This is a genomic window from Bacillus cereus group sp. MG20 (genome assembly GCF_040459885.1).
GTDB classification, from domain to species: Bacteria; Bacillota; Bacilli; order Bacillales; family Bacillaceae_G; genus Bacillus_A; species Bacillus_A cereus.
In genome coordinates this window covers 4,586,275-5,246,198 of the sequence record NZ_JARVHF010000001.1, presented here as the reverse complement: position 1 = coordinate 5,246,198, position 659,924 = coordinate 4,586,275, and the positions used below count along the sequence as shown (strand labels likewise).

The following is a 659,924-nucleotide window of genomic DNA, read 5'->3' as shown; positions in this document are numbered from 1 at the left end:
GTTATACGTCAAACTCCTTCTCTACGTTTGTTTTAGGGCCTTGTTTTATATTTGGAATGACAATTTTCGCTCTTGCACTCGGTGTAAGACCAAACTCAACAGCCAAAGCCTTCATTTGTTCATGCAATTGCTTCTTCTTTGTAAGTAGTGGATGGGGAACTTTATTGGTTTCAGCTGCCTTATTTGTATATTCAACAAGAAGTCCTTCTTCTCGTATAATTTTGGTGCATTCAACATAGTCAGAGTAAGCATCGCAATACGTTGCTAATGCATTCACATCTATGTTTGTAATAACATCTAGCTCTAGTAATTCACCAGCAATCCGTCTAAATTCTTTCTTAGCAATTGAATCTAACCACGTTGGTGGTTTTACCTTGTCCTTTTTTGCTTGTAACTGTTTTTCGGCTTTTAATCGCTGCTCAATTTCATCTTTTGTCAATCGATTTGTATTACCTTCTAATAAATGCAAATGAATCGGTTTCGCTTTCCTTCCTATGTGAACCACCTCCCTCGGCTGAACCCCCTTTTATGGAATAAAACGAACTTTTTGCACGGAAAGCTAGGCGGCGGTCTCCAGGAAGTCGCCTTTTGCTTTTTTATAGTGGGGGGATGCTTATGATTTTTTTCTTTCGAATTATTTTTTGTTTTTCTTCTCATCTTCTTTTGTTTTCTTGTTATGGCAAGCATGGCAAAGTGTTTGTAAATTAGATGGTTCTAATCGTTTCGACCAATTAACACGGATAGGAATGATATGATCGACTACATCACCTATCTTAATGATGTCCTTGCTTCTACATTGAACACATAAGCCATGATCTCTACGATAAATAAGCTCACGCATATCCTTCCACAATCTTGAGTTGTAGAATGAACGTGAGCTTTTATTTCGAATATGTTTGTCATAATATTTTACTGTTTCTTTTTCCTTTTTAATATGTTTAGCACAATACTTATCCCGTGTTAGTTCGTTGCAACCTAACGACTTACACGGCTTGAATGGTTTACTTGGCACCTTCCATCCTCTTCCTCAACCGTTTCATTTCATCCTCGATTATCAGATTATTTTTATTAATCCGTTCGTGACACTTTGTAATGTCAGCTTGATGCTTACGAACCTTATCGTTCACATATGCAGCAACATGTTCATTTTTACAATGAGGACAAATAAAGAAACATTTCTCAATTCTTTTTGGAAGTTGCTCTACTTGTGGTTGCATATCGTAATCCTTATTACAGTTAGAACAATAGACTTGCATCTATCATCACTCCCTATTCTAAACAAATTCATCCATTGCCTTACTTAACAAACTGATCATCGCTTCTCTCTTTTGCTTTGGTGTTGTATTATCTTCCAACTCATTAAAGATTGGAATTACACTTTCTAACTTCTGTTTATCAATACATTCATTTACAAGGTCCTGTCCTAACATTGAAATGAATGTACCAATTGCAACCGCTTGCTCTTGTTTTGTTAGTTTCATTATTCGTCACCCTTTTCGATTAAATGCTCCAGACCTTCTAACGCTTCTCCACCATTCAAGCATATCATCACATTTCTAAAAATAGTAATTACATCATCTAATGATTGGATTTTATTTGGAACAATCTTATATTGCTTTAAAGGTTTAAGTGTCATTGTTTTACCTTCCATTATTCATCCTCCTTCAAAATAAAAATTTCTAATTAAACGCTTTGATTACCAAGTGTTTTCCTATTCTATAATTTGTAGGATTACCTTCTTTTTTGTCGAATTTGTAGAGTGTAAGGAGGTGATAACATGAAATTAAATCAAGATTGTATTCGTTCTGTTCTTTTGGAACTAGAAGAAAAATTAAACCTAGGTCAACACATTCATCTTCATCAATTAAAAGAATTTAATACTTTTAATAAATACGGTGAAAACGAATCTATATACGCCATTTTAAAACTTATAGAAGCTAGATACATAAACGGCTCTTACCAGTTTGATGGAGATGAAATTTATGCTCTAGGAATAGGATCGATTACTTTTTCAGGGCATGAATTCCTAGATACTATTAGAGACTCAAAAGTTTGGGCTAAAACAAAAGAACTTACTAAAAAGTTATCTAGTGTTCCTTTAAGCGTACTTTCAGCAACAGCTGTAAAAGTGACAACTGGTTTTATAGGATTATCTTAACTATGTTCACCATTTAAGTACCCGTGTTTACTTAGAAACCGTTCAAATTCTTCTAAAAATATCTTGTACTTATTTGGCGAATAATCATTACTCATAAAAGTCAGTTCAAGATTGAACTGACTTTTCATTTCGGTTCCTATAGTCGGATTGTCAATAGAATACCCTTTCACCCAAACTGCTGTATGTGTATCCACTTTTTCTGTTAAAACCGGCCTATGGTATGCCGTCATATAAACCATCCTCTCCAAAATAAAAAAGCACCCAAATGGATGCTTTGATTTATATTATTAATTCAATTACGGTACGTGAAGTTTTAAAATTCTTCCAGTTACTTAATAATGATCTGCTGATATTCATCATCAATATTAAGTAACTGGAAGAAGAGCAAAAGCTCTCCTTAATAACGGTACCATTCAATCGTTACCATCTGCTGGTTTCGTATTTTATATGCACCATTATGAAACCGTCTAGACAACATATAGATTATAAAGGAATCTTTATGAGTTGTGTTTTCCGCCACTTCTCACAATACAAATATATCACGTTGATTCCAAAACAACCGGCACATTCACTGCCAAAAAGCGGTCACGACTCTGCCACTTTTTTATAATTTTATTTTTTTTATAAAAGCTTCTGCTCTAGCCGGTCTAGAAATAAGTTCTTCAACTGCATAGTTTAATAGTTCAAACAACTGGTATGCATATTTTGACTTATCATCTACTTTTATTTCCCCCGGATGAACCGCCGCATTTCCAACTAATCTTACTGCATGAAGTGCATCGTTTATAGGCTTTGAAAGTTTACCTTGGTTATTTAATAGTTTGATATTTTCATATATTGATTTATCCTTAGGACATTTCAATCCTTCTATAAGTAATTTTTCGACTGCTAACCTCAACAATGCACACGCTGACCTAGGAGATAGATTTACAACTTCTCTTGCCTCACTGTATAACTTTTTAACCTCTCCTGGCATATCTTCATGTGGATCTTCTATTGTATGGCAATTTGGATAGACAATCTTATTGTCCTTCCAAATTAAATACTCCGAACATATAGTACAAATACTCATATCTACATGCCACTCTCCTGGTGCAAACACTAGATATTTCTCGTCTTCTGGTACTTCCTTAATCTCTTCACCAGATAAAGCTAACCATGATTCATGTACTCCTCCTTGTATACGAATTTTATAGAAATATGTAGCCTCCTCTAACGCAGGTTCTTTTTCGTCACCAGATTCAATTGCTATATACCATTTATGTCTCGTTTTACTTTTACAATGTGGACACTGAAATACATCCAATAAAAATTTCGGTTCTACATTTTGCTTATTCATTTGAATCCTCCCTTTGTTTAATAAAAACACAGTATATAAATTACATAATACCATTAAATCTTAATTCACTTACCCATATCTTATATTGTGTGTAACTAATCTAAACGCTACAGCCCTTGATATCAATAGCTTCATAGCACTTTCTCTTTTGAGTTACACAACACAATAAAAATGAGTAACTGTATAGAATAGGGTAGCACCACACATCCATCAACTTAAGGAGAATAAACGCTACCAAAACAAAAAAAGCCCCAAATTTTTCTTGAAAATAAGTTGGGGCTTTTGAAACAGAAAAGTATATTTTTAACTATGAAAAATACGATAAATTTTTCCTTTTTTCCTACTTGCTAAATTCAGCAAGTAAAATTTTTTTAAAAGGATTAGGACTGTCAGTTCTACCCAAACTATTCCAATTGACGACCAACGTATGCTTGCCTCCAAGTTTACCTCCAACAAGAGTTGTAAACCCTAGAATGCCACCTGTGTGTCCCCATATCGAGACACCGCTTGGAAGCTTAGTTTCATAGATTCCAAGACCATATCCATCGATTCCTTCTTTTCCTGTAGGAACTGTAGTAAGCATTTGTTTTAGTTGCTGTTCTTTCAGTAATTTGCCACCGAGCAAGTAAGAGAAAAATTTGTTTAAGTCGTCAGCAGTAGAAATCATATCTCCAGCAGAGCTACCTGCACTTGGGTTATAATAAGTAACGTCTTTTAGCTCACTTGCTCCGTCTGGTTGGACATATCCACGTGCATGGTTAGTGCCTGGAATAACGCTTGAATTGCCTGGTAGGAATGTATTCGACAATTCAAGTGGTTCAATAATTCGATTTTCAACCTCTTCCGCATAGCTGTTTCCAGTTACTTTTTCAATAAGGATACCCAGTAATACGTATCCTGTGTTTGAATAAGACCAGCCCTTTCCTGGAGCAAAGTCTGGGGGAAAAGAAATCCCCATCTTCACTAACTCTTCAGCCGTATACGATTTTTTTGTATCCGTAAAATCAACGTCTTTTGACCTTGAGTATTCAGCGATACCACTTGTATGGTTCAATATCTCCCGGATAGTAATCTTGTTACCATCATATCCATTTCCTTGAATGACACCAGGCAACCAGTCTTCGATGTGGTCGTCTAGCTTCAGGCGATTCTCTCCAACTAATTGAAGTACAACTGTTGCGGTGAACGTCTTCGTCACACTCCCAATGCGAAAGCGAAAATCTGTTTTCATTGGTTTCTTGGTTCTCAGATCCGCTATTCCAGCGGCATACCCCCACGTTTTTCCACCCTCAGAAGTTTTAGCAAGTATCCCCGGGTATCCAAATTGCAATGTATCTCGCATTGCTTGCTTGACGGAAGTACGATCTCGTTGAGTATTTGTTTGTAACGAACTAGATACATTTTGAGTAGGCTCTGCTTTTACAATTGAGGTTGGTGTTGTATATAACAGGGAACTTCCAGCTATTAAAAGGGCCAGACTTGCACATGTAATTTGACTACGTATTTTCATAAGGCATTCCTCTCCTCTATTCATATTGTATAAGTGTTTGCTTACGGATCCTTACTTCCTGAAAAGACTTAGGGAAAGGCCCTCACGCATATAGATTAAAGCCCCAGTACAAAGGTATCTATCAATACCAACAATTTGAGCCAGTTAAATCTCCATCCCTTCTATAACAAAATTATTCAAAGGTATGAAAGCATATTATGTACCCTTAGTTATTGTTAGGATTAACACAACATGAGACATAGCCCCAACCCATATTTTACTTTATTTATCCATGATATGTATTGAGAAAGAATGTAAATTCGAATCCTTTCCGTACCCCAACTATTAATCGTTTTTTTCATCTATTATAATTAGTTATTTTGAATTTCATAATAAAAAACTGTAAAAAAATAACGAGTCCCTTAACGTACAGGAAGCGGTTGAAAAATATGTCTAAACGCACAATTTTCTTTTTTGATATGGTGACCCCATCGCAATCAAGCTAAGGTTTTGAAGTACCCACTAAATGAAATTTCTCTTTCTCTATAGTTAGTTATTTTGAGAAGTCAGCTCATTTTTTGTTTTTTGGGTGTTTACTTTTCTTAAGTTGATGGATGTGGGGGAGCACCACATGGTCATCAACTTAAAGTTTTAATATACCAGAAATCAGGAATATTTTATTCTGTTAGCTTGATAGCGATAGGGTACAGCCAACATTTCGGAAGCTATGTATGTTAGACGAATTTTAACCTAAAAAAGTCGAATTCTTGTACGTGAAGTGCAGTGATATTTCATTCATATAATCCGTATTATCTGAAGTTAATAAAGTCTTTTACACTCTCTTCTTTAAGAACGTTTCCATAATATCCTTCCTGAATCTTTCATAATCAAACTGAAAAGCTACATTATGCGTTTTATAACCTGGATTAGTAACAAAACGAAAGTCTGCAATGCTTTGACCAAACCCTTCCCCTTGATCAGGAATTACTTTAATGGGTACTCTCGAAAGGCTAACAGCCTCTCTATTTAGCAAATACCACACTGTTACAAAATCATGCATAGGACTTCCACTTATACCTGGATTAGACTTGGAGTAAAAATTATAATAATAATCTAACATAGGTTTAATGATGAGTCCTGCAAGATCCTGTGTATTCCGATGAAATGCATCGATTTGCTCGACCATTTCGGTTGTAACAATCGCATGTTGGGTCACATTTAAAGGGATAATTGTCAAGTTCTTTGCATGTTGCAGAATTAAGTTTGCTGCATAAGGGTCTGCGTGAAAATTAGCTTCAGCCACAGCAGTTACGTTACCTGGATAGAAAAAAGCTCCCCCCATGCAAATGCATTCTCTTACATTTCGCATTGTTTCTAAATTTAATACAAAAGTCGTAGCTAGCGAAGAAAGTCTTCCTAAATTAATAATGGTAAGATCTTCTAAATTTGATTCTATAATTTGATAAATATCATTTAAAGGATAAACTGGATATGAAATTTCAGGTGGAATAATAGGTCCTAATCCAACTTTTCCATGTACCTCAGGGAAATACTGAATTAATATACCTGTCAACGGTACAGAAGCACCAAGGAATACAGGTATTTCTTCTCTTCCCGCAATGTACTTTAAATAGTTAATATTTCTTATTACATTTTCTCTTGATACATTTCCATAATCGGCCACAATTCCTACAAGTTGAATGTCTTTACGAAAAAAGGTGTACAGTATAGCAAACGCATCATCAATCCCCAAATCTGTAAACAGGAGAACCTTTTTTTGCATATCTCTTCCTCCAAAATTTATAGAATTCTACTTTCGCCAATGATGTAGTGATTAGACTACGCTTGTATATATATTTTTTATGTATTCTTAAAGAGTGGATTCTATTCACTTGAAATAGCTTTGCTCATCTAAATTTGATTTTATGTTCAAACGTAAGTTTCAGTTCTTAAGTCGATAAGCATGTGTTGCTATCCTTGAACAAAAAAGCAATGATTAGATTTTAAACCTAGTCATTGCTTTATCCATTGCATCTTGGTTTACTCCTATATATCTTAACGTTACTCGCTCACTTGAATGATTGAATATCTCCATCAGCAAAGCTATGTTCTTTGTTTGCATGTACATATGATATCCAAATGTCTTACGTAATGTATGTGTCCCAATCTCTTCTAAACCAAACTTTGCTGCTGTGGTACTAAGTATTTTATATGCCATGCTTCTTCCGATTGGTCGATTCTTTCCTTGTCTGCTCTTAATTATATACTCATAGTCTTCCATATCTTCAATGTAACACTTTAACTCTCTTCTTAATGCTGCAGTAATGTGAATACGTTTCTGCTTACCTGTCTTCATTTCACGCATTGATATATGGCTGCCATTTAAATCTCCAACCTTCAGTTTTAAAATATCACTAATACGTAGCCCTGTATTAATTCCTATTACAAACAAAATATAATTGCGTTCATTCTTTTCTTTTAGATATTCTTTAATTTGTTGTATTTGCTCTGAATCACGTATCGGTTGAACAAAATTCATTATTTATTACCTCCAGTTTCTTCTGTCTCATAAACTTCTAATCCTAGTGCAAAAGCAAGTTTATAAAACGCTTTAGACTTCCAACGTCGATAAGTGCGCTCTGACATCCCTATCTCGTTATAAACCATGTAGTCACACACATCCTCTTCTTCTAAATAACGTTTATAAATAATATCTCTTTGAATACTTCCTGCACGTCCGTTTCCTAATCGATTTAGAAACTGATCAATACTTAATGACATTTTTTCAAGCCACTCTTCTCGTTTGCTTTGTTGAATATTTGCTATAGCAACATCTTCCAATGGTTTTCCAACTGTATGTGTAGGACCATGCTCACGTATTTCATAAGAAGGAGTGACTTTCATTTCTTTACGCATCATCCCAAATTGTCTATGTATACGTATACTTTCCAACACACGTTCTAATTCCTCTTGTGTTGCTGTTCTATCGATTTTTGGTAAGAAAGATAATTGTTTAGTCATGTAAGACCACTCCCTTTTATTTTTAATTATTTTTGTCTTAACGCTCCACGTCTGCGTTCATAACGTGGTCCATGAACTCCCATTAACTCTTCAATTTCACGAGTGCAAAATTTCTCTTTTCTTTTTTTCTTCTTTTTCTTCTTTACGTGATTTGATTGCTTTTTCCATTCACGTAACTGATTCTTTAATCCCTTCATTTCCCCATCTCCCTTTTCAAAATAAAAAGGACACCTATTCCTAAAACAGCTTGAATTGCTGCTTTAATGAATTGGTGTCCTCTAGTTTTCTAGCCGGACGATATTCGATTTTCATTTACTTGATAATACCTGCTTGTACAAATATGTTCCTCCAAGCTTTATTAACTTGGTATTTATCTACGTCTTTCGCACGACGAGCAATCGCTTTTCTTGTTTTCCGTTTCTTTAAATTAGCCATTCTCCTAACCTCACTTTCTACTCAAAGGATTATTTTGTTCAGTTTCTTATAAAGTGTTAATATTCTTCATAAAGGAGGTCTACTAATGAAAAATCCCTGGAAGAAAGTTTCTTTAACTGCTTTCATAGTAATTTTCCTTTTAATAATTTTATATTTTGGCGGTATGTCGCTTTTTTGGAACCAACCCTAAATAAAACTCAATATTCCGTCAATACTGTAGACAACCCATTAAGTTACTTTCTCCTTGTTCCCCCTTGGAGAACCGAGCAGTTAGCTTTTGCTAGCTGCTCTTTTATTTCGTTCTTGCTCTTGCTTCTTAAAGAATTCTTTAACTGCGTTTTCCCAATAAGTGCACATTATCCATCCCCCCTTGAATAAATCCATAAACCTTGTCCATACTATAAATACACTTGAGTTCTGAACTTCCTTCTTAACGTTTTTTCAGAGAGCAGTTAGCTTTTGCTAGCTGCTCTTTTAATTGCACGTTTTTGTCTTAATACTCATATATTATTGAGAATCAAAATATGATTTTGTATTAAAGGAAAAGTATTCTTTTTCATTACTCCAGTCCCTCTTTAAAGGGCGTCGTTTGAAGAAGGTCTTTAAAGAGGGAATACATTTAAAAATCTTGGTTACACTGTAAACAGGCTCGTGAATAGCCAATTTTATTAATACCCACTCTATGTCTATTACCTTGGGCCGAGCAGTTAGCAAAAGCTAATTGCTCTTTAATATTGAGTTAATAATAAAATTTAGGTCTTATTCCTTTTCTATATCATATACTTTTAACCTAACCATCCAGCTCAAAGTGTTACCTCCTATCTTAAAGAGCACTGATGCATGGGGCTCTTTTTTAGTTTCCTTATTTCTATAAAATGAAATTTTTATTAGATTATTTTCGCATAACATTTACAACTCTGTTCATACTATAGTTGTAATTCGCAATTACAACTGCAACATTTGATAAGCACCGTTTTCTTTTCTTAACAGTACAGCTAGCTAATCGCGCTAGCTGTTTTATTGTATAAAATGAAGTTTTTATACGATTTTAAACACATTTAAAAATAAATTCATATGATATTACGTATTCCTCTCTTTTACAAAATGGATTTGGGTCAGAAGAGCACTTTTACGAAGTGCTCTTTTCCCATGGAATTAAAGCTCTACAAAATAGCGTTTTTGTTCAAATACTTCACGCCCATGAAAAAATTACATATGATATCACGTACCCTTTTACATTAAGAGTTTTGGTCCGAAGAGCACTTATATATGGTGCTCTTTTTGGTATGGAATTTAAAATAGAGACTTGCTCTTAAAACCTATTATGTAATTTTCATAGGTTTTTTCCTTACACCCGTGTGTCTGTTTACTCATAAGTTGTTAAAGTATAAATATAAATTGATAGTTAATTTATAAGGGAGGTGTAAAAATGAGTAAATTTAAAAAGCATTGTTGTCACATACCCTTTCCTTTACCTCAAATAGGGCCTACTGGAATAACTGGAGCGACAGGACCTTCTGGACCTACCGGAATAACCGGAGCGACAGGACCTTCTGGTGGACCTCCAGGACCTACGGGACCTACCGGAATAACTGGAGCAACTGGGCCTTCTGGTGGACCTCCAGGACCTACGGGACCTACCGGAATTCAAGGTAACCTGGGACCTACTGGGCCTCAAGGTATTTCTGGACCTCAAGGGATTCCTGGGATTTCTGGATCTATTGGTCCAACTGGACCTTCTGGAATTCAAGGTATCCAAGGCATCCAAGGCATTCCTGGCATTCAAGGTCCTATTGGACCCACTGGAATAACGGGGGTCACTGGAATTCAAGGGATTCAAGGCATTCAAGGGATTCCTGGCATTCAAGGCATTCAAGGGATTCCTGGTTCTGCAGGCCCCACTGGACCTTCTGGAGCTGTTGGCCCGACCGGCCCTTCCGGGGGACCGCCAGGACCAACGGGACCGACTGGACCTTCCGGGGGACCACCAGGACCTACCGGAGTGACTGGCCCCACTGGACCAACTGGGTCACCAGGACCAACCGGACTTCAAGGTATCCAAGGCATTCCTGGCCCCACTGGACCTCAAGGAAGTCAAGGGATTCAGGGGATTCAAGGTAATCCGGGGCCTATTGGTCCTATTGGACCCACTGGAATAACTGGGGCGACTGGAATTCAGGGTATCCAAGGTATTCAAGGTAATCCAGGACTTATTGGACCTATCGGCCCGACTGGCCCAACTGGGCTTCAAGGTATTCAAGGCATCCAAGGCATCCAAGGCATTCCTGGGCCTACTGGATTACCAGGAACCGCTGGAGCTACCGGACCTACTGGGCCTATCGGTCTTACAGTATCTGGTTTATCCCAGTATGCTTATGTTTTCAATACAGCAGCTCAAGTTGTTGCCTTAGAAGCACCTATTCTTTTTAATTCACACGGTAGAATCACATCCGGTTTTACTCATACGCTCGGAACTTCTCAGATGACAGTTATTAATGCTGGAGATTATAAAATTTCTTTTTCTATATCAGGAGTTGAACCTAATCAATTTGCCCTCTTTTTAAATGGGGCTCCCGTTACCAACTCCATTTATGGATCAGGTGCAGGTACTCAACAAAACAATGGGCAAACAATTCTCACTTTAGCAGCAGGTGATATTATTACCCTTAATAATCATACTTCCGCTGCTGCAGTTACTTTGCAAACTTTGGCGGGTGGAACACAAACAAATATAAATGCTTCGATTGTAATTGAAAAATTAAATTAATTTAATCATTTATTTCTTGAAACTCTGCCAGTAAATAATCTGGGGTGGATTCTTTTTTCAACAAGCAGTTAGCTTTTGCTAGCTGCTCTTTTAATTAAATAAGGATTTTGTTTAAATTTCATTAACCTTATTGATTCCTTTGCATACAGTATTATCACAAGGAATTCCACAGGTGGCTCTGGTCCAGTTACCTTGAATTTCTTGCACACCTTGTGGGAAGAATCCGTTTATAACAAACGGGTTCTTTTATTTTTGCTCATACAATAAGAATTTTGTTAAAAAACTGCACATTTATTCAGAACATGCATAAAATATAATGTGGTATTCTTTTTCAATATTATTTTTTATCCGAGAGCGCCTTGAATGGCGCTCTTTAATTTTCAAATAATTACGAGAGCGGATTTTATTATGTTGTACAAGCACTACTTCGCTTTATTAAATAGACTATATAGACATCTAAAAGAAGGGAGCTTTAAATTCATATGGCTGATTACTTTTATAAAGATGGTAAAAAGTATTATAAAAACCAATCGCATACGGACCACCAAAAAAATAACTGTTTTGTTGAGACTCATACAATTAGTGGTTCAGGAGAAAATTTAAATGGAAATATACCTATATCTATTGACCTCCTAAATACCACTCCACAAACAGTATTTGAAGATTTCACCAACAATCACAATAAAACATTAATTCAGTTATTCGTTGTCGGTATGAGTGCACCCGTTCAAGTAACTATTCTAACAAGAAGATCTAGCATACCAATTACTACTACATTACAACCCGTTCAAACAAAAATATTTCAAGTTGAAGATTTTCAAAGTCTTACTCTTACAAAGCAAGAAGGTCCTGCTAGTGCAGTTAGTTTATTTGTTCAAAAAACATTTTGTATCTGCTGTAACAATAATAACGATTCATGTGATGAATATTACCACGAGTGCAACTAATAGATTAAATCACCGGAAGAACTCTTTATATAAAGGGTTCTTTTCCTTTCACTCCCCTCATTTCCCCGTTTTTTATTAAAATAACTATTTTGTTATAAAGTAACCGCTTCTACTGCAGGTTTATTTTTTGTTAATTGTTCAATTGCCATTTGTAATCCAACCCAGTAAGCAATTAATCTATATGGCATAACCTGTCCTAAATCGTATAGCCATTCCATATCATCTGTTTCTAAAGATGTATTTTCGTAAACATCCATTATTCCGCGTTGATATTCTCTGACATTCGCACTCTCTCTTATTACGGATGTGATTTGATTGTAAACATCCTTGCTGTCTTCCATATTATCCATCTCGTAATCATTCCAGTTTTCTTTTAAATCCCGTCTTGCTGCGCTATTATCAAAATCCCATCGATCATTACAGAATGCTGTTAATTTTTTTGTGAAGTAATGTAAACCAAAGTCATTGATGTTTTCTAAAGTCGCTAAGCAAGTTAAACTATAGACCGCTTCACCAATATCACCAGAGATAAATACATTCGCACCGGATAATACATATTTTGTACGATACATGTTTGTTCCAGGTTTCCCCCACTGAATAACTTGTAAGCCCTCTTCGCCTGTTATTTCAGCTACATGATCCTTAAACCATCTTTTTTTAATTACCTCAATTGCTTTTTCGTTGTAATTCATTTTCCATTCCCCTTTACGAATAATCTTTTTTACATTACACATACTATCTACGAGTCAGCTACACTCTTTCAAAACGGAGTTTTACCCCTCCGGACTGTTTAGGCACATGGCAGGTGATTTGGTCAATTACCTGCCATTTCCGATTAAAATAACGCTTTTATTACAAAACTTCTTCAGTCATTTAGCCAATTAGAATATCTATAAGTTGCATTTCTTCTTTCTAACTCTTGCCGTGTTTTCATTCTAATTTGTTCTAAAGATTCACCTGTAACAACAATAGATTCTTCATACTCACCAACTTTATAAAACACCTCATATGCCATTTTGACCGCTCCCTACTTATCTAAAAAATCCTCTTCATTGAAATCCGAAACATTTCCACAAACATCACATTCTCCGTAGTGGCCAATAAATTTACCTCCACCGTCTTCATCAATTGTCTGCATTTTGTGTACAGTAACCGTATTGCACTTTACACAATGTATTTCTGAATCAAATTCTTCTAAGATAACTGGTTTTGACATTTTAATTCCTCCATTTTTATACAAAATTCAAATTTTGTCTTACTTTACATCTACACGTGCTTGACTTGCTTCTCGACTAAAACCATCTGGATATCTTTTAGCTAATTTTGCAATATTCATTTCCGCAATATCTTGTAACGTATATCCCAGTTCATGCGCCATAATTGATAAATAATAAAGAATATCTCCAAGCTCTAAGGCTAACTTATAAGTGTTTCCGTCTTCTTCTCCTGGACAATGCGATGGTTGAAAACCATATCCGTGATAAATTGCTTTTTTAACAATATCGGCAACTTCACCAACTTCGCCTGTAAGTCCTAAAGCTGCATTTGAAACTCGTCCTCCAAAATCAGTTTTGTTATTCCAAGTTCGTAAAGTTGCTTCCTGATAATCATTTAATTCATCAATCGATAAGATACTTGCAATCTGTAAAACTGTAGCTTCATTTATAACTTGATCCTCATTTTTTGCTTCACTCATTAATTTAGTTGCTTCGAATACACCATTTTCCATAATGTTCATTTTTGCTTTCCCCTTCCTATTTAGCAAATTCCTAATCCTATCGGACGATTTTCAATTAAATACTTATCAGCCTGATCTATTACCAGGAGAGCAACCTCTGCTTGATGTCTCCTTAACGCTTTTTCCATCTTTGGTAAACTCATGCCTTGACTCCACATTTCACGAAAACGAATTACATCTCTTTCATCCCAAATGAAGTTAGCTTCTTCTAAAGCGATGTATACCTTCAACCGTGATTCCTTCATCACTTTATGATTTCTCGCTACACTCATAAGCGAACCTACTTTCTTAAAATGATTATTTTATCTTTTCAGTAAACTTAGTATCTACACGATCAACTTTACCGTTTATCCAAACAGCAATTTGTTCACCAAAACCACTCTCCGGTGGATTGAATGCTGTAACATTTCCATCCTTTACTATTAAAAGCTTGTTGTTACTAACATCAATTTCTACTTTTTTCATATGTCCATCTCCCTTTTACTACCTCATGTACTCAACAACATCAGGTTTAAAGCCACTTCCTAAATAAACCCTTATCGGAATTATTTCTTTTTTATCCCTTGCTGCCTTACATAACTCTTCCGCTGTTTCCCAACTAAAGAACTTATCTACAGCTCGTTGAAATCTCCAAATTGCCATTACATATTGTTCAAAAATATCATAGCGATCATCTTGTTTAGTTGTGCGTGGTAATTCATCCGTACACTTTGCATTCGTTGGAACCTGGACGCGTACGTCAGCGTATGTAGTGCGTCCAGTTCCTCTCTTCACATTTGCCTTCATTACATCGAACTCACAAATTGCTGGCTCTACATCAAAAATGTTTAGTTGCTTAGGCATCTGCCAGCCCACTCTTCTGAATAAAATTCAGTAATTCACTTGCCCCTTCCTTGCTTAAAAACATTCGGCCACCTAGCAACTCTATGTTGGTTTCAGAAACTTCACCCGTTACAAAGCATGACTTTTCGTGTTTTCTTAAAACAATGTTTTCCCCTTCAACATGAAAGCCTAACACTGTACCTTCAGCAATTCCTAAAGTTCTACGTAACTCTATTGGAATTACCACACGCCCTAGCTCGTCCACTTTTCTTGAAACACCTGTGTTTTTCATTCCTTGCTCCCCCTTGTTAACTAACTTTTTGTTGTTGATTCCGTTTCAACTCTTGTTTCATTGATTCAAATTTTATTAACCATGCTTGCCAACGCTTATCGTTTTCTTCTTGCTGCTGTATTGCCACTTCACAATTACAACCTTTTGTTTCAATCACACCTGGATAAGTTTCTTTACGAATAATTCCTGTATCATGACATAATACACACATGCTTATTCCTCCTTATTAGAAACCTAAGTTTGCAAGCCTTTGATCAGCTGTCGCAAATTTCAATACCTTTGAATCACCTAATAAACGACTAACGGTCTTAGCATCGTATTTATTAAAAAGTTGTTTTCCAGTAAAGTTTGTTGTGGTAAATGTACTCATTCCCTGTCTAGCATTTGATACCGCATATAACAGGCGTTGTATGAAATCAGATGCCTGTCTATTTGAATCCGTTGAACCACTTTCTGCCCCAAGATCATCTAATACTACAAAATCAGCTTGTCCAATTAATTGAACGAAATATTGAAGTGTATATTTACTGCTCTTATCATCGAAAGAATCCATAATCATCCTTGTTATTGCTTCTAATTCCACATATAAACAACTTTTCATAAGATAATAGTTTTCTTCTCCCTGACTGATATCCCAGAAATATTGATTTAATTCATGAAGCATACTGTATGCTAGGAAACTTTTTGCCGTCCCTTGATTTCCTGTAAATACAACTTTTCTAATTTCTCCGTTCTTTAAATCCTCCAAAGTTTCTTCTACAGCTTTCTTGTGACTAATCGTTTCATCACACCCGGTTCTGTAATCAGATAATCTTGAAAGAGGAATTTTCTTATTTGTAATAACACTAGCCTTTTCCAGCATGTTGAATTTCTGTAAACGGCTAATCTTCTTATAATGAGTGTTAGCTTGTTCTTCCAAAACCTTATTGTTTTGCTCAACAACACATCTTGGACAAACAGGCTTACCTTGATAAATAATCATTTGAACTGGCTTAATGATTGTTTGTCCACCTATTTCATAAGAGTGATTCATACATTGATCAGAATGGTAATTCACCTTCGATTCCAGGGATTCTGCCAGTTTTTTCATTGGTGTTGCCATTTCTATTCGCTCCTTTTTTACCTTTGTTTTTAAACTCTATTTCTGCCGAATTAACATCAGCTAAAGTACGAATGTTTTTATTAACCCAATGTTTTAAAATCCCCTCAGCATAATTCCATTTCTTCTGCTGTTTCAAAGCACGCTCCATAGCTGCTTGTACAAGTTCTTCGCTTGTATCGTTTACCCATTGTGAAATACTTTCGGCTATGAATGAATTTAAAATACCGAAATTATTTTCGTAGAAAGAGAAGATGCTACTACTACTTTGTATATTAGTATTTTGTTTATTAGTACTTAGTAGCGTTGGATTTTCCATAAATGGAACTTCCATTTGTGGTTTTTCCACTTGTGGATTTTCCATATGTGGATTCTCCACTTGTGGAATTTCATAAATAATTGTCTCCCAGTTAGTTATCTTTCCCTTTTCGTTTTTTACAGGAAACCTTCTAACATAACCGAATTTTTTTAGTTCTTTCATTCCTACCCTTAAACTATCAATTCCATCTTTCGCATGAGTAGATATTTCCTCCATGTAAAACACCCAATCATCTGGTAACGATAAAATGTAAGCCAATATCCCTTTTGCTTTCCAACTTAAACGTTCATCTCGAAGACCTGTATTATTAATGGTTGTGTAATTTTTACTTTTATTAACTCGAAATGTTGCCATTTATTTACCTCCTTGTACAAACCGCCACATATGCTTGTCCACTTTTGATAATTCGTTGAATTTCATAATGCGGATAACCAGCCTTGAAATACTGGTCAATCATTTGCTTTAATTCATCCTTGCTCTTTGCTAAGTTCCAAAACTTATTAGGTAATAGCACTTGATATTCAGTTAAACGCATGTACTATTCCCCTACTTTCCGTGATATACTTATAACAACTGTTTTTTCTTAAAGGACCCACTGCCATGGGTCTTTTTATTTTGTTTTACGTCACTCCAAGCCCACTGTTTTATTGGCTCATAAGTAATGTAAAGTAACAATGCGCTGCACGCGATAAACATTGCGAATATAACTAACGATGTCGTATCTTCCACTAGATCACCTCCTTTTGTGTTTCAAGCCAAGCTTCTAAATCCTTTTGTAGGAAAAGTAATTTGCGCCCTTCCCTAATCACTGGAAACTGTGGATGACTTGCTAATTCATACATTCTACAAACAGCGATATTGAGATAATCCGCTGCTTCTTTCACCCTCATTACTTTGTTTGGTTGTGATTGTTGTTGGAACTGCGCTAAAGCAGCTTGTATCTCCTCTCGAACAACTTCTCGGATTGATTCTTTAATGATTTGATCTAATCCCATTTCTTTTTTCTCCTTCCAAAATTATATTAACGATGGATAATCATACTAATCTTGGTCGCCATGCTTTTATGTATGATATCTCCTCATTGAAATCTTTCTGTAAAATGTTGCAATAACTGTTTACTGCAAACACTGATTTTACGTCTCTCCAAGCTGCTGCGAAAAGTTTCTTTCCACTATCATGAACAACTTGATTCCCTGCCATAAAAACAAACTCACTTACTGGATGTTGCAAAACTTGTAATTGGCTCATTTTTTTCACCCCCTCTCGTTTCACTGAATGAAACTTTATGTTCAAAATTTTTTTCTTGTTCATTAAATAGAATGTCGCTTTCTTTACCTAAAACATTTGATATTTTAACAGCTACATCATAATAAACTCTTAGATTATAATTAATAATTTTATAGCAGTAAGACTTTGATATACCAACCATATTAGCTAATTCATGATATTTAAGACCAGAATCTTCAAAAGCTTTTTGAAGTGCCGTTAGTTGTTTTTGATTTTGCATCTGATCACTCCCTTCTGATGCTTACAAACTCATTATAAGTTTCATCACGTGAAACTTCAAGTGTTTTTTATAAAAAATTTCATAGAAGGAAACTTTTTTAACTCTTTACGTTTCTTGCTAGGAAACTTTATAATGTAATTAATGTAATTTACGATATATCGTAAAAAGGGGAGTATTTAAGTATGGAAATGAAGGATAGAATTAAACAAATTCGAATAGATAACAAAATGAATCAAGAACAATTCGGGAAAGAAGTGGATCTAACTAAGGGGACTGTTTCAAAGTTTGAAAATGGAAAAGCATTCCCAAGTCGTGAAACTATAGAAAAGATAGCGAAGAGATTTAATGTACCTGTAAATTATTTGTACGGAGAAAATAAAGGTGACGACTCTAGTGATGATAAATATAAAAAATTCAAGGAAATCATGGAATGGCTAGAACCGCTACCAAAGGATAAAGAAGATATGGCGTTAGAACAAATGCTAGCTATCGCTCAAGCTCTTAACAAACACCATAACAAAACAGAAAAATAGCCCCCTAATTAGGAACGGCTATTTTTTTAATTTCTGCTATATATTCTTCTAATTGATCTGGTGCACATTCTTTCACAGTATCTAAAAATAGGATTACAATTTCCTCTTTCGTCATCCTTAATTCTCCCCTTACATCCTGTTTTATATATTAACCGTCTTAAAGTGGAAAGTTTTTGTCGTTTCAGTCAAAATGTTTCCATTCCCTATAAAGCAGAAATGACACTATCAATTTGATAGTGTCATTTCTAATATTATATTAATTAACCGCCTCCTGGGCCTGGATCAATCATATATAAAGTTGTTTTTTGTTCTTTAGCACTTTGCACCTTATCTTTTTCCGTCACCTGAAAAGCTGTAATAGAAAGACAAGCTACAGTAGTAATAGTTAAAACTATTTTCACAAGCTTATTTTTCAAGCGTTTCACCACCCTTTTTGTATAATTCAATTATAACATTTCAATGCTGTCTTTGGTAGGAATACATAGAAATAATCACCTGATTTAGAAAAACTTTCTATGGACATTTCTAGGTATTTCTTCCCTTCTTCTCCTCCGACCGCAAGCCCCATATAGTACAATTGAAAACTACTAAGATATCCATTTGTATTTTGTAAAGCTTGTAAAATTTTAATCGCTTTTTGCTTTTCACCTAGCCTTACATATAAGAATGCTTTTTCAGCATAATCTAGATTTTCTGGGTTAATGGTATGTAAATCTTTTTCATGATATATTCTTAAAAATAATAGTGTATTAAGTACTTTTTCTCTTCTTACTTCTAATTTTTTATTCACTGGAACGCCAATTATATTTAATGATTTCTCCATGTACTCTTTAGCATTTTGATAATCAGAGAAAACATAACTTTCTCCAATTTTACAATATGCTACTGCCTTTGTACTGACATAGCAATTACTTTGATCATTTATAATTTCAAAACATAATTCACGCGATTCGTCTAATTTATTTTCGTGAAGTGCAACGAAAACTTCCATTTCTTTTATTCTTAATAAAAGAGAATCCCTTAATGTATGACATTTAATTCCCAAGATGTCCGGCAATAATTGCTGAATATGTTCATTAACCATCTTATAATTACCTAAATCAAAAAAAGAGTAAATTGTATTTAAAACAGATATTATTACCAGCTCGTTATCTGAGTATTTTTGATTTTTTCTCATTTTCTCAACTTTCTCAAAGAACCTCTTAGGAGTAGTTGTACTTTCACTCCTTTCTCTTAATGTTTTGTATAACGGAACCAAATTTAAATTTATCCTCACAGTTTTTGAATTACCTTTTTTCTTTTCTTCTTCGCTTTTATTTTTATTAGTTTTAAAACTCATTATTCGTTGAATTACTAGGTCTTGAAGATCATATTCTCCAAACATATCTAATACTTCTAATGCTAATTTCAAATTTTTATGTGATAGTGTGGGTATACACTCTTTGATGCATTCCCTTCTAAAATCAACATTTTTAGGCTTATATAGCTTCAGCGCATCAACCAAGTGCATAAAATCAAATTTACTTTGCTTCTTAAAATAACTATTTACTGTTGTATGCGTTACTTTAAAACGTGTTGCCAATTTACGATTTGTATAACCGTTTGATTTTAGACACTCCTGCATGTCATTTAAATCCAATAAAACTTGCACAATCCTTGCCCTCCTTATGGACAAAAAAGACACGTTACCCTAGATGTCTTATATTTACAGGAAAACGTGCCATTATATCTAGGTTGTGTGTTATAATTATGTTTGAGACTTATGACAAGTGTTTTCCCTAGCGCGTTTAGGGAGGACGGTGTAAGGGTGTTGCGAGCACTACTTGCACAGTCGTAGGTCTTTTTCACGTCCGTTTATTTTATTATTTTCATAATATCACATTTTTTCCAAAATTCAGTCGTATAGTTATCTGATTCTTATTGAGAAAGTTTTAAAATCGTTATATATCAACGTTTCTCAAGGGAGCTTAACGGCTTTTTTTCTACAATAAAAAAAGAGCCGTTAAGCTCCACTTATGTACTATATGCCTGTTCCTGGGTCTAATTCTTCCTTCCAGCCACCAGAATCACTTACTTTGTGCCCGCCAGGGTCATTTGTGAATTCTTTCATAGTCTTTTCTCCCCCTTTATCTAATTCTATAAATATTTTACTATTTTTTACAATGGATGAAAATCATATCCTATAACTGAATTTGCTCATATATGGTAAAATATACCCATCGCTGATATGTCCAAACATGTAATTTTCATAGCAGCAAAATTACAACCAGACTTATACAACATGATTCAAAACAAAATGAAGGAGTGTTTTAAGTGAAAGGACATATTCGAAAAAGAGGAAATAAATATTGCATCGTTATTGATATCGGTCCTGATCCAGAGACAGGAAAAAGAAGACAGAAATGGTTTTCTGGATATAAGACAAAAAAAGAAGCACAGGCCGATGTGGCAAAGAAGATTACAGAGTTGAATGAAGGAACTTTTATAGAACCATCTAAAGTTAGGTTAAAAGATTATCTAAATCATTGGCTAGAAATTAAAAGTATGAGCATAGAAAAGAGTACCTTTGCTGGTTATAAGGCATTTATCAACCAACATGTTATACCTAGTATAGGAATGGTTGCGCTCCATAAATTAAATGTTATACACATTCAAAAATGTTATAAGACTGCGATAGATAAAGGGATTGCAAACAATTCTATTCTGCTTATGCATAGAATTTTAAAGAGCGCTTTAAACCTAGCCGTAAAACAAAATATTATTTCTCGAAATCCAGCAGATTTTGCTGAGATACCTAAAAAAGAAAAAACCCCTATCCAGACTTGGACAGAGGAAGAAGTAAAAAAGTTTTTAGCTCATTCACAAGAATCACGATATCACATTGGGTATCTACTTGCAATAACTACAGGTATGCGTCTAGGAGAAGTTCTAGGTTTACGATGGCAGGACATTGATTTTGAAAAACATACTGTTACAATAAATCAAACATCTGGTCATGACAATAAGATCAAAAAAACTGCAAAAACAAATTCGTCAAAACGCACAATTCCTGTACCTAATGAAACAATAGCAGCCTTAAAAAAACATAAAATTTTAATCAATAAAGAGAAATTAAGGTTTGGTTCTGCTTATCTAGATCAAGATTTAATAAATTGTAATGAGTTTGGAAGAATCATAAAAAGAGCACATTTCAGAAAAAGTTTCATTAGGATGACACACAAAGTAGGTATAAAAGAAATTAAATTCCATGATTTAAGACATACACACGCAACTCTACTATTGAAACAAGGAGTTAACCCTAAAATCATCAGTGAGCGATTAGGTCATACAGATATTTCAATGACATTAAGTGTCTATTCTCATGTTTTACCGAATATGCAGGAAGAAGCAGTTAAAAACTTCGGTAAAAGTATCTTTGGATAACCTATGTTTGCAAAATGTTTGCATTTTATCAAAAAAAGTCAAACAAACGTTGTCATATCAAGGTTTGTTTGACCTATCATCTTATATTCTTGATAAAATCTCCGAATTCCTATTGAAATATTTAATAATGGAGCGTTCTCACCACCGCGGGTTATGCATTCGAATCGATATACATAGGAGAAAAAATCTTGTGTTTTTTCATCTTTTATCGGCCCTGACATCGCCTCACAAATATTTTGTGATCTAAGAGGGGAAAAATAGATTTCTTCTTCATTTGTATTTTCTAAATATATAGGACGCTCACAAAAAATATGTGAGATTAAAGCGGGCACCCACTTAGAATACGTTTCATTATCATGTAGTACTGGCAAATTAGAAATCAAATCGGATTGCCATTCATATTTTGGTGGTTCTACTAATCTATTTGGTTTCCAATCATGAATAATCTCATACCAACTTTGAAAAATATAATCGAGCTGCTCTTGTCTAATAGGTTCTTTCGATACAATCCATGGTGTATTTTCATTTAATACGTACGGGTTATGCTGAATAAACAATATATCCGAAAACATATCATACAATCTTTCATTCAAACGTTTCAACTTACTCGTTAATAAAAATGTCTTATAATGTATCTCTACGATGTCCAGCCATTCAATAGGAAAATATATAAATGATACCTTTTCATTTAAAAGGGGTTCTACTATATTTTCAAATGTTAGCAGCCTTAATTTTTTCATAAAATGATTCCTTCCTTTCTTCAGTTGTCTTGATTATCAAAAAGCTAGAACAATAGTTACTTAAGCTAATCCATTTAAACCAAGTATTTAAAAGAAACGTAAAAACTGTTTATCTACATAAATTATTATCGAACCGACTCTTTTAAAAATTCAAAGTAATTATCATGTATAACACCTCTATTATATTTGAATTTCGATACATTCGAATTATACATTACACTTAATGCATTGTACTTATCATTTACAATATCTTTACAAAAAAACCAAAAAAGAACACCTTAATTCGGTGCCCTTTTTACAAATATCAACCTTTATGTAATTGAACATATAGATAACAGTAATCCCCCAAATGAAATTGCTCCTAGTAAACCTACTACAACTCCTGTTAAACAAATACAATCAGCAAGACAAATAGAAGACTGCGATAATGGAACAAATGACCTACTTGTACTCGAACCATATTGTTTTATTTTCTCATAATTCACATCTAACATTAGATGTAAACATGTTACACCATCCTCAATAGTATGTAGAGGTTCTTTTTCTAATCGCTCCAATAATTTACTATCAAAAGCAACTGATAGAGGATACTGCTTATCTAATTTCATATTTTGATAAATTAGTTGCAAACGAGATAATATATTGTTTTTCTTCTTTTCAGATGTTACTGTACATTTCATTTTATTAAATTCATTTAATAACAGTGTCAATTCATCTCTTTTTCCGTATAAATCTTTAGCTATTTTTCTCTTTAGTTTATACGAATGGATAATAGATTTTAGTTCAATCATATTCATACACTTCCTAATTACATATTATTTACCCAATTATTTTATAGATAAACAGTACTTTTTAATCTTATTTAAATTACACTCAAGCATCTTCACTTACTATCGATTAACATTACATTAACCTTACAAAGTTGTAATGAATTCATTAGCTAGAAGGAATCAATCCCTAAACCAGACAGATATTTGATGATAAAACCATAAGAAAAAAGCAATGATTAGATTTTAAATCTAGTCATTGCTTTATCCATCACCTCTTGATTACACCTATATATCTTATTGTTACTCTTTCACTTGAATGATTGAATATATCCATTAATAATGGCTATATTCTTTGTCGGCACGTACATATATAAAACTAATGTTTTTTAATTGATAAGGTGAAACTTTAATTAGCCCTCACCAATTGGGCTTTTATGGGTAGTCCGCCACCTAACTTCTCTTTGCTCCCGCTGAATTTTTTTAGGGTCTTACTGCCCTGCAAATAGCAGGATAAATGCAATCAATATTCATACGTTATAATAGTACCAGTAGTATCAGTAGTACCACTAAAACCATCAAAACAGTTAGAGCAACCACCACAACCTCCACAACCTCCGCAACCTCCGCAACCAAAACAACCGAAGCAACCAATACAACGGAATCCACCACAACGGAATCCGCCACAACGACCTCCACCACAACCACCACAACGACCACAACCGCCACAGCGACGAGCAGCATCTTCAATATAGTAATATGGATATTGGTTTTGCTGGTCCCAATAGACAATATTTCCAGACCGGTAATCATTAAGACTTAACGCTTGTAGTTCTTGTTGAAACTGATTCATTTTCATAACCTCCGTTTATAAAATACAACCTCATTGATGCTTCCCTATATTTCTGTTCGTTACATCTAAGTAAAAATAGCGCTATAAACTAAGTTCAATACGTACACCAACAAAGTATGACTTATCACTAAATGATGCACCTTGTTCATATACCTATTTTTGCTATGGGCTCATTTTTATAAAGTGAAACTTTAATCAGTGGGGGGGAGTTCATCCCCCGCTGATTATTAGCCCTCACCAATCAGGCTTTTACGAACAGCCCGTTAATGCGGGATAAATAAAAATTAAAAAATATGAATTCTAGCGTCATATCTTCATACCTACTAAATTCAATTAATTTCTCAATAATTATGTTGCCATATCCTATATATTTCCGTCTGCCGCTTAGATTTTTCTGTACTGTAAATGCCTTTCGCTATAACACCTCCAAGTAACCGGTTTCTATGACGGATAAGAAATTCCTACAAAGAAAAAAGCCCTTATTAGGGCTTTTCATTCTATTTCTCCAGCAAAACTCTCTATGAAATTCCTAATAGAAAAAAGACACACTTAGATTGATGCGTCTTTTTGTGATGCCTCTTTTGTGAAATCATATAAAGCAATTGCGCCTAAAAGAACAAGTATACCTTGAGGAACATCTAGCAAAATAGTTTTCCAAATTTCTGGAATTACCCATTTAATATCTGCTGCTGTTTCAAGATATGTTTGGAAATAGCTGATTGTAAAATTAATTATCCCTAAAAATACAAACAACGATAAACCAAATCGAATTAATTTCTTATTTGTAAACATATAACACCTCTCAAAATTCATTGGATATTCCTGCTTTTGCTTCTTTATATTTCCATATCTTTATATCTAATTTTAACACATAAAGAACTCAAAAAAATACGATATGCATATTTGCATATCGTATTAACAACACTCCATGATAATTTAGAAATTCCTGCAAAGAAAAAACAACTCCGTTACAGCTAACAGCTCGGGTTTCTTTTCTTATTTAACTTCATACCACCAACATTTACGTTCTTTGATTGTAAAATAAATGTGACAGAAGTTTATCCAGTTAATGCGTAGACAAGTAAATGAGCTAAATTATCGATATTTTATTTCGCCATATCCGTAGCACTAATGACTTTACGCAAATTTGACAAGAAAAAATATATAGATAGGTATGATCCATACCTATCTATAACATTATTTCTATTCTTTATCCAATTACGTCTTTTACGTCTGTATCCACTGGCCACTTTTCTAATGTATAAGCCATTTCCCAAAATGAATATTCATATTGACTGCTAATAATAAAATGCTGTTTCATACGTTTGAGGTCTACCTCTGTTACTTTTTCAGCGATAGTATCTAAACGTGTAATTTGTTCTTCAACTAGCGTACGGAACCAATCAGATCCATAAGCAGAAATCCATTCGTTATAAATTGGCTCTTCCGGCTGGCACTCTTTTAAGCGTTCGCCAATTTCATAATACAACCAATAGCAAGGTAAAATTGCTGCAATGATATCTCCTAAATGCCCTTCATACGCAGCACGATACATATGTGAAGTATACGCATATGCAGTTGGCGCAGGAATAAAATTATCTTTTTCTTCTTTTGTTATCCCTAGCTTTTTAGCAAAATTCTCATGTAAAGATAACTCGGCCTCATATGTATTTTGAGCATGATGTGCCATACGAGCTGTCGTCTCTAATTCAAGAGCTTTTGCAGCTCCTAAAGTTTGTACTCTAGCAAAATGACTCAAATAATATGAATCTTGAAGCACATAATAGCGAAAACTAGCTAAATCTAATGTTCCTTCACCAAGTTTTTTTACAAAAGGATGGTTAAAACTCGCTTCCCAAATTGAATCTACTTCTTTACGTAATGATTGTGAAAAAGTCATTTAAATCCCTCCAATAATGTATAAAATATAAGTATTTATCCACAATTATTAAAGCTGTAAAATAAAAAAACTTTCTTTACAGGCGTAAAGAAAGTGAAATTGACAGTATTTATTTACTCATTAAATAGCAACGTCTTTTCCACTTCCCTACGCTGGCATTAACCAGATCAGGTACTAAGAGTCTCAAAATCACATTTGATCTCAGCCTATAAAAAGCTCCCCTAGTGGATAAATATTTTGTTTTTATAATGTATTCATCATAGCATACTTCGTGAAACTGTCAAAAGAATTAGTTATATAATCTCCTTAAAACCCTTCTTCATTTCTAACTTTTAATGATGTTTCAATAATCATATCTAATAGTTTGCTATAACTAATTCCCGCTGCTTCTGCACTTTTGGGCAATAGGCTTGATTGTGTCATCCCTGGTAATGTATTAATTTCCATTACATATGGAATTCCGTCCTTCACCATCATATCAACTCTTGCATAAACACTACATTTTAATGCTTTATAACAAGCCAGTGAAGCTTTGTTTACACGTTCATTAATTTCTGCTGGAAGTTCGATAACTTCCTCAACTGTACTAGTATCATCATATTTTGCATTGTAATCAAAAAACTCGGCTGCATGTCGAATTGAAACTATAGGTAACTGTTTTCCATCCAGAATAGAACATGTAATTTCATCACCTTTTATATACTTCTCAATTACTACTTCAGAATCCCATTCGAATACAGTTTCTAGCATTGAGATCAATTCATTTTTATTGTAAACGATTTTCACCCCGACACTCGATCCGCCGGAGTTTGGTTTTACCACTAATGGAAATCCTAACTTATCTAACTCATCAAGATTTAGATCCTCCATTTTTGTAAGTTCAATCCAATCTGGTGTTTCTACACCTTCATAACGTAAAATCTTTTTCGAAATATTTTTATCCATACATATACTACTAGATAACATATTACTTCCGCTATAAGGAATCCCTAAACTCTCCAGTGTTCCTTGAACTGTCCCATCTTCTCCGTATTTTCCGTGTAATGCGAGCAATGCAAAGTCAATGTCTTTCGCTTTTTCAATTAAATCCATTTTTTCATTTAATGTAATTGGGACTATTTCATACTTATTTTTATCTAAATGAGCAATCATTTCATTCCCGGTCATAATTGAAACTTGTTTTTCAGACGATACCCCGCCCATAATAACACCGATTTTCATTTTCTCAACTCCAATTTTCATTTTTTAATGTATCACCAATTATTTTAATTCCCCGAACTATTTCTTCTTCTTTCAAGCGCGAAAACCCTAATCGGAAAGTGTTCGCTCCTTCTCCATCAGAGTAAAAAACATCTCCAGGTGAAAACGTAACGCCTTTCTCATAACACTTTTGTAAAAGTGTGCGGGCGTTCATATGCTCTTCTAGCTCTATAAATAAATGCAGTCCACCATCTCCAGTCATTCTTTTGAAAGGAATGTACTGGTTACATGCCCCGACAGCTAACTCATATTTTTTCTTATAAACAGATCTTGCCTTTTTTAAATATTTTTCAAAATATCCCTCATGTAAATATTGAAACAGAACAGCTTGATCTAGCGTAGATGTGTGAATCGTTCTTGCTCTTTTTACGCTTTCTAAATAATGAATTAGCTCTTTATCTGCAATAATCCAGCCTACACGTAAACCAGGGAAAAGTACCTTTGAAAAGCTACTAATATAAATCACATTATTGCCAGCTCCCGCAAAAGTTAATAATGGAGCTAAATGTGAACCTGAATAACGTAATTCTTCATTAAATCCGTCCTCTATAATAGGAACCTTGTATTTTGAGAATAACCTCATCAATTCCGTTCTTTTCTCTGAACTCGTAACAATACCGGTTGGATTATGATAAGAAGGAATTAAATAAGCAAAATCAAAATCTTTTTCACGCAAACTTTTTTTAACTTCATTCGTATCAATACCATCCTCATGCATATCAATCCCATGAACTTCAAGTCCATGTAAACGGAAAAGCTTACGTGCAGCGTGGTGAGTTGGATTCTCACAAATGACACGCCCGGATTTTTTTGATAAAGAAGAGAGTACAATATCCAACCCTTCTGTAAATCCATTTGTAATTAGAATATCTTTATTCGAAATGTCTACACCTTTCATTTCCATGTAATGAAGTAAATAATTCATTAACGGTCTATATCCCTTTGCATATCCGTAGTTCAATACGATGTCCCCTTCAATGGACATACGAGTAAGAAAAGCTCTTTTGAAATTTTCAACATCAAATAGCTTCTCATCCGGGGCTATACTATTAAAAACAATCATTCCCTTTTCCCAACGAACACCATGTTTCATTAAATCTAATTCATCCGCTAATGCGGTCACTGTATTAAGTTTATTTTTCCAATCTATTTCAACAGACGAAGTGTTAGATATATCCACCTTCGCAACAAAGTTCCCTTTTCCTTTAACTGCATAAATGAGTCCTTCTTGCTCTAAATCTGCATAAGCAGCGAGTACAGTGTTTCTACTCACACTTAGTAATTCACTTAGTTCCCTTGTTGATGGGATTTTTTGATCCCCGAGCAAATGCCCTTTCATAATCATCTTTTTCAAATAGTCTTTTAATTGAATATAAACGGGACGATCTTTAACAACTTTAAAATCCTTAAACAATTCCTTACCCCCTGCAATCATTTTTGCATATTTATTTCATTCTCAAAAGGTCCACGACATATGTATTTTTTATAAAGGGCGGTACGGTCTTACAAATCTTTTCGATATAAGTTAATTACATCTTTTAAAGCTGCAGCTGCAGCGCCTCGTGGATTAGAAGCCCCACCAATTGTAGTAACTTGTCCCATCGTATCTGTAAAGAATGTAATTCCTTTTTCGGTCCCATTTACATTTGCTAACGGATGATCTTTTTCTATTTCGCACGGTTCAACATTTAAATTCACATTGCCACCCTCATCCTTATATATTGATGCTATTAATTTAATAATTTTATGTTGTTTCTTAGCATTTTGTATTTGCTGTTTTGTAACGTGCTCAATTCCTTTTATATGTATATCAGTAAGTGTTTTCTCTGTTTCCATTAAGCTGTTAGTCAAAAGTAACAATTTACACGCACTATCTGAACCACTTATATCTAATATAGGGTTTGTCTCAGCAATCCCTTTATTTTGTGCTTCTTTCAGCGCTTCTTCAAATGTCATATCTTCCTCATACATTTTCGTAAGAATATAATTAGTTGTTCCATTTAATATTCCTTCTATTTTATCAATACTGCAACCAGCTAAACTAAATTGTCCAATATCTAGTGTCGGTAGTGCAGCGGCTGTTGCACCGCTATATCGAATTCGTACATTTGCGCCTCTTGCTGCTTCATTTATTTCTCTCCAGTTTGTAACGAGCGCACCTTTAGAAATTGCTACTATATCCATCTGTTTCTCAATCGCTTGTTTCATATATTGTTTCCCTGGATTTCCATCTTTAAGATTTGTAACTGTTGATTCTACCAATACAGTACCACTTATGCTAGTTGTTGCACGTTCCTTCGGATGATATTCTAAATATTTTTCAATTGCAGCGGTACCGCCACCATACATTAATAAATGATGAAGTGATAAGCCGTCTTCATTATGTATTGCAATATTTCTCCCTAATACGCCGCTTACAATTAATTGAATCCCATATGTTTCATATATATATGAATATTTTTCATTTAATAATTTTATAAACTCTCTGCCTACTGTTCCGTATCCTGATAATACAACTTGAATTTTCATAATATCCCCCCATATTTTTCTACCAAATCCCTCTTTCAATATAATATAAAGCGCTCTCGAATTCCATCGAGAGCGCTTTATTATTACCTATTTCGGTAAACGTGATAGCTTTTCAGCAATTGTTCTATAAAACTCTTGAATGCTAGAAAAACCTAACGAGTCTGAAACACTTAACCCTACCATGTCGAGATGGTCCCAATTCGCTTTCGTTTCGATATGATTCCATTTTCCAACCTGTAATGACTCATTATTATTTACAGCAACATTAGAAGATGGTGCAATCATGGAATTTGTATTTACTACACCATCATTTTGCCACCAAGAAGTATCAACTAGCGGACGGTTTTCTTCATATCTCGCATAAGAACCTAAGAAAAATGCATTTCCCATTAACACTTTATTCATCGTTATATGAGGCAAATGTAAACCTGTTATAGGTGCTGCTTGTGATGCATGTCCACTATAGGATAAATAATACACATCTGGTTGCGTCTTTACCCAATTATTTAACTCCTTTGCACCATCTGTACTTAAATCCCACTGACTTATATCTTTTGTATTTTTCCAAAGTGAACTATTTAGAATACGATTACTATATTGGAAAAAGGACTCTCCAGCATTCTTCTTTATACCCCATTGATCCAATTTAAAATCATATAATGATAAATTATTGTTTCCTCCAAAGCTTGCAGCTGTAATGAGTAAATCTTTAACGAACGGCAGTAGAAGACTCCCATCCGCAAGTGTTGTACCGTTGTGAGGGGTTGCTAATGTTGTAACACTATGAACATATGATTTTCCGCCTTCAAATAGTGGTGATATTTTGGTGTCTGGGTGATTTTTCACATAATTATTTTCTTCAAAACTACCTTCTTTTAATAGCTGTACTAATGTTCTAATCGTTTGTCCACCCATGCTATGTCCAACTAAATGAACTTTATTTGTTTCAGTCCAATTCGGTGCAAAACCACTATAAGTTCTGCCAAAACGATTATGTCCATGTTTCTCAGCATGTACGGCACCATAGTCTACTGTCCCACCGTTAATTTGTGCATACAATTCACATGCACGATCCCAGTTACTAGAAACAGGTCCAACAGCTGCGGTATGTACCATATAACCATTTCTTTTCAAATCTTCCTGTATATCATGAACACCACCCCAATATTTTACGCCCAGCATTTCTTCCCTACCCCATCCAGCAAATCCATTCACCAATATGATAGGATAATTATTTTGTTGCCTTTCTTCAGCGTATGATATTTTCGCTGCGAATGAACATACGGTCACTAATGCGAAAAAACATATTTTTAAAAATAACTTCCCCATACTTTCTCCCCCCTAATAAAACGTTTACATTTTTCTTTTTGAAAAATTAACAGAATAATTTAACAACTTAAACATAATGTAAAGTATTTTATATACGTTGTATATATAGAAAACACATACAAATGTTGATAAATATTAATTCAAGTGAACATTTACTTTTTACAATATAACTTGTAAATCTGTTTATTTGAATTTATAATTAGATATAGTTTCCTCATGTTAAAAAAATTTAAAAACCATAAGAAAACTAATCTCATTGCTTCAAAAAGGAGGAAAAAGCATGCAAATCGGAACAAATATTCATACATTATCTCAACCTACTAAAATAACTCCATCTACTCTTGAGCATAATACTATCTCTTCTACTAAACTTGAAAGTACGAAAGTAAATGATCCTATCAAGTTTGATATTCGTTCATCTGAAAAAGAAATGAAACAGCCTGAGCATAAATTTAATGAATTAGATTTATGGAAGATGTTAAAGGATAAAGGCGTTCCTTTATGGATCATCCTTGAAATGCTACAAAAGGCTCGTAAAGAAAAAGAAGCCCAAAATAATTCAGTTCAAAATTCAAATGGGATTGAGGAAACGAGTGATACTCGATTAAATGAAGTAATGTAATCTTGTTATATGAATGTTTTATAAGACAAGCACCACTCCTCACAAATAGTGGGATAAACTAAAAAGAGTTCAAAGTTGATAGAACCATTATCAACTTTGAACTCTTTTTTAAGATTTGCCTCCAATCGTTACAAACTGAACTGATCCTTCCCCTTTAAAACCTTCAATTAACTTTCTTATTTTTACTTTTTCATTAATCAACGTATTATCTGTCGATATTTTAGGGTTTTCATCACCTAATGACTTTTTCAAGTGTAGAAGTTGCATATTCGTTTCAGTTGCCCTTATTTCTTTATACACACTATTTCTCGCCACAATAATATACCATAGTGCTCCATAGTCACGTTTATTGCCAAGCCAAGCATCATTACCATATGTAACAGGTATCTTGCTTCCTTCTATATCAATACTTTTTATATTCTTTTCTTCTTCATTTATAAATAATAGGGAACTTTCTTTTGGAAAATCCGGCAACGTATCTAACGTTTTAGAAAGGGATGATTGATCACGTTTACGAAAAATCTTTGCATTCATCATCTCTTGTGCAGTAGATTCATTTATTATCAGAACCCTTTTTTGGTCGAATCTACCTGTTTTCACTGCAAAAGCTTCCTGTTCTTTCGTGTTTTCCTTATAACGATTCATAATTGCTCCAGTATGATTCTCATCTCCAATGATTAATACACCGTTAGCTGGAAATCTGTTTTCATTTTTAGAGCATGCACCTACACTTAATAACACTAATATACTTAATATGAAAATAGATAATTGTTTTTTCATCACAGTTCCTTTCATAACTCAAATTGGTTTATACATGCTTTTCTGCAAGCATACTTGCTCATATTCTCTACTGTTCCATCGTTTTATAAAGCTTTTGTAAATAACGCCAACGAGTTATAAAGAAATATAAAACTTGTATACACATAAATGAAATTAAAATGACGATAGAGCTATTTAGAATAGAAAAATCGACTAATTGTTGTAATGCCATATAAGCGACTACAGTATGTATTACTGCAACGACAATCGGTAAGAAAAACATTAATAATAACTGTCTCGTTACGACTTTCTTTAACTCCCGTTTACTTAACCCCATTTTCGAAATCATTTTATACTGCTGTTGATCGCGGTCCAAATCAGTATATAATCGAAAATAAATAAAACTAGCAGCAAATGTGAAGAAAACAATTCCGACTAAAACACTAGCCATAAGTAATAATCCATTCGTTTGTTTTGCACTTAACAACTCTATAGTTAGAGCTCTAAATTCAAAATGTATATCTCTAGGATCTTGATTAAATATATTATTTAATTGGTTTGAAACCTCTTTCGTTTTTATCCAATCATCTACAACAAATCCGTAAGTACGATATTGAATAATATCTTCATTATCTGGACCACTATTCAGTGGAATTCCATCATATACATGATCTTGAATAGCAATATATATTCCTTCCGTATCATGAGGTAAAACTAAATTATCGACAGTTTTTTTCACATGAAATGTCTTTGTCCAATCGCCTTGAATGACTTCAATATTCTTCTTATAATCACCATTTTTAAATTCTTGTTTTTGTGATACCATTCCAGGAATTAATAACATTTCATCTTCTTTTTCAATCGTTTCTTGTTGATACCCTAGCGCTCTCGCAAGTTCGTTATATTCACTTAATTTCATTACATATACATTACTTTCTGTATATATATATGAAGATGAAGCCATTCGATACGGAATATTAGCATCAGCCAGATGGTTTTTTATAATAGAGAGATGTTTATCCACTATTTTGTTGTTTTCAGGAGCCATGTATAGTAATGTATACGGATTCGTCATCCTTACTAAATCTTTATTTCCAAGAGCAGCTGTCGTGCCAATTGCTGTAAAAGCAACTGCTGAAATAATAGATACTATAAAAAACATCGTTGCATTATCCTTCATACGATAAATTAATTCTGAAAATGTTAATATATTCGTTCTCTTTAAAAAGAAATTTTCTCTCCTTTTAGCAAGATGCAATATATACACGCTACACTGTGTATATAAAAAGTACGTTCCAATAATTACTAGAAACACTCCTATTCCGAGCACAATAAAACTATGATTTGGGATAAAGCGAAATACTAAAATATAGCCATACCCTATACTAAATAAAGAAAAAATTGATAATAAAATTGACGATTTTGGTTCAGGTTTTGGCTTTTCCCCTGCTTGAATCAGTTCCACAAGCTCTGTAACTTTTATCATTTTAAATGTTACTAGCGAAACAATTAAAAATAAGAACAGAAATGTAATGACTGTTAATAATACAGCCTGTACTGGTATATAAAAAGGTAATCCATTGCTAATCATTAATACACTGGCGCTTATTAATAAAACTAGTTTAGAAAAAATGAGTCCAATAAGAATACCTATACAAATTGAACCAATTCCAATTAACATATTTTCAATTAACAATAACTTCTTAAGCTGTCTCATTGACATACCTTGCATCATTAAAATGCCAAATTCTTTCTTACGCGTTTTTAAAAATGAACTAACTGAATATAAAATGAAGAAAAATGAAAATACAAATATCAACCCTTGTGAAACTTTAAATCCTAATGTACCAAATGCACTGATTGTTGTACTTGTCGATTTCAACTCCCCTTGTAGATCGGGATGAAATAATAAAAGTGCATACGTAAAGAAAATCATAATTGAAAATGCACTACTTAAAAAATGACCTGCATATGTACGCTTATTACGAAAAATATTATTAAATGCGAACTGACGAAAAGTCATGCCTTTTCCCTCCTAACAAAGAAAGGACATCCATAATCTTTTGATAAAACGCTTGCCTGCTTTCACCGCAATAAATTTCGTTATATAGTTGACCATCTTTAATAAAGATTACTCGGCTGCAAAAACTCGCTGCATACGGATCATGAGTAACTAACATCATCGTAGCTTTTTCTTCTTTATTTAGAGTATCAAGCATCTCCATTACATCATTTGAAGATTTAGAGTCTAAATTCCCTGTAGGTTCATCTGCAAGTAATAATTGCGGCTTATGAACGATTGCGCGAGCGATTGCTGTTCTTTGAGCTTGTCCTCCTGATATTTCAAACGTTCTTTTACTCAATATATCAGTAATGTTTAACTTCTCTGCAATCTCTTCCACTCGTTTATTCATTTCTCGGACGGAAACACCATCTAAAGTCATCGGCAATACGATGTTTTCTTTTACAGTAAGTGTGCTAAGAAGATTAAATGATTGAAATACAAATCCTAATTGTTTTCTGCGGAATAACGCTAATTCTTCTGATGATAATTGAAAAGGATTTGTGCCATTAATAAATATTTCTCCCGATGATGGAGAATCAATAGTAGATACCATATTTAATAACGTTGTTTTCCCACTACCTGACGGGCCCATAATTCCTACAAATTCACCTTCTTGAATTGATAAATCAATATCTACTAATGCTTTATAAGGTACTTTCCCTTTATATACTTTACTAATACTATTTGCCTGCAAAATTTCCATTTATATTCTCCCTTCATTTCCACTGCTCACTATAGAGTGTAAATGAATTGTCTTACAGCTCATATTGATTCATCTTTCATTTATCTTACACGCTTGTAAGATTTCTAAAAAAACTGATAACAAACCTATTTTCAATCTATAAACAAAGTATATCTATCTTATAATATTTGCATATTGGTTTGAATTACAATGCTATTTTCTAATCTTTATTTTATTAATATGAAAAGACCGATTTTTTTATCGGTCTTTTTACTTTCAAATATTATATTTTAACTGTTGTATGTAGTTGAAGCATATTTGAGTTACCTATTAAATACTATTTCACTTTATAATAACCTCTGCAAAAAAATGAGCGCTTCGGTTTCATTGCAATCAAAAACGAATTGTAAATATCTGAGGCGGAAATGAATGTGTTTATCCAACATATAAATAATAAAATTGATTTAATATTTCCTGATACAAAGAATGACATCATGGCAGGAACTACTGATAATACAATAATAGGCAAGCTCATAAAGACCCAAAATCTCGTTTTAGATAAGACTGCATTTGTATTTAACCAAAAAAATCTTTTACTAAATGTTAAGCTAATATCCCCTTTTTTACTTATTACTAAAATGTGTAGACATTCGTGAATGATGAAGACTAAGATACCTATTATGATAAGATAAAATATATTAATATGAGTGAAACCTGTTTCAAAGAAATAAGGTATTAGAAAAATAATTATCTGGAGTATATATACAAACTTCATATAATGTTTTCGGTACCAATTATTCTGTATAAAAGGAGTCCATTCTGAAAAATCCATACTTATTTGTGGCAAGTGACGAAACCAAATTATAATATGTGTTCCCCTCCCTCATTTAAACTAATTCCTGGCTTAAAGATTTAATCTACTAGCACTCAACCGTAAGTTTTATATGTAGCTCTTTAATAGACTTACCAGCAATTTTTGTTGACTAAGACTAAATGCTTCTTTATACCGCCCACTTCTCTTTTCCCTTCCATTTTTCAAGTAATTCATCTGTAGAATGATTTGAGTAAGAAATTTGTATTATCATTGATACATAAATTCGACAAAATCTTCCAACACCCTTTTTCATGAATAATTTTTCAACTGATTATCTCCTGTACAGCTTGATTTCCATATTTTGTTGAAAAGCAATTCCATCAAGAAGTCATTACAATTGTACCTTTCATATGTTAGCAGGTATAAAGTGAAACTTTAATCAGTGGGGGTTTTACTGCCCGGTAATGCGGGATAAAATGAATATAAAAAAGCTTAGAGTTTTAGCTCTAAGCTTTTTTATGATTTCGTTTTAATTCCTTTTACAGAGAAATATTTTTTATCCATTCAGATTTACTCAATACATAATGATTATATATTTGATCTTCTATCTTCTGTTCAATCAAATAAGTAAACCTACATTTTTTAATAACTTTATTTGATGGTACATTGTTAATTAAAGCAATTGCGTTGAGGACATTTAAATTTGTTTCTTTAAACAAATAGTCAATTAAACCTTTAGTCGCTTTTGTAGCATAGCCATGATTTTGATGTTCATTTGAGATAGCATACATTATCTCTCTGTTTGGTGAAGGAAGTTCTTCTTTCATGCCTGTGCAGCACCATCCAATGCATTCATTTGTAGCTTTCTTAAATATTCCTAGCTTTAACATATGATTATCTATGTTGTTCGTAGTTTTCACTGTCTCAAGAAATGCTTGGTTTGCTGGTATTTCGTAATTTGCAATCCAATCCATCCTTTGTTCTTTTGTTGATTTCCAGTCTGGTAAAAACTTTTCTATTTCCGGTTGATTTGCTATTTTATAAATACTCTCTGCATCTTTGACCATAAACTCTTGCAAGTATATATCTCCACAATCTATTCTAAATAACTTAGTCAAACTCTCTTCTCCCATATTAATCCCCCTTACTTACGTTATAGCGCCTTAATCTGCTTCGTAAGTTCTATAAATCGTTCATCAAGTTCTTTATATTCTTTGTCGTTAGAAGTTAAAAAGCTTAATTTTCCTAATACTTCTTGTCTCTCTGTTTCTAACGTTAAACGTAGCTCTTCAATATCATCTCTTGTTTTAGTAGGTTCTTCTAGCTGCTTTTGTATCGTATTGTTTGAAAACACGAGTTTTGTGTTAGTTGTTTTCTCCAGAAAATATCGATCGTGAGATACAATTACTAATGTTCCGTTATACTCAGCTAATGTATTTTCAAGTTGTTCACGTGAAGGTAGATCCAAGTGATTCGTCGGTTCGTCTAAAATGAGTACATCTTTTTCATCTAAAATATAAGCCATTAGCTTACATTTTACTCTTTCTCCCATACTCATATGCTCAATCGGCTCTTTCCATTGAGACGCTTGGAATCCTAAATGTTTCATTAAATTTTGGACTTTTCCTCTTTCTTCAAACGTCTCTTTAAAAAATAAATTTTCTGGTGTTTTATCAAGCGGTAAATCAAAAACTTCTTGTGTTAAATAGCCGATGTTTGCAGATGGTGAAATCCATATTTCTCCTTCAGCAGTTTCGTTTCCCATAATCATCTTCAGTAATGTTGTTTTCCCACTACCGTTTGGTCCAACAATCGCAACTTTCTCACCGTGCTGAATTGTAAAATTAACGTTTTCAAATAATACTTTCCCATGAAAGTCTTTTTTTAATTGCTTCACTTCTAAAAAGCGTTTTCCTACTTTTTTGTTCGCTTGAATAGAAAACTCAACTGAATATTCTTCTTTCACACGTTCTACTTTCGTTTTCTCCAGCTCTTTTTCGAGTCGTTTTCGTTTTGACTTCACTTGTGCATCCATTCGCTTCGCTTTTACACGATAGAATTCTTTCACACCTTCTTGTTTTGTAGACTGCGCATGTGCCTTTTGTGACCGTGAACTCAATTCTTTTATATGTGTTTCTACTTGTTCTATCTTTTTTTGCTGCTTTTCATATTCACGCTGCTGCGACTTCCTTCTTTGCTCACGTACTTTCATGTAGCTCGTATAATTACCACTATGCTCAATTAATTTTTTTTCCTCAATTGACCATATTTTTGTTGCGACAACATCTAAAAAATATCGGTCATGCGATACAACAATAACAGTACCTTTCATCTTTTTTATTTGTTTAATGAGAAATCCCGTACTGATCTCATCTAAATGATTTGTCGGTTCGTCTAATATTAAGACATTAGGATTTTCGGCAAATCCTTTTGCTAATCGAATTTTCAGCTTTTCACCACCACTTAAAGTATGAAAATCGTTCGTTGGCACGCCCCATTTCGCAAGAAGTTCTGCTTCTTGCGAAATCACATCATTACTAATAAAAGATTCTATTTCTTGCTCAACATATGCGGTTTTCATATTCATTTGCTGCCATTCAACAATCCCTTTTGAAGGCTCAATCTTTCCATTTATTAATTGAAGTAACGTTGATTTACCAGCACCATTTTTACCAATTAATCCGATAACATCCCCTTGTTTCACTGCTACATTCATTTTTTCTAACAAAGTATTTTCCATTATTTCAACGTAAACATCATTTAATTTTAAAATTTCTTTCATATTACCGATCCCTTTCATTAAGGGAGAACAAAAAAATCCTCCCAAAGTAATTTTGGCAGGATTAGTCGTTACATTATTTATACCCAAATAAGCTATTACGCAAATCAAATAGCAATACCGTTGTTTGGAATTGGGCAGACTAATCCTAATTTTTATAAATTGAAATTTATTTCATTTCAACATTTAAAAATAAGATTAGTTAATCATCGTCCACCCATCATTCCTTTCCGTCATTAATAACCATATTGTACCATACTAGTACTGTATGAGTAAATGCAATTATTTGTGCTGTTAAAAAGATCGCTTTCTTTTAGGCTTATTTATCATTTCTTAGCTTCATATTGAACAAGCACAAATTACATTGATTGTAATACGTCCTTTAGATTTCCCCAGTAGTAAACTTCTAAGCACTCTCTCTTATATAAATTTTATATAAAAACAAAATGTTATTCGTTACCCAATAACCACTTATTGTTTTTCGATAAATTTTTATTGATTATTCCCTTGTGATAAGCTATTATATCTTTACAGAAAATAATAATGTAAGGATTGAATTTATGGACAGGACATTAAAAATCACAAAGTTAAATATGTTTTTAAGGATTTTTCTCATCCCGATTATAGTAGGGATTATTGTTGGTATACTAACTAAATTGGGGCAAAGTATACTTCCTGGACACTGGAATTCATTAGCTAATCTAGGAAGCGTTTGGTTAGTTCCATCCTTTTTTGTGGCTAGCTTTAGTTATTCTAAGCGTTCAGCTATACTTTCTGGTATCCTTGCACTACTCGGTATGGTATTAGGCTACTATGGTTATGCAATAGTTATTAAAAATGTAGCTCACTCTATTTATTTTATATCTGTATGGATTGTATGTGCATGTATAGGAGGAACTATCTTTGGAATTGCAGGTTTTCTATGGAAAGATACTACAAATCCACTTCATAAATTCGGAAGCGCACTTTTAAGTGGAGTTTTTGTAACGGATGGACTTCACATTCTTTTAAATTTTGAACACTATAGTCACATGTTACCTGTTGGATATACCGAAGTCATAGTCGGGATTATCTTGATTCTTGTATTAGAACGCTCTAATGCTAATCGAATTTCTTCTTTCTTAATGATGGTTCCTATCACTATTTTAGGGTTAATTGGATATAAATTATTAAGTTTGTTTGTTTAATTACAATACTGTATCATGAAAAAATAAAAGACTAATTCTATTATAATCCACAAAAAATATCACGAATTTGAACATTATACTTATTCATATTAATACACTTATTCATAGGATGGATACATAAAGCTACCTCTTTCAAAGGGGTAGCTTTTTTCTTACAAAATCTATTTATCAATTTATTATTAAATCCTTCTAATTTAACACCCGTATTTATTAACGTGTCATTATACATACTAAGATGACCTTTTACTATTTCATATAATTGCTATAAAATAAGGCTAAAAAAACTTATCTCCAAAGTTCTTTAGCCTAGATCAATTATCTACACATTAAAAAATTTAATTCGTACAACGGTACCTTTACCAACTTCTGAATGAATCTCTACACTATGCCCTAATTGTTTTGTAATTTCATATACAAGATATAGCCCCATTCCTGTTGATTCTTTAAAATCTCTACCGTTTTCTCCTGTAAAGAAAGGTTTGAATACTCTTGGTAAATCTTGCTTCGGTATACCTACGCCATTATCAGCAATTTCAAGTATAACGGTATTATCTTCCTTACAAGCTTTCACTTTAATCTTTTCTCTACTACCTGATGAATACTTAATCGCATTCGATAGTATTTGTCCGATTAAAAATTGTAACCATTTCACATCACTTTCTACAGTAATGTCCTTATCAATTTCAAGCTCTGGATATACAAAATTCCGGATAAAGAATCGTTTATGTTCATGTACCGAATCATTCACTATTTTATGTAGTTGTACCCTTTCTACATAAAAGTCTTGTGTAAACGCTTCTAAACGTGCGACATACAGAGCCATTTCTAATCCCTTTTTTAATCGATCAGTTTCCTCATTTATACTTTCAAAACGTGAATCTACTTCATCCTGTGTAATTAATTCTATTACAGATAAAGGTGTTTTCATTTGATGGATCCACTGATTCATAAAGGTTAAATGGTCATTATTTTTTCTCTCTTGCATTTGCAGCTGATTTTGATAATGTCTATATTGCACCTCAAGTAGTTCTTGAAGAGCAGCCGATACAGCTGCAAAATCAGATTTTTGAACAGATTCATCCAAAGATTGCATCGGGTTTGCTAGGCGCTCATAAAAAGAACGATGTGTAAAATAACGAAACACTAAATAACTTCCCATAAAGAAAACACCTAGAAACATTGCATATAACGCCGTTGTAATATGATTATGCCCATCAAACCAATATACGAGAAATATAGCTAGTAGTTGAATTATGGTAAAGCAAATAAGTGGTATATGATCACGTATAAACAACCTTATCATTTTTCTATACCAGTATCCCAAGTAATATGCAATCTATATCCAACACTACGAATCGTTTCAATCGCACCTTCTATATGTAACGTTTGTAACTTTTTACGCACACGTGTTGTATTTACACTTAATGTATTATCATCAACATAAGATTCACTATCCCATAATTTATTAAGTAACACTTCTCTACTCACAACACGCGGATAATTTTTCATTAATGTCTCTAATAAAATAGCTTCGTTTCTCGTTATATCAATCTCGTCATTTCTAAGTTTCAATACAAGTCTTTCAGGATATAAACAAAGACCTTGTTGCTCAACCATTCGCTCTTCTAGTTTCGGTGCATAATCTCCATATGCACGTCTTAAATGACTACGAATTTTCGCTACTACAACTTCATAATGAAAAGGCTTCGGAATAAAATCATCGCCACCATTTTCTAACGCCATAACTTGATCCATCGTGCCTTCACGAGCCGATATAAATAATATCGGACATGTAGAAACACCACGAATTTGACGACACCAAAAGTAACCATCAAAACTCGGTAAATTAATATCTAATAAAACTAACTCTGGTTGTTCATCTAAAAAAATGTCTAATACATTTTGAAAGTCCGATACAATAACTCCTTGATAACCATATTTCGCAACATATGTTGATAATAGTTCTGCAATTTTCATATCGTCTTCTACAATCATAATTTTGACCATTATTGAACTCCTTTTTAATCCACAATCTCAAATATACTTATATAAAATAAATACTACCTCTTTTCACAAAATCCGTAAATTAAAAAAAGGAGGCTTTTATACAAAAGTATCCTTTTTCGTCCCTTATCTATTTAATATGAAATTTACTAAAAGTAAATCCTAGTTTCTCCACATAATCCATTCCTAGTTCCATACGCGCTGTTTTCAGCGGATCCACAACTTGGCAAACTTTTAAATTACCTGCTGCCGATAATAAAAGCGTTGCATCAGTTTTAGACATTGCTAATTCTTCATGTAAAAATGTCACCATATTACGTACAGCACGATTTGCTGCATCATCTAACAATTTCTCTGAAGCAATCGTCATCATTTTTTCTTTTTGAATAGCCATTGGTAATGGCCATTGTTTTCCTTTTATAATTTGAACTGTTACCGTTACCTCACCAGCAACCTCTACACCACTAACACCAATTTCACCATCACCCATTGCTGCGTGTAAATCACCTAATGCTAATAGTGCTCCTGGGACATTAACTGGTAGTAGTAATGTTGTTCCTTCTTTAATTTCTTTACAGTCCATATTCCCGCCGTGATCATGCGGTGTGCCACATGAAATGCTCTCTTCTTTCGGTGCAGTACCAATTACCCCAATCATTGGATTAATCGGGATTTGTAGTTCACTTGAAAACAAAACATATTCATTATGTATTGGGACAATTTTCACTGTATTTTCATTTAACTCATCACCCATTACACCAAGGTTTGCACCTGTAGTTAAAACGCCCTGCTCTGCAATTTCAATTTTTTCAATCGTTACGACTAATATATCGCCAGGTTCTGCTCCTTTAACATATACAGGTCCAGTCGCTGGATTAATTCGGTTCCAATCTAATTCTTGTAACACAACATCTTCAGAATCGATTTGATTTTCAAAGCAATCATATGTTTCAAATACAAGACTGCTCCCAATTTCTACTTCCATACACGGCTTATTTTCTGGTGACATTGAGTAAATGATATGGTCTTTATGAATTCGATACATAATACCTCTCCCTTTTATATTTATCTACTATTACTAATTAGCTTTTTTTATACAAGCTCCTCTTAAAATTAAATGTTATTTTTATGTAAAAAAGCACGCAGATTGTTTTATAACATACACTCTTTACTATAACAGAAAGGTGGTATCACTATGCCCCTTATTCCATACAACGAAAGTGATGTTGATTTACTAGCTCGATTAATTCGTGCTGAAGCTGAAGGCGAAGGTCGCCAAGGTGAGGAGTTAGTTGGATGCGTTGTAGTAAACCGTGTATTTTGTGATTGCTTAGATTTTAAACAACTCCGTACCGTACGAGACGCTGTATATCAAAGCCCCGGCGGATTTGAAGCAGTACAATATGGATATTTTTATCAACGCGCTCGTGAATCAGAAAAAGAAATCGCACGAAAAGTTTTACAAGGTCAATGGCGCTGGCCTGCACGATGGGCTCTTTGGTATTTCCGTCCAGTTGGAGCTTGTCCGCCTGAATGGTATAATCAGCCATTTGTAGGACAGTTTAAAAGCCATTGTTTTTATGAACCAAGTGGTGATGAATGTCCGAAAATGTATTCACGATAGTAAAATTTGCAACGCAAGTACTTAGAAATTTTGGTACTTGCGTTGCTTTTAACTGTGTTTTAGAAATCTAATAGTGTGATGAAATTTTCTATGCCTACTACATGTATTAATAATGGTATACGAGGACCATTTGATTGATTCATAATGAGCTTATATATAATAGTGAATAATTGTTTTTGATTTTCTTTCATTATTTTTTTATTTTCATGATGACAAATCGCATATAATTGCTCCATTAAGTTAGAGTAATCTTTATTAGAACGAAGTATTTTACAAACTTCTACTAGCCATTCTTTCTGCCTTTCATCTAATGTGTAGTAAAACTCTGCATTTTTCTCCTCATTTACCGCGATTAATTTTTCAGATTGAAAGTTTCTTATCCAATACTCTGCGCGATTACTTATCGCTCTCATTTCATCTAATGCATAGCTCCTATCTATTTTCTTTAATATCCCCTGTAAAATAGTTGAATCAAAATTTAATAATGGTAACGTTCCTGCTACTTGATTAAATTTCGGATATTCTTTAATCTCACTATCAACTCTAGAGATTTTAATTGCATCAAATAAATCTTCATTTTTGAGCGTTTTATTTTCAGAACTATCTTTCAATCGCTCATACTCTGTATAATTACGAATCACATCTTCATCCAACCCAATATGAAAAGCAGCGCCTGGTTTGTATTTTGCAAACATAAAGAGAATTACTTCTGGTATATACACTTTCAATAAATTGCTTGGTGTAATACTATTCCCTGAAGAACTAGACATTTTTTCATGATTCCCTTTAATACCAATAAAATCGTAAGCAACGTAATGAGGCGCTTCTCGATTGAATATTTTCCTTGCAATTTCTTTTGATACATTATAACTACCCGTTTCTGATGAATGATCTCTACCGCCCGGTTCAAAAATAACATCCTCTATCATCCATCTCATCGGCCAATCGATTTTCCAGTTTAGTTTCATTTTATTTGTATTTAATACGGATAACTCTTTTTCATTTCCGCATTCACATTCATACCGGACTGTTTTTAATACTTCATCAAAATGTGTAATAGTTGTTGTATCTTTTCCGCATCTCTCACAAAATAATGTAGCTGGATAAAAGCTCTCTCGCTCTTCTTCACTACACTCTCTAGTTTTAAAACCCATTAAAATATCATATATTTCTTTTCGTTTATACAAGGCCTCTAATATATTTTCGTTATACCTTCCGCTTCTATATTCATCATGTTTATAAATAAATTCTACTTCAATTCCAGATGCTTGAAGCGATTTTTCAAACTCTTTTTCAAAATGCTCCGCATACGAGTTATGACATCCATACGGATCTGGAATATCACAGTATGGCATACCAATATACTTTGCAAAAGATGGATCAATATTTTTTGGAACTTTTCTAAACCTATCATAATCATCCCACGAAAATATAAAACGAGTCTTTTTCCCTAAATCTTGAAGTGCTCTTACTACGAAATAAGTCGTTACGATTTCACGAAAGTTCCCAATATGAACAGAACCTGACGGACTAATTCCAGATGCACAAACAAACATTTCTTTATTTGGATGTTTCCTAATTAATTCATGTGCTACTTCATACGCCCAATGCATATATTACTCACCTCAATTATTTTTTGTTTCTCATTTCCAGTTTTATGCAACAAAAAAACTCCCACCCCCAAGATTATTCATCTTGAGGACGAGAGTTGTTAGCTTCGCGGTACCACCTCAGTTTGTTAATATGTCACCATATTAACCTCTTCAGGTACGGCAAAATATGCTTATACCCTATCTCTATAACGGGAGAACCCGTCGCACCATCCCTAAATAAATTAGTTCCTTGCGCAGCTCCAAGTCTTTTTTCATTAAGATGTATACCGCTCTTTCTCAGCTACCAGAGCTCTCTGTACGTATTCTTTCTTAACTACTCTTCTCTTCTATGCCTTAAATATTAGTTTTTAATATGATAATTTATAACACTTTTATTGTCAAACTTTTCCGAATCGAAATCGTAAAATTATCTAAAAAAATTCTTTATCGCTTCTAATTGAATTTTGTGGCTACACTCATCACAACAATATGCCCCTTTTGGTTTCTCTTTAAATCGCTTATATTTTTCACTACCTTCGTAAACACGAAATATATTCTTACAAGAAAAGCAAACAATTTCATAAAACATCATATGCATTTTCCTCTCCGTGTTTATAAACCTTTTAATCACTTGAGAAGATTAGTTTTCTAGAGCACAAATCATAATATCCTCTGACTAAAAGGTTTACCTCTATTCTTATCGAATTATATTAATATCTTATAACGCGAGGTGAACATCTTGTTCAGTAATATAGACTTAGTTTTAAATGTTAAAGCAAGTTTAGCTGAAGGACCATGTTGGAATGAAAAAAAGCAACTTTTATATTGGGTTGATATTATGGAGAAAAAATTATGCATATATAATCCTACTACCAATACGAACCGAGTAATCGCTCTCAATCAACAAATTGGCTATGTTGTTCCATATTTAGAGGACATATTACTCTTAGCTATGGAAAACGGCTTTTATTCTATTAATGTAAATACAGAAAAACTGACACATATTTTTGACCCCGAACCTCATTTAATAGAAAATCGTTTTAATGATGGAAAATGTGATCCAGCTGGTCGTTTCTGGGCAGGTACTACAGATACATACGGTATGAATGCTGCAGGTTCCTTATATTGTTTACATAATAATTTGAGTGTAGAGAAAAAAGTTTCACATGTAAATACTTCAAACGGAATCGCTTGGTCACCTGATAATACATACCTTTACTTTATAGATACACCTACTAAAAAAGTGGTTCGCTATCAATATAATATACGTACTGGAGACATTCATAATCCAAGTGATGTAATCATTTTCTCTGAAAATGATGGTCTACCTGATGGTATGACAATTGACGAAGAAGGTTGTTTATGGATTGCACATTGGGGAGGTTCAAAAATAACTAGATGGAATCCCTCTACTGGAGAACAAATATTAAGTATTCCAATTCCTGCGTTATATGTAACATCATGTACATTTGGTGGACCTAACTTAACTGATTTATATGTTACAACAGCCAGAACAAGAATGACGGATGACGAATTAAAAGAGTATCCACATGCTGGTGGTATTTTTCGAATTCAAACAAATGTTAAAGGCTGCCCCACCTATTCATTTTGTAATAAAAATATTGGAGCTGAAACAATATGAACCGTATCGATTACATAAGACAAGAAGAAAAGAACTATCACGATCTTTGCTATGAACAATATAAACTATTTGAAACTGGATCTTGGCTTCACAAGCCGGTTAAAACAGTTATGGATTTAATGGACTACTTTGAAGAGAAAAACAAATTACAAGTGCTTGACCTTGGCTCTGGCGTCGGTAGAAATAGCATTCCAATTGCACAAAAGATTAAAAATGCTAGCGGAACTGTTACATGTGTTGATTTACTTAATTCCGCTTTAACAAAGCTACAAATTTATAGCAAAGAACATGACGTATTCGAGGTTATTAAAACAGAACAAGCAGCAATTGAAAACTATCATATTAGACCTAATACTTATGACTATATCGTTGCAGTATCAAGTTTAGAGCATGTTAAATCAGAAGAAGATTTAAAAAACGTGCTCCAATCTATGAAAAGAGGTACAAAAAACGGTGGTATTAATTGTTTAATTATTAACTCTAACATACAAGAAATTGATTCAATAACGAATGAAGAATTAGAAGCTTTAATTGAAATTAATCTTTCAACCGAAGAAATGATAAGTACTTTAAAAAGCATTTATAAAGAATGGAAAGAACTAAAAGTTGAAATAAAAGAATTAGCTTATAATATAGTTCGTAATGAAAGACACATTCGATTAAAAACAAATGCCATTACATTTGTCATTCAGAAATAATACTATAAAAAGTAAGGATATTTCCTCATATATTCATAGGAATACCCTTACCTTTTATTTTCATAAAATTATTTTGTTATTAGTTTTCGCATCATTTAAAATATAATTTTCATTCGACATACTACTCAGCTATTAATTGAATTCATTAACTGGAAGAAATATTCTGCTTCATGAGTCTCATTCAATTTATACCATGAATGAAGTGTATCCGGCGCAAATACATCTAATTTTTTCAGTACTTCCATGGCAAATTCTAGAGGCGCTACACCCGATGCAGTAATAAGGTTTCTACTAGATGCTACAGGTCCCACTTTATAAAAATTTTCTCCTTTATAAGTAGGACAAACCATTTTCATATACTCTAAACTATTACTTGTGTGATTTATAGAATCCAAGTAACCGTAATTTGCAAGACCTATAGTTGCACCGCAAATTGCTGCTACAATTGTACCAAGTTTTAAAGCTTCATCAACTTTTCTCAAAATAGGTTTATGTATTTCTTCACTCCAATTATTCCCTCCAGGTAAAATTAATAAATCGTTATTCTCAAGGATACATTCATCTAGGGTAATATCCGGCTTTATGTTCAAGCCCCCCATTGAAATAATCGTTTCTTTATTTATTCCAACTGTTACTACTTTAAAAGGCGCTACATCTTTTTTGAAATATCTCCCTGTATTAAGTTCAGCAATTAAATGTCCGTATTCCCAATCAGACATTGTGTCAAATACATATAGATAGGCTTTTCTTGTTTGCATTCAATAACACTCCATTCATATGCTACACTCTTAATTAAAACAATTGTTCTTTTTAGTTTAACATTTTATACAATATTTATGGTGTAAAATTCCAAATAAAAGAGCACTTGTTTCCGCAAGTGCTCTTTTCGGGGATTTTGAGATACCCTATTAACGAAAGTTAAGGTTACTTAAAGTTAAGAGGTATTTATACTATATGCTTGTCCTTTTTATTTGTGCATGATCAATATATAAATATCTTTAGAAATGTTTAAAAACTTTTATTTATAGTTCCTTCTGGCATTTTATCATTAAGAAATTGATTGAAGGTTTATTTTCCATGTGCTTATTTGGTTCATCAATTTCGGAAACTTGTACTAGTCCATATTTATTAAAATCTCGTTTTATAGATTCAGAATTATAGAAGAACATTTTTACGCCTTCCATTATTTCGAAATAGTCTTTATCCAATTGTTTCCCCTTGCCAAACATTGGGGCTTTTTGAGAAACAGTTGTGAAAACCATATATCCACCTGGTTTTAGCTGATTATAACAATCTTTAATAAATTGCTCTCTCTCCTGCTTATTCAACAAATGTAGAAGTGCATGACTATATATACCATCATACAGTTTGTTATTAAAAGGCATCTCATTTACCGAACCGTGATAAATGCTAATATCTTCTAGTCCATGTTGCTTTGCTAAATCAATGGCTGTTTTTGAAATTTCAATACCTGTTACATTTATACCATTATCGATAAAAACCTTTGCATTTCTTCCATATCCAATACCCGGAACTAATATATCCTTAACGTTCTTTTCAAGGAAAAAATCTTTTGTAAAAATTGCAGATTCTGTAGGTTCAAATCCCCACATCGTTTGTTTTTCAATAAAACTTGATTCCCAAAATTCCATTATGTATCTATCTCCTTATTTCCAATCCATTTTTAGTATCAAATTAAAAGCATTTTTGTATTTGCCATACAGTTTTTTCTTCTACTCATACCACTTACCTTAGTCATCGTAGCTCCATTGAATATAGCATAATAATAAGCCTATATCTAATATAAAGATTGGTGAAAAATCTACCCTATTTTATTAATCCTTACGTTTATAGAAAATAAAAAAACAGCCAATATTTTTATGGTAGTATTGGCTTTTTCTCACGAGAAATTATCTTTTTATATTGTACCGATCTAATACTTTTTCTAACATTTCTAAAGTTATTGGTTGTGCTTCTTTTATTAATTGATAACCAATACGACCATTCGGTTCCGCTGTAACTTGCTGTAAACTCTTTACATCATGAATCCCTTTTTCTCTTAATTGCATATAAAGTTGTTGTTCCGACATTTTTGCCTGCATCAAATTCTCTTTTACAATCTCTCCGTTTTCAACAATTATAATGCTACTTCCATTTAAAAATTGTTCCACCTTCCTTGATTTCAATTCAAAGAAATGAATGATAAGTAATATGCTTGCAAATATGATAGCCGCGAATATAGATGGGACTACTTTTCTACTTAATACAGGTTCTACAATAATACGGCCAATTGATACAACTATAATGATTTCAGCTCTTGTCATTTGGCTCACAGATGTACTACCTGTCATTTTCAAAACAATTATTCCAGTAAAAGTTAATATAATACTTTCCAAAATTATATTCATAACTACCCAATCCTTTAATGGTGTATTTTACTATCATTCCCATCAAAGGTGTGTTTTACTTACCTATTAAGTTGTTAAATCCTTCAGACCATGATGGAAATAAAGGTGTCCATCCATACTCTTTACGTGCCTTATTATTGGAAGCTCCTCTTTCCCAACTATTTTTCCCATCTTGAACTTTAGGCTTAGGTGCCCCTATCGTTGCTGCATATATTGGTAACCATTCTTTACTAGTTGCTGGATAATTATCTACAATATTTACGATTCCTGAAGGCCAATTAAGGGCTAGCATAGTAGCTCTTGCAGCATCTTCAACATGTATAAACGAGCTTATCCCGTCTGATGCGATAATTTCATTATTACGAACTTGACTTGCTATTAATCCGTTTTCCGCATACCATGTTCCTGGTCCGTATAATGTGCCGTAACGAAGTATAACCGATTCAGGTAACTCAGTAACAGCTTTTTCTAATTTCAATATGCCATTAACAGTGACTTGCCGAGGCATAGAAGCAGTAATATGTAGTGAGTCTTTTTCAGTCGCAAATGTATCCCCTGATTCATACGCCCATGAAATACTTTGAGCGATTATTTTCTGTACCCCTACATTTTTAGCGGCATCGACAAGGTTACGAGTGCCTTTTGTTCTAATTTTTGCATTATCCTCAAAATTCCATGAAGACAATGACGTTAATTGATGAATAACTACATCGGGATTTGTTTCTTCTAATACAGAAAATACAGCCTTTCTATTAAATACATCAGCTATTACTGGTATGGCACCAATCTTTTTCATTGCTTCTACTTGCGAAGTATTACGGATCATCGCAAAAACTGTATGCCCATTTTTTATTAACATTGGCAATAAAGAACGTCCTATTACACCAGTTGCACCTGCTACAAATATTTTCATATATGTTCCTCCTCATTTAGTAATCATAAATGTGACGAAACATTTGTAAGGTATGTGACAAATATTTGCTTATTTTTTTCGTTATTCATATGAAACATATACTTTTAATGGTTTAATTATCCCTAAACTCAATTCATCAAAGCATTCTATGAGTGAAGTATAATGTATTTCATGTTGAAAGATCTCTTCTATAAATGGTGTTTTTCCTATTTCTTTAAAAAACCAATCTGCATGCTTTTGATAATGGTATCCGTCACTTGATCCAATGATTTGCAATTCTTTCTGATAAAAGTTAGCAATTAATGTTAGTTCTTCTATATTACCATCAGACAGTATACATATTTCACCATTAGTTTTAAGAGCTTTTTGCAAAGTATGGAACCCACTATTTGTAGCAGAACATTCGAAACCATAATTATATGTTTCTATTATTTTCTCTTCTGAATCATATATGTTTTTCACACCAAAATTCTTTGCAAAATCTTTTCTATTTTTATTAGGCTCAACAACATCCACGTGCTCAACGCCTACATAGTATTTTAAGAAATAACAAGCGAGTAAACCAATAACTCCCATTCCAGTTATAAGTACTTTTTCATCCTGTCGCGGGTTTAGTTTCAATACTCCTTTAGCGGCATCACACGAAAGAATAGATAATAAAGCAACTTTAGGTTGTATAGAACTAGGCACTCGAATTACTTTATAACCCTTAACTATCCCTATCGTTTCATGTCCATAAAAAGAAACTACTTTATCGCCTACGTTTACATGTGTTACTTTATTACCAACTTGAATCACTTCACCATAACTTTCATATCCAGTTTTTCTTGGATAAAAAGGATTCGTATCTGTAACATCGGATCCATTATACTGTGGTAGCTCGGCCCCAATGCTTATCGCTCCTGCGATTGTTTTAACGATAATTTCATCGTCCTGTATGTCCTTAATTTCATTTGTTTCCCACTCAAGTTGTTTAGGCCCTTTTAAAAATAACTTATAATGTTCCATTCGTATCCTCTCACTTTATAAAAATATATTCTCACTAAATTTCAAACAATGTATAATAGATTCATCCAAAATTAAAGCTATAGCGTTGGCTAGCACCCAACAGTGATAACATGATAATTGAATTTGATGGATATGGAATAAACGAGTATGTTATTGGCCGTAACTGTTCTATTAACGAATTAATAACGATGTATTTAAATGTAAAAAATGAAGAGATATCTAATGAGGATCTGCTAAGCTTATTTTGTGTACGCTATCATTACAAAAAAATTCCAAAGTTACTACAAGAGGACGTCATAAGCAATGTTGTCATTGATTTAGATACGGACTATATTTATACCCCAAATAGATAACAGTAAACTAGATTGAATGATTAGTATTTACGATTCAGCTAAGTGTTTAATAAAATAAGTAATTGCCCAAATTAATGTCGCAAATTGAGTGACAAAATACATTGTCCATTCAAAGCCAGTCAATTTTCTCTCTCGTTTAACCTTCTTTAAGTATCTGTAAAATATGAATGTACTTAAAAACATAAGTAACAATGATAATTGCTGTAGATTATCGACTATACGTACCGCCATAGACTCGATCTCCCTCCTATTCAAAATAAAAATTATAATTTAATGATACCATCTACCAGTAAAATATTACCATTAGTTTAGCGGAATTAAAAAATGTATACGACTATGTGGAAATAAACAATTTCCTAATCATAATTTTATAATTTACCTATTAACGTTGAATTCTCAGCAGTTCATACTCAATCCAATCATTTTATTATTTATTGAACTTACTGATTAAAAAAGTATTTTAATACCTATACCACTTACCATTATTTAGGTAATTAATGTGCTATTATATATTTATAATTAACAAATAATAAGAAAGAAGGGGTTGTTGTGGAAACAAAGATTTTGGAAACAGAGAAAAAAATTGATTCGAAATCTCTTTTGGCTTTTGGTTTATTAATTACTACCGGGATTGTATATCAAATTTTTGCGGTTTATCTAGGGGCGAATCTACCCCAATTGTTAGGAATACTTCTTGAAGCTTTATGGAACCTTGTATTATGTGGAATTATAGGATACTATTTTTTAGGAAAAATATCATTAGAGCAATTTAAACATTTTCGTTTTAAAACTTTACTTTGGGGTGTGCCTTTAACTATTATCGTAGGTATGGGTTCCAGTTTAATATTCAGTTACATTTTTGAACCTGCAACTAAAAATTCTGTTGCTGAAGTAATAAGTATTTATATGATTTTATTCCGTATACCATTTATGTTAATGGGTGAAGAATTGATTTGTACTAATGTAATTATTGCATTACAAAAATTAGGATTGAAATTTAGTACAGCATCCGTAATATGTAGTTTAATGTTCGCTTTATGGCATATTCCAGCTTACGGTTTTGTGCCAATGCAATTATTAATAACTATAATCCCAGTTAGATTAGCACTAAATTATATATGGAAAAATTCAAAAAGTGTTTGGGTAAGTTGGATTTGCCACTTTATTTTTGATTGTATTTCATTTTTACCAATGCTTTTCAAATAACTATTTTAATATTTAAGAGAGCTTCATTATTTATGTACAGTATAAAAAATAGAGCACTCGGCTCTAGAGTGCTCTTAAAAATATTAATTTTGATTCAAAACATTCTCCTCAAAATAATTACCCCCAATATTTCGTTCATTTTCTAACGCTACTACTGTTTTTCCAGCGTATCTGTTACCCCGGTCACAACTGTTACTTCCCTTTGTAATGGTTTCATTTTATCCAGCCTCATTTTTATAATTCAACTGTATAACTTTTGGTATATGTTCTCTTTCATATTTCCTTGTGTAGATTGTTTTATTTGGAGTAATTAATTGCAACGAAATCTCACCACAAACACCATCTGCAATTTCAAATTCATCTTTTCATGTGAAATACTATGCATCTTATTTTTAATCTACGATAATACCTTTTGAATACTTAATAATTGCTATGCATTAATCATCTTCTTTATAATATTTCGTAACTACCAACGCTCCAATTACTATAGCAATAGCTACAAACAAGGTTATTATTTTTCGTCTCACAATAAACCTTCCTATACGTATTATTCTTTTTTAAATTGAAAATCTAAACACCCTGATTGCTTAATTTCCTCAATTACTTTACGAATACCTTCTTCAATCTTATCTTCTTTTACATTCGAAACATTTAACTTTAACAGTTTTTCTTTAGGAAAATTCCTCATATAATTCTTATCAATAGTATCGACACTTATTTGCATGTCACCTAATTTTTGTATAAGTGTTTCTGTAACTGTGTTTTTCTGCATTTCTAAACAAGTGTGTATTCCAAATGTGTTTTGTCTATTATATGTAAATAATGATTGATCTTCATTTTGCACTTTTTCTAATGTTTCTGCTAGTTTTATTGATCTATTGTAGTAGGAAGAATTAATTTTACTTTTATGACGTTCAAACATACCGCTCTTTATATAAATTTCTAAAGCCGCTTGAGAAATCATCGGACTATCAATATCTAGTATCTTTTTGTATGTATAGAAAGCATTTGCAATGGATGGTGGAATGACCGCAACTCCAACCCGTAAACCAGGAAAAATAATCTTCGAATAACTTTTCAAATATATGACATGACTACAATTATCCAAGCTATATAACGGATCTGCTTTTGAATCAGTTTCTAAATCTGCTAAATAATCATCTTCCACTATAAATACATTGTATTTCTTAGCCAATAGTGCGATTTTTTCTTTCTCCTCTTTAGAATAAGACGTTCCAAGCGGATGATGATATCTCGGTATCGTATAGAAAAATTTTATTTTTCCAGTTTGAAATAATTGCTCCAATTCATTCAAATCGATACCTTCATTCTTACGTTTAATACCGATTACAGGAACTTTATTTATTTCTAGATAATCAATATATAGATGATATGTTGGCTGTTCAATTAATACAGTTTCATTTCCATTCGGAAATGGTATAGAAGTTAATATAGCAAGCGCCTGCTGAACACCTGACGTTATAAAAATATTTTCTTCTTTTGTAAAGACTTGATAATTTGCTAGTTGTTTTTGAATAACTGGTATTAAAGATGGTAACCCTTTCGGCGTTCCATATACAAACAAATCATTTTTATACGTATCAATAGCCTTATTAATACAATGTTGAAAATCTAAATACGGAAAAACATCTGGATCTGGTGCTGAGGAAGCAAAATCAATTATCTCGTTATTTTCTATAGTATTCTCTGATTTTTTAACAACGTAGTATCCACTTTGAGGGACAGAATATATAATGTGACGCTTTTCTAATTCATGAAGAGCACGTATAACTGTTGCCTTATTACATTCATATTGTGTAACGAGTGACCGTATAGACGGTAATTTCTTTCCTTCTCTTATTTCTCCATTTTGAATCATATTTTCTATGTCGTTTAAAATATTTAAATACTTATACATCTTACACCTCCTTCAGTAATTCCATATTTAATTATATCGATTTTTCATTCATATAGCATTCATTCCTCAATTAGTTAATTTTCCGATCATCTATATCGTAAATCCCAATAGCATATGAATCATTTTCAATCCATTTCTTTACTGCTTCTGTTTTAAGTACACCTTCAACTTCTTTTTCTATTTTCTGTCCAAGTTCTCTCACCCCTACTTCATCATCGCTAATCTTAGTTTTTATATCAATGGTAACAGGTTGATTCTTTATATAATTTATTTGCTGAATACCAAACCCTTCATTTCCATTTTTTCTGAATACGTCATCAAATATATGTCCAAAAACTTGATTCCATCTACTCTCTGCCTTTACAACTTCTCTATTTCTTTGAGTTATATTGATTTTATAAGACGTTACACCTTGTATCACCAATCTTTTATTAATATCATTTTTTATTTCGTTACTATCTTCGCTATCAGCAATCTCTAAATCTAATATTCTTTCTTTTTCATCTCTTATAGCAGCACTAAAAAAAGATTCCTCCTTTACCGCGGCTGTAGCAATATCCATCACTATAGACTCTTCACTTTTAGCATCTTCAATGTCATTCTCACAGGCACATAATAAAGCAAGTGGAAATAAAAATACAAGTAACTTCTTTCCCTTTCTCATGTAGCACCCCTCCATATATTTTCATTTACGATAAACTTTTTACTTTGACATATAAATACCTTCTTTAATTATTAAATTTAACATTATTTCACATTTCCCCCATTTAACAAGGGAATTACAATTAATAAATAGAATATCTCTATGAATAAATAAAAAGTGAGGGATATATAATGCAACGTGTAAATACGATTGATATTAGTAATGTACTACAATTGGAAAAAACTCTTTCGACTTTATTAAATAAAATGATTTCTTCAAAACTAGACCTTGAAAATTGGTTAAAAGAGCAGTCAAAAGTAATTTGGGACATCGAAGAACAATTAAGATCACATTACATCGCCTTTCAATGTAATACGGATGATGAAGAAATAAAGGATACTTTTGAACATGATCAACAATTTGTAAAGCCACTTTTAAAGCGGTACCAAAATTTATTGGATAATAAATATTTAGAGTCACCTTTTCGAATGGAATTAGATTCTAATGTGTATGGTTTATTAGATACAAAAATAAAAAATGCTCAAAAGTTATTTTGTGAGGAAAATATCGAATTAGAAATAAAGGAAGACAAATTAATCACAGAGTACTTTAAAATCACTGGAGGATTAAGTGGAATTTGGGACGGAGAAGAAAAAACGATAACAGAATTACAATCCTATTTACAAGATTCGAATCGTGACACCCGTAAAAAGGCAAAAACCATTATTTCTGAACAATTTTTATCTGTTGAAAAAGAACTCCAAAACATATTAAATCAATTAATTGAAATTCGCCATCAAAAAGCAAAAAATATTCAACTAGAGAATTATCGCGATTATATGTTCAAAAAATACGAGCGTTTTGATTATTCAGCGAAAGATTGCTATGAACTAGCTGAATCCATACGTAAGTATGTTGTGCCTCTTAAAGATAAAATATTGCTAGAGAAAAAAGATAAACTGCAAGTTGATACGCTTCGCCCGTGGGATGTATCAGCTGTAACTCCAGATCAAAAAGTACTTAAACCTATTGCAAATGAAAATGATTTAATTGAAAAGAGCACTCATATCTTTAATAAACTAGATGTTGAATTTTCAGCACTTTTAAACCGAATGTATAAACACAATTGTCTTGATTTAACAAGCCGCAAAGGAAAAGCAGCTGGTGGCTTTTGTGAGTACTTACCAGCTTCACAATTATCTTATATTTTTATGAACTTAAATTATACACAAGATGATATTGTCACTTTTATACATGAAATGGGTCATAGTATTCATAACGAACTCATAAAACCATTAAAATTACGACAGTATATAGAAATTCCAGCTGAAACAGCTGAGCTAGCCAGTATGACAATGGAGTTATTCTCGCTTAATTATTGGGATACCTTCTATACAGACAAAAAAGATTTAAAACAAGCAAAAATTAACTTCTTTAAAGATGTTATTTCATATTTACCTATTATGCTTATTGTCGATCAATTTCAACACTGGCTGTATGAAAATCCAAGTCATACTTCTGAAGAAAGAAATGAAAAATACTTACAACTTCAAAAACATTATCAGTCTAGCGTCATACATATTGATGGCTACGAAAACTGGATAGCAACGAGTTGGCTACCTGTACTCCATATTTTTGAAGTACCATTTTATTATATTGAATATGCGATCGCCCAACTTGGTGCATTACAAATGTATAAACAATATAAAGAGGATCCTAAGCAAGCGCTAGAAAATTATAAAAAGGCATTATCACTAGGAAGCTCGCAATCTATAAAAGAAGTGTATGATGCAGCCGGTATTCGTTTTGATTTTTCTGGTGAAACAATTAAAGAACTAATGCTATTTGTAGAAAAAGAATTAGAATTACTTGAGCAATTATAAGAAGAAAGCTGCACCTATATTTTTGGTGTAGCTTTCTTCTTTATTTTATTAATCAGCTCTATGTACTGAGTATCTCCATATCCGATTGTTGGAAAAAGATAAAACAACTTTATTAATAATTCACGAGTTGATAAATCTTTATTTTTAGAGATGAATTTCATTACTGCATTATCTTCTGTTAACATTTCTAAAAATAAGTCTATAGCCTGATACATTACAGGTGGTACCTTATGAGAGGTCTTTTTATGGTTTACTAATACTTCATTGTATATAGAAGAATAATTCCCCAATTCAAGTTCAATTTGATTTACTTTAAATTCATCCTCTCTAAAGCTATTTAAGTATACCTTCCCTTCATAAGCAGACTGTTCAAGGTGAGAAAGTATGGTAAGTAGGTTCATTTGGCAAAACATATCTTCACCAAACCATAGAACAATACATTTATACTTTTTCGTAAAAAGGTTTTCTAACGGATCTATAACCTTTTTTATATAACTATCTACTGAACTGTTATGTCCTTTCGCTCTTGTTTTAATAAACTCTTCATTAAAAACTTGAGTAGTAGCCGAGTTCACACACATTGCCTCATTAAATGGTGCATAATCAGAATCACCCATTAGCTTTTCGTTTTTAAATTCTTCATACATAACTTGACCATTTAATATGTTAAGTACCTCTTTATCAAATAGCTCACTCTTCCTATCTCGTAACTGTTCAACCTCTATTTTTCTAGAAATATTCATTTTAAACGCCCCTTCTTTATTTAAATTTAGTTTATCAAATGATTGAATAGGCATTTTGTTAAGTTGGTATTCTCTTGGATTCATTCCAAAGACATTTTTGAAAGCTCTACTATAAGCCTCTTTGGAAGAGTAATCGTAATCCAACGCTACCTCAATTATCTTCCTACCATTCTTTAAATCTTCTGTAGATAAATACAACCTTCTAAGAAGAATATAACGTCTAATACTGAAACCCGTTACTTGATGAAATTTAAAAGAGCAATAATAAGGAGAATACCCCATGTAACGAGATAATTCATCTAATGAAAATCTCTTTTTTAAATTGCTCTCAATCCAATTAATCATCTGCTGTATATGTTCATTCATTTCCTTCACTCCTTATTTAAAAGTATAGGAGAAGTGCGTTTCTTTCTTTTGATATTTCTTGTGTTTTATAACATGAGCCTTTCTCTAAAGTCTTTATAATCTATATATAAGTATTAATTTTATATTTTTTCATCTATCTTATTTTGTCATACCTTCTATTCATTTTTCAATTTAGCGTTAATGAGTATGTTGGCAACACCTTACTAATTATTAAAGGTCAATTTACATCATATTTCATTTTAAAGGATTTCAAAAATTAAACACGAATTTTATAAAATAAAATTCTTTTAATTCCCAAGTTAAAAAATTAAGGTTTGGAAAGGACGTTTCAATGAACAAGCTAGAAAAAGAAATACTTCAATTCATAAATGAACAGTATCCGTTGAATTTTATTAACATTAAGCCAATAACAAATGAGATGTATGAATGTCTTACAGAACAAGGTACATACTTCAGTAGAATTACAAACTACAAAACATATGAAGAACAGATAGAGGAAGTTTTATATACAAATTTTTTATATCAAAATGGTTTAGGTGTTCCACCAATAATCCCTTCATTACAAGGGAATTTTGTAGAAAAATTCACATTAGACAAGGAGATTTTTTCTGTATTATATAAAGCTGCTCCTGGTATACATTTACCAAGGTCTGAATGGAATTCTAATATATTTAAAAAACTTGGTAAACAAATTGGAAAATTACATCGTATATCTAAAAGCTTTGAAAAGATTAAACCAGTAAAACATATAAACGATTGGTATGAAAATGAAGAATATAATTTTCTTAAATATATCCCTAAAGAAGAAAATACAATAAGAGAAATTGCATCTGACGTTTTAACTTCCATAAAAGAGCTACCAAAATCCCCTTCAAATTACGGCTTAATACACGGAGATTTATGGTTAGAAAACATTTTAGTCGAAAATAATTCAAACTTAACAATGATAGATTTTCAAGACTGCGAAAAACATTTTTACATATTCGATTTAGCCGTTCCTATTTATAGTGCGATAGAATATTCATTTGCTGGAAATGGGAATATCGTTGACTATGAGTATTCTATTACAAAAGCACTATTTGAAGGCTACCAAGAGGAAAATGAGCTACCAAAAGAGATGAAAGACAAGTTTCCGTTATTTATTAAATTAAAGGAGATTTTTGAATATAGCTTAATGCATATGTATTGGGATAAAGAAGAATTAACGGAGGAACAAGTACGGATTATGAACCTTTATAGGATGAAGATCGAAAATAAGAATACCTATATCAATATTTAAGAATGCCGTTGTTTAACTGCAAGGAAACTTTGGTTAAACAACAGCATTTATTAATTAGCTGACAACCTTTTTTATGACTTATAAATACTGATTCAATAATCTTCTCAAATACACTTCATTTTGCGGTGATACTTTTTCAGAAAATCTAGCTGCAATAATAATAGGAGCCCATTGAAAAACTTCATCTCTTGATATGCCGGTACGACTGCAATATATATGTAAATACATCTCAGCTAATTCTACCGAAGATTGTGAGTACAACAAGTATGTTCGAAATACATCTGCGCGAATATCACCTGAACTAGCATCTACCCAATCTATAACTTTCACTTTCTCTTCCTTACTCAAAATCAAATTAAATGGATGAAAATCTCCATGACATAGCCTAAAATCAAATGTAATAAAATCTAATTTTTGTAATATATCCTTCTTTTTGCGTTCATCCAATTTATGCACAGATTTAATTTGACGCTCTAACCTTTCCCTCATTAACTCCATTTCATCTGTATTCACATGTATAGCATGGATCTTTTTTTGCTCATTAACACAAAGGCTGATATAACGCTCTGCCTCATTTAAATTATTAAGCAGAAGATCACCAATGTTGTCCCCTTTTACATGTTCCATAATAATTGCCTGTCTATTTTGTATCTTTTTCACTTCAAATACGTTTGGAACTGGCAACCCACATGAATACGCATATTTTTGTTTTTTTGCTTCATTCATAGACTCTGTATCTGGGAGGTAATCTTTAAATAATTTTACAACCTTATCATCAGTTAAATAAATTTCTGCTGTATTCCCTTTTGCAATTGGATTACCTAAAACCACTTTATTTCCCCCCTTAACATAAATTAGAATAACACCTTATACTTCTCTTTAAATTCACTATAATCCTAGCTAAAACCTTCTTCACGAATATACAAAAAACTTACCGCTTTCCATCCTTAAATAGAAAGCGGTAAGTTTAATTGTTTAGGAATATCCGAATGAAACTCTGATGTATGCACAATTGAAAATGTATATCCTTGCTCAATAAATGATACTTCATTACGTTTACATTCAAATGATACACTATTTTTCTTAAAGTTATTTTGGATTCGCTGTAAAAATGCGACGTCTGGTGTTCCGAAAGAAACGTATACTTTCGGTGATAGAGCTTTCATCGCGATTGGAATCCAAGGTCGCTGCCACCAAGTCGCGACGATATATGCAGTGCCACCTATAACAAAGTTAAAAATATCCCCATCTTCCATCGTTTTCATATTTAGATTTGATTTTAACCATTCCGTAAAAATAGGTACACTTTTAACAGGAAGACCAATTTCCCTTACGTATAAAATGTTTAAAGGTGAGTGTGGTACTAATACATCCTCTTTAACATAACTATGTGCGATAATTTCGAGTAGATTTCCATCTCCGTCTTTAAAGTATAAATTGAATAGACCATTCTCTTCACCAATTACATTTCCATTTTGCCATTTTACAATGAGTAATCCAGAGTCCTTTAACCATTTTGCTGTTTCATGGAATTTTGAATATGGGATTTCAAAAGCAAAATGTGCAGGTGCGATTGGTTCATACACTTCTTGAAAACTAATTGTTGTATAAGGTGTTACTTCAAATTGAATGAAGGATGCTGTTTCTTTTTTTATTGGAAAAGATAATATGTCCTTATAAACTTGTTTTACCCCTTCTATGGAAACCGTTTGTAGTTTTATATCTGATATATGTGTAATCACTTTACATTCCCCCTCATTTCTTATTATCTATTCGTATTGTATTACACTTATAAATAGATAAAATCAAACGGAAGGATGGATTTTTCATATAGAAACTACAACTTTAGTATGAATATGTTAGCTCCAATTATTTTTTATTTCCGCTATAACAATTTCTGGTTTATCCCAGTGCAACATGTGGGTAGTATCAGGAATTACTTTTACTATACTGTCCGTTTTCTCTTTAAAAACATTTACTGTCTTATCTCTATAATCCGCCCAAACTTGTGGGACTGTAGCTCGAAGTAATACAATATTAGCCGGTAGCTTCTCATATATATCTATTGTTTCATCTTTATGCATACCTCTTATTATATTACTAGCTGTATTCCCCCTGGCATGCCACCATACTTTATTATCCATTTCGATCCCTAGATCCTTTACAGCAACTTCTAACAATGAAGACCACCTAGTATAAGCTTCTTTTTCACTTTTGAAAAATTCGTCCCAATTATTAAAAACGTATTCATCAAAGTCCTTTTCATAATAAGCAATTTCTTCTTCCAACGTTTCTTCTCGAAGCCTTTTTGTTTGATATCCACCATCAATAAGAATACTTCCTTGTACTTTTTCTGGATGATTTAACAAATAAAATAACGCTACAAAACTTCCCCATGAATGTGATAGAAAATAGAAGTATTCGATTCTCAATTCATTTATTATTTCATTTAACCAATTTGCTAAATTGTGCATCTCATAATCTTCTGTTCTTTCAAATGGGGGTGTTTTACCATGTCCAGGTGCATCAACGGAGATAAATCTATACTCTTCTTTTAATTCCTCAGCAATTTCTATAAAACTTAAACTCGTACTACCTAATCCATGTAAACAAAAGATAACGGGCTTGTCATTATTCCCCCATTCAGTAATATGTACATTTATTTTTTCATTGCTAATATAGTAACGTTTCAAAACATTTATCCTCCATATTTTGATTTTTTAATTTACACTTTATTTATTTCTATTATTTTCAAGTATTTCCTGTATTCTTTTCCACACAAAAAGCTGCTTTTCTTTAAATGAAAAGCAGCTTTTACACTAAAATACATTATAATTTAACAGCAATAATCATAAATCTTTTTGAATTAGTACGAATCCCTTTTTCAGAACTATACGTATCAATGAACTTTTGTAAAATAGTAAAATCCTCTTCCTGTTCTCCGAATCTAGGAATAATAGGGGTATGTTTTAATAAGAAAATGAGATCTTCAGACCTACTGTAATAATCAGTAACATCATATTCACGTACTTGCACGAGATCAAATCCTGCACTAATAAGTTCATTCATATACTTTTCTTTTAAAGTACCATCCCGTTCACCTAAGCATTGTCCTCTACCAAATGCTTCTTTCAGGTTTAATTTATCATTCTCACTTACTTGTTGTGTTAAGAAAAAGGCACCCTTTTTCATTACTTTCGCTAACTCAGATGCCAGAAACGGGGCATGACAACTTGAAGCAATATCAAAATGTACATGTGGAAATGTTAAAGCTTCAGAACCCATTTGAAGAAACTCAACATTTTGTACACCTGATTTTTTCAAGTTAGAATGTGCCGTTGCAATCATGCCGTTAGAATTATCAATTCCAATCAACAATTTAGCTGATGATGCTATGTTAAGTACATTTTCTCCTCCGCCTGTACCAACATCAAGTAAAATATATGATGGTTTACACCTTTCTTTTACCTCACTATAAAAGTCCCATGTATCTCCTACAGTTTCACATTTTATTTTGCTAAAATCCCATCCATTTAATCTTCCTACTTTATCATAGAAGCTTTTATACTCTAATTCGTTCATCTTATTACTTCCCCTTTGTAAAAATAAATTAAATATGTATAATAACCTACGACACTCCTTAATTATATATTATAAAATACAAATTATTAAAACAACATTTCCCTTCACACTACAATAAGTTTACATAACATTTTTATGGTTTATCTTTATCTATATATTCTAAATGCCCTCTTCCCCAACTACACATACTATCCAAAACAGTACTAACTGTTTTTCCATGTTCAGTTAAGCTATATTCTACTTTAGGTGGTATTTCTTGATAAATTTCGCGTTTTATTAGTTGATCTTGCTCTAATTCACGTAATTGCTTCGCTAACGTCCCTTGAGATATATCTGGTATCAATCGCTTTAATTCACCAAAACGTTTCATTCCATCTGTTAGCAAAATAAACAAAATGAGTGGCTTCCATTTCCCACCGATTATTTGTAATGTTGCTATTACCCCTTTTAACTTCGGTTCTTGTAAATCCATTTTTCTCACCTCTCCTCAGATATCATAAAGTGAAACTTTAATCAGTGGGGGTTTTGTTCATCCCACACTGATTATTAGTTGAACCAATCGGGCTTTTACGGGCAATTGATCTCTTACCTAACTTTGAGGTGAGAGTTTTACTGCCCGTTAATGCGGGATAAACCATATTTAGAAACTTTTCCTATTACTTATCCGCATATATAGCAATTAGTACGAAATTTGCGACTATGTACATATAAAGTGCGTACTTTTCACTTGCTCCCTTTTAGCGAATAATAAAAGCATAGCACAGTTAGTTATATTCTAAATTTTTTATTAAAGGAGTGGCTAAAATATGTCTATTACTACATTAAAAAATAGCCGTATTGTTATCATTGGCGGGAGTTCTGGTATTGGATTAGCAACAGCAACACAAGCAATTAAACAAGGCGCACATGTTATTATTGCCGGACGCTCGGAAGAAAAATTAAAAGTTGCTCGAGAAGTAATAAATAACAATCATCTTCAAACTTATATATTGGATAATCAAAATAAAGAGCAATTACAAAATTTTTTCAAGACAGTTGGGAACTTTGATCATTTATTCACACCGGGAGCCTCTTACACACTTGGACCAATTACCTCTACAGAGGAAATTGCTGAAAGTAGCTTCATCGGAAAGTTTTGGCCTCAATATTATGCCGTAAAATATGCAATTCCTTTTCTTTCAAACTCTGGATCGATTGTGTTAATGTCTGGTGCATTTAGTCAAAGACCACTTAAAGGCGCACCTGCTTATGGAGCTTGCAATGGTGCTATTGAAAGTTTAGGGAAAGCTTTAGCTGTTGAATTAGCTCCTATAAGAGTTAATGTTGTTTCTCCTGGAACGATACAAAGAGAGAATGAACAAAACGAAAATAGACTAGCTGCTTATGAATCTTATAAATCTCTTTCTCTTGTAAAAAGGCCTGGCCATAATAATGAAATTGCACATACTGTCCTATATTTAATGCAAAATAGTTTTACTACGGGTAATGTATTGTTTCCTGATGGAGGATACACATATCATTAAATTATTTAAGACAAAAGCCCCTTATTACGGTGGCTTTTGTTGCTCATTTAAACATTGCTGAAATTTCCAAATAGATGATTACATTACTTTAGTACCAACTGGTTGGTTTTTAGATGATTCATTACAATCCGCTCATTTTGTACATTTGCAAATAAAATTGTTCTAGTAGTTGACGAATCGAATCTCGAAGTAATTTGTCTTGATATTTATGGATAAGTTTACAAAGAAAAAAGGCATATAATTAATGCCTTTTTTCTTTATCATCATTTAACTGGATAACAAACTTCTGTAACCCACTTATTAGGATTCGATTCCATCGCTGGGCTCACATGATAAATATTAAACATCGGGCCTGCTAATTTGTAACCTTCTGTCTCAATCCACTTTGCTGCAGCCTCATTTACAGCTGTCATCTGTTCATAACTTCCATTAACTGTTATAGAAGCTACATTAGTCGATTCCATATTTTTAAATGTAACATCTTTTGTATTTTCGTGCTTACCTAGAATACTTAGCTGTATTTCTATATCTACATCATTTTCTTTGTATTCACGATCATGGAAAACCGCAATACTATAACTCGGTTGGGCAATACTAATATTTTTCATTTGAATTTCTTGCATTAATACACTCCATAAATCACCTTCGCAATTATACGATGGAATAATCTTTCTAACACTAGCTACAGTTCTTTCTGGAATTTCTTTTATTGAAACATGATAATTCATCTCAACAACATCCTCTCTCATCGTTTTCATTGAGTCTTCGAGGAGACGTAATTGTTTTTGGAGGTTATTCATGTCTTCTTTAATTTGAGCACTACGATTTAAAAATTGCTCTTTTATGCTATCTATATTATCGCATTCTATTATTTCTTTGATGGTAGCAATATTAAACCCCATAGCTTTTAATGTTTGAATTTGATTTACCTTTTTTAATTGGTCAGCTGAATAAAATCGATATCCACTCTGCTCATCGACTTTTACTGGTTGTAATAATTCCACTTTATCGTAGTGTCTCAACATACGTATGCTAATGGAAGATAGTTTAGAAAAATCCCCTATTTTAAACATGATTTCCTCCTATAAGTTACATCTACTTTGAAGCTCAACTTTATCTTAAACAATGACATTGTGTGAGAGTCAACTGTTTTTAACGATTTAAATAACAATTTAACATGTTATATTTATATAATTAAAAACCTATATTCCTGTTTTTATGACTACTGGAATTGACAATCCATCACTAGTTATTTTTCTCAAGACATTCATAAACCACCATCATATCTCGTTTATCCAACTCACGTATGCGATTAAAAATTGGTATTTGCGCAACAGCTTCTGTTAATAAGCTTTCATTCACAACATCACTTACTTTTCCAGTTAACCACGTTTGTACATCCACGCCCTCAACAACTTCTTTTAACCCTTCGTCATTAATACCACTTGCATTACAAGTTACACATGGAATTGTTAGTTTAAAGACACCATCATGTAGATTATCTTCGGTTATCACTTTCTTACCTTTACAAAATGGACATGGATTACTTTTTTTAATTTTATTAATTTGGGTAACTAATTTTTTGTAACCAAATGCTTCGTATACATACGTAAGTTTTTTATATTTACCATTTGTGAAATACTTATCTATAATGGTTTCTCTCGTTTCATAAACATTAGGGAAATCACAAACAGTTACCTGATTATTAACACTAATGGATTCGATATTTCCTTTTATTTCGCCCCAGAATGGTAAGACATTTTGTAACACCATTTCATAGTTTGAAAAGCTTGCTTGTTCTAATTCAAACATTTTCAATGCAACTTGTGCTTTTCTTGACAATAAAGAAACATCTTCTGTCAATACCATATCGCCACCAACAATAGACTTCAATTTAACAAGTGCCGGTAAATCACCAACTGTTTTCAATACTTTATTAATAGGCTGATTGATTATTTCACGAATATCTACGTTACCAAATTTAAGTGGTTTATGATGATTTAAAACCGTCCCCTCACAAATTGGACATTTCATCATTTTTTTTGAACTCTTAATTTCTTCTTTAATAGGTGCTTTTGAAATAACAATATATCCACCAATAATTGTATTAAACCCTACCCATGTTCTGCGTGTCTTTCCTTTTTTATCATAAAATGATTTTTCAAAATATCCGTACCAAAACGTATGCTTTTCTTCTTCTGACATATCATTATAGCTCTTTGACAAATCGTGACCAAGCTCATTTTTTATTTCTTCGAATAGAAATTCTATTTTTTCATGCTGATAAAATTTTAATACCTTCATGATTTCTGGATCGAATAGCCCATCCCAAAATGGAACACTTTTATCTTGAATGGCAATATCTTTATCAAAAACTTCAATTTGAAGACGTCCAGAACAAGATGGACAATGATTGTCCTGTGAATAGAAATCAAAACTTCTCGTATCTTTATTAATTGGATGAGCAGCTACAATATGATTAATTAATCCACCAATCTCATATAAGAAACTATATTGACTATATAAATGTCTTTCAAGATCAATAGCAATAACAGGTGCGATTGTATTAGATTCATATTCACCATAAATTAACCTAGCCATTGATGATAAACTTTTTAAAATACCGCCCTTATAAATATTTTCGGCATTTTTAAAATAGTTAATATGATTTTCTTCTAAATAGTGAACCCCTTTTTTCTGCTTAAGCATTGAAGAGATGTGTATTTTCTCTGTGCTATTCACATTACTTTTTTGACGATAGTAATCCTCATGATTGACAACATCCAAATGCTCTATAGATTCATTCTGCCTTTTTCCAAAATCAACTATATAATCAGAGCTTTCTAACATGTAACGATTATGCTCAATCATAATGATCGAAACTGATTCATCTTGCAGAATACCTCTAATACTATCGATAAATTGATTTAAAATATTTTGTGATAAACCTTTTGAAGGCTCATCAAAAATAAATAATGTATGTGGATTTCTAGTGTTTGCAAATAATTCCGAAACTAAATGAACACATTGAAACTCACCTGTCGATAATGTTTGTGTTTTTCTCTCTAATGTTAAATAGCCAAGCCCTAATTTAATTAGTAGGCTCAAACGTTTATAAGCGATATCTTCATTTGGAAGTTCATCAATAATATCCTCAATCGAGCGCTCAAAAATATCATCAATGTCTTCACTATACTTTGTCAGTTTCTTTTTAATATCTAGGAAAGTTGCTACAGTTGATCGACTTGTAATTGATTGATTTCGGTCTTGTCCCACCATAACTAATTTATCTTTTGGATATCTTTTCAAGAAATCTGTAGCTAGACATTCATTGACAAGTGTAGATTTCCCACATCCTGATTCTCCTGTAACCGTTACAAGCCTGTTTTTAGGAATTTGAAACTCCTCCATTTGGATATTACGGCAATATAAATCATAGAATGTATAATATTCTGTTGGTATTTCTTTATTTCGATCCCACAGTATTGACTTTGGTCTTGGTGATTCTTTCACAATTTTCCCGCCATATTTTCCGCTACCAGGTCCAAAGAACAATTGCTCATCAGTTGTATCTAGTACCGTATCTGAATGATCAATAAGCCAAATTTGATTTTTACACCCTAATCGTTTTATCTCTTCTAAAATTTGTAATAATGTTTCATGATCAAGTCCAACTGAAATCTCATCAATAATAATTACAGCATTTTCACTTACTGCCATGAATTCAGCCAAATAAAGTCGTGTTAACTCTCCACCTGACAACGTACCCATAATTCGATTTAATGTTAAATAACCAATGTTCATATTAATAATATTTTGCAGTATATGCTGTTTTTCTTCACTAATATTTAATTCTTTTGCTAGTGAAAGAATAGATTCAACACTTAAATCATTAATATTTGAAATTGAATGTGGCTTGGCCAACAAATCAATTTCATGTTGTTCAATTTCTTCACTATAACGTTTTCCCTTACATTTTTTACACTCAACATTTTTTGTAGTACCACGGCCTTTACAACCAGTGCACCAGCCTAATTGATTATTAAATGAAAAGACCTCTGGAGAAAGATTAAAAACTTCAGCAAGTTTTTCCCGAACCTCTGTAAAAACACCAGTATGAGTACCAATCGTTGAACGCGGATTAGACGAAATCGATGATTTCCCTAGAAAAAGTACTAAAGGCATTTCTTCCATCTTAATGGCACTAAAATTTGTTTCCATAATGTTAGGAAATAAATATTGATATTCAGCCTTTGGTAATAAAGAAACTAATCGTTTTTTTGATTCTTCACCAATTGTTTGGCAAAAAGTTGTTTTACCCGATCCAGATAAACCAGCAATTCCAAACGATTTATTAAACGGTATAGTTGCATCTAATTTATTTATGTTATTAGCAATTAATTGATTTACTTTCATATTAACCTCTATTCTTATTTATTCACAAAAGCATTTTTACAATATAATAATTACATAATGAATATTACCTATTATGCAATTATCCTCTCACTTCATGAATCTTATCCTTGTATATTTCAAACCACTGTTGCCATTCATCTTTAGAAAATTCTTTCTCTTCTCCTTCTAAAACGAAAGAAAAAAGATTTAAACAAATATGCCAACCAGCTACATCTCTCGGTGTATGATCTGTTAATTCATGAATGTACTCTTTAAGAAGTAAAAGAGTACCATTTTCCTCATTATGTATTTCAAATCTGACACGGTCTTTATCCCAAGTAAATTCAAGTACTGAGTTTAGTTGACACTCTAAAATATCAATATTTATGAATGAACCGTCCATCATGTCGAACTTTATTATTCCAGCAGTTTTAAGGCTTTCAATCTGTAAATTGGGCATCCATTTTTTCAGCTTACTGTTTTCTGTTAATACAGACCAAACTTCTTCTGCCGTATATGGAAATTGGCGTTCAAATTTTACAATATATCCATCAGTTAGTTTCCTAATTTCAGCTATCATTTTGATTGTCTCCTTATATAGAATATATGTTCCCATTTCATTTTACACGAATATAAATATAAAATAAATATTTATGTCAACGAAGTGTTAATTTAAAGTGAATGGTGCTGAGAAAAACTTAAATATTTTCTAAATCGAGTTATATAATATTGAAAATTAAATATAGATTTATGTACAAATAAAAAAGCCGCATTTGCGACTTATGAAATCATAGGATTAACTCCTTTTTTTGTTGAATGATTAGCGCTTAATCGCATCGACAATTAGCGATGGAAAACCAAGTTTATCGCCTTTATTTCTAGAATCATACCTTTTCGAACGGAAAATAAGACCGTCGTTTGCATCCCATTCGTTGTAATAAAACCGACCATTTTCATCACAATATTCAAGTAAAACTACCTCGAATCCAGCAGTTTCAAACATTTTCGTTAATGTTATATAATTATGAACGATTTTATGACTTGCTGCTGGATGATCTTTCGGACCGGGGCCCCCTATTTGAACTATATTTTGATATGCCTCATCCTGAAAGAATGCATCAGGGACTCCGCACCGAATATAACCAGATGGTTTTAAAAATTCATAACAAATTTCAGCTGCTCTTACACCTTCTTCAAAAGTAAGGTGTTCCCATACATGCTCAGCTAAAATAGCTGAAATAGAGTTGTATTCAAATCTTTCTTCCCACGTAGCTTTATCTAGTAAGTTAAGTTCATCTTCTTGCGTTTGAATCCAACCTGGATTATTATTAAACACTCCAGCTCCGACAACTATTTTAATTTCGTCTTGTTTTATTGCCACCATGTTCACCTCTTAAATATTTTAATTCATTAATATATTCTATGTTTACTATTATCCTTCCTCCTTTAACAAATTTAGTACCATGAGTCCAGTACAATACCGAACTCATGTCCTAAAAACTCTCTAACGTAACGAGCTGTCTAACTCTATAAAATTAGTTCATAATATACGATTTTTCTTACAGAAATATAGCACACCAAACATTAGCATAATACCAATTACGTAAAAAATTGTTGTTCCGCTCCCACCAGTATTAGGAATTACCCAATTATTCTTCGCATTTTTCACTGTTATTTTTTGTGTCTTTACTGCTTCTGTAATTTCTATTTCTATTGGATCCCTAAGTAACATATATCCGTTTGGCGCTTTTATTTCTTTTATCGTATATTTTCCAAGTACTAATTGACTGGAAATCACCTTTCCTTTTTCATCCGTTGTTAATCTAGCCACTTCTTTACCCTCTTTATCTAAGACTTGAAATATAGCGCCTTGTAGTTTTAAATTGATATCCTTATCATCAACTTTCTCAATTTCAAATTGTCCAGTCGGATCTGGTAATTTCTTATTTCCTATTTTAATTTCTACTACTGCATCTTTTTCTACTTTTACAGTTATTTTTTCTTTTAATAATTCGTAACCTTTAGGTGCTTCTACTTCCACTAAGGTATAGTTTCCTATTGGTAAGTCTTTTGATACTACTTCTCCTTCTTCATTTGTCACTAGTTCTCCAACTATTTTTCCTTTTGAATCTTCTATATGAAACTTTGCCCCTGCTAGTTTTTTATTTTTATCACTTATGTCTACTTTCACAAGCTTCATTTTCCCCATTGGATCTGGCAATTTCTTATTTCCTATTTTAATTTCTACTACTGCATCTTTTTCTATTTTTACAGTTATTTTTTCTTTTAATAATTCGTAACCTTTAGGTGCTTCTACTTCCACTAAGGTATAGTTTCCTATTGGTAAGTCTTTTGATAGTACTTCTCCTTCTTCATTTGTTACTAGTTCTCCAACTATTTTTCCTTTTGAATCTTCTATATGAAACTTTGCCCCTGCTAGCTTTTTATTTTTATCACTTATGTCTACTTTCACTAACTTCATTTTTCCCATTGGATCTGGCAATTTCTTATTTCCTATTTTAATTTCTACTACTGCATCTTTTTCTACTTTTACAGCTATTTTATCTTTTAATAATTCATAGTCTTTTGGCGCTTCTATTTCTACAAGGGTATAGTTTCCTTTTGGTAAGTCTTTTGATATCGCTTCTCCTTCTTTATTTGTTACTAGTTCTCCAACTATTTTTCCTTTTGAATCTTCTATATGAAACTTTGCTCCCACCAATTTTTTATTATCATTATTACTATCAACTTTTTTTATTTTTACTTTTCCAGTACTAGGCTTGTTCCAATGTTGCCAGTTAAATTTGAAATTGTGAAATTCAAATCCACCAGTTTGTTGTACCGCGCCGACAAATGCTTGTCCATTAATCGAGCCGCCTTTTGTTTCTAATACAGCATTTGGGGCAAACACACTCCCAACGACACCATATCCCTCTGTTGTAATTTTTTTCGCATTTGGAAAAACCCAAATCACTTTCCCGTATAGCTCAGTAAACGGGGAATTAGGAGAATATGGTTGTGATGTAGGAACTATATCTGTAGCCCTTCCAATATTGTTCGTGTCATATAGAATAGATCCATTTTTAAATGTAACCTCTGTTGCATCCGAATACATAACAATAAAATCTTTGTCCTTAGCATTTGGTAAAAATACATCTCTTATATCTAAATTAATTTTCCCTGTCAATTCTGATGAAACATAAATATTAGGATTGTTTATATCTTTTCCGATTCCATGACTCATATTTGGAATTGGGGTATTTGTTTTATATTGACCTGCATTTTTACTGACTTGGTTCACTATATTGCGAAATTCATTAAATTTCGCGTCAATTTCTAGTTTTTCTTTATAAACGATATGATCATAAGAAGATTGTATGATGCGATCTGGATCACTCTCTTTTGTCATTACGACTATTCCGTTTTGAATGATAAAAGATTCTTCTCTTGATTTCTTAAATTTTCCAGACAATAACAAGGACGGATATCCCTCATCAACCCATTTTTCACCTACTATATTAGATGTTCCCGCTGCAGCACCTACAATTGTATACCCCGATGCATCCATATCACCTTGAACTGCAATTGCTCCTTCAATGTCGCCACCTATTGCTTTATGGTTACCAAAGACAACTGCATTATAACGCGATATATCACCTAGACCTTCTAAGTTTGTCGTGGATCCATATGCTTCTTGTGGTACATATACGACAAAACTTACACTTAACATTAACAAAACAATACAATGAATACTTACCAGCTTTAATCGTAGCCTCAATTCCTTTGTTCCCACCTTTACCGTATTTTTTCTATAGTTGAATAAAATGACATGTTTATCAATGAGGATTTACTTCATTCCCTATATACCTTCTTTACTTATCTCTGAATTTCCGGTCCCAATGTCCATTAATGCAGGATAAATAAATACATTCTATCGAGTTAACCTTTTCTTATAAATTACGACTAGAAACACACATAACAATAGGATTGGAACTATTACAGTCCACTTATTAAATATAAATATCTCTGTACTCACTTTTTGTTTTTCTTTCTCGTTTAACTCCACACGCACACCTCGAACTAGCAATCTATTGGTGTTTACTCCATAAGGCGTACACGTAATTAAAGTTGTATAATCTTTATTTTCTACAATTTGTAGATCGTCCGTTTCGTGTGGTAACACTACTTTAATTTGATCTACTTTATAAGCAAGAACTTTGTCTAAAGAATGAATATAAAAAAGATCTCCTTCACTCAACTTATCTAAATCTGTAAATAATTTTGCTGATGGTAAACCACGATGCCCTGTTAAAATAGTGTGCGTATTTTCTCCACCTATCGGGAGCGAAGAAAAATCTAAATGACCTATCCCGCGGCTCAATACTTCCTCAGATGTCCCTTGATAGATTGGCAGTTTTATATTGATTTTCGATATTTCAATATACCCCATTACATCTCCTAAATTTAACGCATCAGCATATGCTTGATGATTACTTTTTTTTTCAGAAAATGGATCAGTAAATGTTTTCGTGGAAGTGTGAACTTGTTTATTATATTCGGCTGCTTCTTTTTCCCTACGTTCGACTTCTTTCTTTTGTAGCGCTTTGATCTTCTTATCGTAAGAGCTAATCTCAGAATAATGTGCACGAGTCGCCAACCAATTACTAATAGTAGGATATAAAAAAACACCTAATCCAAATAAAAAAATACCTCCCAAAACAAGATTTCGTTTCATATTTCCACCTCTGTATATGCTTAAATATCGAAAAGAGGGAAGCATTTTGCTTCTCCCCTTTTCCCATAGTTACATGTTCCTAAAATCTTAATTATTAGCAAACTTTTTTCTAAAGAAAACAAATGCCGCTGTAACCATTAACGTAAGGCCTATTACAGTAAAAAGAGTCGTTCCTATGCCACCCGTTACCGGAAGAACCCATCCACTTTTATTATTTTCAATCGTTAATTTAACCGTTTGATTATTTTCGCTAATCTTTACATCAATGGGATCTTTTAATAATTGATAAGAAGCTTTTGTACCATCTTCTTTTGTATATGTTGGTGCTTTCGTTTCAAAAATTTGATAGTCTCCATATGGAATGTTAGACCATTTAATAACACCATTTTCATCTGATACACCTGTTACTTCTTTTCCTGCTACAACAACTATTTTTCCATTTTTATCTTTAAGTACAAACTCTGCACCTTTTAATTTATTCTTATTAGCACCATCAATTTTTGTTAACTCAATTATTCCAGTTGTCGGAACAACAACTACAGGTTTAGATTCCTTTTCTCCAATTACGTCATTTTTATTTGTAAAATCAATTTTTGCTGTATTTAAAATTTCCGAACCAGATGGTACTCCTTCTTTTACTTGAGATTTAATTTGCAAATGAAATTCTTTTTTACCATCTAATTTTGTGAAATCTTTTACTGTAGCTGTTACTTTTTGACCTTCTATAGCTACCTCTACAATGCTTGCATTTACTTCTGCTCCATCAATTTTCACGATTGGCTTTCCTTGAATCACTAAACGATTATCCAAAGTATCTGTTACCACATATTTTTTGTATTCCTTAATGTCTTCTGGAATTAATATTTTAATATCATAATTATAATTAGTTAACGGATTGATTGGTAACGCTTCCAATTTTCCGTTAATCTTTTTATCAATTATTGGTTCTTCATAGTTTTTCACTTCTAATTTAACTACTGTACCAGAAGTAATAGTTCCATCTTCATTAATTGTTCCGGAGTTCTTAACAAAAAACTCACGTTTAGTTGGATCTATTACATAGCCTTTCGGAGCTTTTGTTTCTTGGAAATAGTATTCTCCATACACCAATCCTTGCACGCGAATATGACCATTAGCATCTGTTACTAACTCTTTTTTCACTTCTGTACCGTCTTTTTTAAATAAAGAGAATACTGCACCTGCTAATGCTTTTTCATTTACACCAGTTTTTATTAAATCCACTGCACCACGTTTAACCTCATTTTTAGGATACATGTGAACATCATAGTTTAGCACCTTACCCTCTTTATTCGTTAATGGGATATCCACTGTATACGTATTGGGATTTAGATTAACATGTGGAGGTCCTGCCACTTCTTTCACCTCATAACGTCCTAGCGGAAGATCTTTTAATACAGCTTGTCCGTTATCATCTGTTACTACTTGCGTTGGAGTTGCTCCCATTACAGGTTTCACATCTTCTTTCACGATTTTCCCATCGTTTGAAATATTCTCAAAAGACGCAACCTTTTTCACTTCAAACGTTACACCTTTTAATGGTTTCGCATCTTTTGGCACCTCTTGATTTGCAGAACCGTCACCTTCTAGTCCCTGCGCTCCATCTTTTTCTTGTTCATACTTATGAATCGTTAAAGTACCTTTAGATGGTGAATCTGCCTTTACTAATACACTAGACCATGTAGAAAATGTTAAGAATAACACTAAAAGCACACTAAATATTTTTTTCATTTCTCTTATCCCCTTTACTACTTCTATCATTTTAAAAATCTCTTTATTACTATTACCTTCTTAAAAGCAATAGTGTGCCAAGTATCAGATTTAAACGAATAACATAAAACATAGTCGTCCAACAATCCATTGTTTACAATCACTTATTCACTTTTCTTATCTTCTATTATTACGTTGTCTCTCCACATGATATATATAATTTTCTCCCCTAAATTACACTTATATCTCTACTTCAAAAATCATTACATTTGTTACATAATAGCTTTCACTGCTAATTTCGACTAGTCACTTACTGTCAATCTATTAATTTCTCACTTCCTATCCCTATTTAAAATCCAACCTTAATCATTTTTAATACATATAAGTAATAACCAACAAATAAGTGTGACGATTCATATTTTACGCTACTGTCCAAAACTATTACCTGTATATTCAAATAATATGTGCTATTCATGTTAAATTATGGTATTATTCTTAGAAGTTTATAACTTTTATTTATATTTTTTATTAATAAAGATTTTCCGTTTCTACTTATGAAAAAAGGAATATATGTTTATTTAACTATTACGCATAACTGTAAGGAGGAAGAATATGACTAAAAAGCTCAGTCTAGTTGAGATAGAGTACATTTGCAATATGTTTTTCCAATCTTTTGAAATTCCAGTTTGTTTTTTAGATTGTAACAAAAATATTCTTTTAGAATTCACATCAAAAAATGATTCACACTCGTTGTATACATCAAAAATAGAACAGTTACATGTGCTTTTTCAGAGAAATGATACATATAATTCCCCCATCTTCAGAACTCACGAACATCTAGGGCACTTTATTTTAATTCACATAAAGAGCGATTATATGGTGAACGGTACTGTTATTATTGGGCCCTTGGCACATGTAAATTTTTCTACAAGTAAAACGGATAGTAACCTTAATTTCATTCCAAATTATAAAAGAACAAGAAACCATTATTTTTCATTGTCAGTCAAAGATCAAAATTTCTTTGTAAATATGGCAATATTGTTCTATAACATTTTCTATAAAAAAATTTCAGATGTAAGCACCTTTTCAAATAACAGTGACTCACTTCATATAAGTCATAGCAGAATCTTAAACGAAGATGTATATATTTCAATGCAAAAAGACGAATCCGTTTATCATAATTTATATATAGAGCAGCAACTGCTTGGTTCTATAGAAAACGGGGATAAAGAAACCGTACTCAAATATTATTACGAATTCCAACAAGAGACTCTTTCATCTTTATCTTCATTCCATCAATTAAGACGTCATAAAAACATTTGTATTTCATCCATCACGCTCGCTACTAGATATGCGATAAAAGGGGGACTTCCATCTGGGATTGCTTACAAAATTTATGATTTACATATTCAAAGAACAGAAGATTTAAAAGACAAAGAATCTGTTTGGGATTTATTAAAAAATGCTTTTTGTACCTTTGCAGACCGTGTAAAGGCACAAAAAACACAGCAACATTCACAGACTATTGCTATTTGCAAAAACTACATTTTTAAAAACATTTACAATCCAATATCCGTTAAAAAACTTGCTAAATTTGCAAATGTGAATTCAGATTATTTATCTATATTATTTAAAAAAGAAGTCGGTATTTCATTAATTGAGTACATTCAACGTGAACGAATCGAAGAAGCAAAGAAATTATTAACTTTCACCACCTATCCCTTATCAGACATATGCGCTTCGCTTAATTTTAGCGATCAAAGTTATTTCACTAAAATTTTTAAAAAATTCACCAATGAAACACCTGGTAAATACCGAAAATCTCATGTTGTCATTTAGAGTGACACTTCCATTAAAACAAAGTGTTTTCAGTAACTTATCAATGGCAAATTAGAAGTACTCCTATATTCATGAGCTATAGGATTTATGCTATTTTCAAATCAAAAAACACGTTACTATTCTTTTATTTTAATGAGAATAGTAACGTGTTTTATATGTAATATAGTTCTGTAGACAGAATAGTATCCAACTGCAATTTTTATAAAAGCCAAATGTACCGCTTAACTATTAAAATCTTAATAAGTAAAAAATCCATATTTCGTTTTATTTACTTTCTACTTTATTTCTTTTGAATACTCAACTCTTTTCTTCAAACGAATAATCCCTACTATTATTTTTGTATCTTTCTAAATTTGCGAATCAAAGTGAGTACTGTACCTGCAATAATCATCAATATGCCGATTGCTGCACTGTTAGTTGTACTTACACCCGTCTTTGGCAGCTCCTTATATGTATATTCTTTTTTATCGGTATTACTGTTATTTGAGATATTATTGTTATTTGTCTTATTAGCAAGACCATTAGGTTTGCTAGTTTCTTTATCTTTCACTAATACTTTTTGTATTGTATTTACCTCATTACCCTCGGAATCTCTTACACTATATATTATTTCATAAGTACCAGCTTTAGTTGCATCTATAGTTCCTTCATACGCTACTTTAGAAGTAAGGTCACCGTCTTCTTTGTCAGTAGCTGATACTCCTACCAACGGATCAAATTGATCACCCTCAGTAATTGAAGTTGTAGCAGGTACTTTTAGTATTGGTTTATCATTTTTAACTTCTTCTCTAACTTTGACCGTTACAGTTTGCTTTGCCGTTACTTCATGACCGTTAGAATCTGTAACCGTGTACGTTAATATGTAAGTACCGGCTTTAGATGTATCTACTTCACCATCAACTTTGATTTTAGAAGTGAGATCACCGTCTTCTTTATCGATAGCTAATACTTCTGCCATTGGAACAAATGAATCTCCTACATGAATTGTCGCTCTAACAGGCACTGTTAATTCAGGTTCTAAATCTGATGTTTCTCCATTTTTCTCTACAATTACAGTCTGTGTTGCCGTTGCATTCCGCCCTTGAGAATCAACAACCATGTATTCCATAATGTATGTACCTGATTTTGAAGTATCTACATCGCCTTTATGCTTTACTTTATTTGTTAAATCACCATCTTCCTTATCAACAGCTTTTACATTTCTCATTGGATCAAACGTATCTCCTACACGTAGTGTAATGGTAATCGGTACAGTTAACTCTGGAGCTTGGTTTTCTACTGTTTTTTCGTTTTCTTTCACTGTTCCTGTAATTTTTGCCGCATCAAAAGCATTTTGGATTGCTTGAACTTCAATTGAGTTCGTTCCATATTTATTAGTTGCAACTGTAAGGCATGCCAATCTCAATTCAGAGAAATTAGAAGTCATGTTTAATTCATCAGTATTTGCATAATAGAAAATATCAAACATTTTATCTTCACCAATACCATTTACATTTACACCGTTATGAGTACCACCTTGTGCAATTAAATACGCAACTTTATTAATAATACTTGAGTTAAAATGAACGCCTCCATAATCCTCTCCATTTAAATCATTATATTTACTATAATCATCAGGATACGGTAGTCCTTCTGAAAAATTAATTGCAGTTGGATTTTTCATATTACGAAAAGTCGATCCAGTTTGTTCTCCTATTGTCCAGTTAAATTCCCCATTATTTATGTATTTCTCTATAGCCGTTCCCATAATATCAGATAATGCCTCGTTAATCGCCCCAGATTCTCCTGAAAATTCAAGGTTAGATTCGCTTGATGTAACTGCATGTGTAAATTCATGACCCGCTATATCGAATGCTTTTACCATAGGATCTCCATATAAAAGCATACTAATGTTATTAATATTAGTACTAAATGCATTCTCCCAATTTTCAGGATCATTTGTTCCTCCAGAATCCCATGCATGTACAACTGAAACTACTTTTTTTCCTTTATTATCAAAACTATTACGCTTATATTTTTCTTTATAAAAATCGTATACCTTTGTTGCTAAGAAATGAGCGCTTACCGCCTTTGGATCATTAAATGTTGTTGAAACGCTAGTTGCTAGTATACCAGGATAATAACTTTCTTCATTTGTAATATCTCTATAATTTACATCATATGTCTCAATTCCTTGTCCTCTTGTGTAATCAGCAAGCGCATAATTCCCATTAGTCTGTTTAGAAATACCAAATGTACGAGTTACGCCTAAATCATCGTTTCCTGTTCCAGTTAATGATGTGAAATTGTTAGTTTTATTTTCCTTAACGGATTCAACATACTCTTCACTTATTTTCAAACTTGATTCTTGTACCATATCTTTTAACATATCACCATTATGAGCATTCACTAAATAAGTTCCAGATACATAATTTGGTGTTGTAGCAGCAAATGTAACTTGATATGCGTTGCTAGCCTGCCCATGATTTTCATCAACAAAAATAACTGCCTTAACTTCTGGCTCTGAAATAAATTTAGTATCGTTTCCGTACTTTTTATAAATATATTGTTTTGCTTCTTCTTTTGATAAATTAATAGGTTTCTTTAAATCTTCTTGTGTTAAATTTTGTGCGCTAGCTCCTGAAATGCTTTTAATAATACCTTTTTTATCTACGTGAGCAGTCAACTGGTGGCCATATACTTCTTTTCCTTCATAAATTTGTTGCATGCGCACAAGTGTAGTTCCATCATAAGAACCACGTTTTTGAAGAACCTTGTAATCTACTCCTGTTTCTGCACTAACTTGTTTTGGAGACAAAGCATGCTCCGTATTTTCCTTAAGTGCATCTTTCACTACATTCTCTGGTGCCTTTTTTGATGGTTGTGTAAGATCACCTGTACGGAACGAATCCTCTTGAATTTCAACTTGCATTTGACCAGGTTCCTCTGCATGACCTACTCCATATGATGTTACACTTGTTAAGACGAATCCTGTTGTTAATGCAACTATAGCTATTTCTTTTTTATTTCCCATGATATTTACCTCGTATAAATTTCTATTATTTATATGAAACTGCTAAAATGTATACAATCTATTCCTAACATAAAAAGATGACTTTTGTAATCTACAAAAGCCACCTCTTCAATATGTAATATCCCTAAAATGTTTTTAATACATAATTTCTATACAAAAAGAAAAAAGCATTCATTAACGAGCATTTTGCAATACTTTTATTAGGTCATTTATATTTTCAACTTTCTGCTGAAACTGATCAAGTCTGCTATGTAGCGATGAAGGATTTTTATCTTCAGTTGAAATAACTTGTTTTAATTCGTTTTCTAATTTATCATACATATCAAAGAAATTATCAAATTCTACACTTACAAGCTCTTCATTTTCGCGATAGAATCTTTTTGCTTCTATATAAGTCATATATGATTTATTTAAAAATCCTAATGAAATTAAATATTTAGAAGTATTTTCTTGATAAATAGCAATATCACATGCCATTTTAATATCAGAATAAGTCTTTTGAACGAGACAATGCAATTCAAAAATCTTAAACTTTAATCCATTATTCATTTCATCCCCTCCCATCGTATCTATTCTACATAAAATTAGAATATTATACAAAGAAAATTATTAGTATGAAATTGACAATTAAAAAATAACTTAAGGATAAACAAACTCCCTCGCATTATAAATTATAGTTACGGAGCATTTACCAACATAACAGCAAAATAAAAAGCGAAAAGAATAAATCTTTCCGCTCTTAGAGTAATAAATACATTTCATATTGTGCTAAAGAATTCTTTTCAAATCTACATTTCTTTAAAAAACCCTCCAGTAAATTATTGTTAGGAAACCCAATTGATAAACTTGATAAATGTAATTCTTCTCTTGCTACTTCTAATAATTTCATCCCAACACCAATATTTCTATAATCTTTATCTACGAAAATAAAACTAATTTTACCTTGTTCATTTACACATAGAGAGCCTTTTAAGTCATTAGTGACATATGCACCATAAAATACATTATTTGTTTTTTCGATATAATCAACATCATTTTGCCAATTTATATGGAAGTTTAACCATTTCTGAATTTCATCTTTAAAAGTTGGAAATTCTAATTGTTTTACTTCAATATCCTTACAATCTTTATTCATTATTTTAGTCAAATCATTTAAATTATAATAAGAAAGATCGTAAACTTTTTCATAGCCCAACTTATTATAAAAATGAATCGCTCGGTCGTTTCCTACAATGACTTCGAGAAAAAGTTGCTTACATCCATGTTGAATCGCCTCTTCTTTATGCAGTTCAAATAATTTTTGACTCACACCAATACCGCGGTAATTAGGATGAACCGCTAATGTTCCACAGCGCATAGTCTTTATACTTTCATAATCCTTTATACCACCTAGTATTACGCCAACAGATTTGTCACCGTCTAAAGCAAGAAAAGAATGTTCTAGCAAATTACCTTCTGGTCCCAAAAAACGTTGTATAAAATCCTCTTTTGAAACCTCCATCTTAATAATATAATCGGAAAATCCATCTTTAAAAGCTTCATATACTAAATCAATATTCACTTCACTACACCTTTTATATTGAATCATATAAAATTGCCCTCCAATTGCTTGTAATAACCTCAACATGTACCCATATAATATATTCCATCTATTATAAATTCAGCTCTTAATTTGAAATGAACGGACATTTCCCTACATATAACTTACTATTAATTTGTTTTATAACAAACAGTGCAATATCTCCATTTTGAATTTTAATTCCTGGCATATCCACTAAACTCTCTTTTATATTTCCTATACCATTCCCCTCTATAACAAATGGTAATCTAACAACCGTCCAATCTACATCACTACTTTGGAGAATTTGTAACTCTTTATATTTATCTTGCATCATTTTTGGTAAAAATAATTTAAACAAGTTAGCCCCCATTTTATTTACAATCCCTTTCTGATCTCCAACAACATTTATAGAGCCACCAGAAATAAGAATATAACGTTTTATTTCATATTCCTTCATTACTTTTAAAATATGCTTTGTAACTGTACTAAAAATATAAGATTCATTTTTCGGTTGACCGACAGCATTAATCACAGCTCTACAACCTTGAAGTAATTCCTGGATTGAAGAAAAATCACGGGCATCTCCAATGATAACCTCTATATTCTCATTATTTATCGGCATATTTTTAGAATTTCTCGTTAATATTTTCACTTGAAATCCCTGTTCTACCGCTTCATTTATGAGGAATTTCCCGACTTTTCCATTCGCACCCAAAATAGCTATTTTATTTGTAGTTTCCAAGCTTAAAACCCTCTAACTATCTATTATTTACTACATTAATCTCATAAACACGTAAAAAAGCAATTAAATGCTCACATGCTCTTTCACATGCTAGCATTTTAAAGATTTTTTGTTCCTCTTTCGTTTTATCATTAGCCTGATCTGAAGCAGCTTTTAAACATAGAAATGGTTTTTTATTTATTTGACACACATAGGCGAAAGCTGCTACTTCTTGATCAACTGCCAATGCTCCATATACGGTATGGAGTAAATATCTCATTTCCGAACTACGAATACGTTGATCTCCTGATAAAAATGTGCCGAAATGTATCGGATCATACGATCGTATTTTTTTTATTCTTCTTACAAGTGATTTTGTTGTTTCAATAGGTGCTGTTCTACCGTTATATAAATTAAAAACATCTTCCCCTGAACCAGCAGCAGTAACATCGTGTTGTATTGCGCTTAGTGCCACTACAATATGACCGTTTTGCACCTTGTTTGATAAACTTCCGCATATTCCTGTCATAAACAACTCATCTGGCTGAAACTCACTAATTAACAATTGTACACAACTAGCGCAGCTTACTTTACCGACACCAGTAACAACTGATATAATTTCCAGCTCATTAATAGTATGAAAATGAAATTCCCAAGCTGCTCTTTTTTCAACACGTTCACTCGGATAATGTTGATGCAAATACGTCAGTTCTGGTTCCCATGCAGATACAATTGCAATACGTTTCATTACACGCTTCACTTCCCCTATTGTCATTTAAATAAGTTATCTATACTTTCTCGTTCATAATCTGGAATCCATTCTTTGTATTTCTTATATAAATCTCGTATTATTTCTTTATTCTTCGCAATTACTTCACATCCTCTATCATCATACATAAACATGACAATATCTTTCGTTTCATTTATGAGAAATACATCTGGATAAGAAATTTCTTTTTTTCGTCCAAATCGAGGATACAGAGCAGAGAAATCCTCGTGATTAGCAGCTTGTATAAGCAATTCATACTTAATATCTTCGCAAGACATTTTAAAGAAAAATGATATGTACAATATAAAGTGAAACTTTAATCAGTGGGGGTTTTGTTCATCCCCACTGATTATTAGTTGAACCAATCGGGCTTTTAGGGGCAGTTGATTCCCACCTACCTTCTTTGCTTTCGCTGAATTTTGAGGTGGGGGTCTTACTGCCCGTTAATGCGGGATAAATCTGCTTCTTCATCTTCAAATAGAAACGGTAATGTTTCTTGTCTTATATGAAATCTTAAATCTCTTTTCTTAATATATTTATTGTATACATTTATTTTCTGTGGAGTTTTTATGTTTTCCTTTTTAAATCTATAAACATTTGTCACTACAAATACTACATCTTCTTTTGAAAATATGTCTTCAAATAAGAATTTATTATATGTATATAGTTGAGAAAAGTATTCCATATTTAAATCGTCGGTTCCTTTTACAATTTGATTTTTATCTTTTCCGAAATCAAAATGTAAATGATTTTCCCACTGAGATAATAAGTAGGGTCCTAATGTAACTCCTGGAAATGCTTGATTCATATATTCTTTTAATTGCATTTCCTTGTCCTTTCTACTGTACAATTCTTTTTAAATCCCAATATGCTTCTTCTAGCCACGGGTGTATAACTTTCAATGTATCTTTCCTTTCCCACAAATATGAAATATATACAAAAGCTGCTTTTTCCAAAGATTTTTCCAATCCTTTTTTTATTTCTATTAAATATGGTGGTGTCCCCTTTTGATCCCATTCTATTTTATCTGCAACAAATAATACTAAATCCATTTTCGTTGCATGTTTACGCAACGTTGTATGGCAACAAATTGCATTTAAAATTTCTTCATCTTCTACTTTAAATATTTCTTTTGCGATTACTCTCGATAATTTTTGATGAATAATCATAGGAAATTTTCTTTCTGCTTCCACTATTTCTACCCCAAATTCTTCAGCAACTGCAATCCGCTCCTCGTTCGGAAAAATTCCACTAATATCATGTAAATATCCTGCAATTGCTGCTTTTTCTTTATCTACGTGAAACTTTTCTGCAATCTTTTTTGCCTCATTTGCCACACGAATTGAATGTTTATATGTAAACTCTTTATTATATTTTAGTAGAAAAGCTTTAATATCATTGTCTATTTTTCCAGTTGGAGTAAATAAATATATATCATTACATAACATAGAAAATCCCCCTTATAACTAACTTCCATTATAATGTAGAATCTAAATATCCTTTTTATTTTATATTCGATATTAATCTTTTTACTCCTTTTTAATACGTTACATGAAATTTTATACAGAATCATCGCTACAAGTACATAAATGTTTGATATTATAGTAATGTTGATGATTTGTAAGGAAAGGAACTACACAATGAATAAAAACATATTAATTATTGATGATGATAAAGAAATTGTTGAATTACTTGCTGTTTATTTGCGAAATGAAGGCTATAACATTTATAAAGCTTATGATGGCGATGAAGCATTGCAAAAGGTTTCTACATATGAAGTTGACCTTATGATTTTGGATATTATGATGCCAAAACGAAACGGATTAGAAGTTTGTCAGGAAGTACGTGAAAATAATACTGTACCAATTCTAATGCTTAGTGCAAAAGCAGAAGATATGGATAAAATATTAGGCCTTATGACAGGTGCCGATGATTATATGATCAAACCATTCAATCCATTAGAATTAGTAGCTAGAGTGAAAGCTTTATTACGAAGATCCTATTTCCAAAATGCTACTTCGCAAAAGAATGAAGATGGTATTATTCGTATTCGCTCTGTTGAAATACACAAACATAATCATACTGTTAAAGTAAATGGAGAGTATATTAAACTAACCTCTATTGAATTCGATATTTTATATTTACTTGCGAGTAATACAGGAAGAGTATTTAGTTCAGAAGAAATTTTCGAACGCGTTTGGAATGAAGATGGTTATGGTTCAAATAAGACGGTAATGGTCCATATTAGCAACTTACGAGATAAACTTGAAACAGTAATGAATGGAGAAAAATTGATTCATACTGTTTGGGGAGTTGGCTATAAAATTGAGAAATGAAGCATTTGATATATTAAAAGATATTCCTAAATGGAAACTTATTTTTTGGCTTTTATTAGCTATCACACTCACTCCTATTACTGAACTAATTATTTATCGCCTCGTTACGAGTGTAATTGAGAGTTCACTTACTCTAACTGAACTCGGTAAAGAATTCATTCGAATTTTTGGTTATGAAAAGTATAAAGGGATTAAAGAGTCTTTATGGATGATGATTGTATCTTATTTGTTTTTATTTTCTATTTTTTCATCCTATCTTTACATTTTTTATCGTCACGAGAAAAAACTTTATTATGAAACTTGTATAAAAAAAATGATAGAAGAAATTCGTTATATTGCAAATGGAAACTTCAATCATAAAGTTTCTATTGTAAATCATAATTATCTAGAAGAATTAGCAATCGGGGTCAATGAAATTGTTGAACAATTAAAAGTCTCAATTGATGAAGAAAGACAAGCGGAACAAGCAAAAAGTGAACTTATTACAAATGTATCACATGACTTACGCACCCCCCTTACTTCTATAGTTGGATACGTAAATTTAATCCATCATGATAATTATAGAGATGAAGTGGAATTGCGATACTATATTCAAGTCATTTACGATAAAGTAACTCGTCTTAATGCATTAATGAATGACTTGTTCGAATATACACGTGTTCAAAATAAAGAATTAAGCTTGTATTCTGTTCCTATTGATATTGTAGAGTTACTTGGACAATTAACTGTTCAATTCCGCATACAGGTTCAAGAAGCTAATATAGAATGTCGGCCTTCTTTCCCGTCTCAAAAGCTTATGGTATTAGCTGATGGTGACAAATTAGTGCGTGTGTTTGAAAATCTTATTATAAACGCTATCGCTTATGGAAGCGAAGGTCGCTATATTGACCTTACTGCTTATGAAAGCAATAATATGATTACAATTGATATAACAAATTACGGACAACCTATTCCTAGTACGGATTTACCTCATATTTTTGAACGTTTTTACCGCGTTGAGAAATCTCGCTCTACAAACACTGGTGGATCTGGACTTGGATTAGCAATTGCAAAAAGTATAGTCGAGTTGCATAAAGGAACAATTGAAGTATATAGTGATGACGAAAAAACAACATTCACTGTAAAACTACTTCCATACAAATGTTAATATTACAAATAAAAAGTTCAATTTCTTATCATATAAGAAATTGAACTTTTTCTATTATTTCCCTAAATTTAATAATCCTTTATAATTCTTTAGAAATTCTTTACCTTTTCTTTCTTCCTAATTAAGCATTCCTTTTTACAATACTATTATTGATGTCATAATAGGAGGATCACTTATGCAATTCTTAAAAAAATTCGCTATTTTATTATTATCTTTTTTCATTACTGCACTTATCGTTTTATATTTTTACCTTTATGTAAATGGTCCGATTATTCAAGCTAAATCAGCTATTTTAATAAATGCTAATTCAGGTGAAATTGTTTATAAAAAAAATGAAGAAACCCCAGTACAACAATCAGCTACTTTATCTAAATTAATGACGGAATATATCGTATTGGAACAACTAAATGATAGAAAAATACAGTTAGATGACTTCGTACAAATAAGTAACGAAGTTTTCCGAGTAGAAACAAGCCCTATACAAGTAACATCGAATGATAAAACAACGGTTCGTGATTTACTTCATGCATTGCTACTGGCAGGGAATAATCGTTCTGCACTCGCTCTAGCAGAACACATTGCTGGAACTGAAGATAACTTTACAATATTAATGAATAAAAAAGCAAAAGAACTACAGTTATTACAACCATCTCCATTTCTAAACTCTACTGGAATTAATCATGATACAAATAAACAATCAACTACAACAGCAATAGACGCAGCTAAACTAGCTGCACGATTAGTAAAAGATTTTCCAGATGTATTGAATATTACGAAACTAACCTCTTACCAATTTACCTTCAAAGATTCCCAGGTTTTCAATACGAATAAAATGATATATTCCCTTAATGAAAACATTAAACTTCAAGGTGTTGATGGCTTACAAACTAGTTTTTCAACTAACGGTAATTATAGTTTTGTCAGTACAGCAAAACTAGGAGATACTAGACTAATTTCAGTAATATTAGATGCAGATGAAGAAAACATCTCATTTATTGAAACAAAAAAGTTGCTACAGTATGGTTTTGATCCTTCCTCGTACTCTGCACTCCAAGCTTTTAAAGACACCCTTACATCTTGGACAATATTGCTTCAGTTTAAAAACTTAATTATACAAACTATAATGATTTTCTTAATCATTACCACCTTAATGTTTTTACATATACGTCAGAAAAAATCCGAGGATTTCAATTAAGAAATCTTCTTATATATAAAAACCGACTTGCGCTTGAGATGCAAGTCGGTTTCTAATTCTATCATCCTCTTCCAATCAAATTTGCTGAAACTGGTTGCAAGTTTAACTCCCTCGCCCATATAGATAGCTGACCAATATGATGGATTTCATGTACGATTACATGTCTTAAAACCTATGTTTTTTGAGGCATACATCCATCTCTCTTTCCTTTCGTTGTATTCGTTTGTTTAGTTTAAATGGGTTAATCTATTAATTCTATTAAATCCAACAATTTAACTATTACATTTTAAAGTTCTATTCATATACTATAGTAGATTACTAGAAAGGAGGTTTAACTATGGATAGTTGCGTTGTATTTGTAAACGGACAACCTTTTTTAGTTCTTTCAGTAGCTGGTATTGAAATTGCTAGATTAGAGATTTCCCTTCAAGTAGCATTAGCTCTAAGAGTGCTTGGGATACCAATCTGTGATTAATTACCAAATTAAAAGAAAAAGCGGGCATTAGCCCTCTTTTTCTATTTTCTTCTCATCTTTTTTTTAACAACTAACAAAATTTAAATTTTTATTTTGTAATGAAAATCCGAAAAATCAATCCATTTTATTCAATAAAAAAGATCAACACCCCTACCTCATTATCCGTTTCTAAAAAATTAGAATTCGGTTAATTACAAGAAAATTTAAATATACGAACGTTACATAAAATACTTGTTAGAATATCTGTCCTTCACACTATTTATTTCGCCGACGTTATAGAATCAAAGCACCAATGATTAACTTTTTATACGGCTTATTTTAAGTGTGCTAGCATTCTAGGCTAGATGATCATGACTGCAAAAAAACTTCAAGTTCTCGTTTATATAAATCAGATCACGCTTTCACTTTTTGAATCGATTGATAATCTTTAAATTGCGGTTCTCTATCTTCTTATCCTTGAAGAGCACTAATCCAACTATACTCTACATCTACAATATGAAATCATGTTTTTAACATACCCCTAGTTTGCTAAGTAAATCTTCCTCTGAAAGTTGTTCACACCACTTAAACCAATCATCTCTTACTTGCCAATTATATTGAAATAAAGTGTACACATTTATCTCTCCCTTAATTTAATTATCTACCTAACAGCATCTGTTATACATTTAACCATTGACAATCACTTCTCTTCGGCCAAGTTCCTCGACAGCGTGATTAATTATTTCACTTACAGATAAAGAACCATCTAATATGATATCTGAATTCGGCTTAACAGTATGAATTGCCTCTAAATAAGCTTTTCTCGCATATGTCATGTAATGTTCCAAATCATTATGTATTTCATCTATTGTACCTTCCTTAAAATCTCGCAAAATCCTTCTAGCCATCGCAATATCTAAAGGCGTATCAATAAATATAGTTACATCAATGAATTTTCGCATCTCACTATTTAAGTATGCAAAAGGATAATCTACAATAATATAGTCTAAGGTATTATTTTGTATAAGTTGCTCAATATCATGAATTAATGGTGTTAATACCCACTCGTCGTAATTCGCCCCATCATCAATCCATTTACAAATATCAGCAGGAGATTTATCAAATGTGTAACTATCAAAATATAGAGCTTTTGAGTTTTTAAACTTATGCTTTAATCTTTCTGTAATTGTAGTTTTACCTCCCCCCGAAACAGCTGCAATTGAGATTATTTTTGTTTTATTATCCACTATACCCACCAAGCCCCTTTTGTTAACATAATATAATTATAAAATACTATAGTTGCTACTTCTTCCATTCATATTCTAACATACTCATTTCCCATAAATTCCAATACGTTTCTCCTACTCTTTTTGACTCTCTTAATAAGCCTTCTTTTACAAACCCTATTTTTTCGTAACATGAAATGGCCGATGTATTAAAATCATACACACCAAGAGTTACTCTATGTAGTTTTAATTCTTTAAAAGCAATATGAAGTACTGCTTTCATCATATGTTTTCCTATAGAATGTCCTCGCATCTTCGTATTACCAACTAATACTTTTCCAATTCTAGCCGAATTATTAATATTATCTATTTGCCCAAGCGAAATGTGACCAATAACGTCTGAAGTCTCTTCATCTACCACTTTGAAAGCGAGTGTATTTGCACTTTCTATATACTTCTCTAATTGCTGTTCGTCTAAGGGAAATGTGAAGGCATTTCCTGACCATTGTATTAGAAATTCTTCAGAATTAATCCAATTTATTAATTGTTTAAAATCAGATTTTTTAAAGGTTTTTAGTTTAATCAATTCCATGCTCCTTTCGTACATCATACTTTATAACCTCAAACTTATTTCTATATAAAGAATATATTCTCCTTTTATATGAAATTAAAATAAAGCCATTCATGTGAATGGCTTTACAAAAAAGCAGCATAATTATGCTTTGTTTGCTACATCAATACCATTAAAATCAAAGTCAGCAGTAACCGTTGTAACAGGTGGGAAAATTGCTTCAATTTTACAAATGGAAATAATTACTCCAACCGATCCAGGAATAGCCGCAAGCCTAACTACATCACAACTTACAGACGAAACAGTACCTACATAAGTACGTCCCTCTGTATTAATTTGAACTGTTCGATTAATTAATTTCTTAAGTTCATCTCTAATTCCTTGTACACAAGAATTATCACATTTCTCATGCTGTTCTTTTTTACACTCTTCGAATACTTCCCAACAATCATCTTGTTTACATGTACACTTCTTTTTACAATTATTAAATCGAGAACCCAATACCTCACCCCCTAATCCTTTCTATTAGTAAAGTATGTCCACTAGCTTAAAAGGGTACGAGGCAAACACATAAAAAGAAAAAAACAAACAATTGTACCAAACCTTCTTTTCATTATTCATTATAAAAACAGACTTCTCCTAATTAAAATCTTGTTTAATGAGCGGCCGTGAATTTAGTCCTACTCCATTTAATGTTTGGACACCACTTTCTAAAACAAATCTTTTTCTTTTAATAAGATGCCCCTTAAAAACACACTAGATTTTCCCATTAACTCACATATACATAGACTTTATTTGTGGATTTCCCATTTTTCATTGTGAAATATACATTTAAAAAAGCGTACTCGAAAATAAGATATTATATGTAATCAGAACGCTTTCTTCAACAAATGTTTATTGGAAAACACCATAACTAGTAGTAGTTCTCTCCACTATCTCTTAAAAATTAGCATAGTTTGTATGAACTCTATATCGAGTAGAAAACACTCTATCATATAAAGATAAAATAGTAGGTTAATAAACAAGCCATTTTTTTATTAAAACATAGAATAATATGAACACTATTGAAAGGAGGTAGAAATGAATGTCTTGGAAAAATGATTGCTGGAGTTCTCAGAAAAAGCATTGTTGTGATGATTGGTGGAAATCTAAAGAAAAGCATCATTGTGATGATGATTGGAGTTCTCAGAAAAAGCATTGTAATGATGATTGGTGGAAATCTAAAGAAAAGTGTCATTGTGATGACGATTGGAGTTCTCAGGAAAAACATTGTAATGATGATTGGTGGAAATCTAAAGAAAAGTGTCATCGTGATGATGATTGGAGTTTTAAACGAAATAAGTGTCGTTGTAAATTTTTCTTTATTTGTTGCCATTGTAAAAGAAAAAATTGGTAATATTTTTGATGTCAACTTAAAGGAAAGAATATATCTTTTGGAACCAATAAATACTAGAATGTATTATACAAAAAGCTGACTGAATATAGTCAGCTTTTTGTCAATGAACACGTAAAGATTTCAACAGACATATATATTTACTGATTAAGTGGGGTATTAAGAAAAGACAAGCTAACTCTTATAAATCGATTTTTAATTACTTCACGTACGTATAAAGCTTTAGATGCTCTCATTAATTCAGACGAATTTACCGGCATTTTCACCAAAAAATTCATGGATTCTTTAATTAGTCGAGTACTTTCATTATCTTCAGGAGCCCCACAGATAATCGGGGTTTCTTTTATTTAAATAAAGATTTTTTAAATTTTACAAACTCTCCTATATTAAAATATCTTCTAAAATCCCTATTGAACATTTATAATACTTTTAAAAGGTTTAAATTCGACAATCAGTAATGGAGGCATTTTAATGGGAAACATCCCAAAAGTATCATCACACCAATCAAATCCTAATATACCCTCACAGCAAGTGAATCATACTACCCAACAAGGTAGTATTAAAAAAACAAGACGCCGTATTATAACTACTTTGGCTTTTATATTGCCTATAATTTTTGTCCTCCAATATTCTCTGAATAACCAACAAGAAATGATTAAAGAAAAACAAATCACACTTAATATGGAACAACAAAAATTATCTTCTGTAAAGAAGGATGGTCATTCCCTTAACAAGGATGTCAAGGCTTTAACAAGTAGTGAAGAAGAAATTTTAAAATTCGCAAGGAAACTGTATGGATTTTCCAAACAAAATGAAACTATATTTCAAATAACTGAATAAAATTACACGGCATTACCTAAAAGGCGATTTGAAGATAATCGCCTTTTTATATTTAATTTCTAAAGGAATCATACTAATCTCTCTTTCTATCATATAACTACTTTGTTTAATTTGTTAAAATACAACCGCTTGTCTGTTTCACTTTGCTCTATCATTACATTTACTATTAGTAATACGATTTTTAGAGGTGATAAATAATGGACGAATTTTTATCTTTTGCTGCACTTAATCCGGGTTCTATTGGACCTACACTTCCACCTGTTCAACCTTTTCAATTCCCTACCGGTCCCACCGGTTCTACAGGAGCTACTGGATTAACCGGATCAACTGGACCGACTGGGCCAACCGGATCAACCGGATCAACTGGACCAACCGGATCAACCGGATCAACCGGATCAACTGGACCAACCGGATCAACCGGATCAACTGGACCAACCGGATCAACCGGATCAACCGGATCAACTGGACCAACCGGATCAACCGGATCAACTGGACCAACCGGATCAACCGGATCAACCGGATCAACTGGGCCAACTGGGCCAACTGGATTTAATCTTCCTGCTGGACCTGCATCTATTACCTTGACTTCTAACGAAACCACAGCATGTGTATCCACTCAAGGAAATAATACTTTATTTTTTTCGGGTCAAGTATTAGTAAACGGTAGTCCTACTCCAGGGGTAGTGGTCAGTTTTTCATTTAGTAACCCATTTCTTGCTTTCATGGTTCCTCTTGCTGTCATTACCAATGCCTCAGGTAACTTTACCGCTGTATTTCTGGCCGCTAATGGGCCTGGAACAGTAACCGTTACTGCTTCACTTCTTGATTCTCCTGGAACAATGGCTAGCGTCATTATTACCATTGTGAATTGTCCGTAATAATTTTATTTTTAAGAACTAAGCAATTTCTAATAAAAAGAGCACTGATTTTATAGTGCTCTTTTTTTATCATTTGGATGTGCCTTTCAAATTAAATTTCGTAACAATCTATTAAAATAACGCTTTTATTGAATTTCATCCTTAACAAAATTTAATTACTCCAATGAATAAAGATGCCACAGTATCGTATTTTAATAAAAATTATAAAACAGACATACTTAACACCAATAGTAGAATTTTTCTTCTTCATCAACTTCACTTCTTCTCTTTTTATAAACATAAAAAAGGAGCTCTATTTATATAGAACTCCTTGCTAACTTTATAATTTACTAGACTGTAACCCCTGAATAAACGGAACTACTTCAGGATTTACAAGCGATGATAAATCACCTAATTCTTTTCCTAAGTAAGCTGCTTTAATAACACGGCGCATTACTTTAGAATTACGTGTTTTCGGTAAATCTTCTACAACGTGGATGTCTTTAGGACACAACGCTTTTCCAATATGAGAGTTTACTAAACTCATTAATTCTTTCTTTAATTCTCCTGTGAATGTTACATGATCTCTTAACACTACAAAACAATGACAAACTTCACCTTTTACTTCGTCAGGTACACCAATTGCAGCAGCTTCGATTACATCATTATGTTTCACAAGAATAGATTCATATTCAGCAGGTCCAATACGTTTACCTGCAATATTTAACGTATCGTCTGAACGCCCTGTGATGATATATTGTTCACCATCGTAAATGACCCAGTCACCGTGGACCCATTTATTTTCAAAACGCGACCAATATGTGTTCACGTAACGTTCATCATCTTCCCAGAAGCTTTTCGTCATACCTACCCAAGGTTTCTCTAAGCATAATTCTCCGACTTCATCTCGAATTGGTTTACCTTGATCATCCAGCACGACAGCTGCCATTCCTGGTAAAGATGCGTTAAAACTAATCGGTGCGATTGGCTTAATAAGAACATTACCGAAAATCCCACCAGAGATTTCAGTTCCACCTGAGTAGTTACAGATTGGAACATTTCCTTTTCCAACTGTTTCAAACAGCCACATCCATGGATCAGGATTCCAAGGTTCTCCTGTTGATGCGAATACTTCCAAACTCTTTAAAGAATGTTTATTGACATACTCATCACCTTTTGCCATTAATGCTCGGATTAACGTTGGCGAAATACCTAGATGAGTAATTTCATATTTATCAACTGTCTCCCATAACCGGTCTGCTTCTGGGAAGTCTGGAACACCTTCGTACATAACCATCGTTGCTCCATTAATGAGTGAACCGAATAATAGAAACGGCCCCATCATCCAGCCCATATCAGTTACCCATAATACACGATCACCTTGTTTAATATTCATTCCAAATCCTGCATCAAAAGCTGCTTTCAAAGGAAATCCTGCATGCGTGTGTACTGTTCCTTTCGGCTTACCAGTCGTTCCTGATGTATAAATGAGCATTAATGGATCATCACTTTGCATTTCCTCGGCATGTATGAATGGTTTTTCTTTTTCTAGCGTACTCCACGAAAAGTCATAGTTATGTGGTGTAAAATCATTTCCTGCATGACGAACGATAACAACTTTTTCAACAGTTGGGCAATGTTCACAAGCTTTATCTACTTCATCTTTTAAAGAAACAATTTTACCGCGGCGTGAAAATCCATCTGCAGTAATAATCATTTTTGAACCCGCCGCTTGCACACGTGTCATAACTGCATCAGACGCAAAGCCTGAGAATATTGGTGAAATAATTGCTCCAATTTTCATTACAGCTAGCATCGCAACAACTGTTTCTGGAATCATCGGCATATAAATTGTTACACGGTCACCTTTTTCAATACCCGCGTGTTTCAAACCATTGGCAACACGGCTTACCCAGTTATCAAGCTCTTCATATGTAAATGATTTTGAAGTTCCATTTTCTCCTTCGTACTGAAGTGCTGGCTGTATTCTTGTCTCTTCATCCGCAAGCCAGCGGGATAAAGCTGATTCTACAACGTTACATGTTCCGCCATTATACCACTGTGCAAACGGTGTACCATTTTCTAAATCTAACACTTCTGTATAAGGTTTCATCCATTGATAGCCAACTGCTTTTTCTGCCTCTCCCCAAAGCCAAGCTGTTTCCTCAATAGATTTATTATAAAAAGTTTCATAGTCTTCATATCCCAATGATTTCATCCAACTATATAAACGTGTTTTTTCCTTGTACTCTTCTGTTGGAAACCAAACTGCTTGTTTCAATATTTTCCCCTCCTTAACTTTTTGAGCAAGAAAGCCCTAAATAGGGCTTTTAAACTGGATATACAGGATGTTTACGATCCGTGAATACTTGATATTTACTCATATACATTTCGAAACGTCCTTTTAACTCTTCACGTAAATTGTTTGGATGAACAATACCATCAATCACCATCTCTGATGCTAAGTGGTATATATCAATATCTTTCTTATACTCTTCACGTTTTTCAGCAATAAAGCTAGCACGCTCTTCTTCTGGTAAAGCTGCAATTTTATTTGCATATACAGCATTGACCGCAGCTTCTGGACCCATTACCGCAATAGAGGCTGTCGGTAATGCCAGGCAGCAATCTGGTTCAAATGCTGGACCTGCCATCGCATATAAACCAGCACCATATGCTTTACGAACAACGATAGAAATCTTCGGTACAGTTGCTTCACTCATTGCAGAAATCATTTTTGCACCGTGGCGAATAATACCAGCACGCTCTACTTTTGTACCGATCATAAATCCTGGTACATCCGCAAGGAATAATAATGGAATATGATATGCGTCGCATAAATTAATAAACTTAGCAGCTTTATCAGCTGAATCATGGAATAATACGCCGCCCTTCATACGCGGCTGATTTGCAATAATACCAACTGGCTTACCATCAATACGTGCTAAGCCTGTAATTAGCTCTTGAGCAAATAATTTTTTTACTTCATAGAATGAACCTTCATCAATAACTCTATTAATGAGATCTTTCATATTGAAAGGAGCATTTTGATTTTCTGGAATGATTTGTTCTAACGTTTTATCGAATTGTTTCGGTTCTTGAGGTGTAACCAATGGAGTCTTTTCTAAGTAGTTATTTGGAAAATATGAAATGTATTGTCTTGCTTGTGTAATCGCATCTTCTTCTGTCTTACATAAAACATCTCCGCATCCTGATACAGAGCAATGCATACGAGCTCCGCCCATCTCTTCTAAAGTTACCTTCTCACCGATAACCATCTCAGCCATACGAGGAGATCCTAAATACATAGATGCATTTCCTTCTACCATCATTACAACGTCGCAAAAGGCTGGAATATAGGCACCACCAGCTGCAGAAGGTCCAAATAATAAGCATACTTGAGGAACTTTACCTGATAATTTCACTTGATTATAGAAGATTCTTCCTGCACCACGGCGCCCTGGGAACATTTCTACTTGATCTGTAATACGTGCTCCAGCAGAGTCGACTAAATAAAATAACGGAACACGTAGTTTTTCAGCTGTTTCTTGAATACGTAAAATCTTTTCAACTGTGCGTGATCCCCACGATCCAGCTTTTACAGTAGAATCATTGGCCATTACACATGCAGTACGACCATGTATTTTACCCGTTGCCGTTACAACGCCGTCCGCAGGTAAGCCTGTTTGTTCACAGTTAGCAAATAATGCATCTTCTACATATTCGCCATTATCAAATAGAAGCGCTAAACGATCTCGAACAAATAATTTTCCTTTTGCTTTATTTTGTTCATGATATTTTGGTGCGCCGCCTTGTTTAATCGTTTCAACTCGTTCTTCAAATGTATTTGATTGTTGTTTTTGATCTAACATATTTACTCCCCCTTATACGTTGGTGTGCGTTTTTCCTTGAATGCTTGTAATCCTTCTAATCTATCTTTCGTATGGATTACACCTTCATACGCTTGTTTTTCCATTTGTAATCCGGTATGTAAATCAACTTGAATACCGTTTGAAATCGCTTCTTTTGCTAATCGAACAGCAATAGGTCCATTACTAGCAATTTTCTCTGCTATTTCAATCGCTTTCTCTTCAAGTAAATTAGCTGGTACAACAAATTCTACTAAACCATATTCTTTTGCTTCTTGCGCTGAAATACGTCTACCTGTATAAATTAATTCTTTCGCTCTACCAACTCCAATTAATCTCGGTAAGCGCTGTGTACCACCTGCTCCTGGTATAATTGCAAGTGTCGTTTCAGTAAGACCAAGACTTGCACATTCAGCAGCAATTCTAAAATCACAAGCTAAACTTAATTCCGTACCACCACCAAGTGCGATTCCATTTATTGCAGCAATAACTGGCTGTGGTAATTGTTCAACCATCTCCATAGTAGTGCGAATCATACTAACAGCATGGCGAACTTGTTCTTCATTCATATCGGCACGCTCTTTTAAATCTGCACCAGCACAAAATGCTTTTTCACCAGCACCAGTCAAAATAACTACACGCGCGTTTGAATCTTCACTTATTTGAGTTAATATAGTTTGTAATTCATCTAATAATGCTAAAGATAATGAGTTTGCTTGTCTTGCACGATTTAACGAAATCTTTACTACGTGAGGTGTTACGTAATCAACGGAAATGTTTTGTAATTGTAGCATCTACTCACCTACTTATCGTTTTATGTTGAAGCGCTCTATACACATGACTCGGTAATTGGATATTTAGCTTACTTTGAATAAATTGACTAGCTCGCAATAACTTTTCTTCGTCTATATTCGTTTGAACTCCTAATTTATGGAGCATATGTACTAGGTCATCAGTAGCAACATTACCTGATGCTCCTGGTGCATAAGGGCAGCCCCCGAGTCCACCACAAGAACTATCAAACGTTGTAATACCGTATTCTAATGATTTAACTACATTCGCTAGAGCCATTCCATACGTATTATGAAAATGCATTGCAAACTGCGAAGCATCATACTTCTTTAATAGATGTTCTAATACTTGTTCTACTTGTAATGGATTCGCTACACCGATTGTATCCCCAAGAGAAACTTCATAAATGCCGTATGAAAATAGTTGATTACATAATTCGTCAACTGCTGTAACACTTATATCCCCTTCATAAGGACATCCAAATACAGTAGAAACATAGCCTCTTACCTTTTTTCCTTCGAATAATGCCTGTTTTGTTATATCTTCAATTACAACTAATGCTTCTTTAATCGATTTATTAATATTACTTTTATTATGAGATTCACTTGCTGATAAAAAAACATTCACCTCATCTACATTTTGCAAAAAAGCTCGTTCCAAACCATTTTGATTCGGAACAAGCGCAGCATATGTAACATTTGGATCCCTTTTCAGCTCAGAAAATACATCATTTGCATCTGCTAATGCAGGGACCCATTTTGGGTGAACGAATGAGGAAACTTCAACATACGACAATCCTGCTTCTGTAAGTAGTTGAATCCATTTTACTTTATCTTTTGTGCCAACAATCTTTTTTTCATTTTGTAAGCCATCACGTGGCCCGACTTCTTTAATGACAGCAAAATTAGGTAGTTTCAATTCGCTTCCCCCTATATCTCCCTATTCAATTTCTAATAATACATCTCCTTCATTTACAAAATCGCCTTCTTGCACATTAATTTTCATAACTGTGCCAGCTTCTTCTGAAATGATTGGAATTTCCATTTTCATAGATTCCAAAATGACGACATCCTGCTCTTCCTCTACTGTATCTCCTACTCCTACAACAATCTTCCAAACGTTTCCTGCCATCGATGCGTATACTTTCGTCATCATTTTTTCCCCCTTAATATTGTTAAATCTTATTTTTTAACGAGTTGTTTCGTTACAAACCCCGTTGTATAAATACCCTCTTTGAACACTTCGTCTTCCAAAACTTGCAGTAGCATTGGCGTGTTCGTTTTAATACCTTCTACTTTTAATTCTTCTAGAGCATCATGTAATTTCGAAATTGCTTCTTCACGAGTCTCGCCATGTGCAATGACTTTCGCAATCATTGGATCATAGAAAGGTGTAATCGTTACATGATTTTCTAAGAAGTGATCAATCCGTACATTTGACGGTAATGTTAAATCTGTAATTTTCCCAGGTGATGGGAAGAATGTTTTCGGATCCTCTGCATAAATACGAGCTTCAATGGCATGACCACTGCGTTTTACATCATCCTGAGTAAATGATAGTTTCTCTCCACTTGCGATAAGGAGTTGCTGTTCTACAAGGTCTAATCCCGTAATTTCTTCTGTCACTGGATGCTCTACTTGTAATCTCGTATTCATCTCTAAGAAATAGAAGTTCTTCTGATCATCTACAAGAAACTCAACTGTACCTGCATTTGTATAGCCAAGTGCTTTGGCAGCTTGTACAGCAACTTCTCCCATCGCCTTTCGTGTACCTTCATCTAAAAATGGTGAAGGTGCTTCTTCGATTACTTTTTGATTTCGGCGCTGTACCGAACATTCACGCTCCCATAAATACACTGTGTTACCATGTGTATCTGCTAAAAGCTGAATTTCAATATGATGCGCATCTGCTATATATCGCTCTAAATACATTTCTCCGTTACCAAAGAAGTTTTGCGCTCTTGTTTTATTACTTTCAAACGCTTTGGTGAGCGTTTGCTCAGTTTCCATCAACTGCATACCAATGCCTCCGCCGCCTGCGGATGCCTTAAGCATTAAGGGATAACCAATTTGTTTTGCAATTTCAATTGCTTCTTCAGCAGTTTCAATATTTGTAGTAATACCTGGGACTACTGGGACATCTGCTGCTTGCATTGCGATACGTGATTCGATTTTACTTCCCATCTTCGTAATGATTTCTTCTGAAGGACCGATAAATACGATTCCTTCCTCTTTGCAACGAACCGGAAAAGACGGATTCTCTGATAATAAACCATAACCCGGATGAATCGCTTCTGCATTTGTCTTCTTAGCTATTTCAATAATTTTTTCAAGGTTTAAATAACTTTCTTGAACACGCGGTCCACCTACTAAGTAAGCTTCATTTGCCATCTTCACATGAAGGGCATTTTCATCTGCTTCAGAATAAATAGCAACAGTGCGTATGCCAAGTTTTTGACAAGTTTTCATAATACGAACAGCAATTTCCCCGCGATTCGCAATTAATATTTTTTGGAACATAGTGATTCCTCCCTTTTATCTACATCCTAAATGTCTAGCAATTACGAGACGTTGAATTTCAGAAGTTCCTTCACCAATTTCTAATAGTTTCGCATCACGAATATGTCGTTCAACTTCATATTCACGCATATAACCATATCCACCATGAATCTGTACTGCTTGATTCGCAATACGGCTTGCTGCTTCCGATGCAAATAGTTTTGCCATTGCCGCTTCTTTGCCGAAAGGTTTATCGTTATCTTTTAACCAAGCTGCTTTATGTACTAAATTGCGTGCTAGCTCTACTTCAGTCGCCATATCAGCTAATTTAAATTGAATCGCTTGGAAATTAGAGATTGACTTTCCAAATTGTTGACGTTCTTTCGCATATTGCAATGCACGTTCAAAGGCTGATTGCGCAATACCAACTGCCAATGCTGCGATTGAAATACGCCCTCCATCAAGTGTATATAAAAATTGTTTAAAACCTTTATTTACATCACCAAGAATATTTTCTTTCGGTACACGCACACCATCAAGTACGATTTCACAAGTATTAGAAGCACGAACACCCATCTTATCGTAAGGACTTGAAATCGTTAATCCTTCACTAGTAGTAGGCACGATAAATGCAGAAATACGTTTTCTACCATTCTCTTCAACACCGTTGACAGCGGTTACAATAATTGTATTTGCATACTCTGCGTTTGTAATCCAACACTTCTCACCACTGATTACATACTCATCACCATCTAATACCGCTTTCGTTTGAGTACCACCTGCATCTGATCCAGCATTCGGCTCCGTTAATCCGAAGGCACCTAATGTTTTACCTGACGCCATTGGAACTAAATACTTTTGTTTTTGTTCTTCTGTACCGAAATAATAAATTGGAGAAGCACCTAATGAAATTGTTGCAGCATAGCTTAAACCGGTGCCACCACAAGCGCGACCAATTTCTTCAACTGCTAACGCATACGATACCGTATCGCCACCTGAACCTCCATACTCTTCTGGGAATGGGATGCCTAATAATCCTAGTTCGCCCATTTTTTGAAATGTTTCATATGGAAACTCTGCAGTTTTGTCATAATATACAGCTTTCGGTGCGATTTCCTTTTCAGCAAAGTCACGTACCATTTCTTTAATCATTTGTTTTTCGCGAGTTAGAGTAAATTCCATTCCGCTACACACCCCTTATCGAATATTGAGTTTCGACAGCGTGCGAGTTTCTACTACAAACATAACAACTTAAAAGACAAGAATATTAGTTAGACAATTGCTACAATTCTGTCATAACTTAATTTTAAAACAGATTCTGTACTAATGCACAAAAAAATTCCTACATTGTTCTACAACAACATAGGAGGTTTTGTGTCGAATTATGTAATTTATTGTTTAATAATCTCTACCTTTTCCGGAATCAGAAATTTCTACTAATGCTTCAGGGTATGGTTCGAAATATGTTTGTCTTAATAAATACTTTTCATCAAATCGAATAGCCCATGATTTTAAAATTGTAAGTAAACTACTAAGTGGTATTTTCTTTTCTGCATACTTTTGTAACAGTTCTATAAAATGATCTTTTTCTTGTTTTTTTAACTTTGTTTTAAAATATCCAAAAATGTGCTCGCATACATTTACATTCGATGTATAACGGGGCGCACGCATAAATAATTCATATAAAGTCTTCTCATAGTTTTCAAATACCACTTCAATCTTTTCATTTTTTTGATTTGCAATTATACGCCCTAATTCCTTTTGTTTCACCTGATTATATGCCATAAATAAATATTTATTGTCCGACTGAAACGATACAAGGTCTTTTATATTTTTACTATGTTTAATCATTTTGTAATATGCGATTGTAAATAGCCTTGTAAAGAAATGCTCTCTAATAATAAAATTCGACAATCTGCCTTCCTCTTCAATAGGAAGATGCGAAAATTTTTTTACTACTGCTCCGCCAAATAAGCCCGATCCTTTTCCCTTTGCTGGCGCTTTTTCAAAACCAGAATAAATTTTCACATCACGCGTACCACAACTTGGTGAACGATTCTTTAAAATAAAACCATCCACATCCGGTATCGTTTGTAAAAAGTCATTTGAAAACTGCTCCATTTTTTCAGTTACATCTTCTCGTGTCGACGGTTGCACAAGTCTATTCTCACCATTTTCTTCTACAATTCGTATCGTTTCACGAGGAGTCCCCAATCCAATCTCGACTTCTGGACAAACAGGTATAAATGTAACAAATGGCTGCAAATTTCGTATTGTTACATCTGGAATCATCTCTCCATTATAACGACAAGCATCAAATTCTAAACATTTACTTACGACGATTGTTGGTTTTGCAAATTGTCGCATCTTATTACCTCCTTAGTGCTAGCCCGTATAATATAAATTGTACTAAGATTAACATTTTAAGCAAAGTTTGATTCATTTATTTTTATGAGAAATATATATCCAATGATATATTAACAATCATTCAACTCTATTTTCTATAAATGTGCGCCTTATTAATGAGGGTTTAGATATTGTGAAATGAATAATACACACTTGCTTCGGAGAAATTAATGATTAAGAAAGGAGGGATTGTTATGAAAAAGAAATTATCATCTATTTTAAGTGTTTTAGCACTATCTATTATGTTTTTAGGTACATCTACACAAGCTGAATACGATGGAAATAATATGAATAGAGTTAATAACACTGATATTTCAACTCGAGTAAATGACAATAACTTAGACAGAGTTAATAATGATGTAAGAACTCGAAATGTAAATACAACAAATGATTTAAATGATAATCGTGATAAAAATAATAATTGGGCTTGGCTTGGTTTATTAGGACTAGCAGGATTATTAGGTCTTAGAAGAAGAGACAAAGAAACACGCTGATTTAGAATGTTTTTAGTAAACAAGTACTTATTTATCAAAAATATATAATGAAAATAAATCGCCTTTTTAAAGGCGATTTATTTTTACTTAAAAGTAATGTATGTAATTCACACTTCAACGATTAAAATCGTGGAGTTAATCCATACAATATAAATTGAATCGTATTTTCAATTTCCGCTTCATCATTCCATTTTTCTTCAGGCAATAATAAAAATCGTGTTAATAATAAACCTAATACAGCTGATAAAGTAAGACGTAGTACGGAAGATGGTGGTATCTCAATAATTTCCCCTACTTCTTGAAATTTCACAATCAACTTTTTGAAATGTGAAAACAGTTCTGTTTCTACTAATTGCTGTATTTCATTTTTCAGTTCTGGTTGGAATGGCACCTCTTGAATTAATATTTTTATCATAGGAAAGTGTTTTTGAGCAAATTTAAACCTATTATGAATTACAACCCTTAAAAGTCTTTCATATGATTCATACTCCGATTTAAATATTTCTTTTGCAAAGGTTTGTACGAAAAATGGTGCAGCGAACTTAGTTAAAGTTGGCATTACGACCGCTAGTAATAAATCTTTTTTCGTCTTATAGTAGCGGAAGATTGTTCCTTCCGCTACACCAGCCCGTTTTGCAATTTCACTTGTTGAAGTTGAAGCGTATCCTTTTTCTCCAAACATATCAACAGCCGCCTCTAATATTCGCATTTGACGTTCATTTTTTTTATCCGTATTAGTTGCAGCTATTAATTCCTCCAGCCAATCCTTCTGCATTTATAAAGCTCCTTTTTGTCATTATTATATTTTGCGATGTTTCTTTAAAGCAAATACATTTCCTACTGCAAATAATATTGAAAAAAGGAATAATACAGTAAGATCTAATGCAATCTCTGTAAACCCTTGATTCCGAATCATCACTTGTCTCATTGCGTCAGCGCCGTATGTGAGTGGAAATACTTTCCCTAACATTTGTAGCCACTTGTTCATAGATTCCATTGGAAACAATCCAGAAAAGAAGATTTGTGGCACAATAACAAGCGGTATAAATTGAATCATTTGAAATTCATTATTTGCGTATGCCGATAAAAACGTACCTAATGTTAGTGCAGTTAAAGAGAGCATACATGTAATAAGTAGCGTTAGCCATATAGAGCCAGCTACGTATAAATCTAAAATATAAACGGAAAAACTTACGATAATTATGGATTGTATAAAGGCAAAGATTCCAAAACCAATAATATAACCTGCGACTATTTCCCATCTTCTTATTGGGGTAGATAATAACCTTTCTAGCGTACCACTTAAACGTTCTCTTACGAAGGATACACCTGATAATATAAATACAAAGAAAAATGTAAAGAAACCAATTAATACAGGACCAAGCCCATCAAACATCGTAAAGTCTTTAGAGCCATGTAAAAAATTTACTTCAGGTTTCATAATCGATACATCATTCTTCTCTGTGCTTTTTTGCAATACTTGAAGTACAGCACGATTTTTTGACGAATCACTACCTTCCAACAGAAGTTTCATTTTTCCATTCTCTATTCGAAGTATTGCATCTACCTTTTGTTTTTCTAACTCAGAAATCGCGTTTTCTTTACTGTATTCATAAATTGACGCTTCTTGATTTTTCATCACTTTTACTATTTGAGCGGGCATATCAACAACAGCAATTTGCGGTATATAGTCTTTTTGTGTAAACACTAGCGATAATAGCCAAAGTAATAACATTGGTGCCCCAAACATCATCGCTAACGAACGCTTATCTCGAAAAAATTGGCGAATAATACGAATGATTACACCAGTAACTCTCATGATGACACCACCTCTTCCAACAAAAAGACATCTTCAATCCGTCCAGATGACACGCGTTTTTTCAATTCTTCAGTTGTTCCAACCGCAACTAGTTTCCCTTCTCTAATTAATCCTAGACGCTCACAAAATTCAGCTTCATCCATAATGTGCGTCGTTACAATAATCGTTGTGCCTTTCTTTTTAAGATCATAAAATTTTTCCCAAATCGTTTTCCTAAGAAGCGGATCTATCCCCACTGTAGGCTCATCTAAAATTAATATTTCTGGTTCATGGAGGAGTGCTATTGCTAATGATAAGCGTTTTTTCATTCCACCTGAAAATTGTTGTACTTGCTTTTTCATATACTGTGACAATTGTACAAGTTCAAAAACCTCTGCAATTCTTGTCTTTTTACTTTTTCCCTTTAATCCATACATCGTTGCTATAAAATCTGCATTTTCATATGCTGACAATTCTTCATATAATGCATCCGCCTGGGCCATATAACCAATTCGTTTCATTGCATTTAAATTAGGCATATTAGTATTATTAACAAGCACTTCACCTTTCGTTGCCTCATTAATACCTGCAATCATTTTAATGAGCGTTGTTTTCCCCGATCCAGAAGGTCCAACAAAACCAAAAATCTCTGCTTTTTCAACTTGCAATGAAAGATTGTGTAACACTTCTTTTTTTCCAAAACTTTTTGATACAGTCCGTAAAATAATTGAAGGTTGTTGCACGTTTCATCCTCCTTTTCCAATAAAAATGAGTGAGTACTCACTTTTATTTTACTCTTGCTTAATTATATGTCAAACTTCGTTGATTAGTATGTATGTTCAATCACCGATATTAAACAATGAAACAGAGTCGACATTAGAATTTCATTTCCTAAAGTCGACTCTGTTTCATTTAAACTATAAATTTCACTTTACGTTTTTAAATTCATATACTTCCGAATTCTAGCAACGTCTAAAGAATATTCGATAACTAATTGCTGTAACGGTAAAATAACTGTGTCAGGATATAAATGTGCATATTGTAATGTTTCTGCATATTTTTCTAACCTTTTTTCTAAATACTTTATTATTTGATCAGGATGACTTACTAATAAACATTTACAATAATAATGGATTTGTTCCTCAATCGCCGTGTATTCTTCAATTTCATATTCTTTATGCATGTGTACACCCCTTTAAGTTTTTTATATGAATTACTTATCACAATTTTCACTCGACAAATTTTAAGTTTTTTGATTATTTACACTATAACAAACACTGAGGGTCAAATTTTGTTACTTTATGTAACGTAGAAAATTTTTAACAAAATTGTAATGTTTACTCCTGCAAAATACAGAAAGCCCCTTTACTCATTTTTGTATAAAAAAAATCGTACAGCTTAATTTAGCTGCACGACTACAATTTCTGGCCTATTCAAAATCCTTTGCGGAATGATACTATTTCCTAATCCTCTACTCACTACCATTGATGTATTTTGTTCTACATATAAACCCGCTGTATATTTAGGTAAAACACCTTGATTTGGCGCAACTAATCCTCCGATAAATGGCAATCTAACTTGCCCTCCATGAGCATGTCCCGATAAAACCAAATCCAACCTCTCATTCGTATATTCCTTTATAAATTCAGGCCGATGGGATAATAATACATTATATTTATCTGGCTGCATTTCAATTTTCGCTTTTTTAATTTCATCTATTATAATATTTCCTTCATCACGGTTTCCAGTAACAAACTCTGGATCATCAATACCTAGCAAGTTTATTTCTTGCTCACCCTTTCGAATGCCTACATGTTCATTCCTTAAAACATTGACATCATATTTCTTCAACTCTTTTTCTAAATTGTTATACTTTCCAGACCATTGTTCATGGTTTCCTGTCACAAAATATACAGGATATTTCTTTACAATTTCTCGTATTAATTGCATACTAACTTCTGCATCGTATGATTTACTGTCAATTAAATCACCCGTAATCGCAATAATATCTGGGTCTATACTTTTTATTTTTTGAATTAACACATCTTGATTATCGCCAAATTTTTTATTGTGTAAGTCTGAAATTTGTAGAATTTTATACCCTTTAAAAGAGGATGGTATTTTACTAGAGGTTATTTTACTAGAGGTTATTTTAACCTCAGTTATACTTATTAAATTGTTCTGTAAATATAAAAAGATACTACAACCTACTAATGTAGCAATAAGTAATATACTTCTTTTAATCTTCTTGCTCATATTCCCTCCTAAAATCTTCATCAATACTACAATTCTCAAAAACATTTCAATAGATTATTCTTTTTATCTAACGGTTCTCTTTTAAAGTGAAATCGATTTAACTACGATAATCAAGTACAAGTTTCTAATTTTAGGAACTGAAGAACTTATATCACTCTGTTGAAGTAAACATGCCCGGTTCTGTTCTAATCGTAACTCTATCATATAACATTAAAGCCGAAATTCCCAAGTTAAGGAATTTCAGCTTTTTGAGTTCGTATGAATATCTTAGTTTTAGTTCTATGTATCTTGCCGTTGTACATCTTAGTACATACCAGTTGTCTCTCTATATGTGGTGAGTTTTTTATCTTTTTCAATAATCAACTATGTATAAAACATTTAACTTAGTTAATACCCTTAATGAATATCATGCTTTTTAAAGTTTCCGCCTTGTACTTCCGCAACATCATATACAGTGACAAAGGCATTTTCATCAATTTCATGAATAAGTTCCTTCATTGTTTCTAAATTTTAAAATTATGTAGCGTCATTCCATTCAGACTTCAATATTGAATATTGATATTCATCAATCCACTGCCCTTTTAGCATGTAATTCTGTAATAAATGACCTTCTCTCCTCAACCCCACTCGTTCTAGTACAGAAATAGACTTATTATTTCGAACGTCCGAAAATGCAATCACTTTATGTTTCCGTAATGAATGAAATATGTAATTCAGTAAGGCACAAACAGCTTCAGTTGCATAGCCTTTCCCCTGATATTCTGGAGAAAGAGTAAATCCAATTTCTACGATGCGAGGTTCATTTACAAGTGTGTGAAGTGCACAATCTCCAATTATTTTGTTATTTTCAGCCAAAGCAATTGCGAACTGGAACCAAGTACCTGGTAGATTAGGATTATTTTTAACTTGTTCATTTACAAACGTTTTAGCCTCATGATATTGATAATTAACCCATGACTGGAATTTAGCCACTTCTGGATTAGAACGATAAAAATGAAAGTAGTTAGTGTCATCCATACTAAACCTTCTCAAAACAAGACAATCTGTTCTCCAAAAGACTTGATTGTCATTCTCCATAACTATTCACCCTCTTTTCTACATTAATTATATCTTTATAATACATAGGTATAAATAGTTTACATGCTTATAAAAAAGCGATTCTTTTCACATTAAAAAGAATCGCTTTCCAAGTTCTTATTTTTAATTATATTACATAAAGAATTGAAAGATTATTACTTAAGAGCCTTAACTATAACTTCCGTTGCCTCTGCAATGAGTTGATTATCATAGCTAGCCTCTTTCTCATCTTTACTAGATAAAATTGCGATGATAATTGGTGCTCTATTCGGAGGCCAAACGATAGCAATATCATTTCTTGTCCCGTAACTGCCAGCACCTGATTTATCTCCAACTACCCAGTCAGTTGGTACGCCTGCACGAATAAGTTTGTCCCCTGTAGCATTTCCTTTCATCCACTCTGTAAGAATTTTACGTTTTTCAGCTGGAAGTGCATTTCCGACCGTAAAAGCTTTAAGATTCGTAGCAATTGCTTTCGCTGTACTAGTGTCACGAATGTCTCCTGGAATAGCTTCGTTTAATTCTGTTTCAAAGCGATCAGACATAGTAACCCGATCCCCCATCTTTCTAAGCGCTTTTTCATATCCTTTAGGTCCGCCTATTTTATTAAATAAAATGTTCCCTGCAGTATTATCACTTGAACGAACAGCAGCCTCAGCAATTTCTCCTAGTTTCATTCCAGTATCTACATGTTTCTCTGTAACAGGTGAATAATCCACTAAGTCTTCTTTCGTAAATGTGATTACTTCATTTAATGTATCAATTGAGTTTTGCTGTAGTAATACTCCTGCTGCTAAAGCCTTGTAGGTTGATGCGAAGGCAAATCTTTCGTTAGATCGATAAGAAATTGTTTGATTTGTACCAGTATCAATCGCATATACACCTACCCGAGCATCAAATTTTTTCTCAAGTTGAGAGAACTCTTTATGCGTCGCCTGATTTTTATGTTTCACTTGTCCAGTCTTTTCTTTCGCTTCAACTTGCAGTGCCCCTCCTGTAAAAGCTTCTAGGCTTGTAATACTTAAACCTAATATACCAACGCATATTCCTATTTTTAGCATCCTCTTATTTTTCAAAATCATCATTCCTTCCAAATTTTTAGCACCTTTTTATACGTACACATAATAGACAATCACCGAACCAAATTTGTTCCATAAACTAAAAAAATTATAGCTAGTATGAGAGTTATTAACAAAATAAGAGATAGTAGCTACGACGCCTCTATCTCCTATTTCATATTTCATTTTTTTACTTATAAATGGCTTTATATGAACAGGGTCTTTCCCTGAGAAAAGTACTCTAATTTTGCTTAGAACTACCTGTACTAGTAGCTTCACCATGTATACGTTGCTGTTTTAAATCAAAGTATACATCTAATACTTCCTTTCCGATTATAGAATTAATTCCATTTTTATCATCATGAAGCCATGGAACTACTACGGAAAATGCTACTTCTGGATTATCATATGGAGCATATCCAACTAACGTTAAGTTGTAACATTCCATACGTTCTCCTTTTGCATTTCTACCAATCGGGTCATCTCCACCATATACAGTTTGGGCTGTTCCTGTCTTTCCTGCTGGTTTATATGGCGCGTTTTTGAAATATTTCACGCCAGTTCCATCACCTTCTTGGAATACCCATCTAAACCCTTCTTTTATCCGATCAATATGTTCTTTCTTCATATCAATTCGATTTAATACGACAGGCTCTATGGAACGTATAACTTTGCCAACCTCTTCTTTTATTGATTGTTCTCGTATTTCTTGTACAATTTGAGGTTGCATTCTATAACCACCATTCGCAATCGTTGAAATATATTGCGCTAATTGCAACGGCGTATACGTATCATACTGACCGATAGAAAAATCTAGTAAAAATCCAGGTTGACTATCTACTTTTCTCGTTTGTCCAATTATTTCATTCGGTAAATCAATACCTGTTGGGACACCTAAACCAAATTGCTTGAAATAATAGCGCATCGTATCAAATGCACCTTGTTTAATATCCAATGAGCCATTTGGTACGTAATTAACTCCCGCAATTTTTAAAGCTGTCTGGAACATGTATACATTTGAAGATACTTGTAAAGCCCGTAAATCATTAATATTACCAAATCCGGATACATTCCACGATTTCTTAGCTTGTGTACCTTTAAATTTCATCGGCGCGTCATAAAATTGATCTCCTGGATGTATTGCGCCTGTCTCATATCCAGTTAATAAAGTAGCACCTTTTACAGCTGACCCTAGCTCATACGAAGTTGTCATGTTTCCTAATGCCAAATCCTCAACCTCTATTTCCCCTTCTTTTTCTACAATCTTTTTGCCTGCCATTGATAAAATTTGTCCGTTATTTGGATTCGTCATGACAACAAAAGCTCGATCGAGCAGTGGCTCTGAACTCTTAAAAGCTCTCAAGTTTTTCTCTATACTTTCTTCCACTTTCTTTTGTAATTCCATATCAATCGTTAATGTTAAACTATTACCACTTTTTCCTTTAGAGATTATTTCTGTGCTAACAATGTTTCCTGATTTATCAGTAATATTTTTCACTTCTTCTTTTGTGCCGTGTAATACATCTTCATATCGTTGTTCAATATAACTTTTTCCAACACGATCATTACGGTTATATCCACGTACTAAATAAGAATCTAAATTTTCTTTCGGTAATCCTTCTTCACTACTCGTAATATTTCCTAATACAGAACGAAATAAATTACCGTTTACATAATTACGTTCCCAATCAACAGTTGCATCTACTCCTGGAAAATTCGCAAGATTTTCGCTTATCCGCGCATACTCTTCATCTGTTACATCTTTTTTAATGATTTGTGGTGTTAGTTGATAACCTGAACTCATTTTACTTTTAATAGCTAACACCTTTAAATCTTGTGCTGTTAATTCTGCTAATTCTACCTCTGTAACACGACCTCGTCTTAAGTCTTCTATTTTTTTATCTAACTCTTTTCCCTCTATACCCTTTTCTTTAAACTTTTCTATATCTTTCTTAGTAATCTTTGTCTCCGCACGTTTCGAATTCAACTGCATCCAAAAATCTTTTTTATCGATATCTGTTAATTTATTTATATCTTGTTCAGGCATTTCAAGTACTTTCGCCAAGTCTTTTGCTGTTTTTAAAATATCTTCACTCGTAATTCCCTTCACCCTTGTATACGTAATTGTGCGAAGAGATTTATTATTAACAACTGTTTTCCCTTCTCGATCTAAAATTTGTCCACGTGGAACTGGAATACTAGTTATTGCATTTTGACTACTTTCCACTTGGTTCTTATAAGCCTCTCCCTCAACGATTTGTACCTTTCCTAGCTGCATAATAATAGCTGAGAATAGTACAAATATGCAAAGGAACATTATATTTAATCGAATAGATATATATGTCTTCTGCTTCTTGCCTTTTTGTTCTTTCATAAATCCTCCATTTAATCCTTTCAGAAATTGCTACAAATACTAAAAGCATTCCTTATATATTAGATACCGATAATCGGTTATAAATATCGCCTCAATTTTTTGCTTAATCCTTGTAAGCAACCATTCCTTTTCGTTTAGCTACGGAATTAATAACTCTCCCTTCCTGTTTTCTCTCTATTTTTTTGCCACTTGCATGAGAAGTGCTAAACTGTATAATGACTCTTATTAAACTTACATATAAACTTGCTAGTAAATTTTCATGCTAATTATTCCTTTCTTCATGCTGTAATACTTAATAGACAACCTAAACAATAAAGTTGTTCCACATTTACAAAAAAAATAATTAAATATAAGATGAAATAGGCTACATAAGGGAGGGTTATATGTTACATATAAAAAGATGGAGATTTTTTGCGGTTTTTTCTATCGTAGGTTTGATTTTACTAATTTTATTAAAAATCAACTTCATTTCAATTACTATCGCAACTTCTTCAGCTGAAAGAGGAAAGATTTTTGATCAAAATGGTGTAATACTAGCTACAAATAAAAAAGTTAAGTCTCTATATTGCACTTCTAATGACGAAAAGCTATCGAAACAAGATACATCAAACACATTAGCTTTTTTTAATCAATTTTCAAGCGAGTTTCAACATGATATTTCTACAGAGAACATAAAATCTCAATTACAACAATCTTGTAAAAAGCAGACTATGAATGATATACCGTTATACTCTGATATAACTGAGAATGAACTTGCATTCATAAACAAAAACAAACCCAATAATGTAATAATTAAAGATGAATGGATTCGATATTATCCTAAACACGAAATTGGTTCACAAGTAATTGGGTATGTAGAAAATGACCTTAATTCAAAGCATAAGGCTGTTGGAAAAAGCGGGATTGAGCTGCAATATGAAAATGATTTAAAAGGAAAACCAGGTAAAACTCTTATTTTTAAATTGAATAATAAAAAATTCTTATGGAATATTCAAAAAGTACAAAAAGGTAAAGATGTACGGCTAGCTTTAGACTCTGAGTTGCAGCAAAAGGCAGAAGAAGCATTAAGATCTCAAATTAAGAAAACACCTGATGCTAAAGCTGGTTATGCTGTAGTAAGCGATGCAAAAACTGGCGCAATTTTAACTATGGCCAACACGGCAGTTTTTGATCCAAATATATTAAATACACGTGTATCTTCTAGAAAAGAAAACATTAACTCTCTTTCGCAAAATAAAGCAATTCAAAAATTAAAGTATGGTGAATCTTATGTAAATATGGCTTCTACTATAAAACCACTCACTATTTTAATTGGATTAAACGAAAAGCTTTTCCAACCCGAAGATACTTATTTAGATAAAGGGACTTTTCAGTATGATAATCAAAATAACATTACGAATGCACCTGGAACGCCAACAGGGGAGATTACACCGAGGCAGGCTATCATTAATTCATCTAACACATTTATGACAGCAAAAGTAGCTCTGCCCCTATTCAACCAAAATAATGGGAATATAGAAAAAGTGGCACATATATGGACAGATTATTTAATGCAATTCGGCCTACGTTCTAAAACCGGGATTGATTTACCCTTTGAAGAAGACGGACAATATGAATTCCATCCATCTAATAAGTTTGAAAATGGAATCTCCGCTTTATTAAACGCCTCTTGGGGAGGAAATGAAGTGCATACCCCTCTTCAACTCGCTCAATATGCAGCAACATTGGCAAGTAAAGGTGATAAATATAAACCTCAAATCGTAAGTGCCATTATTGATCAAGATGGTAAGGAAACAAAAAAGTTTAAACCAATTTTAGAAAGTTCAAATCGTTATCCGATGAACTTTTGGAGTGTCGTGCAAGGTGGAATGAGTCAAAATATAGAGGAAATTAAAAAGTTGCCCTTTGACGTCGCAGGTAAAACAGGTATTACAGGTTTTCCAAATGAGCAAGAAAGAATGATAAATCATTCTCTTTTCATTGCTTATGCTCCTACTGAAGATCCACAAATTGCCGTTTCTGTCGTTATTCCTGGTAGTAATTCAGAAAAAAACATCGCTGCTCTCGTTACATCAGAAGTTTTAAAGTCTTGGAATATACTTCAAAAGAAGGATAAAGATAAAGAGGAAGGTTCATTAAAGTGAACCTTCCTCTTTTACCATATAGATTCTATATTCGTTATTTCCCATATACCTTCATGATTCTTTTCGAACATGAAAGAATATTTAATATCAGTTAAAATATACTTTTTTTGTACATATCCAGTAGTATCACCGTTAATAGTCGATATTTTTATATATCCATCATTCTGCACTTTTTCCGGGATCCAAGCTTTTACCATTTCATTAGATACTTCATATAAAACTTTTGATTCTCGGTTTGGTTCAGCTAAAATTTTCGTTTTGTTTCCAGTAACAGTTGCATATATAAAATGCGCTTGCTTTGGTTGGTTACTTTCTGTCAATCCACTTGGTACTTTGTATACTTTTTTTGTATCATTTGCAAACTCTCCCCCCATTGCAAGGGCGACTTGCAACTCATGAAAAATATCTTCATCAAACTTCAATTCATCCTTCTTATAACTCTTCCCTTTAAATAGAACTTCATCATTTAACGCTTTATACAGGTCATTTTCATTTTTTGAATTTGTGCTTTGATATAAATCATTCATAAATTGTTTTAATGATGGATCTTGAGCAGATTCATCTTTTGTTTTCGACTTAATTTGAGTACTACTTTGTACTGGTGATTTATTATCATCAGGCCAAGGTTGTTGAACAATAAAAAATAACATTGTACAAACCAACACAACTACAACAGGCAATACTTTTTTACGAAATGGTCTCTTATTTGTTACAGAATCCACTTCACTATTTTGATATACCGATTGCTTTATTTTATAAATAAATTCTTCTTCATCTTTCCGATGCTTCATTGGGCCTTTTTTCAATTTACTATACCAGTCAGGATTTTGTTTATTGTTCATCACTACTACCCTCCCCTATTAGTTTTGAAACCTTACTTCTCGCTCTACTTAATCTCGATTTTACAGTTCCAATGGATACTCCTAATGTTTCAGCCATTTCTTCATATGATAATTCATATTTTGCGTCCAATATAATTATTTCACGGTGCTTTTTAGGTAGTTTTAATACAACCTTCCACACCTCATTCATCTCTTCTTGGTTAAAAAATTCTTGTTCTGCTGACAGGGATTGCTTATCGTCACTAAAAAATCCTATTAAAGATATCCTTTTAAAATAGGAGGATTTCAAATAGTTTATTGCCGTATTTCTTGTGATTTTTAATATCCACGTTTTAACAGATGACTCCTTTCGAAATGAATTCCAATTTTTAAACACCTTTATAAATACATCTTGTGTGATATCATCTGATAAGTGTGGATCTTTCGTAATAATAAATGAATAATTCCATACATCTTGCCAATAGTCTTTTATAACATAATCCAGCTCATCATGATTACACTTTTCAATAAACGTCTGTTCCATTTCCACACCTCAAACTTATTTGAATAAACATAAAAACTGCCCTCACTTTTATTATGGTTTCAATATATAGACAAGATACAAGTTTCATTTGTTCCATTGTTTATCTTTTTTCAAGCAGAATAATACTACTAAAAAACAAGTAAAGCATACAATGATAAAATTCTACTCATGAAAATCTGTTTTTTGAATTTAACGTAACACTCCACTTGTCCATTTCAATTTGCTATACTCTTCTATTTACCATTAGCAATGCCAACTTTTTAGAAATGAAAATTAAGATAAGGTATTAACTTTCTAGAGTCGCAGCAAAAAAGCATTCTCGATTAGAAAGAATGCTTTTTTGAAATTTAATTGTTCTATATTTTCCCCAATTTATATCTTTGAGTTAAGCAAACATGTAATAAATTTAGTCAAAAAATTCACCTTATAATTAAGTATTATTTCTGAAATACATGTTTTACTTTTTCACCTGGAACGTTACTTCCTCCTCTTCCTTTTACATCTTCAATCATCATTGTAACAATCATGTCTGGCGCATTTGCATCGAAAGCTGCGAACCATCCCAGTTCTTTTCCGTCTGCTTCTTTCGACTCTTTCAGTTCTGCTGTACCAGTTTTACCAGCAAGCGTTACACCATCAACCTTTGCAATTCTCCCTGCACCATCAGGGTCATTAATGACTTTGATTAATGCACTCTTTAATATCTCTTGATTCTTTTTAGAAACCACATTTTCTTTCCAATTCCCTGCTACTTTTGCTTCTTTTAAAAGATGTGGCGACGGAATATTCCCTTCATTCACAATCGGTGCATATGTTAATGCTAAATGAAGTGGCGTCATTAATACTTGTCCTTGTCCATAGCCCGTGTCTGCTAGTTGAATATCGTTTTTTATCCCATCTTTTGCAATGATTGAAATAGGAAATTCGTATTCGATTGGTAATTTTTCATGAAATCCGTACTTTTTAAATTCCTTTACATACTGATCTTTTCCCATTTTCAAAGCTTGTTGAGCAAAATAAATATTATCAGAGTACTTCATTGCCTTATCAAAATCAATTGGACTTGCATCCTTTACACGCGTTACATAGTAATTTCCCCAAGACGAATCTTTTGTCCACTTCAATCCTTGAATTTTAAATTCTTCCTTCGGATTTATTGTGTTTGTTTCCAAACCAATTGCACCTGTGATCGTTTTAAATACGGAACCTGGTACAAATGCTTGTGTAAAGCGATTCGTCATTGGTAGTTTCGAGTCGTTACTCCATGCTTCTCGTTGGGCTTTCGATGCTCCTCTAACTATTATATTTGGATTATAAGCAGGGCTACTTACAAGTGCGATTGTTTCACCTGTTTTAGGATTGACCGCTGCACTAGACCCTGCTTCATTTTTCATCTCATTAAAGATTTTTTCTTGAATTGCAGCATCAATTGTTAACGTAACATTTTCTCCTTCTTTTGCTTCTTTTTTTGCTACGTTTTTAATCTCTTTCCCATTCTCATCTTCTATAAATACGCGTCCACCCTTTTCACCACGCAATTTATTTTCTAACACTTTCTCTAAACCGGTCTTACCTACTAAATCATCCGCTTGATAACCTTGTTTTTGAAGTGATTTTAACTCCTCCGCATTCACCTTTCCTATATATCCAGTTAAGTGTGCCGCTGCTTCACCTAATGGATACGTACGAATATTTACTGGGTGAGATGAAACTCCTTCTAATTCAATATAATCATTCTGTCTAGTTCCCTCTTTTAAAATACCAATTGGTACAAAGGAGTCTGGTTTTATCCATTTTGCTGTGAGCTTTTGTTCGACCTCTTCTATAGACATATCAAGTAATTGTGCTACTATTTCTTTCGTTTGCGCTGCTGTTTCGCCTAGTTTCTCTGGAATAATTCCAACCTCAGTTGCTTTACCATTCGTTGCAAGCCCTTTTCCATTGCGATCATATATTTCTCCGCGTTTTCCTTGCTCTATTTGCATACGTACTTTGTAATCTTTTTTCATACCTGGGAAAATGAAGTCTGGTGTCCAATCTATTTTCCAAGATTCTTTATCTTTCACAAGTTTTGCTTCGTGGATAAATGAAACTGGTCCTACATCCGTATCCATCTTAACTTCAAAAAGAAAAAGCTCTTTATCTTTCGTATTCTCTCCTTTCATTTTAACTTTTAAATTCTTAGCTCCAATCCCCTCATAGATTTTTTGATATTTTTCTGTGAATTCTTTTTTAGAAATCGATTTTTTTGCATGATCTGATAAATGATCATACATATTTGCAAATTTTTTATCATTCCATAAATTGATATATTCTTCAAATGCTTGTTTTGGCGGTTCGTTTTTATTACATCCTACCAACATAACTGCAACACAAACGAAAAGCAGCATCCATAATTTTTTCAATTCAATCTTCTCCCTTATTTAAAAATGATGATTCCTTTCTTAATTTATTTAATAGAAAATGTTTTAACGCTTAATAGACAGTGTAAGTAATGACATTGTTCCATATTTTAAAAAAATAGACCTAATTGGAATTCATCAGAAATTAATAGATACAAAAAAACGCCATACTTTCTGTAAATTTCTACAAAAAGAATAGCGTTTTCTTATTTTATCTTTCTATATATGCTATACCGTGAGCTCCTTGATTTACAGAAGGATCTGCATTTCGATCTCCTGGATCAACTTCAATGGTATGAACATTCTTGTAATTAACTAAATCTAATACACTTATTGTCCCTGATCTAAGGTTAGAAACATATCCAACCGTTCCGTCCGTAGAAGAACGCATTGTAATTGGGAGTAAATCCACTTCTATTGTACCTAACACATTTAACGATTCTCCATCAAGAACAGAAACATACCCTGGTGCTGGAGAAAACATATTTCTTGTTCTCTCTCCATTCTTATTCTGAAAACGCGTATGTCCTACCAATACTTTCCCATCATTCGTTACATGAACCGGAGTAATTAAATCTGAAAATGATTTTGTCTTTATAATTTTATCGGTTTCTGTATTAATGATGCTAAGTGTAGGTTGCTCCTCTTTGTAGTCTCCAAGTAAACATGGTGAAGGGATATAAACTCGATTACCTTTAGGAGAAATAGCTAGTTCTTCACTACCATAGGGCATAAATAATTTTCCAATTAATTCCTTACCATGTGTATCTAAAACCGATATAAAGGGCGCCTCTTTATTAGAGGAATATCCTTTTGTACCATCTGGATTCGTAACAAACCAATGTGGACCAGCTGCTTCTGTAGAGATTCTATCTAGCACTTTTCTCGTGTTAGGATTAATAATTAAAATTCCTCCTTCACCAGATTCAACACTTACATACAATAAGTCTTTTTTTTCATTATAAACTAAACCATGTGGTGCAAATTCCGGCGAGATATCAATGATATCAATTACTTTAAATTGATCCATATCGATAACTAAAATTTCATGGCTTTTTTCCGGATTATTTCTATAAAAACCTGAGCGATAAGTAATACTTACATATAACAATTGACGCTTAGAATCGAAACATAATTCATGAGGTTCTGTAACTGGAGAATCTATAACCCCTATTCTTTCAAAATTTTTCGCATTGAAGAAATGGATTTGATTACCGCTGGAGCTAACGACTGCCAAAATAGGATTATTTTCTTTAGAAATATTCATTAATTAAACCCTCCTTGTTATTTGTTCCAAATTTCTTAAGTTCCATAGAAATCAGCATATTTAAGTAATTTGTATTATTACTAAGACAAATTATAAACAATTTTCACCTCCTTTCATTTAAATTAGTTTAACTTATAATAAGCTAGACTAACTTTTATTCCGTAAAAATACGTTGAATTTAATAATCCAACGTATTTATCTACCTTCTCCAACTTTATCTTTTATACTTACATGTATTTTATTCAATAACTTTCCAATACTTTACTCCTCAATTAATGATGCACAAGAAGCACAGAAAGTAAGTAATTAGCGACATACCATTTCTTTGTCTCCTGCATTATCAGATACTCATAACATAAATAAACCAAGCTTAGCTGCCATTTAATCAGTTTCCTTTGCTGCCGTTTTTTTTAATTCATTCTGCGTACAGCTCTATTCTTTGGGTAATCGTTCTATAGATTGACAAATTTGCTTCAGATTCTTGTTTTTTATTGAACTATTCCTGTGTTGAAAAACTAATTACAATTAGTTAGCTTAACTAACTATAATTATAAATACATTCACATTTTATCGCAAGAGTTTTAAGAATCTTCGAATAAATGAATAGAGAGATAGAATTATTTTCATCCTAAGATACATAATCTTAAGTTGATAGTGATGCATAACAAGAATTTCGTACGTTAATAAAAAAACTTGCTACATATGTATGTAAATTTTAATTGCCTACTAAAAAATAACGTATTTACAGGATGTATGAAAATTATACAAAAAGTAATAATTCATCGTTTACCCAACAATAGATAATATGGATAAAGAAAAAATACTAGAGAATATCACAGTGTAGTAGTCTCAAGTATTTTAACGGCTATGCAATACGAAGGGATAAAAAAAGACCTCTTACGGAAAGATAAGAGGTCATCAAGAAGATAAAAATGTTGTATTTGAAACACGCGAGTTTCTAATTCATATTATAACACAATATATTTATATATTCAATATATACATAAAACAAAGGATATATGTTCAAAAAACACACGGGATATTAATTTGGAACAGTATGTTTTATTCTTTTAACCTATTTCTTCTACAATGCCGTGATTGTAACAATGAATGGTCGCCTCTATATACTGATGAGCAATTGTAGCAAGTTTTTCTAAATTCTCTTCCGTTACCTCATGAATAAACAGAACAAAATTACTATCGGATTCGGAGTCTGTTGAAATGGAACCATCGATCCGTTATGAAATGTTGAGCTTGCATCTCCTAGATTCCATGTAAATATTCGCTAATTCCAATCCCCTTTCGTGTCTATTTTATGTTTAATATAGTCTCGTACCGTATAAACGGGAAATGTTGTTAATTTGAAAAGAGAGCGGAATAAAATTTCTTTATCGCCTCTGTTCTTTTTTCTGTATGATAGAAAAAACGGAGAAAGATGGAATTTTATCTATCCTCATCACTTGTTAGAAAATTCTAATTTGATTAAATTAAAAGAAAATGATACATTGATTTTAGAATAATAATCCAATTAATGGATGACAACCTGATACCTGTAAGTGGACTATGACAATGTCAGATAAACGGGAGGAATTTAATATGAAAAAATTATGTTCATTTGCTTTAATCGGTGCCTTAACCTTTTCGGGTTTTATCGTTTTAGACAGTACGCTACCTGATAAAGCGCGCGCTGAAGTAAATACGATTAAGCAAGCTTCAGCTGTTGTGGATGATTGGCCATGGCAGACGTATTTCTTATTGCATCACAACGTGGACTATCTACAAGAATTAGCCCCTGGTACGTTAAAACAAGGTGATACGTTTGATACGACGGTATATATAGGCGGAAAAGATGTAGGTGTTGTAAAGATTTATCGATTGAACGGAGAAGGTAAATTGCAACGCTACAAAACCATTTCTGCAGGTGAGGCTGGACACCACTACTATTCTAGGTTCAAAACACCAATTACAACGGTTTACACACCAGGTACATATGTGGCAGTACTAAAAGTAGACAATTCATATTATTATGGTGGCTCCTTCCAAATTACAAAGTAAAACATATAGGTATATTTGTCTGAAACGCACTGGGTTACGGTGCGTTTTTGTTATCTAACGAATAAATGATCACGCGGGAAGTCAAAGCATATTATCGAAACGGAGCTGAATGTGATGAAAATTGTAACAGTTAATGCGGATGCAACAATCCATGTTGGTATTTTAAAAGGGATGACAGGATGTGTTACTAGTTATGATGCGGATATTGGGATGGCCGAAATCTAATTGGATCCATTTACAACGGTTATAATTAGGTCTGTATTTCTAACGCAATAAGGTTTGTATAGGATTCTTTAGAAAATTAATATTTGATTTTTATAGTGATTCAATACATTCTATGATTAAAACTAAGTTACATATTTTAAAATCATCACCAGGAGAATCTGCAAATTTACGGGTTCTTATTTAAAACATAATGCCAGAAAAGCTGAGGTGAATAAAGTGCAAAGTTTAAAATCTTTAAAACGTGACGTATACATTTTTCTTCCATTGTCTATTTATTTTTCCTCCATTTTTATTTCATTCTATATTATAGAGAATACATTCAACTTGCTAAGTTTTTTACCAGCACTTGGAACCCTGTATGTCTGGGTAACTAGTGTGATAGACATTAAAAATAAAAATTACAAAATAAAAAAGCATCTGAACTAGATGCTTTGCTCTTAATGTTATAGAATATTGACGCCCATGACCATACAGCTACCAAAAACAATACATACCAAACCTAAAAATATTAAAAACTCTGGCAGATCAAAATGTTCGAGTAACGCGCCTATTAATAATAAAAAGGGATATACTAGAATTTCAATCCAGGTTACGCCCCCTGCTTTCTTTATTTCTCGGTAAGATACAACGCTGACAAGTAAAACGCCTACTACAATCAACCCTATTCCTAACATCATCCATTCACCCTTTTGAAAATTTAGTATTTCACTTTCATATACTGCTCTTTTACGAGCACCAATAATTCCCTCAGTTTCTTCTCTACAGGATGTTCTTGATTTTCTGGTACTTCTCTCCCGTATGATGAGAAGCTTTGTGAGCAAGCACTAGTTGTAACTGCCAATTTCGCGTATGAGAATGTATGCTCATTTTCTTTACCAATGTTTTCAGTAGTGCCTCCATTTGAACCAACGCGTATACAGCTTTCATCAAGTTTGGTGCGCTTACCTTCCTTGTTAACCGTGTAATACGTGTCATTGACTTCCCCATATTTCATATCGGCTGTAGATGTAACTGCGGTCCCGTCTGCAGAAAAAGTGACGACACGAAATCCATCTTCTTCTGGCAACAACTCAGCTCCTGGAACATTGTATATAACCAAAAGGTCTCCTTCGTATGCTTCAGGAATGAGATAGATTGTATCTGTAATGTCTTTTCCGAATCGGATACAACCGCTTAAAAGAATCATAATAAAGATCCCGCAATACATTATAACTTTTCTCATAGAGTCTCTCCCGTTATGTGTAAGAATGTATAGTATGTATTATATAATTCAATATATTTCCTTGGATAGAATAAGTTTTTAGTTTGAAGACGATTTTACTATTGTCATATAAAAGAGTTATGTCAGTGGATGATTAGCACAAAGAGAAATGGAGTGAATTGATGAGCAGACGTTTTGCATTAACATATGAAAATAAGATTTTGAGAAAGATAATAATTACCGTAAGTATTGTCATACTCGTTTTCATTGCAACAGGGTGTGATTCTGTCCAAAATGAGGCAAAGGATGTAACGGATATTCCGCTTAACAGCAAACTAGATTCCCTTATTTCAGAAAGTATCATTGCCTGGAATCAAGACAAATTAAATCATACAGAAAAACAATTTGAGACGCATGTAATCTATGGAACTGAGATGAAGGATGAAAAAATGTATGTCTACCTCCATTCCCTCATGCAAGGATATAACCGCGAAACACAGACAGTTCCTCAAGCAGGACATTTACTTCCAGTCCGTGTGACAGTCACAAAAAATGGGGATGATTACATCATTGAAGATTACCGTGAACCAGAAGATGGTGCTGAAAATGAACCTACTTTGCGCAACATGTTCCCGAATAAGTATGCGGATCAAGCACTTGCTATATCAAATAAAATAATACAATCATTAGAATCTCGTATGCAAGAATCCGTTTCTAAGTGGCTGGAAGAAACAAATAATGAGAGACAAGAAAGATAACAAATATACTATTTATAATCGAATACAAAACAAAAAAGGAGAGAAATAATCTCTCCTTTTTCTACTTTATACCTAGCATTATTTGTTATATCCACCAAGTTGCTGTTCTGCCATAGCAACGAGACGTTTTGTGATTTCTCCACCTACAGAGCCGTTCGCTCTTGCAGTTGAATCCGCACCTAATTGTACGCCGAATTCTTGTGCAATTTCATATTTCATTTGATCCAGTGCGCTTTCTGCACCTGCAACCACTAAAGAGTTGTTACGATTGTTTGCCATCACATATCACCTCCTGTACGTTTAATATGCTACGAAACAAAGAAAATATTATTAGTAAATAAATCCATTTATAACGTGTACTTTCAACCATTTTACTTTCCCATTACAATTTCAGCATAATAACAGTACCAGTTTTCTTTATTTGCATGAGTTTACAGAATGTGAAATATGATTATGAAGAGTTTTATTTTACAAAAAAATTTATCGATGTAGTTGTATTGCAAGTTCTTCTAAAATATTGACAGATAATATGCCGTGTGTTAAATTCAAAATATTTAAATATTAAGGAGATGAGTGACAGATGTCAGTTAATAAGATAGAAGAATATTGGTATATGTACTCTAAAGAAAATGAGTTAAACATGAGTGTTCCAGATGCATGGATGTTTGGAGATGGTTCCAAAGAAATGGGAGATGAATTAGGAAGTTTAGTAGTTAAAGGAATCAAAACAGGAACATGCGCTGCACATTGTGTTTATGAGCTTGAAGGGGAAGAAATTCAAAAAGTTGGTCAGTACGATATTGTATTGGATGGAGACAATAATCCATTAGCAATTATAAAATATACAAAGATCGATTTACTAAAAATGAATGAAGTAACAAGTAATTTTGCAAGATCTGAGGGTGAAGGCGATTTAAGCTATGATTATTGGTATAGTGAGCACGTTAAATTTTTCACTTGGGAATTAAGTCGGTATGGACTTACTTTTACTCCAGACTTAATGCTCGTTTGTCAAACGTTTAAAGTAATGGATGTTTATAAAAATTAAACATGAATGAAAATCAAACATGTTTATTTTATATTATGTTTTTAAGCATTTCGTCATGTAAAAAAACAAAATCCCCTTAATACAGGGGTTTTGTAATCTATACTGTTCATAATCCTTAGTAAACCGCTGATACTTTTTGGATAGTTCATACTCAATTTTATCGTACGCCATTGTACCTGCTAATTCTTTACGTGTCTGTTCTTCAATATATCAAAATAATATAATCAATTCCATCATCTTAACGCCTCGCTATTTGGTTCAAAACTAGAGCCATTCGTGGATAAAGCAGAACAATATGCCATACTTATCCTTTATTGTTCCTTTATACCTTTAGTAATTGTGTATCGATAAGGCTTATCGCCTTCTCATACAACTTTGGATGAAGTGAATAGCTGAAAATAAAAGGAACTCTCAGAATAAAGTTTTTAATCAAGTGCGTTCCTTTTATTACTTACTATTTAGCCTACGTACATATTACATAGTGTATTTTTTATCCAATAAATTGGATTAAAACCTGGTTAAACTTTTCCCGCTCTTCCCAGAATGTGCCGTGACCACTGAATTGAAAAGGTACAAGTTGTGCATTTCCCAATAATTTTTGCGTCTCTTCTCCCTTAGTAAATGGAACAATTTTATCGTGAATACCGTGAATAATTAGCGTCTGTACATTTATTTTACCAAGATCGCTATACACATTTTCATCTCTCAATGTTCTCATAATCGCAGCTGTCGACCAACTAGCCGCTTCCAATCCTAACTGTAGAAACCATTCGAAAAATGGTCCAGTGATTTTCTGAAAGAAAAATTGATCTGTTACACCCTGCAACATATTAGGGCGATCGTTCAGTGTGTCTGTAATGAACTTATTCGCAATCCCTTTTTCCACACTAGTTGGAGATGCAGCACCAATTAGGACTAATTTGGATACTCCAAATCCTTGATAACGAGCCATATAACGAATTGAAATTGCACCACCTGTGGAGTGTCCTGCTAGTGTGACATCTTTAAGCTGTAACGCTTTAATTACTACTGCTATATCATCTGCCAATCTATCAAAATTGTATCCACTGTATGGTTTGTCTGAATTGCCGTACCCCCTCCAATCAATGCCTATACATCGATATCCCATTGCTGGAAGTACATTGTACTGATATTCGAATTGCTTATGGTTTAATGGCCAACCATGTATAAAAAGTATTGTTTTCTTACCTTTCGGATTTATATCTTCTACAAAAATTCTTACATCAGATTCAACAGGTATTAAGTATCCCATGCAGACTCCCCCATGTAATAAAGATTGCCTCTACAATAAGATATTCAGTTTAAGAGAATCTATGCTGTTTCAAGTCTACTCTACATTGCCCTAAGGACCAGTTCGACTACAAATAATGATTCATGAAATTCGCGTTACGTATACAATCGCAACAGTTGTGTTAGAGAGAGATCCTACTTTCAATTCCTTCATTTGTAAATAAGTTGTTGGAAGCTTTCTACGTACTAAATTTAAATTTACATCTAAATCTTGGACAAATGCGATTTGCGGACCCACAATATTGTATTCAATTTCAGCTTTTGTAATATCTCTTTTTTCTTTCTTTGACACATTTACTAACAAACAATTTAATTTATCTGTATCGAACTGAATAAGTATATAGCCATTTAAAATACTATCCTGAATATCTTCCATTTGATTTGTTATTTTTGAATTCTCAAAGGGTAATACAGACTGAATATCTTGTAACGAATCGAAGCTCTTCTCTTTTATATAAGTCAAAACCTCTTCATGAAATATATTTACATCGATTAATGTTCTAAAATATGAAATGACTATAGCGGAATTATTAGAAGCAATTTCCAACGTTATAAAATCTTTAGATTTTTTAGTAATTTCATTAAATCCTGCAAAGATTCTATAGAGTAAAGAGATATTCTTTCATGTGGTTTCAATTGATAATACCCTTCCTTTCAGAAAGAAACTATATATAGTTTTCAGGAAATTGCTATTTTTAAAATTAGGGATGGTGATATATAAATATACTTATTGAATTAATAATAAAGCCTTTGAAAATAACTTAACCAAAATTAGTTAAAAAATGTATTACAAGTAAAAATTAGAAATGTTTTAAGTGGAATTACGATATTAAAAACAACCTTTCTTTTGGTATTAGTACTAAAGAAAGGTTGTTTTTATAACAGGATTTTTCAAGTGTCTATTCTATAGGGTACATTTACCAGTGTTCTTCTCTTTATTATTTCATAAAGTGTCAATAACATTACATTTTGTATTGTTTCTTAAAAAATTTCAGTAAAAAGAATATATTAATTTTGAAGTGTGCAAATAGGGAGAGTGACTTCAACTATAGTCCCCTTATTCACTTCACTCTCAATAAATACCTTTCCCTGATGTGTTTCAATGATTTTATAACAAATCATTAACCCTAAGCCAATCCCCTCTTCTTTAATACTATAAAAAGGTTCTCCGAGGTATGGTATACGTTCTTTTGGAATCCCACACCCTTGATCGATAAAACGAATGCTTACTTGATTATTATCAAGTATATTTATTTGAATCAGAATTTCCCCTCCCATCGGCATAGATTCAATTGCATTTTTTAATATATTAACAAATACTTGTTTTAATTGATTTCCTTCACATGAAATCAATGGAATACCAGGGTTAAGATCGATTCTAAATTTTATATTATGCATCATTGCTTGAGGTTGTAGTAGCATTAAAACTTGATCCATTAGCACACTAATGTTATTAGGTTGCATTTTTACTACCTGTGGTTTGGCTACCGCCATAAATTCAGTTGTTATGCTCTCTATACGCTCAATCTCTGATGATACTATATTAATATAACCCTGATTATTCTCATTTTCCGTTGATTTTAGTAATTGCATGAACCCTTTCATTGCAGTTAATGGATTATTAATCTCATGAGCCATTACAGTCGCTAATTGTCCTACAACAGCAAGTTTTTCAGATTTTCGTAATAATTCTTCTGTTTTTAGCCGTTCAGTGATATCACGAGAAATACTTAGAAAAACTTTTTTACCATTTAAGTTAAAAACACGAACACTAAACTCAGTTGTTATTACTTTTCCTGTTGGAAAAACATATTCATCTTGCAAAGTGAAGAAAGTTTGTCCTTTTTTAATTTTTTCTAATAACCTTACGATTATTTGAGAATCTTGTGGTACTATATTTGAAAATGATAATGAGAGCAACTCTTCTCTACTATATCCAAATCTTCTACACCCAACAGGGTTTACCTCAATAAATCGACTTGGAGCATTATCTTCATTCAGCTCTACTACATATACCGCATCAGTTGCTTGTTCGATTAGTGCACGGTACTTCATTTCACTATCTCTTAATTGCTGGTGTAATCGATGCCGTTCTCTTTCTGCTTGTTTTCTTTCAGAGATGTCTCTACATATTGCTGATAAAGCTATCACATTTCCTCTTACATCTAGTATAGGAGAAACTGTCAGACTGATATCAAGAAGACTCCCATCACTCCGTTGTCTAACAGTTTCTAATCTAGTAACCACCGATTCTCCTGTTAGAATTTTCTGAATATTTTCGAGCGATTCTTCCATTAAAAAATCTGGTACACAAGGTAATCTCTTACCTATGATTTCTTGTGATGACCACCCAAATATCTTTTCATAAGCTTTATTGGCTTGTAAAATATGCCCTTCTCGATCAGAAATGGTAATAGCATCTAGATTGTGCTTTATAAATGATTCTAATAATTCTTTGGTAGCGCTTAATTCTGATTCTACCTTTTTCCTTTCGGTTATATCAACTGTAGAACCAACAACTTCAATAACTTGTCCATTTCTTTTAATCGGCCTAAGCGCAATAAGAATAATAGTTTTATCATTTGGCCAAGGTAATTCAAATATAATTTCTTTTCCTTCCCATGCCTTAAGATAGTACTTCATCAATTGTGGAACTAAATGTGGAGGAACAATAGAAGCATCAATAGTACGTAAGCTTTTTCCTACCACCTGTTCAGAATAAAATCCGTTTTGATAATAAAACTGTCCATCACATAAAGTGTGTATAAAGTGCTTACCCACTTTTTTAAATTTAAAAATTCCTCCTTGAAGCTCATGTACGGTATCTGTAAGTTCTTGCTTCGATTTTTTTAATTCTCGATTCATTTTAGATAAGTCCCGTGTTAAATAATACAATCTCTGGTAGGCTTCCATAAGAAATAGCCCAATTAAAAGTCCTAACGCTATATATAATAAGCCTCCTGTGTAAAGTAATGTAATATTAAATAATACGCCAACTAACCACTTTATTCCAATAAAAACAGAAAAATATAAAGATGCACTTTTAAAAGGATGTAGTTTTTTAAAATAAGTTTTAAAATTAGAAAATAGAATTCCCATACATAAATAAGCAATCACAGGAGGTTCCCAATACCCTCCAATGTAAAAGATACGCATTAAAATTATGCTAATTAACGTAATCCAACCAGCAATACGGCCAAAGTAAATAAAAGATAGAATAAGAGGAACAATTCGAAGATCGTAGGAAAATCCCATGTATGGAAAAGAAAAGAACATTAACGTAACTGCAATAATCCCTCCATAGAGCTTTTCGAAATATCGACTAGAATTAATTGTAAACACTTGAATAAATATTGCTGCGCTAACTAATAAAGAAAAAATAGAAAGGTTGATGAAATAATCTTTAATAATCATGTAATGTCCCTCCTTGCATTAAGTGTATTCGACAAAAAAGCTAAAAATCCTACAAATTGTATAAACAGTTCAAATGCATAAATTTTAAACTAGGATAAAATCTGGAAAAGTAAATAAGGAGCACAGCAGATGAGATATTTTAATGAAAAATAGTTCAAAAAAGATAATAGTAACCGTTGACTACTATTATCTTTTTTCTTTAAGTTATCGTAATACGTATGAAACTCTAAGGGACGTGGTATGTCATTTCATCAAACAATGATTATATGCTGAGTCATGAATATAGAAACTTCAACCGTAATTTTTTAAAAATAACACAAAAAACAAAACTATCTTTGAAAATGAAAAAAATCTATATAAATGTCAACTAATCTATGTACAAAAACGTTCACTTAATTTTGCATAAAGTCACTCCACTTAGGAAGCTAAGTAGTTCTTCAAGGTCGATAAGAACACCTGTAGATGCTTCAGGATAACTACATAATTGTATGAGTAATGTACTTGAAACCTTTCGGTAAAACCATACACATAATACGACTAACTCCTTGGTTCAATATTTACTTTTTCGCTGAACAAATTCTTTTTCTTGAGCAAAATATTCTAGGATATAAGGAGATTTTTCAATTAACTTGGTGTCTAGTTTATTGTCCAGCTTTAATTACTTCGTTACTTTTCAGATTCAGTTCATTATATTTTGTACTTTGTCTTTATACACAACATATTCTTTACCGTCCACTACTGCTACTACCGCAAATTCATCATTTGGATTGAATGAAAGCCAATCAGCCCACATGTTAGTATTAGCCCCTCCACTCCACATATTATGAACAGTGTTTTTAGTTAAATTCATAACTTTATAAGACGCTTTTGGCGCATTTGTTCCAGTCTTTATTTCAAAAGTGTATGCGTTATGAATTTTTTTATAAAAGTAGAAAACGTTTGATGGACGAAGCTGATTCAAAAAATCCTGTTCTTTTTTCTCTGCAATTTTTATCCCTTCTTGCAAAGTGACAACATCTGTTTTTAATGTTTTCCAACTGTTTTTCGCTGCATTCAAGCTAGGGATTAAGAATTTATATTTATTTTGATCAGCTTTTTGATCAGCTTTATCAATATGTCCCAGTACACCCGAATATTGAGAATCTAAATCCTCCCATTGCGTAGACATATAAGTAAGAGCAGTGATAGCACTATCAAGCATACTATGCATATCACTAATATTATGAAATGCAACTCCAACTACACGATTCAATGTTATTTTATAATCTACAGTCTGACGCAATTTTGCTAATTCAGGTTCTAGCCAACCTAACTTACCTCTTGCATCACCTATCATGATGCCACCAGCAATCAAGGTTGGAATAAAGGGGATTTTCACCATGTCTAATCCCTTAGATTCTATGTCTTTCTGATATTTTACTTGTCCTAAAAGGTCCTCTAGACGCTTTTGGTCAGCCTCCACATCAGCACCTTGGTTTTTTAAAATCGATTGCAATGTCTCTTTATGACTTCCAAATGTTCTAACATCTTCTCCAATAGCATTTTTTAATTGAATTAATTCTTCTATTAATGCTTTTGCAGACTTTTGATTTTGTTGAATTCCCCCCTGTAAATCTGTAATCCCTTTTTTTAAAGTATCTCCATTTCCATTATTAATCGCCTCTACTAATGTTTCATAATAATTTTCAAATTTTGTATCGTATTCTATAATGCCTGTCAATGTATCAAAAAGCTGTTTTTTTACTTGTGTATTCCATGTAACAGCATGTGCTCTTGCATTCTTTTGATCTTGTACAATTTTACTAGGTAAATCTGCATTTCCATTAATAGTTATTCCTTCAAAACTCACATCTGGATTATTAATTAGCAAATAAGAATATTCATTCATAGCTTTTGCAAATAAACCAGCATCTTGCAAAGCTTTTTTCATCTGTTCTTCATTTGCTGAAAGAGATATATTTTCATTGTTCGTTTGTTCAATTTCAATCGCAAAAGTTTCTAGTGGTATGACTGCATAAGTAGTTGTTATAGTTAAAAACGCTGATACAGCGAGTAGTTTATTAGGGATTTTTTTCATCATTTCGTATTCCTCCTATATAAGGTATGGTTTCAAGTTCTAATCTTATTAAAAAGCGATGTCTTTCAAAATGAGTTCTACATCTTTTATCAGTATCGTTTGAACTTTCTTTAGCAGCCTTCAAATCATTAAGTATTAAAGAAAATGTATATAATCTGCTTCAAATTAACCGATTCTGTTGCAAATTTTAAAAAAGCAATTAAACTACAAGGTTATTTTTTATTCGAATCATACTTATATATAATTGAAAGGCGAAGTCTTTAATGAGACTCCGCCTTTCTGGTATATAAGGATTTATTAATTATTACTTTTCTGTTTAACAGTGTAATCATAGACTTTCTATGTTTTAGTTCACTTTACAACAGAATTAATATTTCCCTATTTTTGTGGAGTAACAGTTTCCACTTTTAATTCCTTTATTCCTTCTTTTAATGTAACAGCATCTGTTCGTAATGTTTTCCAACTGTCTTTCGCTGCATTTAAATTAGGTTTTAAGAATTTAAATTTATTTTGATCGGCTTTTTGAGCTGCATTCTCAATATGCCCTAGAACGCCCGAATATTGAGAATCTAAATCATGCCACTGCGTGGACATATAAGTAAGAGCGTTAATAGCATCATCAAGCGCCTTGTGCATTTCATTAATATTACTGTAAGCAACTCCAACTACACGATTTAAGGTTACTTTATAATCCACGGTCTGACGTAATTCTGCTAATAAAGGCTCTAACTTACCTAAATTATCCCTTGCTACTCCCACTATAATACCGCCAATTATTGGTAGACCCAAAATAGCACCCTTCATTACATTAAACCCATCAGATTCTAATTGTTTATAATAGTTTACTGATCCTAATACTTCTTCTAGACGCTTTTGATCGGCATCAACATCTGCACCTTGATTTTTTAAAATTGACTGCAAGAGCTCTTTATTACTTCCAAAAGCTCTAACATCATGTCCAATAGAGTCTCTTAATTTAGTTAATTCTTCTATTAGTTGTTGTGCATACTTTTGATTTTGTTGAATTTCACCTCGCAAATCTGTAATCCCTTCTTTTAAAGTTTCTCCATCCCCTGTATTAATCGCCTCAATCATTGTTTCATAATAATTGTCAAATGTTGTATCGTATTCAACAATACCATTCAATGTATCTAAAAGCTGTTTTTTTACTTTCGTATCCCAAGTAACAGCATGTGCCCTTGCATTCTTTTGATCTTGTACGATTCTACCAGGTAAATCTACATATCCATTAATGGTAATTCCCTCAAAATTCACATCAGGATTCTTAATTAACATATAAGAATAGGCATTCATAGATTTTGCAAATAATCCAGCCTTTTGCAAGGTCTCTTTCATTCTTGCTTCATTTGCAGAAAGAGCCGTATCTCCATTGTTCGTTTGTTCAATTTCACTTGCAAAAGTTGTTACTGGTGAAACTACATTAGCAGTTGTAATAGTTAATAGCGTCGATACAGCTAGTAATTTATAAGGGATTTTTTTTATCATTTCATTTTCCTCCAATTTAGGTTTTAAATTTCAGTTCTACTCCTGTTTAAAAGCAATATCTTTTGAAATGAATTCTGCATCTTTATGAATATCATTCCAACTTTCTTTAGCGGCTTTTAAATCATCTGGTATTAAAGAGAATTTGTGGTCTTGCATAGAATCGATATTATCCAGTAAATCTGTATAATTTGCGCCCATTGTATTCCATTGCTTTTGAATATTTGTTAGAGACAATATCGCTTGATCTACAGTCTGATATAAATATGCCAATGTTTCTTTCGCGTTAGTAAGCGAAAGAACTGCTTGATTAGCACGATCTGCTTTCATACTTAATTCTCCGATTTTGTTAGAAATTTCATTATAGGAGTCCATATGCTTAGATGCTGTGACACCAGCCGCAGTTCCTAGACCGATACCAGCTGCGCCAAGAGCCGAGAGTCCACCAACAACAGCCGGTGTTGCTGTACCGCCAGTTACAACAATAACTACCGCTCCTCCAATAGCTGCAATAACTAAAATAGCTGCTCCCAATCCACCACCAATTGACCATGCTAATACATCATCAAAATGTTTTTTCTGAGTAGAACGAAGTTGCTCAATTTCAGCTTGAAGTTGTGGGATCGTTGCCTGTTGACCTGCTAATATTGCAGTTAATCCACCTTTCCCATCTGGACCACCAACATTATTTTTAAAATCTGTAGAATTTTGATATAGTTTCCCTTTGAAGTCTTGTAGCATCTTAATCACATCTGTAACTTCTTTTGAATTTGTATTGATTGTAGTAATTAAATCATTTATACCCTCTTTTAGACCTGCCTTATCTTTCTTTTGTACAGTTTCTACTAATGTGTCGTAATAATTTTGAAATTGTTCATCGTAATTTACAATATTACGAGCAGTTTTTTGAATCTGTGGCTTCGCTGTATCTAACCAGTAATTCGCATTGATTCGTGATAGCTCTTGATTAAGGTGAATATTTTTGAGCAACTCTCCCCCCTCTGAGCCTAAATCAATATTAGATAAATTTACATTTGGTTGCTTAATCATTGTTTTTGCGTATAAATCCATTACTAGAATATGAGACCCTGTTTCAGCTAATGCTTTCTTCAGTCCTTCGGGGCCTAATGCATAATTGCCTACTTTTTGTTCTTGAGCGGTCGTTTCTTGTGCAAATGCATGAATAGTGTTACCGGTAGTAGCAGTTATAACAGTTGCTAATGTAGCTAAAGTTAGTACTTTGAATGGAAATTTTTTCATGACTATTCTCCTTCTTTCGCTAAATGCTTATAATCTTTATGAATTCCGAAAAAACGCAATATTAAAATTTATATACTTGTTCTTCAAGGTAACTTATTACATTTTTCAATTGTCTTAATGTATCTTTTTGAGACTGCTCGTTAGTTGTATCAACATTAGTAGATAATTTTGTAATGCTATTTTTTATTAGATTTAAATCTTCTTTATAGCGCTTTAGTAGATCAAGTTCTACATCTACTTGATTTGCAAACGTATGCAAATCATTTTGTGTAAGAAGAAGCATTGATTTTTGTAAATCAGCTATTGATAATTTCGTTGTTAAATCATATATTTTTTGATTTTGTTTCTCTAAATCATCTAAATATGCTCGCTGTTCTGCTGTTAATTTATTTACTTCAGCAAAAACGCCAAATGTTTTCTTAATCTTTTCGGTATCAATGACCTTCATCAGGTCATACTCTTGTGTTTTTGCTGCGGCTGCGGCTGCTATTTCACCTTGTTTGCTTTTCTCAATTGCTTCACGAGCTGCTTTTTTTGCTGATTCAATCTCTAGAGCAGTTTTACCTTGCTCTGTTGCTTCTTGCACTGCTTTTTTCTCAGCTTCTAGAATAGAGTTGTTAATTTCTTTTCCTTTGTTATACGCTGCCACCCCTGCTTGCGCAGCTGGTTCAATAATTTCTTTTGAAAGACTATAAACTTCTTTGAATATAGCAAATCCCTGTTCATTTAAAGCCCCTGGTATTAAGGCAATTTGCTGTAAATCATTTTGAATTGCTTTTTTGGTATTTAATATTTCATTTTTTAACTGGTCTATTTTTCCTGTTCCATCTGTACTTAGTATGCCTTGCGCAGTTGCCACATTGGTATCAAAATCTTTTAATTTTTTATCAAGCTGTAATTTAAGATCTGTTAATTCATTGATTTGCCGTTGCGTATTTTCTTGATTCGTCATAGCCATTTCTTGAAGTACTTCAAGTCTATCCGAAAACCCTTCTCTATCTTCTTTATTGTCTACAAACGATTTTAATGTCGGGTAATAGCTATTAAATTTTGTTACAAATCCTTTACTTTTTGAATTTAATAGAATTAACTGTGGATAGAGTTCCGATGACCATTCCTTCATATCTTGTTTGATTAGGAATTGATTTGTATTTAAAGCTGTGACTTCCTCTAACTGTACATTAGGACTCATTAAAGATTGATCAATATACGTTTGGATTAATTTAGATTGCGCACCTAATTTTCGTAATGAAGAGGAAATATCCATGCCTTCCTGTTGAGTTTCCGCTTGAACGATTGGTGTTGCAAGAGTATTGATAGGAATATTTGCTCCAGTTACAATGGATGTGACTAATAATCCTGTAATTATTTTAGTTTTCATTCCGTACACTCCTTTACCATTGTTTTTATAACTTAATTCATATAACTTGTATGACCTCTCTCTTTGTAAACTGATTAAGAAGGAGAAATCTTTCAGATAGGATAATATCGTTATTTTTTACTTCTAATAGAATGTAAGGATTTTACTTACCTCTCACTTCGATACTCTATTTTTTCAAATATAAATAACAAAAATTTATTAACTATATTTGAATCAAGCACCCTATGAATAGTAAATGTGTAATTCTTCCCTAGAATTGCGGTTTAACTTACAGAACCGCGAGAATCAATAAACCAATGCTTACAGTTAATCTTGCTATAACATTGTTTAATTTAAATTTAATAATATTACTCTTAGTTTTATCAGCAAACTCCATACTAGACTACAAAAGGTAAAATTATACTGTACATCGCTTATACTTTTATTGCGGAATAACTTCACTTTTGTTATGCAGAAACTTAGAACACGTTTATTACAAATTTGATTCTTGACCTCTTGTGAATAAATTTACTATTTAGAATATTATCAACGACATAATGTTACTTACAACTTCACTATAATTCCTATTAGCGTAACCTTCTCCTTTCTGTCTGGTCATACCAGTTATGTTGTTCATTAAAACATTAAATTTTTAATGCGTAAATAGAAAAATTTTGTCGATTAAGCTCGATAATTTACTGTTAAATAAAAATAGGCCCCAAAAAAATTATATAAATATAGTTATTCGTAAATTTCATTTCTGTAATTGTAATGATTACAAATTAATGTGTATACGGTTAAAAATAACTATTTTCGCTCAACCAAGAAATTTTATTTTAGAAAAAATACTTATAGAATAATATAATAGGTCTTTTTATACTTTTTTACCTTTATTTAGTTATGTATAATTGCATAAAATGTAGATATATTTAGTAATATATGTTATATTATTGATCTTTTCACAAAACATCCTAATATCATTATTAATAAATATCTAATATGAAGATATTAGTCTATAAACTTATCTTCGTTATAAACGTAGGTTTTAAATGACAAAAAAGCTACAAAGTTTCCTTGGAGCACTTTGCAGCCTTCTATCTTTTTGTTTCCTTTAGCAAAATAATGGTTAGTGAATTTTCATTTTTTGGGATACTTATACCCATGTTTAAGTCTTTACATTGGAGACAGCAGATAACAAGCTTATATTACTGTATATTTTTCACGGTACTGCCTGGGAGTCATGCTAGTGATTTTTTTGAAAACTCTTATAAAATAACTTTGGTCATTAAAGTTAAGCCACGCACAGATATCTGATAACGAATAAGTAGTGAGTGTTAATAATTTTTTTGCTTCTTCCACTCGTTCCCTTTGAATATATTCGCTTAAAGTAATTCCCATTTCTTTTTTAAATAGTTTAGACAGATAAGTAGGCGTAATTTCTAAATGATTAGCAAGTTCATTCAGAGATATTCCATCGTAAACATTTTTATTAATATGTTTTATACATGTAGTAACCGCGTAAGAATACTTTTTTGCATTGTATTCTTTCACACGATCTGCAAAAGTACGTAAAGCATCCCCTGACAATCGCTTTACAGATTCTACATTATCTAATTGTTCCAGGGTTTGTATATATAAAATACTATGAGCAAAAGCAATATCTGGTGGCAGGTTTCCTTCTATTGCATATCGAGTGGCTAAGGTAATCGCAATAATTCCAAGGTTTTTTTGATTCCTGAGCGGATCCTCTATTAGCATAAGTTCAACATCTTCTTGCGAAACCGCATACATATACTGTATTAACTTTTTTTTATTGCCTTCTTTAATAGTCGAAAAGAAATCATTTACTAATGCCATATTGTGCGTTTTAGGTTTGTTTTGTCGGCGTTTTAAAATATATAAATCAGGTTTCACATTTTTATTAGGAATTTCCTCTAGTACTTTATTTTTTTCCAAGACAATATCTACATCTAACTTTTCATTGAAAATCATGTAATGTAATAAAATTCCCATATCAATTAATGTAGTTTTTTTGATCTCAGATAAACACTGATAATAGGCAAGTCTTTCTTGAATGTTATCATTTGATTTAAATTCTTTCTGAAATTTTATGATCATATCATCTGAATCTTTTGGATGTATAGTAGGACCGATTATAATAGTCCCTTTAATATCATCATGATTTTCTATATGAATTAGAACAAAATTTTCAAGATAGTTGTTACTTCGAAAAAGTGGCAAGTTAAAGGGATCGTTTTCTTGATAAATATCACTAAGATGTTCTTCTTTTGAAGAATAAAAAGGACTACAAACATTATCAGATGTAGAATGATATAAAATTTTTCTGTCTGCAGATAAAATATGTACAGGGGCATTAAATGCTTTATGTGCAAGATCACACAAGTGTTGTATATCGATAGAAGTATTCATTACATTCTCCTTTATAGATCCATAAAATATATTCTGTTAGATATAATTCACGACAAATAATACTATAAAATATCAAATTAGTACAATTCACAACAAAATATTACTATATCTTTTTTATAAAAATCATATATTATTTAATTGTAGTTAGCATCTAAACATCAGAGTAGATAAGTAAATGAAATAAGTTAAGTTCTTTTCTTAATTCTACAAGATATAATTATTGAACTTGAGAAAACAGTGAAGTACTACAAAATACAGTGGTAGTCAATGCGAGGACCAAGCTGGAAAAAGATTTAAAATACAGCGAAAGTAACAGGAGATACTGTACCACCGCAAGAAACAACAGTCAAAGTTCCAATTCAATCACTTATACAAATTGAATTCAAAAAAATAAATACTGCTAATTTAAATATGAAACTGAAAAACTATTTTGCTCCAAATTTTAAAAAAAGATAATAAAGAAGTTGTGAAATTGGAAACAGATGAAAGCGATACGGTTATTTTTGAAGCACTATGCTTTGAAAAGTACAAGGTGGAGGAAATTCAAGTACTCAACTAAACATAAAAAAACGAATGGAATATTCAAAAAAATGACACTATATTACTGGTCGCAACATTAGTTTTACTTTCCACAAAAGAGGAAAATATATAGACTTTACAAATACTAAAAATAGCAAACTAGATAGTTTTATTACCGCATCACATAAAGTGAAACTTTAATCAGTGGGGGTTTTGTTCATCCCCACTGATTATTAGCCCACACCAATCGGGCTTTTACGGACAGTTGATCCCCCACCTAACTTCTTTGCTTCCGCTGAATTTTGAGGTGGGGGTCTTACTGCCCAGCAAACAGCGAGATAAACTTATTATTAATTTCCAAATACAATAGTTGTTAATCAATAAAAAACTTCAATAACCAAGGTGCACAGTAAATTGACCTCAAAACAATAATTACTACAATATCAGGTTTTGCTTATTCTATAAAAAAGAAATATCACTTAAAAACTATTCCTTTATATCGATTTAGACATAAAACATTTTATTATATCGGCTTAAGTATTATGGAATTATAATTAACACCAAAACTCTTTTAAAGGCTTATACATCGTTCGTATCGAATTTACCACCTTTCGATACCTATGTCATTAGCACAACTAAAAAAGATTATTACAAAGGAATCTGAGAGGTTTTTTCAATTTAGAAATTTATTTTTTGTAAATTAAAGGAAAAATAATCCGTATATATACGGATTATTTTCTTAGTGTAGTCTGTATTGACCTGTTAACTGTTTTTCAGCCATTCAAACTAAGCGTTTTGTAATCTCTCCAACGATCCGAACCATTTGCAGATGATGTGATGTATCAGGTCCCAGTGTGACCCCTAGTTCAAAAGCACTTTCATACTTCATTTGCTCAATAGTACTTGTAGTAGCAGAAATAAGAATTTCATTTGTATTACTTTCGCATGAGTAACCTAATTTATTCCAGTGTTTTTATAGGAACCCTTTCCCTCCCCTTATTCCACCAATTAAATTTGAAACACAAATGTACATTGCATTTCAATATAACAATAAAAGCTACAAAAGCAACGAATTTACTATTTTAAAGTTAAGTGTTTAACCTTTAAGTACTTAAATTCTTTTTTCCAGATAAAGCATACATTATATCTTGATGTTTTATTGTCCTCTTATAATTATGTGGTATCGGGAATTTATTTCGGTGTTCTTTTATTATAATTAAAGTTTGAAGTTCTATGCTCAATACTTTTGCGAGGACATGATAGTTATATCCATTGTTTAACAGAGAAATTATGTCATAAAACATAGTTTTTCCACCCACTAATTTTACTAATTTATTCTTTAACTCATCCCTTTTTTCTTTAGCTTCATCAATTTCTAACAACATAGATTTTTTATTTGTCTGCTTAATGTATTGAGTATACAACTCTGGGAATTCTTTTTGTACTTCTTTGTTTAATACTGGTTTATATTTAATCATATAAGTAACTTGTAACAAAGAGCGTTTTAACAAACTATCTTCAATAAGATACGCTACTTTATAAAATAAATGTACATATTCCTCAATATTGGAATAACTATTAAAATGAGCTAATACTCTACTTTTTATACTAAAAGCCTTGCCTACATAAATAATATTGTCATTATAATCTTTAATGAAATAAATACCACTTTCAGATTTTTTTAATTTATTATCCAATTCTTCTATACTCATAAAATGCAATTCACTCATACTTCTCTCTCCTTAGCAGTTTTAAATCGTAAAAAACAAGCAAGGTTTCTAAAAAAGTACTTAGCTGCCCTAGCATCTCTTATTTTATCTCTTGCTAAATGTCAAAAAACTGTTTCTATGTTACTCAACTATCAATATGATTATTAATAAAATTTTCAATCGTTATTATCTCGCAATTTTATCATGTAATTTCGAGATCGTTTCCTCATTTAAATTACTGTGTTTTATCGAATAAAGGAAATATATTACTACCCCAATAGTAATCCAAATACTAAAGTACACCCATGTCCTTAACGGTAAATTTAGCATTAAAAACACACAGCATACAATTGCAACGCATGGTAATACAGGTACAAAAGGTACCATAAATCCACGTTTTAAATTTGGGTGTGATTTACGAAGGATAATAACTGATAGACAAACTAACGCAAATGTCACCAAACTACCGATATTAACTAAATTAACTAATTCTTTCAAATCAATAAACCCAGCTATTATAGAGCTCCCTATTCCTGCTAATCCAGTTATAAAAGTGGGTGCTCCAGTTTTCTTATTAACTTTCGCAAATGATTTCGGTAACAATCCATCACGACTCATTGCAAAGAATACTCGTGTTGCCGCATACATATTGGAAAAAATAACAGCCATAAGGCCAATTACAGCACCTGCAGCAATTGCACCAGCGACTTTTCCTTGTCCTACAACTTCCATTACATAAGCCATCGCCTCAGGAACATTTAATTCTTTATAGGAAACCATTCCTGTCATAACAAGGCATACCATAACATAAATAATTGTACATATGATTAATGATGCAATAATACCGATCGGAAGATTACGTTTCGGATTTTTTACTTCTTCTGCTGAAGTTGCTAATATATCAAAACCCGTAAAAGCGAATAAAATAGCTGCTCCACCCGTAAAAACTCCACTTAAACCGTATGGTGCAATTGGTATCCAGTTCATTGGTTTTACATAGAATATACCAACCGTAATAAACAACAAAATCATTCCAATTTTAATCAATACCATTATATTATTGATTCGTTTGCTTTCCCTCGTACCACGGGATAACATCCATGCTAATATCAATGTAATGATTACTGCTGGTAGATTCACAATACCACCATGCGAAGGAATCGTTACTAGAGCTTTAGGTATCTCTAATCCAAACCCCTTTATTAAATTGTGGAAATAGCCTGTCCATCCAGCAGCGACAGCCGCTGTTGCCACGATATATATTAACAGCAATGACCAACCTACTAGATGAGCAACAAACTCACCAATTGTTGCATATGAGTACGTATATACACTACCAGATGCCGGGAGTGTGGAAGCAATTTCTGCGTAACATAATGCTATAAATCCACATATAATTGCTGCAAGTACAAATGAAAAAATAACTGCTGGACCAGCATCTCTTGCTGCTACTAATCCAGTTAACACAAGTACCCCTGTTCCAACTATCGAGCCTATCCCTAACATAATTAAATCAAATGCTCCTAATGTTTTCGTTAAAGTCTTGCTTTGATTATGCTCTAACAATTGTGTAACGGATTTCTTTTTTAGTAAATTACTCATATTTTCTGTATCCCCTTTAAAATAAGGTTTGTTTTTCTCTTTAGTGTTGTATATAAATTTACTTAGTTATTAACTAGCCTCATAATATTTCTTTTACATTAAATAGATTTGAAATATTATATAAATTCGCTTCTCACTTACTAGTTAAACTAGACATTTCCATAGATTTTTGCGTACAACGTTTCATAGCTGAAATGATAGCTGTTCTTAAACCTTTTTCTTCTAGCGTTACTACAGCTTCTATCGTCGTTCCACCTGAAGAACAAACCATATCCTTCAATTCACCTGGATGTATTCCTGTTTCCAATACCATTTTTGCAGAACCTAATACAGCCTGAGCCGCAAATTTATAAGCTTGTTTTCTCGGCATACCGCCAAGTACAGCAGCATCTGCCATGGCTTCTATAAACATATACACATATGCTGGAGAAGAACCACTAATAGATGTAACAACATCCATTAGTTTTTCATTTACGACCTCCGTCTGGCCGAAAATATTAAATATGTTAAGTACCTCTTTTATATCTTTTTCTGTAACCATTTCATTAAAACATAACGCAGACATTCCTTCTCCAACAAGTGCCGGTGTATTAGGCATTACTCTAACAACCTTTAACTTTCTACCAAATTCATTCTCAGTGCTCTTAATACTTTTTCCTGCAGCAATAGTTACAACGATTACATCATTTTTTATTTGATCTTTTATTTGGTTAATTACCGATGAGTATAAATCTGGTTTGATTGATAAAATTAAAATATCAGCACTTTTAGCGACTTCATTATTGTTAGTAGTTATAGTTATGCCATATTCATTACTAGCATTTTTTAAATTAATGACGTTTAAATCTGAACAAATTATTTGATCTGGAGAAACTATATTTTTTTTTATCATCCCACCTATCATAGCGATACCCATGTTTCCACATCCGATGAATCCTATTTGTTTATTCATAATAATTTGCTCTTGCTCCTTCTACTCTAAATTTTATTGATTTTGAAATTATTATTCTAAATAAGGGCTATTACAATTACTGGGTTTATCAATAGAATTTCAAAATTCTCCTTCCTATATAGAGCTTACATATACCTCTAATAACTTCTTTGCTTTCGCTGAATTTTGAGGTGGGGGTCTTACTGCCCGGCAAATAGCCGGATAAAATCATTTCTTTAATCTATAATAAGAAGGACATAAAAAAACAAAAAGTTACAAAAATTTTCAAATTAAAACTTTTATAACTTTTTGTTTTGATGCAAATATAATATTAATTAAGGTATCTCACCGTTTTAAACTTGACGCTCCATAATCTTGTATAGTTACATTTATATGATATTTAATCGGTACCTTACTAAATGTTTGATCCCAATTTTTTTTGACTTTCTCCCATGTTCTCGGGTGTTTAATTCTTAATTGGTTGCCAAAACCCGCAATATCGACTTGGTATTCTTTTTGTATTTTTTTTGTAACATGATGTACTAAGTGCTTTACTTCTTTTTCAATAGCTTTTTCTTCCCTTTTTAAAAATTCATTTTCAAAATCTTTTCCTGATTGCATCCAATTTTCAGACAAACGCCCTTCTGATTCAATGTTTACATCAAAGGAAATATTATTTCCGTTAACATGTGGTATGATTTTGCTTTTTATTAACTTTATTTCGTATATAATGAGTTTCTTTGATTCTTTATCAAAAGTTTTTACCACACCACCATTCCTTTTTCCGTTTATCCATACTACTCCTTCCAATTCCTGTTCATTTAAAAAGCCCATCAACTTTTTTGTCTTTCCTTTAATTACAGCAGCTCCTGCAAATTTTGTTTCTCCTTTTATCGAGATTACATTTTGCAAAAGAAAACTGGACCCTGACCGCATCTTTCCTTCCAATTTAGCGAGCGATACAGGAGGTAAAATCCTTGTTGTTCTATTTCTATTATCTGCAATTCCAGACAAACGAAATGCTGGGATTTCTCCTTTTTTGTTTGATTCCAGTACCTCCTTCGCTAGACCCTTGCTAATTAAGAGCATACAGCTAAGCCGAACTTCATTGTCACGGAGATACTGTTCAAGTAATTGTTCTAAACTGTATGTACGTACAAGACTATCACTAATAACAATGTTTTTTAAATGTGGGCTGAACATTGTGCTCTCTCTTTTCAAAGAAAACTCACGAACAATTTGATGAATGGAATCACCGGTCTCAGAAACATTTATATAACGTTTTTGTTGTCCATTTCCTTTACTTTGTGCTTGCGAACTAACAATTTGATACGTAGCTGTTATAAGATTTCTTTTAGGATAACCTCCTTCCTCATCCTCTTTCTCAATTGTTGAATCCTTCCCTTTATCTAGTGCTATACCTGCAGTTAAGCTCAACTCTTCTACTTCTTTACTGCTCCAACATCCTGTTAAAAATAGAAGCAAAAGCGTCCATAACAAAGCCAAATAGAACCGCATATAATTAAATTTATGTTTCACACTACTCCTCCTTTTAATCGCGTAATAATAAGAAGAAGCAGTGGCAGTAAACCAAATAAAAATAAAGCAGCATTACCGAGCATATCCCCCAATTTAAGCAAGTCATTTATATTTTTCGAAGTCATAGCAATGATGTAAATGATTGGAATTAAAGCAAAAATAAACGGATGAATACCCTTTTTAAAGAGTTGTGCTAATCCTAATGCAGCTGCATAATAACTAATCGTATAGGTAGCAAATATTTGCATAATCCATATTACAAGCAGTAAAGATTCAAAACGTTCAAATATCAATCCAGAAATTTCAAAACTGCGCATAAGGTCAATTGTCGGCCATGTTCTTGTTACAACTCCATCAATTGATAATGCACCAATGACCATTACAACAGTTATTACATAAAAGATTAACGGAATAGAAATTCCAACTAAAATAGCTTTTACTGCTTTATTTCGTTGTTCCATAAATACCAAAAGAATTAACATAATTTCAGGACCTGTATATGCGAGAGACGTTGTTTTTATCCCATCTAATACTGGTTTAATTCCCAAACCTAATACGGGACGGAGATTATCTATCTCGAATATTCCGATACTCATAAAGGAAATGATTAAAAAAATAAAAACAGTAATAGGAAATATTATTTCAAACATCCGTGCAATTGAATTAATACCACTCATAATCAAATAGAGACCTATCCACATAAAAGGCATAACAATAGCCCATGTGGGGGTTCCTTCTAGCAAAAAAAAGCTTATTACTTCTGCCATTGAACGAATTTGAAATGCTGAAGTTGTAAGAAAATACCCTATAATAAGAAAACTAAGCAACCTGCCTATCCATTTCCCTACAATATCTTGACTGTATTGATAAAATGTTTTATTTGGAAACTGCTGACTTAATTTGACCATAATTACTCCTGAAACCATTGCGAGTATCCCACCTAATATAACACTTAGCCATACATCTGGTGTTTTCACTTTTTCCACAGATGCTCTAGGCAAAGTGAGAATTCCTGTCCCAAGTATGTAATTTACAATAATAACAACTGCTTGCGAAGTTGTTATTCGGTCTTTAGGTTTCGTAATCACTGAAGGCCACTTCCTTTCGTCATCAGCTACCTTTTGCGGATAGTTTTTTTGGTATGCATTATTTTCGGTCGACGTCTCATTATTTTTAATGGCATGCGAACCATAAAATCTTTCCAGTCACTAAATCGATACGGAACAGCAGGGCTAGTATAAGGAACGCCAAAACTTTTCAGTTTCACTAAATGACTGCAAAGTAAAAGAAAGAAGAGAATAACACCATACAAGCCAAATATCGCAGCACAAAACATAGCTACAAAACGAAGAATGCGTAACGTAATTCCCACACTATATTGCGGAATAGTAAAAGAAGAAATTGCTGTTACCGCAACAACGATAACCATTATTGGACTAACAATTCCTGCTTCTACGGCAGCCTGACCAATTATTAAACCGCCCACAATTCCCATTGCAGGTCCAATCGGTTTAGGCAGACGTAAACCTGCTTCTCGCAAAACTTCGATAGCTACTTCCATAATTAACGCTTCTATTAAAGCGGGAAAAGGAACTCCTTCTCGCGATCCGATAATAGAAATAGCGAGCTTAGTGGGAATTAATCCTGGATGAAATGAAATAAAAGAAATATACAGTGCTGGAGCAAATAATGAAACAAAAGCTGTCATGAAGCGTAATAAGCGGAGAAGCGTACCAGGAAGCCACCTTTCATAATAATCTTCTGGTGATTGCAGCAGCATACTAAATGTAACTGGAGCAATTAAAACAAATGGTGTTCCATCTAACAAAATAGCTACTCGACCTTCCATCAAAGCACTAATAACACGATCAGGTCGTTCTGTATTTTGAATCTGCGGAAAGGGACTGAGATAATTATCTTCAATGAGTTGCTCTATATAACCAGATTCGAGTACACTGTCTATGTCAATTTTCTGAATTCTGTTTTTTATTTCATCCACCAATTCTGTACTAGCAAGATCTTTAATAAATGCGACGACTAACTCTTTCTTTGCACGTTCTCCTACTGGTAGCTTTACTAATGATAAGCTCTCATCCGCACAGTGTCGTCGCAAAAGTGAGGTATTATCACTTAATACTTCAGTAAAACCGACCCGTGGCCCTCTGACTAATGCCTCCGATACTGGTTCTTCAATGTTTCGTTTATTTGCTTTTGTTGTACCAAGAATAAACACATCTGCTAAACCATCAATTAAAAGAGCTGTTGAACCTATCAATACTTTGGGTATTAAATCTTTTATGTAATGGACTTCTGCTACTTCACTAATTGTAAGAACTTTATTTTTAATATATTCTTTTGAAACAGTCCCCTCCACATAAGAAGATTCATTTTTATATTCATCAGAAAAATCATCCATTAATAATTTCATAATATGTTTGTCAATTATCTCTTTATCTGATAGACCATCAACAAAAACGATCCCAGCTTGAATATCTGTGCGTCCAATATTAAACTTCCGAAAGCGAACATCAGAATTATGTCCGATTTGTTGCTTTATAAGTTCTAAGTTAGAGGCAAAATCATTTGTGAAATGAACGTTTGCATTTTGAGATGGTTTATGATCTTGTTTCGTTTTACTTTGAATATTATTTTTTTCACTTGTTTGTCTCTTGACTTCGACCAACTCATTCTTCCCACTCTTTCTCTGCCATACGAACCCAATGAAAAAATCTTGAGATAGTATACGGAATTAAAAACAAGATAAAAGCTTGTACAAAGACTTTCCAATCTGGAAGATAAGAAGTAATTACGTTCCACATTTTTATCACCCAATTTATATACTCTGCTAGGATTGAGATTTCTAAAAAACGATATGTACTTAATAAAAAATAACTATAAGATTAAAGAGCAGAAAAGCGAGACATTATGCTTATTTAGTACCAATAACCTAATTAGTATAAAAACATTTCTGACCTAAAATACCATTTCCAATTATAATTTGTTAAATATTATCTCCTTTTCCCTTATTTATATGCCCGCATTTGAATTTCAAATAATATAAGGATCAATGATATTTCCTCTTAAAGAAAAAAAGATGCTAGAAGATAGCATCTTTTTTTAAATTCAACTTACTATGTATTTATATTTTATTGTGAAAATACTCGTTTTTTTTAATGAATATTAATGTTTAAAAAAATAAAAAATACATATTCTTTTGTTCTAAGTTCATACACTTCTACCGAATCGATACGGAATTTTCTGATTTTAAAACTAATATGAAATAAAAGAGAATAAAAAGAAAAATTATTATCAATCTATCAATTGAAAATAATTATTAGCAAGAGTTTATCATCTTAACTCCAGGTGTATTCGTTTTGCTTCAAAATAAAGAACTTGAATAAATTTTTTCGTATCAATACGAGCAGGTAATGTTGGTTCATTATTCAATTCTGTCATCTTTCTCCTTACGGTAGTAAAATCAAAAAATCTAGAAGCATAATTTTCGAACTTCGGGTTTAAAAAATCAGTAAGTCCAAGGGATGCTAAATGGTTTAATGATTGATAAATTGCTCTCCGAATCCGTTGTTTGGAAGCTTCTATGAACCTTTTTAATTCGGCATCTTCAGCTGAATCCCCAAGTTTTTTTTGAGCCAAATTCATAAAAATCTCTTTTAGTGAGGGAAAGCCTTGTTCCAACGTGTTATCTTGTTCATATTTATATAAATAATCTAGCATATCCATTAAATCTTTACTTCCACTTTCACTGGCTATTCCTAATTCAGACAAAAGAAAATGAATGGAATTTTGAAAATGATTGAAAGTATTTAAATGTTTTTCATTACGGTATTTTTCTTGCACACTTGAATTACTATCCAATTTTAGTACCATATTAAGCGATTCTTGAATGTTTTTTATTGATTTTTCCAAACGAATTCGTTCAATGACTTTCCGAACAACTGTTAATACTTCAATCCGGTTAATTGGCTTAATAATATAGTATTCAACACCAAGCGAATAAGCTTCAGCAATTAATTCTTTTGATTCTACTTGAGAGACCATGATGATTTTCCCTTTAAACGAAGGCTTTATTTGACGAATTGTTTTTATTCCATCTTGATTCGGCATTAACAAATCGATAAATAAAATGTCTATATTTTTAAGGATTACCATTTGTTGCTCTAAAGATAAACCATCCTCAGCTTCTCCTATAACCTCCCCAAGATCTTCATCCTCGATAATTTGAGCCAACATTGAGCGAACCGCTTTTTCATCATCTACTATATAAAAATACATAGAATCACCCTTTCGAAATTATATGATCAATCCCTAATTTAATTATAAAAATTGATCCTTTTCCTTCGGTTCTGTCCTCAAGCGTAACATCACCTTCAAGTTGTGCGACCATTTCTTTAACATACGATAATCCGATACCTGTCGATGGATTGCCTAAATCATCATATTTAGAAGTAAACCCAGGCTCAAAAATTGAATCTTTATATTTTGAAGAAATACCAGGACCATTATCGCCTATTTGAAATTCAACAAAATGGTGGTCTTTATTAATGTCAATTGTGATGGTTCCCATACCTTGGATAGCTTCTACAGCGTTTGTAACGATATTATTTATAATAGATAAGATTGTATAAATATGATAATGAGGATGCACACCATCAATTTTATACACAAATTGGATATCTTTCTCTAACAACTGTGCATATTTCGTATTTGCCCGTATAATGATATTTACTAGTTCATGTACAGACATATAATCTGTAAAACTTTCATCTGAAATTAATTTTGAAAGTCCCGCAAAAATACGTTGGTTATCCTTTTTAACGTCATGGACCTCACCAGCAATTTGTAATGCCTGTTGCCTTAAATCCTCAAACTGAAAATCCATCTGTTTATGCTCAAAAGAGTCCAAAGTTTTATATAAATCATAGGATTTTTTTGTTATATTCTCAGCATCTTGTAATGTTTTTTTTAAATGAACAGCATCTTCATATAAATTAGAGATGAGCATGAGCATATGTTCATTTTGTTTCTTTATATGTCGCTCCCTTGATTGTGCTTCATACAATTTCATCATATTGAAAAAGCTTAGAACTATAAAACTATGGGAACATGCGATAACAATGATCTCATTTATTGCCTCGGATGTGATCGATGTTTTTAATACGAAATATTGAATCATTAATTCCACACAGTCTGACAGTATCTCAATCATGCAACCAATAAAACCAATCATTAGTGGTTGATGATAAAAACGTTTGATTTTTGCTAAATGAAAGAGATACGAATAAGTAAAATAAAAGAAAAAACTAGGATAGTGAGTATGAAAAGCGGCTAGCCAATCCATATTTTCCTTTATAATGACATCCATTGAGATACGAAATACTACCACGACTATCGCTGTTAAAAAACCCGGTAAAAATGCTGGAACTCGTCGAAACAATAACAAAAAAAAGAAAAATGTTGGTGCACCAAAGCTCATTCTAAATGTTTCATTTAAGGGAAATGACTTTATTTCACCTACTAAGGGTACTGTAAGTATCATTAAAACGAGAATATAGATGTCTTTTTTTACTAAATTACTAAGATTCAAAATAATCACTTCTCACTTTCGCCTAACAGTCAGTATACAAACCTATTTGCATTAATACAATACTTACTCTATTTTTTTCAAAAACTGATAAATAAGTTATAAACGAAAGCATTATAGATTGTGAGTATTCATTACACTCTTCTACTTTAGAAAGATACTTTATAACTCAAAAATGTTCAGACACAATATAAGGTCTGAACACTTTTGGACTCGCTCTAACACCAAAATATCTGTGCTCCTTGTTAAAATATACTTAAATCCCATTCTTTTGCAATATGTTCTAACAACATAATTCCTGGTAAACTATTCCCATACTCATCAATGGCTGGTCCGTAAATACCAATACCACATCCATCTTGAAACGATAAATCCTTCCTAGATTTTGAGGGAACAAGTGTCATAATTCCGCCGGATACCCCACTCTTAGCTGGTAATCCAATGAAAGCAGCAAATTTTCCGGAAGCATTGTACATTCCACAAGTAAGCATTAAAGCTTTTGTTAACCTAGCTACTTCTTTAGGGAGCACTTGTTCTTTGCGAATAGGATGATATCCATCATGTGCTAGTATAAGCCCTATTAAGGCAATATCTTCTGTATTTATTTCAATCGAACATTGTTTTAGGTAAACCTCTAGTGTCTCCTCCACATCTGATTCTAGAAAACCATTCTCCTTTAAATAGTATGCTAATGCTCTATTACGATGAGCCGTTTCCCATTCTGATTGAAATACTATTTCATTAATAGCAGGACGCTTCTCTATCATTTTTTCAATTAATACGTATAGAGATTCTAATTTTTCTTGCACCGATGTCCCTGGCAAAAGTGAAGCTATCGTAATTGCTCCAGCATTAATCATAGGATTAAAAGGTTTTCCTGGTTTATGTATCTCTAAACGAATAATTGAATTAAAGGCATCTCCAGTTGGCTCTACGTCAACTCGTTCTAATACATAAGAAATACCGCGACTTAAACAAGCGGCTATAAAACCGATTACTTTTGATATACTTTGTAATGTGAAAGGTATCTCCCAATCTCCTGATTTTATCATTGTTCCATCTGGCTTTACTATACAAATACCTAACTGCGATACATTTATTTCCCCCAGAGCAGGAATATAACTGGCGCTTCGTCCCTTAGCTGCATACGTTCGATAATGAGCTACCCATTTATCTAAGCAAACTTTTTCTTGACCCTCAACTTGAACGCTAGAATCCTTTATCATTTAATCATATTCCCCCGTACTATTAACTTTATATAGAATGATTTTTTCTTTACTATAATCAATACTATTTGCACTAGAACCAAGAAAAATATTCAGACATATTGCAGTCTGAATATCCTTCTTATTACACACTTTTCTTTTTTGAAGTTTTCTCATAACTATCCCAACATTCAATATTTTCAAGTCCTTTAATGTTTTCTTTATAAAAAATAGGATCTTTACCAGCTTTTTTCTGGTTTATATAATCTTGTAACGCCGCAAATGCTACTTTTGAAAGTAAGGTAATAGCAATTAAATTAATAATAACCATAAAGCCCATAAATAAGTCCGCTAAATCCCATACAATTTGAATCTTTGCAACAGAACCAAATACAATCATAGCCAACACACTTATTCTGTATATCATTAACCACACTTTACTTGTATGTAAGAAGCGAATATTTGTTTCACCATAATAATAGTTGCCAATTAACGCACCAAATCCAAATAAAAAAACAAAGATAGCAAGACAACCCGATGCCCAAGGACCTATGTGTTCACTTAATGCTGCTTGTGTAAGTGCAATACCATTTAACCCCGGTTGTTTATATGCATCAGACAGCAAAATAATAAAGGCAGTGCTAGTACAAATGATCAGTGTATCCGTTAATACACCAAATGCTTGAATCAGTCCTTGTTTCACCGGATGACTTGTTGTTGCTGTTGCGGCAACGTTTGGTGCACTTCCCATACCAGCTTCATTTGAAAATAAACCACGTTTAACTCCATTCATAAGTGCTGCACCAATTGAACCGCCTGCTATTTGTTTAAAACCAAATGCGTTTTGAACAATAAGAGAAAGAACTTCCGGCATTTTTGATATGTTGGTAACTACAACAAATAATGCAACTCCAATGTATAATACCGCTAAAAATACCACCTTGTATTCAGCCATTTTTGCAATACGTTGTACACCACCAAAAATAATCGCAGCGAAAGCAATGGCCATGATTATCCCAACTGTTAGACGATCTGTACCAAATGAGTTTTGAAAAGCAATTGTAACTGTATTTGATTGTACTGAATTGAATACAAGACCAAAAGTAATTGTGATTAAAATAGAGAATAATACTCCCATCCAACGTTTATTCAACCCTTTTTCCATATAATAGGATGGACCACCGCGGAAACCAGTTTTATCTTTTACTTTATATATCTGTGCTAATGTGCTTTCGACAAAACTGGAGGCCGAGCTAATAATAGAAATAATCCACATCCAAAATACAGCTCCAGGACCACCTAATGCAATTGCAATCGCAATTCCTGTGATATTCCCTGTTCCAACGCGGGCTGCCATACCAATACAAAACGCTTGAAAAGGAGAGATTTGATCTTTAGAACCACTTTTCCCCTCCATTAATACACGGACCATCTCTTTTAACATTCGAAACTGTACAAAATTCAATTTAAATGTAAAATAAATTCCGCAAATAACAAGCATAATAATTAACAATTTAGACCATAAAAAATCATTTGTTGATCCGACTAAGTCTACAAAAAGCCTTTCCATACCATCACTCCATGCAAAAATTTGTATATCATAATCTATATAAAATCACCTATATTTCCTGGTACAAATACCTCTTTCATATTCAAATACAACAAGGATAAAAATTTTCTATATTAATCGGATTGGCCTGTTTAAGCAAACATCACAACATGTAACCGTAAAACTGAAATTTTGAAGTACTTAACGCTTATACAAACGGATGCTCTACCCCTTTCTGCAAACTAATATTTTTATCCACTAACATTGTTGTACTATTATGTTTGTTTCGTTTACCGGTGATTTAAATCATAATAATCAATAGTGATTAAGTGTTTTTTTGTTAATTGTCTCAAGAACATGGAAATATCTCCTTTCTCACTACTAATCTCAAAAATAGGCTAGGTAAAAACTTCGCGAAAAATCTATAAAGCGCTTTCACTATTCAACTAAGAAAACCTTGTCTTTAATTTATAATTAAAAGTACAGAATGTTACGAAAAAGTACAGATTTTTATAAAAACAAAAAATATTTTAAGTCTTTTTTCATCTAAAAAACACTGAGATTTTGTGAATTTTATACAGTATCCAAACGTCGCAGATTCCGTTCTACCTAACCTTTGACAAGCCTCTATTTTCTTCATAAAAACATGCATACTTTTCTCTTTTAGAAGTTCATATAAAGGATTTGAAATCAAGAATCAACGAAATGTTATAAGAATATTCAAAAAATAAAACATTTAATTTATTTATGGTATCATACAAAAAACATTTGTTTTATCAATTAATCCCCCTAGTGGGATTCCTCTATATTGCACATATTTACAACATTACAGACACTTAGCAAAAAAGGATTTTGTTGAAGGGATGAAACATTACAAAACTCTTATTTAGAACCTTATGTCATCCTCTTTTCTAGCAATATCGAGTTATCCAAAAATATGATTTTGACAGCTCCACAAATAAAAAACTACTCATATTATTATTTTTTTGAAAACGTTATTAATATGATTCCATTTAAGTTTCAAATTTTAGAACAACCAATTGATAAGAAAAGCTATTAATTTTATTGCAATATAAGAGGATTTGTTGAATATCTATCATTAAATGTATATTTCCTTTGCTTTTCATTCTACTAACATAGATTACAGGTGGTGTATTGTGAAAGAAATAGTATTCGTTCAAAATAAAAAAAGACTCCTTATGAAATTCAAATTTTTAAAAAAGGATTTAATACTTACCATTTCACTGATACTAGCAATTGTAAGCTGCTTAATACATTCACCAAAGATCGAATATATTAACTTTGAAGTGTTAATTAGCTTATTTAATCTAATGGTGGCCATTAAGGCCTTTGAACAGCTAAAGATATTAGACAAACTTGCCGTTGTAATTTTAAATAAATGCAATAACAGCAGGTCAATATCTATTATTCTAATTTTGTTATGCTTTATTTGCTCCATGGTTGTAACAAATGATGTCGCCCTCCTCACTTTTGTACCAATAACACTTGTCATTAGTAAACAAACAAAAATGAACATGATGGATACAATCATCCTGCAGACAATTGCGGCAAACATCGGCAGTAGCTTGATGCCTATGGGAAACCCACAAAATTTATATCTATATTCTTACTATGGAATTAAGCTCATCCCATTTTTAGGTTCAATCCTGCTTTTAGCTGTACTTGGAATCAGTTTGTTATTTATATTTACTCAAAAACTTCAAAAAACAGATTTGAAAATAGAACTACCTGTAATTACCGTGAAAAATCGAAAAAAAGCTACCGTCTGGATTTTGATACTTATCACTATCATTGCATCTATTTTTGGTGTCATTAATTATTACATTGCGCTAATAGTCACATTGATAGCTGCATTTACGTTAGATAGAAACTTACTTTTTAAGATCGATTACTTTCTTCTAATAACCTTTGTCGGTTTTTTTATTTTTATCGGAAACATTTCCCATTCGGATGCGCTGGAGACATTTGCTCGCGCTAATTTAAGAGGAGATACTTCAGTCTTCTTTAGTTCCATATTTTTGAGTCAATTGATTAGCAATTTTCCTACTTCAATTCTTCTATCAAACTTTACTTCTGATTGGAAAGCTTTATTACTAGGAGTAAATATTGGAGGGCTTGGAACAATTATCGCATCTTTAGCCAGTGTAATCTCCTATAAACTATTCATTCAGGCCAATGTTAAAGAGAGTAAGGCGTATTTAATTAAATTTAGCATTTACAACTTTTCATTTTTAATCATACTTACATGTATACAATACTTTATTTTTAAATTTCTATAACTTTAAAAAGTGATTACTACTAGAATAATAAAAACCAAAACTTTCTCAACATTAAATTGAGAAAGTTTTGGTTTTAAAGTACATAATACTTACAATTAGCATTATAAGCAAGATCCACAAATTGCATCAATTAACTCACCAGTTATCCAACGACTGTCTGATGATGAAAGAAAACCTCTAAAAACTAGTTGATAATCTTTTAGAATTTAACTTTCCTATAATACTCTTTGCTATTTCTTCAATATTTTCATTTAGAAAGAAATGACTACCTTCAAAAGAATGAAAAGTACACGTTTTACTTGTATATTGCTTCCATTTTATTACTTGATCATATGTAGTAAATTCATCATTTTTCCCATTAAATATAAGAAAATCAATATCACATGGTTGTATATTATTATCATGAATGTATGTCTCGACAATCTTAAAATCTGCTCTTAAAATAGGGAGAAAAATCTCCATTAATTCTTCTGATTGAAGTACCCCAGATGGTGTACCTCCCATTGCAATAACTTCTCTTTTAAATTGTTCATTAGGAAGATTATATCGGATATTTTTTATTTTACTATTTGGATGGTTTCTACCGGACAAAACAAGAAATTCAGGTAATTCGTTATTAGAATCCTGTATTTTCCTGGCTACTTCATAGGCAATCAAACTCCCCATGCTATGCCCGAATAGAATGTACGGCGAAGCATCTATTTGCTTAACTATACTAGTGTAGGCATCATTTACGGCCTCTTCCATACCTTGGTACAAGCTTTCTTCAATTCTATATCCTCTGCCAGCTAATTCTATCGGGACTACTTCAATATATGGATTAAAGTAATTTTTCCATTTTGCGTAGTTAAACGCAGATCCCCCAGCATGTGGAAAGCAAAAAAGTTTAGTCTTCTGCATTGATTTTCTCCTTACTTTCAAATTTGTATATAGTTTGGCAAATTGTATAAATGTCTTTAATTATTATCTCTTGCGGAAATTCATCTCTTGTTGCACAAGCAGATAACTTATAATTTGAATCAATGTTATATTGTTTAAAGTAAAAGTTTTTAGGTATATGCTTGTATGAAATTGAAGTTCGTGATTCTTTTTTTATAGAGAATGAATTTAATGGGGTATAAAGCCCTTTTCCAATCGTTTTTATATAGCTTTCTTTTAATGTCCATAAATCATAAAAATAATTAATTTGTTCATCAGAATTCATATTAGATATATCATAAAATTCTTCCGCTGAAAAAAATTCTTTTGCTAATTTAAAAGCCTCTATTTCTGAAACTTTTTCTATATCAATACCCACATTAAAATTAGCAGTAGTACAAACCACCCATTCTCCTGAATGAGACACATTAAAATGAAAGTCAGAAAAGTTTTCAACAAAAGGTTTTCCATACTCATTATATATAAATCTAATTTCTTCATTATTAATTTTATACTTTTGGCAGATTAGAGATCGGATTAGTAAATCCCCTATCAGGGTCCTATTAATGTCGCATGAATTTAATAATCGCTTCATTCGCTCTTTCTTCCCATTTGAAACCAAGTTACTAAGTTTCTTAAACAAATGACTTTCAATATTCTTTGGTATTTTCACAGCGTGAATTTGTATGATAAATCACGTCCTTTTTTAAAGAATGGCTTCATATATGAACGTTACAGAAACTCAAATTAACTTTATTAAATTGCATATACAATAGAAAAGGTGCATATTTACATATCAATGAAAATATGCACCTTCCCTCAGTAATATCATCAGGCATTCGCTTCTATTACAAAGATTTCTATGTCTCTACCAATTACTTTTTACATTATCCCCTTAAAAAGTAATGCTCTTAATATATTCATTATTCCCTACACTTGATATGCAGGTATTGGTCTCCCCTTTTCGTTCATTGCTTTGCATCTTTTATACTCTCTACTTTTCCGTTAATAAAATGGACTTCTCTTTTATTCCTTCAAATTCATTTAGTAGATACATAGCTATTTTTTCAACTGCAGGTGAATCTACTATTTCCTCATGTGATCCAGGGACTGAATACCTATTTACTCTACCTTTTAATAAAGGTCCCCAATCTGTAAACAACTCTTTTCCTTCCTCAGCACTAAAGTAGAGAACTTCTCCAGAGTATGGTATCAAATCATTCTCTGCCATTAAGTTCAGGCATTTCCTATGAGCATTGATAACTTGCTTTAAATTCATAAGATCTGCATCTGGCGGGAGTACTCCTTCCATAATTAATCGCTCCACAAGCATATCTTGTTTATGGATGAGGCCTTCTTCCTGCTCAGTAAAATCTCTAGGAATGAAATGCTCATATATATATGAGAGCATTTCTTCTCTTGTTTTATAATCCTGCTCTGATGGTACTTTTGTATCCATTAGTACCAACAACTCAACTTCCTCACCTTGACTCCTTAGTACAGTTGCGACTTTATAAGCAATTGCACCGCCCAAAGACCATCCTCCAAGACGATATGGACCTTCTGGCTGAACACTTTTTATTTCTTCGATGTAAAATTGAATTACTTCCGGCAAGGTCAACTCGTCAATTTCTTTCTTTTCTATAAGAGGATTCTGTAAACCATAAAATGAACAATGGTTCTTAAGTAATCTTGCTAGTTGAATGTAACAGAATACATTCCCCATAAACGGATGAATGCAGAAGAACGGTCTTTTTTCTGATTCTTGCAGTGGAACCAGCGCTGATACTGATTTCGTCATATCATACTTATCACGAATAAGGCATGCGATTCCTTCCACTGTTGGATTCTTAACCAATGTAGACACCTTAATCTCTTTTCCAAACTTCTCCCTAATTTTTGAAACTAGTTTAATTACAAGGAGAGAGTGTCCCCCTCTATTAAAGAAATCATCATTTACATAGACATCTTCTATCTGTAACACATCCTGCCAGATTTTAATCAACTGATATTCAATTTCATCCCTTGGAATGATTGGTGTAGAGAAGTTATTTTCTCTTTGAATAGTTAAATTGTTCAATGCCTTTCGATCAACTTTTCCATTCGTTGTAAGAGGCATCTCGTCTACCTTAATAAAGTGTGCAGGAACCATATAATTCGGTACTTGTCTCTTGAGATATTCACGCCAATCATGCATACTTCCATCTCCAACTACATAAGCAACCAATCTCTGCTCTCCTAATTTATCCTCTGTTACCAAAACTACTGCTTCTTTTACCAATGGATGCCCCTCTAGATTCGCTTCAATCTCTTCAAGTTCAATACGAAAGCCCCTAATTTTCACTTGATTATCAATTCTTCTCAAGTAATCTAAATTACCATCAGGTAAATAACGAACCAAATCTCCCGTACGATATAAACGCTCTTCTTCATTAAATGGATGACGGATAAATCGCTCTGCTGTTAATTCTGGACGATTCAAGTATCCTCTCGCTATACCTGCACCACCGATATATAGCTCACCTGTTACACCAACTGGAACAGGTAGCAAATTTTTATCCAATACATAAGTTTGAACGTTCGGCAACGGACGTCCAATCGTAACTCTCTTACTATCTGTTTGAATATGATAACACGTTGCATCAACCGTACATTCTGTAGGACCGTATACGTTATAAAAATCAATTTTTTCGGTCTCTACTAGCTGTTCCCATAATGACGGCATGATTGCTTCACCACCGACTAATATCTTACTTGGTACATGAACATCAGCACTTATTTCTAGCAACCCTCCATCTATAAGTAATTGAAGTAATGAAGGTGTCATATCAAACATTTCCAATTTATTCTCCCTAATATAGGACACAAATTGTTCCGGATTAGTGCGAACTTCACTTGGGATAATATATAAACTTGAACCATAAAGCAACATTTGTAATTGCTGAATAGATACATCAAAGGCAATTGACGCATTCAAACCGACGCGCATATTACTAGGTATGTCATGTGAGAAAACTTCTTTTTGTAAACCATAGGATAGGTTTATTACAGAATGGTGCTGTACTAAAGCCCCCTTTGGATTCCCTGTCGAACCAGAAGTATAGATAACATACGCTAAGTTTTCCCCTGTTACCTCACATATTGGTGAAAGTTTGCTTTCTTGAGAAAGCATTGCTTGGTCCCTATCTAGGCAAACTGTCTTGATGTCTTTAGGTATCCATCCTAGTAATACCTCATTTGTAACTAACACTTTAATTCCCGTGTCTTGTAAAATATATTGCAGGCGGCTTTCCGGATTCGATGGATCCAATGGAACATAGGCTGCTCCAGCCTTCCAAATTCCCATGAGACCAACAATCATCTCAACTGATCGATCAAAGCAGAGGCCAACTAATGACTCTGTCCCAATTCCACATTTCTGTAAATGATGGGCTAATTGATTAGCTCTTTCATTCAGCTCTCGATACGTTAGTTGCTGTTTTTCATCTACCACTGCCACCGCGTCAGGTGTACGATTTACTTGCTCTTCGAATAGTTGATGAATTACATTCTCACGTGGATAGGATATAGCATTATTATTCCATTCTTCCAATAGCTTTCTTTGTTCAGCCTCCGTAATATATACTAGCTCCGATAGATTTTGATCAATGTTTTTGAGCATTTGCATTAACACTTTGTGTAAATGACCCAGCATTCGTTCAATGGTTACTCTATTAAACTTACTACGGTCATACATTAACTTTAACGATAACTGAATTCCTGGAACTACAGCCAATCCTAATGGATAGTGGGTTTGTTCTACCCCTTTCAATTCACCAATTTCCAGATTTTCTGAAGATTCTTCTTTCACTGGATAATTTTCAAACACATATAAACAATTGAACAGTGGTGTACCTCTAGGAACCTCACTCCACCCCTGAATCTCTGTCAAAGAAGCATACTCATATTGTCTTCTTTCTATCTCTTCCTCTTGTAACTTCTGCAACCAATCTATTACTTTTATATCATCCATCAATTGAATTCGCGTCGGTGACGTTGTAATGAAAGGACCTACGATGTTTTCAACACCAATAATCTCCGTAGAACGCCCTGAGCTTGTTACACCAAAGACAATGTCATTTTCTCCACTATATCGGCTCATGAGATATGCCCATGCACCTTGAATTACTGTACTCAAAGTAAGTTTATTTCGTTTCGCCCATCCTTGTAACTCTTGAGTCTGTTCTTCTGATAAATACGTAACCTTCTCTGTGTAACCTTTTTCTTCCTCTTTATTTTCTAAGCCCAGTAAAGTTGGTGCAGTAAAACCTTTTAGCTTCTCTCTCCAGAATTGTTCCGCCTGCTCCTTATCTTGTTCTCTGAGCCATTGGATATATTTCTTATATGGTGAGGATTTAGGTAACTTTACAGCTTCTCCATTCATTCTCTTCTGATAGACTGTAAGTAATTCATTAAAGACCAATGGTAAACTCCATCCATCCAGTAAAATATGGTGATGTGTCCAAACAACCCGATATTCTTCCTCACCTTCTTGAATGACCGTTACCCGCATCAATGGTGCTTCATCAAATTGGAAGGCTTGTTTTCGATCTAATTCCAAAAAGACTTTTCTTTTTTCTTCTATCTCTTCACTTGTCATTGTACTCCAGTCTTCTTTGTTCACTTTAAATGGGATATTTTCATACACCACTTGTACAGGTTCTTCAATTTCGTCCCATACAAATGCTGTACGAAAAATTTCATGCCGCTGAATTACAGATTTCCACGCCTGCTCAAAAGTAGGAATATCCATTTCCCCTTGAATCATAAAACTCAATTGCACTATATACGGTGCAACATGTTCATCCCCTTGATCATGCAATGTGTGGAAAATCATACCTTCTTGCAAAGGTGATAGTGGATATAAATCAGTAATCTGATTTTTCTTTCCACGATGCATTTTATTTAGTACATTTGTCAAACCTTCTTGGCTAATATTAGCCATTGCAAAATCCGAAATGGTCAGTGCAGATTCTCTATCTGAAGATTGAATCAATCTACTCAGTTGATATAGCATATTCTGTGCAATACTTTGAATCGTTGATTTGGCAAATTGTCCAACATTGTATACCCAAGTGAACTGAAGTTTTCCATCCGTTACAACCCCAATTACATCAATTACATGCGATCGCTTGGAACCGGCAGCATGATCTAAACGCTTAAATTCGTTCTCTGGAATAAACATTGCATCGCTAGAAAACATTTGGTCAAATTGTCCAAGATAGTTAAAACTAATAGACGGTGTATATTGGGAGCTTAATGGCTCACACATTGTTGTGTTCATGTAACGCAACACCCCATAATCAACACCCTTATTAGGAATTTTGCGAACTTGTTCTTTAACTGCTTTTAATGCTGCAATTGGCGTATTAGCATTAGTAATATTTAAATGAACTGGGTAAATACTTGTAAACCATCCCACGGTTCTCGATAAATCAACATCTTCAATAATCTCTTCTCGACCATGTCCCTCTAAATCTACGCTTAATATCGGCTGCCCCGTACATGCTGCTGTAGCTTGTACCAATGCTGCTAATAATACTTCATTGATTTGGACACGGTGAGTGCTTAAAGTCTCTTGCAATAACATACGGGTCTCATTCTCGTTTAACACCACAGTAATTTCCTCAGTTACTGCGCTTACTGGATTACTTATAGTACCATCTACTGGTAGTATAACTACGTCTTGTTCAACCTGCTGCTCCCAGTAATGTAGCACTTCTTTTGATATTCCAGTTTGAGCGTAATGTTGTAATTTCTCCGACCATTCTTTAAAAGATGTACTCTTCATAGGTAATTGAATTTTTTGCCCTTGGACCGCTTGCGTATATGCTGTTTGCAAATCTTCCAATAAAATTCGCCAAGAAACACCATCCACGGCTAAGTGATGAATTGTCCAAAATAATCGACCAGTCTCCTCACCTTCATCAAAATACACCATTCTCATTAAAGGACCATCATGTAAATTCAATCTTTCTTGTGCAACATTAATCTCTTTTTGAATAACTTCATGCCAATCCGCTTCCGGCACTTCGTCTAATGAAATGACAGTCAGCATCAATTGTTCTTCAATTCCTTCATTCCACTGTTCCCAAGTCCCATTAGGTAAACGTTCATATCTTAAACGCAGGGCATCATGATGAAGTAGAAGGTTACGCGCTGCCTTTTCCAATGATCCTATGTCCAATTTTTCTTTCGTTCTAAAGAACATGGATTGATTCCAATGATGTGGATTAGGATGATTTTGTGCAAAAAACCTTTGCTGAATAGGTGTAAGTATCGTCTCTCCAGTTATAATTCCTTGTTCAGCTTGTACACCTTGTTCTTCTTTGACTACTTGCGCTAACTCAGCAATTGTTTGGTGTTCAAATAGTTGTTTTGGTGTCAACTGTAAACCAGCTTGCTTTGCGCGAGAGACAATCTGAATGCTAAGAATTGAATCTCCACCAATTTCAAAAAAGTTATCATAAATACCAATACGTTTTGAACCTAGCACACGTTCCCAAATGATAGAAAGCTTATGTTCACGTTCATTTCTTGGGGCCGCGTAGCCTTCTTGTATTCCTTGATAATCTGGTATAGGTAACGATTTCCGATCAACCTTTCCATTTATGGTTAGCGGTAATTCTTTCATTTCGACAAAGTAAGAAGGTATCATATGGATTGGCAGTTTTGTTTTAAGATACTCTCGCCATTCTTCTACACTACCTTCGCCCACTACATAAGCTACTAACCTCTTATCTCCCGACTGATTTTCCCTAACTATTACAACTACCTCTTTTACCAAGTCATGCTCTTGTAAAGTCGACTCAATCTCCCCAAGTTCGATTCGAAATCCTCTAATCTTCACTTGATTATCCATTCTTCCTAAGTAGTCTATATTACCATCAGGAAGATATCTCACAAGATCGCCTGTTCTATATAACCTCTCGCCTTCTTTGAATGGATGAGAAATAAATTGTTCGGATGTTAACTCTGGACGATTCAAGTACCCCTTTGCTAGACCTGCTCCTCCGATATAAAGTTCCCCCATCACACCAACTGGAACTGGCAACCTATTACTATCTAATACATAAGTTTGGACGTTAGGCAATGGACGCCCAATTGTTACTCTCTTACTATCTTTTTCGATATGATAGCATGTTGCATCAACCGTACATTCTGTAGGACCATATATATTATAAAACTGTATTTTATCAGTCTCTACTAGCTGTTCCCATAATGACGGCATAATTGCTTCACCACCAACCAGTACCTTACTTGGAACATGAACGCCATCGCACGTTTCTAACAATCCGGCATCTATAAGTAATTGAAGCAATGAAGGTGTTATATCAAAGATTTCTAACTTGTTCTCCCTAATATAGGCTACAAACTGCTCCGGATCACTTCGTACTTCATTCGGAATAATATACAAACTTGAACCATAAAGCAGCATTTGTAATTGCTGGATAGATGCATCAAAGGCAATTGACGCATTTAAACCGACATGCATGTTAGATGGTATCTCATGTTCGAAAACCTCTTTTTGTAAACCATGCGACAAGTTTAGTACAGAATGATGCTGTATCAAGACACCCTTTGGATTACCCGTTGATCCTGAAGTATAGATAACATACGCTAAGTTTTCTCCTGTTACTTCACATTTTGGTGAAAGAATGCTTTCTTGTGAAATCATTGCTTGATCCCTATCTAGACAAACTATCTTGATTTCTTTAGGTATCCAGTCTTCCAATGACTCGTTCGTAACTAATACTTGAATTCCAGTGTCCTCCAAAATATATCGTAGACGACTTTCTGGATATGATGGGTCTAATGGAACATAGGCTGCTCCAGCCTTCCAAATCCCCATAATACTAACAATCATCTCAACTGAACGCTCAAAGCAAAGTCCAACCAATGATTCATTCCCAATTCCGCATTGCTGAAGATAGTGGGCCAATTGATTAGCTTTTTCATTCAGCTCTCGATACGTTAACTTCTGTTTTTCATCTACCACTGCTACCGCATCAGGTGTACGATTTACTTGCTCTTTAAACAGCTGATGAATCGTACTTTCCTGTGGATATGCTACAGCATCATTATTCCACTCCTCCAACTGTTTTTGCTGTAATCCTGACAATATAGGCAACTTAGCTAATGATTTATCAGGATTCTCCACGATTACATTCAACCAGTTCCCAAAATGTTCAGCCATGGATTCAATAGTTAAGCTGTCAAATAAATCAGTTCTATAAACAAAAGTAAGTAATAAACCCTCTTCCACTTCTGCAGCAGTTAAACTTAAATCAAACTTAGCGATAGGAGCATTACTTTCCATTACTTCTATATTTCTTCCATGTAGTTCTGGTAGCTTCTGTCCCGTATTTTGCAAAGTAAACATGGTTTGGAAAATCGGAGAATGGCTTGTATTTCGTTCAGGTTGGATAACCTCTACAATTTTCTCAAACGGAACATCTTGATACTCATACGCCTTCAATGCTTTTATCCTCACTTGAGACAACAACTCTTGAAATGCCGGTGCATTACTTAAATCAGCTCGATAAACCAATGTATTGACAAAGAAACCAATCAGCCCTTCAATTTCTCGATAATTTCGATTTGCAATTGGGCTGCCAACAATAATATCCGTTTGTCCCGTATAACGAGCAAGGAAACTTTGATACGATGCCAATAAGGTCATGAAAAGTGTGGCCCCTTCTTGACGACTTAGTTCGTTTAATTTATCCAGTAATGAGCGCGATAACAAAACATTATGAGTTAATCCATGGTGGGTTTGCACTGGCGGACGCGGACGATCCATTGGCAACATTAAGACTGGTAACTCACCGGATAATTCTTCCTGCCAATACGCAAGTTGTTGATATAGTACTTCATCTTTCAACCATTCTCTTTGCCACTGAGCAAAATCGGCATATTGAACTGGTAGTGGTTCCAGCTCTGCTTGTTTTTCACCAATCGCATTCTCATAAAATGCCATCCATTCTTGAAGCAAGATTTCCATCGACCATCCATCTGAGATAATATGATGCATATTACATAGAAGAACCCATTCTTCTTCTGAAATTCTTATGAGTTTCCCACGGAACAATGGCCCTTTTTCTAAATCAAATGGAGATTCGACTTCAGTTTGAATCCATTGCTCCAACTTTCTTTCTCGCTCCTCTAATGAAAGCTTAGTTAAGTCCATTTGCAGAAGCGGACGGAAAACGGACGGTTGAATCCGCTGCATAGGATGGCCATCCTCTTCATAAAATACAGTCCGCAAAGATTCATGACGCTCTATCAACTGATTCCATCCCAACTCCAATGCCTCAGGTAACCAATTCCCTGTAAGACGGCATGCCATTGGCATATTATAAAGTGCACTATTAGGTGCAAATTGATCAATAAACCATAAGCGCTGTTGGGCATAAGACAGTGGAATATTTCCCCCTCGTTCCATCGGCATCAATGGTGGAATTTCTCGTTTTTCGCTCCCCTTACGTAACTGATCTATTCGTTTCGATAATGCCTCGACCGTTGAATATTCGAACAGTTCACGTACTGGCAATTTGATTTGAAAGACTTCCTGTAAGCGTGAGACCACTTGTGTAGCAAGTAGAGAGTGACCACCAAGCTCAAAGAAAGAATCCTGAACATCAATGTCTCTTATTCCTAGCACTTGACTCCATACTGAAGCAATAAGTTCTTCCAGCGGAGTTCTTGGGTATACAGTATTTTCAGCGGATTGTTCACTAAGTATAGGCAATGCCTTCAAATCAAGCTTTCCATTCGGTGTAAGTGGTAAAAATTCCATCTCAATAAAGTTTGTTGGAACCATGTAATTAGGTAAATGTGTTTGTAGATGTTCTCGCCATTCATGGACACTTCCTTCACCAACTACATAAGCTACTAATCTCTTATCACCTTGATTATCCTCTCGCGCCAATACAACAGCTTCTTTCACAGAAGAATGCGCCTGCAAAACAGCTTCTATTTCTCCCAATTCAATCCGGAAACCACGAATTTTCACTTGGTCATCTATACGTCCATGGAACTGGAGATTACCATCAGAAAGATAACTTGCTTTGTCTCCTGTATAATAGAGACGTTCTCCTGACTTGAAAGGATGTGGAATAAATTTTTCCTTTGTAAGATCCGGACGATTAGCATATCCACGTGCAAGGCTCTTCCCTCCAATATAGAGATCTCCAATTACACCAATTGGTACTAGCTGAAGATGAGAATCTAACACATAAACTTCTGTATTCGCAATCGGTCGACCAATCGATGGCGTACCTGTTGTCACTCCTACAGGTACGTAACAATCTGTGGTAACAACGGTATTTTCCGATGGACCATACTGATTAATTACCGCAAAAGGAATATCGTTAGATGGATACTGCGTTAATTGATCCCCACCAGTAATGATAAAACGAAGCTCCGTTTTATCTGGCCAAGATAATTTCAATAGTCTTTCCAGAATAGGCGTAGGTGCAAAACTAACTGTTATTTGTGAATCGATGAGCCAGTCCCTTAGCGCTTCTGGATTAATTCTCAGTTCCTCTGTTGACAAGTAGAGTGCTGCGCCAGCAGTTAGATACGGCCAAATCTCCTGGACAGCCGAATCAAAAGCAACCCCTGCAATCTGAGTCGCACGATCCTCTGCTGAAATATGATAAACTTCTTGATGCCAAGAAACCATATTCATTAATGAGCGATTTTCAACCATGACCCCCTTCGGTTTTCCTGTAGAACCAGAGGTATAAACAATATAGGCTAAGTTCTCTGGATTTATTTGACGTGTAGGTGCGATTACGCTTTCCACTGTTAGTTCTTCTAACCTCACCATTTCGATGTGTGCGAAATGTCCTTCTTGTCCTTCCGCCGTCACTACAAATTGAATTCCTGCATCTTCAATCATGTATTCTAACCTTGATTTTGGATATAACGGATCTAAAACAACATAAGCTCCACCAGCTTTTAAAATGCCTAGTAAACTTGCCATTAGCTCAGCTGACCTCGGAAGATAAACTCCTACCACTGACTCTGGGGCTACTCCCTTTCGCCGTAAAACATTTGCCAACTGATTTGCTTGTGTATCCAGTTCACCATAAGTCCACTGTTTTGTTTGATCAACTACCGCAATCGCATCCGGACGCCTTGCTACTTGCTCCTCAAATCTGTCGCAAATAAGACCCTGATGAGACATTTCCATTACAGTGTCATTCCATGTTTCTAATAACAAAGTACGTTCGGGTTCTGATAGCATGCTCAGGTCATGCAACGGATTTTGTGGGCGATGAGAAACTTCATGTAGCCATTTCTCAAAGTGTCCTGCCATCCGTTCAATAGTAGTAGCATTGAATAAATCCTTATTGTACTCAAAAGTAAAAAGTAATCCCTCTTCCGTCTCAGTTGCCATTACACTTAAATCAAACTTTGCAATTGGACTATGGCTTTCTATCATTTCAATACTTCTACTAGATAACATCGGAAACTCTTGTTTCATATTTTGCAAGATGAACATAGTCTGGAAGATTGGCGAATGACTTGTACTTCGTTCCGGTTGCACAACTTCTACAATTTTTTCAAATGGAATATCTTGATATTCATACGCCTTCAATGCCTTTTGACGAACCTGATATAGTACATCTTGAAATGTCGGTCTACCACTTAAATTAGCTCGATAAACCAGCGTGTTAACGAAGAAACCAATTAGTCCTTCAATTTCTCTATAATTCCGATTCGCAATTGGGCTTCCGACCAGGATATCTTCTTGTCCCGTATAACGAGATAGAAAACTTTGATATGCAGCTAAAAGCGTCATGAAGAGTGTAGCCCCTTCTTTTCGACTAAGTTCATTCAATTTATCATGTAGCGTGCCTGGCAGAACCAGAGTGTATGTCGACCCGTGATGAGTTTGTATTGCGGGGCGCGGGCGATCCATAGGAAGTTGGAGTACAGGAAGCTCCCCAGACAATTCTTCCCTCCAATATTGGAGTTGTTGATCAAGCACCTCCTCCTTTAGCCATCCTTTTTGCCACTGAGCAAAGTCAGCATATTGAACCGGTAATGGTTCAAGTTCCGCTACCTTTCCATCCGTTGCTTTCTCATAAAATGCCATCCATTCTTCAAGTAGGATTCCCATTGACCATCCATCTGAAATGATATGATGTAGAGTACAAAGGAGTATCCATTCTTCCTCTCCCACATGCAAAATACTTGTCCTGATTAATGGACCTTCTGTTAAATCAAATGGCACTTCTGTTTCTTGTTGAATTAAACGTTTAACTTCTTCTTCTTGATCTTCAGAAGAAAGCATAGTTAAATCCGTTTTCGGAATTGATTGAAAAGCATACGGTTCAATTTGCTGTACGGGTTGACCGTTCACTTCGTGAAAGACCGTCCGCAGTGATTCATGACGTTCTATTAGTTGATTCCATCCCGTTTCCAATGCTTCAAGTAGCCAATTCCCTGTAAGGCGGCATACCATTGGCATATTGTAAAGGGCACTATTAGGTGTAAATTGATCAATGAACCATAAGCGTTGTTGGGCATAAGATAGTGGGATAGCTTCTCCTCGTTTCATTGGTATTAGCGGCGGAATCTCTCGTTTTTTATCTCCTTTACGTAACTGATCTAGTCGCTTTGCCAGTGACTCCACCGTTGTATATTCAAATAGTTCACGTACTGGTAATTCGATTTGAAAAATTCCCTGTAAACGTGAAACTACTTGAGTAGCTAGTAGTGAATGACCACCGATTTCAAAAAAGGAATCCTGAACATTAATATTTTTTATTCCTAACACTTGGCTCCAAACGGAAACGATAAGCTCCTCCACTGGTGTTCGTGATGAAGTAATATCTTCACTTATGAACTGTTCTTCTAATTCCAGTAAGGCTTTCCGATTCACCTTACCATTTGGAGTGAGTGGCATACCTTCAATTTTGAAAAAGTATGCCGGAACCATATAATGTGGCAGTTGCTTCTTGAGATATTCACGCCACTCCCCAGTATCGCCTTCACCCACTACATAAGCTATTAACTGCTTATCTCCTGGTCGATCTTCCTTCACCAACACGACTGCCTCTTTTACAGATGAGTGATCATGTAAAGCTGCTTCAATTTCTCCCAATTCAATTCGGAATCCTCTAATTTTAACTTGGTTATCTATTCTTCCAATATATTCTAAGTTACGATCATTCATATATCTCACCAAGTCACCCGTTCGATATAATCGTTCCCCGTCCTTAAAGGGATGCGGAATAAAACGTTCAGTAGTTAAATCCGGTCGATTGAAGTAGCCACGTGCTAATCCTACTCCTCCAAGGTAAAGTTCCCCTGCCACACCAATCGGGACCACTTGTTGATATTGATCTAACACATACAACTCTGTATTATTAATCGGACGACCAATCGGAATAAGCATTGGTTCTTTTTCTAAATCACAATCGTAATAAGTCACATCCACAGTTGCTTCAGTAGGACCATACAAGTTAATTAACTTTGTTTGCTGAGCATTGTAAAAGATCCCCTTAAACCGGCGAACCTGCTCAGTGTTTAACGCTTCTCCACTAGTAAAAACTTGAATTAAAGACGAGACATCCCTTTTCGAATTATATAGTTCCATATAATCTAAGAAAGTAGATAACATCGACGGAACAAAGTGCATGGTGGATACACGGTATCGTTCAATATACTCCTCAATCACCGCAGGATCTTTCTCTCCTCCTGGTGGAAGTAAACAAACACGTGCTCCTACAAATGACCACCAAAATAATTCCCAGACAGAAACATCGAACGAAAACGGTGTCTTTTGTAGGATTGTATCCTCCTCGGACAATGGATATTTTTTCTGCATCCACTGTAGGCGATTGATAACGGAATGATGTTCAATCATTACCCCCTTTGGATTTCCTGTCGAACCCGAAGTGTATATGATATAGGCTAAGTTATTTGCTGTTACTCCACTTACCGGAGCTAAATTACTCTCTTTAGAAATCATCACTTGATCCCGGTCTAAACAAATTGCTTGAATATCTTTAGGTAACCAGTCCTGTAGTGTTTCTTTTGTTAACAGCACTTGAATTTGTGAATTCTCCAAAATATATCTTAGGCGGTTTTCGGGATAACTTGGGTCCAGTGGGACATAAGCCCCACCTGCCTTCAAAATCCCAAAGAGACCAATAATCATATCAGGAGAACGTTCAATACATATACCAACCAATGATTCAGGTCCGATACCTCGTTTTTGTAGAAAATGTGCCAATTGATTCGATTTTTCATTCAGTTCTTGATACGTTAGCTTTCCACCCTCATAAACTACCGCCACTGCATCAGGTGTCCGTGCAACTTGCTGCTCAAATAGCTCATGAATCACACAATCATGACTATAAACTACGTCCGTATCATTCCATTCTTCTAGGAGTTGTTTTTGCTCAGTATCCGATAACATTGACAGCTTTGTATATGATTCATCTGGATGATACGTGATTTCATTTAGCCAGTTCTCAAAATGTACTGCCATACGCGCAATGGTACTACTATCAAATAAATCCGTGTTGTATTCAAATGAGACGAATAGACCTTCTTCCACTTCATAGGCAGTTAAGCTCAAATCAAATTTAGCAATAGACATATTACTTTCTACCATTTCAATACTTCTATCAGGCAAATCTAGTCGTTCTTGTTTTATATTCTGTAGCGTAAACATGGTCTGAAATATAGGGGAATGACTCATGCTTCGTTCAGGTTGCACAGCTTCTACCACTTTTTCAAATGGGATATCTTGATATTCGTATGCTTTTAACGCCTTTTTCTTTGTTTGGTTCAAAATCTCCCGAAAAGTAGGGGTGCCACTCAAATCTGATCGATAAACCAACGTATTAACAAAGAAACCAATTAATCCTTCTACTCCCTTATGGTTCCGATTTGCAATCGGGCTACCAACTAGAATATCTTTTTGTCCCGTATAACGAGCAAGAAAGCTCTGGTATGCGGCCATTAAAGTCATAAATAAAGTAGATCCTTCTTGTCGACTTATATCCTTCAATTGACTGAGCAATTTATAAGGAAAAATCACATGATGCGTAGCCCCAGAGTAAGTCTGCTTAACCGGCCGAGGTCGATCCACTGGCAGTTGTAAGATAGGAAGCTCCCCAGACAATTCTTCCTGCCAATACGTAAGCTGACGATTTAGCACATCACCTTGCAACCACTCCTTTTGCCACTTCGCAAAGTCTGCATATTGAATGGATAATGAACTTAATTTAGCAGGATTTCCACCCATTTCTTCTTCATAGAAAGCAAGTAATTCATTCATGAATATATCAATGGACCAAGCATCAGAAATAATATGATGCATCGTACACAGTAATAACCATTCATCCTTCTCTAATTGAACAAGCTGATTACGAATTAAAGGACCATTCATTAAATCAAATGGTTCTTGCGCTTCTCTCGCAATTAAACTATCTACCTCTTTTTCTTTTACTTTTAGAGGAAGTCGAGAGTAATCCCTTACAGGTAATGCTCTAGGAAGAAATTCGAGAATTTGTTGTACAGGCTGTTCTCCTACTTCTTTAAAAACAGTTCGTAATGATTCATGACGTTCAATGAGTCGATTGAATCCCTTCTCTAATGCTTCAGGTATCCAATTTCCTTTTAGATGCCATACTGTTGGAATATTATATAAAGAACTGTTTGGGTTAAATCTGTCCATAAACCACAAACGTTGTTGCGCATAAGACAACGGGAGTGCTTCTTTATTCTCCTTTTTTTGCATTTGCTTCTGAAGCCATGCTCTCTTCTCAGGAGAAAGTGAACTCAGCTTTGCAAGTAAATCACTTCTCATTTTTTTACCCCTTCCTCAATCAAATTACTCTCGAATATCCCATGTGCTTCTTCCTCTGATAGCTCTTCTAATTGCTTAAGCAGTTCTAGTAATTCTTCATCATTACTGACTGCTGCTTCTTTTTGAATATAGTCTTGAAGACTTACATTCTCCTTAATATCATTCTGCATTTCTTGATTTTTGTTATAGAGCAATTGATCAATCTGTTCTGCCAATTGCTGCACCGTATGAAACATAAATAAATCATGCAATGGTATCTCGATTTCAAAAGCCTCTTTAAGATTGGAAACAGCTTGCGTAGCGAGTAGTGAATGGCCACCAATTTCAAAAAACGAATCTTGAATTCCGATGTTTTCCATACCTAAAACTTCATGCCATATCGAAACGATTGTTTTTTCCGTAGACGTACGAGGAGCAATATAACCACTTGCTATCTCCTGTCTCTCTGGCGCTGGTAAGGCCTTCCTATCAATTTTCCCATTAGGAGTGAGTGGAAATGCATTTAATCCAACAAAATAGGCTGGAATCATATAATTTGGTAGTTGATCCTTGAGATAATCACGCCACTTTTGAGCATCCCCGTCTCCTACAACATAGGCGATCAAACGCGGATCGCCAGGATAATCTTCCCGCACCATCACAATAACTTCGTTAACTAGTGTATGCCTTTGTAATGTCGCTTCAATTTCTCCTAGTTCAATCCGGAACCCACGAATTTTCACTTGATGATCAATTCGTCCAACATACTCCAAATTTCCATCTGGTAAATACCTTACTAGATCTCCAGTCCGGTATACTCGCTCTCCTTCTTTAAACGGATGCGGTATAAAACGATCTTGCGTTAAGTCAGGGCGGTTTAAATATCCACGCGCTAACCCTGATCCACCAATGTATAGCTCACCAACTACACCAATTGGAACCATTTTTTGTTCGGCACTCAGTACATATACTTCTGTATTGAATATTGGTTTACCAATTTGTGGTACCCTATGCATGTCACACTTTTCTAATTCCATATACGTGGAATACGTAGTATCTTCGGACGGTCCATATAGGTTGTACACCTTTTCGATCGTACTTCTCTCGTATAAATCTTGAACAAGCGAATATGGCAATGGTTCTCCAGCCAAATTCATCACCTTTACCGAAGAAGGGATTGTTTTTGCTCGAACCAGTTCCTTCGCTGCCGATGGTACAGTATTAACCAAAGTCACACCTTTGGTAGACAACTTCTCTAGATGTAGAGCATTTTCAGTGACAATCACCTTACCACCCATCGTTAAGGGAACAAACACTTCAAAAACAGATAAATCAAAAGATAGCGAAGTTGAAGCTAACACTCCCGCTAATTCCTTTCGAGAATACGTGTGATGCGCCCAATGAATCATTGTTACTGTATTCCTGTGCTCAATCATTACTCCCTTTGGATTTCCAGTGGAACCTGAAGTATAGATAATATAGGCTAAGTTATCGCCCGTCACTTCACTCGTACATACTGTAGTTACTTCTTGTTCTATTTCTGCTCGATTACGATCAATACAAATCACGTTGACGAATTTAGGTATAACCATTTTTTGTTGTAACTTTTCCTGTGTCACCAGTACCTTTATTTGAGCATCTTCTAAAATGTACTGCAGTCGACTTTCCGGATACGCTGGATCAATTGGGACATATGCTCCTCCCGCCTTCATAATTCCTAAGAGACCGACAATCATCTCAGATGAACGTGTAACGCAAATCCCAACTAATGATTCGCATGTTACACCATTTTTTTGTAAATAATGTGCCAACTGATTCGAGCGTTCGTCCAACTCTCGATATGTTAGTTCTTCATCTTCGCACACTACTGCAATTGCTTCTGGTGTTTTTTTCACCTGTTCTTCAAACATTGTATGAATCGTACTTTCTTCCATATCTATAAAACGCGATTTATTCCATCCCTCTAGTAGTTGCTTATATTCTACTTTCGATAACATATTCAGTTCTGATAATACACATTTTGGATGAGAGACAATTTGATTTAACCAATGTTTAAAATGACTTGCCATACGTTCAATGGTTGTATCATTAAACAAATCAGTATTATATTCAAAGGTTAGTGATAATCCTTCTTCCGTCTCAGAAGCAAATAAACTCAAATCAAATTTGGCAACAGAAGCATGGCTTTCCATGAGTTCCATTTGTCTTTTAGATAGCTGAAGAAATTCTTGTTTCTTATTCTGTAAAGTAAACATAGTTTGGAATATTGGTGAATGACTTGTATTCCGTTCAGGTTTTACGAATTCTACCACTTTCTCAAATGGGATGTCCTGATACTCGTATGCTTTTAGCGCTTTTTTTCTTACCTGCGACAATAGTTCTTGGAACGTCGGATTCCCACTGAAATCAGCTCGATAAACCAACGTGTTTGCAAAGAATCCTATTAATCCCTCAATCTCTTTCACATTTCGATTAGCGATTGGGCTTCCAACTATAATGTCGTCCTGTCCTGTATAACGAGAAAGGAAGCTTTGATACGCTGCCATCAATGTCATAAATAAAGTGCATCCTTCTTGCAAACTTAAATCTTTGAGCTTTTCCTGTAGGGAATTCGCCACTATTAAGGACTGACTTGCACCACGATGGGTTTGAACTGCAGGTCGAGGACGATCCATCGGTAATTGTAAAACCGGTAGTTCCCCAGATAATTCTTCCTTCCAATATTGAAGGTGCTGATTCAAATTCTCCTCTTTTTGCCATTCCTTCTGCCACATGACAAAATCTGCATATTGGATAGATAACTCCTTCAATTCCACTGGTTTTCCGGTTAGTGCTCCTTCATAAAAAGCCATCCATTCTTCAAGTAAGATTCCCATTGACCATCCATCTGAAATAATATGATGCATCGTACAAATGAGAACCCATTCTTCCCTGTCCACTTTCAATATTCGTGTTCGAATCAGAGGATCTTGTCCAAAATGAAATGGTTCCTCCGCCTCGTTTTGAATAAGGCGTTTCATTTCTCTTTCCCTATCTTCCAAAGAAAGATCTGTTAGATTCGTTTGAGGAATATGTCTGAACACATGAGATTGAACCTGTTGAAAAGGTTCACCCTCTTGTTCTAGAATTGTCGTCCTTAATGATTCATGACGCTCCAACAATTGATTCCATCCGACCTCCAATGCTTCAATTGACCATTTACCTGTTAAGCGACACGCTGCATGAATATTGTACATAGCACTATTTGGCATTAATTGATCAATAAACCATAGACGTTTCTGCGCATAGGAAAGTGGGATAACTTCTTCTCGTTTCATAGGTACAAGAGGGGCAACCTCTCGTTTTTTATCTTCTTTTCGTAACTGATCTACTCGTTTCGCCAATGCTTCCACTGTATCGTGCTTGAAAAGTTCACGTAATGGAATTTTAATTTGGAACAGTTCTTGCAATCTAGAGACGATTTGAGTAGCAAGTAGTGAGTGCCCACCACGTTCAAAGAAGGAATCTTGAATACCAATATTTTCTGTTCCTAACACTTGACTCCAAACCGAGGCAATAAGCTCTTCCGATGGCGTCCGAGGTAGCGCATTTAAATCTTCAATAGCTTGCTCATCAGGTGCTGGCAAGGCCTTTCGGTCAATTTTCCCATTCGGAGTAAGCGGGAAGTGTTCTAACTCTATAAAGTGCGCTGGAATCATATGATTCGGTAATTGGTTTTGTAAATACTCTCTCCACTCTTGGGTATTTCCATCGCTTATTACATATGCAACCAATCGTTGATCATCTGGACGATCTTCTCTAACTAATACGACAGCCTCTTTAATAAACGAACATTTTTCTAAAGTGGCTTCAATTTCACCTAATTCAATCCTAAAACCACGCATTTTGACTTGATGATCCATTCTACCTATAAATTCTATATTTCCATCAGTTAGATATCTTACTGAATCTCCTGTTCGATATAGTCGTTCCCCCAATCGAAATGGGTGCGAAACGAATTTTTCAGCAGTAAGATTCGGACGATTTAAGTATCCACGTGCTAAACCAGCACCACCAATATATAACTCACCCTCAATTCCTATTGATTGCAAGCGTTGATTTTGGTCTAATACATATAATTGCGTGTTCTGTATTGGCTGCCCAATAGAAACAAATTCTTGATTAGGCTGAATATCAAATGCATTGACATAAATAGTGGCTTCAGTTGGCCCATAAAAGTTGGTTAATTTCACTTGTCCACTATAATCCCATTTCTGTTGAAAACGTCTAACTAACCCTGAACTTAGTTCTTCTCCACCAGAAAATACATGGCGTACGGACGAACAATTCATGTTCAATTCAATATGATTGAAGTAATCTAAGAAAACAGATAACATCGAAGGTACAAATTGAACTATAGTAACCTGATGTTGTTTAATCACTTCAGCTATAATAGAAGGATCTTTTTCTCCACCTGGAGGTAGGAAAGATACACTTGCACCAACATGAATGCCCCAAAACAATTCCCAAACAGAGACATCAAATGAGAATGGCGTTTTCTGCAAGACCACATCTTTTTCAGAAAGCGGATATTTATGTTGCATCCATTCTAGATAATTAATTACTGAATGATGCTCAATCATTACTCCCTTTGGATTCCCTGTAGATCCTGAAGTATACATAACATACGCTAAATTTTCTCCTGTTACACCACTTATACATGGGGTTGTTTCTTCTTTTTCAATTGCAGTGTAATCTTTATTCATACAAATCGTTTCTATATTTTCAGATACAAACAAATTTTTAGAATTCTCTTCCGTCACTAGTACTTCGATTCCAGCATCCTCTAATATATATCGAAGTCGACTCTCTGGATAAGTAGGGTCAAGTGGAACATACGCTGCTCCTGATTTTAGAATACCTAATAACGCTATCATCATTTGTAATGAACGTTCCATATATACCCCAACTAGAGACTCTGGGCCTACACCATGCTTTTGTAAATAATGAGCTAACTGATTTGCACGCTTCTCCAACTCTTTATAGGTAATTTGTTCATTTTCGTAACTAGCCGCGATTGCTTCCGGTGTTTTTTTTACTTGCTCCTCAAACATCGTATGAATCATGTCTTCAGCCGAATAATTAACTTGAGTATGATTCCATTCCTCTAGTAACTGTATTTGTTCTTCTTCTGTTAAATGAGTAATTTCAAATAGTTTTGAATCTAGGCTCTTCGTCATCTGAATTAATATTTGCAATAAGTGATTCTGAATCAGATTTATTGTTTCTTCATTAAAATAGCTTCGATCATACATCAACTTTAAAGTAATTTTCTTACCAGGCATTACAATGAGTGTTAAAGGATAATTTGTTTGTTCCGTGCTTTTAACATCTAGTAATCTTAAATCATCATTTCTCTCACCTTGAATTGGATAATTTTCAAACACATACAAGGTATGAAATAAGGAGCAATTTCGCGGAACCTCACTCCAGCCTTGAATATCTATCAACGAATTATACTCATACTGTCTTCGTTCCATTTCTTTCATTTGTATTTTACGAAGCCAATCTACTACTGATGCATTATCCGTTAATCGAATTCTGGTAGGTAATGTGTTAATAAATAGCCCCACCATATTCTCTGCTCCTATTAAATCAGTAGGACGTCCAGCGCTAGTTACGCCAAATACGACGTCACTGTCACCGCTATACCTACTCAGCAAATAAGCCCATGCACCTTGTACTAACGTATTCAACGTTAATCGACTATTTCGTACCCACTTTTGTAAACTCTCAGTAAGTTCCTCAGATACTTGATAAGCAAACTCTCCATAACCCTTCTCTTGTCCTTGATCCTTTCTTTCCATTGCTAATGGAGTGGGTGCATAGAACCCTTTTAATTCTTCTTTCCAAAATTCCTCTGCTTGACTTTGATCTTGTTTATTTATCCATTGAATATATTTTTTATAAGGAAGAGATTTAGGAAGATTCAACAATTCTCCCTTTATCATCTTGAGATAAACTTCCATCACTTCACTAAAGACCAATGACACACTCCATCCATCTAGCAAAATATGATGATGTGTCCAGATAATTCTCGTTTCCTCTTTTGCTTCTTTAATCGCAGTGACTCTCATCAATGGTGCTTCATCCAATAAAAATCCTTTCCTACGATCTGCAGTCAAAAACTGTTGTAATTTCTTCTCCTTCTCCTCATGCGAATAGGTACTCCAATCCTCTTGATGAATAGTAAAAGGAAGACGTTCGTAAACTGCTTGTAGAGGTTTTTCTACTTCTTCCCAAACAAATACTGAGCGCAGAACCTCATGTCGTTGAATAACATATTCCCAAGCTTTTTCAAAAGTAGCAACATCCAATTGCCCCCCGAGCAAGAAACCTACTTGTACAATATAGGAAAAAGAATGTTCATCATCTTGATCGTATAAAGTATGAAACAGTATTCCTTTTTGCAAAGGTGATAAACCATATATATCAATAACGTCTCCCATTTTTACACCCTCTTCTTTGTTAATTTAAGTAATACTTTGCTTAAGCTTTCTTCCGTAAGATCCTCTGCATCAGCAAAATCTGATACCGTAAAAGCAGACTCTGTTGTTGGTTTATTTATAAGTTGACGGAGATGCCTTAACATACCATCTGCTATCACTTGAATTTTTAATTTAGAAAACTGTTCCCTACTATACATCCAAATAAAATGTAACTTTTCATCTTTCACCATTCCGATAACTTCAATTAGATGAGATGGTTTGGAATCTGGAGCATGATCTAAAAATGTAAATCCTGTCTCTTGCATAAACAAAGAGTCCCTTGAAAACACCTGATCAAATTGGCCCAAATAGTTAAAGCTTATTGAAGGCTTTTGCTGATAAAACGGAAGTAATCCTTTATTCAAGTAACGTAAAATACCATAGTCAACTCCGCGATTTGGAATTCGACGTAATTGTTCTTTGACAGCCTTTAATCCTTCAATAGGTGTCTGAGTTCCTTGAAAATTGAGATGAACGGGATAAATACTCGTGAACCAGCCCACTGTCCTTGATAAATCAATACCTTCAATCATCTCTTCTCTTCCGTGTCCTTCTAGATGAATAGAAACGGTTTGCTGATTTATACAATCAACGATAGCTTGTCCTAATGCCGTTAATAGTACCTCATCAATCCTTGTCTTATGAGTGACTAGAACTTCGTGTAACAATGTTTGTGTTTCTTCTATTCCTAGAGTCCTCGTCACTTTATCAATCGATTCTTCTGTTGTTTCTTGTATTGGATAGTCCATTGGAATTTTCATCGTTTCTTTTTCTACTTGTTCATTCCAATAATTTTGTACTTCTTTTGAAATACCCGAATCACTGTATGTCTGGAGTCGTTCAGACCACTCTTTAAAAGATGTACTTTTCGCAGGTAAGCGAACTTCTTGACCTTGTTTCATCTGGTTATATACCACCTGTAAATCTTCCAATAGAATCCTCCATGACACTCCATCTACTACTAAATGATGAATCACCCAGAATATTCGATCATTTCCACTCAAGTTATCTTCAAAGTACACTACTCTCATTAACGGACCAGTAACTAAATTGAAACTAGCTTGATTAATGTTCATCTCTTCTTGTATTATTTTATTCCACTCTTTTTCATTAACTTGATTACGTTTTACAACATGGAGTACTGACAGCTCATCAGTCCCTTCATTTCTCTGCCTCCACGTTCCGTTTGGTAACTGTTCGTACCGGAAACGTAAAGCATCATGATGTTTCAGTAAATTTAATATCGCTCCCTCTAGTAATTTCACATTCAATCTTTCTTTTACTCTTAAAAGCATTGATTGATTCCAATGCTCTGTATGTGGATGTTCTTGCTCGAAGAACCAGCACTGAATTGGAGTAAGAGGCACATCACCTATCACAATTCCCTGCTCCGCTTGTACTCCCTGCGTTTCTATAGCCACTTGTGCCAGCTCAGCGATAGTTGGGCATTCAAACATTTGCTTTGGAGTAAGTTTTAACCCCACTTGACTTGCTTGAGATATGATTTGAATACTGAGAATCGAGTCGCCACCAATTTCAAAGAAATTATCATAGATTCCCACCTTTTTAACACCTAATACTCGCTTCCAAATGGTAGTCAGTATCTGTTCGTTACTATTCCGAGGGCCAACACATTCACTATTAATCTGCTTTTCCTCTGGCATAGGTAAGGCCTCACGATCAACTTTACCGTTAGCTGTAAGTGGAATAGCTTCCATCGCCACAAATCCCGAAGGAACCATATAACTTGGTAGTTTCGCTTTAAGATACTCTCTCCACGCATCTACATTTCCATCTCCTACAACATATGCTACTAATCTTTTATCGCCCGGCTGATCTTCTCTTACAATTACAACTGCCTCTGTTACAGATGCATATGTATTTAAAGTAGACTCAATTTCCCCAATCTCAATTCTGAAACCACGTATTTTAACCTGATGATCAATTCTTCCACGATAATCTAGATTCCCATCTGGCAAATACCTCGCTAAGTCTCCTGTCCGGTATAATCTTGCTTTCGGATTACTACTAAATGGATGAGATATAAAACGCTCTGCTGTTAATTCAGGTCTATTTAAATATCCACGTGCCAATCCTGCTCCACCAATATAAAGTTCACCATCAACACCTATAGGAACAGGTTGTTGATAAGCGTCTAGTATATACACTTCTAAATCGGGAATCCGCTTTCCAATATTACTTCTTGAAGCATGCTGCACATCATCTTGAGTAATTGGATAATATGTAACATGAACTGTAGTTTCTGTAATTCCATACATATTAATTAACTGTGGTTTTTTCTCCCCATACCTTTGAAACCACGGTAACAAGCCAATAGGTTCTAACGCTTCTCCGCCAAATATCACGTAACGCAGCTGCAAATTTTTATTCTTATCTTCTTGTTCACACACTCGTATTAATTGGCGGAATGCGGAAGGTGTCTGATTTAGAATTGTGACTTCTTCCTCCACCAATAATTGATAAAAATCCTTAGGTGATCGACTAATCCAGTACGGAACAACAACTAATTTCCCACCATATAATAACGCTCCCCAAATTTCCCATACTGAGAAATCAAATGCATACGAATGAAAAAGCGTCCAAGTATCTTTTTCATTAAACTGATACAAACAATCCGTCGATTTAAATAACCGTATAATATTGTGATGCTCTATCATAACGCCTTTTGGATTTCCCGTTGATCCCGAAGTATAGATTACATATGCCAGATTTTGGGGACCGACACTAGAAACCGGCAAAGTCTTACTTTCTTTCCCAATCTCATCTTGATCACGATCCAGGCAAATCGACTCAACATTTTCTGGTAACCAGTTCAATTCTTTTAAACTTTCTTGCGTTACGAATAACTGAATGCTAGCATCTTCTAAAATATATTGAAGTCGCTGCTCTGGATATGTTGGATCAAGTGGAACATAAGCCCCACCAGCCTTCAAAATTCCTAAAATACCTACAATCATTTCGAGAGAACGTTCAACGCACAGTCCAACTAAAGTATCAGGTCCTACTCCCTTTTTCTGCAGATAATGAGCTAACTGGTTTGCACGTTCATTAAGCTCCTTATAAGTAATTTTTTCTTTTTCATACGTAACTGCAATAGCATTTGGATAAATCATCGCTTGCCGTTCGAACATTTCATGAATAGTTACTTGAGGTGGGACATCCAGTTTAGGATTGTTGAACTCAACTAAACTTTTTCTTTTATCTTCCTCAGAAATGATTTCTATTTCAGCCACCTTCTGCTTTGGGTTTTCAAAAGTATTTTCTAGTATCACTAGCATAACGTTAAAAAATCGTTCTATCTCTTCCTTAGAAAATAGCTCCTCACGATAATCAATATGTACATGTAAAGAGTCTATATCAATTAGATTTTCAATATGCACTGCAAAATCTTGTACTTCTTCACGGTTTGGAATCCATAGTGAGTCACCACTTTCATCACGATCCCTATAATCAATCGTAGTTCCGAAAAGTCTCACATTACTGTTATTCTCTTTATTAATCTGCTTTAATAACAAATCAAATGGATATTTCTGGTATCTCAATGATTTACTTTGTTTTCTGGACACCCTACTAATAAATGAAAGTACTTCTTCTTCTGGATCAATATCCATCCTTAAAGGAACTGTACTCACCATCATTCCAATCAATTTTCGTTCCATTTTAGTCATACGATTGCCGTAAGCCATTCCTAAACCAATATCAAGCGATGAGGTCCACCGATACATGGACAACGAGAAAGCAGCAACAAAAAGAGTATATAAACTAATTTTGTAATCTTCATAAAATTTTTCTATCTTTCTCTTCAAATGTTCCGTTAATATAAACGTCTCACGTGATGCTTTGGTACTAACTTGGTACGTATTATAAGGCTTCAATCCAGTCACAGATGGCAGTGTTTTAAATTCCTCTAACCAAAACTTTTGATCTTTTTGAAAGCGACTACTATTCAAGTATGTTTGTTCGTTGGTCAGAAATTGAACATATGAATTTTTAATTTCGCCTTCATCATTCTCGTTATGAATGTCATAATAATATTTTGCAATCTGCTCAGTAAATATTTGAATTGATAAACCATCCATAATAATATGATGAACATTTCCAAAGACTGCACATTCATTATCGTTTAATTTTATTAAAGCGAAATAGTATAAATTTGAATTAAATAATGTAAACGTTTCTTTTGTTTTCTGCTCAATCCATTCCTCAAGCAAATTTGTATTCTCCACATTACTGAAATCAAAAAACTCAAATTCTTGTTCTTCATGTTTAGTAAAATATTGTTTCGGTTCCTGATGCCCATTTTCTTTTAACCTAATGCACAGACCGTCATTTTCACTGATAACGCGATTCACAACTTGGTTTAATTTTGAATAATTCATTTTTCGATGAAGTTTAAATAAAAATCTTAAATTACATATTCCTTTATCAGAATGAACGACTTCTGTATACCATATTCTTCGCTGCGGATGGCTTAATGGATAGCATTCCTCATTGGTCATAAAAATCTTCCCTTCAAAAATTATTTGCTCTTATAGGTTCGTGTTTATGTTTAGTCCATAAATATTTCTGCAGTGAAACTCCAATTACTCCAATAATAACAAGCCCAATCCCTCCATAAACATAGAGTTGAGTTACTCCAAACAAATGCACTAATGGACCACTCATAGCAGGAGAAATAATTAGAACTGCGTTTGTTAAACTGCTTTGTATACCAAATACTCTTCCTACTTGATCTTGATCGGATTCTATTTGTAAAATGACTTGATTAGATACAAGCATCAGCCCACTTCCGATACCAGCGATAAAACTAATTAAATAAGCTAAAACGAAGACCGTACCGGGCGTTATCAAACCAATCCCCCCAAAACCAATTCCCATTAAAACCATACCTCCACATACTACCCAGCCATATTGAAATTGTTTTAATTTCTGAGTTAGTAATGCACCAAGTATTCCACCAAGACCAATAATAGAAATGATATATCCCATTTTACTTTTATCATGTGGGAATAAGCTCTTAAATAAAGTTGGGAATTGTGAGTCTACTAATTGTAATACTGCCATGGCTATTGTAACGAAAATCATGGTTGATAATATTATCCGATTAGATAACACATAACCCCACCCTTGTACCCAAGCGGTCCAAGTACTTTGTTTTTGCTTTTCAACAAATTCTTTCGATATAGTTTCTTTAAATTTTATTGTGGGTATCAGAACTAAGGTAGCTAATAAACAACTTATAGCTCTTATAATGAGGCAGAACTCTGGTTGAAACCAGCTCAGCAACATGCCCCCTATAAGTGGGCCTACTATCTTTGTACCCTGCTCTACTATTCCGTTGATACTTACTGCTTTAGTAAGCAAGTCCGGGGATACAATCTGTCTTGTTAGTGTTTGCTGTGCAGGATAATAGAAAACAATAAAAATGGAACGAATCATTAATGCCACTAAGAGCCAGTGGATATCTTGTACAAATAAAAGAGCAATTGTTATTAGACCAACCATTAGATTACAGAACATCATAATTGGAATTTTTCTAAAACGATCCGCAATAACACCTGCCCATGAGCCAAAAATAATTCCAGGAAGTGCATATGCAACAGGGATCAACCCAATCATAGTAGGATCTACTTCCCATTCAAACCCAACTATAGTCATAATCGCTAACATATCAATAAAAACACCAAGCATAAGCAATGAATAGGCAGAGAAAACTTGTAAATAAACCCTATTTCCTAATAGGCCTTTTGAATCGGTAGTTTTCATAAAAGCAAGCTCCTTAAGTTACTAATATAAACGCTTTTGCGTATAAGGTACCCCTTTATTAAACCTAATTAATTATTATTAACATCTCACCTAGAATTTAACTTCGTCAAAACTCAAACCAGTCTTATTTTTCATATATTTAAAATAGTCAGACAAACAAAAGCGTACCTATTTCTTCATTTTTATATCAACTGTTACAAAATAAATCTTTACCTTACACTAATAACAGCTAAACGTTGCCTTAATATAACCCTTTACAGTCGTTTACACATTCAATTCACATCCTTTTTAAAGTTGGCTTTTTTCTATCTCAAATACTATCACACAAATATTTCACCTACTATATTCATAAAGTTGAAATATTTGAATCAGAAAATTCGGATAAAAAAACCAAATCCACAAATCATAACAAGCTATTATTTAGTTATATTTTCATTTTATAGATAGCTTTAACCATAAGGGTATTAAGAATTAAGTTTTTTAATTTTATTAACATAATAGTTTAAAGAGACCGTAAATCCAACTAAACAAAAAAAATATACAATAAAGTATATTTTTTCTAATCCTACATATTTTCTATGCAAATTAATTCCAATAACTAGAGTTGATAACAAAAATATAATATTACCAATCACTAATGTACTCATAACAAGAATTGAATAATATAGTATTAATACTTCTGCACCTACTACCTATTCTATTTATTGGATATTTATACTTCAAAAAAATTACACATCATTCACAATTAAGATACATACCCAAAATATGATTTGAACGTTTTATTATATTTTAAGATAATATAAAATCAGTTTTTCTATAAGAGAACTTAATTTTTATGTAGTACGAAACTGTTAGTAATACAGTATATACTAATTTAGTTATAAAAACATTTAAAGACCACCTATTTCCATAAGTGATCTTTCTTTGTGATTCTGTATTTGTGCACTACTGTAGAAATATATCGTAGAAACGCTTTGTTTGCTAAATGTTTAGTTCTTTCCATTTACTAAAAAACATAACTTCATACACTTAATATCATATTCGTTAAATTGCAAACTATTATTTTATCTTCTGTACAGGCAAACTACTAAAAATTAATTCAGCAACTTTTACATATCCTTTTGAGTTTGGATGAATTAAATCCTTAGACCAAAGCGTATTATCATTAACTAAATGATGATTCCAAAAATCAACATGATGAAGCTTATACTCTCTGCTCAGTGAATGTATAACTTCATTTGCCTCTAATAATTGTTCTTTTATTACTTGTTTTTTTTCAGAAGCAAAAGGAAGCCTAACTGTAAAATCTGGAAGGTTTGCTATAATAATATCAGCCCCTGCTTTACTTAATGTATTTATCATAAATTCCATATCGTTCTTATATGCATCGTGATTCCAACGTCCTTTTAAAACATCGTTTGCCCCTGCAATGAGACTAACCAAATCTGGATTAAAAGTTAGCGCTTTTTCCAATTGCTGCGAGCGAATTTCTTTAGTTACTAACCCACGCTTTGCAAAATTGGCATATTCTATATCGTTTTCACACAGTTGAACAAAATGATCTACCCAGCTTTTTAATGCAATTCCCTCAACTTCATCCCCTATCCCCTCTGTAAAACTATCGCCAATTGCTACAAATCGCTTCCACATATGTATTCCCCCTTTATTATTAACCATATCTATACTATACAATAGCTCACACCGTAATTGTTATTTCTAAGTGGTTTTCGATTTCAATTATATTCCACTTTACTATATTTATATTTAGAATCCAAAATTGACCGATTCCTAAGTATACTTAAGAATCGGTCATATTCATATATTTACTAAAGAGATAAAATCTATCTAGAAATTATACTTTTTTCAAAAAATTTATTGTTCTTTGTTTTGCCCAGTTGATACATTTCTTTTCGATTAAATGATATGAAACTATAGAAAAAAGTAGTGTCATTGCAATGCACAAAGTAAGAAGGAAAAAGATAGGTATCTTTGTATACAAAAGTTTAAATAATACCATCATGATTGGAAAATGACACAAATAGATACTGTATGAAATTTCTCCTAAATATACAAATACACTCTTATTTAAAAATGCTTTTACTTTTAGGTTACTCATAGCCATTATAATAAATATACTAACCCCCATTACGACACCCCAATCTTTTAATAAGAAAGTTGTATCATTACGGGAAAAACCATAAATTAAAATGGAATATAAATATAGAATAATCCCTAATGCAATAAGAAATCCTTTTTTAAATTTTTTCATGTTCCTATATGAGTAGATAAGTTTTTCCTGATACTTAAAAAGTAACATTCCAACCATAAACATAGATGTAAAATGCAGTGTATCAGCATAACCATTATAAAATCCTTCAGCTTTCCCAATATGCAACATATTAAGAACAACACTAATTAAAGAAAAGCTCAATGCAAATAGTATCGTTTTCTTCCAATTCAGTTTATAAAAAAGAAGGAATAACAAAGGAAACACAATAGATATACGCATTTCTTGAGCCAATGACCAAATAACTGGATTATAATTTTCCGTAAAAAAGTTATTAAGAAGCACAAAGTGGTTTAGAATATCTAATTTTGTTATAGACCCTTGCCACCTATCATAGAACCAATCCCGTAATCCTACCACTTCATACGACGAAAATAAAATAAATAAAACAAAGGTAACGATTATCCAAAAATAATAAGGAATATAGATTCTTACAAATCTCTTAATTAAATATCCCCAATAATTTGTTTTTGAATGATAAAGTGCCATAGATAACACAAAACCACTTAGTACATAAAAAACGATAACAGCTTCCCCACCCGCCCATAAAAACCTAAGCGGGGAAAATTTAATAGAATTAGACAACGATGGTAGCATTAAGCAAAAATGTCCAAATACCACAGTAAGTGCCGCTAACCCTCGTATGGAATCTAATTCTTTTATTCTCTTACTCATAAAATGTTCTCCTTGTAAATTGTAAATTTTGCTGTTCATAAAGGCCAATATAAGAATGTAGTGGGAGAATTGTACATATTCTTTCTTTAAATTCCTAATATAAGCAGTATAAAGTTAATTTGACCTCCATTTCTTTATATACATAATGTAAAACAAAATATTTAATACAAAGAAAAGATTTTATTAAATTTTTATAAAGTGAAACATTTAGTTGTATCCTATAAAATTAGCTTTTTACTATATCAATCGCACTATCCCACATACCACTAAAAAAAGATCCTGTTTTACGTATAAAACGTGTAAACCAATTTGCTTGTTCCACATCAGATTTTGTTACAAGGTCTATTTGTAATGATTTACCTGATAAGAACCCAGGATCTGTAGTATCTTTAGGCGAGATAATCATTTTACTAATTGTTACACCTTTTTTAATAGGCACTTCTTGTTTTTTATTCAATACTTTAAATTCTTTTTTATAAATGTCTTTATTGCCCTTCGGCATTGGAAGTGAAACAGCTTGCTTCGTTTGAACTACTACATCTTTGTCTTTTGCATTTGCTACTCGCACTGTTTCATGCCCTTTTACTACTGAATCTTTTCTGTAGACATTCTTCACTTCAAAATTCGCAAATCCATAATCGTATAATTTCTTTGTTTCATCAAAACGTGCCGTATGAGATTTTGCTTTTATCACTACAGAAATTAGGCGCATACCATTTCTTTCTACTGTACCAGTGAAACAATCTCCCGCTTCTGGAGTCGTTCCTGTTTTCAAACCATCTACACCTTCATATTGCTTAATTAAACCTTTTAACATCCAGTTAAAGTTCGCCATATCAATTGGATATTTACCACCCTCTTGGAATGTTTTTTTAGGAATTTTTGCTGTATTTAATATTTGGGGGAAATCTTGAATAAGACGTTGTGCTAAAATTGCACAATCCCTTGCAGACATTTTATTTTTCTCGTCTAGAGTTGTCCCTTCTGGATGATATCCTTTTAAATCGTGATTTGTTAAGCCTGTAGAGTTTACAAATTTATAATCTTTCATTCCAAATTCTTTCGACTTATCGTTCATCATTTTTACAAAGTTGACTTCTTTACCAGCAATCTCTTCAACTAAAGCAATTGTTGCACCGTTTGCAGAGTAAATTGCCATTGCCTCATATAACTCTTTTACCGTATAAGAGCCACCATTTTCTAATGGAACGTTTGATAATGAGCGATCTTGCGAAATCTTATGTGCATATTCAGAGATTTTAACTTTTTGATCCCATTTAAGTTTTCCTTTATCCACCGCTTCATGAACTAAGTATTCGCTCATCATTTTTGTCATACTAGCAATTGCCAATGATTCATCTGCATTTTTTTCATATAAAATTTTCCCGGAATTTGCTTCTATTAAAATTGCTGATCCTGCTTCAACCTCTATAGCAGAAACTGTTTCCGCTGCTGCTCTTCCAAATGTAACGAACATGCTACAAAATAGTGTAAGCACTGTTACTATTGCAATAAATCTCTTGCAAAACATACCTTTCACTTCTGTTACCTCCAATATTTTTATACTCAAAAAAAGCGTTATTCTAACATAATCTCAAAAAATAGACAGTGTTCTCAAATTGTATATACATATAAGACATTAGAATCGCTTTCATATAGACCATCTCATCCGACACTTTTAGGTGCCCTAATACTTTGTATTCCCACACATATCACTATTTTTAATCCCCTTATATTTTTCAAAATGATTCGTACTTTCATATTTTTTAGGATTACAATTAATAGACAATCTAAATAATACATTTGTTCCACATGTACAAAAAATAAAGTGAAACTTTAATCAGTTGTGGTCTTACTGCCCGTTAATGCTTTATTAGCTATCAAGGATTTTAATTACTCAATTCAGCTATTTGTTAGACTTATATTAGAGATGAATTTTCTTTAGTCTAAACTATTAGTTTTTTGTAATAAAAAAACTACACCCTATACTGGATGTAGTTTTTCTAACAGATTTATTTATTTTTCACTTCATTTTTATAAAAAGCAAATAATGGTTCGATGGATGGACTAGATAACAGCGGAATTGCCTTCTCAATCAATTTCCTATCCCAATCAAACCAACGCATTTCCATTAACATGTTTATTTCTGTATCAGTGAATCGTTTCTTTATTTCCTTAGCAGGATTTCCACCAACTATTGTATACGGCGGAACATCTTTACTTACGACAGATCCTGCAGCAACAATTGCCCCTTCACCAATAGTAACGCCAGGCATTATTATAGCATTCATTCCAATCCAAGCATCACTTTTTATGACTGTATCACCCTTAGGTTCATATGATTGTTCAATTTGCTCAGCGAATGGATATACTGTAATCCATTCTGAGTGATGATTATGGTTACCACCCATTAAAATGACTACTCCACTTGCAATGCAAACATAATTCCCAATAATGAGTTTATCAAGATGCCATCCCATCTGTTCAATTGGATTGAAAAGTGCTTGAGACTTAGCATCCCCCCACAAATACCTTACACAGCCATCTTCAAAATTTTGATGACTATAATAGCCTGAATAATAGGAGTACTCTCCCACTTCAATGAGTGGATTTGTTACTATATCTTTTATATACTTTGTTTCTGACCAATGATTAAATAATGGATACTTCATAACTTTATTCCTCGCTTCTAAGTATTATATATTTTGCTATTTACTTAGAAGCTTACTACGACAGCTACATTTTTTAGCTTTCTCAAACGACGAATCATTATCTTCAAGCCTTTCTTTTATACTAAAAAAAGCATAACGCAATACATTACACTAGTCAAATTGTGTAATTTTGAACACATCTTAAACAGCGTAATACTGCAATAAGAACATGAAAACACTCTAACTTTGATCCAAATAATATATTGATTACATTCAGTTTATATTTTGTAAAAAAATTTTAATTGCCATGACAAAGCAAACAATAACCACTATTGGTCGTATTAATGCCGTCCCTTTTGTAAGCACCATCTTCGCCCCAATATATGATCCTATAATTTGACCAAGCATCATAATCAATCCAATTGTCCAATCGATTTGGCCAAAAATAATAAAATACAACAAAGCAGCGAAATTACTTGTAAAATTCAAAATCTTAGCATTTGCAGTTGCCCGTGTAGCACTATATCCACATAAGAGAATGAACGTTAAAGCAATCAAGCTACCTGTTCCAGGGCCGAAGAAACCATCATAAAATCCAAGTAACGGAGCCACTGTTAACGCAAACAACAACATACTTATTTTTCTCGGTCGATCTTCGTTTGCTATATTTGGAGATAATAGAAAATAAAGACCAATAATAATAAGTAAAAAAGGTAATATCATAATTAGATATTCTGCCCGTATCTGTAAAACAAGCCATCCACCGAAAACGGATCCCAAAAAGGTCATTAAGATGGACAAACGCATATCTTTGAGATTAATTTCTTTCTTCTTAATAAAAATCATTGTTGCCATGAGGGTTCCGCTACTCCCTTGTAGTTTATTAGTTGCTATCGCTACAGAAGGAGACATACCTACTAATAACATTATCGGGATAGTTATCATACCACCGCCCCCAGCAATTGTATCTATCCATCCTGCTAATACAGCTACTAAAAATAGTAGTATGAGTAATTCAATAGTAAAATCCATACAAAGAATAGGGGCAGGCTTGAGCTATTATAACCCAAACCTCCCCATCGCCCCTCCTCTCTTTAAACTAGTTAATGATATCTGTAAAGTAACTTTCTTTCTGATCACGTAATCGGCTGGAAACGTACTGCCTGCAAACAATTCTTCTTCCGTACTTATTATCTCCAATCGGGATTTTATATTCTTCCTCAGATAACCTTTCCCTACCATGAGTTACATTTGTTTGTTTATCATAGTATGAATTTGGAATAATTAATAAATCTTCAGATGTAAGTGGAACCTTATAAGTGGGCGTTGTTCGTAAGAGTTCTAAAAATATGTCAAATTTCAATTTTTCTTCTTCACTTTCTCCCACATAAATCAATCTATTTTCTGCTCCATTCAAACAAGTTGCAATAATATCACCATTATCATCCAAAAATATAATTTGGTTTATTTCCCCTACAAATCCAGATATTTCACCATCCGCCATTCCTGCGATATGAGCAATAGGCATTTTACTTATCGCCAATATATCATCTTTACTGAAGTGATTTTCTTCAAGATGCTTTTGAAGTAATTTTGGCGTTCCAATATGAGTTTGAGTTTTTAAATTTAACACTCCTTTTAATAAAAGAGCATCAACTCTAGTAAATTTTCCACAAGTAATTTCAGACACTATTCGTTCCACGGATTTATTAAGTCTATTTGATACAATTTCTAAATTCGTATTGAATGTTTTCAATCTTGCTTCAATATTTGATTGGTCTTTCATATCTGTATACACTGTGGCATCGTTATGTTGATAAAAGTTCCCACCACCGGTGCTTGCACCGACATTTCGCAAAACTTCATCGTTGTTCAAAGGGGAAATGAGGTGAAATCTATTTTTCCCTGCATGTTCGGATGGGTGAATTAAAGCATCATAATTAAAAAGTGTGGCGAATAGCCATGTGACCCATTCTGCATAAAAATATTTTTTCATTCTATCGTCTTCGTCTTCACCATAATTAAAACCTTTGCGATTCTCCCCAGGTAATAGGGTTTCCATAGGATCACATGGAATATTTTTAATAAGAGTTGGTGGTACGTTCCCACCACAATTCGCAACTTTTATCATATGTAGTAGTTTTTTCATGTCTGAATTCGAAGTTTTCTTTAAATAATCAATCAAACAATTAAGCCACTCTCTTGAAAAGCTTGCAGCTATTTCTTGATCACAAGTATAAGGATTATGAGTTTTTAATTCATGGTCTATTAGATTCTTCATTTTATCCTTCAATACATTAGGAATGCTAATTTCTTCGATTTCTGTAATCTGCAGTGTTCCTTTATTCATTATAAAACCTCCGTTGTTTTATTTTTTCACACCATATCTTCTATTGAATGAACTACCTACTTCTTTTTTGCTCCTTTGCTTTTCTTCAAAGCTATTAGAACTACCAATTTACAAATAAAAAACGTGGAGTATAAGAGATTTCTTCTTAGTCACATTTCCCCCACGAATCTCCGTTAAATTGGCAAATTTAATTTGAAAATCTGATTCATTTTCTAAAGTTTTCCTGAGTTTAAAATCAGAATTTTCAAGATAAATATATTAACACTAAAAATATAACACGAAACCAAAAAATGTAAATAAATAGTTTTTTTATAAAAAATAGTCAGACTATTCATAAGGTAATTCGTATTTCATTGAACCAACTACGGCCTCTCAATTTTATTGATAACAATAAAAAGGTCCCCTAAATGGTGATAGAGGACCTTTTTCCAAGTATATTCTATTTTAAATTTCTTACTTACCTTTTATTTTAAAAGATATTGCTGTAACTTCTTTATTAACAGTTCCATCCCGTTTGGACTTACAATAATCTTCCCATTCGCTAACGAAATATTGCTGTCTGAAATATCCCCTGTAAGTGCACAAGCTCTTGGTGATTGATATTTTCGTAAAATAATCTGGTCCTCTTCTATAAACATTTCAAGAGAATCTTTTTCTACAATTCCTAAACTCCGTCTTATTTCCATTGGAATAACAATACGCCCCATGCTATCTGCTTTACGAGTAATTCCTCTTGATTTCATAAAATGCCACCCTTTATATTTATCTAATATTACGGTATTTATTTTAGCAATAAATAACAATTAGGAATAGTTCGTATTACAGTACTTTTTTTAGGAATAAATACCAATTAGGAATAACTTATGTTAGAATTATTTCTTGTTTATTCTTGATTTTTAATATATTTATCCTTGATCATTTTTATATATTGTTTTCTTTCTGTTAATTCAAATATAAATAATGCCTTTTTTATGTATGTTAAACCAACTTCATTAGAGTGCTGAACTTTTAATAAAATTGCACCTTTTTCAAAAAACAATTCACCTAATAAGTATAAAGTATTCATATTTATAGCTAATTTTATGCCTATTTCACTATACTTTATTGCTTCTTCATATTGATTTGCAAGGTGTAAACATTTTGTTAACGTATGAATGAGTCTTAATTTGATTTCTTTTTCTCTAGGGAATTCTATCTTATTAAAATTAATTAAACTTTGTTTTAATATATTTATGCTTTTCTCATAGTCTTCATTTTCTGCATGTATTATAGCAATTGAATTCATTATGCTTATTTCTTTTTCTGATAAAAAGTTACTACTACTTAAGGTTTGTTTTAGTGCTCTATTTAAAATGTCAAAAGCATTAATTGTTGCTCCATTTACATAATATATAGCAATCGCTTCATGCCATAATAGAAATTGTTTATCTTCTTTTGATTGGAAATTATTTTCGTTTTTCTCTTTTTTCACTATTTCGTAAAGCTCATTATATTCTTTTTGTTTCACACAATCTCTCATTACACATTTTACATTTTCAATATATTTTATTTTTTTGTTTTTCGTTAGCGCAAATATATAATTTGGATCAATACCAAGTCTTTCAGATAATTGATACAACAATATGCTAGATGGATAAATAATACCTTTTTCTATCTTACTAATTTGGCTTTGTGAACATATTCCATGACATAATTCAGATTGTGACATGTTTTTTTCTTTCTAAGTTCTTTAATAATAATACCAAGATTGTAGAATTCCATCTTTCCTCCCTCAAATGTAACACTTTATGAGTATAAGAATATTTTCCAACTTTTAATGTAATGTAAAATTAATATAGTTACAATTACTAATTATATGGATTTATAGTTTCTTTTACAAACTTGTATCACAATACGAGAAATTATTAAAATATGGTTCACTAATAATCAATGGGAGTTTTATTCATCATCACTGATTATTAGTCCACTCCAGGTAGGCTTTTACAGGGAGTCCGACTTCTTTGCCACATCTAAATTTTGAGGTGGGAGTCTTACTACCCGCAAATAGCCAGATTAAAATAAATATGGTTTTTCACCTTTATTTCTTTTAATAGTTTCTTTTGATTTTTATATAGATAATTTCGAAGGAGCGTATTTTATGAAAAGAATGTTGACCGAAAGAGAGTTAGAAGTGGCTATTTATGTAGCAAAAGGATTTACAGATGTAGAAATTTCAAAAAAAATATATGTTACCCCTCGAAGAATTTCAACGATAATTAATCATATTAAAGAAAAATGGCATATTAATTCTAGAGTGGAATTAGGTATTTTAGTTTATCATTATGGTTTTATAGATGCACCCTTATTTTCAAATAAAGAAAATCATTTATTCGAAAAGGTTGCACAATAATTGGCCAAGTATAATGTGTTCATTTACAAATAAAAACAGAAAAGTCGCTGAACTTTTATTATTTAAGGTAATTCTGAAGCTGATGGGCATGTATGGCTTGCTAAAAGAACAAATATAGATTGTATTTAGATATTTTAGTAAGAATGATTGTACCAGAAACTTTTAAAACCCCAATAATAGAGGACTCTTTGGATGTTTTATTGAAGGGATTCAAACGACTTTTAAAAGGTAAAAACATACCTTTAGACAATGTTTCTTCTTCAACAGCAAGTATAGCTTTTAATGTAGAAAATCCATCCATTTTGATTAAGCTTTTTTCAAAAAGGGTGGGTTTCTTCAGTTTATAGGAAAGGTATACTTAACTCATAAAAATTACAATAAAATAGGTAAAAATGCCATCGCATCTTTACCTATCCTATAGATAAACAGGTTTTCATAAGAAATAGAAAACTCCACTGAACACTATAAATATATTATTTTAAATTAATTGGTTGTTGTTGAGTAATACAATGTATCATACCACCATTTTTATAAAGCTCTCTTACATCAATCCCCACAACTTTACGATCAGGATAAAGTTTTTGAATCATCTCATTTGCTATTTTATCATTAGGATCATTATAGTTAGGAACTAAGATAACTTGATTCGCTATATAATAATTAATATATGAACCTTTATAATCAAGCTGCTTCCCATTTTCTAATGTAACATTATTCTTGCTTAGCGGCAGATATACATACTTGTACTTATTCCCCTCAGCATCTTTTGCCTGCAACAACTTGTTAATATCTTTATCAGACGTTCCCCATTCAGCTAAATCTTTTTTGTTTAATGTTATAATAGTAGATTTATCGTGGAATTTTGCAAATCCATCAATATGAAAATCAGTAATATCTAAGTTAGGTAATCCATCTAACCAAATAAAATTTGTTACCCCAAGGTCACTAATATATTTTTCTGACAATTTCGCATTTCTATTTTTATTCGTTACAGCACTTCTAGTTAGTAAAGCAGTTCCATTACCATCTAATTCAATTGCGCCACCTTCAAGAACAAATTTATTCCAATCAATTCTTTCAATTCCTAACTGTTTACTAAGATTCTCACGAAGACGAGCATCTTTCTTATATGGTGTTTTCTTTCCCCATCCGTTAAATCCTGGGTCTAATATCTTTAGATTTTTGTCATTATCATAAACAAAAATTGGTCCAGTATCTCTCGCCCATACATCGTCAGTAGGTGCGATAAAGAAATCAATTTTCTCCATATTTACCCCGTGATCTATTAAAACCTCAGTAATTCTTTCTTTTTCTTCTTGATCATATGCAACACTATGAACTTTTTCGCCTTTACTTAAAGCATTTGTCATTTGAATCCAAATTGGCTCTACTTCTTGCTGATATTTTTGCCCATATGTAAATTCATGAGGCCATTGTAGCCATGTTCCTTCATGTTTGTTTTTTTCATCTGGCATTGTATACTTTCCTATTTGTTTTCGCACCTCTACTTTCTTCATATCTTTTCTTTGCGTTTTTTCAATTTCCTTCGCCTGAACTTTCTCAATCCCCTTCCCTAGAGCATAACCACTGAAAATAGATGTGGTTAGTATAGCACTCATACACAAATTCGTTATTTTTTTCATTTCTTAACCTCCTTTTCTGTCTTACTGTAAACCTTTACATAGTGTGAAGGTCAAGCTTTTCCATTTGAATTATTTAAATATTTTAAATGTAAAGTGTAATTTGAATCGAACTTTATACAAAACAAGTAAGAATCAACTATTTCTACTATAATCATCATTTTTTCATAAAATCTTACACTCTTTTCTTTTGTTATCCTTTTTATACTATGTACTGTATTATTTTCGAAAATAATACAGTACATGAAATTTCATATTAAATACATATTCATTCATTTATTAATTTGTTTATTCAGTTTATATTTAACTATTCAAAAGCAGTTACAATTCTCTCTTTCATTTTCTGTAATACTTCACTGCTCAATACTTTTTGACCAGCAGGAAGTTTTAATATGGCAGCGGCACCTTTACTAAGGTATATTTCTTGATCATTATTTTGATTTACTACCAATATTCCTTGTCCTTCAAATTCGAAATAACTAATATCTTTTGTTTCATTTGTATTATTCTTTATTGCTGTATATAATCCATATAAATCTTTACTTCTATTTTCTCCGCCCGTTCGAATCGGTTCAATATCATTCGCAACAATTAGTCCTTCTGGCTGCTCACCCTTCATAATAAACCACAACTTTTCATTTGTTGGTAATAGTAAATGCTTAAATTCAGAGCTATTTAAAATTTGCTGTGCTGGAATTGTTTCATAGATTGGTAACGAAAATGGAGATGTTGTTATTTTTTCAAAGCTTAAATTTTCAGAAGAACTTCCCTTACTATATTGATAATCTTTTAATGCGATCGATTGTACCGATTCACTTTTATTTTTTGATGCATAACTAATTTTACTAGCGAAAATAATAACGGTCATTAAACACATGCACGGTATCACAAGCTTAAGTAGTTTTCCCATTTATGAACCCCCGCTTTTAATATTATTAGTTTGCATGGATATTATAAACAGTTTCACTCCACCAAAAATTATTATTGTTATGGAACGTACTGAAATTATAATTATAATGATCACCATACCAAGGGTCCATGTACGTTATATAATCTGTTCCATTTGTCCCTTTATAAAATCCATCAAGTACTACAAAGTGTCCGATGTTAGCTCCATTTTGCCACATAATGAGTGCAATCATCGGCTGATTACTATTAATTTGACTTTTGAACCAATCATACGATTTTGCTCCAGAACTTATAGCTGAGCTAACACTATATCCCGATAATCCATATTGTATTTCACGTGAAGTTGCAGGATTATTATATGATCCACCCTTAACATACCTAACGTACTGATCTTGTGAAGGAGTTTTCCCAAAATAATTTAAAACTGAAACCGAAGTGCCTGCCCAACACCAATTTGATCTTTCTTGTAATATGTTAGGTACAGATAATTTACGATCTATTGATGTATTTGGAGGATTTCCATTAATATACGCTGACGTTACATATACTTTTTTTCCATCTTTAAAATAATAAAACCAACGATTATCTAAATTTCCTGTCCAGTAATCTTTAACCGCTTCACCATACTCCCATCCTTTAAAAGATACTTTTGTATTTCCGGGAATCACATCTACAATATTTGCATTCAAACTTTTTGCCTCTCTAACATTTACATTCAATGGAGCTGTTGTTCCTGTAAATTCAACTTCCTCTGCTATTATTTTCTGAACACCAATAAAACTAAATGTGAAGAACAATAAAAACATACAAACAATAAAATGCTTTCTTCCCTTCATTTCTCCACCCCTTCATCAGTACTAAAAAACATCAACAATTCATCCTTATTAATTGTTCAAGCTTAATATTACATACTAACGAAAAATGACTTCTCATAAAGTGAAACTTTGATCAGTAGTGGTTTTATTCATCCCCCACTGATTGTTAGTTAAACCAATCGGGCTGCTCTGCAAATAGCGGGATAAATTCCAATACAAAAAAGGAGCCTATAAATTTTTATAGGCTCCTTTTTATTTCGTCGTTATTACTTAGCTAATTCTTTTGTACCCTTCATTACATCAATGAAGAATCCCCAGTTATTCACTACAGAAGAGATACTGATATGTTCATCTGGAGTGTGGACGTTAAAAATGTCTGGTCCGAATGAAATTGCATCTAATTCAGGCATTTTTTGAACGAATGCGCTACACTCAATCCCCGCATGCACAGCGAAGATTTCAATTTCTTTATTGTATTTTTCTTGATGCACTTTTTCAAATAAATTACGAATTTGTGAGTTTGGATTGTATGGCCATTCTGGATACTCTGACTCTATTTCAAATGTAGCACCAACTAATTCAGCAATATATTTGATTTCTTCTGCAACATGTTGTTTTAAACTACTTACAGAACTTCGCACTTCGTTACGTAATTTAATTTCATCTTGCAACGTTTCAATAACGCCTAAATTTGTTGAGCTTTCTACAAGACCTTTAATATCCATGCTCATACTTTGAATGCCATTTGGAATTAAGAATAATGATGAAATAAGCTGCTTTTGTGTCTCTTTAGCAAATACTTTTTCAACTTTTTCATCCAATTTTGTCAGTGTAACATGAACATCTGGATCAACAGCACGCATTTCTTCTTGTAATACACGTGTCCATGATTCTAGTTTTTCTTCTACTTGTCCTACATCTTCTGTACGAATTAAAAGTGTAGCTACACTTTCACGCGGAATTGCATTCGTTTTTAATCCGCCGTGAACTTCACTTATGTTAAACTCCGTATGTGCTGATAAATCACGTAATACTCGTCCTAATACTTTATTCGCATTACCACGTTGTTTATCAATTTCCATACCAGAATGTCCGCCTTTTAGACCACCAACATATAGACGGTATGCATCCATATTCGCTGGCGTTTCATCCCAAATTACGGGAATTGTTTCAACAGCTTTCGCACCACCTGCACTACTTACAAGTAATTTATGATCTTCTTCAGAATCAATATTTATAAATATCTTTCCTTCAAAATGATTTGGATCAATAGCAAAAGCCCCGCCCATTGTCGTTTCTTCTTCAGTAGTGATAACGACTTCAAGTGCTGGATGCGTAATTTCTTTTGAATCTAATAAAGCTAATGCATACGCAACTGCAATACCATTATCAGCACCTAAAGTTGTTTGATTTGCATATAACATATCCCCAATGATTCTTAATTCAATTGGATCTTTTTCAAAATCATGTACTGTTGCTTGATTTTTTTCGCAAACCATATCCATATGACCTTGAATAATAATAGCTGGTACATTTTCATAACCAGCTGTTGCTTCTTTTTTAATAATGACATTTAATGCTTCATCTTGAATGACTTCTAAGTTACGCTCTTTTGCAAAGCCCACTAAATAATCACTAATTTCCTTTTCATTACCTGATCCTCTAGGAATCTTTGAAATTTCTGCAAAATGATAAAATACAGGGTGCTTTGTTAATTGTTCTAAAGTAGAATACATTTTTCAAGCTCCTTTCAAAATGAAAAAATAGTATGTAAGTCTTTTATCATTATACCATGATTCATTATTTTACCTTTCTTTTAACTTTTATTGTTCATTTTATGTAAAACACTCTTACAACATTGTAAGGGCATTGTAATCTATATCGATTTTTCTCATTTAATAATAGCCGTATACTTTTTAAAGAAACACATTAAAGGAGATAAAGAAAATGAAAAAGTTTTTAGCAATTATTACACTATGTTTATTATTTTCTAGTTTTACTATTGGCTGTGAGAGAGCGTCACTAAATAGAATTGGTAAAGATGTATATTACATGCAGATAAAAGGCGAAGGAACTATCGAAAAGGTAGATGGTAGAAACTTACGAAACTATACGCTGCCCGCATATGATGAAGATGGCGTCAAAAAACAAATTACATTTAGAAGTACAAAAAAAGAAAACAATCATAAATTAAATGCAGACGCGTTTTTACGCCTTTATGTAGATCAAGATGATAATAATAAAAATGAAATATCATCAATTGAAGTAAAGTCCTATGAAGAGATTCAGAAAGCAGATTTGCCTGAAAAAATAAGAGAAAAGTTTACTATTAAATAAAAAAAAAGAAAATGCTCTATGCATTTTCTTTTGTTCTTTTCACCTGTATATATTTTGAACTACTATTATTCATCAGTTTCTCTAACCGATTTATATTCTCCGTTAATGCACCTTTCACAAGAGAGAAATCTGTATTTGATTCTTCTTTTTTTTCTTTAAAAAACGAAGACTTTTGCACATTGACTTCAGCCATCTCTTCTCCCCCTTTTCAAAAAGATACAACCTTTTATTTATATTATATAGCAAATGTAGAAAGAGTGTACACTTATGATTTTCTTTTTAATTCTTCTTCTAATTCTTCTACTTGCTGCAACGTATCCCCTTTTATTAAAGAGAAATCTGTTGTATCTTCGTTACCTTCTTTAAAAAAATCATTGTCATAATCTTTTACCACTACAATCACCTCTACATGCTAGTGTAGGAATGATTGTCCAATTTTATTCAACTTTGTCGGATTTTGTTTTTAATTTATGTATAGAAGAAAAGGACAGAAAAAGATTCTGTCCTTATTTACTAAAATAACTATGATGTATTGTTAAATTATATACATTTTCAAAATCCCGATCTTGCAGGTTATTTTTCTTTCCATCAATAACAATGAAAACGTCACTTACTATTTTTGCTGGTATAATCCCGACATTTTCTACTTGCACCGCTTTCTGCTCATTCAATTGCTCGATATGTTCTAACGGAACGATAATACTAAATTGCGAGCGAATACCACGAAAGTTTGTATTTAATTCTTTCGCGGCTTCAAAAACAACAATTTTCGCACCAATCTTTTCCCCATATGAATCTAAAAATGCATTTAAGCTCTTTGTATATTCCTCTTCCGTATGCCATTCCATCGTACCGAATATTGCTGGATTAACATTTTGAATAATTGTCGTGTATATTTCTCCTCTCGCTTTAGATGCAATTAATGATCGTTTTATTGATTGAACTGTCTTGCCAATATCGCTAAATTTCGCACCCCATATTTCAGAAATATTAGGTGTTAAAATGAACGCAATATCAACAAAAATAACCATTGCAGTAAACATTAAAAGATTTTTCCAGAGGGTTAAATCAATTCCTTTTATCATGAAATACACGGTGACAGATATGATAAACAAACCATACCAAGTCTTTCTAATACGTTGCTTTTTCTCCTCGTACAACTCCTCATTTTTCCAATAAAAGAAAACAAGGACTACAAAGACAATCGCTAAAACAAATAAGCCAATTCGAATGTTAGAGATCATTAATCACATCACCCTCCATTCAAAAACTACTCACGATATCATTACATGCGCAAGCTGCTCTCTTTATGACAAAAGACGTGGACAAGCTTCTAAAATTAGCTACATCGCATATACATTAGAAAGTACCACTTCTTTTATCCTGTTATTTGTGGGCAGTAAGACCCCCACTGATTAAAATTTCACTTTACCATGAGTCTATATTGTATATGTAGACAAGCATTCATTTCAAATTTTCGTATTAAAAAGAAATATGTTTCGGAATTTCCCCTTCAGGTACTTCTCCATCCATACTTAAATAATAATGACGAATCGGACGTAAGTTTTCGTCTAATTCATAAACAAGCGGAATGCTAGTGGGAATATTTAATGAAACTACACCATCACTTGAAAGGTTGTCTAAATATTTTACTAGCGAGCGAATTGTGTTACCGTGTGATGAAATAATTACTTTATTACCACTTTTTAATGTCGGCGCAATTTCTGAATGCCAATAAGCAAGTACTCTCTTCTCCGTATCCTCTAAACATTCAGTTAACGGAAATTCACCTTTTTTGAGTGTTTTATATCTTGGATCATTCGCTTCATATCGAGAATCGTCTTCAGTAAGAGCCGGTGGTCTTACATCAACACTTCTTCTCCAAATATGAACTTGCTCCTCACCATATTTTTGAGCAGTTTCATCTTTATTCAGCCCTTGCAATGCACCATAATGTCTTTCATTTAGCTTCCAAGATTTATGTATTGGGACCCAAGTAAGATCCATCTCATGAAGTACAATCCATAACGTCCGAATTGCGCGTTTTAATACAGATGTATAAGCCACATCAAAAGTATATCCGTTTTTCTTTAATATTGCTCCTGCTTCTCTCGCTTCACTTAATCCATTCTCTGATAGATCAACATCTGTCCATCCAGTAAAGCGATTTTCAAGATTCCATAAGCTTTGTCCGTGACGAATAAGTACAAGTTTTATCATTATAATTCCCCTTTCGGAAATGTGAATTTTATTGTTCCATTGCGTACACGTATAAAGTATCTAGTAATGTATCTTTTTATCCATTCACTCTATGACCAAATCATAGTTGCCAAATGTATGGATAAAATTTGTTCTTTTTCAAACGATAAAAACAGAAGTTTTTTCATTATTTTTGATCGACTGGTAGTTCACGTTTCGTTATCCAAGCATCAAAACCTGATCGGCTATTTGCCATTTCATTCATAACTTGGTGCCAATTGTCCTCACATGATTCACCAAATTTTGAAAAAATAGCACCCATTTGTTGTCTTTGTACATCACTCAGTTTTTTCTCTAAATCTGTACCTTTTTCTGTTAAAGACAACTGTTTCACACGTCGATCATGCATAGCTTCATTACTCTCAATCAAGCCCTTTTCCACAAGTTGACGTAGCGGTCCGTGGAGAGCTTGTTTACTTATTTCTAATAGTGATAATAACTCATTTACACTTATCCCTGGAAAACGTGCGATAAAAAATAAAATTCGATGATGTACTCGTTGAATGCCATATTCTTTTATAATTTCATCTGGCTTTTCAGTAAATGTTTTATATGCAAAATAAAATAATGCTAATGCCTCATTCATCTGTTCTTCTTTATGTTGTGTCATCTACTTTCCCCCTGTATGTAAATTATACCACAATCTAGTAATGAATATTTTAATCAACGCATTAGAACTTATTTAGTCTATTGAAACATTCATTGCATAATTAGGAGATGATTCATTTGAAAAAACAATATACTGTAAGTACATATTTATTGGATAGACTACATGAATTAGGAATTGAACATATATTTGGGGTTCCTGGTGATTATAATCTTGCCTTTTTAGATGATGTGGTAGCACATGAAAATTTAAAGTGGATTGGCAATTGTAACGAATTAAATGCTGCATATGCAGCAGATGGGTACGCTCGCATAAAAGGAATCGCTGCTCTTATTACTACTTTCGGAGTTGGAGAATTAAGCGCTATAAACGGTATTGCTGGCTCATATGCGGAAAACGTGCCAGTTATAAAAATCACGGGTACGCCACCAACAAAAGTAATGGAAAATGGAGCAATCGTCCATCATACGTTAGGAGATGGAAAGTTCGATCACTTTTCCAATATGTATCGAGAAATCACTGTGGCACAAACAAATGTAAAACCTGAGCATGCTGCTGAGGAAATTGACCGTGTTTTACGTGCATGTTGGAATGAAAAACGCCCTGTTCATATTAATTTGCCGATTGATGTATATAATAAACCAATTAATAAACCTACAGAACCAATTTTATATAAACCGATTTTAAGTAATAAAGAAGCGTTGGATAAAATGCTACTACATGCCACTTCAATAATAAATAACGCCAAAAAACCTGTAATTTTAGCTGATTTTGAAGTAGATCGATTTCACGCTAAAGAAAATTTACATCAATTTGTAGAAAAAACTGGGTTTCCCATCGCGACGTTAAATATGGGAAAAGGAATATTCCCAGAAAAACACCCTCAATTTATAGGGATTTATACTGGTGATGTAAGTTCTCCGTACTTGAGAAAAAGAATTGATGAATCTGATTGTATTATTAGTATTGGTGTGAAGTTAACTGATACTATTACAGGCGGCTTCACACAAGGTTTTACAAAAGAACAAGTTATAGAAATCCATCCCTACACTGTGAAAATTATAGATAAAAAATACGGTCCAGTTGTAATGCAGGATGTTTTACAACATTTAAGTGATTCAATTGAGCATCGTAATAAAGATACCCTTGACGTTAAGCCATTTATTTTAGAATCATCACCTTTTACTGAAGAGTTCATTCCAAAAGCACAAATGGTCACACAAAAACGTTTTTGGCAGCAAATGTACCATTTCTTACAAGAAAACGACGTCTTAATTGTAGAGCAAGGAACACCTTTCTTTGGTAGTGCTGCTATCCCTCTACCTAATAACACTGCATATGTAGGACAACCGTTATGGGGATCTATCGGATATACACTGCCCGCTCTACTTGGTACACAGCTCACCAATTTATCACGGCGCAACATTTTAATTATTGGTGATGGTTCTTTCCAAGTAACTGCCCAAGAGTTATCAACTATACTACGTCAAAATTTAAAACCGATTATATTTTTAATCAATAACAACGGATACACCGTTGAACGTGCCATTCACGGCCAAAACCAACCTTATAATGATATACAAATGTGGGATTACAATAAACTATCAATGGTATTTGGGTCAGAAGAAAAAAGTCTAACATTTAAAGTAGAAAATGAAGCAGAATTAGCAGAAGTCTTAACAAATATAACTTTTAATAAGAATCAACTTATCTTTATTGAAGTTATAATGAGCCAAAGCGATCAACCTGAATTGTTAGCTAAACTCGGGAAAAGATTTGGTCAGCAAAATTCTTAATATAAAAGCATAACCTAATTATACAATTGGTAGTATAAAACTTGTTTTGAGAATAGTTTCGACACTCAAAATACATAAGGAAAAGGATGGAAAGCACCATCCTTTTCTATTTTAAGAGCATTCTTCGACTAACGCCCCGTATGACAAGCAAAAATTCTTAATCCATCTTTAACTTTATAGCTTTTGTCGCAATAAATGTTTTAATATGCTTATCTAATATCCTTGTCCCACCAAAATCATCCTCATAAAAACCTGTTATAGCAAAACCAGCTTCAATTTGGCCTTGGATTTGGTCTTCTAAAGTATGCGCATATTCTATTGTTTGATTTGAATCGATGTAATCTTGAACTTCATCCTCTGGTAAATAATCCAATGTTGATGAAGGAATTGAATGTTTAACATCAAGAATACCTTTTTGTTCTTGGTTATCATCAAAGATCCATAGTAACGGATTTGTAAATCCAGCAATAAGAATACCTTTATTCTTTAAAACCCTAGAAACTTCATTCCATACAAGATGAACATCTTTTACAAACAAATTAGAGACAGGATTTACAACAATATCAAAATATTCATCCTCAAAATCACCAAGGTCTGACATATCTCCTTGTACGGTTTTTAAAGACAAACCATCCCTTTTTGCTACCTTTTCATCTTGTTCCAATTGCTTCTTAGATATATCAGTAACTGTTACATCTGCTCCAGCAGCAGCTAGAACAGGTGCTTGTTGTCCACCACCTGACGCTAAGCAAAGTATCTTTAATCCATCTAATGACTTTGGAAACCACTCTCTAGGAACTGACTTTTCCGTAGTGACTGTAATCTCCCATTCACCTGATTTGCTTTTCTCAATAATCTCGCTACTTACAGGCTGCGTGTATCTAGAACCTTCTTCAACCTTCTTATCCCATGCATTACTGTTTTGTTGTGTAATATCCATTGCGATTAGTCCTCCTAGCAATCTAGTTGTATTCAATGTGTAAGCTTAATGCTTTCCTTTTTCTATTAACCTGCCTAATAGTTCATACATAGTTGTCTATATTTACATTAACAGATAAACGCAAAAATTACTAAAAAATTCTAAAAAGACAAAAAATTACACATCCATTCCATTCATTTAAAATAATCGTAGAATTGGTAAGTTTTAAACAACTCATTTCCACAAAAAAAGCATTCCAAATCTGTTGACAGTTGGAACGCTTTTTTATGTTATTTAATTTTTCAAGCTTTTAACTAAATCCATTAAACAAATAAGCTATGCTTTTTCTTTTTTATTCAGCAAGAGTTAACTGCCAAGATACACCATACTTATCATTTAACCAGCCAAACTTTTTACTAAACGGATAAGAACCTAAAGGCATAAGAATTGCTCCATCCTGCGCTAGTTTATGAAAGACCGTTTCAATTTCTTCTTCTGTCTCACAAGTTACATAAAGAGACATAGCTGGAGTGAATGTAAAATTATGATTTACATAACTATCAATACACATAAACTCTTGGCCATTTAGCGTAAAAGTTGCATGAATTACAGTTCCCTCTTTACCAGGTCCATTTTCATCGTAGCGAGAAATACTTACAATTTCTGATTGATCAAATAGCGACGTATAAAAATTCATCGCTTCCTCAGCTTTGCCCTCAAACATTAAAAACGTAGTAATTTTTTGATTTGTGTTACTCATATGGAGACAGCCCCTTGTTATGTATTTATGTAAAACATACGCCACTCAAAAACCGAACGTACATTCCTATGAATATATTGTCTATAAAAACGATGAGTTTGTCAATTATCTACTTTCTTATTTCTTCTTAAATAATGCTGTCCAAAGAAATGATTCTCCAAACATTTCATTCGGTTGTTTCATTTGTTTCATCCTTCTAATCTCAATTACCTCAAATTCTTTAAATATCTCTCTTAACTTTTCTTCCGAGTATGCAAGACCACCTTGTAGACTCCACCCTCTATATACATCCCAATCTGTTATTTCTGATCCATTTCGCTCATCTAAATCGCCTGCCGCAAAACATGTTAATCCAAAATAACCACCCGATTTTAATGAGTTTTTAATTAAATCCACATAATTTATTCTTCTATGCGGTGGAATGTGATGCAAACAGCCCGAATCATATACAAAATCAAATTCGTTTTGAACCTCTAAATTAAAAATTGAATCACAAATAAAATGAATTGCTACCCCTTTTGCCAATGCCCTCTCTTTTGCCCAGTTAATGCCTTCTACAGATAAATCCACTGCTGTTACATCAAATCCTTGAGTCGCTAAATAAATGGCATTTCTACCTGGACCACATCCAAGTTCTAATACCTTCCCTGTTAAAACCCTCTCTTTTTGTATATACGAAACTAGATTCTCATCTGGAACATTTTCAAAAAACGGAACATCCTTTTCTCTATTCTCATAAAACTCATTCCAAAAGGGTTCAGCAGGTCTTAATAATGAATCAAGCATTTTTAAAATGTCTTCTTGTGTGTATAACATTTCAGTTTTCATTAATACCCCTCCATATTTTAATAGTCAGAAAATTATCTTATAACTATTTGAACCTTCAGACTAGTAAAAGCACCACATTTTATTTTTTCTTTATTTTTTAAATCACTTTAAATACGGTAAATGAAATTATAAACTTTACTCTTATGGTGCAAATGCATACCAACCTAATCATGTAATACAAAAAGAGCCACAAATTTTGTGACTCCTTCTACATTGATAATCTTATCAAGTTTTTTTATTATATATCGATTTCTCTATTAACAAACGATATAACTCTTCATCCCAATTACCACTTCATACTTTAACGACCACGTCTTTGCTGACCTTGCTTTGTATTACCTTTTTTATTACTTGGCTTATTAAATGATCGGTTATTTTCATTTCTAGAACTATTTCTCGAACTATTTCTTGAATCATTTCTTGAGCTATTTCTCGAATCACGTCTTGATTCACTTCTTGAACCTTCACGGCTATCTCTTTGACGATTTTGACCTGATTTCTTCGGAGCCGGCTTTGGTACCGGTTTTCCATTTTCATCTACACGTTTTATCTTCGGTTGTTCGATTATTTCTCTTTGTATTGGTGCACCAAGCGTTTTTTCAATTTCTTCTAAATGTTTTTCATCTTTCGCTGCAACGAACGTAATTGCAAGACCTGATCCACCTGCACGTCCTGTTCGGCCAATGCGGTGAATATAACTTTCTACATCTTCAGGGATATCAAAGTTAAATACGTGCGTTACACCATCTACATCAAGTCCACGAGCTGCTACATCCGTTGCGATTAAGTACTGAATTTTAGCTTCGCGGAAACTCTTCATAACTCTTTCACGTTTCGCTTGAGGTATATCACCATGAAGTTCAGCACAATTATAACCTAATCCTTTTAAATTATCATAAAGCTTACTCGCTCTAACCTTTGTACGACAGAAAATAACAGCTAAAAATGGCTGATCACGATCCATAACAAAACGAAGTGCATCTGGCTTTGCACGGTCTGTCGTCTCAATGACACGCTGCTCAATTGTATCAACCGTTACTTCTTCACTTTGTACTTGAATCATTTGCGGTTCATCCATATAACGCTTCGCCAATTTTTTAATATCTTTTGGCATCGTTGCTGAGAATAACATCGTTTGTTTACTACCTGGTGTCTCATCTAAAATATCTTCAATATCATATAAGAAACCAAAATAAAGCATTTGATCCGCTTCATCTAATACAATTGTTGAAAGATTACTTAAATCAATTGTTTCACGGCGTATATGATCTAATAATCGTCCCGGTGTTGCTACAACAATATGTGTATTACCTTTTAATTTTCTCAACTGTTGCGCAACATCTTGTCCACCATATATCGCTAGTACATTAATATCTTCTCTTTGAACAAGCATTTTTTTAATTTCAGTTGTAATTTGCAGTGCTAGTTCCCTTGTTGGTGCAACAATTAAAGCCTGAACATCACTAGACGCTGGATCGATTTTCTCTAAAATCGGTAACACGAATGCAAGTGTTTTACCTGTTCCAGTTTTTGCTTGACCAATTATATCTTTACCAGACAGTATTACCGGAATCGCTTTCTCTTGAATTGGTGTTGCTTCTGTAATTCCATTTTCACGTAATGTATGATTAAAAGTTTCACTAATTCCTAATTCTAAAAAGTTTTTCAAATAGACCACTTCTTTTCCTTATTTTTCACATTAGCTTTCATTGTACCATTTGTTTCGCCAAATATGAAAAATAAAAAAATTCTTATCTTCTTTTTTTATATTCATCCTGTACTAGATGAACAAATTCTTTTTGCTTTTTCTCAGATTTTATTAATGCTTCCATGTTAGTAGAAGACAAAATGAACTTCTTAATTTTTCTATTACTCCCAATTAAACTTGTATACTTCGGATCTTCATATAGATTTCGAAACCACTCTAATTCACTTAATTTTGCGATATGGTGTTTCAATTTCATGTCATTTCGAGGATAAAACAAAATTATATCCATTATTACATCAAGCAATAAACTCATCTTCTCCCCTCCTATACATATATATTTCAAATTTACGAAAACATAGTTAAAGGGTGATGGAATTGAACACTACATTCATAAAGATATTTTGCATATTTTTCTTACTATATTTTCAGTCGACCTCAATTATTATGGCAAAATCTCGAACAAATGTGATAAGTGAATTTAAACAAGCTTTACTCAAAAATGATAAAAAATTAATGCAGTCATATGTAACAGAAGGAGTTGAACTACCTACTTTCCAAAAGGAAAAACCTATTCATGAAATTAAAATAGTACCATCTCCAAAAGAAGATACTACAATTCTTATTTCTTATTTCAAAGGCACTAATGATGAATTTACTGTCGGTTTCATTTTAGAAATAGTAACAAAAAATAATAAAATATCTCAAATCAATCAAATTTATGATGGGAATCCACTTATGAAAGAAGCTACTATCGTAAAAGAATATGAAATGAAGTGTAAGGAACATATACTTACTCCTACAAAATTCCCGTTCGAAATCCACGAATTTCAAGGGTACATTTATAACGATTACTTAAACCTCCAATACTACAATGAAGATATTAATGGGATTTTTAAAATCACTGTTTCACCAGTTCAAAACAAATTAGGCTTCTATGTACCTAGTGGAGCTAAGTTCTACAGCTTAAAAAATAATATAAAAGCATTATATAATCCTCATTTTGATTCAGCATATGAGCTTATCTTTCAGCAGAATGGTTTTCAATATACAATTGCAATTGGTAACAAACGCTATATACAAGGTAAATATAACGTAAAGGATTTAATTCAAATTGCAGAATCTATGAATTAAAAAACCAATCTTTTCTATATCAAAAAGATTGGTTTTTTATTATTTTATACAGTAAGTTTTCCTCCATGATAGCAATAATACTGTGCTGCTTTAAGACTTTTAATCCTATTTAAAGACTGTTCCGCCCTTTCTATATCTAAACAAAAATTCGGATTAGCTATAACTAATTCTCGATTCTCTTGAACCGCTGCATCTCCTGTAATTACACAGTCTAAATTCGGAAAATATAATGAAATATGCCCCGAGGTATGTCCTGGCGTTGCCACTACTTGACATTCATTATTCAAAATCATTTGACCATCATGTACTTTTTCATCGACGGAAATATGTTTTATATTTTTTAACTGTTGTATAAACCATTTGCCAAATTCTTTTTCTTCATTTGGCATACGTTCTAACATTTCTTCAGCTTGAACTAACCTCTCTGATTTTATATCACCATTAATATAGTTAGATTCAATTTCACTAGCAATAACATTAATATTTGGATATTTCACTTTAAAATCATATACAGCCCCTATATGATCGTCATCATAATGGGTAATAATTATATTCTTTAAGTTTTTCATCTCATATCCATGTTTTAATATTGCATTTTCAATTAAAGGTAAAAAACTTGGATATCCTGTATCAACTAACGTTAATTCATTATGTAATATAATTAAACTTGGATAAATACATTGTTTTTGCCCGTTAAATTCGAATTCAATTGGTAGTTCTATTATTTTCATTTTTCTTCCCCCATACCGCTTATAAAATGCATAATAATAACTAAATCACCCACATACATCTTACAATATATATACTATGTAATGGAACACTGTGAATCGTTGCATAATCCACATTATATTATTTTGAACAGGTATTCCCCTATTTTTATGGAAATATATAATTAAGAAAAACAATAAAATTGATTAATCTCTCACTTCTTTGTCCATCCTTTTAAAAAATCTATGTTTTTGTAAAAGGAGTGTTTATATGGAGAAACAGACACTTTGGAAAAAGTTCAGAAAAAGCTCTGTAAACCTCGGTAAATCCAGCGTATATGAAAGTATTATTTTATTCTACACAATGAAAAAGAAAGAATTACCTACTAAAGCAAAATTCATAATATTAGCCGCTTTATCTTATTACGTATTAACAATCGATTTCATTCCAGATATAGCTGCTATTATTGGGATTGGCTTATTAGATGATGTTTTAGCAATCGCTGTAGCGCATAAATACGTTATGAGACACGCAGATGCTGAAATTCGAGAGAAGAGCAAAGTAAAGATGGAGTCATTATTTACTTCAGCACAAGCATAATTAAACTATCTAGTCATTTACCATGAGAGCATTGCAGAATAAATTCCTAAACAGTAAAAGAATTTCTCTTAGTCCTCAAACCGTAAACAAATAGGGTGTCAGCACTTATTCCTAAGTTCTGGCACCCTTTTATTTGTTCTTATTTCTATCTGTTATACAGTTGCATGTGTCCCCTTATACAAAACTGCTATTGCCGCGACTATAAGGATCACACCCATAAAAGCAGGTGCAGCATGACCAAGCAATACATAGATTTGCCCTCCAATAATAGGACCAATCATTCTTGCTAAAGCTTGAATAGATTGGCTTCCACCTTGAATCCTTCCTTGTTCACTAGAACTAACAGACTTTGAAAGCATCCCGTTGAATGAAGGTCCGAAAATTGAATCCCCAAAACCATACATCAGCATCCCAACGATAAGTAGTGGATAGAGTGAAAACAAAGCTGATGCCGCAATAAAACAGTATCCTATAATCTCCGAAACCATCCCAAGAATTGCTATTTGTTTATCACTAAGCTTGATCAAAAGCTTTGGCATGATAAAACTTTGTGAAACAATGTCTTGAAAGCCCAAAATTGAAAACATAAGTCCGATTAATGCAGGTTTCCAACTGAAAGTATCCATTGTAAATTGCGTGAAAATTGCTTGTAAAGATCCGTTAGATATCCAAAGTAAAAACGCTGAGACAAGTAACCACTTTAAATTTTTCATGGAAAGTATGTTTGCTAGCTGTACAAAAGGATTTAACCTTACAAAAGTAATCTCTTTCAACCTATTATTTTTTTCAAGGCTCTCAGGCATATATTTGATCCCATATACAACATTTATTAACGTTATGATTGCACCAAAATATATAGGTACAGTATCACCAAACTTGGCAAGTATCCCCCCAATGGTTGGGCCAATGATAGTTCCCGCACCTACAACTGCACTCACCCATCCAAAATATTTCGTTCTCTGTTCTTTTGGAATGATGTCTGCAAAATATGCGAAGATAGTACTTATGCTCCCGCCTGTTATTCCTTCTATTATGCGTCCAGCAAATAGTACCCATAAAGCTCCTCCTATTCCAAAAACTAAGTACCCAATTGCAGAACCAAATAAGCATATTAAAAGTAATGGACGACGGCCATACTTATCGCTTAAAGCCCCGAGTACTGGGGCAGCTAAAAACACGCAAGCCGCATATACGGAAGTTAGTAGTGTAACAACTAATGCTTGTTCTTCCGGATTACTTATATATGGCTGTACTAAGAATGGCACTACAGGCATGATGATACTGAAACCTATACCACAAAGAAATACAGAAATAAGTCCGAATAGTAAAGCATGTTTATCTATGTTTTTTTCAGTTTTCCTTTCATTTTGTGATCTAAATATAGACATTTAACTTCTCTCCTTAAAACATTTTGTTGCTTCGTCAACAAAATGATAACTCCGTTTTGTTGATTAGTCAACAAAAACACGATAAAAAAGCAGCCTATTCTCATTAAAGTAAGGCTGCCATTTCATTATTAAAATGTATTACGATTTAATATGTACACCTTGTTTCTTTATTTCTGCATCCAAATGTCTACTATACTTTTCCACGAAACTAATTATACTGTCGAATTCTTCTTCAGTTACTTGCTCAAATACAGCTTTATCCCGCTCTTGAAACTCTTTATGCAGATCTTCATGGATTTTATAAATTTCTTTCCCTTCTTCCGTAAGCCTAAAATAAATTTCTTTCTTATTTTCTGACTTTTGGTAGCTTTCAATAAGGCCTTTTTGTATGAGCTTCTTAGTCATTCTACTTATAGCACCGCGAGTCACATAAAAAGCCTCTGCGAGTTGTGTCACGTTAGAATCTGCATTGTTTTCAATATATTCAATGCAGTGAACTTCAGAAGACTTAAAACCTTTAAGACCTTCTTCCATCTTATCTTTATTAAGCCAAACCAGCTTATTATATAATTCCCTGAAACCGTTCATGACCTGTTCTTCTTTATTCATGACCTGCCCTCCTCACCGCTCATTAGCACATTAAAACTATTATATTAAATTTCTGCTTATGTTTCGACAATATTGAAATAATTATTGTAACGTTCAAGATATGTGTAAAAATTGGCGCTTAAATAAAACAATTCATTAAACAGCAAAATTATTGATACTTACAGTAAACGGTAGACAAAAAGTAAGAGCTAAGATCATTTCTCTTAGCTCTTCTTTTATAAAACTATTTCACTTCATTGGCGACAAAAAAGTGCTCACATACACTTGATATGCGCTGTAAGTCCACGTTCCCACCGGATATAACAGCTACTACTTTTTTCCCTTTTATATAACTATCAACTGTTCCTGCAAGAAGTGCAGCAGTTGCTAATGCACCTGCACCTTCTACAACAGCTTTCCCACGTTGTAATAAATCTTTCATCGCTACTTCCAGTTCTTTTTCTGATACAGTTACAATATCATCTACTAATTCTTTCACAATTTCAAATGTTAATTCCCCTGGTATTTTAACTGCGCAACCATCTGCAATAGTAGGTGCCTCATAATGTTCTACGATTGCTCCTTTATCGTAAGATGCCTTCATTCCATGAACATTATCTGCTTGGACACCAATTATATTAATCGATGGATTAAAAGATTTTAATGCTACAGAAATACCAGAAATAATTCCGCCTCCACCTATTGGTACAATAACAGTATCTACATCCCACATATCATCAAGAATATCTAATCCAATTGTACCTTGACCAGCCATTACCTCTACATCATCATATGGATGTAAGTATGTCTCACCTGTTTCCCTTATAATTTCTTCACATTTTGCCTTTGCATCATCAAAGGTTTCACCATGTAAAATCACTTCAGATCCATATCCTCTAGTTGCTTCAACTTTCGCCTGCGGTGCAGAAATTGGCATAACAATTTTACTCTTAATACCGAGTAAATGAGCAGATAATGCAACTCCTTGTGCATGATTACCTGCTGAACATGCAATTACACCTTTTTCTTTTTCTTGATCCGTGAGCCGCGACATTTTATTAAATGCGCCACGAAATTTAAAAGAACCCGTTAATTGCATATTTTCTAATTTCAAATGAATTTCTCCGCCCGTTTTACTAGTCAAGTAAAAAGATTTTACTAATGGCGTTTTACGAGCATTTCTATCTAGAATCTTGTGAGCTTTTTTAATATCGTCTATATGTAATGGTAGTTTTCTAGTTATCATACTTACACCTCTTCCAATGTTCTATTCCTAAGTTTTCGTAAGTCGTAGCTCCTTTATACGAAAAGAAAAAGTCTTTATATATGTACCCCACTCTGAAATAAACACATTTGCAAACAATTTAACATCCTCTTCATATCACGTTCTTTATAATGATTCAGGCATGCAATTTGGATCCAGTTATTCTTTTGTAAATACGCTGATTCATAATGGACAATATATCCTTGTAAAGCTAACGCATCACCTACCGTTTTAGAAGACTGACCTTCGCTTAATTGAATTGTAAATATAATTTTCGCGGCATGTTCTTTAGGTGAAACAAGCTTTAACCCCATATCAGTAATAACTTCTTCAATATACTCGTATGTCTCTTTAATTTTTACAAATACCTTTTCATCTTCAAATCTCTTCAACGCTTCTTGCAATGCATAAATTAAATTCCATGATTGTGAGTATGGAATGCTTTCATTTTCTTCATACATACCAATGTCCATATAGGCCGGCACAGCCTCGTTTATTTTTACAATGTGGTTATGAAAAACGAAAGAAATTCCTGTATATGATTTAATCGCTTTACCGCTAACACCACTTGCAAAATACACATCCTTTAAGTCTAATGGTATTGCTCCAATTGAGCTTATGCAATCTACACATAGTTTTATTTGATTCTCGTTACAAAGAGTGTTTAGCTCGTTTAAATCGTTTAAAATTCCAGTAGATGTTTCATGATGAACAAACCAAAGCCATTCATAATTTCCAGTTGTCATGATTTCTTCTAATTCGGTATAAATAAATGGATCTCCCATTTCCTTTTTATAAGTATCAAAATGTAACTGTGCTCGTTTTGCATGTCCAACTAATCTATTACCAAATTCCCCATTTGTTAATACTAGTCCTTTCCCTTTTAAAGAACGTAACTGTAAAGCGATCGCATCATTTGCTAACGTCCCTGTTCCTAACATAAGCTGTACATGTTTTGCTTTTGTCATGTAAAGTAACCGTTTTTTCACATTGTCCATCATCACTTGAAATGACTTAGAGCGATGCGAAATAGGCCGCGTAGAAAATGCCTTTCGAACGTTCTCTTCAATATCTACTGGACCAGGTAAAAACGTATATTCTTTCGTCATAATCCCCCCAACGCTCGATTCTTCAAACATAGCAGGGGTAACATACATTGGCTGGAAGGCCGCTTCTTCTGTACCAACTAACGTATGGAAAACTTTGAATCCCATTTGCTCATATAAAGCTAGTTCACGTGTTGTTGCAGAAATGAGTGCTAATTCATATCCATTTAGAAGCAAATAACGATGTAGAAAACGGATTAATCCTAACAACGCTCTTCCATTCCTATATTCACGTTCTACTGAAAGTAAACGAATTTCATACACTTTTTCTCCATGCTCTTGCAAATAAACATCTAAATTTGAAATTTTATAATCTAACGAGAATGGTCGTTTTCCCCGCACCGCGACCATACCTACTAATCTATCCTCATCTAAACAAATTAAATATGTATTTTCTTCATGAAACCGATCTATACGAAACCGGTCTTTCGTTTCTTCATGTTGCGGAATCTCTTCTACAAAAGTTTTATAATTTAATTTATGTATACTTTCAAATTCCCAATCTCGATCAGCAACTTTATAAATTAACCCCATGCCTTATCTCCTTTATCTATTTAATAAAAAATGATAAGTGGAGATTATCCCCACTTATTAAACATTTATTTTATTCTCGATTTACATATAGAATAAGTACAATAATCATTCCACTTAAAATAGTCGTAACAACAGAATAAGAATAAAGAATCATACAAATTGGTAAACAAGCAATCGTAATTAGTCCTGGCTTCGTAAATCCTTTGAATATTAAATAAAATACAATAAAAATGCCTATGAGGGTAAGCGCTATCAAATAATCAAATGCAATTAATCCTCCAATAAATGTTGAAATACCTTTACCGCCCTTACCTTTAAATAAAACTGGGTAAATATGTCCAATAATAACGGCCAATAATGTTAACATTACGAATGTAGGGTCTTCAAACAGATATTTTGCAACAGTAGCAACGATTGCCCCTTTAATCGCATCCCCAAAAAATGTAGCGATGAAATACCCTTTTCCATATACGCGCCCCATATTTCTTGCGCCAGGATTTCCGCTTCCTTCATCCCTAATATCAACGTTATGTCTCAATTTTGTTACTATATAAGCGGTCAATATGTTTCCAATTAAATAAGAAGCCACCAAATATAAAAACTGCATACTATTAATCATGTAATCATTCACTTTCTAAATAGGAATACATATACAATATTCAATTACTACGTATATTGTACGTTTTTAACATACATCCCTTTATACATTTTAACATCATATTTTTACAAATCATACAAAAATTCTCATGCGCTATTTTTAAAAATATATATCCCTCATTAAATAATATGTTCCTTTCACTGCCATTTCTGCTTGTGATACGAATGTAATTTCTTTCATACTTTCTTCACAGCATTTCTTAAATACAGCAAATATTTCAGGAACTAAACGCAATATACTGCCACTTACTGCAATTGGAGTTGAGCGCTTAAATTGCATCTTGTTATAAACATCTACCGTAATTCTTGCTAATTCCTTTCCAGCTTGCATCATAATTTCATGCGCATCATCATTGCCATCTCTCGCTTCCTGAATAACTAATGGGGCGATTGCTGCAATTTTATCTTTAGAAGAAGTATATATTAAGCTTTTTATATGAGACGGTGTCAAAAGTTGAAACTGCCTTTGAATATTCAAACTCAATGGACAAAGACTGATTCCTTGATCGAACTGAATTGCCATTTTCTTTAAAGCTTGTAATGCAATCCAATATCCGCTCCCCTCATCTCCTAAAATATGTCCCCATCCACCGCTATACTGATATACTTCTCCTTTTTTTCCTATACAAATTGCACCTGTACCACCTATAGTTAATATTCCATCCTTACCTTTTAAAGCAGCTGCATGTGCGATCATTGCATCATTAAAAATTTCAATTTTTGTTTCGTATTTCTTTTTTAAACGTAATGTTAATTCATTTGTATTCGCTCCGCTTATACCAGCTAATCCTAAACAAACACAAATACAATGCCCATTTATTAAACTCTTCTGGCATTGATTAATTGCTTCCATAATATGCACAAGAGCTTCTTCAAAATCTATTAATATGTTTCCAAAACCACTAGTAGCTCTTACAAGTTCATTTCCGTCTTTATCAAATGCAATTGCCTCGGTCTTCGTTCCCCCGCCATCTACTCCAATCATATACTTCATATGTTCGCCTCATTTTCATCTGCGTATGGAGGGAATGTTATATTCCCTAAAATTATGGAATTCTTAGCACCTGTTGCGCTCGGCACATTACTCGGATTACGATGATACGTTTCGTTTGCTAAAATAGCAAATGCAATTGCTTCTTTCGCTGCTGAAGAATGACCAATATCTTCTTGTATACATATGCTACATTTCTCTTCTCTTAATCCATTCCGTAACATTTCAACAAGTGTATTATTATAACTTCCACCACCACCTAAAATCACCTCATCAATGTCATAATACGGCAAAATAAACGCCTTATAATGATGAACAATTGAACATGCTGTAAACATCGTGACAGTTGCCAATATATTTTCTTTACTATGCTTTTTAAATCGATTCAATAATTCAGTCACAAACGCTTCTCCAAACTGTTCTCTACCTGTTGATTTTGGTGGTTTCATGTTCAAAAATGGATGGTTCATACAGTATGTTAAAATTTCATCTACAACTACCCCTTGACTTGCGATCCAACCATTTTGATCATATGGTACATGAAATAATCTTTGACATACTTCATCGATTACCATGTTGCCTGGTCCAGTATCAAAAGCAATAACACTCTCATTACTTCGTTTACTTGGAACCACTGTAACATTACCAATCCCGCCAATATTTTGCAGTAGTCTATTTTTAGTTTGATGCCGATATAAAATAATCTCTGAATATGGTACAAGTGGTGCACCTTGTCCCCCTGCCGCCATGTCCATCGTTCGGAAATTCGAGATAACCGTCTTGTTCGTTTCATATGCTATTACTGCTGGTTCCCCAATTTGCAATGTTGAAGAAATAATATTCCCTTCTTGCTTTGGCTGATGATAAATCGTTTGTCCGTGAGAGCCTATTAAATCTAATTGTCTCAAAGGAAAATTGGCCTCTTTACAAACTTCCTTTACAGCATTGGCGAAGCATAAACCAAGTTTAAAATTTAAACTACATATAAGTTGGACATTCGAACTTTCAATTGATAACGCTTGTTGGATCTCATTTTTCATATCATTACAAAATGGAACAGTAGTAAAATGGATGAGTTCGATTTTAGAATCTACACCACTTCCTTCTAAATGAACGAGCGCTACATCTATTCCATCTAATGAAGTACCAGACATTACCCCTGCAATATACATAACGTGCATGACCTCCTATTTACTAAAAAACAATCATGTAAGTAACGAACGTACAACCAATCGAAAACAATATAAATCTAAAAAACAACTGAGCTTTTGATGCAAACGATCCATCAATGAAAGAAACAACTACCGTAAGCAAAACGCTTGCCGCAATACTTGTAACGAGCCATATACTATGCATTTGTGATAGATTTAGCATGCCTAATAAAGGGACAAAAAGTAAATTTGCACAAATCACTCCAAATAATAATAAAAATACGCCTTTATAACTAAATTTTATATTCATTCTATTTCCCCCTTTCTAGTTTTAATGTGAAAGAAGTGATAGACAAAAAGTCTATCACTCAAAATAACAGCGTGCAGATTAAGGATTAACAGATTCCCCGTCACCATTCTTTTCAATTTCAAGCATATTTTTGTCGTACATTTTAAAGAATGGTAAATAAATAAGGAACGATATTGCTATATTTATAAAAACTAATACAATCGCACGCCAATCTCCACCTGTTGCTAAATATGCACCAATTGGAGCAGGTAATGTCCATGGCGGCATAATATGCGTTGGTGTTACAAATCCCATCGCAGTTGCTGAATATGCAACAGTTGCTGTTACAAGTGGTGTAATGATAAATGGGATAATTAAAATTGGATTTAGTACAATCGGTAATCCGAATATGACTGGTTCATTAATATTAAAAATACCTGGAACAATACAAGTTCTTGATAATGCTTTCGAATATTTCGATCGACCAAATATAATCATAGCTAATACAAGCCCTAACGTCGCACCAGAACCGCCAATCCATATAAACCATTGATATAACGGCTCTGGTGAAATAAATGGCAACTGATCTGCTCCACTAGCAACAGCTTCACCATTTTTCCCTAGGTATACTTCCCATAACGGCCTAGCAACAGTTCCAACAACCGACACACCATGGATTCCGAATGACCAAAAAAACGTAATTAAAAACACTGGAATCATTACACCGAAGTAACTATCCCCAGCTTTTACTAATGGTGCTGCTAATTTATCAACAACATGGTGTAAATCAATGCTAAAAACGACAGTTACTAGACTCATTATAATAATAACGAATGCAGCAGGTATAAGTGCTTCAAATGAACGCGACACAGATGGCGGTACTTGTTCTGGCATTTTAATCATTACATTTTTCTTCTTACAAAATCTTGAAATCTCTACGGATAAAATAGAAACAATCATCGTCACGAATAATCCATGACCTCCGAGATTTGTCATTGGAAGCATAAATCCTTTTTTATCAATTAATTCGGGGGTTAATGTTAATAGCAGTGAACATACTGCAAGCTGTGCTCCTGATAAAGCATCTAATTTATAACTTTTCGCTAAATTATATCCTATTCCAAATGCTATATATAAGGACATAATAAACATAGTTAAACGATATGGTATCAATATACTTGTTTGATTCTTTAATGCCCAAACCGATATGAAACTATCTTTCGGCAGTGGTGGAAATGCTACTATTAAAAAGAAGCTTCCTACTATAATAAATGGTAACGCCGAAATAACTCCATCACGGATTGCTTGTAGATGCCTCTGCTCAGAGAGCCTTGCCATCGGGCCAGATAAGTTTTTATCAAGAAACGTGACAAACTTATTCATAACGCTTCCCCCTAACTGATTAATTCATTTACAGTTTTTAATAAAGTCGGGCCTCCAAGTGGCGTGTATGCTTGCGGTGGAATGATGCCACACGGAATAGATTCCTCCTCTGCAAATTTTTTTACAGAATCAAATCGGTGTCTTATTTGAGGTGCCACCATTACGACATCCCAGCCATTCTTTACTTCTTCCTCTACCTCATTCGTTCCAATTGCATGCACTTCCATGTTCACACCATTTTTCTCCGCTTCTTTTTTTAAAGCGTTTACAACAATTGCACTGGACATTCCTCCAGAACAGACGAACAAAACTTTCATTTATTAATCCTCCTATACTTATAATTTATTACCCTTCAAATGAAAGGAAGTTTCACTTTACTAACAAGCATATGAAGTAGTAAATGAATTTAGTTATAATGAAAGTAAATTTCATTAAAAATATTTTTCCTATTAAATTAATGTTTCAATATGCAATTTTCTCTATTGCAAGGTCAACCTCGCCTCATATATTATTTTAAATAATCATATGATAGGGAGGCGTATAAATGATCGTTAAACGTTTATTAATGATATGTTGTATCGTTATCTTGTTCATCCCTTTCTCTTTCATTCCCCCTCACTCTACTTATGCTGAAGTAAATACTACGTACAAAAAACATGAATTACGTGCTGTATGGATCGCATCAGTTCTGAATATTGATTGGCCCTCAAAAACTAGCTTACCTATTGAAAAACAGAAGCAAGAATTTATAAGGTTATTAGACAATGTAAAAAGCACTGGTATGAATACAGTTGTTGTACAAATTAAACCAACCGCTGATGCTTTCTATCCTTCAAATTACGGTCCTTGGTCTGAATACATTACGGGTACACAAGGAAAAGATCCTGGTTATGACCCGCTCGCATTTATGATTGAAGAAGCTCATAAAAGAAATATAGAATTCCACGCTTGGATTAATCCATACCGAATAACGATGAATCACACCGATATAAATCGATTATCAAACTATCACCCTGCAAGGCAACATCCCAATTGGGTTGTCCCTTATGGCGGAAAGTTATATTACAATCCCGGTATTCCAGAAGTGAAAAAATTTATAACAGAAGGTGCTTTAGAAATCGTACAAAATTACGATATTGATGCGCTACATATGGATGATTATTTTTATCCATATAAAGTAGCCGGTGAAGAATTTCCAGATCAGAAAACGTACGAAACATATAATAACGGTAGATTTACAAATATAGAAGATTGGCGACGTAACAATGTAAATGAACTTGTAAAAGATTTAAATACTGCTATAAAACAAGAAAAATCATATGTAAAGTTTGGCATTAGTCCGTTCGGCGTATGGAGAAATATAGCTGACGATCCCACTGGCTCTAACACAACCGCAGGCCAAAGAAACTATGATGACCTTTATGCTGACACACGTGAGTGGATACAAAAAGGATATATTGACTACATTACACCGCAAATATATTGGAATATAGGTTTCACCCCAGCTGCATATGACATATTAGTAGATTGGTGGGTTAAAGAAACAAATAACAAACCGATTCACCTATACATTGGTCAAGCGGCCTATAAAATTAATAATAACTCCGTCCCTGCTTGGTCTGATCCAGAAGAATATCCAAGACAAATTGCATTAAACCGGCTATATCCTGAAATAAAAGGTAGTATGCATTTTAGCTTAAAAGATATTAATAACAATCCACTTGGAGTTAAAGATAGACTCTCAAAAGACATATATAAACATCCTGCATTAATCCCGCCTATGCCTTGGATTGATCATGATCCACCAAAACAACCGACTTTAAAAGGTGCCATTCCAAGAAATGAAGGTATTGCAATCGGTATCATTGACAATAGAGATAATGATTCTGCTTATTACGCTATTTACCGCGTGAATGGGAAAAATGAAGTGGATATACAAAACCCAAAAAATTTACTTACTACTGTAAGAAAAACAAAACTTGGAGAAATTTATGTAGATAAAACCGCTATTTCTGGAGAAACGTATACGTATGTCGTAACTGCAGTTGATCGATTGCATAATGAAAGTGTGGCTTCTAGTCATACTACCGTTAGAGCAAAATAAAACCTCATAAAAAAAGCGCCTTAAAGCTGTGATACTTAGCTTTTAAGGCGCTTTTTGTTATTTATTCTTAAACTTCTCAGTCGCTGCTCTCATCTTCACATTTAAATCGTGATCAATCGAGTCGCGAATATCTCGCTCTACTACTTCCATTTCTTTTTTGAAATTTTCCAAGTAGATCTTCAGTTCTTCTTCCTTCTCTGGTCTTTGTGAAGGTGGTAATTGTACTACCAACGATAACATGGCCGTTAAATCTTTCATTAAGAATGTTTCAAGTTTATGTTGTTGTTCAAACATGCGTTGCTCTTGATAGTACGGAAGTGCATTTAATACTGAAATTGTAATATCATCAACCGTTCTTTGTAATGAAGGATTTATTGAGCGTTTATACGCTTGAATTGTATTTAATGCGTCTGGATAACGGTCATAAAAATACAATTTGTAAAATGATAAGTCTGTCGGTTTTACAGTTTGCTGCGTTTCTTGTCTTAAGAAATCTTTCACTTTCATCGCAGCCACATCAATATCTTCATTCGTAAGCTTTTTCGTAGTTTTTGCCATTACATGCACTTTTTTCTGCTTTTCTTTCGGTAACATCGAGAAGACTTGCTCTCTCGTACGTTGACCTGATGCACAAAATAGAGTATTTAATGTATTTTGTTCTTTCTTTCCTTCGGTGCGAATCCAGCGATAAAACAGTGGATGTTGTGTAAATTCTTGTAGAAACGGTATTGATTTGTTTGATATCTTATCTAGAGAATCTTGCGCTCTTTTATATGGCTTCGTCCATGAAAAATACAGTTTCCGCCCGAAGTATACGACTAAAACAACGACAGTAAATGCTATTAAAAGCAATGTACCGAGTAGTAATAGTACTGTTTGAATGAAACTCATTTGTTCACCTCCTCTAATAATCCGTTATTTCCTTGGACGCTGAATGAGTTTCTGCTTCATCTCATCATTAAATGTGTCTAGTTCAATAACGAACTTCTTGCTTGACTCAATAATACGTTCTGACGATTTTTCAGATGCTTCAATTGCAGCGAACACATTTTGGAATGATTCACGTAATTTATCCATGCTAATAGCAGGGTTTTCAAGCAATTTCGTCGTTTCTTCTGTATTTTGTTTTAACGCTTGAGAATTACTTAATACCATCGATTCAATTGCTTCATTCGTCGCATTTACGGCATCAATTGTTTTCCGTTGATTCGTTAATGCAAGCTGAATAGCAGCTGAAACTGTTACAACGTTTTGTGTCATCGTAATCGCATTACGTATTGCCTCTGTTAATTTTTCATTATTTTTCTTAATGATGTCTACAGAAGCTATAGATTGTAATAATACACTTTTCGCTTGCTGCATATTACGTGTACGTACAAGTATCTTTTCTAATGCATCGTTAATTAACGGAATATCCCTTTGACGCTCTGGGTTTTGTTTCTCAGCTTCAAGCATGCCAGCAAGCTTTTTCCCTAAGTATACTTGTTTATCAAGAGCATGAATTTTATCGTGCGATTGTTCCTTTAACATTTCAAGACCAACTGTATCCTCTTGTAAGTTATCACGACCAATTAGAAGGGATCTAATAATTTCCTCAATTTGCTTATCTATAGATTGATATTTATGCACGTATGTTTCAAGTGGATTTTTCTTAAATACTTTAAACATAATTTTCTTCATACCACTTGCTTTAAGTGAATTGGGATCAAGCTCTGATACCACTTTTCTTAATTCTAACAATGTATTTGGAATTTCTTCATTTTTCCCATTCATCATCGCTGTTACAGGGCGTTTTAAAGCTGATAACGTTTGTCCTGCTGCTTGTTGCTCTTTATCCCCTAAATCTCCTAGCTGAGACAATACTTTTGATAAATCTGTATTTTGCTCGCTATTTAACTTTTGTACATAAAGATCAGCTTCTTTATTTAGTTCCTCTAATTCTGCATCTTTTATAACTGTATCAACTACTACTTCTACATTATTATCTTTCACAATGGATACAGGTTCTTTTTTCTCGAGTTCAGTCAACAAAATCGCTCCTTTATATATATGTGCGAATTTATATGCACTATATTTCATCAATTATATCGTATTTCATATACATTCTGACTGCTTGAAATCGACTTTTTTAGAAATGCCTATTTATGCAGTCATTCCCTGTTTCTTACTATAAGTATACCTGTAATCAACATAATTTTCCTCAGACTTAAGACCTAGAGAACAACATGCTGAAGGCGGATTCTTCATATATTTCCTAAATAATTTACGTTCTTTCAATCGTGCTACACTCAATCTTTTGACATTCACCCGTTTTCAATGTGATAATTCTATTACACTCACTTCTATTTATTTTTGCGAGCTACAAATGCTCCCTTTTGAAACGCTAATAACACCGTTTCAAACGTATCATCTTCTTCAATCATTTTTATAAACTCATCTAATTCACTCGCATGAGAAGTTGCATTATCAACAACAAGAAAACCTTTTGGTTGTAACATACGTTTTATATGCTCAAACCACCACATGTATTGCGTACGCTCTGAATCTAGGAAAATAAAATCAAATGAATCATCTAGTTGTGAATCTAAAAATGCCCCTGCTTCTTGATTGTGAACATCAATCCTTTGTAAAAGGTTTGCCTTTTCAAAATTGACAAGTGCCTCTCCAACTCGTTCTGAAGAAAGCTCTACAGTTGTTACATTTCCATTTGTTTCTTCTACCGCATTAGCTAACCACAATGTAGAATAACCATTAGAAGTTCCAATTTCCAAGATATTTTTTGCATTACACCCTTTTACTAAAATTGATAAAAATTGCCCCATCTCACGAGAAACATTCCGTAGTTTTTCTTCCCTTGTTTTTTTATTTCGATCATGCTCTTCTCCATATTGTTCAAGTTGCAATAATAATGAATCTACTGTATCCATTCTTTTCATCGCCTTTCCAAGCAATATGATGAAAAAGCTCTTGCTGCCCGTCTATTTTTTATTATATGCGAAACAAAAACCTTTTTCCTGTTATATGACAAAGATTTATAATTTTTTATAGCATATTGTTTCGTTTTTTGGTAAAGTTAATTTCTACGTGCAATTATTCCATTCATATTATTTCATATTAAAATTGCAGTTATTAAATTATATAAACCCCATTTAAATGAATCGGTATTTCAAATTCAATTAAGCGCCCTTTTCGGACGCATTTTCTTTGTTTATATATTTCCAGAAGAAAGGATGCTTACAAATGAACGTGATTAGCTTAGATGCTGCTCGAAAACGAAAGCAGCATAAAAAATTAATGATTACTATACCGATTATTACACGTATTTATGAAGAAGACGGGGAAATTAAATTTGAGGTAGCTGGCGAAAAAGATGTACCTCTTGAAATGTTAGAAAAATAATAAAAAAACGCATTTCTAAAGAAATGCGCTTTTTTATATTTTTACATTTAAATGCATAAGTTTTTCAGGATTAACCATCATATAAATATTTGAAATCTTCTCATCCTCAAATGCAAACGAAAGAACATACGTTACTTTATTATTTATTGTAACTATAACTCCTGGTATACCATTTACCATTTTAAAATCAACAGTGTACTCTTCTGCCAATCGTTGTGCAATCCCAAAGAACAAGCGAATAATTCGATCTGCAGAATAAATCGGATTGATCGCAGTTGTAACTTTACCGCCACCATCAGCTTTGAATATAGCATCTGTTTTTAATACTTCCAACATACCTTCCGTATCCCCACACTGTAATGATGCTACAAACTTTTCAACATAAGAAGCCATTTTCTCCGTGCTTAATTTTGATTGCTTCGGTTTCTCCAACATGCTTTTTCGTGCACGTTGAAAGATTTTTCTACAGTTCACACTACTCTTATCAACAATTGAAGCTATTTCTTCGTATTCATAACTGAAAACCTCTCTTAATATGAAAACAATCCTTTCTACCTCAGATAGTTGTTGTAAAAGTAATAAATATGCGGTGGAAAGGGATTCTTTCATTATAAATGACTTTGATAGCTCATCACTCTCGTCTACAAGTGGCTCTGGTAACCACATCCCTACATACACGTTACGTTTATGCGCTGCCGATCGTAATTTATCAATTGAACGATTTGTCGCCATCTTACATAAATATGCTTTCATATTTTCTATAGATTGAGGATCTTCTATATTATTTAGCGAGATAAATACATCCTGAACGATATCCTCAGCATCCATAACACTCCCAAGGATTCTGTATACTAACGAAAATAATAATGGTTGATACGCTTCATATAACTGCTCCGTTTCCATGATGAACTGCCTCACTTTCATATTGCTTTAAAATGTGTAACGCTGCTCGTTTCCCGCTTGCTACCGCAGCATCAGCTAATATTTCATCATGCCCCGCCCAATCTCCTGCAACATAAACACCTGGCATTTCAGGTATATTAGGACCCGGATTTTCAACACGGTCAATATGAGGAAAATCATGTACTACTGTTATTTTCGGTAAATATTGCTGTGCAACAACTTCTCTTTTCCAATTTGGATGTAACAACTCCATCGTACTTTCCAACTGTTCTTTATCTTCATGAATGTGATTCATCTCTAGCACAGGATTATGGTACTTAATTAGACTCACTGCAATTGATCCATCTTCACTTAATTTAGCTGCTCTCGATTGATTTGTGAAAAATATAGGTTGATCTAATCCTAATACAAATTGATGTGTAGGATTGGGTAATTGTCTCAAGCCAATATCTAATGCAGCAACAGTAACCGGTACCGATTGTTCATTCCATCTATGCAAACTTGTTCCTTCTGCACCTTTTATTATTTTACAAGCCTCTTTTGGCGGAGTCGTCACGATGACTGTACCTACTTCAAAAAACTCATCATCAACACAATGTATTCTTTGTTTATCTTCGTAATGCTCTATTTCCAAAACATGCTTTTTAGCCAAAAATTTCACTCCGACATCATTCGCTAAATCTCTTAATTTTGTTATTATCGTCTCCCAACCACCATCTACATAAAGCACTCCTTCTTTTATAGAAAGCTGTATTTGCTTTAGTACAGATGATGCTAATTGTATTGTAGGAGCAAACGTATATGTTGTTGTCCGGCATAGCGCATAAAATATATTACGAACCATTGGATCTTTTATTTCATTTTCTGCCCATGTAGTTAGACTCATTTTCGGAACTTCTCCTACATCTAAATTTCCTAAACGAATCATAAGACGTGAGAATTGTACTTTTGCAGACCACGAAAGTAGTGGTGTTGATAAAATTGAGCGAAAATCTGTTGGGATGGTGAATATATCCCCTTTCCATATTCCATGTGCTTTTGTAGATGGTATTCCACCTGGAAGATTCAAACCGAGCTCATTAAAAGTTATAAACGCTGCCCCGCCTCTATATAAAGCATGTGCACCAAGATTCATGCAGATTCCATTTTTATTTATAGTCATCCCTCGTCCACCGAATTGACTGGATTTTTCTAATACAATCACTTTCTTTCCAGCTTTCGCTAAATATATAGATGCTGTTAATCCAGCAAGCCCACCGCCAACAATTGCTACATCAAATTTCTTCATAATAAAATCCCTCCTTATCGTTCTACATACAAGACGAACTATTAAGGAGGGATGTGACATGAGAATAAATTTTTATTACCCTACTTTATTTCATTACTTTTTAATTCGGTCATATTGCATACGAAATAACTCAATTGCAAATGGAATATCCTCTTCACTCTTTATATAATAACTGATCCATCCTGATTCAGGTAATACGTGATGTGGTTTTACCAATCCTTGCTTCACTAATTCATCTCGCTTTAACTTCGGAAATGGTAAATCAGCTAATTTATCACCATGAAGATGGCCAAGTTCTTTCTTACCATAATTTATTTCAATACCACCAAATCGATGCGGTTTTTCAGAAACACCCGCCCAGCTGAGTACCTCATTTCTAATCATTTCACTAAATGACATGAACATTCACTCCTTATAAATGATTGATGTACTTTTAAATTAACATTTTCATTACTTTTTTCCATCAATCCAAAGTATGAATGGGAATACGAATATAGTTTAATCTTTATACTATATTCTTTATGGAATAAGTGAATTTATTAAGCTACCGACAACAGCACAAAACAAAGACTAGACACATATCCTAATTTTGTAACCTAACTTACCTATAGAAAGGCGGGTAATACAATTGACTGCCAACATCGACTATACCTCCCCCTCAACCAATTTTACTTATGATGTAAATAAAAGTAATTTTTTTCGGAAAGATGCCCAAAATTATATAAATGTACTTGGTATTAAACAATTAAACACTTTAGAAAATACTTCTTTATTAGATATTTATTTAAGTACAGGAAATGTTGTAGAACCACATATTCATCAAAATGCAGCTGAACTTGTTTATTGTATTTCAGGGTCTGCTGTTGTTTCTTTACTTAATCCATTTACGAATCAAATATTAAACTTACCGATAAAACCGGGGCAAGTTGCCAACATTCCACAAGCGTGGTGGCATTATGAAATTGCTACAGCTGATAATACTCATTTATTAGCTATTTTCAATGCCCCAGCGCCAGAAGTTATTTTCGGTTCTGATATTTTAAGATTAACTCCGGCTCATATGATGGCCCATACTTACTGCCTCAATGAACAACAATGGAAACAAGCGGTTTCTCCTATTCAATCAACTACTGTTATTGGCCCTCCGGCAAACTGCAATCAAAACCGTGGAATGAAAAATTACCCAACCCAGCCCCTCCCTCAACAACATAATCCGTATCCCCAAGATTCTTATTACTTTCCTCTTTACTGGGGCTATTAATTTGTAAATTTTTAAAAGAATCATCATTTATCTCCTAGGAAAATACCGAGGAGATTTTTTTATTGTATGTTCTCTTCCTATTAATAATAGTAACAATTGATAGTGTACATACATATAATATTTATATATTAAATTGGAGGTGATAGTACTATGAGTAATTATAACTATCGAAAAAACTACTCTTATAATAAAAATAGTAGCTCTTCAGCATCCTCTCAATCTTCCAATTCTCAATCTTCCAATTCCCAATCGCAAAGAGACTTAGCCGAGCAAGGCTATGTAAAGAAAAAAGGATGTAACTGTAATAAAAATAAATAGTTTATTTTATGGATGAATTCTTTTTTAAAAGAATTCATCTTTTTTTGCTGATCGGAAATTTTTAAAGTTACATAACTTATGCCTTAAATGAGAAAGGGTAAATTATACTTTTTTATACGAACTTAATAAAGAGTAATTGTTCAATTGATTTATTACTTATTTCCTCAAAAAATATAGTCCTTCCTAAATTTATTAGGAAGGACTATATACAAACCCCTGTTTAATTTCCTACTAAACATTGTAACAAATTAAACGATATTAATACCTGCACTTACAAATCCAGCAACTGCAGCTATTGGACTTGCTGCTGTTAATGAAACATACAGTAGTATTTTATCTCCAGCCGCTACTGGAATAGCTTCAGCAATGATTCCTGATGCTGTAGAACCAATCGCTATTGCGGCAAATGCTGGTGTTAATAAAAGAGGTGCGCCTTGTACTGTAAACGTATTGCTTGCTGCAGGTGCAGTTAATATTTGTATTTGCACTTGAACAGGTGATATTGGAGCTAATGCAGCTGTTGCACTAAAGAAACCTGCTAATGACGTAATAACCCCTGCGCGTGGTGCTACAAATGCATAATCACCTACACCTAATGCTAATGTGATACTTGTTCCACCAGTTAAAGCTACACCAGGCTGACTAAATCCAAATCCAAGAAGAGTTCCTGTATTAGCTATTAACGCGTTAACTAACGCAGATGGTGTTGTACCTGAAGCAAATGGAATAATAGCTCCGCCACCAGTTGCACCTGTTGCTCCTGTTAAGCCTGTTGCTCCTGTTAAGCCTGTTGCTCCTGTTGGGCCTGTTGGACCTGTTGCTCCTGTTGCTCCTGTTGCTCCTGTTGCTCCTGTTGGGCCTGTTGCTCCTGTTAGGCCTGTTGCTCCCGTTGGACCTGTTGCTCCTGTTGCTCCTGTTGCTCCTGTTGCTCCTGTTAGGCCTGTTGCTCCTGTTGGACCTGTTGCTCCCGTTGGACCTGTTGCTCCTGTTGCTCCTGTTAGGCCTGTTGCTCCCGTTGGACCTGCTCCGGTTCCGGCTGGACCTGTTGGACCTGTTGGACCTGTTGGACCTGTTGGACCTGTCGCCCCTGGAGTAGCATTGATTAATTGAATTAATAAATTAAAAAGAAGTTGTAAAGTTGCAGGATCAACATTTGAGTTGCAGGATATAGGGATAAGATCTAAAGCGAAGAAGAATTGTGCAAGGGCGCTATAAAATTGTTGCAATAATGTTGACAATTGTCCTAAATTAGGTGCTGGAGATTGTAATAAAACTATAATACTTTGAGTTAATTGTTTCAAAAAATTAACTTCTGGAGAAGGTAATAAGGAATTTAAGAAAATTAAAAATTGATTAAATAAATCGAGTAACACCAATCTGTTTGCATTACTTGGATTTGCAAAAAATGCTGAAATAGCTGATACTAATGAGTTTAGTAAAGTAATTAATTGACTTAATTGTTCCCTAGTAATAGGAACTGACTGTGGATTTTTACAACAATCTGGAGTGAAAACAATCGGATTATCGCAGTGGTTATGACCAAAACAATTATTATTTGTCATTTATGTCCTCCTTACTTGTTTTATATTTGAGTTTTTCCTATTATAAGGATCATAAAGTTGTAAAAGAGTATGTGTTATATATTGGCTTAAAATAGGAAACATGAAATATAATTAAACTTGAAAACGTAATTTAATTATGTTCATGACTCACATATTAATTATATGTTTTTAATAATTGACTGCTTAGATTAAATACCTAAACTTAATAGTTTATTTTATTTTTCCACGTTTATCTCTTAGGTTCAAAGACACATTTTAATTTGAATACAAAAAACCGAATTTACGATTAACATATATTCCGCAAGTAATAACATCATTTTTTCATATAAATAAAGAACATTTCTTTACTAAAATTGGGCTCACCTTATAAAGGTGAAGCCGTTTCTATTATAAAAAACTCTCATACAATATAGTGGACAAGTTATTTTATACTTCGTTCTAATAAAATATTGTAAGGAGTGAAAATTAATTGCCTATCATTCAACCATTTATGGCATCTAGAAGATTTACATCTACACTAGGAGCCGGCACAGGTACAGGTGCAGCTTTTGCAATTGCTGCCACAGCTTGTTTAAACGATGCGGGTACTACTGCAACCGCTTTTCCGACTTTCACGTATTACAACTTATATGTGAACGGTATTCTTCAACCAAGCGTGAACTCCAGTGTTACTACTGGTCCTACTGGTGCTATTACAATTCCTGGTGGGGATGCATTAGACGGCGGAATTCCAATTACAATTGAATTTATCGTCACTTAATGTTAACGAATGTAATTCAGAACAAAAAAGACAGATTCCTTTTTCATTAAGAATCTGTCTTTTTTAATTAATAATAATAAATTGTAAAATAATTGAAGAACCTTGCGATGGTGGTTGGTTATCCAATAAAGTTAGTTTACCAGTACTAACTTCATAGAATGGTTGTGGTTGCAAAATTCCATTGATAAACAAATTTATATACGAAACCTCACTAGGTGAAAGTATATTCGTTGTACCATATTGAGCTATGCCATCTGCATCTGTATATATAAGTTTCTCTCCATCTGAAAAAGTGTAAAATAACAAATTACTTGTTGTTATAAGGCCAATCCCCCCGGTAGGACCTGTCGCTCCTGTTACTCCCGTTGCTCCTGTTACACCCGTTGCTCCTGTTACTCCCGTTGCTCCTGTTGCTCCCGTTGCTCCCGTTACTCCCGTTGCTCCCGTTGCTCCTGTTGCTCCTGTTGCTCCTGTTGCTCCTGTCGCTCCTGTCGCTCCTGTTACTCCCGTTGCTCCTGTTACACCCGTTGCTCCTGTTACACCCGTTGCTCCTGTTGCTCCCGTTGCTCCTGTTGCTCCTGTCGCTCCTGTTACTCCCGTTGCTCCTGTTATTCCTGTTGTCCCCGTTGCTCCTGTCGCTCCTGTTACTCCCGTTGCTCCTGTTATTCCTGTTGTCCCCGTTGCTCCTGTCGCTCCTGTTACTCCCGTTGCTCCTGTTATTCCTGTTGTCCCCGTTGCTCCTGTTACTCCCGTTGCTCCTGTTATTCCTGTTGCCCCCGTTGCTCCTGTCGCTCCTGTTACTCCCGTTGCTCCCGTTGCTCCTGTTGCTCCTGTCGCTCCTGTTGCTCCCGTTGCTCCCGTTACTCCCGTTGCTCCCGTTGCTCCTGTTGCTCCTGTTGCTCCTGTTGCTCCTGTTACTCCCGTTGCTCCTGTTATTCCTGTTGCTCCTGTTGCTCCTGTTGCTCCTGTTGCTCCTGTTGCTCCTGTTGCTCCTGTTACTCCTGTTACTCCTGTTACTCCTGTTATTCCTGTTGCTCCTGTTGGAATATATATTGGTGGAAGAGCTGGAAATGTAGGTCCAATATTCTCAGGTGCTATCTTACCTTTATTTATTGATAATTTATCATTCCGCTTCAATTTAATTCCTCATTCCACATATTTTTAATTAACTTACATAAGTATGAGTCTATTATTAAGGAATACTTTCATAACTATTCTTTTTTCTTTCCAAATGATTCATACAGTTATTAAACATTTTACCGTTTCTTTAACTACTACTATTAATATAATAAAATGATAGTTCCATTCCAAAAACACGAAACTTATTGCATTCTAATTTAAAAATGAGGTGATTTAAATTCAAGATAAAAATGAAAAAAGAATAGAAGAACTAGTATCAATAGCTCTTGAAATTATTCTTCCATACAGACTTACTGGACCTACTGGAAGTACTGGACCTACCGGAAGTACTGGACCTACCGGAAGTACTGGACCTACCGGAAGTACTGGACCTACCGGAAGTACTGGACCTACCGGAAGTACTGGACCTACCGGAAGTACTGGGTCAATAGTTACAACAAACTCTATGTTCGCTAATAATACATTAGGTGGTCCCATCTCTGTGATATTAGGTGGAACTAATATTCCTCTTTCTAATAACCAAAGCCTCGGTAATTTTACAGTTAACGCCTCAAACGATATATTTACAATTCCTGTAACCGGAAGATATTATTTAACCTATCAAGTTAATACGACAACTGCTCTACTCGCTGGAACAAGACTACTATTAAACGCTTCTACTCCACTTCCTGGTTCTATTTTTTCTCCCGCTATATCAACTTCAAATTATAATAATAATTTAATTACTAATTTAATTGCCGGTAATACAATTTCACTTCAATTATTCGGCGTATTATCCATCGTTAATTTGGTTGGAGGTGGTTCAACAGGTGCCTCTCTAACAATTATACGAATCGATTAAAAAATGATTCATTCTTTTTCTAATAAACATTATTAAATACTAAGTCTGTCATAACAATAATTTCCCAATTATTTCATAAAAGTGATGACGCATTAAAGAACAAATTGCACTATATTCATAGTAGAAACTATCTATACTAAATTTTCCGTATATATATTATCAATTTACACTGACTTCCACCGATGTTACATTAAATATGAAGACAGTTTCTCTTTTACGAACCATCTCAATACGTATTTGAGAAACATACTCCAATCCTATACGCGAGAGCAATACTATGTTGACACTCAGACGAGTGTCTTTTTTTGTGAGTGATAAAAAATAAAAACCATCTCTTATAGATGGTTTTATCTTTTGTTACTATAAATGCACACTCATGCAGTTGGATAATAAATTGTCATGCTTAATCGAGTCAAAGATTCTCCTAAATTATGATAAGAGTGTGATCTATCGGCCTTAAAACGAATTGAATCTCCACTATTTAATGTATATTGACAGTTATTCACTTCTACTGTCAATTCACCTTCAAATACCGTAATAAATTCTTCTGCGCCTTCTTTATGCCCTTCTGAACTTAATTTCCCTTCTGTTTCTATTTCTACTGTATACATTTCAAAATGTCTATCATCTTGAAAAGGAAAAGAAGGATACACTTTATATTTTCCATTGTCTTCAGACAATGCTTGAATATCTTTTCTTAAGATCACTTTCGTATCAGGCTGAGGATTGTTGATTAAAGAGGTAAAAGAAACTTTCAAGCCATTTGCAATCTTCCATATTGTTGTTAGTGTCGGGCTTGATTCTCCTCTTTCAATTTGTCCAATCATCGTTTTACTCACACCTGTTAATTGGGCAACTTTTTCCAAACTTAATTTTTCTTTTTCTCTTATAGTTTTTAAATTTTTCGCCAGTATTAGTTGAATTTCTTCCATAAAAAAACACTCCCATACTATATACAATATAACGACCATTTTGTATAATAAAAAGCATACTTTATATTGTTCTTTTTGATCATTATAACATACACAAATTATTAGGGGGTTTTCACATGCCTATATTTTCTTTTTTATTATTTGTTTTTATAAGTAGCTTCACACCCGGCCCTAACAATTTTTTAGCGATGACATACGCAAATCAACACGGATTAAAACAGAGCATGAAGTTTTGCTTTGGAGTATCTTTCGGTTTTTTCATCCTCACTTCTTTATGTAGTTTCTTTAATGTTGTACTACTTAATATCTTACCCATAATCGAATTCCCTTTAAAAATTTTAGGTGTAGCGTATATGTTATATTTAGCTATTAAAATACTTACTAGTAAAAGCAGTACGAATCCCGGTGAAAAAGATAATAAAAATTTATTCACAGTTGGGATTTCTCTTCAATTCGTTAATCCTAAAGGGATATTATTCGGACTGACTGTAGTATCGACTTTCATAATCCCTTACTACAATTCATATTCAAGTTTTATACTTTTTTCATTATTTTTAGGTGTAGTCGGTTTAATGAGTACATTTAGTTGGAGTTTATTTGGTTCAATATTCCAAAAATTATTAGTGAAACATAACCAATTATTTAACATCATTATGGCCGTTTTATTAGTTTTCAGTGCCGTTTCAATCGTTATACACTAATTCAATGCTCATTTTAGATTTTGCACTTTTTAATACCACTCTTCATCAATCAGACTACTTTATATACTAATCTATCCACATACCCTATATGTTTTAAAACTTTTAAGTGGAAACCTTCTAACAATAGGTTTCCTTCCATATCATATTAAATAAGAAGCAGGTTAAATACGGAGGTGATTTTGATTAAGACTACTCTAATTTCTCATTTTTACAATGAAGAATATTTACTTCCATGGTGGTTAATGCACCATACAAAGCTATTTGATCACGGCATTCTTATTAACCGTGGATCCACTGATCGGTCAGTTGAAATCTGTAAAATATTCGCTCCTAATTGGGAAATACGAAACTCAAAATCACTCGAATTTGATGCTTATTTAGTTGATCAAGAAGTTATGGAAATTGAAAGAGAACTTACAGGATGGAAAATGGTATTAAATACGACAGAATTCCTATGCTGTTATAATAAAGAACAATTTTTTAAATCACTTAACACTATGGGCGGCAATATGTTTTCCATAAGAATGATTATGATGATTGATGAACCGACTCATGGCTACACTAATCCAAGATATAGTTCTCCGCTTGTTAAACAACGTTATCACGGCATAATAATTCACCCTAATCCAAATCAACTATATCTTAACGGTAGATTAATTCACAATAATTCGCACGGGAACTATAGAGTCGGAAGACATGGTTCGCATTATCCTTATAGCATTTACATAGAACCTGCTTTTATTTTTAAATTTTTTTATAGTCCATGGAACGATGCAATGAAAAAACGAAAATTACAAATTGGACCGACTCTTTCTCAACACAGTGTACAGCGTGGACTAGGTTCTCATCACTTAACAACAATTGAAAAATTAGAAACAAAATACAAATTCTATGCAACTTTAACTACGGACCTCCGGTTATTCCCAGAATACCAAATTATATTTCCCGACCTTTATCCTTAATGTCATGAATATTTAGTTTCCACATCCATCCGTTTTTTATTAACATACCAACTCCAACTAAATATGTTTCTCTAGTAGAAATCCGAGCTAGGACTCTCGCTGCACGCAGATTCCTCTTATTTAATATCGTATCACCAGCCTATAATCTTTCATACCATTTCATTGAGCACCTGATGTTGGATCAGAAATAAAAAATGGTAATTCATTTGGAAAATTTTAAATTTCAGATTATATACCTTCTAAAACAAAGAATTCAAATAATAGAACCTAAACTAATGTTTTAAGTTATGGCTTTATTTTTTCTTATTATTCACTTTAAAATCTTTTTATAATAATATTGAAAAATACAGTATAATATAAACTACTGTACTTTGGGAGGGTTATAATGTCTGATAAGTATAAATTTTTCATTCTTATTGTTACCGCATCTTTTTCTTTCTTTTCCTTAATAAAAGATTTCCGCAACACTTCAAAAAGTTTTTTTTGGGGTAGTTTTGTAATTCTTACAAGCTTCATAATACTTTTAACACTCGCTTTAGATTTAAATCAAATACTCCTATATTCAACGCAAATTGCGCTTGAGATTATTACAATACCACGTAAATTATTTCTACCATCTGTCACTGAAGCCGCTATTATTTGCTAAAAAAGTATTTTAATTTTCTTATGCATACCAAAATATATTTTGGTAAATTTGACACACATTTATATCAAACAAGCATATTTTATTGTATGGTAACTATCTAATAATACAGATTTTAAATTTTTATAAGATTTTTTTATTTTTAATTAAAAATTTACAACATTCTAAAACAGTATGCACATAATATCCTCAATTCCCTTTTTCAACATGAAACTTGTCTCAGAGCGCCTTTAAAAGCGCTCTTTATCTTTAATAAAGGTTTTATTAAAATTTAGGTTAAAAATTAATACCCTATAGTCATGATAGCTATTTATTGTTTCCAAAATAAGTTGCATTAATAATATAGAAATGAAATACCTATAAAAATTATTACTTTACTATTTCTTTAAACATGCTAGTGAGGTGATTTCGATAGATTATCAAAGCAAAGATATGTTCATTAACTTTTCACTTTTAGATATTAACCGTATTATTCTCCCACATTCTCCTACTGGACCTACTGGACATACTGGGACTACTGGGACTACCGGTTCTACTGGTTCTACTGGTTCTACTGGTTCTACTGGTTCCACTGGACTTACTGGCTCCACTGGACCTACCGGGGCTACTGGCTCCATTGGTTTCACCGGTTTCACTGGTTCCACTGGTTCCACCGGGCCTACTGGGGCTACCGGTTCTACTGGCTCCACTGGTTCCACCGGGCCTACTGGGGCTACTGGACATACTGGCTCTACCGGTTCCACCGGGCCTACCGGGGCGGCTAGTGTAGGATTAACAAACTATCTATATGTTTTTGATACTACTAACCAATCAATCGCAGTGGGAAGTAGTGTTACTTTTAACACAAATGGACCTATAACAGGAACTGCTCTTAGTCACATCACAGGTACTGGAAATATTATAATTAATACACTAGGAACATATGTAGCAGAGTTTCAATTACAAGCTTCTCGCGAAAACCAATTCTCCCTCGAACTAAATGGTACACCAATTCCAGGTGGGCGTTTTGGTACGGGGTCACCACATACAATCAATCAAGGTACTGCTGCTTTTACCGTAACAATTGTTCCTTCAACCTTGACTTTAATAAATAACACCTCTTCAACAGGTACTATCACTCTCTCAAATAGTGATGGTGGCTCTTTAACAAATGTATCTGCAAGTATAAGTATTTTTCAGGTCGGATAATTAATTGGGTTAGAAAAGTGATTCATAAAATTTAGAAATATAAAAAATGAGGCTTCTCTTTTCTAGAGAAACCTCATTTTTTATATTAAATTTTAAACTGACTCGTATACAAATCAAAATAAAACCCTCTATCTTCCATGAGAGATTCATGATTCCCTCTTTCTAAAATATTTCCATCTTTTATAACAAGAATTTGATCTGCTTTTTCAATTGTTTTAAGTCGATGAGCGATCACAAAACTTGTGCGACCTCTCATTAAATTATTTAGTCCTGCTTGTATTTGTAATTCTGTTCTTGTATCAATATTTGATGTCGCTTCATCGAGAATTAATATATCTGCATCTGCTAAAATTGCTCGTGCAATCGCTAGAAGTTGTTTTTGTCCTTGACTTAAATTCGATCCTTCTGAAGCAATTTCTGTTTCATATTGATTTGGCAAATGCTTAATAAAAGAATGTGCAGATGCTGCCTTAGCTGCAGTGATAACTTCTTCATCACTAGCATCTAAGCGTCCATAACGGATATTATCCATAATCGAACCAGCAAATAAATACGTATCCTGTAAAACTACTCCTATTTTACTTCGTAAAGAATTAATATCATAATCTTTTATATCTTTTCCATCAATATGAATTTGTCCTTGCTGTATATCGTAAAAGCGAGTTAACAAATTAATGATTGTTGTTTTCCCTGATCCAGTCGGACCAACTAAAGCAATTGTCTCTCCTGGCTGCGCTTTAAGACTCACTTCTTTTAAAATCGTTTTATTTTCTGCGTAGCCAAATGAAACATTCTCAAGTGCAACATGCCCTTGTAAATTTTGTACAACGAATGCGTCTTTTTTATTTTGAATTTCTGGTACCTCATCCATAATTTCAAAAACACGTTCTCCACCAGCAACTGCCGCTTGAATTGTATTCATTAAAGTCGCAAATTGACTTAGCGGTCTTGAGAATTGACGAGAATAATTAATAAAAGCCGCAATAACTCCTACTGTTGTCATTCCGTTTAAGACCATAACTGATCCAGTCCCAATGACAAGCCCCATACCTAAGTTATTAATAAAGTTCATACTTGGAAAAATAAAAGCTGAAAATGTATCAGCCTTCGTAGCTGAAACTCTTAGCTGTTCATTAATTTTATTGAAATTTTGTACAGTTTCTTTTTCTTTTCCGTACAACGTTGTAACATCCGCACCTGTAATTGCTTCCTCAATAAATCCATTTAATTCACCTAAATCTTTTTGACGCTTCGCAAAGTTTTTACCACTATATGCAACTAGTTTTTTTGTAACGTAAAACATAATAGGTACTGTAATTAAAGTTACAATTGCTAAAATCCAATTTAAGGCGAACATTGCAATCGTTACACCTATAAAAGTTAATGCTGATGAAATAATTTGTACAACGCTTTGTGTCAAAGCTTGATTCAAATTATCTATATCATTTGTCACACGGCTCATTAAATCACCTTGAGAACGCACATCAAAGAACCGTAAAGAAAGCGTTTGGATTTTCTCAAAAATATCTTGTCGTATTTTTTGAATTGTTTTTAATGCAACGTTAATCATGACAAACGTTTGTAACCATGTTAAAAGTACAGTTACACCATAAATCGCGATAAGTAATATACACATTCTTGCTGTACCACTTAAATCTTTCGGTACAATATATTGATCTATAATGACTCCCATAAAATAGGGACCTAATAATCCAAGTAATGTAGTAACAACGACTAGAAATATAACAAACATAAGAGCAGCTTTTTGATAGCCCATATAGTTCCATACCCGCATTACAGTTCCTTGAGCATTTTTAGCTTTTCCCATCTTTGGGGTGTTTCGTCCACCTTTATTAGCAAATTGCCCTTGAAAATTACGCATGTTCTTCCCCACCTTCTTTATCCAAATTACCACCTTGGGAAAGATAAATTTCCTGATAAACCTCACTTTGTTCTAACAATTGTTCATGTGTACCATTGCCAACTAATTCACCATTATCTAATACAAGTATTTTATCCGCATCCATTATGGAAGAAATTTTGGACGCAATTAATAAAGTTGTTGTGCCTTTATATTTTGTTTTTAAAGCTATTTGAATAGTAGCCTCTGATTTTGCATCAACTGCTGATGTAGAATCATCTAATATGAGAATCGGTGGTTTTCTCACAAGTGCCCTTGCAATTGATACACGTTGTTTTTGTCCACCTGATAGATTTGTCGCGCCTTGTGTTAAATTATATTGATAAGATTCTTCCAGCTTATTGATAAACTCAGTCGCACAAGCTGATGCAGCTGCTACTTCCAGCTCGTCATGTGTTGCATCTTCTTTACCATAACGTAAATTTTCTTCTATACTGCCTGAGAACAACAACGCCTTCTGAGGTACAAACCCTATTGAAGCACGGAGTTTTTGCAAATCATATTTTTTAACATCTATTCCATCTATACATATTTCACCATGATCCACATCATATAGACGTGGTAACAGTTTCGCTAAGGTAGATTTACCACTTCCAGTTGATCCAATAATCCCTACTTTTTCACCTTTTTGTATGCTAAAAGAAATATCTTTTAAAACGTATTCATTATTTTTCGTATAGCTATAACTAACATTTTTAAATTCGATATTTCCTTCAATTTTCTCAGGTTCGATCGCATACGCTTCGCTTATAATATCAACCTCGGTATTTAACACTTGCTGTACACGATCCGCAGATGGAAAAGCTCGCGCAATTTGAATAAATACCATGCTAATCGACATAAGTGACATTAAAATGATATTCAAGTAATTAATAAATGCCAAAATCGCTCCTACTTGAAGCGTTCCATCGAATACTTTTTCTCCACCAATCCATAATGTTGCGACAATCCCGCCACTTACAACTAGCATAATGATTGGCATCATTAAAGAAATAAGTTGCACAGCTCGAATATTTATCTTCGTTAAATTTGTATTTACACTTCCAAATTGAGCGATTTCGTATTTTTGTCTTACATACGCTTTTATAACACGCACACCAGATAAATTTTCTTGTAACTTTGTATTCACTTTGTCCAATGCCTCTTGCACCTTTTTAAATGTACCACTTGCTTTACTTGCAATTAAAATAATCGCAAGTAATAAAATCGGAACAACTACAAGTAATATTGGAAATAACTCTCGCGCTGTTACAAAAACAATAAGTATACTTCCGATAAATAACAGCGGACCACGAACGAGAACACGTAATGTCATCGTCATTGCCGATTGAATGGAAGTGATATCATTCGTCACGATCGTTAATAATTTACCTGTTCCAAATGAATCACGATTATTACTAGAAAATGTTTCTATTTTCGCAAACACATCTTTTCGTATGTCTGTAGCGAAATTAACAGCTGCTTTTGTAGAATACATCATACACCCAAACCCTCCAACTAAACCGAGTGCTGCTGCTCCTATCATAAGAAGCCCCATTTTTATTACATAATTTAAATCCCGATTTGCAATCCCAACATCAATGATATGTTGCATAATAGTCGGTTGAATTAAGTCCATCGCAACCTCAAGTACCATAAATAGCGGCCCAATAATAGCGAAGAACATGTATGGTTTTAAATACTGTAATAACTTACGAAATGATTTCATACATAATCTCCTTTTCCCATGAAATTACCACTGAATAATTCATATCCCTCCTTATTTAAGCGATAAATTTTGTAATTTCTTCATTACTTCTATTATATTATGTAAATTAATATTTAACATTATTAAATGATAAGTATTAATGACTTTCTGGTCAATAAATGTGCTTTATATTATGTAAATACAAAAACCGCATTCTTAATGAAAAGAATACGGTTTTTCATCTATATTTCTTCAATTGTAAAATGTAAAAACTCAGTCTCAAATCCCTTATTTTTAGAAGGACTACACGTGTAAAAACCTATTTTAACAGGCTCCTTCCCTATATCCTCCATTAAATGAGCGATTCTTATTTGTTCCCATTGATGGCTCTTTTTCACATATATTGTATAATCACCGCGTTTTCGAATAATTCGAAAACGAAGTTGTTGCTTAGCTGCTTCAGTTGGATAATCTTGCGTTGACCAGTCAGAATATCCATTATTCGTTACGACAGCACCTAAGTGAGATGGCCCTTCAGGGATATATTCTAAAGATGTTTTTAGCCAACAGTTCTCCGAAATCATAACAAAAAGACCTGCTTGATCGAATTTTGAATTTGGATTCATACGTAACTGAACTTCAGCTTGAAAGTCTGTCATCATCTCATTATAAAATACATGACCATTCATTACTTCAAAACCATAATGTGTTTTAAGCCAAAAATCGGTTTCTGCTTTCGAACGGACAATAAACGCATGATTGTCATTAATCTTATAGTATTCAGGTACATTCATTATAGTGAGTTGCTCAATACGTTCTGGTATATACGATATATTCATAGCTCCTCCATAATAAAGCATTTATATAGTCATTTAAAACTCCGCTAATACTGGGAATTTATAACCTTTAAAATCTAACTCTTTATCACTTCGAACCATTAAATACTTGCTAGACTGTAATTCTGTAAACTGTACATCCTCAACCCCTAATTGATCCGGAGAAAAATAAAATTCGATTTCCGTAAACCTTTCATTGATTTCTCCACATAATTCATCTAAAACCGGAAGTACTGGCGCAAATACTCCAAATAATTTCAACTTTCCATTGTCTACTTCATAAACGATTAGAGCATCTAGTTTCTCTGAATAATACAATTTCTCATTCCATTCCGAATCATACATATTCAAATAAAATGAAGGATGGAAGTTTAAAGTTGAAAAACTATTTGAAAGTCTTTGGCTACTATCAATAGTTTCATGTATTAACTGTCTATTCTCTATATTATAGAAATCTAACTTTTTAAGTAGTGAATCGTTATTATTAATATTTTTATCATATGGTATAGTCATCAAATATTCCTGCACAACTTTAAACCCAAATGCTGTATATAGTTCAGGTTTTTCCGTAAACAATAATGCACATTCACATTTCTTATCGATTTCTTCTATCATTTTATCCATTAATTGTGTCATTAGCCCTTGTCTACGAAAATTAGGGTGTGTCATGACTGATTGAATACCCGCCGCATTTATTTTTTCACCATTAATTAATAATGGGAGTGAAAATGCCGCAACATTTGCAATCACTTTATCTTCTTGTAAAAATGATAAGGCTTTATATGTATCATCCCAATACCCTTTATCCGAAAAATCATTCAATGTTTGAGTTGTAATTCCAAACACTTCTTCAAATAAAGGAAATAACTGCTCTCTTTTCGGTTCTTCTATTAGAAGACTTGCCAATTTTTCAACATTCCCCATGTTGTACCTCCAAATGTTAAATTCCATTAAATTAGATATACTTATATGACCTACTCTTAAAAATAGAGGTCTTACCAATCAATATACTATCATAAAACATAAAAAAAAAGTCTAATTAATTTTATGTTTTGACTATTTGAAAATAAGTCGAATAAAACAATATTAAGATTTCTGGATATTAATTAGTTTATTATATAAAAATAGCGCTTTCTAATTAGCTTTTACTAATAGAAATACACTATTTATAATAAAATATTTTTATTCTTTTATCCCTTCAAGTCTTTCCTTCGTATTAATTTCTTCTCCACTTATACGCTTTTCAAAAGACTTTCTCCAACTACTTGAAAGTGCATTTACTTCTAATATTCTTTTTACCCCTTCAATATTTTGTTTTTCCTTATGCATGATACGATTAGCAAACGCTATTGAAACACCTTTCGGATCAGACTGTAGACTTTTTAATGTATCGACTGATGATACCCATCCTTCTTTTAATACACGAAAATAAAATCCTGTATATCCTGTTTCTTGAAAATATAGTGGTAACTTTGGAATATTATATTTTTTTGCTAATTTAAAACAAGGTTGCCTTGGTTGTGTTACCTGTACGATTGCCTCTCCGAGCTCAAACGTATCACCAATACAAACATCCTCTTCGCGCATACCACTAACTGTTATATTTTCTCCGAAAGCCCCATATACAAGATCTTGATTCAATTCTTTTTCCCAGTATGGATAGTGATCACCAGTATAAACACAAACTGCTTTATCTACTCCTCCATGATGAACTAAGTCCGCCTGTCCATCTCCATTAAATTTTACAAAGGATAAATATACCGGTTCCTTTACTTGTTTCTTATTTATGCCTGTATGAATTACTTTTCCGCCGTATATAACCTCTTTTGGTAATCCTATATTTAAAGATAATAATTGATATTCATTAGCCATTCTATTTCCTCCTTTACAGGTGTTACATGTATTTTCTCTCGATTAATTTTTACAACCCTCTCTGTTACATAAAGATGATTATAAAACCTCTAAAATCATTGTTCAATTCAATTATTTATATAATAATGATAGGTATAACCTATCATTATACTTGAGGTGATTCCAATCGAATTACGACAACTTGAATACTTTTTAGCTGTTTCAAAAGAATTACATTTCACAAAAGCAGCTGAAAAATTAAATATTTCACAGCCTTCACTAAGTCAACAAATACGTGCATTAGAGCATGAAGTAGGAATGCCACTTTTCGATCGAATTGGTAAAAAAATATCATTAACTGAAGCAGGGAAGATTTTATTATCACATAGTAAAACCATTTTTCATGAAGTCGAACAAGCTCGTTCAGCTATTCAAGACCTAAACGGATTACAGCAAGGTTCCTTAACAATAGGGGCTTTGTTAACCGTCGTAAATTATTTACTACCACCAGCTATTTTAAATTTTAATAATTTATATCCTAATATAGAGCTTTCTGTATTAGGGCTTCGTACAGGAGATATTCGTGAAAAATTATTACAAAACGAACTAGATATTGGAATTACATTTCTCCCGGTGCAAGATAAAGAGATTATCTCCATCCCTCTATACAAAAGCGATCTTACATTGGTCGTGCCCACTGGTCATCGATTAGCTGAACGTAATCATGTATCTATTGCTGAATTACAGAACTACCCTTTAATTCTTTTACCTAAAAATTTCTTTTTAACCGAACTAATTACATCTCATTGTCAAAAGTTAAACTTTAAACCAAGGCCAATTTTAGAAATTAGTACGATGGAATCTTTAATCCAAATGGTTTCCAAAGGAATGGGAATTACAGTGTTACCCAAACCATATATAGACTTTTTACAAAATAAAAACATTCAAGCTATTAAAATAGAAAACCCTACTCCAATAATTGAAATAGGGCTAATTTATAGAAAAGATAAATATATGTGTGCTGCAACTCGAGAATTTATTGAGCAACTAAAAATCACAGTACGTTCTTTCCAAAACTAAACAAAAGAGATTATCCTATGAAACCGTTTCACAACAATTTAGTAGAATAATCTCTTTTCAAAACAAAGTAAACATTATATTTAACTCTTATAAACTTTAATGTACCTTTTTAAATATTGGAATATATTTAGTAAAATATGCACCAACTAGCAATAATACAATTGAAAATAACCAAGTAAAAGCACCGCCAAAATGAAACCAATATGCAAACATATTTAAGATTGCAAGTGAAAAGAAGCAAATAGAAGTTACCGCACTTTTCAATCCTTTTATCCCAGACTTTTTTCTCTTTTGATAAGCAATATACATCGCAATGACAAGAAAAAAGATAAGAACAAATGGTAACATAACTTTTAGTATTGATAATCCCTCCAGTATAAATGCACTCTTTACATCACCATCTTATCCCATTTATCTTTTAGGTATCAATTCATTCTTATCTTCCTTCCAAAAGTCAGTATAAGTTTTATTTTTAAAGTTCACGTTCACCTCAGAAAACGGCATACTTCCTCCAACTTTCAATGAATACCAGTCGTTTAAAAGTGGGGATCCGAAACAAATCTTCATTGTACGATCATGTAAATCGAATAATACAGAATGTAAAGTTCCAAACCATTCTTCATAGTTATGCACAGTAAGTCCAGCAGGATATTCTTCTTCTACTAACTTTTTTAAAGACTCTATGCTTACTTGTTCACATCTATTTAAATGCTCATGTAAAAGGTGATATCTCTTTGTTGATTGTTCTAATTTCCTATTATTTAATTTCTGAATTGATGAACTAACTGCATGGTTTGTTGATACAATAAAAGCTTGTTTTTCACCATCAATCGTTATTGTGGATTTATGACCGTCAAATATTTCAATATATGCTGCATTTAAAGGATCAGCTATTATTAAATTAATATTACTAGCAATTGGGATTTCTTCTATTAGTAACTTAGCTTCCTGCACATTTTTACATTTCTCCAACAACAATCGAATTACCGCAAAACATTGTAAACCACTCACCATTGGCTTTCTTAAACCTGCAATATTTCCTACTGGTTGACCACATGCTGAAAATGTAACAGCTAATCCATGCTCGTTTATCCCTTCCGTTCGGCCAAAATATTGAGTAGAAAAGCCACTATGTGCATACGCACCTTCAACATGAGTTGAACAAAAACGCATATCATCTATTACTGGTGACAAATCATAATTCCTTAATACATATGTGTGCTCTAAATCGGTCTTTTTAGGTAATACTGCACAATGACTACAACCTGCTTTCAATAGTGTTTGATAGTAATACATCATATTTTTTGAAGGAATTTTTAACACTTCACAAAACCCCTCAATTTCTTCATTTATGCCTGGACAATGTTTGTTTAGTATATTTCTCGATTCTGTCCAATGGTTATTAGATATTACATTTTCTTCGTGTATAAATTGCGGGATGAGATACGGATTTTGTTTCACGAATTCCCCTTGTTGCTTTCCAATCTCATAATAACTTCCTTTTAATGATGAAAAATACCCCTTTACTTGATACATCAAACTCCCCCTCACATTGGATATATCCATATCGTACCAAATGGATTTCATTCATCCTTGATGTTTTTTACTATCTTTCTTTAACACCATCCCATTTTAATATCTCCACTAATAATTATTTACTAGACAATTAAAGTTTTGTTAATATTGCTGTAATAGCTTTATTTCAAAATAAAGTAGTTTGGATATCAAATGAGCAAAATACTTTGTTAAACCCACTTATAAGCAATCATCTAATTCATGAAATCAAAAAACTTATTTATCAAAATAAAAGGAGAATTTATGTATGAGTAGTTGCAAACCAATTGATAAATTAACTATTGAGGACCTAAAACAAAACCCCATTTGGGAATGGGCAATAGATGAAGAGGAAAACGAAGAACATGACGAAACATGGGTAAAACCAGCGGCAACTACTAATTTCACAGAAGAATTAAACGGTTCAATCGTACTAGGCGAATTATTCTTACATAATGGTGAAAAATTCCCTATGATGTGTGAAATTGATATTGAAGGTGACGAGGCCGTAATTCGTTCTGTTGTTTATTATAAGGAAGCAAAAAATGAGTATATTGCTATAGAAGATATTGTGAAAACGGTCGAAATGCCGTTATCGATTATTATTAATCTTACAATTCATGCAGAATCCAAAACCTTACGCTTCACTGCACATAAAGTAGATATTTATAAAAATTCAATAACGACTAATTTTAATTAAAGTTGGCCGAAATAAAGAAAACAATTATGAAATACAAACTGGGGAATCATTAACGATTCCCCAGTTTTTTAAACTATATTAAAGTATCCCCTTTTCCACTAAAGTCTCTGCGATTTGAACTGAATTCCAAGCCGCACCTTTTAATAGGTTATCGGAAACAATCCAGAGGTGGAATCCGTTTGGCGTATCAGGATCTTTACGTATTCTTCCGACAAATGTATCTATTTTCCCTTCTGCATATAATGGCATTGGATACAGCTGTTCACTAGGGTTATCCTGCAAAATAACACCTGGTGCATCCATTAGTATTCCCTTGATTTCCGCAACGCTTGCTTCTTTTTCCAGTTCTATATAAACCGATTCTGAATGCCCCGATACAACTGGAACACGTACACAAATAGCTGCCATTTTCAAGTTTTCATCTTCTAATATTTTCTTCGTTTCTTGAATCATTTTGACTTCTTCAAAAGTAAAATCATTGTCTGTAAATATATCTACTTGAGGCAGTACATTAAATGCTATTGGATAATGTTTTTTATCTTTTTTCACCGGTAATATATCACTCTTCACTTCTTCACCTGCAAGTATAGACTTAGCCTGCTCTCGTAATTCATGAATCGCATGAATGCCAGAACCCGATACAGCTTGATATGTTGAAACGATAATTCTTTCTAAACCAAATGATTTTCGAATCGGCTGAAGTGCTGTTACCATCTGTAATGCTGAACAATTTGGAACTGCAATGATACCTTTATGCTGTTTTAAAGTGTGCGCATTCACTTCCGGAACAACGAGCGGTACACCTTGTGCCATTCGGTACTCACTTGTGTTATCAATTACAATCGCACCACTAGAAACTGCATGAGTTACAAATTGTCTAGATACTTCTCCCCCAGCGCTAAAAAAGGCAATATCTACACCTTCAAAGCTAGTTGTTTTTGCCTCTTGTATAATTATCTCTCGTCCTTTGAATCTTACTTTCTTACCAGCGGATCGTTTTGACGAAAGCAATGTAACTTCAACTATATTAAACTTCATTTCATTCTCTAACAGTTCAATAATTTTTTGCCCTACCGCACCTGTAGCCCCAACAACAGCTACATGATAGCCCTTTTTGATCATCTGTTCTCCTCCAATATCACCTGAATGAATATTTCTACAATTTCATTTTATACAAAATTTAATCATTTGGAAAATTAAAATACATGATATAATCATTCACAAATCATGATAATAAAAGAGGGATCGCTTATGGAAATGAGACATGTTAAAACATTTTGCGCCATTGTGAAGTATGGTAATTTTTCTAAAGCTGCGCACGCGCTAGGTTATGCGCAATCTACTGTTACAGCACATATGAAAGCTTTAGAGAACGATTTACATATTCCTCTTTTCGATCGGTTAGGGAAAAAAGTGCTACTTACAAAAGCAGGTCATCAATTTCATCCTTATGCATTAGAATTACTTTCAATATATGAAAAAGCGCAAGAAATCCCCCAAAATACAGATTATTTAGAAGGTACATTAAGTATTACATCTAATGAATCATTAGCGGTATACCGATTACCACAATTATTACGTACTTACAAACAGAAAAATCCGAAAGTAAATATCGTACTTGAAACAAACACAAATGAACAAGCATTACAAAAATTACGTGAAGGAGAAACAGACGTTGTCTTCATAATTGGAGAAAGTATAGAACATAATGATTTTATTACGCGTACTTTTAGTAATGAAACATTTGGATGGATTTTACCAGCTTATTCCGCTGCACATACAAATCCATTCCAGTTATTACAGGAAACTCAGTTCATTTTTACAGAACAAAGTTGCGGCTATAGGACAATGGTAGATCGTTTTTTACGTCAAAGCGGAAATATTCCAGCTAAAACATTTGAAACTTCCAATGTTGAAGTCATTAAACAATCCGTCATGTGTGAGTTAGGCATTTCAATTCTTCCTTATATCGTTGTACAGGAAAGTTGTCAAAAAGAACAACTATGTTTTCAGCCTATCGAAACTCCATCCGTTATTCAAAGTCATGTAATCTATCATAAATCCAGATGGATTTCCCCGGTGTTACAGTCGTTTCTTTCCTTACTTGAACCAGATTAAGATATTAAGAAGTACATATAAAAAGAGTAATTGCCTAATAAGCAATTACTCTCTTACATTAATTAGTATATTATTTATTAGTCTGTCCGCCACCTGCAATTAATTTACTACCTGAATATGTACCTTTGTTCATAAACACTTGATTAATTAATTCTTTTTGCTCAGCTTCCGACATTACTCCTTTTCCTTCTCCTAAATTCCCACTTTGTAATTTCCAAATCTTATTGTGATCCCCATCAACCTTTTCATATTTTCCTTGTTTCCATCGTTCTAAAATTTCTACATATGTACTTCCCTGTACAAGATCATTACTCTTTACAATATCAATTAAGCTTTCAATCCGCTCTTGTGTAATAAAAATATAGCCCCACTTTTGATCAGCTTTCGCTTTTTGATGTGCCATTTCATGTAATGCTGTCTGTATGTTCTCATCTGTCCATTTAAAATTTTTATTAAAACCACTATTTGGCAATGAATAATTGCCATTCTCTAAAAGCTTTGCATCTTCTGCTTTTACGTTACTATCAGCTAATACTTCTACTGCTGGAGCAGCTGGTGATGCCTTTTTCGCAGCTGGTTTACTATTATTTAAATAATGCAGCATACCATATGTTAAACCTACTCCGATTACCGCCATACCAGCTAGAATACCGATTATTTTAAATAGTGTTTTCATCGCGCTTGTTTCCTCCCAAATATCTCTGTTCTGACTACCTAATTATTTTTTATATAAAAACTGTTACTTCATTTAAAATATCGCATCCCATCCCCTATCATATTATTTATATATACTTTCTCATATTGTATTTCTTTTTCTTTAAAATTGAAAGATTATCCTGTTAAATATTGAAAGTATTCTACAAATTTTTCCTTTATATTTATAAAGAAGCAAAAAAAACAACGAGCGCGTTCTACAACACACTTTGTTTTTACTTTATGCACGATTTTCTTTTAACCACTTCGTAATAGCATCTAACCTCGAAACATCAAAACGTCTTTCTTCACACACGTTCAAATTTTTTGAGTTTCTTACTATTTCTAATTCATTATTTCTTACACTTTTCGCCTCAATTAATTTACAATACCCATCTGTAACAGTATTTAAATTTTCATAATAACGCTGAAACGATTTTGATATATGTAAATGTTTTTCAAAGTTTCTCCTTCTTTTCGTTTCATCATATACTTTCCGCTTTCTAAGTTCTTCATCGTTCGTATATAAATAAAAATATTGATCCGGAAAACCAATTTCCCTATTTAACATCTTTTCTTTATAAAAATTTTCTATTAAAGATAATGGCTGATTAAATATATCAAAATGAAAACACCAATTATAACTAAGTGGCTGAAATATATCACCATCAAGTATTACTAATTCATATTGCTCTGACTTCTGAACAGCTATATTCCAGCGCTCAACTTGTTTTTCAAAATACCATGTTCTATGTTCATTTTTTGGCCTTTCAAATAAAGAATTCACTTCAGGTATTATATAAGCACCATAATTCTTTTCTAATTCACGGCACGTGGTACTTTTACCAACAGCGCTTGCTCCCTCAAATGCTATTATCCCCATAGTTTCTCCCTCTTTCATTAACTAAAATTTCGTTGTTTCACTTTTCTTCCCCATAACTTTCTCCATAAAACAATTGAAGCAATAGCGAGCATGATTGTTGTAATGATACTACCTTCAATTCCGAACGTGCCTCCATGAAGGAATTCGGGGCCATTTGTTATAGACTTAAAAATTGGAGTAGAATATACAGTTGTGCCACTAACTGCAAAACCATATACATTATATTGAGCCCAGTTCCAAATTGAGTGCCATGCACATATTCCCCACAGACCGTCTTCTTTCAATACGTATAAAGCTGCGAAAACACCCACTAATATTATATTCGATATAGATAATATTGTAATTCCCGGATTAAGTAGATGAAGAAATCCAAATAAAAATGAAGTTACAATTATTCCAACCCATATACGACTTCTAACAGAAAGAACCGGGAATAACCAACCTCGTACAATAATTTCTTCCGTTGCCCCTTGTATTAAAAATGCAACTAGAGATCCTACTATTCCTACTATCACTGTTGAGGTAATATGTTGTACTTGCAATTTCACACTCCCCATTAATAATAGTAGAATAACTGGCGTTGAAATAAATACAAACCCCATTAACGCACCTTTTAAATAATTTCTCATCCATTTCTCTTTCCAAAAACCAATGGATGAAAAAGGTCTTTTTTCTACAAAACGAACCCATATAAATAAAATAAATATAGCTCCGCCAAACGTTAACACCATTCTAACATTGTCATAAATACCTTTCATGAATATCGTTTCAGCTTTTGGTAAAAATAACATAAATAACATAAAAAGTTCGCCTAAAGTCAAAAATATAATGGCTAATATTACAGCAAAGACTGGATGGACCTTTTTTCTCCCTGCTTTTGCTGCTTCAATTATTATAAATGAATTATTTTTCACTTTCTTTTCTCCTTTTATAATATTTAACTACCAACAGTAACAACCATATTTTACCATAAAAAATACATTATTAATATTTACTCTAAGTTTTTCTTACATGATTTTGCATAAATCCAAATTAGGAATAATATATAAATAAAAGAGGTGCCTTTGTGCCTTTACTATTATCACCCAGATTACTCAGTGGTATTACCAGCACTTGCTATTTCCCACCATTTGTTGTAAGATAGTAATTAAGGTCAATTTAACACTATATTTTCTTTGCATATTATCAAGTATCAATCAGGGTCATTTTTTACTCCTTATGGGTTTTTGATAATATGTGAACTTTTATTTTCATTCAAATAAGGCCGATCATATTGTAATTTTTCTACTTTTAGGAGGCATTACCATGACATTAACAGGTAAAGTAAAATGGTTTAACAGCGAAAAAGGTTTCGGTTTCATCGAAGTTGCAGACGGTAACGACGTATTCGTTCACTTCTCAGCTATCACTGGCGACGGCTTCAAGTCTCTTGACGAAGGTCAAGAAGTTAGCTTCGAAGTTGAAGACGGTAACCGCGGACCTCAAGCTAAAAACGTTGTAAAGCTATAATTCAAACAATAAAAAGGTTGTTACCAGCAAGGTTAACAACCTTTTTAATATATAACTAAAATTTTTTACATAAAAGGAGTGGTTACATGTATCGCAATCGAAAGAACGATGTAGCAGAAGTACCACCAGAACAAACCCCTGTTTGGGAATGTGAATCAGAGGATTGTTTAGGATGGATGAGAAAGAACTTTTCATTTGAAGAAGAGCCTAAATGCCCTTTATGTAAAAGTAGCATGAAAAGCGGAGAACGTTTATTACCTAAATTAGGTTAATTTATAATAAAAAAAAACCTCTTTTATTTAAGAGGTTTTTTTTTATTATAAATTTATGTCTTCAATATCAGTTCGCACTATAGAATACAATAATGCATCGTGTTGCTTATTTCCTTGATGAATATATCCGCGCAATAGACCTTCTTTTTGAAAGCCGATTTTAGATAACATTCTACAAGAAGTAACATTTTCAGGATATGTAATAGCTCCAATTCTAAACAAACCCAAATCTTTAAACCCATAATCAATAATTTCTCGAGCCGCTTCTGACGCATAACCATTTCCCCAATAACGAGGATGCAGGTCATATCCAATCTCAGATCGTTTACTCCATAATTGTAAATTGTTTAGTCCAATTGTTCCTATTAAAACGTTCGTTTCTTTTAACACAATTCCCCATCGTATTGCCTTTTTCTCAAAGTAATTTTTCGAAAAAGATTCGATCATACGTGAAGCTTGTCCAAACTCCGTAAAAGAATTCATACCGTAATAACACGTTACTTCATCCAATGAAAAGATTTCATATATTTTTTGACAATAAGATTGTTCTATTTCAACTAAACGTAAGCGTTCTGTTTCTAATATAGGAAATGCCATAGGATCACTCCTTTCTCTCTACTCATTCATTATATCAGAAAAAATATTTATAATTAGTAAAGTCCTTATTGTTCCATAAATCAAACATTTCTAATGACGCATTCCTTCTTTATTCTATATACACAAATTGGATACCTTCTGATTACTACTCAAACATTACGCTATAATTTCCATAAATCGAATTTCAAATTATCAAGAACTGTAAAAAAATTGTTTCTTCATTTTCTCCTTCCAAACAACCACCCTACCCCATACATTCATGGTAAAATATAGTTGATATATTATTTTATTGTGGAGGTGTAAATTTCCTATGTATATATTCATCGGCTTATCCCTCTTACTCATATTACTTATTTTTTTATTCGCAAAAAAATTCACACCAAACTCTTTCATGATGACTAACTTTAAAGGCAATAGCTTTAAGACATTTTCAATCGGTATTTTAATCGCTGCCATGCTCTCACTTTCATATGGAACTTATCATGCAGTAACATATCAACCTAGTTATTTAGATATTAAATTAAAAAATCAAAACTACACTGTTTTCGGTAATGTAGGCGAATTCGGTTATTTCTCCGAAGAATTATTAAAAAAAGATACAGAAGTTCAACTATATTTCGTCTCTTGGAAAAAAATGCAGTTAAAAAATCCGGTAATACTTATAGAATATCCTTCAGGAAAACAAGAAACATGGAAGCCAAATATCGTATTAATACCGATAAGTAAATTACAAGAAAAACATGATATAAAAGATATTTATCAACTATCACCGTATTCATTTAAAGAATCTGGAGAAATAACATTAACAATAAAAGAAAACAATGTAAAAAACAATAAAATTTCCATTCAAATAAAATAAATAAAAACTGTTCCTTCATTTTGCTGAAGGAACAGTTTTTATTTATTCTACAGTATTATTTATTTAATGTAGCCATTATTTCATTGGCAATATTCTTTCCATTTCCAATACACGCACCAATTCCAACACCGTAATATGAGGCACCAGCTAAATATACATTTGGATAAAGATTTGTCATTTTTTCTTGCAATGCTTGAACCGCTTGATTATGTTCTAAATGATATTTCGGCATTAAATCTTTCCAATTTGTAACTTCAACTACTTCTGGTTCACCTTTAATTCCGAGACTCTTTTCAATATCATATAAAGCTACTCGTACTAATTCTTCTTCACTGTAATCCTTGATTGTTTCATATACCGGATTGGTACTCTTATAAAACATTCTAACTAATAATTTTTGTTTACCCGATGTATGTTTCCACTTTCGACTTGTCCATGTACAAGCATCACAATGTAAATCACTGTTTTCCGTTACAATAAACCCCGTACCGTCAGCTGGTAGTTGTTCATCTAGTATGTCAAATCCTAAATAAATACTAATAAGAGATGAGTTTTTAAATGTATTAAACTGCTCATTTAACTCATTAGACTGTAATAAAGTTTGCGCTATATCATGTGGAGCTGCTAAAACAACATAATCAGCTTGTATTGTTTCATGATTTGCAAAAGAAATCTCATATCGATCTTCTTGTTTACTTACAGCCGTCGTTATAGCACCTTTTTTTACGACAGTTTCAGTCAGCACTTCTTCTAAGCGATTAATTATCGTAGATAGTCCACCCTTAAATGATACGAATTTTTTATTTCCTGCTGATTGAAATTGTTTTTTATTCTCTTCAAAACCTTTAATAATACTTCCATACTTATTTTTATAATCCAGTAAATACGGTAATGTAGATGCCATTGTAAGCTCATTCAATTTACCAGAATATACGCCTGAAAGCACAGGAGCAATTTGTCTTTCCACTAACTCTTTCCCTAAAAAGCTTTCTAAAAATAGAGCAAGTGATGTATCTTTCGTAAACTCTTTATTTTTCGTTATGAAATCTTTTAAAGCTACGATTTTCCCCTTCGTTGAGACTAGCGTACTGCTAAACAACGACTGGGCACTCATCGGTATCCCAAATATAGTATCAGAAGGAATTGGATGTAACATGTTTTCAGAATATATGTAAGAAATACCCGTTTCATTATATACCATTTCATTTTCTAAATTTAAATCTTTTACAAGTGGCATAACATGTTCATTACGAGCAACGATTGAATCCGCCCCTGACTCCATAATGAAATCCTTTTCTTCCACACTATGGATTTTACCACCTAAATACTCTTCTTTCTCAATAAGAATTAAATTTAAATCGATATTATAATCCTTTTTTAATTTTTCTAAATAAAACATAGTAGAAAGTCCCGTTATACCTCCACCGATAACAACAACTGTTTTCATATGTGCTGCGCTCCTAACCGATACAATTAATAATTCCTTTTTATTATAACCAAAAGTCCTTATATTCGACTAGCAAGTTGCGCATTCTGTAAGAAATTAGACAATATATTTTAATATATTTTCAAATTACCTAATAAAAAAGAACTATAACATTTACAAACCCCGTCATAGTTCTCTTTATTTTAAAAACATAAAGTAATTGATTAATTTGTCTAGTTCTTGACTCAATGCCAATACTTTTTCATGTTGAATTCCATAATCCGATACTAAATATAAAAGTTCTTCTTTTTTTATTTCAATTACTTTTTCCAATTTCGCTAGTTCCATGTCGTTTTACATCTCTCCAAAAATAAAATGTATGTATTTCAGTATAGCCTACTTACATAATTAGTAAAAGTAAAATACGCATGTAAAATCTTACATATTTGAAAAAATAATATACTACTAACAAAAAAAGAAACTAGATTAAGCTTCCTTTTACAGATTATTGACGTTCATTAAGAATGAATAACATACCGGAATTTTTCTAATGTTATATCTTTATAATTTGGAGCTCTCTTTATATGATTAAAATAACTATATGAGAATTTAAATACATGACCAAAATCCCAATCGAATTCACTATAGTCTTTTATCCAAAATATATTTTCAGTTGGTAAAATATTTGCACGTTTAGATTGAATTAAAGGTAATCGATCTATAGGTGAGTGTAAAGTTATTTCCGTATTCAGCTTGAGCTTTTGGCTAGCTCTTAGTACGTATACTAGTTTTAACAGCGGACGTATCCCTCGTTGAAATAGATCTATATGTCCTAAATCGTACATTATATTAATTGCGTGGGAGTATGTAAGCAAATGCCCAATTAAATCATGATGTGATTCTGCTCGATAAATACTATTAAATTTCGATAACTCATTTAAAACGAATCGAGATACTTGTGTTGGATTACTCAATTCACTTTGTATCTCATCTTCAAAACTTAATTGTTTTACTTCTTTCATCGTATAACCAATCCACGATCTACCTGGAATTGTTTTTCGAAATGATAAAATAAGAGTAGTAATCCCTTCAATTGCTTGATTATCTCCCCATTTTTGTAGCTCTTTCATAGCTAATAAGCTTAATGACGCATAAATGACGTTATGCCCGACCCAATGAAGTTCATCAATCGTTTGTTCTAAAGATTTTATAATCATATTCTCCGCAATTTGAAAATCTATTTCTTTTTTATCATCAATCATCTCACCAATTTTTTTCTTGCTTAGCATCATCCTTGTTTGCGAATGTATATTACGAGCTGTTTCTTCATCAATATGATTATCTTTCATAAAAAAATAACTAGCAATTGCAGCTGCTCCAAAATGTGCATGCCAAATATCATTTGTTTCTTTTTTACATTGAGAAATAATTGAAAGACCGCCTTTTAAAATACTTTTTCCCATTTTCTTACTCCCCTAATAAAAATCACTATATTTTCATCCTAAAGATGGTGTCAGGACAAATAAAATGTGATTCGATTCATCACTTTTATTCAAAAATCGATGCTTCACATTCGGTGGAATACGTACAACATCGCCTTCTTCTAAAAAATATTCTTTTCCCTCCAATTCCACATACACTTCCCCTTTCATAATAACAGCAATCTCTTCCTTATCTTCATGGGAATAATGGCTTTCTGTTGTGTTTGCTTGTTTATTTAAATCCATCATTAGCATTTCAATACGTGCTTTCATAAAATCAGGTGTTAATACATCATATACAATGTGATCATTGTTTTCCCGATATACTTTTTTTCGATCTTTTTTCTTAGAAATGAGCGAATCTGTATCAATATCGTTAATAAAAAGTGTAAACAGCGGTATATTTAATGCTTTTGCAATTAATTCCAAAACATTTAAAGAAGGATTAGCATGTCCTCTTTCAATTTGGCTAATTAACGACGTACTAATCCCTGCATAATCAGCGAATTCACGAATTGTCATATTATTTTTCTTACGATAACTTAATACTGTTTGCCCAAGCCTATCATGTACCATAGTAAAACTTCCTTTCGTCCATCATAATGCATGTTTCGTTGTCTTTGTGCTGACATACTAAACAAAGGCAAATAACCCTTCCCTATTATCTCCGGGACTTATATACTTACCTTTGTACATTATATCGTATTAAGTTTATTATAATAAACATTCTATCGGAGGGACAAACTTTGAAATCACCTATTCTTTCATATTGCATCTTATTTTTTGGTGTATTCGCCTTATCAACTTCAGCTATTTTTGTAAAATTGGCAGATGCTCCTGCGACAATCATTGCTTTTTACCGATTATTCTTTGCCACACTAATTCTGTTACCGTTATTACTATTTAATAAAAATAGTCGAAATGAGCTAAAAACTTTAACGAAAAAACAATGGGCACTTGGATTCGTATCTGGGCTAATTTTGGCTGCACATTATGTACTATGGTTTGAATCATTACAATATACTTCTGTAGCAAGCTCTACAGTTATCGTAACGTTACAACCTTTGTTCTCAATGATTGGTGGTTATTTTTTATTTAAGGAGAGGTTTACAAAAGGAGCAGTTATTGGTTGCCTCATCGCTATTTCAGGTAGTATCATCATTGGCTGGCAAGATTTCCAAATTAGCGGAGAAGCATTATATGGAGATATTTTAGCATTTATCGCTGCCGGTATCATTACTGCTTATTTTTTCATTAGCCAACACGTTCGTAAAGATTTAGCACTTATACCATATTCGGTAATTAGTTATGGAAGTAGTGCTGGCTTTCTTGGTATATTTGCTTTCACGCAACAAGAATCTTTCATCCATTACTCTACACAAACTTGGTTGTGCTTTATTGGATTAGCTTTCATTGCTACAATTTTAGGACAAACCATTTTTAATTGGTTATTAAAATGGATAAGTGCTACTGTAATTTCAATGAGTATTTTAGGTGAAACAATTGGCACTTGTATACTAGCGTACTTTATATTACATGAGACCATTTCTTTACAACAAGGACTAGGAATTACCGTTATTTTTATTGGTTTAGTATTATTTTTAATACAGCCAAATTCTAATAAAAAAGCATGACAGTATACTGTCATGCTTTTAACTACTAATTATGTACAATTAAACCATCCGGTCTAAAACGACTCATCATAATTTCATTAATAAACTTTCCGTGAGCTTTCAAATTCCCTATCTTTACTCCCTCTTCTACAAATCCAAATTTTTCATATAAAGCTTTTGCTTTTGGATTCGTTTCTAACACACCTAGTTCTACTCTCTCTAACATTAACCAATTATCAGCCAAATCAAGCATCTTCGTAAGAAGTGCTTTCCCAATTCCTTTATTATGATATTCACTATCAACCCCAATGAATAAATCGCCTGAATGAGATCTTCGTCCCGGACTTTGTGTTAAACCTACAAACCCAACAATTTCTCCATCATATTCTGCAACAAATTCAAATTGATTTGGTGCTAAATTTCGAATTCTATTTTCCATAGCTTCTACACGCATGCTAGGTAAGAAAACCATATACGGTAAAACGTCATCCTGTATACATATACGATGAATTGCTCTAGCATCTTGTATTTCTACTGCTCTAACGTTGATCCCCATCTTTCTCTCCTCCATATAAATAACAATATATTTGTGGTATATTCTAGAAACGTTCACGAATGACCTTCTCGTCCGTATTTCTTTATGTCATTTTTACATAATTATTTCGATATAATACTTAATTTCCAAAAAGATTAACAACTATATCTATATGGTTAACTTTTCACTTTATTATATAAATTAAGCAAATTTTCAATTGGAATACCATTTAGTTTCATGCCGACTATATCACAATTTTCTATTTCAATATTTTTCAGATTACTATTACTTATGGTGCTACCTTCCAAATCACATTTATCGAATAAAATAGGTTCCTTCTCATCTCCGAGACTTGTATTTTTAAATTGCACTCCACCTAAAGTCACCAAATTAAATTTACTACCAGAAAGATTTAAATCTGCATATGATGACCATCTAAAATTTATATTTCTAAACTTTGATTGACTTACATTACAATTACTCATATTCGTATTCATTATATTGCTACCAACAAATGAACTGTTTTTTAAATTCACTTGATAATACTCTGTATTTGCTAAATTACAGTTTTCGTATTGACTATTTTTCATATCTTTATTTGTAACTACACTCTCTTTATTTGAGCTTGTTTTTATTCTTTTCACGTAACAATACTCATCTTCCGATTCAAAAATCATTTGGTAGCCCATCTTTTTATAAAAGTGATGATTATTAATTTGTCTACTAGATGTTTCGAGATCCCAAATCTTTATGTTTGGATATTCCTTTTCTATTAATTTCATAACATGTGATCCAATTCCTTTTCCTTGATAAACAGGATCTACAAAAATACGATCAATTCGACCATACGACTTACCAGAAATCGTAACTATTATCCCTCCAATTATTTCTTTATCCATTACAACTTTGAAAGAATTCAATTCTTCAATGGAATATTCCATCATTTCAACTGAAGAATATCCTGGCGGTTGAATGTTATAATCAATGACATCATCTTGGCCGTATAGCCATTGTTTTGCTTCTGCATCAAATGTTCTTTTCATTATTTCTGTTAATTTCTCAGCATCTAAAATTGTAGCTTTTTCTATAGATATCATTGTTGTTTTCCCCTTCATTATTACAAACCAATAATTTTTGTGAATGCCATAATTATCAATTCACTTTTGTTTTTAATGCTTTTCCCATTATTACATATGGAACATCATTTTTACTTGGATGAAATGGCTCCAATACATTTATCCAATCTAATCTTTCATATAACGAACGTGCTTTTTCATTGTTTATTTGTGTTGTTAAAACACTCGTTCTATTTGAAACCCCTTCTAGTAATTTATTATGTAATTTCGTTCCAAGACCTTTATTTTGATATTGTGGGTGAACTGCTAACTCTACAAATTCAAAACAATCTTGCAACCATTCGTCTACTTGCTCTAGATGTAACGCTTCTCTCATTAATTGATTATAGTACTGTCCCTCCATTGAGCGATAACCATAAGTAAAACCAACTACTTCATTTTCATCATTTATTGCTACTATACCTTTAAAACCTGTATATTCTATATGCCTATTCATTCGCTTGATCATTTCATTGAAATTTGTTTTCTCAAATAATTTACAATACAAATTTGCCATATTCCCAATTAGGATCTCCTCTTTTTCAATGCTTACAAATTTCACTTTACTCCCCCCAATTAAAACATTTATATCCTTTTTAAAAACTAAGAAAATTAACACTAATCACTCTCTTTACTATTAAACTACAAATCACCCTATATTTTCCACAGTTACTTAGTATTAATGAATAATAAAAAGAGACCATGTAATATAAACATGTTCTCTTCTTTTATTCATTTTCAATTTTATCCCGCTATTTGCCTGGCAGTAAGACCCCCACCTCAAAATTCAGCGAAAGCAAAGAAGTTAGGTGGAGGATCAATTGCCCGTAAAATCCCGATTGATGAGGGCTGACCCCCCCCACTGATTAAAGTTTCACTTTATATAATTAAAAATTAGATATTACTTAAGCCACTCGTTGCAAGTATTACTTAACTGCTGTAAATCTTCTATAAATTTACTCGCATCATATCCATCACAAACCGAATGATGTACTTGCAATGAAACTGGTAGCATAACCTTGTTTCCTTCGTTAAAATATTTCCCACAAGTTATAATTGGCAATAGAAAATTTTCATCATTATTAATATTAAGATTAAATCCAGTAAAACTAGTCCAAGGTATGCTAGAAATCGGAAATACATTAGGCGGAATATTTTCTTTCGTGAAAAGACCATGAACACTAGCATAGTATCTCATATCATCTTCATACTTTTTATAGAAAGTGCGGAAATCACTTGAATAATCCGTCCATATACTTGAAAAAGACTTATCATCTTTATGAAAGATTGTATAACTCGGTATCATTTCCTCCCAATAGCCTAAAACTCCTTCATCGTTAAAACATGTTCGAAATTTTTTATGATTATTTACTACTCTAGAAATTAAATATATAAAAGCGGGATAAAATTTTATTCCCTTTTGATATACTTCCTCTAATAACATCGTGATATCAACATTCACAGTCATACTAAATGTACAGTTCAACTTTAAATAATGCTCAAAATACCGCTCTCTATTCCAATCTTCTCTATCAATTACATGAAACTTCATTCTAATAGCCTCCTAAAATTTTCTTTTTATTTTAGAAGGCTAATTCCCTTGCTCTCACCATACTTGTTCACTCCTAACAGTTTACAATTCACCCTAATTATTCATTTAATTATATAACATATGTAAGAATCAATTCACATATTTCTGGAAATCCATCCACATACTATAGATAAATCAAATGAAATTTGGAGGATACATACATGAATAACAAAAATATGAATAAAAAAGAAAATGTTACTGAAAACACTACATCTATTCAAAATAATAATACTGCAAATCTTACTATCGAAGAACAAGCAATGAACGGCTTATACGGAATGCCCGAAACAACAATTGAAGATGCTGATCACGCTGCAGCTGATGATTTGACTTCAAAAAATTAATTAACTACATTGAAAAAAGCCAAGGAAAATATCCTTGGCTTTTTTAACTATGCATCCACCTTTTGTATTTCTTCACTCTTTCTTGAAAGTTTACCTGGCCAAAAAGCAAATCGGCCTAAAACTACTGTAATCGCGGGTACAAGTAACGGTCTTACGATAAACGTATCTAGTAATACGCCAATTGCAGTTACAATACCAAATTGAACTAATACTTGAATTGGAAGTGTACCTAACACTGCAAAAGTTCCTGCTAAAATTAAACCAGCCGATGTAATAACACTACCTGTTTGTATTACACCATTTTTTACTGCATCCAAGTGATTTTGTGTCTTTCTGTTTTTCCATATTTCTGAAACCATAAAGATATTATAATCTTCACCTAAAGCAACTAAAAATACGAATGCGTACAACGGTATCGCACCTTGAATGGCCGGCGCACCCATACCGTAATGAAGTAATATCCATCCTGCTCCTAACGCTGAGAAGAATGATAAAACGACAGTTACAATTAAATAAATCATCGCAACAACCGATCGTAAGTAAACAAGTAATAGTAAAGCGATAATGCTAATCATTACTGGAATAATTACTGATTCATCACGTTCCGTAATTTGCTTTGTATCATATAATGAAGCTGTTTCCCCACCAATCCATAATTGATCTTTAGCATTACTAATCCCAGCATCTTTTAATACTTTTTCTATACTACTTTTCAATTTAGGAATTTGATCTAACGCTTCAATTGAGTATGGATTTTCCGCTAAAGAAACTTCATACATTTGTATTTGCTTATTTTCTTTTCCCTCTTTTGGCTCTTTCACTGTATTTACGAAAGAAAATTTCTCTAGTTCTTGTTTAATAGGAAGCTCTTTGCCTTTCGTATCAACAACAACTTTTATTGGTGCTAGTTCACCAGCTGAGAAATGATCACTAATTAACGTAAACCCTTCACGAGAAGGCATATCCTTTGGAAACGACTCTAATAAGTCATATGTGTATTGAATACGTGGTACGAATGAAGCCAATCCGCCTAATACAAATACAGTTAGCATAATTATTGTCCACGGTCTTCGTACTACAATATCTCCAAGTTTTTTACTAAAGGAGCCTTTTGATTTTTCAACTTTTACAGCCCTCTTTTTCTTTCTTGCAAACTCCTCATTCATTGAAGTTGTTCTCGGTATAAACGGGAAAAATGCAATCCTACCGAATATTAATAATAGTGCTGGTAAAATCGTTAAAGCAGCGATTCCCATTATAAATACAGCAACACTAAATGGTACTGCAAATCGATGAAAGGCTCCATAATGAGCAAGTAGTAATGTTCCTAATCCAAGTACAACAGTTAATGCACTCATTATAATTGCACCGCCAGAAGCTTTAATCGCAAGTTGTAATGCTTTATATTTACTTTCTTCTTCTAACAAGTACTCTCTATATCTCGAAATTAAAAATAGACAATAGTCCGTTCCAGCGCCAAACAATAATACTGTCATAATTGATATCGCTTGGGCATCTACTTTAATCCATCCGTGATCAGCTAAAAAACCGAGTGTAGGACTAATAATACCGTATGCAAAGCCAACAACAAGTATAGGTAAAATCGCTAAAATTGGTGAACGATACAGTAAAATTAACAAAACTAACACTAGTAGTACAGTAGCCACTAACAATTTCACATCTGCTTGACTAAATAAACTAACTGCATCCGTTTGAATACCTACAGGTCCTGATAATCGAACATGTAAACCAGATTCACTTATTTTTTGTTTAAATGGATCTTCATCCACCTTACTATTCACTATTTTTCTAAACTCTTCAAGATTTCCTTTTAATATATCTGTACCAGCAGATTTATTAAAAAATACCGGTGTAACAAATGATGTACCATCTTTTGATGCACTTTTTGATAATACTTGCTCTGGGATTGTATCAAATGGTGGTAACGTTGATTGTTCTTTTAAAGGACTAGCTTTTAACTCCTTATAAACATCTTGTATGAGTTTATAATCCTGTGACTGTAATCCACCATCTCTATACCATACTACTAACAACGGATTCCCTGCATTATTCGGAAACTCTTTTTTCATAAGCGCTTCCGCTTGCTGTGACATAGCTGTTTCAGGTAAATTTTTCGGATTCGGTTCTTTCGTACTGTTTACTTGTGGTAACGTAAATGAAAGTAATAATGTAATAAGAATCCACACCGATAAAGTGATCCACTGCGTATTTCTCCCTGCTACAAGCCTCCCTAACATATGTAACGGGTGCTTTTTCATAAAAACCCACCTTCCTTTTTTCCTCCATTATTAATTATATATACTGGTCGGTTAATTAATCAAGAATGATTGAAAATTATGTTATAATTATCTCAATCATAAATGTCAGGAGCGAATGTATTTGGAACAAAAACAACGTCCTCTCGGAAGGCCGCGTCAAAATAAAAATACAAAATCTACAAAAGAAACCATTTTAGAAGTAGCAACCCGCTTATTTCTTACACAAAATTATCAAGTCGTTTCTATGGATGAGGTCGCAAAAGTTTGTGGGGTTACGAAAGCAACTGTCTACTATTACTATTCAACAAAAGCCGATTTATTTACCGCTACTATGATCGAAATGATGGTACGTATACGTGAGAATATGTCTCAAATACTCTCTACAAACAAAACGTTAGAAGAAAGATTATTAGACTTCGCTAAAGTTTACTTACACGCAACGATGGATATTGATATGAAAAATTTTATGAGAGATGCAAAACTGTCGTTATCTGAAGAACAATTGAAAGAATTAAAAAATGCTGAAGATAATATGTATGAAGTACTAGAAAAAGCACTCGATAATGCGATGCACATCGGAGAAATCCCGAAAGGGAACGCTAAATTTGCGGCTCATGCTTTCGTATCTTTATTATCAATTGGGAATTTTAAAGATGAAAATCACAATCCTATTCTTGCAAATATAGATGAATTATCACAAGAAATCGTTTCTTTTTATTGGAACGGATTAGGTCATTCATATTAAACTGATTTTCTTTAATAAAAGAGCATGTTTGAATTTTTTCAAACATGCTCTTTTATAATTTATTTATATACTAATAATCAGATTATACTTCAATGCTGTTTAACAAAAAATTTCACTTTAACTTTTACAAATTTTGAAGTTGAACATTTATATTCCCCTTACTAAATCCCCCATGGTAACAAACTACAGATTCAATATGTAAATTTAAATACTTCTTCAAAGACTGCTGTGCTTCCTTAATATTTATAGTTGTTGGGGCGTGAATTCCTCCTAACATCCCATTCACACTATACATAGAGTCTCCTGCAATAAGAATTTTACTTTGTTTCAAATATAAACTAATATGACCCGGAGTATGCCCTGGAGTATGAAGAATTAGTATTCCACCGCAATACGGAAGTTCTTGCCCGTCAATCACAGTATCACTCACTTTTCCTTTTGGTCGGTTCTCTATATTTCCGTCCTTCAATAAAGGTAAATCCCCCTCGATATATGGCTTATCTAGTTCGTGCGCATAAACTTTAATATTACTTCGACAGCGCTGCAACAACTCCGGAAGACTACCTATATGATCAATATCCTGATGCGTCAAAATCACGACTTTTAACTTATCAAATGATACCCCAACCTTTTCCATCTCTACTTGTATATCTTCAATTTGTCCTGGGAAACCCGTATCTATTAATACTGCCATTTCATCATCCCATAAAAGAATTGGATGAATAACAAATTCTTGAAATTCAAGTTGTAACATTTCTATCCCTTTAGCGATCTCCATACAGCCATTCTCCTTTATATTAAAGTTTGAAAATATGTACGAGTAAACTGAAAATATAAAGTGAAACTTTAATCAGTGGGGGTTTTACTGCCCGGCAAATAGCGTGATAAAGCTCCTCTATCTTATAATATGTTTTGTCATACCAATAGAGAATGCCTCAAACCCTATAGATTCATAGTAAGATTGCAATTTTTCTACACACATAAGTTGTGGAATAACCTTGTTTTGTTCACAGTGCTGGATTAATCGTTCCACTATTTCTTTCCCAATACCAATGGACTGATATTTTGGCAATACACATACACCACAAATAACGCCTGTTATTACTCCATCGGATATAACACGCCCCATCCCAATTAATTGTTCCTCTTTAAATGCATATATTGCATACCAACTATGTTTACACATTTGTTCCAATTCATTAACTGTTAATTTAAGAGAATTCCATCCTAAAGATTCGTATAAGAATAATAATCCATTAAAATCTGTAGGATGTTCACTTGTGTAGCGTATACTATTTTCCATGTAAATACTCCCTATTCTCTGGCTTGTTTATATTTCATAAAATTCCCATTACACAAATCTGATCGATGTAAAAATAACTAGAACAAACTTCAATAAGAAAGATAGAATTCCTTCTCAACATAAAATAAAAAGAAGTTATCTCACTTAAGATAACTTCTTTTATATAAGACTCTCATTATATTATCAACCAAAAAATATACAACTGCATACGATTAGCACAAATAAAACTAATAAACCATTTGAGAAATAACCCATTGAAAACTACCCCTTTATTAAATTATGTAAAAGATTTTATCATAAAATGATTTACAACTTAATAACTGAAAAAGACATTGTATTCATTAGTTATATATGTTAAGTAATATTTTATTTTCGGGTATATTCTGCTTAACTTAAACCACTTCCCATTCCCTTATACTTAAGTTCTGATAACTTCAGAACAATACATAAAGAAGACCTCAACTTATTGACGTCTTCTTTTCAACTACACTAATAGCTAATTCACGTTTTTTTTCGAATATATATAGACCCTTCACTAACAGAGACATATATGAAATGTATTCCCACTACATAAACATCTATAATCTGATTATCAACATCCTTATAACCTTTAAATCTCATCCTCGGTTATTCGAATAGCTCTCTTGTTTGAAAAGATATTTTTAAAAATTCCTACTCCCACAATTAATAAACCTATACCAACTAATTTATTTATTTGTAATGGAATGCTCTCCATTCCAAATAATCCAAATGTATCAATACATAACGCAACGACCAATTGAGTAATAAGACTAATTAGCACCGTATATGCTGGACCTAAACTCTTTATTGCACCCATTATACAAATAATTAACCCGATGCCAAACAGTCCACTTACATAAAACAAATAATTTGCAGTATACACTTTAATGCTAATACTGTTTTCTGTAATGATATAAAATAGAATAGAACTAATGAGACCTATTCCAAGGACACATGTAGTCGTTAACCACTGTCCTACATTTTCATTTACTTTTGCATTAAAAACAGATTGTAAGCTAATTAATATTCCTGCTAATATAGCTAAACTAAATCCAATCAAAATCTTCCTCTCCCTTTCATTGCTCATATATATTATCTTTAGCGACTTCCTTCATTCTAGAAAAATCTTTAATGACAATAACTCCATTACTTTTTTCAATTAATTTTTCATTATAAAATCTTTGTAATACCCGAATTACGTGCCTATAACTTACCCCTATAAAGTCTGCAATACTCGTTACCGAAGTCGTATCCAAATCCCCTTTGTACATATTTCCGTTACTATCTGTTGAAATTGAAAGTAAATAACTAGCTACACGTACTTCTACAGGATAAAGTAAATTAAGAGCAGTAAAACGAGTCGATATTTTTAACGTGTTCGCAATGTTTTCAAGTAAGAATTTCATAAATATAGGATCATGTAATAACTTGTTTCTAATAACCTTATTAGAAATGGAAATCGCTACAACATCTGAACAAGATTCAACGACATTATGTGCTTTGCTATTTTGAATTAATTCAATATCACCAACAATTGCGAGTGGATTGATAAAGCGAAGGATTAGTTTCTTCCCTTCAGGTGTAATCGTATAAACTTTTACTTTACCTTTAACAACAAAATATAAACGATCCATTTCGTCATCTATATTGCAAATAAGCTCGCCTTTTTCAAAATGATTTAATTGAAAATATGCTGTATCTATTTCTGAAAAAACCTCGAGCGTTTTATTGATTTTCAAATAATGCGTAATTAAACTTGATCTATTCTCCATATTCATTTCCTCCTTTCATTTACATATTAAATACAACAATACCTATAATCATTACTATTGTTCCCACAATATGATATCTCTCCATCTGTATCTTTTTTATATGAAACAGTCCTTTCATTTCAATAACTGTTGCCGTTAACAATTGAGCAACCATTAGTGTGCCAGCTGTCAATGTAACTCCTAGTGAATATATCGCCATAGTTTCTGCACAAATAATGAATCCACCAAATGCACCCGCTACTAAATATATTTTTTTTACACTCTTTAAATCCGTTACTTTCTCTTCTTTCTTTAACAAAAATACAGTTGTTGCAATAATGAATCCAATTAAATGGGTTATAATACTCGTCGACCATATACCGATATGTGAACTAAGTTTCGCATTAAAGGTTCCTTGAAGTGTTATAAATATCCCCGCAAAAACAGCAAATAGAATACCTTTCAAAAAATCATCTCCTCATCCTTTATTTCTGACTTAATTAAAAACCATCATCCTATAATGGCAAAAGGACAAATGTCACATCACTAGGAAAATAACTTGGAATGAAAAAAAACACACCTCAAAAATGCGAGATTTGTTTTTATTATTTATATATAATGTTTTATAAATAAAAATTACGCTACATTAAAAGATTTCTTTTTCATAACAAACTTTGCAAATAAGAAACGTACAAGCGGTCCCATAATAATTAATTGTAATGGATATGCCATTATGAAATTTTTAATAAAAATCGAAAAATAAATTGAAACAAATGAATCTCCTTGTAGCCCACCATGTAAATGCATCATAGCCATACCGAAAAATGACATAAAGAACACCATTCCGATTACCATAGTTGTCGCCATTGCAACGATAATATTTATTTTCTTAGATTTATCAAATGGCAACATGAATACAATTTTTTTCGCACAAGGTCCAACGATACATATTTCAATTAATAGCGCAATAATAAAGCCAATTAATAGTTCTAATGCAATCTCTTTAATATAAATTGGTCCTCCTGTTTCATTCATTAGTAAATTGTAAAACGTCATTACGATAACCATTCCAAGGCACATCATCATGCCAAATTGGAGGTTTTCTTTTCTTGTTGTTGGCAAATTTCATCATCCTCTCTCTTTGAGTCTTTGTCATTATATCGACATTGGAACCCCCTTCGTAAGTGAACATTTTGTGAACAAATTTAAAACGTTTTCATGTATTTTCTTTACTTTCAACTCAAATTCTCACTTTTACTTATAAAGGTTTTATATATTTCAATGTTGAATTACTAAATTTAACATTGCATTACATTATTACTAGGAGGATAACCATGAATGAAACAGAATTTTACGCATATCACATCGTAACAAGGAAAAGAATGCATATCGGACAAATGATTCCTTTTAAAAAAAATCAACACAATACTCTATATAACTTCTTTTTTGAAAGAGAACAATTAAATGTTAGTGGTGAAGATGGCATACAAATTTTAAATAATCACTATAAAAATGACGAATTACATATAAATAATGAAAATGCTAAAGTAGTTATGAATTATATGAATCAAACAATTAGAGCAGTTAGAGAAACAATTGTAGAAATGGTTAGACTACAAGAATTCCCTGAATACCCTTCCAGGTTATCTTGTTTATATGCTGCTAAGAGCTATGAGGATGCTTTGAAATGGAAAGCGCTATTTGATTCTTACAATCGAGCAGTTTTACAGATTGTTAAACTACGAGTAATCGGAAGTTCTTTTGAAGGTGACGGGAATCTTTTACCGAAAGAAGATGGTATTCCTTTTTCTCAAAAAATCGAACAAGCTAGAAAGTATTGGAAAGGAAATATTAGAAATGAGCTTCCTGAGCTACTGATTAATGGAGAAATTGAAGTGGTGGAAATTATTGATGACTTTTCCTCAATTCATATTTAATTTCTAACTAAATCATATAGGATGGAGATTACAATGAAAAAAAAAGTATACTTCAATCATGATGGCGGCGTAGATGATTTAATTTCATTATTTTTATTACTTCAAATGGAAAACGTTGAACTTACCGGTGTATCTGTTATCCCAGCAGACTGCTATTTAGAACCTGCAATGTCTGCAAGTCGTAAAATTATTGATCGCTTCAGCAAAGATAATATTGCAGTAGCCGCTTCAAACTCTCGCGGGCAAAACCCATTTCCGAAAGACTGGCGGATGCATGCATTTTATGTAGATGCTTTACCAATTTTAAATGAGTCTGGAAAAGTTGTAGCACCCATGGCAGCAAAGCCTGCACATCACCATTTAATAGAAACACTTCTACAAACGGAAGGAAAAACAACTTTATTATTTACCGGGCCCCTAACTGACCTTGCTCGTGCGTTATATGAAGCTCCCATAATTGAAGATAAAATTGAATGTCTCGTTTGGATGGGTGGTACATTTCTTACAGCAGGCAATGTACATGAACCAGAGCATGATGGAACAGCTGAGTGGAATTCGTTTTGGGACCCTGAAGCAGTAGCTCGTGTATGGGATGCAAAAATTAAAATCGACTTAGTGACACTAGAAAGTACAAACCAAGTTCCGTTAACTATAGACATACGTGAACAATGGGCAAAAGAACGGAAGTATATTGGTATGGATTTCCTTGGTCAATGCTATGCAATGGTTCCCCCTCTCGTTCACTTCTCAACGAACTCTACCTACTATTTATGGGATGTACTAACTACCGCGCTTGTCGGAAACACTAACCTTGCAAAAACTGAAACAATTAATAGTATCGTTCATACATACGGACCAAGCCAAGGACGTACAGAGGAAACTGCTGATGGACGACCTGTAAATGTCGTTTATGATGTAAAACGTGATGTATTCTTTAAATATATTACTGAATTAGCAAAGAAAGCTTCTACTTGAACCACTATCTATACGAAAAATAAATAGAATAAAATCACTTCAGACGATGAACCCCTATATTTAGAATTTAGTTGAAACTACATATTTAACTATTGAAAAGAGTATTGAATTAAATTTCAATACTCTTTTTGTGCAATTTAATTATATTGGATTAATGTAGTGTCTTATTGATTATTCATTTCATAACCATTGACAAAATAAGTTATTGTTTCTAACTCATCTTCATTTAATTCTCTATCTAGTTCTTGTTTATACGCTGCCTTTATCTTCTCTTCATCACCTATATGAGCTTCTGTATAAGTTCCTACTGTTTTTAACATACGAATCTCTTGTAAAAACTCCTCTCGATTTATCGCTTCCCCATGAGAGAGAATATATGTCTCAGCATCAAATTTCTCTAATTCATCTATCAATTTAAACGTTCTTTTCGTCGTATAGTTCCACTTCGAAGAAAAAATATCTGCATATATACAGTCTCCTAAAAATAATATCTTTTCTTCTTTCACGTAAATAACAACTGAATCATGTGCATGATCTCCGCCCACATGTTTTAACACGCATGTCACTTCACCAAGATCTAATTCAATTTGATTCTGGAACGTTAAGGTCGGAGGAATAATGTTAATATTTCTCGCTTTTTCTTCAAACTCTTTTTTTATGCAATCCGCACAAAATGCAATTTCAGTACCCTCTTTTACGCGTGCGTCCAAAGCTTCATCTGTCCATTCATAAGAAACAAGTGTACGCATCTCTTTTTTCGTTTCAGAATGTGCAATTGACAATGCATCTTGTAGTACAGGCAATCCAAAAATATGATCCCAATGCCAATGGGTTAGTGCTACGAAATCTGGATTCGATACATTTTGTTCTTTTAACATTTCTAAAAATAATTGTGCATGCTCCTCTGAATTCCCTGCATCGATCATTAAAGTTTTTTCTTGTCCAACAACCATTCCTAATATAGGTCTATCTGTTTCAGAAACAGGTGTCATATACCAAAATGAGTTTCCTATTTTTTTAATTTGTTGCATAACCAATTCCCCTTTTCATTTTCTCACTTAAATTTAATATATAAATTATAACGAATCACTACTTTTTTCTCTATAATCAAACACAATTACTTGGACTAATCTAACTTTCCTTTTCGTAAGCTAAAAATAAGGGAATAGAATCGGAGTGTGATACTATGGAACGTTTATGGATTCCAATGATTGTAACATTTTTTTCGTTCGGTGGATTACTTTTAGGAGGTGCTGTTGGAGTAGCAACACGCCAACTTATTGAAGAAAAGATGCATCGTTTATACGCATTATGTGGTGGTATTTTACTTGGGCTTTTATCCCTTGAAATTATTCCTGAAACATTTTCAAGCTACGAAATGGTTGGGCCTATACTTGGTATAGCTATCGGTATTTTAGTTATGAGCTTATTAGATAACTATTGTCACCATCCAATGATACATAAAAAAGATCAACAAGCATGGCAAACCTTCCTTTTTCTCTCTTTCGCTATATTTATTCATAATATACCGAGTGGATTTGCGTTAGGTACAGCTTTTATAAATCATAATGACTCTGCCATTCCCTTTTTAATAGCAATTGTCGTTCACCATATTCCAGAAGGATTAGCTTTAATTATTCCATTTCTTTTTACAAAACATAAATATATTTCCTTTTTATTAACGACTTTATTACTTTCTCTTATTCTCGGTACTGGCACAGTTTTTGGCATTTTGATGGAAGGAAAAGCTCTTCACCTGCAAGGACTCATTATGGGAAGTGCTATTGGTTCACTTGGATATGTCACAATTCATGAAATGCTTTGGAAAGCTAAGAAACAGCTCTCTTTCCTTACATTTCTAATGTGGGCAACTAGTGGTTTTTTACTAATAACAGTGTTCACTTTATTCGCTGGTCATCATTAAAGTTGCTAAAGTGAAACTTTTGTTCCTCCCACACTGATTCTTAGATTACAAATAACCAGATAAATTTTCTTATTTGTATATTTTTCCTTTTTATCCAAAACATAATGTTATCTACCTATTATAAGGAGGAACAATTATGTTTGGGAAAACAGCCGGTGAAGCATTAGTTGATTTATTAATTGAATGGGGAGTAGAACACATATACGGTATGCCTGGAGATTCCATCAATTCTATCATTGAAGCTTTAAGAAAAAAACAAGATAAAATTAAATTCATTCAAGTTCGCCATGAAGAAGCTGGTGCATTAGCAGCGGCTGCCTATGCAAAATTAACAGGAAAACTTGGCGTTTGTATGGCAATTGCAGGACCTGGTGCTATTCATTTATTAAATGGTTTATATGATGCGAAACTCGATAAAGCCCCTGTTCTAGCAATTTCAGGTCAAGTAGAAACCGATTTACTTGGAACGGACTTTTTCCAAGAAGTAAATTTAGAAAGAATGTTTGATGATGTTGCGGTTTATAACCAGCGTATTATGTCAGCAGAGCAACTACCTGCCGTAGTGAATCAAGCAATTCGAATGGCTTATACGAAAAAAGGTGTATCCGTTCTTACAATTCCAGATGATGTCCCGAAATTCGAAGTGAAAAATGGTGCTCGTATTACAAATACTTCTTTTACTTTACCTGAGTTGTTTCCACAAAAAGAAGATTTAGATGGAGCGAAACTCGCAATAAATGAAGCGAAAAAGCCTGTGATTTTAGCTGGAAAAGGAACAAAACATGCGAGAGAATCTTTACTTGCATTGGCAGAACATATTGGTGCTCCAATCGTACTTACATTACCTGCTAAAGGAATTATTCCTGATGAGCATCCTCTTTGTATCGGTGGATTAGGATTAATCGGAACGAAACCTTCTTATGAAGCAATGAAACATGCAGATACTTTAATTATGGTTGGTACTTCTTATCCGTTCACTGGTTTCTTACCTGAAAAAGCAAAAACAATTCATATCGATACAGATCCTGCCCAAATCGGAAAACGTTATGCGACAGATATTGGTTTAGCTGGTGATGCTGATAAAACATTACGATGGTTAATTGAAAATGTTGAAAAACACACAGACCATTCTTTCTTAGAACATCATCAAGAAATGATGAAAAAGTGGGAAGAAAAATTACACGATCAAGAAGAAGACTCTTCTATTCCAATTAAACCACAACGCGTTATGCATGCTCTGCAGCAAGTAGCACATGATGACGCAATTCTATCAGTCGATGTCGGAAATGTAACAGTATGGACCGCAAGGCACTTCCGTATGACGAACCAGCAATTTGTTATTTCTAGCTGGCTCGCAACACTTGGTTGCGGTTTACCTGGTGCTCTTGCTGGAAAAATTGCATTCCCGGATAAACAAGTATTTGCAGTTTGTGGTGATGGCGGATTTGGAATGACGATGAATGACTTCGTAACAGCTGTAAAATATAAATTACCAATCGTTGTCGTCGTATTAAACAATAATAAAATTGCGATGATTAAATTCGAGCAAGAAGTTATGGGTAACATCGAATTCGAAACAGATTTAACGAACCCTGATTTTGCAAAATATGCAGAGGCGTGTGGAGGTATTGGATACCGTGTTGAGAATTTAGATGAACTCCTTCCCGCTTTCGAAAATGCAGTAAAACAAAATAAACCGTGTATTATTGATGTAGTTGTAGATGCTAACGAAGCACCAATGCCAGCAAAAATCACATTTGGTCAAGCCGCTGGTTATACGAAGCATATGATAAAAGAATTATTTGAAGAAGGTAAGATTGATTTACCTCCACTTTAAGCGAAAAAAGATAGCTGAAAACGATTTGTCTTCAGCTATCTTTCTTTACTTTTGTATCTCCCTATAAAAAGAAAAGTCATTCATAGTTGGTTGTACTTGTTTCTCTACTTGCACTTCTCTCCCTTCCCGCTTTGACCTTCTCACATTTCCTAGCTTAATCGCATCTTGCATGCTATTACTAATAAGGTTTCCAGCTAAGATTGTCATACTATAAAAAGCAATCGGTATAAGTACAATCCATGTATGAGTAGTTAAGTGCCGGAAGTTTTGACCAATTAATCCTGTCCATTCTTTTGTTACACTATCTGGATCCATTCCACTGAAGGTTATTGTTCCACCAAAAAATAATTGCAACAAACCAAGGTGTAAAAGAAGTAATAAAGTACTCACAAATTGTTGTGCTACTAATAAAAGAAATGATGGTAACATATGAGGCCATATATGGCGCTTCAACCTCTGCCATTTACTCCCGCCAAGCACAGTGGCTGCCAACATAAATTCTTCTTTCTTAATACGTTTAACTTCTTGCGCTACATACAACATAACTGTTGGTACAGCAAGACATGTAAGAACTATAATTTGAAATGTCACCCGCAAATACAACGGCACAACTTCCGCTCCACTATCAAACGTTAAAACTTCATTTAACATAAAATAAGAAATCATAACCATCGGTACGATACTGAATGGATCAAAAAAGGATGAGATAACTGGGAATGATCGCTTACCATACATACCAAGAAATAAACCAATCCCTCCTCCAACTATAACTCGTAAAGTTGCTATAATTATACTCGCTCCAACTGTCCATTTCGCGCCTTCTATTATTAATTGGACAAGGTCACGGCCTTTCGTATCACTTCCGAACCAAAATTTACTTGATGGCAAAAATGGCGCAGCCTCTAGTTCTCCTTTTTCGTTATACATCATCGTAAGTTCACGAACATTCCCATCGAAAAATAACGTATATCCAATACTAATAATCATTAGTACACTCAGAAAAGTAACACCTATCCAAAATCTCACATCTCTTTTTACAACTTGCCACATGTTACACACGCTCCCTTATAACATTTTGTAAAAGCGTATGTAATATACGAAATAGTATAAAAAGCGGAACGTATAATATAACTAGACTCACTGTAAATATTTCTAATTTAGAATTTTCTTTTACAAAAACAAACATTCCATATGTATTGAAAATCCATTCGATAATATATAAATTGGATAGCATAAATAAAATGTTTGTTTTCGCATAGTAGATTGTCGTCAATAAAACATTCCTTGAAACGTGATGTGTTAAAATATGCTGCAAACTTAGTCCTTTACTCTTCGCAAATATACTATAATCTTTCTCCATTTCTTCTTTAAAACGTAATAACAATAGTTTAATAAATAATAACGTTGTTGGTATTGTAAGACATATAATCGGTAACAATCGTACTCTCTCTTCTCCTAATCCAGCAAGTTTTATTGGCATAAAACCTGTTTTTTGAAAAACAATTACGACAAGAAGTTGTGATAATAAAATAAGTAATATATCCGGTATACTCTCTAGCGTAAGAAAAACTCCATTCCACATTTTTTGCTTCATATGAGAACGCTGCAATACCCAAACAACAAGTACATACGCTATAAGCAAAGATAGTAAAAAAGCTGATAGAAATACAATCATAGTTTCAATATAATGAATCCATATTTGTGGAAATAATTTTCTTGAGTCTCGAAATCCATATGTAATTTCCCATGGTCGGAGTAACTTTCCTCCAATAAACACAATTGTGTTCCAAAAACCGATTAAATCAATTTGCAATCCCTTAAATAATCGAGGGAGCGCACCTAAACAGATTATACATAGAATTGCAGCTAATAATTGTAAACAAGTAATCCAACACCACTTAGCAGTTCGCATGAACATAACTATTACCCCTTACCATTCGATAGAATATCTAGAAACAAAAAGAGCTAAATATGTCACATCTCTTTAGCTACAACATGTACTCGCTTTTGCCCACTAGGTAAAATAGCTTGGTATAAACACGTAACAAAAAATAATAAACCAAATAAAATAATATACAAAGTATCCGCCTCAATCCATTTCGGGAATAACATAGCTATCGCTCCAAGAGATAACAATTGAAACCCTGTCGTTAATGGACTTAGCAAACTTTGAACACGCCCCATAAACGATTCTTCTACGATCTCATACATCCATCCTGATATTGCAACATTAATAAACGGTAAAAAGAATGTCGCTAAAGCGATACATACATAAAAAGACCATACGTAATTTACAAAGTAACACATACCAAAGAAGACTCCTGAGCCTGCCATACCAAAAACTATAATAGATTTTGGCGCATATTTCTTACCTATACTCGTTGCTACTATGCTTCCAATTAGTAATGAAATCCCTCCAACTACACCGCCCACCATTGCTAAACTTTCATACGTTTCTGGAGCTAGTTTGTATTTTAATATGTAAGTAGTGGATACACTTAAAACACCATTTAATAATCCAAATACGATAAATCCTAAAAGTAATTTTTTTAAAGTTTCATTTTGGTATATATACCTAATCCCTTCTTTAAACTCTGTTATTAACATCTTCAAATTAACTTCTTTCCATTTTGTTCTACCATTTGGTAAACGAACTTTTTCTGGAATGGAGATTGTTTGAATCAAAATACCACTCATAATAAAAGTGAGCGTATTTACTAAAATGCTCCCGTAAATTCCAAAAGTCCAGTACACCATCGTTGCAATTCCTACACCAAACAAAGCATACAAACTATTTACCATTTGATTAATACCCGCTGCTGCACCGTATTGGTCTGATTCAACTACTCCCTGTATCATCGATTGTTCTGCTGGAGAGAAAAATTGTATACACGCATTTTCCAAAAATAAAAATATAAAGACAAGTATAATCATCCCGTAATAAAGCGAAATTAGGATTCCAATATTACAGAGCGAGCAACATATGTTACTTACTGTACATATACGTTGTCTATCAAATCGATCCACTACTGTCCCTACCAATAGAAAAAAGATTAATGCAGGTAATGCAATCATAATTTGTGTCATCGTTGCGTAAACTGGTTGTTTTCCGTATTGATCTAGCAAATAAAACATTAAAGAAATTCCAGCAATCATAGAACCGAGTCGCTCTAAAATATTTGCTAGAAAAAAACGTGCATACACTTTGTTGCGAAATAACTGTAGCATTTCTTTCATACTTCGTATCCTTTCTCTCGACAAAATAGTATTATTTTAGTCATTTCTTGGAAGTTACATTATATTTTTCGACCATTATCCAATCTTTTCCTTCTTTATAAAAAACATAAAAAAAGAGCCCTTATTCTCAACACAAGGACTCTTTTCATAAACTATTTAGCTACCTCTTCTTTCGGCATTACCATACCTTTATAAAGTTGAACAGTTATCCAGTAATAAATGAAATAAATGACTAAGAAAATTCCTATTGGCACCCACACTTTCACAAACGGGTCAACTAATATAAAGCTAAATAAGTTAAGCCCTACTAAAACGTGAGAAATGCCAATGATCGCTGGGAAGATAAATAAATATGAAATTTCTTTATATATACTTTTCGTTAACATACTACGTCTCACACCAATTTTTCGTAACATTTCATAACGGCGTACGTCGCGAGAAGCACCTGTTAATATTTTGAACATAAGGGAACTTGCCATCATTGCTAAAAAGGCAATTCCGAGGAAAAATCCCATAAACATTGTTCCGCTCATGAAGCTGTTCATAAACTGATAAATTGTCATTTTCGTAAATAAGTCTACCTTTTCACCTGTTGCTTTTTCAATTTGTGCTTTTTGTCTCTTGTCTATTTCGATCAATAACGGTTTATATTTTTTCATATCATCTACTTTTGCTAATGTTACAGTGTGTTCTGTTCCTTGAATTCCTTTATAATGCTCTTCGTCTGCAATTCTTACTGGTTTTCCGCTAAATTGATTATGCGTAATTTGTATCTCTCTTACAACTGCGTCTTCCCAATCCTTTGGCATTTGAGGGAATTTTGCTAATTCAGGAGCCTCTAAAGCTGAATATACAGGTTCAGTTAAAGGTTCAGTCACACGTTTACGAACAGGCTCTTTTAACGTTTTTGTATCAAAATGGTCTGAAACAAGTGGTGGTTTCGCAGTTAAGTCGTTACGTAAATAATAAACCGCTTCTCCATCTACTTTATAGTTGTACTTGCTTTCTTCAACAATTTCCATTTCTTTTAAGGCAGCTTTGTCTTGATCATTCGGATCATGAATTACAACATCATATACACGAGAAAAGTCTGTCATAATACCTACATTTTTTTGGAAAGCCATACCTGCCGTCATCGCACCTGCGCCTAATGCAATTAACATTGCTACAGTACCTAATACTCTCGATAAACTATTTACTCGAAAGCGTAGCTGTGCATATGTAAAACTATTTAAGCCCGTTTCATTTCGTTTTTTATTCCCCTTAATTTTCATCACAAAAAATGGGAGTAATGAACTAAAGATAAAATATGTTCCAAGTGTTGTAACGATGGTTGCTATAATAAAACCTAATTCAGCATATATTTTTACATTGATCATAAAATAGTACCCTGTACTTACTAGTAATACACCAAGTACTGTCATTATAATAATGCGAGTTTTACTTTTCTTTACTTCATCTAGTGTTTCATCTTCACGAATTAACTCTAGTTCAGTTTTACGTAACAATCGGAGACTGTTCATTAAGCCAGTAATGAAAAATAGTATTAAGAAGAAAATAGCTGTAACTAAAATTGCTGGTGTGTATACAGATGCATAACTACCTTTTGCTGAAATTTCCATTCCATTCATTAAAAAGTTTCCTGCTACACTTGCAAGTAACATCCCTACTAAAATACCGATAATAATACTGACAATACCCATACCGAATGTTTCAATAAATAATAACTGTGCTACTTTTTTCTTTTTTGCACCAAGCATCATGTACATACCGAGTTCTTTTCTTCTTAACGTGAGTAAGAAAGAGTTGGCATATATAATATAAAATACAGTAATGAAAGATAATAGTATTGCACCTACCCAAAAGACGAGTCTAATACTACTAATTAGGCTATTATCTTTCGTAAATTCACTATTCATCGCCATTGTTTGGAACATGTAGAAAATACTAATACTAATAACGAGGCCAATAAGTAAAACCATATAATCTTTTAACATCTTTTTCATACTATGACGTGATAATTTAAATAACATAGTTTCGCCCCCCTACTTAGACTCAGCAGCTGAGCCCATATGAGCGAGCACACCTAAAATGTCTTGATAGAAATTCTCTCGAGTGCCTTGACGATTTAATTCTTTATAAAGAAGACCATCTTGAATAAATAAAATACGCTCACAATAACTTGCACTAAATGCATCGTGTGTAACCATCAAAATACTTACATTATGATTTTCATGTAAATCTTGCATCGCTTCTAATAAACTTTTTGCATTTTTACTATCAAGCGCTCCTGTCGGTTCATCTGCTAATACAATTGCTGGATTATGTACTAAAGCTCTTGCCGCCGCTGTTCTTTGCTTTTGTCCCCCAGAAACAGCCGTCGGATATTTTGTTAAAATTTCAGTGATGCCTAATTTCTTCGCAACGTCATTTACCTTTCCAGTAATCTCACTTGATGGTACGCCTTGCAAAGAAAGTGGTAAAGCGATATTTTCATAAATCGATAAATTTTCTAGTAAGTTAAAATCTTGAAAGATAAAACCTAATTTTTGAGATCGAAAATCTGATAATGCATTACCTTTCATAGAAGTAATATTTGTACCAGCTATCGTCACACTACCACCTGTCGCCTGGTCAAGTGTACTTATCACATTAAGTAATGTCGTTTTTCCAGAACCAGAAGGTCCCATGATCCCGACAAATTCTCCTTCTTTAATACTTAACGATACACCCCTTAATGCTTTTGACTGATTCTCATTTCTTTTCCCATACGTTTTTTCTACACTTTCTACAGTAACTACATTTGTTGACATCTCTTTCACTCCATCCCTTTTGTATAAAATCAATTTCTCACATATTTCTTATTATTTTGTCATGTAAATTCTTAAGAATTTTTTAATTATTCATCCAATAAGAGTTACACCCTTAACATGAACCTATTTCCTACTTCATATTCTCATTTTTCTACAACTCGTTCCCTCGATTTCGCTTACATTTACCTTACATTTTTGTAAGATAAAAAAGAAAACACACTAATTTCTAATAGTGTGTTTTCTTTACAATCAATATTTTCTATTCTTTATTTCTTCTTCAATACTTGCTACAAATACATCTAGCGCAACAACTTCTGACTTCTCTTCTCCATATTTACGTACATTTACAGCTCCGTTTTCCATTTCCTTATCCCCAATAACAAGAACATACGGTACTTTTTGCATTTGTGCTTCTCTTATTTTATATCCTAATTTTTCATCTCGTGCATCTTGTTCAACACGAACTCCAGCTTGTGCTAATTTAAGTGCAATCTCATTGGCATATTGTTCATGTACTGCATTTGAAACTGGAATTACTTTCACTTGAACTGGTGCCACCCATGCCGGGAACGCACCTCCAAAGTGCTCAATCAATATTGCTAAGAAGCGATCTAATGACCCTAAAACTGCCCTGTGAATAACAACTGGTCTTTTCTTTTCATTATTTTCATCTATATAATTTAAATCAAATTTCTCTGGCATTTGGAAATCAAGCTGGATTGTTCCGCACTGGTGACTTCTATTTAAAGCATCTTTAATATGAAAATCAATTTTCGGCCCGTAAAATGCACCGTCACCTTCATTTAGTCTATATTTATAATTTAGCGATTGTAATACATTTTCTAATGCTGCTTCTGCTTGCTCCCATAATTTATCATCACCCATTGAATCTTCTGGACGAGTAGAAAGTTCTACTTCATATTCGAATCCAAAAGTTTTATATACGTAATCAATCTGCGCCATTACTGATTTAATTTCATTTTCAATTTGTTTTGGAGTTACAAATAAATGTGCATCATCTTGGCAGAAAGTACGTACTCTTAATAATCCGTTTAACGCACCACTAAACTCATGGCGATGTACTTGACCAAATTCACACATACGAATCGGTAATTCACGATAAGAATGCAATTTATTTTTAAACATAAGCATGTGCCCTGGACAGTTCATCGGTTTTAATGCAAAACTTTTATTATCTACTTCAGAGAAATACATATTATCTTTATAATGTCCCCAGTGCCCTGATTTCTCCCATACTTCTTGGTTCATCATGAACGGAGTGCGTACTTCTTGATAATTGTACTCTTTTTGAATTCCTCTTAAAAATGCTTCCAATTCGTTACGAATCATTTGTCCTTTCGGTAAATAAAACGGCATTCCCGGAGCCTCTTCAGAAAACATAAATAACTCAAGCTCATTGCCTAACTTACGATGATTTCTTTTTGCTGCTTCTTCAACGAAATGTAAATACTCTTCTAATTCTTTTTGAGAAGAGAATGCAACACCATATATGCGCTGAAGCACTTGGTTATTACTATCACCTCGCCAATATGCACCGGAAACATGAGTTAATTGAAATGCTTTCAAATAACCTGTTGATGGTAAATGTGGCCCTCTACATAAATCTACAAATTCACCTTGTTTATATAGTGTTACACTTTCCCCACTAGGAATTGCTTCTAAAAGTTCTAATTTCAAGCAATCGTTCATTTCTTGAAACAGTTTTGCTGCTTCTTCTCGAGAAACCTCAACTCGTTCTATCTTTATATTTTCATTTATAATCTTTTTCATTTCTTTTTCGATTTTTCGTAAATCTTCTATGTTTACACTACTTGGAAGATCCATATCATAATAAAATCCATTTTCAATAACAGGCCCTACCCCAAGATTTATATCACCATACATTCTTTTTACAGCTTGCGCTAAAATATGTGCCGCAGAGTGTCTTGCAATTTCTACACCTTCATTTGAATCTATAGTAATGATTTCTACTTCCGCATTTTCTTCAATATTTCGGCGTAAATCATATAATCCATCATTTACTTTCCCCGCGACTGCTTTCTTTTTCAAACTACTACTAATAGATCCCGCAATTTCTTCTAAAGTAATTCCTTTTCCAAATTCTTTCACGCTACCATCTGGAAATTTAATTTCAATCATTTGTTCTTTCATTTTTCATCTCTCCATTTCATAATAAAAAGCACACTCATCCCTAAAATAGGGACGAGCGTGCTTATACCCGTGGTTCCACCCAGATTCCCATCACAAAATGCAATGGCTTCTTTTACGGTAACGTCGTTTATACGGCACTAGATACTTAATTTCCCTAGTGCAGCTCTAAGGTGGTAAGTTATTTTTCTGCGTTAGGAAGTTCTCAGCTTTCCTTCCTTCTCTGTATAACCGGGTAAAATAACTCGTGTCCTTTTCTTCGCTTATTATGAAATTGAATGCAAAAAAGCATATTCATCCCTAAATATAGGGACGAATATGCTTATATCCGTGGTTCCACCCAGATTCCCATCACAAAAAACATAATGGCTTCTTTTGCGATAACGTCGCATACACGGCACTAGATACTTAATTTCCCTAGTGCAGCTCTAAGGTGGTAAGTTATTTTTCTGCGTTAGGAAGTTCTCAGCTTTCCTTCCTTCTCTGTATAACCGGGTAAAATAACTCGTGTCCTTTTCTTTGCTTTTAAAAGTACATCCATTAATTGTTATTTACTATATCTTATTCATTTTATTTTTGCAAGTGTTTAAAAATGATTTTTTTTTAATAAAAAAAGAAACCAAAAATAGATTTTTGGTTTCCCTTCTCAATTTTACCAATCTTGTGGTTCGTAATTTAAGTCTGCAAATAGACGTCTTTTCTCTTTCTTCGTTAAATCTCTCCACTGCCCAACTGGTAAATTATTCAATTCAATATTCATAATTCTCGTACGTTTTAAAGTGTATACTTGATAACCTAAAGCTTCACACATACGGCGAATTTGACGATTTAGCCCTTGTGTTAAAATAATTTGGAACTCATATTTTGATAACTGTGTAACCTCACAAGGAAGCGTTTTTGTTCCTAAAATTTTAACACCCGCTGCCATTTTCTCTAAGAAATCAGGTGTAATTGGCTTATCTACTGAAACGATATATTCTTTCTCATGTTTGTTTTCAGCACGTAAAATTTCATTAACAATATCACCATCATTCGTTAATAAAATTAAACCGTCTGAGTCTTTATCAAGACGTCCAATGTGACTAATTCGTAAAGGATGGTTCACTAAATCGATAATATTACCTTTTACAGCTTTTTCACTCGTACATGTAATACCTACTGGTTTATTTAAAGCGATATATACGTGATCTCGAGCAATTCGAAGCTGCTCTCCATTTACTCGTACATCATCACCTGGGTTCACTTGGTCACCAATTTTTGCAACCTTACCGTTAATAATTACTCTTCTCTCATTAATTAGTTTATCCGCTCCACGTCGAGACGCTTTTCCAGCTTCACTAATAAATTTATTGATACGCAAATTAGGCACATCCTTTTCTAAAAAAAATTTCAAGCTCACACTGCTTCTACCGTACAATACAAAAGGGTAAGCCTCCTATTATAACTTAAATATATTAACATGAAAGGGTATATAACGTCTTCTATTAATTACTTGTTTATAAGAAAATATCTTTATTATACATTCATTTATGCACTTTTTCATCGTTTAATATACAAGCCATTCTTCCTTACATACAGCTTGTTTTCCTTGTATCTTTTCTATATCTTCATGAATATTAGCTAATTTATATAAATCTGGGAAAATCTCTTCCACATAATGTTGGTGCGCTATTTCATCTTTCCAATACGTTAACACTATGTAACGATTTTCATTTTCCAAAGACTTCCCAACTACTCCACCTAGCATTCCTTTTGCTTTTTCCATTCCTTTATTCCAAATTGTTTCTTGCTTATGTGAAAAATGCTTTTCCTTTTCCAACTTTACATCACATATAGCAACTCTTACGAATGCTCCCTCTATTACAACGTCTTTCAAATGCATATCAGTTATATCATACAACGTTTGAAATAATTCAATTTCACATGAAAGAAACGTATCCTCTTGATTACTATTTAAATAAATTGTATCGTGAGCACCATTCATAAATGATTGATATACACTTCTATCTTCCCATAAAGTAAATACACATGCCTCATCTTCATTCCATCCACCAAATTGTCCATGAAAACCATCTAGGTGCTGTATATCACGCCATTTTTCTTGCGCACTGGAAAACAATTCTTTTTTCTCTTCTTCCACCTTACAGTAGATTGTTTTTAGTAACATTTTAAATTCCCCCTTATGATTCGATCCATTTACTTACTCGAAGTTTGATGCCCCTCCGTAAATGCTGTAAGTTGATTACCGAAATACTTAGCTTGTAAAAAGACATCTAGAATATAAAAATTCAAATTTCTTGCTTCGCTTTCTTATTCTACTTTCAGTTTACATAACATAATTATACCTTACTGATTATCTATATCATTCAATAAAACATCCTATTTTTTATACTTGGTAAACTTTCCACTCATTTTCATAAGAAATACTATTTTATTCTATACGCATAATAAATTTAATTCAAACAATTCAGAATTAAAAACTAAAAAAGATAGGAAGTAAACAATCCTACAATATCATCTACTCCCTATCTTTTTTATCATCAATTATTTTTCAAATATAGAATACATAATTTCTCCTGGATAATGTAATACAGTTACCTTCCGCTCCCCTTTTTTAAAACTAACAGTATGCCCGTTTTCCCCTAAGTTCTCCCATCCACTCGCCTTTGTAATTGGCATTACACTTATATATTGATAGTCCTCTTCCTTATCATCGTTAATATGAATTGCTGACATTGGTACTGGAAAACCTTTAATTTTAGATTCTTTATTCATAAATATGAATGCAATTACACCAACTAATAACATAGCCATTGAAATATTTGAAACTAGTTTTCTTCTATTCATTTTCACTAAAAACCCTCTTTTCTCACATATAACTTTCATCATTTTACTAACTTTAATTATTTATGTATAGAAAAGATATAATTTAAATCATTTCCAACCTATTTTCTCTACTCTAAACAACATTATTGTTATATATTATAATTATAAGTTTTTAAATTTTGGAGGCGTTACATATTGCAGAAATTATTTTTTACTAAATGGACAGTTATTATTTCTATTTTCATCATTTTCGGTACAATTTTCTACGTTACTAATGTTAAAAATAACAACGAAAAAGCACCTGTAGAAACAGCGGATACAAAAACTTTCAAAACGAAATTACAACCTAAAATTAATGAATTGACTACTACTTATAATGACATCATCGAAAAAGATTGGTTGCCTGCCTGGGAAGAGATTAACACGAATGGAGATTCAGTAGATCGAAATAAACTATTAGTTACAATGAATGCTGTTTCCAAGCAGTATGAAACAATTATGAACGAAATAGACACACTTAAAATTGAAGAAAACATAGCAGATATAGATATACAAAAACAACTCCTTCAATTCACAACTCAGTTTAAATCCGCATCAAATTTCATGAAAAATGCAGCAAATTTGATTATAGACGGAACAAATAACTCTATTCCAACCAATGAAACTATTGAAAAAACAAAACAAGCTTTAGGACTTGCGGATCAACATATTGTCATCGCTTTATCTACTTTAAATGAAGTTGAAGATAAATTAGGACTTACAAAAAAATAAAACTATTTACTATTTTAAAATAAAAAATGATTGCAATTCACAATTTGTATGTCTATAATGTTTTTATTGATTTACAATCAATGTGTTTGTAAATTTTATAATTCGGATGAACCATTCAGGAGAAGGTCTATTGATCTACCGACGGGGCAAAAAGTTGTTATACCAACTTTGAAACTCTCAGGTCTTGGTTACAAGTAGAACTGCATGGGGACGAATCTCTGGAGAGACTCCCTCTCGCTTTTATAGAGCGCGGAGGAAAACGAGCACCGAAGGAGCAAATCCGCTACTTTAGCGGATAATCTCTCAGGTAAAAGGACAGAGACAAGCGAAAGAAAAAGCCGATTGTATCGGTTTATTTTTCTATCCCTTGTTTCTCCAGAGACCATTTCATTTACTTGAAGTGGTTTTTATTTTTTCTAAAAAAGGAGAATAAAGATGGAGACAGTAAGTAAAGTATTAGAACAACTAAATCAATACGTGTGGGGATTACCAACTTTGTTGCTACTCGTTGGAACTGGTGTCATTCTCACAGTGCGTTTGAAAGGTTTACAGTTTAGTAAACTATTATACGCTCACAAACTAGCGTTTAAAAAATCAGAAGACACTTCTTCTTCTGGAGATATTAGTCACTTCCAAGCACTTATGACAGCTATGGCCGCAACGATTGGTATGGGAAATATAGCCGGTGTTGCAACAGCTGTTACTATAGGTGGACCTGGTGCAATATTTTGGATGTGGATTACCGCATTGTTCGGTATGGCAACAAAGTATGCTGAAGCAATACTTGCAGTGAAATACCGTGTTAGTAATGAAAATGGTGAATATTCAGGTGGGCCAATGTATTATTTAGAACGTGGTTTGGGTAAGAAATGGCTAGCAGTATTATTCGCTATATTCGGTACAACTGCTTCTTTCGGTATTGGTAATATGGTGCAATCTAATTCAGTTGCAGAGGCAATGCGAATTAATTTCTCTTTCCCTCCTGCTTTAACTGGTATACTAATGGCATTTTTAATCGCAATTGTTATTTTAGGCGGTGTAAAAAAAATCGGGAAAGTGACGGGATATGTCGTTCCTATTAAAGCTTTCTTTTATATAATTGCTGGTCTTATAATTATTTTCTATCACTACGACCAAATTCCTGAAGCATTTTCACTTATTTTTTCTGGTGCATTTAATGGTACAGCAGCTGCTGGTGGTTTTATTGGGGCAACAGTTGCATCAGCTATTCAAATCGGAATGGCGCGTGGTGTATTTGCGAATGAAGCTGGTTTAGGGAGTGCACCAATTGCGGCGGCGGCTGCAAAAACTGATTCACCTGCAAAGCAAGCTTTAGTTTCAATGACTGGTACTTTTCTAGATACGTTTATTGTATGTACAATTACAGGACTAGTATTAATTACTACAGGTGCTTGGAAATCTGGTAAAACTGGTGTTGAAGCTACAACACTTGCATTCCAATCTGTATTTGGTACTGCTGGTAGTATGATTCTCGGTATCGCAATTATTTTATTTGCCTACTCTACTATTTTAGGCTGGTCGTATTATGGAGAAAAATGTGTAGCTTATTTATTCGGAGAAAGTGCTGTTAAATATTATAAAGCAATCTTTATTTTCATGATTGCAATTGGTGCTAATTTAAAGCTAGGAATCGTATGGACATTTGCTGATATTGCAAATGGACTTATGGCCATTCCAAACTTAATTGGTCTAATTGGATTAAGTAGTATTGTTGTTGCTGAAACGAATCGCTTTTTACAAGCAGAGAAATTGAAAGAAAATAATAAAAAACAGGCAAGTTAATCTATGAAAAAAGGAATGACTCATACATGATGAGCATTCCTTTTTTCATCCCCTCTTTTACTTAATTACTATCATTAAAAATATATTTATATCAATGTTTACTCCTTTTTATTCCTCCAAAAGTTTTTCACATAAATGTCATAAATCGTATGGTCTAACTATATAGTTGAAAAGGAATGCGACATTAAAGTGTCGCTGAAAAACTCATCCAAGAAAAGGGAGGAAAAATCTTTTGAAAAACAAAATCATTGTTTTCCTATCTGTTTTATCATTTATTATTGGTGGTTTCTTCTTTAACACGAATACTTCAAGTGCTGAAACATCATCTACTGATTACGTTCCTAACCAATTAATCGTTAAGTTCAAACAAAATACATCTTTAAGTAATGTGCAATCTTTTCATAAATCTGTCGGAGCTAATGTCTTATCTAAAGATGATAAGTTAGGTTTTGAAGTCGTACAATTTTCAAAAGGTACTGTAAAAGAAAAAATAAAGAGTTATAAAAATAATCCAGATGTGGAATATGCAGAACCGAATTATTACGTTCACGCCTTTTGGACTCCAAACGACCCATATTTTAATAATCAATATGGATTACAAAAGATTCAAGCTCCACAAGCTTGGGATAGCCAACGAAGTGATCCTGGTGTAAAAGTAGCTATTATTGATACAGGAGTTCAAGGCTCACACCCTGATTTGGCTTCGAAAGTAATTTACGGGCATGACTATGTTGATAACGACAATACATCTGATGATGGTAATGGTCATGGTACACATTGCGCTGGAATTACTGGAGCACTTACGAATAACAGCGTCGGAATTGCTGGTGTTGCCCCACAAACTTCAATTTATGCTGTCCGCGTATTAGATAATCAAGGAAGTGGTACTCTTGATGCTGTAGCGCAAGGTATTCGAGAAGCTGCTGATTCGGGTGCAAAAGTAATTAGTTTAAGTTTAGGAGCTCCAAATGGTGGTACTGCATTACAACAAGCCGTTCAATATGCATGGAATAAAGGCTCTGTTATAGTTGCAGCTGCTGGAAATGCTGGAAATACAAAAGCTAATTACCCTGCTTATTACAGCGAAGTAATTGCAGTTGCTTCTACAGATCAATCAGATAGAAAATCTTCATTCTCTACTTATGGTAGCTGGGTAGATGTTGCAGCACCAGGTTCAAATATATATTCCACATATAAAGGAAGTACGTATCAATCATTAAGTGGTACATCTATGGCAACACCTCATGTTGCAGGAGTCGCTGCCCTTTTAGCAAATCAAGGATATAGCAATACACAAATCCGCCAAATTATTGAGTCAACTTCTGATAAAATTAGTGGTACAGGTACGTACTGGAAAAATGGTAGAGTCAATGCATTTAAGGCTGTACAATACGCTAAGCAATTACAAGAAAATAAAGCTTCTTAAGAAAACTTTAATCAGTCGATCTACCATGAATGCGGAATAAAATAGAAGGAGAGACTTCTATAATTAAAGCCTCTCCTTCTTACAAACTATATTACTCTCCCTGCTTTTTAACCATATGTAAATACAGTACAAAATCCATCATTGTCGACGAATGACCAAGTTGACGGATCATCGCTGTTATATTTCCTCTATGATATGTACCATGATTTACGACATGTTGCACTAATTCTAAAATCGAAGTTTCTAATGCCCCTGCATATGGGTTCTCAATAACAAATACAGCATTCACATCTTGTATTGTAATTAAAAAGTCTTTATATTGATTTGCCATGTTTTCAAACATTTTTTCTAATTCATGTAACGATTTAGTTTCAATTTGTTTTCGTAAATCTTCTCGGTCTTGTATTGCTTCATTCATACTTTTACCATGCAATATGTGTAACCACACTTGATCTGTAATATAAATATGCACAAAAGTATCCTTAATGGATGGGAATACACTCTGTATCTGCTCCTTAAAAATTGTCTCATAGTTTGGTAACTCTTTTAATCGATCGAATAATCTAGTATTAGCCCAAGCATGGTAATCAAACTGCTTTAATATATAATCTTTCAATTTATATTACCTCCCTATTGTATGAAACGAATAATTTGTTTCTTCGTTTCCGATTCTCTATCAACCTTTGCAATCCCTTTTTCTTTCATTTCATGCTTATTTATCGTTTTATATTTTACATACGTATAAAATTCCGTTTGAAATGGAAATGGTGTAATCCGAATTGTTTCCTCGTCCACCCATTCAGCTTGAATAAGTTTCTCATCCTTACTATTAAACATTTCTGTTCCTTCAAAACCATCTTTAAATAAATCAATTTCATCTTTCTTTTTTACACCAGGCTTATTCATACATACGTATAAAGAAAGTTCATCACAAAACTTTAATAATCTATAATGTTTATCAAACATCGCAAACTGTTCCTTTGTTAACGTTTTTAAAATTCTTTTTTGTCGTTCTAATTCATGTTTATAAAATGACATCATCTCTTCATCTTCCTCGTTTAGTGGAAATGATAAAAAATGTTTACTGCAAAGCAATGCCCCGTATGGATTAGAATTTTCAATTTCTTTCAAACCAATCGTATAAAAAACAAAACGTAATGGGCTTGGACAATCCATAAATGTATATGGGATATTTTTAGCATCATTTAAAATTGGTACTTTATCTAGCTCTATCCATCCTCTGTCATGCTCATATATTGCATCAACTGTTTCTTTTAAATATGTTTTACTTTCAAAAAAGTCTTCTTTTATATGTTTTGCAATCTCTCCAGCTAAAAAACCATGATCATGTTGACGAATTAATATACTTTCCTTCTCATTTTTTTCACGAAAAATCATTCATATACTCCCCCTCATCCTCATATTAAAGCTTTTTATATGCATCGATTCTTAATTAATCCCTAAATAATAGAAGGGATTCAGTCTCTTGCAACGAAATTAACATAATTATATAGTATTCTATCTAATCATAGTGATAGCTTTATCTTTACTATCTATTATACTAAAACATTCATTCCAAAAATTTTTTTATGAGGTGAAAACATGAACAAAACAGAATTAATTAAAAACGTAGCTCAATCAGCTGATATTTCTCAAAAGGACGCTTCTGCAGCTGTACAATCCGTATTTGACACAATTGCTAATGCATTACAATCTGGCGATAAAGTTCAACTAATCGGTTTTGGAACTTTTGAAGTGCGCGAAAGATCTGCTCGTACAGGACGTAATCCGCAAACTGGCGAAGAAATTCAAATCGCCGCTGGTAAAGTTCCTGCATTTAAAGCAGGTAAAGAATTAAAAGAAGCTGTTAAATAACCAAGAAACCAGCCATTTTATAGGCTGGTTTCTTGGTTTTATTTAAGCAATTGCTTTATATTCTCTGCATGATACACTTCACAAATATAAAATACACATTTGCAGTTACTTACAATTTGATACTTTCTAGTTGGATACACATTCGCTGTAACAGAACATCCATCAAACAATTCAATAATATTTCCAGATGGCTGATATCCTTCATATAATACGTTTCTTCTTACTTCCATCTTTTCTATAAGCTTTTCAACAGGAATATTTCCACTCTCTAATTCACTCTTTATTGCGTCCGGTAAAAACGAAGTGTCTGCAAAAATTAGATTTTCAGATAACACCTTTCCTTTATAACTAACATTAGATACACGGTAAAGAAATGTTCCATCTTTATCAAAGAAATTCTTTGCTTCTTTCGGAATGTTCTGTCTACCAAGTGCCTCTTGTTCAAGAACATCAAACTGAACTGTATCATTTAAAAGCTTTTCTAAAGCATGAATGGATGATGTATCTCCAGAAAATAAAATATTTTTAATTGCTTGTACGTTATAAGTGAATTCATTCTTTCTATTTTCCGCTACTAACATGAGGAACACCTCTTCTATAATTTTTTTATTTAAGATTTAAAAGTGCTGCCGCGTCTAATTGCGTAATTTCAGTCACTTCCTTACTGAATATTGCAACAGAGGCCCTATAATCTAAACTAGGCCTTACATCTTCCATCATTGTATTACTTGCTAACTCTTGTCTATCCTTAAAAACCAACAAGTTTGGAGGATCATTTGGAGCTGATACTGTAATATGTACTGGCGGAATCATTAGTCCTTCACCTGTCGCTTTCAGCACCGCTTCTTTTCGAGTCCAATATGTTAAAAAACCTTCTATTTTCTGTTCATTTGGTAGTTTCATAACTTGCGCTATTTCAATGTCTGTTAATACACCTTCTGCCATTTTCATAACATCTACATTTGGATTCATTTGTTCTACATCTATGCCAACAGGTGCAGATTTTGTAAATGCAACGACAACCCACTCACCTGAATGTGAAACGGATAATTGCGGCATACCTTCTGGTAATTGTGGTCTACCATGTTGCAATTTACATACTGAGCACATTCGATCAATTGGTACTTGGACTGGTGACATAGAAAGTATCTTACCGAGAACTAATCTACTAATTACGCAACCTATTATAAAACGAGCTCGATCTGCCGAATGATGATACGAATTTGCTTTCTCTCGCTCTATATCATTTAGTAAATTGTAATGCCATGATTGTAAATCTGAAATTCTTGCCCACCATATTTGACAATCATTCTCATTCAAAGTTGGAACAGAATCTACAACTTTACTTTCTATCATGTAAACTCTCCTTTATTCAACGAATATCAATTTTCATAAAAAAGCATACGTATATTGTTATTCATTGACGAGTGCTTTCTCTTTTTTTGATACAGATAATGTTTTTTCTTTCTTATTTGACATTACCTCTTTATCGGAAATACGTAAAGAAAATAGTAGTGCTATGAGCAAAAATATTGCTGATCCAATTAATGCTGCTTGATATGGTAAAAAATTAGATTGAACGTTATTACTTCCAAAACCAGCTAGTATACTAGCTAAAACAGCTACTCCTATCGCTGAACCTAATCGATTTTGCACATTAAATATAGTAGTCGCTCTCCCCATGGAAGGCGGCGTGATATTGTTAAAGGCAGAAAATTGCACCGCACCGACAGATTGACCTAAGAAAATACCGATACCAAACAATAATGCCCGAATTTGCCACGGATTCGTATCGTGATTTACAAAACTTAATAAAACAAAGATAATCGCCGTACAAATTAATCCTATAGAAATTACCTTTCGAGCTCCTAATTTCTTATATGACCATGGCACAATTTGTGAAGAAATCATTAATCCAATCGCCTCTGGAAATGTCGTAAGTCCTGATTCCAGCGCGGAAACTCCTATCACATTTTGATACATAAGTGGAAAAACAAATAACATTCCTAGTAAACCAGCTGATGAAAATAATGATATAAGGCTCATCTTTCTAAAGACTGGTTCTTTTAATAAGCGTAAATCTAACATCGGTTGCTTTACTTTCAGTTCTACGATTATAAACAATGTAATGAATACAACCCCAGCTATCCCAGTACTCATAATTTCTGGAGAAATCCACCCTTTTGATGGTCCCTGGCTGAGTGCATATATGAGCATCGCAAATCCTGGTGCTGATAAAATAAAGCCGAGAGAATCAAAGCGACCAGCTGATTTTTCAACATGCTCTGCTAAAAATAGAAGTCCAAAGAGCAATGCAACGATTCCAAACGGTAGATTAATATAAAATGCCCAACGCCAAGACATTTGATCTACAAAGAAACCACCGATGATAGGACCAATTGCTGGTGCTACAGCAATTGGAAGTATAATGAACCGAGAAATCTTCGGTCTTTCCTCTGGTGAAAATGTTCGAAATAACATTGCCATTCCAACCGGTGTTAAAAGCCCTCCACCAGCACCTTGAATAATACGGAAAATATTCAATGAAGTAATATCGTTAGCCATTCCGCATAAAGCAGAGGCAATTGTAAATACGAAAAGAGCAATTAAAAACACTCTTTTCGTACCAAATCGATCTCCTAACCAACCAGAAATCGGAAGGAAAACAGCTAAACTAACTAAATACCCAACATTAACCGTCCCCATTGCAGATGGAGTTACTTGTAGTTCTTTACTTATCGTTTGTAGTGCTACATTTACAATCGTTGCGTCCATCGCAGCCATAAACATCGCAGTTATATAAACGATACTTACGACTACTTTTGGATTTAGTTTTGCTTTCATTATCGTTTTCCTGCTAATGTTTTTTCACGAACTTGATTACTTTTTGGATTCAAATCTTTCCAGTTATATTCAACATATTCTAAGCAGCTCTGCCTACTAGCTTCTTCATATACGACATTCCAGCCAATAGGTACATCGAGAAAAGCAGGCCAGAGAGAATACTGGCCCTCCTCATTTATTAATACTTTATATGTGTAATTATCATTTTCAAATGGATTCGTCATACTCTACTTACCCCTTTCTTATTCTGCAAATATTTCGCTAATACTTGTCCAATTTCCGTAAGCGGACCTGGCTGACATAGATCTTTATGTCTACAATCAATATCGTGCTGCACAATTTGCCCGTCTAAATAATTTAGCCACGTATTTGGAGAAATAGGATCAAACCAGTCTGGTATAACAGTAGATCTAAAGAATAAGATATCTCCATTATAAACTTTCGGTACATATTTCCCTAACAACCCTACTGAATTTACATATGTTTCTTTCAAGTTCAATATAGTCTCTTCTTCAAGACTTGCTAATGCACTTCCATCTTTACGAAGGATTTCAACTGCACTTTCCATTGTAAGTGGTTTACCATCCATGTTATCTGGGTCATATCCGCCTAAAGCAAGTAATGCGATTAACGCTTCCTCTTCAGTAGGCGCTTCCGTATTCGGTAAGAAGTGTCCAGGGTAAGAATCAAGCATAACGAGTAATTCTACTTCTTCCCCTTCATTTTGTAATTGCGCCGCCATTGCATGCACAACATTTCCTCCAAGCGACCAACCTAATAAACGATATGGTCCATGAGGCTGTACTTCACGAACGTGTTTCAAGTAATCCGCCGCCATCTCCTCTAAACTTTTTGGAAGTTCTTCATTTTTAGCAATACCACGTGCTTGTACACCATAGATTGGATAATCTGTTCCTAAAGATTTCATAAGTCCTGCATAGCACCAACTTAATCCACCTGCTGGATGTACACAAAATAGTGGTAATTGATCCCCGCTTGCTCGTAATGGAAGCAACACATCAAGTGCACTTTGACCATTCCCCATCTCAAGTCTTTCAGCTAACCCTGCAACAGTCGGTGCTGCAAATAAAGTACCAATGTTTAGTTCCACTCCAAGCGCCTCTTTAATGCGGCTCATAAGCTGTACTGCAAGGAGTGAATGGCCACCAAGATCAAAGAATCCGTCATCAATTCCAATTTGAGGTACACTTAGCACTTCTGTAAACAAGTCACATAACATTTCTTCTTGCGGTGTTCTTGGACCACGACTAGAAGATGATGCGATAAATTCTGGAGCTGGCAATGCCTTTCTATCTAATTTACCGTTTGGAGTTAAAGGTAACTCATTTACTACTACAAAAGCGTATGGAACCATATAATCTGGTAAACTACCACTAGCAAACTGACGCATTTCATTCGTATCAATCGCTTCATTATTTGATGCAACGATATAAGAAACTAACCGTTTATCCCCTGGTTGATCTTCCCGTACAATAACGGCTACTTGCTCAACTTTAGGGTGCTTCATTATGACTGCTTCTATTTCTCCTAATTCAATTCGGAATCCACGAATTTTTATTTGATGATCTGCACGTCCTATATAATCTAGCGTCCCATCTTTACGCCAGCGAGCTAAGTCTCCTGTACGATACATTCTTGTACCTGGCTTTCCAAATGGATCTGCGATAAAGCGTTCAGCCGTTAATCCTGCTCTTCCTAAATATCCACGCGCAAGCCCTGCACCTGCAACATACATTTCTCCAACTACTCCAGGTGGCACTGGTTGTAAATAGTTGTCTAACACATACACTTTAAGGTCAGGTATACTGCACCCAATTAAACTATTTGCTCGTAAAGAGACGATAGTTTCATCTAATTCAATATAACTAACATGTACTGTCGTCTCCGTAATACCGTACATATTAATAAGCTTTGGTGCGTTATGAGGATGTCGACTATACCAATCTTCTAAGCGACTTAGCTCAAGTGCTTCTCCTCCAAAAACAACATATCGTAAAGATAATTTTTGGCCAATCTCTTCATTTTCACGATCTGCTTGCATCAATTGATAGAACGCTGATGGAGTTTGGTTTAAAACCGTAACCTTTTCTTTAACAAGAAGCTGTAAAAATTCTTTCGGTGAGCGACTTACAGTATGTGGAACTACAACTAAACGCCCTCCGTATAATAAAGGTCCCCAAATTTCCCAAACCGAGAAATCAAAAGCGTATGAATGGAACATCGTCCAAACATCGTTTCCGTCAAACTGGAACCAATGATCAGTTGCTCCTAAAAGTCTTACTACATTTTGATGAGGTATCATAACGCCTTTCGGTCTACCCGTTGAGCCTGACGTATAAATAACGTAAGCAATATGTGATGGAGATAATGGCTTAATTCGTTCCACTTCATCAATATTGTCATCACTATATTTCTCAACTTCTGCTATTACTTTCACATCATCAACTAAAACTTTTAGTGTCTCATCACATTCAATTTCCACTTCTGAATTCGTTAAAACACATGATGGTTTCGCATCGTGTAGCATAAATGAAATGCGGTCTGCTGGGTAATCTGGATCTAACGGAAGGTATCCAGCACCAGCTTTAAGAACAGCTAATAAGCTTACAACCATGTTTAATGATCTTGGCATCGCTAAAGCAACGAGTTGATCAGGACCAATCCCTTTTGCTATTAGGAATCGAGCAATTTTATTTGCTTTTCTATTTAACTCTTCATAAGTTAATTTCTTATTTTCAAAGACAACAGCTATAGAATTTGCATTTATATGAGCCTGCTTTTCAAACAATTGTAGCAATGTCATTTCTGGTGCAATTTGAAAACCACCATTCCACTTTTCTAACACTGTATTTTTCTCTGCTACAGTTAATATTTCTAATCTGCCAATTGATTGATCCGGATTTGTAGCTGCATCATCTAATAACAAAATGAATCGTTCTATTAGTTTTTGAACCGTTTCACGTTTATATAAATCGGTACTAAACTCTAGTAATCCATGTAAACCGTTCGGAGTACCATCAACCTCGTTACTCTCACTAATTTCAAATGTTAAATCAAATTTTGCAGAACCAACGCTTTGAATTTCAAGGCTCGCTTCTAAACCTGGTACATGAAACGTTGCTTCTGGTGTATTTTGAAAAGCTAACATAACTTGAAACAACGGGTGGCTGTTTCGAGTACGTACTGGATTTAACACTTCAACAAGCCTTTCAAATGGAACATCTTGATTTTCATAAGCTGCAAGATTTACCTGCTTCACTCTATTTAATAATTCTTTAAAACTTGGATCTCCTGACGTATTTGTACGTAACACTAATGTATTTACAAATAAACCAACAATATCTGAAAGTACATCATCATTTCTTCCAGCAATCGGACTTCCAATTGGTATATCAGTGCCTGCACCTAATCTTGTAAATAGTGCACTAAGCCCTGCTTGCAATACCATAAACAAACTAACTCCATTTTTACGTGCAAGCTCTACTAACCTACTATGCATACCTTCATCTATATGAAAATGAATTGTTTCCCCGCGGTAACTCGTCTCAATTGGACGCTGGAAATCTGTAGGTAACTCCATTTGGTCTGGTAAACCTTTAAGTTCTTCTTTCCAAAAATCTAATTGTGTTGAAATAAGACTCTCTGGTGTCGTTTCATCACCTAGCAATTGCTGTTGCCAAAGTGCATAATCTGCGTATTGAACTGGTAGTGTCTCCAGCTGAACTCTGTCACCTTGACATCGTGCTTTATACGCCGCTGTAAAATCTCTCGTTAACGGCTGTAATGACCAGCCATCACCTACAATATGATGCAATAGAATTAATAATACATGTTCGGTTTCACTCACTGTAAAAAGTTGCAAACGAACTGCCGGCTCAATATCGAGGTTAAAACTATATCTTACCGCCTTTGAAAGTACACTTTCTAATTCATCTTTACATGTATTAGTTATTACCATTTCTAGATTTAAGTTTTCCATATCTAAAATTTTCTGATAGGAACTACCTAATACGTTAGGGAAAATTGTTCTAAGTGTTTCATGTTTCTCAACTACATCATAAAAAGCACCTTGTAATGCTTCCCGATTCAATATTCCATTCATACGAATGACTAGCGGAATATTATAAGTAGGACTTGGACCTTCTAAACAATTTAAGAACCATAACCTGCGCTGTGCAAATGAAAGTGGAATTTCATTTGGCCTACTTGCTTTCTGAATAGCTGGTCTTGCACTTTTTGCATGGTTTAATTGTTTCGCCAGTTCGGCAACAGTTGGTGATTCAAATAGTTTCCCGATTCCTAATTCCACACTTAACGTTTCACGAATTCTTGCCATTAAACGAGATGCGAGAAGTGAATGTCCACCCATTTCAAAGAAATTATCATCAATGCTAATTCGAGAAACACCTAGTACTTCTGCAAATAAATCACATAATATTTCTTCTTTCGGATTTCTAGCAACTCTCTCATTGTTCATTCCATTAAAATCAGGAGCAGGTAATTTCTTTCTGTCAACCTTACCATTTGGCGTTAATGGTAATTCTTCTAGCACAACAAATGCCGATGGTATCATATAATTCGCTAAACTTTCTGAAACATAAGAACGAATTTCTGAAAGATTAATCGGTTCCTTTTCTTCTGCAACGATATACGCAATGATGCGTTTATCATTTGGACGATCTTCTCGTACCATTACTACCGCTTGTTGAATATTTTCATGTCGTTGTAATACCGTTTCAATTTCAGCTAATTCAATTCGGAATCCACGAATTTTAATTTGATGATCTGCGCGACTAATGTACTCTAACGCACCATCACTACGCCATTTCACAAGATCTCCTGTACGGTACATGCGCTTCCCTGATTCTCCATAAGGATTTGCAACAAACCGTTCAGCTGTTAACTCAGGTTTTCCTAAATATCCGCTTGCAAGTCCTTCCCCTGCAATATATAATTCACCAATAATTCCAGGTGGAACTGGTTGTAGCCCTGCATCCAATACATACACTTCTGTATTGCAAATTGGCTTTCCAATAGGTGGTATACCCTTTTCACCTTCATCAATGTTCATGAAAGTAGACCAAATCGTCGTTTCAGTTGGTCCATATAAATTAGTTATTGAACAACCTAATTCTTTTAATTTATTTGCTAAATGCGCTGGGAGAGCTTCACCACCAACAAGTATATTTAGCCCTTGTAGCTTCTCTGGATAATCAGTTACTAACGCCTGCCAAAGCGTCGGTGTAGCCTGCATAATTGTCACTCTTTCTTCTTGTAAAAGTGTCGTTAATGCTGATGGCTCTTGTATGTCTTCTTTTTGCGCAATTGTTAAACTTGCACCACTAATAAGAGGTAAATAAATTTCTAGAGCAGAAATATCAAACGCAAACGTTGTAACTGCTAATAAATGATCATTTTCATTTAATGAAAACTTTTGCTGCATAGCCATTAAAAAGTTACTTAAACCTCTCATAGGAACAATTACACCTTTTGGGTTTCCTGTTGAGCCTGAAGTATATATTGTATAGGCTGGGTTTAAAAGTGATACATCATTCTTACATGCTATATTCATACGAGAATATGTATGTAACGCTAGTTTCGTTTCTTCGTCATCTAATACAATTTTTTTCATATCCTTTTCTATAACTAACTTAGATGAAACAGATGAATGTGTTATGATACAAACTGGTTTTGCATCATTTACTATATAATTAACTCTTTCTGCTGGGTATTCTGGATCTATTGGTAAATACGCTGCACCAGCCTTTAAGACTGCTAGCATACTAACTACCATTTCTATTGATCTAGGGAATACTAAAGCTACAAACTGATTTGGTCGTATTCCTTCTTCTACTAAATAATGTGCTAGTTCATTCGCTCGTTCATTTAGCTCTTTATACGTAAGGATTACACCGTCACAAGTAATCGCTAGTTTATTTGGATTTTTTTGCACTTGTTTTTCAAATGATATAGGTAAACTGATTAACTCATCGTCTTCCTTCGTTTCATTCCATTCCAATAAAACTTTATGATTTTCTTCAGGCAGAGTAATGTTTATTTTTCCAATCGGCTCGTTTTTCTCATAATTATTTATTACTAATTCAAATAGATTCATAAATCTTTCTTTATGCAATGCTAGCTCTGCGCCATTATATACTTCGGGATTCGCATCAAAATGAATCATTAGCTCATTTTGATCAAAACGTTTATATACATTTATCGATAAATCATCTACAGGTCCTGCTGATAAGTTATGCGTAATACCACGATTTCCAGCAAAATTAAGCCCGTAATCAAAAGGCATAACATTCACTAACGGTCCAAACAACCTTTGATTTTCACCTAGTAACTTTAAGTCTCTTCTTAATTCCTCATGACGGTATTTATAATGGCGACGTACATCTCGGATTTCTTTAGAAACTTGCTGCAATAATTCCGCAAGAGTTATATTTGGAGTTACTGTAATACGAAGTGGAACTAAATTCATTACCATACTTGGTGTATGAATAGATACAGAACCTAGACGTCCCATCATCGGTAAACCTAAAACAATATCATTTTCACCTGTTAATTTATGCATATAAATACTTGTTACAGCCACAATGAATTCCGGCCAACTTGTTAACGAAATATTGATATCTTCTAGTAAAGTTTTCGTGCTAGAACTAGATAAATAAGCTGTTTCTCGTGAAAATCCATTTGATGTTCTCGGTGCTCGTTCTGCCAAACTTACAACTTCTGGGGCATCTGCAAACTTTTCTAACCAAAAAGTACGATTTTCCTGAAATTGTTTAGACTCACGATACTCGATATCTTCTTGCACGACTTTTGCAAGAGAACCAAATGGCTTTTCACTCTTGTTTGTTTCTTCTATAAGTGATGTATACTCATTCGCTACCTTTTGGCTAAGAAGTGAAAATCCATAGCCATCCATCACAATGTGATGGATGCGCTGATACCAAAAGAAACGATTATTTTCAACTTGAATAAGTGCTTCAGTAAATAATGTATCTTTTTTCAAATTGACTGGTATAGATAAATCATTTTTCATCCATACTTTAGCAGCTTCTTCTGGGTTTTCTTCTTTACGAACGTCAATAAAATGCATATGAAACTGTAATTCTTCAACAACTTGCCATGGGCCAATTTCATCCTCTTCGAAGCGGACGTGAAGTGCCTCTGCTTCCCTTACAACTTTACGTACAGCTAATTCAAAAATGTCTTGATAAATATTTCCGTTTATTTCTACATATTCCCCAGTATTATATATCGGATTAAGCGGATCTAATTGTTGCGCAAACCACATACCAGACTGCGCAGATGATAACGAATGACGAATCTTTTGACTGTTAGGCATTCTTTACTACCCCTTTATTATGTAGTCTATTTGTTACAGCACCTGTGCTGTTTGTGAAGATAGTAAACTGTACCAACCTGCAACAGTTGGACGTTCTGCTAAATCTGCAAAAGTGATTTCTTTCCCTTCACGACGCCACTTCTCTACTAAACTCATAATTCTGACCGAATCAAGCCCTCTATTTAATAAGTCCTCATCAATATCAATACTCTCTACTGGCTCACGAAGTAGTTGTGCAACTAGTTCATGCACTTCCTGTATAATGATTCCTTCACTCTCATCACCTTTTACACTTTGTAAATCTTTTAACAGTAGGTTTGTTGATGTCGTTACTGCACATCTATTAGATGCATACTCCAATGCTTGTTTATGATGCTCTAGTGAAAAATCAGCAACTGCATCTGCTACAAAGAACGGCTCTATACCATCCATAAATGCTTCACAAGCTGTTAAAAGGCATCCAATATGCGCATAAATACCGCAAATAATAAGTTGATCTCTTCCTTGTTCATTTAAAATTTCTAATAGATTTGTCTTTTTAAATGCACTATATCTCCATTTTGTTAGGAATATATCATCCTCATCAGGAGTAAGTTCATCAACAATTTTCTTTTTATCTGGTCCAGCAGGAATACCGTCACCCCAAAAGTCTTGTAATAAACCTCTTTGTTCTAACGTTTGTCCACCAGGTTGTGCTGTATAAACAACTGGTATACCAAGTTCCTTACATTTTTCTCTTATCATTTTAATATTTGAAATAAGTTCTACTTTTGGTGATTCTTTATCGCTATATGCATCAAGAAAATATTCTTGCATGTCATGAATTAAAAGTACTGCACGTTTCGGGTCTGGTGTCCAATTCACTTTATTTTTTGGTAGTTCTGATTCAATTGGCATTTTATATACTGAAATAGATGGGATAGCCATCTAATCACTTCCTTCCGGTTTTTATTATTGTTTTACTGTAATAAGTTTTTCAGCAATGACTTTACGTAGTTCTTTTTTGCTGACTTTTCCGACTCCTGTTTGCGGGAATGATTCAATAAATTCAATTCGATCTGGAATTTTATAAGCCGCTATACCACGTTCTCTTAAAAACATTTTTAATTCACTTACTGCCGGAACTTGTCCGCGAGCTATAACAAAAGCACAGGTGCGTTCACCTAAATAATCGTCAGGCATAGATACAATTGCTACGTCATGGACCGCATCGTGTGCTAATAAATGATTTTCAACTTCTTCCGCAGCAACTTTCTCACCACCACGGTTAATTTGATCTTTATCTCTTCCTTCTACAATGATGTATCCTTGTTCATTTACTTTTACAAGATCACCTGTGCGATAAAATCCATCCTTTGTAAATGATCGTGCATTATGCTCTTCAGCTTTATAGTAACCACGAATTGTATATGGACCTCTTGTTAATAAACTACCTACTTCGCCAGGTTGTACATCGTTGTCATTTTCATCAACAACTCGTACTTCATCGAGTGCAGACATTGGTCTACCTTGTGTATGAATAATAATTTCTTCCGGATCGTCTAATCTTGTATAGTTCACTAATCCTTCCGCCATACCGAATACTTGCTGTAACGTACATCCAAATGTAGGGCGTATACGTCTTGCAACCTCAGCGCTAAACTTAGCACCACCTACTTGAATAACCTCTAGGCTCGATAAATTGGTATTACGAGAAGATGCAGCATCAAGCCAAATCATTGCTAATGGCGGAACGAGCGCTGTAATTGTAACTTTTTCTTTTTCAATAAGAGCAAATGCCTCATCTGGACTACCACCAGTTGCCAATACCACTTTTCCACCCGCATAGAAAGTTCCAAATGTCCCTGGAGAACTCATTGGGTAATTGTGTGCTACTGGAAGAACTGCCATATAGACGCTTTCTGCATTCAAATTACAAATTTCAGCGCTTACACGTAAACTATAAATATAGTCATCATGTGTTCTAGGAATTAATTTAGAAAGACCTGTTGTCCCTCCTGATAATTGGAGAAATGCAACATCACTTGGCTGAACTTCTGGTAATGAGACGGGATCCATATACAGATCATTTATGTTCACAAACTCTTCTTCTTCCCCCACTACAATTACACGTTGTAAAGTTGGCACTTTCTCTTTCACTTCTCTTGCTAGTTTTCGATAATCAAAACCGAGAGCCTTATCTGAAATAACGTAAGCGCTCGCCTCGCCAAACTCACAAAAATAACTAATTTCACTGCTTCGATGTGAAGGTAGTGCAAAGACAGGAAGCGCTCCAATTCGAAATAGTGCAAAACATATTTCGAAAAACTCGATAATGTTAGGTAACTGGATTACAACTCTGTCCTCTTTCTTTATTCCTAAATTCAGTAAACCTGCTGCTAAACGATCTGCATTTTTATCAAGTTCACTATATGTTATATGCTTCTTACCACTTACAACCGCGATTCGATCTCCATATTTCTCAGCCCGCTCTCTTAACACTCCTCCAAATGTTTCACCAAGCCAACATCCTTCTTCTCGATAATGATCGGCAAATTCTTTTGGCCATTCTGTATAACCTACTAGCATTCTTTCTTCCCCCTATTTTTCATTAAGTGAACTATCTCTTAACCCTAAAGCTTTTAGCATTGTTTGGAACTTAGCTGATGTTTCTGCTAACTCATCTTCTGGTTTTGACTCAGCAACAACTCCAGCTCCTGCATATAAACGCAGTGTATTTTCTTGTACTTCAGCACAACGAATTGTAACAATCCATTCTCCATCTCCATTTAAATCGCTCCATCCTAGCATTCCTGTAAAGAACTCGCGGTCAAATGGCTCAATATGCTGTATAGCCTCTCTTGCTTTTTCCATCGGAGTTCCGCAAACTGCTGGCGTAGGATGAAGGGCAATTGCTAATTGTAAAGAAGAAGTATTTGGATTCTTCAGTTCACCTTTCACTTCTGTAGACAAATGCCACATCGCTTCACTATGAATAACTGATGGCTTTTCTGGAACATGTAATGTATGACAATACGGACGAAGTGCAGCAGCAACCGCTTCAACTACTACCGCATGTTCATGTAAATCTTTTGGAGAAGAAAGTAATTCCTCTGCTCTTCTTTTATCTTCTACTGGGTCCTCACTACGTGGCCTTGAACCAGCTAACGGATTAGAAATAACTTGCATACCATTACGTGAAACAAGTAATTCAGGACTTGCTCCAATTAGCGTCTTACTGTTCTCTTTTTCATCTTTCGGTAAATTCACAGCAAATGTATAACCATGCTTATTATGTTCTGCTAATTCTCGCAGAAGTTTTTGCTTATCAATCTTTTCCGAAGATTTAACATCTAACGATCTAGATAGAACGATTTTCTTTAAATCACCGTCCTGTATTTTTTTAATTCCTTGCTTCACACCATTCATATAAACTTCAGGGTCTGGTACTGGCGTCATTTCAAATGTTACGTTCTCATTTGTTTCAAGCTGATTTGTTGTATCCAATTGTAAACGCTCAGAAATCCTACTATATTCTGGTACGATAAGTTGGACTTCTTTTCTACGATCGAATGGCAAAGCACCCACAACGATAGGATTTGGATTTCCAGCTTGTTTCGCATTACTTAATGTCGCTTGCACAAGCTCTGGGAAATTTTCAATTTCACGATGCTTTACTGTAGTAAACTCTCCTTCTGCTAATATAGTTCGAGTTGGTGAAGCGAAAAAGAATGAAGATTCAGTCTTATAATCTTCTAAAAGTTTTTCTGACAATTCTTTTACAGCTATATGTTCATTCATAATATAATAACCTCCTGAATTTTTATTAAACTCCTAACGTAGCACCGCCATCGACACATAAATTGTGCATTGTAATATGACTTGCTCTATCTGAGGCTAAAAATAACACTGCTTCAGCAACTTCTGAAGGTTGTGCAATTTTTTGTAATGGAATTCCGAGTCTATATGTATTTTGAGAACCAGTAATTATATTTTTAGCTCCATTCTCATCAGCCCATAGTAATCTTTGCATCTCAGTTTCAGTAGAACCTGGAGAAACTAAGTTGCAGCGTATATTGTATGCCGCAAGCTCTAGTCCTAAACATTTCATAAACATCGTCGTTGCAGCCTTTGACGCAGCATACGCTGCCATCTCCATTCTCGGCGTATTTGCCGCATTTGAACCGACTGTAACAATTGCCCCTGATTTTCTTAACATCATATTTTTACTTACCGCTCGGGACATATTGAAAACCCCTGTAGTATTTACAGAGAATGTTTTATTCCAATCTTCATCACTTAACGAATGAATTGGTCCCATACGTAAAACCCCTGCAACATTTATTAAAATATCTATTGGCGCTATTTCATTTGCAATATGATTTACCATGTCTTCAACAGCAGCGCTATTACTCACATCTAAACGAAACGTTTTCATACGTGTTTTATTTAATTCATTTTGATTTAAGAGTACATTTAACCCCTCTTCATTTTGATCAACCGCAATAACTGTGGCTCCTCTTTCTAAAAACATTTTGGCAACAACACTGCCTATGCCTTGTGCTGCACCTGTTACTAAAACTGTTTGCCCATCAAATTCCCCTAAGTTCATTTTCTCTATCCTTTCACATAAACATTAATTTCATTAAGTAACATGACTGATATTGATTTTCATTATCAGTCATGTTGTAAAAAATAATACACTTACTAAACTAATTGGTCAAGTGCGCATTACTTTAAAATCCATTTTATTGATAATGTTTTTCATTTACTATCTTACACCGAAATGATAATGTTTCTCAATAAACTTGTCAATCTTTTTTTATTTTTCAGATAAAGTATTTTAATGCTTCTTAATAAAATCATACCTAAACGCATTAAATGTACTTATATTATAAATAAAATTCAAACTCCTCTTTTTAAAATTGAAGAAGATAAACTAGAGATACGTTCATTTACAATGCTTTATGAAAAACTCAAGTATATATTTTCTCAATATTTTTCTGAAAATATATCTTACAAATACTAATGAATGTCTTCTTTATCATTTAAGATTTAATATATATTTCGAATATGATGTATCAATTTATTATATTCCAAATGGGTATTCCACTCACTTTTACATCTATAAAAATCACAAAAGTAATTTAACCTTGTTAAAATAACTCATAAAAAAAGCATCCTAATTAATAGAATAGGATGCTTTTTCGTAATCATAGTGTTATAGAAGATTTGTATACTTATGCTACGCTGCGATACTCTTCTTCTTGTTCTTTTTTCTGTTTAGGTGCTTGAATTAAAATTGCGATAATGAATGACACGACACATAATACACCGATCACCATGAACGTTGGTTTGAATCCACCTAGAAGTGCACCGATAAAGGAACCTGCAAGCGCCCCAAATCCAAATCCTTGATACACAATTCCGTAGTTCTTACTATGGTTTTTCATACCGAAGAAATCACCAACAATAGCTGGGAAAATAGTGATATTTCCACCAAAGCAAAACGCTACACTTGCTACACATACGAAGTAAATACCATAATTTAAATCTACAAAACTTAGAACTAAGACTGAACTCGCCATAACAACAAAAGTAACAGTAACGATTTTTAAACGCCCAATTTTATCCGATAACGGTCCTAAAATGATACGACCTAATGTATTGAAGATTGCAACCATAGCCACCGCATTAGCTGCTGTTGCTGCGCTAAGCCCTACAAGTTGAACACCAATGTCTTTTACCATACCAATTAAGTATAAGCCACTCATACATGATGTAAATAACATGATAAATAATAAGTATACTTGTTTTGTGCCTAACATTTCTTTCGTTGTGTATTCCTTAGTTTTTGTTTCATGAACTGCTCCTTGATCTGCAGCTTGATGGATTAAACAAGCACCAATTACAATCATAGTTGTAACAATTAAACCCCAGTATATAAATGCTTGCGATACACCAACTGATTCAATCAACTTTGCGTTAACGTATTTAAAGATTAAGCTACCTGAACCATATGCAGAGACAGAAATACCAGCAATTAAACCTTTACGCTCTGGAAAACACTTTATTAAATTTGATAGTGAAGTGATATATGCTGTACCATCTGCATAACCTACAACAACTCCTGCTAGTACATAAAGTAATATTAATGAGGACGCTTGTGAGCTAAGTATTAACCCTAGTCCTAATGCTAATCCAGCTATCATAATAAGTTTACGAAGTCCCCATTTTTCTTGCAATTTACTCGCAAATAAAGTTGAAAATGCTAAAGAAAGACTAGTAATTGAAAAAGTTATCGCAACAGCGTTAAGACTCCAACCGTATTTACTAACTAAAGGCTGATTGAATAAACTCCATGTATATATCGTCCCAAGCCCCATTTGTACTATGACTGTGCCAAGGACAACAAACCATGGATTAACAGTTGATTTTTTCATACCTTTCCGCCTCCTCTTTCTATTTCAATGCTATTCGCTAAATTTACTTTTTTTATGTTCATTTTGGTCACCTCTTTTGATTTGACACCTTCATTGTATAAGATGTTTCCGTTTATGTAAGCACTTACAAGATAGAGCGTCAAAAACATGGAATCAGTTACAAAAAACGAAGGATGAAATACAAAAAACTACTGATTAAATACAATAGAAAAAAATTTTATACTTCGATTCACCTTATTTTTTATAAAATCACAAATTTTTTTCCAATAAATAAAACTAAATATTCACTAATATATCTATCCGTGGTTTAATATATATAATAAAAAAATATTTCTGTCTTTAATGAGGAGGTACTATGAAAGCAAACGTAGGGGATACTATACTTTTTCAACGAAACAATTTAAAGATTACAGGATCTGTACTAAAACTTTATACTGAATCGGTCTTAGTTGAAATTACAAATGTAAGCGGTGGTACTTTTGAATTTGATCGAACAATTGTAAATCATAAAAACTATAAAGTTTTAAATACAAATACATAAAACAACACAAAATAGCCCCTGCTAAACAGCAGGGGCTATTTTATATAAAAATATTTCACTAGTTTATATACCCTAAAACATTAACAATCTTACTCGCTTTTAAATTGTTAATATGATAATAAATTTCTAAACCTCTTCTCTCTGCTCGTAACACTTTACCCTTCATTTTTGATAAATGTTGTGAAACAGTAGATTGCGGGATGTTCAGTAACTCTGTTAATTGTGTTACATTACAAGTTTTTCTTGTACTTAATTCATTTACAATTTGCAGTCGGATTGGATGCGCCATAATTTTTAAAATATCTACATCTTCTTCTGAAACTAAAGTTTTTTTCATTTCACTTGTATATGTTGTCATAAGACATTCCCCTTTTATATGAATTCCATTTTTATAAGATCTATTTCCAAAATTTTTAAAACCCTCGATTAAAACTTTCATATAGAAATAAAAGGATTTTAAATTTTTGAAAACAGAACTTACATTCACTTTATTTATTTGGTACATATACATAATACAATGTTAATATGTGCTCTATGTGAAGTTCGCATAAATTTGTGATGAAGATTTATTTAGCCACTCGCATCCTACTCATCTAATTACCCACTTCATAAAATCATCAGTTATTTTAACACATTTTAGGCCTTTGTATATACTATTTATAAAACAACTTTTATAAAGGGGGATTCATATGCCTACAGCGTTACAAGAAGAAGTCGAAGAAGCACGGGAAACATATGTCAGTCGTATCATCTTAGTTGGAGGATCGACATTATTTTTAGTAGGCGGGGTTATATCGGCAATTTCAGCTTTTAAAGCTTATAATCGGTTGGAGAATACGCCGCCTTCTACAGATAATTCATAGATATTTTATAAAATAAAACGTCGCCTCCAATATGAAGAGACGACGTTTTATGATTCATACATATGACACTAAAAGTATCGATAGATTCCCTACTCCATTTTCTAAGCTTACTTCACCACAAACCTAGTCTGACTACACCCATCCTTCTGCTTCGTTACTTCTAATACAGCTGGCATTGCGTTTTTCAATTCTTGTACGTGTGAAATGACACCGATAAATCGGCCTGATTTTTGTAAGTCAATTAAAGCATCTACTGCTTTCGTTAATGATTCTTCATCTAATGAACCGAACCCTTCATCGATGAACATCGTTTCGATGGAAATACCACCTTCATATGCTTGAATGACATCTGCCATCCCTAGCGCTAGGCAAAGTGATGCGTTAAATTTCTCTCCGCCGGAAAGTGTTTTTACATCGCGTGTTTGGCCAGTGTATGCATCGTATACATCTAAGCCTAATCCACTTTGACGGTTTCTTTTTTCAACTCGTTCACTTCGTTTTAAATAAAATTGTCCATTTGATAATTTACGTAGTCGTTCGTTTGCGATTTGAACGATTTGTTCTAAATACTCAATTAAAATGTAACGTTCAAATGATATACGGCTCTCGTTATCACCTTTCATTACTTCATATAAGTCAACAAGTTCTTGGAAGGCTTTTTCTTCCTCGTGAATTTGTTCGTCAATACTTCTAATGTTTTCATGTAAATCAGAAATATATGTTACCGCATTTTGCGCACGTTGACGTTTTTCTTTAATTATATCGAGATTAATTTCTAGTTCTTTTATGTGTTCACCTAAAGATGTAATTTCCATATACTCTTTATCTTTTAATTCTGAGTTTAGCTCTTCAATTTGTTTTGCAAGCACTTCAAGAGATGAATAATAACCTTGAATTTCTTTCTGTAACATCTCCATCTCGGCATCGCTTAATTTGGCTTCTTTATACGTGAATTGATCTGTAAATCCGCTTTGTTCTAGCTCTTTCATAAAGCGTGCGAAAGTCTCTTCTTTCTTCAATTTTGCACTTTCAAATTGATTAGAAGCACCTTTCTGTTCTGCTTGAATACGTATATTTTCATTTTGCCAATGTTGATACGCTTCCTGCACTTTCTTCCATTCGTCCTCCATTAACCTAAGTTCGTGCATAGCTTGGTCAAACTGTGCTTTCCAAGCTTGTACTGTTTGCAAGTTTTCTGGAATATTTCGTTTATCATGTTCATATGACGTACGAAGTTGCATGCACTCCATTTCTGTACGGTGCTGCATTATTTCTACTTCCCGTTTTTGTTTCTGAAGTTCTTCTATTCTTTCTTCTACGCTTTTCATGTTCGCAGCAATCTGCTTACGTGTTTCTTCACTTGCTTTTAACGTATTAACGTCTGCTGCTAATTGTTTTCCTTTTTGAACAAGTACACTATATGTTTCAACTAATTTTTCGGAGTTATAGCCACGCTTCACAACTTCTTCTATCACTTGTTCATATTGTAGTCGATAAAAATTCCATTTCTCCTCTACTTGCACATGTAATTTTTCAGCAATGTTCTTCTTATCTCTTAAATCGTTTAACTCTTTTTCATCGATCGCATTACTTTGCTCTGTAGCTTTTTGCGGATGATTCGTACTACCACATACCGGACAAGATGCACCGTCATGTAAATGAAGAGCTAATATACCAGCTTGTTCACTTAACCAACGGCGCTCCATGTTTTCATATGCACGAACTACCACGTGCATTTTATTATTTGCCACTTCTTTTTCTTGCTCGAATTTTTGTTTTTCTTGCCAAACATCATATGCTTGCTTTAAAACTTTTGCATCTTCTCGCATATTCGTTAGTTCTTCTACTTTAGCTACATATTGCTCAAGTGCTTGTTCTAATTGCTGCAATTCATCAGACATTCTCTGTTTTTGGCTTGTATGCTCTTCTAGTTGTTGATCCAACTTTTGCATACTTTCTTTTAATTTCCCTATTTGAATTTCGGCATTTTGTAAATTCAGCTTTCTCTCAGCTAATGATTCAATGATTGCTTGTAACTCTTCTAATCTTTGAACAAGTTTTTTAGCCTCTTCTCGTTCAGCTTCTTTATTCTTTACTACTTCATACTTCTCCTGAGCAAGTTCAAAGCTGTTCATTATCTGTTCTTGTTTGACGATTATCTGTTTTAACAAACTTTCAGCTTTCTGCTCATTTTGCATCGCTTCTTCATACCATTGTTCAAATGGTAATAAGCGCTTTGCTTGTTCCGCACGTTTAAAGGATTTTTCTTTCCTTTCAATTGCTGCACGGTTCTCTTGTAAAGTGTTATATTTCTCATTCTTTTGTTGTAAATCTATAAATTTCTCATTTACAGATTTTGCTGCATGAAAACGTGTTTCTGCATCCTTTAATTGCTTCGTTTGAACATCTTGTTCTACTTGTAATTGCTCAACCTCTGCCTTATACACTGTTGTTTCTTGTTCTAACGCTTCTACTACTTGATGCGTATTTACATGTTCTTGTGCCGCTAATGTCTCTAATAATGCTCCATCACGGATTGGTAATTTAAAAACATTACGGAAATAGAGCTCTCTCTCTTTTTGTTTTTCTTGTAAAACATCTTTCCATTGTTTTCTCTTTTGATCAAGTAACTCACGCATTAATTTATAACGATCCGTTTTAAAAATACGACGTAAAATCTCTTCTTTGTTTTCCGTCTCAGATGTTAATAGTTTTCGGAATTCACCTTGTGGTAACATAACAATTTGACTAAATTGATGTTTACTTAACCCAATTAAATCTTCCACTTTTTTGTTTACGTCTGTTACATGAAAACGATCGACGGCTGGAACGTTTTCTCCATCAATAACTTCATATAATTCTACTGCATGTCCTGTAATGGTCTTATTCCCTTGTTTTTTATGTCCAAGTTGTCTTTTTATTTCATAGCGTTTCCCTTTTAATTGAAAGGTTAGTTCTACACTTGTATAAACATCATCATCAGCAAATTGACTTCGAAGCATGCTCGTATCACTACGTTCTTCTCCACTAGCCTCACCATATAACACATAACAAATCGCATCAAAAATCGTTGTTTTTCCAGCTCCCGTATTCCCAGAAATAGCGAAAATACGATGTTCTCCAAGATCTTCAAAATCGATTACTTCTTTCTGTTTATATGGCCCGAATGCTGTCATAATAAGCTGAATCGGTCTCATCCTCGTTCACCTTCCCGTTCTTGCACTGTTTGTAATACATCTATAAATAGGCGTTCTTTCTCTTCTGATAAATCTAACCCTTTCATTTCTTTATAGAAAGCCTTTAAAAGAGATAAATCATCCGTTTTATGTCTTGAAACCGTTACTTCATTTGTATCTGTGAGTTCTCGCCTTTGCATCGCTCTTTCAACGTGCATTGCATTTGGATATACAGATCGTATTTTCTCCATTGGCTGTAAGACAGGGTTTTCATCTAATAATTTTACAAATACGTAATCTTCACTTACTGGGTGCTGTAATAATTCATCTATTTTCGCTTCTACTGTTCGCATTTTACGACGTGGTGAAAGTAACCTTTTTTCAATTGCTACTTCACCAGTTTCATTCAGTTCTACAATGTAATAACCTTTTTTATGTTTCTCTTCAGAAATTGAATAGGCAAGTGGTGAACCTGAATATCTAATGGTCTCATTACGTACGAAATGCGCTTGATGTAAATGTCCAAGCGCTGTGTAATGAAACTTATCAAAATAATGACTATTTACATATTCAGCACCACCAATTGAAAGTGGTCGTTCTGCATCACTTGTATTCTCCTCCGCTTCTCCTGAAGAAGTTACAAATGCATGTCCAACAAATACATGTCTAGCTTCTTTATCCATTGTTTCAGAGAGCTCATTCATAAAAATGCGCATCGCATCATCATGAGAACGTACATCTTCATTTTTCAACACGTGTCTAACTATGCTTGGGTCTGCATACGGTATTAGATGGAAGTGAACCTCTCCATATTCATCATTTAGTACAACAGGTTCATACGGGAATTGAAATTGGCCTGCAATATGTAATCCCTGTTTTTTCATTAAACTACTCCCAAAATGGATACGATCCGGACTATCATGATTACCAGCTACTGCAATAACTGGTGTTTGTAAATCAATAACTATTTTTTGCAGCACATCATTTAATAAGTCTACTGCTTCTGTAGGTGGAATTGCTCGGTCATATAAATCCCCTGCAATAATTACAGCATCTGGTTTTTCTTCTTCAACAGCCTGTACAAACTGATCTAATACAATCTTTTGGTCTTCAGTCATATACACGCCATGAACAAGCTTACCTAAATGCCAATCCGCTGTATGAAATAACTTCATATTTTTCTACTCCTTTTAATTTACTGATTTTAGTGAAACGAGTTGATAGTTTATTGTAGTTTTTCCGTTCTCCCACTCTAGCTTCAATATCGTTGCACTTCCAATTCTTTCTTCATTTGATTTATATAAAGGCAATATTTCTTGAATTGTAAATAAGTGATAACCATCCAATATTAATTGAAATATATTTTCTTCAATATGTAATCTTACTTCTTTTTCATTTGAAATAATTTTTGTGTGCATCTCAAATTTCATGATAGATACAACCCCTTTTTATAATCTCTACATTTTAATAGTATAGTGGCTATGCAAGATTGACAAGTACATACACAGCAAAGTACACACTTTTCTATTGTTATATGTTTTATGTATTTTATATAAAATACGGTATGTGAAATTTTATATTTTCTCCAAAATAAAAATGCCTATTGTGACATCTTTATTTTTGTATAAAGTCTTTCATTACATAATATAAAACGGTAATTAAAACGATTGCGACGAAAAATGAGAACACTGCGACAATGTACCCATCTTTATTTAATAAAATACAGAATGAAATAGATATTATAAAAATCGGAAATACGAGACGTACTTTATCCTTCACTTCTTCTGTCGTATCTGTATGATGAAAATACTGCGTTATCCCTATCATTAAAGAAGACAAAATAATAACCGACAATAGTAAAGGTCCTGGCATTCCGATTTCTCCTTTCTCTATTTCTAATTCAGTGTAAAATTTTTTATTACAATTGTACGATTCATTTTTTCTTCAAACACTCTTTTTAGAATTGATAATGAACAATTCACACCTATATAATAGCGCTTTTATCATTATAACTTCAAATAATTACACTTACAGTAATGTTGTAATATTCCCCCTCAGTCTCTGAAATCCTGCAAAGATAACTCGTCAAAATATGCGGTGACCAAATTAATATTTACCGTCAACTTTTGACAAAATTTATAAAGGACATTTCAGTACATATCAAGAATTAAGAATAAGAAGATATGTAAGGGAGGATGCATTATGACTGAACACGTTTTATTTTCTGTTAGTGAAAACGGCGTTGCAACAATTACTTTAAACCGTCCAAAAGCACTTAATTCTTTATCTTATGACATGTTACAACCTATCGGACAAAAACTTAAAGAGTGGGAACACGATGAGCGTATTGCACTTATCGTGTTAAAAGGAGCTGGCACAAAAGGTTTTTGTGCAGGTGGCGACATTAAAACTCTTTATGAAGCGCGTTCCAATGAAGTGGCATTGCAACATGCAGAACGTTTTTTTGAAGAAGAGTATGAAATTGATACATATATTTATCAATATACAAAACCGATTATTGCTTGTTTAGATGGAATTGTAATGGGCGGTGGTGTCGGTCTTACAAATGGTGCGAAGTATCGCATTGTAACTGAACGTACGAAATGGGCAATGCCAGAGATGAATATCGGCTTCTTCCCAGACGTCGGAGCTGCATATTTCTTAAATAAAGCACCTGGATATACAGGACGCTTCGTTGCTTTAACAGCATCTATTTTAAAAGCTTCTGACGTATTATTTATTAATGCTGCTGATTACTTTATGACATCTGATTCATTACCAGAGTTTCTTACTGAACTTGAAAGTGTAAATTGGCATAAAGAAGTTGATGTACATACTAATTTAAAAGAAGTTATTCGTACATTCGCAACTGCTCCAAACTTAGAAAGCAAGCTGACTCCTTCATTAGAAGTAATTAATTCACATTTTGCTTACGATACAATTGAAGAAATCATCCATTCATTGGAGAAAGATGAAAGCTCCTTTGCTCTAAAAACGAAAGAAACACTGTTATCAAAATCACCTATTTCACTAAAAGTAACATTAAAACATTTTATTGATGGACAAGATAAATCCGTTGAAGAATGTTTCGCTACGGACCTTATACTTGCTAAAAACTTCATGAGACATGAAGATTTCTTCGAAGGAGTACGCTCCGTTGTCGTTGATAAAGATCAAAATCCGAATTATAAATATAAACAGTTAAGTGACGTTTCAGAAGAAGATGTGAATCGTTTCTTTAATTTACTTAATGCATAAAATGAAACTGTAATGAGTGGGTGTTTTGTTCATCCCCCACCTAACTTCTTTGCTTCAGCTAAATCTTGTGCGGTGGAAATCTTACTACTCGCAAATAGCTGGATAAAATCGAGGCTATATAGTAGTGTAATTACAGCTACTATATAGCCTTTTTTATTTAATAATTTTTAATAAAATTTAATTTTATTAAATCCATTTTTGTGCTACACTGATTTTAATCAAATATTCTAAAAATAAAAAGGAGGGGCGGCTATGATAGAAAATTATCTTCTTTTCATCATTATGTCTATTTGCCTTATCATTTTACCTGGTCCAGATACAGCAATGGCTACGAAAAACACATTGGTTGCTGGTAAAATCGGTGGAGTGAAAACAGTGTTTGGTACATGTATTGCACTATTAATTCATACTTTAGCTGCTGTAATTGGTCTTTCTGCACTTATTGTAAAGTCAGCTCTTTTATTTTCTATTTTCAAGTACGTTGGGGCTCTCTATTTAATATATATCGGTATTAAAGCCCTTTTAGCAGTAAGAAACAAAGAAAACTTAGATACAAATGATCTATCTTTGAATAATGAAAACGAACATACTTCTTGCTTTCGCCAAGGATTTCTTACAAATTTATTAAATCCTAAAGTTGCAGTCTTCTTTTTAACTTTTTTACCGCAATTTTTAAATCCAAATCATAATACATTTATTCAACTTCTTTTAATGGGCCTTACTTACCTCGTTTTAACAGTCATTTGGTTTGCATTTTATATATTTTTAATTGATAAAATTAGTGCTTTTATGAAAAAACCAAAGACGCAACGTTATATTCAAGGACTAACAGGAGTCTTCCTAATTGGATTTGGTATTAAACTAGCTTTTGAAAAAAATAATTAACAAGATGAAAACCACCACCACTATTAATAGTGGTGGTGGTTTTCATTTAATAGCTGATTTGGCTGTTTACTCTATATTAAAACCAGCGCTCAGTTACAACTTTTTTACGTGTATAGAATTGAACGCCATCTGTACCATTTGTACCTAAATCACCAAAGAATGAAGCTTTATTTCCTGCAAATGCGAAGAATGCCATTGGTGCTGGAACGTTTACATTTACACCGATCATACCAGCATCGATGTTATCACGGAATGTTTGTGCATGTTTACCATTTGACGTATAAATAACCGCACCGTTTGCAAATTTAGATTGATTTGTTAGTTTAATACCTTCTTCTAAATCTTTAACACGTACAATGCTTAATACTGGAGCAAAAATTTCATCTTGCCAAATTTTCATTTCTTGATTCACGCCATCAAAGATTGTCGCACCTACAAAGTAACCTTCTCCAACTTCTTCATTAATTTTACGGCCATCTACTAATAAAGTTGCCCCATCTGCTACACCGCTATTAATATAGCCTAAAACGCGCTCTTTATGAGATTCACGGATTAATGGTCCAACATAGTTATCTTCGTTAAAGCCATCGCCTACTTTTAATTTTTTCGTTTCTGCTACTAATACATCAATGAATTCATCAGCAATTTCATCCACTACTGCTACTACTGAGCATGCCATACAGCGCTCTCCACTACTTGCAAATGCAGATCCAATTACACCTTGTACTGTTTTCTCAAGATTGCAATCTGGCATTACAATCGCATGGTTTTTCGCACCTGCTAACGCTTGTACACGTTTTCCGTGTTTTGTACCTGTTTCATATACGTAACGAGCTACCGGCTCAGAGCCAACGAACGAAACAGCTTGAATATCTTTATTTTCTAAAATGCTATTTACAACATCTTTTCCGCCTTGTACTAAATTTAATACGCCTTTTGGGAAACCTGCTTCATAGAATAATTCTACAAGTCGCTCCGCTAAAAGTGGCGTTCTTTCCGATGTTTTTAATACGAATGTATTACCGCAAGCAATTGCAAGTGGGAACATCCATAATGGAATCATCATTGGGAAGTTGAACGGTGTAATACCAGCAACAACTCCGATTGGGTAGCGCCAAATTGATCCATCAATTCCGCTAGCAATATTCGGAAGCGCTTGTCCCATCATTAAATTAGGTGCCGATGTTGCAAGTTCTACCGCTTCAATACCACGCTGTACTTCACCTGTTGCATCCGTTAGCGTCTTACCATTTTCTAGCGTAATGATTTTTGCAAGCTCATCTTTGTTTTCTTGTAATAGCTGTAAATATTTATATAAATTTCTTGAACGATTCGGAACTGGTACTTTAGACCATGTTTCGAATGCTGCTTTTGCCGCTTCAACAGCTTTTTCAACATCCTCTTTTGGAGATAGTGGAACGTAAGCGATAATTTTTCCAGTCGCTGGATTTGGAACTGCTTCTACTTCCGTACCTGTCGATTCAACCCACTCACCGTTAATGTGATTTCTCACTCGTTTAATTTCAGTTGTAATCATTGTATTCTCTCCTTTGTATAATTTATTTTTGATTAGAAATTAATTGCTCGCTAACTTTCTTATATAAAGCAGCCATATCGTTTTCACCATATCCAGCTTGACTCGCTTCGTCATATACATTTAATAACATTTCGCTTACCGGTAAATGGAGTTCGCTTTCCTTAGCTAAGTCAACTGCAAACCCTAAATCTTTCTTCAATAAGTTCACAGTAAATCCTGGCTCGTAGTTTTCAGGTGCTATAAAACTTTTAAAATTACGTTCATAAATTCTGCTTTGGCCGTAACTTACATTTAAAATATCAAACATTTTATCTAAATCCATATTGTTCTTTTTCGCTAATGTTAAAGCCTCACTTACACCAGCTGTATAAAAACCAATTAATAAGTTATTAATTAACTTAACAGTTGTACCACTATCAATCTGCTCACTAACATGGAAAATGTTCGCGCCTAGAACGCCCATGATAGATTCCGTTTTCTCATATACCTCTTTTGATCCACCAACCATAAACGTTAATGTACGATTTTCGGCTCCAATTACACCGCCGCTCACAGGTGCTGCTAAAAAGTTTACTTTCTTTTCCTTTGCAGCTTCCTCTAATTGTTTGTTTAACTGCGGCGATACCGTACTTGTATCAATGAAAACTACATTCGAGTGACCATTTTCAAATAATCCTTCTGCTCCAAAATATACCGCTTCAACAGCGCGAGGTGAAGGTAAACTTGTAAAAACTACATCACATGTTTCTGCTAGTTTTGAGATTGATAGACCGATAATTCCGCCTTCTTTTTCAAAGGACGCTTCTGCCTCTTTATTTAAGTCCACGCCATATACTGTGTAACCTGATTTAGCTAGATTTTTTGACATCGGAAGACCCATGTTACCTAAACCGATAAAACCAATCTTTTTCATATCGCTTTCCTCCTATTTACACAATATATTTCCCGCGATTTATAATAGCTTTCGCAATTTCTCTCTTCTTCGTAAATACGTTCGTGTATAAAGGTACTAATAATTGACGGATTTCAGCTAAAATCACATGTCTATCTTGTTCTTCTGTGACAGCCGCCGAAAGTACAGAAATCGCTGCTTCTTCTACTTTACGGTATCCTTCTTCACAAATAACATCCGTTATGAGTTGCTTCGTACGTTCTTTTTCCTCACCATTTTTACTTACCGCTTTTCTCGTACGTAAAAACGCTGATTCCATGACGTACACGTCCGTCAACATATTTGAAATTACACGTGAATATTCTTGTTCTTGGTCAATTTTTAGGCCTGGAGTTTTAGAGAGCGTTTTCAAAGATTGTTTCAACAATTTTTTCGCTAATAAAATGTAACGATGGTTTCTTTCTACATTTGCTACATCACTTTCTACTTCAGTATCTTCTAATTGTTCGATTTGCTTGATTAACATTTTGGCAACTGTTAATCTATTAATTTCGTTCGTTCCTTCAAAAATACGACTAATTCTAGCATCACGATATAATCGTTCTACCTCATACTCTTGCATATAACCGTAACCACCATGAATTTGTACAGCTTCATCTACGATATAAGCAAGTGTTTCAGAAGCATTTACTTTATTCAGTGCACATTCAATTGCAAATTGGGACATTTTCTTCATAAGATCTTCATCGCTCTCATGAATTGCTTCATCGATTACACCTGCCGTACGATAAGCTGCACTTTCGGCTCCATATGTAGCAATGATCATATTTGCAATTTTTTCTTGAATCATCGTAAAGTCTACTAATTCCGTTTGGAACTGTTTTCGCTCTTTTCCATATTGAACCGACAAACCAATTGCTTGTTTTGCTGTTCCAATATTTCCAAAAGCAAGTTTAAGTCTAGCAAAGTTAAGAATATTAAGGGCTACGTGATGCCCTTTCCCAACTTCCCCTAAAACATTTTCAGCAGGGATGACAACATCTTCTAAAATAAGAGTCGCTGTTGAAGAACCTTTAATCCCCATTTTCTTTTCTTCTAATCCAATAGATACACCTTCACATGTTCTTTCGACAATAAACGCTGTCATTCCTTTATTTGTCTTCGCAAAAACAACGTATACATCTGCCATATGAGCATTTGTAATCCATTGCTTCTCACCATTTAACTTCCAAGCTGTTCCCTCTTCATTCAATACGGCGCTTGTTTTTGCACTTAATGCATCCGAACCAGCATTTGGCTCAGTTAAAGCATAAGCACCAATCCATTCTCCCGATGCGATTTTCGGTAAATATTTTTCTTTCTGTTCTTTCGTTCCATAATATATGTAAGGCAATGTACCGACACCAGCGTGTATATTAAAAGAAACGCTAAACGCACCAGCGTAACCCATTTTCTCTGCTACAAGACCTGAGACAGCCTTTCCTAACTCGAACCCGCCATAATCTTCTGGTACCTCAATGCCTAATAACCCAAGTTCCCCAGCTTTCTCAAATAATTGACGAGAAACTTTATAGTTATGTTGTTCAATATTCTCCATTTGTGGAACAATTTCTTGTTTAACGAATTGTTCTGTCGTTTTTGCGATTAAATCTTCATCACCTGAAAAATCTTCTGGTGTAAAGTAAGTATGATTTATATCTTTATTGAGTGAAAAAAATTCATCCCATGGTAACTTCGTTTTCTCCATATGTATCCCCCTATCATTCGGCTTTCATAGCTTTTTGCTTATGCTCGTCTACGATGAGTGGAATATCTTTTTTGAAAATAGAAGGCGATGATTTTTCACATCAAGCATTTTATTTTGCCAAAGATGTATTTTCATCGCCTTCGCTGCTTTATCTATTGATCTTCTGATAATACTGTTTTTGCAATACCAGTATCTAACTCTTCAAAGTCATGATACGAAATTGTTTCGTATAATTCACTTCTCGTTTGCATATTAGAAAGTGCATCTTTTTGAGAACCTGTTTCTTTAATTAAAGTAAACACATTTTCATACGCTTTCGCTGCAACGCGAAGTGAAGTTACAGGATAAATAACCATTTGGAAGCCCATATTCGCAAATTCCTCTGCACTATAATATGGAGTTTTTCCGAATTCAGTCATATTCGCAAGTAAAGGTGCATTTACCTTGCTATTAAATAGACGGAATTCTTCCTCTGATTGAAGCGCTTCAGGGAAAATTGCATCTGCACCTGCTTTTACATATGCATTTGCTCTTTCAATTGCTTCATCTAATCCTTCAACGCCGCGAGCATCAGTACGTGCTACAATGTATAAGCTCGGTGCAACTTCTTTAATCGCTTTAATTTTTTGAACCAATTCTTCTGTAGTAACAAGTTTCTTACCATTTAAATGTCCACATTTTTTTGGTAATTGCTGATCTTCAATTTGGACAGCTGCTACTTTCGCTTCCACCATTTCTACAGCTGTTCTCGCTACATTTAGTACACCACCAAATCCTGTATCAATGTCAACAAGAACAGGTAAGTCTGTAGCTCTTACTAAATCTCTTGCTCTCTCAGCCACTTCAGTAGACGTCACGATACCTAAATCTGGTAAGCCTTTACTTGCAGTATAAGCAGCTCCTGATAAATAAAGAGCTGAAAAACCTGTATTTTTTGCAACTAAAGCCGCCATTGCATCATGAGCACCTGGAATTTGCAAAATTTCATTTGCTTCTACTAAAGCTCGGAATCGATTCGCAAGCTCCTCTTGTGTTGACTGCTTTTTCACAACCCAAGCCATTCTAAATTCCCCCCCTATTATTAAATTAAGAATAGATCTACAAATTCATTTACATTCATATTTTCTAGCTTTTCTTCATTTAAACAAACTTCATGAATTTGTTCTTGTTGCTTACTAGAATAATGACCTGCCATATTTGCAGTGAATTTTTGAACAACTTTTGGAATTGCTTCGTCTCTACGGAAACGGTGACCAAGTGGATATTCACATTCCACATTTTCTGTTACTGTGCCATCTTTAAAGTGAACTTGAACAGCGTTGGCGATTGAGCGCTTGTTCGGGTCAAGGTAATCTAAACTGTACTGTTTGTTTTCAACAACAACCATCTTATTACGTAATTCGTCTACACGTGGATCGTTTGCTACTGCATCTTCATAATCGTCTGCAACGATATCTCCTTTTAATAAACCAATTGCCGTAATGTATTGTAAGCAATGATCACGATCAGCTGGGTTATTTAATGGACCTTCTTTATCAATAATACGAATTGCTGATTCATGAGTTGTAATTGTAATGCGGTCAATTTCATCCAATCTCTCTTTAATTTCCAGATGCAACTTCACTGCACATTCTGCAGCTGTTTGTGCATGGAATTCTGCTGGATATGACACTTTAAATAATACATTTTCCATTACATATGACTCTAGTGGTCTTGCTAATTTTAATTCTTGTTTATTGAATAATACATCTTGGAATCCCCATCCTGGCGCAGATAATGCTGTTGGATAACCCATTTCACCTTTTAGAGCAGTCATTGCAAGATGAACACCGCGGCTCGTTGCGTCACCTGCAGCCCATGATTTACGTGAGCCTGTATTTGGAGCATGACGATATGTACGAAGACTAGAATTATCAATCCACGCATGTGATAATGCATTAAAGATTTCTTCACGTGTTCCGCCAAGCATTTTCGCAACTACTGCAGTTGTTGCTACTTTTACATATAATACATGGTCAAGACCAACTCTGTTTAAGCTGTTTTCTAAAGCAAGCACGCCTTGAATTTCATGTGCTTTAATCATCATTTCTAATACTTCACGTACTTTTAAAGCTTCTTTTCCTTCTGAAATACGAACACGGCTAATATAATCTGCGACGGCTAAAATTCCGCCTAGGTTATCAGATGGATGTCCCCACTCTGCTGCAAGCCAAGTATCGTTATAGTCTAACCAACGGATCATACATCCGATATTAAATGCACCTTTTACTGGATCTAGTACATAAGACGTACCTGGTACACGTGTACCATTTGGCACGACTGTTCCTGGCACAACTGGTCCTAGTAATTTCGTACATTCTGGATATTGTAATGCTAAAATTCCACATCCAAGTGTATCAAGTAATACGTAACGAGCTGTACTGAATGCTTCTGCACTAGTAACCTCTTTATTTAATACATAATCCGTAATCTCTTCTAATAATGCATCTTTTTGCTTAATTTCATTTGTTTTAATCATGCTATCCTTCCCTTTCTGTCGAAAATTCGTTATTATTAATGATGGGTGTCGGTCAAACACCCATCTGGCGGGCGGTGCTAACAACTCCCCAGTTGTTCTTATTTACTAAGTACATGTCGCTCGCCAATATAATTTACACGCGGACGGAACAAACGATTATTTGCATGTTGCTCAATAACGTGCGCACATAATCCCACTGTTCTAGAGCTAAAGAAGATAGGTGTGTAAAGTTGAATTGGAATACCTAGCATCCAATATACTGGAGCTGCATAATAATCAAGATTTGGATAAATTCCTTTTTCTTTTTCCATAATCTTTTCTCCAGCTTCACACATTTCATATAGTGTATAATCACCTTTTACATCACATAACTGTTTTAAAGCTTCCTTCATCATAAGTGCTCTTGGATCCATCTTCTTCATATAAACACGGTGTCCAAAGCCCATAATTTTTTCTTTGTTATATAATTTCTTCTGTAATAACTCTTCAAATTTCTCAACATTACCAGCTTCTAAAAGCATGTACATAACCGCTTCATTTGCACCGCCATGTAAACTTCCTTTTAAAGATGCAACTGCACCTGTTAAAGCACCGTATAAATCTGATTGTGTTGATGCAATAACGCGAGCTGTAAATGTAGAGTTTGGCATTTCATGCTCACTATATAAAACAAGGGAACGATCAAAGATCTTTTCCTCAAGTTCAGTTGGTTTTTTACCAGTTAACATATAGAAGAAATTCGCACTATAAGATAATTCTTTAAGAGGTTCAATTGGCTCCTCATTATTTAAAATATGATAGCTATTCGCTACAATGTTTGGCACTTTACTTAACAGCTTGTACCCTCGGCTTTTATTCACTTCTAACGAGCGGTTTTCGATATCATTATCGTAACCAGCTAACGCTGACACACCTGTACGTAATCCATCCATGGGATGCGTCTCTTTAGGCAATGCCTTTAGTACGTTGAATACACCTTCTGGTACTGCATATTCTTCTTTTAATTTCTTTTCAAGTGTTGCTTTTTCATCTTCATTCGGTAGGTGTTCCTCCAATAAAAGGTGCACAATGTCTAAATACTCTTTTGTTTTTGAGAGTTCGATTAAGTCATACCCTTGAATTACAATTTCACCTTTTACTGTGTCAAGAAACGAGATTTTCGTCTCCGCTGCCACTATACCATCTAATCCCGGGGAAAATTTTTCTTCAGCTTTCATCATTATTTCCTCCAATCCTAATAGATCTTCGTGCACATAACTGTAAGCCTTTACAATATTGTGAAACTACATTTCTATTTCAATGTATCAGAGTTTTTAGAAGATTTCAATTTATTTTATAATGATAAGTTTCCTACACTTTTCTTACTGTAACAATACAATTTTTTGAAAATAATTCTTATATTTTATAAAGAAAGAATAGACTTCTTTGCGTATTTTCAAAAACAAGATATAAAGATTTTTCATATAACACCGCCAAATATACAATTATTCTAATTTTATTTGAGAAATAAAAAAAACGAGCTGTACATAAATACAGCTCGTTACTATATGATATTTATTTCACTATCTCTTAAATATAATTTTTATATAAAACTTATTCATTTTTAATAAAGTTATTATTTTACATAATTAAATTGAATTTCTTCCATCTCCTCATGATAACTTACAAATAAATCATAGTTTTGAAAATACCAAAGATCATCAGAATCTACAAAAAATATAATACCTTCCTTCTCAACTGACACTATTTCCCCCTCTGGTTTCTCAGCAACAACCCCTAAAGAATATCCGGGCTGAATTGAACTATCCCCTCCGTACCTTACAGTAAAACGTACAGATTCACCGTGCTTTATACGTAATTCTTCCTGGAACCATTGCAGAGCTTTACGATCAATTGAAATTTTCATCTTTATTCCTCCAGTTTACGCAAACTCTTTTTTTCCTAATCGTTGTTTTACAAAGAAGACGAAAATAATTAAGGCTATTAATGCCGAAATTGAACTCCCTGAAAATAAAATACGATAACCAAACATTTGTGAAACAACTCCAAGTAAAATAGCACCTAACCCGATTCCTAAATCAAACGCTGTAAAAAATGAAGCATTTGCAACTCCTCTTTTACTCGGATCAACAATTGTAAGCATTGCCGCTTGCAAAGCTGGCTGCGCTGATCCAAATCCAATACCGTATAATGTTGCTGCGATAATTACACCTAACAAACCATTTGAAATAGTTAAAACAACTATAGCTAAAATAGTAATACATAATGCTGGGAGTATGATGAATACTTCTCCATACTTATCTAATAGTTTCCCTGAAATTGGTCTTACAATTGTTAATGCAATTGCATATACAAGAAAGAAAGTTCCCGGGTTTACATGAATTGATGATGCAAATAACGGTAAAAAGGTTGTTATTCCTCCATATGCAAACGATAAAAAGAATACTACAATCGTGATTGTTAATACGGATTTCTCAAATAGCTGAATTTTCCCTTTTTCTTTTTGTGGCGTAAATGGCATCTTCGTTATTAGTGATAATACGACTGCCATAAAAGATAACAACGTCGCTAATAAAAACAGACCATGAAATGAATAATTTTGCACAACCCATAATCCAATCATAGGTCCGATCGCCATTGCAATTGTCATCGCCATCCCGTACCAACCCATACCTTCACCGCGGCGTGAATCTGGAATAATATCCGTTATTGCTGTTCCAACAGCTGTTGTAGAAACAGCCCATGTTACTCCGTGAATAACACGTAAAACAGCTAAAAGGACAATAGTCGATGCTATATTATAGGAATACATCGTTAATCCAAAAAAGATGAGTCCGAAAATAATAAAGGATCTTCTACCATATTGATCTAACATTCCTCCAATAATCGGTCGTATTACAACAGCAGCTATTGTAAACATTCCCATCATGAGTCCAACTTGCGATTCATTGCCACCTATCTCTTTAATAAAGAGCGGGAGCGTTGGAACAAGTAAATAAAATCCTGTAAATAAAAATAACATTGCGAAAGTCATTTGAATAAATGATTTCGTCCATAATCGTTCCATAAAAATACCTCCATACACTCGTAAAATATTACGATTAACACCCTCATTGTACATTTTATTGATCTCTTTTCCCTCCGCAAATAGACGTATCTTTTCATATTAAATAGTCCACCATCAGCTTACATTAGTCTTAAGACTTTGTACGCATGTTTTAAACGAAAGTCCTATATATGTACCTTTATACGTGTGAAAAGAATATACTAATTTATTATCACAACTTAGGAGTGATTATTTTATGTGGGTATTATCATCAAGAGTAACTGTCGCGGTTCCTTCGATACCCGAAATACATGCCCCCGCCGTTCATACAGCAAGTTCCGATGTCGGCATTGAACTTCCAGCAATTTGGCAACAATACCAATCACCAGGTCAAGCTACCCCTTCATTTTGGCATCATGGTGCCCATCCAAGTAGCACTACCTTTTATCACCCTAGCTACGCTCCACCACCTCAGGCTCAAGTCTTTTATCATTTCCCATCAATTTATTTTCAAAATTTTTATGGCACGTTTAACATTTAATAGCCATCACTGTATTCCCCCTACATTGCAATAAAGATTAACCTCACTCCAGTTTCAACATAAAAAGTCGAATTTCCTAAATAAGAAATTCGACTTTTTAAATTATTCCCCCAACTAAAGTAACCATTAAAGAAAGATATTTATTAAAGATTTGAATATAATTTTTACTTATTTAATACTTTATATGATTCATCACAGTTAGTCACTTTGCGGGATAACCAACACATACCATCTTTTGCAAATAGACTTTCCTCTCTTTACGTTAATTCACTCTTTTTCTTCTATCCAGCCCTTAACATTACATTTTCTGTAGCAAAATAAAAAAAGCACTTAAGATTGTAAATTCCTACAAATCTTAAGTGCTCTTTTGAAAACTTTTCTATAAATTTTTCTTATTGTCCATTATTGGCAGGAACCTCTCCTGCATTTCCACCATTATTTGGTTGTACTGTTGCAGGTGGGGTTGGAGTTCCTTGACCTCCATTATTATTCGCTGGAGGTGTCGTTCCTTGGCCTCCTCCGTTATTTGCTGGAGGTGTCGTTCCTTGGCCTCCTCCGTTATTCGCTGGAGGTGTCGTTCCTTGACCTCCTCCGTTATTTGCTGGAGGTGTCGTTCCTTGGCCTCCTCCGTTATTCGCTGGAGGTGTCGTTCCTTGACCATTTCCGTTATTTTGTTCATTTTGTTTCTTTTCTTCTTCTTGTTTCTTTTGCTCTTCTAGTTTCTTTTGTTCTTCTTGCTTCTTAAGTTCCTCTTGTTTCTTTTGCTCTTCTTGTTTTTTCAGTTCTTCTTGTTTCTTTAATTCTTCTTGCTTTTTCTCTTCTTCAGTTTTTTGCTGTTGATCTTGTTTTGGTTGCTCCGTTGTATCCGGTACGCTAGTATTTGGCGATGAATCACGTTTTTCACCTTTTATACGTAGCTCACTACCTTCTTGAATAACGCTACTTGGCATTTTAAAGCGTGATTTATCTGTAGCCATTTCACTCATCATTTCTTTAAAGATCAACTGTGCAATTTTCGTATTTTTACTACTAATATACTCGTCTTTACCATCTTTCATATACCCTGTCCATACTGCCATCGTATATTGCGGTGTATATCCAGCAAACCAACTATCACGAGTTGCACTTTCTGGAATTTTATATTGAGCTAATTGTTTTGATGAGTAGTTTGTCGTACCCGTTTTACCAGCTACATCTAAAGATGCTATATTTGCAGATGTACCAGTACCTGATGTAACTACAGAACGAAGCATATCTGTAATCATATATGCTGTAGAATCTGTCATAACTTGTTTTGGTTTTTGTCCAAAACTTTGTGACTTACCATCTGGATAAACGACTTTCTTAACAAAATGCGGTTTCGTATATTTACCATCATTACCAAATGCCGCATAAGCGCCCGCTATTTCAGTTGGTGATACTTCATTTGTACCAATCGCTGTTGATTCAGTCGGTGCCGTATTAAATGTAATGCCTAATTTCTCAGAGAAGTCTTTTGATTTATTAATTCCAACTTCTTTCGCAGTCTTAATTGCTGGGATATTTCGTGACTTTTCTAATGCTACACGCATTGTAATAGGGCCCATATGACTTCTATCTGAATTTCGTACTTCTTGTCCCGTTGAATACTTAAATGGAGAGTCATCAATTTGATGGTACGTAGCCCATTTTAAATATTCAATTGCAGGAGCGTAGTCGAAAATCGGCTTCATCGTTGAACCAGCTGCACGATCTAATTCAATTGCCATATTATGCCCTTTAAATACAGCTTTATTTTCTCCACGGCCACTACCTATAGCACGAACTTCTCCTGTTTTCGTATCCATAAATGTAAATGCACCTTGGAATTTATCGTTCGGATAATCAATGATATTATTATTTAAAATATTATCAGCAAGTTTCTGTGCTTTCGGATCTAACGTTGTATAAATTTCTAAACCATCAGAACCAATATTAGCATCTGGCAATTCTTTTTCTACTTCTTTCACAACTGCATCCATAAATGCAGGGTATGGCATTGTTTGTAGTTGAGTTGCAGGCTTGAGTCCCTTTTCTACGTCAACTTTTGATGCTTCTTCCATTTCCTGTTTTGTTATATATCCATGTCGATTCATTAAGTTTAGAACAACATTTCTTCTTTCTGTTGCTTTTTGAACATTTTCTTTTTTCGTTGGATCATAGTTATTCGGTGCTTTCGGTAAACCTGCCAGCATCGCAACTTCTGGTAATGTTAAGTCCTTCAATTCTTTACCATAGTAGTTTTGTGCTGCTGTTGCGATCCCATATGAACGGTTTCCTAAGTTAATTTTATTTAAGTACATCTCTAATATTTCATGTTTTGAATACTGTTGTTCTAGCTTATAAGCTAAATATATTTCTTGCGCCTTACGCTTTGGTGTTTTGTCCATTGATAAGAAGTAGTTTTTAATAACTTGCTGTGTTATCGTACTTCCACCTTGAGAACCGTAATCTCCCTTAAGACTTACTAGAACAGCACGCGCAGTACCTTTAAAATCTACTCCGCTATGCTCATAAAAACGTGAATCTTCTGTTGCTAAAAAAGCATTTTCTACTAATTTAGGTATTTGCTCATACGTAACATTCGTCCTTTTTTCTTTTCCATATTCATATACCAAATCCCCGTTTTTATCATAAATTTTTGAGGATAACGGATTAACAAGTTTTGCTTTCTCAAGTTTTGGTGCATCCTTAATCATTACGAAAAAGGTAGCAACCCCCGCCACTAAACCAACAATACCAAGTAATAAACAAGTAATTAAAAACTTGCGAAAGAATGATGTTTTACCTTTTGGTTTTTGTGTTTTAGAAGCTGGTTGTTTTTTCTTTTTAACTTGTCGTCGTTCCTCTCGAGAACGATAATTTTCTGACATGTTACTTTCTCCTGCCTTTCAATTCTCCCGTTGATTTACTTAAAAATATTGAGGTCACTTTCTAAAATGCATTTGATTAAGAAAGTATATTGACCTGGAGCATTCAATATTTTCCCAATTCACAGATTATAAATTTTAGAATACTTCTTATACAAACTATTTTCACTTCTATTTTTCCTAATAACGCTGCCCCTTTAAGCATAGAATGTAAAAAGTGAATTTTTAATACCTCGTATAAATAATATACCTTTTTTTCAAATGGTCAATATTTTCTTATTTATAAATCAAAGGTGAAATAAAAATAGCACAACGATATGTACTTCGTGTGAACTTCCTTATAATTACGTATAACAAATATTTAATATATTGCATATAAGTATAATACCTCTTAAATTATAAGGATTTCAACATCACAACCTCAACATATACAAGAAATTATTAAAAATGAAAAGTGAGGAGTTGCGTAATGATGAAGCTATCTCCCGTGATTTCAAAAAATATAGTTGCTGTTGGCTATAATCCTTTTTCTATGATTTTGCGAATCCAATTAAAGAACGGTATGTACGATTTCTTTAATGTACCAGAAAGTATTTATACTGGCCTATTACATGCACAATCTAAAAGTTATTATCATAAAACTTATATTAAAAATTCTTTCCGCCACACAAAAATTTAAACTTAACACTCACTAAAAAAAGGAGGTTAATCCTCCTTTCTTTTAAAAACATTTCACAGATGAATTATCTTCGATTCCTCTTATTAATTTCATCATATGCTTGAATTTGTTTTTTCAAACGCCGATCAGCTTTTTTATCATGCACTACAAGAATTGCATGTATAACTCCTGGAACCCAAAATATTAATGTTAATATGAAATTTATTATTGCCTGAATTGGTTTTCCACAAAATAGTACAGCAACAGGTGGAAGAAAAATTGCTAATAAATACATCATCCCTTGAAAACTCCTTATTTTGTATTTTATATATCCCTTTTCAAAACATACGTAAAGAAACCTTATGATGTTGTTGTTACATAAATTTTCATTAAGTATATATAACATCTCTTACTTTATATATTCTATCTATAGGCAAAAAAACCTACTACTATTTTAATCTTAACGTACCTATAAAATTCATGTATCTCCTTCTATTTATATAAGTATTTCAACCTTTTCATTGTTTTCTAGCCTATTTTCTTCCTCTATTGCAGTTACTCCAATTGCAGAAATTAACGTTCCTATCGCTTGTATCCAAATACCAATGAGTGCAATTATTCTCTCATCCTTCTTATCAAAAATACTATCTTCATTTTCTCTCTCATCTTTCAATACATTTGAAACACCTTGATACGCTTGTAATCCAGCACCTAAACTTTGCATGGAGTTACCTAATATAATAATTTTCTGTAGTACATTTATATCCATCAAAGCTGCTTCTACTCCTAAAAAAGCACCGATCGATTGTAAACTGTTCCCTGTAATAATAAGATAATCATTTTCTTTCGATTGTTCATTTATATTAAAATATGTTCCTATTACATTTGATATATTCCCTAATGCTAATAGCTCAATTCCTATTTGATCAAGTAATTTACTTTGATTCTCTAAGCCTATATTTTGATTTTCTCTTTTTTCTTCCCCATCATCATAATTGCTCGCAATGATTTGTAATATATACCCGAGGGCTTGTAATGAGCTTCCTACAATAACAAGATCCGATTCAACTTTCTCTTCTCCAATAAATCCTCTTGTCGTTCCAATTGCAGCTGTAAGGTTCCCTCCTACTTGAAACCATGCCCCTGTAACTTTTAAACCGCTTGGATTCATTTTTATCACCTATTTAAATATTTTCTAAACCCTTCAAAATAAAGTGAAACTTTAATCAGTGGGGTTTTCTTCATCCCCCGCCTAAATTCTTTGCTTTCGCTGAATTTTGAGGTGGGGGTCTTACTGATTGGCAAATAGCGGAATAAATAAATTCCACCCTTAATCTTTTATTTTATTTTTCAAATGTAATTTTGTGAATGATATAATGTGCTACTAATATAAAAAGCACCTTTAAGGTGCTTTTTATATGCATGCTGGGCATGTCAACGAATCTCCATTTTTATCTATTGTTATATTCAATATATATTGAGTTGCTTTATGTGACCAAGTTTCAGGTGTAGGTGATTCATTTATATATTGTGGCGCACATGACTTCAGCATTGGAGTACTAATACTCCCTCCAGGATCTAAAGCAACTACAGCCATGCCATGAGGTAATTCCAGTGCCATAGATTTAGTGATACCTTCAATTGCAAATTTCGAGGCACAATATGGCGCAAGCTCAGCTTCACCTTCTCTCCCCCAACTAGAACTCATATTAATGATAATTCCTTCTTTCCTAGCTACCATTGCGGGAACAAACGCTCTTATTACATTCACTACACCATTCACGTTTACATTCATTACATTTTCGAATTCTTGAGCCGTAATTTTCCAAAGTTGTGCATTTTGATTTACAATCGATGCATTATTTATTATCATATCGGGAGCCGTATGTCTATTAAGTATATAATTTGCCCAGTTGTTAACTTGCTGAGAATCTGAAACATCAATTACTTGAAAATCATGTATTTTACTGTACTGTTTTTTTAGTTCTTCAATTTTATCTTTTGAACGTCCACAACCATATATGTTCCACCCTAATTCATCAAATCGGTCAACCATCGCACGTCCTAACCCTTGTGTCACACCTGTAATAATTACAGATTTACCAATTTCTTTTCTCTGCATTTCTCTCATCCTCCTTCCCTATATTTTACTCTCTTCATTTTTATTCAGCCATTTACTATAGTATCAACTCAACTCATACTTTAGTAATGGTTTTGATATTGCATACATAAATAAAAAAGTAACCATCATGGTTACTTTTTGCTATATATCTAAAAATTCATTGTTTATTTCATTATCGTTTTTACATTTCAACTTCTCTTTTCCACATTTCTCACACTGGTAAATATAAACTACACCTAATGTACCTTTTTTTAAAATCCTCATTATCCTGCATCTTAATAAAAATATATTTATGTTTACAATGCGATTCACCCAAATAATTTTCAAACCACTTTTTCAACACAACACATTCCACCTTTATGATAGAACCTTTATTTAGCTGCCTTATTACATACTTTTATTTAAATATTCAATCTCATATTGCAATTTTTTAAATTGCTCAAAATGCATGGTAATAGATTGGCTACTACCATAATCAACATTTTGTTTCACTAATATAACACCCGTATCATGAAAAAGCGCTTCAAGTTCTTTCCTAATAGACACTTTCGCAATATGAGCTGTTTTAATTGCAGATAAAATTGCAATTTCATTAAACTTTAATTTTATTTCATTTGGACAAAATGCGTCTTCAACTAATATAACTTCATTACTATAAATTAGTGCAACAAGATTACTTGATTTGGCATCTGTTAAATCAACTTTTTTCATAATATCTTTCATTACATTTTGCCTCCTTTATTTTCGTATATATCAATTATACAAATTTTTAAAAAAAATTACTCAACTTTATTATATTAATTTTAACACACTTTTATTGAAATCCATGCTCCAAACGTTTTACTATTCCACAATTTTTATTATATGAACCATCTGGACTATAACTCCATATAGTAATGTTAACAACTTATTATAAAGCAGGTGAAAATTATGCCATCAGTTGTAGGGAATTTAGTTGTACAAAATAGTAATGGTTCATTTAACTTAGGTGATTTCTACAACGTTTCTCCAAAAGAAAATACGAAAGCTTATAATGGTTCTGGCGCATCAAACGTTGGTTTTGTTGTTAATACTTTTAGCGGTGTTAGCGCGACCAATACATTTGATTCTGATCTTGCAGATCAAAACCAAGTGGGTACAGCCTAATCTTATGTTCAACTTTTTGTATAGAAAATTTTAATTTGTCTATACTATAATCAGGCTGTTTGACAGCTCTTGTTGATTTTGGAGTACCCTATCTTTTTCTCCCTTTCCCTGGGGCTCAGCAGCTAGCACGAAGCTAGCTGCTTTTTCTTGTATTATTTGTCTCATAAATCAGAAATAAAAGAGGCTGCCATTTAATATTCAGCTTCTTTTACGTTATTTCAATAATATCCATAGCGTTAAATACGTAAGTTTTATAAAAGGCGTCTGTACAAATTACAATTTGTTTTACCGGATTGATATGTACAACAGTCATGTAGTTTGTTAGTATGTAACCATCTTCAAAATATGTTACCAATATTTCTTTCTCAGACAGTAATGACGTTAATAATTTATCAGAAATTCTCTCTTTTGCTTCGTTTGTTAAAAGCGGTTTTTGTACTTTTAATTTCTCTCCAATAATCTTTCTCATATTTAAAAGTTGTTCGGATATTACTGTAAACGGAACCCACTCTCTTTCTTCTTTTTGTATCTTTACATCGTTCATTTTTTATCTCCTTGATCATTTATAGATTTATTTAGCCATACTATCCCTTAGTTATTTTTAATACGCACTAAACTCGGATTTACTTCTAAACTATAATTAGGTTACCTCTAAAAAGAACATTCGTTCTTATTATACACGAACTTACGTTCTTTTGAGGAGAGCCATACTTATTATTTTTTAACAAAAAACATAATTTTATTTATCTCCATACTTTTTTCCTTTATCAAATAAACTTCTCATTTCTTATGTAAAATGCATATAACAACTAAAAGGCGACTTCACACAAAGTGAAATCGCCTTTTCTTAAAAAATATTTCAATGTTTATTTTTCTATCCTAACTAATGTTCTTTCTGGAATACATAATTCATCTATATTAAAATGATTTATTTTTAATTTCAATTCCCCTACTCGTTCCTTATCTTCATCACCAACCCAACAACTGAATAATTCGAAATAGTCTCCATCTTCCAAATAACCTTCCATAATCTTGCATAAAGTTAAAAGTTTTTCTTTCGCTTCTTTTTTTTCCTTTACGTTTTGCCACTCGACAAGTTCAATTCCCCAACTAGTTGAAACCTCATATATGTAATTTTTTTGGAATTGATACTCTTGTACAATTTCAAGCATACTTTCATCTGCAAAACATCGTCCAAAAACAATTACATCATTAGAATCGGGCTCCGTTAACGGAATTTCTACATTACAGCCTATGTAACTTGCTAAACTCATTTTATACTCCTCCAATATTCGTATAAAAAATACTTCATAGTATATTTATTTACTCAAATATAAAATCCCTGCCTAAACAAAAAAGTTTTAAATTTTTTCGTTGATTAACCATCTATAACTGAACACATATACTATGATGAACGAACTCACAAAGCATAAGAAAAGAGAGCATTTACAACACTCTCTTTTCTTACATACTCTATGAAACTTTACAAAACTGAATCAGTGATTTTTATTATTATATTTCATTACATATACTTAGGTTGTACTATTATATGTAACTCTCTCTCTGTATCCGCTTTTTTCGGATGACGAAAATAATTAAGTTCGTACTTTAACACTTTATACTCAACAATTCCGATTTTAATCCCTTTCGTTTCTTTTAATATAGCTAATAAATCACTTACATTTTCATCATATGACTCAAAAATTTTCGCGCCGCCCTCTCCTTGAAAGATTACTTTCATATATTCTCCCCACCTTAATTTATTGATGTGGTAAATGACGCGTTTAATACGATTCATTATTTATCCTAAAATTTTCACACCAAAAAGAACATCCTTTCCATTCGAATGCTCAGCTTTTTACTAATTATCCATATTAAATATTTATTCAAAAACATTATATGTATTATTTTTTAAATTATGTTCGATATCCATTATTAAAGAATAAATATATGTAACAAACTTGCATAATGAAAACCGTATAATATCCACTTTCGTTGAAATAGTTATAGCACCTTTAATTATAATCCATTATTTTCCATTGTAATTCTTAATATTTAAATGTAATATTGTATTGTCTTACTATCTATTTATAACTCACACACTAATTAGAAAAGGGAACTCTATATGAGTTCCCTTTTCTAATTATGATTACAATCATTATTTCTTTTCTAGAAATTTAAATGTATCTTTAAATTCTTTATTATTCACTTTAATATCAGCATCTTTCAATAAATCATTGACTACTTGTTGTTTCCATTTACCTGTCGTATCTTGTAGTCTTTGTTGTTCTAAATCTTTACGAATTTTTTCCTTTACTTCATCAAATGGCTTCAATTCTTTTTTATCCGTCACTTTAATAATATGGTAACCGTAAGTTGTTTTAACTGGATCACTTACTTGGCCTGCATCTAATTTATACGCAGCTTCCTCAAATTCTTTCACTGTTTGTCCAGGAGCAAAACCAGATATTTCCCCGCCCTGTTCCTTTGAACCAGTATCTTCTGAATACTGTTTTGCTAAGGCAGCAAAATCTTCACCATTATTTACTTTCTCCTTTACTTCTTTAGCTGTCTTTTCATCTTTCACTAAAATGTGACTTACTTTCATTTCTGGTTTATAGTTATCTTTCACATCTTTTTCTGTGACTGTTGCTTTAATCGCTTTCTCAAATGCAATTTCTGGCTTCATTTTTTCTTTTAATTCATCTTCATTTTTCAATCCAAGTTGTTCTAAAGTTGATTTAAAGTTCTCACCCATTTTATCTTTTGCTTCTTCTACTTTCTTTTTTGCTTCCTCATCCGAAACTTTATATTTATCTAACAATGCCTTACTTAACATCATTTGATATAAAGTACTTTCTCCATATTGTTGTCTTAATTCTTTACTTAATTCTTTCTCTGTAACATTTCCTACTTTTGATGTTACTACGTTGTCTGAAGAACCACATGCAGATAATGCTAGCATCACGCATGAAATAATTGTTCCAATAAATATTTTTTTCTTTTTCAATTCAAATACCTCACTTTTATCATTATGCAAATTAACTATACACAGGCATTGTGAAAACAGTGTGTTTTCTGCATGTAATTCATTTCATATGAGTTGACTATGTATCATGCATTTCCATTTTTAAACATAAAGAGTCTTCTTACTATTATGTATAGTAAGAAGACTCTTTACATACACCTCAAAAACAATACGGCTGCTATAGTTACTTAATACTTACATGTTCTTCAGGTATCCAACTATTCTGCCCGATATCTACCGCATTTCCCACTCTACCCCACACTCGAAAAGATGTCGATCCATCTATATTTCCTTTATAATTCATACATTCAGGCTCTTCATAATAATTTACTCTGTAGCCGACAGGATATTTCGAAGTTGCATAAAACCATTTCACCTTAAAATGTTTTAAATATGCCCACTGCTTATCGTTCCCTAAACAAATCATATCTTGCTCACCGCCTCCCCAATAACCTGTTAAGATTAAATATGGAATTTTCTGAGTGAGTGCACCTGTAAATTGAGGATTCATGGGATTCTCATATAAATTTATTCCGTATCCATCAGGATATTTCGAAACTGCAATACCAATGCCATTCGGTTGCTGTTTATACACTATGTTAGATTGATTTGCTTTGTTCGAATCTATAAACCAAGAAAGTGACTTATTTCCTACTAATCGATTCAGATCACATTTCCCAATCCCAGGAACATTCCCTGAATCCGTATATTGCCAAATATCACATGGATATGCTGGCTTATTCCCTCCATAACGAGGGATCCATACGAAATCAGCTTCAATATTACGTGCTCCAAATGATAAATACATGTGATGCCCTACATATAATCCTACTTTTTCCGCACCTAAACGGCGTAATTCATCAATAAATGCCTGTGTCCCGCCTTGCATATCTGCCATCGTTTGAACTTCTACGTCCGCCACCCAAAACTTAGCTGATTGATCACCACGATTCCAAAAATCTTGTGCCTCTTTTTTTGCATCAGCAATAGATATAAAACGGCAAAAAGCATAATTACCGAATGGGATACTATACTTTTTCATTTCACTAACATAATTTTGATACATAAAATCCACCGTATTAGAGCCATCTTGAACTCTAGCAATCACTAAATCTAGCTGAGATGCTGCAATATCCCAATTGATAGTTCCATTCCATTTTGAAATATCTACAATATAACCCATACATTCCAGCTCCTTTTTAATGTCTTATTCATAGCTTGTTTTATTGTAAGCCTTATCTCTCTAAAACTAGCTATCTATAATATAAATAAAAAGAATCGTTACTGTTTTAAAAAATATATTCTCTTTCAGAAATATTTCTATTAACTTTAATATATATACCATATAAAACATTCTCATATTTGAAATATACCCTACTATTCATTTGTTATGTAATCTCGTCCTATCAATCAAGGTATCAATCATTTTTACGGATATTAGAAAAAATCCCCCTACATTATTAAATTAAAACTTCCAATATCAATTCCCTTTCAGCTAATATAAAGCATTCCTCATTTTCTATATATTCTTAAGTCAAAATTACTATCTTTCCATGAAATTTGAGATTCAGAAAATTTTTAATTAACAGAAGATTATTCCTACTAACCTACAATTGTCCAATCTGCACACTATTGGTGCATAAAAAAGACATTTTCTATTCATGAAAATGTCTTTTTATAGTCTAATAAAACAATTTTGGTGTTAAATCTTTATTTTGTAATTGTGTATTTTCACTGTTCATAACACAACTTGTAGAAAATAATATTGGGCTATCACAAACCTCATCATTCATTACATCACGAAATACATTGGCAGCAACACCTGTAAACGTTTGACATAAGTTAGAAATATCGTCATTGAAAAACTGAATGACTTCCGCGGCGAAAACCGGAAAGACAACATTCGGTCCGCCAGGGAACTGAGGCTGTACCACAACTTGTTCAAAATAAGGATTATTTTCTAGTGCTACTTGAAATAAATGAGCTATTTCAAATGCATCTAGTGGACAAGGAAATGGATTTACAATTTCATTCTCATTATTCGTTACAATAACTGTCACACTTACATTCCCAAATTGTACAAAAGATTTTAAAAGCGTTGCTAATGCTCTCGCTTTTTCATTACTTAACGCATGCACTAAAATAATATAATTACCACCAACAGGAATAAGCGGCCCAACTGTAACAGTTGGATCAGCACCTATTGAATTTTTTAATTCATTAAAATATGTGATCCACGGTGGCGAAAGCTGAGCTTGTACATTTTCTTCCACTATTTTATACTACCTCCTTATACAATTCTTACTAACATAATATGTAGAAAATAAAAAAATGCATTAGTTATATTAACCATTTGCGTATTTATTGATTATATTAATTAAACGTTTTATTTCGCATTCTCAATTTCCCCTTTACATCTTTAAGCAATTTTACTACTATGAAATTCTTTATTATAAGCAAATCCACTGAAGTTTCATATTATACTAATACGACTCTACATCCTTTAACTTATAATACTCAATATTAGGAGCTGATTTCATGGAAAAAAAACCTATCATGTTCAAAATCCCACCAAATTCAAAACTAAAAGTTACATTTTTCGGTCCTTGTAACGAAGTAATTACAAATGTGTCTATAATTAATCAACTATGCACCCCTAGATGTCAAACTATCACGCAATATCCAGACTTTAAGAAATATGTGACTGAAGTACGATCGCTATCCCGTTGTTAGTCCGCATAATGTACGATTTTCACAAATTTGTTACCTAAAATAACTGAGAAAGAAAATAGATGCATTCCTAAACTAAAATTACACATTTTATGATATTCCATTGATAATTCATTGATTTTTTACACGTTTTTATTAAAAGAACATATATTATCGTATGGAGATTATCCACTCATAAAACCTATCTTTCTTTAGAGCGTACTTTTTATGTATGCTCTTTTTTTATGTAACCGTCCCCCTTCTAAATTGACCAACAATATATTAAAATTCTTTATATACACAAGGAGGTCAAATATGTTCAAGCTGCATCCAATACTACTCATCTTAGGATTGATTTTATTTTTATATAGTGTACTCGCCTTTATGTTATTCTTTTCAGTGTATTAGCATTGCCTACACAAATCTATGTTCAATATGTAATTTCTATATAGTAAAAAAAACGTAATGATACGATTTTTTATGTATTCCGTCTTTCTGGTTCTATAAGAAAACTAGTAAACTTACTAACAATGAGTTTTCAGAAGCATGTTACTTATTTACATATTATTTTGTTCAATACCTGAAGAAGGTTGAAGCCTCTGAAAATTAAACTATACTTTACCTATTTACTTATATATTTTAGAAAAACAATAATAATCCCCCACCATTTGGTAAGGGGATTAACTAAACCTACTAAAAAATATTTAATGATCTGTTTTATTTAATTGGAGAAGGAAATCTTGCTGCTTCAAAGTGAACCGTATTTAAACCATTAACATTTTGTATAATTACGCCCGCAATACTACTTTCTGCAAAAACTTCAACTAAATCTCCTGCTTCTAATTGAAGAATAGTAGTTACTGAAACATCATTATTAAAAAATACTCCTGTTCCAAAGAAATCATTATCTATCGCTATTGCTGGATTTCCATTTACACGAATTTCTACTCTAGCTCTGTAATTCACATTAAAATCATTTGGAGAAAATGTTATATTTCCTAATACATTATATACCCCTCTAGTTTTCGGAGTGAAAATGGATGTTACTGGATTATATTCATTCGCTAGATCAAATTGTTCATTTTGAAATAATACTTTAACAGGAGTATTTGCTAGAACAGGTTGATTAACTGTATTCACAGCTCTAAATGCCGATGCCCTTACAAGCTCCTCTTTCTTATCATCACAACACTTCACCTTTACATACTTCCTATCACATTTACTACTTTTCCTATAACAATCATGACTTTCCTTTTTGTAATCTTTACAATACTTACAGTAATAATAAGACATAGTTAGTCCCCCTTTACACTTATTTTTACATAGTATGCTATATAGATTAGAATAGCTTGGACGACCTGTTACTATTTTTAATAGAGTAAAAAAACCTCACCATTTCGGTGAGGGTTTACCTTTAAGCTTCTGTAAATTCATTGTTTAATGACTTTATTTAATTGGAGAAGGAAATCTAGCTGCTTCAAAATGTGCACCATCTTCTAAAGGACTTAAAACTCCATCTATACTACTTTGTGCATAAATCTCAACTTCATCCCCTGCATTCAATTGAACAATCGTCGAAACACTTACTACATTTCCAAAACTTATTGGACCAAAAAAGTCATTATCTATAGCTATCGCTGCGTTTCCATTCACACGAATTTCTACACGCGCTCTATAATTTAAAGTTGGATCATTTGGAAAGAAACCAATCGTTCCAATAATAGAATATACTCCTTTAGTCTTCGGCATAAAAATAGATGTTGCTGGATTATACTCATTCGCTAAATCAAATTGTTCATTTTGAAATAACACTTTCACAAAAGTATTAGCAGGAACATTTTGATTTACTGTATTTCTAGCTCTAAATGCGGATGCTCTAACAAGATTGTCCTTGTTATCATGGCACTTACTAGTGTTCTTACAACAATCATTATGCTTCTTTTTATACTCCTTACAATACTTACAGTAGTAATAACAAGACATACTAATTCCCCTTTCAAACTTATTACTACATATTATGTAAGATTGATTTATAAGGTTTGGACTAGCTATTTTTATTATTCATAAGGGCGCTATTAACCTGCACCCTTATTTATATACACCACTTCATTCCTTATTAGTTATAAGTTGTATACAGTTCCATATGGAATAGTAAGAAAAGAACTTCCGTACGGTGTAACATGATGTACTGGGTAAAAATACTCTACGGATGAATAATACGGTTGTACACCTTGCTGCTGCATTTGCAATTGTTGTTGCATTTGCAATGCTTGTTGAATAGCTTGGACTGTACTTTGTGCTCCACTATACGTTATAGATGTACCATACGCTGGTCGCATACCAGTTTCAGAATTAAAATATGAATAAAACATGATTTTCAGCTCCCTTCCCGTATAAGTTATTACAAATTATATTATGATTCTTTATTTCAGTGGGTACTATAAAGCTAGTCCGCTCGCTTATATTCAAATGACAAAATAAAAAAGTAGCTGCTAGACTACTTTGACTCCTTCTTATTACCAAATGACATGATATACATATTCTCCTGTTACACGCTCATTAATTCCCGCAACCCTAACGAACCTAAGTAAATCCGCTCCTTGAAGGAAATATACCGAAATCGTAACCGGTACTTGTGACCACATGAATTGATAAAGCTCATTCACTCTCTGATTCGTCGTAACGATTAAATCATTTACAGGTCCATGATTCCATGCAGAGGTTTGAACTGAAGTGAAAGAAAGGTCTTTCCCATTAACCACTATTCTTGATACGCTTTGAGTTATGTCCACAATAATCCCCTCCAACATTACAAAAATTGGACCTTTTTTAGTTCATATTATTATAAATATTCTTGACTGTAATAAATGTTTAAGGCAAATCCCTAATAAAGTGAAACTTTAATCAGCCCTCACCAATCGGGCTTTTACGGGCAGCCCGACTCCACCTAACTTCTTTGCTTCCGCTGAATTTTGAGGTGAGGATCTTACTGCCCGTTAATGCGGGATAAATTTTTTTATTCATATCCCTTAATTCCCATTACAACCATATAATTTCTAACCTTATTCAATTTTTGTAATTAAAATAAAAAATAGCTAATTCACTACTTAAAAAGTAAAAAAAGCATCAGATTGACTAGTAAGTAGATGGTTAAATGAATGTAAAATGTTTTTAAATTATCTACTCTTTTTTTAGTTTGGAAGTAACTCTCATCTCGTCCCATCTTTATACACCACTTTCTTAATCACACTGAACGCAATATTCAATTGATGAGTTTGTCATTTCGTTACCTCCAATTAACGCCTTTGTTCAATGTAGTAATTTTCTTGTATAATAAAAGTTAATTAATCTAGAAGGGACTGAATTATGCGCAGATATCAATATTTTTAATCTACCTATCATTACAACATAACGGAGGTAAAAGTATTGATTACAGAACTACACTCACAGAGATTATATTTAAGGAAAATGAAAGCATCTGATTCACTAAGGATGTTTAAAATATGGTCTGATCCTGATGTCACTAAATTCATGAATATAAGTAATTTCACTGATGAGAACGAGGCAAAAGATATGATTCAATTCCTTAACGAACTCGCTCAAAACAATAAAGCTATACGTTTTACTATTATTGAAAAAGAATCTAATCACATTATCGGTTCATGTGGCTATAATTCCTTAGATTTTGAAAACTCAAAGACTGAGATTGGCTATGATATTTCAAAAACATTTTGGGGTAAAGGATATGCACCTGAAGCAATATCCTCTTTACTAGATTATGCTTTTACACATCTAAAACTAAATCGTGTTGAAGCAAAAGTTGAACCTGCAAATGTAAATTCCATAAAAGTATTAGAAAAATTAAACTTTACTTTTGAAGGTACTCTGAGAAAGAGCGAAAAATCAGCTGGAAAGCTTATCGATTTAAATATCTATTCGAAATTAATAAGCGATTAATTTTAGTCCCTCTGCCCATACTCAATCAAAGTGTGGGCTTCTTTAATTTCTGTATAAAATTCAAAAGTTTGACACAATCCTGGAAAAAGCTTATAAAGAAAAGTGAGGTTTCGTTATTTTCACACTTAGTAGCGCAGTCATGTTACATACAATTTTATAAGTGTGAACGAACTACAAAACTAAAAAACAAATAATAAGTTTGCAACATGTTTGCAAATACGAATTTTGCATATAAATTCGTGTGATATTGAAAGGAGTTTTACTTATGAAAGAAATTAAAACAGAACAAGAATTCAAAGACATCATCGCAAGCGAGGAGCCTGTAGTTGTTAAGTTCTTTACTACATGGTGCCCAGATTGCGTACGTATGGACAACTTTATCGGAGATGTAATGGAAGAGTTCAATAAATTTGAATGGTATTCTATTAATAAAGATGAGTTTCCAAGTATCGCTGAAGAATATCAAGTAATGGGTATTCCAAGTTTACTTGTATACCAAAATGGTGAGAAGTTAGGCCACTTACATAGTGCTAACGCAAAAACTGAAGAGCAAGTTACTGAGTTTTTAGAAGCATACTAAAATAAAAGCCCTCTGGAAAATATTTTTCAGAGGGCTTTCATCTATTTTCATACTTATCTTTTGACGTTTTTCATCGTTTAATGAATTACACCTTGTCATTATAAGAATAATACATAGTAAGAAAAGTATTCGTTTCTTCATCCATCTACCCTCCTATCTCTTTAGTAAATAAACTCCAATTCGGTTTACACCCTGACTTTGTACTTTTCAACATATTTTTCCTTCACGAAACTTTGTTATCCCCTTCTTAAAAAGCTATAAAACGTCAACAATGTTTGTATAGACCCACACGACTTTCGTTTGATACTCTATTTATAGAAAGAATTCCTTTAAAGAAAGGTGAGTGATTACAATGGATACTCTTTCTCATAAAGAAGCTGATAAAGGTGCTATTGTCAGCATTATGGCCTACATATTTTTATCCTCTATGAAAATCATCATCAGTTATATTACCCTCTCTAGTGCATTACGTGCTGACGGTTTAAATAACTTAACGGATATCGGTGCTTCTTTAGCAATATTAATTGGTCTAAAAATATCTCGTAAACCTCGTGACCCAGATCATCCGTATGGGCATTCGCGGGCCGAACAAATCGCATCACTTGTTGCGTCCTTCATTATGGCAACAGTCGGATTAGAAGTTGTTATTAGTGCCATTCAATCTTTCTTAAATCCGAAACAAGCAGCACCTAATGTACTCGCTGCATGGGTTGCTCTATTTTCTGCTGTCGTTATGTACTGCGTGTATTTGTATACGAAAAAAATTGCAGCACGAACAAAAAGTAAATCATTAGAAGCCGCTGCAAAGGATAATTTATCAGATGCACTCGTAAGTATTGGTACTGTAGTAGGTATTGTCGGTTCTCAGTTCCAAATGCCTATTTTAGACCCTATTGCCGCTTTAATTGTTGGTCTTATTATTTGTAAAACTGCATGGGAGATTTTCGTAGAATCTTCTCATATGCTAACAGATGGAATTGATCCTGATAAAATGGAGGAATACGCTGATGCTATTGAACATATTGGCGGTGTGGAAAACATTGTAGATATTCGAGCACGTATGTACGGGAATCAAACGTACGTTGATATTACAATTGAGGTAGATGCTCGTATGGATGTTGGAGAAAGTCACTGTATTACTGACAATATCGAGGCTATGCTTCGCAAAAAGTTCGGAATTTACCATGCACACATTCATGTTGAGCCAATGAAAAAAGAACCTATTATGACATAGGTTCTTTTTTTATGAACGTTTTATGAAATATAACACATAAAACGAGCCAGCTACCGCCAGCTGCCCATCCTGCTAATACGTCAGATGGATAGTGCACGCCAAGATATATTCGGCTAACTGAAATAGATAATACAACAAAGCTTGCTATAAGAATAATTAATAATTTTTTATGCAATGAAATACGATCTTCAGTAATTGTGACGTATGCAATAAATCCTAAAAAAGCAGTAGCATTCATCGTATGACCGCTCGGAAAACTATATCCAGTTGCAGTAACAAGCTGCGTGACATCAGGTCTTGCTCGTTCGTACCATAGTTTAAGCATACTGTTTAAATAACGAGATCCGTAGTAATTAATTGTTAGAAGTAACGCACTAAGCAACTTTTTTCTAACGAGAAAATACATTACAAGAATAATGAGTAATGGAAAATATATTCTTTTTGAACCGATAAAAGACACCCAAGTAAAATAGGTCGTCAAATAATCGTTTCGAAAGCTTTGAATAAAATGTGCGACTATATTGTCAAAATTCTCAATACAAGCGGTATGATACGAAAGTGATAATACGACAAAACAAATGAGTAACGTAAAACTTAGCAAGTATAAATGTCGATATCGTTTCACATACATAACCTCACTATGCAAAAAAATGGAGCGGTTGTTTTAGTTTTCCTCTCCATTTCTTTTTTATGCATAGTTTATTAAAAAATATAATTATTAATTTTTTGCTTCATCTCAGGGATATCTTCTCTTGTTACGGTAAAACGAATCACCTTCTCATCAAGATCAAGCGCCTCAGCGAATAATCCAGCTAAACCTCGGGATTTTCTATCTACTTCCATAATAATTTCTAGTCGGTCGTATGCACGTGGCAAGATTAATAATTCTAATTCATCTAATTTCCCATAATGCTCTCCAGAAACCGGAATAAACTCAAATTCTTGTGCGAATGGAACTTGCTTACGTAATCGATGCGGTAATTCTTCACATTCTATATGACGTGCTTTAAACCCTAATTCATTTACACTATTTAAAACACTACTTAATAATGCATTGGGTAACACTTGAACGTAGTCGCGGTCACTTGGGTCTATACTACGTTTAATATCAAGACCTGTATGAATCCAAACCGTTTTCATACCAAGTGTAAGTGGTGCTTCAATTGGCATTGGAAAAGAAAATGGAATTTCAACTTTTTCATTCGGTTCTACAGAAAAAGGTTCTGTTAAGCGTACTCGCTCTAAATCATATGTTGCTGTTACTTTTTTATCATCCACTTCTCGTACATACGACGTCGATAATGTTAAGTAAATGCTTTCAATTTGTTGGCTAACTGAACCCCCAGTTATATGAACCTTTCCAACTATTTCTTCCCCAACAATATACTCATCTTTTTCAAGAACAGTATCTACCTTTGCACTTCCAATACCAACGCTTGCTAAAAACTTTTGAAACATGGAGTCTCCATCCTCTCTAAAGCAGAAGCTACATCTTGTTTTAAATCTTGTACATTCTCATAGTACGGCGTTTTTATTTGTAACATTCGCATAAGCATTTCGCGATTATAATTTTCCAAAGTTAATTCTTCGTACCATGGTTTTTCCTTTTTTTCATTAGATTCATATCCTGCATATAATAAAAATAATGAGAAATGACCGAGCGCATAAAAGTCACTACGAAAGTGAACTTCTCGCATCAAAGCTTGTTCACCTTCGTAAGTTGTAGCTCGCTCATCATCCTCACCTTTCCATTTAGCCAATCCAAAATCAATAATACTAATTTGATTTTCTTTCATTAGTATGTTTGGAATGCGTAAATCTCGATGAATAATGCCTTCACTATGAAACACCGATACAATTTCTAATATTTTATATAAAATCTCAAAAACTTCACGTTCTGTATATACATACCCATCTATGAAAATATAATCTTCAAAATTTTTACCAGGCATGTACTCCATTACAAAGAAGCTCTTTTTCTCCCATATGAAATGATCATATAGACTAGGAATTGCATGATGATTCAATGTTTGTAAAATCATTTTCTCTTGTTCAAATGATTTTCTACCAGACTCATATCTTTGTTTACTTTGTCTTAATTGTTTTAAGACTTTATATCTATTTATTTGTAAATCATTAACGACATATGTAACCCCATAACTGCCCATTCCAATTACTGATTCAATTTTATAACGTTCTGCAACAATTGTATTTTTTCGCAGTGGTCTATCAAATAAAGCTAGTACACGACGCCATTTCATCAGCTACTTGAAAAGAAGCTACGGCTTTTACGTTTTCTTTTATAATGTTGATGTCCATAACCAGATGAACGTCGTTTATAATCGCTACTTGAATACGAGCGCCCTCTACGACGATAATCACTACTTGAATACGAACGATATTTTTTCTTTCCTAATAAAGAATCAATAATTTTTTTGAACATTCCTTCACCTCTTGAGTAAAATTTCCTTTTCATTATACCAATAATTATTGACTATATTTGTGACAGGTTTGTAAAGAGTAAAAAACGACGAGTTATGCCCGTCGTTACTTTCATTCATCCTCTTCATCAAAAACTTCATCAATCATACATTTCTCTAATAAATACTCAAATGTAATATCTGCGAGATCTTCAATTTCTTCTCGTTTTGGGACGTACCCTCTTTCAATTAGTTGCTCATAAAAAAACTCCGCAATCTCTTCCGTATCAATCACGACTTCAATTTCCTTCATGAGCATCACTCCTTTATTTCTGTTTTATGAAAAAATCTCAAAATTATGTATATGAGATTAGAAAAATAGATTTTATTTTTTTATAGGTCATAAGCTTTGGACGAGATGCATACGATTGTAGTACAAGCTATTCAAAGGGGGAAACAATAATGGAAAATCAATATGAAGTAGGACAAACAAAAGAAGAGTTCATGCATGAAGATCAATGGGCAGACTCTCTTATAAAGTGGCTTTTTATTTTTTTAATAGTTGTAGGCATACCTTATACTGCATATGTTGTTGTTCAATTTATTCTCTCTTTCTAGTTAACTATTTTTTCTCTGTCAATTTAACTAAATAATTATGAACAACATCCATTACAATTTTATATTCTTCATCTTTAAATGTATCGAACAATAATTGATAATCGTTATAAATATCAAGTAACCCATCAATGATTTCTTGACGATTCGTCTTAACACTCACTTTTTTCGAGTTGTTAATTGACTTTAACTTACCTAAATCTAATTTATTCATACCTGCTTTATCTTGTTTCAGTTTCTTCAAAATTGCATTTGCCGTTTGAGCATTCGCAAGTAACGTTAAATCTGACTCATCCGCTTCTAACCATTCACCATCCGTAATCCGTGACAATTCATAAATTGTATCTTCCCATGCGTCATTCTTATATCTCCATACTTCTGTACGAAAACCAACAATACGGAAAACATCTTTATCATATCCAGTTACTTGCACAAGATCACCAAACGTGAAATTATAATTTAATTCAATCCACTCCGTATCGCCCTTTTTCATATCTTGCTCTGTAACGTGCTGCAATGTTTGCTCTACGTAAAATCCATCGTGATTATTGACTTCGTATACATAAACTCCATCTAAAACCTTCATATTTGTGATTTTCCCAACGGTTCCATATAGCGTAATCACGACTATGTCCCCTACGTTGTATTTAGGTTGTTTTTTTCTTGCCATCTCTATCTCTCCTTTTTTTGACGTCGTGATTTTGATATCAGTATATGCAACCTACATAAAAACGCTTATCACAGAAGCTTATATTCATAAATTTTTTCAATAAAAATTATAATCTTATAAAATTTACGTTACACTCAAAAGAAAGCTAGTAACTAGACTAGCTTTAAATCAACAAATTTCATAATAAAAAACATACAGAATACTTCACTTTAAACAAAGTAATGTATTCTGTATGTTTTCAAATAGTTTTTATCTATCTTGTATGTATAAATCCCAGGCTTCATCAAATATAGACATACTTTCTAGCATTCCGCTCAACTCTAAGTATGAACTAATTTCATCATAGTCTTCAGATTGCTTCGGAAAACTTAAATCATCATACATCGCCTCTGCTAAATCTGAAATTTCATTTCTAAATAAAGCTGCACGATGCTTCATCATATAATGGTAAAATGTCTTTTTCAAAAATATTCCCTACCTTTCTAACTTGGGTACATTATACAAGGCAAAAAAGAAAAAAACCAGCATAAAAGCTGGTTAAAAGTCGAAATAATTTCTTTTTAATAGACGCGGTCTTCCCATTAATTCTTCATACGTTAGTTGTTTTGGTAAATCTTTCGTGTAAATTAAAAATAATTGATCTTCAATTTCTTTTACTGTATGGTCTGATTGATAGTCCATCCCGCACGAGGAACAAGAAATACATGGTGTCTTTTGGATTTCAATGGCTTTCGTACCATCTGGTAATTCCCAATATACAGTATTCAAGCTTTCTTTCGCTTCTGTACTGTCACACCACATACAATTCATACTGCATCACCCTCAGTTTTTTTGTCGTTTTCTTCTAATTTAGCCATTTGTGCTTGATATTTTTTATCTTTTAATTGATCACGTTTATCACGTTTATCTTTTAAAGATGCATGAGTATCATTATCTTCATAGTCTTTACGACGGTTCATACGCTGTAAGTCGTCTGGAACGAGGTTAAATTTCTTATCGCTCATAAGACCTGCGATACCAACATCTGAACGTTTTTCTTCGTAGTTCGGATAAATCTCTTTAAAGTATCCTTCCGCTCTTCCTGGAATATAGCTCTCTGGCTCTGGATACGTCGTAATAACACCTTCAAAGTTACGAAGTACAACTTTATCTGCACTTTGTGAGATTAAATAGTTTGGTTGAAGTGCAATTTTACCGCCTCCACCTGGCGCATCAACAACGAATGTCGGAACAGCATAACCAGATGTGTGTCCACGTAAACCTTCAATAATTTCAAGACCTTTAGATACTGGTGCACGGAAGTGACCGATACCTTCAGATAAATCACATTGATAAATGTAATATGGACGTACACGGATTTTTACTAAGTCATGCATAAGTTTTTTCATAATTGGAACGCTGTCGTTAATACCAGCTAAAATTACTGCTTGGTTTCCGACTGGAACACCAGCATTCGCTAACATTTCACATGCCTTTTTCGATTCTTCAGTAATTTCAATAGATGTATTGAAATGTGTATTTAACCATACTGGATGGTATTTTTTAATAATGTTACATAAATTTTCTGTAATACGTTGTGGGAATACTACTGGTGCTCTCGTTCCGATACGAATAATCTCAACATGCGGAATCTCTCGTAAATTTTTTAATACATATTCTAAAATTTTATCGTTAATTAGAAGTCCATCACCACCGGAGATTAATACATCTCGTACTTGTGGTGTTTCACTAATATAAGCAATCGCATCATCTAATTGTTTCTTCGGTACACCCATTCCAATTTGTCCACTAAAACGACGGCGTGTACAGTAACGACAATACATAGAACATTGATTTGTTACTAAGAATAGTACACGGTCCGGATAACGATGTGTTAGCCCTGGAACTGGTGAATCTTCATCTTCGTGAAGCGGATCTTCTAAATCATATTTTGTTTTATATAACTCTTCCGAAATCGGTACTGATTGCATCCGAATCGGACAGCGTGGATCATCAGGATTCATTAGCCAAGCATAGTACGGTGTAATGTTTAACGGGATCGTTTTCGTTGAAATTTTAACGCCCTCTTCTTCTTCAGGTGTTAAATTAATTACTTTTCTTAAGTCATCTAACGTTTTGATCGTATTCGTTAATTGCCAAACCCAATCATTCCATTGCTCTTCAGTAACATCTTTCCATAATTCGATATCCTTCCAGTGACGATTTGGTTTGTATACATCATGTAACATTGCTATTCCCCCTTTTTATACGCTCATCCTTTATATAAGCAATAGTTATGCCAACTTTACATTGTTGATAAGTAAATGTGCGGAGAATCCTATTACATAAGCGAAAAAATATTTTTAAGCGTTGTATGAAATCAATACTTAACATCATATTCATTACTTTTTATATATGTAAACGCTCTTTTATTCGTGCAAACACACAAAAACCGCCGATTATTCGGCGGTTTTGTCGTACTTGCTCAGTTTATATTGAAGCGTTTGACGAGGGATACCTAACATTTTTGCGGCTTGTAATATATTCCCTTCCGTTTCAATCAACGCTTGATCTATTAATTCTTTTTCTGTTTGATGAAGTGCTTCTCTAAGTGGCATTATACCCTTCTTCTTCGAAAAATTCTCTTTCCGAAATGTACGTGGTAAACAATTGGCTGTTAATGTATTCCCTTCTGCAATAATAACAGCATGTTCAATCGTATGTTTTAACTCTCGGACATTTCCAGGCCACTGATAAGCTTGCAGTCTATCTTTCGCTTCCTCATCAATTTGAAGTACACCTTTTTTATAACTTTTATTATATTCTTTCAAAAAATAAGATGCTAATAATAGTACATCCTCAGTTCTTTCACGAAGCGGTGGGATATATAATGAAAATACGTTTAAGCGATAATATAAATCAGTGCGAATTTTATTCTCTCGTAAACATATTTCTGGAGGCTGGTTCATTGCGGTAATAACACGAACATCTACTTTTCTCGTCTTATTATCACCAATTCTTCTAATGACTCCATCTTCTAACACTCGTAACATTTTTGCCTGCAAATCAAGAGGCATTGAATTCAGTTCATCTAAAAATAATGTACCACCATCAACAAGTTCAAATAGCCCAGCTCTTTCAATCGCTCCTGTATAGCTTCCTTTTGTCGTTCCAAACAATAAACTTTCTAATAGCGACTCTGGTAAAGCTGCACAGTTTTGTGCAATAAATGGCTTGTTTTTTCTTTTAGAAGCTTCATGAATTGCTTGTACGAACAGTTCTTTTCCTGTTCCTGTTTCACCATATATTAAAACATTTGCGTCTGTTGGTGCTACTTTTTGTGCTAACTCTTTCGTCTGTTTAAACCGCGTATCATTTGTCACTATCGTCTCAAATGCAGCATGCTTTTTAATCACTTTTTTTCTAGATGATCGCTTTATTTTCGACTGTAAGTCAACAATTGTGTCAGTAAGTTTTTGAATTGTAGAGTAATCCTTTGCAATTTCAACAGCCCCAGCAATATTCCCATCTATAAAAATAGGTAACGTCGTATTTACTGTACAAACATCTTCACCATTTAAATTTTGATAATGCTGTGCTTGATGTACGATAGGTTTTTTTGTATCTAGTACTTTCATCAATGTACTCGTTTCCCTTGATAAAGACGGGAACGCTTCTAACAGATGTTTCCCTAACACTTTTTCAATCTTCGATCCATCGTGTTTTGCAGCTACAGAATTGTAAAATATTGTAATTCCATTCTCATCTACAGCGTGTATAGCCTCATCAATACTGCCCAAAATCGCTTCAATGACTTCTTGTGTCGAAACTGCTAGCAATGTCATCCCCCCTCTTGCCGAAAATCCAGCAATTACATGCCGAATTTTAGGCACACCTATGTGCGATTGTAAGCATGACGATTCCGTTCTATAATTTTGACCAATTTTATTTTTTCATTAGATAACTCGAAACTCTAATTAGTACAGCTTTTCGAACACCCAGCTCCACCTAACTGTTTTGCTTTACAGCCGAATTTTGAGGCGGAAGTTTTACTGCTTTCGAATAGCTAGATAGATCTTTCACCCAAATATTCATATCTTCCAACTTATCGAAAATGTAGCAATTATTCGCCAGTCTTCCTGTATACGTATAACCTAATTGATGAAATGCAGCATTCATTCCGAAAGAAAGCGATCGAGCAATTGTATAGGAGCAGAAAATAGATCTTTCTCGAAGCTCTTCCTCTAATTTAATTAGTAAACTTTTCATAAATCCATGTTTACGATATTCAGGTAAAGTAGCACAATTCGTTAATTCTGCATTCCCTTCTTTTATATTCATTTCTGCAGATGCTGTACTAATAATTTTCCCCTCATATTCATATACGTAGTAAATTGTATCGTCTTCTTTCATCGTCTGTAATACATAACTCGCTTCATTTAAAGGTGTCGGATACACTTCAAATACTTTTCCGAATACAGTTGCTAATTCTTCTGCATCTTCTTCAGTCGCTTTTCTCAGCAAAAATTTCTCTGGAACTACTTTTTCTTTTATTTCTTTTCCTTTTACACCGCTTAATATAGTATCTTCCTCAGTCCAATGCATACTATTTCGTCTTTCATCATTATTATATTTCACAAAAAAGTATGCATCGTGTCCTTGAAAATAATGAGGTATCGTTGCTTCCAACAAAAAACCGAAAGAGAGCCATGTTGAAACATGCTCTCCCTTTCCTTTAATAATACATTTAGTGAAAGAATGTTCCTCTGCTAGTTCGTCAATTGTCTGTATAATACTTTCAACATTTCCTGTATAGTGATCTACCCGAATACGCTTATTAAAATAATCTAAAACGCCTTCTACTGTATAACAATTCGTCTGTTCTCTAAAAGATTCATAGTATTTCATTTTCTCACCTCACACCAATCTAGTAATGTACATGCAATAATTTTTGCGGCAGCTATCATTTTATCAACTTCTATATATTCGTTTGGATAGTGTGCTACTTTCGTCTCTCCTGGACCAAATACTATTGTTGGTACGTTTGCAATTTGTGTAAATAAACCTCCATCAGTCCCCCACGGAGATGCTTCAATAATTGGTTCGTTCCCTTCGATTTCAACAAAGTTGTGATGAAGTGTTGTAATGAGTTCATGATTCTCTTCTAATTCACCAGGAACCCATCTCGCTCCAAACCACTCTACTTCTACTGGATTTTCAACAAACCAATTGTCCACATCATTTAATTCAACAATCCAATTCTCAAACTCTTCTTTTGCCGCCTCTATAGTCTCATTCGGCGCAACACCGCATCTTCCTTCTAAAATTAATTCATCTGGAACAGAACTTGGCCAACTCCCTCCTTCAATTTTCCCAATGTTAATTGGAATTGGAATCGGAATCCCTTTAAATAACGGATCTGTAATTCGACTATTTCTTTTCTCCTCTAGCTTTCTTACATGTTCTATAACAAACATACTTTTTTCAATTGCACTAACCCCTTCATAACGTGTTCCACCGTGTGCAGCTTTCCCTTTTACACGTAAACGAAACCACATGGAACCTTGTTGTTTCGGGAAAAACTTCATATTAGTAGGCTCTGGAATAATGACACCATCTGCCTTATATCCTCGTAATATAGTTGCTAATGTCCCTGCTCCGCCACTTTCCTCTTCTATTACACTTTGAAAATAGATGTCTCCTTTTAATTCAATGCTAGATTCAATAATCGCTTCCATTGCAAGCATGAGTGCGACATTTCCACCTTTCATATCCGTCGTTCCACGGCCATATATACGATTTCCTATTTTCTCACCGCTATAAGGATGATGTTCCCACTGATTCACATCCCCTTCTGGAACTACATCAATATGCCCATTTAATATCATAGATTTCCCGTCGCCACTTCCTTTTAAAGTTGCTACAATATTTGGGCTATCTGAAAAACTTGTACGGGGTGATACAAAATAAGGATGATCTTTCATTTTAGAAAAAGAAGGCTCCCATATATCGAGGTCTAAACCTAATTCACGTAATTTTTCAATCACAATCGCCTGCGCACCGCTTTCATCACCAGATACGCTCTTTTCTTGAATTAATCGTTTTAAAAATTTCACACTTTCCTCTTCATGGCTCTCAATATAATCACAAACTTGCTTTTTTAATTGCTCCATATATTACATCTCCCTTCATTCAATTACTAGTAAGTTAGAACTAATTTGAAAATCAGCTTCTGTATGTCGTTTTATATCTTCTACTGTGTATGGGCTCATTAATTCTTGTAATATAAGTCCACTCGGAGTTACCTCCATGACCGCCATATCAGTAATAATTAAATCTACACATTTCTTTGAAGTTAATGGCAATGTACACTCTGAAATAATTTTTGCATTTCCGTACTTATCAACATGATTCATCACAACAACGACCCGCTTCGCTTTTTGTGCTAAATCCATTGCTCCACCAATACCTGGAACACGTTTTCCAGGTACAATCCAGTTTGCTAAATCACCGTTTTCACTTACTTGTAATGAACCAAGAATCGTTATGTCTAGCAAACCTTTTCGAATCATACCAAACGCTGTACAACTATCGAAATAACTCGCTCCTGTTATAAGAGAAGTTGGTAAACCTGCCGCGTTACACAAATTTTCGTCTTCATTCCCTTTACTTGGCGTTGGTCCCATACCGACGATTCCATTTTCCGCATGAAACATAACATTTATATCGTTAGGCAAATGATTTGGTACAAGCGATGGTATGCCAATACCTAAATTTACAATCATGCCATTTTGTATTTCTTTCGCCGCTCGCCTAGCAATCTTATCCCTCACTTCTACGCCCATACCCATTTCCAGTTCACTCCTTCCGATGGTACAATATAATTTACGAAAACACCTGGAACGACAATTTCCTCTGGATCTAAACTTCCAAGCGGGACTATTTCTTCTGCTTCTACAATTGTTATATCCCCAGCCATCGCTACGTGAGGATTCATATTTCGTGCACTTTTGTCAAATACAAGGTTCCCAAACGGATCTGCCTTTTTCGCATATACAATTGAAACTTCAGCAGTTAATGCTGTTTCAACTAAGTAGGTCTTACCATTCATTTCAACTGTTCGTTTTCCCTCTTCCACAATCGTATCAACACCAACATCAACTAAAACACCACCAAGACCAACGCCACCGGCGCGAATGCGCTCTGCTAATGTTCCCTGCGGAGAAAACTCAATTTGTAATCTTCCCTCGTTTAGTTGCCTTCCTGCATTTGGGTTGGAGCCAATATGAGAAGTAATTAGTGATTTAACTCTTTCATTTGTAACAAGACGACCGATACCTACATCAGGGAATCCAGTGTCATTTCCAATCAAATTTAAATTTGTAACGCCTTTTTCTAAAATTGCCTGTATTAAAGATGGAGGGGATCCAATCCCTCCAAATCCCCCAAACATTAATGTCATATCATCATGGAACAAAGAAATTACTTCCTCAATTTCTTTTAATTTACCGAATGTATTTGTAATAGTTGTCATGCGATACTATGCCCTCCTTTTTGCATCATCTCTTCCACACTTTTAGAGAAAATTGAAAGTAATTCATCTAACTCGGAATATGTAGTTGTCATTGGCGGTGCTACAAGCAGTGCACTATCTTCTTTTCCTGCTTGCCCTGAAACTGCTTGGTATAAAAGTAGGCCATTTTTAGCTGCAACTGAAATAAGCTCCGACGCTTTTGTAAACGGTTGCAATTCTACTCCGATTAGCAACCCTTTTCCGCGCACATCAGCAATGATTGTCGATTGTTGCTGAACTTTCTGTAAGCCTTTTATTAAATACTCTCCCTTTTCTGCTGTTTTTTCAGGGAGATTATGTTTCTCCATATATTCAATAACAGCTAAAGCCGTTGCTGCAGACAATGGATTGGCACTTAACGTATGACCGCTCATTACTGAACGTGACCCACGTAATATTGGTTCCATAACACGATCACTTACAACTGTCGCTGCCATCGGTGTATATCCCGCTCCTAACCCTTTACCAAGTGTCATGATATCCGGTTCTACACCCCAATGCTCCATTGCAAACCATGCTCCAGTACGACCAAGCCCAGTCATCACTTCATCCGCAATAAATAAAATATCGTAATGGTCGCAAATATCTTTAATGACTTTATAATAGTCTTTCGGCGGAACAACCGCACCTCCAGCTGCTCCGATAATCGGCTCAGCAATAAAAGCAGCAATATGCTCTGCACCAATTCTTTCAATTGATCTTTCTAGTTCAGTCGCACATGCCAGCTGACAAGTTGGATATACCTTTTGAACAGGGCATCTGAAACAATATGGAGCTGGTATAGTCGGATAATCTTCCAAAATAGATACGAAACGTTGTCTACGTAGTGGGTGACCAGACATCGATAACGCACCCATCGTAATACCGTGATAACTCATCCATCTTGATAATATTTTATGTTTCCCTTGAATACCTCGCTCTTGAAAATGCTGAATTGCAATTTTCATAGCTGTTTCATTTGCTTCCGTACCACTATTTACAAAGAAACTCCAGTTCAAATCTCCTATACTTAAATCACTTAACTTCTTTGCTAATTTTTCAGCTGGTTCACTCGTAAACTGTGATCTATAAACAAAAGCAATCTCCTCAGCTTGCTTTTTAATAACGTCTGCAATCTCCTTTACGCCATGCCCAATACCTGCCGTAATTGCTCCTGACGAACCATCAAAATATTTATTACCATTTTGATCATACAAATAAACACCTTTTCCATGTGAAATCATTGGATACGGCTGACCAACAAGTGGTTTAATTAAGTAATCGCGCATAGCGCTCCCCCATTTCTCCAATTTGTATATATATATGAAGAAAATTGACGTTTCTTTCATAAAAAAGAATCCTCTGCAAAAGCAGTGAATTTATCAAAAAACTATTATAAAATATACAAATGAGTGCTTAAAAATATTTATAAAACAGAAAATTCAGAACTCAAAGCGAAGACCAATCCTTTTCTATACGCCCAAATAACCCTCCCTTTTATATGAAATGACTACATCACCAAATGTTTTTATAGCATAATGCCAGCTGCCCTTAAATGCCGACATTCTGTACACTTCGACGGAACTCCCGTTAAACTCCTTCCTAATATCCTACTTTAAATTGCATATTTTAAAACAAATTTCGACACCCCACCTTACTAACCAATTCAGATTCATATTTAATATGTAAACTTTTCATTTTTAAACTATAAAAAAAGAACCGATTAACCACACTAATCAGTTCGTCATGACGCTCTCTTATGGGTTAATACTGTCAATTGCTAAAATAAATAGAAAAATCATGTTTACAAATTCATCCTACAGCCTATAAGACAAAACCTTTTCATAACTTCATTCACAATTACTATCGGGATATCCCTATCCCGAAGTGGCACCCCTTTCCTCAGATTCAAACTACCTTTCCTTTATAATTTATGTAGGACAATTATCACTTTGTATGTGTATTTGCCTATAATTAAAAAAAACTCTAGTTTTCTAGCGATTGCTGGACATGTACTCAATATGTTAATTGAAATGCAGTTTCAATTTGGCATTTATTTTACTTTCGTGCAGTCATATGTACTGCTTTACTCTGCCAAATACTCGTAAGCACCAGCAGCTCTTTATGACGACATATTAGTTGTCAATTTTTAATATTCCCTTTATAAAATTATTTTTTTCGCATAACCGCTTTCTTGCTTCGCATATAGTTTTAATGATGACAAAGGAGGAATGTTCATGTCTCAATCTGAAATTGAAAAATATGGACAAGAAGTTACGCAATACGAACAGCTCGCACGTTACTATCAGTTTCGTAATCCTAAAAAATATATAGAATTATATATGAAATATTGCGATGCACTTTCAAAACTTGTACAGGCGCATGAGAAAAGGGATTCACAAGAAGCTGCTTTACCGTCACATATAAGAATTTTTCATGCCGATCCAAATATATCAGCGGTTGATATTTTAGTAAACGGACAAAAGGTTATTAAAAGTATTTCATTTAAGCAATTCAGCCCTTATTTATCATTAGTGCAAGGTAAATACCGTATAGATATTGTCCCTGTCGGAAATGAAACTCCAATCTTTTCAGCATTGGTACCAATAATGGGAAATCATACTTATACTCTTGCTGCAATAAATAGTGATAATCACCTACAATTACAACCTATACTTGATAATACACATTTACCAGCTGGTCAAGCTAAAATACGCTTTGCACATTTCTCTCCAGATACCCCTGTTGTAAATGTAGATTTAAAAGATGGAGATCATTTATTTGAAAATGTACTCTTTAAACAAATAACAGATTTTTTACAAGTTAGCCCTGGTACAGCAGATATTGAAATTTCACTCGCAGATAATAAAAACGTTTTATTGACTATACCGAAATTCAATGTTGAACCAAATGTTATTTATACAATTTCAATAGTAGGTTATTCAACTAAAGATCCTAAATTAGAAGCCGTTATACTTACAAATTAAAACAGTCTACACCATTCATTTGGTGTAGACTGTTTATTTTTGAAATGCAATTTGAAATTCTGTCCAATCGTTATCTGATCGACACATAATGGATCCATTATGTTTTTCCACAATTTGTTTACATACAAATAATCCAATACCAGTTCCTAACTTTTTAGTAGTTACAAATGGTTCAAAAATCGTTTCTACATTTTCAGCTGGAATCATTGGTCCATTATTTTTTATCACAATTCGAATAGCTTGATCTTCTTCAAATACATCAATGATAATTTTTCGTTCTTCTTTCATTGATTCAAGAGCATCGATTGAATTCATTAATATGTTTAAAAATACTTGTCTCACTTCACTTCGATAACCAACAAGCGGAATTGGATACGGTAAATTCTTTTCAATCAAAACATTCGCATTGACCAAACTCGGATATAAGAATTGTATAATGTCTTGAAACAAGTCATTAAGCCAAAACCGTTCCGATTCATTCCACATTTCTTTTTTCGATACGAGTAAAAATTGCGAAATACGAAAATTTAATTGATCTAATTCATGCGAAATAATATCTAAATACGATAAACTCGGATGATCTGCCTTTAATAATTTGACAAACCCCATAATGGAAGTAAGCGGATTACGAAATTCATGTACAAAACTAGCTGACATTTGTCCTAAAATCGTCAGTCTTTCTTTATGTGTTTCGTTAATATATTGCTGTTTTTCCTCTAAATTCTTCGATATAATTTCCGAGTATTTTAAAACAGTATAATAAATTAATTTGTCAAAACAAGTATGTATTTTTGCCATAATTGGTTTCAATTCACGAGCGCTAACATCTAATTCACACATCGCTTCGAAAAGTTCATTTCTTCCCACGTTTGCGTTATAAACAAAATCTCCAATATTCGCATCTGCTCCAGCACGTTCAATAGCAATTTTCTCGCATAACGGTTGAAGATAATTTATATCTTTATCTTCCATAGTAAGTTCGATAATTAACTCTAGTAAATCCTCTCCATTTTGAACTACTTCTAGTTTAAATGGATCTTTTTCGGAAATTATCATTTTGTTTTTCCAGTTCTCTACGAATTGGTGCCTATTGTTTTTCAAGTGTGAACAAAATATTTCTTTAATATCCTTATCGATTGGAAAAACCTCCATTCCCTCCATTTCCATACGACGAATACCCTTTATATTTTGAATATTAACACAAAAAATACGATTCGTTAATAGATTTTTGTCACATTTTGTTAATTTCTGTTGATAAAATTATTTTTTCTTTCTTATTTAACTAATTGTATGCAAATTCCCTTTTTCCTTCACATATTTTCATTATTTCCGTAGTCAAAACGACTTTTTTTTGCATCATTTTTAATTCTTGCGTACAATAGAAAATGAAAGGTGTGAAAAATATGGTAAATAAAAATGTGGAAGATTATCTCCAAGAAGGCATTTACGGCCAAAAGCAAAACAAACCAGAAGAACGTAATATGTATTTAACTACATTACGTGAGCGTGTAGAAATCGCTTTAACGATCGGTCAAGTAATGCAAAGTAATGTATACTCTGAAGTGGCAGGTAGCATGCGCTCTTCTCAATCATTACAACTCCTCCTAAATGGTAGCATTGCTTACCCACATTTATCAAAATACATTAAATTAGCAAACGAAAAAAATGTTCCTTTTACAATTGTTCAAAATAAAGATACAGAAACACCAATCGGTTTAGTATTAACTCATGCTACTGCTGTAGATAAAGAACAAATTTATGTAGAAGATACTATTTTCAAACAAGAAATGAAGTAAAAGTTACACTTAATTAAATAGTTACTAAAAGCGTAAAAAAACGAGTATGGAATCGTAAACATTTGAAGTGACCCCTAAAAGTTAGACATGGTTATTTCATTAGGCAGCTTGATAAAAGTGAGTCCGGTATTGCACCGGGCTCATTTTTAATTTTGCCTTTATCCGTTTCGTATTATAATACTCTATATATTTTTCTAATTCTATTTTAAAATGTTCTACACTTTCAAACTCTTTTATGTAGAGGAATTCCGATTTCATGATCCCAAAGAAATTCTCCATTACTGCGTTGTCGTAACAGTTGCCTTTTCGAGACATACTCTGCACAATATCTCTTGATTCAAGTGTACGGACATATTGTTTCATTTGATAATGCCATCCTTGATCTGAATGCATCACTAGTTGGTGATGTTCAGGCAAATGTTCTAATGCTTTTTCTAACATCTCTGAAACAAGTGAATACACCGGTCTAGAGCCTATTGTATAGGTAATAATTTCACCATTATACAAGTCTAATACAGGTGATAAATAAAGTTTCTCTCCAAATAATTTAAACTCTGTGATGTCTGTTACCCATTTTTGATTCGGTGCATCTGCATGAAAATTGCGAGCTAAAATATTTGGTGCAATTTTACCGGATTTCCCCTTATAAGACTTATATTTTTTTATACGTACAACACACTTTAATCCAAGCTCTTTCATAATGCGCTGAACCTTCTTATGATTCACTTTCTGACCACGATTCGTTAACTCATCACGAATGCGACGGTAGCCATAACGACCTTCATTTTCCTCATAAATTGCTTTAATTTCAGCTTTCAAATCCGCATCTAAATCCGGACGATTCATTTTCTGTACTAAATCATAATACGTGCTTCGTGGAATATTAGCTAGCTCCACGAGTGCCTTCACCGAATATTTATGCCTTAATTCATAGACTACTTGCGCTTTATCTTGTTTCGTGATTTTTCCTTGTTTTGAACTAAGGCATTCAACTTTTTTAAGTACTCATTTTCCATTTCAAGCTGTTTAATACGTGCTTCAAGTGCTCCGACTGAAATTTCAACTGGTGCTTGTTTTGATTGTTTATTTGAATCTTTGTTCAGGGATGGACGCCCCTTTTTCTTTGATTGAAGGGCATCAATTCCTTATGCTTCGAGTTGTTTTTTCCAAACAATAATCGTTGAATGGGCAGGGATGTTAAAGATAGCTGCCGGTTCAAACAAGGACGTACCGTTTTCAATCATAAAATTTAGTACGTCTAGTTTAAATTGTTGGGTGTAATTTGTATACCGTTTTAGAAAAGCTTCCGCACCATTCTGCTTATATTGGTTTACCCAATTCAAAATTACGGTGTCTCTTATACCAATGACTTTACCTATTTCTCGATAACTTTCATTTCCGTTCAAATAACGTAGAACGATTTGTATTTTTTCATCAGCTGTAAATTTAGCCATAGAAAAACTGCACCTCCAATTGTTAGACTGTGTCTAACAATTGGGGTGCAGTTCACATTCCCTACTCGTTTTTTAGCGCAAATTTTAAGTTTTCTATTTTATTTTTTAATACATACTAATTTCATTTCTGTCATTTCTTCTATTGCATATTTAATTCCTTCGCGCCCCGTGCCACTTTCTTTCACACCACCATAAGGCATATGATCTACTCTGAACGTTGGAATATCATTAATCATGACACCACCAACCTCTAGCTCATCAATTGCACGCATTGCTTTAAATAAATTATTTGTAAATACTCCTGCCTGTAAGCCGTAACGCGAATTATTTACTTGCTCAATCGCTTCATCAAATTCTTTAAATGTATTTACTGTCATGAGTGGACCGAATACTTCTTGGCACTGCACAGATACATGATCTGGAACATTTGTTAATACAGTCGGTTCAAAAATTCTTGCATCCCGCTTCTTACCACCGCATAAAACAGTTGCTCCTTCCTTGATTGCTTCTTGAACCCACATATCAATTCGCTCTACATCTTTTTTTGAAATTAAAGCTGATACATCCGTTTCCTCAAGCAGTGGATCACCAACAACAACTGATTCCATCGCTTTCTGTAGCTTCGAGAGAAATTCATGCATTTTCGTTTCATGTACAAAAACACGTTGTACGGAAATACAAACTTGCCCATTATTAACAAATGCTCCCCATTTTACACGTTCAATTATTTCATCTGTTAACTCTACATCTTCATCAATAATAACAGCAGCATTTGAACCTAGTTCTAACGTAACTCGTTTTAGCCCAGCCTTTTGTTTTATTCCGATTCCAACTTTTGGACTTCCGGTAAAAGTAATAGAAGCAACGTAATCATTTTTGACGATTGCCTCACCAACCGTGGCGCCAGGGCCAGAAATGATATTTAAAGCTCCATTTGGCAATCCTGCCTCTTCAAATAACTCAACTAATGCATAAGATGATAATGGCGTTTGATCAGCTGGCTTTAATACAACTGTATTTCCAGCAGCAATTGCTGGTCCAACTTTATGCGCTACTAAATTTAACGGGAAATTAAATGGTGTAATAGCCCCTATAACCCCAATCGGCTTTCGGATTGTATATGCAATACGCCCATCCGCACCAGGTGCGGCGTCTAATGGCAATGTCTCACCATATATACGCTTCGCTTCTTCAGCTGCAAATTTGTACGTTTGAACAGTACGATCTACTTCTCCCCTTGCAGCACGTATTGGTTTTGCAGCTTCTTTTGCAATAATCTCTGCAAATTCTTCTCTTCTTTCATCCATTTTTTGTGCAACTTTCTCTAAAATAGTCGCACGATCATATGCAGATAATTTATTCATTTTTATCATTGCATTTTTTGCAGCAGTAACAGCCTCTTTTACATCTTCTTCCGTTCCTTGTGCAATTTCCGCTAATGTTTCTTCAGAATATGGTGCGTATAATGGTTTATACGTGTTTACAGATTTCCAATTTCCGTTTATATATAAATGCTTTTTCATACTTCTTCTCCTTCCAAATATATGTATACAACAATACTTCACCTAGTGAAAGGTTCAACTTATGTCATTGTATCATAGCCCTTATCCCTCAAAAAACATTATGCTCAAAAAAACTCTGCTATATAGCAGAGTTTACGAGCTAATTTGCTCTTGTAACGGAATTTGTTTTTCATCTTCTAAAATAACAATCGATTCTACTATCTTTGTAACTTCTAATCTTTTTATATAATGTCCATCTAATTCTTTCACACAAAACTTATAATTTTCAATTTCAATGGAATCCTCTTCAGCAATCTCTATATTCTTCGTTAAAATCCAACCACCGATTGTATCAACACCATCATCATCAATCCCTAAACCAAATAACGTATTCACTTCACTAACAAGTACTTTTCCCTCTAGTATCGTCTTCGTTTCACTAACCTTTTGAATTTCTGGCTGCTCATCCGTATCAAACTCATCCTGAATATCTCCAACAATTTCTTCCAAAATATCTTCAACAGTAACAAGTCCAGATGTCCCACCATATTCATCTATCAATATAGCAATATGTGTTCTTTCTTTTTGCATTTTTAAAAACAAATCATGAATTGGAATAGAATCGATAACTAAAATAATTGGTCTCATATATTGCTCTACTGTCTTCTTATTAACAGCTTTATGTTGTACAAACTCAGTAAAAATATCTTTAAAATTCACAAAACCTATTACGTGGTCTTTGTCGCCATCAACAACTGGATACCTTGTATATTTTTCGCGAGACATTTTTTGCAAAGCTTCTTCAGCGGGCATTTCTTTACTTATAATATTCATTTCAGTTCGAGGTACCATTATTTCTTTTGCAATCCGATCATCAAATTCAAAAATTTTATTTACATATTTATATTCAGATTGATTAATCTCACCATTTTTATAACTTTCTGAAACTAACAACCGTAATTCTTCTTCTGAATGAACCTCATCATGCCCCTTCGGCGGTTTCAGCCCTAGCAGCTTCGTAATGATTCGAGCTGAACCATTTAATAGCCAAATGAATGGGAATGCAATACGATAAAAGAAAATTAACGGCTTAGAAACAAGCAAACTCACTTGTTCAGATTTTTGAATTGCAAATGTTTTTGGGGCCAATTCCCCTATTACAACATGTAAAAAAGTAATTAACAAAAATACTAAAGTTACAGCAAAAATGTCTGCTAGTTGAGTAGAGATATTCCAATTTGCAAAAAGCGTATCAAACATTTGCTTTAACGCAGGTTTACCAAACCACCCAATTCCTAAAGCTGTAACAGTAATTCCTAACTGACAAGCAGATAAATATTCGTCTAAGTTTGTAATGACTGTTTTGACCGATGTTGCACGATTATTTCCTTCTGCAATTAAATAGTCAATTCGTGAACTTCTCACTTTAACAATTGCAAATTCTGCTGCAACGAAAAATGCCGTTAAGGCAATTAAAACAATCACTATACTTATACTATATATGTCCAAATACTTTTCCTTACTTACATTGTAAGCAAGGAAGCCACCTCCTACTTAATTTTATTCAAGTGAAGTAAGCATTCTAATACTCTAACAAAATTCTACATTAGCAACCACCTTTTTATATATTATATGCATACATAAAAAAGATATTTATCATTATGATAATCTAATTCATTTACACTCGTCAAATTATTCTAAATGTTACGATAAAACATTTTTATTTAAACGAACTATTCTTCTCAACTCAATTTCGTGAAAAAACACTTTCTTTGCCGATTCCACACTTCTTTTGTCGCACTAGAAGGGAACTTACTTCATAGCTCGAAATCATTCAACAGGATATATATAGGAGGGATTATTTTGGAATATAAAACACCATTTATCGCAAAAAAATTAGGTGTTAGCCCAAAGGCTGTTGTCCGGATCGCGCAACAATTAAATCTTACGATAGAAAAAAACAAATATGGCCACTTTATTTTCACACAAGATGATGTCGATCAAATGTTAGAACACCATCTATTTCAAATAGAGCAGTCTCAAAATCCTCAACCTACTCAAAAGACTTCCTCAAATGAGGTTGAAGAATTAAAAACTCAAGTCAATACAATTGTTCAAAACATATCATCGAATGATTTTGAACAATTAGCTGATCAATTAAACACTATGACGAGAAGACTCGATCGAATGGAAGAACAAATGCAAGATAAGGCAAATGATGTCGTCACGTACCAACTTTTACAACACCGTCGTGAAATGGAGGAAATGTTAGAACGAATTCAAAAATTAGAAGCTGCCCTAACGAAAGAAGAACCCATTTATATTACTCCTGATTCAAAACCAACATACGAACGAGAAAAGAAACCAAAGCGCCGCAAAATGATTTTTAGTATATTTGGATTATAATTTTTAGACCCTTATTAAAATAATAAGGGTCTTTTTTAATGAAGAGTTATATCTTATAAAAATATTATTCTCTTTATTATACATATTCACTTCGTTTTATTTCGTTAACATAATATTTTTACTGTATTCTGCAATTAATGCCTGTGCATGAGCATTCCCTTGAATCACATCGCGAAATTCTTTTAAAGAATACAAATGCGTAACCCCTTTTCGAGCATGAATTCTTACTGGTACACCTTGTAAAGTATCATGAAACTGAAATGGATTATCTATCGGTTCAATTGGAAAACCGAGTGTAAGTAAATACATATACATTCTTTTTGTTACTGCTGCAATGTACCATTCAGCTTTTGTTTCTAACGCATGTATAAATAAAATAGCTGTTAGCCTTTTGAAATGTCCTCTCCCACGAGACGTTTTCGAAATACTTAACTTGCCTATTTCATACACATTCTTCAAATCTTTTACTAAATCATTTTTAGAAAACGGATAGAAAAACTCAGAATTTGATTGTTCAGGTACCGTATACTTAATACATTCTACTGTACCAATAGGATGTTCATCTTCTATTAATAAAAATCGTGATGGATTTAAATTACGTTCTACGAACATTAAGTTTCTTTCTTCACAAAAATCTCCCCATAGTTGCTCGAACCCAAAATGTTCTTCCTTTGTTTGAACACGCTGGAACATATTTAACCGCCTTTCCCATCGTCGCTCTGTTTTTGATAACGCTTTCACTATCTATCATATAAGAACAAATCTTCGTATGCAACTAAAAATATTTATTACTTATTATATTCTGCAAAATGAATTAGATTCCAATTTAATCGACTTTTATCCCGCGCTCACATTCCTTTTAATAACACATTTGTATCACTTTTCAAATCTAACTTACAATATGTTTCTTTCCATACAGCATATAATTCTTCTTAATCTAAAAAAATCCTTTATGAAAAAGGATTTCTTTTACTTCTCAATGCTTTTTAACCACTTTTCAAAAATTTGTACCATCCCATGTTTTCCAGCTAATTTCTCTTCCCCTTGTTTCGTCTTATATGGATATAACTGCAAGAAAACACCGCATCCAGACTCAATTTTTTTACTATGCATATGGCTTCCTGGATATACACAAATGACTTCATAAATTGACCTTCGATAATAGACTCGCTTTCCATCCTGTTCTTCTACATACTTTATAGACCAATACTTATACATTTGCTCAGTTGCTTTCGTATTTCCGACGTGCTGAAAAATATTGTACATTGGACTATACTTCACTTCAATAATAATAGAAGATTTATATACGTATTTCCCATCTTCTTTTACATAACAGTCTAAGCGAATATCTGGCTTCTTCGTATCCTCACCATTGTAAAAATTACTCCCTTTACTTAATGCAATAAGAGGATGTGTTTCAATTAAGTCATTAAATGCGACATGTACCTTTAAATCATCTCGTTGTAAAACTACTGTCGTTCCATCTTGTAATCCATCTACATAAAAATGTTCTTGTATTTGTTCACGAATGGAATTTCTAGCCTCAAAACCAATTTGCTCTAAAATTGAAATAACGATAAAAAAAGCGTAATATTCATACACTAAAAACGTTGGCTTATAAACAAATAATAACGATGGAGATTGATCCGTATATTGCGGGAGTACTTCTAAATGATGTAGTAATTGTTGATGTGGTATCGGTAAATCATGTAAGTTCATGTTACTTGTTTCAGTAACTTCCCTCCAAAACGAGGAGTGCATTAACATTTGAAAGTATTGTACATTTTCATGAACAATGTGCGCCAATATTTTATATTCTTGTATTTTCATTGAGCTCTTTCGTAAATCGGCTTCTTTTAGTAAATGTATATTTTTATATTTTTGCTTCTCTCTATCGGTTACTGATCCATTACGCTCAATTGTTTGTATAATCGTTTTTACGGCTTGAAACTCTTCTGATTTTTTCTTTTTTTCTCTTTCTAATATTTCAATTGTTTGACGTAAAAAACTTTTAGCTTCAATTAAATAATGATAAAATTGCATCGATTTATATTTAAGAAATGCATTTTCCTTACTATTTTTTTGTTCCATAAACTTACGATTATAATGTTTTGCATAAGGTTTTCTTTCTGCCACTATGGTTCCTTTTCTTGTTGGCTTTCTCTCTTTTCCTTCCCATTTATATGCATTTATAAATTTTGAGCTTGATTCTATTTTCTTAAAGATTTGCTTTATCATCTTCATTTTTTGGGGTAACTTTCTAAGCAAAACTAAATAAGAAGAATCCTCAATATCGCTAAGTGCAGAGAAAGTCTTTTTATAATAACCTCTATCCAAAATCAACTCATTCAAAATTGACTTCACATAGTCTTGAATCATTTCAAATTGATCATCAAAAAAATTTTTCGGTACGATTTGAAAAGCACCATAATACGTTGTATCTTCTATACGCACTTCAAAATGGTATAAACCACAGCGCCATGGATAAAAGAATTCTGTTTTCCCATGTTCATATATTAATACTCTTTGTTTTTTTTCATTTATTTCATATTGAGCCTCTTTTATATTTTTCTGTCCCTCATATACTTTATTCCATATAAAAGTAATATTCATTGGGATTTCATAATTGTACTGCAATCTAATCGGTTTTAATTCTTGTACTTTATAAATGCATTGAACTAATGCTGTAGTAGATGTACAAAGACGATTTAATAAAATATAATCTCCTTTCCCCTCATTTCCAATGATTAACTTTAATACAAAAGGGAGCGTTTCATTCGTATCAACGATTTTTGTTTCGTAACGCCCTTCATTTTGCATATCCATACAACTCCAGTTCCCTACGTTTTTCTCGTATATATGCTAAAGAGTGTTCAAATGTAGATACTCTGTTTGCAAGTGCAGATTGCAAAAGAGGTACTAAGGTCGCTCCCCTTTTTGCTTCTTCAGAAAGTAAAGAACCAACCATCATTTCGGTCCCTCTGATTTTCGTCAATACACGCTGCTTTATTTGTAAATCAAACCCTTCTTCTCTACTGATCATATAGGTATGGTTATTTTGGAACGGTATATTTTGCAAATAAGTCGCAATTGCGTTTGCACATCGGAAAGAAATTCCCTTAGACGCATCATGTGATGACAATACGACATGCAACTTATCTAATAGCTCTAATTCTTCTTCAGAAAACACTTCAATCATCGCTTTATTTCTCATCCAATTTATCCGAAATTCTCCCGCTGTTACTTTCAAAGGTGGGTGTAATACGACTTTCCCCAGTTCCATGCCCATCTCACAAAACGGAATTTTTTGTAACGTTATTAAGTTCGTTCGGTCTAATAATCGATCGGAGAGCTCTTTCGTTGTTTCATCAAAATTCACAGTACCTACAAATATAATATTTTCTCCAATTTCAATTGTTGATGGAATTGAATTCTCAATGTCCTGAACACCCTCATACAAGTTTAAAATACGATTTTTTGTTTCAAGTTGAAGAACAGATAAAAATGGAGTAAACCAATGCTCAATATGTGACATGTTCATTTCATCAAAAACGATTATATACAGTTGATTGGGATTTTCTTTCGCCTTCATTAACGTCCTAACTAACTTCGTTTCACTTTCAATAAAAGTACCATTTGGATGAAGGTAACCAAGTAAATCATGTGGTTCTTGATACGATGGTGAAATTGGAATCCAAACCAATTCTTCCCCATACTGTAATCCTAATGCTTCTGCATAAGTTTGCACAAAACGTGATTTCCCAACGCCCGGTATACCACCAAGAATCGTTAACATATTTGTTTTTACACTTATATGGAAATTATATATATCCGTTGCATCCAAATATAGCCCTTTATTATGCACCATACTTTGTACATACTGTAAAAAGGACGATTCACGCTCATCCCATTCCCATTCATCTTTTTGCACTTTTATATCCTCTACTTCAACTAGCTTACCTTCTTCATGCATTCGTTTTTTTAATTGCTCATACACATGATCACTTACAAAATATAATTGATCTTCTACCGCTATTTCTACATACTTCGTCCAGTCACTGCAGTTTATATATTTACATTCACGTTTCTGTTCAAAATATGCGATTGAGCTAATTGATGACTTTAAGGATATGTTTCCATACAGTCTTCCATCGTGCCACAATAATTCGGGAGGCTCAAAGTCTTTCGGAAATTTTGGCATAAGAAATGATAAATAACCGTTGCTAAGTTTTCGTTCTAAAGATTCTCTTTTTTTATTATTTGTAACTTTAGGTGCCGGAATCATTTTATAGCTGCTTGCTATTTCTTTCGGTTCTTCTGTACATATTAACTCCACGTATACATTTCCTCTTTCATAATAAAGACGAAACATCACTAATTGCTTTTCTAATTTCCTCTTCTTTAATTCCAAAAAGATTTTTTCATTCTTTTTATTACTACATAATCCTTCAAATACATAGGGTTCATTTGCAAATTGTTCCTGTAAAGTGAATGGTATTGGCGATAAGCATTGTACAAAGAAATTCTCTCCACTCTTCTCTTTTTCAGCTTTTGTAAATTTCCCTAAAAATCTCATATAGTACATTCGTTTTATAAAACTTGGCTGAAGAGCTTTATGTAATTTCACCTTAGTCACCTTCTTTTTTCATACTATTCTTAGTGTATGAAAGAAACGAAAAACTAGAAATAAAAAACCTGACGTTATCCGCCAGGTTCAAAATTAAAACGTATATTAATGAGAAGGAAATGCTTTTTTCTCTTGTAAAATTGCATTATGAGCAATTTTCATTTTAGCAAGTACGTAACGTAATCGATCTTCAGCATTTTCATCTTTACTTTTTTGCAATTCCGCCAAATTTTCAACAGAACTTGCTAAATTCTCAATGACTCCTCTCAGCTCAGGATGATGATTAAAAAAAGATTCTTGCACTAATACTTTCCTTAACTCACTAGCTAAATCAATTATTCTAGACAGCTGTTCTTTTTCTTCCATTCTCATCCCTCCTGAATATCTTATGTAGTAAATATTCTCTAAACAAAGAAAAAAGCCCTTTAAATGAAAAGGACTTTTTACATTTTTATATTTCCAGTTAATAACATATACAGTGATGTGATAGCCGCAATAATAATTGCCCACATCACATATTTCTCTGCACCTGCAAAGCAACGGTTCTCTTGTTCTTTTCTTGCAAACGTGTAAACAATAATTCCAATTCCATACACAATTGAAACGAGTAGTAAATTCTTTAAACCAGCTGCATAAAGAAGCCATACAGAGTAAATAGAAGCAATTAAAGCTAACGCTCCATTTTTTAATTTAGCGTCTTTTAGCTCGTTTGTAATGACTAATTTAAATTGGAATAACGCTGATAATAAATATGGTAATAAAATTGATGTTGATGCAATGAAATACATAATTTGATATGTTGATTCTGAAAACAGAACGATGATAAATATAATTTGGGCAACACCATTTGAAATCCATAATGCCATGTGCGGTGTTTGCTTTTTATTTGTTTTCGTAAAGACTTTCGGAAATACGCCATCTTTTCCGGCTACATGAGAAATTTCAGAAACAAGTAAAAACCAGCCAATTAATGTACCGACAAGTGAAGCAACTAACCCAATGTTAATCGCAACTGCACCCCATGGACCAACAACATGCTCTAATACATGTCCCATTGACGGAGTTTCTAGCACAGAAAGTTCGCTTCTTGTCATCGCTCCCATTGACAGAACAGAAATTAAAATATATATGGACATTACTAAAATAAGTCCCATTACTGTTGCCTTACCAACATCTCGGCTATTCTTCGCTCTTCCGGATAATACAACCGCTCCTTCAACTCCAATGAAAACCCAAAGTGTTACAAGCATTGTATTTTTCACTTGACCAAGTATAGCGGAAAGTGAGAAGGTTCCTTCTCCCCAAAAATCATGTGTAAATGTGTCCCAGCGAAAGGCTGTTACCATTACAACAATAAATAAAACGATTGGAACTAACTTCCCTATTGTTGCGATAACATTCATAATAGAAGCTTCACGGATTCCAAATAAAATTAGAAAATGAAGTGTCCATAATAAAAGTGATGCCCCAACGATAGATGCAACATTATTTCCTCCTTTGAAAATTGGAAAGAAATAACCTAATGTACTAAACAGTAACATAATTGTTGCGACATTACCTAAGATTCCTGCTAGCCAATATCCCCAAGCACTATTAAATCCAATATATTCACCGAAACCAGCACGTGCATAACTATAAATTCCACCTTCAAGTTCCGGTTTTTGTCTTGCTAACGTTTGATATACGAGCGCAAGTGGAATCATTCCCATCGCTGTAATACACCAGCCAATTATTATTGCACCACTGTTTGCTCCTACTGCTAAATCATGCGGTAAACTAAAAACACCGCCACCAACCATTGTTCCAACTACTAATGCGATTAACGGAAAAAATCCTAACTTCTTTTCTATTTGTACCACCCCATCTGTCATTCTAGGTGTTATGTTCGTTCAACTATTAAAGTCACCTTTTTCTCTAATAGACGTTTCTCTTATATTTTTTCAGGAAAACATTACTTATTCTAAAAGAAAATGAACAAAAATGGAATACTTTTTTGAAAAAATGTATAAGTATGCACAAAAAAACCGCTCATTTTGTAATGAACGGTCATTTCAAACATATAAATTTGTATATTTCTTGTAAATTTAACGAAGTAAATTCTCTTTTTCTAAAAATTGTTTTGCGACTTCTTCACTACTTTTACCATTTACGTTAACTTCATAATTCATTTTTCGCATTTCTCCATCTGTAATCTTTCCAGATAATTTATTTAATACCTTTTCAAGTTCAGGATATTTCTGTAACGTTTCTTTTCTTAATAATGGTGCTCCTTGATAAGGTGGGAATAACCCTTTATCATCTTTTAGCACTTTCAGTCCGTATTGCTCCAATTCACTATCTGTTGAATATGCATCAATTACGTTAACATCTCCAGATTGAATTGCGCTATAACGCAGCTTCGGCTCCATCGTTTTAACATTCGAGAACTTATAGTTATATAATTTTTGCATTCCTTTATAACCATCTTCACGATCAGCAAATTCCAATGTAAACCCTACTTTGGCTTCCTGCGCAACATTCCCTAAATCAGAAATTGTATTTATATTCTTTTGATCTGCTATTTTTTTCGGCATGGCTAGTGCATATGTATTGTTATACTCCATTGGCTTCAACATAACCATATTATATTTCTTTTCCATTCCAATGCGAGCCTGATCATATACTTCATCACGATTTGTGCTCTTTGGTTCTTCTTTCACGAAAGTAGATAAAGCTGTTCCTGAAAATTCTGGGTATATATCTACTTCCCCGGATTTCAACGCTTCAAATACAAATGCTGTTTTTCCAAGACCTGGTTTTAATTGTACGTTTAAATCGGTATCTTGTTCAATAAGCTGCTTATACATTTGAATTAAAATTTCAGGTTCTGATCCAAGTTTGCCCGCAATAACAATATCTTTCTTTTCTGTACTCCAAAGAAATGGAGAAGCAATCATTACTACAACTATACATATCGTCAATATAACATGCTTAGAAGAGCGTTTCGGTCGTTCAAGTATGCGAAGTACTATATCAAAGAATAAAGCGAGTAACGCGGCTGGTACGGCCCCTAAAATGATAAGTGCATGATCATTTCGATCTATGCCTAATAATATAAGCTTACCGAGCCCACCAGCACCAATGAGAGCTGCTAATGTAGCCGTTCCAACAATTAATACCATCGCTGTACGAATACCGGCCATAATGATAGGCAATGCAAGCGGAAGCTCTACCTTCCACAGCCTTCTCCAACTATTCATCCCCATAGCTCTCGCGGCTTCTATTAGTGATTCATCTAATTCCCTTATTCCTGTATATGTATTTCGTAAAATAGGTAATAGTGCATACACAACTAATGCAATAATCGCTGGAAGTTTTCCGATTCCTACTAACGGAATTAATAGTCCGAGTAATGCAAGTGACGGCACTGTCTGCATTACTGCAGAAGTTCCTATTATAAATTCAGCCATTCGTTCTTTTCTTGTTAATAAAATGCCAAGTGGCACCGCTATAATTACTGCAAAAAATAATGAAATAAGCGATATTTGTAAGTGCTCACTTAATGCAGTTAGTAATTCTATTTTTCGTTCTTGGAACGTTTGTATAAAATTAGTCACTGTTTAGCCTCTCTCCTTCATTTGTTCAACAATGTAATTGACGATATGACGACTTGTTAACGCTCCAATATATTGACCGTTTTCTTCAACTGGAACGATCTCCTCATCACGCACACGAACTAACGCTTCTTGTAAAGAAGAATGTAATGATAGTGCCTGCCCTTCTAATTGCACACTTTGATCAAGCGGCAATACATCTGCTACACTTTTCTCCTCATACCAAGTTCGTCCACGATTTCCAATGAACTCCTCTACAAATTCATTTTTCGGATTATGTATAATTCCTTCTGGTGTATCTAGTTGAACAACTTTTCCATCTTTCATAATACAAATGCGATCTCCAAGTGATAATGCTTCTTGCATATCATGTGTTACGAACACGATTGTTTTTTGAATCTTTTTTTGCAACTGTACAATATCCTTCTGAAGCTGTTCCCTACTTAATGGATCTAACGCACTAAATGGTTCATCCATAAGAACGATTTTCGGGTTTGCGGCTAATGCTCGCACGACACCGACACGTTGTTTTTGTCCTCCTGACAATTCATCAGGCATACGATCTCGATATATATCCGGATCTAATCCAACCATATGTAACAAGTCATCGACGCGTGCTTTTATTTCCTTTTTGCTCCATTGCCTCATTTCAGGAACAACTGCAATATTTTCAGCGATTGTCATATGAGGAAACAATGCAATCTGTTGCAACACATATCCTATATCCCAACGTAATTCGTTTATATTATATTGTTGAATATCTTTTCCATCGATTAAAATCGATCCTTCAGTCGTTTCGATTAAACGATTAATCATCTTCATTGTCGTTGTTTTCCCGCAACCACTCGGACCGATGAGAACGAAAAATTCTCCCTTTTTAATTTCTAAATGCAATGAATCCACTGCTTTCGTGCCATCTTCATACGATTTTGACACATGATTAAATTGAATCACAAACACAACTCCTTTACTGTTGTTTCCTTTATTTTGATGGAATATGGCATTCATTTCAAATGATACGCTTTTAAATTAAAAAAGAGCTCGCATTTGAGCTCTAACGGTCGAACAATATTGTTTTCATAATAGCAGCATATTCGCGAACATACATTTTTCTCTTAGAACGAATTGGTGTTTCAGCAGCTAGCGCCTCCATCTTCATACCTAAACGCTTTGCAATTATTTTCGTTCGATATAAATGATATGTATTACTTACAACTACCGCATGTTTCACATTATATAAATCCATACTAAATTTTAAGTTTTCATACGTATTTGTAGATTGATCTTCTATTAAAATACGACTCTCATCTATACCGTGTACCATTAAATAATTTCTCATGCTATGAGCTTCCGGTATATCTTCATCTTCTCCTTGACCACCTGAAACAATTACTTTCGCTTCAGGATGGGAAAATAAATACTCCAACGCTACATCCAAACGATTTTGAAGAGATAAAGACGGTCTATCTCCAAATAACTTTGCACCCAGTATAAGAACGTACGGAGAGTGATAGCTCAACTTTTCACGAGCAACTTTGTTCATTCGAAACGTCATATAAATGATGTATAGTGGCGGTAATAATAAAATCATAAGAAAGATCCATTTGTTCATAAATAAGTATTCACTCCCTTTCTTGTTATTATATAGAAAAAGAAAGGGAGGCAGAAGTGTTTTTTCAAACGATTGATTTATTAGAAACATGCGCCGCTACTTTACGTTGTGATAGTACATAATAAATAGCGATTCCTAATGAGAAGATCAATATGCAGCTTAATACGTAAAACTGCAGCATGACTCCGACTTTAGATACACCAACTGTAAACAGCATTAATAATACAATTCGTATTCCTGTACCAATTAATCGAAATAAACTATCCACTCTTCCCATTACTTCGTTTGGAATTTCCTCCATCATCAATACATTTCTCGCCACTCTTGTACCCGCATTTCCAACTGCATGAAAAATTGCAAGTCCATATAAGAAAATTACGGAAGGTTCAATACTCATTGCGGTAATTGAAATTACATAAATGAACATCGTTATAACGATTGAAACTTCTGTTTTTACATATTTCATGATGAGTGGAATACAGATTCCTGCAACAACCGCTCCAACACCGTACATCATCCCCTCTATTGCGTATACAGAGGCATTGGCTTTAAGTATATCCGAAATATAAACTGGTATTAAATAATTTGCCATCATAACACCTATAAACGGCATATAAGTGGCCAGTAAGAACCAAAAGAGCTTAGGACGTTTTTTCATAAAGTGAATTCCTTCAAACAATTGCTTCTTAAATGTTATTTTTCTTTTCACTTCTTTTTTCTTTACGTACGGTATACATAAGAAAAGAAAAAATGCTCCAGCAAAAGTTAACATGTCTACTAACAAAATCCACTTCAAAGATACAATTTCAATTAAGAAGCTCGCGGCCGCTCCAGAAATAACTTGTGTTAACTGTCCTTGTATTTCCATCGTTCCACTTAAACTTTTATAATGTTCCGCTTGAAATATCTCTTGGTTGAACGCAAATATTGTAGGATAAAATAATAAATAGTAGAATGATCCGGCTATATAAATAAGAATATAGTGAATAGAATGATAAGGTTGCCCCGCAAATCCCCATATAACCATTATTCCAATTACGGCAATTCCGATTCCTTCGTTACATAGCAATAAAGATTTTCTTGAAAAACGATCAATACTTTGCCCAATGAATGGTGTTAATAAAAACATAATGAGGGTTGCAATGATAGAAACATAACCAAATGTTGTCTCTCCTCCACTCTCTTTAATTAACAGCCACGGAATCGTTATCATAACAATTCCGGAACCAATAGCAGATAGACTATTGGCACCTAGAATGTAATACAAGCGAGAATCATGATAAAGTGAGGACATATCACTCCACTCCTAGTTGCTTTTTCACCTCTTTATATACGCTCATATATGCTTTTAATTCTTTAACTACATCATGAATTAATGGTTTGGCATCTTCCCCAAGTTCACCATCTTGCACATGTAATCCATCAAGCACAACTTGTTTTGGAATGGCATTTGCATAAACACCTCTAGAGACCGTTCGCATGCTGTTTAATGCATTTATTCCACCTTTACCGCCACCAGCAACCGCTAACAACGCAACTGGTTTATGAATAAATTCACTACTACTTAAGTAATCTAAAGAGTTTTTCAGCGCACCGCTCATCGCATTATGATATTCTGGTGTACATAATACAACCCCATCCGCAGCTTTCACTAACGTTTTCAATTTTTTTACTGCCTCTAAATCACGTTGTGACTCTTCTCCATTGTATAAAGGTAACTCCTCAATTGCTAAATCATATAATTCCCCTTCAAATTGATCCGCAATATATTTTGCCACCACGCGAGTTCTACCAAATTTTCTTGGTGTACCATTAATAACGACTAGTTTCATGATTATTTCTCCCCTTTGTTTTCAAGTTCTACTTATATATTATCAGAAATTTCTATACAAAACACAATATTAAGAGTTAACTTGTTTCATAAAATAGTATGATAAACAAAAAAGAACTCATACTTTCGTATGAGTTTCGCACAATTACTTCGTTTCATCTCTGAGACTCAATGTACCTAAACTTTCATTTGCTTCAAAATGATTATATGCTTTTTCCGCTAATCTTTTCCGTTCTTCTGGTAATTCTATATATTTCATTACGTTTTCAATTATTTTTTCGTACGGAGTAAACACAATTCCTGGCCACTCTACCTCATCTTCTGGATTACTATTTTCGGAAATAATAAATTTCTTATTTGCGACTGCATAAGACACGCGAGGTGTTTCAAGAATTCCTGATAAATAAAAATGAATATTTAATATAATTTTAGCTCTAGCAATCAATTCATTTCTAACAATTCCCCACGCATTATTTTTAAAAACTATATTTAAATTCGGGGCAATCGCTTTTAGATGATCAAAAATAGCTTGTCGCCTCGGATTAAGAGCACCTATAAACAGAATATCAATATCTTCAATAATCTCATCTTCAAACGCATCTTTTTTTATTTCCAAAGTTGGAGCGTAGTTCATTTCTACATGTTTTATTTCTTTTCCTACCCCTTTTTGTTTAAGCCATTCTATATTTTGTTTACTATAATCCCAAATCACTCTATCTTTTAATAATATTAAATAAAGGGGGTGCGCATATGGACTTCCTTCGTATAGCTGTTCTAAATTATAAACAATTGCATCTTTCGGAAGAAGGTTCGGGTTATATGCGTATGTATGTGCTCCAAAAACAACTGTATTCTTTACATTTTCCAGTATTGTTTCTGATATAATTACTGTATTTCCCTCCTGCTCCAACCGCCACTTTAAAGCTCGCGCAACATCTATGAAACTACCATATGTCTTTGGGCATATAAAAAGACAATAATCATATTCTTTATTCAAATAAGCTTCCATTAATTTTAAATTATTTTTATATAAATCTACATCCGGATGTTTAAGTACTAACTCATTTGCATGTTTTCTTGCTACTTTATATAATCCAGCATAATAAGCAGCGATGCATCTTCTTAATTCGATTCTTTCACGATGTTCATCTAATACATCCATGTTTAAAAGAAGATTTGCGATACAATACGCTTTTAAATGATCACGATCATAATAATAGTCTAGTAGTGGCATCAATTCTTCATACGTATTTCCATGCACCGATTCTCCTAGTTCAATCGCCCATCGCATTAATTTCATGATTACTCCACTACTCCTTTAACCGAAAATGTATTTAATAAAATTTCGCATTATTCTCTACTACATTTGCTATATGAAATGGAATCTTTTCTTTAATCGATTCCAAATACTTTTGCGACACGGCCCCTAAATGTTTTTTATGCGGTATATAGAAAGCACTAATAGAAATTTCATAGTCAAATAAGTAATCATACACATGATAATCTACAAATAAAAGATCATCCTTTGGAAAAGGAATTTCCTTTCCTTGCCGAGCATACATCAAAGCAATATTGTTTTGAGATCGTAATCGATACAACCTTGCAAGTTGGTATAATGGTTCAGCCCGAGTTGGTCTATATTCCCACGCTTTTTGAAAATAAAAAACAGCTAATGCTAAATATTTCTCTTCTTGCCCTTTAACATTTTCTATTTCATCAGCATCTGTCACTTCATTTTGTTTATTTGCTGAACGATTTGCTAACTGCTCATAACAAAATCCTATTCGCAATAACGAATAGAATACCTCTTCAACCCAACCCCCTGCTTCCACTCGTTTTTTATACCATTTAATCGAATCTTCAAATTGACTTAAATGAAAATAAGTCTGAGCTAAATAAAATAAATATCTTATATGCAAATCTGGCGTTGTTTCTGGGTCGTTTATTCCTTGTAACAACAACCTCTCATCTCTTTCAAATTTATCAGCTTTACTCCCGCCATCTCCGGGATCATTCACGACAAGAGTCTCTAACCGATCTACCTTCGTATTGTAATTCGCTCCAACTTTTGAGCGATCTATATCCCAATACTCATGAGTAACACCGACAGATTTCCATGGTAAAGAAGCTTTCAAAAGACGTGTAAGCCAATATTTAATATGAACATCATATTGCAATGTAAGATAATGATCTTCCGTTAAGCTCGTTTTATCGAAATTCGGATCAACCTCTAAAATCATATCCGCATCTAATATTAATAAATAATCTGCTTCTGGATATGTTTTTTGCGCTAATGAAACAGCTAAACTTCTGTTATAACCAAAGTTTTTAAACGGCTCATGATGAACCGTCCCAGGTATCTCATTTTCCTTACACCAATTTTCAATAATTTCAGGCGTATTATCCGTCGATCCAGTATCACAAATAGAAACATAATCTACAATTGATTTTGTTGCATTTAAACATCTTTCCATAATTCTAGACTCATTTTTGACAATCATACAAAGACATAACTTTTTTTCTTCCTTTACAGACTTCACTTGCTCATTTCCCATTTAACCACCTCATATTTTATTAACACGCTCTTCTCATATGTAACAACATTTTTTAGCTATACTGATGACATAAGCACCCTTTTACTATTTATGAAAACTTCATTTTATTTATTCTTACTTTTATGTTGGGACATATTTCATGCTTCGCTTTATATTTGATACAATCAATACAAAAAAACATAATACGGGAATCCGTACATTTCAAAGTCTAAGAGAAGGTTATATTTTGTTGGATTACATTTGGCTAGATGACAAATCACCAATTTTAGAACAACTACCAAGTAATTTTAAATCTGCAGCTATATTGCTACATCCATTTGTCCAAATGCCTTTAGGATGGGAAAAGTCTGTGAGAAAAAGACCATATGAGCACATCTATCCTAGCGCTGAAGAAATCATTCACAATGGGAAATCCGTTTCTTGGAAAGAAATGATGTCTTGTAGTGGATTACATTCATACGCAGACCTAGCAATGGCCATTTTGACTTCCATTAGTGCCTTTTCAGAAGAATATAAAAGAGAGGATTTAGCTGAAAAGCTACATTCAAACTTTAAAAAAAATCTTTATTATCCAACAGAAGATTATACGTCTATATTTTTATTACACAAATTACTTAAACTCCTCGGTTCTAAAGGTGCAAAAAATCTATATTTCTCTGAACCACTTCTTGATACAAACGGATTATTACAGGTAAATAATACTACTCCATTAGATATTTGGGACATTAGCAATAATGAGTTAATTATTACTGGAGAAGACAATGAGTATGCGTTTATGAGTATATACGATTCCTTTAAAACCTTATTATTAGCTAAAGAAGAAAATATAGAATATATTGTTCAATCAATGAATGTTGAAGCTGTCATTTGTGACAAAAAAACGATGATTGATTGGTATTTTTAAATTAGTAATTTCTTAAACTATAAAAAAGAAACTTGCGCTTATGCACAAGTTTCTTTTCAAAAACATCCTTATTTTTTTACAACTTCATGTCCACCGAACTGATTACGTAGTGCTGAAACTACTTTTCCATGGAATGTATCATCTTCCTGAGAACGATAGCGCATAAATAATGACATCGCGATTACTGGTGCCGCTGCTTGTAACTCAAGCGCAGTTTCAACAGTCCATTTCCCTTCTCCTGAAGAGTTCATTACACCTTTAATGCCATCAAGTTTAGGATCATCTGCAAATGCTTTTTCAGTTAAGTCCATTAACCAACCGCGGATTACTGATCCGTTCGCCCATACTTTTGCAACATCTTCATAATTGAAATCAAAGTCACTCTTATCTAGTACTTCAAATCCTTCAGCAATTGCTTGCATCATGCCGTATTCAATACCGTTATGAACCATTTTTAAGAAATGACCACTACCAACGCGGCCAGCATAAGAATAGCCATTTTCTACTGCTAAATCTTTAAATAAAGGTTCTAATTGGTCGTAAATTTCTTTTTCTCCACCAACCATTAAACAAGCACCGTATCTAGCTCCTTCTACACCGCCAGATGTACCGATATCTACATAATGTAATCCGAAGCTTTTTGCTTCTTCAGCACGGCGTAACGTATCTTTATAGAATGAATTTCCACCTTCAATAACGATATCACCTTCATCTAATAACGGATACACATCTTTTAATACTGACTCTACAACTTCTCCTGCAGGCACCATTACCCAGATCGTACGAGGAGCTTCTAATTCAGCGATCATTTCTTTTAATGTATGACGTGCAGTAATTCCTAGTTTTCCTGCCTTTTCTACAAGCTCTTTATTTACATCGTATACAACTACTTCATGCTTGTCTTCATGTAAGTGTTCAGCTAATGGGAATCCCATTTTTCCTAATCCAATTAATCCTAGTTTCATATTAATCAATCTCCTATTCTATACAAATATATTTAATATCGAAATTAGCCCAAGTGCTACTACAGATAATATAGTCTCCATTGCAGTCCATGTTAATAACGTTTCTTTCACAGTCATTCCGAAATACTCTTTAATCATCCAAAATCCTGAATCATTCACGTGTGATAAAATTAATGACCCTGCACCTGTTGCAAGTGCTAATAATTCAACATTTACACCTGGTGTACTTGCTGCAATCGGCGCAACAATACCAGCTGCTGTCATCATAGAAACAGTTGCCGATCCTGTCGCAACTCGGATAAGTGCAGCAATTCCCCATCCAAGTAATATTGGTGAAATATGTGATTCTTTCGCCATTTCAGCAATTGTAGTACCAATTCCAGAATCTAATAATACCTTATTAAATGCACCACCAGCACCAATTACTAACAGTATGTTTGCAATTGGCCCAAGGCAATCATTTGTAAATTGTAATACTTTATCTTTAGAAAATCCTTTTGCATAACCAAGGCTAAAGAAAGAATAAATCGTTGCAATTAATAAAGCGACTATTGGATCTCCAATAAAGTGTAACACTTGTGCAAGTTGACTCGTTTTATGTAACGCTACTTCAGCAATGGATGCACCAAGCATAAGAAATACTGGAAGTAAAATAGTAAACAATGTATTTCCGAAGCTAGGAAGTTCTTTCTTCTTATCTCTTTCAATAAATTGCTCCGCTATATCTAATGGTACTTCCTTATGTATACGAGCACCAATCCATTTCCCGTAAAGTGGACCTGAAATAATTGCAGTTGGAAGTCCGACAATTAACGCATATAAAATTGTCTTCCCTACATCTGCTTTAAAAATACCCACTGCCGCCATTGCCGCTGGATGCGGTGGGACAAGTCCGTGTACGACTGACAGTCCTGCTACTAGCGGAATACCGATTGTAATAAGTGATACCCCAGTTTCTAACGCAATTGTAAATACTAACGGAATTAATAGGACGAATCCAACTTGGAAAAATACCGGAATCCCTACTAAAAATGCAACGAACATCATCGCCCAGTGAACTCGTTTCTTCCCAAAACGATTAATTAATGTGTTAGCGATACGTTCAGCACCGCCAGATTCGGCCATCATTTTTCCAAGCATCGTTCCTAGTGCTAAAACTATCGCTAAAAAGCCTAACGTATTACCAAGCCCTAGTTTAATAGAATCAATAATCCCTGGATCTTTTGGTGAAGTTCCAATTAAAGGCATTCCCATTGCTAAACCTACACCAATTGCTGTTAAAATTAATGCGACAAATGGATGCCATTTTACTACCGTAATAAGTAAAAGTAGTATGACAACTGCCGCTAGTACGATCCCAACTACCATTTCTCCCAATCCCCCTATTGTTTACGTTGGAAAGCAGCTATACAATCAAATTCTTCTTTCAAGCGATTGTAAAGTCGTTCATACATATAAAACATTTCTAAATATATAGCCGTATTTTCTTTATTCGGTACATGGTGATGGACAATATCAATCCAATCCTTTACCTCTTCAAGAGAATCAATTTTTCCTACAGCATATAAAGCAACTGCCGCTGCCCCAAGCGCAGATGCTTCATGACTTTCAGGTACAAACAATTCTTTTCCCATCATATCGGACAACATTTGTCTCCAAAATGCAGATTTTGCAAACCCTCCTGAAACTCGTATTTCAGTAAGTGGCCCTGTACAATCCCTGATTGCGAGTGCTACTGAATATACACTCATACAAACACCTTCCATCACTGCACGTATAAAATGTTCTCGTTTATGTTGAAGATTGATTCCAAAGAATGTACCACGAGCGTTTGCATTCCAGTAAGGTGCGCGTTCTCCAGATAAGAAAGGTAAGAACAATAGCCCATCCGCTCCAGCTGGTACGCTTTCTGCATATTTAATTAATAAATCATAAGGATCAATGCCGAGCTTTCTTGCTACTTCTTGCTCTGGACTACCAAATTCATCACGTAACCATCTCAGTAATATTCCGCCGTTATTCGTTGGACCACCGATTACCCAGTGCTCATCTGTTAATGCGTAACAAAACGTTCTCCCTTTCTCATCTGTATTTATATTTGATGAGATTGTTCGAACCGCACCACTCGTTCCAATCGTAATTGCAGCCGCACCCGGTGATATCGCACCAACTCCTACATTTGCAAGAACCCCATCACTTGCTCCGATGACAATTGGTGTTTCTGCACTTATCCCCATCTTCTGTGCTAATTCTGGCTTCATACCTGATAAAATATATGTAGTGGGTACAGGGGTTGATAATTGTTCTGGTGACATATGTAACATAGTCAAAACATCTTCATCCCAGTTTAATGTTTCTAAATTAAATAACCCTGTAGCAGAAGCAATCGAATAATCAACTACGTAGTGTGAAAATAATTGGTAAATCACATACTCTTTAATGGAAATGAATTTATAGGCACTTGTATATAACTCTGGTTCCTCTTCTTTCATCCATAACAATTTAGAAAGTGGTGACATCGGATGAATCGGTGTACCTGTACGTCTATAAATTTCATGCCCATTCATTTGTTGTAATAATTTTTCTGATTGCTTCGTACTTCGATTATCTGCCCAAATGATAGAACGCGTTAATGGCGCACCATTTTCATCTACTGCAATTAATGCGTGCATAGCTGTACTAATACCGATTGAAGAAATATCTTCTGCTAATACATTACCTTTTTCAATGGCAACGCTTACACTTTTGTATACAGCGGCACATATTACATCAGGATCTTGCTCAGCCCATCCTACATTCGGTTGAATAATTGGGTAATCGATTGCATGTGATGCAATGACTTTTCCTTTTTCTGTGAACACAACCGTTTTTGTACTTGTGGTACCGATATCAATCCCGATTACTCTCCCCCTTGTTTCCATGCGAATCTTCCCTTCATTTCTAGCAAAATACGATTTAGTAAACCGTTTACATGAATTAGTATATAAAATATTTTTTCATTTATCAATTTATAAAAAGAAAATTTTTTTCACAACAAAAAGTAAATCCCCTCATTCCATTTCACTTATATACTAAATTTAGCTTTTCCGTGCGGTAAAATTACGTTATATTCTTTACGCAATACACTCTTTCCTCTCATTAACAACACATACATAGTCCTCCATACGTTCTACTCATTTGCATGAAAAAGCGTTGAAAAGCAATATTCATTTTTAGGGATCACGTTACATAACCATCAAGCCAAGAAAAGTAACTACCCGCAGAATGAGAATTCTGTGCATTTTGCTCTTGTTTATTGTTTTAGATTCACTAGTCCTTTTATCTTGATAAACATAGAGCGCGGCCCCCCTGCTATCACTTTTTTATCTTGTAAATATATCTTACATACTATAAAATTTAATAGTATTTTTATTTTTCAGAAAAATAAAACAATAATATAGAATTTATTGTATAATGTTGTAAAAAGATGTCGGAGGGATTTAATGTTAAATAAAATATCTCAATTCACAATTAAGCTTTCATCAATTCTTTTATCACTCTTACTATTATTAAATTTACCTTATTTATTTATCACTCAACAAGGGTTTACCTTTCAACCAATTTATTTTTTTAATCAGATCGTTACCATGTTAAAACAGGTCTTCTCCCCTGAATCATTAGTGATTATAGGATCAGACCCGAAGTTTGGCCATTTCAAAAAAACACCATTATTTCCAACTGTTTTAGAACCTTACCTATATTCATTTACTATATTATTTTTAGCCTTTTTTCTTGCTCTCTTTCTATCATCTAGCATGGCATTCTTTTATTTTTTAGCGAAAGATTATATAAAAAAATGGATAAACCGAATTGTGTTCATATTAGAAGCTGTCCCTGATATGATGATGATGATTTGTTTGCAAATATTCTTCATATGGGTACTTCAAAAATTCGGGGAATCTCCTGTCACTATTATTTCTTTTAATGAAAATCGAGCTTATTTACTCCCTATTTTATCATTAGCTGTCTTACCTACATTACAAATGTTTCGGATGATGGTGTTATACATAAAAGAAGAAGAAGGAAAACATTACGTAGAGGTTGCATATGGAAAAGGCCTTTCATCAAGTTATATACTTTGCATTCATTTATTCAAAAATATATCTATCCACTTCTTTCACCATTTAAAAACGATTTTTGTTTTCTTACTTTCTAATTTATTCATTTTAGAATTTGTTTTTAATATGGAAGGCATTATTCAATTTCTATTTAATAAGGCGTTTGTTTCACCTCCCGCTGCATTTATCATACTTGTTATGATTATTTTACCGTTTTATGCCATTTTCCAAATAGTCTCATTCATGATGAATAGATGGAAAAAGCAATTGAAAGGAGTATCATTATGAAATCTATTTGGAAATCAAAACGCTTTTTAATCGGCTTTACTTATCTATTCATACTTATTTCAGCTAGTTTTATTTATAGTTGGTTCTTTAAAGATAACATCCCAAAACCTCCTCAGTTACTTTACAATGACAATAACGAATTACTTGGAAAGGCCCCCTTTCCGCCATCGTTAATTCCACCTTTTGGATCTGATCGTTTTGGAGAGTCTGTTTTCTTACAAATTGTAGAAGGAGCAAAATTCACTATTTTATTAGCCGTAGCAATTAGCTTCTTTCGAATTTTATGCGGAACATGTATAGGAATCCTCTTAAGTTTATATGCTCCAAAACTCAAGAGATTTTTCCAGTCATGCTCAGAAGTTTTTTATTATATTCCAACTCTATTTATCGCATTCATACTCATCACGCCCGTTAATATAATAATCACATCAAATGCTGATGGGGTAGAACCAAATATTTCATTTACGTTTTATCAAGTACTCGTACTTATTTTCGTCGCTCTGCCTACACTTTCTTTATACATATCCTCAGAGGTTGATGAATTTATGAAACAAGATTACATCTTAAGTTCACAATTACTGGGGGCTAGTCGTTTTCATATTATTAAAAAACACTTACGAGTCTTATTACTTGACCGCTTATTTGTATTATTTATGGAACATATCGTCCAAACACTCATACTCGTTATCCATTTAGCGTTGCTTAACATTGTAATTGGCGGCATACAAATGCGTGAACTCTATGACGGAGTGCTCAAACCTGTTTCTCTATCTAATGATTGGGCAGGTCTTATTGGATTAAATCGTAATGAAATGAATCTTTCATGGTGGATTATTTTTTATACTCTCGCTTCATTCTTTATTACGATTCTATTTATTAAGCTTATGACCATCGGGATTCAAGATGCACTGAAAGCAAGAGATTCGCAAATTGTAGCAATTCAAAACGTTCCAGATCATAAAAAATTTGTTAAACATAAAGATTCCTTTTCGTTTGCAAATAAAGTAAACCTTTAATTATTTCTCATTAATCAAGTATTAATTGGCATCGATATTAGTAGAAAATAAAGAAGATGATCCCTATTAAATACAGGGATCATCTTCTTATGCTGTCTAACTTTTTTACATGTCCTTTGCTAGACTCATGCTTTTTATATTTAAAGTGAATTATTTGCAATCACAATTATGTTTTTTAAAATCAATTACCATACGCCCTTGAATTCTACCTTGTTCCATTTCTTCGAATACATTTTGTACTTTATCTAGCGAACAAGTTTGAACAACCGGCACTACTTTTCCTTCTGCCCCAAACATAAACGCCTCTTCCAAATCTTTACGAGTACCCACTAGAGAACCAACTACTTCAATTCCATCCAGTACAAGTCGCGGGATGTTTAAGTCCATTGTTTCTACTGGTAGCCCTACTGCAACTACTTTACCGCAAGCACGTACTGCATCAACTGCTGAGTTAAAGGCTACTTTAGAGACTGCTGTTACTACCGCAGCATAAGCGCCACCAAGCTCCTCTTGAACAATTTTATCAGCAGGACCTTGAGAAATTGGATTGATAGTCATATCAGCACCAACTTCTTTCGCTAAGGCTAATTTGTCGTCATTAATGTCTACTGCGATTACCTTTGCACCAAATACATTTTTAGCATATTGGATAGCTAAGTTACCTAATCCACCGCAGCCATAGATTACAATAGGTTGACCAGGTTTAATATCTGATACTTTAATAGCTTTATATGTAGTTACACCAGCACATGTAATTGATGATGCTTGAGCAGGATCTAATCCTTCTGGTACTTTTACCGCATAATCAGCTGTAACGATACATTGTTCAGCCATACCACCATCTACTGAATAACCTGCGTTTTTAACTTCACGGCAAAATGTTTCTCTACCAGTTACGCAATATTCACAACGTCCACAAGATTGGAACATCCATGCAATACTTACACGGTCACCTATCTTTAGCGAATTAACATCATCAGCTATTTTCGTAACAATACCTACACCCTCATGACCAAGAATACGGCCATCAGTGTTACCAAAATCATGATTCGCAACGTGTAAATCAGTGTGGCAAACTCCACAATACTCTACATCTACTAACGCTTCGCCTGAGCGTAACGGACGTAATTCTTTTTCAATCACTTCGATGTTTGCTTTGCTGTTTTTATTAACCACTACTGCTTTCATATGTGATCTCCCCTTTAGTGTTTTAGCGTTTTAATGAGTTTATCTCACAACTACTTTCCTCACTACTTTGGCTAGTTATTGTACCAAATTTAAGTGTTCAATCATCATTACATCTTCATCATAACATGACACTTCATAAACAGCTTGTGAAATTATGAACAATATTTGAATTATTACACAAATCGGTCTTTATTTTAAATTTTTAAAAATGAGAGTTTATCACTGACTATAAGTAAGTCATACATTTCTAAAAGAAAATAAAGTAACAAACTTCTCATCGATAAAAAAGCTCTTCACTCAATATTTTCTATATTTAAACACTTAGTTTCACAGTAATAGCCTTTACCGCCAACATAAACTTTTTCTATTTTATTTTTGCTATTGGTTGCTAATTTAACTAATATTTCGGAAGGCGAGTGTAAAGAATAACCTTGTTCAAATACATAGACTTCTTTTTGCAAATAGTGCTGTTCATAAAGGTAGCAAGCTAATGCACCGTTTGAAGTTCCAGTCGCTGCTTCTTCATTAATGTCGTATAGTGGAGCAAAATTTCTGCATATAATTCGATTGTCATTAAAAGTATATAGATGCATCCCAACAACATTATAATACTTGCTGATTTCTTTAATTTTTTCAAAATTAGGTTGCAGTGCATGTAATTGTGTTTCGCTTTTTATAGGAATTAAAATATCTTTTAAGCCCGTGGAGACAATTTGGATTGGGTATTTATTGTCTATATCTTTAATGTCAAAACAGTCGGTGAACTCATTTGGAGATACAACATCATAGAATATCGGTTTATTTTGTTCCATGAATATGATGTCATCTGTTATGGTAATAGTAAGAACACCGCTGTTCGTTTCAATCGTATAGCGATTCTTGAAAATTTTATTTAAATGCATCAGTATCGCGAAAGAACCAATTGTGGCATGACCACATAAATCAACTTCTTCTTTTGGAGTAAAATACTCAAATTTATAATCAGCAATTTCAGATTCTGATATAAATGCGGTTTCCGCATAACCCAGTTGTTTCGCTATTGTCATTTTTTGAGTAGTGGTCAATGTATTTGTATTCTCAATAAATACCACTCCTGCTTTATTTCCGCCTTTATGATCCTTGCTAAATGCACTTGCAACATAAACGGATATTTTCATAAGACACCTTCCTCACTTATAGTAAATTATATATAGAAAGCACTACATATAAATGCAATTGGATAAATTATCCACAAAATACGAGACAAACTATTTTTAGCATTTGAACTCTCCAAAAATAGTTTGTCTACAATCTGAAAGCTCTTCATTTGAAGAGCTTTTTTATATTCGCTTCATCGAAATCGTTTCACGTATACTTTGTAAATTTTTTAGTGTTTCTTCTTGTCGCTGCAACGACAACCCTACATACAAAGTATCTAATAAGCTTAACTGTGCTAATCGTGATGAACTTGCTTCTGTACGGAATTCAGTCTCACGTGTTGATGTATATAACGTTATATCAGCAAGCTGACTTAATGCTGATTTCTTATAGCTCGTAATCGCAATAATTTTGGCCCCTCTTGCTTTCGCTACTTCTAACGCTTCAAGTAACCCTTTATTGCTACCAGAATGAGAAATGCCAATAACAACTGAATCTTCCGAGAGTAAACCTGCTCCCATAATTTGAAAATGCGAATCAGTATGAGCGATACAAGAAATACCCGTTCTCATAAACTTATGATACGCATCCATCGCAATAATACCAGAGCCACCATTTCCATAAAACTCAATTCGACTTGCTTCTTGCAAGGCTCGTACAGCCTGCTCAAGTGCTGTTTCATTTAGCAAATGTAAAGTATCTTGCAGTCCTGTAATATGCGAATGAAAAACTTTTTTAGCAACAGTTACCATACTATCTTCTGCTGATACCTCTTCATGAATATTTTGCATCGGTGTATGTACAATTTCACGAGCTAATGTAATCTTTAAATCTTGAAAACCTTGCAAACCAAGGTGTTTACATAAGCGGAATATCGTCGCTTCGGAACTACTCGTAACTTCAGCTAATTCTGTAATAGATTTATGTACAACATCTTGTGGATGTTTCAAAATATGTTCGGCAATACTTCGCAATTTCGGTGATAAACCATTCAACGAAGCCTGAATCTTTCCAATCCCACTCCTTGTACCAGGCATAGCTATCCTCCTCTTCTATCGTAGCTTTATCCTGTAAAAACCGATTAGTTTAACTTTATTGTACCTAATTATTGAAAGAAGAAAAACCTATATTAGGGATTACTATAAATTTTATTGCTCCTATGTATTCTGTCATACGATATAACAGAATTATTCATGCTTATGAATAATCCTCCCCATGTTTCACTGCGTATAATGCGGCTTGCGTACGATCATCCACTTCCAATTTAGCTAAAACGTTTGAAACGTGTGTTTTCACAGTTTGTTCTGTAATATGAAGTTCTGCTGCAATCTCCTTGTTGCTTCTTCCTTTCGCAATTTCGCGAAGTACCTCTTGCTCTCTTTTCGTTAACATTGAAAAAGGATTTTCTATTTCCTTCTTTACTGCGGTACGCCCCATTAATGCAGGTGTTACTTTCGGGTGAAAATTCGCATTTCCTTGATGTACTGCAATAATAGAAGCGACAAGTTGCTCAGGTTTTACTTCTTTTAATTGATAACCATCTGCTCCAGCTTCAAGTGCTGGTATAACATAATCTTGCTCTGAAAAACTACTTAATATAAGTACCTTTATCGTCTCATCGTATTGCTTTAGACGTTTTGTTGCCTCAATTCCATCCATTTTCGGCATCGATACATCCATTAGTACTACATCCGGTCTTTCTTTTTGCACGAAATGTAATGCCTCTTCGCCATTTTCCGCTTCCCCAATAATTTCAAATTCTTCTCTCGTTTTCAAAAAGAATACAAGTCCTCTTCGAACGATATGATGATCCTCAACTAGTAGCAATTTAATCTTCAATCTTATTCTCCCCTTCAAATCGGCAATTGAATTTCTATTTTTGTACCCTTTCTCAGCTCTGTTATAATTTGAAACGACCCCTTCATTAACTGAATACGTTCCTTCATACTTTTCAGGCCAAGTGCTGACTCCCTTACTTGCTCTTGTATAAATCCTATTCCATTATCTTCTATGTAAAAATGTAACTGGTTATTTTCTATTTTCAAAAGAACATGTACCTTTTCACACGAAGCATGCTTTTTACAATTATGTAGCGCCTCTTGGCTAATACGCCATAAAACTTCTTCTATTTCATCCCCAATTGAAACCATCCCATCAATTCGAACTTCCACTTGAACTCCTAATAACTTCCCGTAATTTTGAATTGCTTCTGCTAACCCTTTCTCTAATCCTTCAGGTCTTAATTGCCAAATTAATAGAGTCATCTCTTGTAATGCTTCTTGTGATAATTCTCCAATATAACTTAACATCTCTTGCAATTCTCTATCTTGCGTCATATTCAAAGTACCTTTCGCTGTTAGCATAATAGAAAATAACAATTGTTTTACTGAATCATGTAAATCACGTGCAAGTCGATTTCTTTCCGCTACCACTACATATTTACGTTCTTTCTCAACTAACTGAATACGTTGTATTGTCGTTCCAATTTGAAATGCAATTGATTCTAATAATGCTAACTCTTCCTCTGAAAAATGAGTCTTATGAGGCGCAGCCACATTTAGTAGACCAAATTTTTCTGATCCAGACCTAAGCGGAATTGTCGCATGATGTGTAACATCTTCTGTCTCTCCCCAATTACATTCAATTGCATCTTCTATTCGCTTACATTCAATAATATTAGTCGCTTTTTCTAATCTCCCATTCACAAAACGTTCTACACACCAACAGTTTCCTTCACACATCGGCTTCTTCTCTTGCCACGTAAGAGCCTCTGGTAAATTTTCGTCTACAAGCATGCTATGCTTTCCACTTTCATCAATAAAGAATATCCACCCTGTTTGTAAATTCATTACTTGTAACAATGTATGCAACACTTTTTCTAACATATCCTGTAAGTTTGTTGCTTCATTTAATAATTCAGCAATTTCTTTTAATGCTTCTAAACGATGCATCTCTTTTTCTTCAAAGTTCATTCTCATCACCAACTACAATTATAACATTAAGAAATTTCTAAATTCTATAAATAAAAAAAGAACCGAATCCCTTCAGCCCTTTCTTTATATCAATCATTTTATTATTGTTATTCTATCCAATGTTGGAATCAGAATTTTTGTTAACAAACGATTCTACTTTAGCTTTCCGATAAAGATTGTCCACCATGGATATGCTGTAAACCTTCATTAGTAACAACCATATTCGCTGCTGGCATTTGCACTTGATTCTTATGAAACATAGACATTAATTCAAATCTTACTTGTCTAGAAGTTTCAAAATAATCTTCTGGCTTTATTAAACCTGTAATACAAAATTCATAGCCAACATATTTCAAGTTAGGATTTAAGTCTGTAACACCGACGTATTTAAATGGTTCAACAGCGTCATCCTCTACTCTATAAAGAGTTTGATTCAATTTTTCATTGCATATAACACATACTTCTTCTAACAATTCCTTCACTCTTGTTGGATCTTCCTGATAACTTACCGTGATGCGTTCAATTACACGCATCCATCCTTTATTAAAATTTTGTATCGTTCTAATCTCTCCGTGCGGGATGGTAAGTAGTTTTCCTGACCATTCACGTATTTGCATAAAACGAATACTAATCTCTTCAATAGTTCCTGAATTTGTTCCGTTAAAAGTTACAAAATCACCAACTCGGAACTCTTTGTCCGCTAATCTTGCAAAGCCTAATATAACATCTTTTAGCATCTGTTGTGCTGCAAAACCGATGACAACTCCAGCTATCCCTGCACCTGCAATAATACTTTTTATATCTACAAATTGGCTAATTAAATATATGATAAGACTGATGATAATGATATATCTAAAAATAGATCGAATTACACTTTGAATCGTCTGCTCTACCTCTTCATCAAAAAAGCTTGATTTCCTAAAAAACCAATCAATAATACGATTTATTACAAATGAAATAATGATTAAAACTAAAGCAAATAGTAAAAATCTTAAAAGTAAAAACTCCCTTACATAATTAAAAAATTCTTCAGTATACGTTAATAAGCTCATTCATCCACTTCCTTAACTAATAAAAATTCTATACAAAGCTGCTATATTTTTAAAATTCATTAGACATTCTTCTATAAATATACCCTTTTTCATAACCTAAAGGGAGCTGACAATTGAATTTTTTTATGACTTTACTTTAAGACTACACTACCCATCCAAATAAAAGGAAAACATTTACATAATATCGAATAGTTCATTTGAAAATATTATTACTCACGGAGGTTGCAAGCAATGGGATATATTGAAGAACTAAGAGACGTTGTTGGATCAAGACCGCTTAATTTAGCAGGCGTTGCGGTAGCTGTTTTCAATGAACAAGGACAAATACTACTACAACAAAGGCGAAATGGCATGTGGGGCGTTCCAGGAGGTTTTGTAGAACTTGGTGAATCTATAGAAGCAGCTGGAAAACGAGAAGTACTTGAAGAAACCGGAATCGAAATTGGTACACTTCAGCTAGCAACTGTATTTTCAGGTAAAGAATTTTTTGTGAAATTACCGAACGGAGATGAATTTTACCCTATAACAATTGCTTACCTTTGCAAAGATATTACAGGTGGCTTGCTAAAAGCTGATGGAGTCGAATCATTACATGTACAATTTTTTAATTTAAATGAGCTACCACAAAATATTAGCCCATTCATAAAAAAATTAATTGAACAAAATGTCGTCTCAGTTTAAACGCAAAAAAGAGACCTTTTTAAAGGCCTCTTTTTCATTTCACTTCTGCATGTAAACAAGATTTAAAATGTCCAAGTGCAAATTCATGCCCTTGCGCATTAAAAGATGCAACTGCCTTTTCATAAACAACAATTTTAAATCCTTTATTATAAGCGTCTACTGCTGTGTGAAGAACACAAATATCAGTACAAACACCTACAAGATGAACTTCTTCTATTCCTCTTTCTCTTAACTTCATTTCTAAGTCGGTTCCTGCAAATGCACTATATCGTGTTTTATCCATGTAATATACATTTTCAGCATTTTTATATGTTTCGTATACATCTTGTAATTCCCCAAACAAATCTCTTCCACTTGTACCAGCTATATTATGGGGTGGGAATAATTTTGATTCTGGATGATATACATCATTTTTTTCATGTTTATCAATCGCAAAGACAACGTAATCTCCATTTTCAATATATTGCGTCGTTATATGTACAATTTCCTTCTCAATTTCTTGACCTGGTTTTCCGCAAGTTAAAGCACCTTTTTCCGCTACAAAATCACATGTATAATCAATATTAATAAGAGCTCGTTTCATAACTACTATCTCTCCTTCTTCTGTTTCACAGTAAACAATAGAAAATTTGTTATTACGACATCGTATGTACTATTCGACATTTCAAATGAAATACCTACATTTTTCTTGTAAAACTTACCTTAATTCGAGTTTATCATAAAGTGAAACTTTAATCATTGGAGAGTTTGTTCATCTCCAATGATTATTAGTTAAACCAATCGGACAGTTGATCTCCCACCTAATCTCCTCACATATACCGATTTTTAAGGCGAGGTCTTACTGCCCATTAATGCGGGATATAATAGATACACAAAGGTAAAACAACTAGCTCCTATTACTAAGTCATGAATTTGGTAATTAAACGTAATTTGAATCACCTCTTGTATCGTAAACCAAATTACTGCCATCATTATACTAATCAAGACGATACGAATACACCGATTCACATCTTCAACCTCTTTCTCTGTCATAGTAGTAGCAAGTGATTTCTTCCTATTTAATCGTATTAGAAAACGAAACAAGTTATTCACTCTTGCACACTCTAGTCCAAATAAAAAAGCACACTACTTTTTTAAGTAATGTACTTTTTATTCTTATTAAGACGCAGGCTTTGTCTCAAATGTTGCTTGATTAAAACTAATAACCTTTCCTTTCGGGTCATTGTTTTCATACTGAACTGCAGTAATCGTATGACTACCTGTTTCAAGCGTCTTTTCTTTTAATTGTACTGTTGTCTGCGTTGTACTAGTTACTTGATGTCTATCTGTATACATTTGATCTACAAATATGAAGGTTTCTTTATCACTTTGAAAATTAGAAAGTTCTAATTCAACTTGCTGAATTAAAGTATCCTTTTTAATGAATACAGTCGGTATATTGCCATTTTCAGAAGTACCATCTGGAGTAATAACTTTTACTTTCCCTTCTCCAATTGACATTGCACCTTCAGGAAATACAACCATATTCTCATCACTTGCGTTTACAACTTGTTCTTCCTGTTTTGATTGCGCGTCCTCTTTTTCCTGTGGAGCACCGCAACCTACTAATAACAATACAGACAATCCAGTGATTATGAATTTTTTCAAAATTCATCCCCCCTGTCATTTGATTATAATTTATTATACAAAAATAACTTTTAAATTTTAAGACAACTTTTAAAACTTTTATGAACATATAGAAGCTTGCTCACGATTAATGTATCATACTTTCCTTAATAGAACATTAATTTTTTTTATGAAATAAATAGTAATTCCTTCTTATTTATCATTTTAGCCCAACAAATCGATATAATACCCCCTCAAAAATAAAAAGACATTGATATGTCCAATGTCTTTTCTATGTAGCACTTTAAAAAACAAATGTTGTGATTTCTTCTACTTCTTTTCTTGGAAGTTTTTTTGGCTTATCTTTCGGAAATCCTAGTGAAATAACCATATTTATTTGTTTTTCAGGCTCAATTTGTAAATATTGGCGCAGTTCATCTTGAGCTAGCAATACTGGCCCTGTCATTGGACAAGTACCAAGTCCCTTTGCATGTGCAGCTAACATTAAGTTTTGTGCCGCTAAACAGCTACTCTTAATCCCTTCTTCTTCCCAAACTGAATCTGGAACAAAAGCAATTGGATCAAATATCTTTTCACGGAACTTTGATTCATATGGTGTTGCCAAACATACGATTAATACTGGTGCCTCCGAGAAAGCTGTTGCATATGGTCCGAAAGAACGTGTAAGTAATTTCCCTGCTTTCTCTTCTCCATTTTCTGCTGCTTTTGCCGCAAGTTTATGTAATGCATCCCATGTCATTTGTTCAATTTCTTTAATCTTCTCTCGATTCATGATAACTAAGAATTCCCACGTTTGTGAATTCGTATCACTCGGTGCGTAACGCGCACAATCAATTATTTCTTTTATATCATTAGTAGATACTTCTTGATCTTTAAACTTTCTAACACTTCGTCTTCCGTGAATTACTTCTTTAAAATCTTCATAATTCATATATTAAATCCCCTTTTTACAGCGTTTTCAAAACTTGTCCTATGCTTGAATTATATCATGAAAAAAAGCCGGAAGAATACCAGCTTTTTTCTTCATGATTAATTTGTCACTTTAAACAAACGAATACTCTCTTCATATACAGCTTGTAATTTTTTCGTAATTGGTCCTCTTTCACCAGCTCCAAACTGTTCATCACCAATTTGAACGACTGGGAATATTTCAAGTGGCGTCGCTGTAAAGAAGCACTCATCAGCTTCATATACTTCTTGTAATGAAAACTCTCGTTCTTCTACTTCGATATGTAACTCTGTCGCTAATGTAATCACGTAGTGACGTGTAATACCATGTAAAATGAAATGATCCGCTGGATGTGTAATTAACTTATTATTTTTCACAATAAAGAAATTGGAATGACACCCTTCAGTCACAATGCCATCCCGTACTAATATTGCTTCTTGATATCCTTGTTCATTTATTTTGTTTTTGATCATAATATTAGGAAGCAAGTTTAAAGATTTTATATGGCAAAACTTCCACCTGATGTCCTCTTCTACTGTTACCTTAATCCCTGCCTCCATTGAAGCAACTGGTCTTGGGAACGAAACAAGATTTGCAAAATATGTCGGTTGTAAATCTGATTCATATACATGATTGCGCGGTTGTGCACCTCTTGATATTTGTAAATATACATTCCCATCTTCTTGAAATTGATTTTTTTCAATCATTTGATATAACTCTTCTACTAATTCTTCCTTCGTAAATGGTGGAATTAGTTTTATTTCTGCCATAGAGTTAAAGAATCGTTCTAAATGTAAATCTAATAAATGAGGCTTGCCATCGTATAGTCTAAATACTTCATAAATACCATCACCAAATTGGAAACCGCGCTCTTCTAATGCGACCATCGGCTGTTCTTCCTTCGTATTAATCATTCTCCCATTAAACAAGATCCAATCTTTATGAGTAGCTTTCATTCTTCCCCACTCCTTTATCACATGATTGATTTTATTGTACAACTTATGTCACCTCGAAAGAAGGAATTTTCTGTATTTTCACAAACAAAAAATACATCACTTCGTAAAAGTGATGTATTTTATCATTTATTTAAGGAAATATTTTTCAATATCATCTAACATAAGGTTCGCAGCTTTAATACCGCCTGCTGTATTCCAGATTACCTCATCTACTTGGAATACTTTATTATTTTTAGAAGCCTGTAGTTGCTTAAAGAGTGGATCTTCTGTCCATTCCTTTGCTAACGAATTTCCTTCATTATTCTTATCTGCATCTTTATCAGACGTGAAATAGAATAAGTAGTCTCCGTCCATATTTGGAATTTGCTCTTTTGTAATTCCTTTTATCGCAAAATCATCTTTATCTTGTAATGGTGGTCGTTTAAATCCAATATCATTTAAAACAACTCCCGAGAATGAGTTTTTTTGATAAATACGAACATCACCTGGCACGAAACGAATAATAGAAACTTTAGAATTCAATTTATCGCCTAACTTCTCTTTCATTCCTTCAATACGTTTTTTATAATCATCAAGAGCTTTTTGCCCTTCTTTTTCTTTATTTACAGCTTTTGTATAAAGCGTAAAGTTTTCTTTCCAATCACCGCGTAATGTTTCTGCATAAACAGTTGGTGCGATTTCTTTTAGCTGATTATATATTTTTTCGTGACGCATTTTATTTCCGATAATTAAATCTGGCTTAAGCTTCATTACTGCTTCTAAATTAATATCACGTTCAGTTCCTACAACTTCCGTATTTTTTAACTCTTTCGCTACATGAGGATACCATTCATCACCAGCACGTGGTTTCGTAGTCCCCACTGGCGTTACGCCCACAGCTAGAAGAGCCTCTGCACCTTCATTTGTTAAAACAACAACTTTTTTAGGTGTACCATTTACTGTCGTTTCGCCCATTGCATGCTTTACCGTATATGAATCTTTTGCTTTCGCTGATATATCATTTTCCTTTTTCTCTTCTTTACTACATCCTGCAATTACAACCATGAGTATCATAATGCAGAACATAATTAGTTTTTTAGTATGTATCATATGTCCTCCCTAGATGAAATCGATTATCATTAACAATTAAAGATTAATGTATCCTACATACATTGTCAATGTATATCAGAAAACTTTTTTAATATATACTGTTTAGATTCTATCCGCTTTTCTAATGTTTCTTTTTAAAACATAGTGCATAAGTATGAAAATAAATGTTGTTATTAAAATGCGTATCTTTGTTATACATAACAAAGATACGCATCCATATTGCATTATCATTTTAATTGCTAATATTGAGTATACTTAATATGCGATGGATCATTATATACCCACTGATTTCCACCAAGGTTTAACCAACCATTTTCATTTATATATACTAAATAAGATTCTGGAGAATTTAATTGGCGGATAACTGCAGATGTAGTTGATGGACCACTTCTTAAATTTACATTCATCCCTTGTATATATGCAACCCCAATCGGACTTCCATCACTATTACTTGTCTTTACAAAATTAATGTAAGAAGGATCATTATACACCCATTGTCCATTCCCCAAATCTAACCATCCGTTACTTTCCTGATATACAACGTAAGATTCTGGAGAATTTAATTGACGAATAACTGAGGAAGAAGTTGATGGACCATTTCTTAAATTTACATTTTTCCCAAGGATATAAGCGATTCCCTTTGTTTGAGGTGTCGGTTGTGGGTTAGGAGGTTGTGGATTTGGAGCTACTCCAAAAATAGCCGCTATTCCATTCGCATACGCTTGACTTAGATCTTCAATAAATTGTGGATTTTTTAATAAATTTGCATCAAACGTTGTATCAATAAAGGCAGTCTCAGTTAAAATTGCATCCATTGCGGTTTCTCTTAATACCGCATAATTTTCTTTTTTTGCTCCTCGATCACGAAGACCGTATTTTGTTAATACAGGATTTACTGCTGTATGCATCTTTTGTTGCTTTGCATATGCAGTGCTGCTGTTGGATAACGCATTATAAATATAGCTTTCAAAACCTGTACCCCCGCCGCTATTAATATGAAATGAAATAAAATAATCCGCACCAAAAGCATTGGCAATATTAGCACGTTCCGATAAAGAAATAAACACATCACTATCACGTGTCATTTTAATTGTAATTGGGTAATTTACCGTTAAAATGTCTCGAACGCGTCTAGCAATTTGAAGTGTTAAGTTTTTTTCTACTAAACCATTACCAACAGCACCAGAATCATATCCACCGTGCCCTGCGTCTATAACAAGTTTCATTTTATTGCCCCGCCCCTTTCTTGTAATATGTTTGCATTGCTACTCGTCCTATTTTATGTGAAATGTACAAGTTCTGTTACAATTACAAATAAAAAAAACGCCTTATGTAAGGCGTTTTCTATCATCTTACTTTAACCAATTTAAAATAAATATATACGATTGATAGTGAACATAACGTATGCAAAATAAAATAAATAAAAGTGTTATTCCAGCACCACTATAAAGTAAACCGAACTTAAAAAAAACATTCACAAGTGGTGGAAAGTTCATTAGATTTTGTAATGTACTAAGCATACAAAACATAATGAAAAAGACAGGGACGTATTGTAATTCATACGGCTTTTTTTTCTTACTCATTCTTTTCCGAATGAGTATATGACATAATTCTGCTACTATAAAGCACCCTCCAATTAATACAAGACCAGAAGTCATCGTCATACATCCACCTGCCTTATATTTATTTTATCTCATAAATAATCATCGTTATATTTTCTTTACATACTCTTCATCTTCTGAAGTAAAACCAAAACTCTCTATGAAAGACTTCGCCTTTTCTGTTAATTCCTCTTGTAGCACTTTTATTTCTTTCACATTTCTTTGTTTCATCATTTCTTCAAATGTAAAATACGTATTTGCACCATAACCGTAACCTTGGTAATCAAAATGAATAATTAGCTGTGATAAAACAGCTCGTTCCTCTTGAACACTATAATCTATTACACCAATATATGTATCATCAACTTTCACACAGTACTGTACCTTTTTCTCACCTAAACTATGCGATTTAAACATTTCTTTAACAACGCTTTCATTTTCTACGGTAACTTTCTCAAACGTAATCATATGTTGTCCATCCTTTTACTATTATTGTATCAATAATACTTCCTATTTATGAAAAAAACCTTAAGACCGTATGCGATCTTAAGGTTTTTCTAATTAAACTAAGCTATACGCACGTTTTGTTTCTTCATGGAACTTATTCGTATCGTATTTATGCTCAACATAAATTTGGTGCCATACCATAAACGCAAGGACAGTCCAAATTTTACGGCTATAATCGCCTTTATCTGCACAATGTGCTTCCAGTAAGTTTAATACATACTGTTTGTCGATTAAATGCTCTGTTTTACTCTCGTTTATAATATTGATAGCCCAATCATGCATTTCGTCTTTTAACCAGTGACGAATTGGTACTGGGAATCCAAGTTTTTTACGATCTAATACGTGATCTGGAACGATTCCGCGTGCTGCTTCACGTAAAATAGCTTTCGTAGTTCCGTTAGCAATCTTAAATTCAGTTGGAATTTTAGATGCAACATCGAATACTTCTTTATCTAAGAACGGTACACGAAGTTCTAATGAGTTTGCCATTGTCATTTTATCAGCTTTTAATAAAATGTCACCACGTAACCATGTGAACATGTCAATGTACTGCATTTTGCTTACATCATCATAATCTTTAATCTCGTTATACAATGGTTTCGTGATATCCATATAGTTAACACTTTCATTGTAATACTTCATTAATTCAACTTTTTCTTCTTCACGGAAGATTTTCGCGTTTCCATAGTAACGCTCTTCAATTGGCGTACATCCACGCTCTAGGAAGCTCTTACCTTTAAATCCTTCTTTAAGAGCACCACTTAATGCTTTTAGAACGCTCTTACCTGGGCTAGGAATGTAAGAGAACATTTTTAGTGAGTTTGGCTCACGATAAATGTTATAACCACCAAATAACTCGTCTGCACCTTCACCTGAAAGAACAACTGTTACATGCTTACGTGCTTCTTTTGCAACGAAGTACAATGGTACAGCTGCTGGATCTGCTAAAGGATCATCCATATGCCAAATGATTTTTGGGAACTCATCCATAAACTCTTTCGCTGAAATGAATACGTTATGGTTTTTAACGCCTAATTTCTCAGCAGTTTCTTTGGCAACATCAACTTCACTGAAACCACGTTGTTCAAAACCAATAGAGAATGTTAAAAGATTTGGATTCATTTCTCTTGCGATAGAAGCGATAATAGATGAATCGATACCACCAGATAAGAATGAACCTACTGGTACATCACTGCGCATATGCACTTTTACTGAATCGTATAACACATCACGAATTGCTTGGATATGCTCCTCTTTCGTTGCGCTTGAAGCATTGAAATAAGGTTTCCAGTAGCGATGGATCTCCATCTCTTTACCGATTTCTTTTACGAAATAATGACCAGGCTCGATTTTATTAACATCAATTGTTAATGTTTCTGGCTCTGGACCATATTGGTACGTAAAGTAATGTTGTAGTGACGTTGGATTAACTCCTTTATCTTCCATCACATGCATAATACTTTTCTTCTCAGATGCGAAGAATGTAGTATCACCTTGTTGTGCGACGTATAAAGGTTTAATACCGAAGTGGTCACGTGCACCGAAAAGTTTCTTCTCTTCACGATCCCAAATCATAAATGCAAACATACCACGAAGATAGTCTACACATTTTTCTTTCATATGTGCATACAATGCAATGATAACTTCTGTATCAGATTGTGTTGCAAACGTTGCACCTTTTTCAAGTAACATTTCACGTAATTCTACATAGTTGTAAATTTCACCATTAAAAATAATTACATATCGATCATTTTCATAAGTTAGCGGCTGATGTCCTGCCTCTAAGTCAATGATACTTAAACGGCGGAAGCCAAATTGTACATGTTCATCACGAAAATATCCTTCGTCATCTGGACCACGGTGGAAAATCATCGTGTTCATATTTTCAAATTGATGTTTTTCTGTTTCTGAAAACTCTCTAGGGTTTTCACATAAACATCCTACAAAACCACACATACTTCTTACCCTCTTTCGGTTTTCATTCTGTTTCTATACTACTATATCAACCCTATTTATACTAGCATAATCAACTGAATATGGCGACCAAAAACTATAAAAAAATCACTCCATTTCACATTTTTAACAATTTTTTATGAAAACATGAAAACTAGGCACTCACCTTTCTCCGCTTTTGTCATATGATATTGCAAATTGATTTCTAGGAGGGAATACCATGAGTGAAGAAAAAAAAGATTCTTCTCGCCCACCGGTTCGTAATTACTTAAAGCAAATTGATGATTTCTTCGAGCAAACACCTCTTCGCAATGTAATCGCTGATTTAAATCATTTTTTCCAAAAAGGAAACCGTTTATTAACATTCCCTGTAGATTTATATGAAGTTGGTGAAGAACTCGTTGTTACAGCTGAACTACCAGGTATACAAAAAGAGCAAATTCAAATTGAAATACAAAGTGAATACTTAAAAGTCTCTGTAAAAGAAGAGATACTCGAAGAAGAAGAAGAAACATCCCATAACTATTATCGCCGGGAACGTTCCATTTCAGAAGCATCAAGATTAATTAAGTTGCCGTATTCAATTAATAAAAAAGCAGCAAAAGCTTCTTATCAAAACGGCGTATTAGAAATTCGGGCGCCGAAACTTCCCCAACAACATGACATTTTATCCATAGACTAATGCAAAAAAAATAAGGGTGCTATGCACCCTTATTTTTAATCCACTAATCGCTTCATATCACGTATAATGTCTTCGTATGGCGTATTACTAATGCCACTATACTTTTTCATTACTTTTCCGTTTTGATCAATTAAATAAAATGATGTACCATGCATGACCTGACCATTCTCCGGCTTATCTACAAGTGATTGGAAATTATCTTTTGAAAACTTCGTAATATCTTCTAACGAATATCCCGTTAATAAATTCCAGTTACTAGTATCCTCTGTAAACTTTTGAATAAAAGCTTTCAGATTTTCCGGCTTATCAAGGTCTGGATCTACACTAAATGAAACAAACTGAACGTCTATCTTCTCTTCTTTTGCCATCTTTTGCAGCTTGGCCATATTTGCAGTCATTGGTGGACAAACTGTTTGACAATTTGTGAACATAAAATCTGCAACCCAAACTTTCCCTTTTAAATCTTTTGTACCAAATTGCTTTCCATCTTGATTTGTAAATTGGAAAGTTTCTAAATCCCAATTTAATGGTTTACGAAGCTTTGAACCTGATTCACTACATCCAGCAAGTACAAAGAGACAAAATACAACCATAAGACCAATTATTTTTTGATAACGCTTCATTTATAAACCTCTTTTCTCTATCCTAAATTTAAATAGGTTATGTTTATAATAACAAAAGTTAACACTACGAGAAAATTGTTTACTACATTTGTTCACGAAATCGTACGAATTTACGTATGTTACTTCTTTATTTCAAGCGAATTACTAGACAAAATATATTTTTTACTATTATTTCTATAAATAGAATTGATAAAACTAATTTTATTGTTACTTTTGTAAATACCTCTCCCTATTTTTTAACAATTCCTTAAACATTAATCCATGTTTTACACTGTATTCCTTAACAACATTTCGGTACAATACAAATACAACGATTGTAAATGAGGTGATGTTCATGGCAAAGCGCTATGAAAATATGGATAATGTTAGTACAAAAAAATCAATTCGCTCTTTTTTACGCTGGCGTAAAGAACGAAAGCAAAACAAAAAAGATTTTTCTTTCTTAGTAGAACAATCACCCGTTAAACAAAGTGCATTTTTGCAAAGTAATGTAAAAAAAACGACTGTCACATGGATTGGGCATTCTACTTTTCTTATCCAAACGAATGGACTTAATATATTAACAGATCCAGTATGGGCCAATAAATTAAAGCTAGTTACAAGACTTACAGAACCTGGACTCTCTATAGAAGCACTGCCTAAAATTGATATTGTCCTTATTTCACATGGTCATTATGATCATTTAGATTTTTCAACTCTTCGTCAGTTGAATGATGATGTTCTATATCTTGTACCTATCGGATTAAAAAAATTATTTACTCGTAAGAAATTTAAACATGTAGAAGAGTATAAATGGTGGGAAAGTACGATAATTAACGAAGTTTCTTTTCACTTCGTACCTGCTCAGCACTGGACGAGAAGATTCTTATTTGATATGAATACGTCTCACTGGGGCGGATGGATTATTGATAATGAAACGACTATGGAAACCATATATTTTTGTGGCGACAGTGGCTATTTCCAAGGTTTCAAAGAAATCGGTGAACGCTTTTTAATTGATATTGCTCTTATGCCCATTGGCGCTTATGAACCAGAATGGTTTATGAAAGTATCTCATGTTTCACCCGAAGAAGCTGTGCAAGCTTATTTAGATTTAAACGCTACGCATTTTATACCGATGCATTACGGAGCTTTTGCACTCGCCGATGAAACACCTCGTGAAGCAATAACTAGACTTCGAAATAATTGGAATTTGCGCATGTTACCATGGGAACAACTGCATGTACTCTTTTTAGGCCAAACTTTTATTTATAGTAACGCAACAAATGATAAGCAAGTAAATGAAAAAATTGAAACTTTACATGTGTAACGTAACGACTGATTTTCTATATCCAACATATAATATAGAAAATCCTATAATGAAACTTTAATCAGTGGGAGTTTCTTTATCCCCACTGATTATTAACCTTCACCAATCGGGCTTTTACGGACAGCCCGCCACCTAACCTCTTTGCTCCAGCTAAATTTTGAGGTGGGAGTTTTACTGTCCGCAAATAGCAGGATAAAGGGTGTTATCTATGAATGAATATTTACAGACTCGCTATATCATTAGCGGTAGTGCCTGTATAGCTCTTCTTATTTCTTACTTTCTATTTACATAAAAAAGCTACTTGAAATATATTTTCAAGTAGCTTTTTTATTACTCTGCTAAATACATAAATCCGATTGCACCTGGACCTGTATGAGTACTAATTATAGGCGTAGTATAGAAAATTTCTGATTGAGCAAACCCACTCACTTTTTCAACCGCCGCTTTCATACTTTCAGCTAAAGGAATTGCTTTCGCATGCGGAATTGCAACAGCCTTTACAACTTTTCCAGCTGTATCTTGCTCAAATAACTTAGCTAATGTTTTTACAATTTGGCCTTGGCTACGAACTTTCGTTACAGGATTATAAACACCGTCTTCAAGACTAGCAATTGGCTTTATATTAAGTAGCGAACCGATAAACGCTTTTCCTTTACCGATACGTCCACCCTTCACTAAGTTTTCTAATGTATCTACTACTACATATAAACGAGTATTCTTTCTTACTTCATCTACACGTTTTAAAATTTCTTCTAGTGAGCGTCCTTCATTTGCCATTTTTGCAGCTTCAATTACTTGATATGCTAAAGCATGTGTAATAAATTGAGAATCAACAACTGTTACTTTTGTATCGGTCATTGATGCAGCACTATTTGCAGTTGCTACAGTACCACTCATTCCACTTGTCATATGAATGGAAAGTACTTCGCTTCCATCTTCACCTAACTTGTCATACATTTCTACAAATGTACCCATTGCTGGTTGTGATGTTTTTGGTAGTTCCTCTGATTTAAGCATTTCTTCAATAAATTCATCTGGTTGTAGATCAACGCGATCTAAATATGTTTGTCCATTTACAGAGATTGATAATGGTAGAACATGAATGTCATACTTCTCGATTACCTCTTGTGATAAATCTGCTGTTGAATCTGTTACAATTTTAATTTTTTGCATATTATATTCTTCCCTTTCCAATACGCTCTCCTTGTTATTATACTAGTATTCCCATTGCTTTCAACAATTTGGAACGAAATTTCATCAAATTAATTATATTTTTATATCTAAAATGAAAAAGACAGAGCTCCTAACCCTGTCTCTACTCTATATCATGCATTTTTTTCAAGAGTATTTGTTTTATATACATTTAAATAATCATTCCACTTCAAACAATTTTGTAAATATTCACGGAAAGAATATGAAAATCTTGGATGTTTTTGTTTTTGAATTTTTGCAATAAATAATTGAAGACGAGACTGAATTAGAAACGATAATGGATGCTGTGCCTGTAGGACAGGGATTTCAAATATTTTAATACAATCCCCTGTTGAATGAGTGAAATAAAAACTTTTCGTAATCACAATATCAATCCTCTTTTTCATTGGATTTTTGAACTTCCTCTACTTTGCGCTGTAAGACGTTGTTTAAAGTGGAGTAAAATCAGACTTATATGATTTCTGTAGTCCTTATGGCTAGAAGATTTATACTCTATTCATCTCCACCTAATCCATCTTCCCGTCCTAAATATCCCTGAGACGGGAACCTCATTACCCATCAATTGTTTAATACATTTAGTATAAGCTTATAAAAGCGCAAAGTTTGTCTAAATTTTGGAGATTCTATAATTTTTTTCTTCTATATATTGTATACGTTTATAGCTATAGTATAACAAATAAATAAAAAAGTGCCTTTATAACGAGGCACTTTTCGACTGCATTTCTTCTCTTTTCTTTTTTCTCTTACTAACAACCTTTGATAAAGCAATACTTACTTCATAAATACAAATAAGCGGCACCGCAACTAAACTATGAGATAAAAAGTCAGGCGGTGATATGCAAGATGCAATGATAATCAACGCTACGTAAGCATACCTTCTTATTGTTATTAAAAATTCCGCCGTAAGTATTCCAATACTAGTTAAAAACATTACAACGACTGGCAATTCAAAAATCACAGCAAATGGAACTGTTAAATTAAGTACAAAATGAAAATACTTTTCTGTCGTAAACATCGTATTAAACATTTCATTACCTATAGTAGTTAAAAAGTGAAATAGAAACGGCATTACAATAAAGTATCCAAAACATAAACCTGCGATAAATAATATAGACAATACCGGTATATACATTATTGTCATCTTTTGTTCATTTGGATGTAAACCCGGTTTTACAAATAACCAAATTTGTATAGCAGCAAAAGGAATTGTACAAACGATAGCAAATACTGTAGCAATCGAGAAAAAAATCCACAATACATCACTTGGACCGAGAACAGTTAATTTCATTGGTAAATCTTTTACAAGCCAAAAATAAATATCCTTTGTAAAAGTAAATCCAATAATTAAAAATAGTACAAAGGATAACACCGTATATATTACTCTTTTTCGAAGCTCAACAATATGTTCTACTACGCTCATTTCCCGATCTTCCATCTCGTTCACCACACTTTATTTATCCATTACAAGGAAAATACATTACAGTTTTTCTTTCTTTTCCTTTTCTTGAAATGCGTCATCTGTCAATTCTTTCGTTGATTTTTTAAACTCTTTTAACGTTTCCCCTAAAGCCTTCCCGATTTCCGGCAATTTTTTAGGTCCAAATAAAATGAGTACTGCTACTAAAATTAAAATTAACCCTGGAAAGCCAATATTTGAAAACATTTCCCCATCCCCTTTATTAGTAGTTTCCTTGTCCTACTATTACATAATTTTATTTTGTCAAAAAAGTTTGAAAACGTCAACAAATCCATTGCCTTTTGTCAAAAAAATTCAAAAATATAATCAATTATACAAATTTCATTTTCTATTGCTCTTGTGTATGATATGGTAAGGGAAATGACATATTATTTTATGATAGTAGAAAGGATTTGCATTATGACTGAAAAAATGACACGAATGACCCAATTTGTAAAAGAAGAAATTGCAAATGCAATTACACATGGTATCGGTGCCATTTTAAGCATCCCTGCCTTAATCATATTGATTATTCATGCTTCTAAGCACGGTACCGCATCAGCTGTAGTCGCATTTACTGTTTATGGTGTAAGCATGTTCTTACTGTACTTGTTTTCAACATTGCTACATAGCATTCATCATCCTAAAGTAGAAAAAATATTTACTATTTTAGATCATTCAGCCATTTACTTATTGATTGCTGGCACGTATACTCCTTTTCTACTTATTACACTTCGTGGCCCATTAGGATGGACGTTGCTTGCTATAATTTGGACACTTGCAATCGGAGGTATCGTCTTCAAAATCTTCTTTGTACGTCGCTTTATAAAGGCATCAACTTTATGTTACATCATTATGGGCTGGCTCATAATCGTTGCCATTAAACCACTTTATGAAAATCTAACTGGACATGGTTTTTCACTACTTTTAGCAGGTGGAATTTTATATTCTGTCGGAGCTATATTCTTCCTTTGGGAAAAGCTACCTTTCAACCATGCCATATGGCACCTGTTCGTTTTAGGTGGTAGTACGATGATGTTCTTCTGTGTACTCTTTTATGTCTTACCTACAGCATAATAAAAAAGGTTTCAGCTTACTATAAGCTGAAACCTTTTTTATTACTTATGTAATTGTGATGCGATAACTTCCTGTGTATGCTTCGTTAATTCTTTAATATCCATATTCGCATACTCTTCAGGTGTAATCGGCTTAGAAATTGTTACTGTTGCATGAGCTGACTTCATACGATTTCCATTCGCTTCAAACATCTTATATGTACCATCTAACGTTACAGGTAAAATTGCTACACCTGATTTTACTGCAAGATGGAAACTACCAGCCTTAAACTCTCCAACTTCGCCACCTTTACTTCTCGTTCCTTCTGGGAAAATTACGATAGAATGTCCATTCTTTAATAGTTCGATTCCATCTTTAATTGCTTTAAGAGATTGACGACGATCGCTACGATCCATAAATACACAATTCATAAGTTCCATCCAAGTTGGTACAACTGGGAACTTTTTAATCTCTGCCTTTGACACGAATCCAATTGGTTTATTTAAGTAACCTAGTAAAACAGGGATATCCATATTACTTTGGTGATTACTTACAACTAGTACCGGCTTGTCTTTCGGAACATTTTCAAGCCCTTTCACTTCTACTGTCCCTCCAGCTACACGTACCATTTTCTTACCAAACCAATTTGTCGTTTTATACACAGCATTATCTTTTTCTTTTGGCGCCATCGTATTTACTTGTCTTTTAAGACGCCACATTCTCGGTGTAATCGCAATTACAATTAAAATTAAATAAAAGATTTTAAAAAACGTTTGAATCATACAGAACCCCCACCTATTATCATTCCGACCTTCATTATACTAGACAAACGAAGGAAAAAGAAGAAAAAAAGTCCAAACAGCAAGTGTTTGGACTTTTTAAGCATTCTATATTAGAAACGTTTTGCTAATTCACGAGCATTAGCAATTGCCGCTTCTTTAATTTCTTGTGCTTTTTCAGGGTTTGCATTCATACCCTCAACTGCAATATAATCAGTATCATTTACACCGACAAATCCTAATACAGTTTTTAAATGATTGCGTCCGAAGTCTACAGCTGCGTATGCTCCTTCAGAATATACGCCACCTGTTGCTTGAATGTGAAGTGCTTTTTTACCTTCTAATAAGCCGACTGGACCATTTTCAGTATATTTGAATGTTTTACCTGCGATTGCTACGTTATCTAAGTATGCTTTTACTACTGGTGGATAGCTAAAGTTCCACATTGGAGTTACGAATACATAACGATCTGCATGCATAAATGTTTCTAAGTTTGTGTTCATTGCTGCTACTTTTTGTTGTTGAGCTTCCGTTAAAGTTTCAAAGCCTTCACCTGCTGCAAATTTACCCCAAGCAGCAAATACATCTGCATCGATTGCTGGTACAGTAGTATTGAATAGATCAATTGTTACAACTTCGTCTTGTGGATGCTCGTTTTTATAAGCCTCGATGAAAGCTTCCCCTACTGCCATTCCGAAAGAACCTTCTGCTGAATTTGGATTTGCTGTGATAAATAGTACTTTTGTCATTGTATTCTCTCCCTTTTTTCTTTTTATCTTCAATTCAAGATTTGTTTTTTAAAAGTTAATAACTTACCTTATGTAAGTATAATACAAAAAGTTTTATTCAATGTCAATAAAAAATAGCTACTTTTTTTTCGTAAGTTAATGATTTATTTTGTTTCTCTAAAATTTAGTATACAGATATTAAGACTTCTCATACAAAAAGGCTACCTCTATAAATTATAGAGATAGCCTTTTATTACATATTATTTTTGAAAAACATGTTTTACTTTTTCAGCTGGAATGTTACTTCCACCTCTACCTTTTACATCTTCAATCATCATTGTAATGACCATATCTGGCGAATTCAAATCAAATGCAGCGAACCAGCCTAGTTCTTTTCCTTCGGCTTCTTTAGATACTTTTAATTCCGCTGTACCTGTTTTTCCAGCAAGAGTCATTCCATCAATCTTAGCAATTTTCCCTGTACCATCCGGATCATTAATTACTTTCGTCATAGCAGTTTTTAATATATCCTGATTTCCTTTAGAAATTACATTTTCTTTCCAAGCTTTTGGTTGTTTATCTGTTTTAATAATATACGGTGATGGAATCGTTCCATCATTTACAATTGGCGCATACGTTAAAGCTAAATGAAGAGGAGTCATTAATACTTGTCCTTGTCCATATCCTGTATCTGCCATTTGAATATCATTTTTAATACCGTCATTTGCAATTTTAGAAGCAGGGAATCCATATTCAATTGGTAGTTTCTCATCGAATCCGAATTTTTTCGCTTCACTCATAAACTTGTCTTTTCCGATTTTCAAAGCTTCTTGTGCGAAGTAAATATTATCCGAGTATTTCATCGCCTTATCAAAATCAATCGGATTTGCATCTTTCACACGCGTTACATAATAATTACCCCAAGAAGAATCTTTTGTCCATTTTAATCCTTCAATTTTCAACTCTTCTTTTGGATCGATTGTTTTCGTTTCAAGACCAATTGCAGCTGTAATTGGTTTAAATACAGAACCTGGTACCGATAATTGTGTAAAGCGATTCGTCATCGGTTTTTTCGGATCATTATTCCAAGCTTCGCGTTGCGCTTTCGATGTTCCTCGTGCAATTAAATTAGGATCATATGCTGGACTACTTACTAGTGCAATTGTTTCTCCACTTTTCGGATTGATTGCTGCACTTGAACCAGCTTCGCCCTTCATTTCATTATACGTTTTTTCTTGAACAGCACTATCAATAGTTAAAGTTACATTTTCTCCATCAACAGCATCTGTTTTTGCCAAGTTTTTAATTTCTTTTCCTTGCGCATCTTCTACAAAGACACGGCCACCTTTTTTACCGCGTAGCTTTTCCTCTAATACTTGCTCTAAACCAGCTTTACCAACTGGGTCATCAGCTTGATAGCCTTTCTTTTGTAGCGTTTTTAAATCTTCAGCATTTACCTTTCCAATATAACCAGTCAGATGAGCTGCCGCTTCCCCTAACGGATATGTACGAACATTTACAGGTTTTGTTGAAACACCTGGTAAATCAATGTACGTATTTTGCGTTGCCCCTTCAGGCAAAATTCCAATTGGTACGAGATACCCTGGTTTTACCCATTTAGCAGCTAATTTTTGATCAATTTCTTCTACAGACATATTTAATAACTTCGCTACTGTTTCTTTCGTTTGCGGAGCAGTATCGCCTAACTTTTCAGGAATCAATCCGATTTCAGAAGCTTTCCCATTTGTTGCAAGACCTTTTCCATTACGATCGTATATTTCACCACGTTTTGGCTGTGTTGTCTGCATACGCACTTTACTATCTTTCGTCATGCCAGGGAAAATAAAATCAGGAGTCCAATCTATTTTCCAAGATTCTTTATCTCCATCTTTTTCTTTCACCATTTTTGCTTCATGGCCAAAAGTAATTTTACCACCAACTGTATCCATGCTTACTTTAAAAGGAACAGGGCCTTCATCTTTTTTATCTTCTTTTACTTCCCCTGTTTCTACCTTTAAGTCTTTCACTTCGATACCAGAATAAATTTTTTCATATTTCTCAGTAAATTCTTTCTTTGAAATATCTTTTTTTGCATTTTTTGATAGTTGATCATACATATCTGCAAATTTTTGTTTATTCCACGCTTTTACATATGTATCAAACGCTTCTTGTGGTTTTTCTTCTTTACCACATCCAACTAACATGAATGTTAAGCAAAGAAAAAGAATCCCCCATATCTTTCTCAATCGATTCTCCTCCTCTTTCTATATTAGTACTTTTGAAAATTTTAGCATTTTTACATGCTACCTATCATTATAGCACTATCGAATCTCATCTATAAACTTATATTGGTGAATATAAATAAAAAGATTGATGCGAATTCTCACATCAATCTTCTTTATTATTGTTGTTTCTCATATACGTGGTAATAATACGTATACGGGTTTTTTTCATCTGTTAAACCTTTTTCTACAAAAATCTCTTTCCAATTTGTCATATCCATTTCTGGGAAGAATGTATCTCCTTCAAATGCATAATGAATTTTTGTTATATACAACTTGTCTACGTATGGTAAAAAGAGATCGTAAATTTGCGCTCCGCCAAAAATAAAAATCTCTTCTTCATTTTTACATAGTTCGAATACTTCTTCTACAGAATGAACAACTTCACATCCTTCAACGTGATATCCTTCATTACGTGTTACAATAATATTACGTCTTCCAGGCAGCGGTCTACCAATCGCTTCATAGTTCTTTCTTCCCATAATAAGCGGGTGACCCATCGTTGTTTTCTTCACGTATTGTAATTCACTCGGTAAACGCCAAGGTAAATTATTATCTTTACCAATTACTCTATTTTCGTCCATTGCGACCATAAATGAAACAATCATTTTTTCATCTCCTCTACAATTATACTGCAACCGGTGCTTTAATTGCTGGATGCGGATCGTATCCTTCAATCGTTAAATCTTCCATTTCAAAATCGAAAACAGATTTCACATCTGGATTTAATGTAAGTTTCGGGAACGGACGTGGTTCACGTGCCAATTGCTTTTCTACTTGTTCAAAATGATTTGTATAAATGTGTGCATCACCAATTGTATGAACAAATTCCCCTACTTCAAGACCACATTCGTGTGCAATTAAATGTGTTAGTAGTGAATAACTTGCGATGTTAAATGGTATTCCAAGGAATATGTCACCACTTCTTTGATATAGCTGACAAGAAAGCTTTCCGTCCGCTACATAAAACTGGAATAATGTATGACAAGGGGGTAATGCCATACTTGGTACGTCTTCAGGATTCCAAGCAGAAACGATTAAACGACGTGAGTCTGGTGTTTTTTTAATCATTTCAATTACATCTTTTAATTGATCAAGTGTCTCACCAGCTGTCGTTTTCCAAGCTCGCCACTGTTTACCGTAAACGTCTCCTAAATAACCATATTTATTTGAGAAATCATCATCTTCTAAAACGTTCTTTTTAAACAATTCCATCTGCTCATCGTACTGTACTTTAAATTCTTCATCTTGTTGTGAGCGAAGACCAAAATCCGTCATGTCAGGACCAGTATACTCATCACTTTCTACCCAGCTCTTAAACGCCCATTCATTCCAAATATTATTATTATGCTGCAATAAATAGCGAATATTTGTATCACCTTTCATAAACCAAAGTAGTTCACTTGCTACAAGGCGAAATGGTACTCTTTTTGTCGTTAATAAAGGAAATCCTTTACTCAAATCAAAACGCATTTGATATCCAAATACAGATACAGTTCCTGTCCCTGTACGATCTTCTTTCTTCGTACCATGTTCCATTACATGGCGGCATAAATTTAAGTATTCATTTTCAGCATGTTTCATATGTAGGAAAACCTTCTTTCAATCGTATATGCAATTTATCATAACATGAAAAATGGTAAATTTAATAATCCTAATTAATAAAATTTCTTCCGCTAATTCTTACAAAATTATTAACTTTCCAAATTTAAAAAGGTTTTCATTTTCTATTACCGAAAGTATAGTGCGGTAGAACAAAATTTATATTTGGAGGTTAGAAGTATGTCTAAAATTGAAACGCCTGTTATGACTTCTTTACAAACAGCGGTTGAAAAAATGATGAAGGATTTAAATGTTCCTGGTGCTGCTGTAGCTGTTATAAAAGACGGTGAAGTTATTATTTCAGAAGGTTTCGGCTATCGTAATATAGAAACAAAAGAGGCTGTTACACCGAATACTCGATTCGCAATCGGTTCCTCAACGAAAGCGTTTGGCACACTTTCATTAAGCTTGTTAGCACAGCAAAAAAAGTTTAATTGGGATACCCCTATCCAGTCTTATATACCTAACTTTACTTTATCTGAACTACTTGCTAGCTCACAAGTTACAGGACGAGATTTAGCTTCTCATCGAACTGGAGTGAGTCGTCATGAGGCTCTTTGGTACAGTTCTTCGTTATCTCGAAAAGATCTCGTTGAAAAAATAAAACATTTACCACTTGATGCACCGTTCCGGACTGCATTTCTATATAACAACTTAATGTATGCAACAATTAGCTACATTGTTGAAAACATTACAAATCAAACGTGGGAGCAATACACTACAGAACATATTTTAGAACCTTTAAATATGAGACATACAAACTTCTCTGTTAACGATTCACAAACTACAGATGATTATGCTTTACCTTACATTGAAAATGACGGTGAAATAAAAGCAGTTCCATTCCGCAACATCGATACAGTCGGCGCTGCTGGGTGTATTAATTCTACAATTGAAGATATGGCAAATTGGGTACTTCTCCACTTAAATGAAGGAAAATTTGGAGATCATGAATTAATCTCCTCTGAATTATTACAACAAATGTATACACCACACAATTCAATTCCAGACCAACCGGTTTTATCACTCCCTGAATCTCCATTAAATAGTTACGGCCTTGGTTGGTTTATTAGCGCTTATCGTGGTAAAAAAGTGATTCATCATGGCGGTAATATCGATGGATTTTCAGCGCTTGTTTCATTCATACCAACAGAAAACATAGGCCTTGTCATTTTAACGAATGCTGGAGGAACATTACTTCCTACTTATCTGGCTAATCAAATTTATGATGAATTACTTGAATTTGAATCCATTGATTGGCATAAACGTGCTGTAGAAGATACTGAAAAAATGAAGGAAATGATGAAAGAAGCAACTGAATCCCTCCCTGAACAAATTAAAGGGACTACACCTTCGCACAAGTTAGAGGACTATACTGGTACTTTTGAACATCCTGCATATGGAACATTACAAGTATACAAACGCGATGATTCGTTATATGTACAATTTATGGAAATGGATATTCAATTAGGGCATCATCATTACGACATCTTCTCTGCAAAAGTTGACTTATTCCAAATGAAAATGAGTTTATTATTCGCTTATGAAATGAATATAAGAGGTGAATTCCCATCCCTTCAGTTACATGTACCAGCCACATTAAGTACTCAGCCACTTACATTTAAGAAAATTAAATAAGTATTTTGATGGTAAAAAATAAAGGTAGGTGCGAATCACACCTACCTTTTCTATTTCATATCAATCTTATCTGGTTGAAACCAACTTGGTTTTGATAACTCAAAGTTTTTATGATCTTCCAATACAATATGAAGACGCTCTAACATATCATCCAACATATGTGGTGCTGCTCTTAATGTCCAGACAACTGATGAGAAAACTGTCATGCCAACGTACACCGCATATAATTTCCAGAACTCCTCTGGTATTCTCCTATTAAAGTATCCTTCTATTTGTCCGATTGAATACGGAATACTAATGTCCCTTGCAAATAGTGCAATTTTCACGAAATCATGCAGTGGATCGCCCCAGTCATAACCATTAAAATCAACTACACCTACATATTTCCCATCCCGTACAATTATATTTTCTAAATGAAAATCATCGTGTTGAAATCGATTTGGGCGATCCTTTACATACATTTCATTTTCATCTATAAACTTAATAATCTTATCATCATTTTTTATTTTTATTCCGCATGTTTTGTATGCTTCTACATATTTACTATGTTTTTTCATTGCTCTTTCATGCCATGGAAGTATATCATTAGGAGCTTCATATGTATGCATTTTTGCTAAATCTTTTCCTGCCTCTATGCCAATATCATATTGTTCTTTTGGTGAATACGTAGGCAATAGCTTCTTCGCATCTTCCCCTTCTAAATATGAAAAAATACTATAGCATACACCTTCTTCCAATATACCTATTTCAATTGGCCTTTGTACCTGTACGTTACGTTTTACCATTTCATTTAAAATTTGAAACTCTATTTTCTTTCTTTCATACTCTTTTATATCTCCTGTCCGAAATAAATATTTTTCATTATTTGCATTCGTAATTACATATTTCTGATCTGGAGAGAAACCTTTAGAAATTTCTTCAATATTCGCTGCATCTTTTACAATTTGTATATTGTTTTGCCGTGCTGTAATTATCTTCATATCTATTCCCCTTATATTTCTGCATTTGGTGTATAGGCTACTTCTACAATAAATCCATTCGGATCGTAAAAATCAATCGTATAGTACCCTTCTGAATAATGATTCATTTCAATTAGACTACGTATTACCTTCACTTTCGTACTAGAAAGAAAATCTACTACTTCATCAACTACTTCTCTATGAATAGCTTGATAACAAATATGTCTAGGACCTAACGTCCTTACGATTTCCTCATCTACTTCTTTAAATTATATTTCACTTTCTCCCGTGCTATATGCTACTTCATTTAATCTTCTCCATCCAATTATTGAAAACAGCTTACTATAAAAAGAAATGGATTCCTCTAAATTTGCTACTCAAAATTCAATATGATGAATACACTCCTTGTACTACTTGCACAATTTCCATCGGCTTATGAACCATATAATCGGGTGCGTCTTTTTTCACTGTTTCAATAACATCATATCCCCAAGATACCCAAATTACATTCACCCCAGCCTTTTTACAAGCTGCTACATCTCGCTGTTCATCACCAATGTATAACATATCTTGCTCTGTTATCTTTTTCGATTTTAAAAATCTTTTTATCATTTTATCTTTACCAAACAAATTTTTAGAACAATACACTTCTTGAATATTTTCGATACCATTATTGTGCAAAAACGCCCGAATATGCTCTTCTGAGTTAGATGATATGACCGCAATACCGTATCCTGTTTTATGTAGTTCATCTAATACATCCTTCATCCCATGAAATAAAACAAGATTTTTTATAGCAGGCTGATACAATTTATAAAATTCCAAAGCTAACATCGGTAATTTATACAGTGGTACATCGAGTTGTTTACATCTCTCTGTCATCGTTAATTTACGTAAATGTTCAATTTCGTCTTCCTTTACTGCTTTATACCCATGTTTTTCAGCAAGTTGATTATAAATCGGTACAAATATATTTTGTGAATCTACTAATGTGCCATCAAAGTCAAAAACAATATATTTTTGCATCTCCATACTCCTTTTGCTTCTTTTTTCTAAACCTATGTTATTCAACAACATAGTTGTCTGTCCCTTCTATAAAAATAAAAAAGAACAAGATTTTCTCTTGTTCTTTTTAAGACAACCATTTCGGCGGTACATTCGTATTCCAATAAATATTTCCTAACTCATGATGTCCAGAGTATCCATCATCAAAACGGTGATAATGGAAATTAAAATAATAACCATCTTGCGGCGGATGATCTCTTCTTACATGGAAACGCAATAAATCATTTCCTGATTTCGTATCGTAGACGTGAAAAATCTTTTCATTATTTCCACCAGCTGGTTTTTGAGAAATCGCTAATGATTGTAGTGAATCTTCTGGTACATCACTAGCAAGCTCAGCAATTGCCTCTTCAATTTTCGGTAATATTACATCTTTAAACTCATCTTCAATTACTGGACCAATTTTAGTACCAAACTTTTGCATCGACTGCTTTTCTGCTTCTTGCATTGCATAAGTAATAAAAGTATCGGTGGTTAACCTGTCATTCGTTTCTTCATATGTATAGGACGTGCTCTCCAAACTTTGTTGCCCAGCTGTGCTCGTAGGCTTGTCCGCAGCTTTGGCATTATCAAGTAATATGGAAGGAGGCGTCACTAAACCAAATGTAAATACGGTAATTAATGCGACTAAGGTTTTTCTAAACCAATTTGGCATTTATGTTCCCTCCCCTTTCACTCATTATTTTTTTATATAACGGTGGTTTCTTCTATTATACAAAATGATTGTAATTTTTGCACTTTACAATTTTGTTAACGTTCACATATTTTTCACTTGAATATGAAATTGTAAGGTTTCATACAATAAAAATACAACAATAATAAGGAGGCGATCAGATGACTTTAGATGTCATGTATTCCGCCGCAAGCATACTCGTTTTAGTATATTTTATTTATCAATGTGTTACAGACTAGAAAAAGAGCCGTCAATGGCTCTTTTTTAATGGTAAAAATACAATCCATACAATTAATAAAATAAAAATAATGCCACCAATCACAGCTGGCAATAAATAAAACTGGGCAAGTATAACTATTCCATACAAAAGTATTGCTGGTAGTAGTAAATAACGATTTGCCTTCCATCTTAACAAAAGTAAGTTCCCTTCATCACAATATAAATGAAGAAACATCTTATTCGTAAATTCATTCCAATAATCACGTGCATAGCGAGAAATTGCAACTACAGCAAATACGAGAACAATAGCTGCAATCCACCTAGGAGTCATAATTATACTTGCAGTACTGATACATACAATTTGAATATAAAATATTCGTGCAGTACTTGTACGGAAAAATTCTTTCAAAAAAGATTCGACAATACGAGAATCAGCTTTTTTTCCTAAAAGTCTTTTAGAGTACGGAAACATCCACGGTTTTTTATTCGAACTACTCGGTTTAGCCGCATGACCACCAACTTGCATAATTCCGCTCGTCCAGCGCATGCTTTCCTCCTTTTCTTTCTCAATTTCTTTAAAAAAGAACTTTTTATAATTCATTTTCGCTTTTACTAATACACTACTTAAGAAAATTACTAAACCGATAAATAGAATTGAATAAAATGGATTTTTATAAATAAAAAATAAACTAATTCCAAAAAAGGACACACTCATAGAAAATACTACATTTTTTACAATCCATAAAACCCATCGTTTCTCCGCATGTACATGAATAAATCTCGTTAACAACGACATCATAAATCGAAATATAGTAAAGAATACCCAAAATAATAGGACTTGTATCTCTGTTACTCCGATACTTTTCATCAACACCGGTAACATAATAACGACTAATATTATATTCGTTATCGCTATTCGAACAAATGTGTACATCATGCCATACTGGACTAATTTTTGCATATGTGTTGCATACGAAATTAAAAATAAACTATCCGCTTGCTCAAAAAATGAACGAACTCCTCTCGGATATGTTACTAGATAAAATGCGAGTAATCCTAATCCGAAATAAATCGTCTCTTCCGTTGATAATTCATTTATCCATAGTGACCTATAATAGATTCCCATAAATATAAGTGCTGGTATAATAATATATAATGCGACTGTCCAATCTGTTACCGAACGTATAGACTTCCACTTCCGCTGAAGCTCATGGCGTAATCTTTTATAAAATTGTTGTTTAATCATGTTGTTCACGCCTTACGATTACATCAAAGCAGTCTAGTAATGAGCTACCCGGCATTTCCGCTAACATTTGAATAGATTCTAAATGTCCATCTGCGACTAATGTACCTTGTGAAATGAGTAAAAATCTTTCACAAATTTTTTCAGCAGTATCCAATACGTGCGTACAAAGTAAAATTCCTGCTCCGCGCTCTTTTTCTTTATATAAATAACTTAAAAACTCTTTCGTAGCTACTGGATCTAAACCGATAAAGGGTTCATCAATGATATAAAAATCTGGCTCAGTTAAAAACGCCAATATTAGCATCGATTTTTGTTTCATACCTTTTGAAAACTTTGATAAATACTCATGTTTATGCTTATCCATTCGAAAAGTATGTAATAATTGTTCCGCTCGTTCTTCCCAGCTTCCCATTTCACTTCCACGAGCAGCCATTAATAATTCAATATGTTCCCAGAGCGTCAAGTAATCATAGTATGTTGGATGTTCTGGCACGTATGCATACGGATTTTTCTTTTCACCGAATGATATTTCACCGTCCATATTTACAAGTAATCCGAGCATCGTTTTTATCGTCGTACTCTTCCCAGCACCATTTGCTCCAATAAGAGCAACTAGTTCACCTTTTTCGATAGAAAAAGCTATATCATGAATTGTTTTTTCGCCTATTTCATATCCGGCTGAGCGGATATTTACTTCTAACATGCATTTCCCCTCTTTCCATTTCCAATACAATCAAGGAAAAGAATAACATATAACTTATCTATATATCATTATAAAATATTTATTTTCATAGCAGGAAAAAACATTTTTTAACAGAATATTAAATGTTTGATTACATTTTATTGGGGTGGATAATATGTCTTTTCAAATTCGTGAAGCAACGATAGATGATATAGACGCACTTTGTTCTTTAACGAAAGAATTAAAAGGTTCCTCTATTTCCTATGAAGATATGAACAATCGATTACAATTCGTACAAATGAGTCCGTTTGATTTTTTATATGTTTACGAGGAAGAAGAAGCTATATTTGGATTACTTGGATTTCGTATACGTGAAAATTTAGAAGATGTAACACGTTATGGAGAGATTTCAATTATTAGCGTCGATTCTAACATACGACGGAAAGGCATTGGACAAGTATTGATGGATTATGCAGAGCAATTAGCAAAGAAACATAATTGCATTGGCACATGGCTAGTTAGTGGAACAAAAAGAGTAGAAGCTCATCCTTTTTACAAAAAATTAGGATATGAAGTAAATGGCTACCGATTTGTAAAACATTTTTAAACTACTTATAATTGAAGGGACTATAACTATGACAAACATTAAAGCAATTTTCATTGATCGTGACGGTACAATTGGTGGTGACACTACAATACATTATCCAGGATCTTTTACATTATTTCCATTCACAAAAACATCCTTGCAAAAACTAAAAGCTAAAAATATAAAAATTTTCTCTTTCACAAATCAACCTGGTATCGCAGATGGAATAGCAACTGTAGCCGATTTTGTACAAGAATTAGAAGGCTTCGGTTTTGATGATATTTATGTATGTCCTCATAAACACGGTGATGATTGTGAATGCCGTAAACCAAGTACAGGCATGCTGCTTAAAGCAGCAAAAAAACATGGGCTTGATTTAACACAATGTGCTGTAGTTGGTGATCGCTGGACTGATATTGTTGCAGGAGCAAAAGTAAATGCGACAACAATTCTAGTCCGAACAGGCGCTGGGTATGATGCTTTGCATACGTACCGAGACAAATGGGCACATATTGAACCAAACTACATTGCAGATAACTTTGAAGATGCAACAAACTGGGTTTTAAATCAACTATAATACAAATGAAGATTTTGATTCACTCAAAATAATTTAAAACATAGTTAAAATAGCCTTTTTGGAAAATAATTGTCTTCCATAAAACGGATCACCTCAAAAGGTAGCAAGTTCCCTTTTGATACGCAAACATTGCAATTCAAATTTTATTTTTTATTAGTAACAGCAATTAACGTAAAGAAGGAATAGCTTAGTGGCTATCCCTTCTTTATTGACTTCTATTATTTACATTTGTTATCTTTTTTTATTGAGTATTCTCATCGTTTTTATACTCCAAAATATCCCCTGGCTGACACTCCAAAGCTTTACATATCGCTTCTAATGTTGAAAAACGAACCGCTTTTGCTTTCCCATTTTTCAAAATAGAAAGATTCGCCATCGTAATTCCAACCTTCTCCGAAAGCTCCGTTACACTCATCTTTCGTTTTGCTAACATGACGTCAATATTAATAATAATTGTCATATCCGCCACCTCAGACCGTCAAATCATTTTCTGATTTTATGTTAATTGCTTCTTGTAGAAGGCGTTGAAGAATAGCAGCAAAAACAGTGATAACGAGCGAAGCAAAAACGATAATAAGTCCCACTAACCCAATAGGAGGGTCCATTTTTTTCGCTATAAAATGAAAAAGTGGTAAACCTAATACATACAAACCACTGATTGTAACTGCACAGCGCTTTATATTCTTTAACGCCTTTACAGATAACTCCGAGAACGCTGTGTTCTCATCAATGTACTGTAAAAGATTGAAAGCCTGATAAAGAGCAACGTAAAAAGGCACAGCTGCTCCATACATCACAATGAAAACAAGATATTTTATCAGAGTAATATTAGGATACAAATTCGCTGCGAAATTCGCCATTTCCGGCACTAAAAATATGCATAAAGCAAGTACTGCAATTCCAACAAGAAAAATAATTACTTTTAAGAACGTTGTTGAACTTCGTTTAAGATTCATTTACAATACCTCATTTTTTTAATGATAACATAATTTTATCATATTGTTTATCGTTTAACAATAAATAAATATCGTTTTCATTATGTTTAATTTAGGCAAAAATAAAAAAGAATTTCTCATTACAAAGAAATTCTTTTTCTTGAAAATGTCTCTTTCAACTTAATTTTTTAAAACGTTAATTCGTAATGGAAATAACGATTATCTCTCAAATAACCATTTTCAGCATATAATCGTTGTGCTGATAAATTATCAATCTCTGTTTGCAATTTTACACCTTTTGCTCCATTCTCTAATGCGTATCCTTTAGCAGCTTCTAATAATTTTTTACCTGTTCCGGCTCCACGCTTCGCCGCTTGTACAAATAAATCATTTAAAATCCATAATTCTTTCATTGAAATGGAAGAAAATGATGGATATAGTTGTGTGAACCCAATATATTCGCCGTCTTCAACTGCTACGAAAATAACGGACTCTTTTTTCTCAATTCGATTTCGTAAAAATACTTTTGCACCTTCTAAATCAGAATCCTGCCTATAAAACATGCGATAGTTATTAAAAACTGATGCTAGTCCATCTAAATCTGCAATTGTTGCCTCATATATTCTCATTTTACTCCATTCCCCTTCCAATACTGTCTCATTATATCCGTTGCCCATTTAGGCTGGTGTATTTCTTCTTTCGGCATAAACTCTTTCATTATTGGTTTTATATCCAATATAGGAGTACCATTAATAGCATCTAATCCCTCAACAATAATTGATTTACCTTCTCTTTTGATCACCTTTACAATTGTTACACCTATGCGATTCGGGCGATTTTTTCCGCGCTGTGCAAAAATACCTACTTCAGGATAATCTTTATTATTTCTAGGATGTCTAGCAAAATACTGAATTTGCTCGTCAGTTACTTTATGAAAATAAAAAACAACTTCAATATGGGAAAAATCTTCAATCCCTTGTATACTTTCTTCTGCATACATTTCAGTTAAAGTTATACGGGATCTTACTTCTCCCCACTCATCATCTTTTATTTCCTTTCTTTCATTATGTACAAATGCGATTGGTTAAACTGAAAACATACGCATTCACCCTTAAATGTAACCACTTACATTATAAAATATTTTCTGAATGTTTTCCAGATATATGAATTAAGTTTACATAATATAATTATAATCTATTTATCTAAAGCTACCTTGACTGCTTCAATTGCATGTATATAAGTCGTATCAAATATCGGGACTGATACGTTTTCTTGCTTTATTAATAAACCTATTTCCGTACAACCTAATATAATTCCTTGTGCTCCTTCTTGTACTAATTCTTCTATAACCCTTTTATAATACTCTCTAGATTGAAATACTATTTTTCCTAAACATAATTCTGTATATATTACTTCGTTTACTTTTTCTCTATTTGTTCCTGATGGTACTATTACTTTTATATCATGCTCTTCAATACGTGACTTATAGAAATCTTGCTCCATTGTATATTTAGTTCCAAGCAGACCAACCTTTTGAATGTCTTTTCTTTTAATTGCTTTTGCAGTTGCATCAGCAATATGTAAGACTGGAATATCAATTTTCTCCTTTATTTTTCCAACTACCTTATGCATTGTATTTGTACAAATGATTATAAAGTCTGCTCCTCCCTTCTGTAATGAATACGCCGCATTCGCTAAAACTTCACCTGCTCCATCCCAATCTCCTCTAGAATGGAATCTTTCAATCTCTTCAAAGTCCACACTATTAATCAAACATTTTGCTGAATGTAGCCCTCCTAATCTCTCTTTTATTTCTTCATTAATAATTCGATAATATTCAGAAGTTGATTCCCAACTCATACCACCTATAAGACCTATCGTTTTCATACAAACACCTACCTAAACTATTTTTATAAAACTAATAACAATAGTTTATTATGTATATTATACATAATAAAACAAGACTTTAAGTTTGGAATATAAAGTCCTGTTTTAACGGAAATATGGAAATAATAAAGAATAATTCTACTTTCATTTCCAAGGAAATTTTTATAGAATATTCTGAAATTAACAATCTGATGTTTTTATAAATTCTTTATACTTATAATTAAAACACTCTCGATACAGCTCTTTGATTTCATCATATGATGGAACACGTGGGTTATTAGCTGGGCTACCACTTTCAATTGCATCTGATGCCATTTTAGAAATAGCATTTTCAAATTCAATTTCATCGATTCCGTATTCTTTTAAATTTGGAATACGAAGATCAAAGCAAAGTTTTTTTATTTCACCAAGCGTGTAGTCTGCTACTTCCTCATCAGAATTCGAATACAAATCCTTATTTAAACTACGTCCAATTTTTGCTAACCTTTTCATTGCACTTGTTTTTGTAAACTCTAACACTGTAGGTAATAGTATGGCATTTGATATTCCATGCGGTACATGAAATAATGCTCCCACTGGCCTTGACATTCCATGAACTAATGTAACTGATGCATTAGAAAATGCAATTCCAGCTTGTAAGGAAGCAATCATCATCGCTTCTCTTGCCTCCATATTACGTCCATCTTCATATGCTATACGTAAATATTTCATAATACTTTCAATAGCTGAAAGAGCAAGTACATCTGTAAGTGGTTGTGAAACTTTAGAAATATACGCTTCAATCGCATGACATAATGCATCTATTCCTGTTGCTGCCGTAATTTGTGGTGGTAATGAACTTGTCAAAACTGGATCTATAATTGCTACTTTCGGTATAAAACTAGGATGCTTCATCATCATTTTTACATCTGTTTTTTTATTCGTTATTACTGCTACACTTGTAACTTCCGATCCAGTACCAGAAGTTGTTGGAATTGCAATAAGTGGTAGTGGATTGTTTTCTATTTCAATATCCTTTTGGACATAATCCTCAACTTCTCCACCATTTGTATATAAAACCGCTACTGCTTTCGCAGCATCAATACAACTTCCACCACCAATACCGATAATAAAATCACACTTTTCCTCTTTACAAAGAGATAACGCTTCCAACACGTGTATATTTGTAGGCTCAGCATCTACTTTATTATATGTACTAACAGTAATACTTTTCTTATTTAGTTGTTGTATACACTTTTCAACATATCCTAATTTCTCCATAATTGTATCAGTAACTATAAAAGCTCTTTTCCCTAACTTTTTTGATTGTTCCCCCAGTTTTTCAAGTGAATTCCTTCCATATAATACCGACTTTGGCATACGAAACTCAGAAACTTCTTGCAAGTACTCCACCCCTTCTTATCCTAATTAATATTTTATGATATAAATTATCGATTTGATGAATCTTTACGATTCGAATGTTTAATAGAGTCCTGTTAAAGTATAGAACGCGATAACTAAAAATACAGCAACCGTTTTCAAAATTGTGATAGCAAATATATCTTTATAGGACTGTTTATGTGTTAATCCTGTTACTGTAAGAATAGTAATAATAGCCCCGTTATGCGGTAGTGTATCCATTCCTCCTGATGCCATTGATACGATACGGTGCATAACTTCTAATGGAATATCAAATTGATTGGCCGCTGCAATAAATTTATCTCCCATTGCGCTTAATACTATTCCCATACCTCCTGATGCAGAGCCTGTAATTCCAGCTAAAATATTCGTCGTTACTGCACCATTCACTAACGGATTTGTGAAAGTAGCAGAGATACCATCTCTCATAATTGCGAAGCCTGGAAGTGCTGCAATGACACCACCGAATCCAAACTCAGCTCCTGTATTCATCGTTGCAAGTAGCGCTCCACCAATACTTGTATTCAATCCAGCTTGGAAACCTGTTACTACTCGCTTCCAATATAATAATAACGTTGTTAAGATCCCTATAATAAGTGCCAATTCTACAGACCAAATTCCTACTACTGCACTTAATTCTACTTTTCCAAATGCTTTCATACCAATTGCAGAAAAATCAAAACCGCTTGGATACCACTTCGGTATCATAATAGTAAACACTTTATTCATTACACCTACTAAAATAAGTGGTATAAATGCAATAAGTTGTTGTGCTCTTGTGATTTCAATGTTATTAATTAATGGCATATTTTTTTGTTCTAATTGCAAAGATGCTGCCATTTCAGTATTTCCGTCATTAAAACCAAAATATCCTTCACCTGCCGCTTTTGCCTTCTTACGTCTACTCTCTAAATATAGTAAACCTAATGTAAGAACAAAAATTGCTCCTACAATCCCAAGTATCGGTGCAGCATAAATATCCGTTTTAAAAAATGTTGTAGGTATTACATTTTGAATTTGTGGTGATCCAGGTAGTGCATCCATTGTAAACGTTACTGCTCCAAGAACAATCGTTCCAGGGATTAAACGTTTTGGAATATTAGCTTGTCGAAACAACTTAGCTGCGAACGGATAAACAGCAAACACTACTACATACACACTAACACCACTATACGTTAAAATAGCCCCCATTAATACAATCGCTAATATAGTACGTTTTTCACCGACTAACTCAATAATCGTTTTTGCAATAGAATCCGCAATTCCTGACATTTCCACTACTTTTCCAAATATTGCTCCTAATAAAAACACCGGAAAATATAACTTTATAAATCCAACCATTTTCTCCATAAAGATATTAGAAAAGAAAGGTAATACATAACTAGGTTCTGTCAAAAATACTGCAAATAATGCAAATATCGGTGCGAATAGAATAACAGAAAAGCCTCTGTATGCTACGAACATAAGTAAACTTAGTGCTAATAATATAATAACTAACTCCAATTTTACCCCTCCATTAAACAGAATATCCTAAAATTTATTGATAAACTTCTACTAATCTTTTAATTCTGACATCCCTCCTCTTATTCATACAATTTTTTCATGCTAAAAATGTCTAATTATAAATATTCGATTACATATGAAAAATCCCTTTAAACAGAAACCAATTCCTCATCATACGTTATAAAGGGATTGCTAGCATCTATATTTACTAATTTATTAAACTTTTTTCTACACAAAAATGATACAGTTCTTCAACATCTTTCACTATGTAAGTCGCACTAACTTCAGTCAGTTCTTTCTCACAGCCATAGCCATATAAAACACCAATTGAAGCAATTCCATTCTGATTCGCACCTATTATATCGTGCTTTCTATCACCGATCATTATCATTTCTTCTTTATTTAGTTCTTCATTTGTTTGTAAAATATGAGCAATTATTTCATCTTTTTTTATTCTTGTACCATCTAAATTACTTCCAATGATATCTTCGAAATAATTCGTCAATTGAAAATGCTCTATAACTTGTTTCGCAAATACAGTGGGCTTTGAAGTTGCTACAAATATGCGATTCCCTGAACTTTTTAATTGTTGCAAGAGCTTCAGAATCCCCTCATATACATTATTTTCAAACAATCCACGCTGCTTTAAATACTCACGGAAATAAAAAACAGCACGTTCAAGCTCTCCTTCACTCATATTATATCTCTCTATGAATGATTGCTGAATAGGAGGACCTATAAATGAATCTAACTCACTTACATGTACTTCTTCAATTCCTACTTTTTTTAATGCATATAAAACCGAGTTTACAATCCCTTCTTTCGGATCCGTTAAAGTTCCATCTAAATCAAATAGAAATGTTTTATACATGTTTCATTCCTCCACTTAATTTGCTGTATAAATAACTGCTAACATCTCTTCCACTTCTCCCTATTATACTATCATTATCTATTTTTTCGAAAAATCAATTTCCATATGTCACATACTTTCAGTTACAAAATACGATAGATATGATACAGTAAAAAAGTTACAATTATTTTAATAGAAACTGGTGAAACAAATGTCAATTACGTTAATTTTTATAATGGCCTTCACAATTGTGATCCACGCAGTTGAAACAAGCTCTTATAGTATTCGATTAGCCGGGGTTCGTTTAAAGAAGATTGCTGTCGCATTATCCGTCGTAGGAATCGTATTACTCATTTCAAGAACATCAAACTTACTACAAGCCTTTTTACTTGGCGGGATTGTTGACGAAGCAAAACTAGATCCTTCTATTGATTTAGAGCATATTATACGTCTTGTACTATTATCTGCTTCTATCGGTACATTGCTTGCGATTATACTGTATCCAACTTTGACAAAACTATTTGGATATGTCATTCAAAACTTTGAAACAGACGGTTCTTTCATTCGAATGATGAAAACGAATAACATTCAAAAATTAAAGTACACAAAAAAATATGTCCGCTTTCCAAAGTTAGAAATGATTCATAGATTGCGTATCGGCGGTATTCCAAAGCGTATAATGCTTATTAACATGTTCGCTACTGCAATTTATACAGCGGGGGTTCTTTCCGCACTATATGCTTCTTTTTTAATTCCAGCTTTCGCAACAAAAGCCACTACAGCTTCTGGTCTTATTAATGGCTTTGCTACTATTTTATTAACAGTGCTACTAGATCCACGTATTGCTCTTTTAACAGAGCGAGCTCTTCAATCAGAAGAAGGTGCTGAAGCAATGAGTAAAATGTATGCTTGGCTAATGATTTCTAGACTTTTTGGTACATTACTAGCTCAACTGTTATTCATACCAGGTGCTTACTGGATCACATGGATTATAAAGCTTATGAATTAAATCCACACTCTAAAAAAAGCAGGTGAGATAACAAATGACTATACAAACAGAACAAGATATCATTCGCTTAATAGAAAACGACGAATGGATGATGACTGTATTACAAATGGCAAAATCACTAGAGCTACCTGATTGGTGGGTTTGTGCCGGCTTTGTTCGTTCTAAAATTTGGGATACTTTACACGACTACGAAATAAGAACAGATACGCCTGATGTAGATGTTATTTATTACGATTGTCTACATAAAGACGAAACATATGAAAAGTTATTAGAAACGAAACTAATGAATATGGATGCCACTATCCCTTGGTCAATAAAAAATCAAGCTCGTATGCATGTAATGAATAACATGCCGCCATATTCTTCTTCTGTTGATGCTATTTCTAAATTTCCTGAAACAGCAACGGCATTAGGAGTTACATTAGATGACCAAAACAATATTATATTAGCATCTCCATGCGGAATCGAAGATGTACTTTCACTACAAGTGAGACCAACAGCTCATTTTCTTGAATCGAAAGAACGATTACATATGTACAAAAACAGAGTTATAAAAAAGAATTGGCAAAGTAAGTGGCCTAACATCACAATCACATATCCAGAAATATAGAAAGGGTGCCCCTCATTTATAGAAGCACCCTTTTCTTCATTTCAAAAAATATATGACTGTTTCTGCAAACCTATCTGCTTCCTCATAATGAGGTGAATGACCGCTCTCTTCAAATACGATATACTTGCCGTTTCGGGCATCTTTATTACATGTTTTAATTTGTTCTTCACACGTTACTACATCATGTTTTCCTACAATTAATAACATTTGATTCTGTACTTCTTTTATTTTATATAATAATGACGTATGACATGAGCCCTCTAATTTTAATCTATCAAAATGAATTTGAGAGCGATTTGAAAATACTTCCCACTCTTCATCACTGTATAAACTCTCATCTGTCCTATCTTCCTTATTATTGTAAATCTCCATTCTTTTTTCTTCTAATTCATTGCTTAGTCTTATATAAGCTTCTAACAACTCTTTTGAACTAGCATTGCTAGATGAATAAGCAAAGCACTCTTTTGCTACTTCTTCTTTTCCATGCTTTTTTAATAAATGCCCTGTCTTTTGCAACAAAGCTCTACTTGTTAATGCAAAGTCGAAAGTTGGCCCTTCAAATATTATTTTCTCTATTGAACTTGGATATATCGACGCATATAACAATGCTAAATAGCCACCGAAAGAATGTCCAATTACAGACCACTTTTCAATTTGTAATGCTTTTCTTAGTTCCTCAGCGTCTTCAACTAAATCAATTAGTCCAAAAGGTTCTTCTTCTGAAATTACTTCTGAACGACAAACACCTCTTTGATCTATCATAATTACATATAGAGAATCTTTTAAACGTTCCGCTTGATGAAATGAAAAATCATAGCAACTTTCTCCCGGTCCACCATGCAAGTATAAGACCGGCTTATTTTTAGGATTTCCATGCGTTTCAACGTATAGCTTTTTCCCTCTAATGTTCATGTATTTCCCTGATTCTATCAAATTCGTCATAAAAAACAGCGCCTTTTTTTACTGAATATTATAACATTTTATTTTAAATAATCCCTATTACATTTAAAAAGACGATGATTATTGCGAGTGGTGCTACAAATCGAAGTAAGAATGCCCAACAAATAAATACTTTCTTCCCATAATTTCCACCTACAAAAAACTCTGCTTCAAGCACCTTCTTTTCCATTTTGAATGAAACGAAAATACTTATAAATAGTGCTCCAAGTGGCATTAATATATTACTAGATAAGAAGTCTACTGCATCAAAAATATTCTTTCCGAAAATCGTAATATCACTCCATACTCCAAATGATAATGCTGATGGTATACCTACTAAGAAAATACCGAAACCAATCATCCATGATAATTTCGTTCTTCTTTCTTGTTCACCATTTGCAAACGCTGAAACAACTGTCTCTAGTAGAGAAAATGCCGATGTTAATGTCGCAAATGTAAATAGTGCAAGAAATACTGTTAAGAAAAATCCACCGAATGGAATTTGACTAAATACAGATGGTAATACGATAAATAGTAATCCAGGTCCTTCTGTTGGTTCCATTCCTAATGAAAATACGGCTGGAAAAATAGCAAGACCCGCAAATAAAGAAACAAATAAATTCAACCCAACAATTGTTATTGCTGATTTTGGTAAACTTTCTTTTTTATTTAAATAGGAACTATAGGTAACCATAATTGAAATCCCGATACTAATCGCAAAGAATGATTGCCCCATTGCGAACAAAATACTTTCCGAAGTAATCTTTGAGAAATCTGGTTGTAAGAAAAACTTCACACCTTTCATTGCATCATCAAGTGTTAACGAACGAATAATAAGAGCGACAAATAAAACGAACAATGCTGGTAACATATATTTACTTGCTTTTTCAATTCCATTTTGTACACCTTTTGATACAATCCATATCGTAATGAACATAAAAGCGAAATGTCCCATAATAGCCCAAGTGGGATTCCCAATTGTTTCAGTAAATAACGCACCGTAATTTTGTCCTGGAGTAATCAGTTGTCCAGTTATTCCTCTGAATAAATAAATTAATACCCATCCACCTACAACACTATAAAACGAAAGTAGTATAAAACACGTTCCAACGCCAAGGCGTCCGATCCAGTGCCATCCTGTATTTGGTGCGATGCTTTTAAATGCTCCAACTGCTTGTTTCTGCGTACTGCGTCCAATCATAAATTCAGCTATAAGTAGCGGTAGTCCAATTAAAACAGTAAATAATATAAAGATTAAAAAGAACGCTCCTCCCCCACTCTTCCCAGCGATATAAGGAAACTTCCATATCGCACCAAGTCCAATTGCTGATCCAGCTGCTGCCATTATAAAACCTAATTTCGAAGTCCATTGCTCCGTCTGTTTCATCTCATTTTCCTCCTAATTAAATCTTTTTATATAAATAAATAAATTTTATAGACCTATCCAAATAAACCCTCCATTTCTTCTTCCATATAATAAAAAAATGGCCTAGCATCTCTATATAAAGAGACGCTAAGCCATTTACTTAACGCGGTACCACCCTTATTGATTCCATTATGAATCCACCTTAGTAGTAATCGTTTGATTACAAACCTAATATCGAAGGTTAACCGTTAAGATTTACTAAGAATGTGATTCCGTTCCACCTTACTGCTCCTAGGCGAGTTCAGGATGTCATTTGACTATGTCGCACCAACCCATAGCTCTCTGTACAAATACATGACCTTACTACTCCTATTCAACACATTTTAATATTTAGAATATATTTTCTTTTGAAATTAATATGAAGTATATCTGTTATATTTGTAACTGTCAAGGGGTATATTATTTTTTTGTCGAAATGGTTCATATTTCAACTGACTTTTACTAAGCTTATTATAAAAAGAAAGAGTCTATATTTTCACCTTTTCAAACGAACTATAAAAAAAGAATCTTCGCGATAATCGCGAAGATTCTTTTTACGGTATAAGACGAGTACAATCTCTCGGAAAAGCACTCGCCTCTCGTACATTTGTTAATTCTAATAGTTTATATACAATCCTTTCTAACCCAATTCCGAAACCTCCATGCGGGGGACAACCGTATCGGAATGTATTTAAATAAGATTGAAATTTCTCTGGGTGTAATCCTTTTTCTTTAAACGAAGCGAGTAACATTTCATAATTATGAATTCGCTGTGCCCCTGACGTTATTTCTAACCCTTTATATAATAAGTCGAATGAATCAGTAATAGCTGGATTCTCTTTATTTTGCATCGTATACATCGGTCTCGCTTCTTTCGGATAATGTGTAATGAAAACAAATTCACTATTATATGTTTCCTTTACATATTTCCCTAGTAACTTTTCACCTTCTGTATCTAAATCCCCTACAGGAGATTCTTTACGATACTTACTTTTCAAAATTTCTTGTGCTTCTAACAATGTAATTTTAGGTATTTCAGTAATAACAGGTACTTCTATTTGTAATAGTTGTAGTTCTATTTCACATTTTTTCGCTACTTGTTGAAATATATATCGTAAAACATCCGTTTCTAGTTGCATCACTTCATAAAAATCATGAATAAATCCAAGTTCTACGTCTAACGAGATATATTCATTCAAATGACGGGAAGAGTTATGATGTTCCGCTCTATATACAGGTGCAATTTCAAAAACTCGTTCTAGTCCACCCGCTACCATCATTTGTTTGTAGAACTGTGGTGATTGTGCTAAATAAGCTTCTTTTTGGAAGTATGGAAGCTTAAAAACATTTGCTCCTCCTTCTGCCCCTTGTGAAACAATTTTCGGAGTAAATATACGTGTGAAATCGTTCTCTATTAGAAATTCACTAAAGCTCTGAACGAGTGTAGATTTCACTTTAAAAATCGCTGCAGTTCGCTCATGCCTTAATGATATTACCCGCTCATTAAGTAGTTGATCTAAGCCAACTTGTAACTTCTTTTTATTTATTTCAAATGGAAGTGGCTCTGCACCGTTTATTACTTTCACTTCATGAGCAAGTACTTCAACACCCAATTCCGTTTTCGACGTCTCGACTATCTCACCGATTACATGGACAACACTTTCTACATCAACTTTATATCCGGCCAATTCATTTTCTAATACACATTGAATTACTCCTGTTCTGTCCCGTAATAATAAAAAACTAACATTTCCAAGGTGCCGAATTTTTTTTACCCATCCTTGAAGTAATACAACCTTTCCACTTTGCTTTGTACATTCTTTTGTGAGTGAACGCTTCATTATTGAATCCATTATTTTTCCCTCCAGTAATTTTATATTTATTTACGTTATTGTTGTCATCGTCATCATCCACGGTCACTCACCCCCTTTCAAAGAATACAAAAATCCGCCCCTATAAATAGGGACGGATTTTTTTCCGCGGTACCACCCAAATTATCATACTGACCATCTTAGCCCTGATAACGGTAGGTACCGTTTGCTTTTACTAATAATCACGTTCAAAGCAACGCTCACAGGTGTCTTTCCATCATGCGGTATCGCAACCTTCCCAGCAACCGGCTGCTCTCTGTAGACCTTTGCACCATGTACTTTTCCTGATCATCACTTTTTATATTTACAGAGTATTCTAACTCCTTACTTTATAAAATGCAAGCCTTTTTTGAAATATTCTGATTTTCTAACTCCTAAATTCTTCTAAAGTGTGAAAAGTTAATTTTGTAATACATATTCTTATGTATCGAATTCGAAATTACACCTCTAACATTTTTCCATTTTTTACATAAAACCCAATTCATTTACGCATATTAATAAAAAATTTTATAGCGAGGTGTGTATATGCAAAAAGCAATTAGTTTCTTTCTCCTATTGTTTTGCCTAATTGTAGTAAACGAAACATACGCCTATTCACCAAAATCTTTACCAATCTCTCAAAACTCTGATCAATGGCAAGTGAATATTGATAAACCGAAAAAAACAAACAAGAATATGCTTCAAGCTAAAAAAGATGAATTTCAAACATATCATTTTTCAGTAAAGAATGTTGGGAATAGTGAGGTATATAACGTAAACGTCGAAGTATTCCGCAACGAACCAAATAAGAAAACGAAATATGAACTCTTTTCCCTAAAGAAAAGTCGTTTAGCAAGTGGAAAAACTGGATTTGAACACACTAATTTACCTGTTGCTACAAAAACAGATGAAGTTGATGTTATTATTACATGGCAAGAGCACCCATTCCGATCGATGCGAAATGGTCAAAAAGTTGAATCTAGAAAATTTAAAGAGCATTTTGTTTTTAAAGAAGCTAAAAAGTAAATGGGATACGGATATATTCACACTATCATTGATATAGCTTTATTTACTAGTACCAGTTCGTAAGCAAATTAAAAAGTCGTGGCTTATAAATGCCACGACTTTTTATATTAATTCGTACTAATGCCTCTCGCTGCCCAAATGCGATCGATATCAGCAGCATGTTGTCCGCCATATAAAAGAGCATCCGCTTGCTTAATCGCTTTCGCTCCATCACTGAATTTAGAGTTTGGTGTTAATGACCAGTGTGATTGTAAAATGATTTTTGTTGCTACATCACGGCCAAAAGCTTGTGCCATTTCGTATTGACCTTGAGCCCAAATTTCACCATCATCATGCACTTCATTCGTTATATCTTTCGGATATACTTTATTCGTATCTAATCGGCGTAAGCATGTTGGATCTGAACTAGAATAAGCTGTCGCATCCCATTCTCCAACACATGCTTTACCATATCCAGTAGTCGATACTGCATCTTCATATGTAGCACCTAAGAAGTCGCCAAATCCTTCTCCCATCGCTCCACCTTCTGCTGAACTACCAAAGCCAGGAACTTGGTTATCTTGAATCGAATGCCCATATTCATGTGCGATAATACCAGCATCTTCTGCATCATCAACACCACCAGTACCGAAAGTTAAAGCTTTTGTTGATGGAGAATAGAATGAGTTATCATCAGTTGTACCATTAACATTCACTTTTATCGAACGGTTATTAATATTTTTAAAACCTAGACTTTGAATGTACCGTTGCAATGTGTCGATATGATAGTACGACATAACATCTTCAAAGCTATCATTTGCGCGTGTATAGTTAAATTGTAAATTCGTAGATTTTGTTTTCGCTTTTGAAGAAATCGTTACATATTCTCCAATTAAAAATCCTGTTCCATCTAAACCTTTTAACGTAACAGTTTTCAGTTGATTCGTTAGAGCTGTTGAATCTGCATCGTTATTATCTTTTAAGCCTACTTTACTACCGCTAGATACGACTGGGTTAGGTAAAAATACTTTTCCTGACCCTTCAGCTTTTCGGTTTATATCAACCTTTTTAATTAACTTTCCATTTTCTGCATCAATAAATGTTTCCCATGCACCAAATGGATTATTAGAATGGACTACAACTTTATATACTGGACGAGCAATTCCTTCTTCAACAATATATCCGAACTCTTTATCTGTAGGAGCCCATAAATTTTGCTCATTTGCTTCTCCAACATACGCCATTGATTTTTGTATTGCATCTTTTTCACTAATTTTTGTCGTTACTTCCTTCACACCTGTAACAGGCTGATAATCAGAAACAGCGAGTACTCCCTTTCCCTCTCCGTTAAGCGTAACTGTAATTTGTTTTGAAAATACAGGTGCACCATTAACAACTTGTTGGAACCTAACATATGAAGCTACTGACGTTTCTGTTGTAGAAATATATTGCAAGTCTGAAAGGTCTGTTTTCAATCCATACTGCGCAGCATTTTCTTTTAAATATTCAGTTGCTTTTTTCTGTGGCGAATAAGCTTCTAACTTTACTTGCTGTTGTTTTTCCAATGCCGAAACCGTAGAAATCGTCCCCATTACTAATGGTACAGTCATTGCCATTGCCACCATTTTTTGATTAAACATAGAACCACTCCCCCTAATAAAGTAGCTCAACCTTATCCCATTACCACTAGGCAATCATTCCCCACAAAATGGGGGGATAAAAATTGAATCTACGAGTAATTCTCTATGGACACTTCTATTACCTTTCCATTTAGGGTAAGTGAAATTTTCTCAATATTTATGTGTAAAGTGAACACAATATTTTAGAAATATATTTCTAAAGCAATTCCTTAACTCTTAAACTTTTTAAATGACTTTGTAAAAAACAGGCCACTTTTTTTACCTAACGGTAGGTTGAAAAAAATATTAATGAATGATACGATTTATATAACCTTTTTTTAGGAGGCTTTATTATGAGCAAAAGTGCAGAAACACTCTCTTCAATTATGGAAGCAAGCTATCGACTGTTTGCCGGACATGGTATTACCAAAACGACTTATTCAATGATTGCTGAAGAAGTCGGAATTGCTAAACCGTCCATTTATTATTACTTTAAATCTAAAGATGCATTAATCGAATGTATTTTCACAGAATTATGTGCTGCGATGCAGTTTTCTTCCTTCTTCCATACAGAAGAGTTTACGAAAGAAAATTTTATTGAGAAATGCATTGAAATTGGATTCAAAATAATTGATGAACAGCAGAACGATCCTTATTTTAATCGTGTGTTGCAAGAATATGTATTACTATCTTCAAGAAATGATATGTACAAAGATCGATTACTAACTGTGCAAACAGAATATTTACAAGGGTTTGAATCACTCCTTACAAAAGCAAATGAGCTGCAATTAATTGAAAATAAAAATCTAGTTTCAAAAGCTCATATGTTAGCATTAGTGCTTGATAATGTCGGGAATTTTATGATGTTACATGTGGATATAGATTATAGACAAATATGGATGGAAGCTGTAAACAGTATTTTTGAAAGAAGGAATTGAATTGAATACTACAAAACGAATTATCGGCTTAGACTTTGCTAGGGCCTTGGCGATGTTTGGTATGCTGCTTGTTAATTTTATGGTGATAACAGGTGCAGAAGGAAATGGTCCCCCATTTTTAATAACCTTCATGTCACTTTTTGAAGGTAGAGCTTCTGCCTTGTTTGTTATACTTGCTGGAATTGGAATATCTTTAATGACTAGATCCTCTGTTGCTAGAAATGAAAAAATAAAAATTTCTAATAGCCGAAAGATCATATGGAAACGGGCACTATTCTTATTTATTTTAGGATTACTTTTATACGTAATGGAGTGGACTGGGGATATATTACACTACTATGGTGTTTACCTTTTCGTTGCTGCCTTACTCATTACAGTCCGAAAAAAAGCATTACTCTTCTTATCTATTATTATCCTACTCTTGGCACAATCTCTTCAGCTTACTTTCAATGCTTTCGAAGGTTGGGGAGGCCCTACTCCATTTATAAACTATGTAGACTTCTGGACAGTTAACGGTTTTCTTCGCAATTTATTCTTTAATGGTTATCACCCTTTTTTCCCATGGTTTTCATTTTTCTTAATCGGTATGATAATTGGCAGATTAGATCTTCATAATAAAAAGATTAGAGATAGGTTGCTCTTGCTCGGTATTACATTCACCATACTGATAGAACTTTTATCAAAAGGGCTCACGTACTACTTCATTCCACACATTGGCAAAGCAGCTGCTACATTTTTGTTTAATACAGGACCCATTTTACCAAATGTATTGTACATTTTATCTGCAACAGGATCTGCTATTGCTATATTAATACTTTGCCTCTATATCACTGAAAAATATGAAAATAATTGGTTTGTTACTTCCATTATACAAACAGGTCAATTAACATTAACTCATTATGTAAGTCATGTATTTATCGGGATCGGGACATTAATTCTATTCAATAGAATGGAACATCAAACACTACTTTTCGTTTTATTATTTGCTACTGTATTTTTCATTTTCAGTATTTTGTTTAGCGTATTATGGAGAAAGAAATTTTCTAGAGGACCTATCGAATGGATTATGAGGAAATTAGCTAGTTAATTTATCTCCATACGAAAAAGGAAGTTGGAATCATTCCAACTTCCTTTTTTCTTTAATTAGCTGCACTTAATTTAATTCTAAATTTTGTTTCACCTAAAGAAAGTTCATCGTCTTCGTTCGTTAAGTGACCAAATGTAAATTGTTTAACGAGTAAGTTTTCTTCCAATAAATCTTTATGGTTCGTTAACGTTCGTTGTAGTTCTTCTTCTGTATCGAGAATAACATCGACTCGTAAATTAACTGGTAAATTCAACTGTTTACGATATTCTTGAACCGCACGAATGAACTCACGCGCTACTCCTTCTTGTAACAATTCTTCCGTTACATTCGTATCTAACATAACCGTATATTGTCCGTTAGTCGTGTTAGAGAATCCTGATTTTGCAACTTTCTCAACTAACACATCTTCAGCAGTTACAACTACTTCTTCTCCTGGTGTTGCTTCGTAAACTGCTCTTTCTGTTGATACAAAGTTTTGTACTTCTTCTTGTGATAATTGTTTTAGCCAACCATTCACTGCATTCACATTTTTACCGAATTTCGGCCCCGCTGTTTTAAAATTGAGCTTCAATTGATATGATGTGTATTTTGTTTCATCGAGTTCAACATGGAACGCTTTTACATTTAACTCATCCATAACGATATCACGATAAGATTCCCAATCCATATCATTCTCGTTATGCTCAAGTAATACAAGTTCTGCTAGCGGCTGTTTTACTTTTAAAGAATGCTGATTACGGTTACTTCTTCCAAGTTCAACAACTTGTAAAACAGCATCCATTTCCGCTTCTAATTTCGGCTGAAGTAGTGATTCATTTACAACTGGATAATCAGCTAAATGAACGCTACTTCCTTCTAAATTAAGATGAATGTCTTCCGCGACAAACGGTGTGAATGGTGCAATTAATTTACTAATTGTTACAAGTACTTCATGAAGTGTCTCATACGCAGCAGCTTTTTCAGCGTTCATACCAGATTCCCAGAAACGATTACGTGAGCGTCTTACATACCAGTTACTCACTTCATCTACAAGTACTGCAATTTCACGAGCTGCATTCGTAAATTGATAATCATCAAGTGCTGTTCTCACTTTTTTCGTTGTACTATGCAATCTTGATAATACCCATTCGTCTAATTTCGTACGCTTTACATCATACGTTTCTTTCGGGTTATACTCATCTAAATTTGCATATAAAACGTAGAAGCTATACACATTGACTAATGTATCTACAAATTTAGATTTCGCTTCCAGTACGGTTCTTTCAGAAAAACGCTTCGCATTCCACGGAGCACTATCAACAAGTAAAGCCCATCTTAGCGCATCTGCACCAAACTTATCTACTAAATCAACTGGATCTAGTGCATTTCCTTTGCTTTTAGACATTTTCTGCCCTTCTTCATCTAAAACATGCCCTAGTGATAACACTCGTTTATACGGTACTTTTCCTGTATATAGTGCTGATACTGCTAATAAACTATAAAACCAGCCGCGTGTTTGATCAATTCCTTCTGCAATAACATCAGCTGGAAACTGCTCTTCAAATAACTCTTTATTTTCAAATGGGTAATGATATTGTGCAAATGGCATGGAACCACTATCAAACCAAACATCAATTACTTCTGGTGTACGATTCATTGTGCCTCCGCATTTTTCGCAGCGGACTTGAACTTCATCTACATAAGGCTTATGCAATTCTAAATCTTCCGGTGTTTCTTTCGTACTATGCTTTCTTAATTCGGCAATGCTTTTCGGCGCAAACTGATGATCACAACTTTCACATTCCCACACGTTTAATGGCGTTCCCCAATATCTATTTCGGCTAATATTCCAGTCCACCATATTTTCTAAAAACTTACCAAATCGTCCATGTTTCATATGATCCGGATACCAAGTAACTGAATCATTATTTTGTAAAAATGTATCTTTAATTGCAGTTGTTCGGATTAACCAACTTTCTCCTGCATAATAAAGTAGTGGTGAATCACAACGCCAGCAATGTGGGTAGCTATGTTCATATTTTTCTTTATGATATAGCAAACCTTCTTTCGCTAAATAACGAACAATGTCAACGTCACAATCTTTTACAAATTTACCTTTCAAAAATGGTACCGCTTCTGTATACTCACCTTTTTCATCTACAACGTGCAAGAATGACAATCCTTCACTTTGAACAACTCTATAATCGTCCTCTCCATATGCTGGAGCAATATGAACAAGTCCTGTACCACTATCTGCCGTTACAAAATCTGCTGCGATAACGCGGTAACCATTTGTAACTTCTTTCATCGGAAATGGCGCTGTATAAGATGTGTTTAATAATTCTTCGCCTTTATGAACAGATAATACTTCATAGTTTTCTTTTAATACTTCTTGTACACGTTCTTTCGCAACAATGTATACATGACTTTCTTGTTTTGCTTTAACATATTCCATATTTGGATGTACAGCAAGCGCTACGTTTGCTGGAAGTGTCCAAGGCGTTGTTGTCCAACCTAAGAAATACTCATTTTCACTATCTTTCACTTTAAACTTCACAGTTGCACTTAAATCTTTTACTGTTTTATACCCTTGTGCAACCTCATGTGAGCTCAATGAGGTTTGGCAGCTTGGACAGTATGGTGAAACTCTATGTCCTTTATATAACAATCCTTTTTCATGGATTGTCCCCAAAATATGCCATACACTTTCGATATATGGATTCTTTAAAGTTACATATGGATCATCCATATCTACCCAATAACCAATACTTTCAGTGAATTCACGCCACTGCTTTTCATATGTGAAAACACTCTCTTTACACTTTTGAATAAATGGTTCAATGCCATATTCTTCGATCTCATGTTTACCAGAAATACCAAGTTGCTTCTCAACACCTAGTTCTACAGGTAAACCATGTGTATCCCATCCTGCTTTTCTTACTACTTTATAACCAGCCATCGTTTTATATCTTGCTACTAAATCTTTAATTGCCCGACCAAGTGCATGGCCGACGTGTGGTAAACCGTTCGCCGTTGGTGGTCCTTCATAAAACACAAACGATTGCGCGCCTTCTCGATTCTGAATTGATTGTTCAAAAATGCTTTGTTCGTTCCACTGCTTACGAATACGTGTTTCTCTCCCTACAGCTGACTCTTTTACATCTACTTTCTTCATCTACAATCACTCCTTTGAATGTTTTAAAAGCACACAAAAAACCCGTCCCTATGAAGTAGGGACGGGTTTACCCGCGTTACCACCCTAATTCTATTAGCTTTTTCACTAATAGCGCTTAGCAACGTACTATCATACGTGTTCTTTGTAACGGTAGACATCCGTCCGGGCTTACTCACTTTCAGCCTCGGCTCCTCGGAGATGATTTTCAAATAACGTCTGCCCACCGGCTTTCAGCAATATACCGGCTCTCTGGAGAACAGTTCACTATTTTACTCTTTCTCGTCTTCAGATTTGTATACTTTGTTAAAAGTTATTTTATGCCATTTGACAACTAATTGTCAACTAATTCAAAATATACCCTTATCTTTTCCCCTATTCTTATACAATTACTTTTCAAATTCTCGCAATGCTGCTAAATTTTCATCATCCTCAATAAGTTCAGCAAAGAATCCCGATTCATCCTCACGAAGGACAATTTCAAGCTCTTCCTTCGCCTCTTCATTTCTATTTAACTGTGCTAAATAACAAGCACGATCATATCTTGCTAACAAATCATTTGCATCCATTGTTAATACTTCATTTGCTATTTTTTCTGCCTTTAGTGTTTGGCCGGCACCATGATATGAAGACGCTAAAGAAAGGAGAATTGCTGTTTCATTTGGATGATGTATAGAAGCATTTTCTAATACATGAATTGCCTCTTCAAACCTTTCTTGACTTTGATACATTTCTCCTAAAGCAAGAAATGCTCTACTTACGAACGGTGTTTGCTCCGTTAATTGTAAGGTAATCTTTTCTGCTTTTCTTTCTTCCCCTGCTTTAAAGAATACTTGTGCTTGCAGAAGAAGAGTATCATAATCATCTGGTAGTTCTCGAACCATTTGCTTCGTTAATTCCAAAGCATCTCTTAACATATCTTCTTCCTCGCACTCAACGAAAAGATTTACAAGTTGCTTCGCTACTTCATAATCCCATCTATTTTCTAGTGACGTGTGCAAAATCTCTATTGCTTCTTTATTCATCTCTACATTCTCATAAAATAGCGCAAATCGCTGTGCTGCCATACTATTTTTCGGATTTAACTTTAAAGAGATTTCATATAAATCAATTATCATAGTAACCATTGAAATTTCTTTGGCACGATTTTTCATACGATAAAAAGCTCTCGTAATGATAGATCGTTTTGGCTGTTCATGCAGCTGGCGTTCAATCCATATTTCCGTAACCGCAGCTGCAGCATACATGAATGCTGTACTTCTTTCTGCTTTTTTCACCTTTAACGTATGAAGAAAATCTCGTATGTTAGACAATTTTTTATGTTGCTCTACTGCTTTTACATAAACATCAAATATACGTTCATTATCAAAATCTTTTTGTATTACTTTCATTGCAACTTCAATTGCTTTTACATTTCTTTTTTTCACTAATACTTTTGCATAATGATATAGAACTTCTATATGCTCACCATCTAATTGTAGCGCGTATTCAATCTGTTCTTGTTCTTTATCTATTTCATTCATCGCTCCGTACACATATGCAATCGCATCTAAACGCCATATTTCAGGTACTTCGTCCGCTAATTGTTCTAGTTCCGTCAGCAATTCTTCCTGAAGATTCATATCTACTGAAAGCTGTGCCAAATATTCCATATTAATATGCAATGGCTCTTCCTTCATCGCCTGAACCATATGACTTTGTTCTTTAGAACGGTTTTCTTCTTTTTCGTATATTTCCGCAAGCTGTAAATGTACACCTACGAAATTCCCATCAAGCTCTAAACATGTTTCATACGCTTGTTTTGCTTCCGTCAATTGCCCTAATGCCATAAGTGTTTCACCAATTCGGTAATACGGTAATGCCGTTTCCTTTTGTTCTATCGCCTTATTATATCTTTTCATCGCTTGGCCGTACTGTCCAATAGATTCATATAAAATACCTGCATAACAACCGTACTCACTTACTTCATTACTTTCTTTGTGTAACGTTCTTAAAAACGCTATACCTCGTTGTACAAATTCCGTTCCTTTAATTCGATTCACATATTCATCTAACGCACTTGCTACATTATAATCGCTTTTCTTTATACCATTTTCTAACTTAGATAGCGCTACTTTAAACCCTTCTTCATTTCCACCAAGTTCAAGTTCAGCATCCCATAAAACCATTCCTGCATTCATGAGGAAATCTTGGCTCTTTTCAATTTGCTTCTCAAGACCAAGAATGTATTCTTTTGCTTCCTTGTATTGTTCTCTTGCCATATACACTTGTGTAAGTCCGAAGTGAGAATAAACATCCTCATCGTTTTCTTCTAAAGCACGCTTATACAATACTTCTGCTTCTTCCAAGCTATCATTTTGAAAATGATAGTCACCTAATTTTACGTAAAGAGGTGCTTTATCATCACAATTCTCAATACCGTTTAATAAAATTTCTTTCGTACTTTCCTCATCCTTCAAATCAGATTCGTATATTTCCGAAAGTTTCGTATAAATGTAAGGTGCATTACTATCCAAATGAATCGCTACTTTAAGCCCTTTTATTGCTAAATATAATTTTCCTAGTTGATGTGCACATCTCGCTCGTTCATACCATACATGTGCTTCATATTTATACTCTTTTAACAAGTCATTAAAGATTTCATATGCTTCTTCATATCTTTCTAAATCTATTAATATTAAACCGTGATTCGTTAAAGTGAACCTTTCAGGACTGCGCTCTAACGCAACTTGAGAGTATTGCAATGCTTTTTCAGATTGATCAATATACATATAGGATAAAGCGAGAAAACTCCAAGCAATAGGCTGATCTGCGTCTAATTGTAACGATGAACGAAAGCTTGAAATCGCTTCTATATAACTTTCCTGCTCAAAAGCATATCTTCCATTTATCAAATGATATAATGCACGATTATTTTTCTTCTCAACGCTTGTCAGCATTTGCTCCGCTTTCTCTACTTCCTGAAGACGAATAAAACACTGTGCACCATGCAATTTAACAAAGTCCGAGTTCGGAAACTTTTCCATTAACTTATCGATACAATATAAAATAAATTCTTTATCTACTTCAACATCTAAGTGCTTTATCGTATATAGCCACGTATTTGGATTATCGCTCGTTTCTTTTAAAAATTGTACTAAGTTACTAATTCCCTCTTTGTCATGTTCATCTAAATGATCCGTAAGAGAAAAAATAGATTTAAAATAACGATTTTCTTCCTCACTTAGAAACGCTAGTTGCGCCTTCTTTTCTTTCGGAACAAACGTGATTGCTAAACAGCCTGTATAACGATATTTTTCTTGTAATTTACTATATTCTACAAGAACTGGTTCTATAAAGTTTGGATCTTGAACATAGAAAGCTTGCAATGTATCATCATATCCAGATAGAACTTGTACGTGTGAAGCATGCTCAATATCTATACTTAATAAAACAGGAATTCCTTCATCAATCAGTCTCTTATAATTCTCTTCATTCCCTTTAAAATAACGATATTCATAACCTAATTCTTCTAAATAAGAAACAGTATCTGAAAACTTCGATCCTGTCATATCAAAAATAAACTCTGCTATTTCATCTTGTGTACATGTCTCTCCCCATATACGCAACATCATCTCTAAACTTGTCGGAACACAATAATTATCCTTTTGTACAATAGGAACTATCGGCAAGTGAACCTTTTTTCCATCCGGATTTTTTTCTAAATTATGATATAAAGATTCTTTTAAACTCTTTTCTTCTTTTAATAGCTTTTGTAAATCTGCAAATTTATTCATTTTGTACAGCGCTTCTGCACGTAAATGTACAAAGTAAGTGTTATAAGCATGATATGGCAGCTGAGTATTTATGTTATCTATTACCGCTAACATCTCTTCATATTGCTCTAAATCTAATAAATACTTTACCTTCTCAAAATGAAAATATGGTACTTGTGGGAACTTTACAATCGCATCATCAATTAACTGTATCGCACGTTTTTGTTCTCCTTTATTCGCATACAATTGTGATAATAAATAGGTAGATAACTCTTCACAATCTTCATGCTGCATGCCAGCAATAAATTGTTCTTCCGCTTTCTCCCATTCGCCTGTGTGCATATAAACGTAGCCCCATTTATCAAACACTACGCGCGTACTGTACTCCTCTGCTTTTTGCATATACATTAGCGCTTCTTCATTTCTTTTCATTTCTAAAAGACATCGTACTAACGTAAAATATGTTTTCGCTAAAAAATCTGCATCTATTTCTTCTTTATTACTCTCTTCTAAAGTTTCTTTTAACAGCTGCTCTGCTTCAAGAATTTTTCGCTCATCAATTAGCTCATCACAATATAAAGAGAGCGTTCTCATATTTGGGAATTTTTTATAAGCGTAGCGAATGAGGAATGAACTGTATTGGTGCATAAGCCCTTCATCAGTAAGGCGAATTAATATGTCAAACTCCTTATGCGAAGGAATATTAGCAAGCCAATTCTTCACATAGGATAAAGTATTCGTTTCTTTTATATATGCAATTTCATTATTTATTTCCTGTAATCCGTCTACAAATCTCTTATCTTTCAAACACGCTTCTAACTGCTTAAAATCTAGCATGCATTCACCTCGAATTTATATTTAAACTGCTACTTGCTTAGATTTTACACACCATATAGTATGTATTCAACTAAAATCTCTTATAATGGATGGTATTAATTAATATTATTCAAATTTATAACAAAATATAGTAAAAATGATTGTTTTTCTCCGTATTTTGTTTAATTATATGGAATAACGTAACATGCGGTTTTTTATCTTGTAGAAGCTGAAATCAGTACATAAAATTATATCGGCGATAATTCAAATATATCAGCGATTCTTTCATTTTATCGGCGATTATATGTCGAATATCGATTTATCGACATTAAACAACAATCCTTATATATCATATCTTTTAACATACTATATCACCAAATGTAATTTTCATATTCGGAGCGTACACTAAAGAAGAATGCACATGAAATATTTTAAAAAATCGTAGTTCAGCTTCATATTGAGCTAGCGCATTATCATATGTTAATCCTCTGTCTATTAAACGTTTTATAAAGTGCTGCTTATCACCCGGATTACCTGCAATCCCCTCTTCTTTTAATGAATGATACAAACTTTGTTTATCATTATGGTGGATATTAGAATCTAAAAAGTTCACTTTATCACTTACTCTACACTCAATATTTTTCACACCTAATTCACTTAAATACATCGGTATTTTCATACCAATATTTCCATCTTTTCCACTCCTCTGCGTGTCACTTTCAAATAAATTCTGCAAAATGCCTAGCTGGATAATTTCCGATTGGTTCTCTCCATCCAAAGTGTATGAAGACATATTTGATATCCAATGTGGTTCAAAACAGATTATTTTCCCGCCACTTTTAACTGAATGAATCATTTTTTGTAGCATCGTTTTTGGTGAACTCATATGTAATAAGAAGGCATGACAAATTGCTATATCGTATGTATCGTTCAATTCAATTTCTATAGCATCTCCCTCCAGAAATTCTGACTCGTACGGAAGTGAACGAAACAACTCTCTCGCTTCAGCTAATAATGTTTCTCCACTATCAATGCCTGTATACTTTGATCCTTCTGGAAGTAAAGGCATTAATAATAAGCCTAAATAACCATATCCACAACCATAATCAACAACATGGACTGGCTCAGAAATCTTCCAAACTGAATTCACTAGAAAACTTACATAATCGCTATTGTAATATAAATCTCTCGTATTTTTTAAATACGCTAGTTTACTGTTCCAATCGTATGTTTCCAACCTCTAACGCCTCCTTTTATATACACCCCTTACAATTCTCCATTTAACAAAACATTCCTACATTTTTAACAATTACCCAAGAAATTGGTTTTAATAAGGTGAGATTACTGCTTACATGACTCCTATACCAAATAAAAAGGCATACATATCTGTAATGATACATACACCTTTTATGCTACATCTCCTCAGGAGCCTCCACCCCAAGTAAACGTAATCCTTCTTTTAATACAACCGTCACAGCATAAACCAATGCGAGTCTGCTGTCTTTTTCTTCACTCTCTTCTAATATACGAACATTACCGTAATATTTATTGAACGATTGTGCTACATCTAATACATATTTCGAAATAATCGATGGCTCATTTTTATTGAAAGCTGCTTCAATTACTTGTGGGAATTTGTTTAGTAATTTTACGACACTCCAGCTATGATCGTCTTTTAAAGCAAACGTACATGTTTCAAATTCTACACTTTCTTTTCTTAAAATAGAGCAAGCACGTGCATGTGTGTACTGTACGTACGGGCCTGTTTCTCCTTCAAATTTCAGCATGTTTTCTAATGAGAATTCAATATTGTGCATACGCTCATTTTTTAAATCGTGGAAAATAACTGCACCTACACCGACTTGCTTTGCTACTACTTCTTTTTGTTTTAAGTTTGGATTTTTCTCTTCAATATTTTGTTTTGCAAGGTCGATTGCTTCCTCAAGTACTTCTTCAAGTAAAATAACTCTTCCTTTACGTGTCGACATTTTCTTACCATCTTTTAAAATGAAGCCAAACGGTACGTGTTCCATACCATCAACCCAAGTATAGCCAAGTTTTTTTAATACAGTGAAAAATTGATTGAAATGTAAGCTTTGTTCTGGACCAACAACATATAGCGCTTTATCAAACCCATAAGTGTTTTGACGATATAAAGCAGCCGTTAAGTCACGCGTTGCATAAATCGTCGCACCATCTGACTTTCTAATTAAACATGGCGGCATACCTTCTTCTTCTAAATTAACGACTAATGCACCTTCTGATTCTTCAAGCAACTCATGTTCTTCTAAAATCCCAATAAAATCTTCCATTAAATTATTATAAAATGCTTCTCCCTGAAAATTAGTAAATTCTACGCCGAGAAGTTCATAAATGCGCGAAAATTCTTTAAGGGACTCATGACGGAACCAATTCCAAAGCTCTACCGCTTCTTCATCACCTTCTTCTAATTTCTTAAACCAAGCACGTCCTTCTTCTTCTAGTTCTTCGTCGTCTTTTACCTCTTCATGGAATTGGACATATAACTTAAATAGCTCACGTATTGGATCTTCTTTAACTACTGCTTCATTTCCCCATTTTTTATAAGCCGTAATTAACTTTCCAAACTGTGTTCCCCAATCTCCTATATAATTAATCCCTACAACTTCATAGCCACATTTTTCAGCGATATGTTTCAGCGAATTTCCTATCATTGTAGAACGTAAATGCCCCATCGAAAAAGGTTTCGCGATATTAGGAGAGGAATAATCAATTACTACTGTTTTTTCACAGCCAAAGTGGTTTTGACCGAACTCTTCTTTCTCCGCTAAAACTGTTTTTAATACTGCATCACTTACAGTTTCACGATTGAAAAATACATTTACATAAGGACCAACGGCTTCTACTTTCGTAAAAAACGGATCATTTAATTTCTCAGCAACTTCCTTTGCGATAAGAGCTGGTGCTTTTTTATATTGCTTCGCTAATGAAAAGCATGGGAACGCTGCATCTCCAAATTCATCTTGTTTCGGTGTTTCAATTAAATCTAAAATTTGTTTTTGCGTTAATTCATTCGTGAAAATATTAGATAAACTTTCCGCAAACTGCATTTTATAATCCATGATACAACCTCCTTATTTTTTAAAACACAAAAAACTCGTCTCTAAAAAAGAGACGAGTTTTAACCCGTGGTACCACCCTTGTTGTTCGTTACGAACCACTTTCCCGTTTATAACGAGGACAGGGGGCCTCGGCTTTCTCTACTATTCGTTCAAGAAGCATCTCCGAAGTGCGCTTCATCTTTTTCTTCCGTACTAGGCTCACACCATCCCTAGCTCGCTTTCCTTCTAAAAAAGACTACTCTCTTCATCACAGACAGTATATTTAATTAATTATTGCTTATTATACATCTTTTCAAACAATTAGCAAGGGTCAATTACACCAAAGTGAAACTTAGCACTTTTTCTTTTGTATACATGAAAATTGTGTTTTTCAAATCTAGAACTACGAAAATGATCTTTTAAAACGACACGTTTTCTCGCCACTCGTTTTGCCTCCGCAATTGTTTCGTCAGTAATATCATGATACAAAGCGAATTGTTTTAATCCTTTAATTCCGTCAGATTCTATGACAGTTTCTTCAAACATCGGATCAAGGTAAACGACATCATAACTATTGTCTTCACATTGCGCTAAAAATGAAAAATGCTCCGTTTGCTTTACTTGGATTCTTTGCATTGCTTCATCAATTTCAGAAACGGATGAAGACCATGTTTTCAAACCATTTTCCATAATATAAGCCATATACTCATTGCCTTCAAGTCCTGTTACTTTTCCGCTTTCACCAACAACATAACTAGCTACAATACTATCTGATGCCATCCCGAGCGTACAATCTAACACTGTCATTCCTCTCTCTAATTGCGTGGCTTGTACAAACGGATCGTGTTCTCCACGCATTAACCTTTTCACACGAAACATCGCTGAGTTCGGATGAAAGAAAAACGGTTCTTCCGTACCTTTTGGATAAATAGCTAATCGGTTCTTCCCTACGACAAGCACATCTTGTTCATACTGCTCATGCAGCTTATGTACTGGTATGTCATTACGTTTAACGAAAGAAGCATTTAATTCTGCTGCTACCTTGTTTGCATAATCTGTCATTTCTTTGTTTGTTCTTCCAGCTGTTGTTACGATCATTGTTTCACCTCTATATAAAGAAAAGAGGGAGATTTACTCTCCCCCTTCTTTAGCAATTCTTTTCGAAAGCTTGCTCTAAGTTCGTAATAATTTCGTCCATAGTTGCACCTTCAATTTCATGACGGTGAATGAAGTGAACAACTTCTTTTCCTTTTAATAATGCCATAGATGGTGAAGATGGAGGAATTTCTCCGAAGTATTCACGCATTTTTGCAGTAGCATCTTTATCTTGACCTGCGAATACAGTTACAAGATGATCAGGTTGTTTTTCAGCACGAACAACCGCTTGACCTGCTGATGGACGTGCTAAACCAGCTGCACAACCACAAACAGAGTTTACAACTACTAAAGTTGTACCTGATGTATTTTCCATAAATTCTGTTACAGCTTCTTCTGTAGTTAACTCTTCAAACCCAGAACGCACTAACTCTTGGCGCATTGGGATTACCATTTGGCGCATGTATTCTTCATAAGCATTTGACATCTTGTAATCTCTCCTTCAACTTTCATTCCAAATTCATCATATCACGCTCTATTAATAGGTGCAAAAGAAAGATAACGATGATTTCATTTTTTTGTAGGGATTTCACAAACCCCACCGCGGCAATGTCCCACTGGAACAAGTTTTCTATTATTAGCGATATAATCGTATACTTTACTTCCAAAACCAAGTACGATAGATAGCTTTATAAAAGGAACTGCAAACCAATAAGATGGAACGGCCTTTGCTATTACATCTATGCTCTGAATACCGTCATACCACTTATTATTTTTAAAAATATACAGTCTTTGTTCCATCTTACTTTGTAGTTCTTGAGAAAGCTCATACTTCTCAACTACATCTTCATTTCGAAATGAAACAAATTTCATCTTACCTTTTTTATCTAATTTTTTCGTACGTTCTGCAACCGTCGTACACATCGGACACCAACTATCATAGAAAACAATCATACATTATTCCCCTTTACGAGACTCCGTCATTTGTTTCCATACAGAACCTTTTGCCTCTTCTCCACCTTCAATACGCTCTAATGCTAGACGCGCTTGCATCGCTACTTCAAACTCTGGATCATCTTGCGCTGCTTTTAATGCTGGAATCGCACTTTCATCTCCAAGCTCAAATAAGAACATCGCTGCACGCCAGCGTACTAATTTACTTGAATCTTTCAGAGATTTAATCATAACGAACATCGCCGCTGGATCACCTACGTCTGATAAGCAATCGCCTGCTGTACGGCGAACACTTACTGAACGATCTAATAACGCTTTATATAATAATGGCAATACTCCATCACCTTTTACCATACCTAAATACGCTGTTGCTAAACGGCGGATCGAAACTTTTTCATCATCTAACGCCATCTTCAACACTGGAATATCTTCTTCAGTAGGATCCATTTGTTCTAATGCAGCAAAACGTTTTTTCCAGTCAGCATCTTTCATCATCTCTTCTGTTACTTTATATGGCTCACGCTTTTGAACCGTTACTTCAACAGCACCTGCTTGATTTAATAATTCTTTAACCGTTTCATTTACACGTTCTTCTGAATAAGCAGCAACAATCTCTTCTACTACTTCTTTCCCGATTTCTTCAAAATTACCGTAACGTGTACTTTGTTCTACCCATTTACGCTCTTTTACAACGTTTGGTGCAGACATTTGTACTTTCATAATTGATTCTTTGAAACGATCTGGTAAGCCAACACGTTCTTCCGATGTTCCATCTGTTAACTTTACTTGCATTGGAATTGTAAAGAACATTTGAACAAACACTTTCACTTCTCCAAAATGAGCCAGTTGTTGTTCTTCACTTTCTTCCACTACTTCTTCGCCAAAAACAGCACGAACTTGTTGTAATAAAACTTTCCAGTCATACTTTGCATTTCGCTCGACTGCTAAAAAGTCAGCTACATGATACACACCTTTAATACCTTCAATTTTCAAAATTTCTTGCACTTGCATTGGTGCTTGTTCTTTATTTTCATTTGTATAATTATTACGCGCTCCTGATGGTAATACTTCATTCAAAATAACTTTCATTGTATTTGGACTTGGCGTCGGTTCAATTGCTTTAATCTTCACGTAAAAAACTCTCCTTTATTGCGTGTTCTTAGCTGTATTGTAACATGTTATCATTCTATACTCCTACTCGGATGCTTAATTTCACTACTTTCTTCCCATTACCATGCTATTTCGTTCTTTTTACATTTCAAATTAGGAATGAGGTTTTAAAAGCTTTCGTTTCCGATGATTTTTTTACCCATTTCTTGAGGTACCGCCAGTATTTTTGAAAAAACACGCTAAGCAAAAAAATATAATAAGCTGTCCATATAGACAGCTTATTTACATATTTTTCGTTCTCGGAAGTTGATCTTGTAGCGCTCTTTCTCGTAATTCACTATGTTTTCCAAAGAAAATAGTGCAAGACAAGGCGATGAATACATTTGCAGAATGACAAAACTGTAAGAATACACGAGTATTTGTAAGAAAGTTCGATGTTTTCCTTTTTCTTTTTTTATTATAGTGAAAAAGAAGAACGAAATATTCTCTTATGTAGGAAAGGAAGATAATAATGATTGATTTATTAAATAAATGGATGTTAGAAAGTACAGGAAATTTCAATATCGTTGTAGGACTTACAGCACTTCTATTTTTGGGTTCAGTAATTGCACTTATTATTATTTACAAAAAAATTGGTAAACCAGATGAAAGAACAACTCCTATTTATTTTAAAATTATTTCTTGTATGTTTACTACTCAAATTCTAATGAATTGCATATTCATTTCTTTAGTTGGTAAAGATATTGAGAATTTCCGTCAAATCTTTATATTATTTGAAGCCTTTGTATTCTTCGTTGGAGCTATTTATTCGTTTAAATTATATAGACAAGAATTTAAATAATTCACTTGCAAGAAACAATAAAAAGGAGGATTCCTTACTCTCAGAAGGAATCCCTTTTTTATTTTCTATCACTCGATGCATCTTTTTATACATTCCTATACTGTGATGGGTTTTACGGTTCTCGATTGTTACTGGATTAGCCGAAAAACGTTATAAAATTTTGTATACTCTTTACTTGTTTTCCCAAAAAAGCTGGCGGTACTCCTTCTTTAAGTTTATTAAAATACTTTCCACAATTTTTTCCGTAGCTATTACTTAAAATCACCTTTTATTACGATGCCCCCTCCCGCCTTCTCTCCAAAAAGGTAATACTCTCAATCACAACTTCAGTTCTATATATTCTCTTGCCTTGTTCATCATCATAATTACTCGTCTGAATACGCCCTGTAATCCCAACAAGTGATCCCTTCTTACAATATTCAGTTACATTCTCAGCCGATTTTCGCCATATAACACAATTAATAAAATCGACTTGTTGTTCACCTAAACTATTTCGAAATCCTCTATTCACCGCAATACATATTCTTGCATAAGCAACGCCTTGTTTTGTGTAGTATAATTCTGGCTCCTTTGTCAATCTACCGATTAATACAACTCGATTCATCATAAGTTATACCACCTCACATATTTTTCTCCATTGTAAGGAGAAATGTATGAATGGTAAAAAGCACAAAATGATATATCCGTAAGTAGAAAGTATTATTTTAGATCTTACAAAACAAAGAAAGAAACCATGCATATTTCAAACATGTATGGTTTCAAAATTTATTACACTTCACTACAAGATATGTAATATCCTCCGCGAGCCATCTTTATTTCAGCACGGTACATTACATTTTCTAAATAGAAAGTAATCGGTTTAACTTTACTCTCAAATTTTAGTCTTTCATTGCATTCAGTTGCATATCCTTCAATCGCTGAAGTAATAACTTCTGATGATGGATACGTTAAAGCTTCATCTAGTTCTATGAAAAAACTTTTAGAAAATAGTTTTTTCATAATCCCCTTCTTCTCTTTCATCATATTCCATCTCCTTAAATTCAAGTTGACAATATCCATATTATACCACACTTTCAATATATCTTTGAAAATAAAAAAAACCTGCATTTTTCATGCAGGTTTTTTTATTAGTCATTTTTCGTAAAGTAAGAAACGAAACGAAGAATTTCTAAGTATAACCAAACTAATGTAAGCATTAGTCCCATTGCAGTGTACCACTCCATATATTTCGGAGCTTGACTACGTACACCATTTTCGATTAAATCGAAATCTAGTAATAAGTTTAATGCAGCAACTACAATAACAACTGCACTAATAATAATACCGATTGTACCACCTTGGTGAATGTATGGAACAGTTACACCAAACATATTTAGTAGGAATACGACTAAATACATAACCATAATTCCAAGTGTTGCTGCCATAACGCCTGTACGGAATTTATCCGTTACTTTTACTACGCGTGTTGCATATAACACTAACATTGCAAATAGAATTGAGATTGTTAGTAATACAGCATTTAAAACGATAGAATCGCCAAATTTCATTGTATAAACTGCTGAAATACTTCCTAACACAACCCCTTCTACCGCCGCATAGATTGGTGCACCAAAAGGTGAAATACGCGGGAAGAACATAGACGCAAATGCGATGATTGCTGCAACGATTAAAGCACCAATTAATACTGGCATCTTCATCGTCCCCTGCATCATCTGTATGTATGAATAGACAGACGTTGCAAGTAGCAAGATAAGCATAATGAACGTTTTGCCTACTGTTCCGCCAATCGTCATCGCAGAAGCGCTTGCTCCCTCTTTACGGAATGCCTCTTTTTTCAACATTGGATTAGATGTTCTCATTTTTTCCCTCCTAAAATAGGTTCTACCAATAGTGTAAAGTTTTTCTCTTTACTTTTCAATATATGCAGCTTGTTTTTATTTTAATCCTTCAACGATGTCTGATAGTTCACTCCATCTTTCCATCTTTTTTTCTAGCTCTTCTTCTGTTTTCTGCTGTGCTTCAGATAATTCTTGTGCCTTTGTGAAGTCAGATCCAACTTTCGCAAGTTCTTCTCCAATTGACTCAATTTTTTCTTCAAGTTCGGCAATTGTATCTTCAATCGTTTCCCATTCACGCTGCTCATTGTATGAAAGTTTACGTTTACGTTGTTGTTTTGGAGCTTCTTCTACTACTTTTTTCTCTTTTTGAACTTCCGCTTTCTCCATAAGTTCTCTCGTTTTTTCCATTTCTAAATAATCTGTATAACTACCTAGGAACTCACGCACTTCGCCTCCGCCAGTAAAGATGAACAGTTCATCTACTACTTTATCTAAGAAGTAACGGTCATGCGATACAGTTAAAACGACACCTGGGAAATCTTCTAAATAATCTTCTAGTACTGTTAATGTTTGTGTATCTAGATCATTCGTAGGTTCATCAAGTAAAAGTACGTTTGGTTCTCCCATTAAAATACGTAATAAATATAAACGTCTTCTTTCACCACCAGATAGTTTACCAAGCGGTGTACCATGTGAATGAGTCGGGAATAAGAAACGTTCTAACATTTGAGATGCACCAATTACTTTTCCATCTGTTGTATGAATAACTTCTGCAATCTCTTTAATGTATTCAATCATACGCTGATTTAAATTCATCTCTTCATTTTCTTGCGTATAATAAGCAACTTTTACAGTTTGCCCAACTTCAATTTCACCACTATCAGGAGATAACTTACCTGCAAGCATATTTAATAGCGAAGATTTCCCGCTTCCATTCGCTCCAATAATTCCGATGCGATCGCCTGGTTTCACGATATGATTAAAGTTGTTTAATACCGTTTTATCACCAAATTTTTTCGTCACATCTTTTAACTCAACTACTTTTTTCCCAAGACGGCTACCGCTAAGTGCAATATCAACTGACTGTTTTGCAGCTGGCCCTTCTTGGCCCTTTAGCTCATCAAATCGTTGAATACGTGCCTTTTGCTTTGTTGAACGGGCTTTTGCACCGCGGCGGATCCATGCTAGTTCGCGGCGATATAAGTTTTGACGTTTTGATTCTTGCGCAATTTCTTGTTCTTCACGAAGTGCTTTCGCTTCTAAAAACGTACTGTAATTCCCTTCATAACTATACAGTTTTCCATTATCTAATTCGAAAATACGATTCGTCACACGATCTAAGAAATAACGATCATGGGTTACAAGTAATACTGCACCATTATATCGAGCTAAATATTCCTCTAACCATTCCACTGTCTCATGATCAAGATGGTTCGTAGGCTCATCTAAAATTAATAGATCCGGTGTTTCAATAAAACATTGTGCCATCGCAATACGTTTTTTCTGTCCACCAGATAAATTTCCAACAGTTGCAGTGAAGTCCGTAATTCCTAATTTCGTTAAAAGAGATTTCGCATTTGCATTTGCTTCCCATGCACTCATTGCATCCATACGTTGTTGCACTGCAAATAATTGTTCCTGTACTTTTTCATTACTTGGATCTTTTTCGATATGTAATAGCGCCTTTTCATACTCACGAAGAAGACGAATTAAAGGAGTATCACCATGGAAGACTTGCTCTAGCACTGTTAGTTGTTCATCAAACTCTGGTTGCTGTGATAAATAACTAATTGTATACCCACGAGAATGAGTCATATCACCTGTATCAGGAATTTCTGCCCCTGCAATAATTTTTAATAACGTCGATTTACCAGTTCCGTTTACACCGATAATTCCGGCACGGTGTCCTTCTGCAATACTAAATGATAATCCATCAAATAACGGTTTTTCTCCATATGATTTTGATAAGTTTTCCACAGTTAACATTTTCATATTTGTGCATTCCACTCTTTCATAAATTGTTCAATAAACTGTTCCATATAACGATGACGATCTTCCGCCTCTTGTTTTGCTGCGTTCGTGTTCATTAAGTCTTTTAATTTCAAAAGTTTTTCATAAAAATGATTTAAAGATGGATCGTTATTTTTTCTATATTCATCTTTCGTCATCACTTCACGCGGAGGAATAGTTGGATCATACATTAATCTCCCTTTCGCTCCACCATACGCAAACGTGCGAGCTATTCCAATTGCTCCAAGGGCGTCTAAGCGATCCGCATCTTGAACAAGCTTCCCTTCAAGTGAATCCACTTTACCGCCATGACCACCTTTATAAGACATATTGGCGATGATATGAAGAACATGTTTACTTTCCTCTTCTTCCACATGTAACTCTTCTAACCAATCAGAAACTTTTTTCATTCCTTCTTCTTCACTTTCATTTAACTTCTCATCTGCCACATCGTGAAGTAATGCTGCCATTTCAATTATAAAACGATTTCCCCCTTCTTGCTCGGATAAAGAAATCGCCAGTTTATGTACGCGTTCAATATGATACCAATCATGCCCACTCGCATCTTTTTCTAAAATATGTTTTACAAAAGTAATTGTTTTTTGAATCTTTTCTTGTTTTGTCATTTTATCTTCACCCAGTTACTTATTGTAACACGCCCACATTTTTTCATCACATATTTTCTTGTCCGCCCATACACTGAGTGGTAAGCATCATCATGAAGGAGGAATAAATATGTTCTATAATAATCAACCGCCTTATCCAAGGCAACCATTTTACCCTCAACAACAAGAACAAAGATACACAGAACAATACGAAGAACAAGAGTTACAACAGCAAAAACAACAATATGACGAAAACCCATATGCAACAACGCAAAATCAAGAAACTGAATTTCAACAAAATCCATATGAAACACGTCCAAATTATGAATATCCTCAAAATCCATATGCGGTACCACAAAACCAAGAACAACCATATCAACAAAATCCATATGCAGCACCACAAAACCCATACACAACTCAACCACAACAACCGCAATACCAACAACAAATGTATCAACCAAACTACGACGCACGTGTCTCACCACCTAAACCACCAACAATAGATCCAACGCAGCCACAAATTTTACCGCCAGGACCAACATTAGACATTACACAACCACAAATCTTACCACCTGGACCAATTACTGAACCAACACAACAACAAATTCAACAAGTTGTCGGTACACAGTTTTTACCTTTCAAGAAACCTGTACTAGATTTCGTAAAACCATGGGTAGATTACGGTTTAAATGAAGCAAAACATACATCACACGAACACGCATTAACAGAAGTTGCTGCGATTATGTTTTTAGTTGGTAAAGGCTTCAATCCGACGATTGCTCATTATATCGTAGAATCTTGGGAGAAGAATGAACAGTTTTAAGGTTGTTTATTTTATGTTCAGAAAAACTATAAAAGCGTCGCAAATGCCTGTTATACAAGCATTTGCGACGCTTTTTATTTGTTATATTATATTCTACTTCAAAAGGGTATTTCATATTTTTTCACATGTTTTTATATTATTTGTGAGCAAAATGTGAGCAAATAATAACCTTTTAATTAAACTGTATTAGATCCCCTTGATAAATAAACATTCCCCTTCCATTTGTTGAACTTGTGTTCTAAATATATCCTCTTAATTCATCAAGTTTTAAAGTGCGCTAAAAACGTTGATTTATCAAACTTTTATAAAAATGATATTTCATAGTGATTCATCACTTTTTTTATTTTGTGGGTAAATTACGGGTGGGGTTGTGGATGCCCCCACAAAATATAAAACTAAATGAATTAGGCCTGTTTTATTTTTCCATCTGTTCTTTCCTATATCAAAGGCATTAGGTGACTGGGAAACTTGGAAAGGTATGGGCTACACTGTTACCCATTTAGATAAAGCTTTACCTGCTATGTGGGATGCGTTATCAGATTCTTTTAAGAAAGATGTGATAAATGGAGATGCAGAAACCCGCGCAAGATGGGGATCGTATGCTTTAACACAAATTGGATTAGGTCTTATTGGGGGGATAAAGGAGTCAGTAAAGCTGCAAGCTAGCGCAAGGTGCTAAATTCTCAAAAGCTGGACAAATATTGAGCAAAGGCGATAATTTGGCTTTCTCAGGTGGTAATGAAATAATTGGTAGAGGAATTCAAAGAGGTTCTACGACAATTGAGGAAATGACCAATGCTAAAATTATTTTAAAGAAAGATGCAAATGGAAAATTTATTTTAACTGGCTATCCAAATTAATAAATAGGAGGATAAATATGTTATTAAAACACAATCCAGAAGATGAAATTTATCAATTCCTAGCAGGAAACTTTCATCAAGATTCTTTCTATGAAGAGGTAATTCAAGAACTAATAGAAGAGGAATACAAAGAATATATACAAGATGCTATTATTTTCTTAACTAAATTTATTCAAAGTGATTACAGTAAGGAAGAAAAAAATAGATATATAAAAGAAGCTGCAGATGGAATATATTTTGAGGGATTAAAAGTAACACCTTTAGAATGGTTAGAACACACCGTTGATTTATTAAAAAAAGGATAAAAAATACAATGTATGAAAAATGTTAACAAATCAGAATATGAAATGTCTGTAAACTTAAAAAATGTTAAGTTAATTGAAGAGAAAAAAACTATATAGGGATTTACACTAGATAGCGATAATTAATTACAACAAATAAAAGCAGAACCTGATGAGAGTTCTGCTTTTATAATTTTCATTTTGCATACACATAAGCAGGATTAGCAGTTACATAGTATGCTTTGCTTTTACTGTTGTGAACTTTGTATTGATACGAACCATTCACAATTACTTTTAAGACCTTTTCTTTCTAGGGCCTACAATTAATTTAATCGCTGTTCTTTCTTCATTATTGATAGAAATCTCTTGAAACGCTGGAACAAAAGCTAAGTCAATACCACTTGGAGCGACGAACCCTCTTGCAATCGCAATTGCTTTAATCGCTTGATTTATAGCTCCAGCCCCAATCGCTTGAATTTCCACATTACCACTTGTTCTTAGTACACCCGCTATTGCACCCGCGACTGAATTTGGGCTTGATTTTGAAGATACCTTTAATATATTTTCCATGTAAGTTGCTCCTTCTATTATTTAATCTCTCTTTCGTTACAATTTTAAATATTTTAGCGTATCTTTAATTACTATTCACACCAAAAATAAACGATGCTTCATATGTACATTTATTCTATATTTTCTGACTTCTTCCTGCCCAGCTACACAAATAAAAAAATAAACTAAATAATCTAATATACATACGATTAAATATCATAACTTCACCAAACGATAACATCCAAACAGCAAAAGATAATATTGCTGTTTGTCAGACGAAATTAATATAGTAAAGTGAAACTTTACTCAGTGGGGGTTTTGTTCATCCCCCAACTAACTTCTTTGCTTTCACTGAATTTTGAGGTGGGGTCTTACCGCTCGGAAAATAGCGGGATAAACGTTTCCTCGTTACTTTAATCCATTTAGAAATCCCATTCATTTTTCTATCAAATTATGAACCTTATCATCTTCAAAAAGTGTTACAGGTAATACCCCAATACTATATTTCATCATTTGAGCACTTTATATTCCAAATCTATCTCCTTTTATAGTACAAGCATACACGCCAATTGTGATTCATTTTCATAAACTATTATGTGTTTTACATTTATTAAGAATAGGAGGTAATATATTGGGTTCATACTATCATTCTTCAAACTCGTATAAAAAATGCTCATGTAAATCTTCTTCCAGTTCAAATAAAAAATGTTCATGTGACCATTCACATAAACGAAGCTGTCCTGCATACGGAACTTTTTGGCAAACTGAATTTATAACTGTTCCTTTTGGCAACCCTTTTCCATTTAATCACGTTGGACCTTTAGCAGGAGGCGTTTCCTTACTAAACTCTACTACTATACAATTTAGACAAGCTGGTGATTATAGAGTTACGTTCATTTCCAGTATTAATACTACTTTAAATCCTGTATTTCCACATATCCCAGTCATAACTATATTTTTAAATAACAATCCACTTGCTAATAGTCAAGGTGACTTCGCTATTCAAATGAATACTTCATCAAATAACGAATGTCTTCAACTCGTTGGCGAAACGATTGTTACAGTGCCAGCTAATTCAACTCTTCAACTTAGAAATAATAGTGGCTTTAATCGTCAAAGTATTGTAACTTGTGACAATGGTATAAATTCAGTTGAATTAACAGTTACAAAACTAAGTTAATATTATTTCTTCACATTCAGATGCTATTTCAGCATCTTTTTTTATTGAATAACAGTTTCCTTCGACTTTTATTATCTCTCATCACGCAAAAAAAGTGCAGAATTCTTTCTAACACAAGATTTCTGCACTTTTATATTATGCTTATTTATTCTTCCTTATTTCTCTACATAAACCGACTTAACAATCGTACGATTATATGGTTTTCCTTCTTTATTCATCCCTTTTATATCCATCGTAACGTTATATACTCCCGGTTGTTTTATATCTTTCAAAGCACCTGTAAATGTATTCGTATTAACATTTTGTAATTCATTAAATTCAGAGACTAACTTACCTTCTTTATTAACGACTCTTACTGTTATGGAAAGATCCCCTTTCATTTCAGGTGCCACTGGTGATTTTTTCAGTTTATACTCAGGTTTATTTACTTTAACCTTTGTAGGCATTTGAAGAACAAATGGCGCGTCATTCTTGTAATCGCTTACAACTAAATATGCATCTTTCGACTGCTTCGCCATCATTTTGATTTTCCATTCGCCTACTTCCAATTTATCAAACTTGAATGTTCTAATTGTCGCCCCATTAAAGAAAGATTCGCCTTCACCAGTAGTTATAGCACTATCTTTGTTTGCATAGATTTTTCCTTTTGGAGATACCATTTGTACTTCTACATCAGAAGAAGCAGTTAGTACAGAAACTATTCCTTCAGCCTTTTTATCAACAGAAATACTTTGCTCTATCCACTGATTTTGTGGTAATTCGCCTCCTAAAATATTTTGATTTGAAGTTGTATTTAATTGTTCTAGATTTTCATTTGAACTAGTGCTGGATGCTACTAAAGCTGGTAACCCCACATTTGTCGTACGTAAATATGGTTCAATTCGTGCAAAAACAGCTGATCCTTTTCTTATATTGTCATGATCAAATCTTGAATCTGTAAATAAATGTGTACCGTACGATAGCTTCGCACTCCATTCATTTACTAGTCCATCATTTGAACCGTACGACGATAAATATAACCCGCCCATAGATAATGCAGAAAATGTTGGCCCCCAGCTAGTCCCAGTAGCCGTATAGTAACGGTTTAATTTAGCTGCTGGGTTGTTATCTATTGTTGAACGAAACTTTGCCATTTCACCTATTTGTAACGAATACGTACCATCATCTTTTTGACCTAATATAGAAGCAAGCCACCCTGCCCACCAACTATATGATAAATCTGCTAAATTTGAGCCGTGATGCGGTGTAGCAAGTGTAATAACATTTCCAACAAATCGATTCGCACCATATTCAACTAATGCGGCTTGTGTATCAATACCACCTTTACTATGCGCTACAATATTAACTTTTTTACCGAAATGATTATATATTTCTTCAAGTTTTTGTGCTAACAATTTTCCGTTATCCCACTGACTAGCCGAACCTTTCCCAGCAGCATCATACAATTGTATAAACACTGTTTGATAGCCTGCTTTTAAAGCATAATCATACATATCATTTATATCATGATATACTGTCTTTCCATACCAACTATCAGCATTACCATTTCTTCCTTGTACAAAGAGAATTGGCGGTTTATTCTCATCATAATTAGCAGGTTTTTGGCCTAAAAACCATTCTCCAGGTGTGAATACTTCTGTATCAGGAAACCCCTTTCCAAGCTCTTTTACAACTTCTGCCTGTACATTTGTGCTAATCGTTGGAGCCATGATAAAAAATACAATTAGTAAGGCCACACATCTTCTCATCAGTCGCATATTACTCCCCCTATTTTTTTGAAAGAAGGTGTTCTTTATAATATTTTATATTTTCCCTTCCTTAATAATAGCTAATCTTTTATTTTAAAAAGATGTTAGCCCTATTTTTAGAAGGTTACTAGTTGTATACCCTCTTCCTTAACTCTCGTTATTCTCTTTGTTTCTACCTCTTCCTTTTGATAGAATACGACAAAAAAGTTTCTCAATAATTGTTAACTTCGCTACACCCAGATATTTTTTTAATCATTATTGTTTATATAAAGCATACAAATCTTGAAAAAATTTTAGTAAAAAAACATTTTATTACTAGTTAGTTATTTAAAAATATAATAAAGATATGTACTTTCTTTTCATTAAATACAAACTAATTTTAAAGGAGCTTATATTATAAGACTTTCCTACGATTAAAATTTAAACTGAAATTTCCGAATAGACAGTTATATTTCCAGAAACATATATTATGATAATTTTCGTGCACTTGAATTAACTTTTTAGAAGTACTAACCTATCGGTGAGCAGAAGAAAATTCTGTAAAAAGAAAGGAGAATACTTTATGATGACCAAATTACAAAAAGAGTTTTTTAAACGCTTAAAAATTCCTGCAAAAGAAATAACATTTGATGATTTAGATGAAATTCTCTTAAAAATGGGAATGATTCTCCCCTATGAAAATCTTGATATTATGGCTGGTACTATTAAAAATATCTCAAAAGATAACTTAATAGAAAAGTTACTTATTCAAAAACGAGGTGGACTTTGTTATGAATTAAACTCCTTATTGTATTATTTCTTAATTGATTGTGGGTTTCAAGTATACAAAGTAGCCGGTACTGTTTATGATCTGTACGATAATAAATGGAAACCCGATGATGGTCATGTCATTATCATATTAAGTCATGAGGATAAAGATTATGTTGTGGATGCAGGTTTTGCATCTCATCTCCCTTTACATCCAGTACCTTTTAACGGAGAAGTCATATCCTCTCAAACAGGAGAATATCGAATTCGTAAGCGAAATACTCGAAAAGGTACGCATATTTTAGAAATGAGAAAAGGAGCTAACGGAGAATCTACAAGTTTCTTACAATCTGAACCTTCAAACGAATGGAAAATAGGCTATGCTTTCACTGTAGATCCAATAGATGAGAAAAAAGTGAATAATATTCAAAAAGTGATTGTAGAGCATAAAGAATCTCCTTTTAATAAAGGAGCTATCACTTGTAAATTAACTACTTATGGTCACATATCATTAACAAATAAAAATTATACAGAAACCTTTAAAGGCACCAAAAATAAACTACCAATAGAATCTAAAGATTATGCTCGCATTCTTCGTGACTCTTTTGGAATAACGCAAGAGAAATATGTAGGAAAAACACTAGAAAGAGGCTAGTTGACTACAAGTATTTCATAATAAAGCAGATTCTATATTTAGAATCTGCTTTATTTTATATTTCGTTATAATTTAATTTAATTTAATTTTGTTGTTACCCTTTAATTTTCAATTATATACTCATCATCATATTTATCGTATTGTAGCCCTTCCCCTATCTTTGACTCCGTAACTTGATCTCTTAAAAACGGTGCAGCATCCATTTTGCTAGTTGCAATTTCAATTCCATATTTTTTCGTTAAATAAGCTAACTCTATTAAAAACCACTCTCTTCGCAATGTAACTGGAATATCCAATGTTTTTCTTTTCATATATAATAGCACCTCTTTTATTTTCATAGCTTAAAAACATCACTGGATGCACTTATTAAAACTACCTTTCACCGCTAACATCCAATGAAACATTATAGTATATGCATGTCCATTTCAAACGTGCTATCACAAATATGATATTTAAGTTTACATAATTATATTATGTAATAGTAAAATAGGAAGGCATGTCCCTTCCCCTTCTACTATAGAGATTTAAATTAAGAACATCTTGGTACACCTAAAGCTAAAAATAAGCCTGCTACTCCCGCAGTAATCGGTACTTTTAACGTAATAACATCGTCTACCTTCGTTACTAAAAAGTAAGCATTACCTTCTTGTAATATACAAGTTACCAACAATTGAAATTCCATTCAAATCTCCTCCTTTCAATCGATATACTATAATTTATGAAATATCTTTCAAAAAGTAATAGGAAATATATCTATTTTTCCCTATATACAAAATAATCATTTATAAGTCTAGTAAAAATATTAATTTTCTAAATTTATATAAAACGTGTAATATCCAATAAGTTCCTATATAATCAATAAGAAAAATCTTACAAATGGAGGTATGAAAATGGCGATTTTGAGTAATATTGGTGCAGCTTTATTTTCTATTGCTTTTATTCTTTTAATCTTATGTATCATTTCATTCTTTAAGAAAAATGGAAAAGCAAAACAATATGGACGTCCTACCGTTATTCTTTTTATGATTTCTATTATATTAATAACGACCGGTACAACAAAGTCGGAACACCCCGTCGTCGAGTTTTTTTCTACTTTAATTTTCATTCTATTTATATTCTTCCTTGTTATAGCAATCTTATCTGTAATTAAGAAAACAGGTGTAGCGAAAAAACAATTTATTATTACAGCCGTATTATTTGTCATTTTTGTTGCGCTATCAGGTATTTCAGCTCCTTCTTCTGAAAAAACGACAGCAACTAGTACAAAAGTGGCATCTAACAATGAAGAACAAAAAGATAGTGAACAGAAAAAAGAGCTAGAAAAGAAAGAGGCGGACGAAAAAACTCAAAAGCAAGAAGATGAGAAGCGTCAAGCCGAGGAACAAGCTCGTAAGCAAGAAGATGAAAAACGTCAGGCTGACGAACAAGCTCGTAAACAACAAGAAGAACAAAAACGTCAGGCTGACGAACAAGCTCGTAAACAACAAGAAGAACAAAAACGTCTAGCTGATGAACAGGCTCGTAAGCAACAAGAAGAACAAAAACGACAAGCTGATGAACAAGCTCGTAAACAACAAGGAGAACAAAAACGTCAGGCTGACGAACAGGCTCGTAAACAACAAGAAGAGCAAAAAGCACAGCAAACTCAAACACAACCCGCTTCAGGAAATACTAGTAGTGCATACTACAAAAATTGTGCTGCAGTTAGAGCGGCTGGGAAAGCCCCTTTACATAAAGGACAACCAGGTTATGACTCACATCTTGATCGTGATGGCGATGGAGTTGCATGCGAAAAATAGTAATAAAAAAGAAGCTTCTAGTAAGCTTCTTTTTTATTATCAGAAACTATTACGACGAATTCCCCTCCCACTTCCTTTTATAAAATTCATTTTATTATCCTTAAAACTGACACATAATAAGTGATTTCAATCACCACATTGATTTTCATTTATCGCTATTCTTAATTTAGTTATTACATTCAAACTTTATGGAGGCGTTCATATGAAACATGCATTTACTGAAACTTCTATTGTCGGTGAGATCGTTACACAATTCCCGAAAGCTAGTGATCTTTTTAAATCATATAGAATAGACTTTTGTTGTGGTGGCAATAAACCACTTATTGATGCAATTCATGAAAGAAATTTATCAGCAACAGAAGTACTTACAGAATTAAATACACTTTATAATAATACGAAACGATTAAATGAATCTGAAATTGATTGGAAAAATGCTTCTTATCGTGAATTGATTGATTATGTTATAAATAAGCATCATCGCTATTTAAATGAAGAATTACCACAATTAAGTCCGTATGTGACGAAAGTATTACGCGTCCACGGAGCAAGTCAGCCTCACTTAGCTCAAATTCATAAGCTATTTCACGAATTAAAGATGGAATTAGAACAACATTTAATTAAAGAAGAAACAGAAGATTTTCCATTAATTTTAGAATTTGAACAAAATCCAAATGAAGAAAACTATGTGAATTTACGTAAAGTAGTAGATAAGTTGGAAAATGAACATAACCACGCAGGCAACATTATTAAAGAGCTTCGTAAAGTTACAAATGACTTTACTCCTCCAGAAGGAGCTTGCGGCACTTATCGACTTGTTTACCAACGCCTTGAAGCACTAGAGTCTGATTTATTTGAGCATATTCATTTAGAAAATAACATTTTATTTCCACGTGCAATTACGAGAGTATAAATCAAGTGCAGGACATGAGTATACATACTTATGTCCTGTTTTTTCATTTGGTAAAGAATATACACATCCCTCTCGAATAAATCCGAATTTTAACAATTTGTGAATCATTATAAAAATGTGATAAATATCACATCTCCCCTTTTTTGGATTTTCTATAATAGAAATATAATCCTTTGTTCAACATTTCACAGAAAAAGGGGAAACGAAAATGAAAAAACGTTTAGTTATGATCGGAAATGGTATGGCTGGAATACGCTGTATGGAAGAAATATTAAAACATAATAGTGATTCATATGAGATTACTATTTTGGGAGATGAACCGCATCCAAACTACAATCGCATTATGCTCTCTCACGTTTTACAAGGCAAAACAAATATGCAAGATATCATTATGAATGAATACAGTTGGTATGAAGAAAACGAAATAACTTTATATACAAACGAAAGAGTTCAAAGTATTAACCGAGAAGCAAAAATCATTATCACAGAAAAAAATCGTACTCTTACATATGACAAACTCATTATCGCAACAGGTTCTAGTGCTTTTATTTTACCTGTTGAAGGTTCTACTCTTCCTGGTGTAACAGGATTTCGAACAATTGAAGATACACAATTTATGATAGACACCGCTAAAGAAAAGAAAAAGGCCGTTGTTATTGGTGGTGGGTTACTTGGTTTAGAAGCTGCAAGAGGTCTTATTGACTTAGAGATGGACGTACATGTTGTTCATTTAATGCCAAACTTAATGGAGCAGCAACTAGATACGAAAGCAGCTTCTCTATTACGCGAAGATTTGGAAGCGCAAGGCATGCAATTTCTAATGGAAAAGAAAACTGTAAAAATTCTTGGTACAGACCATGTTGAGGGCATTCAATTTGAAGATGGTGAAGTTGTAGATTGTGATTTAGTCGTAATGGCTGTCGGAATACGCCCAAATACGCAAATAGCAAAAGATGCTGGTTTAATTGTAAATCGCGGTATTGTAGTCAATGACTATATGCTAACAAATGACGAGTCCATTTATGCAGTTGGAGAATGTGCAGAGCATGACGGTATCGCATATGGACTTGTTGCTCCTCTTTATGAACAAGGTGCGATATTAGCAAAACATATAACAAATTTACAAACTGATGGATATTCGGGCAGTATCGTCGGTACGCAATTAAAAGTTGCAGGTTGTGATTTATTCTCTGCTGGTCAAATTTATGAAGATGCTCAAACGAAAGCAATATCAATCTTTGATGAATGTAAACGTTCCTATAAAAAAGTATTAATTCGTGACAATAAAGTCATCGGTATCGTTTTATATGGTGACACAGCTGACGGAACACGCCTCTTTAGCATGTTAAAGAAAGAAGAAGATATACAAGAATATACAGCCGCTTCTCTTCTTCACAAAGCTGGTGAAGAAAGTGAACTTAACGTTGCTACTATGAGTGCTGATGACACGATTTGCGGATGTAATGGTGTTACGAAAGGTACAATCGTTCACGCCATTTTAGAACAAGAGTTAACGACTTTTGAAGAAGTTAAAGGCTGTACGAAAGCCGCAGGGTCTTGTGGTAAATGTCGTCCGCTTGTGGAACAAGTTTTATCTCATACACTTGGAGATGCTTTTGATGCCTCAGCGCAATCTGCCGGTATGTGTGGATGTACACCTTTATCCCGTGATGAAGTCGTAGCGGCCATTTACGAGAAAGGCTTAAAATCTCCAAAAGAAGTACGAAATGTTCTTGGTTTTGCACATGAAGACGGCTGTTCGAAATGCCGCCCTGCTTTAAACTACTATTTACGTATGGCGATTCCAGAAGAATATGAAGATGATAAATCGTCCCGTTTCGTTAATGAAAGAATGAATGGTAACATCCAGCACGATGGTACATTCTCTGTTATTCCACGTATGTACGGAGGCGTTACAACAGCAGATGATTTAATGAAAATTGCTGAAGTTGCGAAGAAGTATGATGTTCCACTTGTGAAAATTACCGGTGCAAGCCGAATTGGCTTATACGGTGTCAAGAAACAAGATTTACCTAACGTATGGGCTGACTTAAATATGACTTCTGGATATGCGTATTCAAAATCTCTTCGTAATGTAAAATCATGTGTTGGCTCTCGTTTTTGCCGTTTCGGTACGAAAGATTCATTAGGACTTGGTATGTTGCTTGAACAATCATTAGAAATGGTAGATACACCTCATAAAATGAAAATGGGTGTAACTGGTTGTCCGCGTAACTGTGCGGAAGTACTGACGAAAGATTTTGGCGTTGTTTGTGTCGAAAATGGATATCAACTTTATATTGGCGGAAATGGTGGTACAGAAGTACGTGAAGCTGATTTTGTAATGATTGTCCCTACTGAAGATGATGTCCTTCGCATCGCTACAGCTTACATGCAATATTATCGTGAAACTGGTATTTACGGAGAGCGTACTGCCTACTGGACAGAACGTTTAGGCTTCGATCACATAAAAGAAATACTGCAAGATGCAAATATGATTACTACGTTAAATGAACGTTTCCAAAAAACTCGTGGCACATATAAAGAAGCATGGGGACAAGCACTAGAAACGAAATCATTAAAAGCGATGTATGAAGTAGAAACTGTGAAATAAGGAGCTGTGACCTATATGATACAAACGAAAGAAAAAATAAAAGTTATGCGTGCAGAAGACCTTCCTATTCAAATCGGTAAAGAGGTGCAAATGAAAGGTATGTCTTTCGCCCTATTCCGCCTTTCAAATGGCGATATTCGAGCTGTAGAAAATCGTTGTCCTCATAAAAACGGGCCATTAGCGGAAGGTATTGTATCTGGAGAATTCGTCTTTTGTCCACTACATGATTGGAAAATTTCACTACTAACAGGTGAAGTTCAAAAACCTGATGACGGTTGTATTCAAACGTATGAAGTAGAAGTTATTGACGGAGATATTTATATATACATGTAATTTACAAAAGGAAGCCTCCCCTGGCTTCCTTTTAAATAAAAATAGACGAGGTGCGAATATGAACGGATATGTATATTTAGTTGGTGCAGGACCAGGTGATGAAGGGCTTATTACAAAAAAAGCGATAGAGTGCTTAAATCGTGCAGATATCGTCTTATATGACCGCTTATTAAACCCTTCCTTTCTTAATTATACAAAAGAAACATGTGAACTTATTTATTGCGGAAAAATGCCAAAGAATCATACTATGCGTCAAGAAATGATTAACTCACACCTCCTTCAATTTGCGAAAGAAGGAAAAATCGTAGTCCGCTTAAAAGGCGGAGATCCATCTATTTTTGGCCGTGTTGGTGAAGAAGCAGAAACTTTAGCATCAGCAAATATTCCATATGAAATTGTACCAGGTATTACATCTAGCATCGCCGCTAGTATCTATGCAGGTATTCCCCTCACCCACCGTGACTACAGTAATAGTGTCACTTTATTAACTGGACATGCAAAAGGTCCTTTAAGCGATCATGGAAAATATAATTCATCTTACAATAGCGACACGATTGCCTACTACATGGGTATAAAAAACTTACCTACAATTTGTGAAAACTTACTACAAGCAGGAAAAAAAGAAGATACGCCAGTAGCAGTCATTGAATGGGGTACAACTGGTAAACAGCGCGTTGTCACAGGGACACTGTCTACCATTGTTTCTATTGTCAAAAACGAAAATATTTCTAATCCTTCTATGACAATTGTTGGTGATGTCGTTTCCTTACGTAATCAAATCTCTTGGAAAGAACGCAAGCCATTGCACAGCAAGAAAGTTTTATTTGCATCTGCAACAAATAAAAAAAGCGCAATAAAGCAAATGTTACAAGAGTCCGGTGCAGAAATATATCAAATTCCAACTTTCAAAAAGAAAGAATACACATTAACCTCTGAACAAATCAATAAGATTTTTAACGTTGATCGTCTTGTATTTTGTTCCGCTGACAGTGTAGACATCTTAATGCAATCATGCAGTAAATATCATAAAGATATTCGTTCCTTACAGGCAGAACTTCACTATATGAACCTTTCTATTCAAGAAAAGCTCATGCAATATGGATTGTTCAGTAAACCTGCGCAATTTTCTTCGAATTCAACGATTTATTTAGGACGAAACATTAACCGAATTGCTGTTATTCAAGAAAAAATTGGTGCTGGTTCCTATATGATGACTCATGAGTACACAATTGATCATCGCTTCGATGAAATTCATTCACGTATTCTTTCTGAATTCTCATGGGATAGCATTGTATTTGAAGGTCGTGCTTCTATTGATACGTTTCTAGCAGAAATAAAACGCCTTGGCTTTATCAATATTCTTACTCTCCCATTCTCGTATACCGACGTTCCAACTTTACACTATGCAAATAAAGTTGGGTTTCATAACGTAGATCATCAATTACAAGAAACTCTTATGAAGAAAGACATGGTGAGACAATGAAAGGAATTGTATATGTTGGACATGGGAGCCGGCTACAGGAAGGTAATGAACAATTCATTCAATTTATTCAATCTGTTATGAAAGAGCGAAACGAAAGAATTCAAAAAATAGCTTTTCTAGAACTAACGACACCTACTATTTCGGATGCAGTTACAGAAACGATAATAGAGGGAGTAACTGAAATAATGATTGTACCTGTTTTATTATTTGCAGCAGCTCACTATAAACGTGATATTCCTTTTGAAATAGAGCAACTACAAAAGAAATATCCACAAATAACATTTTCAGTTGTACCTCCTTTTAGTACACATCCACATATGGTGGAACTTGTAGTGAAAAGAATACGTGAAGCTATGTCAATGCAAAATAGTAGTATTTTACTCGTAGGACGAGGCAGTAGTGATCCACAACCGATACATGAATTACAACAAATCAGAGCAGCTGTCGAACGAAAACTTGGTATGCCAGTATCCTGTTCCTTTTTAACGAAAGGAACTCCCTCTTTTGCTGCTGAGCTCAAGGCTATAACATCGACTGCGTCCCATGTATATGTCATGCCGTACCTTCTCTTTACCGGATTATTACTTCAAAAAATTAAATTGCATACAAAAAAATATGATCACGTTACGACTTGTAACTGTCTTCAGTTTGATACATACATGAAGTTAACATTATTAGAACGAATGGAGGAATGCATATATGTATAACATGTACCCTCTTATGTTTAATCTACAAAATAAAGTGGTCGTTATCATTGGTGGAGGTAAAATTGCATATCGAAAAGCGTCTGGATTAAAAAATACAGGTGCTTTCGTCACTGTTGTCAGCCCAGAAATTTGCGAGGAAATGAAGGAACTTTCTTATATTACTTGGAAGCAAAAAACTTTTAGTAATGATGATATTAAAGATGCTCATCTTATTTATGCAGCTACAAATCAACATGCTGTAAATATGATGGTCAAACAGGCCGCTCATGATTTCCAGTGGGTTAACGTTGTAAGTGGTAGTACAGCATCATCTTTTCACACACCTGGTGTCATTCGAAATGATGAATATGTTGTCACTATTTCAACTTCAGGTAAGGACCCATCGTTTACGAAGCGCATGAAGCAAGAATTAACATCTATACTTCCTAAACTTATAAAAAAACTTTCTCATACTCGCAAATTGTAATCTATCACTCAGCTAAAATAGTAATTAACTTTGAACAAACGTTTTTAGAGGCGTTTGTTCTTTTTGCTTTAGTTTCGTTTTTTAGGCTCAGACAAGCAATTGGATAAGAATCTGTGAAGAAAAATAACGGCAACAATTACGGACATAAAAAACAGTTGCTTGAGAGCAACTGCTTCAATACAGGTTTTATATTGGATATTCATTCAACCAAATTAGCGCATATTCATACTCATCAAAAAATCTCACAGATTCTTTCGTATTAGATTGTTGTAAATAATCCATTATCTCCCCCTCTTCAAGGAGAAATGCAATTGCCTTACTGTGATTCAAAATGGTTTCATTGAAAAACTTCTCTTTCCATACTTTTTGAACAGAAAAATGATTTGGCGTGTATCCTTTTCTATCCACCAACAATTTGTATTTCCGCCCTTCGGAAATGAATTGCTGACAAACCTGCTCGAAACCATTAAACCATTCATACACATCATCTGTTTTTATATTACCAACTAGATGGGTAACAATTATATCTCCCGAAACCGTTGTGCTAATATTCTGTTTACTCAACTTAGAATCATCCCCCTTATTTACAATAATACGGAAAAACTACATGGAATCAATAAAGATAAAATTCTTACTTGACGCTCCCCCATCACTATCAACCTAAGCTCATGTAACGTCAATTATAAGCGAGATTGTGTCTTTTTTCGCAAATCTATATGTAGATGCTTTAAAGATTTACATACGAAATAACCCCTAATGAGTTTCCTTTTTTTGAATTAAGCCACTTGATTATCAGACATAGTACAATTGTAAACGACACTCAATATATTTAAGACTGTTTTCTTCTCATATCGATGGGATTTCCGTCCATCATTTACCACCTCAAATCTATTCGTTTTTTGCACGTACATTCAAAACAAAATATATGACAAATAAATAACGACAGTTACTGTAATAATGCTGAAAAGTGTTGAAAATAAAACGATTTGTGCATGTAATTCAGGTTCTATTTGATACTCCATAGCAATGGTTGATGTATTTCTTGAAGTAGGAAAAGAACTTGCAATAAATAATGATTGTGCAACAATACCATCCATGTTTAGTAGATATATCATAGCAAGTGCTAATAATGGTCCCATCAGTAACCTTCCAATTAAAGCCCATGTTATGACTCGATGGAAAAAATTAAGCTTAATGTTGGATAATTGTGCCCCTAGCAATATGAGTGCTATTGCAACAAAACCATTCGCAAGCTGATTAAGAGGAATAAAGATAGAATTAGGTATTTGAATTGTAAAAGATTGAAAGAAAACCCCTAATACGAGTGCATGAAATACAGGCAGTCTTAGAAATGATTGAATAATACCTCCGATTGTTTTTGTTGCTGATAGTAAGTTATATATCCCATATGAATAAGTTAAAAGATTCTGGAAAATAACAATAAAAATTTGAATGGAAACCCCCACTGGATTGTGACTGAAAATCAATTGACTTACTGGTAACCCATAATTACCGGAATTCATTAACGAAATGCTATTTTTTAGAGCTGCACTTTCTCCTTTTTCTAACTTTAATATTTTTGAAATGAAATGACTTACTATGATCAGACTCAGACTATAAAGCATTAAATAGTATATTATCTGGAGCAACAAACCTGTTTCTATACGAATATCATATATATTCACAAATACAGCCGCTGGCATCAAGCAATAAGTAATAAGTGTAGATAGCTGCTTTAAGTTAAATTGAAACTTTCTTTGTAAGATTGCACCAATTAGCATCAATATTAATATTGGTAATATCACGTCTAATATAATAAAAACAAACATGTAAAACCTCATTCCAAATATATTATAGTTGGATTAAACTCTTTACTAAATATGGACCACATTTTATTCATCGGAAAACACCCTCAGTTCTTAATAATCAGAAAACTGAAATCAATAATATGAAAATGCTCATCAAAAATTCTTATTTCATTTCCCTCCCCTCTCTTTTCTTTAACATATCAAATATAACTCATAAAGAAAATTATGGATTGTTTATACAAATTCATAATTTTATCTTATCAACCTAAACGGTATTTTTTATTTTAAGTATTCTTTTTCACAATATCCATTAGCCTTACCAAAAAATCTGGCCCTAGAAAAATCTGATACTGCAGTTACTATGCGAAGAATACTTACATCAATTCCATACTTGTCGCTTAAAACACCTAACATACTTGATACTTGTTTATCTTGAGTGGACTTATATTTTTTTCATCTAAACATCCCGATTCAATTAAATATTTGCATTCTAAAAATGAGTTCGATCTTTAGAATAGATTTAAGATTTCCTTCACTAATCTACCCTTTAATTGAATAACTTTTGACTTCTATATTTTAAAATAAAATTCCATAAACCTTCTGTTTTTCATTTTAAAAACACACTCTTTTAGAAAACGAGCGTTTGTTGAGATAGCAATAAAAACATGTTGAAGCCTATTACAAAAAGAACCATCCCAAAATACTTTGGGACAGTTCTTTTTCCTTATTAATGATTCTTTAACATCACTAACAATTTCTCTTGGCTATACATCCATACTGTAATGATTAAACAAGCAAGTGCGACTTCTGATAACGCCATAAATCCAATTGCATAATGACCTGTTAATTGGAATAGTAACGTTAAAATTAGCGGTGGGAAGAATCCTCCTAGTCCACCTAAAGCTGATACGAGACCATTTACAATACCAGCTTGTTCTGAGAAATACATTGGAACGAGTTTAAAGATTGTACCATTACCTATACCTGCACAAAATGCGACTAGTAGGCAACCAAATGTATACACGTTCATGCTAGGCATAAATGATAAAATAATACCTGAAAGTGTTAAACCGATAAATACAAAGATTAATATTTTAAATGGATTAAACTTATCACCGAGCCAACCACCAATTGGGCGCATAATTGTTGCGAGTACGATGAATCCAGCTGTCCGCATACCTGCATCTACTTTCTCTAATCCGAAGTGAGATACTAAAAAGTTTGGTAAGTATACGGTAAATGCGACAAATGATCCGAATGTTAAAAAGTAAAAGATACATAAAAACCAAAGTTTTTCATTTTTATATACACCTTTTATTTGTTCCATTAATGGTGTATTCACCTTTTTCTCTTTACGATCGCCTAATAAAAAATTCATAAGTGCAAATGCTGCAAGTAAAACCAAATAACATTGTACTGTCGCTCTCCAGCCAACTGAAGTTGCGATAACAGGCGCTAAAAATGAAGTAATGGCTGTTCCGGCATTACCTACACCGTAAATACCATTTACAAAACCGTGACTCTCTTTCGGAAAGTATTTTGGTAAAGAAGTTACCCCTACAGAGAATACAGCACCACCGATTCCGACAAATAATCCACCAATAATTAAATCCATCATAGAATTGGCAACACTAATATAAAAGACAGGAAATAATAATAAAATAAAACTAATAAAGAATAATTTTCTTGCTCCGAAACGATTTGTCCAATAACCAATTGGAATGCGAAGAACAGAACCTAAAATAACCGGTACTGCTGTTACTATAGAAATTTGTCCCGCAGTTAATGGAATATCCGCTTTAATATAAGGCATTAATGATGATAAAATGACCCATACCATAAAACCGATAACTAGATTAGAAGTTTGTAAACTTAATTGAAAATTAGGACTTTTCATCCTGTTCCCTCCTATGTATGCATAGTTATATTCATTCTCTCCAGCCTAATCACGTCCTAACATGATTAGGCTGAAAAGAATCAACCACCACTTACTGGCGGAATCATTGCTACGACATCGCCAACTTGAATGATGTCATCCTCATTTGCATACTCTTCATTTATCGCGACCATAATTTCGTTTGAAATTGCTACATTATATTCCTTAATCAGAACTTCCTTCAGCTTCGCAACTGTAATATTTTCACAATCTATGTGTAATGCCGGCTTACTTACTTCTTCTTGTAAATGTGCAAATAATAGTACTTCAATCATATACTCCTCTCCTTTCCAGGCTCACCATTTGCATATGTTACCTTCTCTAACTGATCACCTATCCATGACTCACCATCTTCCCAAAACTCTTTCTTCCAAATTGGAACAATTTGTTTAATACGCTCCATAATATATTCGTTCGCCTCATATGCAGCTTTCCGGTGTGGTGTAGAAACAGCGACAACAACAGCAAGATCAGAAATTTGTAATGTACCAATGCGATGTGTAATAGCGACATATGTCCCTGGCCACTTCTCTCCTACTTCAGTGCCAATTCTCTCAAGCTGGTTCTCCGCCATTGTCTTATAAGCTACATACTCTAAACAAAGTGTACGTCGACCTTTCGTAAATTCTCTAACAGTACCAATAAAAGTAGTAACCGCACCACACTCACGACGAATTACTTTGTTTGTAACTTCTTCAATTGAAATAGGTGTATCAATTACTTCATAATACGTATGTGTCATCTTGCACCTCTGATCCTTATATAAGTTAGCAATCTCTTTTTCTATTACTTGTATGATCGAAGCGGCTCTTCCCACGGCCACTCACTTCCGACGTTCGATTCTAATAACAGTACCGAAACGGTTATTCCTGTTTCAAATCCTCTCGTTCCTCCCGGCAGAACGATAAATGCATTCGCTTCTGCAATTGAAGAAATTGCGCTAGATTTATCTAAACCGACTGGTGTAACTTGCAATTGCCCATCTACAATTTCTACTCTCCCTCTTACAAAACGAGTAAACGGATTTGCTTTCGAAATGTCTTTCTGTAAAATTGCCTCTGCACGATATATGTGCGGATCTTTCCTATGCAAGTATGTTCCAATGACAGGTCGAACATACAATTCACATCCGACATAACAAGCAGAAGGATTACCAGATAGACCAAATAATAGTTTTCCCTCTAACTCAGCTACAGTTGTCACACTTCCTGGTCGCATCGCTATTTTGTTAAAAAGTACATTAGCTTGTAATCTCTCATAAATAGCCGGTAAATAATCATAGTCTCCTACTGAAACGCCACCAGTTGTAATTAATATATCAACTTCTTTTATCGCTTTTTTTACAGTGTTATAACACGTCTCAAAATCGTCAACGAATTGTCCATAATACCGTACAACTCCGCCCGCTCGTTCAATTTGCGCAGCTATCATATAAGAGTTACTATTTCGAATCTTCCCTGGCTTTAATTGTTCATGTACTTCGAGCAGTTCACTTCCTGTCGTTACAATTCCAATGACTGGCTGTTTTACAACATATACCGTACTATAACCAAACGTAGCAAGAAGTGCTGCAACTCCAGGATTAATAACAGTCCCTTTTTTCACCAGAATGCTATTTTGTTTTACATCTTCTCCTTTAAAAGAAATGTTATCCCCAGCAACAAAGGAGCGTTTCAATTTCATATAAGTCTTTTCGTTTTCTTCAAATCCTTCCGTTAGCTCTAACATAACTACTGCATTACACCCCGCAGGAATTGCCGCACCTGTCATAATACGGACAGCTTGAAATGCTTTCACATCTTCTGTAAAAACAAAACCTGCTCCAATTTCACCAATCACTTCAAACAGAATGGGATTACTGCTACTTGCTTCTTTTGTGTCTTCTGCTCGAATCGCAAATCCGTCGTATGGAGAACGATTGAAATGCGGGACATCATGATCTGCAATAACATCTTCTCCAAGTGTTCTACCGTAGCTTTCTATAAAAGAAACCTTTTCTATTTCACCTTGGTAAGCATATTCCATTACACGTGCAACTGCTTCTGCCACTGGAATTGGTATACGTTTTTCTAACATTCTTTTTCACCTCGTTTTAATAAGGGACAACTCTCTTTCTGTTCATCCTATATATTTTGCGTATAAACGTTTTGCTATTTTCACATCATTTGTTCCATGAATAAATGCCCTACCGTCTGTAAATAAAACGAAACGATATTCATCAATTAGAAATGATAGTAAGTAAGGCGTTTTTTGGACAAGTACACTTTTTTGTAATCGTTTTTGAACTTCCTCTAAATGAAGAACACGTTTTACCCCTGAACGGATTTGAACCGTATTCCGTCCGCATAGCACTTCCATTTTCATCTGTGCTTCAAATGTTAAACTTGGGTACGTGCGTGTATTTCCACAAGATGGACATGTATTTTTCTTCTGTCTATTTACTTTTAATGAGAGATATTGATTGTTCCAAATATCAAATGATAACATTGTTCCTCTTAGCGCCTCGAAATCATCCACCAATATTTTCATCGCCTCTGTTACTTGATGAGCAACGACCATTTGTACAGCTGGTTGAATGATTCCTGCTGTATCGCATGTTGCACTGCCCATAGGATGATCCATTAAGCAGCGAAAACATGGTGTTTTCCCTGGAAGAATTGTATACGTTACACCGTAACTTCCAATACATCCACCGTATATCCAAGGTATATTTTCTTTTTGTGAAATGTCATTTATAAGTAGGCGCGTATCAAAATTGTCAGTCGCATCTAATATGAGATCCACTTCTTTTGTTAACTCTTTTATTTCTTGCAGTGTGACATCCGATACTACTGGTACAATTTCCACTTCAGAATTAATCTTTCTTAAATGCTCTGCCGCTGCAATTGCTTTCGGTTTGCACTGCTGTGCATCTTCTTCTGTATATAACTGTTGCCGTTGTAAATTACTCCATTCGACGTAGTCACGGTCAGCAATTGTCAATTTCCCAATTCCCATTCTAACAAGAGCTTCTGCATTTGCAGCTCCTAGTGCACCCGCACCGATTAGGAGCACATGCTTTTCTCTTATTTTTCTTTGTCCCATTTCACCAATTCTAGAAAACAATACTTGTCTTGCATAACGCTCTTGCATAAGAACTCCGCCTTTCACTATCCACCAATGTAAGACATTTCAACTTTTGGACGTTTACTTGTACTTTCAACTGTTCTTTCATCTGAATATCGATCTGTTCTATATCGCCATGTATGTTGTAAAATTTTTAATAATGAGGCGTCAGAAATATTTTCTCGAAGAAGCGTTCGCAAATCCGTTCCTTTTGTTCCAAATAAACATGTAAAAAACTTACCGTCTGCCGAAATACGGGCTCTCGTACAAGAAGAACAAAATGACTCAGAAACAGAAGTAATAAATCCAACTTCTGCATCGCTCCCTACATATCGATACATTTTCGCAACCTCTCCAAAGTAACGAGGTTTAACAGGCTCAATCGGATATACACGATTAATCTTCTCTATTAATTGTTCCTTCGTAATAACTTGTTCAAAGTTCCAGCCGTTTGTACTGCCCACATCCATAAACTCTATAAAACGGAGCTGAATTTCTTGTTCTTTAAAGTAACGAGCCATATGAAGAATTTGACTATCATTCATTCCTTTTTTTACGACCATATTTACCTTTACTTCTAACCCTGCGTTCTTCGCTTCTTCAATTCCTTTTAATACAGGTTTTGTGCTTACATTTCGTCCATTAATTTTTTTGAAGACATAATCCTCTATCGCATCTAAACTAATATTTACACGTTTTAATCCCGCTTCTTTTAACGCCTTTGCTTGTTTTGCTAAATGAATACCGTTTGTTGTGAGTCCAATATCTTTTAAGCCTTCTAGCTTTGCAAGTCTTGCAATTAACGTCGGTAAGTCTTTACGCAATAAAGGTTCACCGCCAGTAAGCCTAATTTTATTGACTCCCATACTTATAAATAATCTCGCTAATCTTTCTATTTCATCGAACGTTAATAAAAGCTCTTCCTTTAAAAAAGCGTAATCAGGTCCGAACACTTCAGCAGGCATACAGTATGTACACCTAAAATTACAACGATCAATAACTGAAATACGTAAATCTTGAAGTGGCCGTTCTAAAGAATCTTTCATGTTCTCATGCATCTATATCCCTTCTTTTCTGCTGCAATCCTTAGTAAGCTTTCAATTTTTTTATTTGCCTTCATTATAAAAAAGAAGCTACATATTCAATGTGACTTTTCTCACATTACTTTCCCCATTCAAAAATTCTTCACAAATCCGTTCGAATTTTGTTCACATCTTTAATCTCATCCACTTTGTCTATTGAATTTTTCAAACTAAAAACTGAAGATTTCTTCCCCTTACGGTCATTGAAATTTCAATTTATTTTTAAAATAGCTCTTGCATTTTCATCATACTTACACTCAAAATAGGAAATGTATTGCTTATAAGAAGAAAGGTGATCACTGTGGCAAACAGTATGACATTATCTCAAGATTTAAAAGAATTACTTGCATCTGTTGAATATAAAATGCAAATTAAAAAAGGTAGTTTTATTTTTCAAGAAGGTATGGAGGCAACAGAGCTCTATATCATCCACTCAGGAAAAGTACAAATTAGTAAATTAAGTGCTGACGGACAAGAATTGACACTTCGAATTTGTTCGGAATATGACATTATTGGAGAACTAACATTATTCACGGACAATGCGAAATACTTATTAAATTCAAAATGCCTTGAAGATGTTGAAGTAGGAGTTATAAAGCGTGAAGCGTTAGAAAAAGCATTACTCCAAAAACCAGCACTTGTATTTGAATTTATGAAATGGATTAGTGAACATTTAAGAAGAATGCAAACGAAGTTCCGAGATTTAGTATTACACGGCAAAAAAGGTGCCCTGTACTCTACTCTTATACGAATGACAAATAGTTACGGTGTATTAAAAGAAAATGGGATTCTCATCGATTTACCATTAACAAATCAAGAACTTGCTAATTTCTGTGCAACTTCACGTGAAAGTGTAAATCGAATGTTAAATGAATTAAAAAAGCAAGGTACAATTTCGATTCATAAAGGAAAGATTACAATCCACGATTTACAATTTTTAAAATGTGAAATTGCTTGTGAAGATTGCTCTGCTTCTGTTTGTAGCATTGATTAGCATCTTATTTAGATGCTAATCTTTTTTCAATTTAAACTACTTATTAACGATTATTTCCTATGTAAACAAAAACGAGGCCTGCCATATGAGACCTCGTTTCGTTTTAGCTGCTAACTCCTATCCGTTTACAGCAGTATTATTTTTTCAACTCATTAGGAATACGTCTTCTGTAAATTACATAACTACGGCTTACATATTTAATTGGGGCACTAAATACATGTACTAGTCTTGTAAATGGCCACACTGCGAATAAACCCATCCCTGCAAGAATATGAATTTTAAACCATACTGGTACTTCCGTCATATATTCAACTTTCGGTTGGAAAATAAAGAGACTTCGGAACCAAGGGCCAATTGTTGTACGATAATCAAATCCTTTTGAATCGATATTTAAAAATGTTGAAGAAAGTCCTGCTAACATTACGATAAGTAATAAAATAAGCGCAATATAATCTCCCTTTGTGCTCGTTGCAATGATACGTTTTACAGTTACGCGGCGGTACGTTAATATAATTAAACCGATGATAGAAGCAACACCTGCCGGAAGCCCGAAACTAATTGCCATTATGTGATACGTATGCTCAGAAATACCTATCGAACGGTATACAGCTTCTGGAATTAATATCCCCATAACATGACCGCCAATTACGAACATAATCCCAAAGTGGAATAATAGACTTCCGATTCGGAGCATTTTCTTTTCTAATAGTTCACTAGATTTTGATGTCCATCCAAATTGATCATAGTTGTATCTAAAAATATGTCCACCGATAAAGATTACAAAAATGATATAGGGAAACAATACCCATAGAAATTGATTCATCATTTTAACAACTCTCCTTTCTAATTTGTCTGTACATCCCATGCTTCGATAGCGAGTAGAACAGCCGCAAGAATTGGTTCATACATACTACCTGCTTCTTTTAACTGAACGTGTAATGCTTGTATATTCTCCTTGTATTTACTCATAATTGGTTCACTGTCTTGCTCATTTGCATTTGCAAAAAACTCGAGTAATAGCGGTAAATAATCAGGTAGTTCTTTATCTGTTACTTCAAAACCCGATTTTTTATAATGCTGCTTTAACTCTAGTAATTCAATCCCTCTTTCTCTTTGTTCACCAGTGTTCATATACGTTAAATACATATTCGTCTTTTTACCAAAATCAAATGTATATACGTAACCATCAATAAGTTTATCGTTCGTTTTATGTAGCGCTTGTTTTATAAATGTTGTAAGTGAAGCTTTAACATCGTCCTGTTCAATCGCTTCCATCTCTTCTAGTAATTCAGTTAAAGCTTCCCTCCACCCGAGTTCCGGGTAGGAGAGAAGGAATGAAGAACAAGAAAAAGCAGTTCGTAAACTTTGTTTCATAATTTGCTGCCCCCTTTATTTAAGAAATTGTCATACAAGAGCCTGGGCCACCTGCGAATGATAAACCACAGCTTCCTTGTTCACTATATAAATCTGCAACTTGTTCTCGGTGAGACGTCGGGATAACAAAACGATCTTTATATTTCGCAATAGCAAGAAGACGATACATATCTTCTACATCCTGTTTTGTTAAACCAAGTTCTTTTAATACAGCTTCATTTGGCTCTTTATTAATTTGCAGCGCTCTCATATGCGTTCGCATAACAGCCATTTTCTTCAATGTAAGACGAATGTGTGATTCATCTCCTGCAGTGAGTAAATTCGCTAAATATTGAATTGGAATACGCATATTATCGATAGCAGGGAAAATCTCTTCTGCTTGCCAGTTACTGCCTTTCCCTTCCACCATATTCATAATTGGGCTAAGCGGCGGAATATACCAAACCATCGGCATTGTACGATACTCTGGATGAAGAGGCAGAGCAACTTTCCAATCGATAATCATTTTATAGATCGGTGACTGTTGTGCTGCTTTAATCCATTCTTCAGGAATGCCTTGTTTTTTCGCTTCAGCTGCTATTTCTGGATCATTTGGATCTAGGAAAACAGTAAGCTGAGATTCATATAAATCTTTTTCGTCTTCAACAGAAGCTGCTTCTTTTACTTTATCAGCGTCATATAGCATTACCCCAATATACCTGATACGTCCCACACATGTTTCTGAACAAATTGTTGGCATACCAGCCTCAATACGTGGGAAACACATTGTACATTTTTCAGCTTTATTCGTTTGCCAGTTAAAATACACTTTTTTATATGGACAAGATGATACGCAGAACCTCCAAGCACGACATGCATTTTGATCTACAAGAACAATGCCGTCTTCTTCACGTTTATACATCGCACCAGATGGACAAGATGATACGCAAGACGGATTCATACAATGTTCACATATGCGTGGTAAATACATCATAAAGACGTTTTCAAAATCTGTTTTAATTTCTTCTTCCATTTTCTTTACGTTCGGATCTTGTAATCCTGTTATATGTCCACCAGCTAAATCATCTTCCCAGTTCGGACCCCATTCAATTTTGTCGATAAATTCGCCTGTAATTGCTGATTTCGGACGAGCAACTGGTTGATGCTTACGCTGCGGGCTATTTGTTAATGTTTCATAATCATAATTCCAAGGTTCAAAGTAATCATCAATTGTTGGTTGATCTGGATTGTGGAAAATGTTCATAAGACGTTTCATTTTCGAACCAGATTTCAGCTGAATTTCACCATTTTTCAATTCCCAGCCGCCTTTATATTTCTCCTGATCTTCCCATTGTTTCGGATAACCAATTCCGGGCTTCGTTTCTACGTTATTGAAGTACATATATTCCGCACCTGGACGATTTGTCCAGGTGTTTTTGCACGTTACGCTACAAGTATGACAGCCGATGCATTTATCTAGGTTCATTACCATTCCGACTTGCGCTTTAATCTTCAAGCCAATCTACCTCCTTCAGTTTACGGATTACAACATTTAAATCACGCTGGTTCCCAGTCGGACCATAATAGTTAAATCCATAGCTTAATTGGCCATATCCACCAATCATATGTGTTGGTTTAACATGGATACGGGTTGGACTATTATGCGTTCCCCCACGGGTGCTTGTTAATTTCGTACCAGGCACGTTAATGTGGCGATCTTGCGCATGGTGCATAAATGCCATTCCCCTCGGTATACGGTGCGTTACAACAGCACGCGCTACGACAACACCGTTACGGTTAAAGCACTCGATCCAATCATTATCAGCAACGCCAGCTTCTGCAGCGTCCTCTTTATTCATCCAAACAGTTGGACCACCTCTAAACAGCGTTAACATCGGTAATGAATCGAAATACATACTATGAATCGACCACTTATTATGCGGTGTTAAATAGTTTAGTGTAATCTCTTTCCCTTCTACTTCAGGGCGTGACTTACGGAACGGTTTATGTTGCAGAATTGGTTTAAATGTTGCCATCGTTTCACCAAATTCTTTCATCATGTCATGGTCTAAGTAGAAAGATTGTCGACCAGTTATCGTTCTCCAAGGAATAAGACGTTCCACATTTGTTGTAAACGGTGAGTAACGTCGTCCACCTTTTTCTGAACCTGTAAAGGCCGGAGAAGTAATTACTGTTTTCGGTTGTGCTGTAATTTGTTCGAATGTAAAGCATTCTTCTTCACGTTCTTCTGCTAAATCACGTAATTTTAGATCTGTTTGTTTTTCAAGTGCTTCCCATGCTTTTACTGCCATATGACCGTTTGTTGTAGAAGAAAGCGTTAATACCGCTTCAGCAGCATTGATTGCTTCTTTTATGTCTGGGCAACCTTTCGCAATAGTATCCGTTCGAACAACTCCTAATTTGCTCTTTAATTGCTCATACTCTTTTTCAGCTGACCAAGAGATCCCTTTCGTACCAATCGGTTGTTTTCCGGCATTTGGTCCAAGTGCTGTCATTTTGTCATAAATCGTTTTATAATCCCTTTCAACAACATGAATTTGTGGCATCGTTTTACCCGGGATTGGTTCACATTCACCTTTACTCCAATCTTTAATCTTGCCAAGTGGTTGCGCTAATTCTTGCGGTGTATCATGAAGAAGTGGTGTTGCAACAACTTCTTTCATTGGTTCAAGATCTATTTTCTTCGCTAAATCTGACACAGCTTTAGAAAGTGAAGTGAAAATATCCCAGTCAGAGCGTGCTTCCCACGGTGAACCGATTGCTGGATTAAATGGATGCACAAATGGATGCATATCTGTACTACTTAAATCATGTTTTTCGTACCAAGTTGAAGCAGGTAAGACGATATCAGAATACAGCGCTGTTCCAGCCATACGGAAATCTAAATTAATGAGTAAATCAAGCTTCCCTTCTGGTGCTTCTTCATGCCACTTAATTTCTTCTGGTCGTAATGAATCACTATCGTCATTCATTAATCCGTTTGTTGTACCTAATAAATGTTTTAAGAAATATTCATGCCCTTTACCAGAACTTGAAATTAAATTCGCACGCCAAACGAATAAGTTGCGCGGGAAGTTGTTTTTATTATCAGGATCTTCAATCGCAAATTTCAGTTCTTTTTCTTTTAATTTTTGTGCAACATATTTTCCGATTTCTTCTTGCGTTGTTGCACCAGCAGCAACAGCTTCTTTATATAATTCAATTCCATTTTTCTCGAATGTTGGATAAGAAGGTAACCAGCCGAGTCGTGCTGCTAATACATTGTAATCACCGTGATGTTGATAACGTGAGTTACCTTCAATTGGTGATGCTAAATGTCCAACAGGTGTATCTTCATAGCGCCATTGATCTGTTACGAAATAGAAGAAAGACGTACCATTTTGTAATTTTGGTGGCCCTTGCCAATCTTTTGCCATCGCGATTGTTTGCCATCCTTCTGCAGGTCGTAACTTTTCTTGACCAACATAATGCGCCCATCCCCCGCCGTTTACTCCTTGTGCCCCAACTAGAAGAACAAGATTTAAAACTGCGCGATAAATCGTATCAGAATTAAACCAATGGTTAATACCAGCTCCAACAATAATCATCGAGCGACCATTTGTATCAGCGGCATTTTGTGCGAACTCACGAGCGATTTGAATAATTAGTTCTCGTTTCACTCCTGTCATTTTCTCTTGCCATGCAGGTGTAAACGGTACATCATCATTGAAGTCTTTCGGCTCTTGTCCGCCAAACCCTCGATTCACCCCGTAATTTGCTAACGTTAAGTCGTATACAGTTGTAACGAACACTTCGCCTTCTTCTGTCATAACCTTTTTCACTGGAATTGTACGTTCTAATACTTTGTTTCCATCATCAGAGAAGTACGGAATTTGTACCGTTCCAATCGTTTCTTCCATTCCAAATAAAGAAAGACGTGGATCAATCTTTTCACCTGTTTCTTCATCTTCTAAACGCAAGTTCCATTTCTTTTCGTTATCCCAACGTGAGCCCATTGTGCCTTGAGGTGTTGCAAAATCATTCGTGTTCTCGTTCCAAAGAACAGGTTTCCATTCTCCTAACTTCGTTTCGCGTCCAATATCAGCAGCGTTTAAGAAACGATCAGCAACGAATTGATCTCCTTTTTGTTTCAATGTGACAAAGAAAGGAAAATCAGTATATTGCTTCGCATACTTTGTGAAATATTCCACTTGATTATCTACGTAAAATTCTTGTAAGATCACATGCCCCATTGCCATCGCAAGTGCACCATCTGTACCTTGTTTCACACTAATCCAATCATCCGCAAACTTTGTAGATTCAGCGAAGTCAGGACTGACAGAAACGACTTTCGTTCCTTTATATCGAACCTCTGCTAAAAAGTGAGCATCGGGTGTTCTCGTCATCGGTACATTTGAACCCCATGTCATAATGTAACCAGAGTTATACCAGTCACTACTTTCTGGTACATCTGTTTGATCGCCCCAAATTTGCGGAGAAGCTGGTGGTAAATCTGCGTACCAATCATAGAAACTAAGCATCGGCCCACCCATAAGTTGCATAAAACGACTACCAGCAGCATGACTTAACATCGACATAGCTGGAATTGGTGAAAAGCCAACATTTCGATCTGGCCCGTATTTAATTACTGTATAAAGTAGAGAAGCTGAAACGAGTTGTAATACTTCATCCCAATTCGCACGAATAAATCCACCTTTACCACGCGCCTGCTTATACTTACGTGCTTTTTCAGGGTTTTCCACAATACTTTTCCAAGCATCTAGTGGTGACTCGTTATTTTGTAGTTCCTCTTGCCACATACTCCAAAGAACACCACGTACATACGGATATTTCACACGAAGTGGACTATAAATGTACCAAGAAAAACTTGCTCCACGTGGGCATCCTCGCGGTTCAAAATCTGGCATATCAGGACCTGTCGTTGGATAGTTAAGCTCCTGCCCTTCCCACGTCACAATTCCATCTTTCACATATATATTCCAGCTACATGAACCAGTACAGTTCACGCCGTGTGTAGAACGAATTACTTTATCATGCTGCCAACGCTTTCTGTACACATTTTCCCATTCGCGATCTTCATATGTTTCTTGTGTATGATTATCGTTATAACGATCTATTGGTGAAAAATATTTTAAACGTCTCATTAGTGCTGAAGTTTTTTTCTTCATACTGTTCACTCCTTTAATACGTCTCTCTTACATACCCTTACTATAAGAGAGGTTGTAAAATACAGATGTGACATTTCGCACAGTTCAAGAGATTGTCAAAAATTCAGTAGAAAATAAGTTTGTGAGAAAATCTTGTGTTCCGTTGTGAAGATTATGGTTAATCTTAATTATTAGGAGAATGGTATTTTGAGGTATCGACTATTTTGCAAAAGAAAAAGAGTTTTGATATTATTTCAAAACTGCCATAAGGAAAAGAGTATAAATTGTATGTAAAAAATTTTTTCCAAATGTTATTATTTTATATCGAGTCTGATTTTACATAAAACTACAAATCATTATTTACTGTATTGCCCTTAGTTACGGAAACAATTATACTAGATGTAATCGAAATAAATAATCTGAATATTCTCAGAATTTAAGGTAAAAGTTTTACTATCTACAAATAGAATTAGAAATATGTCCACTAAATAGATTAGAAAACGATAATAACATTAGGAGGATTACGATGCCCCAGCTTGATTCAATACATCCCACTGTAGAAAAAATAATCAATAATATTGAAAAAATAATGGTCGGAAAACGAAAAGAAACGATCTTAGCTTTGACAGCTCTCTTAGCTGACGGTCATGTGCTATTAGAAGATGTTCCTGGTGTCGGGAAAACAATGCTAGTACGTGCTCTTTCTAAATCCATTGATGCTGATTATAAGCGAATTCAATTTACACCTGATTTATTGCCGTCAGATGTAACAGGAGTTTCTATTTATAATCCGAAAGAGCTCCAATTTGAGTTCAAGCCTGGACCAATTATGGGGAATTTTGTACTTGCTGATGAAATTAATCGTACATCTCCAAAGACACAATCTGCTTTACTTGAATGTATGGAAGAAGGCAATATTACAATCGATGGCATTACAAGGCCTTTACCAAAGCCGTTCTTTGTCATGGCTACACAAAATCCGGTCGAACATGAAGGAACATATTCTCTACCAGAAGCTCAGCTCGATCGTTTCTTATTGAAACTAAAAATGGGATATCCTACACCAGAAGAAGAATTTGAAATTTTAAACCGGATGGAAAAAACAAATCCACTCTCTCAATTACAGACCATTACTACAATAGAAGAATTAATTTATTTACAACAAAGCGTACGGGTAGTAAGTATGGACAAAGCAATTAAGCATTACATTGTAAAACTTGTTAATCAGACTCGTACGTACAGTTCTATACAGCTAGGTGCAAGTCCACGTGGCTCAATTGCTTTAATGAAAGCTTCACAAGCTTATGCATTTATCCATGGCAGAAATTATGTTATTCCAGACGATGTTAAATTTTTAGCTCCTTACGTTTTAGCACATAGACTCATTTTAAAAATGGAAGCAAAATTTGAAGGAATAACTGGAGAACAAGTTATCGCAAAAATCGTTGCACGAACTACTGTGCCGACTCAAAGGACGATGAACCCTTGATGAAACGAATACTGCGAGCGCTATATCACGTTACGAAGTTATTGCTACTCCCTTTATGTCTAGTCTTAACATTTGTGTACGCTATGTTTCAAGGAGGGTTTGTAAGTTGGTTTTTGTTTTACAGCACAATTCCCATTGCTCTTTATTCACTACTACTCCCCTTTTACGCTTTATGGGACGCTGAAGTAAGACGAATAACAAACCAAAATGGATATGTAGTAGGAGAACAATTTATAAGCACGATTACAATAAAAAGAAAATTTCCTTTTCCCTTACTTTATTTAGTTATAGAAGATGAACTGCCACCACAATTTATAAGTTGTAAACAAACAAAGATGAATAAGGTAGTACTCTTCCCAGGATTGAAACGAAATATTTCGTTTCAATATGTTATTGACACAATCTCTAGAGGCGAGCACACTTTTTCAAGCGTTCGTGTAAAAACTGGCGATTTATTCGGCATGATAGAGAAAGAAGTAACTTTTTCAGTTCCAGATACATTTTTAGTCTATCCCCAGTATGTAGATATAGCATATCGACAATTGGAAAATCATTTCGAACAAGGAGCGCTTTCAGCAAATATAAATTCAGCAAAAGACTCTACAATCTCTGTCGGTGTCAGAGACTATAAACCTGGTGATCGCTTTTCATGGATTGATTGGAAAGCAACTGCACGAACAAACACTATTATGACAAAAGAGTTTGAACAACAGCGCAGCCATAATGTCATGATATTCATAGACAGAACCGAGTCTCCTCTATTCGAATCAGTCGTCACATTTACTGCCTCTATCGTAAGGACTGTCTTGAAACAAAATTCACCAGCATCATTCGTGTCTATCGGAAAAGAACAAACTATTTTCCCTTTAGACAATGGAGATACGCAGTTACAACAAATCCTTTGTCATTTAGCAAAAGTGCAAGCAGACAGTGTATTCCCGCTCTCCCAGAGTGTAGACATGGAACTAAGAAAAATTTATGAGCCCGTCACGGTTATACTCGTGACCAGTAATCTTTCTCCCGATATTCAAAAGGCGGCTGATTGTGCTGCTATAAGAAATAGAAAATGTATGGTTTTTGTCGTGAAAGAAAAAGCGAATCAACTTTCACACCGAGAAATCAGTATAATAGAAACTCTAAAAAAACGACAAATATTTGTAAACACGGTTTATGAAAACCGGTATACAAACGTGTTTTTTGAGGTGAGCAAATGATAACATTACAAACAAAATACAAGTGGGATACGAACAGATTCTTTATGCATGCATGTGTATTTCTGCTTTTACTAGAATGGCTAAGACCTCTTATAGGTATTACAAATGTAGGTAGATTAGATATTTTCGTAACATTTATAGGAATTTGCTTCGCTCTCTCTTTTTTTCAAACGAGGTGGCAGATTCCAATAAAAATTGTCACAGTCCTATTTATCATTCATTCCCTATATTATAAAAATGCTTTTATAAATCCATCTTGGCTAACAGCATTCTTTTCTGATATGTTTCGAAATTCCTCCCTGTTTTTCCAAGGGAATTTACTAGATATTTCTCCAGTTTTTCCGACGGTTTTATTTTTTCTCTCATTTTGGTTTTTGAGTTCTTTTACTTCATTTTGGATTATTCATAAAAAACGTGGGTTTCTATTTCTTGTATTGACTATTATTTATATCGCAACTTTTCATAACTTACATTTATACAATGCAAACTACGCTATTATTCGTACTGTTGTCATCGGCTTTTTTATGCTTAGTCTTCTTCAAGTAGAACGAATAAAAGAACGTGAACACTTACAAAATTATGCTCGGGAAATCTCAAAATTACTTAGACCACTTACAATATTTATTGTATTATTAGCAACCATCGCATACTTTGCTCCAAAATTTGGCCCTCAATGGCCAAACCCAATGGATTTTTTAAAATTCAACACATCTGAAGCAAGTAAAGAAAAAAAAGTTTCTACAATTGGGTATGGTTTAGATGACTCACGATTAGGTGGTCCTTTTAAGGCGGATCCTACAATTGTTTTCACAGCACGAACGCAAAACAAACAATATTGGAGAGTCGAAACGAAAGATTTTTATACCGGAAAAGGCTGGGATGTTTCTGAAAATCCGAAAAAGGTTTCTTTTAAAAATAAAAACGACGTCGTAAGCTGGTACGAACAAAATACAAAAACGAAAACTACAGAGGCAACAATTACCATGCAAAAAAGTTACCCTCACCTTACCTATCCAGCAGGATTAGTAACAGTTGAAGCTTCTTCTGATGTATCATACAGTGTTGACCCGTTTTCAGAAAAAATTTATACAATGAATGGCGACTCTTCTACTACTTTACATTCGTATAAAGTAACATATGAGATCCCTGAGTTTTCCATAAAAAACTTGAAAGCTGTAAAAACAAATGAAGGTCAAGAAACAAATCCTTATTTTATGACAAAGTACACACAACTTCCCGAGTCATTACCACAGCGCGTAAAAGACTTGGCTATCAATCTTACAAATGATAAAGACAACCGATATGATAAAGTATTAGCTATTGAAAATTACTTCACAGACAACTCTTTTACATACGAATCAACGAATGTCTCATTCCCTGCCAAAAGCCAAGATTATGTAGATCAATTCCTTTTCGATACAAAAAGCGGCTACTGTAATAATTTTTCGACGTCTATGATTGTACTACTTCGTTCTGCCGGGATTCCAGCTCGCTGGGTGAAAGGCTATACAGAAGGAACTCTTGACAATACACTTGCCTCTGCAGAAGGTGAGGATGTTTATACAATCACGAACGATAACGCACACTCTTGGGTCGAAGTATATTTCCCAGAATACGGATGGATTCCATTCGAACCGACAAAAGGATTTACTAATCCCTATAATTTTATAAATAATACGCCTGCTCCTATTTCACAAAATAGCGAAGCAAATAATTCTAATATCGAGCAAATACAACAACGAAATAATGAAGCAAAACTTAAAAGTTTAATTGAAAATACAGAAGAAGCTTCTACTAAAAAGGTCACAAATTCTAAAACTAGTTTTTCTTGGTGGTACGTATTCCTCTCTACGATACTAATTAGTATTATAGGATACATTCTCTTCACCACTAGAATGAAATGGATGACATTTCTTATTATTCATTTCTATAAATACCGAAAAGAGGATGCTGTTTATCAAAAAGCTTACGGTGCACTTTTAAAACAATTTGCGAGAATTGGCATACCACGGGGTGAAAGTCAAACATTCCGAGAATACGCTCTCCATATCGATACACTTTACAACTCGGCCGATATGCAACAACTTACTGCCAGTTATGAGAACGCTATGTATCAACAGGGGCAGGCTACGGTAGAATGGAAGAAATCCGTACACTTATGGGAAGTGCTTATGAAAAAAGCAGCTTCTCCACCTAAATCAGATGGCTTTGATACAGTTATTTAATCTTGAAAATTTGAGTTTAAAGAAAACGTCTCAAAGAACTACATTGTTCTTTGAGACGTTTTTTAATAAAGTGAAACTCCTACTTATTCCCCAAGCACCTTCTCAATCTCAACCTCTAAATCTACCGGCTTCGTCTGCGGAGCAAAACGCCCTACTACTTTCCCGTCTTTTCCGATTAAAAACTTCGTAAAATTCCATTTCACTGCTTTCATACCAAGTAAACCTGGTGCTTGTTCTGTCATGTATGTATATAGAGGGTGAGCCTTATCACCTTTCACATCAACCTTTGCAAACATCGGGAAGTTTACACCGTAGTTTAATTCACAAAAACTAGTAATGTCCGCTTCTGTACCTGGTTCTTGTCCCCCGAATTGGTTACAAGGAAATCCGAGTATTTCGAGTCCTTGGTCTTTATATTTATCATATACCTCTTGTAATCCTTTATATTGTGGTGTGAAACCACATTTGCTAGCTACATTGACAATAAGAAGTGCTTTTCCTTTGTAATCTTTTAACGATTTTTCTTCACCTGTAATTGTTTTAGCTGAAAAATCATAAACTGTCATTGTCTTTGCCCCTCTCTTCACTATCATTCTATGTTTATACTATACTACATTCGTGAATATACAGCTCTTATTACGTACTTATAAGTTGTAATGATAGCGCTTTATTTCTGTTCGAAAATTCGACACAAACTACTAGACTTTTATGATGGAAAGTTTTACAATTGAAATGTGAACAAAATGTGACAGTTTATATTCCATTATAAAAGAAAAGGATGGTGTTCATTATGAAAACTGCACAACATGAAACGATTTCAAATCGCGAGTTTTATTTCGTACTATATATGATGTTATTGTATGTTACTGGCTGGGTAATCGATGTAAATGGTTTATTCTTAAGCTCCTACTTTAATTTAGCAGGAGAGATTATGCTTCCATTAGTAGGCGGGATTGTTGGACTGTTCATTATGTCTATTAATAAACAACAAACGAAATAATAATATTACAAAAAGGCAGAAGACGAGCTTCGTTTTCTGCCTTTTTTCTATTTTAGCGTATAATAAAAACATGCAGTATATAAGGAGTGGTAACTATGAAAAAAGTAGAGCAATTATCTTCTCACCTATATCTTATTGATGATTTCGATTTACAGCATAATGAACGAACAGGTACGTACGTTTTATTAGGTGACGATATTACTTTAATTGAAACTTGTGCAGCCCCTTCTCTTCCGTATATTTTAGACGGCTTACAACAATTACATATTGATTTAAACGATGTTAAAAACATTATCGTTACACATGTGCATTTAGATCACGCTGGCGCAGCTGGTTTAATGATGGAAAAGTGCCCAAATGCTACGTTATATGTGCATTCTCGTGGTGCTCGTCATATGATTGATCCAACAAAACTTATTTTAGGTGCAAAAGCTGTCTACAAAGAAGATTTCGATAAACTCTTTGATCCAATTCTTCCAATTGAAGAAGAACGTGTTCATATTGTACAACATGGTGATACGTTAAAAATTGCAAAAGACCGCACCCTTACATTTTATGATACACCAGGACATGCGAAGCACCATATTAGCATTCATGATTCATTAACAAACGGGATTTTTACTGGCGATACAATTGGAATTTATTATAGAGAACTCGCAGACGTTGATGTAGAGTTATATCTACCATCAACGTCCCCTTCACAATTCCAACCAGATGCGATGATTACTTCTAAAAATCACATTCAAAGTATGAATGTAGATACTATTTATTTCGGTCATTACGGCGCATCCTCTCATGTTACAGAAGTATATAATCAACTGGAATATTGGCTACCTATTTTCGTTCATACTGGTAAGGAAGTCTTTGAAAAGTATAATGATTTCGATGAAGCAACTAAAGCTTTACAAACTTTGTTAATGGATAAAATCTCTTCTCATCTTACAAAGTTAAACGTTCCATCAGATCATTCCGTTTATAATATTTTACATCTAGATATAGAAATTAGCGCAATGGGCATTATTGATTATTTCACGAAGCAAGAAAAAGCAAACTCCACTATTAACTAACAGTAAAAGAAGAGATATACAACAGTAGTTATTGTATATCTCTTCTTTTTTTGAATATATTTTGAGTAAAGGATGGTGGAATATAATGCAAAAAGTGATGCTATACCTCTGCTTCACATTATTTATCGTCTTATTATTATTTGTAGGAGTAAAAATTCAATTTTATTTAGATACAGATGCACAAGTGAACTTTAACGTTTATCCAAGATTATTCTACTTTACACTCTTCCCTCTTATAGTTGGCATTTTATTACGATTCCTTCAATCTATTAATCGCGAAACGAGTAAACAAAACTGGAGCTTTCAACCGGATAAATTTATTGCTATTACAGTGCCTACACTATTCATTTCCTTTTCCCCAGCACTACTCTTTTCACCACTTGCCGAATACCTACCTTATTTAGTTAATATTATTCTAATAAATACAACTTTTGTTACGATTATTAGTTTAATAGCTGGTTATTCCCTTTTAGATTGTTTTATACAAAAGGACAATGCAACGATGAAAAAATATAATTGAATGCTCTATTTTCTTTTAATAAAGAAAGCTCAAAACTAAAGCTTTGAGCTTTTTTACTTATCTCACCTTTTCATCTACATACTCCATAAACTGCTCCGCTTTAATAAATCTTTCTTTGTACGCCTCAGGTACTTCTTCTATTTTTATTGCACCAGTTGATTTTGTCTTCACTCGTACTATTTCATGTGTCATTAAAGCTTCCATATAGCGATCAAACTCTTCTTGCGTTAATACTTCTTTACTAGATTTATGACCATTTAATTTATCAAAGTATGGTTGAAGGCCCATACTTACCTTTTTCATTTCTTCTCTTTTTGCTGGTGATAATCCATCATAATCTATATTACCATTCGAATCTCCGTACGCAAGCTTTGCATTTGTTAATTTTTTTAGTTCTTTTGTAAACTCCTCATATTCCTTCGTGCCCATTTCATCTTTCGCTTCTGATAACTTTGCATTAAAACGCATATACGCTGCTAACGTCATCGCTCCGGCGTGTTTTTTTAAATTCTCAAAAGATCCGTATATACCATCCGCCATAATAGATTGATATGCAAAACCGGTCGTAGGGATTAAAAATGCTGCTGCAAGCACTCCGGCGATAAAACGTTTCTTCACCTTATTTCCCCCGCGATTCATTTTGATTTGAACAATTACTTTTTCTTTTAACTCCGGCGGGGCAACAATCCCCTTCGCTTCTTCTCGTATAGATTCTCTAACTCTACAATCTAAACTCATTTCACATTCCCTACCTCTCCTAAAAAGATTTCTTCTACTTGCTCTTTTTGACGTAGTTTCTTTAATGCCGCATGAATTCTAGACTTCACTGTACCAATTGGAATATGTAATATTTGTGCTACTTCTTCTTGTGAATATTCGTATAAGTATCTTAAGATAATAACTTGTTTCAATTTATACGGTAATTTATGAATGAGTTCGATTAGTTTTTGGTTTGATATTTTACTTACAACATCGTTAGAAAAATCAATTTGCACTGGCTTTCTTTGCTCTTCTGCTTTTTTCATAATTCGTAGTCGCATCCACCTCTTTCTTCTATAAGAATGAATTTGTTTAATCGCAAGCCCAATTAGCCAAGGGCGAAATGGCTTCTCGCTATCATATTTACGAAGCGATTCATATAGCTGTATGTATACTTCTTGAACGACATCATCTACATCCGTTTTATCTTCAATTAAAAAATGTGCTGTTTTATATACTTCTTGAATCGTTACATCATACAATTCGCTATACGCTTCTTTATTTCCTGATAAAGTTAATCGAATTAAATGTGCGTAATCTATTTCAGCCTTCATATTCCAGCCCTCCTTTGTCTTACACTATATATTGGCAAGTAATTCATATTTCGTTCGATTTTTCCGAAAAAATTTTTTATATAAATTAATATTATGATCCGATGAGTTCATAAGCTTCACTTATAACCACGCATAACTATTATATAATTTTCCAATTTCTGATAAAGATTTAAAATGATTTATATAGTCAAATTTAGGAGGATATATGATGAAAGCTATCGTTGTAACGTCGTTCGGTGGTCCTGAAGGGATGAAATATACAGATTTGGATATACCGGCTATTTCAGAAGATCAAGTTTTAATTCGCGTTGTTGCTACTAGTGTAAATTTCGCTGATATTAAATCACGTTATGGCAAAAAAGGAAATAAAGCACTACCTTTTATTCCAGGAATAGATGCAACTGGTATTGTAGAACGCGTCGGTTCTCATGTGAAAAATATTCAACCTGGACAGCGTGTCATTGCTTTTCCTCAAAATGGATCTTACGCAGAGTACGTTGTTTCAAATGAAAATCTCACTTTCGTTTTACCCCATGAAGTCGACTTTCAAACCGCAGCTGCTTGTCCGATCGTATCTTTCACAAGCTATAATTTACTCGTGAATGTTGCAAGGCTTCAACAAAATGAATCCGTGCTGATTCATGCAGCTGCTGGCGGAATTGGTACTACCGCGATTCAACTTGCAAAACGATTAGGGGCTGGAACAGTTATCGGTACTGTCGGAAGTGAAACGAAAAAAGAAATCGCTTTAGATGCTGGAGCTGATTATGTTATTTGTCATCAAGATGAAGATTTTGTAGAGAAAGTCAATGAGCTGACAAACGGAGAAGGAGTGAATATAATTTTGGACTCTATTTCTGGAACTGTCTCTGAAAGAAGTTTAAACTGCCTAGCTTATTACGGTCGCCTCGTTCATTTCGGTAATGCAAGCGGTAAAATTGGCAATTTCAAAACGAAAGATTTACACGCAAGTTGCCGCTCTATACTAGGCTTTAGCTTTGGCACTACACGGAAAAAACGTCCTGAACTACTCCAAGAAACGGCAAATGAAGTTTTCCGTTATTTGCGTGACGGAAGTTTGCAAATGAAAGCTACAAAATCTTTTCCCCTTCAAGATGCAGGGAAAGCACATGAATGGGTCGAAAGTAGAAAAAGTACAGGGAAAGTAATACTAACTGTTCAGTCTTCTTCCTGAAATGAATACTTGAAACAGAGGTGGCATTCATGGGATCACGAATTATGCATGTTATTATCGCTAACGGTATTGCTGAGAAACTATGTATTCAAGATAAAACTTCTTTCTTACTTGGAGGGGTAGCCCCTGATGCGGTTCATTCAGCAGAAGAAAAAGGTACTTCACACTTTTACGCTGGTACAACGAAGAACTATACGAGAAGAATAGATTATGATTCATTCTTTCATAAATACGAAGCACATATAGATTCCCCCTTTATTTTAGGCTATTATACCCACCTCATTGCCGATGATAATTGGCTAAGTGGCTTTTTTCTACCATGGCTAAAAAATAGAATAGAGAATGACGAAACCATCGCACCCCTGTACTATAACGATTTTAAACTGTTAAATGCAAAGTTGCTTCATCATTACGATCAAGAACAACAGCTCTTCTCTCTTCTCAATCAAGAGGCTCACATTGTGGATATTGAAGAGGTTTCTAAAGAAAACGTTTTAGCTTTTCGAAAGTATCTTTTTGAAGATATGTTGTATCCTGAGCAACATTTGCATGAAGACTTACAGGTGTTTACGTTTAATCAAATTGTCGGTTACATTGAAACCGCTATTGAAAAAGGTGCATTTTTTATTAAACAACTCTCTCATGAAAAATCCACTTCAAAGATTTAATCCCCCTCAATATATTTGAGGGGGATTTTCACATAGCAATATTATTATTGGTTCTTCTCCATAACCGCAAAATAATTCCCTTCACTATCAGCAAAGTTAAACACTTTACCAGAAGGCATAGTTACCATTTCTCCAACAGTAACATTTTTATTTTTTAAACCTGCATATAATTGATCCAGATTTTCTGAGAAGAACATTAAGGACGGTGTACCAAGATTTAATTCTGGGCTCATTTTCGAAATAACTTCTTTATTATGTAATATAATGCTCGTTTCAGCACCGTTAGTTGGAGCAATTTCAATCCATCTCATTCCTTGCTTGTTATCTTCCTCTGCAACTACATGAAACCCTACCTTTTCCGTCCAAAAATTTACTGCCTCATCTTGATTATTTACATATAACATAATTTGTCCTACTTTATGAATCATTTGTATTCCTCCTATTGTTTTTTTACATTCTATGTAGCTTTCTACAGCTGGTATCGTTATTCCTTTTGAGTTGGTATGTACTTCTTTGCAAAATTTATCGACTGACTCATCCCATCCAGTTCGTCAAAATAATTGTTTCTTTCAATCATGTTATATCCGTCGAATCCAATTTCATCTAATACTTTGAAGAATATATCGAAATCCACTTCACCATTTCCTACTGCTACTTCTATATACTTACTTGAACTATTACTTTTCACTTCTTTACAATCTTTAATATGAGTTTGTACTATATAATCTTTTAATAGTAATAAACCTTCTAACGGATTTTCATTTACATCACTTATTAAATTTGCTGGGTCAAAGTTAACAGCTAGTCCTTTCGAGTTTGCATTTTCTAAAAATCGTTTTAATACTATTGCTTTTTCAGATCCTGTCTCAATAGCAAAGACTCCCCCAAATTTGAATGCTAATTCTCCTATCTCATAACAAACCCGTATCATTTTATCATAGCACTCACTTTTTTCATCATCTGGAACTTTCCCAATATGAGCTGTTATGATCTTTGCTCCCAGCTCCAAACCTCTGTCAGTAATATATTTAATCTGATCTATTGCACTGTCAACTTCTGTTCCTGTAATTCCATTTTCTCCAAAACTAATTGCTAATGATGGAATCTTTATTCCATTAAAAGATAAGCTTTTCTTTAAAGCAGTCCATTCTACCACTGGAATATTAGCTAAGTTGAAGTTTTTATTCATAGCATATAATTGAATATATTCTAAATCCCATTCCCTTGCTTTTTGTATTCCTTCGTTTACTTCAATATGTTTCGTATTCAAAAACATTCCTAATTTCCTATCCATATATGAACCTTCTTTTTATCATTTCGCATCAGTTTAATATTCGACTTTTTTTATATTACTTCCTTGTACATATGTTGATTAAAAAAGTGATAATAGATACATTTCAATAATCATTAATAAAACTCCTTGTATTATTCAATTGCAAATAAAAAAGACGTAACTACAAATAGTTACGCCTTCTCCATCATTTATCTAGGCTTTTTCTTCCCAGTAAATGCTGGTTTCTTTTTCTTTGGTGCTGGTGGCTTCGATTCTACAAATGTTCCTTTGAACATTTCTTGCTTCGTAAATACGATGCCTAGTTTTTTCGCAAATTGTAGTAATTTGCGCTCTTCTTGTAGAGTTACAAGAGATACGACAGTTCCTTCTTTACCCATACGTCCAGTACGTCCTGAGCGGTGAATGTATTGGTCTACTGTGTCTGGTAATTCTAAGTGAATTACATGTGTTAAATCGTCAATATCGATTCCACGTGCTGCAATATCAGTAGCAAGTAGGATTTCTAATTTTCCACCGCGGAAAGCACGCATCGTTGCTTCACGCTCTTGTTTACTTGCTTCTGCATGAAGAGCCGCTGCTTTCATTTTACGGAATTTCAATTTCTGAGTAATTTCATCTAAACGGAATGGATCGTTTAAGAAAGCAACTGCTTTTACATCGCCCATATGCATAATTCTTCTTACGTAATCATTTTTTTCGCGTCGCTCACAAATGATATACGTATGCTCAACTAAGCTTTTTGATTCTGCACGTGTTACACGTACTAATTGTGGTTCAACTGCTAAATCACGTGCCGCATCTTCTGCCGCTTTTGTCATTGTCGCCGAGAAGAATACTAATTGACGATCGCGCATCGTTGATTTAATTACATCTTGCACTGCACCCATCATTTTTTGCTTTACAATTTGATCAAACTCATCAAATACAATTGTTTTTACTTCATGCATTTTTAGCTTTTTCATACGAATTAATTCTAAAATACGGCCTGGTGAACCGACAATTACTCTTGGGTGTTTCTTTAATTTTTCAACTTGGCGCTTAATATCTGCACCACCAATTAAAGATGCACCTGAAATTTCAGTTCCTGCTGTAAATTTTTGAACCTCTTCATGAATTTGCATTACAAGTTCACGCGTTGGAGCTAAAATAACAACTTGTGGCTGTTTTACTTCAGGATTAATTTTATGTAAAAGGGGTAATAAGTACGCTAATGTTTTTCCTGTTCCAGTTGGAGATTCAGCTATAACGTCTTGTCCTTCTAAAATAGTTGGAATCGCTTGTTTTTGAATTTCAGTTAATTCTTTAAAACCAGCCTTCTCCCAAGCTTCTTGTAAAAATGGTTGCATATCTTTTATCATTTGTTTTTCTCCTTTATCTCTATTTTTGAAGAAAATGCTGTATTGTTCGCACCGTTTCTATCATGTGTGAAATAACAGCTATTAAATCATCAACATGGTCTTCTGTAATCGCTTTTTGAAATAGAACCTCTACCTTATTATGATATGAAATCGCTTGCTTATTATATTCGTATGAAACTTTCTGCATAATCATTCTTTCTTTTCCCCATATAGAACGCATTAAAGTTTCAATTTCTTCGCATCCTACTTCTGGTTGTTCTAACGGGAATGAAAATGCTAGCTTCATTTCACAACCTGGTGTAAACTGAGGCACTTCTAGTATTTCACCAGACAAGTTCTTTGCATCCACAGATAATGAAAATGTTGCTTCTACTAATGGTTCGAACGGTTCTGTTAATTGAAATGAGATATGATATATACGACTTAATGAGGCAAGGTCCATCATATCTTTTCGATCTGTTACAAGAATATCTCCATGTAGATCAAAATCATACACAGCACCTTCTACGATTACTTTTAAATTGTCAAAAGCAGTTGGATCAAACATAATTTCCTCCAAAAAACAGGCGCCTTTCGATGGAAAGGCGCCACTTGATGTATATATAGTTTACAGATAAACGAGATGAATTACAACCTTTTAGAATAAACCTACTGCTTTTCCATCTTCATTTACATCCATTTGAAGTGCTGCTGGTTGTTTTGGAAGACCTGGCATTGTTAACATTGTACCTGTTAACGCAACGATAAAGCCTGCACCGATAGATGGTTTTAACTCACGAATTGTAACGATAAAGTCAGATGGACGACCTAATTTTGTTGCATCGTCAGAAAGAGAGTATTGTGTTTTCGCCATACAAACTGGTAGGTTACTCCAACCTTCTCCTTCATATTGAGCTAATTGCTTACGTGCTTTCGGAGCAAATTCAATATCTTTTGCGCCATACACTTTTTGAGCAATTGTACGAATTTTTTCTTCTAATGGTAATTCTAATTCATAAAGTGGTGCGTAGTTGTTTTCACCTTTTTCGATTTCTTTTAGTACTTTTTCAGCAAGGTCAACTCCGCCTTGGCCACCCTTCTCCCAAACTTCTGTTAAGGATACTGCATAGCCACGCTCATTACACCACTCTTGTAAGTATGTAACTTCTGCATCTGTATCTGTAATGAATTTATTAATTGCAATTACGAAAGGCACACCAAAGCTTTGAATTGTTTCAACATGCTTCTGTAAGTTTTCCATACCTTTTGCTAATGCATCTACATTTTCTTCTTTTAATTGATCTTTTGCTACGCCACCATGCATTTTAAGCGCACGAATCGTCGCAACAATAACAACTGCTTCTGGTTTAATGCCAGCTGCACGAGCTTTAATATCTAAAAACTTCTCAGCGCCTAAATCAGCACCAAATCCAGCTTCTGTAATAACATAATCACCTAATTTTGCTGCCATTGTCGTAGCGATAACACTGTTACAACCGTGAGCAATATTCGCAAATGGTCCGCCATGAATAATAGCTGGTGTATTTTCTAATGTTTGTACTAAGTTTGGTTTTAATGCGTCTTTTAATAATAGCGTTAACGCACCTTCTACACCTAAATCTTTAACCGTTACAGGTTGATTTGCAAAGTTATAAGCAACTACGATGCGAGATAGACGCGCTTTTAAGTCTTGAATATCTGTTGCAAGGCAGAATACGGCCATAATTTCAGATGCGACTGTAATGTCAAAACCGTCTTCACGTGGTACACCTTGTACAGGTCCACCAAGACCAATTACTACGTTACGAAGGGCACGATCATTTAAGTCAACACAGCGTTTCCAAACAATTTTACGCGTATCAATTCCAAGTGTGTTTCCTTGTTGGATATGATTATCAATAAACGCTGCTAATGCGTTATTGGCAGTTGTGATCGCATGGATATCTCCAGTAAAGTGAAGGTTAATGTCTTCCATTGGTACGACTTGTGAAAAACCGCCACCTGCTGCTCCACCCTTTAATCCCATCGTCGGTCCAAGAGATGGTTCACGAAGTGCAATTACTGTTTTCTTACCAATTTTGTTAAAAGCTTGACCTAAACCAACTGTTACTGTTGATTTACCTTCTCCAGCTGGAGTTGGGTTAATTGCTGTTACTAAAACAACTTTACCGTCTTTCTCATCTTGTAAGCGCTTAAAAATATCAAGAGATAACTTACCTTTATAATGCCCGTATGGCTCTAATTCATCTTCTAAAATATTTAAATCAGCTGCAATTTCTTGAATCTTCTTCATACTCGCTTCTTGTGCGATTTCAATATCGGATTTCACTGTTGTAGTAGTTGTCATATACCCTAGTCCCCCTTTAATTGGTTCTGATGATATTGTATCAGTTTTTTGTATTTTCTGCACTTATTTACCTCCTAAAAATTCTTTCATTTCTTTATACGTTTTTTAACATAAATACCCATAAGAATGTTAACGATTGTTGTAACTCTGTAGGTAGTTGACCTAACATCTTCTCATTTACTCCGCGCTTATATACGCCGATGCCATCTATAACTTTAAAACCTTGTTCTTTCGCTAACTGTTCAAATTCCCAAGGCATCATCGTATTACAAACAACGTCTTTTCCATACAAGCGAGGATAACTGTTCTCTCGTGGCTTTGCTGTCGGTCCTAAAATTGCAATACATGCATATCCATCTTTCTTTAACACACGCTTTATTTCATTTAACGCTCGTAATGGCTCTTCCGTCCATTCTAAAGAATTAATTGCCATAATTGATTCAAATTGCTCATTTTCAAATGGTAATGCAGAAAAATCTCCTTTTATAAAAGATAAATTTGGTCCTTCTCCGCGCTCCTTACCTTTTTGAATCATCACTTCCGATAAATCTACTCCCACTGCTTTATAGCCTGCGCTACTTAATTTATATGTACCGTACCCATCACCACAACCAACATCGAGCACTTGTGCTTCTTTCTTTACGTATTGTTCAAAAAACGGAATAATTGTGCTCCTACTCCCGCTATCCCACATTTCCTGACTATTTTTATTCCAAAACTCCGCACTACTATCCCATTTCTTCTCTGCTGATTCATGCCAATTAAATGTTGTCATACATTCCCCTACCTTCACGTATTATCATTCATTTCATTCTACATCATTTTCCAAAATTCCTGTTTTATCCCGCTTGCAGTAAGACACCTACCTCAGAATTCAATGGATGCGGACCAGTTAATGGAAGAGAACTGCTTATAAAAATCCAATTGTTGCTGGCTGATAATCAGTCGTGATGGAAAAAATCCCGCACTTTATCTTCAATAGGAAATGGATATGTTAACGATGGAATACGTATTCTCCAATTTTTGCTTTACTTGGGTTTAACTCATACTCATGTTCTTCTCTTTATGAAAGATACTATAGGTACACCCAATTGAAAGAGAGGGATGTACATGCGAAGAAAGAGAAATCATCATTTTAAAAGTGGTGAAAAAAACGAAGAGTATGCTGCTGAAATATCACCAGCTGGCATTCCAATTAGACATAAGCGTAAAGAAATTGCAAATGAGATAGAAGGTACAAATACCGGCGCAATGGTAGGCTATGTCGCTTTATTTCTTTCGTTATTCTCCATTGCTTTTTATCCAGTTACGCTCGGCTCCCTAGCAATTTTAGTTGGCCTATTAGCTGTCAATTTCGGAGCAAGAACACTTGGATATACAGCAATTGGTTTTGGTAGTTTTTCTGTTTTATTTACTTTACTTTATCCGCTTGCTTTGTCAGCGTTTTAAAAAAACACACCAAGTTATACTTGGTGTGTTCATTCATGATACAACATAATATGACCGCATCCACAACAATGTTTCGCTGTAATTTCTTGAAACACTGGATAATTTTCTTCATCCCTATGCTCAATAAATACTTTTTCAAACCGATACATGTTTGGTGCATATGCCCAATCTTGTTTCGTACGTGCATATAATGTTGAGGAAAAAAACTCCTCACCACCGCAAACGATACATGTGTTCTTCATCGCTATCCCTCCTATGGTTGTCTTACTTCATCTATATGAACATAAGCATAAAAAAAAGACCTTCTATTACTAGAAAGTCTTCTCTGAAACAAAAAGAAATGTACCAAACATTCCTACTCCGCTATATTCTTTTGAAACACCAGCTTCTGTTTTAAATGTTTGCTTTACAGTCATAAAGAATACACCATTTCGTGCATCTGTACTTTCAAATTGTAGTTTTTCTTTTTTACCATCTACATTTTGCGTGCATTCAAAACTACTCTCATTACAATTCAACGCATACTTATCCTCTACATACACTTTAAAATCTGATTCTTTCGGACAAGTTATAAGTAATATTGCCACGAGAATAATACTTACAATACCCACAATTGTATAATATTTCTTCATTTGTACTCCTTTCAAATAACAAGAAAACTTGACTTCATGCGCCAAGTTTTCTTAGTCAACAACCCATTGCCACTCTTGTTCTTTCTTATCAAAAATGAGCCAACCTGTTTCTGTTGCTTCCTCTTTCAATTCATCGATATTATCTAGCACCTCATCCGTACTTTCATACGAACCAACTACATATACCGGAATTTCAAGACCTCTTCTTGACTCAATCTTCCCTGCTAGATCTATGTAAAGACCATCTTCCATTAGTGGAATAAGTCCCATAATCAATTCTTTTGAAATTGCTGGGAAAATTTTTGATTTTTGGAAGAAAGAAAAACGTTTCTTACCGAAAGCACCGAGTTTATACGGAATGACTTTACTTAACATTCCTACAAAATCGGCAATTCTACGATAATACACTTTGTTGTACCATCCGTCATCATGTGAAAAATAAACAAATCTATTTTTCAGTAACGGAAAGAATGTTCTTGCAAGTGGTTCTTTTTTGTGAGCCAAATATAATAATTCTGCAATTTCTTTCGGCTCTAATTCATCTAAATCGCTTGCATCATCAAAATCTACCCAACAAAATTCATCAAATTCATCAATCTCTGCTTGAATTAACTTATGTATATTTTCTTCCTCAACATATTCAAATAAAGTATGATAATGAAAATCCGTCCATTCAAAGTTGTGCTTCAAAAGCAACACTTGATGAAGCGGTGAAGGGATGTTACTCGCAAACTCTTTAAACGTAATTCCTGATGTAATAAAACAATGACCTCGACGATTACCATTAATATATATCATATTCTTTACTTGGTCAGATCCTCCAGACAAAGCACCTAGCCACCTTCGTTTTATATGTTTCAATTCTATAGCATATTTTAACATGAAAAATTTTAGAAACATAGAAAAAACTTCAAAAACTATTTACAATTTCATGTGTTTTATTACATAGTGATTACAAGAAAAAACGCCTGCTCATAAGCAGGCGTTTTTAAAGGATTTCATCAGGGTTTTGAGGATGATGATTTCCCTCTTTCTTTTCTTCTTTTTGGAACATCGATTGAATTTTATCAATTGTTTGTGGAGCTAATTCAATCATTTTTTCTGCTAAATGTGTCGCATTTTGTAAATGAAGAATATTTACTCCATCTTTATTCACCACAAGAAATGCTACTGGTGTAATCGAAACACCACCCGCGCTACCGCCACCAAATGCAGGGTTACCGTTCGCTCTTTGTCCATCATTCGTTTGGAAATCAGAACCTCCTGCTCCAAAACCGAACGCTACTTTAGAAACCGTTAACACCACACCACCGTCAGCCGTTTGAACAGGCTCTCCAACAATCGTATTTACATCAACCATTTCTTTTAAATTTTCCATTGCTGCTTTCATTAACCCTTGAATTGGATGATCCACCGTTCATAACCTCCTTTGTCATATCTTTCCTAGTTTTTCCGAAAGTTTGTGAACTAAACATAAAATTTTATATTGATTTCAAAAAACTTAAGTTGTAATATTTAGAAAAATAAAAAAAGAGGTCGATTCTTTATGATGCGAAAATTAACAAAGAAAGATCATGAACAAGTATTCGCTTACCTAAAAGAAGAAGCAGCCATTAACTTGTTTATTATTGGAGATATTGAAGCTTTCGGTTATGACACAGATTTCCAAGAATTATGGGGAGTATTTAAAGAGAATGGGACATTAAAATCAATTCTACTCCGATTCCACGATTCATTTATACCATATAGTAAAGAAGACTTTGTTACCCTTGATTATGAGGCACTTCTTTCCGCATATAAACCGCTTAAACTCTCTGGCAAGTCAACTATTGTAGAAAGGTTTGAAACTTCTCCAAGTCTACAATTAGGCGCCAAAAATGAAATGTATTTTTGCGAATGTCTAAATGACAACAACTTACCTAGCACGCCTATCCAAGAAACAATTAAACTTGCCACACTAGATGATGTAGAGCGAATTATGCAATTGCGAGGTAACATTGCTGAATTTCCAGTTGCTAATGAATCAGAGAAAATATTAAGACAAGCTCTCAAAACAAATACAGGACGCACATATTATATTGAAAAAGACGGTGCTATTATTGCATCCGCCTCTACTTCCGCTGAAAATTCATTATCCGCTATGGTAGTTGGCGTATGTACACATCCGAATTATCGCGGAAGCGGATACGCTTCGCTCATATTACAAAAAATGATTCAAGACTTTACGAATGAAGGCCGAACGCTTTGTTTGTTTTATAACAATCCAGCTGCTGGACGTATTTATAAACGACTAGGGTTTAAAGACATTGGGATGTGGACGATGTATCGATAATAATGCATAATACACGCAGGAGAGGCTGCCTATTATAAGTAGCCTCTTCTTAACTAATATCTATTCACATGTACTCCGCTTGCCGTTACTATATGATATACTACGTATTTACTTGTTAACGCTTGTTAATTTCTATAACATAAAAAAACAATTTAAATCTTTTATCTTTTCAACTAAACCAATTAGGAACGCTTTATGGTTATTCTCTTTTCTTATTTAGATATATTTTTCGACTTGCTACTGAAATTTTCTAATAAATAGGAAATTCCAATACCTACTCCACCAATAATTAGAGCAACAATAGCTGTTAAAACCTTTTTCCCCATTGGCTGTGGAAAGAAGAAGGAAGAAAAAATAGCACTGCGGTAAAAGTACACATTAAAATATGCCCTTGTTTAAACATGCTTGATTGCTCCTTTTTTCTTTTTCAGATAAAACTATAAGCATAACGTTAAAAGAGGCAACCAGTAGGTCACCTCCCAAGTAAAACGATTAATAATACATGTTACATATTTTCAGCTGTTATTCCATACAATCTATCTCTATTTTGCCCTCTTCTTTTTTCGATTTTTAAATATAATCTCTAACGCTACTACTGTGGTGAATCCTACAGTTAGTTGTAAACCTGTAAACAGCAGTTTATCATTTAAAGGAATACCAGGTGCACTCCACAGCAGCACTGGAGGAACAAGTATGCCAATGATTACTATAGTTCTCATTATCTTTCCCATTTTGTTTCCCCTATCGTATTTTTAAAATCAATATGTATTTTTCAATATTTTTACAATTCTACTAATCTCTCACGTAAAATTAATTCACTCTCATTCAAATACCCTCTATGTATTTCCTCTACAATCTTATCATGATTAAAGCATAACACTTTTTCATCGCCTAAATAACCAACCGGATAAAGAACCCCTACGTAATCAAAATCAAGTTTATCTGCTGAAATGACCATTCTTCCAATAATCATAACAGGTTGGTTTAGATCTTTTAGCTTCACAACTGAACCAATCGGGAAAAGCTCCATCGTCATTCTCCGTTCTTTTTAGATATATTCGACTTGTTACTCAAAATTTCTAATAGATAGGAAATTCCAATACCTATTCCACCAATAATCAATGCTGCAATAGCTGTTAAAAACCTTTTTTCCATTGGCTGCGGAAAAAAGAATGAAGAAAAAAATAAAACCGCGGTAAAAATATACATCAAAATACGTCCTTGTTTAAACATGTGTGATTACTCCTTTTTTTCAGGTTTCAAGAAAAAACCTCCTCCAAAACCTTCGTATGATGCATAAAAACCTTTCTCTTGACCCATGTGAAGCTTATACCCATAAGTCCCTACTCCCAATTCTAAGCGGATTGTTATATCGTGATCACTGAAATACGGAATAATATCCGGAACATCAATTTTCTCTAAAAGCAATTCATACTTGCGCGAACTATATTCCGCACCTACCTTGGCTGTATACTCATCATAACCTACAATACTACTAAAATCGTGCATTTTTTGAGTTACAGTTATATCTTCCATATAAGGAATATCCGTTCGTAAAGTTTATTAGTACCAAGTGCACATACCCCTAAAATAAGAACACCTATAATAAAGCCAATCTTTTTAGGTAATTCATAAGGAGACATAATAGCGACTACAAGTAATATAGCAATTGCAACATATGTAATATATTTTCCGGCCTTAAATGATTGCATATTAATATGCCCCTCTCTTAATCCTTCAATTTATTAGTATCACCTATCCTATAACCATCTCTAACGTATAATCCCGTTTCTTTTCCTAATTAATAGTGGATTATCCCTATCCTTTTTCAAACTTTATTATTGTTTAAATTTGTTATGTATTCGTCCTACCACTTTATTCGCCCCTAAGGAAATAGCTCCTAAAATTAAAACAAAAATAATAAGAGCCATCTTTTTAAGTAGGCTATATGGCAATAACATAGAAAATATAAGAAGTATCGCAACTGCAACATATGTAATATATTTTCCGGCCTTAAATGATTGCATATTAATATGCCCCTCTCTTAATCCTTCAATTTATTGGTATCACCTATCCTATAACCATCTCTAACGTATAATCCCGTTTCTTTCCCTAATTAATATTGAATTACCTCTATCCTTTTTCAAACTTTATTATTGTTTAAATTTGTTATGTATTCGTCCTACCACTTTATTCGCCCCCAATGAAATAGCTCCTATAATTAAAACAAAAGTAATAAGAGCAATCTTTTTAGGTAGGCTATATGGCAATAACATAGAAAATATAAGAATAGACGATGTATCGATAATTAAAAGCCGATTTAAAATCGGCTTTTATACATACTCATTTTCTTTTCTCATGCTTTCGCTTCCCTCATTCAGACTATTATACTCACTTCAAAGTCATAATTACCTGTCTTTCAAAAAACCCAAACTCTTCGTACATCTCTTTTGCAAAATTCCCAGCAAATACATTCAACCTAATTTCTGAATATTTCTCCTTTAATTCCTTAATACCAGCTTCCATCAGTTCTCGCGATAATCCTCTCCCGCGATATTCTGGGAAAACGTACAATTCATATATAAATCCAAGTTTTTCACGAGAAAAATAGTCTGTATTTTCCCCTATTAATATCCATCCCATTACTTTATTTTCTTCTTTAATGATTAAATAATATGCTCCTTTTTCTACAATCGGCTTTGTAATTTCAATCGCTTTCTCGGTACTTAATTGACAATTCCCTCTCGTCCCTTCAAAAAGCGATTGAGCCGCATATTTTAATATTTCATTGGTATCTTCTTGATTCGCCTTAATTATCATTTTTTACAACTCCCCTTGAATAATAGGCATTACTATCCCTTGTTCAAGATTCTCCGCTTCCATAACAATTGCCGTTAATCCTTGTTCTGTACTTGTTTCATGGAGCTCTCCCTTCTCCCAAAACACAGCTTGTCCCGCCTCTACCTTTATCTTTTCTTTATTTGCCCCACATACATATCCTGCTCCGTCCACAATAAGAAGCAGTTGAGATACAACTGCTTCATGATTACCGATGATTCCATTCTCGTGTAAATGCATAGCACCGATATGTACATTTCCTTGATGGTTTACTATTTTCGACATTATGAAATTAGATTGAAATACTGATATGTGCTTTCCTACTTTTTCACTAAAATCAAAAATTTTCATTGCTAGTCCTCCTTATACGTATAAAACCATCCTTACTGTCTGCATCATATGTCCTTCAAAGTCTTCTTCAAATTGCTCTAATTCAGCAAAACCTTTCGCTTCATAAAAGCGTTTTCCTTTTTCATTTGCTGCTTCTACATGTATGTACAATTTACGTATCCCATTTAATTCCTTAATCCCTCTTTGTAATAAAGCACTTCCGATCCCTTTTCCTTGCTGATCTGGTAACAAATAAATAGCACCTAATTCCGCTTCATTTTGTAGTCTAACAGGTGAAAAGTTAGCAAATCCTATTACTTCTCCCTCTTCTTCCGCAACGAATAAATGTGTATTTTTAAGACGATATTTCATTTTTTCATCAGAATATGCCTCGTCTAAAAAACTGTCTTGAATTTCTCTTGGAATAATGCCTTCATATGTATCATGCCAAGCTATTTTTGCTACTGATTGTACAGCGTGAATGTCTTCTTGCTTCATTTCTCTAATTACATATGTCATCTCGATGTCTCCATTCTCTTTAAATTATATTCTGCTAATATACTAGAAGAAATGGCAGAACCATTTTTATAATTCACCTTAATTAATTTTAATTTCTCAATTGAAGCTGTTGCAAAATCAAATTTTTCATAAATATATTCCATTACACTTAAAAACTGCTTTGTATGTAATCTATTTGCAATCGTACAATGCGGAACCCATTTTCCCGGTACGTAATATGAATTTGGATTGTCATGAAAATTTTTAAAATAATCATGATAAGAATGATGAAGTTTTAACAATTCATCGGTAACAATCGGTGCTAGAAAGACCGTTCCATTAGTAGGAAAAATTCCAACAGAAGGAAAAGTTACTGCGTCCATATTTTCTTGAATAGCTACAAACTCCCCTAGTTTCTCCGTATACAAATGAACATCTAACTCATTATAATCCGCAATCGTGATATGAGGTTCTACTCCAGCTAATTGATTTGTTCCCATTATATTCGTTAATTCATTTTGCAGTTCTGTAATTTTATTAGTAAATACACGATCAAATGTAGCAATAATAGCGTACAAACTTTCTCACCCCTTCGTTACACATAGTGCTTCCCATTCTTCACGAATCATTCCCATTCGAATAGAATCATAGTATGTTCCTTTATAATAACGACACTTTCGCATTCTACCTTCTAAGCTCATTCCTATTTTCTCCGCTACTTTCATCATTCGTTCATTGCCAGACCAAGTCGTGATTCCTACTCTACCAATCTCCATTTTTTCAAATAGCAAATCTCTATATAATGTCAATGTTTCTGTACCGTATCCACCATTCCAGTATGTTGGGTCATAAATCACAAGCCCCATCTCTAACCAACGCGTCGGTTTATATTCCCAATAAAACCCGACTGTCCCAATGATTTGACCGTTATTTTCTATAATTAAATTTGACAGTGGTTCTTCTTTCAAACGAGTTTGCATCTTCTCTTTATAGGAAGAGTATTCTTGCATTGAGAACGGGAAATATGGCGCATCCCATTTCTTCCACTCTGGGCTTTCTTCTTTAAATATGATATTCCATAATGTTTCTATATCCGATTCTTCTATTGTACGAATTGTAACTTTCTTCCCCTTTAATACAACGTTTTGCATAATTCCCTCCTGCATTCACCTTTATTTCATATATAATTATAATGTTTTTTCAGAAAAATCAAAACCAATATCATATATTATATTGTATAATTTTGTTATAAGATACCAATTATTGATTTAGAAAACTGGTGATTCAATGAATAATCAATTTAGTATTGCTTTATTTCTCACTATTATTACGACAAATATTATTCTATATTTCTTCTTACCATCAAATATTGTTACGAAATGGGACTTCAATGGAACGCCTACATCAACAATGGATAAAAGCACTTTTGTAATCGTAAATATAATTATATGTTCCTTCTTATTCTTTGTATTTTTAGCTTTATCTAAAGCAGCGAGTAACCAGAAATTTCTCCATTGGATCGGCAACACAATGTTACTATTCTTATTTTTTGTCGATATTGTCATTGCCCTCATCGCTCTTGGCTTTTCACTTCCTCTTGATCATTTCATATTTTTAGCATTAGGGCTTTTATTTATATTAATAGGTTATTTCAGTTCCAAAATTGATACGACTAAATCAACCGTTTCATTAGAATGGAATGATAAGCACCTCGAAAAAAGAGCTTCAAATATTAGTAGTATTTCAATGATGATAGCAGGTATTTTCCTAGCGGGGCTTCCACTTATCGTTTCTGCTCCGTATAGAGGTTATGGCATACTAGCGATTATTTTAGGAATGACGCTTATCATTCTACCAAGTACGATTTATTTACTTATTAAAGACAGCAGGCAGTCCACTCATTGAAAAGGTTAATAGGGAATAAAAAATAGGAGGTTACATCCCTCCTATTTCAGCTCAATATATTACTTTCCTTCTTATTCAGCTCAAGCAAAATGCCTTTCTCTATCCACCCCTCTACACCATCTTTTTTAATTAAATCATATCCTGAACAACTACCATCAATGAGAGAAACGATATCTCCTTTTCTAACGCTTATTTGCGCACAAGAAATATCAGTTTTCACTGTATATTCACCTGACTCAAGTTGTTTCATGTATTCATTTTTTACAGTGAGTAATTTATTTGTTTCCTTTTGCTTACATATTGTGTAATCTTGCATCTTCTCGATAGGCTCTATGTAATAATACGGATATGTCACTCCGCCCTGCATTTCTGAATTCGCATTAAAATCCGCTATTACTTCGTACCCTGGAAAATAGTCTACATATGTATAAGAAAACGTATCGCCCGTTTGTTTCCTCTGAATGATAAATGCATTTAATTGTCCTGCTTCTTTAATTGCATTTCCTCCATCTATTGCAATAATTTTTTTCTCCTCATCAATAACTGGATTGTTAGACGGTGCTTCTTCAGAATAGTTCACGACAGGCCAATGACCAACTATTACATACTTATTTGCTTTATGTGATTTATAAAAAAACTCTGGCATTGCTATCGCATTTTTGCGCTCTGTTTCTTTCCAATCTACTCTATCTTCTAGCCCGGCATGCACAAAAATATAATCTTCTGTTTCAATCGCTGTCGGTAACTCCGTTAGCCAATGTATTTCTTGTGAAAATTCACTTTGCAATGCTTCTCTCACTTCACGAATTGAAGTGCCTTCATGAACTGAAAAATCCAATTGCTCTAGCCATTCATTAAAAATCGAATGCTTTCTCGTACATAAATAATTAATAAGACGAGGATTTTCATTTAGAAGAGCATCAACTAAAACTTCACAATTTCCTTCAACAACGTGAACCTTTGAATTGTTCTTTACAAGATTCATAACATAGTTTACTACGCCTACGCTATCTCGTCCTTTCTCGCAAAGATCTCCATTAATAATTAAATAATCTTCATCTTTAAAGTTAACTTTATGTAGTGCTTCTTTTAAAAGATTTAATTCTCCATGAATATCAGATATGACGATAACTCTAGCATCATTAGGGATTGATAGTTTCTTTATTTTCTTCAAGTATAAGCGCTCCAATCATTCTCTTTATTAAATTAAAATAATTCGACAAAATACACTATATAACCTTTTCAAATACATATACCATAACTTACAACCTATTTACGGTTTAATAATAACTTAAAAAATAAGAAGAAGCTGTTCCCAACTTTTGCGGGACAACTTCTTCTTATTTTTTATAATTCTTTATGAAAAGAATAACTCACTTTATCATACCCTTCTCTTTCATAAAAACGATGCGCATCAATTCTTGCAAATGCTGATGTGAGGACGATAAATTCACATCCGTTTTCCTTTCCCCAGTTCTCTATATACGAAAGTAATACATTTCCATGTCCTTTTGAACGATGTGCGTCTGCCGTTACAAGGTCATATACGAAAACGTGCTTCTTATTATAAAAGTTCGTACAAATCGCTACACCTGCAAGGCTAACAACTTCATCCTCCTCATTACGCAGCGAAAATAGTTTATAATTTTCTTCTTTCATATTTCGAAATAAAGAGCTTGTTTCCTCTTTTGAAAGTTTCGTTCTTAATTGCTGTAAAACAGGTAATACTTCATATAATTGCTCTTCTGTTACTACTTCTTTAACATTCATTTTTAACTCTCCTCTAACTATTTATTTAATTTTCTAAATGTTGTATCATTATTATAGAAAGTAACTGCCCTTTACTTAAGTGACAGTTTAAGTATTTTTTATAAGGCCAGTTTTAAAGGAGAGTTTTATATGGATTTTACTATCCCATTGCAATTACAAAGTAACACACCTATTTACTTGCAAATTTACGACTATATAAAAGCTGAAATTATACAAGGGAGTATTTCTGTTGGCACACGTCTACCCTCACACAGAAATTTAGCATCACAACTTAATATTAGCCGCATCACTGTTGAATCAGCTTATCAACAATTATTAGCTGAAGGTTATGTAGAAAGTAAACCGAAACGTGGTATTTTTGTAGCAAATTTCGATATTGACGTTATCCCAAACAAAAAACGAAATGCAGCAATGAAGACGAGCAATTTAATAGACGAAAAATTCGAATATGATTGTAGCCAAGGGCTTATTGATCAAAATACATTTCCGATTACAAATTGGAAACGAGCATTACAAGAATCCATTCTTACATACGAAAATGCACTATTTGCCAAAGAAGACCCTCAAGGTGAATTCGCTCTTCGAGAGCATATATCAACATATTTATATCATTCTCGCGGTGTACATTCTTCACCTGATCAAATTGTGATCGGTGCCGGAACGCAGCCACTTCTCTGGCTACTACTTCAACTGCTTGGCCCTACAAAAGAATACGGCATTGAAAACCCTGGATTTCACCGTATACACGCAATCATTAAAAGCTGTGATAGACAAATTCATCCCATACCATTGGATGAAAAAGGTATTGATATTTCTAGCTTATATAATACAAATGCCAATGTCGCATACGTTACACCATCACACCAATTTCCACTCGGGATTATTATGCCTTTATCTAGAAGAACAGAATTGTTAAAGTGGGCTAATGATTGCAGCGGATACATTATTGAAGATGACTATGACGGTGAGTTTCGCTACGCTGGTAAGCCGATTCCTTCTTTGCAAAGTCTTGATTCAAATGAACGCGTTATTTATATGGGGACTTTCTCAAAATCTTTTTTACCTTCTTTACGAATGGGATATGTTGTTTTACCACCACATCTTTTAAAAATATATCAAGAACTGCATGGAATTTTTAAACAAACAGTCGCTACAATACAACAACTTGCTTTTGCTAACTTTATACAAAGCGGGAATTGGGAACGTCATCTTAACCGGAGTCGTACACTATATAAAAGAAAACATCATACGTTAGTAAAATCCATTATGAAAGAAATGGGGGCTAATGTTCAAATTCTTGGCGAACAGTCTGGACTTCATATTGTTTTATGTGTAAATAACAGTATGAATGAAAACGAACTGATTGAATCCGCTAAAAAACAAAGCGTTAAATTATACCCGCTTTCTCCATATGATTTCGTGAATGATTTACGTAAGGAATCATACGTATTACTCGGTTTTGGTAGCATTCCAGAAAATAAAATTGAAACGTTGGCTATATTATTGAAAAACGCTTGGTTCCCTAGTTGCAAGGAAACTTGTTAACAGTGGGTTTAACTTGTAACATACTAACAATTCAACAAAATAAAAAAGAAGGCTGTTCCAAAATAACTTTTTGGACAGCCTTCTGCTAGTTATTCACCTGACCTAGCTTTCCTTCCCGGACGTTTCACACCAGTCGTTTCTGTTGAATAAGAAGCTTCAATTATAGCGGTTGGATCTACAGAGAGAACGAGATCTTTCATTTTCGGATAAATGAATCGGTTTGTAATGCAATAAATGATTCTCTTATGCTCCCCTAAAAAACCACCTTCTCCATGTAGATACGTAACAGATAGTTGCAATTCTTTCATAAGTAAATCGCCTATTTCTTTATTCTTACCAGAAATAATCATAACGCTCTTACCTTGATTTATACCATCTAATATAAAATCAATCATTTTCGTAACAATATAGAAAATGGCTAATGAGAACATCGCTTGTTCGATTGAAAATAAAATGGCAACAAAGATGAAAATAACTGCATTTACTGCAAGTAAAAATGTACTAATCGGTACATTAAAGTGTTTATTCATCCAAACTGCTAACATTTCCGAACCGTCAATTGCTCCACCCATTTTAACAACAATCCCAACACCAATTCCGAACAGCACTCCACCATAAAGTACAATTAATAACTCAGAAGTCGTAATTGCTGGAAATGGTTTTAAATAAATTAATCCGAGTGTTGTAACTACATTCGCATAAGATGTACGGATAAAAAATTTCTTTCCCATTACTTTTGCAGTAAATAATAAAATTGGGATATTAATTCCTAAGAACACACCATAAAGCGGCAATCCTGCGACTTTATTTGCCATAATAGCAATAGCCGTTACCCCGCCATCTACTAATCCATTAGGTGCTAAAATAAGCTCTAATGAACCTGCTACTATAATTGAGCCCATTGTTAATAATACGTATTCAAATACTTTCTTCATTCATTACCCCCAAAACTTATATATTTTCTTAGTATTATTTTAACGTAATTTTACTACTAATTCAAAGGTATCGATTTATATACAAAAAAGTTTCACCTTTATCGCTATTTTTATGTAACACGTAATACTAGAAACACACTTACAAATTAAAAGTAAGTGTGTTTCTAACATCTATTTAATCTTTACGTACGGCTTCATTTTTAATTCAAATATTTCCTCAACTGCCCTTTGATATCCACCAGCATTTCTAAGCGACTCTCCCACTTTACGACTATTTTCCTTAAACGTCACATCATCCATTACTTTCTTTACAGTCTCACGTAACAATTCAGAAGTTAACTCGTTACGATTAAGTGTTATGCCTGCCCCTACTTCAGTCAATCGTTTTGCAACGAATGGCTGATCTCCTGTTACCGGAATTACAACTAATGGAACACCGTAATATAACGCTTCACTCGAACTATTCATACCACCATGTGTCACGAATACATCAGCATGCTGTAAAACTTCTAATTGCGGGACATAATTATACAACTTAAAGTTTTTCGGGATATTTTCAAATTGACTTGTATTTATCTTCTTACCAACGACTAATACGACTGTCGCATCTACATCTTTAAACGCTTCAAAACATTTTTCATACAAAGCAGGTTGTTCATTAAAAACTGTTCCCATAGAAATGAAAATCACTTTTTCATTTTTTAAATCTTCGGTAGGAAAACTCCCCACTTCTTTTCGAGTAGCAATTGATGGACCTACAAATTTATACGATTCATCAAATAAATCTGAACGCGGCTGATATTCTTTTGAAGTATATACAATCGTAATATCACCAGGATGGTTCATAATATCATACATACTATTACATTTCATTCCATAGTGCTTATTCCATCTTTCCATTCCCGCTAAACAAGATTGATATAATGGATTTATTTCGTCTACTTGTCTCGATTCTTGCCCATCATGAAAATTAATGTACTGATTAACAGCAAACGTTGTACAAGATGAAACGCTTGGTAATTGTAAAATATTTGCTATAATACGTCCTACTGGAAAATGATTATCATATATTAAATAATCATATTTTTCCTCTTTTGTTTCTTCTACAATTTGAGTAACAATACGCTCTGATGCTTCAATCATATGAGATAGCATCATCAAAGGGCTCCCACCTTCATTTACTCGTTCCATAATATTAATTTGAGAGAGAAAATTCTCAAACACTCGGAATTCCGCACCTGTTGCTTCAACCTTCTTTCTATAATCTTCAATACAATAAGAAACAACTGTTTCCCCTCGCTGAATTAACTGACTTACAATAGCTAAAGTCGGATTAATATGACCTTCCCCAGGGAAATTTATTACGAGTACATTTGCCATAACATTCTCTCCTATCCAATTAATATAACAAAATTAACAATTAATTATATTAATTATATTAATTAATTTAAGTCTATTATAAATGAATGCATTCTACTTCTTCATGCTTTTCTCTTCATTTTATTATTGAGAAATATTTTCTATAGTCTACATTATTGTGATTCACAATCTTATAAATAAATGCTTACTTTTACTCTTCATAGATTTAAAGATACGAGTCTTACATTCAAGTATTACCACTATTATTTTTAGACAATTCATACAAAAATAGAGAAATATAATATTTTTAATGAGCTTTCACTATAAATGTAAGTATGCTTTCAATCTTTTTATCTTTATCCTCATAACACATCATCTGTTATATAATGAATTTATAGAATTTACAGAAAAAAGGAGTCTTTTCATGCTACAACAACTATTCAATTCACCTATTCTATCCGTTCAGGCCTTGCACCCAGGTTATGAAGATCATGCAAGTGATGTTTTTCTCGTTCAAACAGAAGATACAGAAGTTATCGTTCGTACCTCTAAAATGAATGAAGAACCAAATAATGATTTTTGGTGGGGATGTAAAAATCTATTTGGAATTGATCCAAGGAACGTCCATCATTTAGAAACTGTACATACATTGCTGCAAGAACATACGAATCTTCCTATCCCAACAATATTAGAAAAACATGTTTTAAATGGCCGTGAATTTGTGGTGGTCGAAAAGTTAGTAGGTAACACAGTTCAATCTTTTATCGAGCAACCAGATTCTATTTTATTTAGCCTAGGAAAAGGACTTGCAGAAATACATAAGTTTAAAGCCGATTTTATAGGAAATCCGTCAGGCACGTTCAAAATTCCACTAAATGAATTCCAATCACATATTTTAAACGTGAGTAAAGAGCTTGTGAATATGTTTTATTCCGATGATGAAAGCATACAAGATGCATTTCCTACCTTTGAATCACAGCTTTCTTCCCTGTCCGTACCAAAAGAAGCTACACTCGTCTTACTTGATATGGACCCTACCCAATTTTTATATGACGGTACAACTATTACGGGTTTAGTAGATACTGAAGCTTACGCGGTTGCCCCGCGAGAGTTTGATTTTATCGGACTAGAATATGTACTTACTGAAAAAGAAGCACATGCCTTTCAAAGTGGTTACGAAACAATTATGCCTATTCCTCATCTTGTAGAATGTAGACAACCATATCGTTATTTATACCGACTGTTATCTGTGCAAGGTAGTGTGGAATTAAAGGAATGGTTAAGTTACCCATCCTATTTTTAAATACAAATGAGAGGGAGTATACAATGGATATTCAGAAAAAGCGTTCTGTAACAGAAAGTGAAATACAGCAAATGAAGGATTTGGCTTATATTTGCGGGCAACAAGACAATCTTGATTACTCTTCAGATTTACATATCAACTTTTTAAAAAATCGAAATGAAGATCATATAAACGATTTTCTTCTTTATAACGGTACTCAATTAATTGGCACTTTAAATATGTATGATTTCGAAAGACCAACAAAGCTTGAACTAATAGGCTTTGTACATCCTCATTTTAGAAAACAACGTTTCGGAACTACCCTTTTACAAACTGCAATGAAAGAAATACAAAATAGAGAGACAGATGAAGCTCTTCTTATTATCAATGGGGATTCTATTTCTGGGAATGAATTTATAAAACATATGAAGTTACCGTATTTATATAGTGAATATAGTATGGAGTTCAAAATAAACGAAATTCAAAAAACAACAGATAATAATATACAGCTTACTCTTGCATCTTCAGAATCACTGCTTGACCTTATTGAGATTTCTAGTAAAGCTTTTGGTGATTCAGTAGACAATACGGCTACATGGTTACAAAAAATGATGACTTCACCTTCTCATAAAGTTTACAGTGCTCTTATTAACGAAAAAGCTATTGGAACAATTACAGTTACTGAGCAAGAACAATCTACTACATTATCAGGATTCGCTGTTCATCCTTCTTATCAAGGTAAAGGATATGGAAAAGATATTCTTAGTTATATGGTACATACCCTTATTACAGAAGGAACTTCAACAATTGAATTAGACGTCGAAACGAAAAATAACCATGCTTTAAAACTATATACACAATGTGGTTTTAAAATTAAAACGAAGCATGACTATTATAATTTAATGAATAGCACGGAGAATATTTATGTCTAAAAAACTTATTTATTCTGATTATGATATTTTCGCATCTATTTATAATAAACATTGGGGACATTTTGCCGAACACTCCTATCTAGCTTTTGAAAAACTCGTTTTACAATATGCACAACCACATTCTCATATTTTAGATCTTTGTTGCGGGACTGGTCATCTTACTAGGAAACTACTTGATAACAATTTTGTAGTAACTGGTATAGATGGTTCTACTCAAATGATTGAATATGCACGTGAAAATGCGCCAGATGCAACCTTTTTCGTCAATGACGCTCGCTATTTCAATATAAATGAGCAATTCCACTACGTCATCTCTGCCGGTGATAGTTTAAACCATATTATGAATTTAGATGAACTAAAAAGTGTGTTTCACAACGTTTACTCCGTATTACATAACGAGGGTATATTCGCATTTGATATGAATATGGAAAAAGGATTTCTTGAAAACTGGATTGCTTCGTTTCATATTTCAGAGAAAGAATATGTTTGTACGATTGATTCTACATTTGATAATAAAAACAAAAAAGCAGAAATGAATTTCATATTATTTACGCGTGATACAAATGATATTTGGAAAAGAAGTGACTTTTCTTTTAAAGAAACATGTTACACTAAAGACGAAATTACTCATGCATTACAATCTGTAGGTTTTAAAAATATTCAATCGTACGGTACAAATAGAGCATTTTTCACTTGCCAAAAATAAAAAAACTGAATCTAAATGATTCAGTTTTTTCTTAATATATTTACAACTGCAGTTGTTTCGTCATTTTCTTTATAAACACGCGGAATTCTTCTATCTAGCATACATGTAACTTCATAGTTTATTGTACTTAACATATCCGCTATTTCTTCTACTGTGATATTTTCTTCACCTTGTTTACCGTAGAATACTACTTCGTCTCCTACTTGTACTGGCATCGCTTTTGAAACATCCAACATTAACTGATCCATACAAACACGGCCAATTACAGGTACTCGAACCCCGTTAATTAACGCATAGCCTTTATTAGATAATTGACGATTATAACCATCAGCATAACCAATTGGTACAGTCGCAATCCATTCTTCACCAGTTGTTACATACGTATTCCCATAACTTACACCACGATTTTTCTTCGCATGTTTAATATGAGCCACTTTTGATTTTAACGACAACGCAGGCTGTAAAGAAACGACTGAATGATCCACCTCTTTTGATGGATACATACCGTACACTCCTATTCCAACGCGCACCATATTTTGAAATGTGTTACTTAATTCCATTGATCCTGCACTATTTGAACTATGAATATATGGTATTTGAATTCCTAATTCTTTCGCTGTATTAACAGCTTTTTCAAATAAACTTGTTTGCATATTCGTATATGATTTATCGATTTCATCTGCCGTAGAGTAATGCGTAAATATCCCTACTACTTCTATATACTCCATACGGTTTAATTCTTCTAAAAATGGTTTAACTTCTTCTTCTTGTAAACCGATACGACTCATTCCTGTATCAATTTTCACTTGAATTTGTACTTTCTTTTGAAGACTGTTTGCAATTTCATTTATACCATGTAAATCTTCTACTCTATAAACAGTCATCATAACGTCATATTGAATTACATCTTCTACAGCCGCTACTGGTGTGTATCCTAAAATTAAAATCGGCACAGTAATTCCTGCTTCTCTTAATTCTATTGCTTCATCTACAAATGCAACTGCAAGTTGATTTATTCCAGCTTCAATTGCAGCTTTGGCAACTTCAACTGCCCCATGGCCATACCCATTCGCTTTTACAGCAGCCATCATCTTAATTTCTTCATCATTTACATGTTTTTTAAATTCTTTTACATTATGTTTTACAGCATTTAAGTCAATTTCTACAATTGTATCTCTTCCATATTTCAAACTCATTGGTCTAACTCCTAACTCAATAATTGCATTCCATTCTATTTCACGTTTCATATGACCTTTTACAATATAATACTTTTCATTATGCTAGTCAAACTACTAGAATTTTCGGAATTTTGAGTATGATATAATATCCTCAAGAAACTATTATATACGGAGACGAGGAGAATTACAATGTTTGTTCAATCTGCATTACATCAACTAAAAGTTGCTATTGATACTTCTATTTATATGCTTAACCAATATAGTGAAAACGATTTAAAAATACAACCGATTCACTCAAAACGATCATTATTTGAAATGTGTACACATCTTTCTCTTATTTGTCATGCTGATTTGCTCATTTTAAATGGTATTCCAGAAAAAGAATTACATACCTTTTATATAGAACATACGCCCGTAACAGTTGCTCAAATGCAACAAACGATGATTGAAGGATACAACCTTCTCTCCAAAACATTTCTTTCCTACTCCCAAATAGAATTAGCAGAAGTTATGACTGCCTATTGGGGTATTTCTTATTCGCGCTTTGAATGGTTACTTGAAATCGTTGCACACTTTTATCATCATCGTGGACAAATTCATCTTTTATTATGTGAGCATATGAAAGATCCTCGCATTCCTTTATTTGAGTGATTTTCCACTTATTCATTAATTATAAATAGAGAAGCTACAAAACCAATAAAAAGTAGCATTCCTAATAAAATAAATGTTTGAGCATACCCTCCTATTTTCATTAGATAAATAGAAATAATAGGTCCTATACTAGTACCTAAAAATAAAATAAAAGTATAAATAGATACTGCTATTCCCCTCGCTTTCCCTCCTAATTGACCTACAAGAGAAACTAAAGACGGAACGGATATAGCAATACCTATTACAAAACAGACACTCATCATTACAAGTAGAGATAGATACGAAACAAAGCCCATTGAACTTAGACTAAAAATAGCGATCAACAATCCTCCCTGAAGAACTTTTCTTACTTCAAACCTCTTCGTTAAACGACCTGCAAGCGGTGACAGCAACATACCAAATAGCCCCGCTAAGCGAAAATAAAGAATTTGTTCTGCAGTTAAATTGTAAGTAGGAGAGCTCAAATAATTCCCTAAAACAGTATACATATTAACAAAAGCCATTAATAAAACAAATGCAATTATATAGCTTAATACTAAGCTTTTATTTGTAAAAACTTTACCCATCTGTTTAATTGGCCCCAAAATATCAGTATAGGATTGAGACGTCTCTCCTTTCGGAAGAGAATAATAAACCCATATAGCAGTACTTATATAGACAATGCTAAGAAGAAAGAAAACCATATGCCATCCAAAATGCTGACTAACAGCAGTACTTATTACCTGCCCTACAATTCCAGCTACTAAAAAACCAGTACTAACAAATCCTATTGTTGTAACCCTTCTTTCTACTGGGAACATTTCTACAACGTAGGCTAGCGCTACTGGAGAAAATGTAGCTGCTGCTATCCCTTGTATACCTCTAAAAATAACAAGCCAAAATAAACTATCTACAAACCCTAAGCAAAAAGAAACAATCGACAGTGCAAGCAATCCAATAAAAATCACTTTTTTTCGTCCATATTTATCAGAAATTGCCCCAAATAACAAACACCCTATAGCAAAGCCAACAGAAAATATACTTCCTGTAGCTGCCGATTGTGCTAATGACGTATTAAAAATGTTTGAAAATAGAGAGATTAAAGGTATTGTTACATATAGGCTAGACATAACTACCATACCCGACCAACATAATACTGCTGTCATTATTGTATAATTCTTTTCACTATTTACTTCCTTTCCTATTTCCATCATAAACTCTCTCCCTTATTACGATTTGTTTTTATTAGTTTAAACTCTCTAAATTACTAAAATAGCATTCCTTTAACTCTTATTTATTTTAATTACATAGCAAAAATTATCACCGTTCATAAAGTTAGTTAAGCATATAATAAGGTAAGCTAATTATATGTCCAAATAAATAAGTTGATCTTCATAATCAACTTATTTACCTACCTTCTCCTAATTTCACCTGCATAGTTGTTTGCATTTTATTTAATAGCTTTTCTAAAACTTGACGCTCTTCTTGATTAAAGCCATCAACTAACGAAGCGCAAGATAACCAAAAAGTTGGTAAAGAATGTGTAACTAGTTCTTTTCCTTTCGGAGTAATTTTCACCTTTAATCTTCTTCGATCTTCAGAATGGTGGAATCTTACGATTAACTCTCGTTTCTCCATCCAATCTAATAAGCCAGTGACAGAAGCACGTGTAATCCCTAATCGACTCGCAATATCCGAAGGACTCATGTTCACCTCTTCCCCATTCGCTTCCATTTCACGCAAAATAAACAATAGTAAAAAATCTAATTTACTCTCTGAAATACCAAGCGGAGCTAAATCTACGTCAACCGCATCAAGAACATTATCAGACGTCCATAACATTAACAAACCAAGTTTTGCTGCGATTGGATCCGTTTCCGCTGATGCTGTCTTTTTGATTAACTCTGCGTACGGCTCAATCCCTAAAGGAAGAGAATCTTTTCTTGAATCCATTCATCTTCACTCTCCTTTCTCATTAAATAATTAGCTTACCTAATTACTTTCTCATTATACTCATATTTTTCCTTTTATTGCAAGCACATTGTTGAACAAAAAAATCCTATTATTAAAACAGGATTTTTCACACTGACTAGCTATCAGTTTTAAATAATGTGCAACTTCTTTAAGGCATAAGAAATTCCGCCTTCACTCGCCTTCGTTGTAACGAAATCAGCCCTTCTCTTCAACTCCTCTCCACCATTTCCCATCGCAACTCCTAATCCTACATACTGCAACATCTCAATATCATTTCCACCATCACCAAAAGCAATGGCTTCTGATTTACTAATATTTAAATGTTCCAATACTTTTTGAATTGCAGTTAGCTTCGATACTTTACTATCTTCCAATACATTCATAACGTAACCATGAAAACGGTCAAACGTAAGTGCTGGATATCTTTCAATGAATTTTTGAGCTTCTGCTTCATCAGCATACAGACATATGCAATACATCTCATCTGACAAGTTTTTAACTTTGTCAGGATACCGCTCTAAATTTAAAGTTTCATTTAACGCTCGTATGACACGTTCATCTTTGGAGGCAATATCATTCATTGCAAATTCTTCTGTAAAGTAAGAAACACTGTGACCATGTAATTCAGCAAAATTTGAAATATCATGAACGATTTCGCTTGAAAGTACTGATTTATGTATAACTTTTTCCCCACATTTTATATGTGCACCATTTGCAGAAATATACGTTTTTATGCCTAGTCCCTTAAATTGTGAGCATAAACTATATGGTCTCCCTGTTGTAACAACTACATGAACTCCATTATCTATTAACCTTCGTATCGCTTCTTTTGTACTTTCGTGCATACTTCTATCAATCTCACTTAATAACGTACCGTCAACATCGAAAAATACAACTTTGTACATAAGTTTTTACATCCCGTCCAAATGATTCGTATCATTAATGAAATGCACCGTTTTTTGTTCACCCTCAATTTCAATTAAACTTATTCCCGTATCTCCCATTTTGAAATAGTAGTCCATTGAAATTGGCATTTTGAAAAATGCACGTAATAGACTATTAATTACGCCTCCATGGGCAACAATTGCAATTCGATCATATGTATTCTCTGTCATAATTTTAGAAAAGATTCCTTCTATTCTCATTCGAAACTCAATAAATGACTCTCCGTTTTCAAAACGGTCATGAAGAAACTTTGGCTCTGGATATTTCTTTGCTTCTTCAAATGATAAACCAGCTTGTATTCCATTATTAAACTCCATTAATTCCTCTTCTAATTGAATTGGACAACCAATTGCTTCTGCTAATGTTTCACCCGTTTCGCGAGCGCGTTTTAATGTGCTTGCCCAAATGAAATCTGGTGCAAAATCTTTTTTCACTTTCTGTACAAGTCTTTGTACTTGTCGTCTCCCTTTGTCAGTCAACTCAAAATCAGCTCGTCCTTCATGCACATGTAAAATATCAGCTTCTGATTCTCCGTGGCGTATTTGTAGTATTTGCATGTTTCTCTCTCCCCTTATTTAACATTCACAAAATTCTATTATATCATATTTTAAGATTTCAAAATAAAAAGGAACGGTCTTCCGTCCCTCATCCATTCACTTTTTCCGCATCATTCCAATAATATTTACTAAACGCTTCTGTTAACACATCAATTGTGTTATATAATTCATCTAACGTATTATCAACACCACCAACTTCAATTAGCATCGCATTTTTCGATAGATCTTGGTTATAAACGCCATTTCCATCTTTTTTATACTTCGGAAAAATCCCTCTACTTAATCCGTAATAGTTTTCATCTAAATAACTATTGATCGCTCTTGCAATTTTTTCATTTTCAGCACGGCCTTCATTTTCCATCCCAATAATAAAATATAATCTTGCATACGATTTTCCATTAATTACTTTTGTTGTTACTTTCTTACGCTGATCATCACGATGTATATCAATCGGAAACGCAATTTTATTATTTTGTGCTAATGCTCCTTTTACATATTCATGAGATGCTTTATATGACTGATACCATACCCACTTTTTACTCGCTAATAAATCACCCATATTCGTTTTATCGTGAATTACTGGAATTCCTTGCCCCTCAAGTTGTTCCTTCATACGTTTTCCTAGTAAGGACACATTTACATCTGGGCTAGATGGATCAGTTGCCCCTGGTAATAATGGAAAGAAGGATTCCCAGCTATGTGTATGATAAATATATACTGCACTTTCACCTTTTTTCGCTCCGTTCTTTTTCTGAACCGGATTATTCTTTTCCGCTTCTGTAACTTTATCTTTTGCTACTTCCCGTTCTTTCGTTACTTCTTCAATCGGTACACTAGATTCATTTGGGATATTCGTCAAGTTTGTCCCTTCCCCAGCTACGATAATATTAGAATAATACTTTGACATACCAGGTACTTCTTTACCGACGAATGTTCTTAAATCTTTAATTTTCAAATCTGTCGCAATAGAGAACATTAAATTCCCAACTGACTCTCTTTTATTCTGCTTAAAATAATCAAATCCGTAATAGTGATTCTCACTTTCTATCATTTGAACAAAACCTTGCATCGATACTTTTCCAAACCATTGATTTGCATAATTCGATTTCATTGTATGTAAAAGTGACGTCAAAATCGACGCTATTATAATTACTATTAGCGCATATAAAAGGAGTAACGAAATCAGTTTCTTCCCATGTATTCGAGTTGCATACTTTTTCACTGCATCACCTTCTTTATACATGGATATGTACAAGCTTTTCGGAATATACGCACAAAAAAAGAGAAATGGTATCCCATTTCTCTTCCTCACTTTTATTGTTCTTTTCCTGTATCATTTGAAGGTAGTTTCTTCGCTTGTTTTTCTTTAAATATTTCTCCAATTGCCCCAAGAGTACCAAGTGTTTCAATTGCATTAGAAGGAATAAAGACTTTATTTGCTGGTCCTTTTGCAACTTCAGCTAATGATTCGAATGATTTGTAAGCAAGGATACGCTCATCCAAATTCGCTTCACGAAGCAATTCAATACGATTTTGTTCTGCTTTTGCGATTTCTTCAATTGCTCGTGCTTCCCCTTGTGCTTCTAATTCTTTTGCTTCTTTTAAACCTTCAGCTTCGCGAATACGCGCTTCTTTATCCCCTTCAGCCATCAAGATTTTACTTTGCTTTTCCCCTTCAGCGCGAAGAACTTTATCTTGTTTTGCTGCTTCAGCTTCTAAAATAATCGCACGTTTATTACGCTCAGCCTTCATTTGTTTTTCCATTGATGCTTGCACATCTTTTGGCGGGTTAATATCAACAACTTCGACACGTTCAATACGTACGCCCCATTTTTCTGTTGCTTCATCAAGCGCTAAGCGGATTTCTGTTGAAATTTTTTCACGACCAGATAACGTTTCATCCAGTTCCATTTTACCGATGATTTGACGCATCGTTGCTGAAGTAATATTACGAACACCATATTCATAGTTTGAAATACCATATGTCGCAAGCTCTGGTTCAACAATTTGATAGAAAATAATTGTATCTATTTCTACTTGAACATTATCTTTCGTAATTACCTTTTGCGGTGGTACATTTGTTTGTTGAATACGTAAGTCGTGATATACACGAACACGATCTACAATTGGGATTAAAATATTTAATCCTGGGTGCATTATACGTTGAAACTTACCAAATCTTTCAACAACCCCAACTTTTTGCTGAGGAATAATTTTAATTGTTAATGCGATAAATGTAACTACAATTAGTGCGAATATAATCGTTAACGTTAATGCTACCATATTTATTCACTCTCCTTTTTTACTTGTAATATAGTACTATGCCTCTTTATAACAACGACTTTTTCTCCAGCATCAATTGAAGAATCTGCAATAGCTGTCCAAGTATCTCCATCCACCTTCACAATACCATTCGCTTCATTTGTAATCGCTTGCATAACAATCCCTTTTTTACCAACAAGCATATCTACTGTATCCGTAAAACCTTTTGCTTCTCGAAAGTTTTTTGAAATTCTTTTCGTAAAGAATGTCAAAGTTAAACTTATAATTGCGCCAACAGTAACTTGTAACAGTAGTGCATCAGGAGCAAACAAAGCAATAAGACCTCCGACAACAGCTCCAATTCCAAGCCAAAGCATGTAAAATGTAATCGACAACATTTCTGCAATAAATAAAATACCAGCTATTATAAACCAAATTACCCAAGCAGTCATATGCAACCCTCACTTTCTTTCTCATTTTCTATATGTATATGAAGAAAAGAATGGTTTATCCGCCCTTTCTTACACTTGGGCGTTTGCTACAAGCTATTGTACATACTCACTGTTACAATGATTATTAATATAATACTATATCAATATATTCTTCATTATACATGAAAATTCCTTTCAAAAAGTGACAAAAAATTAAATTCTTTAAAAATTTCATTTTTTAAATTACAATTATTCTAATTACTAAATACTATTTTTATAGAGGTGTTATTCTTATTGAGAAACCTGTCACTAACCTACTACTTAGGTTCCAAAACATGCATTACTCTCGCTGACATCGTATATGTAATGATTATTACAACTCATATTTATATAGCAACTAAATCAGCTACTATTACTGCTCTTTTTCCATTATTACAAGTTATCACAAATCTAATTGCTAACATCTCTGCACCACTAATAATAAATCGTTTTCCATCTTATACGTTGTTATATACGCTACAATGGCTAAAAACAGTCTTTTTACTATTATTAATGATTTTGTTTCCAGTCTTATCCACAAACATTATAGCTCTATTAACTTTTATTTTTTTCATTTCATTATGTAGTGGATGGAGCGCTCCATTACTATACAGCATTCTTCCGCGCCTTACACCGAAAGAAAAATTAGTAAAAGTAAATAGTATCTTTTCCTTTTCAACACAAATTGCGCAAGTCGCCGCTTATTCATTTACGAGTGTTATCGTTCTTCTCATTGGCGCTACATCTACACTCATGATTAATAACATGTTAATGATTTTTGGATGTATTGCATTACACTTTTCATTACGTACCATACATACTGAACGAATAGCAGATCCTCCTTCTTCAAAAAGTACTGCTTTATCGGAAGGTTGGAAACTCTTATTTCAAAATCCTTCTCTCCGTACCGTTACATATATGGACTTAATTGAAACTTTCGCCGGAACAATATGGATCGGTGCTATTACGATGGCATATGTTACGACTATCCTTCATAAAGGCGAGGAATGGTGGGGATATATTAATACAAGTTATTATGTTGGCACGTTAATCGGTGGTCTATTGGCATGGAAAATCAGTTCCTATATTCAAAACAATTTAATACGCTCCATGTCGATAGGCTCTCTTATGTTTAGCATTCTTACATTTTTATATGGTATGACAAGCAGCGGATTTATTGCGCTTTTTCTATGTGTTCTAATGGGACCATGTTATCAAATTAGAGATATTTCTCAAACGACTGTTTTACAATCAAGTGTCACCCCTTCTTTATTATCAAAAATGTATACAGCACATGGCGCGCTTCTTTCAACAGCTTCTGGTCTTTCTATGCTTAGCGTTGGCATTATTACTGATATGTTCGGTGTTCGTACAATTTATATCATCGCATCTATTCTTATTTTATGTTCCGCTTGTTTATCTTTTAGTTTATTAAAATATCATAAAACAGAGCAGAACGATATTTCACTTTAATCACTAAAACAAAAAGGACAGGCATTCCCTGTCCTTTTTATTTATTCTATTCATGACAAGTTTGGGATTTTTCTATGTTTTGGCGCCTGTTCAAAAGCGTAAGCTAGCTTAATTAATATCCCTTCACTAAAGGCAGTACTTGCAATCGTAATTCCAAAAGGTCTCCCGCTTTCCATATACCCTGCAGGTATTGCTATAGACGGATAACCCGCTTTCGCACATATGGTAGAAGCTATATAGGAAGGAAACAGTATCGCATCAAGATTATATTTTTCCAATGCAAAATCAATGCCTTGTTCTTGTGAAAAATATATATCTTCTAATCTTGCATTTAAATATTCTGGATTTCGTAACGTATTAGGAAAATCTTTTCTTCCCTCTAACTTAGTTTGTCCATATTTTAAAGCTCTTTCTGCTATGTTTTTATTAAACTCCATTAACTCCGAAATAGAATGTACCGGAATAGTAGAAGGTAATTTAGAAAGATAGTTATCTAAACTATGCTTCAGTTCATAAAGCGGCACTCCCCAACTCCATTCTCTATGAAAAGAAGGAATATTAATATTTTCTACTACTGTCGCTCCTTCATTACGTAATACTTGGATCGTTTCCTTAAACAAGATTTCATCATACTCACCATTTTCGTAATAATCTTTTGGTGCATCGTTAAACACACCAATCTTCGCTCCATTTAAGCCATTAACATTAAGATATTTTGTATAATCTTGCTCTGCCCTACCTTCACTTCTATGAGTAGCAACATCTTTCTCATCTACTCCAATTAAACTCCCTAGCAAAATAGCAGCATCTGTTACCGTTCTTGCAAATGGTCCAGCTGTATCTTGCGAATAAGTAAATGGAATAATTCCTCTACGACTAATTAAACCGACAGTCGGTTTAATACCTACTACAGAATTTTGAACAGCAGGGCTCAAAATAGAAGCATCGGTTTCTGTCCCAATAGATACTACTGTAAAGTTAGCAGCAACTGCTATCGCAGATCCTGTACTAGATCCGCCAACAAACATATGGTCCTTGCCCGTTCCGTATGGATTGATTGTTTGACCACCTCTTGCACTATATCCAGCCCACATTTCAAAAGACATTGCATTTGCTAATTCTGTCATATTTGTTTTTCCTATTATTACTGCTCCGGCTTCTCGTAATTTTGTAACGAGAAATGCATCTTCACTGCTTATATTTTGTTCTAGAGCAATCGTACCTGCACTTGTATGCATGGAGTCATTCGTTTCAATATTGTCTTTAAGCAAAACAGGTATACCATGTAATGGACCCCTTATACCTTTTGTCTTTCTTTCATAATCTAACGCTTCTGCGATAAAAATAGCATCTGGATTGATTTCTAAAATAGAATTAATTTCCGGTCCGTCTTGGTCATACTTTGCGATTCTATGAAGATAATACATCACTAATTCCTTTGAAGTTAACTGCCCAGATTCCATTTCGGTTTGTATATCATGAATTGTTAATTCTTTTTTTAATACTGGATTAAACTGAATCTCCATTTATATTCTCCCTTATAGCAACTTTTTTGCGTATAACTCTTACTTTTTCATCTTTTCACCCCAACTATTCCAAACTAATATTCCTTTAAAGAAATTCAATTTATCTATTCAAAAAGCCTTTAATTTCCCGAAAAATAAAAAGAGTCTGAAACGAATGAACTTTCGCTTCAGACTCTTTTATTACTTTACATATATCTCATCTAATAAGTGTAAAAACTCTCCTTGTTTCCCTGCTAATTCAGGGCATTTTGCAATATTAACCCATTCGTAGCTAAACGCTAAACCTTGATCTTTCTTACCAGCACTTACTATATGTTCCCATGTATCTTTTACATCAGTTAGTAAAGTTACATGAAAAAAGTGACGTTTTTCATATTCCTGTTTTTCCTTCACATGTATAATGTAATCTGCTAAAAAACGCTCTATACATAAATGACGCAATCCGGATTCTTCCTGTACTTCACGCAATATAGCCGCTTCTAACGTTTCACCTTCATCAACCGTTCCCCCTGGCACTTGAATACCAGCTTCATGTATATCACGATGTTTAAAAACCAGTAATTGCATAACCCCCTCTTTTTCTCTTGTAATATATGCATGTACTTTTTTCTTATATAACATCGTCATTATACGTCTCTCCCCTCAATCATTTACTCTGTTACTTCTTCAAGCGTCAGTTGATTATCATACAAATATGTAGCTTGTGGATTTCCCACATACCTTACGTGCCATGGTTCATACCGATAGCCCGTAATCGTTTCTTTCGCTTTTGTGTATCGAATCACAAAACCAAATTTATGGGCATTTTCAGAAAGCCACTGACCTTCTTTCGTTTCCCCAAAAACCGTCTCTAACTGAAATTTAGCAGATTGAGACGTAATATCCATAGCTAATCCAGTTTGATGCTCACTTGTGCCAGGAACCGCGCTAGACATTGCTGTTTTTGCTTCCCCATCTTGTTTTTTATACATCGTATTTAATGCTTTTTGTCGATCAAAGGATCTAAATCCAGAAACTGCAAAAAGGAAAATACGCTCGTTGTTAGCTTGCTGGAACATTTCCTCAAGCGCCCTCGCTGCCTCTTTTCTCATCTTTTTCTTTTCTTGATCACCTTCACTAGAGTAGCGCACTTTCGGAATAACTAAATCTGGCGGTCTATAACCATCTGGTAAACGCCTACTTTTATTCACAAGTACAAGCATTGAATTCGGATTATTAATTACCGCAATATCCCCATCCATATTAGCAATTGTTTCTTTCGCTTTCGGAAATATACTATTTACACTTACTTCCCGCGCCTGCTTATCCTTATACATTTTATAATTGATTCCTGCTACTCCAACAATAATTATTGCAGCTACGATACCGAGTAGTGCCCATCTTTTTTTCATATAACGACCTCTTATTTTAATAATTTGGCCATTTCATACTCATCGATGTCCTTTCCATCGATAATAAGAGCAGCTTTTTTGACACCTTCCTTCTCAAATCCAGCTTTTTTATATAGTGCCTGAGCTCTTGTATTGTGGGCCATTACTGTTAATTCTAAACGCCATACATCATGTAATTTTGCCCACTTCTCAACCTCTTTAAACAATCTCGTCCCAATACCTCGCCCGTTATACTCTTGCAAAATACCAATTACAATGCTTGCCACATGCCTCTTTCTTTGAATGTTATTTCCATTCACTAATATAAAACCTATTATTCTCTCATCTTCAACTGCTACAAATATTGTTGCATATTCATTTTCTATAAATCGCTGGATCATTTTTTCTTGTTGCTCAGCTGTAGTTTTCCTTTCTCCTGGTTCATATAACATAAACTTCGTTTCTTCATCTAATTGCTTACTTAATTGCAAAAATGATGCTGCATCTTCTACTTTGATCTCCCTAATCACCTAAATCACCCTATCAATTTCATAATATAAAAATTTTCCTTGTAAAAAGATTTTCTCTGCCATTTCAAAAATCCCTTTCTAATTCTCCTATTATAATTAGACAAATTTCGATATCGCTATAATAATTATTAATCATGTCCATTTTGTGACATCTTGCTATCCACATTTCAAACCAACACAAAAAACGTAAGTATTACACTTACGCTTTTCCAAGATTGAAGTGAGCTAATAATTATCGATAGATACCCTGGCTAATTCAAGTTTCACTTTATCCATTCACTTTTTCTGCCTGCCAAAAATATTCACCAAATGCTTTAGCAAGTGCATCAATTGATCGATTCAATTCTTCCTCCGTATTATCTACACCGCCAACTTCTATTAATATCGCTTGTCCTGATAAATCTTGATTATAGATTCCATTTCCTGTTTGGAAACCTTTTTGAATGACCCCACGACTCACTCCTGGATATTTCTTATTAATCGCCTCATGTAAAGCTGTCGCTAATTGTAAGTTTTTTTCATAATTTTTATTTCCTTTCCCTACTACAAATGCAAGCTTCGCATATGATTTATCTCCAATTGTTTTTGTCGTTACATTCTTTCGAGCACTATCACGATGCAAATCAAAAAAGTATTGAAGATCTTTATTTCCAGCCATAGCTTGCTGCACAATTTCTCGTGACATTTTATACGAACTATTACTGTTTAAACCCTTACTTATTAACTTTTGACCAACATCACTCTTATCGTTAGTAGCTCCAATCCCTTCACCTTCTAGTTGTTCACGGAAACGATCTCCTAATATAGAAATATTCGATACAGAACTCGTTGCTTTATTCGGATTCGGATCATTCGTTAAGTTAAGTAAAGGTAAATAAGATTCCCAGCTATGTGTATGATAAATAAACGCAACTTGTCTTTTCCCGGTCGTTTTGGACGGCTGTTTCTTCTCTTTATTCGTATCTTGTTTAGGTGCTTGTCCAGTTCCACTAGTCCGTTCTTTCACTACTTCTTCAAGAGGTACACTCGACTCTATCGGTAAGTTAGAATAGTTTGTGCCCTCACCCGCAATAACAATTTCTGTATCGTACTTACCAAACCCGGGTAGCTCTTTCCCGACAAAACTGCGTACATCATTAAAGCGAATATTTGTAGCCATAGAAAAGAGAAAAGAAGAAATTGAAAAATCTTGATTCAAATTTCGATACTCCTGTGTAAAATAATGATTCTCTTTTCCAAGTACATACATGTAACCATTCATCGATAACTCATTTAACCAATTATATAAATACGTTGACTTCGTCTCTTTCATAGAGGTTACCATCATACTAATAAGAAAAAAAGTCGCTAGCACTGTAGTAATAACAAATAAAACTAACTTACGCATACTTGTAAACTTCATAAAAAAAAAGCCCCGATTCATACTATCACCTCTCTATTTCAAGTTATGTACAAGCCCTAGAGAATAGACCGTTAAAATTTCGGCTATATTGTTAATGAGGTGAAATGAATTGAAGCTATTAATAGGAATATTACCAATCGCTCTATCATTCATTTTTTATTTGTCCGCTAAGCATCCAAAAATCTCTATTGTACTACATATTTCTGCGTACTTGGCACTGTATGTACTCGGTACAATTATTTCCATTAATATATACGATGTTTTAATACAAGATTTAGTTTTCATGACGAGCATTCATGGGATTTTACTGAATCCATTTTTCCTTATTGCAGGAGCGTATATAGGAACATACACGTTGTACCTACTTATGTCTCACATTATTATAAAAATAAAAAATGGAGCGTAATGAAATGCAACCAACATTTATCTGTCATACATGCAAAAAAAGAATTGTGAGAAAGAAAGATCTTATTACCGCCACATGGTACTTCCGCTTTTATTTATTTCACAGTGATTGTTTTAAACGACAGCAAGTGTTCCTCTCACGATTTATCCCAGTGAATACACTTTTCAATTTCTTTCTTATTATGTATGGACTTATTTTTGGCAGCATTCTTATGATTACAGAACCATCTATTATTTGGCTGATTTTCTTATTTCCCATTTTTTATCGGTTTCTTTCTTATTATTATGTGGAACGTTTTTTCTCTACATAACGTGCAGACTGACCTCTCGGAATACTTAAACATTCCCACTCATTTTCTTTTAACATCTTCCCAATATAAATAATCTGACCAATATGCAATGCATAATGAGAAATTTGCCTTTCAATTGCTTGCATGACAGTATGTGCTTCACCGCGAATGTATACCGTCTTCAATAAGTGCTCCGGCGCTAAAGTATTCATCGTATTAAAAACATATTTCCATCCTTCTTGCCAAGCTATAAGGGCTTCTTCTTTTGAATGATAGCATCCCTCAAATTCACCATCTCGATTACGATCTGTTTTTTCACCATCAGACGTTAAAAAATCCGTCCATCTAGAACGCATATTACCGTGCAGATGCTTAATAATAATCGCTATACTATTTGTTTCTTCATGAGAAGACCATTGTATTTGTTCATATGATAATTGAGAAAGTGCCCGTTCCCCTTGTTTCTTTGTTGCTTCAAAGTTCGAAATCGCACATTGCAAATATTCTCGTCCGATATCCATATTAGCCCCTACCTTCACCCTAGCTAATTTTTGTTCCATTTGGCAATTCCATATTAGGCTGAAGTAACACAACATCATCAGTTTCAGGAACACCACCAAGCACAAGCACTTCTGATTTGAATCCAGCTACACGCTTCGGTGGAAAGTTTACAACCCCAACGATTTGTTGACCGACTAAATCTTCTGGACTGTACCTTTTCGTAATTTGGGCACTTGACTGCTTTATCCCGATTTCTCCAAAATCTATTGCTAGTTTAATTGCTGGTACTCTCGCTTCTTTAAATTCCTCTGCATGTATTACAGTTCCAATTCTCAAATCCAAATTTAAAAAATCTTCAAAATTAGCCATTTATCATTCCCCCCAATTATTACTTAGACAAAATACAAAAATCCCCTTCAAAAAAAGAAAGGTGCCTAAGCACCTTTCTTTTGTAATTCACTTGATTCATTTGATTTATAGAAGAAGAAACCGAGAATCCCGCCAATACATGATGGAATTAACCATCCGATTCCTTCGTTATATAACGGTAACATTTGTAGTACATTAGAAATCGCGTCAATTTTAATTTTCGCACTTTCTAAACCGTTAAAGAAACTAATTAACAATGCACCTAAAATAGCTCCAATATAAATTGTATTACGCTTCCCAATCCACTTATGGAAATACGAAAGTACGATTAATACAATTGCAACTGGATAAATGATCATTAACACAGGTAATGTTACTGCGATTAATTGTGTTAAACCTAGGTTAGATACAATTAAACTAAATACACATACCATTGTTACAATCGTTTTATGCGAAAGTTTTGGGAATAAGTTTGTAAAGAAACCCGCACACGCCGATGTTAACCCAACAGAAGTTGTTAAACAAGCGAGTATAATAACAAGTCCTAATAAAACTTTACCACTCGTCCCATATAGCTCATTTACAACATTCGTTAAAATAAGACCACCGTTTTCTGAGACACCAAGTGATGTACTTGTTGAACCAAGATAAGCAAGTGATAAATAGATTAACGTTAAACCAAGTACAGCAATAATACCTGATACGACTGTTATTTTTGCAATTTGGCTACTCTCTTTTATCCCTTTAGAGCGAATAACTTGTACAACGACAATTCCAAATACAAGAGCACTAATTGCATCCATCGTTAAATACCCTTGAATAAATCCACCAAAGAAAGCATTCTCTTGGTAAGCAGCTAACGGCGCAGCCGGCTCTCCAATTGGATCAATAATTGCCTTTCCGACAATAACAGCAACAATTAATACTAATAATGGAGTAAGAAACTTCCCAAACCAATCCACTAATTTAGATGGATTTAATGATAAATACCACGTTATTCCGAAGAAAACTATCGTGAAAAGAAATAGCATGTACCACTCTGAAACCATTGCCTCTGATAAAAACGGCTTCATACCCATTTCAAACGAAACAGCTCCAGTACGAGGAATCGCGAAAAATGGTCCAATTGCTAAATAACTAATCAATGGGAAAATAAACGCAAATATAGGGTGGACTCTAGAAGATAGCGCTTTCAAGTCCCCCTCTACAAACGCGACAGCTGTTACAGCTAGTAGGGGTAATCCGACTCCCGTTACAAGGAATCCTATTGTAGCAATCCAAACATTCTCTCCTGCTTGTTGACCTAAAACTGGCGGGAAAATTAAATTTCCTGCTCCTAAAAATAATGCAAATAGCATCAAACCAATTGCTACCGTATCACCTGGCCTTAAACGTCCCTTCATGCTCTTCATTTGCATAGCATTTTTTCATTGTTTATCTCTATATTTTACAATATGCTATGCATCCTCCTCTCTGCTCAAGATGATAAAATATGCCCCTTACAAAGCAGTGTCTTTCTCCATAATTTCTCCATTCCCCTTATTTTTACTCTAATCATTAATACAATTGTTATTTTTGAATTTTGAGTTTTTTGAATTTTCAAATCATTAGAGTGTTATTACGTGGAGTATAGTTGTCAGACCTCTTTGTTTTTATCACACATATAGTAACATATTTAGTTGCAAAATAAAAACATATTTTCAAATTGATTTTTTTGAAAATCGAAATTATCTACATTTTTTATTCTCTTACACAAATATTGTTATAATCTCACCTATTATCTTGTCGTTATTTTAAAATAACTTTACACACGTAACATAACAAAAGCCATCCAAGATAATTAGATGGCTTTTGTATGTTACTCTATCGTTTCAACTTCACGTGGATTTTTCATCTCTTCCACATATACAACTCTAAATCCGTGATCTTCTAAATCTTTCAATAATGTCTCTAATTCACCGTCGTTAAACTCTTCTCCTAATGTAAACATAATTCTACGAACTAATAAGGCATCATTATCAAAAGTCATCAAACTTTGAATACCAGTGTATTTCTTTAAAACTGTCGATAACTTTTGGATTGCTCCATTATAGTCTTGCGTTCCAATCATGACAGAGTATTTACTAGAGTGAACGCCCCATGCATCCTCTAATAACTCAAAAACTTTTTTATGCGTTAAAATTCCAAGGAAAACCCCTTTTTCGTCAACTACTGATAAATAAGGCAATTTTTTTATTGTAAAAAATACTTTAAAGAAAGAAGAATCTTCTCTCACAAATCCCTCTTTATCGTTTAATAATTGCATTACACTCTCGTCAAGTGATCCTTTATATTCTAAAATATCTACTTTATATATATTCCCTAAAAATTTCTCTTTTTTTTCATCTAAAACTGGTACACAACGATACCCCGTTTTATTTAAATGCTCTAACGCTTCCCCTATCTTAATCGAACTTGAGCACAGTAAAACTTCCCTTTTTGGCACGTAATTCCCTTTAATCCTCATAAAAAGCCTCCTTATGTTAAAATACTTTCTGTGCCATAACTATATTATATTTTCAGAAAAAAATAAATAATTTATTTTATTTTTCTGAAAATTATTCATTTTCTTGTCATAATTTATTCATGAATCCTTCACTTGCACTTTCTTCCGCATCCAAAACCCTCCCTCTGAATTCTGAATCACTTCAATGTATCATTGTACGGACCTAATTGTTTTTTAGAAAAGTAATAATTTGTCTCCTTACTTTTCATTAACATATTTCCTTTTATAATTAAAAAATAGGTAGCTATTAGAAAGTAGATCACCCCAAATAACCAATCCAAATTTGTAGCCAGATTGTGTAAAAGAATATACCTCATATATACATAACCAATTGGAACATGTAGTAATACAACCGCACCTAATCCCGGATTATATATTGTTTTAGCTTTTATATTCGCAAAAATACCATGCCATATGAATTGAAAAAATCCCATTAAAATAGGTGCCAACCCAAGCCATATTATATTTTGAAAAAAAACCGGGAGTAAATAAAAAACATACGCAATCAAAATATTTATTACCATAGCAGATTGCGTATTTAATGGATAGCGGTCTGGTATATCACTTTTAAATATAACTACATTAAACAGACCAGCAAAATAACCTGGCCAACGATACTCTTCAAATTGATGCACTAAAATGGCCACAAAACTTAACCCTAACAGTACTTTTATTTCACTCATTTCTCCCAAATTCGCGACTAAAGAAACAACGACAATAATAGCGACAACTAACCCTATATCACACCAATGCTTTCTAAAGAAACTAGCCACCTCTATCACCCACTATCTCAATTTTTATAAAAATAGCGTTCAAATAGGAAATCAATCTGTTTTTCTACAGATGGTACTTTTATATCTGCCCCTGATTCGAGAATTGGCATCATTAATGTGGGAAGAAAAATGGATCCAAATATTTGCACCGTCATCATCATTAAAATTTCCTGATCCGTTTCATTTGTTATCTCGCTCAAAATATTCTTCACTTTACTGAAACCTAGCCTCTTCAAAAAATCCCCATATTCGTATTGAGATGTAAATACCGTAGTTCCCATTGCAATAATCTTCCTAACTAACTTCGGATATTGCCGAATTACTAGTACATAATCCAATAAAAATATTTTTAATCTTTCTTTTGCTGGCACTGTAATATTATCTAAAATAGAAAAAGTGCCTTGAAAGCTAATTAATAAAACTCTAATCGTCTCACTAATTAACTTTTCTTTTGAACCAAAATGGTAATTTACTAGCGCTATATTTACATCTGACAATGCTGCAATTTTTCTTATCGTTACCTTTTCAAAACCTTCTTTTTTAATTAATTCCAATGTTGTATTTAAAATCTTTTTTTTCGTTGATACGTTTTCATTCCCTCCCAATTTATCTCCCCCTCTAGAATATATTAGTTAAACAACGATTTAAACATCGTTTAATTTTATGGTATCACTTTCCAATTTTAAAAATCTATTTAATACTTTCGACATTTCCCTACATTCTCTTCATTCCACACAAAAAGCGTGAAAATGCAAAACTGTTCACGCTTTTTGTATTTGTACTGTTACATACCAGTTTCTGCTTTATATTCCACACATAAAATAGATTTCTAAATACAATTTTAAATTATCCATATGCCAATACATGAAGAAAAATATATTGTAACTTGCTCCAAAAACGGCTAAAATAAGAATAAGAATTTTCTGAATATTCTAAGAGTAGGTGGTTTATATGTCCTTATTACGCTCACATATATGTAAATTTATAATTGGTGTTATTGTTATTTTTGCCATAAGTCCTATTCCAGCTCTTTTTATTACACATAATTACTCTTATCAAAATGGATTTATTAGCATTTTTCAAAACTTCGCACAGCTTTCTTCTATATCAATTCCAAAGGTTGATTGGATGCATGAATCTATCTTTTTCTCAGCAAATCAAATGATACATACTTCTAATCATTCAACACCATTATTCCCTTACATATGGGAAATATATTTTATATCGATTGTTCGTTTTACTTTTACCCTTGCGATCGGATTTTTCATAAGTTTGGGTATCGGCCATTTATTTTTCAAAGTACCTAACTCGTTTAAAAAGTTTACTACTGTATTGAATTGGATACCTTACTCTTTTTGCACTGTAGTATTACAATGTTCAGTCTTATTACTACTTCTATACGTCGCACAATTTATAAACCTTCCTTACTACTCATCTTTTATCATCGTATGTAGTACTTCCATGATTATCGTTATGCAAGCAGTAAAAAAATGGATTCCTTTCTTGAAAAACACAGATGAATATGAAATAAAACATGATTCTTTTCTTGTGGATACATTGTTTTTGGCGCTTACTTCGAACCATAAATCAATTTTAGGTTCCATCATTCTTTCATTCGTTTTTATGGAATGCGTTTTTCATGCAAGTGGACTGTTACAATTTATCGTTCAATTTGGCGGAAATTCACCCATAATTGTTACAATCGGCTTATTACTACTCTATATCCCATATAGCATACTTTCTTTCCTTCAAACACTATGGACCACAAACTACTCCAAGCAACAGTCATACACTTTAACGAGAAGTGTTCCAAAACCTTAATTGAAATAACCCTCTATAATCTAAAAGTAGGGGGTTATTCCTTTTGTATAGCGGACAAAATAACAGCAAATTCAAAAACTATTACAGAAACATACCAATATTTGCCCTTTTCCTTTGACTATTCTTTTCATTTGGATTTATTATAAAAGTATAACATAATTGCAGGAGGTGACATCTTTATTCCAAACCTTGGAATGGAGAACACACTTGGACATATTAAATATTTTTCTCATCTTTGTACTTATTCTTATTTCTGGCTTTTTCGTTGCATCAGAATTCGCTGTTGTAAAAGTACGAAAAAGTCGAATTGACCAACTTGCAAATGAAGGTAATAAACAAGCTTTAGCTGCAAGAAGCGTCCTATCTAATTTAGATGTTTATTTATCAGCTTGTCAGCTCGGGATTACGATCACTTCTTTAGGGCTTGGTTGGCTTGGTGAACCGACTGTGGAACATATACTACGACCGCTCTTTGAAAAAATTAATATTACTGGAACAATGGCTAACACTTTATCTTTTGTTATTGCTTTTAGTGTTATTACATTTTTCCACGTTGTATTAGGTGAGTTAGTTCCAAAGTCTTTCGCAATTCAAAAAGCAGAAGCAATCACACTCAAATTTGCAAAACCTCTTATTTTATTTGATAAAATTATGTATCCATTTATTTGGTTACTCAATAGTGCAGCTATATTTTTCACAAAACTACTCGGATTAGAACCTGCCAAAGAAAATGAACTTGCTCATTCTGAAGAGGAATTGCGACTCATTTTAGGTGAAAGTTTTAAAAGCGGTGAAATAAACCAAACCGAATATAAATATGTAAATAACATTTTTGAATTTGATGATCGAGTTGCGAAAGAAATAATGGTTCCTCGTACCGAAATGATTTGCTTATCTACTGAAAATACGTTAGAAGAAAATATGGATATCGTCGCAACTGAAAAATATACACGCTATCCAATCATTGAAAAAGATAAAGATGATATCATCGGGATGATTAATACGAAAGAAGTATTCCATGATCAAACGAAAGGTATTTATAAACCACTTGAATCTTATATACATCCTGTTTTAACAGTATTTGAAACAGTTCCAATTCGTAAAACGTTAGTCCATCTTCAAAAAAATCGCGTTCAGATGGCAATCGTTATGGATGAATATGGTGGCACTGCCGGACTTTTAACGATGGAAGATATTCTTGAAGAAATCATTGGAGAAATTCAAGATGAATTCGATGCGGATGAATCACCTATGATTGAAAAGCGTACACCTAAGCTTACTGTTTTAGATGGAAAGGTGCTCATTTCTGAAGTAAATGATATGTTTGGCCTCCATATTGATGATAGTGATTTAGATACAATTGGAGGATGGCTTCTCTCTCAAGCAGTTGACTTAAATATTGAAGCTGGTTATTCCATTGAATATGCTGGTTTTCAATTTAAAGTATTAGAACTTGATGGACATCAAGTCAAAAAAGTTGCTGTACATAAACTAGATATTAAAAAGGAGCTATAAAGTGACTGTTTTATTAACAATTTGTATCATTGCCTGTTTCCTTGTTTCATTTCTCGCCTTTATTTATCCCATTATCCCTGGCATACTTGCTGTCTGGGCTGGATATTTAATTTACCATTTCGGTATAAATGGAGGAGAATTAACAACTTTTTTTTGGATTATTCAAGTCATTTTCACTCTTTTCATTTTCGTTGCTGATTTTATTGCAAATGGATATTTCTTAAAAAAATACGGTAGTTCTAAATGGGGCGAACGTGTCGGAATGATTTCTATCATTGTCGGATCGTTCTTCTTCCCACCATTCGGACTTATTATCATACCGTTTTTATCAGTATTTATAACAGAACTAGTGCATAAAAAAGCGCCAAAAGATGCCTTTCTAGTTGGAGTCGCTACTGTAGTTGGTTTTTTAAGCAGTACAGTAGCGAAAGCAATTCTCCAAATCATTATGATTGTCATCTTCTTGTGTTATATCATATTTTAACCATCCCGACTTCGGGATGGTTTTTTAATATGCAATACCTACTCGACTATTTTCATATATGTTTTTCTTACATAGATCCCATGCAAAGTGTGCTGTATCACCCACTGTAATTTTTGATCCACCTTCTGGCAATATATCTTTTTCAGTTCGATATACCTCTGTCGCCTCACCGTCTATTAAATGTGTCGGACAAACAACTGTCCAACATAAATTATTACTATTACTTAGTACCTTATATGCAGCCAAATGATCTTCTGCTGCTGTTGTCGTTTTCCTTTTTGATTCCGTTGATTGAAAACGATATAAATTTAGATCCGTTCTTGCTTGTAAAATACCAGCCGTTCCTATTGTTATGATCTTATGAACCCCTTCTTCTTCCATTTGCTTAATAATTTGTGGCATACTCTTCGCTAATGTTCCATTTTGATCCGTTCCAAGTGCACTAATTACTATATCGCTTCCTTCTATCGCTTTTTTTATATCATTTTCGTTCAATACATTACCTTCTATCACTCGTAACCTTTCATGTTGTATTTCTATTCTATTAAAATCACGCGCTAATGCAGTCACTTCAGCTGAATCCTTTAATGCTAAATTAATTATGTTTGAACCTACTCGTCCTGTTGCTCCCAATATACATACTTTCATTTGTTTTCCCCCTCTTTCATTCTCTTTCTATTTTTCAATAATATCAATCAATTTACAACAAAAAAGCTTCCTCATATATGAGAGGAAGCTTTATTATTTTTATTTTTTCTCTTTAGAATCAGTAGACTTCTCGGTTCCGCTTGTTTCTTTATCCTTTTTATCCTCTTGTTGTGTTGTTGTGTCGTCTTCTTTCTTCTTGTCTTCACCTTTACTACAACCTACCATTAATAAAGAACTTGCAAGTGCCATAGCAGTTAATGATTTAACCCATTTGTTCATTTGCGTTTCCTCCCTGTGATAGAATATGTACAACCTCATATTACTCTCTATTTTTAAAGGAGAGATTGAAAAACAGTAAATATACGGTAAATTTTTGTAAATCTTCTGATAACAAAAACTAATTTAAATTTACATATTTCATTTCCAATCGATACACAATAAAACTAATTTTTTTCTCTAAATGGACATAAAAAAACTAAGGCGCATACCATTCCGCCTTAGTTTCTCATGCAAACTTTTCATTTTCATATAGATGTGTAATCTTATATTCCTTCTTCATAACATATTGCCACACACTATAAGCGTAACGGTTCATTTTCAGGAAACAATTTTCCAAAAATGAGCGGAACTCCGGATTAGCAACTTCCACTGCAACTTGAGCAAACTTTAGAGCTAATCGTTTTAAGTGCGCAATATAACATGTTGCAATATGAATATCCCCTGTATATTTACTAACTGTTTCCTTTTCCATTTCATGCAAACCAAACTCCGTTGTTTCACAGGTTATATGCTGCACATTCTCTCCTTCTTGAAAATTTACTTGTTCATTATATGCTTGTAACATATATGGTAAATGGTGCTGTAATAGATTTTTTAATTCTTCGTCTCTGACCTTTCCAGCATACTCTCCAACCTTGTATATTAGCATATAACTATATCTCATTAATTCTTTCATACAATCCATGAAAGTGCCTCCCTTCTCTAGGGTCTATATGTTATAAATATGATGCTAAAACATTCGCTATTCTTGCTAAAAACCAATCCCATCTACTAATTTTCTCAAAATCTTCTTCAGAAAATCGTTTTGATTTATGAAAGTCTACCTTTAATCGACTCCATACTTCATCAACAACTGTTTTATCATATATGATACAGTTAGACTCACAATTTAAATAAAAACTTCTATTATCAAAATTCGCTGTCCCAATATCAACAATTTCTCCATCAATGATTGCTACTTTCCCATGAAAAAATCCATTTCGATATTGATAAATCTCCGCTCCAGCATGTAACATATCTTTCAAATATGGATAGGCAGCTTGTTTTAACAATATGGCATCACTTTTAAATGGCACGAGAATTTTCACATTAACACCACGATTTAATGCAGCTTTTAACTCTTTCACCATTTCTTTACTTGGTACAAAATATGGTGTAGCGATAATTAAAGACTTTTTAGCCTTTTTTAAAAGTGCCCCATACTTTTCCCATAAGCCTTTTCCATTTGAAAATAAATATTGATATTTTACATTCCCTAATGTCGGTATACTTTCATGTATAGGCATTTTTTCTCCTGTATCTTCTTTCCAATCTTCGGCGAACTTTCTTTCCATATCCGCTGCACCCTCACCATGGATGCGCACGTGATAATCACGCCATGGCCCAAACTTCGGATCTTGTCCAAGGTACTCCTTTCCGATATTAAAACCACCGACGTATGATACCTTTCCATCTATCGTAACAATACGTCTATGATTTCGTTGATGCAAAGAATAGAAAACATTTTTCAGTTTCGGTTTTTTACTAAATGTAAACTTCACACCGTTTTCCTTTAATCGGCTAATTACCTTTTTCTTCAGCTTATATCCACCTATCCGATCGACTGACAATTTCACTTCTACTCCACTAGATGCTTTTTTCTCTAATAACTGTAAAAACTCTTCGCTTATTTCATCTTTTCCTACAATATAAAAATGGATATATATATACTTTTCTGCTTCGTTTATATCCTCAAATAATTTTCTATATAACTCTTCACCGTTCGTATATAGTTGAAATTCACCTAATCGAACTTGTCCTAATTCATATTCACTAGCCATTTCCTTCCCCATTTCCACATCGATGTTCATCCAAATGAATACACCTATTAAACAAAGGATTATAGCGAAAAAGTGCTTCATGGATAAATTCCTTTCTCCACTTACTGTTATTTCTATATCTTCCCTTTTTTATTACATTATCATTCAAGAAAATATGTCATTGCATGATATATGTCCATATCAAACAATAGCTCATTTGCATATTGTATGTTGTATCTTAAAATAAAAGGAGGAAATAACAATGGGCTTCGCACATGGTAATGGATTTGCGCTATTAGTCGTATTATTTATCCTCTTAATCATCGTCGGTGCTGCTTGCTTCTGCTAAGTAGCTACTGTCATATGATATGTGGATGAAAAAACTATAAAAGCGGACACCTATTTTTAGGTGTCCGCTTTTCATTTTAAAACCATTTCCGCCTGCTATTGTAACTTAAATGGCTAAACATTTATCTCAAAAGGTTAACAATGTGGCTACTTTCTTACTCTCTGCCTTACGTATATGACGCTGCTCTGCACGTAACACTGCAATACGATGTAATTCTTTCTCTTCTTCTGTTTCAGGGATAACACGCGGTACTGGAACTGGATTATTTCCCTTACTAAGTGCAACAAAAGTAACGAATGACGTTGCCGCTATACGCTTCTCACCTGAAATTAAATCTTCAGCCACTACCTTCACAAACACTTCCATCGAAGTTCTTCCCGTCCAAATTACGAAAGATTCATAACTAACACAATCTGAAGAACGAACAGGATGTAAGAAATCAACCCAGTCCATAGATGCTGTGACACATTCCTTTCTCGAATGTCTGGATGCTGAAATAGAAGCAACCATATCCATCTCCGCTAATATCTTCCCACCAAATAGCGTGTTATGATCATTTAAATCTGTTGGGAATACCCGGCTCGTTTTGAACACCCTTGACTCATTGGCTGTTTTCCCCTTTACTTCTGTCATTGTTATCACCCCTTTAATGATCTATCCCTAATATTTCAATAATCCCTATACTAAATGAACTACACGTTTAATATTAGCAACATTCAGAACTTTTAGTCCACAAAAAAGAACCGATTTTATCAATCGGCTCCTCTAAATACATATTGTTCTTTCGGCTGTTCAACTTTATTCCATTTTGTTACTTCTAATACAGGAATATTCGCATGAAACGGCTGATAAAACTCAGTAGTTATCTCTCCTTCTACTTGAATCCAGTCATCATTATTCCACTCTACGCCTTCTGGTTTTTTCACTAACATACCATATACACCAGAATCCGCTACACAGTGTATAATACCGAAACGGAATAAGAAATATTGTTCTTTTTTAGAAGAATCATCTCTAAAAACAAACCCTTTAAAAGATAATTTTTTCCCAGTAAACTCGCCAGGATAATTATAAATTGTTTCCATACCCTTTAGGAAGTCTTCATCTTTCAAATTAATATTGTCTTTCGTAACAAACTCTTTCTTCCCTTTTTCCATTACACCGCGGTATCCTTCTTTCCCGTAATAAATGCTCGTATCAGGTCTTAGAAATTGTCTTGTCATAAATGGATCCTTACTTTCTGCTTGTGCAACAGGAAAATGAAATCCTTTCGCCTTAACAATATCTGAATCTAACGTTGCAATCGGGAAAAATAAGCCTGAGATAATTGGAAAACAAAACAAGGAGTACGAAAATGCTTTTTTCCACCATGTATTCTCATCTTTTGAATGATCATGTCCGCAATGGCTATGGTCACAACTGCAATCATTTTTCTCTTTTTCCTTTTGGTGCTCTTTTTGGAAAACGACGATAATTTGTATAATCGTTAAGAAACCTAAAATAATTGCTGCTGTTGTTGATAAATAGGCATACTTCATATTGATATACTTCGTAATGTTACCGGAAATATGAAGCTGCGCAATTAATATTGTAAAACCTAATAATATATATGCTCGAAACATAACCTACCACCCCATCGCATAAATGAGTAGTGAGCTTGCATAAACAACAAGAGTAACTGTAACTATAACAACAATTACAAATTTAGTTTTAAATGTCGCAAGCATCATAAACATATTTTTAATATCCACCATCGGTCCGTAAACGAGGAACGCGACAAGTGAAGCTGTTGAAAACGTACTTTGGAACGAAGAAGCGATAAATGCATCTGCCTCTGAACAAAGTGATAATATATAAGCAAGTCCCATCATAACAGCTGATGAAGAAAACGGACCTTGTCCAATAGCAAGAAGTGTTGAAGTTTGTACAAACGTTTGTACCGCTGCTGCAATTAACGCACCTAGTACTAAATATTTTCCCATTGAGAAGAATTCCTCAACAGCGTGTGTACATACATCCCACATTTTTTTACGCAGTGGACGCTTATTATTCACTTCTGGGAAGTGATCATCTCTTAATTGATGTTCTTTAAACATAAAGGATAATATAATTCCAACGATAATGGCTACGATAATCGCTACAATAGAACGATACCATACCATGTGCATACTACTCCCAAAGGCAACGTATGTTGCAAATAAAACAACTGGATTAATAATTGGACCAGTTAACATAAATGCAATCCCTGCGTATGGTGGAACGCCTTTTCCGATTAATCGTCTTACAATCGGAACAATTCCACATTCACAACCTGGAAACAACATGCCTAAAAAAGTAGCTAATAAAACAGACAGAAATCGGTTCTTCGGCATCCATTTAGCCACCATATCTTCTGTCACGAACATTTGAATGAATCCTGAAATAAATACACCAATTAGCACAAACGGAAGTGCTTCGATCAATATGGAGATAAAAATTGTATTCATTTGCAGGAATGCTTTCGGTAATTGAAACAATTCCATGATGTATTTCCTCCAACTTTTCATTAACAATATGTAATTTTAACCCCATTTCATTAATTGGACAAGGTTTATATGGCATACATACCCTTTATATACATTACATTGTACAAGTTATATTCTATTCAAAATTTGAGATTTCATAGCAAAAAAGCTGCTCTAGCGTAGTTATATAACTATGCTAGAGCAGCTTTTTTATCGTTAAAAGTAACGTTTCTTCCAAAAAACAAAAGCTAACGTGAAAGATAGTGTTACACATATGATGAGTACAATTACAAAACCGTGGGCTTCCCCTTCAAACGGAACCTTTACGTTCATTCCAAAGAAACTAGAAACCATCGTCGGTAAAGATAAAATGATTGTAATTGACGTTAACAGTTTCATAACACTATTTAAATTATTTGATATAACGGAGCTAAAAGTATTCATCATTCCACTTAAAATGTGACTATATATTTCCGCCATTTCAATAGCCTGCTTATTTTCAATTAATACATCTTCTAATAAATCTTGATCGTCTTCATACATTTTTAAAAATGTACTATTACGCATTAACTTTTGAATTACAATTTTATTAGCCTTTAATGACGTTGTAAAGTATACTAAACTTTTCTCAAGGCCTAATAATGTGAAGATCTCTTTATTTTTCATTGACTGATTTAATTGATGCTCTAAATCAATTGTTTTTCGATTTATTTGCTTTAAGTATCTTAAATAATAAGTAGAAATCGTATATAAGAGCTGAAGTGCAAAGCGCGTCTTTTTAAACGTATAAAATTCTTTAATACGTTGATTAATAAAACGTTCAAAAATTGGATTCTCTTCTAAGCAGATTGTAACAAAACAATCCGGCATCACAATCATACCTATTGGAATCGTGTCATAAATCGAATTTCCTTCTTCGTCATGTCTAACTGTCGGAATATCCACGATAATTAAAGTATTATTGTCTTCCTTTTCAATACGAGAGCGTTCTTCATCATCCAAAGGGTCTTTAATGAAATCTAAGTCTACATTTAAAGTTTGTACTAGATATTGAATTTCTTCTTCTGTTGGATGAAGTACATTAATCCAGCACCCCTTTTGCATTTCCTCAATCTCTTGTAGTTTTCCGTTTCGGTCTGTTAAATATATATTTAACATACTATCACCCCGATTCTTTTTACATGTAGGAATCTACCTCTCTTAAATCACAGTTTTTAAACCGCCATTCTCAGCATATGAAACATACGTTTAAATTTCAATAGAAAAATTATTTTGAAAACGTTTTTATAGGAAAAATATTATAAAGTGAAACTTTAATCAGTGGGTGGCTTCATCCCCCACTGATTATTAGCCCTCACAAATCGGGCTTTTACGGGCTACCCGCCCCCAACCAAACTTCTTTTCTTTCACTGAATTTTGAGGTGAGGGTCTCACTGCCCGTTAAAGCGGGATAAACATAGAAAAAGACAGAGTGCTCTCTGCCTTAAAAGCTTATGTTGCCTTTATAACATATTTAGAAAGCATCCACAAGTTAAACCCGACTGAAATCGTATAGCCAGCGTATGTTGAAATGATAAAACTTACATAATCGAAATACGGAAGCAATACAATATTTAAAACTATCTTCACAATAATTCCAATCACTAGTCCTAGCACCGTCTTCTGCTGTTGATTGATTCCTTGTAGCATAGCAGCCGTTACTGTAAAAAGAGAAAATAATATGCAAGCAGGAGCATAATACTGTAAAATGATTCTCCCCATCTCTGGATCATTTCCAGCACCGAATAAAAGAGTATATACAGGCTTGGCTAACACCATCATTCCAATTGCCGCCGGTACCGTAATCGCTACTACTAATACATTTGTTCTCGTAAAATGTTTGTACAATAGCTTCGTATTTCCTGCTGTGTAAGCTTTCGTCATCTCTGGTACGAGAGACATACTAAAAGCTGTCGCAACGGATACCGGAATGAGCACAACCATTTGAACAAGACCAATTATCGCATTAATTTTTTCCGCTTCTCCTTGCATATACCCTATTTGTATAAGTAGTTTATTAATTGTAAATGTATCAATCGTCTGATACAACGGAATTGCTAAGCCCACCACAACAAAAGGAATAGAATATGTAAAGAGCTCCTTATAAAGCGAGAAAAAAGATTTCGTTGTTTGTGGTATACTTGCCATTTCTTTTTTCTTTAAGTGCCTTCTCCTTCTCATATAATACGCACTTAAAACAGTTAATCCACCAACCGCTCCCATAAAGGCACCAAATGTTGAAATACCAACTGCTAGCGAGACAGATGCTTTTAAAATATATAAAACGACAAAGCTTCCTATTAAAATGGTTAAAACCCGAAAAAATTGCTCTACAACGACACTTAATGCAGAAGGCCCCATCGATTGGAATCCTTGAAAGAAGCCCCTTAATAAACTCATTACTGGCACAAGTATTAACGCAAAACTTACAATTCGAATATTAGTAGTAACCGCTCCTACACTATTCCCCGTTTGATCATTCCCATCGATGACAAGCTTAGCTAAATGCGGAGCTAGCATATATAACGTAAAACACGAAATGACTCCCATTATAAACATAAACACGATTCCACTTTTCAACACTCTCTTAACCGTATGATAATCATTCAGTTGATCATATTTTGATACCATTTTTGAAACTGCAAGTGGTAATCCCATTGTCGCAATGCTGAGCATGATGGTATAAGGACGATATGCATACGTGTATAGAACGTAACCACTCGTACCGACCATCGCTGTAAATGGTATAACATATATAAACCCTAACATTTTTGATATCATCGTTGCCATCGTTAAAAATATCGTTCCACGTATAAACGGTGACCCTTTCATCACATTCCTCCGCTACGCTTTATTATTACACATTATGGACAACTCCTTTTTTTTAGAACCGGAAACAAATAAAAAAGCCAATGAAAAATCATTGACTTTAACGCGCAGCTTTTTTCTTTTTGAAATACTTTAAACCAAAGTATAGAGCAATAAAAAGAACAGCTCCTATAATTATGTAATGTGTGTAATCAGATGCATACTCTTTAATTTGTCGCCAATTCCCACCAAGTTTTTCACCTAAGTATATAAATAGAATTGACCACGGAATGATCGCTACAACCGTATAAAGTGTAAATAGTTTTAATGGCATCTTAGCTAGTCCTGCTGGAATAGAGATCGCATGACGTACTACTGGTATAAAGCGCGCAGAAAATATTACGCCTGCTCCATAACGTTTAAACCAACCTTCTGCTATGTCTAAATGATGTTTATTAATAAGTAGATATTTCCCGTATTTCTCTACAACCGGACGCCCTCCGTAGTATCCAAGCCAGTATAAAAAGATTTGTGCTAAAGTACCACCAATCGTTCCGGCAATAACTGCACCAACAAAACTAATTTTACCATTCGCTACTAAAAAGCCAGCATACGAAAGTACAATTTCACTTGGGATTACTTCAATCATTAAAGCAAGAGCTACTCCAAAGTAACCTAAGCTTGCAAAAAATTGCAATAACTGATCTATTATGTTTGCTAACATGTTCTTTTTTATCTCCTTTTTTCTTCACATACCATCCCATTATTACATAAAGGCTGCAATCTGCCAATATCTTCATTTTAACAATATGTACAATTCAAGCAGGATTAATCTATTAATTTCTCTTTCTGTGGGTCTTTCATGTAGGCAAACATCTCTTTAATTTGGTCTTCTGTATTTCTAGCAATTGATAAATTAGGCAATTCATTTTCACAAAAAAACTCCACCTCTTCTGTTTCAATGCTAGTTTTCTTTTCTCCACCAATAATCTCGCATCCAATGAAAATCTTATATACATGCGTCGCCGATGGAGATGGTTGATGTTTTTCTTTATCAAATATAGCTAGTAACTTAAAATGATCTACCTCATAACCAGTCTCTTCGAAAACTTCTTTTGCTGCAACTTCGGTTGGCGTATAACCGACATCAGCCCATCCACCTGGCAATGCCCATTTCCCATCGCTTTTTTCTTTCACAAATAATAACTTTTCATTTTGAAAAACAACCGCTCTTATATCAACTTTAGGTGTTTGATAGCCTGTCTCACTTGCAAATAATTTCTCTACGACTTCCCAATCTGTTTTCGTGTAATGTGACATCATTGAAATAGAAATATCTCGTAATTGCTGGAAACGCTCAATATCATACACATCCTTAGAATACGTTAAACCCGCTTGAGCTATAGATTGTATTTGTTTTACCCAATCAATCCATTTAATCGTCATATATCCGCATCCCCATTCTCTATCAAATATATTACTTCATTTTTATTGATACATCTTTATTATACAAAAAAAAGAGATTGATAACGTTTCAATCTCTTTCAAAATTAATCCAATTCATGTAAGTGGTCTTGTATATACTTTCTTCTCTTATTTATATATTCATAAATCATATCAGCCTCTTGATCAAATGTTTCTAATTTTTCTTTCATGTATGGATCTTGTAGTAAATATGGACGAATCAATTCACACAACCCTTCTACTTTCGGCCTCATAAACGAAACTGTAAATTGATCTTCTAATATTTCTTCTAAAATACTTCGATACTGCTTTCTAAATACAGGTATGTCTAGCAATCTTGCACTTAACGTATTATACCCTTGAATGCGAATATATTCATGATTAAGTGGTCTTCCTTGTACATCTCGCCCCCAAGTCGCATCATAATCCCACGGTATAACTTCAAATAAATTTGTTTCATCATTATGATATAGTGCGTAGTTATGAACGAAACCATCAAAGTTTTGTGTAAAAATAACTCCTGCTAACCATCTTAAATATTTATCGACATGTAGAAACTTCCCAATCTCTTTTTCATAGGCTTCCCTCGTCAAAGTATTCGCTTGAAATACAAATTCACTCAGTTGTTCTTCACTATTTTTATTCGAATATTTAAATTCATAACCCGCAAAGAGCTCTGTCTTAACATCTTTATCTCGTTCACTCATTAATGAAAAATTCGCATCATCATCTATCGCATAATAAATAGAACCACTCGGTAATCCTCTATTTTTCAAAAAATTTTCATCAACCGATTCTAACTGTAAATACACACCTTGAATTTGACCATTAATTTTTATAAATACATGTTGTGATTTTGGCGAAAGTACACCAATATCATGAAAAAAATCTAAAGATAATTTATTTCGTATGAGAGACGGATCCATAAACTCCGAATTTAAATGAAACTCTTTCGCACCTTGAAATTTTTTAGGCTTATAAAACATAACATGATAAGACTTTTTCTCAAATTCGCGAATATGAGCCCCACGGTATACGATATCAATGTCATACTTCTTTTTTCCATAAGTTAATTTTGCTGGCACTGGACTATCTGACCAAATGTCCTTTTTCAATTCCACTAAGTACATTGGATGAACAAAAAAATCATATGAAGGCAGCATGTTTTCTCATCCCTTCTCAGTTCTCTTCATTCAATGTATGCGCCTTGTCTTGTCCATACATCCGCAATCATCTATTTATATAAAATTACACTCTTGTCCTGTTCAGAAAGATGCCTACATACATATCATGTTAAGGAAAAAGAATACCTTTTCACTTTAATACATGATAAGGAGGATTTCTATGAAACGTGATATTAGAAAAGCTGTCGAAGAAATCAAAAGTGCTGGGATGGAGGATTTCTTACACCAAGATCCAAGTACTTTTGAATGCGATGATGATAAATTCACTCATCATCATTGTACAACTGGATGTAAATGTACAACTGGGGGTAAATGTCCAAGAACAAGATGTACTCGCGTGAAACATTGTACGTTCGTTACAAAATGTACACATGTAAAAAAATGGACATTCGTTACGAAATGTACTCGTGTACGTGTTCAAAAATGGACGTTCGTTACGAAAGTAACGCGTAGAAAAGAATGCGTTTTAGTTACAAAACGTACTCGCAGAAAACATTGCACTTTCGTTACAAAATGCATACGCTTTGAAAAGAAATTTTTCTGGACAAAACGAAGTTTCTGTAAAAAATGCGAATTCTTCCCTAACAGACACGGTCACTCTTGCGATGATTCATGTGATCATGGTAAAGACTGTCACGATAGCGGACACAAATGGAATGATTGCAAAGGCGGACATAAATTCCCATCTTGCAAAAATAAGAAATTCGATCACTTCTGGTATAAAAAACGTAATTGCTAGGTTTTATACCACCAAAAAGGGCCGCTTTGCGGCCTTTTTTCATTCATTGAAAGTGACTTATATCTGCAAATTGTTTCACTTTACCAATACCCTCTTCAAATTCTATTATGCTCAAACTGGCACTATGCATAAATGGATCATCCCACACATTTTCTATTTCAATTCCCGCGAAATGCCCTACAAGTAATTTTGCTGCTGCCGCATGAGAAACAATCAATATGTTTTGTCCTTTATGCTTCTCTAAAAGAAGCTGCATCCCTTCAATTACTCTTTCATAAACGGCCTCGAAATTTTCGCCTGATGTTGACTGAAAAAGATGTGGCTCATTCCAAAATAGATGTACTTCTTCTGGAAATTGCTTTTCTATATCCGCGATTGTTTGTCCTTCCCATATACCCATGTTGATTTCATAGAAATGCTCATCCGCTATAATGGGTATATCACGTTCCCCTTTTATTAACTCTGCCGTATCAAGTGTTCTTTCGCTCGGACTACTATAGATCGCATGAATTGGTAAATCTTTCATTCGATTCCCTAATTGTTTTGCCTGAACTATACCATTTTCAGTTAAAGCAGAATTTTTCCGTCCCTGCATTCGCTTCGCTACATTCCACTCTGTTTCACCATGCCTTGTTACATATATAGTTGTTTTCATTTCTTACTCCCCCTCACCATGTTGGTTGTAATTCCCATGGTTCAACTCTCCCTACAATCCACTCCGCTCGTTTACTTTCAATCCCTTTTATAACTCCATCAGCTATCTCTTCATGCGTAAGCCATCTCCCATATGTATCTTCTAAAATAAAACCTAAAATAATTCTATAATAAATACATCGCGTACTTCCTATTTTTTGTGCAGGCATACGTGATGCTTTACTACCTAAAATATGAAATAAACTATATGTTTTAGACGACAAATCTAGTTCTTTACAAATATTTGATAGTGCATGCTTTGCACTTGTGTGTACCCATGCAACAACTAATGTAATCGGGCCATTTTTCTTAATTGTACTTTTAATAGCTAGCTTTACATCTGCATCATTATGATAATCTAACGAAAGGCATGTAATATTTTCTGGTGCAGAACTCATTCGCTTAACATTTTCTAAATTCACTTCATCTCGCCCGATAATAGAAACATAAAATCCTTTCTCACAAAGCCACATAGAAACTTTCTTTAGCATTCCTGTTCCACCAATTACAAGTGCATGCAAATGCTATCCCTCCCTAATAAAATGTCATATGAGGTTTCTCATCCCTATAATAATTTAAACGGTCTTGCAGTGTCCCTGAGTGAAACTCAAATTTATGACCGTCAGGATCAACAAAGTATATAGATTCACAATCTCTGATATCACGTTCTCTTCCTTGTAAAATATGAACATCATTTTCTTCTAATCGCTGTATTAAACATTTAAAGTCTTCTCGTTCAACAGAAAATGCAATGTGCGTATAGGATTGATGAATCTCATTTCTCGGAATATGCGTCTCTTCATTAAGCGCTATCCATACTCCACATATGTTAAAATAAGCCAATTTTCTTCCTTTAACTAATAATTCTCCTTCTAATACTTTTTCATAAAACATAATAGAGTTTTCTAAATTAGATACCGAAAAACAAATATGATTGATTCCCCTTAACAACTATAATTCCTCCTTATACAAATAAAAGATGAGCGAAAATTCACTCATCTTTTATTATACTATTTTTTTGTAATATATGCCCATTTATAACTGAAGTCCCCACCAAACGTATGATTAGCAATACCTTTTACAAATGGCTTCTCTAAATAAGCTGTACTTTGTTGGTACGTAGGAGAAATTGCTGCGTCTTGACCAATTAAGATTTTTTCAGCTTCCGCAAGTGCATTCCAGCGTGCTTTATCATCTTTTAATAGCTCTCCTTTTGATTTCGCTACTAAATCATCATACTTCGGATTAGAATAATCCATTTCATTAAATGAGCTTCCAGTAACAAACATATCAATATAAGTCATTGGATCCGGATAATCAGGGCTCCATGCAGATAATGAGAATTCATATTGGAATTTCTTTTCTAAATCTAGCTTCTGCTTGTATGGTTGCTGTTTCAAATTCACTTTAATACCAGGCAAGTTTTTCTCTAGTTCTTCCTTAATAAAGTCGCCCACTTTTTTACGGCTACCGTTATCATCGTTTAGTAATTCAACCGTAATTGTATCTTGACCAAGCTCTTTCTTCGCTTCTTCCCATAATTTTTTTGCTTTCTCTGCATTATCTTTACTATCACGGAAGTTTTTATTTACAGAGCGGAAATCTTTTCCATCCGGACCTGTCGTAAATTTTTCAGGTACTAAGAAATATGCTGGCAATGAACCGTCATTTAAAATGACATCAGCAATTCCTTTTTTATCGTATGCTAAATCAATCGCTTCACGTACTTTTTGGTTTTTAAATGTTGCATTTTTTTGGTTAAAACGCAAGAAATATATGCGTGGATCTAACTTCGTTTTAAATTCATCTGGCTTATTCTTTTTATATTTATCAACAAATTCAGAAGTTAAAATAACTCGATCTGCTTGATCACTATCATATAAATTTACTCCTGTGCTTGTTTCCTTCACAATACTTACATTAATTTCGTCTAATTTTACAGTATCTTTATCCCAATAATTAGGATTTTTCTTCAACTGATAATTTTGTTCATGTTTCCATTGACTCATTGTAAATGGTCCATTATATAATAATTTATCTGCTTCTAATCCGTATTTATCTCCTTGCTCTTTCACATATTTTTCATTTAATGGGAAAAATGTAGGGAACGACGTAAGCTCAAGAAAATAAGGTGCTGGTTGCTCTAATTCTACTACCAACGTTTTATCATCCTTCGCTTTAACACCCAATTGATCTGCTGGTAATTCACCTTTATTTACTTTCTGTGCATTTTTCACATCAAATAAAATGAATGCATATTCTGCCGCTAATGCTTTATCTAATGTACGTTGCCATGCATATACAAAATCTTGTGCTCGAACTGGATCACCATTTGACCATTTCGCATCACGTAATTCAAATGTATATGTCTTTTTATCTTCACTAATCTTCACATCTTTTGCCATACCTGGTGTTGGTTTATTATCTTTATCTAGACGATATAAACCTTCCATTGCATTTACAAATACACGGAAAGATACAGAATCCGTTGATTTAGATGTATCCATTGAAGGAATTTCAGCTGTTTCTAGTAAATTTAAAACTTGTTTATCTGCCATTCCCTTATTCGATTCTTTCTTCGTTGTCGAAGCCTTCTCACCATTCCCACATCCCGCAACCAATACACTCGTCGTTAATGCAAGTGCAGCAATTGTTGTTGTCTTTCTCTTCATTCTTCCTTCCCCCAATCTATATGTATAAGTTAAATCCTATTTAATATATTTTATTATACAAAAGATTCTGATTATTTTAAATATTTATTTTTACAAACATAGAAAAAAGCGGTTAGAAATTTCTTTCCAACCGATTTTTTAAATAGCATTTACTTGTAATCCATCCTCTATATCAAATGGATTTTGAACTTTAAATATTTCTTCCATCAGCTTCAAAAACTCTTCTTCAGTTTTAGATTCACCATTAACCATAAGTGAGTATGGTTCCACTTCACCTAATTTATAATCGACAACAAATTGAATCTTCACCTTTTGTCTTGGCGTTCCGGTGTTATATCCTTGGAATTCTACTAATTCTAACCCTTCCGTTCCACGATAATATATCCAACCTGAATTTTGAAAATAATTTTCGAAAGATTCACCTATTGAAAAGAAAGGATATTCATAAAGTGAGCTTGTACGAACCTTTTGAATAACGTCTCGATCAGTCGGAAAAAAGAAATGACTAAAAAATATGCTAGCAACTGCTAAAATAGTAACAATTGTCGCTCCCATTTTGCTCGTTCCGCCACTATCATTGATTAGATAGTTTTCAACTGATTTATCTTTTATTTCTCTTGCTTTTATTCGGTATATACGTCTTTCCGCAAATTGATAGTATAATCCATTTGCAAAAATCCCCATTCCAAACAGAATAAAAATGAGTAATAAAAACGTCAGAGGCACCATATTAATGATTGGCAACGCTACATTAAATCCCATATAGTACGAAAATGCATCACAAGCTACTAATAACAGCATAAATAAAGCAGCTGGTATATAATATTTACGATATCCTAGCCAGCCTATATTGAAAATAGCAGCCCAACCATTCCAGCTCCACCTAGCAATCCGCTTATTCTCAAGCTCCCATTTCCTTTGATAATACGGATATTGTCTCCCTACATATACTTCCAGTTCTTTATCTATTAACGAGCTACCTTCATCTTGTTCATTATCCAAGTTTCGCTGACAACTTGCACAATTTAACTGTTCCTCCTCGCAAGGTTGCCCACAATTTATACATTTCAAAACAATCCCTCTTCCCATCCATACGTCATTTCAAAATACCTTCGTGTTTTAATAACCACTCTTTCCTCCATAAACCACCAGCATATCCAACAAGCTTTCCACTCTTTCCTATTACACGGTGACATGGAACAATTATTGAAATTGGATTCCGACTATTCGCCCCTCCTATTGCCCGTACAGCTTTTATATTTCCAACTTTCTCTGCAATATCTAAATATGAAGCACTTACGCCGTATGGAATAGTATAAAGTGCATCCCATACATTTTTTTGAAATGCTGTTCCCTCTGCAGACAGCGGGACCGTAAACTCTTTTCTTTTCCCTTTAAAATATTCATCTAACTCATTTATACATTGTTCTATCATTTCATTTTTATTTTCTTCTTGTCGTTCATCAACAAATATAACAGACGTAATTCCTTCTTGATTCGCTGTAATTTCAAGCAAACCTACTTCGCTCTCATAATAAGCCTGGTACATATGCCATCCTCCAATTCAGTTCATATTAGTCATTGTAACACGAATATACAAAATTTTTCGTATAAGCGTTTTATTAGAGAAACAAAAAAGAGAATGGTAAAATATAAGAAAATTCAATCAAGGAGGCTATTTGATGAATTCCAAGCTTTTTTCACCTTATACAATTAAGAACGTTACACTAAAAAATCGTATCGTTATGTCGCCTATGTGTATGTATTCATCAGGGAGTGAGGATGGCAGCGTTACGAATTTTCATCTCATTCATTATGGAACTCGCGCTGCTGGCCAAGTAGGTTTAGTTATGGTTGAAGCAACTGCGGTGTTAGCTGAAGGACGAATTTCTAACAAAGACTTGGGCATTTGGGATGACAACCTAATTGAAGGCTTACATAAAACGACTACTTTTATACATGATAACGGTGCAAAAGCTGCCATTCAACTCGCTCACGCCGGAAGAAAAGCTGAATTAGATACGAATGCTTTCGCTCCTTCTGCAATTCCTTTTAATGATACGATGAAAATACCAGTAGAAATGAATATACAACAAATCAAAGAGACTATATTAGCTTTTCAGAAGGCCGCGTTACGTTCAAAACAAGCCGGATTTGATGTTATCGAACTACATGGCGCTCACGGTTACCTTATCAATGAATTCCTATCACCACTTACTAATAAACGAACGGATGAATACGGCGGCTCACCTGAAAACCGTTATCGTTTCTTACGCGAAATCATCGACTCTGTAAATGAAGTTTGGGACGGACCAATATTTGTTCGTATTTCAGCAAATGATTATCATCCTGACGGGCTAACAGTTCAAGATTATGTTCAGTATACAAAGTGGATGAAAGAACAGGGAATAGATTTAATCGATTGTAGTTCTGGTGCAGTTGTACCAGCACATATTGATGTGTATCCTGGTTACCAAGTACAATACGCCAAACATATTAAAGAGCATACTAAGATTGCAACTGGTGCAGTTGGATTGATTACGACTGGGTCACAAGCAGAGCAAATTTTAAATAAGAACGAAGCAGATTTAATTTTCATCGGACGTGAATTACTTCGCAATCCGTACTTCCCAAGAATAGCGGCCAATGAACTTGGCTTTGAATTGCAAGAACCTCACCAATATAAGCGAGCACCAGGAAAAATTCATACGAATAAATAAAACCGAGAAGTCATTCTTCTCGGTTTTATTTATTCTATCGTTGTAATTTCATTTGAATTATAAGTATGGATACCCGATTCTTCTCGCAGCGCGGTTATATACATACCTTTCGCCACATCTTTAGCTGAAATTGGTTTATACTTTTTGAAAGCCCCTTTAAAAATAAAAGGAATAATACGAGATAACTTTTCAGCCATTCGTTCGCCGAAACGAAATTCTTGTCGGTTTCCTACTAATAATGATGGTCTAAAAATGTGAATACCACCAATCACTAACTTTTGCAATTCTTCTTCCATTTTTCCTTTCACTTGTGAATAAAAGAAAAATGATTTAGGATTCGCTCCCATAGAAGACACAACAAGGAAATTTTGCACCCCTTGTTTTTCAGCTAAACAAGCAGCTCGTAACGTATATTCATAATCTACTTTTTTAAAATTTGCTTTTGTTTTTGCTTTTTTTATTGTTGTTCCTAAGCAACTAAAAACATCATCCACAGCAAAGAACTCTTTATATTCCTCTAATACCGAAAAATCAACTTGTTTCTGCTGTAACTTCTCATGTTGCAATCGCATTGGCTCTCTTACAAAAATAGTAACCGAATCGTAGTAATCTGATTCAAGTAATAGACGCGTTATCTCTTGTCCAACTAAACCACTTGCACCAAGTATTAACGCTGTTCGCTTATTCATATATGCATATACCTCTTATTTTACTTTTCTCTCCTTCAGTAAAATACAACCTTTAGGAGTTTCCTGCTCTTATTTTACCACAAGTAAAACACTATGCGTACGCATAGTGCTTTACTCACTCTTTTTTCTCATCTCTCTCTTGTAATTTCGTTATTGTTGTAGCGTCCCCTAAATTACTTATTAATCTTCTTAAAAAAATTAATACGAAAGATAATGGCAATACTACCGCTAATATTAATAAAATAGCTTCCATTAAGTAACCCAAGCGCTCATCCCCCTCTTTACCTCCTTTTCAATATATGAAAACAGCGTTGTCACATATGCATGCATTTGCAAAAATAATACACCTATATTTGACAACTTTATAACAAAAACAAATCGGAATGATTATTATTTATTGCAACTTTATTAAAGATGTATTATACTAAGTTCGCAAACTAAAACGTAATTATTCCGTTTTGTATTAAAATGATATTTTTCTTCTATAATTGGGGAAAATATATCCGTAAAAAAGAAAAGAGGAGAACTTCATGCCTAAAAGATTGACTATATTTTCATTCTTACTTATTTTTACCTTAATTTTCGCTGGATGCTCAAATAAAAAAGAAAGTAATGCCAAGAAAGATGGAAAGCTAACAGTTTATACAACGATTTTCCCACTTGCTGATTTCGCAAAGAAAATCGGTGGCGACTATGTAAATGTTGAAGCAATTTACCCACCTGGTGCAGATTCACATACATTTGAACCAAGTCAAAAACAAACAGTACAAGTTGCAAAAGCCAATTTATTCGTTTATAACGGCGCTGAATTAGAACCATTTGCTGAAAAAATGGAAAAAACATTACAAAAAGAAAATGTTAAAATTGTAAATGCATCTAAAGGTATTGAGCTTCGTGCTTCTACTGAAGAAGAGCATCATGATCATGGAGATGGCCATAAAGAAGATGAACATCATCACGATAAAGACCCACATGTTTGGTTAGATCCTACTCTAGCAATGAAACAGGCAGAAAAAATTAAAAATGCACTTGTAGAATTACAACCTGAACATAAAAAAGAATTCGAAAAAAACTTTGCAGCACTTCAAACTAAATTTACTGATTTAGACGATCAATTTAAGGCAGCTGTAGCGAACGCAAAAACGAAAGAAATTTTAGTTTCTCATGCTGCCTATGGTTACTGGGAACAACGATACGGCCTAAAACAAATTCCTATCGCTGGAATTTCAGCTTCTGATGAACCATCTCAAAAACAGCTTGCTGACATTACAAAAACAGTAAAAGAACATAATCTAAAATATATTTTATTCGAAACTTTCTCTACTCCAAAAGTAGCATCTGTTATTCAAAAAGAAACTGGTACAAAAGTTTTACGCTTAAATCACTTAGCTACTGTTTCTGAAGATGATGCAAAAAATAATAAAGATTACTTCACTTTAATGGAAGAAAACGTAAACACATTGAAAGAAGCAACAAACTAATCCATTATATTTTCTAGGCAGCTGAATCTAGTATTCAGCTGCCTTTTTATGTATTTATCCTTGACTTGACCAAAATAACAAGTAAAATTATCCATATTAGCTTTAAAGCTATATTAATTTAGAAGGTGAGTTGGAATTATGAATCTTCACATTTGTGAAGTAACAGCAAAAAATTGGCGTTCAGTAGTTGCTTTAGACGTCGCAAAAGATCAGCAACAATTTATTGAAAGTAACGCGTTTTCTTTAGCAGAATCATTATATGAAGGAAACGGAACGTCAGTAGGTTTATATGATGGAGAAACACTTGTAGGTTATGCAATGTATGGATGGTATTCAGTAAAACATAAAAGTGTATGGCTCGATCGCTTTATGATTGACCAACAATATCAAGGAAAAGGATACGCAAAACGTTTCCTTCGCTTACTCATTCAATTCTTACAAGAAAAATTTGAATGCAAAATAATTTACTTAAGTTTACATCCAGACAACAAACTTGCAATGGGACTGTATGAATCATTTGGTTTCCGCTTAAATGGTGATATTGATGATGAAGGTCCAGTTGTGGGTGTTGTAATGGAGTTACTAATAGACGAAAATACAAGCCTGTGAAAACAGGCTTTTTATTATACATGTATCAATTTTTAGTTTCTTTCCCTTATTTAATTCTGTTTTGCAATCTAATAGAATGCTTATAAAAAATAAGCCTGCGATTTACACAGACTTATTTCACACACTCCTCGAAATGTTCTTGGAACCACTCTTTATTAATATCTCTTCCGATAAAAACTACTTCACTTACTCGCTCTTCGCCCTCTTGCCACTCTCTATCGTACGAAGCAGCAAATAACGTATGTACACCTTGGAAAACGATACGTTTATCTACTCCATCTATCGATAAAATTCCTTTGTAACGATATAAATATTCCCCTAGCTCTTGAACGACAGCTGACATCCACTCATTAAGCTTTTGTAAATCCAGCGGACGTTCTTCACGTAATACAAATGATTTCACACCTTCTAAGTGGTTATGTTCTTTATGAGGGTAAATTTGCAACGTATCTTTCGTTTTAAACGTTTGGATTTGTAATAAAGATGGTATATCTACCTCACAGTTAGTCGCCTCAATTAACTTTGCAGTCGGGTTAATTCCTTGAAGTTCATGCAAAAGATTTTCTTTCTCACTCTCTTCAATTAAGTCTAATTTATTTACTAAAACGACATCAGCAAACGCAATTTGCTCTTTTGCTTCTAATCCTTTTTCAAAATGTTTATGTATATGATAACTATCTACCACCGTTACAACACCATTAATTTGGTATGCAGATTGAATGACTGGATCTAAAAAGAATGTTTGAATAATCGGCCCTGGATTTGCAAGGCCAGTCGTTTCAATTACTAAACCATCAAAATCCATTTTCCCTTCCGCTTTTACGTCCAGTAACTGTTTTAAAGCAACGAGTAAATCTTCACGTACAGTACAGCATAAACAGCCATTTGTCATTTCCATAATTTCTTCTTCCACATTCATAATCAACTGATTATCAATGCCAATTTGCCCTATTTCATTTACAATCACCGCTAATTTCTTACCGTGATTTTCTGATAAAATACGATTTAATAATGTCGTTTTCCCAGATCCAAGAAAACCAGTTAATATTGTTACTGGAATCATTTCGTACATCTCCTTCTAGCTATATGTTTCTACATTATAGCATATGAACACTCCCCCACTTAGCAAATCTTGAAGTGGGGGTTTCTAACGTTTCGACCTAACGGACGATTAACGTCAGGGGAGTTAACACATTAGCGAGCTATTTCACGCCTAACCCCTCTATCCCATTTGTCCATGCATTTGGGATTACCTTTCGTAAAATGTTAGCCGCAGCATTTACATCTGCATTAATTAAAGTTTTATTTGCTGAACGATATATGCCGCGCTCTATTCGTTTTCCTGAAAAAGTTGTATTTTGGTCATTTTCTCCATACGTTGGAATGAAGTCGTTATCCAGAAAACTTGCTTTCGATGTATATGATTCTTCAGTTACAACAACTTGAATGCCTACAGCATTTGCTTTGTATGTAATCATTTGAATCAATAAACTATGTGGGATATGACAAAACGTTTGGTTATTTCTTTTTCCCATATTCGTTTCTTGTTTCCAACTTTTGTTTTGACCAATAACAATTTTACAAACTTCTTCTTGAGCTAGTTTTACGATATGGTGACTAACTTTATGGAAGACGTCTTTTATTTTCAAGTAACGTTTTTGATGAAGTTTTTCTATCCTTTTAGAAGTAAAAGGCCCTTCATTCGTTTGTTTTCCATTTCTAAGAACGCTTGTAAAATGACTCTTCATTTTGTTGTAATATTGATTTATGCTTTTGACATGTTTGCCCTTAACAAGGACAGGTTTCATACCTGTGTTTGTTACGATGGTTGCAAGGTTATCAATCCCTAAATCAATACTCATATAACGAGCATTCTCTTCAATCATTTGTTGTTCAGAAGGAACATCAATTACCAATTCCACTACATATTCATTGTATTTTGGAATCACACGAACTTGTTTCAGTTTACCCTCAGTGAAACCTAGTTTCCCAATATTTAATTGCAATTTCGTCTTTGGAAACTTTAAAAATCTATCGTTTTTAATGATGCAATCTTGGTTTGTATACAGAATCTCTTTTTCAGAAGAACGAATATACTTTGGAATTCTAGGCGGTCCAGCATATTTGTTTGGATTCTTTTTATAGTCTTTTAAACTAGCAAAAAAAGATTTCCAATTTTGGAACAAACCTTTCATGATTGACTGGCTACATTGCGTAGGCAAAGCTCGATAATCATTTTGAATCATAGCCTTAAATAGTGCATCTAGAAAGTTGTAATCTACATAAGGTTTTTCAAAATTAGGTTCTGAAAACAAATTACATGTAATCTCTTTCTGTTCTTCTTTAGGCTTTACTTTCTCTTTTTCCAATTTCTTCTGATAGGCAAGACGTTGTGTGTCATTCATCTTACCAATATTTTTATGAATATGATCCAGAACTTCTTTTTGCAAAGGCTGCAACTCTTTTTCTTGCGTTAATCCAGTGTACACCTGGCGTATATAAAAGTTTGTGGTGTTGTACATGTTCTTAGCGTTATGACAACATTCTTGAAAATAAGAATACATACGATGCCCTTTTTTAATCCAGATTTGAAGAGTTTTATAGTTTGATGGATTTTCCTTTGTCATTTTATTCACCTCCTGTTAAGGATATTATAGCAAAAACGGAACATACGTTTCTGTTTTTTGCTTGAAAATAAAATATTTCTTTCGATTCACCTCACCACCTTCATTTACGTTTAGAGGTGGGAGTCCTCTCGAAAGGCATGATAGAAAAAATCGTTTTTATAGCAAAACATATTTATTGTTTGTACACCTAATTAACTATATAATAATATGTAGTAAGAAAGCCTTTTCAAAACATTATTATTCATCAAGGGGGTACTTATAATGGAGCGAGTTCAAATGGCTGAAACGCTAGAATTTTCTCGTATTATTCAAGGATTTTGGCGTTTAGCAGAATGGAATATGACAAAACAAGAATTACTTTCTTTCATTGAAGATTGTATGGATATGGGAATTACTACTTTTGATCACGCTGATATTTACGGCGGATATACGTGTGAAGGGTTATTTGGCGAAGCTTTACAATTAAAGCCTTCCTTACGAGAAAACATGCAAATTATTACAAAGTGTGGAATCGCTCCCCCATCACCGAAATTTCCAGAGCGATATGTTGCTCACTACAATACTAGTGCAGAGCACATTATTCAAAGTGCAGAAGCATCACTAAAAAATTTACATACAGATTATATTGACGTATTACTTATTCATCGTCCCGATCCTTTTATGGATCCAAATGAAGTGGCAAAGGCATTTTCACAATTAAAACAAGAAGGAAAAGTTCGTCACTTCGGTGTATCTAACTTCTTACCTTCACAATTTAATATGTTAAGTTCGTACTTAGATTTCCCGCTTATTACGAACCAAATTGAAGTTTCTGCATTGCAGCTTGAGCATTTTGAAAAAGGGACAATTGATTTATGCCAAGAAAAACGAATCAATCCAATGATTTGGTCACCTCTTGCTGGTGGGGAAATTTTTACTGGTCAATCCGAACGTGCCGTACGTGTACGCGAAACTATGCAAAAAGTTGCTACTGAGCTAGGTGTTTCTAGTATCGATACGGTTATGTATGCTTGGTTACTTGCTCATCCAGCTAATATGATGCCAATCGTTGGCTCTGGTAAATTAGATCGCGTAAAAACGGCCGCTCTTGCTACAAACGTTAACTTAGATCGTCAACAATGGTTTACAATTTTCGAAAGCTCTAATGGACATCCTGTACCATAATGCATAAAAAGAAGAGCTGTTTTCTTACAGCTCTTCTTTTTCATATGTATTTCTAGTCATGGCAAATACACACATATCCCTTAATCCGTTTCCATCTACCGTAACACTCGCACTTTCTAACGTACCTTCTAACTTAAAGCCTAATTTCTCAGGTATCGCTCTACTCTTCTTATTTAAAGAATCACAACGAATTTCTACACGGTTTGCTTTCAATTCAGAAAAAGCGTAATCCGTTATACCTTTCGCAGCCTCTACCATATAGCCTTTTCCGCTAAACCTTGTATCAATCCAATATCCGATTTCAAATTGAGGTATATCCCAATTAATACGATGTAATCCGGCTGAAGCAATAAATTCACCTGTTTCTTTCGAAAATACTAGTAATCTTAAATCCTCACGTTGCAAAAATTGAATATGTGATTTTCTAATACTTTCTTCTATTTCTTGCTCTGTTTGCTCTTTTTGTGCAAACACCATCCAAGGTTTTAGTTCTTCTATTGAAGCCTGAATTGCATCATATACAACTTTACCATCTCCTGGTTTCGGCATTCGAATAAAAAGCCTGTCAGTATAAAATTCAGAAGGAAAATCGAATAATAACGGATTCACTGTAAACACTCCCTATATTTCTTTTATATATAATAATATCCATCTCAAATTATATAGTAAAGAATTTTCTGAATTGAAAACCTTTTACTCATTCACTTCCACCGCTACACGAATTCCAGATTCAATCGCACCTTGAATCCATCCGTGATATAGCGTTGTATGATCTCCAGCGAAGAATATTCTCCCCTCTGGTTTGACAATCGCTGGTTGCAGCTCAGATTCTTGACCTGCTTGAAAAAGTGCAAATCCTCCAAGCGCATACGGATCCAATGTCCAGCTTTTTGATATTCCAGATATGAACTCATCATACACTTGACCACCTAATATTGTTGCTAAGTTGTGTAATGCGTAATAAATACGATCACCTTTTGATAAACCATCCCATAACAATGCGTCATAAGACCATGTATAGCTACCTAACATCATAGCCGGTCCTTTCTCACCAATTCCATAACTTGGATAATAGGCATAACGAATTGGCAAATCTGTTATAATTCTGCCACCTAATTGTCCTTGTTCTTCCCAAAATCGGCTTTTAAATTGAATTCCTATTTTCGTCGCAGGCATATAATGTAATTCACGAATTGCTTTCCATTTTTCATGAGATATAGAATCAAACGGATCTACTTCTACAAAACGCATTGTCGAAAACGGAATGGTAACAATAACTAAATCTCCTGTAATACTGCTATATTCAAAAGTTTCCTCGTTCCGATAGAAAGCTGTCACACCATTATCGTGTTGATGTAGCTTCATTAATTTTTGATTATATATAATATTCTCTTCTAATTGCGGTAAAAATGACTTTGGCAATCTATCGTTCCCGCCCACAATTTCACAAAATCCGCTCTCCTCTTGCATAATGTATAGAAAGCGTAAAGTCTCTACAAACGATCGTTCCAAAAAACCTTCTAAATCTAATAGAACACCAATCATCTCAATTGTTACTGGCGAAAAGTAAGTATTATACTGATAAGGGTGATACTTCAAAAATTGTCCTGTGGAATATCTCCCAAAATCCTTCACTACAACATCCCAATTTTTCTCTGGATTTCTTTTAATAAAATTTATTATCGGCTGTACTGCTAATAACAATAGTTCTTCAGACGTTTTTCCCACTTCATTCATTTCCACAGGATACCTTAAAATACTTGGATCCTTTTCATATTGTTTCAACGTCGTTTTCCGTCCATTTACGTATATAATATCCGTCTCATTTCTACTAATAAAAGGACTCACCTGTAGCCCAAATTTTCTTATATACGCCATCGTTAATGTATGTGAATACGGAATTCTCATTGCTCCGACATCTAAATATAATCCGGTATCTTCCATTCTAACCGTTTCTATACGGCCACCTACCCGGTTGTTTGCTTCAAAAATTTTCACATCATGTCCTGCAGCCTTTAATAAAGATGCTGAAACTAATCCAGCCATACCAGCTCCCACTACAATAATTTGTTTTGGATTTATCGTCTTCTTCAATCCTTTATCTATAACTTTTAACGCTTCATCCATTTCAGTGTTATACATTATATCTTTCTGCACAATTCCACCCCTTACTTCATCAAATGGACGTTAGTGGTTTAGTGCATTTTATTCATAAATCTCCATAAACATAACACCCTTGCAATTTGAATATTCACTAAAAGTACATAAGAGACAGATTTCATATTTCTTTATGCTTCGTATAATATAGCAACCGCAACGAAGGAGTGACTAAAAAATGAAACATACTTATGATTACCACGCTACAAAAAAGCATTTAGAATTAAAGAAACAAAACTTATGTAAAAAACTTAGCAATATGACACTATCTGAAAAAGAACGTGAACAGCTAAAATGTGAAATTGACAACTATGAATATATTTTAAATCTGGTCGAAATGAATCATTATGAACGCGGATTTTCTCGTTAAAAGCGGAAATAGGATTATCCGCTTTTCATTTTGAGCATTTCACTACGCATTTTTCATAAGTAAATATATAATAGGATGTACATTAAGATTGAGAGGTATATTCTATGATCAAGTTAAGTGTATTAGACCAATCACCTATTTCAGATGGTAGCACAGCAGCCCAAGCTTTTTCACATACAGTTACGCTTGCACAAGAAGTTGAAAAACTCGGATTCACACGTTTTTGGGTATCCGAACATCATAATTCCGTAAGCTTAGCTGGTTCAAGTCCAGAAATACTTATTTCTCATATTGCCGCAAAAACGGATCGTATTAGAGTCGGTTCAGGTGGTGTTATGTTACCACATTATAGCCCATATAAAGTTGCTGAGAATTTCCGTGTTCTAGAAGCACTGTATCCGAACCGCATCGATCTCGGTGTTGGTAGAGCTCCTGGTGGTATGCCAATAGCAACTCGCGCACTTCAAGAAGGAAAAATGGTCTCACTTGATCAATATCCAGAACAAATTGCAGACGTTGCAATGTACTTACATGATCAAATACCAGAAAACCATCACTATGCAAACTTAAAAGCTACTCCAGTTATCCCAACATCTCCTGAAATGTGGATGCTCGGTTCTAGCGGAGAGAGCGCTAAAATTGCTGCAAACAACGGAGCTTCTTTCGCATTTGCACAATTTATTAATGGCTTCGGAGGCCCTGAAGTTATGAGGGCTTACCAAGAACAATATCAGCCTTCATTTTTAGGAGATAAGCCTAATTCAATCGTTGCCATCTTTGTTATATGCGGAGAAACAAATGAAGAAGCGGAAAAAATTGCTTCTAGTTTAGATTTATCAATCTTATTATTAGAGCAAGGAAAACGAACTACTGGTACACCTTCTATTGAAACTGCTCAAAATTATTCATACAGTGCTTATGATTTATTCCGTATAAAAGAAAATCGTCAACGTATGATTGTTGGTGATCCGCCTTCTGTAAAAGAAAAAATAATAAACTTAAGCAAATCATACAATACTGACGAATTTATGATTGTCACGATTACCCATCAATTTGAACATAAATTAAAGTCTTATCGCTTACTAGCAAATGCTTTTAATTTATAACTCTAAAAAGAGATGCATCACATATGATGCATCTCTTTTTCTTACTACTTATTGTTTTTATTTCCTATATATTCAATAGCTTCTTTTAATAGCTCATCAAAGTTAATAGGATAATCATGATCTAAGTTAGGCACAACTTTATACTTATGTTCTATATTCTTATCTCTTAATAATCGTACAAATTGCTGCGTGGATTCGAAACAATCTTCATCTTGATCCCCGCATACTATATATCCTTTTATATGTTTATCCTGCAGCACTCTTAGCAACTCATCCCATTCTTCAATCTCAGGAAGCCATGGTGCCATAAAAATAAAACCATCTACATCTATATCTTTTTGTAAAATCGTATATAAAGCTACTCTTGCCCCTGCAGAAAAACCACCAATTATCACATTTTCTACTGTATGATTTTCTATAAACTTATTGTAATGCTCTTTTAATTCCCCTTTCCCTCTCTCTAAATCATCCCAAACAAATCCATCTGAAAACTGAATTTGTGAAGACTGTAGTAAAGCTAACGTGTAATCTTGTGTCAAAACTGATTTCCAATATGGCTCTATTATTTGAATATTTTCTTGGTCACCATGTATTGTAAGTAGTAGATTCCCCTCTTTCTTGCTATATATATATTTCACATCTGGTCTTTCCTTTTTATGTGCTAATTCTTCTCTTTCTTTACATAATTGCACCATTGTATGAAATTCTTTAAATTTATGTAGTGATTTTAAATCTTCGTCAGAAATTAAATATTCATTTCCATACCAGAATCCCTTTTCTATAATGGCCTCCCTCATTAAATGTAATGCTTCTTTTTCAAGTCCTGATGCACTTGCGAGCGCATACTTAAAATTATATATTTGCGCCTCATTCCCTATTACACCTATAGCGTTTTCCATTATATAATTGTACGCTTCAAAACTTCCTTTATTTGCATAACAACGTAACGTTTCATTTAATAATTGAATGTAAGTCATACTATTTTTCATGTACCAATTCCCCCGAAACTTTTTATAATATTTATTTTGCGAATCTTTATACCACTTTGTGAAGATTTTATATAACTCGCCCTAGCAATATCTTATTCTCCGAATGATACTTAATAGTTATCCTTCCCTATCCAATACATTTAATATAAATATTAATAAACTGAAAAGTCAATATTTTAACAAACAAAAAAAGACAACAATATATGTATTGTTGTTTTCATTACGTCTACCCGCTCTTTTGTTTTTTTCTATCTGGTTTACTTGAAACTAAATAATGTTTTTCTGAAATATATAAGTCTCTTTTTAAGCTACGATTTAAGTAAGGTCCTAGTTTCATTCCGCATATGAGGCGATCTTCGCTACCTTCAACAATTGGGAACATTTCTTTTTCTGTTACGTATTGATCTACTGCCTTTTGTACGACATCAATTTCTTTCACTAGGTTTAAATTTTCTGCTGTATGTTCAAATACCTCAAGCGTTTCCTTCGTTATGAGAAAATCATTTGTTGGAAATGCAGGTAAATACGGTTTTAACAAATCATAATTTACTGTATAATCTTCATTTACTAATACTGTATAAACGATATTAGCATTCGTTTCTAAAAACTGAGCCATCGCTTGTTCTAATTCATCTTTCGTAATTTCCCGCTCTTCTTTTCCAGTTCTGAAAAAGCGAAACATCGCATCGCCTCCTTTTTACTATATTATAGCATAAAAGAAAACTGAAAAATCATAAAAAAACCCATTGAAATAATTTTTCAATGGGTTTCTTTATATTTTTTATCGTTATTTTAAGAATGCACTTAGCATCCATACATGTTGTTCTAATGTTGTATGAATTGCTAACAGCATGTCAGCTGATGTTTCATCGCCAGCTTCGCCCGCAACTTCCATACCTTCTTTTAATTCTTGAATAAGTGCAGAATAATCATTCACTAATGTTTGCACCATTTCTTCTGCAGATTCTTTGCTTGTCCCTTCGCTGACACTAGATGTTGCAAGATATTCTTTCATTGTCGCTAATGGTTTACCTTCTAAAGCTAAAATACGTTCTGCTAACTCATCAATATACGTTCCAGCTTCATTATAAAACTCTTCAAATTTCTCATGTAATGTAAAGAAGTGTGGCCCTGTCACATACCAGTGATAATTATGTAGTTTCACATATAACACATTCCAGTTTGCTACCTGCTTGTTTAATACTTCAACAACATTTGTTTTCGTACTCATACAATCCACTCCTCTTATCATTTTGTAATGTTTATCTTTTAATAACCTAATTACATTTTACCATACATTCCCTTTCCTTTCGAACAATCGGCTTATATGTAACAAAGTTTTAACACCTTTAATACTTCCCTAATATCATTTAATTCATGTATTTTTTCAAACACTTCATACGTCTAATTGTCCAAGCTCATACATATGCATAATAGTACATCAAGCTCATCATAGTAGAAAGAGGGATAACATGGACAATCAACAATGGCAAGTAGCAAAGAAAGTAGCCGCTACTTATATCGGAACTGTCGTTGGAGCTGGATTTGCTACTGGACGAGAAATTGTTGAATTTTTCACAGTGAATGGATTATACGGGACAATTGGCATATGTGTAAGTGGATTTTTTTTTATTTGGCTCGGCACAAAGATGATGTTACTTTCATCACAAATCGGGGCATTTTCAGCGCAAGAATTTAACAAGTATTTATTTGGGGATGTATTTGGGAATGTTGTAAACACATTATTATTACTCGTTTTATTCGGCGTAACGAGCGTTATGTTATCAGGGGCTGGTGCAGTATTTGAAGAGCAACTTCGCTTACCAAGACAACTCGGTATTCTCATTACAGTTATCGCTTGTCTCATTATAAGTAGCCGCGGATTACAAGGTGTTTTTGAAGTAAATACACTTGTCGTACCTATTATGATGATTTTTATTATCGGACTTGCTATTACAACCTTTTTTCACGGTACACCTTCCATTAATAACACTATTCCTGCAGAGAGTTGGAATATGAAATGGATTACTAGCCCTATTACATATGTCGCCTTAAATCTTTCTCTTGCCCAAAGTGTTCTCGTCCCATTAGCCAGTGAAGTAAAGGATCGAAAAGCCATTTTTTTGGGTGGGATTTTAGGTGGTGCTGGACTTTCTTTAATTTTATTATGCAGCCATTTAGCAATCTTATCAGTCGATCAATTTTATCAATATAACATCCCAATGGCTGAAGTCATAAGAAGATTTAATGCAACTTTTCACTTCTTCTTCGTTCTCATTATTTTCGGTGAAGTTTTCACAACTTTAGTTGGTAATGTGTTCGGGATGACAAAACAGATGCAATCTATTACCGGGTGGAAAAATAACAATATTATTTTCTTCATTTTACTAATTAGTTATTGCTTTAGTTACATCGGTTACAGTGACTTACTTCACATTCTATATCCTATCATCGGATGGGTAAGTATTGTTATACTTCCAATCATTGCGTTTAAACAACTTCAAAAAACATAAAAAAGCATCCATGTTATTGGATGCTTTTTTATGTTCATTCACAATCATCACATACTTCCCAGTACGGCCCCATTTCTAATGCTAAATATGGCTTTAATTGCAACCGAATCATTCGACTAGGCATGCGCTCTAAAACAAATTGAATACCCTCTTCATCTTCGTCTAATTCAACTTTTGAAATCACAATTCTTTGTATAGTCGTAATGGGAATTCCATCTTTATATAAAGTGATTTTCACCTCATCGTATTCATTAAAATACAATTCGACACTCATTTGATTTTTCAGTATTTCATCAACAATTTTATATGTATCATTTTGTTCTTGGATTATATATTTCCATCCGCCTCTATCTTCTTTCGGAGCTGTTTGAAATAATGTCTCCAAATCCTCGTATAGCATAAGATAACCCCTCTCTTACTAAAAAACGATGAGTATTTTATATACCCTTTATCTCTATCACTATCCATAGCTATTGTACCATATATCACCGTTCTTACCGTATTCATTTGCTTCATAGATACTTATAAAATAACTAATTCTATCTCCATTATTATGTATATTACCTCATTACTCCATACACTCTTACAAGTTTAAATAGCGTCAGACTTTAATCCATGCAAATATTGTCTACTCTCCGCTTTTATTAGCTCACAGCATTCATACTTTTACATATAATAAGACTACCACAAATAAAAAAGGAGAGTGACTTATACCACTCCCCTTAAAAGAACTTCCCTATAGCTGCTAAAACTAATACGATTATTAAAATTGCAAATAATAATGAGACAATGAAACTAAAAATAGGTAACGCTTTCTTTTCATTCTTCTTAAATAGTAACTTTAAACTAAGAAAAATATTTACTGGTACAAGTATAAAATAAAAATATTTAACAATTTGTACCGAGCTATTCGAAAGTGTTTTTAATATAAACACTTCAATTAGAAAAACAATAAAAAATGAAATACTTAGCCAAAATGAGACGTAACTAAGCCAAGAATGTCTTTTTGTCCCCCAATACACTCCCATAATACTCTCCTTTTATTTGTATTCTATACGTTAATAATTATACACAAAGCTAACAAATACCTCTATTTTTCGACAAACATTATGTAAAATGCCATTTTAAACGTCATAAAGAAAGTCTACATCCCTATTTGATTTTACACAATAAAACAGACTACCCTCTAGTGGCATAATGCTACTAGGGGATAGTCTGTTCTCTATTAAACTTTAAATCTGTCAATTAGTCCTTGTAACTCTTCAGCCATTTGAGATAGCGTGCCCGCTGCGGATCCAATTTCCTCCATCGAAGCTAGCTGTTCTTCAGCTGAAGCCGCAACGTTTTGTGTGCTTGTCGCATTATTTTGCGCTGTCATTGCAATTTGTCCTACCGAAATAGATACTTCATTTGCCCCTTTTGACATTCCATTAGCCGTTTCAACCATCGTCTTAATTTGATTAGCTATTTCATTTGTAGATTGTAAAATTTCAGCAAAGTTTTGCTTCGTTTCATTTGCGATAACAAGTCCAGATTGAACTTCCTCATTTACATGATTCATAGATTTGACTGTCTTACCCATATCATCTTGTATTTCACATATTAATTTACTAATTTCACTAGAAGATACGCTAGACTGCTCTGCCAATTTACGCACTTCATCTGCAACAATTGCGAAACCTCTTCCATGCTCACCGGCTCTTGCGGCTTCAATCGCCGCATTTAAAGCTAGAAGGTTTGTTTGATCTGCAATATTTTGAATTACTTCTAAAATATCACCAATTTGTTTTGATTTATTATTTAGTAATTGTATAACTGCATCTGATTGTGACACAGATTCTGCAATAGACTGCATCTGGTTTACTGTTCTTCCTACTAGTTTCCCACCATCTTCTGCTTTTTCACGAGTATGTGCAGAAGCCGTATTAATAGATGATGAACTATTTGCTACATGCTGAATTCCTTCCGTTACATCAAACAGTAACATAGCGCCATTTTCTACGCTTGTTGTTTGCGTCGTTGCCCCACTTGATATTTCATCCATTGCGATTGTGATTTGCTCAGTCGCTTCACTTGCTTGCCTTACACTTGCAGTTAGCTCTTCTGATGCCGCTGCAACATGCCCAGCTGAATCGTTAATTCTTCCGATTAACGTCCGTAACGAATTCGTCATCTCATTAAATCCTTTAGCAAGTTGGCCGATTTCATCATTAGAATGAATTTCAATTGTTTGCGTTAAATCCCCTTCACTTATTTCTTTAGAGGTAACAACTAATCTCTTTAAAGGCTTCGTAATTGAAAGTGTTACAAAATAAATAAGTGCTCCACCTATTACTAATGAGATAAGCATAACAATTAACATATTATAAAATACAGGTTGAGCAGCTTCAATTACTTCACTTGAGTACATAGTCCCACCAATTTTCCAACCTGTTTTTACATTTGTAGCAAATACCATATTCTTTTCACTACCGCCATAAGAATATGAAAAAGCACCGTGATTATCTTCATAAATTTTCTTTGCCCAAGAATCAGCCGCTTTTTCCCCTGATTTTTCTTGTGGATGAGCAATTATTTTTTGCTTTCCATCTAAAATGAAGGCATATCCTTTTTTACCAATATTAATTAACTTTGATGTTTTTAATAAATTATCTAAACTTAAATCTAGCGCAACAACCCCATTTTTATCTTCTGTTTGTTTTGCGATTGTTACAACAATATGTCCATTTCCTTTTGCCTTATATGGCTCAGTAACAACAATACCACCTTGTTTTGCAACTGCATCTTTATACCAAGAACGCTCTGTTGGATCATAGTCTGCTGCCATTTGTATATTTGGTTCTTGTACAAATTTTTTATCATTTCCGGCAACATATACTTGTTCAACATCTTTATTTAAATTTATATATTGAGATAACATTTTTCTTAATTCATCCTGATTATCTCCTTGATACATATTCCCCTGAATCACCCGTGCAAAATTATTTACATCATTAAATTTTGCATCAATCATTTGATTGATTAAATTATCCAGTATTTTTATATTGTCGTTGGCACTACTCTTAATTTGCGATTCAAAATTCTTTTTGGCTGTTTGATAAGACATGCCTCCGATAATAGACACAGCCGCAATTAAAATTACAAAGAATGAAATTAATAGCTTTTTTGCTACTTTCATATCACGAAACAAATTTAATAGTTTATCCATTATGAACCTCCTAATTTTCAAATTTAAAAGTTAAATTGAGTTAATTATGAATATTTCCCAATCCCTAATTATTATTTTCATAACCTATTATGATGAATACTTTGTAAAGTTTAAACAATTAAGTTCCCTTTGTCTATATATATGAATAATATTATTATAAAATTTACAAATAGAAAAAACCAAAGGGGCACCCTTTGGTTTTTACATTTTTTTATGTTGTTTAGAAAGCTTTTTCCACTTATCACGCTCTGCTCTGGCAAGGATTACATCTTGTTTTCTCATAAAATACGCCAGTTCTCTTTGTAATTTTTTATAGCTTTTCAAACGATCTATCGTAATAAGTCCGTTATCAATTGCACTATGCACCGCGCATCCTGGTTCATCCTCATGCTTACAATCACGAAAACGGCATGTTGTCGCAAGTTTTTCAATATCAGAGAATGTTGTTTGAATCGCTTCGCTTCCTTCCCAAAGTTGCAATTCTCTCATGCCGGGAGTATCAATTACGAGAGCGCCACTTGGCAATTGAAATAACTCTCGATGCGTTGTCGTATGCCTCCCCCTACTATCCTCTTCACGTATATCTCCCGTTTTTGCTACCTCAATTCCTATTAGCGCATTTAACAAAGTTGACTTTCCTACCCCTGATGACCCAACTAAAGCAATTGTTTTCCCTGAAGAAACGAATTGTTTCAACGAATCAATACCTGTATGCTCTAAACTATCAACAACGAAAATAGGAACACCAATTGCTATAGCTTCCGTTTCTACAATTTTCTGTTCTACATCATTACATATACTACTCTTTGTTAAAACAATAACTGGCATAGCGCCACTTTCATACGCTAATAATAAATAACGTTCCATCCTTCTAACATTAAAATCATGATTAAGTGCATTCACTAAAAATAAATAATCTACATTTGCTGCTATTACTTGTTCTTCCGTTCGAGTACCAGCTTCTTGCCTAGAAAAAGAGCTTCTTCTCGGAAAAATACGATGAATGATAGCTTTCTTTTCATTCTCTATTTTCTTTATATACACCCAATCACCAACAGCTGGATAATCTCCCTTCGTTACTGCTTCATGCCGAAACTTTCCAGACAGTTCTGCCATATATTCACCATCATTACAAATAATTCGATATATATGCTTATGCTCAAGTAAAATACGCCCTACTTCAAAGTTCTCTACAGCTTGTTCCTCAAAAAAAGAATCCCAGCCATACGATTCTAAAATATTTTGATTCAAATTGATATCCTCCCTAGTTTAAGCTAAGTGGAAGGATAGTGCGCTCACTTATATCGTTTCGCCCTTTCCATCCACCTTTGTATTTGGTTTATTATTCATATAAGTTATTTTCGCCATAATACATCACCCCGTTCTTATTTTAATTACTCTCATTATATGGAATTCTCCTATAAAAAGCTACATCATTTAACGTAATTTTCAAATAACTCGTTTTTGAGCATTCTAATTTGTCCTCGGTGACTAATTTCATCTTCTAGCACATGAAACCAAAGATAGTGCTGGTTATATACTACACCGTTAGGCCACTTTCTTTCTGACATGAGCCACTCATTACCTTGTTCACTTAAATACTTCAGAGATTCTTCTCGAACACTTTGTAGAAGTTGTACATAATACTGTATTTCATGACCACAGATCGCTCTACCTGCTTCCCCTAAATACAATGCATCTTCCCATATTTCTAATTCTTCTTTTGTAAATTCACGATCTTGAAATGAAATAAGCTGATGAACTTTTTCAATAGCTGCTATATGCTTTAATAAGGCGCCAATTGAATTTCCGCTGCTCTGCATAATTAAATCTAATTGCTCAACTGATAAATTTTTTACTTCGCCTAATGTTACAGCTCTCGTATGCTCAAGCATGCTTACTAATTCCCCTATTTTTTTTGTATAACCATCTACACTTCTTATTCGATAATCTATATTCATATGACGCACCCCTTTCTGCATTCATATTATTGTAAAAATGATTCATATAATAGACTGAAATCTATCGAAATTTTCTGTTATAATTAAATTGAATACAAAATATACCCAAACAAACTTTCTCAATATGCTTATATGAAATATTAAAAGGAATCAATATAAAATAATCGAATCTTATTCACTAAAAGGAGTGGATTCGATGGAAATGTATCAATGGCTAACCGCTGTTCTCGTTGGTGGCATTACTGGCTTCGTTTCCCATCTAATCAATAACCAAGGTAAGTTATTGCTTCCACGCCGTTTGAAAACTTTTTTTCACTTTGGATTTTTAACTGATGTTTTTACCGGTAGCCTAGCTGCACTTCTTGGACTCGTTTTATTCGATGTCACCGCAATAAAAGAAATTATAAAAGTATCCATTGTAACTGCTATTTCCGGTCAAACTTTCTTACTACATCAAGCTCTTGGTGGCGAACAGGCTAAAAATACGCAAATTGGGAAAGCTGATGAGAAGATTCAAGAAATTGACAAATTATTGCGACGTTAGTGTATACTTTCTTTTAAAATTATTGTTATAATGAGAAATAAATATTTTCTATTGCGTCGTTTGTCAGGAGAAAGGGTGTTTCGTATGACAAAAAAGAAAATAGAAGATTTCTTAACAAACTCCGAAAAAGAGGAACTGCTAGAAAACTATAAATGTTTACGAGAAGCCCGCACAAAAAGTGAAGCTAACTATTTTGGTGAAGCAGTAAACCATCTATTAAATAAAGCAAAACAACGAATTATTAAAGATGCAGGTATACATGATGAAAATGCTGCAACTGTTCAATCAAAGAGAAAAGCACTGTTTTAGCTACATTAGCTAAAACAGTGCTTTTTATTACAACATTTTTCACATTACTTTCACATCTATTTCACAATTATAAGTACTCCTATATGTTAAACTAGGTATATCCTTTTCCGAGGAGCTATATGCCGATATATAAACCCCTATCTATATAGGGGTTTTTTATTTTCCCATAATTTTATTACAAATCCTTTTCAATCATACAGCTCAACGACGAATTATTAAAAATACAGCAACTATGCAATCAAAAAGCACCTTTTTAACTTATCCTGAAAAATTGTTTTTTGATTTACTAAAACTTTATGATGCAATTCCTTTTTCATTATCTTTACTAATGTTTTCACCTTTTCTAAACAGAAATAAAGCTACAACATATAATAACGCTGTAAAGCTACCTACTAGTATAAAATTGTGAGATGTTGCAAATAACATTCCTGCTATTACCGCACCAATCATTTGGCCAATGTACATCGAGGCGTTAGCAAGGGCAGCACCTGTTCCCCGTGCTATAGTAGACATGTTTTGTAAATGTCCCATCATTAATACAAACAAAATTCCTGTCACAAAAAATAAAACAAAGAAAAAGAATTCAACAAAAATAAGATTCTTTAAATAGGGAAGTATTACATATAACACTGCCGTAAATACAATTCCACCATAGAAAGAAAGATTGTATCCAATTTTATTTACAAGTCTAGGGCCAAAAATATTACCAGCTAAATTTCCTAATCCTAGTACAAGCATAGCCGTACCTACTTCATGAACCTGTAAGCCAAATTGAATGGAAAGCCATACACCAAAAAATGAAAATGCAGCAAAATTTCCGGTTTGAAAAACAAAGTATGCAAAATAAGAAAGTGAAACCTTTGAATCTGTAAGTAATTGTTTATAACGCTGTAAAATCACTTTTTTATTTCCACCTATATGAACCGACTGTATTTCTGGTAATACAACATAAATAAGAATAACAAGTAGTGCTGATAATATACCAATGAAATAGAATGGGATTGTATAATGTATCGTTGCTAAATAAGCTCCCAGTGGCAGCCCTAAAATTTGAGAGATTGATAACCCTGCTGTTGCAACCCCAATTGCTTTCACAATTTGCTTTTTCTCTATAAGGAGCGGAATGGATGCCCACACTTGTGGAGATACAAAAGCTGCACTTACACCTGCTAAAAATCTAAATGTTAGCATCCATAAAAAACTCGGTGCAATTCCACACAAAAACGTACTTATTGCAAAAAAACTCATACCTAGTACCATCACTTTTTTTCTGTTTAATCCATCTGATATAGGACCAGCAATAAGCGCAAATCCAGCATACCCTAAAGCATACGAACTCACCATCCATCCTGACAACTCGGTTGAAACATGATACACCTGTTGTAATGTCGGCAACAGTGGTGAAATTAAGAAAGTGTCTGTACCGATCATAAACATTATCGTGAAAAATACAGCTAGTACTCTATTCATTTAGACCTTCTCCTTATATAAACAGAGGGTACTATCCCTCTGTTTCACTAATCTTCTAAAATAGATTGGATTTCTTTCATGACTCTTTCATTCAATGAAACGTCTACCGCTTTCACACTTTCTCTTATTTGCTCTGCCCGCTTTCCACCAGGTATAACTGTATCAATTCCTTCTTTATTTAATAACCATGCTAACGCTAAATGAGACACTTCAATATCATTTTCTTTCGCTAACCCTTTTAACTTTTCCACTTTCTTAAAATTACTCTTATATGTATTTTCTTCAAATAGATTTACATTTTGGCGCCAATCAACTTCGTTCAATTTAAAATCTTCTGTATATTTTCCGCCTAATATTCCAAAAGCAAGAGGCCCATATGGAATAAATGAAATACCCGCTTCTATACAATACGGCAACAGTTCTTCCTCAGCCGTACGTTCTAACACATTGTACGGAGATTGTACAACATCTATATGACCATGTTGGTTCGCTTCTTTTAATTGTTCTATGTTTACGTTCGATATTCCAATTGAACGAATTTTCCCTTCTTCTTTTAAACGAGTAAGCTCTCCGATTGAATCTATGTAACTTGTTTCAGGATTTGTAAAATGTAAATAATATAAATCAATATAATCAGTCTGTAATCTTCTTAAGCTATTCTCCACAGCATTTCTTAAATAACTTGGTTCATTGTTAATATAAGTTTCTCCATTTAACAACGGTTGAATTCCACCTTTTGTAGCAAGTATAAACTCATGACGTTTTCCCTTTAATACTTCTCCTACTAATTCCTCTGATCTACCGAAACCATATGAATCTGCTGTATCAAAAAATGTAATCCTTTGCTGAATAGCTTCTTCTACTAATCGCTTTCCTTCTTCTTCATTCACATCAGCATATAAATTATGTCCCCCTACTGCATTTGTACCTAAACCCAACTTTGAAATATTTAATCCTGCCTTTTGCAATTTTGTATACTTCATTTTTTCTCCCCCTATATTTCTATTGTTCGAATATTTTCGAACAATAGAAATATACCACTCTATATGTTATAGTGCAAATATCTTAACTTATACAAGTAGGTGAAATATGCGTACACTCTATCATCCAAATCGAGAAGAAATTCAATTTTCTTCTGTCTTATATGCACTTAGCGATCAAATTCGTTTACAAATTGTAAATATGTTACTAGAGAAAAGTGAACAATCTTGTGGTGCTTTAAACATCCCTATTGCGAAATCAACTTTATCTCACCATTTCAAAGTTTTACGTGAGTCAGGTGTTATGTACACGCGCCTTGAAGGAACACAACGTTTCATTTCAATTCGTGAAGAAGATTTAAATGCTAGATTCCCAGGTTTGTTACAAGTTGTATTACATGCGACAAAGCCATATTAAAAAACATCTCATATTCATATGAGATGTTTTTTAATATGGCTATTCTTTTAATAAATCTATTAATCCATTCCCTTCAGATGTACGTTCGTACCCTAAAGGTACAGTTCTTTTAATAAGTTGTGCATATATTTCCGGCTCTGATAACTTTCGACCGTATTCTTTCTCACACTGTTTAATGAGCAAGGCGAGCGCCCCAGCAATATGCGGCGTCGCCATGGAAGTTCCACTTAACACAGCATATTTCCCATCTGGATACGTAGATAATATTTCATCACCTGGCGCTACTAGATCAATTTCTTGATTTGAATTACTAAAACATGCAATCTTCCGCTCTAAATTAACAGCACCAACTTCAATTACCTCAGAGTAAGCACCTGGGAAATCTAATTCCTCTGTTTCATCATCGCAATCTCCATTATTTCCAGCAGCACATACAACGAGAACATCCTGCTTTACCGCATTTTGAATTGCTTCATGTAATTCTGGAACATCTTGCGGACCACCAAGTGACATTGAAATAATTCTCACTTTCTCTTGATTCGGCCCTCTCCAATTTACAGCATAATGAATTGCCTCAATAATTTGCTCATAACTTCCAGAACCATCTCCCGCTAAAACTTTTAATACTAACATTTTAGCAAGTGGTGCAACTCCTAATACACCGACACCATTTTCAGTCGCGGCAATCGTCCCCGCTACATGAGTACCATGTCCGTTATTATCAAGATACACATTTGGATCAGCTTCATAATCTTTTGTGAAATTTCTTCCGTCGATAATACGATCTTTTAAATCTATATGATTAGTATCACACCCTGTATCTAATACGGCAACGACTACATCTTGCCCCTTCACACTCTTTTCCCATACTTGCGGAGCGTGAATCATTTGTACACCTGGTGGAATTTCATTTACTTGTTCTACCACCTTATTTACGGTAAACGGAATCAATTGTATACCTTTTTGTTTATTCACTGTACTACTCATCGTAATCCCTCCTGAAAATGTATTATTTTCATTTCAGACCACTTTTGAATACGTGTAAATGTAACATTCGTTTTATTCTTTTTGTTTTCCTTCTTTTCAAATATTTCTCAACATCATTTACTAACTCTATACTACTTTTTTATTTTCCCTATGATTTGTAGGAAGTAACCCCCCATGTCGTTCAACTACTAACCAAAATAAGAGAACCAATTAATGGTCCTCTTACAGTCTTTTAAAAGAATGATATGTAATTGGAAAAATAATATAAATTAAGACTAAACCTCACTCTTGTTTAAAAACTTTTCTATTTCTTTTACTAAATATTCCGCTCCCTCTATCCCAACAGTAATATTTCCATTTGCTAATGATATGTTCTGTTCTGAAACATCACCTGTGATTTGGCAAGCATTGTAAGGTTGATATTTTTGTAAAATGATTTTATCTGCTTCTACAAAAATTTCAAGCGGTGATTTGATTTGTATTCCCAATACATCGCGTAATTCTTTAGGGATAACAATTCGTCCTAATTCGTCTACTTTTCGAATAACTCCTGTTGCTTTCATATTTCTCCCCCCTTACTCTATATTAATTTTTTCACCTCGCTTTTTCCATTTTATCACTTTTTAGCAATACTTGCCTCTTTTTAGAAAATTTTGTACTCGAGTTAAAAAAACACATTTAATGCATACGTAATCTCTCTTTCAATTGTTTTACATAACGGGATCTTATAAGTAAGAAGTATACAATTTGAATACCTATGAAAATACTTAATACAACTGTATTTTCTTTAAACAATGAGTACTCAAACATTTGCCCTAACGCAGTTAAGGCTACTGCCCCATGTAATGTTGCAACACCAATTGGAACGAAGAATAAAAGCGCCAATCGAATTGTAACTACCTTCGATAATTCCCCACTCGTCAATCCAACTTTTCGAATCATTTCGAACAAGCGAACATCATCCTCCAAATCGGAGAATAAACGGAAGTAAAGGAAACTTCCTGCGCAAACGAAAAATACTATACCAATAAAGAAACCTACAAATAAAATCGGTCCTGCAATTTGTAAACTTTGGTTTTGTTCGTACTCTTCCGCACTAAACGTTGACTGTTCTTGATACGGTTTAATTTGATGAGTAAGCTCTTTACCAATTTCAATCTCATCTTTCGTTCTTTCAGTTTTATACATATAATCTTTTGTCTCTATAAATCCATCTTGTAATGAATCATATTGATTATTAGAGATTACATAAACATTTCCTCTTAATATTTTCCCCAATGAAGATGAAGTAACTTTTTTCACCTTTAAACTTTCATTCATATTGGGTAAAGTAATTTCTTTTCTTTCTTTCATCGCTGGCCCTGGTATATCAGCTGACAAAAATACAATCTCTTTATTGGCTACAGTATTAAATGGTTCTCCTGTTAACTTTGCATATTCCTTATAATCTGATTCTTTTATAAAAGTGGCGCTTCTTAACGACTGTTCCTCCGTTTTCTTTGTCGAAATATTAGTTTTTGAAGCTGCTATATTATGTTTCTTTAATCCTTTGTCAATCATTTGTATATGTTGTGATTCATTACTATTCCCTTCCTTAGAATGGTAATGAAACGCAATTGGTCTCTCCATTATCCCTTTCGTCATGGATGCGAAGCCGACTAATGTCCCTATTGCGGAAAATGCTACAGTAGAAATAATGGTTACAATAAAGAACATTCTTGCGTTATCTCTCATGCGATACGCTAAATCTGATAACGTAATAATATTAGTCTGTGTCCAATAGAAACGTTTACTTTTTTTACATAATCGAATAATAAAGACACTCAGCTGCTTGTACAACAAATACGTCCCAATAATAACTACCGTTGTAACAGGAATCATCATAATAAATACCATTGCGCCATGCGATAGAAGAGCTCCTATATAGCCAGCACTAAGCAATACTACTGCTAATATTGAAGAAATGATTGATGCTTTCGGTTCTGGTTTTGCCTCTGCTGACCCTCTAAACAACTTCATAATTTTATTTTTACGAATCATTCCTGCACTAAACAATGATATGATCATAAATAATATGAAAAACATAATACTTGTTACAACAATTGCTTTCATCGGTATGTAATAGGATAAGGAGATATCTAGTTTTAATATCATCGGGGCGACAAATAGTAATACCCCTGAAAATAACATACCTGAAAGAATACCAAAAATAATTGCCCCTATTCCAATCATAATATTTTCAAAAAAGATAAGACGCTTTAATTGATATTTCGTCATACCTAGCATCATTAAAATTCCTAGCTCACGCTTTCTCGTTTTTAAAAACATTCCCATCGAATATAAAATAAAGAAGAATGTAAATAAGTAAATAATAGACTGTGCAAAAGACATACTTACGAATACGTACTGACCCAATTCTCCTGCACTTAATGCCGGATGAAACGCAAAAAATGAATACACAAAAAAGGCCATAATAGCAAATGCACTACTCAAAAAATAGGCTGAGTATGTCCGTCTATTTCGCGTTACATTCCGATATGCGAGTTCTCTAATGTTCATATTACTTCTCCGCCCTTCTTTCTACTAACTATGTTTTTATATTAGTAAAGTACGGAAATACCTTCCATCGATTCAAATGACAAAAACCTTACAGTTTTGAAAGGTTTAAAAAATTGCTTATACGTAGTACTTTATTTATAATGACTACATTCATATTCATACACACATCCTATTGTATATTCGTTAGTTTTGCGAAATAATAAAGGATAGAAGTATGTACCATTATACATATAAACTTATTTACCGCTTTAATATGAATAGGAGGAAAACATAATGACATTACAAGAACAGATTATGAAAGCATTACATGTTCAGCCTGTAATTGATCCAAAAGTTGAAATTCGTAAACGAGTTGATTTCTTAAAAGATTATGTAAAAAAAACAGGCGCAAAAGGATTTGTACTTGGTATTAGCGGCGGCCAAGACTCTACATTAGCAGGACGCTTAGCACAACTTGCAGTTGAAGAAATTCGTAACGAAGGTGGTAATGTAACGTTTATCGCCGTACGTCTTCCTTATAAAGTACAAAAAGATGAAGATGATGCACAATTAGCATTACAATTCATTCAAGCAGATCAATCTGTTGCATTTGATATTGCTTCAACTGTTGATGCTTTTTCAAATCAATATGAAAACTTATTGGGTGAATCATTAACAGATTTCAATAAAGGTAACGTGAAAGCACGTATCCGTATGGTTACTCAATATGCAATTGGTGGACAAAAAGGGCTACTTGTTATCGGAACAGATCACGCTGCAGAAGCTGTAACAGGGTTCTTTACAAAATTCGGAGATGGTGGTGCAGATTTATTACCATTAACGGGATTAACGAAGCGCCAAGGACGTGCATTATTACAAGAGTTAGGTGCAGACGAGCGACTTTACTTAAAAATGCCAACAGCTGATTTATTAGATGAAAAACCAGGTCAAGCTGACGAAACAGAGTTAGGTATTACTTATGATCAATTAGATGATTATTTAGAAGGTAAAGCAGTTCCAGCTGACGTTGCAGAGAAAATTGAAAAACGTTACACAGTGAGTGAGCATAAAAGACAAGTACCAGCGTCAATGTTTGATGATTGGTGGAAATAAATAAAACATAAAAAAGAAGCTAATCTCATTTAGCTTCTTTTTTATATGTTAACGATATACCCCTACTCTTTTCTCCAATAAATCTTGCAGGCAATCTTCATGCTGTTTACAAAATAACGGTGGCATGTCGTCTAACGGGAAAAACTTCAAATCCAACGTTTCATCACCATCTACTTTTTTGTCGCCCCCAACTATTGAGCATGAAAAACACATCACAATTGACTGTGCCTTGTCTCCATTTGGATATGATTGAAAATATTTTGTATACACTCCAATAAGCTCATTTATTTCTACATCATACCCGGTTTCTTCTTTTATTTCTCGGATTGCAGTTTCTGCAGCCGATTCTCCTATCTCCATTGCGCCACCTGGAAAGCCCCAAGCGTTAAAGTCTCCTCTTTTTTGCAGTAATACTTCCCCTTCTTTATTAAATACACAACCACCGGCAAAGTTTAAGAAAACATAATCATGTCCTACTTTTTCACGTAATTCTTTTATATAATTCGCCATTCTCTTTCCCCTTTTCATACTTCTTCTATCGCTATTTCTTATCTTTTTCAAGCAATTCAATAATTCGATCTAGCTTCTGGTTCATATTAATCACGTGGTGTTTCTTTGCAACGCTGCTTTGTAATACTCTTCTAATAAACAAAGTAAATGATATGAAAAACAAAACGATAAGTCCGATTACTAAACAAGTATATATCAATGTGAAAATATTACTTTCGAACAAGTTCATTCAGCATTCACATCCTCTCCTTTTTATTTTATCACATAATTCCCAATATTTTAAAGTGATCAACAAATATAAAAAGAGCATCTTTTACAGATGCTCTTTCTCATTGCTTAATACGTAAATGTAATTGTCGCCAATGAATAACCAGCCAATGCACTATAAGGTGCTACTTGATAAGACACACGCTTTGCACCTTTTGGCCAATTTATTTCATTTAATACTTTCTTTATATCTTGCATCGTTCCATCCATGGACTGCTTATATCGTACTTCTACTTTTTCTGGTTTGGCTGCAAACTGTTGCTGCAACTTTTGCTTAAATTCATTATAATTTTCTGCTCCGTATTCTGCAGATAAGTATTGTAAATTTGTTTCTTTTAACATCTGCTCATATACAACAGTTTTTGAGCTACCAGCTTTTATTTTATTTGTTAATTCACCAAAATAACTTGTAGTTGCCGCTGGATATTTGCTACGATCCCATTCATGATCTTTACTTAACTGTTCGTCAGACATATTAAAATATGAGTAAGTTACACGCCCTGCTTTATCTGGTACTGGATCATCAAATGTAGTATCTAGGTGATACCATTTGTTTTCAATGTTCACTAAATTCCACGCGTGAGCTTGTCCATTTCCTGTGCCTGTTACAATATGATTTTGAATACCTGCCTCTTTTAACAACTCATACGTTAATAATGTATATCCTTGGCAAACGGCAGAACGATTCGCTAATGCTTCATATGCTGTATACGCTTGATAAGACGTATCATAAGACACATGCTTCACAACGTAATCGTGAATAGCTTTTACTTTCTCATGCTCATCCATCCCTGGTTTTACAATTGATCCAACAATTGATTTCGCCTGAGCTTTTACATATTGAGTTTGTTCTTTTGATTCACGGTATTTTACTTGCAGTGTAAACGTATAGTCCCCTGGCATTCCTTTAATAGAATATCTAGTAGACGCTACATTATATTTTACATACTCATCAGCATCTACAATTTTATTAAACTCACCATACAATTGATCCATAATATTTCTAGCATTTCTATCTTTTGTTTTATATGTGATTGTAATATTTTCTTCTCGATTATCAATCTGTTTTTTTAATTCTTTTCTGAAATCATCTAATAACTTTACATCTGATTGTGCTGTCACCGTAGTCGGATTTGTAGCTGCATAAGATACAGATGACGCTTGTAAGCCTCCCATTACTATAGTTGAACAAAGTGCGGCAGCTGTCACATACTTACTTGTCTTTCCCATCTTGTCACTCCTTATATTCTATAACTATACGAAAAAGTATCGTATAGTTTCAGAGTATACAATACTTTTTCGTATAGGTCATATGAGATTATGCATATTAACTAATTCACATAAAAAGGTTGTTCTTTTTAAAAGAACAACCTTTTTTCATTAGCATGTTTGTAATACACAGCATGTATTTTCAAAACGTTGATTTTTCAAATCTTCATTACTAATACAGAAATATAGCATCCCTAGTTCTCCCCAAACCATATTACAATTTTTATGATCTGAATCAATTTGGAATAAAAGAGTCATTTGTTGCGGGTCTACTCCCATATATTCTCCTGTCTCATATAACACTTCCTCTTGTACAGAGAATGGCTCACCAAACATTTGATGGTTATCGTAGTTATCCGGAATTAGCTCTTCAAGTAATTGCAAGAAACGATCTGAATCAGCCTCATCTTCAATGAAAAGTTCTGGTAATTTGTATGTCAGTTCAAAAGTAATTGTACACTGGTTATATTTCGCTTGTACTTCATTTTCTCTTCGTAATTGCTCTACAGGAACATCATAATAAAGTACACGCCCAGCCTCTGTTAGCTTCACATTTTCTTCAAAATAATTTTCAATGCAAAAGAAATACAGCATCCCCGTCTTAGGAAGATTGTGATCCATACCAACGTTTTGTAAATCACTTAAGTTAAATTGCGCGATAAATTGTAGTGGATTTCCTTTATGCTTTGGATATTCAAATAAAGCTGGTAAATCAGGAACTCCTCCCATTTTCGAACTACCTATCGCAACAGTTTCCTGCTGCTTTGGCACAACTTTTATACAAGGAAATACAGTATTAATAAGTTCATCTTTCAAGTGTGTTAGTTCATATTTATCAATTAATACTTCAATTTTTTTATTCATAAATTCTCCTTACATTTATATACTTATTTATATCATAGTACAAAGATTATACTTCATTCTTTACAAAATCAACAAGCCTCCAAAAAACGGGCTTATCCTTCGTACGCGAACAAGTTTAAAAAAGCATACTATACATTGTTCCTACAAACACGATAGTTCTATAGTTCTTCCAGTACATTTTCCCCTCGTTCATTTTTATTTTTAATATAAGGAGGAATTCCACATGGGTTACGGATATAGTTGCGGCGGTTACGGTTACGGCGGTAGCTGTGGTGGTTGTGGTTACGGAGGTTTCGCTTTATTAATCGTTTTATTTATCCTTCTAATCATCATCGGAGCTAGCTGTTGGGGCGGCTTTGTAGGCTGCTAGTAAACTTAAAAACCATTGTAAAAAAGCACGTACAATACGTGCTTTTTTGCCATTTCCAAATCTTTTATTTGAAAGGAAGTATGTTTAATGAAGATCGATGGTGTTTTTGAAGGAGGCGGTGTACGCGGTATTGCACATGTTGGAGCGATTTGCGCATTAGCCGAAAAAGGTTATGAATGGGAACGTGTAGCTGGAACATCAGCTGGTGCAATTATCGCGGCACTTTTAGCTGCAGGATATTCTTGTTCAGAGCTAAAAACCATTATAACTGATATCGATTATAACAAATTTACGAAGAAAACCTTTATTGACAAAATCCCCTTTATCGGAAAAGGACTAAGTGCATGGACTACTCTAGGTATATACTCTAATGTATTTATAGAAGAATGGATTGAAGAATTACTTCGAAAAAAAGGTGTTCATTTATTTACTGATTTACCGGATCTAAACAAACTCAAAATCATCGCTTCTGATATTAGTAATGGTAAAATGGTTGTCTTTCCTGACGACTTACCAAACTACGGATTTTTAAATTATCGCTTCTCTATCGCTAAAGCGGTAAGAATGAGTAGTACAATCCCCTTCTTCTTTGAACCCGTAAAATGGAGAACTCCAAAATGGAAGCAGCCTTGTTATATGGTTGATGGAGGAATTCTAAGTAATTATCCAATTTGGATCTTCGATTCACCTACCACTCCTCGCTGGCCGACTTTCGGATTTCATTTTGTAAAAGATGAGATTCAAGCTGACCCTGCTCACTATAACGAGCCTATTTCTATGTTCAAAGGACTATTTAAAACAATGATGCAAGCTCATGATTTACGTCATTTAGATAAGGAATCAAAAGCAAGAACGATTACAATTCCAACAGGAACGATTACAAGTACTAATTTTGAACTGACAAAGGAAGAAAAAGAATGGCTTTACAATTCTGGTTATAACTCTGCTAATAAATTTTTACAAGCTTGGAACTTTAGGCAATATATTGATGAATATAGAAAAGGAAATCAAGACCGAAAGACAAATCGTTTTTTTCGTCAACTTGACTCATAATATTATTATTTTGCATACAAAAACGTTTGACAAATTAATAGTAAATAAGCCTAGTAATTTCTTATATTACTAGGCTTATTTACTTCCTATACAATCTCGTACATTGTTTAAGGGTACGATAACCCTTCGGCTTCTTCTGCAGTAATAACTATGTAACGATTTCCCGTTCTTAATCCTAACAGTTCTGCTTTTTCAATTGCTTCTTGCTGCGTCTCCGCATAAGCAGCTAAATATTTTTCTCCATTGATCATTTGGCAAATTACATATTGTTTCATTACTTTCTCCTCTTACTTTTTCATTAGTTGTGCAAGTTTTTTTATACCTATTTCAATTTCTTCTAACGTTGCGTATGAATACGATAGGCGCAAAAATTGATTTGCACTTCTATCATATAAAGTACCTGGGTTTAATAAAACCTTTTCTTGCAGAGCTTTATCAAATAAACTGCGATATGAAATGGGTACTTTTATATGTACCCATATATAAAATCCCCCTGTTGGTTCATGCCAAGTTGCTATTTCACGAAGATATTTATCTAACATTAGTAACATAAAATCTCTTCGTTTTTTCAATTCACTTCTTACAAATCGCAAATGCTCATCATATAGACCATTTGTAAACCACTCTGCTGCAATTTGCTGGGATATAGTGCTTGAACCATAATCTGTTTGCATTTTTATGTCTGACAATCTTTGAATTACTGGCTCGGGTCCAACAATCCATCCAATTCTTAAACCTGGACTAATTACTTTGGACATGCTTCCAATATATAGTACAATTCCATTTTTATCATAGGCTTTTAAAGGTTTCGAACTAGGTGCATCAAACCATAAGTCTTGATACACTGCGTCCTCTATAATAGGTAATCCAATTTCATTACATATTTCCATCACTTCTATTCGTTTCTTCGCATTCATACTAAAGTTCGTTGGATTATGAAAAGACGGGATTGTATATAAAATAGATGCATTAAATTGTTTCTTATATTTTGTAATATATGATGTATTTAAACCGTTCTCATCCATTGGTATTCCAATGAAACGCATTCCTGCGGATTGAAAAACATTAAGCGAATATAAATAGGATGGTTTTTCTAATAAGATGGATGCCCCTTTTGGAAGAAGCCCCATAGAGATAAGTTGCAGCGCTTGAATTGCTCCTGAAACAATTAATATAGAGTCAGGAGATACATATACACCATGCCCCTTTAAGTATTCGGAAATCTTTTCCCTTAAATACAGATTTCCTTTCGGCTCTTCATACCCAAGCGTCACATTTGACTTTAAAAGCTTATTCATAATTTCTTTCATCTTTTTCTCAGGTAAGAGACTCGGCGCGAGCTCACCTGTTCCTAATCGAATTACATGTGGATAAAATTCAGCTTGATTAATCTCCTGAATAGCTGGGAGATTCGGATAATGAAGTCCTGTTTCTACATAAGACTGCCAATTAGGCGGGGGTGCGTAAGTTGAAGCATTCTCATTATTATTTACAACAATTGTTCCTTTCCTGCCATTCCCTTCAATATATCCCTTCGCAACTAGTTCATCGAAAGCCATTACAATTGTGCTTCGATTCACACCAAATGTATGGGCCAAATCTCTTTGTGAAGGTAATTTCGTTCCAACGGTCCATTCTCCATTAACGATCCTTTCTTTTATATACGTTTCTATTTGTTTATACAGCGGCGTCGCTAGAGACATATCCGGTTTCCAAACGAATCTTTCCATCATATCACCTTATATTCTTTTTGGTTGGTAACCTCCCCAACCATATGGATGGATACAAATTTTCATTTCTTCTATACAATATACACTATCATAATGAATTAAAATAGGAGGTAATATGATGAGTGAAGCAATTATTCATGGTATCATTCTTGCATTTGGACTTATCATTCCATTAGGTGTACAAAATGTTTTTGTCTTTAACCAAGGTGCGAGCCAACCAAACATTTGGAGGGCAGCCCCTGTAGTATTAACTGCCTCTATATGTGATACGTTACTCATATTGATTGCAGTGCAAGGTGTCTCCCTTGTACTCCTTACTTTTTCTTGGCTAACTAACTCATTATATATAATTGGATTTTTCTTTCTCCTATACATGGGCTTTGTTATTTGGAGAAGTAGCCCTTCCAACGATGTAACACAAGAAAAAAGTATGCCCTTAAAAAAGCAAATCCTTTTCGCAGCATCAGTTTCGTTATTAAATCCACATGCTATTTTAGACACAATCGGTGTAATTGGAACAAATTCTATTCAATACATAGGAAGTGAAAAATGGGCTTTCACACTTGCAACTATTATCGTTTCTTGGATTTGGTTTATAAGCTTAGCTTTAGCGGGGAAATTTCTAAAAAGACTAGACTCAACCGGAAAGACAATTTTATTATTAAATAAATTTTCTGGTCTCATCATATGGGGTGTCGCACTTTATATGTTAAAACAAGTTATTTATTCTTAATGAACGAAAGAGAATTACATGTTACTCAAAACATCATGCAATTCTCTTACAAATTATGAAGTAGGTTCCGGTTTCTGTTTTACCGCCTTTGCATCCTTTGCTGGTTTAATCCAAATGATTGCTATGACAGCACCAATGGCAGCGAAAATACTAGTCAAATAAAACACTTCATGGTCCGCCCCTTTCATGAAAAAAGAATATAAAGGTGGTCCAGCTGCTACACCGATAAATCGCATTGAACTATAAAAGGACGTAACCGTTCCCCTCTGCTCCTTTTCAATTCCTTGTGTAATGAGGGCATCTAAACATGGGAGAGCCATACCAATCCCTATCCCCATAATAACGAGACAAAGAAGTAGTAAATAAATCCCTTTTATAAATAAAGGAATGATGACTGATGCAGCTGCCATTAAAAAACCAATATAAATACACTTCTTCATAACATTTTGATTATCTCCAATTTTTTTACCGGCCATATATGAACTAATTGACAGTACAAGTAACGGGATAGCAAGCACACACCCTTTCCATATACCATGAATGTCATACTTTGATTCCAGTATAGTCGACAAATAAAAGAGAATTCCGAATAAAATAAGCATAATAATTGCACCTAATGCAAAAATGGCAATTAACCATCTTCCTTTTTCTCGAAACGTAGAAAGAATAGATTTTATAAACTCTTTAAGTGGTGGTACTTCTCCTTCTTGTTTCTTTGCCTTTACTAGAACAAGTAATAAAACAATTGATACTACGCATAAAACTGGAATCGCCCAAAACGGTAAGAACCATACAACAGCAGCAAGAGCAGACCCTAAAATAGGGCTCAGCACTTTCCCAAATGTATTGGATGTTTCTATGATTCCTAAACCTGTACTAACTTGTTTTTCGTCTTTGTATAAATCACCAACACACGGTATAACAACTGGCATTGCACCAGCAGCACCAATACCTTGAATCGCTCTACCAATCAATATCCAATTGTAGGGATTATCAACTTTCCAAGATACCCAACCAGTTATCGCTCCTCCTATAGCTGCAATCAGCAAACTCGGAACCATTACCATCTTTCGTCCCCATCTATCTGATAAATAACCAGCAATCGGTATAAGTAGAATGGCTACGATAGAGTAAATTGTAATAATCATGGATACTTGAAACGATGAAATATGTAATTTCTTTTCAATAGTCGGCAGAATTGGGATGAGCATTGAATTCCCTAATGTCATAACAAGTGGAACTGATGCAAGCGCAATTAAACAACAGTTTTCTTTTTTTAACATGTTGGCTTCGAAACCTTTCATCATATATTTCTTACCATATAATAGCCCCGCTGGAACGTAACTTTTCATTCCACCAGGGCTATTACATCTTTACTACTTCCCATTCACAACAAAAGAAATTGGGGAAATTATAGTATTATTCCTATTCTTTGAATCCAGTTCACAATATATCCATACCAATTAATTGAAAAAAAAAGAAAGGAAGAATCCTTCCTTTCTCCTATAACCTTCTACAATTAGCGAGTATATCCGCCACCAAGTTGTTGTTCTGCCATCGCTACAAGGCGTTTTGTAATTTCACCGCCTACAGAACCGTTTGCACGTGAAGAAGTATCAGCGCCAAGTTGTACACCAAACTCTTGTGCAATTTCATATTTCATTTGATCTAAAGCTGCTTGTGCTCCATGTGATGCTAATTGATTAGAATTACGATTTCTAGCCATTACCAATCACCTCCTTATTTATATATAAATTGTGTTAAATTCAAATTAAAATACATGGAAATTTTTGGTTATTTTTTACCATAAAAAAAGAGCCTCTAAAACGAGACTCTCACATCATTTCACATTACGAAGTTACTACTTCTAATTTTCTATTTATTAATACTTTCATTTCTTCTTTTAATATCTCTTTTGCATTATGTCCAAACCATTCTAAGGAAGCAAAAAGATCCGTACCTCTCACTTCCTGAATAATCTCATCATAATTTACAATACCTTCAAATAACGGAACCATACCAATACGACTTCCTGCTGCAGCATATACATTGTTAGGTTCAAACACATGCAAATAATCCGCTGAAGATATATTCTTAAAATGGTAATGTAGTGTCCACGGCTTTAATCGCTGGAAACTGTCTATTGGATCTGCGCCAGACTCCCATATATGAAGAAAATCAAGATTTATTTTTAAATTCGGATGATTTACTTCTTCTAATAACTCTATAGTAGAAGGCAATGTGTCCGTTAGTGTATTGGGATGTGTTTCTAACAGCACATACATATTGTGCTGAGCAAACACATCACAAATCTTACGTATTCGCTTCACATACTCTTTTCTCTCTTGTTCCGAGAAGTCCTTGCTCCCTTTTTGCCCAGCAAACGTGCGAATTTTATTCGTATTAAACCAATTAGCTAGTACTACAAGTTGTTCACTTTTCTCTATCGTTTTTTCAAAATCTGCTGATAATGATATATCTAAGTAATCACTTATCATCGTAATTTCTAAGTTTTTATCCTTTAGAAAATTCAATTCTCGTTCTGTCGTTTCACGTTCTTGCATGTACAAATTTTGTGCATGCGTCCCCCATAATTCAATTCCTTCAAAACCGTTTTCATATGCAAATTGAACAATATCAGTAAATGAAATTAATTGATGACGAAATGAAATGGTACATAGCGAATATTTCATAGTATTAAACTCCCCTATCTTAAATTCAGTTAGCTTATTAAAGAGTTGCGACAGATTGATTTGTTTTCATACCTTTCCATGATAGAAACTGTCTCTCTAATTCCTTCTTAATTTGCAGTTCAATTGCATTCATTTCATCCAGTTTTTCAATAATCGATACTAGCATACCTTTATTATTCGTCATTGCCATTTTAATTGCACGATACTGTACATTTGTAAATCCTTGTACAATATCCTCTACCCGATCACACCAATAATCAAATTCTTGCTCCGAATATTGCAACGTTTCACGGAAGTATGCAAAGGCATGCTCATAACTATATTTACGAATTGCAAGTACTGGTATTTGTTTTACTGCTGCTACAAGTCCAGAAAGCGCATATCCTTCTTCCTCATTTGCCATTTTTACAATTAAATTTTTCAGTTCCATAGTCAGTTCATTGTCGTTCTTTTTGAATGTTTCTGTGAAATAACTAGCTACTATTTCTTGCGTTGGCTCCCCAATTCCTTCTATATCAATGAAATAACCTCCACCAAATGGGTTATCTTGAATAGAGTGAAGTACTTTTTCTCTTTCCATATTTCCTTCCCAACGAAAATCAGGATCTAGCATGAACCACTCTTCTTCTTTCTCTGTTTTTGATATCATTAAATAATGTGGAAACGGTTTTTGATGAAATTTATTTTCCCTCTCTGGTAATAGAGACATATCAACCATTACAATGACATAACGATTTTCCGGCTTGTTTTCTACTAATTCTAAAAACGTTTCTACATTGCTATCTTTATTTTTTGCATGATCATACCATTCGTTTACTTTAATACCGTACAATTTTTCAAACCAAAGTAAATAATGATCATGGTTAATGTTTTCAGAGTGATATGAAATAATTCCGCCTTCTGTTATATCAAAATCTCCATCCCATAGTCCAAAATAAAATGGACGAAAATCAATGTCGCTACGCCTTTTTATAATTTCACAAAAACAACTCACTAAACAGTGCACTTTAATTGAAGTCATACTCTCATCCACTTTCCTAAAGGTTAGTTATTCACATTTACTTCCTGTAACGGCTGTAACTCCTCCATAAAATCAAGCAAAGATCCTACAGTAAGAAATGCCTTTGGATCTACCTCATCCTCTGGAACGCATAGCTTTACATCCATTTCTATGTATACAATAAGCTGTAACATCATTACCGAATCTATATATAAATCTTGATTTAAGCGCATCGTTTCTTCTAAATGCGTTACATTTTTCAGTTCCATTTTTTCTATCATAATTTTTAACACGGCATTCTTTAACGCTTCCCGTCTCATGTTGTAACCTCTCCCATCTCTAGTAACTTTCTACTTACTTTTCCAGTTTTATTTTTAGGAATTTCATTTACACTTTCAATTTCATGCGGAACTTTATAAGAAGGTAAGTGCTGAATACACCATTCTCTTATTTGTACTGGATCAACATGAGAGATCACTTTCGCTTTAACTATTTCGCCCATGACAGGATGTTTCCCTCGATATACAATTGCCTCTTGCACACCTTCCAATCGAAGCATCGTTTTTTCTACCTCTATAGGAAAGACTTTTAATCCTGAAACATTAATTACATCGTCCATACGCCCCATAAAATGAATGCCACGCTCAGATTTATACCCTAAATCTTTCGTGAAAATTTCCTTATCATTCATTTTCACGACGATTTCTTCCGGTGCATTTTCATCTGAACCTATGCTTATACTCGCATGAGGTAGAGGGTTTCCTAAATCTAAATGGCTCTTCATATCATGACATATACTAATACAACCTGCTTCAGAACAACCGTATTGCTGCATCATATATGTTGTCATTTCTTTTAGTTTATAAAATAGTGCTTCTGGCAAAGGCGATCCTGATGTCATAATTTTATGAAACTGAAACGTTCCTAATGGAAAACTCCCCATAATGTGTAACATAAGTGGTACTGCATATATAATATGTTTTTCTGTATTGCGAACTACATTTAATGCGAATTTAGGATTTTTGTTCGTAATGATTACAGGCTTGCTCCCCCTCGTAATTGCTGATAACGTACCACATATTAGTCCGTATGAATGTGAAACAGGAGCCATAACGATTGGCACTTCATCTACTTCACAGTTTAAAGCTTCATTATAGGCAGTAATTTCTGTATCAACTTCCATCCATGCTCTACGAATCAGTTTCGGTTCTCCCGTAGTTCCCGAACTATATTGCAATAAAGAAGGCTCTTCTAGTAAAAAGTTCCCTACTTCTAATTTTGTAAAATCGCCATATTCTCCATATAAAACTCCTACACAATTTGCACGCTTTGCCATTTCAATAGCCGTTTCTTTTGGCGTATCTTCATGTATAAGTAATACTGATGATTTCTTTTCTTTTAAGAAAAACACAAGCGTAATAATATCGAATGGATCTTTCAAACAAAGTGCAAATCTATTTCCTTCTGCTTTTTGAAATTGTTCCATTTCCTCATAAACTTGTAATCTCAATTCAAAATCACTTTTGCTATACTCTTGTTTATTAACAATTAGCATAATTTCCTCCTGTAACAACTGATTTTTGTTTCATAAGTTGTCTTACTCTATACAATGGATTTGGAACTTCATGAACAAGCGATTCCACATCCATATATAATCGACGTTTCGTTAATTGTTCAGCATAGAATGTAGGTGCATATAATTGAATATTTTCAAATCTACCTTTCAAATGTGGATATATTCTTAAATGATCTTCAATTTCTTCAACAACCATCATCCAAAAATGTTCTTCTTTCAATCCATACTCATCCGCAAGTACGAATGCTAATTCTCCTAAATTAAACAGGAAAAGTGCATCTAACACCATCTCTTGCAAACATTCGATGCGATCCATTTCAAAGAAATCATTCATTTTTCCATTCGCATATGTTTTATGCATTTTAGTAAAGTCGGGGCATTTGTCAACTTCTTTCAAATATGGACGATAAAACTCAAGCCCTTCATGAAAATCCTTTAACGCAATACGAACAGGCACCCCTTCTTTATGGACTAGAATCATATTTTGTCCATGTGATTCCAGTGCGATACCATGCTCTACAACAAGATGTATAACTGGTATTATCGCTTTTTGAATAAGTAATTGTAGCCAATCCTTCATTCCATATTTGTTCAACCACGCATCAATAATTGGTGTACCATCTTTCTCTTTAGCGTATAAACCATTAAAAGGAATTGCATCCTCTTGTGCATCTAAATACTTATGAATGCTTTCGCGCCAAATACATCCTAATGAACCATATATAGCTTTCTTATTCGTGTCATACGTTACACTTGAAAACTCGCTTAACAAGATTAAACGTGCTTCATCCATTAAATAGACGTCATTACTTACAACATCATTTAACCAATTTGATATTGCTGGTGCACTCACAACAGAGTATGGTTTCAGTGTACGGAGTGTTGAAGTGTTGAGTAAATTCATCGATAATTTAACGTACGGTTTCTTTTGACTCGTAATATTTCTTAACGTTCTCATTGACTGTTGCGCGCAATAATCGTCCTCTGATGTTCCTAAATAAATAATAAAATTACCCTGTATATGATCCCCATAATTTGAAATGATGAAATTCTCCCACTGCCATGGGTGAACAGGTATAAACACGTACTGTTTTGGATAACATCCCCTATTACGAATTCGTTCCATAAACTCTTCTAATTTACGATCGCCAATCTCCTCTTTTAAAAGGTCGTTATACATCACTTCATTCTCATAACCTACAGTCGCATAATTCTTATGCGCTGCAATCCATATGAGTTTTATTGGCTGCATAAATTCATATCCATATTGAAAATTGTCACGATATTGAAATCCAACACGTGCTTTATAACTAGGATGATATGGATGGCCGTCTATTAAATGACTTTCAAACTCATCGTAAGATTTTTGAGTGTATTCTTTCTTATTATTTCTTTCATATTGTGCAATCGTGTCTTTAAATATTGTTTGTTCTAATTCGTGCATAAAAGAATCTAATTTAGCTTGTTCTACACTAGCAACCCGAAAAACTTCTTCTAGAAATTGCGAGACAGATTGTATTTCTTGCTGTTCATCTTGGACTCTTACTATTAATGAGTCTAACGAAATACGTCCAAATGTCATCCGTTCCCTGCCATAGCATTTGTACGTGACACTTTTGTCTTCTTCATCAAGTCCTTGTATTATAAAAAGAATTTGTTCTTCTTTTTCTATGCGAACCGGTGTAATAATCCCCTCATAAATTAACGATTCTACTAATTGACGTAGCACTCTTCTTCGTACTGAAATGTAATCTTCTGATTCGAGCGCCTTCAATACTTTCGTATGATACATGTCCACTCTCATAAAACCCTCCACCTTATGACAAAATACCATTATTTGTATTACGTGAAATTTTAACGCTATTTATGAACGAACAGCCACTTCTCTAATGAGCGGATTATGTACTTGCACATAAATTGCTTGCTCTAATGGATTACTTAACTCATCGACATCGAAAAATCTCGTTAGTAAATTTGCTTTACACGCTAACTTATCTTCGTCCAATAATTCTCTTAAAAATGTTGAAGGTTCCCGGTTATACGGAAGGAATGATTCAAGTACAGACCTTAATTCCGAGAGAAGAATTTCCTCCTTAATTAATCCTGCTGTGCCAAAACCATTAATGAGACCAAACATATGATTGAAAATTAAGTAGTAACGAAATCTCTCATCCACAATATAGTCGTCATATAAATTTCCAGTACGTTCTCCAATACCAACTAATTCATTATTAAGCATCTCTTTCATTGAATTACAGAAATAAAATCCTTGATTATCACGGAAATAATATTTGACCGGATAACCATCTTTTAGCTGAACAACGCTATTTTGCTGATGAGCTTCTAATGCAACACCATACTGTAAATACATCCATACCATTGGCTTTAAAGAAATATTCATATATCGTCTAAACCACTCTAAGCTTACTTCTTCACAGCTTTTACTTTCTAAATCTGCTAGGCGATGAATAATATTCGATAACCGCGTACGCTCCCCAGGTATAGCGTCTTGAACTAGCCCAGCAATTAATGTTGCGTCGTTTGCATGTTCACTATAAAAAGGGTTCTCGCGAATAATCACTTCAAATCCAGATTCTTGTGTTCCATAATTTAATGTAATATAGGCTGGATCACAAATAAAATCAAAGCCTGGAAATCTTTCTCGTACTTCACCAATAGCCGTATTTAACATTTCCTTCCCTTCAAGACCACTCTCAAGTTCTTTCAGTTTATTAATACGCATTGAATTTGTTACTTTCACCGGAAATGAAAACTTAAGCATATACTTCGAATCGGGATGATACAGTGTCCTTAGTGATGATGTTGCCATATAATACTTACCTACAGGTCCAATATACTCAAGCAATTCTTGAACTATCCAATCTTGTACGTAAGCTTGATGCAAGAGCCATTCTGCCTGAAGCGGATGAATTGGAATTAATGCATATTGATCTTCCTTACAGTACTTCGCTATAAATTCCTTACTAACCATCTCATCATTACTTAATTCTTCTTTTATAATCGTTGTTGTAGAATCTGATAATAATGATTTTTCATTTACTATACTTTTATGGGCCCGAAAATAATGAAGCTGACATTCTCCTTTTAATTCTGGAGAATACATTTCACTTTTCCAATCTAATATCCCCTGTCTACTCTTTGGTGTAGGATGAGTTAAATGCCCAAATAATAAAGACTGCTCCGCTTCTATAAAAGTTGTATGGAAACCGTATAATGCGGATGTATCTTCTATTCTCTCTTTTGTAAATTCCTCAATATTTTGACAACTACAGATAACTCGAAGCATAAGTTCCGCAGGATTCGTTCCTTCTCCGTAGTTGATAGACATCTCTTTTATTAAAAATGTAATAACTGTAACGTAATCTGCTTTAATAACAGAATTACTATCTCCAATTTGATAATACAATTGTTCTCCAAACAAATGACGATCTGTTGATGATTTATATATAACTTCTCCATACAAAGTAACGTTCTGTGCCGATAGCCGACAACATAAATATGTGGGGACTGTATCTCTATTCAACGTATTACTGAAGATACTCTTCATTCTTTCATCCTCTGTAATCCATTCTCCACTCCCCGTTTCTCTTAAATAACAGTTTAAAAAGCTTTGTAATGTTGCATGTTCTGCGATTTGTTTCGCATGCTGCATACTGGTCCTCCTCTTTATATTAAAGCTATCGAAATTTCATATAATAAACGATAATTGAATGTCGTTATCAATTATGATTCTAATTGATAATGATATTCAATTCAAGAGTATATTTCAGAATTTTTTTATCTGATTTAATTTTTCTTGTTTTCTCTCTTTTCTTTAATCTAGTTAAAAATACACGAAAAAAATACTCAGTTTCAAACTACATACTTACTATTTTTCATTAGTAATCTATCCAAAATGGTTAAACAAAAGAGGTATACCTTAATTGGTATACCTCTTTCAAACATAAAGTTTACATAATAATATTATTTAAGTAAATCTATATAACTGTTTGTATAACAAATTCAAATCTCTCCAACAATACGCTGTTTCTTCTACCCTTACTCTCTCTAAAAATTTCGTATCAATTTTTTCAGGGTTAAATTTTTCATAAAACTTTTTAGAAGGATTATTCGTAACAACCCAAACTAAAAGTGATTGCATATCATTGTTTATACAATCCGATAATAAAGCTTGAAATAACTTTTGTCCTATTTTCATTCCTTGATACTCTTGTAAAAGGTAGATTGCATATAATTCTCCATCACAATTATATGTACCAGTTCTTTCTACTCCCCCATCGATGAATCCAACTATGTCTCCATTTAAATTCTCTGCTACAAATCTAAATTGATGATTACCTTCTTGTTGAAAAATATCTTCCCATTGTTTTTCTCGTTTCTCATATGCTATATTATCTAGAATTTCGTCAGCAAATATCCCTTTATACGTTGTTTTCCAACTATCAACATGCACCTTTGCTATACCTGGTATATCATCCTTTATTGCTCTTCTAATATGTATTCCCATCATTTCTCCCCCTTGTTACTCATCATTATATCAATTTCATTCCTTAAAAATCCAAATAAAAAAGAGTGAATTCACTTCACTCTTTTTTATCACAATTATCTACTTTCCACTTCAACTGAAACTACTCGATCAATCTCTTTCAGGGAACTATATAACTCTGTTGTATATAAATCTTCTGGAGCTAAAATAACCATCTCTAGTTGCTGAAATGCTCCACTATCTATATCTTTAATTTTCACGCGTTTCACATGCATGCCTAAATTTTTAATTTGCTTAAATATACCATCTAACTCATGATGCTCTTTAACAGTAATTTTTATAGATAAATCCTTTTGTCTTAATGAATACGGTCCTGCAATTTTCACAAGTTGCGGAAGTACATTAATCGCTAAAATAATTAAAACCATAGCAACTGTCGCTTGTAAATAAAATCCCGCACCAATTGCGATTCCTAAAGCTGAAGCAGCCCACACCATAGAAGCTGTTGTTAATCCAGAAATAACGTCATTACTTCTTCGTAAAATGACACCTGCGCCAAGAAAACCAATTCCACTAACAATTTGAGCGGCCAGTCGCATCGGATCCATATTTGTATGTCCTGGAACAGAATATACATGCACAGATTCAATTGAAACCATCGTAATTAAACAACTTGCTACAGAAATAACCATACTTGTTTTCACACCAAGTGGTTTATTCTTTAGCTGCCTATCTATCCCGATGAATAATCCTAAAAAGAGTGCTAAACCTAATTTGAGTAAAAATTCATATGACATATTCCCATTCTCCTTACTTTACAATGTTTCCCTTAGAATAACTCACTATAACTCTTTTATGATATCAATTCCAGTCTTTTCTATTCATTTAACGTAAAAAACCGAAAAAACATTTATAACTATGTTTCTCCGGCTTTTTATTACACTTTAGATTCTTCTTTATTTCTGATCTTTAATCTTAATTTCTGCACCTTTGTAGAATGCTAATTTACTGTCATTATACTCTTTTGTAAATTTGTTAAACTGCTCTTTCGACTTTTGTGCTTCCACATTTAATTCATTAACAGTTTTAACTTTTTCACCGATTTCTTTTAATTTCGTTTCTTTTACTTTTAATTTTTCATACAGTTCTTTTTCAGTCGCTAACACTTTCGTGTAATTTTCATTCATCTTTTGGAATGCATCATAACGATTCTTATACGACTCTTCTACTGCTTTTGCTTGTTTTTGTAACTTCTTATCTTCAATCTTCTCTATATTACTTTGAACAGATTTCGTTTCCTTCTGTGCTTTTTCTAGCATTTCTTTCTCACTTTTCAATACTTTTTCACGATCATCTACATTTGCAGTAGCTTGCTCTATTTTCTTCACAACTGCTTCATTATGATCTTTACCTTCTTGCAAAATTTGAGCATATAATTCTTGCCCTTGTTTCTCTAACTGCTCTAATTTTTTTGCTTCATCCATTAAAGATTTTTCTTGTGTTGCTGCTGTTTCAAAAGCTGTATATAGATTTTCTTCTGGCTTTTCACCGAAACAACCTGTTAAAAGTCCTACTGATAATGCTCCAACTACTGCTACTTTTCCATACTTCAACGTTCATTCCTCCATTACATACGGTTATCATGCCAGAAGTTCACTGGGAAGTGACTCTCTTCATGATAAGCTTCAAACTCATAACCTTTTTCTTTTAGCCCCTTTAAAATTGCTGGCACAGCAGCAACTGATTGCGGGTGAATATCATGCATTAAAATTACTTCTTGTGGTTTTGTTGCGTTTGTTAATACGTTTTGAGCAATTTGTGCTGCAGCTGCATCAACTGGCATTTTATTGTATCTCCAATCTAATGAATCAATTGTCCAATCCCATACTTTAAATCCGCCTTCTACCACTTTATTTCGAAGACCTTCATTCAATCCAGGCATCGAACCATATGGAGGACGTGTTAATTTAGGTGATTTCCCAATAATATTAGCGATTAAACCTTGATCTTCTTTCATCTCATTTACATACTCGCCATTTTTATATAACTTTGCGAAATTATGTGTCATACTATGCATGCCTACATAATGACCCTCAGCATTTTCACGTTTCACTAAATCAGGAAATTCTTTTACATTCGCTCCAATTAAAAAGAACGTCGCCTTCGCATCATGTTGTTTTAGCGTATTTAATAATTCAGCCGTATATTTCCCTGGCCCATCGTCAAATGTAAGATAAGCAACTTTTCTTTCTTTTCCATTAAAACGACTTGGTGCCGTTTTATTCATTTCAACTTTCGGCTGTTCACTTGCAAGCTGCACTACATTTTCTTGTTTCGCAACAGCTTTTGCTGGTGAAGTAATTGATTGAAACATGTAATACCCAATAGCTACTGCGGCAATCGCTATTAAAACGACTACTATTTGTTTAATTTTTAAAGCTTTTTCCATTCTATCGAATTCCTCTCCCTATTAATCTTATATATAAATCGCCCAATATAATTATACATCTATTTATTTTTATTTCACCATATAAATAGATTTTATTTGTATTATAATGGGAGTTTTATCAAAATTGTTGTTCCTATTCCTTCTTTGCTTGTAACACTAAGCACACCGCCATGAAGCTCTACCATTTTTTTAACGATAGCTAAACCAATACCTGCACCTGCAGCATGATTATTAATTTGGTAAAATGATTGCTCAATATATGGTAAATGTTCTTTAGCAATTCCAATCCCTTCGTCTCTTACCTTAATCACTGCTTGTCCTTCTATTTTAGTCGCTTCAATGTGTATTGTACTTTTTTTATGTGAATACTTAATTGCATTTTGAACAATATTCAAGAAAACTTGCTTTAACCTATTTCGATCTCCCATCAATTCAATTCGGTCTATAGTAGTAATAAATTGAATTTCCTTCTCTTCCGATTTAGGAGTTAATTGCCAAATCGTCTCCTCTAGTATATCGTACAACTGCACCTTTTGTTTATATAAATTAAAATGATTTGATTGTAATCTTGAAAAATCTAGCAATTCTTCTACTAAATGAATCAATCTATCTGTCTCACCTGAAATAATGCCCATACCTTGCTTTATTTCTTCTTCTGTTAAATGATCTACTGTTTTTAACGTCTCACTCCAACCTTTAATTCCTGTTAAAGGCGTTCGTATTTCGTGCGAAATAGAAGCAATGAATTCATTTTTCATCTGCTCAGCCTTATCTATTTTATAGGCCATATAATTTAAACTATGTGCCAAGTCCCCTAATTCTCCAGGATAATCTTCTTTAATTTTTTGCTTTAATGTGCCTTCTGCAATTTGTGAAGAGGCTTGAATAATGGATTCAATTGGCTCAACAAATGAATTTGCCAAACGTCTACTAATTAAGAAGGCGACTCCCGAAATAACAATACCTACAGAAATAGTAAACGTAATAATTTCAATAATCTTTTTATTTACATTTGTTAAAACAGTCGTATATTTTAAAACACCAATAGTTTGTCCTTGATGTATAAGTGGGCTTAGCACCTCTAGTTGTTTTTTATTACCTTTCGTAGTAACTTGATTATACATTTCACCTTCTAATAATGATTGTGGAATATTCACTTTACCTTCTACCTTTTCACCACTTGAAGATTGTATAACCGAGCCGTGACGATCAATTAACTGTAATTCTGTTCCTTCTAATTGAAAGCTACTAATTATGTCACCACTATATTCTTGTAATCGAATAAAGTATAGTGAATTGTATTCTGAAAAAAAACGTGTACTCGTTTTCGCATGAGACTCTATATATTGCACAATACCATTATAATAGTATCGATAAATTGAAACTGAAAATACAACTTCAAATAATACAAGCATAAGTGTAATGACCGTCATAAAATATAAAGTCACTTTCCGTTTCATCTCATACTTTCCTTCCACACATATCCTTTTCCCCACACCGTAAGAATAAATTCAGGTTCTGATGGATTACATTCTATCTTTTGACGTAACCGTCTCATATTTACATCTACTACTTTCGTCTCACCTACGTAATTGGTTCCCCAAATCATATTTAAAATTTCATCACGCGAAACTGGCTTTGAAGCCTGATTCATTAAATACTGTAATATCATATACTCTGTAGGTGTTAAATCGACTAATTGTCCATCTTTATACAATCTTTCTTCTATAATATTTAACGAAAATGGACCTGACGTAACAATATTCGTTTTTTCTTCATGTACTTCTATTCTTCTTAATAAAGACTGTATACGTGCAGTTAATACTACTGGACTAAACGGTTTTGCAATATAATCATCTGCACCTATTCCTAGTCCTTGCACCTTATCTTCATCTTGTACACGTGCGGTTAACATAATAATACCCATTTTTTTATTTTCTTTCCTGATAGCCTTACAAACTTCTAAACCATCAATCCCCGGTAACATTACATCCAGCAGTGCTATATCAACAGTTTGTTCACTCAAAATCTGTAACGCTTCTTCTCCAGTAGTAGCTTCTATTACATAAAATCCAGCACGTTTTAAATTTAAAACAATAAAGCTACGGATCGTTAATTCATCTTCTAAAACTAAAATTTTTGACATAATTCCCACCTCCTACTCTTGTTGATAATCCGCTAGCGGTTTTATATATGCTTTCACTTTTTCAAATTCTGATTGCTTCGGTACTGCATATACGTGAGAAGCCGTTTTAATTGCTGCGCTGTAGCCTTTTATATTGAACCATTCTTTCCGCTTAAAAATATGAACTTCAAGCCATATTTTATTTGTTCTTGTATCCAAAAACTTTTGAGAATTTGATTCTTTTTGCTGATCTGGTATTGTAATTTTCCCTATTAACTCTTTAGGAATTTTCACATAATACCCTTTTTCTATATCTATATATCGTTCTTCAATTGGTTTAATTCCAGATTCACTCCACTGTATGTAACGTTCAAAAAGCGGACTATCACCATGTGATTTATCCTCCCAACCTTTTGGACGTACAGTACGAACAAATTCAATAATGCCGTCTTCATTAACATCTTTACTTTCTACAACATATTCATTAAATAAATCTTCTTTCCCACCTATAGGTAATACTTCATAATGATCCTGATCAAATTTTGCTACATAAGTTATACCTGAATGAGCCCCTGTTCCCGCATCGATTACAACTGCCTTTAATGATTTAGAAATACGGCCCATTTGTATTCTTTGAATACTATTTATATACGGATCAAATGTAACCTCTGACAATACCTTAAACTTTTCAATGAACTGAACCTTCAACTGTTCATCTTTCATATACGAAACAAGGCTTATGTCTTTAAAACCATTTTTGTTTAAATCATCTATAAATAACTTTGTATACTTCTGTCTATAAAATTCCTTTATATCGTCACTCTCATTGGAAAAAACATACATTGTGTTTTCTAATAAATCACGATTGGTAGTTATTCCTATCAATAGTTCCCTTTTTCCACTCCCTGTGAAATCTCCTACCTCAACAATATCTACTTCTTCCCCATCAAATGTATAGGTTGACTTCATATTCCATCCATTATTTTTCTTCTCATATACGGCTAAATATATATGATAATCTTCATTAGGTATTTTATATACGATGACAGCTTCTTTTTTATTATCTCGTTCGAAATTCATTGACCATGTCGTCTGTTTATCTCTATTAGACATTGGAGTAAGTAAGCGATAATTAACAGGTAAATCTTTATCAATTTGTTCCTTTAATTCATTAATCCATTTTTCATTTGTAGGAGCTTCCATTAGACTTGTTGGAGCTTCAGACATTTTACATCCAGTCAATATAAAGATAATTCCCATCATGCTTAACCATTTCTGCATATGATATCTTTCCTTACCACAAATTTTGAATATGTCCTTTTACTTTTTTACCTATCCATTATACTCATACATATGAGTATAATTTTTCTAAACTAAAAAATCGTTACAGAAAAGTTACAAATACATTCCAAAAAAAAAGATTGGCAAAAGCCAATCTTTTTTTATTATTCGTTTCGGACTGATTTTGGCGTTACACCTAAATGATCATTTAATTTTTTTGAAATATCTTTTACATTTTTTTCATTTGGAATGTAATAATAAATACCACCGATACGTTTATCTGTACCTTCTATTTGCAATTTTTCCATTTCCAAATTAGATCCTGCCATATTTTTTGTAATGGCAAGCATATCGTCAAATGTTAAGTTCGTTTTCATATTTTTATCAACCGCATCTAGTAAAGAGCCCATTTTGCTAATTGATTGAACAGACATCGCTTTTTTGGCAATTGCTTCTATTACAAGTTGCTGTCTCTGTCCACGCATTGCGTCACTATCAATTTTACGCGTTCTTGCAAGTGCAAGAGCTTGTTCTCCATTTAAATGTTGGTAACCTTTTTCTAAATGGATCATACCAGCTTGGTCTTTACTATCTTGTTCAGTGAAAGTAACTGGTACATCAATATCAATACCACCAATTGAATCGACAATTTGTACGAATGATTCAAAGTTAAACTTCACATAATAATCAACAGGTACATTCAAAAATCTTTCCACCGTATCGCGTGTGCTTTCTACGCCACCAAATACGTGAGCATGAGTAATTTTATCTAATTTTTTTCTAGTTGGAATATAAACACGTGAATCACGTGGAATACTTACTAGCTTAACAGACTTATCATCTTTATTAATTGTTGCTAATAAAAGTGCATCTGTTCGAACTGCTTCGCCATATTGGCTTTTTCTCATTTCACTTCCATCTACACCCATGATTAATATTGAAATATTATCCTTTAAAGGTTCAACTTCCTTATCACGCTTTGATGACTTATCAATTTTTGCATACGCATCATTTACAACAGCTTTTGCTTTATTATATATAAACGAACCATATCCTACTCCTCCAAAAATAAGTAGGAAAAATGGAATTAATATGAACCATTTTATTGACTTTCTTTTAGAACGCTTTTTATTACTTCTCGTATTTTGTTCTAATTCAGAGCTCATACCCATTCGCCTCTCTTTCTCTTTACCAAGTATAATGTAAGTCTATTTATCTTCATATTGAATTTCCTTTCAGTAACCTTACAATTTTGTAAGGTTACTACTTAAACCCAATATGTATTCCATTTCACATTATACTCTCGTACTTATTTTTGGCAAGTCACTATTTACCAATTTCAAAAATTTAGCACTTCGCAACATGCGAATTTACAAATTAATTAATTCTTTCATTTGAAATTAGGATATCTTTTTCTTAATAAACGATATGAATAAAGAGTCAAGCTAAATATAAAATCTCTATGAATACAGTATATTTCACGTTCTTATTTCTCAAACGGCGTATACACGCTTTTCTTCCCCTGATTATCAATGAAAGCCGACTTTGCTTTTATTTTCGTTTTTTCTACTTCCCTATCTTCATTTGAGAAGTTCACAATGATTTTAATATCTTTTCCATAAGAAACAGATTGTACTAGCTTATCTTCTGACAAATATGCAAAATTCATCATCTCTTCTTTTACTGCTTTTTCATGAACTTCATTCCAAACTTTTAGATGCTCTGTAATTTCTTTTTTATGCTTATTCCACTCTACTTCATCTAAATGGTACAACGGAGGAACATTATACAATAATTCAGACAGCATTCGATTTCCAACTTCATCTTTTACCTTTAAACTTCCCCATTCCCAATGATGCGTTGTAATAACGGAATCATTGTATACTAATTTATATAATGGTACCGAATATACTGGATTTAAATATACTTGTTTATATTCTTCCTTCAATGGTACTTGTTTTGCATATTTTTCAGGAACATTTTGATTTGGTGACCAATATCCGCCAACATAATACGGACTTGTTTTATTTTTCCTCATATCTTCATCGTCCCATTTAATAACGGGTGTTTCAATTCCGTGTGCAAATGCAATCGTATTACTAGCAAAATCATTTCCACCTTCAGAACCAACGACCATACCCTTTTCTTGCGCAATGTAGTCCATTCGTTTTAAACGTGCTTTTAAATCTTGCTCTTGTGTCGTTATATGTTTCGCTGAATAATCATCGTAAATTTCACCTGTCGCATCACAATCAATAAACCATGAATTATATTTAGGACCATTTTGTAATATATCATTCATGCGTTCCTTTACACTAGGCAGCGATAAAGTCGGGTTTAACTTGCGACCTCTGCCTAAAAAGCCTTGCACCTTTTCTCCGTTTTTCTTCGTTACAGTAGCCTCTTCGTATAATGATGGGTCATTAAAGGATGCTGTGTTCCAATTTTTATCACTTTTTTCGTGAATGGAATGATATGAATCATACGGACCAACTAAATACCCCATTTCCTTAGCTTTTGTCACGAAATTTGGTTGCATAAATCCTTGTTCCCAGTTCGGCAGACCAATCCACGCTTTTTCTATTCCTGCCTCTTTCATTTCCTTTAGTATGTCTGTTCCATCTGCATTACCCCATTTACTTACCTCTTCAACCGCATCACCAAGTAGCGACTTTAATAAATGCTTATTTAAGCTATACAATTCTGTGTTCGTTAAGTGACCTACACCTTTCTTTAATAGCACACTAGCTTCCTGATCAACGTTTTGAAAAATATCCTCTTTATAAAATTCCTTCATGGATAATACTTCGTTTATATAACGTAAAATAACATTTTTTTGATACTTATCAATGAAATCTTGTTTACTTACTTGATCTAATACATTCAGTTCCCCAGGCTCTGAACTATTCTTTTGAATAAGTTCTTTTATATGACTAAACAGCGGGCTATTTATTTGCTCCCTTAGTTTTGGCCAATTTATATTACTTTCTGATAAACCATTTTGATTCCAAAAATAAAAATGCGCCGCTCCATATAACTTTTCGATTTCTTTATTTTTTCTAGCCTTTTCTTGTAATGTTTTAAATTCACCTTTTCGAACAATATCATCCTTATACAGTTTAGCAATGCTTACCGCATCATTATTTGTCACATATAATTGAAATCCATATGTTTTATTTTTATTTATGCTCGGAAATTCATGTGTAAAATCAAATCCTATTTTCGGATCCGAATGAAATTTCAATTCATTATTAAACATATTGTTTGCAATATATACAATTGCATATTTCGAACCATTTAATGCGAAAAACTTCATAGAAAATGATTCAGCAAATGAATATGCATCATCCTTTAAAAACTTCTTCCAATTCTCATCATTGCTCGAAATTTGCTTACCCTCCCATAACGGAAGTGTATAATTTTCAGCTTCTACTTTCGGCCATGTAAAGCTTTCTGCACCAGTCGATTCCACTTCAATGTTTAAGTGGTCTTTTTTCTTTTCTAATTTTATTTTTACTTTTTGATCTGGATATTCCCACGATGTACGATCCTTTTCTTTTTTTACATTCGATACCTTCATTTTCGGTAGGGGTTGTGATGCCTGTTCCTTTACCCCCTCATGTTCTACAGTTAATGTGAATGTTTCTGGATTTACATCATAAGTAAAATCTTTATACGTCGATTTCTTTATTTTAGACTCTTGTACAGCATTACTACCTTTTACGTCACAACCGACTAAAGTCGAAAATGGCATAGTTGTTAGAAGACATATCGCTATCATTTTTTTCATCCTCTGCACCTCCACCAATGAATATACAGGTGGTTTGTTACAGGAATGTGGCAAAAAAATAATAGAGCTAGCATTTTGCTAGCTCTATTTGGAGTATTAAAAGTTGATATAAACAACTATAATTCGCTTAGAAGATATGTAATACAGTAACTGCATTTTTTCTCAACAATTATGAAACTAAACAAATCAAAATTTTAACAAGCATTCTTTAACTGAAAAAACAAGTGTATACAATGTATCCTAAAAGTAGTACTAAAATGATTATCCCTGTACCTTTCCAATTCATACCGCCTGCTATATCAACTGGACTACCTGTTTCCGCTCTATTGAGTCCGTCATGTAAAGAACCCGTAGGATTACTTTTTAATTCACTTTGTCTCATACGCTCTCTTTTTTCTTCTGGTGACTCTTTATTCATTTAATCACCTCCAAAATGAATGCACTCTTTACTTACATTATTCAAAATCAACATTTGTTTTATATTTTTTCCCGAAAAAACCTAATTTAAAATAGGTTTGCAACGTAAAGAAAGCTAGCCATGCCAGCTTTCTTTACGATCCAATATGCTCTTCCTTATTTACAATAATACCTTTATGGTCGATTTCAAGCTCACATACTTTCATATCTGTAAATACTCTCGCTAATTGCTCAGCGATTTCTTGACGTTTCTCATATGGCGTTAATATAAAAATAGATGGTCCCGCACCGCTAAGTGCTGTGCCGTACGCACCAAATTCTTTTGCGCATTTACGAATAGATGGTAATAACGGTACGAGTTCTAAACGATATGGCTCGTGAAAATGGTCTCTCTCCATCATTTCACCTACAACTTCCCACCGCTTTTGACATAATGCAGCTACTAATACGTTACTTATCGCACTAGCTTTAACTGCCTCATGAAACGGAAACATCTTTGGTAATACAGATCGACTTTCATCTGTATTTAATTCTTCATTCGGAATAAGAGAAATTACCCCTAATTCCTTGCTCTCAATTCTTACGACGGAAATATCCTTTCCATCAAGTGCTCCGATTACAGTTCCACCTAATATAGAAGCAGCAACATTATCAGGATGTCCTTCAAAATTTGTAGCAATTTGAACTTTTTGATCAGCAGTTAAGTTCAAATTGCCTAGTTGATTCGCAAGCTCTATCCCAGCTACAATCGCTGATGCACTACTTCCTAGCCCTCTTGTTAATGGGATATTACTAGTAACTTCTATTATATGGGGTGATATAGAAGGACATACTTTACATGCCGTGCTAACGATTAAATTTTTATCGTCTGTCGGAATTGATTCTTCAAAGGAATGGATTACTTGCCATTTATCAGCTTTTTCTTTAACCACCACATCTAAATACAATGACAAAGCTATTCCAACTGAATCAAATCCAGGACCAACATTTGCCGTACTAGCAGGGACACGAACACTTAGTGGTATCACGACATAATCACCCCTTTAATATGATCTTTAATCTGTTCTATATCATTTGACAAACTTGCGATGTCTAGTTGATTTGAAGAAATAGCGATATCAGGATCCTTCAAACCATTTCCAGTTAATACTGCAACAACTGTTTCTCCCTTTTTGATTTTTCCAGATTTAACATGTTTAATTACGCCAGCTAATGAAGCATTTGATCCCGGTTCAGCGAAAACACCTTCAGTTTTTGCCAATAACCTATACGCATGTAAAATTTCTTCATCTGATACCATATCTATTTCACCACAAGACTGCTCGGCAGCCTCTACTGCATACGACCAACTTGCTGGGTTACCAATGCGAATTGCTGTTGCAATTGTTTCAGGCTCTTCAATTACATGCCCTTTTACAATTGCCGCTGCTCCTTCTGCTTCAAAGCCATGAATTCTTGGCTTCTTATAACCTTTTTCTTTCTCATATTCACAGAAGCCTTTCCAATATGCTGTAATATTCCCTGCGTTCCCAACAGGGATAGCTAGAACATCTGGTGCATTTTGCAATTGGTCACAAATTTCAAATGCTGCTGTTTTTTGTCCTTCAATTCGATAAGGATTCACTGAATTTACTAATGTAATCGGCTCTTCTGCAGCAATATTTCTTACAGCCTTAAGTGCATCATCGAAATTCCCTTCTATTGAAATAATTTCAGCTCCATAAGCGACCGCTTGCGCTAATTTTCCATGCGCAATCTTTCCTTCAGGGATTACGATTATACATTTCATCCCAAGACGTGCCGCATATGCTGCAGCTGATGCTGATGTATTACCTGTTGATGCACAAATGATTGCTTCTGAACCTTCTTCTTTCGCCTTAGCAACTGCCATCACCATACCACGATCTTTAAAAGAACCTGTCGGATTCGCTCCTTCGTACTTACCATATAGCTGAATCCCTAATTGCTTTGATATATTTAATAACGGAATAAGAGGTGTATTTCCTTCCATTAAACTGACATCAGGTGTGTTTTCATTCACCGGTAAATAAGAAGCATATTGTTTCAATAGTCCTTTATACATATTGTTTTTCCTCCTCAATAATGTAGTAACTGTTTATTTCACTTGCGACAGCTTCTATCGCTCCTAAAACTCGTTCGAATTGATACTTGGAAGTTCGATGTGTCACAACAACAACTTCTGCCAGTTCACGGTTTAAAGGTAATTGAATAACTTCTTTTAAACTCACAGAATAATTAACGAAACATTCTGTTATTTTTTGTAACATCCCAGGCTCATCTCGTAATGAAATACGCAAGAAATATTTCGAAACTACTTCTTCATCACCTTGTAATTCATAAGGAACTGGTTCTTTTAACGCACTTTTATTTTTCGGCACTTGATTCATATTTTTAACGATGGAAATAATATCACTTACTACAGCAGAACCAGTTGGCAACTTTCCAGCTCCAGGTCCGTAAAACATTACTTCTCCTACCGCTTGACCGTGAACATATACTGCATTAAATTCATTATTTACATTCGATAATGGATGACGACTTGGTAAAAGTGTCGGTTCTACACTTAAATGAATGGCTGATCCTTGTTTTTCTGCTTTCCCAATTAACTTCATAGTAAATCCTAACTTTTCAGCCATTTGTAAATCTTCTTTTTCGACCTTTCGAATCCCTCTTACTTGCACATCATCTAATGAAACATTCATCGAAAAACCTAAGTTTGCAAGAATTGCTACCTTTCTCGCCGCATCTAGTCCATCTACATCTGCTGTCGGATCCGATTCTGCAAAACCTAATTTTTGCGCTTCCTGTAAAGCCTCTTCATAAGACCACCCATTTTGACTCATTTTTGTTAACATATAATTTGTTGTACCATTTACAATTCCCATTATTTTTTCAATTTGATCTGATGCTAGCCCGTCAGTTAGTCCTCTTAACACTGGAATACCGCCTGCTACGCTCGCTTCATAACATAAATCACAATCATTATCGTTTGCCAGTTGAAGAAGCTCTGCACCATATACAGCCATTAAATCTTTATTTGCTGTTACGACATGTTTTTTATTTTCTAAAGCCTTAACAATATGCTGTTTTGCTTCTTCAATTCCGCCCATTACCTCTACTACAATATCAATATTTGAATCATTTAGAACTTCATCTACATGACTTGTGACTGCAATTCCGTCAATACAAACATCACGTTCTTTTTCCAAATCACGTACAACGACTGTTTTCACTTTCACTGCGTATCCTGTATCAAGAGCGATTTTTTTATAATGTTCTTTCAAAATATGAACAACACCACTTCCGACCGTACCTAAACCTAATACCCCAACATTTATAACGTTATTCATCTTCTAATCTCCTCCTAAAAGTTTAATTGTTACACCTATAAATCACCTTACTCTGCTTTTTTGTCATGCAGGTGGTGGTTATTTCCGTACTTATAAATAGTTTCATGTTACCGCACCTCCCTTCAAAGTAATAAAAAAAACACACCCATCCCTAGGAAAGGGACGAATGTGTTTTCGTGGTTCCACCCTTGTTCCAATCTAGACGTATTTCTCCCTAGATTGCTCAAGTTCAGATAACGGCTGATACCGTCAATAATTACTAGATTACTCGTTCACTATTGAAGTTCAAAGGTGGTAAAATCATTTCTCGTGTTAGGAAGCTCACACCCTTGGCTTCCCTCTCTGTAAACCGTAAAAATGATTTCTTGTCCTTATCGTTACTTTTTCGTTCATGTTTATTTGTTAACTCATTATACTCGCATAAAAAACAAAATCAATACTATTTTTTAATTATTTTAAATTTTCAATCTCTAAATCCGTAAAAAAACACACTCATCCCTAGGAAAGGGACGAATGTGTTTTCGTGGTTCCACCCTTGTTCCAATCTAGACGTATTTCTCCCTAGATTGCTCAAGTTCAGATAACGGCTGATACCGTCAATAATTACTAGATTACTCGTTCACTATTGAAGTTCAAAGGTGGTAAAATCATTTCTCGTGTTAGGAAGCTCACACCCTTGGCTTCCCTCTCTGTAAACCGTAAAAATGATTTCTTGTCCTTATCGTTACTTTTTCGTTCATGTCTATTTGTTAATTTATTATAGTTATCAACTTTTTAAAAAGCAAGCCTATTTTTACTAACTATTTTCAAGAATTTTTTTTATTATATTTCACAATATCATTATGCAACCGCCACTCAATTTACCTATTTTGTTATTTCTCCAGTTTATAAATCAACGGTTCATATATAAATTCCCCATTCTAAAACCCGTACATATCCGCTCTACAAAACTATATTAATAAAATTTTTAATACAATCTTTTTGTATAACTTTCTTCTAAAGAACGTGCAACATCTTCTTCTGAAGTATTCACTTTCGCATGCTCCAGCAACATTTTTGCTGCTGATGGTAACTCTTTTTTATTTAACCAAGATTCTGGATCCCACATCTTAGAACGAATAAACGCTTTTGCACAATGAATATAACACTCTTCTATTTCAACAACAATTCCAAGCAACGGATTGCGTCCATTCGCCTGCATTTCTTTCAAAATTTCTTCGTCGTTTGTAATATACGCTCGGCCATTTATTCTGAGTGTCTCCCCAAGACCTGGAATAAAAAAGATTAGTCCTACATGTGGATTTGAAATAATATTCAAAATGGAGTCTATACGACGATTTCCTGGTCTTTCTGGAATGATAATTTTATTATTATTGAGTACGTATACAAATCCAGGTGCATCTCCTCGCGGCGAGGCGTCACACTCCCCCAACTTATTTCCAGTGGATAATACTAGAAAAGGAGATTTAGAAAGAAAATCTACGCAATGGTGGTCTAATGATGAAATGACTTTTTTCAACGCTCGCTCACTTGGTTGCCCCAATATTTTCCGTAACTCTTCCTCTGTTGAAATAATCGATTTTATTTCCGTACGCTCGATCCCCACTTATAACCACTCCTTTTTCTTTATTTTCCCAAAATTCAATACAAATATTGTATAATAAAATTTGAGGAAAGGGGAATTAAAATGACAGAGTGGTTAACAATATTTGATTCTGAAAGAAATACACTTGGGAAGAAATTACGTGATGAAGTGCATCGTGACGGCGATTGGCACGAAACATTTCATTGCTGGTTTGTAGAAAAAGATAATGAAGATATGTTTTTATATTTCCAATTACGCTCTAAAAATAAAAAAGAAGCTCCATGTATATGGGATATTACTTCAGCTGGACATATTATGCATGATGAAGATGTACAAATTGGTGGTCTTCGTGAAATTGAGGAAGAATTAGGGCTTTCCTTTCAAACTAATGATTTAACATACAAGGGAATCTTTAAAATAGATTATGAAATTTCAAATCTTACTGATCGCGAGTTTTGTCATATGTATTTTCACAACGTCATCAATCCACTTCCATTCGCACCAGGTGAAGAAGTAGACGATGTGATGAAAGTACATGCAACTTCTTTTCTACAACTATTAAAAGGAGAGATTTCATCTTTAACGACTATTTCAGTCTTAAACAATACACCGATTACGATAACATTTGAAGATATTTATCCGTATGATCTTGCATACTATGAATTTGTTATAGAGCAAGGAAAAGAATTATTAAAAAATAATAGTTTATAAATAAAATAGGACTCCTAGCATAATATTGCGTAGAGTCCTATTTTTTATTATTGTTCAAGTATTTTTAATCTACTCTCTACTTGTATAAATAAACGAATGATTAATAACAGCATAACCACTATAATCGCTATTATTGTATGTGTATATCTAAACAGTATACTAATAACACTTCCAATTAACATCATGATAAATCCGTTTTGCTTCATCACTTCTGCACTATACCTGTTACCCGCATCCCATAATTCCTTATTTTTCATAGATCGTTTCGTACGATAACCATATGCCGCATTAATATCGGTCGGTGGATTTTTTTGAAGAATAATTGCCGCAAGTATAAAAATAATACCAATCAATATGCTTATTCCTATGTTTACTAGTGCATCAATCAATTATATCCCCCCCTAACTTACACTTTCATTATACGACACAACCCTTATTTTTCCAATTTATAACACATTCACTTTCTTTCTTTCGATGTCTGGAACATACTTGGAAGTGTTACAAAACGTGCCCCTTTCGTTTTTAACTGCGGAATGATTTTGTCTAGTGCATCAACAGATCCTTGTAAATGCCCACCTGGAGTAGAATGCTGCAGTATGACACTACCTGGAAATGAATTCCCTAACACATTATTTGTAATCGTATCGGCACTTACACCTTTCCAATCAACTGTATCAACACTCCACTGTACAATCATAAAATTTTGCTCAGTTGCCCAATTCAATTGATTTTCAAGTATTTCACCATACGGTGGACGTATAAATTTAGGAGCATAGCCGGCTAAACGTTTTAATATTTCTTCCGTTTTTATAATTTGATTACGGTACTCAGCGTCATTTACTTTCGCTAAATTCGGATGACTGTACGTATGATTACCAATTACATGCCCTTCATTTGCAATACGCTTTACTACATTCGGAAATTTTTCTGCGTTTTCACCAAGTAAGAAAAAAGTAGCTTTTACATTATGTTGTTTTAACTTATCTAATATTTTTGGCGTGAATTCTGAATCTGGTCCATCATCAAATGTAAGAGCTACTTCCGCTTTATTATACGGTCCTGAAAATGCGTACGCATATTTTTCAACCCATGTAAACGGTGTCCACGATCCACGATCAGCTGCTTTCATTTGTACTTCATAGCTTTGAGGGATATATGCGTATGGCAATGCGCTTATATAGTCTCCATAATAAAATGAGTTATATGGCATATAAGCATACGAAACATCTCGTTCTAGTCCCCATTGATATGGAGCAAACATTTCTGGCGAATAAAAATAATACATGATAAAAAACCTCCCTAAATTTTCATATGTGATTCATCTGCACTTTGTTAGAGAAATTGTTATTCATAAACAAAAATAAGACTGTCCTTAATTAGGACAGTCTTACTGCTTACTATTATTAATAAATCGATATACTATCTTTTGGCAAAGCTTTCACATGTTTTAAATAGTTCGTCACTTTATCATCATCATCTTGCGGATATTGATATTCATATTTGTTAGCGATTTCGTTCGCCACTTCCCTAAATAAATCACCCATGACAAAGAATGACTCCCATATGTTTTCATATTCTGCATTAGAAAATGTTCTTTTAAATTGCACCCACATATCTTTTTCAATATATTGCTCGAAATGCTTTCCAAACTTCCCTGCATTAACTGTAAAATCTGTTTTCATACCAATATACCATTCTAGCATTACGATGAACATATCTCGCACTGGTCCCTCAAGCATTCCTTTTGCATAAGAAAGCTCTTCTCTCCATAGCCCTTTTGCCACATTCGTACTACACCACCAAAATTCATTACAACAATCCAAAAACTCTTTTTCTGTAGGCTTTTTTATTAAGTAATCTTTATCGCTTGCTGGCGGGAATCCTTCCATACAATTATCTTTATCAAGAAGTAATTTACTTAAACTATCTTGTCCAACGAACTTTTTTATTAACTCAACTGGAACTAGCGTTAAATCAATCCGATTCCCATCCATGAACTGCATCAAATACGGAAACTTCCCATCTTCATCTGGTTGAACTAACGACATTTCTTCTGGCATTTGTACTATCATTATTTCTCCAAATCTATGAACCCAATTATGATTAGACGTAAAAGATTGTATATCATTTACAACATACATAATATCATAGTCTTGAAAACAATCTCTTTTCACATTTGGATTTACACGCGATCCATTCATGATAACTGCTCGAATTCTTCCATCCTCTTTTGCTGTATTAATAATTAAGTCTAGCATTTCTTTTTCAGTTCTCATCTACTTATAGCCTCCAATTTTTTGATATATAATATAGTGTTATGTATGTCGGAGGCCCACGAGCTAATCTCGTTATACAAGATACATGTTATAATTTTTCAAACATCTTTTTCATTCTATCTATCTCCTTACCTCATTCTTTTACGATTGCCATTACAAATCCATCGTATCCCTTACTTCCGACAGTTTGAAGCGCTGTAGCACTAACACGTGGCTCAGCAGCTATTAATTCATAGAAACGACGTATCCCTTGTACACGAGGATCGGTACTAGTATTGTCAATAACTTCTCCTTCACGTACTACGTTATCCCCAATAATTACAGTACCCGGTCGTGATAGTTTTAGTGCCCATTCAAAATAAGCAGGGTTATTTTGTTTATCAGCATCTATAAAAATAAAATCAAACGGTTCATACTTCTCGTTTTCTATTTGTTGTAAAGAATCTAACGCTAATCCTGTTCGTATTTCAATTTTATCAGTCAAATTAGCACGCTCCATATTGCTACGTGCAATTTCAGCATGTTTTTCACTTGCTTCCAATGTAACAACTCGGCCTCCAGATGGCAATGCTCTAGCAAGCCATATCGTGCTATACCCGCCTAGCGTGCCAATTTCTAAAACATTACGAGCCCCTTGAATTTGTACTAATAGTTGTAAAAACTTCCCTTGCATTGGTGATACATCATGTGCTGGCAAATTAGCTGCAGCATTAGTTTGAAGAACCCCTTCTAATGTAGAATCTTTCGGTATTAATACATCACTCATATATTGATCAACAGCCGTCCATTTCTCAATTCCACTCATGCAAATATCACCCCTTTCAATTTTCCAATGCTTTCTAGCATTCACTTTTGATTATACCGAAAATTCTGTCTCGAATACAAAAAATAAAGAAGGGACATCTACCCCTTACAGAATAGATATCCCTTCTTTTAAAGTTAAATTTACTTCCTATGGATTAGTAGACCAAAGCCCAGCAGATTTAATAAATGTACGTTTATTTAATTTCAGCTGCGCTACGATAAATTCTGCAATATCTTCTGCTTGCATTACTTTATCAGGGTTTCCATCAGTTAATCCTAAATCTACAGCCATATCAGTCGCTACTGTACTTGGAGTTAAAGCTGTTACACGAATGTTATGTTTGCGAACTTCCATCGCTAACGATTCTGTTAGGCCAAGGACACCAAATTTAGAAGCACTATATGCACTTGTTACAGGTGCACCTTTTTGTCCTGCTGTAGATGAAATGTTAATGATATCACCAGATTGTTGTTCAATCATGCTTGGTAAAGCAGCACGAGTTGCATAATATACACCCATTAAGTTTACTTGAATGATTTTTTCCCAATCAGCAACATCTAATTCTAAAAACTTACCGAACTTAGAAATACCAGCGTTATTAATTAAAATATCGATAGATCCTAAACCATTTTTTAACGTTTCAATCGCAGTAGTCACTTCTTCGTATGAAGAAACATCAGCAGTTGCAATAACAGCTTTTACACCTTCTGCTTCTACTTCTTTCGCTACAGCTTTTAAGTTTTCTTCTGAACGAGCTAATAAGCCTACATTTACGCCTTCTTTCGCTAATGCGATTGCGACAGCGCGACCAATCCCTCTACCTGCTCCTGTAATTAAAGCATTTTTGCCTTGTAATAATTCTGCCAAGTATAACACTCCTTAATCATCTCAGTTATGTATTATATTAAAATTGTATCTATGTTTATGTAAAAAGGCAATGATGCACTTTCATGTGCGTAGGTTACTTATAGGTAACTATAGAAAGTTTTTGTTTATAAGTTTCATGTTTTTACCATTATTCATGTAAAATAAAAACAAATCCAGCATAGGAGAGTGTATGTGTATGAAAAGAAAAAAATGGGTCTTGTTACTAACTGCAGTCGGACTATTTATCATATTGTTTGCCCTGTACTTTATATTTGGTAATCCACTAAATTATAAAGTAATAGAAAAAGATACTAGCCATTATCTCCATACTAAAAAAGGTTATAAGCAAGAAGAAATACAAAACATAACCGGAAAATATACTGCCCTTTATAATATTGGCTATTATGCAACAGTAGTATATAAAGACGAACCATATTTTACATACTCTTATACATACGATGATAATAAAAAAATAATACAAGACAACGGTATTTTAGGAAGACATACTGAGTCATTTGAACATCTTAATTTAAACTGGTCGTTGTTTGACCAGTTAGTAGATGGTATTCATACAAACTTGCAAGGAAGAGGTTTAAGAGAAAAGAAAGATTATTCTATACGAAACGTTCAATTCATTGATATAGATGACGATAAAAACGGTGCAGAAGCATACGTTGACTTTAAGAAAGATAAAGAATCCGATTACTCATATCGTATGAATAGCGAAGGAAAAGCTTATCAATATAATTGCAGTAACGGTAAATGCATTTTTAAAGAGGAATAGTGTTAGAATGTTCTCTTTCTAACACTATTTCTCTTCATGATTCGGCATACACACAATAAATTCAGTACCTTTTCCTTCCTCACTCTCAACTTTTATTTCCCCATGATGAAGGTCGAGTACTTTTTTTACAATAGCTAAACCTAAGCCACTTCCTCCATAGGCACGATTTCGTGAAGAATCCGCTTTATAAAAACGCTCAAAAATATGTTGTTTCTGTTCTTCAGATATACCAATTCCTGAATCACGGATGCGCACTTCCACTACTGTTTCATGTTCCTTTAACTGAATAGTAATCGTGCCACCGCTTGGAGTAAATTTAATACTATTATGAATTAAATTAATCCACACTTGACTCATACTTTCTTGGTCAGCAATAACATATACTTTTTCTAAATCTAGTTCTAACTCGATTTCTTTTTTAGCCCAGAGCGGTTCACTATTTAACACAATTTGCTTTAACTGCTGATCTAATCGATAACTCACTCTTTCTGGTATATACTCTTCTGATTCTAAAAGAGTTAGCTTCAATAAGTTTTGACTTAGTTTAGATAATCTCGTTGTTTCAGTTTCAATAATGGTAAGATAATGTTTTCTTTTTTCCTCAGAAAGATTATCGTCTTGTAGTGCTCTAGCAAATCCTTTTATAGAAGTTAATGGTGACTGTATTTCATGAGAAACATTCGATACAAATTCTTGTCTCATTTTCTCCATCGTATTCAGTTCATCTGTCATATCATTTATACTTTTTACGAGCACGCCAATTTCTCCATCATACTTTTCTTCATTTCGTATTTTTACGGAGAAGTCTCCTTTTGCAATTTTTTGTATCGGTTCAATAATAGTCCAAATCATTGCCTCTCGTTTTGGCCTCATTAATATTCCAATTAATGTCCAAATAAGAATAATAAATACAAAACCGACCATATCACTAATTAGAAAGGCAACAAATGGCGATACATTTACGTCAAAAGCATTCAATATACTAGTTGCTACATAAAATGCGATAGACCAAATGATAGTAAGAAAAGAAAAGAGCGCTAATACCGCTCCAAATACTTTCAGCATCTTCAACTTACTCATTCGTTCTCTTTTTCTCATTTACTTACCTCTAAGCGATACCCTAATCCTCTTATCGTTTTAATACTAAATTTCGACTGCTCTTCTTGAAACTTCTCACGTAACCGATTAATATGAACGTCTAGTGTACGTTCATTCCCTTCAAAATCATATCCCCATATTTCTTCAATTAATTGCTCCCTCGAACAAGTTCTTCCCGATTTAGACCCTAAAGTAAAGAGCAGCTCAAATTCTTTTAACGGTAACGTAACCGTTTGTTCTCCAGATGTAACTTCGAATGTTTTACGATTTAATAATACATTTCCAACTTGAATCGATTGTGAAACTGTAATTTGGTAACGTTTCAATAATGCCTTTACTCTCACTACTAGTTCTATAGGGTCAAATGGCTTTACAAGATAATCATCTGTCCCAAGGTGAAATCCTTTTACTTTTTGTGATGTTTCCCCTTTGGCAGTTAGCATCAGAACCGGGATATCATAGTATTTTCTTAATTCAAAACATACATCAAATCCATCCATATTTGGCATCATAATATCAAGAATAACCATATCGACTTTTACGTCATCCATTTTCCGAAGTGCATCTACTCCATCAATTGCCTCATATGTTTGAAAACCTTCTCGTTCTAAAAATACAGAAACGAGTTCCCTAATGTGTGGATCGTCGTCTACTATTAAAATTTTAGGTATCAAAGGAACCATTTCCTTTCTACTTAGCATCTAATATATTTTTTTAAAATGCACCCTCTTTAATTTTCAATTGTTGCGTTGCAAACTCACGATACATATCATGCGTCTGTAATAATTCATCATGCGTACCACTACCTGTAAGATTCCCTTTCTCAATAAAGATAATTTTATCTGCATCTACAACAGTAGAAAGTCTATGCGCAATCACTAACGTTGTTCTGCCTTTCATTAAGTTATTTAACGCTTTTTGAACGACAGACTCAGATTTACTATCTAAGCTTGAAGTTGCCTCATCGAGCATAAGAATTTGCGGATTTCGAAGTAACGCTCGGGCAATGGCAATTCGCTGTCTTTGTCCACCAGAAAGCTTCACACCGCGTTCTCCAACTTCTGTTGCATAACCGTTTGGTAAGTCATGAATAAATGCATCAACATATGCCATTGCTGCTACTTTTTCAATTTCTTCATCCGTTACTTCGCCTTCAACGCCGTAACAAATATTATCACGAATCGTTCCATCGATTAACGGACTATCTTGTGATACGTAACCGATTTGACGTCGCCATGACTGTAATGAATAACTCGTAATTGATTCTTTTCCTAATTTAATGGCACCACTAGTTGGCTCATAAAAACGTTCCAGTAATGAGAATAACGTTGTTTTCCCACTACCACTTGGTCCTACAATCGCTGTCACTTTTCCAGATTCAATTGTGAAATCAATATTTCTCAAAACTTGCTCTTCTTCGTTATACTCAAAATGTACATTTTCAAGAACGATCGGTTGCTTAGCATTTGTCACTTTCACACCAGTTTCATGATCTTCTACTTTATATTCTAAAATCGTACTAATTCTTTCCGTTGCACCAATTGCCTTTTGGAATTGTGTAAAGAACATAGATAATTGACTCATCGGCATTACAATTTGAACTAAATACAAAATAAACGCTACAAGTTCACCAGTTGTTAATGCACCGCTAGAAACTCTCATCCCGCCATATCCTACGATAATAACAAGTAGTGCCATTAAAACAAACGACATAACTGGCGAAATTAATGCTTGCACTTTTCCTTCTTTCAAACCAAATTGTAATAACTTTTGTATACCTGTATTACCCGTTTCATATTCTCTTTTTTCTGTATTTGAAGATTTCACTAAACGAATTTCTGATAACACTTGCGTTAATACACTTGTAAAAGATGCCGTTTCATCTTGAAGCGCTTTTGAAATCTTATACATTTTTCGTCCAAGTGGAACTAAAATTAATACAGACAACGGAATAACCGTTAAAAGTAACGCAGTCATTTTCCAATCTAACACAAATAATACAATTAACGATCCAACAATTGAAATACCACCTGTTAATAAGTTTGACAAATGCTCAGAAATTAACGTTTTCACAACACCTGTATCATTCGTCATACGGCTAATGGTATCACCTGTTCTATTTTGATCGTAATAAGATACCGGCAAGATAAGTACCTTTTTCCACAAACGTTCTCTTAGTCCCGCTACAATCTTCTGCCCAATATAATTTAGTAAATATATAGACAATCCTGCCGCAATAGTTTGCATTACAAAGAAAGCAACTAACCCAACAATTTGTCCTGCACTAATTGAAGAAAGCGAAAAATTATCTACTAATCCTTTTGTTAGCATAGGAATAAATAAACTCGCTCCCGTAGAAAGCAAACTCATTAATAACGCAAAAACTAAAATTCCTTTCGGAGGATTTGTATCTTGAATAAGGCGCAAAAACTGCCTCCAGCTCCCTTTTTTCTTCATTTCATTTCTAACTTCCATTCCTGTTCATCTCCTCGTGTTAAACCAAACTGTTCTTTCTAAAATTAGAATACGATACAAATGTAAACTGAATGTAAACACACTTTTTCTATTTTTACAAAATATACATAAAAACTCATCTTTACAACAGATATAAACATCTGATATTATTACCTGGTACTTAATATTATTCTATGTAAATTATAGATAAATAATTTACAACACGATATAAATCTCCAGCTAGTGAAAGGAGTATCCTTTTTGCAAACAAATATACATTCTGAAAAGGAAACAATTATTTTTATTCATGGATTAGTTGGCAATCGTCGCGCCTTCAAAAAGGAGCAAAAACGATTTTCTGCCTCCTACAACATTATAACTTATGACTTATTAGGTCACGGTGATGATAAAGGAGAAGCAATCGACTTTTCATTACAGCGTCTCGTAGATCAATTATTAAACTTATATGAACAAGAAGGTATTAAAAAAGCTCATATTTGTGCGCTAAGTTACGGCTGTTACATCTCTACAATTTTTGCACAAATGCATCCAGAAAAAGTATTAAGTATTTGTCATATTGGAGGACATTACAATAACCCTTCTCGCTTATATAGCGTATTCCAAAATTTTTGGGAGAAGCGAGGGGATGAATACTCTAAATGGCTCTCTCAATACGCAAATACTATTTTTCCAAGTGGTATACTAAAAGCAAATCCGTTTGCAGTCATTTCAAGAAATATTTACTACCGTTTCGGATTACAATTACATTCATCCATTATTGCCCAGTCATTACGACATCGGTTAGAATTCGATTTAAAGTCTAAATTAAAATCACTTCCTCACCCTATACTATGGGTAATGGGAGAGCATGATTATCTCTATAAATCTTGTCTATTTGATTTGAAATCTATTTTACCTAACGTTCTATATAAGGAAATACCTTTAGCAGGACATGCAGCGAACTTATTTCGTCCTAACTATTTCCATGACTTATATGATCGATTTTTAAATGGAAATTTAAAATAAAAACCATTAAACTTCCAATTTATACAACTATAAAAAGGCTTCCCAAGTTTCCTTGGAAAGCCTTTTCTCTATACGAAAAGTATATAAAACTACTTTTTCTTAGTATGCTTTTGTGTAACCTAATAGGTGCTTGCTCCAGTAAGAGTTACTTACAGAACTAATACGTACACCAGTTGCATCTGTTTCTGCACTAATGAACTGACCGTTTCCTAAGTAAACACCCATGTGAGAAGGACCTGATTTATAAGTATTTTGGAAGTATACTAAATCACCTGGTTGTGGATTGCTAGTTTTTGTTTTAGAGCTCCAGTATCCAGCAACTGTTTGACGAGCGCCTTTATGACCAGTTTGATTTAATACGTAGTGAATGAATCCACTGCAGTCAAAACCAGCAGGTGTTGTACCAGCAGTTCTGTATGGTGAACCATTTAAAGATCTAGCGAATCCAGCGATTGAAGATGTATCTCCACCTGTTGTTGGTTTTTGTACATCTTTACCTGGTTGTTGAACGTTATTTGTAACGTTATTGTTATTGTTATTTGTAACGTTGTTTACTCCACCTTTTACAAACTTAACGAAGTCTGCACTTACGTAACCCGTGCGGCCGTTATGGTTAATTTTGTACCAACCATTTTCAGCACCAGTAACGTTTAATACTTTACCATTTGTTACTCCACCGATTACAGCGTTGTATGTAGCTGGGCCTGTACGTACTTTTAAAGCACCAGTGTTAACAACATAAGAACCACCAGTTTGAACTGTTGTAGTATTGTTGTTTGTAGTTGGTTGTTGTGTTTCGTTAGATACAGCAGAACCACCTTTTGTTACGAAGTCTTTGCTTACGTATCCAGTTCCACCATTGAAGTTGATTTTAAACCAATCTTGTACTTCACCTACAACTTGTACTGTTTTACCTTTGTTTACAGAACCTAATACTGTATGAGATGTACTTGGGCCTGTACGTACGTTAAGTGAAGAAACGTTTACTGTGTAAGTACCTGTTCCTTGTTGAACAGTCGTTCCTGTTTTGCCACCAGTCGTTACGAAGTCACCACTTACATAACCTGTTTGACCATTTACGTTTACTTTGAACCAACCATTTTCTTGTCCAACTACTTGTAGCACTTGACCTGATTTCACTTTAGAAATAACGTTATGTCCTGTACCAGCACCTGAACGAACATTTAATACATCAGCAGTTACTGTGTATTTTAATTCAGAAGTTGTTTCTACAGTTTTTGTTTCAGTTACAGTCGTTTGAGTTTGAGTTTGTCCATTAATTTCTTTTAGCGCTTCATTTGAAACTTGTGCATGAGCAGAATCCATTCCTGGAACTGCAACGCCAGCTACAGAAGCTGCTGCTAAACCTGCAATTACTTTTTTCATAAGTTGTCTTTACTTCCTTTCCCTACTATCCTCTTAAAAAAAACTTAAAACTTTAATACTTTACAATATTATCAAAGTAAAATATTCATCCAGTTCCATTTTTTAGCAAGAGTTTTATTTTTCACACAGAGTTCATTTTAAATGAACAAAGTGAAATCCATGTGAACTTCATGTGAACTTTATCATTAATTATAGTGTTTTTGCAATGATTTTTTCAAATTTCTTATATATCGCATGAAAATTCGACATTTCATTTAATATCTCAATATAAAACATCCCTTTTCTATCTTCTATAAAAAATTCTATTAACCTAATACAAACCACATTATGTATTTCCTTATAAAGCTCCTTACATGAAGTATACTTTCATCATGACAAAAATCACTCTATTTATCAATAGTATAATATTTTTAGAAAACTAATTTTCTATACTATCTACAATTTTGAAATAATTTGACGAATTGTAAGATTTATTTCACAAAAGTCATTTCTCCTTTAAAGAAAACACACACTATATCAACTGTTCTCTTTTTCCGATAATGGAATTTATAGGATGTTTATAGTATTATATACATATCTTAATAAAAAAGAATTTTAGCGAACTGATTAAAGTTTCATTCCCTTATAAAATGAAACTTTAATCAGTAAGGGGTTTATACATCCTCCGCTAATTATTAACCCTCACCACTCGGGTTGCCCATTAATGCGGAGTTTTATTTGAATAAAAAGAGGAGGCATATTTATGAGAAATATAATAGATGATCCAATACAAAAAAATATAGAGCTATACTATGCTTTTATTCAATTCGTTTCAATGATAACATTACAAAAAGTATCAGCGATTGTAACACGTAAAAATGAATTAAAGAATCAGATGAAAAATGCCGAACAAAAAAACCCTTACTACTTATAAAAGGTGAACAGGTTATATTCCTGTTCACCCTTTATCAAATTATTTATAAATTTTCACACGGTTTTCTAACGGTTGGAATTCTTTTTCACCAGCCTGTACTACCGGTTTACCAAATGGCATTTGCGCAGTTAGTTTCCAATTCCCTGGGATATCCCACTCTTTTCTCACTTCTTCATCAATTAGCGGATTGTAATGCTGTAACGTAGCACCAAACCCTTCAATTTCTAAAGCTGTCCAAATTGCAAATTGTAACATTCCTGATGATTGCTGAGACCAAGTTGGGAAATTATCTTTATATAATGCAAAGTTTGCTTGAAGGCCTTCCACTACTTCACTGTCTTCAAAATATAAAACCGTCCCATAACCACTTTTAAATGCATTCATTTTTTTTTCAGTAGGTGCAAAGTTATTTTCAGGTACAATTTTTCTTAACGTTTCTTTCGTAATATCCCATAATTTATCATGTTGTTCTCCTAATAAAACAACAACACGAGCACTTTGAGAATTAAAAGCTGAAGGTGTATGTTTTACAGCATGATAAATCACTTCTTGAATTTTCTCATCAGAAACTACTTGCTCTTTACTAATTGCATAAATAGATCTTCTGTCTTCAATTGCTGAGTAAAAATCTTTTGCCATCATAATTCCCTCCAATTTTCAATTGAGGCTATTTCATATGTATACATCATATTACGCCCCCCAAACTTATTATTAATAAGATTATAACTTTATAATATCACAGCAACAAATAAACTCAAATGATAACACTTGTATTTAGAATCTTTTTCCTTTTTAAAGTTAAAATAAAAAGACTGTTTATTGTTATCTGAAATTAGTAACAACAAACAGCCTTACTTATGTAGCGATCTAGATTGGTATTTTACTTACTTAATTAACTAATCCAAATGCATACGACATTAACTTATTCGTCTCTGTAAAACGTTTTGTTTTACTTGAGGTCCCCATGACTACTGTAATAATTCTGTTATCACCTTGCTTGGCAGTCCCAGTAAAACAATATCCTGCACTATCTGTAAATCCTGTTTTTAGTCCGTCCATTCCTTCTATATATAAACTTTTATTATTTTTATTTAACATGTCGTTTGTGCTTATAACATTAATATTATTAAATGCTAGCTGACTTTGACGCAAGTGAGTCACTTCTAATATTTCCGGATAATCTTTTATAAGATGATACGCCAATTGTGCGACATCAGCAGCCGTCATTTTTGTTTCACTTCCATCTGGCTCTTGTAATCCAGAAGCATTTGCAAATTTAGCATGTTCCGACATTTTTAACTGTTTCGCTTTTGCATCCATAAGCTGAACGAAATCTTTCTCCGATTTTGCCATATGTTCTGCTAAAGCCACAGCTGAATTATTAGCTGACTCAATCATTAATGCATGATATAAATCTTTAACAGTTAATGTGTCATTAACTTGTACTGGGATTCTCGCTCCCTCTGTTTGTGCCGCCTTCGCACTCATTTTAACTGGATCTTCCCAGCGAACTTTCCCGTTATGTATACTCTCTAGTAGGAGATACGCTGTCATCATCTTAGACATACTAGCCGGTGCAAAAGCTTCATTTTCATTATATTGATAAATAATATCTCCATCACTCGCATCGATAATCATAGCCGCTTTTGCGTTAATTTCTGGTGGGATGTACTTTGGCGGGACTACTTTTTCAGTAAATCCTGCTTTAGGTAGTTCTGCCACTTGCAAAGGTTGTCCTTCTACATTCGCTACGCTCTTTTGATTTCCTTGGAATAAGAACCAACATATCCCTAAAATAATGACTAATAGGACTGTCATCCTTCCCCATTTTAACCGATTCATTTCAAAACTCCTTTAGCAAACCTTTTATACACTCACATTTAACCTTAACAACAATTCCTTTATACAGTCAAGGTAAAAAGTATATTTATTCATATACAGTAATTATTATTTTAATTTGTTTATGTTACACTTATAATACTGAAATATAAGAATATTCAACAATAAAATTTTATAAATAAACTATTTAATAGAAGGGATTCATACAAATGCTACTTCCAAAATCATTAAAATATGGAGACACAATTGGGATCTACTCCCCTTCTTCACCAGTAACCTACACTTCTCCAAAAAGATTTGAACGAGCAAAATCTTACTTACAACAGAAAGGGTTTCATATATTAGAAAGTTCATTAACAGGTCGATATGATTTTTATCGTTCTGGTAGTATATAAGAGCGTGCTGATGAACTAAATGCCTTGATAAGAAACCCTAATATTTCTTGTATTATGTCAACAATTGGTGGGATGAATTCAAATTCAATATTACCTTATATTGATTATGATGCTTTTCTAAATAACCCTAAAATAATGATTGGATATTCAGATACAACTGCTTTATTACTAGGAATTTATGCTAAAACAGGAATCCCTACATTTTATGGGCCAGCTCTCGTCCCTTCCTTTGGCGAATTTGAACCTTTTGTTAACTGCACATACAAATATTTTGCAGAAACTTTACTACATGATCAATCTCTTCCTTATCATATAAAACAACCATTATTTTGGTCAGATGAATTTATTAATTGGGAAGAAAAGACGAAGGAGAAAGAACTTCGACCAAACAATTGGATTTCAGTAATTGAAGGAAAAGCTACTGGGCGTATTATTGGCGGGAATTTAAACACGATACAAGGAATTTGGGCTAGCCCCTATATGCCACATATTCAAGAAGGCGATATTCTCTTTATTGAGGACAGTTCAAAAGATGCAGCTACTATCGAAAGAAGCTTTTCATTCCTTAAAATTAACGGTGTATTTGATAAAATTTCAGGTATCATTCTTGGAAAACATGAGCAATTTGATGATTGTGGTACAAATCGAAAACCTTTTGAAATACTGTTGGAAGTACTTCAAAATCAAAGAATTCCTTTTCTAGCTGACTTCGATTGTTGTCATACACATCCAATGATTACTATACCTTTCGGTGTTCAAGTAGAGTTGGATGCAACAAATAAAACGATACATATTGTAGAATCTTGGAAAAAATGAATGCATGGCTTCTATTGTTTTACAATAAAAGCCATGATACTATATAATTTGGAATGTGAAAGATTAAACAAAATATATTTCTATATCTATCATTAAAAAAACAGATATAAATAGATATTTATATGTAAAAGAGAGTGAATAAATGAAACCAACTATTAAAAATTATGTATTTTTACATGTAGCTTTTTTGATATATTCTATCATTATGGTTTACATGAAATGGGCAGCTCAATTTCCAATTGCTTCAATCTCATTTTTTGTTGCTTATTTCGGACTTGTTATACTTTTATTCGGATATGCAATTTTATGGCAACAAGTAATTAAACATTTCGAAATTTCAAAAGCATATTCACATCGAGGGATTATTATACTATGGTCAATGCTTTGGTCAGTATTTCTATTTGGAGATACAATTCAGTGGAATCATTTACTTGGTGCAGCTATTATTATCGTCGGAATTGTGGTGGTGACAAAAGATGAATAGTTATATACTATTGTTTATTTTCGGGATAATTTTAGCAAATTACTCACAAATATTATTAAAAAAAGCTACTTTACAACAATACGATTCTAGAATAAAAGAATATGTGAATCCTTATGTTATTATCGGTTACTCTTTATTTGTACTTAATGCTGGATTAAATGTAATCGCCATGAAGGGCATGGAATTAAAACAAGCATCAGCATTAGAATCCTTAAGTTATATCATCATATTAATTTTCGGTTGGTATTTCCTAGGGGAAAAAATAACGAAACGTAAACTCATCGGCAACATGATTATTATCGTTGGTGTAATCGTTTATTGTATCCAATAACAAAAAGCTCCGTTTGTTACAAACGGAGCTTTTTGTTATTGACCTAAATTTTGCACCTTATCTTTCAAATCTCGAACTTGATCTACCGTCTGCATAAGCTCTGAGTTTTTAAATTGCTCTACATCCACTTTTCCTTCTTCTATCTTTGTCATCGCCGTATCAATTAACGTATTTAACTTTTCGTTATATCCGACGATTTGTTGATGAAGATCCTTTGCTACATCAGGTGGCGTTAATTCATTGAATCCAGGTATATCTTGTTTAATTTCACTAAGCTTCGTTTCTAATTCTTTTCGAGCCTCGCTATCATTAACAGCCTTTTCTGCTAATGCTGGTGCATCGTTTGCAAATGCACTTATTTCATTTACATAGTCTGTCGCCTTTTGAGCATAATCTATGGAGTTCTTTCCTTCTTCCACTATTGAACATCCCATTAAACCAATTGAAACTATAAATACTAATAAAATTGATTTTATTTTCATTTTAGACTCCCTTCGTCTTTATCATTGTCTGTAATTTTCTCTATCATAACTTCTAGCTAAATTGCTTACAACCTTTTTTCAAATAGCTATTCATACTCTTACATGCCCTATTATTGTTACAACATCTATTTCTATATGTACGCTTATAATATCTTCAATTATATCCATATATCCTTGTCCTATAGCTGCTCCATAGTGTAATGTAATCCCCTTCTTTTCATACACTGACTGTGGCACTGAAAAAATAAATCTCCTCAAGTTTCTTTCATCAGCTGGTTCCATAATTAAAACAATCCCATCCTCATCAAACATATACGCTCGCCCTCCAACTTTACATTCACTATGGCTCAGTATTGCCTTGGTCAGCAAAATTTAAAACATAATAAGTTAAGATACACTCTGCTCTATCATAAAGTGAAACTTTAATCAGCTCCCACCTAATTTCTTTGCTTTCGCTGAATTTTGAGGTGAAGTCTTACTGCCCGGCAAATAGCGAGATAAAAATAAAAAGCATTCATTCTTTTTTATTAAGAATGAATGCTTTTTAAAAAATCAATTTCCAACTCTAGCATCTTTTTTTGACGAGGTTTTACTTTCCTTACGGGAACTCCAGCGTAAATATACCAATCATCTAAACTCTCTTTTACCATACTCATCGCGCCGACTGCCGTACCTTCTCCTACAGTTACATTTGGAAAAATAATAGAATTAGCACCAATAATCACATGTTTTTTAAAAATAACTTTTCCTACTTTCACATTCCTATATTGATTCGGGACGGTTGGCCCCATTAATGTATTTCCACTGAAATCATCAAGTACTGCATATACGATTGTTTTAGCTGAAATGTTTGCAAAGTCATGCATTTCAATCCCAATTTCCCCTCCATATAACGCTGTATACGCCGAGATGTGCGAATAACTTCCAATTGTGATTTTACCACTTAAAATGCAAAAATCATCAATTCTTACATGATTGCCAACTGATATAGCACTCGGATTATATATACTTGCTTTTTTACTAACCAATACATTTTTCCCAACAGATAAAAATCCAATTTTCTTTAGTTCTTCTTGACTATAAAAACTATTCATCTACCGACACCACCTTCTGCTCTAAACAGATTACAATTTGCTCTACTAGTTCTTTCGTCATTCCTTCCCATAAAGGTAAACTTACGATTCGTTTTGCTATTTTATTCGTTTTTGTTAAATCTGTAGACTTATAGTTTTTAAAAAGAACTTGTTGGTGGCAAGATGGTGAAAAGTATAATCTAGCTTCTATTTTCTGTTTTTTCAGTTCTTCTATTACTTGTATGTTGCGAACTTCTTCTGGACAAATGATAGGCATAAATTGGTGAATAACTGCTTCTGTCTTTTGGACTTTCCACCCTTTTTTCATTAACCCAGTATTTTGTAACAACTGTTTATACCATTCAGAAATACGGGTGCGTTCTTTTAATTTTTGATCCCACTTTTTTATAGTCGCAATCCCAATAGCTGCTGCGTATTCAGACATTTTACAATTAAACCCCATCATCGTGCATTCACGATTTTTATCAAATCCGAAATTCCCCATTCTTTTAATACGTTGTATATCTTCTTCGTTTTTACTATATATGAGCCCTCCTTCACCAATTCCGAACGGCTTTGTTGCATGAAAGCTATATACGATCATTCCACTAAAATCTTGACCGTAATGCATCCCTCCATTCATTAATCCAAATCCCGGCGCCGCATCTACGACAACCGGAATCCCCTTCTTCTCTAATTCTTCATATTCTTCTAAGTTCATCCATGATCCAAAGGTGGCGTACGGGACAACAATCGCAACCTCTTCTTTTAATTCTTCTATCTTATCCAAAAGTACCGTTTTATCCATATACCAATCATCTATTGAAATATCAATAAAGTAAGGTTCCAATCCACACCAAATAGCGGCTAAGGCAGTCGCAGGGAATGTAAAGCTAGGCATGAGAGCATACTTTCCCTTTCTTCTTTTCTTTAGTTGAATAGCCGCCATTAACCCTAACGTTGCGTTTGCTACTGTTGTAACAGCTCCCCTGTTTTGAAAAAACGCCGACATAATTGTTTCCTCAAAACGTTGATTTATAGGTCCATAATTCGTATATATGTGAGATGTATCAATTTCCTTCAATTCGTCCAAATACTCACTTACAGGTACAGTTGAAGCACGTAAAAAAGGAATATTCTCCATATCTATCTATTCCTTCCTATCATTTTCGGACAATATAGAGCATATCTGTTTCAGATAATCCAAATTTCCTAGCACTTTTCATTCCTTGTTTTTCCGCTATGTTATATAATTCTACCTTAAATCCTGCATTCATTAATCGTTGAATAAATCCCGATTGATTATAAATTCTCACATGATCTTCTTGACCAAAAGCTAGTTTCCTCAATTGTGGTGTTACAATTAATTCATTCTCTACAATAAAATCTACATTCATTACGATTGGTACTTGAATAATTCCCCATCCATTTGGCTTTAACACTCTATATAACTCTCGCATTGCTTTGTCATCATCAGGAACGTGTTCTAACACATGACTACATAATATTACATCAAAAGTATTACTATCATATGTAATCCTTGTAACATCAATTTCCTTCATTAATGGATCCTTTGGTTCTAAGTCACCACATACATACGTAATATTTTTATACTCGTTAAACCAATCTCTTAACTTCGCTTCAGGTGCAATATGAAGCATTGTATAGTTTCTATTTAACAAGTCCGTTTCCGTTTCAATGTACGCACGATACAATCTTTCACGATCCATCGAATTACAAACTGGACATATCCCTGTATCTTTATTCCACATCTCAAATTTATATTTCGGAAAATCATAATGTGCTGGCCAAGGTGAAAATTTTTCAAATTGTTGATTGCAATATTGACAATAACAAGATTCTTTCTCGAACATATGAGCAACTAACTTGTTTAATCCTTTTTTTATCTTTTCATTATAAATTTGATCTAGTTCGCCATTTCTTACTGCATCCTTAACTATAAATCCCGCATTTTCTAAACAATAAGATAAACTCTCTTTATACTCACTTTCGGAACTTAAAAATCCACTATTATATGCATCTATAATTAATTCAATCCACTCTTCAATTGTCATTAAAATAAAATGCATTTGTTTTTGATTTTGTCCACTATGTTGTCTAAAATAACTAAGAGGTTCTTGTATATAAACTACTTTTCCTTTCCTCATCATATCTAGCCAAGTTGCAATGTCATTAATAGCAGAATAAGCCTTTCCTTTAAAATATCCAAACTTCCCGTCAAACAAATTCCGATTAAACAAAACAGTTGTCGGCTCACCAACTACATTTTTCAAGTTTTTTAACATATAATTCCCTAATTCTTTTCCTTCAAAAAGTGTAGTTTCTTTCGCGATTTTCATATTTAATGTTGAAGGTGGTAATATCTCTCCATTCTCATCAATCAGTTCACGATATGACGTCACAAATGAAATATTTTCTAACGTCAAAAAGTATTGCATCATTCTCTCGATCTTTTCATGATGAAATAAATCATCATCTAATAAAAAGTTTATATAGTTCCCATCCGCAAGTTCTACACACTTATTAAAGTTTTCGGCAACTAACGGCGTTTCATTTTTAACATATGTAATACACTCATATTCACGTAAGTACGGTTGAATCATAGCATTGACTTCATTATTTGTACTGTCGTCAGAAATAATAATTTCTATATTTTCATATGTTTGATTCAGAGCACTGTTGAGCGCTAATTCCAAGTAATAAGGTCTATTGTACGCAGGAATAAGTATACTTACTTTCGGTAAAGAAGAATTATTATTTATATGTTGTTTTTTCTTTTCTATGTTTATTTTCTTCGCTCTAATTTTTTGGTAATAGTCTAATGTATATAATATGGATGATGGAACTATCCTTCTTGCATAATCTAGAAAATTAGTTACCGCTTTGTCTAACTCTTTTTCGGTGGATAAGAAACCATATTGTTCTCCTGCTATAATACTGTGTGAAAAATCTTCTAACCCATCCATCATTTTATTAGATTCATTTAACTGTTGATCTGGATGTAATCGAAAGTAACTAAGTGTTTCTGCTATATATACTGCTTTTCCTTTACTTAATAAAGATAACCATGAAGCTATATCTACGTTACATAAATACCGCCTCTTATCAAAAATCCCATACGGTTCTTGCAAATCATTTTTACGAAATAAAACTGTTGTCGGTTCTCCAATATAATTTTTTTGATCCACAATTACCTTATTTCCTAATTCTGTCCCCTCTATAATCGTATCCTCTTCAAATAAACGGACAGTTGAATAAATATGTCGTAGTTCTTTCCCTTTATCATCAATTACTTGACGATGAGATGTTACTAGCTTAATTTCATTATCTAGATCATTGAAAAAGTACTTCATCATCTTTTCAATTTTATTCACATGAAATATATCATCATCCATTAAAAAATTTATATACTCACCATTCGCTTCATGAAATAACATTAACGCATTTTCAAACTGTCCGAGAGTTGATCTGTTTTTTATATAAATAATATTTGAATGATTACATAAATATTTTTGTAACATCTTTTCTGTTTCGTCATTCGTGCTGTCATCTCCAACTATAATTTCTATATTAGGGTACGTTTGTTCTAACACACTACATAAAGCCTTTTCAAAGTAGTGAGGACGATTATACGTAGGAATTAATACACTTACCAATGGAAGTTGCTCTACCACCTCTTCAGTTCTTTCAATACGAGTTCTCATTTTAACTCTCTCACCTCTTCGCATATTATTTATATACGCGACACAAAAATCACATTACTTTAACTGTATGGAGCCTATATACTTTTATGCAAACACGAAACAAAATATCATACTTTTCGTTCCTGAATAAACATATTTAATAACGCGGACATTTTATTTGCACCTTTTTTATTCATATGATCACTATCATAAAAATCATCTTCACAAAATAATGGCGAATCAAATAGATCTATGATTTGAAAAGAATATTGAGTTTGAAACTCATTTATAACTTTATAAAAATCTTCTTTTAATTTCTTACTACTACAATTGAAATAATGTGAAGTAACGGGGAACACAACAATTAATGGCTTTATATCGTTTTTCAACAGTAATTCTAAATATTTCTTAAAAATCATTTTATTTTCAACTAAAGTATGAGGATACACCAATTTAGCATGTGAAGCTGCTCTTATTTTCCCGTGTTCTTCAAAAGGAATGTGAAGTGGAATGATATTCCATTCAGCGTTTATCCAAGGCAGTATCAATGATTCATCTTTTAGTTCGTCTAATAAAATATATTCAAAATGCAAATTAAAAATAGAAAGAAGTGGTTTCGGAGTATTTAGATGTAAGAATCCATCAGTGGGTAGAGGAGAATGAACTACAGTATGATGACCATCTTGAAACAATGGATAATATACTTTGTGAATTCTATATGCTTCAGAGGATAACGACATGTCAAAGTAAAACGAGAAATAGGCTATTCCTATTAAACAATATTGAAATGAATGAGTGTTTGATAGAATTTGTGACGCTATTAAATAATCATAGTATAGATCTTGAGATGGAAGTGTTAATTTTATTGACTTTTTTGAGAGGAGCTCCGTACTTATGCCACAATGTGGATAAGACAAACCGGTAGCAAACAATTCATACGTCGGATCACTCTTTGCTTTTTTTATAGAAATGTATAAAGACATAAGATCCGGATTTATTTGATAGATAGAAATTAATTTATCCTTCCATTCATACATGTATTTTGTTAAATTAATAATTTTTGAACTTTGCACGCCCCTATTTATCAAGTCATTTGTAAGTTTTTCTGCGTCCACTCTCCAAATGACTATATATTGAAAAGAATTTTCTATTCGAACAACATCTGAAACGTCTATAACATGAACTATTGTTTTACATTTATTTTTGTCTAATGTATTTCGAATCCTATCCCCTGATAATTCATCACTTAAAACAATGATTTTATATTGCTCCTTCATGCACATCCCTCCATTATATGTATAATATGAAATTCATTTTTAATTCGTAACAATCATATACACCTGCAATCTAACAAAAAAAATAGCTTCACCATTAGGCGTAGCTATTTTTACAATTATTGCTTATTCAAATCATATTCCTTTATCTAACTCATAAAGTTTACAATACTTTTCATTTTCTTTCAGAAGTTGTTTATGACTACCTTGCATGACAATTTGGCCACGATCAAGGAATATAACTTCGTCTACATGTTCTATTCCTACAAGATGGTGCGTAATCCAAATAACCGTCTTTTCTTCCGTTGCAGAAAACATAGTTTCAATTAAAGACAATTCTGTTTTTGGATCTAAACCGATAGTCGGTTCATCAAGTACAATAATTGGTGTTTCTTGCATAAGAGTTCTAGCAAAAGCAACTCTTTGTCTTTCCCCACCAGAAAACCGCTTTCCCATTTCATGCATTTTTGTTTGTAATCCGTCTGGAAGAGAAGTAACATGTGAAGCTAGTTGTGCTTTCTCTAAAGCTTTCCATATCTCTTCATCCGTCGCCTCTGGTTTGCCAATTCTTACATTATTTCCAATTGTCGTATCAAACAAATGCGGCTTTTGATTTAATACAGAAATATATTTAGATAAAAGATTCGTATGAGCTCGTTCACCATTCAATACAACTTGGCCATTTACTGGGCTTAACGCCCCTGTTAACAATTTTAGTAAAGTAGATTTCCCTGTCCCACTTCTCCCTAAAATAGCAATTTTCTTCCCTGCTTTTATTTGTAATGATACATCTTTTAATACAATCTCATTACTATCTGGATAACTATACGATACGTGATTCAGTTCAATATCTACATGTTTTGGTTCAATATAATCTTTCTCTCCATGCAAATCCGTTTCATCATGTAAAACACTATCACTTTCTACGCCATTAAGACGATGGGTAGATTCTACGTACGACGGTATTCGATCGATGGCATCTGCAATAGGAATAAGCGCGTTCGTTACAGATAAAGTCATTAATACGAAAGCTGCGATAACTGTAGGAGCAATTTGTTCACTTGCCGCTCCATTCCCAGTCCATATGATCATCGAAATAACTACAATACCTACTACTAATTGAATGATACTGTCCCGAATATGATACCAGCGTTTCACTCTCTTTTCGATTTTTAACAACTGATCATTTTGTTTTACATACTCATTAATAAATTCATCTTTACGACCACTTGCTTGCCAATCAGATAATCCAAAAACAGCATCTGTCAGTTGTTGATACAAACGGCTTCTGCCTTGCTTTAAAGTAACATGGTGTTTCTTCATCAAAAGTAATGATACAAATGGAAGAAGAAACACGATAATAGCTAACATACAACCTACAATAAGTGCAAACACAAGGTCAAATGCACCGATAACAAGTACGAAGATACTATAAACAACTAGCGCTAATATACTAGGAAATATTGTACGTAAATATAGGTTTTGCAAATGCTCTATATCTTCGGATAACACTCCTAACATATCACCCGTTTGAAATCGAGAACGGAAAAATAACGCCTGTGGTTCTACTATTCTATATAGCTTCGTTCTCATTTTTTCTAATATACGTAGTACGACATCATGTCCGACTAAGCGCTCTATATAATGAAACACAGCTTGCCCTATACTAAACGCTCTTGTTGCAACAATAGGAACATATACAGCCATTACATTTTCTGGTCTAAGGGCAGATTTTGAGATTAAATAACCTGAAATAAAAAGTAACATCGCTCCTGAACTAACTCCAAGAAGACCAAGGAAAATAGTTAAAGTCATTCTACCTTTATTTTGTTTTATATAAGGTTTAACCCAGTTACTCATTTCTCTCCCCTCTCTTCCCTATGAAAATGTAATGTCTCATTCTCTAAAAGTTCTTCATACGTCCCACTTTCTTTCATTTCCCCTTTATTTAAAATAAGGATATGGTCCATTTGTTTCATCCAATGTAGACGGTGAGTTGCTAAAAATACTAACTTTCCATTAAATAGACGTAACATCGCTTGCTTTATTTCAAATTCGGTTTCAATATCAAGATGTGCCGTAGGCTCATCTAATAAAATGATTGGTTTTTTACTTAAAAGCGCACGCGCCATAGCAACACGCTGTTCTTGTCCGCCACTTAGCATACGTCCACCTTCTCCAATTCTTTCGTGCATCCCATTTGGAAGTGATGTAACGAGTGAACGAAGGCCGACTTCATTAATAACTCTTTCAACTTCTTCATCTGTTGCATTTGTTTCATAAAAACGAATATTATCCTTTAATGAAAGCGGAAATATATAGGGTTGCTGCGGAATATAAGCAATATTTTTTTGCCAATCTTCACGAGTAGATCCATCAACTTCTACACCATTTACTAACATCTTTCCACTCGAAGGAGATAAAAAACCTGCTAATACGTCGATTAACGTCGATTTCCCTGCACCACTTTCACCAATAACACCAATAGCACCGTTACCTTCCCAAGTAAAATTAATCCCTTCTAATATAGCCTTTTCAGATTCAGCATTATTAACTTTGATATCTTGTAATTTCAAGCTACTAGAGGCATTCCATACTATATCTTCATTTAAATCTTTCTTTTGTATTCCTTTTTGTTGTTGCAAAATCTCTTCTATTTGCTCCATCGCAATTTGTCCATCTAATGTCGCATGATAATTTGCTCCCACTTGTTTAATCGGCAGAAAATATTCCGGAGCTAAAATCAAAATTGTAAGGGCTGGTAATAGTATAATCGTTTCATCTATTAAACGTATCCCTAATCCAACTGCCACAAACGCGATTGATAAACTCGTAAAGAAATCTAATGCAAAAGAAGAAAGAAAAGCAACTCGCAAAGTACGCATCGTTGCTTTTCTATATCTTTTACTTACTTTTTCAATCTTTCCTTCGTGCTGTTCACTTTTCCCTAAATACTTTAATGTTTCTAAACCTTTTAACGTATCTACAAAATGGTTCGAAAGTACACGATATATCTCATACTGACTATCTGCCATTTTTTGCGCTGCTAATCCGAGAAGAATCATAAATATAATCACGATAGGAATCGTTACAACTAAAATGATTCCAGACTCAATATCTAGCGTAAAAACATATAGTACAATTAGACCTGGAACGATACTACTTCTAATCATTTTAGGAATCGTTAATTCAATATATGTTTTAAATTTCTCAATCCCCTCAATTGATAAGGTAACCAGATGACCCGTTCCAACAGTTTGAACATACCTTGGACCTAATGTGAAATATGCCTCTATCAATTGTTTTCTTAGTAACGACCCTGTTTTTTCGGCAAAACGTTCCACTAATATTTGTGATGTTCGAACTACTATGTTACGCGCTGCAAACGCGATACCAAAATAAACAATTTCACTTAATATTGTTTGTACTGTCTCTCCATGAAATAAAAACGTAATAGCTCGTGCTAAAAAGATTGTTTGCGCAATAATGCTAAAAGCTTCTAAAATACTAATAATCGTTAACGCTACATATAAAATACGGCTACCGGGATAAGACGGAAGTCCTCTTTTTCTTTTCATTAGTACTCCAAATCGTTGTCTGACTTAACAGGTTGTCTAAATACATAATAACTCCATATTTGACTTCCGATAACGAAAGGCAAAATAGCAATCGCAAAGTAAGTCATAAGTTTTAATGCATAAGCTCCTGATGCTGCGTTGTAAATTGTCAAATCATTCATTGCTCCTAAAGAGCTAATCATAACACGTGGGAACATACCGATAAATACACTCGCACTTAGTAAAATGATTGTTAAACTCGTCATAAAGAAAGCCCAACCATCTCTTCTTCTTTTATTTAATAACGTGGACACTAATAGTGCTACAAAAGCTCCGATTGGTACCATAATCCATTCTGTTCCATGAGCAGTGAAAATGTCGGTTTTCCATAACCCCACACCAGCAAAAACAAGAAGTGTAATTAATGAAAATGGTGCAATTTTTATTGCAGCATTTCGTGCACGTTCTCTCAATTTACCAGTTGTACGTATCGTAAGAAATTGTAATCCGTGAACAATACATAGTAGGAGAAACATTACTCCCCCAAGTAACGCAAATGGATGAAGTAATTGCAGGAATCCACCTACAACATTTTTACTCTCATCAATAGGTACACCTACCATAAAGTTTGCAATCGCAACTCCCCAAAGGATAGGAGGTAACATACTTCCAATAAACATCCCCCAATCCCACGCACTCTTCCATTTATGATTATCTATTTTCGCACGAAATTTAAAGGAAACACCTCTTAAAATTAAAGCAAGAAGCATAAATACAAACGGAATATAAAAACCACTAAATAAAGTTGCATACCAGTGCGGAAATGCCGCAAACATGGCTCCACCAGCACAAACAAGCCATACTTCATTCGCGTGCCAGAACGGTCCTATTGTATTTAAGTAAACTCGTTTTTCAAAATCATTCTTTCCTAAAAACCTCGAAACCATTCCTACCCCAAAGTCGAAACCTTCCAGTACGAAGAATCCAACAAATAAGATTGCAATAACTAAAAACCATAACTCATTAAGAGATAACATACTCTTCCTCCTTATCAAATGGATCATGGCTTTGATAATCCTTTTTCGTTTTCTTATTCTTGTGGCCCTTAATGGTACGAACAAATAAGTACACACAAATTCCACCCATAATTAAATACATTGATGTGAATGAAATAAGTGAGAATAATACTTCACCGAATGTTACATTTGGTGATACAGCATCTTCTGTTTTCATTACACCAAATACAACCCAAGGTTGACGACCCATTTCAGTCATAATCCACCCTACTGTATTACCGATGAATGGAAGAGAAATTGCATACACCATTAATTTTAAATACCACGTTTTTTCAGCTAAACGATCTTTTCTTGATAAGAACCATCCGTAAGCTCCTAGAAGAAGCATGAATGTTCCACTCATTACCATCGCTCTAAAACTCCAAAACATTGTATGCACTGGAGGAATATAATCTCCAGGTCCATATTTTTCTTCATATTGTTTTTGAATTTGATTCATCCCTTCAACTTGACCGCTAAACTTATCATACGATAATAGACTTAGCATATAAGGGATTTGAATTTCAAACGAATTTTCTTTCTTCTCTGTATCAATTTTCGAAAATACTGTAAATGGCGCTGGATCCTCACTTGTATTCCATAGCGCTTCAGCTGCCGCCATCTTCATTGGATGTGTCTTAATTAATTGTTGCGCTTGTGCATGACCGAAGAATAATACAAGCGCCGTTGTAATTGTTCCAACAATGATAGAAATGCGGAAAGATTTTTTAAATACTACAGTTTCTTGTCCTTTTGTAATTTTCCATGCACTTACACCCGCAATAAAGAATGCACCTGTTGCAATTGCTGCTGTAATTGTATGCGGGAATTGTACCCATAGTTGTGGGTTTTGAATAATGGCTAAGAAATCATTCATTTGTGCACGACCATCAGCTGCCATTTCATACCCGACAGGTGACTGCATAAATGCACTTGCAGTTAAAATCCAGAATGCTGATAACATCGTTCCAATTGAAAGGAGCCAAATACACATTAAGTGAATTCGCTTCGGTAATTTATCCTCACCGAATACCCATAAACCTAGGAATGTAGACTCAATGAAAAATGCCAGTAATCCTTCAATTGCAAGCGAGGGACCAAATACATCACCTACAAAACGTGAATACGTTGACCAGTTCATACCAAACTGAAATTCTTGTAAAATACCTGTTACTACACCTACTGCAAAGTTAATAAGGAATAATTGCGTCCAAAACTTTGCCATCTTCTTATATACTTCTTGCCCTTTTACCACATACAACGTTTGCATGATCGCAATAATAAAAGCTAAACCAATTGACAGCGGAACAAAAAAGTAATGGAAAATCGTTGTTGATGCGAACTGTATTCGTGCCAATTCGAGCGTTTCCATACTAAAATCACTTCCTTCATAGTTTTTATAATAAAAGTTAATTGAGCAATCTTATCAAACTCAATTATTAAGAAATACGAAAAGACAAAAACATTTTGTATGTATTGTCGAAAAATATGAAGTTTCAGTTTTTCAAACTATTGTAATGCTATTTTTTACCTTTTCACTATTTCTGTAGTGTTTTATTCGTTAATCGAATTGTATAATATACCTGCATAGTAAATTCAGGTTATTTTTGACGTATTATTGACATCATTTTGTCTGAAATATGTCTTTTGTCATTTTTTTGAATCAGATTTTTTTCATTAGCAAAATGTGTTTTTTCAATATACGGCTTACTTTTATATCTATAAAACAATCGTTTTTTCTTCATACACTTGACTTTCAACCGAAAAAATGTCCTCGAAACTACCCTCGATAAATGCTTATTTTTTGTCAAGAGAAAAATGTATTTTCAAAATTCAAACTCGAAATAATGTTATTCAAAAATAGAAAATAACTTCCCTCTCCCTCGACTAAAAGTTCATTTTTCCATAACAAATAAAAAAACTGAGAGTCAATTAGACTCCCAGTTTTTTTATTTATTTTGCTGTATGTTTTCTAACGGCTGGTAATATTTCAGTAGCAATTAATTCAATATTTTTCTCAATTTTATCAAATGGTACACCGCCAAAATCAATTTGTGCCATAAAGCGTTGTTGGCCAAACAATTCATATTGGTAAAGCATTTTCTCAATGATTTGTTGTGGGCTACCAATCATTAAAGCATCGCGGTAATCTATTGCATTTGTAAATTGCTGTTTCGGATACCCACCACCGCGCAGTGTAAGCATACCAGCATTAATGTGAGGGTAATATTCACTAAGTGCATCTTGTGAATTTTTTGCCGTATAAAATAAACTCGTTGTCGCAACTGGTAAACTAGCTGGATCAAATCCACTTTGCTGAGCAGCCTCGCGGTAAGCATCTACTGACACTTTAAAGTTAATTGCTGGACCACCAAGTGTTGTTATCATCATTGGCACACCTGCACGTCCTGCTTTAATTGCACTAGCTGGCGGTCCACCAACCGCACGCCAAATTGGCAGGTTATTATTTTTAGCTCTAGGGATAACTGAAGCATGCTCAAGTGGTGCTCTGAACTGCCCATTCCATGTTACATGTTCCTCTTTATTAATTTTTAATAAAAGATCCATCTTCTCTTCAAATAACTCTTCATAATCATTCACATCATAACCAAGTAAACTATATCCTCCAATACGAGATCCACGACCAGCTACGATTTCAGCACGACCATTAGAAATCAAGTCAATGGTAGCGAAATCCTCATATACTCGAACTGGGTCAGATGTACTTAATATCGTTGCGGAACTTGCAATTTTTATATTTTTCGTAGCTTGCGCGACCGCACCTAAAATAACTGTATGAGCTTGCGTTGTAAAATGCGTTTGATGACTTTCGCCTACAGCAAACACATCAAGCCCTGCCTCATCTGCTAACTTAGCTGTTTCAATTAGTTCGTGAATTCTTTTTTCTGGCGTAATTTTCTCCCCATTATGTGGATTTAAAACATGATCGCCAATTGAATATAACCCAAACTCAATTCCTTTTCTTGTATCTATACGGTATTTTTCCATAGTTACTCTCCCCTTTAATAATGTAGTATTAGTTTTTCTTCTAAAAACGTTGGTAAGTCAAGTATATCTCCGTATTACCTACCTCATCACTTGATTAGTCAATTGATGAGGTAAAAAAAATTACTCTTGCGGTAATTCTTTTTTTTCGCTATGCTTATGAACTTTCGTCATCAGCTCGTATAATATTTTCTGCTCTTCTTCATTTAATACATCATCAAAAAACGAAGATTGAAATGCAAGTTGCTCTGGCAATGCTCTCTCTAAAGCAGCTTCTCCTTGCTCTGTAAGACTAATTGTTTTCGTTTTCCAATCTTGTTTTCGTACAATATATCCTTCTTTTTCAAGACGAGTTAACATTCGAGAAATGCCACCTTGTGTAACAGTTACCTTTTCAGCTAACTCCATTTGTGTGAGTGGTTGATACGTACGTATTTGCAAAAGCACATCAAATTGAGCTGTCGTTAAATCAAAACGTTTTAAAAACTCATTTGACATTTGATTACTTTGGTTCGTAAATCGTATTAAACGTAACCATATTAATGATCCTATCGTATTATCACGCATGTTTCATCACTTCCTAGCGTTCATCTTACTATCACTTTACTACGCAAGTGATAAAAAAGCAAGATAAAATGTAATAAATATAGCGATAGAGTATTGCATAAATAATGATAAGTAAGAATTCATATAAACATGAATTCTTACTTATCATTATTCTTAACTTTTCATTTCATTCATTACTATATTTAAAGCTGCCATAGCTTTTGGCCAACCAACGTAAAAAGCCATATGTGTTATTAATGCAACCAATTCATTCTCCATAACCCCATTTTGTTTAGCTAGCTTCAGATGAAATTGTAATTGTTCTGTATTACCGAGACTGATTAGTGCTGACACAGTACACAAACTTCTTTCTCTTTATGTTAAAGTGGCATCCCGCCACACTTCCTCAAATAATATCTTTTCACTATAATGAGCAAATGCAGGTGACATTTCTCTCATTTTCTTTTTAATATGTACTTCAATAAGTTCATTTTTCATTTTTTTCTCCCTTTATTTTCACCATTTGTGCTATCCCTTGACCAAATGACCAGTTTTCAGCAGCTGTCTCATTTAGTGTAATAAAAATATCCGAAGTTTTAACGTCGGAATATTCCGTTATTTTTAAGGATACCGATTGATACAAATCTTTTTTCTGTTGCACCGTTCTTCCCGGTCCACATGTAATAGAAACATAAATCATATTCTCTGTTCTCTTTTCTCCTCTTTCCAACAAATAATATGGATTATATAAAAATTTGTTTTGTTGGTAAGGTAAGAACATTTGAAAATAATCATTTTCAGGGATGTTAAAATGTTCAATTAATGAAAGATGGATACATTCACCCATTTTTTCCAACTCTTCTTCATTTAATTTGTTTTCAGAATAATAAATCTTCACAAAAGGCATAGACTTTCATTCCTTTTCTTATTTTTAATATACAACAAAATTTCATCGTGAAATGTGTAAAATCTCATATACTGTAACACCCTTATTTACTACAATATCAGGCTTCTCTTCATAAAACTCAAACCTACTATATCCCCATTTATCCGGATTATAAACGATTACATTCCCTAAACACTTTTCGTTGTTTTGTACATCTTCATTCATCATGTTTAATTGAGTCCCAATCAACGTTTTACTTTGAGAAATACTTCCTGCATATTCAACAACATATCTACTTTTCTTAAATCCATCACTTAGATTAACCATTAATGGAACACCTATATGTATTTGTTGCCATCCAAAAGATTGTAAAATGTTATCGTAATACCCTTCAAAGATAAATTTATTCATCCCTTCATGACCATTCCAAATATATAAAGGTGCATAGCAGTTATAAAAATTCCCGTTTTTCTCCGTTTCCGTAATTAAATAAGCTTTAAAATTTAGTTCTTGGAAACCATCAGTTTTATAGCCATTATCCTTTACCCTTTTCTTAATAATCTCCATGTCATAATCCTTTGGAAGAATGACCTTATATTGCATTCCAATCATGTTTATCACTCACTTTCAATCTTATATACATTATGATAAATCGATAAGTGGCTAACGTAAAATAGGTATAAATTATGTTTGGTATCATTTATAATGATAGTGCATAAGGGGCTGAGATACTTGGAAATAAATGATCTTATTATATTCAAAACTGTAGCCAGTGAGGGTTCTATTAGTAAAGCTGCTAAAGAGTTAGGATATGTTCAACCGAACGTAACTGAGCGAATTAAAAAATTAGAACAAGAGTTAGAAACACCTTTACTACATAGAGATAACAAAGGTGTTTCCTTGTTACCTGCTGGTGACATTTTATTAGATTACACGAATAAAATATTAACTCTATTAGAAGAAGTAAAAGATGAAATTAAAACGAGTGGTTCTTCTTATATAATAGCGACGTCACAATCTATTTTGACAAATTATTTAAGTAAGCGTATTAAAGTAAATTTCAGAAATTATCAAATATATGTAGAAAGTAGTAGTCATTTGCAAAAATTACTGCAGCAACAAAAAGTTGATATGGTCATAACTTATGAGGATTATCCTGACGCATCGTTTAAAAAAGTGTTCACAACCTCAATTTCTGTAGGCTTATTAAAAGCGAAAGAAAAATGTACCATTGATTATTCAAAAGAAATTTTCTTCGTTAGCAATGACAAAAAGTGCCCTTTTAGGAATAAGACAATACAATTTCTAAAAGAAAATAATCTATCTCAGCAACAACTTCAACAGTTGGATTCTTATTCGCTTATGGAAGCGTTTATTGATGATGGAAAAGGAATAGCTTTTTTACCGATTAAAAATGATAAATTGGTACCAATTGAAGATGTTCCAATTGAGAAATTAGCTGTTCATTTTTTTACAAATCAAAACTCTTTTAAACAAATCCCTGATGAACTAT

Annotated in this window: 641 protein-coding genes, 22 pseudogenes, 2 riboswitches and 9 other annotated features (1 of these 674 running past the window's edge); of the genes and pseudogenes, 153 read left to right on the top strand and 510 right to left on the bottom strand. The window is 33.8% G+C overall.

What is annotated here, in order from left to right; genetic code table 11:
• Position 1 precedes the first annotated feature (1 nt).
• The 5 genes from QCI81_RS26890 to QCI81_RS26870 form a co-directional block, all read right to left on the bottom strand.
• On the bottom strand, positions 2-505 hold the full coding sequence (locus tag QCI81_RS26890; RefSeq protein WP_016081472.1) for a phage terminase small subunit P27 family: 504 nt from the start codon (positions 503-505) through the stop codon (positions 2-4).
• A gap of 129 nt (positions 506-634) precedes the next feature.
• Complete coding sequence (locus QCI81_RS26885; RefSeq protein WP_353810938.1) at positions 635-1,012, bottom strand: HNH endonuclease; 378 nt, start codon at positions 1,010-1,012, stop codon at positions 635-637.
• Positions 1,002-1,256 carry a hypothetical protein gene (locus QCI81_RS26880; RefSeq protein ID WP_224413895.1) on the bottom strand — a complete coding sequence of 85 codons (255 nt, stop codon included), beginning with the start codon at positions 1,254-1,256 and terminating at the stop codon, positions 1,002-1,004. Before QCI81_RS26880 ends, QCI81_RS26885 begins: the two co-directional genes overlap by 11 nt.
• A gap of 18 nt (positions 1,257-1,274) precedes the next feature.
• The gene (locus QCI81_RS26875) at positions 1,275-1,481 is read right to left on the bottom strand and encodes a hypothetical protein (protein WP_098649151.1); all 207 of its coding nucleotides are present in this window, start codon (positions 1,479-1,481) and stop codon (positions 1,275-1,277) included.
• A complete protein-coding gene (locus tag QCI81_RS26870; RefSeq protein ID WP_353810937.1) occupies positions 1,481-1,651 on the bottom strand; it encodes a hypothetical protein in 171 nt (56 codons plus the stop codon). Before QCI81_RS26870 ends, QCI81_RS26875 begins: the two co-directional genes overlap by 1 nt.
• A 126-nt stretch (positions 1,652-1,777) precedes the next feature.
• Between QCI81_RS26870 and QCI81_RS26865 the strand changes: the two genes are divergently transcribed.
• Positions 1,778-2,158, top strand: coding sequence for a DUF2513 domain-containing protein (locus QCI81_RS26865; protein ID WP_353810936.1), 381 nt, complete (start codon positions 1,778-1,780; stop codon positions 2,156-2,158).
• On the opposite strand, the gene QCI81_RS26860 is transcribed toward QCI81_RS26865, so the two are convergent.
• From QCI81_RS26860 to QCI81_RS26825, 8 genes are all read right to left on the bottom strand, one after another.
• Complete coding sequence (locus tag QCI81_RS26860) at positions 2,155-2,388, bottom strand: hypothetical protein (protein ID WP_353810935.1); 234 nt, start codon at positions 2,386-2,388, stop codon at positions 2,155-2,157. The two genes, QCI81_RS26865 and QCI81_RS26860, sit on opposite strands and share 4 nt — an antisense overlap.
• Before the next feature lie 374 nt (positions 2,389-2,762).
• The gene (locus tag QCI81_RS26855) at positions 2,763-3,497 is read right to left on the bottom strand and encodes a DUF4145 domain-containing protein (protein WP_180358537.1); all 735 of its coding nucleotides are present in this window, start codon (positions 3,495-3,497) and stop codon (positions 2,763-2,765) included.
• 340 nt (positions 3,498-3,837) lie between these two features.
• Positions 3,838-5,007, bottom strand: coding sequence for a serine hydrolase domain-containing protein (locus tag QCI81_RS26850; RefSeq protein WP_016081850.1), 1,170 nt, complete (start codon positions 5,005-5,007; stop codon positions 3,838-3,840).
• A gap of 811 nt (positions 5,008-5,818) precedes the next feature.
• Positions 5,819-6,769 carry a nucleoside hydrolase gene (locus QCI81_RS26845; RefSeq protein WP_053564380.1) on the bottom strand — a complete coding sequence of 317 codons (951 nt, stop codon included), beginning with the start codon at positions 6,767-6,769 and terminating at the stop codon, positions 5,819-5,821.
• Between the two features lie 213 nt (positions 6,770-6,982).
• A complete protein-coding gene (locus tag QCI81_RS26840; protein WP_353810934.1) occupies positions 6,983-7,525 on the bottom strand; it encodes a site-specific integrase in 543 nt (180 codons plus the stop codon).
• The gene (locus QCI81_RS26835) at positions 7,525-8,007 is read right to left on the bottom strand and encodes an ArpU family phage packaging/lysis transcriptional regulator (RefSeq protein WP_353810933.1); all 483 of its coding nucleotides are present in this window, start codon (positions 8,005-8,007) and stop codon (positions 7,525-7,527) included. Before QCI81_RS26835 ends, QCI81_RS26840 begins: the two co-directional genes overlap by 1 nt.
• 26 nt (positions 8,008-8,033) lie before the next feature.
• Entirely contained in the window at positions 8,034-8,204 is a 171-nt protein-coding gene (locus tag QCI81_RS26830; RefSeq protein ID WP_089171106.1) for a hypothetical protein, read from the bottom strand.
• 115 nt (positions 8,205-8,319) lie between these two features.
• Positions 8,320-8,442, bottom strand: a complete 123-nt coding sequence (locus QCI81_RS26825) for a DUF3983 domain-containing protein (protein ID WP_097887941.1) — start codon at positions 8,440-8,442, stop codon at positions 8,320-8,322.
• Positions 8,443-9,871: 1,429 nt separating this feature from the next.
• Between QCI81_RS26825 and QCI81_RS26820 the strand changes: the two genes are divergently transcribed.
• Both QCI81_RS26820 and QCI81_RS26815 read left to right on the top strand, forming a co-directional pair.
• Positions 9,872-11,209, top strand: coding sequence for a BclA C-terminal domain-containing protein (locus QCI81_RS26820; protein WP_353810932.1), 1,338 nt, complete (start codon positions 9,872-9,874; stop codon positions 11,207-11,209).
• A gap of 482 nt (positions 11,210-11,691) precedes the next feature.
• On the top strand, positions 11,692-12,156 hold the full coding sequence (locus tag QCI81_RS26815) for a hypothetical protein (RefSeq protein WP_046392730.1): 465 nt from the start codon (positions 11,692-11,694) through the stop codon (positions 12,154-12,156).
• Positions 12,157-12,248: 92 nt separating this feature from the next.
• Here the strand turns inward: QCI81_RS26815 and QCI81_RS26810 are convergent, their stop codons facing one another.
• The 16 genes from QCI81_RS26810 to QCI81_RS26735 all read right to left on the bottom strand — a co-directional run bounded on the left by QCI81_RS26810 (position 12,249) and on the right by QCI81_RS26735 (position 17,933).
• Positions 12,249-12,848, bottom strand: coding sequence for a hypothetical protein (locus QCI81_RS26810; RefSeq protein ID WP_102956509.1), 600 nt, complete (start codon positions 12,846-12,848; stop codon positions 12,249-12,251).
• Between the two features lie 173 nt (positions 12,849-13,021).
• On the bottom strand, positions 13,022-13,171 hold the full coding sequence (locus tag QCI81_RS26805; RefSeq protein ID WP_163093416.1) for a hypothetical protein: 150 nt from the start codon (positions 13,169-13,171) through the stop codon (positions 13,022-13,024).
• Between the two features lie 12 nt (positions 13,172-13,183).
• Positions 13,184-13,372, bottom strand: coding sequence for a hypothetical protein (locus QCI81_RS26800; RefSeq protein ID WP_102956508.1), 189 nt, complete (start codon positions 13,370-13,372; stop codon positions 13,184-13,186).
• Between the two features lie 39 nt (positions 13,373-13,411).
• Complete coding sequence (locus QCI81_RS26795) at positions 13,412-13,894, bottom strand: nucleoside triphosphate pyrophosphohydrolase family protein (protein WP_102956507.1); 483 nt, start codon at positions 13,892-13,894, stop codon at positions 13,412-13,414.
• 20 nt (positions 13,895-13,914) lie between these two features.
• A complete protein-coding gene (locus tag QCI81_RS26790; RefSeq protein ID WP_353810931.1) occupies positions 13,915-14,166 on the bottom strand; it encodes a helix-turn-helix domain containing protein in 252 nt (83 codons plus the stop codon).
• Between the two features lie 25 nt (positions 14,167-14,191).
• Positions 14,192-14,359: a DUF3954 domain-containing protein gene (locus QCI81_RS26785; protein ID WP_102956505.1), complete on the bottom strand. Its 168-nt coding sequence runs from the start codon at positions 14,357-14,359 to the stop codon at positions 14,192-14,194.
• Between the two features lie 18 nt (positions 14,360-14,377).
• Complete coding sequence (locus QCI81_RS26780; RefSeq protein WP_102956504.1) at positions 14,378-14,737, bottom strand: cell division protein SepF; 360 nt, start codon at positions 14,735-14,737, stop codon at positions 14,378-14,380.
• Complete coding sequence (locus QCI81_RS26775; protein ID WP_102956503.1) at positions 14,730-15,008, bottom strand: AbrB/MazE/SpoVT family DNA-binding domain-containing protein; 279 nt, start codon at positions 15,006-15,008, stop codon at positions 14,730-14,732. The genes QCI81_RS26780 and QCI81_RS26775 overlap by 8 nt, the downstream gene beginning before the upstream one ends.
• 16 nt (positions 15,009-15,024) lie before the next feature.
• Positions 15,025-15,219: a hypothetical protein gene (locus tag QCI81_RS26770; protein WP_000337979.1), complete on the bottom strand. Its 195-nt coding sequence runs from the start codon at positions 15,217-15,219 to the stop codon at positions 15,025-15,027.
• 15 nt (positions 15,220-15,234) lie between these two features.
• A complete protein-coding gene (locus QCI81_RS26765; RefSeq protein ID WP_353810930.1) occupies positions 15,235-16,110 on the bottom strand; it encodes a P-loop NTPase family protein in 876 nt (291 codons plus the stop codon).
• Positions 16,049-16,780, bottom strand: coding sequence for a DnaD domain protein (locus tag QCI81_RS26760; RefSeq protein ID WP_102956501.1), 732 nt, complete (start codon positions 16,778-16,780; stop codon positions 16,049-16,051). The genes QCI81_RS26765 and QCI81_RS26760 overlap by 62 nt, the downstream gene beginning before the upstream one ends.
• 4 nt (positions 16,781-16,784) lie before the next feature.
• Positions 16,785-16,961 (bottom strand): hypothetical protein, encoded by a 177-nt coding sequence (locus QCI81_RS26755; protein ID WP_102956500.1) that lies wholly within the window; start codon positions 16,959-16,961, stop codon positions 16,785-16,787.
• 29 nt (positions 16,962-16,990) lie between these two features.
• The gene (locus QCI81_RS26750; protein ID WP_000390298.1) at positions 16,991-17,155 is read right to left on the bottom strand and encodes a hypothetical protein; all 165 of its coding nucleotides are present in this window, start codon (positions 17,153-17,155) and stop codon (positions 16,991-16,993) included.
• Positions 17,155-17,421: a helix-turn-helix domain-containing protein gene (locus tag QCI81_RS26745; RefSeq protein ID WP_098520263.1), complete on the bottom strand. Its 267-nt coding sequence runs from the start codon at positions 17,419-17,421 to the stop codon at positions 17,155-17,157. Before QCI81_RS26745 ends, QCI81_RS26750 begins: the two co-directional genes overlap by 1 nt.
• Positions 17,422-17,461: 40 nt before the next feature.
• Positions 17,462-17,674, bottom strand: a complete 213-nt coding sequence (locus QCI81_RS26740) for an ORF6C domain-containing protein (RefSeq protein ID WP_102956499.1) — start codon at positions 17,672-17,674, stop codon at positions 17,462-17,464.
• Positions 17,637-17,933, bottom strand: coding sequence for a helix-turn-helix domain-containing protein (locus QCI81_RS26735; RefSeq protein ID WP_163093417.1), 297 nt, complete (start codon positions 17,931-17,933; stop codon positions 17,637-17,639). The genes QCI81_RS26740 and QCI81_RS26735 overlap by 38 nt, the downstream gene beginning before the upstream one ends.
• Before the next feature lie 182 nt (positions 17,934-18,115).
• Between QCI81_RS26735 and QCI81_RS26730 the strand changes: the two genes are divergently transcribed.
• Entirely contained in the window at positions 18,116-18,466 is a 351-nt protein-coding gene (locus QCI81_RS26730; RefSeq protein WP_102956497.1) for a helix-turn-helix transcriptional regulator, read from the top strand.
• 260 nt (positions 18,467-18,726) lie between these two features.
• Here QCI81_RS26730 and QCI81_RS26725 read toward each other — a convergent pair whose 3' ends face one another.
• Together QCI81_RS26725 and QCI81_RS26720 are read right to left on the bottom strand one after the other, a co-directional pair.
• Positions 18,727-18,882, bottom strand: coding sequence for a hypothetical protein (locus QCI81_RS26725; RefSeq protein WP_000791793.1), 156 nt, complete (start codon positions 18,880-18,882; stop codon positions 18,727-18,729).
• Positions 18,883-18,908: 26 nt separating this feature from the next.
• Positions 18,909-20,117, bottom strand: a complete 1,209-nt coding sequence (locus tag QCI81_RS26720) for an AimR family lysis-lysogeny pheromone receptor (RefSeq protein ID WP_102956496.1) — start codon at positions 20,115-20,117, stop codon at positions 18,909-18,911.
• A 662-nt stretch (positions 20,118-20,779) separates the two neighbouring features.
• Between QCI81_RS26720 and QCI81_RS26715 the strand changes: the two genes are divergently transcribed.
• Positions 20,780-21,889, top strand: coding sequence for a site-specific integrase (locus QCI81_RS26715; RefSeq protein ID WP_353810929.1), 1,110 nt, complete (start codon positions 20,780-20,782; stop codon positions 21,887-21,889).
• A 38-nt stretch (positions 21,890-21,927) separates the two neighbouring features.
• Here the strand turns inward: QCI81_RS26715 and QCI81_RS26710 are convergent, their stop codons facing one another.
• From QCI81_RS26710 to QCI81_RS26665, 10 genes and pseudogenes are all read right to left on the bottom strand, one after another.
• Positions 21,928-22,629, bottom strand: a complete 702-nt coding sequence (locus QCI81_RS26710; RefSeq protein WP_000736205.1) for a pPIWI_RE module domain-containing protein — start codon at positions 22,627-22,629, stop codon at positions 21,928-21,930.
• A gap of 311 nt (positions 22,630-22,940) precedes the next feature.
• The gene (locus tag QCI81_RS26705; RefSeq protein WP_002041181.1) at positions 22,941-23,426 is read right to left on the bottom strand and encodes a hypothetical protein; all 486 of its coding nucleotides are present in this window, start codon (positions 23,424-23,426) and stop codon (positions 22,941-22,943) included.
• 209 nt (positions 23,427-23,635) lie between these two features.
• Positions 23,636-23,767, bottom strand: a pseudogene (locus QCI81_RS26700) (site-specific integrase); the annotation flags it as partial.
• A 152-nt stretch (positions 23,768-23,919) separates the two neighbouring features.
• On the bottom strand, positions 23,920-24,249 hold the full coding sequence (locus tag QCI81_RS26695) for a heterocycloanthracin/sonorensin family bacteriocin (RefSeq protein WP_048564718.1): 330 nt from the start codon (positions 24,247-24,249) through the stop codon (positions 23,920-23,922).
• Positions 24,250-24,798: 549 nt separating this feature from the next.
• A complete protein-coding gene (locus tag QCI81_RS26690; protein ID WP_002082716.1) occupies positions 24,799-25,062 on the bottom strand; it encodes a DUF3937 domain-containing protein in 264 nt (87 codons plus the stop codon).
• A 397-nt stretch (positions 25,063-25,459) separates the two neighbouring features.
• On the bottom strand, positions 25,460-26,149 hold the full coding sequence (gene tenA / locus QCI81_RS26685; RefSeq protein ID WP_071730521.1) for a thiaminase II: 690 nt from the start codon (positions 26,147-26,149) through the stop codon (positions 25,460-25,462).
• A gap of 127 nt (positions 26,150-26,276) precedes the next feature.
• Positions 26,277-26,382: riboswitch (TPP riboswitch) on the bottom strand.
• A gap of 73 nt (positions 26,383-26,455) precedes the next feature.
• Complete coding sequence (locus QCI81_RS26680; protein WP_003270605.1) at positions 26,456-27,370, bottom strand: D-alanine--D-alanine ligase; 915 nt, start codon at positions 27,368-27,370, stop codon at positions 26,456-26,458.
• Positions 27,371-27,374: 4 nt separating this feature from the next.
• Complete coding sequence (gene pdxR, locus QCI81_RS26675; protein ID WP_071730523.1) at positions 27,375-28,823, bottom strand: MocR-like pyridoxine biosynthesis transcription factor PdxR; 1,449 nt, start codon at positions 28,821-28,823, stop codon at positions 27,375-27,377.
• 89 nt (positions 28,824-28,912) lie between these two features.
• Entirely contained in the window at positions 28,913-29,938 is a 1,026-nt protein-coding gene (locus QCI81_RS26670) for a homoserine dehydrogenase (RefSeq protein WP_071730525.1), read from the bottom strand.
• Positions 29,939-30,025: 87 nt separating this feature from the next.
• Positions 30,026-31,267 (bottom strand): esterase/lipase family protein, encoded by a 1,242-nt coding sequence (locus QCI81_RS26665; RefSeq protein WP_071730526.1) that lies wholly within the window; start codon positions 31,265-31,267, stop codon positions 30,026-30,028.
• A 280-nt stretch (positions 31,268-31,547) separates the two neighbouring features.
• On the opposite strand from QCI81_RS26665, the gene QCI81_RS26660 reads away from it, so the two are divergent.
• A complete protein-coding gene (locus QCI81_RS26660) occupies positions 31,548-31,889 on the top strand; it encodes a DUF3914 domain-containing protein (protein ID WP_071730528.1) in 342 nt (113 codons plus the stop codon).
• A gap of 108 nt (positions 31,890-31,997) precedes the next feature.
• Here the strand turns inward: QCI81_RS26660 and QCI81_RS26655 are convergent, their stop codons facing one another.
• From QCI81_RS26655 to abc-f, 6 genes are all read right to left on the bottom strand, one after another.
• Positions 31,998-32,669 carry a lipoprotein BA_5634 family protein gene (locus QCI81_RS26655; RefSeq protein ID WP_071730530.1) on the bottom strand — a complete coding sequence of 224 codons (672 nt, stop codon included), beginning with the start codon at positions 32,667-32,669 and terminating at the stop codon, positions 31,998-32,000.
• 67 nt (positions 32,670-32,736) lie between these two features.
• Positions 32,737-34,671, bottom strand: a complete 1,935-nt coding sequence (locus QCI81_RS26650) for an ABC transporter permease (protein ID WP_071730532.1) — start codon at positions 34,669-34,671, stop codon at positions 32,737-32,739.
• Positions 34,646-35,416, bottom strand: a complete 771-nt coding sequence (locus QCI81_RS26645; RefSeq protein ID WP_053564410.1) for an ABC transporter ATP-binding protein — start codon at positions 35,414-35,416, stop codon at positions 34,646-34,648. The genes QCI81_RS26650 and QCI81_RS26645 overlap by 26 nt, the downstream gene beginning before the upstream one ends.
• A gap of 316 nt (positions 35,417-35,732) precedes the next feature.
• Positions 35,733-36,227: a DUF3267 domain-containing protein gene (locus QCI81_RS26640; protein ID WP_071730602.1), complete on the bottom strand. Its 495-nt coding sequence runs from the start codon at positions 36,225-36,227 to the stop codon at positions 35,733-35,735.
• Positions 36,228-36,748: 521 nt separating this feature from the next.
• Positions 36,749-37,342 (bottom strand): GNAT family N-acetyltransferase, encoded by a 594-nt coding sequence (locus QCI81_RS26635; RefSeq protein WP_071730533.1) that lies wholly within the window; start codon positions 37,340-37,342, stop codon positions 36,749-36,751.
• 20 nt (positions 37,343-37,362) lie between these two features.
• Positions 37,363-38,991, bottom strand: a complete 1,629-nt coding sequence (gene abc-f, locus QCI81_RS26630) for a ribosomal protection-like ABC-F family protein (RefSeq protein ID WP_353810928.1) — start codon at positions 38,989-38,991, stop codon at positions 37,363-37,365.
• Between the two features lie 557 nt (positions 38,992-39,548).
• Between abc-f and QCI81_RS26625 the strand changes: the two genes are divergently transcribed.
• Positions 39,549-40,175: a DUF6518 family protein gene (locus QCI81_RS26625; protein ID WP_000376270.1), complete on the top strand. Its 627-nt coding sequence runs from the start codon at positions 39,549-39,551 to the stop codon at positions 40,173-40,175.
• A 319-nt stretch (positions 40,176-40,494) separates the two neighbouring features.
• On the opposite strand, the gene QCI81_RS26620 is transcribed toward QCI81_RS26625, so the two are convergent.
• From QCI81_RS26620 to QCI81_RS26610, 3 genes are all read right to left on the bottom strand, one after another.
• Positions 40,495-41,478, bottom strand: a complete 984-nt coding sequence (locus tag QCI81_RS26620) for a sensor histidine kinase (protein WP_053564412.1) — start codon at positions 41,476-41,478, stop codon at positions 40,495-40,497.
• Positions 41,475-42,182, bottom strand: coding sequence for a response regulator transcription factor (locus QCI81_RS26615; RefSeq protein ID WP_071730537.1), 708 nt, complete (start codon positions 42,180-42,182; stop codon positions 41,475-41,477). The genes QCI81_RS26620 and QCI81_RS26615 overlap by 4 nt, the downstream gene beginning before the upstream one ends.
• A gap of 127 nt (positions 42,183-42,309) precedes the next feature.
• A complete protein-coding gene (locus QCI81_RS26610) occupies positions 42,310-43,224 on the bottom strand; it encodes an acetamidase/formamidase family protein (RefSeq protein WP_071730539.1) in 915 nt (304 codons plus the stop codon).
• 150 nt (positions 43,225-43,374) lie between these two features.
• Between QCI81_RS26610 and QCI81_RS26605 the strand changes: the two genes are divergently transcribed.
• The gene (locus tag QCI81_RS26605; protein ID WP_001128402.1) at positions 43,375-43,803 is read left to right on the top strand and encodes a cell wall hydrolase; all 429 of its coding nucleotides are present in this window, start codon (positions 43,375-43,377) and stop codon (positions 43,801-43,803) included.
• A gap of 59 nt (positions 43,804-43,862) precedes the next feature.
• On the opposite strand, the gene lysS is transcribed toward QCI81_RS26605, so the two are convergent.
• Positions 43,863-45,416, bottom strand: coding sequence for a lysine--tRNA ligase (gene lysS / locus QCI81_RS26600; RefSeq protein ID WP_071730540.1), 1,554 nt, complete (start codon positions 45,414-45,416; stop codon positions 43,863-43,865).
• An 81-nt stretch (positions 45,417-45,497) separates the two neighbouring features.
• Positions 45,498-45,754: a binding site (T-box leader), on the bottom strand.
• A gap of 68 nt (positions 45,755-45,822) precedes the next feature.
• Entirely contained in the window at positions 45,823-45,993 is a 171-nt protein-coding gene (locus QCI81_RS26595) for a DUF2197 domain-containing protein (RefSeq protein WP_000551042.1), read from the bottom strand.
• Between the two features lie 141 nt (positions 45,994-46,134).
• On the opposite strand from QCI81_RS26595, the gene QCI81_RS26590 reads away from it, so the two are divergent.
• Positions 46,135-47,037, top strand: a complete 903-nt coding sequence (locus tag QCI81_RS26590) for an SMP-30/gluconolactonase/LRE family protein (protein WP_071730542.1) — start codon at positions 46,135-46,137, stop codon at positions 47,035-47,037.
• Entirely contained in the window at positions 47,034-47,735 is a 702-nt protein-coding gene (locus QCI81_RS26585; RefSeq protein WP_071730544.1) for a class I SAM-dependent methyltransferase, read from the top strand. The genes QCI81_RS26590 and QCI81_RS26585 overlap by 4 nt, the downstream gene beginning before the upstream one ends.
• A gap of 125 nt (positions 47,736-47,860) precedes the next feature.
• On the opposite strand, the gene QCI81_RS26580 is transcribed toward QCI81_RS26585, so the two are convergent.
• From QCI81_RS26580 to QCI81_RS26560, 5 genes are all read right to left on the bottom strand, one after another.
• Positions 47,861-48,493 (bottom strand): type 1 glutamine amidotransferase family protein, encoded by a 633-nt coding sequence (locus tag QCI81_RS26580; RefSeq protein WP_071730545.1) that lies wholly within the window; start codon positions 48,491-48,493, stop codon positions 47,861-47,863.
• Between the two features lie 264 nt (positions 48,494-48,757).
• Positions 48,758-49,387, bottom strand: coding sequence for a class I SAM-dependent methyltransferase (locus tag QCI81_RS26575; RefSeq protein WP_071730547.1), 630 nt, complete (start codon positions 49,385-49,387; stop codon positions 48,758-48,760).
• 258 nt (positions 49,388-49,645) lie between these two features.
• Positions 49,646-50,143 (bottom strand): DUF421 domain-containing protein, encoded by a 498-nt coding sequence (locus QCI81_RS26570; RefSeq protein WP_001021415.1) that lies wholly within the window; start codon positions 50,141-50,143, stop codon positions 49,646-49,648.
• A 55-nt stretch (positions 50,144-50,198) separates the two neighbouring features.
• Positions 50,199-51,056: an NAD-dependent epimerase/dehydratase family protein gene (locus QCI81_RS26565; RefSeq protein ID WP_071730549.1), complete on the bottom strand. Its 858-nt coding sequence runs from the start codon at positions 51,054-51,056 to the stop codon at positions 50,199-50,201.
• Positions 51,057-51,137: 81 nt separating this feature from the next.
• Entirely contained in the window at positions 51,138-52,064 is a 927-nt protein-coding gene (locus QCI81_RS26560; RefSeq protein ID WP_071730550.1) for a zinc-dependent alcohol dehydrogenase, read from the bottom strand.
• A gap of 110 nt (positions 52,065-52,174) precedes the next feature.
• On the opposite strand from QCI81_RS26560, the gene QCI81_RS26555 reads away from it, so the two are divergent.
• Positions 52,175-52,417, top strand: a complete 243-nt coding sequence (locus QCI81_RS26555; RefSeq protein ID WP_071730552.1) for a hypothetical protein — start codon at positions 52,175-52,177, stop codon at positions 52,415-52,417.
• A 27-nt stretch (positions 52,418-52,444) separates the two neighbouring features.
• Here the strand turns inward: QCI81_RS26555 and QCI81_RS26550 are convergent, their stop codons facing one another.
• Positions 52,445-52,648, bottom strand: coding sequence for a hypothetical protein (locus QCI81_RS26550; protein ID WP_053564422.1), 204 nt, complete (start codon positions 52,646-52,648; stop codon positions 52,445-52,447).
• Positions 52,649-52,966: 318 nt separating this feature from the next.
• On the opposite strand from QCI81_RS26550, the gene QCI81_RS26545 reads away from it, so the two are divergent.
• Positions 52,967-53,623, top strand: coding sequence for a CPBP family intramembrane glutamic endopeptidase (locus QCI81_RS26545; RefSeq protein WP_071730554.1), 657 nt, complete (start codon positions 52,967-52,969; stop codon positions 53,621-53,623).
• A gap of 218 nt (positions 53,624-53,841) precedes the next feature.
• On the opposite strand, the pseudogene QCI81_RS26540 reads toward QCI81_RS26545, so the two are convergent.
• The 3 genes and pseudogenes from QCI81_RS26540 to QCI81_RS26530 form a co-directional block, all read right to left on the bottom strand.
• A pseudogene (locus QCI81_RS26540) lies at positions 53,842-54,057 on the bottom strand (hypothetical protein).
• Between the two features lie 113 nt (positions 54,058-54,170).
• Entirely contained in the window at positions 54,171-55,541 is a 1,371-nt protein-coding gene (locus QCI81_RS26535) for an aminotransferase-like domain-containing protein (RefSeq protein WP_071730556.1), read from the bottom strand.
• Between the two features lie 70 nt (positions 55,542-55,611).
• Entirely contained in the window at positions 55,612-56,205 is a 594-nt protein-coding gene (locus QCI81_RS26530) for a DUF4030 domain-containing protein (protein ID WP_071730558.1), read from the bottom strand.
• Positions 56,206-56,375: 170 nt separating this feature from the next.
• Between QCI81_RS26530 and QCI81_RS26525 the strand changes: the two genes are divergently transcribed.
• Positions 56,376-58,067, top strand: a complete 1,692-nt coding sequence (locus QCI81_RS26525; protein ID WP_071730560.1) for a M3 family oligoendopeptidase — start codon at positions 56,376-56,378, stop codon at positions 58,065-58,067.
• A gap of 14 nt (positions 58,068-58,081) precedes the next feature.
• Here the strand turns inward: QCI81_RS26525 and QCI81_RS26520 are convergent, their stop codons facing one another.
• On the bottom strand, positions 58,082-59,176 hold the full coding sequence (locus QCI81_RS26520) for a helix-turn-helix domain-containing protein (RefSeq protein WP_353810927.1): 1,095 nt from the start codon (positions 59,174-59,176) through the stop codon (positions 58,082-58,084).
• Positions 59,177-59,507: 331 nt separating this feature from the next.
• On the opposite strand from QCI81_RS26520, the gene QCI81_RS26515 reads away from it, so the two are divergent.
• Entirely contained in the window at positions 59,508-60,455 is a 948-nt protein-coding gene (locus QCI81_RS26515; protein ID WP_071730563.1) for a phosphotransferase enzyme family protein, read from the top strand.
• A gap of 78 nt (positions 60,456-60,533) precedes the next feature.
• Here QCI81_RS26515 and QCI81_RS26510 read toward each other — a convergent pair whose 3' ends face one another.
• The 5 genes from QCI81_RS26510 to QCI81_RS26490 all read right to left on the bottom strand — a co-directional run bounded on the left by QCI81_RS26510 (position 60,534) and on the right by QCI81_RS26490 (position 64,509).
• The gene (locus QCI81_RS26510; protein ID WP_071730565.1) at positions 60,534-61,286 is read right to left on the bottom strand and encodes an aminoglycoside phosphotransferase family protein; all 753 of its coding nucleotides are present in this window, start codon (positions 61,284-61,286) and stop codon (positions 60,534-60,536) included.
• Between the two features lie 116 nt (positions 61,287-61,402).
• Positions 61,403-62,197, bottom strand: a complete 795-nt coding sequence (locus tag QCI81_RS26505) for a VOC family protein (RefSeq protein WP_071730566.1) — start codon at positions 62,195-62,197, stop codon at positions 61,403-61,405.
• 117 nt (positions 62,198-62,314) lie between these two features.
• A complete protein-coding gene (locus QCI81_RS26500; protein ID WP_071730568.1) occupies positions 62,315-63,148 on the bottom strand; it encodes an alpha/beta fold hydrolase in 834 nt (277 codons plus the stop codon).
• Between the two features lie 136 nt (positions 63,149-63,284).
• The gene (locus QCI81_RS26495) at positions 63,285-64,037 is read right to left on the bottom strand and encodes a class I SAM-dependent methyltransferase (protein ID WP_353810926.1); all 753 of its coding nucleotides are present in this window, start codon (positions 64,035-64,037) and stop codon (positions 63,285-63,287) included.
• A 133-nt stretch (positions 64,038-64,170) separates the two neighbouring features.
• On the bottom strand, positions 64,171-64,509 hold the full coding sequence (locus QCI81_RS26490) for a winged helix-turn-helix transcriptional regulator (protein WP_000365520.1): 339 nt from the start codon (positions 64,507-64,509) through the stop codon (positions 64,171-64,173).
• Positions 64,510-64,843: 334 nt separating this feature from the next.
• On the opposite strand from QCI81_RS26490, the gene QCI81_RS26485 reads away from it, so the two are divergent.
• Positions 64,844-65,560, top strand: a complete 717-nt coding sequence (locus tag QCI81_RS26485) for an SDR family oxidoreductase (RefSeq protein WP_053564432.1) — start codon at positions 64,844-64,846, stop codon at positions 65,558-65,560.
• Between the two features lie 263 nt (positions 65,561-65,823).
• On the opposite strand, the gene QCI81_RS26480 is transcribed toward QCI81_RS26485, so the two are convergent.
• The 7 genes from QCI81_RS26480 to QCI81_RS26450 all read right to left on the bottom strand — a co-directional run bounded on the left by QCI81_RS26480 (position 65,824) and on the right by QCI81_RS26450 (position 76,439).
• The gene (locus QCI81_RS26480) at positions 65,824-66,633 is read right to left on the bottom strand and encodes a MerR family transcriptional regulator (RefSeq protein ID WP_071730573.1); all 810 of its coding nucleotides are present in this window, start codon (positions 66,631-66,633) and stop codon (positions 65,824-65,826) included.
• A 172-nt stretch (positions 66,634-66,805) separates the two neighbouring features.
• Positions 66,806-69,976 carry an ATP-binding cassette domain-containing protein gene (locus QCI81_RS26475; RefSeq protein ID WP_071730575.1) on the bottom strand — a complete coding sequence of 1,057 codons (3,171 nt, stop codon included), beginning with the start codon at positions 69,974-69,976 and terminating at the stop codon, positions 66,806-66,808.
• A gap of 79 nt (positions 69,977-70,055) precedes the next feature.
• Entirely contained in the window at positions 70,056-70,535 is a 480-nt protein-coding gene (locus QCI81_RS26470; RefSeq protein ID WP_000559863.1) for an SRPBCC family protein, read from the bottom strand.
• 240 nt (positions 70,536-70,775) lie between these two features.
• Positions 70,776-71,339 (bottom strand): class I SAM-dependent methyltransferase, encoded by a 564-nt coding sequence (locus QCI81_RS26465; protein WP_146632280.1) that lies wholly within the window; start codon positions 71,337-71,339, stop codon positions 70,776-70,778.
• 156 nt (positions 71,340-71,495) lie between these two features.
• On the bottom strand, positions 71,496-73,733 hold the full coding sequence (locus QCI81_RS26460; protein ID WP_353810925.1) for an MSCRAMM family protein: 2,238 nt from the start codon (positions 73,731-73,733) through the stop codon (positions 71,496-71,498).
• A 153-nt stretch (positions 73,734-73,886) separates the two neighbouring features.
• A complete protein-coding gene (locus QCI81_RS26455) occupies positions 73,887-74,690 on the bottom strand; it encodes a class C sortase (RefSeq protein ID WP_075719284.1) in 804 nt (267 codons plus the stop codon).
• 87 nt (positions 74,691-74,777) lie between these two features.
• Positions 74,778-76,439, bottom strand: coding sequence for a SpaA isopeptide-forming pilin-related protein (locus QCI81_RS26450; RefSeq protein WP_081366300.1), 1,662 nt, complete (start codon positions 76,437-76,439; stop codon positions 74,778-74,780).
• A 591-nt stretch (positions 76,440-77,030) separates the two neighbouring features.
• On the opposite strand from QCI81_RS26450, the gene QCI81_RS26445 reads away from it, so the two are divergent.
• On the top strand, positions 77,031-78,257 hold the full coding sequence (locus QCI81_RS26445) for an AraC family transcriptional regulator (protein WP_071730581.1): 1,227 nt from the start codon (positions 77,031-77,033) through the stop codon (positions 78,255-78,257).
• Between the two features lie 331 nt (positions 78,258-78,588).
• Here the strand turns inward: QCI81_RS26445 and QCI81_RS26440 are convergent, their stop codons facing one another.
• The 8 genes and pseudogenes from QCI81_RS26440 to yqeK all read right to left on the bottom strand — a co-directional run bounded on the left by QCI81_RS26440 (position 78,589) and on the right by yqeK (position 85,769).
• Complete coding sequence (locus QCI81_RS26440) at positions 78,589-81,270, bottom strand: M4 family metallopeptidase (RefSeq protein ID WP_071730582.1); 2,682 nt, start codon at positions 81,268-81,270, stop codon at positions 78,589-78,591.
• 174 nt (positions 81,271-81,444) lie between these two features.
• On the bottom strand, positions 81,445-81,819 hold the full coding sequence (locus tag QCI81_RS26435) for a hypothetical protein (protein ID WP_001059026.1): 375 nt from the start codon (positions 81,817-81,819) through the stop codon (positions 81,445-81,447).
• Between the two features lie 190 nt (positions 81,820-82,009).
• Positions 82,010-82,858, bottom strand: a complete 849-nt coding sequence (locus QCI81_RS26430; protein WP_071730584.1) for a GNAT family N-acetyltransferase — start codon at positions 82,856-82,858, stop codon at positions 82,010-82,012.
• 79 nt (positions 82,859-82,937) lie between these two features.
• Complete coding sequence (locus QCI81_RS26425) at positions 82,938-83,573, bottom strand: SDR family oxidoreductase (RefSeq protein ID WP_071730585.1); 636 nt, start codon at positions 83,571-83,573, stop codon at positions 82,938-82,940.
• A gap of 16 nt (positions 83,574-83,589) precedes the next feature.
• Positions 83,590-84,327: a phosphorylase family protein gene (locus tag QCI81_RS26420; protein ID WP_002101023.1), complete on the bottom strand. Its 738-nt coding sequence runs from the start codon at positions 84,325-84,327 to the stop codon at positions 83,590-83,592.
• A pseudogene (locus QCI81_RS26415) lies at positions 84,324-84,628 on the bottom strand (DUF3885 domain-containing protein); the annotation flags it as partial. The gene QCI81_RS26420 and the pseudogene QCI81_RS26415, both read right to left, overlap by 4 nt.
• Positions 84,629-84,778: 150 nt before the next feature.
• A pseudogene (locus tag QCI81_RS26410) lies at positions 84,779-85,147 on the bottom strand (DUF3885 domain-containing protein); the annotation flags it as partial.
• Between the two features lie 13 nt (positions 85,148-85,160).
• The gene (yqeK, locus tag QCI81_RS26405; RefSeq protein ID WP_071730587.1) at positions 85,161-85,769 is read right to left on the bottom strand and encodes a bis(5'-nucleosyl)-tetraphosphatase (symmetrical) YqeK; all 609 of its coding nucleotides are present in this window, start codon (positions 85,767-85,769) and stop codon (positions 85,161-85,163) included.
• Positions 85,770-85,961: 192 nt separating this feature from the next.
• Between yqeK and QCI81_RS26400 the strand changes: the two genes are divergently transcribed.
• The 3 genes from QCI81_RS26400 to QCI81_RS26390 all read left to right on the top strand — a co-directional run bounded on the left by QCI81_RS26400 (position 85,962) and on the right by QCI81_RS26390 (position 88,999).
• On the top strand, positions 85,962-86,657 hold the full coding sequence (locus QCI81_RS26400) for a response regulator transcription factor (protein WP_071730589.1): 696 nt from the start codon (positions 85,962-85,964) through the stop codon (positions 86,655-86,657).
• Positions 86,647-87,804, top strand: a complete 1,158-nt coding sequence (locus tag QCI81_RS26395; protein WP_001243312.1) for a sensor histidine kinase — start codon at positions 86,647-86,649, stop codon at positions 87,802-87,804. The genes QCI81_RS26400 and QCI81_RS26395 overlap by 11 nt, the downstream gene beginning before the upstream one ends.
• 175 nt (positions 87,805-87,979) lie before the next feature.
• Positions 87,980-88,999 carry a D-alanyl-D-alanine carboxypeptidase family protein gene (locus QCI81_RS26390; protein ID WP_071730591.1) on the top strand — a complete coding sequence of 340 codons (1,020 nt, stop codon included), beginning with the start codon at positions 87,980-87,982 and terminating at the stop codon, positions 88,997-88,999.
• Positions 89,000-89,060: 61 nt separating this feature from the next.
• On the opposite strand, the pseudogene QCI81_RS26385 reads toward QCI81_RS26390, so the two are convergent.
• A pseudogene (locus tag QCI81_RS26385) lies at positions 89,061-89,171 on the bottom strand (DinB family protein); the annotation flags it as partial.
• A 165-nt stretch (positions 89,172-89,336) separates the two neighbouring features.
• Here QCI81_RS26385 and QCI81_RS26380 point away from each other — a divergent pair.
• Complete coding sequence (locus QCI81_RS26380) at positions 89,337-89,474, top strand: DUF3956 domain-containing protein (protein ID WP_000376554.1); 138 nt, start codon at positions 89,337-89,339, stop codon at positions 89,472-89,474.
• A 396-nt stretch (positions 89,475-89,870) separates the two neighbouring features.
• On the opposite strand, the pseudogene QCI81_RS26375 reads toward QCI81_RS26380, so the two are convergent.
• From QCI81_RS26375 to QCI81_RS26360, 4 genes and pseudogenes are all read right to left on the bottom strand, one after another.
• Positions 89,871-90,088 (bottom strand): annotated as a pseudogene (locus QCI81_RS26375) (DinB family protein); the annotation flags it as partial.
• Positions 90,089-90,139: 51 nt separating this feature from the next.
• A complete protein-coding gene (locus QCI81_RS26370) occupies positions 90,140-90,709 on the bottom strand; it encodes a nucleoside/nucleotide kinase family protein (RefSeq protein ID WP_000513265.1) in 570 nt (189 codons plus the stop codon).
• Between the two features lie 46 nt (positions 90,710-90,755).
• Positions 90,756-91,289 (bottom strand): GNAT family N-acetyltransferase, encoded by a 534-nt coding sequence (locus QCI81_RS26365; RefSeq protein WP_071730593.1) that lies wholly within the window; start codon positions 91,287-91,289, stop codon positions 90,756-90,758.
• Positions 91,290-91,394: 105 nt separating this feature from the next.
• On the bottom strand, positions 91,395-91,751 hold the full coding sequence (locus QCI81_RS26360; protein ID WP_000535577.1) for a hypothetical protein: 357 nt from the start codon (positions 91,749-91,751) through the stop codon (positions 91,395-91,397).
• Between the two features lie 596 nt (positions 91,752-92,347).
• Between QCI81_RS26360 and QCI81_RS26355 the strand changes: the two genes are divergently transcribed.
• The 3 genes and pseudogenes from QCI81_RS26355 to QCI81_RS26345 form a co-directional block, all read left to right on the top strand.
• Positions 92,348-92,725, top strand: a complete 378-nt coding sequence (locus QCI81_RS26355; RefSeq protein WP_081366306.1) for a hypothetical protein — start codon at positions 92,348-92,350, stop codon at positions 92,723-92,725.
• Between the two features lie 389 nt (positions 92,726-93,114).
• Entirely contained in the window at positions 93,115-93,483 is a 369-nt protein-coding gene (locus QCI81_RS26350; protein WP_071730597.1) for an FtsB family cell division protein, read from the top strand.
• Positions 93,484-93,680: 197 nt separating this feature from the next.
• A pseudogene (locus QCI81_RS26345) lies at positions 93,681-93,737 on the top strand (exosporium leader peptide-containing protein); the annotation flags it as partial.
• A 17-nt stretch (positions 93,738-93,754) separates the two neighbouring features.
• On the opposite strand, the gene QCI81_RS26340 reads toward QCI81_RS26345, so the two are convergent.
• The 10 genes from QCI81_RS26340 to QCI81_RS26295 form a co-directional block, all read right to left on the bottom strand.
• Positions 93,755-94,084, bottom strand: a complete 330-nt coding sequence (locus QCI81_RS26340) for a hypothetical protein (protein ID WP_353810924.1) — start codon at positions 94,082-94,084, stop codon at positions 93,755-93,757.
• Between the two features lie 45 nt (positions 94,085-94,129).
• A complete protein-coding gene (locus QCI81_RS26335; RefSeq protein WP_071730608.1) occupies positions 94,130-94,345 on the bottom strand; it encodes a hypothetical protein in 216 nt (71 codons plus the stop codon).
• Between the two features lie 335 nt (positions 94,346-94,680).
• Positions 94,681-96,621: an AMP-binding protein gene (locus tag QCI81_RS26330; RefSeq protein WP_071730016.1), complete on the bottom strand. Its 1,941-nt coding sequence runs from the start codon at positions 96,619-96,621 to the stop codon at positions 94,681-94,683.
• Positions 96,622-96,670: 49 nt separating this feature from the next.
• The gene (locus QCI81_RS26325; RefSeq protein WP_000886755.1) at positions 96,671-98,212 is read right to left on the bottom strand and encodes an acyl-CoA carboxylase subunit beta; all 1,542 of its coding nucleotides are present in this window, start codon (positions 98,210-98,212) and stop codon (positions 96,671-96,673) included.
• A 2-nt stretch (positions 98,213-98,214) separates the two neighbouring features.
• Positions 98,215-99,003 carry an enoyl-CoA hydratase gene (locus QCI81_RS26320; protein WP_069355611.1) on the bottom strand — a complete coding sequence of 263 codons (789 nt, stop codon included), beginning with the start codon at positions 99,001-99,003 and terminating at the stop codon, positions 98,215-98,217.
• A gap of 4 nt (positions 99,004-99,007) precedes the next feature.
• Positions 99,008-99,919, bottom strand: coding sequence for a hydroxymethylglutaryl-CoA lyase (gene mvaB / locus QCI81_RS26315; protein ID WP_000775436.1), 912 nt, complete (start codon positions 99,917-99,919; stop codon positions 99,008-99,010).
• 21 nt (positions 99,920-99,940) lie between these two features.
• Complete coding sequence (locus tag QCI81_RS26310) at positions 99,941-100,156, bottom strand: acetyl-CoA carboxylase biotin carboxyl carrier protein subunit (protein ID WP_001987345.1); 216 nt, start codon at positions 100,154-100,156, stop codon at positions 99,941-99,943.
• 26 nt (positions 100,157-100,182) lie between these two features.
• Complete coding sequence (locus QCI81_RS26305) at positions 100,183-101,520, bottom strand: acetyl-CoA carboxylase biotin carboxylase subunit (protein WP_000486742.1); 1,338 nt, start codon at positions 101,518-101,520, stop codon at positions 100,183-100,185.
• A 15-nt stretch (positions 101,521-101,535) separates the two neighbouring features.
• The gene (locus QCI81_RS26300) at positions 101,536-102,681 is read right to left on the bottom strand and encodes an acyl-CoA dehydrogenase (RefSeq protein ID WP_000397282.1); all 1,146 of its coding nucleotides are present in this window, start codon (positions 102,679-102,681) and stop codon (positions 101,536-101,538) included.
• A 216-nt stretch (positions 102,682-102,897) separates the two neighbouring features.
• Positions 102,898-103,866 (bottom strand): YbgA family protein, encoded by a 969-nt coding sequence (locus QCI81_RS26295; protein WP_044306560.1) that lies wholly within the window; start codon positions 103,864-103,866, stop codon positions 102,898-102,900.
• Positions 103,867-104,099: 233 nt separating this feature from the next.
• On the opposite strand from QCI81_RS26295, the gene QCI81_RS26290 reads away from it, so the two are divergent.
• Positions 104,100-104,399: a WGxxGxxG family protein gene (locus tag QCI81_RS26290; protein ID WP_000728157.1), complete on the top strand. Its 300-nt coding sequence runs from the start codon at positions 104,100-104,102 to the stop codon at positions 104,397-104,399.
• A 121-nt stretch (positions 104,400-104,520) separates the two neighbouring features.
• Here QCI81_RS26290 and QCI81_RS26285 read toward each other — a convergent pair whose 3' ends face one another.
• The 9 genes and pseudogenes from QCI81_RS26285 to QCI81_RS26245 all read right to left on the bottom strand — a co-directional run bounded on the left by QCI81_RS26285 (position 104,521) and on the right by QCI81_RS26245 (position 112,962).
• Positions 104,521-105,174: a TetR/AcrR family transcriptional regulator gene (locus tag QCI81_RS26285; RefSeq protein WP_044306561.1), complete on the bottom strand. Its 654-nt coding sequence runs from the start codon at positions 105,172-105,174 to the stop codon at positions 104,521-104,523.
• Between the two features lie 24 nt (positions 105,175-105,198).
• Positions 105,199-106,218, bottom strand: coding sequence for an ABC transporter permease (locus tag QCI81_RS26280; RefSeq protein WP_071730014.1), 1,020 nt, complete (start codon positions 106,216-106,218; stop codon positions 105,199-105,201).
• Positions 106,215-106,940 carry an ABC transporter ATP-binding protein gene (locus tag QCI81_RS26275; protein WP_071730013.1) on the bottom strand — a complete coding sequence of 242 codons (726 nt, stop codon included), beginning with the start codon at positions 106,938-106,940 and terminating at the stop codon, positions 106,215-106,217. Before QCI81_RS26275 ends, QCI81_RS26280 begins: the two co-directional genes overlap by 4 nt.
• Before the next feature lie 188 nt (positions 106,941-107,128).
• Positions 107,129-107,380: a hypothetical protein gene (locus tag QCI81_RS26270; RefSeq protein WP_000548621.1), complete on the bottom strand. Its 252-nt coding sequence runs from the start codon at positions 107,378-107,380 to the stop codon at positions 107,129-107,131.
• Between the two features lie 215 nt (positions 107,381-107,595).
• Positions 107,596-108,453 carry a metallophosphoesterase gene (locus QCI81_RS26265; RefSeq protein WP_071730012.1) on the bottom strand — a complete coding sequence of 286 codons (858 nt, stop codon included), beginning with the start codon at positions 108,451-108,453 and terminating at the stop codon, positions 107,596-107,598.
• A gap of 396 nt (positions 108,454-108,849) precedes the next feature.
• Positions 108,850-108,951: pseudogene (locus QCI81_RS26260) on the bottom strand (DUF2179 domain-containing protein); the annotation flags it as partial.
• An 18-nt stretch (positions 108,952-108,969) separates the two neighbouring features.
• Positions 108,970-109,530, bottom strand: coding sequence for a GNAT family N-acetyltransferase (locus QCI81_RS26255; protein WP_048656286.1), 561 nt, complete (start codon positions 109,528-109,530; stop codon positions 108,970-108,972).
• Positions 109,531-109,685: 155 nt separating this feature from the next.
• Complete coding sequence (gene bla, locus QCI81_RS26250) at positions 109,686-110,612, bottom strand: class A beta-lactamase Bla1 (RefSeq protein WP_002152885.1); 927 nt, start codon at positions 110,610-110,612, stop codon at positions 109,686-109,688.
• Between the two features lie 217 nt (positions 110,613-110,829).
• Positions 110,830-112,962, bottom strand: coding sequence for a peptidoglycan D,D-transpeptidase FtsI family protein (locus tag QCI81_RS26245; protein ID WP_071730011.1), 2,133 nt, complete (start codon positions 112,960-112,962; stop codon positions 110,830-110,832).
• A gap of 383 nt (positions 112,963-113,345) precedes the next feature.
• Here QCI81_RS26245 and QCI81_RS26240 point away from each other — a divergent pair, with 383 nt between their 5' ends.
• Positions 113,346-115,106: a peptidoglycan D,D-transpeptidase FtsI family protein gene (locus tag QCI81_RS26240; RefSeq protein WP_071730009.1), complete on the top strand. Its 1,761-nt coding sequence runs from the start codon at positions 113,346-113,348 to the stop codon at positions 115,104-115,106.
• An 11-nt stretch (positions 115,107-115,117) separates the two neighbouring features.
• On the opposite strand, the gene QCI81_RS26235 is transcribed toward QCI81_RS26240, so the two are convergent.
• From QCI81_RS26235 to QCI81_RS26220, 4 genes are all read right to left on the bottom strand, one after another.
• On the bottom strand, positions 115,118-115,948 hold the full coding sequence (locus QCI81_RS26235; protein WP_071730007.1) for an anti-sigma factor: 831 nt from the start codon (positions 115,946-115,948) through the stop codon (positions 115,118-115,120).
• Complete coding sequence (locus tag QCI81_RS26230; protein WP_053564459.1) at positions 115,938-116,471, bottom strand: RNA polymerase sigma factor; 534 nt, start codon at positions 116,469-116,471, stop codon at positions 115,938-115,940. Before QCI81_RS26230 ends, QCI81_RS26235 begins: the two co-directional genes overlap by 11 nt.
• Before the next feature lie 437 nt (positions 116,472-116,908).
• Positions 116,909-118,876 carry a penicillin-binding transpeptidase domain-containing protein gene (locus QCI81_RS26225; RefSeq protein ID WP_071730005.1) on the bottom strand — a complete coding sequence of 656 codons (1,968 nt, stop codon included), beginning with the start codon at positions 118,874-118,876 and terminating at the stop codon, positions 116,909-116,911.
• 208 nt (positions 118,877-119,084) lie between these two features.
• Entirely contained in the window at positions 119,085-120,140 is a 1,056-nt protein-coding gene (locus QCI81_RS26220; RefSeq protein WP_071730003.1) for a YncE family protein, read from the bottom strand.
• Between the two features lie 1,596 nt (positions 120,141-121,736).
• Here QCI81_RS26220 and QCI81_RS26215 point away from each other — a divergent pair.
• Positions 121,737-122,195 carry a DUF5065 family protein gene (locus QCI81_RS26215; protein ID WP_023521971.1) on the top strand — a complete coding sequence of 153 codons (459 nt, stop codon included), beginning with the start codon at positions 121,737-121,739 and terminating at the stop codon, positions 122,193-122,195.
• Between the two features lie 668 nt (positions 122,196-122,863).
• Here QCI81_RS26215 and QCI81_RS26210 read toward each other — a convergent pair.
• Together QCI81_RS26210 and QCI81_RS26205 are read right to left on the bottom strand one after the other, a co-directional pair.
• Entirely contained in the window at positions 122,864-123,097 is a 234-nt protein-coding gene (locus QCI81_RS26210; protein WP_002152897.1) for a hypothetical protein, read from the bottom strand.
• Positions 123,098-123,117: 20 nt separating this feature from the next.
• Positions 123,118-123,642, bottom strand: coding sequence for a DUF6843 domain-containing protein (locus QCI81_RS26205; RefSeq protein ID WP_001233337.1), 525 nt, complete (start codon positions 123,640-123,642; stop codon positions 123,118-123,120).
• Between the two features lie 161 nt (positions 123,643-123,803).
• Between QCI81_RS26205 and QCI81_RS26200 the strand changes: the two genes are divergently transcribed.
• Positions 123,804-124,379: a peptidase M56 gene (locus QCI81_RS26200; protein WP_071730001.1), complete on the top strand. Its 576-nt coding sequence runs from the start codon at positions 123,804-123,806 to the stop codon at positions 124,377-124,379.
• A gap of 78 nt (positions 124,380-124,457) precedes the next feature.
• Here the strand turns inward: QCI81_RS26200 and QCI81_RS26195 are convergent, their stop codons facing one another.
• Positions 124,458-124,658, bottom strand: a complete 201-nt coding sequence (locus QCI81_RS26195) for an alpha/beta-type small acid-soluble spore protein (protein WP_000002881.1) — start codon at positions 124,656-124,658, stop codon at positions 124,458-124,460.
• A 301-nt stretch (positions 124,659-124,959) separates the two neighbouring features.
• On the opposite strand from QCI81_RS26195, the gene QCI81_RS26190 reads away from it, so the two are divergent.
• Complete coding sequence (locus QCI81_RS26190) at positions 124,960-125,427, top strand: ASCH domain-containing protein (protein ID WP_025118480.1); 468 nt, start codon at positions 124,960-124,962, stop codon at positions 125,425-125,427.
• Positions 125,428-125,917: 490 nt separating this feature from the next.
• Here QCI81_RS26190 and QCI81_RS26185 read toward each other — a convergent pair whose 3' ends face one another.
• The 9 genes and pseudogenes from QCI81_RS26185 to QCI81_RS26145 form a co-directional block, all read right to left on the bottom strand.
• Positions 125,918-126,700 carry an alpha/beta fold hydrolase gene (locus tag QCI81_RS26185; RefSeq protein ID WP_000540875.1) on the bottom strand — a complete coding sequence of 261 codons (783 nt, stop codon included), beginning with the start codon at positions 126,698-126,700 and terminating at the stop codon, positions 125,918-125,920.
• Positions 126,701-126,826: 126 nt separating this feature from the next.
• Positions 126,827-127,320, bottom strand: a pseudogene (locus tag QCI81_RS26180) (spore germination protein); the annotation flags it as partial.
• 426 nt (positions 127,321-127,746) lie between these two features.
• Positions 127,747-130,152, bottom strand: coding sequence for a PAS domain S-box protein (locus tag QCI81_RS26175; RefSeq protein WP_071729999.1), 2,406 nt, complete (start codon positions 130,150-130,152; stop codon positions 127,747-127,749).
• 430 nt (positions 130,153-130,582) lie between these two features.
• Positions 130,583-130,804: pseudogene (locus tag QCI81_RS26170) on the bottom strand (hypothetical protein); the annotation flags it as partial.
• 27 nt (positions 130,805-130,831) lie between these two features.
• Complete coding sequence (gene hblB, locus QCI81_RS26165; protein ID WP_071729998.1) at positions 130,832-132,232, bottom strand: hemolysin BL regulatory component HblB; 1,401 nt, start codon at positions 132,230-132,232, stop codon at positions 130,832-130,834.
• A 375-nt stretch (positions 132,233-132,607) separates the two neighbouring features.
• A complete protein-coding gene (gene hblA / locus QCI81_RS26160; protein ID WP_000591969.1) occupies positions 132,608-133,735 on the bottom strand; it encodes a hemolysin BL binding component B in 1,128 nt (375 codons plus the stop codon).
• A gap of 36 nt (positions 133,736-133,771) precedes the next feature.
• A complete protein-coding gene (hblD, locus tag QCI81_RS26155) occupies positions 133,772-134,992 on the bottom strand; it encodes a hemolytic enterotoxin HBL lytic component L1 (protein WP_000714435.1) in 1,221 nt (406 codons plus the stop codon).
• A gap of 61 nt (positions 134,993-135,053) precedes the next feature.
• Entirely contained in the window at positions 135,054-136,373 is a 1,320-nt protein-coding gene (gene hblC / locus QCI81_RS26150; protein ID WP_098852524.1) for a hemolytic enterotoxin HBL lytic component L2, read from the bottom strand.
• 1,179 nt (positions 136,374-137,552) lie between these two features.
• Positions 137,553-138,782, bottom strand: coding sequence for a helix-turn-helix domain-containing protein (locus QCI81_RS26145; protein WP_023521964.1), 1,230 nt, complete (start codon positions 138,780-138,782; stop codon positions 137,553-137,555).
• A gap of 430 nt (positions 138,783-139,212) precedes the next feature.
• On the opposite strand from QCI81_RS26145, the gene QCI81_RS26140 reads away from it, so the two are divergent.
• Positions 139,213-139,341, top strand: a complete 129-nt coding sequence (locus QCI81_RS26140) for a hypothetical protein (RefSeq protein WP_003270913.1) — start codon at positions 139,213-139,215, stop codon at positions 139,339-139,341.
• 741 nt (positions 139,342-140,082) lie between these two features.
• Here QCI81_RS26140 and QCI81_RS26135 read toward each other — a convergent pair.
• From QCI81_RS26135 to QCI81_RS26080, 12 genes are all read right to left on the bottom strand, one after another.
• Positions 140,083-140,226, bottom strand: coding sequence for a small, acid-soluble spore protein, alpha/beta type (locus tag QCI81_RS26135; RefSeq protein WP_071729993.1), 144 nt, complete (start codon positions 140,224-140,226; stop codon positions 140,083-140,085).
• A 178-nt stretch (positions 140,227-140,404) separates the two neighbouring features.
• Positions 140,405-141,031, bottom strand: a complete 627-nt coding sequence (locus QCI81_RS26130) for a nucleotide excision repair endonuclease (RefSeq protein ID WP_071729991.1) — start codon at positions 141,029-141,031, stop codon at positions 140,405-140,407.
• 165 nt (positions 141,032-141,196) lie between these two features.
• The gene (locus QCI81_RS26125) at positions 141,197-142,612 is read right to left on the bottom strand and encodes an amino acid permease (protein ID WP_071729989.1); all 1,416 of its coding nucleotides are present in this window, start codon (positions 142,610-142,612) and stop codon (positions 141,197-141,199) included.
• 133 nt (positions 142,613-142,745) lie between these two features.
• Positions 142,746-143,564 carry a pyrroline-5-carboxylate reductase gene (proC, locus tag QCI81_RS26120; RefSeq protein WP_071729987.1) on the bottom strand — a complete coding sequence of 273 codons (819 nt, stop codon included), beginning with the start codon at positions 143,562-143,564 and terminating at the stop codon, positions 142,746-142,748.
• A gap of 324 nt (positions 143,565-143,888) precedes the next feature.
• Positions 143,889-145,082, bottom strand: coding sequence for a Ger(x)C family spore germination protein (locus QCI81_RS26115; RefSeq protein ID WP_071729984.1), 1,194 nt, complete (start codon positions 145,080-145,082; stop codon positions 143,889-143,891).
• Positions 145,079-146,170 carry a spore germination protein gene (locus tag QCI81_RS26110; protein ID WP_071729982.1) on the bottom strand — a complete coding sequence of 364 codons (1,092 nt, stop codon included), beginning with the start codon at positions 146,168-146,170 and terminating at the stop codon, positions 145,079-145,081. Before QCI81_RS26110 ends, QCI81_RS26115 begins: the two co-directional genes overlap by 4 nt.
• A 26-nt stretch (positions 146,171-146,196) precedes the next feature.
• A complete protein-coding gene (locus QCI81_RS26105; RefSeq protein ID WP_340137271.1) occupies positions 146,197-147,765 on the bottom strand; it encodes a spore germination protein in 1,569 nt (522 codons plus the stop codon).
• Position 147,766: 1 nt separating this feature from the next.
• On the bottom strand, positions 147,767-147,901 hold the full coding sequence (locus QCI81_RS26100; protein WP_000267389.1) for a hypothetical protein: 135 nt from the start codon (positions 147,899-147,901) through the stop codon (positions 147,767-147,769).
• A gap of 529 nt (positions 147,902-148,430) precedes the next feature.
• On the bottom strand, positions 148,431-149,375 hold the full coding sequence (locus QCI81_RS26095; protein ID WP_000274088.1) for a response regulator: 945 nt from the start codon (positions 149,373-149,375) through the stop codon (positions 148,431-148,433).
• A gap of 4 nt (positions 149,376-149,379) precedes the next feature.
• Positions 149,380-150,696, bottom strand: a complete 1,317-nt coding sequence (locus tag QCI81_RS26090) for a sensor histidine kinase (protein ID WP_000584810.1) — start codon at positions 150,694-150,696, stop codon at positions 149,380-149,382.
• 233 nt (positions 150,697-150,929) lie between these two features.
• A complete protein-coding gene (gene glsA, locus QCI81_RS26085; RefSeq protein WP_071729980.1) occupies positions 150,930-151,910 on the bottom strand; it encodes a glutaminase GlsA in 981 nt (326 codons plus the stop codon).
• A 124-nt stretch (positions 151,911-152,034) separates the two neighbouring features.
• Positions 152,035-153,459, bottom strand: coding sequence for an alanine/glycine:cation symporter family protein (locus tag QCI81_RS26080; RefSeq protein ID WP_065382360.1), 1,425 nt, complete (start codon positions 153,457-153,459; stop codon positions 152,035-152,037).
• 1,136 nt (positions 153,460-154,595) lie between these two features.
• Between QCI81_RS26080 and QCI81_RS26075 the strand changes: the two genes are divergently transcribed.
• Positions 154,596-155,738 (top strand): anion transporter, encoded by a 1,143-nt coding sequence (locus QCI81_RS26075; protein WP_071729974.1) that lies wholly within the window; start codon positions 154,596-154,598, stop codon positions 155,736-155,738.
• Positions 155,739-155,839: 101 nt separating this feature from the next.
• On the opposite strand, the pseudogene QCI81_RS26070 reads toward QCI81_RS26075, so the two are convergent.
• The 15 genes and pseudogenes from QCI81_RS26070 to QCI81_RS26000 all read right to left on the bottom strand — a co-directional run.
• Positions 155,840-155,914 (bottom strand): annotated as a pseudogene (locus tag QCI81_RS26070) (short-chain dehydrogenase); the annotation flags it as partial.
• A gap of 1 nt (position 155,915) precedes the next feature.
• Positions 155,916-156,638, bottom strand: coding sequence for a thioesterase II family protein (locus tag QCI81_RS26065; protein ID WP_023521954.1), 723 nt, complete (start codon positions 156,636-156,638; stop codon positions 155,916-155,918).
• Positions 156,625-157,329: a 4'-phosphopantetheinyl transferase family protein gene (locus QCI81_RS26060; RefSeq protein WP_071729972.1), complete on the bottom strand. Its 705-nt coding sequence runs from the start codon at positions 157,327-157,329 to the stop codon at positions 156,625-156,627. The genes QCI81_RS26065 and QCI81_RS26060 overlap by 14 nt, the downstream gene beginning before the upstream one ends.
• 321 nt (positions 157,330-157,650) lie before the next feature.
• Positions 157,651-172,533 carry a non-ribosomal peptide synthetase gene (locus QCI81_RS26055; RefSeq protein WP_071729971.1) on the bottom strand — a complete coding sequence of 4,961 codons (14,883 nt, stop codon included), beginning with the start codon at positions 172,531-172,533 and terminating at the stop codon, positions 157,651-157,653.
• Positions 172,530-179,000 (bottom strand): non-ribosomal peptide synthetase, encoded by a 6,471-nt coding sequence (locus QCI81_RS26050; protein WP_071729969.1) that lies wholly within the window; start codon positions 178,998-179,000, stop codon positions 172,530-172,532. Before QCI81_RS26050 ends, QCI81_RS26055 begins: the two co-directional genes overlap by 4 nt.
• 2 nt (positions 179,001-179,002) lie before the next feature.
• Entirely contained in the window at positions 179,003-183,559 is a 4,557-nt protein-coding gene (locus tag QCI81_RS26045) for a non-ribosomal peptide synthetase (RefSeq protein WP_071729967.1), read from the bottom strand.
• 13 nt (positions 183,560-183,572) lie between these two features.
• Complete coding sequence (locus QCI81_RS26040; protein WP_353810923.1) at positions 183,573-184,826, bottom strand: MFS transporter; 1,254 nt, start codon at positions 184,824-184,826, stop codon at positions 183,573-183,575.
• A gap of 1,059 nt (positions 184,827-185,885) precedes the next feature.
• A complete protein-coding gene (locus QCI81_RS26035) occupies positions 185,886-186,476 on the bottom strand; it encodes an SGNH/GDSL hydrolase family protein (protein ID WP_071729965.1) in 591 nt (196 codons plus the stop codon).
• A 202-nt stretch (positions 186,477-186,678) separates the two neighbouring features.
• On the bottom strand, positions 186,679-187,827 hold the full coding sequence (locus QCI81_RS26030) for an acyltransferase family protein (RefSeq protein ID WP_081366268.1): 1,149 nt from the start codon (positions 187,825-187,827) through the stop codon (positions 186,679-186,681).
• Between the two features lie 187 nt (positions 187,828-188,014).
• Positions 188,015-189,328, bottom strand: coding sequence for a D-alanyl-D-alanine carboxypeptidase family protein (locus QCI81_RS26025; protein ID WP_071729962.1), 1,314 nt, complete (start codon positions 189,326-189,328; stop codon positions 188,015-188,017).
• Positions 189,329-189,800: 472 nt separating this feature from the next.
• The gene (locus QCI81_RS26020; RefSeq protein ID WP_000876934.1) at positions 189,801-190,460 is read right to left on the bottom strand and encodes a CatB-related O-acetyltransferase; all 660 of its coding nucleotides are present in this window, start codon (positions 190,458-190,460) and stop codon (positions 189,801-189,803) included.
• Between the two features lie 252 nt (positions 190,461-190,712).
• Positions 190,713-191,471 (bottom strand): TSUP family transporter, encoded by a 759-nt coding sequence (locus QCI81_RS26015; RefSeq protein ID WP_071729960.1) that lies wholly within the window; start codon positions 191,469-191,471, stop codon positions 190,713-190,715.
• A 67-nt stretch (positions 191,472-191,538) separates the two neighbouring features.
• Positions 191,539-192,789 (bottom strand): hypothetical protein, encoded by a 1,251-nt coding sequence (locus QCI81_RS26010; protein ID WP_353810922.1) that lies wholly within the window; start codon positions 192,787-192,789, stop codon positions 191,539-191,541.
• A gap of 464 nt (positions 192,790-193,253) precedes the next feature.
• Positions 193,254-193,532, bottom strand: coding sequence for an AbrB/MazE/SpoVT family DNA-binding domain-containing protein (locus tag QCI81_RS26005; RefSeq protein ID WP_000842216.1), 279 nt, complete (start codon positions 193,530-193,532; stop codon positions 193,254-193,256).
• A 140-nt stretch (positions 193,533-193,672) separates the two neighbouring features.
• Positions 193,673-194,550, bottom strand: a pseudogene (locus tag QCI81_RS26000) (helix-turn-helix domain-containing protein).
• A 376-nt stretch (positions 194,551-194,926) separates the two neighbouring features.
• Between QCI81_RS26000 and QCI81_RS25995 the strand changes: the two are divergent.
• Together QCI81_RS25995 and QCI81_RS25990 are read left to right on the top strand one after the other, a co-directional pair.
• Positions 194,927-195,178: a response regulator transcription factor gene (locus QCI81_RS25995; RefSeq protein ID WP_000827555.1), complete on the top strand. Its 252-nt coding sequence runs from the start codon at positions 194,927-194,929 to the stop codon at positions 195,176-195,178.
• Positions 195,179-195,297: 119 nt separating this feature from the next.
• On the top strand, positions 195,298-195,525 hold the full coding sequence (locus QCI81_RS25990) for a hypothetical protein (RefSeq protein ID WP_170925995.1): 228 nt from the start codon (positions 195,298-195,300) through the stop codon (positions 195,523-195,525).
• A 126-nt stretch (positions 195,526-195,651) separates the two neighbouring features.
• Here QCI81_RS25990 and QCI81_RS25985 read toward each other — a convergent pair whose 3' ends face one another.
• From QCI81_RS25985 to pepD, 4 genes are all read right to left on the bottom strand, one after another.
• Positions 195,652-196,821, bottom strand: a complete 1,170-nt coding sequence (locus tag QCI81_RS25985) for an agmatine deiminase family protein (protein WP_353810921.1) — start codon at positions 196,819-196,821, stop codon at positions 195,652-195,654.
• A gap of 304 nt (positions 196,822-197,125) precedes the next feature.
• Complete coding sequence (locus QCI81_RS25980) at positions 197,126-197,728, bottom strand: hypothetical protein (protein ID WP_071729953.1); 603 nt, start codon at positions 197,726-197,728, stop codon at positions 197,126-197,128.
• Between the two features lie 25 nt (positions 197,729-197,753).
• On the bottom strand, positions 197,754-198,563 hold the full coding sequence (locus tag QCI81_RS25975; RefSeq protein ID WP_071729951.1) for a C39 family peptidase: 810 nt from the start codon (positions 198,561-198,563) through the stop codon (positions 197,754-197,756).
• Between the two features lie 245 nt (positions 198,564-198,808).
• Positions 198,809-200,278: a beta-Ala-His dipeptidase gene (gene pepD, locus QCI81_RS25970; RefSeq protein WP_048656315.1), complete on the bottom strand. Its 1,470-nt coding sequence runs from the start codon at positions 200,276-200,278 to the stop codon at positions 198,809-198,811.
• Positions 200,279-200,489: 211 nt separating this feature from the next.
• Between pepD and QCI81_RS25965 the strand changes: the two genes are divergently transcribed.
• Positions 200,490-200,879: a YxeA family protein gene (locus QCI81_RS25965; RefSeq protein ID WP_000713869.1), complete on the top strand. Its 390-nt coding sequence runs from the start codon at positions 200,490-200,492 to the stop codon at positions 200,877-200,879.
• Between the two features lie 16 nt (positions 200,880-200,895).
• On the opposite strand, the gene spoIISB is transcribed toward QCI81_RS25965, so the two are convergent.
• The 5 genes from spoIISB to QCI81_RS25940 form a co-directional block, all read right to left on the bottom strand.
• Positions 200,896-201,072, bottom strand: a complete 177-nt coding sequence (spoIISB, locus tag QCI81_RS25960; protein ID WP_000852629.1) for a stage II sporulation protein SB — start codon at positions 201,070-201,072, stop codon at positions 200,896-200,898.
• A gap of 72 nt (positions 201,073-201,144) precedes the next feature.
• Entirely contained in the window at positions 201,145-201,273 is a 129-nt protein-coding gene (locus tag QCI81_RS25955) for a hypothetical protein (RefSeq protein ID WP_000237819.1), read from the bottom strand.
• Positions 201,274-201,385: 112 nt separating this feature from the next.
• The gene (locus QCI81_RS25950; RefSeq protein ID WP_071729949.1) at positions 201,386-202,123 is read right to left on the bottom strand and encodes a type II toxin-antitoxin system SpoIISA family toxin; all 738 of its coding nucleotides are present in this window, start codon (positions 202,121-202,123) and stop codon (positions 201,386-201,388) included.
• A 238-nt stretch (positions 202,124-202,361) separates the two neighbouring features.
• The gene (gene gpmA, locus QCI81_RS25945) at positions 202,362-203,099 is read right to left on the bottom strand and encodes a 2,3-diphosphoglycerate-dependent phosphoglycerate mutase (protein ID WP_016512840.1); all 738 of its coding nucleotides are present in this window, start codon (positions 203,097-203,099) and stop codon (positions 202,362-202,364) included.
• A 166-nt stretch (positions 203,100-203,265) separates the two neighbouring features.
• Positions 203,266-203,748, bottom strand: a complete 483-nt coding sequence (locus tag QCI81_RS25940) for a MarR family winged helix-turn-helix transcriptional regulator (protein WP_000191889.1) — start codon at positions 203,746-203,748, stop codon at positions 203,266-203,268.
• Positions 203,749-203,855: 107 nt separating this feature from the next.
• On the opposite strand from QCI81_RS25940, the gene QCI81_RS25935 reads away from it, so the two are divergent.
• The gene (locus QCI81_RS25935) at positions 203,856-205,541 is read left to right on the top strand and encodes an alpha-keto acid decarboxylase family protein (RefSeq protein WP_353810920.1); all 1,686 of its coding nucleotides are present in this window, start codon (positions 203,856-203,858) and stop codon (positions 205,539-205,541) included.
• 157 nt (positions 205,542-205,698) lie between these two features.
• On the opposite strand, the gene QCI81_RS25930 is transcribed toward QCI81_RS25935, so the two are convergent.
• The 5 genes from QCI81_RS25930 to QCI81_RS25910 form a co-directional block, all read right to left on the bottom strand.
• Positions 205,699-206,481 (bottom strand): class I SAM-dependent methyltransferase, encoded by a 783-nt coding sequence (locus QCI81_RS25930; RefSeq protein WP_071729945.1) that lies wholly within the window; start codon positions 206,479-206,481, stop codon positions 205,699-205,701.
• Between the two features lie 331 nt (positions 206,482-206,812).
• Entirely contained in the window at positions 206,813-207,220 is a 408-nt protein-coding gene (locus QCI81_RS25925) for a VOC family protein (protein WP_000072495.1), read from the bottom strand.
• 117 nt (positions 207,221-207,337) lie between these two features.
• The gene (locus tag QCI81_RS25920) at positions 207,338-208,048 is read right to left on the bottom strand and encodes a class I SAM-dependent methyltransferase (RefSeq protein ID WP_071729943.1); all 711 of its coding nucleotides are present in this window, start codon (positions 208,046-208,048) and stop codon (positions 207,338-207,340) included.
• Between the two features lie 301 nt (positions 208,049-208,349).
• A complete protein-coding gene (locus QCI81_RS25915; protein ID WP_353810919.1) occupies positions 208,350-209,726 on the bottom strand; it encodes a DEAD/DEAH box helicase in 1,377 nt (458 codons plus the stop codon).
• Between the two features lie 73 nt (positions 209,727-209,799).
• The gene (locus QCI81_RS25910; protein ID WP_071729940.1) at positions 209,800-210,069 is read right to left on the bottom strand and encodes a hypothetical protein; all 270 of its coding nucleotides are present in this window, start codon (positions 210,067-210,069) and stop codon (positions 209,800-209,802) included.
• A 56-nt stretch (positions 210,070-210,125) separates the two neighbouring features.
• Between QCI81_RS25910 and QCI81_RS25905 the strand changes: the two genes are divergently transcribed.
• Entirely contained in the window at positions 210,126-210,887 is a 762-nt protein-coding gene (locus tag QCI81_RS25905) for a hypothetical protein (protein ID WP_081366264.1), read from the top strand.
• A 44-nt stretch (positions 210,888-210,931) separates the two neighbouring features.
• On the opposite strand, the gene QCI81_RS25900 is transcribed toward QCI81_RS25905, so the two are convergent.
• Positions 210,932-211,618 carry an MBL fold metallo-hydrolase gene (locus QCI81_RS25900; protein ID WP_071729938.1) on the bottom strand — a complete coding sequence of 229 codons (687 nt, stop codon included), beginning with the start codon at positions 211,616-211,618 and terminating at the stop codon, positions 210,932-210,934.
• 247 nt (positions 211,619-211,865) lie between these two features.
• On the opposite strand from QCI81_RS25900, the gene QCI81_RS25895 reads away from it, so the two are divergent.
• Positions 211,866-212,195: a YkvA family protein gene (locus QCI81_RS25895; RefSeq protein ID WP_000415094.1), complete on the top strand. Its 330-nt coding sequence runs from the start codon at positions 211,866-211,868 to the stop codon at positions 212,193-212,195.
• A gap of 152 nt (positions 212,196-212,347) precedes the next feature.
• Here QCI81_RS25895 and QCI81_RS25890 read toward each other — a convergent pair whose 3' ends face one another.
• The 10 genes from QCI81_RS25890 to QCI81_RS25845 form a co-directional block, all read right to left on the bottom strand.
• Positions 212,348-213,583: an MFS transporter gene (locus QCI81_RS25890; protein WP_071729937.1), complete on the bottom strand. Its 1,236-nt coding sequence runs from the start codon at positions 213,581-213,583 to the stop codon at positions 212,348-212,350.
• Positions 213,584-213,721: 138 nt separating this feature from the next.
• Entirely contained in the window at positions 213,722-214,192 is a 471-nt protein-coding gene (locus QCI81_RS25885) for a MarR family transcriptional regulator (RefSeq protein WP_001030898.1), read from the bottom strand.
• Positions 214,193-214,415: 223 nt separating this feature from the next.
• The gene (tdcB, locus tag QCI81_RS25880) at positions 214,416-215,417 is read right to left on the bottom strand and encodes a bifunctional threonine ammonia-lyase/L-serine ammonia-lyase TdcB (RefSeq protein ID WP_000632954.1); all 1,002 of its coding nucleotides are present in this window, start codon (positions 215,415-215,417) and stop codon (positions 214,416-214,418) included.
• A gap of 74 nt (positions 215,418-215,491) precedes the next feature.
• Complete coding sequence (locus tag QCI81_RS25875; RefSeq protein WP_353810918.1) at positions 215,492-217,075, bottom strand: aminotransferase class V-fold PLP-dependent enzyme; 1,584 nt, start codon at positions 217,073-217,075, stop codon at positions 215,492-215,494.
• 70 nt (positions 217,076-217,145) lie between these two features.
• On the bottom strand, positions 217,146-217,694 hold the full coding sequence (plsY, locus tag QCI81_RS25870) for a glycerol-3-phosphate 1-O-acyltransferase PlsY (RefSeq protein WP_071729933.1): 549 nt from the start codon (positions 217,692-217,694) through the stop codon (positions 217,146-217,148).
• Between the two features lie 138 nt (positions 217,695-217,832).
• Positions 217,833-218,726, bottom strand: coding sequence for a BadF/BadG/BcrA/BcrD ATPase family protein (locus QCI81_RS25865; RefSeq protein ID WP_071729932.1), 894 nt, complete (start codon positions 218,724-218,726; stop codon positions 217,833-217,835).
• Positions 218,723-219,895, bottom strand: a complete 1,173-nt coding sequence (anmK, locus tag QCI81_RS25860; protein WP_071729929.1) for an anhydro-N-acetylmuramic acid kinase AnmK — start codon at positions 219,893-219,895, stop codon at positions 218,723-218,725. Before anmK ends, QCI81_RS25865 begins: the two co-directional genes overlap by 4 nt.
• Before the next feature lie 22 nt (positions 219,896-219,917).
• Entirely contained in the window at positions 219,918-220,184 is a 267-nt protein-coding gene (locus tag QCI81_RS25855) for a hypothetical protein (RefSeq protein ID WP_001021963.1), read from the bottom strand.
• A 78-nt stretch (positions 220,185-220,262) separates the two neighbouring features.
• Positions 220,263-221,546, bottom strand: coding sequence for a PTS sugar transporter subunit IIC (locus QCI81_RS25850; RefSeq protein ID WP_071729928.1), 1,284 nt, complete (start codon positions 221,544-221,546; stop codon positions 220,263-220,265).
• Between the two features lie 11 nt (positions 221,547-221,557).
• Positions 221,558-221,863 (bottom strand): PTS sugar transporter subunit IIB, encoded by a 306-nt coding sequence (locus tag QCI81_RS25845; RefSeq protein WP_000865907.1) that lies wholly within the window; start codon positions 221,861-221,863, stop codon positions 221,558-221,560.
• 227 nt (positions 221,864-222,090) lie between these two features.
• Between QCI81_RS25845 and QCI81_RS25840 the strand changes: the two genes are divergently transcribed.
• Positions 222,091-223,650 (top strand): glycoside hydrolase family 10-like protein, encoded by a 1,560-nt coding sequence (locus tag QCI81_RS25840; protein ID WP_071729926.1) that lies wholly within the window; start codon positions 222,091-222,093, stop codon positions 223,648-223,650.
• Positions 223,651-223,707: 57 nt separating this feature from the next.
• Here QCI81_RS25840 and QCI81_RS25835 read toward each other — a convergent pair whose 3' ends face one another.
• The 3 genes from QCI81_RS25835 to QCI81_RS25825 form a co-directional block, all read right to left on the bottom strand.
• The gene (locus QCI81_RS25835; RefSeq protein ID WP_000008372.1) at positions 223,708-224,541 is read right to left on the bottom strand and encodes a DUF3974 domain-containing protein; all 834 of its coding nucleotides are present in this window, start codon (positions 224,539-224,541) and stop codon (positions 223,708-223,710) included.
• A gap of 24 nt (positions 224,542-224,565) precedes the next feature.
• Complete coding sequence (locus QCI81_RS25830) at positions 224,566-225,678, bottom strand: toxic anion resistance protein (RefSeq protein ID WP_000137396.1); 1,113 nt, start codon at positions 225,676-225,678, stop codon at positions 224,566-224,568.
• Positions 225,679-225,992: 314 nt separating this feature from the next.
• A complete protein-coding gene (locus tag QCI81_RS25825; RefSeq protein WP_071729976.1) occupies positions 225,993-226,586 on the bottom strand; it encodes an O-methyltransferase in 594 nt (197 codons plus the stop codon).
• Between the two features lie 304 nt (positions 226,587-226,890).
• Between QCI81_RS25825 and QCI81_RS25820 the strand changes: the two genes are divergently transcribed.
• Complete coding sequence (locus tag QCI81_RS25820) at positions 226,891-227,049, top strand: hypothetical protein (RefSeq protein ID WP_001100984.1); 159 nt, start codon at positions 226,891-226,893, stop codon at positions 227,047-227,049.
• 33 nt (positions 227,050-227,082) lie between these two features.
• On the opposite strand, the gene QCI81_RS25815 is transcribed toward QCI81_RS25820, so the two are convergent.
• From QCI81_RS25815 to QCI81_RS25805, 3 genes are all read right to left on the bottom strand, one after another.
• Complete coding sequence (locus QCI81_RS25815; RefSeq protein ID WP_071729924.1) at positions 227,083-227,952, bottom strand: sigma-70 family RNA polymerase sigma factor; 870 nt, start codon at positions 227,950-227,952, stop codon at positions 227,083-227,085.
• Complete coding sequence (locus QCI81_RS25810) at positions 227,930-229,240, bottom strand: phytoene desaturase family protein (protein WP_071729922.1); 1,311 nt, start codon at positions 229,238-229,240, stop codon at positions 227,930-227,932. Before QCI81_RS25810 ends, QCI81_RS25815 begins: the two co-directional genes overlap by 23 nt.
• Positions 229,241-229,333: 93 nt before the next feature.
• Complete coding sequence (locus QCI81_RS25805) at positions 229,334-229,639, bottom strand: luciferase domain-containing protein (RefSeq protein ID WP_000010317.1); 306 nt, start codon at positions 229,637-229,639, stop codon at positions 229,334-229,336.
• A 229-nt stretch (positions 229,640-229,868) separates the two neighbouring features.
• On the opposite strand from QCI81_RS25805, the gene QCI81_RS25800 reads away from it, so the two are divergent.
• Positions 229,869-230,501 carry a cupin domain-containing protein gene (locus QCI81_RS25800; RefSeq protein ID WP_000126322.1) on the top strand — a complete coding sequence of 211 codons (633 nt, stop codon included), beginning with the start codon at positions 229,869-229,871 and terminating at the stop codon, positions 230,499-230,501.
• Between the two features lie 566 nt (positions 230,502-231,067).
• Here the strand turns inward: QCI81_RS25800 and exsJ are convergent.
• On the bottom strand, positions 231,068-232,381 hold the full coding sequence (exsJ, locus tag QCI81_RS25795) for an exosporium protein ExsJ (protein WP_353810917.1): 1,314 nt from the start codon (positions 232,379-232,381) through the stop codon (positions 231,068-231,070).
• Between the two features lie 469 nt (positions 232,382-232,850).
• Between exsJ and QCI81_RS25790 the strand changes: the two genes are divergently transcribed.
• The gene (locus QCI81_RS25790) at positions 232,851-233,141 is read left to right on the top strand and encodes a DUF4183 domain-containing protein (RefSeq protein WP_001121647.1); all 291 of its coding nucleotides are present in this window, start codon (positions 232,851-232,853) and stop codon (positions 233,139-233,141) included.
• A gap of 63 nt (positions 233,142-233,204) precedes the next feature.
• Here the strand turns inward: QCI81_RS25790 and QCI81_RS25785 are convergent, their stop codons facing one another.
• Entirely contained in the window at positions 233,205-234,278 is a 1,074-nt protein-coding gene (locus tag QCI81_RS25785) for a DUF4183 domain-containing protein (protein ID WP_353810916.1), read from the bottom strand.
• A 220-nt stretch (positions 234,279-234,498) separates the two neighbouring features.
• Between QCI81_RS25785 and QCI81_RS25780 the strand changes: the two genes are divergently transcribed.
• The gene (locus tag QCI81_RS25780; RefSeq protein WP_065483543.1) at positions 234,499-235,122 is read left to right on the top strand and encodes a BclA C-terminal domain-containing protein; all 624 of its coding nucleotides are present in this window, start codon (positions 234,499-234,501) and stop codon (positions 235,120-235,122) included.
• Positions 235,123-235,496: 374 nt separating this feature from the next.
• On the opposite strand, the gene QCI81_RS25775 is transcribed toward QCI81_RS25780, so the two are convergent.
• Complete coding sequence (locus tag QCI81_RS25775) at positions 235,497-236,054, bottom strand: helix-turn-helix domain-containing protein (protein WP_048657281.1); 558 nt, start codon at positions 236,052-236,054, stop codon at positions 235,497-235,499.
• Between the two features lie 116 nt (positions 236,055-236,170).
• Here QCI81_RS25775 and QCI81_RS25770 point away from each other — a divergent pair, with 116 nt between their 5' ends.
• From QCI81_RS25770 to QCI81_RS27250, 4 genes are all read left to right on the top strand, one after another.
• Positions 236,171-236,755: a LysE family transporter gene (locus QCI81_RS25770; RefSeq protein WP_048657280.1), complete on the top strand. Its 585-nt coding sequence runs from the start codon at positions 236,171-236,173 to the stop codon at positions 236,753-236,755.
• Between the two features lie 179 nt (positions 236,756-236,934).
• Positions 236,935-237,717 carry a glycosyltransferase family 2 protein gene (locus QCI81_RS25765; protein ID WP_048657279.1) on the top strand — a complete coding sequence of 261 codons (783 nt, stop codon included), beginning with the start codon at positions 236,935-236,937 and terminating at the stop codon, positions 237,715-237,717.
• A 385-nt stretch (positions 237,718-238,102) separates the two neighbouring features.
• Positions 238,103-238,363 (top strand): hypothetical protein, encoded by a 261-nt coding sequence (locus QCI81_RS25760; protein ID WP_048657278.1) that lies wholly within the window; start codon positions 238,103-238,105, stop codon positions 238,361-238,363.
• Between the two features lie 429 nt (positions 238,364-238,792).
• Positions 238,793-239,548, top strand: a complete 756-nt coding sequence (locus QCI81_RS27250; RefSeq protein WP_483298863.1) for a collagen-like protein — start codon at positions 238,793-238,795, stop codon at positions 239,546-239,548.
• 85 nt (positions 239,549-239,633) lie between these two features.
• Here QCI81_RS27250 and QCI81_RS25745 read toward each other — a convergent pair whose 3' ends face one another.
• The 5 genes from QCI81_RS25745 to QCI81_RS25725 all read right to left on the bottom strand — a co-directional run bounded on the left by QCI81_RS25745 (position 239,634) and on the right by QCI81_RS25725 (position 245,864).
• The gene (locus tag QCI81_RS25745; protein ID WP_071730204.1) at positions 239,634-241,430 is read right to left on the bottom strand and encodes an ABC transporter ATP-binding protein; all 1,797 of its coding nucleotides are present in this window, start codon (positions 241,428-241,430) and stop codon (positions 239,634-239,636) included.
• Complete coding sequence (locus QCI81_RS25740) at positions 241,423-243,177, bottom strand: ABC transporter ATP-binding protein (RefSeq protein ID WP_071730202.1); 1,755 nt, start codon at positions 243,175-243,177, stop codon at positions 241,423-241,425. The genes QCI81_RS25745 and QCI81_RS25740 overlap by 8 nt, the downstream gene beginning before the upstream one ends.
• Positions 243,178-243,398: 221 nt before the next feature.
• Entirely contained in the window at positions 243,399-243,995 is a 597-nt protein-coding gene (locus tag QCI81_RS25735) for a DUF1349 domain-containing protein (protein ID WP_071730200.1), read from the bottom strand.
• Between the two features lie 33 nt (positions 243,996-244,028).
• The gene (locus tag QCI81_RS25730) at positions 244,029-244,916 is read right to left on the bottom strand and encodes a GNAT family N-acetyltransferase (protein WP_071730195.1); all 888 of its coding nucleotides are present in this window, start codon (positions 244,914-244,916) and stop codon (positions 244,029-244,031) included.
• A 258-nt stretch (positions 244,917-245,174) separates the two neighbouring features.
• Positions 245,175-245,864 carry an MOSC domain-containing protein gene (locus QCI81_RS25725; RefSeq protein ID WP_001262982.1) on the bottom strand — a complete coding sequence of 230 codons (690 nt, stop codon included), beginning with the start codon at positions 245,862-245,864 and terminating at the stop codon, positions 245,175-245,177.
• Positions 245,865-246,020: 156 nt separating this feature from the next.
• Between QCI81_RS25725 and QCI81_RS25720 the strand changes: the two genes are divergently transcribed.
• Positions 246,021-246,923 (top strand): LysR family transcriptional regulator, encoded by a 903-nt coding sequence (locus QCI81_RS25720; protein ID WP_000612238.1) that lies wholly within the window; start codon positions 246,021-246,023, stop codon positions 246,921-246,923.
• Between the two features lie 96 nt (positions 246,924-247,019).
• Here the strand turns inward: QCI81_RS25720 and QCI81_RS25715 are convergent, their stop codons facing one another.
• Both QCI81_RS25715 and QCI81_RS25710 read right to left on the bottom strand, forming a co-directional pair.
• A complete protein-coding gene (locus tag QCI81_RS25715; protein WP_071730193.1) occupies positions 247,020-247,271 on the bottom strand; it encodes a hypothetical protein in 252 nt (83 codons plus the stop codon).
• 63 nt (positions 247,272-247,334) lie between these two features.
• On the bottom strand, positions 247,335-248,459 hold the full coding sequence (locus QCI81_RS25710; RefSeq protein ID WP_000285230.1) for a C45 family autoproteolytic acyltransferase/hydrolase: 1,125 nt from the start codon (positions 248,457-248,459) through the stop codon (positions 247,335-247,337).
• A 286-nt stretch (positions 248,460-248,745) separates the two neighbouring features.
• On the opposite strand from QCI81_RS25710, the gene QCI81_RS25705 reads away from it, so the two are divergent.
• On the top strand, positions 248,746-249,177 hold the full coding sequence (locus QCI81_RS25705; RefSeq protein WP_000093107.1) for a hypothetical protein: 432 nt from the start codon (positions 248,746-248,748) through the stop codon (positions 249,175-249,177).
• A gap of 78 nt (positions 249,178-249,255) precedes the next feature.
• On the opposite strand, the gene QCI81_RS25700 is transcribed toward QCI81_RS25705, so the two are convergent.
• Positions 249,256-250,299 carry an aspartate-semialdehyde dehydrogenase gene (locus QCI81_RS25700; protein WP_353810914.1) on the bottom strand — a complete coding sequence of 348 codons (1,044 nt, stop codon included), beginning with the start codon at positions 250,297-250,299 and terminating at the stop codon, positions 249,256-249,258.
• Between the two features lie 129 nt (positions 250,300-250,428).
• Here QCI81_RS25700 and QCI81_RS25695 point away from each other — a divergent pair, with 129 nt between their 5' ends.
• Complete coding sequence (locus tag QCI81_RS25695; RefSeq protein ID WP_000425897.1) at positions 250,429-251,295, top strand: LysR family transcriptional regulator; 867 nt, start codon at positions 250,429-250,431, stop codon at positions 251,293-251,295.
• A gap of 70 nt (positions 251,296-251,365) precedes the next feature.
• On the opposite strand, the gene QCI81_RS25690 is transcribed toward QCI81_RS25695, so the two are convergent.
• From QCI81_RS25690 to QCI81_RS25680, 3 genes are all read right to left on the bottom strand, one after another.
• Positions 251,366-251,971 carry a PRK06770 family protein gene (locus QCI81_RS25690; protein WP_053564524.1) on the bottom strand — a complete coding sequence of 202 codons (606 nt, stop codon included), beginning with the start codon at positions 251,969-251,971 and terminating at the stop codon, positions 251,366-251,368.
• 258 nt (positions 251,972-252,229) lie between these two features.
• Entirely contained in the window at positions 252,230-252,889 is a 660-nt protein-coding gene (locus tag QCI81_RS25685) for a DEAD/DEAH box helicase family protein (RefSeq protein ID WP_139213228.1), read from the bottom strand.
• Entirely contained in the window at positions 252,889-253,785 is an 897-nt protein-coding gene (locus QCI81_RS25680) for a CPBP family intramembrane glutamic endopeptidase (protein WP_000794825.1), read from the bottom strand. Before QCI81_RS25680 ends, QCI81_RS25685 begins: the two co-directional genes overlap by 1 nt.
• A gap of 391 nt (positions 253,786-254,176) precedes the next feature.
• On the opposite strand from QCI81_RS25680, the gene cspD reads away from it, so the two are divergent.
• Both cspD and QCI81_RS25670 read left to right on the top strand, forming a co-directional pair.
• The gene (cspD, locus tag QCI81_RS25675) at positions 254,177-254,380 is read left to right on the top strand and encodes a cold-shock protein CspD (RefSeq protein ID WP_000176365.1); all 204 of its coding nucleotides are present in this window, start codon (positions 254,177-254,179) and stop codon (positions 254,378-254,380) included.
• Positions 254,381-254,466: 86 nt separating this feature from the next.
• Positions 254,467-254,652, top strand: a complete 186-nt coding sequence (locus QCI81_RS25670) for a cold-shock protein (RefSeq protein WP_000286203.1) — start codon at positions 254,467-254,469, stop codon at positions 254,650-254,652.
• 45 nt (positions 254,653-254,697) lie between these two features.
• Here the strand turns inward: QCI81_RS25670 and QCI81_RS25665 are convergent, their stop codons facing one another.
• Positions 254,698-255,249 (bottom strand): GNAT family N-acetyltransferase, encoded by a 552-nt coding sequence (locus QCI81_RS25665; RefSeq protein WP_000885398.1) that lies wholly within the window; start codon positions 255,247-255,249, stop codon positions 254,698-254,700.
• Between the two features lie 310 nt (positions 255,250-255,559).
• On the opposite strand from QCI81_RS25665, the gene QCI81_RS25660 reads away from it, so the two are divergent.
• Positions 255,560-256,108: a hypothetical protein gene (locus QCI81_RS25660; RefSeq protein ID WP_071730190.1), complete on the top strand. Its 549-nt coding sequence runs from the start codon at positions 255,560-255,562 to the stop codon at positions 256,106-256,108.
• Positions 256,109-256,163: 55 nt separating this feature from the next.
• On the opposite strand, the gene QCI81_RS25655 is transcribed toward QCI81_RS25660, so the two are convergent.
• From QCI81_RS25655 to QCI81_RS25640, 4 genes are all read right to left on the bottom strand, one after another.
• Entirely contained in the window at positions 256,164-257,555 is a 1,392-nt protein-coding gene (locus QCI81_RS25655; RefSeq protein WP_000860350.1) for a protoporphyrinogen oxidase, read from the bottom strand.
• Between the two features lie 177 nt (positions 257,556-257,732).
• Positions 257,733-257,882 carry an aspartyl-phosphate phosphatase Spo0E family protein gene (locus QCI81_RS25650; protein WP_000417698.1) on the bottom strand — a complete coding sequence of 50 codons (150 nt, stop codon included), beginning with the start codon at positions 257,880-257,882 and terminating at the stop codon, positions 257,733-257,735.
• 170 nt (positions 257,883-258,052) lie between these two features.
• Entirely contained in the window at positions 258,053-258,997 is a 945-nt protein-coding gene (locus QCI81_RS25645) for a hypothetical protein (protein WP_071730188.1), read from the bottom strand.
• 33 nt (positions 258,998-259,030) lie between these two features.
• Positions 259,031-259,591, bottom strand: coding sequence for a helix-turn-helix domain-containing protein (locus QCI81_RS25640; RefSeq protein WP_071730186.1), 561 nt, complete (start codon positions 259,589-259,591; stop codon positions 259,031-259,033).
• A 170-nt stretch (positions 259,592-259,761) separates the two neighbouring features.
• On the opposite strand from QCI81_RS25640, the gene QCI81_RS25635 reads away from it, so the two are divergent.
• Entirely contained in the window at positions 259,762-260,649 is an 888-nt protein-coding gene (locus QCI81_RS25635; RefSeq protein ID WP_071730184.1) for a DMT family transporter, read from the top strand.
• A gap of 25 nt (positions 260,650-260,674) precedes the next feature.
• Here QCI81_RS25635 and QCI81_RS25630 read toward each other — a convergent pair whose 3' ends face one another.
• From QCI81_RS25630 to catA, 4 genes are all read right to left on the bottom strand, one after another.
• Entirely contained in the window at positions 260,675-261,184 is a 510-nt protein-coding gene (locus QCI81_RS25630; RefSeq protein WP_063547205.1) for a GNAT family N-acetyltransferase, read from the bottom strand.
• Between the two features lie 155 nt (positions 261,185-261,339).
• Positions 261,340-262,278 carry a GNAT family N-acetyltransferase gene (locus tag QCI81_RS25625; RefSeq protein WP_071730182.1) on the bottom strand — a complete coding sequence of 313 codons (939 nt, stop codon included), beginning with the start codon at positions 262,276-262,278 and terminating at the stop codon, positions 261,340-261,342.
• Positions 262,279-262,315: 37 nt separating this feature from the next.
• On the bottom strand, positions 262,316-262,840 hold the full coding sequence (locus tag QCI81_RS25620) for a GNAT family N-acetyltransferase (protein ID WP_071730214.1): 525 nt from the start codon (positions 262,838-262,840) through the stop codon (positions 262,316-262,318).
• Positions 262,841-263,179: 339 nt separating this feature from the next.
• Entirely contained in the window at positions 263,180-263,830 is a 651-nt protein-coding gene (catA, locus tag QCI81_RS25615) for a type A chloramphenicol O-acetyltransferase (protein ID WP_071730180.1), read from the bottom strand.
• Positions 263,831-264,030: 200 nt separating this feature from the next.
• Here catA and QCI81_RS25610 point away from each other — a divergent pair, with 200 nt between their 5' ends.
• Complete coding sequence (locus QCI81_RS25610; RefSeq protein WP_001060657.1) at positions 264,031-264,213, top strand: DUF4021 domain-containing protein; 183 nt, start codon at positions 264,031-264,033, stop codon at positions 264,211-264,213.
• A gap of 47 nt (positions 264,214-264,260) precedes the next feature.
• Here QCI81_RS25610 and QCI81_RS25605 read toward each other — a convergent pair whose 3' ends face one another.
• Complete coding sequence (locus tag QCI81_RS25605) at positions 264,261-266,492, bottom strand: MMPL family transporter (RefSeq protein WP_071730178.1); 2,232 nt, start codon at positions 266,490-266,492, stop codon at positions 264,261-264,263.
• Positions 266,493-266,613: 121 nt separating this feature from the next.
• On the opposite strand from QCI81_RS25605, the gene QCI81_RS25600 reads away from it, so the two are divergent.
• Positions 266,614-267,237, top strand: coding sequence for a TetR/AcrR family transcriptional regulator (locus QCI81_RS25600; protein WP_071730177.1), 624 nt, complete (start codon positions 266,614-266,616; stop codon positions 267,235-267,237).
• A 124-nt stretch (positions 267,238-267,361) separates the two neighbouring features.
• Here QCI81_RS25600 and QCI81_RS25595 read toward each other — a convergent pair whose 3' ends face one another.
• The 6 genes from QCI81_RS25595 to QCI81_RS25570 form a co-directional block, all read right to left on the bottom strand.
• A complete protein-coding gene (locus tag QCI81_RS25595; protein WP_053564539.1) occupies positions 267,362-268,015 on the bottom strand; it encodes an MBL fold metallo-hydrolase in 654 nt (217 codons plus the stop codon).
• A 117-nt stretch (positions 268,016-268,132) separates the two neighbouring features.
• Complete coding sequence (locus QCI81_RS25590) at positions 268,133-268,540, bottom strand: GNAT family N-acetyltransferase (protein WP_071730175.1); 408 nt, start codon at positions 268,538-268,540, stop codon at positions 268,133-268,135.
• Positions 268,541-269,150: 610 nt separating this feature from the next.
• Entirely contained in the window at positions 269,151-269,621 is a 471-nt protein-coding gene (locus QCI81_RS25585) for a DMT family transporter (RefSeq protein WP_061667012.1), read from the bottom strand.
• A 16-nt stretch (positions 269,622-269,637) separates the two neighbouring features.
• The gene (locus QCI81_RS25580; RefSeq protein ID WP_071730173.1) at positions 269,638-270,333 is read right to left on the bottom strand and encodes a Crp/Fnr family transcriptional regulator; all 696 of its coding nucleotides are present in this window, start codon (positions 270,331-270,333) and stop codon (positions 269,638-269,640) included.
• Between the two features lie 19 nt (positions 270,334-270,352).
• Positions 270,353-270,778, bottom strand: coding sequence for a DMT family transporter (locus tag QCI81_RS25575; protein WP_000676258.1), 426 nt, complete (start codon positions 270,776-270,778; stop codon positions 270,353-270,355).
• A gap of 170 nt (positions 270,779-270,948) precedes the next feature.
• Positions 270,949-271,434 carry a DUF2798 domain-containing protein gene (locus QCI81_RS25570; RefSeq protein ID WP_071730171.1) on the bottom strand — a complete coding sequence of 162 codons (486 nt, stop codon included), beginning with the start codon at positions 271,432-271,434 and terminating at the stop codon, positions 270,949-270,951.
• A 212-nt stretch (positions 271,435-271,646) separates the two neighbouring features.
• Here QCI81_RS25570 and QCI81_RS25565 point away from each other — a divergent pair, with 212 nt between their 5' ends.
• Positions 271,647-272,249, top strand: a complete 603-nt coding sequence (locus QCI81_RS25565; protein WP_071730169.1) for a DUF2441 domain-containing protein — start codon at positions 271,647-271,649, stop codon at positions 272,247-272,249.
• 21 nt (positions 272,250-272,270) lie between these two features.
• The gene (locus QCI81_RS25560; RefSeq protein ID WP_142340507.1) at positions 272,271-273,224 is read left to right on the top strand and encodes a nucleoside hydrolase; all 954 of its coding nucleotides are present in this window, start codon (positions 272,271-272,273) and stop codon (positions 273,222-273,224) included.
• A gap of 164 nt (positions 273,225-273,388) precedes the next feature.
• On the opposite strand, the gene QCI81_RS25555 is transcribed toward QCI81_RS25560, so the two are convergent.
• Complete coding sequence (locus tag QCI81_RS25555) at positions 273,389-274,255, bottom strand: MBL fold metallo-hydrolase (RefSeq protein WP_071730165.1); 867 nt, start codon at positions 274,253-274,255, stop codon at positions 273,389-273,391.
• A gap of 155 nt (positions 274,256-274,410) precedes the next feature.
• On the opposite strand from QCI81_RS25555, the gene QCI81_RS25550 reads away from it, so the two are divergent.
• On the top strand, positions 274,411-275,148 hold the full coding sequence (locus QCI81_RS25550; protein WP_000440632.1) for a ZIP family metal transporter: 738 nt from the start codon (positions 274,411-274,413) through the stop codon (positions 275,146-275,148).
• A 136-nt stretch (positions 275,149-275,284) separates the two neighbouring features.
• Entirely contained in the window at positions 275,285-276,985 is a 1,701-nt protein-coding gene (locus QCI81_RS25545; RefSeq protein ID WP_071730158.1) for a pyruvate oxidase, read from the top strand.
• Between the two features lie 45 nt (positions 276,986-277,030).
• Here the strand turns inward: QCI81_RS25545 and QCI81_RS25540 are convergent, their stop codons facing one another.
• The 9 genes from QCI81_RS25540 to QCI81_RS25500 form a co-directional block, all read right to left on the bottom strand.
• On the bottom strand, positions 277,031-278,035 hold the full coding sequence (locus tag QCI81_RS25540; RefSeq protein WP_353810913.1) for an ABC transporter permease: 1,005 nt from the start codon (positions 278,033-278,035) through the stop codon (positions 277,031-277,033).
• Position 278,036: 1 nt separating this feature from the next.
• Entirely contained in the window at positions 278,037-278,903 is an 867-nt protein-coding gene (locus QCI81_RS25535) for an ABC transporter permease subunit (RefSeq protein WP_000481001.1), read from the bottom strand.
• Positions 278,904-278,959: 56 nt separating this feature from the next.
• Positions 278,960-280,231, bottom strand: a complete 1,272-nt coding sequence (locus QCI81_RS25530) for an MFS transporter (RefSeq protein ID WP_254907413.1) — start codon at positions 280,229-280,231, stop codon at positions 278,960-278,962.
• Positions 280,232-280,374: 143 nt separating this feature from the next.
• Entirely contained in the window at positions 280,375-282,255 is a 1,881-nt protein-coding gene (locus tag QCI81_RS25525; RefSeq protein ID WP_071730153.1) for an FtsX-like permease family protein, read from the bottom strand.
• Positions 282,256-282,267: 12 nt separating this feature from the next.
• On the bottom strand, positions 282,268-283,035 hold the full coding sequence (locus tag QCI81_RS25520) for an ABC transporter ATP-binding protein (RefSeq protein WP_000106426.1): 768 nt from the start codon (positions 283,033-283,035) through the stop codon (positions 282,268-282,270).
• 249 nt (positions 283,036-283,284) lie between these two features.
• The gene (gene thrS, locus QCI81_RS25515) at positions 283,285-285,207 is read right to left on the bottom strand and encodes a threonine--tRNA ligase (RefSeq protein WP_353810912.1); all 1,923 of its coding nucleotides are present in this window, start codon (positions 285,205-285,207) and stop codon (positions 283,285-283,287) included.
• A gap of 44 nt (positions 285,208-285,251) precedes the next feature.
• Positions 285,252-285,473 (bottom strand) — a binding site (T-box leader).
• A 36-nt stretch (positions 285,474-285,509) separates the two neighbouring features.
• Positions 285,510-285,733, bottom strand: a binding site (T-box leader).
• 123 nt (positions 285,734-285,856) lie between these two features.
• Positions 285,857-286,564: a 23S rRNA pseudouridine(2604) synthase RluF gene (rluF, locus tag QCI81_RS25510; RefSeq protein ID WP_001222162.1), complete on the bottom strand. Its 708-nt coding sequence runs from the start codon at positions 286,562-286,564 to the stop codon at positions 285,857-285,859.
• 186 nt (positions 286,565-286,750) lie between these two features.
• A complete protein-coding gene (locus QCI81_RS25505) occupies positions 286,751-287,371 on the bottom strand; it encodes a YdbC family protein (protein WP_071730150.1) in 621 nt (206 codons plus the stop codon).
• A gap of 377 nt (positions 287,372-287,748) precedes the next feature.
• A complete protein-coding gene (locus tag QCI81_RS25500; protein ID WP_071730148.1) occupies positions 287,749-288,093 on the bottom strand; it encodes a hypothetical protein in 345 nt (114 codons plus the stop codon).
• A 132-nt stretch (positions 288,094-288,225) separates the two neighbouring features.
• Here QCI81_RS25500 and QCI81_RS25495 point away from each other — a divergent pair, with 132 nt between their 5' ends.
• The 3 genes from QCI81_RS25495 to QCI81_RS25485 all read left to right on the top strand — a co-directional run bounded on the left by QCI81_RS25495 (position 288,226) and on the right by QCI81_RS25485 (position 292,030).
• Positions 288,226-288,801 carry a hypothetical protein gene (locus tag QCI81_RS25495; RefSeq protein ID WP_071730147.1) on the top strand — a complete coding sequence of 192 codons (576 nt, stop codon included), beginning with the start codon at positions 288,226-288,228 and terminating at the stop codon, positions 288,799-288,801.
• Positions 288,802-289,009: 208 nt separating this feature from the next.
• Positions 289,010-289,130: riboswitch (glycine riboswitch) on the top strand.
• A 106-nt stretch (positions 289,131-289,236) separates the two neighbouring features.
• Positions 289,237-290,604, top strand: coding sequence for an alanine/glycine:cation symporter family protein (locus tag QCI81_RS25490; protein WP_071730145.1), 1,368 nt, complete (start codon positions 289,237-289,239; stop codon positions 290,602-290,604).
• Positions 290,605-290,836: 232 nt separating this feature from the next.
• On the top strand, positions 290,837-292,030 hold the full coding sequence (locus tag QCI81_RS25485) for a S8 family peptidase (protein WP_065483475.1): 1,194 nt from the start codon (positions 290,837-290,839) through the stop codon (positions 292,028-292,030).
• Positions 292,031-292,121: 91 nt separating this feature from the next.
• Here the strand turns inward: QCI81_RS25485 and QCI81_RS25480 are convergent, their stop codons facing one another.
• Complete coding sequence (locus QCI81_RS25480; RefSeq protein WP_023521877.1) at positions 292,122-292,646, bottom strand: DinB family protein; 525 nt, start codon at positions 292,644-292,646, stop codon at positions 292,122-292,124.
• Positions 292,647-292,660: 14 nt separating this feature from the next.
• The gene (locus QCI81_RS25475) at positions 292,661-293,428 is read right to left on the bottom strand and encodes a DUF3891 family protein (protein WP_071730143.1); all 768 of its coding nucleotides are present in this window, start codon (positions 293,426-293,428) and stop codon (positions 292,661-292,663) included.
• A 204-nt stretch (positions 293,429-293,632) separates the two neighbouring features.
• On the opposite strand from QCI81_RS25475, the gene QCI81_RS25470 reads away from it, so the two are divergent.
• Positions 293,633-293,905 (top strand): HU family DNA-binding protein, encoded by a 273-nt coding sequence (locus tag QCI81_RS25470; RefSeq protein ID WP_001043905.1) that lies wholly within the window; start codon positions 293,633-293,635, stop codon positions 293,903-293,905.
• Positions 293,906-293,943: 38 nt separating this feature from the next.
• Here the strand turns inward: QCI81_RS25470 and QCI81_RS25465 are convergent, their stop codons facing one another.
• The 10 genes from QCI81_RS25465 to QCI81_RS25420 form a co-directional block, all read right to left on the bottom strand.
• Positions 293,944-294,486 carry a hypothetical protein gene (locus QCI81_RS25465; RefSeq protein WP_053564558.1) on the bottom strand — a complete coding sequence of 181 codons (543 nt, stop codon included), beginning with the start codon at positions 294,484-294,486 and terminating at the stop codon, positions 293,944-293,946.
• Positions 294,487-294,511: 25 nt separating this feature from the next.
• Complete coding sequence (gene sfp, locus QCI81_RS25460; RefSeq protein WP_063547185.1) at positions 294,512-295,261, bottom strand: 4'-phosphopantetheinyl transferase Sfp; 750 nt, start codon at positions 295,259-295,261, stop codon at positions 294,512-294,514.
• A 57-nt stretch (positions 295,262-295,318) separates the two neighbouring features.
• A complete protein-coding gene (locus QCI81_RS25455) occupies positions 295,319-296,749 on the bottom strand; it encodes an MDR family MFS transporter (RefSeq protein WP_071730141.1) in 1,431 nt (476 codons plus the stop codon).
• Positions 296,749-296,973, bottom strand: coding sequence for an MbtH family protein (locus QCI81_RS25450; RefSeq protein WP_000184057.1), 225 nt, complete (start codon positions 296,971-296,973; stop codon positions 296,749-296,751). Before QCI81_RS25450 ends, QCI81_RS25455 begins: the two co-directional genes overlap by 1 nt.
• Complete coding sequence (locus QCI81_RS25445; protein WP_098356003.1) at positions 296,970-304,127, bottom strand: amino acid adenylation domain-containing protein; 7,158 nt, start codon at positions 304,125-304,127, stop codon at positions 296,970-296,972. The genes QCI81_RS25450 and QCI81_RS25445 overlap by 4 nt, the downstream gene beginning before the upstream one ends.
• A 33-nt stretch (positions 304,128-304,160) precedes the next feature.
• Entirely contained in the window at positions 304,161-305,054 is an 894-nt protein-coding gene (locus QCI81_RS25440; protein WP_001007257.1) for an isochorismatase family protein, read from the bottom strand.
• 24 nt (positions 305,055-305,078) lie between these two features.
• Positions 305,079-306,695 (bottom strand): (2,3-dihydroxybenzoyl)adenylate synthase, encoded by a 1,617-nt coding sequence (locus QCI81_RS25435; RefSeq protein WP_023521871.1) that lies wholly within the window; start codon positions 306,693-306,695, stop codon positions 305,079-305,081.
• Positions 306,696-306,707: 12 nt separating this feature from the next.
• Positions 306,708-307,907: an isochorismate synthase DhbC gene (gene dhbC / locus QCI81_RS25430; protein WP_001002072.1), complete on the bottom strand. Its 1,200-nt coding sequence runs from the start codon at positions 307,905-307,907 to the stop codon at positions 306,708-306,710.
• Positions 307,908-307,932: 25 nt separating this feature from the next.
• Complete coding sequence (dhbA, locus tag QCI81_RS25425; protein WP_001048438.1) at positions 307,933-308,718, bottom strand: 2,3-dihydro-2,3-dihydroxybenzoate dehydrogenase; 786 nt, start codon at positions 308,716-308,718, stop codon at positions 307,933-307,935.
• Positions 308,719-309,346: 628 nt separating this feature from the next.
• The gene (locus QCI81_RS25420; protein WP_071730138.1) at positions 309,347-310,549 is read right to left on the bottom strand and encodes an L-lactate MFS transporter; all 1,203 of its coding nucleotides are present in this window, start codon (positions 310,547-310,549) and stop codon (positions 309,347-309,349) included.
• Positions 310,550-310,904: 355 nt separating this feature from the next.
• Between QCI81_RS25420 and QCI81_RS25415 the strand changes: the two genes are divergently transcribed.
• Positions 310,905-311,090 (top strand): YkvS family protein, encoded by a 186-nt coding sequence (locus tag QCI81_RS25415; protein WP_000646793.1) that lies wholly within the window; start codon positions 310,905-310,907, stop codon positions 311,088-311,090.
• A 58-nt stretch (positions 311,091-311,148) separates the two neighbouring features.
• Here QCI81_RS25415 and QCI81_RS25410 read toward each other — a convergent pair whose 3' ends face one another.
• Complete coding sequence (locus QCI81_RS25410) at positions 311,149-311,448, bottom strand: ArsR/SmtB family transcription factor (protein WP_000214794.1); 300 nt, start codon at positions 311,446-311,448, stop codon at positions 311,149-311,151.
• A gap of 331 nt (positions 311,449-311,779) precedes the next feature.
• Here QCI81_RS25410 and QCI81_RS25405 point away from each other — a divergent pair, with 331 nt between their 5' ends.
• Positions 311,780-311,953, top strand: coding sequence for a hypothetical protein (locus tag QCI81_RS25405; RefSeq protein WP_001141668.1), 174 nt, complete (start codon positions 311,780-311,782; stop codon positions 311,951-311,953).
• Positions 311,954-312,060: 107 nt separating this feature from the next.
• Here the strand turns inward: QCI81_RS25405 and QCI81_RS25400 are convergent, their stop codons facing one another.
• The 4 genes from QCI81_RS25400 to QCI81_RS25385 all read right to left on the bottom strand — a co-directional run bounded on the left by QCI81_RS25400 (position 312,061) and on the right by QCI81_RS25385 (position 317,001).
• A complete protein-coding gene (locus tag QCI81_RS25400) occupies positions 312,061-315,150 on the bottom strand; it encodes an AAA family ATPase (protein ID WP_071730137.1) in 3,090 nt (1,029 codons plus the stop codon).
• A complete protein-coding gene (locus QCI81_RS25395) occupies positions 315,147-316,304 on the bottom strand; it encodes an exonuclease SbcCD subunit D (RefSeq protein WP_000765150.1) in 1,158 nt (385 codons plus the stop codon). The genes QCI81_RS25400 and QCI81_RS25395 overlap by 4 nt, the downstream gene beginning before the upstream one ends.
• A 15-nt stretch (positions 316,305-316,319) precedes the next feature.
• On the bottom strand, positions 316,320-316,559 hold the full coding sequence (locus tag QCI81_RS25390; RefSeq protein ID WP_000667344.1) for a DUF2584 family protein: 240 nt from the start codon (positions 316,557-316,559) through the stop codon (positions 316,320-316,322).
• A gap of 184 nt (positions 316,560-316,743) precedes the next feature.
• Positions 316,744-317,001, bottom strand: a complete 258-nt coding sequence (locus QCI81_RS25385) for a hypothetical protein (RefSeq protein WP_001119409.1) — start codon at positions 316,999-317,001, stop codon at positions 316,744-316,746.
• A 330-nt stretch (positions 317,002-317,331) separates the two neighbouring features.
• On the opposite strand from QCI81_RS25385, the gene QCI81_RS25380 reads away from it, so the two are divergent.
• Positions 317,332-318,387, top strand: coding sequence for an enoyl-CoA hydratase/isomerase family protein (locus tag QCI81_RS25380; RefSeq protein ID WP_353810911.1), 1,056 nt, complete (start codon positions 317,332-317,334; stop codon positions 318,385-318,387).
• A 252-nt stretch (positions 318,388-318,639) separates the two neighbouring features.
• Positions 318,640-319,272 (top strand): LysE family translocator, encoded by a 633-nt coding sequence (locus QCI81_RS25375; protein WP_071730133.1) that lies wholly within the window; start codon positions 318,640-318,642, stop codon positions 319,270-319,272.
• A gap of 76 nt (positions 319,273-319,348) precedes the next feature.
• Here the strand turns inward: QCI81_RS25375 and QCI81_RS25370 are convergent, their stop codons facing one another.
• From QCI81_RS25370 to QCI81_RS25335, 8 genes are all read right to left on the bottom strand, one after another.
• On the bottom strand, positions 319,349-320,809 hold the full coding sequence (locus tag QCI81_RS25370) for a CoA-acylating methylmalonate-semialdehyde dehydrogenase (protein WP_000633369.1): 1,461 nt from the start codon (positions 320,807-320,809) through the stop codon (positions 319,349-319,351).
• 22 nt (positions 320,810-320,831) lie between these two features.
• Positions 320,832-321,722, bottom strand: coding sequence for an NAD(P)-dependent oxidoreductase (locus QCI81_RS25365; protein ID WP_000719400.1), 891 nt, complete (start codon positions 321,720-321,722; stop codon positions 320,832-320,834).
• A gap of 16 nt (positions 321,723-321,738) precedes the next feature.
• A complete protein-coding gene (locus tag QCI81_RS25360) occupies positions 321,739-323,448 on the bottom strand; it encodes an acyl-CoA dehydrogenase family protein (RefSeq protein WP_071730131.1) in 1,710 nt (569 codons plus the stop codon).
• Positions 323,449-323,600: 152 nt separating this feature from the next.
• Positions 323,601-324,509 (bottom strand): methylisocitrate lyase, encoded by a 909-nt coding sequence (gene prpB, locus QCI81_RS25355; protein WP_000312640.1) that lies wholly within the window; start codon positions 324,507-324,509, stop codon positions 323,601-323,603.
• Between the two features lie 20 nt (positions 324,510-324,529).
• On the bottom strand, positions 324,530-325,966 hold the full coding sequence (gene prpD, locus QCI81_RS25350; RefSeq protein WP_071730129.1) for a 2-methylcitrate dehydratase: 1,437 nt from the start codon (positions 325,964-325,966) through the stop codon (positions 324,530-324,532).
• A 98-nt stretch (positions 325,967-326,064) separates the two neighbouring features.
• Positions 326,065-327,186 carry a citrate synthase gene (mmgD, locus tag QCI81_RS25345; protein WP_001987369.1) on the bottom strand — a complete coding sequence of 374 codons (1,122 nt, stop codon included), beginning with the start codon at positions 327,184-327,186 and terminating at the stop codon, positions 326,065-326,067.
• A 395-nt stretch (positions 327,187-327,581) separates the two neighbouring features.
• Positions 327,582-327,872 carry a HesB/YadR/YfhF family protein gene (locus QCI81_RS25340; protein WP_000703228.1) on the bottom strand — a complete coding sequence of 97 codons (291 nt, stop codon included), beginning with the start codon at positions 327,870-327,872 and terminating at the stop codon, positions 327,582-327,584.
• Positions 327,873-327,887: 15 nt separating this feature from the next.
• Positions 327,888-329,033, bottom strand: coding sequence for an MFS transporter (locus tag QCI81_RS25335; RefSeq protein WP_071730212.1), 1,146 nt, complete (start codon positions 329,031-329,033; stop codon positions 327,888-327,890).
• 235 nt (positions 329,034-329,268) lie between these two features.
• Here QCI81_RS25335 and QCI81_RS25330 point away from each other — a divergent pair, with 235 nt between their 5' ends.
• Positions 329,269-329,553 (top strand): hypothetical protein, encoded by a 285-nt coding sequence (locus tag QCI81_RS25330; protein WP_063547175.1) that lies wholly within the window; start codon positions 329,269-329,271, stop codon positions 329,551-329,553.
• 392 nt (positions 329,554-329,945) lie between these two features.
• On the opposite strand, the gene QCI81_RS25325 is transcribed toward QCI81_RS25330, so the two are convergent.
• A complete protein-coding gene (locus QCI81_RS25325) occupies positions 329,946-332,444 on the bottom strand; it encodes a transglycosylase domain-containing protein (protein WP_001293956.1) in 2,499 nt (832 codons plus the stop codon).
• 466 nt (positions 332,445-332,910) lie between these two features.
• Between QCI81_RS25325 and QCI81_RS25320 the strand changes: the two genes are divergently transcribed.
• Positions 332,911-333,120, top strand: a complete 210-nt coding sequence (locus QCI81_RS25320) for a KTSC domain-containing protein (protein ID WP_000977080.1) — start codon at positions 332,911-332,913, stop codon at positions 333,118-333,120.
• Between the two features lie 64 nt (positions 333,121-333,184).
• Here QCI81_RS25320 and QCI81_RS25315 read toward each other — a convergent pair whose 3' ends face one another.
• From QCI81_RS25315 to QCI81_RS25295, 5 genes and pseudogenes are all read right to left on the bottom strand, one after another.
• Complete coding sequence (locus tag QCI81_RS25315; RefSeq protein WP_000990219.1) at positions 333,185-333,397, bottom strand: YqaE/Pmp3 family membrane protein; 213 nt, start codon at positions 333,395-333,397, stop codon at positions 333,185-333,187.
• A gap of 198 nt (positions 333,398-333,595) precedes the next feature.
• Entirely contained in the window at positions 333,596-334,270 is a 675-nt protein-coding gene (locus QCI81_RS25310; protein ID WP_001069869.1) for a DUF6944 family repetitive protein, read from the bottom strand.
• 243 nt (positions 334,271-334,513) lie between these two features.
• Positions 334,514-335,221 carry an SDR family oxidoreductase gene (locus QCI81_RS25305; RefSeq protein ID WP_001189038.1) on the bottom strand — a complete coding sequence of 236 codons (708 nt, stop codon included), beginning with the start codon at positions 335,219-335,221 and terminating at the stop codon, positions 334,514-334,516.
• Positions 335,222-335,362: 141 nt separating this feature from the next.
• A pseudogene (locus tag QCI81_RS25300) lies at positions 335,363-335,564 on the bottom strand (hypothetical protein).
• A 44-nt stretch (positions 335,565-335,608) separates the two neighbouring features.
• Positions 335,609-335,944, bottom strand: coding sequence for a hypothetical protein (locus QCI81_RS25295; RefSeq protein WP_000651909.1), 336 nt, complete (start codon positions 335,942-335,944; stop codon positions 335,609-335,611).
• Positions 335,945-336,151: 207 nt separating this feature from the next.
• On the opposite strand from QCI81_RS25295, the gene gerPF reads away from it, so the two are divergent.
• Positions 336,152-336,367, top strand: a complete 216-nt coding sequence (gene gerPF / locus QCI81_RS25290) for a spore germination protein GerPF (RefSeq protein WP_001141569.1) — start codon at positions 336,152-336,154, stop codon at positions 336,365-336,367.
• Between the two features lie 208 nt (positions 336,368-336,575).
• Here the strand turns inward: gerPF and QCI81_RS25285 are convergent, their stop codons facing one another.
• The 6 genes from QCI81_RS25285 to QCI81_RS25260 form a co-directional block, all read right to left on the bottom strand.
• On the bottom strand, positions 336,576-336,911 hold the full coding sequence (locus tag QCI81_RS25285; RefSeq protein ID WP_002093988.1) for a YolD-like family protein: 336 nt from the start codon (positions 336,909-336,911) through the stop codon (positions 336,576-336,578).
• 322 nt (positions 336,912-337,233) lie between these two features.
• Positions 337,234-337,641, bottom strand: coding sequence for a hypothetical protein (locus QCI81_RS25280; RefSeq protein ID WP_053564574.1), 408 nt, complete (start codon positions 337,639-337,641; stop codon positions 337,234-337,236).
• A gap of 248 nt (positions 337,642-337,889) precedes the next feature.
• Positions 337,890-338,108 (bottom strand): hypothetical protein, encoded by a 219-nt coding sequence (locus QCI81_RS25275; RefSeq protein WP_000864277.1) that lies wholly within the window; start codon positions 338,106-338,108, stop codon positions 337,890-337,892.
• A 417-nt stretch (positions 338,109-338,525) separates the two neighbouring features.
• Positions 338,526-339,377, bottom strand: a complete 852-nt coding sequence (locus QCI81_RS25270) for a peptidylprolyl isomerase PrsA (protein WP_000727352.1) — start codon at positions 339,375-339,377, stop codon at positions 338,526-338,528.
• A gap of 202 nt (positions 339,378-339,579) precedes the next feature.
• Complete coding sequence (locus tag QCI81_RS25265) at positions 339,580-340,578, bottom strand: glycoside hydrolase family 25 protein (RefSeq protein WP_000540668.1); 999 nt, start codon at positions 340,576-340,578, stop codon at positions 339,580-339,582.
• A 499-nt stretch (positions 340,579-341,077) separates the two neighbouring features.
• Positions 341,078-341,668, bottom strand: coding sequence for a hypothetical protein (locus QCI81_RS25260; RefSeq protein ID WP_023521858.1), 591 nt, complete (start codon positions 341,666-341,668; stop codon positions 341,078-341,080).
• 265 nt (positions 341,669-341,933) lie between these two features.
• Between QCI81_RS25260 and QCI81_RS25255 the strand changes: the two genes are divergently transcribed.
• Positions 341,934-342,128: a hypothetical protein gene (locus QCI81_RS25255; protein ID WP_071730128.1), complete on the top strand. Its 195-nt coding sequence runs from the start codon at positions 341,934-341,936 to the stop codon at positions 342,126-342,128.
• A 693-nt stretch (positions 342,129-342,821) separates the two neighbouring features.
• Here the strand turns inward: QCI81_RS25255 and QCI81_RS25250 are convergent.
• The 5 genes and pseudogenes from QCI81_RS25250 to QCI81_RS25230 form a co-directional block, all read right to left on the bottom strand.
• Positions 342,822-343,397, bottom strand: a complete 576-nt coding sequence (locus QCI81_RS25250) for a complement C1q domain-containing protein (RefSeq protein WP_053564576.1) — start codon at positions 343,395-343,397, stop codon at positions 342,822-342,824.
• Between the two features lie 153 nt (positions 343,398-343,550).
• The gene (locus QCI81_RS25245) at positions 343,551-344,087 is read right to left on the bottom strand and encodes a C1q-like domain-containing protein (RefSeq protein WP_353810909.1); all 537 of its coding nucleotides are present in this window, start codon (positions 344,085-344,087) and stop codon (positions 343,551-343,553) included.
• 137 nt (positions 344,088-344,224) lie between these two features.
• Positions 344,225-344,476 (bottom strand): DUF3947 family protein, encoded by a 252-nt coding sequence (locus tag QCI81_RS25240; RefSeq protein WP_000500095.1) that lies wholly within the window; start codon positions 344,474-344,476, stop codon positions 344,225-344,227.
• A gap of 144 nt (positions 344,477-344,620) precedes the next feature.
• A complete protein-coding gene (locus QCI81_RS25235) occupies positions 344,621-344,896 on the bottom strand; it encodes a hypothetical protein (RefSeq protein ID WP_146632272.1) in 276 nt (91 codons plus the stop codon).
• Between the two features lie 320 nt (positions 344,897-345,216).
• Positions 345,217-345,327: pseudogene (locus tag QCI81_RS25230) on the bottom strand (2TM domain-containing protein); the annotation flags it as partial.
• 203 nt (positions 345,328-345,530) lie between these two features.
• Here QCI81_RS25230 and QCI81_RS25225 point away from each other — a divergent pair.
• The 3 genes from QCI81_RS25225 (at position 345,531) to QCI81_RS25215 (ending at position 347,875) form a co-directional block, all read left to right on the top strand.
• Entirely contained in the window at positions 345,531-346,061 is a 531-nt protein-coding gene (locus QCI81_RS25225) for a GNAT family N-acetyltransferase (protein ID WP_071730123.1), read from the top strand.
• A gap of 265 nt (positions 346,062-346,326) precedes the next feature.
• Positions 346,327-346,641, top strand: coding sequence for a thioredoxin family protein (locus tag QCI81_RS25220; protein WP_000658787.1), 315 nt, complete (start codon positions 346,327-346,329; stop codon positions 346,639-346,641).
• 352 nt (positions 346,642-346,993) lie between these two features.
• On the top strand, positions 346,994-347,875 hold the full coding sequence (locus tag QCI81_RS25215; protein ID WP_000380385.1) for a cation diffusion facilitator family transporter: 882 nt from the start codon (positions 346,994-346,996) through the stop codon (positions 347,873-347,875).
• On the opposite strand, the gene QCI81_RS25210 is transcribed toward QCI81_RS25215, so the two are convergent.
• From QCI81_RS25210 to QCI81_RS25190, 5 genes are all read right to left on the bottom strand, one after another.
• The gene (locus QCI81_RS25210) at positions 347,865-348,500 is read right to left on the bottom strand and encodes a phosphatase PAP2 family protein (RefSeq protein ID WP_000833369.1); all 636 of its coding nucleotides are present in this window, start codon (positions 348,498-348,500) and stop codon (positions 347,865-347,867) included. The genes QCI81_RS25215 and QCI81_RS25210 overlap by 11 nt on opposite strands.
• A gap of 77 nt (positions 348,501-348,577) precedes the next feature.
• Positions 348,578-349,333, bottom strand: coding sequence for a sporulation protein (locus QCI81_RS25205; RefSeq protein ID WP_000486630.1), 756 nt, complete (start codon positions 349,331-349,333; stop codon positions 348,578-348,580).
• Positions 349,315-350,136 (bottom strand): serine/threonine protein kinase, encoded by an 822-nt coding sequence (locus tag QCI81_RS25200; protein ID WP_000872060.1) that lies wholly within the window; start codon positions 350,134-350,136, stop codon positions 349,315-349,317. Before QCI81_RS25200 ends, QCI81_RS25205 begins: the two co-directional genes overlap by 19 nt.
• On the bottom strand, positions 350,136-350,318 hold the full coding sequence (locus QCI81_RS25195; protein ID WP_000473371.1) for a hypothetical protein: 183 nt from the start codon (positions 350,316-350,318) through the stop codon (positions 350,136-350,138). Before QCI81_RS25195 ends, QCI81_RS25200 begins: the two co-directional genes overlap by 1 nt.
• A gap of 110 nt (positions 350,319-350,428) precedes the next feature.
• Entirely contained in the window at positions 350,429-350,608 is a 180-nt protein-coding gene (locus QCI81_RS25190; RefSeq protein WP_000658451.1) for a YozD family protein, read from the bottom strand.
• 149 nt (positions 350,609-350,757) lie between these two features.
• On the opposite strand from QCI81_RS25190, the gene QCI81_RS25185 reads away from it, so the two are divergent.
• Complete coding sequence (locus QCI81_RS25185) at positions 350,758-350,913, top strand: DUF3930 family protein (RefSeq protein ID WP_000431486.1); 156 nt, start codon at positions 350,758-350,760, stop codon at positions 350,911-350,913.
• A 4-nt stretch (positions 350,914-350,917) separates the two neighbouring features.
• On the opposite strand, the gene QCI81_RS25180 is transcribed toward QCI81_RS25185, so the two are convergent.
• From QCI81_RS25180 to QCI81_RS25135, 10 genes are all read right to left on the bottom strand, one after another.
• Complete coding sequence (locus QCI81_RS25180) at positions 350,918-351,580, bottom strand: hypothetical protein (protein WP_000101498.1); 663 nt, start codon at positions 351,578-351,580, stop codon at positions 350,918-350,920.
• A 249-nt stretch (positions 351,581-351,829) separates the two neighbouring features.
• Positions 351,830-352,045, bottom strand: a complete 216-nt coding sequence (locus QCI81_RS25175) for a YozE family protein (RefSeq protein ID WP_000750717.1) — start codon at positions 352,043-352,045, stop codon at positions 351,830-351,832.
• Positions 352,046-352,117: 72 nt separating this feature from the next.
• Positions 352,118-352,390 (bottom strand): YokU family protein, encoded by a 273-nt coding sequence (locus QCI81_RS25170; protein WP_000995766.1) that lies wholly within the window; start codon positions 352,388-352,390, stop codon positions 352,118-352,120.
• Entirely contained in the window at positions 352,387-353,808 is a 1,422-nt protein-coding gene (gene kamA / locus QCI81_RS25165) for a lysine 2,3-aminomutase (protein WP_000902145.1), read from the bottom strand. Before kamA ends, QCI81_RS25170 begins: the two co-directional genes overlap by 4 nt.
• Positions 353,809-354,018: 210 nt before the next feature.
• The gene (gene rocR, locus QCI81_RS25160; protein ID WP_023521852.1) at positions 354,019-355,404 is read right to left on the bottom strand and encodes an arginine utilization transcriptional regulator RocR; all 1,386 of its coding nucleotides are present in this window, start codon (positions 355,402-355,404) and stop codon (positions 354,019-354,021) included.
• Positions 355,405-355,567: 163 nt separating this feature from the next.
• On the bottom strand, positions 355,568-356,467 hold the full coding sequence (gene ablB / locus QCI81_RS25155; RefSeq protein ID WP_000878589.1) for a putative beta-lysine N-acetyltransferase: 900 nt from the start codon (positions 356,465-356,467) through the stop codon (positions 355,568-355,570).
• Positions 356,464-357,732, bottom strand: coding sequence for a peptidase (locus QCI81_RS25150; protein WP_000436692.1), 1,269 nt, complete (start codon positions 357,730-357,732; stop codon positions 356,464-356,466). Before QCI81_RS25150 ends, ablB begins: the two co-directional genes overlap by 4 nt.
• Before the next feature lie 15 nt (positions 357,733-357,747).
• Positions 357,748-358,410, bottom strand: a complete 663-nt coding sequence (locus QCI81_RS25145) for a CoA transferase subunit B (RefSeq protein WP_053564592.1) — start codon at positions 358,408-358,410, stop codon at positions 357,748-357,750.
• Positions 358,395-359,093: an acetate CoA-transferase subunit alpha gene (atoD, locus tag QCI81_RS25140; RefSeq protein ID WP_000208107.1), complete on the bottom strand. Its 699-nt coding sequence runs from the start codon at positions 359,091-359,093 to the stop codon at positions 358,395-358,397. Before atoD ends, QCI81_RS25145 begins: the two co-directional genes overlap by 16 nt.
• Positions 359,090-360,400 (bottom strand): aspartate aminotransferase family protein, encoded by a 1,311-nt coding sequence (locus QCI81_RS25135; RefSeq protein WP_023521850.1) that lies wholly within the window; start codon positions 360,398-360,400, stop codon positions 359,090-359,092. The genes atoD and QCI81_RS25135 overlap by 4 nt, the downstream gene beginning before the upstream one ends.
• 948 nt (positions 360,401-361,348) lie before the next feature.
• Here QCI81_RS25135 and QCI81_RS25130 point away from each other — a divergent pair.
• On the top strand, positions 361,349-362,098 hold the full coding sequence (locus QCI81_RS25130) for a DUF4397 domain-containing protein (protein WP_000083276.1): 750 nt from the start codon (positions 361,349-361,351) through the stop codon (positions 362,096-362,098).
• Between the two features lie 33 nt (positions 362,099-362,131).
• Here the strand turns inward: QCI81_RS25130 and QCI81_RS25125 are convergent, their stop codons facing one another.
• Complete coding sequence (locus QCI81_RS25125) at positions 362,132-363,265, bottom strand: BA2291 family sporulation histidine kinase (RefSeq protein WP_000425086.1); 1,134 nt, start codon at positions 363,263-363,265, stop codon at positions 362,132-362,134.
• A 236-nt stretch (positions 363,266-363,501) separates the two neighbouring features.
• Between QCI81_RS25125 and QCI81_RS25120 the strand changes: the two genes are divergently transcribed.
• Complete coding sequence (locus tag QCI81_RS25120) at positions 363,502-363,894, top strand: YueI family protein (RefSeq protein ID WP_000247562.1); 393 nt, start codon at positions 363,502-363,504, stop codon at positions 363,892-363,894.
• 99 nt (positions 363,895-363,993) lie between these two features.
• Here QCI81_RS25120 and QCI81_RS25115 read toward each other — a convergent pair.
• The 3 genes and pseudogenes from QCI81_RS25115 to QCI81_RS25105 all read right to left on the bottom strand — a co-directional run bounded on the left by QCI81_RS25115 (position 363,994) and on the right by QCI81_RS25105 (position 368,359).
• A pseudogene (locus QCI81_RS25115) lies at positions 363,994-365,348 on the bottom strand (IS3 family transposase).
• Positions 365,349-365,446: 98 nt separating this feature from the next.
• Positions 365,447-366,871 carry an aldehyde dehydrogenase family protein gene (locus tag QCI81_RS25110; RefSeq protein WP_071730117.1) on the bottom strand — a complete coding sequence of 475 codons (1,425 nt, stop codon included), beginning with the start codon at positions 366,869-366,871 and terminating at the stop codon, positions 365,447-365,449.
• 132 nt (positions 366,872-367,003) lie between these two features.
• Positions 367,004-368,359 carry a hemolysin family protein gene (locus QCI81_RS25105; protein WP_015055122.1) on the bottom strand — a complete coding sequence of 452 codons (1,356 nt, stop codon included), beginning with the start codon at positions 368,357-368,359 and terminating at the stop codon, positions 367,004-367,006.
• A gap of 354 nt (positions 368,360-368,713) precedes the next feature.
• Between QCI81_RS25105 and racA the strand changes: the two genes are divergently transcribed.
• Positions 368,714-369,256, top strand: coding sequence for a chromosome-anchoring protein RacA (gene racA, locus QCI81_RS25100; protein ID WP_000456014.1), 543 nt, complete (start codon positions 368,714-368,716; stop codon positions 369,254-369,256).
• Between the two features lie 96 nt (positions 369,257-369,352).
• On the opposite strand, the gene QCI81_RS25095 is transcribed toward racA, so the two are convergent.
• From QCI81_RS25095 to QCI81_RS25040, 12 genes are all read right to left on the bottom strand, one after another.
• Positions 369,353-369,949 (bottom strand): hypothetical protein, encoded by a 597-nt coding sequence (locus tag QCI81_RS25095; RefSeq protein ID WP_000487795.1) that lies wholly within the window; start codon positions 369,947-369,949, stop codon positions 369,353-369,355.
• Between the two features lie 276 nt (positions 369,950-370,225).
• Positions 370,226-372,076, bottom strand: a complete 1,851-nt coding sequence (locus QCI81_RS25090) for a hypothetical protein (RefSeq protein WP_001178725.1) — start codon at positions 372,074-372,076, stop codon at positions 370,226-370,228.
• Positions 372,066-373,883, bottom strand: coding sequence for an AAA family ATPase (locus QCI81_RS25085; RefSeq protein ID WP_000766193.1), 1,818 nt, complete (start codon positions 373,881-373,883; stop codon positions 372,066-372,068). Before QCI81_RS25085 ends, QCI81_RS25090 begins: the two co-directional genes overlap by 11 nt.
• A gap of 105 nt (positions 373,884-373,988) precedes the next feature.
• On the bottom strand, positions 373,989-374,249 hold the full coding sequence (locus tag QCI81_RS25080) for a hypothetical protein (protein WP_000391447.1): 261 nt from the start codon (positions 374,247-374,249) through the stop codon (positions 373,989-373,991).
• A 77-nt stretch (positions 374,250-374,326) separates the two neighbouring features.
• Positions 374,327-375,754: a basic amino acid/polyamine antiporter gene (locus tag QCI81_RS25075; protein WP_071730115.1), complete on the bottom strand. Its 1,428-nt coding sequence runs from the start codon at positions 375,752-375,754 to the stop codon at positions 374,327-374,329.
• Between the two features lie 213 nt (positions 375,755-375,967).
• Entirely contained in the window at positions 375,968-377,479 is a 1,512-nt protein-coding gene (locus tag QCI81_RS25070; RefSeq protein WP_065483436.1) for an ABC transporter permease/substrate-binding protein, read from the bottom strand.
• A 3-nt stretch (positions 377,480-377,482) separates the two neighbouring features.
• On the bottom strand, positions 377,483-378,430 hold the full coding sequence (locus tag QCI81_RS25065; RefSeq protein ID WP_000614073.1) for an ABC transporter ATP-binding protein: 948 nt from the start codon (positions 378,428-378,430) through the stop codon (positions 377,483-377,485).
• A gap of 100 nt (positions 378,431-378,530) precedes the next feature.
• The gene (locus QCI81_RS25060; RefSeq protein ID WP_001045718.1) at positions 378,531-379,088 is read right to left on the bottom strand and encodes a YdcF family protein; all 558 of its coding nucleotides are present in this window, start codon (positions 379,086-379,088) and stop codon (positions 378,531-378,533) included.
• A 64-nt stretch (positions 379,089-379,152) separates the two neighbouring features.
• Positions 379,153-380,382, bottom strand: a complete 1,230-nt coding sequence (locus QCI81_RS25055) for an MFS transporter (protein WP_063547160.1) — start codon at positions 380,380-380,382, stop codon at positions 379,153-379,155.
• A gap of 1 nt (position 380,383) precedes the next feature.
• Entirely contained in the window at positions 380,384-380,920 is a 537-nt protein-coding gene (locus QCI81_RS25050; RefSeq protein ID WP_000780357.1) for an NADPH-dependent FMN reductase, read from the bottom strand.
• Between the two features lie 144 nt (positions 380,921-381,064).
• Positions 381,065-382,219, bottom strand: a complete 1,155-nt coding sequence (locus QCI81_RS25045; RefSeq protein WP_065483427.1) for a CgeB family protein — start codon at positions 382,217-382,219, stop codon at positions 381,065-381,067.
• 34 nt (positions 382,220-382,253) lie between these two features.
• Positions 382,254-383,474 (bottom strand): tetratricopeptide repeat-containing glycosyltransferase, encoded by a 1,221-nt coding sequence (locus QCI81_RS25040; RefSeq protein ID WP_023521843.1) that lies wholly within the window; start codon positions 383,472-383,474, stop codon positions 382,254-382,256.
• Between the two features lie 139 nt (positions 383,475-383,613).
• On the opposite strand from QCI81_RS25040, the gene QCI81_RS25035 reads away from it, so the two are divergent.
• Positions 383,614-384,378 (top strand): DUF2711 family protein, encoded by a 765-nt coding sequence (locus QCI81_RS25035; RefSeq protein WP_353810908.1) that lies wholly within the window; start codon positions 383,614-383,616, stop codon positions 384,376-384,378.
• A 68-nt stretch (positions 384,379-384,446) separates the two neighbouring features.
• Here QCI81_RS25035 and gnd read toward each other — a convergent pair whose 3' ends face one another.
• The 3 genes from gnd to gntK are packed head-to-tail and all read right to left on the bottom strand — an operon-like array spanning position 384,447 to position 388,264.
• Complete coding sequence (gene gnd, locus QCI81_RS25030) at positions 384,447-385,343, bottom strand: phosphogluconate dehydrogenase (NAD(+)-dependent, decarboxylating) (RefSeq protein WP_000765981.1); 897 nt, start codon at positions 385,341-385,343, stop codon at positions 384,447-384,449.
• An 18-nt stretch (positions 385,344-385,361) separates the two neighbouring features.
• Positions 385,362-386,711 carry a GntP family permease gene (locus QCI81_RS25025; protein ID WP_000260205.1) on the bottom strand — a complete coding sequence of 450 codons (1,350 nt, stop codon included), beginning with the start codon at positions 386,709-386,711 and terminating at the stop codon, positions 385,362-385,364.
• Between the two features lie 14 nt (positions 386,712-386,725).
• Positions 386,726-388,264 (bottom strand): gluconokinase, encoded by a 1,539-nt coding sequence (gene gntK, locus QCI81_RS25020; RefSeq protein WP_071730113.1) that lies wholly within the window; start codon positions 388,262-388,264, stop codon positions 386,726-386,728.
• A gap of 561 nt (positions 388,265-388,825) precedes the next feature.
• Here gntK and QCI81_RS25015 point away from each other — a divergent pair.
• Together QCI81_RS25015 and QCI81_RS25010 are read left to right on the top strand one after the other, a co-directional pair.
• Positions 388,826-389,728, top strand: a complete 903-nt coding sequence (locus tag QCI81_RS25015; protein ID WP_000932680.1) for an ABC transporter permease subunit — start codon at positions 388,826-388,828, stop codon at positions 389,726-389,728.
• On the top strand, positions 389,725-390,744 hold the full coding sequence (locus QCI81_RS25010) for an ABC transporter permease (RefSeq protein ID WP_071730111.1): 1,020 nt from the start codon (positions 389,725-389,727) through the stop codon (positions 390,742-390,744). The genes QCI81_RS25015 and QCI81_RS25010 overlap by 4 nt, the downstream gene beginning before the upstream one ends.
• 150 nt (positions 390,745-390,894) lie before the next feature.
• On the opposite strand, the gene adhP is transcribed toward QCI81_RS25010, so the two are convergent.
• The 6 genes from adhP to QCI81_RS24980 all read right to left on the bottom strand — a co-directional run bounded on the left by adhP (position 390,895) and on the right by QCI81_RS24980 (position 397,093).
• A complete protein-coding gene (adhP, locus tag QCI81_RS25005) occupies positions 390,895-391,932 on the bottom strand; it encodes an alcohol dehydrogenase AdhP (protein WP_000649129.1) in 1,038 nt (345 codons plus the stop codon).
• A 293-nt stretch (positions 391,933-392,225) separates the two neighbouring features.
• Positions 392,226-393,089 carry a PhzF family phenazine biosynthesis protein gene (locus QCI81_RS25000; protein ID WP_071730109.1) on the bottom strand — a complete coding sequence of 288 codons (864 nt, stop codon included), beginning with the start codon at positions 393,087-393,089 and terminating at the stop codon, positions 392,226-392,228.
• Between the two features lie 162 nt (positions 393,090-393,251).
• A complete protein-coding gene (locus QCI81_RS24995; RefSeq protein WP_071730108.1) occupies positions 393,252-394,106 on the bottom strand; it encodes a MurR/RpiR family transcriptional regulator in 855 nt (284 codons plus the stop codon).
• Between the two features lie 160 nt (positions 394,107-394,266).
• On the bottom strand, positions 394,267-394,908 hold the full coding sequence (gene casR / locus QCI81_RS24990) for a two-component system response regulator CasR (RefSeq protein WP_071730106.1): 642 nt from the start codon (positions 394,906-394,908) through the stop codon (positions 394,267-394,269).
• 14 nt (positions 394,909-394,922) lie between these two features.
• The gene (gene casK / locus QCI81_RS24985) at positions 394,923-396,041 is read right to left on the bottom strand and encodes a two-component system sensor histidine kinase CasK (protein WP_001008460.1); all 1,119 of its coding nucleotides are present in this window, start codon (positions 396,039-396,041) and stop codon (positions 394,923-394,925) included.
• Between the two features lie 158 nt (positions 396,042-396,199).
• Positions 396,200-397,093 (bottom strand): mechanosensitive ion channel family protein, encoded by an 894-nt coding sequence (locus tag QCI81_RS24980; protein WP_071730105.1) that lies wholly within the window; start codon positions 397,091-397,093, stop codon positions 396,200-396,202.
• 231 nt (positions 397,094-397,324) lie between these two features.
• Between QCI81_RS24980 and QCI81_RS24975 the strand changes: the two genes are divergently transcribed.
• Positions 397,325-397,774: an NUDIX hydrolase gene (locus QCI81_RS24975; protein WP_023521837.1), complete on the top strand. Its 450-nt coding sequence runs from the start codon at positions 397,325-397,327 to the stop codon at positions 397,772-397,774.
• 34 nt (positions 397,775-397,808) lie between these two features.
• Here the strand turns inward: QCI81_RS24975 and QCI81_RS24970 are convergent, their stop codons facing one another.
• From QCI81_RS24970 to asnB, 10 genes are all read right to left on the bottom strand, one after another.
• Positions 397,809-398,357: a cysteine hydrolase family protein gene (locus QCI81_RS24970; RefSeq protein ID WP_071730103.1), complete on the bottom strand. Its 549-nt coding sequence runs from the start codon at positions 398,355-398,357 to the stop codon at positions 397,809-397,811.
• A gap of 242 nt (positions 398,358-398,599) precedes the next feature.
• Positions 398,600-398,866, bottom strand: coding sequence for a hypothetical protein (locus QCI81_RS24965; RefSeq protein ID WP_081366276.1), 267 nt, complete (start codon positions 398,864-398,866; stop codon positions 398,600-398,602).
• A gap of 66 nt (positions 398,867-398,932) precedes the next feature.
• Positions 398,933-399,421 (bottom strand): putative periplasmic lipoprotein, encoded by a 489-nt coding sequence (locus QCI81_RS24960; protein ID WP_000713495.1) that lies wholly within the window; start codon positions 399,419-399,421, stop codon positions 398,933-398,935.
• A 262-nt stretch (positions 399,422-399,683) separates the two neighbouring features.
• Positions 399,684-400,331 carry a nitroreductase family protein gene (locus QCI81_RS24955; protein WP_001105280.1) on the bottom strand — a complete coding sequence of 216 codons (648 nt, stop codon included), beginning with the start codon at positions 400,329-400,331 and terminating at the stop codon, positions 399,684-399,686.
• 98 nt (positions 400,332-400,429) lie between these two features.
• Positions 400,430-401,305: a D-amino-acid transaminase gene (gene dat, locus QCI81_RS24950; RefSeq protein ID WP_071730101.1), complete on the bottom strand. Its 876-nt coding sequence runs from the start codon at positions 401,303-401,305 to the stop codon at positions 400,430-400,432.
• Positions 401,306-401,431: 126 nt separating this feature from the next.
• Complete coding sequence (locus QCI81_RS24945; protein WP_023521835.1) at positions 401,432-402,394, bottom strand: ABC transporter substrate-binding protein; 963 nt, start codon at positions 402,392-402,394, stop codon at positions 401,432-401,434.
• A gap of 239 nt (positions 402,395-402,633) precedes the next feature.
• Positions 402,634-403,620, bottom strand: coding sequence for an N-acetylmuramoyl-L-alanine amidase (locus QCI81_RS24940; protein ID WP_071730099.1), 987 nt, complete (start codon positions 403,618-403,620; stop codon positions 402,634-402,636).
• Between the two features lie 126 nt (positions 403,621-403,746).
• Positions 403,747-404,052 (bottom strand): hypothetical protein, encoded by a 306-nt coding sequence (locus tag QCI81_RS24935; RefSeq protein WP_071730098.1) that lies wholly within the window; start codon positions 404,050-404,052, stop codon positions 403,747-403,749.
• A gap of 51 nt (positions 404,053-404,103) precedes the next feature.
• On the bottom strand, positions 404,104-404,463 hold the full coding sequence (locus QCI81_RS24930; RefSeq protein WP_000627519.1) for a GNAT family N-acetyltransferase: 360 nt from the start codon (positions 404,461-404,463) through the stop codon (positions 404,104-404,106).
• Positions 404,464-404,556: 93 nt separating this feature from the next.
• Positions 404,557-406,458 (bottom strand): asparagine synthase (glutamine-hydrolyzing), encoded by a 1,902-nt coding sequence (gene asnB, locus QCI81_RS24925; protein ID WP_000333826.1) that lies wholly within the window; start codon positions 406,456-406,458, stop codon positions 404,557-404,559.
• A 217-nt stretch (positions 406,459-406,675) separates the two neighbouring features.
• On the opposite strand from asnB, the gene QCI81_RS24920 reads away from it, so the two are divergent.
• Positions 406,676-407,137, top strand: a complete 462-nt coding sequence (locus tag QCI81_RS24920) for an Hsp20/alpha crystallin family protein (protein ID WP_001288086.1) — start codon at positions 406,676-406,678, stop codon at positions 407,135-407,137.
• Positions 407,138-407,172: 35 nt separating this feature from the next.
• Here the strand turns inward: QCI81_RS24920 and QCI81_RS24915 are convergent, their stop codons facing one another.
• Positions 407,173-407,760 carry an SCO family protein gene (locus QCI81_RS24915; RefSeq protein WP_000833332.1) on the bottom strand — a complete coding sequence of 196 codons (588 nt, stop codon included), beginning with the start codon at positions 407,758-407,760 and terminating at the stop codon, positions 407,173-407,175.
• A 334-nt stretch (positions 407,761-408,094) separates the two neighbouring features.
• On the opposite strand from QCI81_RS24915, the gene QCI81_RS24910 reads away from it, so the two are divergent.
• Positions 408,095-409,069 carry an MBL fold metallo-hydrolase gene (locus tag QCI81_RS24910; protein WP_001129640.1) on the top strand — a complete coding sequence of 325 codons (975 nt, stop codon included), beginning with the start codon at positions 408,095-408,097 and terminating at the stop codon, positions 409,067-409,069.
• Between the two features lie 330 nt (positions 409,070-409,399).
• Here the strand turns inward: QCI81_RS24910 and QCI81_RS24905 are convergent, their stop codons facing one another.
• The 4 genes from QCI81_RS24905 to QCI81_RS24890 all read right to left on the bottom strand — a co-directional run bounded on the left by QCI81_RS24905 (position 409,400) and on the right by QCI81_RS24890 (position 411,944).
• The gene (locus QCI81_RS24905; protein WP_021036079.1) at positions 409,400-410,242 is read right to left on the bottom strand and encodes a DegV family protein; all 843 of its coding nucleotides are present in this window, start codon (positions 410,240-410,242) and stop codon (positions 409,400-409,402) included.
• A 152-nt stretch (positions 410,243-410,394) separates the two neighbouring features.
• Positions 410,395-410,646 (bottom strand): DUF2535 family protein, encoded by a 252-nt coding sequence (locus QCI81_RS24900; RefSeq protein WP_000629012.1) that lies wholly within the window; start codon positions 410,644-410,646, stop codon positions 410,395-410,397.
• 329 nt (positions 410,647-410,975) lie between these two features.
• Entirely contained in the window at positions 410,976-411,716 is a 741-nt protein-coding gene (tatC, locus tag QCI81_RS24895) for a twin-arginine translocase subunit TatC (protein ID WP_023521829.1), read from the bottom strand.
• Between the two features lie 42 nt (positions 411,717-411,758).
• Positions 411,759-411,944: a twin-arginine translocase TatA/TatE family subunit gene (locus QCI81_RS24890; protein ID WP_000492442.1), complete on the bottom strand. Its 186-nt coding sequence runs from the start codon at positions 411,942-411,944 to the stop codon at positions 411,759-411,761.
• A 213-nt stretch (positions 411,945-412,157) separates the two neighbouring features.
• On the opposite strand from QCI81_RS24890, the gene trhA reads away from it, so the two are divergent.
• Positions 412,158-412,814: a PAQR family membrane homeostasis protein TrhA gene (gene trhA / locus QCI81_RS24885; RefSeq protein ID WP_000136890.1), complete on the top strand. Its 657-nt coding sequence runs from the start codon at positions 412,158-412,160 to the stop codon at positions 412,812-412,814.
• Positions 412,815-412,855: 41 nt separating this feature from the next.
• On the opposite strand, the gene QCI81_RS24880 is transcribed toward trhA, so the two are convergent.
• The 5 genes from QCI81_RS24880 to QCI81_RS24860 all read right to left on the bottom strand — a co-directional run bounded on the left by QCI81_RS24880 (position 412,856) and on the right by QCI81_RS24860 (position 418,166).
• Complete coding sequence (locus tag QCI81_RS24880) at positions 412,856-413,575, bottom strand: lysophospholipid acyltransferase family protein (RefSeq protein ID WP_000616582.1); 720 nt, start codon at positions 413,573-413,575, stop codon at positions 412,856-412,858.
• A 110-nt stretch (positions 413,576-413,685) separates the two neighbouring features.
• Positions 413,686-414,321 carry an FMN-dependent NADH-azoreductase gene (locus QCI81_RS24875; RefSeq protein WP_000170028.1) on the bottom strand — a complete coding sequence of 212 codons (636 nt, stop codon included), beginning with the start codon at positions 414,319-414,321 and terminating at the stop codon, positions 413,686-413,688.
• A 239-nt stretch (positions 414,322-414,560) separates the two neighbouring features.
• A complete protein-coding gene (pbpC, locus tag QCI81_RS24870) occupies positions 414,561-416,546 on the bottom strand; it encodes a penicillin-binding protein 3 (protein ID WP_016098466.1) in 1,986 nt (661 codons plus the stop codon).
• A 155-nt stretch (positions 416,547-416,701) separates the two neighbouring features.
• Positions 416,702-417,190, bottom strand: coding sequence for a dihydrofolate reductase (locus QCI81_RS24865; protein ID WP_000637207.1), 489 nt, complete (start codon positions 417,188-417,190; stop codon positions 416,702-416,704).
• 19 nt (positions 417,191-417,209) lie between these two features.
• A complete protein-coding gene (locus tag QCI81_RS24860) occupies positions 417,210-418,166 on the bottom strand; it encodes a thymidylate synthase (protein ID WP_000679600.1) in 957 nt (318 codons plus the stop codon).
• Positions 418,167-418,364: 198 nt separating this feature from the next.
• Between QCI81_RS24860 and QCI81_RS24855 the strand changes: the two genes are divergently transcribed.
• Positions 418,365-419,822, top strand: coding sequence for a serine hydrolase (locus tag QCI81_RS24855; protein WP_000034317.1), 1,458 nt, complete (start codon positions 418,365-418,367; stop codon positions 419,820-419,822).
• Positions 419,823-419,872: 50 nt separating this feature from the next.
• Here the strand turns inward: QCI81_RS24855 and QCI81_RS24850 are convergent, their stop codons facing one another.
• The 6 genes and pseudogenes from QCI81_RS24850 to QCI81_RS24825 form a co-directional block, all read right to left on the bottom strand.
• Entirely contained in the window at positions 419,873-420,802 is a 930-nt protein-coding gene (locus QCI81_RS24850; protein ID WP_071730094.1) for an aminoglycoside phosphotransferase family protein, read from the bottom strand.
• An 11-nt stretch (positions 420,803-420,813) separates the two neighbouring features.
• Positions 420,814-421,137 (bottom strand): annotated as a pseudogene (locus tag QCI81_RS24845) (VOC family protein).
• A gap of 28 nt (positions 421,138-421,165) precedes the next feature.
• Positions 421,166-421,807, bottom strand: coding sequence for an HAD family hydrolase (locus QCI81_RS24840; RefSeq protein WP_053564610.1), 642 nt, complete (start codon positions 421,805-421,807; stop codon positions 421,166-421,168).
• A 106-nt stretch (positions 421,808-421,913) separates the two neighbouring features.
• Positions 421,914-422,501, bottom strand: coding sequence for a YpjP family protein (locus tag QCI81_RS24835; RefSeq protein ID WP_001134421.1), 588 nt, complete (start codon positions 422,499-422,501; stop codon positions 421,914-421,916).
• Positions 422,502-422,769: 268 nt separating this feature from the next.
• Entirely contained in the window at positions 422,770-423,984 is a 1,215-nt protein-coding gene (locus tag QCI81_RS24830) for an ABC transporter permease (RefSeq protein WP_000595455.1), read from the bottom strand.
• Positions 423,977-424,687: an ABC transporter ATP-binding protein gene (locus QCI81_RS24825; RefSeq protein ID WP_000895234.1), complete on the bottom strand. Its 711-nt coding sequence runs from the start codon at positions 424,685-424,687 to the stop codon at positions 423,977-423,979. The genes QCI81_RS24830 and QCI81_RS24825 overlap by 8 nt, the downstream gene beginning before the upstream one ends.
• Before the next feature lie 154 nt (positions 424,688-424,841).
• Between QCI81_RS24825 and QCI81_RS24820 the strand changes: the two genes are divergently transcribed.
• Both QCI81_RS24820 and QCI81_RS24815 read left to right on the top strand, forming a co-directional pair.
• Entirely contained in the window at positions 424,842-425,273 is a 432-nt protein-coding gene (locus QCI81_RS24820) for a GNAT family N-acetyltransferase (RefSeq protein WP_000009776.1), read from the top strand.
• A 28-nt stretch (positions 425,274-425,301) separates the two neighbouring features.
• Entirely contained in the window at positions 425,302-425,829 is a 528-nt protein-coding gene (locus QCI81_RS24815) for an HAD-IIIA family hydrolase (RefSeq protein ID WP_049107737.1), read from the top strand.
• A gap of 241 nt (positions 425,830-426,070) precedes the next feature.
• On the opposite strand, the gene QCI81_RS24810 is transcribed toward QCI81_RS24815, so the two are convergent.
• The 8 genes from QCI81_RS24810 to QCI81_RS24775 form a co-directional block, all read right to left on the bottom strand.
• Positions 426,071-426,289 carry a helix-turn-helix domain-containing protein gene (locus tag QCI81_RS24810; protein WP_000152534.1) on the bottom strand — a complete coding sequence of 73 codons (219 nt, stop codon included), beginning with the start codon at positions 426,287-426,289 and terminating at the stop codon, positions 426,071-426,073.
• 10 nt (positions 426,290-426,299) lie between these two features.
• On the bottom strand, positions 426,300-426,785 hold the full coding sequence (locus tag QCI81_RS24805; protein ID WP_071730092.1) for a DUF2975 domain-containing protein: 486 nt from the start codon (positions 426,783-426,785) through the stop codon (positions 426,300-426,302).
• 167 nt (positions 426,786-426,952) lie between these two features.
• The gene (locus QCI81_RS24800) at positions 426,953-427,393 is read right to left on the bottom strand and encodes a GNAT family N-acetyltransferase (protein ID WP_071730091.1); all 441 of its coding nucleotides are present in this window, start codon (positions 427,391-427,393) and stop codon (positions 426,953-426,955) included.
• Positions 427,390-427,845 (bottom strand): SAM-dependent methyltransferase, encoded by a 456-nt coding sequence (locus tag QCI81_RS24795; RefSeq protein WP_257206299.1) that lies wholly within the window; start codon positions 427,843-427,845, stop codon positions 427,390-427,392. The genes QCI81_RS24800 and QCI81_RS24795 overlap by 4 nt, the downstream gene beginning before the upstream one ends.
• 113 nt (positions 427,846-427,958) lie before the next feature.
• The gene (locus tag QCI81_RS24790; RefSeq protein WP_071730089.1) at positions 427,959-428,651 is read right to left on the bottom strand and encodes an aspartate/glutamate racemase family protein; all 693 of its coding nucleotides are present in this window, start codon (positions 428,649-428,651) and stop codon (positions 427,959-427,961) included.
• A gap of 180 nt (positions 428,652-428,831) precedes the next feature.
• Positions 428,832-430,034 carry an iron-containing alcohol dehydrogenase gene (locus QCI81_RS24785; protein WP_071730087.1) on the bottom strand — a complete coding sequence of 401 codons (1,203 nt, stop codon included), beginning with the start codon at positions 430,032-430,034 and terminating at the stop codon, positions 428,832-428,834.
• 78 nt (positions 430,035-430,112) lie between these two features.
• Positions 430,113-431,552 (bottom strand): GntP family permease, encoded by a 1,440-nt coding sequence (locus tag QCI81_RS24780; RefSeq protein ID WP_000424326.1) that lies wholly within the window; start codon positions 431,550-431,552, stop codon positions 430,113-430,115.
• Between the two features lie 208 nt (positions 431,553-431,760).
• Positions 431,761-432,423, bottom strand: coding sequence for an HAD family hydrolase (locus tag QCI81_RS24775; protein WP_000278491.1), 663 nt, complete (start codon positions 432,421-432,423; stop codon positions 431,761-431,763).
• Between the two features lie 190 nt (positions 432,424-432,613).
• Between QCI81_RS24775 and QCI81_RS24770 the strand changes: the two genes are divergently transcribed.
• Together QCI81_RS24770 and QCI81_RS24765 are read left to right on the top strand one after the other, a co-directional pair.
• Complete coding sequence (locus QCI81_RS24770) at positions 432,614-433,411, top strand: lipid II flippase Amj family protein (protein ID WP_000028911.1); 798 nt, start codon at positions 432,614-432,616, stop codon at positions 433,409-433,411.
• A 34-nt stretch (positions 433,412-433,445) separates the two neighbouring features.
• Positions 433,446-434,021, top strand: coding sequence for a nucleotidyltransferase family protein (locus tag QCI81_RS24765; protein ID WP_071730085.1), 576 nt, complete (start codon positions 433,446-433,448; stop codon positions 434,019-434,021).
• A gap of 36 nt (positions 434,022-434,057) precedes the next feature.
• Here QCI81_RS24765 and QCI81_RS24760 read toward each other — a convergent pair whose 3' ends face one another.
• The 3 genes from QCI81_RS24760 to aspS form a co-directional block, all read right to left on the bottom strand.
• Complete coding sequence (locus QCI81_RS24760) at positions 434,058-434,933, bottom strand: alpha/beta fold hydrolase (protein WP_353810945.1); 876 nt, start codon at positions 434,931-434,933, stop codon at positions 434,058-434,060.
• A 73-nt stretch (positions 434,934-435,006) separates the two neighbouring features.
• Positions 435,007-436,347 (bottom strand): sodium-dependent transporter, encoded by a 1,341-nt coding sequence (locus QCI81_RS24755; protein ID WP_071730083.1) that lies wholly within the window; start codon positions 436,345-436,347, stop codon positions 435,007-435,009.
• 116 nt (positions 436,348-436,463) lie between these two features.
• Positions 436,464-436,712: a binding site (T-box leader), on the bottom strand.
• Positions 436,713-436,919: 207 nt separating this feature from the next.
• Complete coding sequence (gene aspS, locus QCI81_RS24750) at positions 436,920-438,218, bottom strand: aspartate--tRNA(Asn) ligase (RefSeq protein ID WP_000377342.1); 1,299 nt, start codon at positions 438,216-438,218, stop codon at positions 436,920-436,922.
• Positions 438,219-438,323: 105 nt separating this feature from the next.
• Positions 438,324-438,537 (bottom strand) — a binding site (T-box leader).
• 224 nt (positions 438,538-438,761) lie between these two features.
• Between aspS and QCI81_RS24745 the strand changes: the two genes are divergently transcribed.
• A complete protein-coding gene (locus tag QCI81_RS24745) occupies positions 438,762-439,241 on the top strand; it encodes a hypothetical protein (RefSeq protein ID WP_098852778.1) in 480 nt (159 codons plus the stop codon).
• 107 nt (positions 439,242-439,348) lie between these two features.
• Here the strand turns inward: QCI81_RS24745 and QCI81_RS24740 are convergent, their stop codons facing one another.
• On the bottom strand, positions 439,349-440,860 hold the full coding sequence (locus tag QCI81_RS24740; protein ID WP_353810905.1) for a M36 family metallopeptidase: 1,512 nt from the start codon (positions 440,858-440,860) through the stop codon (positions 439,349-439,351).
• 332 nt (positions 440,861-441,192) lie between these two features.
• On the opposite strand from QCI81_RS24740, the gene QCI81_RS24735 reads away from it, so the two are divergent.
• Together QCI81_RS24735 and QCI81_RS24730 are read left to right on the top strand one after the other, a co-directional pair.
• Positions 441,193-441,777: a TetR/AcrR family transcriptional regulator gene (locus QCI81_RS24735; protein WP_071730077.1), complete on the top strand. Its 585-nt coding sequence runs from the start codon at positions 441,193-441,195 to the stop codon at positions 441,775-441,777.
• A gap of 1 nt (position 441,778) precedes the next feature.
• Positions 441,779-442,864: a DUF418 domain-containing protein gene (locus QCI81_RS24730; protein WP_071730076.1), complete on the top strand. Its 1,086-nt coding sequence runs from the start codon at positions 441,779-441,781 to the stop codon at positions 442,862-442,864.
• A gap of 52 nt (positions 442,865-442,916) precedes the next feature.
• On the opposite strand, the gene ileS is transcribed toward QCI81_RS24730, so the two are convergent.
• The 9 genes and pseudogenes from ileS to QCI81_RS27245 form a co-directional block, all read right to left on the bottom strand.
• Entirely contained in the window at positions 442,917-446,018 is a 3,102-nt protein-coding gene (ileS, locus tag QCI81_RS24725) for an isoleucine--tRNA ligase (RefSeq protein ID WP_071730074.1), read from the bottom strand.
• 54 nt (positions 446,019-446,072) lie between these two features.
• Positions 446,073-446,313: a binding site (T-box leader), on the bottom strand.
• A gap of 91 nt (positions 446,314-446,404) precedes the next feature.
• Positions 446,405-450,607, bottom strand: coding sequence for a bacteriocin-processing peptidase family protein (locus QCI81_RS24720; protein WP_071730073.1), 4,203 nt, complete (start codon positions 450,605-450,607; stop codon positions 446,405-446,407).
• Positions 450,608-450,944: 337 nt separating this feature from the next.
• Positions 450,945-451,823, bottom strand: a complete 879-nt coding sequence (locus QCI81_RS24715; RefSeq protein WP_071730072.1) for a class I SAM-dependent methyltransferase — start codon at positions 451,821-451,823, stop codon at positions 450,945-450,947.
• Between the two features lie 175 nt (positions 451,824-451,998).
• Positions 451,999-453,687, bottom strand: coding sequence for an arginine--tRNA ligase (argS, locus tag QCI81_RS24710; protein ID WP_071730071.1), 1,689 nt, complete (start codon positions 453,685-453,687; stop codon positions 451,999-452,001).
• Between the two features lie 45 nt (positions 453,688-453,732).
• Positions 453,733-453,947: a binding site (T-box leader), on the bottom strand.
• Between the two features lie 40 nt (positions 453,948-453,987).
• Entirely contained in the window at positions 453,988-454,764 is a 777-nt protein-coding gene (locus tag QCI81_RS24705; RefSeq protein ID WP_000637460.1) for a class I SAM-dependent methyltransferase, read from the bottom strand.
• Positions 454,765-454,813: 49 nt separating this feature from the next.
• Positions 454,814-455,248 carry a BrxA/BrxB family bacilliredoxin gene (locus QCI81_RS24700; RefSeq protein WP_000063706.1) on the bottom strand — a complete coding sequence of 145 codons (435 nt, stop codon included), beginning with the start codon at positions 455,246-455,248 and terminating at the stop codon, positions 454,814-454,816.
• A gap of 83 nt (positions 455,249-455,331) precedes the next feature.
• Positions 455,332-455,715 carry a thiol-disulfide oxidoreductase DCC family protein gene (locus tag QCI81_RS24695; protein WP_353810904.1) on the bottom strand — a complete coding sequence of 128 codons (384 nt, stop codon included), beginning with the start codon at positions 455,713-455,715 and terminating at the stop codon, positions 455,332-455,334.
• Between the two features lie 3 nt (positions 455,716-455,718).
• Complete coding sequence (locus QCI81_RS24690; RefSeq protein ID WP_071730064.1) at positions 455,719-456,846, bottom strand: conserved virulence factor C family protein; 1,128 nt, start codon at positions 456,844-456,846, stop codon at positions 455,719-455,721.
• 276 nt (positions 456,847-457,122) lie between these two features.
• Positions 457,123-457,197: pseudogene (locus QCI81_RS27245) on the bottom strand (transposase); the annotation flags it as partial.
• A 139-nt stretch (positions 457,198-457,336) separates the two neighbouring features.
• Here QCI81_RS27245 and QCI81_RS24685 point away from each other — a divergent pair.
• Positions 457,337-457,666 (top strand): hypothetical protein, encoded by a 330-nt coding sequence (locus tag QCI81_RS24685; RefSeq protein WP_000566285.1) that lies wholly within the window; start codon positions 457,337-457,339, stop codon positions 457,664-457,666.
• Between the two features lie 271 nt (positions 457,667-457,937).
• Here QCI81_RS24685 and QCI81_RS24680 read toward each other — a convergent pair whose 3' ends face one another.
• From QCI81_RS24680 to QCI81_RS24660, 5 genes are all read right to left on the bottom strand, one after another.
• Positions 457,938-458,273, bottom strand: a complete 336-nt coding sequence (locus tag QCI81_RS24680; RefSeq protein WP_063547138.1) for a single-stranded DNA-binding protein — start codon at positions 458,271-458,273, stop codon at positions 457,938-457,940.
• 161 nt (positions 458,274-458,434) lie between these two features.
• Positions 458,435-458,689, bottom strand: a complete 255-nt coding sequence (locus QCI81_RS24675) for a DUF4318 domain-containing protein (RefSeq protein WP_071730063.1) — start codon at positions 458,687-458,689, stop codon at positions 458,435-458,437.
• A gap of 104 nt (positions 458,690-458,793) precedes the next feature.
• Positions 458,794-459,525 (bottom strand): Bax inhibitor-1/YccA family protein, encoded by a 732-nt coding sequence (locus tag QCI81_RS24670; protein ID WP_001260655.1) that lies wholly within the window; start codon positions 459,523-459,525, stop codon positions 458,794-458,796.
• 75 nt (positions 459,526-459,600) lie between these two features.
• On the bottom strand, positions 459,601-461,496 hold the full coding sequence (locus tag QCI81_RS24665; protein WP_071730062.1) for an ABC-F family ATP-binding cassette domain-containing protein: 1,896 nt from the start codon (positions 461,494-461,496) through the stop codon (positions 459,601-459,603).
• Positions 461,493-462,140, bottom strand: coding sequence for an HD domain-containing protein (locus tag QCI81_RS24660; RefSeq protein WP_071730061.1), 648 nt, complete (start codon positions 462,138-462,140; stop codon positions 461,493-461,495). Before QCI81_RS24660 ends, QCI81_RS24665 begins: the two co-directional genes overlap by 4 nt.
• 109 nt (positions 462,141-462,249) lie before the next feature.
• Between QCI81_RS24660 and QCI81_RS24655 the strand changes: the two genes are divergently transcribed.
• The 4 genes and pseudogenes from QCI81_RS24655 to QCI81_RS24640 all read left to right on the top strand — a co-directional run bounded on the left by QCI81_RS24655 (position 462,250) and on the right by QCI81_RS24640 (position 464,107).
• Positions 462,250-462,942 carry a hypothetical protein gene (locus QCI81_RS24655; protein WP_071730060.1) on the top strand — a complete coding sequence of 231 codons (693 nt, stop codon included), beginning with the start codon at positions 462,250-462,252 and terminating at the stop codon, positions 462,940-462,942.
• A gap of 445 nt (positions 462,943-463,387) precedes the next feature.
• A pseudogene (locus tag QCI81_RS24650) lies at positions 463,388-463,682 on the top strand (WXG100 family type VII secretion target); the annotation flags it as partial.
• Positions 463,683-463,730: 48 nt separating this feature from the next.
• Complete coding sequence (locus QCI81_RS27240; RefSeq protein WP_422666853.1) at positions 463,731-463,802, top strand: hypothetical protein; 72 nt, start codon at positions 463,731-463,733, stop codon at positions 463,800-463,802.
• 17 nt (positions 463,803-463,819) lie between these two features.
• Positions 463,820-464,107, top strand: a complete 288-nt coding sequence (locus tag QCI81_RS24640; protein WP_071730058.1) for a contact-dependent growth inhibition system immunity protein — start codon at positions 463,820-463,822, stop codon at positions 464,105-464,107.
• A 172-nt stretch (positions 464,108-464,279) separates the two neighbouring features.
• Here the strand turns inward: QCI81_RS24640 and QCI81_RS24635 are convergent.
• Positions 464,280-464,381, bottom strand: a pseudogene (locus QCI81_RS24635) (N-acetylmuramoyl-L-alanine amidase); the annotation flags it as partial.
• Complete coding sequence (locus tag QCI81_RS24630; RefSeq protein WP_000427801.1) at positions 464,378-464,653, bottom strand: stage V sporulation protein S; 276 nt, start codon at positions 464,651-464,653, stop codon at positions 464,378-464,380. The pseudogene QCI81_RS24635 and the gene QCI81_RS24630, both read right to left, overlap by 4 nt.
• Positions 464,654-465,263: 610 nt before the next feature.
• On the opposite strand from QCI81_RS24630, the gene QCI81_RS24625 reads away from it, so the two are divergent.
• Positions 465,264-465,812 (top strand): preprotein translocase, encoded by a 549-nt coding sequence (locus tag QCI81_RS24625; RefSeq protein ID WP_353810903.1) that lies wholly within the window; start codon positions 465,264-465,266, stop codon positions 465,810-465,812.
• A 155-nt stretch (positions 465,813-465,967) separates the two neighbouring features.
• Here QCI81_RS24625 and QCI81_RS24620 read toward each other — a convergent pair whose 3' ends face one another.
• Positions 465,968-467,569 carry an esterase/lipase family protein gene (locus QCI81_RS24620; RefSeq protein ID WP_016512941.1) on the bottom strand — a complete coding sequence of 534 codons (1,602 nt, stop codon included), beginning with the start codon at positions 467,567-467,569 and terminating at the stop codon, positions 465,968-465,970.
• Positions 467,570-468,122: 553 nt separating this feature from the next.
• On the opposite strand from QCI81_RS24620, the gene QCI81_RS24615 reads away from it, so the two are divergent.
• Positions 468,123-468,962, top strand: coding sequence for an arylamine N-acetyltransferase family protein (locus QCI81_RS24615; RefSeq protein ID WP_071730056.1), 840 nt, complete (start codon positions 468,123-468,125; stop codon positions 468,960-468,962).
• A gap of 101 nt (positions 468,963-469,063) precedes the next feature.
• Here QCI81_RS24615 and QCI81_RS24610 read toward each other — a convergent pair whose 3' ends face one another.
• Positions 469,064-469,273, bottom strand: a complete 210-nt coding sequence (locus tag QCI81_RS24610; protein WP_071730055.1) for a hypothetical protein — start codon at positions 469,271-469,273, stop codon at positions 469,064-469,066.
• A gap of 218 nt (positions 469,274-469,491) precedes the next feature.
• Positions 469,492-469,644 (bottom strand): exosporium protein ExsG, encoded by a 153-nt coding sequence (gene exsG / locus QCI81_RS24605; protein WP_000395679.1) that lies wholly within the window; start codon positions 469,642-469,644, stop codon positions 469,492-469,494.
• 208 nt (positions 469,645-469,852) lie between these two features.
• On the opposite strand from exsG, the gene QCI81_RS24600 reads away from it, so the two are divergent.
• The 7 genes from QCI81_RS24600 (at position 469,853) to QCI81_RS24570 (ending at position 477,274) form a co-directional block, all read left to right on the top strand.
• Complete coding sequence (locus QCI81_RS24600) at positions 469,853-470,761, top strand: excalibur calcium-binding domain-containing protein (RefSeq protein ID WP_353810902.1); 909 nt, start codon at positions 469,853-469,855, stop codon at positions 470,759-470,761.
• Positions 470,762-470,963: 202 nt separating this feature from the next.
• Positions 470,964-471,671: an iron-sulfur cluster repair di-iron protein gene (ric, locus tag QCI81_RS24595; RefSeq protein ID WP_000679632.1), complete on the top strand. Its 708-nt coding sequence runs from the start codon at positions 470,964-470,966 to the stop codon at positions 471,669-471,671.
• A 208-nt stretch (positions 471,672-471,879) separates the two neighbouring features.
• Positions 471,880-474,285 (top strand): NADPH-nitrite reductase large subunit, encoded by a 2,406-nt coding sequence (gene nirB / locus QCI81_RS24590; protein ID WP_023521787.1) that lies wholly within the window; start codon positions 471,880-471,882, stop codon positions 474,283-474,285.
• 15 nt (positions 474,286-474,300) lie between these two features.
• Complete coding sequence (gene nirD / locus QCI81_RS24585; RefSeq protein ID WP_000616683.1) at positions 474,301-474,618, top strand: nitrite reductase small subunit NirD; 318 nt, start codon at positions 474,301-474,303, stop codon at positions 474,616-474,618.
• Positions 474,619-474,676: 58 nt separating this feature from the next.
• Positions 474,677-476,101: a uroporphyrin-III C-methyltransferase gene (locus QCI81_RS24580; protein WP_023521786.1), complete on the top strand. Its 1,425-nt coding sequence runs from the start codon at positions 474,677-474,679 to the stop codon at positions 476,099-476,101.
• Positions 476,098-476,808, top strand: coding sequence for a sirohydrochlorin chelatase (locus QCI81_RS24575; RefSeq protein WP_000676477.1), 711 nt, complete (start codon positions 476,098-476,100; stop codon positions 476,806-476,808). Before QCI81_RS24580 ends, QCI81_RS24575 begins: the two co-directional genes overlap by 4 nt.
• Positions 476,801-477,274 carry a precorrin-2 dehydrogenase gene (locus tag QCI81_RS24570; RefSeq protein ID WP_000282601.1) on the top strand — a complete coding sequence of 158 codons (474 nt, stop codon included), beginning with the start codon at positions 476,801-476,803 and terminating at the stop codon, positions 477,272-477,274. The genes QCI81_RS24575 and QCI81_RS24570 overlap by 8 nt, the downstream gene beginning before the upstream one ends.
• A 186-nt stretch (positions 477,275-477,460) precedes the next feature.
• Here the strand turns inward: QCI81_RS24570 and QCI81_RS24565 are convergent, their stop codons facing one another.
• The 8 genes from QCI81_RS24565 to moaA all read right to left on the bottom strand — a co-directional run bounded on the left by QCI81_RS24565 (position 477,461) and on the right by moaA (position 485,181).
• Positions 477,461-477,868, bottom strand: coding sequence for an STAS/SEC14 domain-containing protein (locus tag QCI81_RS24565; RefSeq protein ID WP_232357456.1), 408 nt, complete (start codon positions 477,866-477,868; stop codon positions 477,461-477,463).
• A 317-nt stretch (positions 477,869-478,185) separates the two neighbouring features.
• A complete protein-coding gene (locus tag QCI81_RS24560) occupies positions 478,186-479,103 on the bottom strand; it encodes an AEC family transporter (protein ID WP_000497496.1) in 918 nt (305 codons plus the stop codon).
• A 706-nt stretch (positions 479,104-479,809) separates the two neighbouring features.
• Positions 479,810-480,979 (bottom strand): nitrate transporter NarK, encoded by a 1,170-nt coding sequence (gene narK, locus QCI81_RS24550; RefSeq protein WP_000841859.1) that lies wholly within the window; start codon positions 480,977-480,979, stop codon positions 479,810-479,812.
• Positions 480,980-481,059: 80 nt separating this feature from the next.
• Positions 481,060-481,293, bottom strand: coding sequence for a molybdopterin converting factor subunit 1 (gene moaD, locus QCI81_RS24545; protein WP_000573676.1), 234 nt, complete (start codon positions 481,291-481,293; stop codon positions 481,060-481,062).
• Entirely contained in the window at positions 481,290-481,760 is a 471-nt protein-coding gene (locus tag QCI81_RS24540; RefSeq protein ID WP_000149965.1) for a molybdenum cofactor biosynthesis protein MoaE, read from the bottom strand. Before QCI81_RS24540 ends, moaD begins: the two co-directional genes overlap by 4 nt.
• 44 nt (positions 481,761-481,804) lie before the next feature.
• Positions 481,805-483,094, bottom strand: coding sequence for a molybdopterin molybdotransferase MoeA (locus tag QCI81_RS24535; protein WP_023521782.1), 1,290 nt, complete (start codon positions 483,092-483,094; stop codon positions 481,805-481,807).
• A gap of 42 nt (positions 483,095-483,136) precedes the next feature.
• The gene (locus QCI81_RS24530; protein ID WP_001158064.1) at positions 483,137-484,150 is read right to left on the bottom strand and encodes a molybdopterin-synthase adenylyltransferase MoeB; all 1,014 of its coding nucleotides are present in this window, start codon (positions 484,148-484,150) and stop codon (positions 483,137-483,139) included.
• 17 nt (positions 484,151-484,167) lie between these two features.
• Positions 484,168-485,181 (bottom strand): GTP 3',8-cyclase MoaA, encoded by a 1,014-nt coding sequence (gene moaA, locus QCI81_RS24525; RefSeq protein WP_023521780.1) that lies wholly within the window; start codon positions 485,179-485,181, stop codon positions 484,168-484,170.
• Between the two features lie 325 nt (positions 485,182-485,506).
• Here moaA and QCI81_RS24520 point away from each other — a divergent pair, with 325 nt between their 5' ends.
• Positions 485,507-486,199, top strand: coding sequence for a Crp/Fnr family transcriptional regulator (locus QCI81_RS24520; RefSeq protein WP_000013866.1), 693 nt, complete (start codon positions 485,507-485,509; stop codon positions 486,197-486,199).
• Between the two features lie 136 nt (positions 486,200-486,335).
• Here QCI81_RS24520 and narI read toward each other — a convergent pair whose 3' ends face one another.
• The 4 genes from narI to QCI81_RS24500 are packed head-to-tail and all read right to left on the bottom strand — an operon-like array spanning position 486,336 to position 492,741.
• Positions 486,336-487,025 carry a respiratory nitrate reductase subunit gamma gene (gene narI / locus QCI81_RS24515; protein ID WP_023521779.1) on the bottom strand — a complete coding sequence of 230 codons (690 nt, stop codon included), beginning with the start codon at positions 487,023-487,025 and terminating at the stop codon, positions 486,336-486,338.
• A 17-nt stretch (positions 487,026-487,042) separates the two neighbouring features.
• Entirely contained in the window at positions 487,043-487,573 is a 531-nt protein-coding gene (gene narJ, locus QCI81_RS24510) for a nitrate reductase molybdenum cofactor assembly chaperone (RefSeq protein WP_023521778.1), read from the bottom strand.
• 19 nt (positions 487,574-487,592) lie between these two features.
• Complete coding sequence (narH, locus tag QCI81_RS24505) at positions 487,593-489,068, bottom strand: nitrate reductase subunit beta (protein WP_065483369.1); 1,476 nt, start codon at positions 489,066-489,068, stop codon at positions 487,593-487,595.
• Positions 489,058-492,741 carry a nitrate reductase subunit alpha gene (locus tag QCI81_RS24500; RefSeq protein ID WP_023521776.1) on the bottom strand — a complete coding sequence of 1,228 codons (3,684 nt, stop codon included), beginning with the start codon at positions 492,739-492,741 and terminating at the stop codon, positions 489,058-489,060. The genes narH and QCI81_RS24500 overlap by 11 nt, the downstream gene beginning before the upstream one ends.
• Before the next feature lie 505 nt (positions 492,742-493,246).
• On the opposite strand from QCI81_RS24500, the gene QCI81_RS24495 reads away from it, so the two are divergent.
• Genes QCI81_RS24495 through QCI81_RS24485 form a run of 3 tightly spaced genes read left to right on the top strand, consistent with a single transcriptional unit; the run spans position 493,247 to position 497,648 of the window.
• The gene (locus QCI81_RS24495) at positions 493,247-494,209 is read left to right on the top strand and encodes an AAA family ATPase (RefSeq protein WP_353810901.1); all 963 of its coding nucleotides are present in this window, start codon (positions 493,247-493,249) and stop codon (positions 494,207-494,209) included.
• Positions 494,209-495,423: a DUF58 domain-containing protein gene (locus QCI81_RS24490; RefSeq protein WP_000821909.1), complete on the top strand. Its 1,215-nt coding sequence runs from the start codon at positions 494,209-494,211 to the stop codon at positions 495,421-495,423. Before QCI81_RS24495 ends, QCI81_RS24490 begins: the two co-directional genes overlap by 1 nt.
• The gene (locus QCI81_RS24485; RefSeq protein ID WP_023521773.1) at positions 495,420-497,648 is read left to right on the top strand and encodes a transglutaminase TgpA family protein; all 2,229 of its coding nucleotides are present in this window, start codon (positions 495,420-495,422) and stop codon (positions 497,646-497,648) included. Before QCI81_RS24490 ends, QCI81_RS24485 begins: the two co-directional genes overlap by 4 nt.
• A gap of 83 nt (positions 497,649-497,731) precedes the next feature.
• On the opposite strand, the gene bsaA is transcribed toward QCI81_RS24485, so the two are convergent.
• Positions 497,732-498,214, bottom strand: coding sequence for a glutathione peroxidase (bsaA, locus tag QCI81_RS24480; RefSeq protein WP_000219440.1), 483 nt, complete (start codon positions 498,212-498,214; stop codon positions 497,732-497,734).
• Positions 498,215-498,438: 224 nt separating this feature from the next.
• On the opposite strand from bsaA, the gene QCI81_RS24475 reads away from it, so the two are divergent.
• The 3 genes from QCI81_RS24475 to QCI81_RS24465 all read left to right on the top strand — a co-directional run bounded on the left by QCI81_RS24475 (position 498,439) and on the right by QCI81_RS24465 (position 500,235).
• Positions 498,439-498,648, top strand: coding sequence for a DUF3925 domain-containing protein (locus QCI81_RS24475; protein ID WP_000844984.1), 210 nt, complete (start codon positions 498,439-498,441; stop codon positions 498,646-498,648).
• A gap of 95 nt (positions 498,649-498,743) precedes the next feature.
• Positions 498,744-499,715 carry an MBL fold metallo-hydrolase gene (locus QCI81_RS24470; protein ID WP_000754965.1) on the top strand — a complete coding sequence of 324 codons (972 nt, stop codon included), beginning with the start codon at positions 498,744-498,746 and terminating at the stop codon, positions 499,713-499,715.
• 85 nt (positions 499,716-499,800) lie between these two features.
• The gene (locus QCI81_RS24465) at positions 499,801-500,235 is read left to right on the top strand and encodes a hypothetical protein (RefSeq protein ID WP_001174535.1); all 435 of its coding nucleotides are present in this window, start codon (positions 499,801-499,803) and stop codon (positions 500,233-500,235) included.
• A gap of 57 nt (positions 500,236-500,292) precedes the next feature.
• Here QCI81_RS24465 and QCI81_RS24460 read toward each other — a convergent pair whose 3' ends face one another.
• Together QCI81_RS24460 and QCI81_RS24455 are read right to left on the bottom strand one after the other, a co-directional pair.
• Positions 500,293-500,973: a DUF3600 domain-containing protein gene (locus QCI81_RS24460; protein ID WP_023521772.1), complete on the bottom strand. Its 681-nt coding sequence runs from the start codon at positions 500,971-500,973 to the stop codon at positions 500,293-500,295.
• Positions 500,970-501,548, bottom strand: a complete 579-nt coding sequence (locus QCI81_RS24455; RefSeq protein ID WP_000642664.1) for a sigma-70 family RNA polymerase sigma factor — start codon at positions 501,546-501,548, stop codon at positions 500,970-500,972. The genes QCI81_RS24460 and QCI81_RS24455 overlap by 4 nt, the downstream gene beginning before the upstream one ends.
• Before the next feature lie 208 nt (positions 501,549-501,756).
• Between QCI81_RS24455 and QCI81_RS24450 the strand changes: the two genes are divergently transcribed.
• Positions 501,757-502,743: a quinone oxidoreductase family protein gene (locus QCI81_RS24450; RefSeq protein ID WP_023521771.1), complete on the top strand. Its 987-nt coding sequence runs from the start codon at positions 501,757-501,759 to the stop codon at positions 502,741-502,743.
• A 29-nt stretch (positions 502,744-502,772) separates the two neighbouring features.
• Entirely contained in the window at positions 502,773-503,411 is a 639-nt protein-coding gene (locus QCI81_RS24445) for a hypothetical protein (RefSeq protein ID WP_023521770.1), read from the top strand.
• A 44-nt stretch (positions 503,412-503,455) separates the two neighbouring features.
• On the opposite strand, the gene QCI81_RS24440 is transcribed toward QCI81_RS24445, so the two are convergent.
• The 6 genes from QCI81_RS24440 to QCI81_RS24415 form a co-directional block, all read right to left on the bottom strand.
• Positions 503,456-503,839 (bottom strand): VOC family protein, encoded by a 384-nt coding sequence (locus QCI81_RS24440; RefSeq protein WP_000581475.1) that lies wholly within the window; start codon positions 503,837-503,839, stop codon positions 503,456-503,458.
• A gap of 56 nt (positions 503,840-503,895) precedes the next feature.
• Positions 503,896-504,705, bottom strand: a complete 810-nt coding sequence (locus QCI81_RS24435) for a sugar phosphate isomerase/epimerase family protein (protein WP_000375200.1) — start codon at positions 504,703-504,705, stop codon at positions 503,896-503,898.
• Positions 504,706-504,893: 188 nt separating this feature from the next.
• The gene (locus QCI81_RS24430; RefSeq protein ID WP_071730051.1) at positions 504,894-506,063 is read right to left on the bottom strand and encodes a DEAD/DEAH box helicase; all 1,170 of its coding nucleotides are present in this window, start codon (positions 506,061-506,063) and stop codon (positions 504,894-504,896) included.
• Positions 506,064-506,082: 19 nt separating this feature from the next.
• Complete coding sequence (locus QCI81_RS24425; RefSeq protein ID WP_000460216.1) at positions 506,083-506,610, bottom strand: hypothetical protein; 528 nt, start codon at positions 506,608-506,610, stop codon at positions 506,083-506,085.
• A gap of 90 nt (positions 506,611-506,700) precedes the next feature.
• On the bottom strand, positions 506,701-508,389 hold the full coding sequence (locus QCI81_RS24420; protein WP_014482011.1) for a formate--tetrahydrofolate ligase: 1,689 nt from the start codon (positions 508,387-508,389) through the stop codon (positions 506,701-506,703).
• A gap of 94 nt (positions 508,390-508,483) precedes the next feature.
• Complete coding sequence (locus QCI81_RS24415) at positions 508,484-509,164, bottom strand: class I SAM-dependent methyltransferase (protein WP_000206576.1); 681 nt, start codon at positions 509,162-509,164, stop codon at positions 508,484-508,486.
• Between the two features lie 335 nt (positions 509,165-509,499).
• Here QCI81_RS24415 and QCI81_RS24410 point away from each other — a divergent pair, with 335 nt between their 5' ends.
• A complete protein-coding gene (locus tag QCI81_RS24410; RefSeq protein ID WP_001253201.1) occupies positions 509,500-509,838 on the top strand; it encodes a hypothetical protein in 339 nt (112 codons plus the stop codon).
• A 29-nt stretch (positions 509,839-509,867) separates the two neighbouring features.
• On the opposite strand, the gene QCI81_RS24405 is transcribed toward QCI81_RS24410, so the two are convergent.
• The 4 genes from QCI81_RS24405 to ytfJ all read right to left on the bottom strand — a co-directional run bounded on the left by QCI81_RS24405 (position 509,868) and on the right by ytfJ (position 511,884).
• The gene (locus tag QCI81_RS24405) at positions 509,868-510,080 is read right to left on the bottom strand and encodes a hypothetical protein (protein ID WP_000798747.1); all 213 of its coding nucleotides are present in this window, start codon (positions 510,078-510,080) and stop codon (positions 509,868-509,870) included.
• Between the two features lie 69 nt (positions 510,081-510,149).
• Positions 510,150-510,470, bottom strand: coding sequence for a hypothetical protein (locus QCI81_RS24400; protein ID WP_000761184.1), 321 nt, complete (start codon positions 510,468-510,470; stop codon positions 510,150-510,152).
• 51 nt (positions 510,471-510,521) lie between these two features.
• The gene (locus QCI81_RS24395) at positions 510,522-511,298 is read right to left on the bottom strand and encodes an oxalate:formate antiporter (RefSeq protein WP_000014087.1); all 777 of its coding nucleotides are present in this window, start codon (positions 511,296-511,298) and stop codon (positions 510,522-510,524) included.
• A gap of 160 nt (positions 511,299-511,458) precedes the next feature.
• Entirely contained in the window at positions 511,459-511,884 is a 426-nt protein-coding gene (gene ytfJ / locus QCI81_RS24390; RefSeq protein ID WP_000349991.1) for a GerW family sporulation protein, read from the bottom strand.
• Positions 511,885-512,016: 132 nt separating this feature from the next.
• Here ytfJ and QCI81_RS24385 point away from each other — a divergent pair, with 132 nt between their 5' ends.
• The gene (locus tag QCI81_RS24385) at positions 512,017-512,802 is read left to right on the top strand and encodes a GNAT family N-acetyltransferase (protein ID WP_000984746.1); all 786 of its coding nucleotides are present in this window, start codon (positions 512,017-512,019) and stop codon (positions 512,800-512,802) included.
• Between the two features lie 212 nt (positions 512,803-513,014).
• Here the strand turns inward: QCI81_RS24385 and QCI81_RS24380 are convergent.
• The 12 genes and pseudogenes from QCI81_RS24380 to QCI81_RS24325 form a co-directional block, all read right to left on the bottom strand.
• A pseudogene (locus QCI81_RS24380) lies at positions 513,015-513,205 on the bottom strand (hypothetical protein).
• 139 nt (positions 513,206-513,344) lie between these two features.
• Positions 513,345-513,533: a hypothetical protein gene (locus QCI81_RS24375; RefSeq protein ID WP_000516417.1), complete on the bottom strand. Its 189-nt coding sequence runs from the start codon at positions 513,531-513,533 to the stop codon at positions 513,345-513,347.
• A gap of 50 nt (positions 513,534-513,583) precedes the next feature.
• Entirely contained in the window at positions 513,584-513,832 is a 249-nt protein-coding gene (locus QCI81_RS24370; RefSeq protein ID WP_000418713.1) for a DUF4176 domain-containing protein, read from the bottom strand.
• Positions 513,833-513,834: 2 nt separating this feature from the next.
• A complete protein-coding gene (locus tag QCI81_RS24365; protein ID WP_000476183.1) occupies positions 513,835-514,035 on the bottom strand; it encodes a hypothetical protein in 201 nt (66 codons plus the stop codon).
• Positions 514,036-514,041: 6 nt separating this feature from the next.
• Entirely contained in the window at positions 514,042-514,338 is a 297-nt protein-coding gene (locus QCI81_RS24360) for a hypothetical protein (RefSeq protein ID WP_002093967.1), read from the bottom strand.
• Entirely contained in the window at positions 514,326-514,514 is a 189-nt protein-coding gene (locus QCI81_RS24355) for a hypothetical protein (protein WP_003270359.1), read from the bottom strand. The genes QCI81_RS24360 and QCI81_RS24355 overlap by 13 nt, the downstream gene beginning before the upstream one ends.
• A gap of 126 nt (positions 514,515-514,640) precedes the next feature.
• Positions 514,641-514,829, bottom strand: coding sequence for a hypothetical protein (locus QCI81_RS24350; protein WP_071730049.1), 189 nt, complete (start codon positions 514,827-514,829; stop codon positions 514,641-514,643).
• Positions 514,830-515,193: 364 nt separating this feature from the next.
• Complete coding sequence (locus tag QCI81_RS24345; protein WP_071730047.1) at positions 515,194-515,622, bottom strand: GNAT family N-acetyltransferase; 429 nt, start codon at positions 515,620-515,622, stop codon at positions 515,194-515,196.
• A 3-nt stretch (positions 515,623-515,625) separates the two neighbouring features.
• Entirely contained in the window at positions 515,626-515,991 is a 366-nt protein-coding gene (locus tag QCI81_RS24340) for a cupin domain-containing protein (RefSeq protein ID WP_000688070.1), read from the bottom strand.
• Between the two features lie 12 nt (positions 515,992-516,003).
• Complete coding sequence (locus tag QCI81_RS24335) at positions 516,004-516,489, bottom strand: GNAT family N-acetyltransferase (RefSeq protein ID WP_000222825.1); 486 nt, start codon at positions 516,487-516,489, stop codon at positions 516,004-516,006.
• On the bottom strand, positions 516,486-517,046 hold the full coding sequence (locus QCI81_RS24330) for a 2'-5' RNA ligase family protein (protein ID WP_023521767.1): 561 nt from the start codon (positions 517,044-517,046) through the stop codon (positions 516,486-516,488). The genes QCI81_RS24335 and QCI81_RS24330 overlap by 4 nt, the downstream gene beginning before the upstream one ends.
• A gap of 6 nt (positions 517,047-517,052) precedes the next feature.
• On the bottom strand, positions 517,053-517,619 hold the full coding sequence (locus QCI81_RS24325; protein ID WP_001181849.1) for a GNAT family N-acetyltransferase: 567 nt from the start codon (positions 517,617-517,619) through the stop codon (positions 517,053-517,055).
• 136 nt (positions 517,620-517,755) lie between these two features.
• Between QCI81_RS24325 and QCI81_RS24320 the strand changes: the two genes are divergently transcribed.
• On the top strand, positions 517,756-518,373 hold the full coding sequence (locus tag QCI81_RS24320; protein WP_065483356.1) for a DUF1648 domain-containing protein: 618 nt from the start codon (positions 517,756-517,758) through the stop codon (positions 518,371-518,373).
• Positions 518,374-518,419: 46 nt separating this feature from the next.
• Here QCI81_RS24320 and QCI81_RS24315 read toward each other — a convergent pair whose 3' ends face one another.
• Both QCI81_RS24315 and QCI81_RS24310 read right to left on the bottom strand, forming a co-directional pair.
• On the bottom strand, positions 518,420-519,547 hold the full coding sequence (locus tag QCI81_RS24315) for a metallophosphoesterase (protein WP_023521765.1): 1,128 nt from the start codon (positions 519,545-519,547) through the stop codon (positions 518,420-518,422).
• 173 nt (positions 519,548-519,720) lie between these two features.
• Positions 519,721-520,143, bottom strand: a complete 423-nt coding sequence (locus QCI81_RS24310; protein ID WP_071730046.1) for a GNAT family N-acetyltransferase — start codon at positions 520,141-520,143, stop codon at positions 519,721-519,723.
• Positions 520,144-520,272: 129 nt separating this feature from the next.
• On the opposite strand from QCI81_RS24310, the gene pdxR (QCI81_RS24305) reads away from it, so the two are divergent.
• Positions 520,273-521,688, top strand: coding sequence for a MocR-like pyridoxine biosynthesis transcription factor PdxR (gene pdxR, locus QCI81_RS24305; protein WP_023521763.1), 1,416 nt, complete (start codon positions 520,273-520,275; stop codon positions 521,686-521,688).
• A gap of 89 nt (positions 521,689-521,777) precedes the next feature.
• On the opposite strand, the gene QCI81_RS24300 is transcribed toward pdxR (QCI81_RS24305), so the two are convergent.
• Positions 521,778-522,623, bottom strand: coding sequence for a YitT family protein (locus QCI81_RS24300; RefSeq protein ID WP_023521762.1), 846 nt, complete (start codon positions 522,621-522,623; stop codon positions 521,778-521,780).
• A gap of 171 nt (positions 522,624-522,794) precedes the next feature.
• Positions 522,795-524,003, bottom strand: coding sequence for a macrolide family glycosyltransferase (locus tag QCI81_RS24295; protein ID WP_071730044.1), 1,209 nt, complete (start codon positions 524,001-524,003; stop codon positions 522,795-522,797).
• 403 nt (positions 524,004-524,406) lie between these two features.
• On the opposite strand from QCI81_RS24295, the gene QCI81_RS24290 reads away from it, so the two are divergent.
• Genes QCI81_RS24290 through QCI81_RS24280 form a run of 3 tightly spaced genes read left to right on the top strand, consistent with a single transcriptional unit; the run spans position 524,407 to position 526,902 of the window.
• Complete coding sequence (locus QCI81_RS24290) at positions 524,407-525,285, top strand: phosphotransferase family protein (protein WP_063547111.1); 879 nt, start codon at positions 524,407-524,409, stop codon at positions 525,283-525,285.
• Positions 525,286-525,308: 23 nt separating this feature from the next.
• A complete protein-coding gene (locus QCI81_RS24285; protein ID WP_023521759.1) occupies positions 525,309-526,196 on the top strand; it encodes a GNAT family N-acetyltransferase in 888 nt (295 codons plus the stop codon).
• Complete coding sequence (locus QCI81_RS24280; RefSeq protein ID WP_000038481.1) at positions 526,189-526,902, top strand: class I SAM-dependent methyltransferase; 714 nt, start codon at positions 526,189-526,191, stop codon at positions 526,900-526,902. Before QCI81_RS24285 ends, QCI81_RS24280 begins: the two co-directional genes overlap by 8 nt.
• Positions 526,903-526,922: 20 nt before the next feature.
• Here the strand turns inward: QCI81_RS24280 and alr are convergent, their stop codons facing one another.
• On the bottom strand, positions 526,923-528,098 hold the full coding sequence (gene alr / locus QCI81_RS24275; protein WP_071730059.1) for an alanine racemase: 1,176 nt from the start codon (positions 528,096-528,098) through the stop codon (positions 526,923-526,925).
• A 171-nt stretch (positions 528,099-528,269) separates the two neighbouring features.
• Here alr and QCI81_RS24270 point away from each other — a divergent pair, with 171 nt between their 5' ends.
• On the top strand, positions 528,270-528,731 hold the full coding sequence (locus tag QCI81_RS24270) for a DinB family protein (protein ID WP_000498006.1): 462 nt from the start codon (positions 528,270-528,272) through the stop codon (positions 528,729-528,731).
• An 8-nt stretch (positions 528,732-528,739) separates the two neighbouring features.
• Here QCI81_RS24270 and QCI81_RS24265 read toward each other — a convergent pair whose 3' ends face one another.
• The 7 genes from QCI81_RS24265 to QCI81_RS24235 all read right to left on the bottom strand — a co-directional run bounded on the left by QCI81_RS24265 (position 528,740) and on the right by QCI81_RS24235 (position 534,900).
• On the bottom strand, positions 528,740-529,921 hold the full coding sequence (locus QCI81_RS24265) for an MFS transporter (protein WP_023521758.1): 1,182 nt from the start codon (positions 529,919-529,921) through the stop codon (positions 528,740-528,742).
• Between the two features lie 196 nt (positions 529,922-530,117).
• Entirely contained in the window at positions 530,118-530,663 is a 546-nt protein-coding gene (locus tag QCI81_RS24260; protein WP_000378333.1) for a MarR family winged helix-turn-helix transcriptional regulator, read from the bottom strand.
• Between the two features lie 149 nt (positions 530,664-530,812).
• Positions 530,813-531,589 (bottom strand): Cof-type HAD-IIB family hydrolase, encoded by a 777-nt coding sequence (locus tag QCI81_RS24255; RefSeq protein ID WP_000278970.1) that lies wholly within the window; start codon positions 531,587-531,589, stop codon positions 530,813-530,815.
• Positions 531,590-531,595: 6 nt separating this feature from the next.
• Positions 531,596-532,186, bottom strand: a complete 591-nt coding sequence (locus QCI81_RS24250) for a histidine phosphatase family protein (protein ID WP_071730042.1) — start codon at positions 532,184-532,186, stop codon at positions 531,596-531,598.
• 88 nt (positions 532,187-532,274) lie between these two features.
• On the bottom strand, positions 532,275-533,480 hold the full coding sequence (gene spoIIP / locus QCI81_RS24245; protein ID WP_307838012.1) for a stage II sporulation protein P: 1,206 nt from the start codon (positions 533,478-533,480) through the stop codon (positions 532,275-532,277).
• 20 nt (positions 533,481-533,500) lie between these two features.
• On the bottom strand, positions 533,501-534,469 hold the full coding sequence (locus tag QCI81_RS24240) for an SPFH domain-containing protein (protein ID WP_000226257.1): 969 nt from the start codon (positions 534,467-534,469) through the stop codon (positions 533,501-533,503).
• 2 nt (positions 534,470-534,471) lie between these two features.
• Positions 534,472-534,900 carry an NfeD family protein gene (locus tag QCI81_RS24235; RefSeq protein ID WP_071730040.1) on the bottom strand — a complete coding sequence of 143 codons (429 nt, stop codon included), beginning with the start codon at positions 534,898-534,900 and terminating at the stop codon, positions 534,472-534,474.
• 273 nt (positions 534,901-535,173) lie between these two features.
• Here QCI81_RS24235 and QCI81_RS24230 point away from each other — a divergent pair, with 273 nt between their 5' ends.
• Positions 535,174-536,391 (top strand): MFS transporter, encoded by a 1,218-nt coding sequence (locus tag QCI81_RS24230; protein ID WP_023521756.1) that lies wholly within the window; start codon positions 535,174-535,176, stop codon positions 536,389-536,391.
• Between the two features lie 50 nt (positions 536,392-536,441).
• Here QCI81_RS24230 and QCI81_RS24225 read toward each other — a convergent pair whose 3' ends face one another.
• The 5 genes from QCI81_RS24225 to spoIIP (QCI81_RS24205) form a co-directional block, all read right to left on the bottom strand.
• Positions 536,442-537,917: an amidase family protein gene (locus QCI81_RS24225; protein ID WP_353810900.1), complete on the bottom strand. Its 1,476-nt coding sequence runs from the start codon at positions 537,915-537,917 to the stop codon at positions 536,442-536,444.
• 180 nt (positions 537,918-538,097) lie between these two features.
• A complete protein-coding gene (locus tag QCI81_RS24220) occupies positions 538,098-538,544 on the bottom strand; it encodes an NUDIX hydrolase (protein ID WP_023521754.1) in 447 nt (148 codons plus the stop codon).
• A gap of 23 nt (positions 538,545-538,567) precedes the next feature.
• Entirely contained in the window at positions 538,568-539,308 is a 741-nt protein-coding gene (locus QCI81_RS24215) for a M15 family metallopeptidase (protein ID WP_000747650.1), read from the bottom strand.
• 11 nt (positions 539,309-539,319) lie between these two features.
• Positions 539,320-539,817 (bottom strand): GNAT family N-acetyltransferase, encoded by a 498-nt coding sequence (locus QCI81_RS24210; protein ID WP_002093964.1) that lies wholly within the window; start codon positions 539,815-539,817, stop codon positions 539,320-539,322.
• 268 nt (positions 539,818-540,085) lie between these two features.
• Positions 540,086-541,240, bottom strand: coding sequence for a stage II sporulation protein P (gene spoIIP / locus QCI81_RS24205; protein WP_071730039.1), 1,155 nt, complete (start codon positions 541,238-541,240; stop codon positions 540,086-540,088).
• A gap of 88 nt (positions 541,241-541,328) precedes the next feature.
• On the opposite strand from spoIIP (QCI81_RS24205), the gene QCI81_RS24200 reads away from it, so the two are divergent.
• Complete coding sequence (locus QCI81_RS24200; protein WP_000770728.1) at positions 541,329-541,625, top strand: hypothetical protein; 297 nt, start codon at positions 541,329-541,331, stop codon at positions 541,623-541,625.
• Between the two features lie 4 nt (positions 541,626-541,629).
• A complete protein-coding gene (locus QCI81_RS24195; RefSeq protein ID WP_071730037.1) occupies positions 541,630-541,935 on the top strand; it encodes a permease in 306 nt (101 codons plus the stop codon).
• On the opposite strand, the gene QCI81_RS24190 is transcribed toward QCI81_RS24195, so the two are convergent.
• The 6 genes from QCI81_RS24190 to QCI81_RS24165 all read right to left on the bottom strand — a co-directional run bounded on the left by QCI81_RS24190 (position 541,908) and on the right by QCI81_RS24165 (position 546,707).
• On the bottom strand, positions 541,908-542,474 hold the full coding sequence (locus QCI81_RS24190; RefSeq protein WP_071730034.1) for a DUF1572 domain-containing protein: 567 nt from the start codon (positions 542,472-542,474) through the stop codon (positions 541,908-541,910). The genes QCI81_RS24195 and QCI81_RS24190 overlap by 28 nt on opposite strands.
• Positions 542,455-542,784: a chaperone CsaA gene (gene csaA / locus QCI81_RS24185; protein ID WP_071730033.1), complete on the bottom strand. Its 330-nt coding sequence runs from the start codon at positions 542,782-542,784 to the stop codon at positions 542,455-542,457. Before csaA ends, QCI81_RS24190 begins: the two co-directional genes overlap by 20 nt.
• A 65-nt stretch (positions 542,785-542,849) precedes the next feature.
• Positions 542,850-544,187: a branched-chain amino acid transport system II carrier protein BrnQ4 gene (gene brnQ4 / locus QCI81_RS24180; RefSeq protein WP_396530541.1), complete on the bottom strand. Its 1,338-nt coding sequence runs from the start codon at positions 544,185-544,187 to the stop codon at positions 542,850-542,852.
• Positions 544,188-544,642: 455 nt separating this feature from the next.
• Positions 544,643-545,290: a cyclic di-AMP binding protein CbpA gene (cbpA, locus tag QCI81_RS24175; RefSeq protein ID WP_353810899.1), complete on the bottom strand. Its 648-nt coding sequence runs from the start codon at positions 545,288-545,290 to the stop codon at positions 544,643-544,645.
• 176 nt (positions 545,291-545,466) lie between these two features.
• Complete coding sequence (locus QCI81_RS24170) at positions 545,467-546,111, bottom strand: HXXEE domain-containing protein (protein WP_003270331.1); 645 nt, start codon at positions 546,109-546,111, stop codon at positions 545,467-545,469.
• A gap of 8 nt (positions 546,112-546,119) precedes the next feature.
• Complete coding sequence (locus tag QCI81_RS24165) at positions 546,120-546,707, bottom strand: TetR/AcrR family transcriptional regulator (protein ID WP_071730031.1); 588 nt, start codon at positions 546,705-546,707, stop codon at positions 546,120-546,122.
• A gap of 346 nt (positions 546,708-547,053) precedes the next feature.
• Between QCI81_RS24165 and QCI81_RS24160 the strand changes: the two genes are divergently transcribed.
• From QCI81_RS24160 to QCI81_RS24150, 3 genes are all read left to right on the top strand, one after another.
• A complete protein-coding gene (locus QCI81_RS24160; RefSeq protein WP_071730030.1) occupies positions 547,054-547,923 on the top strand; it encodes a hypothetical protein in 870 nt (289 codons plus the stop codon).
• A gap of 207 nt (positions 547,924-548,130) precedes the next feature.
• Positions 548,131-549,438, top strand: a complete 1,308-nt coding sequence (locus QCI81_RS24155) for a hemolysin family protein (protein ID WP_016081950.1) — start codon at positions 548,131-548,133, stop codon at positions 549,436-549,438.
• A gap of 1 nt (position 549,439) precedes the next feature.
• Positions 549,440-549,922 (top strand): DUF456 domain-containing protein, encoded by a 483-nt coding sequence (locus tag QCI81_RS24150; protein ID WP_071730028.1) that lies wholly within the window; start codon positions 549,440-549,442, stop codon positions 549,920-549,922.
• 24 nt (positions 549,923-549,946) lie between these two features.
• On the opposite strand, the gene QCI81_RS24145 is transcribed toward QCI81_RS24150, so the two are convergent.
• The 4 genes from QCI81_RS24145 to cls form a co-directional block, all read right to left on the bottom strand.
• A complete protein-coding gene (locus tag QCI81_RS24145) occupies positions 549,947-550,570 on the bottom strand; it encodes an NAD(P)-dependent oxidoreductase (protein ID WP_053564686.1) in 624 nt (207 codons plus the stop codon).
• A gap of 99 nt (positions 550,571-550,669) precedes the next feature.
• A complete protein-coding gene (locus tag QCI81_RS24140) occupies positions 550,670-550,849 on the bottom strand; it encodes a hypothetical protein (RefSeq protein ID WP_001045960.1) in 180 nt (59 codons plus the stop codon).
• A 226-nt stretch (positions 550,850-551,075) separates the two neighbouring features.
• Positions 551,076-551,534, bottom strand: coding sequence for a spore coat protein (locus QCI81_RS24135; protein WP_000340543.1), 459 nt, complete (start codon positions 551,532-551,534; stop codon positions 551,076-551,078).
• 31 nt (positions 551,535-551,565) lie between these two features.
• Positions 551,566-552,750: a cardiolipin synthase gene (gene cls, locus QCI81_RS24130; protein ID WP_142340478.1), complete on the bottom strand. Its 1,185-nt coding sequence runs from the start codon at positions 552,748-552,750 to the stop codon at positions 551,566-551,568.
• Between the two features lie 160 nt (positions 552,751-552,910).
• Between cls and QCI81_RS24125 the strand changes: the two genes are divergently transcribed.
• Entirely contained in the window at positions 552,911-552,997 is an 87-nt protein-coding gene (locus tag QCI81_RS24125; protein WP_000505094.1) for a YjcZ family sporulation protein, read from the top strand.
• A gap of 126 nt (positions 552,998-553,123) precedes the next feature.
• Here the strand turns inward: QCI81_RS24125 and QCI81_RS24120 are convergent, their stop codons facing one another.
• The 8 genes from QCI81_RS24120 to cotH form a co-directional block, all read right to left on the bottom strand.
• Positions 553,124-553,630, bottom strand: coding sequence for an acyl-CoA thioesterase (locus QCI81_RS24120; protein WP_053564687.1), 507 nt, complete (start codon positions 553,628-553,630; stop codon positions 553,124-553,126).
• Between the two features lie 119 nt (positions 553,631-553,749).
• A complete protein-coding gene (locus QCI81_RS24115) occupies positions 553,750-554,619 on the bottom strand; it encodes a TIGR03943 family putative permease subunit (RefSeq protein ID WP_000488043.1) in 870 nt (289 codons plus the stop codon).
• 3 nt (positions 554,620-554,622) lie between these two features.
• A complete protein-coding gene (locus tag QCI81_RS24110) occupies positions 554,623-555,519 on the bottom strand; it encodes a permease (RefSeq protein ID WP_000418716.1) in 897 nt (298 codons plus the stop codon).
• A 198-nt stretch (positions 555,520-555,717) separates the two neighbouring features.
• Positions 555,718-556,659 (bottom strand): magnesium transporter CorA family protein, encoded by a 942-nt coding sequence (locus tag QCI81_RS24105; protein WP_000932389.1) that lies wholly within the window; start codon positions 556,657-556,659, stop codon positions 555,718-555,720.
• A 333-nt stretch (positions 556,660-556,992) separates the two neighbouring features.
• A complete protein-coding gene (locus QCI81_RS24100; RefSeq protein WP_000678842.1) occupies positions 556,993-558,372 on the bottom strand; it encodes a putative polysaccharide biosynthesis protein in 1,380 nt (459 codons plus the stop codon).
• Positions 558,373-558,469: 97 nt separating this feature from the next.
• Positions 558,470-559,072, bottom strand: coding sequence for an undecaprenyl phosphate transporter UptA (uptA, locus tag QCI81_RS24095; RefSeq protein WP_000880691.1), 603 nt, complete (start codon positions 559,070-559,072; stop codon positions 558,470-558,472).
• A gap of 104 nt (positions 559,073-559,176) precedes the next feature.
• The gene (locus tag QCI81_RS24090; RefSeq protein ID WP_069355460.1) at positions 559,177-559,794 is read right to left on the bottom strand and encodes an NUDIX hydrolase N-terminal domain-containing protein; all 618 of its coding nucleotides are present in this window, start codon (positions 559,792-559,794) and stop codon (positions 559,177-559,179) included.
• A gap of 104 nt (positions 559,795-559,898) precedes the next feature.
• Positions 559,899-560,975: a spore coat protein CotH gene (gene cotH, locus QCI81_RS24085; protein ID WP_000937999.1), complete on the bottom strand. Its 1,077-nt coding sequence runs from the start codon at positions 560,973-560,975 to the stop codon at positions 559,899-559,901.
• A 181-nt stretch (positions 560,976-561,156) separates the two neighbouring features.
• Between cotH and exsB the strand changes: the two genes are divergently transcribed.
• The gene (gene exsB, locus QCI81_RS24080; protein ID WP_053564689.1) at positions 561,157-561,735 is read left to right on the top strand and encodes an exosporium protein ExsB; all 579 of its coding nucleotides are present in this window, start codon (positions 561,157-561,159) and stop codon (positions 561,733-561,735) included.
• 43 nt (positions 561,736-561,778) lie between these two features.
• On the opposite strand, the gene QCI81_RS24075 is transcribed toward exsB, so the two are convergent.
• From QCI81_RS24075 to QCI81_RS24050, 6 genes are all read right to left on the bottom strand, one after another.
• Entirely contained in the window at positions 561,779-562,390 is a 612-nt protein-coding gene (locus tag QCI81_RS24075) for a phosphoserine phosphatase 1 (RefSeq protein WP_071730024.1), read from the bottom strand.
• A 13-nt stretch (positions 562,391-562,403) separates the two neighbouring features.
• The gene (locus tag QCI81_RS24070; RefSeq protein WP_071730022.1) at positions 562,404-562,949 is read right to left on the bottom strand and encodes a short-chain dehydrogenase; all 546 of its coding nucleotides are present in this window, start codon (positions 562,947-562,949) and stop codon (positions 562,404-562,406) included.
• A gap of 13 nt (positions 562,950-562,962) precedes the next feature.
• Positions 562,963-563,379 carry a FosBx1 family fosfomycin resistance bacillithiol transferase gene (gene fosB, locus QCI81_RS24065; RefSeq protein ID WP_053564692.1) on the bottom strand — a complete coding sequence of 139 codons (417 nt, stop codon included), beginning with the start codon at positions 563,377-563,379 and terminating at the stop codon, positions 562,963-562,965.
• Between the two features lie 59 nt (positions 563,380-563,438).
• Positions 563,439-565,100 (bottom strand): peptide ABC transporter substrate-binding protein, encoded by a 1,662-nt coding sequence (locus QCI81_RS24060; RefSeq protein ID WP_000824276.1) that lies wholly within the window; start codon positions 565,098-565,100, stop codon positions 563,439-563,441.
• Positions 565,101-565,238: 138 nt separating this feature from the next.
• A complete protein-coding gene (locus QCI81_RS24055) occupies positions 565,239-566,189 on the bottom strand; it encodes a DUF2628 domain-containing protein (protein WP_075720181.1) in 951 nt (316 codons plus the stop codon).
• Between the two features lie 7 nt (positions 566,190-566,196).
• Complete coding sequence (locus QCI81_RS24050; protein WP_000283912.1) at positions 566,197-566,649, bottom strand: methylated-DNA--[protein]-cysteine S-methyltransferase; 453 nt, start codon at positions 566,647-566,649, stop codon at positions 566,197-566,199.
• A 133-nt stretch (positions 566,650-566,782) separates the two neighbouring features.
• On the opposite strand from QCI81_RS24050, the gene namA reads away from it, so the two are divergent.
• The gene (namA, locus tag QCI81_RS24045; protein ID WP_071730021.1) at positions 566,783-567,820 is read left to right on the top strand and encodes an NADPH dehydrogenase NamA; all 1,038 of its coding nucleotides are present in this window, start codon (positions 566,783-566,785) and stop codon (positions 567,818-567,820) included.
• Between the two features lie 29 nt (positions 567,821-567,849).
• Here namA and QCI81_RS24040 read toward each other — a convergent pair whose 3' ends face one another.
• Positions 567,850-568,509, bottom strand: a complete 660-nt coding sequence (locus tag QCI81_RS24040) for an oxidoreductase (protein ID WP_071730018.1) — start codon at positions 568,507-568,509, stop codon at positions 567,850-567,852.
• Positions 568,510-568,624: 115 nt separating this feature from the next.
• On the bottom strand, positions 568,625-568,774 hold the full coding sequence (locus tag QCI81_RS24035; RefSeq protein ID WP_000540932.1) for a hypothetical protein: 150 nt from the start codon (positions 568,772-568,774) through the stop codon (positions 568,625-568,627).
• A 265-nt stretch (positions 568,775-569,039) separates the two neighbouring features.
• Here QCI81_RS24035 and QCI81_RS24030 point away from each other — a divergent pair, with 265 nt between their 5' ends.
• On the top strand, positions 569,040-569,990 hold the full coding sequence (locus QCI81_RS24030; protein ID WP_001126154.1) for a metal ABC transporter substrate-binding protein: 951 nt from the start codon (positions 569,040-569,042) through the stop codon (positions 569,988-569,990).
• A 138-nt stretch (positions 569,991-570,128) separates the two neighbouring features.
• On the top strand, positions 570,129-570,599 hold the full coding sequence (locus QCI81_RS24025; protein WP_001048677.1) for a GNAT family N-acetyltransferase: 471 nt from the start codon (positions 570,129-570,131) through the stop codon (positions 570,597-570,599).
• Positions 570,600-570,711: 112 nt separating this feature from the next.
• On the opposite strand, the gene QCI81_RS24020 is transcribed toward QCI81_RS24025, so the two are convergent.
• Positions 570,712-571,662, bottom strand: a complete 951-nt coding sequence (locus QCI81_RS24020; protein ID WP_053564697.1) for a CobW family GTP-binding protein — start codon at positions 571,660-571,662, stop codon at positions 570,712-570,714.
• Positions 571,663-571,801: 139 nt separating this feature from the next.
• Complete coding sequence (locus QCI81_RS24015; protein ID WP_353810898.1) at positions 571,802-573,226, bottom strand: RNA-guided endonuclease InsQ/TnpB family protein; 1,425 nt, start codon at positions 573,224-573,226, stop codon at positions 571,802-571,804.
• Positions 573,227-573,487: 261 nt separating this feature from the next.
• Here QCI81_RS24015 and QCI81_RS24010 point away from each other — a divergent pair, with 261 nt between their 5' ends.
• Positions 573,488-574,390, top strand: coding sequence for an aldo/keto reductase (locus QCI81_RS24010; RefSeq protein WP_071731033.1), 903 nt, complete (start codon positions 573,488-573,490; stop codon positions 574,388-574,390).
• 24 nt (positions 574,391-574,414) lie between these two features.
• Here QCI81_RS24010 and QCI81_RS24005 read toward each other — a convergent pair whose 3' ends face one another.
• Both QCI81_RS24005 and QCI81_RS24000 read right to left on the bottom strand, forming a co-directional pair.
• The gene (locus QCI81_RS24005; protein WP_071731031.1) at positions 574,415-574,999 is read right to left on the bottom strand and encodes a GNAT family N-acetyltransferase; all 585 of its coding nucleotides are present in this window, start codon (positions 574,997-574,999) and stop codon (positions 574,415-574,417) included.
• 84 nt (positions 575,000-575,083) lie between these two features.
• Positions 575,084-576,547 carry a flavin monoamine oxidase family protein gene (locus QCI81_RS24000; protein WP_071731029.1) on the bottom strand — a complete coding sequence of 488 codons (1,464 nt, stop codon included), beginning with the start codon at positions 576,545-576,547 and terminating at the stop codon, positions 575,084-575,086.
• Positions 576,548-576,725: 178 nt separating this feature from the next.
• Here QCI81_RS24000 and QCI81_RS23995 point away from each other — a divergent pair, with 178 nt between their 5' ends.
• Together QCI81_RS23995 and QCI81_RS23990 are read left to right on the top strand one after the other, a co-directional pair.
• The gene (locus tag QCI81_RS23995; RefSeq protein WP_000683366.1) at positions 576,726-576,917 is read left to right on the top strand and encodes a DUF3896 domain-containing protein; all 192 of its coding nucleotides are present in this window, start codon (positions 576,726-576,728) and stop codon (positions 576,915-576,917) included.
• 104 nt (positions 576,918-577,021) lie between these two features.
• Positions 577,022-578,023 carry an LLM class flavin-dependent oxidoreductase gene (locus QCI81_RS23990; protein ID WP_071731027.1) on the top strand — a complete coding sequence of 334 codons (1,002 nt, stop codon included), beginning with the start codon at positions 577,022-577,024 and terminating at the stop codon, positions 578,021-578,023.
• Positions 578,024-578,067: 44 nt separating this feature from the next.
• Here the strand turns inward: QCI81_RS23990 and QCI81_RS23985 are convergent, their stop codons facing one another.
• From QCI81_RS23985 to QCI81_RS23975, 3 genes are all read right to left on the bottom strand, one after another.
• The gene (locus tag QCI81_RS23985) at positions 578,068-579,012 is read right to left on the bottom strand and encodes an alpha/beta hydrolase (RefSeq protein WP_071731025.1); all 945 of its coding nucleotides are present in this window, start codon (positions 579,010-579,012) and stop codon (positions 578,068-578,070) included.
• A gap of 226 nt (positions 579,013-579,238) precedes the next feature.
• Positions 579,239-579,694: a DUF3939 domain-containing protein gene (locus tag QCI81_RS23980; RefSeq protein ID WP_000488209.1), complete on the bottom strand. Its 456-nt coding sequence runs from the start codon at positions 579,692-579,694 to the stop codon at positions 579,239-579,241.
• A gap of 105 nt (positions 579,695-579,799) precedes the next feature.
• The gene (locus tag QCI81_RS23975) at positions 579,800-580,243 is read right to left on the bottom strand and encodes a Dps family protein (RefSeq protein WP_000105199.1); all 444 of its coding nucleotides are present in this window, start codon (positions 580,241-580,243) and stop codon (positions 579,800-579,802) included.
• 241 nt (positions 580,244-580,484) lie between these two features.
• Here QCI81_RS23975 and QCI81_RS23970 point away from each other — a divergent pair, with 241 nt between their 5' ends.
• Positions 580,485-581,525 carry a YkvI family membrane protein gene (locus QCI81_RS23970; protein WP_053564703.1) on the top strand — a complete coding sequence of 347 codons (1,041 nt, stop codon included), beginning with the start codon at positions 580,485-580,487 and terminating at the stop codon, positions 581,523-581,525.
• A gap of 34 nt (positions 581,526-581,559) precedes the next feature.
• On the opposite strand, the gene QCI81_RS23965 is transcribed toward QCI81_RS23970, so the two are convergent.
• From QCI81_RS23965 to QCI81_RS23945, 5 genes are all read right to left on the bottom strand, one after another.
• Positions 581,560-581,925 (bottom strand): DUF3979 family protein, encoded by a 366-nt coding sequence (locus QCI81_RS23965; RefSeq protein ID WP_000965063.1) that lies wholly within the window; start codon positions 581,923-581,925, stop codon positions 581,560-581,562.
• Between the two features lie 322 nt (positions 581,926-582,247).
• Entirely contained in the window at positions 582,248-582,553 is a 306-nt protein-coding gene (locus QCI81_RS23960) for a hypothetical protein (protein ID WP_000539571.1), read from the bottom strand.
• Between the two features lie 197 nt (positions 582,554-582,750).
• Positions 582,751-584,733 carry a HAMP domain-containing methyl-accepting chemotaxis protein gene (locus QCI81_RS23955; RefSeq protein WP_023521739.1) on the bottom strand — a complete coding sequence of 661 codons (1,983 nt, stop codon included), beginning with the start codon at positions 584,731-584,733 and terminating at the stop codon, positions 582,751-582,753.
• Between the two features lie 201 nt (positions 584,734-584,934).
• A complete protein-coding gene (gene rsgA / locus QCI81_RS23950) occupies positions 584,935-585,984 on the bottom strand; it encodes a ribosome small subunit-dependent GTPase A (RefSeq protein ID WP_069355450.1) in 1,050 nt (349 codons plus the stop codon).
• A 182-nt stretch (positions 585,985-586,166) separates the two neighbouring features.
• A complete protein-coding gene (locus QCI81_RS23945) occupies positions 586,167-586,694 on the bottom strand; it encodes a DinB family protein (RefSeq protein ID WP_069355449.1) in 528 nt (175 codons plus the stop codon).
• Positions 586,695-586,890: 196 nt separating this feature from the next.
• On the opposite strand from QCI81_RS23945, the gene QCI81_RS23940 reads away from it, so the two are divergent.
• Both QCI81_RS23940 and QCI81_RS23935 read left to right on the top strand, forming a co-directional pair.
• Entirely contained in the window at positions 586,891-587,238 is a 348-nt protein-coding gene (locus QCI81_RS23940) for a DUF4257 domain-containing protein (protein WP_000426321.1), read from the top strand.
• 84 nt (positions 587,239-587,322) lie between these two features.
• Complete coding sequence (locus QCI81_RS23935) at positions 587,323-587,547, top strand: hypothetical protein (RefSeq protein WP_000162602.1); 225 nt, start codon at positions 587,323-587,325, stop codon at positions 587,545-587,547.
• 294 nt (positions 587,548-587,841) lie between these two features.
• Here QCI81_RS23935 and QCI81_RS23930 read toward each other — a convergent pair whose 3' ends face one another.
• Positions 587,842-589,017, bottom strand: a complete 1,176-nt coding sequence (locus QCI81_RS23930; protein WP_061661205.1) for an MFS transporter — start codon at positions 589,015-589,017, stop codon at positions 587,842-587,844.
• 47 nt (positions 589,018-589,064) lie between these two features.
• Positions 589,065-590,000: an aldo/keto reductase gene (locus tag QCI81_RS23925; protein WP_053564707.1), complete on the bottom strand. Its 936-nt coding sequence runs from the start codon at positions 589,998-590,000 to the stop codon at positions 589,065-589,067.
• Between the two features lie 106 nt (positions 590,001-590,106).
• Here QCI81_RS23925 and QCI81_RS23920 point away from each other — a divergent pair, with 106 nt between their 5' ends.
• A complete protein-coding gene (locus QCI81_RS23920) occupies positions 590,107-590,415 on the top strand; it encodes an ArsR/SmtB family transcription factor (RefSeq protein WP_053564708.1) in 309 nt (102 codons plus the stop codon).
• A gap of 39 nt (positions 590,416-590,454) precedes the next feature.
• Here QCI81_RS23920 and QCI81_RS23915 read toward each other — a convergent pair whose 3' ends face one another.
• The 3 genes from QCI81_RS23915 to QCI81_RS23905 all read right to left on the bottom strand — a co-directional run bounded on the left by QCI81_RS23915 (position 590,455) and on the right by QCI81_RS23905 (position 593,961).
• Positions 590,455-591,402, bottom strand: coding sequence for a serine protease (locus QCI81_RS23915; RefSeq protein WP_053564709.1), 948 nt, complete (start codon positions 591,400-591,402; stop codon positions 590,455-590,457).
• Between the two features lie 275 nt (positions 591,403-591,677).
• Positions 591,678-591,965, bottom strand: a complete 288-nt coding sequence (locus QCI81_RS23910) for an AbrB/MazE/SpoVT family DNA-binding domain-containing protein (protein WP_000648324.1) — start codon at positions 591,963-591,965, stop codon at positions 591,678-591,680.
• A 115-nt stretch (positions 591,966-592,080) separates the two neighbouring features.
• A complete protein-coding gene (locus QCI81_RS23905; RefSeq protein ID WP_071731023.1) occupies positions 592,081-593,961 on the bottom strand; it encodes an FtsX-like permease family protein in 1,881 nt (626 codons plus the stop codon).
• Positions 593,962-594,234: 273 nt separating this feature from the next.
• On the opposite strand from QCI81_RS23905, the gene nadE reads away from it, so the two are divergent.
• Positions 594,235-595,053, top strand: a complete 819-nt coding sequence (gene nadE / locus QCI81_RS23900) for an ammonia-dependent NAD(+) synthetase (RefSeq protein WP_000174904.1) — start codon at positions 594,235-594,237, stop codon at positions 595,051-595,053.
• Between the two features lie 48 nt (positions 595,054-595,101).
• Here nadE and QCI81_RS23895 read toward each other — a convergent pair whose 3' ends face one another.
• The 4 genes from QCI81_RS23895 to QCI81_RS23880 all read right to left on the bottom strand — a co-directional run bounded on the left by QCI81_RS23895 (position 595,102) and on the right by QCI81_RS23880 (position 597,963).
• Positions 595,102-595,563 carry an NUDIX hydrolase gene (locus tag QCI81_RS23895; protein ID WP_000024996.1) on the bottom strand — a complete coding sequence of 154 codons (462 nt, stop codon included), beginning with the start codon at positions 595,561-595,563 and terminating at the stop codon, positions 595,102-595,104.
• Between the two features lie 31 nt (positions 595,564-595,594).
• Entirely contained in the window at positions 595,595-595,792 is a 198-nt protein-coding gene (locus QCI81_RS23890; protein ID WP_001048104.1) for a DUF4083 domain-containing protein, read from the bottom strand.
• A gap of 107 nt (positions 595,793-595,899) precedes the next feature.
• Positions 595,900-597,060, bottom strand: a complete 1,161-nt coding sequence (locus QCI81_RS23885) for a transglutaminase domain-containing protein (RefSeq protein ID WP_000520865.1) — start codon at positions 597,058-597,060, stop codon at positions 595,900-595,902.
• A gap of 150 nt (positions 597,061-597,210) precedes the next feature.
• The gene (locus QCI81_RS23880; protein WP_071731019.1) at positions 597,211-597,963 is read right to left on the bottom strand and encodes a YwqG family protein; all 753 of its coding nucleotides are present in this window, start codon (positions 597,961-597,963) and stop codon (positions 597,211-597,213) included.
• A 223-nt stretch (positions 597,964-598,186) separates the two neighbouring features.
• Between QCI81_RS23880 and QCI81_RS23875 the strand changes: the two genes are divergently transcribed.
• Together QCI81_RS23875 and QCI81_RS23870 are read left to right on the top strand one after the other, a co-directional pair.
• Positions 598,187-598,333, top strand: coding sequence for a YjcZ family sporulation protein (locus QCI81_RS23875; protein ID WP_000540425.1), 147 nt, complete (start codon positions 598,187-598,189; stop codon positions 598,331-598,333).
• Between the two features lie 87 nt (positions 598,334-598,420).
• Entirely contained in the window at positions 598,421-599,386 is a 966-nt protein-coding gene (locus QCI81_RS23870) for a patatin-like phospholipase family protein (protein WP_000686790.1), read from the top strand.
• 107 nt (positions 599,387-599,493) lie between these two features.
• Here QCI81_RS23870 and QCI81_RS23865 read toward each other — a convergent pair whose 3' ends face one another.
• Together QCI81_RS23865 and pdxR (QCI81_RS23860) are read right to left on the bottom strand one after the other, a co-directional pair.
• Positions 599,494-599,661 (bottom strand): DUF3933 family protein, encoded by a 168-nt coding sequence (locus QCI81_RS23865; RefSeq protein WP_000816390.1) that lies wholly within the window; start codon positions 599,659-599,661, stop codon positions 599,494-599,496.
• 12 nt (positions 599,662-599,673) lie between these two features.
• Positions 599,674-601,116, bottom strand: coding sequence for a MocR-like pyridoxine biosynthesis transcription factor PdxR (pdxR, locus tag QCI81_RS23860; protein ID WP_071731018.1), 1,443 nt, complete (start codon positions 601,114-601,116; stop codon positions 599,674-599,676).
• 118 nt (positions 601,117-601,234) lie between these two features.
• Here pdxR (QCI81_RS23860) and QCI81_RS23855 point away from each other — a divergent pair, with 118 nt between their 5' ends.
• On the top strand, positions 601,235-601,849 hold the full coding sequence (locus tag QCI81_RS23855; protein WP_001287305.1) for a LysE/ArgO family amino acid transporter: 615 nt from the start codon (positions 601,235-601,237) through the stop codon (positions 601,847-601,849).
• Between the two features lie 53 nt (positions 601,850-601,902).
• On the opposite strand, the gene bcbE is transcribed toward QCI81_RS23855, so the two are convergent.
• From bcbE to QCI81_RS23745, 22 genes are all read right to left on the bottom strand, one after another.
• Complete coding sequence (gene bcbE / locus QCI81_RS23850; protein WP_063549286.1) at positions 601,903-603,132, bottom strand: bacillibactin exporter BcbE; 1,230 nt, start codon at positions 603,130-603,132, stop codon at positions 601,903-601,905.
• A gap of 236 nt (positions 603,133-603,368) precedes the next feature.
• A complete protein-coding gene (locus QCI81_RS23845; protein WP_000113545.1) occupies positions 603,369-603,575 on the bottom strand; it encodes an alpha/beta-type small acid-soluble spore protein in 207 nt (68 codons plus the stop codon).
• A 124-nt stretch (positions 603,576-603,699) separates the two neighbouring features.
• On the bottom strand, positions 603,700-604,542 hold the full coding sequence (locus tag QCI81_RS23840; RefSeq protein ID WP_063547092.1) for a sugar phosphate isomerase/epimerase family protein: 843 nt from the start codon (positions 604,540-604,542) through the stop codon (positions 603,700-603,702).
• A gap of 37 nt (positions 604,543-604,579) precedes the next feature.
• Entirely contained in the window at positions 604,580-605,563 is a 984-nt protein-coding gene (locus tag QCI81_RS23835) for a DUF6005 family protein (protein WP_071731016.1), read from the bottom strand.
• Between the two features lie 23 nt (positions 605,564-605,586).
• Entirely contained in the window at positions 605,587-605,862 is a 276-nt protein-coding gene (asbD, locus tag QCI81_RS23830) for a petrobactin biosynthesis protein AsbD (protein WP_001250562.1), read from the bottom strand.
• Positions 605,859-607,097, bottom strand: coding sequence for an AMP-binding protein (locus QCI81_RS23825; RefSeq protein WP_353810897.1), 1,239 nt, complete (start codon positions 607,095-607,097; stop codon positions 605,859-605,861). Before QCI81_RS23825 ends, asbD begins: the two co-directional genes overlap by 4 nt.
• The gene (locus QCI81_RS23820) at positions 607,084-608,922 is read right to left on the bottom strand and encodes an IucA/IucC family protein (RefSeq protein WP_071731012.1); all 1,839 of its coding nucleotides are present in this window, start codon (positions 608,920-608,922) and stop codon (positions 607,084-607,086) included. Before QCI81_RS23820 ends, QCI81_RS23825 begins: the two co-directional genes overlap by 14 nt.
• A 60-nt stretch (positions 608,923-608,982) precedes the next feature.
• Positions 608,983-610,791, bottom strand: a complete 1,809-nt coding sequence (locus QCI81_RS23815) for an IucA/IucC family protein (protein ID WP_071731010.1) — start codon at positions 610,789-610,791, stop codon at positions 608,983-608,985.
• A 315-nt stretch (positions 610,792-611,106) separates the two neighbouring features.
• Positions 611,107-611,649 carry a GNAT family N-acetyltransferase gene (locus QCI81_RS23810; RefSeq protein WP_003270281.1) on the bottom strand — a complete coding sequence of 181 codons (543 nt, stop codon included), beginning with the start codon at positions 611,647-611,649 and terminating at the stop codon, positions 611,107-611,109.
• 92 nt (positions 611,650-611,741) lie between these two features.
• Positions 611,742-612,422: an MgtC/SapB family protein gene (locus QCI81_RS23805; RefSeq protein ID WP_000119510.1), complete on the bottom strand. Its 681-nt coding sequence runs from the start codon at positions 612,420-612,422 to the stop codon at positions 611,742-611,744.
• A 159-nt stretch (positions 612,423-612,581) separates the two neighbouring features.
• Complete coding sequence (locus QCI81_RS23800) at positions 612,582-613,238, bottom strand: YkyA family protein (RefSeq protein ID WP_023521729.1); 657 nt, start codon at positions 613,236-613,238, stop codon at positions 612,582-612,584.
• Between the two features lie 14 nt (positions 613,239-613,252).
• Positions 613,253-614,074, bottom strand: coding sequence for a peptidoglycan-N-acetylglucosamine deacetylase (locus tag QCI81_RS23795; protein ID WP_000409484.1), 822 nt, complete (start codon positions 614,072-614,074; stop codon positions 613,253-613,255).
• A gap of 101 nt (positions 614,075-614,175) precedes the next feature.
• Positions 614,176-615,534 carry a sensor histidine kinase gene (locus QCI81_RS23790; protein ID WP_023521728.1) on the bottom strand — a complete coding sequence of 453 codons (1,359 nt, stop codon included), beginning with the start codon at positions 615,532-615,534 and terminating at the stop codon, positions 614,176-614,178.
• Positions 615,531-616,220, bottom strand: coding sequence for a response regulator transcription factor (locus QCI81_RS23785; RefSeq protein ID WP_000036071.1), 690 nt, complete (start codon positions 616,218-616,220; stop codon positions 615,531-615,533). The genes QCI81_RS23790 and QCI81_RS23785 overlap by 4 nt, the downstream gene beginning before the upstream one ends.
• A 12-nt stretch (positions 616,221-616,232) precedes the next feature.
• Positions 616,233-617,480: a hypothetical protein gene (locus QCI81_RS23780; RefSeq protein WP_001174877.1), complete on the bottom strand. Its 1,248-nt coding sequence runs from the start codon at positions 617,478-617,480 to the stop codon at positions 616,233-616,235.
• 164 nt (positions 617,481-617,644) lie between these two features.
• Positions 617,645-618,646 carry an LCP family protein gene (locus QCI81_RS23775; RefSeq protein ID WP_002163948.1) on the bottom strand — a complete coding sequence of 334 codons (1,002 nt, stop codon included), beginning with the start codon at positions 618,644-618,646 and terminating at the stop codon, positions 617,645-617,647.
• Between the two features lie 320 nt (positions 618,647-618,966).
• Positions 618,967-621,270: a glycoside hydrolase gene (locus QCI81_RS23770; protein ID WP_071731008.1), complete on the bottom strand. Its 2,304-nt coding sequence runs from the start codon at positions 621,268-621,270 to the stop codon at positions 618,967-618,969.
• Between the two features lie 208 nt (positions 621,271-621,478).
• Positions 621,479-621,688, bottom strand: coding sequence for a DUF6366 family protein (locus QCI81_RS23765; protein WP_063547088.1), 210 nt, complete (start codon positions 621,686-621,688; stop codon positions 621,479-621,481).
• A gap of 133 nt (positions 621,689-621,821) precedes the next feature.
• Positions 621,822-622,715, bottom strand: coding sequence for a homoserine kinase (thrB, locus tag QCI81_RS23760; protein WP_000612682.1), 894 nt, complete (start codon positions 622,713-622,715; stop codon positions 621,822-621,824).
• Positions 622,712-623,770 carry a threonine synthase gene (gene thrC / locus QCI81_RS23755; RefSeq protein ID WP_000276434.1) on the bottom strand — a complete coding sequence of 353 codons (1,059 nt, stop codon included), beginning with the start codon at positions 623,768-623,770 and terminating at the stop codon, positions 622,712-622,714. The genes thrB and thrC overlap by 4 nt, the downstream gene beginning before the upstream one ends.
• Positions 623,763-625,058, bottom strand: coding sequence for a homoserine dehydrogenase (locus QCI81_RS23750; RefSeq protein WP_023521724.1), 1,296 nt, complete (start codon positions 625,056-625,058; stop codon positions 623,763-623,765). Before QCI81_RS23750 ends, thrC begins: the two co-directional genes overlap by 8 nt.
• A gap of 155 nt (positions 625,059-625,213) precedes the next feature.
• Positions 625,214-625,445, bottom strand: a binding site (T-box leader).
• Between the two features lie 115 nt (positions 625,446-625,560).
• Positions 625,561-625,792 (bottom strand) — a binding site (T-box leader).
• A gap of 233 nt (positions 625,793-626,025) precedes the next feature.
• Positions 626,026-626,664 carry a pyridoxamine 5'-phosphate oxidase family protein gene (locus QCI81_RS23745; RefSeq protein WP_000510726.1) on the bottom strand — a complete coding sequence of 213 codons (639 nt, stop codon included), beginning with the start codon at positions 626,662-626,664 and terminating at the stop codon, positions 626,026-626,028.
• 81 nt (positions 626,665-626,745) lie between these two features.
• Between QCI81_RS23745 and QCI81_RS23740 the strand changes: the two genes are divergently transcribed.
• Complete coding sequence (locus tag QCI81_RS23740) at positions 626,746-627,354, top strand: NUDIX hydrolase (RefSeq protein ID WP_023521722.1); 609 nt, start codon at positions 626,746-626,748, stop codon at positions 627,352-627,354.
• Positions 627,355-627,401: 47 nt separating this feature from the next.
• Here the strand turns inward: QCI81_RS23740 and QCI81_RS23735 are convergent, their stop codons facing one another.
• The 5 genes from QCI81_RS23735 to QCI81_RS23715 all read right to left on the bottom strand — a co-directional run bounded on the left by QCI81_RS23735 (position 627,402) and on the right by QCI81_RS23715 (position 631,302).
• Positions 627,402-627,740, bottom strand: a complete 339-nt coding sequence (locus QCI81_RS23735; RefSeq protein WP_071731035.1) for an SdpI family protein — start codon at positions 627,738-627,740, stop codon at positions 627,402-627,404.
• A gap of 71 nt (positions 627,741-627,811) precedes the next feature.
• The gene (locus QCI81_RS23730) at positions 627,812-628,639 is read right to left on the bottom strand and encodes a peptidoglycan-N-acetylglucosamine deacetylase (protein WP_071731006.1); all 828 of its coding nucleotides are present in this window, start codon (positions 628,637-628,639) and stop codon (positions 627,812-627,814) included.
• A 118-nt stretch (positions 628,640-628,757) separates the two neighbouring features.
• Positions 628,758-629,630 carry an aminoglycoside 6-adenylyltransferase gene (locus QCI81_RS23725; RefSeq protein ID WP_071731004.1) on the bottom strand — a complete coding sequence of 291 codons (873 nt, stop codon included), beginning with the start codon at positions 629,628-629,630 and terminating at the stop codon, positions 628,758-628,760.
• A gap of 133 nt (positions 629,631-629,763) precedes the next feature.
• A complete protein-coding gene (locus tag QCI81_RS23720; RefSeq protein ID WP_071731003.1) occupies positions 629,764-630,435 on the bottom strand; it encodes an O-methyltransferase in 672 nt (223 codons plus the stop codon).
• 147 nt (positions 630,436-630,582) lie between these two features.
• Positions 630,583-631,302: a 3-ketoacyl-ACP reductase gene (locus QCI81_RS23715; protein WP_000818985.1), complete on the bottom strand. Its 720-nt coding sequence runs from the start codon at positions 631,300-631,302 to the stop codon at positions 630,583-630,585.
• A gap of 190 nt (positions 631,303-631,492) precedes the next feature.
• On the opposite strand from QCI81_RS23715, the gene QCI81_RS23710 reads away from it, so the two are divergent.
• Positions 631,493-632,086, top strand: coding sequence for a DUF3139 domain-containing protein (locus QCI81_RS23710; RefSeq protein WP_071731001.1), 594 nt, complete (start codon positions 631,493-631,495; stop codon positions 632,084-632,086).
• Positions 632,087-632,110: 24 nt separating this feature from the next.
• On the opposite strand, the gene hitS is transcribed toward QCI81_RS23710, so the two are convergent.
• The 3 genes from hitS to QCI81_RS23695 are packed head-to-tail and all read right to left on the bottom strand — an operon-like array spanning position 632,111 to position 635,659.
• Positions 632,111-633,184 carry an envelope stress sensor histidine kinase HitS gene (gene hitS / locus QCI81_RS23705; RefSeq protein ID WP_071730999.1) on the bottom strand — a complete coding sequence of 358 codons (1,074 nt, stop codon included), beginning with the start codon at positions 633,182-633,184 and terminating at the stop codon, positions 632,111-632,113.
• Positions 633,181-633,858, bottom strand: a complete 678-nt coding sequence (hitR, locus tag QCI81_RS23700; RefSeq protein WP_000612415.1) for an envelope stress response regulator transcription factor HitR — start codon at positions 633,856-633,858, stop codon at positions 633,181-633,183. The genes hitS and hitR overlap by 4 nt, the downstream gene beginning before the upstream one ends.
• Before the next feature lie 40 nt (positions 633,859-633,898).
• Positions 633,899-635,659: an ABC transporter ATP-binding protein gene (locus QCI81_RS23695; RefSeq protein WP_088020863.1), complete on the bottom strand. Its 1,761-nt coding sequence runs from the start codon at positions 635,657-635,659 to the stop codon at positions 633,899-633,901.
• Between the two features lie 240 nt (positions 635,660-635,899).
• On the opposite strand from QCI81_RS23695, the gene QCI81_RS23690 reads away from it, so the two are divergent.
• Positions 635,900-636,664, top strand: a complete 765-nt coding sequence (locus QCI81_RS23690; protein ID WP_071730994.1) for an alpha/beta fold hydrolase — start codon at positions 635,900-635,902, stop codon at positions 636,662-636,664.
• Positions 636,665-636,763: 99 nt separating this feature from the next.
• On the opposite strand, the gene entFM is transcribed toward QCI81_RS23690, so the two are convergent.
• Positions 636,764-638,050 (bottom strand): enterotoxin EntFM, encoded by a 1,287-nt coding sequence (entFM, locus tag QCI81_RS23685; RefSeq protein WP_071730992.1) that lies wholly within the window; start codon positions 638,048-638,050, stop codon positions 636,764-636,766.
• Between the two features lie 742 nt (positions 638,051-638,792).
• Here entFM and QCI81_RS23680 point away from each other — a divergent pair.
• Positions 638,793-638,963 (top strand): hypothetical protein, encoded by a 171-nt coding sequence (locus tag QCI81_RS23680; protein ID WP_001244280.1) that lies wholly within the window; start codon positions 638,793-638,795, stop codon positions 638,961-638,963.
• 39 nt (positions 638,964-639,002) lie between these two features.
• Here QCI81_RS23680 and QCI81_RS23675 read toward each other — a convergent pair whose 3' ends face one another.
• Both QCI81_RS23675 and QCI81_RS23670 read right to left on the bottom strand, forming a co-directional pair.
• Entirely contained in the window at positions 639,003-639,605 is a 603-nt protein-coding gene (locus QCI81_RS23675) for a nitroreductase family protein (protein WP_180233085.1), read from the bottom strand.
• A gap of 246 nt (positions 639,606-639,851) precedes the next feature.
• A complete protein-coding gene (locus QCI81_RS23670; RefSeq protein WP_001080878.1) occupies positions 639,852-640,805 on the bottom strand; it encodes a D-alanyl-D-alanine carboxypeptidase family protein in 954 nt (317 codons plus the stop codon).
• Between the two features lie 206 nt (positions 640,806-641,011).
• On the opposite strand from QCI81_RS23670, the pseudogene QCI81_RS23665 reads away from it, so the two are divergent.
• From QCI81_RS23665 to QCI81_RS23655, 3 genes and pseudogenes are all read left to right on the top strand, one after another.
• Positions 641,012-642,013 (top strand): annotated as a pseudogene (locus tag QCI81_RS23665) (S66 family peptidase).
• Between the two features lie 142 nt (positions 642,014-642,155).
• Complete coding sequence (locus QCI81_RS23660) at positions 642,156-642,497, top strand: EamA family transporter (protein WP_000805130.1); 342 nt, start codon at positions 642,156-642,158, stop codon at positions 642,495-642,497.
• Positions 642,490-642,828, top strand: coding sequence for an EamA family transporter (locus tag QCI81_RS23655; protein ID WP_071730988.1), 339 nt, complete (start codon positions 642,490-642,492; stop codon positions 642,826-642,828). Before QCI81_RS23660 ends, QCI81_RS23655 begins: the two co-directional genes overlap by 8 nt.
• Positions 642,829-642,863: 35 nt before the next feature.
• On the opposite strand, the gene QCI81_RS23650 is transcribed toward QCI81_RS23655, so the two are convergent.
• The 15 genes and pseudogenes from QCI81_RS23650 to QCI81_RS23580 form a co-directional block, all read right to left on the bottom strand.
• Positions 642,864-643,310, bottom strand: coding sequence for a DUF6376 family protein (locus tag QCI81_RS23650; protein ID WP_071730986.1), 447 nt, complete (start codon positions 643,308-643,310; stop codon positions 642,864-642,866).
• A 90-nt stretch (positions 643,311-643,400) separates the two neighbouring features.
• A complete protein-coding gene (locus QCI81_RS23645; protein ID WP_000459105.1) occupies positions 643,401-643,622 on the bottom strand; it encodes a hypothetical protein in 222 nt (73 codons plus the stop codon).
• 215 nt (positions 643,623-643,837) lie between these two features.
• Positions 643,838-644,404: an acyltransferase gene (locus QCI81_RS23640; RefSeq protein ID WP_001084183.1), complete on the bottom strand. Its 567-nt coding sequence runs from the start codon at positions 644,402-644,404 to the stop codon at positions 643,838-643,840.
• Positions 644,397-645,527 (bottom strand): DegT/DnrJ/EryC1/StrS aminotransferase family protein, encoded by a 1,131-nt coding sequence (locus QCI81_RS23635; protein ID WP_000427961.1) that lies wholly within the window; start codon positions 645,525-645,527, stop codon positions 644,397-644,399. Before QCI81_RS23635 ends, QCI81_RS23640 begins: the two co-directional genes overlap by 8 nt.
• Positions 645,528-645,546: 19 nt before the next feature.
• Complete coding sequence (locus tag QCI81_RS23630; RefSeq protein WP_071730984.1) at positions 645,547-648,108, bottom strand: glycosyltransferase; 2,562 nt, start codon at positions 648,106-648,108, stop codon at positions 645,547-645,549.
• 107 nt (positions 648,109-648,215) lie between these two features.
• Positions 648,216-649,364, bottom strand: a complete 1,149-nt coding sequence (locus QCI81_RS23625) for a hypothetical protein (protein WP_063547080.1) — start codon at positions 649,362-649,364, stop codon at positions 648,216-648,218.
• A gap of 132 nt (positions 649,365-649,496) precedes the next feature.
• Positions 649,497-651,221, bottom strand: coding sequence for a thiol reductant ABC exporter subunit CydC (cydC, locus tag QCI81_RS23620; protein ID WP_071730981.1), 1,725 nt, complete (start codon positions 651,219-651,221; stop codon positions 649,497-649,499).
• Complete coding sequence (cydD, locus tag QCI81_RS23615) at positions 651,218-652,939, bottom strand: thiol reductant ABC exporter subunit CydD (protein WP_063547079.1); 1,722 nt, start codon at positions 652,937-652,939, stop codon at positions 651,218-651,220. The genes cydC and cydD overlap by 4 nt, the downstream gene beginning before the upstream one ends.
• On the bottom strand, positions 652,939-653,955 hold the full coding sequence (cydB, locus tag QCI81_RS23610) for a cytochrome d ubiquinol oxidase subunit II (RefSeq protein ID WP_063547078.1): 1,017 nt from the start codon (positions 653,953-653,955) through the stop codon (positions 652,939-652,941). The genes cydD and cydB overlap by 1 nt, the downstream gene beginning before the upstream one ends.
• The gene (gene cydA, locus QCI81_RS23605) at positions 653,942-655,345 is read right to left on the bottom strand and encodes a cytochrome ubiquinol oxidase subunit I (protein ID WP_000448869.1); all 1,404 of its coding nucleotides are present in this window, start codon (positions 655,343-655,345) and stop codon (positions 653,942-653,944) included. Before cydA ends, cydB begins: the two co-directional genes overlap by 14 nt.
• Before the next feature lie 581 nt (positions 655,346-655,926).
• Positions 655,927-656,982 carry an LLM class flavin-dependent oxidoreductase gene (locus QCI81_RS23600; protein ID WP_000417549.1) on the bottom strand — a complete coding sequence of 352 codons (1,056 nt, stop codon included), beginning with the start codon at positions 656,980-656,982 and terminating at the stop codon, positions 655,927-655,929.
• Between the two features lie 120 nt (positions 656,983-657,102).
• Positions 657,103-657,546: a MarR family winged helix-turn-helix transcriptional regulator gene (locus QCI81_RS23595; RefSeq protein WP_001205523.1), complete on the bottom strand. Its 444-nt coding sequence runs from the start codon at positions 657,544-657,546 to the stop codon at positions 657,103-657,105.
• 153 nt (positions 657,547-657,699) lie between these two features.
• Positions 657,700-658,023: pseudogene (locus tag QCI81_RS23590) on the bottom strand (carboxymuconolactone decarboxylase family protein).
• A complete protein-coding gene (locus tag QCI81_RS23585; RefSeq protein ID WP_071730979.1) occupies positions 658,013-658,432 on the bottom strand; it encodes a tautomerase family protein in 420 nt (139 codons plus the stop codon). Before QCI81_RS23585 ends, QCI81_RS23590 begins: the two are co-directional and overlap by 11 nt.
• 42 nt (positions 658,433-658,474) lie before the next feature.
• Positions 658,475-659,023, bottom strand: coding sequence for a DUF4865 family protein (locus QCI81_RS23580; protein WP_071730977.1), 549 nt, complete (start codon positions 659,021-659,023; stop codon positions 658,475-658,477).
• A gap of 120 nt (positions 659,024-659,143) precedes the next feature.
• Between QCI81_RS23580 and QCI81_RS23575 the strand changes: the two genes are divergently transcribed.
• A protein-coding gene (locus tag QCI81_RS23575) for a LysR family transcriptional regulator (RefSeq protein ID WP_063547076.1) crosses the window boundary here: on the top strand, positions 659,144-659,924 show its 5' portion. Its footprint extends 8 nt past the window's final position; the window shows 781 of its 789 coding nt (coding positions 1-781); the start codon lies at positions 659,144-659,146; its stop codon lies beyond the right edge, outside the window.

Excerpts from the sequence above, each read along its gene's own strand:
- QCI81_RS26210 (WP_002152897.1), bottom strand. The coding sequence starts at position 123,097 with ATGATGTTAGGAATAGGGTTGATTGTAGTAGGCGTTTTACTTGTCAGC.
- QCI81_RS24825 (WP_000895234.1), bottom strand. The coding sequence starts at position 424,687 with ATGTTAGAAGTAAATATCCGCTCAGCCGGATATGAAATAGGCGAAAAA.
- QCI81_RS26515 (WP_071730563.1), top strand. The coding sequence starts at position 59,508 with ATGAACAAGCTAGAAAAAGAAATACTTCAATTCATAAATGAACAGTAT.
- QCI81_RS25905 (WP_081366264.1), top strand. The coding sequence starts at position 210,126 with ATGGAATTGAACACTACATTCATAAAGATATTTTGCATATTTTTCTTA.
- QCI81_RS25840 (WP_071729926.1), top strand. The coding sequence starts at position 222,091 with ATGATCGTTAAACGTTTATTAATGATATGTTGTATCGTTATCTTGTTC.
- QCI81_RS23725 (WP_071731004.1), bottom strand. The coding sequence starts at position 629,630 with ATGAGAACTGAAAAAGAAATGCTAGACTTAATTATTAATACAGCAAAA.
- QCI81_RS24320 (WP_065483356.1), top strand. The coding sequence starts at position 517,756 with ATGAATAATCAATTTAGTATTGCTTTATTTCTCACTATTATTACGACA.
- QCI81_RS23875 (WP_000540425.1), top strand. The coding sequence starts at position 598,187 with ATGGGTTACGGATATAGTTGCGGCGGTTACGGTTACGGCGGTAGCTGT.
- QCI81_RS25535 (WP_000481001.1), bottom strand. The coding sequence starts at position 278,903 with ATGTTCATGCGAACTGCTAAGTGGTGTTGGATTACTTGTTTACAATTA.
- QCI81_RS24400 (WP_000761184.1), bottom strand. The coding sequence starts at position 510,470 with ATGAAGAAATATTATACAATTGTGGGTATTGTAAGTATTATTCTCGTG.
- QCI81_RS26830 (WP_089171106.1), bottom strand. The coding sequence starts at position 8,204 with ATGAAGGGATTAAAGAATCAGTTACGTGAATGGAAAAAGCAATCAAAT.
- QCI81_RS24345 (WP_071730047.1), bottom strand. The coding sequence starts at position 515,622 with ATGATAATTAAGGCGAATCAAGAAGATACCAATGAAATATTAAAATAT.
- QCI81_RS23890 (WP_001048104.1), bottom strand. The coding sequence starts at position 595,792 with ATGAACTTGTTCGAAAGTAATATTTTCACATTGATATATACTTGTTTA.
- QCI81_RS24800 (WP_071730091.1), bottom strand. The coding sequence starts at position 427,393 with ATGAGAATATATGAGGCAACAATTGCAGATTTAGATGGACTAGCATCA.
- QCI81_RS23790 (WP_023521728.1), bottom strand. The coding sequence starts at position 615,534 with ATGAAACGGAAAGTGACTTTATATTTTATGACGGTCATTACACTTATG.
- QCI81_RS25035 (WP_353810908.1), top strand. The coding sequence starts at position 383,614 with ATGCTTCGCTTTATATTTGATACAATCAATACAAAAAAACATAATACG.
- QCI81_RS26710 (WP_000736205.1), bottom strand. The coding sequence starts at position 22,629 with ATGAAAAAATTAAGGCTGCTAACATTTGAAAATATAGTAGAACCCCTT.
- QCI81_RS24665 (WP_071730062.1), bottom strand. The coding sequence starts at position 461,496 with ATGAAAATGTTAACTGTGGAAAACTTATCAAAATCATATGGAGAAAAA.
- QCI81_RS26690 (WP_002082716.1), bottom strand. The coding sequence starts at position 25,062 with ATGAATTTTGAGAGGTGTTATATGTTTACAAATAAGAAATTAATTCGA.
- QCI81_RS25490 (WP_071730145.1), top strand. The coding sequence starts at position 289,237 with ATGGAGACAGTAAGTAAAGTATTAGAACAACTAAATCAATACGTGTGG.
- QCI81_RS26080 (WP_065382360.1), bottom strand. The coding sequence starts at position 153,459 with ATGGAAAGGCTTTTTGTAGACTTAGTCGGATCAACAAATGATTTTTTA.
- QCI81_RS26535 (WP_071730556.1), bottom strand. The coding sequence starts at position 55,541 with ATGTATAAGTATTTAAATATTTTAAACGACATAGAAAATATGATTCAA.
- QCI81_RS23710 (WP_071731001.1), top strand. The coding sequence starts at position 631,493 with ATGTGTATGAAAAGAAAAAAATGGGTCTTGTTACTAACTGCAGTCGGA.
- QCI81_RS24495 (WP_353810901.1), top strand. The coding sequence starts at position 493,247 with ATGCCCCAGCTTGATTCAATACATCCCACTGTAGAAAAAATAATCAAT.
- atoD (WP_000208107.1), bottom strand. The coding sequence starts at position 359,093 with ATGACAACTATTACAAATACATTCGGTAAATTAAAAGAAATTGAGGAA.
- QCI81_RS26865 (WP_353810936.1), top strand. The coding sequence starts at position 1,778 with ATGAAATTAAATCAAGATTGTATTCGTTCTGTTCTTTTGGAACTAGAA.
- QCI81_RS25725 (WP_001262982.1), bottom strand. The coding sequence starts at position 245,864 with ATGGCTAATGAATATCAATTATTATCTTTAAATATAGGATTACCAAAA.
- QCI81_RS25320 (WP_000977080.1), top strand. The coding sequence starts at position 332,911 with ATGATGAAGCTATCTCCCGTGATTTCAAAAAATATAGTTGCTGTTGGC.
- QCI81_RS26205 (WP_001233337.1), bottom strand. The coding sequence starts at position 123,642 with ATGAGAAAAGTTATAATGTATTGCGGGATCTTTATTATGATTCTTTTA.
- QCI81_RS25500 (WP_071730148.1), bottom strand. The coding sequence starts at position 288,093 with ATGATGAAAGTTATATGTGAGAAAAGAGGGTTTTTAGTGAAAATGAAT.
- QCI81_RS24145 (WP_053564686.1), bottom strand. The coding sequence starts at position 550,570 with ATGAAAGTATGTATATTGGGAGCAACAGGACGAGTAGGTTCAAACATA.
- exsJ (WP_353810917.1), bottom strand. The coding sequence starts at position 232,381 with ATGACAAATAATAATTGTTTTGGTCATAACCACTGCGATAATCCGATT.
- QCI81_RS24485 (WP_023521773.1), top strand. The coding sequence starts at position 495,420 with ATGATAACATTACAAACAAAATACAAGTGGGATACGAACAGATTCTTT.
- QCI81_RS25130 (WP_000083276.1), top strand. The coding sequence starts at position 361,349 with ATGTCTCAATCTGAAATTGAAAAATATGGACAAGAAGTTACGCAATAC.
- QCI81_RS24970 (WP_071730103.1), bottom strand. The coding sequence starts at position 398,357 with ATGAAACGAGCTCTTATTAATATTGATTATACATGTGATTTTGTAGCG.
- QCI81_RS24220 (WP_023521754.1), bottom strand. The coding sequence starts at position 538,544 with ATGACGATGTTATATAAGAAAAAAGTACATGCATATATTACAAGAGAA.
- yqeK (WP_071730587.1), bottom strand. The coding sequence starts at position 85,769 with ATGTTATGTAATGATATATATTTATTTACTCCAACTGGAAAAATAGAC.
- QCI81_RS23660 (WP_000805130.1), top strand. The coding sequence starts at position 642,156 with ATGAAACCAACTATTAAAAATTATGTATTTTTACATGTAGCTTTTTTG.
- QCI81_RS26050 (WP_071729969.1), bottom strand. The coding sequence starts at position 179,000 with ATGGGAGACGTTATTGATATATATGGTTTATCACCTTTGCAAAAAGGA.
- QCI81_RS26495 (WP_353810926.1), bottom strand. The coding sequence starts at position 64,037 with ATGAACGAATTAGAGTATAAAAGCTTCTATGATAAAGTAGGAAGATTA.
- QCI81_RS25365 (WP_000719400.1), bottom strand. The coding sequence starts at position 321,722 with ATGAAAAAGATTGGTTTTATCGGTTTAGGTAACATGGGTCTTCCGATG.
- QCI81_RS24805 (WP_071730092.1), bottom strand. The coding sequence starts at position 426,785 with ATGAATCTTAAACGAAGTTCAACAACGTTCTTAAAAGTAATTATTTTT.
- QCI81_RS24935 (WP_071730098.1), bottom strand. The coding sequence starts at position 404,052 with ATGACTTCTGGTCTTGTATTAATTGGAGGGTGCTTTATAGTAGCAGAA.
- QCI81_RS25665 (WP_000885398.1), bottom strand. The coding sequence starts at position 255,249 with ATGGCATTTCCTATATTAGAAACAGAACGCTTACGTTTAGTTGAAATA.
- QCI81_RS26765 (WP_353810930.1), bottom strand. The coding sequence starts at position 16,110 with ATGGCAACACCAATGAAAAAACTGGCAGAATCCCTGGAATCGAAGGTG.
- nadE (WP_000174904.1), top strand. The coding sequence starts at position 594,235 with ATGACATTACAAGAACAGATTATGAAAGCATTACATGTTCAGCCTGTA.
- QCI81_RS25150 (WP_000436692.1), bottom strand. The coding sequence starts at position 357,732 with ATGGAGCAATTAAAAAAGCAAGTTTGTGATTATATTGAGAGCCATGAA.
- QCI81_RS23845 (WP_000113545.1), bottom strand. The coding sequence starts at position 603,575 with ATGGCTAGAAATCGTAATTCTAATCAATTAGCATCACATGGAGCACAA.
- QCI81_RS26030 (WP_081366268.1), bottom strand. The coding sequence starts at position 187,827 with ATGAACAGCAAAATTTACAATTTACAAGGAGAACATTTTATGAGTAAG.
- anmK (WP_071729929.1), bottom strand. The coding sequence starts at position 219,895 with ATGTATATTGCAGGGGTAATGTCTGGTACTTCATTAGATGGAATAGAT.
- QCI81_RS23915 (WP_053564709.1), bottom strand. The coding sequence starts at position 591,402 with ATGAGTAGTACAGTGAATAAACAAAAAGGTATACAATTGATTCCGTTT.
- QCI81_RS26175 (WP_071729999.1), bottom strand. The coding sequence starts at position 130,152 with ATGATTATTAAAGATTATTTCATCAACCTTTCTATTTTTTCTTTATTA.
- QCI81_RS26550 (WP_053564422.1), bottom strand. The coding sequence starts at position 52,648 with ATGGCGGTACGTATAGTCGATAATCTACAGCAATTATCATTGTTACTT.
- QCI81_RS23730 (WP_071731006.1), bottom strand. The coding sequence starts at position 628,639 with ATGTATTATTTTTATTCGCCAGAAATGTTTGCTCCATATCAATGGGGA.
- QCI81_RS26455 (WP_075719284.1), bottom strand. The coding sequence starts at position 74,690 with ATGAAACGAAATCTTGTTTTGGGAGGTATTTTTTTATTTGGATTAGGT.
- QCI81_RS26290 (WP_000728157.1), top strand. The coding sequence starts at position 104,100 with ATGAAAAAGAAATTATCATCTATTTTAAGTGTTTTAGCACTATCTATT.
- QCI81_RS25180 (WP_000101498.1), bottom strand. The coding sequence starts at position 351,580 with ATGGCAAGAAAAAAACAACCTAAATACAACGTAGGGGACATAGTCGTG.
- adhP (WP_000649129.1), bottom strand. The coding sequence starts at position 391,932 with ATGAAAGCAGTAGTGGTTAATAAAAACAGCAAAGCAAACATCGAAGTG.
- QCI81_RS26295 (WP_044306560.1), bottom strand. The coding sequence starts at position 103,866 with ATGCGACAATTTGCAAAACCAACAATCGTCGTAAGTAAATGTTTAGAA.
- QCI81_RS26310 (WP_001987345.1), bottom strand. The coding sequence starts at position 100,156 with ATGATGACGAAAGTATACGCATCGATGGCAGGAAACGTTTGGAAGATT.
- QCI81_RS25975 (WP_071729951.1), bottom strand. The coding sequence starts at position 198,563 with ATGAAGGGAAGAAAGCATTTTATTGTTTGTATGTTTTTATTGTTCTTC.
- QCI81_RS25705 (WP_000093107.1), top strand. The coding sequence starts at position 248,746 with ATGAGTAGTTGCAAACCAATTGATAAATTAACTATTGAGGACCTAAAA.
- QCI81_RS25940 (WP_000191889.1), bottom strand. The coding sequence starts at position 203,748 with ATGACACAACATAAAGAAGAACAGATGAATGAGGCATTAGCATTATTT.
- QCI81_RS25850 (WP_071729928.1), bottom strand. The coding sequence starts at position 221,546 with ATGAATAAGTTTGTCACGTTTCTTGATAAAAACTTATCTGGCCCGATG.
- QCI81_RS24415 (WP_000206576.1), bottom strand. The coding sequence starts at position 509,164 with ATGACAACATTTAATTGGCATGAATCAGCAGAGAAGAAATGGGATAGT.
- QCI81_RS24360 (WP_002093967.1), bottom strand. The coding sequence starts at position 514,338 with ATGGAAGATATAACTGTAACTCAAAAAATGCACGATTTTAGTAGTATT.
- QCI81_RS26650 (WP_071730532.1), bottom strand. The coding sequence starts at position 34,671 with ATGACTTTTCGTCAGTTCGCATTTAATAATATTTTTCGTAATAAGCGT.
- alr (WP_071730059.1), bottom strand. The coding sequence starts at position 528,098 with ATGAGTTTGAAATATGGAAGAGATACAATTGTAGAAATTGACTTAAAT.
- QCI81_RS26435 (WP_001059026.1), bottom strand. The coding sequence starts at position 81,819 with ATGAATAATGGATTAAAGTTTAAGATTTTTGAATTGCATTGTCTCGTT.
- QCI81_RS25125 (WP_000425086.1), bottom strand. The coding sequence starts at position 363,265 with ATGGAAATGGAGGGAATGGAGGTTTTTCCAATCGATAAGGATATTAAA.
- QCI81_RS23785 (WP_000036071.1), bottom strand. The coding sequence starts at position 616,220 with ATGTCAAAAATTTTAGTTTTAGAAGATGAATTAACGATCCGTAGCTTT.
- QCI81_RS24815 (WP_049107737.1), top strand. The coding sequence starts at position 425,302 with ATGACAAACATTAAAGCAATTTTCATTGATCGTGACGGTACAATTGGT.
- cydB (WP_063547078.1), bottom strand. The coding sequence starts at position 653,955 with ATGTTATCTCTTAATGAGTTATGGTTTTTAGTTATTGCAATCTTATTT.
- QCI81_RS26740 (WP_102956499.1), bottom strand. The coding sequence starts at position 17,674 with ATGAGCCAATTACAAGTTTTGCAACATCCAGTAAGTGAGTTTGTTTTT.
- QCI81_RS25650 (WP_000417698.1), bottom strand. The coding sequence starts at position 257,882 with ATGGAACTAGCGAAATTGGAAAAAGTAATTGAAATAAAAAAAGAAGAA.
- QCI81_RS24630 (WP_000427801.1), bottom strand. The coding sequence starts at position 464,653 with ATGGAAAATATATTAAAGGTATCTTCAAAATCAAGCCCAAATTCAGTC.
- QCI81_RS24840 (WP_053564610.1), bottom strand. The coding sequence starts at position 421,807 with ATGCAAAAATATATTGTTTTTGACTTTGATGGCACATTAGTAGATTCA.
- QCI81_RS26320 (WP_069355611.1), bottom strand. The coding sequence starts at position 99,003 with ATGCTACAATTACAAAACATTTCCGTTGATTACGTAACACCTCACGTA.
- QCI81_RS25045 (WP_065483427.1), bottom strand. The coding sequence starts at position 382,219 with ATGAAATTAATGCGATGGGCGATTGAACTAGGAGAATCGGTGCATGGA.
- QCI81_RS23995 (WP_000683366.1), top strand. The coding sequence starts at position 576,726 with ATGAAACATACTTATGATTACCACGCTACAAAAAAGCATTTAGAATTA.
- QCI81_RS24850 (WP_071730094.1), bottom strand. The coding sequence starts at position 420,802 with ATGAAGATAATTACAGCACGGCAAAACAATATACAAATTGTAAAAGAT.
- QCI81_RS23675 (WP_180233085.1), bottom strand. The coding sequence starts at position 639,605 with ATGATGGCAAAAGATTTTTACTCAGCAATTGAAGACAGAAGATCTATT.
- QCI81_RS23600 (WP_000417549.1), bottom strand. The coding sequence starts at position 656,982 with ATGGAAAAATACCGTATAGATACAAGAAAAGGAATTGAGTTTGGGTTA.
- tenA (WP_071730521.1), bottom strand. The coding sequence starts at position 26,149 with ATGACTTTTTCACAATCATTACGTAAAGAAGTAGATTCAATTTGGGAA.
- QCI81_RS26565 (WP_071730549.1), bottom strand. The coding sequence starts at position 51,056 with ATGAAAATATTTGTAGCAGGTGCAACTGGTGTAATAGGACGTTCTTTA.
- QCI81_RS24055 (WP_075720181.1), bottom strand. The coding sequence starts at position 566,189 with ATGGGAAGAGGGATTGTTTTGAAATGTATAAATTGTGGGCAACCTTGC.
- QCI81_RS26575 (WP_071730547.1), bottom strand. The coding sequence starts at position 49,387 with ATGGAATTTTGGGAATCAAGTTTTATTGAAAAACAAACGATGTGGGGA.
- QCI81_RS24920 (WP_001288086.1), top strand. The coding sequence starts at position 406,676 with ATGAGTGAAGAAAAAAAAGATTCTTCTCGCCCACCGGTTCGTAATTAC.
- QCI81_RS26490 (WP_000365520.1), bottom strand. The coding sequence starts at position 64,509 with ATGGATTTACAAGAACCGAAGTTAAAAGGGGTAATAGCAACATTACAA.
- QCI81_RS26820 (WP_353810932.1), top strand. The coding sequence starts at position 9,872 with ATGAGTAAATTTAAAAAGCATTGTTGTCACATACCCTTTCCTTTACCT.
- QCI81_RS25545 (WP_071730158.1), top strand. The coding sequence starts at position 275,285 with ATGTTTGGGAAAACAGCCGGTGAAGCATTAGTTGATTTATTAATTGAA.
- QCI81_RS25985 (WP_353810921.1), bottom strand. The coding sequence starts at position 196,821 with ATGAAAAAAATAACGAATTTGTGTATGAGTGCTATACTAACCACATCT.
- tdcB (WP_000632954.1), bottom strand. The coding sequence starts at position 215,417 with ATGATAACTAGAAAACTACCATTACATATAGACGATATTAAAAAAGCT.
- QCI81_RS24955 (WP_001105280.1), bottom strand. The coding sequence starts at position 400,331 with ATGAATTATGAAGATTTTAAAGAAGTAATTCACGGAAGACGAAGTGTT.
- QCI81_RS25390 (WP_000667344.1), bottom strand. The coding sequence starts at position 316,559 with ATGAAATTTGAGATGCACACAAAAATTATTTCAAATGAAAAAGAAGTA.
- spoIISB (WP_000852629.1), bottom strand. The coding sequence starts at position 201,072 with ATGGCTGAAGTCAATGTGCAAAAGTCTTCGTTTTTTAAAGAAAAAAAA.
- QCI81_RS26145 (WP_023521964.1), bottom strand. The coding sequence starts at position 138,782 with ATGAATACTTCTATCGATATACAACACTTGTGTGATCTTGCACATAAA.
- QCI81_RS23650 (WP_071730986.1), bottom strand. The coding sequence starts at position 643,310 with ATGAAAATAAAATCAATTTTATTAGTATTTATAGTTTCAATTGGTTTA.
- QCI81_RS25745 (WP_071730204.1), bottom strand. The coding sequence starts at position 241,430 with ATGCGTAATTTTCAAGGGCAATTTGCTAATAAAGGTGGACGAAACACC.
- QCI81_RS25730 (WP_071730195.1), bottom strand. The coding sequence starts at position 244,916 with ATGGGGAATGTTGAAAAATTGGCAAGTCTTCTAATAGAAGAACCGAAA.
- QCI81_RS26580 (WP_071730545.1), bottom strand. The coding sequence starts at position 48,493 with ATGCAAACAAGAAAAGCCTATCTATATGTATTTGACACAATGTCTGAT.
- tatC (WP_023521829.1), bottom strand. The coding sequence starts at position 411,716 with ATGGAAGATCGGGAAATGAGCGTAGTAGAACATATTGTTGAGCTTCGA.
- QCI81_RS25015 (WP_000932680.1), top strand. The coding sequence starts at position 388,826 with ATGTTAAATAAAATATCTCAATTCACAATTAAGCTTTCATCAATTCTT.
- QCI81_RS26220 (WP_071730003.1), bottom strand. The coding sequence starts at position 120,140 with ATGAATATTTCTAAAGAAAATAATCCTATTTTGGCAGTCGTTAGCTCC.
- QCI81_RS25000 (WP_071730109.1), bottom strand. The coding sequence starts at position 393,089 with ATGAAAATATCCGTTTATGTTGCAAGTGCATTTAGCAAGGATCATAAA.
- QCI81_RS23595 (WP_001205523.1), bottom strand. The coding sequence starts at position 657,546 with ATGCGTGATAATACGATAGGATCATTAATATGGTTACGTTTAATACGA.
- QCI81_RS25690 (WP_053564524.1), bottom strand. The coding sequence starts at position 251,971 with ATGAAAACACTATTTAAAATAATCGGTATTCTAGCTGGTATGGCGGTA.
- QCI81_RS25420 (WP_071730138.1), bottom strand. The coding sequence starts at position 310,549 with ATGAAAAAATCAACTGTTAATCCATGGTTTGTTGTCCTTGGCACAGTC.
- QCI81_RS25965 (WP_000713869.1), top strand. The coding sequence starts at position 200,490 with ATGAAAAAGTTTTTAGCAATTATTACACTATGTTTATTATTTTCTAGT.
- QCI81_RS25410 (WP_000214794.1), bottom strand. The coding sequence starts at position 311,448 with ATGACAACATATACAAGTGAAATGAAAAAAACTTTAGTTTCAGAAGAA.
- QCI81_RS25450 (WP_000184057.1), bottom strand. The coding sequence starts at position 296,973 with ATGACGAATCCATTTGAAAATGATAATTACACATATAAAGTATTAATA.
- QCI81_RS25255 (WP_071730128.1), top strand. The coding sequence starts at position 341,934 with ATGGAAAAAAAACCTATCATGTTCAAAATCCCACCAAATTCAAAACTA.
- QCI81_RS26270 (WP_000548621.1), bottom strand. The coding sequence starts at position 107,380 with ATGCATAAAGAATATGAAATTGAAGAATACACGGCGATTGAGGAACAA.
- QCI81_RS23920 (WP_053564708.1), top strand. The coding sequence starts at position 590,107 with ATGCGTACACTCTATCATCCAAATCGAGAAGAAATTCAATTTTCTTCT.
- QCI81_RS23625 (WP_063547080.1), bottom strand. The coding sequence starts at position 649,364 with ATGAAGGAGCAATATAAAATCATTGTTTTAAGTGATGAATTATCAGGG.
- QCI81_RS24640 (WP_071730058.1), top strand. The coding sequence starts at position 463,820 with ATGTTATTAAAACACAATCCAGAAGATGAAATTTATCAATTCCTAGCA.
- QCI81_RS25525 (WP_071730153.1), bottom strand. The coding sequence starts at position 282,255 with ATGTTATTTAAATTATCACGTCATAGTATGAAAAAGATGTTAAAAGAT.
- QCI81_RS25415 (WP_000646793.1), top strand. The coding sequence starts at position 310,905 with ATGAAAGCAAACGTAGGGGATACTATACTTTTTCAACGAAACAATTTA.
- QCI81_RS26185 (WP_000540875.1), bottom strand. The coding sequence starts at position 126,700 with ATGGGATACTTAATACCTGTTGAATCTGATGTAAGAATTTTTGTAGAA.
- lysS (WP_071730540.1), bottom strand. The coding sequence starts at position 45,416 with ATGCATTGGGCGTATGAAGTAGCACATGAATTAATTAGGAAACATCCA.
- QCI81_RS26400 (WP_071730589.1), top strand. The coding sequence starts at position 85,962 with ATGAATAAAAACATATTAATTATTGATGATGATAAAGAAATTGTTGAA.
- QCI81_RS24490 (WP_000821909.1), top strand. The coding sequence starts at position 494,209 with ATGAAACGAATACTGCGAGCGCTATATCACGTTACGAAGTTATTGCTA.
- QCI81_RS23910 (WP_000648324.1), bottom strand. The coding sequence starts at position 591,965 with ATGAAAGCAACAGGAGTTATTCGAAAAGTAGACGAATTAGGACGAATT.
- QCI81_RS23990 (WP_071731027.1), top strand. The coding sequence starts at position 577,022 with ATGATCAAGTTAAGTGTATTAGACCAATCACCTATTTCAGATGGTAGC.
- QCI81_RS24090 (WP_069355460.1), bottom strand. The coding sequence starts at position 559,794 with ATGACGATTAAATGGATTGATTGGGTAAAACAAATACAATCTATAGCT.
- QCI81_RS25815 (WP_071729924.1), bottom strand. The coding sequence starts at position 227,952 with ATGGAAACGGAGCAGTTATATGAAGCGTATCAACCATTATTATTTTCG.
- QCI81_RS24195 (WP_071730037.1), top strand. The coding sequence starts at position 541,630 with ATGCAACCAACATTTATCTGTCATACATGCAAAAAAAGAATTGTGAGA.
- cspD (WP_000176365.1), top strand. The coding sequence starts at position 254,177 with ATGACATTAACAGGTAAAGTAAAATGGTTTAACAGCGAAAAAGGTTTC.
- sfp (WP_063547185.1), bottom strand. The coding sequence starts at position 295,261 with ATGATAGAAAGTAAAGTTGTAGATTCTGTTCCAACTTTGAATGAGAAT.
- QCI81_RS26755 (WP_102956500.1), bottom strand. The coding sequence starts at position 16,961 with ATGCGTTTAACTGAATATCAAGTGCTATTACCTAATAAGTTTTGGAAC.
- QCI81_RS25110 (WP_071730117.1), bottom strand. The coding sequence starts at position 366,871 with ATGAAAAAGCATTTATATATAAACGGAAATTGGAAATCTGTAAACACG.
- QCI81_RS26825 (WP_097887941.1), bottom strand. The coding sequence starts at position 8,442 with ATGGCTAATTTAAAGAAACGGAAAACAAGAAAAGCGATTGCTCGTCGT.
- QCI81_RS24420 (WP_014482011.1), bottom strand. The coding sequence starts at position 508,389 with ATGACAACTACTACAACAGTGAAATCCGATATTGAAATCGCACAAGAA.
- QCI81_RS25770 (WP_048657280.1), top strand. The coding sequence starts at position 236,171 with ATGCCTATATTTTCTTTTTTATTATTTGTTTTTATAAGTAGCTTCACA.
- QCI81_RS26815 (WP_046392730.1), top strand. The coding sequence starts at position 11,692 with ATGGCTGATTACTTTTATAAAGATGGTAAAAAGTATTATAAAAACCAA.
- QCI81_RS25265 (WP_000540668.1), bottom strand. The coding sequence starts at position 340,578 with ATGGGTTATATTGTAGATATTTCAAAATGGAATGGAACTATCAATTGG.
- QCI81_RS26300 (WP_000397282.1), bottom strand. The coding sequence starts at position 102,681 with ATGGAATTTACTCTAACTCGCGAAAAACAAATGATTAAAGAAATGGTA.
- QCI81_RS23585 (WP_071730979.1), bottom strand. The coding sequence starts at position 658,432 with ATGCCTTTTGTGAAGATTTATTATTCTGAAAACAAATTAAATGAAGAA.
- QCI81_RS24705 (WP_000637460.1), bottom strand. The coding sequence starts at position 454,764 with ATGATCGTAACAACAGCTGGAAGAACAAACAAAGAAATGACAGATTAT.
- QCI81_RS26680 (WP_003270605.1), bottom strand. The coding sequence starts at position 27,370 with ATGAAAATCGGTGTTATTATGGGCGGGGTATCGTCTGAAAAACAAGTT.
- QCI81_RS24025 (WP_001048677.1), top strand. The coding sequence starts at position 570,129 with ATGAATCTTCACATTTGTGAAGTAACAGCAAAAAATTGGCGTTCAGTA.
- QCI81_RS24500 (WP_023521776.1), bottom strand. The coding sequence starts at position 492,741 with ATGAAGAAAAAAACTTCAGCACTAATGAGACGTTTAAAATATTTTTCA.
- QCI81_RS23635 (WP_000427961.1), bottom strand. The coding sequence starts at position 645,527 with ATGGAGAATATTCCTTTTTTACGTGCTTCAACTGTACCTGTAAGTGAG.
- QCI81_RS25550 (WP_000440632.1), top strand. The coding sequence starts at position 274,411 with ATGGAACGTTTATGGATTCCAATGATTGTAACATTTTTTTCGTTCGGT.
- QCI81_RS25295 (WP_000651909.1), bottom strand. The coding sequence starts at position 335,944 with ATGAAAGATATTATGAAAAAAGTTGATTTAACAGATGCCAAATCAAGT.
- QCI81_RS25200 (WP_000872060.1), bottom strand. The coding sequence starts at position 350,136 with ATGAAATGGCGTCGTGTACTAGCTTTATTTGATAGACCACTGCGAAAA.
- QCI81_RS25205 (WP_000486630.1), bottom strand. The coding sequence starts at position 349,333 with ATGTTTCAAAAGTTTTTAGCAAGCGTTGGTATTGGAAGTGCAAAGGTA.
- QCI81_RS24760 (WP_353810945.1), bottom strand. The coding sequence starts at position 434,933 with ATGAACATTAGAGGGAAAAAGCTATACGTTGAAACGCATGGAAATCCT.
- QCI81_RS25645 (WP_071730188.1), bottom strand. The coding sequence starts at position 258,997 with ATGGGAAAAAGTATTTTAAAAGGCGGTCTTTCAATTATTTCTCAATGT.
- QCI81_RS26745 (WP_098520263.1), bottom strand. The coding sequence starts at position 17,421 with ATGGGATTAGATCAAATCATTAAAGAATCAATCCGAGAAGTTGTTCGA.
- QCI81_RS24995 (WP_071730108.1), bottom strand. The coding sequence starts at position 394,106 with ATGCCTGGTACAAGGAGTGGGATTGGAAAGATTCAGGCTTCGTTGAAT.
- QCI81_RS25910 (WP_071729940.1), bottom strand. The coding sequence starts at position 210,069 with ATGAGTTTATTGCTTGATGTAATAATGGATATAATTTTGTTTTATCCT.
- thrS (WP_353810912.1), bottom strand. The coding sequence starts at position 285,207 with ATGAAAGAACAAATGATTGAAATTAAATTTCCAGATGGTAGCGTGAAA.
- QCI81_RS26355 (WP_081366306.1), top strand. The coding sequence starts at position 92,348 with ATGATTGCTGGAGTTCTCAGAAAAAGCATTGTTGTGATGATTGGTGGA.
- QCI81_RS24240 (WP_000226257.1), bottom strand. The coding sequence starts at position 534,469 with ATGGTAGCATTAACGTTAACGATTATATTCGCACTAATTGTAGTTACA.
- QCI81_RS26010 (WP_353810922.1), bottom strand. The coding sequence starts at position 192,789 with ATGAATAAAGGAACACTGCAGATTACAGAAATCGAAGAAATTAGCATT.
- QCI81_RS24335 (WP_000222825.1), bottom strand. The coding sequence starts at position 516,489 with ATGACATATGTAATTAGAGAAATGAAGCAAGAAGACATTCACGCTGTA.
- QCI81_RS26190 (WP_025118480.1), top strand. The coding sequence starts at position 124,960 with ATGTCAGTTAATAAGATAGAAGAATATTGGTATATGTACTCTAAAGAA.
- QCI81_RS24020 (WP_053564697.1), bottom strand. The coding sequence starts at position 571,662 with ATGATTCCAGTAACAATATTAACTGGTTTTCTTGGATCTGGGAAAACG.
- QCI81_RS25305 (WP_001189038.1), bottom strand. The coding sequence starts at position 335,221 with ATGCAGAGAAAAGAAATTGGTAAATCTGTAATTATTACAGGTGTGACA.
- cydD (WP_063547079.1), bottom strand. The coding sequence starts at position 652,939 with ATGAAAAGAAAAAGAGGACTTCCGTCTTATCCCGGTAGCCGTATTTTA.
- asbD (WP_001250562.1), bottom strand. The coding sequence starts at position 605,862 with ATGAGACGGGAAGCGTTAAAGAATGCCGTGTTAAAAATTATGATAGAA.
- QCI81_RS25920 (WP_071729943.1), bottom strand. The coding sequence starts at position 208,048 with ATGAAAACTGAAATGTTATACACACAAGAAGACATTTTAAAAATGCTT.
- QCI81_RS23960 (WP_000539571.1), bottom strand. The coding sequence starts at position 582,553 with ATGGGAGTGTATTGGGGGACAAAAAGACATTCTTGGCTTAGTTACGTC.
- QCI81_RS23640 (WP_001084183.1), bottom strand. The coding sequence starts at position 644,404 with ATGAATAGTTTTTATAGTCAAGAAGAACTAAAGAAAATTGGATTTTTA.
- QCI81_RS23925 (WP_053564707.1), bottom strand. The coding sequence starts at position 590,000 with ATGAAGTATACAAAATTGCAAAAGGCAGGATTAAATATTTCAAAGTTG.
- QCI81_RS25630 (WP_063547205.1), bottom strand. The coding sequence starts at position 261,184 with ATGGGGATCAACGTTAGAGCAGTAGAAATACAAGATGCTAGAGCAATT.
- QCI81_RS24945 (WP_023521835.1), bottom strand. The coding sequence starts at position 402,394 with ATGATACATACTAAAAAACTAATTATGTTCTGCATTATGATACTCATG.
- QCI81_RS23870 (WP_000686790.1), top strand. The coding sequence starts at position 598,421 with ATGAAGATCGATGGTGTTTTTGAAGGAGGCGGTGTACGCGGTATTGCA.
- QCI81_RS24660 (WP_071730061.1), bottom strand. The coding sequence starts at position 462,140 with ATGACAAAACAAGAAAAGATTCAAAAAACAATTACTTTTGTAAAACAT.
- QCI81_RS25625 (WP_071730182.1), bottom strand. The coding sequence starts at position 262,278 with ATGAAGGGGAAAACAACAATGATATCTATAGAAAAAGCTACAATTTTA.
- QCI81_RS24775 (WP_000278491.1), bottom strand. The coding sequence starts at position 432,423 with ATGTATAAAACATTTCTATTTGATTTAGATGGAACTTTAACGGATCCG.
- QCI81_RS25685 (WP_139213228.1), bottom strand. The coding sequence starts at position 252,889 with ATGAAAGAGGGAGAAACTATGGGGATAATAGCATTTGAGGGAGCAAGC.
- QCI81_RS24410 (WP_001253201.1), top strand. The coding sequence starts at position 509,500 with ATGCGAAGAAAGAGAAATCATCATTTTAAAAGTGGTGAAAAAAACGAA.
- QCI81_RS25670 (WP_000286203.1), top strand. The coding sequence starts at position 254,467 with ATGTATCGCAATCGAAAGAACGATGTAGCAGAAGTACCACCAGAACAA.
- QCI81_RS26810 (WP_102956509.1), bottom strand. The coding sequence starts at position 12,848 with ATGAATTACAACGAAAAAGCAATTGAGGTAATTAAAAAAAGATGGTTT.
- QCI81_RS26615 (WP_071730537.1), bottom strand. The coding sequence starts at position 42,182 with ATGGTCAAAATTATGATTGTAGAAGACGATATGAAAATTGCAGAACTA.
- QCI81_RS26870 (WP_353810937.1), bottom strand. The coding sequence starts at position 1,651 with ATGGAAGGTAAAACAATGACACTTAAACCTTTAAAGCAATATAAGATT.
- hblC (WP_098852524.1), bottom strand. The coding sequence starts at position 136,373 with ATGAAAACTAAAATAATTACAGGATTATTAGTCACATCCATTGTAACT.
- QCI81_RS25280 (WP_053564574.1), bottom strand. The coding sequence starts at position 337,641 with ATGAGTTTAGCAAGTTACATAGGCTGTAATGTAGAAATTCCGTTAACG.
- QCI81_RS25595 (WP_053564539.1), bottom strand. The coding sequence starts at position 268,015 with ATGGAGATCGCTAAAGGGATAGAAATGTTACAACTTGAATTTCAAGAA.
- QCI81_RS25835 (WP_000008372.1), bottom strand. The coding sequence starts at position 224,541 with ATGAGTTTCATTCAAACAGTACTATTACTACTCGGTACATTGCTTTTA.
- uptA (WP_000880691.1), bottom strand. The coding sequence starts at position 559,072 with ATGTTAGCAAACATAATAGATCAGTTATTGCAATTTTTTGCAAGCTTA.
- QCI81_RS24745 (WP_098852778.1), top strand. The coding sequence starts at position 438,762 with ATGCAAAAAGCAATTAGTTTCTTTCTCCTATTGTTTTGCCTAATTGTA.
- QCI81_RS25890 (WP_071729937.1), bottom strand. The coding sequence starts at position 213,583 with ATGTCTATATTTAGATCACAAAATGAAAGGAAAACTGAAAAAAACATA.
- QCI81_RS26450 (WP_081366300.1), bottom strand. The coding sequence starts at position 76,439 with ATGAAAAAAATATTTAGTGTGCTTTTAGTGTTATTCTTAACATTTTCT.
- QCI81_RS24695 (WP_353810904.1), bottom strand. The coding sequence starts at position 455,715 with ATGATTGTTTTCTATGATAGTTGGTGTCCGATGTGTACGACGGTTGCA.
- narJ (WP_023521778.1), bottom strand. The coding sequence starts at position 487,573 with ATGAAACAAAGTTTACGAACTGCTTTTTCTTGTTCTTCATTCCTTCTC.
- QCI81_RS24610 (WP_071730055.1), bottom strand. The coding sequence starts at position 469,273 with ATGAAAAGAAAAACATTGGATATTCCAGTTACATTGCGAAGAGAGTGG.
- QCI81_RS26020 (WP_000876934.1), bottom strand. The coding sequence starts at position 190,460 with ATGAAGTATCCATTATTTAATCATTGGTCAGAAACAAAGTATATAAAA.
- pepD (WP_048656315.1), bottom strand. The coding sequence starts at position 200,278 with ATGTATTCTACTTTAGAACAATTAACAAAGCACCCTGTATTTTATCAT.
- QCI81_RS24190 (WP_071730034.1), bottom strand. The coding sequence starts at position 542,474 with ATGGAACAAAAATTAGCTAGGGTGAAGGTAGGGGCTAATATGGATATC.
- QCI81_RS26470 (WP_000559863.1), bottom strand. The coding sequence starts at position 70,535 with ATGATAGCTGAAATTAGGAAACTAACTGATGGATATATTGTAAAATTT.
- QCI81_RS25315 (WP_000990219.1), bottom strand. The coding sequence starts at position 333,397 with ATGATGTATTTATTAGCAATTTTTCTTCCACCTGTTGCTGTACTATTT.
- QCI81_RS24575 (WP_000676477.1), top strand. The coding sequence starts at position 476,098 with ATGAAAGGAATTGTATATGTTGGACATGGGAGCCGGCTACAGGAAGGT.
- QCI81_RS26860 (WP_353810935.1), bottom strand. The coding sequence starts at position 2,388 with ATGACGGCATACCATAGGCCGGTTTTAACAGAAAAAGTGGATACACAT.
- QCI81_RS23655 (WP_071730988.1), top strand. The coding sequence starts at position 642,490 with ATGAATAGTTATATACTATTGTTTATTTTCGGGATAATTTTAGCAAAT.
- QCI81_RS25820 (WP_001100984.1), top strand. The coding sequence starts at position 226,891 with ATGAACGTGATTAGCTTAGATGCTGCTCGAAAACGAAAGCAGCATAAA.
- QCI81_RS25475 (WP_071730143.1), bottom strand. The coding sequence starts at position 293,428 with ATGATTTTTCGTGAAAAAAATGAGAAGGAAAGTATATTAATTCGTCAA.
- QCI81_RS25695 (WP_000425897.1), top strand. The coding sequence starts at position 250,429 with ATGGAAATGAGACATGTTAAAACATTTTGCGCCATTGTGAAGTATGGT.
- QCI81_RS24450 (WP_023521771.1), top strand. The coding sequence starts at position 501,757 with ATGAAAGCTATCGTTGTAACGTCGTTCGGTGGTCCTGAAGGGATGAAA.
- QCI81_RS26045 (WP_071729967.1), bottom strand. The coding sequence starts at position 183,559 with ATGACCAATGAGGAATGCTATCCATTAAGCCATCCGCAGCGAAGAATA.
- QCI81_RS26130 (WP_071729991.1), bottom strand. The coding sequence starts at position 141,031 with ATGAGTGAATTGCATTTTATGAGTATAGAAGAATTGGATAATAAATTA.
- QCI81_RS25010 (WP_071730111.1), top strand. The coding sequence starts at position 389,725 with ATGAAATCTATTTGGAAATCAAAACGCTTTTTAATCGGCTTTACTTAT.
- QCI81_RS25185 (WP_000431486.1), top strand. The coding sequence starts at position 350,758 with ATGGAAAATCAATATGAAGTAGGACAAACAAAAGAAGAGTTCATGCAT.
- QCI81_RS25560 (WP_142340507.1), top strand. The coding sequence starts at position 272,271 with ATGGAGATTACAATGAAAAAAAAAGTATACTTCAATCATGATGGCGGC.
- QCI81_RS26850 (WP_016081850.1), bottom strand. The coding sequence starts at position 5,007 with ATGAAAATACGTAGTCAAATTACATGTGCAAGTCTGGCCCTTTTAATA.
- QCI81_RS24535 (WP_023521782.1), bottom strand. The coding sequence starts at position 483,094 with ATGTTAGAAAAACGTATACCAATTCCAGTGGCAGAAGCAGTTGCACGT.
- QCI81_RS25935 (WP_353810920.1), top strand. The coding sequence starts at position 203,856 with ATGATTCATTTGAAAAAACAATATACTGTAAGTACATATTTATTGGAT.
- QCI81_RS24440 (WP_000581475.1), bottom strand. The coding sequence starts at position 503,839 with ATGATTCATAAAGTAGGACAAATTATGTTATATGTAAATAATCAAGAT.
- QCI81_RS25805 (WP_000010317.1), bottom strand. The coding sequence starts at position 229,639 with ATGTCATTTAGTGAAATGATTAGAAATGAGGTACTCAGCTGGGCGGGT.
- QCI81_RS24115 (WP_000488043.1), bottom strand. The coding sequence starts at position 554,619 with ATGTTTCGAGCATATATATTATTAGGTTTTACAATATTAATTGCGCAG.
- QCI81_RS24570 (WP_000282601.1), top strand. The coding sequence starts at position 476,801 with ATGTATAACATGTACCCTCTTATGTTTAATCTACAAAATAAAGTGGTC.
- QCI81_RS26840 (WP_353810934.1), bottom strand. The coding sequence starts at position 7,525 with ATGAATTTTGTTCAACCGATACGTGATTCAGAGCAAATACAACAAATT.
- gnd (WP_000765981.1), bottom strand. The coding sequence starts at position 385,343 with ATGAAACTAGGATTAATTGGATTAGGAAAAATGGGATTCCCATTAGCT.
- QCI81_RS23935 (WP_000162602.1), top strand. The coding sequence starts at position 587,323 with ATGACAAAAAAGAAAATAGAAGATTTCTTAACAAACTCCGAAAAAGAG.
- QCI81_RS23795 (WP_000409484.1), bottom strand. The coding sequence starts at position 614,074 with ATGGAAAAAGCTTTAAAAATTAAACAAATAGTAGTCGTTTTAATAGCG.
- QCI81_RS24110 (WP_000418716.1), bottom strand. The coding sequence starts at position 555,519 with ATGGAATTGTTTCAATTACCGAAAGCATTCCTGCAAATGAATACAATT.
- QCI81_RS24385 (WP_000984746.1), top strand. The coding sequence starts at position 512,017 with ATGATGCGAAAATTAACAAAGAAAGATCATGAACAAGTATTCGCTTAC.
- QCI81_RS26100 (WP_000267389.1), bottom strand. The coding sequence starts at position 147,901 with ATGTGGAACGTAATTACTTCTTATCTTCCAGATTGGAAAGTCTTTGTA.
- QCI81_RS25370 (WP_000633369.1), bottom strand. The coding sequence starts at position 320,809 with ATGATTACAACTGAAATTAAACGAGTGAGAAATCACATTAACGGTGAG.
- QCI81_RS25440 (WP_001007257.1), bottom strand. The coding sequence starts at position 305,054 with ATGGCTATCCCATCTATTTCAGTATATAAAATGCCAATTGAATCAGAA.
- QCI81_RS26095 (WP_000274088.1), bottom strand. The coding sequence starts at position 149,375 with ATGTATTTTTATATAGTAGATGATGAAAAAGCGGTTCGCTCAATGTTG.
- QCI81_RS23775 (WP_002163948.1), bottom strand. The coding sequence starts at position 618,646 with ATGAGCTCTGAATTAGAACAAAATACGAGAAGTAATAAAAAGCGTTCT.
- QCI81_RS24300 (WP_023521762.1), bottom strand. The coding sequence starts at position 522,623 with ATGAAGAAAGTATTTGAATACGTATTATTAACAATGGGCTCAATTATA.
- QCI81_RS25385 (WP_001119409.1), bottom strand. The coding sequence starts at position 317,001 with ATGCCAGGACCTTTACTATTGTCGGTTATTATTTTGTCTTCTTTAATG.
- QCI81_RS24910 (WP_001129640.1), top strand. The coding sequence starts at position 408,095 with ATGGCAAAGCGCTATGAAAATATGGATAATGTTAGTACAAAAAAATCA.
- QCI81_RS24325 (WP_001181849.1), bottom strand. The coding sequence starts at position 517,619 with ATGCAAAACGTTGTATTAAAGGGGAAGAAAGTTACAATTCGTACAATA.
- QCI81_RS23670 (WP_001080878.1), bottom strand. The coding sequence starts at position 640,805 with ATGAATCGGTTAAAATGGGGAAGGATGACAGTCCTATTAGTCATTATT.
- QCI81_RS26620 (WP_053564412.1), bottom strand. The coding sequence starts at position 41,478 with ATGATAAGGTTGTTTATACGTGATCATATACCACTTATTTGCTTTACC.
- QCI81_RS26585 (WP_071730544.1), top strand. The coding sequence starts at position 47,034 with ATGAACCGTATCGATTACATAAGACAAGAAGAAAAGAACTATCACGAT.
- QCI81_RS24060 (WP_000824276.1), bottom strand. The coding sequence starts at position 565,100 with ATGAAGAGAAAGACAACAACAATTGCTGCACTTGCATTAACGACGAGT.
- QCI81_RS25395 (WP_000765150.1), bottom strand. The coding sequence starts at position 316,304 with ATGAAGTTATTTCATACAGCGGATTGGCATTTAGGTAAGCTTGTTCAT.
- QCI81_RS25380 (WP_353810911.1), top strand. The coding sequence starts at position 317,332 with ATGACTGAACACGTTTTATTTTCTGTTAGTGAAAACGGCGTTGCAACA.
- QCI81_RS24310 (WP_071730046.1), bottom strand. The coding sequence starts at position 520,143 with ATGAATGTTAAAGAAGTAGTAACAGAAGAGCAATTATATGAAGTATTA.
- QCI81_RS24250 (WP_071730042.1), bottom strand. The coding sequence starts at position 532,186 with ATGCAAATACTACAAATACGCCACGGAGAATCAGAAGCTGATATTTTA.
- QCI81_RS23895 (WP_000024996.1), bottom strand. The coding sequence starts at position 595,563 with ATGGCGAATTATATAAAAGAATTACGTGAAAAAGTAGGACATGATTAT.
- QCI81_RS24860 (WP_000679600.1), bottom strand. The coding sequence starts at position 418,166 with ATGAAACATGCTGAAAATGAATACTTAAATTTATGCCGCCATGTAATG.
- QCI81_RS26835 (WP_353810933.1), bottom strand. The coding sequence starts at position 8,007 with ATGACTAAACAATTATCTTTCTTACCAAAAATCGATAGAACAGCAACA.
- QCI81_RS23955 (WP_023521739.1), bottom strand. The coding sequence starts at position 584,733 with ATGGATAAACTATTAAATTTGTTTCGTGATATGAAAGTAGCAAAAAAG.
- brnQ4 (WP_396530541.1), bottom strand. The coding sequence starts at position 544,187 with ATGAAGGGACGTTTAAGGCCAGGTGATACGGTAGCAATTGGTTTGATG.
- QCI81_RS23865 (WP_000816390.1), bottom strand. The coding sequence starts at position 599,661 with ATGAAACAATATGTAATTTGCCAAATGATCAATGGAGAAAAATATTTA.
- QCI81_RS24655 (WP_071730060.1), top strand. The coding sequence starts at position 462,250 with ATGTTCTATAATAATCAACCGCCTTATCCAAGGCAACCATTTTACCCT.
- QCI81_RS24265 (WP_023521758.1), bottom strand. The coding sequence starts at position 529,921 with ATGGAAATAGGAAAGGAAGTAAATAGTGAAAAGAATTATACAATAATG.
- QCI81_RS24865 (WP_000637207.1), bottom strand. The coding sequence starts at position 417,190 with ATGATTGTTTCATTTATGGTCGCAATGGACGAAAATAGAGTAATTGGT.
- QCI81_RS25700 (WP_353810914.1), bottom strand. The coding sequence starts at position 250,299 with ATGATCAAAAAGGGCTATCATGTAGCTGTTGTTGGGGCTACAGGTGCG.
- QCI81_RS27250 (WP_483298863.1), top strand. The coding sequence starts at position 238,793 with ATGTTCATTAACTTTTCACTTTTAGATATTAACCGTATTATTCTCCCA.
- QCI81_RS24260 (WP_000378333.1), bottom strand. The coding sequence starts at position 530,663 with ATGGATTCAAGAAAAGATTCTCTTCCTTTAGGGATTGAGCCGTACGCA.
- QCI81_RS24290 (WP_063547111.1), top strand. The coding sequence starts at position 524,407 with ATGCTACAACAACTATTCAATTCACCTATTCTATCCGTTCAGGCCTTG.
- QCI81_RS25330 (WP_063547175.1), top strand. The coding sequence starts at position 329,269 with ATGTGGGTATTATCATCAAGAGTAACTGTCGCGGTTCCTTCGATACCC.
- QCI81_RS25335 (WP_071730212.1), bottom strand. The coding sequence starts at position 329,033 with ATGGAACGATTATGGACGAAATCATTTATTCAAATGACTTTCGCAATG.
- QCI81_RS25455 (WP_071730141.1), bottom strand. The coding sequence starts at position 296,749 with ATGAAAGCAAAACTAAATCCAAAAGTAGTCGTAAGTATCGTTTATATA.
- QCI81_RS24875 (WP_000170028.1), bottom strand. The coding sequence starts at position 414,321 with ATGACAAAAGTACTATTTATCACAGCAAATCCAAATTCAGCAGAAGGT.
- exsB (WP_053564689.1), top strand. The coding sequence starts at position 561,157 with ATGAAACGTGATATTAGAAAAGCTGTCGAAGAAATCAAAAGTGCTGGG.
- QCI81_RS23630 (WP_071730984.1), bottom strand. The coding sequence starts at position 648,108 with ATGAGAACTCGTATTGAAAGAACTGAAGAGGTGGTAGAGCAACTTCCA.
- trhA (WP_000136890.1), top strand. The coding sequence starts at position 412,158 with ATGACTGAAAAAATGACACGAATGACCCAATTTGTAAAAGAAGAAATT.
- QCI81_RS26695 (WP_048564718.1), bottom strand. The coding sequence starts at position 24,249 with ATGAATCAGTTTCAACAAGAACTACAAGCGTTAAGTCTTAATGATTAC.
- gerPF (WP_001141569.1), top strand. The coding sequence starts at position 336,152 with ATGCCATCAGTTGTAGGGAATTTAGTTGTACAAAATAGTAATGGTTCA.
- QCI81_RS24010 (WP_071731033.1), top strand. The coding sequence starts at position 573,488 with ATGGAGCGAGTTCAAATGGCTGAAACGCTAGAATTTTCTCGTATTATT.
- QCI81_RS26640 (WP_071730602.1), bottom strand. The coding sequence starts at position 36,227 with ATGGATTTTTCAGAATGGACTCCTTTTATACAGAATAATTGGTACCGA.
- pdxR (WP_023521763.1), top strand. The coding sequence starts at position 520,273 with ATGGATTTTACTATCCCATTGCAATTACAAAGTAACACACCTATTTAC.
- QCI81_RS24455 (WP_000642664.1), bottom strand. The coding sequence starts at position 501,548 with ATGAAGGCTGAAATAGATTACGCACATTTAATTCGATTAACTTTATCA.
- QCI81_RS23765 (WP_063547088.1), bottom strand. The coding sequence starts at position 621,688 with ATGAATAAAGAGTCACCAGAAGAAAAAAGAGAGCGTATGAGACAAAGT.
- QCI81_RS23840 (WP_063547092.1), bottom strand. The coding sequence starts at position 604,542 with ATGAAATATTCGCTATGTACCATTTCATTTCGTCATCAATTAATTTCA.
- QCI81_RS25215 (WP_000380385.1), top strand. The coding sequence starts at position 346,994 with ATGGATACTCTTTCTCATAAAGAAGCTGATAAAGGTGCTATTGTCAGC.
- QCI81_RS24790 (WP_071730089.1), bottom strand. The coding sequence starts at position 428,651 with ATGAAAACGATAGGTCTTATAGGTGGTATGAGTTGGGAATCAACTTCT.
- QCI81_RS26845 (WP_053564380.1), bottom strand. The coding sequence starts at position 6,769 with ATGCAAAAAAAGGTTCTCCTGTTTACAGATTTGGGGATTGATGATGCG.
- QCI81_RS25590 (WP_071730175.1), bottom strand. The coding sequence starts at position 268,540 with ATGGAAAATAGTATACGCTACACAAGTGAACATCCTACAGATTTTAAT.
- QCI81_RS25195 (WP_000473371.1), bottom strand. The coding sequence starts at position 350,318 with ATGTTCAAAAAAATTATTGATTCTTTATTAGGAAAGAAAAAATATCGT.
- catA (WP_071730180.1), bottom strand. The coding sequence starts at position 263,830 with ATGAAGTTTCATGTAATTGATAGAGAAGATTGGAATAGAGAGCGGTAT.
- QCI81_RS26605 (WP_001128402.1), top strand. The coding sequence starts at position 43,375 with ATGCCCCTTATTCCATACAACGAAAGTGATGTTGATTTACTAGCTCGA.
- QCI81_RS24350 (WP_071730049.1), bottom strand. The coding sequence starts at position 514,829 with ATGCAATCATTTAAGGCCGGAAAATATATTACATATGTTGCAGTTGCG.
- QCI81_RS24940 (WP_071730099.1), bottom strand. The coding sequence starts at position 403,620 with ATGAAACTTGTTATAGACGCAGGGCACGGTGGATATGATTCTGGTGCT.
- QCI81_RS24280 (WP_000038481.1), top strand. The coding sequence starts at position 526,189 with ATGTCTAAAAAACTTATTTATTCTGATTATGATATTTTCGCATCTATT.
- QCI81_RS25710 (WP_000285230.1), bottom strand. The coding sequence starts at position 248,459 with ATGTATCAAGTAAAGGGGTATTTTTCATCATTAAAAGGAAGTTATTAT.
- prpB (WP_000312640.1), bottom strand. The coding sequence starts at position 324,509 with ATGGCTTGGGTTGTGAAAAAGCAGTCAACACAAGAGGAGCTTGCGAAT.
- QCI81_RS23770 (WP_071731008.1), bottom strand. The coding sequence starts at position 621,270 with ATGAAAAAAATGATAGCGATATGTCTTCTAACAACTATGCCATTTTCG.
- QCI81_RS23940 (WP_000426321.1), top strand. The coding sequence starts at position 586,891 with ATGGAAATGTATCAATGGCTAACCGCTGTTCTCGTTGGTGGCATTACT.
- QCI81_RS26735 (WP_163093417.1), bottom strand. The coding sequence starts at position 17,933 with ATGCAAAATCAAAAACAACTAACGGCACTTCAAAAAGCTTTTGAAGAT.
- QCI81_RS24285 (WP_023521759.1), top strand. The coding sequence starts at position 525,309 with ATGGATATTCAGAAAAAGCGTTCTGTAACAGAAAGTGAAATACAGCAA.
- QCI81_RS26655 (WP_071730530.1), bottom strand. The coding sequence starts at position 32,669 with ATGAAAAAACAATTATCTATTTTCATATTAAGTATATTAGTGTTATTA.
- spoIIP (WP_071730039.1), bottom strand. The coding sequence starts at position 541,240 with ATGAATCGGGGCTTTTTTTTTATGAAGTTTACAAGTATGCGTAAGTTA.
- QCI81_RS24465 (WP_001174535.1), top strand. The coding sequence starts at position 499,801 with ATGCAAAAAGTGATGCTATACCTCTGCTTCACATTATTTATCGTCTTA.
- QCI81_RS24105 (WP_000932389.1), bottom strand. The coding sequence starts at position 556,659 with ATGTTAAATATATATTTAACAGACCGAAACGGAAAACTACAAGAGATT.
- QCI81_RS25340 (WP_000703228.1), bottom strand. The coding sequence starts at position 327,872 with ATGAAAATTTCAATTGATCGTAAAGCTCTGCAATGGTTCCAGGAAGAA.
- QCI81_RS25950 (WP_071729949.1), bottom strand. The coding sequence starts at position 202,123 with ATGATCTCTAACATTCGAATTGGCTTATTTGTTTTAGCGATTGTCTTT.
- narI (WP_023521779.1), bottom strand. The coding sequence starts at position 487,025 with ATGATGAATCAATTTCTATGGGTATTGTTTCCCTATATCATTTTTGTA.
- QCI81_RS23720 (WP_071731003.1), bottom strand. The coding sequence starts at position 630,435 with ATGAGTGGAATTGAGAAATGGACGGCTGTTGATCAATATATGAGTGAT.
- QCI81_RS26485 (WP_053564432.1), top strand. The coding sequence starts at position 64,844 with ATGTCTATTACTACATTAAAAAATAGCCGTATTGTTATCATTGGCGGG.
- QCI81_RS23695 (WP_088020863.1), bottom strand. The coding sequence starts at position 635,659 with ATGGAAGTTAGAAATGAAATGAAGAAAAAAGGGAGCTGGAGGCAGTTT.
- gpmA (WP_016512840.1), bottom strand. The coding sequence starts at position 203,099 with ATGATAAAACTTGTACTTATTCGTCACGGACAAAGCTTATGGAATCTT.
- QCI81_RS24135 (WP_000340543.1), bottom strand. The coding sequence starts at position 551,534 with ATGGATTGTATGAAAGAATTAATGAGATATAGTTATATGCTAATATAC.
- QCI81_RS23980 (WP_000488209.1), bottom strand. The coding sequence starts at position 579,694 with ATGTTTCGCTTTTTCAGAACTGGAAAAGAAGAGCGGGAAATTACGAAA.
- QCI81_RS26215 (WP_023521971.1), top strand. The coding sequence starts at position 121,737 with ATGAAAAAATTATGTTCATTTGCTTTAATCGGTGCCTTAACCTTTTCG.
- QCI81_RS25120 (WP_000247562.1), top strand. The coding sequence starts at position 363,502 with ATGGTAAATAAAAATGTGGAAGATTATCTCCAAGAAGGCATTTACGGC.
- QCI81_RS26265 (WP_071730012.1), bottom strand. The coding sequence starts at position 108,453 with ATGAGCAAGAAGATTAAAAGAAGTATATTACTTATTGCTACATTAGTA.
- QCI81_RS25995 (WP_000827555.1), top strand. The coding sequence starts at position 194,927 with ATGAAAAGAATGTTGACCGAAAGAGAGTTAGAAGTGGCTATTTATGTA.
- QCI81_RS23975 (WP_000105199.1), bottom strand. The coding sequence starts at position 580,243 with ATGAGTACGAAAACAAATGTTGTTGAAGTATTAAACAAGCAGGTAGCA.
- QCI81_RS24100 (WP_000678842.1), bottom strand. The coding sequence starts at position 558,372 with ATGAAAGGGTCACCGTTTATACGTGGAACGATATTTTTAACGATGGCA.
- QCI81_RS26770 (WP_000337979.1), bottom strand. The coding sequence starts at position 15,219 with ATGTGTGTATTATGTCATGATACAGGAATTATTCGTAAAGAAACTTAT.
- QCI81_RS26875 (WP_098649151.1), bottom strand. The coding sequence starts at position 1,481 with ATGAAACTAACAAAACAAGAGCAAGCGGTTGCAATTGGTACATTCATT.
- QCI81_RS25465 (WP_053564558.1), bottom strand. The coding sequence starts at position 294,486 with ATGTTAGTAGCGGAAAATAGAAAGAATGAATTCACTTATAACGTACAA.
- nirD (WP_000616683.1), top strand. The coding sequence starts at position 474,301 with ATGATACAAACGAAAGAAAAAATAAAAGTTATGCGTGCAGAAGACCTT.
- prpD (WP_071730129.1), bottom strand. The coding sequence starts at position 325,966 with ATGATTAAAACAAATGAAATTAAGCAAAAAGATGCATTATTAGAAGAG.
- QCI81_RS26390 (WP_071730591.1), top strand. The coding sequence starts at position 87,980 with ATGCAATTCTTAAAAAAATTCGCTATTTTATTATTATCTTTTTTCATT.
- QCI81_RS24855 (WP_000034317.1), top strand. The coding sequence starts at position 418,365 with ATGTCTAAAATTGAAACGCCTGTTATGACTTCTTTACAAACAGCGGTT.
- QCI81_RS23645 (WP_000459105.1), bottom strand. The coding sequence starts at position 643,622 with ATGTTTGATGAGGATGGGATTGTTTTAATTATGGAACCAGCTGATGAA.
- QCI81_RS25220 (WP_000658787.1), top strand. The coding sequence starts at position 346,327 with ATGAAAGAAATTAAAACAGAACAAGAATTCAAAGACATCATCGCAAGC.
- QCI81_RS25325 (WP_001293956.1), bottom strand. The coding sequence starts at position 332,444 with ATGTCAGAAAATTATCGTTCTCGAGAGGAACGACGACAAGTTAAAAAG.
- QCI81_RS23880 (WP_071731019.1), bottom strand. The coding sequence starts at position 597,963 with ATGAATAAAAAAATTGAAGTATTAATTGATAAATATGAACTAACACAC.
- QCI81_RS24680 (WP_063547138.1), bottom strand. The coding sequence starts at position 458,273 with ATGATGAATCGAGTTGTATTAATCGGTAGATTGACAAAGGAGCCAGAA.
- QCI81_RS24435 (WP_000375200.1), bottom strand. The coding sequence starts at position 504,705 with ATGGATAGGAAATTAGGAATGTTTTTGAATACGAAACATATTGAAGTA.
- QCI81_RS26555 (WP_071730552.1), top strand. The coding sequence starts at position 52,175 with ATGATAATTGAATTTGATGGATATGGAATAAACGAGTATGTTATTGGC.
- QCI81_RS24160 (WP_071730030.1), top strand. The coding sequence starts at position 547,054 with ATGTCCTTATTACGCTCACATATATGTAAATTTATAATTGGTGTTATT.
- QCI81_RS26775 (WP_102956503.1), bottom strand. The coding sequence starts at position 15,008 with ATGAAAAACACAGGTGTTTCAAGAAAAGTGGACGAGCTAGGGCGTGTG.
- QCI81_RS25250 (WP_053564576.1), bottom strand. The coding sequence starts at position 343,397 with ATGTCTTATTATTACTGTAAGTATTGTAAAGATTACAAAAAGGAAAGT.
- QCI81_RS24600 (WP_353810902.1), top strand. The coding sequence starts at position 469,853 with ATGGCGATTTTGAGTAATATTGGTGCAGCTTTATTTTCTATTGCTTTT.
- QCI81_RS26445 (WP_071730581.1), top strand. The coding sequence starts at position 77,031 with ATGACTAAAAAGCTCAGTCTAGTTGAGATAGAGTACATTTGCAATATG.
- QCI81_RS26125 (WP_071729989.1), bottom strand. The coding sequence starts at position 142,612 with ATGAGTAATTTACTAAAAAAGAAATCCGTTACACAATTGTTAGAGCAT.
- QCI81_RS26440 (WP_071730582.1), bottom strand. The coding sequence starts at position 81,270 with ATGGGAAATAAAAAAGAAATAGCTATAGTTGCATTAACAACAGGATTC.
- exsG (WP_000395679.1), bottom strand. The coding sequence starts at position 469,644 with ATGGAATTTCAATTGTTGGTAACTTGTATATTACAAGAAGGTAATGCT.
- QCI81_RS26595 (WP_000551042.1), bottom strand. The coding sequence starts at position 45,993 with ATGCATATGATGTTTTATGAAATTGTTTGCTTTTCTTGTAAGAATATA.
- cydA (WP_000448869.1), bottom strand. The coding sequence starts at position 655,345 with ATGGAAACGCTCGAATTGGCACGAATACAGTTCGCATCAACAACGATT.
- QCI81_RS23835 (WP_071731016.1), bottom strand. The coding sequence starts at position 605,563 with ATGACTTCAATTAAAGTGCACTGTTTAGTGAGTTGTTTTTGTGAAATT.
- gntK (WP_071730113.1), bottom strand. The coding sequence starts at position 388,264 with ATGGAAACAAGGGGGAGAGTAATCGGGATTGATATCGGTACCACAAGT.
- QCI81_RS26230 (WP_053564459.1), bottom strand. The coding sequence starts at position 116,471 with ATGGAACAGACGTTTATTGAAAAGTGTAATCATGATGAGCTGGATTAT.
- QCI81_RS26625 (WP_000376270.1), top strand. The coding sequence starts at position 39,549 with ATGGACAGGACATTAAAAATCACAAAGTTAAATATGTTTTTAAGGATT.
- QCI81_RS24340 (WP_000688070.1), bottom strand. The coding sequence starts at position 515,991 with ATGAAAATTTTTGATTTTAGTGAAAAAGTAGGAAAGCACATATCAGTA.
- QCI81_RS24430 (WP_071730051.1), bottom strand. The coding sequence starts at position 506,063 with ATGATAAAAGATATGCAACCATTTTTACAAGAAGCTTGGGAGAAGGCT.
- QCI81_RS26365 (WP_071730593.1), bottom strand. The coding sequence starts at position 91,289 with ATGATGTACGAAAGGAGCATGGAATTGATTAAACTAAAAACCTTTAAA.
- kamA (WP_000902145.1), bottom strand. The coding sequence starts at position 353,808 with ATGTTACATGATGTATACAAACCAAATCGTCACTGGAAGGATATCGAA.
- QCI81_RS24365 (WP_000476183.1), bottom strand. The coding sequence starts at position 514,035 with ATGTTTAAACAAGGACGTATTTTGATGTATATTTTTACCGCGGTTTTA.
- QCI81_RS25040 (WP_023521843.1), bottom strand. The coding sequence starts at position 383,474 with ATGGGAAATGAGCAAGTGAAGTCTGTAAAGGAAGAAAAAAAGTTATGT.
- pdxR (WP_071731018.1), bottom strand. The coding sequence starts at position 601,116 with ATGGAAAGATTCGTTTGGAAACCGGATATGTCTCTAGCGACGCCGCTG.
- QCI81_RS24735 (WP_071730077.1), top strand. The coding sequence starts at position 441,193 with ATGAGCAAAAGTGCAGAAACACTCTCTTCAATTATGGAAGCAAGCTAT.
- QCI81_RS24700 (WP_000063706.1), bottom strand. The coding sequence starts at position 455,248 with ATGTCAAATGCTTATGAAGAATACATGCGCCAAATGGTAATCCCAATG.
- QCI81_RS25660 (WP_071730190.1), top strand. The coding sequence starts at position 255,560 with ATGTATATATTCATCGGCTTATCCCTCTTACTCATATTACTTATTTTT.
- QCI81_RS25445 (WP_098356003.1), bottom strand. The coding sequence starts at position 304,127 with ATGCCTAACAGTCAAAAGATTCGTCATTCGTTATCATCTGCGCAGTCT.
- QCI81_RS24225 (WP_353810900.1), bottom strand. The coding sequence starts at position 537,917 with ATGGAGATTCAGTTTAATCCAGTATTAAAAAAAGAATTAACAATTCAT.
- QCI81_RS26635 (WP_071730533.1), bottom strand. The coding sequence starts at position 37,342 with ATGGGAGAAGAGAGTTTGACTAAGTTATTTAGAATAGATTGTGGAGAT.
- QCI81_RS24445 (WP_023521770.1), top strand. The coding sequence starts at position 502,773 with ATGGGATCACGAATTATGCATGTTATTATCGCTAACGGTATTGCTGAG.
- QCI81_RS26800 (WP_102956508.1), bottom strand. The coding sequence starts at position 13,372 with ATGTCAAAACCAGTTATCTTAGAAGAATTTGATTCAGAAATACATTGT.
- QCI81_RS26005 (WP_000842216.1), bottom strand. The coding sequence starts at position 193,532 with ATGAAATCAAGAGGAATTACTCGTAAAGCAGATAGCATGGGGCGTATT.
- QCI81_RS26245 (WP_071730011.1), bottom strand. The coding sequence starts at position 112,962 with ATGAAAGAACAAAAAGGCAAGAAGCAGAAGACATATATATCTATTCGA.
- QCI81_RS26880 (WP_224413895.1), bottom strand. The coding sequence starts at position 1,256 with ATGCAAGTCTATTGTTCTAACTGTAATAAGGATTACGATATGCAACCA.
- QCI81_RS24425 (WP_000460216.1), bottom strand. The coding sequence starts at position 506,610 with ATGTTTGATCCAACTGCTTTTGACAATTTAAAAGTAATCGTAGAAGGT.
- QCI81_RS24255 (WP_000278970.1), bottom strand. The coding sequence starts at position 531,589 with ATGTACAAAGTTGTATTTTTCGATGTTGACGGTACGTTATTAAGTGAG.
- QCI81_RS26285 (WP_044306561.1), bottom strand. The coding sequence starts at position 105,174 with ATGCAGAAGGATTGGCTGGAGGAATTAATAGCTGCAACTAATACGGAT.
- QCI81_RS24880 (WP_000616582.1), bottom strand. The coding sequence starts at position 413,575 with ATGATTCAAACGTTTTTTAAAATCTTTTATTTAATTTTAATTGTAATT.
- QCI81_RS23820 (WP_071731012.1), bottom strand. The coding sequence starts at position 608,922 with ATGAGAGTGGACATGTATCATACGAAAGTATTGAAGGCGCTCGAATCA.
- QCI81_RS24125 (WP_000505094.1), top strand. The coding sequence starts at position 552,911 with ATGGGCTTCGCACATGGTAATGGATTTGCGCTATTAGTCGTATTATTT.
- QCI81_RS23855 (WP_001287305.1), top strand. The coding sequence starts at position 601,235 with ATGAGTGAAGCAATTATTCATGGTATCATTCTTGCATTTGGACTTATC.
- QCI81_RS24980 (WP_071730105.1), bottom strand. The coding sequence starts at position 397,093 with ATGAGCTTATTAACGTATACTGAAGAATTTTTTAATTATGTAAGGGAG.
- argS (WP_071730071.1), bottom strand. The coding sequence starts at position 453,687 with ATGGATTATAAAATGCAGTTTGCGGAAAGTTTATCTAATATTTTCACG.
- QCI81_RS25895 (WP_000415094.1), top strand. The coding sequence starts at position 211,866 with ATGGAGAAACAGACACTTTGGAAAAAGTTCAGAAAAAGCTCTGTAAAC.
- proC (WP_071729987.1), bottom strand. The coding sequence starts at position 143,564 with ATGAATAAACAAATAGGATTCATCGGATGTGGAAACATGGGTATCGCT.
- QCI81_RS25050 (WP_000780357.1), bottom strand. The coding sequence starts at position 380,920 with ATGAAACTAGTCGTTATTAATGGTACACCAAGAAAATTTGGTAGAACT.
- QCI81_RS26480 (WP_071730573.1), bottom strand. The coding sequence starts at position 66,633 with ATGTTTAAAATAGGGGATTTTTCTAAACTATCTTCCATTAGCATACGT.
- QCI81_RS24930 (WP_000627519.1), bottom strand. The coding sequence starts at position 404,463 with ATGATTACGTTTGAGAAAGTTACCGTAGAAAATGAAAGCGTTGTTAAA.
- QCI81_RS24030 (WP_001126154.1), top strand. The coding sequence starts at position 569,040 with ATGCCTAAAAGATTGACTATATTTTCATTCTTACTTATTTTTACCTTA.
- QCI81_RS25245 (WP_353810909.1), bottom strand. The coding sequence starts at position 344,087 with ATGTCTTGTTATTACTACTGTAAGTATTGTAAGGAGTATAAAAAGAAG.
- QCI81_RS26790 (WP_353810931.1), bottom strand. The coding sequence starts at position 14,166 with ATGAGTGTAGCGAGAAATCATAAAGTGATGAAGGAATCACGGTTGAAG.
- QCI81_RS25025 (WP_000260205.1), bottom strand. The coding sequence starts at position 386,711 with ATGGTAGTTGGGATCGTACTAGCGGCAGTTGTCATACTACTTTTACTT.
- QCI81_RS25520 (WP_000106426.1), bottom strand. The coding sequence starts at position 283,035 with ATGTCAACAAATGTAGTTACTGTAGAAAGTGTAGAAAAAACGTATGGG.
- QCI81_RS24530 (WP_001158064.1), bottom strand. The coding sequence starts at position 484,150 with ATGCAAGAGCGTTATGCAAGACAAGTATTGTTTTCTAGAATTGGTGAA.
- QCI81_RS24905 (WP_021036079.1), bottom strand. The coding sequence starts at position 410,242 with ATGCAAAAAATTAAAATTGTAACAGATTCAACAGCAGATTTATCACAA.
- QCI81_RS25055 (WP_063547160.1), bottom strand. The coding sequence starts at position 380,382 with ATGTCCTCACTTTATCATGATTCTCGCTTGTATTACATTCTAGGTGCC.
- QCI81_RS23740 (WP_023521722.1), top strand. The coding sequence starts at position 626,746 with ATGACAGAGTGGTTAACAATATTTGATTCTGAAAGAAATACACTTGGG.
- QCI81_RS26730 (WP_102956497.1), top strand. The coding sequence starts at position 18,116 with ATGGAAATGAAGGATAGAATTAAACAAATTCGAATAGATAACAAAATG.
- QCI81_RS24540 (WP_000149965.1), bottom strand. The coding sequence starts at position 481,760 with ATGACACATACGTATTATGAAGTAATTGATACACCTATTTCAATTGAA.
- QCI81_RS25715 (WP_071730193.1), bottom strand. The coding sequence starts at position 247,271 with ATGTTACCATTTGTTCTTATCTTTTTTCTTGTCATTGCGATGTATATT.
- QCI81_RS26660 (WP_071730528.1), top strand. The coding sequence starts at position 31,548 with ATGCAAATCGGAACAAATATTCATACATTATCTCAACCTACTAAAATA.
- QCI81_RS24810 (WP_000152534.1), bottom strand. The coding sequence starts at position 426,289 with ATGACAATTATTATTAATATTGACGTCATGTTAGCAAAACGAAAGATG.
- QCI81_RS26430 (WP_071730584.1), bottom strand. The coding sequence starts at position 82,858 with ATGATTCAATATAAAAGGTGTAGTGAAGTGAATATTGATTTAGTATAT.
- QCI81_RS25435 (WP_023521871.1), bottom strand. The coding sequence starts at position 306,695 with ATGCTAGTAGGTTATACAGAATGGCCAAAAGAATTTGCCGATCATTAT.
- cotH (WP_000937999.1), bottom strand. The coding sequence starts at position 560,975 with ATGCTGCCTTCATATGATTTTTTTGTTCATCCAATGTACTTAGTGGAA.
- QCI81_RS25980 (WP_071729953.1), bottom strand. The coding sequence starts at position 197,728 with ATGGGAAAACTACTTAAGCTTGTGATACCGTGCATGTGTTTAATGACC.
- ileS (WP_071730074.1), bottom strand. The coding sequence starts at position 446,018 with ATGAAGAAAGTAGATGTAAAAGAGTCAGCTGTAGGGAGAGAAACACGT.
- QCI81_RS26570 (WP_001021415.1), bottom strand. The coding sequence starts at position 50,143 with ATGAATATAATTTTGGAAAGTATTATATTAACTTTTACTGGAATAATT.
- hblB (WP_071729998.1), bottom strand. The coding sequence starts at position 132,232 with ATGATGAAAAAAATCCCTAATAAACTACTCGCTGTATCAGCGTTTTTA.
- cbpA (WP_353810899.1), bottom strand. The coding sequence starts at position 545,290 with ATGAGGATTAAAGGGAATTACGTGCCAAAAAGGGAAGTTTTACTGTGC.
- QCI81_RS26200 (WP_071730001.1), top strand. The coding sequence starts at position 123,804 with ATGAGCAGACGTTTTGCATTAACATATGAAAATAAGATTTTGAGAAAG.
- QCI81_RS26280 (WP_071730014.1), bottom strand. The coding sequence starts at position 106,218 with ATGAGAGTTACTGGTGTAATCATTCGTATTATTCGCCAATTTTTTCGA.
- mmgD (WP_001987369.1), bottom strand. The coding sequence starts at position 327,186 with ATGATGAAAGCTGAAGAAAAATTTTCCCCGGGATTAGATGGTATAGTG.
- QCI81_RS25405 (WP_001141668.1), top strand. The coding sequence starts at position 311,780 with ATGCCTACAGCGTTACAAGAAGAAGTCGAAGAAGCACGGGAAACATAT.
- QCI81_RS25505 (WP_071730150.1), bottom strand. The coding sequence starts at position 287,371 with ATGTTACTAAAAACAATCTACTGTAAGGTGGAAGAAGAGAAAAAAGAA.
- QCI81_RS26335 (WP_071730608.1), bottom strand. The coding sequence starts at position 94,345 with ATGGTAATAATGACGCTAGCCATTGTTCCAGGAGAATCAAGAAGTGAA.
- QCI81_RS25885 (WP_001030898.1), bottom strand. The coding sequence starts at position 214,192 with ATGAATAAAGAAGAACAGGTCATGAACGGTTTCAGGGAATTATATAAT.
- QCI81_RS26065 (WP_023521954.1), bottom strand. The coding sequence starts at position 156,638 with ATGCAGAAGACTAAACTTTTTTGCTTTCCACATGCTGGGGGATCTGCG.
- QCI81_RS25845 (WP_000865907.1), bottom strand. The coding sequence starts at position 221,863 with ATGAAAGTTTTGTTCGTCTGTTCTGGAGGAATGTCCAGTGCAATTGTT.
- moaD (WP_000573676.1), bottom strand. The coding sequence starts at position 481,293 with ATGATTGAAGTACTATTATTTGCACATTTACAAGAAGAAGTAAGTAAG.
- QCI81_RS26240 (WP_071730009.1), top strand. The coding sequence starts at position 113,346 with ATGTTACATATAAAAAGATGGAGATTTTTTGCGGTTTTTTCTATCGTA.
- QCI81_RS24375 (WP_000516417.1), bottom strand. The coding sequence starts at position 513,533 with ATGGGAAAGATAATGAGAACTATAGTAATCATTGGCATACTTGTTCCT.
- QCI81_RS24370 (WP_000418713.1), bottom strand. The coding sequence starts at position 513,832 with ATGGAGCTTTTCCCGATTGGTTCAGTTGTGAAGCTAAAAGATCTAAAC.
- QCI81_RS25740 (WP_071730202.1), bottom strand. The coding sequence starts at position 243,177 with ATGAAATCATTTCGTAAGTTATTACAGTATTTAAAACCATACATGTTC.
- QCI81_RS24040 (WP_071730018.1), bottom strand. The coding sequence starts at position 568,509 with ATGAATAAGCGAACAGCGTTAATACTTGGTGCAAGTGGTTTAGTTGGA.
- QCI81_RS23930 (WP_061661205.1), bottom strand. The coding sequence starts at position 589,017 with ATGAATAGAGTACTAGCTGTATTTTTCACGATAATGTTTATGATCGGT.
- QCI81_RS24685 (WP_000566285.1), top strand. The coding sequence starts at position 457,337 with ATGATTGATTTATTAAATAAATGGATGTTAGAAAGTACAGGAAATTTC.
- QCI81_RS24975 (WP_023521837.1), top strand. The coding sequence starts at position 397,325 with ATGGGATATATTGAAGAACTAAGAGACGTTGTTGGATCAAGACCGCTT.
- QCI81_RS24580 (WP_023521786.1), top strand. The coding sequence starts at position 474,677 with ATGAACGGATATGTATATTTAGTTGGTGCAGGACCAGGTGATGAAGGG.
- QCI81_RS25580 (WP_071730173.1), bottom strand. The coding sequence starts at position 270,333 with ATGGAGAATAGATCAAGTTTAATTACGCATTATTTGAAAATCAATAAA.
- QCI81_RS26040 (WP_353810923.1), bottom strand. The coding sequence starts at position 184,826 with ATGAAAACTACCGATTCAAAAGGCCTATTAGGAAATAGGGTTTATTTA.
- QCI81_RS23810 (WP_003270281.1), bottom strand. The coding sequence starts at position 611,649 with ATGATGGGAATACATATTAGAAGAGCAATAAAGGATGATATACCAGGT.
- QCI81_RS25655 (WP_000860350.1), bottom strand. The coding sequence starts at position 257,555 with ATGAAAACAGTTGTTGTTATCGGTGGAGGTATAACGGGACTTTCTACT.
- QCI81_RS24620 (WP_016512941.1), bottom strand. The coding sequence starts at position 467,569 with ATGCGACTGATGAGAAGATGTGTGGCCTTACTAATTGTATTTTTTATC.
- ric (WP_000679632.1), top strand. The coding sequence starts at position 470,964 with ATGAAACATGCATTTACTGAAACTTCTATTGTCGGTGAGATCGTTACA.
- QCI81_RS25135 (WP_023521850.1), bottom strand. The coding sequence starts at position 360,400 with ATGCGCGATTACTTAATTAAACCACTTGTTGGTCAGCCGTATCCAATG.
- QCI81_RS26530 (WP_071730558.1), bottom strand. The coding sequence starts at position 56,205 with ATGAGAAAGGGAAAGAAGTTACTTGTATTTTTATTTCCACTTGCTTTA.
- QCI81_RS23945 (WP_069355449.1), bottom strand. The coding sequence starts at position 586,694 with ATGAATATAGATTATCGAATAAGAAGTGTAGATGGTTATACAAAAAAA.
- QCI81_RS23815 (WP_071731010.1), bottom strand. The coding sequence starts at position 610,791 with ATGCAGCATGCGAAACAAATCGCAGAACATGCAACATTACAAAGCTTT.
- cls (WP_142340478.1), bottom strand. The coding sequence starts at position 552,750 with ATGAAGCACTTTTTCGCTATAATCCTTTGTTTAATAGGTGTATTCATT.
- moaA (WP_023521780.1), bottom strand. The coding sequence starts at position 485,181 with ATGCATGAGAACATGAAAGATTCTTTAGAACGGCCACTTCAAGATTTA.
- QCI81_RS26350 (WP_071730597.1), top strand. The coding sequence starts at position 93,115 with ATGGGAAACATCCCAAAAGTATCATCACACCAATCAAATCCTAATATA.
- QCI81_RS25735 (WP_071730200.1), bottom strand. The coding sequence starts at position 243,995 with ATGAATATATCGTATATACCAGAACGTATTGAGCAACTCACTATAATG.
- QCI81_RS24405 (WP_000798747.1), bottom strand. The coding sequence starts at position 510,080 with ATGAAGAACACATGTATCGTTTGCGGTGGTGAGGAGTTTTTTTCCTCA.
- QCI81_RS25865 (WP_071729932.1), bottom strand. The coding sequence starts at position 218,726 with ATGAAGTATATGATTGGAGTAGATGGCGGGGGAACGAAGACCGAGGCA.
- QCI81_RS25875 (WP_353810918.1), bottom strand. The coding sequence starts at position 217,075 with ATGGGGTTAATTTATAAAGTTGCTGATCGAGATTGGGAATTTGAAAGT.
- bla (WP_002152885.1), bottom strand. The coding sequence starts at position 110,612 with ATGATTTTGAAAAATAAGAGGATGCTAAAAATAGGAATATGCGTTGGT.
- QCI81_RS23580 (WP_071730977.1), bottom strand. The coding sequence starts at position 659,023 with ATGATTGGAATGCAATATAAGGTCATTCTTCCAAAGGATTATGACATG.
- entFM (WP_071730992.1), bottom strand. The coding sequence starts at position 638,050 with ATGAAAAAAGTAATTGCAGGTTTAGCAGCAGCTTCTGTAGCTGGCGTT.
- narK (WP_000841859.1), bottom strand. The coding sequence starts at position 480,979 with ATGAAAAGTCCTAATTTTCAATTAAGTTTACAAACTTCTAATCTAGTT.
- QCI81_RS26255 (WP_048656286.1), bottom strand. The coding sequence starts at position 109,530 with ATGGAGAATGACAATCAAGTCTTTTGGAGAACAGATTGTCTTGTTTTG.
- thrC (WP_000276434.1), bottom strand. The coding sequence starts at position 623,770 with ATGTATAAAGGACTATTGAAACAATATGCTTCTTATTTACCGGTGAAT.
- QCI81_RS25095 (WP_000487795.1), bottom strand. The coding sequence starts at position 369,949 with ATGTTCCAGCGTGTTCAAACAAAGGAAGAACATTTTGGGTTCGAGCAA.
- QCI81_RS24235 (WP_071730040.1), bottom strand. The coding sequence starts at position 534,900 with ATGACTGCTTGGGTAATTTGGTTTATAATAGCTGGTATTTTATTTATT.
- QCI81_RS25900 (WP_071729938.1), bottom strand. The coding sequence starts at position 211,618 with ATGAAAATAATAGAACTACCAATTGAATTCGAATTTAACGGGCAAAAA.
- QCI81_RS24740 (WP_353810905.1), bottom strand. The coding sequence starts at position 440,860 with ATGTTTAATCAAAAAATGGTGGCAATGGCAATGACTGTACCATTAGTA.
- QCI81_RS24765 (WP_071730085.1), top strand. The coding sequence starts at position 433,446 with ATGACTATACAAACAGAACAAGATATCATTCGCTTAATAGAAAACGAC.
- QCI81_RS25605 (WP_071730178.1), bottom strand. The coding sequence starts at position 266,492 with ATGAAAAAGCACCCGTTACATATGTTAGGGAGGCTTGTAGCAGGGAGA.
- QCI81_RS23805 (WP_000119510.1), bottom strand. The coding sequence starts at position 612,422 with ATGTCATATGAATTTTTACTCAAATTAGGTTTAGCACTCTTTTTAGGA.
- QCI81_RS26520 (WP_353810927.1), bottom strand. The coding sequence starts at position 59,176 with ATGAATGAACATATACAGCAGATGATTAATTGGATTGAGAGCAATTTA.
- QCI81_RS24270 (WP_000498006.1), top strand. The coding sequence starts at position 528,270 with ATGTTTGTTCAATCTGCATTACATCAACTAAAAGTTGCTATTGATACT.
- QCI81_RS26670 (WP_071730525.1), bottom strand. The coding sequence starts at position 29,938 with ATGAAAATTCAAGTTGTATTATCAGGATACGGAACAGTAGGCAGAGAG.
- QCI81_RS25090 (WP_001178725.1), bottom strand. The coding sequence starts at position 372,076 with ATGCAAAATGAAGGGCGTTACGAAACAAAAATCGTTGATACGAATGAA.
- QCI81_RS23750 (WP_023521724.1), bottom strand. The coding sequence starts at position 625,058 with ATGAATAACGTTATAAATGTTGGGGTATTAGGTTTAGGTACGGTCGGA.
- QCI81_RS26465 (WP_146632280.1), bottom strand. The coding sequence starts at position 71,339 with ATGGTGGCAATAAAACAAGACGAAATTAAAATAGTTGTCGGAGCTGGA.
- QCI81_RS25075 (WP_071730115.1), bottom strand. The coding sequence starts at position 375,754 with ATGACAGATGGGGTGGTACAAATAGAAAAGAAGTTAGGATTTTTTCCG.
- QCI81_RS25375 (WP_071730133.1), top strand. The coding sequence starts at position 318,640 with ATGATAGAAAATTATCTTCTTTTCATCATTATGTCTATTTGCCTTATC.
- QCI81_RS25145 (WP_053564592.1), bottom strand. The coding sequence starts at position 358,410 with ATGGGTATGGGCGTAGAAGTGAGGGATAAGATTGCTAGGCGAGCGGCG.
- nirB (WP_023521787.1), top strand. The coding sequence starts at position 471,880 with ATGAAAAAACGTTTAGTTATGATCGGAAATGGTATGGCTGGAATACGC.
- abc-f (WP_353810928.1), bottom strand. The coding sequence starts at position 38,991 with ATGAAAGAAATTTTAAAATTAAATGATGTTTACGTTGAAATAATGGAA.
- QCI81_RS24670 (WP_001260655.1), bottom strand. The coding sequence starts at position 459,525 with ATGAGAACATCTAATCCAATGTTGAAAAAAGAGGCATTCCGTAAAGAG.
- QCI81_RS25285 (WP_002093988.1), bottom strand. The coding sequence starts at position 336,911 with ATGAACGATGTAAAGATACAAAAAGAAGAAAGAGAGTGGGTTCCGTTT.
- QCI81_RS25275 (WP_000864277.1), bottom strand. The coding sequence starts at position 338,108 with ATGAAAGTAATCTTTCAAGGAGAGGGCGGCGCGAAAATTTTTGAGTCA.
- QCI81_RS26195 (WP_000002881.1), bottom strand. The coding sequence starts at position 124,658 with ATGGCAAACAATCGTAACAACTCTTTAGTGGTTGCAGGTGCAGAAAGC.
- QCI81_RS25470 (WP_001043905.1), top strand. The coding sequence starts at position 293,633 with ATGAACAAAACAGAATTAATTAAAAACGTAGCTCAATCAGCTGATATT.
- QCI81_RS24075 (WP_071730024.1), bottom strand. The coding sequence starts at position 562,390 with ATGAAAACAACTATATATGTAACAAGGCATGGTGAAACAGAGTGGAAT.
- QCI81_RS24890 (WP_000492442.1), bottom strand. The coding sequence starts at position 411,944 with ATGTTTTCAAATATTGGCTTTCCAGGGTTAATTTTAATTTTAGTAGCA.
- QCI81_RS26780 (WP_102956504.1), bottom strand. The coding sequence starts at position 14,737 with ATGCCTAAGCAACTAAACATTTTTGATGTAGAGCCAGCAATTTGTGAG.
- bsaA (WP_000219440.1), bottom strand. The coding sequence starts at position 498,214 with ATGACAGTTTATGATTTTTCAGCTAAAACAATTACAGGTGAAGAAAAA.
- hblD (WP_000714435.1), bottom strand. The coding sequence starts at position 134,992 with ATGAAAAAATTTCCATTCAAAGTACTAACTTTAGCTACATTAGCAACT.
- QCI81_RS24755 (WP_071730083.1), bottom strand. The coding sequence starts at position 436,347 with ATGAAACAGACGGAGCAATGGACTTCGAAATTAGGTTTTATAATGGCA.
- QCI81_RS23680 (WP_001244280.1), top strand. The coding sequence starts at position 638,793 with ATGAGAAATATAATAGATGATCCAATACAAAAAAATATAGAGCTATAC.
- QCI81_RS23985 (WP_071731025.1), bottom strand. The coding sequence starts at position 579,012 with ATGAAAAATAGTATGACTTACATTCAATTATTAAATGAAACGTTACGT.
- QCI81_RS25170 (WP_000995766.1), bottom strand. The coding sequence starts at position 352,390 with ATGAATTGTATGTGGTGTGACAGTACAGAAGCGAAAGAAAGCTTGAAT.
- QCI81_RS26610 (WP_071730539.1), bottom strand. The coding sequence starts at position 43,224 with ATGTATCGAATTCATAAAGACCATATCATTTACTCAATGTCACCAGAA.
- QCI81_RS25540 (WP_353810913.1), bottom strand. The coding sequence starts at position 278,035 with ATGTGGCAAGTTGTAAAAAGAGATGTGAGATTTTGGATAGGTGTTACT.
- QCI81_RS26785 (WP_102956505.1), bottom strand. The coding sequence starts at position 14,359 with ATGAAAAAAGTAGAAATTGATGTTAGTAACAACAAGCTTTTAATAGTA.
- glsA (WP_071729980.1), bottom strand. The coding sequence starts at position 151,910 with ATGATAAAGGATTCTAGCGTTCAAGTTGAGGGTCAAGAAAAAGTTTGC.
- QCI81_RS26015 (WP_071729960.1), bottom strand. The coding sequence starts at position 191,471 with ATGGATTTTACTATTGAATTACTCATACTACTATTTTTAGTAGCTGTA.
- QCI81_RS25855 (WP_001021963.1), bottom strand. The coding sequence starts at position 220,184 with ATGAATATAAAATTTAGTTATAAAGGCGTATTTTTATTATTATTTGGA.
- QCI81_RS26665 (WP_071730526.1), bottom strand. The coding sequence starts at position 31,267 with ATGGGGAAGTTATTTTTAAAAATATGTTTTTTCGCATTAGTGACCGTA.
- QCI81_RS25640 (WP_071730186.1), bottom strand. The coding sequence starts at position 259,591 with ATGGTACATGATAGGCTTGGGCAAACAGTATTAAGTTATCGTAAGAAA.
- QCI81_RS25190 (WP_000658451.1), bottom strand. The coding sequence starts at position 350,608 with ATGAAGGAAATTGAAGTCGTGATTGATACGGAAGAGATTGCGGAGTTT.
- QCI81_RS24720 (WP_071730073.1), bottom strand. The coding sequence starts at position 450,607 with ATGCTAGATTTTAAGCAGTTAGAAGCGTGTTTGAAAGATAAGAGATTT.
- QCI81_RS24215 (WP_000747650.1), bottom strand. The coding sequence starts at position 539,308 with ATGAAAAAAAGATGGGCACTACTCGGTATCGTAGCTGCAATAATTATT.
- QCI81_RS25060 (WP_001045718.1), bottom strand. The coding sequence starts at position 379,088 with ATGAACAAATGGATCTTTCTTATGATTTTATTATTACCGCCACTATAC.
- ablB (WP_000878589.1), bottom strand. The coding sequence starts at position 356,467 with ATGAAATACTATGAATCTTTTAGAGAACAGACGAATTGTTATACAGTA.
- QCI81_RS26805 (WP_163093416.1), bottom strand. The coding sequence starts at position 13,171 with ATGGCATATGAGGTGTTTTATAAAGTTGGTGAGTATGAAGAATCTATT.
- dhbA (WP_001048438.1), bottom strand. The coding sequence starts at position 308,718 with ATGAACTTAGGGGAATTTGATGGGCAAACAGTTTTAGTAACAGGTGCA.
- QCI81_RS26380 (WP_000376554.1), top strand. The coding sequence starts at position 89,337 with ATGGATAGTTGCGTTGTATTTGTAAACGGACAACCTTTTTTAGTTCTT.
- dhbC (WP_001002072.1), bottom strand. The coding sequence starts at position 307,907 with ATGAATGAACATATAGCTGTAAAAGAATTGTCAGAAAAACTTTTAGAA.
- hitS (WP_071730999.1), bottom strand. The coding sequence starts at position 633,184 with ATGAGAAAAAGAGAACGAATGAGTAAGTTGAAGATGCTGAAAGTATTT.
- QCI81_RS24830 (WP_000595455.1), bottom strand. The coding sequence starts at position 423,984 with ATGATTAAACAACAATTTTATAAAAGATTACGCCATGAGCTTCAGCGG.
- QCI81_RS23885 (WP_000520865.1), bottom strand. The coding sequence starts at position 597,060 with ATGGGAAAGACAAGTAAGTATGTGACAGCTGCCGCACTTTGTTCAACT.
- QCI81_RS25080 (WP_000391447.1), bottom strand. The coding sequence starts at position 374,249 with ATGGAAGAAAAAGAACAGCTGTCTAGAATAATTGATTTAGCTAGTGAG.
- QCI81_RS26560 (WP_071730550.1), bottom strand. The coding sequence starts at position 52,064 with ATGGAACATTATAAGTTATTTTTAAAAGGGCCTAAACAACTTGAGTGG.
- QCI81_RS24050 (WP_000283912.1), bottom strand. The coding sequence starts at position 566,649 with ATGTACCAGGCTTATTATGAGAGCGAAGTAGGTTTGCTTGAAATTACA.
- plsY (WP_071729933.1), bottom strand. The coding sequence starts at position 217,694 with ATGATTAATAGTATGCAGTTTTTATATTTGGTGGCTTCTTATTTAATT.
- QCI81_RS24470 (WP_000754965.1), top strand. The coding sequence starts at position 498,744 with ATGAAAAAAGTAGAGCAATTATCTTCTCACCTATATCTTATTGATGAT.
- QCI81_RS25760 (WP_048657278.1), top strand. The coding sequence starts at position 238,103 with ATGTCTGATAAGTATAAATTTTTCATTCTTATTGTTACCGCATCTTTT.
- QCI81_RS26420 (WP_002101023.1), bottom strand. The coding sequence starts at position 84,327 with ATGACAATAGGGGAAGTGAAGCGTGTAATGAAACGTATTGCAATTGTA.
- QCI81_RS25310 (WP_001069869.1), bottom strand. The coding sequence starts at position 334,270 with ATGAATCCAAGCGGTTTAAAAGTTACAGGGGCATGGTTTCAAGTAGGA.
- QCI81_RS25610 (WP_001060657.1), top strand. The coding sequence starts at position 264,031 with ATGAATAACAAAAATATGAATAAAAAAGAAAATGTTACTGAAAACACT.
- QCI81_RS26525 (WP_071730560.1), top strand. The coding sequence starts at position 56,376 with ATGCAACGTGTAAATACGATTGATATTAGTAATGTACTACAATTGGAA.
- QCI81_RS25400 (WP_071730137.1), bottom strand. The coding sequence starts at position 315,150 with ATGAGACCGATTCAGCTTATTATGACAGCATTCGGGCCATATAAACAG.
- QCI81_RS25775 (WP_048657281.1), bottom strand. The coding sequence starts at position 236,054 with ATGGAAGAAATTCAACTAATACTGGCGAAAAATTTAAAAACTATAAGA.
- QCI81_RS26705 (WP_002041181.1), bottom strand. The coding sequence starts at position 23,426 with ATGAATATGATTGAACTAAAATCTATTATCCATTCGTATAAACTAAAG.
- QCI81_RS26795 (WP_102956507.1), bottom strand. The coding sequence starts at position 13,894 with ATGAACATTATGGAAAATGGTGTATTCGAAGCAACTAAATTAATGAGT.
- QCI81_RS26645 (WP_053564410.1), bottom strand. The coding sequence starts at position 35,416 with ATGGAAATTTTGCAGGCAAATAGTATTAGTAAAGTATATAAAGGGAAA.
- namA (WP_071730021.1), top strand. The coding sequence starts at position 566,783 with ATGAATTCCAAGCTTTTTTCACCTTATACAATTAAGAACGTTACACTA.
- QCI81_RS24615 (WP_071730056.1), top strand. The coding sequence starts at position 468,123 with ATGATGACCAAATTACAAAAAGAGTTTTTTAAACGCTTAAAAATTCCT.
- QCI81_RS25925 (WP_000072495.1), bottom strand. The coding sequence starts at position 207,220 with ATGAGTAACACAAATCAAAAAATTACTACGTTTTTAATGTTTGAGGGC.
- QCI81_RS26055 (WP_071729971.1), bottom strand. The coding sequence starts at position 172,533 with ATGAGAAGTGATTTACTTGCAAAGCTGAGTTCACTTTCTCCTGAGAAG.
- QCI81_RS24835 (WP_001134421.1), bottom strand. The coding sequence starts at position 422,501 with ATGCCAAATTGGTTTAGAAAAACCTTAGTCGCATTAATTACCGTATTT.
- QCI81_RS24560 (WP_000497496.1), bottom strand. The coding sequence starts at position 479,103 with ATGTTTGTTTTTATTATATTAGACGTGATATTACCAATATTAATATTG.
- QCI81_RS24355 (WP_003270359.1), bottom strand. The coding sequence starts at position 514,514 with ATGCAATCATTTAAGGCCGGAAAATATATTACATATGTTGCAATTGCT.
- QCI81_RS24120 (WP_053564687.1), bottom strand. The coding sequence starts at position 553,630 with ATGACAGAAGTAAAGGGGAAAACAGCCAATGAGTCAAGGGTGTTCAAA.
- QCI81_RS24770 (WP_000028911.1), top strand. The coding sequence starts at position 432,614 with ATGTCAATTACGTTAATTTTTATAATGGCCTTCACAATTGTGATCCAC.
- QCI81_RS23905 (WP_071731023.1), bottom strand. The coding sequence starts at position 593,961 with ATGAACATTAGAGAACTCGCATATCGGAATGTAACGCGAAATAGACGG.
- QCI81_RS25240 (WP_000500095.1), bottom strand. The coding sequence starts at position 344,476 with ATGTTTTATTCATATTTTAATTCTGAAACTGGTATGCGACCAGCGTAT.
- QCI81_RS26035 (WP_071729965.1), bottom strand. The coding sequence starts at position 186,476 with ATGTGGAAGCGATTTGTAGCAATTGGCGATAGTTTTACAGAGGGGATA.
- QCI81_RS23825 (WP_353810897.1), bottom strand. The coding sequence starts at position 607,097 with ATGCTAATTGTTAATAAACAAGAGTATAGCAAAAGTGATTTTGAATTG.
- QCI81_RS25555 (WP_071730165.1), bottom strand. The coding sequence starts at position 274,255 with ATGCAACAAATTAAAAAAATAGGAAACTCATTTTGGTATATGACACCT.
- QCI81_RS26855 (WP_180358537.1), bottom strand. The coding sequence starts at position 3,497 with ATGAATAAGCAAAATGTAGAACCGAAATTTTTATTGGATGTATTTCAG.
- QCI81_RS25810 (WP_071729922.1), bottom strand. The coding sequence starts at position 229,240 with ATGAAGAAATTTGATGTAGCAATTGTTGGCGGTGGGCTTGCTGGATTA.
- QCI81_RS26325 (WP_000886755.1), bottom strand. The coding sequence starts at position 98,212 with ATGTTAGATCAAAAACAACAATCAAATACATTTGAAGAACGAGTTGAA.
- aspS (WP_000377342.1), bottom strand. The coding sequence starts at position 438,218 with ATGGATTCAATAATGAAGCGTTCACTCACAAAAGAATGTACAAAGCAA.
- QCI81_RS25930 (WP_071729945.1), bottom strand. The coding sequence starts at position 206,481 with ATGGATATTACACAACAAAACAGTAATGCATGGGATAAGAAGGTTGAA.
- QCI81_RS25565 (WP_071730169.1), top strand. The coding sequence starts at position 271,647 with ATGAATGAAACAGAATTTTACGCATATCACATCGTAACAAGGAAAAGA.
- QCI81_RS24820 (WP_000009776.1), top strand. The coding sequence starts at position 424,842 with ATGTCTTTTCAAATTCGTGAAGCAACGATAGATGATATAGACGCACTT.
- QCI81_RS23965 (WP_000965063.1), bottom strand. The coding sequence starts at position 581,925 with ATGCTATACGAGGATTTGGAGACATTATTTCAAACAGCTCCGAAAGAA.
- cydC (WP_071730981.1), bottom strand. The coding sequence starts at position 651,221 with ATGAGTAACTGGGTTAAACCTTATATAAAACAAAATAAAGGTAGAATG.
- dat (WP_071730101.1), bottom strand. The coding sequence starts at position 401,305 with ATGAAAGCTACTCATAAAGATTGGATCTTGTTTAATGGGAGAATGATT.
- bcbE (WP_063549286.1), bottom strand. The coding sequence starts at position 603,132 with ATGTTAAAAAAAGAAAACTGTTGTTTAATTGCGCTTGCATCAGTTCCA.
- QCI81_RS24015 (WP_353810898.1), bottom strand. The coding sequence starts at position 573,226 with ATGACAAAGGAAAATCCATCAAACTATAAAACTCTTCAAATCTGGATT.
- QCI81_RS23970 (WP_053564703.1), top strand. The coding sequence starts at position 580,485 with ATGGACAATCAACAATGGCAAGTAGCAAAGAAAGTAGCCGCTACTTAT.
- QCI81_RS24460 (WP_023521772.1), bottom strand. The coding sequence starts at position 500,973 with ATGAGTTTAGATTGTAGAGTTAGAGAATCTATACGAGAAGAAGCGAAG.
- QCI81_RS24675 (WP_071730063.1), bottom strand. The coding sequence starts at position 458,689 with ATGATGAAAGAGAAGAAGGGGATTATGAAAAAACTATTTTCTAAAAGT.
- hblA (WP_000591969.1), bottom strand. The coding sequence starts at position 133,735 with ATGATAAAAAAAATCCCTTATAAATTACTAGCTGTATCGACGCTATTA.
- QCI81_RS24915 (WP_000833332.1), bottom strand. The coding sequence starts at position 407,760 with ATGAAGCGTTATCAAAAAATAATTGGTCTTATGGTTGTATTTTGTCTC.
- QCI81_RS25825 (WP_071729976.1), bottom strand. The coding sequence starts at position 226,586 with ATGAAAAGAATGGATACAGTAGATTCATTATTATTGCAACTTGAACAA.
- rocR (WP_023521852.1), bottom strand. The coding sequence starts at position 355,404 with ATGACATTGCTAGCAGTTTCGACACAAGAAGTCATTGAAGCGATTTTG.
- QCI81_RS24140 (WP_001045960.1), bottom strand. The coding sequence starts at position 550,849 with ATGAACAAATGGGTTAAATCATTAACTGCTATGGCACTTGCAAGTTCT.
- QCI81_RS26475 (WP_071730575.1), bottom strand. The coding sequence starts at position 69,976 with ATGAAAGTAAATCAATTAATTGCTAATAACATAAATAAATTAGATGCA.
- QCI81_RS26305 (WP_000486742.1), bottom strand. The coding sequence starts at position 101,520 with ATGTTCCAAAAAATATTAATTGCGAATCGCGGGGAAATTGCTGTTCGT.
- casK (WP_001008460.1), bottom strand. The coding sequence starts at position 396,041 with ATGAACTTTGAAGAAAAAGAGATGCATCGTTTAGAAGCATTAAAAGAA.
- asnB (WP_000333826.1), bottom strand. The coding sequence starts at position 406,458 with ATGTGTGGTTTTGTAGGATGTTTATGTGAAAACCCTAGAGAGTTTTCA.
- QCI81_RS23780 (WP_001174877.1), bottom strand. The coding sequence starts at position 617,480 with ATGCAGAAATGGTTAAGCATGATGGGAATTATCTTTATATTGACTGGA.
- QCI81_RS25360 (WP_071730131.1), bottom strand. The coding sequence starts at position 323,448 with ATGGAGAAAACGAAGTTACCATGGGATGAATTTTTTTCACTCAATAAA.
- QCI81_RS26235 (WP_071730007.1), bottom strand. The coding sequence starts at position 115,948 with ATGAACAATAAACAAAATCCTGACTGGTATAGTAAATTGAAAAAAGGC.
- QCI81_RS24295 (WP_071730044.1), bottom strand. The coding sequence starts at position 524,003 with ATGGCAAATGTACTCGTAATAAATTTCCCTGGGGAAGGTCATATTAAT.
- QCI81_RS26760 (WP_102956501.1), bottom strand. The coding sequence starts at position 16,780 with ATGGCAACATTTCGAGTTAATAAAAGTAAAAATTACACAACCATTAAT.
- QCI81_RS24475 (WP_000844984.1), top strand. The coding sequence starts at position 498,439 with ATGAAAACTGCACAACATGAAACGATTTCAAATCGCGAGTTTTATTTC.
- csaA (WP_071730033.1), bottom strand. The coding sequence starts at position 542,784 with ATGGCTAATTTTGAAGATTTTTTAAATTTGGATTTGAGAATTGGAACT.